This window comes from Lysinibacillus sp. FSL R7-0073 (genome assembly GCF_038009065.1).
Classification (GTDB): Bacteria; Bacillota; Bacilli; order Bacillales_A; family Planococcaceae; genus Lysinibacillus; species Lysinibacillus fusiformis.
On record NZ_JBBPAS010000001.1, the window covers coordinates 3,917,391 to 4,760,803 of the forward strand.

Consider the following 843,413-nt stretch of genomic DNA (forward strand, 5'->3'; position numbering starts at 1 on the left):
ATCAGTTTACGTTATATCGATAGTCGATATACACAAATTATACCATTATTTGTATTTTTGTCAATATTTTCACATTAAAAGCGAACTAAACAATTAGCTCGCTTGTCATTAGTATTAAAATTTCCGGCTTGCCCCTCCACCTGCTGAAGATCCGCCACCAAACCCTCCAAAACCACCACCACCTGAACGTCCGCCACCAAAGCCGCCAGGATAGCCGCCGTAGCCTCTCCCACGAGGTCCGCCTCCTCCACCTTTCGAAAAGAATGAAGAAAAAATGAGGATCATAATAACGATGACAATAATGAGCCAAATGGGCATTCCTTCATCTTCATTTGCACCTGCTGGTAATTCACCATTCCAATTATACTCTTCAGCTACAGCACGAAAGACCTCAGCATATGTAGCTAGAAAGGCTTGATCATTATCACCTTCACTTGCGAAAGGGTAAAATGCATTATCTAAAATACGTCCTAATTTACCGTCTGGTAATGGTCCCTCTAAGCCTTGACCAACAGCTATCACTACATCATTTTGGCCTTTTCCCTGTCCAAATGTAGCGAGTAGGAGAACACCATTATTTTTCTCTTTGTCCCCAATGCCCCAGGAACGAATCATCTTTGTCGCATACATTTTCGCCTCCTGCCCATGAAGGCTATCGAGGGTTACGACCATGATTTCAGCACCTGTCCCTTTGTCTAACTGCTCTGAATAATGGTTTAGCTCTTGTTTTACATCTAAAGATAAGACATTCGCAAAATCATGGATATACGTGTTTTTCATGGGTGACGGCATTGCTGCTTTCGTCATATTCGTGCTAAAAAGAAGGACTGAGCAAACGATAATCAGCTGTATAATACAACGCTTCATCACTCTGTACCTGATTGACTAAAATCAATAGACGGCGCTTGTTCGGCACCCGCAGCGGCTTTAAAGTATTCTTTTTGTTCAAACCCAAACATTCCTGCCATTAAATTTCCAGGAAAGCGTTTAACATGTTTATTGAATTGTTGTACTTCATTATTGTAATCCTCCCGCGCAACTGCCAATCGATTTTCCGTGCCAGCAAGCTCATCCATTAACTGACGAAAATTTGCATCTGCTTTTAAGTTAGGGTAGTTTTCCACGACTACTAGTAAACGACTAAGTGCACCAGTTAAAGCATCATTCGCAACAGCTTGCTGCGCGGGAGTATTAGCATTGCTCATTTGAGCACGTGCGTTGGTAATATCCGCAATGACCTTTTGCTCGTGATTCGTATACCCTTTCACAGATTCAACCAAATTGGGAATTAAATCATAGCGGCGTTGAAGCTGGTTTTCAACTTGCGCCCATTTGGAATCTACATTTTCCTCAGCTGTCACTAAACTGTTATATTTAGGAATCAATACTAAGGCTAACACGATAAGAATGATAACAATTATCCCAATAGGTCCAAACCATTTCTTCATTTTTAAAATCCTCCTTGACTTGCATTTCCTTTTGTTAGTCTACATTTTTGCCTTTGCATTTATACCGTATGAAATTCCTTTGGCTTGACATACTAAATACTGCATCAAAAATTATATGAGGAGGCGTTTTTTTTGTCACAATCGTTTTACAATGAATCATCATCCAATCAAACAAATTTCAATCAACAACATAGTCTAAATCATGGTGGACACGAAATGATGGACATGCATGAAGCAATTGGTGAAATTATCGCTGGTATGAATCAAGCGATCATTTTACGTCCACAAGTAAAGGATCAAGAATTACTCAGCATTTTGGATCGTCAATATAATTTTACATTGGGTATGTATAATACAATTGTTGAGTCCTTTAAAACAGGTCATGATCCATCTGTTCCTACAGGGCGTTACCAAATGGAAACAGGAAATGACTTTAAATATGGCTTAACTCCAGGGCAACCTAAAAAACCAATGCAAAACGCCAATGAAATTAATGATGAAGCCATTTCTGGTTTCTTACTAGGCGCTCAAAAGGGAGTAGCAAAATGTATGACGGCTGCTGCAACAGAAACGACAAACCCTGTTGTTCGTCGTGTTGTTGCGGATAGTATTCCCAACTGCATTGAAATGGCCTATGAATTATCCATTTACCAAAATAAACATGGTTATTATCAAGTGCCTCAGTACTCTCAACAAGATATGCAAACGATGCTTAATGCATACGATACAACCTCTAATCCCCTTCATTAAAAATCAAAAGGCAGTCCATAGTGATGAATTCTCATCATGGACTGCCTTTTCTAATTATAGTACTTTTCCTAAAAATGCTTTAGTACGTTCATTTTGTGGGTTTCCGAATAGTTCCTCAGGCAAACCCTCTTCCACAATATAGCCACCATCCATAAAGACTACTCGATCACCAACTTCACGAGCAAAGCCCATTTCATGTGTGACTACAATCATTGTCATCCCTTCAGCAGCTAGATTTTTCATAACATCTAACACCTCTTTTACCATTTCTGGATCAAGAGCTGAAGTAGGCTCATCAAATAAAATGGCCTTTGGCTTCATGGCTAACGCACGTGCAATGGCTACACGTTGCTGTTGTCCACCTGATAGCTGTTCAGGATAATTATAGGCTTTACTGTCGAGACCCACCTTTTTTAAAAGCTCATGCCCAAGCTCTTCAGCTTCTGGACGACTCATTTTACGAATTTGCATTGGTGCCATCGTGACATTATCGATGACGTTCATATGAGGGAATAAGTTAAATTGTTGAAACACCATTCCAACCTCTGCACGAATCTCATTGATATTCGTTTTCGGATCATTGATCTTCACATCTTCAATATAAATAGCACCATCCGTTACTTCTTCTAGCATATTAATGCAACGTAAAAAAGTACTTTTCCCTGAACCAGAAGGCCCAATAACACAAACAACTTGTTTTTCTTGGATTTCATAATCGATCCCTTTTAATACTTCTAGCTTACCAAAATATTTGTGTAGGTTCTCAATTTTTATCATCTTGCTTCCCGCCCTTCTGCCTTACGAGGGACATAACTATTGCTAAATCGCTTCTCAATAAATGCAACAATCTTCGTTACACCATAAGTTAATATTAAATATAATAGTGCAGCAACAATGTACGGTTCCCAGAAACGGAAGCTTGCACCTGCAACAACTTTACTAGCATATAGAATATCTGGTGCAGCAATGACTGTTACTAGTGAGGAATCCTTTAATAATGCTATGAATTCATTCCCTAATGGCGGGATCATGCGTCTAAAGGCCTGCGGTAAAATAACCTTACGCATCGCTTGATTATGTGTAAGACCAAGAGAACGAGCGGCCTCCATTTGCCCCTTTGCAATACTTTGGATACCTGCACGGAAAATTTCTGCGTTGTAAGCAGCACAGTTTAAAATAAGCGCTGTAATCCCCGAAACCATATATCCTAAAGAATGACCAAAAATGGTTGGAATAACGGCTAAGTGTATTAATAAAATTTGAACTAGCATTGGTGTTCCGCGGAATAAATCAACATATAATTTTGATGGCCAATAGATCCATTTTTTACTTGATAATTTCCCTAGTCCTAAAAACAGTCCTAGAAGAATACCGCCAAAATAACCACTAAGTGTCAAAATAAGTGTTACGCCAATACCTCGTATAAACATATCTCGGTAGTTCCAGACAATGTCCCAGCGTAGGTCAAAGATGTCCATCCGAAAACCCCATTTCCCCTTTAAAGTCATATCAATTAAATGAGTCGCAAGCATATTGCTTCGCGAGTGGCATTACCATTTTATTATTCGAAATCAGTACCTGTAATTTCTTTTAATTTACCGTTTTCTTTAATCTTTTTCAGACCTTCATTTAATTTATCTAATAGCTCTTTATTCCCCTTTTGAACCATAAAGCCATAGTATTCTTTTTCGAATGCGTCATCTTGAATGACTTTAATTTTTTGATCTGGATGCGCTTTAATATATTCGTATACTACCGCATTGTCTCCAATAGCTGCGTCAACATTACCATTTAACATCTCTTGAATTGCGATTGGCTGACTTTCGAAAGCCATGATATTTGTACTTGCTTCACCTTGTAGCTTTTTAGCTGCCATATGACCAGTAGCATTAATTTGTACGGACACCTTTTTATCTTTTAATTCATCTAATGATTTAATCTTTGAATCTTCTTTCACAACAATTAATAATTGAGATTCATAGTATGGCTCAGTAAAATCAAATGATTCTTTGCGCTCATCTGTAATTGTAATCCCTGAGGCACCAATATGTGTTTCACCATTTTTAATTGTTTGGAAAACTGGTTCCCAACCAATATTATTCCACTCTACTTCGAAATCCATTTCATCAGCAATTGCTTTTAAAATATCGACATCAATCCCCACAATTTTTCCTTTATCGTCAACAGATTCAAACGGTGCAAAAGTTGCTTCTGTCCCTACTTTATATACTTTCTTTCCATCTCCACCTTCTGAAGGTGTACTACCCGAAGAGGCATTGTCCTTTGTGCCACATCCTGCAAGTGCTAAAGTTAGCGCTGCTATAATCATAAGTAACATCCAAGCTGTTTTTTTCATTACATTTCCCCCTATTTCGATAATTTTCCATTCTGCGTATTATTTTTCGCAATTCGGAAATGTTAGACTATTAGGTCAATTATATTAATATTATAGTATTTGTACAACAACTTTTCGCATAAAACTAAATATTTTTTCATATTAATTAATGGTAAATTCATTTAAGTAGAAAAAATAAGCATTAATAACAATAAAACGAACCAAAAACTAATATATATACAATAGAAGAAATGCCAAATTTCGATAAATTTAAACAAAAAAAAGAATCCCCTCAGAAAGGATTCTTTTTTTCGGCTATTACTAGCCTTCACGGACAGTATGTTCACTAAAAAATAATTTGGAGTTGTTGCTTTTTTGAAGGTTTGAAAGGAATAAATAGGGGAATAATGCCAACTAGGACAGTATTCCCATTACTTTTCCTCTCTATCTCCACTAAGCAGGCTGCTAAACTACTTATTAGGAGATTGAGCTATTACAGTATATCAATATTCAGTAAAATGGCGCCCTCGGAGGGAATCGAACCCCCAGTGCAAGAACCGGAATCTTACGTGTTATCCATTACACCACGAGGGCAAAAAACACAAAAAAAAAGTACTCACCCTAGGCTTACGAAAAGCATGATGTAGATAATCCTCATTTTGAAGCATACCTGCAAAATAGTGTCCTGTACTTTCAAACTTACAACCTTACCTATTATACAAACGTATCACATATAATTCAACCATAGAATGCAAAAAGAATTTATTTTTTTTATTTTAATTAATTTCACTTTAACAGGGTTAATATTTGACCTTCCCTGACTATAATGTGTATGATAAGGTTACAGCTGAAATAACAATGTAGATTTCAGCAAAGGTAATCGAATTTAGTTTTTTGAAGGAGGATTTAACATGAATTTAATTCCTACAGTTATTGAACAAACAAGCCGTGGTGAACGTGCATATGACATTTATTCACGTCTACTTAAAGACCGCATTATCCTTTTAGGAAGTGCTATTGATGACAATGTGGCAAACTCAATTGTCGCACAGCTACTTTTCCTACAAGCAGAAGATCCAGACAAAGACATTTCTCTTTACATTAATTCGCCAGGTGGATCAATTACGGCTGGTATGGCTATTTATGACACAATGCAAATTATTAAGCCAAAAGTTCAAACGATTTGTATTGGTATGGCTGCATCAATGGGAGCATTCTTACTTGCTGCGGGTGAACCTGGTAAACGTTTTGCATTACCAAATGCAGAAGTAATGATTCACCAACCACTAGGTGGCGCACAAGGTCAAGCGACAGAAATTGAAATTGCTGCTAAACGCATTTTATTCTTACGTGAAAAATTAAACGGCATTTTATCTGAACGCACTGGTCAACCACTTGAAGTCATTGCAAGAGACACAGATCGTGATAACTTCATGACTGCTGAACGTGCAAAAGAATATGGTTTAATCGATCACATTATGCACCGTAGTACGGATAATAAATAATACTAAAAAGCCTCACAGAAATTACTCTGTGAGGCTTCTTTATTTGTTTGTTAATCTTCATTTTCAATAATTGTAGCTAATGCTGTAACCGCTTGCTCAGCATCATTGCCTTCACTACTTAACGTTACTTCGGTACCTTTCGCAACCGCTAAGCTCATGACACCCATTATCGATTTGGCATTCACTTTTTTTTCATCTTTTTCTAGAAAGATATCCGCACTGAAACGATTGGCCTCCTGCACAAATAGTGCCGCTTGTCTAGCTTGTAGTCCTAATTTTAATTTAACCTGGACTCTTCTCTCGATCATTCTCAAAACTCCCCTTCACTACCGTTCATCTATTAGTTTTATCTTACCTTACTTACTAGCAAAAGAACAATAAGCGATTACGCATGACATTCATACCTGAAAAGTATGATAACTTAACCACCTATTTTTTCACCGCGTCTTAATGCATCTGCTATTTCGTCTATTTTTCTTAAACGATGGTTGACACCTGATTTGCTGACGGTACCACTGGATACCATTTCACCAAGTTCTTTTAATGTAACATCTTGATACTCTACTCGTAATCGTGCAATTTCACGAAGCTTTTCTGGTAATTGGTCAAGACCAATTGAATTTTCAATAAATCGAATATTCTCTACCTGTCGTAATGCTGCTCCAATTGTTTTGTTTAGATTGGCCGTTTCACAGTTCACAATACGATTGACACTATTGCGCATGTCTCGCAATATCCGAACATCCTCAAATTTCATCATTGCCTGATGGGCGCCTACAATATTAAGGAAATCAGAAATTTTTTCCGCTTCTTTTAAATAAGTAACAAAGCCTTTTTTGCGTTCAATTGTTTTGGCATTGAGTTCAAATTCATTCATTAAATCCATCAATGCCTCGCCATGTTCTTTATATAAAGAATAAATTTCTAAATGGTAGGCGGACGTTTCTGGGTTATTAACAGAGCCTCCTGCTAAAAATGCACCTCTTAAATAGGCTCTTTTTTGACCATTTCTTTTAATGAGCTTTCTTGAGATCGTATGATTAAATTGAAAGTCGTCTGAGATGATTTCTAAATCAATTAACAGCTCGCGTGCTCCTTCTCTTACACGGCAAATATATACATTATTTTTTTTCAATCGCATTTTCTTACGAACTAGCAATTCCACATTGTACGGATACAATTTTTTCATAATCGTATATAGTCTTCTTGCAATTGCAGCGTTTTCAGTTTGCACGTCCAAGCTTAGTTGTTTATTCGCAAAGGATAATGAACCATTCATACGAATTAGGGCAGAAACTTCTGCTTTCATACAATGATTGTCCGCTTCTATTTGGGTTAATTCCTTTTTTGTTTCAGAAGCAAAAGACATATCACGCCCCCCTTTCAATCATAATTTCTATGTATATGTTCATCTTACCATATACAATAAACACTTTATGTTTCTATTATCGGTTCTCTTACCGATCATAAATACCGGCATAATCTACCAGCCATTCTGCAACATTCGTAGCATTATGTCGAACCGTACCATCTGATCGAATTGTAGCAATATCGCGCCTTATAACCTCTAATCCCATACTTTCAAGCTTTGCCACATCAAACGTCACTGGCTCTGCTCTTTCTTCTTTATACAATTCTTTTACAGGATTCGGCAGTTCTTCATCATTAACTAAAATCGAATCAATAAAGGAAGCGCCAACATGCTTATGTATGGCTGATACATGATCACCTGCTGTATAAGAAATGGTTTCACCTTTTTGTGTCATTAAATTACAAACATATATTTTTCTTCCTTTTGCTTTTACAACAGCTTCCCCAATCTCTTTGACAAGGAGATTCGGAATAATACTTGTGTATAAGCTTCCTGGGCCAATTAATATATAGTCTGCACGCTGAATTGCTCGAATAGCTTCTGGTAACGGTTGCACGTTTTCGGGTACTAAAAAAACGCGATCAATGCGTTTTGTCGCTGTTGGGATTTTTGATTCACCTTCAATGATTGAACCACCCTCTAACACAGCATGTAAATTAATTTTTTTATTGGCTGCTGGTATTACACGGCCATGTACTTTTAACACCTTCCCCATCTCACTTATAGCATGGTTAAAATCACCAGTAATATCTGTAAGTGCTGTTAGCATTAAGTTGCCTAAGGAATGGCCACGTAAATCCTCTGACGCTGAAAAACGGTATTGAAACATTTGTTCCACTAGCGGTTCAATATCTGATAATGCCGCAATGACATTACGAACATCACCCGGTGGTGGGATATCATAATCATCTCGTAAACGTCCTGAAGAGCCGCCATCGTCTGCTACCGTCACAATAGCAGTAATATCAAATGGATGGTGCTTGAGCCCACGAAGTAATGTTGATAGTCCTGTTCCACCACCAATTACCACAAGCTTTGTTTGCTTTTTCCCCATTCACTCAATCCTTTCTACGATTAATATCACGATGCGTAATAACCGTATTCTCTTTGCTGGCTAGATAAGCCCCAAAAAACTCTGCTAAAGTTACTGAACGATGCTGACCACCAGTGCAACCAAAGGCGATAACAAGTTGTGATTTACCTTCTTGTCGATAAAGAGGAATCATAAAGTCGAACAAATCCGTTAGTTTTTGTATCAGTATTTGCGTATCCTCCAAGGCTAAAACATAAGAGGATACTTCTGTTTGAAGACCCGTCTTCGGACGTAGCTCCTCTACGTAATATGGATTTTTAAGGAAACGAACATCGAACACCAAGTCTGCATCAATTGGCATACCATGCTTGAAGCCAAAAGACATAATGTTTACGGTAAAAATAGTATCTGCTTCACTGGAAAATTCTTTAACTATCTTTTCACGTAATTGCTTTGGTTTCATGTTAGATGTGTTATAAACAAAATTAGCACGGCCCTTTACTTCCGATAAAAGTGCTCGCTCTTGCTTTATACCATCTAAAGGTAAGCCGCTTACTGCCAATGGATGGGCTCTTCTTGTTTCTTTATAGCGCCTTACTAATGTGGCATCGTCTGCATCTAAAAATAAAATACGAGCTACAATGTCGCCCTCTTTTAGTATATGGTCTAACGCCCCAATAAGCGCATCAAAAAAGTTGCCTCCACGCATATCCATCACTGCTGCAATACGTGTACTATTTTTTCCAGAATCTCTTAGCAGCGTTAAAAAAGTTGTAAGTAACGCAGGTGGTAAATTATCAATACAGTAATACCCTAAATCTTCAAAGCTTTGAATAGCTACGGTCTTCCCAGCTCCAGACATTCCTGTAATAATAACCAATTCATGTGTACTTTGTTGGCCTTCAACCACCACTGTCATGCAACTCCTTTATTGATCTTTTGATATTTGTATTTTCTGGTGAAGTAATTCAAAATTCGTTGTATAGTCAAACGTGCCATACTGAATACCTGATTGCGAAATAGCAAATTGCAAATTAGTGCGATCTCCTTCAGCCATTGGCAAATGTGCTAAATCCTCTACTGGGTGCCATGCAAGTTTACCTTCTCTAGTTTCTACAAACGGTACACCGTCTACATCCTTAGCAACAAATGTATAAAGCATCCATTCATCTACGACTTCATCATTTTCTTTAATGACCATCGTATATACACCCTTTAGGTGTACATGTAAAGGTTTAACATTTGTCTCTTCCTGAAATTCACGAATAGCAGCCTCAAAGATGGACTCACCGCTTTCCATTTTTCCACCCGGAGCAACGTACCAACCACGTCTTGGTTTCTGAAGTAATAATACTTTACCGTCTTTTACGGCAATTAAATTTGCAATTCTTTGCATAGGCACACCTCTAATCACTTTTGCATTCTACTCTCCATTATAGCAAGACACTGCAAGATTTGTCCTCATTTACAACTCTCATACGTAGACATTTAACAATTTAGTTTTATCCAAGAATTTATTGAAAAAAAGCTCATGCTCTTTTCATGATCTATATAAATAAAAAAGTAGGTTGTTCCCACCTAATTGAGGCGGAAACAACCTACTAAACAAAATAAAAGGGGGATTGCTAATTACACTTTTAATCATACACCTTTTATATGTCATTCAAGTTACAACAATATTAAAACCACATTAAAATTGTATTTTTTTCCTTAAAATAGCCAAGTTATGCATTAATTTTCTCTAATAGTTCTTCTACATAATGCTGAACAGCTTGTGCTGCAATACTGCCATCGCCTGTCGCTGTAACAATTTGACGAAGTGATTTTTCACGTACATCTCCAGCTGCAAAGATACCTGGAATTGTTGTTTCCATATTATCATTTGTCAAAATATAACCAGCATCATTTAAAATACCTAAAGATTCAAACGGCTTTGTTAAAGGTAGCATACCGATATAAACAAACACACCATCTGTTGTAAACTCTGACTCAGTTCCATCCACAGTTGATTGTAGTGTAACACTGCCCACTTTACCATTAGCTTCATTAATTTCTTTTACTGTAGCATTCCAAATGAAATCGATTTTGTCATTTGCAAAGGCACGATCTTGGAGGATTTTTTGTGCACGTAATTTATCACGACGGTGGACAATTGTTACTTTATCAGCAAAGCGTGTTAAATATACGCCCTCTTCTACAGCTGAATCTCCCCCGCCAACAACTACAAGATTTTTTTGTTTAAAGAACGCGCCATCACAAACTGCACAGTAGCTGACACCACGGCCACCAAGTTCTTTTTCACCAGGCACACCCATTTTTTTATACTCTGCACCAGTTGTAATAATAATGGCACGTGTTTTATATTCTTTTGTACCTGATTTAATTGTTTTAAATTCTTCCCCGTCGATGATTTCTGTTACATCGCCATAGGCATACTCAGCACCGAATTTTTTAGCATGGTCAAACATTTTTGTAGAAAGCTCAGGTCCTAAAATTGTATCGAAACCAGGATAGTTTTCTACTTCTTCAGTGTTGGCCATTTGTCCACCAGGGATTCCTCGTTCAATCATAAGCGTTGCCAAATTAGCACGTGATGTATAAACAGCAGCTGTCATCCCAGCAGGACCTGCACCAATAATGACTACATCATAAATTTTTTCTTCCGACATAAATACTTCCCCCTAAACAGAATACTTTTTATCTTCATTCAACAAATAGTAGTGAAAGTGTAACGTCACCTACATATGATCCCAACTTACAATAGAGGGGATGAAGATAAACCATTGGCAACTAGCAAGGAGTAACACTCAAACGCAATGTTGCCAGGGCAAATTCTTGATAACGTTAGTATGTTCATCGTATGTGAAAGTATAAAGTTATTCAACTATGTTGCTCACACACTAATTATGACTGTCTGGTAAAAAAGCTAAAATTTCTTCAATATACTTCGATAAAGTGGCAACAGATACTCCATATTGTTGAGCTATTTCTTTTTTTGTCACCTTAAGCATTTGAGAAGACCTAAATAAATAATCATTTGCTCCTGCAATCGCTACAGGATTTGTAAAACGATAATTTTGAATTAAAGCTTGTTCACACAGGACAAACCACATTTGAAACATAGGTACAATCAATGATGATAATTTGCCATATTGCTCTAATAAAATTTCTGGCACATTTACAGCACGTAAAAAGCTGGCCTCTACTTTGTTTTTCTTATCAAATTCATGACCAAGTGCATAGGCTAAAAATAATTTCTCAAATGCACCGAATTGCTCGATATTGACCCATTTAGGATGGGCGATTATCTCTTGCTTATGAGCAGTATCCTTCAATAAAAACAATCCAAAGATACGCTCACTTGAATAGCTACTTTCTAATTTTTCAACGATAAAATTTCGATCATGTTCCAACGCGTCCAGCGCAAATTCGTTGTCATGTTGGCGCCAAGGTTCAAACCCCTCTTTATCTGGGTCTACCTCTAGCAGTTGACCCCAAGCACTTTTGGAAACCTCCTCATGCCCTGAAAAATAGGCAGCATGGGATAACCAGAAATAAAAACCTGCGTCTCCTACATAGCCTCTTTTTTGCATACTGCGCAACCATTTATAGGCTAATTCATATTGCCCTATTAAAGCTAATGTAGCACCTAGTTTATAACGATGCTCCCATGTATATGGCTGAATTTTAACAAGGATATTTAAAAGCTCTTGCAGATCTTCTTCATTCTTTTCGTAATACGCAATCACCGTTAAGTTACAAAGTGCATGTAAGTTTCCCTTATTTTCACGTAGTACTGTATGTAAGAGAGCCTTCGCCTGTTCCTCTTCTCCAACATAAAAATAAGCAAGTGCAAGATTATTATAGGCCGACCAAAAGGCTGGTCGATCTTCAATTAAATCTTCTAAAATAGTAATAGCTTCAGGAAAGTCGCCCTTCTCCATATGACGGCGAGCCTGCTCCTGACGATATAAATCCTCACCAGATCCTTCAAGCTCCTCAAATTCATCCTGCTCGAAAGCGACAAATTCCAATATTTCTGCTGCTTCATCTGCATAAGCACCTTCAGGCTCTAGCTGCAAATACTCTTCAGCAAAGCGTTTTGCATCCTGCATGATTCCTATACAACCTGACACTTCCGCCATGTAAAAAATAATTTCCGGATTATCGGGGTCAATTTGATAGGCACGACGAAGCAGATCATACGCTTCTTCAAAACGTTGACCTTCTAACTCTACAATAGCAAGCTGCAAGATTATCATAGGATCATCTGGGCTAAGATCAACTGCACGCTGCAAATATTTATAGGCTTTATTCATTTGTCCGCTGTTCATAGCTTGAATTGATTTTTTATAATAATAGTCGCCTGTTGGAATGAACGACACTATATTCGATTGGTTCTTATTTTGACGTTTCTTTTCCAATACATTTCCTCCGAAACAAGAAATAAGGAACGTATTAAACGTTCCTTTACACAGTAAACCCTATTATACCATACAATTAATAATATGCTGTTATTTCTCCTCGTGACGTTTTTTCAACACATGAAGGACATCATATATACTTACCTTTTGTTCTTGCAATAATACAAGTAGGTGATAAATTAAATCAGCTGCCTCCCACTTTACTTCTTCTGTATCGCGATTTTTGGCCCCAATAACAACCTCTGTCGCTTCCTCGCCAACCTTTTTACAGATTTTATCGATGCCCTTGTCAAATAAATATGTAGTATAAGCTCCTACAGGCATTTCCTGTTCTCGTTTTTCAATAACACGGACAAGTTTTGCAATCATTTCTACAGAGCCGACCTCAGCATTTTGCTGTACCACCTCCGTAAAGCAAGAAGTTGTACCATTATGACAGGCTGGACCATCAGGTAAAACTTCCACAACTAATGCATCTTGATCGCAGTCTGTTTTAATTGCTACAACCTTTTGTGTATGACCACTTGTAGCGCCCTTATGCCAAAGCTCTTGACGTGAACGAGAATAAAACCAAGTTTCACCTGATTCCATCGTTTTAACTAATGACTCTTTATTCATATAAGCCACTGTTAGCACCTCTTTCGTATTGGCATCCTGTACTACTGCCGGTACAAGACCTTTCTCATCAAATCGAATCCGCTCTATCATCTCACTGCCACTCCTTTTTCACGTAAGTATTCTTTCACTTGGGCTACACTTGTTTCTTTATAATGGAAGATGGAAGCTGCAAGTGCTGCATCTGCATCAACTTCTTCTGCCAATACTTCGTAAAAATGTTCGGCATACCCTGCTCCACCACTTGCAATAACAGGGACTGTCACAGCCTCTCGTACCGCTTTTGTTAATCCCAAATCAAAGCCAGATTTTTCTCCATCTTGATTCATACTAGTTAATAAAATCTCACCTGCTCCTAAGCGCACCGCTTCCTTTGCCCAGTCAATAGCTGACCAAGTAGTTTTCTTACGCCCACCATGGGTATAAACCATCCATGTACTGTCCTCTTCACTATAGCGAGCATCAATTGCCACGACGATGCATTGAGCACCAAAGAAATCGGAGCCTTCTTGAATAAGGGCAGGACGCTCTAAAGCGGAAGTATTGACAGAAACTTTATCCGCACCAGCGCGTAAAATACGCTTCATATCATCCAACGTCCGAATACCTCCACCAACTGTAAAAGGAATCGCAAGTGTGGCAGCGCTTTGTCGAACTACATCTATCATTGTTTCCCGACCTTCATGTGAAGCAGATATATCTAAAAACACAAGCTCATCTGCACCTTGTTCATCATAGAATTTTGCTAGTTCCACTGGGTCACCAGCATCACGAATAGATACAAATTGTATCCCTTTTACAACGCGTCCCTCCTTGACATCTAGACAGGGAATAATTCGTTTCGTTAGCATGCTTTCACACCTTTCAGCCATTGCTCTAATAAATATACGCCCAGCTCACCTGATTTTTCAGGGTGAAATTGCATACCTGTCACGGAACCTTTCGCCACAATACCGGGAACTCGTATGCCACAATAGTCTGCATATGCAACAAGTTCAGACTCCTCAATATCAGTAGCATAAAATGAATGAACGAAATAGACATGCTTTGCAGGGGCACTATTTTCTAACCAAGCAGGACGATTCGCCATCATCAATTCGTTCCACCCCATATGTGGCACTCGATATGCTCGTCCCTCATTTGTTCCACTAAATCGCTTAATATGTCCTTTAAAAAAACCTAAGCCATTTGTTGATGTAACCTCATCACTTTGTTCAAACAATAATTGCATCCCTAAACAAATGCCTAGAAGAGGACGATTTTGGCTTTGGGCTTTTTGTAGATAACGATCTAAATTAGTCTCTGCTAAACGCTTTCTAGCATCAGGGAATGCCCCAACTCCCGGTAATAGTAGTGCATCTGTAGCATCTAGCGTGTGTTCATCAGCTGTCACAACCACCTCACAGCCAAGTCGATTTAATGCTTGTACCACGCTAAATAAATTTCCCATACCATAATCAATCACACCTATTTTCACGTTAACAGCCCCTTAGTCGATGGTACTCCTTTAACACGTGGATCAATTTCTATAGCAACATCAATCGCCCTAGCTAATGCTTTAAAAATTGCCTCAATAATATGGTGCGTATTATGTCCATAGGGTACAATCACATGTACATTCATTCGTGCCTCTAAGGCAAATTTCCACAAAAATTCATGCACTAATTCTGTATCAAAAGTACCCACCTTTTCTTTTAAAGCGGGTACACGGTATTCTAAGTGTGGACGATTCGAGCAATCTACTACCACCTGTGCAAGTGCATCGTCCATTGGCACAAATGCCGTTCCATAGCGTTTAATGCCCTTCTTATCGCCAAGTGCTTCCCGAATAGCTTGCCCTAACACAATGCCAAGATCCTCCGTTGTATGGTGATCATCTATATAGGTATCCCCATTCGCATGGATGGTCCCGTCAAAAAGACCATGCTTGATAAATAAATCCAGCATATGGTCCATAAAACCTACGCCCGTTTTAATATTTGCCTTCCCTTCACCATCTAAATCTATGGCTACTGAAATTTGCGTTTCATTAGTTGTTCGCTCTATTTGTGCAAATCGTTTCTTCTCCGTCATTGTATTATTCCTTCTTCCATCCTCGAGATTCCACCGCACGTGCATGCCCCTCTAAACCTTCCATACGTGCAAGACGTGCAATTTTTGGTGCATTGTCTTGCCAAGTTTTTTCACTGTAATAAACAACACTTGATTTTTTTACAAAATCATCTACGTTTAAGCCACTAGCAAAACGTGCAGTGCTATTGGTTGGTAACACATGATTGGTCCCCGCAAAATAATCACCAACTGGCTCTGAACTATAACGACCAATAAAAATACCACCTGCATGCCTTATTTGTTCAGCTATAGCCTCAGCATTATTTGTCATAATTTCTAAATGCTCCGGTGCTAATGAATTAATCGCTTCTACTGCATCTGATACCGTTTCAGCTACATAAATGACCCCGAAATTTTCGATTGAAGCACGCGCTACTTCTTGACGTGGTAAAGTCCTCAATTGCTTTTCAACTTCTTCTGCTACTTTTTTGGCCAATTGCTCTGAGGTCGTAACGAGAATAGCACAAGCCAAAGGGTCATGTTCTGCTTGTGATAATAGGTCTGCAGCAATTTCGTCTGGAAATGCAGTGTCATCAGCTAGTACCGCAATTTCGCTTGGTCCTGCAATCATATCAATTGCAACCTCTCCAAATACCTCTCGTTTGGCAAGAGCTACAAAAATATTTCCTGGGCCTGTAATTTTATCGACTGGGGCGATGGTCTCTGTGCCATATGCAAGAGCAGCAATCGCTTGTGCCCCACCAATTTTATAGATTTCTTCAATTCCTAAAAGCTGAGCCGCCACTAGGACACCTGCCGGTATTTTTCCATTGCGGCCTGCCGGTGAAGCAATCACGATACGTTTTACACCAGCTACCTGTGCTGGAATCACATTCATTAGCACGGATGATGGGTATGCAGCTGTACCGCCAGGAACATATAACCCTACTGCATCTAGAGCTGTTACACGTTGTCCTAGCCAAGAACCGTCTCCTAGATCAAAGTGATAACCCTGTCGTGACTGTTGTTCATGATAAAGTCGAATATTCTTGGCCGCTTCCGCCAAATCCTGATAGAGTTGTTGGTCAAGAGCATATACGGCTTCTTGTATCTCTTCCTTCGTGACCCGCAAGCTTGCAGGCATATACCCGTCCCACCGTTCTGTATAGGCACGTAACGCTACGTCTCCCTGTGTCCTCACATCTGCTAGCACCTGTCTTACAACTTTTAACTGTTCCTCATTTCCTCCTTCAAGTGGTCTTTTTAAGGAAATACCCTTTGCTAATTTTGTTATTTTCATACAATTAAACCCCTTCAGTTACTCATATGTAGCTAGATATGATTACTTTATTGTTCATTCACACATTTCTTTAGTCGTCTTACAAGGTCAATAATGCGCTCACCCTTCATGCGATAACTAACCGGATTGGCAATTAACCGAGATGAGACAGCCGAAATAAATTCATATTCAACTAACCCGTTCTCTTTTAATGTGCGTCCTGTAGAAACAATATCGACAATTCGATCTGCTAAGCCAATCATAGGGGCTAATTCAATAGATCCATTAAGCTCAATGATTTCGACTTGCTCCCCAATGCCTTTATAATATTTCATCGCAATATTCGGATATTTCGTTGCAATTCTTGGAGCAATCTCATTCATCTCTGTATTCGGTAAACCAGCTGATGCAATATAGCAATTACTAATTTTCAAATCCAGTAATTCATGTACCTCTCTCTGTTGCTCTAACAAAACATCCTTCCCAGCAATACCAATATCCGCTACTCCATGTTCAACGTAGACAGGCACATCTATTGGCTTAGATAAAATAAATCGAATTTTCTCTTCTGGTATTTCAATCATTAATTTACGTGACATTTCGACCTCTTCTGGTAAATTAAATCCTGCCTCTAATAGCATTTGATAGGCCTCTTCAAAGATTCGCCCCTTTGGCATTGCAATTGTTAATTCATTCACTGCCAACTTCCTCCTGTCCAACTACAACTACTTCAGTAAAGAGTGCTAAAAAGGCTTCTTCATCGACTAGGCTACTACGCAACTGTAAGGTAGCAAATTTCCCCGTTCCCCTTAATGTGTTTACCTTTAATAAAGCTGCCTCATACTGTTCTTCCTCAAACAGCACAACAGTTGCTTCTTGTTGCTCCACTGATTGACCATTTAATGTTTCCAATAAACGATCGACACGAATGCAAAAGCCTGTAGCACCAGCTTTTGATCCAAACACCTCTAACAATCCATCGTAACGGCCACCATTTCCTAATGGAAAACCACTGCCTAAGGCAAATACTTCAAAAAGCATACCTGTGTAGTAACTCATATGACTCGAGAGTGTAAAATCAAACGTAACATGATCAGCTAAGTCAGCCATCTCCAATAGCTGAGCAAGCTGTTGCATGTATACTAATGCATCATTTTTACGAACATATTTTTCAATATCGCGAATGTCCTTCACATCCATTGCTTCTTCAATAAATTGGAGAAGGGCATCCGCCTTAGCTTTAGGCAAATTAAATGACTCTACCGCTTCTTCAAATCCAACATAATTTCGCTGGACAAGTAATGTTCTAAGTGTAGCTTGCTGCTCAATACTCTCTGTGTAATCTTGTAAAATGCAGTTTAGTATTCCTGCATGCCCAATCGTCACTTTAAACGCTTCTAATTTTAAGTGTTTCAAAAGCTCCATTGCTGTCACTATGACTTCTGCATCAGCAAATACGGATTGGTCGCCTATTAATTCAATGCCCATTTGATCGAATTCTGCTGGTCTCCCACCTTCTGCTTCTTGTGCACGAAAAACGCTTGCGAAGTACGCTAAACGTTGAGGAATCATTTCTTTCAATAATTTTGAAGTGGCCACCCGAGCAATGGGTGTCGTCATATCCGGCCGTAGCACTAATGTATTTCCCTGACTATCCACAAGTTTAAATAAATGAGTATCAGCGATCGCGGAAGCTTTTCCGACTGTATCAAAATATTCAACAGCTGGTGTTTTGATAAACTCATATCCTCTTTTACATAAAAAATCTTTGCCACTCTGTCTTACTGCTTCAACTTTTTCAAAGATCTGCGGAAATGTATCACGCATTCCAAGTGGTTTTTCAAACATTTTTATTGACGACATATGAACACTTCCTCACATTCACTTTAATTCACTAGAGTGTTAGAGAATTAGATTATGAAAGAATTCTAACTTATTTCTTTTCAACAGTCAACGCAATTCCCCTTAATTATCTAAATCTTTAATTTACTTTTCATTTGAATAATATATAAAGGCAAGTTGCAATTTGAAGATAATCTACATAAATCGGCTTCATGATACCAAAAACAAAAGCTACTCCCAAAGATTGTTGGGAGTAGCTTTTTAAACTTATGGACTTTGTTTATTTTTTAGGTGTACACCATTGCACAACTTCATGACGCTTACGCTCTGCCATTTGCTCTGCTGTATAAATAATTTGCATCGGATTTCCCCCTGCTAGGCAGCCAGCCGGCACATCCTTATGTACAAGAGTAGCGGCCGAAACAATGGCGCCATCTCCAATTGTCACACCAGGTAAAATTGTAGAATTCGCACCAACCATTACTTCATGACCAATATGGACATCCCCTAAACGATATTCCTCTATTAAATATTCATGAGCTAAAATGGTCGTATTAAAGCCAATCACTGTATTATCTCCAATAAATATACGTTCAGGATACATAGTGTCTGGCATAACCATTAAGGCTAATGTCGTTTTTTCACCAATGGTCATTCTTAAAAATGTTCGATAAAGCCAATTTTTCACACGTAAAAATGGTGTGAAGCGTCCAATTTGAATGACAATGAAACACTTCATCACCTTCCAAAAGGACACCGTGTCGTAGATTTTCCAAAGAGAATTTGCTCCTTCGACACGATAACGTTCTGTTTTACGCGCCATATAACTTACCCCTCTTTCACAATATCCAATAAATCCGTCATATGATGTAATATATATTCTGGTTGATACTGCTGTAAGTACGCTTCACCTTTAATCGCCCATGCGACACCAGCTGCTCTAACTCCTGCACGATGTCCCGCTTCAATATCATGCGAGTTATCACCGATCATAATTGCATCATCTTTGTCGATGCCTAAGCGTTCCAATGCAAGTAATACTGGTTCAGGATCAGGCTTCACATTTTTCACATCATCTGTTCCAATACGCACATCAAATAGATGTGCTGCTCCAAGGATAGATAACCCACGATCAATCGTATCATTCCGTTTTGTCGAAACAATCGCCAATAGTATGCCTTGCGCTTTTAATTGCTCTAATGTCGAAACAACATCAGGGTATTGGCTAACAAGTTCATCATGATGCTCTATATTCCAAGCTCGATATTTGGCTATTAAAGCTTCCTCTTCACCTGGTGCAATGTCATTAAATGTCTGCTTGAGGGATGGACCAATGAATTTCAAGCAATCTTTTGGCGAAAATTGCCCGGGAAATCTTTCATTTAAAACATGCATAAATGTTTGAATGATTAATTCATTTGTATTCAGTAAAGTTCCATCAAAATCAAATAGTAGTGCCTTTACAGCCATATGTTACATCCCCTTATTTATTATCTAAGTATTTCATGGCTGGTTTAACCTTTATTCTCCGATAAATAATGGCTCCAAGACCTACTACAATACCTATAATAGATACAATCTGTGCTGAGCGTAAATCGCCAACTAGGTAAAGACTATCTGTACGCATTCCTTCAATGAAGAAACGACCAATGGAATACCAAATTAAATAACTGAAGAAAATTTCCCCACGATTTAAATTTACTTTACGTAATATTAGTAAGATAATGAGCCCAATTAGATTCCAGACTGATTCATACAAAAACGTAGGATGTACATAAGTACCTAATTCTTCAATATACATTTGATTGATAATCCAATCTGGTAACATTAAATTTTCTAGAAATTCCTTTGATACAGGACCACCATAAGCCTCTTGATTCATAAAGTTGCCCCAGCGACCGATAATTTGTCCAATTAAAATACTAGGCGCTGCAATATCCGCTACTCGTAAAAAGCTTACATTTTTAATACGAGTAAATATGTAAGCCGTCACAAATGCACCAATTAACGCACCGTGTATAGCAATACCGCCATTCCATATCTCAATGATTTTACCTGGATTTTCACTATAGTAATCCCAGCGCATTGACACATAATAAATGCGCGCACAAATGATGGATATCGGAACCGCCCACAATAATAGGTCTGCAAGAAAATCCTCAGGCAATCCTCGCTTTACGGCCTCTCGTTGACCCACCACATACGCTAAAATAATACCCGATACGATAAGCAGCCCATACCATCGAACTGGAATTGGCCCTAAATGAAAGGCAATCGGGTTAATTTGTAAAAGTAATAAATCCATCTTTTGCTCCTCTCCAACTAGCTGTTACCAAAGAACGGTTAACTATTAATCATCTAACACATCGTTCGACGATATAACTTCATCTAAACGTCTTGAAAATTCTTCAGCCGCATTTACGCCCATTTTCTTTAATCGGTAATTCATAGCTGCCACTTCGATAATTACAGATACATTTCGTCCTGGTCTTACCGGAATTGTTAATTTCGTTAATTCCGTATCAATAATTTTCATCTTTTCTTCTTCTAAGCCTAATCGATCATACACTTTTTGTGGGTCCCAAATTTCCAACTCAATAATAAGGGTAATACGTTTATACGGGCGGACTGCACTTGCACCAAATAGTGTCATAATATCAATAATGCCGATTCCTCGTATTTCCAATAGATGCTCTAATAGAGGTGGTGGACTACCAATTAGTAAATTCTCTGATTCTTGTCGAATCTCAACACAATCGTCGGCAACTAAACGGTGACCTTTTTTGACAAGCTCAAGAGCTGTTTCACTTTTACCTACACCACTTTTACCAATAATCAGGATACCGATGCCATACACATCAACAAGTACACCATGTGCAGCTGTCATTGGCGCTAAACGGCCCTCTAAATAGTTGGTTAATCTACTTGAAAATTTGGTTGTTGTCATATGTGTTTTAAATACAGGAACATGCTTTTCGTTGGAAGCTTGAATCAGCTCCTCAGGTACTTCTAAATCCCGAGAAATTATAATTGCAGGTGTATCCTGGGAACAAAGTAAACGCATCCGCTCAAGCTTGATATCAGTTGGTAACATTTCAAAAAAGGACAGCTCCGTTTTGCCAAGCAATTGTACCCGATTAGCTGGATAATGTGTAAAATACCCTGCCATTTCAAGTCCTGGTCTTGAAATATCACTTGTCACGATCGTTCTGCCGATTCCTTCCTCTCCTGCTAATAACTCTAACTTAAATTTCTCCATAACATCTCTCGTTAATACTACGACCAATTAAAAAGCCTCCAATCAATGGATAAGGTTCTCCTTATTTTAGCATGTCTATGTATAAAAGAAATGTATTTACTCTTCACAAAAAAAACTAGCAGCTCTCCAGCCCGCTAGTTTTTGAAGTATTATTTTTGAGTAGCTAACCATTTAGCAACTGCTTCAGCATCTGCGCCTTTTACAAGTCCTCCAGGCATGCCATTTTTACCATTATTAATAATATCTAAAATTTCCGATTCCGATAAACGAGAACCTACATCGTTTAATGCTGGTCCATTGGCACCTTGTAGCTCGCCACCGTGACATGTCACACATGATTTCATTGCGATAGCTTCTCCATCTGGAGCAGTGGCACCTTCATTGTTAGTTGCCTCTTTATCTCCGCCTCCACAAGCTGCTAAGAAAATTGCTGAACCGAACACTAATGTTAACATTGCTTTTTTCATTAGTACCCCTCCTCATAATCGATAAATACCTTACGCCGCCATTATACCAAAATTATGCACGTTTGAAACCTTCTCCTAATACCTCATAGGCATCCGAAACGATGACAAACGCTGATGGGTCAACGCTTTTAATGAGTTGTTTCAGCTTTGTGAATTCTGTCTGATAAACAACAACCATAAGAACTGGTCGCGCCTCTCCTGTATAGCCCCCAAATGCTTGTAACTTAGTTACACCCCGATTGATTTCAGCATAAATGGCTTCACGTACTTCATCTTGTTTCAACGTAATAATATAGACCATTTTTGATTGGCTAAAACCTAGCTGAATAATATCAATCGTTTTGGTTGTTACATAAAGTCCAATGAGGGCATACAAACCTTTCTCTAAATCAAAAACAACTGCTGCACTAATCGCTATGATTCCATCTATTAACAGTACACTTGTACCAAGCGTTAATCCAGTATACTTCGTAATGATTTGCGCTAGTAAATCAGTGCCACCAGTAGAAGCATTCCCTTTAAAGACCAGTCCTATTCCTAATCCCACTACTATTCCGCCAAAAAGAGCTCCAAGCAAAGGATTGTCCGTCCATGGCTCCCAGCTATTTGTTAGCAAGACAATAAACGGTAATGTAATCGTACCAATAAATGATTTTATGCCAAATTTTTTGCCGAGTAATAAAACACCAGCAATAAATAGTGGAATATTAAAGGCATATTGCACAATACCCGGATTCCAGCCAAATAATCCATGCAAAATCGTACTAATTCCACTTACCCCTCCGGAGGCAACCTGATTTGGTAATAGAAAGACATTAAAACCAATAGCAATCACTGCCGCTCCTACAATAACATACACATAGTCCACAATGTTTTCCCTAACATCATGTCTCATTTCCCCACGCCCACTTCAACTATCAGAATTTTTTTAAGACGAGATGATTATAGCAAATACTTTACACATTGAGAACTTCATCTTGATGAAGAGATTAGCTATTGTGGAGGATAAAAATAAGCTATCTTATACTGAATGTAAGATAGCTTTTTGTACGAAATATTGGCACTTACTTAAAATGAATTTTCTGCCCATTCCATTGCCTCATAATATAAAAGATCCATATCGTTGAGCGGGATATTTAATTGAGCACCTAGCTCCTCTAAACGTGCCCAATCCAATTTGCCAAGAGCGATACTAAATTCTAGAAATGGTGTCATCTCTGTTTCATGTCCTAGGATTGTATTTGTAATATCTTCTGAAAATGGTAGCTGATGCAATATGCTGCTCATAGGTCTTTGCAGTAATGTGTCAATGAGCGAAAACATACCTACAAGGAAATATTCCGAAAAATTCTTTTTGTAGGACAGCTTGGCTAGCTTCTCACAAACTTTTGCTCGAAACAAGGACATACACATTACTTCTTTGAAAAGATCTGAATCCCCATCAATATCAATTTCTCGCATCGCTAATAGATAAATCCATTTTCGTAAATTGGATATCCCTAATAACACAATTGCTTGTTTAATGGAGCGTACTTTAGATTTTGAACGCTTAGAAGAATTATTAATCATTTGCAATAATTTATACGTCAAAGAAATATCTCGTTCGATGTTTTCTGCTAATAATTGAATATTTGGTTCTTCTTCTTTTAGCAACGAGATGATATGAATATACTGAATCGTATTAGCAGGTATATCTGTTGCTTTTATTATTTGAGGTTGTTCAAAGAAATAGCCTTGAAATAAGACGTATCCAGAAGATTTAGCCACTTCAAATTGATGACGAGTCTCTACTTTTTCAGCGAGCAATTGAATATGTGGATAATTTCCCTTTACTTTATTTTCAATCTCCATTCTTTTAACCATCGATGTTGCTAGAAAATCTACTTTTATATAATCAACTTGTTCAAATAATTCATCATAGATTTCAACATGTTCATCCATAATAAAATCATCTAATGCAATTTGAAATCCATATTTTTTTAGCTCCACCACGCGTTTTACTAATTGTGATGTCAGTGGAACATCCTCTAAAATTTCAATGACAACTTGTGAAGGATTTAAAAATTCATGGATGGAGCTCATTAATAAGTTATCAGTAAAATTAACAAAACCCGGCTTACCTTTCGTTACTTCTTCAAAACCAATTGAAAGAAATGAGTTCACCAGTACATCAATAGTTGCTGCATCTGAATCAACCATAGGAAAGGCATTAACGTTTTTGCTACGATATAATAATTCATACGCAACGACCTGTTCGTGAAGATTAAAAATAGGCTGCCTGCCAATAAATACTTCCATTTCGTTGCCCCCATTTCTCCACATTCTAGTAATTAATAGTATAGCATTTTTTACGACCTGATGCTTATACTTCAATATAATTTATCAACACCATTATAGATTTACTAGATCTTTTTTCTACCTAAAAAAGACAGTCCCAGTGATGTGGCATCACGTTAGGACTGTCCAAATTATTTGCCAACTTTGGCTTTTATCGCACCAATTACGGCAGGTACAACAGAGATAAAAATAATCAATATAAGCACAACTGAAAAGTTATCTTTTATAATAGGAATATTACCAAAGAAATAACCAAGTAATGTACAGCTGAATACCCATAAAATAGCACCTAAAATATTATAAAGTAAGAAGTAGCTATAATTCATTTTACTTGCTCCCGCTACGAATGGGATAAATGTACGAATAAATGGCATAAAACGAGCTATCACAATTGTTTTTCCGCCATGTGTATTGAAGAATTTTTCAGCTGCTTCCATACGTTCTTTTTTAACAACTCTTCCGAGAAGACTCTTTGGAGGAATCGATGTTCCAACTTTATGACCAATATGGTAATTCATTGTATCACCTAAAATGGCAGCTGCTAAAAACACTGGTATTAATATCCACATATCAAAGGCTCCCATTGCAGCAGCCAATGTACCACTTGCGAATAGTAATGAATCACCTGGTAAGAATGGGAAAATAACGACGCCTGTTTCTACAAAAACAATCGCAAATAAAATAAGATAACTCCAATTGCCAAAATCACGAATGATTTCTTCTAAATGCACATCGATATGCACAATAAAGCTTATTAACTCCTGAATGAGTTCTATCATGTTTTTGTATGCTCTCTTTCAATAGTATTTTTACCTAAAAGCTTTGACGTAGCCTTACATCAAAGGGTTCCAGTTTTGTACGTCTTTTTACATTACTCCCTCACTATATGACAAGCTATTGAAAAGTATGTAGAAGATTTCACAAGTTTGATTTTATCACTTACAGATAACTTACCTCAACTCATTTTACTATTATACGAATAATGTACACAAAAAAAGAGCTACCATTTTTCAATAGTAGCTTTTTTCGTTTTATACTTTTTCTTTTAAGGAACGGCGAAGTATTTTTCCAGTCGTATTTTTAGGTAATTCGTCCAAAATTTCAATGACCTTTGGAACCTTATATTTCACCATATGCTTACCACAATACGATAGAAGATCTTCCGTCGTAGTGGCCGCCACCTCTTTTAATACAACATATGCATGAACTGCCTCTCCTAAGTTAGGATCAGGGAATCCAACTACCGCTGCCTCTACAATGTTATTATGGGCAAACAATACTTCCTCGACCTCTCTAGGATAGACATTAAAGCCTCCTACAATGATCATATCTTTTTTACGATCGACAATGTAAAAATAGCCTTCGTCATCCACTCTCGCTAAATCCCCTGTATAGAGCCAGCCATCGCGGATTGCCATAGCTGTTTCCTCTGGCATTTTATAATACCCCTTCATTACGTTAGGGCCACGTACAATTAACTCCCCAACCTCGCCAACAGGTACTTCCTGACCGTTTACATCAACAACTCTATTTTCCACATTGCTAATCGATGTACCAATAGATCCAGCTTTACGGTCACGATCCAAAGGATTAAAGCATGTCACAGGTGATGCCTCTGACAAGCCATATCCTTCTGACACACGCACATTAAATTTCTGCTCGAAATTATGTAATAGTGCAACAGGTAAAGAAGCTCCACCTGAAATAGCTAAACGAATTGTCGAGAAATCTTCCGGATTGCCTTCAGGTAACTGGTATAAGAAATTATACATAGTTGGTACCCCAGCAAAGACGGTTGCTTTTTGCTCTCGTGCTAAAGCAAAAATTTCTGTAGGGCTAAATCTAGGTGCTAGTAAAACTGTTGCTCCACTTAATAATGGCGCATTTACAACAACTGTTAAAGCAAAGACATGGAATACAGGTAAAGTGGCAATGACACGGTCCTTTTCTTGGATACCTAAATAATGGGCAACATCACGAGCATTTGAATAGACATTTTCATGCGTAAGCATCGCTCCTTTTGGAGTGCCAGTAGTGCCCGAAGTATATAAAATAATAGCATTGTCATCATCTGCCACTTCAACAGGTTGTAAAGATTGAGAAGTATTCGCGACGATTTGTGTAAATAAATGGGTTTTTTCTTGCGCACTTGGTGATAAAGTCGCTACTTTTTCCGCTACATCTGCCGTTGTTTCACAGACTACAAATGCTTTTACCTGTGGAAATGCTTGTACACCTTTTTCCACCAATGGCAGCAAAAGATCCAGCGCAATGACCGCTTTTACATCGCCATTATGCAAAATATAAGAAATTTCATCTGGTGTATAAATTGGGTTAACAGGGATTGCCGTTGCCCCTAAACGCATTGTTGCATACAAAGCAATTAAATAATGTGGTGTATTGCCGAGTAAAAACGCCACATGATCCCCTTTTTCAACTCCTAAATCTTGTAACCCCTTTGCAAAACGACCAACTGTTTGCTCGAATTCTCCGTATGTCGTATCTTTCCCCATAAAATGATACGCAACTTTATCCGGCTGTTCTGTTGCCTGTTGACGAACACGTGAAACTAAATTCAATTACACCATCCCCTTATCGTATAAAATGAATCGTTATTCAGTAATATTATATAAGAAATATATGTAAAAAACAATGAGTCTTTTTATTTCATGTCATATATTACGTTAAATATTTCATTTTTTTCTCTTTTAAACAAATACATTACGAACGAATATGAGAAATGTATCGCCAACGAATTAAATAAAAATACACTACTTGTATTAATACAAAAAAGCCAAAAGCAAAGAATACTTCTTTGACAATAGAAATATTCGCGATATCTTTCAAAATGCCCTGTACCATTAGAAACGCAAAGGCACTGTGCATCATGGCAACGCCCCATGGTAAGAAAAATTGAGGAAATAAATGGCGGTTAACAAGCTTCTTTAACTCTATTTCCGTTAAACCCATACGCTTTAACACATCGAATTTACGCTTTTCTCTCTCTAGTGACGTATGCAATTTAAAATAGATAAAACTTCCTGCAGCTAGTAAGAATACGGTAGCTACTAAAACCCCCACTAATGTAAATAATGAGTAGGTAGCTAATATATAAGAATAATTTAAACCGGCATTTTCAAAGTAGAATGGACTAAATTTATCCTTTTTAAGAAAATATAAATTGGATTCTAAATAATCTATGTCCTTACCGACTTCTTTTGTTTCCATCCACTGTGGAATGACAAATGTAAATAAATGATAGCTTGGTTGAATAATGTTTTTCTCAGAAATAGGATGAATAAGCTTTGCAAAATCCTCATCACTAATAACGATCGAATTCACGCTTACAATTGAACCAGGAAACACAATCTTTGGATAAACACTATCAATCGTAATTGGTATCGAATTTTCTTCAAGCACTGTATGCACAACTCTATTTTTTAATTTTTTTAGAGAATCCTCTGAATAAGGAATAAATACCGCTTCACCGGAGCCAAGATTTAGAAGTGGATAACTATAGGAAGATAGCAAGACATTCATATCAGACTCACGAAAAACCTCTACTTCATTTTGTGTGAAAGAAGATGTTTGCTTAACAACAACAAAGCGGGACAGCTGATAGGATAACCCCTTGTCTTCTAATTGCAGACGCAAAGAATTTATATGCTCTCGCTCATAAGGATTATCGATATCTCCCTTATAAACTAAACCCAATGGATTTAAACGATCATATTGAGTTGTGTAAGAAGACATTGTTGCTAATACACCTACAGATAAAAATGCGAGTGTGGACACCATAGTAACAACAAAAAACATTTTCACATTATCCATCATAATATGAGTTTGCTCAGCAAGTGAGAGCAGACGATAACGTTGCCAATGAAATTTACGTTTACCCCGTGCTAAGTCTAAAAGACATGGAACAGAGTCGCTGAAAAAATAATAAGTACCAAATGTTGCTGAAAATGGTATTAATAGCGTTAGTCCTATTAAAGATGTATGCCCCACAACAAACGCTAGAATATAAGTCCCTAAAATTAAAGTAATACCGTATATAGCCCGAATTTTGGAATAGGTTGTTAAACTATTTAAATAATCGCTACCTTTAATTAGATCTCGTAATTTCCTCTCTCGTGTAAAATATACACTAATAAAAGAAATCACGACAAAGGCACTTGTGAATACACCTATTGTCAGTAGGAATGGCTGCCAGGAAACATACAATGGTAATTCATCCAAATGTAAAATTTCCCGCACAATCATGAAAAAGAATTTTGAAAAAGAAAAGCCAAAAACAATTCCCACAATGATGGAGCCTGCCCCAATAATCATTGTCTCAAGAAAGACAAGTTTATTCATCTGACGCTTTTCCATTCCTAGATGCAATAAAATCGCAAATTCATGTGATCTAGCCTCTAAAAACGCACTCATAGAATAGTATAGAAAGAATAACGTAAAAAGGACGAGTACAATTTCAGCACCCACCATGCCAATAAGTGATACTTCTCCTAATATTCCGCGTTCAATATCAGGATGAAACATCAGCATTGAATAGATAAAAAATACAGCCACAGAAAAAAAGCTCGCCATGAAAAAGGCACCATATATCCGGCTGTTCCGTACGACATTACGGTAAGCGAATTGTCGAAAGGTCACCTACTTGCCCTCCTCCTAGTAAGCTCAAAACATTTAGTATGCGTTGGAAAAACATTTGACGACGGTCATCTCGGTAAATTTCGTTGAAAAATTCGCCATCTTTTATGAATAGCACTCGATCACAGTAACTTGCTGCAATTGGATCATGCGTTACCATCACAATCGTCGTGCGTTTATCTTTATTTACTTTCGTTAAAAGTTCAAGTACATCACGTGAAGAATTTGAATCTAAATTACCTGTTGGCTCATCTGCTAAAATGAGGCTCGGATTATGAATAAGTGCTCGACCAATGGCTGTTCTCTGTGCTTGTCCACCAGAAATTTCGTTTGGACGCTTGTGCAAGAAGGGTGTCAAATCTAACTTATCGACAATGTTAGCCAGCCGTTCCTCCATTACCTCTAATGGTTGCTGGTCCAATGTTAACGGCAACACAATATTCTCCTCAACTGTTAGCATATGCAGAAGATTGAAGTCCTGAAAGACAAAGCCTAGCTGCCTTCTTCTAAAATAGGCTAGCTCCGTTGCATTAAGCTTATGAGGATTCATGCCATCTAAAATTATCTCACCACTCGTTGGTTCATCAATAGTAGAAATAATATTCAATAATGTTGTTTTACCACTTCCGGAAGGGCCCATAACTGCTAAAAATTCGCCTTCTTCCACCTCAAAGCTCAATTGATTTAAGGCGCGATGTGTGACCTTGCCTTCATAAACTTTTGTCACATCATTAATTTGTAATATAGGCATGCTAAATTCACCTTATTTCTTCATTAATTCTAATGATTGCGGTAAAAGCCACTGTAATACAACTTCAAAGCCGATTTGAAAATACGGCTCTGTTAATCCTAAAACGGACTCTTCCGCTACCAAACTAAAACAATGCTCTCCAATAATGACATCCCAGGCATCCATTTCTCCCTCTAGAATTTCACCATATACAGTGTAATGTCCACTATACATAATCTGTTGACCATCTACAGGAAACGCATTTAATAATGTTGGTTGTTGTAAGTTTAACCCAAGGATATTTGAAAAATGCAGTAGTTCTTCATTTAGCACTTCATTTGCCATGACGAAATTTTGATAAGATACTTGATCACCCTCTTGCAAATGTGTCATATAAAGAGACTTTGTTTTCTCCTTATCAATATTTAATAGCCAGCCTTCAAAGCTTACTTCTGTCATCCTAGCTCCCCCTAATTTGTAAATGTCACTGTAACAATCGTCCCTTTTCCGACTTCTGATGAAATAGCCAATTCATGTCCAAGCTTCTCGCAAATTTCCTTGGCTAAATAAAGGCCCATCCCAGTAGACTCCCCTGTTTTTCGCCCATTTTCACCAGTAAAAAAGGCCTTTGTAACACGTGAAAGGTCGGAAGCCGGAATACCGATTCCCTCATCGCAAATGGCTAGCTGTACATAATCATCCTTTTTAATAGCAGAAATGACTATTTTTTTATTGGCTTCAAATGTGTATTTCACTGCATTGGTTACAAACTGACCGAGAATGAAGCGCAGCCATTTCGAATCACTCGCCACAATAAGATCATCTTCAATATGAATTTCAGGGAATACTCTTTTCGTAATAAATAAACGTTTATTCTCATTAACAGTTGCAGTCACTATGGCCTTTAATGCAACCTGCTCTACTTGCATATCATCTTCGAAGTTTTCTAATCGTGCATTTACAAGCACCATGTCTAAGCCTCTACGTAAACGATCAATTTCCTCCTGCACATTTTTCTTATCTAGAGGGCGATCATCCTGCAACAGTAACTCAATGACAGCGATGGGTGTTTTCATCTGATGCACCCACTGATTCATAAATTGATCATGACGTTTTTGACTGGCGTATAATGAATGCAGTTCATGTTGATAGAGTCGATATAACTCATGCATATATTTCTCTGTTTGCATTGCTTCTGGCGTTTTGGCGTTTTTTTGTAACACATCCTCCATTGCTGTTGGAAGCTGGGATATTTTCAACAAATAACGTTGTTGCATTAAATAGCGAACAAGTAAAAATGAACATAGCAGCACCAGACTGATACAGAAAGAATATATAGCTGTATCGATATTTCTGAATCCATCTAGTCCATATAAGACCATGATGAAGCCAACTAATAAGAGCTGAAATACAATAAATGATGCATAATCACGTAAAAATAATTTCAAACCCACTATAATTCACCCGCACTCAATATGAATCGATAGCCTGCGCCACGCACAGTTTCAATAGTTGATGCAATTTGATAATCCGCTAATTTTTTACGGACGCGAGTCATATTAACATTCAACGTATTTTCATCGACAAATGCTTGATCATCCCAAAGTTCCTCTAATAGTTGCTCCCGTGTTACTACTTTCGGGGCATTCCCCATAAGCAATTCTAAAATAATGCACTCTTTTTTCTGGAGTGGGATTTCTAATTCATTTTTATGCAGCTCCATCCTCTCTAAATGAAGAATAAGCTGCCCTTGCTTTATTGTCCGCTCCTCTTGCCTTGTAGCATACTCACCATATGTACGACGCAAATGACTACGAATTTTAGCCAAGACAATTTCATAATTAAAGGGCTTTGTAATAAAATCATCGCCCCCATTTTCAAGTGCAAAAATTTGGTCCATTTCCCCTGAACGAGCAGAAATAAAAATAATTGGACACGTTGTATGTTGACGTAGCTGACGGCACCAATAGTAGCCATCATATGAAGGTAAATTTATATCAAGCAGCACCATATGTGGATTAAATGCTGTAAATTCTTCTATAAGATGATCAAATTCTTGAATGGTTTCAACTTCGTATTGATATTTTCTAAGCGTTTCCGCTAGTAATGATGCAATCTTCACATCATCTTCAACTATGAATATTCGATGCTTTTCCATACCAACACTCCTTTCTAACTATATTGTATCAAAAAAAGGTTCGACGACATAATTGTCAGCGAACCTTTAGGCTAAATCATTTCATGACATCGAATTTTTCTTAATAAATTAATTGTAAAAAGTCTTCTGTTGAGATTCCACCAAAATATGTAGGAATATCAATATCTGCTAATGCTTCTGCTATAGCCGTTCTATCATGGTTTGTCCCAACTAGGCGTTGTTCTATATCAGTCATATCCCCTACACCAAAGAAATCACCAAAAATATGTGCCTCTTCGATGACACCATGATTAACTTCAAGGCGAATATCAATACCTCCTGTTGGGAAACGGTGCGTCTTTTGAATATTAAAGCGCGGTGATTTACCATAATTCCATTCCCATGTTTGATAACGTTCTGCTGAAAGCTTATGAATATTTTCCCAATCTTTATCCGTCAGTTCATAATAACGAATGTTTGCTTCCCCACCGAAAATGGATTTTAAAATTTCAAGACGGAATTCTTCAATCGTCATCTTCTCTTTTAAAAACTCCGAAATGTTTGCTACTCGGGAACGAATGGATTTAATTCCTTTAGATTCAATCTTATCCTTTTTGACTTTCAAGGCTGACACAACGGCATCTATTTCAGTATCAAACATCAACGTACCATGACTGAACATACGGCCTCGTGTAGAAAACTGAGCATTTCCGGAAACTTTACGCCCCTCTGCCAGAATATCATTACGTCCTGATAGCTCTGCATTCACACCCATTTTTGCCAAAGCATCTACTACTGGCTGCGTGAATTTTTTATAATTCATAAAGCTATCGCCATCATCGTTTGTAATAAAACTGAAATTAAGATTTCCTAAATCATGGTACACTGCTCCACCACCAGACAAACGGCGAACAACAATAATGCCATTATCCTCTACATAATCCGTATTAATTTCTTCAATGGTATTTTGATTTTTACCGATAATGATGGATGGCTGGTTAATATAAAAAAGTAGCACTGGCTCCTTTTCAACATCCATTGTTTTAAGTAAATACTCCTCAATAGCAAGGTTAACACGCGGATCATGGATCCCTTTATTATCAACGAAAATCATAGTTTACGTTTCCTCCTTCACAAAATATCCATATTTATTTTAACGCAAATTAGGCGTTTTGTGTTGACGAAAAGCATCTGTTATAATACACTAGAAAATATCATAACAGTAATAGTACAGATGAACTTAAAGGAGGAGTCCACAATGTTAGAAAACGTAGTTGAATTTTTCAAGAATTTGCCTGCTAAGCAATGTACAGAGTGCGGTGAAAAAATTGAAGAACAAAGTGAATGCTACTGCAACACTTGTGAAAAATGTAACCACCTATAAGCATTTGCCTATTCTGTAATTGTCATTTACGTGCCCCACACGTAGTAATAATGACACTCTTCATCATATTTTGATGAACCTTTAATTAAATCTCTTACACTTACAAAACAACAGCTGATACGCTCATATCAGCTGTTGTTTTTTGCCGTTTAAAGACAAAATAAAGCACCCACCTCAGTTGGTGAGTGCTTCAACTATTTTAGTTTTCCTCAGCTATTTTAGAGTAACGTTTGTTATGCAATAGCATGAAATAACCGAATGTGATGGCTAAGAATGCTACTAAGAAGCCAGCTAAAACTCCATAGTTTTGCATTAAGAATGACGTATCGCCAGTAGAAATGCTAGACTTAAATGCTTGAACCGTATAAGTCATCGGTAATAATTTGTTAAATACTTGTAATGGTGATGGAATTAATTCAAGTGGGAAAGTACCTGCACTTGTTGTTAATTGTAAAATCAATACAACAATTGCCATGAAACGTCCTGGATCACCAAAGATTGAAACAAGCATTTGGATTAAAGCTAAAAATACATAGCTTGTTAATAATGCTGTTAAGATAAAGTAGCCCATGTTATTTACTTCAAGTCCTAGACCCCATTTAACAATAACTACTGTTAGTACCGTTTGCACTAAACCTACGACTGCTAAAACAGTCACTTTACTTGTGAACCAAGATGCGCCATTTTTTGGACGGATAGCTGGTTCAACAAGTGGGAACACAATTGAAATTAATAATGCACCAACGAATAATCCTAGAGAAATAAAGTATGGTGCAAAACCTGTACCATAGTTAGGAACATGGTTGACTGATTCTTTTTCAACTTCAACTGGACTACCTACCATGTCGTAAGTGTCTTGATTAGCTTTTACTTCATTTGCTTTTTCACTTGCCTCACCTAACTTACCTGATAATGTAGACGTACCGTCAGCAAGTTCGGTAGAACCATCTGCAAGTGTTGCTGAGCCTTGTGCTAGCTCACCAGATTTTGAAGCAAGGGTAGATGTACCTTGATTTAATGTCGTTGTACCATTAGCTAATTCATTTAATCCAGATGCCAATGTTTTAGAGCCAGTTACAGCTGTATTCACACCAGCATTTAGTTCCCCTAATTTTGCAGCTAATGTTGCATTACCTGCTTGTAGACCTTTGGCACCTTCTACTAAAGCATTACTTTTTGCTGTTAGAGCATTAGCACCTGCTAGCACCTCAGCTTGCCCTGCTGCAATTTGACCTGCACCTGAGCTTACTTGATTAGCACCAGCTTGTAATTTTTCTGTACCTGCAGATAATGATGTTAAACCGTTATGCACACTAGCACTACCTGCTTGTAGCTCTGCTAATGTTTGCTTTAATGCCGCTGCTTGTTCCTCTGGCATTGAAGCCATCATCGTTTGTAACTGGTTGGATAACGCTGTAATGCCTGCTTCCACCTTAGCAGAACCAGCAGTTAATTGGTTCGCTGCACCATTTAATGCACCTGCATTTTCAGCAATAGAAGCTGCACCTGCACTAATTTGTTGCTGTTTATCGTTTAAAGTGTTTAAACCTGCCCCCACTTTTGCAACACCTTGTGTATATTGTGATAATCCTTGTTCAAGGCTAGTTGCACCATTGGCAGCTTGCTGAGCACCTTGTTGTAATTGTACTGTACCATCTTGAAGTTTAACTAAACCACTAGATAAATCATTTGCACCTTTTGCAGCATCTCCAGCACCTTTTGTTAATTTATCTGTACCATTTGACAGTTCAACTGTACTTGATGCTAGCTGTTCAAGATAACCTTTTAAATCTTTTGCACCGTTCGCAACTTTTTGGGCACCTTCATCAAGCTTATTAGAGCCATCAGCGGCTTCTGTAAAGCCATCACCAAGTGTTGCGATAGAATCAAATAATTTTTCAGCGTAAGTTGCTGAAACTTGTGAATTTACTTCTGCACGGACACGATCCATTGCAGTCTCACCAATTTGAGCACCAAGGAAGTTAAGTCCTTCGTTTGGAATGTAGTTCATAACCAATTTTGATGGTTTGTCATCTAATAATGTTGTAGCATGCTCAGAGAAATTTGTTGGAATTTCTAGAATCATATAATAATCACGGCTATTTAAACCTTTTTCGGCTTCTTCTTTTGAGACCTCTATAAAGTTAAACTGCTCGCTATCTATCAACTTATCAACTAAGGTGTCCCCTAAGTCTAATTTTACGTCATCCATCTCAGCACCAGTATCCTCATTAACAACAGCTACTGGAAGATTAGGAAGCCCTGCATAAGGATCCCAAAACGCCCATAAAAACATACCCGCATACATTACTGGAATAAATAATACAGCAATGATTGAGACAAGCATTTTTCTTGTTTTAAAGATCTTCAGCCACTCAGCTTTAATCATATAATATCCTCACTCCTAAACTATTTGACCGAAAACGTCACTCGGTCATTTTTGTTCAAAAAAAATATAAACCCTTCAACCTTTGCAAAAAGAACACTTGATTCGACACTTTTGTGTATATCGAAATCGAATCAAGTTAGAATTAAACCTCGAAAGATTGTCTCCTTGAAAAGATTAAGAATCTTCTCTTCAGGGATCACATCACCGTGTAACTCATGCCAATCGACAACAAACGCAAGATAGGCCTTTAACAGTAAGTAACTAACCAGCTCTGCATCACAATCTCTAATTTCACCTTTATTAATACGTCGCTGAATTAACTCTGCAACATACGATAAAATTTCTGTCTCGATGCGTAGGAGCACCTGTTTAACAGCTGGTGTACGTAGTTCTTTTTCTTCCTCTATTAACTTTGCAAATAAAAGATGTTTTTCACGGAACTGTAGCATTTTCATTAAAGCATTATGTGCATTATCCATAAAGCTTGCTGATGCATCCAACACTGCATCCGCTTCACCCTTCATCTCTCGAACTAGTGACATAGCGATTTCCTGAAATAAAATCTCTTTATTTGCAAAGAATGTATAAATCGTACCTTTACCGACATTAGCTATCTTTGCCACTTGCTCCATTGTTGTTGCTTTGTAGCCAAACAATGTAAAAGATTTTGCAGCTGCTTCAAGAATTTCCTGCCTACGATCCATTAGTAACACCCTTTCTTGTTAGGTTATGTACATCAAAAGTACACTTTCATAAAAATGACCAGAAAACCATTTCGGTCATCTGGTCATTATCATATTCCTATTTTAAAAAAATTGCAAGTGTTTAATGATGATTTTCTTCATCTTTTTTTTCTTCAGCTCGATCAGTATCGTCAGATGTGCCATTATCATGGTTCATCATGTTATTATCCATACTATTATTGCTCTTTTCATCTTCTGGCAAAACTTGTGTCATATCAGGATTTCCTGCAATAATTTCTTGCTTAGGCATGTTATGAACACCATTTGCTGTTGTATGGGCATACATATAATAAACCCCATCATGATCAAATGTAGTTGTCGCTTTATATACGCCATCTTTGTCTAATTTTCCATCAACCATTTGGCCTTCATCACGTTTCCCTGATTCCCACACTTCAAACTCTACTACAGCGTCATCAACATTTTTACCACCCTGCTCAACATGGGCTGCTAGCTCAATTGTTTCATTAAGTGCTACTTCTTTTGGTGTTAAAATTTCAACTTCTGGTATTTGTGGAACTTCAGGCTCTGGTAAAGCCTCTTCTTTTTTTTCTCCACAGCCTACCAATAAGGCAGGAACCGCAATTAGTGCAAATAACCATTTTTTCATTTTTTAATCCTCCATTAATGGCAATGTAATCTTAACGATTGTGCCTTTTTCAATAATACTTTTTATTTCCAATCTTCCCTGTAGCTGTTTTAATAATTGCTCTACAATCGATAAACCTAGTCCACTACCGCCATCTGCTCGACTCCGCGCCTTGTTAACACGGTAGAATCGCTCTGTTACGTGTGATATATCCTCTTGTGGGATGCCGATTCCATAATCTTTGATGGTGATTTGCGCACTTCCGTTCTTTTCAAGAGCAACCATTTCCACCTTCGAATTTTCATACGAATAATTAATAGCATTTTCAATAATATTGATGAAAATTTGTTTAAGCTTTACCTCATCTGCTTGAATAATTAAGGCATCGTCCACATCTAAATGTAATGTTATGTTCTTTTTATCAGCTTGATGTGTTAAGATTTTTTGAACTTCTCGTAAAGTCTCTCCCAGAGGAATTGGATACACTACAATGTCTGTTTGTTCATTTTCAGTTCTGGCAAGTTGCAGTAATTCATTCGTCAATCTCTCCATACGATTAGCCTCACGAACAATAAGCTGAATCGTTTCCTCTTTTTGATTTTCTGTGATGATGCCATTTTGCATTGCTTCACTATAGCCCTTTACATAGCTAATTGGTGTTCGTAACTCATGAGAAACAGTAGCTAAAAATGTTTTTTGTGCTTCATCCTCTTGCTGGATTGCCTCAGCCATTTTATTAAAGGTACTTGATAATTTACCGATTTCATCTCGCGAATTTACAGGTACACGTGTCTCATAATTCCCGTAAGACATCTGTTCCACAGCAAGTTGCAAATCGTTTAATGGTCGCATAATATGCCGAATACCTTTATAAATTAAATAACTTACAACCACCAAAAATATGAAAGCACTAATAAATAACAGAATCACTCCACTATTAGCTAATTCACTGATCTTGGCTAGAGGGAAATAAATGTAAATGATTCCTTCTAATCTATTTTGATCGACAAGGGGCAAGACTACAGAAATTAGCTGTCGATCGAAACGAGGTTCATAGCCAATTTTTTGCACATAACTACCAGAAAGTAATTTCTGTCTTTCTTCAGGTCCAATTAATGTTTCATAATCTATATCAAATGGAACACAAGCACTTAATTCACGTGGATTTCTTACTGCAAATATATTTAAATTTGAATAATCGTTAAAACGTTCAATATCTGCAATAAATTCATCCGTTACCTTTCCATTGTTATACATTGTCTGTAACTTTAGGCCAACCTCAACCATTGTATCTTCCGTATCTTGTACATATAAACGTTGGTATAAAAAATTCGTGAGGACATACATAAAAACAACAGTAATAATTAAAAATGCGAAAATTAACAACCAAATACGTGTGGCTATCTTTTTCATTCGCCAGGATCAAAGCGGTAGCCGACTCCCCAGACCGTTTGAATATGTGCAGCCGCTTCCTTTCCAAGCTTGATGCGTAAGGTTTTTATATGAGTGTCGACTGTTCGAGTCCCACCTACATAATCAATATCCCAAATGCGTTCTAATAACTGCTCTCGTGAATAGGCATTCCCTGGATTTTTCATAAATAAATGGAGTAGTTCAAATTCTTTTAATGTAAGGGGGATGCTTTTTCCATCGACCGATACTTTACGTGCTATTTCATCTATTTTAATGGGGCCAAATACAACATATTTTTGCTGAAGCTCCTCAATATTTGCACCACTTCTTCTTAATACTGCGTAAATTCTAGCGACAAGTTCATCATGTGTAAATGGTTTAACAATATAATCATCACCACCAAGAGTAAGACCCTTCACTTTGTCCTCATTGGCGTCACGTGCTGTCAGGAATATAATCGGAACATTGGACATAGCGCGTATACTTTGACACACAACAAAGCCATCCTCGTGCGGCATCATTACATCAAGCAGCACTAAATCAATTTTCTCACGTACAATTATATCGTATGCCTCAGTACCACTCGCAGCAGTAAATGTTTCAATATCAGAGTTATTGAGCATCATTTCTATTAGGTTCCGCATATCTTGCTCATCATCAACTATTAATACAGTTGTCATTGTTTTTCCTCCCTTACTAACAGCTGAAAAGCACCTTTCCCGACATCAACTGTTTTTTCTTTCTGGCCATCTTTTATAAAGTGCAATTTGTGATCGTCATAACCAGCGACAACAATATACTCTTTAAATTGATTGACCACAAAAGGGTTTGCCCCTACTTCCTGCTGCCATTTTATATGACCATCAAAGTCAGCAACATATAACTCATTATGACCATGACTTACAACAAGTACAGCATCCTTTGTCTTTTTTAACCCTACTGGCATCAATGGCATGTTTATTTCACCATGCAATTGACCACTGCTCAAATCATATTTTTTAACCGAACTATTTGGCTTACTTCCTTCTCCATGTCCACCTATCCAGAGTTCATGTGTCTCATCTACAATGGCTATTCCATGTGAAGACTTTTGGATCGGCCACTCCTGTTCAATTTGTAAATCCTTCATATTTAAAACAGATAATTTTGTATCTTTGAAATTTATCACATACAGCTTATCCTTATACGATGCCATTGACATAGGATAATTACCTAGCCGCTGGGAGGCCAGCACGTTTCCTTCATGATCAAAGCTTGTCACTGTATTAGTTTTACTATTCGTTATAAAAAATTGCTTGATATTGTCATCATAATACACATTTGTCGTACCAACCTCTACTTTTTGAGAATAGAGCTTTTCTCCTGTTGATAATGTATAGACGTCAATAGTATTTAATTGGTGTCCGTATAAGAGAACTTGATCATCCCCTAGTAATGTTGCCCCTGAGTAAGCTCTATCAAATAACCACTTTGCTAATACATGGCCATTTTCATCAATAAAGTCCAATGATGGCTCTTGAATATTTAATGAAGCTATAAAATTTCGATCACGCTCAATCGATTCATACGATTTTTCAGTACAACCCGCTAACCAAACTATTTGTAGTAAAGAAAAAATGAAGAATGCCCATTTTTTCAACGTTATCACCTCTGCCCCTTTACTATACTTCACAATTGTGAAATTCGGGTGAAACTTGAAAGGTAAATTTATGACAAACCATAAAAATACATTTCACAATTCAATTGTATTCATCCAGCCAATACTTCCTTCTATACATATATTACAAGGATAATGGTAAGGAGGAATAAAATGTGGTTTCCATCAGCTTATGTATGATTGTGAAAAATGAAGAAGATGTCATCGGAAGATGTCTTGAATCGGTTAAAGGTTTAGTAGATGAAATCAATATTGTAGATACTGGCTCAACAGATCGTACAAAACAAATTGTTGCTCAATTTACAGATAGAATTTTTGATTTTGAATGGATCCATCATTTTGCCGCTGCCAGAAACTATGCCTTTCAGCAAGCAACGATGGATTACATTCTTTGGTTAGATGCAGACGATGTTTTTTTAGAAGAAGATCAAGAAAAATTTAAAGCGTTAAAGAGTTCTCTTTCCCCTACTATTGATGCCGTTTCAATGAATTACAATCTTAGCTTCGATAGTGAAGGTAATGTAGATGCTTTAATAAGAAGAAACCGACTAGTAAAGAAAGAAAAAAGCTTCCAATGGATTGGTGCTGTCCACGAATATTTGGAAGTAGGTGGCGAATTAATCGATAGCGATATAGCGGTTAGTCACCTACCATTAACTCATGACCATTCACGTAATATTACGATTTATAAGACATTAGTTGAATCTGGTGAAACATTATCACCACGAGATACATTTTATTTTGCCAATGAGTTATTAGATCACGGTCAATTTGAAGAAGCCATTTACTATTACGAATTATTTTTAACGTCAAGGCTTGGCTGGGTGGAAGATAATATCCGTGCTTGCTTTAAATTAGCGGATTGCTATACAAATTTAAATGATCCGGAAAACAATTTTAGTGCTATACTAAGAAGCTTTGAATACGATGTACCCCGCCCTGAGGCCTGTTGTCGACTAGGTTATCATTTCATGGAGCAATATAAGAATTATGAAGCTATCTTCTGGTACGAACAAGCACTTATGATTAAACAAAATCCTAACGCTCCTTTTCAAAATAAAAGCTTCTCAACATGGCTTCCTCACCTACAGCTGTGTGTTCTATTTGACCGTCTACAACAATATGAACTCGCAAACGCACACAATGAATTAGCCGGCTCCTTTATCCCTAACGACGCAAAAGTTTTACACAATAAAAAGTATTTCGAGCAAACCTTAAAAAAACAGGCTGATTCCTAAAAATTCTAATTGCTAGAATAAACAGGACAAAAGAATACTTATTAGTATTTAGCAGGACTTTAAAAATCTTCAAGCTTTGTTAACAAATCTTCTATTTACTATTATTAAATAGTTATGTGTCTACCCCTTCTATCATTTCTCAGAATACGATATTTGAGAGGGGAGGTGAGACTTTGCATTTTGGAAATTATCTAAAACAAGTATGTAGTAAATGTAATTCTTTTCCTTGTTGTTGTAGAACTGGGCCTATTCCAAGTTGTCCAATTTGGCCTGTAAAACCTACCGGACCTACTGGCGGTATTACTGGGGCTACTGGGGCTACTGGGGCTACTGGGGCTACTGGTGTAACAGGCGCTACTGGGGTTACTGGCTCTACTGGTATTACTGGAGCTACAGGTACAACTGGCGCTACTGGTATTACTGGAGCTACAGGTACAACTGGCGCTACTGGTACAACTGGCGCTACTGGTATTACTGGAGCTACTGGTACAACTGGCGCTACAGGTACAACTGGCTCTACTGGTACAACTGGCTCTACTGGTATTACTGGAGCTACAGGTACAACTGGCGCTACTGGTACAACTGGCTCTACTGGTATTACTGGGGCTATTGGACTTACTGGTTCCACTGGGGTTACTGGAGCTACCGGCTCTACTGGCGTTACTGGAGCTACCGGCTCTACTGGGGTTGCTGGTTCCACTGGACCTACTGGGGCTACCGGCTTTACTGGCGCCACTGGGGCTACTGGGGCTACGGGACTTGCTGGTTCCACGGGGGTTACTGGTTCTACCGGCTCTACTGGCGTTACTGGTTCTACTGGGGTTACTGGTTCTACCGGCTCTACTGGCGTTACTGGTTCTACTGGGGTTACTGGTTCTACCGGCTCTACTGGCGTTACTGGTTCTACTGGGGTAACAGGTGCTACTGGCGTTACTGGTTCTACTGGCGCTACTGGTTCTACTGGCGCTACTGGTTCTACTGGCGCTACTGGGGTAACAGGAGCTACCGGCTCTACTGGAGTTGCTGGCGTTACTGGTTCTACTGGGGCTACGGGTGATATTGGACCTACTGGTTCCACTGGTATAACTGGAGCTACCGGCTCTATTGGCGTTACTGGTTCTACTGGGGTAACAGGTGCTACTGGGGTAACAGGTGCTACTGGGGTAACAGGTGCTACTGGTGTTGCTGGGGCTACTGGGATTACTGGAGCTACGGGTGATATTGGACCTACTGGTTCCACTGGTATAACTGGGGCTACTGGGGCTACGGGACTTGCTGGTTCCACTGGGATTACTGGTTCTACTGGGGTAACAGGTGCTACTGGCGTTACTGGTTCTACTGGCGCTACTGGTTCTACTGGCGCTACTGGTTCTACTGGCGCTACTGGGGTAACAGGAGCTACCGGCTCTACTGGAGTTGCTGGCGTTACTGGTTCTACTGGGGCTACGGGTGATATTGGACCTACTGGTTCCACTGGTATAACTGGAGCTACCGGCTCTATTGGCGTTACTGGTTCTACTGGGGTAACAGGTGCTACTGGGGTAACAGGTGCTACTGGTGTTGCTGGGGCTACTGGGATTACTGGAGCTACGGGTGATATTGGACCTACTGGTTCCACTGGTATAACTGGGGCTACTGGTATAACTGGGGCTACTGGGGCTACGGGACTTGCTGGTTCCACTGGGGTTACTGGAGCTACGGGTGTTGCTGGGGCTACTGGGGCTACTGGGGCTACTGGGGCTACCGGACTTACTGGTTCTACTGGGGTTACTGGTTCCACCGGCTCTACTGGCGTTACTGGTTCTACTGGCGCTACTGGGGTTACTGGGGTTACTGGGGTTACTGGGGTTACTGGAGCTACCGGCTCTACTGGGGTTGCTGGCGTTACTGGTTCTACTGGGGTTACTGGAGCTACTGGTGATACTGGACCTACTGGTTCCACTGGTATAACTGGAGCTACCGGCTCTACTGGACCTACTGGGGTAACAGGAGCTACCGGCTCTACTGGACCTACTGGGGTAACAGGAGCTACCGGCTCTACTGGAGCTACGGGTGATATTGGACCTACTGGTTCCACTGGTATAACTGGGGCTACTGGGGCTACGGGACTTGCTGGTTCTACTGGGGTTACTGGTTCTACTGGCGTTACTGGTTCTACTGGGGTTACTGGAGCTACCGGCTCTACTGGACCTACTGGGGTAACAGGAGCTACCGGCTCTACTGGGGTTGCTGGCGTTACTGGTTCTACTGGAGCTACGGGTGATATTGGACCTACTGGTTCCACTGGTATAACTGGAGTTACTGGTTCTACTGGGGCTACGGGTGATATTGGACCTACTGGTTCCACTGGTATAACTGGAGCTACCGGCTCTACTGGCGTTACTGGCGCTACTGGGGTAACAGGAGCTACCGGCTCTACTGGCGTTACTGGAGCTATAGGAATTACTGGTGCTACTGGACCTGCGTTTACTGAAGGATTCTCCGCCTTTAAAAACACGTTGGCTGTTAGTGGATCTACTTCAATCACTAACTGGAGTGTCGCGTCACCATACTTTACAACACCTGCATTCAATCCAACAACTGGCATATTCACTGTACCAACTACAGGTAGATATTCCTTTGAGGCAACCATTAACTACTCCACTACTGCGGCAATTACTGTTACTTTAGGAGCAGGAATAAACCCTTCATTTGCAATAAGGCAAAATGCTACTACAAATTTAATTAGCGGCTTGTTCCCTGTACTAAACGTCAATGTGGCACTTGTATTAACTTTACGAGCAGTTCTTGGAAATGGCACAATCACTTTAGCAGGAGAAGTGAATTTAAATGCTGGCGATACGATTGATTTATTCTATGAAGCTAATGGATTGACTATCCCTCTTACACTAGGTGGAGCAAACTCTGGTGGTATCGTTTGGTCATGTCATCGAATTTCTTAGAACTAGGTTACCTAGCAAATTTTGATGTATAGTTGTGGAAATAGCAAACTATGAAATAGCTAGTTTGCTATTTCTTTTTGTATTTTGAACTTACTTCCATACAAAAAATAGTACAAACATAATGTTTGTACTATCGTGCTTCTACTAATAAAAAATTTCTGCCAACACTTCATCGGCAACATGTTTACCTTGTTGCACACATTCTGGGATGGATATTCCTTCGAATGAGCTACCTGCCAATTTTACAGTTGGAAAATGTTCTCGTAATTCCTGCTTTATGCGTTGGACCTTCGCCTCATGTCCAACGGTGTATTGTGGCATCGCATTTTTCCAACGTGTAACTACTGTCGTTATTGGTTCTCCATCTATACCGATAGTTTTATTTAAATCCTGTAGCACTGTTTTTTCAATCTCAGTATCTGATAATGCTACAATCGCCTCGTCACCCACTCGACCAATATAACTACGTAATAACACATAATCATCAGGTGAGGTACCCGGCCATTTTCGATTCATCCACGTACATGAAGTGATTGAAAAATCGCTATTTCGAGAGACATAAAATGAGAGCGCGTCTAAATCACCAAGCTGCTCCTTTTTAAATGCCATTGTAACAGTTGCGATAGTTGCAGCTTTCATTGTCCCTAGTTCATTTAATAAATTATACTTACTGAACATCTTATCCGCCATATTAAAGGGTGTAGCAATAATGACCGCATCCGCTTTAATATGTGAGAAATTGTTTAGCATTACATGTACAGACCCATCTTTTCCATGCTCAATTTCTTCGACCTTGACACCTTTCATCACTGTCCCCGGAAGTAGAGATTCCTCAATACTCTCGATTAATGTTTCAAGCCCATTACTAAAGGTTTGAAAAATCCCTTTATTTTCATCAATAAAATCATTACTCAAGAAATTTGTTCCAGCCTTTTTCATCCCTACTAATAAGCTACGATATTTTTGCTCTAGATGATAAAGCTGTGGGAAAGTAGAGCTCATACTTAATTGCTCAATATCCCCTGCAAATGTCCCTGCTAGTAATGGTTCCACTAAATTTTCAACAACCTCTGCCCCAAACCTTCTTCTAAAAAATGCCCCCAATGGTTGATCATCGTCTTGTACTGAACGTGGGATAAAAAAATCACCTGCCGCACGAACTTTACCGCTTAGTGAAAACAAGCCTGATGTAATAAATGACGAGATATGTGGTGTTTCTCCTGATAATAGATGGCTTGGGATTGGGTATAACTGACTTCCAACAGCAACATAGTGAGGTCCTGCATTACTTGTCATGATTTTATGTTCGATACCGAGATCCTTTGCTAAAGCATTTACATAATTTTCACGGTCAAAAAAGGATTCTGGCCCACGTTCAATAATAAAACCATCTTTTCTTAGTGTTTGAATTTTTCCGCCAAGACGTAATGACGACTCGACAAGTACGATATCTAATGGCAATTCTTTTGTGCTTGCTTGTTTTTGCATATAGAACGCAGCTGTAAGGCCCGTAATACCACCGCCTACAACAACTACCTTTCGTCTTTTCTGAGTCACCAACATCATCACTTTCTTTTCGCTTAGCTTAATTTTTTATAAATCGCATCGACCATTGCATCAATAAATAAAGGATGTGTATTTGGCATCGATGGACGATAATATTTTGCGCCTAGTTCATCACAAACAACTTTACATTCAAAATCATTATCATATAACACTTCTAAATGCTCTGTTACAAAACCTACTGGTGTATAAACAAATGAACGGAAGCCTTTTTCTTCATAAAGCTCACGTGTTAAGTCTTGAACATCTGGTCCAATCCAAGGCTCTGGTGTCTGTCCTGCTGATTGCCAGCCGACCTCAACGTTTTTCAAACCAGTTGCCTCTTGAATAAGTCGGGCTGTTTCAATTAATTGATCCTCATAAGGGTCACCTAAATCTTTAATCTTTTCAGGAAGTGAATGAGCTGAAACAATTAAGCATGCTGTTTCACGTTCTTCTTCAGACATTGACTTAAATGTATCATTAACTTGTTGTTTCCAATACTCAATAAATTTAGGTTCATCATACCAAGATTCTACTGATGTAATCGTTAAGCGATCTCCTGCTGCTTCCACAGCACGGCCATTATAAGATTTAATAGAGAATGTTGAGAAATGAGGAGCTAAAACAATTGATACCGCTTCTTTGATGCCCTCTGCCACCATTTGCTCTATTGCGTCCTCAATAAATGGATGAATATGCTTTAAACCAATAAACAATTTATATTCTACAGCATCCTGAACTTCATTTAAACGTGCACATAATGCTTCAGCTTGTGCCTGTGTTGCTGCTGCTAAAGGAGATAAACCTCCAATTGCTTCATAGCGACTACGTAAATCTTCTAAATGCTCTTCCGAAGGTTTGCGACCATGACGAATATGTGTATAGTAAGGTTCAATATCCTCTTCTTTATAAGGTGTTCCGTATGCCATTACCAATAAGCCTTTAACTTCTTTCATTACCCTTTTCACCTCTAAAATTGTTTTATGTTTTCATACATTATGTGATAAAAAGAAGCTGTCCAATCTATTATGTTGGACAGCTCCCTTTCTATGATAAAAATTACGAACATAGAAAAGGACATATTTCACATTTGATTCGCTTTTTTTAAGAACGAGCTTGAATTTGTTGAGCACTATATTCATGAATAAGTGTCGTTAAACGTTTTAAGACCTCTGGATCAACCTCAGGGAAAACACCATGACCTAGGTTAAAGATATGACCTGGCATTTCTAAACCTTGATCGATAATATCTTTTGTACGTTTTTCAATGACTGACCAATCTGCCAATAATAGCGATGGGTCTAGGTTACCTTGGACTGGTTTAGTAATACCATTCGCACGTGCTTCTTTTATTGGTAAACGCCAATCTAAGCCGACAACATCAATCGGTAAATCATTCCATTCTTTCGCTAAATGACTTGCACCGACACCAAATTGAATCAATGGTACGTTTTCTTTTTGTAATTCCGCAAAAATCCGCGTCATAATTGGTTTTATAAATACACGGTAATCTTCCACATTTAAAGCACCCACCCAAGAATCAAATACTTGGATTGCTTTTGCACCAGCTTTAATTTGGGCAGTTACATCTGCAATAATCATGTCAGCAAGTTTATCCATTAACGCAAACCAAGCTTGCGGTTCTGACACCATAAATGATTTTGTTTTGTTATAATTTTTAGAAGGACCACCTTCAATCATGTAGCTGGCAAGTGTAAATGGTGCTCCAGCAAAACCAATCAACGGGACATTTAATTGCTCTTCTGTCAAGATTTTAATAGTTTCTAATACAAATGGTGTATGCTCTTTAGCATTGAATTCACCTAAATTATCAACATCTGCAACTGAACGAATTGGATTAGAAATAACAGGACCAACACCTGCTTTAATTTTTACATCTATGCCAATTCCAGGAAGAGGTGTGACAATATCTTTGTATAATATAGCTGCATCAACATTGTAATTTTCTACAGGTAGACGAGTGACATATGCACATAGCTCTGGTTGATGTGTAATTTCCTCTAATGAATATTTTTCTTTGATGGCACGATATTCTGCCTGAGAACGTCCTGCCTGACGCATATACCATACTGGCGTGTGTGTAGTTTTTTCTCCACGAGCAGCACGCAGAAGTGTATCGTTAAAAGTTGTCATGAATAATTCCTTCCCCTCGATAAATTCATTACTATCCATACGCCCTGGCGTAATTGTGTCCAGATTTCTTACTGTTTACTCTTCTCTTCAAAATCTGCAAAATCGACCAGAGGCTTTATCTTGAATCAGTGGGTTCACCACTCTCTATAGCGGAAAGAGTCTTCTGTATCTTATACTTCGATTTCAGTACAAAAAACATTTGCTGAATCAAGAAAAAAATGTATTATTTATTCCTTTATTATTGATATCCGTCTCCAATAGTAAACGCTTCCTCTGTTATTGTATAGTTTTCCTAGTGAAATGTCATAAAATTGTTCATTCTAGACAGATTCTTTTTAGACAAAGCGTTAGACTTATGCTGAAAAGGGTATAATCACGCTATAATTAGTAAGATTCATAAGGAGGATAAATTGATGAATATTTATTTAACTTCTGGTACTGGTGATTTTTTAGAACAATTGAAAAATAAGTATCCAAATGAGCATATGATCTTAATTCATGGAGAGGGAAATTCCGTATTAATTCATGAAACTGAAGGAAAATCCGTTTTTGCCACACCTCGCAAATTTGAAGTGTTAGATTCAGTAAACGAGTTAGAAGAACGTGGATTCTTTGTTCTTAATAATATTCCCGTAACAGATGAAGGACGCCCTGTTTTCGAGCATCGTTTTTTACAACGCTCACATGCCATTGAGGATGAGCCGGGCTTTGAGTCCTACCGATTACTTCGTCCCATCAAGGATGACACTTATATTGTCATGACTCAGTGGCATGGACCACATTCATTCGAAGCATGGAAAAGCTCTAAAGCCTTTGAAAATGCGCATGCCAAAAGAGATGATTCTGGTGTAAATCAGCAGAACATCTTCTCGGCAGCTTCCTATGTAACAACTTATAGTGCCATGCCAAAAGAGGATACAGAATAGATCTACAACCAATAAAAGCTCATCTTCTCAGCACGGTACTGGGAAAATGAGCTTTTCTTTATTTAGATACTTTCGCAGTCAATTCACTCATTACTAAAACAATGACAACTACAATATAAAACATCGGTTGTGTAATCGCACATAATCCTACGATTATCGCTTGTGTAATCATAGCTATGCGTACAATTTGCTTCACAGCAAGTCGACGAGCATTATCCGGCAACGGAAACAGCATGTCCATGCGGAATTCCCCACTTGAAAGTAATGCTTGTTTTAATTGGATAGTCGTTGCAAAGCTTAGTGCCGCGGCAACAATCCATGTAACTATTGGAATGTCTACAAAGGCTGCTATTACTGCTGAAATGGCCGTAAGACGGAGCCATAAATAAAAATGATCATCTGTACGGACAAAAGTGCGAAATACTAAATACTTTTGAGCGTTATTTTTACCATATGGAACGAATTTATAGAGCCAGTCCATCCAGCCTCGACGTCGGATGCTTCCGTGTAAATGGGGTACATCTGTAAAATAATTGGCGAAACGGTAAAAACTCATCATTCGATTTTGCTCAAGCTTTACAAAATGTTCGTAAGGTACTGGTTCCCCTACAGATTTTTTTCTAAAGACAATAATATAAATGACACTTATGACTGTAGCCACAATTGTTAGGAGTAACAGAGCTTGCAAACCCATATATACAGCTGAAGCAAATATAATTGCTCGAATCAGCCTGTCCACCCAAACCATTTGACCTCGTTCACTATATCGATAGCTGAATTCCCCTCGAACACTTATATATTTCAGCACAATCACAAGTAGCAATATCGACCAGATATCAATCGTTGTTAAATCCGTCACTGCTTTTAATAAAGGGATACTAACAATGTAGACGATCGCTACAATCCAAACCTGAGACCAGAATGTCCAAGCTAATGCCTTGCTAAAATACAGCGACATTTTTGATTCTAGGGGCAATAGGTACACTTGGTCTGGCTCTCTCAATAGCGTAGTAGGGTGACTAAAAGCTAATAAAACGCCTATAAAAACAGCAATAAGTATTTCAGCTGGGAAATCTGTCTGTACAACTTTCAACCATTCACTATATTGGTAGCCTCCCGCTCCAATTAGAAATACAAGTACAATGGCAATATGCCCTGTAAAAATAAATTGCATATATTTTTGTACTTCTCCTATATAATGCATGAAGCGAGAGGACCATACATCACGCAAGTTCTTCATGGTCCCGCTCCTTTGTCATTGCAATATATAGATCGTCCAATGTTGCATTGGGCATCGCAAATGTTTGTCGCAAATCTGCCATCGTTCCTTGCGCTCGAACTCTTCCTTCGTGCAATAATATAATTCGATCACAATGCTTTTCAGCTGTCGATAAAATATGCGTAGACATTAATATGGAAGCACCTTCTTTTTTCTTCTCATCCATTTGATCTAATAATGATTGAATTCCGAGTGGATCTAACCCCACAAAAGGCTCATCAATAATATAAAGACTAGGATTCACTAGAAAGGCACACATAATCATAACCTTTTGACGCATTCCCTTTGAAAAATGTGATGGGAACCAGTTTAATCTTTTCTCCATTCGAAATTCCTTTAAAAGTACTTCAGAACGAGCATCTAGAGTTGCCTTATCTATACCGTAAGCCATCGCTGTTAATTCTAAATGTTCCCTCAATGTTAGCTCATCGTAAAGCACAGGGGTTTCAGGGATATAAGAAAAGGCTGTACGATACTTGTCCGTATCTTCCTTTAACGTTACCCCATTAAGGTAAATATCCCCTTCTTTTGGCAACATTGTTCCTATTATATGTTTAATCGTTGTACTTTTACCGGCCCCATTCAAGCCAATTAAGCCAACAAGCTCTCCTTTTTCAATAGTAAAAGATAAATCTTTAATAACAGGTTTTCTTGTATATCCACCTGTTACATGCTGTACCTCTAATACTGACATAACCTCACTCCTCTTCTTGTTTTATATTTTATCAAAAATTAGCAAATGATACAGGTTTGAGTATGATAGAATGAATTTACATATACGATAAGGGGGAAATTCTCATGAGCGATTGCCTATTTTGCAAAATTATCGATGGATCCATTCCAAGTACAAAAGTTTATGAAGACGATCATGTCTATGCATTTACAGACATTTCACCAGTTGCAAAAGGTCATACTTTACTAATACCAAAGCATCACTGCCAAGATCTATACGAAATGCCAGAGGATGTTGCACGCAACTTATATGCTGCGGCACCGAAAATTGCGAATGCCATTAAGGCTGCGTTTGAGCCAATCGGTTTGAATACGATTAATAATAATGGGGCAGCGGCTGGACAAACTGTGTTCCACTATCATCTACATTTTATTCCGCGTTATGACGAAAAAGAAGGCTTAGGTTTAGTTTGGCAAACACAAAAATATTCACCAGAACAATTGGCTGAAGTGGCAGAAAGTATTAAAGCCAACCTCTAACGATTTTTGTCATATATTAACATTTTAATAACCCACATACTGTATTGCAAATATAAAAATTTTAGCGTACAATCACAAATAAGTTTCGCTAACGGTCAAGAGGACACGTTGGGAAACTAATAGATTAGCTCAGTCGAGGAGAGATAAAAAATGAATACAAAGAATTTAGTATTAATGGCCCTTTTAGTTGGGATCGGTGCGGCACTATATGTCGTTACACCAGGAATGATTAACGGCATGAAACCCGATTTCATGTTAACAATGATGTTTATTGGCATATTATTGTTTCCTACAGTGAAAGAAACGTTTTTACTTTCGCTAGCAACAGGTGTACTTTCAGGTTTGTTCACAACATTTCCTGCCGGTCTAGTTCCAAACATTATTGATAAAGCTGTAACAGGCTTTGTGTTTTTAGCTGCTGTAATTGTTCTAAAAAAGATAGCAAATAGCTTCGCTGTCTCTGCAGTTTTAGTTGGTTTAGGTACTATACTATCAGGTACAGTCTTTTTAGCAGTGGCACTTTTTGTTTTCAATGCAAATGTAGGTGCAACGTTTGCGATGCTCTTTATTGGGGTTGTCCTTCCAGCGGTAGCATTTAATGTCGTTGCTTTTGCTATTATTTACCCTATTGTTGCAAAATTAGTGAAGCGCTCTAAATTTGTGACTGCCATTTCTCAGATTTCATAAATACTAACTTTAAAATAATCGAAAGAAACTGAACGGTGATGCTCTATCACTTGCTCAGTTTCTTTTTCTTTTTGTATTCATGCAATTCATGGTTTAATAGTAGTTAATCATGACAAGAAATGAGGTATATAATATGAAAGCAAAACCTTTCTTAATTGGACTAGCGACAGGTATTATTGGAGGAACAGTTGCTGTGCTGTTCTCAACCCCACAATCAGGCCAGCAGTTACGCACAACGTTAAAACAAAATGCTGACCAAACAAAAGGTATGCTCCTTGATGTTAAACAACAAGTAGGGACTGTGAAACATTCTGTCAATACATTAACAAACGAAGTTAAAAATAATATCCCACAAATAATAAATGATTTAAAACAAACAATTACGACTTTTACAGAAGAAATAGAGCCAAATAAAAATAATTTGCAACAAGAATTAGATGCTTTACAGAATTCGATAAGCGAAATCAAGAAAAACATTGCACAATTCACAGAAAATAAGAAAAAACCGCAGGAAAAAATTAGCGACTAAAGTCCTCTTTAGACGCAAGTTAATCTATTTTTCCACCAAAAACTATTGCTATAATATTATTTTTTAACCACTTTTCAATTTTTTAATTTTTCTAACTTTAAACTTTTTTTCTTTACTGCTATAATATTTTTAAAAATGTGAAAGAAAGCAGTAGGTGATGGTTTTGTCAGAGGAATTATACACACAAAAAGAAGCAATGCTTTATAGTCAAAGAATCGCACAATTATCGAAAGCATTATGGAAAGCGGTTGAAAAAGATTGGCAACAATGGATTAAACCATATGATTTAAATATTAATGAACATCATATTTTGTGGATTTCCTATCATTTAAAAGGGGCATCCATTTCCGATGTAGCAAAGTTTGGAGTTATGCATGTATCTACAGCATTTAATTTCTCCAAAAAATTAGAAGAACGTGGCTTCCTTAAGTTTTCGAAGCGAGATGACGATAAACGTAATACGTATGTTGAGCTAACTGAAGCTGGTACAGAGCTCATTGTAGAGATGAATAAAAACTACCATAATACTTATCATTCTGTATTAGAAGGATCATTGGCCTTAAAAGACTTATATGGCCGTTTCCCAGACTTTTTAGACGTAATGGCTGTCATTCGTAATATTTATGGTGAGGATTTCATCGATATTTTTGAACGCTCCTTCCAGCATTTCCGTGATTCCTTTGACACGCTTGAAGAACGTCCAACTGTAAAAGGATAAAATAAGGCTATCGTACAGATATTTCCTGTGGATTCTAGCTGTTTATTCAGGAATAAATCATGTGAAAGGAGGTATTTCAGAAATATTTCTGAAGTACCTCCTTTCTCTTGCATTCTAAGACAATTCAATTTACATTAAATAGGACACTTCCTATTTTCGGAGTTGATAATAAACCATGCACTGTTGGAAAATTTTAAATCTTGAACATCATTATGGCACTACGCGTATTATTATAATGGGTGTCATTACTTTCTTATCCGTTTTTTCAGTATCGTATGTGACGTTTAATTTATTCAATGAAGAGCACTATACAGATCGTTTATTCTGGCTCTTTGTAATAGCTGTATTAACACTTTATCCGGTTCACAAGTTTTTACACTTTCTGGCTCTTTACGATTTACGCCAGCATCTTAAATTGCGTGTCCGTACGCAATTTTATCTAATTCCGGTTTTACACATGCGTATTCATGAGCCTTTATCCAAAAACCGATATATATTAGCACTTCTTACACCTTTTATCGTTCTCAATACTAGTATTATAATAGGCACTTGGCTACTACCAGCATACACACATTATGGTACATTGCTGTTAGCGTATCACTGTAGTCTATGTTTGATTGATATACTTTACGTGAAATATTTATTGCATTCTCCAAAAAACTCACAAATTGAAGAAACACCAAAGGGCTATGAAATTTTAGTTCCACCAACTGTTCACTAAATTGCTTGTACTTGTTTTTTAATGGCGTTCTTTGTTATGCTATTACTATTGAAAGAGGGGAGGAATAGACTTGCTATTAATGATTGTAGTTCTATTCTCGGTATTCTATTTATTTCAAATTAACCGTATGACATATGCTCTATGTATGCGACGTGAAATTCCCGAAGAAAACCAGCCAAAAATATTCCGAACTATAAATATACTTATTACCATTTTACTTGTCTCATTTTATATTGAAATTTTATACGCAGTATAACAACTGAAAAGTAAAATACATTCACATCCGCACGCTACAAGATAAGTTGAGTCCCCATAAAACAACTTACTCAAACCATTACTAATGGCTTGGATCTCTGGCATGCGGCGTGAATGCTAACATTGTTAAGAAAAGCTAAGAGTTAATGGAGCTCTTAGCTTTTCACTGTTTTATTAATTAATATAGGAACGCTGCACCAACGATAATTAATAAAATAAATAACACAACTAATAAAGCAAAGCCTGAGCCGTAGCCACCGCCACCGTATCCTCCGTTGCCCATAACTTCACCCCCTTTCTTTTCTATATCCTATGCGCTTCAAAAATTGAAATATAGGCAATACTCAAGGGGGAACCATTTTGTTTTTAAAACGTTTATGTTATAGTAAAAAATGGACGAAACCATGTTAGGAGAGAATATCCACTATGAAAAAGACAGTTTTATCTTTAACTTTAGCTGCTTCTGTTTTAGCGCTTGGTGCGTGTAGCGGCGGAGATAGCAAAGCAATCGTTACTTCTAAAGCTGGCGATATTTCAGTTGCTGACTTTAATGAAAAAGCCAAATCTTTAACAGGCTCATATGTATTACAACAAATGGTGACTGAAAAAGTATTGTCTGACAAATATGAAGTAACAGATAAAGAACTTAAAGAAGCTTATGATACTACAGCTTCACAATTTGGTGATGGTTTTGCACAAGCACTTGCTGAAAGTGGCTTAACAGAACAAGGCTTTAAAGATTCTTTACGCGTTCAACTTCTTCAAGAAAAAGCTTTAAAAGATCAAGCTATTAAAGAAGAAGATGTGAAAAAATACTACGAGCAAATGAAAACAGAATTAAATGGTCGTCATATTTTAGTAGCAGATGAAAAAACAGCAAAAGAAGCCATTGAAAAAATTAAAGGTGGCGCTAAATTTGCTGATGTAGCAAAAGAGTACTCAACAGATACAGCTTCTGCACAAAATGGTGGAGAGCTTGGTTGGTTCTCTGTTGGTTCAATGGTTGATGAGTTTAACGATGCTGCTTATGCGCTTGAATTAAACACTTTAAGTGAGCCAGTAAAGTCTAGCTTCGGCTATCACGTAATCGAAATTACGGACAAGCGTGACGTGAAAGATGTTGGTTCATTTAAAGATGAAGAAGAAAAAATTCGTACATCGATGTTAAGTAAATTGAACCAAACAGGTGAAGCGCAAACTATTCTAAAAGACATCGTTGCGAAAATGGCAAAAGATGCAAATGTTAAAACTTCTGATAAAGATTTAAAAGATTCCCTAGAATTCTTTACTACAACAAGTGAAGAACAAGCTAAAGCAGCTGAAGAAGCAGCTAAAAAAGCAGAAGAAAATGCTTCTAAGGAAGAATCTAGCGACAAAGCAGAAGATACAGATAAAGAATCTAAATAATTAGGATGATTGACCTTTTTCATTAAAGGAGCGACATCCTCAAAAAAAAGGGAGCATCTCAAAATACGGATGCTCCCTTTCTCTTTTGCTATTTTACTTTAAATTGGCTTATTTCGGCTTGTAAGTCATTCGACATTGTCTGGAGAACATTTGCTGCACTTGCAATTTCCTCGTTAGAAGCCGTTTGCTGCTCTATAGAGAGCGCGATATGCTGTATACCTGAAGATGTGCTATTTGCAATACCAACAATTTCTTTCGTTGCATAATCTGTTTGGCTGGCCTTCTCATTTACACGCAATACTATATCCGTAACTTCCTTTGTACGATGGCTAATTTGTTGTAAATATTCTACAATATTTTTAAAGGCACCGCCTGTTTGTTCAACAGCCTCTCGCCCTTCCTCCACAAATTGTGTACCACTATTAATAGCATAAACTGCGCTTGATGTTTGGCTTAAAATATCATCTACTAATGTTCTAATATTGTCAGCAGCTTTCCCAGATTCCTCAGCTAGTTTTCTTACTTCATCGGCGACAACCGCAAATCCTTTTCCTGCTTCTCCTGCACGTGCTGCCTCAATGGAAGCATTCAATGCAAGCAAATTTGTTTGATCCGTAATGCTTGTAATGAGTGCTACAATTGTACTAATTTCCTTCGATTTTTCCCCTAATGCATTGACAACTTCTGTTGATTGGTGAACAGATTCATTAATAGTATTCATTTTTCCAATCGTTTGTTCAATTAACTGTAATCCTAAATCAGCCTTTTGATTCGTTTCATTCGCTATATCTGCAACTGCCTGTACTGCGGATGAAGCATGTTCCATATCTTTGGAAATTAAGTTAGCAGAGTCGGATAATAAATCCATTTGCTCCAATTGACCTTCCGCACTAGCAGCAATTTCTCGAATCGCAACAGAAATGGTTTCAACTGTGTTACTACTTTGCTCTGTAATTGTCGTAAATTCATTTGTATAAGCAGAGACATCCGTAGATGCTTTATTCGCCTTTTCAATAACTGAGCCAATTTGCTCTAACATATGATTAAATTCAGTCGATAACTGACCAATTTCATCTTTCAATTTATCATCAATACGTACTGTCAAATCGCCATCCGCAGCTTGCGTCATTGCTTTTAACACGCGCTTTACACGCTTTAAGACGATATATCTTGTACATAAAGAAATAATTACCGTCCCAATAAATAGCGAAATAAAAGTATTGATGGCAACACCCGCGCTACCATTTAACTCCACTACTTTTTCGATTTGTTGGCTGACGAACTCAGAAATATGTGAGCTAATAAATAAACTGATACCAATAGCTAGTATCATCTTGAAAATCAAACTTTTCCAAAATTTTATTTTACGTGAAACAAGTTCCTCTTTATCCATTGTTTTTCCCCATTCCTATAAATTCTTCCTATATTCTAAAATAAATACAGTATTGGTACAATGGATAGGTACTGAAATTCCACAGATATATAATTAGACTTATATAAAAGCTCGCTCACACAGTGATTTAGAAACAAAAATTTCACAAACAATATGTTGAGTGATTAAAATGTTGGCTTATAAAACGATCGGTTATCCAGAGGGAATAGTCGCTCTGTAAATTCACCAGGTGCCGTTTTACCTAATGCTCTAGTCAGCATATTCATCTTAGCATCGATGTTATCAATATAATGTAAAATTTCTGCTTCTTGAACCATCGGCTTTTTCGGGCTACCCCACTCTTCCTTGCCGTGGTGAGATAATACCATATGCTGTAAAAGCATCACTTCTTCACCTTCGATTTCTAGTTCACTAGCAATCTTAGCAATTTCATTCACCATAATCGTAATATGTCCTAATAGGTTGCCCTCCACTGTATACGTCGTAGCAACTGGTCCAGACAGCTCCACAACTTTTCCAATATCGTGCAAAATAATACCTGCATATAACAGGTCTCGATTAAGAGTCGGATATAAATCAGCAATGGCCTTACCTAGTTTTAACATAGACACCATATGATCTAATAAGCCAGAAGCATAATCATGATGATTTTTAGTAGCCGCTGGAAAAACTAATATGGCGTCTTGATGTTTTTTAATAGCTGCTCTCGTAATACGTGAAATATTTGGATTTTTAATATCAAAGAAAAATTGATTCAACTCTTCAAATAGTTGTTCCTTTGGTGTTGCAGAGGAGGGTACTAAATCATGAATGGCAATTCCTTCTTCTGGCTTTGCCACACGAATGGCTTTGATGCGCAATTGATTTTTCCCTCTGTAGTCGTGAATTTCTCCACCGACACGTACAATGGCTTCAGCATGATACATCTTTTCATGATCTTCATTTGTATCCCAAAGCTTAGCCTCAATATCTCCACTTTTATCTTGTAATATTAGCGACATAAATGGCTTCCCAACAGTAGTAACTCCTTTTGTCGCTTGTTTAATTAATAAATATTGATCAACCGATTCTCCAACCTGGAGCGTTGTAATTCCTTTCATGTTGACGCCACTCCCCTTTCATTTGCTAGTGCCCCTACATCAATAATTTGCTCTTTCGGCCAATGTTTGAGCATTTCGTCATGGCAAGTAAAATATAAAATTTGACGTTCATATCCTACTTCTTTCATTAATTGTACCATTTTGTCTGTACGGTTTCGATCAAAATGGACAAACGGATCATCCATAATAATCGGGAATGGCGCTGAGGTCATCAACGTTTGCGCAAGTGCCATACGTAATGCAATGTAGGCTTGCTCCTTAGTCGCCTGCGATAATTCGACCATTTGATAACGGAGTCCCGCCACATCTTTCGCAATAAAGTAACCCTCTTCATGAATCGTAAGTTGATCGTAGCGCCCTCCTGTAAGTAATTGGAATATCCCATTCACCTTCGATAAAACATGTGGCAATTTTTCTTCCCGAAGACGAAATAATGTTTCATGAATAGCAGTCGCCACCGCTTTTTTCGTTGCCCAATGCTCAATCAGCTGCTGTAACTCCGACTTTTCCTGTTCAAACTGCTGAAGCATTTGGCCATATTTTTCGTCATTTAATAACTGTTCTTTTTCAATTTGCAAGGCAGCACGATGCTCAAGACATCGGTCTATTTCCACTTGCAAAGAAGTTTGCTCCTGCTCTAAAATACGCATATTCTCTATAACAGAGTCCTCTATTAACTCATCGTGTTTAGATAAATTCAACGAGGCTAATTGAGCCTGAACCGTTTGAAGCTCTGTCGTAATTTTCCTCTGCTGCTCAAATTGCTCATATCTCTCATAATAAGCTCTCTCGTTTTGCACCTGCGCTTCGTTCAATAGCTTTGTCATATCAGCGGTATAACGATCTATTCGTGTTTGTCCATTTTGTAGTTTAATCTTGATGTCAGCTAGCTGAGCTTGTGCTTGCTGTACTTGCTGTTGCTGTTGCTGCGCTTCCAGGTAGGCTGTGCGCAAATACATATATATTTCATGTTCATTATAAATTTCATTTAGTACTTGTTGAAGCTGTTCATAAAGACTGTTCTTTTCATCCTGAATTTCTTGTAAAAGGATAATTGAGCCGTCCCTTTTTACCGCCAATTCTTGCACATTTCGTATGCGCATAAATAATTCTGGCATTAACGTTCTAGCTATCGTACCTTGTAATCGATAGCGTTCTAAAAATTGCTGCAATGACTGCGTAGTTTCTTCACTCTCTATTTCTGCTTGCTGAATTTTATATTCCAATTGGGCATACTGCTGCTCCTTATCACTTTGCTGCTCATTGACATGTAACCAGCGATTTTCCAAGCTTTGTTTTTTTAGGAGTATAGTTTGTACAGTCATTTCATCTTGCTCTAATTGTCGTAAGAGGTGACTATTTTCTTTATTGGGCGTCTCAGTCGCTTGTCTAACAAACTTTATCAACAAAATTGTTATGATTGTCAAAACTACACCAATAATGGCTACTGCCACATTTTTTTGCATAACCCCATAAACAAATGACAATAAACCAATCAATAAAATCATCCAAGAAAAATAATTAGGCTGCCTTTGTTTAGTCCGTTGCGATTTTGCAGCACGCAATTGCTCTAGCCTCCGCTTTTGTTGAGGCCACTGTGCTAAAATATGTTCTTCTTCCTTTGTTAATGACTCCTGCTTTAGCCTTTGCTTTTGTTGCGTTATGGCGTCTAATTCTTGATGGACTTGCTCTAGCGAACGTAAATGAAACTTTAGCTCATCCTCCGCTGCTTCCAGCTTTTTTAATTGCTGTTGAAATTGCTGTTCCTGCTGTAAGGATACTGTTTCTCCAAGAAGAATGTTCTGTGCCTCTTTTTCTTGCACACCCAATAAACGAAACTGCGTATCAATTTCTTGCTCGAGCATAAAGAGATCATCTCGTAAGTTTTTCTCCTTCACGATCAACTGATGCCATGTTGCCTCTTTTTGCATGAGAAGGCCCATTTCATTTATGGTTTGCTCATTCACAGTAGCTAGCACTTTGTCCTGTAGCAATTGATATTGTTCTTTTAATTGCAGCAACTGCTGACTTTCGTGTAAAAGACGGTCCTTTACTTGTTCATATCGTCTTACACCTTCTGCTGGAAATTGAACATGCTGATCATTCCCTAATGCTTGCTGCAACATCTGTTGTTGCTTGATAAGAGGCAAGGCCTGCTTTTGAACCGTTAAATATTGCCATTGTTGTTGTTGCTTTTTTTGAGTGGCATAAAGTTTCTCTAGGTTTTGCTCAAGGAGTTGCAATTGTTGTAATTTATCCTCAAATGTTTGAATCTTACCTTGCTCGAGTCTAATCGTTCGCTCCAGTTGCTTTAACTGCTCAATTTTTTGATTAATTACTGGAACTTTACCTGTCTTCTTAAATAACTCGTTCGCCTCTTTGTCCATTTTTTTCTCAAGAGCAGACAGGTGCTGAATACCTGTTGTGCCAGAGGAGAGGAGAAGATGTGTTAGTTCCTCCTCTGACATTTTTTCAATACCTTGAAGCTCATGCAATGAAAAGGAAAAAATGGATTCAAAGGATGCTCTAGAATAGCCATATAAAAGCTTAGCTAACAACTCCTCCTGTCCCGTTGTACCATCTTCAAGATAAACAGTAACATCACCTGCAGCCTTGCCCTTCACACGCTCAATAATGCATGAGCCATAAATAGGGTGTAATAGTGTCAGTTGACCACCAAACTTCGTCGATGCTTTTGGTTCATATTTGCGCTGTGTCTGCTGCCTTGTTGGAAAGCCAAAGAGCATCTGTAAAACAAATTGCTGAATCGTTGTTTTTCCTGCCTCATTTAATCCATAAAAAATTGTAACGCCTTCATTTAAGGGAATCGTCAGGTTTTCGTGCTTACCAAAGCCATAAATTTGTAGTTTTTTGATTGTTAGCATGTGCATCACGCCCTTTGAATTTCTTCCGCCAATAGTGACTGTGCGTTGTGCGTTAGATTCTTTATATCCTTTTCAGATAAAGGCTCGATCAGCCTAGCGCCACCAGCATACTGGTATAAGTCTTTTAGTATATCCTTCCAGTCATTACTATCCCATTGCTCCATTAAACTTACGACTGATTGCGTGGCAGCAGAATATTCACCATGAATCGAAGGTTTTTGTAACACCATTTTTTGTACCCAACACATTGGCTCAATCCCCTCTTCTGCCTCTCGAATGGTCTCCAGCCACGCGTCCACCGTCGCATGCTCAAACAAGGCCTCTGTCTGCTCATCAATATTTTTTAAATAAAGTTCCACTACCGCCGCTCCCAATGAAGTACGATTGACAGCAATTGCTTCTTCGCATCTTTTAAGTAATTCATTAGCATGTACGATATTCGTACAATCCACCTCTATCGTGTTATAAACAATGGCGGAGGTAGGCATAAAATCAAGTTCACATGTTGTTTGAGATAAAGTTACATCATAGAAACCTTTTATTCCTTGTTCTTTACGATGACGACTTTGAATATTGCCTGGATAAACTATAGGGGGGTTTTCATGTAAGAGCTGTCGTTTATGAATATGTCCCAACGCCCAATAATGGTAGTTCTTTTCAAGCAGCTGCTGTTTTGTAAATGGAGCATATAAAGCATGTGAAGTATCGCTAGCCTCACTGCCATGCAACATGCCAATATGAATTGCATGAGAATCTTGAGCGATTGGATAAGTATCAACAACCGACTCCTTTAAGTGGCGTTCACTATAGCTGAAGCCATATATACAGACTTGCTGACCACGGATTTTCAAATGGACAACACTTGTCTCAGCCGGTAATTCATAAACATTGCTTGGTAAAGAAAAACGTGTCCAAGTTCCTTTTAAATGATCATGGTTCCCATAGCTAATAATTACAGGAATATTGTGCTGAAAAAGTTTCTCCATTGCCTCTTGAAATTTTCTTTGAGCTTGTAAACTGCGATTTTCACCATCGTAAATATCTCCGACAATTAATAAAAAGTCGGGCTGCTCCTGAATCGCCTTTTGAATAATTTTATCAAAAGCATCAAACGTACTTGATCGAATTTCTTTCAAAATGTGTTCAGGTAAGCCAAATAAGCCCTTAAATGGACTATCTAAATGTAAATCTGCCATATGGAAAAAACGAATTGCTGACATCCAATCACCCCAACTATAGATAATTCCCACCTCAGTTAGTTACTACAAACTATCAACCAAGGCAGTCATATGATTACAAAACCGAATATTTGTTCTATTTTATCATACTTCCCTATTTATGAAAAATGGTAATGCTAAAAAAAAAGTGCCGACTTACTTTTTCCACAATTTTCGTAATTTATCAAATAGTTTACTAGTTTTACCGTGAAGTTTATAAGTCTTCTATGTATAATAGATATATATTTCAATAAAAGGGTGGGGTTTGTATGGAGAATTATCGTTTCACAGCTTTCGAAAAAACAGGGGAAACATTGTTTGATGAAACATGGACTTTTGAAAATGATGAGGCTGCTAAATTAAATGGCCAACAACAAATAGAAGAAAAAGGTGTTGCCAACAAAACTCATCGTCTTGTAAACGCTTCAGGTAAATTAATTTTATTCCATGTTTAATAATTGAGAAAAGGCACGTAGGATATCTACATGCCTTTTCTTATTTTTATTTCCCTACAAAGACAGGTGTTCTTTTCTCTACAAAGGCATGAATTCCTTCTAAATGATCTGTCGTTTTACGCATAGTTGATTGACCTTCCGCTTCCATTGCAAGGATATTTTCGAGCTGTGGTAAATTTTGAGCGTGTAAAATATTTTTTGTCGTAATCATAGAAGAAATAGGTGAGGCAAGCATTTTACCAACTAGCTGATCTGCCATTGCAAATACAGTGCCGGCTGGTGCTATATAGTCAATTAATCCTGCATCTAATGCTTCTTGTGCTGTAAGGACCTTACCTTCCCAAATCATTTGTTTCGCTTTCACAGTCCCGACACGTTCCTTCATAAAGAAGTGACCACCTCCATCCGGAATCAGCCCTATCCCTATGAAATTCATAGCTAGCTTACTATTTTCACATGCCACAACAATATCTGCCCCTAGTGTTAAACTAAAGCCAAGACCTGCCGATGCACCATGAACTGCCGCAATGACAATCATTGGTAGCTGATAATAGGCCTTAACGATGCGTGTAAGATATACCATCGCTTCATCAATATTTAGAGGCTTATTTGAATCAAGCATCGCCTTAATATCGCCTCCAGCAGAAAAGACCTTCCCTTCTCCACGAATAACAAGTACTTGTATATCTTTTTCCTGTTGCAAAGCCTCAAAGCATTCAGCGAGTTCTCGCATCATAACGTCATCCATCGCATTCATCGCCTGAGGACGGTTCAAAGTTACCGTTGCACGGCGATCTAACATTTCTAAAGTAATCGTTGAAAATTCCATCTCCATTACCCCCAAATATGAATAGTCATTCACTATGTACTATTCGTGTTTTTTTAGAAAACTCCTTCTCCGCTAAACAAATTCGCTTTTGTTATGCTATATTAAAGGACGAATATTGTTATAAAGGTGGTTACACATTTTGACACAAAAAGACTATCGTATATTACTTTATTATAAATATGTTACGATTGAAGACCCTATAGCATTTGCTGAAGAACATTTAGCATTATGTCAAGAACTCGGACTTCTTGGCCGCATTTTAGTTGGTTATGAAGGAATTAACGGAACTGTTTCGGGGACTATTGAACAAACAGACGCTTACATGAATCATATGAAGGTAGATCCTCGATTTAGCGATATCATGTGGAAAATTGACGAAGCTGATGGGCATGCTTTCAAAAAAATGCACGTTCGCCCTCGCCGCGAGATCGTTCACTTGGGTTTAGAAAATGATATTAATCCATTAGAAATAACAGGAGAATATTTATCTCCAAAGGAATTTATGGAACAAATGCAAGAAGAGAATACAATCATTATTGATGCACGGAATGACTATGAATTCGACCTTGGTCATTTTAGAGGCGCTATTCGACCAGATATTGAAAATTTCCGTGACTTACCAGAATGGATGGAAACACATAAAGAAGAATTTGCTGATAAAAAGATTTTAACTTACTGTACAGGTGGAATTCGTTGTGAAAAATTTTCTGGTTGGTTAAAACGTGAGGGCTATGGAAAAAGTGTTGGTCAATTACATGGTGGAATTGCCACATACGCAAAAGATCCTGAAGTAAAAGGTCAACTCTGGGATGGTCAAATGTTTGTTTTTGATCGTCGTCGCAGTGTACCAATCAATCAAGTGGAGCATGTCGTTATCGGAAAAGATTATTTCACAGGTGAGCCTTCCGAACGTTATACGAACTGTGCAAATCCCGAATGCCATAAATTAATGCTATGTGAAGAAAAGCATGAATACTTTTATATGCGTAGCTGTTCTGATGAGTGCCGTCGTGCCAAACGTAACTTCTTCGTTGAGGAGCATGGCTGGACGGTAAATCAAATCGAAGAGCAAATCGCTAAAATTGCAAATGTCCAAAACGCAAATTCATAATAGACGTCACTCCATTACTTGGCGGCAAAAAGAGCATCGTTTATGACGATGCTCTTTTTACACTAAACTTCTGCTAAAAAACGTCCTACCTGAATACCACTAAATAAACAGCCACCAACAAACGTGCCTTCTAAAGCGCGGTAGCCATGAACACCACCGCCTCCGAAGCCACTTACTTCCCCAGCAGCAAATAATCCTTGAATAGGCTGACCATCTATCCCTAACACTGCCCCATTTAAGTTTGTTTGTAAGCCACCTAAGGTTTTTCTTGTTAAAATATTTAATCGTACCGCAATTAATGGCCAATTTTTAGTATCTAAAATTTTATGTGGCTTAGCAACACGTACAAGCTTATCCCCAATATAATTTCTGGCACCGTGAATGGCGTTCACCTGTAAATCTTTTGTAAACTTATTATCCATTTCTCGATCCCTTGCTAAAATTTGCTCTTTAATTTTCATGAAATCGAGTAAATTATTGCCTGCTAGTTTATTCATTCCATCTACTAGTTCTCTTAAATCATTTGCAATCACAAAATCCTCACCATGGTTTTTAAAGGCTTGGATTGGAGCAGGTGGTCCGGGCATGATCCTTTTTAAAACATCGCCAATGCTTTTGTTTGTTAAATCCGGATTTTGTTCCGAGCCAGATAGAGCAAATTCTTTTTCAATAATTTTTTCTGTTAAAATAAACCAGGAATAGTCATAGCCTGTTTTTTGAATGGTTTCTAGTGTACTGAGTGTATCGAATCCAGGGAAATTAGGTGCATGAAATCGGTTACCTTCTGCATCAAACCATAAGGAAGAGGGACCTGGCAAAATTCGTATTCCATGATTAGGCCAAATCGGATCCCAATTTTTTAATCCTTCTGTGTAATGCCACATACGATCACGATTCACAATACGTCCCCCTGCATGCTCTGTAATTTCTAGCATTCTCCCATCTACATATGCAGGGACACCACATACCATATTTTTAGGAGGGGTCCCTAATCGTTCAGGCCAATTTTTTCTCACTAAATCGAAATTCGCCCCGATACCCCCACTTGCCACAATAACGGCTGCAGCCTCATAAGAAAATTCTCCGACTCCTAATCTTGAGCTTTTTTCCCCTCGACTGATAAAGGTTTCTGCTAGTACTGTTCCACTTATCCCCATAATCTTTCCGTCTTGCTGAATAAATTCATCCACACGATGTCGTGGTTTAAAATCAATATAGCCATCTTTTATTGCCTGTTTGACTTTATCCACAAATGGCTTAACAATGCCTGGACCTGTTCCCCATACAATATGAAACCTCGGCACTGAATTTCCATGTCCACCAGCAAGAGAACCACCCCGTTCTGCCCAGCCAACAACAGGAAAAAATTTAATCCCCTTCGACTTCAACCAATCATATTTTTCACCCGCAGCAAAATCGACATAGGCCCTCGCCCATTTATATGCCCAGGAATCCTCATCTTCTAAACGATCAAAGCCTGCTGTCCCTAACCAGTCCTGCCATGCCAGCTCCTTACTATCCTTAATGCCGAGTCTTCTTTGTTCAGGAGAATTTACTAAAAATATGCCACCAAAGGACCAAAATGCCTGTCCCCCTAATGAATTTTCAGGCTCTTGATCTACTAAAAGTATTTTTTTCTTTGCATCGACTAACTCGCAGGCTGCCACTAAGCCTGCCAGTCCGGCACCAACTATTGCAACATCGTATTTCATTACTACACCCCCAAATCAATCATCCTTAATTTAAATTCTTCTCTCATAGTCTATTTACCTTCTAAAACTCAAAGTTTTGTCTAAAATGTGACAAGGCAAAATGTTCGTTTTCTTTCATGAAACAAACTAGTTCTAACTTAGAACAATTAATTAATCCCATTTAATTGCCATATAATATTTTTGCTATAAGCTTCATGGAACCTTGATACAATCAGTCTTGTTAAATATCGTTAACGCTTTCATTGTACACCCCTAAAAGACGAACATTACAAAACTTAAATACATAAAATATTCGTGTATTGGTATTTTTCAGACTTTTGAAGTCAATGTATTTTTAGTTTTTTAGAAATATCGTTGACAAAGGTGAACAATAGGGATTATGATGTTAACAAATTTAATCATAAAAAATATAACGACGGAGACACACTAGTCGAAAGAAAATCCAAAGAGAGCTGATGGTTGGTGTAAATCAGTGATTTCTACGATAATAGTTCCACTCCTGAATAGTTAAGCTGAACCATCTAAGTAAGCTTATCCGTCTCATGCACGTTACGCATATTGCTAAGACTGCAAGAATAATTTTTTCTAGCAGTGATTAAGGGTGGTACCGCGAACCAATGTTTATACAGCCTTTCGCCCCTTACAACACAATAACTGTGTTTGTAAGGCGTGAAAGGCTTTTTATATTGCTTTCGATTCGGAAAGGAGATTGTTTGCATGCTGTAAGATGTTAGAATTTTACAAATTTCAGACCGTCGTCACTAAGACCACAATTAACATTTATTAAAAAGGAGCTAATTATAATGATTACTGCCACAAAAACAATTAACGTATTTATTGCTGACCCACTAAGTGAGGATGGGATTTTCCCATTACGCCAGGAACAAGATTTAGATTTAAACATTATCGTAGACACTGGCCTAGCACCAGAAGAATTAATCGCTAAAATTGCAGATGTAGACGTGTTACTTGTTCGTTCACAAACTACTGTGACACGTGAAGTAATTGAAGCGGCAAAAAGCTTAAAATTAATTGGTCGTGCTGGTGTAGGTGTCGATAATATTGACCTTGCTGCTGCCACTGAGCATGGTATTATCGTTGTCAATGCTCCAGATGGTAACACAAACTCAGCTGCTGAGCATACAATCGCCATGATGACATCACTTGCACGTCACATTCCACAAGCTTTTAATACATTAAAAAATGGGAAATGGGACCGTAAATCTTATGTTGGAGTAGAGCTAAAAAACAAAACATTAGGTGTTGTAGGTTTTGGCCGAATCGGTGTTGAAGTAGCTTACCGTGCAAAAGGTCAACGTATGAATGTTATGGCATATGATCCTTTCCTAACTGATGAGCGTGCAAAAGAATTAGGTGTCACAAAGGCGACAGTGGAAGAAATTTGTGAAGCAGCAGATTTCATTACTGTACACACACCACTTCTTCCTGAAACACGTAATCTCATTAATAAAGAAAAGTTTGCAATGATGAAAGATGGCGTACGTATCATTAACTGTGCACGTGGCGGTATTATTAATGAGGACGATTTGTATGATGCTATCGTAGCTGATAAAGTAGCAGGTGCTGCACTGGATGTATTCGTATCTGAACCAGCGACAGACCATAAGCTTCTTACTTTACCTCAAGTAATCGCAACACCTCACTTAGGTGCATCTACGATTGAAGCACAAGAATCTGTAGCTGTTGATGTATCAAATGACATCATTAAATTTTATAAGACAGGTACTGTAACAAATCCAGTGAATATGCCATCTATTCCGAAAGAACTTCTTGCACAAGTCGAGCCTTTCTTTGAATTAGCGGAAAAACTTGGTTCATTCTTATCACAAGTAACAACAGAGCCTGTAAAAGAAATCAACTTATCTTATGCTGGGGATGTAGCAAACTATGATGTCCGTCCATTAACTTCTAATGCATTAAAAGGTTTATTAGCTAAAAACCACGGCAATCATGTGAATGATGTCAATGCTCGCTACCTATCTGAGCGTATTGGTATGAAAATTATTGAGCATAAAACGACAACAGCTAAAGGCTTTACAAGCTTAATTACGATTGAAATTATTACTGCAAATGAAACACATACCGTAGCTGGTACATTATTAAATGGCTTAGGTGCACGTATCGTCAAAGTAGAAGACTATGTTGTAGATGTTATTCCACAAGGACATCTACTATATATTAAAAACACTGACAAACCAGGTGCAATAGGTCGTGTAGCCACTAAACTTGCAGAAAAAGATATCAATATCGCAACTATGCAAGTTGGTCGTGCCCAAGTTGGTGGAACAGCAGTTATGATGTTAACGATAGATAATGTTGTAACAGATGAGGATTTAGCATTTGTTGCACAGCTTGAAAATATCGATGAAGTAAAAGCTATTAATTTATAATAAGGAAAATGAAAAGCAGGGAGTTTTTACTCTCTGCTTTTTTGATTACTCTTTAAAGGGGAAGCTAGTGATCGTGATATTGGTGATAGCGTTTCTATTCATACGCTTGGCATAAAATATAAAACTTTTCCAATCAAAAAAATGTACTGCATCCATGAAGGAGCAGTACATTTCTCTAAAGTTTTTCCACTAGTTGTAATAAGTCTGTCAAGGAGACTATCTCATAGGTAGGTGTCACAGCTCCATTGGCTATATTATTTTCGCGATTAATCCATACGTTTCGCATCCCAACGCGAGAAGAGCCTAGAATATCAGTATTAAGATTATCGCCAACCATAATCGCCTCATCTGCTGTAATGCCTACTCTCTCCATTACATGCTCAAAAATAGAAGCGTCAGGCTTACCTTTTCCAAAGTCTCCTGAGATAATAATATGATCAAAGTACGGAGCAATTTCTGGCGTAATTTCCAACTTTAAATTTTGCAAACTAGGTGCGCCATTGGTAAGTAAAACAAGCTGGTACCTCCCTTTTAATTCGTCTAACACAGTAAATGTATCTTCGTATAAAAATGGTGAGGCTTTGCGCTCAGCTACAAAACGTTCTCCTAGTTCTGTTCCGAAGTTTGCATCCTCTATACCAAGAGCAGCTAAACCTTTTGTCCATGCTGAAGCACGATAGCCCGGAACAAGCCCCTTCATTGTTTGAAAAGATTCAGTCGGGTCATCAAAAGTTCCCCATAGTCCTTCGAAAGGATTAATACCAATTAATACTGTATAGTCGTATGTTACATAACCTTCGTATAACGCACGAGCCTCTCGACGAACCGCTTCCTCTAGCTCAGCAGAATTCACATTATGTATCGTAGCAGCATAGTCGCACGTTTTTTCAAAAGCAGTTTTTACTGATTTTTTATCCCATAGTAATGTATCATCTAAATCAAAAATAATAGTGTTTATCGACATTTTGTCCGTCCGCTCCTAGGTTCTGATTAATACTATTATTTTAGCATATTTTCAAAATATTTAGGATAACAAATTATGTCCAATTCCTCTCAAATTCCACCCATCTACAAGACATTACTGATTCAAAAATAAAAACAAGCTGTGGATAACTTACTCACAGCTTGTCACCTTTTATTGATGTTTATGACGTAAACGGTCCATTAAATTCTGGATATCGGCTCTTTTTCGTTCCGTTTCTTCCCTTAAAATTTCAATATGGTACATGCCGTCGATTTCTTCTATCTGTACACGATCCCCAACAAGCACGGGCTTATTCATAGCTGACTGTAAAATAATGATTTGTTCTTCTTCCTCAGGATACTTTAAAAAAACAGCATAACCGTCTTCAATACGATCTAAAGTATATTTAGTCGAGCTCACTAACAAGTTCCCCTTTCTCATTCCGTAATTGCGCAGCATCTCCACCGTTTAGCCATATCTGTTTAGTGGTCCATTTTAAATAATTATCCCCTTCACGAGCATTAGCCCCGCTAGTAATATAAATGATCTTACCAGGCTGTAGTGATAAATTAGGAAAATTAAAAACTTGATTTCCTTCCAGAGAAATAAGCTGCCAATCGTTTAACGAAACAGCTTGTTGACCATTATTTTTAATGCCTACAATTTCTGTCACTAAATCTTTGCTGACGATCTCAACAGCTGAGGAAGGTAAAACAATGGATGGAGTTTTTGGAGTTACAGCTCTGGAAGCCTCCTTTCCATTCACCGTGTAGTTTACCCCATCTGTTGCCACCATAATCGTTCCTAAGTCAGCAGTAGCATAGATGTTACTCCCAATTGCTTGCAATCGATCCACTACTTCAGCATGAGGATGTCCATATTTATTATCTTCACCATAGCTTAATATAGTGACTTCTGGCTTCACTGCATGAATGAATTCTTCTGAGCTACTTGTATTAGAACCATGGTGTCCTGCCTTCAGAATAGTGGCTGTCACATCATTTTGCATCATTTCTTTTTCTAATGATATGCCAGCATCCCCCGTTAATAAAAAGGATACGTTGCCATAAACAACTTTTAAAACAATCGAAGCATCATTATTATCTGTTGCATGTTCATTTGCATTTAAAACCTTCACCTGTACATCCTTATCAAATTCAATAAGGTCCCCTGTTTTCGGTACATAATAAGGTATGTTTTTTTCATCAATCGCCATCAGCATTTCTTCAAAGGTTTGAGAGGTATGTACTTTGCCCGAATCATAAAATTGCTCAATAGGGATTGCCTGTAACACTGGAATGAGCCCACCTATATGGTCAGCATCGGGATGTGTTGCCACTACCTGATCAAGTTTATTCACACCAAGTTCCTTTAAATAAGAAACTACCCGCTGTCCTGCACCTTTCACGCCACCGTCTATAAGCATTGTTTTCCCATTAGGCGATTCAATTAATATGGAATCTCCTTGTCCCACATCAATAAAATGAACTCGCATCTCATGGCCAGCCGATACAGGCACTTGCTCTGTCTTAACTGCTTCTGTACAGCCTGCTAATAAAAAAATACAAAGGAGTACTACTATTAATTTTTTCATGTTACTAACTTCCTTTCTATCTTTCTATTATACAAAAAAGAGAGCTTACCATGGGCAGCTCTCCCCGTACTTTAAACAAATATCCACCATAAAACCATTGTAATCATGATTGTAACAATACCTTGCAATAATGTTGCAACGGTTTGTGCCTTATAGGCTTGTGTAACTTCCATTCCACTATACTGTGTAATTACCCAGAAGAAACTGTCGTTCACATGACTAACTGTCATTGCACCAGCTCCAATGGCCATTACTACTAATGCTAACGGGACAGCTCCCTCAATGCCAAGTGTCACGAGCATTGGTGCAACTAAAGTAGACGTAATAACAAGCGCTGTCGTTGAAGATCCTTGGGCGGTTTTTAAGGCAGCAGCTACTATAAATGGCACTAGCAGGAATAAAGTACCTGACGCAAACATCCCCAAATCCATTTCCTGCAGCATTTCTCCAACACCAGCATTTTTAATAACGGTTCCAAATGAACCGCCCGCTCCTGTAATAAGTAAAATGGGAGCAGCTTCTTTTAAACTCTCTCCAATCCAACCCGTTAAAGTCGTTTCACTAATTTCAGGTAATAATAAAAAGGCAGCAGCTACCCCTAAAAATAAAGCTACTGTTGGTGAACCTAAAAACTTAAAGATCGTATTGAATGTTGATTCCGGATCACCTACTAATGATGCTATCGAACCAAGACCAATTAAAACAATTGGGAGGACGATTGGTAAAAAGGCTTTAAATGTTGAAGGCATTTTTCCAAAGGATTTAATGACTTCCTCATAATCTAATGCCTCCACCTCGTCTTCGGGTACTCGAATTTTGGTTGCAACTTTCACTGACCACATATAGCCTACGAATGTAGCTGGTATAGCTACTAATAAACCAATGACAATAACTGTCCCTAAATAATCTGCCGCCCCAATATTTCCTGCTGCTGCTATGGGACCTGGTGTGGGGGGTACTAATACATGTGTCGCAAATAAGCCCGTTGCTAAAGCTACTGCCATTGATGCAATCGTTACGTTAGCCCGTTTTGCTAATGATTTTTGCAAACTCGATAAAATAATAAAACCCGAATCACAAAATACTGGGATGGATACGATGTAACCAATTAAAGACATCGCAAGTTGTGGCCGTTTTGGACCGACGATTCGTAAAACCACTTCTGCCATTCGATAGGCAGCACCTGATTTCTCTAATATTAAACCTATAATAGTTCCAGCGATAATCACTAAGCCAATGCTCGTCATTAAACCACCGAAACCAGTGTTAATACTTTCTACCACTGTTAATAGTGGCATACCTGAAGCAATTCCAACGAAGAAGGCACTAATTAATAACGCCAGAAATGGATGTAGCTTTAATTTGGCTGTGCCCAATACAACAAACAATACCCCTATTAAAATAATAATGAACAACATCTAGTCAGCCCCCTTTTGTATGTAAAGCTCTAAGATTTTCTTAGTTTTTAAACGAATAAAATGAGCAGGTTCTTGCATTGCCTGCTGAGTAGTAATCTCCTCATCTACTAATGTTTCTACAACGCTAAAATACTTTTGAAGTGCAGGTTTAGCCGTACTATCAATGTCTCCCGACAATAAAACTGCATCTACATGTGCTAACGCAGCGGCTTTCGCAACCCCCAATGGAGCCTTACCATGTAATGTTTGGAGATCCGATTTTCCTTCACCCGTTATTACTAACTGTGCGGCTGCTAAATGATCCTGTAACTGGACAGCATCTATGACAATATCAATTCCTGCATGAAATGTCCCATTTAAAAATGCGATTAACGCGCCTCCCAATCCTCCTGCTGCTCCCGCTCCTTGATAATCATGCAATCGAATAGAAAACTGTTGTTCGACGATATCTGCAAAATGCTTTAAACAGTTATCAAAATGTGTGACTTGATCATCCTGCACACCTTTTTGAGGACCAAATATAGCTGTTGCTCCTCGTTCACCAATAAATGGATTATCCACATCACAGGCAATGGTAAATATCGCTTCTGTTAATCTAGCATCCAGTCCACTTACATCGATTGCAGTTAACTCCAATAGACTAGAAATTCCATCCTCTAAATCGGAGCCATCTTCCTTTATGAATCGCACACCTAATGCCTTGAGCATACCAATCCCTGCATCATTTGTGGCACTTCCACCTATACCGATAATAAATTTACTAAAGCCACGGTCGAGAGCTGCTTTAATAATTTGGCCAGTACCATACGTTGTGGCAAATTCAGGATTTTTTTCGTTGTCTTGTAGCAACATGATGCCTGATGCCTGAGCCATTTCAATCACACATGTTTCTTTATCACCCAAAACACCATATTGTGCTTGTATATCTCTTCCTATTGGATCTAATACATCCACTGAAAAATATTGACCATTCGTAGAGGCAATAAGCGAATCAAGTGTCCCTTCCCCACCATCTGCAATTGGTAGAATAATAGTTTCTATTGATGGATCTGCATCCAGAATTCCCTTCTGCATGGACTTCGCTACTTCAACTGCTGACAGAGTACCCTTGAAGGAATCTGGACTAATAATGATTTTCATATAATACCTCCACTTATGTCGTCCATTGACATTTACGTAAATTTTAAATTCCTAAGTTAAGCGCTTACAAATTATTATAATGACAATAAATTCAGAAAACATTATAATAAATGTACAAATTATCTGTGCTATAACAGACCGTTTTTTATCCGAGGTGTATAAACATGTTGACCAAAAAATTAGCAGAAGATATCGTCCATCAAACAATGTTGCGCTTACGTCACAATATTAATGTCATTAGCCCTACTGGTGTTATTTTAGCCTCTGGAGACAAGATGAGGGTGGAGGATATTCACGAAGGTGCAGTTTATGTAGCACAAACAAAAAATACGTTGATTATTAATGAAGACAATATAGAGTTATATCCAAATACAAAGCCTGGCATTAATATGCCTATTATGTATCAGGATGAAGTAGTAGGTGTAATTGGTATAACTGGAGATTCAGAAGATATGCTTGAAATCGCTAATCTCGTTCAATTAACGACAGAGATCATGACACATCAAGCACTCGTTGAATCTAAAAGCGAATGGCAACGGAAGAATAATGACTACATATTCGAGGCACTCGTTCATGGAAGTAAGCTGGATACTACGTTAAATAAACGAATTCAGAAATTACCCTTCTCACTAATAGCACCCTTCCAAGTTATTTTAGTGAGTTTACATGAAACATCTTATTTAGAAAATACGATACCCTTCTTTTTTGAGGATTTATTTTATAGACAGCCCATTCTAGCTGGACATAGCCAATTACAGGAGTATTATATACTGCTAACCCATTGTCAGGAACAAAGCCGTCAATCTATCATAAAAGCTCTCAGAAAGAAAAAACAAAAACTACCTTCCTTACAAATTGGTATTGGTCCAGTTGTCCAGCAACTTTCACTACTTCCTTATAGCTATCAGGGAGCTAGGACAGCACTTGAATTTGCTAACGTCCATAACGAGATTACTTTTTTTGAGGATGTAGAGTTATTTTCTCTTTTTAAACATCGTGAATCAGAGGAGGTACAAGCCTTTCATCACCGAATCCTTAAAAATATCAATGCAAAACAGCTGGAAACATTACAGTCGTTTTTTGATTGTAATTTACAGTTAAAGCTTTGTGCACAGCAACTAAATATTCATCGCCATACACTTACTTATCGATTAAATAAAATAAGAGAGTTAACTGGCTATGATCCACAATATTTTGAAGATGCAGTGATTTTGCAAATGGCGTGTACATTACGAACTCTATAAATAGTAAAGGCAATCTGAATCACTCAGATCGCCTTTATTTTATAGTTTGTATAGCTCATCTAAAAACTCGATTTTTTTCCCAATAGCCTCTTCAAAGGTCATAATATATGCTGCAGGATCTTTTGGGTTGTGGAATTGCGTAATTTTTCCTGTTTCAGGATGAACAAATTTAGAAGATGCGCCACAACCAATCCCTAAGATTGTCTGTACCTCTTCCATGATCACAATATTATAAATACTCTCTTCACCAGCTTTACTATAGCCGACATTTTCGAGATTACCTAAAATATTTTTTTGGCGATATAAATAATATGGAACATAGTCATTTTCCTTTGTCCAATCTTGTGCCATTTGCATCATTTCAGCGACCGTATCACGATCCGCTACTTTATATTTATCTTTATTGCGAGTCATTTCAGATGCTCGTTTAAATGATAATGTATGAACAGTTAATGATTCTGGCTGCATCTTAGCCGATTCCACTAACGAATGCTGGAATTCCTCAATACCTTCATTTGGTAAACCAATAATGAGGTCCATATTAATATTGTTCATACCGGATTCACGGGCTAGCCAAAATTTATCAATTGTTTCTTGAACTGTATGATGACGACCAATGGCCTTTAACGTTTCATCTGTATAAGATTGGGGATTTACACTAATACGATCAATTCCCCATTTTTTAAGCACTTCTAATTTTTCAGGTGTAATCGTATCTGGTCTTCCTGCTTCAACGGTAACCTCTCGAATTGTTTCAGGGTTCGGGAAGGATTCATACATCGTTTGATATAAGGCGTCCATTTCATCTGCTTCAATGGAAGTTGGTGTACCGCCCCCCCAATAAATAGAGGTGATTTTCATATTATTGTCCTTGAGCCAATTTCCCATTTCACGTAATTCAATATGCAAGCCATCTAAAAATGTATTTACACGACCTTGCTTACGATTACTTCCGATCGCATAGGCTGGGAACGTACAATAGGCACATTTCGTTGGGCAAAATGGAATGCCGATATATACACTAATCTCTTGCCCAATTTGATCAATATCTGGAATGGTTACTAATTGTCGTTCCACGATATCCTTTAGAAGTGCTACCTTCTCCTTAGACAAGCGAAAATCTCGAATTAATAGCTCAGCAATTTCTTGATCCCCTTTTCCTTCTTTTCTAAACTTGTGATAGAGCTTAGTCGGACGGACTCCTGTTAGAATCCCCCATTGCTGATGTACCCCTGTATGCTGCTCAAGAACATCTAAAAATACATGGGATAATGCTCGTTTCATTCGAATATTGAGCTCACGACCTGTTGCAGTTGATTCGTATTGGATGCTGTAATCATTTGTATATTGTTGTCCATCTACAGTCAATATCGCTTTTGTAGCTATTGAAAAATTCTCTCCAACGTCGTACGTAAATGAAACCGACATATCAGCTTCCTCCGGCTCCACTCGCAGCTTGGAATCCTCAAAAAATAAATTCGCTATATGATTTAATACGCGAATCCAATCCTCAGGATATTTTTGATCTATGTGAATCATTTTCATATTGTTTCGCTCTCTTCTTTTCTTATTCCATATATATTGCAGATTTAAGTTTAACAAATTTCTATGACTATAAGCAAAGTAACAATAAGAAACGATTGAAAACAGAATATTCAGTCTACATATAGACAAACTATTTTTTTGTCATTATAATTTTTTACAAAAGGTGGTGTTGATAGTGTTTCTTTTAAAAAATAGTAATCGTCCATCCATTTCGAGCTTTATTCATCAAGTAGAGGTAGCATTCCACCATTTTGACTTAGCGCGATGTGATGAAAAAACATTATATGTCACCGTATTATTTAAATATGGAACATATAATGTGATCTGTGACTTTATCTACATCATTGACCAACAAGAAATGTACGGAGCTATATCTATCAACAAGCACTACGAGAAAGCTAGGGCATTTGTTAAACAGCACTTCCAGCAATTTTTATTGTATTCAGATGAAATGATATTAGCTAAAAATTTTATGAGTACTGTTTCTTTCAAGCAATGCCTGCAGCAATTTGCAAAAAGATATCCTTCCAGAATAGTCTCTTGAAAAATAAAACTAGTATGCCATAAAAGTTGGCATACTAGTTTCAAATTTATTTCAAAAATTCTTCAATGAATTCAACAGGGATATATGTTTTCGTGTCTTTCAACGTTGGTGCCACTGACAAAGTGCGTAATGATTTGTTATAACCAAACGTTTTATCTCCACGTGTGATTGTATAAGATCCATTGCCCTTTGTTAGGATAACCGTTTTACCTTTTGATTCAACTTTAAAGCCAAGCTTTTCTGCAATCTTACGTAATGGCACCATTGTTGTTTCTTGTACCATATAAAAATCTGCGGCGATGATTTTATTAATTTCCTCATCTACTGGATTCAAAGAACTTTCCGAATTGTCATCTAAAACAATCACTTTCGAAGGTGTTGTTTGTGCTGGAATACTCTTAGTGGATGCTGTATAGAAAACAGCTAAATGCTTCTCTGCTAAATCTTTTGACGTTACTTTTTCACCATTTGCATTAAGTAGCTCTGTTTCTTTACCAATATTTAATTTTAAAATATCATATGTGTTTGTTAAATCCTCAAAGAAATAATCCACTTCTACAAACCCAACTTCTTTTGAATCTACAATGACAATTTCTGGATTGAATTGCGGTGGATAGATATATTTTTGTGGTTTATTGGCAAATGTATAGGCTTCTACTTTATCCCCTTCTTTAAGCTCTACTTTTTTACCCGTATTATCATATACAGGAGTATCTTTAGTAACTTCTAGTACATTTGTTTGCTCTCCGTCTTTAACAGTGTAATATGTAATATCTTTAGCAACACGAACATCTTCAACTGTTCCATGTGTTTGATTGAAAATGTGTACTGGATCAATTTGGATTTGCGGAATTTCAACTTCATCCTTCTGCTCATTTGCCGAAGCAACAGGTATGACAACACTTCCCATTAATAATGCAGACAAAGCTGCTGGTGCTAATTTTTTCATATACATAAAATATCTCTCCTTATTGTTTGGGTTCATAGGAGTAGTAGTTTCAAAATGGAAAAAGTTTCATTACCTATAGAGAATTTAAAAAAAGAGGTGACAGTAACTACCGACACCTCTTTCGATTTATTCTTTTACGAGTTCACTCAAACCTGTAATATCTATACCATTTAATGCTTGTGTAGCAAGACGGTCTGCTTCTGAATTGTCCTTGCGAGCGATTAGCTGGTAGTCCGGTTGAATAGTAAGCTGTGCTAATTTGGCATCGATCTTATCTGCCCAACCTACTAAATCCTTTTCTAATGCTGCCCATTCCCCACTTAATTGATTGATAACTACTTGGGAGTCTCCTTTAATTTGGACAGGTAGATGATGGACGTTTAGTAATTCTAGCTCCACTAAACCTAAATAAAGCGCAGCATATTCTGCTTCATTATTAGATTTAAGCTCGGATGAAAAAGCATTTCTTCTTAAACGATAAGGCTTGCCATTTTGTTCATAGTAAATAGCACATCCAAGCCCTGCCTGTCTTGTCCCCCGATCAAAACCTCCATCGAAATAGACAATGATATTATGCGGCTCTGTATCTATTTCTTTTAAATAGGCTTTTAGCTCTTTTAATGTCCAACTTGTATCTTGACGATCCAAACAATGAATGGACTTGACTCTTCCGGTCTTCTCCATATCCTCTGCTAGTAATAGCGCTTGCGCTGCAGGCATTTCTTCAGAACGTAAAACAGTTGTTGCTCCCTTCGGTGTTTTATAGGTCCATTCAATGAATACATGCATAGTTATAACCTCCAATACAATCGACTGGTGTATATAAAGGAAAAACGTGATCCGATTAGCGGATACACGTTTTCCTCTTACTTGTATATGTGCAATTCCTGAGACAATTATTCCTTACAATATGGATGATTTATTGAATATCTTCATATAGGCCTTGAATTGGCTTTATTAAAATACGATTCACTTCTTCAATGACTTTACTTAACTTCATTTCTGCCTCAAGCATAGCTGAAATCTTTTCATTTTGCTGCACAAGCTGAGATGCCTTTTGAGCATAAACAAGTTCATCCTCCAATAAATCCTCTCCAGCTAATTGTTTCTTTTGTAATTCAATTTGAATTTTACGGAAGTTTTTAAAGACATTTAACGCCTCTTCATCACTCTTTACAACTTCCACCGCCGCTTGTAAAGCCTCAAACTCTGGGGTCTTACGGAAAGTTGCCTCTAGCGCATTAATGTCGTTATAAATATTAACCATTTATACAGTCTCCTTTTTAAATAAAGTAAACAATTAAACCTTGCACAATACCAATCAATCCACCAAGAACTGCACCTAATACGGTAATCATTTTAAATTCACGTTTTGAAATACCTAATACAAGTTCCTCTAATTTCTCTACAGGGAAAGAGTCCACTTGCTCACGAACAACTTCTTGTAAATTTAAACGTGTAAGTACATCCTCTAGTTTTTCCTCTGCCTTGACAAAAGCTTTTTCAATCGCCTGTGGGATGACCGAATTTTTCATCCATTCATTACCTTCAGGCCAATAATAAGAAATTGGTTGATTTAAACGTTCAGCGACAGCTAATTGCTCTTTTACATACATTTGTAATTTCGATAAAATTGGATCAAACTGCATGTCTTGTAAAAAGTCCATCGCTGGTCGATCTTTTAATTTTTCCCATTCTTGTGTAAATATTTTTGTTAATAATGTTGACGTACCCGGAGCTTGTAAAAACTTGACGAGCTCACGTTGAACTTTTCCTACAAGGGACGATGAATCACCTAAAAACATATTGATCATACCACCAAATGATCCTTTTGATGATAAGAAGTCATCAATCATTGCTTTAATTGTCATTTCACCTTCTGGTGATAAAAAGTAATCCTCGCCTTTTTCTAGTATATGACTGACTGCTACAGGAATCTTGGCATCAAGAGTATCCTGCATATCTGAAGATAGCAGTGTACGAATTGATTTTGTTGATAGTGTATTCTTCACTGATGCAAATTGTCCCTCAACAATAGCTTCAACTTTCTGCTCAATAGTAGCTGGCATATGAGCAAACCCTGCAATATTTAACCAATCTTGAATCGTTTTATCGTTTGTAAAGATGGTTTCCTCTACTTTTGTTTGCACAAACTGTTCAACCTTTTCCTGAATATCCTTAGAGAAAAATTTCTTTCTAAATGTTTCAGGAGTTAATAAATAATTTACAACGGTAAGACCAAGCTGTTTTGCTAATTCATCGCGTCGTTTTGGAATAAGACCAGGTGTAAATGGAACGCGCCAGTTTTTAATATATAGTGCGTTATGTGGACGAAAAAGCATTTTAATGGCTAGGTGATTGGTAACGCCTCCGATTGCTGCGCCAATAATTGCCATAAAAAGTAATGTCACTATAAAATTGTCCATTAGTATCCTCTCATTTCAGTTGAATTCACGATTGGCGTTATTTGTCGCCTTCTGCACTTATTATAGCAGAGCAATGATTTCCAACGAAAGAAATACCCTCTTTAGATTTCAGTATAAAAGTGAATAGTTGCAAAATTACCATTATCCTTGAATAATATGAACTACATACTATAGAAATGAGGTTTGATGATGATTCAGCATTTCAGTTTTAAGCCATTATTTGAAAATACTCAACTTCCAGGATGGACTGTTTCATTTTTTTATCAGCGTGAACGCTACTCTGCTGAATATTTAAAAGATGGCACTATTCAATGGACAGGGCCAACACCACCAAATGAAGAAGATGTTAAAAAAATGATTCATGAGCTAATGCTATTCCATGTGTATGATTAAAAAATATAGTAATTTTTTCGCTTAATTCCCACATAAAAATACCTATATTTACTGTATATAGCACGTCCTTTATGCTAATTATGTTGATACATGTTGAAATTCCTATATATTTCTTATACATTAGGGTTAGCAATTTAATAGTATATGTTTTTTATGCAGGGGGCCATTTCAATGAGTAAAGTCACGCTTTCCGATGACTTAAACAGTTATCATTCAAAAGCATTAATACGTGTAAAAGTAAAAGAATTTTTTTCAGAATTTTCCGCGAAAATATTCGAACTAGCTGACGAAGCTGGTAAATTAGATAACAAAAAATTTGAAGCCATTTCTGGCATTAATGGCGATTTCTATAATGAATATTGTAGTCAACTCAAAGGTTTCTTTGACTCTTCTGCTAGCACTTTTGGTAAAAAATCAATTAAAACAATGTACTTTACTTATAACGGTAAAAATTACATTTTGACTCAGCAAGGTATTACAGAAAAAGCACCAATATCTATAGCACCATTTACGGGGAATTTACCTTTGAAAGAATCCTTTCATGATGTAGAGAAGGCATGTTTAAAATTACGTTTCCAACAGGAATAAATTTAGAAGGAGCAGTCTACAGATGTGACTGCTCCTTCTAAATTTTTTTATCACACAAAAAAGGAAAGTCTCAATTGATGATCGAGTCTCTCCATTAGCTATAAAAATAATTCATTTAAAAAAATCCGCAAGTAAAAGCATTCTTGAGATTTTTGACGTGTCGTAATATATAAGATGCAAAATGCTTCTTTCCCTAAACAAACTATCTTTGCTCAATTTAAGTTAGCATATTGCAATCGCGTTTACAATCACTTTGCTTTTGAATCTAGCTACTTTTTTAAACAGGGATAGAAAATCAAATGAAAAAGTTGTTGTCAATATTTGTGTTTTTCTTTTAAATAACTTATTATTGAAACATCCAACAATTTTTTAAATCATAGGAGGTGTACACTTTGTTTACTTCCCTCATTTGGGCGGGAACAAAGGAATTATTTGGACGGAGACATATTGGAGATAACCATTAGGTTGGCGGCATTCGCCCTACTAATTATAATGACAGGATTTTTCGTTGCAACAGAATTTGCAATCGTTAAAGTGAGAACTACCCGCATTGATCAATTGCTCGCAGAAGGGCATAAGAAGGCGAAAAATGCAAAACGTGTTGTTTCAGATTTAGACGAGTACTTATCTGCATGTCAGTTAGGTATTACTATCACTGCACTCGGTTTAGGTTGGTTAGGTGAGCCTACATTCGAAATTATTTTGCACCCAGTGTTTGAATTTCTAAATTTGAATGGTAGTATAACATCTATCCTTTCATTTATACTTGCATTCTCAATCGTAACGTTTATGCATGTTGTTATTGGGGAATTGGCGCCAAAAACATTAGCCATCCAAAAAGCAGAATTTGTCACATTAAACTTATCTGGCCCATTAATTTTATTCCACAACATTACGTATCCAGTCATAAAGTTATTAAACGGATCTGCCCGTGGCCTAACTGGCCTTTTCGGCTTAAAAATGATGTCTGAATCAGAAGTAGCTCATACAGAGGAAGAACTACGTATGATTTTATCGGATAGTTTAAAGGGTGGAGAAATTAATAACGCAGAATATGAATATGTAAATAGTATTTTTGAGTTCTCAGATCGTCTTGCAAAGGAAATCATGGTACCTCGAACAGAGATTGTCGGCATTGAAAAAGAACTGACAATTAAAGAGGTATTTGATTTAATGGGTGTTGAACAATATACTCGTTATCCGATTATTGATGGCGATAAAGACCATATAATTGGTTTAGTTAATATGAAGCACTTATTAACCGCTTACATTAAAGACCCGAAAAATGGGGATAAACCAGTTATTGACTATATGCAGCCGATCATTCGAGTGATGGAAACAACGCAAATTAACGAATTATTACTCAAAATTCAACGTGAACGTATTCATATGGCCATTTTAATGGATGAATATGGCGGAACATCTGGTTTAGTGACGATCGAAGATATTATTGAGGAGATTGTCGGCGATATTCAAGATGAATTCGACGAAGATGAAATCCCGGAAGTACAAGAAATTGCAGATAATCATTTTATTTTAGATGCCAAAATGCTCCTTGAAAATGTGAATGATATGCTAGGTACTGACATAGAAGATGATGATATTGATACTATCGGTGGTTGGTTTATGACAAAGCGCTTCGATGCAGTCGAAGGGGACAGCATTCAGGAGCAAGGTTATGAATTTATTGCAAAAGAATTAGATGGTCACCATATTTTATACTTAGAAGTTCTGAAGTTACCTGAAAGTGATTTATCAAATGAATTTGACGCTGTTACTGAGTAAGATTCATAAATATGGACTTTTCCTCACACCTTATATAGGTGGGAGTTAATACCGTGATAATAGATATAAACGACTCCCTTTTAAAAAGGGAGTCGTTTTCTAATGTCCGAAAATTTTGCGAGGGGGAAACAAAATGGAGCTCTATACAAATTTACGTGAAGGGGAAAAAGGCGCTTGGTTATCCATTGGGACTTATTTAATTCTAAGCTCCATCAAACTAACGATTGGTTATATCGGCACCTCTGAGGCGTTAAAGGCAGATGGTTTAAATAACACCACGGATATTATCGCCTCTATCGCCGTCTTGATTGGCTTACGCATTGCTCAAAGACCGCCCGACTCTAATCATCAATATGGGCATTTGCGTGCTGAGACCATTGCCTCTTTAGTAGCATCATTCATCATGCTTGTTGTTGGTCTCCAGGTTTTAATTAATTCTTTAAAAAGCTTATGGGCACCACCTGGCACAACTCCTTCCCTCTTAACAGCATTTGTAGCGATAGGTAGTGGTGCTGTCATGTATATCGTTTATCGCTATAATTTGGCACTATCTAAAAAAATAAAAAGCTCCGCTGTCAAAGCAGCCGCCTTTGATAATCGCTCAGATGCATTTGTCAGCATTGGCACTGCAATAGGTATTTTTGGTGCGATTTTTGGTTTTCCCATTATCGATTCTCTAACAGCTCTTATCGTTGCCTTTTTAATTATTAAAACAGCAGTAGAAATTTTTTGGGAAGCTGTTCAAAGTCTTACAGATGCATTTGACATCAATGAAGTGGAAACATTATCAGTCCTAATTCGTAATGTGGACGGTGTGATCGAGCTCTTAGACTTTAAAGGCCGAGCTCACGGTAATATGTATTTTATCGACATAACCGTAACTGTTGACCCCTATTTAAATGTTTTTGACAGTCACCGCATTACTGAAGAAATCGAACGTACCATCTTGCGAGAAAATCGCTTTTGTCAGGTTCTTGTGCATATCGAACCACATATTGAAATAATTCCCCCTCAAAACGATGAAAAGTCTCCTACCAATTGATTGGTAAGAGACTTATTTTTATTTAATAGCGATATAAACTTCCACCTGTGCCTCTTGTGGGTTTGCACAACGTTCATCATACAATTCAAAATCACCAGTATATGTTCGTTCCACCTCAGAATTTACAAACCATGCCCAAATTTCTTGCCATGTTTGGATAACAATCTCCGGCATTTTTCCTTTTTGTGATGTGAATACTAAATATTTGGCTGCTGGAATAGTCTTGATGACTAATTCAGAAGGTGGTTCGTTCAATGGGCCTTCTACACCAAGTGTTATGGAATAATTGCCGTTTACATCAGTTTCATAGTCCGAATACAAACCGTACACGCTTTGATTATCCAACGTAGAAAGTTGGCAAACAATATTTTGCTCATAAAAATCATGCCATAATTGCGGGATTTTGGCTTGTGCTGTCATTTCATTGGCATTGCTTGTTTCCGCCGAAATTCCTATGATTTGAAATGCCTCTCTGTTTATAATTTTTGGTTCTGACCATTCCTGTTTTCTCCATCTTTTTAAGCTTGGCAAAAAAGATGTGAGCATATTACGGGCCTCGTTTTCAGGCATGCCATCTCCCTTTAGATGTGGCACGCAAATATCAATCATTGCTTCTACGGTTAAATCAGGTTGTTTAAAACTCCCCTTCTCATAACAATATGTACAATAGTCATGATTTTTGTGACCTTCTTTTTCCGTTCCTAATAAAGCCTCATCTGTTAGAGGCACTCCACAGCTTTGACAATAGCTTTGCATCATGGTTGATTCCACCCTTCGCTTTATTTGTCCTTACTATAGCAAAGGAAACCTGACAACTGTCTGTCAACTATTATCCGGATTCTTATATATTTGAAAAATTTCCTGCGCACGTTTTTGAAGAATACCTCTAATGTGAGGTGGTTCTATAACTTTTATGCGATTGCCAAAACTAAGTAAAAAGCCGTACAGCCACTCATCCTCTGGTATAGATATATTAATTTTGGCCTGCTCCTGATCAACATATTCTACTCCAAAGGATTCTTCCACTAATGTCGTCACAGCCATATCAAAACTAATGACTAAATCGACTACGTTTTGTGGCTGATACCATTCTTTCCCCCATGGAAGTTCACTTAAATTAATTTCCTTCCGCTCAAAGTGTAGATCTACTTGCATTAAGTTTTTAATCCTTGCCAGTTTAAAGAGACGAAAGTCCATTCTTAACGTACAATAGCCATATAAATACCATGTCTTCCCTTTTTGAACCAATGTATGCGGTTCAACTACTCGCCTTGTTAACTCTCCATGTGTCGTCGAATACGTAAAGCTTACACAAAGCCTATTTTCTATAGCACTTTTTAAAATCGTAATATGTTCCTTAAAAAGAATATTTGGCCCCCATGGACTCAAATCTACAAATAAGTGATCCATGGATTGTTTGACATGATCATCTGCAATACTTGTTAACTTCTCAAGAACAGCTTCTGCATGTGAATCTTCATAGGTAGTCAAAGCACTTTTAATGGCAATTGTCAGAGACGCAAGCTCATCCTTTGTTAAAACCTGTTTATCTACACGATAACCATCTATTAAGCTAATTCCTCCGTGCACCCCTTGTTGGCTAATAACAGGTACCCCTGCACAGCTTAGTGTTTCAATATCTCGATAAATAGTACGAACCGATACATTAAATACTTCTGCTAATTCTTGTGCGGTAACCTTTTTTCGATTGATTAATATCATTATCATTGTTAGCAGACGCTCTAATTTCATAGAGAAGCCCCTTTCTTAATAGATCTTATTTTTTTCTCAGTAAAATGCATTTTAATTACTATCATCCTATATTTTTAAGTATTTTTTAAGTACTTTTTGAGTTTTATTTAAGACAAATGTACTATAATAACGCCTGATTAATTATTACAATCATTATACTATTTTTACAATATAAGAAAAAATATTACTTTTTAAAGTCGATCTCTTACAGCATTTAATTCCTACTAAATATAGACTGTTTCAATTTTTTATAAGAATAGTTTGATACATAAACGCCTAAACAATTATTTCAATTCTCTTAACACAAATAAATAACTTCTTTCTTCTATATAATGAACGGCGAATACTTTCTAAGAAGGGATTTGGCGTGATGTGACACCCCCACAGGATTACTAACTCTCGCCTGTGGAAGACCTACAACAAATTGCTTTATTTTAGTATCAAATTTTTAATAGAGAAATTAAGTGATTTTAACTTTTCATGCCCTTTCAGTATATATAGAAAGCCTTTTCAACCAAAATGAACTAAAGTTTAATGGTTTTCAATTTAATTGTAAAAAGGAGAGTTTGATGTGATTCGAGCCGTTTTAATAGACAATGAACCTTTAGCTTTACACTATTTTCAAAATAAACTACAAGTATTTCAACAAATACAAATTATTCAAACCTTTACGAGTGTAGAAGTATTTCTTAATGAGCTGCCCTCGATAGAATTTGAGGTTCTATTTTTAGAGGTAAAACTCAAAGAACTTTCTGGTCTTGAAGTAGCAGACATTATTAAAACAGAGCGTCCACATGTCAGTGTTGTTTTTATTACTTCCTATCATGAATTTGCTTTACAGGCTTACGAAATTGGTGGTCTTGACTATTTATTAAAGCCCATCAGCCATGCTCGTTTAGAAAAAACGGTGACTCGTATTGAGCATGAATTTTCTATACAGCAAATGCTTCAACAGGCAACTCAAACGTTATTAAATGTACAATGCTTTGATCAATTTGCTGTTTATAGCAATAAAAGCTTAGTGGCATTTAAAACTGAGAAGACGAAGGAATTGTTTGCTTATTTTATTTTGCATCCAAATATTCCTATTCACCGAGATTATTTAATTGAAATTTTTTGGCCAGATTTAGATTATGTAAGAGCCAAATCAAATCTTCATACAGCTTTGTCGTACTTAAGAAAAACATTAAATACGATTGGCTATGAAAACTGTATTGTTTTTTCAAATAAGTACTATATCTTTGAAAAACCAAGCCTCGTGTGTGACTTATATGATTTTCAAAAACTTCATGAGGATTTTTCACGATTAGAATTTCCTTCTATTTCTTTAATTCATCAATGTCTAGCAATTTATAAAAATGGTTTATTTGTATTTGATGATTATGAATGGGCAAAAGCCTATAAGGATAGATTAACGAAATCATACATAGAATTATTAGAAAAAGGGTTCCAAACTACAGTCTTTTCAGATACTGATAAAGCAATCGAATTTTTACATGCTTTATTAGAAAATGATCCCTATAATGAACAAAAACTTGAGCACTATTTATACACATTAATTCAGGCAGGTCTTCATGAGCAGGCACATAAAATTTTCCTAACGTATAAACAAAAACTAAAAGAGGATTTAGCATTAACTCCAAGTTCTACTTTATTAGAGATATCAAAAAAATTATTTGTGGAAAGTAAATAATCATACTAAAAACGACGGGCTCCTACAATATTGTAGAAACTCGTCGTTTTTGCTTTAGCTACCACTACCCTCTGTCAAACCATGCTTAACCGCATATAGAGCAGCCTGGGTACGATCTTGTACTTGTAATTTTGTAAATATATTAGAAATATGAGTTTTAACTGTTTTTTCTGTCACAAATAATGAGGAAGCAATTTCTCGATTACTTTTCCCTTTTGTTAGCTCTGCCAGCACATCCTGCTCACGAGGCGTCAATGGATTTAACGAATGCGGGGCATTCTGGGCCTCCTGGCGATCCATTTCAAGTGTCGTTGTAGCCTCTGGGTGTAATGTATTTTCGCCACGCATAATGCGACGAATAGATAAGACCAATTCATCTGGCTCAATATCTTTCAATTGATAGCCTGCTGCCCCAGCCTCCATTGCAGGGACAACATGGTCCCGATCTGAAAAGCTTGTCAGCATTAAAATCTCTATTTTTGGAAATTTTGCTTTAATGCGCTTTGTTGCCTGTATGCCGTCCAACTCAGGCATCACTAAATCCATTAAAATAATGTCTGGTTGGATACTTTCTGCTAATGATACGGCTTCATGTCCATTTTTTGCCTCTCCAACAACCTCAATATCTTTTTGTGTCTTTAAGAAAAACAGTAATCCTCGACGCACTACGTGATGATCGTCTGCAATTAATACACGTATCATGTCCTCTCCCCCTTAATATGGCAAGCGGATTAGCAGCTCCGTACCTTTGCCCATTTCACTTACCCAGTCAGCAGTGCCACCCACTGATTTTGCACGGTCCTTAATGGATTGTAAGCCCATTGACAATAGCTTCGTATTATTGTCAATGACAAATCCTCGTCCCTCATCGCGTATAACTAATAAAATATCTGTAGATGTGACGGTAATATAAAGTGCCGCCTCTAAAACACCTGCATGGCGTCGAACATTATTTAAAGCCTCTTGAGCTACTCGAAATAATGTCTCTTCAATACGCGATGGAAATTGTAGAACTCCTGAAACCGTAACATGTAATTTTAAGCCAAGCATCTCAGCATATACTTTTATCGCTTCCAGTAAGCCATTTTCCAATCCCTTTGGTCGCAGCTGCCAAATCAATGCCCGCATCTCTGTTAGCGCATCCTGAGTTAAATGCTGTATCTCTTTAAATGTTTCTTTCACATCGCTATCCTGTGTCATTTCAATACCAGCCCTCGCCGTTAGCGTAACCGAGAATAATAGTTGATTGACAGAATCATGTAAATCTCTTGCTAGACGGTTGCGTTCCTTTACAAGGGCCATTTCTTGCTCTTGTTTCGTCAGTAAAATTCGCTTTATAGCAGAACCCATCTGAAATGCTACCGACTCCAATAGGGCTAGCTCCTCCTCAGAAAAGCGTAAAGTATCCTTTGAGGCAACATTTAATACACCAAAACGTTCTTGTCCAGATTGAAGGGGCACCGTGGCATGATGGGTGATTCCTTCATGATCCCCAACATTTGCTGCAATCGCACTTTCAATGCGTTGACATTCAATAATATTAGATGCCTTTTTTAACTCCTCATTACGATAACGCGATACACACCAACAGCCACCTTTTTTTAAATAATGACAGTTGTTAAATTCCAATGCCTCAGGTAAATTTTCATGAACAACAAGCTCCGAGCGTCCCTTTGCATCAATAAAAAAGATCCAACCTGTTTCAAAATTCGTGCCATTTAAAAATTTGATAAGGGCCCCTTTTAGCATCGTAACGATTTCAGTTTCTTCATTTAATAGTTCTGCAATTTCCTTCAATATACTTATATTGGAGTGCTCATTTTCCTTCACGAAAACACCTCTTCTTTAGCATTACTATTGTTAATGATACCATTAAGGCATTAGGCTCGTCTGCATTAGCCATTCATACTTTAGACTGAAATTATCGTCCTTATTTTGCGTAAGTTAATTTACATATAAAACTAGAACAACTATAATCGTACAAGTAGTGTTTTTATAAAGGGGAGAATCGATATGTCTAAAAAAGAGGAAAATGGCTTATTATTTATATGGATAGTTTCTGCTGTAGCTACACTAGGTTCATTATATTTTTCTGAAATTCGTCATTATGAACCGTGTAAATTATGTTGGATACAGCGTATTTTTATGTACCCGATCGTCATTATGGCCACTGTAGCCTTTATACAAAAAAATGCTCGTATTGCTGTCACAACAGCGGTTTTCTCAGTTATCGGAGGCTGTATCTCACTCTATCATTACGGCATTCAAAAGCTTAGCTTTTTAGCGGATAATGCCCCTTCTTGTGGCGCCGTATCATGTACAGGACAATATATTAACTGGTTAGGCTTTATCACTATTCCATTTTTAGCATTAACTGCATTTATTTTAATTGCAGGGGCAAGCTTCTATTTAATAAAAGCTACAAAAGCTGCAAAATAATCAAGGGACCGTGTTCTACCATTGGAATACGGTCTTTTCTACGGAGGAAGATCAATGTTTCTTTATACATTTAATGAAGATCACTTAACGATTGAGGAACTGTTACGTAATCATTGGCGACTAGGCAAAAAGCTCGTCCATGAACTACGGATGGCAAAAGCTATTACATTAGAAAATGATGAGCTTGTTCAATGGAATACTCCTTTACAAGTAGGCACTATTGTTAAATTTACATTCCCAATCCCAGCGTCTAGCTATAAACCAACACCTGTTTGTGCGATTGATATAGTTTATGAGGATGATCATTGCTTAATCGTATCCAAGCCAAAGGGTATGGCAACGCACCCTAATGATGACCGAGATACCCATACATGTATGAACCACGTTATGGCGCATATCCAACAACAAGGCGGTATGTATGCAGAGCATGTCCATCGACTAGATAAAGGGACACAAGGTTTATTACTCGTAGCCAAGCATCCTTTAGCGAAATCAATTTTTGACCGAATGATTGAAGAAAAATCGATTATTCGGACGTATGCGGCAGAAGTACAAGGAAATATACGCTCCTCATCAGGTACCATTTCCGAATCTATTGGTAAAGATCGACATCATGCTTCTAGACGTGTCGTGTCCAAAACTGGTCAGCATGCAGTGACACATTATGAAGTCGTATCACGCTACAAAAATTCTTGTGTGGTCCATTTGATTCTTGAAACGGGTCGAACACATCAAATTCGTGTCCATTTAGCCTATATCGGCCATCCCATTATTGGTGATACTATGTACGGTGCAAGAGAAACGGCTAGTGATGACTATGAACTCCATGCTATCCAATTAGAATTTGACCATCCATTTTTAAATAAACGCATTACAGTCAAGGACGATCAATAATTAAAAAATCCCGCTTCTCTGTTACGAGAGCGGGATTTATATATAGAACTAAAAATCAAATTTGAAATGATCAGGATCTTGCCCAAATCGTTGATTACGATTTAATGACGCTATCTTATCCATTTGAGTCTGTGTTAATTCAAAGTCAAAAATCTGTGCATTTTCTTCAATTCGACTTGATGTAACCGATTTAGGAATTATCAATGTGTCATTTTGTAAATGCCAGCGTAACACTACCTGAGCAGCCGTCTTGCCGATCTCCTTACCAATTTCTACGATAGTTGAATCATCAAGTACCCCACCTCGTCCTAACGGTGACCATGCAGTAACTGCAATCTCATGTTCATGGCAAAATGCGCTTAATGCTTGTTGTTGTAAATATGGATGCATCTCCACCTGATTAACCATTGGAGCAATATTGGCCTTTGCCAGTATTTTTTCTAAATGATGCTCATGATGGTTCGACACACCTGTTGCACGAATTAGTTTTTCATCATATAGGCGCTCAATGGCACGATATGTTTCCTCAAATGTTTCTGGAACAGCCCAATGTGTTAAATATAAATCTACGTAATCCATATTAAGTTTCTTCAGCGATACTTCAAAGGCGCGTAAGGTTTCATCATATCCTTGGTCATTATTCCATACTTTTGTTGTAACAAAAATATGTTCACGTGGTACACCTGAATGACGAATTGCTTCTCCTACCTCAGCTTCATTCCCATACAATGATGCCGTATCGATAGCTCGATAACCAACCTTCAGAGCTGTATCGATGGATTGTAATGTTTCTTCATGATCTGTCATTTTATAAACACCTAAGCCTAAGCGAGGCATTTCTACTCCATTTAATAATGTTTTCGATGATTGTAAATACATGAATCACAACCCCTTTCTTTTTCCTAGTCCATTATACAAAAAATTGGATTTAAGAAAAATAAAGAAGCTACCGTTCTTCACCACTATTCATCCTTTTCTTCGATACTTTCCAATTGAATAGGGTCAGCAATACGCTCATCCTCCGCAAGCTCTAGACCATCACGTAAATGTTCCATTTGTTTGCCCAAATCTTTTAATTCCTTCATATCTCTCGCCATCGTACCATTTTCAATGTTTGGCACTTTTTTTTTCATACTAATCACCTCCTTAATAGTTTTCCCGATAACTATACGTTTGAACCATTTCTGACATATTTTATTCAGGTATGTCGTTTCATTTTCACAGTAGATAGGCTATACTAAACAGAGATGTCTTTATTACATGAGGAGGGTTACTTCCATGAAACTATTATTAATCATTGGTGTAACAGTTGCTTTCTTAACAGCTATTTTTACTGCTGGGTACGAAGGCGATTACAAAGCGGATAAATAATACCTCGAGAAAATCACTGAGCATTAGACGTGCTTAGTGATTTTCTTTTTTTGTCAAACAATAAAATTACTTACTTGACTTTCAGTTATTATTAAAATAAACTAACTTACATAAAGTAACTAAATAAATAAAAATAACTTACTGGAGGTATTCTATATGCATTTCCATGAAAAACCCAACACATATGTAACAAATGTTGAAATAAAAGTAAGCAATCTACAACGTTCTTTAGCATTTTATCAAGACGTCATTGGCTTCAACGTTTTACACGAAGGATCACATAAAGCTACTTTAACAGCGGATGGGCATACTGCACTATTAACAATAGTCCAACCAGACACAGTGGAAGAAAAACTGAGCAGGACGACTGGACTTTATCATTTTGCACTACTCTTGCCAACTCGTCGTGATTTGGCAAATATTATCAAGCATTTTCATGAAAAAGGAGTATATCTTGGGGCTTCTGATCATGCTGTCAGTGAAGCACTCTATTTAAATGATCCTGATGATAATGGTATTGAGGTATATGCAGATCGCCCTGAAAATGAATGGGGATGGCATATGGATCAAGTGCATATGGTGACAGAGCCACTAAATATTCGTTCGATTTTAGAAGAAGGTGATGAAAATTGGAATGGCCTTCCTGCAGGTACGGTCATGGGACATATTCACTTATCTGTTTCTAACTTGGCAGAGGCTGAACAATTTTATACAAAGGGCTTAGGATATGATATTGTGGCGCGCTATGGTTCACAGGCATTATTTATTTCTACAGGGCGCTATCACCATCACATTGGCCTAAACACTTGGCACTCAGAAAATGCTCCAAAGCTTGGCGAAAACCAAGTAGGCTTAAAAACGTACTCACTGCGTTTAGATAATGAAGAACAAGCATCAATGATGAAAGCGAACCTTCGTGCAATGGGTGCACCTGTTATCGATATAGACGGTGGATTCCAAACTGAGGACCCGGCTGGAAATGTCGTATTATTAAAACTTTAGTAAAAAGCAGTTCTCACAAGTTGAGAACTGCTTTTATTAATGTAAACCTGGATATCCTTGTTGTCGTAATGCCTCATATATAACAATCGCAGCCGTATTAGATAAGTTGAGTGAACGGACATGATCACTTTGCGGAATACGTAAGCACATATTACGACGTTCATACGCAAATTCTTTCGGCAGTCCTGTTGTTTCTTTCCCAAACATAAAGTAAATATCACGCTCTTTATCACTAAAATCATGCGTAGTGAACGGCTCATCACTATAAGTTTCGATTAAATATACGTCTCCATCTTTAGAATACTCTATAAAATCATCCAGTGAATCATGATAAACAATGTTCACACTATGCCAATAATCTAAGCCTGCCCGTTTTAGCATTTTATCGTCGGTTGAAAAGCCTAGTGGACGAATTAAATGTAATGATGTATTTGTACCAGCACAAGTACGAGCAATATTTCCTGTATTCGCTGGAATTTCTGGTTGATATAAAACGATATGCAATGGCATAACAATACACTTCCTTATTGTCATAATTTCTTTTAGTAGAACTCATTTAGTTGAGTTGTTGTTCTCTTCATTCATCCAGAAAAAACTTCAAACCTTTGTGAATTTCATGCAATACTTCTTCGTCCTGCTCATTAGCTTCCGCGTCATATAAGGCAGACTTAGCCTGTTCTCCGCCGATCTTACCTAAAGCCCATGCAGATGTGCCTCGAATGACTGGGCGATTATCGTTTTTCAAAAGGTTGATGAGATCTGGTATAGCCGCTTCCTCTTTAAAATGAGCAAGGGCGAGGATCGCATTTCGTTGAATGGGCTTTTTACCTCGCCATGAACCAGAAACGTGGCCAAATTTTTCCTTAAAATCTCTATTGGAAATCGTTAATAGTGGTGTTAGTAATGGCTTGGCAAGCTCTGGATCAGGCATAAATTCTTCATGAATCCAATTAATTTTCCCTTTATTTTTGGGACACACAGTCTGACAAGTATCACAACCATAGAGACGATTACCAATGTGGTTTCGAAACTCTTCAGGAAGTGTTCCCTTCGTTTGAGTGAGGAAGGCAATACAGCGTTGTGCATCCAATTGCCCTCCTTGGATTAATGCACCTGTTGGACAAACATCCAAGCATAGGCGACACTCACCACATTCATCCTCCATTGGCTTATCTGGCGAGAATGGAATATTGGTAATAAGCTCTCCTAAATACACATAAGACCCAAATTCAGGTGTTATAATCGAACAGTTTTTACCGCTCCAGCCTATGCCTGCACGTTCTGCTACTGCACGGTCTACAAGTGCACCTGTATCAACCATTGACTCAATACGTACACCTTCGACACGCTCCTCAAGCCAAGCAGATAATAACTTCAAACGTTCACGTATTGCTGTATGATAATCGACTCCCCATGAAGCACGGCAAAATATCCCACGTCTTGCTCCCTTTTTGCCAATGGGTGCATTTTGCATACGTGAGGGATAAGCAACCGCGATCGAGACAATACTCTCTGCCTCATTTAATAATTGCAGGGGTTCGGTACGTTTCTCAATATCACTTTCTTCAAAGCCAGACTGATAGCCAAGCTCCTGCTGACGACGCAGTCGGTTTTTTAATTCTGTAAAGGGAGCTGCTGTTGTAAAACCTATTTTATCAACGCCAATGGATATTGCATATGCCACAAAGTCGCGTTGTAGGTCATGTATGTTCATTTTATTTCCAACTCCTTACATGGTACAATAATAGAAATAGATAAAGTAGGTGATGTTCTTTGGAAATTTCCATTAACGAATCTCTATTAACACAACATCCCGAGCTAAAAATCGGCATTATTCATTATACCAAAATTGTTGTAGCAGAATCCCCTCAAATGATTAAAGGTCGGATGCAATTGTATCAAGAAAACCTTTTTCTAGACATGCAGGACCTTCCAGTGAACCAGCGTGAGGGCATTGCAGAATGGCGAGCACTATGGAAAAAGCTAGGTGCCGATCCAAATCGTTATCGTCACTCAGCAGAAAGTCTTATGCGTCGAATTAGTAAACAAAACTATTTAACACCATTTCATTCTGGTGTAGATTTAAATAACTTCTTCTCTCTTCAATATGAAATTCCGATTGGCCTATATGATGTAGCCCTTATAAAAGGGTGCGTAGAAATAGCTCTTGGCCATGAAGACATTGGTTATGAAGGTTTAAATGGGCGTTTTAATACATTCAACAAAATCCTCTTTAGTCGTGATGAAAAGGGAGCATTTGGTTCTCCATTTGTCGATTCTAAACGTACAGCCGTTACAGAAGATACGACTGAGGCGCTACATATTTTTTATCTTAGACCATCATTAACACATGAAGCAGCGAATGACCTTTTGGCGTCAGCAGGCAAAATGTTTAATCAAATTCACGGTGGTGACTATCAAATTGCCCTCCTGTCAAATAATTCACCATCTACAACACTTTAAAAAGGACGTGGTTTCGTGATCAATCTTGCAGAAGCTGTTAAACTAAAAAGTATTTTAGGAAAGAAAACGCAAGAGCTTATTAGTGAATTACATCGTAGTGCTTTTGTGACAGTAGAAAAGGGACAGGCTCCTAAAACAAGTAACCGTGCACTCTCTCTTATTGAAACGGAATTGGCACAAGTTCGTGAAGATATGCGTACGTTAGATCGTTTAGTGTATGAAGCAAACATTCAAAACACAGTAAATTTTAAAGATCAGAAACTAGCACTAGTAGAAGCTATCGAATTAGCTACACAGCTTCGTGCTGAGGCTGAACTATGTAAAGAATTTAGTATGCGGGAAAAAGAAAGTGTTCGTTTTGGCTATGGTGATGGTGCTATGTTATACGAGATTGCATTATATGAGCCTGATGACTATCGAGAACGAGCAATGAAGCTCGAAAAAGAGGCACATAAACTATCCAATCTTATTAATTCAAAAAATTACAGCATACAAATTAACTTTGATGATTCCCGATACTTCTAATCTCGGGGCGGTGAGACTCCAAACCGAGTTGGATGTGCTGTTTTCAAATTTAGCTATTCGGCTAATTAGATAAAAACCAATAACAAGTTACCTGTTACTGTATGACCGATGACTAATGACCAACTATAGGTAAAGGCCATACTCAAAAAACTTGATTCCATTTGAAAACGCCATCCAAGGCTCTCCTACATGTATGTATGGAGAGCCTTTTTATCAGCAAATATGTAAAAATTCCCTATGTCTAGATTGCCCCTTTCAAGGACAAAATGGAAGTAACTATTGGAAAGGGGTCATACTATGACGCAGCAAAATGATTCAACACATGAGCAAGATACAACATTGACAAATCGACAGGGGCATCCCGTTACTAACAATCAAAATTTACGAACAGTCAGTAATCGCGGTCCTGCAACACTTGAGAATTATGATTTTCTAGAGAAGATAAGTCACTTTGACAGAGAGCGAATCCCAGAACGAGTTGTTCATGCTCGCGGTGCTGGTGCACATGGTTATTTTGAAACATACGGTGTAGTAGGCGGTGAACCAATTTCTAAATATACTCGTGCAAAAGTCTTTCAGGATAAAGGGAAAAAAACGCCAGTATTTGTGCGTTTTTCAACGGTTATCCATGGTGGACACTCGCCTGAAACATTACGAGATCCACGAGGCTTTGCGGTAAAATTTTATACAGAGGATGGCAACTGGGATTTAGTCGGTAATAATTTAAAAATCTTCTTTATCCGTGATGCCATGAAATTCCCTGACATGATTCATGCATTTAAGCCTGATCCTATTACTAATATTCAAAACGTTGAACGTTTCTTTGATTTTTGTGCTAGCTCACCAGAATCCTTTCATATGGTAACATTTGTATACTCACCTTGGGGTATACCCGCTAACTATCGTATGATGCAGGGTTCTGGCGTCAATACGTATAAGTGGGTTAATCAGGAAGGTAAAGGGGTCCTCGTCAAATATCATTGGGAGCCACTTCAGGGCATTAAAAATTTAACACAAAAAGAAGCAGAAGAAATTCAGCAGAAAAATTTTAATCATGCCACACAGGATTTATATGATGCAATTGAACGTGAAGAATTTCCTGAATGGGAATTACATGTTCAAATTATGGAGGATGGTCCACATCCTGAGCTTGATTTTGATCCATTGGATGACACAAAGCTTTGGCCAAACGATCAATTCCCATGGTATCCAGTCGGTAAAATGGTATTAAACAAAAATCCTGAGGACTATTTTGCAGAGGTAGAACAAGCTACTTTCGGTACGGGCGTACTGGTCGATGGTTTAGATTTCTCCGATGATAAAATGCTGCAAGGTCGTACATTCTCCTATTCGGATACACAACGTCACCGTGTGGGAGCCAACTATCTTCAATTGCCAATTAATGCGCCTAAAAAGCGTGTAGCAACCAATCAAAGTGGTGGCCAAATGATGTATAAACGAGATTTAGCACCTGGTCAAAATCCACATATTAATTATGAGCCATCCATGTTAAATGGCTTAAAGGAAGCTACACAGGATGGCAAGGAATATACTCCGTATGTTGAAGGAAACCTTGTTCGAGAATCCATTGATCGTCAAAGTAATACCAAGCAGGCTGGTGAAACTTACCGTAACTTTGAGCAATGGGAGCGCGATGAGCTGCTTGCCAATTTAATTCGTGATTTATCCGTCTGTCATATGGATATACAAAATGCAATGATTGCACTAGCAGAAGAAGCAGATGAAGAATATGGTCGTTTGCTAAAAGAAGGGTTGCATAAGGCAAGAAAGGAATCCTCTCCTTCAAAGCCACTTGGCAATATTGATGGAAATCATGCCCCTCAAGATGCGATAGATAAAGGACATAATGCCGACCCTTATTAATTCACACCCAAAAAGACATTACATATTTTTGTAATGTCTTTTTTGCATTATTGTTCATAGGCCTTATACCAATGATATGGTTGTATCTCTTTTAACGTTTTAAATATTAGTGTACCGTCTGAATTCGTAACTGCTGCCTTCACATTCTCTCCCCAATAAAAGAGTCTTTCTTGGCAGACCCCACAAGGTGTGAGCACTACGAATTTGGATGTTTCATTTTCTCTAGCAACACAAATCGAATGGGTCACCTTTGTATTCAATTTATGCGCCTCTAAAATAGCACCCGTTTCCATACATAATTCAGTTGCTGCATTGATGACCTCTGGTGCTACACTAGTTAAAATATGCCCGTCCTCAGAATACAAAGCGGCCGCTCCGCCCCATCCTGAGGGATATCTTTTCTCCACTAATTGGACGGCTGCTTCATAGAGCTTTTTCTCAATATCCATACCATTTAACATCTCCCTACAGTTAATATACTCCTGGTAATATTTTTAATACTTTTTCCTCTGCATCTAAATACGCATCTACCCCCAGAGGAATGCCTACATTCGTTGATTCATGTCCTATTTTAAAACCTGCCACAACAGGAATGCCTAAGTCTGCAAAATACTCTTTCATTAAATTGTGTAGTGCTGCTTCATCCGCTTCTGTTTGTGTAAAGGAGCCAATGACAACACCTGCTAGCTGCTCTAATTTTCTAGCTTGCTTTAATTGCTGTAGCATCGAATCAATGTTAGGAATCGATTCAGCTAACTCCTCTATCAATAAAATCTTACCTTCCGTCTGTATCTCAAATTTAGTGCCTAATGTGCTGACAAGACGATAAAGATTTCCTCCTATTAATTCACCACGTGCCATCCCACCAGCAATTGTTGTTAAAGGAGAAATTGACTCCGTATATTGTATTTCGATAGGGGAAAATAATTGTACAAACATTTTCTTCGATAGTTCATCCATTGTATTAGCAGCCATTAACATAGGTCCATGGAATGTTACTAAATTGGCGTACTCATTGATGGCACAATGCAAATATGTAATATCTGAAAAGCCCCAGAAAATTTTTGGATTTTCCTCTAATAACGTATAATCAATTTTTTCAGCTATTCGAGCAGCGCCATAGCCACCCTTTACACAAAAAATCGCTTTCACTTCAGGATTCTTTACCATTTCATGAAAATCTGCTAACCTGATTTCATCACTACCCGCTAAATAATCATGCTTTGCATGGATTGTATCCCCTACGATATAGTTAAGACCCAACTCATCTAAAAAAGATAATGCGTCCCCTAGCTTCTCAGGATCTACTAGACTCGATAGAGCAACTACACCTACTAAATCTCCCTTTTGTAAACGTGGTACGGTATTTTTCATGTTCATTCCTCCTCTTATTTTTCTTATGCTGCCTCTAGTTGGTGCGAGGCATTTATCTATTATTGCATCTTCTTCCCATTATTTTATACGGTTTTTTTCTACCTAAGGAGAAACTATCGACATTCTACAATTGCAACCTTCAGACATTTAGACAGTAGACTTTACCTTCAACAAGGGGGATTTAATTGTTATTGTAGCAGTAATTTTCTGGAGCGTATATTCATTGCTCATACGTTTATCAGGAAAAACAAGAAAGCAAAGACTTCAGACATAAGAAGGCTTTGCTTTTCATTGTTAATTTGTGCCGCCATAAATAATCGTGACGTTAGGATGTTTCAATAATTGACTTGCCGGGAAATCTTCTGTTATATGGCCACTTTTCAATTTTTGGATGGCCGCCAGCTTCTTCTCACCAAAGGCAATCAGGACAATTTCCTTCGCCTTCATAATAGATTGAATACCCATCGTAATGGCATGTGTTGGGACTTCGGCTTCATCATCAAAGTAAATCGCATTTTCTGTTCTTGTCGACTCCGTTAATTCAACAATATTTGTCATAGAATCGAACGGAGTACCCGGCTCATTAAAGCCTATATGACCATTTATGCCAATTCCAAGAAGCTGTAAATCAATACCTTCTGCCATATCAATTCTTGCATCATATGCCATGCATTCAGCAGCTAAATCCTCTGCCTCACCATTTGGCAAATGTATATTTTCTTGTTTAATATTTACATCATTAAATAAATTATTGTGCATAAAAGTCCAGTAACTTGCAGGACTTGTTCGCTTAAGACCTACATATTCGTCTAAATTAAAAGTTTTTACATCCTTAAATGATAATTGACCAGCTTGATGTCGCGCTACTAATTCTTTATACATTCCTACAGGTGAACCACCAGTTGCTAATCCGAGCACACTATTTGGCTTCTTCTGTATTTGCTTTAAAAAAATATTTGCGGCCACTTCGCTCATTTCGTCATATGTATTGACTTCTATCCATTTCATTTTCCTTATCATACCTACCTTAAATTCTTATTCATTAACTATATTGGAAAATATTTCACTTTATAGTAGCTAATATATTAATTCTACAAGTTATTTAGCTATTTTTCTATCATTTCCCTCGTAATATTATGCGTGTATTCTGATGCTGTTTCGGTTATGTTATAAATAAGGAAGTGAGGCGATTTTATGAATGCACAGATTCAGCAATATTTACAACATATTCAATTTCAAGGAACTTTAGAGCCTACCGTCCAACTTCTTGGACAGTTACAGACAAAGCATCTATTGACCATTCCCTATGAAAATTTAGATGTTGCCTTGAACCTCGGTATCTCATTCTCTATTCCTGATTTATTTCAAAAGATTATTATTGAGCGACGTGGTGGCAATTGTTTTGAACTAAATATTTTATTTAGCTGGCTTTTACGGGAGCTCGGCTTTTCAGTTACCAATCGCTATGCTCAGTTTTGGCGCAACGTTGAAGAACATACTCCTCCTGAAGATATACCCATGCATCAGCTATTACTAGTAAAGGATGCGAAACAATCCTATATTTCAGATGTAGGCGTTGGTGCTTTAGCACCTTGTAAACCAGTACCATTAATTGCAGGATATCAACACCGAGAAAATCGAGAATTATATAAAGTAGAGTATGATGAAGAAAATGGTTGGATGCTTTTTGAGCAAACCAAGCAACAATGGCGTTTGCTCTATTGCTTTCATAATGACGCTAATGATGCAAAATTTGCCCCACGACTCTCTAAACAAAAAAATAAAATTGCCATGATTCGAACGGCTCGTGGTCGTCACACGATGATGAACAATGAATTTAGAATTTACGAAGGACAATCCCTAACTACCTATACGACAAACACTGAGAAGGAATGGTTGCAGGCTCTGCAGCGTTTTTTTCATATCTCTTTACAACAATAAAGGAAAGCGAGTCCATCAATGGCTTGCTTTCCTTTTCTGATTATTTCATTGTCCGATTGAGCAATTCAAACACAACCAGATCATTGTGCATCTCCTTGACTAAACCAATATCATCTACGAAATAATAAGTTTTTACCACATTACTAAATTCTGACCTTTTCTCTACTATTATTACACCCGTATATTGCACTTCACCAGCTTGTACTGTGCCGTTAGTTGATTTTACAGTTACTCGTTCTCCTGCAGTAACCCCTGGATCATCTTCATGTAAAATAACACCTACTCTAAGTGGTAGTTCCATATATAAATCATAATGTGTGTTTGCGTCACCTGCAATGGCTTGACCATATGCCCGATCATGACCATATAAAAGCTCATTAGAAAAAGTTTGTCCTGTACTTACATTTTTGACGGTCCATACATCATTTTTACCGTCATGTTGCTCATATTGATAGCTTAAAGTATAACGCTTATTGTCACTTAAAGAATAATAGGCATACGTATATACAAATGCTGGGTCCTTTAGCAAGTGTGGCTTAGAAAGAGTCATTGCTCGCGCCAAAAATGCTGAGAATTGTGCACGTGTAACAGGGTTATTAGGTTTAAACGCACCATCCCCATAGCCCCTTACTAAATGATTATGAGCCAGTGTTAAAATTTCTTTATAACCACGTGTCTGCTCCGTCACATCTGTAAAATAATACGGATCTGAGCCTTTTAATTGAAATGCCCTATTTAGCACAATAGCCATTTCTCCTCTAGTAATCGGCGCATCTGGATTAAATTTATGGGCTGCATCGAATATCCCTTTGTTTTGTACAGCAGCTATTTCTTTGTAGTATTGATTAGCCGATGTTACATCTTGATAGTGGGGGTTTTCTATGTTGATTGTATTTAGTCCTAAAGCACGTGTGAGCATGACAGCTACTTGTGCTTTCGTAACAAAGTCATTTGGCTTGAATAACTGATTTGAATAGCCCCTCACAATATCCTGCTCCACTAAATAATGTATTTCTGTCAGCAAAGTATCATCCGTTAAATCTCTAAAGCTGGCTGCCTGCACTTCCTTCGGTATTATGCCAATCGTTATCAGGAAAAAACATACTAATTTCAATATGTTCCTCACATTATCCCTCCTTCACCGATTCTTTACCCATAAAGACGTGTAGTTATGCTTAAAATGAAAAAAGACTCTACTGAAAGAGACTTTATGCGTTATTTTTATGTTGAATTAATCCGATTCCTAGACCAGTCGGATCCACCAAATAAGCAAGATAAAAGCCATCAACCTCCATTTTCTCACGCAAAATAGTAGCCCCGTTGCTTGTTGCCTGTTCGACAACTTCGTCAATTGCATCCACTTCAATTTGAATTCGTGTACATAGTCACTCGGACCTTTACTAATGCCACCATTAACCCCAATTTTGCTTTTTTGCCCAGTTTTCACTGGCCAATAATCCCAATTCGGGGCCGCTACCTCCCAGCCAAACACTTTGCTATAAAAAGCTGCCGCTTTCTCCGGTTCCTGACTATTTAATTCAAAACCAATTACTCTTCCCATACATATCCCCCTTTTTATTTTTGCATAACAAATAATTCAACAATTAATTGGATTTCCCTTCCAACTTTAGAAATTTGACAGTATTTAGAATAAAAAATTTAACTATTTAATTAGCTAGAAAATTATGTATAATTAAATTAGAACGATTGTTCAAATCATTAAAGGAGTACAACATTGAATAAAAGACGCTATGACAGTGACAAGGCAAAGATTGAAATTATCAAACATGCCATCCAATTATTTTCTCAACATGGCTATAATCAGACATCTGTTGGTGATATTTCGAAAGCCTCTGGTTATAGCAAAGGACATATTTATTATCATTTCGAAAATAAAGAAAAGTTATTTGTGATTTTAGCGCAGCAATCGATGAAAAATTGGCATGACAAATGGTTGCAACAAGAATCTTCATACACCACATCAACAGATAAATTATATGGTATGGCCATGCATGTCCTCTATGAGTATCAAACACCTTTACTAAAATCAGGACAAGAACTGGCATCTAACCCTAAATCAAGCCCCGATTCTATACAGCAGTTATTCAATTTAGCTATTACACCAATGAATGCTTATCGCGCAATTCTTCAAGAGGGCATCGACCAAAATGAATTTGTTCATGGCAATGTAGATACATGGACCGTCTTACTTGGCACATGGCTAGGTGGATTATGTCAGCTGACCAATACTCAAAACTTGAAATCATTGGAACCACTCTTTCAACAGGCAATAACGATTTTCTTAAAAGAAATTAAAAAAGGTGGGATTTAAATGAAAGTTTGTTTAATAGGTGATAGCTTAACAGAAGGTCGTCCAGGCGTTTCATTTTATAATCTATTGAAACTTCAATATCCTCATATTTCATTCGATAATCTTGGAAATCCAGGCGAGACGATTAAAAGTTTATTTACTCGCTTGGAAAAAGCACCACTCCGATCTTCCTATGATCTCCTTATTCTTTGGATAGGCGTCAATGACGTCTATTCAAAATTATTAAAGGTGCAAGCACAACCAGTGGCGAAGGATCATATTGAATTCGAAGAGTACTGCCTAAAAGTATTAGAGAAAGCACATGTCGCTTCTAAAAATGTAGTGTTAGTATCTCCAGCATTAGTAGGAGAAGATCTTCAAAATCACTCCAACAAAGAAATAAAAGAGCTAACGTCCGTTATGGAGTCCATTGCATTGAAGTCCGGCAACATTTATTTTGTGAATATGCAAAATCTCTTTAAAGAGCATTTAGAACATTTGGAGTGCTCAGGCTTTGTTAATACGAATGTAATGAGAGTTCTACTAGATGTTTTATTTTACAAAAATCCTTTTCGTATCGATAAATTATCTCAAAAAAGAGGGCTACATGTAACTTTGGATGGCGTTCATTTAAATAGTAAAGGTGCTCATATAGTGGCACAGCAATATAGCTCTATCATTGAACTTTATGGAGAAGAAGGAGACACAATCGGGAGGTCCTAAGATGAGAAAGATTGCTGTTGTTACAGGTGGTGTATCAGGGATAGGAAAGGCTATTTGCCAAGAATTAATTGCTCGCCATATTTTTGTCATTATTGCTGATATTCAAGAACATGAGGGTCGTATGTTAGAAGCAGAGTTAAATAAAGATGCTGTCCATACAAAATTTGTACCTCTAAATGTAACCAATTACAAAAGTGTAGCATCTGTCATTCATGATGTATTTGAAGAATTTCACCGTATAGATTATCTGTTTAATAATGCTGGTATTGCTATGTATGGGGAGATGGGTGAAACGACTATTGAGGATTGGAAGGAAATTATGGATATTAATTTATGGGGTGTCATTTATGGTACTCAAATAGGCTATCCGCTTATGAAAAAACAAGGTTTTGGACATATCGTCAATACCTCCTCTGCTGCAGGGTTAGGACCCTCTCCTTTTTCTACTGCCTACGCTACTACCAAACATGCTGTTATAGGACTAACAACCTCCCTACACTATGAGGCTGAGGAATTTGGGATTAAGGTGAGTACCTTATGTCCAACGTTTGTGGATACACCCATTTTCGATAACGCCAAGGCGATTCATATGGATAAATCAATTATCACCAAACAATTAAAGCAGCAAAAAATGATCTCACCTCAGCGAATTGCAAAAATGGCTATAGAAGGTGTTCATCAAAATAAGCCTATCATTTGTCCAATGCCCATGCGCAAAACAATGGATGTTATTTTTACTATTTTTCCTTTTCTACACAAAGCGTTAATGAGAATGGTTTGTAAAGTGAGTCGTAATGCACGTTTAACCTAACGTTACACAAGGCTCCCTACTAGTGGGAGCCTTGCCTATTTTATAATACGACACCATCGCTCATTTTAATAATACGATCTGTATAACCCAACATTTCTTCGTCATGCGTCACTAATAATGTTGTTATATTTAAAGTTTTTGTTAATGTTCTTAACAACAACATAATTTCTTTAGAGCGCTGTGAATCTAAACTTGCTGTTGGCTCATCTGCAAACAATACTTTCGGTTGATGAATAATGGCACGAGCAATCGCTACACGTTGCTTTTCTCCACCCGACAAGGAAGAAGGATAAGCATGTTGACGATGAGCTAACCCAACTAACTGTAATAAACGATTTACTTCATGCTTTTTTTCATGTTTCTTCAGTGGCGACCCAGCAACATCCAACATTAATAGCAGCTGCTCCGCTACGGTAAGAAAAGGTACAAGATGTGCAAACTGAAAAACAAAGCCAAATTTACTTGCACGCAGCCCTCGTACCTGTTCTTCGTTCATAGCCGTTAAATTATGTCCCTCAAAAAGGATTTGTCCATCTGTTGCTGGTTGTAGTCCAGCAGCTATAGTTAATAGCGTGCTTTTCCCTGAACCAGATGCACCTACCAATGCTGTAATTTCTCCTTCTTTTAGGGATAAATTAATGCCTTTTAAAATTTCCTCTTCGACATCACCATTTTTAAACGTTTTTCTTACTTCATCAATCGTAAATAACGTCATGACTAAGCCTCCCCTTGGTGTATTGCTTGTAACGGTTCGATTTTTTTAATTTGTAGACCTGACAGTGTAGCTCCCACAAAACCAATGACAAGGAACACTAACGATAGTTGTATTGTTGTACCTAGGTTTAACGTAAATGGCATCTCCTTTGGCGCAACTATATTGAATAATTGACTAAGGCTGACTGATAATACTAATGAAATGGCAGTAATAATCACCATCTGTGTCCAGATCATGTTAAATAACCTACTTGTTTTTAATCCAATCGCCTTAAGAATTCCATATAATCCAATCTTTTGTACATTCATCATATAGAAGAAAATAGCAAATAGCATACCACTAATGACAACTAAAAACCAAATTATCATATTTAAAGACATCTGTTCCGCACTGTAACTCGGGATAGCATTCAGAAATTCTTTATTGCTATAAGACTGTAGCCCCTCAAATTCCTTAGCCGTATTTTGGGGAACGAAAATTAATTGCATATCCTTTACCCGATACATTTCCTGATAAGCCTCTTTACTTATATAAGCAACAGGGGCATGGCTATATTTTTTTTGCTCCACAAAGCCTTTCACTATAAACTCTCCACTATATTGATTGTTCGTTAATATATCTCCAACCTTAATTCCTTTATCCTGTAGCGAGCTGTCTAACAGCACCTCACCATGTCGTACATTTCTAAATAGTGTTGATTCCGTCGACGTGACAAAGGCCACACTTTGCTGTTTATCATCCTGATCACTTAAAAAGCCCATTTGAATAGAAAAGGCAACTGCCTCCTTCTCCTCAGTCATGACTTCCTGTTGTAGATCGCTAGAGATTCTCGAAAGATTAAACGTCCCATCTGCATCCTCCGTCATGTAAAATTGCCCATGAGGTAAGTCTTTTATTAAAGCTGCATTATCCTGCGACAAGCCATTTGCCAAACCTGAAATAATAAACGTTAAAAAACTAACTAGGAAGATGATGGAGCCCAAGATTAAAAACCGTATTTTATTTTTCTTCATTTCTTTCCAGGCAAGATTCATCCTTAACCCCTCCATTTCTTTGATTATCCTTAGCTTAAAATTGTTACATGAACAGAGTATGAACTAATCGTTAAAAATGTAGGGGAAAACAAATAAACCGCTCTGAAGGAAAGTAATTTATCCTACAGAACGGTTTAGATCTTCATCTAAAAAAACTCATATAATCCATTTTTAAAGTAATTGAACTCGTTTTGATTAATTAACTTTCTCCCATACCCTTCATAAAAAAACTGCCTGTCTCTTTCAGTTTCAAAGGCATGTGGCTTAGGTCGTACAGCTAGCGCAAAATCGTATCGTGGATCACCGAATGCTCCACCACTCCAATCAATAATACCCGATATTTTCTGATTATGAACGAGAACATTATCGATTGTGAAATCACCGTGTATAAATGTTTGCTGAATAGGTTCTGGTTTATTTCTTTTTAAGTCATCTAACAACTCTGAAGTACCATCCACCTCAAAATTTTTAAGATTAAACTCTGCCTGACCTAACATATCATCGATCCAAACTGCAATTGTACCCTCCTTTATTTCATGTGGGCATGGCGTCGAATGAATTGCTGCAAGCACCTTTCCATAATGAAAGATGATTGCATGCCTGTTTTCCTCTTTAGTTTCATTCTCTAACGCCTGTCTAATCGTGCTACCTTCTATATATTCCATCAATGCCCATGCCTGATCGTCTGATGGTTGTTCAACAAAACAATATAAACGGGGGACAGGTAAAGTAGAATTAGATAGATATTTTAGGACAGTCACTTCTTTCTTTAACCATGAGCCATATTGCTTTCCTTTGGTTCTCTTTAAAGCGAAAGTGCCTCTTTCAGAAAAAAGGATTCCAACATCCGATGTATGCCCCTGTCTTGGAAAAGAAATGTGGGTAACTCCACCAACATAATCGAGTATTTCTTTAGGTAATTCTATAAGCTGTATCGGCTTCAACATGATCACCACCTAGTTTAAAAGTTAGAACAAATATTGTCATAAAAAATAAGAATGCTAATAGAAAGATTCTTGTTTTATTTCAAAATTTTTTAGTTAACTTTGTATGTCCAATCGCTAGCCTAATTAACTTTAGCATTTCAATAGTTTTCTTTTAATCTTGTCCGTTTTATACGTTTATAGTGTTTTTATATACTTTATGATGTTGCTGATATTTTCAGAATTATATTCCGTCTCTGATAAAAGATAGTATCCACTTTTCGAAAAATCAATGTGACCGAGTAAACTTTTTAAGTATGGAGAAATTAAAACCAAAACGCCATCTTTTTCTAATAATTCCTCTGGAGATTCAAATCCATGAGTAACTTCTACGTTAAAAGAACTCAAATGATTCTCTTTCAATGAAATTTCTATACTTTTTTTTAATCTCGCTGACCTTTTCTTGAAGAAGAATCCTTCTCTATCTAAACCTGTGGCAAATCCCCTAAACCCTATTGCTAATTTTGGATAAATATATATTGTTTTCATTATGATCACTCCTTCTGAAAAGATTTATACCCCTTTAATACTAGTGCTATTAGTTATTGCGCTTTAGATTAATTTAATTTAATATACAAATGGTAACTAAACAACCAGTAACTTACAAGTGAAATTCTAAAAATTATTATTTGGATTCTTTATCCTAAAATCGTGTGGAGAAGTTTTTTAGATAGCAAGTTTACGTATAAAATACAAGGAGGGGGAATTTTATGGATTTTATCAGGAAATAAACCGCTTGGACATAATTTATTCCTTTCTGCTATTCCGGATTGTCTCTGATTCTATCTGTCCCTTATAGTAAGGGAAGAGCGGTACGGAAGAAAACAGTAGAAGTCCTTGAAAAAAGTAGTTCAGAAATTTTCTAGTAGGAGCGTGTAAAATGAATTTAAAAGAAAAGTTGATATTAATAAAAGAAAATGGATACCAAGCACCCCCCGATACATTCCAGTTGACACTAGAAATGATAAATAACATCGGTTCGTTGGATGCCCAACTACGTGATGAACTAATTTATACAACCTTATCACATTGGATTCCTAATAATTCTCTAACAGCAAACGAACTAGAACAACTTCTACCGATTGTTTTGGATAAAAACCATTTGCTTTTTAAGCTTGGTGAAACAAATTCAGACTCTGTCTTCACTCGATCTTTCTCCATGCTAGTCATACCGCTCCTCTTCACGAGGCATAGAGAATCACCATTTCTCTCAAGAGAGCAAATTCATCAGATAAAAGAAAAAGTATTTTACAATGTACAAGAAGAACGAGATTACCGTGGGTATGACGAAGAAAAAGGCTGGGCTCATGCTATAGCCCATGCAGCAGATGCTTTAGAAGATTTGGCTCAATGTTCCGAACTGGATAAAAATGACCTCTTAACTATCCTTGATTTGGTTTATGAAAAGATGACCATAACAGATCGAATTTACTCCGATGGGGAAGATGAGAGAATGGTAAAATCCATAATTAGTGTTTTAAATAGAAAAATACTTAGTCAGACTTATGTAGAGCATTGGATTCAAAGTTTTGGTGATGTGGAGAAAAATTCAGAATTTCTCCCTGCCTTTAAACAAAAAAATAATATAAAGAACTTTTTGAAAAGTTTATACTTTCGAGTTAAATTTTACAAAGTGGATGCCGTTCTCTGCTCTACTATCGAGCATACATTATATAAAGTAGAAAAAGTATACTATTCCTAATTTTTAAAAATGAGGCTAAAAATGTGGTAACAGGCAAACAAGAGCTCTCAGTAGTCATTTTTACTTCACTCTTTTCACAGAAAATTTGATGTGCGGGGATTCAGATGGATCACCGTTCTACATGGCGTCAAAGGAACGTTGAGGGTTAAAATTATCTTTGAAACAAACGTATGCAAACCTACAATAATTACGAGGTGCGGATAACTCACTCTCGTCCCCCAAAAAATAAGCACCTCCAATAGATGTTAGGATACATTACCCTAAATTCAATTGAAGATGCTTTTTTGTTTTGTCTAATCCGAAGGGGTCAGTTCAAAAATAAACATGGTCTTTTCTGTTTTGGTTCCCTTAATCACTGATCGCAGCTTGTGTAAAAACTTCTGTAAAATGAACCTGTCTGTATGTAAAATTTCTATAAAATGGTTTCGATTCTTACCGTTTTCTATCGTAACCCCAAAAACAAAAAGCTCACAAATCCTCTATTATCAAGGTTTGTGAGCTTTCTAAATTTATTAATCGTGACGTATATGTACGTGATGATACCGGTGGTCGGGGTCGAACCGACACTCCAAAGGAACACGATTTTGAGTCGTGCGCGTCTGCCAATTCCGCCACACCGGCATAATGGAGATAAAAAAAATCGGATAAACCGATTAGCAGTTAAAATATGGAGGCGGCAACCGGATTTGAACCGGTGATAAAGGTGTTGCAGACCTGTGCCTTACCACTTGGCTATGCCGCCATCATACTTGGAGCGGAAGACGAGGTTCGAACTCGCGACCCCCACCTTGGCAAGGTGGTGTTCTACCACTGAACTACTTCCGCAAAAAAATGGCTGGGGTACTAGGATTCGAACCTAGGCATGACGGAATCAAAATCCGTTGCCTTACCGCTTGGCTATACCCCAACTATGGGGCGACTGATGGGAATCGAACCCACGAATGCCGGAACCACAATCCGGTGCGTTAACCACTTCGCCACAATCGCCATGATATTATAGTTATTATTATAAAATTTACTTTATACTTGAATGGGGCGACTGATGGGAATCGAACCCACGAATGCCGGAACCACAATCCGGTGCGTTAACCACTTCGCCACAATCGCCATAAAATAAATTGGCAGGGGCAGTAGGAATCGAACCCACACCAAAGGTTTTGGAGACCTCTATTCTACCGTTGAACTATGCCCCTATTTTCAAAATAAAAAAAAGAAAACTGGTGGAGGGGGACGGATTCGAACCGCCGAACCCTAAGGAGCGGATTTACAGTCCGCCGCGTTTAGCCACTTCGCTACCCCTCCGGGAATACATGGTGCCGGCGATAGGAGTCGAACCCACGACCTACTGATTACAAGTCAGTTGCTCTACCAACTGAGCTACACCGGCAAAAAAATGATGGGTCAGGACGGAATCGAACCGCCGACACTTAGAGCTTCAATCTAATGCTCTACCAACTGAGCTACTGACCCATATACTATAAAAATGGCGGTCCCGACCGGGATCGAACCGGCGATCTCCTGCGTGACAGGCAGGCATGTTAACCGCTACACCACGGGACCATTTGGTTGCGGGGGCTGGATTTGAACCAACGACCTTCGGGTTATGAGCCCGACGAGCTACCACTGCTCCACCCCGCGATAATGATATATGTTGTTTTTAAAAATGGTGGAGGATGACGGGCTCGAACCGCCGACCCTCTGCTTGTAAGGCAGATGCTCTCCCAGCTGAGCTAATCCTCCATCTGGGTATAAAAATGAATGGTGACCCCTACGGGATTCGAACCCGTGTTACCGCCGTGAAAGGGCGGTGTCTTAACCACTTGACCAAGGGGCCTTCGTTTGGAATAATTAAAGTGCTGGCGGAGAGTAAGGGATTTGAACCCTTGAGACAGTGTTAACCGCCTACACGATTTCCAATCGTGCTCCTTCGGCCACTCGGACAACTCTCCAAGAATGGCTCCGAAGGCAGGACTCGAACCTGCGACAACCTGATTAACAGTCAGGTGCTACTACCAACTGAGCTACTTCGGAATAATTTTAATATACAGCCTAGCGACGTCCTACTCTCACAGGGGGAAGCCCCCAACTACCATCGGCGCTAAAGAGCTTAACTTCCGTGTTCGGTATGGGAACGGGTGTGACCTCTTTGCCATCATCACTAGACTTATTTAAAAGACAAGATTTATTATAACATATGTAGTTATAAAACGCAAGTTTTTTTAAAAAACTTTCTTGTTCTTTCAAAACTGGATAAACGCTTCATTGAATGCTTCAAACTTTTTTGGTTAAGTCCTCGATCGATTAGTATTCGTCAGCTCCATGTGTCACCACACTTCCACCTCGAACCTATCTACCTCATCGTCTTTGAGGGATCTTACTTACTTGCGTAATGGGAAATCTCATCTTGAGGGGGGCTTCATGCTTAGATGCTTTCAGCACTTATCCCGTCCACACATAGCTACCCAGCGATGCCTTTGGCAAGACAACTGGTACACCAGCGGTGTGTCCATCCCGGTCCTCTCGTACTAAGGACAGCTCCTCTCAAATTTCCTACGCCCACGACGGATAGGGACCGAACTGTCTCACGACGTTCTGAACCCAGCTCGCGTACCGCTTTAATGGGCGAACAGCCCAACCCTTGGGACCGACTACAGCCCCAGGATGCGATGAGCCGACATCGAGGTGCCAAACCTCCCCGTCGATGTGGACTCTTGGGGGAGATAAGCCTGTTATCCCCGGGGTAGCTTTTATCCGTTGAGCGATGGCCCTTCCATGCGGAACCACCGGATCACTAAGCCCGTCTTTCGACCCTGCTCGACTTGTAGGTCTCGCAGTCAAGCTCCCTTGTGCCTTTACACTCTACGAATGATTTCCAACCATTCTGAGGGAACCTTTGGGCGCCTCCGTTACCTTTTAGGAGGCGACCGCCCCAGTCAAACTGTCCGCCTGACACTGTCTCCTGCCCCGCTAAGGGGCATGGGTTAGAATTTCAATACAACCAGGGTAGTATCCCACCGACGCCTCCTTCGAAGCTGGCGCTCCGAGATCTCTGGCTCCTACCTATCCTGTACAAGTTGTACCAAAATTCAATATCAGGCTACAGTAAAGCTCCACGGGGTCTTTCCGTCCTGTCGCGGGTAACCTGCATCTTCACAGGTACTATAATTTCACCGAGTCTCTCGTTGAGACAGTGCCCAGATCGTTACGCCTTTCGTGCGGGTCGGAACTTACCCGACAAGGAATTTCGCTACCTTAGGACCGTTATAGTTACGGCCGCCGTTTACTGGGGCTTCAATTCGCAGCTTCGCTTGCGCTAACCACTCCTCTTAACCTTCCAGCACCGGGCAGGCGTCAGCCCCTATACGTCACCTTACGGTTTTGCAGAGACCTGTGTTTTTGCTAAACAGTCGCCTGGGCCTATTCACTGCGGCTCTCATGCGCTTGCACGCTCAAGAGCACCCCTTCTCCCGAAGTTACGGGGTCATTTTGCCGAGTTCCTTAACGAGAGTTCTCTCGCACACCTTAGGATTCTCTCCTCGACTACCTGTGTCGGTTTGCGGTACGGGCACCTCTCACCTCGATAGAGGCTTTTCTTGGCAGTGTGAAATCAGGAACTTCGTCCATACGGACTCGCCATCACAGCTCAACGTTACAGTGTGCGGATTTGCCTACACACACGCCTTACTGCTTGGACGCGCATAACCAACAGCGCGCTTACCCTATCCTACTGCGTCCCCCCATTTCTCAAACGGTGAGGAGGTGGTACAGGAATATCAACCTGTTGTCCATCGCCTACGCCTATCGGCCTCGGCTTAGGTCCCGACTAACCCTGAGCGGACGAGCCTTCCTCAGGAAACCTTAGTCATACGGTGGACGGGATTCTCACCCGTCTTTCGCTACTCATACCGGCATTCTCACTTCTAAGCGCTCCACCAGTCCTTCCGGTCTGACTTCAACGCACTTAGAACGCTCTCCTACCACTGACATCGTAGATGTCAATCCACAGCTTCGGTGAATCGTTTAGCCCCGATACATTTTCGGCGCAGCGTCACTCGACCAGTGAGCTATTACGCACTCTTTAAATGATGGCTGCTTCTAAGCCAACATCCTGGTTGTCTGTGCAACGCCACATCCTTTTCCACTTAACGATTACTTTGGGACCTTAGCTGGTGGTCTGGGCTGTTTCCCTTTTGACTACGGATCTTATCACTCGCAGTCTGACTCCCGTGTATAAATATCTGGCATTCGGAGTTTGTCTGAATTCGGTAAACCGGGATGGCCCCCTAGTCCAAACAGTGCTCTACCTCCAGTATTCTCATCACGAGGCTAGCCCTAAAGCTATTTCGGAGAGAACCAGCTATCTCCAAGTTCGATTGGAATTTCTCCGCTACCCACACCTCATCCCCGCACTTTTCAACGTGCGTGGGTTCGGGCCTCCAGTAAGTGTTACCTTACCTTCACCCTGGACATGGGTAGATCACCTGGTTTCGGGTCTACGACCACGTACTATTTCGCCCTATTCAGACTCGCTTTCGCTGCGGCTCCGCCTTCTAAAGCTTAACCTCGCACGTAATCGTAACTCGCCGGTTCATTCTACAAAAGGCACGCTATCACCCATTAACGGGCTCTAACTACTTGTAGGCACACGGTTTCAGGATCTCTTTCACTCCCCTTCCGGGGTGCTTTTCACCTTTCCCTCACGGTACTGGTTCACTATCGGTCACTAGGTAGTATTTAGCCTTGGGAGATGGTCCTCCCGGATTCCGACGGAATTTCACGTGTTCCGCCGTACTCAGGATCCACTCAGGAGAGAACGAACTTTCGACTACAGGGCTTTTACCTGCTCTGGCGGACCTTTCCAAGTCGCTTCATCTAACTCGCTCTTTTGTAACTCCGTATTGAGTGTCCTACAACCCCAAGAGGCAAGCCTCTTGGTTTGGGCTCTTCCCGTTTCGCTCGCCGCTACTCAGGGAATCGATTTTTCTTTCTCTTCCTCCAGGTACTTAGATGTTTCAGTTCCCTGGGTCTGCCTTCAAGACGCTATGTATTCACGTCAAGATACTACGCGATTAAACGTAGTGGGTTCCCCCATTCGGAAATCTCCGGATCAAAGCTCACTTACAGCTCCCCGAAGCATATCGGTGTTAGTGCCGTCCTTCTTCGGCTCCTAGTGCCAAGGCATTCGCCGTGCGCCCTTAATAACTTAACCTATCAGCTTTCAATACACATCACATTTCGTTGTCAGCTTCACTCGTTCATTCAGTCACGTACTGAAGTACGCTCCTTCATTTACTCGATTGCTTCCTAGAACTGCTCGTGTCTTGAAACCTTTTAATGTTATTAAGCCTATAAAAAAACTTAAAAAAATAAATGTGTTTGTTACTATTTCAATGTCGTTTTATCCAGTTTTCAAAGAACAAGTTTTGAAGTATTTCATTCAGAAAGAATGAACCTTCAAAACTGAACGCAAAACGTAATCTTACAAACCCTAGGTTTGTATTCCGAAAAAAATCCTTAGAAAGGAGGTGATCCAGCCGCACCTTCCGATACGGCTACCTTGTTACGACTTCACCCCAATCATCTATCCCACCTTCGGCGGCTGGCTCCAAAAGGTTACCTCACCGACTTCGGGTGTTACAAACTCTCGTGGTGTGACGGGCGGTGTGTACAAGGCCCGGGAACGTATTCACCGCGGCATGCTGATCCGCGATTACTAGCGATTCCGGCTTCATGTAGGCGAGTTGCAGCCTACAATCCGAACTGAGAACGACTTTATCGGATTAGCTCCCTCTCGCGAGTTGGCAACCGTTTGTATCGTCCATTGTAGCACGTGTGTAGCCCAGGTCATAAGGGGCATGATGATTTGACGTCATCCCCACCTTCCTCCGGTTTGTCACCGGCAGTCACCTTAGAGTGCCCAACTAAATGATGGCAACTAAGATCAAGGGTTGCGCTCGTTGCGGGACTTAACCCAACATCTCACGACACGAGCTGACGACAACCATGCACCACCTGTCACCGTTGCCCCCGAAGGGGAAACCATATCTCTACAGTGGTCAACGGGATGTCAAGACCTGGTAAGGTTCTTCGCGTTGCTTCGAATTAAACCACATGCTCCACCGCTTGTGCGGGCCCCCGTCAATTCCTTTGAGTTTCAGTCTTGCGACCGTACTCCCCAGGCGGAGTGCTTAATGCGTTAGCTGCAGCACTAAGGGGCGGAAACCCCCTAACACTTAGCACTCATCGTTTACGGCGTGGACTACCAGGGTATCTAATCCTGTTTGCTCCCCACGCTTTCGCGCCTCAGTGTCAGTTACAGACCAGATAGTCGCCTTCGCCACTGGTGTTCCTCCAAATCTCTACGCATTTCACCGCTACACTTGGAATTCCACTATCCTCTTCTGCACTCAAGTCTCCCAGTTTCCAATGACCCTCCACGGTTGAGCCGTGGGCTTTCACATCAGACTTAAGAAACCACCTGCGCGCGCTTTACGCCCAATAATTCCGGACAACGCTTGCCACCTACGTATTACCGCGGCTGCTGGCACGTAGTTAGCCGTGGCTTTCTAATAAGGTACCGTCAAGGTACAGCCAGTTACTACTGTACTTGTTCTTCCCTTACAACAGAGTTTTACGAACCGAAATCCTTCTTCACTCACGCGGCGTTGCTCCATCAGGCTTTCGCCCATTGTGGAAGATTCCCTACTGCTGCCTCCCGTAGGAGTCTGGGCCGTGTCTCAGTCCCAGTGTGGCCGATCACCCTCTCAGGTCGGCTACGCATCGTCGCCTTGGTGAGCCGTTACCTCACCAACTAGCTAATGCGCCGCGGGCCCATCCTATAGCGACAGCCGAAACCGTCTTTCAGTGTTTCACCATGAGGTGAAACAGATTATTCGGTATTAGCCCCGGTTTCCCGGAGTTATCCCAAACTATAAGGTAGGTTGCCCACGTGTTACTCACCCGTCCGCCGCTAACGTCAAAGGAGCAAGCTCCTTCTCTGTTCGCTCGACTTGCATGTATTAGGCACGCCGCCAGCGTTCGTCCTGAGCCAGGATCAAACTCTCCATAAAAGAAATTTGATTAGCTCAAATTGTTTTGCTGGCATCAATTTTGATGTCCAAAATTTTGTTTCGTTCACTAGCTAGGCTAGCTATTAAAAACTTTATTGATTACGTTTTGCTTGTTCAGTTTTCAAGGTTCATTTCGAAGTCGTTTTTCAGCGACTTCTTTATATTAACATCTCGTTCAAAACATGTCAACCACTTTTTTGAAAAAGTTTTTTATGTTTTTCATCGAGTTATTCGTTATGTCTTAGCGACAATTAATATAATACAATACCAATATGTTATTCGTCAACTACTTTTCTAAAAAAATATCGAGGTATTTTTTAGATACCTCGATTACAAGCATACTACAGTCATTGACCGATTTCTAGAGCATCTTTATTGACCTTATAATGGCGGTGAAAGATCATCTCGTTTTTCGCAGTAACTGGCTCTATATGAATATACCCCTTATCCACTAAGTATTCGACAAACACTTCTAAATCAACTGAGTAATTCATGAGTTCATGATGGTCATGTAGCTCTTGAATAGACCAGGTTTCCTTTGTTTGCATCACTTCTAATATATGTTGTGCTCCATCTCGTGTACGAGAATGTATTAAAAACTCACTTGCTAAAAATAAAAGTTCTAGGCGCTTTTCTATTGGCTCATTACTTGTCACTAGCTCTTCGTATAGCTTATAAATGGCTGGTTCAATTTTTTTCACTTGTCCCCATACAGTTACTTCAGGGTATAAACCACTATCAATAATCGATAAACGACCCAAATGGTGTAAAGAATCGACTACATGATTATATGCATCCAAATAACTGCCCTTATCAAAGTATTCTTTCCCCTCCAAATAACGACGGATTAACTTTGAGAATTGAATGCCCGTTTTAATCTTACGACCACTATACGGAAATTCCTGTAATTCTATTTTTAATTTATGCAGAAATTCATTTCGATCAAATAGTACTCTGCCAAAGAAAATCCAATCGACTACTTTCTTATTAGAACCGATTAGGAGCCATTTTCGTATTAATTTTTCCGTAACCGTATGTAGAGCGACTTTATTTCCTTCATATAAGTAATGTTTTGAAAAGACTGGCTGCTCTGCTTCTTTTACAATAATTAATAAAACAGTATCAAATGTATCTGTAACGTTACTTTGCTCCTCACGCTTTTCTACTAAAATAACGCCTAATGTATTTGACTGACTCGCACGTTCTTGGTATATAGGACGCAATACTTGCTCCATGTTCAGCCCCCCTTTATTCATATAGCTTCTCTTGTTCCGTTAAAAATTCGACATACTCTAAAAGTATTCCTTCTTTGATTTACCTCAAAGCTAAAATACTTTGCCCTTATATGTTATAGTAGATTTTAGATTGGGAGGCAAGATAAATGAAACCTTATAAAAGTAAAATTAATAAAATTCGTTCATTCGCTTTAGCACTAATCTTTATTGGTTTTATTGTAATGTACGGAGGTATATTCTTTAAAAATAGCCCAATATTAGTTTTAATTTTCATGACATTAGGTGTTTTATGTATTATTGGTAGTACAGTTGTCTATGCCTGGATAGGTTTATTATCAACACGGGCAATTCAAGTTGAGTGTCCAAATTGCCATAAGCATACAAAAGTTTTAGGTAGAGTTGATATGTGTATGTATTGTAATGAGCCATTAACGCTTGATCCTACTCTTGAAGGCAAAGAGTTCGACCAATCCTATAATCATAAAACGAAAAAATCCTAGCCCGTAAAAGAGCTAGGATTTTTATTGTACTTTAGCAGTAACACCTTTACATGATGGACATGTGCCGTATATCTCTAAACGATGCGAATGCACATCAAAGTCAGTTACCTGTGATGCAAAATGCTCTATTTCATCGAGACCAGGATAATGGAAATCGACGATCTTGCCACAGCATTCACAAATCATATGGTAATGATCATTTGTCACGAAATCAAAGCGACTTGAAGCATCTCCATAAGTAAGCTCTTTCACAAGACCAACCTCACGAAATACTCGCAGGTTATTATAGACCGTCGCTACACTCATATTAGGAAATTTCCCTTCAAGTGCTTTATAAATTTCATCGGCAGTAGGATGTGCCATAGATTGAATTAGATATTCCAAAATAGCATGACGCTGAGGAGTAATACGTACACCAGTTGTTTTTAACGTGTCCAGTGCATCCTGTAAATGCGTTGTAGACATCGTCATGCACCTCTTCCATAAGTATTATTAATTTATAATTGTTATAAATAGTGTATCCAATTAGCGCTACTTCGTCAACAATCACACATACTAATCCTCTAATTTCATCGTTTTTTTCTTAATATCCTCTCGATAGCTCCATGACATTTTCTAAATCTCTGTCACCTTTTAGCCATTTTGTTAAGCTTGGCTTGAAAATTTCTAAGCTTCGTTCCACATAACGAGATGAATGGCTTGAGACATGTGGTGATACTATAACATTTGGCAATGCCCATAGTGGATTGTTTGATGACAGAGGTTCTTCTTCGAATACATCCAAAACGGCATATCCAATTTCCCCAGCCTCAATCGCCTGTATGAGTACCTTTTCATCAACCAAATTCCCTCTGCCAAAATTCATGAAAATCGCACTGCTCTTCATAGCAATAAAATGTTCTTCATTTAATAAATGCGTTGTTTCTTGTGTTTTTGGCAGGACAGAAATGACAATATCCGCACTCGGCAAAGTTTCTTTTAATTGCCCAAAGCTAATCATCTTATCCATGTTTGACGCTTCATTTCCAGAACGATTGCAGCCAATAGTCTTGACACCAAAAGCTTGTAATAAGCGACCCACTTCCGAGCCAATAGCGCCTGGACCTAAAATAAGCGCTGTACTATCTCGCAATTCAGTTTGTTTGGCTTTTTTGGACCATTCACTTTTCTTTTGTTGCTCATACATCCAAGGTAAAGCGCGTTTAATGGCTAAGATATGGGCTAGCATTGATTCTGCCATAGGTGTTTTATGAATACCTCTTACATTAGAAACTAAAATACCCCGTTCCATAATAGCTTGGGTAGGCATTTTTTCAATACCTGCTGATGCAACAAAAATCCATTTTAAATTCGTCGCCTGTTGAATGCTCTCTGTTGTTAAATCCTCCCCATATGTAACTAATACATCCGCTTTTTGAAGCTCTTCATTTGTTATTCCGCTTTCAAATATAAAATCGACTTGTGGGAACTCTGCTAATAATGGTTCACGTAAATCTGGTCTTGGTTCAAAAGTAAAATAGATTCTCATGTTGTCGCCTCCTGTTCTGCTAAATAGGCATAAACTTCTTCAATATGATTTTTCACACGTACTTTACGCCAAGCTTTCATTAACTTACCCTCCGAATCAATTAAAAATGTTGAACGCTCAATACCCATAAATTCACGTCCATACATTTTCTTTAAGACCCATACACCGTATGCCTCCGCTACAGCATGATCTTCATCTACTAATAAAGAAAAAGGCAAGCCATGCTTATCAATAAATTTTGTATGTTTGTTTGCATCATCTGGACTAACGCCCAGAACAACAGCGTTTAAATGACTAAAGTCCTCAAACTTATCTCGAAAATCACATGCTTCCGTTGTGCAACCCGGTGTCATATCTTTTGGGTAAAAGTATAAAATAACATTCTGTCCTTTAAAATCCGTTAGCTGTACCCTCTCTCCCTTTTCATTTATAAGAGAAAAATCGGGCACCTTCTGTCCTTCTTGCAAAGTCATAACTATCTCCTCCCTTGTACGTTCTATTTTACTCCAAGTAACAAATCAAGTCATATTCCTTAATTTCTTTGGATTTCTTACACTGATAGGTCTACAATAGATTACGTATAAAAAGTTAGGAGGCAATACTATGAATCACGCAAAATCTGAAGCAGTACACGCAGAGGCGTTACAACATATCGTTGGTGGTGTAAATAGCCCTTCTCGTTCATATAAAGCAGTAGGCGGTGGTTCTCCTGTGGCAATGGTTCGAGGAAAAGGGGCTTATTTTTGGGATGTAGATGGCAATCGTTATATTGATTATCTTGCAGCATATGGTCCTATCGTAACAGGCCATGGACACCCTCACATTGCTAAGGCCATTACACATGCCGCTGAAAACGGCACATTGTTTGGAACGCCGACTGAATACGAGGTTACTTTTGCAAAAATGCTAAAAGAAGCCATTCCGTCTATGGATAAAGTACGCTTTAACAACTCTGGTACAGAAGCTGTTATGACAACTATTCGTGTTGCACGTGCCTATACAGGACGTACAAAAATAATGAAATTTGCCGGATGCTACCATGGTCACTTCGATTTAGTATTAGTAGCTGCTGGTTCAGGTCCTGCTACATTAGGAACACCAGACTCAGCAGGTGTAACGACTTCTACAGCTGAAGAAGTTATTACGGTACCTTTCAATAACCCTGAAGCTTTTACAGAAGCAATGAATAAATGGGGCGATGAAATTGCAGCTATTTTAATTGAACCAATCGTAGGAAACTTCGGTATTGTTGAACCGAATCCTGGCTTCCTTGAATTAGTACACGCTACAGCCGAAGAAAAAGGAGCCTTAACAATTTACGATGAAGTTATCACGGCTTTCCGCTTCCACTACGGTGGTGCCCAAAACTTACTTGGTCTAACACCTGATCTAACAGCACTTGGTAAAGTTATTGGTGGCGGTTTACCAATTGGTGCATATGGTGGTCGTAAAGAAATTATGGATACAGTCGCACCACTAGGCCCAGCTTACCAAGCCGGAACGATGGCCGGAAATCCAGCATCTATGCAAGCAGGTATTGCATGCTTAGAAGTCCTGCAAACACCAGGCATTTACGATGAAATGGATCGGTTAGGTGGGATTTTAGAAGAAGGAATTTTAGCTGCAGCTAAAGAGCATGGAGTGACAATCACGTTAAATCGTCTTAAAGGCGCGCTGACAATTTACTTTACAGATGTGAAAGTAGAAAACTATGAGCAAGCCGAAAACTCTAACGGTGAAATTTTTGGCCGCTTCTTTAAACTAATGCTTGAGCAAGGCGTTAATCTAGCTCCTTCTAAATATGAAGCATGGTTCTTAACTACAGAACATACAGAAGCAGATATTCTTGAAACGATTAAAGCTGTGAATTACGCATTTTCACAATTATAATAATGAACATACGAAGGCGACTTTCTATCATAAGTCGCCTTTTTCTTATTCCTGCATACAAATCTATGTATTTTATGAGCACTTCCTTCTATAATGTAAAGAAGCTAAAAAATATTAGACAGAAAGGACATCTTTATGAAATTAGGTGCCCGCGTATTTAAAACTGGTGTCGCTATCGTATTTGCCCTGTTTATTGCAGAGTTATTAAAACTACCTTCACCTGTTTTTGCTGGAATTGCAGCTATTTTTGCGATTCAGCCTTCTATTTATCGCTCTTATCAAACCATTGTAGAGCAAGTTCAAGCAAATATTATAGGTGCAACCATTGCCGTCTTTTTCGGCTTGCTTTTTGGCCATCATGTGGTTGCCATTGGCATAGCCGTCATCATAGCTATTGGTTTAATGTTGAAATTTAAACTAGAAAAATCTCTTTCGTTAGCGCTGGTGTCAGTTGTGGCCATTATGGAGTTCCAAGGAGAAGACTTTTTAACATTTGGTTTAATACGCTTTGTTACTATATTAGTTGGCGTGTTAGCAGCATTTGTCGTTAATCTTGTTTTCTTACCACCGAAATATGAGATCAAACTATTCCGCAAAATTTATATTTTGCAGGATGATATTATTCGTTGGACACGACTTGCGGTACGCCAGGCTTCTGAGCATACATCCACAAAGGGTGCATTAAGTAAATTTAAAAGCCGTATGTTACGAGTGGATACGCTGTATGATTTATACAAAGAGGAGCGTAATTACTTCAAAAATAAAAAGTATGTAAAAGCACGTAAATTGGTCGTCTATCGTCAAATGATTTTAACTTCCAAAAAAAGTTTAGAATTGTTACAACGATTGCATAATCACGAAAACGAATTAGCTAAGCTACCTACGCAATTTCACTTAATGATTCAAGAACGGCTTGATTCCTTATTAACGTATCACGAACAATTGCTCTTAAAATATACAGGGAAATTAAAGCCTGAGCATTCTGAGTGGAGTAAAAGCATCGACTATGTTCAACGCAATGAACTAATGGAAATTTTCATCAAGCAAGTAAACTTTGCTCGCGAAGAAGGCGATACGGAATTTTCTAGCTATCACTTACTCTATATTTTATCGAGAATTTTAGATTACGAGGAAAATTTAGAGCATTTAGATACACTGATCGTTTCATACCAAAGCTACCACGGCCATGAAATTAATGTAGAATTTGAAGAAGAATTTATCTAGCAACCACGTAAGCGACAGATTAATGCACAATGAATCTGTCGCTTTTTACTACACGAAAAAACCTCTAAGTAAAATTCTACTTAGAGGTAAAATTAAAAACGGAACGCAAGCAATTGCTGCTCTGCTTGCTTACGTTTACCTGTCTGTTCATTCCGTAAATGCTGATAATTAGCAATACCGGTAACAATGGTATCCCACATTTCTTCTAGCGTCTGTGTTGTATCCGCTTGCTGAGCAAGAGCTGTGCTTAGGTGAACCGCTTCATTGCTAGCTTCTCCAAATTGCTTCACTCGATTTTCAAAGGCTGATGCTGATTGATTTTGTAATTGTTGACGTCTTTCATTCACAGCATTCATCAGCCCCATTTTAAAAACAGGAATGGTTTTAACAAATGCGCCATTAATCTGTTCCATCAACTCACTATTTCCATGACGTAGCATCTCAATTTGTGGAGCTGTTAAAATGGCAACCATTCGTGATTTTTCTAATTCATCTATTTTTTGTTGAAGTATTTCAGCAATTGCCTGTAAACGATTAAGCTCCATTTTGGCTACCTGATTACCTGCCTCACCCTGTTTCTCATACATAGGAATTAATGTGGTTTGCACCTCATGTAATTTCATATCAGCTGCTACGATATATTTTTCTAAGTCAAGGTAAAACATCAAATCTTCCTTGTATAATCGAGCAAGTAATCGATTATCCTTCGCTAATTCCTCTTCCATCAGTACAAATTGGTAATGAATTTTCTCAATATCTCTACCGAGCACATTGTATTTCGTATATACATCATCTTCACTTTTGGATTTACGTGTAAATAGTTTCTTGAGGAAACCCTTTTGCTCAGTAAAATCTTTTTTATCAAAGGTCAGCATTATGGCCTCGAGCTGTTTAAATAATGCATTGGATTCAAAAGTAGCAGATTGGGTCACTATATCTAAAATTTGATCTGCAAATTTTGCTAATTTGGTAGCTGGTTCTTTTCCCAACTCCATTAGCTCTAGCTGATTTTTTATATCAATCTGATGAGCAATTTGTTGTACCTCTACATGCTCTCGTAATTGTTGTTTGACGGCATCTGCTGTTTCTTGTGTCAGCTGCTCAAGCATCATTGGGATGTTTGACATGGTCGCCGCCTCCTTCCTATCATCAGAAAAAGCGATTAAAGAGCTTTTTAATAATTTTATCCGGTGCCGTTTTTTGTTGCTGTGGTTCTTCATAGGGCAAGTCAAATAACATATGCTCTAAACGATGTACATCATAAGTGTCCTCTTGCAGGTGCTTTTCTAAATCTAATTGACCTGTTGGATTATAAAAAACGATATCCATACCGAACCTATTTAAAAACGCTAGTAAGGCAATATCTTCACGCGATAAGACAGGTTGCTGTGGCGCTTGATACAAAACAATCTTCGGTATCTCTTGTGAATAGTCGAAGCTTTGCAATAATCTTAGGATCTCTTGAGGAATCATTGTTAACTGCTTAAATAAAAATAACTGTAAATCATATAAAGTCTCATTTGGCTGTTGTTTTAACATTGGTTGCTCACAAGATGTTTTGATCGTATGCGCAATGGCTTGCTGTAGCTCCAACGATAATTCACCATACTGCCACCAATCACTTTGTATAATACGTTCTACTGAAAGTTCACCATTTACTAAGCAATGTTTATAATGAAAATGAAAGTTGGCCTTGCTCGTTTTTGTAAAAGGGAATTCCTGCACGAAGATAGTTTGTGGGTTTATTAATAACTGATGCATTAAGTGCCAATATTCCTCACGCTGGCTTGAGACTCCACTGATTTTAGCAAAGATGACAGGGATCACTACTTCATTTCCATTGATATCAAATTGCGGTCGTACTAATGCTTTTTCCTTCGCGTAAATAAAAATATCATCATATGTCATACGCAAAGTTAATGAGCGTGGCATAAAGTCTTTAAATTGCCACGGTCTATAGACTCCTGATTGCTGGTCATGCATTAATTGTTCAAAGTGCTGACTAGAACGATACCCTACAGTTGCCTGACGATCACGAGGCTTGTCAGGAAATGGCTGTAATGTTGTTTGGCTCGTATAGGAATAGCTGACGGAAAACGCATCAGTAGGATCTAACTCAGCAAACTCATCGACTTTTGCTGGATGAAATATTAATACGTCACAGCCCAGTTCCATTAGCAGTAAAAGAAAATATCGCTGACTAACAGTGGCTTCTCCATACCAAACAACTTTAGGAAAATCATCAGTAGGCTTCAGAGCTTTAGCCCATTGAATCCAATGGTTTTTTAACCACTTCACCAGATCAATTAAAAAACGGCGAAATTCATTGGAAAGTAAGCCTAGCGATTGTTGATGTTGAAATAATTCTATAACCTTAATAGTCGTTAGCTGTAAATGTCGATTCATAATGCTGTCATCATGTTTGGGAATCAGTTGATACCCATACATCATCGCAACTAAACGATTAATAGTAAGCCCTTTAGGTGTTTGCTGATGCTGCGATAAAATATGTTGTATAGCTTGAAAGTCTTTCTGTTCAATATGCTTATTTAATTCTTCACTTAAAATATGAATATTTTGGTTTTGAGATAAAGTATATAATGAATTAAAATACTCATCTTCCTCAATTGGTACTCCTAAAACACGTAGAGCAATACGGCTAAAACTTATTTGTTGCGGTGTTTCCTCATAAAATGCACGATTCTTTGGTGAATCTTGAAACGCCTGTAGCCAATCATCTGGATTACGCTCGACTATTGATTTAATTGTGATTGTTTGCATACAAACGCCACCTCCTAAAAAAATCATCCTCAGTATATCCTTAAGCAAAATTCAACGGGTATATAAATGAAATTAATATTATTTTCCTTATTATTGTTGAAAAGGTATACCCAAATAAATCCAACCTAGTATCCCCAAAATGCAAAATGGTAAAATATGAATTCCACTTTCATGGAGTTAATTCCACCCTTACTAAGTAAAACTCCTGTAAAAAAACTAAAATGATTGCCGTCATAATAACTTGATTTTATGCTAACAAATGTGGATGTACTTTATGAAAAATTTCGTTTGTCATCCAATAATTCTATCCTATGATAGCGAAAAATCTTGTTGTGTTGCATGCTGTAAAACAGTCTGAAGCAAATGTTTGGTAAATGCTTCCCCCTCATACGGCGAGTATGTTGTATTAAGTAGTATTTTCGGCTGTTTATCCTTTAAATCACCGTGGTTTGGTGTAAAAGCTACATCAGCCATCATCAGCATTCCATAATCCATCATAGAATCGCCTGCTGCTATATGCACATCGTATGTACAAAACTCCATCATATATTCTATTGCAGCTTCCTTGGTCAAAACCTTTGGCATGAAATATAATTTTTTTCCTTGTAGAAAAACGCACCAACCATGGGCATCAAATTCTTGAACAATGGCATGTAAATCATCCTGCTGTAATACATCCAAATTTACATGATGGACATAAAAAAGATCGTCTATATAGAAGGAACGTTGTAGCCAAGTATCCGATTTGATGGTTTGAAATAGTTGTGACATATCCTCTTGCGGAATTGAAGAATCTTCAATACGTCTAGCTAATGTTTTCGTCCATTTGTCGTATGGCTGACCCTTCTCTAATATTGTACCCCCATTACTCGTAATTGCAAAAGCAGGGTTCAAGTCATTTATAAAATGAATTCTTTTATATTGATGTAACGCTCTGGTTGTAACAGGGACAAATTGTGTTTGCTGATGCACTTGTTGCAATAAAATAGCCGTTTCTTTTGTCATCATGCTCATCGTTTCATTAGCCTTCTGTTCAACGACCACTTTATCTGAAATAGGCGGAAACATTTCCATCATACGTTTAGAATAAATCAATGTTCTATCTAAATCTGATGTGAATAATATCATTTTGGGCTCCTCTACAATTCTTTTATTAAGCCGCAACATCCGTAGGACATATGCGAATATTCTTCTATTACTACATTTTTTTCATGAGCTAATAATAAAATATGCTCTAGCTCATCTGTATACTGTGGATTAATTAAGATTTTCCAAGGTACTCGTCGCAATAAAACCCTTGTCGTTTCTCCAACACCTGGTTTAATAAGGTTAATGTTATCTATGGCAAAATCCAATTGAATATTTTGGACCGATTTCATACCTGCCCATGTAATAAGAGAAGTGGCTTCATCCTGAAGTTGACTGATAATCTCACTCTGTACTTGTTTGAAGCATGCGACTATACGATCTATGTACAAGTTCGATACATCTATATCTTCTAATTCTTTGTAGTATTTTGCTCCATGGAAGTCGTGCTCATCCATAAACTGCAAATTTAAAACGGTTCTACTCACCAAGCCAGAGACAGTTGAATTTAAACAGGCCGATGGAATTAAAAAATCTTCCCGAGTTCCATAAATCCTCGCACAATGCCCTGGATCTGCTAATACAGCTAAATCGGCTTTTAACTGTGCTTGATATTGTCCATTAAATTTTTGGCAAGATTGGATCAATTCTTTGGTTATAGCACCCTTCCCCGTCCAACCATCAATAAATTGAAGACAGCCTTGTGGATGTTGTGACAAAATGTAACGTATCGCCACCTCATCAAATCCACGACCACGCAAAATTGAAATCGAATAATGTGGCACATCCACCTTGTAGTTCATCGATATGTAACGTTTGATTAAAATGCCGATTGGCGTACCTGCTCTAGCTAAACTAACAAGTATTAAATTGTCTAACCCTCTACTTTTGATGATTCGTTCTGCTACTATCCCAACGGCTATCGCTATTCTATCCGCGGAAGCATCCAAAGTTTTATAAAATAGATTCATATATGTTTTAGATGGTTGATATTCCCTTGGTAACATTTCAGAATAATGCGTACCTGCTTGAATAAGCTGCTCCCGTTTTTCATTACCCATCTCTAGAAAAACATTTCCAATATCACGCAATAAAAAAATAACGTCCTCTCGTGCGTAGCTACCCATTCTATCTGGCTGTAAAGTCGATTTCATCGTGCTCCCTCCAACTCATGCATACAAATAACATATACCTTTGCTTCACTAATTGACTGCAGAGCTGCCACCATCCTAGCTACTACCTCGTTACTTGCTATACGTTCCACTAGTAGAAAAAGTTCCGTATACGGTTGGCTTTGGACATTATATAAATAATTTTCAACCCCATTATTCTCGGGACTCTCAAATACTATTTTCTCTGTAATCGTATAATTTAAATCGTCTGTACAATAGATCGGACTGCGAGTTGTTGATTGAAAATAAACATCATTCCCTAAATAAGAGGCAATTTGCATAGGCACATACATAAACTCACCAGTCCCAATCACAAGAGCTGGTCCGTCCGTTCGTAGCTCCTTTAATTGCTTGGCGATAGCCTGTAACATGTGATTTTGTTCAAAATGCTGTTTAGATGTTAGCATAAATCTCCCAGTTGCTTTAAGGTACGGCTGACTGTTCATTTTGCCATTCTCTGCAATTGAATGATAGAAAAGACGATCATTGGAGTCTTTGTTGGGCAATAGGTTGATGTCGCTTGCAGCAATAGTCGTAATGTTCGGCTGTATACCTGTTAAACTAGGTACTCCTGTACAATTGAATGACCCACACATAATGGAGATGAATTCAATAGAAATTCCCCATTGCTCTTCTAATTGCTGAAAGACTATTCGCTGCTGGTCTGATCGCCAATCTAAAATCGATAGGACTGCGTACTGTTTAACATCAGGAAACTTCTTTTTTAATGTTTCAATTATGTTGATGACCGTATTCCCAGTAGTAATTTCATCATCTATTAACACGATGCGCTTAGCTTGCTGTAAAACATCAGGTTCCTCTGTATAAATTCTATGGCTTGTCGCATGGGAATGTTCTTCTTCGAATGTGACAAATGGTTCAATATGAGGAATGACTTCACGAGTGGTATGGATATACATAGCATTTGATTGAAATGCATTAAATACAGCATGTCCAAGTGCAGTGGCTGTCTCCGCGAACCCAATAAACAATGTCTCTTGTGCTAACTCTACGCTTCCTTTCACAGAATTTTGTAGTTCCTCTATATTTATTCCTTCTTTTAAAGCTTGAACAACAGACGATATTGTATTGACTTTTTGACTACTGCCTTGCTTGTCGTACATCATAGCTAATAGAGCTCCAGTTAACAAAGGAATTTGCGGACGAACAGCCAAATGCTTGCCAAGCACAGTACTTACAAATAAAAATTGTCTCTTCTTATTTATACGAGCTGCCATTTGAAATAAATCTGTTAGCGCAAAATTGTGTGGGTTATGGGTGATTTCAATGTCTATTGAATAATTTGGTAAAATAGTAAGTTTACTCATTTGTTGTTGCATACATATGACCACCTAGTTCAGAATTTAATAATAGTGAGGCGAAATCCATAGATTCATGATAAACGCCATAGACATGTGCCTGTTTTAAAATACGTTGTGCCCATCGCATATGTGGTTTGATTTCATTCATTTTATTAGCATAATGACTTTTCATCACACCTTTACTACCATCATTATTTTCAACAATACTAAGTGCGTCTAAATACTCTTCATACGAAATAGCGTATAGTGCATGCACAACACGGATATGACTTGGATGAATAACCGTTTTACCGACAATTCCATTTTGTTTATCCATTAAAACTTCCTTCATTAGTCCATCTAAGCAATCGTCTAATAATGCTTTCCTCGTTTCAAGCGCACCTTTTTCACTAAATGGTGTCATGCGTAATGCCGGTTTTAACACACGCTGATTACTAAAATACTCCCACACTGGCCCAGATATCACAAAGCCGTCTTCCTCACGTCCTAAAATATTCACTATATCAGCTATACAATCCCTTATTACGCTAATATCATATATGGTCGAGTCCATACGGCGGCGAATTCCATAAATTCCACAAAAATCAGTAGCACCAATTCGTATATTCAACACCCTTGATTTGTGCTGCAGTAAAACCGATTTAATGGCTAATAATGCCTCCATCCGAGATTCTTTATATAGAACCTCTCGACTTTCTAAAATCGGCATCCCATATAAAGTAAGATTATTTTCTTGAATTGTTTGCTCAAGAAGCTCAAAATAACGTGCTCCCTGTGTCGCTGTGAATTTCGGAAAGACATAACCAGTTAAAATTTCCTGCTTCTCTTTTAATCTAGAAGTTAAATAACTAAATTGTTCAACATGACGCACACGAATAAAAAGTAAGGGGATATCTTGGAGCTGCAATTGTTTTTGTTGATAGAGTTTGTATAATTCGCTAATGTCCTCTATCAATTTTGCCTCACAATCACCTAATTCTGAATCCCCTACTGCATCCTCTAAATCAATGACAAGTGACGTAAGTTCTTTATATTTTTGTGATTGGATCAAACCTACAATATTAGGCATGGAAGCGGGCATATACAAAGTAGCACCTAATGCATAGGATAAAATATCTGGCGTTGCCCATTTCGTAAAAGGCTGCGGCTTCTTATAAAAAATCGTCTCTGCTTCTGTTGCAAAGTGTTGCATCTAATCCACTCCCCAATAATTATGCCTTTTGTGAAAAAAGCACTGTATCAGCCTGTTCCATACAGACCAATACAGTGCCATGTTACACTGCTGTTTTCTTATTCATCTTTGTACAACAAATGTCAATAAGAACGCAGCAATTAGAATAATGAAAAATACTTCATGTGGTGGATGGAATCCAAAAATACTCCCAAACATTTTCAGTACAATAAGCGGATTTAAAATATATGCAGTCGTTTCAAACTCTGACACTCGCTCCATTAAGTACGCATCATAAATATTCCTAAAATCCCGCCTACTAATAGAACCTATACTTTAATGTGCATATGTACTTAATCATTTATTAAGTACATCACACAAGATTTTCATCATGTACCTGCATCTACTAGTTACTGTAGGCCATATGCGCTGATTAATGCTGCTAAGCCGCCTTGATAGCCTGAGCCTATTGCGGCAAACTTCCAATCGCCATTATGACGGTACAGCTCACAAAATACTACAGCTGTTTCAATACTAAAATCTTCGCCTAAATCATAACGCAATACCTCTGCTCCTGACTCTTCATTTGTCAAACGAACATAAGCATTTAGGACTTGTCCAAAGTTTTGATGACGTCCCTCTGCATCATAAATAGTGACCGTTACAACAATTTTGTCAATTTGAGGAGATACTTGCTTTAAGTTGACGAGAATTTTTTCATCATCCCCATCCCCTTCGCCTGTGCGGTTATCCCCTGCATGAACAACAGATTGATCTGGACTCGATAAATTATTGTAAAAGATAAAGTCTTGTTCGTTACGACACTTGCCCGATGCATCTAGTAAAAATACAGATGCATCAAGGTCAAAATCTTGCCCACCATCAAATTGTTTAACATCCCAGCCTAAGCCGATGCCGATGGTGTTTAAACTAGGGTCTTGCTTCGTTAAATCAATTCGCTGCCCTTTACTTAATTGAATAGCCATTCAAAAATCTCCCTTTCTTTCCAAAGATGAAATTTTAGTTTACGTTCAAGCCGTAGTCATTACATAGAGCAGCTAAGCCACCCTGATAGCCAGCACCAACTGCGTTAAATTTCCATTCTCCGTTATGACGATATAATTCACCAACTACAATCGCTGTTTCAATACTGAAGTCCTCACCTAAATCATAGCGAATTAGTTCTTGGTTGGATGCAGCATTTACAATGCGAATATATGCATTCGATACCATGCCGAAGTTTTGATTGCGTGACTCTGCATCATGAATAGTTACAGTGAATGCTAGTCGTTGAACATGTGCAGGAACTTGAGTTAATGCGACTTTTACCACCTCATCGTCACCTTCTCCAACACCTGTTAAATTGTCACCAGAATGTTCAACTGATCCGTTACCACCTGTTGTATTGTTGTAGAAAATGAAGTCATTTTGATCTGCTACTTTTCCTGTATCAGCAAGTAAAAATACAGATGAATCTAAATCGAAATCATTTCCACCATCATATTTATTTGTATCCCAACCTAAACCAACAATTACATTTGTTAATCCCGGATTTGTTTTCGTTAAATCTACTTTTTGACCTTTTTGTAGTGAAATGCCCATACTTTTTATTCCTCCTAAATAGTCGTTTATTTTATTGATATCTTCGAACAACGTCGCCAAGTTTGAGATCGTTTGTTCCTGAACCAACTGCTGCGAATTTCCATTCAGTTTGATGACGGTAAATTTCACCACAGATTAACGTCGTTAAATTCGAATAATCATCACTTAAATTATAGCGAATTAGTTCGCTTCCTGTCCTGTCATCATACACACGAATATATGCATTTCGAATCATACCGAAGTGTTGGTTTCTACCTGCCGCATCATAGATGTTTACGACAAACACTAGCTTATTAAATTGTGTCGGAACAGACGAAAGCTCAATTGTGATGACTTCATCATCCCCATCGCCATCTCCCGTTAAATTATCGCCAGAATGTCGAACAGAACCACAGCTACTTGTTAATTTCCCAAAATAAATGACATCGTCCCCAGCTAAAACTTTATCATCTTGTAGCATTAATACGGAGGCGTCACAGTCAACGCTTCTACCACTGCCACTATTTCTACTAGAAAATAAACCACCAAGGAATCCACCACTTTTTTCTTGGCCGACAGGGTCCCACCCTAACCCTACTTTAATCTTATTTAATCCTGCATTCCCTTTTGTTAAATCAACACGTTGCCCTTTTTGTAAATTAATCGCCAATTTGAACACCCTCCTAAAAATATGTATTTCAATTGAAAGACTATATGTAAAGTCATAATCTACCCATTTAGATTGCCTTTTTCAACAATACTTTAAGTCTAAAATAACGTGACAAAAAATTCAATAAATGGCTCCGAAAGGTTCATCTTTTTTATTTTGTTTTGTAGGAATATTTCTATAAAGGACGCTTCAACTGTAAAAGAGTTCCTTTTCAAAACGTCCGAAAAAAAACCTTCTAGCTTGTAGAAGGCTAATGAACTCTAATCACTAATTTTTCATTTTCGGATCTAGTGCATCACGTAAACCATCCCCCATTAAGTTAAAGCCAAGAACCGTTAACATAATCGCTATACCTGGGAAAATCATTGTCCATGGTGCATTTAATAAAAACTTCCTTGCATCCGCAAGCATTTTTCCCCATTCTGGTGCTGGGGCTTGCGCGCCTAGACCAAGGAAACCTAATGCCGCCGCTTCAATAATGGCTGTTGCAATAGCAAGCGTCCCCTGTACAATAATCGGAGTGATTGAATTCGGCAAAATATGAGAAAACAGAATTCGTGAATCACGCATGCCAATTGCCTTTGCTGCTACAATATATTCCTCTTCTTTGACACTTAATACTTTAGAGCGGATTAAGCGTCCAAAGTTCGGTACATTAATAATGGCAATAGCAATTAATGCATTTTGTAAAGAAGGACCTAGCACTGATACTACTGCAATCGCTAGTAGCATACTCGGGAAAGCTAGCATAATATCAAAAATACGTGAAATAATCGTATCAATCCATTTCCCATAATAACCTGCAATGATACCAAGTAAACTACCAATTATAACGGATAGAATAACGGAGAAAAAGCCTACCCAAAGCGAAATTCTTGCGCCATGAATGATTCTCGAAAAGATATCCCGTCCAAAATCATCCGTTCCAAACCAATGATTACTGGATGGTGCCAGTAAACGCTTTGTTAAATCTTGTTCATTGATGCCCTGTGGTGCAATGAACGGACCAATGACAGCCAGTAAAACGAAAAATATAACAATCCCTGCGCCTACTAGTGACACTTTGCTCTTTTTAAAGCTACGCCAGCCTTCGAGCCATGGACCTACTGCCCTTTCTGGAATGGGTGCTGCTTCTTTCTTTATATCGATTGCTCCAGTCATCATTGCAACTCCCTTCTATTTGTATTTAATACGCGGATCGACGACTGTATACAGTAAATCCACGATTAAGTTAATCATGATGAAAATAAATGCAACGATTAAAATTCCTGATTGAATAACAGGATAATCCCTGAAGCCAATCGCATCATAAATATAACGACCAATTCCTGGCCAACTAAAAATCGTCTCTGTTAAAATAGCCCCACCTAGCAGTAATCCTGTTTGTAGACCAATTACTGTTAACACAGGAATAACCGCATTCTTCAAGGCATGCTTATAAACAACAATAAACATTTTTTGGCCTTTTGCTCTTGCAGTGCGGACATAATCTGAACGCATAACTTCCAGCATAGAAGACCTTGTAATTCTGGCAATGATAGCCATCGGAATCGTTGCAAGTGCGACACCTGGTAATATGAGTCGCTTTAGGACTTCGACGAATTGATCAAAGCGACCTTGAATGAGCGTATCCAATAAATAAAAATGGGTTATGGCGGTTATAGGATTTCGCACATCTTCTCGACCAGAGGTAGGCAACCATCCAAGCTTGCTACTAAATGTCCATTGCTCCATCAAACCAAGCCAGAACACCGGAACAGAAACACCGATTAATGCGACAATCATCGCTGTATAATCAAACCACGAATTTTGGAACCACGCAGAAATAATACCAGCATTTACACCGATAACAATTGCAATAATCATCGCAAAAAAGGCTAGCTCAGCTGTTGCTGCTAAGTATGGAAAAATTTCATCTGATACAGGTAATTTTGTACGTAAGGAAACCCCTAAATCTCCCTGAAAAATGCCTGCCAAATAACTAAAATATTGTGTATACCAAGGTTTATCTAATCCTAAACTTGCGTTTAATGCCTCGACCGCCTCTTTTGTCGCCTGTTGTCCCAGTATAACTTGAGCGGGATTACCAGGTATTGCTCGTATTAACATAAAGACAATAAAAGTCATTCCAAGCAAAACTGGGATTAGTTGAAGTAACCGTCTCCCCATATATTGAAGCATGTTCATCACCTCTCTATGATTTTCATAATCTACTTTGAAGTCTTATATTCTGTTGAAAGGTTGAGCCTTCACCAAACGGTTTTGAATGTTTAGATGAGTGATCTTTCATACAGGAGAAAATAATTTGGTTTTCTTTTACTAGAAAAGAATCTGCTAGAATTCCACGGCTTACCCGCAGAAAAGCAAGCAGATTCTCTTATTCTCTTATTCAATTAAACATAAAATTACTATTGAATATCTACCGCATCTAAACGGTCAGAGCCAGTAGGATGCGCAATATAATTTGTAACCTTCTTGTTGGCAGCTAAAATTGGTGTAGAGTGAGCAAGTGGAACCCATGGAGCATCCTCAGAAATAATCACCTGAGCTTGCTTATAAAGTTCATTACGCTTGTCCTCATCGATTTCAGTTTGAGCAGCTGTTAATAACTTGTGTAATTCTGGATTGTCATAGAATGTATAGTTATTAGAATGGATATTATCGCCGTCTAGTAATGAATATAAGAAGTTATCCGCATCCCCATTATCACCGGTCCAGCCAAGTAAGAATGCATCGGCTTCACCCTTTTCAGCTTTATCTAAATAAGTAGCCCATTCGTAGGAAACAATTTTAGATTTAATACCCACATCCTCTAAGTTCTTTTGAATCGCTTCTGCCACTTTTTGACCGTCTGGCATGTATGGACGTGGTACCGGCATTGCCCATAATTCAATTTCCTTACCATCATAACCTGCTTCAGCAAGTAATGATTTTGCTTTTTCAGGATCATACGTATAGCCCGCAACTTCATCGTTATAGCCAGAAATTACTGGTGGCATTGGATTTTTCGCAGGTTCAGCTAGTCCTTCATAAAATGCATCCACTAATGCTTGCTTATCAATAGCATAGTTAACTGCCTGACGCACTTTTACATTATCAAATGGAGGGCGTGTTACTGTTAAACCTAAATAACCAACATTCATAGATGGACGTTCAATTAGTTGTAAATTGGCATCCCCCTCAATTGTCCCTTTATCGGATGGACTTAAGCCATCAGCTACATCGATATTACCTGCTAATAAATCATTTAAACGAGCGGAGTTATCTGGAATAGAGCGATAAATCACTTTATCCAATTTAGGATAGCCATCAATATAGTAATCAGGGTTTTTCTCAATTGTTATTGAATCATTACGTACCCAGCTGACAAATTTGAATGGACCAGTTCCTACAGGATTTGCTGACAATCCCTCTTCATCTTCCTCAAATGCTGTTGGCGAAGCGATCGCAAATGGAGACATTGCTAAATTTTTTAAGAATGGTGCTTGTGGTTGGCTTAATTTAAGGACAAGCGTGTAGTCACCCTCAGCAGTAGCTGAATCTATAATTTGCTTGTCACCAACGACAAATTGCGTTTTAAAATATGGATATTTATCATTGCTTGATTTCCAACGTTCAATATTCTTAACAACAGCCTCAGCATTGAAATCTGTGCCGTCATGGAATTTCACATCTTCTTGTAGCTGGAATGTATATGTTAATCCATCCTCTGTTGCCTCCCATGATTTTGCTAGACCTGGTTGAATCGTTACATCTTGTTCACCAAAGTTTACTAATGTTTCATAAATATTAGCTGTCACCGTAAAGGATTCACCATCTGTGACAACAGCAGGGTCAAGTGCTACAGAATCTCCTCCACGACCATACACTAAAATTTTTGGATCACCACTGCTAGCTGTATCGCCACCAGTTGAAGTATCTTTACTACCCGTATCCTTTGTATCAGAGCCGCCACAAGCTGCTAAGATCGTCGAGAGAATAAGGAGCAGCATTACACCTAAAGTCCAGAGCTTCTTTTTCTTCATTCAATTTCCCCCTATGTGGTTTTTATATCATTTAATGTTAGAGTGCCTCATATAGATGGCAAGCAACATAATGACCTGGTTTCACTTCTTGCATGCTAGGTACTACCTGTGAGCATTGTTCCATTTTAAAAGGACATCGCGTATGGAATGTACAGCCACTCGGCGGATTGGATGCACTCGGAATATCTCCAGTTATAATGATTTGTTCACGTTCAAACGTTGGATCTGGCACTGGGACCGAAGATAAGAGTGCTTGTGTATATGGATGAAGCGGTTCAGCATATAAGTCCTCACTCGCTGTCAACTCTACTAATTTACCTAAATACATGACGCCTACACGATTGCTAATATGGCGCACAACCCCTAAATCATGAGAAATAAAAATATAGGTTAGCTTTAAATCCTTTTGCAGCTTTTGCAATAAGTTTAATACTTGTGCCTGTATGGACACATCCAATGCCGATACAGGCTCGTCCGCAATGAGCAAACGGGGATTGGTCATTAACGCACGCGCGATGCCAATTCGTTGCCTCTGCCCACCACTAAACTGGTGTGGATAGCGTTTGATATGATATTCATTCAATCCAACAATCTCAAGTAGCTCCAACACTTTCTGTTTTCGCTCCTTGGCATTACCTATTCCGTGAACGATAAGAGGCTCTTCTAAAATTTTACCAATGTTATGTCTGGGATTTAGAGAGGCATAGGGATCCTGAAAAATCATTTGAATATCTCTACGTGCCTTCCTCATTTCATTGTTGGATAATTCTGAAATCATTTTACCTGCGAATTCAATGTTTCCTTCAGTAGGCTCTAGTAACCGCATTAGTAAACGACCTGTTGTCGATTTACCACAGCCTGACTCACCAACAATCCCTAATGTTTCTCCTTCAAAGACTTCAAAGGAAACATCATCTACTGCCTTTACATCCCCTGTTTGTGTATTTAGAACTCCTTTGCGGATCGGGAAATATTTCTTTAAGCCATCAACCTTTAATAACACTTTCGACACGTTGCTTCACCTCCTGCTTCTCTAGTAAAAAACATCTCGATTTATGCTGCTCTGCTGCCTCAAATAAAGGTGGTGTTTCCTGTAAACAACGTTCCATTGCGTATTCACAGCGTGCTGCAAAACGACACCCTACTTGAATACTTCCTGGTTTTGGTACACTTCCGGGGATCGAATATAAATTATCCTTTTTAAAACGCATATCAGGCACTGATTGAATAAGACCTTGTGTATAGGGATGCTTCGGATTAGAGAATATTTCTTGAATTGGTGCTTCTTCTACAATTTGTCCAGCATACATGACAATCACACGCTCACATGTTTCTGCTACAACGCCTAGATCATGTGTAATTAACAGGACTGCTGTATTCAATCGTTTATTTAAGTCCTTCATTAGCTGTAAAATTTGAGCTTGAATCGTAACGTCCAAAGCAGTTGTCGGTTCGTCCGCAATTAAAACCTGTGGATCACAGACAAGTGCCATAGCAATCATAACCCGTTGTCGCATTCCACCCGACAGCTGATGCGGATAATCCTTTAGCAATTCTTCAGGACGTGGTAAACCTACAAGTTTCATAATTTCAACAGCTCTGGCAAACGCTTTCTTTTTCGACCATTTTGGATTATGGATTAAAATGGCCTCCTTTAATTGATCACCAATTGTAAACAACGGATTTAGTGAAGTCATAGGCTCCTGAAAAATCATAGCTATATCTTTTCCACGTATTTTCTGCATTTGTTTTTCTGTACAATTCACCAGATTTTTACCCTCTAGCAATATTTCACCACCTGTTATTTTGCCTGGGGGTGATGGAATTAATCCCATGATGGACAATGACGTAACACTTTTACCACTTCCCGATTCGCCGACAATCCCTAATATTTCTCCTTCTTGGACAGAAAAATCGATATCATCTACAGCAGGAATTTGTCCATTATCTGTGAAAAAGGTTGTTTTTAAACCTTTTATTTCTAGTAGCTTTTTCCTCATGCGCAACGCCCCACCCTACCTAATATTTTACTTAATTGTATAAATTTTATTAAAAGAATACTATAAATTTTGTTAAATTCCCTATTTTCAGATAATTCTAACTAAAAATCATCACTCTTTCAATCATTAATATTCTGCAATTTACGCAGTTTTTCTGCATCATTCGCCTTCAGTATTAATTACATCTTATAAAGTAATATTTTTATATAGATTTTCAAAAAAAAATAGCCTTCCATTTAAAAATAAATGAAAGACTTTTTTTGAAAAAAATTTCACAATTGATGATTTCTGTATAATTTCACTACTATTACTCCAAATGTTGCACTTGGAATAAATCATAATATGTCCCTTGCTTTGTCATTAATTGCTCATGAGTACCGCTTTCGATTAATAGACCATGGTCTATTACCAAAATCTTGTCAGCATGAGTGATGGTTGAAAGACGATGCGCAATAATTATGGTTGTTCGCTCATGAGCTAGATCCTCTAATGATTCCTGAATCAATGCTTCACTCTCTAAATCGAGCGCTGAAGTTGCTTCGTCAAGAATTAAAATCGGAGGATTTTTTAAAAATACGCGAGCGATGGCAACTCGTTGTTTTTGCCCACCTGATAGTTTTACTCCTCGTTCACCTACTTTAGTGTCATAACCATTTGGCAGAGTCATAATAAAATCATGGGCATTCGCCGCTTTGGCAGCCTCTATCACTTGCTCATCTGTAGCATCTGGTTTTCCCATTAAAATATTTTCTTTAACGGAGTCACTGAAAAGTATATTATCTTGGAGGACAATCCCTATTTGAGAACGTAGTGAATGCAATGTAACATCTCGTACATCCTGTCCATCAATCGTTACGACACCATCGGTTGCATCATAGAAACGAGGAATTAAGCTAATAATCGTGGATTTACCGCCTCCACTCATTCCAACGAAGGCGACAGTCTCACCAGGATTTATAGTGAAATTAATGTTATTTAAAATAGATATGCCTTCTTTTTCATATTGGAAAGATACATTGTCAAAACGAATTTCTCCCGTAGCGGATCGTAAATCACGCGCATCAACTTTATTTTTCACTTCATATGGTTCATCCATTAAATCAAACATTCGATCCATGGATGCAATGGATTGTGTCAGCGTTGTTGAAGAACTAACAAGGCGGCGAAGTGGGCCATACAATCGTTCGATATACGCGATAAAGGCAACCATTGTTCCAACAGATAAAGTACCATTTATGACTTCATAACCTGCATAAGCAATAACTAGTAAAGGCGCTACATCTGTAATAGTATTCACCACAGCAAAGGATTTAGCATTCCACTTTGTTTGGTCAAGGGCCTTCTCTAAAAACTCCCCATTTGCTTCATCAAATAATTTTTGTTCATGCTTTTCTAGCGTAAAGCTTTTTATAATACTCATACCAGCTACTCGTTCATGTAAATAGCTTTGTACACCTGCAAGTGCTTGAGAACGTTTACGTGTTAAGTCCCGCAGTTTTCCAAAAAAGTACTTCACACTCAATGCATAAAACGGGAACGCTAATAAGGCCACTAATGTGAGCTTAATATCCATTGTGAGCATAATAATTACTGCAATCACAATGGTTGCAAGGTCTAGCCACACATTCATTAAACCCGTCATCACAAAGTTCTTCGTTTGCTCAACATCATTGATGACCCTAGAAATAACATCACCAGCACGTGTATTGGCATAATATTTTAAACTTAATCGTTGTAAATGTGCGTAGATTTCTTTCCGAATATCAAACAGCACCTTATTACTAACATGTTGTGCAAAATATTGACGATAGTACTCGATTGGTGGACGAATAATAAAGAACACAATAATCGTTCCGCCCAGCCAATATAACAGCTCTTTTGTTTTTTCTCCATCTGTTAAGTCGTCCGCAGCAATAATATCATCCAACACAATTTTAATGAGTAATGGAATAAATAATGGAATAGCAAATTTAACTATACCAATAACAATCGTTAGAACGATTTCCCAAGAATAAGGTTTTACAAAGCGCATATATCGCTTTATGCTTCCCAAATTTTCATCACATCCTTACAAAAAGAAACAGGCATCCATTGATGAATGCCCTATGTATTATAGCAATATTTTGATTAAAATACAGTTATGATGACTTTACCGCTAACTATTTTGTATGTGCCTTCCCTAACAGTGTAGAAGATGCTCATTAAGAGTGGCTAAAAAAGGCAATATAAAACACCTATTAGTTAACTAATAGGTGTCACTAACAATCATCTGACTGCATATCAAGCTGGAACTTGTAACGATTTGTCCAAACATTGATGAAATCGGGTGCAAATGGTCCTTTTTTTTGTTGAATCCAGCTTATTAGCTTATCGACATTGCGCTTTAAAATTTTATCAATCACATCAGGATAAGACATTTCCTTACGATGAAGCTCATATTCATCCTCGTCTAAAAGCGTATAAGACATGTCAGGAAAAACTTTAATATCTAAATCATAGTCGATATATTTAATGGCATTATTATCGAACACAAATGGTGAGCTTAGATTGCAATAATAATACACGCCGTCTTCACGTAGCATACAGATGATGTTAAACCAGTGTTCCGCATGGAAATAGCAAATAGAAGGCTCCCTCGTTAGCCATGTACGACCATCGGATTCTGTCACAAGTGTCCGTTCATTCGCACCGATCACAATATTTTTTGTTCCTTTTAAAACCATCGTTTCTTGCCAAACACGGTGGATGCGGCCATTGTGTTTATAACTATGTATTTGTATCGTTTCTCCTTCTACTGGTAATGCCATTTTGAAGCCCACCTTTTCGTCTATGCTACCTAAATCTAGCAGTCTCTAGTATATTATAGCAATGTGTACGCGAAAGGTGTAGTTAGAAAACCACAAATTTCACTACGCTATTTTGAATTTGTATAAAATTTCGTTAACTTTAAGCGAAATTTAATAGTAGTTCTACCATTTTGGTATTTATTGGTTTTTTAAATAAATATAGAAAGGAGCTGTCTTTTTCATCTTTTCGGATTTTTAGACAGCCCCTTAGAGGTAAATGCAATTATGCAATTACAAAGTGTTACTCACCTAGATCTTGGTTAGTTTTAGAGAAACGACCTGAAGCTGGAGCTTTCTTTTGCTCTGCTTTAGCATTTTGCTTTTGCACTTCATTTACGTCCGTTTCATAACCAAATTCTTCACTTTGACGTTGCATGTTTTTATTCGGTTGGAAATTTTGGTTGTTTTGCTTTTTCATTATTCATTCACCTCCACGCTAATTATTGTGTACCGAGGTGATGAATTTTATGCTCACTAATTTATTGTTTAAAGTAGGATTTATTTTCCTGTTTATTGTTTTACCTCTTCCCAAATTTTTAACATAGGAACAGGCATCGGCAATTGTTCTATTTGTTCTTGAGTGAACCAATCGCCTATCGATGTGGATTCACACTTCATAAAATAGCTATTTATATGCCATGTTAAATGTGAAAACACGTGCTTAAACGTAAGCAGTTCATGCTTAGCTTGTACACTGATGGAACATTCCTTTAAGAAGCTTTCCACTGATACCTGACTAGTATCAATCATTGGGAATTGCCAAAGGTTAGCTAATAACCCTTCTTCAGGACGTTGCTCCATTAAAAAACGTCCTTGTTCATCTTGACAGACAAGAATATCATAACTCAAATTCTTCATCTTTATTTTTTTCGATTTAACAGGCAGTTTTTCCGGTTCACCTTCATTAAACGCTGTACAATACTCTCGCACAGGGCATAGTAAACATTTCGGTGACGTAGGTGTACAAATAAGTGCCCCTAGCTCCATTAAGCCCTGGTTAAAGGAAGATGCATTAGTAGGATCTATAAGCTCCTCAACTGCAGCTTCAAAAATTTTTTTGGTTTTTGGTATGGCTATGTCTTCACTTATATTCAGCACTCTGCTTAATACTCGCATAACATTGCCATCTACTGCATGTTCGGGCTTGTTATAGGCAATACTTAAAATAGCACCAGCGGTATAAGGACCAACACCTTTTAATTTTGATATTTCGTGGCGATTATCGGGGACCACGCCTCCGTAATTTTCTAAAACCTCACGTGCACCTGCCTGTAAATTACGCGCTCGTGAATAATAGCCAAGTCCTTCCCAATGCTTTAATAAATAATCTTGCGGAGCTTCTGCAAGTAAATCTAATGTTGGAAAACTTTCCATAAAACGATTGTAATAAGGAATAACTGTGTCGACACGTGTCTGCTGTAGCATCACTTCAGAAACCCAAATTTTATAGGGGTCCGTAGTATGTCTCCACGGTAAGTCGCGTTTCTCAGCGTTAAACCATTCGACTAAAGAATGTCGAAATTCTGTTACATATGGGTAATTCACAGTGACCTCCAAAGTTTTTACGATTTAATTTATGTTAAAAAGGGTATACAATTAAAGAAGAATGAACATTCGTCCATAACTGACAATATTCGTCATTATCGAATGTCACCAGACTAAAAATTGAATAAAGTTATTTATAAATGAAATAAAGATGTATGCACATTGTACTCGATTTTACTGCATACTAGGAGTGGATATTTTTGGATTCAGGTACACATTTCGTTATGGGTATTGCCCTTGGCGGTCTTGCATTAGCTGACCCTATAGTAGCAAATCACTCAATGACCTTTACTGCCGTCATGGCAGGTACGATAATTGGCTCACAAGCTCCGGATGTTGATACTGTGTTAAAACTACGCAATAATGCCATCTATATTCGACATCATCGTGGAATTACACATTCACTACCGGCAGTAGCTATATGGCCGATCTTAATTACAGCTGTTATATCCCTTATTTTGCAAGACGTAAATGTGTTTCATTTATGGCTTTGGACTTTTTTAGCTGTCGCTCTTCACGTCTTTGTAGATATTTTTAATGCATACGGCACACAAGCAATACGGCCTTTTTCCAGAAAATGGGTTGCTCTAGGTGTCATCAATACATTTGATCCAATTATTTTTTCCTTACATTGTTTGGGTATTGTATTATGGGCTTTTGGAGCCAATCCTGTTTGGACATTTGGCATCATGTATATCATTATCGTGATTTATTATATGTTGCGATTCGCTGTTCAAAAAGCAGTAAAAAATGCTGTCCACAGTACAATACAAGATGAAGAATATGTTATCGTAGCACCAACTATGCGCTTCTTCCATTGGCGAATTGCCGCCAAGTCTAAAACACATTATTATGTTGGCCGGGCTTATGGCAGGACTGTTAATATTTATGATAAATTCGAAATTAAACCTTTACCTAAAACTGCCCTTATTCATGCAGCCATGAAAGACCCCAATTTAGCTGCCTTCGTGTCGTTCTCCCCAATGTACAGATGGGAGATTTCTGAGCTTGAAAACGGCTTATTGGAGGTACGTTTAATCGACCTGCGTTATCGTAGTGACAATCGCTACCCATTTGTGGCAGTAGCACATTTAAATGACGATAATGAAATCGTTACATCTTACACAGGTTGGATTTTTACAGAAGATAAGCTTCAGAAAAAATTACAAATTGGTGCAAGTAATTAAGCAGTAAACCCTGACCAATAATGGTCAGGGTTTTATTATTGTATCATATCATCGCTAGCATCTAGGAGGTGGGCATATTTTGGATTGCGCCCTGCAAAGGCATGTAGTTTATCACCATAGCTTGTAATTAATTGGCGGACAAGATTCTCTGTATAATCTGCCCCTCGATAATCATATCCTGCTTTGGCTGAAGTTGATTCAAAGTCGCTCCATAATAATTCAATCCAGACACGGGCACGTCCAACTGACATTTGTGGATTTTTTGCAAGCAATTCTGCTGTCAATTTTTCAATTTTTTCTTCCACTTACTTGCCCACCTTTACAGGAGACAGCATAGATACAGGTAGTGCCTCTTGGTATTTGTCACCGCCTAAACGATGTCCCCATGCAAAGCGTCCCTTTAAATAATCGACTTGGAAAAATTCATTATCTGAACGATCAATACGATACATTTCTCCAGGAACAATTGTGTCTAAATCTACTAAATAAGCCGCTGCCATTAATGCTTTACGCTCATATACAGCAAATTCATTAATGATTCCAAGCTGTTCTGCCTTTCTTGCCTTTTCTTTTAAAAACGCAATTTCCTCACGCAGTTCATGCTCAGACATCGCAGCATAATTCTTTTCGTTCATTCCTCATTCTCCTTCTCTTCTATAAAACGGTCTATTACTTCTATAGGAAAACCCTTTTGATAGAGCGTCTGCTTTACCTTCATTTTTAGCTCATAACCAGTATACTTCGATACGTACTTTTTCCAAACTTTTTCGCCTTGTGCATCGAGTAATGGTTGCCAGTTATCTTCATCTTGCTCCAGCTCTATTTGATTAAGCACCTCTTCTACAATCGGAAATGCATAGCCTTTTCTTAACAGATAATCCTGAATTTTAGCCTTTACTTGTGCTGGCGTCTTTCTTTTTTCTGAACGTACAATTTTTTCCGCCAACTGCAAGGCCAATTTGATTTGTTCTTCAAAACTATATGTGGCAAGTACCTCATCTTGAAGGTTTTTATCAATTCCTTTTTTAATGAGATCTTGTCTAATAGCTCTCGGCCCCTTTTTCATTGTCGCCTTTTTTGTATCAAGTAAAGCTTTGGAATAGTTTTCATCATTTATAAAGCCATACGATTTTAATTTCTGAATCGCTTCTAAAACTACCGCTTCACCAAATTCTAAGGTAAGAAGTTTTTTCTTAACCTCGTGCTCACTTCGCATTTGATAAGAAAGAAAGTTTAATCCTTTATTAAATGCCTTCCGTATTTCATCCTCGTAGGCAATTTCCTGAATTTCAAATTCATCGAGAACCTTCCCCTTTGTTAAACCAAATTGAAGAAGAATAGCCTCGTCAACAGGAAATGCATATTCTTCATTTAAATAGATATTATAACGTTCAGGATTGTTTTTTTGACGTGCAATTTTCGTAATCATACGCATAGCCAACACCTCACCCGTCCATTATAACATTTCTTTTTATGGTATCTGTTATTCGATGCTATTCATCCCTCTTCTTCTAGGGTCACTTTAGATGTTCGCATACGTGTTAAATGATACACTTAGTAGTAAGTGTAATTTTGAAAAAAGGGGTGCTTTTTATGAAAATTGTGATTGCGGGTGGAACTGGTTTTGTGGGAAAAGCTTTTATCAAGCTAGCACTGGAAAACGGTCACAATATTTTTGTCTTAACTCGGAGTCCATCTTCCGAAAAAAATGGCATTCATTATGTACAATGGTTGCAGGATGAGTCACTACCAATAGAGGCATTAGAAGGAGCAGATGCCTTTGTGAATTTAGCGGGAGTTTCTTTAAACACTGGTCGATGGACAAAAAAACAAAAGAAGGATATTTATTGGAGCCGGATGCATGCGACACTTGAAATAGTGCGCATAATGGCAGAGCTCACGAAAAAACCTAAAGTACTGGTTAATGCAAGTGCCATAGGTTTTTACCCCCATTCTTCAGAGGCTATTTATGATGAAACATTTACTGATGCGGCGAACAATTTTTTAGGCACGACCGTTCATGATTGGGAACGACATGCGAAACGAGCAGAACAATTAGGAATTCGTGTTGCCCTTGCACGCTTTGGGGTCATTTTAGGTAGAAAGAGCGGTGCATTACCACCAATGCTGTTACCATATCAAATGCATGTTGGCGGAACAATCGGCTCTGGTAAGCAATGGCTTTCATGGGTACATATTGAAGATGTAGCACGTGCTTTATATTTCGCCATCCTTCATGAAAATATTCATGGACCTTTCAATGTAACAGCACCTCATGCTACGTGCATGAAAGAATTTGGGCAAACAATCGCAATGGTCATGAGCAAACGACATTGGTTGCCTGTTCCTAGTTTTGCTATACGTTTGGCGCTTGGAGAACAGAGCACTCTTGTTTTAGAGGGTCAACATGTACGACCAGCAGTGTTAGAAAAGCATCATTTTACATTTAAATATCCGCATTTAACAGAAGCACTTGAAGACTTATTAATTGATCAGAATTAGTGGATAATTTATAGCTATTTTACGCATCCTAATGAAAAAGAAAGGATGCGTTTTTTATGTGGAAACAACATATTGTAGGTGCGGTAATCGCTACGTTTATTATTGCCGCAGGTATTAGCATTAATCCATATTTTGCTGCAGGTTCTGATGAACATCATTGGGGTTTTAAGCGTGCAAAAAATGGTGAACAGGCAGAGGCTGGTGCACAGCTAGATCAATTACTTGATAAATACGGGGCTATTTATAAAGGGAAGGCAGATAAAAAAATTGCCTACCTAACATTTGATAATGGCTATGAAAACGGCTTTACCGAAAGTATTTTGGATACATTGAAAAAAGAAGATGTACCTGCCACTTTCTTTTTAACGGGGCATTATTTAGACAGCGCCAGTGACCTAGTAAAACGTATGGTAAAGGATGGGCATACTATTGGGAACCACTCGTATGGCCACCCTAATATGGCTCGACTTTCACCAGAAGGTATGCGTGCAGAATGGCGAAAATTTGATGGAAAATTACGTGAATTGACTGGCATAGACCGCACAACCTATGCTCGCCCACCAGAAGGAACCTTTAATGCAAAACTGCTAGAAGTAGGAAATGCGGAAGGATATCGTCATATATTTTGGTCTGTTGCCTTTAAAGATTGGATGAAAGATGAACGACGTGGTGCAGATTATGCCTATAATGCGCTCATGGAGCAATTGCATCCAGGTGCCGTTATTTTAATGCATACTGTTGCACAAGATAATGCCGAAGCTTTGCCAATGTTCATAGCAGAAGCCAAAAAACAAGGCTATACCTTCTTATCACTTGATGATTTAGTATTAGAATATGAAGATTTCCCTGTTGCTTTGCAATCGTCTGCTCCTTCGTTATAATGGGGAGATGACATTATAAAGCAGGGACGTGGAACGTTTGACGCAGCAAACAACAATGACCGTGGGACAACAATTCCCACTAATAATAAAAAGACTAGGGATCAACGGAGAAGGTGTAGGTTTTTATAAAAGAAATGTAGTATTTGTCAAAGGAGCTATTCCTGGCGAAGAAATTACAGCTCAAGTTACGAAAACACAACGTAATTTTGCTGAAGCTGAGATTTTATCCATTCGTAAAGCCTCTAAGCACCGCCAGGAAGCACCTTGTCCAGTCTACAATGAATGTGGTGGCTGTCAACTTCAACATATGACATATGAAAAACAGCTAGTGGAAAAACGTGATATTGTCATCCAAGCTTTAGAGCGTTATGCGAAACCTCTAGCTGAAACAGTGGAAGTACGAAAAACACTTGGAATGGATAATCCATGGCATTATCGTAATAAAAGTCAATTCCAAGTACGTAAGGAAGGCAAGCGAGTATATGCAGGCTTATTTGTTGAAGGCAGTAATAAGCTACTAAATATTAACGATTGCCTTGTACAGCACCCTGTCACTTCTAAAATTACTGTTGCAACACGTAAGATTTTACAAAAATTAAATATCACTATTTATGATGGACGAACACTTGATGGCTTAGTGCGTACGATCGTAGTACGTACAGGGATACGTACAGGCGAAACACAAGTTGTACTTGTAACTACTCGTAAAGAAATTCCTCATTTAGCTGAACTGATTACACGGATTAAAAAAATCGATCCTAGCATTGTCTCCATTGCACAAAATATTAATCGTGAGAAAACTTCTTTAATTTTTGGCGATGAGACAATAGTTCTTGACGGTAAAGAAACGATACATGAAGAGCTTGGCGAATTGGCCTTTGACTTATCGGCTCGTGCTTTCTTCCAGCTTAACCCCACACAAACAGTTCATCTATATGATGAAATTAAAAAAGCAGCTGCATTAACAGGTAAAGAATCAGTAGTGGATGCATATTGTGGAGTTGGGACTGTGGGACTTTGGCTAGCCGATCAAGCGCAAGAAGTTCGCGGGATGGATATCATTCCCGAAAGCATTCAAGATGCCCGAAAAAATGCTCGCAACCATGGTTTCAAGCATACCAAATATGCTGTTGGTACTGCTGAAAGTGTTTTAGCAAAATGGCGCAAAGAAGGCTTTACACCAGATGTTATTACAGTAGATCCACCACGTACTGGTCTAGCACCCGAGTTTATCCAAACCGTGCTTAAGCTTAAACCAAAGCGTTTTGTTTATACATCTTGTAATCCATCTACATTAGCAAAGGATTTACAGCAACTATCGAAGCATTATCATGTTGAGTATATTCAACCTGTTGATATGTTCTCACAGACAGCGCAGGTAGAATGTGTTGCAAAGCTGGTATTGAAAAATAAATAATCATAAAAAGGACGTCTCAAAAGAAATGGAGACGTCCTTTCTTTATGTTGCACAGCACGAGCAGCCTGGTGGATGACGGACGGTCCAGAAAAGTCGATACCTCAACCATTACCCCAGGATTTAAAAGATTTTTAAAGCTTCAATTTTCAGCTTTTATAGAAAGATGTTTGACACGTAAACTTTATACTTTTACCTTTAACCTTTAAGCCTTTAGGTTGTTTTTATTGTAAGATTCATTTGTGTAAGGCATGTTTTATGTTTAAACTCACACACATGCCTTGAAGCGCGAGCGACTCTTCGTTTTCCGTTTTCGCAAGGCCATGCATATCCCTTTAAGCGTGGACTTCAATAAATGTTGTGGCATTCGATTCAGATAAGACTGCATCGACCTCTGATTCGAACTCTTCAATCCGACTACTTAATGTCTCTATTTGCTGTTTGACATTTAGTGGATCAATGATTTCAAACTCATTTCTTTTCATAAATGTGTCCGTATGTAATTTTACTTCTTCCGGAGATTGTTTATCTTTATTGCCTAATATATTAATTAAATACGTTTCCAGTTTAGCCGGTAATGCATCATTTTCTTTGGCGACTGTATGAATAGCGGAACGATATTGATGTTGCATGACTTCTAGCAAGTTCTTTTCATATTGAATAGATTGTTTCCGCTCAATGGCCTCCGCGACAGTCATTTCGTCCTTGCCAACGATTACCTTTGTGCTGGCATTCGATTGTACAACTAAAGCTTTTATTTTATTTCTATAGCTAATTAAGCCCATTACTTTATCGTAGGATGCTTGCATTTGTTTTTCATACTCAACTATTTCTATTCCATTTATTTTCTGATTACTTTTACGATTGGCTACTACAGAGCTAACCTCATTTGTTGCCCCTTCAATGCGTTGCTGTAGCATTTTTAATTCTGTTAAAGCGCGATGAATAGATAGTTTTTTCTTTTCGGTCATGATAAAACCTCCTTCTTAAGCAAGTGTTCTTTCATTATATTTAAAAATAGTAGTAATGTCCAAAATATCCCTTTTTATTTTTATTGATTTCATAAGAATTTATCTGTATAATTCTTTTCTAGGTGCCAAACCTATGTAACTTGGACGGAACATCCTTGTTACGCAAAAAACGCCATAACAGCACGGATTTGCTGGGCGTTTTTTTGTTTTTGAGCGGGAGATGAGCCCCGCTCTTTTTATTTTGCCATTGATGTCTGTTTGTTCATTTGACGTCCAAATATGAGTAATATGAAAGCCACAACTAGCAACAGCATTGCTACAAGTAAAAGGAAGCTATAGTTTTTTACATATTCTAAATAAACTCCACCTAAAAACGGTCCAGTTAAACTACCTATACTTAGGGCAATTCCACAGAGTAAATTCCCAGTAGGTAGTAGCTCCTTTGGCGTTAAATCTGCCATAAATGTAATCCCCAAAGAGAACATCGAGCCAACTAGTGTACCCGTTAAGAAAAACGCTATAGCGACAGCCAATTGTGAATGTTCTAAAAAGCTGGCAATTGCGAAAATAATAGCGCCACCAAATGACCCTACCATCAAAATATTCCGTCTCCCAACTTTATCTCCCAGTGCACCTAATGGTACTTGAGTTAAAATACCACCAAATGTAAAGACTGATAAAATAATTGGAATCATGCCAACCTCAAAACCTTTACGCAGTGCATATACGGGGAATAATGCATTTAATGAAGATTCGAGGAACCCGTATACAAAAGGTCCTAAAAAGGCAATCCAGCCAAATAAAATAGCCATTTTGTAACGCTTCCACCCTCTTGCATGTAAATCACCTGTTAAGCGCTCAGGTTTTTCATTTTGTAAGAAGAATACAAAAGACCACGCAATTAAACACATGACTGACGAAACAATAAATGGTAAAGCTTCACCTATTTCAATCAACTTTACCATCAGTGGCCCAACAGCAAAGCCTATACTAAAGGACAAGCCATAGATAGCCATCCCTTTTCCCAAGCTTTTATGATCAGCAGTACTAGTAATCCATGTTTGGGTGGCATAATGCAAGGCATGGTCCCCAACACCAATCAGTAAACGAAGCACAAACCAAAATGTGACGCTTTTCCATAAAGGAAATGCCAATAAGGAGATAAAAACAAGTGCGCCACCAATTAAAATAATCGGTTTATAGCCCCATTTTCGTAATGGCTGCTCGATAAATGGTGAAATTAATAATGTCCCTATGTATAAGCCCGTTGCATTTAAGCCATTTAATGCTGAGGAAACGCCATCACGTTCAAAAATTATAGAAATGAGCGGTAATAGCATCCCTTGCGAAAAGCCCGATATGGATACAATTATTACTAATATGGTGAATCTTTTTTTGCTGTAGTCTGAGAAGTATGTCATCTTTTCCTCCAATCAATCTCCCAAAGAACAGCATACCAAAAAGCCTTAGCGCTCACCACATGTGATTTTACGCTAAGGCTTAACGAATACTTATTGTCATTTAATTGTATAAACACGAAATTCGGCTTTTGATTATTACCGAGTACTTGTTTAAACTCCCTCCTTTTCGAGTTAGAGTATTAAAGATGTTTTCGATCAACTCCTTTACTTTATCTTAAAACAACTTTAACATACATACTCAATATTGTAAATATTCCGTCTACTTATTTTTAAAATTAATCGCTTAGTCCTAGGTGTCTACCTAAACATTGAAATTTCAGCCTAAATCAGCTACGATGAAAGGGATGAAATGAGGTGTATGTATGTCCAAGCCAATCACTGATAAAAAACAGCAAGTAACCTATTTAAGAGAGCGTCTTGAAATGTTTTTAGAAGTATTAGATGCCCTAGATCCTGAAACAGCAGAATTAGATGATATTGATCGTTTAATTCAAATGATGGATGACTTAGAAGATAAAATGGAGCAATTTAATGCTCGTGAACAATAAAATTTAAAAAACAAGCGAGCACAACGTATGCTCGCTTGTTTTTTAATGACAGTCCCAATTGTAAAGAACATTGCTAAAATCCTTATTTTTTAATTCTTCCTCAGTAATAAAGAAATTGCCAACCCCACAATCGCCCCATAATATATCATCCCCCACACTATCTATTTGCAATAGCAAAATTGTAGAGTCTGTATAATCACCGTATGCACGTGGATCTTCTTGTGTAAAGAAAGGATAACCACCTATTTTATGTCCATCCCCAGTTAAAGCATCATAAAAGGCATCTTCTAATGTTTCGTTATCTTCAACCGTCGTTATGATATTACTGTAAATTTCATTGGCTTTGTAATCATCAATCGATAAGGGTTCAAAATCTGTTTTAAAGGATAATGTCATTTCACGCTCTACTGGAAAATACATTTCCTCATCTTCCTTTTCTACAAAAGAAAAATCTTGTATAAGCTGCGCTTCATCATGTATAACGGTATCATGAAAAATGACACGGAAACCTTCTTGATTTTTTCCATTATCAAAGCCCATTCCTAATACATCGTCATAGCCATCAATATAAAACTGCAATATCCCTTCTTCTGGGAAATTCGGCAAATGCTTCGGCAATTCGGCAAAATTAACCTGGGCTAAAAGCTTTAGTGGTTGTCCACTTGCATTTTTAGGATATTCCATTGCAATTGGGAAATAAGGATCCCCCGCAAACTTACTTTGAAACAAGGTTGTTTTCCCAGCATCCGCATCAATAAGGACAACAGGCTTCATTGTTTCCTCTATTAGCGGTCTGTATAGTTCAAATTCTTCCGGTAATTCAAGTAAAGTTTTAGCAGACATACAAATTCCTCCTAATTGTGGGTTATCATTATTATGGAACAAACGTTCTGAAAAATCAACTCTCTATTAAAATACTATTAAACTATGCGTAAATTTAGCCCTCATAAGTAAGGCCTCTTTTTTTCATTAGTTGAAAAGAGTATAATGTTACGTGGAAATAATCAAATTTTCTATGGGGGGCAATACACGAATGAATCTACAAACTTTGGAAAAAAGTCTTTATGATTTAATTACTGAAACATCCACGAATTTACCTAAGGATGTACGTCGTGCGATTAAAAAAGCAAAAGAAGCTGAGAATGCTGGAACACGTGCGGCAATGAGCTTAGACACAATCTCAAATAATATTATTATGGCAGAAGATAATGTATCACCTATTTGTCAGGATACTGGTCTTCCAACTTTCAAAATTTATACACCAGTGGGCGTAAACCAATTAGAAATTAAAGCTGCGATTAAAAAAGCAATCAGTGATACGACAGCGGATGCAAAACTACGTCCAAATGCAGTGGATTCATTAACTGGTGCCAATAGTGGTAATAACCTTGGCGATGGTTTACCAGTTATTAAGTTTGAACAATGGGAAAATGATTACATTACGATTAAATTAATTCTAAAAGGTGGCGGCTGTGAGAACAAAAACATTCAATACAGTCTTCCATGTGAAATAGATGGTCTTGGTCGTGCAGGTCGTGACTTAGATGGTATCCGTAAGTGTATTTTACACTCTGTATACCAAGCACAAGGTCAAGGTTGTTCTGCTGGTTTCATCGGTGTTGGTATTGGTGGAGATCGTTCTTCTGGCTACGATTTAGCAAAGGAACAATTATTCCGTCATGTTGAAGATACGAATCCAAATCCTGATCTTGCCAAATTAGAAGAGTATGTGGTGAAAACTTCTAATACATTTGGTATCGGTACAATGGGCTTCGGTGGTGAAGCAACATTACTAGGATGTAAAATTGGGGTTATGCACCGTATCCCAGCTTCCTTCTATGTATCTGTAGCATATAACTGCTGGGCTTACCGTCGTATGGCTGTAGACATCGATCCTCAAACAGGCGAAATTATAAAATGGCACTACCAAGAAGGTGAAAAAATTACTTTCAAGGATGAAGTGGCTGCTACAACAGAAGACAACACAACAAATGTAGTAGAACTTACTGCACCAATTACAGAAGAACAAATTCGTTCACTAAAAGTTGGAGATGTAGTTTCTATTACAGGACGTATGTATACTGGTCGTGACGCTATCCACCATCATTTAATGAGCCATGATGCACCAGTGGATCTAAATGGACAAGTTATCTATCACTGTGGTCCAGTTATGGCAAAAGACGAGGCAGGCAATTGGACAGTAAAAGCAGCTGGTCCAACTACTTCTATTCGTGAAGAGCCATATCAAGGCGATATCATGAAGAAGTTCGGTATTCGTGCTGTCATCGGTAAAGGTGGTATGGGACCAAAAACATTAAAAGCTCTTAATGAACATGGTGGCGTTTACCTAAATGCTATCGGTGGAGCAGCCCAATATTACGCAGACTGCATTAAAGGTGTAGATGGTGTTGATTTAATGGAATTCGGTATTCCAGAAGCTATGTGGCACTTAAATGTTGAAAAATTCACAGCAGTTGTAACAATGGATTCACACGGCAACTCGTTACACGCAGATGTCGATAAATCATCTTTAGAAAAACTTGCATTGCACGCAGAAAGAGTTTTCTAATTAAATATAAGTAAGCAGTAGCCCTTCTGACTGCACACTTTTATAAGGCACAGAATATTCCTAGTGAATAGACTGTGCCTTTTTCTGTTAATAAAAATCCCCTTTTTTTTAGCTACCCTCTTTATTTCTATAAATTCCTTTGTTATAATAATTCTAAATAATATATATGGTAATTGAAATCCATTTTCAACTACACACCATATTAAATTGTTTATAATTAAAGGTTTTGATATTGATTTTCATTATCAGGAGGGATATGAATGGAATACTCTAATCGAGAAAATATAAATTTAATTGAGAAAACAAAAGAACATGCAGAATTAATCGCTGCGTTAATCGCTGGTGTATTCATCTTACTTGCATGGCGTTTAGATACTAGCGGACAAACAACCGCTTCTGTTCTTCTTTATGTCATTGCATTTTGTGTAGGTGGATTTGCCAAGGCAAAAGAAGGTATTGAAGAAACAATAGAAGATAAGAAATTAAATGTTGAGCTACTAATGGTATTAGCAGCTATCGGTTCCGCAGCCATTGGTTATTGGACAGAAGGTGCTATTCTTATTTTCATCTTTGCAGTAAGTGGTGCACTTGAAACTTATGCTATGAATAAAAGTCATCGTGAAATATCTACATTAATGAATCTTCAGCCAGAAGAAGCCTGGTTAGTTCGAGGCAACTTTGAGCCAATGAAAGTATCCGTTTCTACATTACAAATTGGTGACCATTTATTAATCAAACCTGGGGAGCGTATTCCAGCCGACGGTATTATTTTTAGAGGACAGTCTTCCATTGATGAGTCAGCTATTAGCGGAGAACCATTACCCGTTTTAAAAAGTGAAGGTGATGAAATCTTTGCAGGTACCGTAAACTTAAATGGTGCGATTACGATGGAAATGACGAAGGCCAATTCAGAAACACTTTTTCAAAAAATTATCCAGCTTGTTCAAAGTGCTCAAAGTGAAAAATCTCCGTCTCAACAATTCATCGAAAAATTTGAGGGAACTTATGTGAAGTTTGTTTTACTTGGTGTAGCCATCATGATGTTCCTTCCCCATTTCGTACTTGGTTGGGATTGGACAACAACTTTTTATCGTGCCATGGTTTTATTGGTTGTTGCATCTCCATGTGCACTTGTCGCAGCCATCATGCCTGCGACACTTGCAGCCATTTCAAATGGCGCCAAAAATGGTGTGCTATTTAAGGGTGGCTTACATTTAGAGCATCTCAGTGTTTTAGGTGCATTAGCAGTCGATAAAACAGGAACATTAACACAAGGTAAACCGGTCGTGACAGATTTTATTGTCCGCGATGGATTCGAATCTCAGATGGCTTTAGCTATTCTTGCAGGAATTGAAACACAGTCCAACCACCCTCTTGCTCAAGCCATTACTTCCTATGCAAAAGCGGAAGGAATTACGGTCTTACCACAAGCAACAATTGAGGATATTCCAGGTTGGGGTATTAAAGGGACCGTTCACAACAAGGAATATCAAGTTGGTAAACCTGAATTTGTGAATGCTCAACATGCCAATGATTTTGCAAATGGCGCTGCGGCAAAACTTGCTGCACAAGGTAAAACGGTTATTTTCATCCGTGACCAAAAAGGAATCGTCGCGTTGACAGCCTTAAAGGATACTGTCCGTACCGAAGCCAAGAAAGCTGTGTCATTATTAAAAGAGCTTGGTATTCAAGTAGTCATGCTTACTGGCGACAATGAAAAAACAGCAAAAGTAATTGCAAAAGAAGCTGGTGTCACAGAGTATGTAGCGGAGTGTCTACCTGAAACGAAGGTAACAGAAATGAAACGTTTGCTGTCGCAACATCAATTTGTAGGAATGGTTGGTGATGGCATCAACGACGCGCCTGCATTGGCTACCGCAACTACTGGTATTGCGATGGGTGAAGGTACAGACGTTGCGTTAGAAACAGCTGATGTTGTATTAATGAAAAACGATCTATCTAAAATCGCTTATGCCGTTCGCCTGTCTCGTAAAATGCAGCGAATTGTCAAACAAAATATTATCTTCTCAATTGGGGTAATTATTTTGTTAATTGCCTCTAACTTTTTACAAGTAGTCGATTTACCTCTAGGTGTAATTGGACATGAGGGTAGTACCATTCTCGTTATTTTAAATGGCTTACGCATGCTGAATAAAAATGTTTAATCACAAAAATGCCTCGCTTCTCTCCTACGAGAAGCGAGGCCATTTTTTTAATCCGGTCAATTCCTTATCTATTAATTTCCTTTTGTAACGCCCTTTTCTGCATTGTAGCATTCAATACTCCACCAAAGATTAAAATAATTCCCGTAAAATATAACCAGAGCATTAAAATAATAACGCCACCAATACTACCATATGTAGCAGAATAATTCGCAAAGTTATTAATATAGAAAGAGAAAGCATATGTGACCACTAACCAGGCAAGTGTAGCAAACACCGCCCCTGGCCAAACACCCAATATTTTCAACCTTGGGCTTGTATTAGGCACGAACCAGTAAATACCCATTAAAACAATAAAAATAAGTATCGGTGGTATTGACCATCTTATATTATGCCAGACCGATTCAAATTGTTCCTCTATGCCAACGATTGAAAATAGGAAATGACCTATTTGCTGGCCAAATACTGGCAATAGAAGAGCGACTGCAATGACAATAACAAGAGCCACAGTAAAAACAAGAGATAGCCCTCTATCTAATATACCCGCTCTTCCTTCTGTGTCGTATGCTTTATTCAAAGCTCGAATTAGTGCGTTAATACCTTTAGATGCCGACCATATCGTACCTAGTACCCCGATGGACAATAAACTACTGTTACGGTTTGTTAAAATTTCATTCAACGTATTTTCAATGAGCTTATAAACTTCATCTGGCAATACATTTACTAAAAATGAATAAACCTGCGTTGTCTCCAAATTAAGATATGGTAGTAATGTCACGAGGAAAATAAGTAATGGGAAGAATGATAGTAAAAAGAAATAAGCGAGCTGTGCGGAAAGCGCTGAAATTTCTACCCGCTTTAACCGACCTATCAAATCTTGGACAAAGCCCTTGGATGTCATGACATCAATCGCTTCCCCCTCAGGAGACACGAATGATTTGACGAATCCAAAGGCATTTTGCATTGTTGCCTTTTTCTTTTCCATACAACTCCTCCTAAAACTACAATTATTCTTTATGAGGTAAAGTAAAAGCTGACTTTGTGTCATCAATCATACTTTGAATCGTAGTTGGCAATTCTTTAAATTCCTCTACCTTCTCTGCAATGGTGTTGACATTATCTGACACACTTTCACAAAGCACCTTCGCAGCCAGTACTTTCTCCTCCACTAGAACCTGTAATTCTTCACGATTTGTTGCATAATACGTGACAGCTTCTTTCATTTTCTTAGTTGTGTCGATTGTTTTTTCACGAGTAGTGCGATCGAGCATGCTTAATGCTGCACCAATTGCTGCTCCTGCTACGATTGATACTAATAATTTACTTTGACCCATAATAAAACCCCCTGCTTGTGTAATTGCATATTCCCTAATATTTCATAAATAAACTAGTCTTCTGCCCTTATTCTACCCAATAACAGTCTATTTTTAAAGCAATGCCCAAATACGGAGTTGACATTTTTTTTATTCAATGAAATGATATGTGCGAGGAGTATGAAAGGTAGGCTAAAAAATGGATTTGTCAGTCCCGTCAAAGGAAAACGTTATTTATATGATTGATCAAATGAAGGATAAACTTCGCATGGTAAATGTCGATGCAATGAAATCGGAACATTTCGATGAAGCAAATTACGAAGACTTATCGTATTTATACGAAATGGTTATGAAAAGAGAAACATTTAGTCCAAGTGAAATGCAAGCAATTGTTGCAGAATTGGGCGCATTACGTAAATAAGCAAATAAAAAAGCTATTAGCATGAGACAAACAGTCAGTGCTAATAGCTTTTTTAATTTATTGTGTATTCTTTGCTTCTGAGCCATCCTCAGTCACTAGCGGTTGAATAAGTACTTCAACACGGCGGTTCTTTGCACGACCTTCTGCTGTATCATTAGGTGCAATCGCTCGGTTTTCACCGTAGCCTTTTGCACTAAAGTTCTCAGATTTTAATTGTGAATTACTGTCTAATAAAACCATATAAAAATTAGATGCACGCATTAATGATAGCTCTAAATTTGATGAGAAGTTAGGACCCGCTGGAACATTATCCGTATGACCAGTAATAACAATATTACGTGGCGGATTGGATACTAATACATCCGCAAGCTCCTTCGCAATAGGAATATACTCCGGTTTAATCGTCGCTTGTCCAGGATCAAATAAAATACTATCACGAATTGTGACTAGTAAGCCTTCATCCGTCATTTCTGTAGCGAATTGACCTTCCATTTCATTGACAGCGATAAAATTATCGACACTATCTTTAATTTCAGCCAACTCCTGTTGATCCTTTAAGTAGGCTGAATTTTGTTGTGGTGTTTGGTCGCTATCTGCATTTGGACTAGGTACTGGTGCAGGCTGCTCTAAAAAGCTTGTTCCGCCATCAAAAACTTGACTAAAAACGGCTGACATTCTATCTAGCTTTTCTTGGTCTACTGAACTTGAAGCAAATAGTATAATAAACACAGCTAAGAGCAATGTTAAGATATCGGCATATGGTACTAGCCAAGACTCATCTATATGCTCATCATGCTTTTTTTTCTTAGCTTTCTTTGCCAAGGCCACCCGCCCCGCTTTCACCAGAAATTTGACGACGTTCTTCCATCGTTAAGTATGATGACAGTTTTTGTTCAATAACACGTGGAGCCTCCCCTTCTAATACTGAAAGGATACCCTCAATCATCATTCTCTTTTGTTTCACTTCTAAAGCAGATTTACGTTTTAATTTGTTCGCAAATGGGTGCCATAAAACATAACCAGTAAAGATACCGAGTAATGTAGCCATGAAAGCTGCTGAAATAGCGTGTCCAAGCTTTTCGATATCATTCATATCAGCCAATGCGGCGATTAAACCTACTACTGCACCAAGAACCCCAAGAGTAGGTGCATATGTACCTGCTTGTGTAAAAATGGCAGAACCACTAGCATGACGCTCTTCCATAGCTTCTACTTCCTCTGTTAATACATCACGGATGTAGTCTGCATTTTGTCCATCAATCGCTAATGTAAGACCATTTTTCAAAAATGGATCTTCAATTTCTGATGCTTTACTTTCAAGTGCTAATAGCCCTTCACGACGAGCTAAGTCAGCCCATTGCGAAAACATCTTAATAATTTCAATATCATTTGCTAATTTAGTTTCTTTAAAAAGAATCTTAAATAGCTTTGGTACACGCTTTAACTCTTGCATTGGAAAGGCAATTGTTACTGCGGAAATAGTACCAAAGATGATAATTAGGATAGCTGCTGGGTTATAAAAAGCTGTTAAACTTACACCCTTCATTACCATCCCTGTTAATAGCGCTATAAACGCAATTATTAACCCTATGACCGACGACTTATCCATTCTAGAACCTCCAAATCTACTATTACTCTTAATTTCGTCTATTTTTCCATATTTTAAATATATAATGCTAGTATAAATGTATTTTAAATATTTTTCGATGTAATTAATGCTTTTTATTCACATTTCGACCATTTTTGATTATATTGAATTAAGAATATTACACTAAACCGTCTTATTTCGAAAGGGGATATGAGTTTGTTATTATCATTTAACACAAAATTACTAAAATATGCCGAATTAGCGGTAAAAGTAGGAGTAAATATCCAAAAAGATCAATATCTTTATATAAGCTGTTCGACCGATAACTTAAAATTAGCTCAAATTATTACTAAAATCGCCTATAAAAATGGTGCAAAACAGGTATTTGTCGATTTATCTGATGACGAACTTGTTCGTGCTCGCTATGAAGGAGCACCGAAAGACTCATTTGATTTCTTTCCACCTTGGAAAGTTCAAGAACGCGAATGGCTGGCTGAAAATGGTGCAGCTTTCCTAAGCATTAGTTCACAAAACCCAGATTTACTAAAAGACATTGAGCGTGACAGAATAATGGCGTTCCAAAAAGCGTCTGGCCAAGCATTAGCGAACTATTATCATATGTTACAATCTGATAAATTTAGTTGGTCAGTTATCGCTGCTCCATCCAAAGCGTGGGCAGCAAAGGTGTTTCCTGATTTACCAGAGGATCAACAAATGGATGCCCTATGGGAAGCTATTTTTGCGGCGACGCGTATCGATCTTGAACATTCAGTGGAGGCTTGGTTAGCTCATGATAAGGAATTACATGACAAAGCCGATTATTTAAACAGCAAACAGTATAAGTCCCTTCACTACACGGCTCCAGGCACAGATTTAACAATCGAATTACCTGCACATCACATTTGGACAGGCGGTAGTAGTGCCAACGTACAGGGTCAAACATTTATGGCGAATATGCCTACTGAAGAAATTTTTACTGCACCGTTAAAAACAGGCGTGAATGGGTTTGTATCCAGCACTAAACCGTTAAGCTATGGCGGCAATATTATTGACAATTTCACATTAACATTTAAGGATGGCCGTATTATTGAAGTAAAAGCTGAGGAAGGTCAAGAAATTTTAGCTTCTCTCATTGAAACAGATGAGGGGGCGCATTATCTTGGTGAAATAGCATTAGTGCCTCATCAATCCCCTATTTCACAATCGAATTTATTATTCTACAATACATTATTTGATGAAAATGCCTCTAATCATTTAGCCATTGGTAGTGCTTACGCATTTTGTATTGAAGGTGGTAAAGAAATGACTTCAGATGAGTTAGCAGCGCATGGAATTAACCAAAGTTTGACACATGTAGACTTTATGATTGGTTCCAATAAAATGAATATTGATGGCATTACCCATGATAATCAAAAAGACCCAATATTCCGTGATGGAAATTGGGCATTCTAAATAATCCATTCTTACTAATAGTATTCTAGGCTAGTATGTTATGGATGTCATAAATTATCCTTAGATTTTCCTAGTATCCTATTGTATAATTAGTTTAGGGTAATTAGTAGATCATTTAAGTAGAGAGGAGCTCTAAAAATGTTCATTACAACTGTTATTGGATTTTCAGCAGTTTTATTAATTTCAACTGGATTCTTCATCCACTACCTACAAGTTGGTTTAGATAGCAAGTCTTCAGTAACTGTAGATCCAAAGCCAAGCGAAAAATTTTAATGTAAAAAAACAGCTACTGTAAAGGTAGCTGTTTTTTTATAGTTTCAAAGTTTTTAATCTGCTAAAGTGTATGAAGTTTGCTTCTTTATTGTAAAAATTGTCTGAATAAAGTCTTTATTGTTTGCATAATTAAAGTTTTGCTCTAAAATATTTTTTGTAAGGAAGGGAGCAATTTTCATGACAATGTTACAAGATATTTTAGAGTTTAACAAAGAGTTTGTACAAGAGAAAAAATATGAACCATTCATCACTACAAAATATCCTGATAAACGTATTGTTGTTTTATCTTGTATGGATACTCGTCTTGTAGAGCTTTTACCAAAAGCGATGAATCTCCGTAATGGCGATGTAAAAATTGTGAAAAGTGCCGGTGCATTAGTAAGCCACCCTTTCGGTGCTGTAATGCGTAGTTTATTAGTTGCTGTCTATGGCCTACAAGCAGATGAAGTTTACGTGGTTGGACATTATGACTGTGGTATGAGCGCAGTTGATCCTGATGCGATGTTAAGTGAAATGGTTAAAAGAGGTATTAACCCAGAAACCATCAAAATGCTGGAGTATTCTGGTTTTGATTTAAAAGAATTTTTACGCGGTTTTGGTGATGTAGCGACAAGTGTTAAGAAAAGTGTCGACACGATTCGAAATCACCCATTAATGGTCAAAGACGTTCCTGTACATGGTTTGATTATTGACCCAAATACAGGTCATCTAGATTTAATTGAAAACGGTAACCATCAATAGTTTATCTAACTTGATTTATAGCAAATCAATAAACAAGTGCCTTTCCTTTGAAAAGAAAGGCACTTGTTTATTTATTCATCCTCTAAACGGGCATACATATAATGATCGACCCAATGACCATTTATATACAAAAGCTTTCTTAAAAGACCTTCCTGTTGAAAGCCCGCCTTCTCTAAGACACGCATAGAGGGATTATTTTGGGTTGATACATATGCCTCCACTCGATGTAGCCCAATTTGATCGAATGCAAACCGGACTACCATATTCACTGCCTCAGTGACAATTCCCTTACCAACGTAAATTTCATCCATAGCATATCCCACAAATGCACTTGAGTAGGGTAATCGTTTTACAGCATATAGTGCAATATGTCCTATTAGATTATTAGTACCATGCTCAAAAATACCAAAAGTAAATTCTCGCTTTGAATCCATTAAATATAAACTTTCTTGAATTTTTTTATATTGCGCGTCGATTGTATAGTATTCAGGTCTTTGTAAAGGCTCATAGGTTGACCAAAAGTATTTATTGCGGCTTACGAGACCTGTTAAACTTCGTGCATCATTTTCTTGGAATGTGCGGATGTAGCATTTATCCCCCTTTATTGTTACCACATTCCCATCCTTTTTTCTTAATAAATTCCAAATTTTAAACACCATTTCTCCACACTAGCCTTCCAATCAATATCGATAACAACTTTTACTACTTTCTCAACCACCGGAAATTAAGGGGGTTAACCCTAGTTTTACCTTATTGTATGTAAAAAAAGATGCTGCTACAACTAAAACAGCTTATGTCTTAAGTCATAGCACCATCATTTCACATTTTATTTTTCACTTCTTTTTCTCATTTAATATGTCCAGGCTAGATGACTCAGCATCCTCTAAATGTGCCTTGTCCAATACATTTGTTAAATGAAGCCCACGTTTCAGTGCCTCGCGTTCAATATGTGCAAGCGTTTCTTGTAGCACCTGCACACGCGCATATTTTTTATCGTTTCCAGCTACTAAAACCCACGGAGCATTTTTCTTATCGGTCTTTTCAAACATTTCATTGGCAGCCTCAATATATTGCGGTGACTTTTCTCGATTACGCCAATCTTCGTCTGTTAACTTCCAAGATTTATATGGATTTTGTTCTCGTTCCTTAAAACGCTTTAATTGCTCTTCATCTGAAACATGTAGCCAAAACTTAATAATTATGTAGTCTCCCGCGGTTAAAATCTTTTCAAAATTATTAATCTCCTCATAAGCACGAGACCATTCGTCCTTCGTCGCGAATCCTTCAATTCGTTCTACTAATACACGACCATACCATGAACGATCGAAAACAGCGATCTGCCCGTGCTGAGGTAGCTTTCTCCAGAACCGCTGTAAATAGTTATAGCGTAATTCATGTGGCTGTGGAGCTGAAATTGGATGGACGACATAGCCACGTGGATCGACACGTTCAATTAAACGTTTTATCGCTCCTCCTTTACCAGCCGCATCCATACCTTCAAACACTAAAATTAAACCTATTTTATTTTTTAATAAAAATTGTTGGGCATTTAACATTTCATATTGGAGTACTTTTAATTTCTTTTTATACATCTTTTTATCTAGTTCAATAGATAGGTCTAAATTTTTTATGTTTTGCGTCATAAAGCTTCACTCCTTTAATCTGGATATATTCTTATTGTACTAAAGAAATAAATGGATGCCTATTGAGATGGTAAATTGTAGATAGAATTAGCAAAACAACACGATACATTGATGGAAATTTCCGTTATAATAAATTGAGTGACGGTACTATACTTATTTGTCTTTTCCCTATACAATCTAACTCGAAGGGAGAGGAAAGCATGCCTCGATTTTTATTGATGACAATTTCTTATATTGTCTCACTCATCCTAACCTTTTCATCCTTTTTCACGAAACTTAACGGTCAATCTTTTTTAGAAATTTCTAATCGTTTTTCGGTGGTATTTGCACCTGTTGATGGAAGTCATGTAATTTGGATTGTCATTTATTTATTCACCGGTTATTGGTTAGTGATGAACATCAAAAAGACATCTATGAAACAGTCTGCGCTCTTTAGTTGCATAAATATTTTACAAGCATTAACGATATACGTATGGCATCATGAATTATTTATTGTTTCTCTCGGCATTACCTTACTCTTAGTCTTGTATTTATTTATGTTGTACAATACGTATCCACTTCATGACAAATCACTGTCGGGGCGTATTCCTTTCGCCATTTATTTTGCATGGATGACATTTATTTTTATCACAAATATTAGCTTTACGTTAACAGCTTATGGTTGGAACGGTTTTGGTCTAAGTACTCCTCTTTGGGCAGTTATTTTACTGACATTAGGTGGAGCCATTGCGCTACATATCCGCTTTCATCACTTTGATATCATGTATCCAAGTGTTTTTATATGGGCTTATATAGGAATCGCTTTACATAATGGTTTTGATGAGCTACTCGTAACAACAGCTGCGTTATTTTTATGTGGTGTACTCTTAGTTGGTATTTTATTCATTAAAAAAAATCCTGCCTACCAAAAGTAATTTGGTGTGCAGGATTTTTTTGTAATCCTATTCTTCGTCTAATGAAGTAAGGATAATTGGTTTTTCTTTTGTAACAATTACTGAATGTTCAATTTGAGCAACAAGAGACTTATCAGGTGTAATGAATGTCCAACCATCACCAGCTTCTACAATATGCTCTGCTTTTGCTGAGATAAATGGCTCAACTGCAAGAACCATGCCCTCTTTCATAATCGTAGAGTCCCATGCATCATAATAATTTAAAATGTGATTTGGCTCATCATGTAAAGAACGACCTAAACCATGGCCTGTTAAATTCATGATAACTGTTAAGCCATTAGCATTCGCTTCTCGCTCTACAGCTTTACCGATTTGATTTAATTTAGAGCCAGCCTTTACCTTTGTCATAGCACGATCAAAAGCATCTTTGGCAACACGGCATAGTTTTTCTTTGTCTTCATAGCCATCACCAACTACAAATGAAATACCCGTGTCGGCAAAGTAACCATCTAAAGAGCCTGAAACATCGATATTGACGATATCTCCCTCCTGAATAACACGTTTACCTGGGATACCATGCGCTACTTCCTCGTTGACACTAATACAAGTATATCCTGGGAAGTCATATTCTCCTTTTGGTCCTGAAATGGCACCTGCCTCAGCAAACATTCGGCCAGCAATTTCATCTAGTTCAAGTGTTGTGACACCTGGTTTTGTAGCAGCCTTCATCGCTTCACGAATCTCTGCACAAATACGTCCAATTTTTTTAAAAGCTTCAATTTCTTCTTGCGTTTTTACAATCATGTATAACGTCCCTTTCATCTAATATCTACTCTTTAATATAACATAACTTTTTACGCGTATAACGCTAAACGCTTTAAATATTGTATGCCTGCCTCCTTGGCAAAGTGCTATTCTATTGTGACTACATAAAAAAACCCCTTCACCAATATGAAGGGGATGGCATTATGCTTTACGTTGCATTAGTTGTGGAGCCGCTGTGAATAATAACGCTCCCACAATGGCTGTTAATATTGTTGCTGGCAGCATATAGGTACCATTATAAATAATCGAGTAGATCCACGCATTTTGATCGCCGGCATACTCTGCAAAAAATACCGCTCCAGCAGTAGTATGCGCTGCATATCGCAAGAAGCCTGCAAACACCGTACCTACAATAATATAAAGCGCCATTTTTGTTTTGTTTAGTTGACTTGCTGCTTCAAGTAAAGGTCTGCGTACAATGGCTGCTAACCCTACAACTGTGAAAGCAACGCCGTAATCTAATAAACCTTGAAGCCAGTGTACAATATAAGCTCCAAACATGGTTTGCATAACACCTACAAGTAAGCCTGTTGTTAGGCCAGCTACTAAGCCCCAACGAAATGCAATTAACATAATTGGTACCATGACAAGACTAACAGAGCCACCTTGTGCCCATACTTTAAAGGAGACCTGATCGAGCACAAGGCCAATCGCAGAAAATATTGCAATCTCCACTAGCATTAATAGTCTTTTTTTGTCCATACATATTCTCTCCTTTGTTCCGATGTAGGATACAAGAGCAGGAATAGAAATGCGCTGATTTGATTCTCTCTGACATCTTTTTATTCTTAAGAATGAAAAAACGATGTCAGGACAGAGCCTCACATCGTACAAGTGTCGGTTTCTATCCACATCCCTACGCAAGTGTTAGCTTACAGGTTCAAAGAGTCAAGGCATTACGTGCCCAGTCTCAGCTGACATCATCAGCTCCCCTTGTGGTCGTTACATCTGAATTTAATTTGAACACTTTCATTGTACGCAAAGCACGGAATGATTACAACCTCTTCCATACTTAATTTTTGAAACTTTACTGTTTTCCATGCGTAAATATTAAAAAAGGAGGTACAACTATGGAGAACCAAAAAATTTTATCTGCCTTTAGTTATCTCAGTATTTTCTTTGCTCCTTTCATCGTACCATTAATTGTTTACTTCGTTACGAAAGATGCTGACATCAAAAGACATTCTATTCGAGCACTAGTGTCTCATCTAATTCCTTTTGTATTTGGTATCTTATTTTTCATTGTCTTTGTCTTTTCTACATTTAGTTTAGACCCCACTTCAAGTAATAGTACAGTAATGATCATTTGGTTCATTTCGTTCGCCATTTACGGAATTGTCTCGCTCGGAATCGTAATATGGAATATTATTCAAGCTGTTCGAGTTATCCGCTAATGTTTCATTTTTAAAATAAACAGGTAGAAGTAATTAAAAAGGAGCTGTGTTTTTGATGAAAGTATCAAAAGTAGTGAAAACCGCTGTTAAATTAGCGCCTATTGTTATACCGATCGTAAAAAAAGTGATGGCAGCAAAAAAAGGGACAACTTCTACAGTCAATTCTCGAAAAAAATAAAAGGAAGGCGTATTTCCTTAAGCCGGAAATACACCTTCCTTTATTTTATTTCAAAATATGTTTGACTATATCCATTCAATGTTTTTTCGACATGTAAAACGGCTGGCATCGCTGATTTTAATTCAGGCACATGAGAGATGACACCAATCATTCGTCCAGAATCTTGTAAATCTATTAATGTGTCTATTGCTTTATTTAATGATTCTTCATCGAGCGAGCCAAAACCCTCATCAATAAACATTGTTTCAATATAAATATTACCTTGGAAGCTTTGAATAACATCAGCCATTCCCAGGGCAAGGCTTAATGATGCATTGAACTTTTCACCACCGGATAATGTTTTGACATCTCGTAATTGATCTGTGTAAGCGTCATATACATCAAGCCCAAGTCCACTTTGCTTGGCATGCTTTTCAAGCCTGTCCGAACGTCTAAGCTCAAATTGGCCATTAGATAAATGATAAAGACGAATATTGGCTGCCTCTGTAATTTGATCTAAATAATTAATTTGAATATATCGTTCAAAGGAAAGCTTTTTCGAATTTTGCCCATTTAATAAGCCATACAGCTCCTTCACGCGCCCTGCCTCACTCTCAAGTAAACGAAGCTCTCTCTCTGTTTCTTCTACTTTGTTGATAAAGCTTTGACATGATTTCGCAAATCCATCTATTTGTTGAAGTTGTTTAAAAGCATCCTCATAGGCGATTCGGAGACTTTCTAAGGTTGCCTCCATCAGGGCTAAATCTTGCTCCTCTTTCCCTTGAAGATGTTTTTCTCCTTCTGAAATTTGAATTTGTAACGTATGAACATGTAACGTGTAGTCACTGCATGCCTTCCTAAGTTCTTCTAATTGAGCGGCACTTCTTTTCGCAGTTGCATAGTCTTCATAGTTCACAAAGCCTGCTTCCTGCATGCTTATTGAAAACTGCTCACGCTTGTCATTCATTTTGAGCTTTAATTCTTCAAAATTCTGTTTGGCGATTTCCACAGCTAGTTTAGCATTACTGGCAGCTTCCTTTGCGGCATGTAAATCATGCTGGCTTTCCTGCCATAATTTTTGTAAATCCATTTTCTGTTTACTAACATCGGTAAGTGTTTGTTTTAATTGCTGTAAGGTTGGAATAGTTGTTGGCATTTGCTTATGCTGTTCTTCTACAATTGCCTGCAGTCTTGTCCAGCTCTTCATCTGCTCAGTTAAATATTCCTCAAGTTTGACTTGTTTATGTTGCAAATGCTCTATTGCTAAACGCTGTTCCTTCTGGTTAATCCTTGTTTGAGCTAACTGTTGATTGATAATCTTTAAGCTAGTAATCTCTTGTTCCATTTTTTCTAAGGAAGCTATTATTTGTGCTTGATCCTGTTGCTTCATCGCGTATGCTTCTAATTGTGTCAGTGCCTCTTGCTGAAGCTGTTGTGCGGATGTTAAAAATGCCTCTTTTTCCAAATACAAACGCTCGTCTGAAGAAGCTTTTCTCCTTAACGTTTCCACCTGAGCAAGCTCAACAATTTCCAATTGCTCACTATGTGTTTGTTGATGAGTCGTACTCCCACAAACCGGACAAGGTTGCCCTTCTTTAAGCTGTTGAGCTAAAATGCTTGCTTGGCTTGTCAGCCAGCGTAGCTCTAATTGTTGAAGCTCCTGTCTACTGTCCTGAAAATGAGCTTTAGTAGCGATAACATCCTGTTTCGCTATCTCTACCGTTTTTGTATATTTCTCCACCTGCATGAGCAAAGCTACTTGCTCCCGCAGTTTTGGTAGTTGCTCTAAATAACCTTCATATGGTTCCAATTGTTTTTCAAAGTGCTCAATTGATTGTAAAAGCTCCTCTAATTGCGCGCTTTCTTTATCGATTAGCGCTAGGTTATCCGCTGCCCCTTGTTTAGCCGTTTCAACATATTGCTCAGCAATTTGCAGTTGCTGTACATTGCTGTCATAAGCCTCGAACTTAGGAAGCAATGCTTGGAGCTGCATTTCCTGCTGCAAAAGCTGTTGACGTTCTGACTCTTTTGCCTCTTCCGCTTCATATTTTTCTTGGGCTCTTTGTAAAAGCTCCTTGGTTTGTAGTTGACTACTGTTGGCTTGTTGATAGGCTTGTTCTTTTAAATTTTGTTCGGCTCGTAAATCCAAACATTGTTGTTCAAGTAGTAGTAAACGCTCCGCTTGTTCTGCTAAAGCTATCTCCCGTTCCTTTGCACGGTAATTGTCTTGCTCCTTTAACAGCAGTTCTAGTCGTTCTTGACGTTTGGACTGCTCCTCAAATTGTTCATTAAGCGTTTTAGCTAAACGGTAAAACTCCTGTTCTTTTTGATGATGGTTATAGGCTTCCTCATACTGGCGCTGTTCATCTTCAAAACATTTTCTATAATAGGTAAGCTCCTCTTCCAGTGCTTGCTTTAGCTGAAACATATTTTCCGTATTATTAGCAATTTGTTTGAACAAAGGAGAGGAACGATATGGAAGAGCACCAACAATTTGACCAAGTAGATGTTCTTTTAATTGCTTGGCACGTTCAAGATCACTTTCTGCCTCTTTTCGTTTCGCATCAAGCAGTTTTGTCATAACACCAAAGCGATCTGTTTTGAAGATTTTTCGTAATATGACCTCTTTGTTTGTAGAATCCGACGTTAATAATTTGCGGAATTCTCCTTGAGGTAGCATCACAATTTGGCTAAATTGATCCTTTGTCAGACCTATAATATCCTGAATCTTTTTATCGACTTCAAGTGTTTGCTGCTTTTCGACAATGTTATAATCGAGCTTTCCCTCTTTTACTTCCGCTAACTCCACTTTTTTACCAGTAGCTGTTTTATTTTTTTCCTTTATATGTCCAGGCTGACGTAAAATCTGATAGACCCTTCCATGCATTTCAAAAATAAGTTCTACTGCTGTATACACATCATCATCAGCAAAACCACTTCGTAGTAAAGCCGTATCCTGGCGATCCTCACCACTGCCTGCCCCATAAAGTGCATAACAAATCGCATCAAAAATCGTCGTTTTTCCTGCACCAGTTTTGCCAGAGATGGCGAACAAACGATGTTCCCCTAACTGTTCAAAATCAATTATTTCTGTATTTTTATAAGGACCGAATGCCGTAATCGTTAACTTTAATGGCTTCATTTTACTGTTTCTCGCTCCTTATCTAATAATTCCTGTAACATCTCCGTAAACAGACGCTCGGTATCTTCATCTGGTTGAACCCCAATTATATCTGTAAAGAAAGAGCGGAATAGATCGATATCTTCTAGCTTTTCAGCTTCTACTACTTGAAGTTCACTTGGTTTCTCTTGTCGTATAATCTTACGTTCAACATGCATGGCATGAGGAAAAACGGTACGAATACGTTCCATTGGTGAAGATACGGACGTAGCATCCGTCAATCTAACAAATACATAATCATCACTTGGTGGAAGCATTAATAGCTCCTCCAACTGTCCTTCCACTACACGCAAATCTCGTCTTGGCACGAACTTTCTTTTAGTTACAGTACTATTTCCGTGCTCATCAAGATCGACGATTAAAAAGCCCTTTTCATGTAGATGCTCAGACAATGAGTATTTTAATGGTGAACCAGCATAGCGAATTGTTTCATTTAAGACAAAATGTGCCTTATGTAAATGTCCGAGTGCTGTATAATGAAATCGTTTAAATAAAGCAGCATTCACACAATCTGAACCCCCAATAGAAAGCGGACGCTCTGAGTCACTAGTATTGGCTTCTTCCTCACCGTATTTGGTCACAAAGGCATGTCCAACAAATATATTGCGTTTACTTGTATCCATACCTGCTGTGATATGTTCAATAATTTTCTGCATCGCATCATGGTGAGAACGAATGGCCTCCTCTTCAAAAATACTGCGAATAGTAGCAGGCTCTGCAAATGGTACAAGATGAAAATGCACCTCTCCATATTGATCATTTATAATAATGGGTGCATGATCTTTCGTAAACTGCCCCTTAATATATAAACCACTATCACGCATCAAACGACTACCAAAGTTTAATCTGCCTGCACTATCATGATTCCCTGCAACGGCTAAAACAGGAATCTTCTTCTCTAAAACTATTTTTGCTAATATATCATTTAGTAAATTCACTGCCTCTATAGGGGGCATGGAACGATCGTATAGATCACCTGCTATAATAATTACATCTGGCTTTTCTTCATCGATAGCTTGTATAAATTGTTGTAGGATATATTGTTGATCTTCTGTCATATAGACACCTTGAACGAGCTTTCCTAAATGCCAATCTGCTGTATGAAATATTTTCATTCCTGTACCTCCTGTCCTTTTACTATTTTATCATGGCTAGTAACGGATTGTTTTTTCCTTTGTTTGGGGAATTTCGTTTGCAAAAAAAAAAGCATCCTCTAAGATGCCATTAACCATCATTATTTATCTCTTTTCTAACTTTTCCATAAAAGCTGTATAGCCGTGAAAACCCTGAATAGAACGTACGTTCCTAACAGACTGGGAGGATGTTACCTTTTGTTGTTTAGGCTGTGTGGAAGCTCGTTCTTTTAAAATTTCCTCAAATGATAGAGGATTCGGTTTCGGTAATTGTGATGAAGCAATATTTAAGACATCACTACCACTATATGCCTTAAAAAATGCGTTGGCCATTTGCCGATAGCCTTCCATATTCGGATGGACATCTGCATAGTTTGGTAAGTAGTTAGTGGCATTCAACCCAAAGCTGTCATACACATTTACATAAACAGCTCCGGCTAGCTTTGCCTGTTGCTGTAAAATCGTATTTAACTTCACAAGCTGTGCATTTGTTCCTTCTTTTTGAGTTAGATGAACAGCTGGATAAGCAAAATAATAGCCTACAACATATACCTGAGCCTTTGGCGCAACTTCTCCCAATTCATTTAATATAGCTTCCATATTTTTTCTCACCATATTTAAGGCGTAATCTGATTGAAGTTGAGAAAAAGTTAATGTTCCAGCCGTTGGATTTAGCCGGACAAGGCTTAATAAATCATTGGCACCTGCCGAAACAGTAACTAAAGTGGCATTGGCTAATAAATTTATTGCTTCCTCAGTTTTGATTCTTTCTAATACATTAGCTGTTGTAAAACCTGGGAAAGCTAGTTCCTTTGTATAGAATTTTAATTGATCCATTGCCTGTAATCTCATAGCAATTAAATCACTATACCCAGCATCAATTTGTTGAAAAGGGGTTTGACCAGCAGCTAGGGAATCCCCTATTGCTACATAGCTTTCAGTTTGAGCAAAAGCAGATGAACCCCAGCATGACAGCAATAAAATAAACATCCCGATCAAACTACCTATGCGCTTCATCTGCTCTCCCCCATTCTCGATTCGAACTACGTTTAGAAAGCCCAGCTACCTTTGCGGAATATCGGCTCTACAGTTCCATCTGGTAAAATACCATCAATGTCCATTTCACCATTACCAATCATAAAGTCTTCATGTGTGACAGAAATATTTGCACCTAATGCTTCTAGTTGACCGTTTTCTAAATCTCTACCGCCCTCTAAGCAAGTCGGGTATGCTTCTCCAATTGCTAAATGGTTTGAAGCATTTTCATCGAATAATGTATTAAAGTATAAAATCTCTGATGCTGAAATTGGTGATTCATGCGGAACAAGTGCTACTTCACCTAAATAACTAGAACCCTCATCTACTTGAATAAGCTCTTGTAATAAATCTTGACCTACTTCAGCTTCCGCCTTAATAATTTTTCCTTCTTTAAATGTTAATTTAAAGCGATCAATGATATTACCTTGATATACTAAAGGCTTTGAATTACTAACGTAACCGTCTACCCCTTGCTTCATTGGAAGTGTATAAACTTCTTCTGTTGGCATATTGGCAATAAAAACATTGCCTTCAGGCGTTTTACTACCACCAGTTAGCCATTTATGCTGTGGAGCTAAAGCAATTGTTAAATCTGTTCCTGGTGCAATATAGTGTAACTTCGCATACTTTTTATTATTTAAAAGTTCAGCACGAGATTCTAAATTCGTTACATGCTGATGCCAATTATCAACTGCATCTCCTTCTCCGATATGAACTGTTTTAAAGATAGCATCCCATAAAGCAGGTACTTGCTCCTCGGCTGTCAATTGAGGGAATACCTTTGCCGCCCACTTTTGCGAAGGAACGGCAATAATTGACCACGCAATCAAATCCTTCATAACCGCATTTCGGTAGTTTTTCAATGCCGCTCCTGATACCTTTTGATGAGTAGCTAATCGATCAGCCGAAATTCCTGTTAATTTATCAGGATCTGCGGCATCAATCCATAATAATGCCCCTTTACGTTCAATGAGTTCATCACGCATTCGTACGACCCATTCAGGGAAACGGTTAAATTCTTCATCAGAGGCATGTTCAAAATAGGCACGATCCATTTCATCATCTGAAAAATTAACATGGACACGTCCAGCACCAGCCTTATACGCCTCTTTAACGACCAAACGAGCAAAATCTAAAGCATCAACTGATGTGTTGACTAACAAATATTGACCTGGTTGAATGTTTACTCCAACTTTTACTGCAAGTTCTGCGTATGCCTGTAATTTTTCTTCAAATGTCATATTATTTTCCTCGCTTTTGTCCAATTGTTTTAGAATTACCTTCCATTAGCTTACCATCGCGCCATATTTTCTGCACTGGCTTACCAGGAACTTCTCTTGTCCATTTTTTATAGGTTTTTTCGTCTTGATAAGATAGTAATGTTAATACTTCTCCATCTGCACCTGCACGACCTGTACGACCCGAACGGTGTAAATACTGCTCAATTGTTCGTGGAACGTCAACATGAATAACATGTGTTAAACCAGCAATATCTAAACCACGTGCAGCAATATCTGTCGCAATTAAAATACGTGCGTCCCCTTTGCGGAAAGCATCTAAAGCCTTTTTACGTTCTTCCTTTTTCATGTCAGAATGAAGTGTAACGATTGGTGCAGAGCGATACTGTAGCTTGGTTTCTTTCATTAATAATTGATCAATATTATTGACGAAAGCTAATGCTCTCAGACCTTCTGTATGCGATAAACGGCGAAGAAACTCTGTTTTATCACGTTCTTCCACCTTCACAAACGAGTGGATAACTTTGCCAACCTTTAGCATATCCTCGGGCTTAATTTTAAAACGAACTGGCTCAAACATCATGCGACTTGCCACTAATTCAATTTCCTCTGTAATAGTAGCTGAAACAACTACAACTTGTCGTCCGAAGGCAGAACCTTCAATAAAGGATTTAATGACCACACGGTATTCACGACTTAGTAATTGATCACATTCATCTAAAACAACTGTTTCAATTTCCTTAAGCTTTAATTTACCTGCACGTGCTAATTCATTTAAACGACCAGGTGTTCCAACAACAATCGTTGGCTTTTTCTTTAATTTTTCAATTTGACGAGCGGAATTGGCACCACCAATAAGCTGCTGAACCGTAATATCCGTACCTGTCGTCCACTCACGGATAACTTCTACAATTTGCATGGCTAGCTCTTGTGATGGAGCTACGATGAGACCTTGTGTTTGCTTTTTCGCCCCGTTTACTTTATTCAGCAATGGTAAAACATACGCTAACGTTTTACCAGAACCAGTAGGTGATTCCGCTACGACATCCTTTCCTTCAAGCATCGCTGGTATCATTTCCTCTTGAATTTTCATAGTTGCTTCAAAGTTCCATTTTGCTTGTAATTCTTCTTTTAATAAACTGATTACTGACATGTTATTTCCCACCTTCTATCTGCTTGACACTAGTTTAACACACTCGGCAGCTTCCTACTTTATATGTACGCAAACCTTTGTCTAAACGTTTCACCAAATGAAACTTTCATCCATAAAAAATCTGCCTAACTCCACACATGGAAATGTAAGCCCGTCCACAATTTTTTGAAGACTTACAGCCTACCATGTAAAGCAAGCAGATTCTTTTCTATACATTCCTAATCGATTAACTCATAACCACATGCTAAAATTGCACACTCCGCTAAAACGATTAATGAATCGATATATATATTACTTAATTTTAAATCTCTATTGACAATAGATAGCTCCGTACAACCCAATACGAGACGGTCACAGTTTAGAGCTAACATGGCATCTTCAATTGGTTGCCAATCATCCTGTGTGACATCCTTACCAGCTTTAACATAATCGTAAATGATGGTCATCACATGGGCTCTCATCTCATTATCTGGTACAACTGGTGTAATACCATATTCCTCCAATGCATCTTGGTACATGCGTGAAGTCAATGTACCTGTTGTCGCTAAAATACCAACACGCTCTGCTCCCAATTCGGATGCACGCTTCGCCGTTTCACGAATCATATGCAAAACAGGAATCGGGGAGCCTTCCTGAATCTCGTCATAAAAAGTATGAGCCGTATTACATGGAATGGCAATCATATCAGCTCCTACAGAAGCTAACTTTTTTGCATCCTCAATTATAACAGGCACTGGGTTTTCTTTCGTATTATCTAAAATAAAAGCCGTACGGTCAGGAATATTTGTATCATTATCAATAATGGTATGTAAATGCTCCTGATCTTTTTGCGCCTTTGTACGTCTTACAATCATTTCACCAATAAACATGGTTGCTAGTGGACCAACTCCACCTATTATACCTAAAGTTTGTTTTTTCATGAGTTAGACAGACCTTTGTTATTAAAATATTTCTTATATTTGCGATAAAAATTTAAATTATCAACGGTTACATTCAACCAACGTTTGGCATTCATATCCTTATAATTAAAAATAGAATCTGTCGCCATTCCTTGTCGAATTAGACTTTTCGCTTCAATAATAAGTTGTTCATTTTGTACATATTTGAAAAGGACACCATTTGGTACGATTGTCCAAAGATGTTTATTTTGCACGTATGTTAGTGGCTGTTTACTTCCTCGAACATAATCGTCTGCCACATATTGCATAAGGTTATAGCCACTAGCTGTCACATAATAATTGGAAAGCTCATTATGTAATTCGATACTTAACAATTTATAGTGTCCATCACGCTCATCATATTTCATATCAAATGTAGCAAATCCATGGAATTGAATAGCTTCAAGAAATGACTTCACATTTTCCATCAAAGTAGGATTATAGGCTGTCATAATAGCCACATAACGACCAATACCTTCTGGTGAATGCTCTTCTAAAATCGGATTTCCTACAGCAAGAAGCTTCGCCTTCCCATCTTGTCCTACATAAGCATTGACAACACACATATTCGCATCTTCTCCAGGAATATACTGCTGAATCATAAGATCATCTCGATAGGCTGATTCCTTATAAATAGCATGCAGTATGCTATCCTTTTCTTCCTTATCATGTGCAATATATACTTTTTTCTTTCCAGGAAAAATACATGTGGCATACTTTGTCATATTCATCGGTTTAATGACAATTGGGTAGTCAAATGACATTTCGTACTCTTCATAATCATTTACTGTGCATACATGCATAGCTGGGTATTGAAAACCAAATTGTGCACACAGCTCATACATACTTTCACGAGTTAGCAGCTGATGTGCAAGAGTAGTATCCACATAAGGAACTAAAAAATCCTCTGTTAATTCATCTTTATGTTCTACGATTTTTTTGACATAAAATTCATCACAGGCTAATAGCAGTAATTTTTTTTCTGGGAATTCCTGCGCTATTGCCTTTAGTGCCGTCACAAATCGTTCTTCTATATGAAGTCTCGGCACTTCACGGAAGGTCAGTAAATCACTTTGTTGAATTTTTTCCATATTCGTATGATTTAATGCAAGTGGCTTCACACCATAGGCTTCGTAAAATGCTCTGGCCATGCCATAAGCATTCATTTCATCGCCTAGTAAAACCGGTAAAAAAGCGTGCTCAATGGCCATTCTACTCAACTCACTTTTTACGTTTTTATTAGTGTAACATACTTCCTAATAGCTAGTTTATTTATGTACAGCTACTGCCTGTTCACCTAATTCATGATAGCTTTTAAAGAACTGGTCCACATTATAAGTGACATAGCCCTTTAACGGGTCCATTACTACTACCTTATCGCCTAAATGTCCAGTTAACACAACAGCGTGTAAATTCATAAAAGCGTCCTGCGAAGTAGTCGCTCCTTTATAAATCCAACCTCTATCTGCCCTTTTTTTAGGCTTCGATAAATCCAGCGTCACCCATGTCACGACAGGAATTCCCTCACGAACAAGCTGTAAAATATCTTCCTGTGAGGCATTTCTCATATCTGTCACACGTAAATCAGCTTGTTTATCTGCAATAGCTGCCTCCGCTGCCTTGACAATTGGAGCAGCAAATACATACATACCATGAGCTTTATCACGAGGATTACCCGCAAAAGCCTCATTTGGATTTGGTCCAAAACGTTGATTACCTACAATACGTATTTCTTGCTTTGGTAAATAGTTATCAGCCATTTCAAGCTTTGACACATTCATTCCATAGTAATTTAATACAGCAGTGAGTGAAGTTATTTCACAGCCATGTGGAAGCTCAGGATTTTGCATCACCACTGGAACATCTAGCTCTTGTTCGTCTCTTGTAAAATGGGTCTGCAATCTGAAGTATGGTTTTGTCGTATCATACGTAAAATTTTCGATGGTTGTATAGCCATCATTTGCCGCACTATTTTCAAGAGTCGTTGCCGCAATAGCATATTCTCGTCCCTCTTTTAGCTTCGAAAACATAGCTTCTCCCTCTTCAGAACCAATAGCTTCCTCTACAACATTACCTGTCTGTACATCTGTGACCGTGATATAAAGATTAGCAATTGGTGCACCACTATTAAATTCTACTGTTAATACTGTTAATTGATTTTTGTTTTCCGCATCTTGCTGTGAAAATGGCTGACAGCTAGAAAGTAACATTATGATCAACATGCCGATAAGTAAAAGGCGTTTATACCCCGTCCACAAGACAAATTCCGCTCCTATTCTAAATCGAAGGGTCACCCCTTCTCCATTCTTTTAATTTAATTTGTCGTAGACTTTATTATACGATACTTTGAAAGAGGTTCCTATTTTATCTTGTTGCAGAAAACTTTGTTGCATCGAAAACGAAGCTTCGAAGAAAGTTAACTGTAAATACTTTTTCTCAAATCGTACTTACTTTAGGTCGTAATGTATGCTTTAGAACCTTACCAGAAGCATTGCGCGGCAGTTCAGTTAAACATTCTATTTCATACGGTACTTTATATTTGGCAAGCTGTGATTGACAATAGGATAAAATGATTTCCTCATCGAGAGACCTACCTTCCTTAAATACGACAAAGGCTTTAGGCACCTCTCCATACACTTCATGCGGTAATCCAACCACTGCTGCCTCTAAAATTTCAGGCAATTGATACAACACTTCTTCCACTTCGATTGGGTAAATATTTTCACCGCCTCGGATGATCATATCTTTTTTCCGATCAACAATATATAAATAACCTTCCTCATCAAAACGCCCTAAATCTCCTGAATAAAGCCAACCATCTATAATCGTTCTAGCTGTTTCTTCAGGATTCCTTAAATAGCCCTTCATCACCTGTGGTCCTCTTACACATATCTCGCCTACTTCACCTGCAGGAACCGGCTTTCCTTCACTATCAACTACTCGAACCTCTGTCTGCCCTAATGGCTTCCCAACAGAGCCTATTTTCGTTAAGGCATCCGTATCTAATAAAGATGTGGCTGCAGGTGTATTTTCTGTTTGACCATATAAATTTTGAACGTTCACATTTGAAAATGCCTCTTTCACTTGTTTAACAAGCTCATAGGGCATTGGGGCAGCCCCGTAACATAATAAACGCAAATGGTTAAAGCTATGTTCCTTAAATCCTGGCGTATTTAAAATGATCGTATACATGGATGGAACACCAAAGAAGATGGTTGCCTCTGTTATTGCAATCTGCGCTAATGTTTTGGTTGGTGAAAAGGCTTCTTCTATCACGACTGTCCCGCCTTGATAAAACATTGGCAGGGCAAAAACATGGAGTCCCGCACAGTGAAATAATGGTGTACAAATAAACATCTTGTCCTTGTTAGACATTTTCATGGAAGATGACCAAATATCGGCTGTAGCCACAATATTTTCATGAGTGAGCATCACGCCTTTCGGTTTACCGGTTGTACCTGAAGTGTACATAACAACCGCGGTATCATGGGCCTCCAACTGTACTACAGCTCTTACTAAATTAGTATTTTTAAAGATGTGATTCATATCTTTAAATCCAATAACATGTTGGAATGAATAGGATACATCCTCTAGCGCTTCGGTTAATCTTTCATCATAAATGAGTCCCTTTGCTTGTGAATGTTTAAAAATAAACTCAACCTCTGGAGCTGCTAATTTAGTGTTAATTGGCATAGCAATGTAGCCGGCTAATTGCACACCTAAATAAGCGATTAAAAATAAATCTGAATTGAGTGTATATAGTGCAATGACATCGTCTTTTTTATAATTTTGCTCCTGTAAATAAGCTGCAAATCTTTCGATACATTTGTAAAACTCACTATAACTTAGCTTTTTACCATCATATAATGTCGCAATTTCACTAGGCTGTTGCACAGCATATTTCTCAAGAATATCCGTCATGTACATCGTCATTATAAGCCCTCCAAAAATTCATTTTTTACTGCTGGATAGAGTCAACATCAATGGCAAACTACTAGACTACTTAAATTTCAGAAAATTATGATTTTATTTTATCAAGCATTGAATTCCTTGGCAATTTTTCCATACATTCAAAGTATGTAAGTAAACTAACGAAATATTCTTAGACGTTTTACTTTTCTAGCAATTTCTATTAGGTGTATGATATTTATACGATTATTTATAGGAAAGGCCGGGTTTGCATGCTTTATGCACTTTTAGGAGATTTACATTCTAATATAGAAGATACGAAAGCTGTTCTCACTCATATTCAGCAGACAGCAAAGGAAGCAAAAATCATTGGATTAGGTGATTTATACGAATGCACGATTAGTAAGAAAAAAGCCCAAACGATGTCTGGGTTATCTTTACAAAGAGCAGCGATCGTTGAAAGTAAATTTGAAGAACTGTTAACCTTCCCCTCTATACGGGGCAATCAAGAAGAGCGTATTACACAGGTGACTGGCATTGAGCGCTTCAGGGCGTTACCTGAAACAATGGAGATTGATGGCGCCACACTTATACATGGGCACCAATTTAAATGGAGTGTAAGTTGGCAGCCAACATTCCTATCCTTTCAAAAACCATTGTTCTTCTTTGGTCATAGTCATGAATCAGGTCTTTATCATCAGCAGAAGAAATTACCGATTCGCATTCGCTATGGACAACCAATTGTATTACAAGATAAACAATACGGCGTAAACGTTGGCTCCGTTGTAGATCACTGTGAATGGTGTCTGTATGATAGTGAAAAGCGGACCGTAACCTTTATGTGTGTTCCTTCTATTGATAAAGGAACCGTGTCCTAAACCTAAAAAGAGCAAGCTAATAATTCTCTTAGCTTGCTCCACGTTTTTAATGAATATATTGTTTTTTCCCGTCCAATAGAATTTCCTTTAACGCTTTGAGTTTGTCAATGACTACAAAGGATTCTTCCGAAATTTCCTTCAAGTATTTTTCCGCCTCATTTTTACGTCCTGCATTATATTCACGCACGGCTTTTTTAGCAATTTCATGTACAAGAATAAATGGCTGTTCTAATTCTACATACGCACGTTCATTACCTAATAGCTTTTTGCCAGTGCCATAATACCACTCACCAAGACGTGATTCTTTTGGCGAACCTACATCTTGCTCTGTCATCGTTTCAAAGCCTAGTAGTAAATTATAAATTTTCCAGCGCCATAATAAATGGTCGGTAATGGCTAGTTCAATGATATCCTCTTGGCTAATAATAAAGTTTTTAGAAATCGTTGAAGAACGGTATCCATCGATCATTTTACTTAATTTATAAATAGCAGAGCCCATATCAAAAACGATGACTTTACTTTTTTGCATACTTTCTGTAATTGTATGGTTCCGTTCAGAAATCGTTGTAGCGGATTGAGCTTGTACCTTTGTTGTTGTAGCTATTTCCTCAAAGCGAGCCCCTTGCTGCTGTAAACTCTTATTTAACTCTGCAAGTGTTTGAGTGATATGTAGTGTATCTGTAACACCTTGATGTAAGTCTTGTGAAAATTGAATCGTTAATGAGCTAATATTGTTAGTAATATGAAGTAGCTCCTGTATATCTGTATGTATGGATTTGACAGATGTGCTTGTATCATCGGCAAGCTTCCGAACCTCTTCTGCAACGACAGCAAAGCCCTTTCCTGCTTCCCCCGCGCGGGCGGCTTCAATCGATGCATTTAAAGCTAATAAGTTCGTTTGATCTGCAATTCTTTGAATCAATTCCATCAGCTTCGCAACACTATTTACACGTTCAACGAGACGTTTAATATCCTCCTGCATGGATTTATGTCCTTCATCCGTTGTTTGTAGGATCGTTGATACTTGGTGTAACGAATCTAAATCCTGGTTTAATTTTTTTAAAGCAAGCTTTGTTTGCTCTGAAATATCGCCTACAGATGTAGCAATATCTTCAATGCTTTCATCTAGTTCATGCATTGATTGATCTGCTGCAATGATTTCCTGTTGCTGTATTTCTTGAAATTCGATGAGTTCCTTCACCGTATCCAACTGTGTGTTATACGTAATGATTTCACCTAATCCATTCACTACGGAACCGGCTTGAATTTCTATATAGGTTTCTAAAATAATTTGCTGATCGATTGTTACTAGGCTATCATACGACAATAGGACATCCAGCATCTTCTCTTGATCACGTGATAATTCTTTTACAATTAGCGGAATAATTAACTGATTAATTAATGTATAGGCCGAAATCATCCAATTCGGTAATACGCCTATCCGTGCATGTATATACGCTATTTTACGTCGCTTAAATACATAATCTAAATCTAATTCATCGTCAAACAGACTAATAAAGTGTGAATCGAATAACCCTTTTAAACGTTCGACTGTTGAATGTGTATGTATTACTTGATTAAATTCTGGTATTTCCAGCAAACGATCATAAAAATTATCAAGTATATGCTGTCGATTGTTTTCATAAATTTTACGTAAGAACCCAACAGATTCTCTTCTAATTCTTGATAGCGCTAAAAAGTCCAATTTTTCTTTAAAGCGCTCATTCGCCTCAATGTCAGAATTTTTGGCGGCTGAGAAATAATCATAATTTTGATTAATCTTCTTCCTTTTGAACATAATAACCACTCCCGTTTGTCTAAAGTAAATGCATGTAGAAACTACTATTTGAAAACGAATAATTGAACTTCCTTCATTACCTTCATCTAATAAAACATATATATTTTACCAACATTAGAAAGACAAAAATAGATTCTCAAAAAATTCTTTACACTATCTTATTTACCTTGTCCACTTTATTGACATTTTTCTTTGATAAACACTATTTTCATGCAGAAAAAGCGCTAAAACCATGATTGATCTTAGCGCCTTCTTCCTATATAAACCTTTAATTAATACTAGCACTCGCAATCGCAATTTTGTAAACTATCCAGTAACTTTTCCATAGCCTCTAGTTGTTCACAAAGCGTTTGAATCATGCATTTTAGAATGGGGATTAATTCTTGGCAAATACAAAATCTCAGCACATTTTGCGCTAATCGTATTCCTCCCTGATGATGGACAATCATTTCCCTTAAGTAGTTGATGTTAATGCTATTGGAAACTGGTGGTGCACACATTGCATTAAACATAGCTTCCGTAATTTCTTTATACGCACACATATACTCGTATAATTCATACTCTGAATTTTGTACAACACAGCATCTATTTTGTAGCGCTTCAAGACTTTCAAGCATTTCTGTATGTGTTCGGATGATTTCTAATGCAAGATTTTGTACAGGAATATTTGTTGTGAAGCGTAAAACATTTTCTGACATTTGAATTGCTGCTATTTGATAAGGGATGATTTGCTTTATAAAATTTTCTGAAATACTACAAGTAATGGTTACATAGGTCATGCCCTGCATCATCTTTTTGAGGATGCGTTGATATTCCTCTAAATATATCTGTGTAACATTACTAAGTTCAATAGGTCTAGCCATTAGACACACTCCTTTCAGAGTAATGTATGCCCGCTAGGTTGTTGTGCGATAGACAATTGTACCAATTGCGCAATTTTTACAGGAACGTCATGATAGTTATAAGTTATACTGACTCTTCTTTATATGTATCCAAGCATGCTTGGCAAATACATGTATTCGCTTTTGTATTATTTAACAATTGCTCTGGAAACTTCCGTGTCATACACCAACATTCTTTTTCCTCTTTGGCGACACCACAATGATTTTCTTTCCCACATCGTGGGCATCTCTTTTCCGACATAGTCTAGGGCCTCCCTTTCTTTTCCCATCATTGTAAAGGAAAAAAGGAAGAGCCCTCAAGACCTTACTCCTCCCCAGTCACTATTGATGCTTGTGAATTTCTTGTTTCACTTCATCAATATTTGTGTCACTATATATAGCCGTCCCATGTCCGCCCTGTTTAGCCAATAATGCTTTGACTTCATTGTAGGATAATCCTGCCTCGGTATTTTTCTGCTTCACTTCATGAATATCTGTGCCCGAAACTGTGAATTGACCTTCTCCATTTTCTCTATTCATTGTTCACTACCCCCTACAATTCATCCGGCTGTAATTCAATCAATTCATCGCCTTCTCTTTCCACCCTCTTATTAAGCTCCTTAACAGGGATAGCATCAACAGTTTGCATATCTTCATGCAAATCGAAAAGACTTATTGTATCTGATTCAACCATGTCAGGTTTGTCTTTACTATTTAAATTCATAAATATTTTCTTTTCATGTGGTATTTGTTCTTTATCCATCATGCCACACTCCTTTCTTCTTTAATGTGTGTAAAGATGAACAGATTATGTGTCTTTCCTATTAGCACTTTTATCGATGCGATGATATTCAGAAATTTGAATGACACGTACATGCCTGGTATGCAATTCATGATAAATGCCTCTGCTATCTGTAAAGGAGATATATTGATCGCGTTCACTCTTTACCAATTTCTCTGCTTCTTGCTGCGACTCGATAAAGATAAACCTTCTGATATAATGTATTTCATCAAAAAAATACGTAATTTTAAATTCCCTCATGAGATATGCTCCTTAACAATACGATGTTATTACTTATTCTATCCAAAGTCCTTAACAATCCATAACATCATTCATAAGTAGCATATAGTATAATCATAACCTGTATAAAGGAGGGATGGACGTTATTCATACCGTTAAACCCGGGGAAACATTAACTCAAATTTCTCGTGATTATCGTACACCAATGTCTTCCATTATTGCAGCCAATCCAGGCATTCAACCAGACATTCTTTACGTCGGTCAACAAATTATAATACCTGGCTTTCCTGATCCCGAGACGATCCCATACCATATTGAAATTTCTACAGAAAATCGTTGGCTACGCCTCTATAGAAATAATACCCTTCAAAAGCAATACCCAATAGCAGTTGGACGTATGCTACACGAAACACCCGTCGGCAGTTTCATTATTATTAACAAGGATCCAGATCCAGGCGGCCCATTTGGTACTATGTGGATGAGTTTATCAAAGGAACACTACGGGATTCATGGCACGAATGATCCTAGCTCCATTGGGCATGCTGTTTCTCATGGTTGTATCAGAATGCAAAATCCAGATGTTGAAGAATTGGCTAGTATTGTTCCTATCGGGACTGAAGTAGTGATTCATCCATAATAAATAAGGCTATCTATTGTGTGATAGCCTCCTCGCTTTCATTTATCCTTCTCCTCTTGACTGTGCAAGCTTCATTAAGTAGTATTGCTCTTCACGCCACATATGATCCGCCATAGGTGCGGTAAATGTACCTAAAACCTCTGCACTCAATTCCATCTCTTCTAACTCTTTTAAAAATGTTTTGAATAATGTCATTTCTAACTCAACATCCTTATTAAACCTGCTTAAAGCGGGGAAGGAATGCATATTCGTTCGTAAATAACCTGTTAATTCTACTGCTTTTAAATAAAATTGTTCAAAGTGTTTGGCAAACTCATTACTCTTTTGCCTCAATCTTTTTTCGACCCCATCTAAATCATCATGAATAATACCTGCGTGTCCTGAGGCATCCAATAGCCAAATTAAATGATGGTGAAGCTCATGAAATATTGGTGGTACTTCGCCTTTTTTTAAATAACTGAGCACATTTTGAAATTCTTCAAGTTCATTAACCATATGATTGACAAATGTTGGTGTTAAATGAATCCCAATATCTCCTGACAATTGATGCCTCAGTAGATGGAGTTTAAATTGTTTAAACTGCTCGACATTGTCATCAACGGTTGTCGAGAAAGAGATTGCATTGGCACCATCAATAGATGGCACATAGGTAAGCAGTCGAGTGAATTGTTGGATAAAATTTGTTGCCCTTTGAATATCATCTTTTTCAGAGGGATATAAAGCATCATGAATAAATTGCGCATGATTTTGCATGATTTCTAGCCAAAACCTATGCTCGAAAATTGCATGTTGCACAAAATTAGACAGGGTTAAACCTCCTTTGTTTTCTTAACTTTAAAAGAAGCATGATGCTATCGTGCCAATTTTAAGTCCCCTCCATTCTATTCTTCATGAAATACAAATAGTAGTCTTCAGATCATCATGATCCATTTCGTATAGGATGAAACACTAAAAGCTATACTACCAATGGCTAAAGAAATTATTAGATGGAGTTACAACTTTAGGAGGGAGTATTTTGTCCACAAAGAAACAGTTATTATCCATTTTTGCCTTAGGTGGCATTAATGAAATTGGCAAGAATATGTATGTAGTTCAATATGCAGATGATATGATCCTTATTGATTGCGGAGCAAAATTTCCAGATGAAACGTTGCTCGGTATTGATTTGATAATCCCTGATATTACCTATTTGCTTGAAAATAAAGAAAAAGTTAAGGCTTTAATTGTGACGCATGGACATGAAGATCACATTGGGGGTATTCCATATCTCTTAAAAAAATTAAACGTTCCTGTTTATGCTACTCGCTTCACTTTAGGGCTGATCGAATTGAAGCTAAAAGAACATAAGCTGCTCAGAGAAACTGATTTAATTGAAATACATGCTGATTCAGCACTCCATTTGGGAGAAATTGGTGCAAGCTTCTTTAGAACTAACCATAGCATACCCGATTGCTTAGGAATCGTCCTTGCCACACCTGAAGGAAATGTTGTGCATACGGGCGATTTCAAATTCGACTTAACCCCTGTAAATAACCAATTTGCAGACATTCATAAAATGGCAGAAATCGGGTCAAAAGGAGTGCTGGTTCTAATATCAGAAAGTACGAATGCAGAACGGCCAGGCTTAACACCCTCAGAGCAACTTGTTGGACATCATATTGATGAGGCCTTTTTCCATGCTGAGCGCAAAATCATCATCTCAACCTTTGCCTCAAATGTGAATCGTATTCAACAAATTGTGCATGCAACCATTGCTGCTAATCGAAAGCTAGCCTTATTAGGTCGTAGTATGGTAAATGTTGTAGATGTCGCTATTGAACGAGGTTATTTATTTGTTCCTGATGATCTGTTAATTGATGCGCGTGAAGTCAAGTACCTTCCCCCTGAGGAGGTAGTAGTACTATGCACAGGTAGTCAAGGAGAACCGTTAGCAGCACTCGCTCGTTTAGCAAATGGTAACCATCGGGAAGTTAAGGTTTTACCTGATGATTTGGTTATTCTCGCCGCGTCTCCTATTCCAGGCAATGAAAAAGGAGTTTCTCGCATTGTTGATCATTTATTTCAACTTGGCGCAAAAGTCATATATGGTTCTTCCAATCATACGGGAATGCATGTTTCAGGACATGGCTATCAAGAAGATTTAAAACTTATGCTGACATTTATGAAACCACAATTTTTTATTCCAATTCATGGTGAATTTCGTATGTTGCATCAGCACCGATTATTAGCTGAGTCTGTTGGTGTTCAAAAGGGTAATACGTTTATTATGAAAAATGGTGATGTTGTGGATATTGAAAATGCCACAGCAAGACAAACACGCAAAGTTCCATCTGGGGATACGTATGTGGATGGAATCGGCATAGGTGAAGTAGAAGGTATTGTTCTGCGTGATCGCAAGCAGCTTTCTGAGGACGGAATGTTGGTCATTGTCTTGACCCTTAGCAAAGCAGATGGTGCTATTATTTCAGAGCCTGATACTATTTCTCGTGGCTTTGTGTATGCAAAGGATTTCGAGGAGCTATTAAATAAAGTGAATGTCCTGACTAAAGAAATAATCATCGAGTTGCAGCAAGAAAGTAGACAAATACATGTCTTAAGGCGAGAAATAAAAAAAGCAGTAGGTCAGTATTTATTTACACAAACAAAACGGAAACCTATGATTTTACCTATCATTATTGAAATTTAAGCAGTCGGTGCGAGGATTTTTAAATCCACTACGCACCGACTGCTTTATGTTATTTGCTACATAAGCTCTGAAAAATATGATACTGTTGCAAATCATTCAAAAAATCACCATTAAAAATATAATCTAGCATAGCTGTATAGAGATAATTCAATTGCTCAAATCCTTGGTGTAAGCTGTCGGAATGCTGCTTTGCTTGTCTGGAAATATTATCAAAATGCTTTGGTAGTTCCTTAACTGCAGTGATTAATGAACCCTTATTCTTTAATAATTGTTCAACAGCATTTAATAATTGAACTACTTTATGCTGAATGGCTATAGAAGGTAAATCAATCATTAAACTATAGACATTACATCTCTCATTATTGTTCTGATACCATTTAATAAAATGAAATAAATAGTCACCGATTAGAATTGATTCATTCGGTATGATTGCAATGATATCATGGCTAATACATACATCTGTTTTACATTGATATATATACGTTTCCTTTAAATTCATTTTATTTAGAACGATACTTTGAGCGGGCACAAGTGAAAAAGAAAATTGTTCTTTCAACGTACTATCAACCTTTGGCAAATGACTAGTATCATCCTCCATCGATAATTTCTTTAGCGCTTCTTCAGTTATATAAGGAATACCATCCCTAGCAAAACGTTTTTTACTCGTGACCACCTTCCCAATTTTAATTTTTGCTACCTCTTCTAACAAATATTTCACCTTGCTTTCATCCTCCAATCTTACGTCCTACTTTGTAAACTGCCCTATAAACATTCACTTTCGATTTAATCCTAATAGCTTCGATTAGGCCATTTGACTAAGGAAAGTGACTACTCTAAAATTGTACCATTTTAATGTAACATTTTCTCTATTATACCACTATAATAGTATAGTCATTTCCGCTATTTTTCACTAGCTTTTAACATAGAGGTGAATCATATGTCAGACTTTTTAAAGCTAGTAGGTGAACAACTCCGTATTATTAGATTATCTAAGGGGCTAAGCCAGGAAGAAGTGGCCGAAAGAACTGGGAAATTGGGTTTCAGTAAAGGGAGAGTTTCCAATATTGAGCACGGACAATCTAATATAACCCTAAGTACATTAGAAACACTTATGAAGGCACTAGATATCCCTCCTGAGGAGCTTTTTAATTTTCAAAAATTATCTGGCGTTACTGATATTGAGGAAAAGAACCTCATGCTAGACATTCATCGATCATTATTAAGAGAACGCAATTTAGACGAAGTTAAATATGTAGTTCGTATTACAAAGGATTTTTTAGATACGATTGATTCACAGTCAAAGAAAAACAGCCCCAATGGTCAATGACATTGGAGCTGTTTCTTCACCTATATAAAAATTACATACCAAACTTTTGACGATAGCCACATTTTCTACAAAGCTCTTCAACAGCCTCTCTTCTTGAAAAGCCATCGATTATATTATTAGCACGTTCCCCGTCCACTATTTCTGAGAACGATTTTTCATGAACATTTCCTAAATTAATGACCCCTTCGCCATCTAAGCAGCAAGGTACTACGGTACCATCTACAAGAATCGCAGCCTGACTACGAAGTGCGTGACAAAAGCCTTTGCCTTCATCTTCTGGCTCCAGTAAGCTAGGCCATCTAAATTCATGATCCTGATTCAAATAAATATTCGGGCCGATTTTCACCCCCTTACCAGGCTCTACTTTTTCCTCGATGCGATAATCAAGATTATACTCATTTTCTAGTATTTCTAATGTTTCGCGGTTGCGACGTGCTGCAACATCCGAAACATGGTCTTGTTGTAAATTCCATAAGCGGTAGGAAATAATCGTTTTGTATTCTCTAGACTCCCGTACAAAGTCTAAAATATCCCCTAAATATTTTTCTCTGTTTTCCGAACCTTCATGCCCATCAAAGCTATGTAGAGAAAAGTTTATTTGACGTAATGCTGGTTTTCCTAATATTTTTTCACGGTTTTTCTTAATTAACGTACCATTCGTTGTAATATTAACCTTAAACCCTTTCGCATGAGCCGCATCCAATAATTGATCAATCCGTGGATGTAAAAGGGGTTCTCCCTTTACATGCAAATAAATATATTTTGTGTGTGGTCGGATTTCGTCCAATATTTTATTAAATTGCTCTACTTTTATGAGTCCCTTTGCTCGCGCTGTAGGTGGACAAAAACTACATGCTAAATTACAAACACTCGTTATTTCTATATAAACCTTTTTAAATGTTTTCAACTTTCCTTCACCGTTCCAGTTCACTAGATATTCAAATCCCATTCATTTTAACAAATTTATAGGATAGATAGCAAAATTCGAGTGTTTCTCTCTAGTGATTATGGCTACACGTACAAATGAACTTTAAAAACTGTAATATCTTATTAGTATTAGTATCAATAGTCGAAAGGAGGACAAACGATGCAAAGTTTCAATTCTAGAAAATTTAATGAACCTGAGGAACCCGAAAACGATTCTACTGAAAAACATGCTAGAAACCATATTACATTCAATTTTACATTCAATATAGGAAATACAGACTTCCATTTTGAGCAACGCGCAGAAGGCGGAGGACAAATCAATGAGGATGTGGGGACAAATGCCAATCAAGGTGGTCAAAATGCTAGTCATGGCAGTCACACACGCAATGTAAATTCTCAGTTCACAGATGGTAATCGCCGTAGCGGTATAGCTGGGAATGATAACAACGAAGCTGGTGAACAACAAGATATAAAGGTACGGGACAGCTTAGTAACTGATAGCGATATTCATTCCTCATCTAATCATAGTAAAAGCCATGAAAAGGACAATGATTTATTAACGGAAGAATAGAATTAAAAACTTCTATCTGTTCATTCACACGCTCAACAGATAGAAGTTTTTTGTTAAACATTTCGTTTATAGTTTTTAGTCCCATCATAGGAATACAACATCGGTTTACCATCCACATATGTCTCTAAATGCACCGGACGGCCCCACAACTGATATATATAAGGTAACACATTTTCTAAATAGTGAGGATCTAGCTCCATGCCTTCATAGCCATGCATTAAATAGAGCTCTCCATTTCGTAAATAATCTCCATTTTTCACTAAAATATAGGGGAATCCACCGTTAACCCGCATTGAAACAAGCTGATCTCGAACCGTCTCATGATCTTTGTCGGTAATCCGATATTCATTCCCTTTCTTTTGAAATAAATATAAATCCTCACGCTTCGCTAAGTCTTTTGATAAATAATTACGAATAAAGGAAATATCTGACTCAATCTCTCTTACTTCAAATATTTTTTCCCGTCCCGTGTTCGGCTGTACACCTAACCGCTTCATCTCATCAGTCGGGTTGTTATAGCGATTTTCTATATCCTCAAAAATTTTAATGCCAAGGTAATATGGATTAATGGATGTTTTAGAGGGCTGCACAACTCCTGCATTTAACTTGGCATATTCGATAGTTTCTGGAGTTGTTAGGTTCAACTCCCGCATAATTCGTTGATGCCAAAAAGATGCCCAGCCCTCATTCATTATTTTCGTTTCTAATTGCGGCCAAAAATAGAGCATCTCTTCACGCATCATTGTTAATATATCTCGTTGCCAATCTTCCAGCTCGCGGCTATGTTCCTCTAAAAATAATAAAAGATCTTTTTCTGGTTTTGGCGGGAACTGCTTTAATCTCCGTCTAATTGGTTTATACACTTTATCTTTTTCTTCTAAGCTCCATAAATCATCATATGGTGATTTTATTGGAGCCTTTTCTTCCTCTAGCTCATCTTCCTCACTCCAAGATAGCTTCGGTCTCATAATAGATGGATCAATATGTTCCTGAATAGCTAAAACGGCATCCAAAAACTGCTCAACCTCATCCTTACCGTATTCTCTTTCATAGCCGGCAATTCGTTCAGCCGTCGCTGTCATACTCTCTACCATATCTCTTCTTGTGTTGGAAAAACGTACATTATTCTTAAAGAAGTCACAGTGTGCTAAAACATGGGCGATAATCAATTTATTTTGCGTTAATGTATTCGTATCAAGTAAAAATGCATAGCATGGGTTAGAATTTATAACGAGCTCATAAATTTGACTAAGCCCTAAATCATATTGAAGCTTCATTTTATGGAATTGTTTTCCAAAACTCCAATGGGAAAAACGAGTAGGCATTCCATAGGCGCCGAATGTATAAATAATATCGGCTGGACAAATTTCATAGCGCATTGGATAAAAATCTAAGCCAAAACCTGAGGCAATTTCGGTAATTTCATCTATTGCTCTCTGAAGCTCTTTTGTGTCCATTTTACGCCCCCTCCCTTGAACGTTGATACTAATACAACTTCCATATCATTCCTCATTTTTCTTAAAAAAGCTCTTTAAAGCATCATAAACATCGCCTTTTTTTCTCAAAATATGATATCTAAATTTCGGATCATCAATTTTTTTATAGGTATACATAAGTGTCGAGAAGCGATTATGTTGATTGACTTCTCCATACCCAAACATGCTGGATACATCCATCAATTCAGCCACTAGTTTCAAGCACTTTTCATTATCCATTGAAATATTTTCACCATCTGAAAAATGAACAGGATAAATATTGTAGCGTGATGGAGAGTATTTTTCCTTAATTAATTCCAGTGCTTTTTTGTAAGCCGAAGAACAAATAGTTCCTCCACTTTCTCCCTTTGTGAAAAACTCATCTTCTGTAACTACCTTTGCTTCTGTATGATGGGCAATGAACTCAATTTCAACCGTTTCATATTTGGATCGTAAGAATTTTGTCATCCAAAAGAAGAAACTGCGAGCACAATACTTTTCAAATGCTCCCATCGAGCCACTCGTATCCATCATGGCAAGCACTACCGCTTTCGACTCTGGCTTTACCACTTCATCCCATGTTTTAAAACGTAAATCATCATTATGAATAGGTGTAATTTCAGCTTTACCGTGCATCGCATTGCGTTTTAATGCATTTAAAATGGTGCGCTTTTTATCCACATTACCCATTAACCCTTTTTTTCGAATATCATTGAACTCTATTTTTTCAGTGACGATTTCTGCCTTTTCCTTCTGCTGCAAATTAGGTAGTTCCAACTCGTGGAATAAGACATTTTGAATTTCCTCAATACTGACTTCCGCTTCATAATAATCTTGGCCAGGCTTGTCACCTGCCTCTTTTCCTTTACCTTGTGCTTGGTTTGCTTTACTGCCATCCCGTGCCACTACATCACCAATATTGCTATCTCCTTGTCCTTGCCCTACATGCTTAGAGTTATCATAGTTATATCGAATTTTAAATTCATCAAGTGACCGTATAGGTATTTTTATAACCTCGCGTCCATTAGACATCACAATACTTTCTTCACTAACTAAATCAGGTAAATTGTTTTTAATCGCATCTTTCACTTTTTCCATATGTCGTTGTTGGTCCTGGTGTCCTTTACGATGGAGGGACCAATTTTCCTGAGAGATAACAAAGCGTTTATTTTCGTGTTCAGTCATTTTTATCCTCACCCATCTATCAAATTCGCTTTTTCTATACTATGCTTGAGAAGCACTTTCTTGAACGTTTTTTATAAATTCAATAATTCATTCCCTAAAAACCCTTCATTTTGATAGTAAAAGGAGTGCCCTAATTGGGACACTCCTATCTGACTTGGAACAATAATAATTGTTTATCGATTCAACAGGCTTCCTACATATTGCAGCAACTCGTTAGCAGATGTTGTATTATAGCCATGCTCATCAACAAGTCTTGCGACTACCTCATTAATCTTCTTGAGTTGCGATTCATCCGGCATTTTTGATGAAGTTGTAATTTTCACTACATCTTTCAAATCGGCAAATAATTTCTTCTGAATGGCTTCTCGCAATCTTTCGTGAGAGTTATAGTCAAAACGTTTTCCTTTTCGTGCATAGGCAGAAATACGAATGAGTATCTCCTCACGAAATGCCTTCTTAGCATTTTCTGAAATGCCAATTTGCTCTTCAATCGAACGCATTAATTTTTCGTCTGGGTTCATTTCCTCCCCAGTAAGCGGATCAAATAATTTATTTTTATTACAAAACGCCTCTACATTATCAAGGTAATTGTTCATCAATGTTTTCGCTGATTCTTCATAGGAGTACACAAAAGCCTTCTGTACTTCATTCTTCGCAATTTCATCATACTCTCTGCGGGCAACCGCAATATAGTTCATGTATTTCTCACGATCCTCTTGAGAAATGGAAGCATGCTGATCCAATCCATCCTTCAAAGCTCGTAAAACATCTAATGCATTAATAGATGGCACCTCTTTGCGGATAATTGCCGATGAAATACGATTAATAATATAGCGCGGATCAATACCGTTCATGCCTTCATTAGGAAACTCCTTTTTCAGTTCCTCTAAGTCAACGGAATTAAATCCCTCCACATTTTCTCCGTCGTACAAGCGCATTTTCTTAATCAGATCCACACCTTGTTTTTTCGGAACCTCCAATCTTGTAAGAACCGAAAAGATTGCTGCGGCCTTTAAAGCATGCGGCGCAATATGAACATGGGACATATCACTCTCTTTAATCATCTTTTCATAAATATGCTCTTCCTGACTCATCTTTAGGTTATAAGGGATAGGCATAACAATAATACGGGAATGTAATGCCTCATTCTTTTTATTAGAAATAAAGGATCGATATTCGGTTTCGTTTGTATGAGCTACAATTAACTCATCCGCACTAATTAATGCAAATCTTCCTGCTTTGAAATTGCCCTCTTGCGTTAAAGATAATAAATTCCACAAGAATTTTTCATCCAGCTTCAGCATCTCTTGGAACTCCATCATTCCACGATTAGCTTTATTGAGCTCCCCATCAAAGCGATATGCACGGGGATCTGATTCAGAACCAAATTCGCCGATTGTGGAGAAATCAATACTTCCTGTTAAATCGGCAATATCCTGGGATTTCGGATCAGAAGGTGTAAATGTTCCTATCCCTACGCGTTTATCTTCAGAAAAAGAAATTCGTTCAATCATCACGTTTTCAATACGTCCTTCGTATTCCTTTTCAAGACGCATCGTATTTAAAGGCGATAAACTTCCTTCAATTCTTATGCCATACTCCTCAAAGAAATCATTACACAAATGATGTGGAATTAAGTGCAATGGGTCCTCATGCATTGGACATCCCTTAATTGCGTAGACCGCACCCTCGTCTGTACGAGAATATTGCTCTAACCCGCGTTTCAATAAAGTAACAATTGTTGATTTACCACCACTAACTGGTCCCATTAATAATAAAATACGCTTTCTAACATCTAGCCTGCGTGCTGCTGGATGGAAATATTCCTCCACCAGTCTTTCTATTGCTGTTTCAAGCCCAAAAATTTCATGTCCGAAAAATTTGTACATTTTTTGCCCATCGCGTTCCTCTACACCAGCACTTTTTATCATATTGTAGACGCGTGAATGGGCTGTTTGAGCAACTTCAGGTCTTTCCCTAATAATGTTTAAATACTCTGCAAATGTACCTTCCCACTTCAGCCTATTTTCTTCTTCGCGATAGCTTTTCACTTTATCTAAAATGTTAATAGCCTTCCCTCCATTCAGGGCTTGATTTATAACATAGTATGAAGTAAATGACATGATGATACCGATTACTTTTTCTTTAGTGAAGTTTCTTCTTATTATGGTTTTTTTTATTGCCAAAAAAACCGGGAAAACATTGTCTAAATCGTAAGGAAAAAGCTTTCTGGAATGAAGATAAAAATTTCGGTTATTCTAAACTTTAGAAAGGAGGTCTATCATTGCATCATCATTTTAAGTTGTTTTTAACATTCATACTTTTAGGAATTACACTCTACCCGACTGCCTCGTTTGCAAAGGAGGAAGCAACGGAAGAAGAAATTATGCAGCAGCGTATGTCTTATTATGTACAATTTGATGAATTGCTCATCCCTTGGCATTTTTTAGCTGCTATTGATCAATATGAGAGAAATTTACAATCCGTTCGAAAAGATATCCCTAAGCGAGATGGCTATTTGTCCATTCAATTTTCTGATGAATATTGGTCTGGCGCATTAAATCCTGTAAAGGAAGACAGCAAACCCGAAACAATTAGCTATTTTGGAGGAATGGGCCTAGACGGAAATAATGATGGAATTGCTAGCCCTAAGGACGATGAGGATGTCATCTTCTCAATGGCAAGTTTCTTAGCTAAGTATGGAACAACTGATGAGGATTTTAAATTAGCCTTATGGGAGTACTATGGCAGCGAAGAAGCAGTTAATCAAATTTTTACCATTTCTACTTTATACAGACATTATAAAACCATCGAGCTTGATGCACATACCTTCCCACTTAATATCCGCTCTACTTACAGCTATCGAGGAACATGGGGCGCCAATAGAGGTTGGGGTGGACGTCGTATACATGAGGGAACTGATATTTTTGCCAATTATGGAACACCTGTATTATCTACCTCCTATGGGGTTGTCGAAGTAAAAGGTTGGAACCAATTTGGCGGCTGGCGTATCGGCATTCGTGATAATCATAACTCCTATCACTATTATGCCCACCTTGGAAGTTATCATAAGGACATTGAAGTAGGCACAATTGTGGAGCCCGGCACTGTGCTCGGCTATGTTGGAAGCTCTGGTTATGGCAAAGAAGGTACATCTGGAAAATTCCCACCTCATCTTCATTATGGCATCTACAAATTTAATGGAAGAACTGAATGGGCATTTGATCCTTATCCTTCTTTACTACAGTGGGAGCGGCAGGCAAAAAGTAAAAAACAATAAATATATGATTCAAGACACTTGAGGCATTTCGCTTCAGGTGTTTTTTCTTTGCAATTAGGAAATTTCACATAATTATGTTAATCAACCGTCTATCAGCTGTACATATTTTACTATTCGTAAAAGAAAAATAATTATACTGTTGAACTAAAAAACTATTTTTAATTATTTTTACCAAATGGCTTATTAATCTATCTAAATAGTTATAAAATAAAAGTTGTTATTCAAAATACTCTATATGGAGTTAGGTAAAGGGATGGGGAAATGAAAGGCATTTATCAGTTTAAAACACTTAAAGCAAAAATTTTAAGTGCATTTATACTTTTGTTAGTTTTAGTCGTTAGCTTTACAGCTTACACTTACACTTCCAATACAGCTATGGAGAAACAAGCAAAGGCTTTAGTAAAGGAAGATTTAGTAGTACTCAATGCAAGTAACAATTTAGCACTCTCTATGAGTGTCCGATTGTCAGCAGCCTTAAACTATGTGTTAACCGGCGATGAAAAATATAAGGAAACGTTTAATGAGTATCGTCAAATAGCTGAGGATAATAATGCGCTTCTAGACAAATATGATACATCTGAGGAACGCACTAAAACTGTAGAACTTGCACGTGATTGGAGCCAAATTGTGAAGACAGAAGTATTCGATGTCTATCAACAGGGCAATAAGGAACTAGCTTTAGAAAATTTAATGGATACACAAAATCTCGTGTCGAGCGTACGTAATGGCTATGAACAGCTCGCTAATGACCGTGAAAAAGCTATTACAGCTGTTGGTAATGATGTTATAACAACGAGCTCTACCAATCGTACGATCGGTATTATTTTCAGCTCTATCTTAACGATTATTGGTATTCTAATCGCCATTGTTACAGCTAGTACGATTTCTAAGCCCATTAAGGTAGTAGCAAATCGTATGAAGGAACTAGCAGATGGTAATTTACAGCTAGATCCATTAACTGTAAAAACACGAGATGAAATTGGAACGTTAATGTCTTCAGCAAACGAGATGAATGTTCAATTAAAGCAAACCATTCAATCCATCTATACGGTTTCTGAAACGGTAGCAGCAAGTAGCGAGGAGCTAGCGCAATCTTCCAATGAAGTACAGGCAGGTACTGAACAAATTACAGTGACTATGCAGGAGCTAGCTTCTGGCACAGAAACGCAAGCCTCTACAACAGGTGATTTAGCAGAAACGATGACAGCGTTCAAACGTAGTATTCAAGAAACAACACAAGAAGGTACCGAGCTAAAAGAGCATTCTAGCCAGGTTCAAGATTTAACGATTAGTGGCAAAAACTTAATGATTCAATCTACACAACAAATGGCCGCTATTAATGAAATAATGTTAGATTCCGTGAAAAAGGTGGAAAATTTGAATGATCAGTCTGCTGAAATCTCCAAACTGGTTTCTGTGATAGATGATATTTCCAGCCAAACCAATTTACTCGCTTTAAATGCAGCTATTGAAGCAGCACGAGCAGGTGAACATGGGAAGGGCTTCGCCGTTGTAGCAGATGAGGTCCGCAAGCTTGCCGAACAAGTACAATTCTCAGTAACTGATATTTCAACAATCGTCAACCGTATTCAAGGTGAGACAGGTACTGTCACTACTGCCTTACAAACAGGCTATGAGGAAGTCAAAAGAGGAACAGCACAGCTTGATCAAACAAGTGAAACATTTGAACAAATATCTAGTGCTGTAGAGGATATGATTGATAATATTACAACTATCTCGGATAATTTAAATCAACTAGCTGATGGTTCAGAATCGATCAATGCTTCTATTGATGAGATGGCCTCCATTTCACAGGAATCCGCTGCTGGAGTTGAGCAAACGACAGCGACTGTGGAGGAAACGGCCGCTACTATGGATGAAATAGCTCGAAGCGCTAATCAGCTCGCTGGATTAGCCGAGGAATTAAATGGCCAATTAAAACAGTTTAAAATTTAAAAGAACGATGTTAAAAGCTATCTCAATTTTTTCTAGATTTGAGATAGCTTTTTTTGTTTTCATTATTGCCAATGTCTAATTGGAACTCTTTCCAGCTCATGGCGCTTAATAATGACACTTATCTTTTGAAACCATTTCTCACATAATTCCATTGCTTCTTCATATTCTTCCTCATCTCTCGCTATAGGATGTTCACCCTGATCCATAAATATATACTCTAAAATAGGCTCTGATAAATGATCGACTACAAACTTTAATGATAGTTGTGAAACAGTATCATCCTCATCATCTTCCTCTTCTTCTGCTAAATCTTCCTCTTCCCCTAACAACGAGCTGCTCATTAAGTAATTTTTAGTTCGGAGGACGAACATTTCATCCTCCATCATAGCTACTTCATAGATTTTACTAAACGGAATTTCTATTATTTTAAGTTCATCCTCTAATTCTTCCCTTTGAGCGAAGATGAGCATATTTGTATGTTCGTTTAACAATAACCCCTTTAAAGCGTCCTCTGATAATAGGCATTGAGTGTGAGGGATCGCCTTCATCTCCTCCTCACTAGCTTCCTTCATTTGTGCATACTTTTGTGATTCCACATAACGCTCTTTTATATACCGAATAATTCCTATACTCACTAAAGCTAAACCGATTAAAAAAAAGAGCTGCTTAATAACAGCTAGTTCAATCGCATTTGCTAGAAAAAGATAGATGATCCCTAATAAAATGAAGAAAATAATTATCAAGTATATCCCGCCTTTATGAAGATAATCGCTAGAGAAATAGTTTAATGTACTAGCAATCTATTCATGAATCTATCTTTTCATACTTATTTCTTCATCATAAAAAAACATGAGATCGATGAATGTACAAGGATCTCATGTTCTCTATTAGCGACCGACTAATTCTTCTTTACTGCTTACGTCGTCTAGTGTTTTATCTTTTTCTATTTTGTGCATCTCAAGGACATGCTGTGATGGTGGCACTAGTAGGCTTACGACTACAATAGTAATCCCCGTTATAACAACGCCCGAAAATACAGGTGCCTGCCATAATTCATTTAATAGACCAATGAATCCTTCTGATTGAATGGTCAAACTAGGCACAAATGTCAATGAAGTAACAATGTAATAGATTAGGCCAACGGAAATACTTGCCCATACGGCAGGTGTACTCACACGTTTCCAAAATGGTCCTAAAACGATTGGCCAGAATATCGTTACAAAAATAACATCCCATGCTAAATACGCTAAATCAATAACCTTTTGAAAGCTTACCGCTAACACTAGCCCTAGTAAAGCACTTGATAGAATGACAGAGCGTGAAAATCTTAGCAGCTTTTTAGGATCAGGGTTACGATTAATAAAATCTAAATAAATGTTCTTTGTGACAATTCCCGAAGTCGCTACATAGCATGCGGCTACCGTAGACATCCCCATAGCTGCCATGGCTGTTAAAAAAATTGCTGCCAAAAGCGGTGGGAAATAACCTTGTGCAAAGGTAAGCATCAATGTTTCTGGGTTAGTACTATTAGGATAAATAGATTTGAAAGCTTCACCTAACATTCCTGGAATCCAGCTGATAGCAATAACTATAGTTCCCGCAATGATCATACTGCGCTGAGCTACTCTTGGACTTTTCGCCGCTGCTACCCTTTGACCAAGGTCAACAGCCGGAATGTCCCCAAGTGCTAAGACAAGATATAGCGTCCAAAACTCGGCTCCTGCCTTCTCAAACAATGTATGAATATTCCACCACTCAGGGTTAAAGGTCACGTCTGGATAGTAAAATAAAATAAAGATAGTAATTCCTAGAATCCCTGCTACGGCAAGTGCACCCTGTACAATTTCTGTATAAGCGACTGCCCATAAACCACCTATAACCGAATAGATGGCTGTTAACGATACAAATAGAAGTGCTGCAGGAATGAAGTCAATTTGTAATAGCTGCTGAATAATATATGTACCACCGACTGTTAATGCTGCCGCATTAAACACACCAAAGGCAATGGCCATTACGATACCTGTATAGGCGCCTAGTTTTTTACTACCATAGCGTAAGCCATAGTAATCTGCTAATGTCCAGCCCTTTAAACGACGTAGTGGTTTTGTCCAAATGATTGCACCAAGAATCATACAAGTTCCTAAGCCACCCATTGTTGCTGAACCTTCAAAGCCTCCACTCGTATAGCCTGAGCCAACTGCTGCAAAAAAGAATGGAGCAGCTAATAAAGCCGCGACTAAACTTCCTGTGACAACAGAGAGAGGCATACTCCATCCAGCAACAATTAAATCCTCTGCGGTGTTGACACGCTTGTACCCTTTATAGCCAATATAATAAATAAATAGTAAGTATAAGCTAAAGATGATTATATTTAACATGCTCGTACTCCTTAGTTTCCATTATCCGTTCATTACAACGCCACCATTAGGTGTTAATATTTGACCTGTATAGAAATTAGCATGCTGAGAGGCTAAAAATAACACACTTTTGGCTATTTCTTCTGGCTGTGCTAAACGTTTTAATGGGTATTTTGCCGATTCTTCCTCCACATAGTTGTCTCCAAACTCTTTTAAAATGTCCGTAAAGGTACCACTTGGAGCTACTGCATTGACAAGTATCGACGGTGCTAATTCTCTAGCTAAAGCTTTTGTAAAGGCATTAATAGCACCTTTAGCGGCAGAATAATGCGTAAACTCTTCACAGCCTAAGCTCCCTATATCAGAAGAAATATTAATGATTTTCCCTGTATCGCGTTCTTTCATTCTTTTAGCAGCTTCACGGCAATTATAGAAGCATCCATATAAATGAACCTTAATCATTTTGTCCCATTGCTCATCCGTCAAATCAGTAATGCTTGATGCCTGTGCAAACCCAGCATTATTCACAAGAATATCAATTTCTCCAAAATGCTTGTCCATATATTGATACATGTCTTGCACTTCCTGAGATTTAGAAACATCTGCATGGAAGGTCAACGCTTTAACACCAAACTTTTCAGCTTCCATACGAACTGCCTCTGCCTCATGCTCATCCCCAATATAATTGATTAAAATATTAGCCCCATGTTGGGCAAAGCCTAATGCAATGGCTTTGCCGATCCCTTTACTAGAGCCAGTAATTAAAACATTTTTCCCTGTAAAATTAATATTCATCTTAATCATTCTCCAATTTGAATTTTGTCACAAGTGCTTGAAGCTCTTCTGCTGTTTGTCCAAGAGCTGAGGAAGCATCTTTCACTTCCTGCATTGTCGTTAACTGCTCTTGTGTAGATTTGGAAACATTAGAAGAAAAATCAGCCGATAATTCTGCAGATTGTTTAATGTTATTAACAGATGCAGCCACTTCCTCCGAGGAGGCAGAGATTTGCTGAGAGGCTGCCGAAATTTCACGTATTTGATTTGCCACTTCTTCAGAGGAAGTAAGAATTTCCTTAAAGATCTCTCCCACCTCATTAGTAAATGTCATACCTACTTTTACATCTTCTTTTCCTTTTTCCATAACAGTAAGAGAGGCATTAGAATCTGACTGAATCGAACTAATTAAATTATAAATTTCAGTTGCTGACTGTGAGGATTGCTCAGCTAGTCGTCTTACCTCATCAGCTACAACAGCGAAGCCCTTCCCATGTTCTCCTGCTCGTGCCGCTTCAATGGCTGCGTTCAATGCTAAAAGATTTGTTTGGTCTGCAATAGCCGTAATTAAGCTGACAATGTCACTAATTTTTTTAGTATTAACATGTAAGCCGTTAATCGTTGTGCCAATTTGCTCAACTGATTCATTGATTAATTCCATTTGTGCAATGACTTGATGCACAACTTGATTGCCTCGTTCAGATGCTTGTGATGCTGAAATAGAAGATTCTGCCGCTGTATTAGCCGAGTCAGCAATTTGTTGGATACCAGTTGCAGTCTCCTCCATAGCAGCTGCTGTTTCCTCTGTCATTGTCATAGAAGCTTCTGCATTTTGGGTAATTTGCTTCACATCATTGGCAATATTAGTAGAGCTGTTATATGTCTCACCAGCGTTGACCGTTAATTGAGTCGCTGCTGAAGAAACGTGATTCGAAGTATTTCTGATGTTTAAAATAATATGTTGTAAATTAGCAACCATTGTTTGAATAGATGCTGATAAATTGCCGATTTCATCTTTAGTAATATCTAAATCAACATTTATTAGCTCCCCATTTGCTACTTGGTTTGCTACATTTACAACTTTTTGAAGTGGCTTTAATAAACGATCTATAATTATGTAAACTAAGACTAATAAAATTAAAATTCCGATAATTGCAATGACAATTTGCTTAATAACACTTGCTTTAATAATGGTATTGATATAGTCCGCAGAATAATCAATTCCTAATAGCGCTATCAATTGACCATTATCATCGTGAATGGGGCTGAAAACTGTTCTCCAGGAACCAAAAGGATCCTCGAATATATCTGTTACTTCAGTACTATTATTTTGAATAGCTAATTTTGCTGTTTCAACATGCTCATTCGCTAAATCGGTAAAAATTTCTCCTGCTTCATAGACCTCATTCAAATTAGATGTATAGCCAATCGGATTGACCCCACCTTCATCCTGTACATCCCAAATATAACTCCAACTCATAATACCTTGTTGTTCTTGAATCATATCGAGTTGTTTTTGTATCTTCGTAAATTTGGCGTTCGTTTCTCCTTTTTCAGACAATAAATCCTTCACTTCATTACTATCTAAATTCATTGCTGTTAACAAACCAACGCTTTTTAATTCTTGTTCCAAATCAACAGTCATTCGATTGTTTAATTCTTTAATACTTTGAGTAGTGATGACGGCTATAAGCAATAACACAACAATGGAAACCGTCAGTAAAAGTTTGTTTTTTAATGAGATGTTTTTCCATAACTTCATGACTTTTTTCCTCCTTATACGTTTTTTTGCAAATAAAAAGCCTATTCCGAAAGAAATAGGCATAAAAAGAACTAAAACTAGAATTTAATGGATAAAACTAGCACTCTTTTGCAACCTAGCCATCTAAGTAATTATTCCCTTAGACCTGTAGCTTTGCATCTTTACTTTTTAGTAAATTTGCCTATCTTTTCCCTCCCAAAATTAACACAATGGGAAAAAGTAGTCAATGCTACCAATATAAAATATACATATTTTATACTACTTCATTACTTGTTATTCAAATTTATTGGGCAAAATAAAAACAGCTACAACATGTATTCATGTCACAGCTGCATATTTTCCACTTACCCCTAAGTGTTTGAATAATTCATACGTTTTGTGTAATCAGTAATACGGATGGTATAAAGGAAAGAGTAAACATAGCCATATACCATAATGAAGTACGTCTTAATGAAAAGCGAACTTTTTTTCGTTCTGCATAAAAAATATCTAACATAACCGCAACAATAAAAGGCATTGTAACACATGCAATAGCTACTAATAAGATGTCAAAATAAATCATACAAGCACCCCTTTGTTTGTGAACATTTTTCATCTTTTTTGTGAACATTTTGTGATAATTTGATTGTACACAATTCCGTCACAAAATGTCAACTAATTTAAAAGAAAAAAATGGTACTTTATGATTGATTCTCGCTATATTAGCGCATTATTCTCTATATTTATATGTTAGGCCTCTTAAGAAATTACGAACAAATGAATCGCCACATTCTTTATAATTACGATGACTTGGGTTTCTTAAAATCGCACCTAATTCACCTTTTGTTACTTTAATCCCTCCATCATATAATATTTCAAGCATGTCCTCCGTTGTTAAAGCTAAGGCAATTTTCACTTTCTTTAAAAGCATATTATTTGGGCTTTCTTTCCCCGAGACAGGTAATGGACCTTCTGGCTGTCCTTCCTTTGGCTTTTGAGGACCTCGTTTAAAAGTAATGAATCCATTCAAAAAGGCTTCTACCATTTTATTATTACATTTGATGTATTCTTCTGGTGCTTCTTCCTCATCATTAACCTTAAGAAGCATGTTTAATATTTCTTCCTTCGTATAAGCCATGCCACCTAGCTTAAATATTTCCACCATATCTGCATTTTTTATATCTAACGCGTAGCGTAAACGAATGAGAATATCATTATTCGTCATTGATAAATTCCTCCTTTTAATCAACCTTCTTTAGCAAAGAGCCAGGCTTTATTATAACAGACAGTTTGCTCATTTTAGCTTGATTTCCACAAGTTGTTGCTGTTAGCAATTAGCGTGTGCGTTTCCTTCTTTTAAAATGTATGAAAAGTTTGTAGGCAACCATTCTATATGCAAGGAGGTGAGAATAATGGCTAATAATAATCGTAGCTCAAATAAACTTCTAGTACCTGGTGTACAAGAAGCCGTGAATCAAATGAAATATGAAATTGCACAAGAGTTTGGCGTTCAGCTTGGGCCAGAAGCATCTTCTCGCGCTAATGGTTCCGTTGGAGGAGAAATTACAAAACGCCTCGTGGAAATCGCTGAGAAACGTTCAAAAGGTTTATTATAATAAAAAAACTAACAAGAAAAGAACGAATCCCTCTCCTTTTGAAGAAGTGGAATTCGTTCTTTTGTAATGGTTAGGATTAAGCTGTTTGCAAGTCCTCAGTCGAGCCTTTTAGCGTTAGCATGACCATAAAGGAAATGCCATATAGCGCTGCTAAGTAAATCATAACGACTGTCATATCATAGCTTTGTAAAATATAGCCGACAAATATTGGTGAGAATCCTCCTATTGCTCGACCAAAGTTAAAAATTGTATTTGTTGCTGTACTACGAATTTGCACTGGATAGAAGCTACTAATTAATGCACCGTAGCCAGCAAACATCCCATTAGAGAAGAATCCTACAATTGCACCACCTATTAATATAGCTACAGCTCCTGTCGCAAAGGAGTATAGAAATACGGCACATGCAGAGGCCAATAAAAAGATACCAAATGCACGTTTCGCACCAAAACGATCCATAAATCTTCCGAAAGCGAGCATGCCGATAATCATGCCGACTGCAGTACTAATTGTCCACAATGCTGAGCTTGAAACAGATAAACCTTGCGATTTTTGGAGCATGGATGGGAGCCAGATCATCAGGCCATTATAGCCTGCAATTTGAACAGTTGCCATTAATATTAAGGTTAGGGTCGTCATAGTGACACGAGGTGTTGCAAATAGCTGTGCCAATTTCCCTTTTTTCTCCTTATTACTTTGATTGTTTTGTGACGCCAGCCATTCTGGTGATTCATGAAGATTTTTTCGTACGATAAAGGCAAAGATCACTGGTAATACGCCAACAAAGAACAGTGCTCTCCATCCTAATGTCGGTAAAATAACGGCGCTTAATAAAGCTGCTAATATGACCCCGTATTGTGCCCCTACACTCACATATGAAGATGCTCTTCCTTGTTTATTTTTTGGCCAAGCCTCAGCGACAAGCGCCATTCCGATACCGTACTCCCCACCAGCACCTAGTCCAGCGATAAATCTATATACATAAACTTGTTCAATACTTGTTGCTACTCCTGTTAGGGCAGTACCGATTGCAAACAATATGATAGTATATGTGAATACTTTTACCCGACCATACTTATCTGCAAGCACACCAAAAATAATCCCACCTAAGAGCATACCGATATTCGTGATGGATGAAATTAATCCACCCGTTGCCAGATCAATGTTAAATTCTGCAATAATCATTGTCATTGCAAAAGAAATAAACATAATGTCCATTCCTTCTAGCGTTAACCCGGCCACTGAAGCGACCACGGTTTTTTTTCGATAATCCATTCTTTCTAACCTCCAGATTTTTGTTATCTCTCTCTTTTAGCGTTCGAGTGAATGGATTAAAGCTGTCCTGTCCATTCTCTTTTGAAGCCTCACGGGACTTCCTTTAAAAGAGGTGTATTTGAACAAAAATAAAAGCCCTTTAGTCAGAGAAGACAAAAGGGCATGCCAAAGCAAAGATATTATAAGCCTAAGAATATCATGTAGCCCTTTTCAGCCTCTCTGGACCGTATTAAAGGTAATTTATTTCGTTCATTTATACCGTTCTACATTCTATAAGATTATGCATAAAAAAGCAATGGTTGAATAGTGGAAACTAACTAGGTAACTCAATAAAGTTTTGAGCAAATTGATAGATGACATGAGCTGGTACAGCCAAATTAAGATTCTGACCATCATCAAAACCAGCTGTAATTAAACCGACCAACCTCCCTTGCATATCCAATAAAGCACCACCGGAACTTCCATTTGAAATAGCAGCTGTAAATTGAACCATAGACATTTTTCGTATATCCCTAAATCCCGCAACAATTCCATCAGAGACCGAATTAAATAAACCGAGAGGACTACCAATCGCTACAATCTTTTGTCCTCTGACTAAATGACCATCCATTTTAACAGGTAAAGGTTGGCCTGTTCTGTCCACTTTCAAAATAGCCAAATCATGTATATCATGATACTTCACAAATTGATGAGTAATATATTCGTTTGGATCATTTTCATATAGCACAGAATAATATTTCCCACCACCTACAACATGCAAGTTCGTCAAAATATAGCCATCGCGATGGAGAACAACTCCAGAGCCAAAACATAACAACTTACCATCTTCGTCAAATGTCTTTATCATGACAACAGACGTCGCTAAAGAAGCCAACTGTTCATAACTACACTCTTCTGAAGTAACCATGCTAGAACTAGGGATTGGGATAATCGTCGGTTGTTGTGGTGGTATGCTTTTCATCGAAAGCATTTTAGGGATTATGAATTCTTTTTCATAGCAATCAGGACAACTCTGCAAATTAGATGATGCTGCTATGATAGGATACAAATTAGTGATATCTCCTTTAGGATTCATATAGCATATATCGCAGCCAAGTGTCGATAAGAAATATAAGAATAATGATTCATGCTGCGTAATGTCACCTATAAAAACAATTTTAGAGGATGCTTGATTTTCCTTAGAAAAAATTTGTGGTAAATAATAATCCATCCAATATAAAAATTTAACTGCAAAGTTTTTTAGTAAAGTGTCATTAGCATGCGGCTGTTGTTCTTTAAAAAGATGGAGAATGTTTTTAAAGCTAAGCTTTTTTGTCCATTCAAGTTGATCATTCGCTAATTTACCGCATAAAGATGTCTCATACAGTAATTGCATACTATCAGCAGCAGCCTGCCAATCTTCCCAAAGCTCCGACAGTCTATCTGCATCTTTCTTATTATTGATGACCTCAAGCCTATGTAGTCGTAAATAAAATACGCTTTGCTTTGTGAAATACTCATCCATTTTTAAAATATCTTCTTTATAAAGATCTACAGAATCAGGTATACCAATATAACGTAGAAAGACTACTTCCTTCGTAAGGGCATTGTTGTTAGGACTGATCTGCATAAACTCCTGAAAAGGATTAGCTAACTTTTTATACTTAATTTTTAACGGTCTCGTTGTCACAACCATTTTCATACAACTCCTATAAGCACGTCATTACATATAATGGTACTTATATACAATTCTCTGACATCTCTCTAAATCCTCTATTCTTAACCACAAAAATGCACAACTCTATAAAGAATTGGACGTTTTCTTCACCTTTCTCAAATAAAAATATAAAGAAATACTTATCACAAGTATGACTAGTGGTAGGGCTTATATAAATAAAAAGCCGTGCATACAAACAAGAACCCCACCACAGCATCTGTAGCTAGAGCACCAATAGCTAATGCAAATGGCAAAACAAACTGTTTGAAAAGAAATTATGCCAGAAGAAAATGAAAAGGAATTAGCATTGGAAGACCTCGCTCAAATAATCGAAAAATTGAGGACTCATTGGACATTAGCTAAGAGCTATCTGGAGACAGCATAAAAAATAGAGAAATCCAAATTTGAATGCATTCGAATTCGGATTTCTCATTAATTGAAGCTAGTTATGTCTCAGCCTCTCAAATGATTTGCTTACTTAAATACTTGCGCTGCTTCAACAGCCTTTTTCCAGCCTCCATAAATTTTATCACGATGGTCATTACTCATATTTGGTGTAAATTGACGATCTAAATTCCAATACTTGCTGATTTCCTCTGTCGAATGCCAATAGCCAACTGCTAAGCCAGCTAAATACGCTGCACCTAAAGCGGTTGTTTCATTAATAATTGGGCGATCAACAGGAACATCCAATAAATCAGCCTGGAATTGCATTAAGAAATCATTGGACACAGCTCCGCCATCTACACGTAATTTGGCTAACGGAATATTCGAATCTACCTCCATCGCCGCTAATACATCCTTTGTTTGATACGCTAATGATTCTAGCGTCGCACGTACAAAATGCTCCTTCGCAGTTCCTCGTGTTAAGCCAAAGATAGCTCCGCGCACATCAGAATCCCAGTACGGTGTTCCTAAGCCAACAAATGCCGGAACAACATAAACACCATCTGTTGACTCTACACGTGTTGCATATTGCTCTGATTCACTTGCATGACGGAACATACGTAAACCGTCACGTAACCATTGAATCGCAGAACCTGCTACAAAAATACTGCCCTCTAAAGCATATGTTACTTTGCCATCTAAGCCCCAAGCTAATGTAGTCAATAGGCCATTATCTGACTTCACTGCCTTTTCACCAGTATTCATTAACATAAAGCAACCTGTGCCATATGTGTTTTTAACCATACCTTCCTCAAAGCATGCCTGACCAAATAGGGCTGCTTGTTGGTCGCCTGCAGCTCCAGCAATTGGAACAGCAGAGCCAAAGAATAATGCCTCCTCTGTATAGCCATAAACTTCAGAAGAAGGACGTACCTCTGGTAGCATAGAGGCTGGAACTGTTAAAATGTCTAATAGTTCTTCATCCCACTTTAAATCATGGATATTATACATCAATGTACGAGAGGCATTTGAATAGTCTGTTACATGTACTTTTCCGCCGGATAGCTTCCAAATTAGCCAAGTATCAATTGTGCCGAATAGCAACTCTCCTGCCTCGGCTTTTTCACGAGCTCCCTCAACATGATCTAAGATCCACTTCACTTTTGTACCTGAGAAGTAAGCATCTATTAATAAACCTGTTTTATCACGGAATAAATCATTGTAACCGCTTTCCTTTAATTGCTCACAAATTTCATTCGTTTGACGTGATTGCCAAACAATTGCGTTATATACAGGCTTGCCAGTATGTTTATCCCATACTACGGTTGTTTCACGTTGATTGGTAATCCCAATCCCTGCAATTTGATTTGAACTCACACCTTTTTCTGATAACACTGTTGCAATACAAGATAGAATAGATGACCAAATTTCCTCTGCATGATGCTCTACCCAGCCTGCTTGTGGAAAATGTTGTTGGAATTCTTGTTGTGCTGTGTGTACGATTTTACCCGTTTCATCAAAAAGAATAGCTCTTGAGCTTGTAGTTCCTTGGTCTAACGCTAAAATATATTTTTTTTCTGACATAGAAATCCCTCCAAATAAATTAGTCTTCTACTTGAACATTCTTAACCGTTAATTGTGCTCCTATGAAAATAGCAATCACAATTACTGCAACAATCCAAAATGCTATACTATTTTTTCCTTCAAATATTTGTTGGAAAAACAATGCACCAAATGTACCTCCAATAATTGGACCTACAACTGGTACCCATGCATAGCTCCAGCCAGAATCACCTTTGCCTGCAATCGGTAAAATAAAATGCGCAATACGTGGACCTAAATCACGAGCTGGATTTATGGCATAACCTGTTGGGCCCCCTAAAGCCATCCCAATTACAATAATTAACATACCAACTAAAAATGGATTTAAACCATCTGTAATAGTATTTGTACCTAACGCTAAAATTCCTAAAACTAAAATAAATGTTCCTATCATTTCTGATAAGAGATTTGATAAAGGATGCTTAATAGCTGGCATTGTGGAAAATGGCGCTAATTTTACATCGGCATCTGCTGTTGCCTGCCAATGTGGTAAATACATAAAGTAAACTAGTGTAGCCCCTAAAAATGCACCAATCATTTGTGCAGCAATATAGGCTGGCACATCTGCCCAAGGAAAGTTTCCAATCGTGGCAAGGGCAATTGTTAATGCAGGATTTAGGTGAGCACCACTGATTCCACCTACTGCATAAGCTGCCATTGCAACCCCAAGCCCCCATGCAAAGGTAATGACGATCCATCCACCACCAAAGCCTTTTGATTTGTTTAACACGGCACCTGCTACTACGCCGCCACCAAATAAAATAAGAATCATTGTGCCGACCAGCTCAGCTGTAAACGTAGACATAGTTTAATCCCCCTTTGTGATAATAGCCCATAGAAAACAAAAAGGAACCCACATCCAATCAAACTACATTAATACATGTAGATGAACAAATGTGGGTTCCTTTTCCTAACCACGTGCGTATGAACTTATGTCCATTTTAGAGAAAAAAACATACAGAGTCAACTATTTTTTGAAATTTTCCCATAATTGTCTATTAGATGTTGTAACGGCGATAGCACCACCAGCTAGTGCTTCTTCAATATTGTCCACTGTACGCACTAAGCCCCCTGTAATAACAGGGATTTGAGTACGCTCATGGATTTCCTGAATCATCGAAGGAATAATGCCAGGTAATAGCTCAATATAATCAGGCTGCGCTGTTTCAATCATCGAATAACTTTTTTCAAGAGCAATCGTATCAATCAAAAACACACGTTGAATAGCCATAATTCCACGCGCTTTGGCTTTCATTAGCATATTGGAACGCGTTGAAATAATGCCAGCTGGACGAATATCATTACATAAAAAGTCCGCTGCAAAATTATCTGTTTTTAAACCATGAATTAAATCCGCATGAATAATTAATTTTTTTCCATGTCGATGTGCCTCACGCTTTAAAGACATTAATAAGCTAATGTGCACCTCCAATAGCACAATATAATCGAATGGACTTGCTATTATCTCGTCAAATTGCTTGACGGTACGCGCAGCAGGAATCACCTGTTGATTATCAAAATGCATTCCATTCTCTCCTTCCCTTATAATACAGTGTGAACACTCACCCTTATATTATGTTGAGAGTAACTACATCATTATAGCGCAGTTGTCGCTCGTTTTATTTCTTTCTTTACATCTTCTTCATATTGTGTCCGTTGCTGTGCTGTCCAGTTGAGTTGCTTAGCCATTTCATCTAGAATTGCCTCTTCATATTGTTGAACAATTGCCATTTGAAAGAACATATATCCTGTCCGGCGAACCATAAAGTCATTTGGATGAACGACCATTTCATGATGAATACCATACATTAATTGCGCATACAGCCATGAAGGTAAGATTGGGTGTCCTTCCTTTACATAATTAAAAACAATTTCTACATTGCTACCATAATGCTGTGTTAAAAATTTGGCCTCTTCCTCAGATAAGCCTATTTTCTTGCCTACTCTTGTATAGTCATATAAGAATGCATAAAATTTACTTGAGCCGCCAATATGGCCACCAGAAATCGGAATATTTTTTGTTGTACATGGAGAGGATTTAATACCAAATTGTTGCTCTAGCTCTTGTGTAATCGTATTTAATACGGTTTCAGCCATTTTACGATAGCCGGTTAATTTCCCACCTGCAATTGTTACAAGCCCCGATGGCGAAATCCACACTTCATCCTTACGAGAAATTTCAGATGGATTTTTTCCGTCCTCATGAATCAATGGACGAACGCCTGCCCAACTTGATTCAATATCCGCATCGGTCACCTTCACACTTGGGAACATATAACGAATAGCGTTCATTATATAATCGCGATCCTCTTGATAAATATCCATATTGCGAGCATCGCCTTCATAAAATGTATCTGTTGTCCCTACATATGTTTTTCCTTGTCGAGGGATCGCAAATACCATGCGGCCATCAGGTGTATCAAAATAAACAGCTTGTTTTAATGGAAATTTGGATTCATCAAAAACAATATGCACACCTTTCGATAAAATTAAATGCCTCCCTGCTTGCTTCCCTTCAATTGTGCGCACATCGTCCACCCATGGACCAGCAGCATTAACAACAGCCTTTGCACGAATTTCGATTGTATGATTTGTTAATAAATCCATTGCAACAATACCATTTATTTTTTGCTGTTCATTATATAGGAAATTTTCGGCTTTTATATAATTAAGTAATGTTGCCCCTCTTTCAATAGCTGCCTTCGCTACTTCAATGGTTAAACGAGCATCATCAGTACGATATTCTACATACATCCCACCGCCAAGTAATCCCTCAGTTTTCACTAATGGCTCCTTCTCAATGGTTTGACCTGTACTTAACATATAACGGCGTTCTGCACGTTTGACTCCTGCTAAAAAATCATAGACACGCAAGCCGAGATTTGTAGAGTATTTTCCAAATGTCCCTCCCTTATGAAAAGGTAATAACATCCAAACAGGTGTTGTCACATGTGGACCATTTTCATAAACAATGGCACGTTCCTTCCCTAACTCTGCTACCTCTTTTATTTCAAATTGCTTTAAATAACGTAAACCGCCATGCACCAACTTTGTCGAACGGCTAGAAGTCCCTGCTGCAAAATCCTGCATTTCCACTAATGCTACAGAAAGACCGCGAGCAATAGCATCCAGTGCAATACCACACCCTGTAATTCCGCCACCAATTACTAATAAATCGTACTCCCTATCTTGAAGTTCCTCTATTGTTTGTTGTCGTTGTAACGCAGAAGCTGTACTCATCATTTATTTCCTCCCTCTTCATTTTAACGATAAAAAAAGACCATCAAAAGCATATGTACGCTAGGCACATATGTTTTCAATGGTCTCTCAGTTACTCAAACCTGCTATTAACTTACTTTTTATTGTAATATGCGCATTCCAAAAAGGCAAGTTTCTGTTTAGTGACAGAATACTGCTTACCTCATCCTAATAAAGTAGGATTCTTTGTTACTCAACATGATTTGCTTCAAAGCGATCAAGCAATGCACGCACTTCATCTGTTGATTTCGTGTTCATCAATTGGCTTCTTAACTCACCGGCACCTCGGAATCCTTTGACATATATTTTGAAAAAGCGATGAAGTCCTGTGATAGAGCGTGGAAGTACTTCCTCATATTGATCTTGAAGATCGAGCTGCAGTCTTAAAAGGTCAAGATACTCTTTACTGCTATGCTCCTTTGGTTCTTTTTCAAAAGCAAAGGGATTTTTAAAAATACCTCGTCCAATCATTACGCCATCAATCCCATATTTTTCGGCAAGCTCTAGCCCGGTTTGTCGGTCAGGGATGTCTCCATTGATCGTTAATAGCGTATTAGGTGCGATACAATCGCGTAATTTTTTGATTGCCGGAATGAGCTCCCAATGTGCATCAACTTGGCTCATTTCCTTTCTTGTGCGTAAATGAATCGACAGGTTCGCAATATCTTGTTTGAAAATATGCGTTAACCATTCCTCCCATTCCTCTACATCCTTATAGCCAAGTCGTGTTTTCACACTGACAGGCAGTCCACCCGCTTTGGCAGCTTGAATCAATTCTGCCGCCACATCAGGACGTAAAATAAGACCACTCCCTTTTCCCCTCGATGCCACATTTGGCACAGGACAGCCCATATTAATATCGATACCTTTAAACCCTAGCTCTGCCATGCCAATACTCATTTGACGGAAATATTCAGGATTATCCCCCCAAATATGTGCCACCATCGGCTGTTCATCTTCTGTAAAAATCAAACGACCCCGCACACTTTTCTGTCCCTCTGGATGACAATAGCTATCCGAATTCGTAAACTCTGTGAAAAATACGTCTGGTCTTCCGGCTTCACTGACTACTTGACGGAAAACAACATCTGTGACATCTTCCATCGGTGCCAGTACAAAAAATGGACGCGGCAAATCACGCCAAAAATTATCTATCATGTTAATCCCAAATCCTCTCGCTATCTGTATAACTTTAACTTAGACTCAAAAACAACTGTATGAAAAATTATAAAAAGCAGATGGTATAGAATTTTTCTATATCAACTGCTTTTCTATTATACCAACTCTAACCACGCAACCGCTTCACAATGTGTGGAATGCGGGAACATATCTACTGGTTGAATTTCTTGTGTTTGATAGCCGCCATCCTCCAAAATACGAAGGTCGCGTGCTAGTGTGGCTGGGTTACAGGAGACATAGACTACTCGTTTTGGACGTTGCTCTAAAATAGTAGCTAAAAGTGCCTCATCACAGCCTTTACGTGGTGGATCAACTACCAGTACGTCTGCTTCCTTTCCTTCCTTATACCATCTTGGTATAACTTCCTCAGCTGGGCCAGCCTCAAAATAAGTATTTGTAAAACCATTGAGTACTGCATTGCGTTTAGCATCTTCAATCGCTTGTGGGACAATTTCAACGCCCATGACTGCCTTTGCCTTTTGCGCAAGGAATAAAGAAATCGTACCAATTCCACAATACGCATCAATCACTCGTTCATCCCCTTGCAAGTTGGCATAATCAAGTGCTTGTTTATAGAGGACCTCCGTTTGCTCTGGGTTGACCTGATAGAAGGAGCGAGCGGAAATTTCAAAGCGGACATCGCCAATTGTGTCAATAATGACGTCCTTGCCCCAAAGGTTCAGTGTGTCATCACCAAAAATTACATTCGTTTTCTCATGATTCACATTTTGCATAATTGAAGTGACGTTCGGAACAAGCTTTTGAATTACTGCAATGGCCGCTTCTTTTTGTGGGAATTTTTTCTTTTTCGTCACGAGGACAACCATGACCTCACCTGTTGCCCGTGCTTTACGAATGACAACATGGCGCAACATGCCTTCGTGGGAAAGTTCATTGTATGGTCGCATGCCTATCGCTACTAATTCCTTTTTCAAGCCTGCTAAAATTGCATCTGCTTCTCCTGTTTGAATCAAGCAACGCTCCATATCCACTATGCTATGCGTCTTTGTTTTATAGAAACCAGCAATAGCTTGTCCTGCTTCATTTTCAGAGAAAGGAATTTGTGCTTTATTACGATAATGCCAAGGCTCTTTCATTCCTTTTACAGGCAGAACAGGTGCATCAATTTTGCCAATGCGTTGCATCACATTGCGCACCATATTTTCTTTCCATTTGAGCTGGCCCTCATAGGATAAATGCTGTAATTGACAGCCTCCGCATTGCTTAAAGTAATCGCATGGAGCTTCCACTCGATCGGGTGATGGCTTAATAATATCTACAACTTTTGCAAAGCCATAATTTTTTAAGGTTTTCATCACATGGATTTCGGCTGTTTCGTTCGGAAGTGCGCCTTGTATAAATAATGGATAGCCATCTACCTTAGCGACACCATTGCCATCATGTGTTAAGTCTTCTATATAAACTGAAAGTCGTTCATTCTTTTTCACGGGTGCTGACATTCGTACATCCTCCATTTCAATCTCCTTATTGTAGCATGTGTTGGCGAATGAAAAAAGAACAAGACTTACCTGTTATGTCGTTCTCCTAACTACTTGAAAAAAGAGCCGCTATTCGCGACTCTTTCCTTGCTCTTTTGTTATATGATAATCCCTTGGTGCCCACCAAAATGCACACAAGATTCCAAGAATGACGACAATAAAAGGCGCATAAAAAATTAAAAAACTTTGCATATACTAATTTCCTCCTATGCGTGATTGTCTTCTTTTCCGGTCACATAGTTTTTATTGAACAAGAATAATTTCATCAATAAATAAAGTGATGGAAGTAGGAGACACAGTCCTAAAATAAAGGCAATGATTAAAGCAATTGCCATTTGTGTACTTGTGAAGCCATCATAAATCGTTAAATATGGATACAGTAAATATGGGTATTGCGCAATACCATAAGCGAAAAATGCTACCGCAAATTGAGCAATCAGAAGTGCAACTGCAAGCCCATATTTTTTACGCATTGCAATGAGGAACACTGTAATCATAAATAATATGGCTGATATTGCAAACATCCACCATAAATTCACCATGTGACTATAACTTTCAGGGTTAATGGACTTCATCTCATACATAATGCCTAATGCGCTGATCATTAAAGGAGCTGCCCACAAAAGTGCATATTTTCTCATTAGCTTCGTTGCTTCTTTGTCATTCGCTTTATGAGCATACCAAGTTAAGAATACTGCGGAAATGTAAAGTACAGCGGCAATACTCAGTACGACAATGCTCCAAGCAAATGGACTCGTATATAAAGTCCAATAGTTTAAAACAGGCTGCCCGTTAACGAGATCCACATACCCTCCACCAGCAATGGCAAAGACAACAGACAACGATGCAGGAATTAATAAACCTGCTACACCATAGGTCAGCGTGTAACCAATATGTCCTCTCGTACCATACGATTCAAAGGCATAATAGGAACCTCGAATGGCTAATAGTACAAGGGAAATACTGACGGGTATAAGTAAAATGGTTCCGTAGTAAAAAGCAGTTTGCGGGAAAAATCCTACGATCCCTACAAAGAAGAATACCAAAAAGACATTGGTTACTTCCCAAACAGGCGATAAATATCGTTTAATAATATTCGTTAAAATATGATTCTTCCCAATCAATAGGCTATAGGCGTTAAAGAAACCGGCACCGAAATCAATCGATGCGACAATGACATAGCCAAATAGGAAAATCCACAATACTGAAATACCTAGAATCTCTAATGTCATAGAATGTCACCGCCTTTTTCAGAGTGGCGATCTTCAATCTCACGCTCAATAGGATTCTTTTTAAACATTCGCACCAAGACGACAACACTTCCTACCGCTAATACTGCATATACACCTGCAAACAACAACAGCATTAAATCCACATGATCACTCGTTGTGGCCCCTTCTGGAGTTCGCATCAAGCCATAAAGAATCCATGGTTGACGTCCAACCTCAGCAAGCCACCAGCCCGCTTCAATAGCAATGATAGAAAGTGGCCCCCCCGCCACAATGATCCATCGATACCAGCGTGAATGAATAAACTGCCAGCCCCGTGCTTTCCCTACAACATACAGTAATGAAACTAGCACCATAAACATACCTATGGACACCATAATATCAAAGAGATAATGAATATAGAGTGGTGGTAGATCCTCTTCCTCGAATTGATCTAATCCAATTACCTCTGCATTAGGATTAAAATGTGCAAGAATGCTTAAAGCATACGGAATTTTGATGGCATATTTCACTTCTTCTCCATCTAGCACGCCAAATAAAACAAGAGAAGCCTTTCCTTCCGTTTCAAAATGCCATTCCGCTGCAGCTAATTTTTCTGGTTGATATTCCGCTAAGTATTTTCCTGAGAAATCTCCAATCACAGCTGCTGCAATGGAGAAAATTAAACCAATTTTCATCAGTAACAGTAATGCTTTTTTATGGTATACATGTTTCGATCCTTTAAGCATTCGGTATCCTGCTATAGCAGCTAAAACAAATGCAGATGTCATATACGCTGTTACAAGTACATGCGCCACCTTTGTTGGCATAGCAGGGTTAAACATCGCTAAGAAGGGTTGAATATTAACAAGGTTCCCGTCGACAATATCGAAGCCTCTCGGGGCATTCATAAAGGCATTCACGATTGTAATAAATACAGCCGACATCGATGCACCTACTGCAACTGGAATTAACAATAGCATATGCTTTTTCTGACTATCGAAGCGGTCCCAAGTATATAAATAAATGCCCAAAAATATAGCTTCAAAGAAAAATGCAAACGTTTCCAAAAAAAGTGGTAATGCAATGGTTTGACCAGCTAGTTGCATAAAGTTGGGCCATAATAATGATAGTTGCAAGCCAATTGCCGTTCCAGTCACAACACCCACTGCAACCGTAATGACGAAGCCACGTGCCCAACGTCTTGCCATTAAAATATAATGCTCATCATTCTTTTTATACCCAGTCCATTGAGCAATCATGATCATTAACGGGACACCGACTCCTATCGTTGCATAAATGATGTGGAACGATAAAGTTAACTCAGTTAATGCACGACTCCAATAGACTGCTGATTCGTTTATCATCTCATTGCCCCCTAGCTCCCAAATATTCTTCCAAGAATGGAAAGTAGCATAATGATTGCAACACCAAAGCTTAGCCAAATAAGCTTCTTCTCCTGTGACTTATACAAAAGCAACACTTCCTTTCCCTTATCCATACCCCATTTTCCACTATTACAACGAAAAAAACCTTTATAATGGACCGAAATTTCAGCCTATTAATAAGGTTTCAAATTTTGTTCAAGTAATATACGCACATTTGCCAAACATTTTTCTTAATTCGTTCACAATCCCTAATTCTAAAGGTTGGACTTACTACATATTGAATTGTTCGCTGCTGGTTATTTGATTTAGTCTATTATCTTTTTAATCGTTTGATCCGAAAGTTTAGGTAGAGTTTTCTAACCGTACTCTGATTCATTTATACAAAAAAGCTCATCCTCGCTAAAACGAAGATGAGCTTTTCCTGTATTATATACGGTCCTCTTCGCGAATATCTGCAAGAGGGACAAAAATTTCTATATGACGCTTTAAATTTTCAAAGGTAGCTGGAGCGTCTCCACCATATTCACCATCTAGATTAAGATGTACTTCGTTTTCAGTAGTGACTTTGACAACACTTGCTTTTTTGTAGATGACACGGTCATCATTTAAATGTTCGCCTCTTAATGCCATAGCCGCTAGTTGAATAAACTCAGGTAGGCTAACTTTCTTTAACACTAATAATGTAAAGTAACCATCATTAATACTTGCATCTGGTGCAAGTTTTTCAAAACCTCCTACAGAGTTGGTTAAACCACATAAGAACATCATGGCATCACCGTCAAACACTTCCCCATCATATTCTATACGCATATGGGAGGCTTTGATGGATGGAATCATTTCTACTGCTTTTAAATAGTAGGCTAACTGCCCAAGCATTGTTTTCATTTTACTTGGTACTTCATATGTTAGTTCCGTAATCCGTCCGCCAGCAGCAATATTGATGAAGTAGCGTTCGCCATTTAATAGACCGACATCCACTGGCAATGTATCGCCTTGTATAATAATGTCTACCGCCTCATCAATATTTCGCGGGATATGCACGGCACGGGCAAAATCATTTGTAGTGCCCATTGGAATTAGACCAACTTTTGGACGGTTTTCAAATGGACTTACACCTGAAACAACTTCATTTAAAGTGCCATCTCCACCAACTGCGATGATTATATCAAAGCCACGGTCTACTGCATCTTTTGCTGCAAGTGTTGCATCGCCTTCACCGGTTGTTGCGTGACAGGATGTTTCATAGCCTGCTACTTCTAATTTTTCCAACACCTCTGGTAGATGTTTCTTAAACGCTTCGCGTCCAGATGTAGGATTATAAATGATTCTTGCTCGTTTCATAACATACCTTCCTGCTTCATAAGATTCTATTTCATTCAACGATTTACTCGCTAAAATGTTGCATTACGTTTGTTACTTTTGTAACGCGTTTGTCACTTGTTTTTTAAAGTCTTCATAGACATACGTCCAATATGTTTGGTTCGTTATATTTTCCTCACGAATCTCCGCATAAAGGGCCTTTTGAGCCTCTTCAAATGTCGGATCTTCTTTATCTGGTAAGCTTGCACGCTTCGTTACAACCAGCTCTTGTAATTCAGGTGCACGTGGACCCCATTTTCCAATAACCTCACCAGTGCTATCTAATAGCAAGTAAATAGGAATAGCACGACCACCATTTGTTAAATAACGATCAATTAGATCTGTATCTGCATCACGGAACACTGTACGCATGTCCAATCCAGCTGCTTCAGCAACACGACGAACAATTGGATTGTTTAACATAGCATCTCCGCACCAATCTTCCGTAATCGTTAAAATTTTAGGTTGCTTGTCTTTTAATAATTCAATAAAACCATCGTTTGTTGGCACTGCAAAGTCGTCATAAATGCGGAAGCTCTCTTCTTTAAGAGTCGTCATATTGTCCATATATTGTTGAATCGAAATAGCTTCATTAAAATATTGTTGTTCTGTTTTCATCGGTTCTCGTCCCCCTTATAATTATCTATTCTATATTTTGCTATGAATGCTCCTTTTAAACAACTATTAAGTGTTACAAATTCCAATTTTGTTACATTTATGAAAAATAATAGCCAAGAAAGCAATTAAGCTCTCTCGGCTACTATGTTACAACGTTTAATTATCGTTTGGCAATTTCTTGTTGCAATAATTTATTGACCATTGGTGGGTTCGCTTGACCTTTAGTAGCTTTCATAATTTGACCAACTAAGAAGCCAATAGCACGATCCTTACCATTTTTGAAATCTTCGATAGACTGTGCGTTGTTATCTAAAACTTCTGTAACAATTGCTAGTAAAGCACCTTCATCAGAAATTTGAACTAAGCCTTTTGCTTTTACAATTTCCTGTGCAGAACCGCCATTTTCAACTAATTCAGCAAACACTTTTTTACCGATCTTAGAAGAAATAGTACCATCCGTGATTAATTTCACCATTTCAGCAAGGTTTTCAGGTGTTAATGCAGTATCCTTTAAGTCTTTTTGTTCTGCGTTTAAATAAGCAGAAACATCACCCATCAACCAGTTAGCAGAAAGTTTTGCATCTGCACCGTTGACGATCATGGACTCGAAGAAGTCTGAAATTTCTTTAGAAAGAACAAGAACTCCTGCATCATATGGTGTTAATCCTAGCTCTTCAACATAACGTTTTTTACGAGCATCTGGAAGCTCAGGAATTTCTGATTTTACTCGCTCTAGCCATGCGTTATCAATAGAAAGACGAACTAAGTCTGGCTCTGGGAAGTAACGGTAATCATCTGTTCCTTCCTTCACACGCATTAAAATTGTTTTACCCGTTTTTTCATCGAAACGACGAGTTTCTTGGTCAATAACGCCACCTGATAATAATACATCTGCTTGACGTAATTCCTCATGCTCTAAACCACGACGAACATAGTTGAAGGAGTTCAGATTTTTAAGCTCTGTTTTTGTACCAAACTCTTCTTGACCATAAGGACGAATAGAAATGTTGGCATCACAACGAAGTGAACCTTCCTCCATTTTACAGTCAGACACATCTGTATATTGGATAATTGATTTTAATTTTTCTAAGTAAGCATAAGCTTCATTTGGCGTACGAATATCTGGCTCAGATACGATTTCAACAAGCGGCGTACCTTGACGGTTAAAGTCCACTAGTGAGTGATCTCCAGCATGTGAAAGTTTACCCGCATCTTCTTCCATATGAAGGCGAGTAATACCGATACGTTTTGTATAACCATCTACTTCAATATCAATCCAGCCGTTTTTCCCGATTGGTTTATCAAATTGTGAAATTTGATAGGCTTTCGGATTATCAGGGTAGAAATAGTTTTTACGGTCAAATTTTGTTTCTTGTTCGATTTCCATATTTAATGCAAGAGCTGCACGCATAGCGAAATCTACCACATTTTTATTAAGAACTGGTAGGACACCAGGATAACCTAAATCGATTACTGTTGTGTTTGTATTTGGTTCAGCACCAAAGTGAGCAGGTGCTGGTGAGAAGATTTTTGAGTTGGTTTTTAACTCAACGTGTACTTCTAAACCAATGACTGTTTCAAAGTTCATGTTATTTTCCCTCCCACATTTGAGGAACTTGTTTATGGAACTCAGTTGCTTGTTCAAAAGCATGAGCTACACGGTAAATAGTTGCTTCATCGAAGTATTTACCAATTATTTGTAAACCTAGTGGTAGTCCGTTGTCCAAACCACATGGAATAGAAATAGCAGGTACGCCCGCTAAGTTCATCGGAATTGTTAAAATATCGTTTGCATACATTGTCATCGGATCATTCACATTTTCACCAATTTTGAAAGCTGGTGTTGGTGATGTAGGTCCAATGATGACATCGAAGTCTTCAAATACTTTGTCATAGTCTGCTTTGATCAGTGTACGTGCTTGTTGTGCTTTTTTGTAATACGCATCATACGTACCTGCGCTTAATGAATAAGTTCCAAGCATGATACGGCGTTTTACTTCATCACCAAAGCCTTGTGCACGTGTTTCTTTATAAAGGTCCATTAAATTAGTCACGTTGTCTGCACGGAAACCATAACGGATACCATCGAAACGAGATAAGTTAGAAGACGCTTCAGATGAAGAAAGGATGTAGTACGCAGCAAGTGCATATTTCGAATGAGGAAGTGACACTTCTTCTACAGTCGCACCTAAGCCTTTTAATACCTCTAATGCCTCCAGCACTGATTGACGTGCTGCTTCGCCAACACCTTCACCAAGGAATTCCTTTGGTACAGCGATACGTAAGCCTTTAATATCACCAGTAAGAGCTGCAGCATAGTTTGGCACCTCTACGTCAGCAGAAGTAGAATCATTTGGATCTAAGCCTGCAATAGCCTCAAGTAATAACGCATTATCTTCAACATTGCGTGTAATTGGTCCAATTTGATCTAAAGAAGAGGCGAATGCCACTAGACCAAAACGAGACACACGACCATATGTAGGTTTCATTCCTACAACACCACAGTAAGCTGCTGGTTGACGGATTGAACCACCTGTATCTGAACCAAGAGAGAATGGAACTTCTCCTGCTGCTACTGAAGCTGCAGATGCACCTGAAGATCCTCCTGGCACGTGATTTAAATTCCATGGATTTTTTGTAGTTTTATAGTATGAGTTTTCATTAGAAGAACCCATTGCAAACTCGTCCATGTTTAGTTTACCAACTGTAATCATACCGGCTTCACGTAGCTTGTTGACAACAGTTGCATCATAAATTGGCATAAAGCCTTCCAAAATTTTTGAGGCACAAGTTGTTTCTAAGCCTTCTGTTACAATATTGTCTTTCACACCAATCGGAAGACCAAATAGCGGTCCACGCTCTTCAAATGGTACTTTATCCATTTCAGCAGCTTGTGCAGTTGCTTTTTCTTCGTTTGAAGCAAGGAATGCTTGTACATCGCCATCAAGCTTTGCAATGCGCTCGTATGCTTCTTTCGTTAAGTCAGCGATTGATAAGTTACCTGCTTTAATTTCCGCTTGTAACTCCTTAGCTGAACGTTCAAATAACGTCATGAGGAATCCTCCTATGTTTTAGTATTACATGATAGCTGGTACTTTTACTTGACCATCTTCTTGTTCTTTTACATTTAACATCATTACTTCACGGTCTAGACCTTTTACCGCAACATCTTCACGCATTACATTGACTAATGGTAAAACATGCGTTGTAGGTTCAACATTCGCTGTATCTAGTTCGTTTAATTGCTCTGCAAAGTCTGTAATTTTACCAAGCTGTTCAGCAAACTTCTCAGCTTCCTCTTCAGTAATTGCAAGACGTGCTAAATTTGCCACGTGCTTTACTTCTTCTTTTGTTAATTTAGCCATTTTTTACACCTCCGAATACTTGCTCCATTTATTGTTTTTATTGATAACAATAGGGTTGGATAAAGTTTTAACCATGCCAATAATCATAACATTTTTCCTATTAAAAATCACAACTTTCACCAAAAATATAGAAACTTTCACTACTATAACGAAGTGTTGTTAATCTATACCAGTTGTTTTCCTTTAAGTATCTCTATCTACATAAAAAAATAGTCAGCACAAAGGCTGACTATATTATTCATAGACATGTACATAAGGATCCGTATCATTGGCCTTTTTATTGATTAATGCCTCCGGACCATTGACAGAAGTAATACTCACCTCAACATGAATATTATTAAATCGATTGATTAAAATACCTGTCAAATATTGTGTAAATCCAATGATTTCTGCTTTACCGAAAAATTGAATAGGAATTTCGATCGTCAGTTTTTGGATTTCTTTATTGCGATAGAAACCTGTACCAATAACACTTGTATAATTTGAGAAATATTTATCAACATCTTGCTTAAAGATTTTGAAGTTTTTACTCACGTCTCGATAAACATCCTGCGAATCATCTGTTGGGAATAATACATAATTTTCATCTATCCCTTCCCAATCAGCAATGTTGTTCTGTCCAGCTTTTGCTACACCATAGCTGAAATAGGCGCCAGGAATAATCTGATTGCGGGCTTGTTGCTTAAACAAGCCAACAACAATTGGTATATCCTTTAGCTCATCACGTGTACGTAAACGTGAAACGATCTCAGCAGCCATTTTTTTGCCTTGTTCAACAAGCTCAGACTCTGATATTGGTTCCTCGTAATATTCGCCATACTGCTCTTTCTGATAATAATAAATGGAGTTAAGCGCAAGTCCTATTGAAATTCCACCTAATTTCACTTTATTATCTTTAGTTTTTGTTAAGTAATTTTGCTCAACAATATGAGATAAGTAAATAGGCGCCTTTTTTGCTCGCTCTTCAGGTGTCATTGTATCTGTTGTCGGTGGATTTAATCCATCTTCTGTCTGAGAGCTTCGAGCCAGCCAAGAGCTCACCGTACTTTCAGCTAAATATTGACCCTCTTGGAAGTAATAGTTTTCAGTGTCAAACTCATGGTGAGAAAGACGCATTAAACCTGCTTCCACTTCCTTCATATCATATTTCGTATAAATATTAGATACAACTAGACCTCTACTGGCACTCTCTTTATAAGGAATAAGTGTCTTATAATAAGATTCATCAATTTGTATACTGGGGATAATAGTTGTTTCAGTTTTTTCATTTTGTTGTGTTTCCTGCGTAAGCTCTGTTCCCCCTTCATTAGAAGGTACACAGCCGACTAACATTGCAGCTGCTACAAGTGCTGGAATGAGTCGAAATGACTTCATTTTATTTAGTGCTCCTTTACTCATAATCAATTTGGTTCGACGAATCACTGATAATCATAAGCGTAACTCATATTTTTCTTGAGGGTATGTTGTCAGTGTATTTATTAGATAAGGTTAAGTTGTTCAATTAAGTTTTCTTCATTCCAAACTTCAATACCTAATTGCTCAGCCTTTGCTAGCTTAGAGCCTGCATCCTCGCCTGCGATAACAAGGTCCGTTTTTTTGCTGACACTGCCTGTGACAGTCCCACCTAACTCTTCTATTTTCGCCTTTGCTTCGTTACGTGTCAATTGCTCAAGTTTACCAGTTAAAACAATTGTTTTTCCTGCAAAAGGATTATCGCCTACCACTACTTCTACTTTTTTTCCTTTAAAGGTCATATTCACGCCTACCTCAGCAAGACGTTCAATGACTGCACGTGCGTCATCATTGGAGAAATATTCAACTAATGAAGATGCCATTTTATCACCAATCTCATAAATAGCCACAAGTTGTTCCTCTGTTGCTGCCATGACAGCTTCCATCGAACCAAATTGCTCTGATACGATTTTTGCAGCCTTTTCACCAACATGACGAATTCCTAGACCAATCAATAAACGCTCCATCGAATTTTCCTTCGATGCTTGAATCGCATTGACTAAATTGGTTGCAGATTTTTCGCCCATCCGTTCTAGCTCAACCAATTGCTCTATTGTTAAATGATATAAATCAGAAACATCATGTATTAAATCTGCACGCAATAACTGCTCAACTACTTTATCACCAAGGCCATCAATATTCATAGCATTACGAGACACAAAATATTTAATGCTTTCTGCAATTTGAGCAAAGCATGCAGGATTTACACAGCGTAAAGCAACTTCACCCTCAATACGAATCAATTCACTATCACATACCGGACAATTTTTGGGCATCTCAAACGGCACAGAATTTTCAGGACGCTGCTCGATTAGCACACCAACAACTTGCGGAATAATATCACCAGCTTTTCGAATAATGACCGTATCCCCAAGGCGTATATCTTTCTCTCGAATAAGGTCTTCATTGTGTAACGAAGCTCGTTGCACTGTTGTCCCCGCTACTTGAACTGGCGTTAAAATAGCTGTTGGTGTGACAACCCCTGTACGCCCTACTGTTAAATCAATATCTAGTAATGCCGTGACAACTTCCTCTGCTGGGAATTTATAAGCAATGGCCCAGCGCGGACTTTTTGCCGTATAGCCTAACTCATCTTGTTGAGCATAGCGGTCTACTTTTATAACGATTCCATCAATTTCATAGGCTAAATGTGGACGGTTTTCTGTCCAATGCTCGATAAAAGCCATTACTTCTTCGATTGTAGAGCAACGCTGACGCTCTTTATTGGAAGGAAAACCTAGATCTTCTAAATAATCAAGCATTTCTGCATGTCCGTCGATACCATAGACCTCACCATCACCGCCAATGGCATAGATGAAAGTTGATAGTTGGCGGCTAGCTGCAATTTTAGGGTCTAACTGGCGTATAGAGCCTGCAGCAGCATTACGTGGGTTAGCAAATAGTTCTTCACCATTGTCAGCACGTTGCGCATTTAATTTTTCAAATGATTTTTTTGGCATGTACGCTTCACCGCGTACTTCTATTGTAATCGGTTCTTTTAAACGAAGAGGTATAGCATGAATGGTCTTTAAATTGGCTGTAATTTCTTCCCCTACAACACCATCTCCTCTTGTTGCTCCTTGGACAAACACGCCATTTTCATATTTTAACGAAATGGCTAGACCATCTATTTTTAGCTCACATACATAGGAGAAATGATCCCCAATAGCCTGTCGAACCTTACGATCAAATTCTTGTAAATCTGCTTCGTTAAAAGCGTTTGATAGACTTAGCATCGGGTAATCATGTGTCACCTTTTTAAAGCCTTCTACAACTGTTCCTCCAACACGCTGAGTAGGTGAATCGGGAAAAATAAGTGATGGATTGGCCTCTTCTAAGGCAATCAATTCATGCAATAATTGATCATAAACACTGTCAGCAACGACCGGTTTATCTAGCACATAATAGGCATAACCATATTCATGTAATAATTTATTTAACTCCGCTATTCGCTGTTCTATTTCGTTCATTTACGTTCCTCCGCTTACGCTTTTTCAATTGGTGCAAATTGTGCCAGTAATCGCTTAATACCAATTGGTTGTGGAAAAGCAATATCAAGCTCTGTACTATCACCTTCGCCTTTTACACTTACAACCATACCTGTGCCCCACTTTTTATGGACAGCCTTATCTCCAGCCTTCCAGCCATACTGATCTCCGCCTGTTGATTGTAAGCGAGCTGTGGCAGGCTGAGTTTGTTGAACGGACCCAAGTGTACGTTTTTGAAAACCACCTGTTGAACGATTGCTAGTGGCAAACGGTACATTCGTTTTAGCACCAGCTTTTGAAATAGACTCGGTAATATCTTCGGAAATCTCACCTAAAAATCGGGAAGCATTATTAAAGCTTGAACGGCCAAAAATCGTTCGGCTTTGTGCACATGTTAAATATAGACGTTCCTCTGCACGCGTCACACCAACATACATAAGGCGACGTTCCTCTTCCATTTCTTCTTGATCATCAAGGGAACGTGAATGCGGGAAAATGTTTTCCTCCATACCGATAATAAAAACAATCGGAAACTCCAAGCCCTTGGCAGCATGCATCGTCATTAAAATAATATTTCCCTTGGATGCATCCTCTTTATCAAGAGCATCGATATCAGCTATTAATGCCAAATCCGTTAAAAACGCTATAAGACTTTTATCATCACTGCGCTCCTCAAATGCTTTTGTGACAGATAAGAATTCTTCAATATTCTCTAAACGACTTTCAGCTTCAATCGTTTTTTCATTTTGTAGCATTGTGCGGTATCCAGATTTATCAATGACTTGCTCAACTAGTTCAGTGACCGATAAATATTCTTGCATTTCTGTAAAACCTTTAATCATTGCATAAAATTGTTCTGCTGAGTTTGCCGCTTTCCCAGATAGACCCATGAAAATGAGATCATTCATAGCATCAAAAATGGAGCGATCCTGCTCAATAGCATAGCGAGCCATTTTCTCAAAAGATGTGGCGCCAATACTACGTTTTGGTTCATTAATAATACGTGCAAGTGATAAATCATCGTCATTATTAGCAATAAGGCGCAAATAAGCAAGTAAGTCTTTAATTTCTTTTCGGTCATAGAACTTTGTCCCGCCAACAATTTGATAAACCATATTGGATTTAACAAGTACTTCCTCCATCACACGAGACTGAGCATTCGTACGATATAATATGGCAAAATCATCAAATGTACGATTTTCCTTTTCCATCAACTGTTGGATGGTTTGTACAACAAATTGTGCTTCTTCCTGCTCATTATAAGCTTTGTATAACGCAATTTTTTCACCCTCTGCATTTTCTGTGCGCAGTTCTTTTGGATAACGTGTTGTATTATTTTGAATGACGTCATTTGCTGCTTGTAGGATGCGTTTAGTTGAACGATAATTTTGTTCAAGCATAATCACCTTAGCATTCGGATAATCCTTTTCAAAGGAAAGGATATTACCGATATCTGCACCACGCCAGCGATATATGGATTGATCAGAATCCCCTACAACACAAATATTTTTAAATTTTTTAGCTAATAATTGCACAAGTAAATATTGGGATTTATTAGTATCCTGATATTCATCTACATGTATATATTGAAATTTATTCTGATAGTATTCCAGCACTTCTGGTACTCGCTTGAACAACGTAATGGTTGTCATAATTAAATCATCAAAATCGAGGGATTGGTTGCGACGTAATCTTTTTTCATAGCCTTTATAAACATGTGCCACGGTTTGTTCATAAGGGTTTTTATCATTCATTTGACCCGTATAATCATCTGCTGTAATACACTCGTTTTTGGCTGCACTAATAGCATTTAAAATAGCTCGTGGCTCAAACCGCTTCGGATCGATATTCTCATCCTTCATTACATTTTTGATCACCGATAGTTGATCCGTAGAATCTAGAATGGAAAAATTACGAGATATGCCTAGTTGATCGATATTGCGGCGTAAAATTCTTACACACATGGAGTGGAAAGTTGATACCCACATACTATCGCCAGTCCCATTGCCGAGAATACCGTCAATACGCTCTCGCATTTCACGAGCAGCTTTATTAGTAAACGTAATAGCTAAAACTTTGGATGGATATACTTCCTTTTCTATGATTAAGTAAGCAATACGATGTGTTAGTACTCGTGTTTTTCCTGATCCAGCACCAGCCATAATCAGTAGTGGTCCCTCAGTGGTTTTGACCGCTCTTTCTTGTTCAGGATTCATCCCTGCTAGTAAATTTTTTGTTAACTGTTCCATTTCGCACCGCCTCACAAACATTTGTTCTAAAATTATAACGTATTTTTCACAGCCTTAACAGTCGCAAGTGCAGCTTTTAAATCTTCATAAATAATATTTCCAACTACAACCGTATCTGCGAATTGGGCCATTTCCTCTGCCTGCTCGGCTGATGTAATTCCCCCACCATAAAAGAGCTTAGTTTGCTTCAATTCATTTTTCACAGCACTTACTACCTCTGGATCCCCGTAAATTCCACTGTACTCTAAATAAAATACAGGAAGTTTAAAGAAATTTTCTGCCATACGTGCATAGGCTACGATATCGTCAATTGATAAATCTGTTGTAGCACCTGTTACTTGTGCCACTTTACAATCAGGATTTAAAATACAATAACCTTCTGCTACTAATTCATCCCACACCATGATATCTCCAAATTCTTTAATGGCAGCATGATGCAAATTTTTAATCCATTTTGGATCATCGCTATTTAAGACCGTCGGAATGAAGTAATAGTCATAACCCGGTGTAATTGCATCAATCGTTGAAATTTCTAAAGCTATCGGGACTTCGAACCTTCTAACACGAACAAGTAAATCTAATACCCCATCCAATGTCACATTATCTGTGCCACCGACTAAAATAACATCAGTTCCAGATTCACAAATTTTTTCTAAGTCTTCATCTGAAATGTCCTTTGCAGGATCTAACTTGAACACATGTCTCCATTCTAAATAATCCATTTATTTTACCACCTATCGTTTTCTATCTATTCGTTTACAAGTATAGCTTATGATGGACGACAAAAAAATGAAAAAGACTGAGTAGAACTTCTACCCAGTCTCATTTTCAACTATTCTTTTGGTGCTTGAAACGGTTTCTCATCAGGATACAAACGACCTAGCATTTCATCATATGTATCGTTTCCATAATCAAAGCAACGACGAACACGTGAAATCGTTGCAGTACTTGCACCCGTTTCCTTTTTAATGGATTCATAGGTTTTCTTTAAACGCAATAAATGTGCAACCTCAAAGCGTTGTGCCAACGATTGAATTTCACTAATCGTACATAAATCATCAAAAAACTTATAGCATTCTTCGATGTCTTTCAGCTCTAACACTGCTTTAAATAATTGATCTGTTTGATGCCCTCGAATTTTTTCGATTTGCATGCAATTTTCCTCCCTTTAAGGCTGCGTTTTCACCATTGCTTGTAACCCTGGTGAAGATGGTACAAAATGGACCCAAGACTTTCCTGGTACTAGCTTTACAGGCTCCCCTGATTGCTCAACAGCCGTTGGTATTCCATTCACATTAGCCCATTTGACTTCCCTCAAATAGCCATTTTGAAATACATACGCATTTCCACCAGAAGTTAAATCAATTGTTTGGCGGCCAATATCATCAACTATTTGGTGATCCATTTCAAAAAATAGAACATTTGCCAATGTTAATGCTTCGCCGGTTAACATATCTTTTGTGTCCACGCCAGCCGATTGTCGTTCATAGTGATTACTTTGATGATCATACACATACGAATTGTGGAAATCTTCATTATTTCCGTAGTAAATGTCAACTTGACTTGTTTCAACGCCTATTTTACCACGTTCATCGGCTTCATAAAAAGCCTGAAGTACTTTTTCACTGTAATTCATTGAAGCGCCTACCATTTCAGCACCTTTTATTATCTTTTCTGATGTAATATATGAATTGTGCGGAGCAACTCGTTCACTTGAACGTTTAAAAAGTATACCATCATAAGCCATTCCATTGATATTGTCGACTACTCGATTATCGAGCATAGTTTTCGCCTCTGGACTATAACCATGAGCTACATAAAAGGCATCGAATCCTTTTGCCATATCGATAAAATAGGAGCGTGCACTACGAACAGGTCCTATATTTTCAGGTAGCTCACTTTGATAAACTGCTAAAAAGCGAGTCACATTACCTTCTGCCAGCATCTCATAAATGATATCAGCTGCAGCTAACCCTGATTGCGGGCGGGCGGCTGGATGATTATTAATCGTCACGATAATAGGCCGCTGGGTTATTTCTTCTTGTATTGCCTCTCCTGTAAGCGGGGCTACGAATGCTGGTTGCTGCACTTGATCATCCACCACGGTTTCTTCCTGTGCTACAGTCTCATCTTCTTCTTTGACCTTTGGTGTATCCTTCGAGCATCCTCCGATCACTAAAGCGCTAAATGCCATAGCCATTAATAACTTCCTTGATTTGAACACAAGCATTACTCTCCTTTGAACATTATATATGAAAGTAACTGTTTACACTTTCATACATTAGCGCATAACAGCAGGTAATAATAACTTATTCTTCATCACATCGAAAATCCCTTTTGGTGTTATACGAATATATGGTAAATGAGTGGACTGTAAAAATAATAGTGTGTAAATAGCATCACCTAATTGATACCCACGATCAGCTAAAGCTTGCTTTAAAGCTTTTTCTTTCTCTGTTAGCGTCAATACATCCCCATCATATAAAAGTCCACCAATGGATAATGGTATATCTGCTATGACTTCCCCTTTTTCTACAAGGACGATACCACCATTCATGGCCTTCATTTCTTCGAAGGCTGTGATCATATCTTCTTTATTTTTTCCGATTAATAAAATATCGCCTGTGTTTGAGTAGGACGATGCAAAGCCTTGAACACCTGTTGCAAATCCTTTAATCATTGTATTAACATGCCAGTGACCTTGTCGGTTTATTAACATTAAATAGCACTCATCGTGATCAGCCAGTTGCCCTTCTCTAGTAATTAATGAATTATACGGTTTTGTAATGACATCATTCACAAGCTCAATTCCAAAAGGCATTGAAAACTGGAAATCTTGTGAGTCTAATGAAAAATCTAAATTGAACGCAGGGATAGCAGAATAATCAATTGTTGCCAGTCTATGAACACGTTCTCCATCACGTTTTAGCCAAACACCTTTTGATAGGACACTTTCTGGTACAGGATGATATTCATCTTGTAAAATATTTAGTGAGGCAAAGCGGCCTGTCGCGATAAAACCATGTAAATTGGACATATTATAATAGCGTGCGACATTATACGAAGCCATTTGGTAGGCATCAATTGGAGAAACTCCTGCATCTAAGGCTACTTGAATGCATTTATCCATCACTCCATCCTCATGGAACGAAGGTGGTGAACCATCTGTTGTCATCATTAGATGATCAAAAATCGGAAGCTCTTTTTCTACGATTCCTTTTAATAGATGCGGTAAATCTGGTCGAATGGATGAATGACGTAATGTAACAGCATAGCCTTGCATTATACGACGTTCCACTTCTTCCACTGTCATCGCTTCATGATCGCCATCTGCACCAAGAAGTTTCATACGAGCTAAAGTTCTCTCTGAGGCTCCTGGGAAATGACCTTCGATTTTTTTACCTAGTCCCTTTGCCATTTGCATGCGATACAGCATTTGATCGTCCCCATGTAACAGCTTAGGCCAGCCTGTCAACTCCCCACCAAGCAAAACATCGCTTCGCTCTAACCATTCTAATATAGATGTGTTAGAGAATACCTCTTCCTCCTGCTCCAATTCGGTTTGCGAATCAAAGCGAGTCCACCAATAAAAAGAAAACGGTAACTTTTTCAAATGATCTAAAATTGAAAACGCTTTCTTATTTTCTAAATTTAAAACAAAACTTAAATTATCGGAAATAAAAGTCGTTGTCCCTAGCTGACCACAAAAATCTGCAAAGGATTGTGGATGATACAACTGGAAAGGATGCACATGTGGCTCAATATAGCCTGGTACAATTGTTTTTCCTGTACAATCCACTACTTCTGTTCCTTCTATTAAAGGAGGCATTCTGTCACCAGCATAGACAATGCGGTCCCCTAAAATCCAAATGTTCCCTACTATCCACTGTTTCAGCATACTATGCAAATACCTTGCATTTTTCAACACAATATCAGGTGCCTTTTTTCCATCAATTACTGCTAATTGCTGACGTATTTTTGTAATTTTCCATACTGGATCCATGCTATTCGCTCCTTCCTAAAATTACGTAATTTTTCATTGTGTAAAACCAATTTGGAATCACATACTACTATTGCATATCGCATACTTTCATAAAATTTATGCTTTATGCAATCATCTTGTTTCAATCGTAACACAGCACTTTCATAAAGCAAAGTGCACCTCGCTTATTTTTTCCACAATGACTAAAGGAGGAAGTATTATGATGCAGCAAGCAAATTTAAGCGAAAAAAATGCATTTTGTCGTTTTGCCATGGGTACAAGTTTGACAGCATTTGGTATCGCTAAAGTTTCAAGAAATCCTAATTGTACAAAAGGTCGATTGATGATTGCATTAGGAGCCATGAAAATGGCAGAAGGACTCTTTAAATATTGTCCTACCAAGGCTCTCATGAGCACTAATATGCAAAATGCCATGAATACCTCTATGCAAAGTATGTTCAGTGGGCAAAATTCTATGTCTTCTGAGCAAATCGATAAGCTCATGAAGGATTTCTCTTCTGCAATAGCTGGCAATACTTCAGGTTCACAAGCTACCGCTTCAAAGCAATCTGATACCAGCGCTTCAACCCAAAATTCCTCAACAAGGAGCAATTCTACATCGAATAATGCTCAAAACCCTTCTTAGTCAAAGGAGCCGTCCCAATCTAATTTGGAGACGGCTCTTACCTCTTACGTTTGAAACTTTAAGAGGTTTCATAAGAGGAGTAAAAATATTTTAAATTTTAGTGAAAATAATGATTATTTGAATGTACGCCAGCCAATATCTTGACGGAAGAAAAAGTGATCCCATGTTTCTTTAGCAATGCCATCGTATACTTTTTCCTGTGCTTCCTGTAAAGTAGGCGCTTTAGCTCCAACTAACAGGACACGACCACCATTCCCAACAAATTGTCCATCCACTAATTTTGTACCTGCATGGAATACAGCATATGACTTTGATAGTTCCTCTAAATTCGGTAATGCTTTGCCTTTTTCAACATCGCCTGGATATCCTTCAGCTGCAATGACGACGCCTAGCATAGTATCTTCTGACCATTGCAAATCAAATGGCTGCTCGTTCATCAATGCCATCATAAATGCACCAAAATCGGAAACCATTCGAGGTAAAACTACTTGTGTTTCTGGATCACCAAAACGTGCATTAAACTCAATAACCAGAGGGCCCTTCTCCGTTAAAATTAAGCCTGCATATAAAATACCTGTAAAGGAAGCGCCATCCGCCTCCATCCCTTTAACAGTTGGCTCAACAATCGTTTGGTAAGCAATATCTACAACTTCTTGTGATATTTGTGGTACTGGTGAGTAGGCACCCATCCCACCTGTATTAGGTCCTTTATCACCGTCATACGCACGTTTATGGTCCTGTGCAATCACCATAGGATAAATTTGTCCTTTATGCACAAAGGACATAAAGGAGAATTCTTCCCCGTCTAAAAATTCTTCGATGACAACGCGAGAAGATGATTCACCAAAGCGTTGATTGCCAATCATATCTTGTACAGCTTCAATGGCTTCTTTCTCTGTCATGGCCACAACAACACCCTTACCAGCTGCTAAGCCATCCGCTTTAATAACAATGGGTATGCCCTGTTCTTTAATATAGGCAATAGCTTGTTCTGCTTCAGTAAATGTTTTATGGGCTGCTGTTGGTATATTGTATTTATTCATCACTTCTTTTGCATATGACTTACTACTCTCTATTTGAGCAGCCGTCTTTGTCGGACCAAAAATACGTAATCCACGAGCTGTAAAGAAATCGACAATGCCTTCAGCAAGTGGTTGCTCTGGGCCGACAAATGTTAAAGCAATATCATTTTCCTTGGCAAATTGGGCAAGTCCAGCAAAATCCATTGTGTCAATACTAACAACCTCTACCTCGCCTCGCATTCCGTCATTTCCAGGTGCTACAAATACTTGGTTAACGGTTGGAGAAATGCTAAATTGTCTAGCGATAGCATGCTCACGACCACCACTTCCGATTACTAATACATTCATTTTAGAGAATCCTCCTATTTGTGAGTAAGACCGAGATGAACCCACATCTCGGTCTGTTTTGTGTCAATATTAATTAGTGTTTAAAATGGCGAACGCCAGTAAATACCATAGTAATACCATATTCATTCGCTTTATCGATTGAATCCTGATCTTTAATTGATCCACCTGGCTGAATAATAGCTGTAATACCAGCTGCGGCTGCAGCCTCAACAGTATCACTCATTGGGAAAAATGCATCTGATGCCAATGCAGCTCCTTTTGCTTTTTCACCAGCTTGCTCAAAGGCAATTTTAGCAGCACCAACGCGGTTCATTTGACCAGCGCCTACACCTAGTGTCATTTGAGAATCCGTTACAACAATCGCATTTGATTTAACATGCTTAACAACAGACCAACCAAGTTGCAATGCTTCCCATTCCTGTTTTGTTGGTTCACGATCTGTTACTACCTTTATCTGTGCATTTGCAAAACCATAGCGATCTGGTTCCTGTACAAGAAGACCGCCCTCTACAGATACTACATTAAACTGATCTTGCTTAGCTTGCTCGAACGGAATTGTTAATAGGCGAATATTCTTCTTTTTCGTTAAAATATCGAGTGCCTCTTGTGAGAAAGCAGGAGCAATAATAATTTCTAGGAAAATATGACTTAGCTTCTCAGCAGTTGCTGCATCCACTTCCATATTAAGAGCGATAATTCCACCAAAAATAGACGTTGGATCTGCTTCATACGCTTTATCAAATGCTCCCTCTAGTGTGACACCGGTTCCAACTCCACAAGGATTCATATGCTTTACAGCTACTGCAGCTGGTATTTCAAACTCTTTCACGATTTGCAAAGCTGCATTCCCATCTTGAATATTGTTATAGGATAACTCTTTACCATGTAATTGCGTTGCATAAGCTAATGAGAAATCAGAGCCAAGACGTTTTTGATAAAATGCCGCTTTTTGGTGTGGATTTTCACCATAGCGTAGGTTCTGCTTTAATTCATACGTCATTGTTAAGCTCTCTGGGAACTCTTCTTCTGTCAAATAGTTCGAGATATACGAATCATAGGCGGCTGTGTGACGGAAAACCTTTGCAGCCAATTTACGACGTGTCTCAATTGTTGTGGCACCATCAGCTTTTAGTTCCTCTAATACTATTGCATAGTCATTGCTGTCTACGATGACTGTTACATATTGATGGTTTTTTGCAGCGGATCGTAACATTGTAGGGCCACCGATATCAATGTTTTCAATTGCATCATCCCATGTTACATTAGGCTTTGAAATTGTTTCAACGAATGGATAAAGATTAACACAAACAATTTCTATTGGCTCAATTCCATGCTCATTCATTTGTGCCTGATGAGAGTCATCATCAAATTTCCCTAATAAACCACCGTGAATCATTGGATTTAATGTTTTAACACGGCCATCTAAAATTTCAGGAAACTTCGTTACTTCATCTACTGCTGTTACAGCTACTGCATTGTCCTGTAGCATTTTTTTAGTACCGCCAGTTGATAAAATTTCATAACCTAATGCTACTAATTCCTTTGCAAATTCTAAAATACCATCTTTATTGGAAACACTGATTAATGCACGTTTTGTCACAACAATATCCTCCTAATTTTTATCGTGCTCTTGCACGAACTAACTTGCTGTCAAAGATTTATAGAGTTAGGTGTTGAGTAAGGTTCTCGACCTAACTCCTCCTTCAGTTATTGTAATAATTGCTGTAAAGCCTTTGTATATAATAAATGTTCTTGCTTATGAATCGCAGCTTCTGTTGCCTCTCGATTTCCTTCAATGACAGATACAGCAGCCTGTGCAATAATTGGGCCAGTATCCATTCCTTCATCAACAAAATGCACCGTTACGCCCGTTATTTTCACCCCATGATTCAATGCTTGTCCGATAGCATTTTTCCCAGGAAAGGCTGGTAATAAGGAAGGATGAATATTAACAATTCTCTGTGGAAACGCCGCTAATAATACATCACTGATTAAACGCATATATCCTGCAAGCACAATCCATTTCACATCGTACTCATGTAGAGCATTGACAATTGCTGTCTCGTAAGCTGCTTTCGAGGCAAAATCTTTCGGGTTCAAGGCTAACACTGGAATTTCAAAGTGTTCAGCACGTGTCACTACATATGCACCGGGCTTATCAGTCACAACTAGCTCAACCTTTGCATGCAGTTCCCCACGTTCAATAGCCTCTTGAATGGCTTGAAAATTACTACCGCTTCCTGATGCGAACACGGCAATTTTTGTTGGTGCAGTCATTACACTAAGCTCCCATCATGTGTTCCATTAAACACTACTCCGTCGCCTTTAATAACACGCCCGATTGTATAAGCCTTTTCACCATTTGCTTCTACTGCTTCCTTAACTTTATCAGCTTCTGCTGCTGGAACAGCTATGACAAAACCGATCCCCATATTAAACACATTATATAAATCTTTATCCTCTAACTGACCTTTATCTTTTAGGAATTCAAAGATACGTAATACTGGCCATGAACCTAAGTCAATTTCTGTAGCTAATCCTTCAGGCATCATACGTGGCAAATTTTCATAGAAACCTCCACCAGTAACGTGGGCACAGCCGTGTACATCTGCTGCTTTTAAAGCTGCTAATACAGGCTTAGCATAAAGCTTTGTTGGCACTAATAGCGCCTCGCCGATTGGTCCTAAATCTTCATAGTTTTCTACAATGGCATCCACCGCAAATTGATGATCTGCAAAGACAATTTTACGCACTAAAGAATAACCGTTTGAATGCACACCACTTGAAGCAATACCAATAAGTATATCGCCCTCGACAATTCTTTCTCCTGTCACAATGGCAGACTTTTCACAAGCCCCCACTGCAAAGCCAGCTAAATCATATTCATCTTCTTCATATAAACCTGGCATTTCTGCTGTTTCGCCACCAATTAGAGCTGCACCAGATTGCACACAACCATCCGCAACCCCTTTAACAATTTGCTCAATTTTTGCAGGCTCTGCTTTCCCAAGTGCTACGTAATCTAAAAAGTATAGCGGCTCCGCTCCTTGTGCAACGATATCATTCACGCACATTGCTACACAGTCCACACCAATAGTATCGTGCTTGTCTACCATGAATGCTAGCTTTAGCTTTGTCCCTACACCATCAGTCCCTGAAATAAGAACAGGTTCTTTTAGGTTTAGTTCTGACAAGTCAAACATACCACCAAAGCCACCAAACGTTCCCATGACACCTAGACGGTTCGTACGTTCAACATGAGATTTCATTCGTTTTACAGCTTCATAGCCCGCTTCAATATTTACACCTGCTTGTTCATATGCCTTTGACACGCAGAGTTCCTCCTTATCATCTAAATCGCCTACGAGTATCCTAGAATTCATTTTTCAATCTTCTAGTAGACACAATCCACTGCGATGTTTTTCTTAACGTAAAAGTTCTTTTTCATGTGGTAAGATGGTATCCGGGAAAATCTCTGTTGGATATTTACCTGTAAAGCATGCAAGGCATAGTCCACGGTTTTCATCTTCATATGGACGTGCAATGGTCTCAACCATACCTTCAACAGAAAGGAATGTCAGAGAATCTGCACCAATTACTTCACGAATTTCATCCACTTTATGACTAGAAGCAATAAGCTCTTCATGTGTAGACGTATCAATGCCATAATAACAAGGATTTGTCATAGGTGGGGACGAAATGACCACGTGAACCTCTGCTGCCCCAGCGTCTTTTAACATTTTGACAATTCGACGTGAAGTTGTTCCGCGTACAATAGAATCGTCCACCATAACTACACGTTTACCTTTGACAACTTGAACAACTGGTGAAAGCTTCATTTTCACACCACGTTCGCGTAATTCCTGTGTCGGTTGAATAAAAGTACGTCCTACATAACGATTTTTAATCAGACCAAGTTCGTAAGGAATACCACTTTCTTCTGCAAAACCGATGGCAGCTGAAATACTAGAATCTGGTACCCCTGTTACAACATCAGCCTCAATATGTGCACATTCACGAGCAAGCTGTTTCCCCATACGTTTACGTGCCATATGAACATTAATACCATCAATATCCGAATCAGGACGTGCTAGATATACATATTCCATCGCACACATAGAACGCTTTTCCATATCAGCAAAGCGGTCTGACTTAACGCCCTCATCGTTAATAATTAATAACTCACCTGGTTCTACAGAACGAACGAATTCCGCTCCTATTAAATCAAATGCACAAGTTTCAGAAGCTACTACCCAGCCTTCTCCTAACTTTCCAAGAGAGAGCGGGCGTAAACCATGTGGATCACGTGCAACAAGCATTTCATCCTTTGTCATAATTAAGCAAGAATACGCACCCTTTAATAATGAAAGAGCATTTTTCACCTTAGCCCGAAATGGTGAATGCGAACTTTTCTTAATAAGATGCGCCAGCACTTCTGTATCAGAGCTAGAGTGGAAAATACTACCTTGTCGCTCTAAATACTGTTTCAGATGCGTCGCATTGACTAAGTTACCGTTATGGGCAATGGAAAGGCTACCAGTTGAGGAATGGAATAATAATGGCTGTACATTTTCAATACCGCCACCACCAGCAGTTGTATAACGAACATGGGCAATTGCTGCTTTGCCGTTCACTGCCTTTAATTTATCTTCGTTGAAAACATCATTAACTAGTCCTTCACCTTTTACCGCGCGAAGGTGCTGACCATCGGAAACGACGATACCTGCGCCTTCTTGACCACGATGTTGGAGAGCATGAAGCCCGTAATAACTAAGGTGTGCTGGATTTGGGTTACCCCAAATACCAAACACTCCACATTCTTCATTTAAGCCTCTGAGTTCAGCAAGCATGGGATTGCTCCTTTCCAATTAGAACGGAATTCCTCCACTGTACCTTCTACAAGCACACCTTTGTCCCCGTTGATTTTAACAATTGCATCGTTTGTTACGACACCAATTTTATGAGCATCTTTGATGATTTCGACAAATGTAGCTGCATGTTCTTCTTTAACTGTGACAACAAAACGTGATTGACTTTCACTGAATAACGCAGTTGTAGCAGAACCCGTTAATGTAACCTCAACACCAAGACCATTTGCACTGAAAGTTTTTTCTGCAATAGCCACTGCAAGACCACCTTCAGCCACATCATGTGCAGACTGCACAAGACCAGCTTTTATAGCTTTTAATAAAGCCTGCTGACGTGCTGCTTCCATCTCTAGATCGATAGCCGGAGCTTTCCCAGAAATAACGCCATTATTTAATAATTTTTGAAGCTCTGAACCACCGAACTCAGTAGTTGTTTCACCAATAACAAATACCATATCTCCTGCAGCTTTTACTCCCTGTGTTGTAACATGCGCTAAGTCTTCAATTAGACCTACCATACCAATTGTCGGTGTTGGATAAACGGCTTCACCTGAGCGCTCATTATAAAGCGATACGTTACCGCCAATTACTGGTGCATTCAATGCTGTACATGCAGCCGAAATACCATCAGCAGATTTTTCAATTTGCCAGAAGATTTCTGGCTTCTCTGGATTACCGAAGTTTAAGCAGTCTGTAATTGCAAGTGGTGTACCACCAGTAGCAACAATATTACGAGCTGCTTCAGCCACTGCAATAGCGCCGCCCACTTCTGGATCTAAATAAATATAGCGAGAGTTGCAGTCTGTTGTCATGGCTAAACCTTTATTTGTACCACGTACACGAATAACTGCAGCATCTGAACCTGGTTTAACAACAGTTGACGTACGAACCTGATAATCGTACTGATCGTAAACCCATTCTTTCGAAGCAATTGTCGGTGCTTTTAATAAAGCATTTAATGTTTCTTTATAATCTGTAACAGCTGGCTCTGTATTTTCAATTGCTTGGAACTGAGCATAGTAAGCAGGTTCAGCAGATGGTTTATGGTAAACTGGTGCATCCTCGGCTAACGCATCAGCAGGTACTTCTGCCACTACTTGTCCATTGTGTAAAAGACGAAGCATTTTATCATCTGTTACACGGCCAATTGCTACCGCATCTAAATCATATTTATCAAAAATCGCCTTAATTTCATCTTCGCGACCCTTTTTCACGACTAACAGCATACGTTCTTGAGATTCAGATAGCATCATTTCGTATGCTGTCATACCTGTCTCTCGTTGAGGCACTAAATCTAAATTCATTTCTACACCAGAACCAGCTTTTGAAGCCATTTCTGCTGAAGAAGAAGTAAGACCAGCTGCACCCATATCTTGAATACCAACTAGAGCATCAGATTTTACAACTTCTAAACATGCTTCAAGTAAAAGTTTCTCCATAAATGGGTCCCCTACTTGTACCGCTGGACGTTGGTTTTCTGATTCCTCTGTTAATTCTTCAGAAGCAAATGTCGCACCATGAATTCCGTCTCGCCCTGTTTTCGCACCCACGTACATAACTGTATTTCCAACACCTGCTGCAATACCTCGTTGAATATCTTTATGATCAATTAAGCCTACACACATCGCATTAACAAGTGGATTGCCTTCATAGCAAGGATCAAATTGAATCTCGCCACCTACTGTAGGAATACCGATACAGTTACCATATCCAGCGATCCCAGCTACGACTTCTTCAAATAGATATTTACCGCGCGCTGATTTTAATTCACCAAAGCGTAATGAGTTCAGCATTGCAATTGGACGTGCCCCCATAGAGAAAACGTCACGGATAATACCGCCAACACCAGTAGCAGCCCCTTGGTATGGCTCAATTGCAGATGGATGGTTATGAGACTCCATTTTAAACACTACAGCTTGTTCATCACCGATATCAACAATACCTGCACCTTCCCCAGGTCCTTGTAAAACTTGTGGCCCCTTTGTAGGGAATTTACGTAATACCGGTTTTGAATTTTTGTATGAGCAGTGCTCAGACCACATTACTGAGAAAAGACCTGTCTCTGTCCAATTAGGTAGACGTTCTAAAATACCTTCTACCAATGCAAATTCTTCGTCTGACATCCCCATACCAGCGTATAGCTTTTCATCTTTAATTTGCTGTGCTGTTGGCTCAAACTTAGTTGTTGACATGATTTTCCCTCCACTGCTTCACAATTGATTTAAATACTGCTAAACCGTCTGCGCCACCCACCAGTGCATCAACAGCTCGCTCTGGGTGTGGCATCATCCCTAATACATTGCCGCGCTCGTTTATAATCCCTGCGATATCTTCTAAAGAACCGTTTGGATTGTCACCTGAGTATGTGAATACGATTTGATTATTATCTTTTAGTGATTGTAATGTTTCCTCGTCACAGTAGTAATTCCCTTCACCATGTGCGATTGGGATATGAATAATTTGACCTTGCTCGTATTGGTTTGTGAATAATGTATTGCTGTTTTCCACTTTTAGCTGCACTGTACGGCACATAAATTTCAAGTTTGTGTTGCGTAATAAAGCACCTGGCAATAGCCCTGCTTCTGTTAGAATTTGGAACCCATTACATACACCTAGTACAGGTTTACCAGCGTCTGCTGCTTTCTTAACTTCTGCCATAATGTTAGATTGATTAGCCATTGCACCACAACGAAGATAATCTCCATATGAAAATCCTCCAGGTACTAATACGCCATCAAAGCCACTTAGATCTGTTGCTGTATGCCATACATATTCTACTTCTTCACCTAGCTCGTCTTTAATCGCATGATACATATCGATATCACAGTTTGACCCAGGGAATACGAGTACTGCGAATTTCATGATTAGTTAGCCTCCTCGACTTCATAACGGTAGTCCTCAATTACAACGTTCGTTAAAACCTTTTCACACATTTCTTTTACTAGAGTATCAATGTCACGCTCTGTATCTTTAATTGATAGTTCAAGATATTTACCGATACGTAAATCCTCTACTTCACCGTAGCCCATTTTAACTAAAGAACCCTGTACTGCAGAGCCTTGTGGATCAAGAATGCTCTCACGTAATGTTACATAGATTTTTACTTTTTTCATTGTTATTTGCCTCCGAGTCTAGAAAGTATAATAGTATAAACTTCAGTTAAATTACCAAGGTCTCTACGAAAAACATCTTTGTCTAACTTTTGCTTCGTTGTTGCATCCCAAAGTCGACATGTATCTGGTGAAATTTCATCAGCCAATAATACATGGCCATCTACATCACGGCCAAACTCTAATTTAAAATCAATTAGTGTCACATTGACATCAGCAAAGATTGGCTGTAGAACTTTGTTAATAGCTAGTGCCTTATCGTAAATAGCCGATACTTCAGCAGACGTTGCAAGCTCCAGAACATCTATATGCTCTGTTGTGATGAATGGATCACCTAACTCATCGTCTTTATAGTAAAACTCAACGATTGGTCGTTTTAAAGGTGTGCCCTCTTCAAGACCAATTCGTTTTGCTAAACTTCCTGCAACTATATTACGAACGACTACTTCAATCGGAATAATATCTACTTTTCTTACAAGTTGTTGCGTATCAGATAATTGTTTTACGAAATGTGACGCAATTCCGTTTCCTTGTAATTTTTCGAAAATTAATGAAGTAATGCGATTATTTAAAATGCCCTTACCTTCTATTTCCTCTTTCTTTTCACCATTGAATGCAGTCGCACTATCCTTGTACTCAACAAGCAGCACATTCGGCTCCTCCGTTGTATACAATTTTTTTGCTTTACCTTCATACAAAAGTTGACCTTTAGTCATTCGTTTTTCCCCCTGATATTATGAGATACGCTTTTATGAATGATCAGAATCGAACCGTGTTCCCCACGGTTCAATTCTGAAGCATTTACTGGTGGCTCTAACATTTATTTTGTATTGGCGAAATAAATATTAGTTAAGTCCTAGACGTTCAAAAATCATATCCACATGCTGTAAGTGGTAGTTGTAATCAAAACACTCGTCCAGCTCTTCTTTTGTTAAATAAGATGTGATTTTTTCACTTGCATCGACTAATGTGCGGAACTGTACCTGCTCGTCCCATGCTTGCATAGCTAAAGGCTGTACAGTATCATAAGCTTCCTCACGTACTAATCCTTTATCAATTAATGCTAACAAAATGCGCTGAGAGTAAATAAGACCATATGTGCGAGTCATATTACGTTTCATGTTTTCAGGGAATACTGTCAAGTTTTTTACAATATTACCGAAGCGATTTAACATATAGTTAAGAGTAATCGTTGCATCCGGTAAAATAACGCGCTCTGCAGAAGAATGAGAAATATCACGCTCATGCCATAAAGCGACATTTTCATAAGCTGTCACCATATATCCACGCATTAAACGAGACATTCCAACCATGTTTTCAGAACCGATAGGATTACGTTTATGTGGCATTGCTGATGATCCTTTTTGACCTTTTGCAAAAGCTTCTTCCACTTCACGCGTTTCAGATTTCTGTAAACCACGAATTTCTGTTGCAAATTTTTCAATGGAAGTAGCAATTAAAGCTAATGCTCCTAAATATTGCGCATGACGATCACGCTGTAAAGTTTGTGTTGAAATTGGTGATGCAGCCAGACCTAGTTGATCACAAACATATTGCTCAACGCGAGGATCGATATTGGCATATGTTCCAACAGCGCCAGACATTTTCCCTGTTTCAATTACTTTAGCGGCTGCTTCAAAACGTTCCAGGTTACGCTTCATTTCCTCATACCATAAACCAAGCTTTAAACCGAAAGTTGTTGGCTCTGCATGGACGCCATGTGTGCGGCCCATCATCACTGTATGTTTATGTTCTTTTGCCTTAGCAGCAATAATATCAATGAAATTCACGATATCTTTACGTAAAATATCATTTGCTTGTTTGATTAAATAAGAAAGTGCTGTGTCAACTACGTCTGTAGAAGTTAAACCATAATGTACCCATTTACGTTCTTCACCAAGTGTTTCCGAAACGGCACGTGTAAAGGCTACTACGTCATGACGAGTTTCTTGTTCAATTTCTAGAATACGGTTCACATCAAATGAAGCATTTTCACGAATTTTAGCAACATCCTCTTTCGGAATATCACCTATTTCTGCCCACGCTTCACAAGCTAGGATTTCTACTTCTAGCCAAGCTTGATATTTATTTTGTTCTGTCCATATTGCGCCCATTTCGGGTCTTGTGTAACGTTCAATCATTGCGTATCTCCTTCTATTCTGACCAAATGCCAGAACTCTCGATTTGTTGTAATGTTTCTTCTAAGTTTTTTGTCATAATCGTTACATGGCCCATCTTACGGTTGACCTTAGCTTCAGCTTTCCCATAAAGATGGATAGACCATTCAGGATATTTAGCAATGGAGTTACTCAATGGCACGACATGCTGCCCTAATACATTGATCATAATGGATGGTGCCCAAAGTTCTGGCTTACGTAATGGCCAACCACAAACAGCTCGTATATGCTGATGGAATTGTGAAACATTACACGCCTCTATTGAATAGTGACCTGAATTATGAGGTCTTGGTGCTAATTCATTAATAACAATGCCACCATCTTCTAACACGAACATTTCTACCGCTAACGTTCCTACTAAATGTAAGTAATCAGCAATTTTTAAAGCTTCTCGTTCCGCAGCCTGAGCTGTGCTTTTTGTTATGCGAGCAGGCACAATTGTTTCATGCAGAATATGATGAACATGAATGTTCTCTCCAACTGGCTGACAATACGATTCACCGCTACCATTTCTTTGAACAATGACCGATACCTCTTTTACGAAGTGCACGAATCCTTCTGCTATACATGAAGAATGCGTGAAGAGTTCTTTCGCTAATGGAAGATCTTCAGTTGATTTTAACAGTTGCTGTCCCTTGCCATCATAACCACCTCTTGCTGTTTTGACTATACAAGGATAACCAATCGAATCAATATTGGCTACTAATTCTTCATAAGTTTTTGCAACAATATATGGTGCTACTGGGCAACCAGCTTTCACAATAGCTTCTTTCTCGGTTATACGGTTTTGTGTAATGCGTACCAACTCGGCCCCCTGAGGAACATAAGCCATTTGTGATAAACGTTTTAAGCCTTCATAATCAATATTTTCAAATTCATATGTGATAACATCACTAACTTCTGCAAGCTCTTCTAAAGCAGCTTCATCGTCATATGGAGCTACAATACGAACATCTGCTACTTGCCCACAAGGTGAGTCCATTGCTGGTTCAAGTACAGCAATTTTAAAACCAGACTCCTTTGCAGCAAGAGCCATCATTCGACCAAGCTGTCCCCCACCTATAATACCTATCGTTTGTCCAGGATAAATAATTTTTGTCACACTAAGTCACCTGTGCTTTCTAATACTTGCTGTTTTGTAGCTTCACGTCGAGCATCTAATGTTTCAGCAAGTTCTGCATCTGTCGTTGACAAAATTTGAGCCGCTAGTAAACCTGCGTTTGTTGCTCCCGCTTTCCCAATAGCTACAGTTGCTACAGGCACACCACCAGGCATTTGAACGATGGATAACAGTGAATCAAGCCCATTCAGTGCACGTGATTGAACTGGTACACCGATTACAGGTAAAGTTGTTTTAGCTGCTACCATTCCAGGTAAATGTGCAGCTCCACCTGCCCCAGCTATAATTACTTGTATTCCCCGCTTACGTGCTGTTTCGGCATATTCAAACATTAGATCTGGTGTTCGATGTGCAGATACAACCTTCTTTTCGTACGGTACTTGTAATTCGTCTAAAATATCACATGCATGTTTCATTGTTTCCCAGTCACTTGAACTACCCATAATGACACCGATTTTCGGATTCATAAATTGTCGCTCCTTTTAAACGATAGAAAAATGATCAATTATTGTGCAAGCCTCTATATGAATAGCTCTGCAATTTTTAACTTTTTACAAAGAAAATCCCCAAATAAACTACTCTCTACCTTTACGCGTGAAAGCAGCTTACTTGAGGACTTATTAGGCAAGAATTTGTCAATGTACAAAACCGTACATTGATCTTCTCATAAAAGCCAAAAGTGCTTTCCCGCATAGTCCAGCATTTACGGTGCCGGGTAGAGACACTAGAGCCAATCCTCTAGCATATATGTGGGATTTATTTGTTTTTCCTTATCACATTTTAACAAGGGATCGTATTATCGTCAATGCAAAAATGCGAACATTTTTTAAAAGCTTAAAAAAAACGTTCGGATTTTAGTCAAAATCATTCCGTATCTTGAGTAGGTATAGCTTTAAATTGAATTTTTTGACGTAATAATGTGGGTTCACCATCGACTAAGTGAAAAAGTGGCTCTTCTTTTCGGCCAATAGCCATGTACCCATCATGTCGCATTCTTTCTAAACATTCTTCAATGGACTCGTTTTCTTGTACTTCATACCAAATTTGTTTCTTTCCCAACTGTTTCTCCCTCTCAATAACTTAATTTATTTCCTAGTACTTGTTACTTCATTATACCTTGAGTTGCCTTAGGAAGTGTGCAAGAACTAATTAATTGTTTGTTAAATATAAAAAACTGCAGATGTATATCCGCAGTTATGATTGCCGTTCAGCTAAATCCATACAAAGCTTTTATATAGATGACTAGAAATAGCAGCAATAAACATGAATGTAGGACAACAAGAATGAAACGATACTCTCCTTTAATACCTAAAAGGGCACTAACAATACCTATTCCGCCTAATATAAATGGCATTAACATGCTTATGTCATAGAGGAATTTAAAAAAACTCCCATACCATTTCGTAGAATCATAACCAAACATTAAGAATGTTAGTAGTAGACAAAAAATCGAAAGAGTCGAAAAGATAATCTGCCTCATTTTCATTCCTCCGTCATTCTGATCATGTATTAGTAGGAAGTGCTGTCTATTTTAGTTATCTATTCATCTGTATAAATTTAACTTTTAGTGCATTATACCACTATTTTTTTAGTTGATAAACTAAAAAAAGCCATGGAATATATCCAAGACTTCATAAGTGCCTAGCGACGTCCTACTCTCACAGGGGGAAGCCCCCAACTACCATCGGCGCTAAAGAGCTTAACTTCCGTGTTCGGTATGGGAACGGGTGTGACCTCTTTGCCATCATCACTAGACTATAGTCGGCTTTCAATATACATCGCATTTCTTCGTCAGCTTCTGTCGTTCAGTCAGTCACGTACTTGAGTACGCTCCTTCCCTCTCTCCATTGCTTCCTCGAACTACTCGTATCTTGAAACCCTTCATAAAAGAAATTGTTCTTTCAAAACTGGATAAACGGTTCATTGAAGGTTTCAAACTTTTTTTGGTTAAGTCCTCGATCGATTAGTATTCGTCAGCTCCATGTGTCACCACACTTCCACCTCGAACCTATCTACCTCATCGTCTTTGAGGGATCTTACTTACTTGCGTAATGGGAAATCTCATCTTGAGGGGGGCTTCATGCTTAGATGCTTTCAGCACTTATCCCGTCCACACATAGCTACCCAGCGATGCCTTTGGCAAGACAACTGGTACACCAGCGGTGTGTCCATCCCGGTCCTCTCGTACTAAGGACAGCTCCTCTCAAATTTCCTACGCCCACGACGGATAGGGACCGAACTGTCTCACGACGTTCTGAACCCAGCTCGCGTACCGCTTTAATGGGCGAACAGCCCAACCCTTGGGACCGACTACAGCCCCAGGATGCGATGAGCCGACATCGAGGTGCCAAACCTCCCCGTCGATGTGGACTCTTGGGGGAGATAAGCCTGTTATCCCCGGGGTAGCTTTTATCCGTTGAGCGATGGCCCTTCCATGCGGAACCACCGGATCACTAAGCCCGTCTTTCGACCCTGCTCGACTTGTAGGTCTCGCAGTCAAGCTCCCTTGTGCCTTTACACTCTACGAATGATTTCCAACCATTCTGAGGGAACCTTTGGGCGCCTCCGTTACCTTTTAGGAGGCGACCGCCCCAGTCAAACTGTCCGCCTGACACTGTCTCCTGCCCCGCTAAGGGGCATGGGTTAGAATTTCAATACAACCAGGGTAGTATCCCACCGACGCCTCCTTCGAAGCTGGCGCTCCGAGATCTCTGGCTCCTACCTATCCTGTACAAGTTGTACCAAAATTCAATATCAGGCTACAGTAAAGCTCCACGGGGTCTTTCCGTCCTGTCGCGGGTAACCTGCATCTTCACAGGTACTATAATTTCACCGAGTCTCTCGTTGAGACAGTGCCCAGATCGTTACGCCTTTCGTGCGGGTCGGAACTTACCCGACAAGGAATTTCGCTACCTTAGGACCGTTATAGTTACGGCCGCCGTTTACTGGGGCTTCAATTCGCAGCTTCGCTTGCGCTAACCACTCCTCTTAACCTTCCAGCACCGGGCAGGCGTCAGCCCCTATACGTCACCTTACGGTTTTGCAGAGACCTGTGTTTTTGCTAAACAGTCGCCTGGGCCTATTCACTGCGGCTCTCATGCGCTTGCACGCTCAAGAGCACCCCTTCTCCCGAAGTTACGGGGTCATTTTGCCGAGTTCCTTAACGAGAGTTCTCTCGCACACCTTAGGATTCTCTCCTCGACTACCTGTGTCGGTTTGCGGTACGGGCACCTCTCACCTCGATAGAGGCTTTTCTTGGCAGTGTGAAATCAGGAACTTCGTCCATACGGACTCGCCATCACAGCTCAACGTTACAGTGTGCGGATTTGCCTACACACACGCCTTACTGCTTGGACGCGCATAACCAACAGCGCGCTTACCCTATCCTACTGCGTCCCCCCATTTCTCAAACGGTGAGGAGGTGGTACAGGAATATCAACCTGTTGTCCATCGCCTACGCCTATCGGCCTCGGCTTAGGTCCCGACTAACCCTGAGCGGACGAGCCTTCCTCAGGAAACCTTAGTCATACGGTGGACGGGATTCTCACCCGTCTTTCGCTACTCATACCGGCATTCTCACTTCTAAGCGCTCCACCAGTCCTTCCGGTCTGACTTCAACGCACTTAGAACGCTCTCCTACCACTGACATCGTAGATGTCAATCCACAGCTTCGGTGAATCGTTTAGCCCCGATACATTTTCGGCGCAGCGTCACTCGACCAGTGAGCTATTACGCACTCTTTAAATGATGGCTGCTTCTAAGCCAACATCCTGGTTGTCTGTGCAACGCCACATCCTTTTCCACTTAACGATTACTTTGGGACCTTAGCTGGTGGTCTGGGCTGTTTCCCTTTTGACTACGGATCTTATCACTCGCAGTCTGACTCCCGTGTATAAATATCTGGCATTCGGAGTTTGTCTGAATTCGGTAAACCGGGATGGCCCCCTAGTCCAAACAGTGCTCTACCTCCAGTATTCTCATCACGAGGCTAGCCCTAAAGCTATTTCGGAGAGAACCAGCTATCTCCAAGTTCGATTGGAATTTCTCCGCTACCCACACCTCATCCCCGCACTTTTCAACGTGCGTGGGTTCGGGCCTCCAGTAAGTGTTACCTTACCTTCACCCTGGACATGGGTAGATCACCTGGTTTCGGGTCTACGACCACGTACTATTTCGCCCTATTCAGACTCGCTTTCGCTGCGGCTCCGCCTTCTAAAGCTTAACCTCGCACGTAATCGTAACTCGCCGGTTCATTCTACAAAAGGCACGCTATCACCCATTAACGGGCTCTAACTACTTGTAGGCACACGGTTTCAGGATCTCTTTCACTCCCCTTCCGGGGTGCTTTTCACCTTTCCCTCACGGTACTGGTTCACTATCGGTCACTAGGTAGTATTTAGCCTTGGGAGATGGTCCTCCCGGATTCCGACGGAATTTCACGTGTTCCGCCGTACTCAGGATCCACTCAGGAGAGAACGAACTTTCGACTACAGGGCTTTTACCTGCTCTGGCGGACCTTTCCAAGTCGCTTCATCTAACTCGCTCTTTTGTAACTCCGTATTGAGTGTCCTACAACCCCAAGAGGCAAGCCTCTTGGTTTGGGCTCTTCCCGTTTCGCTCGCCGCTACTCAGGGAATCGATTTTTCTTTCTCTTCCTCCAGGTACTTAGATGTTTCAGTTCCCTGGGTCTGCCTTCAAGACGCTATGTATTCACGTCAAGATACTACGCGATTAAACGTAGTGGGTTCCCCCATTCGGAAATCTCCGGATCAAAGCTCACTTACAGCTCCCCGAAGCATATCGGTGTTAGTGCCGTCCTTCTTCGGCTCCTAGTGCCAAGGCATTCGCCGTGCGCCCTTAATAACTTAACCTATCAGCTTTCAATACACATCACATTTCGTTGTCAGCTTCACTCGTTCATTCAGTCACGTACTGAAGTACGCTCCTTCATTTACTCGATTGCTTCCTAGAACTGCTCGTGTCTTGAAACCTTTTAATGTTATTAAGCCTATAAAAAAACTTAAAAAAATAAATGTGTTTGTTACTATTTCAATGTCGTTTTATCCAGTTTTCAAAGAACAAGTTTTGAAGTATTTCATTCAGAAAGAATGAACCTTCAAAACTGAACGCAAAACGTAATCTTACAAACCCAAGGTTTGTATTCCGAAAATATCCTTAGAAAGGAGGTGATCCAGCCGCACCTTCCGATACGGCTACCTTGTTACGACTTCACCCCAATCATCTATCCCACCTTCGGCGGCTGGCTCCAAAAGGTTACCTCACCGACTTCGGGTGTTACAAACTCTCGTGGTGTGACGGGCGGTGTGTACAAGGCCCGGGAACGTATTCACCGCGGCATGCTGATCCGCGATTACTAGCGATTCCGGCTTCATGTAGGCGAGTTGCAGCCTACAATCCGAACTGAGAACGACTTTATCGGATTAGCTCCCTCTCGCGAGTTGGCAACCGTTTGTATCGTCCATTGTAGCACGTGTGTAGCCCAGGTCATAAGGGGCATGATGATTTGACGTCATCCCCACCTTCCTCCGGTTTGTCACCGGCAGTCACCTTAGAGTGCCCAACTAAATGATGGCAACTAAGATCAAGGGTTGCGCTCGTTGCGGGACTTAACCCAACATCTCACGACACGAGCTGACGACAACCATGCACCACCTGTCACCGTTGCCCCCGAAGGGGAAACCATATCTCTACAGTGGTCAACGGGATGTCAAGACCTGGTAAGGTTCTTCGCGTTGCTTCGAATTAAACCACATGCTCCACCGCTTGTGCGGGCCCCCGTCAATTCCTTTGAGTTTCAGTCTTGCGACCGTACTCCCCAGGCGGAGTGCTTAATGCGTTAGCTGCAGCACTAAGGGGCGGAAACCCCCTAACACTTAGCACTCATCGTTTACGGCGTGGACTACCAGGGTATCTAATCCTGTTTGCTCCCCACGCTTTCGCGCCTCAGTGTCAGTTACAGACCAGATAGTCGCCTTCGCCACTGGTGTTCCTCCAAATCTCTACGCATTTCACCGCTACACTTGGAATTCCACTATCCTCTTCTGCACTCAAGTCTCCCAGTTTCCAATGACCCTCCACGGTTGAGCCGTGGGCTTTCACATCAGACTTAAGAAACCACCTGCGCGCGCTTTACGCCCAATAATTCCGGACAACGCTTGCCACCTACGTATTACCGCGGCTGCTGGCACGTAGTTAGCCGTGGCTTTCTAATAAGGTACCGTCAAGGTACAGCCAGTTACTACTGTACTTGTTCTTCCCTTACAACAGAGTTTTACGAACCGAAATCCTTCTTCACTCACGCGGCGTTGCTCCATCAGGCTTTCGCCCATTGTGGAAGATTCCCTACTGCTGCCTCCCGTAGGAGTCTGGGCCGTGTCTCAGTCCCAGTGTGGCCGATCACCCTCTCAGGTCGGCTACGCATCGTCGCCTTGGTGAGCCGTTACCTCACCAACTAGCTAATGCGCCGCGGGCCCATCCTATAGCGACAGCCGAAACCGTCTTTCAGTGTTTCACCATGAGGTGAAACAGATTATTCGGTATTAGCCCCGGTTTCCCGGAGTTATCCCAAACTATAAGGTAGGTTGCCCACGTGTTACTCACCCGTCCGCCGCTAACGTCAAAGGAGCAAGCTCCTTCTCTGTTCGCTCGACTTGCATGTATTAGGCACGCCGCCAGCGTTCGTCCTGAGCCAGGATCAAACTCTCCATAAAAGAAATTTGATTAGCTCAAATTGTTTTGCTGGCATCAATTTTGATGTCCAAAATTTTGTTTTGTTCACTAGCAAGCTAGCTACTAAAAACTTTATTGATTACGTTTTGCTTGTTCAGTTTTCAAGGTTCATTTGCTAGTTACTTTCAAGTAACTTTTTATAATTTAACATATTGTTAACTTGTTGTCAACGTCTACGTTAATATTTTTTAAGTTGTTCGTTTGTTTCGTAACAACGTGTTTAAATATATCATCATAAAATAAAGTTTGCAAGTGTTTCATTAAAGTAAAACTATTCTTATTATTAAAAAGTGAGTTTCTTCTATATAATGGTGAAAACAACTTTATATAATTTGTTAAAGTTATGCTTATTTTAAATAGCAAAAGCGACGAATAGAATAACAATAAAAGTATTTAATTATTTACTGCTCCTAAGCCAATAATAAAAAATCACCCCCATTGTTAAAACTACTCCTTAACAATGGGGGTGATTTTCAAAGTGTTTTTATTTATCGTACCCAGATGAAATAAGCCAGGAAGACAAAGAATAAACCATACATCATAGGGTGAATTTCTTTTTTGCGCCCCGCTAACAACATTGTGATCGGATAGAACACGAAGCCAATTGCAATACCAGTAGCAATGGAATAACCAAGAGGCATCATTAATACGGTAAAGAATGCTGGTACTGCAATCTCAAATTTATCCCAATCAATTAAACGTAATGATGATACCATCAGTACTCCTACAATTACTAGAGCAGGTGCTGTTACTGCTGGCGTTACTACTGCTAATAATGGAGAGAAAAATAAAGCTACTAAGAAAAGTACTGCTGTTACTACTGCTGAGAACCCAGAGCGAGCTCCAGCTGCTACCCCTGAAGTTGATTCTACATAGGCAGTAGTCGTAGATGTACCAAATAAAGAACCAATTGTTGTTGCAAGTGCATCTGCCATTAATGCGCGACCTGCACGTGGTAATTTATTATCTTTTACTAACCCAGCCTGTGTTGCCACAGCCATTAATGTACCTGCTGTATCAAAGAAGTCTACAAACAAGAACGTTAATACAACTACTAAAAATTTCACGTTAAATAATGATTCAATATCTCCAAGTGGTTGTAGTGCCACCATGAATGTAGAATCCACACTTGGAATAGCAGAAACAATTGCCGTTGGAGGTTCAATAATACCTGTCACCATACCAATAATCGCAGTAATAACCATCCCTAAGAAAATACCGACACTGCGTAATTTAATAATCAGAATAACAGATAAAACAATTCCGAATACCGCTAACAATGTAGCACCAGTGAAAGTTCCTAGAGTTACTAAAGTAGCTGGACTATCTACAATAATTCCTGCACCTTGTAAACCTACGAAAGTAATAAACAATCCAATACCTGCCGAAACAGCATATTTAAGTTGTACTGGAATTGCGTTAATAACTGTTTCGCGAATACCTGTTAGAGATAAAATAATAAAGATAATCCCAGAGAAGAATACGCCAGTTAGACCAGTTTGCCATGGAATACCGTAAGCCCCCACTACAGTAAAGGCGAAGAATGCGTTTAATCCCATACCAGGAGCAAGTGAAATTGGGAATTTAGCGAAAATACCCATTATTAAAGAACCGACTGCTGCAGCTAATGCTGTTGCTACGAAAACAGCACCTTTATCCATCCCTGCATTTTCTAGAATACCTGGGTTAACAGCTAGAATATATGCCATCGCAAGGAAGGTTGTAATACCACCTATTATTTCACGGCGGTAATTAGTTCCTAATTCATCAAACATGAAATATTTTTTCATTATAAAAAAATCCTCCGTATGGTCGTCTTCAATATCGAAAACAAAAAAAACACGCTGACTAATCTACTAGTCGCATGTCTACGATATATTTCATCCACATTAATGTGTGAAATAAATTAGGGTTTATACATTCATATATAAACCTCAATCGTAGTCAAGTTATTTACGGTAACTTGGTAGAAACTCACGGGCCTTATTCCCGACATTATACGACGACTTATTTAATTTACATTCGTAATATATCATTTCACTTTTTAGATTTCAACCCTATTTCCGAACAATTTTATAAAATAAAATACGAAAGTTCGTGTAAAATTCTTATTTAATGTTCATATTTTAATAAACAGCTACTAAAAAGTCCAAGTACTGAACATTTCACTGAAAGCAATAATATAAAAAAACCCTTAGAACTCACTCAAGTTCTAAAGGATTTTAAAACAGATTTCCTTGCCGATAATTTTTAATTCATCACTTTACTTTGCAAGACCTGAATTCTTTTTTCTAACTTCTGTTTCCAATCTTCCGCCAATGCATCAACTGCTCGGATATGTTCCATCGCGCCCGCATCTTTATTTTTAAAATATACTTCGTTGCAATACAACACAGAAACTTTGGCAGGATGCTTTTCTACTAATTCAATATTCGAGTTCGCACAGATTGTCCCCTCTTCTAGTACGCGCGCAAGGAAGCCAGTATAACCAGTTTCAATCATACGTTTGAGCAATGTGTTTGATTCAGTATATTTGTCGATCGTACTACATGGGACACGCCCTTGTGTAATCTGAATGACAGCATCTCCTATTTTATAAATATCACCAATACAAATATCCTCTTCTAGCATATTTGAAACCGTTAGATTTTCACCGAAAGCAGCAGTTGGTAATGGTTTACCAAGTTCTTGTTCCCATTGTATGTAATGCTCCGCAGGATATAAACAAACTGCACGATCAGGTCCACCATGATGTTTTTTATCAGCAACATCATCACCGTCGAAGCCATGAGCTGACAAATAAACTTCTTGCATTTTTTGCTTTTCAATACCTGTAATCATCGAACGCCCTTTACTATCAATCAATTCTTTTGGCATCCCAACTGCTAATGTATGAATTATTGGTTTATTTTTCTCCATTTAAATCCCCCCAAATCTGAATAGTATAAGTTCTTTTGCATTCATTTAGTTTACTACACACAATACTTTACCAGCAATTTTTCCATGTTGAGATACTTTATTTAGCCATAAATTCAGAAATAATTAAATCAAAAAAGCCCTAAAAACCTCTCAGAGTTTTTAGGGCTTTTGCTACTATTCCCACTCAATCGTTGCTGGTGGCTTAGATGTAATATCATACACTACGCGGTTAACGTGTTTTACTTCGTTTACTAGGCGGACAGAGATTTTTTCTAGTACATCCCATGGGATGCGTGCCCAGTCAGAAGTCATACCGTCGATAGATGTTACCGCACGGATACCGATTGCGTAATCATACGTACGTGCATCGCCCATAACACCAACTGAACGGATATCAGGTAATACCGTGAAGTATTGCCAAATGTCACGATCAAGGCCAGCATTGGCGATCTCCTCACGTAAGATGAAATCAGATTCGCGAACGATTTCTAATTTTTCTTCTGTTACTTCACCAAGTACTCGGATACCTAATCCAGGACCTGGGAACGGTTGACGCCAAACAATTTTTTCATCCAGACCAAGTTCTAAGCCTAATGCTCGTACTTCATCTTTGAATAAAGTTTTTAATGGTTCGATTAATTTGAATTGCATGTCTTCTGGAAGTCCACCAACATTATGGTGTGATTTGATTGTTTGTGCAGTTGAAGTACCTGATTCAATAATATCTGTATAAAGAGTACCTTGTGCTAAGAAATCCATACCTTCAAGCTTTGATGCTTCTTCATCAAATACGTAAATAAATTCATTACCGATAATTTTACGTTTTTTCTCTGGATCTGATACACCTGCAAGTTTGTCCATGAAACGTTTGCGAGCATCAATTTTAATAAGATTCATATCAAAATCTTCAGTAAATGTTTTCATCACTTGCTCAACTTCACCTTTACGGTTTAAGTTGTGGTCTACGAACATACAAGTTAATTGGTCACCGATTGCTTTGTGAATAAGAACCGCTACAACTGATGAGTCAACACCACCTGAAAGCGCACATAATACTTTTTTATCGCCTACAATTTCACGAATTTTTGCGATTTCAAGTTCGATGAAGTTGGCCATTGACCAATCACCTTTTGCTTCACAAACATCGAAAACGAATTGACGTAATAAATCATTACCATAAACAGAGTGACGTACCTCTGGGTGGAATTGAACAGCGTATAGTTTACGTTCTACATTTGCCATTGCTGCAATCGGACATGATGCACTCGTTGCGATAACTTCAAATCCAGCAGGAACTTCTGTTACATGGTCACCATGGCTCATCCATACGATTTGCTCAGTTGGTAACTCACCAAATAATTTATTGGAAGCAGTTACTTTGATTTCAGCTTTACCATATTCACGAGTTTCAGCGCCTTCTACTTTACCACCATTTGTATGAGCCATTAATTGCATACCATAGCAAATGCCTAGTATTGGTAGGCCTAATTCAAAAATGGCTGGATCCACATGGAAAGCATTTTCATCATAAACAGAGTTTGGACCACCTGAAAAAATAATACCAGCTGCGTTCATTTCTTTAATTTCTTCTGCAGTTACTGTATGTGGATGTAATTCACTGAATACACCAAACTCACGGATACGACGAGTAATTAATTGGTTAAATTGGCTACCGAAGTCAAGTACAACGATTTTTTCTTGCTCTTTTAATAAAGGGCTAGCTGTCAAAATTTCCACCTCTTCTACTATTTTTAAAGGATATTTCATTTGTTCAAAGAAAAACGCGAAGAAAGTAAAATCTTTCTACGCGTTCAAAAAGCTCATGATGATTTATAAAGGCGAATGCGTAGCAAAGTAAAGTGATTTACTATACTTCTCACCTAGCGAATACATCCGCCTTCATAGAGAAATCATTTATGGTGATTTCGTAGAAACATCCGAACCTTATTATCGAACTTATATGAAAGCAATCCTTGCATTTAATTTTTTTCATTTTACTCTTTGTCTAAGTTAAAATCAACCGATAGTGCGATTGATTAAATATTCCCAACTTTCTTTCAGCTTCATGAAATCCACTTCTTGTTTATCCTTCCCATAAACATGTTGCTCATAAACAGCCGTTAGCTTTTGCATTTTATCTGTCTCTAATGATGCATCCACACGTTCTGCAAACATGTGCAACGTTTCCCCATCTCTCATACGCAATCCAATACGTGATAATTGCTTAAGAAGAATCTGATAGGAGGAATCAAAGGTAGACCAATTGGCAGTCTTTTTACGATATACTCGAACATGCATTTTAGGAAGCCAAGTTTTGCGCTGCAAGTATAAAGCAATCCCACTGATAATCAATAAAACGAAAACGATTATCCAAATATAAGCAAACTTCTTCAACCAAGTCCATAACATATCCAGGCTAAACATTGATTTACTTTGTTCTTTATTAGATACTTGTTCCTGCTTTTGCGGTTGCTCAGGTTTTTGCTCTGGCTGTACTATTTCCTCCTGTTCGGATGTATCTAATGGTATATCATAATCAATGTTAACGTTGCCGCTAAAGCCTATTGTAGGTTCAAACTCCATCCACCCTGTTCCAGGTATATATGCCTCTACCCATGAGTGTGCGTTGTCATTGGTAATTCGATACTCTCTCAGACCATCTGACATGGGTCCTGCAGTTCCAGGCGCAAATCCTTTGACCCAGCGAGCTGGAATGCCTATTGAACGTAAAAGTACTACCATTGAAGTTGAGAAATTATCACAATAACCTACTTTTGTATCAAATAAAAACTGATCAACATAATCTTGATTTTCTGCAGGAATAGCCGCTTGTTTTTTATCATACCTAAAACCGTTTGTCCTAAAATAACCTTCCACTGCCTTAATTTGATCGTAAACCGTAGTTTTATCCTGTGTTATCGATAACGCCAAATCTCTTACTCGCTGTGGCAATTGCGCTGGCAGCTGCATAAAGCGATCAAATGATGAATCTAACGTTTCAAGTGTGGCGGGGAATGATAATTGCAGCTGTTCCATACTATAGACAGGCTCACTATACGATAAAGTATAGCCTGATAAAGATGTAGATGTATCATTCTGCTGCTCTATAGTCATCTTTTCTGTCTGCTCGTCCTGAATAAATAATGTGGAATCTTGAGCCGAAACAGATAACAAGCCATATGTTTGAATTAAAAACGGCATCGAGGTCGCAATGTCCAATTGAATTTGACGTTCGTTTTCAGGTGGGCCTACTTGTAAAGAGGTCATAATCTGCGCATTTGCCTCATATACATTTTTTCCGAAGTTCCCCTCTGACAAAATCCATCCCTTTGATGTATAAGTATCTTTCGTTTCAATACGCCAATAATGACGATCACGTGAAGACGCAGTAAAAATTAATGTATTATCCCCTTGGAAAGGTCCACCTAATTGACTATCATCTTGACTATAGCCGACTGATTTCATGCCTGTTCCATTTCCATCTTGTCCAGTAACACCTTGAATAAACGGCACAGGATCTGCCCATGTCGGCCCTGTCTTTGGTAAAAAGAAGGCGATAGTCCCGACAAGTAATATGGATACAAGCATTGGAATAACAATTTTCCATCTCCCAAACGTATTGCTCGTTGTACCCACTTGAAGCCATAAACGTTTGACAAATAGGACACCTGTCATCATTAATCCTAAAATAACCACTTTAACAATAGCTATTTTCCCATTGTATTCACTAAACGTGTCTAACGTAGCAATAAAGAATACTGTCATGGCAAAAAAGTAAAATATATTTTTCCTTACGGAGACCCAATGGTGGATTAAGTAAACAAGCATCCATATTAATACTAGAAATAGCACTGTTCTAAAGGCATCGGATACTAGACCAAAATCACCTGATAGAATAGCGGCCATATTCCCTTTCCATTCTGCTAATAAGAAGGATATGGACTTTCCAGAAAGCACTGGGCTTTCGCTATAAATAAAGACAATGCACCAAGTAATATAACCAAACTTTACAATCCCTGATAATAAAGGATGTACTCGGAATAAACTTAAGGCTAGGGACAAGCCAATAAAAACTAGGAAGAGATGAAACCCTCCTGTATTAGTTAATTGCATAATTGGTATTAGCCATTCACGCAAAATAAAGAAGACAATAATATAGGCGACCGCTAACTCTAAAAATTCCCCTACTGTTTGTTTCACGGCTTCTTCACCTCCGTGAATACATGATAAAAATCTGTTGGATCTACATAGACAATTTGAATATGTTTATAACGCAATGTAACCTTAGACTGCACAGGTGGCTGTTTTGCCACGACAAAACAAATACAACTTTTCACTATATTCGCAAGAGTATGTAGGAATTCTTCTGATATTTCATTAGTCACATAAAGCAATGTCGCTACTTGCTTAAAGGCTTGCTGGTCATAAAATCGAAATTTTACATTCTCAGTAGATTTTATAGCTGCCAAATGATACATAACCTGATCTAACTGCTTTTCACCTTGTATAACAGGGAATACCTTTGTCACTTCTCCAGCAGAAATAAAGGAAATATCACCAAGTTCCTGCACGATCATCTTGAGCATAGATGCTACTAGCTCAATCTTATCCTCAAATAACGTTGATTTCTTGGCATCAAGCACTAACATTAGCTCAGAAGATTGTCTATCCTCAAATTCCTTAGATTGTAAGGTTTGGGTTTTCGCGAATGACTTCCAATGAATCCATGAAAAACGATCCCCAGGAACATATTCTCGTAACCCAACGGCCATAGTAGTATCCTTTACTATGGAATAAGGAGACATCATTGGCCCAACATCATATTTTGTTTGAAGTGCCGAATATTTCATTTCTCTTAGCCTTGGGTACACTAAAATAGTTTGTTCTTTCTCGGCCACCACCATTTTTTTTGCCCAACCAAAAAAATCATAGAAAGCGACGGTAACACCCAAATAACGGTGTTCGCCACGAGGCATATTTACTAATTCATAATGCCAGTTAAATTTTTTTCTAAAGCCAACAAATTTTATAGCCGTTGAACTTTGTAGCTTCGCCTGAACTAACCCCTCACTATCTACAAGTTCCTCCATCAACATATAAGCAAAAGGAAAACGTGTTTTTCTTTCGATCGAAATCATGACCTTTGCTGATTGACCACGTTCTACATGTGCTGGCTCGATTTTGCGCTCTACTACTAAGATACTTTCTCTAACAACAAAGAAAAATAAGGCATACACTAAAAATGGACTTACCGTAAAAAACACAAACCAACTAACAAATCCACCTTGGAACATCGCATAACAAAACGTTACAATCATTAAGAAAACTACTAATAGGAAATGTTTACTTTTCTCTAAAAAAGCTTTCCATTGCTTCATTGTTCTGCAAACCTTTTTGTTGGTACTGGTGTTTTGGCAATGATACGTTCAATAATTTCACTTGCTGTTACATTATCATAGCGAGCATCTGGTTTTAAAACTAGGCGATGGCTAAAGACAAATGGGACAAGGTATTGGACATCATCAGGTGTTACATAGCTACGCCCTTTCATAAATGCGTAGGCTTGAGAAGCCTTCATTAAGGCTAGTGTCGCCCTGGGACTTACGCCTAAATAAACATAGCTGTTTTCTCTAGTTTGAGTAGCAAGCTCCACCATGTAATTTTTTACTGAATCTTCAACGTACACTCCTTGAACGAGCTCTTGTAACTCAATTAATTGAGCTACCGACAATACTGCATCGATCTTTTCAATCGCTTTGCCATTTTCCGCGCGACGTAAAATTTCCACTTCTTGTCCTCTACTAGGGTAGCCCATTTTTATTTTCAGCAAAAAACGATCAAGCTGTGCTTCAGGCAATGGATAAGTTCCTTCATGTTCTATCGGATTTTGCGTGGCCATTACAAAGAACGGCTGATTAATTGCAAGTGTTTTACCATCAATAGTAACAGAAGCTTCTTCCATTCCCTCCAGTAAAGCTGACTGTGTTTTTGGCGATGTACGATTTATTTCATCGGCTAAAATAACATCCCCCATGATGGGTCCTGGACGAAATTCAAACTCCAATGTCTTCGGATTATAAATAGAGATTCCCACTACATCGGAAGGTAATAAATCCGGCGTAAATTGGATTCGCTTAAACTGAGCATCAAAGGATTTTGCTAATGAACGAACCATCATTGTCTTCCCAACGCCAGGCACATCCTCTAACAATACGTGCCCCCTCGCTAATAAAGCAACCAGGCTTAGCTCAGCCACCTCTCTCTTTCCAATCATCACTTTCTCTATATTTTCTAGCACATTTTGTATTTGAGAATTCATAAATTAAAAAACCTCCATTTCATCCAACAATTGTGTGAATTGCACGATAACTTATCATAAGCATATCGAAATATGTCTAGTAAAACAATTATCAGAAACTTCTTCCCTTCGATAACACATACTAAACAAGGCTTGCCTGAACGTAGTCAAACAAGCCTTGTTTAGTATATAACGTCACTATTCATTAGAATGTTACAATTTTAATCTTTTTAACCATATTTCTTCCAAAGATGTAGAATTTTCTTGTGTGAAAATTTCAGTGATTTCACCAGAAATAATAATTTCACCATCATGTAAAACTAATACATCATCTGCTATTTCTTCAGCAAAAGACAGCAAGTGAGTAGAGAATATGACCGTATTTCCTTTGTTCTTTTCCTCTAACATTACATTTTTTAATTGCGCTATCCAAAATGGATCAAGACCATTTGTCGGTTCATCCAAGATCAGCAAAGATCCACTTCCAAGTAAACATTGCGCAAGATTTAATCGCTGAAGCATCCCTTTAGAGAATTGTTTAGCTGGTTGATTACGAACATCCCACAAGGAAACACGCTTTAATATGCACTCTTGTTCATCTTGATCTACTTGCTTTAAAGAAGCTAGTAGATTAAAAATTTCAGCTGCCGTTAGCATGGTTGGAAAATTTACGTCGTCAGGCATATAACGAATGACATCTGGTTTGTGCCATATCATTTCTCCGGACTTTCCCTTCTCTTGACCCGTTAGTAAACGGATCAACGTACTCTTTCCAGCACCATTGCCCCCAACCAACGCTAAAATTTTACCAGAATGTAATGTAAAGGTAGCTTCTTTTAAACCTCTACCATTTTCATAGACATTGGCTATATTTTTGGCTTCTAAAAGAATCATCGCTGTGTGACCTCCTTTGAAAACTTAGTAGCTAGCAAAAGTGGTAGAAGGATCCAAAGAAGCGTCACCACCACATACAACACATGACCTACAGTTGACGAATAAAACCTAGTGATACCATAAAATGCTGGACCAAGCACACTAGCCTGATTGGTGAATATAAAATAACCAAAGCGTAGCCATTCTACGGGATTAATATGTATCGACATAATGGTAAGTTTTTGTAAAACATGACCCGCTACAACTGCACCTAGAGCCATTAACGCATAAGAAATGAGCAGTAAAAAAACGGACCATACAACAAGTGATAAGGCTAGTGCAAATAATCTTGTTTTAGCCATTGCCCCCAGTACAATACCTAATGAGACAAATATAAAGATACATAATAACGTAAGGATCACTAAAATAATCGGTAACTGGACGCCGCCTAATAGACCACCTATTGCTAAGACAACGCCAAATGCCACAAGCACTACTAATAAAAAGGCAAGTGATATAGCCACATATTTCCCTATAATATATTGCCATATTTTCATTGGATATGTTTTTAATAACGAAAACCAGCCAGATTCAATATCGCCGGCTATACTCATACTTCCAATGGTGATAATAAATAAAGGTAATAGAAACAATAACACATTTAAAAATGATGCCGTTTGACGTGTAAAGCCCTCCACATCAGGTAATGCCATTCGCTGAATGACAATAATGGCTACAAATACAAAAGTAAAAAGAAAAGCTACTAGTTGCATCCAATGGCTTCTTAAAATTTGCTTCAACTCTATTTTCACAAACATCATTCATGAATCCCCCATTTAAACGTCAGCAAATCTTGATAGGCTAATAATTGCCCCTCTCCTTCATTGATCATCCATTCCTGCGCCTCATCCTTCGTCGCAAATGCAAGTACTCCATAGTTCATAGGAGTCCAATAACCTTTATTGTATACATAGGTGGCTTTATAAACGTCAATCCATTCATTATTTGCATTATTTTTAATATAGGCTGCGCCTATTTCACCCTCACCATTTAGCGCCAGATAATCCATCAAACAGCCAATATCATCAAAAATCTTATAATCTCCATTTGTGAGCACAATTTGTCCAGCATATTCATGATGAACGATACTCATATTACAAATTTCACAAATATCTGTTTCACTGATAATATCACGTGGGTTATACGTCTTTTCGCCGCAACCGCCCAATATTGTACTGCATATAACTAAAATGGCTATCCACCTCGTCATACTTACACCCCTCTTTTCCACAGCCAAAATCCACTCATAGATACAACTAAACCAATAATAAATTGTAAGATGTTGATTGAAAACGACTTCTCTTTCGTATGGCTAATTAATCTTGGTTCGTTATCTACAAGCAAATTTTGTTCTGTTTTATTCACTTCCTGATCAAGTGACGTCAGAATCATAACACTCGGTGATGCCACAAAAAATTGATAAACTGGTTGTCTCACCATCCATTGACCAAAGCTCGACACAGCCACGTATGGAACATCTCCGAAACCATCTCCCGCAACATCTATCCCTCGGTAATCATCATAAAAATTGCGAACTAATCGCAAGCCTTGTTGGTCTGATCTTGCCGTTAATATATTTCCAGTAAACTGATTATCATTGATGATAGAGTGATTATCTACCTTTGTTCCTTCTAAGGCAGTCTGATTCATCTGAAACCCATTTTCTTGTATTTGTATGACTGAACATTTTTGCATTGCTACACCTACCCGATTATTTCGAATACTATTTTTTCTCACCTTCGCCTGTTGTGTGTCATACATTAAAAGGCCATAGCTATTGAAATCATTATGGTTACTAATTGTATTGCTCGCTATTTCTAAGTCCGTAGTCATCATTACCATAAGACCTGTCACATTATGTAAATATGAATTAAAAAGCACCTTCACATCACTTGAATACATAAAATGCGTTCCATAACGACTGTTTGTCACTTCGTTTTGTCGCACATTGATATGTCTCACTTCTTCTACATATATCCCATCTTGCACTAAATCAATTGCATTGTGTTCAATAGCAATGTCCTCACTTTTAAACACAGCAATCCCATTGCCTTTTTCAGCATAATGTAACTGATTACCAACAACCTTATTTTCTAATAGTTGAATATGCTTAGAACGTTGAATATGGATACCCACTTGTACATCCTTTATTTCAATAGCTTTCAGTTTTAAATTCTCCACTTCATTAACAACAATCCCTTTGTTTTTGGCAGAAATCATTATATCTTCAACAGAGACATTAGCCGTATCGTCTATTTTTAATGCAGGTTCAGTATTTTGGGAATAAAGTTCAACGCCTTTTTCTCCTTGGAGTTTAATCGATTTCTTTACGGTAAAATTTCCTTGGTAACGACCGGCAGGAATATGAACAATCTCTCCAGGTTTCGCTTGATCAATAGCAAATTGAAGATCAAACTCCGCATTTGCTGTTTGACATGTCCATAGAAAAAACAATACGAACCATCCTATTCGTTTCATTACTGTCCCCCCTTATTCAGCATGAAAAGACTAGAGTAAAGTTCCCCTAGTCTAAGCTTTTAATGACCATGCCCCTCTTGCCCATGATTCATATCACTTGAATGCATAGAACTAGAATCTCCATTCTCTCCCTCAGCCTTTTTTTTCATCATTTTCTTACGTCGTTCCAATGCGTCATCTTTAATTTTTTGTAGTTTCTCAATATAAGCATTCGAATTTTCTTGGATGTATGTATCTGCTTCCGCTTTGTTCACGAAGTAAATATATCCCCAGTTCATCGGAGATTTCAGCTCTGTTTTCACAATTGTTACATCTTCGACCTTCGCCCACTCCTTCGTCACAAAATCACGGACAAATTTTGCATTGTTCTCTTCATTAGCAACCTCTGCATTCAATAAACAGCCAATATCGTCATAAAAAGCAATAGTCCCATCTTCTTTTATCGCTTGCGCTGAAAATATGCCCATTTCATGATCCTTCATGTAAACCTTCATATTACACATTTCACAAACTGTATCCTCCTCCGGCTCTTGTAACCGCGGATCTACAAGTGAAGCAACATGTACAGAATCATCCATTACCTTCGTTTCTATTTCAGTAGCGCCTTGCTCTGATTCCTTCTCCTTTACCTGAGGTTTTTCGCTAGTACATGCTGCTAGTACAAATAATAATATTAATGCTGGTAACCATAATTTTTTCACAACTATTCCCTCCAAATTTAGTTTTCTGTTGCCATATTCAACAATACAGATTAGTTGTGAAATTAGTAAAAAATCGCGGTGAAGAATTGGAAAAATTATCTTGAACAATCAATGAACATCTTCATTTCAAATAATTTGAATTCAGCACTTCTTTTTCACTCAAATACAAAAAAACTCCCCACATGTTTGGCTGTGGAGAGTCTGGTCTTTATATGGAAGAACGGTAACTATTAAGTCGCTTCTTTTGTCTGCTTAAACGACTAAGCTTTACCGCAGTTTCATTTAATTCACGACGTATTTGCAAATCATTCGTACTATCCATATGGATAGGCACTGTATGTTGATGCTGTTGCTGCTGATTTGGCGCATTTATTGAACTGCGCTTCTTCTCTTTATTTCTTTGCAAACTATTTTTAAATAAATTTTGTGGATTTTGCCCAAAATTATGGCTAATATCACCTGCATGTAAATATTGATTTTCCTGACGAAAAACACTACTTGTCGTTGCATTTACTCTAGAAGTCCTCATATTTAGTTACCCTCCCTTACATTTTATAATCCTTATAGGTAATTATATCGACATTATATGATGATATTTAACAACATAGAACCAAATTGCATAAAAAAAGAGAGAAAAGAGCTATTTTCAAAAGTGAGATTCACTTTTATAACTCTTTTCCCTTATTTTACTTCCAAAAAACATCAAATATTGTAATAGGCATATGGCGTTTATGTTGCGAACGTAAATAATATCCTTCCAGTAGTTGGCGAGGTTCTTCTCGGATTTCCTTCCCCTCTAAATAATCATCAATTTGATCATAGGACACCCCAAGAGCCACTTCATCTGGCAAAGATGGGCGATTTTCCTCCAAATCTGCTGTTGGCACCTTCATATAAAGATGTTCAGGACATTTGAGCTCTGCCAATAACTGCTTCCCTTGTCGTTTATTCAAACGAAAGATTGGCATTAAGTCCGCTCCTCCATCACCAAATTTAGTATAAAAACCTGTGATGGCCTCGGCTGCATGATCCGTTCCTAATACGACTGCTCCATTCATTGCAGCAATCGAATATTGCACTTTCATACGCTCCCGTGCTTTTTCGTTCCCTTTGACAAAATCATTAAGCTGAACACCTGCATTTGCTAGGGCCCTCACACTCGCATCGACAGCATCTTTTATATTCACTGTATAAGATCCCGTCGGCTTAATATAGTCGATAGCGTCCTGACAATCTTGCTCATCTGCTTGCACTCCATATGGTAAGCGAATCGCCCAAAATGAATACTTCATTTCCCCAGCTTCTTTATTTAGCTCGTCAACAGCTAGTTGCGCTAGCTTTCCTGTTAATGTTGAATCCTGACCACCAGAGATACCAAGAACAAATCCTTTTACAAAACTATAATGTTTCGCATATTCCTTTAAGAAATCAATGGATTTACGTATTTCCTCGTGCACATCGATAGTTGGTTGTACACGTAATTCTTTAATGATTTGTTGTTGTAAAGTCATTGTTTCCATCACTCCCTTTTTACATTTGCTTAACCATGTTATGAACTTCCTCAATATTGCGCATTTTATTATCCCAGCATTTTTGACTTAAATCGACTGGATACTCTTCAGGATTCATCGCACGTTTGTATTCATCCCATAGCAGCTCTAAATTTCCGGCTGCATAATCACGCATTTCCTCAAGCGTTGGGTTATGATAGTTAATTTCTCCATTATGAATTACATGCTGATGTAAATTTTTCGCTTCGAAATTCGTGACAAACTTAGAGACAAACGTGTGAATTGGGTGGAACATTTTAATACGTTCCTCCTCCTGAGGGTTTTCATCTTGCATCGCAATGTAATCTCCCTCTGCCTTGCCATTCTTTTTATCGATAATACGATATACATTTTTGAGACCTGGCGTTGATACTTTTTCAGCATTCGCTGATATTTTAATGGTATCCTCCATTTGACCATCGCTGTTTTCAATGGCAACCATTTTGTAAACAGCACCTAATGCAGGCTGATCATAAGCTGTAATAAGCTTCGTACCGATTCCCCACACATCTACTTTTGCCCCTTGAGCTTTTAAATTTAAGATCGTGTATTCATCCAAATCATTTGAAACAATGATTTTTGTATCATGGAAACCTGCAGCATCTAGCATGCGACGAGCCTCTTTTGATAAAAACGCAATGTCTCCACTATCTAATCGAATACCAATAAAATTAATTTTGTCTCCTAATTCTTTAGCTACTTTTATAGCTGTTGGAACTCCTGATTTCAAAGTATTATACGTATCTACAAGAAAAACACAATCGCTATGACGTTTTGCATAAGAATGGAAAGCATCATAATCATTTTTATAAGCCTGTACCAACGCATGTGCATGTGTACCAGACACTGGGATGTTAAACAGTTTACCTGCTCTTACATTACTAGTGGAAGCAAAACCACCTATAAATGCTGCACGTGTACCCCAAATAGCTGCATCCATTTCTTGTGCGCGTCGTGTACCAAATTCCATAGCCACTTCATTTTTAATGATTTGTTTAATACGACTAGCCTTCGTCGCTATTAATGTTTGATAATTAACAATGTTCAATAATGCTGTTTCTATAAGCTGAGCCTCCACTAATGGAGCTTCTATTCGAACAATCGGTTCATTGGCAAAAACAAGCTCTCCCTCTACCATCGAATACATATCCCCTGTGAATCGAATATCTTTTAAATACTCAATAAAATCCTCTTTATAACCAACTTCATCACGTAAATACGCAATATCAGAATCAGTAAAATGGAAATTCCGTAAATAATCCAGCATCCGCTCTAGGCCAGCAAATATTGCGTAACCATTGCCAAATGGTAATTTTCTAAAATACAACTCAAAAACTGCTTTTTTATTATGTATCCCATCAGCCCAATAGGATTCGGCCATATTGATTTGATATAAGTCTGTGTGTAGCGCTAAGCTATCATCTGCATAGTTTGATCTCACAAGAAACCCCTTCTTCCGCTTTGATAATTAGTCCTAGTATACACTATATACCCAAATTCTTGCGTGTGACATTCACACTCTCTAATGTAAGGTTTTCTAACATTAATAATCAGAAAATTTAGAACTGTTCATATTTTAGACACAAATTTTAGTACCGCTTTCATTCCCATTCTAAAACCTTTTTTCAGCAACTATTTCGAGAATAAAAATAATCTGTGTAACAAAACATAACATGGATTTCAAAAAAGTAATTGCACTACTGTTTCAGGCGATTTAACATGTAAATTAAAATTACGCAAGGAGCTGGTACAGATGAAAAAAATCGAAGTCATCATTCGTCCTGAGGTTTTTGGAGCAGTTCGGGACGGTCTGGCACAACAAGGGATTGCAGGACTAAGCGTATCTGAAATCGCAGGTTGTGGCCGTCAATTAGGGAGGACTGGTTTATTTCGTGGTAATACGTATGAAATTGAGTTTTTACCTAAATTGAAATTAGAAATGATTGTAGATGATAGTAAAGTGGATGGCATTGTAGAAATACTATTGCGCGAAGCAGCAACTGGCAAGGTTGGTGATGGGAAAATTTTCATTTATCCAGTAGAACAAGCGATTCGTATCCGAACAAAAGAAGTCGGATCGATTGCAGTAGAATAAGGGGGCGATATAGATGGATGAACTATTGTTATCTGTTAATTTAATTTGGGTGATGTTAGGCACAATTTTAGTATTTTTTATGCATGCTGGATTCGCTATGGTAGAGGCAGGATTTACGCGTTCAAAAAATGCTGTTAACATCATTATGAAAAATTTTCTAACTATTTCCCTAGGGGGAATTGTCTATTTTTTATGTGGCTACGCAATTATGTTTGGTGACACTGTAGGTGGTATTTTCGGCATAAGTGGCTTCGCTTTAAACGGAGTCGATGATCTCTCATTCTTTATCTTCCAAACAATGTTTGCTGCAACAGGAGCAACTATTTTATCTGGTGCTGTGGCAGAGCGTACTAATATTTTTGCTTATATCGGAGTCATTATACTTATGTCATTAGTCGTTTATCCTGTTGTAGGCCATTGGGTTTGGAGTGGTCAAGGTTGGTTGACTGATTTAGGCTTTGTGGATTTTGCTGGCTCAACAGTCGTTCATTTAACGGGAGCTGTAGCCGCCTTTATCGCCGCAGTTATGGTTGGACCACGACTAGGTAAATATGAAAATGGTCGAGTAAATGTTATTACAGGTCATAGTATTCCATTAGGAGCATTAGGCGTATTTTTACTCTGGTTTGGTTGGTTTGGCTTTAATGGCGCATCCACTTTAGCTGCAGATCCTGAACTTGTTCCAAATGTCATCGCAAATACATTTTTTGCAGCGGCCGCTGGTGTCGTAGCAACCTCCTTCTATACGAAGTTCCGTTATGGACATATTGACGGCTCCCTCACATTAAATGGCGCACTAGCAGGGCTAGTAGGAATTACAGCGGGTGCAGCGAATGTCAGCATTATTGGCTCTATTATAATCGGCCTTATCGCAGCTCCATTACTTGTTGAAGGTGTACGATTCATTGAATGGAAGCTAAAAGTAGATGATCCAGTTGGTGCAATTGCTGTACACGGTATTTGCGGTGTATGGGGCACACTAGCCGTTGGATTATTTGATAGTAACGGGCAAGGCTTATTTTATGGTGGAGGCTTGAGTTTGCTAGGCATTCAAGCGATCGGTGTTATTGCTACAATAGCCTGGGTTAGTGTATCTGTAGCAGCTGGTATATTTATCATTAAAGCTTTTGTACCTTTACGTGTAACGGCGGAAGAAGAAATTGCTGGTTTAGATGTCATGGAACATGGAGCTCCCGCCTACGAATTCCAAGATATTTTTAAGAGTTCTGCGGTTCGAGGAGAAACCTTTGCCCATCGTTTAACACACTTCGGTAAAACCCAAAACAATGTCCAACAAGAAGAACAACACATATAGACAAAAGAAAAATCTGCCCTGCTATTAATAAAATAGCAGGCAGATTTCTTTTTGTTGAACTAATGGTTAATGAAAGTATTAAGCTTTCTCTAGTTCTAATAAAAATTGTTTTACATCTAGTCCACTACGAAAACCTGTTAATTGACCATTTTTGCCAATGACACGATGGCATGGAATAATGGCTAATATTGGATTTGCACCAATAGCACTACCTACAGCCCTGACTGCTTTGGGGTTCCCAATACGTTCTGCGATGCTTCCATACGATGTTGTTGAACCATAGGGTAATTCTTTTAGGGCGTCCCACACAGCTAATTGAAAAGGTGTCCCCTTTACATGGATAGGTACATCAAATTCTGTCAGTTCCTTGTTAAAATAGGCTGTTAATTGTTCCTTATATGGTTGCAATTTTTCTTTATTTTCTTCAAAGCTATAACCTTTAAAAGGCTTTTTTGCCCACTCCTTAACCTCATCAAATGATGCATTAGGTGTTCCAATATAGGCAAGTCCATCATTTGTGGCTACAATGTACATAGCACCTTGTGCAAACGTTAACGTATCGAAATACAATATCTCCATTCCCTATTCTCCCTTCATTTCTAAAAGCTTATATTTAAACTGCATCTTTCCTTCATTTCATGCTACAGTTATTTTACTGACTATAGCAAAGGAGTTTCACGACATGAATACGCTATACGAGCCTGCCATTCACTTTCAACAAGTTCAATTCTCAGTAAATGACAAAATGATATTAAAGTCAATTACTGGGTCGTTTCCGAAAGGTCAAATTACCACTCTCGTCGGCCCTTCTGGTGCAGGTAAAACAACCCTGCTTAAATTATGTAATGGCCTTCTTTCACCGACAAATGGACATATACTTATTGATAATGAGCCCATCTCAAATTATGAGCCCTCAGCATTACGAAGACATGTTGGTATCGCCCTACAAGCTGCTCCTATGATTGCTGGCACTGTAAAGGAAAACCTCGCACTTCCACTGACATTGCAGGGGAAAAAACTTTCTCAACAGGAGGCCATTCAATATTTAGAGGATGTTGGCTTAGATGAAAGCTTCTTACACCAATCCACAAATGAATTATCAGGAGGACAGCGTCAAAAGGTTTCGATAGCAAGAACTCTTATTAATCAATCCTCTATCTTATTATTAGATGAAATAACTTCTGCACTGGATCGCCAATCTGTTAAGGAAATTGAAAAGCTCATCTCCACTATTAATAAAAAATATAATGTGACGATGATTTGGATTACTCATAATTTGCAACAAGCATTAACGATCGGACACTATACATGGGTCATGATGAATGGGGAGCTAATTGAAACTGGCAAGAGTGCTTTACTTAAAGCACCGACTAACCCACGCGTAGCAGAATTTGTACAGGGGGCTAACATATGACTTATACGTCTTTATCACTAACATTAATTTTCGTGTGCATCCCTCTACTGCTATCCAAAACATTAAAATTAGGACTTGAAAAAGATACGCTTATTGCAACCCTTCGGTCTATCGTTCAATTGCTCGCTGTTGGCTATATATTAAAATTTGTCTTTGATGCAAATAGTTATGTATATATTTTTCTTATGGTTGCGTTAATGATACTAATCGCTACGTTTAATGCTCGAAAAAAAGGAGAAGGCATTAAAGGGATCACCTGGAAAATAGCACTGACACTTGTGATGATAGAAATCATTACACAAGGTGTCTTGCTTGGCTTTAACATTGTGCCAGCGACCGCTCAGTATATTATTCCCATTAGTGGTATGCTAATTGGCAATTCAATGGTGTTATCCATTTTATTTTTAAACCGATTTACGGCTGAAATTACTAGCCATAAAGATCAAATGGAATTAATTTTGTCTCTTGGAGGCACACCCAAACAAGCTGTTCATCGACAACTTATCAATGCCGTAAAGGCGAGTATGATCCCCACTATTGAAAGCCAAAAAACAATTGGCTTAGTACAGCTACCAGGTATGATGAGCGGCCAAATTATTGGTGGTGCCGACCCCATTCAGGCTGTACAATTTCAACTTTTGATCATCTTCGCTCTCCTAACAACGGCGACATTATCAAGTATCATGATTGGTTTTTTAAGTTATCCTGCACTTTTTAATGAGCGTATGCAAATACTTGAAATGAAATAATTGTTAAGCAGATTTAATATAGATTTAATAATTTATGATATACTAAAAAGAAAATGCAGTTAGGAGAATGACCATGTTATTACGCGATTTTTTCATCCAGCTTTCCGAAAACCAACTATTGAATAGTGCTGCAAAGAAATATGGCCTAAAATTAGGAGCACAAAGTGTAGTAGCTGGTACAAATATTGAAGAAACAATTGCAAGCATCAAAGAACTGAATGCACATAATATCTCATGTACAGTAGATAACCTTGGTGAATTTGTTTCAAGTAAAGAAGAAGCAACTGCTGCAAAAGATAAAATTCTCTCTGTGGTAGAAGCTATTCATGAAAATGATGTAAAAGCACATATCTCATTAAAGCCTTCTCAATTAGGCTTAGATATTGATGTAGATTTCTGCTATGACAATCTGTATGAAATTGTTGAAAAAGCGGCTGCTTATGATATATTTGTTAACTTCGATATGGAGGATTTTGCGCGTCTTCAAACATCTTTTGATATGGTAGAAGAATTGTCTAAAACATTTAATAATGTTGGAACTGTGATTCAATCTTACTTTTACCGTGCAAAAGACGATATCGAAAAATTCAAGGACTATCGTTTACGTATCGTAAAAGGAGCTTATAAAGAGCCTGTTGAAGTTGCTTATCAAGATAAATTGGATATCGATTTAAACTTTATTGAGTTAATTGAATATCATTTACTACATGGTAAATTTACGTCCATTGCTACACATGACCATAATATTATTGCTCACGTTAAACGCTTTGTAGCTGATCATAATATTCCACTTGATAAATTCGAATTCCAAATGCTTTATGGATTCCGTACAGATATGCAAAAAGAGCTAGCTAAAGAAGGCTATAACTTCTGTGTATACGTTCCATTCGGCGAAGATTGGTACGGTTACTTTATGCGTCGCCTAGCTGAACGCCCTCAAAACCTTAACCTTGTCACAAAACAAGTGTTTACGAAAAAGACGAATACAGTTCTTGCGGTAGCTGCAGGTGCATTCGTTCTTGGACGTTTAACAAAACGCAATAAATAAAACAGAAAAGAACCTTGCCGCAACCATGCGATAAGGTTCTTCTCTTATTTATTCCATCCTTTTTCTTTAAAGCGTGCAATGGCTTCGATACGATTGCCTACGTTTAATTTTTCTAAAATCGTTGAAATATAATTACGAACGGTTCCAGCTGATAGAAATAGCTCTGCGGCAATTTCCTTCGTTGTTTTGCCCTCTGCCACAAGAGTCAGCACCTGGCTTTCTCGCTCAGTTAATGGATTTTCACTATCATCCTCATACACAAAATCAACGAGCTCTGGGGCATAAATTCGTTTACCATCCATGATCGTACGGATTGCAGAAACCAATTCCTCAATAGGGCTATCCTTTAATAAATATCCCCTTACACTAGCTTTTCTAGCACGCTCGAAATAACCTGGTCTGGCAAATGTAGTTAAAATAATGACTTTACAATCCGAGCCAGAGCCATGAATTTCTTCTGCTGCATCAAGGCCAGTTTTAACCGGCATTTCAATATCCATAATACAAATATCAGGCTGGTGCTCTTCAACAAGCATCAATGCTTCCTCACCATTTTTTGCTAAGCCAACGACCTCCATATCCTCCTCCATACTAAGTAAAGAGCGAAGAGCGCCTAATAGCATCCCCTGATCTTCAGCAATCACAATTTGTATCATGTCACAAGCCTCTTTTCTATATGTTCTTCAGATTTTCTTTCACACTTTGATGCGTAATAGCCACTGGAACAGTTACTGATAATGTCGTGCCGTCCACACTTTCAATTTTGAAGGAACCATTGATGAACTCTAATCGCTCTCGCATTCCTTTTAACCCGTTCCCAGTTTTCCACGCTTGTTTTTTCGTAATTCCTTGTCCATTATCACGAACTACTAAGTAAACTTCTTTAAAATTTTGATGGAAAGCTATTTCGCATTTTGTCGCACCACTATGTCTCACAACATTATTAACAGCCTCTTTTAAGCACATAGACAAAACATTTTCTACAAGCGGTGGCACTTGCAAGGCATTTTTATCGCCCTCAAAGACAAATTCCATTTCTGCTGCCTTTAATATTTGAGAAATACGCATAAGCTCATCTTCAAATTTTGCTGTACGCATGTCTGAAACCAATTCACGAACCTCTTTTAAGGCAATACTGGCAGTTTGACGTATATCCTTAATCTCAACTAAAGCTTGCTGTGGATCACGCTCAATCAACCTTGATGCTAAATCACTTTTCAAACCGATCATAGACAATTTTTGCCCCAATGTATCATGTAAATCACGTGCAATACGTTGTCGTTCTTCAAAAACAATTAACTCTGCAATACGCTCATTGGCCGTTTCTAACTGTCCTTCTAAGTTCTCACGTTTATTCTTGGAATAAATCGTAAGCGGTAAAAGAACAACAGCTAAAATAGTTAACACGACAAAAGGTAATTGTGATAAAAATAAGTGAAGCTCAACAAAAAAGCCAGCACCTGTGGATATGACTGTAAAGCCAATATGTAGACCGTACATAATATAGAAACCAACTGGTCTTCGTATGTTTCCAATAAAAAATGCTGTGAAAATGGAAAGATAAACATAACCGTATAAAATCGTCATGACAATATTAATCACCATTTCAAAGCTGATCCACATATATACTAGTCCGCTTTTCGAATTCATGGAAAATCGATAGAAAATAAAATATAGCATTAAAAACGTAATGCCTATAGAGATTTCTATATAAGATGATTTTCTAAAAATGAAGAAAAACGGTAGAAAGCAAAAAATAATCCATAAATATATACTGAGCATTGGACTATTCGGAATAATACTATGCCATTTCCTCAACATAATCTCACGCTCTTTCCTACTTTTCCCTTATTATAACAAGAAAATTATTTTTTTGCCCATAATGCTTATTTTCTCGACTATATTTAAAACAGCCATCTCTCTAATTGAGATGGCTGTTTTTAACTAAGCAGCAATGCTACCTTTTGCTTTACGTTTTATAATTAATTCGACTTCTTTAAACGTTACAAATTTACCTTGTTCTTCATCATAAAGCTTATAACGCAATGATTCTAAACTTGTACGTAAAGTAATCGTTGTCGCCGTGTGTAATGGCGGCGTTTCATTGTGAGCCTTTTCCAGATTATAGTTAGGTACACGAGGAGACAAGTGATGGACATGATGGAAACCGATATTTCCAGTAACCCATTGTAAGATTTTCGGCAATTTGTAATACGAGCTACCTTCTACTGCAGCTTTCACATAATCCCACTCAGAATCATGTTCAAAGTAAGAATCTTCATATGTGTGCTGAATATAAAACAACCAAATTCCTAAAGCACCCGCAATAAATAGTGTTACACCTTGGACTAATAAAAACGCTTGCCAGCCCATAAAGAAGATTAAAGCGGCACAAACTCCGGCAATGACAATATTCGTTAACATTGTGTTGGTACGTTCCTTTTGCTTTGCATCCTTACGATTAAAACGATTTAAAACAAGTACCATATATAAAGGTCCTAAACCAAACATTACAAACGGATTACGATAGAAGCGATACCATAATCGTTGACCCTTTGAAGCTTGCATATATTCTTCCACAGTCATCATATCAATATCACCGATACCACGCTTGTCTAAGTTTGAGCTCGTTGCATGGTGAATTGTATGCTCACGTTTCCATTTTTCATATGGGAATGAAGTTAACACCCCAGTAAAAAATCCAACCCAGTCGTTTGCCTTTTTACTTTTGAAAAATGACCCGTGTGTACAATCATGAAAGATAATAAAAGTTCTTACGACAAAACCAGCTGAAATAACACTTAAACCAACTGTTAGCCAAGGTGAAACATCAACTAACAAGTAACCTGCCACCCACAAAGCAATTAACGGTACAATGGTATTGATCATTTGAAAAACACTTTTACGCGTATCTGATTTAGCAAAAGGCGCTACATCCTGGCGTAATTTTTTTGTTTTTTCTTTAATTGTTGCCATCTTTTACTCCCTCGTTTCCTTTTCCTTTTCCTTATGACCTCATCATAAAACAAGAGTATAAGTCAGCAACAGACGCAAACATCACAAAAAGGATATGACATTTGTCATATCCTTTTATGAATTGGGTCCAGTCAGATGCAGTTGGTAGAACACAAGATCTAGCCATTGTTCAAATTTATAGCCTGCATTTTTAATGGTTCCTGCATATTCAAAGCCTAGTTTCTCATGTGCTTTAATACTACCAATATTTTCTCCATCTATACCAGCAACCAATGTCTTGACCCCTTGTTCTTTTGCTTTCTCTATTAGCTTAAGCATAAGATTCGTTGCAATACCTTTTTGATAGTGGTCCTTATGTACATAAACGGAGTGCTCCATTGTATATTTATAACCCGGATAAGGACGGAATTGACTATATGTTGCAAAGCCAGATATCATCCCATTATCGTCATAAACAAGCAACGGATTTCCTAATACTTGCTGTTCCCTAAACCATTTCTTTTTTTCAGCTAATGATTGAACTTCATATCGATAGACTGCTTTGCTCGTTAAAATAACATCATTATAAATTTCTAAAACCTCAGGTATATCTTTTTCTTCCATCAATCGAATCATTTTCCTCACGTCCTTCCGAAATTATCTTATCTTCATTAGCAAGAAAAGAAGATATAGATAGGCAATTAATCCACTATCTATATCCACATATTTTATGCCTTATACATTGAAGTATCGAGCATCAGGATGTGCAAAAACAATCGCCGATACAGATGCTTCTGGCTCCATCATAAAGCCTTCCGTTAAATGAACACCAATATCTTCAGGCTTTAGTAAGCCAAATAATTTTTCTTGATCCTCTAAGTTTGGGCATGCTGGATAACCAAATGAAAAACGTTGTCCCTGGTACTTAGCCGCAAAACGATCGCGCATCGTGAAGTCTGTTACGTCTGGGAAGCCCCATTGATCACGAATTTCTTGATGCATACGTTCAGCAAAACCCTCTGCTAATTCTAGTGCCGTCGACTGTAAGGCATGACTTTCAAGGAATTTACCTTCTTCTTTTAGTTGACGAGCTTTTGCCATAACTCCTTGCCCTGCTGTCACAACCATAAGTGCAACATAATCCATTTCTCCACTTTCTACCGTTCTTAAGAAATCAGCCAGGCATAAAAAAGGTTCGACCTGCTGACGCGGGAAAGTAAAACGTTCAATTTCTGTCTTGCTATCCGCTGAATCATAAATAATTACATCATCTCCATCTGCTTGGGCAGGGAAGAATTGATATAAACCTGAAGGCTTTAATAGATCACTTTTTAAATAATCATCCACTAAATCTTTGAGCTCTGTTGCTCTTGGATCGCCAGCATCTAATAATGGTTGAACTTGCCCTTTTAACCCCAAATGATGCCCCAGTAATGTCCGCATATTCACATATGGATATAAATGTGAGACAGCGTATTCTTTCTTTACATGACGGCGCAAATCAGCTGGTAAAAATACTGATGCTTCCTTTACTGTACGAGCAGGCTTTATTGTAACTTCTTTGACAGGACGTGCCGCTCGTTTTTCATCTGCCTCTAAACGTTTTTGGCGAGATTCCGCTATTTCTGCTAAGAAGTTTGCACGTGTCCCCTCACCCATTAATAAATTTGCCTGCTCTAATCCCTGCATCGCATCCTTTGCGTAAATAACAGGACCACCATATTCATCTGCAATTTTTGTTTCTGTAAAACGTCGAGAAAGTGCAGCTCCACCTACTAAAATTGGTACATCAATTCCTGCCTCTTTGAAATCTTGGGCGGTAGTGACCATTTGCTGTGCTGATTTAACTAATAGACCCGATAACCCAATGAAATCTGGCTTTTCCTTGCGAATAGCTTCTATCAATTGAGCAGGAGTCACCTTAATACCTAAATCTACAACCTTATAGCCGTTGTTACTTAAAATAATATCAACAAGGTTTTTTCCAATATCGTGCACATCACCTTTTACAGTAGCAAGCACCATTTTCCCTTTACCCGCACTCTCCTCGTTCTTCTCCATGTATTGCTCTAAATGGGCAACTGCAGCCTTCATTACCCCAGCAGATTGTAAAACCTCTGCTACGATCAATTGGTTATCATTAAATAAACGACCAACCTCAGCCATCCCATTCATTAAAGGTCCATTTATAATATCAAGAGGTGACTCAAATATTTCCCGAGCAGCCTCTAAATCAGCAATAAGTCCTTCTTTGGTCCCTTCCAATATATAGTAGGCTAAGCGCCCTTCTACAGTTTTCGGAATATCTGCTTCGGTCTTTTCCTTCTTTTTATCACGATAAAAATCCGTAAATACAGCTAATGTTTCATCATTTGTATTAAATAACAAGTCATTGGCTAGTTTAATTTCCGCTTCTGGAATCGATGCATACCGTTCTAGCTTTTCAGTATTTACAATGGCATAATCTAAACCAGCCTGTGTACAATGATAAAGATATACAGCATTGAGAACTTCGCGTCCAACCGGTGGTAAGCCAAACGAAATATTACTAACTCCAAGCACCGTTAATGCACGGGGCATTTTTTCTTTAATGAGACGAATTCCTTCAATTGTTTCAAGTGCTGAACCAATATATTGCTCATCCCCCGTTCCTACTGGGAACATTAATGGGTCAAAAATGATATCTTCAGGTTGCATTCCCCATTTTTCTGTTAGTAATTGATAGGAACGTTCGGCAATTTCAAGCTTCCGATGACGATCGACTGCCATCCCTGTTTCATCGATTGTTCCCACAACTAACGAGGCACCGTACTTTTTCACTAATGGCATTACTGCATCAAACCGTTCTTCGCCATCTTCTAGATTAATAGAGTTAATGATGGCCTTCCCTTGCGAAAACTTGAGTGCCTCTTCAATAACCTTTTCGTCTGTGGAATCAATAACAAGTGGAACCTTAACTTTTTTCACGACCTCCTGCATAAAGCCACGGATATCTGCTAACTCATCACGATCTGGGTTCGCCAAGCAAATATCTATAACATGTGCACCATTTTTTACTTGTGCCCTTGCGATCTCAGCCGCTTCCTCAAATTTCCCATCAATAATTAAGTTTTTGAATTTACGAGAACCAATAACATTTGTTCTTTCCCCAATAAATAAAGGACGCATAGAATCATCGTATAAAAGTGGCTCGATACCTGATACTGCGTGACCATGCGTTTTTTTTGGTAGCTGACGAGGCTTTTCATCTTTTAAAACTTCACGAATAGCCGTAATATGAGCTGGAGTTGTACCACAGCATCCACCCACAATATTGAGCCAACCCTTTTCCGCAAATCCCTTTAATTTTTGTGATAAAGATTCTGGAGACTCATGATAACATCCTTCTTCATCAGGTAGGCCTGCATTCGGATAACAGCTAATATACCCCGTTGACAGCTCTGCTAATGAACGGATATGATCCGTCATAAATTCAGGTCCCGTCGCACAGTTTAAGCCCACTGATAATGGTTGAATATGCTCGATGGAAATATAAAAAGCATCAATAGTTTGTCCTGCAAGAGTAGTACCCATAGGCTCAATTGTTCCAGAAATCATAACAGGTAGCTCTTTACCAGTGACCTCGAAAGCACGAGTTACCCCAAGGGTACCTGCTTTTACATTTAACATATCCTGACTTGTCTCTAGCAATAGCACATCAGCCCCTGCTTCAATCAATGCCTTTGCCTGCACAAAGAAATTCTCTTCTAATTCATCAAATGTAATACCGCCTGTTACTGACAACGTCTTAGTTGTTGGGCCCATTGCGCCTGCAACAAAGCGGGGCCAATCTGAAGTCGTATAATTATCAACCGCTTGGCGAGCAATTTCAACTGCACGTTTATTAATTTCTTCCGCTTTTGCACCTAGATTATATTCATTTAATACAAGAGGTGTTCCACCAAATGTATTTGTACAAATAATATCTGCCCCTGCCTCTAAATACTGATGATGAATTTTCTCAATGACATCAGGTCTAGTAAGCACTAGATTTTCATTACAACCATCTAGGTCCTCCCCTCCAAAATCATCTGCTGATAAATTTTCATTTTGTAGCATTGTTCCCATTGCGCCATCAAGAATTAGTATTCGTTTATCAAGTTGTTCTTCAATTAAGTGCTTAGCCATTTATACTTACCCCTTTTTTCTGTTCATCCAATTTCTCTATATATTTCATTAATTCTAATGTCACATCGTAGCGTAAAAATGGTGTAATAAGGTAAATGCCGTTGAAATATTGCGCAGCCACTTCTACTAATTCCTTGGCAATTGCAATGCCCTCAAGTGTGGCGCGTTCCTTATCTTCACCACATGCTTTCATCCTTGATAAAGCGTCTTCAGATAATTTTATGCCTGGCACCTCATGATGTAAAAACTCTGCACTTTTATAACTCGTAACGGGCATAATACCAAGATAAATCGGTGCTTGTAAATGCTTCGTTGCTTCATATATTTCTATAATTTTTTCCTTTGTATAAACAGGCTGTGAAATGAAATAGTCTGCCCCATGCTCAATCTTTTTTTCTAAGCGTGCCACAGCACGATCTAAAACACGAACATTTGGGTTAAATGCAGCAGCCACAGAGAAGTTTGCCTTTTTCCGTAGTGGTTTCCCTGAGAAAGAGACCCCTTCATTTAATTGCTTAATTAGTTGGATAAGCTCCATAGATGAGACATCGTATACGCTAGTGGCACCAGGAAAATCTCCAACTTTCGTTGGGTCACCCGTAACAGCTAGCACATCATGAATTCCTAAGGCATTTAACCCCATTAAATGCGATTGCAGACCAATTAAATTACGATCTCGACAGGTAATATGTGTCAAGGGGCGTACGCCATTAGTACTCTTCAATAAGGCCCCCATTGCAATATTGCTAATACGTGGAGATGCCAATGAATTGTCTGCCATCATAACTACATCGGCACCTGCCTCATATAGTTGTTTGGCCCCTTCAAGAAATCCGTCTATTTCTAAGTGTCTAGGTGTATCCAACTCTACGATGACCGAGCGTTCACGCTTTACTTTTTCATGAAGTGGTTCAAATTTAGCTGGCTCGGCATCACGAACAATCTCAATCTTTGCAGGCTTCGCATGCTTTTCACTAACTGGTGATAGCTCTTCTAAATACTTTTTTGCGGCTGCAATATGCTTTGGTGTCGTACCACAACAACCCCCAATTAGGCGAACACCCTGATCACGCAGTTCAACAGCAGCGCGACCAAAATAATCAGCCTCCGACTCATAAACAACACGCCCGTCCTCTAAATCTAATAGCGAAGCATTTGGATAGGCTGACATAAATGCCTTTTCCGGAAGTTCTACACCCTCAAACGCTTGAATCGTATGATATGGACCTAGACGGCAATTGACACCAACAATATCTGCACCAAGAATCTCTAACTCATGTAGCGCATGATTTAAAGACATACCATTTTGTAAAACACCAGGCTCATGCATAGATACTTGAGCAATTATCGGTATATTAGTTTTGGTGCGTAGCATTTTTAATGTCGCTGTTAATTCTTCAAAATCATAATAAGTTTCGAGTAAAAGGCCATCAGGATTTCCTGCAAGTAACACACTCGCCTGTTCTTCAACGGTCGCTAATATGTCATCTAAAGTTGCATCGCTTTTACGAATGCCACGAATTCCACCAATTGTTCCTAAAACAAATTGACCGCCATCTGCTGCAGCTCGCTTGGCAATAGTAATAGCTGCTTCATTAAATTGTTGGACACTTGATTCTAATCCATAGCGAGCTAATTTAATGGCATTGGCACCGTACGTATTCGTTTGAATAATATCAGCACCAGCTGCGATATATTCTCTATGAATCTTTTCAATTAATTCAGGTCTCTGAACATTCATTTCCTCATGACAATACTCCAATCCATAGCCATACAACACTGTGCCTATTGCACCATCTGCCGTCAATACATGTGTTTTTAATCTTTCAAGCAATCCCATAAAACTAGCCTCTCTTCCTCTATTTCTGTATAATAAAAAGCCTTCTTTTATATAAAAAGAAGGCTTTAACGACTCATCATTATTGTTCCTTCTCATCTTCGACTCAACGGTCTTCTGGATTTAGCACCTGACAAAAAGTTGGTTGCTGAAGCTTCAATGGGCCAGTCCCTCTGCTTCTCTTGATAAGAATTATTAAGTATGAATTTTTTAAATAATTAAAAGAATCATATCGTTTACAGACGAATGAGTCAAGACTATTTCACATAACAAAGAAATTTTTCGTTTAAAAACTTAGAAGTTGGATAGTTCTTCCGCAAGCTCTTCACCAATTTTTTTCCCATTTTGAATGCAAGCGCCGATACCTACTCCAAAATAAGAGCAACCCGCTATCGATAAATTCGGATAGTTTTCATTCAGCTCTAGTAGTAAACCTTGCAGCGCTTCCCGGTGAGCTAGGTCATATTTAGGCATTTGATCAATCCACTTTGTGACATTCACAACGGTAGGCTTTTCATCGATTCCTAGGCTTTTTCGAACATCTTCTAAAGCGATGGCTGCCAATTCTTCGTCAGTCATATTACGTAACTGCTCATACGCCGGATTAATACTCTTATAGAATAGGCGGACAAGTAGTTGATTGTTTTTCGATGTATGTTTCCACTTACGGCTCGTCCAAGTTGCTGCATTACAAGTGACATCAGAATTATGCGATACAATATAGCCTGTTCCATCCGCAGGTAAGTTTGCATCAGGCACATCAAAGCCTAGATAAATAGTAATGGCTGATGCTGTAGTAAACTGATCAAAATAATGTGTTAAAGAGTCATCCTGCAATATACTTTGAACCGCTTCATTCGGTAGCGCTAGAACAACATAATCTGCCTCAATTTTTTGTCCATTTGCTAGGGAAAGCAAATATTGGTTCCCCATTTTTTGGACATGATTTGTGGCTACCCCTTTAATGATGTCTACATCTGTTAATGTCTGTTCTAATCGCTCAATTAAAGAGGATAATCCATTTTGAAATGAAATAAATTTTTTATTAGCAGCTTTAACAAATTGCTCACGATTCGCATCAAAACCTTTTATGATACTTCCATAGTCATTTTTATAGTCAATTAAATACGGTAAAGTGGAAGCAATAGAAAGTTGATGTAAATCACCAGAATAGACACCTGCTAGAACAGGTGCAATTTGATTTTCTACTAGCTCTTCGCCAAGATAATAAGTTAAAAATTCCCCTATCGAGCTTTCTTTTGTAAAACCTGCATTGGGTAACGTTAAATCTTTTAAAGCTTCTTGTTTGGCCTGATCAGAGATAAGTGTGCTTTCCTCAAGAGATGCCAAACTCATAGGTATACCGAAAGTAGAATCCGCTGGAATGGCGTGCAGCTCGTTATTTGTATAAATATAGGATATACCTGTTTCGTTGTAAACGAGATGATCTTCAAAGTCTAGCTCTTGCACTAGCTCCATTACACCTTTATGGCGAGCTACAATAGAGTCAGCACCAGTTTCCATAATAAAACCTTGTTCATAGGCTGAATATAATTTGCCACCTAAATATGTATTTTTTTCTACGAGCACTAGCTGAACATCTAAATTTTTTTCCTTCATTTGACGCTGTAGATAATGCATTGTGCATAACCCAGTAATACCGCCACCTAATACAACAACTGTTTTCATAGTAAACCGCCCCTATTTTTAGTTCTGTCTACAGTATAAACTTATTTTCATTGAAAATTACGTTAAACCCTTTACAAATTTAGCAAAAATAGAGCTATCTCAACCGTGAGATAACTCTAAATCTAAAAATTATGCTTACTAAACACACATTATAATGAGTACTATAGTGTTTAATATAGCTACTAGTGATCTAGTTTTTTAAATTTTGGGCAAAGCTAGCTAATTTTTCTGCTGAGTTCGTTACTTCAGTAAAAGAAGTACCCAGCCCACTTAATATACCTGCGATTGCTTGTATTTTCGTCGCCATGCAATCATTTTGATCTTTTGCTTCTGTCATTGCCCCTACTATATTTGTAAATTGTCCTTCCGTGTGTAACATATTATCCTCACCAGATGCCACCTCATCTTGGATATGAATGAGAGATTGCTCTAATTTCCCTGTGCGTTCACTCGTTTTTTGCAACAATAATGCAACAGCGGTGACAGATTCCTTTGTTTGAATGGCTAATTTACGTACTTCATCAGCTACTACACTAAATCCCTTCCCTGCTTCTCCGGCACGGGCTGCTTCAATAGTGGCATTTAAGGCCAACAAATTGGTCTGATTGGCAATATTGGTAACGACACTCATAATCGTTTCCATTTCCTTCGACATATCAGATAATTGTTCGATATTTTCTTCTATATCATGAAGAGATTGAATAATATTATGCATATTTTGTGATTGTTTCTTTAAACATTCCCGTCCATCCAATGCTTGGTTTTCAGCCAGAGTAGACACTTCTAGTGATCTCTTTGCCAATTGTTCAATTTCCCCAGACTGCTCGCTTAGTCTGCAAAATGAACTATTGGTTTCCTGTGAAATGGTTGCAAGCAATTCCGAGGACTGTACAATTTGTCGTTCAATTGCTTCTTTTTCTTGTTCCATGTTTTCTTTATGCTGTTCAACTGTATTTTCATATGCCTCTAAAACAAGTTGCTGCTCGAAATTGCAAATTTTAGAAATAGCTCTTATTGTATTAAACTGATCTCGTGGATGATCGATATGCTGTTCAACCAAGTCTATAAATGAGAGAGATAAATCTTGAAACGCGCAAATATACCATTGTGTTCTAAGCCCAATATGAACGTGCACCTTTGCAATTTTCACACGCCTTTGGTAAAACACCTCATCAATCGTTCCGTTAAACATTTCAATAATATGCTGCCGTAACGTTACTTTAAGCTTTTCTACAGAACTATGATGACTAATAATATTTACCAAATGTTGCTCGGTACCGATCATATTGTAAAAACGGTTTACGATGTGATCAACATTGTCCATAACATACGGTTGGAATGCTTTTAAATATTGCAAATCCTCCTTCGTTACATTCAGCATTTCAATTTGTTTCACCATTAATTGGCGATTAGACAGGTCCATTTTCACCGTATATTGCTGTAAATCCAACGCCTTCGTCTTACTCTGTTTTTGAAAAATCACTTATCTTCCCTCTTTCGTTCCGTTTACTTTATCAGGCTGAGAAACAACAAATACCTTTTAGCATATTGATTGATACAACAAAAAATACCGATTAATAGGCTTACCACATTACTATGATCCCATTTGCTTCAGCTATTTCATTTGTCACACTTCTTCCTCCAAAAGCAGTCACACAATGTTCTATCATGAATAAAAGGTGAATTGCACTCAACGAACAGATCTTCTCTATACATTGACTACAGTCGATTTATTTATGTATGATTCATTTCAAAATTACTCATTTACCTTAAACATTTTAAAAATTACTGTCAATTTTATTAATACCATAATTTAACATAATATGTATATAAAGTCCTTGCTGTTACATTGTCTGAATATCATTAACAAAAAGCTACCACAATATTATTGGTAGCCTTTTGTTTCATTTGTTTGTTTAATTATGCTTATTTTTTTATCTTTTTTCTATTTTTCCATCGATCATCATTAAATTTCACTATATTAATATTTTATACCCTTATTCCGAATAATCATAAATACTCATAAATAAACCCTAACACAATACAAAAGGATCATTAAGCGAGATCATATAAATAATCTTAATGATCTACAAAATTTTAATATAAAATTTACAATCCCTTAAGTTCCTCTACTATTTTTGCGGCTTCTTCTATGCCAGCATCTGCTGCAAGTCCATACCACTTAATAGCCTCCTTCAGATTTCTGGCGACTCCCTCACCTTTATTATATATATGACCAAGTTGTAGCTTCGCATCTGCATCCCCTTGCAGAGCAGCCTGTTTAAACCAATGAATACCCTTTTCAATATTTCGAATGCCTGTTAAGCCTTTACTCCAAATAAAACCTAAATCATAAAAGGCATCGATATGAAATTGCTCTGCTGCTCTTTCATACCAAAATAAACCTCGATTTATATCTTTTGCTTGATCAAGACGCCCCTCTAGATAAATACCCCCTAGACGATATTGCGCTTCCACATATCCTGCTTCGGCAGACTTTTTATACCTATTAAAAGCTGCATTTGTATCTTTTTCGACTCCTAATCCTTGCTCATAAATAATTCCTAGCGTAAACATAGCCTCTGCCACATTCTTACTAGCTGCAAAATCAAACCATTTTCTTGCTAGAGTAAAATCCAGTGGCACACCCTCTCCATTAAAATACATATCCGCTAAATTATTAGCAGCATCGGCATGCCCTTGTAAAGCAGCCTTTTCATATAAAGAAAAAGCCTGAGTGTAATTCTCCTCAACACCGACTCCCTCAAAATAAAAATTACCTAGCACATATTGAGCATCTGCATTTCCTTGGGCTGCGGCTAATTCGAACCATTTTAATGATTTTTCAGGTTGAAAACAATTTCCTTCCTTAGCATTGTAATACTCCCCTAGCTGATATTGTGCATCCGTGTCCTGATCCTCAACCGCCTCTTTATATAAATCAATCATTACCTCATGATCTAAGTCTTCTTCATCTAAAATCTTGACTTGATTATCCTGATGGCAGAAATACCATTCAACTACATCAAGTACATCATCTACCACTTCTACTCTGCAGGTTAACCTTTCGAGGGATGAAATTTGCCAAATGAGTATATAGATTGGTTGTGGAATAGCATCACGCAACACATCATCATACTCTGCTAACAGCGTTAATACATTGTCCTGCACAGATTGAGTTTGATCTGAATGGACAATTTGCAAATGTCGCTGTTGCTGATCTTTTAATAACCCTCGCACTACTTGATACAGTATTTTTTGCAAGGCTGTTAAGTTAACTTCCGTGAATGTTAGCAATTTTATATTTTGAGCAAACCATGTATTTTTTGTTTGTATAATTTCTTGTAGGGAATGAATGCGTTCCTTATTGCGCTTAGCTAAAATTTGCTCGTACATTGTTTTCCTCCCTTGCACATTATGTAAAAAACTGCCTTGCCATTATTATATGGAAGACAGTTGGATTTTGGTTACACATATGCTCGCAACAGTAAGCCTATGAATAGTGTAATAATTAGAAAAACTGTAATATGGGCCCATTTATTCATTTCTAATAAGCCAATAAATTCTCTTGTAAATGCATTAGGAACATAGTAAAAGGCTGTTTTTGAGCCAACCCCTTCTGCATCTAGTTTTGCTTTTTTTGCATAGAGACTTGCGCGAAATACGTGAAAATTATTTGTCACAAATATGGAACGATATTTTTCTCCTTGAGCATGTTGATCCATTATGCTTTTCGTAAAAATCATATTTTCTTCTGTGTTGGTCGACTGATCTTCCATTAGAATTTTATTAGCGGGAATATCATGGACATCTAATAAATATGTTTTCATAGCCTTGGCCTCTGATACCTTTTCATCAGTCCCTTGACCACCTGAGACAAGGATAAACGGTCTTTCCCCGTACTTTTTGTATTGCTTTACCGCTTCATTTAAGCGACTTGCTAAAAGTGGTGGAACTCTATCGCCAATTAATCCTGATCCTAAGGCTATTATATAATTTGGTTCATAGCGTATAGGTGTGAAATGATACAATACAGCGTATGCTAGGACACTTGTGTATAAAAACATTGTATAGCCAAAAATTAAAAACGCATAGAAGTAAAGAATATGCCAAAGCACATTTTCAATCTGAATAAAAATGACGAATACATACCATATCATCATAATAACAAAACTAAGCCCCATAATAGCTAACATTAAATTCCGTACTTTACGTCCTTCCTTCTCTAACAAAACCTTACTATTGAAAAACATGGCTATAGATAAAATAAACATGATACTAGGAAAGCTTCCTAGCATAATAAAAATCCCCATTTCTGAAATGATTCCCTGATCATTTGGCAGTAATAATGGATAATGGATAATGAACGCTCTGATTATATATACCCCTATCAAACCAAGAGCTACCGCGTTGAGGAAACGCCTTTTTTCTGTCAGATACAGCAATAAAAATATGGAGATGAAGATTATTAATGTGACTAGCATCGTTTCACCCCTTTCTATTGTATAATTTTCTCAAATACTTCATCTGTCACTATTTGTTCAAATTTTTTGATATTGCTCATTTATAGAAGGTATTGGTTTTATTTTTTAATAAAGTTCATGTAATATTACTATATAAGAACTAGTTTATGACCAAACCAAAAATTATATTGGAGGAATGTAAGTAATGAAAAAAATTCTTGCCGCTCTATTTGCAGCGACACTGATATTTTCCACAGTTGGTGCAACATTATTCATCTCTGATACACCAACAGCAGAGGCTAAGTCCTATAAATCAGGTAAAAAGGGCTTCTCAAATAATAACAATAGCTCAAATATCCAGAAGTCTCAGGACACTTCGAAAGATCAAAAAAATGCTACAACAAATAAAAACAACACAAACTCAACAAATAAAGCTGATACAACTAAAAAAGGTGGTTTTTTCTCGGGTGGCCTTATGAAAGGATTAATGCTTGGGGGACTTGCAGGTTTATTATTCGGTAGCTTATTTAGCGGTATGGGTTTACTTGGAAATATTTTAGGATTGCTCATTAACGTAGCTGCAATTGCCGTTATTGTGATGCTAGTCGTAAAAATTATGAATATCTTTAAAGATAAAAAACGCAAAGAGGAAGCCCAATGGCACAAATAATTAACGAACAAGATATTATTAACGCTATTTGTTTATCTCAAGCGTATTATAAGAGCATTCGCCCAGAGGATGTTATCGTAGAATTGACATATGATGATGACACAGGCTTCGGTGCGGAGGTTGAAGTAAATGGTCAAATCGAAATACTAAATACAGGAGCCATGATTGGTGCCTTGCGTGTTTGGATAAAAGATGTTCTACATGGTGATCCTTTTTCAACAGGTATTGAACTTGTTTTAGACGATGAAGAAGGCATTATAGCAAAACTTTCATAAAATATAGCCGTACAATGAATCTTTCATCAGATTCATTGTACGGCTATTTTACTTTTTCAAACGTTTCTTAACCGCAACCTCTTCCTCCTCACTTAAGGAAAAGTCTACGATAGAGCGACCAAGCGTGAGCAACATAATAAACATGACGCCCGTACCTACAATAAGATAGATCATTGTAAAAATCTTGGAGAATGAAGTTGCTGGATATAGCCCTGTTTCTACGCCTGTTGGAATCAAGCTGACTACAGCAAAATACATAGCATCTAGCCAATACCAACCCTCTGTCCCCTTGTAAAACAAAGTACCGGATAGAATGATGAGGAATAGTGTTGTAAATAATGATAGAAACTGTGGTCGCTTAAATGACCGCCACAATCCTTTAACTAATCTTTTGGCAGATAAAATAAATGATAACATCCTCATTTTCCTCTCTTTTTTACTATATTCAGCCTAGTAAGACTATACTTTGTTTATAGACATAACGTCAAAAGGTAGAGATGTTGTTTCACCTCTACCTTTTTATTTTATTTACTGAATAATTGATTCAGATTCACCATCATTTTAGCTGCTTGCCCTCTTGTGGTTGAAGCTGCCGGTGAGTACTTCTGTCCATCTCCCGACACAATTCCTAGCTCAAATAACATCGTAATGGCATGTTTTGTCTCTGCATTATAAGATGCAATATCTGTAAATGGTGAGCTTCCTTGGACAATATAAGGCTGTTTAAATTGTTGCTCATACGCACGCTCAATCATCACTGCTAATTCAGCGCGTGTTACAGGTCTTGCAGGGTTGAACTTCCCATCCACTCCCTTAATAATGCCATGTGCAAACGCTGCCGCAATTTCCGACTGTGTTTTCGCATCAAAATTAGCGATATCTGTAAAAGGCGCCTTTTCCTGCGTTGTTATCCCCAAACTTCTCACTAGTAGAGAGGCTACTTGTGCGCGTGTCACATTTTGATTAGGTTTAAATGTGCCGTCTGGATAGCCATTCATCATCCCTGCTTCTGCTGCTTGTTGAATATAATCTTTTGCCCAATGATTTGCTGTATCTGTAAAACGAATCGTTTCTCCTGTAGTGAAAGTCGCTGTTGGATTTTGAACACTTTCATTACCAGCGGCATCAATTGCTTTTACTATAATAGTGTAGGCTGCATGGTCAGTCAGATCTGTAAGTGTCGTCACGGTTGTATCAGCAGGTAATGTTGAAGTTAATTTGCCATTTACATATACTTTGTATTTTTCCACGCCAACATTATCCGTCGCTTCTTGCCAGCTTACATCCACAGTTTTACGATCTTTTACATGGACTTGAATAGCTTTCGTTACATCCCATAAGGTACTAGTTTTTATGATTGGTAAAAATGCCTCATTTGCTACTGCAAAATAACCTGCTTCACTTAAATGAATATTTTCTGGATTTGGAAGATAGCTTGGAACATCCTTTGCCACAACATCAGATGTAGGTACAAAAAATGCTCCAGCCTTTTCAACTGTCGTTTTAATAGTTGTATTCATTGTTGCCAAAAGTATTTTAAATTGATTTTGTAAACTCTCACTATAATATGGGAACGAATTGTAATAGCCCATCACATAAACTTCTGCTTGTGGATTTAATTTTTTAATTTCAGTTAAAATTGCTGCAATATTGGTTACAGCCTCTTTTGTAGCCTTTACGATGGCTAGTGTATCAATTCCAGCTGTCTGTGATTCTTTTAATATTGGCAGTAAATCATTAGCGCCAACAGTTAACGTAATAATCTCTGCCTCTTTAATAGATGCTTTTAATTTAACTTGTTCAATGGGATAGCCAAACCCAGCCACTGTTTTTGCAACATCATTTTGTATATCTGCCAACACATTTTTTGTTGTATAGCCTGACATTGCAAAGCCTTTATTATAAGAAGTAATGAAACCCTCTTTTTGTAAAGTTTGTGCAACAAAATCTGTGTAGCCTAATCCGATTGCACCGACCTCATTCATCCCATGTGCAATTGAATCACCTAGAGCTACATAATCTGCCTGAGTAGTCCAACTTGGTGCTATGTAATCTCCTGTTTCTTCAGCATTCGCAACGACAGGTATTGTTAACTGTAATGCAAGCATGCTTGTGGCTAAAAAACGGAATTTCTTTGAAAATTTCATACATTCTCTCCCCTACCTAAAAATAGTAATTGTTTTAACTATTTTACTAGAAGAGAGTTAAAAATAGGTTAAAAACCCAATAATCTTTTTAAATCATTTTTCTATTCAATGTGTACCTTCCCATAAATTCCACCACCACCAACTTCAATATTTAAATGACCGGTTCTCGCAGCATCCATTAATTTGGCCATTTTTTGTGGCACAATTTGTTCGAGCTGTTCAATGGTAACTCGATGTAAAATATTCATCTCTGTTCCAAAAGCATGTAGTAATCGTTCCATCATTTTGGGGCCAAGACCAGGAATAAAATCGAGCGGTACTTGATGGATATACGGTGGTCTATTTTTTTTATGTGAAAAATCCTCTGATAATTCCTGAATACGTGAAGCAACACCCTTTATGATTTGCGTACTTCCACAGTTCGAACAAATTATAGCTTCGTTACTAAGTTGTTCTCCGCACTTACCACAAACTGTTTGATGATATTTACCAAGTAATGGATTTAATCCATAGTTGGCGATGATTGCTCGTCCCTGTTGTTCACGGAGAGCCATTTGTAATTCTACAAAATTTGCGTCTGCTAATCGTAATTTTTGATACTCACGTGCGAGTTTCCCAAGAGAATGTGCGTCAGAATTACTCACGAATGGATATGCTTGAAGCTCTTTAATATGGCGTACCATGTTTGTATCTGAGCTTAACCCTAATTCAATTGCATCTATTAACTGGGGATCAAAAACTTCTGTTAAACTGTGCTGTACACCTTTGCCATATAAACTTTTAAAGGGGGTAAATACATGCGCAGGGATAAATAGTCCTCCTAGCTCGTGGACTTTTTGTTGCAATGTTCTTCCATCACAGTAAATTCGTTGTGAGCTTAAATGAATATTTTTCATATGCTGAGACATCCAATCCGAAAATTGCTCCATGAGCAATAATGTTGGAAAGTAAGCAAGCACATGAATGGGGCCATAGCAATGTTGATCATAGATTTCTATTTCTGAACCTGGAATCAGTGTCGTTTCTTGAAAACGTAGTCCACCCTCTGCCAGTTCTACAAGTTCACCTTGGTCAATCATCTCTTTCATTTCTTCTATAACCTCAGGTGAATGACAATCAATAATACCAATGATGTCCAGTCCTTTTCTTGCACTAGCAGTCTCTAATATGCGCGCTAATGTCAACGTTTTACTACCAGTAATTTTCACAGCACGCCCTTTAGCTGTGCGGCCAATATGAATATGTAAATCAGCATAGAACTCTTTCATGTACATTCACTCCTTAAACACTACTTAAAATGAAAATACCTTACATGACTGCAAGGCATTTCATATTTAGTATGATGGATGATTATTGGTTGTGCCATTATTTTCTTCATAAGCTCCAGAGTTATTTGATGGCATAGATGATAAATCGTAGGCAATTAATGTGACACCCATTTTTTTCTCTAGTTCATTAATTTTCGCAAGTTGCTGTGAATCTAATTGTGCAAATTTAAAATCTTCCATTGTCATCAATCCTTTCAAACATAAAGTTCCCTGAAGTTAAAACAACTATACTTACCAAAAATGACTGACTATCAGTCATTTTTCATTGACATTCATTTTTCTCTCCTGTAACATACTAATAAGTAAGGCAAAAGTGAGGGATATCATGTCAAAGGAAGAAAAAATTATTCAAGCAGCCATTGAAGTATTTCGAGAAAAAGGTATTGAAAAAACAAAGGTTTCAGATATCGTAAAGGCAGCTGGTATTGCACAAGGAACTTTTTATCTTTATTTCCCATCGCGCCTTTCGGTTATGCCTGCTATTGCAAAAAATATGGTAGAGCGCATTATGGCTACTGTCGAAGAAGGTGTTTCAGATCATAAACCCTTTGAACAGCAGCTTGAAGAAGTGGTTGAGATGATTTTCTTAATTACGAAAGAATATGGAGATATCGTTGCACTCATTTATGCGGGTATTGCACAAACTGAGCATTTGAAAGAATGGGAAAATATCTATTCACCCTACTATGCTTGGATGAGTAATTTTTTATTAACGGCTCAACAACAAGGGGTCATTCGAGATTCCATCAACCCATCGCGATCAGCCAAGCTTATCATTGGTCTAATCGAATCTGCTGCCGAACAAATTTATTTGTTTGACGATAGCAAGGATGAAACCATGCAACAGCTTAAGCTTGAGCTTCTAGACTTTTTATATCATGCACTTGGCCTACGTCACGCATAAGTGGCGTTCTCTTTCACTCCAAAAATGACTGAATGTCAGTCATAATATTCTACTACGGAAGGAATTTATTTATGCAAAAAGAATGGATGTATGTTGGACTAACAAGTTTATTTGAATTGTTTTGGATATTCGGCTTTAATGTAGCAAATTCATGGTGGCATTGGATCATTATTGTATCTATAATCGCTGTTGATTTTCACTTCTTATCGAAGGCTTGTGAAAAACTTCCTACGGGTACTGTCTACGCAATTTTCGCTGGAGCAGGTGCAATCGGAACGACATTAATGGATATCTTTATTTTCAATGGTGACTTTAATGCGATTAAGGGGATATTTATGGTTATTTTAGTGTTGGGCGTTATTGGCCTAAAATTGGCGGATAATCCATCGAAGAATCCTAGTACAACAAAAGGAGTGGATGCATAATGGGCTGGTTATTCGTTCTATTAGCAGCATTGGCGGAAATAGTCGGTGTCATTGGTTTACGCTTTTATAGTCAACATAAAACCGTACGAAATTTATTATTATACGTCGGAGGCTTTGGTTTATCTTTTGCACTTTTATATGCTTCCTTCGACTATTTACAGCTAAGCATCGCCTATGTTGTTTGGGTTGGTATTGGGACTGTAGGTGCCGTGCTTGTCAATATTATATTCTTCGGGGAATCTAAAAACCTCGCACGAATCATCAGTATTATTGCGATTATCATTGGAGTTGCAGGTTTAAAAGCAGTATCTTAATAGTAGATGACAAAGGGCGCCCTCTTAAATGAAGTGGCGCCCTTTTTTATTAGATGAAGTTGAATGATCGAGGCAAACTAAATAGGGTGGACCCCTCTTGCGAATTGTTCAGGGACATATGTAAGATACGGTTTACCTGTCAGTGAATGTGTTTGAATATCTGCAAATACTCCAAATACTTCTCGCAGCAATGATGGTGTAAGTACTTCTTCTGGTGTACCATGGCAAACAATGCGTCCGCGCTGTAAAACATAAATTTGGTCACAGTACATGGCGGCGATATTCAAGTCGTGTAGAGCGGCTACTACTGTTAGATGTAAAGTTTGAATTAAGTCCATCAGCTGAAGTTGATGTTGAATATCTAAATGATTTGTTGGTTCATCTAATATAAGTACCTGTGCTTGCTGAGCGAGTGCTCTTGCCACCATGACACGCTTCTTTTCCCCACCAGAAAGTGAGCTAAAGCTTCGTTTCGCTAGATGCAGTAAACCTGTTTGCTTCAATGCATCTTTAACAATTTGAAAATCTTGTTCCTGATCAAGCTCTAATAGCTTTTTATGTGGAGTCCTTCCCATACTGACTAAATCGTTAACAGTAAAATCAAATAATACAGGTGTTTCTTGACTAACAACGGCTAAATTTTTAGCAATAGCTTTACTAGACTGCTTTAAAATATCTTGTTCATTTAACAAAACTGTCCCACTTTCAGGTTTTAGAAGTCGATACATATTTTTAAGCAAAGTCGACTTCCCACTACCATTAGGGCCGATTAACCCGACAAATTGCTTTTCCCTTATTTTTACACTCACCTCGTGAAGTATGCGTTGATCGTAAATGGAGAATGATACTTGTTTTGCTTCTAATGTCATGGAAGTTAATCTCCTTCACCGAAAGAATAATTGTTACGACGGAGTAACCAAATGAAAAACGGTCCCCCACAGAAAGCTGTAATAATACCGATCGGCATTTCCTGTGGAGCAATAATAATTCGAGCTAATGCATCTGCCCAAACTAAGAAGATCCCTCCTAATAAAGCACTGATCGGTATTACATATTTATAGTTAGAGCCGACAATTAACCGTACTATATGCGGAATGATTAATCCCACAAATCCGATAGAACCGCTAACTGCTACAAGTACCCCCGTTAAAAGTGAGACAAGTAAAATGAGCTGTATGCGAAATTGTTGAAGATTGACTCCTAATGTTACAGCAGCCTCTTCCCCCAGTAATAGCAAATTTAAATTTCGATAGAATAGCCATAAAAGCCCGAACACAATGAAAAAGATGGCGGCCGGAATAATAATATTATTCCATTTTGCTCCCGCTAAGCTACCTAGCATCCAAAACATAACCGCCTTTAAAGCCCCCTCTTGCTTTGACATCATTAATATAAAATTAGAAATGGCTGTTAATATAAAGGAAACTGCCATCCCTGCCAATAACAAGCGGAAAATCGAGACCCTGCCACCTACGCGCGATAAGAAAAACACTAACCCAATCGCGAGCAAAGACCCTATAAAGGCTGACACAGAGAGTGCGTAAATACCTAAAAATGAAAAAGCACCTAAAATAATTACAGAAGTTGCTCCAACGGCTGCTCCCGAAGAAATTCCTAAAATATATGGGTCTGCAATGGAATTTCTTACAAGTGCCTGAATCGCTGCCCCTGCAATGGCTAAACCCGCTCCTACAATAGCCGCAAGGATGACACGGGGTACTCTTATTTGCCAAATAATAATTTCCTGTGAGCGACTCCAATCTTGCTCTATCGTGTGTTGTATAAAGGGTAATTTCGACAGAATTACTTTCCATACATATAATGGCGTCACAGAAACAGATCCAACCATTACAGCAAATGTCATAGATACAATTAATACTAAAAGAAGCACTAAAGAAAATAACATAAATTTTTTATTCATTCATTAAACTCCTACTAAGATGATGAATGAAGCAATTAATTATACTTTTGCATAATTTAGGTCAGATGATCTTACTTCAGTTGGCACTCAATAAAAAAAGGGCATTTCATGCAAAAAAACGCACAAAAATACCCTCGAATAAACAAAGTCAGAAAATCCAGCTATTGTCCGTAATTGCTTGCATCCTCGTGGGCATTACAGGTATTACTTATTGGCAGGTCTCCTGGCTTCGTTTCATCATCCTATAAATAGCCTTCCCATTTTTAACAGTGGCAAATAAACATAATAGGACTCCTCGTTACAGTTGCGGGACAGCGTCGGACTTCCACCGACTTCCCTTTTAAGCGACATTGTTTAAAATGTCACACCAATAGTATGTAAAGTTATAAAATTATGACGATTCTATCATACATTTTTATAGATAGTTAGTCTACAAGGAATTTCCAGCACACTTTAGTTAACCTAAAACTAAAATAAAGTTGACACAAATAATTTAGTTTTTTACACTAACGATAAGTACTTTGAAATTAGAGGTGAAATCATGTCAACAGTAACAGAACAAAGTCATCAAAAATTAAAGACTGTAGATATTGCATATATTGGATTATTTTCTACCCTCATGATGATCGGTGCCAATATAACTTCCTTTGTGCCCTTTATGATAGTAGGAGGAGTGCCGATTACTCTACAAACCTTTTTTGCCATTTTAGCAGGACTTATTTTAGGTAGTAGGAAGGGGGCGCTTGCCTGCACAGTCTATATGTGTATTGGATTAGCAGGAGCACCTGTCTTTGCTCGCTTTGGTGGAGGGTTCAGTCAACTATTAAGTCCCACATTTGGATTCATTATCACCTTTATTTTAGCAGCATTTGTTGCTGGATTAATGGTAGAGCGAAGTGGTACGAAGAAAAGCTATATTCTAGCCGCATTCATTGCAACTGCTATCAATTATTTAGTAGGTACAAACTGGATGTTTATTGCGTACAAACTATGGGCCAGTGCGCCAGAGGATTTTTCCTATAGATTAGCTTGGCTTTGGATGATCCCCCCACTTCCAAAAGATATTATTTTAGCTATTTTCGCTGGTATTTTAGCGTACCGATTACAAAAAACATTGAATATCATGCCCATTCAATAACGCTTCCATCAACTTCTTTAGTCAATAGACTAAAGAAGTTTTTTGTAAAAGTTAATGTCCATCATTTCTGCATATTTGTTTGTTACAGTAAGGGCAAATAGAAAGGAGGATCTCATATGACATTCAAACGAAGATGGTCAGGTGGACTATTATCAGCAGTTGCTTTACTTACTTTATCAGCTTGTTCTGAAGATAAAACAGAGCCTTCATCAACTTCAGAAAATACTCCTGAGACTGAGCAGCAAACAGAAATGGATCACTCCACAATGAACCATTCTAGCTCAGCGGAAGTACCAGCTACATTAAGAAAAGCTGAAGATCCAGCATTTCCGGTCGGGAGTACCGCTTTGATTACAGACGAGCATATGGAAGGGATGAAGGGTGCCGAAGCGACGATTGTTGGTGCATATAAAACTACAGCCTATATAATTTCTTATGATCCAACATCAGGTAGCGAACGTGTAGAGAATCATAAATGGATTATCCATGAAGAATTAATTGATGTAGGAGAAGCGCCACTGTCCCCTGGTACAGAGGTAAAAACGACTGCTACTCATATGGAAGGCATGAAAAACGCAACCGTCCGTATTGAAGAAGCTGTACCAACCACTGTTTATATGGTTGATTACATCTCTACCACAAATGGTGAAGCAGTGAAAAATCATAAATGGGTAATAGAAGATGAGTTAACAGCGCAATAATCCGAACAACCTCTCCCAGTATATTTGGCAGAGGTTGTTTTCTAGTTTTTATGTTCTAAAGGCTTTCGATCCGCAAACTTATGCCATTTATAGCCTATTCCCCAAACGGTTTGCAAGTAATCATCAGCAGGAAAACCGCTTTTTCTTAATTTTTCACGTAAATTACGGACATGGGAATCGATAGTACGATCCTCAATGGTTACATGATATCCCCAAACTGTGTTAATAAGATGTTCTCTTGAAAACACTTTATTTTGATAATCTAGAAATAAGGACATCATGGAAAATTCTTTTGGTGTTAATGGGATTGCCTCTTGTTGAAAGTATAATTCAAAGGATTCTTTATCTAAGCGTAATCCCTCAAAGACAACCACCTTGTCTTCTACCTTGGTTCTCCTTAATACAGCATGTATACGTGCTAATAGCTCTTCCTCATCAAAAGGTTTTAATATATAATCATCTGCCCCAATATTTAAACCTTTTACAATATCCGAATGCTCTCCTTTAGCCGTAAGCATGATGATAGGTACATTCCAAAACTTCCTGATTTCTTCACACACTTGGAATCCATCCATCTCTGGCATCATAATATCCAAAAGAACTAAATCCACATGCTCTTCTTCTAGATAAATGAACGCATCTTGAATGGACGATATTGCGCTACATCGAAAACCGGGCTCTAAGTAAAGAGTCAATAAATCTAACATTCTTGGTTCATCGTCTATGCATAAAATGGTTTTCATCCGCTCCTACTCCTTTAAACGATAATTCAAAAACAGTCCCTTTATTTAGTTCACTTTTAACCGTCACTTCTCCTCCATGGGCCTGAACGAGTTCCTTGACAATTGCAAGTCCTAGTCCAGAACCACCTAACGCACGACTTCTAGATTTTTCTACACGGTAAAAGCGCTCAAAAATAAACGGTAAATCCTTGTTGGGAATCCCTCTTCCTGTATCTCGAATAATGATCGTTAAAACACCATTGACCTTCTTCACATTTACCGTGGTAGTATCTCCCTGTCCGCAATAGGTCAATGCGTTATTTAATAGATTGATTATTATTTGCTCTAATCTTGCCTCATCTGCCAATAACGTTAATCCCTTTTCACAGCACACATCAAAGTGGATATCTTTTTCTTGAAAAGCAGGACTTAATTTCCCCTTAATACCAGTAAAAAAAGCCTGTAAATCTAGATTTTGTTTCTCAATAACAAATGAGTTTTCATCCATTTTAGCTAAATCAAATAAATCCTTTATTAACCGTGAAAGTCTATTCGTCTCTTCCAATATAATAGCTAAGTATTTTTGACGATCTTGCACTGATAAATCACGTTTATAAAGAATATCGGTATAACCTTTAATAAAGGTTATTGGTGTACGAAGCTCATGGGCAATGCTAGATAAAAACTCTTTGCGCTCCTGCCTTAAATGATTTAACTCATTTGATAATAGCTGGATGGCATTCGATAAATCTCCAAGCTCATCTTTGCCATTTGTAGAAAGAGCGACCGTAAAATCCCCTTTACTCATTTTCAAAGTGGCCTCTTTCATCTGAATTAATGGTTCAGCAAGCTTTCTAGATAACACAATGATGACAGCAATGGTTACTAAGCCAGAGACAATGCCCACGATGAGGAAATGTTTATTTAAGCGTTTCATTAAAGCATGGATCGAATCTGTATTTTGAAACATAAATACATAGCCAATCGTTGTCTGCTCTTTTTGCATTGGACTAATAGTAGCTATAGCTTTTGCCTGTTGCCAGTTATTTTGTAGAATCTTTCCCTCGTATGGTATAGTTCCATCTAATTTCTTTATCAGATTCTTAATTTCAGGATGCAGTTGCGAGGAGGCTAAAATGGTTCCCTCAGCATCTGTCACTACTACATCTGTAGATTCTTCCGATTCCATCAAGACGACATGTGCCAATGTTTCCTTATTAAAGTTCTGTTCTAATATTGTGCGATGTGAGTTTCCCCTCGCTTGCAAACTTGCTAATTCTTCTTCAACTCTAGAATTAGTCAATGAGGCGTGTAAAAAAAACATCATAAATGTTTCAATACAAAATAATGTAATGAAAAAGATGATGCCTAGCTTTAGTGATAATTTTCTCATCTGTAACCACCATTTTAGAGTTTCTTATTAGTATATCGGCAAAATATGAAGATTTCATGCAGAAAAAATCTCTATCCAAACAGAAAAAGACCCATAAGTATAGTATATACTCATGGGTTAACTTTTAATTTAAATGTATTTTTTTGCCCAGTTTAAGAAGTTATCGATGACTACATCCAAGAATTTCACTGTACCTTCATCCGTCAAATTACCTTCTGCATCAAATTTAGTATGCACAGCACCAATATAAACATCATTGCCGCTTAGTAATGGTGAGTTAATGCCAGGAGAGAATAAAATATCACGTAGATGCAATTGTGCTTTTACAGTACCTAGGTTACCCATTGATGCACCCATTATAATAGATGGCTTGCCAATCATTACTTTATCTACACGAGATAACCAATCAATTGCATTGACCATTACACCTGGAACAGTTCCATTATATTCTGGTGTTACCCATAACACTGCGTCTGCAGCCTTTACTTTTGCTTTAAAATCAAGAACTGCTTGTGGTGCTTCATTTTCGATATCTTGATTGTACATTGGTAAATCCTTCAAACTTAACACTTCTAGATCCAATTTCTCAGTATAACGTTTTTCAATAAATTGAGCTAATTGCATATTATAAGATTCTTTACGGATACTCCCTACGATGGCTACTACTTTCACGATGTTTCCTCCTAAATGTACATAATTCTTAGTATTTAAATAACTATTGTATTTTATACAACTTTAATAATAAGTGGCAAATTCTTCTACTGGCTTACGATAACCGCGTAAACGACGACTGCTTTCTTTTTCTTTCCCAATAGTAATCATGAGTGCTATTTCTTGCTCTTCTGATACATTGAAAAGGTCGCGCATTTTTTGATTATCGAAGCCAATCATTGGACAAGTGTCCCAGCCACGATTTTTCGCAGCTAGCATAAATAACATGGCAGACAAAGATGCATTTCGAATCGCTTCATCTTTCATAAATGCCTCGCCACGGTCTTCATAAAAGTGAGTATTCTCAGCAACTATTTCTTCTAGCTCATACGTTGTGATAATCCCTAAATCCACCATACCTTGACTTAGTTCTGCCGTATTTTTATAAGCTTTTTTATCACCTAATACAAGAATGACCCCAGAAGCTGAATGCACTTTATATTGACCATATGCAGCCTCTCTTACTTTTTCCTTCATAGCTTCATCCAACACAACGATGTAATTGGCATGCTGTAAGTTAAAGGCCGATGGAGCGAGCTTGACATCCTCTAAAATTGGACGTATATCTTCCTCAGTCATTTTAACGTCCGTTAAAAAGTTATTCGCCGAGCGACGCTTATCAATCAATTTGGAAAATTCCATTCATTAAACCTCCAATTCAATATGTAACCATTCAGTAGAGAAAAAATTTCTCTACTGAATTAAAAATATTACTCATATTCTTTATCGAACGTAATGGAACTTCTTACAGTTTCTATAGGACGAACAAGTCCTTCAATTTGTGTACGTTTTGGTTCTAGGAATGGTGGTAATGAAAGTTTTTCTCCTAAAGTTTCGTACGGTTCATCTCCCATAAATCCTGGCCCATCTGTTGCTAACTCAAATAAAATTTGTGGCGCTACACGTGCATATAAGGATTCAAAGAAATGACGATTTACATAGCCAGATGTGTGGAAACCAAAGCTTTCAAAACGTGCAGTCCATTCATCTAATACTGCACGATCCTCTACACGAAAGGCCGCATGGTGAACCGTACCAAAACCTTGGCGAGCTACTGGTAACACAGTATTGTGTTCTACAATCACTTGCGCTCCATTGCCGCCCTCACCTACTTCAAATAGATGGAAATCTCCGTCCTCCCGAATCTTTGTAAACAGCATTACTTTTTCTAACACATCTTTAAAGTAATTAAAATCAGCTACTCGAACAAATACTGGCCCTAAACCTGTAATAGCATATTCAAGTGGGATAGGTCCATCCTGCCATGGCGTACCTGATGCGATACCTGTATCATGCTCATCAGAAATAAGCTGGTACTGCTGATCATCAAAATCCACGAATGATAATGTTTTTTTACCAAACTGTTCTTTAATACCAGTATGTTTTACATGCAATCGATCGAAGCGCTTTTCCCAATATTCTAAAGAAGCATCCGTTGGCACACGGAAGGAAGTCTTTGAAATTTCGTTTGTACCGTGTACACCTTTTGGAATGTTAGGGAAATCAAAAAACGTCATATCTGTACCAGCACTACCTTTATCATCTGCAAAGAATAAATGATATGTTTGAATATCATCCTGATTTACTGTTTTCTTCACTAAGCGCATTCCTAATACATAGGTAAAGAATTTATAATTTTCCTCAGCACTGCTTGTAATAGCCGTTACATGGTGTACACCTTTTAAATGATTCATACAATGCTCCTCCCACTTATCTCGAAATCGAGATATTTATTTAAATTTTTTTAATGTCCATTAGCATTTTTGCCAACCTTTTTAAGGGACAAAATCATTGTATCCAGCTCATGAGGCCCCAATACTTCAAATATCTCATTTATTTTTTGTTCATGCTTAGGGAAAATCTCTTCCATTAGAGTCTGTCCCTCATTCGTAAGCAATACATAAGTGACACGTCGATCTCTAGGGCATGATTTGCGATATACATAGCCTTTTTGTTCAAGCTTATCAATTACATACGTAATACTACTGCTTGCAATTAATATTCTTTTACCGATCACTTGAATGGGCTGCTCGCCACGATGATACAGAAATTCAAGGACCGAAAATTCGGTTTGATTTAAGTCAAATTGAAGTAAATCCCTTTTTGTTGCTTCCTGAATCGTTTGATATGCTCGGAACAAGACCGTAAATGCTTTTAAGTTACGATTGTCTTCCTTCATACGACTCCCTCACTTATTTCGAATTTAATTATCTTTAATTCGAGATAATAATAACATATCCATTTTTAATCAGCAATCATTTTGTTTCGTATTTTACGCGTTAGCTGAAAATGTTTGTGAACATCCTCTGCGGGTAGAAGGTAGTTGTAACTTATAAAGGAGGATTCTATATATGAAAAAAGAAATCAATCAAAAACAACAACAATTAGAAGCATTCCGAGTAAGTGATAAAAATCAACCACTCACAACCAATCAAGGACTAAAAATATCAGAGGATGAACATTCTTTAAAAGCTGGCGATCGAGGTCCTACTTTACTAGAGGATTTTCATTTTCGTGAAAAAATGACGCACTTCGATCATGAACGTATTCCAGAAAGAGTAGTACATGCACGTGGATCGGCAGCACATGGGATTTTTGAAACCTATGAATGTGCAAGTGATATTACAAAAGCACAATTCTTAAATGGTAAAGGAACAAAAACACCAGTCTTTGTTCGTTTCTCTACCGTTGCAGGCTCAAGGGGCTCAGCCGATACCGTCCGTGACGCACGTGGCTTCGCTACAAAATTTTATACACAGGAAGGTAATTATGATTTGGTCGGAAATAATATTCCGGTATTTTTTATACAAGACGCTATTAAATTCCCCGATTTCGTACACGCAGTAAAGCCCGAACCAAATAACGAAATTCCTCAAGCGCAAAGTGCCCATGATACATTTTGGGATTTTATTGCGAACAATCAGGAATCTGCCCATATGGTTATGTGGCATATGTCGGATAGATCGATTCCACGAAGCTACCGAATGATGGAAGGTTTCGGTGTGAATACTTATCGTTTCATCAATGCCGAAGGAAAATCCCACTTTGTTAAGTTTCATTGGAAGCCAGTTCTTGGTGTTAAATCGTTAGTATGGGATGAGGCACAGATCATAGCTGGTAAAGATCCTGATTTTCACCGCAGAGATTTATGGGATTCCATCGAACGTGGTGATTATCCAGAATGGGAGCTTGGCGTGCAACTTATTCCGCTTGAAGATGAATTTAAATTTAGTTTTGACATTCTCGATGCTACCAAAATATGGCCAGAAGAAGAAGTTCCTGTCCGTATCCTTGGCAAAATGACGCTTAATAAAAATGTGGACAACTTCTTTGCTGAAACAGAACAAGCTGCATTTCATGTAGGACATGTTGTACCTGGCATTGACTTCTCAAATGACCCTTTATTACAAGGTCGCTTATTTTCTTATACAGATACACAGTTAATAAGACTCGGAGGCCCAAACTTTCATGAGATCCCTATTAATAAGCCTATCTGTCCTTTCCATAATAATCAGCGAGACGGCTATGGTCGACAAACGATTAATGTTGGGCAAGTTAGCTACCATAAAAATTCCTTAGCTGACAACACACCATCCCCCGTCCCTGAGGCAGAAGGTGGTTATACACATTATGAGGAAAAAGTAGAGGGTCATAAAGTACGCGCACGCAGTGAAAGTTTCAAAGACCATTTTACACAAGCTAGGTTATTTTGGTTGAGTATGACCGATATTGAAAAGGAACATATTATCAATGCCTTTAGCTTCGAACTTGGTAAAGTAAAAAACAAAGGCATACGAAAACAAGTTGTCGATATGTTTGCCCATGTCAGCCACACACTTGCAACAGCAATTGCTGATAATATCGGTATCGTGCCACCCGTACAAGTGGAGGTACCGAACATTATGCAAACTTCCCCTGCTGTTAGCCAAATCTTGAATGCTGTAGAAAGTGTCAAAACTTTTAAAGTAGCCGTGATCGTAGCAGAAAATACGGAGGAAAACCTAAATGACCTGATTGCTACACTCTTGAGCAAAAATATAGTTGTAGAATTAGTTAGTACAAAACAGGGCTTACTAAATGGCTTTGAGATTCATGAAACATTCGCCACTGCTTCTTCCGTACTTTACGATGGAGTTTATGTAACTGGTTCCTACCATGATTCACATCAACAAATTAAAGCAGAACAATTTATTGAAGAAGCCTACCAGCACTTTAAAACAATTGGCCTTGCTAAAAATATATCGTTTTCACAGCATATCGCCAATAAAAATGGGGTTGCTAATACCTTACCTTCTTTTATTCAGCTCCTTTCAAAGCATCGACATTGGGAACGTTAACGTTCATACATGTGAAAGCCAGCTAACGTTTTTCGTTTAGCTGGCTTGTCTCATTTTTAAGGTAGTCGTTTAAATTCCTTTTCATTTCCGTCCATAAACTCTACTTCGACTTCAATGGACTGATAGTTATCTTCAATATTAAAAACTTTAATTACTTGATCAATCACTTCATCATTTGGAGTGGTAGAATCAAAATTTAACTGCTTAAATAACGGCTCTAGTTTTGTATAGGCTTCATCACCTTGTAACTTTACATTTTGTCGATCATCCTGTAATTTCGCTGAGATTCCTGATTTTTTATTTTCATACTCTACCTCGTATGACTCCGTTGCAGAATAATCAACATCCAATGAAAACTCTAAAAAATTGAATGTCACTTGGTCTGTAGGCGTATCACCCGTCTGTTGTGAAGCATTCTGATCTGCTGGTGCATTAGTAGGCACATCCTTTACCTCATCTTTATTACAGCCATAAAGGATAACCATTACGAAAGAAATCGTTAATAATAGTTTTAATTTCATCCAATTGTACACTCCCTTCTTTTCATATTATTTCCCCATTCTGCTATAAACTAACCAAAAAAGGACATCTCCTCAAATGAGGAAATGCCCTTTCGTGACATACAACTTAATAATAGAAATTGCGATCAACTTTATTTTCTTGAATAACCTTTGCTAAACGGACTGTTGAGACAGCCAAATCAGCGTATGACACACTCTTCGTAGCATTAAAGTTATTTTGCTGTGCGTCAATTAGACCCAGACCATTTGCTAATGCAATATAGCCTGTATACGCTGGATCAATTGAAGCTGCATCAGCAAAGTTTAATTTATAAATATCTTTATATTTAGCAACATTGTCTAATTGTAATAGTTTGATCGACCACTCTGCGAACTCTTGGCGAGTCAGAGTAGCATCTAATGCAAATTGATTAGCAGGCTGAATGATGCCCATTTTAACAGCTTGCTCTACTACCACATAGAGAGGATGTTTTTTATCAATATTTGTGAAGGATTGCTTTTCCCCATCTCTGTTACCGTAGTAACCGTATGTTAACGAGTGTAATAAAATTTTCAATGCTTCTCCTTTTGTTATAGCAGCGTCCGCATTAAAGTTGGCTATATCTTTTACATCTAACGCATTTTGATTGAATAAATAATTTAGCTCTTTGGCAGCTGTTGGATGAGAAATAACTGGTTTCTCCTTGGATTCATCTGCGTTATATAACCATTCACCAGAAATAGCATCGATCTGGTTATATAAACTACCACTGTAAGTAGGTGCGTATACTAAATCGTAATGTAGTTTACTCTCCGTATCTTGTTTTGAATATTGGAGTTGCAATGTAAGTGCTTTGCTATAAGCTTCTTTTGCTTTGTCAGCTGATATGACATTATTAATTGGCTGCCAGTTATCTATCTTTTGCTTATATACACTTAGTGAGCGTAAAGATCCATCAGAGCCAATCCCTACATATAATCCATCTCCTACAACTGCAATTCCATTCATAATGCGTGGGAAGGTGAAGTAATATTCCTTACTATATTGATCATATACAGCTTCCTCAATTGGCATTGAATATTCATGTAAATACGAAGGGGCCCATTCCTTCAAGTAATTAGTTGCCCTCTTCAATGCAGCATCCTTAGAAATAGCGTTTACTTGGTTATCTGTTAAAAAATCTCTCGATAGGTCATGATACTGAACTAGTTCACCTGTCGCCTTATTAATTTCTAAAGAGCTACCAGATCCATTATTGCCAAACATATACGTATAGTTTACAAAGTATATCGTCTCACCATTGTCATTTTCTCTTTCATCTACTAAATCGATAGTAAGCTTTGCTTTACTCTCATCAACTTTTAAGAAATCTTTCGCGAATTCTTCAGCTTCAGTTACCGTCATACCGTTCTTTCTTGGTGGTAACGGTTGTGCTGAAATTTTTTCAACACTCTTTGTCTTCGGTAATTGTTCAGTGAAACCATTTGCTGTCTGCCATTGCCCATTTAGAGCATGTACACCGTTGAACCCTATGGCAGGCGCATAAACCAGTTTCACATTACGTTGACCAGATCTGTAATCGTAATCAATATAATAACGAAGTTCAACAGCTAGATTATCACGAACTTGAGCCAGCATATCATCTTCTTTCTTTTTTTGATCTAAACGATCAAAAGAAGCTTTACTAATAGACTCTGCATTGTTAGACATTCCCGTAATTTCACCATTTGCCAGAACATTAATAGTAATACTTTGATCTCCTATAAGAACCCCATTATAAATTGGTGAATAGACAAAGTAGTAAGTAATTGGTTCTGATAACGGCCTAGTAATATTAAAACCATATTCGTTATGATCATCACGAAGTTTGTAATTATCTGAATTCGCAAATTTATCCATGAACTTTCGTGCAATTTCTTGGGCTTCACTCTCTGTATATTTTGCTGGATAAATTGCTTCTTCCATATTTGCAGGTTGATAATAAAAGTTTTCTAATTCTAAATCGTCGCCCTTAAATACAAAACTACCATGTACATCTTTATCTTTAATTGTTTTATAGAAATTTAGTTCATATCGAACCGTTTTATCATCTCTATAGAAATGTCTAGGTCCAGAATTAAAGTCTTGATCCGCTACAAATTTGAACTCTTCCGGGAATAGGGAACGTAGCTTTTTTATCAGCATATCTTTTGTAATTTTTGTCTCAGTTGAAGCAACCTGAATTTCAATACGCTCCGTTGCTTCTTTTACATTTGCTGATGCCTGCGATATGGGTGCTAAAATACCAACAGAAAATGCCGTTGATGTTAATATGATTCCTAACTTTTTAAATTTATACAAAATATACCTCCTATAATATATTTCACTATTATCATAATGTATTTTCCAATACTTAGAAGCCACTTGACAGATAATTACCAAATCAGAAGAAAATACGTTGGGTAAACTCTATTCTTCTGCCTCGTGTCATTTCTTCACCACATCAAAATTAGCACCAATTAATACCCAATTTTGAGGGAAAGGTAGTCCTAATTTCCAATAGCCAATGCCACGAAGTTTATATTGTTTGACAAGATTAAATTTAGCTTGAATGGATCTTGCATCTTCAAACCATACAATATGCGCTCTACCCTGTTCATCATAGTATTCAAAAAACGGAGCTTGTGCTCTCCAATCATACTGAATTGCCGCATTATAACGTTTGGCAATCTCAATAGCTCGCTGAGGACTCAATGCTTCAGCAAATGGCCCCCCTTGAACAAATGGTAATGTCCAATCATAACCATATAAATTTTGCCCCAGCAGAATTTTGCTTGCAGGTATTTCACTCACCGCATACTTGACAACGGCCTCCACTTCAGGAAGTGGTGAAACGGCCATTGGTGGTCCCGCAGAATAACCCCATTCATAGGTCATTAATAAAACAAAGTCCACTATCTCACCATGTGCTCTATAATCATGCCCCGCAGTCCATGGACCACGATCACTTGCACTTGTTTTTGGAGCCAAAGCAGTAGATACCGTATATCCTTGAGCATGGAATTTCTCCACAGCTCTTCTTAAAAAATTGTTATAGGCTTCTCGTTGATCACCTGGTAAATTTTCGAAATCAAAATGGATATCCTTAACGTCCCCTAGCTTTCTAGCCTCCGTAAGAATATTATCAAAGAGTAAATCCTGAACAGCTGTACTTTGAAAAATATCTCTCGCTAGATCTCCACTAAAACTGAAATTCTCCAGATTCGTAACGACCATTGCCAAGGAGGCACCAGTGTCATCCGCAATTTGAGTTACACCTTGATTAGGCGGTATCCGTAAGGTGCCATCTCGTCTGGCTTCGTAGCTAAATAAAGCTAAATATGTTAAATAGGGACCCGCTTCCCTAGCTTGATTCAAAAGTACCTCACTAACCGAAGTACCTCTTGGCTCTAAATATGCTAATGTTTCTGCCCTTGTTTTTGGTGGTTGCGGAATATATAATCTCATCCCAACAGCTAATGGTTGATTTGGGTTAATACCGTTGACTTGCGCAAGTGTTACATAGTTAATACCGAAGCGTTGTCCAATTGACCATAAACTATCTCCTGGCTGTACATAATAAAAACTACCAACAATAGGTATCACAAGAGCTTGCCCCACGACTAAACGATTTGGCTCTGGAATTTGATTGGCATCTACAATACTTTGAACTGTAGTCCCATATGCCTGCGCAATACCCCATAAAGACTCGCCAGCCCTTACAACATGTATTTGAATGATCTTGCCTCCTTCTAGCTTGATAAATCATACCTATAAAGTTTATGAGATAAGGAAAGAAATAATGTCTTTCTAGAAACCACAGAAAAAATCCATTCAACATAGTAGCAAAGGATTTTACCGGGGTTTATTTTGTCATCTTCTAGCTTTATAGATTAGGCAAATAAATGTTCAATTATAATATTTTTAGCAACATCATTTCGTTACATTTTCCACACGTTTGATAAATCCAAGCGTTAACTTTCTATTACTCTCTAATGGTAGAAGTAGCCTGAAAAATTTTCTTGGGTAATAACCTCTGCTTTCCATAGTATTTGTGTTATAGAGCGCAAATTGATACATACCTCAATGAAAATAATCGTACAAACGTTCTACTTTTAACAGATTCTTTAGCAAGGCTTTCCCCTCTTTCTACCTTACTAATAATCCGTAGCATGCTATTTTTTGTTACACATTTCCCAAAAATATTTATGCAACTAGCGTCGTATGCCTTATTCTTTTCACAGTTATCACTCTTGTATAATGAAATTATTGTAAGGAGGTGTTAGATTGCGTTTATTTTACCAACAAAAAGTAATCGGTAAGAAATCACGTAAGCTTCAACAGATTCCATTTTTTATCGAAGATCCTGTCATAAATTTACAAGATTTACTTATAAAACTTGTCACACAACAGGTACAACAATATAACGAGAAAATGGTTGATACGCCACTCCATCTTTATTTAACCGATCAGCAATTAGATGATGCGGCTCAGCATGGTAAAGTCCATTTTGGAGAGAAAAAATGTGATTCATTCCAACCAGTAGACCAAGCTGTTTCTACAATGCTTCAAGCTTTTCAAGATGAGCTTTTCTTAGTACTTCACAACGAAGAATCTATAAATTCGCTTTCCTCACCACTAACTGTACAGGAAGACGATGTTTTTACATTTATTAAATTAACAATGCTTGCAGGACGAATTTGGTAAGGAGGAATGTCTCATGACACTATCACATGAACAAAAAACACATTTTCAAAGTATAGTTGACATAGCACCGTCAACCATACAGCCATTAGCAGCCGCATTATTAAAGTATATGGACAATCGTGATTACGATATTGAAAAGCTTATTACAGAACAGCACGTTCAATCACTAGAGGAGCTATTTAGCGGACCATTATTAGAAGTGCTTACACTATTATCTTCACAGGAACGCGCGCTCCACATTAAAAAACTAGCTTTACGTTTTGATGCTACGATGTTCCAAACTGATATGTTACGTCGATCATTTCGTTCAGCACAGCCCGTACAAGACCATCTTTTTCAATGTCTACAATTAATAGAAGAAATGCTGACATTTGAGGAAATAAGTCTGGAGGATTTACTAGCTCACCATAGCCAATATGAGCATGGTACCTACCCGAACTATAGCTCCTATGTATTGAAAAATGAAAATGAAAAAGTAATGGGCTTTCATGTATTTGAGCAATTGCTTGCTGAAGAGTTATCCTTAGAAAATCCTTTAATTGAAGATAAAGTAGAAAGTATTTTATTTGATGAGCACCGCAGTAGCTTTTTCGGTCATCCACTCATTCGTGGGATTTTTAAATCAAGCAATAGTCGAATGCATGAAGCGCTTGGTAAATTATTAGTAGCAGCTGCACGTCAAGAAGGACTTCGACAAGCGATTGTAGAAAATATTGACCATGGGAATCTAGATGCACAGCTCAAAATGATGAAGCTTATTCAGGAGCATCAACTAACAAGGTTCTCCTCTGTTATTCGAGCGGTCGATACATGGATGGGGCTTGGCTATAGTAGCTTCGAAAACCAAAAAATAACGGAGGAAGTTTTGTCCTTAGCCATCCAAGCGATGGAAGATGACCATTTCACCGAACAACTGCTAAAAAGTGAACGTACCATTGATATTTATGTCGCATTATGGGCGACTTCGACAAAAGATTATACGAAGCTAGATGTACTGTTGGCTGATCTCTTAAAGCGAGACAAGCATATTCAGCTTACAACACTAGCTTTTTTGAAAAACCTATCGAAAATACCTTTTACAGCGCCTTTTGTAAAAGAATTAATTTTAACAACGAAGGATATCGAAATATTTGCATTTGCATGGGATAATTTCCTTCATGCCAACCACTATATCAATAGTGAATATGCAAGAGATAACGAATGGGATAAAACACTTCAAAGCTTCATGAAAGAAAATTCACAGCTGCAGGACATAGAATATCCTTTATTTGAACAGCTTGAATGGGCAAAAAATGAAATGACCAAAGATGGGCTATCCATTACAGGCAAGCCTCTATCCTTTGTCTTTGTACACTTGTCATTCGAAGACTTAATTTCAACACAAATTATTCTTGCGCATCATCTACAGGATGAAGAGTTATTCCAACGAATCATCGCGCATGCAGATGCTTATCCACCATCAAGTAGGATCGGCCTATTGAATATTTATTGTCTTGATCCAATCACTCAAGGACAGCGTGAGTTTCTATTCAATTCATTACGCGATCGAAGCTCTATCAATCGTTCCCTTGCATTAAAGAAAATACATGCATTGACACCAACCAAAGAAGAAATAGCAAAAATCGAGGATCTTTTAGCCAATAAATCTGGGGCTCTCCGGAAAGAAGCTATTTCACTCTTGAAAATTCAACCACAAGATCATGTATTGCAAAGTGCTGAACGATTAATAAAAGACAGTAAGCAGCTAAAGAGGCTTGGTGGTCTTGAATTATTGTTAGAAGCCTCTAAGGACTACAATTTAGCGAGCGAGCAAATTACGACATTGTGCTCCCTATTACCAAAGATAACAAAAAATGAACAAGTACTATTAGAACAATTAGTAGCAAGAGATGTACCCGAATATAACGAAAACAATGGCTTTGGTTTATATAAACCACATGCTCCTATTCCATACGATCGCATTGCCAATAGCGCGATTAAAATGAATGGTGAAGAACCTTGGCAACAGCTTGTACCTTTATATGTACAAACGCCTACACCTATTGAAAAATTCTTTCAATATGATTTAGATAAGCTTCTCTCCAAGCTAGAACAACTTATTCAAATACTTGATGAATATGCTAATTTTGAATATGAAACTTATCAATGGAATGACACTAAAATGACTACTACTTTAGGGCAAAAATACAGTATCTTGGCCTCTAAAACAGACAGTCAGCGAAATGCCAGTCTAGATGTTTATCCTATTCCAGAAGCCATTGTTCAGTGGATTAAATCATCATCCTTTAGCGGTGAAGACTTAGCTTATTTCAACTTTTATAATCAACTATCAGAATACCCTGGTGCTAATGACCTTTCTGAAGCAGCCCATATTCTTATAAAACCATTCTTTCAGTATGAAGGAATGAAAAAATATGTTGCTCAATTTAACTCCTTGAAATATCACTATACGCTTCAGCAAATCTTTTCAGTTTTGTCGCAAGATATCAAAAATATTTCAGGAGAGACACTATTGCATAAAGAAGCAGTTTCATTACTAGAACGACATGCACCAGCATTTAATAGCTTTGAACAGGCAACCGGTATTGTGCTTCAGCTATTACATCAAATCCCTGCTGATCAGTGGCGAGTGGAAGTAAGAGATAAAGGCTATTACTACTATCAATCTACCTCTACAATTGTCGACTTAGATATTATTGATGCATTTGTCGATCGACTATCTAATTATGCAACTTATGAAGGCTATGTTAAAATGCTTGCCATCAATGAAGAGCTAACAAAGCGTATGCAAAAAGAAAATTATAGCCCAAGTCTCTACGATCTATCATTATTCCAATATTTAGATGCATTTAAAGTGGGCTTATTGACGCAAGACCATTTATATGAAGCTATTTTTACGAACACTCTTGCCTCAGAAATATTTACTGAACCAAGTAAACTGTTGGATCGCTATCAATCATTTGAAGACTTAGCTGATTTCCTTGCCATTCGTAATCAAGCGATCGATCGCATCTTAGCTATCGAGCTAAAGCGTGGCGATACTCCTACAGCTGTTACCAAGCTTGCTAGTAGCATTTCTTACTTTGAAGGAATCGATTATTTCCTTCAAATTTTACAGGCACTTGATGGTGAAAAGCTTTCACGAGGCTATATATGGCAGGCAGAAACGAAGAAAGATGTCTTCTCTCGCCTTTTAACTAGCTGCTATCCTCAAAAAGAAGAAACCGCACAGCAGTTAAAAGAAGCATGGCAAAAAACAGAGATTTCTAAAGAGCGTTTAATTGAAGCTATGATGTATAACCAGCATTGGATTGATCTTGTCAGCGAGGTGATTGGCTGGGAAGGACTAAAGGAATCTGCTTGGTATTTTATCGCCCACACTACAGATTCTTTATCAGACTTTGCCAAAGATCAAATTGCCCTCTTCTCCAGCATAACGGCAGAAGATTTTCGGGATGGCGCCTTTGATCTAGCATGGTTCCAAAGTGCTTATCAAACACTAGGCTCGAAGAAGTTTAAACTTGTATATGATGCAGCCAAATACGCTTCAGAAGGAGCCAACCACCGCCGTGCTCAGCTTTATGCAGATACAGCCATTGGCACACTTAGTCCAAAGCCATTAATGAAAGAAATTCAGGAAAAGCGCAATAAAGATAAACTGCGAGCACTTGGACTTATTCCATTAAAAACAACAGATGACAAAGATGCTCTACATCGTTACCAATTTATTCAACAGTTTTTAAAGGAAAGTAAACAATTTGGAGCTCAACGTAGGGCAAGTGAGTCACGAGCAGCTAGTATTGCACTAGAAAATTTAGCCCGCAACGCTGGGGACGGAGAAGCTACTCGCTTCATATGGAGAATGGAACTATCAGCCTTTAACGATATTCAGCATTTATTTAAAGCACAGTCTATCGAACAAATAACAGCGCATTTACAAATTGAAGAAGATGCCGCTATTACAATAATCGTTGAAAAAGATGGTAAACGTTTAAAAAACATACCTGCTGCTTTAAAAAAGCATGCTGATGTTGTTACTCTTCAAGAAGCTCGTAAAGATTTACAAGAACAATATAAACGTGCACGTCCAGCACTAGAGCAGGCAATGGCATTAGAAGCCATATTTTCAGCGGAAGAGCTAATTAACTTGTTAGCTCACCCGATTCTTGCTCCTCTTTTACAAAAGCTTGTCTTTATTAGCGGCGAGCATGTTGGGATGATGACACCAGAGGGCTTACAGGTACTATCAGGTAATGTCGTGAAGCTTGCTCCGACAACCCCCTTAATGATTGCACACCCTTACCATCTTCTTGAAAGTGGTCAATGGAGACAATGGCAAGCCTATATGTTCGAACACAAAATACAACAGCCATTTAAACAAGTGTTCCGTGAGCTATATCTTATAAATGCAGACGAAAAGGGTTTAAAACAATCATTGCGTTATGCGGGGCATCAAGTTAATCCATCTCAAACAGTAGCCTTGCTAAAAACACGAGGCTGGCAAATTAGTTATGAAACTGGACCTCGTAAGGTGTATTACAAAGAAAATATAGTGGCATCCTTGTATGCGCAGGCAGACTGGTTTACTCCAGCAGAAATTGAAGCACCTGCAGTCGAAGGTGTTTATTTCTACGATCGTTTAACAGGAAAAGATATCGTCTTAGATGATATTCCAGTTGCAATCTTCTCTGAGGTTATGCGGGATATGGACCTCGTTGTCAGCGTTGCCCATGTTGGTGGTGTCGACCCTGAGGCCAGTCATTCTACCGTTGAAATGCGGACTATTATCGTTGAAGAATTGGCAAAATTACTAAAACTTCTCAACGTAGAAGTGAAGAAACACCATGTCCTTATTGAAGGTAAATTAGCAAACTATTCCTTGCATTTAGGCAGTGGTGTGGTCCATCAAGTCGGTGGTTCAATGATACCGATTGTCGCTGTCCCATCTCAGCATCGTGGACGCATATTCTTACCTATGGTGGATGATGATCCACGAACAGCTGAAATTATGTCAAAGCTATTAATGCTAAGTGAAGATACTAAAATTAAGGACCCAGCCATTTTAGCTCATATTCGTAGTTATGAACAAACGCATTAAGAGGTACAAAAACAGGTGACGAAACTACATACGTCACCTGTTTTATTGTACATCTGTTTTTATCATTTCAAATAAAAGAGGTACATTCGTTCCTCGCTGTAATGAATGGCCTCCTTCCATTAAAAACGACCAGCTTTTTTTCATTTTTTCCCTATAGGGTAGTTCAGCATCGACTGGCAAATAAGCTTTTAAATATTCTTCGATCGTACCAGACAAGTTTTCTATAAACTTATCCGCCTTGTGGATTTTCTCCGTTGGGATTTCATTGCGCTCATCCCATAGTACATGTTCTAAGTTTGTAGAGAAATAAAATAATTGATAAGGCACTTTCAAGCGATTAATACTAAAATAGTCATTCGCAATTAAAATTCGGGCGTTCCTAGCCTTCATCTCATTGCGCTGTTCAATTTGCTCTTTACGCTTATCGGACTTCACTAAAATGGCATCCTCTGTATAAAATAATTTTTGCTCGATATTCTCATCGACCCTGACGCATTCTGGTGCGATAAAACAACCGTCTGCATCTGTTATATGAACAACAGCAGTTAAATCCTTCGCTAAAAATTTATATTTATCTAAATAACTCTGGATTACTCGTATAACACTGTTTTTAATATTCGGGATGCGTTTATGGGCATCCCATTTTGTCAATACATCCTCACGCTGGACATCAAAACGTATAGTTGTATCCGCGAAGTGAGCATCCAAATAATCCTCTAAAATAATTTGCTCCGTCTGTCCCTCAACAATGATTAAAAGTACCTTTTTAGTCATGTTGCACACCTGCTTTACGAAAAGCACGCTTAATTTTAAATGTTTTGGTCTCCTTATAAACCTCTTCATCCTGTCCACCAAGCTGAATAGCTCGCAAGTAGACATCTCTAGCATTATTTATTTCTTTAATGCCCTTTAACTGCATATAACGTTTATTTTCATTTGTTGTCGTGAACCATAAATTTTTAATAGCTAGCACCTCTAACACTCGTAGATTATGGGATGTGAAAACAAGCTGTCCTTTTCCATCCTCATCTATCACTGTTAACAACTCACCTAGCAAATATTCAAAAACGCCTGAATCTAATTCATCAATAACGACACAAGCATTTGGATTGTTATATACGGCAATCAATACACTAAGAATCGAAATAATCTTTAATATCCCTTCTGACTCTGTTCGCAAGGGTAATTCCTGCTCTCCACGCTGCGATAAAAATTCAAAACGGATGCCTTGTCCCCCATCATCCATTGTCTGCTTTGTAATGATATTAATCTTAATAGTCAGACCTGGAATAATAGCAGCTAGCACTCGGTTACTCTGTTCAATCACTTCACATAAAGCATAGAATTCATCCTCTGGCAATAAGGCAGGACCCTTTAAATCATATGGAATTTGCCCTCTTGTTTTCTCTAAATGAATACTAAACGGCATGATCCGTTCTTCAAATAACGGGGCAATATTTTGGTTATTCACTACATGTAAATCTCGATTAAAATCAACAGCTATATTTTGGATTAGCTGAATCTCTTGTTCGGTCAGCCGTTCCTGTAATAATGGCTTCAAATCTTTATGGAAAAGAAAGGATCTATATTCCTTTCTTGCTAATTGTTGAATAACAAGCAATTGAATACGTGCTTGTTCACTCATATCAGGCAACTTTGAGTGACGAATTTGGATACCTTTCTCCGTCATAGCTATTAACACCTTTGACCGTTTTCCTTTGTCATTTTCTCTATACGTGAGACGTTCCAGTGTTGTATAGAGCCGATGCTGATCCTCCTGCAGCTCCACATAATAATGGACAAAGAATGTGCCAAATTGGTTCTCAACTAAAAATTCAAAATCAAGACTGGCTGTATCCTCGCCCGCTAAAATTAGACGCTTTTCTTGCGGGGGTAGCTTCACTTCAGCAAGCCAACCTGAAATAAGGGTCTTCAATAAACCAAATGCATCTACAATAGTTGTCTTCCCAGAACCATTTTGTCCATATAGTCCAACAACATTTGCTTGTAAAAAGGTCTCGAAGCTAACTGCCAAAGTAACCTCACCATGTCGTACATTCCGTAAATTTTTTAGTTTGATTTTTTTTACTTTTATGATTGCCATCTGCTAAACACCCTTTAGCTCTTTTCCCCTATTATAATGAAAATTGTTATATTTTATAACAAAATCTCATTAAATATCAATTAGCCTATTGCCTACAACACTCACAGTAGGTAGGCATATGTTAAAGAAAAGTGAAGAAAGGTGTGTTTCATTGGTTTATCCTAGATTGGCTCCTGAAGATTTTAACAGTCAATTCCGTCCAGGTATGAAAATATGGGTAACACTTCCTACAGGGACTTATTCAGGTACATTGATTCGAACATTTGGCACAGGAGGCAGAACAGCCGAAATCCAATTAGATAACGGTCAGTTGGTGACTGTTGATGTTAGCCAAATAACAGCTGCTGGTACAGGAATACCTCCTGGTAACTCCTATCCACCGCCCTATCCACCACCTTATCCGCCACCTTATCCGCCGCAACCGTACCCACCGCAGCCTTACCCACCACAACCACCAAGACCATATCCACCGCAGCCTTATCCACCACAACCACCAAGGCCATATCCGCCGTTTCCAGGAGGACAATTCCCCGGCTTCCCACCTCCATTATTGCCGGGACTCCCAAACATATTGCCAGGTATCATCGGCAATCCCAGACAGCCATAAAAATAAAAGGCTTTCTCTTTGTTCTTTTACGAATAAAGAAAAGCCTTTTTTTACATATTTATATTTTATTTCCATAATAAAAACTAAGTAAGACAATAATATTTTCTAGAAGAAATGACATTCCTTAATAGGCAAAAAGACTTAAAGAGAAATAAAAAAATAAGATTTTAGCCAAATTTTAATTAAACTAAAATTGACTCAGTTTTGAGCATACTTGTTTTTTATATTATTTCCCCTTTGAATTTTCATAAAAATATCGTCTAAACTTCAAAATACATAGACTATAACACTAAATATCTTCGTTTACCTATTAAAATCTACACTGCAAATAGTAGGTTTTTTGGGTTGTGAATCATTTTTTTTGGCAGTATAGTAGTTTATTGTTAGGGATAATTAGATTATTTTTAACTGGTACATATTTATTGAGAATGCATCTGGAATTCTATGAATGGCATCTAGACTTTACATTGAATTAGCTTTTATTTCATCGATAACAATACCTATTTCTCATCCTTAACATGAAATAATCGGTATATTATAATTAGGAGGAAAAGCATGAAAAAACGTAAGAAGCAGCATATGTCCATTAGTAAAAAAATAACCGCTATAATGGTAAGTATTTTATTACTGTTTGGGTTAGTTACTTTAGGTCTTTCTTATTATATAGTAAGAAATAGTAATTTAACAGATATGAATCAATCGCTTGATGACAAAGGTATGATCTTAGCCAAAACAATTGATGTGAACACATTGAAATCGATCTTAGATAATCCTTCAGATAGTAACTCTGATGCAATTCGACTGACGAAGGAAATGGATGCTATTAATGATTATTCAGATAGCATTACCAATCTTTTTTTAATTACAGTTGATGGTGAAAATATTAATGCACCTGTCCTATCTTCTAGTATACTTGAACTAGGAGCTGAGTATAATCAGGACATGATTGCTATGGGTTTATCACCTGATTTTCTAGCTAGAATTAAAGAAGTCTTTGAGACAAAAGAAGCTACAGCTACAGATATCTATAGCGATGAATTTGGTAGCTATAAAACTGGCCTTACACCAATTTTAGATGATGATGGAACTATGTTAGCTGCATATGCTATTGATTATGACGTTTCGATGGTGACTGGCAAGGCTATGTCTGAGGCACTTTGGACATTGGTAGTAACGGTTATTTTCTTAATTGGTTCATCCATTGCTGTGTACACACTTTTAAGAAAAAAATTAACACCTATTCAACAGCTTTCCCTACAGTCTAAAAAAGTAGCAGAAGGTAATTTAGAGCTTGATCCTCTACCAGTTACTTCAACGGATGAAGTAGGAACGCTTACTCAAAACTTTAATTCGATGATTGAAAACTTAAAAACTGTTATTAAGAGCACAACAAATGTATCTGCACGTGTTTCAAACACAGCCAATATTTTGTCTACGAACATGCAGGAAACTTCTGATTCCTATAATAATGTAGCATCTTCCATGCAAGAAATTGCGAGTGCAGCTGATCTTCAAGTTCAAAGAGCCAATGAAAGTACCATTACAATAGAAGAAATGAGTATTGGAATTCAACGTATTGCAATGACATCCAATCAAATTTCGGAATCTTCTATCTTAGCATCAGAGGAAGCAGAAAGAGGGAATGAATCGACTAATAAGTCTGTCGCTCAAATGAATGCGATTAGTCAGGCAGTCAATCAATCAGCAGCATCTGTTAAATTGCTTGGCGATCATTCTAATAAAATTGAAGAAATAGTCGGCATTATTACCGGAATTGCCTCTCAAACAAATCTCCTAGCCTTAAATGCAGCCATTGAAGCTGCTCGTGCAGGAGAAGCTGGTAGTGGCTTTGCCGTTGTAGCTGATGAAGTACGTAAGCTAGCTGAACAGTCTGAGGCCTCAGCCCGAGAAATTTCCACGCTTATTTCTCATATTCAGCACGATACGAATGAATCTGTGAATATCATGGTTCGCGCGGTAGAGGAAGTCGATCATGGTATCGTCATGATAAACGATTCAGAACAATCATTTAGTCAAATATTAACATCGATTCATCATGTAACAGGGCAAATACAAGAGCTGTCCGCAACTATTGAAGAAATGGCGGCTGGCATGGAACAAGTTACTTCCGCGGTTAAAGATATGGAGGACTTCTCCATCAACTCTAAAGATAGTACAAGGGCAGTAGCTGCAACTTCTGCCTCTCAGCTAAATACAGTACAGCGAGTGTCTGAAGAAGCTCAAGTACTATCCGAGTTATCTGAAGAATTATTGAATGTTGTCAATACCTTTGTAGTGAAATAAAAAGAGAAAGGGCTGCCCTTATACGGTGTTTTTGGTCCCTTAGCTTCTACAGAATACTTTCTGCCGGGGCTAAAGGACTTAAAATTCCCTACATAAGTGACTGCCCTTTTCTAAAATAGGAGTTGTAATGATTGAATAATAAACGAAAATTTAATTGTCCTACATCACAGTTTAAAAAGCATTTTTCTAAACAAGATACGCTACTATCCAATCATACACATCTATTAAATGAAGAGGATACTTTAGCCTATCAAACATTAAATTGTACAATGGCTGACTATGATAAAAATATCACGATACCGCAAGTATTTTATCAAGTAGCACAGCAGTTTGCAGACCGTATCGCTCTATCCTATGAAGATGGCAAGATGACCTATCGTCAGTTAAATCAAAAATCTAATCAAGTTGCACATATGCTAATGGCCAATGGTCTACAAAAAGGTGACTATGTGGCAATTATCATGGACCGTAGTAAGGAAACTATCATCAGTTTGTTAGGTGTGCTAAAAGCTGGTGGTGTTTATGTTCCTATTGATCCTAGTTATCCAAAAGAACGTTGCCAATATCTCTTACATGATACTGGCGCACCATTTATCATAACGAAAAACGAGTATAATGACTTACTGAATGACCTAATACATAATGAGTTCCAATCACGCACAGTGCTTACAATCAATCAAATGGAAAGTGGCCTTTCACAAGACGATTTACCATGTAACCTACTTCCATCCGATTTAGCCTATATTATTTATACATCTGGTTCTACTGGTAAACCTAAAGGTGTTTTGCTTAAACATACAGCCGTTATTAATCTAATAACCGATAATCAAAGAATTTACCATTCGACTGAAAAAGATGTATTTTCTCAGTTTATTTCTTACAGTTTTGATCCCTCTGTAACAGAGACTTTTACCGCTTTCTTTTCTGGTGCAAGACTCCATATGCTCACAAGTATTGAGCGTCTTTCAATAGAAGCATTTGCCGAAATGATTGCACGAGAGCAAGTAACAACTGCAACTGTACCGAACGCTTTCTTTACACAACTAGCCACACATTTACCTATAGATTATCGGGACAAGTTGATGACGCTACAATATCTATCAGTTGGCGGCGAAGCCTTGTTGCCTGCCATTGTCCAAAAATGGCAAGAAAAGTTCGGATATTCTACAGAAATTATTAATGTCTATGGACCAACTGAATGTACAGTTTTAACCTCCTACTTCAAGATAAAAAGTCAGTTAACAGACATGCAATCAAGTATTCCAATTGGCAGACCGATTGCCAATTATGAGATGTATGTTGTGAATAAGGATGAACAGCTTTGCCCGGTTCAGGTAACAGGCGAATTGTGTATTGCTGGAGCCGGCCTAGCAGCAGGATATTTACATCAACCTGAGAAAACATCAGAGGTCTTTGTCCCTCATCTATTTAAACCAGATCAAAAAATGTATCGCACAGGTGATTTAGTCCGCCTATTACCTAGTGGTGTCATTGAATTTGTAGGACGGAAAGATTCACAAATTAAAGTAAGAGGCTTCCGTATTGAACTTGGAGAAATTGAGACCGTTTTAAGCAATCATCCTATCATTCAGGAATCTGTGGTCGTAGCTAAGAAAATGTCGGACGGCCAAAACCATTTATTTGCTTACTACACAGCGGCAAATGGTGTACAGCTAGAGGAACAAGTTTTAAGAGACTACTTAAACAATCTTTTACCAGATTATATGGTACCTGAGCGATTCATCGAATTGCTAGAAATGCCGTTATCCCCTACTGGCAAAATCGATCGCAAGCAGTTGGTCACAATGGATGTATCATTATCACGGAGTCATCTATACGTTGCCCCTGAAAATGATACGCAGCTTTTACTAGCGAATGCATGGGAGTATGTACTTGGCAACAGTCCAATAGGCATTCACGATAACTTCTTTCACATTGGCGGACATTCATTAAAAGTACTTGAAATTCTTGTACAAGTGAAGAAGCATATACCATTCCTAAAGATTCAGGATTTTTTCCAATATCAAACGATTGCTGAATTAGACCAATATATTCGCAACTATCAGCCTGAAGATTTGGGCGTGCAAATGCAGCCTAAAAACCTTGTCTATAAGGATTTGATGGAACCTAGTAAGCTACCAGTTTCACAAATGGTGAAGCCATTACAGATGACTACGGTTTTATTAACAGGTGCGACAGGTTATTTGGGAAGTCATGTGTTATACGAGCTGCTAGTCACAACAAAAGCGCAAATCTATTGTCTTATTCGACCAAGTGAAAAGGCTACTTTAGAGGATAAGCTAAAGGAAAGTATGCAATTTTACTTTGGCCATAACATTACTAGACATATGGAGGATCGAATAACCGTCATTCAAGGCGATTTAGGAAAGAAGGACCTTCATTTAACTAGCGAAGATGAACAGGTTCTTATAGAAAAAATCGATGCCATCATCCACTGTGGAGCCGATGTACGTCACTTCGGAGCGACGGATCATTTTAATAATGTTAATGTAAATGGGACACGTTATTTACTTGAATTGGCAAAGCGTAAACCTGGTATTCATTTTCATTATGTATCAACAATCGGCATTCCAGAGGAGCTCGCTGCCATTCAATGGGGCCCTGATGAGGCTAAAGGTGATTTCAACTACGATATGCAGCTTCATAGTGTCTATACACAAAGTAAGCTGGAAGCAGAAAATCTCGTAAGAAATGCTGTGCATGACGCGATTCCTACTTCTATCTATCGTGTAGGTAATTTAAGTTGTCATTCTGAAACAGGAAAATTCCAACGAAATATCGATGATAACGCCTTTTACCGTATGATTAAAGCTATGCTTTATTTAGGTAAAACACCTTCCGTACAATGGCATGTAGACTTCACACCGATTAATTATGCTAGCCAAGCATTAGTATGTCTAGCTAATCAGCCAGCATCAAATGGACATATATTCCATATATGTAATCCTGTATCACTTACTTATTTAGAATTAGTCGATATGATAAAGGAATTTGGCTATGATTTACAAGTCATGACCAAGCAAGAGTATACAAATTGGCTATTACATGATGACCATTCTATAGACGTACAGGAATATTTAGCTTTAGCTATTGCACAGCTAGAAGGTGATGGAGCTAGTGACTCACCATTTATCTTTAACTGCAAAAAAACGATTGAATTTCTAGCAAACGCAAGAATTGAATGTGCTGTACCAAATACAGCATTTATTCATCAAATGATTGAATATGGGATAGAAACAGGCTACTTTCCTGAGCCCAGACAAGTCAATATACGATGAACACAAATGATATACAGATTTTTGCACTCCCATTAGGGGGACAGTTAACTTCGGAAGAATGGAATGCGTTTAACAAAATGCTCCCTTCTCATGTCCAAAGTAATATCAGGCAGTACAAACAGTGGCAGGACCGTCAAAGAGCCTTGCTAGGTAACATGCTTATCAGGTGGGCGCTCCTCCCATTCATGGATAAGGCAGTATTCCATATTACTCAAGACATATATGGTCGTCCGAATGTAGCGAGTCATCAACATTGGGAAGGCGATTTTAATCTCTCTCACTCTGGTGATTGGATTGTCCTTGCCCTAACAACTAACGGACGAGTAGGAATTGATGTTGAAGAAATAAAGCCAGTGAATAAAGATATTATGCACTATGCATTATCTAATCAAGAGTTCCAGATGGCCCTTCATCAGCCTTTACATGTTTTTTATGAACTTTGGACATTAAAAGAGGCTCTTTTTAAAACAGGTTTATTTCCTAACTTATCGCCTCACTTACTTGATACTACTGTTATTAAAAGGACAAGAGCTGATCTTTCAACACAATTACTTTATCTCGATCAACGTCATCCAGTCACCATATGCTGGAATAATAGCTCTACCAATGTAAAACTAACAACATTAAATAGACACCAGCTTCTAGAAGAATAAAACAAGGAGGAGAAAACTATCATTTCTCCTCCCTTTTTTATGAACAGAAAAGCTGCCCAATGTGTCTGTTTTATAGACCACTGGGCAGCTCCCATACAGTTTATTTAAATAAATCTGGATACATTTCTTTCGCTAAGGCTTCCATACCATCTATTGTATTATAGCCATAACCAAACATATAATTGTAATCTACAATATAAATTTGTTTGTCTTTAATAGCCTTCATGCTTGAAAGCTTAGGGTTAGCATAGATTTCTTCACGAACTTTTGTCAGATCAGAGCCATCCCAGTTTGGAAGAATTAATACATCTGGATCAGATGCAATCAATGTTTCCACACTAACATCTCCTGTTTCATCTTTGAAAATATTATCTAGCTTAACCATTTTGAATGCGTCGTTAAAGAATGTTTCATCATGCGCTGGGTAGACAAAAAGTTCCTTTGGATCATTTGTATGCAAATAAGCAAATGTTTTTTCTTCTTTAATACTTTCTAATTTTGAAGTAATGTCTTGTTGTCGATCTTTTAATTCTTTAATAAAGCTAGTTGCCTTGTCTTGAACATTAAAAATTTCACCGATATTTTCGATGTCTTTATAAATAGAATCATACGTGCCACCTGTGATTGATGATTCTAATACAAATGTTTTAATACCCATTGTATTTAGTGAGTCTACTGTGCCTACTCCCCATTCAGCATTATCAAATAAGCCACCACGACCAAATACTAAATCTGGATTAGTTCCTAATGTAACCTCTTTCCCTACATATTCATCACTTAATATATTTAATTTTGAGTATTCCTCTTCCACAGATTTATCGACAGCACCAAAGTTTGCACCAACACCGACGATTTTATCGCCTAGTCCTAAATGCAATAATAATTCCGCTGCTGGGCGTGTGTTTGCCATAATTTTTTCAGGTGCCTTATCGAATACTTGATCTTTCTTTTCCCAAGTCGAACCACCTTCAGCCTTTGTAAAGTTTTCGATAGTTAATGGATAATGCTCTTTTGTTTGTGCTTCTTCTGAAGTATTTTTGGTAGTATTACCGCAAGCTGTTAACGTTAATAAAGCGGCCAAAGCAATTCCTAGTAATAATTTCTTCTTCATGTTGTTGCTCCTCCTATAGTCCATATGCAAAGCCTAATCCATTCGTCACTGGATTAGTAAACGTTTGACACTTGATATGATATAAAGCTTCTATTATTTCGGGTGTTAAAACTTCCTCGGGCGTACCATGCGCATAAACCTCACCATCTTTTACTGCGTAAAGATAATCACAGTAATGTGCAGCCATTTCTAAATCGTGAAGTGCTGCTAACACACCAATATTTAAGCTTCTCACACAGGATAGTATTTCAATTTGATAACGAATATCTAAATGGTTCGTTGGTTCATCTAAGATCATAAATTTAGGCTGCTGGGCGATTGTTCTCGCTAAAATAACCCGTTGCTTTTCGCCACCAGATAATGATAGGAAACTACGTCCCTTGTAAGCTTGTAAATTCGTGCGTGCTAATGCCTCTTCGACAATATCAAAATCCTTTTGATTATCAGACTCTAACATTTTTTTATGAGGTGTTCTGCCTAACATCACCATTTGCTGTACGGTTAAATCAAAGTGCATTTCATTGAATTGCCCTACCACCCCTAAATGCTGCGAGATTTTCTTTTCTGGGCTTTTCAAGACGTCTAAATTATCTAAAAAAACCATCCCTTTTTGTGGCACTAAGCTTTTATAAATACTTTTCAATAAAGTTGATTTTCCGCATCCATTTGGTCCGATTAAGCCCACAAATTGCTGCTTGTTTACTTGAATAGATATGTTTTTTACAATTTCCTTCTTTCCAATCTTTACTTCTATTTCCTTTGCTACTAATTCCATTGTTCTACCCTCCGAAGTTGTAACCTTTTTTTACAATCATATAGATAAATAATGGTGATCCAATGACAGAAGTAATGATGCCAATCGGTAGTTCAACATTCTCGATTAATGTTCGAGACAAAATATCTGCCCATATCATGAAAAGTCCTCCTAAGAGTAACGTTCCTAGCATTAATCGTTTATGATCCGCTCCAAAAATCCCTCTCGTAATATGCGGGATAATTAAGCCGACAAAACCAATCATACCTGCATAAGCAACCATCGTTCCTGTTATTAGCGATGTTAGAATCATATACAATTTACGGTAAACACTTAAATTGATACCTAATGTGATAGCAGATTCATCTCCGAGTAACATCGTATTCAGCACACGATGTTGAAAAAGAAATAACGCAGCTCCTAATACAATGACGATTGCTAAAATCGGTGTTTTATCCCAGCTCGCAGAGGCTAAACTTCCCATAGACCAAAAAGTAACAGTTTTTATGCCCTCAGCATTATTGGCAAAAAAGATAATAAGACTTGAAAATGAGCTACATAATGCACCTATAACTACACCAGATAAAACGAGCTTTACCGATGTTGCTTTACCGCCAATACTAGATAAAATTAGCACGGCCATAGAAGTAAGCATGGCTCCTGTAAATGCGCCAAAGGCAACCCCAAATTGTGCCAGCAATGCACTGCTGCCAAAGCCAACTAAAATGGCAAAGGTTGCACCCAATGATGCCCCTGAAGAAATACCAAGTATGTATGGATCAGCAAGGGGGTTTTGTACAACTGCTTGCATTACAGCCCCACATAATGCAAGTCCAATACCGATGAGCAATGCAAAAATAACACGTGGCATTCTGACCTGTAAAATAATATTCAAATAGGACTCACTATCCACACTATCGAGTGTGCCAAACTTTCCATTAGATACAGCATGCAACAAGATATCCATTGATTGCTTGAAGGGTATACTGACCTGACCAATTGATACAGAAAAAACGGCAGATATTATAATGGAGCCGATTAATAGCAAGATTATGACATAATATATATTGCCCATCCCTATTCTGTTAGCTTCCTGATTATCCAAAATGTCACCTCTATCTATCAAAATTAACTATTAATGATAACGATTATCATTATCATTTTGTATTGTAAGTGATATCTTATAGAAAAACAACAGGAAAAAATTTTTTATTTAATTTTCTCATCAATAAAAAAACCAGCTCTCAATTTTTTAACTGAGAACTGGTTTTATTTTTATACGTATGTTACTCAAATAGCATTTTGCGTTCGATTACATCATTCCTGGCATGCCGCCCATTCCGCTCATATCTGGCATACCTGCGCCAGCTGGTTCTGGAATGTCTGCAACTACTGCTTCTGTTGTTAAGAACAGTGCAGCTACAGAGGCAGCGTTTTGTAGAGCTGAACGAGTTACTTTCGCTGGGTCTACTACGCCTGCTTCCATCATGTTTACCCATTCGCCTGTTGCTGCATTGAAACCAATGCCAATTTCTTCACGTTTAAGGCGATCCACGATGATAGAGCCTTCAAGACCAGCGTTGTTAGCAATTTGGCGAACTGGCTCTTCTAAAGCACGAAGAACAATCTTCACTCCTGTTGCTACATCGCCTGCTTCAGATTCAGCCACTTTTTCAACTGCTGCATATACGTTAAGAAGTGCAGTACCACCACCTGATACGATACCTTCTTCAACAGCTGCACGTGTTGAGTTTAAAGCATCTTCAATACGAAGTTTACGCTCTTTAAGCTCTGTTTCTGTTGCAGCCCCTACTTTAATAACTGCTACACCACCTGCTAATTTCGCAAGACGTTCTTGAAGTTTTTCTTTATCGAATTCTGAAGTTGTTTCAGCAAGTTGTGCTCGGATTTGGCCAATACGTGCTTCGATTGCATCTGCACCGCCTACACCTTCAACAATTGTAGTATTGTCTTTTGTCACAACTACTTTTGCAGCACGACCAAGTGAAGAAATATCAGCTGATTTTAAGTCTAAGCCTAATTCCTCTGTAATCACTTGTCCACCAGTTAAGATAGCGATATCTTCTAGCATTGCTTTACGACGATCACCAAAACCTGGTGCTTTTACTGCTACAGCATTGAATGTACCACGAAGCTTATTCACAACAAGTGTTGCAAGTGCTTCTCCTTCAACGTCTTCAGCAATCATTAAAAGTGGACGACCTTGTTGTACCACTTGTTCTAATAACGGTAATACTTCTTGGATATTTGTAATTTTTTTATCTGTAATTAAGATATATGGGTTATCTAGAACTGCTTCCATTTTATCTGTATCTGTTACCATGTAGTGTGACGCATAGCCACGGTCAAATTGCATACCTTCTACTACATCAAGCTCTGTTGTGAAGCCTTTAGATTCTTCAATTGTAATAACACCATCATTACCTACACGCTCCATCGCTTCAGCAATAAGTTGTCCAACTTCATCATCAGCAGCCGAAATAGCAGCAACTTGTGCGATTTCATCTTTATTGCTTACAGGTCGAGAAATTGAGTGTAATTCCGTTAATGCCGCAGCAACAGCTTTATCAATACCTTTACGGATACCTACTGGGTTTGCGCCAGCTGTCACGTTTTTCAAGCCTTCACGAATAATTGCTTGTGCTAGAACTGTTGCAGTAGTTGTACCATCACCAGCGATTTCGTTTGTCTTAGAAGCAACCTCAGCTACTAATTTTGCTCCCATGTTTTCGTATGGATTTTCTAGCTCGATTTCTTTTGCGATTGTCACACCATCATTTGTAATCAGTGGTGAGCCGAATTTTTTTTCTAATACTACATTACGTCCTTTAGGACCTAATGTTATTTTTACTGCATTTGCTAATTTATCTACACCTTGTAACATTAATGAACGAGCGTCTTCTGAGAATTTAATATCTTTTGCCATGAGAATTTACCCTCCTGAAATGGAATATTCGTTAAGCTTCTTCAATATATTTATATCAATTTCATCTTATTGTCACTTTTTGTTCAAGAAACAATAAGCATTCACCTTAATTTAAGGTGCATCAAATATTATCCAATAATTGCAAGGATATCACTTTCGCGTAAAATTAGGTATTCATTACCTTCAAATTTAACCTCTGTACCAGCGTATTTAGAGAAAATAATGTGGTCGTCAACTTTAACGTCAAGCTCTACACGTTGTCCGTTCTCTAAAACACGACCTGTCCCAACTGCTACAACTTTACCTTCTTGTGGTTTTTCTTTTGCAGAGTCAGGTAGTACAATACCGAATGCAGATTTTTCTTCTACCTCGATTAGTTCAATTACAATACGATCTCCTAGTGGTCTTAACAAGTGAAACAACCTCCTAATAATAATAATTGTTGAATTTATTAGCACTCTATATCATCGAGTGCTAATACAATTATTATGATAATCAATCACACTTTTTTTTGCAAGTCAGAACTTCGAAAAATTTTGTTTTCTTTCCATATTCATCTACAATAGAAAGGAAGCCTATGAATGGAAAGGATTTTGACTGTGACTAATTCTCCAAAAGTAACAAAACATAAAAAAACAGCTCTATATGTTTTACTGATTTATATCCTCATGCAAATCTCGAGCAGATGGTTGCTCTTACCGTTTCACAAGCTCGTTATGAAGATGACTGGCCTAGCTTCTGAGCAAGCAGCACCGATTACTCAAGGATGGTATATTGCACTTAGCTTTGCCGTGGCGCTCATTTTAAGTTTAATCTTAACATCCCGTGATAAAGCCTTTTGGAACGTTTATCAAGGGAAAAAAGAAACGATACCACTCACAATTGTTTGGGGAATTCTTGGTTTCTTCCTTGTATTTTTTGGTCAAATGATTGGAGCAGCTATTGAAACGGCAGTTTTTGGTATAGAAGGAGGTTCCCAAAATACCGCTGATATTGTCGCTATAGCTAAAGGAGCTCCTATTGCCATATTAGCGATCGTTGTATTTGGTCCCATTTTAGAAGAGTTCGTCTTCCGTAGAGTTATATTTGGATCACTTGTCCAAACAACAAACTTCTGGGTGGCGGCAATAGTAAGTGCTATATTCTTTGCGATTATCCACTTCGACTTCTCTCATATTTTACTTTATACAATTTGTGGTTTAATCTTCGCCTTTTTATATCACAAAACAAAACGTATTTGGACTTCAATTATTGCACACGTCATGCTGAATGGATTTGTGACACTTGTACAATTCTATGCAGAACCATTGCAAAAGTTTCTTCAAGAACTAGAAAAAATGCAATAATTTTTTGTAAAGCTCTATAAAGTTGTCAAAAATACAAAAGCTCGGTGCCTTTATGTAGGCAACGAGCTTTATCTATTACGGTTTATTTAATTCTTCTATTTGTCGTCGTTGCTGCTCAAGTGCCTCTTCAATCTGGCGCTTTTGCTCAGCTTCCTGCTCTTCTTTTAATCGAATCTCCTCTGATTTCAAATATTTCCTGTAACCAACTCGAGATATCATAATACTAATTTCATACAGGATAAATAGTGGCACTGATACCATTAAATGAGACGCCAATTCAGGCGGTGCAATGAGAGCCGCACATACAAATAGACCAAAGTATGAATATTTACGAATACGGATTAGTAGATCTGGACTCAATATTCCTATCCGTGAAAAGAACAATACTACAATTGGTAATTGGAATAGAAAACCGAATGGTATTGTAAGTTTAAATAAAAATGTAAAATACTCATGTATTCCAATTGTTTGCTTAATATCTAAATCATTTGATAAATTCATCATGAATTTGATGACATACGGGAATAATAAAAAGTATGAAAAAGATAACCCTGCGATAAACAATAAAAATGAATACGGTATATAGCTTAAGGTTGCTCTTCGCTCTACTTCCCTTAATCCTGGACTAATAAACGACCATAATTGATACATTAATACTGGCGATGAAAGAATAAATGCAATTAAAAAAACAACTTGAATATAAATTGCTAGTGGTGTTACTACGTCAAATGCATGGAGCTCAATATTATATTTTGCTCCTGTGGTTTGAAGGTATTTAACAAGTGGCTTTGCGACAAAAAAGGCGCCGGCCATAGCGAGAACAAAGAAAACGGCAACAATGAACAGCCGTTTTCTTAATTCTTCTATATGCTCAATGACAGTTAGATCTTTTGGATTCATTCCTCAACATCCTAACTTACTTATCTAGTTCTTTCTTTTTCTTGTCATCATCATCTTCGTCGGCTAAACCTTTAGTAGCATTTTTGAATTCACGTAGTGTTGAACCAAATGCTTTACCAAGCTCTGGTAACTTTTTAGGACCAAAAATTAGTAACGCGACAACTCCGATAATAATGAGGCTCATAGGACCAATACCGCCCATTACAGCCACCTCCTCTTATATCCATCATTTTAACGCATATTTCGCCATTTTGCTAACTAATTATATGTGAAAGTTTTTCGTCACTCTTACTGATTTTACTTTGTTTTAATGAAAATTACTATTTGACAGAAACAGTGAACTCCACTATAAAATATGTAAAATTTTCACACTTCCTGATTCCGAATTAAATAAATAAGCGCTTGCAATTCTACCGATAAATCAATGGTTAATAGCTGCATGCTATCTGGGACCGTTAAGCGCTCGGGCGTAAAGTTTAAAATCCCCTTTGCATTCATAGCCGCTAAACGATCTGCCATTTTTTGCGCAGAGCGTGGTGATACTGTCAATATAGCTAGCTCTGCCCCGTATTCTGCATACTTTTCTTCCAGCAAATCAGGATGAAAAACAGGAATGTTACTAATCATTTTGCCATCCTTCGGAGCTTTCGAATCAAATGCTACAACAATATGAGTGTTGTGGTTTTTTTGAAAATTATATTTTAATAATGCACTGCCTAAATTCCCCACGCCAATTAACGCTACTTTTGTTGTTTCATGTTGATCAAGCGTCTGGCTAAAAAATTGTAATAGATGCTGTACATCGTAGCCATAGCCTTTCTTTCCAAGAGCACCAAAATAAGAAAAGTCACGGCGAATGGTTGCAGAATCTATTTTCATCGCTTCACTCAGTTCCTTCGACGAAATACGTTCCATACCTTCTTGTGCAAAGTTTTGAATAAATCGATAGTAAAGAGGAAGTCTTTTTGTAGTGGCTTGTGGAATTTTTAATTCTTGTTTCAAACTTTCTCCTCCTTATGATGAAACTCAATCAATTTTACTGTACTAATTTTAATACATTTATCCTTAACTATATACAACATTTTGCAATCCACTAGCGTATTTCTCTTTAGTTAATGGCGCTTTGTACGCAGCTAACTAAAAAGAAATCGTTTCAATCTTACATGACTGCTTGGAATAAGTAAAGCACCGACATTGCATGCAAATCGTTCATCCATTACACTAAGGTAGAATTGAGGTGTCAAGAATGATTGTTTTACAGGTCAATCAACTAACTAAATCCTTTCTTGCAGATGAAATTTTAAGTGGTGTGAAATTAGAAGTTCAACACCGTGATCGCGTTGCCTTAGTAGGGCGTAACGGTGCAGGTAAATCTACTTTATTAAAAATAATCGCTGGTCAAATGTCCTATGACTCAGGGGATATCATTATTCCAAAGGGCATCCAGGTTGGCTATTTAGAGCAACATGCCGGATTAAATTCTACGTTAACTATTTGGGATGAAATGATGACCATTTTCGAACCCCTTTTAGCTCAAGAACAAACGCTCCGCTCGCTCGAACAGCAAATGGCAGATCCTACCGTTTATGAAAATCCTACTCTGTATGCGAAAGTTATGTCGGAATACGATCAACTACAGCATACTTTTAAGGATGCTGGCGGCTATCAATATGAATCGGACATACGCTCAGTGCTTCATGGAATGCAATTCTATCCGGAAGACTATGGTAAACCTATTAGCTCACTATCTGGTGGACAACGAACACGTTTAGCACTAGCTAAGCTTTTACTGAGTAAACCAGACCTATTAATTCTCGATGAGCCTACGAACCATTTAGATATTGAAACATTATCTTGGTTAGAATCTTATTTAAAGAGCTATGAGGGCGCTATTTTAATTGTTTCCCATGACCGCTACTTCTTAGACCAAGTTGTTTCCATTGTCTATGAAGTTTCACGCCATCGTGTCACAAAATATACAGGTAACTACAGTGCTTATTTAGATGAGAAAGCTAAAAACTATGAACGTGATGTCAAACTTTTTGAGCGTCAACAAGACGAAAAGACCAAGCTAGAGGATTTTATCCAAAAGAATATTGCACGTGCCTCTACAACAAAAATGGCACAAAGTCGACGGAAGATGCTTGAACGAACAGAGTGGATGGAATCGCCGGATGGTGATGAGAAATCCGCTAGTTTTGGTTTTACGATTGAACGTCAAAGTGGAAATGATGTCTTATCCGTTGATGATTTAACAATAGGCTATAACGATCAGCGCATATCAAGTGGTATTAAGCTACGTACTTTTCGCGAGGATCGAATCGCTCTTGTTGGACCAAACGGGGTTGGTAAATCGACATTATTAAAAACAATTGTAAAAGATTTAACACCTTTAGCAGGTGATATCCGTTATGGTACGAATGTACAAATTGGCTATTATGATCAAGAGCAAGCTAAACTTTCGAGCAATAAAAGTGTCTTAAAAGAGCTATGGGATGAATGGCCGCTTATGAATGAAAAAGATATTCGCACCGTTTTGGGACGTTTCCTATTTAGTGGAGAAGATGTGGATAAAACCGTCTCTTCTTTATCAGGCGGCGAGAAAGCACGACTGGCACTTTCCAAATTAATGATGCAAAAGGCCAATTTTTTAATTCTCGATGAGCCTACAAACCATCTAGATTTAGATAGTAAAGAGGTGCTGGAAAATGCTTTGATCGATTATCCGGGAACGCTTCTATTCGTCTCCCATGACCGATACTTCATTAATCGTATCGCTACAAAAGTAGTGGAGTTGTCTGGAACTGGGTCGTTTGAATATTTAGGGGACTATGATTATTATGTAGAAAAAAAACAGGAGCTGTTGGAGCTAGCACAAATGAAAAGTTCCTCCCAACCGCAACTACAGCAGGACCTACCTGATAAGATCTCTACCTCCAAAATTGATAAAGAGGCAAAAAAACGCGAACGGCAAATAAGACGTACTATCGAAGAATTAGAAGGCAGGATGCAAGAAACGACTGCCTCCATTGATAGATTAGAGGAAGCTCTCTGTGACCCTGCAATTTTTACAGATCATGAAAAAATTGCCCTACTGCAAGACGAATTGGCTACCGAAAAGGAACAGCATGAGCTTTTAGAATTAGAATGGCTAGAGTTAAATGATGAATTAGAAAATATAAATATGTAATTTTATATAAGCCGTGTGCATTGTCACATGGCTTTTTCTTTACTCCCCTTCATTTTTCATATATATTGGTCAAGTGCTATTTTTCGACAAAAAATGCCCACAGTTTTATTCACACCATAAATATAGTAATACCAACATATCAACAGAGTTTTCCACACTGTCCACAATTAAAAATTATTTTATCCACATCATCCCGTGTAAAACGTGCTACTATATATTGAATAATCACAAGTTATGCACAAGTTATCAACATATTGTGCATAAGTACGCGTGTTCGGTATTTAGTTCGCTCTATTACCTGTGGATAATTTTCTGAAAAATTTGTCAATTAAAGTATTTCACTTTATAATTCTCTTCGCTACTTTTATTTTTTATCAACAAATTTTCGACAATAAAAAAGAGATATCTTTAATAAGATACCTCCTTCGTTTACCACTACACCCAGGATTTTAACTCCATGCCTGGACGACCGTTCATCATTAATTTTCCTCGGACACCCGCTTCATACATTGGCATCGCTACTGCTCCAATCATTGCTGCATTATCTGTACACAATTTGAGTGGTGGTACAAAAAACGGAATCCCTTCCTCAGTGAACACTGCCTCTAATGAAGCACGTAAGCCTTTATTGGCTGCTACACCACCAGCTGCAATGACCTGCTTCACCTGATATTCGCGAGCGGCACGCAATGTTTTAGTTGTTAGTACTTCGACAACACTTTCCTGAAAGCCCTTTGCTACGGCTGCTGGTGAAATAGCTTCGCCACGTTGATCCATATTATGTTTATAATTGATGACCGCTGATTTTAGGCCACTAAAGCTAAAATCATAGGATCCTTCCTCTAACCAAACTCTTGGAAAAGGAACAGCCTCTTCCCCCTCATGAGCAAGCTGATCAATGCGTGGGCCACCTGGATAAGGTAAATTTAAAACTCGTGCCACTTTATCATATGCCTCACCGGCTGCATCATCTCTTGTTTCACCGATAACCTCAAAGGAGCCATGTTCCTTCATATAAACAAGCTCCGTATGCCCACCTGATACAACAAGTGCCAACAACGGAAACTCCATTGGCTGGACTAGAGCATTGGCATAAATATGACCTGCAATATGATGAACACCGATAATCGGTAAATTGTTGGCAAATGCAAACGCCTTAGCCGCGTTTATGCCAATTAGCAGCGCACCGACTAAACCTGGCCCCTCCGTAACTGCAACAGCATCCAAATCGGCTGGCTTTATATTCGCTTGTGCTAATGCTTCCTCAATAACCACTGTAATTTGTTCAACATGATGACGTGAAGCGATTTCAGGAACTACTCCACCAAATCGCTTGTGGCTTTCTATTTGTGAAGCAACAACATTCGAAACAATTTCATGACCATTTCGAATAATTGCTGCAGCTGTTTCATCACAGCTCGATTCTATTGCTAATATCAATCCATTATTCATTATAAATTCACCCACATGACAAGGGCATCCTCCCCGTTATCAGTATAATAGCCTTTCCTTATACCACCATCTTGGAAATGAAGCTTGCGATAGAGATTTTGTGCAACCGCATTTGTTACACGTACCTCAAGCGTCATGACCTCCATTCCATTAATACGCGCTATATGCATCGCCTCACGCATTAATCCTTCACCTATCCCTCTGCCACGCGCCTGCTCAATCACAGCTACATTTGTTATTTGAGCTGCATCTATGACCATCCACATGCCACAAAAACCAATAATACTACCATCTTCATCTATAGCCAGCACATAATGCGCATACTGATTTTCATGCACTTCGTAGTAAAAGGAATCTAACGTCCATGGTACTGGAAATGAAGCCAATTCAATTTCATAAACTGCTGGCACATCGTCAGAAACCATTTTTCGATAAGTTACATTCCTACTCATATTCCTTCTCCTTCTGTTCTTTCAGCCAGTTCGCCTCAGCCTCGGCTATCCGTTTATATTGTGGAACGAAGTGATGGGTAGCTTCGACACTCGGTAACTCCATTTTCGTCGCTATATGAATGACTTCCGTTGCGCGTGGCAAATCAATACTAAATGGTGTACGTACTGCATGATCACCAAGCATTTGCACAATAGTCTCCCAAAATATATCAACATCTGTTCCTACAAATAGAATAGGTTGCTCTAATGCCTTTAAACGCACTAATAAATCATCAATATGTGCATGATGATCCTCCATAAGTGCCTCTAATGTCACTCCTTGATAAACTGCCGTATAGACATTGCCTCTTCTAGCATCAAAAATTGGACAAATCAACCCGTTATAAAGGGCAGCGTTGGCAGCCAATGTTTTTAAACTAGATACGCCCACTAAAGGTTTCTGCAATGTCCATGCTAATGTTTTTGCTAATGTCACACCTATACGGACACCAGTATAAGAACCTGGTCCTTCGGATACTGCAATCGCATCCAAGTCATTTGGTTTTACATCTATTCGTGCCAGGATTTCTTCAATCGCTGGCATCGCACCTGCAGAATGCGTTAATTTTATATTTTGTACCATCTCGGCGACTACTTTGCCGTCCTTTACAACTGCAATGGAAAGTGGTGTATTTGCTGTTTCTATTCCTAACCAAATCATTTCATTAGCTCCTCACATAGTGCCTCATAGCGTTCTCCACGAGGTATTAACACAAAGCGTCGTTCATTTTCTCCGATTCGGTAAATCTCTATCGCTAGGCGATCCTGTGGCAAATCCTGTTCAATTAATTGCGCCCATTCAACCACTGATACCGCATCTCCATAAAACAGCTCGTCCCAACCAAGGTCTTCATCACTTTCTGCTAACCTATATACATCTAAATGATTAAACGGTAATCTTCCTTCATACTGCTTAATAATCGTAAATGTTGGACTGTTGACTGTTCGTTTGACCCCAAGCCCCTTTGCCAAGGCTTTCGTAAATGTCGTCTTGCCCGCGCCTAGATCACCTTCTAATGTAATCGTATCTTGAGCTTCTAGCTTTTTCGCAAGTTTGCTGGCAAAACGTTCTGTATCATCAACTGAATTCATGATTATTTCATACATATTCTTTTTTCCTCTCATCACTACATTACCTCTAGTTTACCTAAACTAGTGGAAATGTTCAAAGCATCCAATACCATTATAATTTCTTTGATTGTGCTCGTTAAAAAGCTCTTTTAATAACAGCAGTTAGGTGACACGATATAAACAAAAACACGATTTCTTATGAAGACGTGTCAGACTGTACAATGAAATAAAGTAAAGCCGCTGATTTCCACTACGGGCGGACGCTTTCCAGTGAAGGTGATAAGAAGGACAAAAACCATCGAGAATGAATTTCCCGATGGCTTTTGTCTACATGTTGAGATACCTTCTTTTACAAAAACATTTCATAATTATCGATTGGAATGGCCTTTTACAGCTATAATCTCTTTAGCAATTAATTTGTCATCCTTAAATTTCACTATATAAGCCTGAGTCAACAAAGTTTCATCATTCCAACGGTATTCATTATTTTTCACCTTTTTACCTGCGCCGCCTGCTGTCTCTACTACCTCAATATATGACATATCATTTTTTAATTTCTCAAATTCTACTTCGTTCATATTTTTTTGCCAGTGATACGTATTTGCTTCTTCAATCTCTATAATAGGATCTCCACAGCCTACCATCATGATCATGGAACCAATAAGCAAAGGTAAATAAAAATGTTTTAAGAAATGGTCTTTGCTCATGTAAACACCTCCGTAGCCAATCCAATTACTTCTAATTTTTACCCGTAGATTTAATTTTAGAAACATATCTCATTTTACCTTATAAGATCGCCATCATTTATCGGCAATTTTTACTATCTTTAGATAATGTTAAATATATACAATTCATTAGCTTCATTTCAATAATACAATTGAATTCATTGGGATTTGGCATTTTTCTAGTGACAGTAGCGGGGCCATTTAGGGCAATGGATGTTATTTTGTTAAAATCAATAGGAGGTAGGTCATAAAGCCTTCACCAAATGTAAAGCTTTTCACCTCTATGTTTCTACCCTGTGAACTGGGTCTTCATAAAGTGACATTTTCACAATTGAAATAAATTTTATGGTTGACGGATAAGCAGCAAGAAAAATATTATTAAATGCAAAAAAGCTCTTATGACTGTAACAGTACATAAGAGCGAACATATCAAATTTAAATGGCGGTCCCGACCGGGATCGAACCGGCGATCTCCTGCGTGACAGGCAGGCATGTTAACCGCTACACCACGGGACCTCTTTAAGACATTTATAAATATATCATATAAGAAAAAGGTATGCAATATATATTTTCATATTTTTTCTTCTCCTATTTTTCTAACAATTGGCATCAATCTTGCAAATAAATTAATAGTTTCAACACACTATTTAGTAGGAGGTTGGTGCCATGGTTCGGTACATATTTACACGAATTGGATATATGATCCTTACGCTTTTTATTATTATCCTGCTGTCATTTTTATTAATGAAGGCTTTGCCAGGTTCACCATTTAATGATGAACGCCTTCCAGAGACGCAAAAAGAGCTACTTTACAAAAAATATGGATTAGACAAGCCGGTTCCTGTGCAATTTGGTATTTATTTAACGAATCTTGTACAAGGAGATTTAGGTGTTTCTTTTGTCTTTGATAATCGACCAGTGACTAAGATTATTCAAGAACGTATTGGTGCATCGGCTATTTTAGGTTTTCAAGCCATTCTAGTAGGTACAATTATTGGACTTTTTTTAGGCATTATAGCTGCTCTAAGACACAACACTATTATTGACTATGGCGCTACAATACTAGCCGTACTAGGCATATCAATTCCATCCTTTGTTTTTGCAGGTTTTTTACAGTATTGGGTTGGCGTTAAATTGGGCTGGTTACCCATTGCCTTTTGGAATGGCTTTGAGTACTCCATTTTACCAACAATTGCTTTAGCAGTTGGAGTAATTGCTACAATTGCTCGTTTCACCCGCATTGAAATGCTAGAAGTCCTTAGTCAGGAATACATTTTAACCTCAAAAGCAAAAGGATTATCAAAGCCTATTATCATTACAAAGCATGGTATTCGAAATGCCATGATCCCAATCGTCACTATTATTGGTCCGTTAACCGTTAACACTATTACTGGTTCACTTGTTATTGAAAAGATATTCAGTATACCAGGTTTAGGTGAGCAATTTGTTAATTCAATTATTACGAATGATTATCAGCTCATTATGGGTACGACTATTTTTTATGCGGTGTTATTTGTAACCGTCATTTTAATCATCGATATTTTATATGGATTGATTGACCCCCGAATTCGTGTGGCAGGAGGCGATGAGGCATGACCCTAAAACTGACAGATGGTACAACTAAGAGTCCTCCAAAGGAGCTATTTGAATATGCACCGCAATCTAATATTACGGATGATTTCACCTATCGTCCTGAGCAATCATTTTGGCAGGATGCATGGCGTGGCTTGCGAAAAAATAAAGCAGCTATTGTTGGGTTATGTACTATTATCGTTGTTCTATTACTTGCCGTCTTCGGGCCTTTTATGAATAGCCACGGCTATGACGAACAAAATATTGCGCGTACCAATTTGCCTCCAAAAATTCCTGTCCTTGAGAATATTCCTTTCTTAGGTTTGAATGGTGTCGATAGCCGAGGCATAGACCAATATAAAGCGAAAGGTATTGAAGAATATTTTTGGTTCGGTACAGATGAATTAGGGCGAGATCTTTGGACACGTGTATGGGAAGGAACAAGAATTTCTCTTTATATTGCTTTTTTAGCAGCAACCATCGATCTAATTATAGGAGTTGCTTATGGGGCTGTTTCAGCATTTTATGGTGGTCGAACAGATACTATCATGCAACGTATTATTGAAGTGTTAGTTGGTATCCCTGGACTAATTGTGAACATACTCCTGATTCTTATTTTAAAGCCAGGGATTATTTCAATTACGATTGCAATGGTGATCGTAGGATGGATTAGTATGGCTCGAATTGTTCGTGCACAAATACTGAAGTTGAAAACATATGAATATGTTCTTGCTTCACGAACACTTGGTGCTAGTAACCAGCGTCTCATATGGAAACATTTAATTCCCAATACGCTTGGGCCAATTATTGTTGCGACTACATTTACAATTCCAGGTGCTATTTTCACGGAGGCTTTATTAAGCTTTATTGGATTAGGGCTACAACCTCCAACAGCTTCTTTGGGGACAATTGTTAATGATTCATATAAATTACTAAGAATTTATCCACATGGCATGATTGTTTCATCTATTGTCATTAGTTTAATTATGATTAGTTTTAATTTACTCGGTGATGGACTACGTGATGCATTCGATCCAAAAACTCGTAAATAGGAAGGTGCTCTAAATGAAAAAAATAGTAGAGGTGAAAAATTTAAGTGTTTCCTTCAACACGTACAATGGTGAGGTACAAGCCGTACGCAATATATCATTTGATTTATTTGAAGGTGAAACCTTAGCCATTGTAGGCGAGTCTGGCTCTGGAAAATCAGTTACTTCGAAAAGCCTTCTTCGCCTCAATCCAACCGAATCAACAATGATAAAAAGCGGACATATTTTTTATAACGGACATGATATTTTATCTTCCAGTGAGCAAGAAATTCGAGCAATACGCGGAGCAGAAATAGCTATGATTTTTCAAGATCCAATGACTGCCTTAAACCCTACGATGACGATTGGTCACCAAATTGCAGAAAGTATAAAAAAACATACGACTTTACGTGGCCGACAAATAACTAACCGTGTTATAGAGTTATTGCAGCTTGTCGGTATTAAAGAAGCTGATAAACGATATAAACAGTACCCACACCAATTTTCTGGAGGTATGCGCCAGCGAATAGTCATTGCCATGGCTCTTGCTTGTGAGCCACGTATCATCATTGCTGATGAGCCTACCACAGCACTAGATGTTTCGATCCAAGCACAGATTTTAGAATTATTAAAAAATCTACAACAAAAAATGAATTTATCTATTATCTTTATTACCCACGATTTAGGCGTTGTCGCTAAAATGGCCGATCGTGTTGCCGTGATGTATGCTGGAAAAATCATTGAAATTGGCTTAGTTGATGAAATATTTTATCATTGTCAGCACCCTTATACACAAGGGCTACTCGCAGCCATGCCTAATCCAGATATTCATACAAACTCATTGTATGCCATTCCTGGAACGCCACCAAACCTGCTTCATCCCCCTACTGGTGACGCCTTTGCAGCTCGTAATAAACATGCCTTGAAAATTGACTTTATAGAGGAACCACCTATGTTTCAGGTCAGCGACACTCATTTCGCTGCCACTTGGTTATTGCATGAACACGCACCGAAAATAGTACCGATTCACCAACAGCTTGCTCAAGTACAGCAAGAGAAGCGTCAGGCACCAGCTATCTTTGATAAAGAACATCCCTATTTATCATTAAAAGAGGTTAAGCAGCACTTTTCTTTAAGTAAAAACACGGTTAATAAAGCGGTAGATGGCATTACTTTCGATATTTATAAAGGAGAAATTTTTGGTCTTGTAGGAGAATCCGGATGTGGTAAATCGACAACGGGACGTTCCATTATTGGACTCCATGCGATTACTAGTGGTGACATTCACGTTGATGGCCGTAATATCAATGACCATCAAACAAAAAAAGACAAGCTTGCCTTCAATAGCAAGGTGCAAATGATTTTTCAAGATCCCTATTCTTCTCTCAATCCACGTATGAAGATAATGGATATTATTGCAGAAGGATTGGCCATCCATGAAGTACCTAAAAGTGAATGGAAGTCAAAAATATATGAGCTATTAAACATAGTCGGATTAACAAAGGAGTATGCAAACCGTTATCCACACGAACTTAGTGGTGGCCAGCGTCAACGTATTGGTATTGCACGAGCTCTAGCTGTAGAGCCTGAACTCATCATTGCAGACGAGCCTATCTCTGCATTGGACGTTTCCATTCAGGCACAAATAGTGAATCTGCTAAAAAAGTTACAGCAAGAACGTGGGTTGACCTATCTTTTTATTGCACATGACTTGTCGATGGTGAAGTATATTAGTGATCGTATTGGTGTGATGTATCGAGGGAAAATCGTTGAGCTAGCGGACAGTCAAGAGCTCTATGATCACCCCTTACACCCTTATACAAAATCATTATTGTCGGCCATCCCATTACCAGATCCTAAGCTAGAGCGAGAACGCAAACGCATTATTTTTAATGAAGCTACCTATCAAGCTAACCGAAATATTGAAAGTGAAAGCTTTGTTGAGATACGGCCTGGTCACTTTGTTATGCTGACAGAGGAGGAGCTTGTCCAATACCGTTCAGCACAAGAAGGAGGTATATTACTTTGAAATTAAAGACCTTCCTCTTACTTGCTAGCTGTATAATCATAGTTTCCCTCAGCTATACCTGGCTCCTCCACCAACCAATCACTTTTTTAACGCTAATTAACAATATTTTCCTTGTTTCACTTACTTCTACAATTGTAGGTGCTTCATTGGTTGTTGTACAAGGTGGGCTTTTTAATGGTATCGCCTATAGTTTCAAACGTTTTTTTGCACGTGTTACTAAAAATGGTGTCTATGCCTTTGAATTAGATGGAGATTTAGAATATGTTTATGCTCCGACCTACACCTTCACTTATCCGCTCCTGTTGGTAGGTATACTTGGCTGCTCCGTGACAGCCATTTTATCTATAGTTTTCTATCTATAAATGAAAAATGCTGTCCTCTCGAGAAAAGAGGACAGCACTTTTTATTTTACAATTTCTACCCATTTATAGCTTATGTCAGCTGAGAATGGATGCTCATATAAGTTTTTCACATATGGTTTTGTCAAACGACTTAACCCTTTTTGGAATGTTGGAGCAAATGCTACATCTTCCATCATTAATTTTTCGGCTTGCTGCATATGTTCCCAACGCTCGGTAACATTAGAGGTAGTTTTTGCTTGTTTAATAAGTGCATCAACTTTTTCATTTTTATAGTTAGACTGATTATAATAAGCCGTTGACTCAAATAATTCAATATAAGTCATAGGGTCTTGATAGTCAGGGCCCCAGCCACCATAGTCTAAATCAAAATCAACAGCCCCTTCTAATGCAAGCTTTTGCTTATTTGGCTGCATATTAATTGTTAGCTCTAAGCCTTCTAAATTCGTCTCCAATTGGTTTTTAATAAATTCAGCGGCTTTTTTAGATTCTGCACGGTCATATGTTAAAAACTCCAGCTTTACTTGGTCTACACCAAGTTCCTTTAAGCCAGTAGCCCACGCTTCCTTCGCTAGCTCGATATTTGTTTTATTCATATCGCCATTGCCATCACGGAAATCATTCCCCTTGTCATCTGTTGATAATCCCTGAGGTACTAAATAGTAAGCAGGAATGGAACCATCCTGTAATATCACTTCAGCGAATCCTTGTTTGTCCCATGCCATATCAATGGCTTTACGAATGTTTAGATTAGATAAATATTTATTGTCATGATTCATACGAATAAAATACGTATTTGGCTTTAAAAACGTTGAATACTCTTGACTGTCTTTATATTGAGCAACATATTCACTAGATAACTCGGCAGTGTCTATTTCACCAGCTTCATAGAGATTGACAGCCGTTGCCGTATCTTTCACTATTTTCTGCGTGATTTTAGTAAGCTTTACAGTGTCCTTATCCCAATAACTTTCATTTTTGACGAACGTCCATCCTTGCCCATGTTGCCAAGACACCATCATGAAAGGACCATTATAGATCATATTATCCGCTTCTAGCGCATATTGATCACCTTGGGACTCTGTAAATTCTTTATTTAATGGGAAGAACGGTGCATACGTTGTTAAGCTAATAAAGTATGGGATCGGCGCATTTAGCTGCACTTCTAATGTTTCATCATTTAATGCTTTAATACCGATTTCCTCCACCTTCCCATAAAGGGGGTCTTCTTCTGTTTGCACATTGGCAGCATTTTTTATATCTAACATTAAGTATGAATAAATTGCTTGAGTTTCGGGATTTATAGCTCTTTTCCATGCATACTCAAAATCATGTGCTGTCACTGGAGTCCCATTACTCCACACAGCATCTTTACGTATTTTAAATGTATACACTGTACCATCCTCAGAAACTTCATGTGACTCTGCCATACCTGGAATTGGTGTATTTTCCGGACCTATACGATATAATCCCTCAAATACTGAGTTCATTGCCGTCACAGCAAGTGCATCTACACTCCCCAAAGAGCTCATCGTCGTTAAATCTCCTGTTGCCACTAAATGAAGTTCCTGTGCAGTAATATTGTCATCCCCATCAGAAGATGCATTATCTGTTTCATTACTATTTGTAGTATTTCCAGAAGTGGTTTTATCTTTGCCGTAACAACCGACCAATACAACGAGCACTAATGCTAACAATACGAAAAGCCATTTTGTTTTTTTAGCCATCCTCAAAACCCCTTTAATTTTATTGCACGAAAAGAAATCGCACTATAAAAATCTATGCAATTTCCATGCCGATTCTAATTTTTCAAAAATTGGCACAGATTTTGCATTATAATTTCATTAAAGGGGGAATGACAACATGTCAAAACTAGAACAATTACGAAATGCTCTACAAGCACAAGGTACAAGCGCAATGATTATTACAAATGCTCAAAACCGTCGTTATTTAACAGGATTTACAGGAAGTGCAGGAACGGTTGTAGTAACTAACACACGGGCACTTTTATTGGTGGACTTCCGCTATATACAGCAAGCAACAGAGCAAAGTAAAACATTTGAGGTTCATGAGATTGATCGCAGCCGTTTATATGAAACGATTCAAGAAATTTTAGAACAGGAATCCATTCAAACTGTTGGCTTTGAACAACATCACGTCACTTACTACACTTATCAATTAATAGCTAATAAATTAACAGCAACATTAAAGCCTTTATCTACTATTGTGGAAGATTTACGTATGATTAAGACACCAGAGGAAATTGAAATCATTAAGAAAGCAGCTTGGATTTCAGATGAAGCATTTAAGCATATTTTGACATTCATTAAACCTGGTGTTACAGAAATTGAAATTGCCAATGAGCTGGAATCCCATATGCGTAAAAATGGTGCTACTGGCGCTGCATTTGATATGATTGTTGCTTCTGGTCATCGTTCTGCTCTACCACATGGCGTGGCATCTTCGAAAATTATTGAACAAGGTGATATGCTTACACTTGATTTTGGCGCTTATTATGAAGGCTATCGTTCTGACATGACAAGAACTATTGCTGTCGGTGAGCCTCCTGAACAATTAAAAGAAATATATCAAATTGTTTATGACTCCTTGCAACATGCTCTTTCTAATATGAAGGCTGGTATAACAGGACAAAATGCAGATAGCTATACACGTGACTATATTACAGCTAAAGGCTATGGGGAAAATTACGGACATGGAGCAGGTCATGGCATCGGTCTAGATATTCACGAAAATATTTTCATGTCGACAGTTTGTGAAGACGTTTTAGAGGAGAATATGGTACTTACAGTTGAGCCAGGCATTTACGTCCCACAAGTTGGCGGTGTTCGTATAGAGGATGATGTCATCATTACAAAAGATGGTGTTGAAGTAATCACACACTCGCCAAAAGAACTCATTATTTTATAATTTCTTTACACTCACCCTATAAATGTTTACTTTTTTTTACACCTTTTAAAACCATTAAGTTCAACATTTTGAGCTTATTATTGAAAGCTAATGATTCATTTCGTTGCACATGTCAAAGTTTCTTGTCACTATATTTTTCTAAGTTAGTTAGATAGATTGATAGAGAATCGAGGTTTAAGTATGCAACTTTCTATTAAACACACACAAGAATTACAAATCGTTATGTCTACCCAACTTCGTCAGGCGATCGAGCTACTCCAATATTCAACTCAGGAGTTAGAACAATATATACGTGAACAAGAGCTCGTTAATCCGTTAATCGAACTAAGTGAACCTACACTTAAAGAGCATTTACAGATTCCAAAAACGAGTAGCAAACACTATAACCATTTGCATCTTTCTACAAAATGCGAAAAAAATATTCGAGATGAGCTGTTTCAGCAGGTCAGGTTAACATTTGATAATGAAAAGGACATTCAGCTCTTAAAACATATTATTTATCATTTAGATGACAATGGTTATTATGAGCAACCTATACGAACTTCTTATAATGACTCAGAAATAGAAAAGGGCATTCATTTGTTACAAACGATTGGTCCTTTAGGAATGGGTGCACGCAATTTAAAGGAATGTTTACTATTACAAACTATTTATTATCCTAACAGCCCTATTCATGCCGATACCATTATTTCTAATTATCTAGAAGAGCTCGCTCATAATAATTGGAAGAAAATATCAAAAGAGCTGGATATATCATTAAATGACTTACAAATGATTTATCTTTTTATACAATCATTACAACCAAAGCTAAGCTCATTATTTTATCAGGAATTGGTACATACGACGATACCAGATATTATTGTTGATATTGTTGACGGTGGAATTACCTTTTCGTTGAACGATTATTATTTACCAAAGATTAGTATTCACGCTGACTACTTTCCTTATATAAAAACTCATTCCTCAGAAAAGAGTTATTTTAAAAAACACTTAGCTGACTACCACTGGCTAGTGAACAGCATTGAACAACGTCGAAATACAATGATCAACATTATGAAGGCCCTTATTGAAAAGCAAAAAAGATTCTTTCTAGATGGCTTCGACGCCATGCAACCACTTACGTTGCGTGAAATTGCTGACCAAATAGATGTTCATGAATCAACGGTAAGTCGTATTACAACAAATAAGTATGTACAAACTGCTTTTGGCACATTTGAATTAAAGGAATTATTCAGCTCTAAATTGTCGACAGCCAATGGTCAGAGCGTGTCACAAATAAAGGTGAAGTCTTTACTGTCCGACTATATCAAATCAGAAAACAAGGCTAAGCCCTTCTCTGATCAAAAAATAGCTGAATATTTTAACTCTGCTTTAGGCATTGAAATATCTCGGCGTACCATAGCCAAATACCGCGAGGACATGAGTATCCCGTCCTCTGCACGGCGTAAAATAATACCCTTTCAATAACGAGAAAAGGAGCTACCTATTGAAGATAGCTCCTTTTATTTCTTTAATGCAAATTCACTTATTATTGCTTCATATTAACAAATACACTTTTCACCTCAGTGTAATTGGACAATCCATATTCACCGCCCATTTCACGACCAATACCTGACTGTTTGTAACCTCCAAATGGCATCGTTTCCCATTCTAACCCAAAATCATTAATCCATACTGTCCCTGCTTGTAGTTTACTAGCAATATAATGTGCCTTCTTTACATTTTCAGTCCAAATACTTGCAGCAAGTCCATATTTACTATTATTAGCTCGTGCAATTACTTCATCTACTGTTTCAAACGATAGAATGGACATAACAGGTCCGAAAATCTCTTCTTGGGCAATTGTCATCGTGTCCTGTACATCAGCAAAGATAGTTGGTTGGACAAAATATCCCTTTGGCAGTGCTCGATCACCACCAGCTACTAAGCGAGCGCCTTCCTCTTTTCCTTTTTCGATGAAATGAAGAACAGTGTTTAATTGCTTTTGTGACACTAATGGACCCATATCTGTTTCTGGGTCTAAACCGGGCCCTACCTTCAATGCTTTAGCCTTTTCAGCGAGTCGTTCAATAAATTGATTGTATAAACTACTATGCACAAATACCCGTGTACATGCGCTACAGTTTTGGCCATGATTGTACATCGTCCCAGCAAATGTTCCTTCTATCGCTTCCTCGACATCTGCATCTGGTAACACAATAGCAGGAGATTTTCCCCCAAGCTCTAATGTTATACTTTTCACATCATCAGCAGCTTTTTTCATCACGTGTATTCCTGTCTTTGTTGATCCAGTGAAGGCTACTTTTGCTACACCTTTATGAGTAACAACCGCTTCGCCCGCCTCTCCCGTACCTGGTACAATATTTACTACACCGTCTGGAAAACCAGCTTGTTTCATTAATTGCCCCACATATAATAATGACAATGGCGTTTCAGCCGCTGGTTTGATAACAACCGTACATCCGACTGCTAACGCTGAACCTAGCTTCCATGCCGCCATGGCAAGAGGAAAATTCCAAGGAATAATTTGACCTACAACTCCGACGGGCTCATGTACAATGTAATTTAAGTAATCCTTTGACACTTGTACAGTCTGGCCTGTAATTTTTGTTGCCCAGCCCGCATAATAACGGAAATGTTGAACTGTACCATCCACATCATCTGCAAGAGCAGTTTTATATGGTTTTCCATTGTCTAGTGATTCAAGCTGTGCTAGCTCTTCACGATGTTCTTCTAGTAAATCTGCCAATTTATAAATAATTCGTGAGCGTTCAGCTGCCTCCATCGTTGACCATTCACCATCAAATGCTTTTCGAGCAGCTTCTACTGCAAGATCAATATCTTCTGCCTGTGCTTCGCTTACTACCGCAATGACTTCTTCATTAGCAGGATTTAAAACATTCAATGTTTTACCTGATTGAGCTTGCACATATTCACCGTCGATATACAAGCCGATCGTGGACTGTAGAAATTCCTTTACTTGTGGTTTTAATGTCAACACTGCCTCCATCGTTCATCCCCCTTTACATTAATAATGTTCTATAGCCAGTACGTCTAAATTAGTCATAATTGCTTTAAGTTGGGCATCTTCTTCCTCTGTTAGTGGGAGTCGTGGTAGACGACAAGGCCCTCCTGCCCATCCTTTTAGTTCCATTGCACGTTTAGTAATTTGTACATATTTACCCGATCCCTCTAAAAATGCACATAAAGGTAATAAGCGATCGTAAATTGCCCAAGCTACCTCTAAGTTCCCCTCTTTTACTTGACTATATAATTTTGTCACAAGCTCTGGCACAATATTTCCAGATACAGAAATCCACCCAACAGCCCCAATTAAAAATGATTCGATAGCTAAATCCTCTGAGCCACAAAATACTTTTATATCATCTTGGCCTTGACGTACGATATCACGCGCTTTTCCAATACTGCCGCTTGATTCTTTAATATGTGTAATATTTGGAACATCTCTACCTACTTTTAAAATCGTTTCTAAGCCAATATCTACCCCCGAAGTAAACGGATTATTATAGATCATGATGGGAAAGTTTACAGATTCGGCTACTGATTTAAAATGAACATATATTTCATCATCTTTTGGGTGTGCGTAATAGGAATTAATTAATAATGCTGCATCTGCACCAGCCTGTTCTGCCTGCTGTGTATAGATGATTGCCTCTGAAGTTGTTTCAGCTGCTGTACCAACAATCAATGTAATTCGCCCTTTAATTTGATCTACAGCTACTTCTACTGCATTAAACCGTTCTTCTTTCGTTAAACTCACAAATTCACCTGTACTACCATTAATAGCAATACCTGTGACCCCAGCTTCAATAAAATGTTCAATATTTTGACGGAAACCATCCCAATCAATGTCTGTTTGATTTTTCATCGGCGTTACTAATACGGGAAATACGCCTTCTAGTTTTTTCATCTTTATTCCTCCTCTATCCTCTTTTATTACACAATGATAAATCCATGCTGCAAAGGATCTTCACGGTCCACTACAAATTGATGGATTCCTGTGATATAACCTGTTAATGCAATTTCGTAGCCAGCTTCATGCTTTTGTATAATTTCAATGCTGCTACCAAAAATACTGTCATTTTTTTTAACAGCTTCTTCCCCTAAAACCGCTATTAACGCCAGTGTACTATCTACACCAGGTGAACGTAATATATAGCCATCTCGTTCAAAGGTAACTGACCTGACAGAGCCATCTAATTGTTCATACATAATGATCCCATCTGCCGTACTATATTTCTCACTTTCTAGTAATCCCCACGTGCTGATTTCTGCTAATTCTTCTAAAATAATGGCTTTAATTTGCCGTGGTTTTTCAACCACCATGTAGCGTCGCTCATTATCAATAATGACTTGCTCACCTTCTAAATATGCTGGCTTCAATATTAAATGAACGGATAATACTACATCTCTCTTTTCAGAAAGTTTGGCATTAGCTTCATAGACACCTTTGACTGTTTCAATAGAGTAAGTATTATTTTTTGAAAGTTCTACTGTTCCTTGCTCAATCAATGCTGTCAATGTGGCTACAAGTGCCTCATACTTAAAACTTGTAGAAGCTGCATGCTGGAAAAATAATAATCGATAGGAAGCAATAGCGGATGGGAAAACAAGGCAGCCATTCATTCCACGATGTCCTCTAGGCTCATTCAAAAGCTGTTGCTTTGTATCTTCAAATTGTGTATTTAACTGATGATCCGCTTCCAAAATATCTTCATGCATAAGCATGATTGGGGATTGCACAATGATGCGAAAGGCTTCTCCCACTACTTGTGTATCTATCGTTTGAAAAGACTTATGAAAATTCATGTTTATCCTCCCTTAGTGATCCATTGGCGGAATCATCAAATAGCCCTCTTTTAGTGGGTCCTGATCATTGTAAAAGAATCGATGCATTCCCATAACCCATGCTGATCCTGTTACTTCTGGAATAACAGCTGTTAAACCACTTATAGTTACTTCTTCTAGTACACGTGCTTTAAACATCGTTCCCACAATACTTTCATAAACGAAGGACTCATTGATAGCGAGCTTATTTTTTGAGTAGAGTGTAGCGATTTTGGCAGACGTACCAGTGCCACAAGGAGAACGATCAATTCCTCCTGGCGGAACAACAACAGTGTTTTTTAAATCAGCAGATGGATTGACTGGATCTGTATAAAACTCAATATGTGTAAGCCCATGGATAAAGGAGAATTCAGGATGGACAATATCCTCCTCAGCATTCACAGCATTGCGGAGTCGAATAGCCGTGTTAATAATCTTCGTCGAATTGTCTACAGCTAAGTCTAGATTGATTTTTCTAGCATCAATAATGCCGTAAAAATTCCCTCCATAAGCTATTTCACATTCCACTACACCTAGTTCAGTATCATCGATTTCAATCGTTTTTAATAAAAAAGATGGTACGTTTTTAAAGGTCACTTCCTTCGCTACTCCATCCTCTACTTTAATTTGCACATCAATTAAACCTGCAGGTGTGTCCAATTTTATGTTTGTATATGGTATAGTGACCTCTATTAAATTTGCTTCAATAAGTGCTGTACAAACACCTATTGTGTCATGTCCACACATTGGTAAGTAACCACCTGTTTCTATATAAATCACCCCAATATCGGCTTCGGGATGGCAAGGATCTGTAATGATAACGCCTGACATTACGCTATGTCCTCGTGGTTCATTCATAAGAAATCTTCGAATCCAATCATAGTTCTCTTGCATAAATAACATTTTTTCTGACATAGTTTTGCCTTCAAGCTTGGGCATACCACTTATTAATGAACGTGTTGGATTTCCTCCCGTGTGGGTATCAATCGTCGTAAATAGTTTTTGAAAATTCATTTATGAAGGACTCCTTTCTGAAAACGACTAAGATGAACCGGTTCAGTAGGAATGCATGCATCTTTGTGCTGGAGTAATTCTTGGATAAGCTTCCCAGTAACTGCAGCTAAGCTAATGCCATCTCCTTCATGACCCGCTGCAATATAGAAGCCAGGTACTTCTTCTACTTCACAAATAATAGGTAAATGATCTTCTGTCCATGGTCTTAATCCTGCATATGTACGAATAATCGACATATCAGCAATTTTTGGATAGAAACGTACCGCCCGTCTAGCGATCATTTTTGCCACATCATGATTCACCTTCGTGTCAAATCCTACAAATTCACGACTACTTCCTATTAAAAAATTCTGTGCCTCTGTCGGTTCAAACACTAAGGCTACTCCATACTTTTCAATATCCGCATCCACCTTACGCTCTCCACCAAACTTTGAAATTAAATAACCAAATTCCATAACTTTTCTTAGCCCAACTGGTTGCTGACGTGATGCGACCAGTATATGACCTTTGCGAGGTTTAATGGGAATATCAACACCAAGCATTTGTCCAATATACGGCGCCCATATTCCGCAAGCATTAATGACTCTATTGGCGGTTATCCATCCGTCATTCGTTTCAAGCAAAAATGTATGATCTGGCTGTTTCTTAATATGTTTGACCTCTGTCTGTTTTTTTATCTTTGCCCCTAACTTCTCAGCTGAATGAAACATAGAAAATGTCAGCATGTATGGGTTCACTGTTGAATCAGTTTTACATTCCAATCCACCGTATAAGTCATCTGCGAAGTATTTTGATTCATTCCGCAAATCCTCACGATCTAACATCGTAAAATCTAACCCCGCCTTTTGTTGGCGATTAACCCATTGCTGAGCAGCCTCCATCTCTAGTTCACTTTCACAAACAAGGATGCTACCCGGATTTCGGTATTCAAAGCTCATATCTAACTCTCTATTTAGCTCATGAACCAATCTTTGACTGACTAAAGACATTTGACTGTCAAAGCCAGGATCTTTATCAATAGCTAAAATATTGCCATCACAGCGAGAAGAAGTCCCACTCGCAAGTTCATTTTTTTCAAGTATTGTGATATCTAGGCCGGCCTTTGTGCAATAATAAGCTATTGCTCCACCAATAATGCCACCACCAATAATTACGATATCGTGATGGGATTTCTTCATATCTCCCTCCTCCTCTCTATTCATGACTGTATGATGCAAAAAACATGCCAATCTATCAAACTGGAATTTGTTTGATAAACTAGGCACTATGTGTCAAAATTATTTATATTATTCAAAATAATTGGACAAATGAACAATAAGGGGGGACTTATCTTGCATCCATATCATTTAATAATGAATAAAATAGTAAAATGTAACTTTGCTATTACAACTACTGAAGACATTGTGTCCAAAATAAACGATGCTAGCAAACAGTTTTTTGTGATTGAAAATAATAAACCCTATGGAGCAGTTCGCGGTAAAAGAAAAAATGATGTTCACTATGTTGCCTGTCTTACCATCCAGTCAAATTGCCCGCTCAAAATTGCCATTGAATATATGAAGGACTACGAATTTTTACTAGTTTGTAATGAAGAGAAACAATATTTAGGATATTTATGGAGAGAGTCCTTAGCATACGATCTTGCCTATGAATTAGAATGTGGAAATGCTTATTTACAAACCATTTTAAATACAATTAATGAATCATGTACGGTCATTGATGCTGAACAAAATGTTGTTTATTGGACGAAAGGAGCCGAAAGTATTTTTTCAGTATCCGGAGAAAATATTATCGGTAAGCCAATCACCCATTTTTTCAAAGAAGATCAACTAGAAATTTTACATACATTACAGCATAGAAAATCTGTCTATCAACAACAGCATTTCCCACGGGAAGATCTCGTCGTTATGATTAACTCTAATCCTGTTATGCTGCACGATAAGACAATTGGGGCAGTCGTTGCTGAAACAAACATTACCCATGTCAAAAAATTAAACGAAGAGCTTCATATTACATCTGAGAAATTATTAAATTTAGAGAAACAGATGAATACTAATGGTTTAGCCTTTGACCCATTCACCCTAATTCGTGGTAATAGTCCAAAGCTTAAAGAAGTATTAGAAAAAGTAAAAAAGGTCGCAGAAACCGAGGCTAATATTTTAATTTACGGAGAGAGTGGCGTTGGTAAAGAACTGTTTGCACGTGCAGTTCATGCTATTCGAGAAAAGTCTGAGGCACCCTTTGTTGCTATCAATTGTGGTGCCATTCCAAGCGGTCTGTTTGAAAGTGAGATTTTTGGCTATGAAAAAGGAGCTTTTTCTGGTGCCCATCAAAAGGGAAAAAAAGGTAAAGTAGAGCTTGCACGTGGAGGTACTTTATTTTTAGATGAAATCGGTGAGATGCCGCTAGAAATGCAAGTCAAGATTTTAAGATTGCTACAGGAAAAAACTTTTTACACAGTTGGCGGTACAAAGGAAATGGACGTCGAATTTAATCTAGTAGCAGCAACTAATAGAGATTTGAAGCAATTAGTGGCAGAAGGCAAATTTAGAGAAGATTTATATTATCGACTGAATGTGGTGAATTTCACAGTCCCTCCTCTTAGAGAACGGGCATCAGATATATTAGAAATTAGCAATTACTTCTTATATGAAAAGTCGATTAAATATAATCGACCTATTCAAGGAATCCCAACTGAAATAGCAAATGTACTTTTAAAATACCACTGGCCAGGCAATGTGCGTGAATTATCTAATGTTATTGAGCGACTCGTTGTTTTTTCTGATGAGGGGGCCATTCATATGGAAGACCTCCCTACTGATATTTTAGCGATAATGCCAAAAGATGAAGCATTGGACGTTAAGAGGGAGTTTCCTCAAGGGACAGAGCTTCACAATCAGCTTGAACATTATGAACGAGAAATAATATTAGATCAGCTTGCTAAAGTAAATGGTAATAAAAAAACATGCGCTAAAATTTTAGGTATTACTCGTGCCACTTTATACAACCGATTAAAAAAATTAAACATAGATGTCTAATTTTTTTAAATACATGTCAATATTTATATACACATATTTCACATCAACCTAGATTTTCATTTCGTAGCTATTTCTTTTCTTTGGCATAGTTTTTGCATTATGTACTATGTTAAGTATTTTTTATAGTAGAGGTGGAACTATGCTAAATAAATCTATGATTGTATGCCGTTGTGAAGAAATTAGTTACGATGAATTAGTTGAAAGTGCATCAAAATATAAGTGTTCTGCACGAGAACTGAAATTAAGAACGCGTGCAGGTATGGGCTATTGTGGCGGTCGTACATGCCGTACTATGGTAGATACTATTGCCAATCTTCATTGTCCTCGTAAAAATAATGAGGTTTCATTAAAACATCAAGCCCCTATTCGACCAGTACGATTCTCCGATTTAGGGGAGGTTAAATGATGACAGAACGTATATTAAACCATCCCATTTTAGGGGACTTAATACAAAGAGAAAAAGTGACCTTTACTTTTAACGAGCATGAGTTTGAGGGTTACAAAGGTGAGTCCCTAGCTGCTGCCTTGCTAGCACAAGGAATACGCACTTTACGTTTGCACGAAGAAACTGGGCAGCCTCGAGGCATTTATTGTAATATTGGACATTGTTATGAATGCCGGGTCAATGTAAATGGCTTAGAGGGGGAACGAGCATGCTTAACCCCACTCTCAGATGGGATGGTTGTAAAAAGTGGACAGATACTTCCTACGACAGTAAGAGACTGGAGGAAGAATTATGAACAATAAAGTAGTTATTATTGGAGCTGGTCCTGCTGGACTTGCGGCGGCTATTACATTAGCGGAAAAAAATATTGAAGTCCTTGTTATCGATGAATATTTATATGCGGGAGGGCGATTACTGGGACAACTATATGAAGAGAAGCCAGGAACATGGTGGAATGGTATTGTAGAATCTGAACGTTTATTAGAACGAGCTAAAGCAGTCCATGTTGAATTTTTATTACAAACAAGTGTATCAGACTTAGAAAAAATAGATCGAACGTGGATCATCCATACAACCAAAGGTGTATTTCGTACCCAACATCTGCTATTAGCTACTGGAGCTGCCGAATCGCCTTTTCCAATTCCAGGTTGGACACTACCAGGGGTAATGTCTGTTGGAGCAGCACAAGTTATGACAAATGTGCATCGTGTGAAGCCAGGTAAACGTGGCGTCATTGTCGGAGTTAATGTACTTTCTTCAGCGATTGCGATGGAATTACAATTAGCAGGTGTTCAAGTAGCCGCTATTACATTACCCCCTGCTACCTTGTTAACAGAAGGTAATAGCCATCCTTTAGAAGTTATGAACTCATTATTGCATGTAGCTCATATGGCTCCCTCGCCCTTTGTAAAAATGGGTAGCAAATTCATGAAAAATGACTTTATGAAAAAGCTCGGTATTACCTTTTATCCCAAAAATGGTGTGAAAATGTGGGATATCCCTATTATGTTGAGGAAAGCGGTTATTGAAATCGTAGGTAAAAATCAGGTCGAAGGGGTCGTTTTAGCAACAGTGAATACAGACGGCTCTATTGTGAAAGGTAGCGAACAACGTATTAAAGCAGATTTTATTTGTATCGCTGGTGGCCTTTACCCTCTAGCAGAGCTTGCTTCTTTAGCAGGTTGTCCATTTCATTATATCGAACAATTAGGAGGGTTCATTCCTTTACATAATGAACAAATGGAAACTAATTTAGAGGGATTGTATGTAGCTGGAAATATTACGGGTATTGAAGGAGCCAAGGTAGCATTAGCGCAGGGAGAGGTTGCTGCCCTTACGATTGCTCAACGCCTCAATGGAGGAGCATCCAATCATGATATTAAGCTTGCCATCCAAGCTGTTGAAAAAACAAGAGCCATTGCACATATTCAATTTCATCCAGAAATTTTAGCTGGCCGTCAGCAGATGAAACAAATTTGGAATGAATCTGTTGGGTCTTTTACTATTCATTAAAAAAAAACATCTGAAAGTGTAAAAGTCTTTTTCTCGTCTTCATGAGTAAAAGGCTTTTTTTGCTTTATGGCATAAAACATGCAATACATATGATGAGCTTAACATGCATGAAGGGAGGTTTTAGCTATTTAAACATTCATCTAAACTAAAGCTGTATCCACACTGCGATTATATTGCAGTGACAGGATGAGTGCTGATGATGTATAGTACACAATTTTTAAAGTGGGAATTATGGGGTTTTGATTTAAGAAAACAAGGGGGAAACATCTATGGAGACAATCGTTAATACAATGGTCGATTATATTTGGGGAAATACACTTGTATACTTAGCATTAGGGGTAGGTCTTTATTTTACCGTCCTAACAAAAGCTGTTCAATTTCGTTATATTCCTGAGATGATTCGATTATTACGTGAACGTAAAGAGTCAAAAGAAGGAATTTCATCGTTCCAAGCTTTTTGTATGGCATTGTCTGGACGGGTTGGTGTTGGTAATATCGCAGGAGTGGCTACGGCAATTGCTGCTGGTGGACCAGGTGCAGTATTTTGGATGGGTTTTATGGCATTTCTAGGGGGTGCAAGTGCATTTATTGAATCAACACTTGCCCAATTATATAAAGAAAAGGCTGATGATCAGTATCGCGGTGGTTCGCCATACTATATCGAAAAGGGTTTGAGACTAAAGGGTTTTGCTATATTTGTTGCGTTTGTTATCTGTCTTTCATATGGTGTTCTAGTGCCAGGAATACAGGCGAACACAATTGCCACCTCATTTAATACAGCTTTTCATATTCCGCCCTTTATAACAGGTGCCCTAATTGTTATTCTTTTGGGATTAATCATATTCGGTGGTGTAAAACGTATAGCACGTGTTGCAGATAAAGTTGTTCCTATTATGGCACTTGCCTACGTAATTTTAACACTCATCATATTAGGAGCGAATGTAAGTGAAATTCCAGGTATGGTTAAACTTATACTGACAAGTGCCTTTGGTACGAATGCAATTTTTGGAGGTATAGTGGGGACAGCAATCGCCTGGGGTGTAAGACGCTCGGTATTTTCAAACGTAGCTGGGGCAGGAGAAGCAACATTTAGTTCTGCTGCTGCTGAAGTATCTCATCCGGCTAAACAAGGTTTAGTTCAAGGGTTTTCCATCTATATTGATACAATCATTGTCTGTACGGCTACAGCTTTAATGATTCTCATAACAGGTATGTATAATGTAACCCCTCCTGGAACAACGACACCGTTAGTTGAAAATATCCCGGGCGTTGTAGCAGGTACTGCATATACTCAAGCAGCAGTATCTACAGTATTCAAAGATTTTGGAAGTGGATTCGTAGCTATAGCGATATTCCTCTTCGCATTCACTACTTTAATGGCATATTACTATATTGCAGAGACAACTATTGTTTATTTAGATAAAAAGCTTCGCTTCCCGTTTTTAAAATTAGTATTAAAAGTGATCTTCTTACTAGTTGTTTATGTTGGAAGTGTTCAATCTGTCAGTCTTATGTGGGGACTTGGAGATATTGGATTTGGGAGTATGAGTTATTTGAACTTTATTGCTATTGTTTTATTAACCAAACCAGCCATTCGAGTTTTACAAGATTATGATCGTCAAAAAAAGGCTGGCCTCGATCCTATTTTTGATCCAAGAGAAGCCGGAATTAAAAATGCCGAGTTCTGGATAGATTATAGCAATATGCATAAAAGGAATGAATAGAAATAAAAAAACAGTCAGCTGTGTGCTGACTGTTTTTATGTGCCTAGCGACGTCCTACTCTCACAGGGGGAAGCCCCCAACTACCATCGGCGCTAAAGAGCTTAACTTCCGTGTTCGGTATGGGAACGGGTGTGACCTCTTTGCCATCATCACTAGACTATAGTCGGCTTTCAATATACATCGCATTTCTTCGTCAGCTTCTGTCGTTCAGTCAGTCACGTACTTGAGTACGCTCCTTCCCTCTCTCCATTGCTTCCTCGAACTACTCGTATCTTGAAACCCTTCATAAAAGAAATTGTTCTTTCAAAACTGGATAAACGGTTCATTGAAGGTTTCAAACTTTTTTTGGTTAAGTCCTCGATCGATTAGTATTCGTCAGCTCCATGTGTCACCACACTTCCACCTCGAACCTATCTACCTCATCGTCTTTGAGGGATCTTACTTACTTGCGTAATGGGAAATCTCATCTTGAGGGGGGCTTCATGCTTAGATGCTTTCAGCACTTATCCCGTCCACACATAGCTACCCAGCGATGCCTTTGGCAAGACAACTGGTACACCAGCGGTGTGTCCATCCCGGTCCTCTCGTACTAAGGACAGCTCCTCTCAAATTTCCTACGCCCACGACGGATAGGGACCGAACTGTCTCACGACGTTCTGAACCCAGCTCGCGTACCGCTTTAATGGGCGAACAGCCCAACCCTTGGGACCGACTACAGCCCCAGGATGCGATGAGCCGACATCGAGGTGCCAAACCTCCCCGTCGATGTGGACTCTTGGGGGAGATAAGCCTGTTATCCCCGGGGTAGCTTTTATCCGTTGAGCGATGGCCCTTCCATGCGGAACCACCGGATCACTAAGCCCGTCTTTCGACCCTGCTCGACTTGTAGGTCTCGCAGTCAAGCTCCCTTGTGCCTTTACACTCTACGAATGATTTCCAACCATTCTGAGGGAACCTTTGGGCGCCTCCGTTACCTTTTAGGAGGCGACCGCCCCAGTCAAACTGTCCGCCTGACACTGTCTCCTGCCCCGCTAAGGGGCATGGGTTAGAATTTCAATACAACCAGGGTAGTATCCCACCGACGCCTCCTTCGAAGCTGGCGCTCCGAGATCTCTGGCTCCTACCTATCCTGTACAAGTTGTACCAAAATTCAATATCAGGCTACAGTAAAGCTCCACGGGGTCTTTCCGTCCTGTCGCGGGTAACCTGCATCTTCACAGGTACTATAATTTCACCGAGTCTCTCGTTGAGACAGTGCCCAGATCGTTACGCCTTTCGTGCGGGTCGGAACTTACCCGACAAGGAATTTCGCTACCTTAGGACCGTTATAGTTACGGCCGCCGTTTACTGGGGCTTCAATTCGCAGCTTCGCTTGCGCTAACCACTCCTCTTAACCTTCCAGCACCGGGCAGGCGTCAGCCCCTATACGTCACCTTACGGTTTTGCAGAGACCTGTGTTTTTGCTAAACAGTCGCCTGGGCCTATTCACTGCGGCTCTCATGCGCTTGCACGCTCAAGAGCACCCCTTCTCCCGAAGTTACGGGGTCATTTTGCCGAGTTCCTTAACGAGAGTTCTCTCGCACACCTTAGGATTCTCTCCTCGACTACCTGTGTCGGTTTGCGGTACGGGCACCTCTCACCTCGATAGAGGCTTTTCTTGGCAGTGTGAAATCAGGAACTTCGTCCATACGGACTCGCCATCACAGCTCAACGTTACAGTGTGCGGATTTGCCTACACACACGCCTTACTGCTTGGACGCGCATAACCAACAGCGCGCTTACCCTATCCTACTGCGTCCCCCCATTTCTCAAACGGTGAGGAGGTGGTACAGGAATATCAACCTGTTGTCCATCGCCTACGCCTATCGGCCTCGGCTTAGGTCCCGACTAACCCTGAGCGGACGAGCCTTCCTCAGGAAACCTTAGTCATACGGTGGACGGGATTCTCACCCGTCTTTCGCTACTCATACCGGCATTCTCACTTCTAAGCGCTCCACCAGTCCTTCCGGTCTGACTTCAACGCACTTAGAACGCTCTCCTACCACTGACATCGTAGATGTCAATCCACAGCTTCGGTGAATCGTTTAGCCCCGATACATTTTCGGCGCAGCGTCACTCGACCAGTGAGCTATTACGCACTCTTTAAATGATGGCTGCTTCTAAGCCAACATCCTGGTTGTCTGTGCAACGCCACATCCTTTTCCACTTAACGATTACTTTGGGACCTTAGCTGGTGGTCTGGGCTGTTTCCCTTTTGACTACGGATCTTATCACTCGCAGTCTGACTCCCGTGTATAAATATCTGGCATTCGGAGTTTGTCTGAATTCGGTAAACCGGGATGGCCCCCTAGTCCAAACAGTGCTCTACCTCCAGTATTCTCATCACGAGGCTAGCCCTAAAGCTATTTCGGAGAGAACCAGCTATCTCCAAGTTCGATTGGAATTTCTCCGCTACCCACACCTCATCCCCGCACTTTTCAACGTGCGTGGGTTCGGGCCTCCAGTAAGTGTTACCTTACCTTCACCCTGGACATGGGTAGATCACCTGGTTTCGGGTCTACGACCACGTACTATTTCGCCCTATTCAGACTCGCTTTCGCTGCGGCTCCGCCTTCTAAAGCTTAACCTCGCACGTAATCGTAACTCGCCGGTTCATTCTACAAAAGGCACGCTATCACCCATTAACGGGCTCTAACTACTTGTAGGCACACGGTTTCAGGATCTCTTTCACTCCCCTTCCGGGGTGCTTTTCACCTTTCCCTCACGGTACTGGTTCACTATCGGTCACTAGGTAGTATTTAGCCTTGGGAGATGGTCCTCCCGGATTCCGACGGAATTTCACGTGTTCCGCCGTACTCAGGATCCACTCAGGAGAGAACGAACTTTCGACTACAGGGCTTTTACCTGCTCTGGCGGACCTTTCCAAGTCGCTTCATCTAACTCGCTCTTTTGTAACTCCGTATTGAGTGTCCTACAACCCCAAGAGGCAAGCCTCTTGGTTTGGGCTCTTCCCGTTTCGCTCGCCGCTACTCAGGGAATCGATTTTTCTTTCTCTTCCTCCAGGTACTTAGATGTTTCAGTTCCCTGGGTCTGCCTTCAAGACGCTATGTATTCACGTCAAGATACTACGCGATTAAACGTAGTGGGTTCCCCCATTCGGAAATCTCCGGATCAAAGCTCACTTACAGCTCCCCGAAGCATATCGGTGTTAGTGCCGTCCTTCTTCGGCTCCTAGTGCCAAGGCATTCGCCGTGCGCCCTTAATAACTTAACCTATCAGCTTTCAATACACATCACATTTCGTTGTCAGCTTCACTCGTTCATTCAGTCACGTACTGAAGTACGCTCCTTCATTTACTCGATTGCTTCCTAGAACTGCTCGTGTCTTGAAACCTTTTAATGTTATTAAGCCTATAAAAAAACTTAAAAAAATAAATGTGTTTGTTACTATTTCAATGTCGTTTTATCCAGTTTTCAAAGAACAAGTTTTGAAGTATTTCATTCAGAAAGAATGAACCTTCAAAACTGAACGCAAAACGTAATCTTACAAACCCTAGGTTTGTATTCCGAAAAAAATCCTTAGAAAGGAGGTGATCCAGCCGCACCTTCCGATACGGCTACCTTGTTACGACTTCACCCCAATCATCTATCCCACCTTCGGCGGCTGGCTCCAAAAGGTTACCTCACCGACTTCGGGTGTTACAAACTCTCGTGGTGTGACGGGCGGTGTGTACAAGGCCCGGGAACGTATTCACCGCGGCATGCTGATCCGCGATTACTAGCGATTCCGGCTTCATGTAGGCGAGTTGCAGCCTACAATCCGAACTGAGAACGACTTTATCGGATTAGCTCCCTCTCGCGAGTTGGCAACCGTTTGTATCGTCCATTGTAGCACGTGTGTAGCCCAGGTCATAAGGGGCATGATGATTTGACGTCATCCCCACCTTCCTCCGGTTTGTCACCGGCAGTCACCTTAGAGTGCCCAACTAAATGATGGCAACTAAGATCAAGGGTTGCGCTCGTTGCGGGACTTAACCCAACATCTCACGACACGAGCTGACGACAACCATGCACCACCTGTCACCGTTGCCCCCGAAGGGGAAACCATATCTCTACAGTGGTCAACGGGATGTCAAGACCTGGTAAGGTTCTTCGCGTTGCTTCGAATTAAACCACATGCTCCACCGCTTGTGCGGGCCCCCGTCAATTCCTTTGAGTTTCAGTCTTGCGACCGTACTCCCCAGGCGGAGTGCTTAATGCGTTAGCTGCAGCACTAAGGGGCGGAAACCCCCTAACACTTAGCACTCATCGTTTACGGCGTGGACTACCAGGGTATCTAATCCTGTTTGCTCCCCACGCTTTCGCGCCTCAGTGTCAGTTACAGACCAGATAGTCGCCTTCGCCACTGGTGTTCCTCCAAATCTCTACGCATTTCACCGCTACACTTGGAATTCCACTATCCTCTTCTGCACTCAAGTCTCCCAGTTTCCAATGACCCTCCACGGTTGAGCCGTGGGCTTTCACATCAGACTTAAGAAACCACCTGCGCGCGCTTTACGCCCAATAATTCCGGACAACGCTTGCCACCTACGTATTACCGCGGCTGCTGGCACGTAGTTAGCCGTGGCTTTCTAATAAGGTACCGTCAAGGTACAGCCAGTTACTACTGTACTTGTTCTTCCCTTACAACAGAGTTTTACGAACCGAAATCCTTCTTCACTCACGCGGCGTTGCTCCATCAGGCTTTCGCCCATTGTGGAAGATTCCCTACTGCTGCCTCCCGTAGGAGTCTGGGCCGTGTCTCAGTCCCAGTGTGGCCGATCACCCTCTCAGGTCGGCTACGCATCGTCGCCTTGGTGAGCCGTTACCTCACCAACTAGCTAATGCGCCGCGGGCCCATCCTATAGCGACAGCCGAAACCGTCTTTCAGTGTTTCACCATGAGGTGAAACAGATTATTCGGTATTAGCCCCGGTTTCCCGGAGTTATCCCAAACTATAAGGTAGGTTGCCCACGTGTTACTCACCCGTCCGCCGCTAACGTCAAAGGAGCAAGCTCCTTCTCTGTTCGCTCGACTTGCATGTATTAGGCACGCCGCCAGCGTTCGTCCTGAGCCAGGATCAAACTCTCCATAAAAGAAATTTGATTAGCTCAAATTGTTTTGCTGGCATCAATTTTGATGTCCAAAATTTTGTTTTGTTCACTAGCAAGCTAGCTACTAAAAACTTTATTGATTACGTTTTGCTTGTTCAGTTTTCAAGGTTCATAACGTTGTCGAATCAGACAACTATTAAATCTTATCAAACAACCAATAGGTTGTCAACACTTTTTTTGGAGCGGGTGATGAGAATCGAACTCACGACATCAGCTTGGAAGGCTGAGGTTTTACCATTAAACTACACCCGCATTATTTTAATGAAAATATGGCGCGCCCGGCAGGAGTCGAACCCACAACCTTCTGATCCGTAGTCAGACGCTCTATCCAATTGAGCTACGGGCGCATATAAATTAATTGACTTTGGTGCGGCCGAGAGGACTTGAACCTCCACGGGGTTGCCCCCACTAGGCCCTCAACCTAGCGCGTCTGCCGTTCCGCCACGACCGCATTCGATTAGTAACTTTCTTATTATACTATACGTCAATAGAAAGTCAACCTTTTTCTTAAAAGAGATGAGCCATGAAGGACTCGAACCTTCGACCCTCTGATTAAAAGTCAGATGCTCTACCAACTGAGCTAATGGCTCAAATTAAGAAATGAATGGCTGGGGTACTAGGATTCGAACCTAGGCATGACGGAATCAAAATCCGTTGCCTTACCGCTTGGCTATACCCCAATAAGTGGCGGTCCCGACCGGGATCGAACCGGCGATCTCCTGCGTGACAGGCAGGCATGTTAACCGCTACACCACGGGACCAATATTATTTGCAAAGTAAATTATGAAAATGACCCCTACGGGATTCGAACCCGTGTTACCGCCGTGAAAGGGCGGTGTCTTAACCACTTGACCAAGGGGCCATGGCTCCGAAGGCAGGACTCGAACCTGCGACAACCTGATTAACAGTCAGGTGCTACTACCAACTGAGCTACTTCGGAATAATGAGTGTTATATTGTCGTCGTTATCTTGTCGACTTTTACTATTATAGGGATAACTCAACAATACGTCAATCTTTTTTTAATATTTTTTTACTCTAATAATTTAAGCCTGCCCAAACACTTGCTACAACAGTACTTTTCAACATTCATTTTAATTTTTCTTATATATAATTGCTGGCAATTAATACATGTATATGTGTAGCGTCGTTGTTTTTTAATAGATGATCTAGAAGTATGTAACGCTGAACAGAAACGAGGTGCCTTTACTTTTTTTAATAGTTCCCTGAATTCTTTATCCCGATGCTGATATCCCTTACCTTCAATATGTAAATGGTAATGACACAGTTCATGAAGTACAATGCCTTGAATTTCTTTAATACCATATAACTCAAAGGCTTTTGGATTGATCTCAATATTGTGCGTTTGTAAAAGATATCGACCGCCCGTTGAACGTAATCTTCCATTAAAGTAAGCCTGGTGTATAAATGGCTTTTGAAACTTTTCCAAAGAAATTCGACATACAAGCTGTTGTAGTTCCTCATTGTCCAACTTAATCACCTCCAACAACAAGAATACCACACTGTGTAGTATGCACAGCGTGGTAAAAATTTATTACTCAATCTATTAATTGATTTTTAGGAGGGAGCATTGTTAAAGAAATCCGCCCTTTACTAACATCAATCTGTTCTACCCAAACTGTTACAATATCTCCTAACGCCACAACTTCTAATGGATGTTTAATACGTTTATTTTGAAGTTTTGAAATGTGCACAAGTCCATCTTGCTTCACACCAATATCAACAAAAGCTCCAAAGTCTACTACATTTCGCACAGTTCCCTGTAGCTCCATACCAACTTTTAAATCTTCCATTTTCAATACATCTGTTTTCAGCGATGGCTGTGGGAACGCATCACGTGGATCACGGCTTGGCTTCATCAAAGTATCTACAATATCTTGAATTGTTACAACACCAATCTCTAGTATTCCACTTAATTGTTGAATATCCAAAGCAGCAATAGCTTCTTCTGCTTTCTTCGTTCCAAGTTCTTTTTTATCGATCTTTGCCTCTGCTAAAATCCGTTCTGCAAGATGATAGCTTTCAGGGTGGATACCAGTAGCATCAAATGGATTTTTCGCCTCAGAGATACGTAAGAAACCAATGGCTTGTTCATAAGTTTTCGCACCTAATCTTGGAATTTTCTTTAATTGCACACGGGTAGTGAATTGACCATTTTCTTCTCGAACCTTCACGATATTCTCTGCAACTGTTTTAGACAAACCAGAAACGTATTGTAAAAGTGATGAAGAGGCCGTGTTTACATCAACTCCCACTTGGTTAACAGCTGTTTCTACTATAAATGTTAATGATTCATTTAATTTTTTTTGAGATACATCATGCTGATACTGCCCCACTCCAACTGCTTTTGGTTCAATCTTCACTAGCTCTGATAAAGGATCTTGTAAACGTCGGGCAATTGACACGGCACTTCGTTGCTCAACCTGTAAATCAGGGAATTCAGTCCGAGCAATATCCGATGCTGAGTACACAGATGCTCCCGCTTCATTAACAATAACGTAGGCTATGTCAGTAGTTAGCTCGTTTAATACATCTACAATGAATTGTTCTGTTTCACGGGAGGCTGTCCCATTACCAATAGCAATTATACTTATTGGGTATTTTGCTAAGATTGCTTTTACAACAGCTTTCGATTTTGCCACATCTGGTTTAGGTGGATGTGGATAAATAGCGGTAACCTCTAGCATTTTCCCAGTTTCATCAACAACTGCTAATTTACAACCTGTACGATAAGCTGGGTCAACACCCAAGACATATTTGCCTTTCATAGGCGGCTGTAATAGTAGATTACGTAAGTTTGCAGAGAAAATATGAATAGCCTGAGTTTCTGCTTTTTCAGTAAGCTCATTACGTATTTCTCTTTCTATAGAAGGTTGAATTAAACGCTTGTACGAATCCTCGATAGCTAGCTTCACTTCAGCAATAGCAGGAGATGTTCCCGTTGCTGGTATCCATTCTTTCCACATGATCATCAATACGCGATCCATCGGAACATGAATCGAAACTTTTAAAACATCTTCTTTTTCCCCACGATTTATCGCTAAAATACGATGCGGAACAATTCGATTAACAGGTTCCTCATACTCGTAGTACATTTCAAATACATTTTTCTCGTCTATTTCTGCATTTTTCACACTCGTTACAAGTACGCCATCTTTCAATGAATACGTACGAATTTTCTCACGAATAGCAGCATCATCAGCAAAGCGTTCTGCTAAAATATCTCTCGCTCCTGCTAACGCGTCTTCAGCATTGGCTACTTGATCATTATCGACAAATTTAATAGCTAGTTGCTCTAATGTATCGTGACTAAAAGCTACTAAAAGATCTGCCAGCGGTTCTAAGCCCTTTTCTTTTGCAATGGTAGCCTTAGTACGTCGCTTTTGCTTGTAAGGTCTATATAAATCCTCTACACGCTGTAGAACTGTTGCTGAAAGAATAGATTTTTCTAATTCTGGTGTAAGCTTTTCTTGCTCTTGGATTAATCGAATAACCTCTTCTTTACGCTGTTCGAGCTGCTGTATGTAGTGATAACGATCCTCTACAGCTTTAATTTGCACCTCATCCAGAGATCCCGTTACTTCTTTTCGATAACGCGCAATAAACGGAACTGTATTTCCCTCTTCTAATAATTTAATAACAGCATCAACTTGCCCTGGTTTAACCGCTACATCTTTTGCAATGAGCTGTAACATTTGCTTTTGTTCCACATCATCACTACCTTTTTCTTTTCATTTTACCATTACACTTTACTAAAAATGCAAAAAAATAGTCTACTCAAACGAATATGAGTAGACTATTTTCAAACATTTAAAAGGTGTTTAGTATGATTCACAGCACACCCATTGATGGATTAGAGCGACACACTGCCACTTGCTAGAATAGCCTCTTGTAATTTCTTGATTGCTTTTCTTTGTATTCTAGATACATGCATTTGAGAAATTCCTAATTGTTCTCCAGCTTCTTTTTGACTTAGTTGCTCTAAATATGTAAGCTGAATGATTTGTTTTTCTCTTTCATTCAAAACAACCATTGCCTCTGAAACAATCATTCGTTTATCAGTCATTTCATAGCCATCGTCTTCCCTACCCAAAATATCGAATAGTGTAACGGTGCTACCATCTGAGTCTGACTCTATTGAATGATCCATAGAAAGCGCTTGATAACTACGGCTCATTTCCATAGCCTCTAATACTTCTTCCTCCGCTACCTCTAAACGCTCTGCAATTTCTTGAATGGATGGAGAACGCTGCAATTCAATAGTCAGCGCCTCCACTGTTGATTTGATTCTCGGCCCTATTTCTTTTATGCGTCTAGGCACATGAACATCCCATGTTTTATCACGTAAAAAGCGCTTGATTTCTCCAACAATTGTTGGTACAGCAAATGCTTCAAAACTACGGCCAACATTTGGATCAAAACGTCTGATTGCACCTAATAAACCCAGCATCCCTACTTGAACAATATCATCATAATAAGATTTACCATTCGAATATTTGCGTGCTATTGATTCAACTAGATACCGATAATGAATCACTAAATTCGTTTGCGCTTCATCATCCTCCGTTGATTGGTACAATTCAATCCACTTTAATACATCTTCCTTGGATGAAGATTTATGTAGTGATTCTTTCGACATTTTTTTCCACCTGCTCCCTAGTGACATACTTTGTCATAAAGACAGTTACGCCACCATCGTTATTGATCATCACCTCATCCATCAAAGTTTCCATTAAATAAAGTCCTAACCCACCTTCTCTTAGCCCTGCAATATTTTCCTCAGGATGGTACGGTCCAATCTTAGTCTTAATCTCCTCAAAATTAAAACTATTACCGTAGTCAGCAATCATCAATTCCATTTTATTGTCGTATAACGCACATCCGATGACGATTTCACCTTCTTCATCTTCTTTATAAGCGTGATGCACGACATTAGTGACAGCCTCACTTGCAGCAATTTTTAAGTCTTCGATATCATCATAATTAAAACCAATCCTGCTTGCTAAGCCAGAGACAGTTAACCGAATAACACTGACAAATTGCGGTTTAGCAGGAACTCTAATTTCAATATAGTCAAATTCCTTCATTATCTTAATTCCACCTTTTTATCAGTTTCGATATCCATCAAATCACTCAGTCCTGTAATTTCAAACAATCTTTGTAATCTAGTCGATAAACCAACGAGCTTCACTTTGCCATTTTCACGTAATGTTCTTTTATAAAAGGCAACAAAAATCCCGAGCCCTGTACTATCCATGTAATTTACCTTTGATAAATCAAGTTCAATTTCCAATCCTTCTGTAATCTTTACAGCTTCCAATTCTTCACGTAATCCTGATGCCGTAAACGTATCAATTTCACCTTCAACAAAGCCAAATAATTTATGATCAATTTCTTTAAAATGTATTGTAACGTCCATATAGCACACCTCCACCATATTTGTTAGACTATTTTCTGTTCCCTGTTTCATTAAAACGTAAACCTATTTTTTTAAAATAACTACAGTAAAATCATCGGTCAATTTAAAATTCTGTACTTTCTCTATCTCTCTATATAGAAGCAGACACAATTGTTGAGCTGATAAATACTTATTTTCTTTTATGAGTGCTGAAATAATTTCTCTTGAATTTAAGTCATCCTGCCCTCTAAATTCTGTTACTCCATCGGTCATCATGATGATCAAATCATCTTCTTCTAAAACAAGTTCATGAAAAGTATATTTGGTTTCGGACAACACTCCTAGTAATAAGCCTTTAGCTTCTAAAGAAACAAATTCATCTTGCTTGGCTCTATAATGCAAAGCCGGCTCATGTCCTGCAGAAGCATAGGAAAATATGTTTTGGCGAATATCTAAGCAGCCGTAGAACATAGAAACAAACATACTATCATCAACACCTTTTTCTATTACCCTATTAATGACTTCTAAAACATACGAAGGATCTTTATAGGCATAACCCAATGTCTCAAGTCCATATTTAACCATAGACATACATAAGGCAGCAGGTACTCCCTTTCCTACAACATCTGTAACTGCCATACTTAAATACTCTTCTCCATCATGAAAAAAATGAACATAATCACCATTCATTTTACGAATAGGAATAGAAATCATTCCTATATCAATACTTTGTAGCTTGGGCACATATGACTTTAATAAGGTCTTTTGAATATTAGTCGCAATTCTCATTTCCAATTCATACTCAGCCTGTTTTTGAAGTAAACTTTGATGCTCCCGATGTGCCATACCATAATGCACCATAACTTCAATAAGAAAATCATACGCTGGCTGCGATTCACCCATTCGATTAGGAAATATTGCTTCTACAGCATTTTTATGAATACTAACAACATCCTCCGGGGCTATACTTTTTTGAATTAATTGACGTGTGAAATTTTGAGCAATATATAAATTTTTTTCTGTTTGATTCAACATATAATCTGACAATATTTTTTTATACTGAGCTTCTAATTGTTTCAATTTCTTCACGTCCTAACGCAGCCATTTTTCGGTCCTTATTGTTGTACCCTCTCCAATGACAGATTGGATGTGTAAGCTGTCCATTAATCGCTTAACCCCTGGAAGGCCAGCACCTAGCCCTCCCGAAGTAGAATAACCATCCTCTGTTACTTTACGAATATCCTTAATTCCAGGTCCTTGATCAGTTGCAATAACTACTATTTTCTTTTCAGTATTTGTCTCAATTCTTTCAATTTCAATCATACCTATACTCGCATATAAATAAATATTTCTTGCTAATTCACTAATAGCTGTGGTTATACGAGCTTGATCAACAGTGCCAAATCCAAGTGCCTTTGCCTCATTACGCCCCAGTTGTCTTGCTGCAATAATATCCCCCTCTGTAATAATTTCAACCGAAGACTTACTTGTCACTGCTGTCCCCCCATTCCCTTACCCTTTTACTTTTAATCGACATACTACACACAAACTATATAGAATTTATAAATGGAATATTCTATGTATATCTTCATATACCTTTAAGAATTTTTTCAATAATCTATTTTTATTAAAAATCTTGTGTATATCTTAAATCTTTTTTTATTATTTATCAAATACGTCTTAGCATAATGATGATGAGATTTTTGCTAACTTAAACATTTCAACATATTTCCTATGTTGGAATGACATAAGAATTTCAAATTATACAAAATAACTGAAGGAATAGAAAAGACAAAAAAGCATCGAGATATCAGTTATCTCGATGCTTTCTATACATATATGTATATCAAAATTTAACCAGACCTAAACTAATCATCAACGCACCATCAACTTTTTCCATCACAGCATGGTCAAGTTGTGTAATACGATCTGTTAATCTTGACTTATCAATTGTCCGCACTTGTTCTAGCAAAATAACCGAATCACGTTCAAAACCATACTTTTCAGCATTGATTTCAACGTGTGTCGGTAACTTTGCCTTTTGAATCTGTGCAGTGATAGCCGCGATGATGACAGTCGGACTAAATCGATTGCCAATATCATTTTGAATAATCAGCACCGGCCTAGTACCCCCTTGTTCAGAGCCTACTACCGGTGATAAATCTGCAAAAAAAACGTCACCACGTTTTACATTCAAAGTGTCATCCCCCGCTTACGAGACGCTCCACCATATGTTGTGCTTCATATTCTGCATGCAAGCATTCACTCGCGATCATTAAATTAATATGAGACATTTCAACATATCCTTTAATCATAGCTTCCCGTATTTGATTTGGTTGCTCCTGCATTAAATTTTTGCGCGCTAAAGAACGCACAAAAGATTCACCTTCAATTACTTCCTTTGTTTGTAGAAATAGTCTGTCTTGAACAGCAATTGTAGCTTCTCTTAACTTTTTTTCGTACACAGCAAGCACCTCCAACGGAACCATACACTTTTCATTACTTCCCATTCTATCATTGAAAGATATTGTTGAAAAGACATGAAATGACAAAATATCTGACAATTTGAAGTACAAATTGTAAAAATATGTTGGCTGTCGAAGGTATATGACGAATAATTATTATTGCAACTTATTACCAATTATGTTTCATCTACCATTTGGAAAAGAAATAAGTTCTCCAGTGCTTATTAATTAACCAAATTCTTCATACTGGCATAAATTGAAAGCTAAAATATATCGGCATAAGTGTGTTCATTAAAAGTATATTCTAGGAACTCTTGCTGTGATCATGCATGGTATTTCATAATTAATGGTTTCAAGCTTAGTTGCCCATTCATCGATGGAAATCCTATTCTGTCCTTGTTGGCCAATAAGTGTTACCTTCTCACCTATAGCATATGCTTTTGGTAGGGCAACCATACATTGGTCCATACAAATTCGTCCAACAATCGGTATTCTCTGTCCATCAATTAAAGCCTCTTGTCCACCCAACTTACGAATAACACCATCTGCGTAGCCTATGGGAATCGTTCCAATCCACATATCAGTTGGCGCAACATATGTAGCTCCATAGCCTACAGATTCACCTTTTTTTATTTCCTTCACATGAACAAGTTCACTTTCGAGTGAAAATGCAGGATGTAAGGCAAAAGGTAAGATACTCTCCACATAGGAGGACGGTGATAAACCATACATCGAAATCCCATATCTAACAGCATCATACTGCAAGTTAGAATTCTTTACTAACGAAGCTGCTGTATTAGATGCATGAACAAGTGGCGGCTTTATCGGCAATGCTGCTAAACAGCTTTCAAAAAATTGTACTTGCTGATCAAAATAAGTTGTATCTTTCTCATCTGCTGTTGCAAAGTGCGTAAATATTCCGTTCAACTCTACATTATCAGTAGACTCAATTGTTTGATACAATGCTAACAAATCCTGCTCAGAGCGAATGCCAATTCTACCCATACCACTATCTATTTTTATATGTAGTTGTAAAGGAAGGTCTTCATTAGCTATAAGTGGTGCTACTTGCCGTACCCACTCAATTCCATACACAGTAAGCATAATACGCTGTTGAGCTGCGAAAGGAGCAAAGGAAACTGGAGATGCACCTAATATTAGTATGTCTGGGTCTTCAAAATGTGCTCGAATATGTAATGCTTCATCAGGCGTTGCCACTGCAAGTATTGTGGCACCAGCCTCAAGAGCTGCCTGTGCTACGGCTACATCTCCATGACCATATGCATTCGCCTTTACTACAGCAATTATTTGAACATTAGGTCGTATAAATTTTTTTAAATTTTTGACGTTTTGTTGGATTGCTTGTAAATTTATCATTGCTTTCGTTGGTCGAAAATATTGCTGTGTCTTCATAAGAATACCCTCTTTATTTTTAATTAAAACATTATGTATTACATACATATTTTTTATTTAGCTTGTACAATTATACGTTTATTAGTCCTGAAACGTTTACTTTATAGACAATCACTTAACATTTTCTAACCCAGGAATTTTTATATTGTCAATAAGCTACAGCTTTCCTGAACTAGAAAGCTGTAGCAGAAAAGTTACTTCATACTACCTATCGTCATGGATGTAGCAACTTCAATCATTTCTTCACGCGTTAGTTTACTGGAAGCTACAAAGAATTCAACACCATCTTTTTCCCAACTAATCGAAGTATCTGTAATCGCACCTATTGTAAATCCTAAATCAACTGGATCACCAGGCGAAGATACTGGTAACATAGAGTTTTCCTTTGTCACTGGCTGTTGCATAACTGTAAAGGCTTTTTCTCCTTCAAATGTTAGGATAACGCGTTCCATACCACTTTCTTGAACGACTTTTTCATTCGCCAATTGTGCCCAATTCAATACTGGGTAGCTAGTTTGGAACTCTTGATACTCTACCTCTGCACCAACTGCTTCTTTGTCATCTTTGTCTTCGTTACCATCTTTCTCTGCTGGTGTAGCTTGTTCACCTTTAGTGTTATCTTTATCTGTAAATTGCTCAACTGCATACTCTTTGGCAGCATGCTGCACACCTAATTTAATTTTCTTAAATGTAATTCGAATTTGTTCTTCTTTCACATCATTCATAATGACAACAGAAGTAGGTAGTAAAGTTTTCTTATCTACTGTAATTACTTGATGAGGCATACTGTTTTTATAGCTATTTCTAGTAGCCGCTTCAAATATATATGCTTTTTCTTCCTCTTTCATGACAAGATTTTTATCTTCTGCTAAATCTTCTGCTAGAGCTCCTATTAGATAAGCTTGACTATTCTTCTTTGGCCAATCACTTTGGAATTTATACATTTTGTTTAATGTTGGTGTCACAACAAATACGCCATCCGCATTACGCACAATCATTTGAGAAACATCTTTTCCACTTTCCATAACTTCTACCCGATAGAAATCAGGTTTAGTATGCCATACTGTTACATTATAATTTCTAGGCTCCCCACCAGATTTAATCTCCATCGTAGCATTTAATTCATAGCCATTTGTCTCTCCCCATTTACCATTCACTTTCTTCAACACTTTTTCCTGTGAGGCTGCACCACATGCCGACAGAAGTAATATCGTACAAAATAAGACGAGCCATTTAACTATTCGGTTGCCCACGCTTTCACCCTTTCTTCTTTCAAATCCACTACGACAATATATGAACCGTATTTGTCAGTTATGTCATTTGTAGAAAAGGCAATATATTTAAATTTACTGGCCAACCTTTTTAGACAACTTCATCCCTATTCTAATAAGATTACTTGAGCAGCTGCATATTGCTTGGAATGCGTAATACTAACAAAACCATTGGCAAGTTGCTCCTTAAAATATAAAACAGGATTTCCAGCCTCTCCCCGTAATATCTCCATATCATGTAGTTTACATTGTTCCCCAATGCCAGTACCCATCGCTTTCGAAAATGCTTCTTTCGCAGCAAATCGTCCTGCTAAGAATTCTATTTTACGAGTTTCTGAGTAACCATCAAATAATTTTTTTTCCCTTGTTGTTAATATGCGGTCTTTAAATTTATCTGTACGCTTCATCGCTTTTTCAATACGGTCCATTTCTACAATATCAAGACCAATTCCCTTAATCATGTTACCTTCTCCTTTACCTATTTCCAACAAGGCATGTATAATAATTGTAAATTGAGGTGGAGCCATGTTTAGTAGAACAGAAAATTTTAAGCAATATACAAAGTATTACCCTGTTGTGTCAACGTTAATAGCAATCAATTTAATTCTTTATGTATTGTCTCTTTTACCCGGTGTAGGAAATCTTTTGTGGAATTACGGAATTCAAGCGAATTTCCTGGTTCAAAAAGGTGAGTGGTGGCGTGTATTCTCTGCTATGTTTTTACATGCAGGATTTATGCATATGTTTTTTAATATGTTTTCCTTATATCTCTTTGGACCAGAGCTTGAAAAAATTGCAGGTAAAGCCCGTTTTATTACAATTTATTTAGTATCGGGTATTGTAGGCAACATGGCAACCTACATATTCTATGATAGTAGTTATGCGAGTCTTGGTGCAAGTGGGGCTATTTTTGGAATTTTTGGTGCTTTTGGGGCATTAGTGTATTATACCCGTAGAACAATGCCAATGCTTCGTAAGCTTATTTTACCAATCATCATTATCAGTGTCATTATGACTTTTCTTCAACCGAATGTAAACGTTTTTGCACATTTAGGTGGGCTAGTAACTGGATTCATTCTAGGGCTCATTTATTTACATCCAAAAAGAATTTTAAGTTGGCGCAAACAAAAAATGTCGGGTAGACCATAATTTAAGAGAGGAGCAGCACCATGGGTTATAATTAGATCCCATGGCACTGCTCCTCTTTATACGAACCCCTTTTTATAAGGCGACCGTAGCTTCATTGGTCATCTTGATTTTTTTCCATTCTGCTGCCGTTATACCATAAACCACTTGGTCTACATGATGATCATACAGCCACTCTGCATCCCTTAATCGCCCTTCTTCATGAAAGCCCAACACTTTTGGAATCGTACGGCTACGAATATTTCCGACCGCTACCCGTACTTCAATACGATGTAACTTCAAGTAATGAAAGGCATAGTCAATTAATGCTTTCATTGAATTTGTTACAAGCCCTTTACCAACAAACTCATTCCCTAACCAATAGCCAATGCTTGTCCATTTATGTTGCCAGTTGATTTGATGATACCCAATGACACCCGCGAGCTGTCCGTCATAGTAAATCCCTGCCTGTATCCCATTGTTATCCGCATATTGTTGCATAGCTTTTTTTACAAATACCTCGGTATCTTTAACTGTTTGAACACCATCTACAAAAGGTAACCATTCGCGTAATGTATCCCTTGAACGATCAGTCAATGCAAATAAATCATGAACATCACTTAAATCCAATAATTTCAAATAAGCGTCTTCATTAATATTATATTTAAACATAGTCCCCACCCCTTTTGTTCTATTTATTTTATTATAAACCTCATTACCAAATATTTGTATGTAAAAAAGCTAATTCTTCCATAAAATTGAAAGAATTAGCTGTACATTAATGTTCATACCAAGATAATATCGTTTCAGCATCTTGTTGTTCCAAACTTGAAACACTACCCGTTGTACCGGATGCTCCGGACATGACAGTCGCTTTTATAGACATAACGTTTTTTCTTTTTTGAAAATACGATTGTGTACTTCCCATCGATTGTATACGTTTTTTCTCCACTATCAATGTTATTCGACTGAATACTCTATATTGTAAAGCCAGTTGTTTTCCATCAATCTGATAGCCTGCTGTTTTATGCTGCCAAACCCCTAGTAGTATCGTTAATGGAATTAATAGCAATGACAATAAACCATACGGATAAAAGAAATAACTACATGCACCAATAATAGGGACAAGCCAAATAAAATCTATGCGATAAAAGAAAGGCCTTGCTTTTTTAGGTGATCGAGTAAAGGAAGGATTCCAATTCATATCTGGGAAAAGATCCTCTAATGTCTGCATACAATCTTGTTTCTTAATGAGTGGAAATAAGGTGATTTTTTTATCCTTCCCCTCTTCACCATTACCTCCAGCACTCTCAACAACAACCGTTGCAAATCCTGTTAATTGACGCACTGGATTTTCAACAATACGAATAGCTTGGATTCGGTTTAATGGTAAGGTTATACGCTTTTTCTCTAAAAGTCCTTTAGTTATGATCAGCTTATCTTCTTCGATACGGACTGTATAATCATAGTAATTAATCAGGGTAATAAGGACAGAAACAACCCAGGCTACTATTAAAATTAACATAACCGATATCGCTATTATAAAGGCCCCGACTTTCACAAAATCAGCCAACTCATGGAAAACAGTTTCATAAGGAATAATATCTGAAAACTGAGAGGCGATAGCAGCAAGACCAGATAACACAACACCAATCCCACCAGAAGTTGTGGCTAACACTAATAAGTCACGTATGGACATCTGGTAAATAGTTGGCGCAGAAATTGAAATTGAATCGTCTACGACCTCCGTCTGTTCAGCATGTTGTTGGTTTACTACTTCATTTTTGGCACGACGCATTTCTAATTCAATAACATCTGCCGCTTCTTTACGAATTGCAGTAAGTTCTACTTCCGGCTTGCCACCTTTACTCCCTGCTGTTTCTACCTGAACTTTGACTAATCCAAAAATACGGTGAAAAATTCCTTCATTATAGTTCAAACTTTGAATACGTTCAAACGGAATATAACGCTTTTTTTTAACAAACAATCCATATTTGATACGGAGTTCTCCATCCTCAAACCAATAAACAAATGTCCGCCATTTTATAATGCCCCCAATCAATGCAAGGAGTGCAGCTACTCCCCATACACCAAAGAGTAAAATGGTATCAAAAAAATGATCACTACGGAAATTTAATGAAAAATTAAAGCCATTCGTTATGATAATGATCGCAATAGGTAATATCATACTTTTTAATGCCTTGACGCTCGTAATTACTGCTGATATAGGATGTAAACGATTAATCTCCTTAGACATCATCTTCCGCCACCCTTGCTAATTCAGAGATACGAGCACGAAGTGAATCTGCTTCGTCCATGATAAGTGCAGGAATTGTATGTACGGTTGCTGCCGTTGATATGGAGATGTTACCTAAATCATATTTCTTTAAAATCGGTCCCTGTGTCGTATCAACATGTTGAACACGAACCATTGGTATGAGCGTACGTTTTACTACAAATAAGCCATGTTGAACTTCAATTTCATGTTCCCGTACCTCATATCGCCATCGTTCCCATCTAATTTTAGGAAAAATAAAAACTGATAGTACAGCACTTAATACTACAATTGCTCCAGCTATGTAGTAAATAAACGTTGGCCATTCAAAATAATAAGTACCACAGCTTACGATCACTGCTGCAATTAATAGCACCACTGTTTGTATGACACCATATAAACGCCATACAGTTAACCCTTTACGGGAAATTTGATGCACTGGTTGAGCTCTCATTGTCGTTCCCCCTCTTTTCTATATTAGGTTATACGGAATTAATGACCGTTTTGTTTCAACTATATACGAAAAAAAACCTTACAGCCAGTATGACTGCAAGGTTTAAACACTTACGAAAATTAATCTTCGTGGCGTCGAGGAGAACGAGAACGGCCTTGACCTTGTCCACCTTCACGACGGCCTCCCTCACGGCGACCACCTTCACGACGACTGCTACTATTACGGCGATCTCCACCACGAGAGTCACGACGTCCCCCGTAGTTACGATTATTACCACCGCGACCACGATCACCACCGCCACGATTACTGCTAGAGCGTTCACGACGCATTGGTAATGGACGTTCTTCTGAAATTGTTACCGGTGTATCATCTGGCTCTTTCGTTAATGAGCGAAGAGCAGCTGCTACAACATCAATTGCCTCATGATTATCAAGTACTTCTGACGCAAGTGTACGGTAATCACCTAAGTTGTTATTAGCAATTAGACCTTCAAGAGTATCAAGAGCTAATCGTTGTTGACCTACTAATGCTTCATCTGTTGTTGGCGGACGAAGTGGAGTCATACGTTTTTTCGTAGTTTCTTCTACGATACGTAAGTAACCCATTTCACGTGGCGTTACAAACGTAACAGCAAGACCTGACTTACCTGCACGACCAGTACGACCAATACGGTGAACATAAGATTCAGGGTCTTGCGGGATATCAAAGTTGTATACGTGTGTGACACCAGAAATATCAAGACCACGTGCCGCTACATCCGTCGCAACAAGGATATCAATTTTATTTTCTTTAAATTGACGCAATACAGAAATTCGCTTAGCTTGGCTTAAATCACCATGAATACCTTCAGCAAGGTAGCCACGAATTGATAGAGCTTGTGCTAGCTCATCTACACGACGTTTTGTACGGCCAAAGATAATAGCAAGTTCTGGTTGGTGAACATTTAATAAACGAGATAAAACATCGAATTTTTCACGTTCAGCAGATTTCACGAAATATTGATCAATATTATCAACAGTTAATTCTTTTGCTTTAATTTTTACGATTTCTGGATCACGCATAAATGTCTCCGCAATTTTACGAATTGCTGGCGGCATTGTTGCTGAGAACAGAAGTGTTTGACGTTCAGTTGGAACGTTTTCTAGGATGGAATTAATATCATCGATAAAGCCCATATTTAACATTTCATCTGCTTCATCCAGTACTAATGTTTGCACATCTTCTAATTTTAACGTACGACGATTAATATGGTCAATAATACGTCCTGGCGTACCAACAATGATTTGAGGTCTATTTTTCAGTGCACGGATTTGACGGCCAATTTCTTGTCCACCGTAAACTGATAATAATTTCACACGTTTATCATAGCCAATCTTGTAAAGCTCTTCAGATACTTGAATAGCTAATTCACGAGTTGGAGCAATAACCAATGCTTGGATATTAGGGTTTTTTGGGTCAATTTTTTCAATTAGTGGAATCCCGAATGCGGCAGTTTTACCAGTACCCGTTTGCGCTTGACCTAATACATCGCGGCCTTCAATAGCAAAACGAATAGTACCTTCTTGGATTGGTGTTGCTTCTTCAAATCCCATACGCTTTACAGAGCGTAATGTAGATTCGCTAATATTTAATTCTGAAAAATTTGTCAAACTTCTCAATCTCCTTTTTTTCCTTTTAAGTTGACAAATGGTTACATTTTCAGATGAAGTTGTCGGCAAATTCGAGCCTGTGTAGTGGAACGTTTCCGTTACTTAAAAATTCTCTCTACATGATCGTTCATATAGAGCTCTCTTATATGAAAAGGAAAGCCCGGTCTTTACCGAGCGGTTCGATTCTGTCGTAATTATTCACTTTAGAATAAAACCGTTGTGTTCAAAAAAAAGTACTCTTCAACCAAATATGAAGAGTCTTCGCACAAAATGTATCCATTGCTTACACTAGTCTAACATGGCTTTCATACGTATGCAACGATAACGCATGAGTCGTAATAATCTGACTACTTCAAGTATTCTTTAAAAACAGCAAAACCCGCGGAAACCAATCGGAGCAATCTTCCTCAAGACATATATGATGCCTTCCGTTATCAGAAAAATACAAAATTTTATTAGTAGAAGCCAACTCATCATAAAGAAATTGTGCTGTGTTAAATGGCACAATTCCATCCTGTTTCCCTTGCACAATAAAGACAGGAATTTGGATATGCTGATAATACGGTTCCACAATTCGAACCAATTTCATAAATTCAATTGTTGAAGCTAATGGCACATTATTAAACTTATGTCGATAACGTAAAAACAGCTCATTATTCGTTAAATTATGATGATATGCATCTGTAGCAAGCAGTTTGAAATCAATGACTAGTTGCTTGGGACTAATATATTTTGCAGCAGCACTCAATAATACTAGCTTTTTTACCTTATAACGTTTTGCCAAATATAAAGCTATAATGCCCCCCATTGAAAATCCAACAACGATGATCTCATCTACTTTTTTAGCTAATGACCGTATGGCTAGCTCTGCATCCATTAACCAGTGCTTTGCAGTAAATCCATCCATATGCAAGGCTTCACCGTGCCCCGATAATGTTGGTTCTACAATGAGCCAATCTGTATGCATCCGTAAGTATGTTGTAAACGGCTCCATCTCATAGGGACCACCTGAAAACCCATGTATACATAGTACACCTATTGACAAATCCCTCACCTCGTTTAACAAAGAAACCTCTTAAATAAGTGAATCGGTGAGCATTTTATCCCACCGATTCAATGAAAACTATGACGTAAAAGCTTGTAAAATTGTCTCTAATTTCATACCACGGGAACCCTTCAGTAAAACAATAGATGACTCATTAGCAAGTTTTAGTTTTTCAATAATAGCCGTATAATCATCTTCGGCATATAACAATCGTTCTGCTTCAAAGTGCTCTTTTAATACTTTATGAAGATGAGTCATTCGAGGTCCAAATAGACAAACGTAATCAATTTCTTGCTCATCTATATCCTCCGCTAGCCCTTCGTGGAAACGTTGTTCATCTAGCCCAAGTTCTAGCATATCCCCTAATACAAGCCATTTTTCAGGTCGAATAGTTGAAGTAGCGATAAATTGGATTGCCGCTTTTACAGAGGTTGGTGCAGCATTATAAGCATCGTTAATAAATAACGCACCATTTGTACCTTGTACTTGTTGCATCCGCATATCTGTTAATACTACATGCTCTAAGGATGTACGAATTTGCTCATTATTTAAACCTAGTTGATGAGAAATTAACATGGCGACCAAAGTATTTTTTACTTGATGCTTTCCAAGTACGGAAATAAAGAAGTCACCCTCTATCGTACCGTGTGTAGTAAAGCTACTACCATTAGCATTAGCATGAATGTGATCAGCATATAAAAGGTTATATGGCTCTAATCCAAACGCTACAGCATTTAAATGCTGTTCCTTAGCCACTAATTCCTGAAGCAATGGTTCATCTCCATCATAGAATAATAGGCCATCCGGCTGCATTCCTTGAATAATCTCAAACTTTGCCTGTGCGATACCTGCACGGGACCCTAAGTCCTGCATATGGGCCTCACCGATATTTGTAATAACTGTCATATGTGGCTGAGCAAGCTTTGTTAAAAATTCAATTTCCCCGAATCCACTCATTCCCATTTCAAGGACAGCTACCTCTGTATCTTCATCAAGCTGTAAAATGGTAATCGGTAAACCAAGTTGATTATTAAAATTCCCAATTGTTTTTTGAACTTTAAAAAACGGTGCGAGTGTACCCGCTAAAATATCTTTTGTTGATGTTTTACCGTTAGAGCCTGTAATACCAATAAATTTAGCTTTATGTTCCTTCCGATAAGCTCGTGCCATTTCCTGCAAAGCTATTTCTGGATCATCCACAAACAATAAAGGTACACCTTTTGGCGGATTAGGTTCATCCTTTTGCCAGAGAGAAGCACCTGCACCTTTTTCAATTGCCTGAGCAACGAACCGGTGTCCATTTGTTTGCTCACCACGAAATGGTACAAATAAATCCCCCTGTTGAATCGTTCTTGTATCAATGGAAATTCCTGATACAACCGTATCATCGTAAGCCGACATATCCTCATTTAACCATGCAGCTAATTGTTTTAATGTTTTTTTCACAATAATCCCACTCAGTCTTTTTTATAGTGAAGCTGTTGTTTTTCTTCGAAACGTTCAATGGCTAACGTAATCAAACGATTAATTAGCTCTGGATAGCTTACATTTGTATGTTGCCAAAGTAGTGGATACATACTTACTGGCGTGAAGCCAGGCAGTGTATTTACTTCATTAATGTAAACGCTATGATCAGCTGTTACAAAAAAGTCGGCACGAACTAAGCCGCTACCATCAATCGCCTTAAAAGCCCGTTTTGCCAGATCTTTTAAGCTTGATTCTGTTTCCTCTGGTAGCTCAGCTGGAATAATCAGTGCTGTGGAGCCATCCTTGTACTTAGAATCATAGTCATAAAACTCTGTAACAGGTTTAATTTCACCTGGTACCGAAACTTCCGGATAATCATTTCCTAAGACGGCAAGTTCAATTTCTCGAGCGATAATACCTTGCTCGACAACAATTTTACGATCGTATTGTAAGGCAACCTCAATTGCTTTTTTTAATTCATCACGGTTTGTTGCTTTGCTAATCCCAACACTAGATCCTAAATTTGCAGGTTTCACAAACATTGGCCAAGTCAATCTTTCTTCACAGCGTTCAATGATAGCTTGTTGTTCATTCTTCCACTCACTGCGAACAAAGTACGTATAGGGCACTTGTGGTAAACCAGCAATCTCGAATAATTGCTTCATAACCACTTTATCCATACCAGCAGAAGATGCTAAAACCCCATTTCCTACATAGGGCAGATTTAGAACTTCTAGTAAACCTTGCACGGTTCCATCCTCACCATTTGTTCCATGTAGCAATGGGAAAATAACATCGAACTGCACTGAATTGCCATGTTCATCGATTAAAAAATCAGTAATATTATTTTCTAAAATTGTAGTATTATCACCAAATTGTAGTTCTTGGATAGTACTTACAGGCTTTTCTAAACGATCTCCGCGTCGCCATTCTCCTTCAGATGTTATGAAAATCGGATATACTTCATACTCCTCGAAATTCAAAGCACCAGTGACTGCACGAGCTGTCGATAATGATACCTCATGCTCCGCTGACTTTCCGCCGTATAATAAACCGATTCTTTTTTTCATTTTTGTGCCCTCCACATACTTCTTGAGTACTATTAGTTTATCACGAAACGTCTTGACAAATGACATAAAAATCCCACCGTAATTTTCGACGGTGAGATTTGAGTGTATATTTCGTTAAATAATATAAATCAATTCATCGTGCTCAGTTTTCAAAATGGTATTTAAATCGTCCCAAACTTCATCAGGAAAAGAATATTCTGACAGATTGCGAACTTCTATCCCATAAGCCACTTTTGGTTTTTCAATACGATACAACGATAATAATGCACCGTCTTTAGCAAAGGATCGATAAGAACGTAAGAAATCAGGTGAAATGGTAGGGATACTCGATTTTACTTTTCGACGCCAAAATCCAGAGCTACGTTCCTTTTCTCGAATTAAACTATTAAAAACATTTGCCACCAATAAATCCGAATCACTTAAATGTCGGAAATAAATTTTTGTCATTTTTTCTAAATCTGAAGAGTAATAGACGAATCTATTTTGCAATTTGTTAAAAAATGCAGATGTAATCGGTTCTTTTTTATGACTTATGTAAAGCAATTCCCCTTGTTCCATCGGTGTTAGATGGTCCAGCCTCTTCTCATCCATAAAATCGACCCAACATAATTCCTTGGACTCAGCCGATTTTTTTACAAAATGGGGTACTTCTTCATCCAATACATATTCAAATTGTGTATGCATATTAAAAGAACCGTCTTCATAGGAATGTTTTAATAAAAGTAAGTGATGCAGTGGTTCAAGCGAAGCCGCAAATTGAGAGAATTTCAACCCGCTAAAAATGACAAATTTTTCGACATCATTCATATGAACATAAATATGATACATAAAATCATCAGCTGACTTTAATTTTTTAGCCACAACCATCACCCCATTCTCCACTACATTATAAGACTAAACTCGATTTTTTTGAAACATTTTATGTTAATTGTCGTCACAACTATATACGCAGGCATAAAAGTGTTTTTTGCGTTATAATAGGAATGTTAAACATGCATTTGCATATAGGTTTTCAATTACTCAATGAGTTAAAATATTTGCTTAAAAGTTCCATTGACAACGTTCAAAGCAAATTGCAATCTTATCAGTAGACATTCATTCTTTCTGATTTTGCATTTGCTTATTCTTTCAACATTATAAACGAAAATGGGAGAAACGCATTATATTTACTCATATTGAGATACTATTTTAATTTAGGTGGATTTTATGGAAAATAAACGAAATTTCGCAAATCGTTTTGACTGGACTCTTGCTTTTATTCTTTTCACTTTTCTAGTCATTAGTTTGTTAGCTATTGCATCTGCCCAAACATCCGGTCAATATGGCATTAACTACGTTCCAAAACAAATGCAATGGTATGTAATTGGTGCAGTAATTATTGGCATAGTGATGTTTTTTGAGCCAGATCAATATAAAAAAATGTCATGGTATATGTATGGAGCAGGGATTGCCTTATTGGTACTGCTTATTTTTATGCCTGAAGGAGAAGGCCAAATCGGTGCACCAGTCAATGGGGCAAAAAGCTGGTACCATACACCGCTTGGAAACATTCAGCCTTCAGAGTTTATGAAAACATTCTACATCTTAGCACTGGCACGATTAATTAGTAAGCACCATGAAGTCTACTCATTAAGATCATTAAAAACAGACTTCTTATTATTAGGAAAAATCGGTTTAACCCTTATCGTTCCATTAGCTATTATTATGAAACAACCAGACCTTGGTTCAGCACTTGTATTCTTTGCCATTACCGCTGCCCTTATTATTGTAGCAGGTATTTCATGGAAAATAATATTACCTACATTTTTAGGTGGCGTGGTAGCAGGTGGTTCATTACTATGGATGGCTCTCTATATGCAAGATTTCTTAGAGAAAACATTCGGTTTTAAAACGTATCAATTCGCTCGAATCTATTCTTGGCTCGATCCCTACTCCTATTCTTCCAGTGATGGTTACCATTTAATCACATCGCTTAATGCTATTGGATCAGGTGAAATTTTCGGTAAGGGCTTTCGAAACCGAGAAGTATATGTTGCAGAGAACCATACCGATTTCATTTTCACTGTAATCGGTGAGGAATGGGGCTTTATTGGGGCAAGTATTGTTATTTGTATTTTCTTCCTACTAATTTATCATTTAACAAAAACTACTCTTTTATTGAAAGATCCATTTTCAACATATGTTTGTGCTGGTATTATCGCTATGATTACATTCCATGTGTTCGAGAATATAGGAATGACGATTCAATTATTACCGATTACCGGTATTCCACTTCCATTCATTAGCTATGGTGGTAGTTCATTAATGGGGAATGCTCTAGCTATCGGACTTGTCTTTAGTATGAGATTCCACTATCGGACGTACATGTTTACTACACATGATGAAGATGAATAAAAATAGAAAAAGGGAAGCCTCTATTACAGAGACTTCCCTTTTTCTATTTTAAACGAGTTAAGCTTGAACTTGCGGTGTCTGCGTTGGTGGTGTTAGCACTTTTAAAAGTTCTAGTCGAGACTTTGTTACAGTGGCTGTTACACCCAACTTAGATAAATTCGAAACAATCTTTTTCAAATCTACTTCTTTCCTCATACATTCCACCTCAATCTTTCCTCGATTTTATATAACGTTTAATTGGCAAAAAAGTTTCATTTTTCTATGAGTATGATGTCTGACAAGTTTATCATACCATTTAACTTCGCTTTGAAATTTTTCTTTTTTGTGACATTGTAATTTTTTATACCCTGCCATGTTCACCACCAAACATTTATAAACTAACCTAAACACCCATATTTTATTCATTTACTTTATTTCACAACAAAAGAAAAGTCGCCTATCTATGTTTCTCCCTCCGTTTTCTTGTAATAGCAAGAACAACGGGGTTAGAATATACATATTGAAATATTGTATGAAAGCAGGGAACTGTATGAAAAAGGCAATTTTATTATTAATGTCAGTTCAATTCCTCGTTTACCTAGGATTCGGTATTATTATCCCAGTCTTACCAGAGGTTATTGTGCAGCAAAATTGGGATAATCTCCATGTTGGTGGCTTACTGACCGTCTATTCATTAGCTAGCTTTTTCACTGCGCCATTTTGGGGCATGCTATCAGATAAGGTAGGTCGTAAACAGCTAATCTTAACGGGACTAATTGGTTTTAGCCTAAGCTTTGTTATTTTTTCATTATTTATTGATAACTTAGCTATTTTATATGTTTCCCGCGTCGTAGGAGGATTATTTTCTGGAGCTTTATATACAGCTGTAACAGGATTTATTGCAGATATGTCTAGCGAGGAGACACGTAATAAATATATGGGCTTTATGGGTATGTCCATCGGTCTAGGATTTATTTTTGGCCCAGCAATTGGTGGAATGCTAGGGCATTATAGCTTGCAATTACCGTTTATCGCATCAGCTATATTAATTGGACTATTATTTATTTATGCAAGTTTCGTCTTAAAAGAACCTGAAAAACGAAAAGATTCAAATAAACGTGCTATTGTGCCAAAAGGTGCTGGGAAAATGCTACGATACCGTGTACGTTACTTATTTATGTTTTCGTTTTTAGTAACATTTATGTTGGCAGGTGTAGAAGCTACTTTCCAACTGTTCCAAATTGAAAAAATTCAAATTACACCATTACAAATTGGTTATTTATTTATGTTTAGTGGTTTTGTTGATGCTGCGATACAAGGTGGTGTCGTTCGCCGAATTAAAAACGGCAGTGAGACAACTTGGCTAATCGGTGCACAAATTGTAACAGCCGTAGGGATGCTTTTATTCACGTTAACCGCCAACCTATTTATCGCAGGGCTAGCATTATGTGTCTTTACAGCTGGAAACGCACTTGCGAGAACATGTGTTGTTTCGCTATCCTCTAAAGAATCTGGCGGACAATATGGTACAGCGGCAGGACTATCTTATTCCATGGATAATCTAGGACGGATACTTGGCCCACTATTTTTCACCTGGTTATTTACAATGCATGCAAGTCTCGGTTACTATACATCAGCAGTAATCGCCATTCTTTCCATTAGCTTAATTTTTATTTTTAAAGCCTCTAATAAATCGTTGCGTTTTGATTAACATTCATCATGGCTACGATAGAATGATTAACAGGCAATTCGGATTATCTCTAATAAGTCATAGAGATAATCCTTTTCTATGCTAACTAGCTACTTAAAATCTTCTTTCCTCATTTGAAGTAGGCTATACTAAGTTATGTTATTATCAATAGTAAAGGCAGGTGTAGGAATGAGCATTTTTACAGATATAGAATATTTAGTTCCTTTAACTTTATTTTTTAATATTTTATTAGCCATGACTATCATTTTTTTAGAACGTAAAGATGCTACATCTACATGGGCATGGATTCTCGTACTATTTTTCATACCATTAGCTGGGTTTATTTTGTATCTATTACTTGGAAGACAGTTACGAAAAAAACATTTATTCCGTTGGGAAGGGCGTAAAGATATCGGTATTGATACGCTCATCAACTATCAAATGGATGCCATTCGTGATGAAACATTTGAGTTTCGTATTTCAAATGCAGAGAATTATCAAGAGATGATTTACATGCACCTTAGAACAAACAATGCCGTTTTAACGCAGGACAACCATCTAGATATTTTTGATGATGGGGCCAATAAATTTGAACAGCTCCTTAAAGATATTGAAGCGGCTAAGGACCATATCCATATTCAATACTATATCTTCCGCCTAGATGATTTAGGAACACGAATCGTTCAAGCACTAATTAAAAAGTCACAGCAAGGTGTCAAGGTACGCCTCCTCTATGATGAGATGGGCTCACGTAATGTGAAGAAACGTCATTTTAAAGAATTACTTAATGCCGGAGGTGAGGTAGAAGTGTTCTTCCCTTCCATCTTCCCACTACTTAATCCCCGTTTAAATTTTAGGAATCACCGAAAAATCGTTGTCATTGATGGCCGTATTGGCTATATCGGAGGTTTTAATGTTGGGGATGAATATTTAGGCTTACAAAAAAAGTTTGGGTATTGGAGAGATACACATTTACGCATTGAAGGTAGTGCCGTACATCCACTCCAAACACGCTTTTTATTAGATTGGAATCAAGCAAGTTCCCAGCAAAAGATGGGCTATTCGGACCGCTACTTCCCTGCTATTCCGAAAAAAGGTGATGTTGGTTTACAAATTGTATCAAGCGGACCTGACTCCGATTGGGAACAAATTAAGATTGGTTACTTAAAGCTGATAAATATGGCCCAAAAGTATATCTATATTCAAACGCCTTATTTTATTCCGGATGTAAGCTTCTTAGATGCCATTAAAATTGCGACATTGTCCGGTATCGATGTTCGAATTATGATCCCTAACAAGCCAGATCACATGTTTGTTTATTGGGCTACATATTCCTATGTTGGACAGCTACTTCGAGCAGGAGCAAAAGTATATATTTATGAAAAGGGCTTTATTCATGCCAAAGCCATTATTATCGATGATGAAGCTTCCTCTGTTGGTACAGCTAATATCGATGTTCGAAGCTTTAGCTTAAATTTCGAGGTTAATGCCTTTATCTATGATGCCAACATTTCGCATCAGCTGGCGGAGCTGTTTGAAAAGGATATTTTTGATTGTACAGAGCTGACGTGGGAGATGTACCAAAACCGTTCATCATTGATCAAATTTAAAGAATCAATATCTCGGTTATTAACTCCTATCTTATAAAATGAAAAAGGAAGAGAGCTTGTTCGTGTAGAACGGCATCTCTTCCTTTTTCTTATTTCACGCCTAAATATTCTTCTAGCGTAATACTTTGCTTAGCAATTTCTTTAGCTATATCCTTACCAACATAACGATAATGCCAAGACTCATACATATAGCCTGTAATTTCCTCTTTGTTTTGAGGGAATCGTAGAATAAACCCATACTCTTGAGCGTGTGCAAATAACCATTGCCCTGCTGGTGTTTCTCCAAATTCCTCTGTCAGCCATAAATCTTCTTTTCCTCGCTCTCCTATATCAAACGCTAAGCCTGTTTGGTGTTCAGAATAGCCTGGACGAGCACTGTATCGATCTGCCGCTGCTTGTCCATCACGATTAACATAGTTGTTATAAAGTGTTGTTTGATATTCAAAAGAACGATAACCACTAAAAGCAACTAAATCAAACCCTTGTTGCTTGGCAGCCTCTAGCATTTGATTTAGCGCTTGTCTTGCTTCTGGATTTTCCTCAGGTGCAAAGGTAGAAGGAAGCGGATAAATTTTATTTGCTAGCAGAATGCCTTTTATATAAGTTGGTTCGGTAGGTAATGTTTGATTAGGCAGATAGCCATTTTCGTCTGGTTGCTGCTCTGGCTTTTCAGGTGTTTCAGGTGTAGTGTCTGTCTTCTCTGTTGTAGAAGAATCTTGCCCTGTTGATTTATTTGTTTCTGTAGATTTTGGTTGCTCATCAGATGCACTATTTACTTGATTATTTTTATAGTTGTAAACTACAAAAATAGATACGATTAACGCAACAGAAATCAAAGCACCCATGATGAGCAAAAGACGATTGTTTTTCACTATTTATGCCCCTTTTAAAAATAGCACATACGAAAAGAGTAGGTCCTCCCTCTGTAAATACTTATCTTATTTTATTACTTGATTAATATAATCTCATTTTAGCACTGTTCACATTTTCAGGTGTGAAATTCACCTGTTATTTTGTAAATATTAGTCTGTAAGAATAATGATGAATACGCTGATTGAAGCTATCGCAAAAAATATCGCCATATACTTCATCCATTTCGCTTCTTTTCCATACCCTTGTTCTTCAAAACTTTTTGCTCTAAAGCCATTTGACATGGCAAACATAATCGTCATTGCAAGTACTGCAAAATTGAATTTCCCTATAATAATAAATACAAGTGCCGCAATACTAAAAATAGCGACTAAAATGGATGATAGCCATTTTCTGTTCATCATGTTGTCCCCCTAAAAAAATCGAGGCAACAGAGGCGCCTCGACATGAATAAATTATTTTGCTTTTTCTGGATGTTGCGAATAATACTTTCGCCCAATATATGTTTGTAGAATTAACAACGCACCGCTGACAGACCAATATAAAGGTAATGCTGCCATAGATGACATTGAAATAAAGACAATCATAATTGGTGAAATATAAATAAACATTTTCATTTGAGCTTTTTGCTGCTCAGGTACAGTCCATAATGATACTCGTGCCTGAACGAGGTACACAATCCCCGCTACAATCGTCATGACGATATCAGGTGACCCTAAGCTAAACCATAAAAATTCATGTGACTTCACATCTGTTGAATATAAAATCGAGAAATAAAGACCCATAATAATCGGCATTTGGATTAGCATTGGTAAGCATCCCATATTTAATGGATTAATGCCATGCTTTTGATAGAGAGCCATCATTTCTTGTTGATATTGCGTTTGCTCTTCTTTTGTCTTAGCTTCTTTCATTTTTTTCTGAACTGCTTCCATTTCAGGCTTGAACGCATCCATTTTTGTTTTCATCAATTGTTGTTGACGATAATTTTTCAACATAATTGGCATTAAGACTAAACGGATTAGAACAGTAATCGCAATGATTGCTAAACCATAACTACCTGCAAAGATATCGTTCCCGAAAAATTCCAGTAAAAATTCCATAGGTTTTACAAAGATACTATAGAAAAAACCTTCTTTGTTTTGCACTGCTTGACAGCCACTAAGTACAAAAACAGCTAGCCCAAGCATTGAAAATAGTTTCAAATTTTTCATTTTTCCACCTACTATAATTTATCAACTACTGTGAAGTATACCTTATAGGGTCTATCTTTATCAAATAGCAAGTGCTACTATTTATGTTTGTTATTTTCATAAAAAAAGGTGCGAGCTATAGCAGTATAGCTAACACCTCCGCACCTATTATTTTTCTATGCTCAAAAGCTATGCATTTTGCAATTCTGTCTCAGTCATTTCAAATCGGTAAAATTCATGATGAAGCTCATCTCTAAAATGCTTCGGCGTAACACCAGTATACTTTTTGAAAATACGTGTAAAATAACTTTGGTTACAGAAATGGAATTGATCAGATATAGATGTAATACTTTTGTTTGTATGTCGTAAGTAGTATTGAGACTCTTCTACACGTCTAACATTTAAGTATTCAACTAATGTAATACCTACATGTTCTCTAAAAATACGTGATAAGTGACTAGTACTTATATGGAAGTTGTTAGCAATACTTTCCACAGTTAAATCATTTTCTAATTCATCATTTATATACATGATCACTTTGTTGACAGTCTGATGACGGAAAGTCGGTTGTTTGCGATCTGCAATAAAATAAACAAAGAAATCAATTAAATCATCGGCAAATTGCAAAAATTCTGCGTCTTTCATTTGGTTTTCGATCATATCATTACAAGCGATATTGAAAGCAAATGCCTTTTTCGAAGGTACTTGATTGTCTAGCAATTTTCGAGCAACGATCGAAGACAAAACGGAAAAATAACCTCGAACAATTTTAATGACCTGTTTCCCAAAACGAATTGAAAGAATATCAATTAATTCATGTAAAGATTTCTTCGCTTTGGTGGATTCTAAATGGTAAATTTCAAAAATTAATTTCGACTCAATATTAAAAAATTCTTCGACGCCGATATATTGATTTATATTATCGATTTCTTGGAAGTATCTTTTGGAAATCGTTTCTGACATAGAATGTTGATGTAGTTGCATAATCTTCCCCATCTTTCCTCAGAGTGCACGAACTGCATTACAATATTTGACATCAATCCCAATGAATAAAAAATAAGAAAATAGTATTTATTAATTTATCTTGAGAACTGAGTCCTATTTCACATTTTTTTTAAAAAACAACCTTATAAATAACCTAACTTAAACACCAGAACACAAGAAAATAGACTATACAGTGAATTTTACCATATTCTGCGATTTCCTTTCAACCAAATTTTAATTGCTACTCTAGTTCTAATTTATCACATAGGCATAGTAGAAACCTTGTAAACTTATTCCTAACAATTAAATTTTACCATATACGTATCAAAATAAATTAGTAATTATATAAATGTATTTACAAATTATACAAGACAAATTTCACCATTCTAATGAGTCAATCGACATTTTTCTATTTTATTCCTAAATCTTCTCTATATAATTTATATGATTATGTAGTAAAATAGATGATAATACTATTTTTAAAAGTTTAGACGAGGTGTATAAAGTGGAACCAAAACAAATAGAAGAAATTATGGAGATTATTAAGGAATTCTTCCCTGAAAATACTTCCATTGCTATCTCTGATACCAATGAGTATTTGTATTACCAGCCAAGTAAAAAAGTTGATTTAAAAATTAAACCTGGCGATCCTATTAAAGAAGGTTCAGCGGCTCATAAAGCCCTAAGCTATGGCCAAAAAATTAGCTCATACATCGAACCTGATGTTTTCGGTGTAGCATATTACGGTATGAGTATTCCTTTAATGGAGGAAGGCGAAACTAAAGGAGCTATTACTGCTATCTTCCCGCAAAAACCATCAGCATTCTTAACAAACTACATTACCATTAAAATCGATGATTGCTGGTACCCAATTAAGCATGATCAAGTGATTTATTTAGAAACACAACTCCGTAAAACATTTGTTAAAACAATGTCTCGTGAAGGTTATCACCGTTTAAACCTAAGTGATTTAGAGCTATTTTTAGCACCCGATTCATTTATTCGTTGTCACCGCTCTTACATCGTTAACATTGACTACATCGATGAAATTCAACCAGATTCTCACTCAACGTTTTTATTAATTATGAAAGATGGTACTCGTATCCCTGTTAGCCAACGCTATGCAAGCTATTTCCGTCGATCTTTAGGTTTCTAATTTTAAGTACAGCGAGCAATGTATGTGGATTGTTCGCTGTATTTTTTTATTCCTAAAGAGCCCCCTCTTGTCCTCTATTAACAATTTTTGCATAGTTTTTATGTAGAAATTTCCTATATTTATACAGCTCTACAATAAAACGTTTTCTCTGTCGAAAAATCATCTTAATGCTCGATTTTCCTTTTTTTACTCAATTTAATGCTATTCATAAAGTAATTGTGACAATTTGGTGATAGTATTATTCAAATGGTTGGAGTCATACTACAACTGAATAAACAGAAAATTCTCAAATGTTTTTTCTAGTTTTGTAATCGGTTTCCATCAAAATTATTTAGGGGAGGATTTTTTTATGGATGCAAATGTTCAAAAACGCCTAGGTTTAAAAGAACTTGAGAGTAAAATTGTCACTGCTGAAGAAGCAGCAGCGCTTATTTCTAATGGTGATGTAGTTGGGATGAGTGGTTTTACTCGTGCTGGGGACGCAAAAGTTGTGCCAATGGCATTAGTTGAGCGAGCAAAAAATGAAGAATTCAAAATTGATGTATACACAGGTGCATCTTTAGGACCAGAAGTGGATAAGTACTTAGCAGAAGCTGGTGCCATTCGAAAACGTGGACCATTCCAAGGAGACGCTGGTATCCGTAATTTAATTAACTCTGGTGATGTTTTATATGTAGATGCTCACCTTTCTCATAATGCTGAGCTAGTGCGCCAAGGAATTATCGGACCAATCAAGTATTTAATTCTTGAAGCGGTTGCTATTACTGAAGATGGGTTAATCATTCCAACAAACTCTGTAGGTAACTCACCTATCTTTGCAGAATATGCCGAAAATATTATTATCGAGTTAAACATTTCTCATCCTGAAGCTTTAATCGGCATCCATGATATTTATGTACCTGGCGAACAAGGTAAGCGTGAAGCTATTCCAATGACAGACGCTATGCAACGCCTTGGTGATATCGGTATTAAAGTGGATCCAGCTAAAATTAAAGCAATTGTTATTTCTGAAGAGCCAGATGCTCCTTCATTAATCGTACCTCCAGATGAAGAAACACAAAATATGGCAAACATTTTATTAGACTTCTTCCGCGATGAAATTAAAGCAGGTCGTTTAACAAAACAATTAATGCCATTACAATCTGGTGTTGGTTCTGTTGCAAACGCTGTACTTGATGGCTTTGCAGATTCAGAATTTGAAGATTTAATTGTGGCATCAGAAGTACTTCAAGATGCAGTATTTAACTTAATCGATGCAGGTAAGGTTAAATTTGCCGCTGCAACTTCAATTACACTTACTGAAGAATTACAGCAAAAAGTATATGGCAATTTAGAAAAATATGCTGATAAAATTTGCTTACGTCCACAAGAAATTTCTAACCACCCTGAACTTATCCGTCGTTTGGGTCTTATCTCAATCAACACAGCTCTTGAGTTAGATATCTATGGTAACGTAAACTCAACACATGTCTCTGGTACTCGTATGATGAACGGTATCGGTGGTTCAGGAGACTTCGCTCGTAATGCACGCCTTGGTATTTTTGTTACAAAATCATACGCAAAAGGTGGAGCAATTTCTTCTATCGTGCCAATGGTATCTCACGTTGATCATACTGAGCATGATGTAGATGTTATCGTAACAGAACAAGGTATCGCTGACTTACGTGGTCTTGCGCCACAAGAACGTGTACCTTTAATTATTGAAAACTGTGCACACCCAGATTATAAAGAGCAATTATGGGATTACTATAACCGTGCTGTCGAAGCAACTGGTAGCCATCAAACGCCTCACCTTTTAGAGGAAGCACTTTCTTGGCATGTAAACCTTGCTAAAAACAAAACAATGAAAAAAGAAGTTTCAAAAGCTTAATCATCAATTTTCTGGACGCCTACTAAGTGAAAACTTATTGGGCGTTCTTTTTTATTGGAAATGTTATAATAGAATATATGCAACTAACTTACTAATTTGTTCTAATTCATGGGAGGAGCTATGAAAAAATTTATTTATGTAATTATTTTCTTTTCTTTTTTCGACCTTTTTACCCAGCTACCTGTTATGAGTACATATGCAGAGTCTTTAGGCGCATCGGCATTCCTTACAGGTCTTGCAGTAGGTATGTATTCGTTATCCAATACATTTGGTAATATCATTTCAGGCTTTTTAACGGATCGCAAAGGACCTTTTATCATACTCATCGTTGGTCTCATAACAACTGGTTTATCGTTAACACTTTATAATTTAGTAGAGGAGCCTATTGCGCTTTTAGTAGTCCGTTTTATTCATGGACTTGTTGCAGGCTTCATTGTCCCTGCCGCCTTTACATTTTTAGCAAATGCTACTGAGCAAGAAAAAAGAGGTAAGGGTAGTGCTATTTCTGGCGCATTTGTTGGTATTGCTGCTATTATTGGCCCTGCTTTTAGTGGTATTCTAGCAAGCCGGACAAGTGTCCCATTTGTTTTTAATATCTCTGCAAGCTTCATGCTTTTATTAGGTATCCTTTCTTTCTTTTTACTAAGAGCAAATCAAGTAAAAAAAGAGAAAGCGGCACCAAGTACATATATTCCGATAAGTGTATTCTTTAATAATACAGGAACATTAAAGGCATTTTCAGGAGCCTTCTTTTTAATGTTTTCACAAGGTGTAATTGCATATCTTCTACCGCTCAAAGTTCAATCTCTAGGCTTTGACTCCCGTTTAAGTGGCACATTGATGAGCACATTTGGTATTATCGCTGTACTTGTTTTTTTATTACCAACTAATCGTATTTTTGATAAGGTTAATCCTCTAAAAACATTGTCACTCGGTATTGGATTAATGGGATTAAGCCAATTATTAATTAGCCAAGCGGATTCTAGCTCTTTGCTTTACCTAGCAATGGCATGTTATGGGGTAGGGTTTGGATTCCTTTTCCCTTCCGTCAATTCACTTTTAATAGATTCCACAACTGCTGAAATACGAGGAAAAGCATATGGTTATTTCTATGCATTTTTCTCTCTCGGTGTAGTATTAGGTTCTTCCTTGTTAGGATGGCTATCACTTGGAGTGATCAGCGGCTTTATCTTTACGGGAATTGTATTATTAATATTTGCAGGAGTAATCCTATTCCCACACAAAAGACCTTCTCATGCATAGATGAGAAGGTTTTGTCATTATTTTTCCTTATCTTGAATTTCCTCATTATAGAAGTGGACACCAGTATGTCCTCCACCTTCAGCGACCATTTCATTTGAGGCGATCTTCGTTGGAGAAGTACCAGCCTCTGTTGCTACCTCTGTTGATACGCGTTCTGCAATATTGTCGTGCATATCAGGACCTGTTGTCAGATAGGATTCTAATCTTGATTTCATATTATTAAACATCGATAGTGCTTTATCACGGTTCTCTTTTTTACTTAAATAAGATGCTGCTAATCCCGCTAATCCTGCAATGACAACACCTGTTCCTTTTCGTTTAGCCATAATTTATTACCTCCTAAAAATATAGAAACTAGCTCTGTACTATAGTTTTTCCCTATTCTTAGAAGAATAAACATTTATTTTTTTATCTCTATCTGCATATATATAAGAATAAGAAATATACTTGCCTAAATATCCGCCGTACTAACCATTCTTCTATTAACATTTAGCTTAATTTTCGACATTTATTATAATTATGTAATTTTTTATGATTATAAAAGGCAAGTAAAGGGAATTAATAAATTAATACTAATAATAGGAGCGTGATTATGATGAAGGAATTCGATTTAGCGTATGATTGGATAGACATGGCTTCATTAGTAGGTGGGGCAGGCCTTTTAACCGTACTAATTTATGGTGTTATTCTTCTGTAAGGAGCTACTTGAATGAGTTACTTTAGCAATTAAAAGGCAATCCGCTTACCCTATAAGCAGATTGCCTTTATTTTATCGTTTTACATCATTATAAGCATCTGATTTGGCAAAGGCCGCAACTACATAGGAACAAACCGCTTCCATCTTATAATCATGTTCTCGCGCATACTGTGCTGCCTGATCAAGCAATTGTTTGGCCACCCCTTGACCTCGGAGTTTATCTGATACATATGTGTGATCCATTACCATTACTTGCCCGTTTTGCTGCCAAGTAATTTCTGCAAGTCTTTCCCCTGCTTGCTCATTCAAAAATGCAAATTTATTCCCTGCTAATTGCTGTAATTGAAATTCCATTTTTCACCACTCCTTTTATTCATAGTACCATAGCTTTTTGGATTTTCCCAAAACTTGCGACTCTTCTAAACAAAAAGAATCTGTCCACTCATTCAAGTATATGAGTATGACAGATTCTTTTATTATTCATTATTAGTTAAACCAAGAAGATATAGTATCTTTTAAATTAGCAAAGAAGCTTTTCACACTCTCCCAGAAGCCTTTATCTTCCATAAGAGAGCCAAACTTTTCCTGAATCGTATTACTAATATCGTTTAATTGTTCAGACCATTTACTGAAATCAATATCCAGCTTACTGATTTTATCCATTAAATCTACAAGCAATTGACGGTCCTTTTCACTTAAATTGATTTCAAGCTTGTTTAATTGCTCTTGAACGATTTTTTCAACGTCTTCACGTGTAGCTGGCTTTAATTCAGCAATTTGTTTTTTAATTTCTGTTAGTAATTCAGCTACCTTTGCATCATCCACACCTGCAGATTCAGCAATAGATGTCGCAACTGATAACTCCTCATTTGCTACATCTGTTCGTTCAATATCAAGCGTTTCACCTGTAGTGACCTCGTATGCCTTGTAAATACCTACTAACGCCGAATGCCCTGTTACCGCCTTAGGTGCAGCCACCTGTACTGTAGCATCTTCAATCCCCGCCGTTAACATTGCATTCGCGTACATTTCAGATGTCACCTGTGTAATATTTGTTGGTGTGACAATTTCTATTACTAGACCTTCCCCTGCATCTCTTCGTGTAATTTTAGCAGAAGAATACATGCGGGAACTTGAATTACTATCTTTAATGTATTTAACTAAATCCTGACCTGATACCGTTATTTCTTCGATTTCAGGTTCTTCATTTACTTTCAATGATTTCTTTACTGACTCTTTTTCAGCTTCAGATAAATTTGCCCCATATACAATGATTGGTACGCCTAACTTCTCATCAATTGCTTTCGGAGGCGTATTATCAGATGCAAACCCTGTCGCTGGTGCCATCACACCAAATACCAACATAGTAGCTGTTAGTATTTTAATCCAAGTTTTTTTCAAATCGTGTGACCCCCTTTCGATAAAACCTCATAATTAGCCTGTATAATGTATACCACTATACAGTTATTAGTACGTAAAAAAGAAGAGAAGGTTTCAAGGATGTCTCTTGTCGCTATTTTTTGGTTTATTTTTAAACGTTCACTAGACTTCCTCAGTCCAGCCGTCCTGTTGCTTCACTTTACCAGCTTTCATCAATGTTCCTAAGGCACGTTTAAAGGCACCCTTACTCATATGAAACATTTCTTGAATTTCTTCAGGAGAGGATTTATCGCCAAATGGCATTTTGCCCCCAACATCCTGTAGATAGCTCAAAATTTGCTGCGCATCATCGGAAAGGCGCTCGTGTTTTCGAGGCAAAAGAGAACCGTTCATTGAACCATCTTCTTTTACATCAATAATTCGAACTACTACATCTTGTCCCAAGCGTGGCTCCGCATTGAGCTCTGATTCATGCACAAAAATACGATATGGATGTTCTACACCTAGCAAAAACGAGCCAACTGGTAACAAACGATATGGACGTGCCTGAATGTTTTTATTATGCAAATCTTCAAATGCACCTTCATATAGCTCAGAAATCTTTTCTTCTGTTGCTAATCGTCCAAATAAATCACCGTTACGATCTGTGCGTAGTGTCATAAATAAATGATCGCCTGGAACCGGCCACACCTCTTTTAATGGTGGTAAATCCTCTGCTTTTACTAATACTTCACGGGAGGAACCAATATCTACATAAGCCCCTTCACGTTCTACTACTTTTAGCACTCTTGCCCAACCATATTCTCCTTGTGTAAAAGCTGGGATAGCTGTTGTAGCAGCCAGATCCCCTCGTCGATCTACAAATAAAAATACTTCAAGGCGATCACCTACTGTTAGCGGCTCTGTTACCTCTGAAGCATTTAAAGGAAGTTCTTCAACTCCATTTGTTAAAATCCATTTTGATGTTTGTTGCTCTAATACCGTTAATGTAACGACTTCACCTGATTTTAATGCGTCCATATTGTCTCCCTTTCCTTCACACCATCATTTTATAGATTGTGCTGTGTCTTTGATGCCTCTAATTTTTTCACGATGTCTGGATTCTCTTCCATTACTTGCACAAGGTCTGCTATACGATCGATTGAATTCCAACTTAAATGATGCTCTATTCCTTCAACATCATTATATATTCGCTCTTCATCCACACCAATCATTCGTAAAAACTGCTCGAGCAATTCATGGCGCTGCACAAGACGCTTTCCAAGCTTTTCGCCTTTCGGCGTCAATGTCAGTCCACGGTATTTTTCATAAACTAAATAACCATCTTTATCTAATTTTTGAACCATTTTTGTAACAGAAGAAGGAAGAACAGATAATGCTTCAGCAATGTCAGACACTCGCGCATATCCTTTGTTAGCGATTAGTAAATAAATTTGTTCGATATGGTCCTCCATACTAGGTGTTGGCATATCTTTTTCCCTCTCTTTCCTTTTCTTACTCTCTAGTTTACTACAAGCTTGGCTTAAAAGTTAACTGAAAATACATATGCCAGAAAATCACTACCTGTACAACTTAAAAAGAGCCTCTTCATTTAAGAAGTAGGCTCCACTTTGTGTCGAGGATACTTATTTACCACATGTAACGCGTGAATAATCTCTTTGTTAATGCGCTCAATACTTTCAGGAGTATTCATTTCCTTAAATGCCGCGTCTCTAGCTTCCATAGATGTAACATACTTACTCGGCAATGCATTTAGTGTAAGTGCCACCGTGTCTAGTTCACAGATTTCGCATTTACAAAATGTTTGATATTCCGGTCCTCGTAGTAAAAAGCTTACTAAACCACGCACAATCTCTTCTGTAACGTTTACTAAAATAGGATCTGACTTATTCAAACTTTCGCCTCATTTATATTGAATGGTTACATTACTCCTGAAACTATAATAGCTTTTAAAAAGTTCTTTTTCAAGAATCACTAGTAGCATCTATTCGCACAAAATTAGTAGTGTCAAAGTAAGATTAATCTCCTACTTTTTACAGTAAAATCACATCTTACCTACTACTTTTTTGCTTTTATTAGTCTTAATGAATTAAAAACAACTAATAAGGTTGCACCCATATCTGCAAAAATTGCTATCCATAATGTCAGCCATCCTGGGATAACTAGCAATAACGCAATTAATTTTAAGGCTAGGGCAAAAATAATATTTTCTTTAATAATGCGTAGTGTTTTTCTGCTTAACCCAATTGTGTATGGGAGCTTTGTTAAATCGTCACCCATTAAGGCAATATCAGCTGTCTCAAGGGCTGCATCTGTGCCTGCTCCTCCCATTGCAATTCCCACATTTGCAGTGGCCAATGCTGGCGCATCATTAACGCCATCCCCAACCATTGCTACGGCTCCAAACTGTGCACGTAAATCTTTAATCGCCATTAATTTTTCCTCTGGTAATAAACCAGCACGCACATCTGTTACCTGTAATGATGTAGCAATTGCCTTAGCAGTAGGCTCTGCATCTCCTGTTAACATCACCATATGCTTTACTTTTAGGGCATTAAGTTTTTTCAATACATCCTTACTTTCATGACGCAATTGATCAGCAATCCCAATTAATCCAATGAGTTGGCTTTTCGAAACTGCTGCTACTACTGTCTTACCCTGTTCCTGTAGTTTTTTAACCTGATTTTCTATATTTTTATCGATAGAAGCTAATGTGGATACCCACTTCATGCTACCTACGTAAATAATCTGCTGATCAACCGTTGCAAAGGCTCCTTTGCCTGTGACTGATTGGAATTCTGTAGGCACTAGCTCAGATAAATTTTTATCGTGTAATCTATTTAATATAGCTTTTGCCAAAGGGTGCTGGGACTGTTTTTCTACTGCTGCTACTAGTTGTAATACATAGTCCTCTGACCAACCATCCATTGTCACTATATCCGTAACGGCTGGCTGTCCTTCGGTTAATGTACCTGTTTTATCAAAGGCTACCGCTTCAATATGTCCTAATTGTTCTAAATGAATCCCGCCTTTAATAAGTACACCTTGTCTTGCAGCATTCCCAATCGCAGTGACTATAGCCACCGGTGTAGAAACAACGAGTGCACAAGGACATCCTACCACTAACACCGCTAAGCCTTGGTAAATCCAGTGCTGCCAATCGCCTATAAATAAAGGTGGAATAACAGCTACTAAAAAAGCAACAATTATAATAGCTGGTGTGTAATACTTGGCAAAGCGATCTACAAATTGCTGAGAAGGTGCTTTTTCTGCCTGTGCCTCTTCTACAAGATGAATGATCTTAGCAATTGTTGTATCTTCTACTCGCTTTGTCACGCGAACTTCAAGCGCACCCTCTTCATTTAATGTACCTGCGAATACTTCATCATTCACTGTTTTATTCACCGGAATGGACTCACCTGTTATAGCAGCTTGATTCACTGCAGATAGCCCGCTAATGACAATGCCATCCATCGCAATCTTTTGCCCAGGCTTTACAAGTAAAATATCCCCTATCTCGATATCTTCCGTCGGCAGTTCAAGCTCATGAAAATGCTCGCCATGTGCTCTTTTAATAATAGCTGTTGGTGGAGCGATATCCATTAACCCTCGAATAGATTGTCTTGCCTTATCCATAGAGTAAGCTTCAAGTGCTTCACTCACCGCAAATAGAAAGACTACAACTGCCGCTTCTTCCCATTCCCCAATAATAGCAGCTCCAATAATAGCGATTGTCATAAGGGTCTTCATATCGAATTCAAAGCGAGCTAAATTACGGAAGCCCGTTTTAAAAATACCAATTCCCCCTACAAGAATAGCTATGATGAACATGGCTATTGGGATCGGGTTTGTTTCTCCCTGCATAGAAACAAATAAATATCCTAGAATGACAAAGAACAAAGATATCCCTGCCAAAATATTTTCTTTTTTACGGTAAAAAGGTGTAGATTTTTCAACTGTTCTCACTGCTGATTGCGACACCTTGATCCCATCAAAGGCACCTGCTTCTTCAATTTGATTCACACTAATGTTGCCGACTACCGTTATTTTAGAAGCACCAAAGTTGACTTGTGCATCCTCCACCTCAGGAATAGACTTTACATTTTTCTCAAACTTCGCTGCACAGCTAGCACAGGAAAGATTTTGCAATCTGTATTCTTGTTTAGTTGGCGTCGCTACCATTCGCAATCCCCTCTTTCGCATGTTCATAGGCAATTGTTACAATTTGAAATACATGCTCATCCGCTAAAGAGTAATACATCTGCTTCCCTTTGCGGTGTGACTTTGCTAAATTATTATCTTTTAAATAACGTAAATGATGTGATGCTGTTGCGACTGACGAGCCAATAATCGATGCTACATCACAAACACATAATTCATCCTCTACCGTTAAAGCAAAGGCGATTTTAAGCCTTGTTTCATCAGATAATGCTTTTAAAAACTTTGCTACCCCTGATAGATCAGGCATTTGTTGTTGTACCTTAGTGACTGCTTCTTCATGTACTTGTGTCACCTCACAAATTTCTTTTGGCATTGTACCTCACCTCATTCAAATATTCGTTTGATTGTATTCAATGTAACATATTATTCCATCTTATTCAAATGAATATTTGAATGTTGTGATTTATATCCTAGTAAAAAAATTAACGTACTTTAAAAAAGTACGCTAATCTTTTTTGTTACTTCGCTTTTAATTTTAATGTTTTACCTTTAATATCTTCCTGTTTTACAAAAGTTTGATGATAATCACCATTTGCCCAATCAAGTACTTGGTCTTGGTACCAATCAGACTTAACATGACCACTTTGACCAGGTCCAACAATATGATAGCCTGAAGTTAAATCACCCACATCCACAACAAAACGCCAAGAAGCACCATGATCCACATTACCAGAAAGATCATTATCAGCGGCCTGTACCGTCACTTTGGAGCCTCCAATTGGAACCTTTTTAGCATTAAAATAGGCAGCTAAAATTGGAGAAGCACTACCTAAAGTATGATTAAAAGTGAGTTGGTGGAAATCACCCCATTGCCACTTGGATGCATTTTTACCAAATTGATCTTCTAATTGTGCAATGGTAAGTTCAAGTGCCTTGTAAACTGTTGCATCAACTCCACCTTGCTCTTCTATCCAAATACTCTTCCCCCCTGCATAGGCAGTGCGTAAAAGCTGGTCCGTAATATTAAATTTACCATGCATAATGTCGTACATATCTGCAGGCATTTGATCTTTAAACAACACTTCCTGTAATTTGGTCATTAGCGTATGGAATACGAGTGGTGCTCCTGATTCCTTAGCATCCACCATATCCCAATTCTCCAGCATGGTAATAATCTCTGCGTACTTACCATCCTGATCTTGCGCTTTCATAGATGTTAATAAACTAGGAAGGAATTCCCTTGCATAGAGATTATGTTGATCCATTTGCAAGTTCATCATATCCTCCACCGTTATCGAATCATTCGCCACAAGTACTTCTTTAATTCGTTCAAAACGGTAAGGCTGAGCCCAGAAATCTGTAATGTGATAAGGATAATCTTCTCCTACTACTTGATTATTGGCGGTCGCAATAAAGCCTTCCTCTGGATTCACTATTGTTGGTAGCTCATCCCATGAAATAAAACCATCCCAACCATAGTCACTAGAATCACCTGGAACTGGCAATTGACCATCACCTTGCTTACGAATAGGAATTTGACCATTTGCTTTATAAGCAATTGTGCCATCCTTCGAGGCAAAAACGAAGTTCTGCGCAGGTGCTTTAAAGTCTTCTAAAGCTTTTTCAAAGTCATCCCAAGATTTCGCCTTATTAAAACCAATTACTGCACGTAATTCTGCAGTTGATTGAAGCGCTGTCCACTGCATTGAAAATTGTGCAGTTGGCTCAGTATCTTTGAATGCTAGATCCGTCATAATTGGACCATGGCGTGTCACCACCACTTCAAAGTCTACGGTTTCTCCGTCCTTCACCTTAATAGATTCATCACGAACCTCGGCCTGCTCCCACTTTCCATCGTAGCGGTATTGCGTTGGATTATCGGGATTAGGTATTTCAATATATAAATCTTGCACATCTGGGCCAACATTCGTCACACCCCATGCTATATCATCATTATGACCTAAAATAATACCTGGGATTCCTGCAAAAATGACACCACTAACATTTTGTTGTGGGGATTGCAGATGCATCTGATACCAAATAGATGGAGTACTTAATCCTAGGTGAGGATCATCCGCCAAAATAGGTGTACCTGATTTAGTTTTATCACCAGAAACAACCCAGTTATTACTGCCGTTAAATTCATTAGGCAATAGATCTGCATTAAATTGTCCTGCTACCACTACAGGATTTTTAATATTTGCCTCGATAATAGAAGAGGCATTTTCAGGGTATTTAATAAATAATTCTTTCGCCTTTTCTTCATCAAAATTTTGTAAAGCCCAGTGACGGAAGGCAAGTGTATTCCAATTCCCTCCCAAATCATATGCCATATACTTCCCAATCGTTAAAGAATCCACGACTGTCCATTCCTCTGGCTCGTAGCCCAATAATGAAAATTCGTAGCTTAAAGTTTTATTTTCCTTAGCTTGCACAATAAATGCATTTACCCCTTCTGCATACCACTCCAGTACTTGCTTGCTTTCCTCATCATAGGCTGCGAGTGATTTCTCAGCGGCATCACGTAAGCTAAATGTACGAAAGTGTTTGTCCGTATTTATCGTTGCTTCCCCAATAATTTCTGATAATCGACCACTCGCCTGTCTTCGCGCTAAATCCATTTGGAATAATCGATCTTGTGCCTGAACATAACCTTGTGCACGATATAAATCAGCATCTGTCTTTGCAAAAATATGAGGAACCCCTTTGTCATCCCTTGTAACCGACACATCCTGCTCTAAAATATTGACAGCTAATTCACCATCAATCATCGGCTTAGATTTATTCATAAACCATGTAAATCCGATAAAAGCTACGATAGCTAAAGTCGCTACGATTCCAGTAAGGACGATGAGCCACTTTCTCCATTTGAACTTTCTCTTTTCCACCTCATTACCCCCTCTGTGCACTATATTCTTTACTACCTCTTAAAATCCTTAAAACAAGGACTAAAAGATTACTCCGAGCGAATATCCGTGTTTTATGTAAGTAAATCCATCTTTAAATACAAAATTTTGTCATCATTCGCTATTAGATTAGTATAAACAATTGGCTATTCGAAGGCTACAAAGCATTGTTAAAAACGAATTTCATAGATAAATGGCTTTCCTTTAATTAGTTGCCTTTTTTTGAATGAATTACCTAATTCTATTATTATTGCAAAAATAAAAAAAACGTATTTTCCAAATAGAAAATACGTTTTTTAATGCTAGCCATGTAGTTGTAATTCAATGGGACAATGGTCGCTGCCCATGATGTGTGGGTGAATAGTCGCTTGATCAATTTGATTTTTTAATTGCTCCGAAACTATAAAGTAGTCGATGCGCCAACCAATATTTCGTTCCCGTACTTTATTCATATAGGACCACCATGTAAAATGGTCAGTTTCATTAGGATGCTTGTATCTGAAAGAATCTACAAAACCACTGGCTAAAAGCTCCGAAAATTTCGCACGCTCCTCATATGTAAATCCGGAATTTCCCATATTCGATTTAGCATTTTTCAAATCTATTTCAGTGTGTGCAACATTTAGATCACCACAATAGACAACAGGCTTCTTGGTATTCAGGTCTTGTAAATAGCTGGCTAAATGATCTTCCCAAGTTAGACGAAGTGGTAATCTTGCTAGATCTCGCTGTGCATTGGGGGTATAAACATTTACTAAATAGAAATCTTGATATTCTAAAGTAATAATTCTACCCTCATCCTGAGAATCTTCATTGCCAACTCCATACTTAACAGACAATGGTCTATGCTTTGTAAATATAGCCGTTCCCGAGTAGCCTTTCTTTTGAGCATAGTTCCAATATTGTTCATAACCATCTAGTGCAAGCTCTACTTGTCCCGCCTGACATTTCGTTTCCTGGATACAAAAAAAATCTGCCTCTATTTGATGAAAGAAATCTAGAAAGCCTTTCCCCAGGCAAGCTCTAATTCCATTAACATTCCATGATATAAATTTCATCTCATTCTCACTCCTTAAAAAAACGCCCTTCGACTCAAGCGAAGAGCGTCACATTATAGATCATCACCAACAATTTTAACTTCCGTTTCTAATTCAATACCAAATTTTTCTTTCACAATCCGCTGTACCATTTGAATAGTTGCAATATAATCAGAAGCAGTAGCATTTCCTTTATTGACAATAAAACCAGCATGCTTCGTAGAGACCTCTGCCCCGCCTACCCCTTTGCCTTGTAAGCCACTATCTTGAATAAGCTTACCTGCAAAATGACCTGGTGGGCGTTTAAAAACACTTCCCGCAGATGGATATTCTAATGGTTGCTTAGATTCTCGCTGAAATGTTAAGTCAGCAATCTTCGCATCAATTAGCTCCTGTACGCCAGGAGCTAATTGAAACTCAGAGGATAACACGTAATAGCCTTTCTTCGCAATAATGCTTTTACGATAACCAAGCTCAAGCTCTTCCTTTGACAAGGTTAAAATTTCTCCCTCTTTTGTTAACACTTTAGATGAAACTATTATATCTTTAATCTCACCGCCATAAGCACCTGCGTTCATAGCCATTGCACCACCAATTGATCCAGGGATACCACAGGCAAACTCGAAGCCTGTTAAAGATGCTTTTGCAGATAGTTTCGACACATCTTTAATCAACGCTCCACTTTGGGCATAAACATGTTCACCATTAATACGAATCTCATCTAAATTTGAAAATGTTACAACGATTCCTCTATGACCACCATCACGAACAACCATATTAGATCCGTTACCTAACATTAATAAAGGAATATTATTTATATATGCATAGCGAATTACAAATGCTGCTGCTTCTTCTGTATCAGGAAGAACAAAAACATCTGCTTTGCCACCTAATTTTGTCATTGTATATTGTTGTAATGATTCATCTAACTTAATATTGGCAGGATTAATGCTCTTCGCTAAATCCTTTGCCCATTGTTGTTTTGTCATGAGAGCTAATTCCTTTCTAACGTCCTTCTTACTCTACACCAGTATGGATTTAGAACCCCAATTTGACAAGTAAAATGAAGGGTATTTTTATCACACATAAAAAGACAGGTAAGTCCTGTGCAGAGATGATGAATATTATAAAGAAAATTGACAGTCATTCCAAGTGTCGTTTTTGGCACAATACTACCTAAAGAACAAGCCATGCACTTTAAAGCCAGCTACTTGCCCATGTTTCAATATTACGGATAGCGCCCTCTAGTGCTTGCCCTTTATCTGTTAATGAATATTCAACTCGTACTGGGACCTCAGAATACACTTTACGTTCAACAAGTCCTTCTTTTTCCAATTCCTTCAAACGTTCTGATAATAAACGCCCACTAACAGGTAATGCAGACTCTATTTCATTAAAACGCTGTGGTCCATCTAATAATTGATATAATATTAAACCCGTCCATCGTTTTCCGATTAAATCCATTGCTTTAGCTAAACGAGGACATAAAGTTGTCTCATTCATATTTCTTCACCTCTATGTAACTATTGTAACGATTATTGCAGGGAATGTAAATTTAGAGTAACTTATTTACATAACATAATTAATATACTTTTATATACTTAATTACAAATAGTAACTTTGATTTTCAGTCTTTTTCAATTACGGTGGAAACTTCCATCGTTAACCATCCGTCCTCCTAATAATAAAATGCCCTATACATCAGTAATATGACTAACTATTTATTTTAAGTCTTGTAAATGTTCACAGTTTACACTTTAATTAGTGATTATCCTTTCCTATTTATGAAAAACCCATTGAATATGGTATTTGTTTACTTTATTATTCGTTGTAGAATGCTGTTTTAGGGGGTTTTCAAATGAAAAAATACACTATTGATATCAGTCATTCCACACTAAGTTTTTCTGTACGACATATGATGATATCTAGAATTCACGGTACTTTCGAATCGTACAACGCTGAAATTGCTGCAGCCAATATTGAGCAAATGCAGGATGCAAGTATCTCTATTACCATTGCAGTGGCTAGTGTCTCCACAAAAAATCATGACCGTGATGTACACCTTGTTTCTCCAGATTTTTTTGATGCAGACGTCTATCCAAAAATAGTTTTTACCTCTACATATATTGATACACAAGATGATAAAACTTTTTTGATACATGGGGATTTAACGATTAAAAACATAACAAAACCTATCGTATTTACAACATTATATACAGGAAACGGTATTAATCCTTGGGCACAAGAAGTATATGGTTTTCAGGCAAAGGCACAAATTGATCGTCGCGATTTTAATTTAGTCTATAATACAATTTTAGAAACAGGCGGCGTATTAATCAGTGATGAGATTGACATTGTGGTAGATGTCGAGTTAAGCCCCCTTTAGCTATTGATTTACCCTTAAGGAAAGAGGAAACTTTAAATGCTATGGTTTGATAACGGAATTACATTTGAATCGAGCTTTATTACAATGGTCTTTTTTATTGTTTTTGGTAGCATCGCCTTCAGCCTTATTAAAGCTATTGTCATTTGGTCTAAAAACAACCACTCACAAACCTTAACTGTACCCGCTAAGGTTGTGACAAAACGCACGAATATTCGAGGAGGCTCTAATAATTCTGCGGCATATACTTCCTATTTCATCACATTTGAAGAACGAAATGGGGAGCGTCAGGAATTAAAAGTGAATGGTCGTGATTTTGGACAGCTAGTAGAAGGTGACATTGGTCTTCTAACGTATCAGGGCACACGTTTCCATACATTCGAAAGACAATAAAGGGAGAGTAGCGATTTAATCGTACTCTCCCTTTTAGTTTTATTTAATTAAATATTTTGCAAATCCTGCCTCTGTATCTTCTAAATATTCAATGTTGCTATCTGCTGAGATAAATTTTTGTGCATCTTTCGCAGATAGATAAACAACTTTCGTCTTGGCTGGGAATGGTACAAATGACCAGTTGTTATCCGCAGCAGGGTTAATTGTTTTATTTGCCATAATATAATCAACTACAGCTTGACGATTTTCATATGCATAGTTAGTTATATTCGAGCCGTCCGTATTTTTAAATGTCGCTCCATACGAACCACCAACACGGTAATTATTTGTAATGATAATGAATTCTTGTTTTAAATCAATTGGTTTACCATTATACTGTACATTTTTAATACGGTTCGCCTTTTCATCAACAAGATTACCACGACGGTCATATTTAGATGGAGATGTCACATCAATTTGATAGGTTAAGCCATCTAACACGTCAAAATTATAGGAGCGTGCTTCTGAATCAATGATATTTTGCTCTTCCGTCTTATTCGGGTCAATCGTTGCAAAAATACCTGCAGCCATCTCTAACCACTCAACGGCTTGTGCACCTGTTACTTTAATTGTTGCTACAGTATTATCGTAATGATAAATGTCCGCCATATTTTTAATGGCAAGTGGACCAACTGGAATGTTTGTATAATCTAATGGATTATTTCGTGAACCTGCTTTAAAAGGCGCCCCAGCAGAGAGAATCGGAGTTTTTTCATCAGCCGTCCCCTTTAATTCCTGTTCAATAAACCATTTTTGTGCTTGTGTTACGATTTGAATAGAAGGATCATCTTGCACCATTGAGAAATAACTATGGATTGGCGCAGTTGTTTCACCAACAGGCTGGCGAATATAAGTTAAAGTGCCTTCATGTGCTTGTTTAACAGCTTCTAATACCATAGTGGATGGTTGTAAACCTTCTTGCTTGATTGATTGCAATGACCCACTACCATCTACTACAACCCACTCTGATCCTTGTTGTTCTAGTTTTAGATCAATGACACCAAGATGGCTACCATAGCTACCTGCCATAACTGTTGGAACACCGTGAATCGTTCCCTTCTCTTGATCTACATCTTTCAAATCTTTGTAGTCACCTGGGAATGTTAAGTGGGAGTGCCCTGTAATCAAAGCATCAATTCCATCAATTCCAGCTAGTTGATAGCCAACATTTTCAGCGCCTTCCACGTAAGTGTCCTCACCAATACCTGAATGGGAAAGAACAACAATTACGTCTGCTCCAGCCTTCTGCATTTCAGGTACTACTTCTTTTACTGCTTCAACAGGTTCTTGCATGTCAACTTTACCAGCTAAATGAATGGCATCCCATTCAACAATTTTTGTTGGTACAATCCCTGTCACACCAACTTTCAGTGTATGCTTCTTACCTGCATTGTCCACTACTTCTTTATCAAGAATGACATAAGGTGTAAACATACGCTTTTTTGTTTTAGCATCGTAAGTATTAGCATTTACGACTGGATATTTGGCATCATTTAAGACTTCAGTTAAGAAATCTAGACCATAGTTGAATTCATGGTTTCCTAAAGTTCCACCATCATATTTTAAAGCGTTAAGAGCTGCAATAGCCGGATGTACTTCCCCTGGCTTTAATACACTTTCTAACGCTTTATAAGAGCCGAGTGGCGTACCTTGAATTAAATCTCCATTATCGAATAGTAATGTGTTAGGGTTTTTAGTACGAGCTTGTTCAATTAATGTAGCTGTATTAGCTAAACCAACCTCAGATGATGGAGCATCTAAATAGTAATTATAATTAGCTAAATTTGTATGAATATCTGTAGTTCCTAAAATTTGAAGATCTACTGACACTCCATTAGATGGTGCCTTGTATTCTGCTACAAAGCGCTCTACAATACTTTCCATTTGCTCATGTGTTACATAGTCACGAGGACGGATCGTATTATCCTCAAACGCTTGAAGAATATTTGCTGCGACAGCATTAGCTAAATCTTGTTTATAAGCTTCAGCAATTTGATCAGCATCCTTAAATTGGTCTAAGACCACAAGGGAAGCGTTTTCACTGACAAGTCCACGAGCCGATATAACAAATGCTTGTTGACGTGTCAATTTATCGTTTGGACCAAATGTAGTTGCCGTTTTTCCTTTTATAAGTTTTAACTGTACAGCCTTTTCTACATATGGTGCTAAATCCTTAGAGACATCCGTAAAAGTAAGGGAAGAACCATCACCTATCTCGACATCTAAGCTTTCTACTAATTCTTTTACATAATCAGCACGTGTAACTTCATTGGAAGCAGCATTAGCAGTGAATCCAAATGGTATCAACGCGAATAAAACTAGTAGCATGGCTAAGAATTTAGTTATTAATTTCTTGTTCATACAACAACCTCCTTATTCATCTAGTATTTTCCTACAGATACTATTATATTAAACTAACTCTATTTTTTACTGAATAATTAGTCCTAATTATATGTATTTATAAAAGAATGGGTTATTACTTTCCTATAAAATCACATTTTTCTATCATTTTTATTTTTACATCTCCAATAGAATGTTAGGAAATGTAAATTCCGAATATATAGTTAATACCAATATATCCGACTTCTATACGACACCATACCTCTGTTCGCAAAATAAAAAAAGGCCTCTCAAATTTGAGAGGTCTTTTATTAAAAAATATTTTTTACGCGTTTACTGCTTGAAGTGACTGAGCTACTTTTTTCACTTCTTCTAGGCCATTTGCAATAATTTCTTGTGCTTTATCAGGTGATGCATTGTGACCTTCAATAATTACTTCTTCGATAATTTCCATACCAAACACGCCGCCTACTACATTTTTAATGTAGTTTACTGACATTTCCATTGGCTGTGCTTCTGGTATTGAGTAATAGCCACCACGAGCATTTAAGATAATCGCTTTTTTATCAGTCATTAAGCTAACCATTTGGCCATCTTCACCGTATTTGAATGTGAAACCTGCTTGGTACACATAGTCAATAAATGTTTGTAAAGGTGCTGGAATAGTTAAGTTCCAAAGTGGGAAAGCAAATACTACTAAATCAGCTGCTGTTAATGCATCCATCGCTTTTTGTTTTGCAGCTAAAAGACGTGATTCGATGTCTGTTAACTCTCCACCATTTTGTACTTTACCAAATGCATTGAAAAGATCTTGCCCAAAGTATGGCATATCTTCTGCAAATACGTCAAAAGTTGTAACGTTTACACCTTGTACATTTTCCATAAATGTATCGTACATTTTTGTTGAAATACCGTCTGGACGGTTGTTTGCTTTTACTACTAAAACGTTCATTATATAAAATCTCCCTTATATCTCATAGTCTATTATCTCGAATTCAAGATATAAACTTATCTTAAAAAAATTCTTCTAAAAAGTCAACGATACTTTCCTCAGACTTTTGACTGAAATATTTGATAAAACTTTTATTTAAAACGAATAAAGAGGCTTGTTATGTCAAGCCCCTCAGTAATTAGAGTAATTTTAGCGCTATAATTTACAGTTATCATCTGTACAAACACCAGCGTCACCCGTGCCAGCCATTTTTAGACCAGGTTGTAAGCCCTCTTCCTCAGCCACTTTACGTATTGTATCTTCGAATACTTCTTGTGGCTGGGCACCGGAAATACCATATTTGCGGTTTAAGACAAAGAATGGTACCCCACGAACTCCAAGCTGCAATCCTTCTTGAATATCCGCTTCCACCTCATTTTTAAATTCATCCACAGCAAGAATTTTTGCCACTTCCGCGCGTTGCAATCCTACTTGTTCGGCTATATCTAATAATACATCTTCTTGTCCAATACGTTTTCCCTCTATAAAATGACTGTGCAGTAGAGCTTCAACTAATGCTGTAACATCTCCCCGCTGCTCAGCCCATTTAACAAGTCGATGTGCCTTTAACGTATTCTCTTCCATTAGATTACTAAAGTCATAGTTTAAGCCTACTTCTTTCGCACGGGCAGTAACGCCTAATGTCATTTCTTTGGCCTTTTCTAAAGTCATACCATATTTCTTCGCTAATGATTCATACACAGTAATATTCGAATCTACTGGGGTATTAGGATCAAGTTGATAACTTCTATAAACGAGCTCCACTTGCCCTCCAAAGCCAGTATCTTCAATCGCTTGTTCTAATTGTTTTTTACCAATATAACAAAATGGACATACATAGTCAGACCATATTTCAATTTTCATTACTCACACTCTCCTTTTGATACATTGTAGCGATAGATTAAATCGCAAGGCAATTTTTATGCTTCATCGCATAAATTCTCCAATACATCTACATACTGAACATAAAAACATTGTGAGGTTTATCTATGACTCAATCTCTTTGGCTCGCTACTTCCGAATCTGTCTCACTATCTTCACTTACTTCATCAACAACATGTGATGTATGTATAGTCGGAGGAGGTTTAACCGGTCTTTATACAGCCTATGTCTTGGCAAAAGCAGGTGTTGATGTACTCTTACTTGAAGCGAACACCCATTTTGGTCATGGTACTACTGGCCACTCCACAGGCAAATTAACTGCCCAGCATAGTATCGTTTATGCTAACCTTTTAGAAAAACTATCCGTTGATGAGGCACAGCTCTATTACCAACTCAATCAACAAGCCATTGACAAGGCAACACAATTATTTCCCAAAGGTAGTGTAAAGCAAGTAGATTCACTATTGTATGCTCAAACAAAAGAAGGGTATGCGCAATTATTAAAAGAATGGAACGCTTATAAGGTGTTAAATATACAATCAAAAATCACCACAGAAACAGAGCTTCCCTTCCCCATTACAAAAGCTTTGTGTATGTCCAAGCAAGCTCAAATAAATCCTGTAGAGGTAAGTAATTTTCTTGCCAAAGAAGCACAGGCGATGGGAGCCAAGCTTTATACAAATACGAGAGTTCAGCAATTAAACATAGCTCAAAATAACTTACATACCGAAAAGAATATGTCGGTTCAATATAAGAAGCTTATTTTGTGTTCACATTATCCCATTGAGGCTTTTAAAGGACTAAAGCTGTTCAAACTGTCAAATAGTCGTTCTTATATGGTAGCTAGTAAAATTTCAGAAACGATGCAGGGGCAATATCTATCCGTTGATTTCCCTTCTCGTTCCATTCGCACAGCTACCATTAACAACGAGCATTTTTTAGTACTTGGTGGAGCGAATCACATCGCTGGGGAAACAGTCAATACTGAACCGTACTATGATGCCATTTCAAATGAAATGAAAGAACATTTTGAGCAAGAGCCCCTTTATCGATGGTCTGCCCAGGATATCGAAACTCCTGACATCGTTCCTTATGTAGGAAGAATTACAAACTCATTGCCAAACGTATTCATTGCTACTGGCTATAGAAAGTGGGGCATTTCTAATTCCTTTGTTGCCGGTGACATTTTATCCAGCCTGATTACTGGATCAAGAAGTGAGGATGGTGCCATTGCACTCTATTCGCCATCACGTACAAAATTCGGTGCTCAGTTTATGCAAATGCTTAAAGTTGGCGGCTTTGTCGCAAAAGAATTTATTACTGGGTATATGAGACATGCCAGTGCTCCAACATGTACTCACTTGGGCTGTAAGACGAAATGGAATGAAGCGGATGAAACATGGGATTGTCCTTGCCATGGCTCCCGCTTCAATGCTCAAGGAGAAGTACTGGAAGGACCAGCAGTACAACCTTTGAAATTAGATTAAAAAAGAGGCTGTAGAAAAACTCTCAATAAATTTTGAGTTTGCCTACAGTCTTTTTTTACAATGAAATAAAGTAAAGCCGTTGATGTCCACTACGAGGGAAAGCTTTCCGCTAGCGTGGTCGTGCTTCTTTCCAATCAACTTTCTACATAAAGAACTCCCTTTTCATATGTTGATAAAAAGTAAAAAATCTATGCAATGCGCAAAGAAAAAGCATGGTCTGTGATGGACAACCTGTAGAGATCCTAAAAAATTGCCCATAAGGCGATGCTTTCTTTTGCTGTCATGGATTTAAAAAACTGTCTACTGGACGTGGAGTATCTTAAGAGATCAACTATGCTCGAAGAGTATGTTGGATTCAGCAGATATTTACCTAATATTATAAATTAAAGAAAAATAACAAAAGCCATCGAGAGTGTGAACTTTTCGATGGCTATTATCTACAGCCTAAGTGGCTGTCTTCATGTGTAAATTACTTTAGAGCTTCTGTTAATACTGGTACAATTTGCTTTTTACGAGAAACAACGCCTGGTAACACAACACGGTTGTTGATAAGCTCAGCACCGAATCCTTTTGCTGCAGCTTGTGCTACTTGTCCAATTGCTACAGCTGTAGAATCGTTATTTAGAATATCTGTCACAACGAAGAAGAATAAATCTAAACCATTTTCAGCAACATTTTTATTTAATAAAATCTCTAATTCCTCTTGTCGATTAAGTACATCATTAATATCAACAGCATTAACCTGTGCAACTACAGATTTGTACTCACCGAATTGGAACTCCTTAGCATCTAAGGATAACAGATCTTCTAAAGATTTATCAGATAGGTCTGCACCTGCTTTTAGCATAGCTAAACCATATTCTGCAACGTCAACATTAGCAATTTTCGCTAGTTCTTCGCCGGCTTTTACATCTTGCTCTGTGCAAGTTGGTGATTTGAATAATAGTGTATCTGAAACGATAGCTGATAACATTAAACCAGCAATATTCGCTGGTATGTCTAAACCGTTTTCGTTAAAAATTTTCTTTAGAATTGTAGCTGTACAGCCTACTGGTTCTGCACGATAATATAGCGGATCAGCTGTTTGGAAGTTAGCGATGCGGTGGTGATCAATTACCTCAGCAATTTGCACTTCCTCAATACCATCAGCCGATTGCTGGAATTCATTGTGATCTACTAGAATAACTTTGTCCGCTTCTCCAACTACAGATGAGATTAAACGTGGCGCTTCAAAGCCAAATTTATCTAAAGCAAACTGTGTTTCATTATTAACATCTCCAAGACGTACAGCCTCGGCTTCTTCTCCAATTTGTTGTTTTAAATAAGCATATACAATTGCAGATGTGATTGTGTCTGTATCTGGGTTTTTATGTCCAAAAACTAATACTTTACTCATTGAATTTATTCCTCCTAAAATGACCTTACATTTATCTTTTATTTTATCATATCTTATGGACTAACAAATGATAAATTGAAACATTAAGTAAACTATGCTCATTCATTTAATATACAATAATAATTACCCACTTCCAATAACCAACTATACAAATATGAATTAAGAATAATAGACCTTTAAACTGTCACATACATATATTTTGTGCACACATCCTCTTTGTTTACATTATCTTTTTTTACCATCCTATTTTTAACATTCAATAGTAAAAGCGCATCTTTTTCTAATATTAATTATTTTACATAGATATTTAGTTGGATTTTCATATTTATGTAAGCATAATTTTATGCTATTATCAGATAGTCTATATTTTTGGATATTCAGGAAATGGGGATTACGATGACAAAGAAGATGGAAAAAAAGTACATTCCTTTAGCAAATTATTTTGAAGTAGCTTTACAACAAGAAATCACTTTATCCTTTAGTGAAATAGAAAACATTATGGGACAAGCCTTACCGAATGCCGCCTACTTAAATAAGAGCTGGTGGAAAAAAACCAAGCCCCCTCTATCACACTATTTGTCATGGACAAATGCAGGTTATCATGTCATTGATGTTAGACTAGGTACTAGTATAACTTTCTCATGCACGCAAACTAAGACAACAGTAAACAATCTTTCAAAAAATGAAGAGAACCCATCTGCATACATAATTCGAGGGATTGAAGCATCGGATGCTAGATCATTTATTCTTTTACAGGAGGAAATTTTTCAACAAACCGACTTCATGTATAATGTTCAAAACGAATTAGATCTAACTGTCCAACAACTTCGTAAAAATTTAACCTATTGGAAACAACTAAAAAATCGTACTATATTACTTTGCGTATTAAATGGTATTTTTGCAGGCTATGCAGTTGTACATGGGTATAAACAAACGAAAGCTAAACATGTTGCCTCTGTTCGCTTAGCTGTGAAGGAAGAGTACCAACAAAAAGGCATTGGCTCTGCGCTAATGAAGGCTGTGGAAGGTTGGTCAAAACAGCGTGACATATCCAGATTAGAATTATCAGTTATGGAACATAACAATGTTGCTTTACACCTCTTTACGAAAATAGGGTTCAAACAAGAAGGCATTCGACAAAATGCTATTAAATTAAATGATACTTACATTAACGAGTATAACTTGAGTAAAATTTTATAAATCACTTTGCCTAGATGTCTAAAGCGTATTTGGACATCTTTTTATTTATTTTGACTATAAAAAATGCATAGAAAAGTAAAATAACACTTTTCTATGCATAACATTAAAATACCTGTTTCTCTCTAGCAGCATCCAGGAATAATATATTACTATCTACATGCTCATAGGATTTCTGATATTTTTCATACTGCCCCTTGTCTAGGCTAATCATTTCCTCCAATAAAGCATGTAAGAAAGAAAACAAAACGGGCACTATATCTAGCGAGGAATGCTTGTTTGTTCCAAGCGCAAACAAAATATTAGCATATTCACGAACGGGTGAAAACGCAGTTCCAGTAATAGCAATAATTTTTACTTTCTTCATCCTTGCAATTTCAACAATCGTTTGAATATCCTTTAACTGTTTATCAAACGATATAACAATTAATGTCGTACGCTCTCCCATGTTATTAATTTGATTCATCATTTCATCCGAATCTATAAGAAGCTGCTTAATATTAGAGCGTAGTGTTTTTAATGTGTTGGATAACCAATTTGCTACAGATGCAGCTTGACGAGTACCTAGAATATAGATATTATCTGCTTCATGCATCCATTTTGAACTTTTTTGAATTTGTTGATCGCTAATTAATTGAATTGTTTCCTGAATGTTTCGGCTATCCCGCTGCATTATCTTACTAAAATTTGAATTAGTTAGCACTTTACCTGTATAGGTAGATTGTAGATTTGTTCCTACATCTTGGGACATGACATAGCCCCTTATTTCTTCTTGTAGTTCCACATATCCTGATAAATCCATGGCATAGCAAAAGCGAATAACCGTTGATTCACTTACATTAGCCAGTCTGCCTACTTCTGCTGCTCCATTAGCAATTACTGTATTGGGATTATCCATTACAAATTGTGCTACTTTACGCTGCCCCTTTGACAGTCTTACAAACCTTTTCTTTATATCCTCATGAATGCACATTCCTAACAACCTTTCTTTCAATGACCTTAGCACGAATGGGAGATTGTTTCCTACTTACTCAAAATTCGATTAAAAATACAGTATCACGATTGCAATTTGAATACAATGACTTTTCTGAAAAATCTTCATCGCATTAACCTGCTAATATAACGGCTTTTTATATTTTTTATATTGGTTTGTCATTTTACCAAATTTATTAGTAAAGTCGAATAAAAATTAATAATTTCTAATTTTTATGTAATACACTAGCGAATAAAGACAAAAATGTCCTGGATTGATTACTCTTATCCAGGACATTTTTTAGTTATTATTCTAATTCTAGCTGCTTGGTTTCCTTCCCAAGGAAAATGACACCAACAACACCTATAATAATGGCTCCACAGAAAATGGCAAAAATGAAGCCTATATCATAACCAGCTGTTAATAAAGAACCAACTAGTAGCGGTCCGAAAATACCACCAATTCGTCCAGCAGCTGCTGCCATCCCTGCACCAGTACCACGAATAATGGAAGGGTATTGCTCGGGTGTATAAGCATATAGCGCCCCCCATGCTCCTAAGTTAAAGAAAGATAAAAACATGCCTGACAATAATAGCACTACAAGTGTTTCAGCATTCCCGAAAATGAACGCACTCGCTGCAGTACCAATTAGATATGAAACAAGCACAAATTTCCGTCCAAATTTTTCAATAAACCAGGCTGCAGTAAAATAACCAGGCAATTGAGCTAAGGTCATAATGAGAACATACTTAAAGCTCGTAATCATATCAAAGCCCTTACCAACCATGACACTTGGAAGCCATAAGAACATACCGTAATACGAAAATACAACTGTAAACCAAAGCACCCAAAGCATCAATGTGGAACGTGCATATTTTTTTGACCAAACTTCTTTTATATTTTGAAGGATGCTACGTGTTTTGGCCTCTTGCTTCACCGTAAACTGTGGTGAATCCGGGAGATGCCATCGAAGATAAATAGCATAAAATGCTGGGAGTGCTGTTAAGATAAGCGCTACTCGCCAACCCCACGTTGGAATAACAAAATAGGATATTAATGCGGCAATGAGCCACCCAGCTGCCCAAAAGCTTTCTAATAAAACAACTACGCGTCCTCTTTCTTTTGCTGCCACGCTTTCAGATACTAAAGTTGATGCAACAGGTAGCTCTCCGCCTAGACCCATCCCTACTAAAAAACGTAGCATTAAAAATGCCGTTAATGTTGTCGTAAAAGCGGATAGACCACTTGCAATGGAAAATAGGACTAGTGTCCACATAAAAATTTGCTTTCTCCCTACTTTGTCAGCAAAAACCCCGAATACAAGGGCTCCTACAGCCATTCCAATTGAGTTAATACTACCAATCCAGCCAGATTGACTTGGTGTCAGTCCCCAATCAGCTGCCAATGCTGCGATGACAAACGATAATATTCCAACATCCATTGCATCGAAAAGCCACCCAATCCCTGCAACGCCCAATAGTCTATTTCTAGAAATAGCATGCTGGGATTTATTTGATTCTACAGTATTTGTCGCCATTCAAACCACCTGTCTTTACACTTGACTTTACATTACAAGATTACTATACAGTTGTTTCAAGAAAGTGACAAGCAAAATTCAAATTACCGAATAGTTTCGACAATTTATGAAATGCTATTGAAATATTAGTGTGATTTGCGTTAAAATGTCTTTTATACAAAAACAACTGTTCTTTCTAAGAGAACAAAAGGAGATCGTATCTTTATGTGGAAAGGCCTTATTGAAGAATATAAACAATTTTTACCTGTAACAGAGAATACACCTGCATTAACTTTAAACGAAGGCAATACGCCTCTTATACATTTAGTGAATTTATCCAAGAAATTAGGCATTGAGCTTTACGGTAAAATTGAGGGTGCAAATCCAACTGGCTCTTTTAAAGACCGTGGTATGGTATTTGCAGTGGCAAAAGCTATTGAAGATGGTAGTAAGTGTGTTATTTGTGCCTCAACAGGAAATACCTCTGCTGCTGCAGCGGCTTATGCTACAAGAGCTGGTATTCAATCCATCGTTGTAATTCCTAAAGGAAAAGTTGCCCTTGGTAAGCTTGCACAAGCAACTATGTATGGTGCAAAAATCATTGAGATTGACGGTAATTTTGATGATGCTTTAAGCATTGTTCGCCAAGTAAGTGAAACAACTCCTGTCGCGCTTGTGAACTCCGTCAATCCATACCGCATTGAAGGTCAAAAAACTGCATCATTTGAGATTGTAGATGCCTTAGGCTCAGCTCCTGATTATCTATGCATCCCGGTTGGTAATGCAGGAAATATTACTGCTTACTGGAAAGGATTTAAAGAATATCATGCTGCTAAAGATTCTGGTCTACCAAAGATGTATGGCTTTGAAGCAGAAGGCGCAGCAGCAATCGTCAAAGGAGAGCCTATTGCAAATCCGGAGACAGTTGCCACTGCTATTCGAATTGGTAACCCAGCTAGCTGGAAATTGGCAGAAGCAGCCCGAGATGAATCTGGAGGTATGATTGACTCGGTAACAGATCAAGAAATTATTGCTGCTTATAAATTAATCGCAAATACAGAAGGTATTTTCGTCGAACCAGGCTCTGCCGCATCATTAGCAGGTGTTATTAAATCAGTGGAGATCGGAAAAATTCCAAAGGGTTCAAAAGTAGTGACAATCTTCACAGGTAATGGACTAAAAGATCCCGATACAGCCATGGATGTATCCACAGTCGAAGTAGTATCCCTTAAAAATGACGAAAACGAAATTCGAGAATATATTGAGGGAGTACTATGAGTAAAGCATGGCAAATCTCAGTTCCAGGAAGCACAGCCAATCTAGGGCCTGGCTTTGATTCCATAGGACTCGGCTTGTCTCTATACTTACAATTAACAGTTACTTTACAAGATACATGGGATATTATCCATCTTGATGATAACGGTCCTAAAGAGTTTGAGCTTGAAGAACATTTACTATACGTCATTGCAAAAAAAGTGGCTGATCAATATGGTCAACAATTACCTGCATGTCGTGTGGAGATGGCTAGCGAACTACCATTAGCACGTGGGCTTGGAAGCAGTGCTGCTGTGATAGTTGCAGGTATTGAACTAGCCAATCAAGTATGTGGGCTTAACTTAACAATACAAGATAAACTTAACTTATCATCCCAAATTGAGGGACACCCAGATAACGCAACCGCATCTGTTTTAGGAGGCTTAACCATTTCTTCTATGGATGAAAAAGGTAATGTTGATACTTTTCATATCAATGAAATTGATGCTTCCTTTGTGGTATATGTACCAAATGTCGAATTAAAAACGAGCGAGTCTCGATCTGTATTGCCAGAGCAATTTGATAGAGCCTATGCTGTTCATGCTTCAGCAAATGCTAATATGCTAGCAGCTTCACTAATGGCCCGTGATTTCCAGCGTGCTGGTCGTTATATGGAAGAAGATCTATTCCATGAACCGTTTCGTGCAAAGCTAATACCCGAGTATACAGAAATTCGTACAGCTGCAAAGGCGAATGGTGCGTATGGTACAGCTTTAAGTGGAGCTGGCCCTACATTGATTTCTATCATTCCTTCTACCATTGCATATGATTTCGTTCAAACTATGAAAAATCAATTTCCTGAACATCAAGTGATTTTAACAAAAGCTGATGAACAAGGTATACAAGTACGTGAATATATGAAACGTCTACTATAATAGTAGGCGTTTTTTCTTGAAAGCAAGTGTGGATAAAACTAATATTATAGAAGTATATGATTTGCCTTGAAACACCTATTATTAACAACTAGGATGTGTGCTTTTCTAAGGAGGAACTATCTTGAAGCCAATTATATTCTGTGATTTCGATGGCACAATAACAGAAACTGATAATATCTTTTCTCTGATGACAGAATTTGTTCCACAAGAGTCTGAGAAAATTGCAAAAGCTATGATGGAGCAAACCATTTCTTTTAAAGATGGGCTCTCTGCCATGTTTCATTTACTTTCTACACAACAAAAAGATGAAGTCATTCAATATCTTATGGATACAGCTATCATTCGTGAAGGTTTTGGAGATTTTGTTCGATATGCTCAAGATCATGGCATACCATTTTACATCGTAAGTGGAGGGGTCGATTTTTTTATTGAGCCTTTAGTAGATAAATACGGTCCTTTCTCAGGCATTTACTGCAACAAAGCTGATTTTTCTGGTGAACAAATTAAACTAATTTATTCCAATAGCTGTGATGAGGAATGCACAAAATATAGCACTCAAGGGTGTGGTTGCTGCAAACCTAGCGTTATGCGGAAAGTGGCGAATGAAGATCATTTTAAAATCGTTATCGGTGATTCTCTTTCAGATTTTGAAGCTGCCAAACAAGCTGATATTGTTCTGGCTAGAGACCATCTCATTCAACACTGTGAAGAGCTTCATGTTCCATATAAACCATTTATCACATTCCACGACTGTTTAAAAATGGTACAAGAACTTATGGAAACCAAACATACTGTACAAGCAACTTAATGCGCGACTATAAAAAAAGGGAACCACATGAATGGCTCCCTTTTTTATAGACTTATACTAATAGCACGAGGCTGATGGCCATGACAGCCATTCCTGCTACCAAACCATACATAGATAAATGAGTTTCATCATACCTCTGTGCTGCTGGTAATAATTCATCCAATGAAATAAAGACCATTATGCCTGCCACTCCAGCAAAAATGATGCCAAACATAACGTCTGTTAAAAATGGCATAAGGAGCAAAAATGCTACTAATGCACCGACGGGCTCTGCTAACCCCGATAAAAATGATAATTTAAAAGCCTTTCGACGATTACCCGTGGCAAAGAAAATCGGGACAGACACTGCTATCCCCTCCGGAATATTATGAATCGCTACTGCTATAGCAATGGCAATTCCTACATTTGGGTCATTAATAGCTGACATAAATGTAGCTATCCCCTCCGGAAAGTTATGAATTCCAATTGCTAGAGCTGTAAAAATACCCATCTTCATCAAATGATCTTCATTGACCTGTGGCTTTATTGCATTCACATCTTCCACTAGCTTTACTTCATGAGGATTTGTTGATTTTGGAATGAATTTATCGATTAAAGCAATGAATAACATGCCACCGAAGAATCCGGCAATTGTCATCCAATAGCCATTCGTAGTCCCTAATGCATTCGTTAAAGCATCTTTAGCCTTAACGAAAATCTCAACAAGTGAGACATAAATCATAACGCCTGCAGAAAAACCTAATGCTAGCGATAAAAATTTTGTATTTGTTCGTGATGTAAAAAACGCTATTAAACTACCTACCCCAGTTGCAAGCCCTGCAAATAGAGTCAGTCCAAATGCTAGTAAAACGTTTCCGTCCATACCCTTCTTCCTTTTCCCTTTTTTTTATTGTACTCATCTTAACGCAGAAGTTTCCTAAGAGCAATTCTTTTTTACAAGGTAAATATCAACCTTGCTCTTCCTTTATCCTTTTGCACACAAAAAAGCAGTATCAATTCCGATGAATTTTGATACTGCTCTCACTATCTATTTATGATTCGATTGGAATGTTCTTTTTCGACGTTCATACCAGATGACACAAATGATAAACCAAGTATATCCTATACTCCAGCCTGCGAGTACATCCGTAGCAAAATGTCTAGCACCAGCTATACGAGATAATCCTATAAGCACCATCAGGATCGTAGCCCCAACCCACAATAAGATTTTACGACTTTTACTGTTATTTTCAGCTAATATATATGCAGTTGCAAACAAATACAGAATCCCCGTCATAGCATGTCCAGATGGAAAGCTATAAGATGTTAATTGATCTTCAATTTCAGGTCGTACTCGTTGGATCCACTTTTTTAATACTTGATTTAACACATTCCCAGCAGCAAATGTTAAAACAACAAATAGCATGCCTCGATAATTTTTTGTCTTCCATGCTAAATATACAATCAAAATTACTGCTACAATGACAACAAATACAGGTTCTCCTATATAATGGAAGACTTCAATAAATTGATTTCCAAAAAAGACATCTGCCATTTTCGCATCAAATTTATTCATCCAGTCACTTTGAAAAGTAAATTTTAAAAAAATAAAAATAATTAGTGTGATGATTGCCAAAGGATAGGCCCATTTTTTCATACGTTCACCTCAAAAACATACTGCTATGATCTTCACATCATAACATAATTATGTCCGAACTAGAGGGAGAGAAGCATTAATTTTTATAAATACATCCTTACATTCTTCAGTGACAATCATGGACTGTTCATTAGGCTTGTTAAAATAATTAGAGACGACCAATGCAACAATGAATAAAATGGCCACGATAGGTAGAATTTTTCTAAATATCATCAACACACCTCTGTTCCACATCTATATTATTTGATGAGTACTGGATCAAATAGCCAATCCTTTGGACCAAAGTTTCGATCTTTTTCTCCTCTTACTTCACGGGAGACTCCATGCTTTATAATCACTTCTCTAAATCTTTTACTAAATAAAGTTTTTTTATAAAGATATCTTCCATCATGACTCCATTCAGCTGAGTAAAAGACATCGCCTTTTAACGCTGCTAAATTTTCCTGATGATAAATATCCGGCCCTTTGATAACTCCATTTAAACCACAGCTACATGGAGGTTGTTCAGTTGCAAAGTATAATTTCACACTATCTTGGCTACATGCAGGTAGAATTTGTGTAGGAATAATTTGATAAGCTTGCTGTTTTCCTTGCTCAGGTCCCTGATGGATTACCTCTAAAAATTCAAAGCCTTCTAGTTTTTCATTTTTCAATAATGCTACCAGTTCCTCTGAAGCTACCCAATATCCACTTACATGAACTAAATGGCGTCCATTCATGTGTGAAGTATCAATAACTATAGGAGATAATTGCTCTTTATCCATAAGTCCGCAATTCTTACAATGAGTACTTAAAGAAAATAATGTCCCTTTATCCTCTAGAAACATTTCGGGTGAATTTCCTGTTGAATTTAAAGTAAACAATGGTGCCCGTTCATATTCCAAATCAGAAAATTCAAAGTAGAAACGTTCTCCTATTGAGACAATGCCAAATTCACGTTCTAATGACTCGTATACGGCAGCTACTTTCTCATATGTTACGTCTTCATTTAATGTAAAAATAGGATTAAATTTTGTTTTTAAATTTCTCTTTCTAATTTCAGGCGCACCAATAGCAATACCATGACGATTATAAACGTTAATCACTTGATCTTGACTAGATTCATCTATAGAAAACAAATTTTCGAGTTCTACTTTCACAATACACGCCTACCTTTATAAAGTTTTATGGTGAAGTATATTGACTGCTAGTTACCATTCTATAATCTACCTTTTACTTAGATAGTCAGGTTACTTTATTTTGAAGAAAATCATTCGTATTATTACTCACTATAGCAAATCTACTTAACCACGGTAATTTAAGCGTACCAGTACTTATACCGATATTTCAACTTCGGGTTTACGCCAATTTTTTGGCGTGATTCTTACGAAAATATGGCGTGATTTGGCGGACATAAAAAACACCGCCACTTTTTTGGCGGTGTTTGAAAAATTTATAGTAAATACAGCTTAAGAATAAGGTGCATTTTTACATAAAATTATATGAGAAGAACTTTTGTAATAAAGTACCTATTAATAGAAAAATACACCAACAGTATAGCATGAAATTTTCTTAGAGTAAATTCATTCTTTCAGCAAGATTGACAGCCTCTGTTCTTGAATCTACATTTAGTAAAGAAAAGAGCTGTGTTAAATATCTCTCTGTAGTTCGCTGAGGAATATTCAGTTCAATAGCAATGGCTTTATTTGTATGACCTTCTGCAATCAGTCTTAAAATTTTCTTTTCTTTTTCATTTAAATGAATATCTTTAGCACTTTGCAATTTAAATTTATCATCCAGAAAATCTAAGAAATTTTTCGGTAAAACAAATTCACCATTTGCAATCGCTCTAACTGTCCGTATGATCTGCTCCTTAGAGGCTGTTTTCGCTAAAATGCCTTCTATTTTTCTCTCTAAAATGAGTGGATAATAATCTGTTATATCGTCTCCTGTATAAAGGATAACGGAAGCATCAGACTGAATAGATTTAATATTACGGGCTAAATTAATACCGTTTTCCAATGGCATGTTAATATCAATCAGGTAAATAGCGTATGGTTTATTTTTTATTCTTTGAATGACACATGTGGCATCACTTTCAGTATCAATTATAATATCTTCATTCTCGTGAAATAAATTTTTAGTTCCCTCTAAAACTATAGGGTGGTCATCCACTATGAGCATGGTAATCATGTGTTTCACTCCCTTCTTTAACTGCTATTCTTATAGACATCCCTTGGTTTAGTTGAGAGTCAATATAAAAATGACCATTAAAGGCTTTTACACGCTCCTGCATACCTCGGATGCCCATTGACTCTGCTACGATAATTTCCTCTACATGACACCCTACACCATCGTCACTATAAATGATTTCAAAACCATCAATCATTTCCTTTAGATGGATTTCAACAGCTGTTGCATATGAATGTTTTAAGGCGTTATTCAGTACCTCTTGAAATAATCGATAAATCATTAAATTCATACGCTCATCTTCTAAATACAGACGATCTATTGAATAAATTAGCACAAAATTAGCTCTTTCTTGAACCTTCCGAATTAACTTTTCTAATGCAGCATTTAAACCTAATGTATCCAGTAATGGAGGCTTTAAATTCTCACAGTATGTTCGTAATTCATGTAGAGAGTCAACCATTTGCTTATGAATTTTCGCAAGTTTCTCCTGAATGTCTGTTGTATCCTTTGCATTAACAAGAACATCCACCTCTCTTGCAATATGAAGTTGTTCCTGCAAATTGGTGTCGTGTAACTCTTGGGCTAACTGATATTTTTCTTCTTCGAATCTCAACCATAATAGCTTATTAAGCCACGGCAATTGACCGTCATCAGCTTGCTTCATATGCTTCAATTCCTCTAATAGTTCTTCTACCAACTTTGTATTTTCAATAAAATTATTTACATACAATAGGAGCAATTCGAGCCATAGAAGTTCCTCATCTTTTAAATGAATTTTATTGTTATGCCCCAACACTAATGCTCGTTTATAATGTGCATCCTGATGGAGAAATGCTAAATATATTTTATCAATCTTACGTATTTCTCCTAATCTTATATCATCCATTGTATCTGGATGTATCAAAATTCTTTCCCCACTATTTGTAAGAAATTCATTCGTATCATAGTTATAAGTTAAAACAAAAACATCCTCTAGCTCCAAATGAACAGAAACCTCATATGCGAATTTTTCTAAAAGCTCATCAATTTTAATAGTTTTCCCAATTTTATCTACAGCCGTGTACAGCTGATGAATATAATCACCTTTTGTTGAAAATAATATTTTCCGTTTACGATAGTCAACTTTTTCTTTTACATAAAAGAGTATTACTAACGAAGAAAATGTAAAGAAGGATACGCCTGACATGACAGTGATTCTTAAATATTGACCCGCAATGAAGTACAAGCCAACAGTGAACCATAAGGTAAATAGTAAAGAAAAAATAACATAGTAGCGCAATCTAGTAATATGATACTCGATATCAAATAGTCGTTCTGCTAATTGTGTAAAAATGAAGCTAAAAGGTATCAGTAATAAAAATAAGGAGCTAATCTCAGATGAAAGGATATACGTATGAAAAAGGATTTTTGGAAGTACATATAAAAATAGAAATGGTAAAAATGGAATCATTATACTACCTAGTAAAATTTTCAACTGAGGTGAGCTATATTTGAAATAGCTTATTAATAAAATACTTAAGATAATGATAAGCAGAATAAGGAATAATAATAAAACAACATTCGAAAGTATATCATTAGAAGCAGGGAAAACAGTTCCAATACAAGCCAAAATAAAACCAATTGAAGGCATTAAATAAAAGAACCGGATATTATTGGTAAACATCCATTTTGTTTTCATAAATGAAAAATAATTTCTTAAAAAATGTAATAAAATCACTAAACATAATAACATAGTAGTACGATTTACAATAATCCCTATCCCATCTAACCTACCCGAAACTCCACTACTTACATAAGCTAGCGAGACAGTTAATATAAAAAGAATTAGTAAATCTGTTAACCTAGTATTTCTTTGCTTGAAATATAAATAAAAAGCAACAAATAACGTTAATAAATAATAGCAAGCTGGGACTATTAATACATAAAAAAACTGCTGAGGAATATCTAAATGTTTAATATGTATATTTATTATTTTCCCATCTGGCTTCATAATTGTAAGGTCATTGGCAGATAATATTTTTGATTTATATTTCAATTGATTTAGCTCAGCAATCGGGCCATCATCTACGTTTAAAATAGTATCACCAATGGATATATTCTGCCCCTTAGCCCAATCTTTATAATATAGTTGAGATACTAGCCATTTACCATCTTTTTCTTCTACCCCAATTTCAATATATGGCGCGCTATAATTCACAAAATTTAAATATAAACCTAACACTATATAAAGAACTATAGCGGGCCAAAAAAACTTGTTAGGCAAAGTTTTTAGTTCCAAATTTCACTTTCTATATTCATTTCATCAATAAATGCTTCTAAAATTGCCATTTGTTCTATAGATGAAATTCCAATTAATGAGGCTCTTTGTTCTTTTAATAATGCAACTAGGCTTGGGTTTTGTTCTAAGTATTGAATTACATTAATCATCCAATCACTCCTCATCACTTTATTAATTTTTGTAGGTAGTCTTTAGCTAAATCATTTAATTCTATATTTTCAAGATCATTTATTGCCTTAAATTTATAGACATTTTTCACAGTAACTGCATAGCGTATTGCTCCGCCATTTGTCAACTCATTTTCTGCTTCTTTATGATCCAAAATTGTAACTATATCATCATTATAATAGTCAGCTACAGTTTTTGAAACATCATTTTTCTGTGATAAAAGATAAATAATTGGCAAGGAGAATCTTTTATTTAGTAGGTCATTTTTAGGTCCCCATGCTTTCAAACTTTGGATATCATTTTTAATTTGTTGAATAATGCCTATGTAAGTTCCATAAGCCCCTACTTCTTTGGATACTTCTCCTTTGGCAAGAACCTCTCCTATTAAGCAACTCATCGCTGTTAAGGAACCAGATTTAAGCGTAATCATTTGTACATAAGAATCTTCATCCCGGCAATTATTTAATAAGTCCAATTGCTGACCACTAATACTTTTTAATGCGCTTTCTTCAAGTATTGTTATAGCAGCTCTTTTGTGTACAAAGGAAGTTTCGTCAATTGTTTTTGAAGCCATAATCAGCATAGCTAGAGCAACATTTAAAGAAAGTTCTGGCGTCCTACTCCAACTATTATCTGAATCCTTATCTTGAAGATCATCAATAATATCAAAAGACAGTATTAAGAGTTCAACCGCTGCAGCGATTTTGTAAATGTCGTCATTTACACTATCTGAAAATGCCTCATAATGCCAATAGCATAATTTACCAAACGAAAAACCTATTTCTGTTTTTTCTTCTTTAAAGCTTTTAAACAGCGATTTTAGCTCATGACTAAGAAATGTTTCATTTTCAATAAGAATGTCTAATGATTTATTAATACACTCATCCAACCCGTTCAATAGTCCTCGCTCCCTCCAGATATATTAATAAATATTATATATATTAGTGGGAATTAATACTAGCAGAGCCAATGTTTTATACATATAATTCCATAGTTTCTTATATAAAGAATAATCCCGCCAAAAATTGGCGTTAATTATCCAAACCACGCCATTTTTTTGTTAAATAATAGTTATAATATGGCGGTAGAGAACTATGTACCGCCATAAAATTGGCGTAAACCCACCATTGAAATGGCGTTATGACAAATGTTACGCTTATATTAATATAAATTGATTTTCTCATTGTCCTGATAGATTGATGAACATGAATTTTTTTGTACTGGGAGTGTTTTAAAAATGAAAAATGGATTTAACGAAACTGTTTTCATACTTACGGCTACTTTTTCATGTAATATCTCTGTCTCAGCTGAAGAAATTACAATTAAAAAGCCTACCGAGGAGCAACTACGAATTGAACAGATTATTATTCAATCTGAGTTAAAAGCTTATCAAGAAACCCTAAAGGTCTATAAAAAGCTTTCAACCCTTTCAAACTTAATTAGTGATGTTCCTGGATTTGAAGATACATTTCAGCAAAAAAGAGATTACTATATTCAGCAATATGGCATTATTAAAATATCGAATGACAACTTATCTTGTATGCCATCCGTCAATCCATTAACCTTTGGGTTAAATATAGCGTCATCTACCGTTTACATGACAGCAAATTACACGATTATTAATGCTAGAGGGCTGGCAGCAGTGACAGAATCATCTATTACTCATAAACTAGATGAAAATACAAGCATCTCCGGGCTTTCCATTAATGAAAGCACCATTTCCTTTAATATGGATGCTACATTTTGTAGTTCAATAAAAACACCGATTACCCATTAGTTTGAATAAGCAGATAGCAATGGCATCCCTTTTTCGATCATTGTTATCTGCTTTTATGAACAACAAAAAGGTGCCTCAATCGCTTGAGACACCAGTAGGATATTAACCTTTTACATAATAAACTTCTTGTCCGCTTTCAATGACATGATCAGGCTTTGGCTTACCTGCGCTTGCCTTATGACCAGCAATATGCTCCGGGCTCTTCTCCCAATTCTTCCATGCTTCTTCTGATTCCCAACGAACCATTACTAGCACTTCCTCATCACCACGGCGAACTTTCTTAACAAGTACCTGTTTATCAATGAAACCAGGTTGTTGTTCAAGTAATGATGGTCCGTTTGGATTAGCACCAAAACGTTCCACCACTTTATCCGAATTCCCTTCCGTCACAACGATACGTTTAATTTGTACAAACATATTAGTTAAACGCCTTTAATACATCTTCAACTTTTAGCGTTTCAGATTGTAAACCGCCACCTGAAAGGTACCAAACTTCTGGATCTAAGTAGAACACTTTATCGTTCTTCACAGCATTAGTTGCACTTACGATTTCGTTTTCAATCGCAGCTTTAGTACCTGACTCGCCGTTTTCATTTACTACTGCATCACGGTCAACTACAAATAGAATATCAGGGTTCGTATCACGAACATATTCAAAACTTACATTATCACCATGTGTTCCAACTTTAACTTTCTCATCAGCAGCTTTCACACCAAATACATCATGGATAACACCGAAACGTGAACCAGAACCATATGCTGATAACGCGCCTTCGCTACCTAATACGATTAAAGCTTTCTCTTCTGATGCAGTTGCTTTGCCTTTTACTTCTTCAACTTTTGCTTCATATGCAGCGATCGCATCTGCTGCTTCTTTTTCTTTACCGAAAATTTTACCAGCTAATTCTGTATTAGCATTGAATGATTCTAGGAAGTTTTTGTTATCTACACCAATGTAAACTGTTGGTGCAATTTTAGATAACTCAGCATATGCTGCTGACGCACGACCAGAGATGAAAATAATATCTGGGTTGATTTCAGATAATTTTTCATAATCAGGCTCGAATAAAGTACCAGCGTTTACATAAGTGCTATCTTTATATTTACTTAAGTAAGATGGTAATGAATCTTGTACTACTGCAGTAGGATTAACACCTAATGCATCTAGAGTATCTAGGAAACCATTATCAAAAACAACAACTTTTTCTGGGATCTTATCAAGCTTTACTTCTTCAAACGTAGTATTACCATCGCGTCCTTCAATTGTGCTACCTGGAATAGTTAGTGGATATGCTGAAGACGCCTCGTTTTGTTCTTCTGCCGGTTTGTCAGTTGACGTACCTTTATCTTCTTCTTTTGCTTCATCTTTTGAGCCGCAAGCAGCTAAAACTAATAGCATCATCGCCATTAATACCGTTAGTAATTTCCATTTTTTCATTTTAAAATTTCTCCTTTAAAATTTATTTTATAGTTAATGGTCGGTTAAACCATCTGTTACTATTTCTAAGAATTAAAATAAACACAAATTCGGCAGCCATCCTGCTCTTGAACAGGGATATCCATATCATAGATTTCCTTCAGCGCGTCCGAGTTAATAATGTCGTTGGTAGAACCATTTTTCACAACACGGCCATCTTTTAATGCAACAATATTATCTGAGTATACTGATGCAAAATTAATATCATGTAGTACTATTACAACTGTTTTTCCTAACTCATCCACTAGCTTTCGTAAAATCTTCATAATCTGAACAGAATGTTTCATATCTAAATTATTCAATGGCTCGTCCAGTAAGATGTATTCTGTATCCTGAGCAATAACCATTGCGATAAAAGCACGCTGACGTTGACCGCCTGATAATTCATCTAAGTAATTATGTTGAATATCTTCTAAATTCATATATTGAATAGCTTCATCCACTTTTTCTTCATCTTCGGGTTTTAAATTTCCTTTTGAATAAGGGAAACGACCAAAGGATACAAGCTCACGAATCGATAAGCGGACATTCATAAAGTTAGATTGCTTTAATATAGAGACACGCTTGGCAAAATCATCTGATTTCCAGCGTCTTACATCTGCTTTGTCGAGTAGCACTTCACCAGTATCTGCATTCAGCAAACGGCTCACCATTGAAAGTAGCGTGGACTTTCCTGCACCATTTGGTCCAATAAAAGATGTTATTTTCCCTGAAACAATGTCAACACTTACATCTTGAACGACAGGTTTTTTCCCGAAAAACTTCGTAATTTCTTTGACTTGTATCATCCTGCTGACCTACTTTCTCTTAATAATAAGTAGATGAAGTATACCCCACCCACGAAATTAATAATGACGCTTAGTGTAGTACTGAAAGTGAATACTCGCTCAACCATCCACTGCCCACCGATTAAAGCAATAATACTCATTACACAAGAACCAGCAATTAAGACGGAATGCTTGTATGTTTTAAAATACTGATACGATAAATTCGCAACAATTAATCCAAAGAATGTAATTGGCCCAACTAGCGCTGTCGAAACAGAAATCAAGATAGAAGCTAAAATTAACATGCGTTGTACCAGTTTATCGTATGGTACACCTAAATTAATTGCTGTATCTCGTCCTAAAGACATGACGTCTAATTGATTCATATGGCGCCAACCATATATAAACGTTAGTAAAATGATCACACCAGCAAGCCAAACTAAATCTGAATTAACATTGTTAAAACTAGCAAACATTTTACTTTGTAAGCCTAAAAACTCATTAGGGTCAATCAAGACTTGGAAGAATGTTGTGATACTTCCTAAAAAAGTACCGACAATCATACCAACAAGTAGTAAGAAATATATTGGTCGCTTTCCTTCTTTAAACAAAACTCGATAAAAAATTAAAGCGAAAACAATCATTGATACAATAGCAAGAGTAAAATTATAGTAAATATTGATAACTAAAATAGATGTAGAGCCAAAGAAAAAGTAGATGAATGTTTGAATCAACATATACAAAGCATCTAATCCCATAACACTTGGCGTTAAAATCCGATTATGGGTAATGGTTTGGAAAACCACTGTTGAATAGGCAATAGCTATACCCGTTAGTGCCATCGCTATAACTTTTATAACACGTCTCGGAAAAGCATAGTGATAATTCCCATTTAACTCCCAAAACAGATACAATAAGATAGCTATCACGGCAAGACCTAGTAAAATGAACATTCTTGTACGATTACGCATATGCTCTCCCCCTAAACAACATGACTAGGAAGATGGCACTTCCAATTACACCAACAGTCATACTAATTGGAATCTCATAAGGGAAAATCAGTACGCGTCCTAAAATATCGCAGAATAATAAGAATGACATACCAAGTAATGCTGTATGCGGCAATGTTTTTGCCAAATTATCACCTTTAAACAGTGAAATAATATTCGGTACGATCAAGCCAAGGAATGGAATGACACCCACTGTTAGCACCACTGTTGTGGAGATAAGAGCCACCAATACTAAGCCTAAATTCACCACAAACTTATAGGATAGACCAAGATTTTTAGCAAAATCCTCACCCATACCGGCTACTGTAAAACGATTGGCATAAATATAAGCTAAAATAAGTACTGGTACACTTATGTATAACAGTTCATAACGGCCTTTCATGATTAATGAGAAATCCCCTTGTAACCATGCAGAAATGTTTTGGATAATATTTGCCTTATAAGCAAAGAACGTTGTTACAGAAGACAGGATATTACCATACATTAAGCCAATAAGCGGTATAAAAATCGCATCTTTAAACTTAATTCGATTTAATATTTGCATAAATAATAATGTGCCGGCTAAAGCAAATATGAAAGCGAAGGAAATTTTTTGGAAATACGTGACATTTGTGAAAAACATCATGGAAATCAATACACCCAGTCGAGTGGCATCTAATGTACCTGCTGTCGTTGGTGATACGAACTTATTCCTACTTAAGCTTTGCATAATTAAACCAGCAATACTCATACCTGCACCTGCTAGCAAAATAGCAACAAGTCTAGGTACACGACTAATTAAAAATAGTCTAGTTTCTTCTGATTGGAAGTCTAATAGATCACTTGGTTTAATATCTACTACTCCGATAAATAGCGAGACTATAGACAACACAACAGTTGCTGTTAAAAGATATCTTATTTTCATAGTAATCCCCGGTAGATTTCAATTTTGTGTGTAATGAATGTGTAGTGAAAATGATTATCATTACTCACGATTTCCATTATAGTCATGTTTTCATTCTCAGTCAACCTGCAAATGAGAATTATTCTCGGTTTATTTTAAAGGAACTAGAAAACGTGTCTAATTAATGAAATATTAGTGTTTTCGGCAAATTTTATACCTTAAATAATTCACTATTTCTACAATTTTTTTATCCAAACAAAATGGTAATTGAGAACATCCCTGCGTCTCAATTACCATTTTTATTTGTTATATTATTCGTCTCACTTTTCTTAACCATGCTGAAATAATGAATATGATTAATACCAAGCCTACATATCCCATTACTGCATAGAGCTTAGCTACAAGCGTCGTAAATCCAGCGAGACTGGCTAAAAAGCCTAAAATTCCTATAAAAACAACCGCTACTTTAAAGCTAGGTCTATCAGGCTTAAAGAATCTTACCATAAAAGAATAGAGCATCCCTACTGCAGTATTGTAAATCATTCCTAATAGAGAGAATGTCATTAATAGCCCAACCAATGGATGAATTTCATTTGCTAAAGCTAGCATAGGAATATCTAATCCTATAACAACGTTCATTTTTGCAAGAAGAGAAAAATTAATAAGCAGAATTAAAGCGCCTAATAGAATTCCGCCAATTATGCCCCCCATTCCAGCTATCTTATCATTGCGCACCGAGCCGCACATCACCGTTAATAATGAGAAACTTACCCCAATATTAAATGACATATATAACAAAGAGGTCACCCACCAACTTTTCGAACTTATTTGTGCCTGCTGGGCAATTACCGCTTGTTCGACAAAGGTAAGATCCATCGTAGCAATGGCATAGATAGCAATAATAGAAACAATAGCTAATAAGTACGGAGTTGCTAGTGCAATAATATTAATAATACTTTTAACATCCATCATCACTGTGGCTATGGTTAGCAGTATCATACATATACTCCCTAGCCAAATAGGTAGTCCAAACATTTGCTGTAATGTTGCACCCGCACCAGCAAACATAATAACAGCCACGCCAAATAAAAACAGTGATAATAAATAATCCAATACAAGACCAACAGCATTACCAGAAATCTGATAAATCAAATCCTTGTGGGATGCAGTGCGTAATCTTGAGCTAACCTGGGCTACACACATACCAACAATAGAGAAACCAACCATCGCTAAAAGGGCACCATAAACCCCTTTAAAGCCATAGCTTGTAAAATAGAGGACAATTTCCTGTCCAGATGCAAATCCTGCACCAACGATAATTCCTACATAGGCACCGCCGATTTGCAAGCTTTTTTTCAATCAGTTCTCTCCTCGTTTTTTCCTTTATTGCAAATGATTTTTATTGATAGACCTCTTTGCTAATCGTTAGCTTATCAATAACAGCCCTATTAGGTGTATAACCAATGCCGATTTCTTGAGGTACATCAATATATCCATTTTTGACAACGACTTCTGGCATAATAATATCCTCATACCAATAATGACTAGAGCCTGCAGTATCTCCAGGCAAAATAAAGTGACTAAGCGAAGTTAAGGCAATATTATGTGCTCGTCCGATTCCTGCCTCTAACATTCCTCCACACCAAACGGGAATTTGATTCTCCTTACAGAGGTCATGAATCCGTTTCGCCTCTGTTAAACCGCCAACTCGTCCAATTTTAATATTGATTACACCACAGCTCCCTAGCTCAATTGCTTTACGAGCATCTTCAAACGATGTGATACTTTCATCTAAACATACTGGTGTTTTTATGTTTTTCTGTAGGGTTGCATGATCCACTATATCATCAGTAGCTAATGGTTGTTCGATCATTAATAAGTTGCAATCATCAAGCTGCTGGAATACGGCGATATCATCCAACGTATAAGCTGAGTTCGCATCGACCATTAAAGGTAAATCTGGTAATTCTGCACGGATTGCACGCACCACTTCTACATCATAGCCAGGCTTAATTTTCACTTTCACCCTTTTGTAGCCCTTTTCCACATGGCTTTTTATTACTTCTATTAATTGAGCTGTTGAAGCTTGAATACCTACGCTGACCCCAACTTCAATACGTTGTTTTTGCCCACCTACAGCACTTGCAAGTGATTGCTTTGTTTGTTGGGAATAAATATCCCAAATAGCACCTTCTATCGAAGCTTTCGCCATGCAATTTCTACGAATAGGAGCAAACAATGTAGTCACCTCATCAGGATGCCCAATCTCTTTATGTAGCAAGATGGGTATTAGAAAATCTTTCAGCATATGCCATGTCGTCTTTAAAGTCTCCTCTGTATACCAAGGCGCTACAAAAGCTACCGTTTCTCCCCATCCAGTAATCCCAGATTCATCTTGTGCTTCTATTAATAACAGTTCTTTTTCATTGATTGTGCCAAAGCTTGTTGTAAATGGTGCTTTCATCGGCATTTTAATATGTCTTAACGTTATCTTTTCTACTCTCACAAACTTCACTCCTTATAATTATTATAAGGCTAATAAGGAGCGTCTGACTAACAGATAGCTATGGACATATTCTGGTTGCTTCTTGACGCGTACAATTGCATAGTCTTGATTGAATAAAGTTGTTAAGATTGTTCTAATTTTATAGCGCCAATCCTCAGCTAGTTTAGGACTTTCAACTTTCACTTTCTGCAAATATTGAGGAATCGGTAATAGATAGGCATCCTGATGAAAGGATTGTTCCATTTGAAATGTATTATCTACGTCTAGGACTGGCAAGCCATCGACAGTTAGTGTCCACGGTACGATTTCATCTGCGATCTCTTCTAATTCGTCAATGCTATCCGCCATTTGCTCTCGCTCTATCCACCACTCTACAACTAGCCTATCTGATGGTAATCCTTCATTAAAGTCATCTTGAAGAGCGCCGTAATAATCATTTTCGTATTGATAACTGAAAGCATTTAGCTTTAAAAATGCTAAATTTGCTAAACTCACCTCCAAAGGCTCAAATAACCATCGAACCAGCTGAAATCCATTTTCTTTTGCATATTCTTGCTGAGCGTGCTTTAATAACTCACCTACACCTTGTTCACGATATGCTTTCTTTACACCAATCATGTGTGAATGTAAGTATATTTCTCTATCATGATAGCCCACAAAACAATAGTTGAAGCCAATTAGCTTTTCTTCTAAATAAGCACCTAAAACTAAACCGCCATTTTGTACAGCTGCTAGTAATTGATGAGAGGGTATTGCTTGGCTTCCCCATATTTCAGCATTCAACTTTTGGACCTCTGCAATTTCTATAGGTGTCTTTACTTTGCGAATATGCACTTGCTCTAACATTATGCTGACGCCTCCTTTGTATCCGTTGATTCCAATGCTAACAAGACTGCTCTCGTAAGAATCTCCACGCCCGTAACAAGTCTTGCTTGTTTAAACTTCATTTTCGGATGGTGTAACCCTGGTGATAACCCACATCCTAAGCCCAACATTGTTGTTTTTAAGTGTGGTCGTTTTACCGCATAATGATGAAAATCCTCTCCACCAGGTGTGTGTACCGGCTTTCTTAAATTTGATAATCCGGCAGCTTGTATAATTGCTTGTTCCATAATATATTGTGCACTCGTATCAACTTCTGCGGCTACAATATTAGCAACAGTACGTAATTCAATCTGCACCTTATGCAATAACTTAGAGGAATCAATAACACGTTTGACCCCTTGCGCTAAATCGTCCATAACATTATTTTGTTGGGCTCGAATATCAATCGTAAATGAGGCATTACCAGGTATAATATTGCCTGATTCTCCCCCTGCATGAAACTTTGTCATCTTCACCGATACAGGTACCATTGGATCGGTATGAATGGTTCGTAAATCTTCAATGATGGTAGCCCCTACTTCGATTGCATTAATGCCAAGGTGTGGCCTTGCAGCATGTGCATCTTCTCCAATGATCTCCCCTTCAAGTAAACGAGAGGCACCATGATACAAGGCAGCACAGTATGTACCATCCTCTAGCTCATGGACTGGTCTTACATGAACTCCAAATAAATAGTCGAGCTCATCAATTACCCCTTCTTCTAAGACCGCTAATGCTCCAGTCCCTTTTTCTTCAGCCGGTTGGAAAATGACACGGATTGTACCATTAAATGATGGCTGTTGTTCTTTTAATAATAAGAGTGCACCAATAGCCATTGTCATATGTCCATCATGCCCACAGGAATGGTTGGCACGGAAATGGCCATCAACCTCCTGCCATAATGCGTCTATATCTGTTCGTAAACCTACTTTAGGACTACCATGACCCACATCCACATAAAGACCTGTAGAATTTTTAAAACGAATTGGCGAAAATCCTTCTTCAGTTAATAAATCTACTATATAATTAGTTGTTTCTACCTCATGCCAGCTAATTTCCGGATTGGCGTGTAAATACGTAAAAATCTCCATTAATCTTGACCTCAAACGGTCCAATTCTTCTTTCATAACATCCAACCCCTTAAAATTTTCTTATAATTATGATTATTATAGCGAAAATAATGATCTTCTACATAGAAACTTATACCCATACTCAATAAAATTACTACTTAAGATAATATATTTCGCGCTAGACTTCATAAATAGACATTTATTTAGATAACAAAAAAAGATGTAAATACAGCCCATTAGTCGGACTATATTTACATCTTTAATTTAGTTAATACCTTTCATTGCCTTTGAAATAATCGGCGATAAAACTAACAATAATATACCAATGACAATTGAAAGCGATCCTAAGAAGCCAAAGTATGTGAATTCGCTTACAACTTCATAAACCTTTACTAACTGCGCATTAATTGCTTGTGCTGCCGCACTTGTTAAAAACCATAAAGACATTGTTTGTGCAGCAAATGCTTGTGGTGCCAATTTCGTCGTAGCAGATAAACCAACTGGTGATAATAATAATTCACCTACAACTACTAAGAAGAATGACAATACTAACCACCAAGGACTAACTAATGTTTCTCCGCCAGATAAATGTGCTGGAATCATCATGACAAGGAATGATAAACCTGCAAAGAATAAGGCGTAAGAAAACTTACGTGGTGTAGTTGGCTGCTTGTCTCCCCATTTAAGCCATAACATCGCAAATAATGGTGCCATTGTTATAACAAATAGCGGGTTTAATGACTGGAACCACGAAGATTGAAGCTGAATGCTACCAATACTTAGTTGTGTACGTTCGTCTGCATACGTAGCCAGAATTGTTGCCCCTTGTTCTTGAATCGCCCAGAACATAACGGCTGACAAGAATAATGGAATATAGGCAAGAAGTCGAGATTTTTCATCTTTTGTTGTCTTTTTACTACGATACATATAAATAAAGAAGACTGTTGGAATTAATACACCTAGAGCTGTAATGATTAAACTGAATACATTCATTGTTAAAGTACCCGTTTTAATACCAATAGCACCAAGAATAATAATCAGTAAAGCAACAATACCAAATTGCGCAAAGACTTTTTTACGTTCTTCAGGCTTTAATGGGTTATTAACTTGTAAACCCGCTAAGCCTAAGTATTTTTTCTCTGTCAACTTATAAACAATTAACCCAATGAACATCCCTAAACCAGCTAAACCAAAGCCTAAGTGGAAGCTATACTTTTGTCCAATTGTTCCGACAATAAATGGTGCAATGAATGCCCCCATATTAATACCCATATAGAAAATAGAGAAGCCTGCATCACGACGGCTATCTGTTTCAGCGTAAATATCCCCAACAATACTTGAAACGTTTGGTTTTAATAACCCAGTCCCCATTACGATAAATGCCATTGAAGCAAATAGCATCGTTACACCGCCAGGCAGTGCTAGCAATAAGTGACCAATCATAATTAACACGCCACCATAAAAAATAGTTCTACGTGTTCCTAATACTCGGTCAGCAATCCATCCACCTATAATACCTGACATATAAACGAGGGAACCATAAATGGCCATAATAGAGTTCGCTGTTCCGCGGTCTAGACCTAATCCACCCTGATTCAATTCGTAATACATAAAGAAGATGAGAATTGCTCGCATACCATAATACGAGAAACGTTCCCAAAATTCTGTGAAAAACAAAGTAAAGAGCCCTTTAGGGTGTCCAACAAAGCCATTTTGAGGGACAGATTTTACAACTTCATCTTTACTAGACATACAATACCCTCTCCCAAATAAAAATATTCTCTTGAAAAAACATTATTACCCTAAAATAAGGATTAAAAAACTGTGTTTCATCATACTAAAGTGTTTTTTTAACTTTAGCAAGAGTTTTAAAAAATGTTGAAAATTTATCATTTTTCTTTAAATTCTGACTGTTCATTTTGATAATTATTAAATCCTTTGATATATCTAAGTTTTCTCACACTTCCATAGCGCAAACTTGTTTTCTGAACATTAAATTATTCTAAAATATTTAAAATTCAGATTTACAACTTTTTATCCAAATTTAAACTATCTTTTCTAAAAATTATTAAAATACGTACATGCTGTTGTTCTAGATTCTATATTCCCCTTAATCACAAAAAGCATGCCAAAATCTTTTTGGCATGCTTCAGGGTATTTTTTCATTTTATTAATTTACAACGTATTGCTGATATTTTGCATAATCCGCTTCTTTAACTTCAAGCGATAATAAAGTACCGCCCTCTTCGTATGCTGTATTAGAAACAGAGGCATGTTCATTTAAATAAGAAACAATATTCCCTTGGTCATAAGGTATGAGCATTTCACACGTCACATAATCGGAGAAAATGTGTTGACGAACTAATTGAATTAATTCTTCTAACCCTACCCCTTGTTTTGCTGAAACCCAAATATTATCCCCACTTACAACAGGGTAAGGCACTTGGGCAAGATCAGCTTTATTGTAAACATAGATGGTTGGGATACCTTCAACTCCTACCGCTTTTAACGTTTCATTTGTAACGTCCATCATAAAACCATGCTCTGAATTAGAAACATCTACGACATGTAATAAAAGATCTGCATCTCGTGCCTCTTCTAATGTGGAGCGGAACGCTTTTACTAGATGGTGAGGCAATTTGCTTACAAATCCAACTGTATCCGTTAATAAAAATGTCTTTTTATCAGGTAGCTCTATCTGACGAACTGAGGTTTCAAGCGTAGCAAAAAGCATATCCTTCTCAAAGACTTGTTTATGCTCTTCTTGTCCTATCTCTGCCAGCAACTGATTCATAATCGTTGACTTGCCAGCATTCGTATAGCCGACAATAGACACTACCGGAAGGGCATTTTTTCGTCGCTGTTTACGCTGCGTTTCTCGTTGATCTTTGACCTGCTCTAGATCCTTTTTGATTTTCGCTATTTGATCTTCAATTTTCCGACGATCCAATTCTAGCTTTGTTTCCCCAGCACCTCGGTTTTTAAAGCCACCACCTGTACCTCCGCCTTGACGGCTTAAAGAGGCATGTAAGCCCACTAAGCGTGGGAGCATATATTGAAGCTGTGCTAGTTCTACCTGCATTTGTGCCTCTCGTGTTTTCGCACGTCGGCCAAAAATATCTAAAATGAGCATTGTTCGATCTATAACTTTCGTTGCTAGATCACGCTCTAAATTACGAATTTGTGACGGTGATAGCTCATCATTAAAAATAACGAGATTTGCTTGTGCTTCTTCATAGAAATTTTTAATTTCTTCTATTTTACCTGTACCAACATAATGGGAAGGTGTCACGCGCTCTAAATTTTGCGTAACTACCCCTACAACCTCCACATTGAGAGCCTCTGCTAAATTTTGAAGCTCTTCCATTGAATAATCAAAGTGCGCATCATTCCGTAAATTTACGCCAACGAGAATAGCCTTTTCAATTAATACATCAACTTCCTTAATTCTATCCATTAGAAACCTCCCACCAAAGCCTCGGTGACCCTACGACAAATTTTCTTCATCTTACCATAAATTACACCTGTCCGTATGTTCGGAACGTTATGAAAAACGTTTCAAAAAATGCGCCTCTTAGAAAAGGCGCATTTCCTTTATTTTCTTTCTTCTTTTAATAATACTTCCGAACGGTTAAACTCTTCTTCAATTTCTTCATTATGTCTATACGTCAATAGACTAACAATAACCGCAACGATTAAACATACAAAGAAGCCTGGCACAATTTCATATAGGGCACTTGATAATGATTCAACTTTCCCCCAAATAAATGCTGTTGCAGCACCCGTTACCATTCCACTTAAAGCTCCGTAATTCGTTAACTTTCTCCAATATAAAGAAAGTAAAATGACTGGCCCAAATGCTGCACCGAATCCTGCCCATGCAAAACCAACTAAACTTAAGATCGAGCTATCTGGATTCCAGGCTAAAATTGCTGCAATAATCGCAACAACTAAAACAGCCATACGCCCTACAAAAACATAATGTTTATCAGTTGCTGTTTTGTTAAACAGTGCTTTATAAATATCCTCTACAAGTGCCGAAGAGGTAACGATTAATTGCGATGAAATGGTACTCATAACAGCAGCTAAAATGGCCGCTAGCATAATTCCAGCTATAAATGGATGGAACAAAATTTGTCCAAGTACAATAAATACTGTTTCAGCGTCTTTTAGCTCACCTGCATTTTGTTCATAATAAGCTACCCCTACTAACGCTGTCCCAATGGCGCCAAATAAACTTAACATCATCCAGCCAATACCAATACGACGAGCCTGCTTTGTTTCCTTTACAGAGCTGATGGCCATAAAGCGCACTATAATATGTGGCTGCCCAAAATAACCTAATCCCCAAGCAAGTGAGGAAATAATACCGGCAGCTGTTGCAGTGGCAGGTAACATGTTTAGAAGATCTGGGCTAACTGCTTTAATAGAAGTAATTGTATCCCCTATCCCACCTGTTACAAAAAGACCGAATAGTGGTACAGTAATAAGTGCTATAAACATGATAAGTCCTTGTAAAAAATCAGTATAACTTACTGCTAAAAATCCACCGAACAATGTATAGGCTACTACTACTGCCGAAACAATTAACAAACCTGTATGATAATCATAACCAAATGAGCTATCGAAAAATTTGCCCCCTGCTACCATCCCTGAAGATACATAAAATGTAAAAAATATTAAAATAATGATACCTGAAGCAATTCTGATTAACTTCGTATGATCTCGTAATCGATTATCCAAATAACTCGGTATTGTAATGGAATCATTGGTAACCTGTGTATAAACGCGTAACCGTGGCGCTACTAATAACCAGTTTAAATAAGCGCCTACTGTTAACCCAATGGCAATCCAAGCCTCAACAAGACCTGATAAAAAAATGGCACCAGGTAAGCCCATTAAAAGCCAGCCAGACATATCTGCTGCACCCGCACTTAGAGCCGTTACAGCCGGACCTAAGGAACGACCCCCAAGCATATAGTCTGTTAAATTGGATGTTTTAACGAATGCATACCAGCCTATCGCTAGCATGGCGACCATATAAATAATAATTGCTAATAATTGATACATATTATCTGACATACTTTTTCCTCCTATTCAGTCTTTAGTATCACCAATTCATAAAGAAATACTATACATAAAGATACCATGAACATACAATTCTACCTATAATTACTCAGAATTTTTGTGAAAATTTTTTCAAAAACATTGTTCGTTATAAAATGTGTTAAACTAGTGCCATCTATTACACAATAAAGTAGGCGAAAATGTATGACATTTGAAGAAATGAAAGTTCATCTCATAGAAAGAATTTTACAGCAACAGCTAGTTACTGCCACAATCAGTCAACCTCGCATGAAATCTAATGAAGTTAAACGCATTAAGTTAAAGCCCTTAATGTTAAAGAATAGTTATCATATACAAATTGAATACCAATATGAACGAATTTTAAAACATGAAAATATTCAATTGACCGAATTTCCCGTTAAGATGGAGGCTATTTTCGAAGATTATCGCCAAGCCCATGTTGATTTTATTGATGAAAAAGTACAAGTACAATTATCAAAAAAGAATAAAGTACTTTGGAAATCCGATCAATCGGCTACGCCTAAGCAAGTTAATTTGGCACATAATCGTAAAAAAAATTACTTACTTTCGGATGATCAACCTTACCCGTTTTTAATTCGGCTTGGCGTGCAAACAGAGGATGGAAAAGTTAAAAAACAAAAATACGATAAATTTAAGCAAATTAACCGCTTTATTGAATTTATTGACGATGCTTTATCCTACTTACCCAAAAATCGGCAAGTTCGTATTTTAGATTTTGGATCAGGCAAATCGTATTTAACGTTTGCGTTGTATCATTATTTAAAAATCGAAAAAGGTCTAGATATACGTGTAACAGGCTTAGATTTGAAAAAGGAAGTTATTGAAGAGTGTTCAAGAATAGCACAGGATCTAGGCTATGACCAGCTTGAATTTCTTGTAGGAGATATTAATGATTATAATGAGGAATCCGCTGTAGACATGGTCGTAACACTGCATGCGTGCGATGTTGCCACAGATATGGCTTTAGCCCGTGCCGTGAAATGGGGCGCAAGCGTCATATTAAGTGTACCTTGCTGCCAACATGAATTGAATCGACAACTAAATACCCCTTCATTGGACATTATGTTACAACACGGTCTTGTCAGAGAGCGTTTCGCCGCCCTTGCTACTGATTCCATTCGAGCTGAAATCTTGTCCCTTGTGGGCTATGAAGCACAGCTTCTTGAATTTATTGATATGGAAAATACGCCTAAAAATATTTTAATCCGAGCATACCGAACAGGAAAAAAAGCAAGTGTAGAGCAACGTGCTAACTATGATGCTTTCTTAAATTTATTACATGCAACACCATTTTTACAAAATGAGTTAAAAGATTATTTATAACATACAAAAATGGCAATCGGACCACCTCGGACTATAGACAAAATTTAAGTGTGGCTATAGTCTTTTTTCTTTTACAGTGTAATGAAGGAAAGCTGTTGTTTTCCATGGAAAACGTCCAGCGAAAATATTCACTCCGTCCATGGTTACCTTTGAACAGGCTACAAGCGTAGAGCAAATTCGTTGTCACCAATAATAAAAAAAACCATCGAGAGTGAAAACTTCTCGATGGTTTTGTCTACAATCTAAGGCAAGCAAGCCAACCTTATTATAGCTCTTGTCGTAAAGCATGGATGACATCAATTTTCGTCGCCTTACGAGCAGGACGATAACCTGAGATCATCGCTACTCCAATACTAATAGCTGCTGCAATAACGACTAACTGCCATGGAATAAGAGAGAATGTAATATCATTTGTAGCAAAAGCATCTTCTCCCGTCGCTGCTTTTAGAATCAAAGGTAGCACTGCATTTGCCGCAAAACTAATGGCATATGAAATGATAACCGCAATTAAGGTACCTAAAAGCCCAATAAACGTACTTTCCATTAAAAATAAACGTTGGATTAGTTTCGGACTTGCACCGATCGCTTTTAATACACCTATTTCACGAGTTCGCTCTGTCACCGCCATTGTCATCGTATTGAAAATACCGATGGAAGCAATAAGCACCGCAATCGTACCAACAAATATCAAACCGATTTTTAATACTAAGAAAAATACATTCATTTGATCTAATTGCTCCGTCACTGAATAGACACTGTAGCCATTATCTTTGAGTTTTTCTAAAATTGGCTTTACGTTTTCCATTGTATCAGCAAAAATATTGAATTCTGAGTAAAACAACTCCTCCTCGGTTGTATCACCAAGAGCGGAAAAATTCTCAAGTAATGCTGGCTTTTGTGCTATGTCCATATGAATAGTATTATCAATCATCCAATCATACGAAGGTTTCTCCATTACACCAACAATTGTATAGGTCAATTTTTCTGTTTCCTCATTGTTACCAGTGTTAGGCAATAGTGATATGTTAATGTTCTGTCCAATTAACGAATTTTTATAGCCCTCATCACTTCCATTATAATAGGTACCGTCTGCTTCAGCCTTTTTGCTTTTTTCTTTAATCACATTGCGATCGGCCTCATTCAATAATGTTTGTGCAAAATGATAGCCTACCACTATTTCATTTGGTTTTGATGGATAAGCACCTTCCGCAAGCTTGCCATTCACCTGCTCAAAATCCTTCATATCGTTCAAAACTAAACTAGAAGTTGTATCACGATCACCTAAAAAAGAATGTGTAGAGGCATTCATGCCCACCGTTTCAAGTACTGTTTCCACATGATCTATCTTTTTAATTTCTTGGACCTGATCCTCTGTAAATTGTTTATCCCCATACACTTGAATTTTCGTAACTGTTTCATTTGAAAGAATTTCATTACGTAAAGATTCCTGTATTCCAAAACCTACGGATGCTAATACAATGAGGAAAGCGCAGCCCATCGTTGCAGCTAGAACCGTCATAAAAACTCTCAATTTATTTTTCTTTATATGCTGCGTGACAAAGTCTAATTGATCCTTAAATAACATATTAAGCTTCCTCCTTTACCAGTTCGCCATCATACATACGGAAGCGTCTATGTGCGATCGTCGCCACTTCTTCATCATGAGTAATAATGACAAAGGTTAACCCAAACTCACGGTTTAAACTTTGAATAAGCATTAAAATATCTTGCTCTGTTTCTGAATCCAAACTTCCTGTTGGCTCATCTGCCAGCAATATAGGAGGATTCGTGATGAGCGCTCTTGCAATACTTACACGCTGTTGCTGCCCACCTGATAATTCATTTGGGTAATGATCGGCAACTTCTGTTAGTCCAACCTTGTCCATTATTTTTTTCACTTTTTCTTTTCTCATTGCTTTGCGCGATCCTTGTAGCTTCAAGGGTAACTCAATATTTTCGAATGCCGTCAAGCCAGGCATTAGTTGAAAGTTTTGAAAGATAAAACCGAATTGTCTCAAGCGAAATGCTGCACTTTCTGTTTCATTTAGTTGTGCTGTTTCTTTACCATTCACTTTAATAGAACCCTGCTCAACCTTCATAAATCCAGCTAAAACTTGTAATAAAGTTGACTTTCCAGAGCCACTTTTTCCGACAATTGCTACAATCTCTCCTTTATTAACCTCAAAGTTCACGCCTTTTAAAACGGGAACCTGCTTTTCCTTTCCTTTTTTTCCGATTAAAAATGTATGTTGTAAGTTTTCAACTTGAATCATTTGTTAATAAACACTCCTTTCTCACTCATTTCTCATTGTAGAAAACAATTCTTAATAAAGAGGAAGGATAAAAATGAAGATATTCTTAAGAATAAGGAGAGACTCCTACTAAAACAAATTGAATTTACACTCCCTTTACAATTCAAGTAGTATTTTCACTGATTTTCATAGTAAATCACACAAAAATCTGTACTAAACACTGTTAGTAGTTGCAAAAAACCAAGTAACAAAGGGATTTATCTGTACTATTAAGAACAAACACAGTTTAATCTCCCTTTATTTTGTGAACGAATTGTATATTACAGCAATGTAAATTTTTATGTCGAATATAAAATTTTTATGTAGATAAATTAAAGATTTTGTTATGATAGTAAAGTTTAGAGGTCGATTAATTTATTTATATCCAGGAGGATTCGATTTACATGCTTAACTCAAAAAAACAAGACCCTTTCTTTATTGCATTGCATAAAATTGCTGAAAATATGAGAGAGGCTGTGCATTACGCAAATGATTTTCGTATTAACAGTGTAGCTGACCTAAAAGAGATTAGCATTACAATGAAAAATTACGAAACTGCTGGCGATAAGCTCATTCATGAACTGATCGTAATGCTAAACAAATCATTTATGACACCTATTGAGCGTGAAGATATTTTAGAGTTTGCCATTCGTATGGATGATATTTTAGATGGTACAGAACATTGTATTGCCCATTTTGAAATGTTTTCACTCACAGAAATTGATGAATCCATGCGCACTTTCCTAGGCTATATTTCTAAAAGTGTGGATGAAATTGTCAAAGCAACTGAAGAGTTAAAGAAAAAGAATCTAATTGGTATGCGCCCTCACGCTATTCTAATTAAAGACTATGAACGTGAATGTGATGAAGTACAACGTTCTTCCATTAAACAACTGTTTTTAAACGAAAAAGATCCGATTCGCCTCATTAAATTTAAAGATATATATGAACAACTTGAAGATATCGCTGATCATTGTCAAAACGTAGCTAATACTATGGAAACAATTATCATGCGTAACGCATAATTAGGAGATGGGCACTTTACAATGAATACAATCATTATACTAACCGTACTGGTCGTCATCTTTGCCCTAACATTTGACTTTATCAACGGCTTCCATGATACTGCAAATGCTATTGCAACGTCGGTTTCCACTCGAGCATTGCCACCTCGTGTAGCGATCATCATGGCCGCAACCATGAACTTTATCGGCGCTATCACTTTTGTAGGGGTTGCTAAAGCTTTAACAAAAGACATTGTAGATCCGTTTTCTTTAAATGCCTTTGAAGGAGACACAACCGGTTCAGTCGTTATTTTGGCCGCACTAATTTCAGCTATCATTTGGAATTTACTTACATGGTATTTCGGTATTCCATCGAGTTCTTCCCACACATTGATTGGCTCTATAGCAGGTGCTGCTGTCGCATCTGCTGGCTTCGATGTATTAAACTATGGCGGCTTTACTAAAATCCTTATGGCGTTAGTGTTTTCTCCAATACTGGCTATTTGTGCTGGTTTTATTATGATGACACTATTTAAATTATGGTTTAAAAACCTTAACTTATATCGCACTAATAAAGGTTTCCGTACGATGCAAATTTTCACCGCAGCCATTCAATCGTTCACACATGGTACGAACGATGCGCAAAAAGCAATGGGGATTATGACAATGGCTTTAATCGCTGGAGGGTTGCATAGCGGTGATGAAATACCTTTCTGGGTACGTGCTGCTGCTGCCACAGCTATGGGTCTAGGTACATCTATTGGTGGTTATAAAATTATTAAAACCGTTGGCGGTAAGATTATGAAAATTCGTCCTGTTAATGGGGTAGCGGCAGACTTAGCGTCAGCAACAGTTATTTTTGGTGCGACGTTAATCCATCTACCTGTATCTACAACACATGTTATTTCTTCATCGATTATGGGTGTTGGTTCTGCACAGCGTGTACGTGGCGTTAACTGGGGAATGGCCCGCAAGATTGTTACTACTTGGGTTATTACAATGCCTATTTCAGCCGTAATGGCATCCGTTATTTATTTCGTCCTATCATTATTCTTTTAATAACAAGGCTCCTGTCTAATAAATGGACAGGAGTCTTTAGTTTGTCACACGACAAAATGTGACACATCCTTTAAACTAATTGAAAAGGGGGATACATAAACAACTATGAAAACTTTTTCAACTTTTATTACCACACATGCAAAAGCAATCGTAGCTCTGTGGATTATTATTTTTCTAGCCATGGCTTATTTTGCTTTACAGCTTCCTGGTAAGCTTCAAGGGGATGGCTTTTTTGTTGAAGCGGATCATAACTATGTCACAAAAGAGCTAGCAAAAACATTCGATATACCAACCAATACAATCTTGGTTGTGTTCGATCCAGCTCAGGATAAGAAAATTGAAGATACTTTAAATAAACTCGATCACATAAAGGAAATACATTCCATCCAGTCACCTTTAGAGGACTCTTCTTTACGTAAAGATGGGATTGCCTATGCTATGGTCCATTTAAAAAACGATGCTGAAAACCTTTCTGAAATCGTTGAGGATGTCCGTTCATTAATTGAAGAAGACGGAGTTCATATTACGGGTGGACCAGTTATTTCTGCTGACATTAATACAGCCAGCCAAAAGGATTTAGCATCTGCTGAGGCCATTGGGTTACCTATTGCCATTATCGTCCTATTATTGGCTTTTGGTACGGTTATTGCTTCTATTTTGCCCATTATCATTGGGGTTGTTACAGTTGTAACCGCCTTTGGTATTATGACATTACTTAGCGGTAGCGTGAATCTATCCATTTTCGTTTTAAATATTGTTCCAATGCTTGGTCTTGCTTTAAGTATTGATTTCGCACTATTGTTTATTAATCGTTACCGTGAAGAGCGTGCTCACACATCTATTACACAAGCTATTCAAATTGCCATCCAGACAGCAGGACGCTCCATCATCTTTTCTGCAGTATGTGTCATGATTGGTTTAGGTGCAATGATCGTCATTGATGTAGAAATATTCCATAATATCGCTCTAGGAGGCACCATAGTAGTTCTATTAGCTGTTCTTTCCGGCTTAACCTTACTCCCTGCGACGATGATGCTTTTAGGCGACCGACTCAATAAATGGCGTCTATTACGTGTTAAACCAGGAGGCGCAAATCGTTGGCGGAGCTTTGCAGGTTTTGTCATGAAACATCCAGTAACAATCGTAATTGCTGCATTATTAATACTTGGTATCGGAATGCTCCCATTAAAGGACATCCAATTAACGATTCCTCAGGTAGATTCCCTACCGACAAAATATGATGCACGTGTAGCGTACGATAAATTAGATGAAACGTTTGGACTCGGTGAAACATCTACTTTATATTTGTTAGCTGAACGTAAAGAAGGCTGGGAGGATGCTGAAGCTAGGGAGCTGATTTACACTATTCAAGAAAAGTTATTAAAAGATCCACTTGTTACTAATGTTTCAACTATCTATACAGCCGCAAACATTCCAACACCTAAGGAACTTTCTGCTTCTTTAGCAATCCCACAGGTGGCGGAGCAATTAAAACCGGTTATTCAAACCTTTTCAAAAGATACAAAGCTATTCATCCCAATTACCATTGATGCAGCTGGTTCTTCCACTACTGCCCAAAAATTTGCACGAACTTGGATGGATAAAGATTTAGGTGTACACTTTGCACTTGGAGGACCCGCAAAATTTAACCAAGAGATATTTGATGAGATCGCTAATAAAATTGTTTTAGCGATAGCCATAATCATCGTGTCCACTTTCTTTATTTTAATGCTGGCATTCCGTTCAGTATTAATTCCGTTAAAGGCCATTATTATGAACATTATTGGGCTTTCCTCTGCCTTCGGAATACTCGTCTATATTTTCCAATACGGACATTTTGGCATTGAGGCAGGATCGATTGTATTGATTATCCCAGTTATTGTTTTCTGTCTTGTTTTTGGCTTAAGTATGGACTACGAAGTCTTTTTAATTTCTCGTATCCAAGAGGAATATTTAAAAGGCGCCAACAATACACACGCTACAATAGAGGGACTGACATCCACAAGTCGGATTATTACTTCAGCAGCGCTCATTATGATTGTTATTACAGGAGCGTTTGCCTTCACAGATGTCATGCCTGTGAAACAAATTGGTGTTGGTATAGCCATTGCTGTTGCTATTGATGCCACAATCATTCGTCTTATGCTTGTACCAAGTCTCATGAAACTATTTGGTGATTGGAACTGGTGGCTTCCTTTCGCAAAGAAAAATAAATAATAAAAAATCCGCCTCCTTGTTCAAGGAAGCGGATTTTTTCTCTATGCATAAATACTGTTATACCACTCTTTTGCTGCGTGAACTTCAGGAATCGTTAGCTGATGTCCGAAATCAAACCAGTTCGTCGTCACAGTCGCACCCGCCGAACTTAAAAGAGCCTCTAAATCCTCTGATTCTTGTGCTGTACACATCGGATCATTTGTACCTGCACCTATAAAAACAGGGATAGCAGATAGCTTAGGTAGCTCTATCCCTCGTCTCGGCACCATTGGATGATGTAATATAGCCCCTGCTAAAACGTCCTCGTAGTGGAATAATAAGCTAGCCGCAATATTAGCACCGTTTGAATAACCGATAGCTACAATTCGTTGACGATCAAAGCCATATTGCTGTGACGCCTCGTTCAAAAATTCATTCAGTTCCTTTGTACGAATGATTAAATCCTCTATATCAAAGACACCTTCCGCTAGTCGACGGAAAAACCTTGGCATTCCATGTTCTAGTACATTACCTCGTACACTTAATATATTGGCTGTATCATCAATTTCCTTGGCAAGTCCAATTAAGCTTTCTTCATTACCACCCGTGCCATGCAACATCAATAGAGTTGGTTTTGTTTCGTCTGTACCTTTATAAAAAATGTGTTTCATTGACAGTCCACCTCTCAATTATCTTGAATTCGAGATAATTGTAGCCTGTGGCAAAATTAAATTCAAGCTCTTTGACTTATTAATTTCGCGATTTTCACGATTTGGTTGTTCCTCATGGTTTTTATAAAAATTAGTTATAGTAAAAACTGATAGTAAACACGCCACAATCACAACAACAATAACAATTCCCACTAGTTTTTTCCCGTTCATTTTATGATAATCCCCCGTATTTATTATTTCTTTTTACGAAAGCCTTCTTCTAGCAAATATTCTTTTGCTGCATCATACGTACCAAACGCCTCTTCAAGATTTTCCCCATGGTAGACATTCCAAGAACGTTGTTCAAATACTAGCTGTAATTGATCACCCTCTCGACTATGCCAAATCTCGATAATCGGTTCTTCCGTCTCTACCTCTTCAGATAGATATTGAATAGCATCCGCAATAATCTCACGAAGTTGTTGCTCATCATAATCACGGATATTTACTAATCCTTTATTAGCCTCTTGCTCATAGCGCAATAAATCTCCAACAAAGATAAAGCCATTGCCATTCGGATGTAGCTTTTCAACTACAATTGTCTTTTCATAAAGACTGTCCATAAAGTGATAATTTAAGCGTTTTAATGATATTTCCTTTTTCGTTAGTTCAGAAAATGATTCAATAATTGCTTGTTTTTGTTCAAATGTTAGCATATAAAAAATGCTCCTTTTCTTTACAATCTATCTAACAGTATAACTTATTTTTTCCTGTTATATTGTGTACATTCTCATCATTTTTACAAAGAAAATAGGATAAGCTATTTTCTAGCTTATCCTACCCAAATTAGGGTGTTTGATTAAATATTTTCTCACGCGCAAATTTGATCACATGTGCAACATACAATTCTCGATAAGGAACAAATTGTGCCGTTCCAACTGGTCTGACAATTTTCACACGTTGACCATCAGGGAAGTATTCGTATCCTTCAATATTAAGTGTCGTCGTTTCTCCCAAGAAGAAAGCTTCGGCCTCATTCAGTCTTGCTCTTACTACACCTGATACTTCCTCATATTGTAAAGCAAAGGAATTCCAATCATGCTCGAAAGGATATATGTAGACATGGCAAAATTCATTATCAATCATATTTTCAGAAACGATACTACAAGAGGTCATGCCCATTTTGACAACATCTTGGACATCTATTTGGAGCCCTAATTCTTCTTTTACTTCTCGTATACCTGATTCCACTGTTTCAACAGCTAAAAGATGGCCTGCTGCTGTAATATCGAGTAAACCTGGATAATCCTTTTTCTGCGAGCTTCGTACTTGAAAATAAATATAGTCCTCATTGACAAGCCAGCAATGAAATGTCTCATGCCAAAGCCCTTTTTCATGTACTTCCGACCGCGTAGCTGTCCCAATTTCCTCATGCCGTTCATTAAATACCTTTACAATTTCTTGTTCCATTGTTTCGACTCCTATACTGATTTCGTCGCTTTTTTCTTAATTGCATTACGTTGATCATAAATATTGGATACGATAACTTTCAATACTGCATAAAATGGTACAGCAATAATAATTCCTATAAAGCCTGCAATATTCCCTGCTGCTAGAATAATTGTAATAACAGTTAGTGGATGGATATCGAGCGATTTTCCCATCACGTTAGGTGTAATAAAGTTGCTATCAATTTGTTGAGCAACAAGTGTCACAACGGATACCCAAACAACTAAAATAGGGTCCTGAATAACCGCTACAATTAGGGCTGGCGTAAATGCGATCCACGGCCCAATAAATGGAATCATATTCATAAAGAATGCAAAGATTACTAATAATAACGAATATTCTAATCCAATAATTAAGTAACCCACATACATAATTAGCGCTAATAAAAAACTAATTTGCAGTTGGCCCTGAATATAACTACGTAAAACATCATCAATTTCACTCAATGTTTTCTTTACCCATTGCTGACGTTCGCCACTGAAATATTTATAAATAGATGGTGCAAATTTCTCATGATCCTTCAACATAAAAATAAAGAAGAATGGAATTAAAACAGCTAATAATGATACAGACACAATGGATTGTAAAAAGGAAATAAACCCTTTACTCGCCACCATTGCAACATCTTGCACAGAGTTCGCCATTTTTTCAATTACATCATTTACCTGCTGTGGGAAGTTATCTTTATTGAGTAGTACATAGTCTGTTAATTGCTGAATACTCGTACTAATACTTGAACTAATCATAGGGGCATTCTTCACTAATTTATTGACCTGCTCGGCAATCGGGTTCCCAATAATCCAGCCAAAAACCCCTGCAATCCCTATGAGGCCGAACACAATCGTCAATATGCTTGCCCATCTAGGGAATTTACGCTTTTCTAAAAATCTCTGAATCGGTTCAGTCACATAATAAAAGACACCCCCGAGTAGTAAAGGGATAAAAATGGCTTTTAAAATGATAACTAGAGGTGAAAAAATCCAATGAATCTCTATAAAATATTTAATAATTAATAGTGTAAGTAGTATCCCTACACCTACTTGAAACCAAACCTTCCTCGTCACTTTCATTCACTTCCTTTAATCGCCGTTACTCAAGATACTACTGATATATTAACCATTTCGCAAGTATCCTAGTATGTTTTGACTCAATCAATTTTTTCTGTGCGAATTTAATACCAGATTTTCACGTTTACTTATAAAGTTCCCTTCAAACAAACTAAAAAATTCGCTCACTTCCACTATACTAGTCGTGGAAGTGTAGCGAATTTCAGTATTTATTATAGCGAGGAATCGTCTACAGAATTTAGGTATGCCTCAATCTCACCAATAACTGATTCGACACAGCCATCTTCAAATGGTGAAATTAAGCCTGCCTCTTTTACAAGCTTTGTAAATGACATGGATCCACCTAAACCACATAGATGAATATAGTCTTTCCAAGCCGCCTCAAATTCTTCACGTGAACGCTTCCAGAATTGGAAGGCACAAATTTGTGCTAGCGTGTAATCAATATAGTAGAACGGACTAGCATAAATGTGACCCTGACGTTGCCAAATCCCACCTGCTTCGAGGTAGCTATTGTGATCATAGTCACGATGTGGCAAATATGTTTCCTCAATTTTCTTCCATGCTGCCTTACGCTCAGCTGGTGTCATTGTAGGATTTTCATAAATAATATGTTGGAATTCATCAACTGCAACACCATATGGTAAGAATAAAAGACCACTACTTAAATGTGTAAATTTATATTTTTCTGTATCTTCTTTAAAGAATAGCTCCATCCATGGCCATGTGAAAAATTCCATACTCATGGAATGGATTTCACAAGATTCGTAAGTTGGCCATAAGTATTCAGGAATGCCGATGTTACGGCTTGAATAAACTTGGAAGGCATGTCCGGCTTCATGTGTTAACACATCGATGTCACCTGAAGTGCCGTTAAAATTCGAGAAAATGTACGGAGAATGATAGTTTTCGATAAATGTACAATACCCGCCACTCTCTTTTCCTTTCTTCGCCACTAGGTCCATAAGGTCATGATCGATCATAAAATTGAAAAACTCTCCTGTTTCAGGTGATAGCTCTTCATACATCTTTTTACCATTTGCCACAATCCATTCTGGATCACCCTTTGGCGTCGCATTGCCTGATAAAAAGTTCAGTGCTTCATCATAGAATTTTAAATCGTCAATCCCAATACGCTTCGCCTGACGCTCATACAGCTTTGTCGCTACAGGAACAATTAAGTCGCGAACTTGATCACGGAATTTCTTCACCATCTCAGCGTTATAATCAATACGATTCATTCGAATATAACCAAGCTCAACATAGTTGTTATAGCCTAGTTTAACTGCAATTTCATGGCGTACTTTTACAAGTTCATCGTATAAGCGATCAAATTCCTCTTCATGCTCCGCAAAGAAACCAAAGCGTGCATTTGTTGCTTCTTTACGTGTAGCTCTATCTGTAGACTCCGCAAACGGTCCAAGCTGAGCAAGTGTTAAAGTCTCACCATTAAATTCGATTTGTGCCGATGCTACAAGCTTATTATACTCAGAAGCTAGCTTATTTTCTTTTTGCATCAAATCAATGACTTCTGGTGAGAACCCTTTAATTTGATAGTTAGCGAGATCGAATAATTGTTGACCCCATTTTTCTTCTAGTTGCTCACGGAAAGGTGAGGCAATCAATGCTTTATAATATTCTGTTGTTACTTCTTCTAGCTCAGGACTAACTTCATCGAAATAGTCGCGCTCTGCTTGATAAAATTCATCGTTTGTATCGATCGAAGCACGAATATACACTAAGTTAGCCATTGTAGCAAAGTCATTACTGATAGCATTTAATTTTTCAATGATGCTACTTTGTTCGTCCATCGATTGCGCTTTTTTAAATTGGTCGACGAGCGCTAATTGTTGCTCTTTCATCCCCGCAACATGTGGACGGTTGTACTCATAGTCTTTAAACGTTTTCATTGAAGTCCCCTCTTTCTGTCATATACCCCGTGATATTTCTATTATATGTCAAATCTTAGCTATTAAGAAACAATTTTTTAATAACCTACAATATATGTTTTTAGTAATGCCGCTCGCTCTCTTATTTTTAGTTTAGCTTCTACCGACTTTGGCGTTTTAGCTGACACTACATCTACTTCAAAATCTAAAGACTCGGCTAAATATTTTGCACGTTTTAGGTGGAAGTCATTTGAAACAATCGTAATTTTCTTTGTTTCCTTTGGTAAAAGTTCTTTAGAAAACACTAAATTTTCATACGTGGAGGTGGACTGATCCTCCTCGATAATTCTTGTAGCATCAATACCATTTTGCTCGAGATACTCTCTCATTACAGATGCCTCCGTTCGATCTTCATCTCGTCCTTGTCCCCCTGACACAATGACCTTCACTTGGGGATACTTTACTAAATATGGAACGGCCACCTCTAATCTACTTTTTAAAGAAAGTGATGGTACACCTCCTGGTTTTACTTTCGCTCCCAGTATGATCATATAATTAGCCGAGCCATCTGCCTTTGCTTCCACCCCACGTTCAATTTCCTTTCCCAACCAAATATAGAAGACAATTGCTATAACTATTAAAACAACACCTACTCTAATCAACCATTTTTTCACAAATCAACCCTCCCTTACCTTTTATTAACGTGACTACAGAAAAAAAGGATGCTTGATTACCAAGCACCCCTAATAATTTTATCTTAAAATAAATCGTTTAATGGATTCCTGTAACGCTGTAATCTCATCTGTTAAATCATTGGAAGATTCACTAATAAGCTGAATCGCTCGTTGTTGCTCATCTACCGATGCTGTCACCTCTTCAGAAGCAGCGGCATTTTTTTCACTGATCATTGCAATACTTTCAATGGATTTCATCATATCATTCTTAGCGCTATTTACATATTCTACGCCATCGGTCATATCTCCAATAATTGAAATGATTTTTTCCACAGCCATTTTGATTTCTTTGAAGGAAGACTCTGTTACCATGACAGAATCATTTTGTTGACTTACAATGATGTGAGTTTTCTGCATTTCATCATTGACTAAATTTGTTTCACTCTCAATCCCCTTTAAGGTAGTGCGAACTAGCTCCGTTGCTACGGATGTTTGATCAGCTAGCTTTCGTACTTCCTCTGCGACCACAGCAAATCCTTTGCCATGTTCACCTGCTCGTGCAGCCTCAATAGATGCATTTAGAGCAAGGAGATTGGTTTGATCAGAAATCTCTGTAATTGTCCCTACAATGCCTTCAATTTCGCGTACCTTCACAATTAAACTTCCAAAAACGGACTGAATATTCTGAATAAGTATTGAAGATTCCTGCGACTTATCCTTTAAACTAGCGATATTAACGATACCCTCTTCATTTGATTTTTGCATATGTTGTGATGCATCTAGCATTAATTCATTTTTATCGTGCAATCCTTCAATTTGTTGAGCAAACTCAGTAGCTGTTCGATTTGTATCTTCCGCCTCTGATGCTTGTTTTACGGCGCCATTCGATACTTCATTAATAGCTTTAACGATTTCATCGCCATAAGCATTGGTTTCTTCAGCAACCGCGGTTAAATTTGACGATGTCGATTGAATTTCTACAATTGCTTCTTCTACATCTGAAATTAGTGTTTTTAATTGATCAACCATTTCATTGAAGCCCTCATTTAACTGGCCAATTTCATCTGTACGCTGTAAATGCTCAATATCTACAGTTAAATTGCCCTTTGCTACTTCACGTACGCGTTGCGATAATTTTTTGACTGGTAATGCCAAATGCCTAGAGACTATAATAACAACCATAACACCTATGATAATAGCACCCGCTAACGTCAAACCAATGACTACTAGTAACGAGTTTGCCTCTGCATTAAAATCCTGCATATATGTACCTGATGCAATAATCCATCCCCAATGTGGATCTTTTGCTGAATAAATAATTTTATCCGCCAATACATTCTGGCCTGGTAGCTCAAATTCGTATTTAGTAAAACCTCCACCATCCAATGCTCGGTCAGTTACTTCCCGAATAAAGTAATTTCCACTACTATCTTGATCGTTCCAAAGATTATCACCTTCTCGAGTAGGGTGTGTTGTTAATGTTCCCTTATCATCTAATACATAGATATAGCCGTATTCCCCCAAGTCACCTGGATAATTAATTGGCCGCTTCCCTTCACTATCCTTAGGTCCCAAGAAAGCCTCGCGTACCCGTTCCTGTGCTACATCTAAAGGTATATCTCCCTTTTCGACACTTTCATTGGCGAGTTCAATTATTTGCAAAGCAGATTGAACACTATTATAAATTACTTGCTCTCCTATATCCTCCATACCATTCTTCGCCTTACTATAACTAACCACGCCAATTATTAAACTTGGAATAATTAGTAGTGCCAATGAAATAACGACTAGTTTCCCCTGTATCGAACGTAAAAACCTCATACTTTAGCCCCCCTTATTCTTCTCGTTCAAAGAGTATATTAACTTATATTATGTTATGATTTGGAAGTTTCCGCAATGGATAAAACGCAAATTAATTCCCCTATTTGGTTTATTTCGACAAATATACGCTCATTATATTTTTATTTTTCTCCAACTAGCGTAAAAAACTATTTTTCTACAAGACTTCTTCTCATAGAAAAATAGTTTACAATGATCATAATTTGAACGTATTGATTGTTTCAGTTACCTCTTTAGATGTTTGATCTAACATCGCTACAACTTCATTTAATTCTGAAACCATTGTTACTTGTAAGTCAGAAGCCATTGCTACTTCTTTTGTTCCTTGCACACTATGCTGAGCAATATCATTCATCTGTTCTGTAGTAGCTAATATTTCTTCAGAGCCCGCTGACATTTCTTCAATCACAGCTGAATCATCCTGAATCTTATTATTTACCTCAACAACTGATTCTAATATTTGTTCTAGGCTTTCACCAATACGTTGTACAGCCCTATTACCTGCTTGTACATCTACCGCGCTACCAGACATTTCATGTAATGCTCGTTCTGTAATGGTCTTAAAGCTTTTCAGATGTGTATGTATTTCATCCGCTGATGCTTTCGACAGTTCAGCAAGCTTCCGTACTTCATCTGCAACGACTGCAAACCCCTTACCAGCTTCCCCTGCCCTCGCCGCTTCTATCGCCGCATTTAATGCCAGTAAGTTGGTTTGGTCAGCAATGCTCGTAATAATTGTTACCATCTCTTCAATAGAGCCGAATCGATCTCCCATTTCCTCAACATGTTTAGCCGTTCGTAAAACGGAGGATTCCACGTTTTGAATTTGAGATATGACCTCTTGAGAATGATTCACGCTAGTTTCCACTAGACCTGTCATAGTTGAGGATGATTCAGCAATCTCAGAAGTTGTATCAGCCAGTCGTTGAATACCTATCGACATTTCATTCATCGTTAAGACAACTTCTTGATTGTTTTGCTGTTGCTGCTCACTGCCAGCAGCGATTTCAACTATACGATCAGCAATTTGAGCATTTGATGTTTCAACATGTTGTGTAGTTTCATCAATCTTTTTCACAACACTTTGTAAGGCGAATGTTTGTTGCTGAATGGTTTGGAATGTTTCTTTTAATTTTTGTAAGGACTCCTGAAAGGCTCGTGCAAACATAGAAATTTCATTTTTCCCTCTTAGCTGGATTTTTTCAACCTCCATTGTTGCCTTCGCGATATCCCCTTGTGCAAAACTTGACACCGCTTCCCCTAAATTTGCCAATGGCTTTAGTGCTTGATTTATGTAACGGTACATTATAAGCATAACAATTCCTGTTAAAACTAACATTACTATAATTAATGCTGGCAAAATGGCTGTCAATACAGCATTCGTTACAGCACTTACCTCGTTAGCCTCTATATCTACCCCTATAAACGCCACAATATTTCCTGATGCATCCTTTAATGGTACTGTACCAGACAAATAATCCCCAAAACCGCTATGTAAAATATCAGAGTAATAACTTCCTGTATTCATTACTTTTTCAATATCTTTATATAATGTAGAAGAAGACTCCTCTCCTATAACACCTGCATTTTCTTGGTCATCTGCTGGCATACCATCCACTAAAAATCGAACTATTTGATCTTCCTGTGGAACGGCAAACGTATAGGCATACAGGACCCCATTTATTTCACGCAATTCATTCAGTTCTTCTCTTAGCTGCCAATATAAATTTGATTCCCTTGGGTCCTTTGATAGTTGTTCATAGTCCTCTGGGTTTAATTGCTTCGCAATGTTTTCTGCTACCGCGACAGCCTGTGCACCCATTGTTTTATTGACGGATGATTTCGCTGTGTAGATCGTTGTGATAATAAAAAATGCTAACAAAGCTACTAACATAACAAATGACATCAACACGATTCTATTACTTAATTTACCTGTTGCTCGCATGCTTACCTCCTTTAACATACTACTAAGTTAATCTATTAACTATTGTACTATTATTTTAACTATTTCGACAATAAAACTATGCTAATAACGTTATCCAAATAACTAAAGCAATTAAAGTAGCGAATAATGTCGGAATGGTAAGAATTATGCCGAACTTAAAATATTGCCCCCAGCTAATTTTAATCCCTTTTTGAGCTAAAATATGAAGCCATATTAATGTCGCAAGTGAACCGATTGGAGTCATCTTTGGGCCAAGATTAGTACCAATTATATTGGCATAAATGAGTCCCTCTTTCATCATACCTGTTGCGCTTGTTTCAGAGATTGCTAATGCATCAATCATGACTGTTGGTAGATTGTTCATGACTGCTGATAAAACCGCAGCTACAAATCCCATAGTCATGGTCGCTACAACGAATCCTTGCTGCACAGCATGTTCTAGTAAACTAGCTAGTATACCTGTCATCCCTACATTTTTCAGGCCGTAAACAACCACATACATACCAATGGAAAAGAACACTATATTCCACGGTGCCCCTTTGACAACTCTCTTTGTATCTACAAAAGAACTACGATTTGCCAGCCATAAGAAAATAGCGGCTACACTACATAAAATAAATGACACTGGAACGTGGAACATTTCGCCGATTACAAATCCCACTAGTAAAATTACTATTACATACCAAGATATCGCAAATAACTTCGGGTCTCTAATCGCCTGCTTAGGTTGTTCAACTGCATCGAGAGAATAGCACTGTGGTATGGAACGACGAAAAACCACATACAGAACAGCTATACTTGCAATTAAAGAAAAGAAGTTTGGTACAACCATATGAATCGCATAATCCATAAAGCCTATCTCAAAAAAATCTGCTGATACAATATTTGTTAAATTACTAATAACAAAGGGTAAGGATGTTGTATCTGCTATAAAACCACTAGCAATAATAAATGGAAAAATCATTTTTTCTGTCATATTCAATTTTCTAACCATCGCTAAAACAATTGGTGTTAATATTAACGCCGCCCCATCGTTAGCGAATAGCGCTGATACTATTGCTCCTAAGCAAGTAATATAAACAAATAAACGTATACCACTTCCTTTAGCAAGTCGTGCCATATGCAGGGCAGCCCATTCAAAAAAGCCGATTTCATCTAAAATTAGGGAAATTAAAATAATACCAATAAACGATAAAGTAGCATTCCAAACAATTCCTGTTACTTCCAGCACATCCTGCCATGTAACTACTCCAATTATGAGTGCGATGGCAGCTCCTATACAGGCTGACCAACCAATCGATAATTTACGTGGCTGTACAATAACAAAAAATAAAGTCACTAAAAACAAAATAATCGCTAATGCAGTCTGCATGATTTTCCTCCCTAATTAAAAACCAGTAGCTTTTTGTGCTACTGGTTTACTCAATCAATAAAATATTGGATTATTCACCTAAATCAGCATTGTGGAAGACATTTTGTACATCTTCTAGATCTTCTAATGCATCGATTAATTTTTCGAATTTTGCAACATCGTCGCCAGTTAATGTTACCTCAGTCTGCGGTAGCATAGAAAGCTCAGCTACTGTGAATTCTTGTATGCCAGCAGCCTTTAATGCCTCTTGTGTAGCAAAGAATTGATCTGGTTCTGCATAAATAATAACCGCTTCCTCTTCTTCCAGAATATCACGAGCATCTACATCTGCTTCCATTAAAATTTCTAGTACTTCATCAGCTGTTTTACCTTCTAAACCGATAACTGCAGTAGAATCGAACATATACGCAACAGATCCACTAACACCCATATTTCCGTTATTCTTACCAAATGCTGCGCGCACATCAGATGCGGTACGATTTACATTGTTTGTTAAAGCATCTACGATAATCATTGTGCCGGCTGGACCAAAGCCTTCATAACGTAATTCATCAAAGTTTTCGTCACCGCCACCTTTTGCTTTATCGATGGCTTTTTCTATAATATGTTTAGGAACACTATATGTTTTTGCACGTTCAAGCACCACTTTAAGTGCACGGTTTGACTCTGGATCTGGTTCGCCTGATTTAGCTGCCACATAAATTTCTCGCCCAAATTTAGCATTGATACGGCTAGTGCTTTGATCTTTAGACGCTTTCTTTTCTTTAATGTTATTCCACTTACGACCCATTGTTTCCACTCTCTTTCAAAGGATAGATTTATAAAAAAATAATAGATATGCAGTTGCACATCTTAAAATGGTAATTAAATACTTATCGTATCTTTACTCTGCAAATAATAACATAATGATGCTTACAAAGCTAGATATACCAATGTTTATGCTTATTTTTTCTGTAGCAATAGCTGTAAAAATTTACGCTATTTAGCATCCTTCTATAACCATTCCTCTTTAATTTTATCTAGTAATGCCGTACAGCCTTCTAGCACTAAATCATAGGTTTCTTGAAAATCCCCTGTGTAATAAGGATCAGGAACGTCTTTACAATGTTCTGTTAAATCTAAAAAACGAAAAATCTTTGGTGAAGTAGGATTTCCTAAGATCGTTCTGATATTGCGAATATTGCTCTCATCCATACCAATAATGTATGTGAATTTTTCTAAATCAGCCTTTTGTAGCTGTCGACCTACCATTCCTATTGTAGAAATACCATATTCTCTAAGCTTATCCTGTGTGCCTCGGTGAGGAGGTTCATCGATATGCCATGAGCTTGTTGCGGCAGAATCCACAGCAATTTTATCGTCTAAACCCTCTTTTCTCACCAGCTCACGCATAACCGCCTCCGCCATTGGCGAGCGACAAATATTGCCTAAGCAAACAAAAAGTACTTGAATCATTACGATTATCCTCCTACAACAAAGCACCCAAAATCAATTTGATTCTGAGTGCCACTTCATTTTATTTTACTGAAATACGATTTTCCAATTCTTCTGTTAAAGCGACTAGTTCACGTTCAAGATGCTGAGTAAATTGCTCCCGACCTTCTTTTCCTTTACCCGTTACATAAAACGGCTCGCCATAAATTAAATAGCCTTTACCGCGCTTCATGACATCTCCTGCATTACGTGCACCAACGTAGGCAGCCGGAACAATTTGCGCCTTTGCCAATTGAGCAATTGTAATGGCTCCTTGCTTTAAGTCCGTTCCTTCTGAATTACGTGTTCCAGATGGGAATATCCCCACTACTTTTCCCTCTTTCAATAACTGTGAGGGAATTTTAATAACGCTCGGACCTGGATTATCACGGTCCACTGGGAAGGCATTTAAATGTTCAATAAGCCAGCCAAGACCCTTCATTTCAAATAATTGCTTCTTCGCCATAAAGTGAATTTCCTGAGGGTACATGGCAACGCCGAGGTTTAAAATATCTACATAGCCTGTATGTGTACAAGCTATAATATATCCACCTTCTTTTGGCAAGTTTTCCTCTCCATACACACGGGCCTTTGAACCCATAAGTTTTAATATTACTTTAACAATATTTGCTACTAATTTATACACTGTCACATTCCTACCTTATTCAATAGTTATTCCCATTGTAATCGAAAAGACTAGTATACTGCAATTGTAGGTGACCATCTTACATCTTTCCAACCAACAGATCTACATCAATCGTAATTTCACTTAATACAATGTCTGTCTCATCTTTTTTATGCCAGCCCATCGGTGTCATCTCCAATAAAGCAGGGACAAGCTCCTGAGCAAGTGGCAATGTATAAGTTACTCGTTCTATATTCACTTCGCCAAAACTATCTTGGAAACGAGCAACAATTTGTTCATTAGAATATGTTTCCTTACTCGAATCGGCATATAATTGAGCACGCAGCTCCTGTAAATAGCCGCTTTGTGGCACAACCTTCACAATACAGCCATTAGGCGCAAGAAGCCTTTTAAATTCTTCATAATTTGCCGGTGATAAAATATTTAAAATAGCGTCAAAGCTACCTTGTGCAAAAGGACTCTTAGCTAAATCGCCAACACACCAAATTTGCTGTGGATAATGTCGAGCCGCAGCCAAAATACCCTCTTTAGCTATATCAATACCGATGCCTACCCCATTCTTTTTCTCATTCATAATACGGGCTAAATGCGATCCCTCTCCACAACCCGTATCGAGCACTGTATTCGCAGAGTTAATAAGCTCCACAATCTTTGCTTCTACAACATCATAAATCCCGCTATCAATAACAGCTTTGCGAGATTCAAAAAGATCTTTACTATATTTAGAAGTAGAGCCATGTGTCAGCATATTGACATAGCCCTGCTTGGCAATATCAAAAGAGTGATTGGCAGAACAAACGAGTCTCCCCTGCTCATAGACATGCATAGATTGCTGACATAACGGACATGCAAAATGCGCAATATGTTGATCTATCAATGCTGCCCCTATTGCACGTTTTGAAAGTGCTCCCATTGCTATTCCTCCTTCCGTTCATTCGGTGAAACGAGGGCAAAACGCTCCCATTTTCGGCTTTTCCATCTAAAGTATACGATAATTGCCCTTACCCATTCATCTGCAGAGATAGCTAACCAAATACCTACTAAACCCCAATCGAGGACGAATACTAAAAAGTAACCTAATGGGAGGCTCATACAAACCATCGACAGAAAACCGATTTTAACAGGGAACCTTGCGTCTCCTGAGGCACGTAAAGAGTTAATGACGACTATATTCATCGTCCGACCAGTTTCTAGCACTATACTTAATGCCAAGACAGATGCTCCGATAGCCATCACCTCGGGGTTATCTGTAAAAACATGCATAAGCTGCTTGCGGAAAATGGTCACTACACCAACCATAATAATGGTAAAAATAAATGCTGCTCGGACACTTGTCCACAGCTGATGATAAGCCTCAATCTTTTCACCAGCACCTACATGCCTACCGATAATGATGGCCGTTCCTGTCCCAATCGCAATAGCGAATAAATAGGTAAACATAGATATGTTCATAGCATATTGTCTCGCCGCCAAAGTTTCTGCCCCTAAATATGTGGCATAATATAAAAATATGATCTGGCAAAACTGGTAAAGAACCTGCTCAAAGGCAGACGGTAAACCAATGTTTAAAATTTTTCTTACATATTCCTTGGAATACTCAAAGTAGTAGTGTAGCTTTACACGTACTTCCATTACTTGATAAAGCAACCAGAAAAACACGATCATCGCTAATCCTCTACTAATCACTGAAGATATGGCTGCACCTTTTACACCAAGCTCTGGTAAACCAAAATTCCCAAAGATCAGGCCGTAATTAAGTACAACATGCAGTACATTCATGCCAAGTGATACATACATCGTCTGTTTCGTCCAACCATGAACACGAATAATTGCTGCAAGGGCATTAATGATTGCTTGAAGGAAAATAAAACTTCCAATAATAACTAAATAACTTTGAGCATAATGAAGTACCTCACCTCGCAAGTTCATCATCGACATTAAATGACTAGCAAAGAAGAAAAATAGAACACTCATTATAAGTCCAACTGCCAAATTCATTGTGACTGCTAGAGCCGATATTTTAGCCGCTTCAAAAAAACGTTTCGAACCTAAATATTGTGATACAACGATGGACGCACCGTTGCCGACTACCTCAAGAATTAAAATAGCGATATGAATATATTGATTGGCTGCACCTACTCCTGACACAGCATTATCTGATAGAGCACTAAGCATAAAAGTATCGGCTAGTCCCATCAACATAAATAAAAATACTTCTAAAAAGATAGGCCATGTTAAATGGAATAGACTTAACTTATTTGTTTCTTTTATTGTGTCTGCCAATACCTTCACTTCTCCTATACTTTTCTTAAAAATCTATTGTATCTTATCATAAATTTTCAGACTGTAAAGAGATTTATAGGAAGACAGCGCTTCCACATAAAAAATCCCTCTCACTAATTTGTGAAAGGGATTTTATTTAGATTAAGCAATGTGACTGTAATTGCTCACGCTTATCAGTCGTTAGACCAAACTCCTGCTCCAAAAAAGCTGTCTTTGAGCCATAACGATGATCCATAGCATCTAGTGCTGCCTGTAAATAGTCTTCACGAGCGGACATTAAAGCATAAAATTGCTGTAATTCTTGTTCATTATATTGGTGCTGGATCGTTTGAGCCATTCTTTCTACCATGGGACGCAAATGAATATTCGTATCTAAATAATCTTCCATAATGGTCTCTTCAGGTACGTCTAAAGCCAATAAAATAAGAGCTCCGCCAATTCCTGTTCGGTCTTTTCCAACTGCGCAATGATGGACTAGCCCTAAATTATTAGGGTTTTGTATAGTCATCATTAATTCCTTAAAAGAGGGATTATGAAAAGGCATTTGTGCATAAAAGTCCTTGAACATATCAGCGTTAACTACTTTATAAAACTCTCTACCACCTGTATTGGTTGGCATTTCAAAAGCATGCTTTCCCTTCGCAGGGATTTGAATATATCGAGTTTGTGGAAACACAGGATTAGGATTATGTTGTACTTCATTTGTGTCACGATAATCAAAAATTGTTTTAATACCTAATGTTTCAAATAATTCTTTATCTGTCGCTGTCATTTTACCAAGTGCGGCAGAGCGATAAAATAAGCCATTTCTTATAACGCGCCCATCCCTCGTTTGATATCCCCCCATATCTCGGAAATTATAAACAGCCTCAAACTGAATATTTTTTTGTACTTGCTTCATTGAACTACACCTCCCTATATTAATAAGCGTTCTTACCTTTATTCTATCGAACAAACTACATGAATACCAATTTTCACACTAGGTAATAAAATAGAAAATGCTAGCTGTAATTAACAACTAGCATTTTCTACGATTTTATTTATATAACTCTGGATACACAGCTTTAGCAACGAGCTCAACTGCTTCACCAATACGCGGACCTGGGCGATTTGAGATATCTGTGTCAAGGGACTGAACTGCCTTGTTTTGAATAGCTGTTACCGTATTCCACCCATCACGAGCAAGGATTTCTCCAATTGGATTTTCTGTATAGTTGACTGTTGTTAAAATGACGTCTGGATTTCTCGCAATAACATCTTCCTCAGATACTTGCTTCCAGCCATCTAAATCTTCAAACACATTCTTTACATTTGCAGCATTTAATATTTCTTGTTGGAAAGTACCAGAGCCTGCTGTATAAATTTCAGGCTTTGGACTAATTTCTAAATAAATATTTTTTGGTGTTTTTACTTCTTTAACCTTTGTTTGCACATCAGCGATTTTTGCTTTAATTTCCTCGTTTAATGCCTTTCCTTTATCCTTAACATCCATAACAGCTGCAATTTGTTCGATATCTCCATATACATCATCGAATGTACCCGCTGATTGAATAACAAACACTTTAATTCCTGCATCTTCGAGTGGCTTAAGTGCATCCTTCTCACCAATCGTATACGCAATAACAACATCTGGCTTTAACGCTAAAATTCGCTCACTGTTATAATTCACAGTATCAGAAACACGTTCGATTTTTTGGGCAGCTTCTGGATATGTATCATATTCAGTGGCACCTACAATTTTATCGCCAACCCCTAGTGCAAATAGAATTTCTGTGTTACTAGGCTGTAAAGACACAACTGTTTTTGGCACTTCCTTAAACTCTATTTCGACACCACGATCATCGGTTACTTTATAACTTGTTTGCTCAATCTTTTGTTCATCTTCGGATACATCTTTATTTTTTGTATCTTCCGCGGTACCACAACCTGCTAAAACGAGCACTAGCAATAATACCGATAGCCATTGTAAATTAAATAGTTTCTTCATTATTATTCACCTTTTTCTTTTTCATTGGATATGATTTACTCATAAACGGAATTTCAGCTATTCCAGCTTGTTGATTCGTATAGACAGCCATTACAAAACATACATTGGCTAATAAGCCTAAATAATCGAAGAGAATATTAGGTACCTCTCGTTCTTCCGAAACCGTGTGTAAAGTTCGATATGATTTTTTCGCCTCACTACGACAAAGATGTAAAGCAGCAGCCGCCTCTGTTCCTTGAGGTAAAACAAAATTTTGAATCTTTTCCTTCACATGACTTACATAAAAATCATAGCGCTCACTTAACCAAGATAGATCCTCATCTGTAACTGCTAGCTTTCCACGAACCGAGCCATTCACATGATAAGCCATAGGTAAAACCTGGATTAAATCATCTACAACAACCTGGACATTCTCTTTCTTTACTATAGCTAGCGCAACCCCTAAATGCGTTGTTAAACTATCTGTGCGAATCTCAAAATCGACAGTTGAAGCCTTCTCTCGCATAAAAGGATAACAAGAATAACGTGCATCTTTTTTCAACCTGCTGTCCCCCTTTTTCATAATGAAAATCCTCACTTTTTTAGAACATAAAAAAACATCGCTCCTCACACAAAGGAACGACGAAAATAACATAATGATTGTCATAGAAACACGACACTGCCTATGTATTTGCCGTATATCCTCCTAGCTTCCGAAGAGTTGTTATACGTTCAAATAAAGGTCGGTCTCCTGGCTTGTACAACGCTCCTATATAAATAGATAAGAGCTATAAAGAACCTTCCCATTTCCTATGAAACAGTGGCACATCTTTATAATAGCTGTACTTACAGTTGCGGAAACAGCTTCGGCTTATACCGAATTCCCGATTATGCTAGCTAGCACCTTTATTCTGCAAGAATAATTCACTTGTAAAGCAGTTTATCATAGATTGATAGGAAAAAATAGTTGCGTACAAAAATGATAGCCGTTTTAGAAGTATTTTCATTTCCATAAAATCACTCTACTACAATACTTTTTCAATCGCTTGCTCAATATCAAGCTGTGAGTCTGTAGGCTCAAAGCGAGCTATGGTTTTTCCACTTGCATCTACTAGGAATTTAGTAAAATTCCAGCGAATATTACGACCATCTAAAAAGCTTGGAGCAAGTTGAATGATTGCCTCAGCAAGCATTTTCTCCTGCATGCTTGCTTTTCCGAATTCACGAAAATTAACTTCATGTTTTAAATAATTAAATAAAGGGTGTGTCGTCTCACCATTTACTTGGACTAGCTCAAAAATGGGAAACGTAACTCCATAGTTTACCTTACAAAGATGCGCAGTTTCCTCTCCATCTTCAGGATTTTGATGGCCAAACTGATCACAAGGAAATCCTAAAACGACAAAATTATTTTTTCCATATTTATCGTACATTTTTTGTAAGTCTTCAAACTGATATGTAAATCGGCATTGATTGGCCGTGTTAACAATTAGCATCGTTTTTCCTCGAAAAGTTTCCATTGATAAAATTTCACCATTCGGCTTCCGTACTAAATAATTATAAATACTCATTCCCTAACCCCTTTTGTTTTTTCATATATTATAGTTGACTAATCTCCTAATAACCAAAGAGTTTGCACAAAAAACACCATCTCGTTACTAGGAACGGATGGCTGACTTATATTTCTTTTTATATTTAACATTTTGCTCTTCATTAATTAAGCGATGGGCTATGTCTAATAATTTAGGATCACTCGTTTGATCATATAATTTTTTTAAAGATACAATAATATCATAGCGAATGAGAGTAGGATGCTTTTCATCTAAACAAGTTTGAAATCTCTTGGCTAAATAAGATACGACTAAATCGCTTTGTACTTGGCCTGCTAAACCAATTTTCCAAATAGCCTGTAATGTATGCCTTGCCGTGACGGTCTTTTCATCATAAGTCACAGCCCAAATCTTTAAAAAATCTTCTAATACTCTTTCTTCGGGATCACTTTTTGCAGCTAAAGCACATAAAATTTGTGCGGCAAGTGCACGTGCATGCCCATTTTTATATGTAAGTGCTTGTACAAGCTGTTCCCACACTGCATATGTCCAATCTACGGGCTCCTGCATAATTTTCATCAGTTCCTCGTAAGATTCATATTGAATATCTCGATCACGCTCTGTTAGATTACTAAAAAGTTGCAAAATCTCTTTTTCCATAATTTATCCCTACCTTTATTGTTTCAGAACGTCATAAAACTTGATTTATGTTACACTTAACTTAATTTTTTCGCAAAGAAGGTGAGTTTATGAATAAATTTAATGCTAGGAAATTGATTTTTCGATTGCTAGTGATTCTGTCCCTAATTATAGCCGCTTATTTTATTATTCCGGTATCTATGCCATTAATATTAGCAGCTATCAGCGCATTTTTCCTTGAACCAATCGTCATGTTCTTTAAAAGGCGCTGGAAAATGTCTCGAAAAATTGCAGTTGCCTTTATATACATAGTGAGTGTCATTATAATTTCTATTATTTGCTATATTTCAATTACGCAGATCATGACGCAAATAATTTTATTGTCTAAGCAAGCTCCCTATTATATTTCCAAGCTATCAGATATGTGGCTTCATATGCAAGAAAATATTTCTAAATACACGGAAGACTTTCCACCCGAAGTAAGTACTTCGCTTCAAAAAACCACAATGGATTTCATAAAGAAAATTGAAGAAACGTTTTTAAGCTTCTTTAATTATAGCAAAGTTTCAGCCTTCTTTTCAGAGATTCCAAGTCTATTTATCAGTCTTCTCGTCTATATGATTGCCCTATTCCTATTTATGCTAGATCTGCCTAAATTGAAGCGCATTACTTATAAGTATTTAAAGCCTAACACGGCAAAGAAAATAAAAATTATTTTAAACCGTTTAAAGGATGCAACATTCGGCTATATGAAAGCACATTTATTTGTAAGCTTCATTATTGGAGGCGTTACACTTATTGGACTTTTATTAATCCAGCCGAAATATGCCATAACCATGACCATTATTATTTGGCTAATAGATATTGTGCCTTTTTTAGGCTCCATCATTATATTAGCACCATGGGGGCTTTATCACCTTTTAATGGGAAACACATCTATTGCTGTAAAATTATTCATCTTAGCTGCTATTTTACTCATTATTCGTCGTGTAGTCGAGCCAAAACTAATGGGAGACCATATTGGGTTATCAACTTTACCAACATTAATTGCCATGTTTATTGGTCTACAATTATTTGGAATTATCGGTTTACTTGTCGGGCCATTTGTCATTATTTTTTTTATCGCCTTAAAGGAAACAGGCATCATAAAAGTAAACTTCAAAATTTGATATCAATAAAAAAGGTCATCTTTGTATTTTTTCCTCACAAAGATGACCTTTTTATCATGTTAATCGTCTATATAATATAGAGGCTTATTGAATTCGACCAAAGCCTACTAAATATTGATTCCACCAATCAAGTGATTCAATGACAACACCATTATTTTGAGCATCAATCATTGTGTTATTACCTAAGTAGATACCTACGTGCGCTACACCTGAGCCATAGCTAAAGAATACTAAGTCACCAACGCGTGCTTCCCCAGCAGAAATACGTTGTGTTGCTAAATATTGTTGTGATGCAGTACGTGGTAAAGAAACGCCTGCTTGTTTGTAAGACCATTGTACAAGACCTGAGCAGTCAAACCCTGAACTTGGGTTACTACCACCCCAAACATATGGACGACCAAGGAATTGTTTTGCTGTAGAAATAGCATCACCTGAAGAGGCAGTACCAGCGCCTGAACCAACGATAATTTTTTGTGGTTGTTGACCATCACCGTTATTTTGAGTAGCTTGTACTACTGGCGTTGCTGCTTGAAGAGCACGTAAACGAGCCGCTTCTTCTTCAGCTGCCTTACGTTCTGCTTCTAAACGTTCTTCTTCCTGTTTTGTAGCAATTTGAGCTTTTAGGGCTAATGATTTTGCTTCATTTTCAGCCTTTTTCACTTCCATTTCGCTTTCCTTTTGTTGAAGCTCTTGGAATTGTTTTTGAAGCTCTTTTTGTTTTTCATCTAGTATGGCTTTTTGTTGCTCTAAGCTTGCTTTGTCAGCTTCTTGTTGATCCACTAATTCTTGGTCAGCATCCATTAATGTTTTAACCGCTACGACACGGTCCATTAAATCAGCAAAGCTTTTTGCTTCAAGAACTACATTTAAATAAACACCCACTGTGTTGTCTTGTGCTTGATATGCAGCCATACGTTCACTTAAGATTTTAGAACGTTGCTCAATACGTTTTTTTGTTTCAACAATACTAGCATCCACTTCTTTAATTTCCGCTTGTACTTGTTTAAAAACTTTTACTTTTTCGTCGATCTCTTTTTGTAAATTCGTTAGTTCTTCTTGTAATTTTTTAACCTGTGCATCTATTTCAGCCTTTTTCTCAATCATTTGTTGAGAAGTTTCTTCAGCATGTACTTCTGTTGGTTGAATTGTATTAAATAATAAGCCGCCTGCTAGTGCTAAAGCGAGCACCATCGACTTACGCCATTTATTGCGCTTACCCACGTACCTTCAATTCCCTTCATTTATCAATTTCGCTCTGAATACTCTATGTAATCTGTTGAACGATTCTATATTTAATCAATTGTTCTTATATATTTGTTTTAGCCTTTTAAAGTTTAGCATTTTCAGCATAACTTTTATACTATTTCCTTTCTATTTAATACATTAGTAAAACTCGAAACATTTCTGTAACATTCGCGTAAAATACCGATTATTCTACAATACACCTTTATATTCTACATATATCTGTCATTAGCTAATTCGACAATAGTCACACTACCTACTTTGTAATGTTTTTGTAATATTACTTGGAAATGTTTCAAAAAAAAGAGGTAGGGGAATAATCCCTACCTACTGCTTCATGGAACGCAACGCCTGTATCGATAACCTTACTAACAAAATGGCACATAAAAATAAACCTAAATAAGCAGCTGTGTTTAAATACACTGCATAAGAATCATGGATAAATTGTGAGATTGCTAAAAGGGCAACAGATATAACTCCAAATGTAATCCCAACTAAAAGCAGTACAAATCGAGAAAACAAGTTGGTAATGAATCGGGCATTATGCTCATCAGAGAATATATCGTGATGTAAAATAATTTTCCCGCTCTCTACACGTTGAATTAGTTGGTCCACTCTTCTTGGCATTTTACGCAAAGTTGGTATCAGCATAGATAATTCCTCTTGCAGCCGTTCTTTTGTGGCCATTGGTTCTTTAAATGGTTTGAGGAAAGAAGCACGCATATATGTAGCAGAGAAATCTTTAGCTTCCGTAAAAATATCAAAACGTGAATCAATTACCCTTAATGTTCCATCTAATGTCACCAACGAGCGGAGTGCTAAACCTACCGCTGGGAAAAAGGCTAGCCCAAAATCCCGCACCACTGTAAATAAAGCATGTATTAATTCTTCTGTTGGTATGCGGTCAACATACGAGATTTTTAGTAAAATTTGATCGATTGCTTGTTCCATTCTTGCACGTTCCGCATGATGGGCATTTTCCACTAATAGTGTTAAGCCATCATACAAGACACTGGAGTCATTGAGCTGAATTCCCATCAAAAATAGCTTTAAACCCTCTTGTTGTGTGGCCCCCAATCGTCCAACTGCTCCAAAATCGAGCAATACGGGCGTACCATCCTTCTCATCAATGTGAATATTTCCCGGATGAGGATCAGCATGAAAAATACCTGAAAAAAGCATCTGTTCAAAAAAAGAATATAATACTGTTCTTGCAAATTGTCTTCGATCAATGGACAGACGATCGAATTCTGATCCCCCATCCGCCACACTATGTCCACGAATATATTCCATCACTATAATATTTTCATTACTGTAAGCTGTATAAATTTTCGGAATGCGGACCTTATAATCACTTTTCGATAATGCGTTCTTTACCTGTAACGTATTTCGTACCTCAATATCTAGATGAATCTCTTCACGTAGCCCATCTGCGAATCCACCAGCTAGCTCACGAAAGCCTAGTGACTCTGCCCAAGTAGATTTGGATGAAAGCCAATTTGCAAATTCCTCTAAAATTTCAAGATCATCGCGCATAATCCCTTTTACCTCTGGACGGAGAAGCTTGACGACAACATTTTCATAATTTTTAAGCCGCGCCTTGTGCACCTGACCGATAGAGGCTGCTGCAATAGGCTCCATCTGAAATTGGCTAAATACTTCATCCATTGATTGAGGAAGTGAACGCTCTAAAATACTTGTCACTTGCTCTGCTGGTAAAGGCTTCACACGATGTTGTAGCCTCTCTAGCTCATCTATAAAGATGGGTGAAAATAATTCTTTACGTGTAGACAGTACTTGTCCAAATTTAATGAAAATCCCACCACATTGCTCTAATGTTACACGCAATGCAATCGCCAGCTCTTTTTCGTTTTCACGTTGCCTCGCATATTTAATCGTTTGTACGACACCATTTGTAACTGCAATTTTTAAAACTTGTCGCAATCGTTTCTGCTGTCGCCAATAGCTCCGCAGTCGTAAAAGCAAAGATTTTTGACCATTTCGGCGATCTCCAGTGGTAATGCCACTTGGGTCAAAGAGCTCAAAAATCAAATACAGCAACATAGAAATGAGTAGCATACTCCCAATCCAAATTAATGTGCTGACCTCTGTCACAGTTTGCATCATGGTTTCTGACAAAAAATCTGTATGACGTAAATAAGAGTACCAGTAAACAAAAGAGGTTAATGTCACACTAATTACGACTGAAAGCACTCTTCGTACAAAATTAATATTAGAGCCAATTAATCGTCCACTCACAATATAAATCAAACCCGATACTATAATGATTTGGATCAAAAATTTCAAAAAAATCAACCGTGTCACCTCCAACGTCATTTCCATTTCCTACTACTGTTAGTATAGCAAATTTATACATTAACTTTCTTTCACAAGGACACCTTAGAAAATTAATTAAGTCTTTCACCTTGATAATATACCCTTAAGGGTATATTATTTTATATGTAGTACTTATACTACATAATTTATCGATTTTAGTAATAAAATCCTCTATTTAAAAGCTTTTATATACCCTTATATGTATTAATTAAAAAGGAGTGTTGACAATTGAGTAAAAAATTTTTAGTTGTAGGTGGCGTTGCAGGTGGAGCATCCACTGCTGCCCGCATTCGTCGTCTCGATGAAAAGGCAGAAATTATTATGTTTGAAAAAGGACCAAATGTTTCATTCTCCAATTGTTCTCTCCCCTTTCATTTAAGCGGGATTGTTGAAAATAGTGACAAATTGATCTTAATGACACCTCAAGCCTTTCAAACAAAATACAATATCGAGGCTCGTGTACAGCAAGAAGTTGTACACATTAACCGAGAGCAAAAGACCATTACCATTAAGAATTTAATAACGGGTAGAGATTATGAGGAAAGTTTCGATACATTAGTTCTATCACCAGGAGCAAGCCCCATCGTTCCTGACTTAGAGGGTATCCGTTCAAACCATGTCTTTACCATTAGAAACGTCGTAGATATTAACCGTTTAAATCATTATCTACAAACGGATCATGTACAGGATATTGCTGTGATCGGTGGAGGCTTCATTGGTGTAGAGGTAGCGGAAAATTTGAAGCTAGCGGGCTATAATGTCTCTTTAGTTGAATTCGGCCAACAAATTATGGCTCCTTTTGATTATGATATGGCTCAAATATTGCACAAGGAAATGACCGATAAGGGGGTTCAAGTTATTGTCAATGACGGTCTTGCAAAGGTTACTCCAAATTATGTGACGTTAAATTCTGGCAAGCAATTGAAAGCACAAGCAGTGGTATTAGCGATTGGCGTTCGTCCTGAAATCCAATTAGCCAAAGAAGCCGGGCTAACTATCGGTAAGCTCGGAGGCATTCAGGTTGATGCTAATTACGTGACATCCGATCCTTCCATATACGCCGTGGGAGATGCGATTGAAGTATTCCATCAACTTACCCATAAACAGACACGACTTGCTTTAGCTGGACCCGCTCAGCGACAAGCTCGTGCTGCAGCTAATCATATGTATAATATCCCTCATCACAATAAAGGGGTTATTGGATCTTCAAGTGTACAAATTTTCGACCTCGTGTGTGCTTCAACGGGTTTGAACGAAAAAACAGCTCTAGCAAATGGCGTTCAGGCGAAAAGTGTTTATCTGATAGCTCCTGATAAAGTAGGCTTAATGCCAAATAGTAATCCGCTTCACTTTAAGCTCGTTTATCAAACACCAACGGGTAAAATCCTTGGAGCCCAAGCTATAGGTAAAGGCAATGCAGATAAACGAATTGATGTAATAGCTACCCTCATCACAATGGGTGGTACTTTAGAAGATTTGAAGGAGCTGGAGCTATCCTATTCTCCAATGTTTAGCACTGCCCGTGATATTGTCAATTTAGCAGCTCTTGTAGCTCAAAATCAATTACATGGACACTTCAAACAAGTAAAAGTTGATGAAGTGAGAACACTTATTGAAAATCAAGCCTACTTCTTAGACGTACGCGAAAAGAATGAATTTGAATCTGGTCATCTCCTTCATGCACATAATATTCCTCTAAGTGAACTTCGAGAAAGAATGCATGAGGTACCTAAGGATCAACCAGTGTATGTACATTGTCGATCTGGTCAGCGTAGCTATAATGCAGTTATGGCCCTTCAAAATAGCGGTTTTTCTAACGTCTTTAACGTAAGTGGGTCATTCCTCGGTATTAGTCTATATGAATATTTTACGGATCTCACAACAAACAGAGATAAAATTGTAACTGCTTATAATTTTAAATAACTTAAAAGGGATGCCCATAAACAGCATCCCTTTTCGTTAGTTTGTAGATAGTACCTTTTCCCAATCAATCGTACCATTTTTAACTTGTTCACGTTTTTCTTTAGTCATAATATCATTTGGTTTTCCGCCTTTTGGCCAATCTTTATCATGATTTGGCCATTCAGGACGATCTTGGGATAAAATAAACGCTGCTAAATCAGCCGCTTCTTGATCTGTTAAAGTCCCTGCTGCACCTACTGGCATATTATTTTGAATATAGCCAGCCATTTTTGACATACGCGCCATACCTGCACCATCATTAAAGGAATTATCACCCCATAATGCTGGACCAGTATTGGCACCAGTCCCAGAACCATCAGCTGCATGACATGCTATACAGGACTGACCATAAAGCTCCTCGCCATTATCCACATTCGGAATCGGTACATTCTTCATATCACTAGTACCTGCCCATTCACGTTTTGCTCCAATTGGAACACCTTCAGAAATATATGCAAAATAAGCGACCATAGCCTCTAGCTCATCACTATTCATTTCGAATTTTTTACCATTCATACTACGAACCATACAGCCGTTAATACGCTCTTCTATTGTAACTACACCACCTGAGCGTCCAATATATTGTGGATAATTGGCCATTACTCCTACTAATGATGATGCTTGCTCGTCATAGCCAGCCCCAGCATGGCAGCTTGTGCATGATAATTGGTTCCCTACATATTCGTCCGCGGCAACATGCGTGTTATTAACAAGCTCATAGCCGTTTAATATTGCTTCTTTCATTGGTCCATCTGACACTTCATCAATACTTGGTGGAGCATAGACAACTGACTGAGCAGCTGCTGTCGTTGGTAATTGCGTCTGCACTGTCGTTTCATTCTCCTCCACAATCGAATCAACTGTAATTTTGTCACTAATAATGGTTGCTACAAAAATTGTGCCTACTAACAGTACTGTCCCTGCTACTCCTGCTACTATAGGTTTCATCTATAATACCCCCCTTTGTATACTCACTTATATTTTAGCAACATAACATTTAATTGGATGTGATTTTTCTCACACTACCGTAAAATAGAACCATTCAGATGATAAAAATGGATAAATTATCCACAAATCATTGTACTACAACACTTAAATCATGACTTAATACCTCTTATAGTATGTGGGTGAATCAAAAAAGTGCCGAGTACTTTAAGTACTCGACACTTATCCATCGGTTTACAGGTTACATGCTCCATCCGTACACGTATCCTCACCATCTCCCATTAATTGAATGGTTGGCTGAATCCCCACTATTTTTGCTGTCTGATGTAACGTTCGCACAAAGACTTCAATTGGCTCAGCCCCTTTAATGCCATAACGATTTTCAAATACAAAGAATGGCACACTTTGTATACCAAGTTGCTGTGCATCATATCGATCCTGATCTAATGCCTCAAGAAAGACATTAGTAGCTAGAATGTCCTGCGCCTCCTCTATATCTAAACCTAATTGTTCAATTACCCTTAATAAAAAGGAATCATCATTCACATCTTCGCCAGCCATAAAATAACCTGCCATCAGTGCTTCAGTATATGCCGATGCTTGACCAAATTGCTGCGTCCATTTTGCTAATCGATGAGCCTTTTCTGTGTGAGCTGTTGTCATCTTTTCAAAATTATAAGACAACCCAACTTCTGCAGCTCTTGATGCCATATTCTCTGTCATGCTACGTACTTCTTCACGTGTTGCGTTATACTTCTTAGCCAATGCATCTAAAAAAGTCGGTGCATTTACTTTAGGCGTTTCCGGACCTATTTGATAAGCCTTGTATTCAATATCTACTTGTCCTTTATAGCCGCTTGTATCAATCGCACGTTCCAATTCTCGCTTGGCAATATAACAAAACGGACAAGTAAAATCCGTGAAAATTTCGATTTTCATGGTTATACCCCTCCAATAATATCTATCCAAATTTTAATGGCAGTCGCCAATATAAGCATTGCCAAAATGCCTTGCAAGCTTTTCGTATTTAATTTTTTTCCAGCTCTCGCACCAAGTGGGGCCGCTATAAGACTAGTAATAATCATAATAAGTGCTGGGAAATATTCAACTTGTCCTGTCATTAATTTCCCAACCATTCCACCTATTGAGGAGATAAATGTAATCGCTAAGCTAGTAGCAATGGTCATACGCGTAGGAATCCTTAAAACCACTAACATAATAGGGACTAATAAGAACCCACCACCCGCTCCCACAATGCCTGATCCAATACCAACAACTATGGCCAATAAAATTGCCAATGTTTTATTAAATGTGACATCCTGCATGGGTTGATCATCAATTTGCTTTTTTGGAATAAACATCATGACTGCCGCTATTAAGGCTAGCACACCATAAACTATATTGATGCCTGATTCGGATAAAAATTTGGAGCCAAAACTACCAACAAAACTTCCCGTTAAAATAGCACCCCCCATATAGATAATGAGTGATTTATTTAAATATCCACCCCTGCGATATACCCATACACCAGCAATGGATGCAAAAAATACTTGTATGGCAATAATTCCGGAAACTTCATGAGCCGAAAAGGCCATAAATCCTAATAACGGTGGAATATACAGTAACATCGGGTAATTAATAATTGCACCACCGATACCTAACATCCCTGATACAAACGAGCCGAGAAAACCAATTAAAAAGATCGTTAATATCCATGTAATATCCATGTATTCTTCCTTCTTTCCGAAAAGTGAAAGAAGGGTTGTTCTATTTAATAGACAACCCTCCATTATCCTTAAGCTTTCTGAATTAAAAACGTTATGACACCAGCTTCTTCGGATTGATCCAATATATTATGACCTCCAGCTTTTACCCAAGCAGGAAATATCCGCTAAAGCCCCTTTATCTGTCACCTGTACTTCTAAAATTTCTCCTGTATTTAATGTGTCTATCGCCTTTTTTGTTTTCACAATAGGCATCGGACACGAAAGACCTGTTGCATCTAATTGTAAATTTGACTTCATATTGATCCCCTTCAACATGGCAAAGGTTGTAAGCATTTGCCTGTTTTTTTATTATTTTAGATTCAGGAAGGATGAGCACCTTCAATTTCTGGACGATCCACATTTATAGTACACAGACCTATCCATTGTACTTTTAACAAATTTTATCGAACAGCACAGCGATTTGGCCCTATTTCCATTTCCGTTTGTTCATCTAATGTAGGGGTTATTTTCCCCATATTTACCTGACGAATTTCTTGATAGGCATTAGGTTGTGGTGGCAATTGATCTGTCACGACACGTTTAAATTCTACTTCGTCATGAATATTCAAACCATGATTTTGTAAAAATAAATCGCCTAGTCGTTTCGCTACTGTCCCATCTTCATTAAGTTCATCGATGATCATAAAGTGAGCTGGTAACACGATAAGCTCATCGGACAATTCTCGATAACGTTTGTAAAGTGTATTTCGTAAATCTCCAACCCAATCCTCAGCAAGGCCCGCTAAATCAGGGCGCCCAATAGAATCCACAAATAAAATATCCCCTGTTAACAAATATTGGCTATCGACAACAAATGATGTAGAGCCAATTGTATGACCTGGTGAGTAGATAGCTCCTACATCTATTTTTGATGTTCCAATTTGAACAGTCACTCCATCAACTAACGGTCTATATGAAAAGACAACCTCTTCTGCATCTTTCGGTGGCAAGTAATAGACTGCACCTGTTGCCTCAGCTATATGACGTCCACCTGAAATATGATCGGCATGTAAATGTGTATCAAAAACATGTGTAATTTTCACATTCTTCTGTTCGGCGAAACTTAAAAATACATCTGTAAAGCGAACAGCATCAATGATCGCTGCCTCCCCTTCAGATATCACCATATAAGAAAGACAGCCCTTCCCTAAACGGACAAATTGATAAAGCTCTCCTCCTCCCGTTAAATCACCAATTTTAATAGGCTCTAAATATTCACTCCAAGATTTCATACCGCCTGCTAAATAGGCAACATCTCTACCAGCTTCTGACAACATTTCAGCGACCATCAATGATGATCCTTCTTTAGCACAAACGACTAGAATTTCTTTATTGGAGGGGACTTGCGGCAAGATCTCCTCAACACCATCTAACAGTTCAAAATATGGTACATTTAAATACTCAAATCGATGACCGTCAATTTTCCAGTCTTCAAACGCATCTGCATTCCGAACATCTAAAATAAACAACTCTTCATTATTAATGACCTTTTTAGCAATTTGTGAAGCATTCCATTTCTGCATTGGCATAAATATAACCCCCATAGGTATAATTTTGAAGTTTTTAAAGCGGAGAGCCTTTACCTCTCCGCCTTTCTTGAACAAAAACTCTTTAGAAAGTTAGTGATGGTGCTGCATCTTTTGCAAATTCAAGGAAAGTAACAGCTCCACCCACTTCAATTCCATCAATAAAATCATCTGTCGATAAACCCATTACATCCATAGTCATTTGACAAGCAATAAATTTAACGCCTAATTCTTGGGCTATGTCCACTAATTGAGGAATGGCAGGAACATTCGCTTTCGCAAACCCTTCCGCATAATGCTCTGCTCCAGCAGGCATTGGTAATGCATGCACCCCTTGCTTATGAATGAGATTCAATCCTTCAAACGTGAAGAAGATTGCTACTTCCTTTTCAGAAGCTGCAGCTGCCGTTGCGATATTAAAAACCTTATACGCATCAAATAAACCACCGTTACTTGCAATAATTGCTACCTTGTTAGACATAATAAAATTCCTCCTATTAAATGTTTTTTGTTAATTTACCTTTCCAAGATGTCATTCCTGGTAAAACATTAAAGACCTTTATAAAACCATGTGAAGCTAGCTTCTGCGCAGCCATATCACTACGCTTTCCAGTACGACAAATAACATAAATCTCTTGCTCTTTGTCGAGCTCGGAGAGTCGTGCTTCCAATTTACCCATCGGGATAGATTTAGCGCCCTCAATATGCCCAAAGGCAAACTCCGCTTCCTCACGTACATCAAGAATTAATCCATCACGATTGTTAATTTGCTCTAGATCAATCGTTGGGTCAAAAGAAATTTCTTCTATTTGATCGTTTGTACATTTGCGAATATAATGCTTGAGCACGTCTTCATTTTCTAAAGTGCCAATATATTGGTGTCCTACAGTTTCTGCCCATGCTGCAATATCAGCTTTTGATCCTTTGTCTGTCGCAGACACTTCTAAAATTTGGCCATCTTCCAGATCGGCCATTGCTTTTTTCGTTTTCACAATGGGCAATGGGCAAGAAAGGCCCTTGGCATCTAGCTGAAAATCTGCCTTCATCTTCATTACAACCTCCATATACCTATAAGGGTATTATTTTTAACAAAAAAATATAGCTATATGCTAATAGTGTACTTCGCCCTCCCAGGACAACATTCCACCAACCATATTCGAGACATTAAAGCCTTTACCTTCTAATATTTCGGTGGCACGGCTACTACGAGCACCTGATCGGCAAACCATAATATATGGTTCATCCTTATTCAGATCCTGTACGCGGAACTCTAATAAACCAAGTGGAATATGGATAATACCCGGAATATGACCAGCCGCTACTTCATCTACCTCTCTTACATCAATCAGACTCAGCTCTTTGCCCTGCACGATGGCTTGCTCTACTTCTTTTGCTGTAATTTCCTTCATTTTCTTTCCTCCTAATATGCACTCATTCCACCACGAACATTTATAACACGCTCAAAGCCTTGCTTTTTCAATTGCTTACATGCTTGACTACTACGCATACCACTTTGGCAAATCACTACCACTTCTTTATCCTTCGGTAGTTTGTCAAAGCTTGACCCGAGAGGCATATTTTTAAATTGCGAGATATGGCGCCCTTTAAACTCCGCTGGCGTGCGTACATCGATAAATATCTTATCCTTATCATTCAGCATATTTTTTAATTGGGTTGTAGAAATCGATTGAACGCCCTTTGTTGGTTTCATTCGCCAAATGAAAAATGCTGCGATAATCGCAATAATAATCCATGTTTCCAAGTTATCACCTCTCCTTTTTTCATACGATAAAGGGTATATAAAAACTATCTGCTTTTCACCACTAAATCCATTGCTTCTCGGATGGCTGAATTCATTTTTTCAGCATTGCCTTCAGCAGTAGTGACACAATCTAATAAATTTTCACTAACAATAACTCCTATCGTCCGATCAACTGCTGAACGCACGGCAGATAGCTGTGTAATCACATCCTTACAGTTTTGCCCCTCCTCCATCATGCGTAAAATCCCGCGTAATTGACCTTCCATCCGCTTCACTCGATTAGCTGTTTTAGAGTCATAAGCCATTCTGTTCCAGCCTCCCTTCAAAACGATAGATTGAACTCGCTTACGTGATTCATATTATACCCCAATAGGTATATTGTCAACATGAAAGCTTCAACTCTTTTTCTTGAAAGTCTTTCGACTTAAAAAAAAACCCCTGCTATGAGCTGTAACTCATAACAGGGACTTCTATGATTTTATTTAGCTAATTGCATGGCTGGTCCGAAGAATTCATAGTGAATTTTCTCGTCTTTCACGCCAATTTCTTGTAAGTTTTTAATAACTGTTTCCATAAAGCCTACAGGTCCACATACATAAACATCAGCGTTATCAGCTACTCTTTCTGCTAATAATTCTTTTGTAATTTGCTTGTCTTCATCAGAATATAGAGCCGTATACAATGCATTAGGTAACACATTTACTTTTCCTTGAATATCATCGCTAAACGCTACAACTTTTTCATTGCGTGCACACTGGATAAAGTTAACTTTATTCGTTGCATCATCTTTTAGAGATTGTAGCATACTGTTTAATGGTGTTACACCTATACCACCACTAACAAATGTAATAGGAGCAGTCGTTTCTTCTAAAACGAATAATCCTGCTGGCACACTTACATCTACTAAATCTCCAACTTGTAAGTCATCATGAATAAAGTTTGACACTTTGCCGTTTGGCGTATGATCACTTTCACGTTTCACTGAAATGCGGTAACCATCTTCTGCGCTTGCTTGTGAAAGTGTGTATTGACGATTCATTAAATACTCTTCACCAGGAACTTTCACGCGAATACTAATGTATTGTCCTGGCTCGTAAGCTGGTAATGATGAGCCATCTTCATTAACAAAATAAACAGATGTAACTAAGTCGCTTTCTACCACTTTTTTCGCCACTTTTAATGGTCTAAATAGACGCCACCCACCATTATTTTCAGCTTTTTGGTATAACTCTTCTTCTACTTGAATGAAAACATCTGCAATAACGCCATATGCCTCAGCCCATGCATTAATAATATTGTCTGTCGCCGCGTCGCCAAGTACTTCCTTAATCGCTTTTAATAAGTTTTCACCAACAATTGGATAATGCTCAGGTAAAATACCTAAACTACGGTGTTTATGCGCAATAAGCATGACTGCTGGTAAAATAGCTTCTAAATTTTCAATATGAACTGCTGCAGCATAAACTGTGTTTGCTAATGCTGTTTGCTGACGACCCTTTTCTTGGTTAGTGTGGTTAAAAATATTCAATAATTCTGGATGAGCTTGAAACATATTTTTGTAAAACTTCTTTGTAATCTCTACACCATGAACTTCTAATACAGGGACTGTTGCCTTAATGATTTGAATAGTTTCTTGTTTTAACATATCGCTTACCATCCTTTCGTGATTACAATATAACGCTTTCATTTTTTTAAAGCAATATGTAAAATACATCTTTAACAAAATAGACATAATTAATGTATTTTAAATACATCTTTAAAAGTGGTTTCAAAATATTATACTTCATTGTAAAAATGCTATAATTATTTTGAATTATAGAAAGTAGGGTGTTCTTATGCGCTTAACTTTATACACAGACTATTCTCTTCGTACGCTTATTTACTTAGGTGCAAAAGAAGATGGCCAATTATCAACTATTCAAGAGATTTCAGAGGCTTATAATATATCGAAAAACCATTTAATGAAAGTGACGCACCAACTTGGCTTGTTAGGCTATATAGAAACAATTCGCGGAAGAGGTGGCGGTATTCGTTTAGCCATCGATCCAAAAACCATCACCATTGGTGAAATTGTTCGTCATACAGAAGAGGATTTTCATTTAGTAGAATGTTTCGATAAAGAGAATAATCTATGTAAAATAGCTCCGGAATGTCAGCTAAAAGGTGTCCTATATGAAGCTTTACAGGCCTACCTGGCTGTACTAGATCGCTACACATTAGATGACTTCTTACATTCAAAGGAAAAATTAATGGCCCTTTTGCTAGGTAAATAAAAATACCCGCTCAACATCTGTTGGACGGGTATTTTTTTATGAAAAACATCTACAATTGCTTAGTAAAGAAAATCATATCTAATGCACGAATGCCGTTTTCATATATTGGCTCCGGATAGTCGCGAAAGAAATCCTTTTCAATGGACTCCATGCGAAAACCTGCCTTTTGATAAAAAGCTATATTATCAATACTTGAGTTTGCTGTTCCAACTAAAAGCGTTTGATAGCCTTCCTTCTGGCAAAATACCGTAAGCTGTCGCAATACCTCTTTGCCGAGCCCCTTCGCTTGGAATTTTGGCACAATCGCAATATTTTTCAATTCGATGGTTGTTTTAGATTGAGGGATTAATAATGCCACTCCCGCAAGTTGTTCTCCACACTTCACTTCAAATAAAGTACCCTCATCTAGGTATTTTAGGATAGCCTCTTCACTCTCATCTGCAAGTAAAAGCTGTGGTAAAAAGGACTCTCGGCTCTCATTTACTTTTTTTAGAGATGTTCGATATTGTACAAAATCCTCACGTTCAAAAACATTTAAAACACATGGTTGTTTCTCTTTAGCTTCTAACCATGAATGCTCTTCTGGATAATCTTCTTCCACCCCTAATCGAATAAAGGACAGCTTTTCTTGTGCCTTTTGTGAACGGATATTCACCTTCCTAGCTCCCGCAAAAACTCGCTTTAACCCAAGCTCAAAAAAGGCGATATCTAAAATAGCTGTTTTAGCCTCAAGATTATAACCTTTCCCCCAAAATGGATGGCCGAGCCAAGAACCGATATGACAACTGTTTTTATGTTGGTCTATAAACATCAATGCGGTCACACCGATAAACTGTCCCTCCTCATTTAAAACAACTCGAGGAACGGTCTTCCCTTCTTCTTCATCGATGCATTCACGTTTGATAAAATGAATAGTATCTTCTACTTTACCAACAGGTAACCCAAGTGCATCTCGAACCTGCGGCATAGAAGACAACTCATGCATGGCCTCAGCATATTTGATATCATGTCTCACTAAAGTTACCGTCATCTTCTATTCCCCTTTTATTAACATTCTATTGTCGTATTCTATTCTCAACTATACGATAGTTGCCAGGAGACGCCAAAGCGATCCTGAATCCACGCAAATTGCTTTGAAAACCCATAATGATCAAGTGGCATTAACGCTTGTCCACTTTCCACTATTTGATTTGCTAAATTCTTTATTTCTTCTTCAGATTCACACTCTATAAAGATAGACGTTGATGGCGTAAACGAAAAGTTATGTTGAATAACACTATCATTCACCATTAGTTTTAACCCCTTTAATTGTAGGATGGCCATCGCTACCTGCTGAGAATTTTCCATATATTCTACCTGTATAACTTCTAAATCTGTAAACCATTGCTGATATTGTTCAATCGCTTCATGTGCTTGTCCTTGAAACATTAAAAAAGTTGTCGCGCTTTTCATCTATTTTTCGCTCCCTCATAATGTGAAATCCACTCTGCTGGTGTCATTTTTGCAACAAGCTCACTAATTAAATCAAAGGGAATATGCTTCGTATTTGTAAAACGAATACAACTTTTCCCCATATTTAATTTTGTTGGTACTCGCCTCGCATATTCCTCTTGAAACCAAGAAAGTAATGCTTGGTCTGCGTATATGCCCATGTGATAGAGTGCAATATGACGCTTTTGGGCTGCAAGACTAATAAAAGGTAAGGGTGTATTTGGCGTCACATGATAGCCACATGGATAAGTTTCTAATGGCACAACATAGCTGACCATGTTATATTGCATAGTTTGTTCAAAACCCTCTGGCAAATTGGCTTCTAAAACATCAACAAGCTTACTAAAGGCATCACGCCATTTTTCCTCTACTTGCTCCATATATATGCTCTTCATATCTTAGCCTCACTTCGTCATTATTTTCCCTACTTCACTCATTTATTTGTGCCTTGCGATACAATTCCTTTGTTTTATAGCCTAGTCGAATAATTTGACGCATCTCTTGTAAGCGCACTTCCTGTGTTTCCTGCTTTTTCGCACTATAGATATATCGTGCCCAATCCCTTTGATACCCCGGAGTGAGTCCATCATAAAATGCTAAGTCATCCTGATTTTCGGAAAGTAAGTCCCGTAATGGATGGATCATACTTTCATAGTCCCTCACACATTGACTATTGGCTGTTTTTATCTTGCCTCTTCCTTTACCATCTCTTTTAATACTTAAGATTGAAAATGTTTCATCTAAAGACATTAGGCTAGAAAACTTCAAATCACTACCGTCAATATACTTTTCCTCGTCCACATGAATCGCTGGAAAAATCTCATCTCGGTGAATAAATTGTTCATATTTTTTATTACCCTTTTTAGGATAAACAAAAAATAAATAGCCTTGCTCCACTAGACTATTATCTTTTAACACTTTTTGTAAATAAGTTACCATGGCATCTAAGGAAAACGCAAAAGAAATTATACGGTCATACGGTGCCTCTCCAGAATGAAACACTCCATCTAATATCGAATCAAGTGGCTGGTTATGGATGGCAATGGATAAATCATCCTTTAGTTTAAATTTCTTTTGCATCAATTAAACACCTCTTCTTTCACTCATTTTTAGCGATTAAAAAACGGCTCATACATTTGTATCTTAGTTTTGATAGTATACTGAATAAATGAGAGCTTGGGAACAAAAAATAAACGCTTGAAAATATCTCAAACGTTTACGGTTCAGCTCTATTTTATTTTGTGAGTAACTACTATGCCTTTAATAATCGGTATAATGATCCCAATTATGACAATTGGCAAGAACCACCATCCTATGGAAGTAGTCTCTCCTAGAGCAATGCGGACCATCTGGAGTGATATACATGCGAATAAAATAAGGCAGAAATTTTTTACTTCGTTCAACATTTTTCTGCTATTTAAATAAAATGCTTCTACATTCTGTTCATTCAAACGAGCCGGAAAGTTATGCATATGTGGAGCTTTCTCTAAAAGACTCATTGTTATCCATAGAAACACACCTATAAACGGAAGAATAATGAGCTCTATTTTTGAACCCCATCGATCAACCTCACCCTTACCATTAAAATGAACAGGAATTTCTTCAGGCAATTTCCCCCACATCACTGCAATATAAAAGATAGATAATAGGAATATTATAACTCCAATATAATCCCAAACCTTTTCAGATTTTGTTTTAGGGATCTTTAAAATGGGTCTATACACTTCGTACCACCTCAGTTCATCTTCATAAATAGTTTACGTTTTGACTACTCTATAAGTTTCAAAATTTATGAATATTGACTTAATATTCAATATACACCATTAACTATCGCTTTATTTCTAGCATATTTTAGCAGAAAATATCTTTTTTTTATTACTTCAATCACAAATTTCTGCCACCTTTAAACTATTTATTACAGTAAAAATACTCATAATACTTTGTAAAATTCATATTTTCTGATATAAATGATATATATACATATTTCATTAATTTGTAACATTTCTACTAAATACTGAGAAAGGAAATTTCATCTATGCGATTTACTATCTACAAGAAATTATTACTCGGTTTTTTTATAGTTATTTTAGTTCTAGTTGCTACTATCGGCTTAAATATAAAGCAGCTTGATTCGGTGAACAAAACTTATCGTACATTATTGGAGGAGCAAACAACTAAATCTATTGCTATTCAGGAATTACGCGTTATTGCCAAACAAGAGATAGTTAGTTTGCGTGGCTATTTACTGCTTGGAGATAAACAAAATCTTCAAAGCAATCAAGACTCTCGAACAGAATTTAAACAAAAATCTGAAGAGCTAATGTCATCTTTGACAACGGAAAAATCTATTAAATTTCTAGAAGCTATTAATAAAAGTGAGCAAAATGTTCAACAGTTTGCGGACCGTATGTTTGAGTTAAAGGCTGCAGGTGAAACGGAAAAGTACGAAAAGCTTGATAGTACACAAGGGCGTCTGATTATTAAACAATTTGACGAACGCGTTGAAAACCTTTCCGATTATCAAAATGAGTATATTGAAGGAAAAATTGCCGCTACATCTAAACAAATTCAAGATATTAAGTTCCAAATGCTACTTCTCGGAGTGCTTGCTGTCGTCATAAGTCTGATAATTGCAATGGTTGTTGGTAGTCTAATGTCTCGTCCAATTAACGGTATGGCTAAGGCAGCTAAAAAAATAGCAGAAGGTGACTTAACGGCTGAACAGATTCGTATTAAAAATCGTGATGAAGTGGGTGATTTAGCCCAAGCATTTAATCAAATGGCCGTTAATTTGAAAGATTTAATTACAAATGTACGTCACAACACTGTCCAAGTTAGTGGCTCTGCTGCTGAATTAACAGCAAGTGCTGACCAAACCATCCAAGCAACAGAGCAGATCACTTCTTCGATTCAAGAAGTGGCTAGTGGCTCTGAGGCTCAAGGTAAAAATGCTACAGAAAGCTCCGAAGCGATGAAGAATATGACAAAGGGCATACAGCAATTAGCATCTACTACGGCGGCGGTTTCGGAACTAGCGATGGAAACGAATTCTGAGGCTCAAAAGGGCAATGAATCATTACATCGAGTGATTTCACAAATGACTACTATTAATACTGCTGTATTAGAATCTGCAAGTGTTGTAAAGAACTTAGACGGGCATTCTATAGAAATTGGTAACATTATTGGCATTATTACAGATATTGCGGAGCAAACAAATTTATTAGCGCTCAATGCCGCTATCGAGGCAGCTCGTGCAGGTGATCATGGGCGGGGCTTTGCCGTCGTGGCAGACGAGGTGAAAAAGTTAGCAGAGCAATCTAAAAAATCTGCTGAGCAAATTGCTACGTTGATTGCAGAAATTCAACAAGATACAAACCGTGCTGTAACGGTGATGGATACTGGTACACAAGAAGTACAAATTGGTATGCAAGTGGTACAAGTAGCTGAAGAAGGCTTCTCTAAAATTGTAGAGCTTATTGAACAAGTGTCCCTGCAAATCCAAGAAGCTACAACAGTTTCGGAAGAAATGTCATCTAGTGCAGAACAAATTTATGCATCCTTCGATGAAATAGCAACAATTGCTCAAATGTCTTCTAGTAACTTGCAAAATGTTGCTTCAGCCTCCGAGGAGCAATTAGCAACTATCGAGGAAGTCGCTGCTTCCGCAGCAACACTTTCAAATATGGCTGAGGAACTTCAAACAGAAGTCTCACGCTTTAAATTAGAATAAATGAAAACTGCTCGGATTCCCTCTAGGAAACGAGCAGTTTTTTTCTATATATGTATAGGCTTTACTCACTTATATTTATCGCTTAAATGACTGAGCATTTCTATAATGGCTGCTTCCTCACTAGGAACTTGCAAAGTAGCCCTCTCACCAACCTGATGTTTCCCTACACAAACACTTTCCTTTGCCTTCAAAAACATCGAGGCATCGTTCGCATCATTTCCAAATGCAATATATTCCCCTTCGATGACACCTAATTTAGTTAAGCCATTCCACTTATCAATACCTTTAGGGCTTATATCAATAATATTTTCTGATGCATGTTCATAAAGAGTAACAGCAAGCTGTTGTAGCTCAAATAACACTGCGTCTCTATTCTCCCCCGGAAATAAAACTACTTTTACAATATCATGAAGATCTTGCAACGCTACTTTTTTAGCTATTTTTAGAGGATCTAGATTTTGATAAATGGGATGAGTCTCACTGCCTGTATACGCATAATCCCACTGGCTATCTACTAGATATGGTATTTGAAATGCTGTAATGATCTGCCGAAGCTCCCCAACTATCTCCGTCTCAAATGCTGTAACCTCCTTCGTTACTCCATTACAAGCGACGAATGCTCCGTTTCCGCCTACCATTGAATATTCTCGCATCGTCTCCGGCAATACAGGTAATAGATCACGTATTGGTCTTGCGGAGGCAAAAATAACTTCATGCCCACTTTGTCTACATGCCTCTAACGCATTGATAATACCCACACTCAAAGGCTTTCCTTTAAAGCAAATTGTACCGTCTAAATCAAAGACAAATTTCATGTTTCCTCCTACGTCTCCAACGTTCATTGACAACCTTTATTATCTCACAGAAATGACTTTTTTTAGTGGACGATTATTTATTTCACAACTATCAAATATTTAACAAAATAAACATTACTTTAGACAGAATTAAAAAAATTTTTAGAAAATTATTGACAGGCAATTAATATCCAAGTAATATTGCTTTCAACAACACATTGCAGGCCAAGATTGGAAATAGTAAAAATGGTGATGTACTTGTAGAGAGCCGATGGTTGGTGAAAATCGGTAGGCACACATTTTGAACTCGTCCATGAGCTACTCCCTGAATAGTCTAGTAAGGGATGTCGGTTTCCCCCGTTAACAGGATAGACAGTGATAGCTGTCGATAAGGGGACTTTTTCTGTATAGAGAAGGTCAATTAGAGTGGTACCGCGAGCATAAACTCGTCTCTATTTTTAAATAGAGATGGGTTTTTTTATTTTTTAATGAATCATTGGCCTACGTGTAGATTTTAAATACTGATAACTACAGAGGAGTGTTAAAAAATGGGAAGAAAAATTTGGGTATTTGATACAACATTACGTGATGGTGAACAGGTGCCAGGCGCCAAGCTAAATTTATATGAAAAAGTAGAAATAGCACAGCAACTGAAAAAATTAGGTGTCGATATTATCGAAGCTGGATTCCCCGCTTCATCACAAGGTGATTTTAATGCCGTCAAAGCTGTAGCTGAGAAGGTCGGTACTACTAGCGATATTATGATTACAGCATTAGCACGGGCTATAAAGGCAGATATTGATGCCGTCTATAATGCTGTGAAATACGCTGAAAACCCTATGATTCACATGGTTCTTGGGACATCCGATATACATGTGGAGAAAAAATTTAGTAAATCAAAAGATCAAATTTTGCAAATTGGTGTAGATGCTGTAAAGTATGCAAAAACTCTATTGCCGCAAGTTCAATATTCTACAGAGGATGCATCCCGTTCAGACTTTGAGTATCTTTGGAAAACGATTGAAGCTGTTATGAGGGCTGGTGCTACTATGATTAACGTTCCTGATACAGTCGGCTTTGCAGAACCAGAAGAGTTCGGTGAAATGATCTTTAAATTAAACAACCGTATGAAAAACTTAGACGACAGCGTTCTTCTTAGTGTTCATTGCCACAATGATCTTGGAATGGCCACAGCTAATACGCTTGCTGCGATAAAAAATGGTGCCGATAAAGTCGAATGTACAATTAATGGTATCGGTGAACGCGCAGGTAATGCGGCCTTAGAAGAAGTCGTTATGGCACTAAAAACGCGTAGCTCTGTCTACAATGCTGATACACGTATTAACACAAAAGAAATTATTAATACGTCACGTCTTGTTTCTAGTTTTATGGGCTTAGATGTTCAAGTTAATAAAGCTATTACGGGAGATAATGCATTCGCCCATTCATCGGGTATCCATCAGGACGGATTACTAAAATCTCGTGATGCCTATGAAATTGTGCATCCTGAAGACGTTGGTCTTGATGATATGGAGCTAGTACTGACAGCGCGTTCTGGTCGACATGCCGTGAAAAATGCACTTGAGAAATTAGGATTTTCGAATCTTTCTACAGACGAATTCGAGGGAATCTTTGAAGGCTTCTTAAAGCTAGCGGATGCCAAAAAGGAAGTATACGATCATGATTTATACGTGATCGTTGAAAGCTATTATGAAAAACATGATGCTTCTCACAAGAATGCAACACATTATAGTGACCAATTCTTTGATATCGAAGATCTACAAGTCGTCAGCAATACAAGCTTCCCTTCTGCGAGCGTTAAAGTACGCAAAGGTAATGAAGTATTAAAGGCTAGCGCAGTCGGCTCAGGTCCAATTGATGCTCTCTATTCTGCCATTGCAGAAATTACAAACATGGATGTAAAACTAGTGGAATATAATATTAATAGTGTTTCGCGTGGCAAAGAGGCATTAGGAAAAGTAAAAATCACGATTGAGCATGAAGGTGAAAAGTATATGGCTAAAGCTGCAGATACTGACATTCTAAAAGCCAGTGCCCTAGCCTATATTAATGCCATCAATAGCATTGTGGTGGCAAAATTAACACCTGTCATGAATTAAAACAAGAGAAGCAGTATGGCCCGTAAGCCTTACTGCTTTTTAGATGCTATCGACTATCTCTTACTAACTTTTGATATTCTTCTTCTATTAGTTCGATGTCCAGTCGTTCAAACAAAGGTGTTACGTCTTGAATGGTTTTAGGTAACTCCACTTGCTCATGCCACATCATTTCATCTATACCTAGCATATTTCTTACTTTCTCTGCTGAAAACGGTAGGAATGGATGTAGTAATTGTCCGAGATTGGCAATGATATAGACGCAGGTTGCTAGTGTATGATTGCCTGCACCTACATTATCTTTTACTTGTAACCATGGCTGTTGTTCATCGAAGTAACGATTAGCGCCACGAATATACTCAAAAATGGACTCTAATGCTTGCTTGAAATGACCACTCTCAATAAGAATACCCACTTCATTAAATAGCTGAATAGTTTGTTTGCGAATAGTACTATCCACCTCAGCCTGAGGTACTTGATTAGCAAAGGATTTCTCTATAAATTTCAATGTTCGATTCACAAAATTACCATAGGCACCAAGTAATTCACCATTATGGCTGTAAATAAATTCTCGCCATGAAAAATCAGTATCGCGATTTTCCGGTGCATTAGTCGTTAAGAAATAGCGAATAGAGTCAGCATCATAACGACTTAAAATATAAGGAACCCATACAGCCCAGTTTTGACTCGTCGATAATTTGCGCTTTTCTAATGTTAAATATTCATTAGATACAATATGTGTCGGTAAAGCTTTCGAACCTAGTCCCATCAAAATGGCTGGCCAAATAACTGTGTGGAAAGGGATATTATCCTTCCCATGGACATAGTACGAAATGGTTTCTTCATTCCATAAGTCTTCAATCGCCATATGATGTTGCTTTGCCCATTCTAGGCTAGCCGTTAAATACCCTGCAACTGCTTCAATCCACACATATATTTTCTTACCCTCAAAGCCAGGAACTGGAACATCTATTCCATTTGGCAAATCTCTCGTTACCGCTCGGTCAGGAACGCCCTCTGCTAAGTAACGCTCTGTCAATCCTAATGCATTGTCTCTCCACCGTTTTTCTGCCTTTGCCTCGGATAAAAAGGTCTCTAATTTCCCTTGAAATTGACTAAAGGTAAAATAAAAATGTTCTGTCTCTCGAATTACTGGCTCATTCCCACATATTTTACAGCACTTATCGATTAAATCCAGTGGGTCTAAAATTTCCGAGCAGTTATCACATTGATCCCCTCTCGCCTTTGCACCACAATTTGGGCATATGCCCTCTACAAATCGATCCGGCAAAAATTGTTGATCTGCCTCACAGTAAGCCTGTTCAATTTTCTTTTTATATAAAAAATTGTTGGCAAGTAGCTGTAAAAATAAGCCCTTAACGGATTCATGATGGTGCTCTGCGTCTGTTCTTGTGTATAAATCATAAGTAAATCCTAGCTCATTAAAACATTTTGTAAATTCTTCATGATAATGATTAGCAATTGCCTCGGTTGTTGTGTTTTCCTGTGCTGCACGAATAGAAATTGGTGTACCATTACAGTCACTACCCGATACGTATAATACTTGCTCACCTTTTTGACGGTAATATCTAGCCAAAATATCACCTGGTAATAGTGCGGCTACATGTCCTAAATGCAAAGAGCCATTTGCATACGGCCAAGCGCCTCCAATAACAATAGTCATTCTAAATTGCTCCCCTCACATAAAAAATGGTAAAAAAAAATCGCCCTAATCAAATCTGATTAGGACGAGTCTACCCGTGTTACCACCTATATTTACAAATAGCTCACACTATTTGCCTCATTCAGTACGTCTTTTTTTTAAATAAGAGATACTGCCGCTGTTGTAACGAGTGCCCATCTCGTCGTAATCTACTTGCTCAATAGCTTTCGGTACGAAGCTCAAAGGTCATTTTCAAAAGGATTCATTTACCTCATTTCCACCAACAGAGGCTCTCTACAAAATGCTGTTCCTATTTACTTTTCCTTTTCAATGCTTTATCTATAGGGTTGGCACTATTTTACGCTTTATTGCGATGAAATGCAATAATTGTCGTTAAGTCGATTCCATTTTTTCAAAACGTACAAATGTTAATGGATTTATCATGATTAGCCTATCTCTATGTTTAATAACTCCGTTAAATCATCTATTACAATATGTGCCTGTTGCAATTCGTGGTCCTGAGCAAAGTCAAAACGAACACCTATAGAGAGTAGTTCATTATCGCGGGCAGCTTGAATATCGGATGAACGATCTCCAACTACTGCCCCGTCCTGAATTCCATTCTCTTGCATCACTTTTTTAACTAAGTCTGATTTATGCCCGCTTGCAATGGATTGAATGCTGTAAGTCCCCTTTATAAATTGCTTTAATTGATAGGTTTCAACAATGGCCTGTAAATAGTCAACCTGTCCATTACTCGCTATGTATAACGGATAGCTTTTTGACAATGTGGCAAGAGTTTGCTCAGCATGTGGATAAAGCGCACCTTTACGACTACGGATTTGCTCCGTCAACTTTACATGAAATAGCGCATTGCTCTCTTCACGTATGTCTACTGAATGCATTGGACATAAAGTCTCCCATACAACCGGTAGAGGAACGCCCATAATTTCACGGTATTTTTCAATGGGTGTTTCTCCCTGCCATAAGCCTTTTGTACGCAATACATCAAATGTGGCATCCAGCGCAGGTTCTAAAATAAGATTTGTTTGAAATAAAGTGCCATCCATATCAAAAATAAAAGCTTTCGTCATAAAATCACTCCTTGATTAATGATTAAAAAACTCCATATGTAACTTTTCCTTCTTATAGTAATCTAAACGATCTTGTAAAGTCCCCGTATGAAATTCAAACTTATGTCCATCTGGATCAGTAAAATAAATTGATTTTTTATCTCTTTCATCTCTTTGTCGGCCATCTAAAATATGAACCTTCAATTGTACCAACTTATCATACATTTTATCGAATTCATCCTCAGGGATCGTGAAAGCGATATGTGTATAGGAATAATGAATGTCATTGCGCGGTATATCTTTTTCAACATTGAGGGCAAGCCACAGCCCATTTACATCAAAATAGGCTGTGCCGTTTCCCTTTACAAGTAACTTAGCATCGAAAACATTTTCATAAAATGCAATGGATTGCTCTAGATCAGACACTGAAAATAGTAGATGATTTATGCTTTGTACGGTCATATGTGTATGTGTGCTCCTCTTTATTTTTTACCCTTTTTAGCGCCTTTAGAAATTTGCTTCCACTTACGTTGCTCCTCGAGCTTTGCTTGCACATTTGTTTTACGTTCCATATAAGCCAATTCCCTTTGTAGCTTAAAATAGCTTTGTAAACGATTTTGATTAAGTTCACCATCAGTAATAGCTTGCTGTACTGCACAATACGGCTCTTTTTGATGGGTACAATCACGATAACGGCAAGCTTTCGCTAATTCCTCAACATCTTGAAAGCTAGATGATAAACTATCACCTTGATTCCATAATTGTAGCTCACGCATTCCTGGCGTATCAATTAAACAGCCACCAGAAGGTAACATCACTAACTCTCTGTGAGTCGTTGTATGACGTCCTTTAGCATCGTCTTCACGAATGTCTGATACCTTCATCAGCATCTCGCCACACAGAGCATTTGTTAATGTAGATTTCCCTGCACCGGAGGAGCCCAGTAATGCTCCAGTGACCCCTTCTGTAAATAAGGCCTGAATTTCCGTTAACCCTTCTCCAGAAATGGCACTCGTTACGAAAATATCTACTCCAAATGCTACTGACTCAACTTCTTTCGCTAAGCTTGATGCATCATCACATAAATCTGCCTTTGTTAGAACAATAATGGGCTTTGCACCTGAATCCCAGGCAGCTACTAAATATCGTTCCAAACGGCGAATATTAAAATCAGCATTCAAGCTCATGACTAATAACACAATATCCACATTCGATGCAACAATCTGTTCCTGGATTTCCAGACCAGCAACTTTTCGAGAAAAAACAGATTTTCGTTGGAATAATTGATGAATAATTGCTCGTTCCTCACCAGGCATTTTCTCTACCAGCACCCAATCGCCAACTGCCGGATAGTCTTCACGATTTAAAGATGTATAGGCATAATGACCAGCGATTGTTGCAAGCCATTCCCCTTCCTGAGCTAACACTCGATAGGAATGCTTATGCTCTAAAGTAACCCTTGCAGGCACACAATTTTTAAACTTAGACTGTTTCTTCATTTCTAACATTTGCTCTTCAAAATATTTTGTAAAACCTAATGTTGTTAAATTCAAATTAATTTCCTCCTAAAGGTGCGTTTCCATTACGCTTCTGTGCAGACTTCCGCCAGAAGCAATTATCTTAATTCAGCAAATTTGAACCATGATAAAAAAACCTTGTATCTGCGCAATTCGGCAGTTACAAGGTTTCACACGCACGTTTAAAGGATATACAAATACCTCGAGCTATGCACGACGTCGCTTTGTATATTTTAGGCGTGTGAAATGTAACAAACTGAATTGCAGTTCGCTAAAAATAGATTTATTCATCATGTCACATCACCTACTTTCCATTTAGTTGTTACCAATATATATAAAATTTAGGAAATTGTCAAATAAAATATTATTAGCATGTATCTCCTTCCCCAACGCATAGAATGTACAAGACCAATAAATGCGAGGAGATGTTGAATTGCCTAAAATCATTTCTATTAGCACACATCAACCACCTTACACATTACAGCAATCAAATGCGGAGGAGCTAACAAAGGAGCTTTTCTATGAAAAAATCCCAAAACTAGAGCGCTATTTAAAGGTTTTCGATAATGGTGGAATTGAAACACGTCATTTTTGTGTTCCACCTGAGTGGCATCGTACAAACCATTCCTTTGAGGAACGTAATGATTTATATATCGAACTAGCTACACAATACAGCGTAAGCGTCATTCAGGCATGCTTACAAAATGAAGCCTTCTTACATTCACCCATTTCTCCTGAAGAAATCGACGCCATCATATTTGTAAGCAGTACGGGAATCTCTACACCTAGTATTGATGCACGTGTGATGAACAAGCTTTCTTTTTCCGATCAAATGAAACGAATTCCTCTATGGGGTTTAGGCTGTGCAGGAGGAGCAGCCGGTGTTAGCAGAGCCTATGATTTTTGTAAAGCACATCCTAATGCAAAGGTGCTTGTTGTTTGTGTAGAATTATGTAGCCTCACTTTTCAGCCAAATGATTATTCTAAAAGTAATTTAATCGGTGCTTCACTTTTTGCTGACGGTGCCGCCTGTATTCTCGTATGTGGGGATGAAATCATTATTGATACAAAAAAACCATCACCAGCTATTCTGGCGACAGGCTCTAAATGGATGCCAGATTCAGAAAATGTTATGGGATGGGAAGTTAAAAATAATGGTCTTCACGTCATTTTCCAAAAAAGCATTCCGGCTATTATTACTAGTTGGCTTGGACCATATATTGAACAATTTTTACTGGAACAAGGAATTTACAGTGAACAGCTTACTCATTTCATTGCACATCCTGGAGGAAAAAAAGTATTAAAAGCCTATGAGGACACGCTTTATCTTTCTTCTCAAAAAACCGACATTTCTCGGGAAATATTACGTCAGCATGGTAATATGTCATCGCCAACCGTGTTATATGCGTTAGAACAATTTATGTTACATGAAGGACAATTGGAGGATACAGGTTTACTCGTCGCTCTTGGCCCTGGTTTTTGTGCAGAAGCTGTATTACTAAACTGGAGGGGGTAGCATGATCTTCTATCTAATTGTAACGCTTGTCATTCTACAAAGATTGACAGAGGTTGTCATTGCTAAACGAAATGAGAAATGGATGATTGCTCAGGGAGCTTTTGAGGTTGGTAACTCTCACTACCCTTATATGGTCACTATGCATATTAGCTTCTTCTTGTTTCTAATTGTTGAAGTAGTAACAAATAACAATGGTATATCGCCCTTATTCCCATTATTTTTTATTTTGTTTGTAGCCGTTCAGGCATTGCGTATATGGTGTATCCGTTCTTTAGGCACATTTTGGAATACAAAGATTCTCATTTTACCTCATGCACAAGTTGTGCGTAAAGGTCCCTATGAAATTATGCGCCATCCTAATTATGCCGTCGTTTGTTTGGAAATTCTCCTTCTACCTCTTATGTTTCAGGCATATTTCACGGCGTTTTGTTTTACACTATTAAATATTACAATGCTTTCTGTACGAATCCCGATAGAAGAAAAGGCATTACGAGATGCAACTAATTATAATCGTGTGTTTGAAAAGAAGATTTCGGAATCGTAGCCGAAATCTTCTTTTTTTATTAATGCCATTCCCAGTTAAACGGATCTTGTAGTCGTTCCCACGGGTTATGAAACTCTTCATCTGTTAATAAACAACTGTCCAACTGTTTGATAATATGTTCTTTATCTAAGTCTATACCAATAATAACAAGCTGGGTCATGCGATCTCCAAACTCACTATCCCAATCTTCCAACACCTCCGGACTTTGTTGGAAGACATCTTCCTGCTGAGCTTTTGTTAGTGCCGCTACCCAATAAGAAACAGGTTCAATTTTTGCAGATGAACCAGCCTGTGATAGCAATAATGCGACATCTTGTTGCTTTGCACTCCAAACAATTCCCTTTGCTCGCACAATTGATGGTGGCATTTGGTCACACCACTCGACAAAGCGCATTGGATGGAATGGTTTTCTACTTGTATAGGTAAATGAAGATATCCCGTACTCCTCCGTCTCCGGCATATGGTTTTCATGACCAAGCTCTAATTCTTTTAACCAGCCAGCTGATTCTGAGACACGTTCGAAGTCAAAACGACCTGTATTTAAAATTTCAGCAGGATCAATTTCACCATTAACCGTTCGGATTATTTTTGCCTCGGGCTGTAGTGCGCGTAGTATAAGCTCTAACCGTTCTACCTCTTCTATTGAAACTAAGTCACACTTATTTAATACAAGGACATCACAAAATTCTATTTGATCAATAAGAAGGTCTGCAACATCCCGTCCATCTAGCTCACCAATTGCTTCCTTACGCTCTAATAAACTCTCTCCTGATTGAAAATCATGCCAAAAGCGATGCGCATCTACGACCGTTACCATCGTATCCAATTGACAAAATCTCGTTAAATCTATGCCCAGCTCCTCATCTAAATAGCTAAATGTTTGTGCAACTGGAATCGGCTCACTAATTCCTGTCGATTCAATCAATATATAATCAATATTGCCAAGCTTCGCAAGACGTTCCACCTCCTGTAATAAATCTTCTCGCAATGTACAACAAATACAGCCGTTCGATAACTCCACAAATTTCTCTTCTGTTCGTGAAATCCCGCTGCCATTTGCAATAAGCTCAGCATCAATATTAATTTCACTCATATCATTCACAATAACAGCAACACGTAAATCCTTTTCGTTTTGCAATACATGGTTCATCATTGTGGTCTTACCAGAACCTAAATATCCACTTAATACAGTTACAGGTATTTTCATTGTTCTCTCTCCAACTCCTTAAATCGTAATCATTACTATTTACAATTTGTAATTAAAACATATACATTTATAAAATGCAAAGCTTTTTATTACATGCGAAAATAAACTTGACAATTTACAACCTAAAATATATTGTTTAAATCGTAATAATTACTATTTATAAGGAGGCATATTTATGCGTGTACAAATAACACTAGCCTGCACGGAAACTGGTGATAAAAACTATATCACGACGAAAAATAAACGTAATAATCCAGAGAGATTGGAGCTTAAAAAGTATTCCCCTCGCTTAAAACGAGTTACTTTACATCGTGAAACAAAGTAATTTAGGCAGTAGTTAATGAATTTGAGTGTTTCTTGGACCAAGCAAACATGCCCTAAAAAAATAACTGTTTCAAAAGGGGTAGACTTCCCCTCTTTTGAAACAGCGTTTGTATACCATCTATTCTCTATTTATTTCGTATGCGAGCTCGTTCAATTTTTGATCGAGTTCATCAAGCATTCGTAATCGATAATCAATCTGCTCGTCTATATTTATAGATTCATTCATTTTTACTTTACTATCATCAGATTGATTTTTATAGCCTTTTATCTCATTAGTGAGTTTTTCAATTTCTAGATTTTTCGTTTCTAATTCTTTTACTAATTGTTCATAAAGGCTGTCCGCCTCTACTTTGTTTCTATATGATTGTTCTATCCTCTCTACGATATGTTCCATTTTTTCACCAGTAACAATGGTAAAGTCATTTAATCTTTTATCTAACCTATCAATCATTGACTTATAGTTTGTTTCTTCAATAGATACGTCAATGTTTTCCTTTAATAACTTATTTTCTGCTCGCAACTCATTTAGTTCCTTTAATAAAGACTCTATCGAAGCAATTTGTTTTTTTCTTTGGAGCTCTCGCTTTTGTATCTCTTGATCATATGCTTCCAATTCCTTATCAAAATCTCTCTTCAACTTTAATAGTTCCATCGAAAGATCTTTTCTGAGCCTTGTTAATTGTATATTCTCTCGTTCAAGACGTAGCACTAATGCATAATAATCACTATCCCTAAGCCTTTTCACTTCATTTTTATATTTGGCTAATTCGGCCCTTAAAAAAATAATCATTTGTTGGAGCTGTAGAGGATCATTGTTTTTGACAATATCGTTGTCCATCCTTGCACCTCCTAGCCTGAAAAACTTTTTAGAATTTCAATGACTTCTTCAAATTGAGCTTTACTGTCTTCTAACACCTCATCAAGTTGTTTTAACCACTTTGTTTGTAGTTCTGGATGATCATGTTGTTCAAAGTTTTTATTTTTTTCTCCAGAGACAAGATAAGCAATTAATTGTTGTAATGTATTTTTTTCAAGAAAGGCAAAACTATTATCTTGTACATTACGGCGGTTAAGCTGGTCCTTCAGCAATTGTTGAATTACGCTACTAAGCTCTTGTTTTTCATGATCCACCATTATTTTCCTCCTGCGTTGAACTAATGCCATTGAGATTAATTGGGTTTAACACCACCACACCATCAGTTAGCTGATCACAATATGTAAAACCCATAATAGTGCCAGAATACGATAAATTATGGGACCATTTAATTTGAAAATTGGTAAATGAAATCGTTTCATTTGGTTCGATGGTGGACTTCCCTACTGGTCTCAGCCAGTATTCCTCTTTGCTCGATTTATCGTTAAAACGCTCCCAATTACTTTGCCCCTGCGTCTTTAAAGTAGGTGTGAAATTTTCATGGACATACCTTCCTGAGAAATAAAACGGAGAATCTTTCGGTAATTTAATACATAAATATGGATTTGTCACGGTTGTATGCCCAATATTGCGAATATGATAGGATCCTAAACATAGACTTTCTTGCTCAGAGTCATAGGATATATTGAACGAGGATGTAAAGTAACTGATAAGACTAATCTTATTTTGAACCGCTAGCTCTTCTACCAGCTTTTTAATTTCCTGAACATACGTGTTTGTCTGTTCTTTCACCGCTTGTATCTTGTCTTCTATCCGTGTTGTCACTTAATGCCCCCTTACTATGGTTCATAAAAAAAAGAGAGGATAACCCTCTCTTAATGATATGACTTTCCTCTATTTATTAGCACTACTAACCAACAGTTGGGAAAATAACTGGGCATTGTTGTGGACGAACCGCAGTTGGACATGTGAATGGTAGATCTGCTCTTGGTTCGCAGAAAGTTGCTAAGAATTCCACAGTAACTGGGAATGTTGATTGAATGCTTTGGCAAACAGCGACAGTAATTGTTAACGCAGAAAACGTAATTGCACCTGCTGCAGCTGTAAGTGTACCAGTTGTACAAACGAAGCAATCTAAATCTGTATATAGAATTTCTACATCTGTACCCTTAGGTGCACATAATGTCACTTGCTCACAGCGGGAAACAGGAATTTCAGTGCTTGTGAACATTGTTCCATTTGGTAATGTAACAACGATCGTAAGAATGAAATTCTTTTGAATATTCAAATGTTGTAGACAAACAGTTGATCCATCGATAGAGAATTGGCGATTCTCACGGTTTAGGATCACAATTGGATTTGTAGCTGCTGGAATTACTCGACAAGTAACAATAGCACCAGTTAAGTCAGTAGTTGCTGTTACGCCTGGGAATGTAATTGCTCCAGTTGGTGAAATATCAAATGACATTTCCTTTACAATCCAGTCATATACCTTATCAACATTTATACAAATCAGTTCCTGCGCCTGGGATGGCATATGTTCTTGCATCCTTTTGACACCTCCATAAGTTTTTTATCTTTCGTTTGTAGCATATGTTTTTCAGCTATAAGTGCATGGGCTAATAAATAGTTACATTGGATATTTATAAAAATCAACGGCAATCATTTTTTCTTACAGTTCTTTCTTTATAATAAGAACTAAAATGTTGAAGGAACCGGTATATTTGTAACAGAAAGTCAATATTTTTAATAAACTAATAATGGACTGAAAGGGGTGAACTACAATGGAAGAGTCAAAATTGTATACCACTCAAGAAATTGAAAATTTAAAGCAAAAAATTGAAGCCTATAGGGAATCGTTATCTTCATTAAAAACGGGATCGTCGATTGAAGATTTCCTTTATATGAAGCAAGGGTTTGATGGACTGAAAACACAGATAGCTCATTTAGAGGGGATTACAGAGACATTGGATACTAAGCAAAATTCCTATATAAAAGGATATGATGATCAAATAAGGCTTCTTTCCATACAGATTGAGTCTCTGAATCAAACCATGGAAGAAATGAATCAAGAAATTTTAGCAGTTTTAAAGAAATTAGTAACTGTTGAAGGAAATGATACTACAACCATTTCTCCCTCCATAAAATTGCCTTCTCAAACATCGCCTACTCATTTACCTAGACAACAACCTAGAATGACACAGACAGCAGATAAAACTACGATAACATCAGCACAACCATCTTATAGACTATTACAAAGTTTGGCAGGTAAAGCCATAAACCACCAACAAAATAATGGGGCTCCACCTCCTCACAATGATCAACAGGTAGCTAAACCTGAAGAGCGGCATTTTAATCAGCAATATTTTCAATCCATTAATACGCATCCAAGCCATATATACAATGGTTTATTCAGAAACACTTCAGTTGAATCCACCTTCCATTTTAAAAATGCCACGGATGCAAAGGAAGTTCCAGTAAGTGTTTATGATCCATCTGCTGTACAGCCCACTTTAAGTGAGGAAAACATCGAGAATGATCATTTACCATCAACTATTGTTCATGAATCGAGTACTGGAACCGAAAAATCAGATGATCCTATAGAGATTGTGCAAACGGAAAATGAACGTAACACCCATGAGATTTCCGAAGTATCTAAAGAATCGTTTGATCAGGTTAATTCGGGGATACTTAGCGAGCCAGTTAGTGAAGCAATAGATAACGAGCCTCTCAATCAAGTCATTTTAGAAGGAGTAGCACAACCTGCTAACACACATCATTCTCCTTCAATGCAAACAGAAGAGTATGTCGAAGTGTATAATTCTGAAGCAGTTTATGAGGTTCATTCGTCCCTGGAAGAAGAGAATAAGCAACCTGATCCCGTAAAAACACCGATCGAGGAAGAAAATAAAAAGGTAAAAAATTCATTTTTCGATTTCTTTAAAAGATGGAGTTAAAATTTATCACTCGATAATAAGACATCCACTATGTATGGAAGTACATAGTGGATGTCTTTATGTTTCAAATAAAGCTGGCTTTAAGAAGTCATTGAATTTATAAGCGAAGTAGATATTTGCCCTTAACCCCTAATCTGAAATGAATAGAATAATGAAGAAAGGGGGTGTAAAAATGTGTTTGAATAATTCAATGTGTGGTTGCTCTAACCGCAATGGTGAATGTACTGCGCTTGGACCATTTATCGGTATTGATGCGGCGTGTATTACTCCACCAGCAGCTACAGGTTCCATTATCCCATTTTCTTCAGGAACAATTCCTGTTGTATTAGTATCTCTTGCTACTGGTTTAGTTAGTACTGTAAGCCTTGTTGGATTTGGTACATCTGTTCCAGGTGTAGCTCTTGCTGGCGTTAATATTGATTTAACAAGTTCTCTTGCCACAGAAGCTTTTACTGTTCCACGTCCAGGAACAATTACATCTATTGCTGCAACAATTTCAGCAACTGCCGCTTTAACACTAACAGGAACAGCTACAGTCAGAGCACAAATTTACCGTGCAGTTCAAGGAAGCAATGTTTTCAGCCCTACTGCAGCATTTGTTGATTTAACTCCAGCTTTACCATTAGCAGCATTATTAGCTGGTGCAATTGCAAGCGGTAGTGCAAACGTTTCAGTACCAGTAACTACTGGTGATCGTTTATTAATGGTGTTCTCCATGACTACTTCAGGAGCTACTGTTCTGGTTACTCTTACTGGTAATGCAAGTGCGGGAATCACTATTGTATAAGTGAGTAATGCTAACTCTTAAAGTTATAAGCATCATTTCAAACCTGATAATTAAATTATAGTAGGCGATTTTAACTAAATCGCCTACTTTTTAAGTATCTAAATTAATGATAAAGCATTCTGAATATGCGTCAAATGATGTTTGCCATGCCAAGCATATAAACCAATTGCCTGTTCCAATGTTGTTAGACCTGAATCAGGATGATTAAATGCTCGTTGTAAGTGTTCATCTTTTAAGCCTGTTAATAAGTAAACCCAACGTCCATGTAAACTTTCAATTAATGTAAGAGAAGTAGCTACTGGCATTTCTGAATCTGGTAGCAGTGCCCACTCAGCTTCATTGTATGGCTTAATAGTTGGCTCGTCCTCTGTTAAGGCTAGCTTAAAGCGGATATAGCTATTCATATGACTATCAGCAATATGATGGACTAGCTGTGTTACAGTCCAGCCATTTTCACGATAGGAGTTTGCCAATTCCTGCTCACTTGCTCCACTTAATGCTTCTTCAAGCTGCTGTGGTAATAAACGAATATCTTCCAACCATTCTTTTACTTGCTGTGATGTCACTTCTTTTGGACATTGAAACTCCCCAATTGGATATCGTAAATCGAAATCGATCAAATTGCTCTCCTCCATTTCTATTCTCTTACTTTTCCAAAGTGTTTTAGGTCACTATTATTCCTGAAGATCATAAATCAACGTATCAAAGTATTTACCATTTGTATACAGTAAAATTGCCCATTCTCCAGGACTAGGAATTTTTACGCTTGAAGGGCTATGAGCATCTGCTCCGTTGGACGGCCCGCCAAGGCCTGTACTCCATCCATCCATTAAAATTGGCTGAATAGTTTTAGTATCTCTATGGTAGCCTACTACTGTTAACTCTGTATTTCCATTTCCTTCAATTCCCCAAAGATGCCACATCCATTTTTGTGTGTTTAAACTTGGCATGTTAGCACCAATAACACCCGATTTATTGGCATTCCCTATAATGGCTCGATCCCCAAACTCCACTGCTTTATCCTTCCAATTAATAGAGGTAAAATCATTTTCTTGCAAATAATCTGGGGCATTCTCTGGCATTGTAACCTTTTCTTTATTTGTACAGCCTACTACCACTAACAGCATCGCACATAAAAGGACAAATCTTCTCACAACATCCCCCATTCCCTATAAAATACATTCTACTATTCAATTATCACAGATAATTCTGTTAATTTAAATGCTACTTAGCTAAAGTTTTTCAACTACTGTACCTAATGCTTTTAATGGATGCATAATAGGGATCGCTGTTCTTTCTTCAAATTGCTGTGCCGCACTCACCATCGAGAGCTGCCCCACTGAGAGTAGCCTTTGTTCGTTCGCTTCCTGATGCAGAGTCTGTAAGATAGCTTCAATATAGGCCTTGTTTTTCCCTTGCATAATGAGATCAAATGTATGCTCGATAACTTTCACTGTAACGTCTATTGATTTGCCTTGCTTGTTTGCATATTGATGGAGTCTGGTCATCGTTCCCTCGACTGTTGCAGGATTTGTAAATAGGATGATTTGAGGCTGTCGCTCGTTACATATCAATTCAAAATAAAGTTCATCCATTTTTATGATAGGTACAGATAAGGCACGTACATCACAATCGTCTAACAAAACGATATAATTTGTGCATGTTATTAAAATCGCATCTAGATTACAGCTCTCCATCCATTGCATTTGCTCTACAATCTTATATGTTAACTCTGTAACTCCTTTTGACACTTGGTGAATAAGTCCTGGATCTACAAAATGAACCAGCTCTATCTCTTTATTTTTTTGGAAAACCTGTTCTATGTACTCTATATTGGAATGATGAGCATGCAAGCAGCCTAGCTTTTTTTTCAAATAAACTCCCCCTCATTTATAAGTCTTTTTTCCATTGTGACTATAGCCAAAGAAATGCCATGACGATTCTAGCCCATTTCCTTTTTTGTTACGACATAGCCTAAAGAGCAATAGAATTCCATATTTCACGGAACATTCAAGCGTACTTTACACTGACTAATTGTTTTTTCATTCGTTCATGCAAATTGTTCAAGCTTAGCGAGCAAAACTTTAGCTAGCCCTTCCCCCCTTGCCCCTTGTCTTTCAGGAATTACCGATAATCTAAAAAAATAAATACCCTGTGTGCTAAGCTTAAATCTTACCATAGCAACTGGCTCCCGCTCCATATAGCCGATAAAAGCCTGCTCACCAGCCTGTATACCCTGTTCAATGAATTCTACCGTTTCACTCAATCACTAGATGGTGGCGTCGCCGTTGCATACTCTTGAAATACCTGAATCATTACCTTATGTATAATGGGCACATCTTTTATTTCTGCTAATACTAGCTCCATAGTTTACCTCCACGAATGATTTTGAATACATTTTAGTGTATATATACAAAAAAAAAAACTGTATTACTCATGAAAGAATAATACAGCTTACGACTTCATTTTTTTTCTTTAGCTTTTGCTTCTTTTTCAAGATGCTTTCTTGCTATCTTCAATCGTTGAATGTCTTTTTTCTTCAGCGGAATAATCTCATCCTTCATCATTTTAATATAAGAAATCATTAACAACAGTAATATTACCGTAAATGGTAAAGCGGCAATTAACGAGGCCGTTTGTAATGCATCTAGCCCACCCGTATACAATAAAACACCTGAAATAGAGGCCATCAATATACCCCAAACTAACTTCGACAGTACTGTAGGGTTTAAGGACCCCCTTGTCGTCATACTAGCCATAATGAAAGTGGCAGAATCGGCTGACGTAATTAAGAAGATAATAATGAGCAAAATACCAATAAAAGAGGCTATCGTTGAAAGGGGCAAATGCTCTAACATTTGAAACAAGGCCACTGTTACATCATTATGAACGGTTTGTGCAATTTGTGCTTCTTTATGCAAATCGAACCATAAGGCAGTACCTCCAAAAACAGCAATCCAAAAACATGCAATAAGAGGAGGAATGATTAATACGCCAACAATAAATTCTCGAATGGTCCTTCCTTTTGATACACGAGCAATAAAAGAACCAACAAAGGGTGACCAAGCTATCGCCCACGCCCAATAAAAGATAGTCCAATCCTTCACCCACGTCCCCCCGACATACGGTTGCATCCTTAAACTATATTGAATAAAGTTTGAAATGTAATCGCCTATCGCTAGTGTAAAGGTTTCCATTATAAATACCGTTGGACCTGTTATAAAAACAAATAGCAGTAAAACAATCGCTAGCATCATATTGACATTACTTAAGATTTTCATTCCCTTTTGAAGGCCCGTAGTCGCAGATAACATATAGCCAATAAACATGATAAGAATAATGACTACCTGTAAGAAAAATGTATTAGGTAAACCAAAGACAAAGCTTAAACCTCCGTTTGTTTGGAGCACTCCCAAGCCAATAGAAGTAGCTACCCCCATCACTGTTGCAATAACCGCTAAAATATCAATTGTGCCCTTCACGACTCGATTTGTTCCCGTTACAGGCTCTAAGGCCGTAGAGATGAGCATATTTCTTTTTTTGTTAAATTGCACATACGCCATAACGAGCCCCAATATCGCATAAACAGACCATTGGCTGATTCCCCAATGAAAGAATGAATAACCCATTGCCAGTCGGGCGGAATCTGTCGTTAGAGGTTTTGTGTCACTAAAAGGTGGTGAAAAGTAATGACTCATTGGTTCAGCTACTCCCCAAAAGACTAGTCCAACCCCTAGCCCTGCAGAAAAGAGCATAGAAATCCATGTGAGAAAGCTAAATTCTGGGCGACCATCTTCTGCTCCTAATCGAATAGTGCCATACTTACTAATCGCCAAGCCAAATAGAAAAACCACGATTATAAAGACCGCCATTAAGTAAAACCAACCAAAAAAATCCGTCGTCATATGAAAGATGCTGTTCGCTACATTCTTAAACTGTTCCGGTATTATTGCCCCAATAATTACTAAAAGTAAAATGGCTCCACTAGAAATAATAAATACTGGGTTGATTAAATTTTTATTTTTTTGCATACAGCGCCTCCATTAATCCCAGACGTTTTACCAAATTTACTTTATTATGAGTTTCATTCAAGTATTTTATAAATCAAAACTTCCTGAAAATAAAAAACCGCATTACCAATAGATAATGCGGCTATTATTTATTCATTTTTAAAAGCAAAACGTATGGCTCTACTCATAACTGTAGGCACAACGGATGCATGATTTTCGTTTAAAGCTTCATAAAAATCAACCTTCATTATTTTTTCAAGCATCGTTGCCATTTGTCGTGCATCATCCACCATAAAGGTTTCCAGTTCACCAGCACTAATAAACAATGTTTCCTTCATAGCCTGGTGCTCATGTAAAAATGCTGAGGCACATGGGACTAATTCATGCTCATTCCACCAAATAGAGGGACTGATAGCCAGGTAATGTTGAAAGCTTGTTTGATGGTGAAATAATTGCCAAAGCGTAAAATAACCAGCTAATGAGTGACCAAATATCGATTGCTGTGCTTTATTTACTGGATAGTTGGCTTCAATCATTGGCTTTAGTTCTTCTTCTAGGAATCGACTAAAGTTTACCGCCCCACCAAGCTTTTCATGCCCTTTACCTTTAAATCTTGCGGGATAAATATACGTCTCTGCTGGTGCCGTAAAATCATAAAATCGTCGTTCACGCATATCTTCACCATGCCCGATACCAACAACAATGGATGGTAAAATACCCGTTTTTGGCGCATTACGACTTTGCAATCGAACTGCTTCCTTAACAAGAGAAAAATAAGAAGAACCATCCAATACATAGATGACAGGAAAGCCTTCAATTGGCGCTTCCTCATTTGGTACATAAACGTTAATCCCATACGTATAGTCTGCCAATTTTGAAGTCATTTGCTGTGTTGAGTAATCTCTTTCTGTTGGATTCATTTGTTTTCCTCCTTCAATATGTCATAGCCATAGCATACAGGTGTATTCGTTGCCGGATCTTCCATAATACGTGCGTCGATGTTAAAGACTTGGCGCATCACTTCTGCGCTCAAAATTTCCTGTGGCGTCCCGGTTTGCATGATAACACCCTTACGCATGGCGATAAGATGATCTGAATACCTAGCAGCATGATTTATATCATGAAGAACCATGACGATTGTACATTGATGCTGTTCATTTAAATTTTTCACGATATCAAGTACTTCCAACTGGTGGGCCATATCTAAATATGTAGTCGGCTCATCAAGCAACAATATATTTGTTTCCTGTGCTAATGCCATAGCGAGCCATACACGCTGACGCTGTCCCCCAGAAAGCTGTGCCAGCTCTCGATTTCGATATTCTATCGTATTTGTAACCGTTAACGCCCACTCAATCATTTCTTCATCCTTATTTGTTAAACGATTGACATTGTTGCGATGTGGATAACGGCCATAAGCAATTAACTCTTCGACTTTTAATTGCCCCGGTGCGATGGGTGTCTGTGATAATATTGCTAGCTTCTGTGCAATATCCTTGGTCGATAAATTTTGCATATTTTGCTCCTGCAAGTATACCGTGCCCTGTTGCTTTTTTAAAATTCGTCCTATCGTTTTGAGGAGCGTTGATTTACCACAGCCATTCGGTCCGATAATCGTTGTGACCTTGCCCTCTTCAATCGTTAAATTTAAACCTTCAAACACTCGAACCTGCTCATAACCCGAAGCTAAATTTTCCATTCTAAATGCAGTTTGCACACCGTTTCCTCCTATGCCTTAGATTTTACAAGTAAATACAAGAAATATGGAATTCCTATAATCGACACTACTATTCCAACAGCCAGCTCAGACGGTGCGAATACCGTTTTGCCGATAAAATCAGCTAGGATTAACAAGCCTGCACCAATCAATGCACTTACTGGCATGACATAACGGTGCTGAATACCAACAAGTTGCTTGGCGATATGTGGTGCCATTAAGCCAATAAAACCAATACTTCCTGATACAGATACGCAGGCACTAACTAGTCCCACACTGGCTAATAACAGCTTCATTTTCTCTTTTTCAACAGCAATGCCTAAGCTTGTGATGCTATCCTCTTCCAGCTGAAAATAATCAAGTAAATACGATTTTCTATGCACATAAATTCCTAAAATTAAAAGCCAAGGTAACATAGTAAGAGCAAAAATCCAATTCGCATTGTAAATGGAACCTGCCATCCAAATGGCTGCAGATTCAAAATCCTGCGCACTCATTTTTAAAGATAGAAACAATGATAAAGCGCCAAATCCACTATTAATGGCAATCCCAGTTAATATTAATCGCTGCATATCGAGATGACCATTTTTCAAAGCAAATGTAAAAATCAATATAGCCGCAATTGTTCCACCGATAAAACCGAACAATGGCATCATTAAAATGGATAGCCAGCTGTTCATATCTGCACTCACTAATTTTAGTTGAAAGAAAAACATAAAAATTACGACCGCGGCACCAGCTCCTGCATTAATCCCTAATATGCCTGGATCTGCGAGCCCATTTCGCGTAATACCCTGTAAAACAACTCCAGCCATTCCTAAACCAATACCAACTAGTCCGGCTATGACAATTCGTGGTAAGCGGAATTCAAAAATAACAAGATCAAATTTTGGATTAGATTCAATACGTAATAATGTTTTTATGACATCCATCACTGACATATTAAAAACACCATTTGTAATATGTAGATAACTTGCAACTAAAATCAAAAGTAAAAGCATCGACATAGTTAAAAAGAATACACTTGAGGTATTTTTACGCACGTTTTTCACCTCCGTGCTTACGAACTAAATATAAGAAGAATGGTACACCAACTAATGCTGTTAAGACTCCAATTGGTGTTTCGAACGGATAATTGACAAAACGGCTAAGGACATCACAAAGCACCAAGAAAAATGCACCAATAACCGCCGCACAAGGGATGATATAGCGATAATCTACCCCAACAAGGAAACGAGTAATATGCGGAATAACTAACCCTACAAAAGCTATTTTTCCAACTAGAGCCACAGCTGTCCCTGTCAAGCATACGACAGCTAGCATACTAATAATCCGTACTGCTTTTGTTTTTTGACCTAGTCCCATTGCAATATCCTCACCTAGCGAGGTAATCGTAATGGCCCTTGCAGATAATAAGGCCAAAAATAAACCAGTTAATCCAAAGGGAATTGAAAGCATCAACATATCCAAATCTACCATATGTACCTTAGTGTTATACCAAGCACTGACTGTTTGTGATACTTGGAAATACATCGCAATCGCTGTAGCTATACTGCTTAAAAATGTCCCAATAACGGTTCCAATAATGGCTAGCCTTACTGGTGATAAACCATTTCGAATTAATGAGCCAAAGCCAAAAACAATACCTGCCCCCATTGCAGAACCTAGCATTGACAATAAAATCATTTGATAATTCGGCAGTCCTGGGAAAAAGACAATAGCTAATGTTATAACAAATGCAGAGCCATCGTTGACACCCATCAATGACGGAGATGCTAAATAATTGCGTGTAATTCCCTGCATAACTGCACCCGCAACTGCTAAAAATGCTCCAACCAACAATACTGCGGCTATTCTAGGAATACGTCCTGTCCGTATAATTTGATGATCAACATTGGAAGGATCAAATGCTGCTATTGCCTGCCACACAGTGATTACACTAATATCCTTTGTTCCATACATAACAGAAACAAGTGCAACAAGGGCAATAAGGACAGGAGATACCGCTAATATTGAAAATGACACTATGTTTGTTTTTTTCAACTTTCACACCTTTTTCTATACCATTTTCTTATCCATACTTCTACTGAACAAAAGGCTGGTAATAGCCCGGTGATATCACCAAATCTACTACCAGCCTGTGTATACTATTTAAGTAATTTTTCAGCTGCGGCATCTAAGAATTTAACCTTAGACCAAGCCGTACCACCCTGTGCCAATGGGTCAATTGCATTGACATAAATTTCATTATTTTGTGATGCCTTTAAGCTAGTGAAAATTGGATTTTTTTGCAGCTCCTCTAATGCCTTTGGAGTATCCTTATTTTCTGATTCCTCAAATTGAAGGAAAATAGCATCTGGATTTACTTGAGCTAAGGTTTCCAGCGATAATTCTGCTTGCGCTTTAGCTGTCGTAATTACTTCTGGGACTGGTGCACCTAAATCTTCATACAAAACAGGATTTAAATAAACACCAGCTGGATAAATGTACATGACACCACCACGAACACGGATGATTAATACTTCCTTATCAGCTAATTGCTCTTTCGACTTCACCTGTGCATCAGCAACTTTTACCTCATAGTCAGAGATAATTTTTTTAGCATCTTCTTCTTTACCAGCTAGCTGTGCAAGCACTATCAAATTTTCCTTCCAGTTTGTAGAAATATGTGAATAAGGAATCATTGTTTGAATTTTATTCAACTTTTCAGCCGTTTCTTCAGGGAATTTTGAAGTACCCACAATGACATCTGGATCCAAATTAAGAATGGCCTCTGCATTCGGCTCCATTTTATTTCCTACAAGTGTAGCGCCTTCAAAATCAGATGCTAGATATGCCGGCACTTTACCACCCACTTCAAGTACACCTACTGGCTTAATTCCAAGCATTGCGGCGTCTTCCATAGATTCAAGACTTGCAGCGACAATATTTTTCACTTCTGCTGGAAGCTCATATTTCTCACCTAAGTACGTAATTGTCTGTGTCTTAGCTTGCTCTGTCTGTGATTCTGTTGCACTTGTTTCAGCTGTATTATTTGTCGTAGACTCCTCTGCCTTATCTGTTCCACATGCAGCTAATGATAGTGCTAAAAGTGCTGGCACACACATTTTAAAATATTTATTCATTGATATTCTCTCCTAACGAGCTCATATTGATAATGATAATCGTTTTCATATGTATGTCAATATATAATTGATACTCATTATCATTTACGGATACTATCCTAACAAAGTGAAAATAGATTGTGAATGGACGATTTCGAAAACGGCATGGACTTTTGCCGATTTAATCAATAAAAAAACTGCTTCTTTTTTATAAGAAACAGTCATTTATACGTATTTGGCTTCCTCTATTTTTAACTTTCGATAGGCTGAAGGCGATAAACCTGTACACTTTTTAAATACCCTACTAAAATAAAAACAATCTATATAGCCAACACATTCTGCAATTTCAGCTACAGAGATTCCACCATATTCTAGTAAGTCCTTTGCACGTCTTATACGGTATTCCGTTATATATGTGCTTGGATTCATACCTGTATGCTGCTCAAATAAATAGGCAAATCGACGCCGTTCAATTTCAAATTCACTAGAAATATTTGATACCGAAAGCTGCTCGGCGTAGTGCTCATGTATATATTGTAAAGCCTGCTCCATCAATTCATTAGCATTATCCAGAACCTTCACTTTTGCTGCTATAAGAATGTGTTCCAGCAAATTCATGAATAATGTCTTGGACTTAAATACCGCCATACTCCCTGGGAAGGAATAGCTTTCTACCAGTTGCTGAACTTGGGTAATAATTTGCGTATTGTGGCCTGTTTTAATGAGAAAATGTTGCTCAGCTAGTGGATAAAGTGCCGCCTCATCCATAGGTAGATTATAATGGACTACAGCATATTCCCAAACCTTCTGGCTCGTTACGTCCACTTCAATTGGCATTTGAGGACCAGCATGCACTATTACTCCTGGTTCCATCACATAAGGCGTTCCATTCAAGCTAAAAATAGCACTACCTGCAAGCGGCACAATAATTCCACACTTTCCTGGTGCAGTAGTTCTCCCTCGATCAACTTCTCCTGGCTCCATTCTTTTCGTAAAGACATCGGTAAATTTTACAGATGCTTGTGCAAAGTAATCTATTAAATACTTGATATCCATGTGCTAGCTCCTATACATGTAAAACCCTCTGAATTTGTGAAAAATGATGTAAATCATGTTCAATTAATCCGCCAAAATAATCCGCAATCGTTATGTTAGACTGCCCAATACTGAACGACTGGTGCCATTGCTCATCTGTAAACTGCTGAATGGTCTGTAGCAATTGACGCCTTGTCATAACAAACTCAGTAATCGTTTTTTCTAAATGCTGTTCACGACTTTTCTGAGCTGCCTTCGTGTTCATATGCTTGATATCTGGCCCTTTTGGTAAAGATGCATTTTTAAATAAATATGGTATTCGATGTTCTAATATAAATGTATCCCATGGGGTAAGATGCCCTATTACCTCTGCAACCGACCATTTTCCAGATTCAATTGGCATACACCATTGCTCCTCAGATAAATTCCTCAAATCCTTTACCCAAATAAGAGATTGTTCATAATGTTTAATAATCGACTTTTTATCTCGCAGCATTGGATTTCCTCTCTTTCTTCTTCAGTTTATAGCAATCTCACCTTAGCCCTCCAAAAGATAAAATAAATTTATATATACTCAAAAATAATATATTAGATTTATATATTAAAAGCCTTTACCCTAAAGCTATTTAAGTGAGGAGAGTAGCTTATGAAAAAAATTTTACTGGTATCGTTCTTTGTACTCCTTAGTTTGGCGGGGCTTTACTATGCAAAAATTTCTTTGACACTCGTATGTATTGGTATTATAGCTGCCTTTATCGGTACACTTGTGGGAGGTGGAGGACTGATCACACTTCCTGCAATGATGCTGATCGGCATACCCATTCAAACTAGTATTGCGACAAATAAATTTTCAACTGGTATATCGGCTTTATCTAGCATTTTTTATTTACTGTACCATAAGGAGCTACACTTGAAAGCTATTATAAAATACATTGCTATTGCAGGTATAGGAGGGGTTTGTGGTGCGCTTCTAGCCGTGTCACTATCTGAGCAAATTATGAATTTTATAGCCTGTATCCTACTGATTTTCGCATTAGTCGTCACTTTTCAAAATAAGGCTTGGACTGACACTGAGAATCATACAGAGCATACAACGTCCTCCCTTTGGCAGCCCTTTTTTATCGCTATGTATGATGGTGGCTTTGGCCCTGGTTCTTCAACTTTTAGTATTTTATATTATTTGCGTTGCCACCACACTTACATAAAAGCCGTACAACTCACACGTGTACTGCTTTTTGGGAGTTGTACAGGAGCTTTTATTGGTTTTTATCAAACTGGTTTTATTCAATGGCACTATGCAATTGCCATGGCATTAGGCTCTATTATAGGCTCTCAATTAGGCCTCCTAGTGCTGCCACATATTCCGATAAAAGTAGCCAAATTACTACTAACTGTCATTATTTCGTTGTTGATTATTCAGATGCTATGGAAAATCATTTAATATTACCACTCAAATGTTCATGAATTAACTTCCATTCACCATTCATCAACGTAAAAATATTTGTCGCCCTACCGCTACCTGATACAAATTCTCCATTATGATGGCCTTCATAGTGATATGTATAAAGACAGGTAGCTGTCTTTTCATCAACGGTTAGCCATGTTATATCAGTCGCTGAATAGACCTCTTCTTGAATTACATTCCATGCGTTATTGAAGTAAGCACCAATTTTTTCTGTAGTTGTACATGTTTTATCCGAAAACCAATATACAGCCTGTGGATGCAAAATATCCTTTACCTCATTAAAATCATGGGTATTTGTTGCTTGGATATAACGTTCTAATGCTTGTTCATGTGTCATATTTTTTTATCTCCTTTCCACAGTATTATCCTATAATTAACTTAAAAAATAATAATTTCCGTATGGCTTTCTGCTGGCTACATTCCACAATACCTTTCTCACTACTCCAGATCTATTTATTCAGTCTTCTACACTACTAACTCTAATGGATTCATTAATAATATCAGTTACTGCTAAATATAAGTTTTCAGGGTATTCTGCAATTCGATGGCATAGGTATAAATACCACTCATTTCCATACGTTAAATAGACTCTACAACTATATTCCTTCATTTTTAATTCATTAAGTAATGATGGACGTACACCATAAAGCATTTCAACTTCAACATTTGAGTTATGAAGATATTGTCGTCGCTCTATCTCTTGAATAAGCTTTTCATCATGCGTAGCGATTGATATCGGATGATTTGCATTTACTAACTGCTCAACATAATCAAGATAACGGCTATTTAATTCTTCTGATCTGTTCAGGGCAATATCAACAGACTCTTTGAAAGCCCCTTTTACCAGCCTTAATTTTCCTGGATATTGAATAAGCTCTTGTAAATCTTCCTTTGTACGATAAAGATGGGCTTGCAATGTTATTCCAACGTTAGTATATTTCGCTACTATTTTTTTGTAAAGAGTAATAATATCACTTGTCTTTGAGGATTCTTCCATACTTATCATCAAATATATTCCATATTGCTGAGCTTTTTGTGTAAGCTCTTCAAGGTGCTTATAAGCAATATCGGCGTTAATAGAAAGACCTATATGAGATAAATCGAAAGATACAGTTTGCTTCAAAGACAATATCCCCATTTCCTCAATCACTTGTAAAAGCTCATCCTTTGCCCTTTGACATTCCCATAAGTCGTTTGTATTTTCCCCAATAAATTCTATAGAGATATTATAATTTTCATCTAGATATTCACGTGCGGCGGTGATGGCATCCTCTCTTTTTTCGCCTGTTACATATCTTTTTGCTGCTTTCCATAATAGCGGATAGAGCTCTTTTGATTGTTGCACGGCATATTTCAAACGCTCATCTCGTGCTGCACTTTTTAAGGCTTGAATCACTAATTCTTCTGCTTTTTTCATATTTATTCCCCCTTATAAGTATTAGTAAGTACTTTATCATGATAAAATTGGTAACTGTAGAACCACTTTAAAGAGATTTTAAAGGTACCACTTTTTAAATCGGAGGTATGTAAAATGTTATGGATACCTATTGATCGAGCATCAGATATTCCTTTAAATCGTCAAATCTATTTGCAAATACGGGAAAAAATTTTATGTGGACACCTTCATGCAGGGGAAAAACTAGCATCAACACGAGAGCTCTCAGTAGATTTAAAAGTTTCAAGAAATGTCATATTAGAAGCTTATGATCAGTTACTGGCTGAAGGATTTTTAATTGCACGAAGAGGAGCAGGTACATTTGTTGCAGAGGGGGCGTTGCTAACACAACAAACCAAGCCCTTTATTACAAATAAAGCAGAAGATTCAATAGTAAGGAAAGAAGTTATAAATTTTCGCTCAGGTATTCCCGCACTCAACTTATTTCCTCGTAAAACATGGGCGAAGATTAGTCAGCAACTTTGGCAAGGTAGTGAAACTTCCGTTTTAGGATACGGGGCTCCAGAGGGGCGTTTAGAATTAAGACAGACTCTTGCACACTACTTATTAAGAACAAGAGGCGTTGAATGTTATCCAGAACAAATTATTATTACGTCTGGTGCAACACAAGCAATGATGCTTGTGTCGAGATTGCTTTTATCACCTGATGATATGGCAATTATGGAAGATCCCATTACGAATGATATTCAAACCATCTTTAAAGCTTCTGGTGCCACAATCTATCCAATACCTGTAGATGAATTGGGGATGAAAACAAGCCTATTACCAGATAATATAAACCCTAAACTTGTCTTTCTAACACCCTCTCATCAATTTCCATTAGGAAGTACATTACCCATTCAACGTAGAATTCAATTAATTGAATATGCTAGAAAGAAACATTGCTTTTTAATTGAAGATGATTATGACAGTGAATTTCGTTACGAAGGTCCACCTGTAAGCTCTTTGCAGGGCCTAAATCCCGAGCTCGTTCTCTACATCGGTTCTTTTAGTAAAATTCTCTCTCCAGCATTACGAATTGGATACATTATTCTTCCACCAAAGCTTATCGAAAAATGTCGCCAATTGAAATGGTTTACAGACTTACACACACCTTCCTTGGAACAGCTCACCCTTTCTCGTTTTATCCAGGAGGGCTACATGGAAAGACATATCACAAAAATGAAAAAGCTTTATAAAAGCCAACGTGATTTTCTTATTCATTGTTTACAATCAACTTTTTCGCATAACATAAAAATATTCGGCTACTCTACAGGAATGCACTTAGTTGTAGAATTTGAGAAGATAGATTTTACAATAAACTTATTACAGAAAATAGAACAATTTGGTATAAAGGTGTATCCAGTAGAGGATCATACTATTAAGAAGGGAAAATATAATAACAGATTGATTATTGGCTATAGTCATTTACAAAAGAATGAAATTGAACTGGGCATCACTAGACTTTTCCAAGCAATCACCAATTAGGAGGATACTATGCTAGCTACTATTGAAAAACAATCCAATTACCATGTTGCTACATTTAAACGCCCGCTCCCTCATGCAATAGAGGTTGTTTGGGCAGCACTTACTAATAATGACAAGCTGCAAAAGTGGATGAGTAATTTAGAAATCATTGATCTTCGTAACAATGGTAAGATGCATTTTAATATGAACGATGGAACAGATGCCTATGAAACAATAGGCATTACTGATTATGCAGAGAATGAAACTCTCGAATTTGATTGGGGTACGGATACTGTACGATTCGAACTTTCTTCTACTGACGAGGGCACAATACTACTATTAGTGGAGACACTTCAAGCTTTAACGGAGCATACACCAAAGGATTTAGCAGGGTGGCATATATGTCTGGACTTGCTGGCTGACTTGCTAGATGGTAAGGAACAGCTAACTTTCCCAATGGAGAGTTGGCAACAGCGATTCCACGACTACAAGGGCCTTGTAGATTCCGTAAAGTAAACGACTAAAAAAAACCTAGAGTCACTTCACAATGACTCTAGGTTTTTTATTATTGGTAAAACGCTGTAGCTATTTCTATGGCCTTTAGAGGGTCCTTTATGGAATCGAGTGTATACACAAGCTTTTCATCCTGCCATACGATTAAATTGCCTGTTTGATAAACGTCCAATTGAGCCATGCCATATTGCTTTGGAATAGGGAGCATATGATTTTCTAAATATTCTACTACCTGCTTTGCAAGCTTGACACCAGCCTCTGGATTTTCTGTTCGGGTATGTGTAGCAATTGCCCAACGACCTTCATTCCATCCAATCCATAAGGAACCGGCTCCCGCATCTTGGTAACCTTTAATATTGTAACCCAGATCCACTTTGCGTCCACCATTTTGATTAAAATTATCAAACGCTATTTGAGTGCTGGCCCCTTCTGCATTATTGTATTGCTTAACGAGCAATCGCCCTATGACGGTTGCTGATTTCTTTAATCGAATATCATTAATAGGTATCTTCTCTTTACTTTCATAAAAGACAATTTCCACCTGGTTCCCTTCAGTCCTTGTAGTAGCTGATAAAAAAGCACCCTCTGGAATAGGTAAAGTTGTTGGCGTTTTTATGGTGAAATCAGCATGTATTTGATCCTTGATTTGTTGCAGGACCTCTGTTTGTTCCATTGGTGTTCCATAATTATGATGATTAGATTGTTCTACAGATATCTGGGTCTCATTTTCATGTGCTTGGTGATTTTCTTCACGATTAGAACAGGCACCTATAAAGCAAATACTCAAAAAAAGGAGAAATAGCATTCTTTTCATTGCGTGTACCTCCATCTATTAATTTCCTTCTCTCGGTATTTTTCCCTAGTAAAAACCAACTTAAACGTTATCTATTTTAGCTCGTTAATTCGCTTCGTCAGCTCATTAAATCGTTCATCAAGCTTGGCGTAATCCTTATTCTTAGCTGTGAGAAAGCTTAGTTTACCTAATATTTCTTGCCGCTCCGTTTCTAGTTTTAAACGAAGTGTCATTACATCCTCGTCCTGCTTAACCTCTTTTCTCCATTTTTTCTCTATCTGTTGACCATGAACCTCCCATACACTATTCGTTACCTTTTCCAGAAAGTAGCGATCATGTGAGACAACAAGTAATGTTCCATTGTATTGGGCAAGCGTTTGCTCTAACTGCTCACGGGAAGGCAAGTCAAGATGATTCGTTGGCTCATCTAAAATAAAAACATTCTTGTCTGCTAATATATAAGCCATCAGTTTACATTTTACCCGCTCACCCATGCTCATCTCCCCAATCAAAGATGTCCAATGTGTAGAAGTAAAGCCTAGGTTTTTCATGAGATTGCGAACTTTCCCTCGCTCTTCAAACGTTTCTTGATAAAAATACTGCTCTGGTGTCTGATCAAGTGGTAGGTCAAAGACTTCCTGTGTTAAATAACCGATGTTAGCAGCCGGAGATACCCATACTTCGCCCTCAGCTTTTAATTGACCTAAGATGGCTTTTAAAAAACTTGTTTTTCCACTACCATTTTTTCCTGTGATGGCAATTTTATCTCCAAATTGCGCAGTGACGTTCACATCCTTCAACAACAATCTGTCATCGAAGTGTAAGGAAACAATTTTGGTCTCTAAAAAACGTTTACCGACACGTTGATTGGTGCCTAAAGAAAAGCGTATTTCTGACTCAGGCTTCACAGCTTTGACCTTTGCCTTCTCAAGCTCTGCTTCTAATCGCTTTTTCTTAGATTTTGCCTGGGAATCAAGACGCTTTGCTTTCACTCGGTGATATTCCTTAAAACCTTCTAGCTTGGTAGACTGAGCATGGCCCTTTTGAGACCATGCTGTCAGTTCCTGCATCTGTGCCTCAATACGTTCAATATTTTTTTGCTGCTTGTCGTATGCACGTTGTTGTGTTAATCTTCGATGCTCTCTTTCAGCCATATAGTTTGAATAATTGCCGTTATGTTCAATAAGTCTCTTGTCCTCAATCGACCAAATTTTTGTCGCTACGCTATCTAAAAAGTAACGATCATGTGAGACAACAATAATCGTTCCATTATAGTTTTGTACTTGTTTAATCAAAAATGAGGTACTCTGTTCGTCTAAATGATTGGTTGGTTCATCCAGCATTAGAATTTGAGCACCCTGCGAAAAACCCTCTGCCAGGCGCATTTTCAGTTTTTCCCCACCACTTAATGCTGCAAATGGCACATTGGGCACCTTCCATTTAGATAGCAAATCTGCCTCTCTAGCCGTTATTTCAAACCTATTAAAATGAGCTAGTTCCTGCTCTACAATTGCCGTTTTTACAGTTTGTAACCCTTCTATTTCTCCTGCCGTAGGCACTAACATCCCTCGTATGAATTGAAGCAATGTGGATTTTCCAGCACCATTTCTACCAATAATGCCGATTACCTCACCTTGCTTTACGGTAGCAGTCACATGTTCAAATAGGAATGTATCCTTTATTTCATAACTAATATCCTGTAATTTTAAAAGCTCCTTCATAATATCCATCCTCTCCAGTTGGAGGAATCAAAAAAATCCCTCCAAGTATTTTGGAAGGATTAGTCATCGCTACATATACACAAATTAACTGTTGAAACAGCTATATTTGTTACTCCACTACTTATTTTAGACATAGTAAAATAAGCTTGCGGAATCGCGTTATATTGGCCTAGTAAGACCAATACAAGCATTAATTATGGAAAATGGGCAGACTAATCCTATTTTTATTGTTCGTGAAATTTAAATTTCATCTGTAAAAAAATAAGATTAGTTATTCATTAGCCACCCATCGTCCCTTCATCTTTTATTACCGTCATTGTAACACCATTTTTTTGAAAATGAAACTTTCTTTGTGTGACATTATCTGAAACATTCAAATGAACGAATTTGATTTCTCGTTATCGTACGGAAATACCAGCCATACCGACTACTCCAACGAAAACCTGCAATGAATTCTCTTCCTATAACAGTTGGGAAAAACCAAAAGCTCCTACCTGTATTCAACCAAATAAAGGTGTTTCTAAATAAGCAGGAGCGAATACCACTTGATCCTTCTCGCCGTGCTGGCACTGGTGGCGAAAAGCCTGGTGGTGCACTCATTGGCATTTGTCCTGCCGGAGGCGGACCAAAATTGGGTGGACCAAATGGCGGTGTTTCAAAATTCTCATTGTCACCCCAGCCAGGTCTTCTAAAATTATCTTCTCTAAATGGATTATTGTACACACAAGCCCTCCTTTTACATAATTCAATATATGTATTAGGGCATTTAACCGTTGAGCCATTGCCCACCTAAGTGAAGATAATAACAGTGTATTTTTCCTCATGCTATAACCTTTGGCAGTAACTAAGGCACATCTTAGTAAAGTATATTTATGCTTATCCACTTTATCGCATAGGAAGAGTATTGCTCTGATTATGTACAAAACAATGGTTTAATGACCCGCAAACTATTGAGATAAATAGGATTGCATCATTCGCCAATCCTCTACTTTTTCGTCAAAGGATTTAATATTTTTCCCTGGTATCGGACTCGTTGACGGCATTTTTTTATAGGCTAGTCCAGCTAAAAGCTCTAATCCAATATGCTTTTTAAAAACATCGAATGCCTTCGCCCCATTAAAGAGTACTAACTCGATGTTCGGGTAGCTTTTAAAAAGGGTTTGAAAATCATTTGGCTTTTCATTACGAATGGCCGCATCTAAGCTCCCTTTTCTCTCACAGGCTTCAATTGTGTCCCAAAGACCGATTGCATGCTTTTTTAATAAAGCTATTCTCTCACTATAATCGTTAGGAACTTCAATCTGTAATAGCTTGCCAATGATGGGCCAAAAGTGATTGCGTGGATTACCATAGTACTGCTGTTTTTCTAATGACTGTTTTCCCGGCATGGAGCCAACAATTAGCACCCTTGTGGATGAATCTACAATTGGTAATAATACATTTTTTATTTCACTAGACACAACAATCACTCCTTTTCTCTATTGTAGCGGAAAATCCGATCCGGCAAGTATTTCTTGGCTTGGTATTAATAAAGGAAGCTGAGATGAATGATTCCTCACATACGACCGAACAATTTCATAGCCTATACAATAGCCTATCCATGGCGGAAGTTCTCCACCATATAAAAATGGTCTATGCTTTTCCAATCCCTGAAGTTGTAGGTTTGGCAAAAATCGTGATTTCCATAGTTTTATAACCTTCTCGAATGTATAGTTAGTTAACCATGGTGCTAGCCATTTTTCTCCGTAAAGTTCTTTCACTGCACACTCTGCTAAACCCTCTAATATAAGGGAATCCAACAAAGTCATTTTGTCTAAAGACTTTTTAAGATAATGTAAACGACAAACATGGTTATATTCATGGGCGAGTAATGCTTGAAGCTCCTGTTTTTCTACTTCTCCCACAAATAAAAAAAGTGAATGAGGATAAGCCACACCATTTTTATTAGTGATATTTTGTTGTCGTGTAATTGGAAATATATAAATAGGTATAGTTGGACCATCCCACTTCTGCTGTAAGTACATAAACTCTTGCTCCACACAGCCCCACACATTCATCTTTTTCAGTCTCTCTAGATCAATCTCTTCCTCTGGTAAAAAAAGACCCTGCTGCTGTAATTCGAAGTGTATTTCCTCTGTATATCCCTCTTGAAATAGTTTAACCAAACGATCACATAGAATTGAACATTGTAAGCTATATAGCTCATCACTGCTCTTAGATCTTTTGGCAAATTCATACTCCTCAAGCCACTTATCTGTAGACACAACTGCCATGTCATCACCTCTTGACAGTATATGTGATGAATAGACAATCGGCTAAAGATAAATGCATTAATTAGCATATATTAGCTTGTAATGAAGTAGAAAGGAGGGATATTTGTGAATCCAACTGATGCTTACAATCTTTGTTGTAAATATCACGGTAAACGAGTTAGAATTTCGGATACATCTGGTAGAGTACATGTTGGGGAAATCACGAGGGTAGACAGAAGACAGGTATGGATTCTACCTGATAGAAGATATGGTGGTTATGGTCTAGGCTTTTGGGGATTTGGTAGAGGAGGCTTTGGCGTTGGTATTGCACTAGGGACTGTCCTAGGTATTGCACTTGCTCCAATTATTTTCTTCTAGATTTTATTTATGTGAAAAACGAGCCATTTCAAACATTGTTGAGATGGCTCATTTTTCATTATTGAACTTGCTCTTGCTGCTGTTTACTTTCAATCAACTCGGATATTGTAACAAATGTGTAGCCCTGCTTTTTTAATGCCGGTATTATCTCCTCTAATGCTTGAATGGTTTGTGTACGATTTCCACCACCATCATGAAATAATATGACATCGCCAGGCTTTGTGCCCTTCATAACCTTCTGTACAATTTTCTTTACACCGGGCTCTTTCCAATCTTGAGTATCCTGATGCCAAGACCACATCACGACCTTGTAGCCATCCTTAACAGCGGCATTTATCATAGCATCTGTGTAATTTCCACCAACAGGACGGAATAAAACTGGGGAAAAACCAGTAATACCATAAATCGTGTCATTCGTCTGTCGAAGCTCTTCTTGCAATTTATTGATGGAAACTTTAAACGGATGGGTATACGTATGATTCGCTAATTCATGCCCTTCTGTATAAGAACGTAAAACAAGCTCTGGATATTTGTCAGCATTTTTTCCAATAATAAAAAAAGTAGCTTTGGCATCATATTTGGCTAATAAATCAAGCACCGCCGCTGTGTATTTGGGATGTGGGCCATCATCAAAGGTAAGTGCCACTATTTTATCCTCCGTGTTAATATCCCACACAACTTTTCCTGTCTCCTCATAATACGGGCGTCCTTTATTAGCCTGAGCTTTGAACCCTACAAAAAATCCCGAGATGATTAAAACGAAAACCGTTAAAACCCATACATATTTACGTGTCATAGCATCACCTCCCAAGTCCACATTCACAGAACTCCGTCAACTTACTATTTGCGAATTACAGTGAATTATACTTGTGAGGGATCGTCTGTTTTCCTGTTTCAATTATTTCAAAAAAATTATATAAATTTGAACGAAATGTGAATCATTATTAATATTCCTTTATTTTTTTCTTTATTCATGTAAAATGAAATCACAACTGATATATAACAACTTTCCGAAATAATTAAATGTTATGTAACACAACGAAGGGGATAATATAAATGTGGATAATTACTGTATTTGAAGAAAACACGTATCGGATGTTTGAATATACTTCTAAAAGTGAAGCAATCATTGCATTAAACAAATGTAAACAAACCGCTCTATTGTCTTATACAAATTAAATGCTGAAAGGAATCTAATCGCCAAGAGTAGATTCCTTTTTATTATTTTGATATTGGACTTTTTTCTTTATTACGAAGAGTTTTTTATTAGAAATGTCGAACACCTTGATAGTTATCGCCATATGTATATAGAGAAAAGGAGTGATTTCAATGGTGACAATTGAACCTATCATGATTAAGGGGCATTTCTTCACTGCAGTAGTTGTTCAATTACCTAAAACAACACTACTGACCATTTCCAATAATACTGGCTACATTATGTGCGGCGCATTAGATGTAGGTCTTTTAAATAGTCGCTTAGTTGATCGAAAAATTATTGCTGGTCGGGCAGTTGGCGTGAAAACGATTGATGAGCTATTAACGGCTCCGTTAGAATCCGTGACCTATGAAGCCGAACAACTTGGCATTACGGAAGGAATGAGTGGCGTCGAGGCACTTTTAAAAATGATTTAATGTATAAAAAAGCGTCAGTTTTAGAACGAATGACTAGACGCTTGCTTTTCCTTTTTTAAACCTCAACATCGGTTGAATAAGCAAACTCCCTCTTCCACATACTGTGGGACAAAGGGAGCGTGTTGTCATGAATAATAATAAGCATTTTAAAATACATGTAACTTTCCTTGCGATCGCTTTAATCGTTTTTATCTGGTCTGTTATTAAACCATCTTCCTACTTAGATTGGCTTGCTGAAGTTAGCCCAGGAATAATTGCGATAATTCTTGTAGTTTGTATCTATCCTAAATTCCGATTCACGACCATTTCTTACTTGATCATTGCCCTATTGTCAATTCTAACATTTATAGGTGGGCATTATACGTATTCGGAAGTGCCACTATTTAATTGGATAAAAGAAGAATTTGATTTGCATCGCAATAATTATGATCGTTTCGGTCATTTTTTAAAAGGCTTGCTGGCCATTGTAATAAGGGAAATTTTAATTCGAAAAACCCCCCTTACAAAAGGACCTTGGCTAACAGGTATCTCCATTAGTATTTTACTTGCGATCGCTGCATTTTATGAAATCATTGAATGGTTAAGCACAAGAATCTCGAAGGGCAGTAAAGGGGCAAAAGATTTTGTAGGGATGCAGGGAGATCGCTGGGACGCTCAATGGGACATGTTTTTAGCTTTGCTAGGTTCCATCATTACCTTACTTTTATTGACAAAGCTCCATGATAAATATTTAAAGAGACTAAACAAATAAAATTATTTTTTGCATAGTATGATGAATAAAAATCTTATGAAAGGTGGTATTGTATGTACTATGCACAGCTCAATCATCAGGCATCCATTCCCTCACGTGTTATAAGTGTAACGGGCAATGGGCAGGTAACGGCGAAGCCAAGCTCCATTCAACTACAAATAGAGGTTCAAACTCAAGGCCAAAATGTACAAGGGCCCCAGCAGGAGAATGCGGCAACTATGAATCAAGTCATTCAATCCATTACAGCCCTTGGAATTCCAAGCGAACAAATCCAAACAGCTGCCTATACGATTACCCCACTTTATCATTTTGAAGACGGCCAACAAATTTTTACTGGTTATGAAGTATCGAATGCTATCACGGTCCATGTATCAGATCCTGAACGTGTTGGCTTAATCATTGATACAGCCGTAGAAAACGGGGCAAATCGTATCAGCAACATTCAATTCAAAGTTGACCACGCAGATGCTTACTATCAGCAAGCATTGAGTTTAGCTCTGCACAATGCACAAGCAAAGGCGAAAACCATTGCAGAAACTATGCATTTACCTTTGCAGCTCTTCCCCACTGAAATTGTAGAAGAACAAGTTCATACGCCTATTCTATATCGCTCAATGGCAATTTCCCCCGATATGACACCTGTAGAACAAGGTCAAATCGGCATAAATGCCTCTGTCCGCGTGAACTTTCAATATTGAATGATGACACGTGAGCCTTCAGCCAAACAATGCCAGAAGGCTTCCTCCTACTGTAGATTCCATACCCTCTCAATTACGACATTATTGTGCTTTACCTGTAATAAAAAAATATCTGGATTACTTAAATGTCAACATGAGATCCCCAAATACAACTTATCAATAATAAAAGGCTATATTTCCTCATTGTTTGCTACCCCCTTCATGCCGAAATAATTTGTTCCTATTACACCCATAACTATCATCACTCCCCCTATTAAATGGTACGCGCGGAAGGATTCATGTAAAAATAAAATACCCGCTAGTATAGTAATAAGCGTAGCTAAATTACTAAAAACACTCATTTTAGAGGCTTCTAATATAGATAGAGCATAATTTGATAAATAAGACGTGCCGAGCGAGGATAATAGGCCTAAATATAAAATGGCCATAATAAAATCAACATGTAGAAATGGCTTAAAAAATTCATGGATAGTGCCCTTCATCATATGATCTCCAATAGCTATCCCATTAAAAATGACAAATCCACATAATGTCATGACATATGTTAATGTCAGTAAAGAATATTGCTTTGTAAGCCTTCTTGCAAAGACGTTATAAATCGATGCCGCAATTGCTGAAAGTAAAACAAACCCACTGCCAATAACATTTCCAGTAGTAGCATTTGCCCCGTTCATCATTAGCATATACATCACACCAAGGACAGAAAACACAATGGCTACAAACTGTCCACGTGTAGCTTTTTCCTTTAACAATAAACCTGCTAGTGCTAATGTAAAAATAGGAATCGTTGCTTGAATAATTCCCGCTTCTGACGAGGAAATTCTAGCAAGCCCAAGCACTTGAAACGTGAAAAAAACTATGGGATACAATATGGCTAAAGGTAAAATTTTTAATAAATCATGTTTTTTTATTGTTAGCTTATTTTTCGTAAATACTAGTAAAATAACAATGCCGATGAAAGCAACTGAAAAACGATGAGCTAATGTATCCATAGGGCTCGCCACTGTTAATGTAACTTTCACAAACAGGAATGAAAGTCCAATGATAAATGCATACGAAATCGCTGCTATATAGGCTTTTCTTTTTTGGGACATACGATAATGCTCCTTCTCCATCAATTCCGGCCGGTATGGTTATCGTATAAAAAGTAGCACCATTTGACGATATGAAAAAAACACATCTGTACCGATACAGATGCGTTGGAGGTTATATATGCTTAAATATGAATGGATTTATTCACAGCTTATGACTCAAATACAGGCTGGCACTCTTCCATCAGGGGCAAAGCTACCTTCAATCCGCCAGTTATCACAGCAATACTCCTGTAGTAAAAGTACTATTTTAACTTCTTTAAAAAAACTTGAGGATCAGCATCTTATCTATGCATTACCGAAAAGCGGCTACTATGTTGTTGACCATCAGGTACCCTTCCAGCCACAGGTTCAAGATCATATAGATTTCGCTACCTCCTCACCTAGTTGGCATGCTTTCCCGTACCAAGATTTTCAACATTGCATCAACAAGGCAATCGATACATACCAAGCAGACCTATTTAGATACGGGACACCGAAAGGCTTACCATCTCTCATAAAAGAAGCCAGAAAATTATTAACTAATTATCAAGTGTTCACAAAAGAGGAAAATATATTTATCACCTCTGGCGTCCAACAATCCCTATCCTTGCTAAGTATTATGCCATTCCCAAATGGTCGCTCAACCATTTTAGTGGAGCAGCCTAGTTATCATTTGTATATGGATTATTTGAAAACCTATGGAATTCCCGCTATCGGCATTAAAAGAACAACGGATGGCATTGATCTCTTTGAGTTAGAGCGCATTTTTAGTCATCACAACATTAAGTTTTTTTACACAATGCCTCGCTTGCACAATCCTCTAGGGACTTCATATAGCAAACAAGAAAAAGATATGATTCGTAAACTTGCCTATCAATATAATGTATACATTGTTGAAGATGATTATTTAGCGGATTTCGAGCAAAATTCCAAAATAGATCCCATTCATACAGATGATATACAGCAACATGTCATCTATTTAAAAAGTTTTTCTAAAATCATGTTTCCTGGCTTACGTATAGGACTAGCCGTTTTACCAGACATCTTCATTCAAACATTTCAGCAGTATAAAAATACAACTGATATTGATAGCTCGATGATTTCCCAGGCAGCCTTAGAGCTATATCTAAAAAGTGGTATGTTTGAACGTTATCAAAAGAAGGTCAGCGAGTCTTATGCCATACGAGCTAACACACTTCAACAATCGGTAACAACCCATTTGGCAAAGTATAAGGCTTCTAAGGAAATCTGTATGCATAGCCACATTATTTTACCAAGACAGGTTAATACCGATAAACTGATCCAGCAATTGAAACAAAGCAATATACTTTTAGATTCGATTAACCGCAATTATTTAGAGGAATTTTATCATGAACGAATATTGAAATTAAATGTATCCAATGTGGAAGAGTCAAAAATTGATATTGGTATAAAGGAAATTTCCCTATCCCTTAACGATCCTAACAATTACTTTTATTAAAAGTCATTCATGAAACCTTCTTGTTCTTCATATATTTAGACATCATAAATTGGTTCAATAAGGAGGATTCAATGCACTCTGAGAAATTGCGACTAAGGAAAATTCAGCATCTTGCATATGAAATTATGGATGAGATGCACAAAGAAAAGGACCGCACGGAAATGCATAAATTAATCCCGATCATTGATAACTTATCGCGGGCAATTGGAGATTTAACAGATTCGGTGGGTAAGTACTCATTGGATTATGTAGAGGAAAAAGTAAAAACTGCCCATGAACTTTTGTTTAGCAAAGAAAAGGTCGATGCTTATTAATAAAGACTGGGAAAAAGGGTAACCATATAAGTGGCTACCCCTTTTTTCATTAATGCGTTTCAGGTTCGAATGTTTTACAGTCAGTTTCCTCGCTGTTGGAAGCATGTTGTCCCTTCTGGCTGACAACATAAATTTTTTCTGCTGTGCATTTGTTTCCAGAATCCCAAAATGTGCAGTTATTGACTTCACAAAGAATTTCTTGTGCCATCTTCTCACACCTCCTCTTTGTTAGCTTTAACAAATTAGAGGTAAACAATACGTTGTTCAACGAAGTCAATTCTCGGTTCACACGTGAGTGCAGCATATCCAATTCACTCCATGCTAAAGTCTAAATTCGCTGGTTGTTTCGGTAAACGATCCTTCGAAAGCATATTGGTTGTGGGTACCTTATCGTTGACTACTTCAAAACGGAAGCCATCTGCCCACACTTTTCCTGAGCCTATTAACAACACACCAAAATAAATGGAATACCCTTCCTCGGGTACATCTAGAACAATAGAATAATGATTCCATTCAGTAGTTCCTGTCACAGAGCGCTGATCCATATTATCAAATTGTATGGTATCACCCGTAGCATTGTCTATACGCATCCACGCTCCACATTTTGTAGCTTCAGCCGTTTTTAAGTAACATGACATTCTGAGCCGCTTACCTTTATAGTCAGCTGCCTGAAAGCCCTGCATCATCGTAGCGAATTGCCCATTATTGGCTGATGCATGGGTGGAAAATAATACACCAGAGCGCTTTCCTGAATGAAATACCTTATCATCCGTATAAAATTGATATAATTCTGGATTTGCGCCACTTAGCATCCAACCCGTTACCTGTTCATTTAATTCCATCAACTTTTCCTCCTCCAACATAGCCAGTGATTGCATCAATCTTCGATACTTTCCTGGTGGCAAAGCATACACTTCTTTAAAAGCTCTTGTAAAAGCCTCTTGAGATTGAAACTGAAATTTAAAGGCAATCGTTATTATCGATGCATTGGAGTATATTAAACAACTGGCAGCCATAGCTAATCGGCGCATCCGAATATATTCACCCATTGTAAGCCCTGTTTCTTGTTTAAAGATTCGACTTAGATGGAACTTCGAATAGCCCGTAATATTCGGCATAAACTCAAACGCTATTTCTTCCATCAATTGGCCCTCGATATAAGTAATAATCCTTTGTGTTGCCTGACTATACTCCATATTACTCTCACCTCACTTTTATAATAATGGAGAAGAAAAGAGATTTTTTGATGGAGATTGCTATATTTAACTAATCCGTTACTTTTGTTGGTGTTGCTTCCTGCACAATTATCAAACCGTCATATGCATCTGCAGGTGTCATTTTAATGGTATAGAGCATTTTTGTAAGCTTATACCAAGGACGAAAATCATCGCCTATATTGCCCATTCTTTGCTCCTTTGAAAGAATATTTGATAGCTCTTCTGAATGACTAGCATTTACAAAATCCACATAGAAGATGTTGTCTGGAATATCACTAAAGGCATCCACTAGAGCGTTATGATGTTCTATCGTATACTCCTTACGTTCACCAGATCCATTTTGTGCTTGGAATGTATTTCTCACAAAGTCCGTACCAATGGCAAAGTACTGATCTTTATAGTGCTCATTTAAATATTGTCCCATCGACTTATAACCGGCCATTGTAGCAGACGTTTTATCTATATGACCATTATGACCAGACATCAGTACTTTATCATGGCCCTTAATCGCTTCGAAATCAACAATCCATTGTAAATTTTTAGCTAAGTATTCATCGCGTAAATTCATGTAATTACCATCATTTAAAAATAATTGTGTACGTTGCTTGAAAATTTGTGCGTATTGCGCCGCAAAAGAGAAGGCATCCTTTGATGACTTTTTCTCATAGACTTCCTTGTTTGATTGTAGATCTTTGATGATGGCATCGATTGTTTTATCAAGCTCTACTAACTGGCTATTTGATAAATCTCTCATTGTTTTGTTGGACACATGTTCTAGCTGAGCTGTATACTGCTTTGCCGTTTCAGCATCGATATCCGCATAATAATCAAGCAGGCCCTTTTTGCTATCATCATAGCGTTGCATATCATTACCATAAAAATAAATTTTATCTTCTTCCTTGGCTGTTAAGTTATAGTCATGCATCCATTGTACAAAGTCTACCATTTGTTCAGTTTGATAAATGCCGTAATCCAGTGCTTTAATAGCATCTTGCGCCGTGCCAACACTATTGACAATAAATTGATTAATTTGCTGGGCACCCCCAAAATCCCCTTCTAAAACAAAGACATGAACATTCTCATTTTTAATCATTGCTTCAAATAGATCCTTTTTTAACGCTTGGAATTCAACATTTCCGTGTGTTGCCTCTCCAAAGCCAATAATTTTTACATCATCAGGTATAGTAATATCTTTTATTTCACTACTATATTGTGAGGCATCTTTCACAGCCTCCTCCTGTCCACAGCCAGCTAAAACAGCTAGTAGCATACATGTAGTTAATAATCTCAAACTTCTTTTCATCTTTTTCATGTTAATTCTCCCTTAAGGTTAAATGGCTTTTCGTTGGAAGTATAAATACCCACCAAGGAAAAATAGGATGAAGCCACCACCGACAACTGTTAACAATTGCTCCCATGGCACAAAAAATACATCGTCCCTGCTGCCACCAATATACATCATTGAAAAGGGCTGTGCCCAAGGATAGTAAGGTCCAATACGTTCAGAATTAATAGCAAAAATAGAGGGTAATGTAAATACCACATTGACTGCAAAAGGAGCAGCAAAACTTTTAAACATGATCGACATCCATAATTGAAGGGCTATTAAAGGCAATGTCGCTACCCATCCCCCAACAATGCTTTTCCATACAATCTCCATTGGAAAAGGATCCGTATAGCCCTTGATCATCCCAACAGCAAAAACTGAACATAAATACAATAACTGCATCGCCATAACAAGCAGTACAATCAACACATATTTAGCGACAAATACTTTCCCCCTAGTTACAGGCAGTGCTAATAGCTGCTTCCAGCCACCAGATTGATGTTCATACCTACAGATGAGACTAGCAAAAACCCCCGTAATAAGTGGTAAAAATAATAAAGCATATGTTAAATTCATGGAGAACAATGCAATATACCATTCATTGATTGGTACTCCTGCCATATTATCCTCTAAATTGGCGGATAATCCGATAAATAGCCCAATAATTGGTGCTGCTAAAATAATCGGTACCATTTTTGATTTACGTAACTTAAACCATTCAGCTCCCAGTATAGCCGTCATTTACTTCACGTCCCTTCTTGCAAAATCAATCATGCCAACAATATAGAGGAAGATACCAATTCCTACTCCTAACATGACATTGATGATCGGCTCATCCCATTGATTCATCAACGAAGGCCACTTCCATATCATCCAATCCGGTAAAACATAGGAGGAATAAGCAAAAATGACTCCGAAAATACCTACAGTAATAGGAATACCTTGGTTATGACAAACACTTGCAATCCACAGTTGAAGAGCAAGAATTGGCAATGCTGCTAGAGCTGGGAAGTAACTATACTTGGCGAGCTCTAAGTAAGGTACCGGTTCACCTAAGCCTAAAAATAGTCCGTAACTCAGTGTGAAAAGCATCAACAGTGTTGAAGACAAAAATAACAGAATCGCCAATACTGTAAATTTAGATAAATACACGGATAATTTAGAAACAGGTAAGGCGATGAGCTGTTTCCACGCATTTGTCTCGTTTTCAATACTCGCCATGAATGACGTTAGGATAGCAATACCTAGTACAACAGCCAGCGGTGTAAAGGAATGAATGTTTTGTAAAAAATAACCCCAATCATCCTCGCTCTGCTGTAAAAGATAGTCTTTCCTCACACCGTAATTGACCATTTGCAGAGCAACTACGCCAAGGGGACCTAAAAGCGTTAAAAACCATAAACCTTTGCGTTTAATCTTTAAAAAATCAGCAGTTAATAATTTACCCATCATAGCACTAGCTCTCCCGCCGTCATTTGCAGGAAAATATCCTCCAATGAGCGTTTCTCTTCCTCTACTCGAAATACCGAAACGCCCTCCTGAACAAGTACCTGAACAATATGGGCTACTTTTTCGTCAGAGCATTCCTCTAAGAAAATGACACCATCCTGATAGTCTGCCTTAATACCATTTGCTAGAAGAGAACGCCATCCTTTTTCGCTATTGCTAACTTTAAAAATAACTTTTGGTTGTGCAAATTTACGCATTTCTTCAATGGAATCTTGAAAAATCAATGTTCCCCTAGAAACAATGCCTACCTGTGTAGCCATTTGATCGATTTCTGATAATAAATGGCTGGAAATAATAATGGTCATGCCGTATTCCTTCGGTAGCCTTTTAATCAAATTGCGAATTTCAATAATACCTGAAGGATCGAGACCATTCGTCGGCTCATCTAAAATGAGTAACTCTGGGTTGTGCAATAAAGCAGCCGCAATACCAAGACGTTGTTTCATTCCTAGTGAAAAACCCTTTACTTTCTTGTTGGCAACTTCCTTCAAACGAACAATTTGTAGAACTTCATCGATTCTAGTTTTTGGCACACCTAGTATTTTTCGTAGTGCCTCCAAGTTCTCATAGGCTGTCAAATGTGGATAGTACGATGGATTTTCAACTAATGAGCCTACGTTCGCTAAAATTTGAATACGGTCCTTCGCAATGTCCTTTTGAAAAATTTTTATTGTCCCTGAGGATGGTTTCATTAGACCAAGAAGCATGCGAATCGTTGTTGTTTTCCCCGCTCCATTAGGTCCTAAAAATCCGTAAATTTCACCTTTGCGTATTTGCAAATTTATATTTGATACAGCTTGTTCTTTTCCAAAGTATTTTGATAAATTTTGTGTTTGTACGATATATTCCAATATCCTCACCTCATTAACTATCATAAGAATAGAAGTTTAAAAACAGGTAAGGGCTAAGTTTAAATTTTGTTTAAAAAAGCATTTTTTCCATAAAAAAATCTGCGAGCTTTTTACTGATCAAGCTTCGCAGATGGATTTGCATGTTTTATTATAATTTTTGTACCCGATGAATCTGAACAAATATCCCAATCTAAATGCATGCCCTTTACCATAACATCTACAATGGATAAGCCAATCCCTGCACCCTTTGCATTCGATTCATTTTTCATACCATTTCCATGATCCTCGATAATAAATGCCGTATAACTTGCTGTCGACTCTGTTTTCACACCTATATATTTCCCGCTATTGGCGTGTCGCAGTACATTTTGGAAGAGATTATCTAATATACGTCCTAACCAAATGGGGTCTACACACCATTCATGATGTTCAAATGCCTGTATCTCAATATCAATGGTAAATCCCTCTCGCTCAAAAACTGGGTACCAGGTCGTCAGGTGCTCTCGAACAAAACGAATAGCATTGATTTCTTTAGGTTCAAATTTATATTTACTTGCCATTAGCAATGTGTAGGACATTAAATTTTCAATTAAAGCATCAATATTCACGATAGATGTTTCCATCGCCCGTAACGCCTGCTTACCTTCCTCTGACAATGTTTCTTTGCTAATGGAGTAAGATTGAGCTCTTACCTTTGTTAAAGGTGTTCGCAAATCATGTGAAAGATTCGCAATTAGCTCTCTTCTTAGTTGCTCTTCTTTTTGCTGACGCTGTTTGCTTTCTCTCAGCTCACAAACCATTCTGTTAAAACTATGCTCCAGTTGCCCAATTTCGTCCTTTTTTTTCACATGGATTTCAATAGGTAAACCATCTACATCCCGTATTTCCATGGCATCTTGAAGATGTAAAAGTCTCTTTCGGATTCCTTTGAAAAATAACAATGATACAACAATGAAAAATAGAATAATCGCAATAACACCAAAAAATAAGAGGTTACCATAGTTTTCATAAATATTGATAAGTGGCGGATTAAATACGTTTCTTGGAACTTCTAACACAATAAAGCCATTGGATACATCATCACCTAAGAAAGCAATAACGGTAAATGGGTCTCCTCCATACCGCTGTTTTATAAATTTAGTAGTAAATGCAGGAGTCCACTTTGCTGGAAGCTCCTCCTGCACATTTACCGTAGTCAATAATGTCCCGTCTTCACTTATCCAGAACATAGAAGCCGTAGGTAAGTGCTCTTGCCACTTTTGAAAAAGTTGGGTAATGGTATCATTTGATACATTGTTTATATTTTTAGACTGAGCGTGCCATTGCTCCTCAATTTCACTTTCCAAAAGGACCTCACTAGAAAACTCGCCTACCCCTGTCTTCGTAATTCCTAATACAAACATAGCTGTTCCCATATAAGAAATTTGAACAATCGATAAGGCTAATATAATGATCAACATATATTTAGCTAATAGTGATCGAAAGAATTTCATAGTTTCACCCTATACCCAATCCCGCGAATCGTTTCGATAATCATAGGCTTTGCGGGATTTATTTCTATCTTTTCTCTTAAATACCGAATATGTACCATCAATGTTTTATCACCTTCGATATAGCTTTCACCCCAAACGCCCTCATAAAGTTGCTCTTTCGTTAAAATTTGATTGAGATGGCGAATAAAATACTGTAAAAGATAAAACTGTTTACCCGTCAAGAGAATCTCTTCATCAATCAATGTATTAATAATTCTCATATCTTTTGTATACATTTTAAGATGCTGTAGTTCTAGCACATCATCATTTTTTTGGTATCTTCTCAGTAATACTTCAAGCCTTGCTACTAATTCATCTGGATGGAAAGGCTTTGTTAAATAATCGTCTGCGAAATTTAAACCTTCTATTTTATCTTCAACTGCCGTTCTCGCCGATAGCATTAAAATCGGCAGTTCTTTATTTTCCCGTTTAATTCTTTTACCGATGGAAAAGCCGTCTAACCCAGGTAACATCACATCCAGTATAGCAATATCCTTTGAGGCAATATGTTGCTCAATACCGTCCCCAGACTCTAGCCATGTTACTTCATAGCCCCTTTCAGTTAACTCTTTACTAACCCAATGTCCTATTTCCTTTTCATCCTCTATGTATAATATACGAATCAATGTTTCACCCTCCTTTGTCTATTTGAAAGATATACTAAAATACCATATTTTGCATTATACATTTATCTTAAAATGAAGTACAAGATAAATTCCATACATGGTTATTATATGGTAATCCTCAACTTATTTTCTTCCTATTTTTTCATGAGAGCATGAAAAAAACGCAACTTTTTATCGCTTGAAAAAGTTGCGCTTTCTGTTTACAAAATGTTGTAGCCCGAATCGAACATTCCAATCTGTAGACATATCTATTATTTTGCCCCAGCTTGAATGGAATCCTCGAGTTTGTGCATGCTACATCTGCCAAATGAACATCCGCTTGAATAGTTTCCTGTTATTTTGAACCACCATCCCCATAGATTGCTTCTAACAATGCCGTCCAGCCTGGTTAATTCATATGGTTTACATCGAGATTTGTATGCTCCAGAATTTCTCGAACATTCTCTACATAACCATGCTCTGATGCGTGAATTAAAGCTGTTCCCCATAGCGATTGGTTAGCGTCGGATCAGCTCCTGCATGATTTGCGAGTTTTGAAATATCCATATTGCCTTCTGCACCCGCATATAAAAATGGATTGTTATTCTTGGAGGAGTAACACGATTCCTAAACATACTATGATCTATTTTTTTATCATGTAGATGTTCAGCTCCTACTTCGATGCAGAATTTGCTATTGCATCGTACTTTTGTGTTGTAATGGCTCTCTCGGCTTCTTTCCTATTCGTTTCATAGAGATAGCGCTACTTACGATTAGGACCAATGCTCCAAATAAATACGGGAGATTCAAATGAAGATCAAATAATATTCCGGCAAGTACTGGCCCAAAAATTTGCCCGAGACTCATATAAGCATTGTTTAAACCTGCCACAAAGCCCTGTTCATTCCCTGCCTCTTTCGATAAAAGAGTATTAATGGTTGGCCGTAAAATATTATTAAATGAGAAGTATAGCATCGTTATTACCATGATGTAGTAAAAATTAGCGGACAGCAGTAAGAGAACAAGCGCCGTAGCCGAAAATAGAAGCATACTACTAATAATATGCTTTTCCTCAAACTTTTTAGTAAGCCAGCTTGTTAATAATAATTGATTCACTGTTCCAACGAAGGAACAAACCATAAATAAAATAGAAATTTGTCTAGTTGTAAAACCATACTTCTGCGTGACTACTAACGGATAAGCTGTTTCAAAGTGAGCAAGTCCAAACGTCAGTGAAAATACCATAAATAGCAAAATAAAATAGGGAGATTTAATAGATTGTGCAAGCTGTTGAAATATATTTTCCTTTTTTAAATTTGATTCAACATATCGTGTAGTCCTTTGTGATTCAGGTAATAAAAATAAACAGCTAATGGCTGCTAAAACACCCACAATAGCTGAAGTAAAGAATGGTGCTCTTGTACCTAATTCAGCTAACAGCCCTCCTAAGCCTGGTCCAACGATAAATCCTGAAGACATGGATGCCCCTAAAAACGACATCGCCCTCGATCGTTTTTCTTCGGTGGTAATATCTACGATGTAAGCCATTATAGAAGGAACCAATGCTGCTGATCCCATTCCCCCAATAAAACGTGAAATAAGAAAAATGGTGAAATCGCTTGCTAAAGCTCCAACTAAATTGGATAACGCAAACAAAATAAGACCACCAATGATCATTGGCTTCCGACCATACTTATCAGAAAACCTCCCAGCTATAGGCGAAAATAAAAATTGTGTTATTCCGAAAGCAGATACTAAATATCCTGCTGCTTTACCACTTGCGCCGAACTCGATCAATAACTGTGGGAGAATCGGTATGACAAGTCCTGCACCAAGCATAGCGAGAAACATATAAACTAATAGAAGTGGAAATATGGTTTTAGTTGTCATAGTGGTTGTCCCTTTCACACATAGGTAGGTGCGAGAAAAAGGATATGTATCTCCTTTTTTCTTTTATACAAATATGCTAACATGGCACTAACTATATGAAAAATATTTAAAAAATATGTTTTACTTAGGTTTTTCGAATAATAGGGAGGTGTACTTTTAATTGGATATTCGACAACTACGATATTTCATAGCGATTGTAGAGGAAAAAAAGATTTCTGCTGCGGCCGAAAGGCTACATATTTCTCAGCCTCCATTAAGCCAGCATTTAAAAGCGATGGAGGAAGAACTAGGTTCAAAACTAGTGGAGAGAAGCGGAAAATATTTCGAAGTCACAGAGGCCGGAAAAACCTTATATAAATACGCACTACAGGTTGCCCAATTAATGGAAGAAGCTGAGGCGGAAGTTAAAGATGTAGGATTAGGCATTCATGGACGATTAACATTAGGCATTAATACGTTTTCGGTAGTTGAGCTCCCTCCATTATTACATCAATTTCAACAACACTATCCCAAGGTAACTTATAAGATCCAGCAAAATGAATCCTCTTATCTCTGTAAGCTTGTAAGAGACCGTATAGTAGAATTGGCTATCATTCGATTACCTTTAGAATTGGATGATTTCTCTGTTCTTCATATGTATACAGAGCCATTTTACTTTATTCAATCCGATAAAAATGATCGGCTTGAACATGAGGTGACACTGGCAGAAATTCAAAACTGGCCACTCCTTTTACCAAGTACTGAAGGGTTAGGGGTTCACTATTCAATATTAGAAGCCTTTTCCCGCTTCCAATTACAATCCCACATTGTGGGTGAATGTTCAGATACCACACTTTTAATGAATTTAATTGCTACGGGATTTAGCTCCTCTATCGTACCCGAAACTATTCTAAAGCAATATGGAGATTTACCACTTCATGCATACAAAATACCGTCAGAAGAATTATCCACCTCTGTAGGACTCGTATGGCTGAAAAATCATTACTTATCAAAAGCCGCGCAAAACTTTGTGGATTTAATGAGAAGAAATTACTGTTAAATGTATCACTAGATCGCTCAACACAAAAAGTAGTACACTTGCTATTTTCAAGCTGTAGACAAACTCTTAAAAATATTGAGCTTGTCTACAGTCTGCTCTTTACAATGAAGTATCGTAATATCGTCGTTTTTCGGGGGATGTTACTCTACAGGAATCCCCCACCTATTCCAAATAGCTGCTCTTATTATGTGAGATACCTATTACTTTTATTGAATAATTAGCATATCGTTCTCATCGAACTGCCACATATCGCCGTAAGCAACTTCCCAATAGAAGCCATTCGGATCTTGGAAGTAGCCACTATAACCACCCCAAAATACAGTTTCGGGCTCTTTAACAATTTTTGCGCCAGCCTTTTTGGCTAATGCAAAAATACTGTCCACCTCTTCTTTTGATTTACCATTATAAGCAAGAGTGATTCCGCCAAAGCCATGGCCAATTTCAGGTGGGTTTGCTTCATTAATATCTTTAGCCAATCTTTTAATTGGAAATAGTGATATTTTCGTCCCTCCATTATTAAAGAACATAACATCAGGATTTGTTTCCTCTCCGTAAACTACAACCTCAAAACCTAGCCCTTCTCGGTAAAAGGCGAGAGACTCCACCATATCTTTAACACCTAATGTAATTAAATTTAAACGATTCATCTGCCAAACCCCTTTTTATAGTATTACTACATATATTCTCCATCGAACAAACATTTCCTTTTATTACTGAAATAAAGCCATGCATGGCAATTATCTTGGCACAGCGACTAGTAGATGTGGTCAATTAAAGGGGCTTACTAATTTAATGAACAATATTTTTATCCCTCTAGCCATTGTTAGCTCACAAAAGTTACCTCTACGTTTCTATGACACAAAAAAGTGCGTACTTTTTTTAAAGGCATGTTAGCAGCATAATGAAAAAGCAATCAAGCAATCACAAAACATGGAGGACTTAAAATGATTACTCATTTACAAGATAAAATCACATTAAACAATGGGCTACAAATGCCTGGAATGGGGTTAGGTGTTTTTCAAGTAGAGAATGATGCTACAGCTGAGATGGTTAAAAATGCTATTGAAGTTGGTTATCGTAGCATTGATACTGCCGCAATTTATGGTAATGAAGCTGGTGTCGGGGAAGGTATTAAACAGGCGCTAACATCAACTAACCTGCAACGTGAAGATTTATTTATAACATCAAAAGTTTGGAACGACGGATTAAGCTACGATGAAACGATTGCTGCCTATGAAGAGAGTCTACAAAAATTAGGCTTAGATTATTTAGATCTTTACCTGATTCATTGGCCAGGTAAAGATAAGTTTGCTGAATCTTGGAAAGCTCTTGAAGACCTATATGAACAAGGGAAGATCAAAGCAATTGGCGTATGTAACTTCACTGTGGCACACTTGGAAAACTTATTATCATTTGCCCGTATTAAACCTGTTGTAAATCAAGTGGAATTTCACCCACGCTTACAGCAAGTGGAGCTTCGTTCATTCTGTAAAGAGCACCAAATTCAACTTGAAGCATGGGCACCTTTAATGCAAGGTGGGCTTCTTGAAGATGAAACGATTTCAAAAATAGCAACAAAATACGGAAAGTCAAACTCTCAAGTTATTCTTCGATGGGATGTACAAAATGGCGTGATTACTATTCCTAAATCTGTGCGTAGAGAACGCATGATGCAAAATGCCGATATTTTTGACTTTACTTTAACAGACGCAGAAATGGCTATCATCAATGCGATGAATCTTGAACAACGTGTTGGACCTAATCCTGATGAATATGACTTTGCTTTATAAGCATTAAAAAGGAAAAGAGACTGTCTTTTGTATGACAGTCTCTTTCCCCCTCATTACGATGTTTGCTGCATAGCTATATCATCATCACGTTGTTTTAACAGTACATCTTCACCTTTATCCTGTAATACTTCAACATGCTTCTCGCCCCAAGTGCAAAGCATGTTTAAAATAGGTTCCATTCCTTGCCCATAAGGCGTTAAAGAATATTCAACTTTCGGTGGCACTTGATTGAAGACCTTTCGAAGGATTAATCCAGCTTGCTCTAACTCTCTTAATTGACTAGTGAGCATTTTTTGCGAGATTCCTGGAATCAATCGTCGAAACTCATTTGTACGAATTTTACCATGGTGGTTTAAATGACAAAGAATGACTGGTTTCCATTTACCACCAATAACTTCAAGCGTAGCTTCAACACCAATATTATAAACTTTTTGCATCGTAAACCCCCTGTAATATTCAAAAGTAACTAAAAGTACTCTACGTGCCTTTTTGGTATGTATGAATAGTACTACATACGATGAAAAAAATCAAAGGAGATCGTTTTAGTATGTCACAATCAAAAAAGCCAAATGCTAAATTAACTTTACTAGCACTTGCAATCAGTGCTTTTGGAATAGGGTCCACTGAATTTATCAGTGTTGGTCTTTTACCGTTAATTACAGATAATTTCGGTATATCTTTAAGCACAGCTGGCTTAACTGTTTCAATATACGCATTAGGCGTTACTGTTGGAGCTCCATTATTAACAGCCTTAACATCTCGCCTTAGTCGAAAAACTGTTTTATTGCTTGTCATGACAATCTTTATAATTGGAAATTTAACCGCAGCTATGGCACCAAATTTCTCAATTTTATTAATAGGACGTATTATTTCAGCATTAGCACACGGTGTGTTTATGTCCATCGCTTCTGTCATAGCGGCCGATGTAGTTGAACCAAATAAACGTGCAAGTGCCATTGCCTTTATGTTTACTGGACTAACATTGGCTACTGTGACTGGTGTCCCGCTAGGTACATTCATTGGACAAGTAACAGACTGGCGTATGTCGTTCATCTTCATTGTTATTATAGGGATAATTGGTTTAATTAGTAATGCTTTGTTAGTACCAAGCCAATTATCAAAAGGTAACCCAATATCAATTCGTGATATCGGTAAAGTATTAGGTAATATTCGAATGTTATTAATCCTTTTCATTACAGCAATTGGATACGGTGGTGCATTTGTTGTTTACACATATGTTTCACCTATACTAGAGCAATATATGGGTTATTCGCCACACGCGGTAGTTATTATATTAGTTGTCTATGGTATTTGCGTGGCTATTGGTAATACACTAGGAGGCCACTTTGCAAATCAAAATCCACTTCGTTCCATCTTTATTATTTTTGTAGGACTTGCATTAGCTTTACTTGGCATTGGCTTTACTCTTGAATCGCCAATTATCGGGTTAATCATGGTACTAATAATGGGCCTATTTATGTTCATGAATGTCCCAGGCCTGCAACTATATGCAGTTATACTGTCTGAAAAATATATACCATCAGCTATATCAATGGCCTCTGCATTGAATATTTCTGCTTTCAATATTGGTATATTTTTAGGTTCCTATATTGGAGGCTTTATTATTCGTCATCAATCATTAGCACACACTCCTCTTTATGGATTCTTTATGGTTATGCTTGCAGCGGTCGTTACACTCTTATGGCTACTTTTTGATAAAAAGAAACAATAGTGCTCTAAACTTCATTTTGTATAAAAAAGATGTAGAAAATATGTATTGTTTGTTTTTATGTTGTATCCTATAATTTATTTGAATCAAACGAGAATGATTATCATTCTAAATTAAGATAACATTCAATCTGTTTTAGTAAATTTATAGGAGTGAATTAACATGCGTATCAGTCGATATTTTACATTTGTACTTTTCCTTGTACTGATGTTCGTTTTAAGTGCCTGTGGTTCAAATGAAGCACAAACAAATTCCGAGAGTGAGAATCCAACAAAAGAAGATACACGAGTTGTAGAGGATGGGTTTGGTGAAGTAACAATTCCAACAAATCCACAGCGAGTAGCAGCCATCTATATGGAAGATTATTTAACTGCCTTAGATGTCAAACCCGTTGTGCAATGGTATCACCCATCCTGGGGTAAACAAGATTATTTAGGCTTAGACGTACCTGAATTTGACGTTACAGGTAGTATGGAAACGTTACTTCAAGCTAAGCCGGATTTAATCATTGTAGATGGTGCGGCAGATAAGGCAAAGTATGAAGAATATTCTAAGATTGCGCCTACTTATCGCTTAAAAGAAGAAATACTACAAGATCCACGTGAGATTGTGAAAACGATAGCTGATGTTTTAAATATCCCTGAGAAAGCAAATGAAATCGTTGATAAATATGAGGAACGTGTTACTAATTTAAAAGCTAAGTTAGATGAATCAGTTGGTGACGAAACTGTTGCCGTTGTTCGTTTAAATGTTGCCGATAAAACATTGGCATTATTCGGAATGAAGAATCGTTACACGGGCTACATTTATACGGAAGCTGGTTTAACTCCACATCCATTAGCTCGTGATATGACAGAGTTCCAAGAGGTCTTGTCTGAAGAAGCTATTCCAGAATTAGATGCTGATCATATTATACTCTTCCCTTCAAATGGCACTTGGGAAACTGAAGAAAATCAAGAGGCGATTAAATGGTTAGATAGTACACTTTGGAAAGCAGTTCCTGCTGTAAAAAATGGACAAGTTTATATTGCTGATCGAACTTATTGGCAGTCTGGTGCCATTACTGCAAACCTACTAAAATATGATGATCTTGAGAAATGGTTTGTGAAATAATTTACAAAAGAAAGCTCTTCATGGGGCTTTCTTTGTGTTGTTTTCCAAATTTAAACTTTACTTAGGAGTGCGTGGACAATGGGTAATTTAACACAAATCTATCATTTACAATCTATTTCATATACTATTCTTTCAGTGGATATGCAGCCATATAGCAATACATACTATTCGCTTTTCATCCTTATTAGTGGTAACGGAACACTTAAGACAAATCATGAAACTATCCACCTTATGAAAGAAAAATGTGTGGTTATTCCACCTAATAGCCATGTCGAAATTCACACTGCTGATGAGCCTCTCTGTTTATACCAATTGACATTTAACACGATCTATCTTAGTGAATCCCATGCTCCTCTTAGTCTCTTTACAAGTGTTAGAGAACTACGACTTCTTCCCTTTTCTCAATGCAATAGACTATTAGAGGCTATTTATCGGTGTCGTCAAGCAAAGGATGAACACACTATTTTTGAGCAGCATGTTCGTTTCCAAGAAATGATGCTATTTATTTTTGAACAAAACCAATCGAAGCCTATTCTACAAAATGATCGTCAATCTGTAGAGCAATCTATCCAATATTTGCACAAACACTTTGGAAGAGATTGGACTGTTGAACAGTTATCAGAGCTGGCAGATGTTCCAAGATGGAGTTACTCTCGTATTTTTAAAGATATTACGGGGCAGATTCCTCTTCATTATTTAAATAGTATACGTATTGAAAAAGCCAAACAGTTATTAATGACAACTAATGATCGTGTATTTGAAATTAGTCAGTCCATTGGCTTTAATAACGAATATTATTTCAATCGTCGTTTTAAAGAGCATGTAGGAATTTCCCCAGGACAATACCGACGAAGTCAGAGCAATAATGTACGTGTATTCGCACCGTTCTTAGAGGACTTCTTTGTAGCTTTAGGTATTACACCCATTGCTCAATTCAGTCATTCCAAGTGGGGAAAACAAGACTATTTAGGTTTGCAGGATGTGCCCGATATTGATGTACAGTACGGAGAAGTGGATCGCCTCTTTCACTATAAACCAACTTTAATTATGTTAGATGCTGGTATAGAGCGTTGGGAAACTTGTCTGCATTTAAATAAGCTGGCCCCAATCTGTCACCTAAACCACCCTGGGGAGGATTGGCAATCGACCCTATTTAAAATTGCTGATTTAACAGGGAAAACCGCTATGATGCAAGATATTATCACGGAATATGAGGATAAGGTACAGAAGGCCCGACGAATTCTCGGTAAATCCGTTTACGGGCAAAGAGTGGCATTTCTTCGCATTTCAGCCATTGGCATTACGCTGTATGCCGGCCCTGAATGCGGTTATACAGGGCCAATCCTATACCGTGACTTAGGCTTAACGCCTCATCCATTAGTATGGAAAATACCGCTTAATCAGCGTAAAGCTCACCTGACATTAGATCAGCTGCTACAACTAGACGCTGATCATTTATTTATCACCTTCGACAAGCAGCACTCCTTTTATGAACATGAAGAGCGTACTATTTTAAAATCTTCTATGTGGAAAAACCTAAGTGCAGTTAAGACTAGCTGTGTTTATGAGGTCGACTTTTTAACGTGGATGAATTATGGAATCCTATCACATAGCAAAAAAATAGATGATGTATTAAATGTTCTTGGTTAAAGTACAAAAAGGAAGCACGCCATGGTTTCCTTTTTTGTTTGTTTAGCATGTCATTTAACATATTATATTTTACACTCCTGTACAGGAATATTTTTATCCAAACACCTAAAAAGATCATGCTACATAAGATAAGATATCAGCTTTTGGATAGGAGGAACTGAATTGTATTATAATCCTTATCCGTATTTTGTTCACCCCTACCATTACCCAATACCGTCGACAGCCCATCACCTTGCAGCTAGACCTTTTTCTCAACATTTAGCAATGCCGACCAGTAATAGTCCCTTTCCCCCTGTAGATACACAAAAACTAATATCTTCAGCTACGCGGATAAAGGCGATTATGCAGCAAGCGCAATTACTTACGGATAAAATTGATAGTTCTCAACAATTTGCGCATGATTTAAAAAATGCTGCACAACTTTCAAATAAAACAGAGGTCGAAAAATTGATTACATCCACAGGCATCACTACAAAATTCGAAACCAACTATACACCAGACAATTTTAGAATACAGCTCATGGATAGTGGTTGCTGTAGAGTAACGTTAATTTTGAATTGGTAAATAAAATTTTTAACCCTGTAATCCTATCAAAGTTGTAAACTATAAAAATATATGCTAAAGTATTCGTAATATTATTTCTGAAAATTCTTATATTCTATTTCTTATCAAGAGAGACGGAGGGATCGGCCCGATGAAGTCTCAGCAACCAGCTCAATCAGTATGGTGCTAATTCCTTCTGGCAAAATCTAAGCCTGAAAGATGAGAAGACGAACTACCCATGTTTGATTCCGGGAGTCCTCTTCTATAGAGGACTCTTTTTTATTTACCATTACTTTTAGAAAGCAGGAAATTAAATGTCTAACGAACTTTTACAAGCATTGCACTTACTAAAATCAAAACAATGGGTCGATTTGACACATACCTTCGGCCCACATTCACCTCATTTTTTCATGTTTGAAGATGCTAAATTTGAAACATTATTCTCTCATGATGATGGGTTTTTCGCACAGCAGTTTACTTTCCCCGGACAATATGGAACACACATTGACCCACCTATTCACTTTGTAAGAGATACTCGTTTTCTAGATGAACTAGAGCTTAAGGAGCTCGTTCTCCCGCTTATCGTTATTAATAAATCACAAGAGGCTACTAGTAATCATGACTTTACACTCAGTGTACAAGATATTCTAGAATTCGAGGCACAATATGGACAAATAGAAGAAGGTACTTTTGTGGCACTGCGAACAGATTGGAGTAAGCGTTGGCCCGATAAAGAAGCCTTCAGTAATAAAGATGTGGATGGCCATAATCATATTCCGGGTTGGGGCTTGGAGGCATTACAATTTTTATTTAAGGAACGTAAAGTAAGTGCAATCGGTCACGAAACTTTTGATACCGATTCTGCTACTGATTTCCGTCAAAGCGGCAAATTGGATGGAGAATATTTTGTCCTTGATCAAGACACTTATCAAATTGAGCTTATGACTAATTTGGACAAGCTTCCTCCAAAAGGGGCTATTATTTTTAATATTGTACCTAAGCCTGAAAAAGCATCTGGATTCCCCGTACGATCATTTGCCATTTTGCCATAACAAAAAGTCGGTATGAATCATACCGACTTTACTTTTGTACGTTTCTTTTTTTTAATAGATAATAAACCATTAACATGACAAGGACAAACAATAAGATGACATAAATACTGTAATGGGACAAATAGTAGCCAACGAAACGCCACTTCTCCCCCAATACTTTTCCTAATGTTATAAATGTGAAAGTCCATATAAATGCTCCTGTATAAGCAAAGAAAGCGAATTTCTTATATGGATAATTATTAATAGCCGCAATGTAGGCTGTCAGATGGCGTACACCTGGAATAAAATAGCCAACGATTAATAAAAAAGGGCCCACTTTCTTAAACATTTTTTTAGTAAAATCAATTTTTTGCTCAGTTATATGAATCTTTGGCCCATATTTCTGCAAGAGCGGTAAACCAAATCGGCGGCCGATATAGTAGCTTAAAGTAATACCTCCCATTGCGCCAATCAGAGCGCTTACTAACGCTGGGATATGTTCAAGACTTTCTCGATAAACACTATAGCCTACATATGTTAAAAATACTTCATCAGGAAGTGGCAACCCAACAATGCCTCCAATTAGGATCACAATGATGCCAAAATACCCGTAATGTTCAATTAGAGATTGCACATGCTGTGCCATTATCCAACCACCTAACACATTGTTCTATACATTCATAACTATCATCCAAAGAGTTTCTCAAGCATCCAATTTACTACCTTATATATCGTTAAATAATGTGTAGCTGACGTAAAGCAAAATCTATGCCACCTTCAATGGATTTCTTTGTAACAAAATCTGCAACATTTTTTAGAGCTTGGCTACCATTTCCCATGGCAACCCCGAGGCCAACCTGCTCTAGCATATCTATATCATTCTCTCCATCTCCAAAAGCAATTGCATCCTTAGAATTAATCTCAAAATAATCTAGTACAGCCTTTACAGCTATCGATTTGGACACATCATGCTGTAAGACATTCACAATATAAGGATGCCATCGTTGCTGTAATATATTCGAAAATTGACAAGCTAATCTTTTTCCAGCCTGTTCATCCGCATAGAGACACATAAGAAAAACCTCTTCATCGATAATGCTGTCATTTTTAACGGGAAAATCATGTAAAGACAATGTCTCTTGCATCGCGCTTAAGGCTAATGGATTTTGTATAGCATTCATCGTAAGTTGTTCGGTAAAAAATGTTAAGGAATGCTGTTGTTGCTGTGCAAAAGCTTGAACATTTTGAACAATGCCCTTATCAATCGGAATTTTATGTATGACAACATCCTTGTGCTTTACATATGCTCCATTTGCTGTAATAAAGGTTTCAATCCCCAAACTTTTCAGCTCATCACACATGGATAACGGCCTTCCTGTCGCAGCCACTAGATGAATCCCTTTATCCTGTAGTTGGTGAATGGCCTGCCTTGTACTTTCTTCCACAGCGCCATTCTCATAATTGATCAGAGTACCGTCCACATCAAAAAATACTATTTTATATGTCATTTCCTCCACCCTTTCACACCAAACTTTTGAACTATACAATTCGAATTGTCTATAAAATAAATTGTATATAATTCGACAAAATCCACTCGAACTATATAACTTACTTTAAGTACACCGATAAATACTATTACATGCTTATTTCTAATGATATTTAACTAAAAATGTAAGAATTATTTTTATTTTAATAATTCTAAAGGAGTATACCAAAGAACACAGAATTGTTAAAATGATAGATAATGAATTAAATACATTGAACGATTATCGATTGCGTATAAATAGAACAAAAGAAATAATAATTCTAGAGCATGCAAAGGAGTTGATTCTTATGGCATTTAACATCTACTACTATGAAAGTAGCGTAGATTGTAAATTTTGCAAAAAGCATTTTACAACGTATAAAGTACGCCCAAATCGATATAAAATTATCGAGGAACAAACAGATTTCATGCCCGTCTATGATGGCCTAAACCCTTTGCTGTATGAAGTTGCTGTGTGCCCACATTGTGGGTTTGCTTTCCATAAATCCATGACGCGGACATACGGACCTTTCATGCAGCTCATAGATGAACTATACATTAAAGAGCTACAGAAACCTATGAATATCTGTCAGGAACGTACAATCGATGATGCCATTATAAGCTTTAAGCTGGCCTACCTAGTATCTCGCGCATCAATGGAAGAATCGCTTTTGATGGCTAATTTTGCTTTAAAAATTGCCTGGTTATATCGTTTAAAAAAGGACGAAGAATCTGAAAAACGCTACCTTTTTGCCGCTAGAGATTTTTACAGTAAATCATTTGCATCTAACCAGGAAGGTGGAGAGCGAATTCAATTTTTACATGCCGAGCTAAGCCTCCGACTTGGTGATATGACAGAAGCTAAAAAAGGATTTTCAAGATTAATTGCCGATAAGAATGTCTCGCCAAAATATCGAAAGCAAGCACGTAATCGTTGGGAAAATTATAAATATGATGAACAACCTATAACCGTTAATGAAAGCATGAATTGATGTGACGAAGAGAGGATTAGTTATGTTGCTATTTCAAAAAAAGATAGATGTGAGAGAAGAGGATATTTTTTCAGAGCTACATCATTTTTTATTAAGAAAAAATAATCGTTATTTAACAAACGAAGAGGTTGTGACTTTGACAGGTGTATCATCTGAGCTACTGTATAAATGGGTCAAAGCTGGAAAGTTAAAAAATTCAATTTTCCCTAATTTGGGTGCACCTTGTGAAAGATGTGGACAAATAACACAAGCAAAACTTTGTGTGAGCTGCTCCTCCTCCATTATTGGTACCCTAAAACAAGAGGAAAAGGATCGTGCGTGGTTCAACCAGATTCAACGTAACCATGTTAGAGCTAGTACGTATCATTATAAATAGCTACTGAGCATCTCCGTTTGTACTTCTTCCCTTACCCTTACAAATGGAGATGCTTTCTTTTTTTACAACCATTCCAAATTTAAACAAAATTTAAACAAACTCCCCCTATGCTTTAAACTTTGCCCCCTATACTAAATATCAACATAAAGAAAAGGGCTGATTTTTAATGAAGATATATAGGAAACGTAAAGTTATTATAAGTATGGCACTAACAAGTTTAATAGCATTCAGTGGCATAACTAGTGCCTTAGCGGCTGTCCCTGCAATAAAAGAACAGGAAAACTATGGCATGGTGCAACAGGCTAGGACTTCTAATGAGACATTACAGGATTGGAAGAAATGGGCGAACGATCATGCGTATAGCCTGTCTTCCATCCAACCTGAAGCAATTAGTGCGCAGAAAATCCCATCTAGTAAATTTGAGGATTTAGAAATGCTAAAACCCTTATTACACGATAAACGCATTGTCTTTTTAGGAGAAAGCTCTCATGGTGTCGCACAATTTAATCTAGCTAAAACACGTTTAATACAATTTTTGCATCAGGAAATGGGCTACAATGTTCTAGCCTTTGAAAGTGGTCTGGGCGATGTCATGAATGCCCAAGGAAAAATCGATAAACAAGCTGCTCTACAAACAATGAAGGATGCTATTTTTGGAGTATGGTGGACAAAAGAAACGTTACCTCTATTTGAATACGCAAAAACAAGTCAAGCTACAGAAAAACCTCTTGTTCTTGCAGGCTTTGATATTCAACAGCAAGGAGCATTTACGAATGGGGATTGGTTGCAAAATCCTCAATTGGCTCAGCAATTCAGTGATTCCGAGAAGCAACTCACAGAGTGGAGCTCTAGCAAAGATCTAAAAGGCTACCAGAAAGAAAAAACAGCTATTATCAACGTGTATAAACAAGTAAAATCTCAAGTTCAGATGAAAGAAAAAGAGCTTCAAAAGGCTTATCCGAATGAACTTCAAATAGTAAAACTGATGGAGCGCACTTTAGCAGACCGTATCCGTTTGGCAGACGAATATGTAGAGCTAACAATTCAGTCCAATATCGAAATGGAGCAAAATATATATGAATCATTTTTAAAAACAATGGAGTGGCGCGATCAGGCGATGATGGAGAACTTACTTTGGTTAGCTGAAGAAGTTTATCCAACAGAAAAGTTTATCGTTTGGGCGCATAATGACCATGTTCGTAAGGCACAATCGGACGTAATGGGCTCCCCATATCCAGTTAAATTAATGGGTGAACGTTTACCAGATATCTACAAAAAATATAGCTATGTATTAGGTCTATATATGACAAGCGGAGAAACTGCCAATAATATGGGTGAGACGATGGCCGTTTTACCACCTATAAAAGGATCTATCGAAGATATTGTATCTTCAGCCAACAAACCTTACACATTCATTGATTTACGTAGTCGTCAAAATGAACGTGGTAATTCATGGATGTTTGAACCTCGCTTATCCTATAGCTGGGGAGTTATACAAGAAAGCCTTGTTCCACGTGATCAATATGATGGTATTCTTTTAATTGATAAGGTGAATAAACCAACATATGTAAAATAACTTTTATAATATAGCAAACTAGTATCCTAGTTTGCTATTACTTTCTAAGTATCCATTGATATCGTTTCCCACTCTTCGTTTTGATGACCGATCAACCAGAATAAGGCTCTACGTCTTTCCATAACAATACTTTCATTCATTCCAACAGGAGCCGGTCGTTCTTGTATACGACTATCTACGCACGCCCAGTGTAATCTGAATATCTTGTCGGCTTCATCCATTATTTCTTTCTGACTACGCATCATAATTTGAAGATAAAATTGCTCAAACGTTTCGCAGTTAGAAATAACTTGAATAGCGTACTCACAATCACATACTTCATCAGGAAAATCAAGCTCTTTAACAAATCCCAGTACCCAAATCAGTATCCAATAAGCTTCATATTGCCATGAAATATTAATGGCTTCTTGTGCATTTGGTTGTTGATCATATAAAAAGGCCCTTTCATTGTCCGTTAGATTTGCCTCCACTTCATATTTATGCAACATATTGATGAAGAAATCTCTTGATTCTTCAACATTTTCTCCTTGTGCCACATCACAAGCAAATTGAATAACAATTAGTAAAGCTACAGCTCTCCTAGCAATATCCTCTTTGGCTTTAAGCTGACAAGCTCCAATTGGCGGAAGTTGCGGGAGTGAATCTGTGTATGGAATACCGTTTTCTTTTAAATACGCTATCGTTTTATTCTTTCTTTGATGACCTTCTTCCGATGTCGCCTCTTGTCCCCTCACCTTCTGTGTACAAGCATAAGGCCTAAAGTTGGATGGCCCTGATTGCCCATCAGGATAAACAATGACTGCACCTTCTTTGTCTAACAAGGTACCATTTGGTAAAAATCCAATTCCTCCAATGGTTAATAGCAGGCTCAAACATAACTGCATTTGTTCATCCTTTATTTCTTTTTCACATTCGATCGCAATTACTGTATTTAACACAGAAATTTGCGTTAAAACTAATTCTTTTAAATGGTTATCTTCAAATGGAATACTGTTGTAATAGCTCATCATTCCAGGGATATTATTCACAAAGTATTCTGAGTTTGTATCTTCAGACATCACCCTAACCATCAATTTATATTTGTTAAATAATGCTTTGGATTTTATAAGATAGTTATCTTCATTTTTTTCAATAGCAAAACCTTTACTAAAAACATCGAAAATCTTACATTCGATTTCTTTTGTATTATTCATAGAAGCGAATATAGTGAAATTGTTCAATTATTTCTCCCCCTTACAATTATTAGATTTCACCAAAGTTCAATGCCCTCTAGAGCTTGGCTAAAAAATTGTTTATGTTTTCGTAGTACTTCATTGTCCTTCCAAAACGTAAGCAATGACAGCCATTTCTCCATATCCACTGAAGTTGTCGGTTTAATTCCTTGCTGCAACATTTGGCATACGGCTCGTATTGCTATTTGACGCTCTACTTCCCTACCATTCAACCACTCAAATAAAGTTTCTGCACTCGGCTGTGATTCTACTAAAAGCGTATCCCACCCCTCTATCGGAAAAGAAACATAACGTTTCATCCATGCTATTGTTCTTGGGTTATGAAAATCACGTAGTCGATGTAAAGCTGTATAAGATTCAATTCTCCTTTTTTCAATATCTTGAAGAACAAGTGATAACCCCACTTCTTCTGGTAGACAGTAGGCGGTTAAATAATCTCTAATACTATTAGGCAAATCATTTTGGTCTTCCCAAAGTGTCATCACCCAATGACGTGCCTCTGTTGCACAAACCTCTACTAGCACTTTGCACCATACTTCTTTATCTGCTAAACGCCGTGATTGTTCAATTTGATTTTGAAGTGCGGCAAACACTTCCCCAGTATTTAACCGTGTAAATGCTTCTCGAACCCTAGTATCCCCCATACCATGCATCGATACATATATGAGTAAAGTATCCAGTTGATACATAACGTTCTCCCACGTTGAAGTTAAATATTGTTCAAACCACTTTAGCCAGATTTGAGAAGTGGTCAAACTTAAATCTAGTCCACCTTCACTACAAAACTGTAGATACAGTCCACAATCTGCCCCTATGCATCCTAAAGTTGTAGCTCTCTCTACATAATCTTTAAAATTCAAGGCAAGAAGGTCATACTCCCCCCCCTCATGACTCCAATACCAAACGGAACCATCCTCAATCTTAATAAGAAGCGCATCACCATTGCCAGCCGTATGAAATTGTAGGTATGGTTGTTCTTTTGCATTATCACTGTCTCCGCCAAAATCAGGGAATTCGAGTTCTTCCAAGCTCCAGCCAAAATCACCTAAAGGTGTGTCTTCCAGCTCAATAGGAAGTAGTGCCTCGTCAGGTAAAGACCAATATACTCCCACTTGTCGAGAACAATGAAGTAATACATCACGGAACTCAGAAGGAATCGGAACGCCGAGCCGCATCTCTACCATTGATAGTTCATGCACAGTAGCCATAGGCTTTATCTCCAGTGGATGAGTCCAAGCACCTTGCTGTTCAAGCTGTTTTAATAATTGCGTCCATCGATCAACCCATATTTGCATATCTATTCCTCCATGCTTAGAAAAATATATCGGATAATGCTCTACTTTTTTCTCTACTAATGTATCGTCAGGAAGTCATTTATGTATTAGAGTTTGGTTTTACTTTGCCTAAAAACACTCGGATTTTACTTCTATTTAAATTCAAAATATATGATAAATTACTTACTTTACTAGTTCTTTTCTAGTTTTCTTCAGCAATTCTCATAAATCGTATCATGTTGACAATTTGGAAGAGTGCGCCTATTATTATAAATACATTCGAATGTATCTATAAGGAGATATTTTATGGCCAGAAATAAATATCCAGAAGTTACGAGAAAAAGAATCATTGAATCAGCTGTTAAATTATTTACTTTAAATGGTTGGGATAATGTAACGATTCAAGAAATTGTCGATGATGTAGGGGATATTACTAGAGGAGCATTTTATCATCATTTTAAAACGCGTGCTGATGTTATTGATGCCATCACAAAGGAAATGCTAACAGCAAATAATTATTTTAATGACATCTCAGATTTGGAAAACTTAAATGCTTTAGAGCGTTTAAGACAAGGCATTTCTTTCTCAATTTCTCAAAGCGGAAAGGAAGAAAACTTATCCTCGATTCATTTAAAAATGAATTCTGCCGAGTTTGTTTATAGCCGCATCACAGAAGGAATTCAGGTTGTTGCACCAGGAATTCAAAAAATTATTGATGAGGGTAATCAAGACGGCTCACTGCAAGTTGCTTTCCCGAAGCAAGCAGCTGAAACTTTTACAATGCTTTTTGACATTTGGATGAATCCTGAAATATTTCGTGTAAGCCGAGCCGAATTTATTCATAAAATTGAACATATAAGTTTGATGTTCAAAGGAATTGGCATACCACTTATGAATGATGAATTGAAAGATGTTTTTTTAGCATTATTTGATAAAGTGCAGGAATAATAAACTACTATATGTAGTTTATTATTTTAATCTTATACATACATTCGTATGTATATATACTTAAAAATATTATTAATTAATTTCATACATTCGTATGTATGAAAAAGGAGATAAATGATGAAAACCTTAGAAGTACTATTTACACTTATTTTAATACTATCGAGTATCTCACTAACTTTTAGACAACGTGGGGTAACTACAATAAATCTTATTATGATAGCTACCAATTATGTTTTGTTAATAGGAACAATTATGACAATTGGTGCTAACTGGCGCATGATCCCTGCTTATTTTGTTTTGATGTTATTAACATTACAAGTTTTTGTGAAGCCAAAAAGTACAATTGTTTCAAAAAAATTAAGGATGAAAATAATTAAAACTTCAGGTATTGTTGTGGCCACTATTACAATGTTCACATTACCAACGTTATTTCCAATCATGTCTTTTCCTGAACCAACAGGAAAATACACAGTAGGAACACAGACATTTCACCTGACCGATAAGAATCGCAAAGAATTTGTTGTACCTAATCATCAGGTGAATCGCGAACTGATGATTCAAGTTTATTATCCTGCTGAAAAAGAGACAGGACAACCTTCACCCTACTTTAAAGATATAGATGCGTTAACACAACAGTTAGCAGCGACACAGGGTTTTCCCAATATCGCAACAACGCATTTAGGACTGACGAAAACCCATTCTTATCAAGATGCGACAGCTATAAAGTCTAAAGAAAAATTTCCACTTTTATTATTTGCACATGGTATGAGTTTATATAGTCGACAAAATACCTTCCAACTAGAAGAATTAGTGAGTCATGGCTATATTGTCGTTGCTCTTAACTTTACAGGTGATGCGGCAACAACAATATTCCCCGATGGTGATCGGGTTGATTTTACACCAATTGAAAACACCATTACATTCTTGAATAATCGAATCCATCTTTGGGAGCAGGATGCATCATTTGTTTTAGATGAAGTCATTAAAGGCGATTTTGATAAGAACTTTCGTGCAATAGCCTCACTAATTGACTATGATAGCATTGGTATGCTAGGTCATTCTTTTGGCGGTGCTACTTCAGCTCAAATGCTAGTAAAGGATAATCGTATTAAAGCAGCCATTGATATGGATGGTGGCTTATATGGCGATTCAATGCCAAAAAATGGTCCTGAAAAGCCTTTTATGCTGATGAATGCTGAGGCATCCATTAACTTTATGAAAGAAGCATATAACCAGCAGCCTGGTAATCGTGATGAATTGTTTGCAGAAGCTTATCTACGAAATAAAACAATTGAAAAGCCTGGTGTCTACACAGCTATTATTCCAAAAACAAATCACGGAAGTTTTACAGATTTAGCAGCCGTTTCGCCGATTATTAATGAATCTGGGGCAGATGTAAATGCAATTTATAAATTGATTAATGAATTATCACTTGGCTTTTTCGATAAAAATTTAAAAGGAATCCAAGACAATAAATTAAATAAAATACAAAAGGCACATCCGGAAATAAACTTAACTTTGCATTAAGTATATTTGGGGTTGTTGATAGGCAGAGATGCATCAACAACCTTCTTTTATTTCTACCATAATTTTTGTTACATATTCCTCTTCACGATTTTTAATAACCGCATCATAAATATATTCCTCATAAACATATTGCCCCAGTTCATAACCTTTTTCTCTCATGACCTGGAATAATCGCTTGTAGGTTTCGCCCAATGTCGTAGACGTTCCTATATGGTATCCAACAATAAACTTTCCTTCAATCGCTTTAAAATAAGGATGACCTTCCTGCGGGTGTGGTTGCTCAATATATAAGTAACTATAATTATCATAATTACCTGCTAATACCTGCTCCCTTTTGGTAATGCCACCAATGGGATAACCCGTGTCTAAGTGAGAGCGATCCAATTCATCAATAAAATCAGAGACAGCCTTAACAAATTGTTCTTCCGTTGAGTCCTCAATATTTCGACTTAAATACAAGGTTGCCTCTGGAAAATGCTCAATTGTAATGCTATCAAAATCTAGTTGTAGAGACTCCTCCGTTAAATTAATTTTGACATCAATAATGCCTTCAATCATCTCCAGTTCTCGCCGCTTTTTCGCGACAATTTCCTTTTGTTGATGCATCAATTCTAAAAAATTTTCAGGTGACTTCTCTGCCATATACTGCTGTATATCTTTCAAAGACATACCAACAGCCTTTAATAACTCAATGACGTCAAAAAAATCATATTGTGCGAGTGAATAATACCGATAATCTTTACTATCCTTCATAGCGGGAGATAGCAAGCCAATTTGATCGTAATAAATTAAAGTTTGTTTATTAACCTTACATATTTTAGCAAATTCGCCAGTTGTAAAATATTTTACATTTTTATTAAGCATTTTTTGAGTATCCTCTCTTGACTATATAGTAACTATATACTTTAGATTGTACCTATTCACAATAAAAATAGAAAGGTTTTGACATTATGTTCACGGAGATTCGTGACATTACAGCTTTTAACAAACAAGAAATATTAGCATTACGTATTGCTGACAATCAGCAAAATTTTATCGAAAGTACAGACCAATGCTTAGCAGAGGCGGAGATGGATCGACGCTTTACACCTTTAGGCTTGTATAAGGATAGCACCGTAATAGGCTTCGCTATGTATGGCGTATTTCCTCATGATGATCAGAGTCAACGAGTTTGGCTTGATCGTTATTTAATTGATGAACGCTATCAGCGACAAGGTTTAGGTAAACATTTTTTACAGCAGCTTATACATTACTTAACAGAAAAATTCAACTGTCACAAAATATATTTAAGTGTTTATGACGATAATGCAGTAGCTATTCAGTTATATAAACAGTTTGGCTTTATATTTAATGGGGAACTAGATGATAAAGGGGAAAAAGTAATGGTCTTGGAGGTGCTTGGACATGACAACCATTAATCCAATTGAAACAAGGCCGCTCAAACCATTGTTTTTATCCTATTTATTCCCAGCAATGATTGGCATGCTCCTAATGTCAGTGAATATTTTAGTGGATGGGATTTTTGTCAGTCACGGCGTGGGCCCTACAGCGTTAGCAGGCGTTAATCTTGCTGTTCCGATTTTCTCTATTCTACTGTCTATTTCTCTTTGGATTGGGATGGGTGGAGCTACACTCTATTCCATTTCTCTTGGGGAAGGCAATAAGCAACGAGCCCATCAGCTCTTTACGTTGGCGTTTACTACAATGCTTGTGGTCGTGTTAACAATTATCGGGTTCCTTGCGTTTAATTTAAAAGATATTTCTTATATATTTGGTGCTAGTGATGATACGTATCCTTATGTGCAAGAGTATTTACACGTTATTTTGTTATTTGGAGTGTTCTATACAATTGAAAATCTTTTAAGTATCTTTATTCGCAACGATGGTAATCCAAAGCTAGCTATGCTGGGTTTAATTACAACTTCCGTATTGAATATTATCTTAAATTATATTTTTATCTTCGTTCTAGATTATGGTGTAACAGGCTGTGCATTAGCAACAGCAATAGCTACTATTATAGGTACAGCTGTACTTTGTCTTCATTTTTTCCGTCCACAATCTGAATTAAAGTTTGTCTCTTCATTCTTCAATAAGACAGATTTAAGAAAAATTTTCGCTATAGGATTACCTAGTTTTATTGTCGAGGCTTCTGTAGCGGTTATTATCATTTTATATAATGTGACCTTTTTACACTATTTAGGGGCAAATGGCGTGACCGCCTATGCAATGGTCAACTACATCCATACAGTCCTGTTAACAATTTTCCTGGGTATTGGCATGGCTCTACAGCCATTAGTTAGCTATCATCATGGGGCAAGATTACTTGAGAGGTTAACAGCATTACTAAAAATCGGATTAGCTACGGCTTTTATTTTGGGATTAACAACAGCACTTATAGCTATGCTTTTTCCTTCACAGCTCATGGCGTTATTCGGAGATAGCTCATTCGAAATCCGGCATATGGCAACTCAAGGCTTTGTTCATTTTGCTATAGGCTATGTATTTTTAGGTATCAATATGGTATTCGCCGAATTCTTTCAATCTATCGAAAAAATTCGTATTGCCACAACTATTATGTTATTTCGGAGTATTATTTTATTTATCCCTACACTTATTCTCCTGCCTAAAGTGTTTGGCTCTCAGGCAATTTGGTGGACCTTCCCAGTGGCAGAGGGTATTACAGCCTTGCTTATTTACGGATATATTAAAAAAAACCCACGAATAATTGCCTCTTCTGGCGATGCTTAAATGGAAAGGGACCTTGTACTTATACAGGTCCCTTTCCTCAACTTATTCAGTTAAATATTGAATAACAGCCATTTCTTTACCGAAACGATCACCATAATCGACAAAGCCTAAACTTGCATAAAGATGATGTGCCGCTTTATTTTCTGGATGATAGCCTACTACAACCTTTGTAGCATCCGGTAACTTAGCTATTTCATTTATTATTTGCTTTGTGGCTTCTTTGCCAATACCTTTGCCTTGAAAGTGCCGATCAATCATTATGCGATAGATCCAGTACCCGCCAAGCTCTTCCTTTACAGCATTGAACATTAAAAACCCAACAATTTTGTCTTCATTGTAAATGGCATACGGCTTTAAAGTCGGTTCGAACTTTGATTGCGCAATAGAAATAGCATTGGAATCAACATAATTCCTTTGCTCTTCTGATATTTCTAACAGGCAGCAATCATACCAATTATTATTATTTACCTCTTCAATTCTTACAGTATTGCTAGACATATATGGTCCCCTTCCGAATTTAGGGAAACGCTAAACACTTTGTTAATAGGGCGTTTTCCCCCAGTATTGAACGATAAAAATAAATGTATTTGTCATCATGACCGCCTCCTGTAACAAAGATTCATAACTATAATAACATACCTTTTTATACATTATTAACATTTTTTTCTTTTTAGCAAAATTAAAACCAGCTCAAATATTCTTGAGCTGGCTCAGTTTCTATTTTGATATTTCTATATACTCTTCCAGAAGAATACTCATAATGATTTCGTCTGAAAAAGTATTATTCATAAATAATGCCTGCCTCAATACACCTTCTTTTTTGAAGCCGACCTTTTCATAGGATTTAATCCCTCTTATATTATGAGAGTATACTTGTAATTCCAAACGATTCAGACATAGCTCCTCAAATGTAAATTTTTGAGCAAGTTGAACTGCTTCTGATCCAAGTCCTCTGCCACATTCCTCTAACTCATGTAAGGCTATACGAAACATTGCCTTTTTATTTTCCAAATCCACTTCCATAATAGCTAAATCGCCAATTACTTGATCATTATCTACTAAACAAATAGCAAAATCATAGCGAGTAGAATCTTCTTTAAAGCGGTAGATAGCCTCTTTAATTTGTTCTTTTGTTAGCAAGTTACGAGTCCCTGTCATATACATGATTTCCTCATTTTGAAAGCATCTTTCAATGCTTTCACTATCATTAACAGAAATTCCCCTTAAATATACCTTCTGTCCCTTTACCATCATTGTAAAACACCCCCCTACTTATCTTAAATGAGCTAAGCCTGAAAGTAAAAAAGGATCATCTCTACGTACAAGATGATCCCTTTTGTAAAGCTATTTTTACTCCATTAATTTTTTATCCTCATCTACGTCCATTTTCTGTTTAGATTCTTCTGAGGAAGTGACACCTAGAATATCAAGTAAGAACATGAACAGTGGGATACCGATGATTAATCCCCATACACCAAGGAAATGCTCTGAGAAAAGGATGACCATGAATGTGTAGAAAATCGGTAAATCTGTCTTGGCTGACATAAGCTTTGGATTTAAGAAATAGGCTTCAATCGCATGTAAGACCATAACAATTACTAAAATGTAGACAATGTACATTAAGCCACCAATACTATAGGCGATAATACTGAGGGGGATTAATGAAATAATAACACCAGCAACTGGCACTAAGCCAAGGATAAAGAGCATAATCCCAAGAGCAATTAGATGTGGGAAGCCCATAATCGAAAGGGCAATCACTGATAATACACAGTTAACAGCAGCGATGATGAACTGTGCCTCAATTACTTTACCAAATGAACGGATGAAAATTCTTGAAAAATAATGCAGTTCATCGTAAAGAGGTCCAATTTTACTATCCTTAAACTTTGCCGTAAATTCAATGATTCGTTTCTTTTCCAACAAGATGAACAAACTCAATATTAGGGAAATCAAAATTTGCATAATGATTTTACCAATATTCGTAATATTTTTAAGAGTTATATCCACACCCTGTTCTAAATACTTGCCAAGCTCAATCTTCTCAAAAGTTGGAGCCAAATATCTCGCAATCTCATTGTCATCTGGATCGAGGTTAAAGCTGGCAATAAGATCAAAAAGCTGTGTGATTTGCTGCGTGACAATTGGCAAGTATTTATAAATCACAGCGACAATACCAGCGACAAGTAACAAATACAGTGTTACAGTAACAGCTTTTTCATTCATCGGTGTGTATTTTCTTATGCTTTTCGTTGTCTTCGTAGTAAGCTGATTCATCAAATAGGTAATAATAAACGTAAGCAAAATTAAGTTGATCATACTTCGCATTAAATATAATGCAACAGCAATTCCAACTAGAATAATAAAACGTTTAAATCCATTACTCCGAAAGAAATTATTCATTTATTCACTCCTTCTACAAAACGGCCTCGCTGCCTCTGCTACCTAAGGTTGCACTAGTAACTAAACATCAGTAGTAAACATTAATTTACATCAATACGCATCATTCTTATGTAAAAATTTCCCTCTTATTTAATGAGTATAGCCATCCACCTTCAAATTAAGACGAAATTCATGTTTCTTTAGAAGTATCTGTATAAAACCTAAGGGTGTGAAGTGAATTGTATGTCTAGTCAAATTAAAAAGTTAATACTTTTATCTATTTTGAATGCTTTATCAGCGTATAAGCCTATATTTTATGAATCTATTATAACTCTTTGAATCGACATATCCAATTTGAAAGTTCATTTATAATGGTATTTGTATTACTTTTATCTATGATTACTCTATGCTATTTTAATGGAGAGATGAAAATGAATAATAGAAAAGGAGACTGATTCAATGAAAATTAGTAGAAATCCTGAAAACATTCATCTACCTGTTGCCCCTTATGTACATCAGATCGAAGTTACAGGAACAAACAGATGGTTAACATTATCCGGACAAATTGGCATGGAGATTGATGGGTCAATACCTGAAGATCCGGTCGCCCAATTGAAGATAGCACTAGATAATATTCGGAAAAATCTTGATCATGCCAATATGGATATTCAAGATATTACAAAGCTCGTGTTTTATTTGGTAGGCGATATGGAGGCTAAACAACGAAAAGAAATAATCAATGATTTTTTACAAGGACATCTTCCATGTACAACCTTACTGTATGTAGTGGCACTGGCTGCTCCGGCCATAAAGGTTGAAATTGATGCTTGGGCTTGTAAAGAAGTATAGATTTATTTTATGTAGAGCTTTATAAATATGTGATTTGAATTTAACCATAGAAAATCCCCCTCTAGATGCACTAAAGGGGGATGGAATCTTTCATTATTGCTTTTCATGGGTAGAGCCAATTTTTGCATGTTTGTATCCATACAATATATAAATAACCAACCCAATTAGCAACCAAATGAAAAAGCGTAGAATCGTAAATAATGGCAGACTAAAGATTAATGCAAGTGAACCTCCTACACCAACGATTCCTACCATCCATATAGCTGGTACTTTAAACGCTCGTGGTTGATCTGGTCGTGTGTAACGAAGAACAATAACACTGATTGTCGTTAAGGCAAATGCCGTTAAGCCTCCGATATTCGCAAACTCAGCTAATTCTCCAATGGATAAGAATCCTGATAACAGAATACCTGTTAGTACAATAATAATAGTTGATAGGACAGGAACCCCTGTCTTTTTATTAGTTTGAGCAATACGCTCAGGAAGAAGTCCATCACGGCTCATGGCAAAGAGTACACGAGTAGCACTTGTTGTATTTGCAATCATTGTAGCAAGCAATCCAAAGATAACTGCAACCGCGACAATAGCACCTCCCCATTGAATACCTACAGATTGCAGTGCGAACACCGTAGGATTTGGAACATCTAAATCAGGAAATGGTACAATTCCTGTCAAAATTGCTGCCACAAGAGCATAAATAAGTGTTAAAACACTCAAGCCACCAATCAAAGCTTTTGGTATTGTTTTTTGTGGATTTTTTACTTCTTCAAGCACTGTTGTCACACCGTCAAAACCTGTAAAGGCAAAGAATACTAACGCTGCTCCAGCCATGACACCTGACCATCCAAATGGTGTAAATGGTGACCAGTTTACAGGATTAACATGGAAGGTACCAATAACCAGGAATAAGATTATCGCTGCAACCTTCGCAATCGTAAATAATGTATTCGAACGCCCCACATTCTTAATCCCACTAAACGCAATCCAGGCCACAATAAGCCAACCAATTACAGCTGGTAGATTAACAATCCCTCCATGAGCTATATCCTTTGTAAGAACCTCTGGTAAATGAATGCCTACAGATTGTAAAAATGAATCTACGTAACCGCTCCAGCCAACTGCAACTGTACTCGCTATAACCGTAAATTCTAATAATAAATCCCACCCAATCATCCATGCAATAATTTCACCTAATGCAATATAGGAGTAGGTATAGGCGCTCCCGGCGACGGGGGTCATTGCAGCAAATTCCACATAGGCTAGTCCAACTGCAATTGTCACAATCCCACCAATTAAGAAAGAAACAATTACCCCTGGGCCTGCATGTAAGGCAGCTGTTGTTCCAGGTAGTACAAATATTCCTGCCCCAATTGTCGCTCCTAGAACATAAAGCATTAATTGCCATGATCCCAGCTCACGTTTAAGTTTAAAGCGTTCTACCTCAGTTATTTTGTTAGCTTGTTCAATCGATTTTGTTCGTAAAAAACTCGCCATACTAGCCCCCCTTTTTCAACAGAAAGATTAATCTATCATTTTTATACATTTTTAATAATAATTAGTATATTATATATTTTTCTAAATATAGTCAACAATTAGATTATTATAATAATTCATTTTTCCTAGAATAATTTGTCCTTCACAAAAAATCAATCAAAATTATTATTCATTTTCTTTTATCATAAAAAATCCCACCAAAAAACCCTTTAAATTATTATTTTTAAAGGGTTACATGGACATTCATATTTTATTCTTTACTAGTTTAAAATTTTATTTAAGTAATGTCAGAGTCGTGGCTATTGCATTATCAACGAATGAACGCTGTGGCTGTGATTTCATCATAACGGTTAATCCAATTAACGATACAATGAATGCCTGCGCAAGTGATTTTGCATCCGTGTCAGCCTCAAGCTCACCCGTTTGGACTCCTCTCTCAATGGTCTCCTGAAAAATAACTGCTAAATAAAGTTGATGCTCCCTCGTTAAAATCTCAAATCTCTCGTCATGAGGAGCGAGTTCAACCATTGTATTAATACAAAAACAGCCGTTACTAAGATCTTTCATATACTCAGCTTGAATCACTTCTTCAAAAAAAGTTGCAAATGCCTGCTTTACAGAAACATGACTTTGAAGTCTAGCTCGTATATTAGCTGCTCTAGATGTCGTATATCTACGCAGTGCCGCTTCAAATAGCTCCTTTTTATCACCAAAGGTTGAATAAATACTAGGACGTTGAATGCCCATTCTCGCAGTAAGATCACTTAAAGAAGTAGCTTCATATCCCTTCTCCCAAAATAACTGCATGGCAGCCTCTAAAACTTTTTCCTCATCAAATTCACGGGTTCTTGCCATAAAAATCACCTCCATTGTATAAGTGTTCGTCATTTGAATATATTTAAAAATTAAAATACCAAACAGTATGTAATCATTGTATATCCAGCTGGTCCCATTGTCAATTTTACTCTATTTCCAGTAAGAAGGTAAAAACAAATACCAAACAAATACTTGACACGGTCAATAACAGTAAGATATATTTACCAATAATTATATTGTACCGTTCGGTACGTTATAATGATATTCTAAATGGAATGGAGGAAATAAGATGGAAGAAGAGCTCAAGCAAGAATGGGATGCACCTGCGATAAATCTAACGCCTTCCATACCTCGTGCTGTCACATTATTATTCGCAACAGCTTGTGGAATGTCAGTCGCCAATATTTATTTCGCTCAGCCGCTGCTTGATCAACTGTCTATTGCGTTTACTATTGATCCGTCGATTATTGGTGTTGTCATTACAATCACGCAAATCTTTTACGGGTTAGGCCTATTACTTCTAGTGCCACTTGGGGACTTACTTAACCAGCGACGTTTGATTATCGGACAGATGCTATTATCCACAACGGCTCTAGTTATAGTCGGTACCGCTTCTTATAGCATAGTTCTTTTCACAGGTATGGCTTTAGTAGGTTTACTTGCCGTTGTGACACAAACGCTTGTAGCATTTGCAGCAACCATCGCTTCCCCAACAGAGCGTGGTCGCGTCGTTGGGATTATCACGAGCGGAATCGTCATAGGCATACTGCTCGCTCGTACCTTCGCAGGACTATTAACTGACCTTGCGGGATGGCGTACTGTCTATCTAGTCTCTGCTGCCGTAATGCTCATAATGGTTTGTTTGTTTCTAAAAGTGTTACCTACAGTAGAGCGCGAAGTAAAATCACTCCCCTACCATCAACTCATTAGATCTGTGTTCACATTATTAAAACAAGAACGAACACTACGTATCCGTGCCGTTCTAGCCATGCTAATTTTTGCTGATTTCAGTATTTTGTGGACATCACTTGTTCTTCCACTTAGTGCACCACCGTTGGCCCTTTCACATAGCGTAATTGGTGCTTTTGGTCTTGTTGGAGTGGCCGGCGCGTTGGCTGCGGCCCGGGCAGGGAAATTGGCTGATCGAGGATACGCACAAAGAACAACAGGTATAGCATTAGCGCTATTACTAATTTCTTGGTTGTTTATTAGCTATCTAGAACAATCGTTATTTGCGTTAATTGTAGGGATCGTATTGCTAGATTTAGCTGTACAGGCCGTACATGTTACGAATCAGGCGCTAATTCTTCCATTACGTACAGAGGCAAGAAGTCGACTTACTGCTGGATATATGATTTTTTATTCCATCGGCAGTGCAAGTGGCTCCATTGCTTCTACGCAAATATATGCACACTTTGGCTGGGAAGGGGTCTCTTTCCTCGGAGCTTCAATTAGTGCTATAGCAATTCTTTTTTGGGCAACGACTTTACGATTTACAAAACATTAAATTGACAAGGAGAATGACAAATGGAAATAGGAATTACCTCTTTTGTAGAAACAAAACCAGATGTTCATAATGGGGAAGTGATTAGTCATGCCCAACGCTTACGTGAAGTGGTTGAAGAAATCATTCTTGCCGATCAAGTAGGACTGGATGTATTTGGGGTTGGCGAGCATCATCGAGAAGACTATGCTGCATCTTCTCCAGCAATGGTGCTAGCCGCTGCTGCTTCACAAACGGAAAAAATTCGACTTACAAGCGCGGTGACTGTCCTTTCTTCAGCTGACCCGGTTCGCGTCTATCAAGATTTTTCTACTTTGGACGGACTTTCAAATGGGCGTGCGGAAATTATGGCAGGTCGTGGGTCATTCATCGAATCTTTCCCTTTATTTGGCTACGATTTAAATGACTATGATGAACTATTTGAAGAGCATTTAGATTTATTACTTAAAATTCGTGAGGAAGAAAAAGTAGTGTGGGAAGGGAAGCATCGACCAGCGATCAATAATTTAGGTGTGTATCCAAGACCTGTTCAAAAGTCCTTACCAATTTGGGTTGGTAGTGGAGGAAATCAACAATCAGCCATTCGGGCAGGAATTTTAGGATTACCCCTTATGCTAGCAATCATTGGTGGCAGTCCTATGCAGTTTGCTCCAATCGTACAACTTTATAAAAAAGCTGCTGCTCATGCAGGTCATGATTTATCTAAGCTTCGGGTAGGCTCCCATTCGATAGGTTTTGTTGGCCCGAATAACGAGTGGGCAGCAGATACATTTTTCCCATCTACACAGGCAGGCATGAATAAACTGGGCAAAGAACGGGGTTGGCCGTATTATGATCGTTCTAGCTATGATGCTGCACGTAGTTTTGAAGGAGCATTATATGTCGGTGATTCAGAGACAGTTGCTCAGAAAATTATTCATCTTCGTAAACATGTAGGGATCACACGATTTATGTTATACGTACCTTTAAGTACAATGCCACATGATCAAGTCATGCAAGCTATAGAACTTCTAGGAACCGAAGTGGCTCCTCGTGTGCGTGAAGAAGTTGCCCAATGGGAGGCGGAAATGGCTGTAGCAGGACATCCATTTATTTAAAAATTCATTACTTTACAGGGAGAATTTATATGACAATCAATGACCGAATCTTACCAGAATTAAGACAGGCTTACTCACAATTTCCGGGCTTTCGTCTGGAGGAAGATTTAGCGTGGAGTCGCAGCCTCTTAGTCCAGCCACCATTAGAAAAGTCAAAACTTGTGCACACGACGAATTGCATGATTCCTAGAGGAGATGGAGGTGAAATGCTAGTAAAAATATATGAACCTGTTAAACGGAACCATGACAAACTTCCTGCTATGCTTTGGATTCATGGTGGTGGTTTTGTGATGGGACATCCTGATATGGATGACCTTCTATGTGAACGTTTTGTTCAGACCGCTAACTGCGTTGTCGTATCAGTTGATTATCGACTTGCCCCCGAGCATCCCTATCCAGCTGCGATTGAAGATTGCTATGCAGGGTTAGTATGGATGACAACTGAAGCTCCTAAGCTAGGCATTGATAGTAAAAGGGTGGCAATTGCCGGTGCAAGTGGAGGGGGAGGGTTAACAGCAGCTCTCGCATTAATGGCTCGTGATAAAGGAGGACCCGCGATTATATTCCAGATGCCACTGTATCCAATGCTTGATAACCGAAATGAAACGCCTTCTAGCTATGAAATTACTGACAGTCACGCAACATGGAATAGAACAAATAATTTGACCGCTTGGCGTATGTACTTAGGGGAGGAACAGGACACCCATGAACTTTCTCCATATGCGGTTCCTTCAAGAGCAGATAACTTAGCAGGACTACCTCCTACCTACACGTGTATAGGCCAACTTGATTTATTCAGAGATGAAACCCTCGACTATGTAGCACGACTTGCTCAAGCAGGAGTAGCTGTTGAGATGAATCTCTATCCTGGTAGCTTTCATTGCTTTGAAGTCTTTGTGCCGGATGCTGAAATTAGTCAGCGCGCTAGTCAAAATTATTTAGATGCCATGGCCCGTGCGCTCAACGGCAGATGAGGATGTCGCCAAATCAAAAAAATGCGAAAATGTTGAGTTCTCAACATTTCGCATTCATTTAAGTAGATTCTATAAGGGACGTTCTAGCTCAAAAATATCGCCAATTTTAGCATAGTTTGACCCGGCAAGCCTACTAACCGCCTGTAATTTTCTTGGATCGATACGTCCATCATGATAGATTGTTTCATCTACATGAAATTGAACAACTTCTCCAATAAATAAATCACCAGTCTGCTCCTCCCCATTCATCAAAGGAATGGATTGTACTAAGCAACACTCCATACGAACCTTTGCCTCTTGGATGCCAGGAACCACTATTTGCTTACTATCCACTAAAGTGAAGTTTGTTCGTGTCAGTTCACTTTCTGTAACTGGCAGGGATGCTGCGGTCTCATTCACCTGCTCTACATTACTCTCATCCACAATATGAACTACAAATTGTTGCTGATGATAGATATGCTGAGCTGTATCTTTCAAACGACCATTTGGTCTCTGGATGGCTAAAGAAATCATCGGTGGGTTAGAAGACACGATATTAAAATAACTAAATGGTGCCCCATTGATTATTCCTTGCTCAGATTTTGTTGTTACAAACGCAATTGGTCTTGGAATAATACTTCCAATTAATAATTTATAGTTTTCACGCTCTGAATTTTTTGTAGGATCAATCGAAATCAAGCGACTCACCCCTCTTAATCAAGCTCACGGACTTCAATCGGAATTAGTGTTCTTTCTAATTGCTCTCGTTGTTGCTCATATTGAGATGGTAACATTAATTGGCTTCCCATCGTCTCCATTGTTTCATCATGAGCAAATCCCGGAGGATCCGTAGCAATTTCAAATAAAACTTCACCAGGTTCACGGAAATAAATCGCATTAAAATAATTACGATCTTTGACTTCCGTTACATGTTGTCCATGATTCATAACATACTCTTGCCATTCTAAATGATCCGTATTATCTTGAGCTCTCCATGCAATATGGTGAACCGTTCCTACACCCATTTGTCCACGTTGGCCTACAACCATTTTTAAATCAACTGTATTGCCAATCTCCGCATTAGATTTAAAACGAGTATAGTCACCCTCTGTCGCTACTCTTTCAAGACCCATTACCTCTGTTAAAACTTTTGCAGTTTCTTCAGGGTGGCTAGAATATAAAGTAGCTCCACCAAATCCTTTAATGGCAACCTCTGGCGTTACTTCTCCAAATGTCCAGTTATTTAATTCGCCTGCAGCACGCGCAACGAGTTCAATATGCAGACCATGCGGGTCATCGAACTGAATGACTTGCTCACCAAAGCGTTCAGCTTTTTGGAAAGGAATTGAAAATTTTGCTAAACGATTAATCCAAAATGGTAGTGCCCCCTCTGGTACAACATACGTTGTGACACCAACTTGACCGTCACCAATACGCCCTTGATATGCATTGGCCCAAGGGAAGAACGTAATGATTGTTCCAGGTTTCCCACCTGCATCACCGAAATATAAATGATATGTGCCAGGATCATCGAAGTTTACAGTTTGTTTCACTAAACGCAAGCCTAATACACCTGCATAAAAATCAATATTCTCTTGTGGGTGGCCTACAATAGCTGTGATATGGTGAATACCTGCTGTATGTTTTTTCATGTTAACATGCCCTTTCCTGTCTAATTTTTCTCTCCCACACTTTATCCAACTTCGTCCTATTTCAAACCGGCAAGCTTAACGAATTGTGTATAAAGCTTTTGACCATGGGATTACTTGATCTAACATTTGATTGACTGAATCTGTTTGTACAGCTTGTGGTTTAAAGTCTGAACCATTTTCAAAATCTGTGAATAATGATAATGCAGGGTGAACACGTACATCTGCGATTAAAAGCTCACCCATGATGCCACGTAAATGTTCTGCTGCACGAGCACCACCTACAGAACCATATGAAACGATGCCTGCTGCTTTGTTATTCCACTCAACACGTAAATAATCTAGTGCATTTTTTAGAGCGCCTGTAATAGAGTGATTGTATTCTTGTACGATGAACACAAATCCATCTTGTTTAGCGATAATTTCAGACCAAGCCTGTGCACCTGAAGCATCTTGCCCTGGCTCTCCTAATAATGGCAATTTATAATCAGCGATATCAATCACTGTATAGTTTGCATCGCCTCGTTGATCTGCAATTTCCTTTACCCATTGTGCTACCTGAGGACTTACACGTCCCTCACGTGTTGATCCAATAATAATACCGATATTTAATTCTGCCATTGTTTGTTCCTCCTCTTTTTTTGAAGAAAATAATTTATTCCAAAAACCCATTATTGTACCTCCTTACGAAAGTTAAAGGTTTGAATTCGTTTATCTTGAATTTATTTATCTTGAATTCGAGATAATAATAACACGCCACTTTCCTAATCGTCAACACCTTTGTTTTACTAATTTAAAAAAGCAAAGGAATCTATCCCTCTGCCCTTGCTAAATGTCTATTAACTTGTGATTTTAAACAGCTATATTGAGCATTATTTGTATCCTGATAAGCCTCTGCCCTATTCGAATCAATGTCTTGATAATCAATTTCAGATGAAAATTGCTCTTTCGTAAAATCCATTCTCTCTCCATTTATTACATTATAAAAGTGCCAGCCCTCATCCAAACTTGTTTTCCTAATTTCCCCGCCAAGAATATCTTGCACCACTAGAGAAGTAACACCACATTGCCCTTTTGCAGGGTTTTCAACGCTCCATTTAGAACTTGATTGAGCCGACCAAGATTGCCTTAAAGCATTTAACACATTTTTCTTCATACATGTCTCCTTAAAATGGAACGTCATCTATATTAATAGGCGTTGGATTTCCTAGAACCCAATCTTCTTTAATAGCACCATAGACAATACTATCGGTCACTGTGCCATCTTCATTTTCCCAAGCATTTCGTAAATAGCCTTCCTTCACAAAACCAGCTTTGCTAAAACATTTCCGCATTCCTATATTATCAACTCTTGTATAGCCTTCAATACGAATCTTACCCTTTACCTCAAATAGATACTCTTGTAACCATCGAAGTGCCATTACGCCATATCCTTTTCCGCTACAATTTGCATGTAAGCGGATATCAAACAGTGGGATGGTGTCACTGATATCATGTATAAAGATAATTCCTACTCTTTCTCCATTTTCCAGTAACCAATGTGTTTCACAATCATTCTCATAATATCCCTCCGCGAACGCTGCTCGAACGGTCTCTTCTTTTATATGCTGATTGGTGTGGTAAATCCATATATTTTGAGTTAGTAAATGGACTAAAGCATCTATTTCACCCGTAAATAATTTGATTTCCATAAAGATCTCCTTTTTTATAAGTCCTCACATATATCAGAAAAAATAAAATTACTTTTTGTATGTGCATATAGCTGTAATTCATCAATAAATTGCTCTACATCAGGAAAAGATTGAAAATGAGCCTTTAATAAGAAACAAGTTTCTCCCGATATTCGATAGCAAAAATCTACGTTTGTAAATGTCAGGATATGTTCTTTAAAATCTGCATAGCGATTATTTTTAATTGTTGCCTCAATTATAGCTTCAATGGGAAAGCCTAGCGCCTTTGTATTAATGTCTAACGTATATTTTCTTATGATTTGCTTTTCCTCTAAATGTCGTACCCTTTCACGAACTGCAGGGGCCGATAAATGTACTCTCCTGCCTAGCTCACTCATAGAAATTCGGCTATCTTTTTTCAATTCTTTTAGTATTTTTTCATTAATGAAATCCATTATAGAAAATTCCCTTCATTTTAAAAGAGAAAGAAAATATTTCCCTTCGAATTGGTATGTTAACATCGCCATTCATATTTTACACTAATTATAGGAGGGAAGATTAATGACACTCATTCATCTATATGACAAGGGCTTAACACCATTTCAACAACTACTAGGCTATAACGAGGGAATACAGTCGCATTGGTTACAACTAGGGGAAGCAGTCGAAAAGGACGGTCATTTATCTGCACATTTAAAAGAAGAGGTCCGAAAAACATTGGCACAAAAAAATGGTTGTCAATATTGTCAGGCGAAAGGTGTACCTGACCCTCAACATTACGATGAGAAAACAGCGGTATGTACAGGTTTTGCTGAAGCATTCTTAGTCACTAAAGGGCATACCGCACCCAATGTCACCGCTGTCTTAAAAGAATATTTAACAGAGGCTGAAATCAGTGAACTACTGGCATTTATTTGTTTCACAACCGCACAGCAATACTTTGGGGCTCTTATGCAATTGAAATAACAACAGAACTAGAGTCCCCTAGTTCTTATCCGTCCATTTCAACATTCTATCCGCCTACTTCATTTTTTTATCGATTTCATGAGCAATATCAATAATCAATTTCTTACTAAGCTCTTCTTTCATATTGTTCTCAGCATCCACCATTACTTGCTCAATGAGACAACCTTCGTTATGAAAGGAATCCTCGTGGTCAGAGGAACAGCTGAATAATGTGGTTTGTCCCTCGATTGCGTAAATCACATCTAAAAAGGAAACTTCTTGAGGGCGCTTCGAAATACGATAACCTCCATTGACACCTGGATTCGATTCGATTAAACCCGCCTTTACAAGCTTTGTTAAAATTTTGGAAAGATAGGTTGGAGATAGTTTCTGCATGTCAGCTAGTGTCTCAACATTCATTGATTTTCCTTTAGGTGTATTCGTCAAAAACACCATTGTATGTAACGCATAGTTTGTTGCCTTTGAATATTTCATCATTCATTACCTTCTTTCATTAATTAAGGACCTTTATTATCTGTAATTAAAAAACATTCTACCATATAACGAGAAAAAAGCATGTTTAATTAAACACGCTTTTTTTCTTTTAATTTTCTTGACCATAGCCCGCTTCTTCAGCCTCTGCATCTACCTTCGTCACATGAATAGTCCCAGGTGGATGATTGGGTGGCGCATAAATCGTGTAGAGCTTTAATGGTTCATTTCCTATATTCGTAATATTATGCCATGTCCCTGCGGGCACCATGATGGCCGTATCTTCAGAAACATTTCTTTGAAAGTTTAAATAATCCTTAGTCGGTCCCATTTGGGCAACTCCCTTACCCTCTTCAATACAAATGAATTGATCGACATGGGGATGCACTTCTAAGCCAATATCATCTCCTACATTGATGCTCATCACAGTTACTTGTAAGTTTGACCCTGTCCATAAAGCTTTGCGGTAATTTTTGTTTTGCTTTGTAACGTCCTCTATGTCCACAACGAATGGCTCTGGTCCATAATCTCTCCGCATATTACTTCTGGTTCCCTGTTCTAGCTGTGTTGGATAAGCCCAATAAACAGGCTGGTAGCCGTAATTATACACGGGGTAATTATGATAATAAGGGTAATGCATTGACCTCAATCCTCTCACATATTATAAATGTATAGTATGCAGACGGTTGAAGGAATGTACAAAAGCTACCTCAACTACAAGGGCGCTCTTTAGATGTCATTATGAAAAAGTGAGGTTTTTTTGATGTATGAGAATATAGTAAAAAAGCTAGCTCATACCACATCGATTAAGTGGCATCCTGGATGCAATGTAAAAGATAGCTGGATAACCGAAGCAGAATTAGAGCTAGGGTTTCAATTACCGCCCTCTTATTGCTGGTGGTTAATGAATTATGGCAATGCCCGACTAATTGGAGGAAACATCCTGACGGTCAGTCAACCTGAATACAGAGATATCGACGATAGCGACATTCTCTATATTCACCGTCTGAACTTGGCCGATGAAGATTGGTACAGAAAATATCCAAATAGATTGGACTTATTTGTCCCAGACGCAGATGAGCTTTATTTCTTCGATTTATCCGCAAAAGATGAAGATGGGGAGTTTCCCGTCATGTGTTATGACTTAATGAATAACATGATTTATGAGTATGCACCTACATTCTCCGATTTTCTTGAAAGATTACTTGATGAACATAGATAATTTTTAGGCGATTCATCACTCAGATAATTCCCTTTGAAGACGCACCCTAAATTTCTCGTCTGTAAGAAATTTTAATTGAAAACTATTCATACTAGTAGATAATTTAATTTGTTCCATTGTTTTTAAGTCGTTAGCAAAAAAGGCTATCTCCGTCTGATTCCCTTCTTTATCTTCCGCATAGGCGGCTAGTGTCAATACAAAGGCTGTTGACCCTCCTTTTTGACCTGCATGTGTAAGCCATCCTTGATTTCTAGGGTTTTGCATCAATTGTTCCATCACAGGATCTAAGTATTTATGTACATCTTCTGTAAAGTAATTTTTACTATTCAACTTTTCTAAAATAGAAATGTAGTCACTAGTAGAAGCCCTTATTAAACGATCAGACCAAACCCTTTGAACATCCAAATTGAGTATTTTTATTGCCTGAGCTTTCTCCTCTTTTGTTAAAGGTTTTTCTAGCCAATTCTCATGAATAGCCAATGCCCGTTCTCGATATTCAGCCATCCCCATATCTTTTAAAGCCGCTAGTGTTTCTTTTTTCGTTAGACTCTTTTCATCTCGCAATTGAATGGGGATATAGAGAGCACTTGCGATTGGATACAGAAGTTCATGACCTTTTACATCCAGTTGAGTGAGAACCTCATTAATATTTTGAAGCCCTAGTACATGCATTAAATAATCTGTATTTGCATTAGAACTATAAGTAATCATTCCCTTTGCAACCTCGCTCAGCGGCACACTTCCCTTGCCATTGAGGTTTAACTGCGCTAGCCACGCTTCATGTGCGCCACCATCTGTTTTTGGGATATAAAATGTCTCTAATTCCCTTAAGCGAACTTGTTGCTGAGGATTGATATGTCCATCTGCGGCTTGTTGCGCATATGCGATAGCGACGATTATTTTAACCGTACTGGCTAAAGGCAGTGGTTCCTTTGTATGTTGCTCTACCCAGCTTAGGCGATTATATTGTATCGCTACGGAAACATTTTTATTGCCCTTATTCTCTTTCATAAATTGCACAATATATTCAGGGTCGTCTTTCTTGACTTCTTTTTGGATTTTCCAAAATACAATGCCTATGACAAACCCTGTACATACTAAAAGGCCACCAGTTAGCCAAACCCACTTTTTCATACCAATTCCTCCTTTATGTTGTAGATGAATGCTTTAATCAGACCGCTATTGCCCTATTTATAGCTTCAGGTGGCATGACTTCTACAACTAGGCAGACGAAATTTCTAAATTGGTTCGAAGCAAATTTGTAGCCGTAATGTCAATTCTCCCCCATCCTTCACCCCCGAAGGTAAGAAAAGGATGTTCAGCAAAGCATTGATGAATTTAGTCATCGATTTTTCTTCAGAAATAAAACGAATGCTAATGAAGCCAAAAAGAATAAACTTAGATAAACACTCGATAAATGAGCCAAATATTGAATGTAATAATGAGTATCCATTATTGTACTTTGTTGAAGCATTAAATTAGAAACAATCGTCGGACTAAATAACGAAATAACAGTGATCAAAATGATACAAAATGAAAAAATTCGTTTATCCAAAAAATCACCTCAAAAATAGGTCATCCAATCATACTACTCTAATGAATTAATGAAGCTCTTAAAGTTTTTATGCCATTTTCTAAGTATCCTTTGAGACAGGTTAATGTATAAATCCAGCCTTCTTTTTGGCCCATCATTTTCGTCACAATTTCCAGATCATGTGCGTTCAGTCCTGATTCCACTACCTCAATGATTGTCTCACCTTGATATTCCTCAAGAGTCATAGTAACAATCGTCACTTCACCATGCTCTTCTCCCCAAGAAAATACAATTTTTTTGTTAGTCTCTATTTCAAGTACTGAGATAATTCCTTCTGCGCTATACTCCTCGTATCTCAATGTAATCCTCTTCCCCTCTGCCCATCTTTCAGAGCTACTAGAAAACCAATAATGTCCGATTTCAGTAGGAGAAATAATGGCTTCAAAAACTTTATGAGCTGGCTGCTTGATTTTTAATTTAGTCGTCACATCCGTATTCAACATCGATCATCACCTTTTCATAGTGTCTATCTATCACATTCGCCAAATTTTCCCTCTTCCCTCTCTTTTATTAAAACTTTAATAAAAAAATGCGATTCCTCCTAATGGTAGAATCGCATTTTCACAGTTAAAATATCTTATTATTTTTTATTGTGAATTGTATGTCTGCTACATTTTCAATAAAGTTTTCATCATGTGTCACGAAGATTATGGTTCCCTCATAAGCCGCTATAAATTGCTCTAACGCCTCTAATGCTTGAATATCTAAGAAGTTAGTTGGCTCATCTAATAACAGTATATTATAGTTTCCCAAAAACAGATAACACAGTTGAAGGCGTATCGCTTCACCACCACTTAAAGAGTTCACACCCTTTTGTATATCAGTTCCTACAAACTGCATGGAACTTAGAACGCTTCGTAAAAAGCCTTCATCGTAATCTGAGCGATTTTTTAAAAATTGGAGGACCGTTTCCTCACTTTTAAATTGGTAGCCCATTTGATGAAAATAGCCTATTTTGGCCTTAGGGGAAATGGTTAACCCCTCCCCATTAGTTGCAATATGTCGCAGTAAGGTACTTTTTCCACAACCGTTACTACCTGCAAGTGCAATTTTTTTACCTAATGGTATTTGAAAGCTTACGACATCCAATAGGACTTTTCCTGGAACGTGTAAAGTGAATTGATCTGCCATAATCGGAAATTTATTGTGTAGTTCCAAGGCTTTCGATTGTCGGAAAACTATTTTTCTGTCTACCTGCACCGCATCTACTTTCTTAAGCTTCTCTATTCGCTGTTCTATTGCCTTGGCTGCCCGTTGTACGTTTTTTTGGCTTGTACCTTTGGACTTTGTCATAAACATGCGATTCGGCTTTGCATGAGCTTCTCTTTTTGACATGTTACCTGCTTGGGTAATTTTTTCAGCCTTTTTCATTTTATCTTCGGCAGCTTGTTCAAGACGACTTCTTTCTTTCAAGTATAAGTCATGCGCCTGGCGTTGTTGATCTTGCTCCAGCTGCTTTTGCCAAGCATAATTACTATAATTGCCAGAATAAATGTTTACTGTGCCACCATCAATCTCCCAAATTGTTGTGACCAAATTATCCAGAACCGCACGATCATGGCTAATTAGTACCAGCGCACCATAGTAATAACGCAATTCATCCACTAGAAATGAAATACCCTCTTGATCTAAATGTGTTGTTGGCTCATCAATGAGCAGCGCCTCCTCATAGAAAGAAAATAATTGAGCTAACTTTAATCTCGTTTGCTCCCCACCACTTAGTCCTTCAGAATTTGCTGGAATAGCTAATTTCCCTAATAACTGTGCCTCTGCCTCTACAGACGTTGGTGCTTCCATTTGTTCAAAATAGCCGAAATGTACATGACTATTTACCATCCCACTTGTCGGCTGAACCTTGCTAGCAAGTAACTTCATTAATGTACTTTTTCCAGCGCCATTTTTCCCAACGATACCGATTCGATCGAATTGATGAATGGCTAATTTTTCAATGTTTAAAATCTCTTTATCTAAATAATTTACAATTACGTGTTCTAATTCAAAGCAAACTTTTTCCATATGACTACCTCCCGAAATTAACTCATTTCGTATCGATAGCTATGGTACCGATACGAGCCTCTAGTTAAAGCTCGTATCAAAAGAATAATAGCATATGCATGATCTATTCCTCCTTATGGATAAAACAAAAAATCACAGACAAATTGCCTGTGATCCAAGTAACTAGGATATATTAGAGAATAAGCAGCTTCTTTAAATAAAGGCGTGAGCTGTTCTCTTTCTTGCGCAATTGAAGATGATTAAAAAAGGACAGACTATCCCGTATACTCTGGCTTCACAAACAGAGTTTTTGACCCTATTCAGTTATTGGTTCAAAACGGTGCAACGTAGTCTCATAGAATATGTCATTTTTTAATAATCCTCCTTAAAAGTATTATGATTATTATAAATATTTATTCTAATTAGTCAAGGTCTTCTTAGTCTAAAGACATACAAAAAAAGGTCGATATATCCTAAATGAATATTACAAAAAAAGTATATCATTTGGTGAAAACCTGATATAGTATGGATTTAAGAAAAAATCTAATTTGATATGGTGGTGTTATGTGAATGAAAAAATACGTAATAGATATTTTAATGATTATGCTTGGATCACTGCTTTTTGCCCTAGCAGTTAACTTATTTGTTATTCCAAATGATTTGGGTGAAGGTGGCGTAACGGGCTTAACGATTATAGCCTATTATCTTTTCGGATGGTCTCCAAGTATTGTCAGCTTTATTATGAATGCGGCTTTACTACTAGTTGGCTATAAATTTCTAAATAGACAAACAACAATTTATACGATCATTGCGGTCTCATTCCATTCTTTATTTTTACATTTAACAGAATCTTGGTCGATTTCCTCAAATGAAATTATCGTAAATACGATTTTTGGTGGAGTATTTGCTGGGGTCGGTATTGGTTTGATTATTAGAGTCGGTGGTACAACGGCAGGTTCTACGATTTTAGCTAGAATCACCAACAAGTACCTTGGCTGGAGTATTAGCTACGGACTTTTATTCTTTGATTTAATCGTTGCTTTTTCATCTTATTTTATCATCGGAGCAGAGGCATTAATGTTAACAATAATCATGCTTTATGTTGGTACTAAGGTGATGGAGTTCGTTATCGAAGGGGTTAATCCTAAAAAAGCAGTTACGATCATCTCTAAAAAACCAGAAGACATTGCTGGACAGGTAACTGCTTATATGAACCGCGGGGTTACGGTACTTTCCGGTCATGGCTATTATACAAAGGAACAAAAAGAAATTTTGTATATCGTCATTAGTAAGCAAGAAGTTGTAAAGCTCAAAAAAATTGTCAAAGAAGTCGACAAAGATGCCTTTATTGCCATTCATGATGTAAGAGATGTTTTTGGAGAAGGCTTTATTGAATTAGCCAAATCTTAAGATAGTCAAAACACCTTTTGTAGGAAAACAAAAGGTGTTTTTTCTATTTACCTATTATCAATCTGTAAGGAGCTATCAATAATGCTATCCAATAAGGCAGAATAGCTAATTCCTGCAGCAAGGGCACTTTTTGGTAGCAGGCTATTTTGGGTCATGCCAGGTAATGTATTAACCTCCAACACATAAGGAACGCCCTCCTTAATTAACATATCTACTCTAGCATACACACTACATTTTAAAGACTTATAGCTTGTCATAGCAGCCTTTGCCACACGGTCATTAATCGCAAGTGGGAGTTCCACAGGCTCCTCTATTGTAGAAGCATCATCATATTTCGCCTGGTAGTCAAAAAATACTGCCGTATGTTTGATTGAAAGGACTGGCAATAGCTTATCATTGAGGATTGGGCATGTAATTTCGTCACCAATCATGTACTGCTCAATAATGATTTCGTTATCCCACTTCAATACCTCTGCAACAGCCGTCAATAAGGCATTTCGATCATGGACAATTTGAACACCTACACTAGAGCCACCAGCATTTGGTTTAACGACCAGCGGATAACCCATCAGCTCTATGTCCTGTAATGGCAGCTCCTCACCCTTTACGAGATGCATCCAATCTGGTGTGGCGATCCCTTCATAGCGCAGTATTTTCTTGGCCATATTTTTATCCATGCACAAACTACTTGCTAGAAGACCACTTCCTGTATAAGGAATACCCAATGTTTCTAATACACCCTGAATCGTGCCATCCTCTCCAAACTTACCGTGCAGTGCTAATAAAGCTACATCAATACCTTGGACTTTTTCTATTACCTCTTGATGGTCTTCCATTACTATTTCAACAACATCGTATTTTTGTTTATTTAAATGAGCAACCATTTCCTTCCCTGTCATAATCGAAACCTGCTTTTCAGAGGAGGTACCGCCCATAATTACGCCAACTTTCATCTTTTCAACCCCTTCTATCATTTCTTAATGTATCCCCAATAATTTGAATACCCCGGACAATATCTTCTTCTGATAAACGGGAAAACCCTAGGCGAAATGTGTTTTTACCAAGACCATTTGTATAAAATACATCTCCTGGATAGAACACCACACCTTCGTCATAACATTTTTCTAATAATCTGCGAGCATCTATGCCCTCTTCTAGTTCAATAAATAGATGCAGTCCTCCATCCCCTCTGATTTTGCAAAATGGAATGTACTCCATGCAGGCTTGACGAGCAAGCTCATACTTTTTCTTATAAACAGATCTTGCTTTCTTTAAATATTTTTCAAAATAACCATCCTGTAAATATTGATATAACACTGCCTGATCCAGTGTCGATGTATGAATTGTCCGCGCTCTTTTCATGCTTTCTAGGCTAGCAATTAGCTCCTTATCTGCTAAAATCCAGCCAACACGTAAGCCTGGGAAAAGGATTTTAGAAAAGCTGCCAATATAGACAATGTTATTACCTGAACCACTAAATGCAATTAGTGGTGCCAAATGAGAGCTGGAATACCTTAATTCCTCATTAAAGCCATCTTCTACGATAGGTATTTGATAGTTGGAAAAAAGCTGAAAAATAGCATTCCTCTTCTCAGAGGAGGTGACAATTCCAGTTGGATTATGATAGGACGGGATGAGATAGGCAAAATCAAAATCCATTTTGGCTAATGTTTTTTCTACCTGCCCCATATCAATGCCATCATCGCTCATATCAACGCCATGAATTTCTAGCCCATGTAAACGAAAAAGCTTCAATGCTGCGTGATGTGTAGGATTTTCACATAGAACACGCCCAGACTTTTTAGCTATTGAGGATAATAAAATATCGAGTCCCTCCGTAAAACCGTTAGTGATTAAAATATCTTTATTAGAAATATCTACACCCTTCATTTCCATATAGCGAAGGAGATAATCAATTAAAGGTTTATACCCTTTTGCATAGCCATAATTCAAGACAATATCGCCTTCAAGGGACATACGTGTAAGAAAAGCCCGTTTGAAATTTTCAACATCAAAAAGCTTTTCTTCCGGAGCAATACTAGTAAAGGAGATCATCCCTTTTTGCCACTGAATATCTTGTCGTACTAAATCGATTTCATCTGCTAACAAAGTTGCTGTATTCAGCCTATTTTTCCAGTCAAGTTCGATAGGGGACGTTTTCAAAGTAGTAACCTTTCCTACAAAGTTCCCTTTTCCTTTCACTGCATAAATGATGCCGTCCTGCTCTAGCTCAGCATATGCATTCAGCACTGTATTTCTGCTAACTGCTAATAGCTTACTAAGTTCACGCGTAGATGGAAGCTTTTGATGTTCTAACAGATGCCCTTTGACAATCATATCTTGAACATAATCCTTCAATTGCACATAAACAGGACGATCATCCACCATCTTAAAATCATTAAACAATCCCTGACCCCCTTGCTTCATTCTTGCATAACGAGAGTGAACTCAAAAGGTCCACTCATTATGTAATTTCCTATTGTAGTGGTTGTTCTTCTTTCTATCTTATTTCAAAATTATTATACGTATCAAACGTGATGAAGATCGTTCACAATATTAACTATGTGCCACACTACGATAAGGGTCATAATAATTTATTTAAGCTCGAACTGTTATAAGGAAATCGAGGTTCAACAAACATTTATCCATTGTCCATCGGGTCAACAAGGGGCGGATAATGAAACAGGTAAATACGCCAATTTCATTGCAAAGTAATCGACCCCACTATTGCCAAAGGGTACAATAATAATTTAGAGGTGGTTCATGACCAATTTGTCTTATGAGAAGGACAGTACCACTTCCAATTCCAGATGAAAGAGTGATTGTCATGATTAATGGAGGTAGACTCTTACAACATCTTCAAGACTTAAGCCAAATCGGCTGCAATGAAGCAACAGGTGGGATTAATCGCTTCTCCTTTACACCAGTAGAAAAACAGGCTATTGAGCTAGTGACCATTTATATGGAACAGGCTGGCATGAAAGTAACGGTTGACGCTGTTGGAAATCTCATTGGTACTTATGGTGAAGGCGATGAAACCATTATGCTAGGCTCACACATTGATACAGTACCAGAAGGCGGCAAATATGATGGAGCATTAGGGGTATTGGCAGCTATTGAAGTCGTAAATAGTATGTATGAGCAACAAATACTACCCTCTAAAAAGATACAAGTTGTCGCTTTTAAGGATGAGGAGGGAACGAGATTTGGCTTTGGGCTACTTGGTAGTAGTGCGATGGCCGGGCTTTTAACGGAGGGACAATTACAGCACACAGATGAGGCTGGCATTTCCATTGAAGAAGCTATGAAGGAATTCCAATTGTCGCCATATCCTTTAAGTTATGACACCAAAGAAACTTGGGGATAAAAAAATAATTCTGTTATTTACTTTAAGTTATGAAACCGATATGAGTGATTATGACCCCCTGAGTTTCAAACGTCTTTCCCTCAACGAGCTCTGAGAAAAAACACCTATCACCTTTTCCTTATGTTCTTTCTTTACATTTAATATAAATTTAAGACCAAGGCTGATTTAAATAACAGCCTTGGTCTTTTCCGTATATCTTATTCATATGGTGTTATTTCGATTTATGGCTTTTCACATGCAAAATTATATCCACCAATTCTTTCAGCTTCTGCTGCACTAGTTTGTCCTTTTAAACCAGATTTATCTCTTGAGTCAATTATTGGGTTTCCGCCCTGAGCGAAGCATTTATTCATATAATTCATTTTTTCTTTATGTGTAAGATATCGATCCCAGAAAAAATATCCAACAAATGAAACAAAACCAATCCCCGCAAGCCACGCTATAACGGCAAATCCTTGAACTTCACCATTTTCATCTTCTTTATAAATTATGTTGCCATCATAATTTTCCATGTCTATACCTAATGTTAAAAGTTTGTTATTAACTTCTTCAGGAGTTAGTGATTCTATGGAAGATTCATAATAATTTAATTCTTCATCTGTGAAATTATATTCTTCTTTAGCAGCCTCTTCATCAAACTCTAATTTTTTTGTATCAAAGTTATATAATACTGATTCGGCTAAAGCACTTTCTTTACTTGCTATTTCATTGGCATGTACAAAACTTGGTGAAACTGTAGATACAATCAATGCTAGTATCAAACCGCAAATAAAAACGTTAAACTTTTTCATCCTAATTCTCCTTTTGTGTTTTTTGTAAAATAATACATTTATGTATAATTAAATGCATTATTCACTTAATTATACATAATAACCAAAAGAATGTAGAATATATAATATAGAAAGTGAGGTGTATTGTTTGTATTTCTCGAATATGCAATTGTTAATGTTGATATTTGCTTTTATTATTGTGATTTTAAGCTTCATTAAGGTTTATCAAATAAAAAAAGAGTATTTGATTAAGCATAGGGAACTAGAAGTGGAATTGGAGAAAGTCGAATTAGAAAGACAAAAAATAAAAGCTGGGAATATAAATAGCAAAATCTGATGGAGTTACTTTTGGTAGGAGGATTTGTTTTTAGTTTTATGCAATATTTATACATGATGCAGCTAGCAGTTGAATTGAAAAACGCTGTCAAATCAACAATGTATAAAATTCTGTATGCAAAATAAAAAGTGATTCAATCAAAAAAATCAGTAATGACAAGGGTTTGACCTTTTTCATTACTGCCTACTTCATGTCTCTGCTAACGTCTCGGTTACAAGAAAGAACAATCCGTAACTATTAGTTAATGCTCAACGAAATGACATTAAAGCTTATTTAGAAATGCATATTGAGCAAGGCAAGGTGCTAGAAAATGAAGGTTTACCTGTAGGTGTTGTAACAGGTATAGCCGCTCCTGTATGGTTAGAAATTACTGTCACTGGCGTCAGTGAACATGCTGGTGCAACACCTATGCCCATTCGGCAGGATGCTCTAACTGCGGCAAGCGAGATGATTTTAGCGATTGAACGGCTATTAAATGACACTACAGATGCGGTTGCAACGGTCGGCAAGCTTACTGTGTCCCCGAATGGAACAAATGTGATTCCAGGCAAAGTTACTTTCTCAATTGATCTACGAGATATAGACGAACAAAAAGTGAGATCACTAGAGACTACGATTTTGCAGCAACTACAACAAATTGCAGACCGAAGAAATGTTACAATGGCTTCGAAAATATTACAGCGCATTAAACCTGCAAAAGCGGATGAGAAGCTACAGCAACAACTTGCCATAAGTATTGAAAAGCAAGGCATACGTCCCTATTCTCTTATAAGTGGTGCAGGACACGATCCCATGAATATTGCTGAAATCGCTCCAATCGGAATGTTGTTTGTCCGCTCAAAAGACGGCATTAGCCACAATCCCTTAGAATACAGCTCCGATGAGGATATCATTATAGCCACTACTATTTTTTATGATTCTGTCGTCGAGCTCTCTAAATAGTTCACTATAATAGAAGAAGCCATTCTCTAGTTTTTTTCAGAATGGCTTTTTAATATCATTTTTTTTGAATAACCCTACTATAAAACCTTCTAATCCAAAATGCGGATCTACTGTAGACATTGGTAACATTTTACGTATTTCAATTTCTTCCAAAAAATTAAAAATTTCCTGTAGTTGACTTTTGGTATAACCAAGCCCACCCTCTAAACTGCGCTTTAAATATACTTCCTCATCTGTCTGGGCAGAGCCTCCGTATGTACCATTCTCCTCAAATGAACATAAAGCAAAGTATCCATCCTGCTTTAATAACCTATTAATGATCTCTATATAAGTAACACGACGATGTGGTGCTATATGATGAAAGCATCCCGAATCATAAATAAAATCAAAGCTTTCCAGTTGAAAATCTAAATCAAAAATATTAGCACATACTAATTCTACATTCACATCTTCTTCAGATATTCTCTTTTTTGCCCATTCCAGTGCATTTTCTGATAGATCTACTCCAACCACTGAACATCCCTTTTTAGCTAAATAGATAGCATTACGCCCTGCACCACATCCTAATTCTAAAACTTTACTCGGAAAAATCATTTCCTTTTCAAAATAGTGTACTAGATTTTCATCAGGCTTATTAACAAAGAAAGGAATCTTTCGAAATGTATCATCATAAAAATTATTCCAAAAATGTTGGGGCTCCCGTAGTAACTGATCTAGTAAAATAAGCAAATCTTCATTGGATTTAATTAGCATTCCACACCTCGATTTATTCTTATTAAAGCTTCATTATATAGGAGCGGATATATACTCAGCCAGTTTCAAAATAACCAATATAAAACCATTGCTTCTCACTTATAATTTTTTATTACTTTACTGGTATTGTCACTTCTAGCTCAGGAATATATTGAATTATCGGTTCATTATTCTCATCCATTTGAAAGCTTCCTTTTGGATGCTCCTTAAAAAGATGGATATAAGGCTTGATCGTTATGGATGCTGGTACAGATTCAAAAGGAGTAAAGCGATGATCCATAATTTTTTCACTTCCATTGGTCTCATGCCAACCATTCCCATTAATTAGTGCAAGTTTACGCCCTTGCTTATCAAAAATATCTATCCCCATTGTTAACCATGGCTCAATAAAAGTGGAGTTGTCTGTCAATATGGTTCTCGTCGTTATATTGGTTGTAATAGGGGTAATCTTGATCTGTTCAACTGTAAAATGAATATTATTATAATGTCGATTTACATTTGGCTGTAAAGTCACATAGTCTGCAATTTTATTTTTCACAGGAATATCAATCTTTAAAGGAGCCTGTACGCCCGTAATAGTAGCATATACTGTTAAATCGAATTGCTCCGGGAAAGGTCGTCCTCCCTGATTGCTCTTATCCGAAAACTCAATTATTGTAGAATCCTTATCTTTTCCTGGGTGTAGAAAGATCCCAATACGATTTGACTCACTAGGAGCAAAATCATCGATAGGTGCTCCATTAATAAACAATTCAATATTGCCGAGGCGCTCCATTAATGTCTCCGTTTCACTAGCTGTTCGAGGTCGCTCTACCCCAATCGAGACACGTGTACCATCATATGCCACCTCCGATACACTTAATGTAAATCCATCGTGACTGACACTTGCATTAGGTTTCGTTGAAAGCCCCTTTTCATCAGCCGTTTTCAGACCAAGATCACCAGCTAGACTGAAAATAGAGGATAATACAGGAACTTGTTTTATAGTTGCTGCCATTGTAGGTGAAATGAAGGGCGTGATTAGTAGCAAGCATACGATTACGGTAGCCATAGCCTTCACTATCAACACTTTATGAGGCTTCTTTTTATGAGTAATCAATTTTTTAGAATCATGGTCATATTTATACATAACACGGTCAACTAAATCAATTTCTACGGGTGTTTCTCGGATGTACTTCTTTAGCTTGTTCAATTCATCATCCTTCAGTTTTGATTGAACGCTCATAATATCCCCTCCCTTGCTTTTTTTCTTTCAACAATTTTTTTCGTAATCGTTCATATTTTTTGCGTACAGTAGCTGGTTTCAAATCCATGATAGAGCCAATTTCATCAAAGCTATACTCTTCAATAGATCGAAGTAATAAAATTCTTTTTTCATCCACATTTAATTTCTCTAATAACTGATGAATTGAATCCTCGTAATGATAGGATTCATATGCCTGCTCGACCATTTGCTCCTTTTTAAACCCTGTCCAAAATCTAAAGCCCTTATTTTTCTTCTTCAGTAGGTCGATACAATGATGATGAGCAATTTTATAGAGCCACGCTGAAAATGACACTGAGTAAGAGAATTGGCGAATATTCTCTAAACCTTTTATAAAAACATCCTGTGAGGCATCCTCAGCTTCTTCTTTGTTTCCTAATAGGTAGTAACAGTAAAGATAGATTTGTTTTTGGAAGCACCGTATGATTTCTGTGTAGGCATGAGTATCCCCTGCCTGAACTTGTTTAACTACCTTTTTTATTAGTAACGTTTCCTCTGTTTTATTTGATATAGTCACAAGCTTCCCTCCTCTCTATCTGTATAACTAAATTCACTACCGTTTTGTGACAGCAAAAGAATAAAAATTGGTGTTATAATATATAATTTCTTAATTTAATAACCCCTCCCCAACCATATGGAATTGAACTGGTTTCATTTTACCAAAAGGGATATATTTTCTTTTTATATGTTATAGTGTATTAATGGATATTTTTTCTATAATTATGGAGGTGCACTGAAATGGAAGACATTTTAACGATTACAAATTTAACGAAAAGTTATGGAAACAAGGAAATATTAAAAGGAATAAACCTCCATGCAACTAGAGGAGAAATTATCGGATATATTGGTCCAAATGGTGCTGGTAAAAGCACGACTGTTAAAATTATTTTGGGGCTTGAAGGTGATTATGGTGGTGAGATTAAGCTCTTTGGTGAAAGCATTGGGCAAGATCAAATAGACTATAAGCGTAGAATTGGTTACGTTCCAGAAATCGCTGATGTTTATGACAACTTAACAGGTTATGAATATTTAACCTTTATCGGTCAGTTATATGGGCTAGAGCTAGAGGAGGCAGCTGACAAATCGAAATCGCTCATGGAGTTGTTTGGAGTGGGAGAGGCGTACCATTCTAGAATTTCCTCGTATTCGAAGGGCATGCGACAAAAACTATTAATCATTGCTAGTCTTATACATAATCCAGACCTATTATTCTTAGATGAACCGATCAATGGCTTAGATGCAAACAGTGTAATGATTTTTAAAGAGATTTTAACGCAGCTCGCAGCCAATGGAAAAACAATATTTTACTCATCTCATATTATGGATGTCGTTGAAAAGATCAGTAGTCGCATCATCCTGCTATATGACGGCAACATAGCAGCGGACGGAACCTTTGCCCAATTACAAGCTGGTAACACTGAAGGAACGCTAGAAAGGATCTTTAATCAATTAACAGGATTTCATGAGCATCAGGAAATTGGTGAGAAATTTGTATCCATCGTTCGAGGAGTACAATCATGACAGATTTTAAAACACTCCAATTGCTTGATTTATTCCGCTGGCTCTTTGTAAAAATGGGTATTGATTATGACCTAATGAGAAAAATCCTTCATATCAAATTAACAATGGATGAACGTAAAGTACCCACACTATTTAATCAGAACAAAAAGAAGGACAATCAAAAATATGGCTATATTAAATCGCTATGGATTTATGTTTTATTCGGCCTTATACTAATCCCACTCATGGGATTTGGTCAAAACTTTTTATTTCAAATGAGTATTGCGTTTGCTATGATCATTTTTTTAATTATGACTTCATTGATTTCTGACTTTTCCTCAGTACTCTTAGATGTACGAGACAAAAGCATACTATCAACTAAGCCGATTTCCGCTAGAACCATTAACGCAGCAAAATTTATGCATATTTTCATTTACTTATTCTATTTAACAATTGCCTTAACAGGCATCCCTTTACTCGTCAGCCTTTTTACGCAAGGAATTGTATTTTTCCTTTTAACCGTTCTAGAGATTATATTGATTAATTTATTTATTGTAGCGATCACTGCCATTTTATATATTGCCATTTTACGCTTCTTCGATGGTGAAAAGCTGAAGGATATGATCAACTATGTACAAATTGCCTTGTCGTTAATGCTCATGATTGGCTATCAGGTTTTGATCCGCTCCTTTGAATTCGTTAATTTGGATATGACGGTATCATTTCATTGGTGGAGTCTCTTCCTAATACCGATGTGGTTCGCTGCACCCTTTAACTTATTACTAAATGGCGATACTTCGTTATTAACAGTACTATACAGCATCTTTGCTGTAATCATACCGATACTTTCGATTGGATTATATATTAAACTCATCCCAACCTTTGAACGTAACCTTCAAAAACTATTAAGTACAAGTAAATCAAAAAAAGAGAAGAACAATCGACTGAAGGTACTTTTATTAACGCTGCTATGTAGAACACATGAAGAAAGAGCATTTTTTCGTTTCGCCTCACTTATGATGAAGCAAGAACGCGAGTTTAAGCTCAAAGTTTACCCTTCTTTAGGTTTTTCATTTATTATCCCATTTATTTTTATATTTACCTTTAGCGGATCCGAAAAAATTGATTACGCTACTAGTATGAGCTACTTAAATATTTATTTTAGTATGATGATTATTCCAGCTGCTGTACTTTTACTTGGTCATTCGGCTAAATTTAAAGCGGCGTGGATTTACAAAATACTTCCATTAAAAGATTATACAAATTTACAAAAAGGCAGTTTAAAGGCATTTTTAATCAAATTGTATGTCCCATTATTTTTAGTCCTAAGTTTGGTCTTTAGCTATATATACGGTATTCGAATTATCCCAGACCTACTAGTAGTTTTAGTGACAAGCTGGATATATACACTGTTTTGTTTCGTAACGATGAGCAATAAAATACCTTTTACCAAACCATATGATGAGGTTGGGGATGCTCAAGGCTGGAAAACTTTTTTATTGTTTATCCCTATAGCTATTTTGGCAGGTCTACACTATTTTATTGCCAGTCAAATGGCATTCGGGCCTACTATTTATTTCATAGTGCTTTTTTTCATCAACATGCTAGTATGGAAGTTAGCTTTCAAATGACAAAAACGGCTCGAGTCCCACCTTATATGGGACCGGCCGTTTTCTTTTAAAACGCCTTGCGCTTATAAATCCTTACTGAGAGCATCCATGAGCCTATATAGAGTACAACGATTAGTAATGAGATAATAAGGTATAGTTGTAGTTCCTGTACAGTCATGAAATTTTGTACAACGGTTCTTATTTGTTTATTTAAGTTAGGGACAAAATAATTGATGATTACCATATAAACTCCAAATAATCCCATGATAGCAATAGTTAAATACTTTGTTTTGAATTTATAGGACATCGGTAAAATAAACGAAATGACAATCATAACGAGGCCCATAATCAGTACTATTTCCTTCCATAATACAGCTACCTGATTCCCATTTAAAAGAAAGTCGAACAAATACGTAAGGAACATAAAGAACCCTGTAAAAATTAAAGCTCCAATATATTTTGAACTAACAATTTCTTTTCTTGTATACGGTAATGAATTAAGTAAAATATTTGCATTATCTTTTTCATCATTCGAAAAAGCACTTAAAACAAATACGATACTATATATAAATACTATATATACCGACGGAACATTGACTATTAAATAAAGAATAATAGTTGCTATGTAGAATATTAGGATGTTTTTTTGAATTAAAATATCTTTTAAAATAAGGTTCAACATATCCTTACCACCCTTTCTTTGTATAATACATAATGTCTTCAAGCGTAGGCTTTTCAACCACCACTGTATCGCCAAATATAGTAGCTGCTCGATGTTTATTGGCTGTTAATGCTTCAAAGCCTCTGTTTGTTTTACGAAGGGCGACGAATTCCTGCTCCGTTTCACGATCTAATAAATCCAAGGTTCCTTTAACAATAGCGTATTCCTCTTGAATTTTATAGAACTCCTTTGTGAAAATATGCTCGCCATTATGAATAAACGTTATATAATCTGCGATGCGATCTAAATCTGTCGTAATATGTGTGGAGAAAAATATAGTTTTGTCTCCATCTTGCATTAACTCATGTAAAATATTGAGTAATTCTCTGCGAAAAATAGGGTCGAGCCCCGACGTTGGTTCATCCATGATGATTAATTCAGCGTGATGTGCTAACGCGATGGCTAAGGATGCTTTCATCTTCATCCCTTTCGAAAAGGTCTTCATATTTTTGTTCAAGGGCAGCTCAAACTGTTCCACATAATGCTGAAATGCCTTGTCATCCCATCTTCTATAGGCAGGTTTAATAATCCTTTTCATATCCTTGAGTGTGATATTTTCATAAAAGATATTCTCATCATAAACAAAACCGATACGTTCTTTAATTTCCTTTTCATGTTTATTATAACTTTTACCGAAAATAGAAATAGTCCCACTATCCTGATGCAATAAATTCATAATCATTTTAATGGTCGTTGATTTTCCTGCACCATTTCCTCCAATAAACCCTGTAACAAACCCTTTTTTAACATGGATTGAAAAATCCTTTATTTGAAAACCATTAAAGGACTTTTGTATATGCTGTAATTCAATAACATTTTCCATTTAATCATCCTCCGTATACAATAAAGTAAGCATAGCCTTTAACTCTGCTAAATTAATATCCATTTCCTTCGCATTTTGAATCGCCACCAACAGTTTTTCCTCAATGGCCTTCATTTTTCTTTCCTTCATCATTTCTGAATTTTGTTCAGAGATAAATGATCCTTTCCCAACAATAGAATAAATAAATCCATTTTTTTCAAGCTCTTCATATGCCCTTTTCGTTGTAATGACACTAATCTCTAAATCTTTGGCAAGTTGGCGCATGGAAGGTAATGGCTGCCCCTCTTGTAATTGCCCTGTTAAAATTAGCTTTTTAATCTGTGCATATATCTGCTCATAAATAGGCTCTTTAGAACTGTTCGAAATAATAATTTGCATTGCAAATACCTCTTTTGAAATATTGTATATATACTTTATATACAATATATACACATCGATACAAATATGCAAGTAAAATTTTCTTTTTTGTGGAATAAAAATAAAAGCATATAGCCAAATGAATGACTACATGCCTTTTCAATTTAAAATTTAAATGCAATTAATTCTTCCTTACCACTTTGCATATTTTTTATTTTATATATATTTTGCGTGACCTCATCTTCTCCTAGGACTATAACCTTTGGTGTATTTTCCCGATTCGCTTTCTCCATTGCTTTTTTTACTTTTTTCCCACTAAGCTCAACTTCTACCTTATATTCATGTTGCCGCAATGTTGCTGCCAACTTCAGCGCCGACTTTTCTGTTCCAAGGGGAATAATATAAATATCCACAATCGGAGCGTTTTGCTCGATTCTCCCTATAACCTCCAAGGCTGTATAAATGACGTCTAATCCAAAAGAAATTCCCACAGTGGCATACAATTGCTCCTCAGACCCCAAAAGGCCACCAATCGCCTGATCATAACGTCCCCCACTCCCAATACTCGAACGAATGGTTCCATCTGCTAAGAAGATTTCATAAATTGTTCCTGTATAAATTTCAAGCCCTCGTGCTAAAAATGGATTGAACGTACATTTCTCATTTAATCCAAGTACATTTAAATAAGCTGTTAGCTCCACTAATTCCTGTATACCTTGCTGCAAAATGATGTTTTGATTAGCGAACTCATTAAAATAGGCCATATTTATTTGAGGTCGCGCCTCTAGAAATTGCTTTATTTTAGTCATACTGTTTTCAGAAATTCCCAATTTCCTCAATTCAGATAGCATTGTTTGTTGGTCTATTTTCTCGATTTTATCTAAAATTAAAATAACCTGATTCATTTGTTGCTGCTCTACTTCAAATAATTGTAGTAAACCAACTAAAAGCTTACGATTATTATATTGGATGTTAATCTGGAGATTAAGCTTAGCAAATGCATCTATCGCCATTATCATTAGTTCCGCTTCAGCAGCTTGTGACGTCACCCCAACAATATCTACATCACATTGTGTAAATTCACGAAAACGTCCCGCCTTAATGGGCCCATCTCGAAACACTTTACCAATTTCATAACGTTTAAATGGCATAGTAATAGAGGGATTCATCGCTACTACCTTTGCAAATGGAATTGTTAAGTCATAGCGTAACGCTAAATCACGCTCACCTCTATCCCTTAGTGTATACATTTCCTGTAAAATTACAGCACCACCAGCATATTTAGAAGCCATCAACTCCGTATAATTAAGAATTGGTGTCTCTATCGGCTTACAGCCATAAGCCATAAACGTGTCTTCTAAAGTGCGCCGAATAGCACGACGAGTAACCTCCTGCTCAGGTAAATAATCTTGTGTGCCACGTACATTTTGGTAATCCCTTTTTTTCATCACTTTTGCCTCCTCATTTTTTGACAAATAAAAAAACCGTATACGATAAAGCTCTCAATCAGCTTTATTTATACGATTACATGAGAAATAGTCTTCCTATTCAATATTAATTAATTAATAAAGATAGCAAGACTACTGACTATGATGATGTTTTGTTGTGTACGTTTGGACAAAGTTCATTGTCATATGTATTCCCCCTTTTATGTTAAGGGATACTATAAGACAAAACGAAATAAATGTCAAATTATTTCGAAAATTTTATAAAAGTACATTTTTTAATTTTTCTAGTACCTCTAGCACATTCACCAATTCCTCATCCGATAGATGTGCTTGATATTTTTTAGTGATTTCTTGATTAAACGCTTCACCTTCCTGTTTATACAGCAAACCTTTCTCACCTAATTCAATCGAATAGCCACGCTTATCATCGACATGCTGCCTTTTTATAATATAGCCATCCTTTTCAAGCTTTGCTATCTGCTGGCTCACGGCACTTTTGGTAATCGTCATTTTTTCAGCTATTTCTGATGGTGAAATGGAAGGATGGCGAATCACTAATGCCAAAAGGACCGCTTGCTGATTATTTAAATTGAACTTAGTATAGTCTCTTTCCATTTTCTCAAGAACAATCCAAATATCTTCAATTGTATGATTAATTAGCTCTGCTACATTGTTAGTCTTCATTTTTTTGAGTATCACCTTTTTCACGCCATTTTTTAGGATTAAGATAGCTTTTAAATTTGTTAGCTACTTCTTTCCCGACAAGTAAAGCGCCCAACCAAAATAAGATTTCAGCTACAATAATGCTGCCTGGAATAATACCTGCTTTTACTTTCGTAGGAATAGGTGTAAATGGTATAATGACTGGGATTAGCCATAGTGACAGAGAAAAAATAATAATGCCTACTCCAAGTTTATAAGCAAAGGGCTTATGTGCTTTTTCGTTAGGGTTCATGGAACCATTCTCCTATAAAATAATTTATTTAAGTTAACTAAACTATACTATAGACTTCTTTAGTATGTAAAGCAATGTTTTAATTGTTACGAGAAAAACAAAAACCCCATCTATTTGAAAATTGAAGAATACAATAGATGGGATGATTTATTTATCTTTTGTGTTTATTATTTTCCAGATATAAGTGGCATACGTAACTCATCATTTGGCTTGTTAATTAGATAATTATAAACGAGAATTTCAAGCTCCTTCTTGTTAAAATTCTCATAAACATCCATTCTTTTATTATTTTCAAGCATACCCATAAATTCAGGCGTTCCATAAATCTCTTCTTTGCCTTCTAAATAATATGTTTGATTGACTCCAGCAAATCCTGGATCAGAGCTTAATGATTCCACATAAAGGTTATTGTCCTTCATGTAATAAGTCCATGAGATCGGATACCCTGCAATATTAGATGTTACACTTTGAGGCTTTGCTGATATGTTCGTTAAACGGGTTGAATTGTCGTCTCCGTATAAACCTTCAACACGGTGCTTAGCAACGAAAGTTACAGATTGATTTTCCAAAGAAGCTGCATTTAGTCCATTCATTTCAAAGCGAAGCTCTGTTTCATTAGGATTTCCACCTTTACCCGACATATACCCAGTCAGTAAAGTTCCGCCCACATCCAGTTGATAATCCCTATATGGAAAAGTCTCGTATTTTTCTTGAGTAAGAATCAATCGAACTTGGGTCGGTGTAACCGTCATTTCATGGATTTTAGTTCCACCAGGCACATTGTCAATTGGGATATCTAGTACTTGCTTAAATGACGCATTTTCCAATTGTTTTTTATTTAGATTTAGTTTTATACTCCAATCACTCTCTTTTGTTTCTAGTACTCGATTATAAGAAATTTGGAATTTAGTACCTTCTTGGTGTAAGGCATCAGACTCGAATAGTTGCTGACTATAATATTCTCCTTTTGGTCCTTGATTTCCCAAGAAAGATCTTTTCTCATTTTCAATAGAATTTTTTCTATCATTAATCGCCTCAATAAATATCCCTGTATTCCGTACTTTTGAATCTGTAAGCGTAACTGCTGATTTAAGCAATACTTTACCCTCATCTTGTTCAAAAGATTGGATAGTCACGGTGCCAATCCCACCCTTTTGATATGGGAACACTTGCGTAGTCAAGTCATTTGGATTATAGCTGATAAAATGTTTCTCATTGCTGATGAACTGCATATTCTCCATTGTAAACTCCACATCTGCCATCTGGCCTTCTACAACCCAATCTGTTTCAAAATATCCCTGGAAGACACCAAGCTCTTCATTCCAATAATGTGTATAATTCCCTTCAATAAAGTTACCCTTCGCATCTTTAAGTCCGGTAAATTCAAAGCCTATTTCCTCCCCATCCCAAGATGCTTCAGGTTTCAAACTATATAACAGGAAGGTTCTATTATCATCTATAAACGCCGTGTGTACCGTTAATGTAAAACCGTCCTTCGTAATAGATTGCTCAATCGTCTGGCCTAAGCCTTGCGCTAATGCCGATTGAATACCAGCTCTATATGAAAGAATGTTTGACCAATCATAATTCAGGGCCGCATAAACTGGCGTGGCCATTAGCGCGACAGCTAGTCCAGCCACCAAAGCGAATTTCTTTCTTCTGCGGGGGCGTTGTTCAATCGTTTCACCTTCAGTAATCTTTAACTCATCTTGTTCAATAGAGCTCCACATTTGTTCAAAATTAGGATACACCATATTATGATCTGCCTTCATCCCTTTTTTCAGCTTCTGTTCAGTGCGTTCCAAATTGATTCTCTCCCTTCAACCATAGATTTTGATTTTGTTCCAATTTTTTGCGCATTATTTTTAATGCTTTATGCAACCTCGACTTCACTGTACCTACAGGAATTTTTAACGTTTCTGCGATTTCTACTAACGACAATTCCCCGATAAAACGAAGGGTGACAACGGCCATAAGCTTTTCTGGCAGCTGCTTGAGCAATTCCTCCCATTCCTCCCCAGTTACCTTCTCCATTACAATAGTGTCTACAGACTTAACCAATGCCGTATTCTGCTCATGTAGAAGTTGAACCTGACCTTGTTTTTTCATTTGAGCTTGCTTTCTTTTTAACAAGTTTAAGCATTGGTTCATCGCAATGCGCATAATCCAAGCACGTGTATGCTCAATGCTTTTCCAATCCTGACGGAACACGGTGACAAATACATCATGGCAGAGATCTTCCGCATCTTGTGCATTTCTTAGCATGTAATAACAGGTACGGTATACATCCTTATTGTATGAATCAAATAATTCACGTTCTGTCAATTTGAGTCACTCCTTTCTGACTGTTCTACTTTATAAACAAATGACTACTAGAAATGGTTCATCTTTTTTAGGACTTCGTTATTTATGAAATTTAATTAAAAATATCTCACAATAAAAACAGATGGCATTAGAGAGGTCCATTATAGGGCGTCTAAACCATCTGTTTTTTAGCTTGTAGACAGCAATAAACAGTAACATCATTGGGACTAGAAATTTTTGTTCCTTCATTTCCCCACTTATTATGGTGGTCATTTACAAAAAAAGTATATCTTAAGACAATCATAGCTATCGATGAATACAGGTGCAACTAAATAAATAAGGCAACCCTGCTAAGTTCATAGCAGTCCTGCACCCCTAAAGTTAGAGTCAAAAATCTAAACTTTAGGGGTGTTTTTATATGGCGAAATACAGCGAAGAATTCAAAATACATGTGGTTAATGAATATATGAAAGGCCCTTTAGGTTATAAATTATTAGCGAAAAAATATGACATACCAAATCATTCGCAAATAAAGCGGTGGGTACATGCCTTCAAAGAATTTGGAGAAGTTGGATTACATAGAAAAGTAACAAAACAGGCTTACTCTGTTCAATTCAAGCTCGATGTATTACACTTTATGAAACAAACAGGTGCTTCTTATCAAGATACAGCGATTGAATTTAACATGAATAATCCAGGGTTAATAGCGAACTGGAACAGTAAATTTTTGAAGGAAGGTATAGAAGGCTTGCAAGAAAAAGCGAAGGGACGGCCACCTATGTCTAATAATCCTAAAAATAAACCTGTCAAACAACCAAACACATTGTCTCGTGAAGAACAGCTAGAACGTGAAAATGAGCTTCTCCGATTAGAGATTGCATACTTAAAAAAGTTAAACGCTTTCGAGGCGAATCCGGATGCCTTCCTCGAAAAGCACAAGCAGCGTTGGCATTCGAACTCAAAGAAGAAGGGTTCCGATTGAAAGATGTATTGAAAATCGTTGAGATCCCAGAAGCAACGTATCATTACCATATTCAACAGTTAAAAAATGAAGATCCCAATCAAGAATGGAAAACGTTGATTTTAGCGCTATTTGAGAAGCATGAAGGTAGATATGGTTATCGCCGAATCCATGCAGAATTAAAAGCGCAAGGATACGTCATCAATCACAAAAAAGTACAGCGAATCATGAAGGAATTGGACTTAAAGTGTGTGAAATTCGTTCGTAAATCTCGTTATAAATCGTACAAGGGCAAGGTGGGCAAAGTCGCAAATAATCGATTAAACCGCCGTTTCAATACGCCAAACACTTTACAAAAACTGGTGACAGACGTAACAGAATTCAAGTGTACAGAAGATGAAAAACTTTATTTAAGTCCAATTATGGATCTCTATAATGGCGAAATTATTGGGTTTAGTATGTCTAAACGCCCAACATTGGATTTCGTATTAGAATCGCTATACCAAGTTCTTCCAATCATTCAGAACCAAGCTACATATCGTACAACGATTCATTCGGATCAAGGCTGGCATTATCAACATAATTCATGGGTGAAAACATTACGGCAAAATAAAATTTTCCAAAGCATGTCTCGCAAAGCGACGTGTGCAGACAATGCGGCGATGGAAAACTTCTTTGGCATACTCAAACAAGAGATGTATTACGGTGAGATATTATTCTCATATGAAGAATTGAAGAAGAAAATCAAACGATATATCGACTACTATAACAATGAACGTATTAAACAAAAACTGGCTGGCATGAGTCCAGTAAAATACCGAACTCAAGCCAGCCAATTAGCTGCATAATAAAAACTCTAACTTTAAGGGGTCACTACCAGCTTTGGGTTGCCTTTATATTTTTATTGATAAAACGGCTTTACATTGTATCCGCTTTTCTCTAAATGATAGCGAATATTTTTATCTACTAGGAAATGTCCTGATCCCACAACAACAAAGTACTTTCCTTTTTTCTCTTCAAGAACATTCATGATTTTCTTGGCCATTTGCTCATCACGGAAGCCGAAAAGCATTTCATTGAACTCAGATGATGGTCCCTCCATTGCTTGGAAGCTTTTTGCGAATTCTTCAACATTCCCTTGCTGCCAGCTTGTAAACCATTCTTGAAGAATTTCGGATTGATTTTCTTCAGATGGATTGATGATATTGTCTAACACAGCGACTAATGACTGCTCCTGTGCCTCTGGTGATAATGCTTCAAACATATCTACCTGCGCTCTTGTACCTTCTAATTCAATCACTGGCTTTTGCTGTAACTGTGCGTTCAATAAAAAGTATATATCAATCCCGTGCATTGTCATTTCTTGTGGTGTCATTCCAAAGGAATCGTCCATTGCCAGCATTGACAATGCGCTAGAAAGCATCCATGGCTTTTGCACTGTCAGTTCCTCCATTGGAAGATTGTAAAGCTTTGCGACTTGTTCAAGCTTCACATATGTTTCAGGTGCAACAGTATCTTTTAGTGTTTTTCCGTCTGTATACATTGCCTTTTCTGCATAGTATTCGAGTGCTTCCGCATCCAAGATATTCGCCTCTACTAATAGCGCATCTGAGTCATTGAATGCCTTTACTAGTTTGTTATTGAATGGATATAAATCGGGTGTTCCTAGATGAATGGAACCTAGTAAATATACAAGCGTATCCTCATCCTCGACAACCCAAGCTACCCCATTCGATCCTTGCTCTGCAAGCGCATATGTACTCTGAATGAAACGAACAGCCAATATTACAGCCTGTTGAGTCGTTGCCTTGTTCTCCAACTGCAATCCGTTTGCAGAGCCTTGTAATATATTATGCTCTTTCATAAATTGAATAGGATCTTTACCAACAGGTAAATCATAGCGCGCTACAATATTATATAAACGTTTTACAATATCCCCACGTGTGTTATCATTCTTCACACTCACTGCTTTATATTGTTTGTTTTCATCTAAACCTAGAGCTGCAATTTTCTTTTCAGTTAAAGCTAACAATTCATTTACTTTATCTACCGAAATTTCTTGAAGGAAACCTTCAAAATACCATTCCATTGGGTAGATTCCATATTTTTCACCCTCATTTAATGTTTCTATTGCCCACTCACTAATTGACGGTGTTAAAGGTAGTGACTGCTCCTCCGCATGGATTACAGGTACAACCGTTGTCAGCATCAATGAAGCCCCAAGCAAAATAGCGCTTGTACGTTTCATTATCTTTTTCATCATAAGATTTTCTCTCCCTTTTTTTACTTCCTTACCTACAACGTTTGAAATTATACCATAAATATACCAACTATTTTATACGTAAATATGAAAATATTCACAAAAATGTATCGGTTTTAATTATGTCAATATAGTTATTCAATCCCATTAAATAAGGCGATGACACTCTTTCTTGTCATCGCCTTTTAATTTTGAGCTTATTGAGTAAATTTAGGATCTAATATACCTAGACCACTGCCTTCAATTACAAACTTCACCTTTGATGCACCTTCTAAATTAACATTGACCTTTACCTTACCTTTTATCGATCCGCTATCATAAATCAATTTCTCATCTGCATAAATTTTCATATAGCCTATGCCGAAAGAACCCGCCACTAGCTTTTTAACAGGCGCTAGGTATGTTTCAAATGATTTATAATTTCCATTAGCCAAGTATTCAACTGTATGATCTTGTACAGCCCCACCACCGTGATAGCCACCTAGTTGATAGGATTGTTCAAACTTTTCTCCGGTACTAATAACGATCGAGCTTGGGTTATGGAAGAAGTGATCTTCATCACTCCCAATAGGCTTTACATCTTTTAAAGAGATGAAGGTTGGAGCATCACCAATATAAACGGATTTTGATTTCCCATCCCATGTCACCTTTTTCCCTAAAGACTCAGCAATAAAACGCATTGGCACATAAGTAGTTCCTTCATAAATAAAGCCAGATTGACCCTCTTTTGGTTTTTTCTCAACCTTATCTACATAGTAATGAATCGTATCTTGAGAAACATTGATCTTTTTCAAGCTGCTTGCTGCCTCTGTCGTTGAAAGATAGGTGAAGGTTAAACCTCCTAATATAAAAAAGCCTAAATAACTCGTTATGATAAGTAGTTTTTTCATAGAGCACACTCCTTAATATATTTATATGTAATTATACCAAAAATTACATATAAATATTTCAATATATTGTTCAAAATAGAAAAAAATCCTGCATATCAATAGCATTCCTTATATTTGGCTCTTAATTAAAGCTTATTGTCCCTTAGCTACACTTATTTAATCTCCTAGACTTTTTGTTTATGAAATTGAAGCTTTCCCCTTTTAATATGATTATTAGTAACTGAATATTTTAATAACAAGTTAAATGATATAGTTCCATAATCAAATATCCTAATATCTTTAATATTTTTAAAATCAGGTTTCAAAAGAACCCTTTTATTAATAAGCTTTCTATATTATGATTCTTAAAATCTGAAAACAATTGACTCTCTAAGGATTAGTAACTTAAATCCATTAGAGCATAATCCACTTTCACTACTGTTCTTTCAAAATGGATTATTCTTATCTATCAAAAAACGAACGAATTTTTTTGAGGTATGTTTAATCCAATTTTTCTTTTAGTTACTGATTATGCTAGAATGTGTCCTCCTTCTACATGAAGAATGGTTCCGGTCACGAAACTATTTTGTAGCAAGTATAATACGCTTTGTGCAACATCTTCAGCCCTTCCTATACGTTTTACTGGAAGTTTATTTTCAACAGAAGCATAAAAATTATCCCGTATTGCTTCTGGCATTTTATTACGAGAAGGTGTATCAATGATACCGGGTGAAACAATATTCACTCGGATTGGAGCAAGTTCTAATGCCAAAGTTTGTCCTAGATTCGAAACAGCTGCATTGACTGCACCTAGAGTTGCTGAACCAACCATAGACTTATAGGCTACAACCCCAGAAAACAAAGTAATGGACCCGTTTGGTAAAATTTTTAACGCGCCGTATTTAGCTGCATAATATTGTCCCCAAAACTTATTTTCAAACAATTGTCGAGCTTGAGCTGTACTTGTTTGGAGGAATGAGCCACCGGATGTTTCTGCTGCGCTTACTACGAGATGATCGAACGGACCGACTTTTTCAAAGAAAGACACTACTTGCTGTTCTTCTGTTGTATCTAGTGTGTAAGCTATAGCCTTCACCCCCAATTGCTCTTTTGCATTCCGTAATTTATCTTCAGATCGGCTTGCAATGATTACTTCAGCACCTTGGGCTAATAGTTGCTTCGCTGATTCCAAGCCAATCCCAGAGCTCCCACCAATAATGACAATCTTTTTATCTTTTAACATGTTTTTACCTCCTATATTTCCAAATAGTAAATTTAAAATTCAATTTCTCTTGCATGTGTATATCAAACATTAATTCATAATGGGTACTGATAATAAAAGTACTTTTTATAAGATCTACGCATGGAGATGGTTCATGTTGCGTTGAAGTCTCACTATATTTATTACCTCCTCAATCTAGTAATGAAATAATAAAACCAACGATATTATATATATAGTTACTTCATTTTTGGAAGTAGTGATATTTATTTCATAAAGTTTCTGGAAGTATACTAATGTGATAATATAAGGTGAATTAGACAAAAAAATTTTAGGAGGCTGTTTCTGATGAGTGTGATAGAGCCAGTCGTGTTGACCAAAGGAACTCCAGGTGAGACTTGTCCCATTGCTAAAACGCTGGAGGTGATTGGGACTAAATGGACATTTTTGATAATTCGTGATCTGCTTATAGAAGGAACGATGCGCTTTAGTGACCTATTGAAATCAATGGATGGTATTAGCCCGAAAACACTTTCCCTCCGCCTTAAAGTGTTGGAGGATCAAGGAATATTAGAAAGAAAGGTATTCCCTGAGGTCCCCCCTCGCGTAGAATATACGCTAACAGAAAAAGGAAAGAGATTGGAAGGAATTTTCATTGAACTAAAAAGATTTGGATTAAATTTATAAAAATACTTTAAATGTAAGTAAGACATACTTTAAATTTAAGCTATCATTGTGCAAATGGAGGAAATTCAATGAATAAAGAAGATCAAATACGTGATCTTATTATCCAAACTTCTCTAAGTTTATTTAATAAAAAAGGTTACAACCAAACTTCTATTCAAGATATTATGACTGCTACGGCATTACCTAAAGGTGCCATTTATAGACGTTTTGAAAATAAAAATGACATAGCCCTTGCTTCCTTCACCTATTCTATGAAGATTATTTGGGATCATTATTTTGAAGCAATAAAGTCTAAAATAACGGCGACAGATAAAATAATTGCTATGTTTGAAGTTTATCAAGATGCAGTTCATACCCCACCAGTCGATGGTGGATGCCCGCTACTGAATACAGCTATTGAAAGTGATGATGGATTCCCAGAACTACATGAGTTAGCAGCTAATGCACATAAAGAAACCCTACTTTTTTTACAATCAATCATTGAAGAAGGAATTCGTGCCAAAGAATTTAGCCAGCATATAAATGCTTATTCCCTAGCATCTTTCTTATTCTCTACTTTAGAGGGTGCTGTCATGTCTAGTCGTTTAGCTTTAAATAATGATCATATGAATCATAGTATTGAACAGATCACATACCTTTTACAACAGTACTCACCAAAGAACCAAGAGGTTTAAAATACAATACCTCTTGGTTTTCACTAAAATGTAATAATTATATTGTTGAAAACAGATGCATTTGCGTATAAGATTATTTTACGGACCGGACGGTTCGGTCCTATTATGTTCTTAAGGAGAGATAGTATTGGAAATCGCAATTTTACTTTACGATGGGATTACAGCTTTGGACGCAATTGGTCCATACGAGGTATTTGCAGCTACACAGCAATGTCATGTGAAATTTGTTGCAAAAGATAAAGGAACGATTAAACTAGATTCAAAAATGGGCTTTTTGCATGCAGACTATAGCTTTTCTGACATAACTTCTGCCGATATTCTTATTGTTCCTGGCTGTAGTCCACCTAACTTCAAAAATCCTATGAATGATGAAACAACGCTTAATTGGATTCGTAACATACACCAAACAACCAGATGGACAACATCCGTGTGCAATGGCTCTCTTATTTTAAGTGCAGCTGGTCTATTAAAAGGGATGAAGGCAACTAGTCACTGGGGTTCCTTTGACATCCTACAATCACTTGGCACTATTCCAACAGATGAAAGAGTTGTGCGCCAAAGCAAAATGGTCACAGCAGCTGGCGTCTCTTCTGGCATTGATATGGCTCTACAACTAGTTGCATGGGAATTTGGTGACGATCTTAGTATGGGAGTTCAGTTAATACTGGAATATGATCCACAGCCTCCATTTGATACAGGCTCTGTACAAAAAGCACCTCATCCTTTAGTTGAAGATATAAAAAAAATGCTTCAGGCATTTTCCGAGAAAGAGCCTGATATGTAATTCAATAAAAAGAAAAATGCTACACCAACTTAAAAATCGTATAACGGTAAAAGATTTACCTTTATACGATTTTAATCAAATTTACATATAATAGTTGTAGTAACTTACAATAACTTAATAATTACATAAAATATTCATTTAATGCCTGCGTATACTTTTCACTTAGCATATAGTATTGGCATTTATAATTTAATTTCTAAATCAATTCGCTGAATATCTCTATCTATTCTTTCCACTTCTGCACTAATAATTACTCCAGCATTATTGGCTGGCTCATTGCACAAAAATAAAAGATTTACCCAAATCATAATTTCAAAAATTAACGTTACATCTTGATTGTGCAGCTCTCTTATTGATTAAGGATGGTCAAACCTCCAGTTACTTTTAAAAAAGCATCGCAACTTTATTTCAAAGCTACAATTTTCAGTTTAAATTCATTTTAGGGTTGTATAGTATATTGAATATAATTTACAGGGGGAAAACAACTTTGAAAATATTACTTGCAGAAGATGACGCTCGTTTAAGAAAAAATATCGTATATATTCTTAGAAAGGAATTTCACCACGTAATCGAAGTGGATAACGGACTAGACGCGCTCGACAATACCTTTTCCGAAAGTTTTGATTTGCTAATTTTAGATTGGATGATGCCTCAGCTGAGTGGTATTGAGGTTTGCAAACAACTACGAGATACAGGTTTTAGTGGTGGTATTTTGATGCTGACTGCAAAAGATGATACCTCTGATATTATTCAAGGTTTAGATAGTGGAGCAGATGATTACTTAGTAAAACCTTTTAAGATGGAGGAACTTTTAGCAAGAATTCGAGCAGTACTGCGAAGAAAAGAAAAAGTAATCGAACAAGTCATCCAAGTAGAAAATTTACGACTTAATATAGATTCTCGCGTTTTCCTTCGCGATAATACTGAAATTGAATTAACTAAAAATGAGTTTGCACTCTTAGAATTCCTATTCATCAATAAGGGACACGTGCTTACAAGAGAACAAATATGTATTTACATATGGGGCTATGATTTTGACGTTTCAAATAACTCCTTGGATGCACTTGTGAAACTCGTCCGAAAAAAAATTGATAATAGCCATGATAAATCGCATATTCAAAATGTAAGAGGGATTGGCTATAAACTGAGGGATTACTGTGTTTAATAAAACAAAAAAAAAATTATCATTATTATATGCCACCATTTTCTTTTCGTTTTTTTCTCTCTTCATCATTATTCTTTATTTTTCACTCGTAAAATTGATGGATACTCAACAATTAGAAGAACTAGAATCCATCTATACAAAACAAAAACATGATTTTTATGAATACAAGGATCATGACAAGGATAATTTGAGCTATGATCCAAACCGTAATTTTTTCTATTACATTTATACAAACAACCATATATTTGTTCACGGTGACGAGTCCTATAAAGGTCTGAAAACACAATTAGAGGAGGTCTTTACAAAAAGCAAGACAAATGAAAAAACAGTGCTTCATTTCGAATGGCAAAATGAGCATTTCCTTCTTCTAAAGAAACCTATTTACGAACGTAATGCGGTTGTTGGATATATAATTTTAGGGAAATCCATTACTTCACAACAACACTTTTTCAAAAAAACAATTCAGTTACTTATTCTGTTAACTTGTATTTCTACAGTCTTAATTGGACTCCTTAGTTACTATATGGCAGGTAAAGCAATGGTCCCTATTCAATGGTCATATGATAAACAGAAAAAGTTTGTTTCAGATGCCTCTCATGAATTGCGCACACCACTCAGTATTTTTTATAGCTCGCTCGATATATTAGATCTAGAAGAAACTACAAATATAAGCCCTTTTGGCAAAGAATTAATTCAAGAAATGAAAGAAGAAGCTCAATTAATGAAAGAATTGTTGGAAAAATTGTTATTTTTAGCTCGCCATGATCAGCAACAATGGAATCAGCATATAGAAGTTATACCACTCTCCAAAATGCTAGAAAAAGTTAGTGCAAAATTCCATAAAATAATGCCTCCTGAAATACAATTTGAAACACAAATTGAAGAAAATATAGAGCTACTTGGAGATGCAGCAAAGATACAAGAACTACTCTATATATTATTGGAAAATGCTATTTCGTACTCTAAAAAAGGGAAAATAACACTCACCCTTTTAAAAGATAGAGATTCTATTGAAATTGCGTTAACCGATCAAGGAATTGGCATACCAGAGCATGAATTATCCTTAATCTTTGAACGATTTTATCGTAGCGATGCTGCACGCCAAAGAAATGGAACTGGTTTAGGCCTATCAATAGCAAAAGCGATTGTTGAACAGCACGGTGGGAAAATTTTTGCTACAAGTAAAGTAGGAACAGGCACAACATTTCATATTGTATTTAAAATTTGAAATAATAGAAGCATCAATCCTCCCTTTTTCTAGGAAGAGTTGATGCTTTTATCACCTAGATAGACGTATTATTTTTCGGGGAAATGTCCTTTTTCAAACTCTCTTGACTCACTCTTCGCAAAACCAATATAAATAAAGTGAAACCAGCTGTTAACGCATAAAAAATTAGTACAAATAAATTTTCAGTATCAGTACCAATGATTATGCCATGGAAAAGTGAAAGTAACCACGCAGGTAACACAAGCATATGAATATTCTTCCATATAGATCGACTCATTGTTTTAATCCATAAATCTGAAGTCATTAACACGATCAAAAAACAATAAAAAGCAATTGTGCCAAGACTAGAGGCTACTGACTTATAGTCAGCGGCAAAAGGAATCAAAACTTCCACTACATTATAAGGCTTATAGCTGTCAATCATTAATACAAGCATATGGGCTATTAATGTGAACAACCCCATCCAACCTGCATTTTGATGTATTTGATAAATTAAGTTTTTATGTGATTTTACATATGGTGATTTTCTTAAAAGCCCAAAAATAATGGAGATTGTAAAATAAAAATAGGCTAAAAATCCAAATAGTCTGATCCATTCCCATGTACTAGTTAACAACTTCTCTCCCCCTTGCCATCATCCAATAACCTTCTTGTCCTTCTTTGACAATAAACCGAGCATTTCGTTGACAATTTGTTTCAAACCACTGTTGTTGCTCACTTTCATCTATTAGGAAACAAAGCTTTGCCCATACTTCGGCATCACACAATGAAGATGTTATGACCGTCGCTTGCAACACATCTGTTTTGGCAACCTCACCTGTTCGTCCATTCAATAGATGATTCTTCGTAATATTATTTTGTGTCCAACTTCTAAAAATTCGATTAGAAGTGGCAATTGCGCCCGTGCTAATATTGATATAGCTAATTTCTTTATCAATTATTTTAGGGTCTGCCACACCAATCTTCCATATCTTCTCCCCTGTAGACCATAGTTTCATATCACCACCACCATCTATAATGCCGTAATCAGGGGCAACTTCATTTTCTAGCCAATTAGCTAGCATTTCTATGGCATACCCTTTAGCAAATCCACCTAAATCAATTTCCTGATTCGCTAGTTTCATTACCTGCTGATTGCTTAAAAACTGAAATGGCTTTCCTGAGATGGACTTTACATTTGAGGATTGATGCTTAGCCACTTTAAATGGGAACGACTGATTGTAGCCCTGCTGCTCCAGCTGCAACTTCAAATAGGGTGAGAATAATCCATTGGATTGAAGATAATATTGATTTGCTCGTTGTAAACAATCATAAAGTGGCGAGCTTAGTTGCAATGACTCGCCAATCTTTAATTCATTTAATAGTGACAACTCATTATTAGGTAGAAACCTTGACCATTCTTTTGCTACGTACTGCAACCATTTTTCAGCCCGCTCTTTCCAATTTTTATTTTTACCTTTTGGAATAGCTATAAAAAAATCGGTATTCATTAATTGTAGGGAAAGTGTGTCCATCTTCATCATCTCCACTATGTTCTTTTTGTTTTTCGATCACTCTTTTTTGAAATTTGATTGGCAACTTGAACTTCAAAATTTGTCCAATCTAGTTGGACAAGCTCTTTCTCTTTCTCCGTCATGTCTTTTTCTTGTTGCGCAGTAATTTGAAGATCATTTGAATGGTTTGTTTTTGCTTGTATTGAAGTATTTATTTGCGTTAATAGTACGGCAGATAACATCACCCCTGATGCGCCTAATATCCATTTCGCTTTTTTCGGATCTTTCATTGTTCAACACTCCTTCCTATTTGATTAAAAGTTGACATAAAAACATTTGATTGTCTTCTTGCCATTCGACCACATATCCTAAGCCATTTGTAATGACACTGATTGGCACATAGAGTTCCTCATTTAAATAAAATGCAGATGCAGGTAATGGTGTTTTACCATTGTTATCATAGACAACATTTGTACCTGAGCGGAAAACTAGTTCATTCTCTTGATATTGTATATCTAAAATTTTGCTTGTTTTGTAAAAGGTAGCTTTTGCTCCTAAAAGCTGTGCCACTGTTTTCCCTGGTACAAAAAACTCCCCGTCTTTTGGGATAACATAAAAATTTAATTCTTTATTTATATCTACTACTTTCAAATTGACTAATTTTGACATGCTGAAAGGCAAAATCTCTTTCTCCATAACTAATTCTCTTGTCCAAATATTCCAAGTACCTTTTTCGTATACTTCACCATTCGTTTTATAGGATTCATCGTCATCATCATATTCGTAACGTTCATCATCGTCGTCATCATCATGGTCATATTCGTAACGTTCATCATCGTCGTACTTCTCATGTTTCTTATACTCGTGTTCATTGTCATCATCAGCTCGAACACTTAATCCAAATGTGAATGTACAAGTTACTAACAAAGCCAATATAAAACTGATTCTCTTTTTTTTCATGGATACTACCCCCTTCATTTGACTACATTGTAGCTAAGAAAAATGATAGGAATCTGAAATTTAATTTTTTTCATAAAAAAATCAAACTATCTTATGTTAGTTTCACCTAAATCTGGATAAGTATTTTATTTTTACAATTGCTTTTTTATTTGTGGTTTATTATATAAATCAGAGAGCATGCTTCTTAAAAGCTATTGCTAAGCAAGAGTGATTCTTTGAAAAAGACCACCCTTTAATGGAATAACTTACATTTAACTTCGTGCCACCTTTAATCATTTGCTTTTAATCTACTTTTGATGACATGCAATTAAAATACCTAAGAAACCCCGTATTTTACAGCAAATAAAAAGAATCCATTTTGAAAGAAGGTATGATCAAAATAGATTCTTTTCTTGCATATTTAGGTTTCGGTTTTATTAAATAAATCTGATCATTTTCTAACTATGCTGGTCAACAATCGAGCCCGATTGCTAGGCATCGATAAATCCATTCTGTTTCTTGTAATCTGGAACTGGATTTCCCTCTGTAAATGGAGCCAATCGTTCAACATGCTCCCATAATGAAGGGAAATTAAAATCTGAACTAAAAGTTTGAAAGTATGGAACACTTCATTTCGAATTGGAGAGGTACATTTACTAATTAAAATAACAAACGAATGAAAGGAAAATTAAAAGGAATGAGCCCTGTCCAATACAGAGTTCATTCCTCAGTAACTGCTTAAAAATATGTGTCTAACTTTTGGGGATGTCTTCATTTGAAGTTCCTTATAAATTCGTTATCTTACAGGTTCTATAGATGAGATCCTCCACTTGCATCGAGTAATTGACCAGTTACCCAACGGCTGTCTGAGCAAGCAAGAAAGGCGGCAATATCTGCCACATCCTCGGGCTCTCCCCATCTATTGAAGATTGAAAGACCAGCTGCATATTTTTGTCCATCAAGGTTTTCCAAAGTCTCAGCATTCATCTCTGTATTAATAATTCCTGGCTGGATGGCGTTTACCGTAATATCACGGCTCCCTAGTTGCTTGGCTAGAAGACGCGTAAACGTGTCGATAGCACCTTTGGACATACTGTATGTGAAGACACTTGGCGAAGCTGCACGTGTCACAAAAGATGAAATATTAATAATACGTCCTCCATCTTTTAAACGTGGCAAAGCTTGCTGAGTAACAAATAGTGGTGCTTTAACATTAATCTTCATTACCTCTTCAAATGATTCTTCCGTCGTCTCTTCTAAACTCATAATTTGACCTATTCCAGCATTGTTGACAAGAATATCGAATCCGACACCGCCCATATATCCCCGAATAGTTTCATCCAAAGTAGTAAATAAATCTTGAATACCATCTAGAGTACTAAGGTCAGCACCAATCGCGAAAGCATTTCCCCCGCTTTGTTCGATCTGGTGAACAACTGCTTCTGCCTCATTACGCCTTTTTCCGTAATGAACGATGACAAAGGCTCCCTCTTGTGCCAGACGCAATGCAATACTGCGGCCAATTCCTCAACTTGATCCTGTAACTAAAGCGATTTTGCCTGTTAACTTACTCATGCTTCCATCTCCTTGTTCAAACATAGTTATATTACATAGAGAATTATATCAAGGAATATTATTCGAAATGTTGCTCTCCTATTCGGTTTCAAAGGGGTGTTTCATCACAGTTTTATTTCATTTCTATAGCGTGACCTTTCATATAAGAATGTTATTCAACCATATGGCTACTTAGATGAAAGAAAGTCGCATTCTTTACTAAAGAAATGCATTTTGTGTGCCATAATAAAACCATAACAAATACCCTGAAACAGCAATACACTGTACCAAGGTTTGTATTTTATAGTTATAATCACTCATGAATTCTGTTTAAGTGATCTGTATACATCTTTATTGTAACTCAACACTCTGTTGCTTTGAAATAAAGTTTGATTAAATAACTACTTATAATATTGATAAACGAACAAAAAGAAAAAGCATGTTTTGAAAAAATTTTGATCAAAATATGCTTTTTCTAAATTCAATTGAATCATCCTTTTATAAAAAAGTTTGATAATTTTTGTGACCCTTACTCAATTAAAACGCCCGATTGTTTGTCTGGACAACAATTACGATACGTGAAATTTCGCTTTTTTTCTTAGTAAAATTATTGAATTAATAGAAAATCAACCACGAGTTATGGTGAAGAGCCAATTACATACATTTCATACTAGCATAAAACTCCCTGACAGATTGAAATCATCTTACCATCAGGGAGTTCGCACAAAATTGTTTATTTATTTGACACTGTCTTTCTTCCATATGTCATAAAACGCCACACCTTTTCAAATGGCCCCATTTTAAAGAATTTGAACCAGATGACACTAAAGATAATTTGAATGACAAAAGTGAGGGGTGCAATTATCACTGCATCAGAAGGAGAAACAACTTCAAGTCCCATTGCAGAAATAATAGCTAAGCCAATAAAGTTTTGAGCTAAATAGTTTGTAAATGCCATTTGCCCAACTCGTCCAATTGGCTTAAGCAGCTTCGCAATTTTCTTATTTTCTAACAAAACAAATAGACAAGCTAAGTAAAAATACGTTGTCAAAATTACCCCTAAACTAATAACGGAATTTAGATTTTCGTATCCACCTTGAGCTGCAAACCAAATCCATATTGAAATGCCAACAAAAAGTGGGAACGTCACAAATTGTAGCCACTTTATTTGTTTTGAGTAGTCACTAATACGACTAATCCAATCAGCTTTTGCCGCTAAAAAACCAGTTAAAAACATGATGAAAATCGTCACTGCATCATTTCCTAATATCCCAAAAACAGTTGATAATGCTCCTTGATCTGACATAAATAGTTGCCCAAGAATGCTAAGGACATGAACGGTAATCATAGCAAATAGCCATTTACTAATTGTTGAAATCTTTGCATGATAAAAAGGTATCAGTAAGAAACCTATTACTGCATAAATAGCAAGGATTGATCCCCAGAAAACAAAATAATGAACAATGCCAATTAACAATAAAGCTAGTAAACGTCTTGCAAAACGCCATCTTGGCTTATCGCCACGAGCTTCTGCACGCGAAGCAAAAATATAAAAACCTACACCAAAGAGGAATGAAAAAATCGAAAAGAATTTCTTCTCAATAAAAATACCAATAAGCGTACTAATAATACCATTAATTCCACTATAGTCAGGCATCGGACCTCCCTCTACTATTATCTTGTAGGCTGCTACATTTATAAACAGAATGCCAAATAACGCTAGCCCTCGAATAATATCTAAGGAAACGATTCTTTCTTTTTGAGGTACGGATGAATTCATTCTTAAAAACTCCTTATCTTTCATACTGAGCTATGGCTATCATAACCTCTCATCCTTACAGGAGTTTTTTGAAAAGCTTACAGCAACCTTACATTTATAGAATAGTTTTTTCACTTACAATAGTTTTTAATCCCCTTCTATAAGTAAAAATATCACCAAACGATCTGACCTGTTTGTAGAACAAGAAAAAATCCTGCATATATCAACACAGGATTTTTAATCAAACTTTTTTATAAATGTCGCAACTTTTTTTTAAACTTCGCATATTTTTTATAAACATCGTTACTTTATTTCAAATCTACACAAATGTAGCTTTTTAATAAAGGTCGATTAAAAGTAAGTTGCAAATGCTGATTTTATACAGAAAGAAACCAACTGTTTTGAAACAAAGTTTGATCAAATCAGTTGGTTCTTTATTTAACTAGTTTAGTTTTTATAAAAAAGTTTGACTATTTCGGGATGCGAATATTCATTCAATTAAACAAGGCATAAACAAAGATGACCTATTTTATTATTTGATCGCTAAAAATTTAAATAAAACAAGGGGCTAATCTTCAATTGAGTAGATTTTGCCCTTTTTCTACGGACGGATAAGACATGGGGATTTCTCATAGTACATCACAGGCACATCATTCACGTAAATTAATGCAACATCAATAATTTAACAAATCTTGCTCTCACCCTTTATGAAAGGTTCTTATGGTCTGCTTCACCAATAAATTATTTGCCATTTATAGTTGTCACTTCCCCTGTATTTCCCCCTCACACAACTCCGACAAAAAACGGAAAAAAATGGTTAACGCTACTCTTAGAATCTTTACTGTTCCTCTTTCTCATTACAAGAAAACTCATAACTCTGAGTTAACTTATTAGTAATTACTAATTCGTACTCTCCATCTTTTTTTAAACATCCTGAAGAAAGCAAGCCTATTTCTTTGTTATTAAAATAACTTTTTACAGTAATTAATATTGCAAATACCAATAACAAAGTAAAAACAATTATTATGGCAATTTGAATATAATTATAATCCCTATTAACATTCTTCACATAAATCTCCCCCTTTAAGCTATAATTAATTAGATTTTACCCAAAATATTGTATTAAAGGAAGGGATTTCTATGAAATCGAGATTATTTCTCATGTGTTTTATTAGTTTATTTTTCTTAAATGCTTGTACTAACAATGAAAACAAGGATAGTTGGAATTTAAAGATTCAGAATGTTGAAAATTACTCTAAAGAAGACGGTGATAAAAAAATAAAAATAGCAATACTTGATAGTGGTATAAATAAGAGACATTTCGCAAAGAATCGTATCACAAAAAGCTATAACGTTATTACAAACGAAAATAAAACTAATGATGAATTCGATCATGGAACAAAAATTGCTAGTATTATTATTGATGAAAAAATAGGTATTAATACTAATGTAGAGATATTTGATATCCAGGTAATTAATAATAAAGGACAAACCACAACAAATAACGTTTGTGACGGAATATCTAAAGCAATAGAATATGAAGCTGACGTGATCAATATGAGCCTAGGTTTTAATACAAACAACAAACAGCTAAAAGAATGTATAGATAAAGCCCACAAAAAAAATATTATTCTAGTAGCCTCTAGTGGAGATACTATGAGTGATATATCCGATTATCCAGCCGAATATAAAAATGTAATATCAGTAGCTGCTATAGATAAAAATAAGGAGTTATTTGGATTTTCTTCTACAGGGAAAATAGATTTCTTTGCTCCTGGAGTCGATGTTATAGCAAAAGATAACAAAGGAAATTATATAAGAACCGAAGGTTCATCAATAGCTTCGGCAAACTTCACAGGTGTTTTATCAATCTATTTAAATAAAAATATAGACAAAAAAGAAATCTATTTACAAGATAATGTTGAATTTTCTAATTTTAATGGTAGAGTAATAAATATACTAGTATTTAACAAAAATACAAACAAATGAGAGGGATGTTATTATGATCAAAAAAATGTTTCGTAAACTAGTACCATTGCTAATATTGACACTAGTATTTAGCGCAATCGCTTCTCCTATCTCAAAAGCAAATGAAGTAGCAGCAAAAGATGATGCAATAAATAATTCTACTTACTATTCAGTGAAAACTCACGAAATAGTTTTATTTGAAGAAGAGGCTTTAAGTTTAAATCCATATTTAGAGAATCAAGAATTAAATTACGTTAAAAATTATCTGGAAAATTTAAGCGATGAAGAAATTGATGAAATCTTGATACAGAACGGGTACAATTTGGACGATATAAAAATCGATACAGAATTAGGTCACGCAAACATCGTTTGGTTTGTTCCAATAGTAGTTGGTGCAATTATTGTTGCTGGTGGTATTATCTTTTCTGCCCTTTACTTTTCTCATAAAGAAAAAATGACCCTAATTGATAAGTGTTACGCTAACGGTGGTTATCCAGAAATTGATTCAAAGGACAAAGCAGGAGCTAAAGGAACCACTGATGGTGGAGCTGCAACTAAAGCAGGTGGATATAAATTTGAATGTAAGAAAAAGAAGTGAGGCTGGGACATAACTAATTGGTTCCTTCATAAAGCCGAATAATCTCTAAATTACCAAAACATGATAAATAGAAAAACCGAACTATTCCGAGCTTTTCGGTGGATAGTTCGGTTTTTTTGTTGGCGATTATAAAAGCTTTTTGTTACTTTGAAATAAAGTTTAATTAAAAACACCTTACAAACCCGTATTTTACGGTAAATAAGAAGAATCCATTTTGTGTTGGTTTAAAATAAAGTTTAATTAAAACCGTGCTACAAATGCTGATTTTACAATAGAAGAAACCCATCCATTTTGAAAAAAGATTAATCACAATGGATGGATTTAATTTTGTGAAGGAGTCATTTTTTATAAAAAAGTTTGATTAAAACTCACTTAGAATTCTTACATCAAAAAGGGACAAAATGGTGCAACTTTTTTAAAAACAGTAGAACTTTATTTTAAATCTACAACAAACTGTTGGTTTGGAATAAAGTTTGATTAAAAATTTCTCTAAACTTTTGATTTCACTGCATACGAAGAGCCGTGGTTTTGAATAAAGATTGATTAAAACGATGGTTTTCTTCTACTTGTAGGGACTACTTTTTATAAAAAAGTTTGATCAAAATTAAATATAAATGTTGATATAACGGTATTTTATTGATTTTGATAGGCTTAAAACGATTAAACTTTCTTCAAAATGGTGCGACTTTTTCAAAACAGTTCAACTTTGTTTTAAACCGACATAAAGAGCTGCTATCAAAATAGCTCCAACAAGCAGGAAATTCAAAAATACCTCTCGAGAGTTCGAGGGGTGTTTTTGAATGGTTTTAATACTGAAGTCTTTCTGATCAATTGTTAATGCTTTATTTTTTTACCTCATTTATTATTTCTTTAGCCTATTTTTATTTTTTTGATAACACCATGGAAAAAAAATCGTGAGCATATATATTTACATATCGTAATATCGTGATATGATGATGTGTATAAAAATGATAGTGAGGTGAAGTCGTGACGAAAATTCAATTTGATCAGGTTGATTTATTTAAAGCATTATCTAATGAAGCGAGACTGAAGATATTATACTGGTTAAAAGATCCTACAACGCATTTTGATACAAAGCGACAAGCGATAGAGGAAATGGATGAAGTAGGGGTCTGTGTAAGCCTGATTAGAGATAAGCTTGAGATGAATCAGTCTACTACATCTCAATATTTATCAACTTTACAGCGTGCAGGTTTGGTCGAAGCAAGACGCATCGGAAAGTGGACATACTATAAACGCAATGAGCAACTGATACATGAGTTAGCAAACTTTATAGAAACGAAGCTATAGGATTTAGAAAAAATATCAAAATTTGAAAAGAGGTAATAAAAATGAAAATTGAAATATGGTCAGATTATGCATGTCCCTTCTGTTATATTGGAGAAGCAAAATTGGAAAAAGCAATGAATGAGCTAGGAATTAAAGATCAAGTAAATATTGAAATGAGAAGTTTCGAATTAGATCCTAACGCTAGTTACGAAGTCGTATCCAATACAGAAGATCGTTTCGCAAAAAAATATGGTCTATCTAATAGTATGGCGGCAGAAAGAATTAGACAAATAGAGCAGTATGGTAAAAACGAAGGTATTGATTTCAAATATTATACTACACGATATACAAACACAATGGATGCTCATCGCTTAACACATTATGCAGCAAAACAGGGTAACAAAACGATTGCAAAAGATTTATTCAAAGCCTATTTCACTGATAATTTAGAGTTGAGCGATAAAAATGTACTAAAAGAAATTGCTGTGAAAAATGGACTAGATGAAAATGAAGTAGAAAAAGTTTTGAATTCTAATGAATTTGAAAGTGATGTACGTAAAGATGAAACGCAGGCATATTCAATGGGAGTCCGAGGTGTACCTTACTTCTTGATTAATGGAGAAATCAATTTGAGTGGTGCTCAGAATGTCGAAACATTTAAAACGGCGTTAAAACAAGCAATGCAGGATGATAGTCAGAATAATGATTTATCAGGAATGAGCTGTGGTATTGATGGATGTAATTAATAATCGAAGCGTTGTACATCAATTAACAGTAAAAGATGTATTTTATGCAAATGCATTTTTATATATTGATCAGGATACGAAACATGGGTTTTTATTTGATCCCGGTGCAGAAGCAGAGAAAATATTACATGTGATAGAATCCAATGGTTATCATATCGAAAAAATATTATTAACACATGGACATTTTGATCACATAGGTGCAGTCGATAAAATTAGAAATAAATTAAATATCCCTGTTTATATGCACGAACTCGGGCGGGAATATGTGCAAAATGCGAGAATGAACTTATCAGCTTTATGCAATAGACATATCATAGTTGATGATGTGCGCTATGTACAATCAGGTGAAACGTTTGAACTGTCAGCTAATTCGAATTTTAAAGTAACGATGACACATACTCCCGGTCATTCAATGGATCAAGTTATGTATTATAATGCACAGGATAAAATAGCGTTTGTTGGTGATACCATCTTTAAAGGTAGTATTGGATCCACTCAATATGAAGGTGGAAATGAACAGGACCTGATACGAAGTTTAAATTTGATTCTATCATTGCCAGATGACGTTGTTTTATATAATGGTCATAGTGGTAAAACAACTGTAGGTGATGAGAAGAAAAGACTCAGCATATAAAGGGTAAGTGACATATTTTCTGTTGAGTACAGGAAATATGTCATTTTATTATTGTTTATTGCAAAAAAGTAGGAACAGAATATAATGTCCATGTTTTAGAGGTCAATTGCTGTTGTTTAGATATTTTTGCACCAAAACCTTTAAAAGTGACTCATGCTATAAATTATAAGCAAAATTAATGAAGAGAATAGAGATGAAATAAGATGATAAATAACTTAGGGCGTATTAATGAATTAGCGAAAAAACAGCGTGAAGAAGGTTTGACAAGTGCTGAACGGATTGAGCAACAAGTATTACGCAAAGACTACTTACGCGAAATTCGCGGACAAGTTCGCGAAACTTTTTCAAAAATGACTGTACTCGATTCACTAGGAAATGATGTAACACCGGATAAATTGCGTAGAGAAAAGGAAATAGATTCACGGGAAGTATAAGCTTAGAAGAAGCACTTACATTCCACGTTAATGGTGATACGCAAATGTGTAGCCGCATGCATTCAATGTAAGCTTTGCAGGATGTGTTGAATCGTTTTTAGTAAATCTTAATATGGCGGGTAATTGTGCATCAAGTGGATCGTCGTGCACAGAAGCTTCGATTGGCCCGTTACTTGTCTTGATGGCAATGTGTGGACATGGTGCTGAAAAATTACGTAATTGAATTCGTTTTAGCTTCGGTTAAGGCTTGACAGAAGAAGATATAAAACAGGCAGTGGAAAAAAAGCTATTGTGAAAAGATTGGTGAATTAAGAAAAGAAAAGGTGACCTTAATGAAAGAAACAAAAGACCCCTCGCAAATACGTGTCGTTGTTGGCATGTCGGGTGGGGTGGATTCTTCGGTTGCTGCGTACCTGTTAAAACAACAAGGCTATGAAGTAATCGGGATTTTTATGAAAAACTGGGATGATACAGACGAAAATGGTGTTTGTACAGCTACAGAAGACTATGATGATGTTATTAAAGTGTGTAACCAAATTGGTATTCCATATTATGCAGTTAATTTTGAAAAGCAATACTGGGATAAAGTTTTCACATACTTTTTAGAAGAATATAAAGCAGGCCGCACACCAAATCCAGACGTTATGTGCAATAAGGAAATTAAGTTTAAAGCTTTCCTCGAACATGCGATGAGTCTTGGTGCTGATTATCTGGCAACGGGCCACTATGCACGTATTGATCGGAGTGGTGATGGCGAAGTATTAATGTTTCGTGGTGTCGATGAAAATAAAGACCAAACGTATTTCCTAAATCAATTAACACAGGAGCAGCTTAAACATGTTATGTTCCCAATTGGTGATATTGAGAAAAAAGAAGTGCGTAAAATTGCTGAAGAGGCAGGTCTTGCAACAGCGAAAAAGAAAGATTCAACAGGCATTTGCTTCATTGGCGAACGTAACTTTAAAGAGTTCCTAAGTAAATTCCTACCAGCACAACCTGGAAAAATGGAGACAATGGACGGCGTGGTAATGGGACAACATGACGGGCTAATGTACTATACACTTGGTCAACGTCACGGGCTTGGTATTGGTGGCGACGGTGAGCCATGGTTTGTTCTTGGAAAAGACCTAGAGCGTAATGTATTGCTTGTTGGCCAAGGTTTTCACCATGATGCATTGTATTCTACTTCATTAACAGCAGTGAAAATGAGCAATACTTCGACAAAAAAATTACCTCGTAAATTTTTTTGCACAGCGAAATTCCGTTATCGTCAAACAGATACTCCGGTTGAAGTCGAGATTTTAGAAGATGGCAGTACACATATTACATTTGAAGAACCGGTTCGTGCCATTACACCGGGACAAGCAGTTGTTTTATATGACGGCGAGGTATGTCTTGGTGGCGGTACAATTGATGAAGTGTTTAAAAACAACGAAAAACTAACATATGTAGGATAAACTTGTGAGAAGACTGCTTAGGCAGTCTTTCGCTACGTAGAGGTGTGGAATTGGATATGGATTTTGGTAGGAAAATCCATATTCAAAGTAAGCTTCATTTCTTCGGTATCTTCATCTTGCTCCAGTTGAAATCAGGTGGAGTGCATAATCTGTGCGAACTATATTTTTTGACGTCGTATTCACTTACTAAAAATAATAAATACTCGCTATTGTAAAGGATACACAAGGAAGAAGTCATTGGACGTCATGTTGGGGGCATTATCAGCGGGCGTACCTTTACGGGACATGCTCATGATGTGGGTTTGAAATAGAGTTTGATTAAAAGCGTGCTGCAAATGCTGATTTTATGATAGAAGAAACCCACACATTTTGAACAAAGATTGATCAAAATATGTGGATTAATTTAAACTAGAGATTTATTTTATAAAAAAGATTGATTAAAATTAAATTCATTGTTGAATTAATTTAATAAATCTAGACGCTTCCTGGTCCTTAATTTTCCCCCATGGCATCATTTTCTGTTTTGGATAGGTTAAATAGCATACTCTTTTAGCCCGAGTTAAAGCTACAAACATATTCTTTAACTCTTCTTTATATCTCCGAGAAGTATTTGCTCTATAATCTGGAAATACTCCTTCATTTAATCCCATTAAAAATACAATGTCATATTCAAGTCCTTTTGCCATATGAACTGTTAATAATGTAACACCCGTTTTATTGTAATTTTGAGTCTTTCCTAGCGCTATTTGATTTCTAAAATGTCTTAATGATCTCTTACCGGAGGATGTCTGACTACAATACTTTTTCCAATGATTTTTCCATAAAATAATGTCTTCCGAAAGCATATATAATTCTGAGTCTTCTTTATATATTTTTTTCATCTCAACTTCTATATAATCTATAGCTTTTGAAAAACGTTCATTATCTTCAATAATTATCTTCCAGGATGTTTTTAATACTTTAAATATATCTAAATCGATTTGATTATTAATTTCTTTCTCTAGACCAAAAATTACTTCTAAATAGTTACATTGAATATCATATTGACTTTTCTTTACACCTAAAAGGCTTAAAATTCTTTTAAAACTCAATGCATCTTTTTCATTAATAATAAGCTTAAGCCCTGATTCAAATATTTTTATTTCTGGAGATTCACTTTCAAGTCCATTTCCACTTCTGTTATTAAAAGGAATACCACAATTTTTCAACTCTTTTTCAATATGGCTCAATACATACTTATTCCTAGCTATAATGGCTATATTTTCATGAGAGACGCTATTATCATAAGTGTTCCCATTCGTCAGACGTTGGTTAATTTCTGCAACAATCCATTGTGCTTCTTCTACCTCATTAAATAAATCTTTAATAATCAGTTCCCCTTCTATAGGATAAACAGATGAGTTTGAGTTTTCATAGATAGATGGTTGCCTTAAGTCTTGAGCTATTCTTCGAGAAGCTTCCACAATAATTCTTGAAGACCTGAAATTCTCATGCATTTCAAATTCTTTTGGCTGAAAATCCTTTCGAAAATATTCCATCATATATTCACTTTTTGAGCCATTAAATTCATAAATATTCTGTTTAGGATCTCCAACAAGCATAATATTTTTAAAATCTTTACATAGAGCCTTTAAAACCTCATATTGAGAAAAATTCAAGTCTTGTGCTTCGTCTACACAAATATATTTATATAATCTGGTATATGATTTTGCTATTTGAGGCTTTTCAGTTAAAAGTTTATACGCATAATATAATATATCGTCAAAATCTAGCAAATGCTGCTCCATCAACATATTATTATACGTTTCGAATATTCTAATAAACTGCTCATTAGCTTCTTCAAAATCGTCTAATAATAGGGGGTCAATAAATTGCCGCTTATTTTTACTAATTTGGTCTAAGTATTTTCTATAAATATCATTGCTAATATTAGTTGTATCAATAGTGCCATAACTTTCATTAAAAGCTTTCTTTAATATTTCAAGGAACTAATGATCAAGATGTATCAAGAAGTTTTATTGTTAAGCAAGGTAACCAAAGTTATATCTTGCCTTTAGTTGAAGTAGTTCGCAGTATTTTAGCACCGAATCTTAAATAAGGCTGCATCACATTATGAGCAGTTCATTATTCAAGATGTAGACGTAACAAGGGATTTTAAAACGAAAAATTTAATTGGTACTTTTACATGTTCATGTGGATTTATTTATGCAAGAAAAAAGGGAACGAACATCTTTAAAATTGGACGAGTAAAGGCTTTTGGTGAGTCTTGGCAACAACGGTTAAATGAACTTGCCAATGAAAATTTAAGTGTACGAGCCGTGGCAAGAGAATTAGGTGTAGATTCGAAAACAAAACTGGCTTTTACAAATGGTAATAAGATTAATAAAGAAGATATACATGTTCAACAAGGCGAAATTCTAAGCCAAGAAAAAGTAGCCTTTATAGATGTTTTTATAGAACCGACAGATATTAATGAGGATGGAATTAAAGAATTTAATGATTCTTGGTTTGAATTGATTGGTGATTTAAGAAGTGAAGATCTTGATATGAATCAATTAATGACAATTGTTTCTTCCAAAGGCAATAAAGGAAATTGTTCTCGAATATCAACAACATAATCCGAATATTCAGTTAAATAAAAGTAATTTCGTTCCAAATCTGATAGAAATTCATGCTGTCTATTTGTTTTAATACCTTTTAAACGTGTAGACCGACCTTTCGAAGACACATCTTGAATGTTTAACCATGGTTTATAATCCGCTCCAACTCCAGAGCCGCGACCTTCTTTAATCCACTTTTCTACTTTAGATGTTCTAGTTCGTTTTGACATAAAAACACCCCTTTAGATTAATATTATCTAAAGGGGTAAAACGGTATAACTTTATTTTAAACGGTACATCTTTTTTACAAACGGTACAACTTTATTTCAAATCTACACAAACACTTCTAATATAAAACTCAATTACTCAACTGTCACCGATTTAGCTAAGTTACGTGGTTTATCCACATCACAACGACGGTGGAGTGCAGCATAGTAGCTGATTAACTGTAATGGCACTACTGAAACAAGTGGCGTTAGTAATTCGTGAACGTGTGGAATGACTAAACGGTCTCCATCCTCATCGATACCAGCCATCGCAATAATACATGGATATGCACCACGCGCAGCAACTTCTTTCACATTACCACGGATGTTTAGCCCAACTGATGCTTGTGTAACAAGTGCAAATACTGGTGTACCTTCTTCAATTAAAGCAATTGTTCCATGTTTAAGCTCACCGCCAGCAAAGCCTTCTGCTTGGATGTAAGAGATTTCTTTTAGTTTTAAGGCCCCTTCAAGGCTCACGTAGAAGTCCATATTACGACCAATGAAGAATGCGTTACGCGCGATTTTTAAGTAGTCTTCTGCGATGTCTTCTAATACATCTTTTGAGTCAATAATTGTTTGGATACCGTTTGCGGCAATCGCAAGCTCTTGTTTTAAATCAAATTCTAAGCCTGTGCCATTTGCTTTTGCTGTTACATATGCTGCTAAAGAAAGGACAGCTACTTGCGCCACATACGCTTTTGTAGAAGCTACCGCAATTTCCGGACCTGCATGTAATAACAATGTGTGATCAGCTTCTCGTGATAGAGTTGAGCCAGGAACATTTGTAATCGTTAATGTTGGGTAGCCAAGCTCTTTAATTTTTACTAGTACCTGACGGCTGTCTGCTGTTTCACCTGATTGTGTAATAAAGATAAATAAAGGTCTTTCTGAAAGTAATGGCATATTATAGCCAAATTCACTAGAGATATGAACTTCTACAGGGATACCAGCCATTTTTTCGAAATACTGTTTACCGATGAGACCTGCATGATAGCTTGTGCCCGCCGCAATAATATATAAACGATCTGCAGCTCGCAATGCTTCTAAGATTTCTGTATCTATTGTTAGATCGCCATTTTCACCCTCATACGCTTGAATAATTTTGCGAATGACTGTAGGCTGCTCATCCATTTCTTTTAACATATAATGAGGATATGTCCCCTTTTCAATATCGCTCATATCAAGCTCTGCTGTATATGGTGCACGTTCAACTACAGAACCATCTAGTTTTGTAATTTCAACGCTAGCCTTGTGTACAATCACAACCTCTTTGTCGTGAAGCTCTACATATTGATCTGTCACTTGTAGCATAGCCATTGCATCCGAAGCAACAACATTGAAGCCTTCACCAATTCCAACTAAAAGTGGGGATTTATTTTTTGCTACAAAGATTGTATCTGCAGCTTCTGCATCTAATAATGCAAGCGCATATGAACCATGTAGTAAAGATAATGTTTTACGGAAAGCATCTGCTGTGCTTAAACCTTCTTTTACAAACAACTCTACTAATTGCACGATAACCTCTGTATCTGTATCAGATTTCATCGGAATACCTTTTAAATACGTTTTTTGTAATAGATGATAGTTTTCAATTACACCATTGTGCACAAGCGTAAAACGCCCTGATGTACTTTGATGTGGGTGAGCATTTAAACGATTTGGTACACCATGTGTAGCCCAACGTGTATGACCAATACCAATTTTCGCAGCAACATCTTCATCTACCGCTCCTCGTAAATCTGCGATACGTCCTTTTTCTTTAAAAACAGTTACGCCTTCCTCATTACGGACTGCAATACCTGCTGAATCATAACCACGGTATTCTAGTTTCTCTAAACCTTTTAATAAAATTTCCTTTGCATCTGATTCACCAATATATCCTACAATTCCACACATAAATTCTCGTCCTCCGATATTGTCAATTTAACGCAATGTCAAAGTAGACCTCATCTATCGAAATCATTGAATGGCCAAGCATGCTTTATTTTTATATAAAATAAAACATTCCTGTTCATGCAATCAAATCATTCAGCCATCTGAATGGGCATTCGATATGTGAAGTTTTCTTCTATTCATCTATTGCTTTACGATACCTTTTCCACTTCCTGTACATTCAATCGCTCAAATGCTTTCAAAATGAAAAATGACAATCGGGTATGTCGATCGGGAGGTATCCGCCGAATTTTCGATAAACCTCCACCTCGTCTGCTGAAGATCCATTTCGTCCAATTTCTTCAGCTCAGGCGCTATAATTGTTCTCCGATTTTACGCTCTCTTTCCTCCTTTTGCGTTCGTTAAAGAACAAGGTCGGACCTCGTCTTCAACTTCTCCATCATACTCAATCATATGCTATCCGTCAAACTTTCGTTATAAAAAATACCTAGTACCCTTGCTTTTTCGTGACAAATATGTAGACAAACAATTGCTAGTGGTAGTAAAACCTTGACAAACACATTACTTAGTACTAATTGTTTTGGTTAGCGGGGGTGAATTTGTGGAGAATTTGAGCGAAATGCTCAAAGGCTTTTTAGAGGGAATTGTTTTAGAAATCATTAGTCGTGGCGAAATTTATGGATATAAAATTGTCAAACAACTTAAGAATATGGGCTTTGAGGGTATCGCAGAAGGCACATCAACCTTGGTCAAATCACAAATGAGCTCATCGCATTATACAAAAGATAGCAAAAGGCACAAGCCAAAACTGCTTGTGCCCTTTTTATTATTTACTAGCTAATAAATTTATTATTTCTCTATTAAAGGCAGGTAGGTCATCTGGTGTTCTACTTGTTACTAGTTGCTTTTGACAGACGAATACTTCCTCATCGTGGAATTTTGCCCCTGCATATTCTAAATCTACTTGAATGGATTTATAACCCGTGGCGTCACGACCATTTAGTGTTTTTGCCGTAATTAGTAGCTGCGGTCCATGACAAATGGCAAAGGTTGGTTTCATGTCATCCATAAAGGATTTCACAAACGCCACTACACGATCATCGGCGCGTAAAATATCTGGAGAAAAACCACCAGGTATAAACAGTGCATCAAAATCAGTCGCATTTACCTCATCAATGCCTTTATCAATTTTTACTGTTTCCCCATGTTTTCCTTTTACTTCTTTTCCTGCCTCTGTATCAATTGTTACTAGCTGATGTCCAGCCGCTTCTAAAGCTTCTTTAGGACTTGTAAATTCACTATCCTCGAACATATCGGTAATAACTGTAGCAATTTTAGCCATATCCATCAAACACTCCTTGTTATTGTGACTCCTTTTTACTGTTCCCCATCTTTTCTATTTCAAACATCCTTTTCAAACAAGAAAAACTCGATTTCCTAAAAACGGAAATCGAGTTAAGTTTCTATATTTACTATTCTGTTAAGCCCATTTCTGCACGTACAACATCTGCAATACGCTCAACAAAACGTTCACAATCTGTTTCTGTAGCAGCTTCCACCATTACACGGACAAGCGGCTCAGTACCTGAAGGACGTACTAAGACACGGCCATTTCCTGCCATTTCAGCTTCTACCTCTGCAATCACAGTGGCCACTTTCGTATTTTCAGTCACCGCATGCTTGTCTGTTACACGAACATTGACAAGACGCTGAGGATAGATTTTCATTTCGGCAGCAAGCTCTGACAGCTTCTTACCTGTTGCTTTCATAATGTCGACAAGCTGAATACCTGTTAGTAGACCATCGCCTGTTGTATTAAAATCTAGAAAAACAATATGTCCTGATTGTTCGCCACCTAAATTGTAATCATTAGCGCGCATTTCCTCTACAACATAGCGATCTCCTACTGCAGTTTGTATACTTTGCATACCATTATCTTCGACAGCCTTATAGAATCCCATATTGCTCATAACGGTTGAGACAATTGTTTGCTTCTTTAAACGACCAACTGCATTTAAATGTTTTCCAATAATGAACATAATTTGGTCGCCATCAACAATTTTACCGTTTTCATCCACAGCAATTAAACGGTCTCCGTCCCCATCAAACGCTAGACCAACATCTGCATCCTTTTCTAATACAAATTTAGCTAGTCCCTCTGGATGAGTTGAACCTACACCATCGTTAATATTTAGACCAGTTGGAGAAGCACCCATTGTAGAAATGTCCGCCTCTAGGTCCGCAAAAAGATGCGTCGCTAATGATGAGGTAGCACCATGTGCACAGTCTAATGCTACATGGATACCATCAAATTCTTCATCCACTGTTTGTTTTAAGTATTGAATATACTTTTGTCCGCCTTCGAAATAGTCACTTACAGATCCTAAATCTGCTCCTATTGGACGTGGTAAAGTATCCTCTTGAGCATCAAGTAAAACTTCAATTTCCTCTTCTTGTGCATCTGTTAGCTTAAAGCCATCTGGACCGAAGAATTTAATGCCGTTGTCTGCTACTGGGTTATGCGAAGCTGAAATCATGACGCCTGCATCTGCGCTCATAATGCGAGTAAGGTATGCCACACCAGGTGTTGAAATAATTCCAAGACGCATTACTTCTACCCCAATAGATAAAAGACCAGCAACAAGTGCACCTTCTAGCATCTCGCCTGAAATACGTGTGTCACGACCAATTAAAACCTTAGGACGGTCAGTTGCATCCTTCGTTAAAACATAGCCACCTATACGGCCAAGTTTAAATGCAAATTCCGGTGTTAGTTCACTATTGGCGACGCCACGGACGCCATCTGTTCCAAAATATTTACCCATTCTACTTATTCTCTCCTTCAATGCAAGACTGTGTCATATTCATCAATAGACACTTGTCCGCTTACTTTTGGAAAAGTCTGCTTTTATTCATTCATTGGTAATTTTTAATATTCCACTCAGTTAGTTTGTTTGGTTAATATATTACGATCTATCCACCAAAACAAACTCCGGTTGGATTTTTGATTTAGAATCAAAATAAAATTATAGTCAGATATTGTTTAAGAATCAATATCTTCCGTTTCATCGGTTGGCGTATTTTTATCAGTAGTAGTACTATCATCCTTCACATCAGTTTCTTCAGTTGGAGGTGGCGTTTCCTCTGTAGAAGCTGGTGTTTTCTGCTCTTCTTCTTTCTCCACTTGTGTAATATCTGCCTTCACTTTTATTTTTTTATCAGATATTTTTGTCACACCATCTGGTAATTTTACATCAATTTCATAAGTTTTTGACTCTGTAATTTTTGACAGGTCCACTGTTATTGGAATTTCTGTTAAACCATCAATAATCGATTTTCTGCCATATACTTTAATCATTTTTGGCGTAAATGTTAAAGAATTGATCGTTATATCTTCCAAAGCTTGCCCTGTTTCTCTCATAACAACTGGGAGTTCCCGACTATATTCCCCAATATCTACTTGAACATTAACAGTATCAGGTTCAATTGTCACATCAAGCTTATTTAAGTCTCGATCTAATACTTTTACTGCCGCATCCTGTGAGAAGGATTGCTTCAAGCCTGGCTCTCCAGCAACAGTTGCTTTTACATAGCTGATGCTTTCAATAGCACTTTTTGCACCTGTCACGTAAACAGTCGGTGGATCAGCTACCATATCCTTTAAAATATACCCTTCTTCGATTAGTCGAGTATTCATTTCAGGGTCCACTCGGAACTCTTTTGTGACCTTTTCCTCAATATTTACATGAATAGTTGCAGGGTCTAATGTAACCTTTAGCTTATCAGAAATATTTTCGTATTGTAGCTTTACATCATGCTCGCCAATCAATAGATTACTTAAATCAACAAATACGGAGAAATCCTTTGTTGCTCTTGTTTTTATAACAACAGGCATTGGCCCTTTTATCTTCACATCTACTGTTTCAGGTAAACCTGTTACAATCAGATTCTCATTATCATAATAAACATCTACTGGCACATCACGAATAATATCAGTCTGTTCAGTAGTGGTTGTTGTATTGATTGGAGATAGCTCGGTACGAACTGAGAAAAAAAGCAAAAATGCTAAAAATAGCGCGATGATTCTTAATACCCAAGGGCTATCCATCATTTTATCCATTCTTTTTCCCCCTCCAAGTTAACTTAGAGGCTGCATTTGACTCTTGTGCTGATCCGAACCACATTTTTCGTAATAGTGTCTCGAACTCCTCTAGAGAAAGATTACGATGGAGATTACCATTCAACGTAATACTAATAGCGCCTGTTTCTTCTGAGACAACGATTGTAATCGCATCCGTAACTTCACTTAAGCCAAGTGCAGCACGGTGGCGTGTCCCTAACTCTTTTGAAATAAATGGACTTTCAGATAGAGGTAAATAACAAGCTGCCGCTGTAACTTTATCTCTTTGCATAATAACCGCCCCATCATGTAGTGGCGTATTCGGTATAAAGATATTAATTAGCAATTCTGAAGAAATTTCAGCATTTAGACCTATACCTGTTTCAATATATTCGTTAAGACCTGTTTCTTTTTCAATTGAAATTAACGCACCTATTCGACGTTTAGCCATATAACTTACAGATTTTTTCATAGCCTCTATAAGCCTTGTTTGCTCCTCGTCTTCTTGACTAGACGATCGTTGGAAAAGTTTCCCTCTGCCAATTTGTTCTAAGCCTCGTCTGATTTCAGGCTGGAAAATAATAATAATAGCCAAGAAACCAAATTCAATGACCTGCTGTAACATCCAGCCTAACGTTTGTAACCCTAAAAGGTCTGTTGCAATTCGTGCAATAATAATGACGAAAATTCCCTTAAGTAATTGGACAGCCTTCGTACCTTTAATGAGGGTTAAGACCTTATAAACGACGTACCAAACTAGCAGTATATCGATGAAGTTAATAACAATATTCACAGGCGTTAAATCTGTGAAATGTTCAATAATTTGCACGTGGCATCCCCCACTTTTCATTACGAATCCATACACATTCAAGTATAGCACATTCTTATCAAATGTAACTTTTTTCAAATAAAAAGTCTACTCAGAAGAGTAGACCTTTCAGCCTCTCACGTGCACTATTTTTTAGGACGTATAGAGTGTTATTTAGTTTCTTCCTTTTCATCAAATGTAATGGCTGTCTTTACAGAATTTTTAATCGTATACCATAACCATTCAAATACTTCGTCAATTTCTTCAATTCTCCCTGAAACTACCGCTGAAGATGCCATATATTGCCCGTTTATGACTGTGACGTTTCCATCAACTTCTCCTTCAACAACCAAATCGCCATTTTTCACAACAATATCGCCCTTTACAACTTCTCCTGCAGGTACGATAACCGTTTGACCATCTACAACTAAATTGGGCTGCTTGGTCACAGAGAAATGCTGGTCATCCATAAAGCTACCGAGCAAGGTAGCACTCATAAATAAACAAAATACTGCCGCTGCCACAAAAAATGGATGTCGGCGTATCCATTTTTGTATGCCTACTCGACTTTTTGGTTTTGGTAAACGAGCCATTACTGCTGCTTCAAAATCCGGAGGCGCTGTAATATGGGAAGCACTCTTCACAAAGGCGATTGTTTCACTCAATTCATGCATCAACTGTTTACAATCATTACATGTATGCAAGTGTTGCTTTAACTCTTGCTCATGCTCACGACTAATGTCACCGTCTAAATAATCATGCATATAATCAATTATATGCTCTGGACAAGTATTCATGACGCTCCCCCTCCTACAGATTGTTTAACTGCTTACGTAATGCCTCACGTCCGCGGTGAATTCTCGTTTTCACCGTTCCAAGCGGCATATCTAAAATCTCGCTAATCTCTTGCAACGATAACTCTTCTATATATTTCAATACTATAACCGAACGGTATTTATCCGGCAAACGTCCAATTTCGTATTGAATGCGATCTTGCAGCTCCATTTGCTCTAACTGCTCCTCTGGTAGCTGGTCGTCTGCTGCGATTTGTGAATACATATCAAGCCCTTCTGTACCAGCTACTTCTGCATCTAAATAATAATCCGGTTTCTTTTTCCGAATACGATCTATACAGAGGTTTGTCGCTATGCGATAAAGCCACGTCGAAAACTTTCTTTTCTGATCAAAAGTATGCAAATTCATATATGCCCGAACAAAAGCTTCCTGAGCAATATCTTCAGATTCTTGTTTGTTACCTAACATTCGATAGCATACTTGGTACAGTTTGTGCTGATAGAGACTCACAATATCGGCAAATGCGTTTTGATCGCCTTTAAGCACTTGTTTTATTCTCTTATTTACTAACGCATCCATTGTGTTGACTTCTCCACCTTTACAACTGTCTTATACTATACGACCCACCGATAAGAAAAGTTTCGTTTTATTTCAATTATAGCAAAAGATTTTTATGCAATGTGGCTACAGGCAATTTTTTGAAAATTTTTCTTTAAACTAAAGTTTCTCCAAATAATGATCCCATTAAAGCAACAGCTACATTTGCTGTTGTATTTTTCTCGTCTAATATCGGATTAACTTCTACAAACTCTGCTGAAGTTAACATTCCTGATTCTTGTAACATTTCCATCGCTAAATGACTTTCTCGATACGTAATTCCGCCTGGCACTGGTGTTCCAACCCCTGGTGTATAAAGAGGGTCAAGTCCATCTAAATCAAGCGATAGGTGTAATCCATCAACATTGCGCTCTTTTAAATAGGCAAGTGCATCTTCCATAACACGCGTCATGCCAAGTCGGTCAATTTCATGCATAGTGTACACTTTAATTCCTTGTTCACGAATCAAATCACGCTCACCTGGATCTACAGAACGAGCTCCGATAATAATAACGTTTTCTGGCTTAATTTTGGGCACATTATTACGAATTTGAACTAAACGTTCATGCCCAAGCCCAATACTAACTGCTAAAGGCATTCCATGTATGTTGCCTGAAGGTGTAGTTTCAGGTGTATTTAAATCTGCATGTGCATCATACCAAATAACACCTAGATTTTTATAATGTTCTCCTAATCCTGCAAGTGTCCCAATAGCAATACTATGGTCTCCACCAAATACAAGTGGGAATTTTTTTTGTTCGACTACATCATGTACGCTATTAGCTAAAGCCGTACTAACTTCTACTACTTCCTCTAAATTCAATAACTTTTCATCTACTGCCGCGTTTGCATGCTTTTGACTAACACGAATATCCCCTTGATCTTGTACCTCGTGTCCAATACTTGCTAAACGTTCAACAACGCCTGCATAACGAATAGCACTTGGTCCCATATCTACACCTCGGCGTGTTTGTCCGTAATCTGTTGGTACTCCAATAATAGAAATATTAAGTTTATTCATGTTTTTATACCCCCTAAAAGTTATAAGACTATTGTAAAGCCTACTTACTACTTGGCTCAACTCAACATAAATGTGCATATTTATTCAATTGCAAATAGCATAAAAAAATCTCCTACTGTTTTCAGTAAGAGATTAGTTATCTGTATTTATTATATCACTTTTGAATATATTTTATTCTATAAAAGTGAGCCATGAAGGACTCGAACCTTCGACCCTCTGATTAAAAGTCAGATGCTCTACCAACTGAGCTAATGGCTCATAAAAGAAAAATGGCTGGGGTACTAGGATTCGAACCTAGGCATGACGGAATCAAAATCCGTTGCCTTACCGCTTGGCTATACCCCAATCATTTATAAAACTGGTGGAGGGGGACGGATTCGAACCGCCGAACCCTAAGGAGCGGATTTACAGTCCGCCGCGTTTAGCCACTTCGCTACCCCTCCGAAATAACACAAGAATAATGGTGGAGGATGACGGGCTCGAACCGCCGACCCTCTGCTTGTAAGGCAGATGCTCTCCCAGCTGAGCTAATCCTCCATAGAAACAGGTGTGTTATATCACAGTTTATTTTCTTCTTAAAGCCTGTACATCATGATGATGTATTTTAAATGGTGACCCCTACGGGATTCGAACCCGTGTTACCGCCGTGAAAGGGCGGTGTCTTAACCACTTGACCAAGGGGCCAAACTTATGTCTTAAACAAGACAAGAATTATAATAACACTATTTCTACATTCTTGCAACACTTTTCTACATTTTTTTATGTATAAAACCATCTTAAAAATGAGCAAAAAAATGGCTCCGAAGGCAGGACTCGAACCTGCGACAACCTGATTAACAGTCAGGTGCTACTACCAACTGAGCTACTTCGGAACAATACTATTCAAATCGATCTTAGATGACCTCTTAAGTACATTTATTATTATAGCAAGCATTCGAAATAATGCAACACATTTGTGTAAAATATTATATTTTTTTGTCGAGGCCTTCTTAAATATTACTTAGAAACCATAATAGTTCTCTATTAAATCTAAAATTTCTATTTTGTGTATTAAATATTCTTGCTGTATATTATTGCAATTGTTAAAATAAAAATAGTTTTATGAATTTTCTATCATTTTAGGGGGAGGAATGTTCAAATGGTAATAGAGGATTTAATTGCACCGGATGTTTATAACATCACAGAGGAATTAGAAAAGTTTTCGCAAGATAGTGAACGCCAAGCCATACGTTGGTTAAATACACAAGAAGAGAGACAAACCGTTACTTACGTAGAACTTGTTCAAAAAATGAATCAATACGCTAATGCCTTTACGAAGAAAGGGCTTCAAAAAGGAGATCGTGTATTAGTTATTATTCCTCGTCTACCAGAGGCCTATTTTGTTTTCCTAGGCTGTTTAAAAGCGGGTATTGTTCCTATTTCCTGTTCAGAAATGTTACGCGCAAGTGATTTAGAGTATCGTATGGAGCATTCTTCTGCTAGTGCTGTTATCGCATATGAAGTATTCACTAATGAAGTAGACAAAATTTCGCCTTCTGTAGATGCTTTAAAAAACAAAATGGTCATCGGAACAGCTACAGGAGATTGGTCTTCTTTAAATGAATTGGCTAGCTCTCAGCCAAATACATTTACTGCTGTTGCTACTAAACGTGATGACATGGCATTCCTTTCTTATACTTCTGGAACAACAGGCAAGCCTAAAGGTGTCGTTCATTCTCATGGCTGGGGCTACGCGCATATTCGAACAGCGGCTGCACAGTGGCTTTGTGTACGTGAAGGAGACTTAGTATGGGCAACTGCAGCTCCAGGCTGGCAAAAATGGATTTGGAGTCCGTTCCTCTCTACCATTATGTTGGGAGCAACTGCCTTTGTTTATCATGGTGGGTTTGATGCAAAAACATATCTTCAGCTGTTGCAGAATGAAAAAGTTAATGTTCTTTGCTGCACACCAACTGAATATCGTATTATGGCGAAACTTGAGAATTTAAATGACTATAATCTATCATCTCTTCGTAGCGCTGTCTCTGCTGGTGAGCCATTAAATAGACCGGTCATTGAAACATTTAAGAATCAATTTGGTCTAAAAGTCCGCGATGGTTATGGTCAAACTGAAAATACATTACTCATTGGTACTTTGGAAAATACGGAGCTACGACCTGGTTCCATGGGTGTCCCAACTCCAGGTAATATTGTCCGTATTATCGACAATGAAGGCAATGAGGCACCTGTTGGCGAGGTTGGCGATATCGCCATACACAAATCATCACCAGCCTTGTTTAAAGAGTATTATCGTGAGCCTGAGCGCACACAAGCGGCATTCCGAGGTGAATGGTACATTACAGGTGATCAAGCAAAATGTGATGAAGATGGTTACTTCTGGTTTGAAGGTCGGGGCGACGATATTATTATCTCATCTGGTTACACTATTGGCCCATTTGAAGTGGAAGATGCCTTAAACAAACATGATGCTGTACAAGAGTGTGCCGTTGTCGCTGCTCCAGATGAAATTAGAGGGCATATTGTCAAAGCCTACGTAATCTTACGGGATGGCTATAAGGGACACAATGAAGAAGAACTAATCAAGGAGCTACAGGAGCATGTAAAAGCACTGACAGCGCCTTATAAATATCCTCGTAGTATTGTCTTTATCGATGAGTTACCAAAAACAACATCTGGGAAAATTCGTCGTATCGAACTACGAGCAGCAACTGTTTAAAATAGTAAGGAGGCATTTCGTTGAATGAAATGCCTCCTTTTTTATCTACTTTTTGGAATTTTAGACAGAAAAAAAGCCACTACTGAGTGTATCAGTAGCGACTTTTTGCGCCTAGCGACGTCCTACTCTCACAGGGGGAAGCCCCCAACTACCATCGGCGCTAAAGAGCTTAACTTCCGTGTTCGGTATGGGAACGGGTGTGACCTCTTTGCCATCATCACTAGACTATGGTCGACCTTCCATACACGGCGTATTGCTGTGTCTAGAAGCTCTCTTTTTTGAAAGAATTGTTCTTTCAAAACTGGATAAACGGTTCATTGAATGCTTCAAACTTTTTTTGGTTAAGTCCTCGATCGATTAGTATTCGTCAGCTCCATGTGTCACCACACTTCCACCTCGAACCTATCTACCTCATCGTCTTTGAGGGATCTTACTTACTTGCGTAATGGGAAATCTCATCTTGAGGGGGGCTTCATGCTTAGATGCTTTCAGCACTTATCCCGTCCACACATAGCTACCCAGCGATGCCTTTGGCAAGACAACTGGTACACCAGCGGTGTGTCCATCCCGGTCCTCTCGTACTAAGGACAGCTCCTCTCAAATTTCCTACGCCCACGACGGATAGGGACCGAACTGTCTCACGACGTTCTGAACCCAGCTCGCGTACCGCTTTAATGGGCGAACAGCCCAACCCTTGGGACCGACTACAGCCCCAGGATGCGATGAGCCGACATCGAGGTGCCAAACCTCCCCGTCGATGTGGACTCTTGGGGGAGATAAGCCTGTTATCCCCGGGGTAGCTTTTATCCGTTGAGCGATGGCCCTTCCATGCGGAACCACCGGATCACTAAGCCCGTCTTTCGACCCTGCTCGACTTGTAGGTCTCGCAGTCAAGCTCCCTTGTGCCTTTACACTCTACGAATGATTTCCAACCATTCTGAGGGAACCTTTGGGCGCCTCCGTTACCTTTTAGGAGGCGACCGCCCCAGTCAAACTGTCCGCCTGACACTGTCTCCTGCCCCGCTAAGGGGCATGGGTTAGAATTTCAATACAACCAGGGTAGTATCCCACCGACGCCTCCTTCGAAGCTGGCGCTCCGAGATCTCTGGCTCCTACCTATCCTGTACAAGTTGTACCAAAATTCAATATCAGGCTACAGTAAAGCTCCACGGGGTCTTTCCGTCCTGTCGCGGGTAACCTGCATCTTCACAGGTACTATAATTTCACCGAGTCTCTCGTTGAGACAGTGCCCAGATCGTTACGCCTTTCGTGCGGGTCGGAACTTACCCGACAAGGAATTTCGCTACCTTAGGACCGTTATAGTTACGGCCGCCGTTTACTGGGGCTTCAATTCGCAGCTTCGCTTGCGCTAACCACTCCTCTTAACCTTCCAGCACCGGGCAGGCGTCAGCCCCTATACGTCACCTTACGGTTTTGCAGAGACCTGTGTTTTTGCTAAACAGTCGCCTGGGCCTATTCACTGCGGCTCTCATGCGCTTGCACGCTCAAGAGCACCCCTTCTCCCGAAGTTACGGGGTCATTTTGCCGAGTTCCTTAACGAGAGTTCTCTCGCACACCTTAGGATTCTCTCCTCGACTACCTGTGTCGGTTTGCGGTACGGGCACCTCTCACCTCGATAGAGGCTTTTCTTGGCAGTGTGAAATCAGGAACTTCGTCCATACGGACTCGCCATCACAGCTCAACGTTACAGTGTGCGGATTTGCCTACACACACGCCTTACTGCTTGGACGCGCATAACCAACAGCGCGCTTACCCTATCCTACTGCGTCCCCCCATTTCTCAAACGGTGAGGAGGTGGTACAGGAATATCAACCTGTTGTCCATCGCCTACGCCTATCGGCCTCGGCTTAGGTCCCGACTAACCCTGAGCGGACGAGCCTTCCTCAGGAAACCTTAGTCATACGGTGGACGGGATTCTCACCCGTCTTTCGCTACTCATACCGGCATTCTCACTTCTAAGCGCTCCACCAGTCCTTCCGGTCTGACTTCAACGCACTTAGAACGCTCTCCTACCACTGACATCGTAGATGTCAATCCACAGCTTCGGTGAATCGTTTAGCCCCGATACATTTTCGGCGCAGCGTCACTCGACCAGTGAGCTATTACGCACTCTTTAAATGATGGCTGCTTCTAAGCCAACATCCTGGTTGTCTGTGCAACGCCACATCCTTTTCCACTTAACGATTACTTTGGGACCTTAGCTGGTGGTCTGGGCTGTTTCCCTTTTGACTACGGATCTTATCACTCGCAGTCTGACTCCCGTGTATAAATATCTGGCATTCGGAGTTTGTCTGAATTCGGTAAACCGGGATGGCCCCCTAGTCCAAACAGTGCTCTACCTCCAGTATTCTCATCACGAGGCTAGCCCTAAAGCTATTTCGGAGAGAACCAGCTATCTCCAAGTTCGATTGGAATTTCTCCGCTACCCACACCTCATCCCCGCACTTTTCAACGTGCGTGGGTTCGGGCCTCCAGTAAGTGTTACCTTACCTTCACCCTGGACATGGGTAGATCACCTGGTTTCGGGTCTACGACCACGTACTATTTCGCCCTATTCAGACTCGCTTTCGCTGCGGCTCCGCCTTCTAAAGCTTAACCTCGCACGTAATCGTAACTCGCCGGTTCATTCTACAAAAGGCACGCTATCACCCATTAACGGGCTCTAACTACTTGTAGGCACACGGTTTCAGGATCTCTTTCACTCCCCTTCCGGGGTGCTTTTCACCTTTCCCTCACGGTACTGGTTCACTATCGGTCACTAGGTAGTATTTAGCCTTGGGAGATGGTCCTCCCGGATTCCGACGGAATTTCACGTGTTCCGCCGTACTCAGGATCCACTCAGGAGAGAACGAACTTTCGACTACAGGGCTTTTACCTGCTCTGGCGGACCTTTCCAAGTCGCTTCATCTAACTCGCTCTTTTGTAACTCCGTATTGAGTGTCCTACAACCCCAAGAGGCAAGCCTCTTGGTTTGGGCTCTTCCCGTTTCGCTCGCCGCTACTCAGGGAATCGATTTTTCTTTCTCTTCCTCCAGGTACTTAGATGTTTCAGTTCCCTGGGTCTGCCTTCAAGACGCTATGTATTCACGTCAAGATACTACGCGATTAAACGTAGTGGGTTCCCCCATTCGGAAATCTCCGGATCAAAGCTCACTTACAGCTCCCCGAAGCATATCGGTGTTAGTGCCGTCCTTCTTCGGCTCCTAGTGCCAAGGCATTCGCCGTGCGCCCTTAATAACTTAACCTATCAGCTTTCAATACACATCACATTTCGTTGTCAGCTTCACTCGTTCATTCAGTCACGTACTGAAGTACGCTCCTTCATTTACTCGATTGCTTCCTAGAACTGCTCGTGTCTTGAAACCTTTTAATGTTATTAAGCCTATAAAAAAACTTAAAAAAATAAATGTGTTTGTTACTATTTCAATGTCGTTTTATCCAGTTTTCAAAGAACAAGTTTTGAAGTATTTCATTCAGAAAGAATGAACCTTCAAAACTGAACGCAAAACGTAATCTTACAAACCCTAGGTTTGTATTCCGAAAATATCCTTAGAAAGGAGGTGATCCAGCCGCACCTTCCGATACGGCTACCTTGTTACGACTTCACCCCAATCATCTATCCCACCTTCGGCGGCTGGCTCCAAAAGGTTACCTCACCGACTTCGGGTGTTACAAACTCTCGTGGTGTGACGGGCGGTGTGTACAAGGCCCGGGAACGTATTCACCGCGGCATGCTGATCCGCGATTACTAGCGATTCCGGCTTCATGTAGGCGAGTTGCAGCCTACAATCCGAACTGAGAACGACTTTATCGGATTAGCTCCCTCTCGCGAGTTGGCAACCGTTTGTATCGTCCATTGTAGCACGTGTGTAGCCCAGGTCATAAGGGGCATGATGATTTGACGTCATCCCCACCTTCCTCCGGTTTGTCACCGGCAGTCACCTTAGAGTGCCCAACTAAATGATGGCAACTAAGATCAAGGGTTGCGCTCGTTGCGGGACTTAACCCAACATCTCACGACACGAGCTGACGACAACCATGCACCACCTGTCACCGTTGCCCCCGAAGGGGAAACCATATCTCTACAGTGGTCAACGGGATGTCAAGACCTGGTAAGGTTCTTCGCGTTGCTTCGAATTAAACCACATGCTCCACCGCTTGTGCGGGCCCCCGTCAATTCCTTTGAGTTTCAGTCTTGCGACCGTACTCCCCAGGCGGAGTGCTTAATGCGTTAGCTGCAGCACTAAGGGGCGGAAACCCCCTAACACTTAGCACTCATCGTTTACGGCGTGGACTACCAGGGTATCTAATCCTGTTTGCTCCCCACGCTTTCGCGCCTCAGTGTCAGTTACAGACCAGATAGTCGCCTTCGCCACTGGTGTTCCTCCAAATCTCTACGCATTTCACCGCTACACTTGGAATTCCACTATCCTCTTCTGCACTCAAGTCTCCCAGTTTCCAATGACCCTCCACGGTTGAGCCGTGGGCTTTCACATCAGACTTAAGAAACCACCTGCGCGCGCTTTACGCCCAATAATTCCGGACAACGCTTGCCACCTACGTATTACCGCGGCTGCTGGCACGTAGTTAGCCGTGGCTTTCTAATAAGGTACCGTCAAGGTACAGCCAGTTACTACTGTACTTGTTCTTCCCTTACAACAGAGTTTTACGAACCGAAATCCTTCTTCACTCACGCGGCGTTGCTCCATCAGGCTTTCGCCCATTGTGGAAGATTCCCTACTGCTGCCTCCCGTAGGAGTCTGGGCCGTGTCTCAGTCCCAGTGTGGCCGATCACCCTCTCAGGTCGGCTACGCATCGTCGCCTTGGTGAGCCGTTACCTCACCAACTAGCTAATGCGCCGCGGGCCCATCCTATAGCGACAGCCGAAACCGTCTTTCAGTGTTTCACCATGAGGTGAAACAGATTATTCGGTATTAGCCCCGGTTTCCCGGAGTTATCCCAAACTATAAGGTAGGTTGCCCACGTGTTACTCACCCGTCCGCCGCTAACGTCAAAGGAGCAAGCTCCTTCTCTGTTCGCTCGACTTGCATGTATTAGGCACGCCGCCAGCGTTCGTCCTGAGCCAGGATCAAACTCTCCATAAAAGAAATTTGATTAGCTCAAATTGTTTTGCTGGCATCAATTTTGATGTCCAAAATTTTGTTTTGTTCACTAGTCAAGCTAGCTATTAAAAACTTTATTGATTACGTTTTGCTTGTTCAGTTTTCAAGGTTCATGTTGTTTGTTTCACTGTCACCTCTTGGCGACTTATACATAATAACATCGATTATTCATGAAAGTCAACACTAAATCATAAGTTTTTTTAAAGAGACTTATTTTTTATTTAAAATTATAGAAACGAGGTTGTTATTATGATCCGTAAAACGTTGATTTCACTGCTTCTATTCGGAATTCTCTTTGTTTTTCTAAAGCCTATAAATTCTACGATGATTTCTGTATTTAATATTGCGAACGCACCAGTTGTCGTTACAAAAGGTCATTACGGCACATCTCTTGTTGTCGAGGTTTCATTCTCTGATGAGTCTCTAATAGATTGGCTTAAAACGGTAAAAGAACCTTATCCCCTTCTTCTTCTAGATACAGATTGGATCAAGCGTTCCCCGGACCATATAAAAATTATTCAAGAACGGAAATTACCTACAGGACTACTTGGACCAGAGGATTCAATAGAAAAACCTATAAACATTGATCTTGTACAAAAGGATATTGATATTTATGAACAATATTTGAAGGAAAAGCCACTTTGGTTTGCTACTCGGAACCACCAGTATTCACAAGACTTACAAAAATCTTTGTTTCAGCAACAAATGAATTTGCTATCTCCTTCCCTTATTTGGCAGGGTGAGAAAACACCAAAACTCCAAAAAGGGGACTTTATATTTGTTCCATTACACCAAGATAGCTCATTTACTTTTAAAGAACTTAATACTTTAATACAGCAAAATAAGTTTATGTCCATTGAGGAAAATATATTTGGCTATAAAGTGCAAACTAAAAAGTCTCCATAAAAAAAATTGCCTCTATTTTGTAGGAGGCAATTTTTTTCATTTAAGCATTTTTTGCTTGTTTTTGGCGCGCTTTGCGACGTGCTTCTAATTTTTGACGATCTTCATCGGATTTTGCATTATATTTTGGCAATACTAATAATTGATATGCATTAACCGCCAATAACGGGAATAATAATAATGCGACGTATTCATTGATATTTTCATCACGACCCATTAACGCAATTGTCCATTCCAGAGTTGTAATAACAATCATGAAGAACAGAGCAGAAATGAATACATGTTTTTTCCCTGTTAACTTTACTTTTTGAACGGCTGTAGCCATGGCTCCAAAAATGAGGACGATTAATAATCCAACATAGAACAACCAGCTTTGTCCATCCTTTACACCAGGTACAAAACGGAAGAAGATAATATCGAAAATAGTAATTGCAACAAGTAAAAGCTGTACCCAATTCCACAATGTGAGTGTTCTAAAGATATTTACACCGACTTGATGGAGTGTTAAATAAGCGAAAAAACCAGCCTGTGCAATAACACTCATTGTAAATCCTAAGAAGACCATCCATAACAGTCCAGCGAAAAATTCTCCCCAATGACCGTTTGCTATGTATGGTTGGAAGAAATCCCAGCGAATAAATAAACTAAAAACTCCGTTGACTATCCCACCAACGAGCATTGCAAAGAAGAAAAACTTTGCCCAATTTCGTATCGTCACAACTAAAAGTCCCCCAATTTCTCAATATATCTGTCCTTATTTTATCAATGCATTGTTAAAAAAGCTATTTCTCATCTTTCCCAATACATAAAGTCATCAGAAATGTGAACAATAATTGAAAGAGTCTATCTATAGAAAGGACTGATTGTCGATGCGGAAATTCACCCTATTACTGATTCTAATGCTATTTCTTTCTGCCTGTTCACAAGATAAAACCTCTACTATGTCCTATGATGAAATAAAAAAAATTATGATTGACTCTTTACAAACAGAGGACGGTAAAAAGGCATTGCGACAGCTTTTAGAAGAGCCAAGTTTCCGTGAGCTGTTGATTTTAGAGCATGATGAAGTGAAAAAAGCTACTGAGGAAACATTACTTTCTAAGGAAGCCGAAGACTTTTGGAAGAAAACCTTTGAAGATCCAAAGTTTAAGGAAACAGTTGCAAAAAGTATGCAAAAACAGCAACAGGATATTATGAAGGATTTAATAAAAGATCCAACTTTCCAAAAGGATATGGAAGCCTTTTTTGGACAGCCTGATATGCAGAAACAGCTAGAGACTATTCTAAAATCATCCAACATGCGAAAGCAGATGGAGGAAGTAGTGAAGGAAACGATCGAAAGCCCTTTAATGCAATCGAAATGGCAAGAGCTAATTAAAAAGAGTGGCGAAACAACTTCATCTGGAAGTGGCAATAAGAAAGAAGCAAGTGGTGAAAGCGGTGGCAGCACTGATAAGGAGCAAAAAGGCACTGAATAACCGTGGTTTATTAAAAACGGATTTCCTCCAAAAGGATGGAAATCCGTTTTTTATTATTTATTTAATTTTTCAATGATTTTCGTCGCGATGTCTAAATAAATTTGTCCAGTAGTATGTTTTTCAGCATATACAGACGGTGCAAAATCAGCATCAGTCCAATCTGGTTGCCCAAGTGGGATTTGACCAAGTAGCTCCGTACGAAGCTCTTCTGCTAGTTTAGGACCTCCGCCTTGCCCAAAGACAAACTCTTTTTCACCTGATTTCGATTGGAACCAAGCCATGTTTTCAATGACACCTAAAATTTCATGGTCCGTTTGTAGAGCCATGGCACCTGCACGAGCTGCAACAAATGCTGCTGTTGGGTGAGGTGTTGTGACTACAATCTCTTTTGATGAAGGTAACATTTGATGAATATCTAATGCAACATCACCTGTACCAGGTGGTAAATCTAATAGTAGGTAGTCAAGCTCTCCCCATTCTACATCACGGAAGAATTGATCTAATACTTTACCTAACATCGGGCCACGCCATACAATAGGTGCATTATTTTCTACAAAGAAGCCCATTGAGATCATTTTTACGCCAAAGCGATCTACTGGGAAAATACGATTATCGACTACTTTAGGCATATCTGTTACACCCATCATATCGGGCACACTAAAACCATAAATATCTGCATCGATTAAGCCCACTTTTTTGCCTAGACGAGCTAAGGCAACCGCTAAGTTAACCGAAACTGTAGATTTACCTACTCCACCTTTACCCGAAGCAATTGAAATAACTTGAACCGTGCTAAGTGGTGATAAAATATCTTGTGCTTCAGATTCTGTTGATGTGCCACGGAAGCTTTGAAGCTTTTCTGCTGATAGTTCTTCAAAACGAATACCAACCGTATTTACACCCGCTTCTTTTAACATCTCAACAATTTTCATTTGTAGTTGTAATTGTTCAGGTGTATTCAATTTAGCAATCGCAACTTTTACACTGACATGATTTTTTTCTTCTTTTATTGCTACGTTTGTAATACCATCTGTTTCTGCAAGCGATTTATGTAAAAATGGATCTTGTAGTTGTCCTAGTATTTCTCGTACTTGTTGTTCAGTAATCACGACGAACACTCCCCTTATATTGTCTCAATGTTAGTATATCATAAATGATTTAATTTACGTTGTGATGTTGCTCTACTCAACTTTAGCTAATAAATACTCTTCTATACCTTCAACAATTGCATCTGCCATTTTTTCTTGATAGTTCTTATCTGTTAATAATGCTCGCTCTTCATCATTACTAATAAATCCAGTCTCTACTAATGCCGCAGGTACTTCTGCTTTTTTCAATAAATATATCTGCTTAATAGACAATGCTTCTCGGTCTGTATTTTTTAAATTAGTACGAATGGACTCTTGAATACTTTTTGCAAGTATCTCACCGTCAGCATGTCCCTCCTTATGATAAAACACCTGTGCGCCACGCCATTTTGTTTCCGGAATAGCATTGGCATGAATGGTAATAAATACATCCGGTTTTTCTTTCTCTACAATATCCTTTCTTAAAAAGATATCTTGTTTTTTACGTTCTCTTAACGTTCCATACTTTTCTGATGGCGCGTGTTCATCAATAACATCACCATTTTTTGTTCTTGTCATGATGACTGTTGCGCCTTTTTTCTTCAATTTCTTCTCCACATGCTGAGAAATTGCAAGTGTAATATCCTTTTCAATGACTTCGCCCTTTGAAGCTCCTCCATCCTCCCCACCATGCCCTGCATCAATGACAATTTTTATGCCACCAAGTGGGTCTGGTAAAAAGAAGTTACGGTCCGAAGCATTTGTTTCATATGCCACGACCACTATACTCATAAGCATAATTACTCCTAGTGCCAGCCAGCGCTTCACCCATATCCACCACCCTTTTACATTTAGTGTACGAAGTTAGTGGATAAACTATGCCAGAAAGAAAAAAAAACTCACAAGTATTCAACTTGAGAGTTTTTAAATGATTCTATATTAAGGGAGGAAGAACAATTTTATTGCAGTGTAAATTTTGGTTTAAATTCCCCTTTATAGGGTTCATGCTCAACAAACACGGTTATCTCATTTCCGTCTTTATCTTTACCTGTTCGTTTATACGTAAATTTCTTATCATTCATTTCAGTAATTTCAAGAGCCACACCATATTTATTATCACCAAGTGAAACGTGAGCTCTAATTTTATTGTCATGAATGACGTCAAAGTAGCCATAGTCACCGCGACTTTCGCCTGTTTCAGGGTTAAAGAATTCATATTTATTCGTTTTTGCATCGTATTTTGCAATACTAATGAAATTTGAATTAAATTCGGTTACATCTTTACCATTTTCATCTAAAGCAGCTGTGCCCTGCCATAATGTATTAGCTAAAATTTCATCGCCGTCTACATCTGTTACGATATCGCCTGTAGTTGCATTAAGAGTTTTATTTGGATCTGTAAATGTAAGCTCTTTTTCTTGATAAGGGATATGCTCCACAAAGACTTCTACATCGTTACCAGCAGCATCTTTACCCATTCGTTTATAAGTGAAAATATCTTTGTTTAATTCTGTGATCTCTACAAGCGCTTGATAATTTTTGGACTCAGAAATTAAAATTCTTTGTTTCCCATCGTTTGTAATGAAAAATGTTCCCTTATCATCACGACTTTTACCAGTAGTAGCATCAAAGAATTCATAATGACCTGTTTTCACATCATATTTAGCCAAGCCAATAAAGTTTGAATTTTCCGCAGTTAAATCGTTGTTATCTTTATCGTATACTTTTGTACCTTGCCAGTTTGTAGCACTAAGAATAGTAGCCATTTCTTGACCCTTTGTTACCTGTGCTTGATCTTTCGTTGTATTTTCTGTAGAAGCACTTTCCGTTTTTGTTTCCACACTATTTGTAGTGTTGCCTTTCGCAGGCTCCTTATCTTGACATGCTGCAAGTAGTGCCATTGCTGCAACAGATACAATCAATAATTTTTTCATACCTACTTACCTCCATTTTTTGCTATATTTTTTAGTTACACCAAGCCTCTCTTGAAAGGCTTGATGTAGCTTTCATGATTCATATTAAAATGAATTGTTAAACTCCCTCTAAATAATTTCTTAAAAAAGCATAAACTTATACGAAAATATTTTTAATAATTTTAAATTTGTGCAGAAATAACAATTATTATGCCAAGAAGATTATTTAAATGTTTTATAAATATACTAAAGGGCGCTTTCTACTATATGTAAAAGCTAAGCGCAGCATATTTTTTTAATATTATTCGGGCAAGATGTTACATGTTACCATATTTTTATAATATGGAAAGAGAAGGTGATAGAAATGAGCGATCATTTGATTATTGCCGCTGCGAATGGAGAAACTGAAAAAGTCCTAACACTTTTACAAGAAGGGGCCGATATCAATGCCACCAATCAATTAGGCAGAACGGCGGTATTAGCAGCTACTTATTATAATCAGGTGGAAACAGTAAGGGCTCTTATTCAGCGTGGTGCGGACATAAATCTACAAGATAATCAGCTAGAAAATGTGCTCCTCCATGCAGGGGCATCAGGTTTTCTAGAAATCGTGAAACTAGCCATCGCTGCTGGTGCCGATACGAAATTGACGAACCGCTTCGGAAGCGTGGCCATTATTCCCGCAGCAGAACGTGGTCATGTAGAAGTAGTTCGTGCACTCCTGAATCATTCAGATATTAATGTCAATCATATTAACCATTTACATTGGACAGCTTTAATGGAAGCCGTCATTTTAGGTAATGGCGGTGAGAGACACCAAGAAATCGTTCAACTGTTAGTGGATTATGGGGCAAATTTGAATATTACTGATAGAGAAGGAGTCACACCATTACAGCATGCAAAACAATTAGGTTTTCACAAAATAGAGCTGATTTTAAAAGAGGCTGAGTCAGAGGGTTCTAGTAAGAGTTAATATAAGGAGGCATTAGATGATCCACTTGATTGAACGTATTTAGAATGATGTATAGAGCTTGCCAAAGATGCATTAGAAGCAGGTGATGAGCCCTTTGGCTGCGAAAGGTGAGGTGTTAGCCGAAGATCGAAATCATGTGTCTGGTGGTAACCATACGCAACATCCTGAGTTTGCATTAGCACGTTGGGTAGCTAAACATATGTCCGCTAAGGAAAGAAGTATCGCAACAGTCTATACTTCCCGTGGCGGTGAAATGCGTAGAATTTGGAGGAACAACAGTGGCGAAGGCGACTATCTGGTCTGTAACTGACACTGAGGCGCGAAAGCGTGGAGAGCAAACAGGATTAGATACCCTGGTAGTCCACGCCGTAAACGATGAGCGCTAAGTGTTAGGGGGTTGCCGCCCCTTAATGCTCAACTTGCACAATGGTTGAAAGATATTGGGCATCACTACTATCTCACCCGTTCGTTATCTATCTATTCAAGAAGTTGAGCAATCTTCGGACAACAACTCCAAAGATTGCTTTTTATAAGGGCTACTCTTTTCATACAAAAAGACCCTTTCCACAAAAGTAGAAAGAGTCTTTGATAGAAAAATTTGAAATTAACGTTTTGAGAACTGAGGTGCACGACGAGCGCCGCGTAGACCTGGTTTTTTACGTTCTTTCATGCGTGAATCACGAGTAAGTAATCCAGCTGATTTTAATGCAGCACGGAAATCTGGGTCTACTTGAAGTAGAGCACGAGCGATACCGTGACGAACAGCACCAGCTTGACCAGTGTATCCACCACCGTTAACGTTTACGTGGATATCATAGCTTCCTGTAGTTTCAGTAGCTACTAATGGTTGTTTAATTACTTCACGTAATGCAGCGAATGGTACGTATTCTTCGATTTCACGTTTGTTGATAACAATTTTACCTGTACCTGGTACTAAACGTACGCGAGCTACAGAGCTTTTACGGCGACCAGTGCCGATGTATTGAACTTGTGCCAAAGTAATATCCTCCTCTTAATTTATATTATCCGCGAAGCTCGTATGCTTCTGGTTTTTGTGCAGCATGTGGATGCTCTGTTCCAGTGTAAACATTAAGTTTAGTGAACATTTTACGACCTAAAGAGTTTTTAGGAAGCATTCCTTTAACTGCTAATTCGATCATTCTTGTTGGGTACTTGTCTAGCATTTCACCAGCAGTACGAGTTTTTAAACCACCTGCGAATTGAGTGTGGTGACGGTAAAGTTTACCTTCTAATTTGTTACCAGTTAAATGGATTTTGTCAGCGTTGATGATGATTACGTGATCACCTGTGTCAACGTTTGGTGTGAATGTTGGTTTATGTTTACCACGTAAGATTGCAGCTACTTCAGAAGCTAAACGTCCAAGAGTTTGGCCTTCTGCATCAACTACTAACCATTTACGGTCTACTTCGTGACCTTTAGCCATGAATGTTGTACGCATGTATATATCCTCCTAATCGATTCGATTACCGTTATTTTTCATTAAACTACACTATAAGTTTTCGGGGCTTATTTGTGGTGGTAATGAAAATACCATCTGTTATCATATAATGAATGACTTTTAAAGTCAAGCAATTTCATTAAACACCTGGTAAAGTTGTTTCGAGCTAGAAAGTGACACTAATAGAACACATTTTCTAAGTACAAACCTTGTGGTGGCGCGGTTTTTCCAGCTTTATCCCGATCTTCTGAAGCGACTACAAGTGCTACATTTTCAATCGTTCGGCGATCAATACCAACTTCCCACAATGTACCTGCAATAATTCGCACCATATTATATAAGAAGCCACTGCCTTCAATAACCATATGAAGCTCTTCCCCATGCCACTCAAATTGTAGTGAGGTTACTGTCCTTACTTTATCCTGGACACTTGTATTGGCTGCGCAGAAACATGAAAAGTCATGTGTACCAATGATAGCTTGAGCAGCCTTTCGCATTGCAACTACATCAGGTTTGATCCCGTTTGTCTCAACTGTATAATGTCTCCGAAATGGACTTTGAATAGGCTCACAGGACCAAATATAACGGTATCGCTTCCCAGTTACACTATAGCGTGCATGAAAATCATGTGCTACTTCTTCTACAGACATTACGCGAATATCTCTAGGGAGCTGAACATTCAAAGCTTTGCGATACTTGTCAACTGGAATGGCTAGTGGTGTATCAAAATGCAATGTTTGCCCTGTTGCATGAACCCTAGCATCTGTACGTCCACTTGCGGTTACCTTCACCTTTTTCTCTTTATGCATAATGGCTAATACACGTTCTATTTCTGCCTGTACGGTGCGTTCCCCAGGCTGTACTTGATAGCCTGAGAAATGTGTACCGTCATAGCTAATAATTACTTTTAATCGTCGCATAAAGCATACTCCTTTAACTTCTATAGAAGAATAGCAATACACCTATTCCTACTAATAATACAAGCGCAAATGTATCTCCCATATCCCATTTTAGCCTACGATATCTAGTACGTCCTTCCCCTCCGCGATAGCCTCTTACTTCCATCGCTGTGGCTAAATCTTCGGCCCGTTTAAATGCACTCACAAAAAGAGGTACTAGTAATGGCACTACAGCTTTAATACGGTCTTTTATTGGGCCTGAGGATAGATCAGAGCCTCTTGCCATTTGTGCTTTCATAATCTTATCTGTTTCATCCATTAAAGTTGGAATGAAGCGTAAAGAAATCGACATCATTAAAGCTAATTCATGGACAGGTACTTTCAATGCCTTCAGAGGATTTAAAAGGACTTCAATACCGTCTGTGATGGAAATCGGTGACGTTGTTAAAGTTAAAATAGATGTTATAAATACCAATACTAGAAAACGTATTGAAATATAAACCCCACGTCTAATCCCCTCATCGTAAATGGTAATATACTTTGAGTCAAAAACGGGAACGCCTTCCTTCGTCATAAAAATATGAAGCAAGAAGGTAAAGGCCATCAAAAAGAGAACCGGTTTAAGACCATTTATCAAAAAATACAAGCGAATTCGTGATATTAATACAACAAGAAGGGTGAATGCCAAGAGCATAGCATACGTCACTGTATTATTGGCCAAAAATACTATAATAATAAAAGCAAATACAAAGATTAGCTTAGAGCGTGGATCCAGTTTATGAACGGGAGAATCTCCTGGTAAAAAGCGTCCAAAAATCATTTTTTCCATCATGATTCCGCACGCTCCTCTCCGAGCACTTGAGCAATCTCAACTGCAAGTTCTTCTTCGGTTAAGCAAACTTTTGATAAAGGTTTCCCCATCATTTGCTCCATCTTTTGTTGAAAGCGTACAATACGAGGTGGCTCTAAGCGGAAGCTTTTTAATGTATCAACATCCTTAAATATATCTCGCGGTGTTCCACTTAAAACATTTTTACCTTCATGCATAATCACAATATTATCTGCATATCGGGCAGCGTCTTCCATGCTATGCGTTACTAGAATCGTTGTCAGGTGACGTTCCTGATGAAGCTGATAAAACATATCCATAATTTCTTTCTGACCACGTGGATCTAAGCCCGCGGTAGGTTCATCCAACACGATTACTTCAGGTTCCATCGCTAAAACACCTGCTATCGCTACTCGACGCATTTGACCTCCCGATAAATCAAACGGAGATTTTTCTAGAACGTCTTCTGGTAACCCCACTAAGCTGACAAGTGCTCGTGCCCGATCTTCGGCCTCTTTTTCTGGTACGCCAAAGTTCATGGGACCAAACATAATATCCTTTAACACGGTTTCTTCAAATAACTGATGCTCCGGGAATTGAAAGACGATACCGACCTTTTGTCGTACAGCTTTTAAATCCTTTGCTTTTTTTCCGGCTACCACTACACGATTCCCGATATGTACTTCTCCTGAAGTAGGTTTTAGAAGTGCATTAAAATGCTGGAGAATAGTTGATTTACCCGAACCAGTATGACCAATAATTGCTTGATATGTGTGTGATGGGATATCGAAATCTACATCGAATAATGCACGTTTTTCAAAAGGCGTCCCTTGTGCATAAGCATAGCTTACTTGTTGAAGTTTGATGTCCATAAATCATTCACCAACTCTTCTTCTGTCATATGTTGTCCCATTAATGGAACACCTTCCTTTTGCAATAGCTTTGATAACTTTAGTGCAAATGGTAAGTCTAGTCCAAATTCCACTAGCTTGTCCCCAAGAGCAAATATTTCAGCAGGGGTACCTTCTGCAAACTTCTTCCCATCATTCATAAAAAGTACACGATCTGCTAGCATCGCCTCTTCTAAATCATGGGTTATGGATAGTACAGTAAGTCCTGTTTCAGCACGTAAAGTTTGAACAGTTTGTAATACCTCTCCACGTCCCTGAGGATCTAGCATAGAAGTAGCCTCATCTAATATAAGAAGCTTCGGCTTTAACGCAAGTGCTCCTGCAATAGCGACACGCTGCTTTTGCCCTCCCGATAAATGGTGTGGCTCATGATCTAAAAAGTGGCTCATTTTTACTTGTTCCAGTGCCGCATGAACACGCTGTACCATTTCTTCAAAAGGCACGCCGTTGTTTTCCAATGCAAACGCAACATCATCCTGTACGGTTGCACCTACGAATTGATTGTCCGGGTTTTGAAAAACCATACCCATGAGAGAACGGGATTCCCAAAGGTTTTCTTCACTTAATGGCTCTCGTAAAATGCGGACATCTCCTTTTTGAGGAAATAGCAAACCATTCATCAACTTTGCTATGGTTGACTTTCCAGAACCATTATGTCCTACTATAGCAATCCATTCTCCCTCTTCAACGGCGAAGCTAACATTTTCGACAGCATTACGACTAGTTGGTTCTTCTGGTGTATATGAAAAAGTCACATTATTTAAAGATAAAATTTCAGGCATTTCTAGAACTCCTCTCTACATACTCAGCTCTACTAACTAACTTACACTTTTTTATGTATGAATTCTACTACAATCCTTATGTCGATAAAAGTAAAATACTAAAATAATTAAACGACCTCGTAATGCTGTAATTAGGGAAAACATTAAACCCATATATTAAAAAAAGCACCACAAATTGGCGCTATCCTTAGTAATAAAAAAGCGCGCACCTCATTCAATAGAAATGCGCTAGTCGTTACATTTTCAAGAAATAAGGGTGCTCAAGCCCTTATCTCTCCTGAATGAGGTGCGGAGAGCTAAACGAGACGCCACACCTTAGTGTCCGCTCATCATAACGCTCAGCTTAATTATTTGTCGTATAAATCGTTTATAAAGAAAGAGGGTGGTGATTCCCACCCTCTTCACCACAAGTTTTCTCTAATGATTAAACTAGTTCAATCACAACTACAGGTGCACCGTCACCACGACGAGGACCTACTTTAAGAATACGAGTGTAACCACCTTGACGCTCTGCATAACGTGGTGCAACATCATCAAATAACTTTTGAAGTGCAAATGATGTTGATTCGTTACCTTCTGCATCAGTCGTTGTTACTAGTTCACGACGGATGAATGCAGCAGCTTGACGGCGTGCATGTAAATCTCCGCGCTTACCTAAAGTAATCATTTTTTCAACAGCTTTACGTACTTCTTTAGCGCGAGCCTCAGTAGTTTCGATACGCTCGTTGATGATTAAATCAGTAGCTAAGTCACGTAACATCGCTTTACGTTGAGAACTTGTACGACCAAGTTTTCTGTAACCCATGGATGTTTCCCTCCTTTATAGAAAAAATCTGACCTTGTTAGTTTTGTTTAAATCGCTTAGTCTTCTTTGCGTAATCCTAAACCAAGCTCTTCTAACTTCGCTTTTACTTCTTCTAGTGACTTACGTCCAAGGTTACGAACTTTCATCATGTCGTCTTCTGACTTATTCGCAAGTTCTAGTACTGTGTTAATACCAGCGCGTTTTAAGCAGTTATAAGAGCGAACAGAAAGATCAAGTTCTTCGATAGTCATCTCTAAAACTTTTTCTTTTTGATCTTCTTCTTTTTCGACCATGATTTCAGCAGTTTGTGCCTCATCTGTCATGCCAACGAAGATGTTAAGATGCTCGGTTAAAATTTTTGCTCCGAGCGAAATCGCCTCTTTCGGACCGATGCTGCCATCTGTCCACACATCAAGAGAAAGTTTATCGTAGTCAGAAGACTGACCTACACGAGTATTTTCCACTTGGAAATTGACGCGTGATACTGGAGTGTAAATAGAGTCGATCGGGATCACGCCGATAGGAAGATCCTCACGTTTGTTTTGATCAGCAGGAGTGTAACCACGGCCGCGTTGTGCGTACATACGCATACGTAAATGACCGTTTTTAGCGATTGTTGCAATATATAGATCAGGGTTTAAAATTTCTACATCACTGTCATGTGTAATGTCAGCAGCCGTAACTGTACCATCGCCTTTTACATCAATCTCAATAACTTTTTCTTCGTCAGAGTAGATTTTAAGAGCTAGTTTTTTCACGTTCAAAATGATTGAAGCTACATCTTCTACTACGCCTTCTACAGTTGAGAATTCGTGAAGAACGCCATCAATTTGAATTGACGTGACAGCAGCTCCTGGTAATGAAGACAGAAGGATACGACGTAAAGAATTACCCAAAGTGTTTCCATATCCGCGTTCAAGCGGTTCTACAACAAACTTTCCATACTTGGAATCTTCGCTGATCTCCACCGTTTCAATCTTTGGTTTTTCAATTTCGATCATTTCATTTACCCTCCTTCAAAACATCGAATGTATAGGTTCTTTCCATCATAGATTCGATCGTCAATGACGTATCGTTTATTATCTGCACAAGACAGTCTGTACAAAAAATGATGTTCTCATACAATATGAGACGCACCCATTACACGCGACGACGTTTTGGCGGACGGCAACCATTATGAGGAACTGGAGTAACGTCTTTAATAGCAGTTACTTCTAAACCAGCAGCTTGAAGTGCACGGATTGCAGCTTCACGACCAGCACCAGGACCTTTAACAGTTACTTCCAACGTTTTCAGACCATGTTCAAGGGATGTTTTAGCAGCAGTTTCTGCAGCCATTTGAGCAGCGAATGGTGTAGATTTACGTGAACCACGGAAACCAAGAGCACCAGCACTTGACCAAGATACAGCGTTACCTTGCATATCTGTAATCGTTACGATTGTATTGTTAAATGTAGAACGAATGTGTGCAATACCAGATTCGATATTCTTTTTCACACGACGTTTACGAGTTTGTTGTTTACGAGCCATGTTAAGAAGGAACCTCCTTTACCAATTATTTTTTCTTGTTCGCTACAGTTTTACGAGGACCTTTACGCGTACGCGCATTGTTCTTCGTATTTTGGCCACGAACAGGTAAGCCACGACGGTGACGGATACCACGGAATGAACCGATTTCCATCAGACGTTTAATATTTAATGAAGTTTCGCGACGTAAGTCACCTTCAAGTTTGTAAGAATCTAATTGTTCACGGATTTTGTTTAACTCATCTTCAGTTAAGTCGCGTACGCGTGTATCTTCTGAAATACCTGCGTCAGCTAGTACTTTCTGAGCTGTAGTTTTACCAATACCGAAAATGTATGTTAATGAAATTACCACGCGTTTGTCGCGAGGAATATCAACACCAGCAATACGTGCCATGTACGTTGTGCACCTCCTTTAGAATTAACCTTGTTTTTGTTTATGTTTAGGATTTTCACAGATTACCATTACTTTACCGCGTCGGCGAATTACTTTACATTTTTCGCAGATCGGTTTCACAGATGGTCTCACTTTCATCTAACCTAACCTCCTTAGTAGTCCGGAGCGCAAAAGATTATTTAAAACGGTATGTGATACGACCGCGAGTTAAATCGTAAGGAGATAACTCGATAGTAACCTTATCTCCAGGTAGAATACGGATAAAGTGCATACGAATCTTACCAGATACGTGTGCTAGAATCACATGTCCATTTTCTAATTCTACCTTAAACATCGCGTTTGGCAAAGTCTCAACAACTGTCCCTTCGACTTCAATTACATCATCTTTCGCCATCTACTCTGTCTCCTCTCTATATGCAAATTAAAGTTCTCATCGTTACATCAAACGGATATCTGCTGCAACTATAGAAGCAACCTCGTTTCAACATATGTTTGGATTGTATGAGAGATGTTTGAAAGACGCTCGTCTGGTTTCGCTTCACACAATCCACGGAATATCCAGAACCAATAAGGGCACTGAAACTCCCATGTTTACACGAATACCGGAATGTCTTTGATGAGATATTCATACCCGTTACACAGATGCTTCCACGAAACCCATTATACTCCTCCAAAAGCTATGTTGCACTTTTTAGAAGAAATATATACCGGGCACAATATGCTTTTGCAACTCTCAAAAAAATTATGTTTCGTTGTTGCTCCCGCATGCCTCCCGCGGAAGCAGTATTCTGCGCCCGGAGCCGGGTATCAGCTGCGGCTGCCCTGTAAAAGAGCATCAAGATCAGCAAACACTTTGTTTATATCTTGCTGTCCATCTATATTAGTTAACACACCTTTTGATTGATAGAAATCAAGTAAAGGTTGTGCTTGTTTCATATTAACTTCCAGACGGTTCGCAACCGTTTCAGGATTATCATCGGCACGTGTGTAAAGCTCGCCACCATCTTTATCACATTTTCCTTCCTCGGCTGGAGGATTGAAAATTAAATGATAGGATGTGCCACAAGTTTTACAAATGCGTCGACCTGAAAGACGAGCAATTAACTCATCCTTTTCAACTTGAATGTTTAGAGTATGTTCTATTGCCTTACCAAGATCAGCAAGAATGCTATCTAAAGCTTCAGCTTGAGGAACAGTACGTGGGAAACCATCTAATAGGAAGCCCTTTTCACAATCAGGTTTAGCCAGTCGCTCACGAACAATACCAATCGTTACTTCATCCGGTACTAGAGCACCTTGATCCATAAACGACTTAGCTTGTAAGCCAAGTTCTGTACCTTCTTTAATAGCAGCACGGAACATATCGCCTGTAGAAATATGAGGAATCGCGTACTTCTCAACAATTTTATCTGCCTGAGTACCTTTACCAGCACCTGGCAGACCCATTAAAACGATATTCATTAGGAAATATTCCTCCCACCAAAGGTTTGCTGATTTAAGGAAACGGTGGAACGTTCCCTAAAAACCAACATTATTTCATAAAGCCTTTGTAGTGACGTTTAACAAGTTGAGATTCTAGCTGTTTCATCGTTTCGAGCGCTACGCCGACTACGATAATAATACTAGTACCACCGATTTGCACTGAGGCAGGTAAATTCATAAAGTTAATGAATAAAATCGGCATTACAGCAATAACAGTTAAGAATATCGCACCAACAAATGTTAGACGATATAACACGCTTGTTAAATACGCTTGAGTGTTTTCACCAGGACGAATACCCGGAATATAAGCACCTTGTTTTTTCAAGTTGTCTGCCACATTTTCAGGATTCACTTGTACGAATGCGTAGAAATATGTGAACGCGACGATCAATGCAACGTAAATAATCATTCCAACAGGTTTCGTATAATCAAATGTGTTTTCAATGAAAGTAGTTACGTCATTTTGACCAAAGAACGTTGCTAACGTACGTGGTGTAACAATAAACGCTACTGAGAAGATTACCGGAATAACCCCTGCAGCATTTACTTTTAAAGGTAAATGTGTTTGTTGACCACCAGTTTGTTGATTACGTCCAGTAACTCGTTTTGCATATTGAATTGGAATTTTACGAAGTGCTTGTTGCACGTATATAACTCCAACTACAACTGCGAGTAAAACCAATACAAGCAATGCAAGGATTACGATATTGATAAATAATTTATCACCAGCACCCTCGATTTGCTGTGCAAAGATTTGGTTAATTCCTGTAGGCAATGCTGCAACGATACCTGCGAAGATTACAACAGATATACCATTACCAACACCGTGTGCAGTAATTTGCTCTGCAAGCCACACAAGGAAAGCTGTCCCCGCTGTCAATACAATGGCGATTGTAACATATGTTAGAATCCCTTCTTCTTTAATCAAAGATCCGCCATACATTCTATTAAAACCGAATGACATTGCGAATGATTGGATGAAAGCAAGAATAATAGTAAAGTAGCGAGTGAATTGTGCAAGTTTACGTCTTCCGACTTCACCTTGCTTTGCCCATTCAGCAAACTTCGGTACTACGTCCATTTGCAATAACTGAACAATAATTGAGGCTGTGATGTAAGGCATAATCCCCATCGCGAAGATAGAGAAGTTCTTTAAAGCACCACCGCCAAAAGTATTCAGGAAACCAACGAGGTTAAACTCATCAGTTGCCTTTAATACATTTGCGTCAACGTTAGGTACTGGAATGAATGTTCCAATACGGAAAACGATTAACATTAAAAGAGTGAAAATGATTTTATTTCTTATATCTCGAACACGCATAAAGTTAGAGATTGTCTGAAACATTAAATCACCTCAGTAGTTCCGCCGGCATTCTCGATTGCTTCTTTAGCTGAAGCTGAGAATTTATGAGCTTTAACTGTAAGCTTTTTGTTAAGAGTTCCGTTGCCAAGAACTTTAATTCCAGCTTTTTCATTACTCACAAGACCAGTTTCAAGTAATAATGCAGTTGTTACCTCTGCACCGTCTTCGAAACGGTTTAAAGCATCAAGGTTAACGATCGCGTATTCTTTACGGTTGATGTTCGTAAAGCCACGTTTTGGTAAACGACGGAATAATGGGTTTTGACCGCCTTCAAAGCCTGGGCGTACACCGCCACCAGAACGAGCGTTTTGACCTTTATGACCTTTACCTGCTGTTTTACCGTTACCAGAACCGATACCACGACCAACGCGGTTGCGTTGCTTACGAGAACCTTCTGCTGGTTTTAACTCATGCAGTTTCATAGTGGGTGGCACCTCCTTGTTCATTAATTGGAAATTAAATTTCTTTTACAGTAACTAAGTGAGCTACTTTATCAAGCATACCGCGAGTAGCTGCGTTATCAGCTTTCTCTACAGTTTGGTGTAATTTACGTAAACCTAGAGCTTCAACAGTTTTGCGTTGAGCAGGTTTAGTACCAATCACAGATTTAGTAAGGGTGATTTCTAATTTGTTAGCCATATTATCTTTCCCCCCTTATCCTAATATTTCTTCCACTGATTTACCACGTAATTTTGCTACGTCCTCTACGCGTTTTAATTCAGTTAAACCTTGAACAGTTGCACGCACCATGTTAATTGGTGTGTTAGATCCAAGAGATTTTGAAAGAATATCAGTAATACCAGCAAGTTCTAGTACTGCACGTACTGGACCACCAGCGATAACCCCTGTACCAGGAGCAGCAGGTTTAATTAGGATTTCTCCTGCACCGAAGCGACCAAGCACTAAGTGTGGAGTTGTTCCACCAACACGTGGCACTTCTACTAAGTTTTTCTTCGCATCTTCAACAGCTTTACGGATAGCATCTGGAACCTCTTGAGCTTTACCAGTACCGAAACCTACATGACCGTTTCTATCGCCAACAACAACAAGTGCTGTGAAGCGGAAGCGACGTCCACCTTTAACAACTTTAGCAACACGGTTAATAGTAACTACGCGTTCTTCAAGTTCTCCAAGTTTGTTTGCGTCAATTCGACTCATGAAATGTGTCCCTCCTTCTTATTAAAATTCTAAACCATTCTCACGTGCAGCTTCAGCTAAAGCTTTCACGCGTCCATGATATAAGTAACCACCACGGTCAAAAACTACAGCAGTAATATTTTTTTCCGCAGCGCGTTTCGCGATTGTTTCACCGATTTTTGATGCAGTTTCAACATTGCTACCAGCACCTTCAAAACCTTTTTCTTGAGAAGATGCGCTAACAATTGTTACGCCTGCTACGTCATCGATAAGTTGAGCGTAGATGTTCTTGTTAGAACGGAATACATTTAAGCGTGGACGCTCAGCAGTACCCGAAATTTTAGAACGTACTCGCGCATGACGTTTTTTACGAACTTGATTTTTATCCTGTTTCGTAATCACAAGGGTCACTCCTTTCTAATGCTTAAGCAGCATTATTTACCTGTTTTACCTTCTTTACGACGAACGTATTCGCCTTCGTAACGGATACCTTTACCTTTATATGGCTCTGGCGGACGAACGTCACGGATGTTAGATGCTAGAGCACCAACGCGCTCTTTGCTGATACCTTTAATGATGATTTTAGTGTTAGAAGGAACTTCAATTTCAAGACCATCTTCAGGTGTGAACTCTACTGGATGAGAGTAACCTACGTTAAGTACAAGTTTTTTGCCTTGTAATTGCGCACGGTAACCAACACCGATAAGTTCTAAAGCTTTTTCGAAACCTGCAGAAACTCCAGTAACCATGTTCGCTAGAAGCGCACGAGTAGTACCGTGGTTTGTGCGGTGTTCTTTTGAATCAGAAGGGCGAGATACTGAGATTACGTTACCTTCTTGATCAATTTTCATATCTTGGTTGAAAGAACGAACAAGTTCGCCTTTAGGACCTTTAACAGTAACAGTGTTGTCAGCTGCAACAGTAACAGTTACGTTAGCTGGTACCTCGATAATTTTTTTACCTACACGAGACATTTAGTTGCACCTCCATTCATTTATTGCTAATTACCAAACGTATGCTAGAACTTCGCCGCCAACTTGTTTAGCGCGAGCTTCTTTATCTGTTAATAAACCTTGTGAAGTTGACACTAAAGCGATACCAAGACCGTTCAGTACTTTAGGAACTTCATTTGTTTTTGCGTATACACGTAGACCAGGTTTAGAAATACGTTTTAAGCCAGTGATAACACGCTCGTTATCTTTACCGTATTTTAAGAAGATACGGATAATACCTTGCTTGTTGTCTTCCACGTATTCTACGTCACGTACGAAACCTTCACGCTTTAAAATTTCAGCGATTTCTTTTTTCACGTTGGAAGCTGGTACTTCTAACTTCTCGTGACGAACCATGTTCGCATTACGAATGCGAGTAAGCATATCTGCAATCGGATCAGTCATTGTCATTACATTTACCTCCTTCCCAAATTAGGGGATTACCAGCTGGCTTTTTTCACGCCAGGAATTTGTCCCTTATATGCAAGTTCTCGGAAACAAATACGGCAAAGTTTGAATTTGCGATATACAGAGTGTGGACGGCCACAGCGTTCACAACGTGTATATTCTTGCACTTTAAACTTTTGCTTACGTTGTTGTTTAACGATCATAGATTTTTTAGCCACGTTTTCGCCCTCCTTGTTTGATTACTTTTGGAACGGCATACCGAATTGTGTCAATAACTCGCGAGCTTCTTCGTCAGAGTTCGCTGTCGTTACGATCACGATGTCCATACCGCGTACTTTTGAAACTTTATCGTAATCGATTTCTGGGAAAATTAATTGCTCTTTAACACCTAGAGTGTAGTTACCGCGACCATCGAATGCTTTTTTAGAAACACCACGGAAGTCACGTACACGAGGAAGTGAAATTGAGATTAATTTGTCCAAGAATTCATACATACGCTCACCGCGTAATGTAACTTTAGCACCGATAGGCATACCTTCACGTAAACGGAAACCTGCGATCGATTTTTTCGCTTTAGTTACTACTGGTTTTTGACCAGTGATAATTGTTAATTCTTCTACAGCTGCATCTAATGCTTTAGAGTTTTGAACAGCATCACCAACACCCATGTTGATAACGATTTTGTCAACTTTCGGCAATTGCATAACTGATTTATATCCAAATTTGCTCATAAGAGCAGGAGAAACTTCGTTTAAATACTTTTCTTTTAGGCGGCTCATGTGTGTACCTCCCTTCTTTTATTTACTAATTAGTCGATTACTGCACCTGATTTTTTTGCAACACGAACTTTTTTACCGTTTTCGATTTTATAACCTACACGAGTCGGCTCGCCAGATTTAGGATCGATTAGCATTACGTTCGAAACGTGAATTGCAGCCTCTTGGCTTACAATCCCACCTTGTGGATTCAATTGGTTAGGTTTAACGTGTTTTTTCACGATATTAACACCTTCAACAAGAACGCGATCTTGTTTAGGGAAAGCAGCTAGGATTACTCCTTCTTTGCCTTTGTCCTTACCAGTGATAACCTTAACCTTGTCACCTTTTTTTACATGCATGCTGTCGCACCTCCTTGATTGGCACTATCATGAAATTAAAGAACTTCTGGAGCTAGAGAAACGATTTTCATGAAGTTGCTGTCACGTAATTCACGTGCAACAGGTCCGAAAATACGAGTTCCGCGTGGTGATTTATCATCACGAATAATTACACAAGCATTTTCATCAAATTTGATGTACGTACCGTCTTTACGACGAACGCCTGATTTAGTACGAACGATAACAGCTTTAACAACGTCACCCTTCTTGACAACGCCACCTGGTGTTGCTTTCTTAACTGTACAAACAACGATATCACCGATGTTAGCAGTTTTACGGCCAGAGCCACCAAGCACTTTAATTGTAAGAACTTCACGTGCACCTGAGTTGTCAGCAACTTTCATACGACTTTCTTGTTGGATCACTTAGGTTACCTCCCTTCGGAAATGGTTGTTCCGAAATAGTTATTAAATAATAACCGCTTTTTCTACAACTTCAACTAGACGGAAACGTTTAGTAGCTGATAGCGGGCGAGTCTCCATGATACGTACGATATCACCGATTTTCGCTTGGTTTTGCTCATCATGAGCTTTAAACTTTTTAGAGTATTTTACACGTTTACCGTAAAGCTTGTGCTTTTTGTGAGTTTCAACTAAAACAGTAACAGTTTTGTCCATTTTATCTGAAACAACGCGGCCCGTGTAAACTTTGCGTTGGTTACGCTCAGTCATACTTGAAAACCTCCTTTATCAGTTATTTGCACTGATTTCTCTTTCACGAATAACAGTTTTCATACGCGCGATTGCTTTACGCACTTCACGAATACGAGCTGTGTTTTCTAATTGACCAGTCGCCAATTGGAAGCGAAGGTTGAAAAGCTCTTCTTTCAGTGATTTCACTTTTAATTCAATTTCAGAAGTGGCAAGGTCACGGATTTCATTAGCTTTCATTAGATTCACCACCAGTTTCTTGACGTTTTACGATCTTACATTTAACAGGAAGCTTATGTGATGCTAAACGAAGTGCTTCACGTGCGATCTCTTCAGATACACCAGCAATTTCGAACATAATTTTTCCTGGTTTTACTACTGCTACCCAACCTTCAGGAGAACCTTTACCAGAACCCATGCGGACTTCTAGAGGTTTTTTAGTGTAAGGTTTATGTGGGAAGATTTTAATCCAAACTTTACCGCCACGTTTCATGTAACGAGTCATCGCGATACGTGCAGATTCGATTTGACGGTTAGTAATCCAGCTAGCTGTTTGAGCTTGTAAGCCCCATTCGCCGAAAGATACTTCTTTGCCGCCTTTCGCTTCGCCACGCATGTTTCCGCGGTGTTCACGACGGTATTTTACGCGTTTAGGCAATAACATATTATTTGCCTCCTTCCACAGATTTCTTCGTAGGAAGAACTTCACCACGGTAGATCCATACTTTAACGCCTAATTTACCGTAAGTAGTGTCAGCTTCTGCGTGTGCATAATCAATGTCAGCACGTAGAGTATGAAGTGGAACAGTTCCTTCACTATAGTGTTCAGCACGCGCGATATCAGCGCCACCTAAACGACCAGATACTTGTGTTTTAATTCCTTTTGCCCCAGCACGGATTGTGCGTTGGATCGCTTGCTTTTGCGCACGACGGAATGATACACGGTTTTCTAATTGACGAGCGATATTTTCAGCTACTAGACGAGCGTCAAGATCTGCACGTTTAATTTCAATGATGTTGATGTGTACACGTTTACCAGTTAACTCGCTAAGGTATTTACGAAGATTTTCAACTTCAGTACCACCTTTACCGATTACCATACCTGGTTTCGCAGTGTGAATTGTAATGTTTACACGGTTTGCAGCACGTTCGATTTCTACTTTAGAAACAGAAGCGTCTTTAAGAGCCGTTTCAATATATTTACGCACTTTGATGTCTTCGTGAAGTAGAGTTGCATAGTCTTTTTCAGCGTACCATTTTGACTCCCAGTCACGAATAATACCAACGCGTAGTCCTATTGGATGTACTTTTTGACCCACGGATTAACCCTCCTTCTTCTCAGATACCACTAGAGTGATGTGGCTTGTGCGTTTGTTAATTGCGCTTGCACGTCCTTGCGCACGTGGACGGAAACGTTTTAAAGTTGGACCTTCATCAACGAACACTTCAGAAACTACTAAAGAGTTGATGTCAAGATCGTAGTTGTGCTCAGCATTAGCAACTGCAGATTTTAATACTTTCTCAACGACTGGAGACGCCGCTTTTGGAGTATGACGTAAAATTGCAACTGCTTCACCAACTTGCTTGCCTCGGATTAAGTCTACAACTAGACGTACTTTGCGAGGAGCAATGCGTACTGTACGAGCGATAGCTTTAGCTTGTGTCATTAGGATTTACCTCCTCTCAAAATTAGCGTCTTGTTTTCTTGTCGTCTGCACCGTGACCTTTGTAAGTACGTGTCGGTGCGAACTCACCAAGTTTATGGCCTACCATATCTTCTGTTACGTATACAGGAACATGTTTACGTCCATCATATACAGCAATCGTTAAACCGATAAAGTTCGGGAAGATTGTAGAACGGCGTGACCAAGTTTTGATAACTTGTTTTTTCTCAGAAGCCTCTTGTACTTCCACTTTTTTCATTAAGTGGTCATCAACAAAAGGTCCTTTTTTCAAGCTGCGACCCATGTAGGAACCTCCCTCCGTGATTCCACCACGGCTCTCACATAGAACCGTAGTTTAACCACTTTATTTTTTACGACCACGGATGATAAATTTATCCGATTTGTTTTTCTTCTTGCGAGTTTTGTAACCAAGTGCTGGTTTACCCCAAGGAGTCATTGGTGATTTACGTCCGATTGGAGAACGTCCTTCACCACCACCGTGTGGGTGATCGTTAGGGTTCATTACAGAACCACGAACTTCTGGGCGTTTACCTAACCAACGGCTACGACCCGCTTTACCGATGTGTACAAGTTCGTGTTGTTCATTACCAACTTGACCGATTGTAGCGCGGCAAGTAGCTAACACTAAACGTACTTCACCAGATTGAAGACGAACGATTACGTACTTTCCTTCACGACCAAGTACTTGAGCAGAAGTACCAGCAGAACGTACTAATTGTCCACCTTTACCAGGTTTTAACTCGATGTTATGGATTGTAGTACCCATTGGAATGTTTGCTAATGGTAAAGCGTTACCTACTTTGATGTCAGCATCTGGACCAGAAACGATTGTTTGACCAACCTCTAGACCTTTAGGTGCTAAGATGTAAGCTTTTGCTCCATCAGCGTAATTGATTAATGCGATATTCGCAGAACGGTTTGGATCATATTCAATAGTAGCAACTTTTGCCGGAATGCTATCTTTAACACGTTTGAAATCGATAACACGGTATTGCTTCTTATGACCACCACCATGATGACGAACAGTGATTTTACCTTGGTTGTTACGACCAGCTTTGCGTTTAGTTGGTTCAAGCAATGATTTCTCAGGCTTGTTAGTTGTAATTTCCGCAAAGTCTAATGACGTCATGTTACGACGACCATTAGAGGTAGGTTTATACTTTTTAATCGCCATTGTGTTTTCCCTCCTTCTTGAGTGTTCAAATCATAAATCCACTAGGGATTACATTTCGAATAATTCGATTTCTTTGCTATCAGCAGTTAATTTAACAATCGCTTTACGACGTTTGTTAGTGTAACCACCGTAACGGCCAACACGCTTGAATTTACCTTTGTAGTTAAGAACGTTTACTTTCTCAACTTTTACACCAAAGATTTCTTCTACAGCGTCTTTTACTTGAGTTTTGTTAGCGCGAGTGTCTACTTCGAAAGTATACTTTTTCTCTGCCATAAGTTCTGAAGAACGCTCAGTAATGACCGGACGTTTTAAAATATCACGTGCTTCCATTATCCAAGCACCTCCTCAACTTTTTCTACTGCAGATTTAGTGAATACAACTTTTTCGTGACCTAAAAGATCAAGAACGTTGATTCCATTTGCAGTTAAAACTGTTACACCAGGGATGTTACGAGCAGATAATGCTACGTTTTCATCTAGGTCAGCAGTTACGAATAAAGATTTTTTCTCTAAAGAAAGATCTTTAAGAATTTTTGTGAATTCTTTTGTTTTTGGTGCTGCTAGAGTAAGAGCATCAAGAACTAAGAAGTTTTGTTCTACTACTTTAGCTGATAAAGCAGATTTAAGAGCTAAGCGACGAACTTTTTTAGGTAATTTATAAGAATAGCTACGTGGAGTAGGACCGAATACAACACCACCGCCGCGCCATTGTGGAGAACGGATAGAACCTTGACGAGCACGACCAGTTCCTTTTTGACGCCATGGCTTACGACCACCACCAGCAACTTCAGAACGGTTTTTAACCTTGTGATTACCTTGACGTAGAGAAGCGCGTTGAGCTACTACTGCGTCGAATAATACTGCTTCATTTGGCTCGATTCCGAAGATCGCATCGTTTAATTCGATTTCACCAACTGAAGCACCTGTTTGACTAAGTACAGATACTTTTGTCATTCCTGTTTCCTCCTTTCCTTAAGTGATTACTTAGCTTTAATTGCAGTTTTTACTGTAACTAGAGCTTTTTTAGAACCAGGAACATTACCTTTAACAAGTAGTAAGTTACGATCTGTATCAACTTTCACGATTTCTAAGTTTTGGATTGTAACTACATTGCCACCCATTTGACCAGGTAATTTCTTTTGTTTGAATACGCGGTTCGGAGCAACTGGACCCATTGAACCAGGACGACGGTGGTAACGAGAACCGTGGGCCATAGGACCACGAGATTGTCCGTGGCGTTTAATTACACCTTGGAAACCTTTACCCTTAGTAACACCTGTTACATCGATTACATCGCCTTCTGCGAAAATTTCTACTTTGACTTCTTGACCAACTTCGTACTCTTCCACATTCACGTTGCGGAATTCACGAATGAAGCGCTTAGGAGCAGTGTTCGCTTTTGCTACGTGACCTTGTTGCGGTTTGTTAGAAAGCTTAACGCGCTTATCTTCGAAACCAACTTGAATTGCTTCGTAGCCGTCTGTTTCAACAGTTTTCTTTTGAAGTACTACGTTTGGAGTAGCTTCGATAACTGTTACCGGGATTAAATCGCCGTTTTCAGCGAAAACTTGTGTCATACCAATTTTTCTACCTAAGATTCCTTTAGCCATTTGTCACACCTCCTGTAAGTTTTAAAAAGTTATATTGTTTTTACCATTAAAGTTTGATTTCGATATCAACGCCAGATGGTAAATCAAGTTTCATTAACGCATCAACAGTTTGTGGTGTTGGGTTAACGATATCGATCAGACGTTTATGCGTACGCATTTCGAATTGTTCACGAGAATCTTTGTACTTGTGAACAGCACGAAGAATTGTGTACACAGACTTCTCAGTTGGAAGTGGAATCGGACCTGATACACTTGCACCTGAACGTTTTGCAGTTTCCACAATTTTCTCAGCAGATTGATCTAAAATACGGTGATCATACGCTTTTAAACGAATACGAATCTTTTGTTTTGCCATTATTTTCCCTCCTTCTCGCCTATTTTCTAGACATTCTCCACGAAAATTTTCCCACACACCGCCATGGCAAAGCGGCCGGGTGTGTCGGCAACCTCTCGCTTCATCGCAGTCAAAGACCAACATTCAACATTATATACAATAAAAAAAGAATAAGCAAGTCTTTTCGCTAAATTCTTTTAAATGTTGCTGATATTCTTAGTACTACTATTACTTCGCTTTGTTAAGCCGTTTATTAGTATATAAAATTTCACTACATATTGCAACACCTAAGGTTACCAAGCAACAATGTCGAACATTTCAAATAACTATGAAGTCTTTTTTTAAATAGTAGTACCCTTTCTATTCTATAGAAAGAACACACATGCAATCCAACCAAATAGAATTAGTGGAATGTTAATGAATATAAAAGTCGGAACACAGGTGTCCCAAATATGATGATGTTGTCCATCTACATTTAATCCTGCTGTTGGTCCTAGTGTAGAATCTGATGCTGGAGAACCTGCATCGCCTAAAGCTCCTGCTGTACCTATTAAACAGAGGATCGCTAAAGGGCTCATTCCTAACCCTTGTGCAAGAGGAACAAAAAGCGTCGCAATAATTGGCACTGTTGCAAAGGAAGACCCAATCCCCATTGTCACAACTAATCCTATGACTAACATAATAAATACCGCTAAACTTCTATTTCCTTTTAAAATAGTTATAGAGCTTGTAATTAAGCTATCCACATGTCCAGTAGCATTAATGACCGCAGCGAAGCCATTTGCAGCGATCATAACAAACCCTATAAAGGCCATCATCTTCATTCCTTCAGATAGAATGTCATCTGCCTCTTTCCATTTCAGTGCCCCAGTAAAATACATAATCATAATACCTGCAAAGGAACCAACAATCATAGAATCTGTTAACACTTGAGCACATAATGATACGACTAATGCAAGTGCTGTGGAAAACATCACAAATTTGCTGACATGAACATGGAGAGAGTCTGCCTCTATTTCATTATTTTTATAATGCCTTGGCTTACGATATACAATGAAGGCTGTAAATAATCCAAACAGCATACCTAGCACTGGAATCGCCATTGCCACAGGGACATCACGTGAAGATACTACCATCCCAGCCTCAGACACTTGTGTAGCAACGATATCTTGAAAGATCGCTCCAAAGCCAGCCGGTACAAAGCTATAAGTACCTATTAAGCCCACTGCAATTAATGTTGCCACTAGACGCCGATCGACCTCTAGCATATTTAAAATTTTTAAAACAGGAGGAATCAATAGGGGAATAAAAGCGATATGAATAGGTATGACATTTTGAGATAAAATTGACATCAAAAAAATCAGGAAGAAAATTAAGATCTTCACTAAACCTTTTCGATTGCTTTCACTATTTAAAATGTTTAACATCCCTGTAATCATCAATTCAGGTATCCCGGTTTTGGAAATGGCGATGGCAAAGCCCCCAAGTAGGCCATAACTTAATGCAATAGTTGCACCTGCCCCTAACCCTTCTGTAAAAGATTCTACTGTTGCCTCAATGCTCATACCGCTTGTGACGCCGCCTACAAATGCTCCTAACACTAAAGAAAGAACGACATTGATGCGAAGTAAGCTTAATATTAACATGACGGCTACCGCCATTATTACTGCATTCATTGTTACACTCACTTTCATACACTAAATTACTAACATGTTAAAGATTATTATTCTGATAATTGAAAGTCAAGGTTTTTTCTTCGTTAGAAGCAATAAAAAAACAGTATGACTAATTATCATCACACTGTTTATGAGTTTTTACTTATTGAATTGTTACAATGATTCTCGAACGACTTTTTTATAATATCCCACGGAAAGAATGGCAAAAATCGTATACAACGCTATATAACAGCACATCGCTATCCACAAGGGTGCCGTTAACTCTGTACCAAATAAAAACCATCCTGATTTAACAGCAAAATAACTATGCAATAATCCAATAATTAAAGGAACTCCAAAATTAAAGGCTTGTTTCATATATATGCCTCTCATAATATCTTTTTCTGCAAAGCCAATTTTTCTTAGGATTGTATAGGAACCACGCTCTTCCTCTGCCTCAGACATTTGTTTGAAGTACAGAATACTACCAGTTGTCATTAAGAAGGCTAATCCTAAAAAGGCAGTTGTAAATATAGTGAGACCTAATGATTCAATATTATCTTTACGTTTCTCTTCAAAAGAAGATTGAGTATATTGCTGTGTTTTACCCTCATGATCTTTAGTTGTAATCACCCCTGCACTTGTCTGTACATATAATTTCTCTGCCATTACTAAGTCTTCTTTTGAATTAATAGTAATAGACGATTGTTGATGCCATGGGTAATGCTCTGATTGCGTAGTTAGACTTTTAAACATGTCGTCTGTTACAACAAAGATAGGCCCGCCACCTCCAGCTGTAACAATACCACTTATAATACTTTTATCATGTACATCTATAACATGAAAAGTTTCTTCAAGCTCCCCTGCAGATACTACTACATCACGATCTTTCTCTAATGGGAACATCTCAGCCATATACCCACCATAGTTTGTTAAAATCACTTCATTCCCTGATAGCGAGGCTTCAGGAACACTCCTCTTGTAATCAGAAAGTGGAATCGTATAGATTGTTCCTTCCATATCATATAAAGGATTATCCTGCTGTTTTTTAGACATTAATTGTCCTACAGAGGCTGTTACTCCTTGCAAACGATAATCTACCTTATCATAGGCAATGTTATTTTTCTCTAATGCATGTAAGAAAGACGTCCCCTGCTCTTCTAGCAAGATAAAATCACCTGGTACTTGGCTATATGCCGATGCTTCTGAGGAATAGTAGGAGATATAGGATAATGTCGTCACACCTAGAGATACACCCGTTAATACAGTTATAAGCGTTAATGATTTAGCATTGCTCTTCATGCGATGCATAATAGGTGTTAATGCTAATACATCTTGGATGGAAAGATGCCCTTTTTTCTTTAAGCGAATAGTATTCATAATAAATGCTACAGAGAATCGAAAGACTAGAAATGTTCCACCAATTGTAGTAGCTAGAATAATGATCATATTAATAAATAGGTTACCAGCTGATTCAATGTCAAATAGCTTTGTTGAAGCATAGTAGCCATAAACAATTAAAACTAGCCCCATAAAGCCTATTGCCATTTGTAATGCACTAAAACGTCTTACACGTTCATCTGCTTGTTTAGCTGCGGTAAATAGTGATAGTAAAGAAACACGATGAATCATCCAGGCCATTTGTATAAGGACAATCAACAAAAGTATAGTAAATACGATCATGGATTGCTGTAATGCCTGTGTACTAAATGTCATCGTTACAAGAGCTTCTTTCTCAAGCACACGCAATAAAATCATTGCAAACACGCGTGAACTAAAGAAACCGGCCAGCATACCTAAAATCACAGCTCCCACAAATAGTAGAATATTTTCGATTGCTAATAGGCGTACAATCAATCCCTTGGTCATGCCAATCAATTGGTACAAGCCTATCTCCTTACTACGACGCTTCATAAATAAATGATTGGCGTACAAGACGAAGAACAAGACGATAAAATATAAAATATAAGTTGCTGCTTTAAATCCAGCCGTAGCCGTTCCACTCATTTGAACAGCATCCCATACCGCAGAATTATTTTGTAATGTTACAAAGGAAAAATATAAAGTAACGCTAAAAATAAGCGCAAAGAAATATAAATAGTAGTGCTTCATATTTTTCTTCATGCTTCTTAACACTAGCTTACTAAGACTCATAACCATCACCGCCTAGCACACTTTGCGTATGCATGATTTCCTGGAAAAAAGCCTGTCGTGTTTTATCCCCTTTATAAAGTTCACTATAAATAAGACCATCCTTTAAAAATAAAACACGTGTACAGAAACTTGCAGCTACTGCATCATGCGTAACCATCATTATGGTCGCTTCTTTTGTCTCATTAATATTTTGTAGATTTTGAAGCAAGGCTGTAGCTGATTTTGAATCTAATGCACCAGTAGGCTCATCTGCAAATACCAATGATGGATTTGTAATGAGTGCACGCGCAGCAGAAGTACGCTGTTTTTGCCCTCCGGATATCTCATTGGGATATTTATTTAAAATATCTGTTATGCCTAGTAAGGATGTTAGCTCCTTTACACGGCTTTCAGCAACTGCTTTAGGCAATTTACTGATCGCTAAGGGGAGAAGTATATTTTCTTTTACGGTTAATGTATCTAATAAATTATAATCTTGGAATATAAAACCTAATTGCTCTCTACGGAAATTGGCCAAAGCCTTTTCCTTCATTCCCTGTAAATTATGACTGTTTATTTCAATTACTCCTTCTGTTGCAAAGTCAATTGAACATAAGACATTTAAAAGTGTTGTTTTTCCTGAGCCAGAAGGTCCCATAATACCTACAAATTCACCTTTACTTACTTCCAAATCAATGCCCTTTAACACTTCCTGAGCCGTTGATTTCTTTCCATAAACTTTTTTTATTTTACGACCAATTAAAACTGTCACTTATAAACGCCCCTTTCTATATTCAAAGTGTACCCTGTTGCATCTATTCATTCGTGCGTTTTACATGACAATATAAAAAGGTAGGTGACATTTTCGTCATCTACCTGTTAGTTTGACATATTCATTTTGTAATGGGAACCGTAGCGTAAATAATGAACCCTCGCCTACTTTCGATTGGACATTTATACGGATACCTATTTTTTTCGCTACATTATATGTTAAGTAAAGACCCATACCAGTAGAATGAGTAGACTCTCTCCCTACGTTACCTGTATATGACTTTTGAAAAATCCTAGGTAAATCCTCCGAAGGTATACCAATACCCATATCTTTAATATGTAATAATGTCGCACCTGTTGGGTCAAGTTCTGTGAAAACCATGACCTCTGAATTGGCTGAACTATATTTTATGGCGTTTGAGAGAATTTGCCGTACAATAAACGCAAGCCATTTACCATCTGTCATAACCTTTTCAGTCAGTTCATCTACTTCAAAACCAATTCCCTTTTCTATACACCAGGCTTGCATAGCTCGAATCTCTTTATAAACAATTGGTTTCAACTCAATTTCAGTTAAATAATTATCCTTCTCTATAGAAGTAAGTCTTGTTTGGTGCAGCTGTTGATCGACTAACAAATGGAGTCTTAACCATTCTTTTTCTAATTTACGACGTGTGGATAAATCCTCCACATGGTCTAACATTAGATTAATAGTTGTTAAAGGTCCTTTTACTTCATGAACCCATGCCAGCAACTCATCTGAATACTCTTGGAGCTGCACTTTGGCCTGATTCAATTCCATATTCTTTTCATGAAAGACATCCTCTATTTTTCGAAAGCCCACTTCTTGAAAAGGTGATAAGGATAAGCTACTTTTATGGGCTTCATCAAGATGACTATCCATATTTCCCAGGAAATCATTTAATTTCCCAACTTCAGCGATAAAACGCCACACAAAAAAGAGTACGAAACTAACAAGCAAACTAACATTTACATACCAAATAGACACACTATTTAAACCAACGTCTAAAGAAAATAGCACGTTTAACAGTACCATAACAAATGCAAAAAAACCTATCCATGCAAAGCGTTCTCTTATAAATAATAGTAACAAATTAATTCACGTCCCTTGAGTTACAGCTATATAGCCGAGTCCCTTTTTGGTTAGAATCACTTCATGTAAGCCAATATCCTCTAGCTTTGCACGTAAACGGTTAACATTCACCGATAACGTATTATCGTTTACAAAACGTTCATCATCCCACAGTTTTCGCATTAGTTCATCTCTTGAGACGATATGATTAGCCTGTTCCACTAAGATGCGCAATATAAAGAGTTCATTTTTTGTTAAGGAAGCTATAGCTCCATCACACATAATTTCACTCCTTGCATAATCAATAACGGCTTCGTTAAAGCGTGTAACATCCATCTTTGCTTCAACATAGTCATATGTTCTTCGTAAAATAGCCTGTGCTTTAGCGAGTAATACTTCCATATGAAAGGGTTTTTGTATAAAATCATCTGCCCCCATTTGCATGGCCATCACCATATCCATTGGATGATCTCGCGAGGATAGAAAAAGGATTGGCACATTTGAGAGATGACGAATTTCTCGACACCAATGAAAGCCATCATAGGCAGGCAACTGAATATCAATTAGCACAAGATGAGGCTTCACTTCTATAAAATCATCCATCACCTTTTGAAAATTTTCAGGTCCAACAACTTGTAATGACCATTGTGCAAAACGTTCTTCAATCATACTAAATATCGACGGATCATCTTCTATCAGTAAAATTTTCATCTCCATATTCAAATCCCTTTCTGCTTAAATATTTAACATAGATGACATGCTGGCTGTTATGTATTCATACACTAATTAAAACCTTAACTAGTTTTATTTTAACATAAAAAACCAATCTGTAAGCGTCCCTACAGATTGGTTTGTATATTAGCGAAAGCTAAAATTATTTTTGGATAGAAGCAACTACGCCAGCGCCTACAGTACGGCCACCCTCACGGATAGAGAATTTAGTACCTTCTTCAAGAGCGATTGGAGCGATAAGTTCAACTGTCATTTCGATGTTATCACCAGGCATTACCATTTCAACGCCTTCTGGTAAGTTACAGATACCTGTTACGTCAGTTGTACGGAAGTAGAACTGAGGACGGTAGTTAGAGAAGAATGGAGTATGACGGCCACCCTCTTCTTTTGATAAAACATAAACTTCAGCTTTGAAGTTAGTGTGTGGAGTAATTGAACCTGGTTTAGCTAATACTTGACCACGTTGGATTTCTTCACGAGCAACACCACGAAGTAAAGCACCGATGTTGTCACCAGCTTCAGCATAGTCTAATAATTTACGGAACATTTCTACACCAGTTACAGTAGTAGATTTAGCTTCTTCAGCGATACCGATGATTTCAACTACGTCACCAACTTTAACTTGACCACGTTCAACACGGCCAGTTGCAACTGTACCACGACCAGTGATAGAGAATACGTCCTCTACTGGCATCATGAATGGTTTGTCAGTTTGACGTTCTGGAGTTGGGATGTAAGAATCTACAGCGTCCATTAATTCAACGATTTTTTCTTCCCATTCTGCTTCACCTTCAAGAGCTTTAAGAGCAGAACCTTTGATTACAGGAATATCGTCACCTGGGAAGTCATATTCAGATAGTAGGTCACGGATTTCCATTTCTACTAATTCTAATAATTCTTCGTCATCAACCATATCACATTTGTTCATGAATACTACTAAGTATGGAACACCTACTTGGCGAGATAAAAGGATGTGTTCACGAGTTTGTGGCATTGGGCCATCAGCAGCAGATACTACTAAGATACCGCCGTCCATTTGTGCAGCACCAGTGATCATGTTTTTAACATAGTCAGCGTGTCCTGGGCAGTCAACGTGTGCATAGTGACGAGTTTCAGTTTCGTATTCTACGTGAGAAGTATTGATTGTGATACCACGCTCTTTTTCTTCAGGAGCGTTATCGATGTCAGCGTATGATTTAGCTGTACCACCCATTTTTTTAGAAAGAACTGTAGCGATTGCAGCAGTTAAAGTAGTTTTACCATGGTCAACGTGTCCGATTGTACCAATGTTAGCATGCGTTTTAGAACGGTCAAATTTTTCTTTAGCCATTAGAGATTGCCTCCTCAAAATTATATGTTTTATTTTTGAAATTTATAGAATGAATGCTGATAGAGAACGGGCCCATCCCCTATCCTGCAATCATAGCTTACAAATTAGTTATACTTTATGCAAGATGAAAATTCAATTATTCACCTTTATTTTTTTTGATGATTTCAGCAGCAATTGATTTTGGTACTTCTTCATAATGATCGAATGTCATTGAGAATACACCACGACCTTGCGTTGCAGAACGAAGAGTCGTTGCATAACCAAACATTTCTGCTAAAGGAACCATAGCACGAACAACTTGTGAGTTACCGCGAGCATCCATACCCTCAACGCGACCGCGACGAGAAGTAATGTTACCCATGATATCACCAAGGTATTCTTCTGGAATTACAACTTCTACTTTCATCATTGGTTCTAAGATAACAGCATCACATTGTTTAGATGCTTCTTTAAGAGCCATAGATGCAGCAATTTTGAACGCCATCTCATTCGAGTCAACGTCATGGTAAGAACCGAATACTAATTTCGCTTTAATATCGATTAGAGGGTAACCAGCTACTACACCGCGGTCAAGAGAGTCACGAAGACCTGCTTCAACTGCAGGAATGTATTCACGAGGAATTACACCACCAACGATAGCGTTTTCGAATTCAAAGCCTTTACCTTCTTCGTTTGGAGAGAACTCAATCGTTACGTCACCGTATTGTCCACGACCACCAGATTGGCGAGTGAATTTACCTTGAACTTTTGCAGAGCCACGGAATGTTTCACGGTAAGATACCATTGGAGCACCTACGTTAGCTTCTACTTTAAATTCACGGCGCATACGGTCAACTAAGATATCAAGGTGAAGTTCACCCATACCTGAGATGATTGTTTGTCCAGTTTCTGTGTCAGTGTGAGCACGGAAAGTTGGATCCTCTTCTTGAAGTTTTTGTAAAGCTTGACCCATTTTATCTTGGTCAGCTTTTGATTTTGGTTCTACAGAAAGAGAAATTACTGGCTCAGGGAATTCCATTGATTCAAGAATAACTAGGTTTTTCTCGTCACAAAGAGTATCACCAGTAGTAGTATCTTTAAGACCTACTGCTGCTGCGATGTCCCCAGCGAATACTTTAGAAATCTCTTCACGAGAGTTAGCGTGCATTTGTAGGATACGACCTACACGCTCACGTTTACCTTTAGAAGAGTTTTGTACGTATGAACCTGAATCTAATGTTCCAGAGTACACACGGAAGAACGTTAATTTACCTACGAATGGGTCAGTCATAACTTTGAATGCAAGAGCTGAGAATGGCTCCTCATCAGAAGATTTACGTTCTAACTCTTCGTCACCATCAACAGAAGTACCTTTGATTGCTGGTACATCTACTGGAGATGGTAAGTAATCGATAACAGCATTTAACATTGGGCGTACACCTTTGTGTTTGAACGCTGTACCACAGATTACTGGGTAGAATTCTACTGCGATTGTAGCACGACGGATTGCCCCTTTAAGTTCCGCAACAGAAATTTCTTCGCCTTCTAAATATTTTTCCATGATATCTTCATCAACACTTGCAACAGCATCGATTAATTTTTCACGGTATTCTTCAGCTTGTGCGCGGTATTCTTCAGGAATTTCTCCCTCAGTTACTGCTGTACCTTTTTCGTCACCATAGAAAGTAGCTTTCATTTCAACCAAGTCAATGATTGCAGAGAACTGATCTTCAGCTCCGATTGGTAGTTGAATAGGGTGAGCGTTTGCTTGTAAACGATCATGTAGAGTTCCTACAGAATATAAGAAGTCTGCTCCTGTTTTATCCATTTTGTTAATGAATACAATACGTGGAACACCATAAGTTGTAGCTTGACGCCATACAGTTTCTGTTTGAGGCTCAACACCAGATTGAGCATCTAGTACTGTAACAGCACCGTCAAGTACGCGTAATGAACGTTCTACTTCTACAGTGAAGTCTACGTGTCCAGGCGTATCGATGATGTTTACACGATGGCCTGCCCATTGGGCTGTTGTTGCTGCAGAAGTGATTGTAATACCACGTTCTTGCTCTTGCTCCATCCAGTCCATTTGAGAAGCGCCTTCATGAGTTTCACCGATTTTGTGAATCTTACCAGTGTAATAAAGGATACGCTCAGTTGTTGTTGTTTTACCAGCATCAATGTGAGCCATGATCCCAATATTACGAGTATTCTCAAGTGAGAATTCGCGTTTCATAGGAAATTTCTCCTTCCATATTGGGGTAAAGACTGTATAAGAGACCTTGTGCTAACCAATCCGTTAACACATAGGTTATATTACCAGCGGTAGTGAGCGAATGCTTTGTTCGCTTCTGCCATTTTGTGCATATCTTCACGTTTCTTAACTGATGCACCAGTGTTGTTAGAAGCATCAAGAATTTCGTTAGCTAAACGCTCTTCCATAGTTTTTTCACCACGAAGACGAGCATAGTTAACTAGGTAACGAAGACCTAAAGTTGTACGACGTTCTGGACGAACTTCAACCGGTACTTGGTAGTTAGAACCACCAACACGGCGAGCGCGTACTTCAAGAACTGGCATTACGTTATTTAGAGCGGCTTCGAATACTTCAATTGGATTTTCACCAGAACGTTCTTTAACAATTTCGAACGCACCGTATAAAATCTTTTGAGAAGTACCTCTTTTACCATCAACCATCATTTTATTGATTAAACGAGTTACTAGTTTTGAACTATAAATTGGATCTGGTAACACGTCACGTTTGGAAACAGGACCTTTACGAGGCATGTGTTTTCCTCCTTTCGAATAAATATCGATTATTTTATAAGTTAGCCTTTTTATAGTCGTCAATCAAATATCAAATCTGCTAGCAAGATTCGATATTTGTGACAATTAGTAGGAGGCTCAGTTTTAAATAACGTTATTGAACGTTAAATTATTTTTTTTCTTTAGGGCGTTTTGTTCCGTATTTAGAACGTGACTGTAAACGACCGTTTACACCAGCTGTATCAAGAGCTCCACGTACGATATGGTAACGAACACCCGCTAAGTCTTTTACGCGTCCGCCACGGATAAGAACAACACTGTGCTCTTGTAAGTTGTGGCCTTCACCTGGGATATAAGCTGTAACCTCAATTTGGTTAGTTAAACGTACACGAGCGTATTTACGTAACGCTGAGTTTGGTTTACGAGGTGTCATTGTACCAACACGAGTACAAACACCACGTTTTTGTGGAGATTTAACATCAGTTAAAGATTTTTTAAATGAGTTATATCCTTTGTTTAACGCTGGTGATTTTGATTTCGTGCTTTTAGATTGACGAGGCTTACGTACTAATTGGTTAATTGTAGGCATCGATTTTTCCTCCCTTCATTTATTCCTTGTTAATACCACACATCCAGGTGGTTCATTTTTTGGGTAAAAACAAAGTCTTTGTGTTTAATACACAAAAACTACTCTCCAGTAATTGCAACTACCGCAGCTCCAACGTGGATTCCACAGGCCTTGCCCAGTTCCTTTTTGGACTCAACAAGAATAACTGGTATACCGATTTCTCTCGCGAAAGATATGGCCAAATCGGTTACCCAATTGTCTGCATCAAGTGCCACAAGAAGTTCTTTCACTGAACCGGCTCGCATTGCTTTTACTGCTTGCTTTGTACCTATGATTGTTTGACTAGTCTTTACTTTATCATAAGACATTTTCATATCCTCCGAAGTACAGACAGTTAACTATCAACCTTCAATATATTATCATTACCATTTTATACTGTCAACTAATATCTTTAAAAAGTCCGAAGAGATGGCGTAATTCCATCTCTTCGGCCCTATTTGTAATGTTTATTCAGCAGAAACGACTTCTGTGTCAAGCTCATCTTTTTCGATGCGGATTTGACGGTAACGTTGCATACCAGTACCTGCAGGAACAAGTTTACCGATAATTACGTTCTCTTTTAATCCAAGAAGCTCGTCACGTTTACCCTTAATTGCTGCATCTGTTAACACACGTGTTGTTTCTTGGAACGATGCTGCAGATAAGAATGATTCTGTTTCAAGAGAAGCTTTTGTAATACCTAGGATTACAGGACGACAAGTAGCAGGGTTTTTGCCATTCATAACAGCATCTGCGTTTGCCTCTGCAAATTGGTGGATATCTAGTAATGAACCTGGTAATAAATCTGTATCTCCAGCTTCAATTACACGTACTTTTCGAAGCATTTGGCGAACCATTACTTCGATATGTTTATCTCCAATTTCTACCCCTTGCATACGGTATACTTTTTGAACTTCTTTTAATAAATATTCTTGAACAGTTGAAACGTCTTTGACTTTTAACAATTGTTTTGGATCGATAGAACCCTCTGTTAAAACTTGACCACGCTCTACATTATCACCTTCGATAACTTTTAGACGTGCATTATAAGGCGCTTGATACTTACGAGTTTCTACGTCACCTTGGACAGTGATTTCTTTTAAGCCCTCACGGATTTCTGTGATATCTGAAACAGTACCTGCGATCTCTGAAATAACAGATTGACCTTTTGGATTACGTGCTTCAAAGATCTCTTGGATACGTGGAAGACCTTGTGTAATATCGTCCCCGGCAACACCACCTGTATGGAATGTACGCATTGTTAACTGTGTACCCGGTTCACCGATTGATTGAGCAGCAATAATACCAACTGCCTCTCCTACCTCAACCTTTTCACCTGTTGCTAAGTTCATGCCGTAACATTTTTTACATACGCCATGTTTTGTATTACATGTAAATGCTGAACGGATAGTCACTTCTTCAATACCAGCTTCGATAATTGCACGAGCCACATCTTGATCGATTAAACCATCTTTGTTTAGAATTACTTCACCAGTTTCAGGGTGGAAGATTGTTTTCTTCGTATGACGACCAACAATACGTTCATCTAGAGCCTCGATTAGCTCTGTGCCTTCCATTAATGCACCAATTGTTAAACCACGGTCAGTACCACAGTCATCTTCGCGCACAATTACATCCTGTGCAACGTCAACAAGACGACGTGTTAAGTAACCTGAATCGGCAGTTTTTAGGGCTGTATCGGCAAGACCTTTACGAGCACCGTGAGTTGAGATGAAGTACTCTAATACTGTTAAACCTTCACGGAATGAAGATTTAATTGGTAGTTCGATGATACGACCAGCCGGGTTGGCCATCAGACCACGCATACCTGCTAACTGTGTAAAGTTAGATGCGTTACCACGGGCACCTGAGTCAGACATCATGAAGATTGGGTTTGTTTTCTCAAGAGACTTCATCAGTTTCGCTTGGATTTCATCTTTGGCAGCACTCCAGCTTGAGATAACACGGTCATAACGCTCATCCTCTGTGATGAAACCACGGCGGAATTGCGCTTGAACTTTATCTACTTTTTCTTGAGCTACTGCTAAAATTTCACCTTTGTCAGGTAATACGACGATATCAGATACACCAACAGTAATACCAGCACGTGTTGAATACTTGAATCCAAGGTTTTTCATGCGGTCAAGCATTTTAGACGTTTCAGTAATGTGGAAACGTTTAAATACTTCAGCAATGATATTTCCTAAGAACTTTTTACGGAATGGATTTACAACTGGTACAGATTCAAAATGCTTGCGCAATACAGCTGTACGTTGTGCGTCAATTTTCCCTTTTTCATCAAGGCTATTATAAGCACTATCTGATTCAAGCTCTTTTAGTGTGTCTTCGTCAATTGTTAAATTCACAAAGTATTTTTCTGGTGTCACTTGCTCTAAGTTAAAATCAGTCGGCTCATTGATATAAGGGAATGATTCAGGCAAGATTTCGTTAAAGATTACTTTACCGACAGTCGTTAATAGGAACATATTATTTTGTTCCTCTGTGAATGTTGGGTTATTTAACGAACTAGCTTTAATAGCAATACGTGTATGCAAATGCACATGACCTGTATCATATGCGATTAAAACCTCGTTTGGACCGTAGAAAATAGTACCTTCTCCACGTGCATTTTCACGTTCAAGCGTTAAGTAGTAGTTTCCTAATACCATATCTTGCGAAGGTGTTACGACCGGTTTACCGTCTTTTGGATTCAGGATGTTTTGCGCAGCAAGCATCAGAAGACGAGCCTCAGCTTGAGCTTCAGCAGACAATGGTACGTGAACCGCCATTTGGTCACCATCGAAGTCAGCGTTATATGCTGTACATACTAATGGGTGAAGACGAATAGCACGACCTTCTACTAGTGTTGGTTCAAATGCTTGAATACCAAGACGGTGTAGCGTTGGTGCACGGTTAAGTAATACTGGATGCTCACGGATAACATCTTCTAATACATCCCAAACGTCGTTGTTTAAACGTTCGATTTTACGCTTAGCAGATTTAATGTTATGAGCAAGACCACGTTCTACTAATTCCTTCATAACGAACGGCTTGAATAATTCAATAGCCATTTCTTTAGGTAGACCACATTGGTACATTTTTAAGTTTGGACCTACTACGATAACGGAACGACCAGAATAGTCAACACGCTTACCAAGTAGATTTTGACGGAAACGACCTTGTTTACCTTTCAACATATGTGAAAGTGATTTTAGTGGACGGTTACCCGGACCTGTTACAGGACGTCCGCGACGACCATTATCAATTAACGCGTCAACAGCTTCTTGTAACATACGTTTTTCGTTTTGTACGATGATGCTTGGAGCACCTAAATCTAATAAACGTTTTAAACGGTTATTACGGTTGATAACACGACGGTATAAATCGTTTAAATCTGAAGTTGCAAAACGTCCACCATCTAATTGCACCATTGGACGAAGCTCAGGTGGAATTACGGGTAGTACATCCAAAATCATCCATTCAGGTGAATTACCTGAGTTACGGAATGATTCAACAACCTCTAAACGTTTGATAGCACGAGTACGTCTTTGACCTTGTGCAGATTTTAACTCTTCTTTTAAAGAATGTGTCTCATCTTCTAGATCAATTTTGCCTAATAATTTTTTAATTGCTTCTGCACCCATTGCAGCTTCGAAAGTATTTCCGAATTTTTCACGGTATGCACGGTACTCTTTTTCTGAAAGTAATTGTTTGCTTTCTAAATTCGTCGCACCAGCCTCAATCACAACGTATGAAGCAAAATAAATAACTTCTTCAAGTGCACGCGGTGACATATCTAAAATTAGACCCATACGGCTAGGAATACCTTTGAAGTACCAGATATGAGAAACTGGTGCAGCTAATTCGATATGACCCATACGTTCACGACGAACTTTAGCACGCGTTACTTCAACACCACAGCGGTCACAAACTACGCCTTTATAGCGAACACGTTTATATTTACCACAATGACATTCCCAATCCTTAGTTGGCCCAAAAATACGCTCACAGAATAAACCATCTTTTTCTGGTTTTAACGTACGGTAGTTAATTGTTTCAGGTTTTTTTACCTCACCATATGACCAAGAGCGAATCTTGTCAGGGGATGCTAAACCAATTTTCATATATTCAAATTCATTAACGTCTATCAAGGAGCCTACCTCCCTCTAGTATAGGTCTTTATAAAGACTCTTTTACGCAGCTCGATAATCGCTTGCAAAGAATTGCCTCTTTGACAAAGGATTAGAAATAGAATGATTTATTAAAAGAAAAAGCCAGGCAGGGCGTTAAATCCTGCCCGGCTAATTTGAAAAATAAGTTTGACCTTATTCACCTTTGTGAATTTTGGTTTCCATTATTCAAAAGACTCTACTGGCTCTTCTTGAGTATCTGGCTGTGGTGCGATGTTAAGTGCATCAGCTGGTTGAAGATCTTCTTCTTCGTCTAAATCACGAAGCTCTACTTCTTCATCATTAACTGTTAACATCTTAACGTCCATACCAAGAGATTGAAGTTCTTTAATCAATACTTTGAATGACTCAGGAACGCCTGGCTCTGGTACACTTTCACCCTTAACGATGGCTTCATATGTTTTTACACGACCAACAACGTCATCGGATTTAACTGTTAAGATTTCTTGAAGGGTATAAGCAGCACCGTATGCTTCAAGTGCCCATACTTCCATCTCACCAAAACGTTGTCCACCAAATTGCGCTTTACCACCAAGTGGTTGCTGCGTAACAAGTGAGTAAGGACCAGTTGAACGCGCGTGAAGTTTATCGTCAACCATGTGAGCAAGTTTGATCATATACATGATCCCAACAGATACACGGTTATCAAATGGTTCACCAGAACGGCCATCATACAGGATTGTTTTACCGTCACGGTTCATCCCTGCTTCTTCCATTGTTTCCCAAACGTCTTCTTCATTCGCACCATCAAATACTGGTGTTGCCATGTGGACGCCTAGGTAGCGAGAAGCCATACCTAAGTGTAATTCTAAAACTTGTCCGATATTCATACGAGAAGGTACACCAAGTGGATTTAACATAATATCTACAGGCGTGCCATCTGGCATGAATGGCATATCTTCTTCTGGCAAGATACGAGAGATAACCCCTTTGTTACCGTGACGTCCGGCCATTTTGTCCCCAACGCGAATTTTACGTTTTTGAACAATATAAGCACGAACTAATTGGTTAACACCTGGTGGTAATTCATCGCCATCTTCACGGTTAAATACTTTAACGTCCAGAATGATACCGCCAGCACCGTGTGGTACACGTAATGATGTATCACGAACCTCACGAGCCTTTTCACCGAAAATAGCATGTAATAAACGCTCTTCAGCAGTTAATTCTGTAACCCCTTTTGGCGTTACTTTCCCTACAAGAATATCACCATCGCGTACTTCCGCACCGATACGGATAATACCACGTTCGTCTAAGTTACGAAGTGCATCTTCCCCGACATTCGGAATATCACGAGTGATTTCTTCCGGTCCAAGCTTTGTATCACGAGACTCTGATTCATATTCTTCAATATGAACAGATGTATAAACATCGTCTTTTACAAGACGCTCACTCATAATAACTGCATCCTCATAGTTAAAGCCGTTCCAAGTCATGAATGCAACAAGTACGTTACGTCCAAGAGCTAATTCACCTTTTTCCATTGATGGACCATCTGCTAAAATATCGCGAGGCTTCACACGTTCGCCAACTTTCACAAGTGGACGTTGGTTATATGAAGTACCTTGGTTTGAACGAATAAATTTTTGTAATTTATATTTTGTTAAATCGCCTTTAACCTCTTTGCCGTCTACAACTTCAATGCGGCGAACATGGATAGAGCGAGCCTCAACGTGCTCAACAATACCATCATACTTCGCTACTACAGCTGCGCCAGAATCACGTGCATCCACATGTTCCATACCCGTACCTACGAATGGGGCTTCTGGGTTAAGAAGTGGAACTGCTTGACGTTGCATGTTGGCACCCATAAGTGCACGGTTAGAGTCATCGTTTTCTAAGAATGGGATACACGCAGTCGCTGCAGAAACTACTTGTTTAGGAGATACGTCCATGTAGTCCATTTGAGCTTTATTGAATACTGTGTTATCACCACGGAAACGACCTACTACTTCATCATTTGCAAAACTACCATCTGGATTTAATGGTGAGTTTGCTTGTGCTACGTAGTAGTTATCTTCTTCATCAGCTGTTAGGTAATCAATTTGTTCCGTTACTTGACCTGTTTCGTGATCAATACGACGGTAAGGTGTTTCGATGAAACCAAATTTATTTACTTTAGCGAAAGAAGATAATGAGTTGATTAAACCAATGTTTGGACCCTCTGGTGTCTCGATTGGACACATACGGCCATAATGAGAGTAGTGAACGTCACGTACTTCGAAACCAGCACGCTCACGTGTTAAACCACCAGGCCCTAATGCAGATAATCGACGTTTATGCGTTAATTCTGCTAATGGGTTTGTTTGGTCCATGAATTGTGATAATTGAGAGCTTCCGAAGAACTCTTTAATTGACGCAATTACTGGACGGATATTAATTAATTGTTGTGGTACGATAGCCGCTGTGTCGTTAATAGACATACGTTCACGTACTACACGTTCCATACGAGATAAACCGATACGGAATTGGTTTTGCAGTAACTCACCTACAGAACGTAGACGACGGTTACCTAAATGGTCAATATCATCTGTTGCTCCTACTTGATAAAGCAGGTTGAAGAAATAGCTTACTGAAGACAATACGTCAGCAGGTGTAATATTTTTCACTTCTTCATCAATATAGGCATTACTAATGATATTAATTTCTTTTTGTGCTTCATCTTTCGGTGCATAAATTTTAATAGATTGGATTGTTACATCATCCTCTAGTACTCCACCAACTTGTGATAAAGTACGGAAACCAATACCTTTTGAAGAATCTTCTAGGTAAGGTAGGATTTTATCTAAAGTACGGCGATCAAGCACTGTACCTTTCTCTACTAAAATTTCGCCTGTTTCTGGGTCTACAAGCGTTTCAGCAATCGTTTGGTTGAATAAACGATTTTTAATATGAAGCTTTTTATTCATTTTGTAGCGCCCAACATTCGCTAAATCATAGCGTTTTGCGTCGAAGAAACGAGAGTATAATAAACTTTTCGCGCTTTCAACTGTTGGTGGCTCACCTGGACGTAAACGCTCGTAGATTTCTAAAAGTGCTTTTTCAGTACTTTCAGAGTTATCTTTTTCTAACGTATTACGTAAATACTCGTTATCACCGATAATATCGATAATTTCTTGGTCTGAGCCAAAACCTAATGCACGAAGTAATACGGTTACTGGTAACTTACGAGTACGATCGATACGTACATAAACTACATCTTTTGCATCCGTTTCATACTCTAACCATGCACCACGGTTTGGAATCACTGTAGCTCCAAAACCTTTTTTACCGTTCTTATCCGTTTTATCATGGAAATACACACTTGGTGAACGAACTAATTGTGAAACGATGACACGTTCAGCACCATTGATAATGAACGTACCTGTTTCTGTCATTAATGGGAAATCACCCATGAAGACATCTTGTTCTTTCACTTCGTCTGTTTCTTTGTTGTAAAGACGTACTTTCACGCGTAATGGAGCTGCGTAAGTTACATCTCGCTCTTTACACTCATCGACATCATATTTAGGATCACCTAATGAATAATCGATGAATTCTAATGAAAGATTACCTGTAAAGTCCTCGATCGGCGAAATGTCACGGAACATTTCACGTAAACCTTCTTCAAGGAACCACTCGTAAGACGCCGTTTGAATCTCAATCAGATTTGGAAGCTCAAGCACCTCTTTAATACGCGCAAAGCTTCTACGCTGGCGGTGTTGTCCGTACTGAACTAGTTGACCTGTCAACTCATTCACCCCTCAATAAAGCGATATTAGGTCTTTGCAAAATCATACAAATAGTGTATGATTTCGAAAGACAAAAAGAAAACGAGTCTTCAAAAAGATCTCATTTTCGGTTAACTAAACTTATCTTGGCAAGTATACCCATATCAAAACAACTCTATACAAAAAGGGCATACGACCTCAAAATAATATTTTTGCATTGTATCATATTATCATAGCCGTTTTGTCAAGTCAATAAATTATACATATTTCATTTATTTTTTTGCACGTACAATCCAGTATCCTTTTTTCTTCTCGACAACATCGACTTCGGAAAATTTACCTTCTAGGTAACTTACTGTCGATGGCGCTCCTTGTTTCTTCTGAATCACTACCCATAGCTCTCCAGATGACACTAGTCTATCATAAGCTCCATCGTAAAAGCGGAAAATCGTTTCCTTCCCTGCACGAATTGGTGGATTCGTTAAGATAGCTGCTGCTTCTATATCTTTATCAACCATCGATAGGCCGTCACTCACAAATATTCGCACATTTTGAACACCGTTCACTTGCGCATTTTTTTGCGAAAGCGCAACTGCACGTTCATTTATATCCATCATACAAACGGTACGGTCTGGATTTGCTTTGGCGATGGATAACCCTATCGGCCCATATCCACAACCTATATCAAAAATTGCACCATCAATATTAGGCATTTGAAAAGCGTCTATTAAAACACGGGATCCAAAATCTACTTCGCTTTTACTAAATACACCTGCATCCGTTTCAAATGAAAACGTATGCCCTAGTAATTTGAATGTCCAGTGACGAGGTTTACTCTCAGTTTGAGGATTACTTGTATAATAGTGATCTGACATTTTCACGCCTCCTCAGAATGAAGAAAAAAGCTCGCCAATATGACGAGCTTTCCTTTTGTTTAAAAGTAACGCGAGATTACTTAACTTCTACAGATGCGCCAACTTCTTCAAGTTTAGTTTTGATTTCTTCAGCTTCATCTTTAGAAACGCCTTCTTTAAGAGCTTTAGGAGCGTTATCTACTACTTCTTTAGCTTCTTTAAGACCTAAACCAGTGATTTCGCGAACCACTTTGATTACTTTAATTTTTTCTGCACCAGCAGATGCTAATACTACGTCGAATTCTGTTTTCTCTTCAGCTGCAGCAGCACCGCCAGCAACTACTGCTACAGGAGCAGCAGCTGTTACACCGAATTCTTCTTCGATAGCTTTTACTAAATCGTTTAATTCAAGAACTGTCATAGCTTTGATAGCTTCTAAGATTTGCTCTTTGTTCATTATAATTTCCTCCTAATTGGATAATGTTTTATTTTTTGCGGTCAGGCCGCGGAAGTTGTTGGACGTATTAAATTACGCGCCTTGTTCTTCTTTTTGTTCTGCAACAGCTTTTGTTGCAAGTGCGAAGTTACGCACTGGAGCTTGAAGTACAGATAAAAGCATAGAAAGTAGACCTTCGCGTGATGGAAGTTCTGCAAGTGCTTTAACATCTTCAACAGAAGAGATTGTACCTTCGATAATACCAGCTTTAATTTCTAAAGCTTCGTTTTTCTTAGCGAACTCGTTGATGATTTTAGCAGGCGCTACAACATCTTCATTTGAGAACGCAATTGCGTTAGGACCAACTAATACGTCGTTGATTCCTTCAAGACCAGCAGCTTCAGCAGCACGACGAGTTAAAGTGTTTTTGTATACTTTGAACTCAACGCCAGCTTCACGAAGTTGTTTACGAAGCTCTGTTACTTGTGCAACATTAAGACCACGGTAATCCACTACTACTACAGAAGAAGCGTTTTGGAATTTCTCAGTAATCTCTTGAACTTGTACTTGTTTGTTTTCGATTGCTTTGCTCATGATGACACCTCCTATTAGAATGGGTCATTTATACCGACAAAAGAAAAGCCCCTACGTCAAATAGACACAGAGGCTGAAAGTCATCATCTTTAAATAAGAATCTGAATTCCGATGTCCTCGGTAGGAACATTAAGTGACAAGTCACTCCTACTGTCTACGGTACAAATGGATAATTCACAACAGCAATAATCATATCATGTAATCATTGCTGTTGTCAATATATATATTTAAATTATTTTACTACTACGTTAGCAGCGTCAATTTTAACAGCTGGACCCATTGTAGTTGTAATATTTACAGATTTCATGTAAGTACCTTTAGCTGCAGCAGGTTTTGCTTTTTGAACTACATCAAATACAGCTAAGAAGTTTTCTACTAATTTTTCTGCAGAGAAAGAAACTTTACCGATAGGCGCGTGGATGATACCGGCTTTATCAGCACGGTATTCTACTTTACCAGCTTTGATTTCTTCGATAGCTTTTGTTACATCGAAAGTAACTGTACCAGTTTTAGGGTTTGGCATTAAACCTTTAGGTCCTAATACACGGCCAAGTTTACCAACTTCACCCATCATGTCAGGAGTTGCTACGATTACATCGAAATCAAACCAACCTTGTTGGATTTTTTGGATGTACTCTGCATCACCTACATAATCAGCACCAGCTGCTTCTGCTTCTTTAAGTTTTTCACCTTTCGCGAATACTAATACGCGTTGAGTTTTACCAGTACCGTTTGGTAGCACTACTGCACCACGGATTTGTTGGTCGTTTTTACGAGTATCAATACCTAAGCGGAAAGCAACTTCTACAGTAGCGTCGAAGTTTACTGTGCTAGTTTTTTGAGCAAGTTCGATTGCTTCTTGTGCACTATATAGTGAGTTACGATCAATTAATTTAGCTGCATCTTGCAGTTTTTTACCTTTTTTAGCCATTATATATTTCCTCCTTGATTGTGGTTATAGCGGATTTTACCTCCCACGAATAAAGGTTGCGTGTTCACAAAGAAACTTCGCAACCTTCCAAAAAACAAAACATCAAGTAACTGGGATTAGTCTTCGATAACAATACCCATGCTTCGTGCAGTACCTTCTACCATTAACATAGCAGCTTCTACTGAAGCAGCGTTAAGGTCTGGCATTTTAGTTTCAGCGATTTCGCGAACTTTATCACGTTTAACCGTTGCCACTTTTTTACGATTTGGTTCACCAGATCCAGATTGGATACCAGCTGCTACTTTAAGTAGAACTGCTGCAGGTGGAGTTTTTGTAATGAAAGTGAAAGAACGGTCTTCGAATACTGAAATTTCAACTGGAATAATAAGACCAGCTTGATCAGCAGTACGCGCATTGAATTCTTTACAGAATCCCATGATGTTCACACCCGCTTGACCTAATGCAGGACCAACCGGTGGAGCTGGGTTAGCTTTACCAGCAGGGATTTGAAGTTTTACAACTTTAATAACTTTTTTAGCCACGAGACACACCTCCTTAAGTCCGTGATGTGGTAATTGGGTTGCCCCTCCCACTCAATATCTGTCTGTCAGCTAAGTGCCGATAACATTAAAATTATCATTACAGACGTCAAACAAAAGTATGACAGTCTGACCTTTGAAATGATACCACTTTTAATTTTTTTAAGCAAGTGGTAATTAACAAAATCTGCGAAACATCTACCAATTGGCATGTCACAGTACTAGTAATTGTACTATAATTTTTGAATTTGTTCGAAGTCTAGCTCCATAATTGTTTCGCGACCAAACATATCAACAGATACTTTCACTTTTCCTTTCTCTGTGTCAATTTCTTCAACACGTCCTTGGAAATGAGCGAATGGCCCTTCTAATACTTCAACTGCTTCACCAATAGAGATATCTACTTCGACAACTTTATCAGTCATACCCATTTGCTGTAGTAGACGATCCGCTTCTTCAGGTAGTAAAGGTGTTGGTTTTGCTCCTCCACCAGATGACCCGATAAAGCCTGTTACACCTGGCGTATTACGCACTACATACCAAGAATCATCTGTCATTATAAGCTCTACTAATACATAACCTGGGAAAACTTTACGCATCATTGTACGCTTTTTCCCATCCTTCATTTCTGTTTCCTCATGCTCAGGAACAATCACTCGGAAGATTTTATCTTGCATTCCCATTGTTTCTACACGTTTCTCTAGGTTTGCTTTTACTCGGTTCTCATACCCTGAATACGTATGAACAACATACCAATTTTTCTCCATAACTACTAGGACTCCTCGTCCGTCCCTCCCTTACAAATAAAAGTGAAAATGAATCGCGATATGCTAGATGCATTCCTTACCCTTTTCACAAACATCTCATATAGACACTGCAGCCTTTACCTATTAAGAATAGCCTGATGATATGTATCGAAACTAGCATAGTCATCTATTGCTACTATCATACTTATCATAATGAGATTATCTTACTACCATTCACTTCACCCATAGCACTTGCCCATAAAGATGGAATTGTCTGCTGAATGAAGATAAAACAAACGAAAAAACCCGTTATTGCAATGGACGGGCTATTTCATAAGTATTAACATGCTATTTACTAAATTATAAATCTAAGTACCAGCGGAATAATGATGAAACACCTAAGTCAACTAACACAAAAAATAAAGCCATAATGACAACAGTTGAAATTACAACGACTGTATATTTAGTCAGCTCTTTACTTTTTGGCCAGCTTGTTTTGCGCATTTCTGACATTACATCACTGAAAAAGCCTTTGATCTTGCCCATTCTAGCTTAACCTCCGAATCAATCAAATCTGTCTATTTACATATCATTTTATAGCGTTTGTTTATGCACTGTATGTTCATTGCAATGCGAGCAAAATTTCTTTAATTCGAGGCGTACAGTAGAGCCTTCTTTAGCCGGGAACGTGTAATTTCTCGATCCACATTTCTCGCAATTTAGCACGACTTTTTTTGCCATATACTCACCTTTTTCGGCACTTTGTCTTTTTAAGACTAACACCTATATTTGTCAATGTCAATAAAGCCTATGCCCTCTAAGACATTTCCTCAAGGACTAAATGTCGCTCTAATTTACGCTTCACTCGCTGCAAAGCATTATCAATCGATTTCACATGACGATTTAATTTTGCAGAAATTTCATGATATGATCGGCCATCTAGATATAGAGCTAAAACCTGTAACTCTAGTTCACTTAAAATCTCACTCATTTTCTCTTCTAAATAACCAAACTCTTCTCTATGAATTATTAATTCTTCTGGATCATCCATGATAGCGCCTGTTAAAACATCCATTAGCGTTCGGTCTGATTCTTCATCAAAAATGGGCTTGTCCAAAGAAATATAAGAGTTAAGAGGTATATGCTTTTGCCTAGTAGCCGTTTTAATAGCGGTAATAATTTGCCTTGTAATACATAGCTCAGCAAAAGCTCGGAAAGAAGCTAGCTTGTCCCCTTTAAAATCACGAATCGCTTTATATAAACCGATCATGCCCTCTTGCACAATATCTTCCTTATCGGCACCAATTAAGAAATAGGATCTAGCCTTCGCTCTAACTAACAAACGGTATTTCGTAATTAAATAATCCAACGCATCTGTATTACCTTGATGCACCATTTCAATAAGTTCTTCATCATTGAATCGTTCAAAATCTTGTGTCACTTGTACAATGCTATTTTTAAACATGGTATCACCTCAGCCACAACAGATAATTAGGAACAGTATAACGGAATTGGAAAATATGCGTCAATCAATCATTTCAATCCACGTCTCCATTTTTCGAATGCTATCGCCACATCTGGCTTTAATTCTATACGTGAAGGTGGTCTACTTTCTTGTTTCCTTTTCACATCGTGTGATATTTTATGCTGGATAATGCTTGTATCTATTTCTAGTTCTCTAGCTGATTTTCTCAAGGCTCCATTACCAAAGATAACACTTTGCTCTGCCATATCGGAAGTTGCTACGTGTATTTGTACGTTTCTAGCCTTAAGTTCATGCGTCATTTTTTCAATACGCTCATCTGCCGTTTCATTTTTCCGAGTATAAATGACTTCAACATCACTTTCTAAATAAGATTGCTCTACACCTGGAACTAGATGTGCGTCAAAAACAATGATCACGCGCCAACCCATAGCTGCTTTATATTCAGCCATAAGTTCTATCAACCTTTTGCGAGCATCCTCAAAATTTGTATCCCGCAATGGTCGAAGCTCTTTCCAGGACCCAATCATATTATAGCCATCAACTAGCAAAATGTTTTTCATTGTTACTCAATCGCTTCTTGACGTTTACGATACACTTCGTACATTAATAGCGCTGCAGCTACTGAGGCGTTCAGTGATGTCACATGTCCTACCATCGGTAAATGATACAAGAAGTCACATTTCTCTTTTAATAAACGCCCCATTCCCTTACCTTCACTACCGATAATGATAGCCAATGGTAATGTTGCATCCATTTTTCGATAGTCTACAGAGCCCTTTGCATCTGTACCAGCAATCCATACACCTCGTTCTTTTAGTTCATCTACTGTTTGAGCTAAATTGTTTACACGGACCACAGGAACGTGTTCAATAGCGCCTGTTGATGCCTTCGCCACGACAGCTGTTAAACTCACTGAACGGCGCTTAGGAATAATAATACCATGCGCTCCTATTGCATCAGCTGTTCTCATAATAGAACCTAGATTATGTGGATCTTCAAGCTCATCTAAGATTAAGAAAAAAGGATCTTCTTGTTTTTTTGCGGCTGCAGCAAATAAATCCTCCAGTTCAGCATACTGATAAGCTGCAACAGAAGCAACAATCCCTTGATGATTTGCACTTGATAATTGGTCGACTTTCTTTTTCGGAACAAACTGAACGATCACTCCGCGTTCTCGAGCTAGATCTAGCAGTTCGTTGACACCCGATTTTTTTACACCCTCTGCAATCCATACTTTATTCATATCGCGTCCTGAACGAAGTGCTTCTAACACTGGGTTTTTACCTGCAATAATTTCTCCATTCTGTTCTGTCATTATTTCTACACTCCTTTCGATTCCTCGATGATTTGAATAGCATATGCAATGATTTCATAGACGCGTTCAAGTTCATTTAATAAATATAAACTACCAAGTACCGCTTCAAAGCCTGAGCTATTTCGATAAGTTTGAACATCTGTATTTTTTGGTACAGAGCCGGACTTGGCATTACGTCCACGGCGGAACACTGCCAACTCCTCCTCTGTTAAATAATTCTCATCCATCATACGATGCACAATCATAGATTGTGCTTTTGCCGAAACGTAACTTGTTGCCTCTCGATGAAGTGTATTCGGTTTAACTCGACCTGAACGTAGTAAGTGTTCTCGTATCTTTTGCTCCAATACAGCGTCACCCATATAGGCTAACGCCAACGCATTTAATTGCTTAACATCTTCATTGCGAAGTTTATCCAACTTAATTACCCTCGTTTCCATCTAGTTCCTTGTCGCGTATCTTCTAAAATGATACCTTGGGCTTGCAAATGGTCACGAATCTCATCAGAACGAGCAAAATCACGATTCTTTCGTGCCTCTACACGTTCTTGTAGTAATGCATCAATTTCTTCGTCTAATAATTCTTCTTCTTTTGCAAATTTAATACCTAAGACGTCACCTAGTACTTCGAAAGTTTCAATAAAAGTTTCTAACACTTTCTTGCAAGTATTCGTTTCGTTTAAATAAATATTAGCAATACGAGCTAACTCAAATAATACCGAAATCCCGTTAGCCGTATTAAAATCATCATCCATTGCCTCTTCAAATTGCGCTTTTTGTTCAGAAATTTTATTAAGCCACTCATCTGAGTGATCGCCTAAGCTTACAGTAGTCGTAAGGCGATGCTTCACATTGTTGTAGGCTGTACGAATGCGCTCTAAGCCAGCTGCAGCTGCCTCTACTAAATCCTTCGCAAAATTAATGGGATGACGATAATGTACAGACAACATAAAGAACCGTAGTACTTGTGGATCAATTTGTTTACGAATATCATTCACCAGAATAAAATTCCCAAGAGATTTAGACATTTTTTCATTATCTATATTAATATAACCATTATGCATCCAATAACGTGCAAATGTTTTATCATTATGAGCTTCTGATTGTGCAATTTCATTTTCGTGGTGTGGGAAAGTTAAATCCTGTCCACCAGCGTGAATATCAATAGTATCTCCTAAATGCTCACGAGCCATTACAGAACATTCAATATGCCAACCAGGACGGCCATTGCCCCAAGGACTTTCCCAGAAAATTTCACCTGGTTTCGCTGCCTTCCATAAAGCAAAATCTAATGCATCATCTTTTTTCTCGCCAGCTTCAATACGTGCGCCAATTTTTAAATCATCCACTGATTGATGTGATAATTTACCATAGCCATTAAACTTGCGTGTACGGTAATATACATCACCAGCTGACTCATAAGCATAGCCTTTTTCAATTAAGACTTGGATAAACTGAATGATATCAGCCATATGCTCGGTAACACGTGGATGAACATCTGCCTTTTTGCACCCTAATGCAGTAACATCTTCATAGTACGCAGCAATAAAGCGCTCTGTTAACTCATGCACTTCTTCACCCAGCTCATTGGCAGCCTTAATAATTTTATCGTCTACATCCGTAAAGTTGGATACAAACTTTACATCATAGCCTTTATATTGGAAATAGCGACGTACTGTGTCATAAACTATAACAGGACGTGAATTCCCGATATGGATATAGTTATAAACGGTAGGACCGCAGACATACATTTTCACTTTGCCTTCTTCTAGCGGTACGAAGGTTTCTTTTTGTCGTGATAATGAGTTAAAAATTTGAATACTCATTGTGTCTCTCTCTCCTTTTGTAAGCGTTCAATTTCTTGCTTTAATTCAATGATCTGCTTCTCAAAAGCTTGACAGCGATCTTCTACTGGATCAGGTATATTTTGATGATCTAGCTTTTTCTCTAGACGAACTCCGTCCTTAATCACTATTTTACCAGGTATACCGACCACGGTGGCATTTGGCGGCACCTCTTTTAAAACAACTGACCCCGCACCAATTTTACTATTCTCGCCAATTGTAATAGAGCCTAATACTTTAGCGCCCGTTGCTACAAGGACATTATCCTCTAATGTAGGGTGACGTTTCCCTTTTTCTTTCCCTGTGCCCCCTAGAGTTACACCTTGATACAATGTAACATTATCACCAATTTCACATGTCTCACCAATGACAACACCCATACCATGGTCTATAAAAAAGCGGCGGCCAATTTTCGCACCAGGATGAATTTCAATACCCGTAAAAAAGCGGCTAATTTGTGAAATGGCACGAGCCATGAAATAAAAACGTTTTTTAAAGAACCAATGAGCCACTCGATGTGCCCATGTGGCATGCAAACCGGAATATGTTAATACCACTTCAAAAACACTACGCGCTGCTGGATCATTCTCAAAAATGGTTTCCACATCTTCTTTCATCCTTTTAAACACAAAAACTCCCCCTTTTTATGTTGGTCTTGCTCAAATTCCTAGAAATCCTTCACACAGAGCTGTCACTGTAGTCAATTTTCTTTAGAATTCTCTGCCTAAGATGATGTGGCATGTTTGTTTGAAATGCATCCCTCTTCATCAATGAATGAAGATAAAATAAAAACGCCCCTATCATCCCTAAAAGGAATGACAGAGACGCTTGAATTTGCGTGGTTCCACTCTGATTGAAGGCAAAAAGCCTCCCACTCTGGACGTTCTTTAACGAGAACGAATCGATAAAGCCTACTATCGTTCAGCTTTATGCTCAAAGGTGCATTTCAGTTTTGCCTAGACTCAGACCACTTTCAGCCGGTGATGGTCCTCTCTTTAGAGCATGCGCCACTTACTTCTCCTTATCAACGCTTTACCAATGTAAATACATTTTACAACGAACGAATCAATTGTCAATGAATTTCTATTTATTGCGCAAATTTTTCTACACGATCAATTGCTTTCTCTTTACCAATTAAGCAAATAGCATTTGGGAGCTCAGGTCCATGTGTTTCACCCGTTGTGACAACGCGGATTGGCATAAATAAATTTTTACCTTTATGACCTGTTGTTTTCTGCACAGCTTTTATAGCTGCTTTTACTGCATCTGGCGTAAATTCTTCTAATTCTTCAAGTTGTGTCTTGAATGCAGCCATTACCTCAGGTACTTGTTCTCCTGCTAAAACAGCTTTGGCTTCTTCATCATATTCAATATGGTCTTTAAAGAATAGGCTAGATAATTCAACAATCTCTGAACCAAAGCTCATTTGGTCATGGTAAAGCCCAATTAAATCCGTTGCCCATGCATGTTGCTCCGCTGTAAGTTCCTCTGGTAAGAGTCCAGCTTTTTGTAAATGTGGTAAAGATAAAGCAACCACTTCTTCTAAAGATAGTTTTTTAATATATTGATTATTCATCCATGTCAACTTTTGTTTATCGAACATAGATGGTGATTTAGAAAGACGCTTTTCATCAAAGATTTTAATAAATTCTTCTTTAGAGAAAATTTCCTCTTCCCCTTCTGGAGACCAGCCAAGTAAAGCAAAGAAGTTGAACATTGCTTCTGGAAGATACCCTAAATTCTTATACTGAGTGACAAATTGAATAATGGATTCATCACGTTTTGATAGCTTTTTACGGTTTTCATTAATAATTAATGTCATATGACCGAAGCGTGGATACTCCCAACCAAATGCATCAAAAATCATCATTTGCTTTGGCGTATTAGATAAATGCTCTTCTCCACGGAAAACATGTGAAATCTCCATAAAGTGATCATCTAGAACTACAGCATAGTTATATGTTGGAATTCCGTTTGCTTTTACAATTACCCAGTCACCAATGTCTTTAGATTCAAATGTAACTTGGCCACGGACTAAATCTTCAAAATCATATGTTACATTTGCTGGTACGCGCATACGAATTGTGTATGGCTCACCTGCTGCTTCTTTAGCTGCAACTTCCTCAGTAGATAGATGACGGCATGTACCATCATAAGTAGGAGCTGCTACACCTCTTGCTTTTTGTTCCTCACGAGATGCTTCCAGTTTTTCTGAAGAACAGAAGCATTTATAGGCTGCACCTTGCTCTAATAGCTTTTCAGCGTGCTCTTTATAAATATCAAGACGCTCCATTTGACGATAAGGCGCATAAGGTCCACCAATATCAATGGACTCATCATATTCAATACCTAACCATTTTAGGTTATCTAGCTGAGATGCTTCTCCACCCTCTACATTACGTTCAATATCCGTATCTTCAATACGTACAATGAATTTACCGTTATGATGTTTTGCATATAAATAATTGAATAATGCTGTACGTGCCCCACCGATATGTAAAAAACCTGTTGGAGATGGCGCGTAACGAACGCGAACTTCTTTCGTCATATTAAAAGCCTCCTAAATTTTCGATCAAAATTGACTTTGTTCATTTTACCACTCTGTAACTGGAAATAAAAGCGGAGTTCACTCACATTTACTTCTTAATCAAAAGAATCGTTGCCATCGCTGCTATACCTTCCTCACGACCAGTAAAACCTAGACGTTCAGTTGTAGTCGCTTTGACATTTACCTGTGACGGCTCAGCATGTAATAATTCTGCAATACGATTTTGCATTTGCTCAATATATGGTGCCATTTTTGGTCGTTGAGCCATAATTGTACAATCCACATTCCCTAGAATATATCCTTTATCCTCAACAATTTTCCAAATGTATTCTAATAATTTGGCTGAATCCGCGTCCTTAAAAGCTGGATCTGTATCTGGAAAATGACGTCCAATATCTCCTTCTCCAATTGCTCCTAGCGCTGCATCTGTCACTGTGTGTAATAAAACATCTGCATCTGAATGTCCAACTAATCCTTTTTCATGTGGAATAGTAATACCACCGATAATTAATGGACGCCCTTCTTCAAATGCATGTACATCAAAACCTTGTCCAATTCGAAACATATGATAGAGAGACTACGTTAGCAATACATGTGGATTTTATTGCTCCTAGTTTGCCTATAATGCAGTCTCATTCACCTTCCTTCACTTTTATCTATTTACTCACTATTATACCCTCACATTTTAACATATTTCCTAGGAAATTGAGCTGATAGCAAATAGTGAGCATTTTCTTGTACCGTTAGATCTATTACACCTTACCACCTTGATTGCTTCTAGTTTTTTCAAGCTAACAAATCCTTATTCACATTGGTGTCGCGCGCCATTATTACAACAAGCATTTGAACGACAGCTAAAAAACAAGCATATCCTCTTCGTCATTTCTTGCTACATTAATATAAAATCTCATTAGCAACTATCACTAATGAGATGTTTAAACTAATAACTATTCGTTTAGTTGCAATGCGCGTTTTCGTAAAATAGCTTCTCCGAATAGTAAATCCTCTTGCGTCGTCATTTTTACATTTTCGTAGCTGCTTTCTACAATATGCACCGTGTGACCAAGACGCTCGACTAGCATCGCTTCATCGGTACCAAGAAAACCTACTTTTTCAGCAATATCCTCTGCCTCAACAATTAAATCAAACCGAAAGGCTTGCGGCGTTTGAATCATCCATAGGCTGTCGCGATCTACCGTTTCCTCAATGACACCATTTCTAACTTTTTTCATTGTATCTTTCGCTCGGACACCTGCAATAGCTGCACCAAAGTCGTGGGCACTTTGAACAAGATTTGCAATAATATCATGTGTAATAAAAGGCCGTGCCGCATCATGAACAAGCACAATGTCTACGTGTTGCATTTCCTTCATACATGAATGTACAGAATGCTGTCGTTCAGCACCACCATCAGGTAAACCTTTGACTTTCGTAATGCGATATTCATCGAGCAATTCTTGAATATAGATACGCTCCTCCGGTTTTACCGCGAGCCAAATACCTGTGCAAAAGGGATCTTGTTGAAAGACCTCTAACGTGTGTATCAGTATAGGCTTCTTTAAAAGTTTTAAAAATAATTTATTTTGTCCTGCCCCCATACGTTTACCGCTTCCTGCGGCAGGTAAAACTACTTCATACTGCATTTTTTTCACATCCTAATCGTCCTTCGGCTTCGCAAATATCATACGACCAGCTGACGTCTGCAATACACTCGTTACTGTTACTGTTATGGCCTGTCCTATAAAGCTACGACCGCCCTCCACAACAATCATCGTACCATCGTCTAAATAAGCGACCCCTTGATTATGCTCTTTCCCATCCTTAATGACTACCACCTGCATATCTTCACCTGGAATCATGACAGGTTTTACGGCATTCGCTAAGTCATTTATATTTAATACTTTCACATGATGTAGCTCACAGACTTTATTAAGGTTAAAATCGTTTGTGACGATCTGAGTATCGCTACCCATTTTTTTTGCCAGTCGTACAAGTTTTAAATCTACCTCTTGCACATCCTCAAAATCCTCATCTGTAATCTCTACATTTGTCTTACGTTCGTCCTGTAACTTTCTTAATATATCTAAACCTCGACGTCCTCTTGTACGCTTTAATGTATCAGAGGAATCGGCAATATGCTGAAGCTCTGTAAGGACAAACTGAGGCACCACTAGTACCCCTTCGATGAATCCTGTTTCAGAAATATCTGCGATACGACCATCAATAATGACACTTGTATCTAATAATTTGTAACTTCCTCGCACTTCTGGAATTTCAGCACCCTCAGCAGCTTTTTTCTTCGTATGATTACTACGTAAAGTAAAAAGCTGTATTAATTCATCCCTTTTTCTAAAGCCTAGACGGAAGCCTAAATATCCTAATACAAATGACAGGATAATAGGGAGCACCTCTGTAACAAAGGGGACCTTTACACTATTAATAGCAAAGCCTAAGAAATACGCTACAATTAGCCCTATTATTAGGCCAAGCGTACCGAATAATAAATCTCCGACAGGGACCTTAAACAGGACCTCTTCCATCCAGCTAATGAGTTTCACAAAATAATCGGAAAACGCAAATGACAATGTAAACAGTAAAAGCGCTCCTAATGCTACTGATACGTAAGGATTATCAAGCCAAGGATTAGATGATAAATGAAGCAATTCGTATAATGGCGGTAAGAAAACAAGGCCCAACGCTCCTCCAATCAGTAAAAAAGCAATTTGAACAAATTTTTTCACAAGCTGTCACCTCCTATTGTTAGTTAAGATTATACATAGTTTACCGTAGAAAATCCTTCATCAGCCCATCAAATTATCATTATTTAATCTCTATTTTCCATCACACCTTCACCATGCATTAACTAGGACGCCTATCCCTTTACTTGAGTTTCCTCTTTTTCCGTCAAAAATGAAGGAAATGCATGTCAGAATACTATCTAACATGCATGGTTTTTCCTATAACTCTCTAAAGCAGGCATTTAATGCATCCTTTATCGTTTCTACCCCGATAATTTCAATCCCTTGTGGAAAATCCCATCCACCTATATTGGATGTAGGAATGAATACTCTTTTAAAACCAAGCTTCGCTGCTTCAATGACACGTTGCTCAATACGGGATACTCGACGCACCTCTCCTGTCAGACCTACCTCACCAACAAAGCAATCCGTTGCTCGCACAGCCTGATCCTTAAAGCTAGAAACGATGCATGTCAGAACAGCTAAATCGATAGCGGGTTCGTCCAATTTTACACCACCAGCAACTTTAATATATGCATCCTGTGCTTGTAGCATGAGGCCCATACGCTTTTCAAGTACGGCCATCAGCAATTGCACTCTATTTTGATCAACCCCAGTTGCCATCCGTTTAGGGTAATTAAAGCTGGTAGGCGTCACAAGCGACTGAATTTCAACGAGAATTGGCCTTGTTCCCTCCATTGAGGCAACAATCGTGGAGCCCGCTGCTCCTTGTGAACGCTCCTGTAAAAATAGCTCAGATGGGTTCAAAACCTCTTTTAGTCCACCCTGTAGCATTTCAAATATAGCAATTTCATTTGTAGAGCCGAAACGGTTCTTTTGACTTCGTAAAATACGATGATTATGATGTCTTTCCCCTTCAAAATACAGGACTGTATCCACCATATGCTCTAAAATACGAGGCCCTGCAATTTGCCCCTCTTTCGTAACATGCCCAACTAAGAAGATCGCAATTCCTTTAGTCTTAGCAATTCGCATAAGCTCAGCTGTACACTCACGGACCTGCGAGACACTACCTGGCGCACTTGTTACCTCTGGATGAAAGACGGTTTGAATGGAATCGACAATGACAAATTTCGGCTGTACTTCCTCAATCGTTTGATTCAAAAACTCAAGATTTGTTTCGGAATAAATGTATAGCTCTTGTGAAATTACCCCCAAACGCTCCGCACGTAGCTTCGTTTGACGGATAGATTCCTCACCAGAAATATAAAGTACACGATGACCTTTATTGGAAAGCAAAGCTGAAACTTGTAGTAATAATGTGGATTTCCCAATCCCAGGATCACCACCTATTAATACTAGAGATCCCGGCACAATACCACCACCTAATACGCGGTTCAGCTCGCCCATTTCTGTCGCTACACGGGACTCTTCACTAGCTTCCACCTGAATAATAGGAATTGCCTTTTGAGTAACTGTAGCGGAATGCTGGAATGCCCCACGTGGTCCTTTCGCAATAACTTCTACTTCCTCCACCATCTTATTCCATTCCCCACAGCCTGGACATCTTCCCATCCATTTTGCCGATTCATAGCCACAGCCTGAACATACAAATTTCGTTTTTTTCTTAGCCAACTTTCCATCACCTCGAATATTTGTTCTTATATTAATTGTACAAAAAAAAAGACAGCTTGGCACTTAATGCCTCACTGTCTTTCATTTGAAATTATTTAGAGATAGAAACTCCCTCTTTTTTCTTCACAATAAACTCATCGTTTATATAATCAATAACAACGTGATTACCCTTCTCCACATTACCTTTTAGTAATTCTTCTGATAATCGGTCTTCCACTTGTTTTTGTAATGCTCGACGTAGTGGACGTGCACCGTATTGAGGGTCATAGCCTTCCTGTGCAATTTTTTCAAGCGCTGCATCTGTTAATTCTAGTGAGATATCTTGTTCTTTCAACCGTTTTGTTAGAGCATTCCCCATCATCGCAATGATTTCTTTTAAATGCTCTTTTTCTAATGAATGGAAGACAATCATTTCATCAATACGGTTTAAGAATTCTGGACGGAATGCTTTTTTCAATTCTTCCAGCATCGTACTCTTCATATCTTTATGTTTAGAATCTGCGCCACCTACATTAAAACCAAGACTTTTTTGATATTTAAGAGCATCCGCACCGACATTTGAAGTCATAATGACTACTGTGTTGCGGAAGTCTACTACCCGCCCCTTAGAGTCCGTTAAACGACCATCTTCAAGAACTTGCAGTAGAATATTGAAAACATCAGGGTGTGCTTTTTCAATTTCATCTAGTAGTACAACAGAATATGGTTTACGACGAACTTTTTCAGTCAATTGACCACCATCGTCAAAGCCTACATAGCCTGGAGGCGAACCTACTAAACGAGAAGTCGAATGTTTCTCCATGTACTCAGACATATCGACACGAATCATAGCATCCTCGTCACCAAACATCACTTCAGCTAGTGCTCTTGCAAGCTCTGTTTTACCAACACCTGTAGGTCCTAAGAAAATAAATGAACCGATTGGTCGTTTTGGATCTTTGAGGCCCGCTCTTGCACGACGGATCGCACGAGAAATAGCTTCTACCGCTTCGCCTTGCCCTACAACGCGTTTGTGTAGCTCTTCTTCAAGTTGTAATAATTTTGAAGATTCTTCAGAAGCGATTTTAGCTACAGGAATTCCTGTCCACATCGATACAACTGCCGCAACATCATCTACAGTCACTTTGGATTCGGCCTTGCCTTGCTCTTCTTTCCAATTTTTTCGCGTAGCTTCAATCTCATCTTTAAGCTTTTGCTCAGTATCTCTAAGTGCTGCAGCCTTTTCAAACTCTTGACCTGATACAGCAGCGTTCTTTTCCGAGCGAACATTTTCAAGCTTATCTTCAAGTGCCTTTAAGTTTGGTGGCACTGCGAATGAACGTAAGCGAACCTTTGAACCCGCTTCATCGATAAGGTCGATTGCTTTATCCGGTAAGAAGCGGTCTGAAATATATCGATCACCCATTTTTGCCGCTGCTTCAATTGCTTCATCTGTAATTTTCACTCGGTGATGTGCTTCATAGCGGTCACGTAAACCTTGAATAATGAGAATAGCTTCTTCCACAGTTGGTTCATCCACTTGGATCGGTTGGAAACGACGCTCTAATGCTGCATCTTTTTCAATATATTTACGATATTCATCAAGCGTTGTCGCACCGATACATTGAAGCTCCCCACGTGCTAAGGACGGTTTTAAAATATTTGATGCGTCAATCGCACCTTCTGCACCACCTGCACCGATTAAAGTATGCAATTCATCAATAAATAAAATGATATTGCCGGCTTGGCGGATTTCATCCATTACTTTTTTCAAACGGTCCTCAAATTCTCCACGATATTTTGTACCTGCAACGACAGTTCCCATATCAAGCGTCATCACTCGTTTGTCGCGAAGAATTTCTGGTACTTCATTATTAATAATTTGCTGTGCTAACCCTTCAGCAATAGCTGTTTTACCAACACCTGGCTCACCAATTAGGACAGGGTTATTTTTTGTACGACGTGATAATACTTCGATAACACGTGTAATTTCCTTGCTTCGACCAATAACAGGATCTAACGTACCTTCACGGGCAATTTGCGTTAAATCACGGGCTAAACTATCTAATGTTGGGGTATTCGCCGCTTGTGCCGCTTGTTGACCAGACTGCGCGTTATCATTATTTCCTAATAATAATAAAACTTGCTGACGTGCTTTATTTAAGCCTACACCTGCATTATTTAAGACGCGAGCTGCTACACCTTCACCTTCACGTATAAGTGCTAATAGTAAATGTTCTGTACCGATATACGAATGACCTAATTTACGTGATTCGTCAACCGATAGTTCAATTACTTTCTTCGCTCGTGGCGTATAGTGAACTATTGGACCAACATCTTCTTTCCCTTTACCGACTAATTCTTCAATACCAGCTTCAATCATTTGAGGACTAATATCAATAGCTTCTAACGCTTTTGCAGCAATACCGCCGCCTTCACGTATAAGCCCTAATAAAATGTGCTCTGTGCCAATGGATTCGTGCTTCCAACGAATAGCCTCTTCCTGAGCAAGCTGTAATACTTTTTGCGCGCGTTGTGTAAAACGATTAAACATCATATAAATCCTCTCCTTTTTCCCCATTATTAGGCTTATTCGTGTGTGTTTGAAATAATGCCTCACGTAGCATTTCAGCTCGTACACGATCACGTTCAGCAGGCGGTAATGCCTCACCTGCATAATGCTGTAAAAAACCGGGTTGCATACTGACGACACACTCATTTAAAGTTGTTGCGAGTATACCGTCAATCAACTGTAGGTCAACTCCTAAACGAACATTTGAAAGACAGGTAGCCGCTTCCTCACTTGTTAAAATTCTTGCATACGTAAGGGTACCTAAAGCTCGATAAACTCGATCTTCTAAAGCAAGCTCAGCTTTTTCCATCAATTTACCTCTCGCATGTCGTTCTTTTTGTATAATTTTTTCAGCAACACTTTGTATATCTGCTAAAATATCTTCTTCTGTCTTTCCAAGTGTAATTTGGTTGGACACTTGATAAACATTTCCTAAATTTTCGCTTCCTTCACCATATATACCTCTTACGGTCATACCTAAGCGTGTCATCGCATTTATAATTTGATTCATCTGTCCCGTTAACGTAAGAGCAGGTAAATGCATCATCACAGATGCTCGAAGCCCAGTACCAATATTTGTAGGACAGCTTGTTAAATAGCCAAATGTATCTCGAAAAGCATAAGGTAAGATCTTCTCTAGAATACGGTCAATCTTATTCGCTTGTTCATAGGCTTTTTGAAGCTGGAAACTCGCTGTCATACATTGAATGCGTAAATGATCCTCTTCATTCACCATAATACTCACTGATTCATCTTGTGACAGAAGAACGGAGCCCACCTGCTCTTTTTTGGCAAGCTGCGGACTAATCAAATGCTTTTCTACAAGAATTTGACGTTGTAAAGGTGTTAAATCATTGATAGCAAAATATGCATAATCATTTTGTAGGGTTGGACTATCACTGACTGCATGTGTAACTGCCTGTTCCACCTGTAAAGCCTCGTTCTCTGAAAACGATAGTGGAAAACGATATCCATCTAAATTTCGAGCAAGGCGAATTCGTGTACTAATGACAATGTCAGAATAATCGTCTTCAATACGCATCCAAGTAGGTGTCGCACGCTCTAAAAACGACTCAATCATCAAGACACATCACCACCTTCAAATTGTAGCTGCTTCTCAAGCTCTTTGACTTCGTCTCGAAGTTTTGCTGCCTCTTCGAATTGCTCTTCATCTACAGCGAACTTCATACGTTTACGGATATCCTCTATTTGCTTTTTAATGACATACACATTGCTATGGGCACCTGGCATTTTCCCAATATGTTGGGGACCAGCCTGTATGCGATTAAAGAGCTTAGGTAAATGCTCACTAAAAGTGTCATAACAGCTTGGGCAACCAAACTTACCTTCTTTTAAAAATTGCTTATACGTAAATTCACATTGTGGGCATGTCTGCTGTTGTGGCTGTGTTTGTTGTTTTTCTCCTACCTTTTGCCATGTAGGTGAACCAAACCAGTTTGATAATAACTGTTGTATGGAAACTGGCTCTTGTTTAAACTCTGCATGAAATGGATGGAACTGTGAGGCGCAGACGTCACAATAATGGTGCTCCACCTTTTGCCCATTTTGAACTTGTGTTACAGTAACTGTCGCATTACGTTGTTTACAATGTTCACATATCATTTCCATCACCTCACTATTTCTGTTGCTCATATTTTATAGTTGTCAGCATCGCACGCAATATCTTTGCACGAATTATATCTCTTAGAGGGAGATGTAAGTCAATTGTTGAGCGATCAATTGCTGCTAACATTAATTTCGCTTCTCGCTTTGAAATTACCTGCTCATCGATGAGTCGATACACTAAATCTTCTGCCATTGTTTGCGATGCTCCACCTTCAATATGCTGGAGAACATCGTCGATTAAATCAATCTGTGAATTCGCGCGGACACGTAAAATTCGAATGTATCCACCACCACCTCGCTTGCTCTCCACAAGGTAACCTCGCTCGGCGGTAAATCTTGTATTAATGACATAATTTATTTGCGACGGTACACATTGAAATTTGTCTGCAATTTCACTGCGCTTTATTTCAATATGCCCTTCCCCACCTAATTCAAGTACTTGCTTTAAGTAACCTTCTATGATGTCTGATATATTACGCATTTTAGGAATACACCTCGCTTGCTTCACTGACTTTGACTATCTTTGACTTTCTTTGAGTATATTATACAAAACGCTTGAAAATAATTGCAATGATTTCGCTTAGAGAAAAATGAAAAGGCTAAAAAAGTATATTCAGCGTTGAAAATAGCACTAAGTTAGTGGCTATAGAGCTTGTTTTTGCTTCCTACACCTAATGTACCCTTTTTATCCATAGAAAAAACGCAAGCATATGCAACTAGCATATACTTGCGTCTATAAAATTTATACCCAACGACCTACAATTGGATAACGCCAAGGTTCGTCAGTTAATGCTTTGACAATGCCAATAATTGGTACTACAAAAAGCATAATACCGAAAACGATTAAAAATGGAATGCCAATAATGAAAATGCTTAAGAATCCAGAGACAGCAAGTAGAATTGCCATGACAAGCTGGAAAAGTATGGCTTGGATAGAGATTGCCTTCACTTCCTCATCAGAACTAATTAAAAAGAAGATAATGGGAACTAACCATGGCGCAAAAAACGAACTTGCGTGTATGATTACTTTAGACCATTTACTCTCCATATATATCAACCCTTTCTTTATACGTTGTCTATCGTTTTATGTACTACTATTTACGGAACTATACCCGTAATAGTTTCAGTTTAAAGTGAGTTTTTTAAAAAATTTTTGAAAGGTCGTGCTGAGAAATGGAATTCAACCACACATTAGCAAATGAATATGAAAAGGGGATTCGCCGTACTCTACCAAGCTATGAGGCAATGCTCCGTTTAATACAAACCTTTTATCGTTCCACATTACATGAGCATGCTGAAATGTTGATTGTTGGTGCAGGTAGTGGCAATGAAATATTGCAGCTAGCTGATGGAAGACCCCATTGGTCATTTACGGGTATTGATCCGTCCGAATCCATGCTCGATATAGCAAAGGAGCGTCTCCAATCTTTACCCAATGATCTGTCATTCTATCAAGGAACATTACTGGATACACACCTACCAGCTATAAAATTTGATGCAGCTAGTTGTGTACTCGTCCTTCATTTTATTCAAAGATATGAAGAAAAGCTATCGACCTTAAAAGAAATTTGGAACCATTTAAAGCCTGGCGCACCATTTGTCCTAGTTTCGAAATACGGTCGACCCGGTACTATTGAAACGGAACTACAATTCGATTTATGGCGTTCTTACTGGCTCCAACATACAAATCTTTCCGTAGCTGATGTTGCAGAAATGGAAAAATCCATCCGTGCCCTGTCATTTATGCCCGAGGAAGCCATTTTAACATTATTACATGAAGCAGGTTTTATAAAACCTTCACGATTTTTTGCCACTACTTTGTTTGGTGGATGGGTATGCTTTAAAGAAGAACATTAAATATATTTTGTAGTAAATACTTTGAGGTGAAAGCTGTGATAAGCACCATTGGCATTACAAAAAAACAACAATTACTAAAAGATTTCCCTTTGGAATCCATACATCAACAAGAGTTCGAATGGTACTGGGTTGATTTTAATTGTCCAACTGCAGAGGAAGAATCTTTGCTAGATTCATTTTTTCATTTTCACCCACTAGCTATTGAAGATTGCTTAATGCGATTACAACGCCCAAAACTCGATTTTTATGACGATTTCCATTTTTTCGTCATTCATCGATTAAACGAGCTGACATTAGCTGCAGAAGAGGTTAATATTTTTGCCTCTAATAAGTTTATTGTGACATTCCATAAGAACCCAGTTCCCGAAATTGAAAAGGTACAAAAGATGTTAGAAAGCCAGCCAAAAAATTGGGAACGTGGCACAGTCTACTTAACGTATCAAACCATTGATAAAATCGTTGATAGTTATTTTCCACTTGTTTATAAAATTGAAGATCATTTAAATGCACTTGAAGGCGAGCTTACATACCAAAGCAATGTAAATGCCATGAAGATTGTCTTCGAATTTCGTAGTGATTTGCTCGATTTGCGGCGTGCCATTTTACCGATGCGAGACCTTTTATATCGAGTACTTAATTCTTACCGTTTTTCATTAAACAAATCTGAAAGAGCTTATTTTGGAGATATATACGACCATCTTCTAAAACTGACAGAAATGGTTGAATCAAATCGAGAGCTGACAGCAGATATGCGAGATAGTTATATGGCTATGAGCTCAAGCCGCATGAACGGTATAATGATGACTTTAACAATCGTCTCAACGATCTTCATTCCACTAACCTTTATTGCAGGTGTTTATGGGATGAACTTTGATAATATGCCAGAGCTACATGGACGATACAGCTATTTCATTGTCCTCGGTATTATGATTATTGTCGTAATCGCTATGCTTACCATCTTTAAACATAAAGGCTGGTTTAAATTATTTAAGCCTTGATTCCCACAAAAAGCTGCTCGTTTAACAATCAAACGAGCAGCTTCATTTATTACTATTAATAAGGACCTCGGTCGTCAATTTTATTGTCACCCTGCTGTGGGAATAAAAAGTATGCTAATACCCCTGACCCCAAAGCGGCGCAAATTGTAATTAAAAGCTGTTCAACATCTGGTACTTCCGCATAATAGTTTCGTAGCATGTAAACGGAACCTATTGCAACAATGACCATGACTGGAATAACAAATTTAAAGCGTTTTTTCTCCATATAGTACCTCCTCCTATAATCTTTCACGTTCAGTTTTTCTCTCCTTAAACAGTTCGTATTTTACAGGTTTCCCAATTTAAATTCAAATTTACTTTGCTTCACTAATCGGACTGCCAATAAAGTAAAAAAATAAAGAAATAACCAAATTTTTAACCAAATATTCAGCAAATAATAGTAAAATAGATTTAATACCAATTATTTATCAAATTTACAGACCTAACAAATTCAGAAGTTCATTTTACTCACAATTATTATGGATATTAAGAATGGAGCAAACAATAATGAGTTGGTTTTCAAAAAACAGCAGTTCTAGCTACTCAATTACATTAACACCTGAAAATTTTAAGGGCCATGTACAATTAGATGTTTTAAATCACCCAAATCTTCAAAAGCAATTACAGCTTTTAAATTTAACAATTGAGGATTTAGCCATTATTAAGCAACTACAACCGTTAGCTAAGGATCTAATTCCTGCAATGGTGGAGCAATTTTATGCAGCCATTAGTTTGAGCCAAGATTTACTAGATATTATTAATAGAACCTCTCATATAGATCGTTTAAAAGTTACGTTACATAAGCATTTAAGCGATATTTTTGAAAGTCATATTAATGACGCCTATATCGCTGAAAGAAAAGCCATTGCTGAAACCCATGTTCGAATTGGCTTACAATCAAAATGGTATATAGCATCCTTCCAATCCCTTACCTCTACGTTCACAAACTTCGTGAATGAAGTGGATATCTCAAAAAATGATGCCATTCGAGCAATTAACGCATTTTGCAAAATCATTAATTTTGAGCAACAGCTTGTTATCGAGGCTTACGAAAAAGAGGAAGACCGTATTCGAACAGCCGCTGACCAAACGAAAAATGCCCTTGTTACGACAATTCAAAGTACAGCAGAGGAGCTTAACGCCATTAGTGAAGAGACAGCTGCATCGTTGTTAGTCATTTCCTCGCAAACGGATGATATTGCAGAGGCAACCAAGCAGGGATTAAGCTTCGTTGCAGATACACAGGAGAAATCAAGACGTGGGCAACATCAGCTGAAAGAGCAAAATGATTTAATCCAAGTTATTTTACAAAGTGTCAACAGCCTTGAGGTAACTATGAATCAGTTACGTACCTCCTCTCAAAAAATTTCTGAGATTGTAGGACTTGTCACCGGCATTGCTGATCAAACAAATTTATTAGCTTTAAATGCGTCTATTGAGGCAGCTCGAGCAGGGGAACATGGCAAAGGCTTCGCGGTAGTAGCAGAGGAAGTACGAAAGCTTGCTGAAGAAACGAAAAATGCCGTGCAAAATGTGTCACATCTCATTAAAGAAACTGAAAGTAATATTACAACAATGGCAAATTCAGTTATTAATGTTGATCAAAAAATTCAACATAGCGTCAATACGCAAGAAAACTTATCTAAATCATTTAATGATATAGCTGATGCCGTATCTGGCATTCAACAACAGTATGTTCATACATCTAGAGATATTTCAGCCATTTCTAATTTAATTACTGAATTATCACAAGGGGCTACACTTGTTTCCTCTTCTTCTGATTCACTCATTAATGTAGTCAATGAATTGAATATGTAATATAACAAAGGGAGCCCCACCGTTTTAGGTGAAGCTCCCTTTAACCTTAATGTGGCAACGCACGCTTTTGTTTACGATGCTCACGTCTTGCAGGCCCTGTTTCAAATAAACGTTTTTCCTCATCTGTTTCAGGATAAATTGCAGGTACCGGTACCGGCTTTCCTTCTTCATTTACTGCAACCATTGTTACAAATGATTCTGTCGTTAATTTTTCCTCACCAGTCTCAATATTGCGAGAAACAACGCGAACATAAACCTCCATTGAAGAACGTCCTGTAGAGGAAACTATACTTTCAATTTCTAGAATATCTCCTACATGGGCAGCCGATAAAAAATCAACTGAGTCTATTGAAGCTGTGACTACAAGTCCCTTCGCATGTTTCATCGCTGTAATAGCAGCAATTTCATCAATATAAGCTAACACTCTTCCACCGAAAATGGAATTGTGATTGTTTGTGTCTGGAGGTAATACGAGACGTGATTGAACCGTACGTGATTGGCTCATGGGTACAGCATTGTTTGTCATATTTCTTGTAACTTCCCTTCATGTATGTTCTTTCGTCATCGTATCGTAGAAAAAGAGCTTATGCAAATTTAGAACGATTTTTTCATCGTAATAAATTTCATGTCTGTCATTTCCTCAATGGCCCATTTAATGCCCTCTCGCCCATAGCCACTCATCTTCACACCACCATATGGCATATTATCTACACGGAATGTCGGAACATCATTTATAATGACAGCACCTGCCTGTAATTCATCGGCTGCATATAAGGCATCTGGTAATACATTCGTGTAAATACCTGCATTTAAGCCAAGGTCCGACTCATTTACAAGTCGAATTGCGTCATCTAATGTTTCATATGAAACAATTGAGACGATTGGCGCGAATGTTTCCTGACAAACAATTTTCATATCTGCCGTCACATTCGTCATAACAGTCGGCGTTAACGTACGTTCTGTAAATACTCCCCCAGTTGCAATAACTGCTCCTTGTGCCTGCGCTTCTTCAATCCATTCTTTAATTCGTCCAACCTCATTCGGATTGATCATAGCACTTACATCTGTATTTTTATCTAAAGGATCTCCTACTACAAGCTTTTTAGTTTCTGCAACAAATGCCTCCGTAAATTCATCAATAATAGAAGAATGTACATAAATGCGTTGTAACGAAATACATACTTGTCCAGCAAAGTTAAAGGCACCGCTCACACAACGACTAATAATTTTATTAAAAGGCGTCGATGGTTCGACAATGACAGCTGCATTAGAACCAAGCTCTAAAGTTACTTTACGTAAGCCGACTTTTTGCTTAATGCCTAATCCAACTTTACCACTACCCGTAAACGTCACCTTTTTGACGTGAGGATGTGTAACCAAAGTATCGCTAAGCTCTCCACCACTTCCTGTCACAATTTGCAACGCTCCATCTGGCAAACCTGCTTCACGGAAAATCTCTGCCATAACAAGGGAACTTAATGGTGTTTGGGTTGCTGGCTTTAAAACAACTGTATTACCTACTGCAAATGCTGGTCCTAATTTATGGGCCACTAAATTAAACGGAAAATTAAACGGCGTAATAGCAGAAATTACTCCCAATGGCTCTCTCTTTGTCCAACCTATACGATCTCCTGCTCCAGGTGCCGCATCCATCGGTACAGTTTCGCCTTTTGGCTGTTTGGCACCCTCTGCTGCAAATTGATAAGTGGCAATTGTACGATCAATTTCCGCTAACCCTGCTGTCAAAGGCTTTCCTGCCTCTAATGCTAAAATCTCTGCAAATTCTTCTTTTCGTTGTCGCATTAAATCGACAACTTTATATAAAATTTCGGCACGCTCGTAGGCTGTCGTCTTTTTAAACGAAAGGAATGCTTGCTGTGCACCATCGATTGCTCTCTCCACATCTTGTATAGATGCCTTTGCCACTTGAGCAATCACCTCACCACTATATGGTGATTTTAGCTCATAGCTTTCCTTTACATCTTGCCATTGACCGTTAATCCACAGTTTTGTTTCCTTCATCCTTCAAATGCACCTCCAAATAATTGCTCCCCCTCATTCTATCACGAAGAGCTCGAACTCGATGCAATGGCGGCTGCACTAACTGCTGCTATCATTGCAGCATGCTGAGCTTGAATTAATAATTCAATAGATGACATAATCGTCATAGACAGTGATTTTTGTACTTTCGCCATATCATAAATAGCGATTTGTACAGCCATAAAGAGAACAAATTCACGGTGCCATTTTAATAATTTTAAATCCTTTAATTCATGATATAAATATATAACTTCTTGCAATTGATGATGAGTAAGATCTAATAAGGCTAAAAATCCAAGTAAGGGATAATGCATGGCCTTTACTTTGACATCTTGATTTTTTAGCGCATCTCGAATAGTCACGACATTTGGCACTAGTTGACGATCAAATTGTGGAGATAGGAAGGTTAATACTTGTGACAACCATTGAAGCTCATTTCCTGCATTAAAATTATATGTTCGTAATTCTTTATAATAGCGATTCATCGTTTCCGCACGTATTTCCACATCATCAGATGGACTACTTAGTAACACAGCGTATGGAATATCTTCATAGGATGTTAAAAATGGGTGATGTTTACGAATGGCATCAAATAAAGCTCTAGCTGCATATGCATGCGCGTTTTTATCCTTTTCGTCCTCTGTCAAAAACTGAGCCGCAATATAACTAAAGTTACCGCTTCTAAATTTTGCTTCCTTTAATGCATTTACATTTGTTAATAAATCCATTACTGCTTTTTCAGCATTCGCTTGCTCCATTAAATTAGCAGCTATGCTATAGCCTACCGTAGTTCTTAAGGGAGACATCCACGAGGATTGCTTCTTCATTTCCTGTAAAATATTTTTGTATTGGACCGCATCAAATGTTTTCCCTGACGCAACAAACGTACTAGCTATAGCTAAAACAATTTTACGATCCACTGTCCATCCCGCAGCCTTCGAAACATCTTCTACCGTATTTGTAAATTGATTTTCTATCATCACGTAATCCATATTTAGCACGCTCCTTTACCCATTTTACGTTACATAATGCGAGAAAGATTCATCCCATTTGTAACAATTAACATAAAAAGTAAACTTAATTTAATATATGTTACCCCATTTTTTTGATTTAATAGGAAATATTAAACAAATACGAAAGGAGGAACTACTGTTGATTGCAAAAACCACTCGGAAATTAATATTTACCGTGACCTTAAAAGAACGTTTACAGCTATTTTTATTTTTACGAAATTCGTCTAACAATATAGCTTTACATACCCTTTTTTCTAAAAATTAATGCAAAAAGACAGCGGCAAAGTTTTTTGCCGCTGTACAAATGACTCGTTAAATTAATCCTAGCTCCTGTAACTCCTCTGATGTGAAGGCTCTCGATCTTGTTAAAAAACGTTTTCCTTCAACGCCCTCTAATGAAAACATCCCACCTCTACCTTCCACTACATCCAGTATGATTTGAGTATGTTTCCAATAATCATATTGATTTTTATGCATATAAAATGGAGCTCCACCTATTTCGCCCAAACATATATCCTGATCACCTAATAGCAAGTCTCCGTCTGGATAACACATAGGGGAAGAACCATCACAGCATCCGCCTGATTGATGAAACATAACAGGCCCATGTTTCCCTTTTAATAGCTCGATGAGTGCCAGCGCTTCTGCCGTGGCTAATACACGTTCAATCACGCTCATGCACCTCCCTATGGATTAGAAGAAACCAAGTTTATTTTCGCTATAGCTAACTAATAAATTTTTCGTTTGTTGGTAATGAGATAGCATCATTTTATGATTTTCACGCCCAACACCTGACATTTTGTAGCCACCGAATGCAGCATGTGCAGGATAAGCATGGTAGCAGTTTGTCCAAACACGACCTGCCTCTATTTCACGACCGAAGCGATATGCTGTATTAATATCTCTTGTCCAAACACCTGAGCCTAAGCCATACAGTGTATCATTCGCAATTTCTAATGCCTCTTCTTTCGTTTTAAACGTAGTAACAGCTACAACAGGACCAAAAATTTCCTCCTGGAAAATACGCATTTTATTATGGCCTTTAAAGACAGTTGGTTTAACGTAGTAGCCATTTTCAAAGCCTTCGCCTACATTATTTTTCTCCCCACCGATTAGACATTCTGCACCTTCTTGCTTACCGATATCTAAATAAGAAAGGATTTTTTCCATTTGCTCGCTTGAAGCCTGCGCTCCCATCATTGTGTTTGGATCAAGCGGATTACCAACTTTAATAGCTTCTACTCGTTGTAGTACACGTTCCATAAATTTATCATAAATAGATTCTTGAATAATTGCACGTGAAGGGCATGTACATACTTCCCCTTGGTTCAGAGCAAATAATACGAAGCCTTCGACTGCTTTATCTAAAAATTCGTCGTCCTTATCCATAATATCCTCAAAGAAGATATTAGGTGATTTACCACCAAGCTCTAATGTAACTGGGATTAGGTTTTGAGACGCGTATTGCATAATCAAACGACCAGTTGTTGTCTCACCAGTGAAGGCAATCTTACCGATACGTGGATTAGATGCAAGCGGTTTCCCAGCCTCTAAACCAAAACCATTCACAATATTAATGACACCTGATGGTAATAAATCTTCTATTAATTCCACTAGCACCATAATAGATGCTGGTGTTTGTTCTGCAGGCTTTAATACGACACAGTTTCCGGCAGCTAGTGCTGGCGCAAGCTTCCAAACAGCCATTAATAATGGGAAGTTCCAAGGTATAATTTGGCCCACTACCCCTATTGGCTCATGGAAATGATAAGCTACTGTATCGTTATCGATTTGGCTTACAGAGCCTTCTTGAGCACGTAAAGCTCCAGCAAAGTAACGGAAATGATCAATGGCAAGAGGGATATCTGCATTTAAAGTTTCACGTACCGCCTTACCGTTATCCCATGTTTCGGCAACGGCTAGCTTTTCTAAATTTTGCTCAATACGGTCCGCAATTTTAAGTAAAATGTTTGCACGTTCTGTCGGTGATGTTTTTCCCCAAGCATCTTTAGCAGCATGTGCTGCATCAAGTGCCAGTTCAATATCCTCAGCTGTGGAACGCGCGACTTGTGTAAAAACTTGTCCAGTAACAGGAGTGACATTATCAAAGTATTGACCCTTCACTGGGGGTGTCCATTCGCCACCAATATAATTATCATATTTCTGCTTGAATTGAACTACCGATCCTTCAGTGTTTGGAAATGCATAAACCATTTTACTTCTCCCCTTTACACAATTTAATGAGACTATCTACAAAAAACACTATTTTATAGCGAAATAACAATATTTTCATAGAAACCCTCTCATCTAATATATTGTCAGAAACAAATAATAATTTCAACTTTTTAAAAAATTTTTCAAGCAATTTATTTTTACTAGAAAAGTATATAGAATTCACGGTTTGTATAACGTTAAGGTATACTTAAAAATAATATTAGATTTAGGAGAACAATATGCGTATTAATAAATATTTAAGTGAAACAGGCATTATATCGCGCCGTGGGGCTGATAAGTGGATAGCCGAAGGAAAAGTAACAATTAACGGAGAACCTGCGACTGTTGGAAGTCAGGTTGAGAATGGCGACATTGTTTGCGTTGATGGAAAAGAGGTAAAGAAAGAACAACAGCTTGTCTATATAGCTCTAAACAAGCCGGTCGGCATAACAAGCACAACGGAACGCCATATAAAAGGAAACGTCGTTGATTTTGTAAATCATCCTTTACGAATTTTTCATATTGGGCGTCTCGATAAGGAATCGGAGGGACTATTGTTATTAACTAATGATGGCGATATCGTCAATAAAATTCTACGCGCAGAAAACCATCATGAAAAAGAATATATTGTTCAAGTAGATAAACCTATAACAGAGCAATTTATTAACAAGATGGGTGCAGGTGTAGATATTCTAGATACAACAACCTTACCTTGTTATGTTGAAAAGATATCAGACAAAGTTTTTAAAATCATTTTGGAGCAAGGCTTAAATCGCCAAATACGCCGGATGTGTTCAGCTCTTGGCTACTCTGTAAAGCGTCTACAGCGTATTCGTATTATGAATATTAAGCTTGGAAATTTAAAAGTTGGCCAATGGCGCGACTTGACTGATAAAGAGCAGGTAGAGCTATTCAAACTACTGAATTACACACCAAGATAAGGATCAGAGGAGGGCGAGGACAATGATTTCCATTCAAAGCACAGAGCAGTTAACAGGTGTACAGATTTGCGGAGACTTCTGGGATTTCGATGAGCTGATCAACGCTATTTACAAAGTAACTGGTGATGCCAATAAATACTATGATTATCAAGGTCCTCGACTCCGTATTTTAAGCGTTTGCTATAAACTGAGACATGCCATGCTTGGGGAACACCAACTAGAGTTTGTGAGTAACGGTGTTAACAAGAACACCCTTACACATCATGAACTGATTTTCCCCAATAAAAACATCTATTTCGCTACAGATATTCTTTGGCCTGAAATTATCTTTAGCGCTATCGCTTTAAACGATTTCATTGATCTGCACTTGACATTAAACAATGCATCTATTTGGAATCATGAGATAGCGACGATTCGTAAATTTCAAGCTGCTATTGCAGATTGTTTAGAACAGGAAGTGAAAGAAGAGGATTATGTAGTCTTTTTAACAATGCTACAGGCAAAAAGCCCATTAACCTTCCTTTTCGCCACACAGTATGTGGATGTTTTGAATCTAGAATATATCCAATTAAATAAAGAGGAACGTAAAGCTCAGCTAGCTGCATTTGCATTACGCTTACTTGTAGAGGACCATGAATATGTAGCACTTAAATCACACCTAATGGAAGCCGCCATTGCCACGAAACAACCTTTACACACCATACAAATGCAGCTTAGCTATCCGGAAGAAATTTTATGGTAACAAATCAACGCCGTCTCACAATAAATGAGACGGCTTATTTCTATTTAATCGTTTGATAAGCCATTTTACGAATTACAGCCTCATGCTGAGGGTAATCTGCTAAAAGCTCGTCCTGTGTAAATAATTCGAAATCCTCAAAGTCAAAGCCTGGGGCAACCATACATCCCACTAAACTAAACGTATCTGCTTCCTCCACTGATGATCCAAATATCGTATTTTTAGGCACCGCAATTTGTGGTATCTCTCCCGCTTCTATGTTCAATCCAAGCTTCTTCGCTTCATATGTTCCATCGGGAAAAATCATATGGACTGTAAGCGGACTACCGGCATGGTAATACCATAGCTCATCTGACTGCAAACGATGTAGGTGTGAAATGTCCTGTGAGCGAAGTAAGAAATAAATACTCGTATAAATAGGTCTCTGAACATCTCTTACTGCAATATCTTCTGCAGCCCGAAATGAGGAAATATAATAGCCTCCTTCAGGATGTTCGGCTAAATTTAGTTGTTTAATAAAATATTGTGCTGAATAGTTCAAATTACATCACTCCTTTTTTCCACCTTACCAAAAATGAATAGCAAAATGCTACCTTCAATTATTCAGTAGGAAGAACAACGAAAAAGGGCCCCTCATTGTTGAGACGCCCTTCCTCATTATAAACCACCCAAATAAGCTGCTTTTACCTCTTCACTTTCTTGAAGCTCTTTGGCTGAACCAGATAAAACAATACGCCCTGTTTCGAGCACGTATGCACGGTTAGCGACAGACAGAGCCATGTTGGCATTTTGCTCAACAAGCAATACTGTTGTCCCCTCTTTATTCACCTGTTCAATAATATTGAAAATATTTTTAACCATTAGCGGCGCGAGCCCCATGGAAGGTTCATCCATTAATAGCAATTTGGGCTTTGCCATTAAGGCACGACCCATCGCAAGCATTTGCTGTTCCCCACCAGACAATGTTCCTGATAGCTGTTTGCGACGCTCCAATAGTCTAGGGAATAACTCGAAAACATGGTCCATATCTTTTTTAATTCCTGTTTTGTCATTACGCAAATAGGCACCAAGCTCTAAGTTTTCTTCTACGGACATATTGGCAAAAACACGACGTCCTTCTGGAACGTGGGAGATTCCCGATTTAACAATTGTTTGAGCTGCTTTCCCCGCAATAGAGAAGCCTTCGTATTCAATAATGCCACCTTTTGGCTTTAATAAACCTGACAATGTTTTTAACAATGTACTTTTCCCAGCACCGTTTGCACCGATTAATGTTACAATTTCACCCTCGTTTACTTCTAAAGAGAGGCCCTTTAATGCTTGAATGTTACCATAATAAACATCTATATTTTGCACTTTTAGCATTAGCCGATAACCTCCTCACCAAGGTACGCTTCAATTACCTTTGGATTGTTGCGAATTTCTTCTGGTGTTCCGTCAGCAATTAGTTGTCCATGATCGAGTACATAAATACGCTCACAAATACCCATTACTAAGCTCATATCATGCTCTATCAGTAATATCGTTAAGCCAAACTTCTTACGAATAAACGCAATTAATTCCATTAAATCATGGGTTTCCTGCGGATTCATCCCAGCAGCTGGTTCATCCAATAATAATAGCTTTGGATTTGCCGCTAATGCACGGGCAATCTCTAATCGTCTCTGCATTCCATATGGTAAATTTTTTGCTAACTCATTCATATAGACATCTAAACCAAAGATTTTTAAAAACTCTATGGATTGAAGCTCCATTTCGGCCTCACCCTTGAAATGTGTGGGTAAGCGAAAAATCGATGACCACATCGAATGCTTAGCAAGTGAATGGTTGGCTACTTTAACATTGTCTAAAACAGATAGCTCTTTAAATAGACGAATATTTTGGAATGTACGGCTTATTCCCTTTTGTGTTACTTGGTAAGGTGCAAGCCCGTTTAATTTCTGTCCGCCAAATGTGATGGTCCCCTCTGTTGGCGTATATACCCCTGTCAGCATATTAAAGCTAGTCGTTTTTCCAGCACCATTAGGACCGATTAATCCCACTAATTCACCTTGATTGAGGTACATATTAACACCCTGTACCGCCTTTAAACCACCGAATTGAATCCCCATGTTTTCTACATTAATAAGAAGGTTTCCAGTCATTATTTTGTACCTCCTTTTTTACCAAACTTAAATAAATCCGTAATTTCTTTTGTCCCCATTAATCCTGTTGGGCGATAAAGCATTACAATAATTAGTACTAAACTGTAAATAATCATACGAGTCTCAGGGAAGTTTGCTAGATACGTCGATACGATCGTTAAGAAAATCGCAGCGATCACGGAACCTGAAAGACTTCCTAAGCCACCAAGGACAACGTAAATTAAGATATCAAATGATTTTAAGAAACCGAAAGTTGTCGGTTGAATAATGTAAAAGTTATGGGCGAAAATTGCACCTGCTAGCCCAGCAAAGAAAGATCCAATCGCGAATGCAACAACCTTATAGTAAGTTGTATTAATTCCCATAGCATCTGCTGCAATCTCATCTTCACGAATAGAAATACATGCGCGACCATGACGAGAATTTGTAAAGTTTGAGATGACAAGAATAGTTAATACTACACCGAAGAATGCATACGTCCAGTTAGATAAATATTTAACCTGCATCCCTGCTGCACCGCCAACATAATCCGTATTTAAGAAAATAATACGAATGATCTCCGCAAACCCTAGAGTTGCAATTGCGAGATAATCCCCTTTTAAACGAAGTGTCGGAATACCTACAATAAGACCTGCAATAGCTGCTGCAACTGCCCCTAATAAAATCGCCAATGGGAATGGCAACATGAGCTTCGTCGTAATAATAGCTGATACATAGGCCCCAACTGCTAGGAACCCAGCATGGCCAATCGAGAATTGACCTGTAACCCCAATAACAATATGCAAACTGACAGCCAGCATAATGTTAATACACATCGTAATCAACATATTTTTATAGTACATATCAATAACTTCGGTCGTAATCAATAATTGCACAACTGCATAGATGACTAGCGCTAATACGGCATAGCCCCAGAAAACTTTAGACTTTTTCATATAACCGCTCACCTACACTTTCTCACGGGCATTTTTACCAAAGATACCCGATGGTCTGAATATTAAAATTAAAATTAAAATAACGAATGCCGCTGCATCTCTCCATAAAGAGAAGCCAAGTGCACTTACCAAGGATTCTACAACGCCTAGTAACATACCACCGACCATAGCGCCAGGAATAATACCAATCCCACCAAGAACAGCTGCGATAAACGCTTTAACTCCTGGTATAACACCCATTAACGGGTCAATTTTCGTATAATAAACACCGAAGATAACACCGGCTGCACCAGCTAAAGCCGAACCAATTGCAAATGTTGCAGAGATTGTATTATCAACGTTAATCCCCATTAAACGTGCTGCATCGGCATCATGAGAAACAGCACGCATGGCTTTCCCGATTTTTGTTTTATGTACGATGAATTGTAAAAGGATCATCAGTACAACAGCGACTGATAAAATTAAAATAGATGTGCTACTAATTTGTACGCCTAAAATATCAAAAGACTTATTTTTGAACACTTCAGGATACGCTGCCGGTTGAGCCCCTCTGAAGAAAATAGTTGTATATTCAATTAATAACGATACGCCGATCGCTGTAATTAATGCCGCAATACGTGTTGCATTTCGTAAACGTTTATAGGCGATCCGTTCAATTAAAACACCAAAAATCGCACAAATGAGCATCGCCAATAATAATGCTGGGAAAAAGCCAAGCTCCCATTTAGCAATTGCGTAAAAGCCGATAAATGAACCAATCATGAAAACGTCACCATGAGCAAAGTTAATCAGCTTGATAATACCGTATACCATCGTATACCCTAGCGCTATTAACGCGTAGATACTTCCAAGTGAAATACCATTCACAAGTTGCTGTATCCATTCCATACGCATTCACTCCTTTGAATTTTCTGAAAAATGAGAAATCTGTACATGCATCGATACTAAAAAGTTATGTTTTATACTGCGATTCTAGTTATCTAAAATAGAAAAAAGGAAGGCGTGTTTACCCGCCTCCCCCTTACTTACAAAACATTAAGGATTAACTTTAGAGTTGAACACTTGTTTACCGTCTTTAAATTCAAGAACTGTTGCTGTTTTAATTGGGTTATGGTTTTCGTCAACTGAGAAAGTACCTGTTACTAAAGAAAGATCTTTTGTTGCAGCTAATTCATTTTTAATTGCTTCCCCATCCGTAGAACCTGCACGTTTAATTGCATCAGCAATGTAGTAAATAGTGTCATATCCAAGTGCGTTGAACGCATCAGGTGCCTTATCACCATTTGCCGCTTTAAATGCCTTTACAAAGTCTTGAATTTTTTGATCTGGATCTTCTGCAGAATAGTGGTTAGTAATGTACGTATTATTTAATGCATCCTTCCCAGCTAGATCCACTAAAGTTGGTGAATCCCAACCATCAGCCCCCATTAAAGGTACATCAATACCCATTTCACGGGCTTGTTTAACAATTAAACCAACCTCTTCATAGTATCCAGGGATAAAGATAAAGTCTGGATTCGCTGCTTTAATATTTGTTAATTGTGTACGGAAGTCTGTATCTTTTGCTACATAAGCTTCTTCCTTCACAATTTTTCCACCACTCTTAGTAATCGTTTCTTTAAAGGACTTTGCTAAACCTTTTGCATAATCAGATGCATTGTCTGCAAAAATAGCTACGTTTTTCGCACTTAGCTCACCTGAAGCGAAGTTAGCTGCCACAATCCCTTGGAATGGGTCAATAAAGCATGTACGGAATGCATATTCGTTAACGCTGCCATCCTCATTTACCGTAATATTTGGGGCAGTTCCAGAACCAGTAACAATCGGGATTTTATTTTGATTTGCAATTTGAACCGTTGCTACTGTATTCCCTGAAGTTGCAGGAGCTAGCATTGCTACTACTTTATCTTGCGTTGCTAGTTTAATAGCTGCAGCTGTAGCCTCAGAGTTTTCAGATTTATTATCTACTTTAATCAGTTCAATCTTCTTACCATCAATACCACCAGCATCATTTATTTCTTTTACAGCCAATTCTGCGCCCAGACCGATTGAAGAACCGTAAGATGCTACATTTCCTGAAAGCTCTAGGTTTGCACCAATTTTAATTGTATCGCCATCAGATGAACCACCGCCTGATGATGAGCCACCACCTGAACTTGAATCGTCTCCGTTACCACAACCAGCAAGTACACCAGCAAGTAATGAAGATGCTACTAATAGTGAACCGAACTTCTTAAGCTTTTTACTCTCTTTCATAATTAGATTCCCCCTGAAGATTTCTAAAATATTAGATATTTCTGATAATTATAAACAAATAAATTCATTTCCTCAATAGCAAAAATAATTATTTATAACTACTTAAAAACGACAGAACAATATTATTCATTTATGACTTTTACATTGTAAAACATTCTTTATATTTAGTCTAGAGTGATTTTTCAGTATAATTAGTTATTTAAGAATTATCTTTCAATTTAAGTTGTAATGTAGTACAAAACTATCATATGCGATTATTTTTTTAAGATAAGGTTTTTGCTGTTCTTATTTCTTACTAAATTATTTCCCTGAAAATAAGTCTGTAAAAATAGAAAAAAGCATAGAGCTGGTTGCCCCTATGCTTTCTTTAATTCGAACACGCAAAGGCGTTCATTAATATTAGTTTCATTTTCTAAATGCACTTCATGGAGCAATTCAAATGGTGTCCCCTGATGTAAAAACTGTAAATAATCATAGGGTGGATAGTATAAAATTATATGAATATCTCGCATTTTTTGCTCGTAGGATTGCCAAATGTTCTGAATAACTGTGCGGAAAATATGAATGGAAAAGGGATTAAAAAAGAAAAATACATTATCACGCGGCTTTATTTCATATGCCTCTGCTATCGTATGAATAAATGTAATAGGTACATGTAAACGCTTTTTTTGAAGATAGCTTCGTTTATTTTCTTCTGCCTCTGCATAAAATCCAGCATCCATCTCTATTCCGATCGTTGGAATATGAAATTGATGATGAACATAAATGGGTACCCTTCCCTTTCCACAGCCCATATCAATAAACACAGGGTCGTTAGGCATCTCATATATAGCAAATAATTGTTCAAGCCCATTATAAGGCGTTGGTTCATAACGGTGATAGTGGGCAAGCTTTGGGAAACCATATTGTTCTCCCACGGTCTTAATGTGCAAATATTTATCAAACTGTTGTTCATTCATATGAAAGGACTCCTAAGAACAGAATGCTTTATTTTAGCACGAGAAAAAGCAAAAACCATACCCAAAAGTTTGGATATGGTCATTTTTTTAACGGCCTCTACGCTTAAATCTATAAACAAAGAGAAGTGAAAGGAGTAATAACACTAAGGATGCAATGATTGTAATCACTGTAGTCTTATCAATAGTGGTGGCTGGATCGGCGATTTCCTTATTGGCACCAGGCATTCCCATTGGCGCTCCGTTTTCATCTGGGCGCTGCATAGGCCCACCATTTTGACCTTCTCCCCCCCTTGGTCCATTGCCTTCTTTGTTAAACGGAGGACCTTGAGATGGATCAAAATCCTCTGGTAGCTGACTCGGATCAAAATTATCAGGCATAGCTTTCATTTCCCCATCTTCATTTGGAACTGGCATCGTATTATTTTGAGAAGTTGTCGATGCTTCCACAACAAGCTCCCCAGAGAGCTGTTTTAAAATAGATTCGGAGCGCTGCTTTGCAAACTCAGGTAAACTATTCTCACCTTCAACTGCCTCTAAAAACTGTTCCGTCGTAGAAAATTTAGTTGGATCCGCTTCGACATAGGTTGTTAAAAGCACCGCTAATTTTTTTGTCATTGATTGTACATAATCCTCTGTTAAATAATTCGTCGTTAACTCTTCTAAATAACCTTCATATTGAGCGCGATATTTCTCATTAGTAAGTAAGGCATTCAGTAGTGGCCGCTCCTCCAAAGTTGTACCAGAGACAGGAGTAGTCACACTAAAATTAATAGCACTCTCGGCCATTAGGTTTCCTGACATACCCATATCCATGTTAAACTGGCCATTCTGTTGTTGCCTATCCACACCCTTTTGATCCGTTTGTCCATTGTTCTCCATTGGTGAACCTGAATTAGAAGCATCAACTGGCTTTTGACGATCTTCTCTACCCATTCCCATTCCACCGCCACCTGCTCCAAAGCCGCCAAAGGACATATTGTAATCCCAAGGGATAATTGAAAACTTGCCATTCTGTTCGTATAAATAATAATTATGCTTCATATTCCCTTGATAACTGTCTAAATTTACAAGTGCTGTATTGACAGCAAAATAACGTAGCATTTCATCAACATCCAAATATTTTTCAATGTCTCCACCATTATTAATAGCATCCAGCATTTCCACAAATTTGGATTGCTCGATATTATCTTCATTTGTTTTTAATCCAATACCTGTATAATCCTGAATATCCTCACTAATATATTTTAAATCACTGCCTATCCCATCTGGCTTAAATAAGAAGCCATTATTGGAGCCATAGTTATTAGCTAGGAACGTTTCATCCACTGCTTCTACGCCTAAAAACAAACCACGTTCCTCACCATTTACTGTCACATACATATAGGAATGTGCTGGCGTTGGTAAGCCCATTTGCTCCATCAATTCATAGGATATATACTCTCGCATTAATGTAGAGTCACTATAATTATTATTTAAATTTAACTTTTTCAAGCCAAATAAGCTTTGTGTGTCATCATAATAATCAAAATCAATTTTTAAACTATAACGATCTGAGTCACTGTTGATGACGGAGCGTAACGTTAAATTTCCTTTCGTGCGAATAGCCACATTCTCAATTTTCTTGCCGTTTACTGTAATATCCGCCTGTTTTAACTCTTCATCTGCCGCATTTTCCAGCATGTCAGCCCAATCTTCCTCGGCTATCTCGATATCGACTGTAGTAACTTTGTTTTTATTAAAAACTATATTCTCATAAGAGAACTCGGTATTCTTTGTTTCAATGCCCACATTCGGAAGTACAGCATATATCACGACAAAAAGAAGGAGAAGAATTGCCATGCACAGGTAGACAATTCGGGTTTTAATCATCACTGACACCTCGCTTTGGAATCCTTTTTGTGCACGCAGTCATTATGCTGTAAAGTTCCCGTCATAGCTTAGCATAATGGCAGATTTTACACCCGGCACTTTTGTAAGCTGGTCCATTAGTTTAGCATCGTTTTGTTTGACGCGAATTTCATACGTAGTTTCCATCTCCTCATTGTGCATAATCGACTTCGATTTGAGGGCGAACTTTTTTGTTTGTGCAGCTATAATTCGCTCCACTTCTTGAGATGCTAGCTTTTCTTCAAACTTTACAATTAATAAATAAGGATTTTCTACCGTGATTTTATTGACAAATACTAATAGCACAAGACCAATTAACACGGCTCCAATAATGACTAAAGGAATAAAACCTGCTCCACATAAAATACCTGAAACAATTGCCCAGAAAATATAAACTAAATCCATGGGATCCTTAATAGGTGTTCGGAAACGCACAATGGATAATGCACCAACCATACCAAGAGATAGAAGAACATTCGAACTGATCCCCATAATCACGAGTGCTGTGGCCATTGTCATAATGAGCAATGAAATATTGAATGAATGGGAGTAAATCACTCCATTAAAGGTTTTCTTATAAACTGCGTAAATGAAAAGCCCAATGAAAAATGCTACGACCAAACCAATAATTGAATCGATTAATGAAAAAGATGTTGTTTTTTCTAAAAAATTAGATTTAAAAATATCACTAAATTTAATTGTATCCATTGTTCGTTCTCCTTTTATTAGCCGTACATACGACTAAGTTGATATTTTGAATATGCCTCGGCGCGTGTATCTACAGACTGAAGTAAATATTTGATGATGTCCGGTAAATAGTCATCGTATTTCACCTCTAAAATCACTAGGTTTTGCTCTAGTACATCCACCATTGGTAAGCTTGGATTAAACATATCTGTATTGCGTAAGCTTGATTGCACCTTACTATCAAAAGTCACTCGCACATTACCAAATGGGTAGATGTACGCCTCTCGCTCATAATCTACTACTGTTGTTGGTCTAAGCTGGTTGTAACTCATCTCTTGATATAAGTCCCTAATCAGTCCTCGCTCGTCCTCCTTCATCCATGAAATATCTGCAAGGCGCATTTTTTCATATTCAGTTTGGGATATTTCACACTTCGTTTTAAAGGTTAAATTATTCCGTTTACTCTTGCGCTCAAGATTGATAAAGGTACTAGATTTACCGTATATTCGTACGCGATATTTATCTCGATTAATATAGCCTTCTTTTTTCTCATTGAGCACTTTATTCGCAAAATTATCAAAGTACGTACTTCGAATTAAATATTTCCCATCCGCACCCGCATGCTTGTCCAGCTGCATAATATACTGTAGCTTGGCTTTTAATAACGCATAGTCTGGATAGGAAATCGCCTGTTTAATTTCTTGACGACCATTTGGATTAAATGAGGTTACTATAGGCATATTCATCACACTCCTTACTAGTTTTCATTATCGTATAGCGGCTGAATCCCAGCGATAGCAAAAGCATCTTTTTGCTCGTTTCTCGTCTACACTGTTTACTATAAAGAGCGTTTGTGTCAGGCAGATGTCAACTTTACATTTTCTTCATCAATTTTTTACAAATCATTTCTGGTCTGTTGTTTCTATGAAGTCCATTAAAAAAGCTACCACGCTTTTACAACGTAGTAGCTTTTTGCAATAGTAATTCAAAGGAAGTTCCAGTGGCATGACTTTCGATTAACCTTAAGTCACCACCAATAGATTGTGCCATCATTTTACTAAGAGGTAATCCAAGACCTAATCCTCGAATGGCATATTTTTTATTCTCTCCTCTATAAAAACGCTCAAATATAAATGCCTGATCCTCTACAGGAATACCTCGCCCTGTATCCGTCACAATAATTGAAACCGTATCCCCTTGCTCTTCAAGTGTTAGCGTTACAGATCCTTTATCCATCGACTGTTTCGCATTGGTTAATAAGTTCGTCATAATTTGCTGGATACGGACAATATCTACCTGTACATGGATGGCTCGATCTACTAGACACAAGCTTACATGAACACTGCCATCTTCCTGCATTACTTCCCACTGTGCTACCACCTCCCGCAGAAGCTGATTGACATCTACAGGCTCAAGCTTCACAGGAATCGCATCTACTGCAAAGTGGTTAAAAGCAAGTAGATCACCAACCATTGTTTTCATTTTTGTCGTTTCGACCACGGCCATATCAATAAATTCCATTGCATCTTGTCCGGTTACAACGCCGTCCTTTACAGCTTGTAATAGGCCACTAATAGAAGTAACTGGTGTTTTCAGTTCATGGGTGACACCTGCCAATAATTCTGTTCTTGTTTTCTCTAGTTGTTCAAGTTTTTGAGCCATATTTTCAAAGGAAGTGACAAGCTCATATACCTCTTTTTCCTTACTATCCTGAGGTAAATCAACTGAATAGTTACCCTCCTGCACTTGTTTTGCTGCTGCAGCTACTTGTTTGATGGGCCGTGCTAATCGTTTGGATAAAAAGTAAATAGCAATCCAGCCTAACAAAGCCAACGCCCCAATCAATATGGCAAGCTGACCATAGGCTTGATTCACTCTTGTTAAATTTTCTTTCTTTTCCACTACTAGCACCCAGCCAATTAGCTCCTTACTATTTTCTATTTTTCTTTTGACCACATATTGAACGGGCTCTAATCCTTCCGTTAATTCCTTTGTGCCTTCTTCACCATCTAACATACTCACTACATTTTTAGCACTGCCTGGTGGTACAGGGCGGTTACTTGTTATGATATTACCCTTTCTATCGACTACATATAGGATAGGATCGATTTCTCTCATAGTAAAACGTTCCCGATCTCCAATGAAACCAGGAATTCCGTTAAACGGACCATTATTGAGTCCCGAATTATCGGTTAAACGATAGACCGTCTCATCCGCTAAAAACTCCATCATCTCTAGTCGATTTTCAAACGTCGTATGGCGAATCCAAGCTGCCGAAATTAAGGAAATAATAGCTAAACCTATAAATAGTGTAAGTAAGTAACGGCTTGTCCAATATTGAAGTAAAGATATTCTTTTATTTCTTTTGAACACTCAGCTGATACCCCAATCCACGTAGAGTCTTTATTTCGCCCTCTGCTTCATCCCAATCCATTAATGCTTTACGAAGCCTTTTCACTGCTAAGTCTACCGCTCGATCACTTCCGTCATACTCCCAGCCCCAAACATGATCAATGAGCTGATCACGCGTAAATGTTTGGTTGGGATGGTCAGCTAAAAATAAAAGCACCGATAAATCTCTAGGCGTTAATACTATTTCCTTCCCTCCTAGCAACACTCTATGTGCCTTACTATCAATTTCGAGGGAACCGTAACGCTTCAAAGAGGATGAATCGGTGCTTCCTTCAGCGCGTCTTAAAACGGCCTTCACTCTCGCAACAACTTCATCTGCAATAAAAGGCTTTGGTATATAATCGTCTACACCTTGGTCAAATCCTTCTAAACGGTAATTAACCTCACCTAAAGCGGTTAGCATAATAATGGGACAAGCACTGAATTCTCTAATTTCTTTTAAAATAATCCAACCATTTTTCTCAGGCAGCATAATATCTAGTAGCACTAAATCTGGCTGAGTCTCAATAAATTTATCTAAAGCCTCATCACCTCTAAAACATTGTGTTACATCATAGCCGACCTTTTTTAAATAAACTTTTAACACCTGGCTAATTGCATATTCATCTTCTATTACTAATATATGCGCCATTTTTGTTCACCTCGCTACTAACATTATAGCATCGGATTATGTCAGTTAAATGTCAGCGTATAAGAAGAAGTTTACTTGCAATGAGAATATATTGAGGACTTCTATTGACAATGTCTTCCTAAGCCACTTATCATTGATTGCGAATGATAATCAGTGATAATTCATTCAAAAACCTAGTAAATGAAAATAAGGGGGGAAAAGCATGATTATTGTTACAAATCGTATTCAAGTGAAGCCAGGTTTTGCAGCAAGAATGGCTCCAAACTTTACAAAACCAGGTCCTTTACAACAATTTGAAGGCTTCCATAAGGTAGAGGTATTAATTTCAACTGATGATCCTACTTATGACGAAATGAGTGTTAATATGTATTGGGAATCCAAGGAGCATTTCCAGGCATGGCGTAATAGCGATGCATTTGCTGCAGCCCATCACCGTCCAAGTTCAGAATCTGAAGGGGAAAAAACGGATAGCCCAATTATCGGTAGCAAAATAGTAGTTGCTGAATTAGCAACTTCCATTGAAGCTTTACGTTCATAAACACACTAAATATTTATACATGATCTTCTGATTCTATCTAAAAAGCCCTGCATGTTGACATACAATGCAGGGTCTTTTTCATTAAGGTAGTTTTTAAAAGATGATTAGTCAAATTACAGGGAAATATTTTTCATCATCTTGCTAAAAAAATAACAAGAAAATAGCCTAACACGGATAGACAAACCGAGCCAATTAAACCGGCAACAAATGCCTTTACTCCAAGCTCCTTAAACGTTTTAATCTCAACATTTAATCCAAGACCAGCCATCGCCATAGCAATTAAAATGTAAGCAATATTTACAAGGGCTTGCGCCACATTAACCGGTATAATACCTAAAGAATTAATCGCACTCATTGCTAAGAACCCTACTATAAACCACGGTATGATTGACAATGAAAATGCTTTTTTCTCTTCCCCTTTAGCCGTTCTTCGATAGAAAATACCAATTATAATGGCTACTGGAACAAGCAAAGCGACACGCGTTAACTTTACAATGACCGCTATATCAATGGCTTCATTTCCACCTGCGGATGCTGCGGCAATAACATGGGCAATTTCATGTAGGGTACCCCCTGCGACAATACCATACTCTGTTGGCGTTAAGTTCATAACAGAATAAAGTACTGTATAAACAAGTGTAAATACCGTTCCTAATAATGCAACAATGGCTGCCCCCACAGCAGTTTCCTTTTCATTTGCTTTAATTTGAGGTGCAATTGCCACGACAGCTGCAGCTCCACAAATGGCGGTTCCACAAGCCGTTAGTATCCCTAGCTTTTGATCCACGTGAAAAATTTTTGTTAGACCATACACTACCATTAATGCAAATAATAAATTAATGACGGCAATCAAAAAAACATTGGCTCCAGCGTGATAAATATCAGCTAAATTTAAACGCATTCCCAATAAAATAATACCGAATCGTAATAGCTTCTTACTGGAAAATGCAATTCCAACTTGCCAGGAATCCTGCACTTTAAATGCTGCGCGCCAAGCCATCCCTAATATAATAGCAATGACCAATTGCCCCAATATTGAAAAGAAAGGAAAAGTAGCAATATATTTTGCAACTAAGGCTATAAAGAGTGTTAGTAATATTCCCTTTAGAAAGTTTGGATGAAGTGCGTATTTTCCTTTGTTCTGTCCATTAACCATGATGTTCACTTCTTTCTCCTTTGTTGATTACTACTTTATTAAAAAGCTCATGATTAGTAAAATACATATATATAATTGTTATTATTAATATTTCTAATTATAGAGGTGTAGATATGCAATATGAGGGTTTAAAAACGTTCATCACACTGGTAGAGGTCAATAATTTTACAAAGGCCTCAGAAATACTTCATATTTCACAGCCGAGTGTCAGCTTACACATTAAAAACCTTGAACAGGAATTACAGACTACTTTATTTATTCGTTCGCCAAAATCTGTACAAATTACACCAACTGGTGAAATTCTATATAAACGGGCTAAGCAGATTATGGCTATAACTGAGGCAGCTATAGAAGACATTGCAGCCTATCATCAAGAAGTACAAGGGACACTTGTAATAGGGGCTAGTTTTACTATTGGAGAATATATACTTCCTCCTATTATCGCTAGCTTGCAACAACGTTTCCCACAACTTGAGCTTCAAATTATTATTGGTAATACGAAAGAAATCATTCAATATACAAAATTATTGCAAGTTGATATTGGCCTGATAGAAGGACAGGCCCATGACAATGAACTTTTGATAAAGCCATTCATGCAGGATGAGTTATTTATTGTCAGTGCAAGCAATCATCCGCTAACAAAGGAACAGCCTATTACTGCGGACAAACTCCAACAGCAGAGCTGGGTTGCGCGTGAGGAAGGCTCCGGCACACGTTATTATTTAGATCATTTATTTAGAGCTAATGGTTTACTGGTTCAATCACTGTTAACCATTAGTAGTAATCAGGGAGTTAAAGAAAGTGTTATGCAAGGACTTGGGCTTTCCTTACTGTCTGCATGTGTCATTGAGCGTGAGTTAAAAAATGGCGATATGGCGATTCTCTCCCTTGAAGGACAGCATTTTATGCGGACATTTTCTTATCTTTGTTCGCCAACTATGAAAAATAAGCGGAATGTGGATATATTAATTGAAGCATTATCAAAAAAAGCTTAGCTGACTTTTCCCGTCGCTAAGCTTTTTTAATGGTTCTTCGAGTATTAAAACGTTTATGTTCAATGATTTCGACAAATTTGGTCGCCGCTCTAGAAAGAGGTACGGTCTTTAAAAAGCACATACCTATACTCCTTGGCGGAATATCCCTATCTAAAGATAATTCGTATAGAAGTCCTCGATGGAGATAATCCTTTGAAAACTCTTTTGTAACACATGCGATTCCTAAATTACTACGGGCAAATTCTAATACAAGATCATGTGAACCTAACTCAAACTCAGGTTCAATATGGACCCCATTGGATAATAAGAAATCCTCTACATATTTTCGTGAATTCGATTTTTTCTCAAGGAAAATAAGGGGGAATTTTAACAAATCCTCATAGCTTAAACTTTTAGAAGCCAATGTTTTATATTTCTCCCCACAGACAAAAATATCCTGAATATCCGTACATACCGTTAACTGTAATGTCGAATCCTCTATGGGAAAATTACAAAAACCGATATCCACCTCACCCGATTTAATAAAATTGCAAATTTCAGAGGTAGTACCATTTAACATTTCCAACTTAATGTTCGGATACATCGTATGAAATGCTTCTAAATAAGGCATAAGGAAAAAACGTGAAATCGTATCTCCTACGCCAATCTTTAGTTGCCCGGTTGTTAAATTTTTAAATTCTAATAACTTTTCTTCACCCGCATCTAACAGTCCTAAAGCCGAATTTGTATATTCAAATAGCAGGCTGCCCTCTGTTGTCAAAGTTACCCCCTTAGGCGTTCGATTAAAAAGACGTGTACCAAGCTCCTTTTCCAGTTGCATCATAGCTTGACTAACAGCAGGCTGAGTCATATATAAATCCTTGGCGGCTCTTGAAAAGCTATTATTTTTAGCTACAACACAAAAAACACGGTATAAATCTAATTTACCTATCATATAAGCACCTCTTATAGCTAGTATATGAACTATTAATTTTACTTATATCATGAGTGAGGCGTATAGTAAAACCATATGGATTTTACATCACTTTACAAAAGTTAAATGAGGAGAGATTAAGTTGGAACGTGTAATCGGTACAGTTGTAAGAGGTCTTCGTGGTCCTATTATTAACGAAGGTGATCATATTGAACAAATCGTTGTAGATACGGTGTTAAATGCTGCGAAAGTAGAAGGTTACACTATTGAGGATCGAGATATTGTGACCGTAACTGAGTCAGTAGTAGCACGTGCACAAGGGAACTACGCAACAATTGATGATATCGCTGTGGACGTGGCAGCGAAATTTGGCAATGATACTGTAGGAGTTATTTTCCCTATTTTAAGTCGAAATCGTTTTGCTAACTGTTTACGTGGTATTGCTAAGGGCGTTAAAAAGGTTGTCTTAATGCTAAGCTACCCATCAGATGAGGTTGGTAATCATCTTGTCGATATCGATGAGTTAGATGTAAAAGGCATTAATCCTTGGACAGATACATTAAATGAAGTGGAATTCCGCGAGCATTTCGGCTATAAAAAGCATACATTTACTGGTGTAGATTATATTGAATACTATAAAGAATTAATTGAAGCAGAAGGGGCTACATGTGAGGTCATCTTCTCCAATAGCCCAAAAACAATTTTAGATTATACAAAGAGTGTTCTAGCATGTGATATTCACTCACGTTTCCGCACAAAGCGCATTTTAACAGCAAACGGTGCTGAAAAAGTTTACAGCCTTGATAATATTTTAGCTGAATCCATCAATGGTTCTGGTTTCAATGCTGAGTACGGTCTACTTGGCTCTAACAAAGCTACGGAAGATAGTATTAAGTTGTTCCCTCATACTTGCCAACCGATTGTTGACGGTATCCAAGCTAAAATCAAGGAAGCTACAGGAAAAACTGTAGAAGTGATGATTTACGGAGATGGTGCATTCAAAGATCCTGTAGGTAAAATTTGGGAGTTAGCTGATCCTGTTGTTTCTCCAGCATTCACAGCCGGATTAAACGGAACTCCTAACGAGGTTAAATTAAAATATTTAGCAGATAATGACTTTGCTGATCTTCGAGGAGAAGAGTTAAAAGCTGCTATTTCTGAATACATTCAAAATAAGGATGAAGATTTGACAGGTCAAATGGCTGCACAAGGAACAACACCTCGCCGCTTAACTGACCTTATCGGCTCTTTATCTGATTTAACATCAGGTTCAGGAGACAAAGGAACTCCTATGATTTACATTCAAGGTTATTTCGACAATTACACTAAATAATATATAAGAACTCTCGTACTAGTGACGAGAGTTCTTTTTTGGATGGAGGATGACAGGAATCGAACCTGTAATCCCTATATTAAAGGGATATGCAGCCTAGCAACTTCCTCATATATACTATGGTTGATTTATTGTATGAAGTATTACATTTTTCTCAGTCCTTTTCATAAATTAATAAATTACGTTTATTTTAAACGGTTAGGTATTACTTTTTCTTGTAGCCAGTGTTCACTTGTTTGAACATGGTGAGGTCTCACAAATTTGCCCAAATTATATTGGAAATCATCATAATGAAAGGATCCGGCATTTCGAATGACATAACCCTCTTGCTCACCATCAAACATTGATTTTCCCGTAAACATTCGTTTTATTTTATTCTCATCGAAAATCCCTCTGTATAAAACAGGCACCGTTTCAACACCTAATTTTTCCGCAAAGGCAACTGTCTCATCCCAACTTAAACAAATATTATTTTCATTCCAAATACTAAATAAATAAAAATAACTTGTTAATGCCTGATAATATATAGAATGCTTAGCATACATATTTTCCCCACATAATCGCCAACTATCTGGAATCTGATAAGAAAAACTAGCATGAAATGTTTTGACCCAATGTCTAGAAGGATGGTTAGCTGAATGGATGCTTCTAGCATGCATATAGTCCTTGTACAGCGTTGTTCCTTCTCCATCTAACTTTTCAGTGACAACAACCTCTTTTCCAATAAAATGATTCACATTTTTAGCAACCTTGTCGTCATGTGTATAGCTTCTGCTCCATGGTAAATGAAAGCTTCTTGGATATTTCATTAATTTCATCATATTTACACTTCCTTTCTCTACTGTTTATTTAGCAAATTGGTCGGCCTCACGGAAAAAGTAAAGTCTTGTTAATAAATCCCCATCTAATAAATGATAGATTTCACTTCCCCCTCTATCGCCACCATACTGGATTAACATATGGAATTGCACTAAATAGACGACCTTTAAAACAAAATCCTCTTCAAAGCCCAATTCGAATAAAAAATGACAAACCATCTGTGCTGATACGTTTTCATGGCCAAAATAGCCAAATCGTTGTTGCAGTGGCTTATATTTTTTACAAAATGGCTTGCCAACATCATGGAATAATGCTGCTACTTGTAATGCCAGCTTATCACTTTCCGAATAGTATTCATTGATATAGGCAAAGACAAAATAAGTATGCTGACATAATAGAAATTGGTGATGTGGATTTTCTTGATTGAAATGATAAATCTCTTTAAAAGGTGGGATTGCTCGAAGTGTTTGAAAAAGCTCCTCATAATTGGGCTCACGTTGAATAAGCGAAATAAATTGTTTTCTAGAAATTGCATAGGGGCTCGATTCATGTATGATATGCACTTCATCAAATCCTTCTCCCGCCGTCGGAAATTCTAAATGCTTGCTCATTTTCTCCATCACCACTAATGGTACCTTTCTCTTCCGTTGTTGGTTTCTAGCTACACATATGGAATAGGGTGTGTCAAAATAATAGCATTCCTTCCTAATCGAGCTTGGCAATTTACGCAGTGCAAATATCCTCCGTTCCCGTTCAATATTAGTGGCATCTACAATGACCGTATAACCCTTTGCCACAAGGTCATTAAGACGCTCATATAATGTACGAAAGACCTGACGTGATTTCTGTTTTGTTGCGTCACCAAATAACTCCTGACGTATAGCGTCACTCGAAAGGACAACGGCATTTTCTCTTTTCGCTAGCTGTTTCACAAATGTGCTTTTTCCACTTCCAGGTAATCCCACTGTAAAAATTACCTTCATCTCTTTTCACCTCCCTTCAAGTTTCTATATCGTATAAGATAAACAATCCTTTAGTGCTTTTCAATATATCCTTATAAGCAATTTAAAAGGCATGAGTCATGTACTATATCGCACTCATGCCTTCTATATGAATTATTTTTAGCTTACTTCCCTCTTAGGGACATAGTGTTCGTGCAATATTTTCAAAGTAACGAACACCATAAATAAGAGCTTCTTCATCAATTTTAAAACGAGGATGGTGTAATGGGTACGCTTCTCCAAACTCTTCGTTATGTACCCCTATAAATTGCATCGATGAAGGAACAACTTCTGAAAAATCAGCGAAATCCTCTGTACCAAACATTGGTTCAGGTAATTCCTGCACACCTGTATCGCCAACAATCTCTCCAGCTATACGGCGGGATAATGCTGTTAATTCTTTATCATTTGTTACAGAGGGACATCCTAACTCCCATTTAATGTCAACTTTTGCCCCATGCATCGAAGCAATACTTGTAGCTATCTTTTCTAAATGCTTTCGCGAATCTACACGAATCGTGGGGTCTAGTGAACGAATCGTTCCACCAAGCTCTGCTGTATCTGCAATAATATTTAATGCCGTTCCACAATGAAATTTTGCCACCGTTAAAACAGGCGCATGTGTACTCGGTACTTTACGTGACACAATTGTTTGCAGAGCTACAACTATTTCAGAACCAATAAGTAAAGGATCTATAGCGACCTCTGGAGTAGACGCATGGCCACCCCTACCATAGATTTTAATTTCAAAATCATCTGCTGCTGCAGTAAATTTACCATCTTTCATAGCAAATTGTCCTACCTCATAATCAGGGCTCACATGTAGAGCAAAGGCATAATCGACATTTTCTACAATTCCTAGGGCTACTAGTTGAGCAGCTCCTCCAGGTGTTACCTCTTCAGCATGCTGAAAAACAAAACGAATTTCTCCATTAAAATCAGTCCCACGCTTAGCCAATGCTTTCGCTGCACCAAGTAGCATCGCTGGATGGGCATCATGCCCGCACGCATGCATGACTCCTGGATTGGTTGATTTAAACAGTAAATCCGTTTCTTCTTCAATTGGCAATGCATCAATATCAGCTCGCAGTAAAATGGTAAGCCCCTTATTTTCTTTATTTTCTGTTTTTGTACCCTTTAAAAATGCACATACACTCGTCTCTGTTAAACGCTTCACCTCTAAATGCGGAAACGTTACTAGTTGATTATAAATATATTGGGCTGTCTCATGTTCCTGATGTGATAATTCTGGATACATATGCAAATGCCTACGCCATTTAATTACCTGTTGTTTTAAATCAATTGTTTCTATCAATTTAATCACTCCTACTATATGATTTATTTTATTAAAAGGGTCCATAGTTTATGAGATGCGCAATAACTAATAAGACAATTGCTAAGCTTGTCTGGATAAGGAAATAAGGAAATACCCATCTTACCCATTTTGAAAACGGGATACCTGCTATTGCTAATCCTGCTAATAAAACTCCACTTGTTGGAATAACCATATTTGAAATACCATCACCAAATTGGAAAGCCAGTACTGCTGTTTGTCTAGTTACACCAATTAAATCTGCTAAGGGTGTCATAATTGGCATCGTTAACGCTGCTTGTCCACTTCCAGATGGTACTAAGAAATTTAAGCAAAGCTGAAGTGAAAACATCCCTACTGCATTTATAGAAGCTGGTAGAACACTTACGGCATTAGAAACAAAATGTAGAATAGTATCAATTAATCCTCCATTCGTCGTTATCACTAAAATGGTTTGGGCAAATCCGATGATTAGAGCACCTTCTACCATATCTCGGGCGCCAGTAATAAACCCCTCAGCCATTTTATTCGGTCCAATTTTACATATAATAGACATAATAATACTGCTTAATAGAAATATTCCGCCAATTTCACTTATATACCATTGGAATTTTATTACCCCTACAATTAATGCAACAAAATTACCTAATAGGACGAATAATGCCATTAAATGTCGTGTACTTATCTTAAAGTCCAGATCAATCTTTATACTTTCTTCTGGATTAAACTTTCCATAAATCCCTTTCGATGGGTCGCTTTTTACTTTTTTAGCATGTCTATATATAAAAAGGACTGTCAAAATATAAAAAATGGCAAACACGACTATTCGATATGACATCCCTGAATACATCGGAAGCTCAGCAATCGTTTGAGCGACACCAATGTTAAAAGGGTTTGTAATTCCCGATGTAAAGCCCGTGGCTAATGTACCGAGCATAACGATCGCAAAGCCTGTCATTGCATCCATACCTAGTGCCATCGTTAAGGGGATGATAATTGCTATATATACTAGCGTATCCTCTGCAGAGCCAATTAATGTTCCTAAACTAGCAAATATTAATACGAGAATTGGGATTAGTACGTACTCTTTTTTCCCAAACTTAGAGGCCATTACTTTAATAAACGAATCAATAGCACCCGTTTTTTGCATAATCCCTAAAGCCCCGCCGAATAAAAAGACAAATAAAATGATGGGAGCACCTTCAAGCATTCCCAAATGCACGCTATTAAATATTTCTAGAAAGCCAACAGGATTTGAGCTTATGTATTGAAAGGATTCCGGATCAACAACCATTCTCCCATTACTCTCAACTCTTTCATACTGTCCCGCTGGTAAAATATACGTTAATAGCGACATTACTAAAATAATAATAAACATTAATACAAATGCATTAATTCCCTTTATACGTGGTTCATTTTCTTTTTTTTCTTGATGCAGGTTTACCATAATCGTCTCCCCCTACTATTTATTATTCTTTAAACCAAGACATAGACAACGTAGCAATTAGGCAAATGAATACACACCATACTTTCCGTTATACGGAAAACTGTTCCGATTAACGGAAACTTTATACACAAGAATAAAAAATAGATTATAAAAAGTCAATATATTTTGATAATTCAAATAAATTTATTTCTCCTAATAGGACACGTAATTAATAATCATTTCTTTAAAAGCAGGAATAATTCTGGACTTTTCTACATATAAAAAAGACTGCTCCACCTTTTCGTAGAGCAGTCTATGCATATCAATATTTTATTAAGTTATACCATTATTGTATCACAAATTTACAAAAATTACTAGACTATACTTCTTACTGAAGTAGATGTATGATAAATTTCCTGATTCAATCACCATACCAAATCTCCTTGAGATAAATTACGTTTGAAGACTTTGGAGTTATTCAAAGGATCAGTGTTTAGCCATTGAAAAGGGAATCACAATTACCTACATCCCACCATCTATAAAGGTAAGGGTTCATGCCGAACGAATAAAAAACTATGGAGAGGAATGTGAGTAGACATTGGAAAATCAAAATGAGTGGATTGAAGAAAAGCAGCACCTTGAGAGTTGTTTAAATATCATTGATGACAAAATGAAGGAATTACTGCTTAAAGAAAAAGGGTTTAAAGAAAATGCTGTAGCCATCAAGAAAACTTTCTGGAACGATGTCAGAGTCAATTTAGATACTGCTGAGGATGTTGATGAAACCTTTTTTGCCATTAAACAACAAGTAGAGCTTCTTTCAGATTCAGAACTTGCACAGCAAAGGGCCATTCGAAATGTAAAGGTTTATGAACGTTTACAGCAGTCACCCTATTTTGCACGAATTGATTTTTTACAAAGTGAGCATTGTGAACCTCTAAGAATTTATATAGGTGTTGCCACACTTTTGGATGAGCAAGATGAAAACATCATCATTTATGACTGGCGTGCGCCCATTTCCAGTATGTATTATGATTGCACACCTGGTGAAGCTTCATACGAAACTACAACGGAGGATATTCACGGTGAGATGCTGCTTAAACGGCAATTTATTATTAAAAATGGTCAGCTACAATCCATGTTTAATACGGGCCTAACCATTGGTGATGACTTATTGCTCGATATCCTTGCACAAAATGCAAATGAACATATTCGCAGTATCGTTGCAACTATTCAAGCGGAACAAAATAAAATTATTCGCCATATCCACTCACGTTATCTCATAGTAGAAGGTGTTGCGGGTAGTGGTAAAACGGCCGTTGCACTCCAACGGGTGGCTTATTTATTATACCGATATCGTAATGAAATGACAGCAGATCAAATTTTACTAATTACGCCTAATCAACTTTTTAATCAATATGTCCATACCGTCTTACCTGATTTAGGTGAAGACAATATGCAACAACTAACGTTTATTGAATATGCTGAAAAACGTTTAGGGCGTCAGTTCCAATTAGAATATCCTTATGAGCAACTTGAAGATCTATTAACAGAAAAAGATGAGGCTCAATATGTAACAAAATTAAATAGCATTTCCTTTAAAGCAAGTCTGACTTACAAACAATTGATCGACCAATATGTAAGCTATTTGTCGAACAAAGGCTTATTATTTAAAAATATTGTTTTTCGTGGAGAACGAATTATTACTGCACAGGAAATTACGGAGTACTTTTATTCTTTCCCATCCTCCATGTCCATACCAAATCGCCTACAATTAGTGAAGGAATGGTTATTACAAAAATTAACAAAAATTGAAAGAGCCGAACGTACGAAGGATTGGGTAGAAGAAGCGACTGAGCTATTAGACAAGGAAGACTACTCCAAGTCTTACAGTGAGCTCTTATATGAGGGACGCTATACTGAAAACTCATTTGATGATTTTGATCATGAACGCAAAAAATTAGCGCGCCAAATTGTAAAAAAACATTTTAAACCATTACGAAACTCTGTCAATCAATTAAGGTTCGTTCATATATTAGGTACCTATCGTCAACTCTTTGATATATCTAATACTCTCTATCAAGAATTTCAGCAGCTTGTACCAGACAATTGGGAGGACATTTGCCAAAACACCCTTCCTAATTTAGCAAAACGATTGATTGCTTATGAAGATGCAGCTCCATTTTTATATTTACAGGATAAAATTGAAGGTCAGCAGACAAATACGACAATTCGTCATGTATTAATTGATGAAGCACAAGATTATTCACCATTCCAACTAACCGTCTTACAGCAGTTATTCCCTAAAGCTCGTATGACGATTTTAGGCGATGGCCATCAAACCATACATCCGCATACCTTTGATAATCCTTCTCTGCTCGACCCTCAATTATATGGCGAGCATGCAGAAAAGATGATTTTAACGAAAAGCTATCGTTCGACTAAGCAAATTATTAAGCTCACGGCTAAAATTTTAAATGATGGTAGTGTAGTAGAGGCGTTTAACCGAAATGGCCAAGAACCTTCAATTACAATTTTGCCAAATGAAGTGGAATTAAATAAACAAATTATCCAGAGCATCAACACACTATCTCATAAATTTGAAACGATCGCTGTTATTTGTAAAACTGCAGCAGAATGCTCAGCAGTGTTTGAACAATTAAGCAATCACGTTGATATTCAACTTATTACGCACAATACTAAGCAATTTAAAAAGGGTATATTATTACTCCCTGCCTATATGGCAAAGGGGATCGAATTTGACGCGGTTCTTATCTATAATGCATCAGCAGCCAACTATTCACGAGAAACAGAACGTAACTATTTCTATACAGCCTGTACAAGAGCTATGCATGAGTTGCACATTTATTCCATCAACAAATTAACGTACTTCCTTCAATCATAGGGAAGTGTTTCATAAAATATTAAATCAGCGAAGTGATTTCCATTCAGGGCTACAAAGCTCCAGATGACACCCCTGCATACATCGGAGCTTAGTCCGAATGGAAATGATCCTCGTTATATATAGAACGTATAGTCTTCTGGAATGACACGTTTTAAAAATTTCTTCGTCCGTTCCTCTTTCGGGCTAACAAAAATATCATGAGGGCTACCTTCCTCTACAACAACGCCCCCATCCATAAAAATAACACGATTTGCTACGTCTTTTGCAAAGCCCATTTCATGCGTCACCACAAGCATTGTTGTCCCCTCAGCTGCAATGTTTTTCATGACCTGTAGTACCTCGCCTACTAATTCGGGGTCAAGTGCAGACGTTGGCTCATCGAATAATATAATATCCGGATTCAACGCTACCGCCCGTGCAATCCCTACCCGTTGTTGTTGGCCTCCAGATAACTGACTTGGATATGCGTCATATTTTTCAGATAAGCCTACTTTATCAAGAGCCTTTTTGCCAATTTCTACTGCATCTGTTTTAGGAACTTTCCGCCCAATTATTAGTCCTTCCGTGACATTTTCTAATGCTGTTTTATTCGTGAAAAGATTATAATTTTGGAAGACAAATGCCACACGCTGGCGAATTGCATGTACGTCTTTTTTCTTTACATGTTGAAAATCCACTTCAATATCTCCAAATGTCGCATGTCCTTGATCCGCTTTCTCTAAAAAATTGATACAACGTAATAATGTTGTTTTTCCTGAGCCACTAGGACCTAGAATAACGACTACATCTCCTTGATCAATAGCTAGATCTACACCCTTTAATATTTCATTTTCACCAAAAGATTTATGAATATTTTTAATTTCTAACATGCTCATTCACCCCTCAGGCATTTGCCGCTTTGTATTTGCTTAAATATTTTTCATATCGCTTGAACAAGTATTCGACTGTGCTACATAAAATTAAATACACAATAAAGATATCAAGATAGGCTTCCACGTAATTGTAGCCGACATTTGCAGCCACCTTTGCCTTCAAGGTAATTTCAGGTAAAGACATTGCGTACCCTAAGGAAGTTGCTTTAATCAAATTGACTGTCGCAGTACAAATATTCGGTAGCGCAACAACTAATGCTTGTGGAATAATGATTCGGGTATATGCTTGGAAAGTTGTCAAACCTACTGAGTATGCTGCCTCCAATTGTCCCTTTTCAATGGTACTTAACGCAGAACGAAATACCTCTATTAATATGGCTGTTGAACTGAATGCAAACACGATAAATGCATACCATATTGGATTGATTTTATATATATCATACGTAATATGATATTTTTCAAAAATAATTTTTAACATAAGCGGAATACTACTATAAATAATAAAAATTTGTATGATAATAGGTGTTCCTCGCACAAAGGATACATAGATTTTCGCTATATGATGTATAACCGGAATTTTATTTATCCTTGTTAACGCCAGCAAAAATCCTAGTGGCAGAGCAATGAACAAAGCAACAACTGTGACAAGGAGTGCGACGGGAACACCTGATAATGCAACGAAAAATGTTTCGAGTAAAAATTGATAATTCATGGTTACGCCTCCCTCCTTACGTTGTTTCTAAGGTCTTTTTACCCCTACCAAATACCTTTTCTAATATAGAAAATATTTTTTCAATAATAATAGATAGTACCCAATAAATAATAGCCAAGGCGATATAAATCTCTAAGGCATGAGCATTAATATTACTAGCTATAATTAAATTGGCTTTCCCTACAATATCAATTAATCCGATTGTATAGGCCAAAGCACCTTCCTGTAATAAAGCAATCATGCCATTTCCAAAGTTCGGTAATGCAACGACAAGTGCCTGTGGGAAAATAATTCTTCGGTAGGCTTGTATGGGCGTTAACCCTACACTAACAGCTGCTTCAAACTGCCCTTTCGGAATGGCTAAATAAGCAGATCGCATCACCTCTGACATAATTGCTGCAAATTGTAATGTGAATGTTACTACCACGAAAATAGCCGTTTCAATGGAATGGAGATTGAGACCAAAGTTTTCAGCTAATGCTGGTACACCATAATAGACAAGAAATAATAAAACAATGGATGGTGTACATCGCATAATCGTTGTATACAGGTTCGCTAATTTTTGTAATAGCTTGACAGAAGAGAGCTTAGCGGCTGCTAGTAATAAGCCAAATACTGTGCCTAAGACAATAGAGGATCCTGCAACTAAAAACGTGATTTTTAAAAAAGGTAATAAGACGGGGATCGCGCTCCAAATATAGGTCGCGTCAAAGTATTTATCCATTTCCTCACCAACTTTTGTTTTATGAATAAAGACTGCTGAGCGTGCCAGCCTCAACAGCCTTAATAATGGTCAATATACATTAAATTAACGATTAACAGTTTCCAACACTTCAAATAAATCACGGCCATAGAATTTCGTGCTCAATTCGTTTGTTTTCTTCTGTTCTTTAATTTGAGCGATGGCTTTATCGTAGGCATCAGCAAATTCTTGTTCTTTTTTATTGAAAAGAGGCCATGTTTTAATCACAGAAAATTCATTATAGACTACTTCATCTTTTAAATTATTATATGGTCCATCTTCTGCAAGTACTTGCTGTTTAAATGGCCCTTCAATCATAACGCCACCATCGACACGCCCTTCATTAACCCACTGCACAACGTCAACCGTAAATGCGTCACCAGCTTGAAGTTTTACTTTATTGTCAGGGTTGGCAGTATTATATTCATCTATAATTGTGTATTGCGCGTTATTAGCTGCAATAGGTGCCAACGAATAGCCCTTTTTCGCAAAATCAGCTAATGTCTTTATCCCTTCATCTTCTTTACGTAATACTAGGCCTGCACTACTTAATCCTAAAAATTCCTTTGGGAAAATAAATTTCTCTGTACGTTCCTGTGTAAAGAATGCGTTTTTCACCCCAACTTGGTATTTCCCTTGCTCTACACCAATTAATAAATCATCACTTGTTGTACCTACATATTCAAATTTATAGTCAGGTAATAATTCATCTACTAACTTCATTACCTCTACGTCATAACCTGTTGGATTTCCATTATCATCTATATAACTAATAGGCTTTGAGGCCTGATCATAGGCAACTTTGACGGTACGAACTTCGCCAGCATCATCTGAATTCTTATCAGCTGATTCCCCAGAATTACAGCCCGCTAAAAGTGCGATAGAAGCCAATCCAACCGCGGCAAATTGAAATATCTTACTCTTTTTCATGTAACATTTCTCCTTATTATCCACATTATTATTGATGGTTATTTAATTTCTGCTGCCCAATAGCAGCCGTTGCTAATTTAATTATGGTCATATCATCCATTGGTGGGTTATGGAGCCCCGCACGTACGTTTCGATAATAGCGCTGTAGCGGGTTTGACAATTGTAAGCTTTTCGCCCCCACTACACGCATCGCCTTATCAACAATGTCAATTGCGATATTCGTTACAGTATGCTTAGCAACAGCCATTTCATTTGTTAAAATGGAGCGTCTTGCTGGATCATCGTATGCATCAGCTACGCCATATAAGACAAAGCGTGCTTGATGAAGCTTTAACTCTATGTCTCCTAAAAGCTGTTGAACATTTGGTAATGTACTAATCGGAGCATTCAAGCTATTAGGTTGATGGTGATTAGCAAAATGTACTGCATAGTCACGAGCAGCTTGTGCAATGCCTAAGTATGTGGCCGGGATATGTAGAATCCAGCCATTTATTTTACCGCCACTAGGATGGTTTGGTAATTCGACTAAGTGGTCTTTAGCCACAACGACATCTTTTAATACGAGATCATGGCTGCTAGTACCTCGCATGGCAGACATTTCCCAATTTTCCTCAATTGATAATCCAATTGAATCTTTATGGATGAGGAAGAACCCAATTTGTTGCTTCTCTTCAATCCAAGCAGAAGTGAGGAAATAATCTAACACTGGCGAAGCTGTAGTAAAGATTTTGCGTCCATTTATGCGCCATCCGTCTTTTATAGAAACAGCATTTGTTCCTGGTTTCCCCCCACGTGTTGGGCTCCCAGTTGCTGCTTCACTTACAGCCCTATTAATCATGGCACCTTTCTTTATTTCCTCCGCGAATGCCGTTAATAAATCCTCAGTCCATAATTTTGTGTCATATATTTCGCCCACAACACCTAATGTCCATCCGAGGGAGAGCGAGGCATTCTCGTCATAGCTTGCTAACGTTTCTTGTATAAGCACCATGTCATAGACTGATAGGCCCTCTCCTCCATATTGTTTCGGTAAAGTAAGTTGCGGATAACCAATTTGCTGGAGTAGTCGATGTGCTTCAAACGGGAAACGAGATTGTTCATCTACCCCAGCTGCTTCGGCCTTTATAGGATTTGAGATGGCTTCTAACTTATCTAACCAAAATCGTTGTTGCTCCGTTTTAACAAATAAATTCTTCAAAAAATCTCCTTCTTCCCAATATATATAAATCTTATATATTTACTAAGGATTAGTAATAAAAAAAATCCCGCGCTACAAATCTGTAGTGAGATAACCTGTGGTACTGAATTTTCTGATTCATTGACATTTATATTACTTTTCACCTTTAAAAATGTCAATGGGTGAAATTCAAGTTTTTTTGTTTGTTTAATATGATTTAGAACTATCCTAATTTTTATGCACCAAGCTTTGTTTACAACATATGCTAAGACTATGAGAGAGGTGTATATATGACTAATAACATAAATTCTCCGCAAGGTGCGGGCATCGCACCCCATTTAGCACCACAGGTTATTCAAACAAAATTTGGAGATATTAATGGGGATGGCTTCTTTGAAACTATTTTTTTAATGGGGACTCAAAAGCCTGATAGCCCTTTATGGGAAAACATAACCTTAACTATTTTTTATGGGCAAACAGGGCGAATTGAACAAATCCCACTAAAAGAAAATGTGGGCTATAACCCAACCATTTTTCTAGGAGATTTTACTGGAAATCATATTGAGGATATCTTGGTCATTTCTGATACAGGAGGTAGTGGAGGAATTATTAACGGGGAAATATTCTCCTCTACCAATAATCAAATACATTCCATTTTTGACACAGAATCATTTAATACTAAGCTCCAATATACTGTCAATTATTCCAATAACTACAAGGCAGTTATTCAAAGTAAGGCTCCTGCAAAAAAATATATAATTGATCTACACTATAAAGGGCCAGAATATTTAGCAGAAATCTATCATCCAGATGGGACATTAAAGCAACCGATTGAAGGTTGGGTTGACCCAATTAGTGGATTATACCCTGTTGATTATGATCGGGATGGGACATATGAAATTTTAGCTTATCAAGAGATTGCAGGTAGGTACCATGCAGATGGCTTAGGCTATGTGGAAAATATATTAAAATGGGATGGCCATGAATTTGTAGTAGATCGACAAACGGTTAGTATTTTCGGAGAAGATTTATCATAGAGGGCTAACTCACATTTATATAAGAAGATATTAAACAGGAATCTGCTTATTTTTGCCTACTTCACGACAAAAATAAGCAGATTCATTCATTTATTATTATTTTTCAACTAATGCAAAGTAATTGTTTTCTGGATCAGCAAAATTAAAAACTCTACCCATTGGCATCATGACTAAATCGCCCACTTTAATGCCCTTTGCCTGAAAATCCTGATACATTTCTTCAATTTGGTCAGCGTAAAACATAATAGAGGGTGTTCCTAAATTTAATTCTGGCTGCATTTTAGCAATGATTTCTTTATTGTGTAGTACAAAGGATGTTTGAGCTTCCTTCGACGGTGCAATTTCAATCCAACGCATTCCCGCCTCTTCCTGCTCGTTTTTAATAATAAACCCTACTTTTTCTGTCCAAAATTTCAATGAAGTATCTTGGTCGTTAACATATAACATGACTTGTCCAATTTGATGAATCATGACTCTATTCCCTCCTCTTTTATGAATTTAGTATACAACAAATCAAAGCATTATATAGCTTCTAACAAATCTGTTTAGAGAAATTTCTAAAAATTGATAATAATATCTATTAGGGCTTACCTTTTACTTTATTTCTGTTAGAATGAGTATTATTTACCTTATAGGGAAAAGTATAGAATAAATAATATTATGTGAGGATAATACAAGTGAAACATCTGAGTGTAAGAAAAAAGCTTATTTTTTCGTTTTTAGCAATGCTTCTCATTCCAACACTGTTAATTGGAATAGTGTCGTACCAAAGCGCTGAAAAGCAAATTTCAGAAGAACAGCAGGCTAGTGCAACTGAAAGCGTGCGCATACTTAATACAAATATTTCGAACACGATTGAACCAAAATTGAAAGATGTGCAATATTTCTCAAAAAAGTTTAATCAATCTTATTTGCAGGAAAATAAAATTCCTGAGCTTAAATCACTTCTACAGGAATATGTTAATATGCACCCTGAAGTTGACCTTATTTATATTGGTACTGCTGATGGAAGACTACTGGATGAACCTGTTCAAGTATATGCTGATGACTTTGACCCTCGTACAAGACCTTGGTATAAGCAGGCTTTAGAAAATAATGGCCAAGTCTCAATTACTGCACCTTATGTGTCAAAATCTACAGATGATATTGTCATTACCATCACCCAAGCTTTACTAGATGGTTCAGGGGTAATAGGAATAGATTTAAATATTTCTACACTAAGTGACATTACGAATGAAATACGCATCGGCGAAACGGGCTATGCCTCTCTTTTAGATAACAATAAAATCTATATTGCTCAGCCTGATACGGAAAGTGGTACTGAGGCAACGGAAAACTATATTGAAAAAGTTTATAAACAAGAAAGCGGAACAATTATTGAAAGAGATCGTCATTTACAGTTTGTTACTAATGAGCTTACAGGTTGGAAGGTTATTGGTACAATGTTTACCACAGAAGCAGCAAAAGCAGCTGCATCCACGTTAAATATCAACTTAATAATCATTGTTGTCTCAATTGTAGTTGGTGTGGTTTTCATGCTCTTTATGATTAAATCTGTTGTTAATCCCATCAATAAGCTGAAACATAGCGCCTTAAAAATTAGTGAAGGCGATTTAACTGAGTTTATAGACATTCATTCCAAGGATGAAATTGGACAACTTGGTGAAGCCTTTATCTCTATGAAGGTGAGCTTGAAAAAACTGATTCGCAACGTGGACCAAAGCTCACAGCATGTACAAACATCCGCTCAAGATTTATCTGCAAATGCTGAGCAAAATATTGCTGCCTCTGAGCAGGTTGCTGACGCCGTACAACAGATGGCTATCAGTACGGAGAAACAAACTACTGCTATTGACCAAAATGCTATTTCCGTGGAGGAAATTGCTAAAGGAGTCGTGGAAGTTGCAGATAGCTCAATGCAGATATCTGATCTTTCTAGCCACGCTATCCAATTGGCAGAGGAAGGCGGTCAAGCTGTCGAACAAACCGTTAGGCAGATGAATTCGATTCATGAGTCTGTTACACAATCAGATACAATGATTAAGACACTTTATGATCGCACAAAAGAAATTGGCTCCATTTTGGAAATGATTAGTGCGATTTCTGATCAAACAAATTTACTTGCCCTGAATGCTGCTATAGAGGCAGCTAGAGCAGGAGAGCATGGAAAAGGTTTTGCCGTAGTGGCCGATGAAGTTCGAAAATTAGCAGAGCAATCACATCACTCAGCAGAACAAATTTCTGCACTCATTACAACTATTCAACAAGATACCGCTAAATCTGTACAAACAATGGTAAAAGCTTCTTCAGATGTCCAAGATGGCTTACAACTAACGGAGGAAACGAATAAAAAATTTGCGAGTATTATTGCAAGCCTTCGAAACATCGCTCCAAAAATGGAGGATATTTCGGCCTCCGCTCAAGAAATGTCTGCTGTCGTGGAAGAAGTCTCTGCTACAGCCATTGAACTATCCGACCATGCTAAATTAAATGCAGCAGCTACAGAGGAAGTTGCCGCTTCAACTGAACAAACTTTATCCTCCATGCAGGACATAGCTTCTGCTGCTAAAACGTTACTTGATATGGCTGATGAATTACAGGGTCATGTAAATCGTTTTCACTATTAAGGTACCTCATTTTAAAATCTGGGTTCAGTACTTCATTGAACTCAGATTTTTCTTTTGTAAAGAACTACAAAATAGGACATTTTTCTTTAAATATCACCAAAACATAACTTTATTTTCCAGATTTTTCAGAAAATTATGTTGATTATTCTCCTTTTTCCTCTTAGAATCAGATTACAACATGAAAGACTAATTCAATGAACAACCATTATTAGCCTTCGTTGTCCCATGATCTACAAACTAATCATGACATGTTAAGAATGAACAACCATTATTAGCCTTCGTTGTCCCATGATCTACAAACTAATCATGACATGTTAAGGAGGAATACCCTATGAAAAAACTTAGTTTAAGAAAGAAACTCATCTTTGCATTTTTAGTCATCCTTCTCGTTCCTGCACTTATGATCGGCTATACCTCCTTTAAAAGTACTAAAAGTCAAATTTTAAAGGAGCAACAAGCAAGTGCTATGGAAAGTGTCAGAATGCTAAATACCAATATTACAAATATGATTGCGCCTAAAGTACATGATATTGAATATTTTGCAAAAAAGTTAAATCTATCTCATTTACAGCCAGAGAATCGTCAGGAATTGAATAATCTTTTCCAAGAATACGTTCATACACATCCAGAGGTAGAATTGCTTTATATTGGTACTGCAGATGGTGGCATGATTGATGCACCTATCCATGAGTATGCAAGCGATTATGATCCGCGTGTTCGACCTTGGTATACAGAAGCGGTTGAAAACAAGGGACAAGCATCGATTACTTCTCCTTATCTATCAAAATCTACAAATAATATCGTAGTGACCGTTATGCAAGCTCTCCCTGATGATTCAGGTGTTATTGCCTTAGATTTAAATATCTCTGTTCTAAGTGCACTAACAGATGATACTCGTATTGGGAAAACCGGCTTTGCTGCCATACTGGATAATAATCAGCTATATGTAGCACAAAGGGATAAGGAAAGCGGCACCGAAGCTACAGAAAAATATATATCAAAGGTTTATGAACAACAGGAAGGCATCATTATTGAAAAAAACCGTCATTTACGCTTTGAGACAAATGAACTGACAGGATGGAAGGTTATCGGAACAATGTTTACCGTAGAGGCTACAGATGCTGCCTCTGCTACATTTAATATCACTTTACTAATCATTGCAGTTTCCATTATTGTTGGCATTATTTTTATGCTTGCTATGATTAAATCCATTGTTAGCCCTATTAAGAGATTACAACAGAGCGCACTAAAAATAAGTGATGGGGATTTAACGGAATATATTGATATTCATACGAAGGATGAAATTGGACAGCTTGGTGAGGCATTTGTCTCCATGAAAGTAAACTTAAAAAAGCTTATTCGCAATGTTGATCAAAGCTCTCAGCATGTTCAAACTGCTGCACAAGGTCTTTCAGCAAATGCTGAGCAGAATATCGCTGCTTCTGAACAAGTGACAGAGGCAATGCAGCAAGTAGCTATAAGTACAGAAAAACAAACAACAGGAATCGATCAAAATGCTATTTCCATAGAGGAAATTGCAAAAGGAGTTGTAGAGGTAGCAGATAGTGCACTACAAGTCTCTGATTTATCAAGTCAGGCTATCCATTTAGCAGTGGAGGGTGGACAATCTGTCGAGCAATCGGTGAATCAAATGGTATCCATCCATGAATCTGTAGCACAGTCTGATAGCATGATTAAATCACTATTCGATCGTACAAAAGAAATAGGCTCCATCATCGAAATTATTAGTAACATTTCAGATCAAACAAACCTTCTTGCATTGAATGCAGCTATTGAAGCAGCACGAGCTGGCGAAAATGGCAAAGGCTTTGCAGTTGTGGCAGATGAAGTACGTAAATTGGCAGAACAATCTCATCAGTCAGCGGAGCAAATTGCTACGCTAATTACAGGGATTCAACAAGATACGGCTAAATCTGTTCAAACAATGATGAAGGCTTCTGCAGATGTCCAAGAAGGCTTACAGCTGTCTGAGGACACAAAAAAGAAATTTATAAGTATTATTGAGAGCTTACGAAACATTGCTCCTAAAATGGAGGATATATCGGCTTCAGCTCAGGAAATGTCTGCTGTTGTGGAAGAGGTTTCGGCAACAGCCATTGAACTGTCGGATCATGCTAAACTCAATGCAGCAGCATCTGAAGAAGTAGCCGCTTCAACTGAACAAACATTGTCCTCGATGCAGGAAATCGCATCATCTTCTAAAGCATTACTCGATATGGCGGATGAATTACAGGGCTATGTCAATCGTTTTCATTACTAAAAATAAAGCACGGTGAATGATCACCGTGCTTTGAATTGTATTAATTATTCATTTACCTCATGGCTAAACTGCCACTCTACACCAAATTTATCTGTAAGGGAGCCGTAACATTTGCTCCAAAAAGTTTCTTGAAGCTCCATAACAACTTTCCCACCATCTTTAAGCTTATCAAATGCTTTTCGCATCTGCTCTTCATCATCAGAAACAACTGCTAATGTAACATTGTTTCCAACCGCATATGGTGAGCCTGGAAATGTATCTGAGAACATAATTCTACTACCGAATACGGAAAGTCGCGTATGCATAACAAGATCTTTTGCTTCCTCTGGTAATGGATAATCAGGGTTTTGTGGTGAATCCCCAAATGTCATAATTTCAGCCTTGTCCGTACTAAAAGCATCTTCGTAAAACGCTACAGCTTCTCGACAATTTCCGTTAAAAATTAAATATACCTCTACCGCCATTTCCAACACTCCCTTGACATTTTTTGAAACAATTATATTGTACATGGATTATAAATCATAACACAAACTAAAAGATAAATAATTCTTCTATAACTTAAGAAATATAGCCTTATCTTCAAATTTTTTATTAATTTTAGCAAAAGCTTTGACATTTCCTCAAAAATCATGTAAATTACCAAATGGCGAACAATTTAAAATAAATCTTTAAAAATATTCGTATTTTAGGAGTGTATATAATGGATAACGTATTTGACTATGAAGATATTCAACTAATTCCCGCAAAATGTATCGTAGAAAGCCGTTCAGAATGTGATACTTCCGTTACTTTAGGAGGACATACTTTTAAACTTCCTGTAGTACCTGCTAATATGCAAACAATTATAGATGAAACTCTTGCTAAGAAGCTTGCTGAAAACGGTTACTTTTATATCATGCACCGCTTCCAACCAGAAGCACGTATCAACTTTATTCAAGACATGCATGGCAGTGGTTTAATTGCTTCTATTAGTGTTGGTGTAAAAGAAGAAGAATATGCGTTTATTGAAGAATTAGCAACTACAAATTTAGTACCTGAATTCATTACCATAGATATTGCACATGGACATTCTAATGCTGTTATTCGTATGATCCAGCATATTAAAAAACACTTACCAAATAGCTTTGTTATTGCTGGTAATGTGGGGACACCAGAAGCTGTTCGTGAGCTTGAAAACGCTGGGGCTGATGCGACAAAAGTTGGAATTGGGCCAGGTAAAGTATGTATTACTAAAATTAAAACAGGCTTTGGTACAGGTGGCTGGCAGTTAGCTGCTCTTCGCTGGTGTGCAAAAGCTGCTACAAAGCCAATTATTGCAGATGGTGGTATTCGTACACACGGTGATATTGCTAAGTCTGTACGTTTTGGCGCTTCAATGGTGATGATCGGTTCTTTATTCGCAGGTCACGAAGAGTCACCTGGTCAAACAATCGAAGTCGAGGGTAAAAAGGTAAAAGAATACTTCGGCTCTGCTTCAGAATTCCAAAAAGGCGAACGTAAAAACGTTGAAGGAAAGAAAATGTATGTTGAGCATAAGGGAAGCATTAAAGATACATTAATTGAAATGCAACAAGACTTACAGTCATCTATTTCTTATGCAGGTGGCACAAAGCTAGATGCTATTCGAAATGTTGATTATGTTATCGTGAAAAACTCTATCTTCAATGGAGATAAAGTGTACTAATAAGTTACAACCTCACTTCAGGACTGAACAATCTGAAGTGGGGTTTTTTATATCATTTCATCACCCCCCTTTCTCTATAAACACCGTGACTACAAAAAAAATAAAATATTACTTTTATTATCAGAATTTTCTATTTAATTAGATAATTTTATATTATACTATAACTATACTGTATTACTTTAGAGGAACGGAGGTCTTTTCTATGATTAAATCAGTGCGTAATAAGTTGGTCGCTTTAGCTATTATTGTTATTCTCATATCTACAGTGCTGGTTGGAACAGTGAATTATTTTGTAGCAAAAGGCGAGATGGATCAGGTAGGTAGACAAAGTCTTAAAAATGGCACACTAGGCATACTTGAATTAATTTCACAATTAGATGGACAGGTTCAAGATGGAAAATTAACGTTAGAAGAAGCACAGGAAAGTGCCAGAACACAGATTGTTGGTAAAAAAATTGAGGATCAAAAGCGATCTATCGATAACCCTGTAAAATACGGTGATAATTTTTATTTCTATGCCTTTAAGGATAACGGTATGGTTGAAACTCATCCCTCTCTTGAAGGTCAAAATATCTCCGATTTACAAACGAGTGATGGACGTTATTTTGTAAAGGAAATGATTGAAACAGCACAAGCAGGTGGCGGATATGTGCGGTATGACTGGGCACTACCCTCCAATCCAGATATTGTTGCTCCGAAAATTACTTATGTTGAAATGGACAAGCATTGGGGATGGATTATCGCGGCTGGTACATATGAAATTGATTTTAATGCAGGTACTAAAAATGTTTTATATTACACACTTGGTACAACTATCCTAGCTACTATAATCGGTATCATGCTTTTTTGGTTCTTCTCTGGACAGATGACTGCCTACATACGAAAAATTATGGTGATCACATCGGATATAGCGGAAGGTAAACTAACAGGAGAGGACATTCCTGTTACGACAAAGGATGAACTTGGCACATTAGCGAAGAATGTCAATAATATGAAACAAAGCTTGCATGAGATGGTCAACAATACAAAGGATAGTGCATCCCAGATGAGAGTTTCTTCAGAAATGCTAAGTGCGATTACAGAGGAAACTACCGCCTCAGCTGATGAAATTCATCAAGCTATCAACGACATTTCTAAAGGAGCTGTTGTACAAGCAGAGGAGGCTGAAATGGCTAGTAGTAAAGTTGAAACACTATCCTCATTGATTTCCAATGCAACAAGTAAATATAACGACATTACCGCAAATATGAATACTATTAATCAGTCACAAGAAAATGGTAGACAAAAAGTAGATCTATTACTGCAAAATTCGCACGAATTCACGCAAGTAATCGAAGAGTTAAGAACTAATTTTTCAAGTTTAACAAACCAGATGAAAGAAATTCATCAAGTAGTACAAACGATAACTTCCATTTCAGAGCAAACAAATTTATTAGCGCTAAATGCAAGTATTGAAGCAGCTCGTGCAGGCGATCACGGTAAAGGATTTGCTGTAGTTGCAGAAGAAGTACGAAATTTATCAGAGGATACAAATGAAGCTACTAATCGTGTCAAAAATCTATTGCAGCGCATTGAGATTGATACGGTCAATTCAGATACAAAAATGATACACACTCTTCAGCTTTCACAAAGTCAGGCAATGTCGATTACAGAAGTAAAAGGAGCTTTTACTTTCCTAGCCGATTCCATTCAGGACATAACCGAGCACCTTGTTTCTCTTAATGAGGGTATGAATGAAATGGCAGAAAACCGTGTAGTTGTCATTCATGCTATTAACGAAATAGCAAGCGTGGCCACAGAATCTGCTGCTGCAACAGAGCAAATCAATGCATCCATTGATGAACAAAAGTCAGCCGTTACGTCTATCATGCACTCCTCACAGGAGCTCCATACAGAGGCAGAGCGCATGTATGAATTAGTAGAACGCTTTACATGACATGTGACATTCTATAAAAAAGAATGCTACGAATTGGTCGTAGCATTCTTCTTTTCATTATAGTTTGTTAATAACTGCGTGGATTGTTTCCTTTAGTTCTGCATCATAGCTAGAAAGATCTACAAGGTTTCCTACACGCTCACGTAATACTGGGCGTTCAATTACTAGCTTCTCATCAAGTACTTGTACAAGTAGTTCGATAATAAGACGATCACGAACTACTAACGCTTCTTCTAAACGCTCTGGTGTAATTTTCGCATCTGTTTTTGCAGATTTTGCCATTTTAAAAACCCCTTTTAAATTTTATATTCATGCACATCTATTTTAGCATACCACTAAATTATTTTAAAAACTTTCTTTCACAAAAAATACCAAAACTTTACAAATCCTAAAAGAAAGATTTACGACAATTTGTTATATTTATATCATAATACACTCGTATTTTGCCATATGATAAATATGTTTAGACCCACTATACAAATCCGATTGGAGGAGTTATATGAATCAAAAAAATTCAACCTACATACAGCTCATTAAAGCTGTACCAAAGTCTTTGCAACTTTTTCTGAATGTTTGCTTAGTCCTCTTAGCACTCATACTAGCGTTTTTACTCTTTAAGGAGCTAATAGAATTTCTTAAAATATTACTCTTCTCTAAGGAAGGTGGCGATTACAAGCTATTCCTCGCTAACATTCTTATATTCTTTTTGTACTTTGAGTTCATTACGATGATTATTAAATATTTTAAAGAGGATTATCATTTTCCGCTTCGATACTTTATATATATAGGTATCACAGCTATGATTCGATTAATTATCGTTGAGCACGATCATCCTCTTAATACATTAATTTATTCAGTTATTATTCTCATACTCATCATTAGTTACTTTATTATTAATATCACGCCACTTGAAAGACCGACAAGATCATCTCTATTTATGAAAAAAGAACATTAACCTAGCCCGCCATTCTAAAACGGCGTTGTACATTTTGGTTTTTCAAACACAAAGAAAAATTGCTGTAATGCCTGTAGATATTGCTCATGACTGATTTTTATTTGCTGAAGCATATACAGTTCTTGGACCGTTATGACTCCCATTACCAGTGAGGAAAGCTCGGCCACATCTATAATTATTTCCACATCATAGTGACTACTTTCAATAAAGTTAATCGCGCCTTCAACCACCTCAATAATGAGTTGCTGATTATTTTCAGCAAGTAATGAGTCCATAACTGTTAATTTAAATGTCAATGTTACACCATTAAAATGGTGTGTCGTTAACTCTTCAAAAAAACCTTTTACATTAATAATACGGTACATCAGACCAACCCCTGACACAGCATTTTCATGGTAAACACTAGGAATTAAATGATTTGTACCATTTCTGACATCGCCTAAAAAGAAATGAACATTGTCTTCTTGTGTATTCCACTCAATGCGGTTTACTTGATCTGCCTGACTGTTTAAAAATGTACTCAGCTCTAACAATGCCTGTGGTGTTTCATATACCCATTCTTTAATAACTAAATTATTCAACATAAAATTACTTTCACTTTGCTTTTCAAATGAAAAAACGATATAGCCTTGTACGGTATCATCCTTTTCCATCGCAATCACATAGTTTTTGTCGTTTTTAAAAATAAAGGATAGCTCTGACTTTGTTTTAAGAAACATTCCATGCTTTTGAGACGCTACCCTGTTATAACAATCTGTTAGCTGCAGTTGATCTCGCACTGTTAAATATTTAAGGTGCTTCTTCGTTGGGCCTTTAGGAAAGCTTAAGGGCTCTACTAAATATTGATACATTCTCGGTCCATATCCAAACCCCATTCTCTTATAAAAATCAGGCCTAAACGGATACAACGCGACAAAGTGAATATCCTTTGCTAAAAAAAAGTTAAAGAATTGATGGATTAACTCCTTCGCAACTTTTTCCTTTTTATGTAGTAAATCAACTGCAACAAGCCCTACTCCGCCAATCGGTATCATTTTAGAAAAAAGGTTCATTTCAAAATCATGTAGTCGCATGCCGCCAATTAGTTTGTCATCTTCCCAAAGTCCAAAATAATTTAGGGATTCATCATGATTTTGATTTTCCATAAAAAGATTTTTCAACTGCTCTTTTGTTGTCTGAGCTCCGTTCATTCTTCCAGGGTAGGCTCCTACAACGATACTCGCAAAAGTTAAAAAGTCTTGCTCTTTTACTAATCTCTCTACCACTCTCATTGTTTCCCCTCCATTTTCAAAGTATGACATGTCGTTCATATTCATTTTCCACCCATAATAACATATATTACCACGTCATATGAATGACAATGAACATGATTAAAGGAGGAATAAAGAAATGACCTTAATTGATGCGTATATCAATGAAGTATCTAAAAGACTACATAAAAATAAACGTGACAACATAAAGCTTGAGCTAAAAGCTACTATTGAAGATATGTTGCCAGAGCCATATTCAGAAGCAGATATGATGGAAGTGCTAAAAAAGCTTGGAAGCCCTGCAAAAGTTGCAGCCAGCTATCAAGATACGCCACGTTTTTTAATTGGTCCAAATGTGTTTGATCCATACACTAGAACCATTAAACTCGTTTTTCCTTGGGCAATTTTTATAACAGTCATTGTTCAGGTAATTCAGAGAATTTTTCTCTATTCAGGAGAAGAGGCCTTGCTCTCCACTATCATTTCAGCATTTGCCATGACGATTGTCGCCATTATTTCTGTATCATTTCATGTTTTGTTTTGGATCACCATTTTCTTCATCGTCATCGAACGCACCGATACGAATAAAATTCAATTATTACCTTTCCTGAATGACCGCAAGGAGTGGACACCTGAAAGTTTAAAAATTAAAACCATTCCTAAAGACAAACTCATCACTTTAAGTGATATAATTTTTAGCTTTTTAGGGATTATTATTTTTACCTTTGTTTATTGGAACGCCAATCGGCTTTTAGGTATTTATACAACAAATGGGAATGGTAGCTTAAAATTTGTTATGCCCATCTTTAATCAAAATATTTTACAATCCTATGCTCTCTTCGTTGTGCTCTGTATCATTCTTAGTCTTACTTTAACATTTTTAAAATGGCGTATGGGGCAATGGACCATGATAATCGCAATCATCAATGCATTGCTTCAAAGTGCGGGGACTATTGTATTTATTCTCATCGCTGTTCATCAAGATTTTATCCATAGTGCCTCCATTCCGTACCTTGCGGCAATCGTAGAAAGCAATACAGCAAAGGTCTCCTCTGTCATAGATAAGATCCTACTTGCCAGTATGATCATTGCTGTTTTGGCCAATGCATTTGATATATATCAAGGATTTAGAAAAGCTAAAATACCAAGCGTTAAAAGTGATGAATTGAAAATCTATGATTGAAAACTCTTCTTTCAAATCGCTAAAATACCTTTCTCCTCTAATGTTTTGTATAATAATAAAGTTGGAAGTAATTTATATACACGAATAATAATCTGCACAATTCAATTAGAGTAAGGGGAAATAACTATGACCATTCTTCTAGTAGATGACAATCAAGTCAATTTATTTGTCATTGAAAAAATACTGAAAAATGCAGGTTATGAGCACTGTGTTTCTCTTTCATCTGCTAATGAGCTATTTGATTATTTACAATTAAATGAACCAAATCCAACCGGAAGCTCAGTTGATTTAATTTTATTGGACATTATGATGCCTGAAGTAGATGGTATAGAGGCCTGCAAACGTATTAAACAAATTGAAAGATTGAGAGATATTCAAATCATCTTTGTTACAGCGCTCGAAGATAAAAACAAACTCGCAGAAGCATTAGATATCGGGGGCGTAGATTATATTACAAAACCGATTAATAAAACTGAATTGCTTGCTAGAATACGAGTTGCCCTACGGTTAAAAGCTGAATTAGATTGGCACACGCAACATGAAAAGAAAATACAATACGAATTGGATTTAGCTACTCATGTGCAAAGAAGCCTGCTTAGTCCACCTTTAAATGAAAAAGATATTCGTCTAGAAGTCTCTTACCTACCATCCTCTAACTTGGCAGGTGATATGTACTATTGGCATAAAATAGATGATCATCGTTACGCCATTATTTTATTGGACATGATGGGCCATGGTATATCTGCAGCGCTAGTTTGTATGTTTATCTCCTCGGTTTTAAGAGAGGCTGTTAAACAATTAAACGATCCTGAACTTGTTATTAAAGAACTGAATCGTTATATGACCCTCCTGCAAGATGGCAAGGATGAAAATCTTTATTATTTCACAGCGATTTATTTAGTGATTGATACGAAACAAAAAACAATCGAATACATAAACGCTGGTCATCCTGCTGGGTACGCATTAATTGATGAAGAAACTTGTGTTCCATTAAACCAAGGTAGCTGTGCAGTCGGCTTTTTTGATGAAATTAATGTCAAAAAACAATATATTCAGTACGACAAAGATGTACAAATTGTTATGTTTACAGATGGTGTATTAGAGGCAATGGGACCTTGTGAAATAGAATCCGAAAAGCATTTGCAAACGCTAACATCCTCTAAATGGGACTATACTCAACCCTTGATCGACAACCTATTGCCTAAGGACAAACAAGACAATCAACCTGATGATATGTGTGTATTAATGATTCAAGCCAGTGCCACTACTGTATAAATAAAAAGAAAGAGGCTACCTCTATCACTAGGTAGCCTCTTTCTCTTTAATCTATTTTTTGATAAATTCTTTCGTTCCCAACAACTTCCCTATAATTCGAAATAACCTCTTCAAAGCGCAATGTTTCCTTATCACCTAAACATAAAAACCCCTTGTCGCTTAGGCTTTCATAAAACAAATGATGGACCTGACTTTGCAGCTGCGGCGAAAAATAAATCAGGACATTTCTACATAAGACAACATGAAATTCATTAAATGATTGATCTGTCACTAGGTTATGCTGGGCAAAAATAATATTCTTCAATAATGTTGGATGGAAATAAGCATATTGATAATCCGTCTTATAGTATTCCGAAAAAGCATGGGCTCCCCCTGCAAGCATATAGTTTTTCGTATATGCCTGCATTTTATGAATAGGAAAGACACCCTTCTTAGCCTTTTCTAACACTTGCTCATTCATATCTGTTGCATAAATTACAGCCTTGTCTATGAGCCCTTCCTCTTGAAGCAAGATGGCCATAGAGTATACTTCCTCACCAGTTGCACAGCCTGCATGCCAAATACGAATTTCTTCGTATTCACGTAAGGTTGGGATCACTTTTTCACGAAATGCCTTAAAAAAGCTTGGGTTGCGAAACATTTCCGTGACATTGATTGAAAAATCGTTTAACAGCTGCTCTAAAAATTCCTGATCATGAATGACCTTTTCCTGAACACGAGAAATAGTAGGAATGCTATTTATTCTCATTCTATTAAAAATTCGACGTGAAATGGAAGAACGGTTATATTGCCGAAAATCATAGCCTGATAAACGATAAATAGCCTCTAATAACAAATCAATTTCTAAATTTGTTTGCTTATTCAACTGTATATTTTGCTCCAAAGGCCCGAAATGTTCCATCTTTATAAACTCCCTTTAGAAACTAACCATACTCTTAAAACGGATATTAATTGATCTAAATTTAATGGTTTACTAATATAATCAGATGCACCAGCTTGCAATGATTTATCACGGTCATTCTTCATAGCCTTCGCCGTCAGAGCGATAATCGGTAAATCTGTTCGCTTCATTTGTTGGCGAATAATAGTCATTGCTTCATAACCATCCATATTCGGCATCATAATATCCATAAGCACTAAATCAATCTCATGATGAGCTTGCAAAACCTCTAAGCATTCAAGTCCATCTTTAGCCACTAAAATGTTCATACCTCTTGTTTCAAGTGCCGTTTTTAAGGCATAAATATTACGGTTATCATCGTCAACGATTAAAATATTTTTCCCTTGAAATACCTCTACCTCATGTTTTAAAACTTCCCTATGATCCTGCGAGGGCTCTTCTCTATGTGCCTCTTCCTCCATTGTCACAGCTACCTCATTCAAAGCAGCAAGCTTATCGCAATGATCCTCATTGACTCCATTTGGTAAGCTTGGAATCGTTAACGTAAAGCTACTACCTTGTCCCTCTTCACTTTGCAGTGTAATCCAACCACCAAGTAGTTTCGCAAACTCCTTACAAATTGAAAGACCCAGTCCTGTTCCACCATATTTTCGAACAGTAGCCCCATCTGCTTGCTGGAATGACTCAAAGATTAATTGGTGTTTATCTTTTGGAATTCCTATACCAGTATCTGAAACAGTAATTTCTAGCCAATCAGCGCTAATATCTTGCATATTGCTTGAAAGCTGGTGCTGTGCAAGCTGGTTAATCGCTAAAGTTACAGTTCCATGTTCCGTAAACTTAAAGGCATTTGATAATAAATTCTTTATTATTTGCTGGAATCTCTTTTCATCTGTATAGAATATGTCGACAACATTATCTGCCTTTGAAATATGGAAATTTATATTTTTCTTCATCGCGACAGGTGCAAAAGTATGCTCAATTTGAACAGGTACTTCGCTCACATTCACTTCATTAAAAATGATATCTAGCTTCCCTGCCTCCACTTTTGACAAATCTAAAATATCATTAATCAATGCAAGCAAATCTTCACCTGAAGAATGGATAACCTTCGCAAATTCTGCCTCCTCATCTGTTAAGTGGTCCTGACTATTTTCTGCGAGCATCTCTGACAAAATTAATATGCTATTTAAAGGCGTTCTTAGTTCATGTGACATATTCGCTAAAAACTCAGATTTGTAATTAGAATTAAGTATAAGCTGTTCTGCACTTTTCTCTAATTCCTGCTTCGCCTTCTCTAGCTCACGTGATTTGGACTCTGCCTCTTTCGTTCGCTCTTCAAGCTGCTCATTAATCATCGTCAGCTCTTCTGTCTGCATTTGTAATTCCTCAGATTGTGTTTGAAGTTCTTCTGATTGAACTTGCAACTCCTCCGTCATTGCTCTTGATTCATTCAATAATCGAACAATTTCCATACGCCCTAATACACCATTGACGGTTAATCCAAAGGTTTCTGTAACCTGTTTTACTAGCTCCTGCTGTAATGCATTAAATTTAGTCATTGTAGCTAACTCAACAACGGCTATGACTTCATTTTCAAAAATTACAGGAATTAATAAAATATGCTGTGGTCTTATTTCACCTAGTCCTGTTCTAATTAAACGATACTCTTGCGGAATATTATCATAAAATAACACTCTTTTTTCTAATGCACATTGACCGATTAAACCTTGTCCTACTTTAAAGCTCTCCATACCGACACGATCATCTCCATCAGCAAAAGCAGCCTTTTTCATAAATAGTACTTGTTCCTCTGCCTCTTCCCGAACATAGAATGCTCCAAGAGATGCCTGTGTTTTCTGTGCCATTTCTGATAGGAAAGTTTCAGCCAATTTCGTAATAGCTGAAATACCTTGATATTTTGTTACAATATCAGCAATATTCGTTTGCAACCATTCTCTCTTCTCGACCGATTCCAATAATATATTAGTCGCATCGGCAAGCTCATTAATTTCATCATTTGTATTGACATGTATTCTTCTTTTGAAATCGCCCTTCGTAGCAGCCATTTCCTGAATCGTTTGTGTTACCTCTGTTATAGTTTTTACAATGGAACGGGAAATTCCACTTGCTATGACAATAGCAATTACAGAAACAAAAATTAAAATCCCAAATAGACCGCTAGTTAATTGACTATTTTGTTTGTCTAACTGAGTAGCCTTTGCTTGTGTGTAAGAATTTTCAGTTGCGCGGAATGCATCGAATAATTTGCGCATCTTCTCCATGTCTTTGCGCCCATTATCAACTTTAAAAAACTCCGTTAATGCTTTTGTATTACCGTCCTTCTTATATTGAATAGTTGGCCCACCCGTTGTTTCAATCCAATGCTCAATCGTTTCCTCTATCTCTTTTAATTTTTCCAGCTGTGTTGGTTTATCTTTCATTTGCTGATAAAGATCATTAAAATCTATTTTCCAATTTTCCGCTCCATTATCATAGGGCTCCAGATAACTAGGTTCACCCGTAATAATAAACGCTCGCTGACTTGATTCCATATCCAATATATATTTTTCAATATCATTGGTTAATGTTTTCACATTAGAGTCGTACCTAATAATAAAATTTCTCTCCTTTTGCAAAGAAGTAATTTGATTATTTAGGATGATCACTGATGCAAGTAAGCAAAGAATAATGACGATATAACCTAATGTAATCTTGGAGCGTATACCCAGTTTTAATTTATTTAACATTTGGTTTTCCTACCTTTACCTTTCTTGAACTCTATTTTTGTTATAAATGTGACTAGAATATCAACTTAAACATTCATATAAAGAAATTTTGCAGCCTGCGCATTAATAAGTCTTAGTTTCTCACATATACATTTTATATTGAACCATTTCTAACTAAGGAGAGAATGCATGTGGACATATTCGTAAGGCCAGGAGATTCCCTTTGGCATTTCAGTGAAGTGTTTAAAATACCTCTTCCACTCATTTTAGATTCCAATACCAATATAAATCCTCAATTTTTAAGAGTCGGGCAACGCATTCATATTCCTGGATTTGTGACCATTGACTATCAAGTAAAACAAGGGGATTCCCTTTGGCAAATTGCACAGAGATATAATCTCCCACTTGTTGCCATATTACTTGTAAATCCAGGTCTTAATCCAAGTCAATTACAAATTGGCCAGATAATTCACATACCACAACGCATTACATGGCGCTTAATTGATGGTAAGCAAAATTATACGTACAACATCATGATGAATGATATTCAAAGGCTAGTTAACGCCTATCCATTTCTTCGCAGTTCTATCATTGGTAGCTCTGTTTTAGGTAAGGAATTACCAGAGCTATTAATTGGGAATGGAGCTAAACGTGTTCACTATAATGGCTCCTTCCATGCCAATGAATGGATTACTACACCTATTATTCTAACATTTTTAAATGACTATTTGCTCGCTCTCACGAACCAAAATAATATGAATGGACTTTCTTTATTCCCTCTTTATCAGCAAACGACCCTATCCGTAGTACCAATGGTGAATCCTGATGGCGTCAATTTAGTCATACAAGGACCCCCAAATGATGAATCATTAAAAAATCAACTCATCTCATGGAATAATGATAGCTCTGATTTTTCTGGCTGGAAAGCAAACATCCATGGTGTCGATTTAAATGACCAGTTTCCTGCCAAATGGGAATTAGAAAGGGCCCGTAACCCGAAAACTCCTGGGCCTAGAGATTATGGTGGAGAAAGGCCTTTGTCTGAGCCTGAGGCCATCGCTATGGCCGATTTGACCAAGCAGCGTGATTTTGCAAGAGTGCTAGCCTTTCATACACAGGGCCGCGTTATCTATTGGGGCTTTGAAAATCTTGAACCACCTGAATCAGAGGTGCTCGTTAATGAATTTAGTAGAGTGAGTGGCTATGAACCCATTCAATCTGCTGGGAGCTATGCAGGCTATAAAGATTGGTTTATCCAAGATTGGCGTAGACCAGGCTTTACCGTTGAATTAGGGAGTGGCACAAACCCTCTACCAATAAGTCAATTTGATGATATTTACGAGGAAGCTAAGGGGATCTTTCTTGCAGGATTGTATATGTAGAACAGTATGAACGTTAACTCTATTCGCTTTGAAATGGTCCCTTTGGGCATTTTTAGCGAATGGAGTTCTTTTTTCGTGCTCTAAAAAAGAAAATAAATTACTTTGACAGGCAGAGTAATATTTGCTAATATTACTCTGACAGATAGAGCAATAAAATGAAGTAGGTGACTTATGGTTCGCAGTGACATTATCCGAGGACACTTGGATTCGATTATTTTACGGCTCATTTCAGAAAAGGACCGCTATGGCTATGAAATTTCTCAGGAAATAAGTCTCCGTACAAATAATCGATTTCAGATTAAAGAAGCAACTTTGTATGCTGTTTTTCAACGTCTTGAGAAAAAAGAAATTATTGAAGCCTATTATGGAGATGTTTCACATGGTGGCAAAAGAAAGTACTACCGTATTACCTCATTGGGTAAGGCCTATTTAAATGAGTTAGTGAAAGAATGGTCGGAAGTAAAAGAAATTATTGATTTATTTATGGAGGGCGTCGAATGAAGAGAATAAAAAACCATATTGATGAGCTGTTTAAGGATATTCCTCGCAACAACGAAACGGAAATGGTTAAACAAGAAATTATTGAAAACCTTGAAGAGAAAGTATTTTATTTGATGGACCAGGGAAAAGAGCAAGAGGATGCCATCAATAAAGCAATTGTAGAGTTTGGAGACATAGAAGATTTAAAAAAGGAACTGGGCGTTAAGGTGCCTGCTAAGAAAAACATGGCTAAATTAAATTTAGAGTTCTCTCTTTGGGGTAGTGGCTTAATTATTGCATTCTTTATTTTTATTAATCTTTATTACACACCACAAACAATTTGGGCAATCTATCCAATCTTCGCCATTCTTTGGTGGCCATTGTCCATGTACTTTGTATGGTCTCGTAAGAGATGGGGTGAATAAACATGAAGAATTTTATAAGCTTTTCGCTAGCTGGGAGCATTATGACAATGATTTTTTTAGGTATCGTCAATTTCACGACATCGCCCCAAACGATGTGGTTTATCTATCCTTGCTTACTGCTGTTACTTTGGCCGATTACAATCATCTGTATGTATAAAAAAATGTATAAACAATACTCAATTATTTGTAGTACGATGATTATCGTGTTTCTTATTATAGAAAACTATATTTACACACCGGATCATCTATGGTTCATTTACGCCATTTACCCTATTCTCTGGTGGCCAATTCTGATGTACTTAGATGAAAAAGCAAAAACGCTAAAAATCGCACTGATAGGCTGTGCTTCTACTATTATTTATTATGCTTTACTAAATTTCATTTTATCACCTCAATATCCTTGGGCAATCTATCCAGCATTTTTAGTTATATGGTGGCCCCTAGCTTTATACCATGCTCAACGAAAAACATTTGTGGCTTTCTCCGTCACCGCTACATTATTAATAAGTATCTTTTTTATCATCGTAAATATTGTTTCTTCACCAGGAGTTATATGGGCAATCTACCCTATTTTTGTTACGCTTTGGTGGCCTCTGAGTATGTATTTTTATGTGTATAAAAGAAGAATGTATCAAGCGACATTCGCAAAACGCATGTAAAGAAGGAATTCGATGAAGACATATATTCATTTTATTAAAAATTTTGTAATAGTCATTGTACTTTTACTATTATTGATGCTTCTCTTTCCAACATGGACCCCCTCCATAAAAGGCTCGAACAGCATTAGCGTTTTAGAGCAAGTCGAAATCAATGACACTGGTCATGAAATAATGATCCGAGGTCAGGACAAAGATAACCCTGTTATTATTTTTGTTCATGGCGGACCTGGTTGCTCTGAAATACCCTATGCAGGAAAATATCAAAATTTACTAGAAGCTGAGTTTACTGTGGTCCACTATGATCAACGAGCTAGTGGGAAGTCCTTTCATTTTTTCGAGGACTATTCTAATCTTTCTTCAGATTTGCTTGTGGAGGATTTATTAGCACTGACTGATTATATAGCTAAACGACTAGACAAAGAAAAAGTCATCTTAATTGGTCATTCCTATGGCACATATATTGCTACACAAGCAGCCGCAAACGCCCCTGAAAAATATGAAGCTTATATTGGAATAGGACAAATGAGCAATACAATCGAAAGTGAGAACGATAGTTTAAATTTCACTATCCATCAGGCTCAACTGCAAGGTAACAAAGATGATGTTTTACATTTACAACAGTTAGCTGATGAAATTAAGGCTGGTACAATGTTTACACCTCGAAATTACGTCAATAAGTATGGTGGTGCTACCAGATTAATTGATAATCCTGATGGAAATACGCTAGGGATGCTGTTCAGTAAAGAGTATAATTTATTAGATATTATCCGTTATAACTATGGTTTATCCCTGTCTCAAGAGGCTTTATTAAAAAAGATCATACAGCACCCCCTACCAACAAAAGTCCAAAAGCTTGATTTACCCTTCTATTTTTTAATGGGCAACTATGATTATCAAACATCCTCACAAGCAGCAAAAAATTACTTCGACCAAATCAGCGCAGAGAAAAAAGAGTTTATAGCTTACGAGCAATCTGCACACTATCCACAATTCGAAGAAAAGGAAAGATTCTTTGAATGGATGCAAGCAACTTTTAAACAATAAATGCTTATTTCTTTAGAGATATTGTATTCTTGGAAAGATATCTTCACTTGCTATATAATTCAATTATTAAATATTTTAACGGACGTGATTATATGGCTGACAGTCTACATAATGTAGAAATCATTATGAAAGAAATGCTAGAAATACAGCAAAAATCAAAAATGTTTGTAGACCTTTTATCTGAAGGAGAAGCCTTATCGCAAAACCAGCTAATCCTACTTCTACAACTTAAAATAAATAATGGCATGAAAGCGACAGAAATTGCAGATTTCTTTAGTGTAACACCTGGAGCTGTAACCTCTATGTGCGATAAACTGGAAAAACTAGCGCTCATACAACGAATTAGAGAAAATAATGATCGTCGCGTGGTCAAAATGGTTTTAACAAGTACTGGTGATGAAAAGGTCCAAGAGATCTTTTTAAAATTTTCCCAAGATAAACTTATGGACATGGCCAATATTTTAAGCGAAGTAAACAAGCTAATGAATAAAATCTTTTAGGATTTCAATAAACTTGAAATCCTTTTTTTATTGGTTCTTGACAAAAGGAAGTTGCATATAATTTAATTAATATATATTTTAACAATTAAAATATATATTAATTAAATTATAATGAGGTGACTTTTATGTTTCAAAACCTTCGTACCCTTACACTAACAAACGGCCGTATTAAAAATCTGGATGCTGATTACGAGCAATTAAATATTCGAGGAGCTGTAGCAATCCAACAAGAAGTACGTCTAAAAAAGGTATCTACTCATGGCCATAGTTCCTTTTATTTTCCTGTTATCGTCCAATCCTTTACTAGTACAGGTTCTTGTACTTTAAAGGATTATTGCGAAATGGAAGAGCTAATGAATGCGGGTAACATAAAAATACGGAATGGTCATATTCAAAAGATTAATAGCTCTGGAAAGTTAGTAGCTGAAGAGAAATTACATTGCGAGAAGCTCGATGCTATTGGAATTGTTAAAGCTGCAGAAATAACGGCTGAGCATTTTCACTTAAAATTGTCAGGAGAGAGTGAAATTGACCTGTTATCAGCTGAAAATATTTTGGTAGAAAAGGATAGGGTCACACTACTTTCATTTTTAAAGAAAAAATTAAGTTGCCATACTATTAATGGCAAACACTTGAAACTAGCCTATACCAAGGCAAAAATAGTGGATGGTGAAGTTGTTGTAGTTGGAGAAAATTGTCATATAGAAACACTTTACTATTCAGATAACTATACTATTGCTTCTAACGCAAAGGTGCAGCACATTATACGGAGGGAAAAAGAGTGCTAAAATGGCTACAAGCTTTTTTTTGCTCATTAGCATTAGCTGTATTATCCGTATTGTACGCTGGCTTATTGTTAAGTGGTGTTCTTTCAATATTAGCTGGCTTTTTAAGAACATTTGGATTTCATCAAATTAAGATGAGCGTTTGGTATGGTGTAGAATTACCTGTTATATTAAGCATCCCTCTAGCATTGCTAGTAGCTATACTGCTGTTCTTTTGTGCAAGGTATGTCAAACATTCTATAGCTTTTTGCTTCTCGAAGATCAGAAATTAATATGAAAGAGCGTTAAAGGAACAGCACTTTAACGCTCTTCTACTTGCTTATTTTGAATGACTTGACCGCTTATCATGAAACAGGGAGCACGAAGGAAATTCTACTGTATTATGAGAGTTCCCCTTCAAGAAATTGAATGAGATACATTTCTGGCCTAGCAAGGAAATCTATAAAACTACTTAAATCTGCATATACCTCATGCTCCAAATCGTAACAACCTACCTGTCCCTTTGGGTTCCATACTAATTGCAAATCAGAGTACTGATCGATAGTGGCTGAAATACGGAGCAGTTTTTGACCGCCAACCCTCATCTCAATTGTTTCCGTCAGTTTGAAAAAATCGATGTACTGAATATCATAATTATTGACTGCAAGCTTAAGATGTAATTGATTTCCTGTCAGAAAGTTAAGCAGCTCACTCGGTAATTTATACTTTTTTAATTCATATTTTTTATTTTCTATATAATGAAGCTCAGCAGGTTCTAACGCCTTCAAATATTGAGCTATCTCTATATTTTTTATACTTACTGCAATGTTATACGCTCTTTCTCCATCCTTTTCTGTTAATAAAATATCTGCCCCCCGCTCAACTAAATACCTCACCATAGCTATATGACCCATACGTGTGGCAATTGTTAATGGTGTAGGCTCATACGGATAAACCGTATCGGGCTTTTGATAATTAATATCTACCCCTTGATCAAGTAAATAGGTAACCATATTTTTGTCATAATTTGATACAGCCTGACGTAATACTGCCCCACCATGCTGTTTTATATCAAGCCCTAGTTCATGAATAAGCGGGATATTTTTCTTATTACCATAGTAGGCCTGCGAGTAGGCACCAGATCCAACGCAATTATGTCCATCTAATTTTGCCCCATGTGAAACGATATAGCGGATTATATTCTCCTTACAATATCGAACAGCTCTTAAAAAAGAAGGATTTTGATTAACATTCAAATTAACATGATAGTCGATTAATAGCTTTACAACATCCAACTTTTGAGCAATCAATGCTATATCTAAAGGACTTAATGATATGTGCTTACTTAAAATAATATCTTCTTCAATATCCCAGCCATTCACTTTTGCAACTTGTAATGCAGCTATATCACCAGTATAAATATGCATGGCAATTTCGGGCACTTCCTGAAATGTTCCAATATCTTTTAATTTAATCATCTAATGCTAGGCCCCCTTCCTATGTTTATAAAAAGTATAGAAAATAACATCCTATTAAACAACGGGGCATAATACTTACAATTTAAAACCAAACAATAAAATCTATATTAAAAAGGGAGTTTTTATTCAAAATTTCCCAGGAAAAGATGACCATAAAAAAGCTCCCAATCGCAAATGGATTAAGAGCTTTTTAAACGTCTATATAATTGATTTTTATTTCAAACGAAGTGCTTCATCTGTTGTTGCATTAATTTCTTTCAGAAGCTCTGGGTGTTCTGCTAATGATAAACCGTAAGAAGGAATCATTTCTTTAATTTTTGCTTCCCACTCTTTAATATGTTGCGGGAAACATTTATTAATAACTTCTAGCATTACATGTACAGCTGTAGAAGCACCTGGTGAAGCTCCAAGTAAAGCTGCAATTGATCCATCGGCTGCACTTACAACCTCTGTACCAAATTGAAGCGTTCCTTTACCGCCTGCTTCTGTATCTTTAATGACTTGTACACGTTGACCAGCTACGATAATATCCCAATCATCACTCTTCGCATTTGGAATGAATTCACGTAATTCTTCCATACGTTGCTCTTTAGAAAGCATAAGTTGTTGGATTAGATATTTTGTTAATCCCATCTCTTTAACGCCTGCCGCTAATAAAGTTGTGATATTATGCGGTTTTACAGAGGCAAATAAATCCATGTTTGAACCTGTTTTTAAGAATTTCGGTGAGAAACCTGCAAATGGTCCAAATAGTAACGACTTCTTATTATCAATATAACGTGTATCTAGATGCGGAACTGACATTGGTGGTGCACCCACTTTTGCTTTTCCGTATACTTTTGCATGATGCTGTTCAGATATTTCTTGGTTATTACATGCTAGGAATAAACCGCTAATTGGGAATCCACCAATATGTTTACCTTCAGGAATACCTGATTTTTGTAGTAATTCTAGGCTTCCTCCACCAGCTCCAAGGAAGACAAATTTTGCTGAATGATATTCCATTTTACAGCCGTCTAAATCATGCACACGTACTTCCCATGAACCATCACTAGCTTGTTTTAAACTTTCAACACTATGATTGTAGTTAACATCCACGTCATTTGCTTTTAAGTGGTCAATTAACATACGTGTTAAAGCACCAAAGTTAACATCTGTACCCGTGTCAATTTTTGTTGCAGCAATGTCTTCACCAGCTGGACGATTTTCCATAATAAGTGGAATCCATTTTTTTAGTGTTTCAGGGTCATTTGAAAATTCCATTCCTTCAAATAAAGGATTTTGAATCATTGTCTCATGACGTTTTTTAAGAAACTCAACATTTTCTTTCCCCTGCACTAAACTCATATGTGGTAAAGGCATAATGAAGTCTTGTGGATTATTGATCAGCTTATTGTTTACAAGATAAGACCAAAATTGTCTTGAAACCTGGAACTGTTCATTAACATTAATCGCTTTTTTGATATCGATTGATCCGTCTTTTTTCTCTGAAGTGTAGTTCAGCTCACATAGTGCAGCATGTCCAGTCCCCGCATTGTTCAATTCGTGAGAACTTTCTTCGCCTGCTTTTTCAAGCTTCTCAAACACTGTAATTTTCCAATCTGGTGCTAATTCTTTGAGTATTGTTCCCAAAGTTGCACTCATGATTCCGGCACCAATTAAGATAACATCTGATTTTATTTGTCTGTTACTCATTTTTACCTTCCTTATATGTTAAGATTTGCAGAAAGGATGTAAGCACTCCTGCTTTAGAAGTACTGTAAGCCATGGAGCAACCTCGGAGCACACCATTTCTGTATCAATTATTACCTTATTGCAGTTTATCACAATTAGTTCAAGAATAAAATATCAACTATTTATATGAGAGTTATCAGCTTTTTTCGAGCCTTTATCATCATAATTCAAGCAAAAAACTCATTTTTCATTAGACACAAAACTAGGATATTTTAAGTTTTATGGAATAACGGGCCTAAAAATGGTTGACATTTTCATAAAAAATATATTCTCTTTTATTATTATATTTGTATAATAACATAAAAACTGACACGCGTCTCATATCAGAATGAGGCAGATTAACCTTCTATTGGGCTTTTTACATGCCAGCCATCTATACAAAAACCACCCATTTGTTGTAACACATAACTAACTAATGTCTCCAATGATTCCAACATCTGTTCAGCCTTGTTCTCTTTCAGTGCATGCAGAAACATTTGTTTTAAGCGCTCATCAGGAAAGGCTGACTTCATATACTTTTGCAGGTAGAGAGGATCTACGAGATAGGCATGGATTTGATAAGGAGGAATCGTATACACATTTAAAAACTGTCCATACTCCATGAGCAAAGACGCCAATGCATTATGATAAACACAGATAAAGTCTCCCCTCTTTTGCTCATAACAGTCTTTTACATTATCTAACATATCCCATAATCCGTATTTTTTTATTTCTAGCACCGTTTTATTAATTGTTTCATAATTTTTCTCTAGCCATGCATATGCCTCTATCTTTAATTCATTTATTATTCCAGTATAATCAAATAAAATATGCCCTGTTTGAAATTGTACCATCGCCATTGTCCTATGTTTATTAAAATCATCTTGGAAATAGCGCCAAATTTGACCTGATGGATTAGCAAAGTATTCAATCAGAAAGCCATCAATTATTTGATTACCTCTTTCTTGCCATGTCACATCATTTGATAAAATAATATGTACATCTATATCAGAACGTTCGGAAGGATGTCCTGTAACGTAACTCCCACAAATTAACGCGCCTACTACTTCGTCTCTGTCCTGCCATCTTTCAAAATGTTTCAAGTGCTTTTCTTCAATTTGCCAACGTCATTCCTCTTTATTATGTATTTTTTAGTATGTCAACAAAACCTAGCAATCCCCTGACAATTGCTTTTTAATGATTGCTGCGACTTCCTATAAATAACGAATGTACTAAATAAAATCCTTCGAGAGTATACTTCTTGAAGGATTTTGATATGGAGCCACTATTAAAATAGATCAGATAAAAAACTTTGCATAGATGTTGGCAATAATTGATAAAATACTCCCTCATATTTGATATCGAGTATACCCGCAATAATAATTACAACTACTACTAATAAAAAGACTTTCTTATTTTTAGAAATCCACTTCAATAGATTCCACTCCTCTAACTTTATAGTAAACATATTTAAGTATAGTTGAGGATCATACAAAATAGTAATACCTATTTATGTCTGTCACCTCAGTCTGCAATGCTACATAAATTAAATAAAAGAACAAGAATGATTTTAGAAGGGAATGGCTATGGTAAATTTTAAATCATTTCGTGGTGTCATTACACAAATTAGTGATTTTCCAGTGGGGCAAAATGGTGACAGGGATGGTTGTTATAAAATGATGAGTGTGGAAGATGGTGTAGGCGGAGTCGTCAACTTTGTCATTTCTCCTTCTACTTATTTTGTGAATCATGAAGTTGTTAGAGCTGGTGAATGGGTCACTGGTTATTATGATGGAGATGCGCCTGTACCTATGATTTATCCACCACAATATCGTGCATTAATTGTAGTAAAAGAAAGTAACTTTCAAAACGTGAAGGTAGATTTTTTTAATCAACAATTGGTGAGTAGCGATGGGCAATTACAATTAAACCTTTCTCCTTCAACCGTTATGTCACTTAAAAATGGGCAACCTTTTACAAAAAGCCCTGCTAATCGAAACCTGATTGTTATGTATGGTCCTACTACTAGAAGTATACCTGCCCAAACTACTCCATATGAGATAGTCGTTTGGTGTTAAGGCAAAGTTAGACGGCTTAAGTCCATCCACTTGGACTTAAGCCGTTTTTGTTTGTTACTGTCCAGACATATTTTCTTTCATTTCATGTAGCTGCTGCTTGATCTGCTCTAGATACTCTTTATTTTGCTGCACTGTATCCAAATGTTCACCGTATTGCTCTGCATTGAGACGTGCATTTTCTGCATGTTTGATTTGATCAAAGGCATGCTCGATAGCCATTTCCTCAGGGTGTGATTTCGCATGCTTTAACATACGATCCGCCTTTTGCACCGAGTTACTAAATAATGTACTTGGATGATCCTGCTTCCAACTTGTATCTGAGTGTTTTGCCAATTTACTCTCTTCCCTTCCCAAAAAAGTTTTCATTGTTCAAATGTAGTATTATGAAATGCTCAGAAAATATGTATGGAAAGTATATTAAATAACACAATATTTCCCAGGCTATAAGTGAAGAACTAAGGCATCTAACTTAGTTCTTCTCGTTGTGTTGAATAGTTGTCAAATATAAACTAGTGCCACGCCGTCCGTTCACTGACTGGTTGTTTGATACCTGTTTTTCCTTTAGTTTCAGCTAAATTATTTACCTGTGCTGAAGATGTATCAAGTTCAAATTCAGAACCAAACTCTTCCTGGAGCTTTTGTCGAGGTTGGTTTGTTATGCTTGCACTTCTCGTTTCATTTGCTTTTGCATTTTTACGATTTGTATTCATATTTGACATAACCATCCTCCACTAATTATTTGAGAAGCTTTTAAACATTTATGCGTTCTAAAATCTTCTCACTGTAAAGTTTGTCCATGTTAAAAGAAAGCATGTACAGTAAATTTTTATTTTACAAAGCATTATTGTGGAGGCTCTTTCCACGACGTCTCATTGTTATTCCTTTTATGTCGCTTGCAATCTTATTTTCTTTCTGACTATAATACTTGTATACAAGTATACTGAAAATAAAAAAGGTGATATTATGAGCGAATCTAATGATTATTTATATCCTCAAAAATGGCTTTCTAAGGCTTCAACTGGCGATCGTGTAGCTTATGAGCTTAGAATGCGTATTATTTCAGGATTAATTGAAAGCGGTACCATTCTTTCTGAAAACAAATTAGCAGCCGATTTTGAAGTAAGTCGTTCACCCATTCGTGAAGCATTAAGGACATTGGCATCTGAGAACATCATCAGACTTGAGAAAATGGGCGCTGTTGTCATTGGTTTGTCAGAGAAGGAAATTGAAGAAATATATGATGTTCGTTTACTGATTGAGACATTTGTGTTTGAACGCCTGATTAAAATGGATACAACTAACCTAGCGCTGGAACTTAGCAAAACATTAGAAATGATGAAGGTTGCCATAAAATATAATGATGCAGATGAATTTTCTTATCAGGATGTTATGTTCCATGAAGCTATTATTCGCTCCATTGAACATTCCTATATCGAGATGATCTGGAATAATTTAAAACCAGTAATGGAAGGATTAATACTACTATCCATGCGTATGCGCTTTATTGAAAAATACGATGATTTCACTCGTATTGTGAAAAATCACGAGCTATATATAGATGCTATCCGAGCTAAAGATCGAGAGCTCATGATTAAATCTTTACATGACAATTTTGACGATGTTCAAGGGACTGTGGAAGACCTATGGAGGTCACAGCAAATGCTATCTAAAGGGGTTGAGTCACAGGATGACTAACTATATGTTAGGTGTGGATATAGGGACTACTAGCACAAAAGCTGTATTATTCAGCGAGCAAGGCGAAGTTATTCAACAAGAAAATATCGGGTATCCACTATATACACCTGATATTTCTACGGCGGAGCAAAATCCAGAAGAGATTTTTCAGGCAGTACTGCAAGCAATTTCAAATATTATGAAAGTCCATTCGGGCAAACCATTATTATTTGTATCCTTTAGTAGCGCCATGCATAGTGTGATTGCGATAGATGAAAATGACCGACCGTTAACTCCTGTCATTACTTGGGCGGATAATCGTAGTGAGGCGTGGGCACATAAAATTAAGGATGAATGGAACGGGCATGAGATTTATAAAAGAACGGGGACCCCTATTCATCCAATGTCCCCACTAAGTAAAATTACATGGCTTGTAAAGGAACACCCTGAACTAGCTAGTAAAACAAAAAAATTTATCGGTATTAAAGAATATATTTTTAAAAAGTTCTTCAATGAATATGTCGTGGATTATTCATTAGCCTCCTCTATGGGGATGATGAATCTTCACACTTTAGATTGGGATGAAGAAGCATTAACGGTTGCTGGAATTACAAGTGCACAATTATCAACACTCGTACCAACAACTAAATATTTCACCAACTGTCATCCAATTTTAGCTGAGCAAATCGGCATTGATCCACAAACACCTTTTGTGATCGGTGCAAGTGATGGTGTGCTTTCAAATTTAGGAGTTAACGCCATTAAAGAGGGCGAAATTGCCGTTACAATTGGGACAAGTGGTGCCATTCGTACGATTATTAATAAGCCCAAAACGGATGTAAAAGGAAGAATTTTTTGTTATGCGTTAACAGAAAACCATTGGGTTATTGGTGGCCCCGTAAATAATGGTGGCATGGTCCTTCGTTGGATTCGTGATGAGTTTGCCTCTTCTGAAATTGAAACGGCTAAAAGATTAGGCATTGATCCGTACGACGTGTTAACGAAAATTGCTGAGCGTGTAAGACCTGGCGCTGATGGATTACTCTTTCATCCATATTTATCAGGTGAGCGCGCTCCTTTATGGAATCCAGATGTACGTGGTTCATTTTTTGGTTTAACCATGTCACATAAAAAGGAGCATATGATACGAGCTGCTCTTGAAGGGGTTATCTACAATTTGTATACCGTATACCTAGCATTACTTGAATGTATGGAAAGTCCCGTTACACGTATTCAAGCAACAGGTGGTTTTTCACGATCAGAGATTTGGCGACAAATGATGGCTGATATTTTTGAATCAGAGGTAGTAGTACCTGAAAGCTATGAAAGTTCCTGCCTTGGTGCTTGTATTTTAGGCTTATATGCAATAGGCAAAATTGATTCCTTTGAAGTGGTTGCTGATATGATTGGTGACACTTATAAACATACACCTTTAGAAGAGGCAGCTAAAGAATATAGACAGCTACTTCCTATTTTCATTCGTTTATCAAGGGTATTAGCAGACGATTATGCGTCTATTGCTCAATACCAGAGGAGCTTAATAAAGCCTAACTAAAAAGGAGGAAAATATATGCCTTTAGTTATTGTAGGTATTGGTATTATTGCACTGTTAATTTTAATAATGGTCTTTAAATTAAATACGTTTATCTCTTTAATCATTGTTTCATTTGGTGTGGCTTTAGTTCTTGGAATACCTGTAGATAGTATTGTGAAAACGATTGAGGCAGGATTAGGCGGTACACTAGGTCACTTGGCGTTAATATTTGGACTTGGCGCAATGCTAGGGAAATTAATAGCCGATTCAGGGGGCGCACAGCGCATTGCTATGACCCTGGTGAACAAATTTGGAGAAAAAAATATTCAGTGGGCCGTGGTGGTGGCATCCTTTATTATCGGAATCGCCCTTTTCTTTGAGGTAGGACTAGTACTGTTAATACCTATTGTTTTCGCTATTTCGAGACAATTGAAGGTTTCTATTTTGTATCTAGGTATTCCGATGACAGCCGCTTTATCGGTCACACATGGATTTTTACCCCCACATCCAGGCCCTACGGTGATTGCAGGTGAATATGGGGCAAACATCGGCGAAGTATTGCTTTATGGTTTTATTATCGCCGTTCCAACTGTGATTCTAGCTGGGCCATTATTTACAAAGATAGCTAAAAGATTAGTGCCTGAATCATTCAATAAAACTGGGAATATTGCCTCTTTAGGAGAGCAAAAAACTTTTGAGTTGGAGGATACCCCTAGCTTTGGCATCAGCGTTTTCACTGCATTGTTACCAGTTATTTTAATGTCCATCGCTACTATAATTACACTGCTACAAAAAACAATAGGTTTCGAAGATAACAGCTTATTAGCCGGAATCCGCTTCATTGGAGAGGCTGGTACTGCCATGTTAATTTCCTTATTAGTAGCCGTTTATACGATGGGTATAGCAAGAAAAATTCCAATTAAGCAAGTAATGGAATCATGTACAACAGCAATCTCGCATATTGGCATGATGCTGCTGATTATTGGTGGTGGCGGTGCCTTCAAACAAGTATTAATCGATGGGGGCGTTGGTGATTATGTAGCTGAGCTATTCCATGGAACTACCTTATCACCCATTCTATTAGCATGGATTATTGCTGCTATTTTACGTATTTCATTGGGATCAGCTACTGTTGCCGCTTTAACAACAGCTGGGCTAGTAATCCCTATGTTAGGCCAAAATGATGTGAACCTTGCATTGGTGGTTCTTGCGACAGGTGCGGGAAGCTTAATTGCATCACATGTTAATGATGCTGGATTTTGGATGTTTAAAGAATATTTCGGATTAAGTATGAAAGAAACGTTTGCTACATGGACATTGCTAGAAACAATTGTATCTGTAGCTGGTCTAGGATTTATTTTATTACTTAGTTTATTTGTTTAAAAATGGACATGAAGGAGCGAGCATAAATGTTAAATACAATAGGCGTTATTGGTTTAGGTGTTATGGGCAGTAATATCGCCTTAAACATGGCTAATAAGGGCGAGCAAGTAGCAGTTTATAACTATACACGCGATCTAACGGACAAACTTCTACAAAAGGTCGAAGGACAAGCGCTTACTCCTTACTATGAAATAGAAGATTTTGTGCAATCTTTAGAAAAACCAAGAAAGATCTTTTTAATGGTGACTGCTGGTAAAGCCATTGATTCAGTCATTGACTCCTTAGTGCATTTCCTTGAAACAGGTGATGTCATTATGGACGGTGGTAACTCTCACTATCAAGATACAGAGCGTAGATACGATGGACTGATGGCTCGAGGTATCGGCTATTTAGGCATTGGAATTTCAGGTGGTGAGGTTGGAGCTTTGACAGGTCCTTCTATCATGCCTGGCGGCGATCGTGAGGTCTACGAAAAAGCGGCTCCCATTCTTACGAAAATAGCAGCGCAATTTAAGGGCACTTCATGCTGCACGTATATGGGGCCTAAAGGTGCAGGCCATTTTGTCAAAATGGTCCACAATGGCATCGAGTACGCTGATATGCAGCTCATTGCCGAGGCCTATACATTTTTAAGAAAAAATGTTGGATTGTCTGTTGAGGAGATCGCTGAAATCTTTGAAACATGGAATCAAGGAGAATTAAAAAGCTATTTAATTGAAATTACAGCTGAAATTTTACGCAAAAAAGATGATGTCACAGGCTTACCTCTGATCGATATGATTCTTGATAAAGCTGGTCAAAAAGGAACTGGCAAATGGACGAGTATGCAATCCATCGATAATGGCATCCCAACTTCGATTATTACAGAGGCTTTATTCGCTCGCTATATTTCATCATTAAAAGAAGAACGAGTTCGTGCAGAAGTAGTATTAGCAGGTCCAAGCAGTACTCAGCCAAATCTCGATAAAGAAATGTGGGTAGAATATGTCAGACAAGCCCTCTATATGGGGAAAATCTGTGCCTATGCACAAGGCTTTACGCAATATAAAATGACTTCAGAGCTCTATAATTGGAACTTACCATTAAAGGATATTGCGCTCATTTTCCGTAGTGGCTGCATTATACGTGCAGAGTTTTTAAATGTTATAAGCGATGCTTATGAAAAACAACCTACACTCGCTAACCTATTAATCGATCCTTACTTTGCAGAAAAAATAAAGGACTATCAAAGTGGATTGAGAAAAATTGTGTGCGAAGGTATACAGGCAGGTAATGCATTCCCATGCTTAAGTGCATCGCTCACATATTATGATAGTTATCGAACTGGTTCATCTAATGCTAATTTGCTACAGGCACAGCGCGATTATTTTGGTGCTCATACGTATGAGCGAACTGATTTAGCAGGTGTTTTTCACACAGATTGGTAAGGAAAAAGCTAAAATATACATCATTGTTCAATGATTGTATATTTTAGCTTTTTCATAATCTCTATACACATGTACTCGATTACGTCCTGCTTGTTTTGGTGAGTACAGTGCTTTATCTGCTTTGTTCAAGAGTTGATATAAGGTATCTTCCCCATTTGTCCCTTCAGCTACCCCACAGCTAATCGTAGTTGTAATGATTCCCTCTGTAGTCTTAAGCGGTTCTAGCTCTACACTCTGACAAAGCTTATTTGCTAAAGCCTCTCCCTCTACTGATGTGCATCCTCGTAACGCAAGAACAAATTCCTCACCGCCATATCTTGCAAAAAGCTCACCATGTTTTAATTCATCCTGACAAGCCTTAACGACATGAACAAGTACTTGATCACCCACTGCATGACCATACGTATCGTTGACATGTTTAAAATGATCAATATCCATTAGCACCACTGTAAATGAGGATGAAGTCCCTTTCGCCTCAACGTAAGCTTGATTACATTGTTGAAAAAATGCACGGCGATTATAAATTTGTGTAAGCTCATCATAATAAGCCTGTTTTTCTAACATTTTCTGGATATTTTTCACCTCCGTAATATCGGTGAAAATTAGTAATAGTCCACTACCGTGATTCACATGCTGTAGTGCTGTAATACGCACTTGATACTTACAATTAGTAAGTTCCAACTCAAATTCCTGCGCCTTCACCACGCTCTCCCATGTAAAGGGAATCGACTGCCCCGTTACCTCAAGCCATACCTTCGCAAAGTCCATGCCGAACATCGATCTCGTTAATGATGGCATCATCTTATTACAGGCTTGATTAAATTCTATTAATCGAAAACTTTCATCTAATACGATAACGCCATCATTGATACTATGAAAGATAGCATCTTTAGCGACCGGCATTACTCTAAACAAGCGCGAGGAATGTATAGACCATAAATACAACAGTGAGGAAGCCCATAAAACCATTGGAACTGGATCCATTCCTTTTGGTGTTAAGCCCAGCAAGTAGACAAATGCTGTTATAATGGGAATCAACTGCCCACACATTAACGCAATTAATTGTGGTCGATAGGACTTAGTTGCTTCCTTCCAATGGGTCAGCACTAATAAAAATGCTACCAACATGCTGGAAAATGTGAATATGCCGTGAATGATATACCATAAACCAATTTCCTGATGAATATAGGGAGCCCCTAAAACAGGGTCAATTTCAAATATTCGATGATGCAAATGATGGATATCATTTGTAGCAACCAACACTATACTAATAGCAGGAATAACAAGAATTCCAATGAGGTTTTTTTTTGATAATTTAAAGCCCAAATACTGCATGATAAACAATAAGCCTAATGGTGCAGAAGTTGCCATACCGACATATAGAATAGTTGTCCAAATCTTTATAGCCTCAAGTGATGTAGCTATTATGCAAAATGCAGAAGCAAAACAGTACACCGTTATGAAAGCTGTCTAACTAATAAACAATTGAGCAATTTTTGTATAATTAAAACGTTGTAGAAAGACATATAAACATAAATACAAATTTAGTACACCCGATGTACAGCAAAGAGTAATAAAAGCGGCCAATTGCGAATTCATGTCTATGTACCTCTTTAAATTTTTATTTTAATGTAGCATACATGCAAAACTTTGTGGATGTATTTATCAATACTAGCAGGCAAAAATCGAAGGAGTTTCAGGAGGGCAATATGACTACTAAAGACAGCCTAGACATCATTTTTTCAGATCCAACCAAAAGCCTTCCCCACCCCTTTTATCATAAGCAAATTGTGTTTACAGGCGCTCTTTCCACGATGACTCGTTCAGAAGCAGCCAAACAAGTAAAGGCTTGCGGTGGATTTTTACAAGGCACCGTCACACAACAAACGGATTTTGTCATCCTTGGAGACAAACGTCGTGGCATCAGTACTAAACAACGCAAAGCCGAGCAACTAATGAACTTTGGTCAGGATATTCAAATACTTATAGAGGACGATTTTTTATGGCTTATTTCGATACCAAAGGAAGTTGAAGGATAAGGGAATGTACGAGGTTATCGGCAAATATAAAAGGCTAAATCCTAATTGATTTAGCCTTTTTAACGTCTATTAATTTTTAGGAATTATTTATTTACTTTAGGTGCCGGGTAATCAAAGCCCTTCGTGTCCACTTCTACTTTTTTCATTTGCTGATCTTTTAATGGTTTATCTGTAGCATCTCGCTCAGCAGCAACAATTGCATCTACAGTTTCCATACCTTCAATGACTTTCCCAAAAGCAGCGTACTCTCCATCAAGATGTGTCGCTTCTTTTACCATAATGAAAAATTGTGATCCTGCCGAATTTGGATCTTGCGAGCGTGCCATTGAAATAACGCCACGTTCATGTTTCAGGCTATTGTCCCAACCGTTTGAGGAAAACTCGCCATCAATTGAATAGTCAGGTCCACCTGTACCATTACCTGAAGGGTCTCCACCTTGAATCATAAAATCAGGAATGACGCGATGGAATATAAGACCATCATAAAATCCTTCTTTCACTAATGAAACAAAGTTAGCTACAGTATTTGGTGCTACAGTAGGCTCTAATTCTATGACAATTTTTTCATCATTGCTCATCGTAATTGTTACAATCGGATTTTCTTTCACCTTGGATGCGTAATTTTCTTCTGATTCCTTTGTTGTACTTCCCTCTGTTTTCTTACTGTCATTCGCTGTACCACAGCCCGTCAATACGAAAATAAGTGCTAGCAATGATAACATTGCATAAAAACCTTTGTTACGTGTGAACATCTTTTCAACTCCTCTTATTTACCATCTATTCATTATAAAGCTATTCCATGGTTGACCACAATCTATCACACATCGTGTCAGGGTGATTTCTTGTTTCATAAATTAAAATACGTTTTGGATATATAACATTAAATAATCAGAATATTTAACCAACAAAGAGGTGAATGCTCATTTAGAGAGAGGAATTTTTAATGCACTGTAGAATAAAATTAGGAAGCTCTCTTATATTGAATACATTTCCATGTTTGTAAATTTAATTTTAAACCTTTGGAAAAAGGCATGGGTATTTATTCAGATAGATGGAGGTCAAATAAATATTAATAATATTTTAATATTTTTCCATTAAAGAAGAGCAAACCCATTTTTGAACTGCCCTTTATTTTCCCGTGAAAATGTTACAAAGTTCACGTACAAGTTGTTTGCATTTTTTTGATGAACATTTACTTTTCATTCCTAGTAAAAACCTAATAGATCATTATCGCCACTGTAGAATGTATTTAATTTTATTCAAAGGATTCTAGTCCTACATAAAAAGGGTATTGACTAAAACCGAATAATACTCTTAAGAAATTTTAACTAATTTCTACTTTTTTTTACCTACCTGATTATTACTACTGTAAAATAAAATAATAAGACATTCGATACGAATAAAGTAAAAATTTAACAATTTTTCTACAGGACAATGACAAAAAATTGGGGGTTCATTTACATGTCTATAGAACAAACGAGATATTCTCGACTGGCCAATATAACGAAAATGATAAACATGAAGCTTGATTTACGTGAAGTATTGGAACAGGTAACAATCGCAATATCTGAAGAAATCGTCAACTGTGATTCAGTGGGAATTTATTTGCCACAAGAAGATGGAACATTCAGAGGATATGTAGGAAAACCAGAAGTAATTAACGGTTGGACATTGAATATGCATGTCATTGAGACTGAAATAGATTTACTGGCAAAGGAAGTAATTGAAACAAAGAAAACGATTTATATTCCTGATACTTCAAGAGACAATCGCCCTGACCCTAGAGCCGTTGAAGGATTTCATATTAAATCTTTATTAGTACTCCCTATTTCCTTTGAACAAGAGTTATTTGGACTTGTTTTTTTATTTGATTATGGAATTCCAATGAACTTAACAGAGGAAGAAATCCAAACGGTTGAGGCCTATGTAAATATGGCTGCGGTTGCGATTCAAAACGCAAACAACTTAACTTATAAAGAGCATCTTATAAATGAAAAGCAGTTACTGCTCGATGTTACACGCGACTTATCCATGTGCTCTTCACTACAGGAAAGCCTTGATAAATGCTTTTTCTACTTAGAAAAGGTTTTAGATAATAAAAATATAGGTGTTCACTTATTAGATCCTTTAGCAGAAAAAAGTATTAAACCAGCTAAGTTGAGTAAGGATAGCGATTGGACCGAAGAGAATTGGCTTAAAACACATAACAAAATAAAAATTGATGAGAGCAATGATCCTGTCATGCAGGAAGTTTTTGAAACGAAAAAAGCGATTCTTATTCCAAATGTATTTGAGGATGACAGGCCAAATCATGAAGTTTGTCGTAATTTCGGGATAAATGGTTTAGTTATGTTTCCTTTGATTTCAATGGGTGAAATTTTAGGACAAATTTCTATTGTTAATCTTGAAAATAAACCTTTTTTCTATTCCGAGACTCAATTACAGTTAGCTCAATCCATTGTTGATACTACTGCATCTGCCTTATCCAACCAGTTATATATGGAAAAACAAGAGATTATTATTGAGGAGAGAACATCGGAAGTAAGAGACAAAAATAAAGAGCTTGAACGTGTTGTCGCGGAGTTGCAGCAACTTAGCCGTGAAAAAGAGTTAATTCTCAACTCGGCAGGTGAAGGAATTTTTGGATTAGATCTTGACCGTAACATTACATTTTGCAATCCAGCAGGTGCGCTCATGTTGGGGTATGAAACAGATAGAGAATTGATTGGACAATCAGTTGAAATTATTATGAGTGGTTGTGAAGCAGAGAACAACACTACTGTTTCACCCTTCTTAAATACAAATTTTAACAGCTACGAAGTTTTTTTTAGAAAAGATCATTCCAACTTCCCCGTTGAATACGTCACTTCTTTAATAAAAGAAGGAGATAAAGTCGTAGGCGAAGTTATTACATTTAAAGATATAACGCAAAGAAAGCAATTAGAAGAAAAAATTAAATACCACGCCTATTTCGATAGTTTAACGGATTTGCCCAATAGAGTTCTTTTATTAGACAGACTAACGCAAGGACTGAAGTATGCGAAAGTAAATGGTGAAAAATTAGCTGTGCTCTACTTGGATTTAGATCGTTTCAAGTTGGTGAATGATTCGCTAGGTCATAGTTATGGAGATTTATTACTTCAAAGTGTTGCCAAACGTTTAAGTGCCTGCGTCCCAGAAGATGCAACTGTATCAAGGCAAGGTGGAGATGAGTTTACAATCTACTTACCTAATATTAAGTGTGAGAATGACATTTTAAAAGTTATTAATTGTATCAATGCTTCTTTCTCTCAACCTTTTAATTTAATAGACAATGAAATATATATTAAAACAAGTATTGGTATCAGTTTATTTCCTGAAAACGGCGATACTACAGAAACGTTAATCAAAAATGCCGACACAGCCATGTACAAATCAAAGGAAACGCCAGGTACTAGCTACCATTTCTTTAGTGAAGGAATGGATACAAGAACTTTTGAGAGTATCAAACTTGAAAATGATTTATATAAGGCTTTAGAGCGAGATGAATTGATTATCTTCTATCAGCCACAAATAAATTATAAAACAAATAAAATTAAAGGTGTGGAAGCTTTATTAAGATGGAATCATCGAGAACATGGCATGATAACGCCTGATAAGTTTATTCCACTTGCTGAAGAAACAGGGTTAATCGTCCCGATAGGTGAGTGGGTTCTTAAGGAAGCATGCAAGCAATTAAAAGAATGGCATAATCAAGGATGCCCTCTAATTAGTATGTCTGTGAATTTATCTGTTCATCAGTTCGAACAGAATAATTTATTTTCTATTATTGAAAGTGTCTTACATGAAACAGATTTGTCTCCTGAATATTTACAGCTAGAGCTCACAGAAAATCTAATTGTAAAAAATACAGAGGTAACATTAAAGACGATGACACAATTGAAGGGACTTGGGGTCAATTTAGCTATTGATGATTTCGGTACCGGTTATTCATCTTTAGGTTATTTAAAAAATTTGCCGATTTCCACATTAAAAATTGATAAATCCTTTGTACAAGAAATGTTAACGGATGATGCAGCAGCTATTACTAATACAATCATTACCCTAGCTCAAAATTTGAAATTGGAGGTTATTGCTGAAGGAGTCGAAACAAAAGAACAAGCAGACTATTTATTGGCACAAAATTGTCATTTCATGCAAGGATATTTCTTCAGTAAACCTATGAAAGCTGGAGAAATTATGAAAAAATATTTCTGTTAGTCTACTAAATGAATATGCAAAGGAGAAATGATGATGAAAGCAGCTCGCGCAGTCTTAGAGTATTTAAAAAATAGTGGTGTGCAATATATTTTTGGTATTCCAGCAGGCTCAGTCAATGCATTTTTTGATGAATTCAATGATATGAGTGAATTAACACCTATCGTCACAAAACATGAAGGAGCAGCATCTTATATGGCTGCGGCTTACGCAAAATACGCCAATCATCTAAGTGTTTGTATTGGTTGTAGTGGACCTGGTGGAACAAACCTAGTAACAGGTGCCGCAAATGCTATGCGGGAGCATTTACCGGTTTTATTTTTAACCGGTGCTGTTCCTGTTAACACGATCGGTTTAAATGCCTCTCAAGAGTTAGATGCTGAACCAATCTTCCGACCAGTTACCAAATATAGCGTAACGGTTAAAGAATCGAAGGATTTACTAAAAGAAATTGTAAAAGCCTCAGAAATCGCTCTATCTGGCGTGCCAGGTCCTGTACATATCGCTATACCAATAGATGTTCAACATGAAACCGTTCCAAACCTAGAAATACCAGCCCCACCAAAAGGAACAGCCATTATTCCTGAACTAGATACCATTAAAAGTGTAGCTGAAGAGCTATTAGCAAGAAGAAGTGGCTATATTTTGGTAGGACAAGGTGTAAGAAACTCTGTTGATCAATTATTAGAGTTAGCAGAAATTTTAAATTGGCCAATTATTACAACACCACAAGCTAAAGGTTATATTCCAGAGGATCATCCTCTCCTAGTTGGTGTGTTCGGCTTTGCTGGCCATGAGGCTGCCTCCCAATTAATAGCTGATGGCGACGGGCAAGTTTTATTCATTGTTGGTTCAAGTTTAGGAGAAACAGCCACAAATAACTACAACTTAAACCTTACTAAAAATCGTTTTTCAATACAGATGGACTTTGATCAATCCGTGTTCAACCGAAAATATGACATTGATTTACCGGTGCTAGGTGACATCCATATTAGTTTATTATTGCTTATTGAAGAACTAAGAGCTAAAGGTCTAGCAAGAACTTCGTTTGAGGTTACAGAAAATAAAGAGATTTATGAAGCAGACACAGGGGAATATAACACGAAAAATGTATTGTTAACTATTCAAAAATATTTACCTACCTCTACAAGATACGCTATTGATATTGGTGAATTTATGTCCTATGTCATTCATCATATGAAAGTAGTAGATTATGATACATTTAATATAAATGTTCATTTTGGAGCTATGGGAAGTGGAATTGGATCTGCTATTGGTTCAAAGTTAGCTGAACCTGAACGTCCTGTTGCATGTATTACAGGAGATGGTTGCTTTTTCATGCATGGGATGGAGATTTTAACAGCAAAAGAATATCATCTACCCATTTTATTTATTGTCATGAATAATGCTCGTTTAGGGATGGTATACCATGGACATGCTTTACAGTTTAAGCGTACGCATCCATCCTTTGAGCAACATCCGATTAATATTAGTGCTATGGCCTCAGCAATGGATATACCAAGCTTCCAAGTAACAGAGCTGCAAGACCTTAACCAAGATATGCTTCATAACTTGATGAATTTAAATGGTCCAGCTGTATTGGAAGTAGTTTTAACAGACAATAATACACCTCCCATGGGAGATCGAGTTAAATTTTTATCCTCTTTTGGAAAGTAAAATTTATTGCTAATGATGAAAAGGTCATATAGATGGGGTGAATAACCCCTCTATATGACCTTTTTAATTTATAAATGCGAAAATGATTGTTGAATGACCCCTAGTATAGCACCTATTGTTTTTCCTTTAAAAGTATCTGAAACAGCTTCACTCGTGGGATTTGAGTAATAGTAACTATCCATTGTATCATCGAAGTAATATCCGATACTTGCTAGTTTATGCTGTAAATTAGTTGGTAATTCTTTAAGCCCAGTTTGTTCAAAGAAATAATTTGTAGGATAAACCTTCACATCTATATCCCCTGCTCCTGTATGTACGACAAATAAATCCTTTTCATGTTGAACAATCCATTGACCCTTTGAATATAAAGATAGCCTTGCTCCCTCTAGTGAGGAAATGGCATCCAAATTAACACCAAACATTTCATTTAGAATACTCCGTGCCTTTGTCCCTGTTATATTTCCCTCATACTGTTGTAGAAAGGAATCTATTGCCTCTCTTCCTGATAATGAAGAAATTCCTTCTATCTCTTTATTTACAATAGGAGCTTCATCTAAATTAATTTTATAAATTAAATTTACAACATGCCAAATCTCCGTACTACTAATCTTTTCTTCATACGTCTCTAAATGCTGATCCATCATTTCTGCCTTCTTCATCTTCGGCCCTCCCATAAAACTATTCTAAGAAAACCCACACTTCAAATGTTTTAAATTGCACATGACGTTAATAAACCATAATTCCCTTGTCTAGAGCAGATTGATTTTGTACCGGATTTCCTAAAATATATAGCTTTTTCAAATTCGGTAGATTTACTAAAGGCTCTATATTTGAAATAGCGTTGTTTTCCAAGTGAAGCACCTCAATTTGTTGCCAACTCTCCAAAAAACTTAACGATTGTAATGAACTATCTTGTAATGTGAATGAACGTAGAGCTGAAAAACGAGCAAAGAAAGGCATCACCCTATCAACCTCATGCACCCAATCACCATTACCTACTCGCATCGATACATCATTTAAAGTTAAATGCAACAGCACATTGTTCGTTAATGGATGCTCACTAGTAAATTGAAAATTACATTTAGAACAATTTAATGTTTTTACATGTTTTAAATTGAATAGCTCACTCGTTTCTTCATCAAAAAATGTCTCGTCTAAATATAGTGTTTGCAAATTGGGTAGGTCATTTAAAGAACTAATCTCTGTAAAAATCCCATACTCCTTCGCTGTAAGTTGTTCGAGCTTTGGGTATTTCCGTAATTGAGCACCATTTAATGTCGAATCCGAACCACTTATATCCACAGTCAAATCTTTTAAACTAGGTGCCTCTAACTTCGGTATAAAAGAGCCTGTTATTTCTGCCTTTTTCAAATGGGGCGCTACTATCGGTGAAGTGTCGCCATAGTAACCCGTTAGCGTTAACTCCGTGAGTGATGTTAGACTGTTCACAATATCAAGTAATTCCAATTGACCTGGAGAAGATAAACGTAGCTTTGTTAAAGACGACTTATTTCTTAATTTTTCTAAATTAGCAATGTTCATATATTCAAGATCAAGTGATTGAAGATTAGGCATGTTTTGTATAAAATCAAGTGTTTTTAAATTTCTTACCGATGAAAGCTTCAATTCCTGTAATTGATTCAATGAATAAAAAGAGCTAAAATCTGTCGCATCACTATTATCGATCGTTAATGATTCTAAATTTGTTAAAGTAGACAGCCATTTAAAATCATTGGTAAACTTTAAAGACAATGATTTTAGCGGCAATTTATTTAGAAGCTGGAAATCTGTGACCTCTTCCGCCAAATAAGATATTTCTAGTGATTGGAGATTGGGAAACTCTAATAATAAAGCAAGCTCATTATTGCTTCGAATTTGGATAGAGAGTTCTGAAACCGTAGATTTATCGCTAAAGTATTCCGCAATTTTACTAAAAGATTCATTAAAGCTTCCTGTATAGCTTTTTAAGTTTTTCAAATGTCGAAAGCTTACATTTTCACTTTGCGATATTTCATAATCATTCATCAGCTTCAATACGGTCAATCCTGTAAATGCCTCGAAGTCCTTTTGTTCAATTTTTTGTGTATTTAATAGCTTATCCTTCATAATATAGGTCACAATTTCTGCTTCCTTATTTGTAAACGGATCATCCAGACTGTAATCAAAATGCCATTGATCCTCAGAAAAATACGCAGCCAAATAACGGATGCTTGCAAGTTCTTCTTTACTTGGCATTACATTCCCCTTTTCAAAAATATCTTTTAAAAAGAGTAGTAAAACCTCGCTTTCTGGTATTGTTCGTACAGATGTCTCTTCATAATTCCCTTCTTCTTTTTGATTGTTGCTTAAAAGCAAATATCCAAAAAATACACATAGAAAGACAAACGGTATAAATAGAAGTACTTTTAAATTCGATTTTGGAAGTGTCGCTTTATGAGGAGCAGTTGTACCATAATAATTATTAATCGTTTGATCTACAAAGTAGACTTTATTTTCTTTTAACATTATTTCAGTATCACAAAATGGACATTTGAATGAATGCTCCTCTTTAAATTCAATGTTTCCATTACAATTAGGACATTTTAATGTAACAAATTCCACTGGCAATCCCCCTCCCTGTCTATTTCCAATTAAGCTTAGTGGTCTGAAAAATAAATGTCAATATTTCTAATAAATACTAATCGTATCCCTCCTCTAGATCGACAATAAAAATGCTGTGGAGACCTATATTCAATCCCCATTAATTTTAAGAGGAATATCTTTGAACTTTCTTATAGGTGGCTAAGCCTATTAGTTGTGAAGTAATAAAGGAAATATGTTATCTTTTTGCAAGGTAGTATTTTGGAAAGAGAGGATATTCATCAATGAATCAAAATAATTTCTGGCTTGATTTACCACGGCCATTTTTCATTTTAGCACCTATGGAGGATGTGACAGATGTTGTATTTCGTCATGTCATTAGCGAGGCAGGTCGTCCCGACGTATTTTTCACGGAATTCACCAATACGACAAGCTATTGTCATCCAGACGGCATGGATAGCGTGCGTAACCGCTTAGCCTTCACAGAAGATGAACAGCCGATTGTTGCACATATTTGGGGAGACAACCCTGAACATTTCCGTCAAATGAGTATCGGCATGAAAGAGCTGGGCTTTAAAGGGATCGATATTAATATGGGTTGCCCAGTCGATAATGTAGCTGAGCGTGGTAAAGGAGCCGGCTTAATTCTTCATCCTGAACTAGCATCAGAGATTATCCAAGCCGCTAAAGCAGGTGGTTTACCTGTTAGCGTAAAAACAAGACTTGGCTTTACAAATGTAGCAGAGTGGCGTGAGTGGCTCACTCATATTTTAAAACAAAACATCGCTAATCTTTCTATTCATCTACGTACACGAGAAGAAATGAGTAAGGTCCCCGCACATTGGGAATTGATTGCAGATATTAAAAAACTACGGGATGAAGTTGCTCCTGAAACATTGCTAACGATCAACGGAGATATCCCTGACCGAGTAACAGGTTTAAAATTAGCTGAGCAATACGGTATTGATGGAGTAATGATTGGGAGAGGCGTGTTTTCAAACCCATATGCCTTTGAGCAAGAGCCAAAGGAGCATAGTGCAGAGGAATACCTGAACTTGCTATACCTTCACCTCCATCTTCATGATCATTATTCTAAGGAATTTGAAACTCGTTCATTTAAAGCATTACAACGTTTCTTTAAAATATATGTGCGCGGCTTCAAGGGAGCTAGTCAATTACGAATTCAATTAATAAATGCAAGTTCAACCGATGAAGTACGTGAACTACTTGCAGTGTTTACTGGAAACGAATTAACAAAGTAAGCTTTCATAATAAAGGAGACTGGCTATTGCAAGCCAATCTCCTTTTTGGTTGCTTTGTCATACATTTCGATGCATTTTGAAGACTACAAATTCTCTTCTGAACTTTCTTTATAGATCATCTCTTTATTGTCAGAATGAATGCTTTTCATTCCATCAAAAAATGAATATTCACTCCTTAAATAATTCTCTAACTCTCCTTTATCGTGTGGAAGCTGAGTTAAGTAATACTTTGAGCTATCGATTCTTTTTTGAATTTCTTGTTGATTTTGGGTCGTCATTCCGTGACCGGGTATATGGGTTGTTATGGCATGATTAAGTAAAATTTTTTCAGCCTTATTCATCGTATTCACATAATCCTTATAGCTGCTAAAGATGAAAGGAAATTCAACATCAGACAAGTAATCGCCCGAAAGAAATAACCCGTATGGCTCTATCACTGTAAATAAACCATCATCTGTATGGCCAGGGGCTTGATAAAAGGTCATCGTAATCGAATCTAACTCTAATGTATATCCATCCTCTGAAACGACAATATCAACTGTAGGATATACAGGGGAATAACTCCTATGTAAATAATATTTCTGATCAAATTGATGAATTTTTTGAATGCTTTCTGCTTTATTCAAATTGTCATCAAATCGTTTAGAGGCAATTACCTTGGCCTCCGGAAACGCTCCTGAACCAATTATATGGTCAAAATCACTATGGGTATAAATAATATATAGTTGTTTGTCACCTTGAATGTTATTTATAAAATCTTGAATTTCTTGAATTTCGCTAGGTAACCAATTAGGATCTGTCATAATGATTGATTCATTCGTTTGAATGATTGCCGAGGTAGTCATATATAATGCACTTTGAAAAACTGTAATAGTATTGTTTTGGAATTGAATCATCAGGAATCTTCCCTTTCCTTTTTTAAAGGTAGTTAGTACGGCAGATTTTGAACAAGATTTCTTAATGTAAAATTTCGACCAAACTTAGTAAATTCCTCCTTCAAGAAAAAATGTAAGGAAGTAGGAATGACGTATAGCCATATTTGATGTAGCTATTAAAACTAGTAGCCTTATCGATAGTGGAAATCCAATAACCCCGTGCAACCTAGAAATATTTCTCTTGTAAAAATATTTTATGATATGATGTTTAGGTTGTTTATCTGCTCTGTGACACATTTATATTCATCTAAGAAAGAGGTATTTATGCACCACACACAATTATCCAAGAGACATTGGTTACTTATTTTAACACTTACTTCATTAACATTCGTGCTGGGGACAAGTGAATTTGTCATAGTCGGAATCTTAACTGATATTTCTTCAAGTCTACAAATGACAAACGCAAAAGCAGGCACACTCGTTTCTGCATTTGCCATTACATTTGCCATTGCTACACCACTTGTGATGTCCGCAACAAGTCACTTTCCTAAGCGAAAATGGATGTTGTTTTTGATAGCAGCTTTCATAATCTTTAATGCTTTGTGTATCATTTCTACGAACTACATTATGCTGCTGCTACTTCGTATTATGACAGCGGTTGTAACAGGCGTTTTAATTTCTCTAGCCATGATTGTTGCAAGCGAAACCATGCCTAGTAACAAACGTGGACTTGCCATTTCATTCGTTTTCGGCGGTTTCACACTGGCAAATGTCGTGGGGGTACCAATTGGTATTGTAATTTCTAACTCGTATGGATGGAATGCCACTTTCATGTTAACCACTTTACTAGGAGGGGTTGCGTTTTGGGCATCCTTCTTCGTCTTGCCAAAGGGGCTCAGTCAAGTACGTAGCTCCATACGGGATCAGTTTTCTCTCATAATCAAGCCACGTATTTTAATGGCCTTTTTCATTCCTGCTCTAGGATTTGGTGCAACTTACGCGGTCTTTACGTACCTTGTTCCTATTTTGAAGGGAATGGGGGCTCCAAATAATTCTATTAGTCTTATCCTTTTTGGATATGGGTTTATTTCGATATTCAGCAATATTCTCGCTGGTAAAATTGCCAATCACAATGCTATCGGTCGCCTCCGTTTTGTTTTTCTCGTGCAGGCAATTGTTCTAATTTGTTTATTTTGGACTACCAATCATTTTATTTTAGGACTAGTAAACATCGGATTAATGTCTTTAATGGCAATCCTGTTAACAACATCCACTCAGCTATATTTAATTGATCTTGCTGAAATTTACCAACCAAGTGCTAAAGGATTGGCCGCTTCACTTATGCCAGTTGCGAGTAACGTTGGTATTGCTTTTGGATCTGCATTAGGCGGAATTGTTTATCATCAAGGGAACTTAATGAATGTAACATGGGTCGGTGGACTCGTTGCGATCTGTGCAAGCCTACTAACATTTTTTAGTCATCACTTAGATCAAAAACAATCTGCATAAAAAACGAAAGGCATTTACTGTTGAGATAGTTTACAAACACTAATAGCTGGCGATTTGTTAAAAAATCGCCAGTTATTTTTATTTCCAAAACCACACTCTAAAAAGTTTCCCCTCCAATAATGGCCTCTTTCCTCTTCTATAAGCTACTACTCGACTGGCTATATCTATATCGGGTGTTTTGATAGGATTAAAGGGAAAAATTTGGATATTTATTTCCAATTCAAAAGTTCTGCTTTTATATTCAATTACTAGGAAAATAGATTTAATCTATACTTCATAAAATGATACTAATTATCAATATTTCAGAATATTTAAATATTCCGATACTCGAACTAATTCAATTGTGATAAATTGGAAATATCACACTAAACTGAAAAGTGTGACAATTAGAGGCAGAGGAGGAAATGAGATTTGAAAAATTTTAAGTTTATGAAGTTTTTTAGTAGTATTCTAGTTTTCGTAATGGTGCTTTCTCTATTAGTTCCATTGTCGAGTGCTAGTGCTGAAGAATCGAAACCCTTCAAGCAGGATAGTCAAAGTGAAAGTATTATTCAACTAAAGGCAGCTATTGCTGAACAGCTAAGCTTGTCTAAAGATGGTCCAACTCTCCACGAAAGCTTACAAAATGTATCAGGCAATCAAGAGGTTGCAGTCATTGTTCATTTATCTGAAAAGCCTGTTGCACTAGAGCAAGGGATAAGCCAAATCAACGGCAAGAGATTCTCTAATGCGCAAGAAAGTGAAGCTCGTTCAAATGTAAAAGAACAACAAGCACAAGTAAAAAAAGAGTTAGTCACTAAAAATGTTCAGATGACTCAAGGATACACATTCGATACTGTTTTAAATGGCTTTGCAGCCACTGTGAAAGCAAACGATCTCCCAAAACTGCTTACAGTAGAAGGAATAACATTAATTGAACCTGATGTCATTGTTCATGCATCAGAAGATGATACGACGAAATCATCAAAACTTATAAAAGAAGATCAATTAGAAGCTCAAATGAATACAAGTAATTCTTTCCTTGGCATCGAAGAGCTTTGGAAGGAAGGACTTGAAGGACAAGGAATAAAAGTAGCTGTATTAGATACTGGTATTGATGTAGATCACCCTGAATTCGCTGGAATTTATAAAGGTGGAAAAAACTTTATTCCAAATTCTTCAACTTACACGAAGCCTCGGGCAGATAATGATGCATCGGAAACATTGCCTTCTGAGCGTCCAGCTGGGACACCTGAATTTAATGAAAAAGGAAGCTCATTCTATACTTCTCACGGTACACATGTTGCTGGAACAATTGCAGCAATTGGTGCTAACGAATACGGCATTAAAGGGATTGCTCCAAAAGTAGACCTTTATGCTTACCGTGTGCTTGGAGCATATGGAAGTGGCGCTACATCGGGTATTGTTAAGGCAATTGAAACTGCGGTCATTGAAAAAATGGACATTATCAACCTTTCACTTGGTGGGGGAGCTAATACTGAAACGGATGCTGGTTCATTTGCTATAAATAATGCAATGATAGCTGGAACAATCGGAGTAGTTGCAACAGGGAACTCTGGTCCAAATCGCGGAACAATGGGGACGCCTGCAACCGCTCGTTTAGGAATTGCTGTTGGTAACACAACAAATCCTGAAACCATGTACAACGGAGAAGTAAATGTTACGGTTGGCGACTATAACTTAACTAAACAGCTCCCATTAATGGGAACTACTTTCGGGAAAAATGTTGCAACACAGCTTCAAGGAGAATTTGATCTAGTTGCTGTTCCTGGAAATGGCGAAGTAAAAGACTTTGAAGGAATTGATGTAGACGGTAAAGTGGCATTGATTTCGCGTGGCGGCATCGCCTTTGTTGATAAAATTGCGAATGCAAAGGCAAATGGAGCTGTCGCAACCATTATTCATAACTTTGCAGGCGGATCAAACGCACCAGATATTTCAGGTACATTCCTTGGTGATGCATTCGAATATCTACCAACATTCGATATGTCCCAAACGGATGGTAATGCCATTCGTGCTGCATTAGCAGGCGGAACTGGCAAAGTAAGTTTTAGTAAATTTGCTTCCACTAAGACACTGGGGGATGATGTAAACTCTTCTAGTTCACGTGGACCATCTACTCCAAACTTTGATATTAAACCAGATGTAAGTGCACCTGGAACAAATATTATGTCAACGATCCCAATGTATAAAAAGGATTTTCCTGATGCAGATTATGCGGAAGCTTATGGTCGAAAAACAGGAACATCAATGGCAACACCGCATATTGCAGGTATTGTGGCATTAGTTAAGCAAGCCAATCCTAATTGGAACGCGTTTGATGTAAAAGTGGCTCTTTCCAATACGGCACAGGTTTTAGATAAAACAAAATACGATGTGTTTTCTCAGGGCGCTGGACGTGTAAATGCATATGCTGCAGCTCATCCAGAAATTCTTGCTTATGCACTTGATAGCGCAATTTTAGATGGAACGGGTGCAGTTACTGAAAACTTGAAAGGTACAGTTACTTTCGGTCCACAATCACTTAAGGACCAGAATATTTCTGTAACGAAACAAGTTCTAATAAAAGACATGAAAGGAAACGGTGGCAATTATAGCGTTTCAGTTGATGTGACAAAATCATTTGGTGATGCAACTGTTACAGTAGATCAACCGACATTTAATTTAAACGGTGAGCAAGTGTTAAACATTACATTAACTGCTTCACAAGCTACGGCACCAAATGGCTCTGAATTACTAGGGTATATTTACATCAATGGAGGATCTACAGAAATTTCATTACCATTCGCAGCTGACCTTGGTGGCGAAGCAGTAACAGAAATTAAAGATTATAAGATTACAGAAACAGACCTATCCTTTAACGGAGATGGCGTAAAAGACTCAGCTGTCCTTTCATTCACATTAACAGGAGATGTAACAACTAACTATATCGAGCTTTGGGATATTATGAATCCTGAAGGCGGAGAATATGGAGATGGCTACATTGGTTATCTACATGCTGGTACAGCGCTAGGAAAAGGCTCTTATACACTGAATGTTGGTGGGCAGTACAAACCTTGGGGATCAGAACCTGCCACAAAGATTCCAGATGGTCTGTATACAATTGACTTTACAGGGCTTGCATCATCAGGAGTAGTTTCCGATTATGTTGGACCAATTATTGTGAAAACAACTAAGCCAGAAATTACTGGTTCAGTAACTGAAGGTGTCGCTACAGGACAAGTAACAGATAAATATATCGACTACAATGAAGAGTTAGCTTTATACGATTTAAATTACAATTTAAATGATAAATTAAAAGCTTCCTATATCTCCACGGTAAATGGACAAGAACAAGCGCCTGTTGCTTTTGAATTAAATCAAGATGGTAGCTTCACATTCCCAGTAACAGCGGAAACTAATGCTGTATCAGTAAAAATTACTGACGCTGCGGGGAATGTTGGTGAAGCAAAAATATATGAAAAAGAAATAGGTGAACCAGTAGTAACACTTTCTGTAAATCCAACTGAGCTAGACCTAACAGCTGGGGAGACTGCACAGCTTAAAGTAACAGAAACGTCAACACCTGCAGAAGGTGAGGCAACAGAGGAAGACGTTACATCAAAAGCGACGTATGCGGTTGGAGATGAAAATATCGCAACAGTAGTAAATGGATTAGTCACTGCAGTAGGTGAGGGTACGACTACCATTACTAGCTCACACGGGGCTAATACTGTTACGGTAAATGTTACAGTTAAAGTACCTGTTGTTGAAGAACCAAAAGTAACACTAGAAATTGACCAAGCTCAGGTTGAAACTAGAATCGGTAAAGAAGTTACAGTTAAGATTACCGAAGTAACTTCTTTGAATGGTGAAACAACAGAAACAGATGTTACAAAGCTTGCAACCTATGAAGTAGCAAATGATAAAATAGCTACTGTTAATGCAGGGGTTGTAAAAGGTAAAGGTCAAGGTACTACGACGATTACGGTAACATATGGTGACCACACACTAACATTTGATGTGTCGGTTGAAAAGCCAGGTAATGGTAATGGCAACGGCAATGGTAATGGCAACGGTAATGGCAACGGCAACGGCAATGGCAATGGCAATGGCAATGGCAACGGCAATGGCAACGGCAACGGCAACGGCAACGGCAACGGCAACGGCAACGGCAACGGCAACGGCAACGGCAATGGTAATGGTAATGGTAATGGTAATGGTAATGGTAATGGTAATGAAATTATCAAGATTGAGGCATAATTTATCTCTGTTCAAGCAAAAAGAGAAATTGCACTGTGCAATTTCTCTTTTTGCCTTTTCTTATACGGTCATTCTTAGTTAATATTCCTATCGATGTTCTCACGATATTTGATAAAAATCTGTACCTCTTTATCTTTCATGAACCGCATCATTTACTTATGATAAGGTTCATCGTAACAAGTGTAAGAGTGGTTTTATTTAGTTGCCCTCAAACGCTTCCTCCCACACAAAATGAACCAAATTACTCAAATTAAATGGACTATATTGGAATTTTACAGTATTATTTTACTAACATAGCTATTTAAAGGAGTTTGGAAATGCGGATTCAATATAATCAAGGTTTGTTCACACAAAATCGATATAACTACACGAAAACTGAATTAAATAGTACTTTAAATAAACTTTCTTCAGGCTATAAAATCAATCAAGCTGCTGACGATGCTGCCGGTTTAAGTATAAGTGAAAAAATGCGTGCACAAATTCGAGGATTGAATCAAGCTGGAGAGAACATTCAAGACGGACTGTCTTTAATTAACACAGCTGATGGTGGATTAGCCAATATCTTAGATCCAAATCTACAGCGTCTAAGAGAACTTGCAGTACAGGCTTCAAATGATACTTTAACAGATGAAGATAGACAAAAAGTTCAACAAGAGGTAGACCAAATAATAAAAGGAATACGTGATATTGCTTCAAACACGGAATTTAACGGTATGTATTTGCTTGCTGGAATGGCTGATAAAGACGGAAGTAGTATACCATCTGGTTCTTTAGCGCAATATGTTCAACAAGTTACAACGAGCGGAGGCGTAACGGATAAATATACATACAATTCAATAGATTATGCTAGTGCAATTATTGACTTTAACAATATTAACTCAGCTAGTGATATAGCTAATCTAGAAGGTAAAGGCGTTTACTATACTTGTTGTTCTTGTAATCAAGCCTATAGTATTAAATTTGTAAATGGTAATCCAGATACATCACGTTTAAATGATCCTAATCCCGTGATGGAAGTTGATGTGAGTACAATTACAAACAGAACTGATTTAGTCAATAAAATAATTGAAACAGCTTATGGTCAGCCAGGATTCGTGTATGATCCAACTCCAACTAATACGAATACATTACCAAGCGGTGCAACAAATTTTGTGAAGCACTATTCACAGTTAGCAGCTGATGGTGGGAAATTATATATATACGATTATAGACCCGAGTATGCTGGTATTAATTGGCCAATTAATGATAGTGGCGTGTTTGAACTTAATGTTTTTGGTGAAACAGAGCGAGACAAAAATTTGTTCTTACATTTAAATATACAAGTAGGGAGTAATTCTGGACAAAATGTTAGAGTATCCATACCGAATGTAACGGTGGAGCAACTTAATATCGATCCTCTACTCGTTAATTCTCAAGAGCATGCAAGTTCAGCTATTACTAAAGTTGACCATGCCATTATGAAAGCATCAAAAGCAAGATCAACAATAGGCGCCTATCAAAATATGTTTGAACACGCCTACAATAACATTAAAAACACTGAAGAAAACTTAACGAAAGCTGAGTCATCTTTACGCGATGCAGATATAGCAAAAGAAATGTCTAAATTAAAAAAAGATCAAGTTCTTTTACAATCATCTCAATCGATGATGGCACAAATTAATCAAATGAGCCAAGGCATTCTAGAAATACTAGGTTAATTATGAATAAATACAGCACTATTCCAATAAGGGATTAGTGCTGTTGTTTTTTAAACTGTTCTTATGATACGATTCCCGTAACATGGCCAAGCGTGGTTTTTATTTTATGATCGCATTTATTCAATACTTCCTAATAACATCGCTGATGCTAAAATTTATATTAATGGCCTGGCACATATAGAAATATTTTTACTTTTATTAAGCTTCTAATGTTTTATAAATCTTTTTGACTCTTTTTAATTGTGGTGCTGTTAGGTATTTTTCTCTTTTTCGTAACACTTTCAATAATTCCTCTTTATTTTCATCTGTTACGGCTAATAGCGTACTTTCCGAGTGCTGAGGAATTTCTTTTGGTCTGCAATTCTCAAGGTGATGAAGTAATATTGGAAAAATCACATCATTATTTTCCTTACTGACAGCCGCTAGTTTCGCAAGAGTTAGGACGCCTTTATCAATTGTAATAACTGAACCCTCTTTCATAGCACTTTTTAATATATTTAGATGAGCCATAATGGTTACTGATGTTACCTCGGCAATCGTTGCTAATGCCATCATTCCGCCCCAGACCAAACGATTATTAGGGCTCCTTAACAATTCTATAAAAGTCAGGACATACTTACTGATCAGTTCTGGTTTAACTTGCCCAATTTCGTACGCTACTTTAATACAATCGTATTGAATCTTTTTATCTTTGCAAGTTAGGCTTTCAATTATTTTTTCTATGCCCGTATAATTTTCTTCATGAACTAATTTATGTGCCAGCTCAATATTTGGCTCTTCATCATTTCGACTTAGTTGAGAAGCTAACAGGTCCACAACTGACATGATTATCCCCCATTTTAGAAATTTATTTAATGTATAAACATTATCACATTTTGCCCTTAACAAATCAGGTATCTTTATCACGGAATTAGTATCATTTAATATTAGACATATTATTGCAATATAAATGCCATGGACGAAATCAAATTAACACCTCCTTGTTCTTTTTCTCAAAAAAATCTATGTTACGATGATTTTACATTAACAACTAAGAACGCACATGGAGGATTAATAAATGCTTAAAAAAATAATTTCAATTGTACCAGTTGCATTGCTTTCGGCAACTTTAGGTGCTAATGCTCAAGCTGCAACAATTAACGTACAAAAAGGTGATACTCTTTGGGATTTATCTCGTGTACATCATACATCTGTAGAAAATATTAAAACATTGAATGATATTACTACTAACCTTATTCATCCTGGTGATGTCCTTACCATTGCACAACAATATACAGTTAAGCAAGGTGATACATTATGGGACATTGCCCTAGATCATCAAGTCTCTGTTTCGCAAATTAAAGAATGGAACCAATTACATACGGACCTGATTCATCCGGGTTTACATCTAACTATTATTGATGGTACCAAAACGAGTACGGCTGTAACTGACAAATCAATAAAACCTGCAGCTCATGCAGCAAAGGATACTACAACTTCAGTAACAAATAATACAACTGCAATGGAGAGTAAATCTGAAGAAACTGTTTCATCAACAAGTAATACTGCTTCAAAGGAGAGTGCACCTGAAGCAATTGCTCCATCAACAAATAATACTGCTTCAAAGGAGAATGCACCTGAAGCAATTGCTCCATCAACAAATAATACTGCTTCAAAGGAACTTATAGTAGAAGCTTCAGCCTATACGGCTTCATGTGAGGGGTGTTCCGGTATTACCGCTACTGGAATTAACCTTAAAACAAACCCAAATGCGAAGGTCATCTCAGTTGACCCAACTGTAATTCCACTGGGTAGTAAAGTTTATGTGGAAGGCTATGGTGAAGCAATTGCAGGGGATACTGGCGGTGCCATTAAAGGAAAACGAATCGATGTCTTTTTCCCTTCTCAACAAGATGCCATTAATTTTGGAGTAAAACAACTAAAGGTCACAATATTAGACTAACTTAACCAGCCTAATAAACAAAAAAAGAACCAGATTAGGTTCTTTTTTTCTTATTGATTCAGTTCTACACCATCTTTTTCTTTTAAATCTGGAACATATATAAAATGCATATTTCTTGGTGATAGTTCTTTAAAAAACCTCATTTACTTATGATACGGTTCACCCTTCATAATTCTAAAGCTTCGATAAACCTGCTCTACGAGTACGAGCTTCATGAGCTGGTGGGGTAAGGTCATTTTGCCGAAGGATTGTTGCTCATCGGCTCTTTTTAGGACGTCTTCGTGTAGGCCCAGGGAGCCGCCGATGACGAAGGCAATTTTGCTTTTGCCGTAGGTCATGAGAGATTCAAGATCAGCAGCCATTTGTTCAGAGGTTTTCATTTTACCATTGATAGCGAGAGCAATTACATACGTGTCTGCACTAATTTTAGCTAGTATCCGTTCTCCCTCTTTTTTCTTCACGATATCCATTTCAGCATCACTAAGTTGTTCGGGTGCTTTTTCGTCAGGAACCTCAATCAAATCCATTTTTGCATAGCCGCCTAGTCGTTTTACGTACTCATCGATCCCCATTTTTAAGTACTTTTCTTTTAACTTGCCGACTGATACAATCGTTATATTCACACGTTATCCACCTTTACAATTCATTTACAAACAAATTATCCACAAAAGTTATCAACATATCCACATACCATTGCTATATATTGTGTAAAGTTATTTACTTGATACAATATATTCTGCTGGCTGTTCACAGTAGCTACACTTTGTGGATAACTTTTTTTCCTCTTCGATTTTATCCATAATTGGGAACACTTTTTGCTCTGCTACAAACATGTCTAAAGCGTGTTCTATATGGCTTTCACAGCTGTATTTTTCCATTTTTTGATGTCTCCTTATTTTCCGAAATTTCCACAAACTTATTCACATTTCGGTCTATGTTATCCACAATCTATTGTATCAAAGGAATAGCATGTATGGAAGAAGTGCCTTTTTCCCACTGTTTATTGTATTAAATCAGTATTCACAATTTTCTAGTTATCCACAATATTTTATTAAAGAACTTCTCCATCTCCACAAAAAAGCAGCGGAGATTTTTTCAATCCCCACTGCTATTCATCCTCTTTACAATGAATTTCCGTTTGTTAATGTAAGTGTAAGTTCTACCAATTTACCTTGACGGTAAACTTTTAATGTTAATTGATCACCGATTTTTTTCTCATTATAAAGATGTTTACGTAAATCAATGGCTGTTTCAATTTTTTGACCATCCATTTCCACAATCACATCATATTGTTGGACTCCTGCTTTTGATGCTGGTGAGTTATTCATTACATCTGTAATCACAACACCAGTTGTCACTTCAGCTGGTAATTTTAATGTTTGTTGTTGGTAGAAGGCTGGAACATCTGTTAAGTCAGCTAATGAAATTCCCATTGTTGGACGTTTCATTTCACCATTTTTCTCTAGCTCCTCAATAATCGGAATGGCTGAATTAATTGGAATAGAGAAACCTAAACCTTCCACAGAGGATTCTGCAATTTTCATGGAGTTAATCCCTATTAACTCTCCAGCTAAATTGACAAGTGCTCCTCCACTATTCCCTGGATTAATGGCTGCATCTGTTTGTAATACTTCTTGCTGCCAGTCTTCTGTGCCATCACCGTTTAAGTCTACTGGTACAGAACGATCCTTACCTGAAACAACGCCTGTTGTCACAGAGCCATAGAAGTCTAAGCCAAGTGGATTACCTATTGCTATAACTGTTTCACCTTGTTTTAACACATCGGAGTTACCGAATGTCGCTACTGTTTTTACATTCTTTGAGCTAATTGAAATGACAGCAAGGTCTGTCCAAACATCATGGCCCACTAATTCCGCTTGCTCTTTTGTTCCATCAGGCATTGTGACCTCTAATTGTTTAGCTCCTTCAATAACGTGATTATTTGTTATGATAAAGGCTTTGTCACCTTCAATTTTATACACTACACCTGAACCGCTTCCCGCTTCTTTTGTTGTTGTTGATTGCGGGCTCCAAAATCCTCCACTTGTTACTTCTTGAATATTAGTAATACCCACAACGGCTGGAGAAGCTTTATCAACGGCTTTTGTAACATCCGTCGTTACCTCGGTGGCAACTTGATTAATCGTTGTATCGTTCTTCCCTGTATTACTTGATGTTGTACCTGGCATTTGATTGACCAGACCAGGCAACATCAGCCAAACAAGTAAGGCACCAATAATGACGCCGACCAAGCCACTAAAGAAATAGCCACCTTTTCCTCCGCCTCCACCTTTCTTTTTATGACGCTTGGCTTGCATTTCTTGCTCCTCGCGCTCTAATCTTTCTTGAAGAGGTGATTTCGGTATTTCATCATTTTTTAGGAAATCACTGTTTTTATCATCATCTTGAAAGTAACTCATGTTCCTCATCCTTTCCTATACTGCTTTTGTTAATTGTTACCCTAATCTTACGATTCAAACATTAAAATCAGATGAAAAACAAATAAAATGGACATAAAAATAGCTGCCCAATGCATTTATTAAAATGCGTCGAACAGCTTTAAGTTTTACCTAAATAACGAGTCGTTAAACCGTTACTAATTTGGTTGGCTCCTCTGCATCGGTATCAAAAAGATGAACATGCTCGCCAACCATAATGCCACAGGACTGTAAGGTTTGTGACACGCTCATGCGCGCCAGCTCTTTCATATTATTATCCTTACTTAAATGCGAAAGATAGATATTGGTCGTCTTATCAAATACAACCTCACTCATTGCAATCGCCGCATCCTCATTGGACACATGTCCTACATCGCTTAAAATACGGCGTTTAATGGACCAAGGATAACGTCCCATTTGAAGCATATTAACATCATGATTACTCTCAAAAACAAAGGAATCTGCTCCGCGTATAATACCCTTCATACGATCACTGACATACCCTGTATCTGTAATAATGACAAGCTTGCGACTACCTTCATGGAACGTGTAGAACATTGGATCTGCTGCATCATGCGAAACAGCAAAAGATTCAACGGCTAAAGAGCCAAAATGCTTCACTGTATCCATGTCAAATTCAAAACGTTGCTCTACAGGAATATCACCAACCAGGCCGTCCATTGCCTGCCATGTTTTGGCGTTTGCATAAATCGGTACATTATATTTTCGTGCCAGTACACCTATCCCTTTAATATGATCACTATGCTCGTGTGTAACGAAAATACCACTAAGCTGCTTCATATTACGATCAATTTTTATAAATAGCTGCTCCATCTTTTTCCCACTAAGACCAGCATCAACGATAAAGGCATAATCGTCATTCTCTACATAAATTGAATTCCCCGTACTGCCACTTGCTAAAACACTAAATCGCATTATTCAACTCCCCAGTCTTCTTCTTCGCCCTCTTGCTTGTCCTCCTGGATTTCAATGACTTTGCCTTCTACTGCATTGACAAAATACTCTTCTGTTTCTCCATCCGATAATTTCACTCTTACTTCCCATGTTGGCACTAATACCTGTGTACGAGTCAATTTAACAAGTGTTGAGTAACCTAACTTCATTTGCGTAATACGTGAGTCTGGCTTGAGCGGTCCTTTTGCATATAAAGTTTGAATAATTTGAAGTGGAGGAATGACAGTTTCCTGTTGTTCCATTTCTTCAATATTATCAATCATTGTTTGCTCATACATTGTTACTTCATTGTTGGTATTCCATTTAATTTTTAATGAACCATTGTAATAGAACATCCGGTTATTAGTTTTCTGGAAAAAAATTGCGATGCGCTCTTCGCGATCTACTTTCCATAAAGCATACGATGCTCCTTCATTTACGTTTGCAACAGCAAAGTCCGTAAAGCTTGCATCATCACTCACATTCCGTAATTTAACAGGCTTTAAGAAAATTGCACGAACTTTAGTATTCGTATTATCCCTAAATGTAATTTGTTGGTTGTTATTACTAAATTCATCTGTTGTGAATTTATGCACTTGAGCTGTCATATACGAAGCAAATTCAATATTATTTGGTAATGAGCCATACGTAATATTATCATCTTTTAAACGAGCTTCTATTGTTTTTTCACCTGGAACTTCAATATCTTTCGCCTCATTATAGCGATTTACATAAAGTGAATATAAGAAGATGTTTAGAATTAAAAAAACGAATATAAAAATAGATTTAGTTCTATTCCAATCCATTTTTAACACCTCCTAAAACTTCAGGGGTTAGTTTAATCCAAGATCCATTACGAATGACAAACCAACAAGGTTCAAATGTAAATATATTTAGTTCTTGATTTTGTGTTAAATAATAACCTAAAACAATTTCATCGATATCTGCTAAGGCAATATTATTCCCAACTTTTAATCTCTCAGCAATATCTGCTCCCGAAGATAATTCTTTGATTTCCTTTTCTGCTTCAATATCCATATCTAATGAGAAGTATGGACGCTTATAATGGAAAATCCGGCTATCTCCCCAAATTGTCGTCATTCGGGTAATGACATGATTGCTATAGACGGGTAAACCTTGCAAATATAATTGATAATCCATTTGATTTTTATTCGTGTTCGTTGAAGCATAACGAAAATCTGCAGTATATCCACCATGCTCGTTAATAAATTCAAAGCTATCTTTTAGAAGTTTTGAAGGCTCAATTCTAATACTGCTTTCTGCAGCTGGATAAACATAGTTTAATGACTTTAGATTTGTATCTAATGTCATTAATGACATACCATCTGTATATTTTTCAGAGGATGCACTTTCAACATTGCGCCGCACTATATTTGGATCTGTAAACAACACATTTTTAAATAATTCTGGTGTGATTTCTTCAATATAGTACGTAAATTTTACGGACTCCATTTTATTGTTATCTACATAAAGAGATGTTTGATTTTCTCGCTCAATTTCTTTAAAAGTGCCATATTTTTTTGCAGGCTCTATGACTTCCTGTATAAATTGGTTCATGTTTGGCACGCTGACATGTGAGCGGAATAATGATTGGTTATTACTACTAATGTAATAAACCATTAACTCTTTGCTGTTTGAATTACTCCAGTCAATAATCATACGATTGAAGGTTGTTTCTGGTAACTCTTTTTCAGCAAATTGAAAAATGGTGTTAAAGGCTGAAAATGGAACCTCACCAGTGAAAAAAATAGTCATTCGATGATCTGTGCCAATAATTTGATTCACATAATTGGGCGAAAGATTGTTGTTAACAGGCTCTAAATCTAGAACGTTCCAACCTTTAAATGTTTTCATCAAATTCTTCATGGCATTGTTAGATACTGTGCCTGTAAAATCCTCATCAAAACGGAAAATAGCCTTGTATGGACGAATAATATCCTCCATTTCCTTTTGCGGCTTAATTAAAATTTCCTTCCGTTCCGTATTTTCAATATATTTATAATCCGGTGTGTAAGTCCAAATCAAAAAAGTTAGAATCACACTTAGCATGACAAGTAGAAACAAAACGACAGATTTAACTGGCTCTATATATTTCATTCCCACTCACCTGCCTCACCAAATTCATCTGCATCGTATGGTAATGTGAAGAAAATTGTCGTGCCTTGCCCTTCCTCACTCTCAGCCCAAATCTTTCCGCCATGCGCTTCAATCATTTCCCGCGCAATAGCAAGCCCTAAGCCTGTTCCTCCCATGGAACGAGCACGGGCCCGATCGACACGATAGAAGCGATCAAAAATGCGGCTAACGTTTTCTTTAGGAATCCCCATTCCATCATCTGAAATCATGACTTTTAGCATGTCACCTTGTCCTGTGAAGCCAAAGCGAATATTCCCTCCGTCCGGTGAATATTTAATGGCATTCGAAATGATATTATCAATGACCTGTGTCACCTTATCCGTATCAATTTCTACGTAAAAGGAGGTTTCAGGGAATAGTCGTGCAAACTGTACTTTATCTGACTTAGACATTTCAAATCGATCGATAATTCGGTTAAAGAATGAATTAAATAAGACAATATCTTTGTTTAACTCATAGTCTGAACTATCCATACGTGATAATTGCAATAAATCATTGACTAGTCGAATCATACGTTCTGTTTCAGTTTGCGTTACATTTAAAAATGTAGGAGCAATATTTTCATCCTTCCATGCCCCGTCTGCTAGTGCCTCTAAATAACTACGCATAGTCGTTAATGGTGTTCTTAATTCATGTGATACATTCGATACAAACTCGCGACGATCCATTTCTATCTTTTCCTGCTCTGTTATATCGTGTAATACAGTAATAAGACCATTAATAAAGCCTGTCTCTTTTTGAATAACAGAGAAATTGGCACGTAATATATAAGGTGCATCTGATGTACTAAAATTTAAATTGATAGCATCGCTCATATGAATTAAATCTTCAAAGCTATATTCCTGATCAATCCCCAATACCGAGGCAATGGGACGACCTAATGTAATATCTCGTGAAATATGCAGTAACTCTAGCGCTGGGTCATTAATTAAAATGATACGCCCCTTACGATCGGTCGCTATAACGCCATCTGTCATATTACTAAGAACTGAGTCTAACTTTCGCCGCTCCGCATCAGTAGTGGATTGTGCCTCTTGCAAACGATTGGTTAAATGATTAAAGGTAACGGCAAGCTGACCTATTTCATCTGTACCGTATACCCTTACCTTGCGAGAATAGTTGCCCTTTGCCATCGCTTGAGCCTGCTTTCGCATATCAGCAATTGGTTGTGTTATTGTTCGAGCAACGAGAATACCTAAAAAGATAGTAAAGACTAACGACATAGCTGTGCCGCCAAGGAAAATACGGTTAATTTCGTTCATTTGTTCAAAAACGGATTCTATATTCGCTTCAATATATAGAACACCGATAATTTCATCATCTGGCCCTGCGCCAGCTCGAATGGGGTTCGCCAATACCCATACTCGATTCCTCGTTTTGTTATCGAGTTTTATAATATCAAAGAGCGTTTCAGCAGATATCGCACGACGCACAAGGTCCGTGTTAGAGCGTTGTCCTATTAAATTTTGATTCTCGAGCTCAGATGTAGCAAGTATTCTTTGTCTATCATCAATGACACGAATTTCTAAAATATCACCATTAGAAACATCTCTTAAACCAGTTGAAAACTCCATAACGATTGACTTCAAGCTTTCCTCTAGTTTAGGCATGCTTTCGTCTCGTTCCTTTAAAATTTCCTCACGAAGACTATATTGCATCAGGTCAACTCGCTGAAAAATAGAATCTTGGAAGTTGCTCTTCAAATTTTGTTCTAACTGACGGGCAAAATAAATACCGATAATTTGTAAAGCAAGCAATATTAATAAAATATAAATCAGCACTAGTTTGACATGTATGGATTTAAAGAAGCTCACTTTCTGCATTCCTATTACTCCTGTTCAGGATTTCGTAAATAATAACCTACACCACGTCTTGTGACAATCCAAGCAGGGTGACTAGGATTATCCTCGATTTTTTCACGTAAACGACGAATTGTTACGTCAACAGTACGAACGTCACCAAAGTAGTCATAGCCCCATACCGTTTGTAATAAATGTTCACGTGTCATTACTTGTCCAATATGTTTACCTAAATAATGTAGCAGCTCAAATTCTCGATGGGTAAGCTCAATAGCCTCATCACGCTTCATTACTAAATAAGCATCTGGTTGAATAACAAGGGATCCTACAACAATTTCGTTTGATTCCTCTTCTGCCTCTTCTGCTGCTGGTGCAGCAACCTGTAAACGTCGCATATTAGCCTTTACACGAGCAATAAGCTCTCGTGTACTAAATGGCTTAGTGACATAATCATCTGCGCCCATTTCTAAGCCTAATACTTTATCAATCTCAGAGCCTTTAGCCGTCAGCATTATAATAGGGAAGTCATATTTTTTCCGTATCTCTCTACACACTTCCATACCATCGCGCTTTGGCAGCATGATATCTAGTAGCATTAAATCTGGTTGCTCCTCCTCAACCTTCTTTAGTGCCTCATCACCATCATACGCACATATCACTTTATATCCTTCTTTTATTAAATTAAATTGCAGAATATCTGCGATTGGTTTTTCATCATCAACAACTAAAATTGTTTTGTTCATTCATTCTCTCCCTTTCGTTTTTTATCTATTCTTAAACATGTTGTATTTGTAAGTTCACTACTCTTAACTCTATCATGCTTTCAGTTTCCTTGCATTAATCGTTCATCAATCACTTTAAATACTTTGACATAATGGGCTATATTTCAACAAATATTTCTCGGGAAATAATAGAAAAGACAGCCCACTATTTGGACTGTCTACTATTCAAAATGTTTATCGACCTACATATGATAACGGATTAACTAATGAACCGTTCTTTTCAACTTCAAAGTGTAAATGTGTACCTGTCGAATTTCCAGTAGAACCCATAATACCGATAACGGAACCCTTTTCCACTACTTGTCCCACTTCAACATTAATAGAAGATAGATGTCCATAAAGCGTTGTATAACCATTATTGTGATTAATAACAATGCGATTACCATAAGTACCCGACGTACCAGCTGCACTAACTACACCATTATCAGCTGCCAAAATATTGTAATTACTTGGACGAGCAATATCGATTCCACGGTGGAAGGCACCCCAACGTTCGCCCATACCACTTGAGATATAGCCTCCTACTGCTGGCCATGAAAATTCACCTGTGCCACGTGAAGAGATTACCTTTGTCCCAACTACTTCAATTTGGTCCACTGGCTCTTGGATAACTTTTTCTTCTAATGCAACTTTTGCTGTTTGCTTACCATTTTCAGACGTTAGGGCGTATGTTGTTTCTTTTTTACCATTAGCGCCTTCTTGCTTGATGACCTTTTCACCTTTATACATAGTAGGATCTTCTTCCACTACTTTTTTGAATGGAATCACATCTGCTACTTTCTTTTTCTTTTTAACCTCAAGATTTACAAATGGCTTTGCCACCGTTACATTCAATTCCTGTCCAACTTGTAAAACAGTATCAACTGTTACTTCAGGGTTTAGAGCTAGCAGCTCACTTGTAGTTAAATTATGCTTTTTAGCGACAGAACCTAATACATCACCTGATTCAATTTTATAGCTATCTTGTTCAAGGTAGCCTGTCATTAAATAGTTTACGGCTTGCTCAGGTGTTAAGATTTGAGTTGGTGTAACTTTTTGTGATATTCCTGAAACATCCTGTTTAAACGAAATATCTAAAAGTCGTGATTCTCCAGCTTGTAATTCTGGTAAATTATTTGTAGATTGGTTTTTCGCTAATTTATCTAACTCTGGCTGAGAAATATATTGTAGCTTCAACAGTTGAACCGTTTTTTCATAGGCTTCTGTATTTTTTAATGATACGACTGGCTTATGATTTACTAGTATTGTAAACGCATCCGATTTCGCTACTAAAGATTGCTTAAGTTTTGATAATGTATCTGCATCTTTTGTTTCATTTGTAAAAACTTGTTCTGGGATTATTTTAACAGATGAGCTAGCATCCATAGATAACTCTTTGAATTGCTGACTCGCTTCTTTTTCTTTTGAAGTAATAACTTCTTGAATAGCATTCTCGTCAGACACTGCACCAATATAGTCATTTCCCACATAGACATGGTATATTTTATTTAAATTTTCTTTCGTATGTTCTTTAGCAAAACCCATATTTATCGTTAGGCTCGTCATTAAAACTGCAATGATCGAAACCTTTTTAAAAGAAGAAAAATTGTAGGTGAATCTATTGTTTTCTTCTTTTTTATTCCAAAACGAATTCATCAATAAAGCCCCTTCCAACTTTCCCTTGTGATAGGATGATTTACCCACAAGGAATTTTTGCACCCTTATAATGTATCATAAAGAAAATAGCGTTTGAATGATTTCACTCTTTTGTAATGTAAATGTATTATTTATCTACTAATTGTTACATAGAATATATTTTATTTAGTTGATAAATACTGTATTTTTATTCATAAAATGGGCATTCAACAACGCTATTTACCTTATTAAAAATCATATACTTAGCCATTGCTATAGTATTCTATTATTTTTTTCAAGTGAATTTAGGCATAACACTTTTTACTTTTTTAATATTCCGATAAAATATAAAAGAAGGCACATTATGGATTGGAGCGATTAAATTGAGTGATTCACAGACCTCTGATATGGCAACAAAATTGTTGCGGCATCAGAAAAGTAACATGCGTAAAACATTTCTAAGGATTATTATGGTATCGTTAGGTGCAATCATTATGGCTTTGGGCTTAGAGTTATTTTTAGTACCCAACCACATTATGGATGGAGGCATCGTAGGTGTTTCCATTATTACATCTCATTTATTAAATTTACCCCTTGGTATTTTCATCTTCATTTTAAACTTACCTTTTATTTTTTTAGGCTACAAACAAATTGGTAAAACCTTTGCGCTGTCTACAGGGCTAGGTATTACTGTACTCTCTACTGCAACACTTGCCTTACATAACCTACATCCATTTACGGAAGATACATTATTGGCCACCGTTTTTGGTGGGATGATTTTAGGAGTTGGTGTCGGTATTGTCATTCGTTATGGCGGTTCTTTGGACGGAACTGAAATATTGGCTATTTTATTTAATAGTAAGACTCCTTTTTCAGTTGGTGAAATAATTATGTTCTTCAACATTATTATTTTTGCAGTGGCAGGATTTGTTTTTAACTGGGAACAAGCTATGTACTCCATCATTGCATACTATATTGCTTATAAAATGATTGATATTGTAATTCAAGGGTTGGAAGAATCAAAATCAGTTTATATCATAAGTGATGCTATTGATGAAATTGGACAAACCATTATGGATCGACTTGGCCGTGGTGTCACTTTCCTTCATGGTGAAGGGGCTTATACAGGAAATGATAAAAAGGTCATCTTTACTGTTATTACTCGCTTAGAAGAGTCGAAGCTGAAAACCATTGTTGCGGATATCGATGACAATGCATTTTTAGCCATTGGTAATATAGCAGAGGTAAAAGGTGGTCGTTTCAAGAAGAAAGATATTCACTAAGAAAAGGGCGTACCATCCATGGCACGCCCTTTTTATTGTATTTATTTTATTATGCTTCCCACACATCTACTAAAACGTTTGTTTGCTCACGAGCAGGACCAACTGAGAAAGTAGCAATTTGAATACCTGTTAATTCACTAACACGCTCTACATAGCGTCGTGCATTTTCAGGTAGCTCTTCTAAAGTACGGCATGCTGTTACGTCCTCAGACCAGCCTGGAAGTTCTTCATAGATCGGTTCACATTGTTCAATAATATGAAGGTTTGCTGGATACTCTGTAATTGTTTCACCTTTATAGTTATAGGCTGTACAGATTTTTACTGTCTCTAAACCAGATAAAACATCAATTGAGTTAAGTGCCAGATGTGTAATACCACTTACACGACGTGAGTGACGAACAACTACCGTATCGAACCAACCTACACGACGTGGACGGCCTGTTGTTGTACCATATTCACGACCAACTTCACGAATTTGCTGACCTACTTCATCAAATAATTCTGTAGGGAATGGACCATCACCTACACGAGATGTATAAGCTTTAGATACCCCAATAACGCTTGTTACAAGTGAAGGACCAACACCAGCACCAATCGCTACACCACCTGCAACAGGATTTGAAGATGTAACATATGGATACGTACCTTGATCGACATCAAGCAAAATACCTTGAGCGCCTTCAAATAATACTTTACCACCTTCATCAAGTACATCATTCAAAATTTTAGAAGTATCTGTCACATATTTTGCGATTTCTTGGCCATAACCATAGTATTCCTCAAAAATCTCTTCGAAAGTAACACCTTCTACTTCATAGAATTTCTCGAATAATTTATTTTTAATGGCTAAATTATGACGTAGTTTTTCTTCAAAAATATCCTTATCAAGTAAATCAGCCATACGGATACCAATACGAGCTACTTTATCTTGATAGCATGGTCCGATCCCTTTACAAGTTGTCCCGATTTTATTATCACCGCGGCTTTCTTCATCCGCAATATCTTGTTTTATATGATAAGGCAGAATAACATGTGCACGATTAGAAATACGTAAATTATCTGTATTAATGCCACGCTCTTGTAAGCCTTTTAGTTCTGTTACTATTGATTTTGGATTGACAACTAATCCATTACCAATAACTGAAGTTTTTTCTTTATAGAAGATACCTGATGGAATTAAATGTAGTTTATATGTTTCACCATCTATTTTAATGGTATGTCCTGCATTATCTCCACCTGCAAAACGAGCGATTGCATCGGCTTTTTGCGAAAGGAAATCTGTAATTTTACCTTTTCCTTCGTCTCCCCACTGTGTTCCTACAACTACTACTGATGTCATAATCAGCACCTCCGTTAGATACCTGTGTATCTCAATTTTTTAGCCTCAATCATTGTAACAATGATAGAAACACCTCGTCAATAAAAAATAGTGAAAAAACACGAACATAAAATCAAAAAATCTGATTCAACGTTCGTGTTTAATAACAGAATGGTATGAATATTATCGAACATTCAGATTAATTCAGTCTAAGGTTAATTTGTAGAGGCAATTTATCTGAATGACGCACATGATTAATCACGTGATGGTGGCGGTGGCATTTGTGACCAATCCACATTAATGAATTTATTGAACTCTTTTTTAAAGGCAAGTGTAACTGTCCCGGTTGGACCATTACGTTGCTTTGCAATAATAATTTCGATCATATTTTTACTTTCAGACTCTTTATCGTAATAGTCATCACGGTATAAAAAGGCTACAATATCAGCATCCTGCTCAATACTCCCCGATTCACGTAAGTCACTCATCATCGGACGTTTATCTTGTCGTTGCTCTACTCCACGAGATAGCTGCGATAAGGCAATAACAGGGACCTTTAATTCACGTGCTAGTCCTTTTAGCGATCGTGAAATCTCTGATACCTCTTGCTGACGGTTCTCGCCTGGTTTCCCACTACCTTGAATAAGCTGTAAATAATCAATAAGAATCATTCCAAGCCCATTTTCTTGTGCTAAACGTCGACATTTTGCACGAATCTCATTAATACGTACACCCGGTGTATCATCAATAAAAATCCCTGAATTCGATAAACTTCCCATTGCCATAGTTAGTTTACCCCAATCTTCCGTAGTTAAAGCACCTGTACGTAAAACTTGTGCATCAATATTTCCTTCTGCACATAGCATACGCATGACAAGTTGCTCTGCCCCCATCTCTAAAGAGAAGATTGCAACATTCTCTCGTGCCTGTACGGCAACACTTTGCGCAACATTTAATGCAAAGGCAGTTTTCCCTACGGATGGACGGGCAGCTACAATAATTAAATCATTGCGTTGGAAGCCAGCAGTAATGTTATCCAAATCACGGAAGCCTGTCGGTATCCCCGTTACATCTCCCTTTTGTGATTGAAGTTGCTCAATGTTATCGAAGGTTTCCACTAGCACGTCTTTCACATGCTTAAAGTCCCCTGCATTCTTCCGATTGGCAACCTCCATCATTTTTTTCTCTGCTTCGCCTAGTAATGCCTCTACTTCGTCTTCGCGTGTGTAACCATCCTCAACAATTTTAGTAGCGACACGAATCAATCGACGTAATAGTGCCTTTTCCTCAACGATTTTGGCATAATGAGCGACGTTGGCAGCTGTAGGGACAGCATTGGCGAGCTCTAGTAAATAGGATAGCCCGCCAACGTCTTCAATCTCTTTTTTAGCTGATAATTCTTCTGTAACTGTAACAACATCTATCGCTTTTCCTTGATCGCTTAACCGTAACATTGTTTCAAAAATCTTCTTATGGGCGTTTAAATAAAAATCATCTGCCAATAAAATTTCGGATGCTGTGATTAATGATTGTGGCTCAAGGAAAATTGCACCGATAACCGATTGCTCCGCCTCCCGGTTATGCGGTGGAACGCGGTCCATCATCGGTTCGTTCATGGATCGTCGCTCCTTATTCTTCCGTTACATGTACTTTTAATGTAGCTGTTACTTCATGATGTAGTTTTACAGGAACATTTGTAAAGCCTAGTGCACGAATTCCATCATTTAAAGTCATTTTACGTTTATCAATTTTAATGCCATGCACTTTTTGTAAGGCATCAGCAATTTGCTTGGTAGACACTGAACCAAATAGACGACCGCCTTCACCAGACTTTGCTTTTAGCTCAACTGTTAATGTTTCTACTTTTTCTTTTAACGCTTGTGCTTCTGCTAATTCAGCTGCAGCATTTTTTGCTTCTAATTTTTTCTGACCATCTAATTGACTTAGTGCTTGAGCGTTTGCTTCTGCTGCATAACCATTTTTAATTAAGAAATTTTGTGCGTAACCATCTGCTACGTTTTTAATTTCACCTTTTTTTCCTTTTCCTTTAACGTCTTTTAAAAATACTACTTTCATTAGTCAGAACTCCCTTCAAAGACCTCTTCTATGGCCTCTTCTAATTGTTTTTTCACGTTATCAATGGTTTTGGCTTCTATTTGACAGGCGGCGTTCGTTAAATGACCACCACCTCCAAGTCTTTCCATAATAAGCTGGACATTGACTTCGCCTAGTGATCGGGCACTAATTCCTATTTTTCCATCTGCCCGATGTGCAATAACAAAGGATGCACCAACATCCTTCATAGTTAGTAAAATATCGGCTGTTTGTGCAATTAAGACAGAGTCATACACTTTCGATTCCTCACCTACAGCCACAGCAATTCCTGGCTTTACGAATTTAACCGTTTGCACTATTTTTGATCGTTCAATATAGGTGTCTACATCTTCTTTTAAAAGACGTTGCACTAATACTGTATCCGCACCATTCGTCCGTAGATACGAGGCAGCTTCAAACGTACGTGCTCCCGTTCGAAGTGTAAAGCTCTTCGTATCGACAATAATACCCGCTAGTAGTGCAGTAGCCTCTAGCATATTAATCTTTGCACGCTTCGGCTGATATTCTAATAACTCAGTTACAAGCTCAGCAGTTGATGAGGCATACGGTTCCATATAAACAAGTGTTGGATTTTCAATAAAATCCTCACTTCTTCGATGATGGTCGATGACAACAACCTTTTCAGCTAATTTTAATAGGTGTGCATCAATAACTAAATTAGGTTTATGTGTATCCACAATAACAAGCAAAGATTTTTCAGTCATTTTCCCTGCAGCTTCCTCTGGTGTTAGGAAGTTTTCATAGAAATCTGATTTACTCTCTATTTCATTCATTAAACGTGTAACACTACCATTTAATTCATCAAAATTTATGATGACATAGCCCTTCACATCATTCATTTGTGCCATTTTCCGAACACCTACAGACGCACCAATCGAGTCCATATCAGGACTTTTATGTCCCATAACAAACACTTGATCACTATCTTGGATTAAATCTCGTAATGCATGTGAGATAACGCGCGCTCTAACACGTGTGCGCTTTTCAACTGGATTAGTTTTCCCGCCATAGAATTTTAGCTTTCCTGTAGGTTGCTTGATTGCAACTTGGTCACCACCACGTCCTAATACAAGATCAAGACTTGATTGTGCCAATTCACCAAGCTCCACTAGGGAGGACGAACCCGCTCCTACACCAATACTTAAAGTTAAAGATAAATTCTTTTGCGCTGTTTTTTCTCGGATAACATCTAAAATAGCAAATTTTTTCTTTTCAAGCTCTGTTAAAATCGATTCATTTAATACTGCTAAAAAACGATCTGATGATATTCGTTTTACAAAAACACCGTGCTCAGCAGCCCATTCATTGACGATTGAAGTAACCATCGTATTCGTTAAACTACGTGGTTGGTCATCCATGGCCTGCGTAATTTCATCGTAATTATCAACAAATAAAATAGCGATAACTGTACGATCTGCAAAGTATTGCTTCTCAATAGCAATCTGCTCAGTAATATCAAAGAAGTATAGTAATCGTTCCTCTTTTTTATAATATACTCGATATTTCCGATCACGTAATGTAATTGTAGCCTCATTTGTTTCTTCAGTCTTCATTAGTACGTAGATATCATCAGAAATATTAACAATTCCTTCTCCGACTAATGATTCCATATTTAAAATACCTTGCATATATGGATTCGACCATTCTATTTCATATTGCTCGTTCACCAACAGTATCCCAATTGGCATTTCAAGCAATGCTTCTTCCCCTACTTTTTTCATGCGGAATGATATGGATTCTATATGCTTTTCAGTTTCTTCAAAAGCAATCTTTTCCACCTTCCATGTGTAGACCATCAGTAAAGCAAATCCTATTCCATAACCGATACCTATCCCGATATTCCAAATACATAGAAGTACGAACGTCACAATTCCAAAAATGGAAAGAACAAAAAGCGGATAGCGAATTGGTCGTTTTCTAAAAGTCCCCATTACAATCAGCCCCTTATTCTTTAGTCTTCCCCTTTACAAGTGAACGTACGTCAAAACCTAAATCAACGATACCTAGTAAGATCATGAAGGATGATAATGGAATCGCTAATAAAGTAGCAACCCATTTAACCCCGTTTGGCATCCCTTTTCTAGAAATGAAATAATGGATAAATGATATCCCTTGTAGAATGAGTAACACCCATAAAATATAAGAAACATTCAATACGATTATATCTAGTGTAGAACCAGCCTCTGGACGCATAAATAAATTAATGCATAAAACGATCATGTAGTACCATAAAATAGAGCGTGGTAAGCGCATATTTTGGAATGGCGCAAACTTTGGAACATCCACACCAAGTCGTTTTAAAGCTGGCAAATTTAGCGCTATGATAATAAATGCACCAAAAAATGCTGATATTGTTATTGTTGCAGGCATTGTCAGCTCAATCGTGTTAAACATAGCCTCTAGCTGTTCGGGCTTTATCGCCACTTGCCCTGTAACGTTTTTCGCAAATTCATTTGATTGCTCATAATTTTTGCGAGCCATCTCTAGACTCATGCTAATGAAGTCAATTCCTGCAAGTTTTACATAGGCAACATAAACAAGTGCCATCGAGATTAGATTAGCAATCCCCGTTGACATAAATAAATAAAGCTTACTCTTCTTCTGATAAATGGCGTTCCCCATTACGACGCCCAGCAACCCCATTACAAAGGCAAATGGTAACATCGATAGTCCACTCGTTATAGTGGTTAAAATACAGCCTACTATTGCTACGAGTATTGATGAGGAACGTTTGTAATTTGCACTATACCAAGCAATCGGTAGAGGAGCGAATATTAAAGCTACTATAAAAACGAATGGTACATATGCGGAAATCAGCATTAATATTGTAAAAAGTGCAACCATCATCGAGCCTTGGACAAGCGCTTTTGTTTGATTATTCGGCATTGAAAACCTTCCTTTTTTTCAGTCAAACTTACTACCCTTTATTGTACCATTTTTTCATAGTATTGAACAAAAATCGCTTAGATCACTATATGCTTTATTATGAATTTTATCTAAAAAACGTCTACTTCAATTTTCGATAAAAAAAACCAGCATACCCGATACGAATATCGTAATATGCTGGTATTCAAAATTGATGTAAGGTTAATCCCTTAACGTCATCAATCTTATTTGTCTTCTGCTACGAATGGAAGTAATCCCATGATACGAGATACTTTGATAGCTGAAGTTAATTTACGTTGGTACTTTGCACTTGTGCCAGTTACGCGACGTGGTAAAATTTTACCGCGCTCAGAGATGAATTTTTTTAATAAATCTACATCTTTGTAGTCGATGTGCGTAATATTGTTTGAAGTGAAGTAGCAAACTTTACGGCGTTTGCGGCCTCCGCGACGTGGTGCCATAGTGTGTCTCCTCCTTATCTTTTTTTATTGTAGAAGCATTAGAATGGAAGATCATCCTCAGATACTTCTATCGGACCTTTGCTATTAGCAAATGGATCCTCATCTACACGTGTATAGTTTGGCTGATTCATAGGTGGTTGATTTTGCTGATAAGCATCGCCGCCATAGGAACCCTGTCCTGGCATAGCGCCACCAAACTGCTGTTGTGGTTGACTACCGCCATATGACTGTTGGTTATTACCGTAAGTTTGTCCACCACCGTATTGAGGAGCAGGAGCACCGCTACCATTACGTGGTTCTAAAAACTGTACGCTATCCGCCACAACATCTGTTGTATACACTCGCTTACCGTCTTGTCCTTCATAACTGCCTGTCTGGATACGACCTTCTACCCCAATTAAACTTCCTTTTCGCATGAAGTTCGCTAGGTTTTCAGCCTGTTTTCGCCATGCAACACAGTTAATGAAATCAGCTTCACGTTCACCTTGTTGATTTGAGAATGCACGATTCACAGCAACTGTAAATCTTGTAGACGCAATACCATTTGGTGTATAACGTAGCTCAGGATCTTTTGTTAGTCTTCCAACTAATACGACACGGTTTATCATCAGAATGCAACCTCCTTTTCAGCGTTTTGTTAAAAAATTATTCAATATTAAGCTTCTTGGCGAACTGCAATGTGACGAATGATGTCTTCGCTGATGTTAGCTAGACGTGTATACTCGTTGATTGCATCTGAAGTAGCGTTTACTTTTACGATTTGGTAGTAACCTTCGCGGAAGTCTTGAATTTCATAAGCTAAGCGGCGTTTGCCCCACTCTTTTGATTCGATGACTTCTGCACCGTTAGAAGTTAAAGCTTCGTTGAAACGTTCAACTAGAGCTTTCTTCGCTTCGTCTTCAATGTTCGGACGTACGATGTACATTAATTCGTATTTTCTCATCTGTTTACACCTCCTTATGGACTAGGCTCTCCTATATTAAGGGAGCAAGGAGCAAGTAATAAATTATTACTCACATCAATGAATTGTAACATATAGGTACTTTTCTTTCAAGTCGCAAACTTACAATTCATTTTATATAATGAACGTAACGTGTTTAATTCGTGAAAGGAGAACTTTCGTGCTACCGAATAAAGAACCTATTGTTATTGAAATAAATATAAAAAAATTAATGATCGACAATATTGTGATCACATGTGGTCTTGTCATATTATTTATAGCCATTCAATATATTTGCTTTAAAGATTTTCACTTTTCTTTTTGGCCTATCCTTGGTGGTACAATACTGTTTGTTATTCTGTATGTAGTTTTCATTATTTTGCATGAAGCTTTTCATTTAATTGGCTTTATGCTCTTTGGGAAAGTACCTTTGAAGTCTTTACAATATGGCATAAACTTAGAGCTAGGTGTTGCCTATGCAACTACTACAAAGCCTCTATATAACCATGCCATGAAACGGGCATTATTGCTGCCATTTTGGACGACTGGCGTTCTTCCTACTATTGCAGGGTTTTATTTTAATAATACCATTTTAATACTGGTAGGAGCCTTTTTAATGGCAGGTGCAGTAGGTGACTTTGCCATGTATAAGGAGTTACGAAAATATCCTAATAACGCCTTAGTGCAAGATGATCCTAAATTACCGAAGCTTTATGTTTATATAGAAGATGACCGTTTACCAAGGCAAGATACATATGAAAATTAGACTCTGTCATCAGTAATAATGACAGAGTCTAGTCATAACTCTTAAGGAGTTAAAAAGCCATGCTGTGCAGCTGTATACAAATTCCTCCAAATGCGATTTATTGGGGCAGTCTCTGTAATAGCATCCATGCCAAGATTACGTATTAATTTATTGGCAATCTCTATACAAGCAGCGGCAATTTCTTTACTCATTTTTGTAAATTGTGTTAGTTCTTCCTCTGTCAATGATTCATCTCTTTGATGCTTTTGCCAATATTCCGACAAGGTTGTATAGAACTGCTTCTCAAATTGTTTAAAATACTTTTGCTGCTGCATGAATAAAAATTGTAAAGCTCCCATACGCTCAGCTCGATGAGCATCATGATTTCGTTGCTTTATTAAAATAAATGCTTCTTCTAAAAAATTTTCAGTTATCCCTAGACAAACGCTTAAAAATGAAGCCTCTGCAAAGGTTGTAAATGGAAAGGTATGTACAGCATTCCCATAGTTATTTCTAATCGTACCTATTTGGAAAGTAGCTTCCTCAGGTATCCTTACATTGTTCACACGAATAGTATGACTTGCTGTTGCCTTCAAGCCCATTGCGTGCCAATCATTTAAAACTTCAACATCTTGACGGTCTAAGGAGCAACTAATGATTTTTTCTGTTATCACGCCATCTTGCTCTAGTAAACAATTCATTGTAAAGGTTGTAGCATAGTCCGCACCACTACAATATTTCCATTGCCCTGTTACCACATAACCATCTTCTGCTTTTACAGCTACACCCGTTGGATAGCCACTACCTGCGATAACTGCATTTTTAGGGGTAAAGATTTTTTCGCATCTTTCTTGGCTAAATGCTGGAATAAACGCATTACCTCCAGTCCCGATTGTCACAAGCCAACCTACATTACCATCGAGGGCAGCTATTTGTTGAAACACTTTTATTCCCTCTACTAAATCTAGATTCTTACCTCCTAGTTCATTTGCAGTGAACAATTTGAACAATTTCTGTTCATACATAAACTCTAAGACATCCTGGGATAATCTTCCTAACTGCTCAAACTCTTGGCCACGTTCTTTTATTTCCATTACGTTCATTTGATGTCACTCCCACACACTAAAAATTCAGATAATTTAATGATTGAAAAAAGGCAATCATTAAGATTGCCCTCTGTTCGTCTTATACATTAAAGCGGAATAACATAATATCGCCATCTTGAACTTCATACTCTTTACCCTCAAGACGTACCTTACCAGCTTCCTTAGCCGCTGCTTGAGAACCTGCCTCTAATAGGTCATTATAAGCAACTGTTTCAGCACGAATGAAGCCTCGTTCAAAGTCTGTATGGATGATCCCTGCACATTGTGGTGCCTTCATCCCTTTGCGGAACGTCCATGCACGAACTTCTTGTACACCGGCAGTGAAATACGTAGCTAAGCCTAATAAGTCATAAGAAGTACGGATTAGCTGATCTAAACCAGACTCTTTAATTCCTAGTTCTTCTAAGAACATAGCCTTTTCCTCATCGTCTAGCTCTGAGATTTCTTCCTCGATTTTTGCACAAATTGTAATGACTTGAGCACCTTCAGCTGATGCATATTCACGTACCTTTTTGACATATTCATTATTGTCAGCATCGGCTACTTCATCTTCTGAAACGTTAGCAACATATAGCATTGGTTTAATTGTTAACAAATGAAGACCTTTAATTACCTTTAGTTCATCATCTGAAAGCTCAGCAGCACGCGCTGGCTTACCATTCTCTAACTGCTCTTTAATTTTTAGAAGTACTGGCTCTTCAATCATGGCTTCTTTGTCTTTTTGTTTTGCCATTTTGCTAACACGTTGGATCCGTTTATCTACTGATTCTAAATCGGCTAGTGCTAGCTCTAAGTTAATAACCTCGATATCATCAATTGGATCCACCGCACCTGATACGTGTGTAATATTTTCATCTACAAAACAACGTACAACTTGGCAAATTGCATCTACTTCACGGATATGCGCTAAAAATTTATTCCCTAGACCTTCACCTTTGGAAGCACCTTTTACAATCCCTGCAATATCTGTGAATTCAAATGCTGTTGGTACTGTTTTTTTAGGTACAACTAATTCTGTTAATTTATCTAAACGTGCGTCTGGTACTTCAACGATACCGACGTTCGGATCAATCGTTGCGAATGGATAGTTTGCAGCCAATGCGCCCGCTTTTGTAATTGCGTTAAATAATGTTGATTTTCCAACGTTAGGTAAACCAACGATTCCAGCTGTTAATGCCATGGATGGACACAACCTTTCTATAATCAGTTCAAATTTTCTCTCATATAACCTTTTCTATTATATTGATTCACTTACAAAAAGTCTAATACGCCTGAAGTTAGGCCTCACTAGCAGAAAGTAAAACCTTCTTCATTTTTTTCTCAAATTCTCGACGTGGAATCATTACGCTATGTTGGCAACCTTCACACTTAATTCGAACATCGGCACCCATACGAATAATCTTCCATTTGTTCGTACCACAAGGATGTTGCTTTTTCATTTCAACAATATCATTTAAACCATATTTCTTTTCTTCCACCTTACTCACTTCTCCCCTCACCTTTCTCATAGAACATCATTTTTGGATGAGCCATTGGTATACGATGCTCTTCAAACAGTTTTGTCACATCTCGGCGTATACTACGAGCAACTCCATATTGTTGCTGTGGTAATGTTTCAGCAGCAATACGGATTGTAACCTCTGTACCTTTGACATTTTGTACACCTAAAAACACCGGTGCCGCTATTAATTCTTTATGTTTTTCTGGTAAAGATTCTAAATACTGATTAATAACCGTCTCAGCTTTTTCAAAGTCAGCATCCGCGGTCATTTGTAAATCTATAAAAATTTTGGAGTTGTTAACAGAGTAATTGACGACCTCACCAATTGCACCATTAGGAATGATAAATTGCTCTCCAGTCCCCCCATTAATTTTCGTAGTACGTAGACCAATTTCTACAACGGTACCTTCTGCTCCATTAATTTTTATATAATCCCCTACACCAAACTGATCTTCAAAAATAATAAAGAAGCCAGTGATAACATCCTTCACTAAACTTTGGGCACCAAAACCAATGGCTAAACCTACAATCCCTGCCCCTGCTAAAAGACCTGCTACCTTTATATTTAAAGAAGATAAAATGGCAATGATTGCAGAGAAATAAACAACATAGGAAATTACACTTTGTAATAATCTCGAAATCGTACGTTGACGTCGTTCTGAATGATTTAATGGGGAACGCATTCGAATTAAAAATAATTTTTTAATCAATTTTTTACCCATTCTTACAGCTATCCATGATGCTAGTAAAATTAGCACAATCTCAATGGATGTATCAATCACATTTTCCCAAAGTTTGTCGGATGTGAGCTTTTCCCAGTATCTCTCCATTAATTTCTTATTCCATTCCATCGTTTCCACCTCTTGAATAACTTGCTAAAAATTTGCGTATACTGCATAAAAATTGAGCACTTCTAAAAATAAAAAGAAAGTGAGTTTTTTTATGAATACTATACCAAATTTGTTACTACCTTATTCCCTTCATCACGAAAGTAAAAATGCTGTTTGGCAATTAAGTACATTATTTTTAGAATATATACCGTTTCATCATGAACGACTAATTTTTTGCTGCATTGGCAGCGATCGATGTACAGGTGATACGCTTGGACCGTTAACGGGTAGCTTTTTAAATAAGTCAGTTAGCTTCCCCTATGAAATTGTCGGTTCTTTAGAAGATCCGCTACATGCTCTAAATCTAGACTCTACTATCCAACAGCTACACAATCATACTACAAAACCATTCATTATTGCGATTGATGCCTGTCTTGGTAGTGAGCAAAATGTCGGTCATATTTCCGTTCAAAGCGGTCCTATTTTTCCTGGGAAGGCTGTAAAAAAAGAATTACCCCCAATCGGTGACATTTCCATTAAAGGAATCGTCAATATTGGAGGTTTTATGGAAATGCTTGTTTTACAAAATACAAGGCTTCATATTTCTTATGCTATGGCTGAAAAGCTTTCAAGAGCCTTATTACTGGCTGCCCATCGTTATTCATTGAAAAATGTAGAAGAAAGCAACCATAATACCAACAATGATGATACCTGGCAGCAAGTTAGCAGCCTTGATCTTAGTTAAACCAGCTATATTTAACCCTATTGCCATAATCATAACGCCGCCAACGGCTGTCATTTCAGTAATATACATTTGTAACGCAGCATCTGGTATAAAAGAACTAATGACCCCTGCAAAAACTGCAATTAATCCTTGATAAATAAAAACAGGTATCGCCGAAAGCAATACACCTATACCTAATGTGGATGCTAGAATAATGGATGTAAAACCATCTATTAATCCTTTTGTAATCAATACATTATGATCATTACGAAGACCGCTATCAAGTGCACCAATAACAGCCATGGAGCCAACAACAAAAATTAAAGAAGCTGTGACAAACCCTTCTGCAATGCTAATTTGATTTTGATCATTTCGTTTTGTACGAAATAATGACTCTACCCATTTGCCAAGGCGATTCATTTGCTTATCTAAATCTAACCACTCACCTACTACAGTACCCACCACTAAACTTACGATTAAGATAATAAAATTATCACTTTCAAATCCCATTTTTATCCCTAATAATGCGACTGCTAAACCAATTATGGATAGGACAGTAGACTTCATAGATTCAGGAATATTTTTGAAAATTCGCCCCACTAATGCACCTGCTATAATTAGCACAGCATTAATCAATGCCCCTAGTATTACCACCCTTTTGCCTTCCTTCTCTCTAAAAAATAGAGAGCGCCTGTTTGCTTGGCGCTCTGATTAAATTATATAAATATCATTTATTCTTCTTGTACATTTAGGATTTCTAAAATGCGCTCTAAATCATCTTCAGAGTAAAATTCTATTTCGATTTTCCCTTTATTATTGTTCTTTCTAATTTGAACATTTGTTCCAAAATAATCTCTTAATTGGGATTCTTTCGCCGCCACAAATATATCTTTTTTCTTGGGTGGAATTGTTTCACGTGAAACTTCCTCATTTAAGGATTGTACTAACATTTCAACTTGGCGGACATTTAAACCTTGATTCATTACCTTCAGTGCTACTTCAGAGATTCGTCTTTTATTTTTTAAGCCGAGTAATGCCCTGCCTTGTCCCATTGATAGTGTGCCATCATTCATAAACTTTCGGACATCTTCTGGCAAAGCAAGGAGGCGAACATGGTTAGCTATATGTGGTCTACTTTTCCCTAAACGCTTTGATAGCTCTTCCTGTGTTAAATGCAAGTTTTCCATTAAGCTTTGATAGGCCTCTGCTTCTTCAATGACTGTTAAATCTTCGCGCTGAAGGTTCTCAAGAATAGCTAACTCCATCATTTGTGCATCTGATAATTCTTTAATGATTACAGGAATAACATCTAAACCTGCTAGTAAACATGCTCGATAACGACGTTCCCCTGCAACGATTTCAAATTTACGACCCTTTTTCCGTACAGCAATTGGTTGCAAAATGCCATGCTCATTAATCGAATCTGCCAATTCTTGCAAAGCATCTTCATCAAAAATTTTACGAGGCTGAAATGGGTTCGCAACAATTAAATCTAATTGAATTTCTTCCACTTGCCCACTCTGTTCTAAAGACTCTCCTGGAAATAGTGCACCAATGCCCTTTCCTAAACCTTTAGCCATTTTTAATCACTTCCCTCGCCATCTCCAAATAAACTTCTGCACCTCTAGATCTTGCGTCATAAGTGATGATTGGTTGCCCATGACTAGGTGCTTCACTTAAACGCACATTACGAGGAATTATCGTTTTATATACTTTATCTTGGAAATATTTTTTCACTTCATCTATAACTTGTAATCCAAGGTTCGTTCGTGCATCTAGCATTGTTAGTAAAACACCATCAATATATAACTGTTGGTTCAAATGCTTTTGCACAAGACGAACAGTAGATAACAATTGGCTTAGACCTTCCAATGCGTAATATTCGCATTGTACAGGAATAATCAATGCATCTGAAGCTGTTAAAGCATTAATCGTTAAAAGTCCTAAAGATGGTGGACAGTCAATAATTATATAATCGAAATCTTCTTTTACATTTTGTAATGCATGTTTCAAACGCACTTCCCTTGAAATAGTCGACACCAATTCAATTTCAGCGCCTGCAAGCGAAATTGTGGCTGGCACAATTGATAAATTATCTACATTTGTTTTTTGAATGACATTTTCAACATCTTCATCATCAATGAGGACATCATAAATACAACTTTGTATGTCTCCTTTATTAATACCGAGGCCACTTGTTGTATTCCCTTGCGGATCAGTATCAATAAGTAGCACTTTCTTACCTAAATAGGCTAGGCAAGCGCTCAAATTGACTGAAGTTGTTGTTTTTCCTACGCCACCCTTTTGATTGGCGATTGCTATAATTCTACCCATTTAAAAGCACCTGCTTTCATTTATCAACGTTTACTTTGACAAATCATTTGTAAAATCAATTATTTAACCCGCTATCTAACTTTCATTCTATCAAAAAAACAGTTAGAAGTTGTATAAAATATTAAGAATATATACAAAAAAGGAGACACCTCATTCAACTTTCTGAGATATCTCCTCTTTACGGTGAAGGAAAAGTTAATAAATTATTATTCCGAGATAATTTATTATACCTTTTTCTTTTTAGGAATCTTCACCGTAATTTGATAGTATTCTTCTGTATCTTCTTCTTCCGTTTTTACCGTAATACCACTTTTCGTTACCATCGTTAATGATTGCTTAATAGTATTTAAGGCTATACGTACATCCTTACTAATGGCTTTGCGCTTCGGTCTTGCTTTCTTCGGTACCGACTCCTCTTGCTCGTCTGTTACCGGATGCAAGATGGCTTGAATCCGTTCCTCTAACTGGCGAACATTCCAATCATTATCAACCGTTTGTTGTAAAATTTCTAGTTGTAACGGTTGATCTTTAATAGCAATTAATGCACGTGCATGTCGTTCAGAGATCTTGCGCTGTAAAATGGCTTGTTGTACTTCATCTGGAAGCCTTAATAAACGTAATTTATTGGCTACAGTGGATTGTCCTTTTCCAAGTCTTTGGGCAAGAGCTTCTTGTGTGAGCTCATGTAACTCCAACAATTTTTGATAGGCTACCGCTTCTTCAATTGCAGTTAATTCCTCACGCTGTAAGTTCTCTATTAACGCAATAGAAGCTGTCTCCTTATCGGTTAAATTACGTACAATAGCAGGAACCTCTGTCCATTGTAGCTTTTTCATAGCACGATAACGACGCTCACCGGCAATGATTTCATATTGATTTTCTGATGTTTTACGTACAACAATTGGCTGAATTACACCATGCGTATGAATGGTTCTTGATAATTCTTCAATTTTTTCATCATCAAAAATAGTACGTGGCTGAAAACGGTTAGGTACAATTTGATCAATAGGCAATTTTATGACTTCTTCTGCTGTTTGAACCGCCTCTGCTTGTTCTACTTCATTTTTCACAATAGGCTCTGTTTTACTTCCGCCTCCAAAAAAACGTGAAAAAGGACTTTTCATCCAAGTGGCACCACCTTTAAGTAACTATCTTGCTCTGTCTCATTCTATTATTATTTATTATATTTCCTCAAATGTATATAGTTCATAGATGACTTTTGCGTGAACCATCCATAACTAGTATGTATGCTCAAAATAGAAAAAATATATTCTACTTTGAGAAAGTTTCACATGAAACACTAATTATTGAATTGGTGTTTTATTCGGTACACCTGGCTTACGCGGGTATTTTTTCGGTGTTCCTTTTATTTTATCAAATATATATAAAATGCGGTCACTTTCTTCAACAGGTAGTTTGAAAGAATATTCTTCTTTCAGTTTAACACCTAATGTTGTTAATGCTTTTTTAGCATCTTTTAATTCTTCTGCTCCTGCAGCTGCTTTTAAGGCAACAAAATAGCCATCTTGTTTTGCTAATGGCACACATAGCTCCGATAAAACAGATAAACGAGCTACTGCACGTGCTGTCACCACATCATATTGTTCACGATATTTTAAATTTTGACCAAACTCTTCTGCGCGGGCATGCACAAAATTCATATTTTCTAATTGTAACTCATCACTTAAATGGTTTAAAAATGTAATTCTTTTATTTAAGGAGTCAACAATTGTGACATGTAAATGTGGGAAACAGATTTTTATTGGGATACTAGGGAAACCAGCACCTGCTCCTACATCACAAACAGTTATTACTTTTGAAAAATCAAAATAAAATGAGGCACTGATTGAGTCAAAGAAATGTTTTAAATAAACGCCTTCTAAATCTGTAATAGCAGTCAGGTTCATCTTTTCATTCCACTCGACTAGTAATTCAAAGTATTTTTTAAATTGAGTAATTTGCTTTTCGGAAAGCTCGATGCCCTTTTTTTTAAGTGCCTCAATAAATTGTTGTTCGTTCATGTAAAGTCTCCTTTATTAATCTAGCCATACTAGTACATCTTAACAATAGTATTGCTTTAAAAATAGGAAGCGGGCACAATGGTATGCCCGCCCCTTATTCACTTTACTGTTCTTATTAACCGCTTATTTTCGCGATTTTACCTTGTTCAATGTAAACAAGCAGAATAGAAATATCTGCTGGGTTAACACCAGAAATACGAGAGGCTTGTGCAATGGAAAGCGGTGTAACTTGTTTTAATTTTTGACGCGCTTCTGTCGCTAAACCAGAAATAGCATCATAATCAATGTTTTCTGGGATTTTTTTATTTTCCATTTTATGCAGCTTCTCTACTTGTAGCAATGCTTTTTCGATATAGCCTTCATATTTAAGCTGAATTTCAATTTGCTCTTTTACTTCTTCTGTAAATTCGATATCAGCCGGAATTAATGAGGAGATCATCTCATAATGCATTTCTGGGCGTTTTAGTAAATCAGCACCACGTATGCCATCTTTTAATTCACTACCACCAGCAGAACGAATAACAGCTTGTGTAGCTTCATTCGGTTTAATAATTATTTCACGAAGACGTGCAATTTCATTTTCAATCAATGCTTTTTTCTCATTAAACTTGGCATATCGTTCTTGTGGAACCATGCCGATTTTATAGGCTAACTCTAATAATCGTAAATCAGCGTTATCATGACGTAGCAATAAGCGATACTCTGCACGAGATGTTAGTAAACGATAAGGCTCGTTTGTTCCTTTTGTCACAAGATCATCGATTAGTACCCCAATATAGGCATCCGAACGACTAAGGATTAATTCCTCTTTGCCAAGTACATTAGCTGCAGCATTCATTCCTGCCATCAATCCTTGGGCAGCCGCTTCCTCATAGCCCGATGTACCATTAATTTGGCCTGCTGTATATAAACCTTTAATGCGCTTTGTTTCTAGTGTTGGCCACAATTGTGTTGGTACAATTGAATCATATTCAATGGCATAGCCAGCACGCATCATTTCTGCATTCTCTAAGCCTGGGATTGATTTTAGTAAACGTGTTTGAACATGCTCTGGTAGGCTTGTTGATAGACCTTGAACATAAACCTCACGTGTATTACGTCCTTCTGGCTCTAAGAAGATTTGATGTCTCGGCTTATCGTTGAAGCGCACTACTTTATCTTCAATCGAAGGGCAGTAGCGTGGACCTGTTCCTTTAATCATCCCAGAATACATCGGTGAAAGATGTAAATTGGCCTCAATTATTTCATGTGTTTCAGGGCTTGTATACGTTAACCAGCAAGGCAGTTGGTCCATAATGAATTCCGTTGTTTCAAAACTAAATGCACGTGGAACTTCATCTCCTGGCTGAATTTCAGTTTTATCATAATCAATTGTACGATTATTAACACGTGGTGGTGTACCTGTTTTAAATCGAACAAGGTCAAAACCAAGCTCTTTTAAATTATCGGCTAAGCGAATTGACGGTTGCTGGTTATTAGGACCACTTGAATATTTTATATCTCCAATAATAATTTCACCGCGTAAGAAGGTACCTGTTGTGACAACTACTGTTTTGGCACGATAAATAGCACCAATTTGTGTAATAACCCCTGTTACTTCTCCATCCTCAATGATAAGCTCTTCTACCATCCCTTGATGGATTGTTAAGTTTTCGGTTTCCTCTAATACGCGTTTCATCTCTTGTTGATACAAAACTTTGTCAGCTTGTGCACGCAATGCACGTACAGCTGGGCCTTTCCCTGTATTCAACATTCGCATTTGAATATGCGTTTTATCAATTACTTTCCCCATGACGCCACCTAAAGCGTCTATTTCACGTACGACGATTCCTTTGGCAGGACCACCAATGGATGGATTGCATGGCATAAATGCAATCATATCTAAGTTGATCGTTAACATTAGTGTGTTAGCACCCATTTTAGCCGCTGCATGTGCAGCTTCTGAACCTGCATGACCTGCGCCAATGACGATCACATCAAACGTGCCTGCCTCATATTTTGTTGGCATGCTCGTATCTTCCTTTCTTTCTTAAAGTTATTTTCCTAAGCAAAACTGTGAAAATAGTTGGTTGATAAGGCTTTCTTGCACAGTGTCACCTATAATCTCACCAAGTAATTCCCAAGTTCTTGTGACATCAATTTGTACCATATCAACTGGAACTCCAGCTTGAGCAGCCGCTATTGCATCCTCAACTGTCGCCTGTGCTTGATGCAATAGTGCAATATGTCTTGCATTTGAAACATATGTTAAATCGCCCGCTTCAATTTGCCCTTCAAAAAACAATGCAGCTATCGCTTCTTCTAACTCTGTAACACCCTCCTCCTGTAAGAGAGAAGTTGTTACAATGCGATGTTTACCTGCTAGCTCTTTGACACGCGCTAAATTAATTTTTTGCGGTAGATCTGTTTTATTGATAATAACGATGTAGTCCATCGCCTCAATAGTTTCGAATAAACGCTCGTCCTCAGCAGTTAACTCATCTGCATAGTTTAATACAAATAATATTAAATCTGCTCCACGAAGCGCTTCTCTCGAACGTTCTACGCCAATTCGTTCAACAATGTCTTCTGTCTCACGAATCCCCGCTGTATCCACTAAACGAAGCGGAACACCGCGTACATTGACGTACTCTTCTATAATATCACGAGTAGTACCAGCTATATCTGTCACTATGGCCTTATTTTCCTGTACTAAGCTATTTAAAAGAGAAGATTTTCCTACATTTGGACGGCCTAAAATAACAGTCGATAAACCCTCTCGTAATATTTTCCCTTGGGAAGATGTTTGGAGAAGTTTAATAATTTCATCTCGTACCCATGTACATTTTTCTACTAAAACAGGTACAGTCATCTCTTCTACATCATCATACTCTGGATAATCTATATTAACCTCTACTTGCGCTAATGTCTCTAGTAAAGCTTGGCGCAAGTCACCAATAAGTCTTGATAATTTTCCATCCATCTGACCCAAGGCAACATTCATTGCTCGGTCTGTTTTGGCTCTTATCAAATCCATTACTGCTTCAGCCTGAGATAAATCAATACGCCCATTTAAAAACGCACGTTTAGTAAACTCACCTGGTTCTGCTATTCTTGCCCCATTCGTTAATGCTAGTTGTAAAACACGATTAACTGAAACCAACCCACCGTGACAATTTATTTCAACTACATCCTCGCGTGTGAAAGTTTTTGGACCACGCATCAATGATAGCATTACTTCCTCTACTACCTCGTTTGTTTTAGGATCCACTAAATGTCCATAATGAATAGTGTGCGAATCCTTTGTCGTTAAACTTTTTCCACCTGGTGATTTAAATATTTTATCTGCAATTGCCACTGCTTCGTCCCCACTTAAACGAACGATGGCTATGGCACCTTCACCCATAGGTGTGGATATCGCAGCAATTGTATCAAACTCCATTTAATGACCCCCTTAACGTTATCCACATGTGGATAATCGAAACCGACCAATACTTACTAACACCTTAGACTAACATATTTTCACAAAAATCTAAAGTAAGGATCATTTCCAAATGTGGATAACAACCATTTCTTATAGGACTGAATACAATTCTTTGCCTCATAAAAAAAGATCACTTTATCCCGATGGATAAAATGACCTTTAAAACTATAGTGTCTGCATGTTTTTGAAAATAATCTAATTGTTTTTGACAGGCTCAATGACTAAATAACGATTTGGTTCTGAGCCTTCTGAATACGTCTCAAGATCAAGACGATTAGCTAATTGATTATGAATTATTTTTCTTTCGTATGACGGCATTGGTTCAAATGCCACACGTTGATTTGAACGTAATGCTTTATCCGCCATTCGATCAGCAAGTAACTCTAAAGCTACTTGTCGACGTTCGCGATAGTTTTCCACATCTAATTTCACCATTAAGAACTGCTTAGCGCTTTTATTGAGCACTAGCTGCGTTAATTGCTGTAAGGAATTTAATGTTTGACCACGTTTTCCGATAAGTAGAGCAGCTTTCTCACTTTTCAGCTGAAAATAAACGTATTTCCCTTCACGTGTCGTAGTTATTTCAAGATCATGTATATCCAATTGCTCAGCAATCGTTACTAAATAAGCTTTTGCATCCTCAATTGGGTTTGCTGAATCTTCTTCCTCATTTAGTTCGTTTACAACTTTTTGTACAGCTTCGATTTCATTTGGTTGATCAGAAACTTGTGAACTTATTGTTTCAACATCATTTACAGCTAATTGTTTGTCTAATTGAGTCGTTATTTGCGATTCGGCTTCTTCACTTTCAATTACCAGAATCTGTACTTCCTTTACAGTAACACGAACTTCTGCAGAACGTGCACCAAAACCTAAAAATCCTTTTTTACCTTCTTGTAAAACTTCAACATCTACTTGTTCACGGGTTTTGCCAAGTTTCTGTAACGCCAATGAGATCGCTTCTTGTGTTGTTGCGCCTATTTGCGTAAGTTGTTTCACTTTTTAGCCCCTCCATTTTGAGCAGGTTGTGTTTTATCTTTATTCCAAGGTTTATAAATATACAGGTTTTGGAAAATCGAAATAATATTCCCGATTACCCAATAGAGTGATAATGCAGCTGGTAAGGCCATACCAAAAGCAATGATCATGAATGGCATAATATACATCATGATTTTCATTTGAGGATTATCCATTGCTGGTCCTGTACGTAATACGATAAATTGCATTAAACCTGCTGTAATTGCTAATGCAGGTGCAGGATCTGCTAGAGGGAAGATAAAGAAATTCCCTAAATCAAATGTAGATGTAGCATTCATACGGCTAATTGCATGATAGAAACCAATTAAAATTGGCATTTGAATGATTACTGGTAAACACCCTGCAAGTGGGTTTACACCTGATTCACTCATCAGCTTCATCATTTCTTGCTGATATTGTTGTTGTGTTTGAGCATCCTTAGAAGCATACTTCTTTTGCAGTTCCTTCAATTTTGGCTGAATTTCTTGCATCTTTTTAGAACTCTTTGTTTGTTTAATCATTAGTGGTAAAATTGCTAAACGAATAATAATCGTTACTGCAATGATCCCCCATGCGTACGTGCCAAGTAGATCAGCAAAATATTTTATCGCTGATACCAATGGCCAAACAATGAATTCATTCCAGAAGCCAGTGCTGTCTTTGGAAATTGGTTCATTGAATTCTGTACAACCAGATAGTAGTAGAGCTACTGATACTAGTGACAAAATTACCCAATGTTGTTTTTTCAACCTTCTTCCCCCTACAATTACTATTCACTTTTTCTAATTCTATATGCATCTTCTTTATTCACTGACTGACAGTTTCCTGCCCTAAAATCTGTGACGTCTGACAGCAGCTTTATCTAAGCTTAAACAAAGATAAAGTTATCAGCTATTTTATCATGCCTATAACGTTTCACTCTACTAAATATTCTCACAATATACACTTATTCCTGAGTTTTGTGGCGAATTTAACATATTTTTAAGTGAAATCTAACGCTAAAAATACCCCTATACGTATACTTTCCTAGGTTATGGTATGCAATTTCACTCTCATTCTTAAAGCTAATAATACAGGCGCATTTTACCACTCGGTTGCATACATTACACTTTCTTCAATACCTTTGCGATTTTTAGTACATGTTGCAAACTTTGTTTCACTTCATGAAAATCCATAGTGGCCGCCGGTTGTCTGGCGATAATAACATAATCCATATTCGTCTTTAGATCATCCTTTAAATCAATAATACTATGTCGAATATAGCGTTTGATTTGGTTGCGTTTTACCGCATTCCCAAGCTTTTTACTAACCGATAAACCTACACGAAATTCTGTTTGTCCCTCTTTTGCTAAAAAGTAAACAACAAACTGACGATTAGCGAAAGATTTACCTTTTTTAAACACCTTTTGAAAATCATCATTCTTCTTCACTCTTTGGCGTTTTTTCATTTCTTTCACCTGCTAATAGATAATATCTTTTGATCCTCATTTCTTGGTTTACCAAAAATAAAGAAAAAAAAGACCACTGATGTGGCTCAGTGGACTTATTTTATGCTGATAAAACTTTTCTTCCTTTACGACGACGAGCAGCAAGAACTTTGCGACCGTTTTTCGTGCTCATACGTGCGCGGAAACCGTGAACTTTGCTGTGTTTACGTTTCTTTGGTTGGTAAGTACGTTTCATTTATATAGACACCTCCTGATATATGAGTTGAATTTTTCAACATACAGACTCGAATATTATATAAAGTAACTAGTTATTTTGTCAATGTATTTCACAAATTTCTTTTAGGGAGCCATTCTATGTATCTAAATGATTCTACTTTCATCTTCCTCAGCGATCATTTAAATCGTTATTTATAACTTTATCTTAAAAATATTTATCCACAGAGTACTTGTTTTTTTTGCACAGAGTTGTGTATAGTATTTTTTGCATATTTTTTTATCCACAACATTTATCTACAGCTTTTTCACATAAGCAGGGCTTGTGGACAACTGTAAAGTGCATAACTACAAGCTATGTGGATAAGTTTCACAAACTATTGAAATAGCTTTGTTTTTCTGATACGATTACTGTGCTTCACTTTGTTGAAAACTGAAATGAACATTTTAATTATCCACAACTGTTAATATGCTGTGGATAATTTTTATCACAGCCTTTGGTTAACTTTTATCCACAACTTGTGATTATGTGGACGAGTTATAAAATGAACGTATTTGCCATTTCTATAAATGCAATTTTATTTATGTATTGAACACTGTAAAGGAGATTAGTAGC

At 37.7% G+C, this 843,413-nt stretch carries 807 protein-coding genes, 33 tRNA genes, 12 rRNA genes, 9 pseudogenes, 9 riboswitches and 6 other annotated features; of the genes and pseudogenes, 219 read left to right on the forward strand and 642 right to left on the reverse strand.

Annotated elements, in window-relative coordinates:
* Positions 1-114: 114 nt before the first annotated feature.
* Together MKY88_RS19685 and MKY88_RS19690 are read right to left on the reverse strand one after the other, a co-directional pair.
* Complete coding sequence (locus MKY88_RS19685; protein ID WP_291754926.1) at positions 115-867, reverse strand: TPM domain-containing protein; 753 nt, start codon at positions 865-867, stop codon at positions 115-117.
* Positions 867-1,448: a LemA family protein gene (locus MKY88_RS19690; protein ID WP_193833024.1), complete on the reverse strand. Its 582-nt coding sequence runs from the start codon at positions 1,446-1,448 to the stop codon at positions 867-869. Before MKY88_RS19690 ends, MKY88_RS19685 begins: the two co-directional genes overlap by 1 nt.
* 132 nt (positions 1,449-1,580) lie before the next feature.
* On the opposite strand from MKY88_RS19690, the gene MKY88_RS19695 reads away from it, so the two are divergent.
* On the forward strand, positions 1,581-2,198 hold the full coding sequence (locus MKY88_RS19695; RefSeq protein WP_069482568.1) for a spore coat protein: 618 nt from the start codon (positions 1,581-1,583) through the stop codon (positions 2,196-2,198).
* A gap of 54 nt (positions 2,199-2,252) precedes the next feature.
* Here the strand turns inward: MKY88_RS19695 and MKY88_RS19700 are convergent, their stop codons facing one another.
* The 4 genes from MKY88_RS19700 to MKY88_RS19715 all read right to left on the reverse strand — a co-directional run bounded on the left by MKY88_RS19700 (position 2,253) and on the right by MKY88_RS19715 (position 5,127).
* Positions 2,253-2,975 carry an amino acid ABC transporter ATP-binding protein gene (locus tag MKY88_RS19700; protein WP_193833025.1) on the reverse strand — a complete coding sequence of 241 codons (723 nt, stop codon included), beginning with the start codon at positions 2,973-2,975 and terminating at the stop codon, positions 2,253-2,255.
* Positions 2,972-3,676, reverse strand: coding sequence for an amino acid ABC transporter permease (locus MKY88_RS19705; RefSeq protein ID WP_036120219.1), 705 nt, complete (start codon positions 3,674-3,676; stop codon positions 2,972-2,974). Before MKY88_RS19705 ends, MKY88_RS19700 begins: the two co-directional genes overlap by 4 nt.
* Before the next feature lie 83 nt (positions 3,677-3,759).
* Positions 3,760-4,554, reverse strand: a complete 795-nt coding sequence (locus MKY88_RS19710) for a basic amino acid ABC transporter substrate-binding protein (protein WP_025116559.1) — start codon at positions 4,552-4,554, stop codon at positions 3,760-3,762.
* Positions 4,555-5,052: 498 nt separating this feature from the next.
* A tRNA-Arg gene (locus MKY88_RS19715) sits at positions 5,053-5,127 on the reverse strand.
* Between the two features lie 317 nt (positions 5,128-5,444).
* Between MKY88_RS19715 and clpP the strand changes: the two genes are divergently transcribed.
* A complete protein-coding gene (gene clpP, locus MKY88_RS19720) occupies positions 5,445-6,038 on the forward strand; it encodes an ATP-dependent Clp endopeptidase proteolytic subunit ClpP (protein ID WP_008173241.1) in 594 nt (197 codons plus the stop codon).
* Positions 6,039-6,088: 50 nt separating this feature from the next.
* Here the strand turns inward: clpP and MKY88_RS19725 are convergent, their stop codons facing one another.
* The 29 genes from MKY88_RS19725 to MKY88_RS19865 all read right to left on the reverse strand — a co-directional run bounded on the left by MKY88_RS19725 (position 6,089) and on the right by MKY88_RS19865 (position 33,352).
* Complete coding sequence (locus MKY88_RS19725) at positions 6,089-6,346, reverse strand: HPr family phosphocarrier protein (protein WP_004228023.1); 258 nt, start codon at positions 6,344-6,346, stop codon at positions 6,089-6,091.
* Between the two features lie 113 nt (positions 6,347-6,459).
* Positions 6,460-7,407 carry a DNA-binding protein WhiA gene (whiA, locus tag MKY88_RS19730; RefSeq protein WP_069482570.1) on the reverse strand — a complete coding sequence of 316 codons (948 nt, stop codon included), beginning with the start codon at positions 7,405-7,407 and terminating at the stop codon, positions 6,460-6,462.
* Positions 7,408-7,495: 88 nt separating this feature from the next.
* On the reverse strand, positions 7,496-8,464 hold the full coding sequence (locus MKY88_RS19735) for a gluconeogenesis factor YvcK family protein (RefSeq protein WP_069482571.1): 969 nt from the start codon (positions 8,462-8,464) through the stop codon (positions 7,496-7,498).
* Positions 8,465-8,468: 4 nt separating this feature from the next.
* Positions 8,469-9,362, reverse strand: a complete 894-nt coding sequence (rapZ, locus tag MKY88_RS19740; RefSeq protein ID WP_340814521.1) for an RNase adapter RapZ — start codon at positions 9,360-9,362, stop codon at positions 8,469-8,471.
* A 9-nt stretch (positions 9,363-9,371) separates the two neighbouring features.
* Positions 9,372-9,839: an NUDIX hydrolase gene (locus tag MKY88_RS19745; RefSeq protein ID WP_258270315.1), complete on the reverse strand. Its 468-nt coding sequence runs from the start codon at positions 9,837-9,839 to the stop codon at positions 9,372-9,374.
* Between the two features lie 328 nt (positions 9,840-10,167).
* The gene (gene trxB, locus MKY88_RS19750; RefSeq protein WP_008173253.1) at positions 10,168-11,112 is read right to left on the reverse strand and encodes a thioredoxin-disulfide reductase; all 945 of its coding nucleotides are present in this window, start codon (positions 11,110-11,112) and stop codon (positions 10,168-10,170) included.
* A gap of 231 nt (positions 11,113-11,343) precedes the next feature.
* Positions 11,344-12,867 (reverse strand): tetratricopeptide repeat protein, encoded by a 1,524-nt coding sequence (locus tag MKY88_RS19755; RefSeq protein WP_069482574.1) that lies wholly within the window; start codon positions 12,865-12,867, stop codon positions 11,344-11,346.
* A 90-nt stretch (positions 12,868-12,957) separates the two neighbouring features.
* Positions 12,958-13,575, reverse strand: coding sequence for a bifunctional phosphoribosyl-AMP cyclohydrolase/phosphoribosyl-ATP diphosphatase HisIE (gene hisIE / locus MKY88_RS19760; RefSeq protein WP_069482575.1), 618 nt, complete (start codon positions 13,573-13,575; stop codon positions 12,958-12,960).
* Positions 13,572-14,333: an imidazole glycerol phosphate synthase subunit HisF gene (gene hisF / locus MKY88_RS19765; RefSeq protein WP_193833028.1), complete on the reverse strand. Its 762-nt coding sequence runs from the start codon at positions 14,331-14,333 to the stop codon at positions 13,572-13,574. The genes hisIE and hisF overlap by 4 nt, the downstream gene beginning before the upstream one ends.
* Positions 14,327-14,959 (reverse strand): imidazole glycerol phosphate synthase subunit HisH, encoded by a 633-nt coding sequence (hisH, locus tag MKY88_RS19770; RefSeq protein ID WP_340814523.1) that lies wholly within the window; start codon positions 14,957-14,959, stop codon positions 14,327-14,329. The genes hisF and hisH overlap by 7 nt, the downstream gene beginning before the upstream one ends.
* Positions 14,956-15,555: an imidazoleglycerol-phosphate dehydratase HisB gene (gene hisB / locus MKY88_RS19775; RefSeq protein WP_193833030.1), complete on the reverse strand. Its 600-nt coding sequence runs from the start codon at positions 15,553-15,555 to the stop codon at positions 14,956-14,958. The genes hisH and hisB overlap by 4 nt, the downstream gene beginning before the upstream one ends.
* Positions 15,556-15,559: 4 nt before the next feature.
* A complete protein-coding gene (gene hisD, locus MKY88_RS19780) occupies positions 15,560-16,834 on the reverse strand; it encodes a histidinol dehydrogenase (RefSeq protein ID WP_291754964.1) in 1,275 nt (424 codons plus the stop codon).
* Positions 16,835-16,881: 47 nt separating this feature from the next.
* Positions 16,882-17,511 (reverse strand): ATP phosphoribosyltransferase, encoded by a 630-nt coding sequence (gene hisG, locus MKY88_RS19785; protein WP_069482580.1) that lies wholly within the window; start codon positions 17,509-17,511, stop codon positions 16,882-16,884.
* Entirely contained in the window at positions 17,504-18,676 is a 1,173-nt protein-coding gene (locus MKY88_RS19790; protein WP_328201297.1) for an ATP phosphoribosyltransferase regulatory subunit, read from the reverse strand. Before MKY88_RS19790 ends, hisG begins: the two co-directional genes overlap by 8 nt.
* Before the next feature lie 259 nt (positions 18,677-18,935).
* Entirely contained in the window at positions 18,936-19,478 is a 543-nt protein-coding gene (locus MKY88_RS19795; RefSeq protein WP_193833035.1) for an acyltransferase, read from the reverse strand.
* A gap of 5 nt (positions 19,479-19,483) precedes the next feature.
* Complete coding sequence (gene ppaX / locus MKY88_RS19800; RefSeq protein WP_069482584.1) at positions 19,484-20,125, reverse strand: pyrophosphatase PpaX; 642 nt, start codon at positions 20,123-20,125, stop codon at positions 19,484-19,486.
* A gap of 13 nt (positions 20,126-20,138) precedes the next feature.
* Positions 20,139-20,960, reverse strand: a complete 822-nt coding sequence (gene lgt, locus MKY88_RS19805) for a prolipoprotein diacylglyceryl transferase (protein ID WP_328201300.1) — start codon at positions 20,958-20,960, stop codon at positions 20,139-20,141.
* Between the two features lie 45 nt (positions 20,961-21,005).
* Positions 21,006-21,941, reverse strand: coding sequence for an HPr(Ser) kinase/phosphatase (gene hprK / locus MKY88_RS19810; RefSeq protein ID WP_025116542.1), 936 nt, complete (start codon positions 21,939-21,941; stop codon positions 21,006-21,008).
* Positions 21,942-22,063: 122 nt separating this feature from the next.
* Positions 22,064-22,381 carry a cytochrome c551 gene (gene cccB, locus MKY88_RS19815; protein WP_069482586.1) on the reverse strand — a complete coding sequence of 106 codons (318 nt, stop codon included), beginning with the start codon at positions 22,379-22,381 and terminating at the stop codon, positions 22,064-22,066.
* A gap of 52 nt (positions 22,382-22,433) precedes the next feature.
* The gene (locus MKY88_RS19820; protein WP_069482587.1) at positions 22,434-23,276 is read right to left on the reverse strand and encodes a YitT family protein; all 843 of its coding nucleotides are present in this window, start codon (positions 23,274-23,276) and stop codon (positions 22,434-22,436) included.
* Positions 23,277-23,449: 173 nt separating this feature from the next.
* Entirely contained in the window at positions 23,450-24,679 is a 1,230-nt protein-coding gene (locus MKY88_RS19825) for an EAL and HDOD domain-containing protein (RefSeq protein WP_340814525.1), read from the reverse strand.
* 170 nt (positions 24,680-24,849) lie between these two features.
* A complete protein-coding gene (locus MKY88_RS19830; protein ID WP_025116538.1) occupies positions 24,850-25,494 on the reverse strand; it encodes a VTT domain-containing protein in 645 nt (214 codons plus the stop codon).
* 255 nt (positions 25,495-25,749) lie between these two features.
* On the reverse strand, positions 25,750-27,297 hold the full coding sequence (locus MKY88_RS19835) for a fatty acid--CoA ligase family protein (RefSeq protein WP_328201305.1): 1,548 nt from the start codon (positions 27,295-27,297) through the stop codon (positions 25,750-25,752).
* 142 nt (positions 27,298-27,439) lie between these two features.
* Positions 27,440-29,374, reverse strand: a complete 1,935-nt coding sequence (locus MKY88_RS19840) for an FtsX-like permease family protein (RefSeq protein ID WP_328201308.1) — start codon at positions 29,372-29,374, stop codon at positions 27,440-27,442.
* On the reverse strand, positions 29,346-30,122 hold the full coding sequence (locus tag MKY88_RS19845) for an ABC transporter ATP-binding protein (RefSeq protein ID WP_069482591.1): 777 nt from the start codon (positions 30,120-30,122) through the stop codon (positions 29,346-29,348). Before MKY88_RS19845 ends, MKY88_RS19840 begins: the two co-directional genes overlap by 29 nt.
* A gap of 12 nt (positions 30,123-30,134) precedes the next feature.
* Entirely contained in the window at positions 30,135-30,560 is a 426-nt protein-coding gene (locus MKY88_RS19850; protein ID WP_069482592.1) for a hypothetical protein, read from the reverse strand.
* Positions 30,561-30,571: 11 nt separating this feature from the next.
* Positions 30,572-31,555 carry a sensor histidine kinase gene (locus MKY88_RS19855; RefSeq protein WP_193833040.1) on the reverse strand — a complete coding sequence of 328 codons (984 nt, stop codon included), beginning with the start codon at positions 31,553-31,555 and terminating at the stop codon, positions 30,572-30,574.
* Entirely contained in the window at positions 31,555-32,259 is a 705-nt protein-coding gene (locus MKY88_RS19860; protein WP_008173292.1) for a response regulator transcription factor, read from the reverse strand. The genes MKY88_RS19855 and MKY88_RS19860 overlap by 1 nt, the downstream gene beginning before the upstream one ends.
* 100 nt (positions 32,260-32,359) lie before the next feature.
* Positions 32,360-33,352, reverse strand: a complete 993-nt coding sequence (locus tag MKY88_RS19865; protein ID WP_069482594.1) for a lipoate--protein ligase — start codon at positions 33,350-33,352, stop codon at positions 32,360-32,362.
* A 144-nt stretch (positions 33,353-33,496) separates the two neighbouring features.
* Between MKY88_RS19865 and yhfH the strand changes: the two genes are divergently transcribed.
* On the forward strand, positions 33,497-33,622 hold the full coding sequence (gene yhfH / locus MKY88_RS19870; protein ID WP_008173294.1) for a protein YhfH: 126 nt from the start codon (positions 33,497-33,499) through the stop codon (positions 33,620-33,622).
* 199 nt (positions 33,623-33,821) lie between these two features.
* Here yhfH and MKY88_RS19875 read toward each other — a convergent pair whose 3' ends face one another.
* The 6 genes from MKY88_RS19875 to MKY88_RS19900 form a co-directional block, all read right to left on the reverse strand.
* Positions 33,822-36,011, reverse strand: a complete 2,190-nt coding sequence (locus MKY88_RS19875; protein ID WP_193833042.1) for a YhgE/Pip domain-containing protein — start codon at positions 36,009-36,011, stop codon at positions 33,822-33,824.
* Positions 36,012-36,142: 131 nt separating this feature from the next.
* Complete coding sequence (locus tag MKY88_RS19880; protein ID WP_008173298.1) at positions 36,143-36,715, reverse strand: TetR/AcrR family transcriptional regulator; 573 nt, start codon at positions 36,713-36,715, stop codon at positions 36,143-36,145.
* Between the two features lie 121 nt (positions 36,716-36,836).
* Positions 36,837-37,364 (reverse strand): FixH family protein, encoded by a 528-nt coding sequence (locus MKY88_RS19885; RefSeq protein ID WP_340814529.1) that lies wholly within the window; start codon positions 37,362-37,364, stop codon positions 36,837-36,839.
* A gap of 3 nt (positions 37,365-37,367) precedes the next feature.
* Positions 37,368-38,756 carry a sensor histidine kinase gene (locus MKY88_RS19890; RefSeq protein WP_008173302.1) on the reverse strand — a complete coding sequence of 463 codons (1,389 nt, stop codon included), beginning with the start codon at positions 38,754-38,756 and terminating at the stop codon, positions 37,368-37,370.
* Positions 38,753-39,436 carry a response regulator transcription factor gene (locus tag MKY88_RS19895; RefSeq protein WP_193833045.1) on the reverse strand — a complete coding sequence of 228 codons (684 nt, stop codon included), beginning with the start codon at positions 39,434-39,436 and terminating at the stop codon, positions 38,753-38,755. The genes MKY88_RS19890 and MKY88_RS19895 overlap by 4 nt, the downstream gene beginning before the upstream one ends.
* Complete coding sequence (locus tag MKY88_RS19900) at positions 39,433-40,404, reverse strand: YncE family protein (RefSeq protein WP_232540689.1); 972 nt, start codon at positions 40,402-40,404, stop codon at positions 39,433-39,435. Before MKY88_RS19900 ends, MKY88_RS19895 begins: the two co-directional genes overlap by 4 nt.
* 164 nt (positions 40,405-40,568) lie before the next feature.
* Between MKY88_RS19900 and MKY88_RS19905 the strand changes: the two genes are divergently transcribed.
* Together MKY88_RS19905 and MKY88_RS24670 are read left to right on the forward strand one after the other, a co-directional pair.
* The gene (locus tag MKY88_RS19905) at positions 40,569-41,651 is read left to right on the forward strand and encodes a glycosyltransferase family 2 protein (RefSeq protein WP_193833047.1); all 1,083 of its coding nucleotides are present in this window, start codon (positions 40,569-40,571) and stop codon (positions 41,649-41,651) included.
* Positions 41,652-41,824: 173 nt separating this feature from the next.
* Positions 41,825-44,593 carry a beta strand repeat-containing protein gene (locus tag MKY88_RS24670; RefSeq protein ID WP_445669177.1) on the forward strand — a complete coding sequence of 923 codons (2,769 nt, stop codon included), beginning with the start codon at positions 41,825-41,827 and terminating at the stop codon, positions 44,591-44,593.
* A 144-nt stretch (positions 44,594-44,737) separates the two neighbouring features.
* Here the strand turns inward: MKY88_RS24670 and hemY are convergent, their stop codons facing one another.
* The 3 genes from hemY to hemE all read right to left on the reverse strand — a co-directional run bounded on the left by hemY (position 44,738) and on the right by hemE (position 48,292).
* Positions 44,738-46,159, reverse strand: coding sequence for a protoporphyrinogen oxidase (gene hemY, locus MKY88_RS19915; RefSeq protein ID WP_328201433.1), 1,422 nt, complete (start codon positions 46,157-46,159; stop codon positions 44,738-44,740).
* A gap of 14 nt (positions 46,160-46,173) precedes the next feature.
* Positions 46,174-47,094 (reverse strand): ferrochelatase, encoded by a 921-nt coding sequence (hemH, locus tag MKY88_RS19920; RefSeq protein ID WP_036147018.1) that lies wholly within the window; start codon positions 47,092-47,094, stop codon positions 46,174-46,176.
* Between the two features lie 148 nt (positions 47,095-47,242).
* On the reverse strand, positions 47,243-48,292 hold the full coding sequence (hemE, locus tag MKY88_RS19925) for a uroporphyrinogen decarboxylase (RefSeq protein ID WP_291761168.1): 1,050 nt from the start codon (positions 48,290-48,292) through the stop codon (positions 47,243-47,245).
* 413 nt (positions 48,293-48,705) lie between these two features.
* Between hemE and MKY88_RS19930 the strand changes: the two genes are divergently transcribed.
* A complete protein-coding gene (locus MKY88_RS19930) occupies positions 48,706-49,218 on the forward strand; it encodes an antibiotic biosynthesis monooxygenase family protein (protein WP_328201334.1) in 513 nt (170 codons plus the stop codon).
* A gap of 58 nt (positions 49,219-49,276) precedes the next feature.
* On the opposite strand, the gene MKY88_RS19935 is transcribed toward MKY88_RS19930, so the two are convergent.
* Both MKY88_RS19935 and MKY88_RS19940 read right to left on the reverse strand, forming a co-directional pair.
* Positions 49,277-50,458: an ABC transporter permease gene (locus MKY88_RS19935; protein WP_340814532.1), complete on the reverse strand. Its 1,182-nt coding sequence runs from the start codon at positions 50,456-50,458 to the stop codon at positions 49,277-49,279.
* The gene (locus tag MKY88_RS19940) at positions 50,442-51,191 is read right to left on the reverse strand and encodes an ABC transporter ATP-binding protein (RefSeq protein WP_008173321.1); all 750 of its coding nucleotides are present in this window, start codon (positions 51,189-51,191) and stop codon (positions 50,442-50,444) included. Before MKY88_RS19940 ends, MKY88_RS19935 begins: the two co-directional genes overlap by 17 nt.
* A gap of 104 nt (positions 51,192-51,295) precedes the next feature.
* Between MKY88_RS19940 and MKY88_RS19945 the strand changes: the two genes are divergently transcribed.
* The 6 genes from MKY88_RS19945 (at position 51,296) to MKY88_RS19970 (ending at position 54,620) form a co-directional block, all read left to right on the forward strand.
* Positions 51,296-51,709, forward strand: coding sequence for an HIT family protein (locus MKY88_RS19945; RefSeq protein ID WP_036120324.1), 414 nt, complete (start codon positions 51,296-51,298; stop codon positions 51,707-51,709).
* Positions 51,710-51,859: 150 nt separating this feature from the next.
* Complete coding sequence (locus MKY88_RS19950) at positions 51,860-52,396, forward strand: tryptophan transporter (RefSeq protein ID WP_036120328.1); 537 nt, start codon at positions 51,860-51,862, stop codon at positions 52,394-52,396.
* A 133-nt stretch (positions 52,397-52,529) separates the two neighbouring features.
* A complete protein-coding gene (locus MKY88_RS19955; protein ID WP_340814533.1) occupies positions 52,530-52,925 on the forward strand; it encodes a YtxH domain-containing protein in 396 nt (131 codons plus the stop codon).
* 157 nt (positions 52,926-53,082) lie between these two features.
* A complete protein-coding gene (locus tag MKY88_RS19960) occupies positions 53,083-53,643 on the forward strand; it encodes an HTH-type transcriptional regulator Hpr (protein WP_008173331.1) in 561 nt (186 codons plus the stop codon).
* Between the two features lie 175 nt (positions 53,644-53,818).
* Positions 53,819-54,364, forward strand: coding sequence for a DUF3267 domain-containing protein (locus MKY88_RS19965; protein ID WP_069482604.1), 546 nt, complete (start codon positions 53,819-53,821; stop codon positions 54,362-54,364).
* Positions 54,365-54,434: 70 nt separating this feature from the next.
* The gene (locus MKY88_RS19970) at positions 54,435-54,620 is read left to right on the forward strand and encodes a hypothetical protein (RefSeq protein WP_008173337.1); all 186 of its coding nucleotides are present in this window, start codon (positions 54,435-54,437) and stop codon (positions 54,618-54,620) included.
* A gap of 177 nt (positions 54,621-54,797) precedes the next feature.
* Here MKY88_RS19970 and MKY88_RS19975 read toward each other — a convergent pair whose 3' ends face one another.
* Positions 54,798-54,902 (reverse strand): YjcZ family sporulation protein, encoded by a 105-nt coding sequence (locus MKY88_RS19975; protein ID WP_004230765.1) that lies wholly within the window; start codon positions 54,900-54,902, stop codon positions 54,798-54,800.
* A 143-nt stretch (positions 54,903-55,045) separates the two neighbouring features.
* Between MKY88_RS19975 and MKY88_RS19980 the strand changes: the two genes are divergently transcribed.
* Complete coding sequence (locus tag MKY88_RS19980; protein WP_069482605.1) at positions 55,046-56,026, forward strand: peptidylprolyl isomerase; 981 nt, start codon at positions 55,046-55,048, stop codon at positions 56,024-56,026.
* Between the two features lie 88 nt (positions 56,027-56,114).
* Here the strand turns inward: MKY88_RS19980 and MKY88_RS19985 are convergent, their stop codons facing one another.
* The 4 genes from MKY88_RS19985 to MKY88_RS20000 all read right to left on the reverse strand — a co-directional run bounded on the left by MKY88_RS19985 (position 56,115) and on the right by MKY88_RS20000 (position 62,624).
* A complete protein-coding gene (locus MKY88_RS19985; RefSeq protein ID WP_193833052.1) occupies positions 56,115-57,419 on the reverse strand; it encodes a methyl-accepting chemotaxis protein in 1,305 nt (434 codons plus the stop codon).
* Positions 57,420-57,583: 164 nt separating this feature from the next.
* Positions 57,584-58,519 (reverse strand): 3'-5' exoribonuclease YhaM, encoded by a 936-nt coding sequence (gene yhaM, locus MKY88_RS19990; RefSeq protein WP_025117259.1) that lies wholly within the window; start codon positions 58,517-58,519, stop codon positions 57,584-57,586.
* Complete coding sequence (locus tag MKY88_RS19995; protein WP_340814534.1) at positions 58,516-61,404, reverse strand: ATP-binding protein; 2,889 nt, start codon at positions 61,402-61,404, stop codon at positions 58,516-58,518. The genes yhaM and MKY88_RS19995 overlap by 4 nt, the downstream gene beginning before the upstream one ends.
* Before the next feature lie 5 nt (positions 61,405-61,409).
* Positions 61,410-62,624 (reverse strand): metallophosphoesterase family protein, encoded by a 1,215-nt coding sequence (locus MKY88_RS20000; protein ID WP_069482608.1) that lies wholly within the window; start codon positions 62,622-62,624, stop codon positions 61,410-61,412.
* Between the two features lie 266 nt (positions 62,625-62,890).
* Here MKY88_RS20000 and MKY88_RS20005 point away from each other — a divergent pair, with 266 nt between their 5' ends.
* Positions 62,891-63,076, forward strand: coding sequence for a YhzD family protein (locus MKY88_RS20005; protein ID WP_008173354.1), 186 nt, complete (start codon positions 62,891-62,893; stop codon positions 63,074-63,076).
* A 46-nt stretch (positions 63,077-63,122) separates the two neighbouring features.
* Here the strand turns inward: MKY88_RS20005 and MKY88_RS20010 are convergent, their stop codons facing one another.
* Positions 63,123-63,905 (reverse strand): enoyl-CoA hydratase, encoded by a 783-nt coding sequence (locus MKY88_RS20010; protein WP_328201349.1) that lies wholly within the window; start codon positions 63,903-63,905, stop codon positions 63,123-63,125.
* Between the two features lie 139 nt (positions 63,906-64,044).
* Here MKY88_RS20010 and trhO point away from each other — a divergent pair, with 139 nt between their 5' ends.
* The gene (trhO, locus tag MKY88_RS20015) at positions 64,045-65,016 is read left to right on the forward strand and encodes an oxygen-dependent tRNA uridine(34) hydroxylase TrhO (protein WP_328201352.1); all 972 of its coding nucleotides are present in this window, start codon (positions 64,045-64,047) and stop codon (positions 65,014-65,016) included.
* A gap of 62 nt (positions 65,017-65,078) precedes the next feature.
* On the opposite strand, the gene MKY88_RS20020 is transcribed toward trhO, so the two are convergent.
* On the reverse strand, positions 65,079-66,728 hold the full coding sequence (locus tag MKY88_RS20020) for an FAD-binding dehydrogenase (RefSeq protein WP_193833056.1): 1,650 nt from the start codon (positions 66,726-66,728) through the stop codon (positions 65,079-65,081).
* Positions 66,729-67,131: 403 nt separating this feature from the next.
* Positions 67,132-67,372, forward strand: a binding site (T-box leader).
* A 159-nt stretch (positions 67,373-67,531) separates the two neighbouring features.
* Between MKY88_RS20020 and serA the strand changes: the two genes are divergently transcribed.
* Positions 67,532-69,139 (forward strand): phosphoglycerate dehydrogenase, encoded by a 1,608-nt coding sequence (gene serA / locus MKY88_RS20025; protein ID WP_069482612.1) that lies wholly within the window; start codon positions 67,532-67,534, stop codon positions 69,137-69,139.
* A 175-nt stretch (positions 69,140-69,314) separates the two neighbouring features.
* Here serA and MKY88_RS20030 read toward each other — a convergent pair whose 3' ends face one another.
* The 5 genes from MKY88_RS20030 to MKY88_RS20050 form a co-directional block, all read right to left on the reverse strand.
* The gene (locus MKY88_RS20030; RefSeq protein WP_328201359.1) at positions 69,315-70,103 is read right to left on the reverse strand and encodes an HAD family hydrolase; all 789 of its coding nucleotides are present in this window, start codon (positions 70,101-70,103) and stop codon (positions 69,315-69,317) included.
* 171 nt (positions 70,104-70,274) lie between these two features.
* Positions 70,275-70,523, reverse strand: coding sequence for a DUF3006 domain-containing protein (locus tag MKY88_RS20035; protein ID WP_193833059.1), 249 nt, complete (start codon positions 70,521-70,523; stop codon positions 70,275-70,277).
* Entirely contained in the window at positions 70,510-71,697 is a 1,188-nt protein-coding gene (locus MKY88_RS20040; protein ID WP_328201363.1) for an MBL fold metallo-hydrolase, read from the reverse strand. The genes MKY88_RS20035 and MKY88_RS20040 overlap by 14 nt, the downstream gene beginning before the upstream one ends.
* A 71-nt stretch (positions 71,698-71,768) precedes the next feature.
* The gene (locus MKY88_RS20045) at positions 71,769-73,115 is read right to left on the reverse strand and encodes a GntP family permease (RefSeq protein ID WP_258270414.1); all 1,347 of its coding nucleotides are present in this window, start codon (positions 73,113-73,115) and stop codon (positions 71,769-71,771) included.
* A complete protein-coding gene (locus MKY88_RS20050) occupies positions 73,116-74,255 on the reverse strand; it encodes a glycerate kinase (RefSeq protein WP_328201367.1) in 1,140 nt (379 codons plus the stop codon).
* Positions 74,256-74,419: 164 nt separating this feature from the next.
* On the opposite strand from MKY88_RS20050, the gene MKY88_RS20055 reads away from it, so the two are divergent.
* Positions 74,420-75,499 carry a CdaR family transcriptional regulator gene (locus tag MKY88_RS20055; RefSeq protein WP_258270416.1) on the forward strand — a complete coding sequence of 360 codons (1,080 nt, stop codon included), beginning with the start codon at positions 74,420-74,422 and terminating at the stop codon, positions 75,497-75,499.
* A gap of 39 nt (positions 75,500-75,538) precedes the next feature.
* On the opposite strand, the gene MKY88_RS20060 is transcribed toward MKY88_RS20055, so the two are convergent.
* Complete coding sequence (locus tag MKY88_RS20060; RefSeq protein ID WP_328201369.1) at positions 75,539-77,044, reverse strand: coproporphyrinogen III oxidase; 1,506 nt, start codon at positions 77,042-77,044, stop codon at positions 75,539-75,541.
* Positions 77,045-77,219: 175 nt separating this feature from the next.
* Between MKY88_RS20060 and MKY88_RS20065 the strand changes: the two genes are divergently transcribed.
* Positions 77,220-77,588 carry a hypothetical protein gene (locus tag MKY88_RS20065; protein ID WP_328201371.1) on the forward strand — a complete coding sequence of 123 codons (369 nt, stop codon included), beginning with the start codon at positions 77,220-77,222 and terminating at the stop codon, positions 77,586-77,588.
* A 46-nt stretch (positions 77,589-77,634) separates the two neighbouring features.
* Here the strand turns inward: MKY88_RS20065 and MKY88_RS20070 are convergent, their stop codons facing one another.
* The 4 genes from MKY88_RS20070 to MKY88_RS20085 all read right to left on the reverse strand — a co-directional run bounded on the left by MKY88_RS20070 (position 77,635) and on the right by MKY88_RS20085 (position 80,963).
* Positions 77,635-78,543, reverse strand: coding sequence for a copper amine oxidase N-terminal domain-containing protein (locus MKY88_RS20070; RefSeq protein ID WP_328201373.1), 909 nt, complete (start codon positions 78,541-78,543; stop codon positions 77,635-77,637).
* Positions 78,544-78,663: 120 nt separating this feature from the next.
* Positions 78,664-79,326 (reverse strand): ribonuclease H family protein, encoded by a 663-nt coding sequence (locus MKY88_RS20075; RefSeq protein WP_144789596.1) that lies wholly within the window; start codon positions 79,324-79,326, stop codon positions 78,664-78,666.
* Positions 79,327-79,456: 130 nt separating this feature from the next.
* A complete protein-coding gene (locus MKY88_RS20080; RefSeq protein ID WP_008173388.1) occupies positions 79,457-79,804 on the reverse strand; it encodes a YlbF family regulator in 348 nt (115 codons plus the stop codon).
* A gap of 16 nt (positions 79,805-79,820) precedes the next feature.
* Positions 79,821-80,963 (reverse strand): DUF445 domain-containing protein, encoded by a 1,143-nt coding sequence (locus MKY88_RS20085; RefSeq protein WP_069482623.1) that lies wholly within the window; start codon positions 80,961-80,963, stop codon positions 79,821-79,823.
* A gap of 189 nt (positions 80,964-81,152) precedes the next feature.
* On the opposite strand from MKY88_RS20085, the gene MKY88_RS20090 reads away from it, so the two are divergent.
* From MKY88_RS20090 to MKY88_RS20105, 4 genes are all read left to right on the forward strand, one after another.
* Entirely contained in the window at positions 81,153-81,356 is a 204-nt protein-coding gene (locus MKY88_RS20090) for a YheE family protein (protein WP_025117277.1), read from the forward strand.
* A gap of 171 nt (positions 81,357-81,527) precedes the next feature.
* Positions 81,528-81,944, forward strand: coding sequence for a hypothetical protein (locus tag MKY88_RS20095; protein ID WP_340814540.1), 417 nt, complete (start codon positions 81,528-81,530; stop codon positions 81,942-81,944).
* 465 nt (positions 81,945-82,409) lie between these two features.
* Complete coding sequence (locus MKY88_RS20100) at positions 82,410-83,729, forward strand: hemolysin family protein (RefSeq protein WP_175423136.1); 1,320 nt, start codon at positions 82,410-82,412, stop codon at positions 83,727-83,729.
* 133 nt (positions 83,730-83,862) lie between these two features.
* Positions 83,863-84,771, forward strand: a complete 909-nt coding sequence (locus tag MKY88_RS20105; RefSeq protein ID WP_193833070.1) for a cation diffusion facilitator family transporter — start codon at positions 83,863-83,865, stop codon at positions 84,769-84,771.
* Positions 84,772-84,789: 18 nt separating this feature from the next.
* Here the strand turns inward: MKY88_RS20105 and MKY88_RS20110 are convergent, their stop codons facing one another.
* Positions 84,790-85,530, reverse strand: a complete 741-nt coding sequence (locus tag MKY88_RS20110; protein WP_340814543.1) for an effector binding domain-containing protein — start codon at positions 85,528-85,530, stop codon at positions 84,790-84,792.
* Between the two features lie 63 nt (positions 85,531-85,593).
* Positions 85,594-86,523 (reverse strand): helix-turn-helix transcriptional regulator, encoded by a 930-nt coding sequence (locus tag MKY88_RS20115; protein ID WP_340814544.1) that lies wholly within the window; start codon positions 86,521-86,523, stop codon positions 85,594-85,596.
* 571 nt (positions 86,524-87,094) lie between these two features.
* On the opposite strand from MKY88_RS20115, the gene MKY88_RS20120 reads away from it, so the two are divergent.
* Entirely contained in the window at positions 87,095-88,216 is a 1,122-nt protein-coding gene (locus MKY88_RS20120) for a response regulator (protein ID WP_328201382.1), read from the forward strand.
* Between the two features lie 54 nt (positions 88,217-88,270).
* On the opposite strand, the gene MKY88_RS20125 is transcribed toward MKY88_RS20120, so the two are convergent.
* Positions 88,271-88,918: a response regulator gene (locus MKY88_RS20125; protein ID WP_008173403.1), complete on the reverse strand. Its 648-nt coding sequence runs from the start codon at positions 88,916-88,918 to the stop codon at positions 88,271-88,273.
* Between the two features lie 12 nt (positions 88,919-88,930).
* The gene (locus MKY88_RS20130) at positions 88,931-90,046 is read right to left on the reverse strand and encodes a GAF domain-containing sensor histidine kinase (protein ID WP_340814547.1); all 1,116 of its coding nucleotides are present in this window, start codon (positions 90,044-90,046) and stop codon (positions 88,931-88,933) included.
* A 183-nt stretch (positions 90,047-90,229) separates the two neighbouring features.
* Between MKY88_RS20130 and MKY88_RS20135 the strand changes: the two genes are divergently transcribed.
* Positions 90,230-90,655, forward strand: a complete 426-nt coding sequence (locus MKY88_RS20135; RefSeq protein WP_008173406.1) for a disulfide formation protein C — start codon at positions 90,230-90,232, stop codon at positions 90,653-90,655.
* 54 nt (positions 90,656-90,709) lie between these two features.
* A complete protein-coding gene (locus MKY88_RS20140; RefSeq protein ID WP_193833074.1) occupies positions 90,710-91,549 on the forward strand; it encodes an RluA family pseudouridine synthase in 840 nt (279 codons plus the stop codon).
* Between the two features lie 48 nt (positions 91,550-91,597).
* On the opposite strand, the gene MKY88_RS20145 is transcribed toward MKY88_RS20140, so the two are convergent.
* Both MKY88_RS20145 and MKY88_RS20150 read right to left on the reverse strand, forming a co-directional pair.
* The gene (locus MKY88_RS20145) at positions 91,598-92,428 is read right to left on the reverse strand and encodes an aldo/keto reductase (RefSeq protein WP_340814550.1); all 831 of its coding nucleotides are present in this window, start codon (positions 92,426-92,428) and stop codon (positions 91,598-91,600) included.
* An 83-nt stretch (positions 92,429-92,511) separates the two neighbouring features.
* Positions 92,512-92,682, reverse strand: coding sequence for a hypothetical protein (locus tag MKY88_RS20150; protein WP_008173412.1), 171 nt, complete (start codon positions 92,680-92,682; stop codon positions 92,512-92,514).
* A gap of 394 nt (positions 92,683-93,076) precedes the next feature.
* Between MKY88_RS20150 and MKY88_RS20155 the strand changes: the two genes are divergently transcribed.
* Positions 93,077-93,922 carry a VOC family protein gene (locus MKY88_RS20155; protein ID WP_328201387.1) on the forward strand — a complete coding sequence of 282 codons (846 nt, stop codon included), beginning with the start codon at positions 93,077-93,079 and terminating at the stop codon, positions 93,920-93,922.
* Positions 93,923-93,958: 36 nt separating this feature from the next.
* On the opposite strand, the gene trmL is transcribed toward MKY88_RS20155, so the two are convergent.
* On the reverse strand, positions 93,959-94,432 hold the full coding sequence (gene trmL, locus MKY88_RS20160; RefSeq protein WP_069482635.1) for a tRNA (uridine(34)/cytosine(34)/5-carboxymethylaminomethyluridine(34)-2'-O)-methyltransferase TrmL: 474 nt from the start codon (positions 94,430-94,432) through the stop codon (positions 93,959-93,961).
* Between the two features lie 67 nt (positions 94,433-94,499).
* The gene (queG, locus tag MKY88_RS20165; RefSeq protein WP_328201391.1) at positions 94,500-95,636 is read right to left on the reverse strand and encodes a tRNA epoxyqueuosine(34) reductase QueG; all 1,137 of its coding nucleotides are present in this window, start codon (positions 95,634-95,636) and stop codon (positions 94,500-94,502) included.
* 59 nt (positions 95,637-95,695) lie between these two features.
* On the opposite strand from queG, the gene MKY88_RS20170 reads away from it, so the two are divergent.
* The 3 genes from MKY88_RS20170 to MKY88_RS20180 all read left to right on the forward strand — a co-directional run bounded on the left by MKY88_RS20170 (position 95,696) and on the right by MKY88_RS20180 (position 98,794).
* Positions 95,696-96,385 carry a B3/B4 domain-containing protein gene (locus MKY88_RS20170; RefSeq protein ID WP_328201392.1) on the forward strand — a complete coding sequence of 230 codons (690 nt, stop codon included), beginning with the start codon at positions 95,696-95,698 and terminating at the stop codon, positions 96,383-96,385.
* A 15-nt stretch (positions 96,386-96,400) separates the two neighbouring features.
* On the forward strand, positions 96,401-96,910 hold the full coding sequence (locus MKY88_RS20175) for a hypothetical protein (RefSeq protein ID WP_069482638.1): 510 nt from the start codon (positions 96,401-96,403) through the stop codon (positions 96,908-96,910).
* Between the two features lie 297 nt (positions 96,911-97,207).
* Complete coding sequence (locus tag MKY88_RS20180) at positions 97,208-98,794, forward strand: catalase (RefSeq protein WP_328201393.1); 1,587 nt, start codon at positions 97,208-97,210, stop codon at positions 98,792-98,794.
* 47 nt (positions 98,795-98,841) lie between these two features.
* Here the strand turns inward: MKY88_RS20180 and MKY88_RS20185 are convergent, their stop codons facing one another.
* The 3 genes from MKY88_RS20185 to nagB form a co-directional block, all read right to left on the reverse strand.
* Positions 98,842-99,243 carry a cytidine deaminase gene (locus MKY88_RS20185; RefSeq protein WP_069483418.1) on the reverse strand — a complete coding sequence of 134 codons (402 nt, stop codon included), beginning with the start codon at positions 99,241-99,243 and terminating at the stop codon, positions 98,842-98,844.
* Between the two features lie 22 nt (positions 99,244-99,265).
* Entirely contained in the window at positions 99,266-100,168 is a 903-nt protein-coding gene (locus MKY88_RS20190) for a S66 peptidase family protein (RefSeq protein ID WP_328201397.1), read from the reverse strand.
* Between the two features lie 294 nt (positions 100,169-100,462).
* The gene (gene nagB / locus MKY88_RS20195) at positions 100,463-101,176 is read right to left on the reverse strand and encodes a glucosamine-6-phosphate deaminase (protein WP_340814554.1); all 714 of its coding nucleotides are present in this window, start codon (positions 101,174-101,176) and stop codon (positions 100,463-100,465) included.
* A 186-nt stretch (positions 101,177-101,362) separates the two neighbouring features.
* On the opposite strand from nagB, the gene MKY88_RS20200 reads away from it, so the two are divergent.
* Positions 101,363-102,109, forward strand: coding sequence for an arylamine N-acetyltransferase family protein (locus MKY88_RS20200; RefSeq protein ID WP_193833084.1), 747 nt, complete (start codon positions 101,363-101,365; stop codon positions 102,107-102,109).
* Between the two features lie 40 nt (positions 102,110-102,149).
* Here the strand turns inward: MKY88_RS20200 and MKY88_RS20205 are convergent, their stop codons facing one another.
* Both MKY88_RS20205 and MKY88_RS20210 read right to left on the reverse strand, forming a co-directional pair.
* The gene (locus tag MKY88_RS20205; protein WP_069482643.1) at positions 102,150-103,235 is read right to left on the reverse strand and encodes an S-layer homology domain-containing protein; all 1,086 of its coding nucleotides are present in this window, start codon (positions 103,233-103,235) and stop codon (positions 102,150-102,152) included.
* 117 nt (positions 103,236-103,352) lie between these two features.
* Positions 103,353-103,670 carry a VOC family protein gene (locus MKY88_RS20210; protein ID WP_340814557.1) on the reverse strand — a complete coding sequence of 106 codons (318 nt, stop codon included), beginning with the start codon at positions 103,668-103,670 and terminating at the stop codon, positions 103,353-103,355.
* A 174-nt stretch (positions 103,671-103,844) separates the two neighbouring features.
* Between MKY88_RS20210 and MKY88_RS20215 the strand changes: the two genes are divergently transcribed.
* The 3 genes from MKY88_RS20215 to MKY88_RS20225 are packed head-to-tail and all read left to right on the forward strand — an operon-like array spanning position 103,845 to position 105,954.
* Entirely contained in the window at positions 103,845-104,441 is a 597-nt protein-coding gene (locus MKY88_RS20215; protein WP_328201405.1) for a TetR family transcriptional regulator C-terminal domain-containing protein, read from the forward strand.
* Positions 104,442-105,143 carry an SGNH/GDSL hydrolase family protein gene (locus MKY88_RS20220; protein ID WP_328201406.1) on the forward strand — a complete coding sequence of 234 codons (702 nt, stop codon included), beginning with the start codon at positions 104,442-104,444 and terminating at the stop codon, positions 105,141-105,143.
* A gap of 1 nt (position 105,144) precedes the next feature.
* Positions 105,145-105,954, forward strand: coding sequence for an SDR family NAD(P)-dependent oxidoreductase (locus tag MKY88_RS20225; RefSeq protein WP_258270436.1), 810 nt, complete (start codon positions 105,145-105,147; stop codon positions 105,952-105,954).
* A 40-nt stretch (positions 105,955-105,994) separates the two neighbouring features.
* Here MKY88_RS20225 and MKY88_RS20230 read toward each other — a convergent pair whose 3' ends face one another.
* From MKY88_RS20230 to MKY88_RS20245, 4 genes are all read right to left on the reverse strand, one after another.
* Positions 105,995-106,669 carry an ABC transporter ATP-binding protein gene (locus MKY88_RS20230; protein ID WP_258270437.1) on the reverse strand — a complete coding sequence of 225 codons (675 nt, stop codon included), beginning with the start codon at positions 106,667-106,669 and terminating at the stop codon, positions 105,995-105,997.
* Between the two features lie 2 nt (positions 106,670-106,671).
* On the reverse strand, positions 106,672-107,703 hold the full coding sequence (locus MKY88_RS20235; protein WP_258270438.1) for an ABC transporter permease: 1,032 nt from the start codon (positions 107,701-107,703) through the stop codon (positions 106,672-106,674).
* Positions 107,704-107,849: 146 nt separating this feature from the next.
* Complete coding sequence (locus MKY88_RS20240; RefSeq protein ID WP_328201410.1) at positions 107,850-108,650, reverse strand: phosphotransferase family protein; 801 nt, start codon at positions 108,648-108,650, stop codon at positions 107,850-107,852.
* 174 nt (positions 108,651-108,824) lie between these two features.
* The gene (locus MKY88_RS20245) at positions 108,825-109,175 is read right to left on the reverse strand and encodes a hypothetical protein (RefSeq protein ID WP_340814561.1); all 351 of its coding nucleotides are present in this window, start codon (positions 109,173-109,175) and stop codon (positions 108,825-108,827) included.
* 391 nt (positions 109,176-109,566) lie between these two features.
* Here MKY88_RS20245 and MKY88_RS20250 point away from each other — a divergent pair, with 391 nt between their 5' ends.
* Complete coding sequence (locus MKY88_RS20250) at positions 109,567-110,388, forward strand: DUF2785 domain-containing protein (protein WP_328201415.1); 822 nt, start codon at positions 109,567-109,569, stop codon at positions 110,386-110,388.
* 540 nt (positions 110,389-110,928) lie between these two features.
* Here MKY88_RS20250 and MKY88_RS20255 read toward each other — a convergent pair.
* The 20 genes from MKY88_RS20255 to MKY88_RS20350 all read right to left on the reverse strand — a co-directional run bounded on the left by MKY88_RS20255 (position 110,929) and on the right by MKY88_RS20350 (position 118,693).
* Positions 110,929-111,009, reverse strand: a tRNA-Leu gene (locus MKY88_RS20255).
* A 47-nt stretch (positions 111,010-111,056) separates the two neighbouring features.
* Positions 111,057-111,130, reverse strand: a tRNA-Cys gene (locus MKY88_RS20260).
* An 8-nt stretch (positions 111,131-111,138) separates the two neighbouring features.
* Positions 111,139-111,213 (reverse strand) — tRNA-Gly (locus MKY88_RS20265).
* A gap of 7 nt (positions 111,214-111,220) precedes the next feature.
* Positions 111,221-111,295, reverse strand: a tRNA-Gln gene (locus tag MKY88_RS20270).
* 4 nt (positions 111,296-111,299) lie between these two features.
* Positions 111,300-111,375 (reverse strand) — tRNA-His (locus tag MKY88_RS20275).
* A gap of 44 nt (positions 111,376-111,419) precedes the next feature.
* Positions 111,420-111,495, reverse strand: a tRNA-His gene (locus MKY88_RS20280).
* 12 nt (positions 111,496-111,507) lie between these two features.
* Positions 111,508-111,581, reverse strand: a tRNA-Trp gene (locus tag MKY88_RS20285).
* Positions 111,582-111,606: 25 nt separating this feature from the next.
* Positions 111,607-111,690 (reverse strand) — tRNA-Tyr (locus MKY88_RS20290).
* Positions 111,691-111,699: 9 nt separating this feature from the next.
* Positions 111,700-111,775, reverse strand: a tRNA-Thr gene (locus MKY88_RS20295).
* A gap of 10 nt (positions 111,776-111,785) precedes the next feature.
* Positions 111,786-111,858 (reverse strand) — tRNA-Phe (locus MKY88_RS20300).
* A 14-nt stretch (positions 111,859-111,872) separates the two neighbouring features.
* Positions 111,873-111,948: transfer RNA gene (locus tag MKY88_RS20305), tRNA-Asp, on the reverse strand.
* 3 nt (positions 111,949-111,951) lie between these two features.
* A tRNA-Met gene (locus MKY88_RS20310) sits at positions 111,952-112,026 on the reverse strand.
* 26 nt (positions 112,027-112,052) lie between these two features.
* A tRNA-Val gene (locus MKY88_RS20315) sits at positions 112,053-112,128 on the reverse strand.
* 19 nt (positions 112,129-112,147) lie between these two features.
* Positions 112,148-112,222 (reverse strand) — tRNA-Glu (locus MKY88_RS20320).
* A gap of 23 nt (positions 112,223-112,245) precedes the next feature.
* Positions 112,246-112,337 (reverse strand) — tRNA-Ser (locus tag MKY88_RS20325).
* Positions 112,338-112,342: 5 nt separating this feature from the next.
* Positions 112,343-112,419: transfer RNA gene (locus tag MKY88_RS20330), tRNA-Asn, on the reverse strand.
* Between the two features lie 16 nt (positions 112,420-112,435).
* Positions 112,436-112,551, reverse strand: a 5S ribosomal RNA gene (rrf, locus tag MKY88_RS20335).
* A 118-nt stretch (positions 112,552-112,669) separates the two neighbouring features.
* Positions 112,670-115,597, reverse strand: a 23S ribosomal RNA gene (locus MKY88_RS20340).
* Positions 115,598-115,906: 309 nt separating this feature from the next.
* Positions 115,907-117,458 (reverse strand): 16S ribosomal RNA (locus MKY88_RS20345).
* The 16S, 23S and 5S rRNA genes sit together here with 16 tRNA genes alongside, the layout of an rRNA operon.
* A 347-nt stretch (positions 117,459-117,805) precedes the next feature.
* Entirely contained in the window at positions 117,806-118,693 is an 888-nt protein-coding gene (locus MKY88_RS20350; protein WP_025115858.1) for a nucleotidyltransferase-like protein, read from the reverse strand.
* A 146-nt stretch (positions 118,694-118,839) separates the two neighbouring features.
* On the opposite strand from MKY88_RS20350, the gene MKY88_RS20355 reads away from it, so the two are divergent.
* Complete coding sequence (locus MKY88_RS20355) at positions 118,840-119,193, forward strand: YgzB family protein (protein ID WP_008173457.1); 354 nt, start codon at positions 118,840-118,842, stop codon at positions 119,191-119,193.
* A 21-nt stretch (positions 119,194-119,214) separates the two neighbouring features.
* On the opposite strand, the gene perR is transcribed toward MKY88_RS20355, so the two are convergent.
* From perR to bcp, 3 genes are all read right to left on the reverse strand, one after another.
* Complete coding sequence (perR, locus tag MKY88_RS20360; RefSeq protein WP_031416903.1) at positions 119,215-119,658, reverse strand: peroxide-responsive transcriptional repressor PerR; 444 nt, start codon at positions 119,656-119,658, stop codon at positions 119,215-119,217.
* Between the two features lie 118 nt (positions 119,659-119,776).
* Positions 119,777-120,721, reverse strand: a complete 945-nt coding sequence (locus MKY88_RS20365; RefSeq protein ID WP_340814562.1) for a D-2-hydroxyacid dehydrogenase — start codon at positions 120,719-120,721, stop codon at positions 119,777-119,779.
* A complete protein-coding gene (gene bcp / locus MKY88_RS20370; protein ID WP_036149673.1) occupies positions 120,718-121,194 on the reverse strand; it encodes a thioredoxin-dependent thiol peroxidase in 477 nt (158 codons plus the stop codon). The genes MKY88_RS20365 and bcp overlap by 4 nt, the downstream gene beginning before the upstream one ends.
* 130 nt (positions 121,195-121,324) lie before the next feature.
* Here bcp and MKY88_RS20375 point away from each other — a divergent pair, with 130 nt between their 5' ends.
* Positions 121,325-122,611 carry a glutamate-1-semialdehyde 2,1-aminomutase gene (locus MKY88_RS20375; protein ID WP_069482654.1) on the forward strand — a complete coding sequence of 429 codons (1,287 nt, stop codon included), beginning with the start codon at positions 121,325-121,327 and terminating at the stop codon, positions 122,609-122,611.
* Positions 122,612-122,746: 135 nt separating this feature from the next.
* The gene (locus tag MKY88_RS20380; protein ID WP_008173466.1) at positions 122,747-123,835 is read left to right on the forward strand and encodes an FUSC family protein; all 1,089 of its coding nucleotides are present in this window, start codon (positions 122,747-122,749) and stop codon (positions 123,833-123,835) included.
* 92 nt (positions 123,836-123,927) lie between these two features.
* Here MKY88_RS20380 and MKY88_RS20385 read toward each other — a convergent pair whose 3' ends face one another.
* The 19 genes from MKY88_RS20385 to mutY all read right to left on the reverse strand — a co-directional run bounded on the left by MKY88_RS20385 (position 123,928) and on the right by mutY (position 144,034).
* Positions 123,928-124,962: a toxic anion resistance protein gene (locus MKY88_RS20385; RefSeq protein ID WP_340814566.1), complete on the reverse strand. Its 1,035-nt coding sequence runs from the start codon at positions 124,960-124,962 to the stop codon at positions 123,928-123,930.
* A 22-nt stretch (positions 124,963-124,984) separates the two neighbouring features.
* On the reverse strand, positions 124,985-126,616 hold the full coding sequence (locus tag MKY88_RS20390; RefSeq protein ID WP_340814568.1) for a YceG family protein: 1,632 nt from the start codon (positions 126,614-126,616) through the stop codon (positions 124,985-124,987).
* A 309-nt stretch (positions 126,617-126,925) separates the two neighbouring features.
* Positions 126,926-127,744: an HAD family hydrolase gene (locus tag MKY88_RS20395; protein WP_340814570.1), complete on the reverse strand. Its 819-nt coding sequence runs from the start codon at positions 127,742-127,744 to the stop codon at positions 126,926-126,928.
* Between the two features lie 11 nt (positions 127,745-127,755).
* Positions 127,756-128,856: a cysteine protease StiP family protein gene (locus MKY88_RS20400; protein ID WP_340814572.1), complete on the reverse strand. Its 1,101-nt coding sequence runs from the start codon at positions 128,854-128,856 to the stop codon at positions 127,756-127,758.
* Positions 128,853-130,214, reverse strand: coding sequence for a phosphoribosyltransferase family protein (locus MKY88_RS20405; RefSeq protein WP_340814574.1), 1,362 nt, complete (start codon positions 130,212-130,214; stop codon positions 128,853-128,855). Before MKY88_RS20405 ends, MKY88_RS20400 begins: the two co-directional genes overlap by 4 nt.
* Entirely contained in the window at positions 130,195-131,388 is a 1,194-nt protein-coding gene (locus tag MKY88_RS20410) for an HpcH/HpaI aldolase/citrate lyase family protein (protein WP_340814576.1), read from the reverse strand. The genes MKY88_RS20405 and MKY88_RS20410 overlap by 20 nt, the downstream gene beginning before the upstream one ends.
* Before the next feature lie 102 nt (positions 131,389-131,490).
* A complete protein-coding gene (locus tag MKY88_RS20415; protein ID WP_340814578.1) occupies positions 131,491-131,649 on the reverse strand; it encodes a hypothetical protein in 159 nt (52 codons plus the stop codon).
* A 128-nt stretch (positions 131,650-131,777) separates the two neighbouring features.
* Positions 131,778-132,353 (reverse strand): TerD family protein, encoded by a 576-nt coding sequence (locus MKY88_RS20420; RefSeq protein ID WP_340814579.1) that lies wholly within the window; start codon positions 132,351-132,353, stop codon positions 131,778-131,780.
* 34 nt (positions 132,354-132,387) lie between these two features.
* A complete protein-coding gene (locus MKY88_RS20425) occupies positions 132,388-132,969 on the reverse strand; it encodes a TerD family protein (RefSeq protein ID WP_069482662.1) in 582 nt (193 codons plus the stop codon).
* Positions 132,970-133,000: 31 nt separating this feature from the next.
* Entirely contained in the window at positions 133,001-133,618 is a 618-nt protein-coding gene (locus MKY88_RS20430) for a TerD family protein (RefSeq protein ID WP_008173487.1), read from the reverse strand.
* A 267-nt stretch (positions 133,619-133,885) separates the two neighbouring features.
* Positions 133,886-134,782: a nickel transporter permease gene (nikC, locus tag MKY88_RS20435; RefSeq protein ID WP_069482663.1), complete on the reverse strand. Its 897-nt coding sequence runs from the start codon at positions 134,780-134,782 to the stop codon at positions 133,886-133,888.
* Between the two features lie 12 nt (positions 134,783-134,794).
* On the reverse strand, positions 134,795-135,799 hold the full coding sequence (locus MKY88_RS20440; protein WP_328200076.1) for an ABC transporter permease: 1,005 nt from the start codon (positions 135,797-135,799) through the stop codon (positions 134,795-134,797).
* 227 nt (positions 135,800-136,026) lie between these two features.
* On the reverse strand, positions 136,027-137,643 hold the full coding sequence (locus MKY88_RS20445) for an ABC transporter substrate-binding protein (RefSeq protein WP_328200074.1): 1,617 nt from the start codon (positions 137,641-137,643) through the stop codon (positions 136,027-136,029).
* 37 nt (positions 137,644-137,680) lie between these two features.
* The gene (locus MKY88_RS20450) at positions 137,681-138,655 is read right to left on the reverse strand and encodes an ABC transporter ATP-binding protein (protein ID WP_258269955.1); all 975 of its coding nucleotides are present in this window, start codon (positions 138,653-138,655) and stop codon (positions 137,681-137,683) included.
* Positions 138,630-139,643, reverse strand: a complete 1,014-nt coding sequence (locus MKY88_RS20455; RefSeq protein WP_328200072.1) for an ABC transporter ATP-binding protein — start codon at positions 139,641-139,643, stop codon at positions 138,630-138,632. Before MKY88_RS20455 ends, MKY88_RS20450 begins: the two co-directional genes overlap by 26 nt.
* A gap of 307 nt (positions 139,644-139,950) precedes the next feature.
* The gene (locus MKY88_RS20460) at positions 139,951-141,675 is read right to left on the reverse strand and encodes an ABC transporter ATP-binding protein (protein ID WP_419182550.1); all 1,725 of its coding nucleotides are present in this window, start codon (positions 141,673-141,675) and stop codon (positions 139,951-139,953) included.
* A gap of 226 nt (positions 141,676-141,901) precedes the next feature.
* On the reverse strand, positions 141,902-142,450 hold the full coding sequence (gene ntdP / locus MKY88_RS20465) for a nucleoside tri-diphosphate phosphatase (RefSeq protein ID WP_036120520.1): 549 nt from the start codon (positions 142,448-142,450) through the stop codon (positions 141,902-141,904).
* Between the two features lie 280 nt (positions 142,451-142,730).
* Complete coding sequence (locus MKY88_RS20470) at positions 142,731-142,907, reverse strand: gamma-type small acid-soluble spore protein (RefSeq protein WP_008173504.1); 177 nt, start codon at positions 142,905-142,907, stop codon at positions 142,731-142,733.
* A gap of 92 nt (positions 142,908-142,999) precedes the next feature.
* Complete coding sequence (gene mutY / locus MKY88_RS20475) at positions 143,000-144,034, reverse strand: A/G-specific adenine glycosylase (protein ID WP_258269958.1); 1,035 nt, start codon at positions 144,032-144,034, stop codon at positions 143,000-143,002.
* Positions 144,035-144,234: 200 nt separating this feature from the next.
* Here mutY and MKY88_RS20480 point away from each other — a divergent pair, with 200 nt between their 5' ends.
* Complete coding sequence (locus MKY88_RS20480) at positions 144,235-145,221, forward strand: metal-dependent hydrolase (RefSeq protein WP_193833109.1); 987 nt, start codon at positions 144,235-144,237, stop codon at positions 145,219-145,221.
* A gap of 35 nt (positions 145,222-145,256) precedes the next feature.
* On the opposite strand, the gene MKY88_RS20485 is transcribed toward MKY88_RS20480, so the two are convergent.
* The 3 genes from MKY88_RS20485 to recX are packed head-to-tail and all read right to left on the reverse strand — an operon-like array spanning position 145,257 to position 146,656.
* Positions 145,257-145,526 (reverse strand): YfhJ family protein, encoded by a 270-nt coding sequence (locus tag MKY88_RS20485; protein ID WP_069482671.1) that lies wholly within the window; start codon positions 145,524-145,526, stop codon positions 145,257-145,259.
* Positions 145,527-145,856, reverse strand: a complete 330-nt coding sequence (locus tag MKY88_RS20490) for a YfhH family protein (protein ID WP_008173513.1) — start codon at positions 145,854-145,856, stop codon at positions 145,527-145,529.
* Positions 145,853-146,656, reverse strand: a complete 804-nt coding sequence (recX, locus tag MKY88_RS20495) for a recombination regulator RecX (RefSeq protein WP_083244744.1) — start codon at positions 146,654-146,656, stop codon at positions 145,853-145,855. The genes MKY88_RS20490 and recX overlap by 4 nt, the downstream gene beginning before the upstream one ends.
* Positions 146,657-146,814: 158 nt before the next feature.
* Here recX and MKY88_RS20500 point away from each other — a divergent pair, with 158 nt between their 5' ends.
* The 3 genes from MKY88_RS20500 to rlmD (MKY88_RS20510) are packed head-to-tail and all read left to right on the forward strand — an operon-like array spanning position 146,815 to position 150,021.
* Complete coding sequence (locus MKY88_RS20500; protein WP_328200066.1) at positions 146,815-147,723, forward strand: TIGR01777 family oxidoreductase; 909 nt, start codon at positions 146,815-146,817, stop codon at positions 147,721-147,723.
* Positions 147,724-147,779: 56 nt separating this feature from the next.
* Entirely contained in the window at positions 147,780-148,604 is an 825-nt protein-coding gene (locus MKY88_RS20505; RefSeq protein ID WP_069482674.1) for a polysaccharide deacetylase family protein, read from the forward strand.
* 37 nt (positions 148,605-148,641) lie between these two features.
* Entirely contained in the window at positions 148,642-150,021 is a 1,380-nt protein-coding gene (gene rlmD, locus MKY88_RS20510) for a 23S rRNA (uracil(1939)-C(5))-methyltransferase RlmD (RefSeq protein ID WP_258269960.1), read from the forward strand.
* Positions 150,022-150,353: 332 nt separating this feature from the next.
* On the opposite strand, the gene MKY88_RS20515 is transcribed toward rlmD (MKY88_RS20510), so the two are convergent.
* The gene (locus tag MKY88_RS20515; RefSeq protein WP_328200065.1) at positions 150,354-150,989 is read right to left on the reverse strand and encodes a hypothetical protein; all 636 of its coding nucleotides are present in this window, start codon (positions 150,987-150,989) and stop codon (positions 150,354-150,356) included.
* 236 nt (positions 150,990-151,225) lie between these two features.
* Positions 151,226-152,410, reverse strand: coding sequence for an MFS transporter (locus MKY88_RS20520; protein ID WP_069482676.1), 1,185 nt, complete (start codon positions 152,408-152,410; stop codon positions 151,226-151,228).
* A gap of 362 nt (positions 152,411-152,772) precedes the next feature.
* On the opposite strand from MKY88_RS20520, the gene MKY88_RS20525 reads away from it, so the two are divergent.
* Positions 152,773-152,958 carry an SE1561 family protein gene (locus MKY88_RS20525; RefSeq protein ID WP_008173529.1) on the forward strand — a complete coding sequence of 62 codons (186 nt, stop codon included), beginning with the start codon at positions 152,773-152,775 and terminating at the stop codon, positions 152,956-152,958.
* A 42-nt stretch (positions 152,959-153,000) separates the two neighbouring features.
* Here MKY88_RS20525 and MKY88_RS20530 read toward each other — a convergent pair whose 3' ends face one another.
* Positions 153,001-153,801, reverse strand: coding sequence for a YwqG family protein (locus MKY88_RS20530; protein WP_328200064.1), 801 nt, complete (start codon positions 153,799-153,801; stop codon positions 153,001-153,003).
* A 190-nt stretch (positions 153,802-153,991) separates the two neighbouring features.
* Here MKY88_RS20530 and MKY88_RS20535 point away from each other — a divergent pair, with 190 nt between their 5' ends.
* Complete coding sequence (locus MKY88_RS20535) at positions 153,992-155,527, forward strand: fumarate hydratase (RefSeq protein ID WP_328200063.1); 1,536 nt, start codon at positions 153,992-153,994, stop codon at positions 155,525-155,527.
* 260 nt (positions 155,528-155,787) lie between these two features.
* Entirely contained in the window at positions 155,788-157,692 is a 1,905-nt protein-coding gene (locus MKY88_RS20540; RefSeq protein WP_328200061.1) for a heavy metal translocating P-type ATPase, read from the forward strand.
* 64 nt (positions 157,693-157,756) lie between these two features.
* On the opposite strand, the gene MKY88_RS20545 is transcribed toward MKY88_RS20540, so the two are convergent.
* Both MKY88_RS20545 and MKY88_RS20550 read right to left on the reverse strand, forming a co-directional pair.
* On the reverse strand, positions 157,757-158,674 hold the full coding sequence (locus MKY88_RS20545; protein ID WP_328200059.1) for a YihY/virulence factor BrkB family protein: 918 nt from the start codon (positions 158,672-158,674) through the stop codon (positions 157,757-157,759).
* 22 nt (positions 158,675-158,696) lie between these two features.
* Complete coding sequence (locus MKY88_RS20550) at positions 158,697-159,023, reverse strand: hypothetical protein (RefSeq protein WP_025115821.1); 327 nt, start codon at positions 159,021-159,023, stop codon at positions 158,697-158,699.
* A gap of 178 nt (positions 159,024-159,201) precedes the next feature.
* Here MKY88_RS20550 and MKY88_RS20555 point away from each other — a divergent pair, with 178 nt between their 5' ends.
* Positions 159,202-159,423: a DUF1128 domain-containing protein gene (locus tag MKY88_RS20555; RefSeq protein WP_069482681.1), complete on the forward strand. Its 222-nt coding sequence runs from the start codon at positions 159,202-159,204 to the stop codon at positions 159,421-159,423.
* Between the two features lie 57 nt (positions 159,424-159,480).
* On the opposite strand, the gene motB is transcribed toward MKY88_RS20555, so the two are convergent.
* On the reverse strand, positions 159,481-160,245 hold the full coding sequence (gene motB / locus MKY88_RS20560) for a flagellar motor protein MotB (protein ID WP_258269967.1): 765 nt from the start codon (positions 160,243-160,245) through the stop codon (positions 159,481-159,483).
* Positions 160,229-161,032, reverse strand: a complete 804-nt coding sequence (gene motA / locus MKY88_RS20565; protein WP_036120556.1) for a flagellar motor stator protein MotA — start codon at positions 161,030-161,032, stop codon at positions 160,229-160,231. The genes motB and motA overlap by 17 nt, the downstream gene beginning before the upstream one ends.
* Before the next feature lie 189 nt (positions 161,033-161,221).
* On the opposite strand from motA, the gene MKY88_RS20570 reads away from it, so the two are divergent.
* The 3 genes from MKY88_RS20570 to MKY88_RS20580 all read left to right on the forward strand — a co-directional run bounded on the left by MKY88_RS20570 (position 161,222) and on the right by MKY88_RS20580 (position 163,477).
* Positions 161,222-162,463 (forward strand): aminopeptidase, encoded by a 1,242-nt coding sequence (locus MKY88_RS20570; protein WP_328200053.1) that lies wholly within the window; start codon positions 161,222-161,224, stop codon positions 162,461-162,463.
* Positions 162,464-162,601: 138 nt separating this feature from the next.
* Positions 162,602-162,736 (forward strand): hypothetical protein, encoded by a 135-nt coding sequence (locus MKY88_RS20575; protein WP_255350107.1) that lies wholly within the window; start codon positions 162,602-162,604, stop codon positions 162,734-162,736.
* Between the two features lie 177 nt (positions 162,737-162,913).
* A complete protein-coding gene (locus tag MKY88_RS20580; protein WP_025115818.1) occupies positions 162,914-163,477 on the forward strand; it encodes a beta-class carbonic anhydrase in 564 nt (187 codons plus the stop codon).
* A gap of 71 nt (positions 163,478-163,548) precedes the next feature.
* Here MKY88_RS20580 and MKY88_RS20585 read toward each other — a convergent pair whose 3' ends face one another.
* Positions 163,549-164,136 carry a GNAT family N-acetyltransferase gene (locus MKY88_RS20585; RefSeq protein WP_193833124.1) on the reverse strand — a complete coding sequence of 196 codons (588 nt, stop codon included), beginning with the start codon at positions 164,134-164,136 and terminating at the stop codon, positions 163,549-163,551.
* Positions 164,137-164,310: 174 nt separating this feature from the next.
* Positions 164,311-165,120: a polyphosphate kinase 2 family protein gene (locus MKY88_RS20590; RefSeq protein WP_069482683.1), complete on the reverse strand. Its 810-nt coding sequence runs from the start codon at positions 165,118-165,120 to the stop codon at positions 164,311-164,313.
* Positions 165,121-165,320: 200 nt separating this feature from the next.
* On the opposite strand from MKY88_RS20590, the gene MKY88_RS20595 reads away from it, so the two are divergent.
* Positions 165,321-166,034, forward strand: coding sequence for a hypothetical protein (locus MKY88_RS20595; RefSeq protein WP_069482684.1), 714 nt, complete (start codon positions 165,321-165,323; stop codon positions 166,032-166,034).
* A gap of 27 nt (positions 166,035-166,061) precedes the next feature.
* On the opposite strand, the gene map is transcribed toward MKY88_RS20595, so the two are convergent.
* Together map and thiT are read right to left on the reverse strand one after the other, a co-directional pair.
* Positions 166,062-166,817 carry a type I methionyl aminopeptidase gene (map, locus tag MKY88_RS20600; RefSeq protein ID WP_193833125.1) on the reverse strand — a complete coding sequence of 252 codons (756 nt, stop codon included), beginning with the start codon at positions 166,815-166,817 and terminating at the stop codon, positions 166,062-166,064.
* Between the two features lie 162 nt (positions 166,818-166,979).
* Positions 166,980-167,540 (reverse strand): energy-coupled thiamine transporter ThiT, encoded by a 561-nt coding sequence (thiT, locus tag MKY88_RS20605; protein WP_328200050.1) that lies wholly within the window; start codon positions 167,538-167,540, stop codon positions 166,980-166,982.
* Positions 167,541-167,674: 134 nt separating this feature from the next.
* Positions 167,675-167,782, reverse strand: a riboswitch (TPP riboswitch).
* A gap of 126 nt (positions 167,783-167,908) precedes the next feature.
* Between thiT and MKY88_RS20610 the strand changes: the two genes are divergently transcribed.
* The gene (locus MKY88_RS20610) at positions 167,909-168,232 is read left to right on the forward strand and encodes a DUF4870 domain-containing protein (RefSeq protein ID WP_008173564.1); all 324 of its coding nucleotides are present in this window, start codon (positions 167,909-167,911) and stop codon (positions 168,230-168,232) included.
* Between the two features lie 52 nt (positions 168,233-168,284).
* Positions 168,285-168,410 (forward strand): hypothetical protein, encoded by a 126-nt coding sequence (locus tag MKY88_RS20615; RefSeq protein WP_328200118.1) that lies wholly within the window; start codon positions 168,285-168,287, stop codon positions 168,408-168,410.
* Between the two features lie 40 nt (positions 168,411-168,450).
* On the opposite strand, the gene MKY88_RS20620 is transcribed toward MKY88_RS20615, so the two are convergent.
* The 9 genes from MKY88_RS20620 to MKY88_RS20660 all read right to left on the reverse strand — a co-directional run bounded on the left by MKY88_RS20620 (position 168,451) and on the right by MKY88_RS20660 (position 181,003).
* Positions 168,451-171,531, reverse strand: coding sequence for an SMC family ATPase (locus MKY88_RS20620; protein ID WP_328200048.1), 3,081 nt, complete (start codon positions 171,529-171,531; stop codon positions 168,451-168,453).
* Positions 171,528-172,685 carry an exonuclease SbcCD subunit D gene (locus tag MKY88_RS20625; RefSeq protein ID WP_328200046.1) on the reverse strand — a complete coding sequence of 386 codons (1,158 nt, stop codon included), beginning with the start codon at positions 172,683-172,685 and terminating at the stop codon, positions 171,528-171,530. Before MKY88_RS20625 ends, MKY88_RS20620 begins: the two co-directional genes overlap by 4 nt.
* A 123-nt stretch (positions 172,686-172,808) precedes the next feature.
* Positions 172,809-173,720 (reverse strand): SGNH/GDSL hydrolase family protein, encoded by a 912-nt coding sequence (locus MKY88_RS20630; RefSeq protein WP_193833129.1) that lies wholly within the window; start codon positions 173,718-173,720, stop codon positions 172,809-172,811.
* A gap of 32 nt (positions 173,721-173,752) precedes the next feature.
* A complete protein-coding gene (locus tag MKY88_RS20635; RefSeq protein WP_328200042.1) occupies positions 173,753-174,982 on the reverse strand; it encodes an aminopeptidase in 1,230 nt (409 codons plus the stop codon).
* A gap of 1 nt (position 174,983) precedes the next feature.
* Entirely contained in the window at positions 174,984-176,132 is a 1,149-nt protein-coding gene (locus tag MKY88_RS20640) for a DEAD/DEAH box helicase (protein WP_193833131.1), read from the reverse strand.
* A 218-nt stretch (positions 176,133-176,350) separates the two neighbouring features.
* The gene (locus tag MKY88_RS20645; RefSeq protein ID WP_025115807.1) at positions 176,351-177,052 is read right to left on the reverse strand and encodes an aspartate/glutamate racemase family protein; all 702 of its coding nucleotides are present in this window, start codon (positions 177,050-177,052) and stop codon (positions 176,351-176,353) included.
* Positions 177,049-178,281 (reverse strand): carboxylate--amine ligase, encoded by a 1,233-nt coding sequence (locus MKY88_RS20650; protein WP_069482691.1) that lies wholly within the window; start codon positions 178,279-178,281, stop codon positions 177,049-177,051. Before MKY88_RS20650 ends, MKY88_RS20645 begins: the two co-directional genes overlap by 4 nt.
* A 57-nt stretch (positions 178,282-178,338) precedes the next feature.
* Entirely contained in the window at positions 178,339-179,328 is a 990-nt protein-coding gene (locus tag MKY88_RS20655; RefSeq protein ID WP_328200037.1) for a C39 family peptidase, read from the reverse strand.
* A gap of 178 nt (positions 179,329-179,506) precedes the next feature.
* A complete protein-coding gene (locus tag MKY88_RS20660) occupies positions 179,507-181,003 on the reverse strand; it encodes a class I adenylate-forming enzyme family protein (protein ID WP_328200035.1) in 1,497 nt (498 codons plus the stop codon).
* A gap of 248 nt (positions 181,004-181,251) precedes the next feature.
* On the opposite strand from MKY88_RS20660, the gene MKY88_RS20665 reads away from it, so the two are divergent.
* The gene (locus MKY88_RS20665) at positions 181,252-181,857 is read left to right on the forward strand and encodes a metallophosphoesterase family protein (protein WP_069482693.1); all 606 of its coding nucleotides are present in this window, start codon (positions 181,252-181,254) and stop codon (positions 181,855-181,857) included.
* A 46-nt stretch (positions 181,858-181,903) separates the two neighbouring features.
* On the opposite strand, the gene MKY88_RS20670 is transcribed toward MKY88_RS20665, so the two are convergent.
* From MKY88_RS20670 to MKY88_RS20695, 6 genes are all read right to left on the reverse strand, one after another.
* Positions 181,904-183,655 (reverse strand): protoglobin domain-containing protein, encoded by a 1,752-nt coding sequence (locus tag MKY88_RS20670; protein ID WP_328200032.1) that lies wholly within the window; start codon positions 183,653-183,655, stop codon positions 181,904-181,906.
* A 278-nt stretch (positions 183,656-183,933) separates the two neighbouring features.
* On the reverse strand, positions 183,934-184,518 hold the full coding sequence (locus tag MKY88_RS20675; protein ID WP_008173590.1) for a DUF305 domain-containing protein: 585 nt from the start codon (positions 184,516-184,518) through the stop codon (positions 183,934-183,936).
* Between the two features lie 103 nt (positions 184,519-184,621).
* Positions 184,622-184,798, reverse strand: a complete 177-nt coding sequence (locus MKY88_RS20680; RefSeq protein WP_328200029.1) for a cysteine-rich CWC family protein — start codon at positions 184,796-184,798, stop codon at positions 184,622-184,624.
* Positions 184,799-184,878: 80 nt separating this feature from the next.
* Positions 184,879-185,076 (reverse strand): gamma-type small acid-soluble spore protein, encoded by a 198-nt coding sequence (locus tag MKY88_RS20685; RefSeq protein ID WP_193833138.1) that lies wholly within the window; start codon positions 185,074-185,076, stop codon positions 184,879-184,881.
* 13 nt (positions 185,077-185,089) lie between these two features.
* On the reverse strand, positions 185,090-185,302 hold the full coding sequence (locus tag MKY88_RS20690) for a hypothetical protein (protein ID WP_414673987.1): 213 nt from the start codon (positions 185,300-185,302) through the stop codon (positions 185,090-185,092).
* 42 nt (positions 185,303-185,344) lie between these two features.
* The gene (locus tag MKY88_RS20695) at positions 185,345-185,578 is read right to left on the reverse strand and encodes a hypothetical protein (RefSeq protein WP_258269981.1); all 234 of its coding nucleotides are present in this window, start codon (positions 185,576-185,578) and stop codon (positions 185,345-185,347) included.
* A 115-nt stretch (positions 185,579-185,693) separates the two neighbouring features.
* Here MKY88_RS20695 and MKY88_RS20700 point away from each other — a divergent pair, with 115 nt between their 5' ends.
* On the forward strand, positions 185,694-186,194 hold the full coding sequence (locus MKY88_RS20700; RefSeq protein WP_328200026.1) for a L,D-transpeptidase family protein: 501 nt from the start codon (positions 185,694-185,696) through the stop codon (positions 186,192-186,194).
* A gap of 42 nt (positions 186,195-186,236) precedes the next feature.
* Here the strand turns inward: MKY88_RS20700 and MKY88_RS20705 are convergent, their stop codons facing one another.
* Positions 186,237-187,001 carry a DUF2935 domain-containing protein gene (locus MKY88_RS20705; RefSeq protein ID WP_069482698.1) on the reverse strand — a complete coding sequence of 255 codons (765 nt, stop codon included), beginning with the start codon at positions 186,999-187,001 and terminating at the stop codon, positions 186,237-186,239.
* A gap of 208 nt (positions 187,002-187,209) precedes the next feature.
* Between MKY88_RS20705 and MKY88_RS20710 the strand changes: the two genes are divergently transcribed.
* The gene (locus MKY88_RS20710) at positions 187,210-188,880 is read left to right on the forward strand and encodes a ribonuclease J (RefSeq protein WP_328200024.1); all 1,671 of its coding nucleotides are present in this window, start codon (positions 187,210-187,212) and stop codon (positions 188,878-188,880) included.
* A 49-nt stretch (positions 188,881-188,929) separates the two neighbouring features.
* Here the strand turns inward: MKY88_RS20710 and MKY88_RS20715 are convergent, their stop codons facing one another.
* Positions 188,930-189,598 carry a hypothetical protein gene (locus MKY88_RS20715; RefSeq protein WP_328200021.1) on the reverse strand — a complete coding sequence of 223 codons (669 nt, stop codon included), beginning with the start codon at positions 189,596-189,598 and terminating at the stop codon, positions 188,930-188,932.
* Positions 189,599-189,817: 219 nt separating this feature from the next.
* On the opposite strand from MKY88_RS20715, the gene MKY88_RS20720 reads away from it, so the two are divergent.
* The gene (locus tag MKY88_RS20720; protein WP_031416838.1) at positions 189,818-190,207 is read left to right on the forward strand and encodes a helix-turn-helix domain-containing protein; all 390 of its coding nucleotides are present in this window, start codon (positions 189,818-189,820) and stop codon (positions 190,205-190,207) included.
* A 31-nt stretch (positions 190,208-190,238) separates the two neighbouring features.
* Here MKY88_RS20720 and MKY88_RS20725 read toward each other — a convergent pair whose 3' ends face one another.
* On the reverse strand, positions 190,239-191,114 hold the full coding sequence (locus MKY88_RS20725; protein ID WP_069482701.1) for a radical SAM/SPASM domain-containing protein: 876 nt from the start codon (positions 191,112-191,114) through the stop codon (positions 190,239-190,241).
* Positions 191,115-191,294: 180 nt separating this feature from the next.
* Here MKY88_RS20725 and MKY88_RS20730 point away from each other — a divergent pair, with 180 nt between their 5' ends.
* Positions 191,295-191,705 carry a hypothetical protein gene (locus MKY88_RS20730; protein WP_328200020.1) on the forward strand — a complete coding sequence of 137 codons (411 nt, stop codon included), beginning with the start codon at positions 191,295-191,297 and terminating at the stop codon, positions 191,703-191,705.
* A gap of 53 nt (positions 191,706-191,758) precedes the next feature.
* On the opposite strand, the gene MKY88_RS20735 is transcribed toward MKY88_RS20730, so the two are convergent.
* From MKY88_RS20735 to MKY88_RS20745, 3 genes are all read right to left on the reverse strand, one after another.
* Positions 191,759-193,162 carry a SpoVR family protein gene (locus MKY88_RS20735; protein ID WP_328200019.1) on the reverse strand — a complete coding sequence of 468 codons (1,404 nt, stop codon included), beginning with the start codon at positions 193,160-193,162 and terminating at the stop codon, positions 191,759-191,761.
* Between the two features lie 45 nt (positions 193,163-193,207).
* Positions 193,208-194,365, reverse strand: coding sequence for a sporulation protein YhbH (gene yhbH, locus MKY88_RS20740; protein ID WP_069482704.1), 1,158 nt, complete (start codon positions 194,363-194,365; stop codon positions 193,208-193,210).
* 173 nt (positions 194,366-194,538) lie between these two features.
* Positions 194,539-196,434 (reverse strand): PrkA family serine protein kinase, encoded by a 1,896-nt coding sequence (locus MKY88_RS20745; protein WP_445669185.1) that lies wholly within the window; start codon positions 196,432-196,434, stop codon positions 194,539-194,541.
* 215 nt (positions 196,435-196,649) lie between these two features.
* Between MKY88_RS20745 and MKY88_RS20750 the strand changes: the two genes are divergently transcribed.
* Positions 196,650-197,645: a M23 family metallopeptidase gene (locus MKY88_RS20750; RefSeq protein WP_069482705.1), complete on the forward strand. Its 996-nt coding sequence runs from the start codon at positions 196,650-196,652 to the stop codon at positions 197,643-197,645.
* A 261-nt stretch (positions 197,646-197,906) separates the two neighbouring features.
* Entirely contained in the window at positions 197,907-199,601 is a 1,695-nt protein-coding gene (locus MKY88_RS20755) for a methyl-accepting chemotaxis protein (RefSeq protein ID WP_328200017.1), read from the forward strand.
* Positions 199,602-199,663: 62 nt separating this feature from the next.
* Here the strand turns inward: MKY88_RS20755 and MKY88_RS20760 are convergent, their stop codons facing one another.
* The 6 genes from MKY88_RS20760 to MKY88_RS20785 form a co-directional block, all read right to left on the reverse strand.
* The gene (locus tag MKY88_RS20760) at positions 199,664-200,344 is read right to left on the reverse strand and encodes a hypothetical protein (RefSeq protein ID WP_328200015.1); all 681 of its coding nucleotides are present in this window, start codon (positions 200,342-200,344) and stop codon (positions 199,664-199,666) included.
* A gap of 144 nt (positions 200,345-200,488) precedes the next feature.
* Positions 200,489-201,979 (reverse strand): sodium:solute symporter family protein, encoded by a 1,491-nt coding sequence (locus MKY88_RS20765; RefSeq protein WP_340814595.1) that lies wholly within the window; start codon positions 201,977-201,979, stop codon positions 200,489-200,491.
* A gap of 21 nt (positions 201,980-202,000) precedes the next feature.
* The gene (locus MKY88_RS20770) at positions 202,001-202,753 is read right to left on the reverse strand and encodes an SDR family NAD(P)-dependent oxidoreductase (protein ID WP_069482709.1); all 753 of its coding nucleotides are present in this window, start codon (positions 202,751-202,753) and stop codon (positions 202,001-202,003) included.
* A 1-nt stretch (position 202,754) separates the two neighbouring features.
* Positions 202,755-204,494, reverse strand: coding sequence for a methyl-accepting chemotaxis protein (locus tag MKY88_RS20775; protein WP_340814597.1), 1,740 nt, complete (start codon positions 204,492-204,494; stop codon positions 202,755-202,757).
* 106 nt (positions 204,495-204,600) lie between these two features.
* A riboswitch (cyclic di-GMP riboswitch) is annotated at positions 204,601-204,686 on the reverse strand.
* A gap of 175 nt (positions 204,687-204,861) precedes the next feature.
* Positions 204,862-205,056 carry a hypothetical protein gene (locus tag MKY88_RS20780; protein ID WP_069482711.1) on the reverse strand — a complete coding sequence of 65 codons (195 nt, stop codon included), beginning with the start codon at positions 205,054-205,056 and terminating at the stop codon, positions 204,862-204,864.
* Between the two features lie 147 nt (positions 205,057-205,203).
* Positions 205,204-205,698, reverse strand: a complete 495-nt coding sequence (locus MKY88_RS20785) for a YehS family protein (protein ID WP_340814598.1) — start codon at positions 205,696-205,698, stop codon at positions 205,204-205,206.
* 187 nt (positions 205,699-205,885) lie between these two features.
* On the opposite strand from MKY88_RS20785, the gene MKY88_RS20790 reads away from it, so the two are divergent.
* A complete protein-coding gene (locus tag MKY88_RS20790; RefSeq protein ID WP_008173624.1) occupies positions 205,886-206,089 on the forward strand; it encodes an alpha/beta-type small acid-soluble spore protein in 204 nt (67 codons plus the stop codon).
* A 76-nt stretch (positions 206,090-206,165) separates the two neighbouring features.
* On the opposite strand, the gene MKY88_RS20795 is transcribed toward MKY88_RS20790, so the two are convergent.
* The 23 genes from MKY88_RS20795 to MKY88_RS20905 form a co-directional block, all read right to left on the reverse strand.
* Entirely contained in the window at positions 206,166-207,362 is a 1,197-nt protein-coding gene (locus MKY88_RS20795) for an MFS transporter (protein WP_328200007.1), read from the reverse strand.
* Between the two features lie 313 nt (positions 207,363-207,675).
* The gene (locus tag MKY88_RS20800) at positions 207,676-209,037 is read right to left on the reverse strand and encodes a trypsin-like peptidase domain-containing protein (protein WP_340814599.1); all 1,362 of its coding nucleotides are present in this window, start codon (positions 209,035-209,037) and stop codon (positions 207,676-207,678) included.
* Between the two features lie 495 nt (positions 209,038-209,532).
* Positions 209,533-211,029 (reverse strand): glycerol kinase GlpK, encoded by a 1,497-nt coding sequence (glpK, locus tag MKY88_RS20805; RefSeq protein WP_340814600.1) that lies wholly within the window; start codon positions 211,027-211,029, stop codon positions 209,533-209,535.
* Between the two features lie 19 nt (positions 211,030-211,048).
* Positions 211,049-211,852, reverse strand: coding sequence for an MIP/aquaporin family protein (locus MKY88_RS20810; protein WP_008173629.1), 804 nt, complete (start codon positions 211,850-211,852; stop codon positions 211,049-211,051).
* Positions 211,853-212,014: 162 nt separating this feature from the next.
* Positions 212,015-212,572: a glycerol-3-phosphate responsive antiterminator gene (locus MKY88_RS20815; protein ID WP_016992235.1), complete on the reverse strand. Its 558-nt coding sequence runs from the start codon at positions 212,570-212,572 to the stop codon at positions 212,015-212,017.
* A gap of 71 nt (positions 212,573-212,643) precedes the next feature.
* Positions 212,644-214,287: a glycerol-3-phosphate dehydrogenase/oxidase gene (locus MKY88_RS20820; protein ID WP_340814851.1), complete on the reverse strand. Its 1,644-nt coding sequence runs from the start codon at positions 214,285-214,287 to the stop codon at positions 212,644-212,646.
* A gap of 207 nt (positions 214,288-214,494) precedes the next feature.
* Complete coding sequence (locus MKY88_RS20825) at positions 214,495-215,463, reverse strand: tRNA dihydrouridine synthase (protein WP_291757355.1); 969 nt, start codon at positions 215,461-215,463, stop codon at positions 214,495-214,497.
* A 116-nt stretch (positions 215,464-215,579) separates the two neighbouring features.
* Positions 215,580-216,944, reverse strand: a complete 1,365-nt coding sequence (gene rlmD, locus MKY88_RS20830) for a 23S rRNA (uracil(1939)-C(5))-methyltransferase RlmD (protein WP_069483425.1) — start codon at positions 216,942-216,944, stop codon at positions 215,580-215,582.
* A 108-nt stretch (positions 216,945-217,052) separates the two neighbouring features.
* On the reverse strand, positions 217,053-217,175 hold the full coding sequence (gene cydS / locus MKY88_RS20835) for a cytochrome bd oxidase small subunit CydS (RefSeq protein WP_012292033.1): 123 nt from the start codon (positions 217,173-217,175) through the stop codon (positions 217,053-217,055).
* Between the two features lie 14 nt (positions 217,176-217,189).
* Positions 217,190-218,215: a cytochrome d ubiquinol oxidase subunit II gene (locus tag MKY88_RS20840; RefSeq protein ID WP_036225581.1), complete on the reverse strand. Its 1,026-nt coding sequence runs from the start codon at positions 218,213-218,215 to the stop codon at positions 217,190-217,192.
* The gene (locus tag MKY88_RS20845; RefSeq protein ID WP_036120665.1) at positions 218,212-219,558 is read right to left on the reverse strand and encodes a cytochrome ubiquinol oxidase subunit I; all 1,347 of its coding nucleotides are present in this window, start codon (positions 219,556-219,558) and stop codon (positions 218,212-218,214) included. Before MKY88_RS20845 ends, MKY88_RS20840 begins: the two co-directional genes overlap by 4 nt.
* 447 nt (positions 219,559-220,005) lie before the next feature.
* Complete coding sequence (locus MKY88_RS20850; protein ID WP_025115774.1) at positions 220,006-220,920, reverse strand: diacylglycerol kinase; 915 nt, start codon at positions 220,918-220,920, stop codon at positions 220,006-220,008.
* A gap of 72 nt (positions 220,921-220,992) precedes the next feature.
* Positions 220,993-221,556 (reverse strand): thioredoxin family protein, encoded by a 564-nt coding sequence (locus MKY88_RS20855; RefSeq protein WP_008173645.1) that lies wholly within the window; start codon positions 221,554-221,556, stop codon positions 220,993-220,995.
* A gap of 160 nt (positions 221,557-221,716) precedes the next feature.
* Positions 221,717-223,144, reverse strand: a complete 1,428-nt coding sequence (gene gatB, locus MKY88_RS20860; RefSeq protein ID WP_340814604.1) for an Asp-tRNA(Asn)/Glu-tRNA(Gln) amidotransferase subunit GatB — start codon at positions 223,142-223,144, stop codon at positions 221,717-221,719.
* Position 223,145: 1 nt separating this feature from the next.
* Positions 223,146-224,609 carry an Asp-tRNA(Asn)/Glu-tRNA(Gln) amidotransferase subunit GatA gene (gene gatA, locus MKY88_RS20865; RefSeq protein WP_291757356.1) on the reverse strand — a complete coding sequence of 488 codons (1,464 nt, stop codon included), beginning with the start codon at positions 224,607-224,609 and terminating at the stop codon, positions 223,146-223,148.
* Between the two features lie 24 nt (positions 224,610-224,633).
* Entirely contained in the window at positions 224,634-224,921 is a 288-nt protein-coding gene (gatC, locus tag MKY88_RS20870; protein WP_008173651.1) for an Asp-tRNA(Asn)/Glu-tRNA(Gln) amidotransferase subunit GatC, read from the reverse strand.
* Positions 224,922-225,155: 234 nt separating this feature from the next.
* The gene (locus MKY88_RS20875) at positions 225,156-226,295 is read right to left on the reverse strand and encodes a CamS family sex pheromone protein (protein ID WP_069482717.1); all 1,140 of its coding nucleotides are present in this window, start codon (positions 226,293-226,295) and stop codon (positions 225,156-225,158) included.
* Between the two features lie 104 nt (positions 226,296-226,399).
* Positions 226,400-228,403: an NAD-dependent DNA ligase LigA gene (gene ligA, locus MKY88_RS20880; protein WP_340814606.1), complete on the reverse strand. Its 2,004-nt coding sequence runs from the start codon at positions 228,401-228,403 to the stop codon at positions 226,400-226,402.
* A 14-nt stretch (positions 228,404-228,417) separates the two neighbouring features.
* Positions 228,418-230,670 carry a DNA helicase PcrA gene (pcrA, locus tag MKY88_RS20885; protein WP_340814608.1) on the reverse strand — a complete coding sequence of 751 codons (2,253 nt, stop codon included), beginning with the start codon at positions 230,668-230,670 and terminating at the stop codon, positions 228,418-228,420.
* 32 nt (positions 230,671-230,702) lie between these two features.
* Entirely contained in the window at positions 230,703-231,392 is a 690-nt protein-coding gene (locus tag MKY88_RS20890; RefSeq protein WP_069482720.1) for a heptaprenylglyceryl phosphate synthase, read from the reverse strand.
* 110 nt (positions 231,393-231,502) lie between these two features.
* Entirely contained in the window at positions 231,503-231,823 is a 321-nt protein-coding gene (locus tag MKY88_RS20895) for a YerC/YecD family TrpR-related protein (protein WP_004225717.1), read from the reverse strand.
* A gap of 15 nt (positions 231,824-231,838) precedes the next feature.
* Entirely contained in the window at positions 231,839-232,894 is a 1,056-nt protein-coding gene (locus tag MKY88_RS20900; protein WP_340814609.1) for a DUF3048 domain-containing protein, read from the reverse strand.
* 57 nt (positions 232,895-232,951) lie between these two features.
* On the reverse strand, positions 232,952-234,673 hold the full coding sequence (locus tag MKY88_RS20905; RefSeq protein ID WP_340814610.1) for an adenine deaminase C-terminal domain-containing protein: 1,722 nt from the start codon (positions 234,671-234,673) through the stop codon (positions 232,952-232,954).
* 199 nt (positions 234,674-234,872) lie between these two features.
* Here MKY88_RS20905 and MKY88_RS20910 point away from each other — a divergent pair, with 199 nt between their 5' ends.
* On the forward strand, positions 234,873-235,298 hold the full coding sequence (locus MKY88_RS20910) for a hypothetical protein (RefSeq protein WP_328199979.1): 426 nt from the start codon (positions 234,873-234,875) through the stop codon (positions 235,296-235,298).
* 113 nt (positions 235,299-235,411) lie between these two features.
* Here MKY88_RS20910 and purD read toward each other — a convergent pair whose 3' ends face one another.
* The 30 genes from purD to MKY88_RS21060 all read right to left on the reverse strand — a co-directional run bounded on the left by purD (position 235,412) and on the right by MKY88_RS21060 (position 271,013).
* A complete protein-coding gene (gene purD, locus MKY88_RS20915) occupies positions 235,412-236,668 on the reverse strand; it encodes a phosphoribosylamine--glycine ligase (RefSeq protein ID WP_258270001.1) in 1,257 nt (418 codons plus the stop codon).
* Between the two features lie 73 nt (positions 236,669-236,741).
* Positions 236,742-238,268, reverse strand: coding sequence for a bifunctional phosphoribosylaminoimidazolecarboxamide formyltransferase/IMP cyclohydrolase (gene purH, locus MKY88_RS20920; RefSeq protein ID WP_328199975.1), 1,527 nt, complete (start codon positions 238,266-238,268; stop codon positions 236,742-236,744).
* A 107-nt stretch (positions 238,269-238,375) separates the two neighbouring features.
* Positions 238,376-238,945 carry a phosphoribosylglycinamide formyltransferase gene (gene purN / locus MKY88_RS20925; RefSeq protein ID WP_328199973.1) on the reverse strand — a complete coding sequence of 190 codons (570 nt, stop codon included), beginning with the start codon at positions 238,943-238,945 and terminating at the stop codon, positions 238,376-238,378.
* Positions 238,945-240,000, reverse strand: coding sequence for a phosphoribosylformylglycinamidine cyclo-ligase (purM, locus tag MKY88_RS20930; protein WP_069482727.1), 1,056 nt, complete (start codon positions 239,998-240,000; stop codon positions 238,945-238,947). The genes purN and purM overlap by 1 nt, the downstream gene beginning before the upstream one ends.
* A gap of 93 nt (positions 240,001-240,093) precedes the next feature.
* Positions 240,094-241,518, reverse strand: a complete 1,425-nt coding sequence (gene purF / locus MKY88_RS20935) for an amidophosphoribosyltransferase (protein ID WP_008173665.1) — start codon at positions 241,516-241,518, stop codon at positions 240,094-240,096.
* Positions 241,494-243,728, reverse strand: a complete 2,235-nt coding sequence (purL, locus tag MKY88_RS20940) for a phosphoribosylformylglycinamidine synthase subunit PurL (protein ID WP_340814612.1) — start codon at positions 243,726-243,728, stop codon at positions 241,494-241,496. The genes purF and purL overlap by 25 nt, the downstream gene beginning before the upstream one ends.
* Entirely contained in the window at positions 243,715-244,398 is a 684-nt protein-coding gene (gene purQ / locus MKY88_RS20945; protein WP_069482729.1) for a phosphoribosylformylglycinamidine synthase subunit PurQ, read from the reverse strand. The genes purL and purQ overlap by 14 nt, the downstream gene beginning before the upstream one ends.
* 2 nt (positions 244,399-244,400) lie before the next feature.
* Positions 244,401-244,649 (reverse strand): phosphoribosylformylglycinamidine synthase subunit PurS, encoded by a 249-nt coding sequence (gene purS, locus MKY88_RS20950; RefSeq protein ID WP_069482730.1) that lies wholly within the window; start codon positions 244,647-244,649, stop codon positions 244,401-244,403.
* Between the two features lie 2 nt (positions 244,650-244,651).
* Positions 244,652-245,362, reverse strand: a complete 711-nt coding sequence (gene purC / locus MKY88_RS20955; RefSeq protein WP_069482731.1) for a phosphoribosylaminoimidazolesuccinocarboxamide synthase — start codon at positions 245,360-245,362, stop codon at positions 244,652-244,654.
* 129 nt (positions 245,363-245,491) lie between these two features.
* Positions 245,492-246,787, reverse strand: a complete 1,296-nt coding sequence (purB, locus tag MKY88_RS20960) for an adenylosuccinate lyase (RefSeq protein WP_069482732.1) — start codon at positions 246,785-246,787, stop codon at positions 245,492-245,494.
* Positions 246,788-246,800: 13 nt separating this feature from the next.
* Positions 246,801-247,925, reverse strand: a complete 1,125-nt coding sequence (purK, locus tag MKY88_RS20965) for a 5-(carboxyamino)imidazole ribonucleotide synthase (protein WP_328199961.1) — start codon at positions 247,923-247,925, stop codon at positions 246,801-246,803.
* Positions 247,922-248,410, reverse strand: a complete 489-nt coding sequence (gene purE, locus MKY88_RS20970; RefSeq protein ID WP_025115754.1) for a 5-(carboxyamino)imidazole ribonucleotide mutase — start codon at positions 248,408-248,410, stop codon at positions 247,922-247,924. Before purE ends, purK begins: the two co-directional genes overlap by 4 nt.
* A 205-nt stretch (positions 248,411-248,615) precedes the next feature.
* Positions 248,616-248,714: riboswitch (purine riboswitch) on the reverse strand.
* 93 nt (positions 248,715-248,807) lie between these two features.
* Positions 248,808-249,002 (reverse strand): NETI motif-containing protein, encoded by a 195-nt coding sequence (locus MKY88_RS20975; RefSeq protein WP_069482734.1) that lies wholly within the window; start codon positions 249,000-249,002, stop codon positions 248,808-248,810.
* Between the two features lie 580 nt (positions 249,003-249,582).
* A 5S ribosomal RNA gene (gene rrf, locus MKY88_RS20980) occupies positions 249,583-249,698 on the reverse strand.
* A 188-nt stretch (positions 249,699-249,886) separates the two neighbouring features.
* A 23S ribosomal RNA gene (locus tag MKY88_RS20985) occupies positions 249,887-252,814 on the reverse strand.
* Positions 252,815-253,122: 308 nt separating this feature from the next.
* Positions 253,123-254,674 (reverse strand): 16S ribosomal RNA (locus tag MKY88_RS20990).
* A gap of 507 nt (positions 254,675-255,181) precedes the next feature.
* Complete coding sequence (locus tag MKY88_RS20995; protein ID WP_008173678.1) at positions 255,182-256,483, reverse strand: NCS2 family permease; 1,302 nt, start codon at positions 256,481-256,483, stop codon at positions 255,182-255,184.
* A 131-nt stretch (positions 256,484-256,614) separates the two neighbouring features.
* Positions 256,615-256,716: riboswitch (purine riboswitch) on the reverse strand.
* A 227-nt stretch (positions 256,717-256,943) separates the two neighbouring features.
* Positions 256,944-257,612, reverse strand: a complete 669-nt coding sequence (locus MKY88_RS21000; RefSeq protein WP_340814618.1) for an MOSC domain-containing protein — start codon at positions 257,610-257,612, stop codon at positions 256,944-256,946.
* Between the two features lie 174 nt (positions 257,613-257,786).
* On the reverse strand, positions 257,787-259,340 hold the full coding sequence (gene guaA, locus MKY88_RS21005; protein WP_036120786.1) for a glutamine-hydrolyzing GMP synthase: 1,554 nt from the start codon (positions 259,338-259,340) through the stop codon (positions 257,787-257,789).
* 154 nt (positions 259,341-259,494) lie between these two features.
* A riboswitch (purine riboswitch) is annotated at positions 259,495-259,596 on the reverse strand.
* Positions 259,597-259,628: 32 nt separating this feature from the next.
* On the reverse strand, positions 259,629-261,812 hold the full coding sequence (locus tag MKY88_RS21010) for a transglutaminase TgpA family protein (protein WP_340814620.1): 2,184 nt from the start codon (positions 261,810-261,812) through the stop codon (positions 259,629-259,631).
* Positions 261,809-262,990, reverse strand: a complete 1,182-nt coding sequence (locus MKY88_RS21015; protein ID WP_340814621.1) for a DUF58 domain-containing protein — start codon at positions 262,988-262,990, stop codon at positions 261,809-261,811. Before MKY88_RS21015 ends, MKY88_RS21010 begins: the two co-directional genes overlap by 4 nt.
* Positions 262,987-263,931 carry an AAA family ATPase gene (locus MKY88_RS21020; protein WP_193833167.1) on the reverse strand — a complete coding sequence of 315 codons (945 nt, stop codon included), beginning with the start codon at positions 263,929-263,931 and terminating at the stop codon, positions 262,987-262,989. Before MKY88_RS21020 ends, MKY88_RS21015 begins: the two co-directional genes overlap by 4 nt.
* A gap of 192 nt (positions 263,932-264,123) precedes the next feature.
* Complete coding sequence (locus MKY88_RS21025) at positions 264,124-264,804, reverse strand: ABC transporter ATP-binding protein (RefSeq protein WP_036120799.1); 681 nt, start codon at positions 264,802-264,804, stop codon at positions 264,124-264,126.
* Complete coding sequence (locus MKY88_RS21030; RefSeq protein ID WP_232540700.1) at positions 264,801-265,604, reverse strand: ABC transporter permease; 804 nt, start codon at positions 265,602-265,604, stop codon at positions 264,801-264,803. Before MKY88_RS21030 ends, MKY88_RS21025 begins: the two co-directional genes overlap by 4 nt.
* A complete protein-coding gene (locus tag MKY88_RS21035; RefSeq protein WP_069482745.1) occupies positions 265,601-266,053 on the reverse strand; it encodes a nitrous oxide reductase accessory protein NosL in 453 nt (150 codons plus the stop codon). Before MKY88_RS21035 ends, MKY88_RS21030 begins: the two co-directional genes overlap by 4 nt.
* A gap of 2 nt (positions 266,054-266,055) precedes the next feature.
* Complete coding sequence (locus tag MKY88_RS21040; RefSeq protein ID WP_291757381.1) at positions 266,056-267,321, reverse strand: right-handed parallel beta-helix repeat-containing protein; 1,266 nt, start codon at positions 267,319-267,321, stop codon at positions 266,056-266,058.
* A 59-nt stretch (positions 267,322-267,380) separates the two neighbouring features.
* Positions 267,381-268,022, reverse strand: coding sequence for a hypothetical protein (locus MKY88_RS21045; protein WP_340814625.1), 642 nt, complete (start codon positions 268,020-268,022; stop codon positions 267,381-267,383).
* A 208-nt stretch (positions 268,023-268,230) separates the two neighbouring features.
* Positions 268,231-268,551, reverse strand: a complete 321-nt coding sequence (locus MKY88_RS21050) for an NAD synthetase (RefSeq protein ID WP_069482747.1) — start codon at positions 268,549-268,551, stop codon at positions 268,231-268,233.
* Between the two features lie 157 nt (positions 268,552-268,708).
* Positions 268,709-269,533, reverse strand: a complete 825-nt coding sequence (nadE, locus tag MKY88_RS21055) for an ammonia-dependent NAD(+) synthetase (protein WP_069482748.1) — start codon at positions 269,531-269,533, stop codon at positions 268,709-268,711.
* 19 nt (positions 269,534-269,552) lie between these two features.
* The gene (locus MKY88_RS21060) at positions 269,553-271,013 is read right to left on the reverse strand and encodes a nicotinate phosphoribosyltransferase (protein WP_340814628.1); all 1,461 of its coding nucleotides are present in this window, start codon (positions 271,011-271,013) and stop codon (positions 269,553-269,555) included.
* A gap of 312 nt (positions 271,014-271,325) precedes the next feature.
* On the opposite strand from MKY88_RS21060, the gene MKY88_RS21065 reads away from it, so the two are divergent.
* Both MKY88_RS21065 and MKY88_RS21070 read left to right on the forward strand, forming a co-directional pair.
* Positions 271,326-271,667, forward strand: coding sequence for a P-II family nitrogen regulator (locus MKY88_RS21065; RefSeq protein ID WP_012291989.1), 342 nt, complete (start codon positions 271,326-271,328; stop codon positions 271,665-271,667).
* A 13-nt stretch (positions 271,668-271,680) separates the two neighbouring features.
* The gene (locus MKY88_RS21070; protein ID WP_193833171.1) at positions 271,681-272,982 is read left to right on the forward strand and encodes an ammonium transporter; all 1,302 of its coding nucleotides are present in this window, start codon (positions 271,681-271,683) and stop codon (positions 272,980-272,982) included.
* A 78-nt stretch (positions 272,983-273,060) separates the two neighbouring features.
* On the opposite strand, the gene MKY88_RS21075 is transcribed toward MKY88_RS21070, so the two are convergent.
* Entirely contained in the window at positions 273,061-273,561 is a 501-nt protein-coding gene (locus MKY88_RS21075) for a methylated-DNA--[protein]-cysteine S-methyltransferase (RefSeq protein WP_069482750.1), read from the reverse strand.
* 103 nt (positions 273,562-273,664) lie between these two features.
* On the opposite strand from MKY88_RS21075, the gene MKY88_RS21080 reads away from it, so the two are divergent.
* The 3 genes from MKY88_RS21080 (at position 273,665) to MKY88_RS21090 (ending at position 276,193) form a co-directional block, all read left to right on the forward strand.
* Positions 273,665-274,396 carry an ABC transporter ATP-binding protein gene (locus MKY88_RS21080; protein WP_328204486.1) on the forward strand — a complete coding sequence of 244 codons (732 nt, stop codon included), beginning with the start codon at positions 273,665-273,667 and terminating at the stop codon, positions 274,394-274,396.
* On the forward strand, positions 274,393-275,145 hold the full coding sequence (locus MKY88_RS21085) for an ABC transporter permease (RefSeq protein WP_340814634.1): 753 nt from the start codon (positions 274,393-274,395) through the stop codon (positions 275,143-275,145). The genes MKY88_RS21080 and MKY88_RS21085 overlap by 4 nt, the downstream gene beginning before the upstream one ends.
* A gap of 73 nt (positions 275,146-275,218) precedes the next feature.
* Entirely contained in the window at positions 275,219-276,193 is a 975-nt protein-coding gene (locus MKY88_RS21090) for a proline dehydrogenase family protein (RefSeq protein ID WP_328204489.1), read from the forward strand.
* A 44-nt stretch (positions 276,194-276,237) separates the two neighbouring features.
* Here the strand turns inward: MKY88_RS21090 and MKY88_RS21095 are convergent, their stop codons facing one another.
* The 11 genes and pseudogenes from MKY88_RS21095 to MKY88_RS21140 form a co-directional block, all read right to left on the reverse strand.
* Positions 276,238-276,849 carry a response regulator transcription factor gene (locus MKY88_RS21095; protein WP_340814636.1) on the reverse strand — a complete coding sequence of 204 codons (612 nt, stop codon included), beginning with the start codon at positions 276,847-276,849 and terminating at the stop codon, positions 276,238-276,240.
* Between the two features lie 16 nt (positions 276,850-276,865).
* Complete coding sequence (locus tag MKY88_RS21100) at positions 276,866-278,014, reverse strand: sensor histidine kinase (RefSeq protein WP_419182593.1); 1,149 nt, start codon at positions 278,012-278,014, stop codon at positions 276,866-276,868.
* A gap of 123 nt (positions 278,015-278,137) precedes the next feature.
* Entirely contained in the window at positions 278,138-279,169 is a 1,032-nt protein-coding gene (locus MKY88_RS21105; protein ID WP_069482756.1) for a fatty acid desaturase, read from the reverse strand.
* Positions 279,170-279,283: 114 nt separating this feature from the next.
* Entirely contained in the window at positions 279,284-279,784 is a 501-nt protein-coding gene (locus tag MKY88_RS21110; protein WP_340814639.1) for a GNAT family N-acetyltransferase, read from the reverse strand.
* 99 nt (positions 279,785-279,883) lie between these two features.
* Positions 279,884-283,315 carry a methionine synthase gene (gene metH, locus MKY88_RS21115; protein WP_340814641.1) on the reverse strand — a complete coding sequence of 1,144 codons (3,432 nt, stop codon included), beginning with the start codon at positions 283,313-283,315 and terminating at the stop codon, positions 279,884-279,886.
* Positions 283,308-285,155 (reverse strand): bifunctional homocysteine S-methyltransferase/methylenetetrahydrofolate reductase, encoded by a 1,848-nt coding sequence (locus MKY88_RS21120; protein WP_328204496.1) that lies wholly within the window; start codon positions 285,153-285,155, stop codon positions 283,308-283,310. The genes metH and MKY88_RS21120 overlap by 8 nt, the downstream gene beginning before the upstream one ends.
* Before the next feature lie 89 nt (positions 285,156-285,244).
* Positions 285,245-285,344, reverse strand: a riboswitch (SAM riboswitch).
* Between the two features lie 102 nt (positions 285,345-285,446).
* Positions 285,447-286,841: a protoporphyrinogen oxidase gene (locus MKY88_RS21125; protein WP_193833178.1), complete on the reverse strand. Its 1,395-nt coding sequence runs from the start codon at positions 286,839-286,841 to the stop codon at positions 285,447-285,449.
* A gap of 190 nt (positions 286,842-287,031) precedes the next feature.
* Positions 287,032-287,769 carry a methyl-accepting chemotaxis protein gene (locus MKY88_RS24675; RefSeq protein WP_445669186.1) on the reverse strand — a complete coding sequence of 246 codons (738 nt, stop codon included), beginning with the start codon at positions 287,767-287,769 and terminating at the stop codon, positions 287,032-287,034.
* Between the two features lie 33 nt (positions 287,770-287,802).
* A pseudogene (locus MKY88_RS24680) lies at positions 287,803-288,264 on the reverse strand (protoglobin domain-containing protein); the annotation flags it as partial.
* 686 nt (positions 288,265-288,950) lie between these two features.
* Positions 288,951-290,237, reverse strand: a complete 1,287-nt coding sequence (locus MKY88_RS21135; protein ID WP_328204501.1) for an SEL1-like repeat protein — start codon at positions 290,235-290,237, stop codon at positions 288,951-288,953.
* Positions 290,238-290,308: 71 nt separating this feature from the next.
* Positions 290,309-291,325: a YdcF family protein gene (locus MKY88_RS21140; RefSeq protein ID WP_328204502.1), complete on the reverse strand. Its 1,017-nt coding sequence runs from the start codon at positions 291,323-291,325 to the stop codon at positions 290,309-290,311.
* A 184-nt stretch (positions 291,326-291,509) separates the two neighbouring features.
* On the opposite strand from MKY88_RS21140, the gene MKY88_RS21145 reads away from it, so the two are divergent.
* Both MKY88_RS21145 and MKY88_RS21150 read left to right on the forward strand, forming a co-directional pair.
* On the forward strand, positions 291,510-291,974 hold the full coding sequence (locus tag MKY88_RS21145) for a hypothetical protein (protein ID WP_193833182.1): 465 nt from the start codon (positions 291,510-291,512) through the stop codon (positions 291,972-291,974).
* The gene (locus MKY88_RS21150) at positions 291,962-292,249 is read left to right on the forward strand and encodes a DUF2653 family protein (RefSeq protein ID WP_008176904.1); all 288 of its coding nucleotides are present in this window, start codon (positions 291,962-291,964) and stop codon (positions 292,247-292,249) included. The genes MKY88_RS21145 and MKY88_RS21150 overlap by 13 nt, the downstream gene beginning before the upstream one ends.
* Positions 292,250-292,297: 48 nt before the next feature.
* Here the strand turns inward: MKY88_RS21150 and MKY88_RS21155 are convergent, their stop codons facing one another.
* From MKY88_RS21155 to MKY88_RS21170, 4 genes are all read right to left on the reverse strand, one after another.
* The gene (locus tag MKY88_RS21155; RefSeq protein WP_069482765.1) at positions 292,298-292,666 is read right to left on the reverse strand and encodes an ion channel; all 369 of its coding nucleotides are present in this window, start codon (positions 292,664-292,666) and stop codon (positions 292,298-292,300) included.
* A 107-nt stretch (positions 292,667-292,773) separates the two neighbouring features.
* On the reverse strand, positions 292,774-294,396 hold the full coding sequence (locus tag MKY88_RS21160) for an S-layer homology domain-containing protein (protein WP_328204505.1): 1,623 nt from the start codon (positions 294,394-294,396) through the stop codon (positions 292,774-292,776).
* A 101-nt stretch (positions 294,397-294,497) separates the two neighbouring features.
* Positions 294,498-295,664, reverse strand: a complete 1,167-nt coding sequence (locus tag MKY88_RS21165; protein ID WP_328204506.1) for an endonuclease Q family protein — start codon at positions 295,662-295,664, stop codon at positions 294,498-294,500.
* Between the two features lie 66 nt (positions 295,665-295,730).
* Positions 295,731-295,904: a hypothetical protein gene (locus tag MKY88_RS21170; protein WP_419182594.1), complete on the reverse strand. Its 174-nt coding sequence runs from the start codon at positions 295,902-295,904 to the stop codon at positions 295,731-295,733.
* Positions 295,905-296,046: 142 nt separating this feature from the next.
* Between MKY88_RS21170 and MKY88_RS21175 the strand changes: the two genes are divergently transcribed.
* The 3 genes from MKY88_RS21175 to MKY88_RS21185 all read left to right on the forward strand — a co-directional run bounded on the left by MKY88_RS21175 (position 296,047) and on the right by MKY88_RS21185 (position 297,367).
* On the forward strand, positions 296,047-296,628 hold the full coding sequence (locus MKY88_RS21175; RefSeq protein ID WP_069483429.1) for a TetR family transcriptional regulator: 582 nt from the start codon (positions 296,047-296,049) through the stop codon (positions 296,626-296,628).
* A 71-nt stretch (positions 296,629-296,699) separates the two neighbouring features.
* Positions 296,700-297,053 (forward strand): DMT family transporter, encoded by a 354-nt coding sequence (locus MKY88_RS21180; protein ID WP_069482769.1) that lies wholly within the window; start codon positions 296,700-296,702, stop codon positions 297,051-297,053.
* Positions 297,053-297,367, forward strand: a complete 315-nt coding sequence (locus MKY88_RS21185; RefSeq protein ID WP_069482770.1) for a DMT family transporter — start codon at positions 297,053-297,055, stop codon at positions 297,365-297,367. The genes MKY88_RS21180 and MKY88_RS21185 overlap by 1 nt, the downstream gene beginning before the upstream one ends.
* 77 nt (positions 297,368-297,444) lie before the next feature.
* Here MKY88_RS21185 and MKY88_RS21190 read toward each other — a convergent pair whose 3' ends face one another.
* Positions 297,445-298,236, reverse strand: coding sequence for an ABC transporter ATP-binding protein (locus tag MKY88_RS21190; protein ID WP_193833188.1), 792 nt, complete (start codon positions 298,234-298,236; stop codon positions 297,445-297,447).
* Between the two features lie 5 nt (positions 298,237-298,241).
* The gene (locus MKY88_RS21195) at positions 298,242-299,288 is read right to left on the reverse strand and encodes a FecCD family ABC transporter permease (protein ID WP_328204507.1); all 1,047 of its coding nucleotides are present in this window, start codon (positions 299,286-299,288) and stop codon (positions 298,242-298,244) included.
* Between the two features lie 196 nt (positions 299,289-299,484).
* A riboswitch (cobalamin riboswitch) is annotated at positions 299,485-299,675 on the reverse strand.
* Between the two features lie 154 nt (positions 299,676-299,829).
* Here MKY88_RS21195 and MKY88_RS21200 point away from each other — a divergent pair.
* Both MKY88_RS21200 and MKY88_RS21205 read left to right on the forward strand, forming a co-directional pair.
* Positions 299,830-300,426 (forward strand): biotin transporter BioY, encoded by a 597-nt coding sequence (locus MKY88_RS21200; protein WP_328204509.1) that lies wholly within the window; start codon positions 299,830-299,832, stop codon positions 300,424-300,426.
* 116 nt (positions 300,427-300,542) lie between these two features.
* Complete coding sequence (locus MKY88_RS21205; protein ID WP_328204510.1) at positions 300,543-301,127, forward strand: YdhK family protein; 585 nt, start codon at positions 300,543-300,545, stop codon at positions 301,125-301,127.
* Positions 301,128-301,168: 41 nt separating this feature from the next.
* Here MKY88_RS21205 and MKY88_RS21210 read toward each other — a convergent pair whose 3' ends face one another.
* The 6 genes from MKY88_RS21210 to MKY88_RS21235 form a co-directional block, all read right to left on the reverse strand.
* Positions 301,169-301,870, reverse strand: a complete 702-nt coding sequence (locus MKY88_RS21210) for a response regulator transcription factor (RefSeq protein ID WP_258270352.1) — start codon at positions 301,868-301,870, stop codon at positions 301,169-301,171.
* A complete protein-coding gene (locus MKY88_RS21215; RefSeq protein WP_328204514.1) occupies positions 301,842-303,242 on the reverse strand; it encodes a sensor histidine kinase in 1,401 nt (466 codons plus the stop codon). Before MKY88_RS21215 ends, MKY88_RS21210 begins: the two co-directional genes overlap by 29 nt.
* Before the next feature lie 129 nt (positions 303,243-303,371).
* Positions 303,372-303,914, reverse strand: coding sequence for an NADPH-dependent FMN reductase (locus MKY88_RS21220; protein WP_025117582.1), 543 nt, complete (start codon positions 303,912-303,914; stop codon positions 303,372-303,374).
* Between the two features lie 63 nt (positions 303,915-303,977).
* Positions 303,978-304,595 carry a nitroreductase family protein gene (locus MKY88_RS21225; RefSeq protein ID WP_069482778.1) on the reverse strand — a complete coding sequence of 206 codons (618 nt, stop codon included), beginning with the start codon at positions 304,593-304,595 and terminating at the stop codon, positions 303,978-303,980.
* 68 nt (positions 304,596-304,663) lie between these two features.
* Entirely contained in the window at positions 304,664-305,647 is a 984-nt protein-coding gene (locus MKY88_RS21230) for a ring-cleaving dioxygenase (RefSeq protein ID WP_193833193.1), read from the reverse strand.
* 50 nt (positions 305,648-305,697) lie between these two features.
* Positions 305,698-306,132: a MarR family winged helix-turn-helix transcriptional regulator gene (locus MKY88_RS21235; protein ID WP_193833194.1), complete on the reverse strand. Its 435-nt coding sequence runs from the start codon at positions 306,130-306,132 to the stop codon at positions 305,698-305,700.
* Between the two features lie 172 nt (positions 306,133-306,304).
* Here MKY88_RS21235 and MKY88_RS21240 point away from each other — a divergent pair, with 172 nt between their 5' ends.
* Positions 306,305-308,290, forward strand: coding sequence for a catalase (locus MKY88_RS21240; protein ID WP_340814647.1), 1,986 nt, complete (start codon positions 306,305-306,307; stop codon positions 308,288-308,290).
* 56 nt (positions 308,291-308,346) lie between these two features.
* Here the strand turns inward: MKY88_RS21240 and MKY88_RS21245 are convergent, their stop codons facing one another.
* The 3 genes from MKY88_RS21245 to MKY88_RS21255 all read right to left on the reverse strand — a co-directional run bounded on the left by MKY88_RS21245 (position 308,347) and on the right by MKY88_RS21255 (position 312,430).
* Positions 308,347-308,811 carry a YusW family protein gene (locus tag MKY88_RS21245; RefSeq protein ID WP_069482782.1) on the reverse strand — a complete coding sequence of 155 codons (465 nt, stop codon included), beginning with the start codon at positions 308,809-308,811 and terminating at the stop codon, positions 308,347-308,349.
* A gap of 106 nt (positions 308,812-308,917) precedes the next feature.
* Positions 308,918-311,131 (reverse strand): YcdB/YcdC domain-containing protein, encoded by a 2,214-nt coding sequence (locus tag MKY88_RS21250; protein WP_340814648.1) that lies wholly within the window; start codon positions 311,129-311,131, stop codon positions 308,918-308,920.
* A gap of 126 nt (positions 311,132-311,257) precedes the next feature.
* On the reverse strand, positions 311,258-312,430 hold the full coding sequence (locus MKY88_RS21255; RefSeq protein ID WP_419182595.1) for a glycosyl hydrolase family 18 protein: 1,173 nt from the start codon (positions 312,428-312,430) through the stop codon (positions 311,258-311,260).
* A 666-nt stretch (positions 312,431-313,096) separates the two neighbouring features.
* Between MKY88_RS21255 and MKY88_RS21260 the strand changes: the two genes are divergently transcribed.
* Both MKY88_RS21260 and MKY88_RS21265 read left to right on the forward strand, forming a co-directional pair.
* The gene (locus MKY88_RS21260; RefSeq protein ID WP_258270358.1) at positions 313,097-313,516 is read left to right on the forward strand and encodes a hypothetical protein; all 420 of its coding nucleotides are present in this window, start codon (positions 313,097-313,099) and stop codon (positions 313,514-313,516) included.
* Positions 313,517-313,529: 13 nt separating this feature from the next.
* The gene (locus MKY88_RS21265) at positions 313,530-318,614 is read left to right on the forward strand and encodes a DUF4132 domain-containing protein (protein ID WP_340814650.1); all 5,085 of its coding nucleotides are present in this window, start codon (positions 313,530-313,532) and stop codon (positions 318,612-318,614) included.
* 42 nt (positions 318,615-318,656) lie between these two features.
* On the opposite strand, the gene MKY88_RS21270 is transcribed toward MKY88_RS21265, so the two are convergent.
* Positions 318,657-319,388, reverse strand: a complete 732-nt coding sequence (locus MKY88_RS21270) for a hypothetical protein (RefSeq protein ID WP_193833199.1) — start codon at positions 319,386-319,388, stop codon at positions 318,657-318,659.
* Positions 319,381-320,718 (reverse strand): AAA family ATPase, encoded by a 1,338-nt coding sequence (locus MKY88_RS21275; protein WP_193833200.1) that lies wholly within the window; start codon positions 320,716-320,718, stop codon positions 319,381-319,383. Before MKY88_RS21275 ends, MKY88_RS21270 begins: the two co-directional genes overlap by 8 nt.
* Positions 320,719-320,836: 118 nt before the next feature.
* On the opposite strand from MKY88_RS21275, the gene MKY88_RS21280 reads away from it, so the two are divergent.
* The 4 genes from MKY88_RS21280 (at position 320,837) to MKY88_RS21295 (ending at position 327,581) form a co-directional block, all read left to right on the forward strand.
* Complete coding sequence (locus MKY88_RS21280) at positions 320,837-321,325, forward strand: hypothetical protein (protein WP_340814652.1); 489 nt, start codon at positions 320,837-320,839, stop codon at positions 321,323-321,325.
* Between the two features lie 555 nt (positions 321,326-321,880).
* A complete protein-coding gene (locus MKY88_RS21285; protein WP_193833201.1) occupies positions 321,881-323,629 on the forward strand; it encodes a methyl-accepting chemotaxis protein in 1,749 nt (582 codons plus the stop codon).
* Between the two features lie 131 nt (positions 323,630-323,760).
* Positions 323,761-326,928 carry a non-ribosomal peptide synthetase family protein gene (locus MKY88_RS21290; RefSeq protein WP_340814654.1) on the forward strand — a complete coding sequence of 1,056 codons (3,168 nt, stop codon included), beginning with the start codon at positions 323,761-323,763 and terminating at the stop codon, positions 326,926-326,928.
* Positions 326,925-327,581, forward strand: a complete 657-nt coding sequence (locus tag MKY88_RS21295) for a 4'-phosphopantetheinyl transferase family protein (RefSeq protein ID WP_445669178.1) — start codon at positions 326,925-326,927, stop codon at positions 327,579-327,581. The genes MKY88_RS21290 and MKY88_RS21295 overlap by 4 nt, the downstream gene beginning before the upstream one ends.
* Positions 327,582-327,681: 100 nt before the next feature.
* Here the strand turns inward: MKY88_RS21295 and MKY88_RS21300 are convergent, their stop codons facing one another.
* From MKY88_RS21300 to groES, 5 genes are all read right to left on the reverse strand, one after another.
* The gene (locus tag MKY88_RS21300) at positions 327,682-328,692 is read right to left on the reverse strand and encodes an ABC transporter substrate-binding protein (RefSeq protein ID WP_193833204.1); all 1,011 of its coding nucleotides are present in this window, start codon (positions 328,690-328,692) and stop codon (positions 327,682-327,684) included.
* A gap of 13 nt (positions 328,693-328,705) precedes the next feature.
* A complete protein-coding gene (locus tag MKY88_RS21305) occupies positions 328,706-329,467 on the reverse strand; it encodes an ABC transporter ATP-binding protein (protein ID WP_069482794.1) in 762 nt (253 codons plus the stop codon).
* Positions 329,468-329,471: 4 nt separating this feature from the next.
* Positions 329,472-330,551, reverse strand: coding sequence for a FecCD family ABC transporter permease (locus MKY88_RS21310; protein WP_414673990.1), 1,080 nt, complete (start codon positions 330,549-330,551; stop codon positions 329,472-329,474).
* Positions 330,552-330,758: 207 nt separating this feature from the next.
* Entirely contained in the window at positions 330,759-332,393 is a 1,635-nt protein-coding gene (groL, locus tag MKY88_RS21315; protein WP_008176984.1) for a chaperonin GroEL, read from the reverse strand.
* A gap of 128 nt (positions 332,394-332,521) precedes the next feature.
* A complete protein-coding gene (gene groES / locus MKY88_RS21320) occupies positions 332,522-332,806 on the reverse strand; it encodes a co-chaperone GroES (protein WP_069482796.1) in 285 nt (94 codons plus the stop codon).
* Between the two features lie 168 nt (positions 332,807-332,974).
* Between groES and MKY88_RS21325 the strand changes: the two genes are divergently transcribed.
* Positions 332,975-333,739, forward strand: a complete 765-nt coding sequence (locus MKY88_RS21325) for a CPBP family intramembrane glutamic endopeptidase (RefSeq protein WP_069482797.1) — start codon at positions 332,975-332,977, stop codon at positions 333,737-333,739.
* A 75-nt stretch (positions 333,740-333,814) separates the two neighbouring features.
* Here the strand turns inward: MKY88_RS21325 and tatC are convergent, their stop codons facing one another.
* The 3 genes from tatC to MKY88_RS21340 all read right to left on the reverse strand — a co-directional run bounded on the left by tatC (position 333,815) and on the right by MKY88_RS21340 (position 335,641).
* Positions 333,815-334,639 (reverse strand): twin-arginine translocase subunit TatC, encoded by an 825-nt coding sequence (gene tatC / locus MKY88_RS21330; RefSeq protein ID WP_069482798.1) that lies wholly within the window; start codon positions 334,637-334,639, stop codon positions 333,815-333,817.
* Between the two features lie 16 nt (positions 334,640-334,655).
* On the reverse strand, positions 334,656-334,841 hold the full coding sequence (locus tag MKY88_RS21335; RefSeq protein ID WP_008176991.1) for a twin-arginine translocase TatA/TatE family subunit: 186 nt from the start codon (positions 334,839-334,841) through the stop codon (positions 334,656-334,658).
* A gap of 164 nt (positions 334,842-335,005) precedes the next feature.
* Complete coding sequence (locus tag MKY88_RS21340; protein WP_012291935.1) at positions 335,006-335,641, reverse strand: redox-sensing transcriptional repressor Rex; 636 nt, start codon at positions 335,639-335,641, stop codon at positions 335,006-335,008.
* A 244-nt stretch (positions 335,642-335,885) separates the two neighbouring features.
* On the opposite strand from MKY88_RS21340, the gene MKY88_RS21345 reads away from it, so the two are divergent.
* On the forward strand, positions 335,886-337,829 hold the full coding sequence (locus tag MKY88_RS21345) for an ABC-F family ATP-binding cassette domain-containing protein (RefSeq protein ID WP_328204538.1): 1,944 nt from the start codon (positions 335,886-335,888) through the stop codon (positions 337,827-337,829).
* A gap of 435 nt (positions 337,830-338,264) precedes the next feature.
* Here the strand turns inward: MKY88_RS21345 and tsaD are convergent, their stop codons facing one another.
* The 6 genes from tsaD to MKY88_RS21375 all read right to left on the reverse strand — a co-directional run bounded on the left by tsaD (position 338,265) and on the right by MKY88_RS21375 (position 342,084).
* On the reverse strand, positions 338,265-339,281 hold the full coding sequence (tsaD, locus tag MKY88_RS21350; RefSeq protein ID WP_328204540.1) for a tRNA (adenosine(37)-N6)-threonylcarbamoyltransferase complex transferase subunit TsaD: 1,017 nt from the start codon (positions 339,279-339,281) through the stop codon (positions 338,265-338,267).
* The gene (gene rimI / locus MKY88_RS21355; protein ID WP_069482800.1) at positions 339,281-339,733 is read right to left on the reverse strand and encodes a ribosomal protein S18-alanine N-acetyltransferase; all 453 of its coding nucleotides are present in this window, start codon (positions 339,731-339,733) and stop codon (positions 339,281-339,283) included. Before rimI ends, tsaD begins: the two co-directional genes overlap by 1 nt.
* Positions 339,726-340,433 (reverse strand): tRNA (adenosine(37)-N6)-threonylcarbamoyltransferase complex dimerization subunit type 1 TsaB, encoded by a 708-nt coding sequence (tsaB, locus tag MKY88_RS21360; protein ID WP_340814660.1) that lies wholly within the window; start codon positions 340,431-340,433, stop codon positions 339,726-339,728. Before tsaB ends, rimI begins: the two co-directional genes overlap by 8 nt.
* On the reverse strand, positions 340,430-340,879 hold the full coding sequence (gene tsaE / locus MKY88_RS21365; protein WP_193833208.1) for a tRNA (adenosine(37)-N6)-threonylcarbamoyltransferase complex ATPase subunit type 1 TsaE: 450 nt from the start codon (positions 340,877-340,879) through the stop codon (positions 340,430-340,432). The genes tsaB and tsaE overlap by 4 nt, the downstream gene beginning before the upstream one ends.
* 332 nt (positions 340,880-341,211) lie before the next feature.
* Positions 341,212-341,550 carry a hypothetical protein gene (locus tag MKY88_RS21370; protein ID WP_025117515.1) on the reverse strand — a complete coding sequence of 113 codons (339 nt, stop codon included), beginning with the start codon at positions 341,548-341,550 and terminating at the stop codon, positions 341,212-341,214.
* A 458-nt stretch (positions 341,551-342,008) separates the two neighbouring features.
* Positions 342,009-342,084: transfer RNA gene (locus MKY88_RS21375), tRNA-Asp, on the reverse strand.
* A 150-nt stretch (positions 342,085-342,234) separates the two neighbouring features.
* Between MKY88_RS21375 and opp3b the strand changes: the two genes are divergently transcribed.
* The 4 genes from opp3b to MKY88_RS21395 are packed head-to-tail and all read left to right on the forward strand — an operon-like array spanning position 342,235 to position 346,559.
* A complete protein-coding gene (gene opp3b, locus MKY88_RS21380) occupies positions 342,235-343,164 on the forward strand; it encodes an oligopeptide ABC transporter permease (protein WP_193833209.1) in 930 nt (309 codons plus the stop codon).
* Complete coding sequence (gene opp3C / locus MKY88_RS21385; protein ID WP_328205374.1) at positions 343,161-344,192, forward strand: oligopeptide ABC transporter permease; 1,032 nt, start codon at positions 343,161-343,163, stop codon at positions 344,190-344,192. The genes opp3b and opp3C overlap by 4 nt, the downstream gene beginning before the upstream one ends.
* A gap of 13 nt (positions 344,193-344,205) precedes the next feature.
* Positions 344,206-346,197, forward strand: a complete 1,992-nt coding sequence (locus MKY88_RS21390) for an ABC transporter ATP-binding protein (protein WP_340814661.1) — start codon at positions 344,206-344,208, stop codon at positions 346,195-346,197.
* Positions 346,194-346,559 carry a DUF3899 domain-containing protein gene (locus MKY88_RS21395; protein ID WP_254664333.1) on the forward strand — a complete coding sequence of 122 codons (366 nt, stop codon included), beginning with the start codon at positions 346,194-346,196 and terminating at the stop codon, positions 346,557-346,559. Before MKY88_RS21390 ends, MKY88_RS21395 begins: the two co-directional genes overlap by 4 nt.
* A 41-nt stretch (positions 346,560-346,600) precedes the next feature.
* On the opposite strand, the gene MKY88_RS21400 is transcribed toward MKY88_RS21395, so the two are convergent.
* Positions 346,601-348,283 (reverse strand): peptide ABC transporter substrate-binding protein, encoded by a 1,683-nt coding sequence (locus MKY88_RS21400; protein WP_340814662.1) that lies wholly within the window; start codon positions 348,281-348,283, stop codon positions 346,601-346,603.
* A gap of 136 nt (positions 348,284-348,419) precedes the next feature.
* Here MKY88_RS21400 and MKY88_RS21405 point away from each other — a divergent pair, with 136 nt between their 5' ends.
* Together MKY88_RS21405 and rpoN are read left to right on the forward strand one after the other, a co-directional pair.
* Complete coding sequence (locus tag MKY88_RS21405) at positions 348,420-349,484, forward strand: M24 family metallopeptidase (RefSeq protein ID WP_340814664.1); 1,065 nt, start codon at positions 348,420-348,422, stop codon at positions 349,482-349,484.
* Between the two features lie 180 nt (positions 349,485-349,664).
* Positions 349,665-350,951 carry an RNA polymerase factor sigma-54 gene (gene rpoN / locus MKY88_RS21410; protein WP_340814665.1) on the forward strand — a complete coding sequence of 429 codons (1,287 nt, stop codon included), beginning with the start codon at positions 349,665-349,667 and terminating at the stop codon, positions 350,949-350,951.
* A 61-nt stretch (positions 350,952-351,012) separates the two neighbouring features.
* Here the strand turns inward: rpoN and MKY88_RS21415 are convergent, their stop codons facing one another.
* The 5 genes from MKY88_RS21415 to MKY88_RS21435 are packed head-to-tail and all read right to left on the reverse strand — an operon-like array spanning position 351,013 to position 356,524.
* Positions 351,013-352,494 carry an aldehyde dehydrogenase family protein gene (locus tag MKY88_RS21415; protein WP_328205369.1) on the reverse strand — a complete coding sequence of 494 codons (1,482 nt, stop codon included), beginning with the start codon at positions 352,492-352,494 and terminating at the stop codon, positions 351,013-351,015.
* Between the two features lie 18 nt (positions 352,495-352,512).
* A complete protein-coding gene (gene dapA / locus MKY88_RS21420; protein ID WP_340814668.1) occupies positions 352,513-353,415 on the reverse strand; it encodes a 4-hydroxy-tetrahydrodipicolinate synthase in 903 nt (300 codons plus the stop codon).
* Positions 353,416-353,441: 26 nt separating this feature from the next.
* Positions 353,442-354,314 (reverse strand): proline racemase family protein, encoded by an 873-nt coding sequence (locus MKY88_RS21425; protein WP_340814669.1) that lies wholly within the window; start codon positions 354,312-354,314, stop codon positions 353,442-353,444.
* Between the two features lie 12 nt (positions 354,315-354,326).
* Positions 354,327-355,346: a proline racemase family protein gene (locus tag MKY88_RS21430; RefSeq protein WP_328205364.1), complete on the reverse strand. Its 1,020-nt coding sequence runs from the start codon at positions 355,344-355,346 to the stop codon at positions 354,327-354,329.
* Positions 355,343-356,524, reverse strand: coding sequence for an NAD(P)/FAD-dependent oxidoreductase (locus MKY88_RS21435; RefSeq protein ID WP_328205362.1), 1,182 nt, complete (start codon positions 356,522-356,524; stop codon positions 355,343-355,345). Before MKY88_RS21435 ends, MKY88_RS21430 begins: the two co-directional genes overlap by 4 nt.
* Before the next feature lie 174 nt (positions 356,525-356,698).
* On the opposite strand from MKY88_RS21435, the gene MKY88_RS21440 reads away from it, so the two are divergent.
* The 5 genes from MKY88_RS21440 (at position 356,699) to MKY88_RS21460 (ending at position 362,065) form a co-directional block, all read left to right on the forward strand.
* Positions 356,699-358,384, forward strand: a complete 1,686-nt coding sequence (locus MKY88_RS21440) for a sigma-54 interaction domain-containing protein (RefSeq protein ID WP_445669187.1) — start codon at positions 356,699-356,701, stop codon at positions 358,382-358,384.
* Positions 358,385-358,523: 139 nt separating this feature from the next.
* Positions 358,524-358,790, forward strand: a complete 267-nt coding sequence (locus MKY88_RS21445; protein WP_340814673.1) for a (2Fe-2S)-binding protein — start codon at positions 358,524-358,526, stop codon at positions 358,788-358,790.
* Positions 358,790-359,131: a (2Fe-2S)-binding protein gene (locus tag MKY88_RS21450; protein ID WP_340814852.1), complete on the forward strand. Its 342-nt coding sequence runs from the start codon at positions 358,790-358,792 to the stop codon at positions 359,129-359,131. The genes MKY88_RS21445 and MKY88_RS21450 overlap by 1 nt, the downstream gene beginning before the upstream one ends.
* The gene (locus MKY88_RS21455; protein ID WP_193833222.1) at positions 359,121-360,341 is read left to right on the forward strand and encodes an NAD(P)/FAD-dependent oxidoreductase; all 1,221 of its coding nucleotides are present in this window, start codon (positions 359,121-359,123) and stop codon (positions 360,339-360,341) included. Before MKY88_RS21450 ends, MKY88_RS21455 begins: the two co-directional genes overlap by 11 nt.
* A gap of 269 nt (positions 360,342-360,610) precedes the next feature.
* Positions 360,611-362,065, forward strand: coding sequence for an alanine/glycine:cation symporter family protein (locus MKY88_RS21460; RefSeq protein ID WP_340814675.1), 1,455 nt, complete (start codon positions 360,611-360,613; stop codon positions 362,063-362,065).
* Between the two features lie 41 nt (positions 362,066-362,106).
* Here the strand turns inward: MKY88_RS21460 and rrf (MKY88_RS21465) are convergent.
* The 23 genes from rrf (MKY88_RS21465) to acpS all read right to left on the reverse strand — a co-directional run bounded on the left by rrf (MKY88_RS21465) (position 362,107) and on the right by acpS (position 378,244).
* Positions 362,107-362,222 (reverse strand): 5S ribosomal RNA (rrf, locus tag MKY88_RS21465).
* A gap of 188 nt (positions 362,223-362,410) precedes the next feature.
* Positions 362,411-365,338: ribosomal RNA gene (locus MKY88_RS21470) — 23S ribosomal RNA — on the reverse strand.
* Positions 365,339-365,647: 309 nt separating this feature from the next.
* Positions 365,648-367,199: ribosomal RNA gene (locus tag MKY88_RS21475) — 16S ribosomal RNA — on the reverse strand.
* Positions 367,200-367,395: 196 nt separating this feature from the next.
* Positions 367,396-367,469, reverse strand: a tRNA-Gly gene (locus tag MKY88_RS21480).
* An 18-nt stretch (positions 367,470-367,487) separates the two neighbouring features.
* Positions 367,488-367,564 (reverse strand) — tRNA-Arg (locus tag MKY88_RS21485).
* A gap of 18 nt (positions 367,565-367,582) precedes the next feature.
* A tRNA-Leu gene (locus tag MKY88_RS21490) sits at positions 367,583-367,668 on the reverse strand.
* A 66-nt stretch (positions 367,669-367,734) separates the two neighbouring features.
* Positions 367,735-367,807, reverse strand: a tRNA-Lys gene (locus tag MKY88_RS21495).
* Positions 367,808-367,822: 15 nt separating this feature from the next.
* Positions 367,823-367,897 (reverse strand) — tRNA-Gln (locus tag MKY88_RS21500).
* 5 nt (positions 367,898-367,902) lie between these two features.
* Positions 367,903-367,978: transfer RNA gene (locus tag MKY88_RS21505), tRNA-Asp, on the reverse strand.
* A gap of 29 nt (positions 367,979-368,007) precedes the next feature.
* Positions 368,008-368,079 (reverse strand) — tRNA-Glu (locus tag MKY88_RS21510).
* 1 nt (position 368,080) lies between these two features.
* Positions 368,081-368,157 (reverse strand) — tRNA-Asn (locus tag MKY88_RS21515).
* Between the two features lie 91 nt (positions 368,158-368,248).
* On the reverse strand, positions 368,249-368,707 hold the full coding sequence (locus tag MKY88_RS21520; protein ID WP_340814677.1) for a SprT family protein: 459 nt from the start codon (positions 368,705-368,707) through the stop codon (positions 368,249-368,251).
* Between the two features lie 67 nt (positions 368,708-368,774).
* Positions 368,775-370,946, reverse strand: coding sequence for a Tex family protein (locus MKY88_RS21525; RefSeq protein WP_340814679.1), 2,172 nt, complete (start codon positions 370,944-370,946; stop codon positions 368,775-368,777).
* Positions 370,947-371,089: 143 nt separating this feature from the next.
* Complete coding sequence (sigB, locus tag MKY88_RS21530; RefSeq protein ID WP_025114282.1) at positions 371,090-371,875, reverse strand: RNA polymerase sigma factor SigB; 786 nt, start codon at positions 371,873-371,875, stop codon at positions 371,090-371,092.
* Complete coding sequence (gene rsbW / locus MKY88_RS21535; protein ID WP_008177047.1) at positions 371,853-372,323, reverse strand: anti-sigma B factor RsbW; 471 nt, start codon at positions 372,321-372,323, stop codon at positions 371,853-371,855. Before rsbW ends, sigB begins: the two co-directional genes overlap by 23 nt.
* Positions 372,323-372,655 (reverse strand): STAS domain-containing protein, encoded by a 333-nt coding sequence (locus MKY88_RS21540; RefSeq protein ID WP_025114281.1) that lies wholly within the window; start codon positions 372,653-372,655, stop codon positions 372,323-372,325. Before MKY88_RS21540 ends, rsbW begins: the two co-directional genes overlap by 1 nt.
* Positions 372,656-372,718: 63 nt before the next feature.
* Positions 372,719-373,669 (reverse strand): SpoIIE family protein phosphatase, encoded by a 951-nt coding sequence (locus MKY88_RS21545; RefSeq protein WP_232540779.1) that lies wholly within the window; start codon positions 373,667-373,669, stop codon positions 372,719-372,721.
* 57 nt (positions 373,670-373,726) lie between these two features.
* On the reverse strand, positions 373,727-374,128 hold the full coding sequence (locus MKY88_RS21550) for an anti-sigma regulatory factor (protein WP_193833228.1): 402 nt from the start codon (positions 374,126-374,128) through the stop codon (positions 373,727-373,729).
* Between the two features lie 352 nt (positions 374,129-374,480).
* Complete coding sequence (locus MKY88_RS21555) at positions 374,481-374,831, reverse strand: type II toxin-antitoxin system PemK/MazF family toxin (RefSeq protein ID WP_008177055.1); 351 nt, start codon at positions 374,829-374,831, stop codon at positions 374,481-374,483.
* A gap of 4 nt (positions 374,832-374,835) precedes the next feature.
* Entirely contained in the window at positions 374,836-375,099 is a 264-nt protein-coding gene (locus MKY88_RS21560; RefSeq protein WP_036121020.1) for a hypothetical protein, read from the reverse strand.
* Positions 375,100-375,390: 291 nt separating this feature from the next.
* Positions 375,391-376,512 (reverse strand): alanine racemase, encoded by a 1,122-nt coding sequence (gene alr, locus MKY88_RS21565; protein ID WP_340814685.1) that lies wholly within the window; start codon positions 376,510-376,512, stop codon positions 375,391-375,393.
* A gap of 194 nt (positions 376,513-376,706) precedes the next feature.
* Positions 376,707-377,765 (reverse strand): LolA family protein, encoded by a 1,059-nt coding sequence (locus MKY88_RS21570; protein WP_069482822.1) that lies wholly within the window; start codon positions 377,763-377,765, stop codon positions 376,707-376,709.
* Between the two features lie 125 nt (positions 377,766-377,890).
* Positions 377,891-378,244, reverse strand: coding sequence for a holo-ACP synthase (acpS, locus tag MKY88_RS21575; protein ID WP_328204811.1), 354 nt, complete (start codon positions 378,242-378,244; stop codon positions 377,891-377,893).
* A gap of 64 nt (positions 378,245-378,308) precedes the next feature.
* Between acpS and MKY88_RS21580 the strand changes: the two genes are divergently transcribed.
* The gene (locus MKY88_RS21580; RefSeq protein ID WP_328204813.1) at positions 378,309-378,932 is read left to right on the forward strand and encodes a rhomboid family intramembrane serine protease; all 624 of its coding nucleotides are present in this window, start codon (positions 378,309-378,311) and stop codon (positions 378,930-378,932) included.
* 72 nt (positions 378,933-379,004) lie between these two features.
* Here MKY88_RS21580 and MKY88_RS21585 read toward each other — a convergent pair whose 3' ends face one another.
* The 8 genes from MKY88_RS21585 to MKY88_RS21620 form a co-directional block, all read right to left on the reverse strand.
* On the reverse strand, positions 379,005-379,580 hold the full coding sequence (locus tag MKY88_RS21585) for a GNAT family N-acetyltransferase (protein WP_193833231.1): 576 nt from the start codon (positions 379,578-379,580) through the stop codon (positions 379,005-379,007).
* A gap of 106 nt (positions 379,581-379,686) precedes the next feature.
* Positions 379,687-381,165 (reverse strand): PH domain-containing protein, encoded by a 1,479-nt coding sequence (locus tag MKY88_RS21590; RefSeq protein ID WP_328205072.1) that lies wholly within the window; start codon positions 381,163-381,165, stop codon positions 379,687-379,689.
* On the reverse strand, positions 381,158-381,637 hold the full coding sequence (locus MKY88_RS21595) for a PH domain-containing protein (protein ID WP_193833233.1): 480 nt from the start codon (positions 381,635-381,637) through the stop codon (positions 381,158-381,160). The genes MKY88_RS21590 and MKY88_RS21595 overlap by 8 nt, the downstream gene beginning before the upstream one ends.
* A 119-nt stretch (positions 381,638-381,756) precedes the next feature.
* Positions 381,757-383,286: a DEAD/DEAH box helicase gene (locus tag MKY88_RS21600; RefSeq protein ID WP_328204816.1), complete on the reverse strand. Its 1,530-nt coding sequence runs from the start codon at positions 383,284-383,286 to the stop codon at positions 381,757-381,759.
* 352 nt (positions 383,287-383,638) lie between these two features.
* Positions 383,639-384,331, reverse strand: a complete 693-nt coding sequence (locus MKY88_RS21605; protein ID WP_328204818.1) for an alpha/beta hydrolase — start codon at positions 384,329-384,331, stop codon at positions 383,639-383,641.
* 78 nt (positions 384,332-384,409) lie between these two features.
* A complete protein-coding gene (locus MKY88_RS21610; RefSeq protein ID WP_340814687.1) occupies positions 384,410-385,777 on the reverse strand; it encodes a UDP-N-acetylmuramoyl-tripeptide--D-alanyl-D-alanine ligase in 1,368 nt (455 codons plus the stop codon).
* A gap of 11 nt (positions 385,778-385,788) precedes the next feature.
* On the reverse strand, positions 385,789-386,868 hold the full coding sequence (locus MKY88_RS21615) for a D-alanine--D-alanine ligase (RefSeq protein WP_069482831.1): 1,080 nt from the start codon (positions 386,866-386,868) through the stop codon (positions 385,789-385,791).
* A 114-nt stretch (positions 386,869-386,982) separates the two neighbouring features.
* Positions 386,983-387,735 carry a hypothetical protein gene (locus MKY88_RS21620; protein ID WP_069482832.1) on the reverse strand — a complete coding sequence of 251 codons (753 nt, stop codon included), beginning with the start codon at positions 387,733-387,735 and terminating at the stop codon, positions 386,983-386,985.
* 339 nt (positions 387,736-388,074) lie between these two features.
* Between MKY88_RS21620 and MKY88_RS21625 the strand changes: the two genes are divergently transcribed.
* Positions 388,075-389,262 (forward strand): FtsW/RodA/SpoVE family cell cycle protein, encoded by a 1,188-nt coding sequence (locus MKY88_RS21625; protein ID WP_328204823.1) that lies wholly within the window; start codon positions 388,075-388,077, stop codon positions 389,260-389,262.
* A gap of 57 nt (positions 389,263-389,319) precedes the next feature.
* Here MKY88_RS21625 and MKY88_RS21630 read toward each other — a convergent pair whose 3' ends face one another.
* Entirely contained in the window at positions 389,320-389,457 is a 138-nt protein-coding gene (locus MKY88_RS21630; protein WP_164908744.1) for an Lmo0850 family protein, read from the reverse strand.
* A gap of 334 nt (positions 389,458-389,791) precedes the next feature.
* Here MKY88_RS21630 and MKY88_RS21635 point away from each other — a divergent pair, with 334 nt between their 5' ends.
* Entirely contained in the window at positions 389,792-390,952 is a 1,161-nt protein-coding gene (locus MKY88_RS21635; RefSeq protein WP_340814688.1) for an MFS transporter, read from the forward strand.
* A gap of 168 nt (positions 390,953-391,120) precedes the next feature.
* On the forward strand, positions 391,121-392,578 hold the full coding sequence (cls, locus tag MKY88_RS21640) for a cardiolipin synthase (protein WP_069483435.1): 1,458 nt from the start codon (positions 391,121-391,123) through the stop codon (positions 392,576-392,578).
* Positions 392,579-392,630: 52 nt separating this feature from the next.
* Here cls and MKY88_RS21645 read toward each other — a convergent pair whose 3' ends face one another.
* From MKY88_RS21645 to MKY88_RS21660, 4 genes are all read right to left on the reverse strand, one after another.
* Positions 392,631-393,413: a D-alanyl-D-alanine carboxypeptidase family protein gene (locus MKY88_RS21645; RefSeq protein ID WP_069482835.1), complete on the reverse strand. Its 783-nt coding sequence runs from the start codon at positions 393,411-393,413 to the stop codon at positions 392,631-392,633.
* Between the two features lie 150 nt (positions 393,414-393,563).
* Positions 393,564-393,815 (reverse strand): hypothetical protein, encoded by a 252-nt coding sequence (locus MKY88_RS21650; protein WP_340814689.1) that lies wholly within the window; start codon positions 393,813-393,815, stop codon positions 393,564-393,566.
* Positions 393,816-393,866: 51 nt separating this feature from the next.
* Positions 393,867-394,625 (reverse strand): membrane protein insertase YidC, encoded by a 759-nt coding sequence (gene yidC / locus MKY88_RS21655; protein ID WP_069482837.1) that lies wholly within the window; start codon positions 394,623-394,625, stop codon positions 393,867-393,869.
* A 168-nt stretch (positions 394,626-394,793) separates the two neighbouring features.
* On the reverse strand, positions 394,794-395,588 hold the full coding sequence (locus tag MKY88_RS21660; RefSeq protein ID WP_069482838.1) for a helix-turn-helix transcriptional regulator: 795 nt from the start codon (positions 395,586-395,588) through the stop codon (positions 394,794-394,796).
* A 505-nt stretch (positions 395,589-396,093) separates the two neighbouring features.
* On the opposite strand from MKY88_RS21660, the gene MKY88_RS21665 reads away from it, so the two are divergent.
* The 3 genes from MKY88_RS21665 to MKY88_RS21675 all read left to right on the forward strand — a co-directional run bounded on the left by MKY88_RS21665 (position 396,094) and on the right by MKY88_RS21675 (position 399,877).
* A complete protein-coding gene (locus tag MKY88_RS21665; RefSeq protein WP_008177095.1) occupies positions 396,094-396,744 on the forward strand; it encodes a LytTR family DNA-binding domain-containing protein in 651 nt (216 codons plus the stop codon).
* 349 nt (positions 396,745-397,093) lie between these two features.
* Positions 397,094-398,614, forward strand: coding sequence for a succinate CoA transferase (locus MKY88_RS21670; RefSeq protein ID WP_328204826.1), 1,521 nt, complete (start codon positions 397,094-397,096; stop codon positions 398,612-398,614).
* A gap of 120 nt (positions 398,615-398,734) precedes the next feature.
* Positions 398,735-399,877, forward strand: a complete 1,143-nt coding sequence (locus tag MKY88_RS21675) for an MFS transporter (protein WP_328204828.1) — start codon at positions 398,735-398,737, stop codon at positions 399,875-399,877.
* Between the two features lie 17 nt (positions 399,878-399,894).
* Here the strand turns inward: MKY88_RS21675 and MKY88_RS21680 are convergent, their stop codons facing one another.
* The 12 genes from MKY88_RS21680 to MKY88_RS21735 form a co-directional block, all read right to left on the reverse strand.
* Positions 399,895-400,203: a hypothetical protein gene (locus MKY88_RS21680; protein WP_008177106.1), complete on the reverse strand. Its 309-nt coding sequence runs from the start codon at positions 400,201-400,203 to the stop codon at positions 399,895-399,897.
* A gap of 443 nt (positions 400,204-400,646) precedes the next feature.
* Positions 400,647-400,928, reverse strand: coding sequence for a GNAT family N-acetyltransferase (locus tag MKY88_RS21685; RefSeq protein WP_069482841.1), 282 nt, complete (start codon positions 400,926-400,928; stop codon positions 400,647-400,649).
* A 132-nt stretch (positions 400,929-401,060) separates the two neighbouring features.
* Complete coding sequence (locus MKY88_RS21690) at positions 401,061-401,975, reverse strand: DUF1002 domain-containing protein (RefSeq protein WP_258269486.1); 915 nt, start codon at positions 401,973-401,975, stop codon at positions 401,061-401,063.
* Positions 401,976-402,116: 141 nt separating this feature from the next.
* A complete protein-coding gene (locus tag MKY88_RS21695) occupies positions 402,117-402,974 on the reverse strand; it encodes a CvfB family protein (protein ID WP_193833241.1) in 858 nt (285 codons plus the stop codon).
* A gap of 29 nt (positions 402,975-403,003) precedes the next feature.
* The gene (gene mntR / locus MKY88_RS21700; RefSeq protein ID WP_008177112.1) at positions 403,004-403,423 is read right to left on the reverse strand and encodes a transcriptional regulator MntR; all 420 of its coding nucleotides are present in this window, start codon (positions 403,421-403,423) and stop codon (positions 403,004-403,006) included.
* Positions 403,424-403,545: 122 nt separating this feature from the next.
* A complete protein-coding gene (locus MKY88_RS21705) occupies positions 403,546-403,848 on the reverse strand; it encodes a late competence development ComFB family protein (RefSeq protein ID WP_069482844.1) in 303 nt (100 codons plus the stop codon).
* A gap of 164 nt (positions 403,849-404,012) precedes the next feature.
* A complete protein-coding gene (locus tag MKY88_RS21710; RefSeq protein WP_340814691.1) occupies positions 404,013-406,136 on the reverse strand; it encodes a heavy metal translocating P-type ATPase in 2,124 nt (707 codons plus the stop codon).
* Positions 406,117-406,488 (reverse strand): ArsR/SmtB family transcription factor, encoded by a 372-nt coding sequence (locus tag MKY88_RS21715; RefSeq protein WP_008177117.1) that lies wholly within the window; start codon positions 406,486-406,488, stop codon positions 406,117-406,119. The genes MKY88_RS21710 and MKY88_RS21715 overlap by 20 nt, the downstream gene beginning before the upstream one ends.
* A gap of 145 nt (positions 406,489-406,633) precedes the next feature.
* The gene (locus MKY88_RS21720) at positions 406,634-409,003 is read right to left on the reverse strand and encodes a penicillin acylase family protein (RefSeq protein ID WP_340814692.1); all 2,370 of its coding nucleotides are present in this window, start codon (positions 409,001-409,003) and stop codon (positions 406,634-406,636) included.
* A gap of 320 nt (positions 409,004-409,323) precedes the next feature.
* Positions 409,324-410,079 (reverse strand): exodeoxyribonuclease III, encoded by a 756-nt coding sequence (locus MKY88_RS21725; protein ID WP_340814693.1) that lies wholly within the window; start codon positions 410,077-410,079, stop codon positions 409,324-409,326.
* Between the two features lie 53 nt (positions 410,080-410,132).
* Entirely contained in the window at positions 410,133-411,047 is a 915-nt protein-coding gene (murB, locus tag MKY88_RS21730) for a UDP-N-acetylmuramate dehydrogenase (RefSeq protein ID WP_340814694.1), read from the reverse strand.
* A gap of 208 nt (positions 411,048-411,255) precedes the next feature.
* On the reverse strand, positions 411,256-411,561 hold the full coding sequence (locus MKY88_RS21735; protein WP_004231981.1) for a winged helix-turn-helix transcriptional regulator: 306 nt from the start codon (positions 411,559-411,561) through the stop codon (positions 411,256-411,258).
* A gap of 355 nt (positions 411,562-411,916) precedes the next feature.
* Here MKY88_RS21735 and MKY88_RS21740 point away from each other — a divergent pair, with 355 nt between their 5' ends.
* Both MKY88_RS21740 and MKY88_RS21745 read left to right on the forward strand, forming a co-directional pair.
* On the forward strand, positions 411,917-412,444 hold the full coding sequence (locus MKY88_RS21740; RefSeq protein ID WP_340814695.1) for a YceI family protein: 528 nt from the start codon (positions 411,917-411,919) through the stop codon (positions 412,442-412,444).
* A 36-nt stretch (positions 412,445-412,480) separates the two neighbouring features.
* Positions 412,481-412,834 carry a DUF2500 domain-containing protein gene (locus MKY88_RS21745; RefSeq protein WP_258269482.1) on the forward strand — a complete coding sequence of 118 codons (354 nt, stop codon included), beginning with the start codon at positions 412,481-412,483 and terminating at the stop codon, positions 412,832-412,834.
* Positions 412,835-412,873: 39 nt separating this feature from the next.
* Here the strand turns inward: MKY88_RS21745 and MKY88_RS21750 are convergent, their stop codons facing one another.
* The 3 genes from MKY88_RS21750 to MKY88_RS21760 all read right to left on the reverse strand — a co-directional run bounded on the left by MKY88_RS21750 (position 412,874) and on the right by MKY88_RS21760 (position 417,068).
* Positions 412,874-415,234 (reverse strand): bifunctional 2',3'-cyclic-nucleotide 2'-phosphodiesterase/3'-nucleotidase, encoded by a 2,361-nt coding sequence (locus tag MKY88_RS21750; RefSeq protein WP_193833248.1) that lies wholly within the window; start codon positions 415,232-415,234, stop codon positions 412,874-412,876.
* A gap of 304 nt (positions 415,235-415,538) precedes the next feature.
* Complete coding sequence (locus tag MKY88_RS21755; RefSeq protein ID WP_193833249.1) at positions 415,539-416,165, reverse strand: FMN-dependent NADH-azoreductase; 627 nt, start codon at positions 416,163-416,165, stop codon at positions 415,539-415,541.
* Positions 416,166-416,360: 195 nt separating this feature from the next.
* Positions 416,361-417,068: a DsbA family oxidoreductase gene (locus tag MKY88_RS21760; protein WP_328204837.1), complete on the reverse strand. Its 708-nt coding sequence runs from the start codon at positions 417,066-417,068 to the stop codon at positions 416,361-416,363.
* A 125-nt stretch (positions 417,069-417,193) separates the two neighbouring features.
* Here MKY88_RS21760 and MKY88_RS21765 point away from each other — a divergent pair, with 125 nt between their 5' ends.
* Positions 417,194-418,573: an FAD-dependent oxidoreductase gene (locus tag MKY88_RS21765; RefSeq protein WP_328204839.1), complete on the forward strand. Its 1,380-nt coding sequence runs from the start codon at positions 417,194-417,196 to the stop codon at positions 418,571-418,573.
* A gap of 469 nt (positions 418,574-419,042) precedes the next feature.
* On the opposite strand, the gene MKY88_RS21770 is transcribed toward MKY88_RS21765, so the two are convergent.
* Complete coding sequence (locus MKY88_RS21770; protein ID WP_069482854.1) at positions 419,043-419,969, reverse strand: manganese-dependent inorganic pyrophosphatase; 927 nt, start codon at positions 419,967-419,969, stop codon at positions 419,043-419,045.
* A gap of 396 nt (positions 419,970-420,365) precedes the next feature.
* Between MKY88_RS21770 and MKY88_RS21775 the strand changes: the two genes are divergently transcribed.
* Entirely contained in the window at positions 420,366-421,169 is an 804-nt protein-coding gene (locus MKY88_RS21775) for a GNAT family N-acetyltransferase (RefSeq protein WP_232540706.1), read from the forward strand.
* A 103-nt stretch (positions 421,170-421,272) separates the two neighbouring features.
* Here MKY88_RS21775 and MKY88_RS21780 read toward each other — a convergent pair whose 3' ends face one another.
* Positions 421,273-422,139: a MurR/RpiR family transcriptional regulator gene (locus MKY88_RS21780; protein ID WP_328204842.1), complete on the reverse strand. Its 867-nt coding sequence runs from the start codon at positions 422,137-422,139 to the stop codon at positions 421,273-421,275.
* Between the two features lie 307 nt (positions 422,140-422,446).
* Positions 422,447-423,676 carry an MFS transporter gene (locus tag MKY88_RS21785; RefSeq protein ID WP_193833254.1) on the reverse strand — a complete coding sequence of 410 codons (1,230 nt, stop codon included), beginning with the start codon at positions 423,674-423,676 and terminating at the stop codon, positions 422,447-422,449.
* 204 nt (positions 423,677-423,880) lie between these two features.
* Between MKY88_RS21785 and thrC the strand changes: the two genes are divergently transcribed.
* The 3 genes from thrC (at position 423,881) to MKY88_RS21800 (ending at position 426,652) form a co-directional block, all read left to right on the forward strand.
* Positions 423,881-424,933, forward strand: a complete 1,053-nt coding sequence (gene thrC / locus MKY88_RS21790; RefSeq protein ID WP_328204843.1) for a threonine synthase — start codon at positions 423,881-423,883, stop codon at positions 424,931-424,933.
* Entirely contained in the window at positions 424,930-425,844 is a 915-nt protein-coding gene (gene thrB / locus MKY88_RS21795; RefSeq protein ID WP_258269476.1) for a homoserine kinase, read from the forward strand. Before thrC ends, thrB begins: the two co-directional genes overlap by 4 nt.
* Positions 425,845-425,965: 121 nt before the next feature.
* A complete protein-coding gene (locus MKY88_RS21800) occupies positions 425,966-426,652 on the forward strand; it encodes an MtnX-like HAD-IB family phosphatase (protein WP_340814698.1) in 687 nt (228 codons plus the stop codon).
* A 52-nt stretch (positions 426,653-426,704) separates the two neighbouring features.
* Here the strand turns inward: MKY88_RS21800 and zupT are convergent, their stop codons facing one another.
* The 8 genes from zupT to MKY88_RS21840 form a co-directional block, all read right to left on the reverse strand.
* A complete protein-coding gene (zupT, locus tag MKY88_RS21805; RefSeq protein ID WP_008175159.1) occupies positions 426,705-427,514 on the reverse strand; it encodes a zinc transporter ZupT in 810 nt (269 codons plus the stop codon).
* A 165-nt stretch (positions 427,515-427,679) separates the two neighbouring features.
* Positions 427,680-428,288, reverse strand: coding sequence for a phosphatase PAP2 family protein (locus MKY88_RS21810; protein WP_069482861.1), 609 nt, complete (start codon positions 428,286-428,288; stop codon positions 427,680-427,682).
* Positions 428,289-428,336: 48 nt separating this feature from the next.
* A complete protein-coding gene (locus tag MKY88_RS21815; protein WP_291754297.1) occupies positions 428,337-428,501 on the reverse strand; it encodes a hypothetical protein in 165 nt (54 codons plus the stop codon).
* Positions 428,502-428,527: 26 nt separating this feature from the next.
* The gene (locus MKY88_RS21820) at positions 428,528-429,427 is read right to left on the reverse strand and encodes a hypothetical protein (protein WP_193833258.1); all 900 of its coding nucleotides are present in this window, start codon (positions 429,425-429,427) and stop codon (positions 428,528-428,530) included.
* A gap of 412 nt (positions 429,428-429,839) precedes the next feature.
* Positions 429,840-430,460: a response regulator transcription factor gene (locus MKY88_RS21825; protein WP_193833259.1), complete on the reverse strand. Its 621-nt coding sequence runs from the start codon at positions 430,458-430,460 to the stop codon at positions 429,840-429,842.
* Entirely contained in the window at positions 430,435-432,723 is a 2,289-nt protein-coding gene (locus tag MKY88_RS21830; RefSeq protein ID WP_328204854.1) for a sensor histidine kinase, read from the reverse strand. Before MKY88_RS21830 ends, MKY88_RS21825 begins: the two co-directional genes overlap by 26 nt.
* A 5-nt stretch (positions 432,724-432,728) precedes the next feature.
* Complete coding sequence (gene comX / locus MKY88_RS21835) at positions 432,729-432,887, reverse strand: competence pheromone ComX (RefSeq protein WP_069482864.1); 159 nt, start codon at positions 432,885-432,887, stop codon at positions 432,729-432,731.
* 14 nt (positions 432,888-432,901) lie between these two features.
* Positions 432,902-433,804 carry a polyprenyl synthetase family protein gene (locus MKY88_RS21840; protein WP_328204855.1) on the reverse strand — a complete coding sequence of 301 codons (903 nt, stop codon included), beginning with the start codon at positions 433,802-433,804 and terminating at the stop codon, positions 432,902-432,904.
* 339 nt (positions 433,805-434,143) lie between these two features.
* Here MKY88_RS21840 and MKY88_RS21845 point away from each other — a divergent pair, with 339 nt between their 5' ends.
* Entirely contained in the window at positions 434,144-434,683 is a 540-nt protein-coding gene (locus tag MKY88_RS21845) for a hypothetical protein (RefSeq protein ID WP_193833260.1), read from the forward strand.
* A gap of 102 nt (positions 434,684-434,785) precedes the next feature.
* On the opposite strand, the gene MKY88_RS21850 is transcribed toward MKY88_RS21845, so the two are convergent.
* The 12 genes from MKY88_RS21850 to putP form a co-directional block, all read right to left on the reverse strand.
* A complete protein-coding gene (locus MKY88_RS21850; protein WP_069482866.1) occupies positions 434,786-435,100 on the reverse strand; it encodes an antibiotic biosynthesis monooxygenase family protein in 315 nt (104 codons plus the stop codon).
* Position 435,101: 1 nt separating this feature from the next.
* Entirely contained in the window at positions 435,102-436,121 is a 1,020-nt protein-coding gene (locus MKY88_RS21855; protein WP_193833261.1) for a siderophore ABC transporter substrate-binding protein, read from the reverse strand.
* 65 nt (positions 436,122-436,186) lie between these two features.
* On the reverse strand, positions 436,187-436,948 hold the full coding sequence (locus MKY88_RS21860; protein ID WP_193833262.1) for an iron ABC transporter ATP-binding protein: 762 nt from the start codon (positions 436,946-436,948) through the stop codon (positions 436,187-436,189).
* A complete protein-coding gene (locus tag MKY88_RS21865) occupies positions 436,945-437,898 on the reverse strand; it encodes an iron chelate uptake ABC transporter family permease subunit (protein WP_069482869.1) in 954 nt (317 codons plus the stop codon). Before MKY88_RS21865 ends, MKY88_RS21860 begins: the two co-directional genes overlap by 4 nt.
* Positions 437,891-438,841, reverse strand: a complete 951-nt coding sequence (locus tag MKY88_RS21870) for an ABC transporter permease (RefSeq protein WP_069482870.1) — start codon at positions 438,839-438,841, stop codon at positions 437,891-437,893. The genes MKY88_RS21865 and MKY88_RS21870 overlap by 8 nt, the downstream gene beginning before the upstream one ends.
* Positions 438,842-439,126: 285 nt before the next feature.
* Positions 439,127-440,179: a YkvI family membrane protein gene (locus MKY88_RS21875; RefSeq protein ID WP_193833264.1), complete on the reverse strand. Its 1,053-nt coding sequence runs from the start codon at positions 440,177-440,179 to the stop codon at positions 439,127-439,129.
* Positions 440,180-440,219: 40 nt separating this feature from the next.
* On the reverse strand, positions 440,220-441,326 hold the full coding sequence (menC, locus tag MKY88_RS21880; protein WP_328204859.1) for an o-succinylbenzoate synthase: 1,107 nt from the start codon (positions 441,324-441,326) through the stop codon (positions 440,220-440,222).
* Between the two features lie 21 nt (positions 441,327-441,347).
* Positions 441,348-442,172, reverse strand: coding sequence for a GNAT family N-acetyltransferase (locus MKY88_RS21885; RefSeq protein WP_193833266.1), 825 nt, complete (start codon positions 442,170-442,172; stop codon positions 441,348-441,350).
* On the reverse strand, positions 442,172-443,317 hold the full coding sequence (locus MKY88_RS21890; protein WP_036121158.1) for a M20 peptidase aminoacylase family protein: 1,146 nt from the start codon (positions 443,315-443,317) through the stop codon (positions 442,172-442,174). The genes MKY88_RS21885 and MKY88_RS21890 overlap by 1 nt, the downstream gene beginning before the upstream one ends.
* 207 nt (positions 443,318-443,524) lie before the next feature.
* Complete coding sequence (locus MKY88_RS21895) at positions 443,525-445,012, reverse strand: peptide MFS transporter (RefSeq protein ID WP_193833268.1); 1,488 nt, start codon at positions 445,010-445,012, stop codon at positions 443,525-443,527.
* 418 nt (positions 445,013-445,430) lie between these two features.
* Entirely contained in the window at positions 445,431-446,717 is a 1,287-nt protein-coding gene (gene hflX / locus MKY88_RS21900) for a GTPase HflX (protein ID WP_340814700.1), read from the reverse strand.
* A gap of 137 nt (positions 446,718-446,854) precedes the next feature.
* Positions 446,855-448,342 (reverse strand): sodium/proline symporter PutP, encoded by a 1,488-nt coding sequence (gene putP / locus MKY88_RS21905; RefSeq protein WP_193833270.1) that lies wholly within the window; start codon positions 448,340-448,342, stop codon positions 446,855-446,857.
* 189 nt (positions 448,343-448,531) lie between these two features.
* Here putP and MKY88_RS21910 point away from each other — a divergent pair, with 189 nt between their 5' ends.
* Positions 448,532-449,692: a class I SAM-dependent methyltransferase gene (locus MKY88_RS21910; protein ID WP_193833271.1), complete on the forward strand. Its 1,161-nt coding sequence runs from the start codon at positions 448,532-448,534 to the stop codon at positions 449,690-449,692.
* A 265-nt stretch (positions 449,693-449,957) separates the two neighbouring features.
* Here the strand turns inward: MKY88_RS21910 and MKY88_RS21915 are convergent, their stop codons facing one another.
* Together MKY88_RS21915 and MKY88_RS21920 are read right to left on the reverse strand one after the other, a co-directional pair.
* Positions 449,958-451,277, reverse strand: a complete 1,320-nt coding sequence (locus tag MKY88_RS21915; protein WP_340814701.1) for an ABC transporter permease — start codon at positions 451,275-451,277, stop codon at positions 449,958-449,960.
* Position 451,278: 1 nt separating this feature from the next.
* Positions 451,279-451,965: an ABC transporter ATP-binding protein gene (locus MKY88_RS21920; RefSeq protein WP_069482879.1), complete on the reverse strand. Its 687-nt coding sequence runs from the start codon at positions 451,963-451,965 to the stop codon at positions 451,279-451,281.
* Positions 451,966-452,387: 422 nt separating this feature from the next.
* Here MKY88_RS21920 and MKY88_RS21925 point away from each other — a divergent pair, with 422 nt between their 5' ends.
* From MKY88_RS21925 to MKY88_RS21935, 3 genes are all read left to right on the forward strand, one after another.
* On the forward strand, positions 452,388-453,008 hold the full coding sequence (locus tag MKY88_RS21925; protein WP_008175190.1) for a DUF47 domain-containing protein: 621 nt from the start codon (positions 452,388-452,390) through the stop codon (positions 453,006-453,008).
* Positions 453,009-453,029: 21 nt separating this feature from the next.
* Positions 453,030-454,046, forward strand: a complete 1,017-nt coding sequence (locus MKY88_RS21930; protein WP_036121178.1) for an inorganic phosphate transporter — start codon at positions 453,030-453,032, stop codon at positions 454,044-454,046.
* Positions 454,047-454,151: 105 nt separating this feature from the next.
* Positions 454,152-456,263 (forward strand): MMPL family transporter, encoded by a 2,112-nt coding sequence (locus tag MKY88_RS21935; protein ID WP_340814702.1) that lies wholly within the window; start codon positions 454,152-454,154, stop codon positions 456,261-456,263.
* A 41-nt stretch (positions 456,264-456,304) separates the two neighbouring features.
* Here MKY88_RS21935 and MKY88_RS21940 read toward each other — a convergent pair whose 3' ends face one another.
* The 19 genes from MKY88_RS21940 to MKY88_RS22030 form a co-directional block, all read right to left on the reverse strand.
* The gene (locus MKY88_RS21940; protein WP_340814703.1) at positions 456,305-456,913 is read right to left on the reverse strand and encodes an alpha/beta hydrolase; all 609 of its coding nucleotides are present in this window, start codon (positions 456,911-456,913) and stop codon (positions 456,305-456,307) included.
* Between the two features lie 233 nt (positions 456,914-457,146).
* Positions 457,147-457,608, reverse strand: coding sequence for a hypothetical protein (locus tag MKY88_RS21945; protein WP_069482882.1), 462 nt, complete (start codon positions 457,606-457,608; stop codon positions 457,147-457,149).
* 130 nt (positions 457,609-457,738) lie between these two features.
* Positions 457,739-458,362: an NUDIX hydrolase gene (locus tag MKY88_RS21950; RefSeq protein ID WP_328204868.1), complete on the reverse strand. Its 624-nt coding sequence runs from the start codon at positions 458,360-458,362 to the stop codon at positions 457,739-457,741.
* An 11-nt stretch (positions 458,363-458,373) separates the two neighbouring features.
* Positions 458,374-459,471 carry an AI-2E family transporter gene (locus MKY88_RS21955; RefSeq protein ID WP_008175205.1) on the reverse strand — a complete coding sequence of 366 codons (1,098 nt, stop codon included), beginning with the start codon at positions 459,469-459,471 and terminating at the stop codon, positions 458,374-458,376.
* A gap of 209 nt (positions 459,472-459,680) precedes the next feature.
* Positions 459,681-461,378 (reverse strand): M3 family oligoendopeptidase, encoded by a 1,698-nt coding sequence (locus MKY88_RS21960; protein WP_291754268.1) that lies wholly within the window; start codon positions 461,376-461,378, stop codon positions 459,681-459,683.
* A gap of 77 nt (positions 461,379-461,455) precedes the next feature.
* The gene (locus MKY88_RS21965) at positions 461,456-462,031 is read right to left on the reverse strand and encodes a YdcF family protein (protein ID WP_340814704.1); all 576 of its coding nucleotides are present in this window, start codon (positions 462,029-462,031) and stop codon (positions 461,456-461,458) included.
* Positions 462,032-462,109: 78 nt separating this feature from the next.
* On the reverse strand, positions 462,110-463,852 hold the full coding sequence (locus MKY88_RS21970) for a methyl-accepting chemotaxis protein (protein WP_340814705.1): 1,743 nt from the start codon (positions 463,850-463,852) through the stop codon (positions 462,110-462,112).
* Positions 463,853-464,066: 214 nt separating this feature from the next.
* Positions 464,067-465,815, reverse strand: a complete 1,749-nt coding sequence (locus tag MKY88_RS21975; protein WP_340814706.1) for a methyl-accepting chemotaxis protein — start codon at positions 465,813-465,815, stop codon at positions 464,067-464,069.
* A gap of 76 nt (positions 465,816-465,891) precedes the next feature.
* Positions 465,892-467,187, reverse strand: a complete 1,296-nt coding sequence (locus tag MKY88_RS21980; protein ID WP_069482888.1) for an arsenic transporter — start codon at positions 467,185-467,187, stop codon at positions 465,892-465,894.
* A gap of 70 nt (positions 467,188-467,257) precedes the next feature.
* Entirely contained in the window at positions 467,258-467,977 is a 720-nt protein-coding gene (locus tag MKY88_RS21985) for a YebC/PmpR family DNA-binding transcriptional regulator (protein WP_008175214.1), read from the reverse strand.
* A gap of 203 nt (positions 467,978-468,180) precedes the next feature.
* Positions 468,181-468,642: a low molecular weight protein-tyrosine-phosphatase gene (locus MKY88_RS21990; protein ID WP_340814707.1), complete on the reverse strand. Its 462-nt coding sequence runs from the start codon at positions 468,640-468,642 to the stop codon at positions 468,181-468,183.
* 61 nt (positions 468,643-468,703) lie between these two features.
* Entirely contained in the window at positions 468,704-469,306 is a 603-nt protein-coding gene (locus MKY88_RS21995; protein ID WP_069482890.1) for a lysophospholipid acyltransferase family protein, read from the reverse strand.
* 79 nt (positions 469,307-469,385) lie between these two features.
* Positions 469,386-470,219 carry a putative RNA methyltransferase gene (locus MKY88_RS22000; RefSeq protein WP_309370260.1) on the reverse strand — a complete coding sequence of 278 codons (834 nt, stop codon included), beginning with the start codon at positions 470,217-470,219 and terminating at the stop codon, positions 469,386-469,388.
* 2 nt (positions 470,220-470,221) lie between these two features.
* Positions 470,222-471,589: an MATE family efflux transporter gene (locus MKY88_RS22005; RefSeq protein ID WP_340814708.1), complete on the reverse strand. Its 1,368-nt coding sequence runs from the start codon at positions 471,587-471,589 to the stop codon at positions 470,222-470,224.
* A 136-nt stretch (positions 471,590-471,725) separates the two neighbouring features.
* Positions 471,726-472,490, reverse strand: coding sequence for a tyrosine-protein phosphatase (locus MKY88_RS22010; protein WP_258269454.1), 765 nt, complete (start codon positions 472,488-472,490; stop codon positions 471,726-471,728).
* Positions 472,491-472,625: 135 nt separating this feature from the next.
* Complete coding sequence (locus MKY88_RS22015) at positions 472,626-473,576, reverse strand: ABC transporter substrate-binding protein (protein WP_069482894.1); 951 nt, start codon at positions 473,574-473,576, stop codon at positions 472,626-472,628.
* Positions 473,560-474,117 carry a hypothetical protein gene (locus MKY88_RS22020; protein ID WP_193833286.1) on the reverse strand — a complete coding sequence of 186 codons (558 nt, stop codon included), beginning with the start codon at positions 474,115-474,117 and terminating at the stop codon, positions 473,560-473,562. The genes MKY88_RS22015 and MKY88_RS22020 overlap by 17 nt, the downstream gene beginning before the upstream one ends.
* 162 nt (positions 474,118-474,279) lie before the next feature.
* A riboswitch (cobalamin riboswitch) is annotated at positions 474,280-474,478 on the reverse strand.
* A gap of 102 nt (positions 474,479-474,580) precedes the next feature.
* On the reverse strand, positions 474,581-475,126 hold the full coding sequence (locus tag MKY88_RS22025; RefSeq protein ID WP_193833287.1) for a glutathione peroxidase: 546 nt from the start codon (positions 475,124-475,126) through the stop codon (positions 474,581-474,583).
* An 87-nt stretch (positions 475,127-475,213) separates the two neighbouring features.
* Complete coding sequence (locus MKY88_RS22030; RefSeq protein ID WP_258269450.1) at positions 475,214-475,765, reverse strand: hypothetical protein; 552 nt, start codon at positions 475,763-475,765, stop codon at positions 475,214-475,216.
* Positions 475,766-475,854: 89 nt separating this feature from the next.
* On the opposite strand from MKY88_RS22030, the gene ytvI reads away from it, so the two are divergent.
* The gene (ytvI, locus tag MKY88_RS22035) at positions 475,855-476,913 is read left to right on the forward strand and encodes a sporulation integral membrane protein YtvI (protein WP_036121229.1); all 1,059 of its coding nucleotides are present in this window, start codon (positions 475,855-475,857) and stop codon (positions 476,911-476,913) included.
* Positions 476,914-476,997: 84 nt separating this feature from the next.
* Here the strand turns inward: ytvI and MKY88_RS22040 are convergent, their stop codons facing one another.
* Both MKY88_RS22040 and MKY88_RS22045 read right to left on the reverse strand, forming a co-directional pair.
* Complete coding sequence (locus MKY88_RS22040) at positions 476,998-478,134, reverse strand: C40 family peptidase (RefSeq protein WP_291754241.1); 1,137 nt, start codon at positions 478,132-478,134, stop codon at positions 476,998-477,000.
* A 348-nt stretch (positions 478,135-478,482) separates the two neighbouring features.
* The gene (locus MKY88_RS22045; protein ID WP_340814710.1) at positions 478,483-480,471 is read right to left on the reverse strand and encodes an ABC1 kinase family protein; all 1,989 of its coding nucleotides are present in this window, start codon (positions 480,469-480,471) and stop codon (positions 478,483-478,485) included.
* 249 nt (positions 480,472-480,720) lie between these two features.
* Here MKY88_RS22045 and MKY88_RS22050 point away from each other — a divergent pair, with 249 nt between their 5' ends.
* Positions 480,721-482,415 carry an FAD-dependent oxidoreductase gene (locus MKY88_RS22050; protein WP_340814711.1) on the forward strand — a complete coding sequence of 565 codons (1,695 nt, stop codon included), beginning with the start codon at positions 480,721-480,723 and terminating at the stop codon, positions 482,413-482,415.
* 36 nt (positions 482,416-482,451) lie between these two features.
* On the opposite strand, the gene MKY88_RS22055 is transcribed toward MKY88_RS22050, so the two are convergent.
* From MKY88_RS22055 to hmpA, 11 genes and pseudogenes are all read right to left on the reverse strand, one after another.
* Positions 482,452-483,402: a c-type cytochrome gene (locus MKY88_RS22055; RefSeq protein ID WP_340814712.1), complete on the reverse strand. Its 951-nt coding sequence runs from the start codon at positions 483,400-483,402 to the stop codon at positions 482,452-482,454.
* Positions 483,403-483,633: 231 nt separating this feature from the next.
* Positions 483,634-484,338, reverse strand: a complete 705-nt coding sequence (locus MKY88_RS22060; protein ID WP_340814714.1) for a DsbA family oxidoreductase — start codon at positions 484,336-484,338, stop codon at positions 483,634-483,636.
* A 2-nt stretch (positions 484,339-484,340) separates the two neighbouring features.
* Positions 484,341-485,126 carry a sulfite exporter TauE/SafE family protein gene (locus tag MKY88_RS22065; RefSeq protein WP_069482903.1) on the reverse strand — a complete coding sequence of 262 codons (786 nt, stop codon included), beginning with the start codon at positions 485,124-485,126 and terminating at the stop codon, positions 484,341-484,343.
* 68 nt (positions 485,127-485,194) lie between these two features.
* Positions 485,195-485,423: pseudogene (locus MKY88_RS22070) on the reverse strand (sulfurtransferase TusA family protein).
* A 143-nt stretch (positions 485,424-485,566) separates the two neighbouring features.
* Entirely contained in the window at positions 485,567-486,694 is a 1,128-nt protein-coding gene (locus tag MKY88_RS22075; RefSeq protein ID WP_340814717.1) for an MBL fold metallo-hydrolase, read from the reverse strand.
* Positions 486,695-486,776: 82 nt separating this feature from the next.
* A complete protein-coding gene (locus tag MKY88_RS22080; RefSeq protein WP_340814719.1) occupies positions 486,777-487,172 on the reverse strand; it encodes a DsrE/DsrF/DrsH-like family protein in 396 nt (131 codons plus the stop codon).
* Positions 487,173-487,188: 16 nt separating this feature from the next.
* Positions 487,189-487,737, reverse strand: coding sequence for a sulfurtransferase TusA family protein (locus MKY88_RS22085; RefSeq protein WP_445669188.1), 549 nt, complete (start codon positions 487,735-487,737; stop codon positions 487,189-487,191).
* A 63-nt stretch (positions 487,738-487,800) separates the two neighbouring features.
* On the reverse strand, positions 487,801-488,100 hold the full coding sequence (locus tag MKY88_RS22090; protein ID WP_069482907.1) for a rhodanese-like domain-containing protein: 300 nt from the start codon (positions 488,098-488,100) through the stop codon (positions 487,801-487,803).
* Between the two features lie 11 nt (positions 488,101-488,111).
* On the reverse strand, positions 488,112-488,453 hold the full coding sequence (locus MKY88_RS22095) for a rhodanese-like domain-containing protein (RefSeq protein ID WP_258269442.1): 342 nt from the start codon (positions 488,451-488,453) through the stop codon (positions 488,112-488,114).
* A 44-nt stretch (positions 488,454-488,497) separates the two neighbouring features.
* A complete protein-coding gene (locus MKY88_RS22100) occupies positions 488,498-488,758 on the reverse strand; it encodes a metal-sensitive transcriptional regulator (protein ID WP_008175248.1) in 261 nt (86 codons plus the stop codon).
* Positions 488,759-488,931: 173 nt separating this feature from the next.
* A complete protein-coding gene (gene hmpA, locus MKY88_RS22105; RefSeq protein ID WP_340814721.1) occupies positions 488,932-490,098 on the reverse strand; it encodes an NO-inducible flavohemoprotein in 1,167 nt (388 codons plus the stop codon).
* Positions 490,099-490,288: 190 nt separating this feature from the next.
* Between hmpA and MKY88_RS22110 the strand changes: the two genes are divergently transcribed.
* Positions 490,289-490,726: an Rrf2 family transcriptional regulator gene (locus MKY88_RS22110; RefSeq protein ID WP_193833296.1), complete on the forward strand. Its 438-nt coding sequence runs from the start codon at positions 490,289-490,291 to the stop codon at positions 490,724-490,726.
* A 49-nt stretch (positions 490,727-490,775) separates the two neighbouring features.
* On the opposite strand, the gene MKY88_RS22115 is transcribed toward MKY88_RS22110, so the two are convergent.
* The 5 genes from MKY88_RS22115 to MKY88_RS22135 form a co-directional block, all read right to left on the reverse strand.
* Positions 490,776-491,756, reverse strand: a complete 981-nt coding sequence (locus tag MKY88_RS22115) for a GNAT family N-acetyltransferase (RefSeq protein ID WP_328204902.1) — start codon at positions 491,754-491,756, stop codon at positions 490,776-490,778.
* Positions 491,757-491,800: 44 nt separating this feature from the next.
* Positions 491,801-492,178 carry a VOC family protein gene (locus MKY88_RS22120; RefSeq protein ID WP_328204904.1) on the reverse strand — a complete coding sequence of 126 codons (378 nt, stop codon included), beginning with the start codon at positions 492,176-492,178 and terminating at the stop codon, positions 491,801-491,803.
* Positions 492,175-492,612, reverse strand: a complete 438-nt coding sequence (locus tag MKY88_RS22125; protein ID WP_328204906.1) for a DUF1801 domain-containing protein — start codon at positions 492,610-492,612, stop codon at positions 492,175-492,177. Before MKY88_RS22125 ends, MKY88_RS22120 begins: the two co-directional genes overlap by 4 nt.
* Before the next feature lie 34 nt (positions 492,613-492,646).
* A complete protein-coding gene (locus MKY88_RS22130) occupies positions 492,647-493,297 on the reverse strand; it encodes a YdeI/OmpD-associated family protein (RefSeq protein ID WP_328204907.1) in 651 nt (216 codons plus the stop codon).
* A gap of 149 nt (positions 493,298-493,446) precedes the next feature.
* A complete protein-coding gene (locus MKY88_RS22135) occupies positions 493,447-493,941 on the reverse strand; it encodes a DUF1648 domain-containing protein (protein WP_328204909.1) in 495 nt (164 codons plus the stop codon).
* A 311-nt stretch (positions 493,942-494,252) separates the two neighbouring features.
* Between MKY88_RS22135 and MKY88_RS22140 the strand changes: the two genes are divergently transcribed.
* On the forward strand, positions 494,253-495,947 hold the full coding sequence (locus tag MKY88_RS22140) for a methyl-accepting chemotaxis protein (protein WP_340814722.1): 1,695 nt from the start codon (positions 494,253-494,255) through the stop codon (positions 495,945-495,947).
* A gap of 65 nt (positions 495,948-496,012) precedes the next feature.
* On the opposite strand, the gene MKY88_RS22145 is transcribed toward MKY88_RS22140, so the two are convergent.
* Positions 496,013-496,762 carry an HAD-IIB family hydrolase gene (locus MKY88_RS22145; protein ID WP_340814723.1) on the reverse strand — a complete coding sequence of 250 codons (750 nt, stop codon included), beginning with the start codon at positions 496,760-496,762 and terminating at the stop codon, positions 496,013-496,015.
* Between the two features lie 197 nt (positions 496,763-496,959).
* Positions 496,960-497,198, forward strand: a binding site (T-box leader).
* A 91-nt stretch (positions 497,199-497,289) separates the two neighbouring features.
* Here MKY88_RS22145 and MKY88_RS22150 point away from each other — a divergent pair.
* Entirely contained in the window at positions 497,290-498,861 is a 1,572-nt protein-coding gene (locus MKY88_RS22150) for a 2-isopropylmalate synthase (protein ID WP_328204915.1), read from the forward strand.
* A 46-nt stretch (positions 498,862-498,907) separates the two neighbouring features.
* Here the strand turns inward: MKY88_RS22150 and metG are convergent, their stop codons facing one another.
* The 4 genes from metG to rsgA form a co-directional block, all read right to left on the reverse strand.
* Positions 498,908-500,542, reverse strand: a complete 1,635-nt coding sequence (gene metG, locus MKY88_RS22155) for a methionine--tRNA ligase (RefSeq protein ID WP_340814725.1) — start codon at positions 500,540-500,542, stop codon at positions 498,908-498,910.
* Positions 500,543-500,599: 57 nt separating this feature from the next.
* Positions 500,600-500,861 (reverse strand) — a binding site (T-box leader).
* 106 nt (positions 500,862-500,967) lie between these two features.
* Positions 500,968-501,615, reverse strand: coding sequence for an HAD-IA family hydrolase (locus tag MKY88_RS22160; RefSeq protein WP_069482920.1), 648 nt, complete (start codon positions 501,613-501,615; stop codon positions 500,968-500,970).
* Between the two features lie 15 nt (positions 501,616-501,630).
* Positions 501,631-502,056 carry a FosM family fosfomycin resistance protein gene (gene fosM / locus MKY88_RS22165; protein ID WP_328204920.1) on the reverse strand — a complete coding sequence of 142 codons (426 nt, stop codon included), beginning with the start codon at positions 502,054-502,056 and terminating at the stop codon, positions 501,631-501,633.
* 20 nt (positions 502,057-502,076) lie between these two features.
* Positions 502,077-503,147: a ribosome small subunit-dependent GTPase A gene (rsgA, locus tag MKY88_RS22170; protein ID WP_445669179.1), complete on the reverse strand. Its 1,071-nt coding sequence runs from the start codon at positions 503,145-503,147 to the stop codon at positions 502,077-502,079.
* Positions 503,148-503,544: 397 nt separating this feature from the next.
* Between rsgA and MKY88_RS22175 the strand changes: the two genes are divergently transcribed.
* Both MKY88_RS22175 and MKY88_RS22180 read left to right on the forward strand, forming a co-directional pair.
* Entirely contained in the window at positions 503,545-504,627 is a 1,083-nt protein-coding gene (locus MKY88_RS22175; RefSeq protein ID WP_328204923.1) for a type III polyketide synthase, read from the forward strand.
* A 1-nt stretch (position 504,628) separates the two neighbouring features.
* A complete protein-coding gene (locus tag MKY88_RS22180) occupies positions 504,629-505,171 on the forward strand; it encodes an isoprenylcysteine carboxyl methyltransferase family protein (RefSeq protein WP_193833304.1) in 543 nt (180 codons plus the stop codon).
* 19 nt (positions 505,172-505,190) lie between these two features.
* Here the strand turns inward: MKY88_RS22180 and MKY88_RS22185 are convergent, their stop codons facing one another.
* Complete coding sequence (locus MKY88_RS22185; RefSeq protein WP_340814726.1) at positions 505,191-506,378, reverse strand: GTP-binding protein; 1,188 nt, start codon at positions 506,376-506,378, stop codon at positions 505,191-505,193.
* Positions 506,379-506,553: 175 nt separating this feature from the next.
* Here MKY88_RS22185 and rpmG (MKY88_RS22190) point away from each other — a divergent pair, with 175 nt between their 5' ends.
* Positions 506,554-506,703 (forward strand): 50S ribosomal protein L33, encoded by a 150-nt coding sequence (rpmG, locus tag MKY88_RS22190; RefSeq protein WP_025113659.1) that lies wholly within the window; start codon positions 506,554-506,556, stop codon positions 506,701-506,703.
* Between the two features lie 117 nt (positions 506,704-506,820).
* Here rpmG (MKY88_RS22190) and MKY88_RS22195 read toward each other — a convergent pair whose 3' ends face one another.
* The 4 genes from MKY88_RS22195 to MKY88_RS22210 all read right to left on the reverse strand — a co-directional run bounded on the left by MKY88_RS22195 (position 506,821) and on the right by MKY88_RS22210 (position 509,125).
* The gene (locus MKY88_RS22195; RefSeq protein ID WP_328204926.1) at positions 506,821-507,540 is read right to left on the reverse strand and encodes a hypothetical protein; all 720 of its coding nucleotides are present in this window, start codon (positions 507,538-507,540) and stop codon (positions 506,821-506,823) included.
* A gap of 11 nt (positions 507,541-507,551) precedes the next feature.
* Positions 507,552-507,836: a hypothetical protein gene (locus tag MKY88_RS22200; RefSeq protein WP_258269428.1), complete on the reverse strand. Its 285-nt coding sequence runs from the start codon at positions 507,834-507,836 to the stop codon at positions 507,552-507,554.
* A complete protein-coding gene (locus MKY88_RS22205; RefSeq protein WP_340814727.1) occupies positions 507,823-508,401 on the reverse strand; it encodes a hypothetical protein in 579 nt (192 codons plus the stop codon). Before MKY88_RS22205 ends, MKY88_RS22200 begins: the two co-directional genes overlap by 14 nt.
* 85 nt (positions 508,402-508,486) lie before the next feature.
* A complete protein-coding gene (locus MKY88_RS22210) occupies positions 508,487-509,125 on the reverse strand; it encodes a hypothetical protein (protein WP_193833309.1) in 639 nt (212 codons plus the stop codon).
* Positions 509,126-509,360: 235 nt separating this feature from the next.
* Here MKY88_RS22210 and MKY88_RS22215 point away from each other — a divergent pair, with 235 nt between their 5' ends.
* Entirely contained in the window at positions 509,361-510,533 is a 1,173-nt protein-coding gene (locus MKY88_RS22215) for a hypothetical protein (RefSeq protein ID WP_328204928.1), read from the forward strand.
* Positions 510,534-510,705: 172 nt separating this feature from the next.
* Positions 510,706-511,320, forward strand: coding sequence for an exosporium glycoprotein BclB-related protein (locus MKY88_RS22220; protein WP_069482931.1), 615 nt, complete (start codon positions 510,706-510,708; stop codon positions 511,318-511,320).
* Positions 511,321-511,418: 98 nt separating this feature from the next.
* Here the strand turns inward: MKY88_RS22220 and MKY88_RS22225 are convergent, their stop codons facing one another.
* From MKY88_RS22225 to MKY88_RS22280, 12 genes are all read right to left on the reverse strand, one after another.
* Positions 511,419-511,955 (reverse strand): YfiT family bacillithiol transferase, encoded by a 537-nt coding sequence (locus MKY88_RS22225; protein WP_328204930.1) that lies wholly within the window; start codon positions 511,953-511,955, stop codon positions 511,419-511,421.
* Positions 511,956-511,994: 39 nt separating this feature from the next.
* Entirely contained in the window at positions 511,995-512,474 is a 480-nt protein-coding gene (locus MKY88_RS22230) for a hypothetical protein (RefSeq protein WP_328204932.1), read from the reverse strand.
* A gap of 78 nt (positions 512,475-512,552) precedes the next feature.
* Positions 512,553-513,194, reverse strand: coding sequence for a hypothetical protein (locus MKY88_RS22235; protein WP_328204933.1), 642 nt, complete (start codon positions 513,192-513,194; stop codon positions 512,553-512,555).
* Between the two features lie 176 nt (positions 513,195-513,370).
* Positions 513,371-513,586 carry a hypothetical protein gene (locus tag MKY88_RS22240; protein ID WP_340814728.1) on the reverse strand — a complete coding sequence of 72 codons (216 nt, stop codon included), beginning with the start codon at positions 513,584-513,586 and terminating at the stop codon, positions 513,371-513,373.
* Positions 513,587-513,782: 196 nt separating this feature from the next.
* On the reverse strand, positions 513,783-515,351 hold the full coding sequence (locus MKY88_RS22245) for a BCCT family transporter (protein WP_069482935.1): 1,569 nt from the start codon (positions 515,349-515,351) through the stop codon (positions 513,783-513,785).
* A 128-nt stretch (positions 515,352-515,479) separates the two neighbouring features.
* Positions 515,480-516,250: an alpha/beta hydrolase gene (locus MKY88_RS22250; protein WP_328204935.1), complete on the reverse strand. Its 771-nt coding sequence runs from the start codon at positions 516,248-516,250 to the stop codon at positions 515,480-515,482.
* The gene (locus MKY88_RS22255) at positions 516,247-517,029 is read right to left on the reverse strand and encodes an ABC transporter ATP-binding protein (RefSeq protein ID WP_258269495.1); all 783 of its coding nucleotides are present in this window, start codon (positions 517,027-517,029) and stop codon (positions 516,247-516,249) included. Before MKY88_RS22255 ends, MKY88_RS22250 begins: the two co-directional genes overlap by 4 nt.
* Positions 517,030-517,058: 29 nt before the next feature.
* Positions 517,059-518,054 (reverse strand): FecCD family ABC transporter permease, encoded by a 996-nt coding sequence (locus MKY88_RS22260; RefSeq protein ID WP_069483440.1) that lies wholly within the window; start codon positions 518,052-518,054, stop codon positions 517,059-517,061.
* A 28-nt stretch (positions 518,055-518,082) separates the two neighbouring features.
* Positions 518,083-519,090, reverse strand: coding sequence for a FecCD family ABC transporter permease (locus MKY88_RS22265; RefSeq protein WP_193833316.1), 1,008 nt, complete (start codon positions 519,088-519,090; stop codon positions 518,083-518,085).
* A gap of 104 nt (positions 519,091-519,194) precedes the next feature.
* Complete coding sequence (locus MKY88_RS22270; protein WP_340814729.1) at positions 519,195-520,172, reverse strand: ABC transporter substrate-binding protein; 978 nt, start codon at positions 520,170-520,172, stop codon at positions 519,195-519,197.
* A 204-nt stretch (positions 520,173-520,376) separates the two neighbouring features.
* Entirely contained in the window at positions 520,377-521,207 is an 831-nt protein-coding gene (locus MKY88_RS22275) for an AraC family transcriptional regulator (protein WP_328204939.1), read from the reverse strand.
* Positions 521,208-521,217: 10 nt separating this feature from the next.
* Complete coding sequence (locus MKY88_RS22280; protein ID WP_340814730.1) at positions 521,218-521,682, reverse strand: DinB family protein; 465 nt, start codon at positions 521,680-521,682, stop codon at positions 521,218-521,220.
* A 150-nt stretch (positions 521,683-521,832) separates the two neighbouring features.
* Here MKY88_RS22280 and MKY88_RS22285 point away from each other — a divergent pair, with 150 nt between their 5' ends.
* Complete coding sequence (locus MKY88_RS22285) at positions 521,833-522,627, forward strand: sulfite exporter TauE/SafE family protein (RefSeq protein ID WP_328204942.1); 795 nt, start codon at positions 521,833-521,835, stop codon at positions 522,625-522,627.
* Here the strand turns inward: MKY88_RS22285 and MKY88_RS22290 are convergent.
* Both MKY88_RS22290 and MKY88_RS22295 read right to left on the reverse strand, forming a co-directional pair.
* Entirely contained in the window at positions 522,620-522,988 is a 369-nt protein-coding gene (locus MKY88_RS22290; protein ID WP_328204944.1) for a YybH family protein, read from the reverse strand. The genes MKY88_RS22285 and MKY88_RS22290 overlap by 8 nt on opposite strands.
* Before the next feature lie 120 nt (positions 522,989-523,108).
* Positions 523,109-524,068, reverse strand: a complete 960-nt coding sequence (locus MKY88_RS22295; protein WP_340814731.1) for a proline dehydrogenase family protein — start codon at positions 524,066-524,068, stop codon at positions 523,109-523,111.
* Between the two features lie 114 nt (positions 524,069-524,182).
* Between MKY88_RS22295 and pdxR (MKY88_RS22300) the strand changes: the two genes are divergently transcribed.
* The gene (pdxR, locus tag MKY88_RS22300) at positions 524,183-525,574 is read left to right on the forward strand and encodes a MocR-like pyridoxine biosynthesis transcription factor PdxR (RefSeq protein ID WP_328204948.1); all 1,392 of its coding nucleotides are present in this window, start codon (positions 524,183-524,185) and stop codon (positions 525,572-525,574) included.
* Between the two features lie 9 nt (positions 525,575-525,583).
* The gene (locus MKY88_RS22305; RefSeq protein WP_328204950.1) at positions 525,584-526,069 is read left to right on the forward strand and encodes an SRPBCC family protein; all 486 of its coding nucleotides are present in this window, start codon (positions 525,584-525,586) and stop codon (positions 526,067-526,069) included.
* Positions 526,070-526,118: 49 nt separating this feature from the next.
* Here the strand turns inward: MKY88_RS22305 and MKY88_RS22310 are convergent, their stop codons facing one another.
* The 5 genes from MKY88_RS22310 to MKY88_RS22330 all read right to left on the reverse strand — a co-directional run bounded on the left by MKY88_RS22310 (position 526,119) and on the right by MKY88_RS22330 (position 530,853).
* A complete protein-coding gene (locus tag MKY88_RS22310) occupies positions 526,119-526,880 on the reverse strand; it encodes a hypothetical protein (protein ID WP_328204952.1) in 762 nt (253 codons plus the stop codon).
* A gap of 71 nt (positions 526,881-526,951) precedes the next feature.
* The gene (abc-f, locus tag MKY88_RS22315; RefSeq protein ID WP_340814732.1) at positions 526,952-528,580 is read right to left on the reverse strand and encodes a ribosomal protection-like ABC-F family protein; all 1,629 of its coding nucleotides are present in this window, start codon (positions 528,578-528,580) and stop codon (positions 526,952-526,954) included.
* A 360-nt stretch (positions 528,581-528,940) separates the two neighbouring features.
* Complete coding sequence (locus MKY88_RS22320; protein ID WP_069482944.1) at positions 528,941-529,303, reverse strand: hypothetical protein; 363 nt, start codon at positions 529,301-529,303, stop codon at positions 528,941-528,943.
* A gap of 224 nt (positions 529,304-529,527) precedes the next feature.
* On the reverse strand, positions 529,528-530,040 hold the full coding sequence (locus MKY88_RS22325) for a DNA-deoxyinosine glycosylase (protein WP_328204955.1): 513 nt from the start codon (positions 530,038-530,040) through the stop codon (positions 529,528-529,530).
* 18 nt (positions 530,041-530,058) lie between these two features.
* Positions 530,059-530,853, reverse strand: a complete 795-nt coding sequence (locus MKY88_RS22330) for a DUF2268 domain-containing protein (protein ID WP_340814733.1) — start codon at positions 530,851-530,853, stop codon at positions 530,059-530,061.
* 105 nt (positions 530,854-530,958) lie between these two features.
* On the opposite strand from MKY88_RS22330, the gene MKY88_RS22335 reads away from it, so the two are divergent.
* On the forward strand, positions 530,959-531,210 hold the full coding sequence (locus MKY88_RS22335) for a hypothetical protein (RefSeq protein WP_328204958.1): 252 nt from the start codon (positions 530,959-530,961) through the stop codon (positions 531,208-531,210).
* 58 nt (positions 531,211-531,268) lie between these two features.
* Here the strand turns inward: MKY88_RS22335 and MKY88_RS22340 are convergent, their stop codons facing one another.
* The gene (locus MKY88_RS22340) at positions 531,269-532,006 is read right to left on the reverse strand and encodes a polysaccharide deacetylase family protein (protein ID WP_328204959.1); all 738 of its coding nucleotides are present in this window, start codon (positions 532,004-532,006) and stop codon (positions 531,269-531,271) included.
* Positions 532,007-532,266: 260 nt separating this feature from the next.
* On the opposite strand from MKY88_RS22340, the gene MKY88_RS22345 reads away from it, so the two are divergent.
* From MKY88_RS22345 to MKY88_RS22360, 4 genes are all read left to right on the forward strand, one after another.
* A complete protein-coding gene (locus tag MKY88_RS22345; protein ID WP_260982757.1) occupies positions 532,267-532,389 on the forward strand; it encodes a hypothetical protein in 123 nt (40 codons plus the stop codon).
* A gap of 150 nt (positions 532,390-532,539) precedes the next feature.
* A complete protein-coding gene (locus tag MKY88_RS22350; RefSeq protein WP_008175342.1) occupies positions 532,540-532,842 on the forward strand; it encodes a YunC family protein in 303 nt (100 codons plus the stop codon).
* Between the two features lie 127 nt (positions 532,843-532,969).
* Positions 532,970-533,593: a DUF2238 domain-containing protein gene (locus MKY88_RS22355; protein ID WP_328204960.1), complete on the forward strand. Its 624-nt coding sequence runs from the start codon at positions 532,970-532,972 to the stop codon at positions 533,591-533,593.
* Between the two features lie 53 nt (positions 533,594-533,646).
* Entirely contained in the window at positions 533,647-534,291 is a 645-nt protein-coding gene (locus MKY88_RS22360) for an SIMPL domain-containing protein (RefSeq protein ID WP_328204962.1), read from the forward strand.
* Between the two features lie 170 nt (positions 534,292-534,461).
* Here the strand turns inward: MKY88_RS22360 and MKY88_RS22365 are convergent, their stop codons facing one another.
* Positions 534,462-535,385, reverse strand: a complete 924-nt coding sequence (locus MKY88_RS22365) for a DMT family transporter (RefSeq protein ID WP_328204964.1) — start codon at positions 535,383-535,385, stop codon at positions 534,462-534,464.
* A gap of 118 nt (positions 535,386-535,503) precedes the next feature.
* On the opposite strand from MKY88_RS22365, the gene MKY88_RS22370 reads away from it, so the two are divergent.
* Together MKY88_RS22370 and MKY88_RS22375 are read left to right on the forward strand one after the other, a co-directional pair.
* Positions 535,504-536,844, forward strand: coding sequence for an aminotransferase-like domain-containing protein (locus MKY88_RS22370; RefSeq protein ID WP_340814734.1), 1,341 nt, complete (start codon positions 535,504-535,506; stop codon positions 536,842-536,844).
* 71 nt (positions 536,845-536,915) lie between these two features.
* Positions 536,916-537,158, forward strand: coding sequence for a group-specific protein (locus MKY88_RS22375; protein WP_193833329.1), 243 nt, complete (start codon positions 536,916-536,918; stop codon positions 537,156-537,158).
* Positions 537,159-537,207: 49 nt separating this feature from the next.
* Here MKY88_RS22375 and MKY88_RS22380 read toward each other — a convergent pair whose 3' ends face one another.
* From MKY88_RS22380 to MKY88_RS22425, 10 genes and pseudogenes are all read right to left on the reverse strand, one after another.
* Positions 537,208-537,366, reverse strand: a complete 159-nt coding sequence (locus MKY88_RS22380) for a DUF1540 domain-containing protein (protein WP_004231699.1) — start codon at positions 537,364-537,366, stop codon at positions 537,208-537,210.
* A gap of 103 nt (positions 537,367-537,469) precedes the next feature.
* Positions 537,470-538,354 (reverse strand): helix-turn-helix transcriptional regulator, encoded by an 885-nt coding sequence (locus MKY88_RS22385; protein ID WP_328204968.1) that lies wholly within the window; start codon positions 538,352-538,354, stop codon positions 537,470-537,472.
* A 70-nt stretch (positions 538,355-538,424) separates the two neighbouring features.
* The gene (locus MKY88_RS22390; RefSeq protein WP_328204969.1) at positions 538,425-539,687 is read right to left on the reverse strand and encodes an erythromycin esterase family protein; all 1,263 of its coding nucleotides are present in this window, start codon (positions 539,685-539,687) and stop codon (positions 538,425-538,427) included.
* 18 nt (positions 539,688-539,705) lie between these two features.
* Positions 539,706-540,443: an ABC transporter permease gene (locus MKY88_RS22395; RefSeq protein WP_328204971.1), complete on the reverse strand. Its 738-nt coding sequence runs from the start codon at positions 540,441-540,443 to the stop codon at positions 539,706-539,708.
* Positions 540,444-541,154 (reverse strand): ABC transporter permease, encoded by a 711-nt coding sequence (locus tag MKY88_RS22400; protein WP_258269402.1) that lies wholly within the window; start codon positions 541,152-541,154, stop codon positions 540,444-540,446. It lies immediately after the preceding gene.
* On the reverse strand, positions 541,151-542,062 hold the full coding sequence (locus MKY88_RS22405; RefSeq protein ID WP_069482958.1) for an ABC transporter ATP-binding protein: 912 nt from the start codon (positions 542,060-542,062) through the stop codon (positions 541,151-541,153). Before MKY88_RS22405 ends, MKY88_RS22400 begins: the two co-directional genes overlap by 4 nt.
* 110 nt (positions 542,063-542,172) lie before the next feature.
* Positions 542,173-543,555 carry a sensor histidine kinase gene (locus tag MKY88_RS22410; RefSeq protein ID WP_328204973.1) on the reverse strand — a complete coding sequence of 461 codons (1,383 nt, stop codon included), beginning with the start codon at positions 543,553-543,555 and terminating at the stop codon, positions 542,173-542,175.
* Positions 543,552-544,220 carry a response regulator transcription factor gene (locus MKY88_RS22415; protein WP_069482960.1) on the reverse strand — a complete coding sequence of 223 codons (669 nt, stop codon included), beginning with the start codon at positions 544,218-544,220 and terminating at the stop codon, positions 543,552-543,554. Before MKY88_RS22415 ends, MKY88_RS22410 begins: the two co-directional genes overlap by 4 nt.
* Positions 544,221-544,611: 391 nt before the next feature.
* Positions 544,612-544,802, reverse strand: a pseudogene (locus tag MKY88_RS22420) (ankyrin repeat domain-containing protein); the annotation flags it as partial.
* 90 nt (positions 544,803-544,892) lie between these two features.
* Positions 544,893-546,089 (reverse strand): MFS transporter, encoded by a 1,197-nt coding sequence (locus MKY88_RS22425; protein WP_328204975.1) that lies wholly within the window; start codon positions 546,087-546,089, stop codon positions 544,893-544,895.
* Positions 546,090-546,249: 160 nt separating this feature from the next.
* Here MKY88_RS22425 and MKY88_RS22430 point away from each other — a divergent pair, with 160 nt between their 5' ends.
* Positions 546,250-547,128: a LysR family transcriptional regulator gene (locus MKY88_RS22430; RefSeq protein ID WP_328204976.1), complete on the forward strand. Its 879-nt coding sequence runs from the start codon at positions 546,250-546,252 to the stop codon at positions 547,126-547,128.
* Positions 547,129-547,334: 206 nt separating this feature from the next.
* Here the strand turns inward: MKY88_RS22430 and MKY88_RS22435 are convergent, their stop codons facing one another.
* The gene (locus MKY88_RS22435; protein WP_328204977.1) at positions 547,335-547,775 is read right to left on the reverse strand and encodes a VOC family protein; all 441 of its coding nucleotides are present in this window, start codon (positions 547,773-547,775) and stop codon (positions 547,335-547,337) included.
* 297 nt (positions 547,776-548,072) lie between these two features.
* Here MKY88_RS22435 and MKY88_RS22440 point away from each other — a divergent pair, with 297 nt between their 5' ends.
* A complete protein-coding gene (locus MKY88_RS22440; RefSeq protein WP_328204978.1) occupies positions 548,073-548,918 on the forward strand; it encodes an aldo/keto reductase in 846 nt (281 codons plus the stop codon).
* Positions 548,919-548,971: 53 nt separating this feature from the next.
* Here MKY88_RS22440 and MKY88_RS22445 read toward each other — a convergent pair whose 3' ends face one another.
* Positions 548,972-549,355, reverse strand: coding sequence for a winged helix-turn-helix transcriptional regulator (locus MKY88_RS22445; protein WP_328204980.1), 384 nt, complete (start codon positions 549,353-549,355; stop codon positions 548,972-548,974).
* Positions 549,356-549,465: 110 nt separating this feature from the next.
* On the opposite strand from MKY88_RS22445, the gene MKY88_RS22450 reads away from it, so the two are divergent.
* From MKY88_RS22450 to MKY88_RS22470, 5 genes are all read left to right on the forward strand, one after another.
* The gene (locus tag MKY88_RS22450) at positions 549,466-550,650 is read left to right on the forward strand and encodes an MFS transporter (protein WP_340814735.1); all 1,185 of its coding nucleotides are present in this window, start codon (positions 549,466-549,468) and stop codon (positions 550,648-550,650) included.
* A gap of 159 nt (positions 550,651-550,809) precedes the next feature.
* Positions 550,810-551,760: an ABC transporter substrate-binding protein gene (locus MKY88_RS22455; RefSeq protein ID WP_328204983.1), complete on the forward strand. Its 951-nt coding sequence runs from the start codon at positions 550,810-550,812 to the stop codon at positions 551,758-551,760.
* 78 nt (positions 551,761-551,838) lie between these two features.
* Complete coding sequence (locus MKY88_RS22460) at positions 551,839-553,410, forward strand: AraC family transcriptional regulator (RefSeq protein ID WP_340814736.1); 1,572 nt, start codon at positions 551,839-551,841, stop codon at positions 553,408-553,410.
* A gap of 162 nt (positions 553,411-553,572) precedes the next feature.
* Positions 553,573-553,974, forward strand: coding sequence for a hypothetical protein (locus MKY88_RS22465; RefSeq protein WP_193833344.1), 402 nt, complete (start codon positions 553,573-553,575; stop codon positions 553,972-553,974).
* 98 nt (positions 553,975-554,072) lie between these two features.
* A riboswitch (SAM riboswitch) is annotated at positions 554,073-554,179 on the forward strand.
* 88 nt (positions 554,180-554,267) lie between these two features.
* Positions 554,268-555,005 (forward strand): cyclase family protein, encoded by a 738-nt coding sequence (locus tag MKY88_RS22470; protein WP_328204988.1) that lies wholly within the window; start codon positions 554,268-554,270, stop codon positions 555,003-555,005.
* 28 nt (positions 555,006-555,033) lie between these two features.
* Here the strand turns inward: MKY88_RS22470 and MKY88_RS22475 are convergent, their stop codons facing one another.
* On the reverse strand, positions 555,034-555,630 hold the full coding sequence (locus MKY88_RS22475) for a DedA family protein (RefSeq protein ID WP_328204990.1): 597 nt from the start codon (positions 555,628-555,630) through the stop codon (positions 555,034-555,036).
* An 88-nt stretch (positions 555,631-555,718) separates the two neighbouring features.
* Positions 555,719-556,492, reverse strand: coding sequence for a Cof-type HAD-IIB family hydrolase (locus tag MKY88_RS22480; protein WP_328204992.1), 774 nt, complete (start codon positions 556,490-556,492; stop codon positions 555,719-555,721).
* A 325-nt stretch (positions 556,493-556,817) separates the two neighbouring features.
* Between MKY88_RS22480 and MKY88_RS22485 the strand changes: the two genes are divergently transcribed.
* The 3 genes from MKY88_RS22485 (at position 556,818) to MKY88_RS22495 (ending at position 559,453) form a co-directional block, all read left to right on the forward strand.
* Positions 556,818-557,501, forward strand: coding sequence for a DUF2225 domain-containing protein (locus MKY88_RS22485; protein WP_328204994.1), 684 nt, complete (start codon positions 556,818-556,820; stop codon positions 557,499-557,501).
* Between the two features lie 22 nt (positions 557,502-557,523).
* Positions 557,524-557,877 (forward strand): hypothetical protein, encoded by a 354-nt coding sequence (locus tag MKY88_RS22490; RefSeq protein WP_328204996.1) that lies wholly within the window; start codon positions 557,524-557,526, stop codon positions 557,875-557,877.
* A 166-nt stretch (positions 557,878-558,043) separates the two neighbouring features.
* Positions 558,044-559,453 (forward strand): erythromycin esterase family protein, encoded by a 1,410-nt coding sequence (locus MKY88_RS22495; RefSeq protein WP_328204999.1) that lies wholly within the window; start codon positions 558,044-558,046, stop codon positions 559,451-559,453.
* 44 nt (positions 559,454-559,497) lie between these two features.
* Here MKY88_RS22495 and MKY88_RS22500 read toward each other — a convergent pair whose 3' ends face one another.
* Positions 559,498-560,673 carry a DUF4272 domain-containing protein gene (locus tag MKY88_RS22500; protein WP_328205001.1) on the reverse strand — a complete coding sequence of 392 codons (1,176 nt, stop codon included), beginning with the start codon at positions 560,671-560,673 and terminating at the stop codon, positions 559,498-559,500.
* Between the two features lie 29 nt (positions 560,674-560,702).
* A complete protein-coding gene (locus tag MKY88_RS22505; protein WP_328205002.1) occupies positions 560,703-561,980 on the reverse strand; it encodes an SMI1/KNR4 family protein in 1,278 nt (425 codons plus the stop codon).
* A 285-nt stretch (positions 561,981-562,265) separates the two neighbouring features.
* On the opposite strand from MKY88_RS22505, the gene MKY88_RS22510 reads away from it, so the two are divergent.
* A complete protein-coding gene (locus tag MKY88_RS22510) occupies positions 562,266-562,907 on the forward strand; it encodes a TetR/AcrR family transcriptional regulator (RefSeq protein WP_012295970.1) in 642 nt (213 codons plus the stop codon).
* Between the two features lie 117 nt (positions 562,908-563,024).
* A complete protein-coding gene (locus tag MKY88_RS22515; protein WP_258269384.1) occupies positions 563,025-564,434 on the forward strand; it encodes an alpha/beta hydrolase family protein in 1,410 nt (469 codons plus the stop codon).
* Between the two features lie 33 nt (positions 564,435-564,467).
* On the opposite strand, the gene MKY88_RS22520 is transcribed toward MKY88_RS22515, so the two are convergent.
* A complete protein-coding gene (locus MKY88_RS22520; protein ID WP_069482978.1) occupies positions 564,468-565,298 on the reverse strand; it encodes a MerR family transcriptional regulator in 831 nt (276 codons plus the stop codon).
* Between the two features lie 86 nt (positions 565,299-565,384).
* On the opposite strand from MKY88_RS22520, the gene MKY88_RS22525 reads away from it, so the two are divergent.
* Both MKY88_RS22525 and MKY88_RS22530 read left to right on the forward strand, forming a co-directional pair.
* Positions 565,385-565,852 carry a GNAT family N-acetyltransferase gene (locus MKY88_RS22525; protein WP_328205005.1) on the forward strand — a complete coding sequence of 156 codons (468 nt, stop codon included), beginning with the start codon at positions 565,385-565,387 and terminating at the stop codon, positions 565,850-565,852.
* Positions 565,839-567,182, forward strand: coding sequence for an MATE family efflux transporter (locus MKY88_RS22530; RefSeq protein ID WP_340814737.1), 1,344 nt, complete (start codon positions 565,839-565,841; stop codon positions 567,180-567,182). The genes MKY88_RS22525 and MKY88_RS22530 overlap by 14 nt, the downstream gene beginning before the upstream one ends.
* Before the next feature lie 42 nt (positions 567,183-567,224).
* On the opposite strand, the gene MKY88_RS22535 is transcribed toward MKY88_RS22530, so the two are convergent.
* The 3 genes from MKY88_RS22535 to MKY88_RS22545 all read right to left on the reverse strand — a co-directional run bounded on the left by MKY88_RS22535 (position 567,225) and on the right by MKY88_RS22545 (position 569,585).
* Positions 567,225-567,680 (reverse strand): GNAT family N-acetyltransferase, encoded by a 456-nt coding sequence (locus MKY88_RS22535; protein WP_328205009.1) that lies wholly within the window; start codon positions 567,678-567,680, stop codon positions 567,225-567,227.
* A gap of 219 nt (positions 567,681-567,899) precedes the next feature.
* Positions 567,900-568,436, reverse strand: a complete 537-nt coding sequence (locus MKY88_RS22540; RefSeq protein WP_328205011.1) for a GNAT family N-acetyltransferase — start codon at positions 568,434-568,436, stop codon at positions 567,900-567,902.
* A gap of 96 nt (positions 568,437-568,532) precedes the next feature.
* The gene (locus tag MKY88_RS22545) at positions 568,533-569,585 is read right to left on the reverse strand and encodes an AI-2E family transporter (protein WP_069482982.1); all 1,053 of its coding nucleotides are present in this window, start codon (positions 569,583-569,585) and stop codon (positions 568,533-568,535) included.
* A gap of 438 nt (positions 569,586-570,023) precedes the next feature.
* On the opposite strand from MKY88_RS22545, the gene MKY88_RS22550 reads away from it, so the two are divergent.
* Entirely contained in the window at positions 570,024-570,413 is a 390-nt protein-coding gene (locus MKY88_RS22550) for a RidA family protein (protein WP_328205013.1), read from the forward strand.
* 93 nt (positions 570,414-570,506) lie between these two features.
* Here the strand turns inward: MKY88_RS22550 and MKY88_RS22555 are convergent, their stop codons facing one another.
* Together MKY88_RS22555 and MKY88_RS22560 are read right to left on the reverse strand one after the other, a co-directional pair.
* Complete coding sequence (locus tag MKY88_RS22555; protein ID WP_340814738.1) at positions 570,507-571,907, reverse strand: amino acid permease; 1,401 nt, start codon at positions 571,905-571,907, stop codon at positions 570,507-570,509.
* A gap of 273 nt (positions 571,908-572,180) precedes the next feature.
* Complete coding sequence (locus tag MKY88_RS22560; RefSeq protein ID WP_258269376.1) at positions 572,181-572,762, reverse strand: TetR/AcrR family transcriptional regulator; 582 nt, start codon at positions 572,760-572,762, stop codon at positions 572,181-572,183.
* Positions 572,763-573,012: 250 nt separating this feature from the next.
* Here MKY88_RS22560 and MKY88_RS22565 point away from each other — a divergent pair, with 250 nt between their 5' ends.
* The 3 genes from MKY88_RS22565 to MKY88_RS22575 are packed head-to-tail and all read left to right on the forward strand — an operon-like array spanning position 573,013 to position 576,298.
* Entirely contained in the window at positions 573,013-574,230 is a 1,218-nt protein-coding gene (locus tag MKY88_RS22565; protein WP_328205021.1) for an MFS transporter, read from the forward strand.
* A 20-nt stretch (positions 574,231-574,250) separates the two neighbouring features.
* On the forward strand, positions 574,251-575,324 hold the full coding sequence (locus tag MKY88_RS22570; protein ID WP_258269374.1) for an LLM class flavin-dependent oxidoreductase: 1,074 nt from the start codon (positions 574,251-574,253) through the stop codon (positions 575,322-575,324).
* A 29-nt stretch (positions 575,325-575,353) separates the two neighbouring features.
* Positions 575,354-576,298 (forward strand): alpha/beta hydrolase, encoded by a 945-nt coding sequence (locus tag MKY88_RS22575; RefSeq protein WP_258269372.1) that lies wholly within the window; start codon positions 575,354-575,356, stop codon positions 576,296-576,298.
* 69 nt (positions 576,299-576,367) lie between these two features.
* Here MKY88_RS22575 and MKY88_RS22580 read toward each other — a convergent pair whose 3' ends face one another.
* The 6 genes from MKY88_RS22580 to MKY88_RS22605 form a co-directional block, all read right to left on the reverse strand.
* Complete coding sequence (locus MKY88_RS22580) at positions 576,368-576,976, reverse strand: flavin reductase family protein (RefSeq protein WP_328205025.1); 609 nt, start codon at positions 576,974-576,976, stop codon at positions 576,368-576,370.
* 14 nt (positions 576,977-576,990) lie between these two features.
* Positions 576,991-577,929: a ring-cleaving dioxygenase gene (locus tag MKY88_RS22585; protein WP_340814739.1), complete on the reverse strand. Its 939-nt coding sequence runs from the start codon at positions 577,927-577,929 to the stop codon at positions 576,991-576,993.
* A gap of 75 nt (positions 577,930-578,004) precedes the next feature.
* Positions 578,005-578,598, reverse strand: coding sequence for an NADPH-dependent FMN reductase (locus tag MKY88_RS22590; RefSeq protein ID WP_340814740.1), 594 nt, complete (start codon positions 578,596-578,598; stop codon positions 578,005-578,007).
* A 139-nt stretch (positions 578,599-578,737) separates the two neighbouring features.
* Positions 578,738-579,082, reverse strand: a complete 345-nt coding sequence (locus MKY88_RS22595) for a YunG family protein (protein ID WP_083244755.1) — start codon at positions 579,080-579,082, stop codon at positions 578,738-578,740.
* Positions 579,083-579,092: 10 nt separating this feature from the next.
* The gene (locus tag MKY88_RS22600; RefSeq protein WP_328205029.1) at positions 579,093-579,617 is read right to left on the reverse strand and encodes a GNAT family N-acetyltransferase; all 525 of its coding nucleotides are present in this window, start codon (positions 579,615-579,617) and stop codon (positions 579,093-579,095) included.
* Positions 579,618-579,631: 14 nt separating this feature from the next.
* On the reverse strand, positions 579,632-580,051 hold the full coding sequence (locus MKY88_RS22605) for an Lrp/AsnC family transcriptional regulator (RefSeq protein WP_340814741.1): 420 nt from the start codon (positions 580,049-580,051) through the stop codon (positions 579,632-579,634).
* Between the two features lie 106 nt (positions 580,052-580,157).
* Here MKY88_RS22605 and MKY88_RS22610 point away from each other — a divergent pair, with 106 nt between their 5' ends.
* A complete protein-coding gene (locus MKY88_RS22610; protein ID WP_291753991.1) occupies positions 580,158-580,562 on the forward strand; it encodes a carboxymuconolactone decarboxylase family protein in 405 nt (134 codons plus the stop codon).
* A gap of 54 nt (positions 580,563-580,616) precedes the next feature.
* On the opposite strand, the gene MKY88_RS22615 is transcribed toward MKY88_RS22610, so the two are convergent.
* Both MKY88_RS22615 and MKY88_RS22620 read right to left on the reverse strand, forming a co-directional pair.
* Positions 580,617-581,039 (reverse strand): Rrf2 family transcriptional regulator, encoded by a 423-nt coding sequence (locus MKY88_RS22615; protein ID WP_193833377.1) that lies wholly within the window; start codon positions 581,037-581,039, stop codon positions 580,617-580,619.
* Between the two features lie 106 nt (positions 581,040-581,145).
* Positions 581,146-581,673 carry a cupin domain-containing protein gene (locus tag MKY88_RS22620; RefSeq protein WP_328205035.1) on the reverse strand — a complete coding sequence of 176 codons (528 nt, stop codon included), beginning with the start codon at positions 581,671-581,673 and terminating at the stop codon, positions 581,146-581,148.
* A gap of 123 nt (positions 581,674-581,796) precedes the next feature.
* Here MKY88_RS22620 and MKY88_RS22625 point away from each other — a divergent pair, with 123 nt between their 5' ends.
* A complete protein-coding gene (locus MKY88_RS22625) occupies positions 581,797-582,255 on the forward strand; it encodes an SMI1/KNR4 family protein (RefSeq protein ID WP_340814742.1) in 459 nt (152 codons plus the stop codon).
* Between the two features lie 15 nt (positions 582,256-582,270).
* Here MKY88_RS22625 and MKY88_RS22630 read toward each other — a convergent pair whose 3' ends face one another.
* The 3 genes from MKY88_RS22630 to MKY88_RS22640 form a co-directional block, all read right to left on the reverse strand.
* Positions 582,271-583,389 (reverse strand): serine hydrolase, encoded by a 1,119-nt coding sequence (locus MKY88_RS22630; protein ID WP_340814743.1) that lies wholly within the window; start codon positions 583,387-583,389, stop codon positions 582,271-582,273.
* Between the two features lie 459 nt (positions 583,390-583,848).
* On the reverse strand, positions 583,849-584,292 hold the full coding sequence (locus MKY88_RS22635; RefSeq protein ID WP_340814744.1) for an SRPBCC family protein: 444 nt from the start codon (positions 584,290-584,292) through the stop codon (positions 583,849-583,851).
* A gap of 124 nt (positions 584,293-584,416) precedes the next feature.
* Positions 584,417-585,865: an Msr family ABC-F type ribosomal protection protein gene (locus MKY88_RS22640; RefSeq protein ID WP_340814745.1), complete on the reverse strand. Its 1,449-nt coding sequence runs from the start codon at positions 585,863-585,865 to the stop codon at positions 584,417-584,419.
* Positions 585,866-586,414: 549 nt separating this feature from the next.
* Between MKY88_RS22640 and MKY88_RS22645 the strand changes: the two genes are divergently transcribed.
* Positions 586,415-587,254: a YitT family protein gene (locus MKY88_RS22645; RefSeq protein ID WP_025113579.1), complete on the forward strand. Its 840-nt coding sequence runs from the start codon at positions 586,415-586,417 to the stop codon at positions 587,252-587,254.
* A gap of 47 nt (positions 587,255-587,301) precedes the next feature.
* Here MKY88_RS22645 and MKY88_RS22650 read toward each other — a convergent pair whose 3' ends face one another.
* The gene (locus tag MKY88_RS22650) at positions 587,302-588,207 is read right to left on the reverse strand and encodes a D-alanine--D-alanine ligase (RefSeq protein WP_340814746.1); all 906 of its coding nucleotides are present in this window, start codon (positions 588,205-588,207) and stop codon (positions 587,302-587,304) included.
* Positions 588,208-588,211: 4 nt separating this feature from the next.
* Entirely contained in the window at positions 588,212-589,681 is a 1,470-nt protein-coding gene (pdxR, locus tag MKY88_RS22655) for a MocR-like pyridoxine biosynthesis transcription factor PdxR (protein ID WP_258269357.1), read from the reverse strand.
* Positions 589,682-590,081: 400 nt separating this feature from the next.
* Here pdxR (MKY88_RS22655) and MKY88_RS22660 point away from each other — a divergent pair, with 400 nt between their 5' ends.
* Complete coding sequence (locus MKY88_RS22660) at positions 590,082-590,621, forward strand: M20/M25/M40 family metallo-hydrolase (protein ID WP_328205048.1); 540 nt, start codon at positions 590,082-590,084, stop codon at positions 590,619-590,621.
* A gap of 221 nt (positions 590,622-590,842) precedes the next feature.
* Here MKY88_RS22660 and MKY88_RS22665 read toward each other — a convergent pair whose 3' ends face one another.
* The gene (locus tag MKY88_RS22665; protein WP_069483006.1) at positions 590,843-591,412 is read right to left on the reverse strand and encodes a hypothetical protein; all 570 of its coding nucleotides are present in this window, start codon (positions 591,410-591,412) and stop codon (positions 590,843-590,845) included.
* A 577-nt stretch (positions 591,413-591,989) separates the two neighbouring features.
* Here MKY88_RS22665 and MKY88_RS22670 point away from each other — a divergent pair.
* Entirely contained in the window at positions 591,990-592,670 is a 681-nt protein-coding gene (locus MKY88_RS22670; protein WP_328205073.1) for a hydantoinase/carbamoylase family amidase, read from the forward strand.
* Between the two features lie 36 nt (positions 592,671-592,706).
* Here the strand turns inward: MKY88_RS22670 and MKY88_RS22675 are convergent, their stop codons facing one another.
* The 3 genes from MKY88_RS22675 to MKY88_RS22685 form a co-directional block, all read right to left on the reverse strand.
* Positions 592,707-593,423: a class I SAM-dependent methyltransferase gene (locus MKY88_RS22675; RefSeq protein WP_328205049.1), complete on the reverse strand. Its 717-nt coding sequence runs from the start codon at positions 593,421-593,423 to the stop codon at positions 592,707-592,709.
* A 112-nt stretch (positions 593,424-593,535) separates the two neighbouring features.
* Positions 593,536-594,648: a DUF4179 domain-containing protein gene (locus MKY88_RS22680; protein WP_340814747.1), complete on the reverse strand. Its 1,113-nt coding sequence runs from the start codon at positions 594,646-594,648 to the stop codon at positions 593,536-593,538.
* Entirely contained in the window at positions 594,620-595,204 is a 585-nt protein-coding gene (locus tag MKY88_RS22685; protein WP_069483009.1) for an RNA polymerase sigma factor, read from the reverse strand. The genes MKY88_RS22680 and MKY88_RS22685 overlap by 29 nt, the downstream gene beginning before the upstream one ends.
* Positions 595,205-595,425: 221 nt before the next feature.
* Here MKY88_RS22685 and MKY88_RS22690 point away from each other — a divergent pair, with 221 nt between their 5' ends.
* Both MKY88_RS22690 and MKY88_RS22695 read left to right on the forward strand, forming a co-directional pair.
* Positions 595,426-596,208 carry an ABC transporter ATP-binding protein gene (locus MKY88_RS22690; RefSeq protein WP_008175483.1) on the forward strand — a complete coding sequence of 261 codons (783 nt, stop codon included), beginning with the start codon at positions 595,426-595,428 and terminating at the stop codon, positions 596,206-596,208.
* Complete coding sequence (locus MKY88_RS22695) at positions 596,205-597,818, forward strand: hypothetical protein (RefSeq protein ID WP_328205051.1); 1,614 nt, start codon at positions 596,205-596,207, stop codon at positions 597,816-597,818. The genes MKY88_RS22690 and MKY88_RS22695 overlap by 4 nt, the downstream gene beginning before the upstream one ends.
* Before the next feature lie 46 nt (positions 597,819-597,864).
* On the opposite strand, the gene MKY88_RS22700 is transcribed toward MKY88_RS22695, so the two are convergent.
* From MKY88_RS22700 to MKY88_RS22735, 8 genes are all read right to left on the reverse strand, one after another.
* Entirely contained in the window at positions 597,865-598,479 is a 615-nt protein-coding gene (locus MKY88_RS22700) for an ABC-2 transporter permease (RefSeq protein ID WP_328205053.1), read from the reverse strand.
* A 4-nt stretch (positions 598,480-598,483) separates the two neighbouring features.
* Complete coding sequence (locus tag MKY88_RS22705) at positions 598,484-599,341, reverse strand: ABC transporter ATP-binding protein (RefSeq protein WP_328205055.1); 858 nt, start codon at positions 599,339-599,341, stop codon at positions 598,484-598,486.
* Positions 599,342-599,719: a GntR family transcriptional regulator gene (locus MKY88_RS22710; protein ID WP_340814748.1), complete on the reverse strand. Its 378-nt coding sequence runs from the start codon at positions 599,717-599,719 to the stop codon at positions 599,342-599,344.
* A 143-nt stretch (positions 599,720-599,862) separates the two neighbouring features.
* Positions 599,863-601,146, reverse strand: a complete 1,284-nt coding sequence (locus MKY88_RS22715; protein WP_340814749.1) for a histidine--tRNA ligase — start codon at positions 601,144-601,146, stop codon at positions 599,863-599,865.
* Positions 601,147-601,404: 258 nt separating this feature from the next.
* Positions 601,405-601,830 (reverse strand): MarR family winged helix-turn-helix transcriptional regulator, encoded by a 426-nt coding sequence (locus tag MKY88_RS22720; RefSeq protein WP_069483015.1) that lies wholly within the window; start codon positions 601,828-601,830, stop codon positions 601,405-601,407.
* Entirely contained in the window at positions 601,820-602,101 is a 282-nt protein-coding gene (locus MKY88_RS22725) for a transporter suffix domain-containing protein (RefSeq protein WP_340814750.1), read from the reverse strand. Before MKY88_RS22725 ends, MKY88_RS22720 begins: the two co-directional genes overlap by 11 nt.
* Positions 602,102-602,268: 167 nt before the next feature.
* Positions 602,269-603,906 (reverse strand): DUF4179 domain-containing protein, encoded by a 1,638-nt coding sequence (locus tag MKY88_RS22730; protein ID WP_328205067.1) that lies wholly within the window; start codon positions 603,904-603,906, stop codon positions 602,269-602,271.
* Positions 603,893-604,426, reverse strand: a complete 534-nt coding sequence (locus tag MKY88_RS22735; protein WP_340814751.1) for an RNA polymerase sigma factor — start codon at positions 604,424-604,426, stop codon at positions 603,893-603,895. Before MKY88_RS22735 ends, MKY88_RS22730 begins: the two co-directional genes overlap by 14 nt.
* A 397-nt stretch (positions 604,427-604,823) precedes the next feature.
* Between MKY88_RS22735 and MKY88_RS22740 the strand changes: the two genes are divergently transcribed.
* Together MKY88_RS22740 and MKY88_RS22745 are read left to right on the forward strand one after the other, a co-directional pair.
* Entirely contained in the window at positions 604,824-605,387 is a 564-nt protein-coding gene (locus MKY88_RS22740; RefSeq protein ID WP_328205645.1) for a helix-turn-helix domain-containing protein, read from the forward strand.
* A complete protein-coding gene (locus tag MKY88_RS22745) occupies positions 605,285-606,214 on the forward strand; it encodes an IS3 family transposase (protein WP_340814854.1) in 930 nt (309 codons plus the stop codon). Before MKY88_RS22740 ends, MKY88_RS22745 begins: the two co-directional genes overlap by 103 nt.
* Positions 606,215-606,267: 53 nt before the next feature.
* Here MKY88_RS22745 and MKY88_RS22750 read toward each other — a convergent pair whose 3' ends face one another.
* From MKY88_RS22750 to MKY88_RS22760, 3 genes are all read right to left on the reverse strand, one after another.
* Positions 606,268-607,629, reverse strand: a complete 1,362-nt coding sequence (locus MKY88_RS22750) for a TraB/GumN family protein (protein WP_328203596.1) — start codon at positions 607,627-607,629, stop codon at positions 606,268-606,270.
* 194 nt (positions 607,630-607,823) lie between these two features.
* Entirely contained in the window at positions 607,824-608,516 is a 693-nt protein-coding gene (locus MKY88_RS22755) for a stalk domain-containing protein (protein ID WP_258269345.1), read from the reverse strand.
* A 508-nt stretch (positions 608,517-609,024) separates the two neighbouring features.
* The gene (locus MKY88_RS22760; RefSeq protein ID WP_328203599.1) at positions 609,025-609,738 is read right to left on the reverse strand and encodes an SDR family oxidoreductase; all 714 of its coding nucleotides are present in this window, start codon (positions 609,736-609,738) and stop codon (positions 609,025-609,027) included.
* Between the two features lie 324 nt (positions 609,739-610,062).
* On the opposite strand from MKY88_RS22760, the gene MKY88_RS22765 reads away from it, so the two are divergent.
* The 5 genes from MKY88_RS22765 (at position 610,063) to MKY88_RS22785 (ending at position 614,252) form a co-directional block, all read left to right on the forward strand.
* Positions 610,063-610,401, forward strand: a complete 339-nt coding sequence (locus MKY88_RS22765) for a winged helix-turn-helix transcriptional regulator (protein ID WP_258269344.1) — start codon at positions 610,063-610,065, stop codon at positions 610,399-610,401.
* 68 nt (positions 610,402-610,469) lie between these two features.
* Positions 610,470-611,075, forward strand: coding sequence for a TetR/AcrR family transcriptional regulator (locus MKY88_RS22770; protein ID WP_069483021.1), 606 nt, complete (start codon positions 610,470-610,472; stop codon positions 611,073-611,075).
* 127 nt (positions 611,076-611,202) lie between these two features.
* Positions 611,203-611,859 carry a DJ-1/PfpI family protein gene (locus MKY88_RS22775; protein ID WP_328203602.1) on the forward strand — a complete coding sequence of 219 codons (657 nt, stop codon included), beginning with the start codon at positions 611,203-611,205 and terminating at the stop codon, positions 611,857-611,859.
* A gap of 487 nt (positions 611,860-612,346) precedes the next feature.
* Positions 612,347-613,024, forward strand: a complete 678-nt coding sequence (locus MKY88_RS22780; protein WP_258269342.1) for a response regulator transcription factor — start codon at positions 612,347-612,349, stop codon at positions 613,022-613,024.
* A complete protein-coding gene (locus MKY88_RS22785) occupies positions 613,017-614,252 on the forward strand; it encodes a sensor histidine kinase (RefSeq protein ID WP_193833407.1) in 1,236 nt (411 codons plus the stop codon). Before MKY88_RS22780 ends, MKY88_RS22785 begins: the two co-directional genes overlap by 8 nt.
* Before the next feature lie 55 nt (positions 614,253-614,307).
* On the opposite strand, the gene MKY88_RS22790 is transcribed toward MKY88_RS22785, so the two are convergent.
* The 5 genes and pseudogenes from MKY88_RS22790 to MKY88_RS22810 all read right to left on the reverse strand — a co-directional run.
* Positions 614,308-614,868, reverse strand: a complete 561-nt coding sequence (locus tag MKY88_RS22790) for a ferric reductase-like transmembrane domain-containing protein (protein WP_258269341.1) — start codon at positions 614,866-614,868, stop codon at positions 614,308-614,310.
* Complete coding sequence (locus tag MKY88_RS22795; RefSeq protein ID WP_328203607.1) at positions 614,858-615,766, reverse strand: FAD:protein FMN transferase; 909 nt, start codon at positions 615,764-615,766, stop codon at positions 614,858-614,860. Before MKY88_RS22795 ends, MKY88_RS22790 begins: the two co-directional genes overlap by 11 nt.
* A gap of 14 nt (positions 615,767-615,780) precedes the next feature.
* A complete protein-coding gene (locus tag MKY88_RS22800; RefSeq protein ID WP_328203608.1) occupies positions 615,781-616,035 on the reverse strand; it encodes a hypothetical protein in 255 nt (84 codons plus the stop codon).
* A 16-nt stretch (positions 616,036-616,051) separates the two neighbouring features.
* Positions 616,052-616,705, reverse strand: coding sequence for a copper amine oxidase N-terminal domain-containing protein (locus MKY88_RS22805; RefSeq protein WP_340814752.1), 654 nt, complete (start codon positions 616,703-616,705; stop codon positions 616,052-616,054).
* 482 nt (positions 616,706-617,187) lie between these two features.
* Positions 617,188-617,271: pseudogene (locus MKY88_RS22810) on the reverse strand (flavin reductase family protein); the annotation flags it as partial.
* 80 nt (positions 617,272-617,351) lie between these two features.
* On the opposite strand from MKY88_RS22810, the pseudogene MKY88_RS24685 reads away from it, so the two are divergent.
* Positions 617,352-617,426, forward strand: a pseudogene (locus tag MKY88_RS24685) (IS3 family transposase); the annotation flags it as partial.
* A gap of 68 nt (positions 617,427-617,494) precedes the next feature.
* Here the strand turns inward: MKY88_RS24685 and MKY88_RS22815 are convergent.
* The 3 genes from MKY88_RS22815 to MKY88_RS22825 all read right to left on the reverse strand — a co-directional run bounded on the left by MKY88_RS22815 (position 617,495) and on the right by MKY88_RS22825 (position 621,066).
* On the reverse strand, positions 617,495-618,208 hold the full coding sequence (locus tag MKY88_RS22815) for an SDR family oxidoreductase (protein WP_340814855.1): 714 nt from the start codon (positions 618,206-618,208) through the stop codon (positions 617,495-617,497).
* Positions 618,209-618,971: 763 nt separating this feature from the next.
* The gene (locus MKY88_RS22820; protein WP_340814753.1) at positions 618,972-620,018 is read right to left on the reverse strand and encodes a DUF418 domain-containing protein; all 1,047 of its coding nucleotides are present in this window, start codon (positions 620,016-620,018) and stop codon (positions 618,972-618,974) included.
* An 817-nt stretch (positions 620,019-620,835) separates the two neighbouring features.
* Complete coding sequence (locus tag MKY88_RS22825) at positions 620,836-621,066, reverse strand: hypothetical protein (RefSeq protein WP_340814754.1); 231 nt, start codon at positions 621,064-621,066, stop codon at positions 620,836-620,838.
* Positions 621,067-621,137: 71 nt separating this feature from the next.
* Here MKY88_RS22825 and MKY88_RS22830 point away from each other — a divergent pair, with 71 nt between their 5' ends.
* The 7 genes from MKY88_RS22830 (at position 621,138) to mnmA (ending at position 627,124) form a co-directional block, all read left to right on the forward strand.
* Positions 621,138-621,986 (forward strand): S8 family peptidase, encoded by an 849-nt coding sequence (locus MKY88_RS22830; protein ID WP_328203618.1) that lies wholly within the window; start codon positions 621,138-621,140, stop codon positions 621,984-621,986.
* Between the two features lie 13 nt (positions 621,987-621,999).
* Complete coding sequence (locus MKY88_RS22835; protein ID WP_328203621.1) at positions 622,000-622,563, forward strand: hypothetical protein; 564 nt, start codon at positions 622,000-622,002, stop codon at positions 622,561-622,563.
* A 996-nt stretch (positions 622,564-623,559) separates the two neighbouring features.
* Positions 623,560-623,874, forward strand: a complete 315-nt coding sequence (locus MKY88_RS22840) for an ArsR/SmtB family transcription factor (RefSeq protein ID WP_340814856.1) — start codon at positions 623,560-623,562, stop codon at positions 623,872-623,874.
* A gap of 41 nt (positions 623,875-623,915) precedes the next feature.
* Positions 623,916-624,599 (forward strand): DsbA family oxidoreductase, encoded by a 684-nt coding sequence (locus MKY88_RS22845; RefSeq protein WP_144787845.1) that lies wholly within the window; start codon positions 623,916-623,918, stop codon positions 624,597-624,599.
* Positions 624,586-625,233: an MBL fold metallo-hydrolase gene (locus tag MKY88_RS22850; RefSeq protein WP_038190425.1), complete on the forward strand. Its 648-nt coding sequence runs from the start codon at positions 624,586-624,588 to the stop codon at positions 625,231-625,233. The genes MKY88_RS22845 and MKY88_RS22850 overlap by 14 nt, the downstream gene beginning before the upstream one ends.
* A 203-nt stretch (positions 625,234-625,436) precedes the next feature.
* Positions 625,437-625,667: a DUF896 domain-containing protein gene (locus MKY88_RS22855; RefSeq protein WP_038190423.1), complete on the forward strand. Its 231-nt coding sequence runs from the start codon at positions 625,437-625,439 to the stop codon at positions 625,665-625,667.
* A gap of 332 nt (positions 625,668-625,999) precedes the next feature.
* Positions 626,000-627,124: a tRNA 2-thiouridine(34) synthase MnmA gene (gene mnmA, locus MKY88_RS22860; protein ID WP_340814755.1), complete on the forward strand. Its 1,125-nt coding sequence runs from the start codon at positions 626,000-626,002 to the stop codon at positions 627,122-627,124.
* Between the two features lie 449 nt (positions 627,125-627,573).
* Here mnmA and MKY88_RS22865 read toward each other — a convergent pair whose 3' ends face one another.
* Positions 627,574-629,103, reverse strand: coding sequence for an ATP-dependent helicase (locus MKY88_RS22865; RefSeq protein WP_340814857.1), 1,530 nt, complete (start codon positions 629,101-629,103; stop codon positions 627,574-627,576).
* A 147-nt stretch (positions 629,104-629,250) separates the two neighbouring features.
* On the opposite strand from MKY88_RS22865, the gene MKY88_RS22870 reads away from it, so the two are divergent.
* Positions 629,251-629,742 carry a TnsD family Tn7-like transposition protein gene (locus MKY88_RS22870; RefSeq protein WP_340814858.1) on the forward strand — a complete coding sequence of 164 codons (492 nt, stop codon included), beginning with the start codon at positions 629,251-629,253 and terminating at the stop codon, positions 629,740-629,742.
* Here the strand turns inward: MKY88_RS22870 and MKY88_RS22875 are convergent.
* Both MKY88_RS22875 and glmS read right to left on the reverse strand, forming a co-directional pair.
* Positions 629,682-629,954 (reverse strand): annotated as a pseudogene (locus tag MKY88_RS22875) (heteromeric transposase endonuclease subunit TnsA); the annotation flags it as partial. The gene MKY88_RS22870 and the pseudogene MKY88_RS22875 sit on opposite strands and share 61 nt — an antisense overlap.
* 132 nt (positions 629,955-630,086) lie before the next feature.
* Positions 630,087-631,889, reverse strand: coding sequence for a glutamine--fructose-6-phosphate transaminase (isomerizing) (gene glmS, locus MKY88_RS22880; protein WP_258270573.1), 1,803 nt, complete (start codon positions 631,887-631,889; stop codon positions 630,087-630,089).
* 598 nt (positions 631,890-632,487) lie between these two features.
* Here glmS and MKY88_RS24690 point away from each other — a divergent pair.
* Positions 632,488-632,727, forward strand: a complete 240-nt coding sequence (locus tag MKY88_RS24690; protein WP_419182587.1) for a hypothetical protein — start codon at positions 632,488-632,490, stop codon at positions 632,725-632,727.
* Here the strand turns inward: MKY88_RS24690 and MKY88_RS22890 are convergent.
* From MKY88_RS22890 to MKY88_RS22950, 13 genes are all read right to left on the reverse strand, one after another.
* Positions 632,713-633,228 carry a type 1 glutamine amidotransferase domain-containing protein gene (locus tag MKY88_RS22890; RefSeq protein ID WP_340814859.1) on the reverse strand — a complete coding sequence of 172 codons (516 nt, stop codon included), beginning with the start codon at positions 633,226-633,228 and terminating at the stop codon, positions 632,713-632,715. The genes MKY88_RS24690 and MKY88_RS22890 overlap by 15 nt on opposite strands.
* Positions 633,229-633,358: 130 nt before the next feature.
* On the reverse strand, positions 633,359-634,711 hold the full coding sequence (glmM, locus tag MKY88_RS22895; RefSeq protein ID WP_340814756.1) for a phosphoglucosamine mutase: 1,353 nt from the start codon (positions 634,709-634,711) through the stop codon (positions 633,359-633,361).
* A gap of 218 nt (positions 634,712-634,929) precedes the next feature.
* A complete protein-coding gene (locus MKY88_RS22900) occupies positions 634,930-636,006 on the reverse strand; it encodes a CdaR family protein (RefSeq protein ID WP_258270574.1) in 1,077 nt (358 codons plus the stop codon).
* Positions 635,999-636,835: a diadenylate cyclase CdaA gene (gene cdaA, locus MKY88_RS22905; RefSeq protein WP_328203634.1), complete on the reverse strand. Its 837-nt coding sequence runs from the start codon at positions 636,833-636,835 to the stop codon at positions 635,999-636,001. Before cdaA ends, MKY88_RS22900 begins: the two co-directional genes overlap by 8 nt.
* A 149-nt stretch (positions 636,836-636,984) precedes the next feature.
* Entirely contained in the window at positions 636,985-637,611 is a 627-nt protein-coding gene (locus MKY88_RS22910; RefSeq protein ID WP_328203636.1) for an anti-sigma factor family protein, read from the reverse strand.
* A gap of 13 nt (positions 637,612-637,624) precedes the next feature.
* Positions 637,625-638,188, reverse strand: coding sequence for an RNA polymerase sigma factor SigW (gene sigW / locus MKY88_RS22915; RefSeq protein WP_004225410.1), 564 nt, complete (start codon positions 638,186-638,188; stop codon positions 637,625-637,627).
* Between the two features lie 133 nt (positions 638,189-638,321).
* Positions 638,322-639,227, reverse strand: coding sequence for an arginase (gene rocF, locus MKY88_RS22920; RefSeq protein WP_069483030.1), 906 nt, complete (start codon positions 639,225-639,227; stop codon positions 638,322-638,324).
* Positions 639,228-639,412: 185 nt separating this feature from the next.
* A tRNA-Lys gene (locus tag MKY88_RS22925) sits at positions 639,413-639,485 on the reverse strand.
* Positions 639,486-639,497: 12 nt separating this feature from the next.
* Positions 639,498-639,572 (reverse strand) — tRNA-Gln (locus tag MKY88_RS22930).
* A gap of 14 nt (positions 639,573-639,586) precedes the next feature.
* Positions 639,587-639,670 (reverse strand) — tRNA-Tyr (locus tag MKY88_RS22935).
* Between the two features lie 18 nt (positions 639,671-639,688).
* Positions 639,689-639,764: transfer RNA gene (locus MKY88_RS22940), tRNA-Val, on the reverse strand.
* Positions 639,765-639,836: 72 nt separating this feature from the next.
* Positions 639,837-639,911: transfer RNA gene (locus MKY88_RS22945), tRNA-Glu, on the reverse strand.
* Positions 639,912-640,022: 111 nt separating this feature from the next.
* Positions 640,023-640,099: transfer RNA gene (locus tag MKY88_RS22950), tRNA-Asn, on the reverse strand.
* A 266-nt stretch (positions 640,100-640,365) separates the two neighbouring features.
* On the opposite strand from MKY88_RS22950, the gene mbcS reads away from it, so the two are divergent.
* Positions 640,366-641,943: an acyl-CoA synthetase MbcS gene (gene mbcS / locus MKY88_RS22955; protein ID WP_328203639.1), complete on the forward strand. Its 1,578-nt coding sequence runs from the start codon at positions 640,366-640,368 to the stop codon at positions 641,941-641,943.
* Positions 641,944-642,052: 109 nt separating this feature from the next.
* Here mbcS and rrf (MKY88_RS22960) read toward each other — a convergent pair.
* The 3 genes from rrf (MKY88_RS22960) to MKY88_RS22970 form a co-directional block, all read right to left on the reverse strand.
* A 5S ribosomal RNA gene (rrf, locus tag MKY88_RS22960) occupies positions 642,053-642,168 on the reverse strand.
* 112 nt (positions 642,169-642,280) lie between these two features.
* A 23S ribosomal RNA gene (locus tag MKY88_RS22965) occupies positions 642,281-645,208 on the reverse strand.
* 308 nt (positions 645,209-645,516) lie between these two features.
* Positions 645,517-647,068 (reverse strand): 16S ribosomal RNA (locus tag MKY88_RS22970).
* A 267-nt stretch (positions 647,069-647,335) separates the two neighbouring features.
* Here MKY88_RS22970 and MKY88_RS22975 point away from each other — a divergent pair.
* Positions 647,336-647,992 (forward strand): hypothetical protein, encoded by a 657-nt coding sequence (locus tag MKY88_RS22975; RefSeq protein WP_340814757.1) that lies wholly within the window; start codon positions 647,336-647,338, stop codon positions 647,990-647,992.
* 40 nt (positions 647,993-648,032) lie between these two features.
* Here MKY88_RS22975 and MKY88_RS22980 read toward each other — a convergent pair whose 3' ends face one another.
* Positions 648,033-648,707 carry a KinB-signaling pathway activation protein gene (locus tag MKY88_RS22980; protein ID WP_258269683.1) on the reverse strand — a complete coding sequence of 225 codons (675 nt, stop codon included), beginning with the start codon at positions 648,705-648,707 and terminating at the stop codon, positions 648,033-648,035.
* A gap of 151 nt (positions 648,708-648,858) precedes the next feature.
* Here MKY88_RS22980 and gerD point away from each other — a divergent pair, with 151 nt between their 5' ends.
* The gene (gene gerD, locus MKY88_RS22985; protein ID WP_069483032.1) at positions 648,859-649,467 is read left to right on the forward strand and encodes a spore germination lipoprotein GerD; all 609 of its coding nucleotides are present in this window, start codon (positions 648,859-648,861) and stop codon (positions 649,465-649,467) included.
* A gap of 53 nt (positions 649,468-649,520) precedes the next feature.
* On the opposite strand, the gene MKY88_RS22990 is transcribed toward gerD, so the two are convergent.
* The 3 genes and pseudogenes from MKY88_RS22990 to MKY88_RS23000 all read right to left on the reverse strand — a co-directional run.
* A complete protein-coding gene (locus MKY88_RS22990) occupies positions 649,521-650,576 on the reverse strand; it encodes a P-loop NTPase (protein WP_340814758.1) in 1,056 nt (351 codons plus the stop codon).
* 72 nt (positions 650,577-650,648) lie between these two features.
* Positions 650,649-651,362 carry an N-acetylmuramoyl-L-alanine amidase gene (locus tag MKY88_RS22995; RefSeq protein WP_012296043.1) on the reverse strand — a complete coding sequence of 238 codons (714 nt, stop codon included), beginning with the start codon at positions 651,360-651,362 and terminating at the stop codon, positions 650,649-650,651.
* Positions 651,363-651,493: 131 nt separating this feature from the next.
* A pseudogene (locus MKY88_RS23000) lies at positions 651,494-652,318 on the reverse strand (DUF4822 domain-containing protein); the annotation flags it as partial.
* Between the two features lie 493 nt (positions 652,319-652,811).
* Here MKY88_RS23000 and MKY88_RS23005 point away from each other — a divergent pair.
* On the forward strand, positions 652,812-653,420 hold the full coding sequence (locus MKY88_RS23005; protein ID WP_340814759.1) for an ankyrin repeat domain-containing protein: 609 nt from the start codon (positions 652,812-652,814) through the stop codon (positions 653,418-653,420).
* Between the two features lie 177 nt (positions 653,421-653,597).
* Positions 653,598-653,852, forward strand: a sequence feature (16S ribosomal RNA rRNA prediction is too short).
* Positions 653,853-654,024: 172 nt separating this feature from the next.
* Here the strand turns inward: MKY88_RS23005 and rpsI are convergent.
* The 72 genes and pseudogenes from rpsI to MKY88_RS23365 form a co-directional block, all read right to left on the reverse strand.
* Entirely contained in the window at positions 654,025-654,417 is a 393-nt protein-coding gene (rpsI, locus tag MKY88_RS23010; RefSeq protein WP_004233744.1) for a 30S ribosomal protein S9, read from the reverse strand.
* Between the two features lie 25 nt (positions 654,418-654,442).
* A complete protein-coding gene (rplM, locus tag MKY88_RS23015; RefSeq protein ID WP_004233742.1) occupies positions 654,443-654,880 on the reverse strand; it encodes a 50S ribosomal protein L13 in 438 nt (145 codons plus the stop codon).
* A 179-nt stretch (positions 654,881-655,059) separates the two neighbouring features.
* Entirely contained in the window at positions 655,060-655,800 is a 741-nt protein-coding gene (truA, locus tag MKY88_RS23020) for a tRNA pseudouridine(38-40) synthase TruA (RefSeq protein ID WP_193833424.1), read from the reverse strand.
* 13 nt (positions 655,801-655,813) lie between these two features.
* Positions 655,814-656,611: an energy-coupling factor transporter transmembrane component T family protein gene (locus tag MKY88_RS23025; protein ID WP_193833425.1), complete on the reverse strand. Its 798-nt coding sequence runs from the start codon at positions 656,609-656,611 to the stop codon at positions 655,814-655,816.
* Positions 656,608-657,480 (reverse strand): energy-coupling factor ABC transporter ATP-binding protein, encoded by an 873-nt coding sequence (locus tag MKY88_RS23030; RefSeq protein ID WP_193833426.1) that lies wholly within the window; start codon positions 657,478-657,480, stop codon positions 656,608-656,610. The genes MKY88_RS23025 and MKY88_RS23030 overlap by 4 nt, the downstream gene beginning before the upstream one ends.
* On the reverse strand, positions 657,456-658,301 hold the full coding sequence (locus tag MKY88_RS23035) for an energy-coupling factor ABC transporter ATP-binding protein (protein WP_025116432.1): 846 nt from the start codon (positions 658,299-658,301) through the stop codon (positions 657,456-657,458). The genes MKY88_RS23030 and MKY88_RS23035 overlap by 25 nt, the downstream gene beginning before the upstream one ends.
* 424 nt (positions 658,302-658,725) lie before the next feature.
* Positions 658,726-659,106 carry a 50S ribosomal protein L17 gene (rplQ, locus tag MKY88_RS23040; protein ID WP_008181938.1) on the reverse strand — a complete coding sequence of 127 codons (381 nt, stop codon included), beginning with the start codon at positions 659,104-659,106 and terminating at the stop codon, positions 658,726-658,728.
* A 56-nt stretch (positions 659,107-659,162) separates the two neighbouring features.
* On the reverse strand, positions 659,163-660,107 hold the full coding sequence (locus MKY88_RS23045) for a DNA-directed RNA polymerase subunit alpha (protein WP_004233733.1): 945 nt from the start codon (positions 660,105-660,107) through the stop codon (positions 659,163-659,165).
* 139 nt (positions 660,108-660,246) lie between these two features.
* Positions 660,247-660,636: a 30S ribosomal protein S11 gene (gene rpsK, locus MKY88_RS23050; protein WP_004233731.1), complete on the reverse strand. Its 390-nt coding sequence runs from the start codon at positions 660,634-660,636 to the stop codon at positions 660,247-660,249.
* Positions 660,637-660,661: 25 nt separating this feature from the next.
* Positions 660,662-661,027, reverse strand: a complete 366-nt coding sequence (gene rpsM / locus MKY88_RS23055; RefSeq protein WP_004233729.1) for a 30S ribosomal protein S13 — start codon at positions 661,025-661,027, stop codon at positions 660,662-660,664.
* Between the two features lie 24 nt (positions 661,028-661,051).
* The gene (rpmJ, locus tag MKY88_RS23060; RefSeq protein WP_000868344.1) at positions 661,052-661,165 is read right to left on the reverse strand and encodes a 50S ribosomal protein L36; all 114 of its coding nucleotides are present in this window, start codon (positions 661,163-661,165) and stop codon (positions 661,052-661,054) included.
* A gap of 37 nt (positions 661,166-661,202) precedes the next feature.
* Positions 661,203-661,421, reverse strand: coding sequence for a translation initiation factor IF-1 (gene infA / locus MKY88_RS23065; protein ID WP_004233690.1), 219 nt, complete (start codon positions 661,419-661,421; stop codon positions 661,203-661,205).
* Positions 661,422-661,507: 86 nt separating this feature from the next.
* Positions 661,508-661,585, reverse strand: a pseudogene (locus MKY88_RS23070) (type I methionyl aminopeptidase); the annotation flags it as partial.
* 249 nt (positions 661,586-661,834) lie between these two features.
* The gene (locus MKY88_RS23075) at positions 661,835-662,488 is read right to left on the reverse strand and encodes an adenylate kinase (RefSeq protein WP_193833428.1); all 654 of its coding nucleotides are present in this window, start codon (positions 662,486-662,488) and stop codon (positions 661,835-661,837) included.
* A gap of 70 nt (positions 662,489-662,558) precedes the next feature.
* Positions 662,559-663,854: a preprotein translocase subunit SecY gene (secY, locus tag MKY88_RS23080; protein WP_025116435.1), complete on the reverse strand. Its 1,296-nt coding sequence runs from the start codon at positions 663,852-663,854 to the stop codon at positions 662,559-662,561.
* Complete coding sequence (rplO, locus tag MKY88_RS23085) at positions 663,854-664,294, reverse strand: 50S ribosomal protein L15 (RefSeq protein WP_008181708.1); 441 nt, start codon at positions 664,292-664,294, stop codon at positions 663,854-663,856. Before rplO ends, secY begins: the two co-directional genes overlap by 1 nt.
* Positions 664,295-664,328: 34 nt before the next feature.
* On the reverse strand, positions 664,329-664,511 hold the full coding sequence (gene rpmD, locus MKY88_RS23090) for a 50S ribosomal protein L30 (protein ID WP_004233668.1): 183 nt from the start codon (positions 664,509-664,511) through the stop codon (positions 664,329-664,331).
* A gap of 15 nt (positions 664,512-664,526) precedes the next feature.
* Positions 664,527-665,030: a 30S ribosomal protein S5 gene (gene rpsE / locus MKY88_RS23095; RefSeq protein WP_008181711.1), complete on the reverse strand. Its 504-nt coding sequence runs from the start codon at positions 665,028-665,030 to the stop codon at positions 664,527-664,529.
* Between the two features lie 21 nt (positions 665,031-665,051).
* Positions 665,052-665,411 carry a 50S ribosomal protein L18 gene (rplR, locus tag MKY88_RS23100; protein ID WP_008181713.1) on the reverse strand — a complete coding sequence of 120 codons (360 nt, stop codon included), beginning with the start codon at positions 665,409-665,411 and terminating at the stop codon, positions 665,052-665,054.
* 32 nt (positions 665,412-665,443) lie between these two features.
* Positions 665,444-665,983 carry a 50S ribosomal protein L6 gene (rplF, locus tag MKY88_RS23105; protein WP_069483215.1) on the reverse strand — a complete coding sequence of 180 codons (540 nt, stop codon included), beginning with the start codon at positions 665,981-665,983 and terminating at the stop codon, positions 665,444-665,446.
* A 30-nt stretch (positions 665,984-666,013) separates the two neighbouring features.
* Positions 666,014-666,412 carry a 30S ribosomal protein S8 gene (rpsH, locus tag MKY88_RS23110; RefSeq protein ID WP_008181717.1) on the reverse strand — a complete coding sequence of 133 codons (399 nt, stop codon included), beginning with the start codon at positions 666,410-666,412 and terminating at the stop codon, positions 666,014-666,016.
* Positions 666,413-666,441: 29 nt separating this feature from the next.
* Positions 666,442-666,627, reverse strand: a complete 186-nt coding sequence (locus tag MKY88_RS23115; RefSeq protein WP_004233656.1) for a type Z 30S ribosomal protein S14 — start codon at positions 666,625-666,627, stop codon at positions 666,442-666,444.
* A gap of 21 nt (positions 666,628-666,648) precedes the next feature.
* Positions 666,649-667,188, reverse strand: coding sequence for a 50S ribosomal protein L5 (gene rplE, locus MKY88_RS23120; RefSeq protein ID WP_008181719.1), 540 nt, complete (start codon positions 667,186-667,188; stop codon positions 666,649-666,651).
* A 29-nt stretch (positions 667,189-667,217) separates the two neighbouring features.
* Positions 667,218-667,526, reverse strand: coding sequence for a 50S ribosomal protein L24 (rplX, locus tag MKY88_RS23125; protein ID WP_004233652.1), 309 nt, complete (start codon positions 667,524-667,526; stop codon positions 667,218-667,220).
* A gap of 35 nt (positions 667,527-667,561) precedes the next feature.
* Positions 667,562-667,930: a 50S ribosomal protein L14 gene (gene rplN / locus MKY88_RS23130; RefSeq protein ID WP_004233650.1), complete on the reverse strand. Its 369-nt coding sequence runs from the start codon at positions 667,928-667,930 to the stop codon at positions 667,562-667,564.
* Between the two features lie 42 nt (positions 667,931-667,972).
* Entirely contained in the window at positions 667,973-668,236 is a 264-nt protein-coding gene (rpsQ, locus tag MKY88_RS23135; RefSeq protein WP_008181723.1) for a 30S ribosomal protein S17, read from the reverse strand.
* 18 nt (positions 668,237-668,254) lie between these two features.
* Positions 668,255-668,455 (reverse strand): 50S ribosomal protein L29, encoded by a 201-nt coding sequence (rpmC, locus tag MKY88_RS23140; RefSeq protein ID WP_004233646.1) that lies wholly within the window; start codon positions 668,453-668,455, stop codon positions 668,255-668,257.
* Entirely contained in the window at positions 668,445-668,879 is a 435-nt protein-coding gene (rplP, locus tag MKY88_RS23145) for a 50S ribosomal protein L16 (protein ID WP_025116437.1), read from the reverse strand. Before rplP ends, rpmC begins: the two co-directional genes overlap by 11 nt.
* Before the next feature lies 1 nt (position 668,880).
* Complete coding sequence (rpsC, locus tag MKY88_RS23150; RefSeq protein WP_025116438.1) at positions 668,881-669,534, reverse strand: 30S ribosomal protein S3; 654 nt, start codon at positions 669,532-669,534, stop codon at positions 668,881-668,883.
* Positions 669,535-669,537: 3 nt separating this feature from the next.
* Positions 669,538-669,882: a 50S ribosomal protein L22 gene (gene rplV, locus MKY88_RS23155; protein WP_004233639.1), complete on the reverse strand. Its 345-nt coding sequence runs from the start codon at positions 669,880-669,882 to the stop codon at positions 669,538-669,540.
* A gap of 22 nt (positions 669,883-669,904) precedes the next feature.
* On the reverse strand, positions 669,905-670,183 hold the full coding sequence (gene rpsS / locus MKY88_RS23160) for a 30S ribosomal protein S19 (protein ID WP_008181911.1): 279 nt from the start codon (positions 670,181-670,183) through the stop codon (positions 669,905-669,907).
* Positions 670,184-670,243: 60 nt separating this feature from the next.
* On the reverse strand, positions 670,244-671,074 hold the full coding sequence (gene rplB / locus MKY88_RS23165; RefSeq protein ID WP_008181913.1) for a 50S ribosomal protein L2: 831 nt from the start codon (positions 671,072-671,074) through the stop codon (positions 670,244-670,246).
* 48 nt (positions 671,075-671,122) lie between these two features.
* Positions 671,123-671,407: a 50S ribosomal protein L23 gene (gene rplW / locus MKY88_RS23170; protein ID WP_004233628.1), complete on the reverse strand. Its 285-nt coding sequence runs from the start codon at positions 671,405-671,407 to the stop codon at positions 671,123-671,125.
* On the reverse strand, positions 671,407-672,030 hold the full coding sequence (gene rplD, locus MKY88_RS23175; protein WP_025116440.1) for a 50S ribosomal protein L4: 624 nt from the start codon (positions 672,028-672,030) through the stop codon (positions 671,407-671,409). The genes rplW and rplD overlap by 1 nt, the downstream gene beginning before the upstream one ends.
* A gap of 26 nt (positions 672,031-672,056) precedes the next feature.
* On the reverse strand, positions 672,057-672,686 hold the full coding sequence (gene rplC, locus MKY88_RS23180) for a 50S ribosomal protein L3 (RefSeq protein WP_031416717.1): 630 nt from the start codon (positions 672,684-672,686) through the stop codon (positions 672,057-672,059).
* Between the two features lie 46 nt (positions 672,687-672,732).
* Complete coding sequence (rpsJ, locus tag MKY88_RS23185; protein ID WP_004233624.1) at positions 672,733-673,041, reverse strand: 30S ribosomal protein S10; 309 nt, start codon at positions 673,039-673,041, stop codon at positions 672,733-672,735.
* 344 nt (positions 673,042-673,385) lie between these two features.
* Positions 673,386-674,696, reverse strand: coding sequence for a Na+/H+ antiporter family protein (locus tag MKY88_RS23190; protein WP_340814760.1), 1,311 nt, complete (start codon positions 674,694-674,696; stop codon positions 673,386-673,388).
* A gap of 153 nt (positions 674,697-674,849) precedes the next feature.
* Positions 674,850-676,829 carry an FtsX-like permease family protein gene (locus tag MKY88_RS23195; protein ID WP_193833429.1) on the reverse strand — a complete coding sequence of 660 codons (1,980 nt, stop codon included), beginning with the start codon at positions 676,827-676,829 and terminating at the stop codon, positions 674,850-674,852.
* Positions 676,819-677,580: an ABC transporter ATP-binding protein gene (locus tag MKY88_RS23200; RefSeq protein ID WP_069483212.1), complete on the reverse strand. Its 762-nt coding sequence runs from the start codon at positions 677,578-677,580 to the stop codon at positions 676,819-676,821. Before MKY88_RS23200 ends, MKY88_RS23195 begins: the two co-directional genes overlap by 11 nt.
* A gap of 96 nt (positions 677,581-677,676) precedes the next feature.
* Complete coding sequence (locus tag MKY88_RS23205) at positions 677,677-678,693, reverse strand: sensor histidine kinase (RefSeq protein WP_340814761.1); 1,017 nt, start codon at positions 678,691-678,693, stop codon at positions 677,677-677,679.
* Between the two features lie 6 nt (positions 678,694-678,699).
* Positions 678,700-679,389, reverse strand: a complete 690-nt coding sequence (locus MKY88_RS23210) for a response regulator transcription factor (RefSeq protein WP_144788671.1) — start codon at positions 679,387-679,389, stop codon at positions 678,700-678,702.
* A 157-nt stretch (positions 679,390-679,546) separates the two neighbouring features.
* Entirely contained in the window at positions 679,547-680,734 is a 1,188-nt protein-coding gene (tuf, locus tag MKY88_RS23215; RefSeq protein ID WP_069483210.1) for an elongation factor Tu, read from the reverse strand.
* Between the two features lie 136 nt (positions 680,735-680,870).
* On the reverse strand, positions 680,871-682,949 hold the full coding sequence (gene fusA / locus MKY88_RS23220) for an elongation factor G (protein ID WP_340814762.1): 2,079 nt from the start codon (positions 682,947-682,949) through the stop codon (positions 680,871-680,873).
* Positions 682,950-683,029: 80 nt separating this feature from the next.
* The gene (gene rpsG / locus MKY88_RS23225; RefSeq protein ID WP_025116448.1) at positions 683,030-683,500 is read right to left on the reverse strand and encodes a 30S ribosomal protein S7; all 471 of its coding nucleotides are present in this window, start codon (positions 683,498-683,500) and stop codon (positions 683,030-683,032) included.
* Between the two features lie 148 nt (positions 683,501-683,648).
* Entirely contained in the window at positions 683,649-684,068 is a 420-nt protein-coding gene (rpsL, locus tag MKY88_RS23230) for a 30S ribosomal protein S12 (protein WP_008181595.1), read from the reverse strand.
* Between the two features lie 98 nt (positions 684,069-684,166).
* Positions 684,167-684,415 (reverse strand): ribosomal L7Ae/L30e/S12e/Gadd45 family protein, encoded by a 249-nt coding sequence (locus tag MKY88_RS23235; RefSeq protein WP_328201473.1) that lies wholly within the window; start codon positions 684,413-684,415, stop codon positions 684,167-684,169.
* Positions 684,416-684,553: 138 nt separating this feature from the next.
* Positions 684,554-688,237: a DNA-directed RNA polymerase subunit beta' gene (rpoC, locus tag MKY88_RS23240; RefSeq protein WP_069483209.1), complete on the reverse strand. Its 3,684-nt coding sequence runs from the start codon at positions 688,235-688,237 to the stop codon at positions 684,554-684,556.
* A gap of 203 nt (positions 688,238-688,440) precedes the next feature.
* Positions 688,441-692,016 (reverse strand): DNA-directed RNA polymerase subunit beta, encoded by a 3,576-nt coding sequence (gene rpoB / locus MKY88_RS23245; RefSeq protein WP_175423096.1) that lies wholly within the window; start codon positions 692,014-692,016, stop codon positions 688,441-688,443.
* Between the two features lie 242 nt (positions 692,017-692,258).
* Positions 692,259-692,861: a class I SAM-dependent methyltransferase gene (locus tag MKY88_RS23250; protein ID WP_025116452.1), complete on the reverse strand. Its 603-nt coding sequence runs from the start codon at positions 692,859-692,861 to the stop codon at positions 692,259-692,261.
* Positions 692,862-692,937: 76 nt separating this feature from the next.
* Positions 692,938-693,297 (reverse strand): 50S ribosomal protein L7/L12, encoded by a 360-nt coding sequence (gene rplL / locus MKY88_RS23255; protein ID WP_012296079.1) that lies wholly within the window; start codon positions 693,295-693,297, stop codon positions 692,938-692,940.
* A gap of 72 nt (positions 693,298-693,369) precedes the next feature.
* Positions 693,370-693,870 carry a 50S ribosomal protein L10 gene (rplJ, locus tag MKY88_RS23260; protein ID WP_025116453.1) on the reverse strand — a complete coding sequence of 167 codons (501 nt, stop codon included), beginning with the start codon at positions 693,868-693,870 and terminating at the stop codon, positions 693,370-693,372.
* Between the two features lie 32 nt (positions 693,871-693,902).
* Positions 693,903-694,048 (reverse strand) — a sequence feature (ribosomal protein L10 leader region).
* Between the two features lie 54 nt (positions 694,049-694,102).
* On the reverse strand, positions 694,103-694,801 hold the full coding sequence (gene rplA, locus MKY88_RS23265) for a 50S ribosomal protein L1 (protein ID WP_031416727.1): 699 nt from the start codon (positions 694,799-694,801) through the stop codon (positions 694,103-694,105).
* A 116-nt stretch (positions 694,802-694,917) separates the two neighbouring features.
* On the reverse strand, positions 694,918-695,343 hold the full coding sequence (gene rplK / locus MKY88_RS23270) for a 50S ribosomal protein L11 (RefSeq protein WP_004233593.1): 426 nt from the start codon (positions 695,341-695,343) through the stop codon (positions 694,918-694,920).
* A gap of 230 nt (positions 695,344-695,573) precedes the next feature.
* Positions 695,574-696,107, reverse strand: a complete 534-nt coding sequence (nusG, locus tag MKY88_RS23275; RefSeq protein ID WP_036121629.1) for a transcription termination/antitermination protein NusG — start codon at positions 696,105-696,107, stop codon at positions 695,574-695,576.
* A gap of 339 nt (positions 696,108-696,446) precedes the next feature.
* A complete protein-coding gene (gene secE, locus MKY88_RS23280) occupies positions 696,447-696,632 on the reverse strand; it encodes a preprotein translocase subunit SecE (RefSeq protein WP_069483207.1) in 186 nt (61 codons plus the stop codon).
* A gap of 48 nt (positions 696,633-696,680) precedes the next feature.
* Positions 696,681-696,827, reverse strand: coding sequence for a 50S ribosomal protein L33 (gene rpmG / locus MKY88_RS23285; protein WP_075807303.1), 147 nt, complete (start codon positions 696,825-696,827; stop codon positions 696,681-696,683).
* 76 nt (positions 696,828-696,903) lie between these two features.
* Positions 696,904-697,551 carry an RNA polymerase sporulation sigma factor SigH gene (sigH, locus tag MKY88_RS23290; protein ID WP_025116456.1) on the reverse strand — a complete coding sequence of 216 codons (648 nt, stop codon included), beginning with the start codon at positions 697,549-697,551 and terminating at the stop codon, positions 696,904-696,906.
* A 68-nt stretch (positions 697,552-697,619) separates the two neighbouring features.
* Complete coding sequence (locus MKY88_RS23295) at positions 697,620-698,132, reverse strand: NYN domain-containing protein (RefSeq protein WP_008181857.1); 513 nt, start codon at positions 698,130-698,132, stop codon at positions 697,620-697,622.
* Positions 698,133-698,134: 2 nt separating this feature from the next.
* On the reverse strand, positions 698,135-698,887 hold the full coding sequence (gene rlmB / locus MKY88_RS23300; RefSeq protein WP_008181856.1) for a 23S rRNA (guanosine(2251)-2'-O)-methyltransferase RlmB: 753 nt from the start codon (positions 698,885-698,887) through the stop codon (positions 698,135-698,137).
* Positions 698,888-698,892: 5 nt separating this feature from the next.
* Complete coding sequence (locus MKY88_RS23305; protein ID WP_175423095.1) at positions 698,893-699,327, reverse strand: Mini-ribonuclease 3; 435 nt, start codon at positions 699,325-699,327, stop codon at positions 698,893-698,895.
* On the reverse strand, positions 699,312-700,712 hold the full coding sequence (gene cysS, locus MKY88_RS23310; protein ID WP_069483205.1) for a cysteine--tRNA ligase: 1,401 nt from the start codon (positions 700,710-700,712) through the stop codon (positions 699,312-699,314). The genes MKY88_RS23305 and cysS overlap by 16 nt, the downstream gene beginning before the upstream one ends.
* The gene (gene epsC, locus MKY88_RS23315; protein ID WP_258269695.1) at positions 700,709-701,359 is read right to left on the reverse strand and encodes a serine O-acetyltransferase EpsC; all 651 of its coding nucleotides are present in this window, start codon (positions 701,357-701,359) and stop codon (positions 700,709-700,711) included. Before epsC ends, cysS begins: the two co-directional genes overlap by 4 nt.
* Before the next feature lie 188 nt (positions 701,360-701,547).
* Positions 701,548-701,767 (reverse strand) — a binding site (T-box leader).
* A 50-nt stretch (positions 701,768-701,817) separates the two neighbouring features.
* On the reverse strand, positions 701,818-703,278 hold the full coding sequence (gene gltX, locus MKY88_RS23320) for a glutamate--tRNA ligase (RefSeq protein ID WP_340814763.1): 1,461 nt from the start codon (positions 703,276-703,278) through the stop codon (positions 701,818-701,820).
* Between the two features lie 88 nt (positions 703,279-703,366).
* A complete protein-coding gene (gene ispF, locus MKY88_RS23325) occupies positions 703,367-703,843 on the reverse strand; it encodes a 2-C-methyl-D-erythritol 2,4-cyclodiphosphate synthase (protein ID WP_025116461.1) in 477 nt (158 codons plus the stop codon).
* Between the two features lie 382 nt (positions 703,844-704,225).
* On the reverse strand, positions 704,226-704,921 hold the full coding sequence (gene ispD / locus MKY88_RS23330; protein WP_328201489.1) for a 2-C-methyl-D-erythritol 4-phosphate cytidylyltransferase: 696 nt from the start codon (positions 704,919-704,921) through the stop codon (positions 704,226-704,228).
* A 12-nt stretch (positions 704,922-704,933) separates the two neighbouring features.
* On the reverse strand, positions 704,934-706,019 hold the full coding sequence (locus tag MKY88_RS23335) for a PIN/TRAM domain-containing protein (protein ID WP_340814764.1): 1,086 nt from the start codon (positions 706,017-706,019) through the stop codon (positions 704,934-704,936).
* A gap of 216 nt (positions 706,020-706,235) precedes the next feature.
* Positions 706,236-707,612 (reverse strand): DNA repair protein RadA, encoded by a 1,377-nt coding sequence (gene radA / locus MKY88_RS23340; protein WP_340814765.1) that lies wholly within the window; start codon positions 707,610-707,612, stop codon positions 706,236-706,238.
* A gap of 91 nt (positions 707,613-707,703) precedes the next feature.
* The gene (locus MKY88_RS23345; protein WP_069483199.1) at positions 707,704-710,148 is read right to left on the reverse strand and encodes an ATP-dependent Clp protease ATP-binding subunit; all 2,445 of its coding nucleotides are present in this window, start codon (positions 710,146-710,148) and stop codon (positions 707,704-707,706) included.
* The gene (locus MKY88_RS23350; RefSeq protein ID WP_328201497.1) at positions 710,138-711,247 is read right to left on the reverse strand and encodes a protein arginine kinase; all 1,110 of its coding nucleotides are present in this window, start codon (positions 711,245-711,247) and stop codon (positions 710,138-710,140) included. Before MKY88_RS23350 ends, MKY88_RS23345 begins: the two co-directional genes overlap by 11 nt.
* Complete coding sequence (locus MKY88_RS23355) at positions 711,244-711,786, reverse strand: UvrB/UvrC motif-containing protein (RefSeq protein WP_025116467.1); 543 nt, start codon at positions 711,784-711,786, stop codon at positions 711,244-711,246. Before MKY88_RS23355 ends, MKY88_RS23350 begins: the two co-directional genes overlap by 4 nt.
* Before the next feature lie 13 nt (positions 711,787-711,799).
* A complete protein-coding gene (locus MKY88_RS23360) occupies positions 711,800-712,270 on the reverse strand; it encodes a CtsR family transcriptional regulator (protein ID WP_025116468.1) in 471 nt (156 codons plus the stop codon).
* A gap of 261 nt (positions 712,271-712,531) precedes the next feature.
* The gene (locus MKY88_RS23365) at positions 712,532-712,837 is read right to left on the reverse strand and encodes a DUF4870 domain-containing protein (protein ID WP_036121655.1); all 306 of its coding nucleotides are present in this window, start codon (positions 712,835-712,837) and stop codon (positions 712,532-712,534) included.
* Positions 712,838-712,962: 125 nt separating this feature from the next.
* On the opposite strand from MKY88_RS23365, the gene MKY88_RS23370 reads away from it, so the two are divergent.
* Positions 712,963-713,646, forward strand: coding sequence for a class I SAM-dependent methyltransferase (locus MKY88_RS23370; protein WP_328201499.1), 684 nt, complete (start codon positions 712,963-712,965; stop codon positions 713,644-713,646).
* 35 nt (positions 713,647-713,681) lie between these two features.
* A complete protein-coding gene (gene corA / locus MKY88_RS23375; RefSeq protein WP_193833435.1) occupies positions 713,682-714,644 on the forward strand; it encodes a magnesium/cobalt transporter CorA in 963 nt (320 codons plus the stop codon).
* Positions 714,645-714,699: 55 nt separating this feature from the next.
* On the opposite strand, the gene MKY88_RS23380 is transcribed toward corA, so the two are convergent.
* Positions 714,700-714,909 (reverse strand): hypothetical protein, encoded by a 210-nt coding sequence (locus tag MKY88_RS23380; protein ID WP_036077781.1) that lies wholly within the window; start codon positions 714,907-714,909, stop codon positions 714,700-714,702.
* Between the two features lie 281 nt (positions 714,910-715,190).
* Between MKY88_RS23380 and MKY88_RS24695 the strand changes: the two are divergent.
* A pseudogene (locus MKY88_RS24695) lies at positions 715,191-715,736 on the forward strand (protoglobin domain-containing protein); the annotation flags it as partial.
* A 114-nt stretch (positions 715,737-715,850) separates the two neighbouring features.
* Positions 715,851-716,501, forward strand: coding sequence for a methyl-accepting chemotaxis protein (locus MKY88_RS24700; protein ID WP_372429575.1), 651 nt, complete (start codon positions 715,851-715,853; stop codon positions 716,499-716,501).
* A 46-nt stretch (positions 716,502-716,547) separates the two neighbouring features.
* Here MKY88_RS24700 and MKY88_RS23390 read toward each other — a convergent pair whose 3' ends face one another.
* The 5 genes from MKY88_RS23390 to adh form a co-directional block, all read right to left on the reverse strand.
* Entirely contained in the window at positions 716,548-717,027 is a 480-nt protein-coding gene (locus MKY88_RS23390; protein WP_025116473.1) for an acyl-CoA thioesterase, read from the reverse strand.
* 68 nt (positions 717,028-717,095) lie between these two features.
* Positions 717,096-718,523: an aldehyde dehydrogenase family protein gene (locus MKY88_RS23395; protein WP_258269701.1), complete on the reverse strand. Its 1,428-nt coding sequence runs from the start codon at positions 718,521-718,523 to the stop codon at positions 717,096-717,098.
* 41 nt (positions 718,524-718,564) lie between these two features.
* On the reverse strand, positions 718,565-719,533 hold the full coding sequence (locus MKY88_RS23400; RefSeq protein WP_328201510.1) for a DUF4003 family protein: 969 nt from the start codon (positions 719,531-719,533) through the stop codon (positions 718,565-718,567).
* Positions 719,534-719,866: 333 nt separating this feature from the next.
* Entirely contained in the window at positions 719,867-720,226 is a 360-nt protein-coding gene (locus MKY88_RS23405) for a DUF779 domain-containing protein (protein WP_328201512.1), read from the reverse strand.
* A gap of 21 nt (positions 720,227-720,247) precedes the next feature.
* Entirely contained in the window at positions 720,248-721,768 is a 1,521-nt protein-coding gene (adh, locus tag MKY88_RS23410; protein WP_036121678.1) for an aldehyde dehydrogenase, read from the reverse strand.
* A gap of 239 nt (positions 721,769-722,007) precedes the next feature.
* On the opposite strand from adh, the gene rluF reads away from it, so the two are divergent.
* Both rluF and MKY88_RS23420 read left to right on the forward strand, forming a co-directional pair.
* Entirely contained in the window at positions 722,008-722,709 is a 702-nt protein-coding gene (rluF, locus tag MKY88_RS23415) for a 23S rRNA pseudouridine(2604) synthase RluF (protein WP_328201514.1), read from the forward strand.
* Positions 722,710-722,731: 22 nt separating this feature from the next.
* The gene (locus MKY88_RS23420) at positions 722,732-723,451 is read left to right on the forward strand and encodes a DUF6904 family protein (protein ID WP_328201515.1); all 720 of its coding nucleotides are present in this window, start codon (positions 722,732-722,734) and stop codon (positions 723,449-723,451) included.
* 40 nt (positions 723,452-723,491) lie between these two features.
* On the opposite strand, the gene MKY88_RS23425 is transcribed toward MKY88_RS23420, so the two are convergent.
* The 12 genes from MKY88_RS23425 to MKY88_RS23480 form a co-directional block, all read right to left on the reverse strand.
* Positions 723,492-723,989 (reverse strand): cupin domain-containing protein, encoded by a 498-nt coding sequence (locus tag MKY88_RS23425; RefSeq protein WP_258269705.1) that lies wholly within the window; start codon positions 723,987-723,989, stop codon positions 723,492-723,494.
* Positions 723,990-724,105: 116 nt separating this feature from the next.
* Positions 724,106-724,813, reverse strand: a complete 708-nt coding sequence (locus MKY88_RS23430) for an ABC transporter ATP-binding protein (RefSeq protein WP_193833443.1) — start codon at positions 724,811-724,813, stop codon at positions 724,106-724,108.
* The gene (locus MKY88_RS23435; protein WP_258269706.1) at positions 724,813-725,592 is read right to left on the reverse strand and encodes an ABC transporter ATP-binding protein; all 780 of its coding nucleotides are present in this window, start codon (positions 725,590-725,592) and stop codon (positions 724,813-724,815) included. The genes MKY88_RS23430 and MKY88_RS23435 overlap by 1 nt, the downstream gene beginning before the upstream one ends.
* A complete protein-coding gene (locus MKY88_RS23440) occupies positions 725,592-726,527 on the reverse strand; it encodes a branched-chain amino acid ABC transporter permease (RefSeq protein WP_258269707.1) in 936 nt (311 codons plus the stop codon). Before MKY88_RS23440 ends, MKY88_RS23435 begins: the two co-directional genes overlap by 1 nt.
* A gap of 12 nt (positions 726,528-726,539) precedes the next feature.
* Positions 726,540-727,415, reverse strand: coding sequence for a branched-chain amino acid ABC transporter permease (locus MKY88_RS23445; RefSeq protein ID WP_012296114.1), 876 nt, complete (start codon positions 727,413-727,415; stop codon positions 726,540-726,542).
* 147 nt (positions 727,416-727,562) lie between these two features.
* Positions 727,563-728,783 (reverse strand): ABC transporter substrate-binding protein, encoded by a 1,221-nt coding sequence (locus MKY88_RS23450; RefSeq protein WP_340814767.1) that lies wholly within the window; start codon positions 728,781-728,783, stop codon positions 727,563-727,565.
* 356 nt (positions 728,784-729,139) lie between these two features.
* Positions 729,140-729,742, reverse strand: a complete 603-nt coding sequence (locus tag MKY88_RS23455) for a class I SAM-dependent methyltransferase (RefSeq protein ID WP_258269708.1) — start codon at positions 729,740-729,742, stop codon at positions 729,140-729,142.
* A gap of 87 nt (positions 729,743-729,829) precedes the next feature.
* On the reverse strand, positions 729,830-731,611 hold the full coding sequence (locus MKY88_RS23460; RefSeq protein ID WP_328201522.1) for a CotH kinase family protein: 1,782 nt from the start codon (positions 731,609-731,611) through the stop codon (positions 729,830-729,832).
* A gap of 42 nt (positions 731,612-731,653) precedes the next feature.
* Positions 731,654-732,337, reverse strand: a complete 684-nt coding sequence (locus tag MKY88_RS23465; protein ID WP_328201524.1) for a DUF4956 domain-containing protein — start codon at positions 732,335-732,337, stop codon at positions 731,654-731,656.
* 17 nt (positions 732,338-732,354) lie between these two features.
* Positions 732,355-733,056, reverse strand: coding sequence for a polyphosphate polymerase domain-containing protein (locus MKY88_RS23470; RefSeq protein ID WP_328201526.1), 702 nt, complete (start codon positions 733,054-733,056; stop codon positions 732,355-732,357).
* Positions 733,057-733,270: 214 nt separating this feature from the next.
* A complete protein-coding gene (locus tag MKY88_RS23475; RefSeq protein WP_340814768.1) occupies positions 733,271-734,689 on the reverse strand; it encodes a HAMP domain-containing sensor histidine kinase in 1,419 nt (472 codons plus the stop codon).
* Positions 734,673-735,359 (reverse strand): response regulator transcription factor, encoded by a 687-nt coding sequence (locus MKY88_RS23480; RefSeq protein WP_258269713.1) that lies wholly within the window; start codon positions 735,357-735,359, stop codon positions 734,673-734,675. The genes MKY88_RS23475 and MKY88_RS23480 overlap by 17 nt, the downstream gene beginning before the upstream one ends.
* 202 nt (positions 735,360-735,561) lie before the next feature.
* Between MKY88_RS23480 and MKY88_RS23485 the strand changes: the two genes are divergently transcribed.
* Positions 735,562-735,897 carry a heme oxygenase gene (locus MKY88_RS23485; protein ID WP_328201533.1) on the forward strand — a complete coding sequence of 112 codons (336 nt, stop codon included), beginning with the start codon at positions 735,562-735,564 and terminating at the stop codon, positions 735,895-735,897.
* Positions 735,898-736,030: 133 nt separating this feature from the next.
* Here MKY88_RS23485 and MKY88_RS23490 read toward each other — a convergent pair whose 3' ends face one another.
* Positions 736,031-737,053 (reverse strand): YeiH family protein, encoded by a 1,023-nt coding sequence (locus tag MKY88_RS23490; RefSeq protein WP_328201712.1) that lies wholly within the window; start codon positions 737,051-737,053, stop codon positions 736,031-736,033.
* Positions 737,054-737,166: 113 nt separating this feature from the next.
* On the opposite strand from MKY88_RS23490, the gene MKY88_RS23495 reads away from it, so the two are divergent.
* Positions 737,167-738,048: a LysR substrate-binding domain-containing protein gene (locus tag MKY88_RS23495; RefSeq protein ID WP_069483183.1), complete on the forward strand. Its 882-nt coding sequence runs from the start codon at positions 737,167-737,169 to the stop codon at positions 738,046-738,048.
* Between the two features lie 16 nt (positions 738,049-738,064).
* On the opposite strand, the gene MKY88_RS23500 is transcribed toward MKY88_RS23495, so the two are convergent.
* The gene (locus MKY88_RS23500) at positions 738,065-738,982 is read right to left on the reverse strand and encodes a LysR family transcriptional regulator (protein WP_340814769.1); all 918 of its coding nucleotides are present in this window, start codon (positions 738,980-738,982) and stop codon (positions 738,065-738,067) included.
* Between the two features lie 121 nt (positions 738,983-739,103).
* On the opposite strand from MKY88_RS23500, the gene MKY88_RS23505 reads away from it, so the two are divergent.
* Entirely contained in the window at positions 739,104-740,294 is a 1,191-nt protein-coding gene (locus tag MKY88_RS23505; RefSeq protein WP_328201539.1) for a coenzyme F420-0:L-glutamate ligase, read from the forward strand.
* A 39-nt stretch (positions 740,295-740,333) separates the two neighbouring features.
* Here the strand turns inward: MKY88_RS23505 and MKY88_RS23510 are convergent.
* The 5 genes from MKY88_RS23510 to MKY88_RS23530 all read right to left on the reverse strand — a co-directional run bounded on the left by MKY88_RS23510 (position 740,334) and on the right by MKY88_RS23530 (position 744,873).
* Positions 740,334-740,405, reverse strand: a tRNA-Ser gene (locus MKY88_RS23510).
* 74 nt (positions 740,406-740,479) lie between these two features.
* Positions 740,480-741,115 carry an RNA ligase family protein gene (locus tag MKY88_RS23515; protein WP_069483180.1) on the reverse strand — a complete coding sequence of 212 codons (636 nt, stop codon included), beginning with the start codon at positions 741,113-741,115 and terminating at the stop codon, positions 740,480-740,482.
* A gap of 24 nt (positions 741,116-741,139) precedes the next feature.
* Positions 741,140-742,096, reverse strand: coding sequence for an AAA family ATPase (locus tag MKY88_RS23520; RefSeq protein ID WP_340814770.1), 957 nt, complete (start codon positions 742,094-742,096; stop codon positions 741,140-741,142).
* Positions 742,097-742,250: 154 nt separating this feature from the next.
* A complete protein-coding gene (locus tag MKY88_RS23525) occupies positions 742,251-743,429 on the reverse strand; it encodes a M20 metallopeptidase family protein (RefSeq protein WP_340814771.1) in 1,179 nt (392 codons plus the stop codon).
* Positions 743,430-743,460: 31 nt separating this feature from the next.
* Positions 743,461-744,873: a YfcC family protein gene (locus MKY88_RS23530; RefSeq protein WP_340814772.1), complete on the reverse strand. Its 1,413-nt coding sequence runs from the start codon at positions 744,871-744,873 to the stop codon at positions 743,461-743,463.
* Positions 744,874-745,450: 577 nt separating this feature from the next.
* On the opposite strand from MKY88_RS23530, the gene helD reads away from it, so the two are divergent.
* Positions 745,451-747,757 (forward strand): RNA polymerase recycling motor HelD, encoded by a 2,307-nt coding sequence (helD, locus tag MKY88_RS23535; RefSeq protein ID WP_340814773.1) that lies wholly within the window; start codon positions 745,451-745,453, stop codon positions 747,755-747,757.
* A 113-nt stretch (positions 747,758-747,870) separates the two neighbouring features.
* Here helD and MKY88_RS23540 read toward each other — a convergent pair whose 3' ends face one another.
* The 5 genes from MKY88_RS23540 to MKY88_RS23560 all read right to left on the reverse strand — a co-directional run bounded on the left by MKY88_RS23540 (position 747,871) and on the right by MKY88_RS23560 (position 752,211).
* Positions 747,871-748,626 carry an amino acid ABC transporter ATP-binding protein gene (locus MKY88_RS23540; protein ID WP_193833457.1) on the reverse strand — a complete coding sequence of 252 codons (756 nt, stop codon included), beginning with the start codon at positions 748,624-748,626 and terminating at the stop codon, positions 747,871-747,873.
* Positions 748,627-748,639: 13 nt separating this feature from the next.
* A complete protein-coding gene (locus MKY88_RS23545; RefSeq protein ID WP_258269721.1) occupies positions 748,640-749,341 on the reverse strand; it encodes an amino acid ABC transporter permease in 702 nt (233 codons plus the stop codon).
* A gap of 16 nt (positions 749,342-749,357) precedes the next feature.
* Complete coding sequence (locus MKY88_RS23550; RefSeq protein WP_193833459.1) at positions 749,358-750,065, reverse strand: amino acid ABC transporter permease; 708 nt, start codon at positions 750,063-750,065, stop codon at positions 749,358-749,360.
* Between the two features lie 84 nt (positions 750,066-750,149).
* Positions 750,150-751,013, reverse strand: coding sequence for a transporter substrate-binding domain-containing protein (locus MKY88_RS23555; protein WP_193833460.1), 864 nt, complete (start codon positions 751,011-751,013; stop codon positions 750,150-750,152).
* A gap of 28 nt (positions 751,014-751,041) precedes the next feature.
* Complete coding sequence (locus MKY88_RS23560) at positions 751,042-752,211, reverse strand: acyl-CoA dehydrogenase family protein (RefSeq protein WP_340814774.1); 1,170 nt, start codon at positions 752,209-752,211, stop codon at positions 751,042-751,044.
* A gap of 269 nt (positions 752,212-752,480) precedes the next feature.
* Between MKY88_RS23560 and MKY88_RS23565 the strand changes: the two genes are divergently transcribed.
* Positions 752,481-753,227 carry a hypothetical protein gene (locus MKY88_RS23565; RefSeq protein ID WP_328201561.1) on the forward strand — a complete coding sequence of 249 codons (747 nt, stop codon included), beginning with the start codon at positions 752,481-752,483 and terminating at the stop codon, positions 753,225-753,227.
* Positions 753,228-753,323: 96 nt separating this feature from the next.
* On the opposite strand, the gene MKY88_RS23570 is transcribed toward MKY88_RS23565, so the two are convergent.
* On the reverse strand, positions 753,324-753,698 hold the full coding sequence (locus tag MKY88_RS23570) for a VOC family protein (protein WP_328201564.1): 375 nt from the start codon (positions 753,696-753,698) through the stop codon (positions 753,324-753,326).
* Between the two features lie 206 nt (positions 753,699-753,904).
* On the opposite strand from MKY88_RS23570, the gene MKY88_RS23575 reads away from it, so the two are divergent.
* Together MKY88_RS23575 and MKY88_RS23580 are read left to right on the forward strand one after the other, a co-directional pair.
* Positions 753,905-755,854: a methyl-accepting chemotaxis protein gene (locus tag MKY88_RS23575; protein WP_340814775.1), complete on the forward strand. Its 1,950-nt coding sequence runs from the start codon at positions 753,905-753,907 to the stop codon at positions 755,852-755,854.
* A 331-nt stretch (positions 755,855-756,185) separates the two neighbouring features.
* Complete coding sequence (locus MKY88_RS23580) at positions 756,186-758,135, forward strand: methyl-accepting chemotaxis protein (protein ID WP_340814776.1); 1,950 nt, start codon at positions 756,186-756,188, stop codon at positions 758,133-758,135.
* A 44-nt stretch (positions 758,136-758,179) separates the two neighbouring features.
* Here MKY88_RS23580 and MKY88_RS23585 read toward each other — a convergent pair whose 3' ends face one another.
* A complete protein-coding gene (locus tag MKY88_RS23585) occupies positions 758,180-758,599 on the reverse strand; it encodes a VOC family protein (RefSeq protein WP_025116510.1) in 420 nt (139 codons plus the stop codon).
* A gap of 236 nt (positions 758,600-758,835) precedes the next feature.
* Here MKY88_RS23585 and guaC point away from each other — a divergent pair, with 236 nt between their 5' ends.
* The gene (guaC, locus tag MKY88_RS23590) at positions 758,836-759,819 is read left to right on the forward strand and encodes a GMP reductase (protein WP_328201570.1); all 984 of its coding nucleotides are present in this window, start codon (positions 758,836-758,838) and stop codon (positions 759,817-759,819) included.
* 202 nt (positions 759,820-760,021) lie between these two features.
* Complete coding sequence (locus tag MKY88_RS23595) at positions 760,022-761,755, forward strand: methyl-accepting chemotaxis protein (protein ID WP_340814777.1); 1,734 nt, start codon at positions 760,022-760,024, stop codon at positions 761,753-761,755.
* Positions 761,756-761,812: 57 nt separating this feature from the next.
* On the opposite strand, the gene MKY88_RS23600 is transcribed toward MKY88_RS23595, so the two are convergent.
* Positions 761,813-762,037: a hypothetical protein gene (locus MKY88_RS23600; protein ID WP_008177853.1), complete on the reverse strand. Its 225-nt coding sequence runs from the start codon at positions 762,035-762,037 to the stop codon at positions 761,813-761,815.
* A gap of 217 nt (positions 762,038-762,254) precedes the next feature.
* Here MKY88_RS23600 and psiE point away from each other — a divergent pair, with 217 nt between their 5' ends.
* Entirely contained in the window at positions 762,255-762,710 is a 456-nt protein-coding gene (gene psiE, locus MKY88_RS23605) for a phosphate-starvation-inducible protein PsiE (RefSeq protein ID WP_008177855.1), read from the forward strand.
* A gap of 14 nt (positions 762,711-762,724) precedes the next feature.
* On the opposite strand, the gene MKY88_RS23610 is transcribed toward psiE, so the two are convergent.
* Complete coding sequence (locus tag MKY88_RS23610; protein ID WP_340814778.1) at positions 762,725-764,020, reverse strand: GNAT family N-acetyltransferase; 1,296 nt, start codon at positions 764,018-764,020, stop codon at positions 762,725-762,727.
* Between the two features lie 79 nt (positions 764,021-764,099).
* Here MKY88_RS23610 and MKY88_RS23615 point away from each other — a divergent pair, with 79 nt between their 5' ends.
* Together MKY88_RS23615 and MKY88_RS23620 are read left to right on the forward strand one after the other, a co-directional pair.
* Entirely contained in the window at positions 764,100-765,143 is a 1,044-nt protein-coding gene (locus tag MKY88_RS23615) for an HAAS signaling domain-containing protein (protein WP_340814779.1), read from the forward strand.
* A 126-nt stretch (positions 765,144-765,269) separates the two neighbouring features.
* On the forward strand, positions 765,270-766,418 hold the full coding sequence (locus MKY88_RS23620; RefSeq protein ID WP_069483164.1) for a SpoIIE family protein phosphatase: 1,149 nt from the start codon (positions 765,270-765,272) through the stop codon (positions 766,416-766,418).
* 46 nt (positions 766,419-766,464) lie between these two features.
* On the opposite strand, the gene MKY88_RS23625 is transcribed toward MKY88_RS23620, so the two are convergent.
* A complete protein-coding gene (locus MKY88_RS23625; RefSeq protein WP_069483163.1) occupies positions 766,465-767,319 on the reverse strand; it encodes a CheR family methyltransferase in 855 nt (284 codons plus the stop codon).
* Positions 767,320-767,321: 2 nt separating this feature from the next.
* Entirely contained in the window at positions 767,322-770,069 is a 2,748-nt protein-coding gene (locus tag MKY88_RS23630) for an ATP-binding protein (protein WP_340814780.1), read from the reverse strand.
* Positions 770,070-770,239: 170 nt separating this feature from the next.
* Between MKY88_RS23630 and MKY88_RS23635 the strand changes: the two genes are divergently transcribed.
* From MKY88_RS23635 to MKY88_RS23670, 8 genes are all read left to right on the forward strand, one after another.
* Positions 770,240-771,430: a M14 family metallopeptidase gene (locus tag MKY88_RS23635; protein WP_328201588.1), complete on the forward strand. Its 1,191-nt coding sequence runs from the start codon at positions 770,240-770,242 to the stop codon at positions 771,428-771,430.
* 171 nt (positions 771,431-771,601) lie between these two features.
* On the forward strand, positions 771,602-771,931 hold the full coding sequence (locus MKY88_RS23640) for a PadR family transcriptional regulator (protein WP_008177869.1): 330 nt from the start codon (positions 771,602-771,604) through the stop codon (positions 771,929-771,931).
* Positions 771,928-772,335 (forward strand): permease prefix domain 1-containing protein, encoded by a 408-nt coding sequence (locus MKY88_RS23645; protein WP_036165121.1) that lies wholly within the window; start codon positions 771,928-771,930, stop codon positions 772,333-772,335. The genes MKY88_RS23640 and MKY88_RS23645 overlap by 4 nt, the downstream gene beginning before the upstream one ends.
* A gap of 2 nt (positions 772,336-772,337) precedes the next feature.
* Complete coding sequence (locus MKY88_RS23650) at positions 772,338-772,994, forward strand: hypothetical protein (RefSeq protein ID WP_069483160.1); 657 nt, start codon at positions 772,338-772,340, stop codon at positions 772,992-772,994.
* A 12-nt stretch (positions 772,995-773,006) separates the two neighbouring features.
* Positions 773,007-774,038: an alpha/beta hydrolase family protein gene (locus MKY88_RS23655; protein ID WP_340814781.1), complete on the forward strand. Its 1,032-nt coding sequence runs from the start codon at positions 773,007-773,009 to the stop codon at positions 774,036-774,038.
* A gap of 92 nt (positions 774,039-774,130) precedes the next feature.
* Positions 774,131-774,538, forward strand: a complete 408-nt coding sequence (locus MKY88_RS23660; protein WP_069483158.1) for a MarR family transcriptional regulator — start codon at positions 774,131-774,133, stop codon at positions 774,536-774,538.
* Between the two features lie 125 nt (positions 774,539-774,663).
* Positions 774,664-775,326 (forward strand): hypothetical protein, encoded by a 663-nt coding sequence (locus tag MKY88_RS23665; protein ID WP_340814782.1) that lies wholly within the window; start codon positions 774,664-774,666, stop codon positions 775,324-775,326.
* Positions 775,320-775,595 (forward strand): hypothetical protein, encoded by a 276-nt coding sequence (locus MKY88_RS23670; protein ID WP_069483156.1) that lies wholly within the window; start codon positions 775,320-775,322, stop codon positions 775,593-775,595. The genes MKY88_RS23665 and MKY88_RS23670 overlap by 7 nt, the downstream gene beginning before the upstream one ends.
* 108 nt (positions 775,596-775,703) lie before the next feature.
* Here MKY88_RS23670 and MKY88_RS23675 read toward each other — a convergent pair whose 3' ends face one another.
* From MKY88_RS23675 to MKY88_RS23690, 4 genes are all read right to left on the reverse strand, one after another.
* A complete protein-coding gene (locus MKY88_RS23675; protein WP_340814783.1) occupies positions 775,704-776,780 on the reverse strand; it encodes an ankyrin repeat domain-containing protein in 1,077 nt (358 codons plus the stop codon).
* 213 nt (positions 776,781-776,993) lie between these two features.
* Positions 776,994-778,475, reverse strand: a complete 1,482-nt coding sequence (gene mqo, locus MKY88_RS23680; protein WP_069483154.1) for a malate dehydrogenase (quinone) — start codon at positions 778,473-778,475, stop codon at positions 776,994-776,996.
* Positions 778,476-778,852: 377 nt separating this feature from the next.
* A complete protein-coding gene (locus MKY88_RS23685; RefSeq protein ID WP_328201600.1) occupies positions 778,853-779,596 on the reverse strand; it encodes a nucleotidyltransferase domain-containing protein in 744 nt (247 codons plus the stop codon).
* A gap of 185 nt (positions 779,597-779,781) precedes the next feature.
* Positions 779,782-779,928, reverse strand: coding sequence for a hypothetical protein (locus tag MKY88_RS23690; RefSeq protein WP_232540724.1), 147 nt, complete (start codon positions 779,926-779,928; stop codon positions 779,782-779,784).
* Positions 779,929-780,079: 151 nt separating this feature from the next.
* Between MKY88_RS23690 and MKY88_RS23695 the strand changes: the two genes are divergently transcribed.
* Positions 780,080-780,571 carry a hypothetical protein gene (locus MKY88_RS23695; RefSeq protein ID WP_069483153.1) on the forward strand — a complete coding sequence of 164 codons (492 nt, stop codon included), beginning with the start codon at positions 780,080-780,082 and terminating at the stop codon, positions 780,569-780,571.
* A gap of 54 nt (positions 780,572-780,625) precedes the next feature.
* Here MKY88_RS23695 and MKY88_RS23700 read toward each other — a convergent pair whose 3' ends face one another.
* Together MKY88_RS23700 and MKY88_RS23705 are read right to left on the reverse strand one after the other, a co-directional pair.
* On the reverse strand, positions 780,626-780,904 hold the full coding sequence (locus MKY88_RS23700; RefSeq protein ID WP_089986434.1) for a hypothetical protein: 279 nt from the start codon (positions 780,902-780,904) through the stop codon (positions 780,626-780,628).
* Between the two features lie 176 nt (positions 780,905-781,080).
* Entirely contained in the window at positions 781,081-781,290 is a 210-nt protein-coding gene (locus MKY88_RS23705) for a hypothetical protein (protein WP_328201605.1), read from the reverse strand.
* A 244-nt stretch (positions 781,291-781,534) separates the two neighbouring features.
* Here MKY88_RS23705 and MKY88_RS23710 point away from each other — a divergent pair, with 244 nt between their 5' ends.
* From MKY88_RS23710 to gnd, 4 genes are read left to right on the forward strand one after another with little or no spacing between them, the layout of a single operon-like run.
* Positions 781,535-782,266, forward strand: coding sequence for a GntR family transcriptional regulator (locus tag MKY88_RS23710; RefSeq protein ID WP_328201608.1), 732 nt, complete (start codon positions 781,535-781,537; stop codon positions 782,264-782,266).
* Entirely contained in the window at positions 782,259-783,800 is a 1,542-nt protein-coding gene (gene gntK / locus MKY88_RS23715; RefSeq protein WP_193833478.1) for a gluconokinase, read from the forward strand. The genes MKY88_RS23710 and gntK overlap by 8 nt, the downstream gene beginning before the upstream one ends.
* Positions 783,801-783,815: 15 nt before the next feature.
* A complete protein-coding gene (locus tag MKY88_RS23720) occupies positions 783,816-785,162 on the forward strand; it encodes a GntP family permease (RefSeq protein ID WP_328201612.1) in 1,347 nt (448 codons plus the stop codon).
* A gap of 26 nt (positions 785,163-785,188) precedes the next feature.
* On the forward strand, positions 785,189-786,589 hold the full coding sequence (gene gnd, locus MKY88_RS23725; RefSeq protein ID WP_340814784.1) for a decarboxylating NADP(+)-dependent phosphogluconate dehydrogenase: 1,401 nt from the start codon (positions 785,189-785,191) through the stop codon (positions 786,587-786,589).
* Between the two features lie 27 nt (positions 786,590-786,616).
* Here the strand turns inward: gnd and MKY88_RS23730 are convergent, their stop codons facing one another.
* Entirely contained in the window at positions 786,617-788,044 is a 1,428-nt protein-coding gene (locus MKY88_RS23730) for a histidine kinase N-terminal 7TM domain-containing diguanylate cyclase (RefSeq protein ID WP_340814785.1), read from the reverse strand.
* A 254-nt stretch (positions 788,045-788,298) separates the two neighbouring features.
* On the opposite strand from MKY88_RS23730, the gene MKY88_RS23735 reads away from it, so the two are divergent.
* Complete coding sequence (locus MKY88_RS23735; protein ID WP_069483145.1) at positions 788,299-788,628, forward strand: BRCT domain-containing protein; 330 nt, start codon at positions 788,299-788,301, stop codon at positions 788,626-788,628.
* A gap of 83 nt (positions 788,629-788,711) precedes the next feature.
* On the opposite strand, the gene MKY88_RS23740 is transcribed toward MKY88_RS23735, so the two are convergent.
* A complete protein-coding gene (locus tag MKY88_RS23740; protein ID WP_291755792.1) occupies positions 788,712-789,380 on the reverse strand; it encodes a peptidylprolyl isomerase in 669 nt (222 codons plus the stop codon).
* 709 nt (positions 789,381-790,089) lie between these two features.
* Between MKY88_RS23740 and MKY88_RS23745 the strand changes: the two genes are divergently transcribed.
* Both MKY88_RS23745 and MKY88_RS23750 read left to right on the forward strand, forming a co-directional pair.
* The gene (locus tag MKY88_RS23745) at positions 790,090-792,867 is read left to right on the forward strand and encodes a bifunctional diguanylate cyclase/phosphodiesterase (RefSeq protein WP_328201627.1); all 2,778 of its coding nucleotides are present in this window, start codon (positions 790,090-790,092) and stop codon (positions 792,865-792,867) included.
* Positions 792,868-792,900: 33 nt separating this feature from the next.
* A complete protein-coding gene (locus tag MKY88_RS23750) occupies positions 792,901-794,541 on the forward strand; it encodes a thiamine pyrophosphate-binding protein (protein WP_328201715.1) in 1,641 nt (546 codons plus the stop codon).
* A 68-nt stretch (positions 794,542-794,609) separates the two neighbouring features.
* On the opposite strand, the gene MKY88_RS23755 is transcribed toward MKY88_RS23750, so the two are convergent.
* Together MKY88_RS23755 and MKY88_RS23760 are read right to left on the reverse strand one after the other, a co-directional pair.
* Positions 794,610-795,200 (reverse strand): hypothetical protein, encoded by a 591-nt coding sequence (locus MKY88_RS23755; RefSeq protein WP_258269746.1) that lies wholly within the window; start codon positions 795,198-795,200, stop codon positions 794,610-794,612.
* A 67-nt stretch (positions 795,201-795,267) separates the two neighbouring features.
* Positions 795,268-797,142, reverse strand: coding sequence for a leucine-rich repeat domain-containing protein (locus MKY88_RS23760; protein ID WP_340814786.1), 1,875 nt, complete (start codon positions 797,140-797,142; stop codon positions 795,268-795,270).
* A gap of 263 nt (positions 797,143-797,405) precedes the next feature.
* On the opposite strand from MKY88_RS23760, the gene MKY88_RS23765 reads away from it, so the two are divergent.
* Entirely contained in the window at positions 797,406-798,383 is a 978-nt protein-coding gene (locus MKY88_RS23765; protein WP_328201634.1) for a tRNA dihydrouridine synthase, read from the forward strand.
* A gap of 83 nt (positions 798,384-798,466) precedes the next feature.
* Here the strand turns inward: MKY88_RS23765 and MKY88_RS23770 are convergent, their stop codons facing one another.
* Positions 798,467-799,279 (reverse strand): MBL fold metallo-hydrolase, encoded by an 813-nt coding sequence (locus MKY88_RS23770; protein ID WP_328201637.1) that lies wholly within the window; start codon positions 799,277-799,279, stop codon positions 798,467-798,469.
* Positions 799,280-799,582: 303 nt separating this feature from the next.
* Between MKY88_RS23770 and MKY88_RS23775 the strand changes: the two genes are divergently transcribed.
* From MKY88_RS23775 to MKY88_RS23785, 3 genes are all read left to right on the forward strand, one after another.
* Positions 799,583-800,767 carry an MFS transporter gene (locus tag MKY88_RS23775; protein ID WP_193833488.1) on the forward strand — a complete coding sequence of 395 codons (1,185 nt, stop codon included), beginning with the start codon at positions 799,583-799,585 and terminating at the stop codon, positions 800,765-800,767.
* Positions 800,768-801,178: 411 nt separating this feature from the next.
* A complete protein-coding gene (locus MKY88_RS23780; protein WP_340814787.1) occupies positions 801,179-805,009 on the forward strand; it encodes a S8 family serine peptidase in 3,831 nt (1,276 codons plus the stop codon).
* Between the two features lie 317 nt (positions 805,010-805,326).
* Positions 805,327-806,706 carry a flagellin gene (locus tag MKY88_RS23785; protein WP_340814788.1) on the forward strand — a complete coding sequence of 460 codons (1,380 nt, stop codon included), beginning with the start codon at positions 805,327-805,329 and terminating at the stop codon, positions 806,704-806,706.
* Between the two features lie 198 nt (positions 806,707-806,904).
* Here MKY88_RS23785 and MKY88_RS23790 read toward each other — a convergent pair whose 3' ends face one another.
* Entirely contained in the window at positions 806,905-807,531 is a 627-nt protein-coding gene (locus MKY88_RS23790) for a hypothetical protein (RefSeq protein WP_340814789.1), read from the reverse strand.
* Between the two features lie 232 nt (positions 807,532-807,763).
* Between MKY88_RS23790 and MKY88_RS23795 the strand changes: the two genes are divergently transcribed.
* On the forward strand, positions 807,764-808,648 hold the full coding sequence (locus MKY88_RS23795) for a LysM peptidoglycan-binding domain-containing protein (protein ID WP_328201651.1): 885 nt from the start codon (positions 807,764-807,766) through the stop codon (positions 808,646-808,648).
* A gap of 143 nt (positions 808,649-808,791) precedes the next feature.
* On the opposite strand, the gene rlmH is transcribed toward MKY88_RS23795, so the two are convergent.
* The 9 genes from rlmH to MKY88_RS23840 all read right to left on the reverse strand — a co-directional run bounded on the left by rlmH (position 808,792) and on the right by MKY88_RS23840 (position 818,413).
* Positions 808,792-809,271: a 23S rRNA (pseudouridine(1915)-N(3))-methyltransferase RlmH gene (gene rlmH / locus MKY88_RS23800; RefSeq protein WP_008177921.1), complete on the reverse strand. Its 480-nt coding sequence runs from the start codon at positions 809,269-809,271 to the stop codon at positions 808,792-808,794.
* 90 nt (positions 809,272-809,361) lie between these two features.
* Positions 809,362-809,526: a CxxH/CxxC protein gene (locus MKY88_RS23805; RefSeq protein WP_008177923.1), complete on the reverse strand. Its 165-nt coding sequence runs from the start codon at positions 809,524-809,526 to the stop codon at positions 809,362-809,364.
* Between the two features lie 243 nt (positions 809,527-809,769).
* On the reverse strand, positions 809,770-811,068 hold the full coding sequence (locus tag MKY88_RS23810) for a S1C family serine protease (protein WP_025115726.1): 1,299 nt from the start codon (positions 811,066-811,068) through the stop codon (positions 809,770-809,772).
* A gap of 165 nt (positions 811,069-811,233) precedes the next feature.
* The gene (locus MKY88_RS23815; RefSeq protein ID WP_258269756.1) at positions 811,234-812,022 is read right to left on the reverse strand and encodes an MBL fold metallo-hydrolase; all 789 of its coding nucleotides are present in this window, start codon (positions 812,020-812,022) and stop codon (positions 811,234-811,236) included.
* Positions 812,022-812,846 carry a two-component system regulatory protein YycI gene (locus tag MKY88_RS23820; protein ID WP_258269757.1) on the reverse strand — a complete coding sequence of 275 codons (825 nt, stop codon included), beginning with the start codon at positions 812,844-812,846 and terminating at the stop codon, positions 812,022-812,024. Before MKY88_RS23820 ends, MKY88_RS23815 begins: the two co-directional genes overlap by 1 nt.
* The gene (locus tag MKY88_RS23825; RefSeq protein WP_328201660.1) at positions 812,833-814,158 is read right to left on the reverse strand and encodes a YycH family regulatory protein; all 1,326 of its coding nucleotides are present in this window, start codon (positions 814,156-814,158) and stop codon (positions 812,833-812,835) included. The genes MKY88_RS23820 and MKY88_RS23825 overlap by 14 nt, the downstream gene beginning before the upstream one ends.
* The gene (gene walK / locus MKY88_RS23830) at positions 814,155-816,020 is read right to left on the reverse strand and encodes a cell wall metabolism sensor histidine kinase WalK (RefSeq protein ID WP_328201664.1); all 1,866 of its coding nucleotides are present in this window, start codon (positions 816,018-816,020) and stop codon (positions 814,155-814,157) included. The genes MKY88_RS23825 and walK overlap by 4 nt, the downstream gene beginning before the upstream one ends.
* 5 nt (positions 816,021-816,025) lie before the next feature.
* Positions 816,026-816,739, reverse strand: a complete 714-nt coding sequence (yycF, locus tag MKY88_RS23835; RefSeq protein WP_008177934.1) for a response regulator YycF — start codon at positions 816,737-816,739, stop codon at positions 816,026-816,028.
* Positions 816,740-816,952: 213 nt separating this feature from the next.
* Complete coding sequence (locus MKY88_RS23840) at positions 816,953-818,413, reverse strand: M23 family metallopeptidase (RefSeq protein ID WP_340814790.1); 1,461 nt, start codon at positions 818,411-818,413, stop codon at positions 816,953-816,955.
* Positions 818,414-818,799: 386 nt separating this feature from the next.
* Here MKY88_RS23840 and MKY88_RS23845 point away from each other — a divergent pair, with 386 nt between their 5' ends.
* Complete coding sequence (locus MKY88_RS23845) at positions 818,800-819,675, forward strand: YitT family protein (protein WP_193833789.1); 876 nt, start codon at positions 818,800-818,802, stop codon at positions 819,673-819,675.
* A 49-nt stretch (positions 819,676-819,724) separates the two neighbouring features.
* Here MKY88_RS23845 and MKY88_RS23850 read toward each other — a convergent pair whose 3' ends face one another.
* The 8 genes from MKY88_RS23850 to rpsF all read right to left on the reverse strand — a co-directional run bounded on the left by MKY88_RS23850 (position 819,725) and on the right by rpsF (position 827,398).
* Positions 819,725-821,014 (reverse strand): adenylosuccinate synthase, encoded by a 1,290-nt coding sequence (locus MKY88_RS23850; RefSeq protein ID WP_008177939.1) that lies wholly within the window; start codon positions 821,012-821,014, stop codon positions 819,725-819,727.
* A 233-nt stretch (positions 821,015-821,247) separates the two neighbouring features.
* Positions 821,248-822,609 (reverse strand): replicative DNA helicase, encoded by a 1,362-nt coding sequence (gene dnaB, locus MKY88_RS23855; protein WP_008177941.1) that lies wholly within the window; start codon positions 822,607-822,609, stop codon positions 821,248-821,250.
* Positions 822,610-822,622: 13 nt separating this feature from the next.
* Entirely contained in the window at positions 822,623-823,069 is a 447-nt protein-coding gene (rplI, locus tag MKY88_RS23860) for a 50S ribosomal protein L9 (protein WP_008177943.1), read from the reverse strand.
* A complete protein-coding gene (locus MKY88_RS23865) occupies positions 823,069-825,039 on the reverse strand; it encodes a DHH family phosphoesterase (protein WP_258269761.1) in 1,971 nt (656 codons plus the stop codon). The genes rplI and MKY88_RS23865 overlap by 1 nt, the downstream gene beginning before the upstream one ends.
* Before the next feature lie 13 nt (positions 825,040-825,052).
* Complete coding sequence (locus tag MKY88_RS23870) at positions 825,053-825,994, reverse strand: YybS family protein (RefSeq protein ID WP_328201676.1); 942 nt, start codon at positions 825,992-825,994, stop codon at positions 825,053-825,055.
* 224 nt (positions 825,995-826,218) lie between these two features.
* Positions 826,219-826,455, reverse strand: coding sequence for a 30S ribosomal protein S18 (gene rpsR, locus MKY88_RS23875; RefSeq protein ID WP_004233359.1), 237 nt, complete (start codon positions 826,453-826,455; stop codon positions 826,219-826,221).
* Positions 826,456-826,493: 38 nt separating this feature from the next.
* Entirely contained in the window at positions 826,494-827,063 is a 570-nt protein-coding gene (gene ssb / locus MKY88_RS23880; protein ID WP_069483109.1) for a single-stranded DNA-binding protein, read from the reverse strand.
* A gap of 47 nt (positions 827,064-827,110) precedes the next feature.
* Positions 827,111-827,398, reverse strand: a complete 288-nt coding sequence (gene rpsF, locus MKY88_RS23885; protein ID WP_008177955.1) for a 30S ribosomal protein S6 — start codon at positions 827,396-827,398, stop codon at positions 827,111-827,113.
* A 178-nt stretch (positions 827,399-827,576) separates the two neighbouring features.
* Between rpsF and MKY88_RS23890 the strand changes: the two genes are divergently transcribed.
* Positions 827,577-828,161: a DUF3267 domain-containing protein gene (locus tag MKY88_RS23890; RefSeq protein ID WP_175423091.1), complete on the forward strand. Its 585-nt coding sequence runs from the start codon at positions 827,577-827,579 to the stop codon at positions 828,159-828,161.
* A 41-nt stretch (positions 828,162-828,202) separates the two neighbouring features.
* Here the strand turns inward: MKY88_RS23890 and MKY88_RS23895 are convergent, their stop codons facing one another.
* The 4 genes from MKY88_RS23895 to MKY88_RS23910 all read right to left on the reverse strand — a co-directional run bounded on the left by MKY88_RS23895 (position 828,203) and on the right by MKY88_RS23910 (position 831,598).
* Positions 828,203-829,243: an acyl-CoA dehydrogenase gene (locus MKY88_RS23895; RefSeq protein WP_328201682.1), complete on the reverse strand. Its 1,041-nt coding sequence runs from the start codon at positions 829,241-829,243 to the stop codon at positions 828,203-828,205.
* An 82-nt stretch (positions 829,244-829,325) separates the two neighbouring features.
* The gene (ychF, locus tag MKY88_RS23900; RefSeq protein WP_069483106.1) at positions 829,326-830,426 is read right to left on the reverse strand and encodes a redox-regulated ATPase YchF; all 1,101 of its coding nucleotides are present in this window, start codon (positions 830,424-830,426) and stop codon (positions 829,326-829,328) included.
* A gap of 97 nt (positions 830,427-830,523) precedes the next feature.
* Entirely contained in the window at positions 830,524-830,724 is a 201-nt protein-coding gene (locus MKY88_RS23905) for a DUF951 domain-containing protein (RefSeq protein ID WP_008177961.1), read from the reverse strand.
* A gap of 1 nt (position 830,725) precedes the next feature.
* Positions 830,726-831,598: a mechanosensitive ion channel family protein gene (locus tag MKY88_RS23910; RefSeq protein WP_328201686.1), complete on the reverse strand. Its 873-nt coding sequence runs from the start codon at positions 831,596-831,598 to the stop codon at positions 830,726-830,728.
* A gap of 91 nt (positions 831,599-831,689) precedes the next feature.
* Here MKY88_RS23910 and yyaC point away from each other — a divergent pair, with 91 nt between their 5' ends.
* The gene (gene yyaC / locus MKY88_RS23915) at positions 831,690-832,322 is read left to right on the forward strand and encodes a spore protease YyaC (RefSeq protein ID WP_036121907.1); all 633 of its coding nucleotides are present in this window, start codon (positions 831,690-831,692) and stop codon (positions 832,320-832,322) included.
* Here yyaC and MKY88_RS23920 read toward each other — a convergent pair.
* The 11 genes from MKY88_RS23920 to rpmH all read right to left on the reverse strand — a co-directional run bounded on the left by MKY88_RS23920 (position 832,239) and on the right by rpmH (position 842,819).
* Complete coding sequence (locus MKY88_RS23920; protein ID WP_193833502.1) at positions 832,239-832,955, reverse strand: DUF554 domain-containing protein; 717 nt, start codon at positions 832,953-832,955, stop codon at positions 832,239-832,241. The two genes, yyaC and MKY88_RS23920, sit on opposite strands and share 84 nt — an antisense overlap.
* Positions 832,956-833,032: 77 nt before the next feature.
* On the reverse strand, positions 833,033-833,881 hold the full coding sequence (locus MKY88_RS23925; protein WP_328201689.1) for a ParB/RepB/Spo0J family partition protein: 849 nt from the start codon (positions 833,879-833,881) through the stop codon (positions 833,033-833,035).
* The gene (locus tag MKY88_RS23930; protein ID WP_008177971.1) at positions 833,874-834,635 is read right to left on the reverse strand and encodes a ParA family protein; all 762 of its coding nucleotides are present in this window, start codon (positions 834,633-834,635) and stop codon (positions 833,874-833,876) included. Before MKY88_RS23930 ends, MKY88_RS23925 begins: the two co-directional genes overlap by 8 nt.
* Positions 834,636-834,859: 224 nt before the next feature.
* A complete protein-coding gene (noc, locus tag MKY88_RS23935; protein WP_069483101.1) occupies positions 834,860-835,759 on the reverse strand; it encodes a nucleoid occlusion protein in 900 nt (299 codons plus the stop codon).
* Positions 835,760-835,939: 180 nt separating this feature from the next.
* On the reverse strand, positions 835,940-836,656 hold the full coding sequence (rsmG, locus tag MKY88_RS23940) for a 16S rRNA (guanine(527)-N(7))-methyltransferase RsmG (protein ID WP_069483100.1): 717 nt from the start codon (positions 836,654-836,656) through the stop codon (positions 835,940-835,942).
* 115 nt (positions 836,657-836,771) lie between these two features.
* Positions 836,772-838,664 carry a tRNA uridine-5-carboxymethylaminomethyl(34) synthesis enzyme MnmG gene (gene mnmG, locus MKY88_RS23945; protein WP_291755876.1) on the reverse strand — a complete coding sequence of 631 codons (1,893 nt, stop codon included), beginning with the start codon at positions 838,662-838,664 and terminating at the stop codon, positions 836,772-836,774.
* A gap of 27 nt (positions 838,665-838,691) precedes the next feature.
* Positions 838,692-840,077: a tRNA uridine-5-carboxymethylaminomethyl(34) synthesis GTPase MnmE gene (gene mnmE, locus MKY88_RS23950; protein ID WP_340814791.1), complete on the reverse strand. Its 1,386-nt coding sequence runs from the start codon at positions 840,075-840,077 to the stop codon at positions 838,692-838,694.
* A 237-nt stretch (positions 840,078-840,314) separates the two neighbouring features.
* A complete protein-coding gene (gene jag / locus MKY88_RS23955) occupies positions 840,315-841,118 on the reverse strand; it encodes an RNA-binding cell elongation regulator Jag/EloR (RefSeq protein WP_069483098.1) in 804 nt (267 codons plus the stop codon).
* Complete coding sequence (gene yidC, locus MKY88_RS23960) at positions 841,115-841,885, reverse strand: membrane protein insertase YidC (protein WP_036121922.1); 771 nt, start codon at positions 841,883-841,885, stop codon at positions 841,115-841,117. The genes jag and yidC (MKY88_RS23960) overlap by 4 nt, the downstream gene beginning before the upstream one ends.
* 354 nt (positions 841,886-842,239) lie before the next feature.
* Complete coding sequence (rnpA, locus tag MKY88_RS23965; protein ID WP_328201701.1) at positions 842,240-842,584, reverse strand: ribonuclease P protein component; 345 nt, start codon at positions 842,582-842,584, stop codon at positions 842,240-842,242.
* Between the two features lie 100 nt (positions 842,585-842,684).
* Positions 842,685-842,819, reverse strand: a complete 135-nt coding sequence (gene rpmH / locus MKY88_RS23970) for a 50S ribosomal protein L34 (protein WP_004233310.1) — start codon at positions 842,817-842,819, stop codon at positions 842,685-842,687.
* Positions 842,820-843,413: the final 594 nt, after the last annotated feature.

Bases quoted from the DNA above. Each gene is read 5' to 3' on its own strand.
- MKY88_RS23540 (WP_193833457.1), bottom strand. From the start codon at position 748,626: ATGTTAGAAATTAAAAATATTCATAAATCTTTTGGTGAAAATGAAATA.
- rpsK (WP_004233731.1), bottom strand. From the start codon at position 660,636: ATGGCTCGTAAACAACAAACTCGTAAACGTCGTGTGAAAAAGAATATC.
- MKY88_RS20005 (WP_008173354.1), top strand. From the start codon at position 62,891: ATGGAGAATTATCGTTTCACAGCTTTCGAAAAAACAGGGGAAACATTG.
- MKY88_RS23770 (WP_328201637.1), bottom strand. From the start codon at position 799,279: ATGATTCAATTCCAAAACAATACTATTACAGTTTTTCAAAGTGCATTA.
- MKY88_RS22720 (WP_069483015.1), bottom strand. From the start codon at position 601,830: ATGAAGACTAACAATGTAGCAGAGCTAATTAATCATACAATTGAAGAT.
- MKY88_RS21400 (WP_340814662.1), bottom strand. From the start codon at position 348,283: ATGGCTAAAAAAACAAAATGGCTTTTCGTATTGTTAGCATTAGTGCTC.
- MKY88_RS23025 (WP_193833425.1), bottom strand. From the start codon at position 656,611: ATGATGGAAAAAATGATTTTTGGACGCTTTTTACCAGGAGATTCTCCC.
- MKY88_RS22145 (WP_340814723.1), bottom strand. From the start codon at position 496,762: ATGAAATTTGTCTTTGATTTAGACGGTACAATTTGCTTTAAAGGAAAG.
- MKY88_RS23740 (WP_291755792.1), bottom strand. From the start codon at position 789,380: ATGTTCACACGTAACAAAGGTTTTTATGCAATGTTATCATTGCTAGCA.
- yycF (WP_008177934.1), bottom strand. From the start codon at position 816,739: ATGAACAAAACAATTTTAGTTGTTGATGATGAAAAACCAATCGCAGAT.
- hemY (WP_328201433.1), bottom strand. From the start codon at position 46,159: ATGATGTTGGTGACTCAGAAAAGACGAAAGGTAGTTGTTGTAGGCGGT.
- MKY88_RS22505 (WP_328205002.1), bottom strand. From the start codon at position 561,980: ATGCAAATATGGGTTGATCGATGGACGCAATTATTAAAACAGCTTGAA.
- MKY88_RS22410 (WP_328204973.1), bottom strand. From the start codon at position 543,555: ATGAAATTCTTTCGATCACTATTAGCTAAATATATGTTGATCATTATA.
- trmL (WP_069482635.1), bottom strand. From the start codon at position 94,432: ATGCCATTGCATATCGTTTTATATCAACCAGAAATTCCAGCGAATACA.
- MKY88_RS20090 (WP_025117277.1), top strand. From the start codon at position 81,153: ATGATTCAGCATTTCAGTTTTAAGCCATTATTTGAAAATACTCAACTT.
- MKY88_RS22360 (WP_328204962.1), top strand. From the start codon at position 533,647: ATGTACTATGCACAGCTCAATCATCAGGCATCCATTCCCTCACGTGTT.
- MKY88_RS20150 (WP_008173412.1), bottom strand. From the start codon at position 92,682: ATGAAAAAAAAAGTGCCAAACATTGAAAATGGTACGATGGCGAGAGAT.
- MKY88_RS22260 (WP_069483440.1), bottom strand. From the start codon at position 518,054: ATGTCGATGCTTTTACTTTTGATTTTAGTTGCAAGTTATCTACATATT.
- MKY88_RS21105 (WP_069482756.1), bottom strand. From the start codon at position 279,169: ATGGCAACAATTAAAGAAAAAACAAAAAAATTACGCCAGGATGTAGCG.
- MKY88_RS22310 (WP_328204952.1), bottom strand. From the start codon at position 526,880: ATGAAAAGAATGCTATTTCTCCTTTTTTTGAGTATTTGCTTTATAGGT.
- MKY88_RS23570 (WP_328201564.1), bottom strand. From the start codon at position 753,698: ATGATTCATCAAATTGGACAAGTCATGTTATATGTTAACGACCAAGAT.
- MKY88_RS20825 (WP_291757355.1), bottom strand. From the start codon at position 215,463: ATGATAGATAATTTTTGGCGTGATTTGCCGCGTCCATTTTTTGTACTG.
- MKY88_RS22220 (WP_069482931.1), top strand. From the start codon at position 510,706: ATGTGTTTGAATAATTCAATGTGTGGTTGCTCTAACCGCAATGGTGAA.
- MKY88_RS21180 (WP_069482769.1), top strand. From the start codon at position 296,700: ATGCAAAAAGAATGGATGTATGTTGGACTAACAAGTTTATTTGAATTG.
- MKY88_RS22445 (WP_328204980.1), bottom strand. From the start codon at position 549,355: ATGCAAAAAGTTTATAATATTGGTGTTGAAGCTACGCTTGAAGTTATT.
- MKY88_RS23705 (WP_328201605.1), bottom strand. From the start codon at position 781,290: ATGTCAAATATGAATACAAATCGTAAAAATGCAAAAGCAAATGAAACG.
- MKY88_RS23470 (WP_328201526.1), bottom strand. From the start codon at position 733,056: ATGCCTATAGTAACCTCATTTAATCCAAATGGTCGTCAAGAAATTAAA.
- MKY88_RS20785 (WP_340814598.1), bottom strand. From the start codon at position 205,698: ATGACGAATAATGATATTCTCATTCGTTTACGCTACGCGTTAGATATA.
- MKY88_RS20000 (WP_069482608.1), bottom strand. From the start codon at position 62,624: ATGTCAGCAATTCGTTTTTTCCATATGGCAGATTTACATTTAGATAGT.
- MKY88_RS20580 (WP_025115818.1), top strand. From the start codon at position 162,914: ATGACAATGTTACAAGATATTTTAGAGTTTAACAAAGAGTTTGTACAA.
- MKY88_RS22760 (WP_328203599.1), bottom strand. From the start codon at position 609,738: ATGTTAAAAGATAAAAAGATTGTCATTATTGGTGGGAGCTCTGGGATT.
- MKY88_RS21775 (WP_232540706.1), top strand. From the start codon at position 420,366: ATGACAAAGAAGATGGAAAAAAAGTACATTCCTTTAGCAAATTATTTT.
- MKY88_RS21950 (WP_328204868.1), bottom strand. From the start codon at position 458,362: ATGGAACAAGAAATTGTAAAGGTATTTAATGAACGGCATGAGGAAATT.
- MKY88_RS21195 (WP_328204507.1), bottom strand. From the start codon at position 299,288: ATGAATAAAAAATTTATGTTATTTTCTTTAGTGCTTCTTTTAGTATTA.
- MKY88_RS20155 (WP_328201387.1), top strand. From the start codon at position 93,077: ATGCATTTCCATGAAAAACCCAACACATATGTAACAAATGTTGAAATA.
- MKY88_RS20250 (WP_328201415.1), top strand. From the start codon at position 109,567: ATGAATTTAAAAGAAAAGTTGATATTAATAAAAGAAAATGGATACCAA.
- gerD (WP_069483032.1), top strand. From the start codon at position 648,859: ATGCGGAAATTCACCCTATTACTGATTCTAATGCTATTTCTTTCTGCC.
- MKY88_RS20180 (WP_328201393.1), top strand. From the start codon at position 97,208: ATGACGCAGCAAAATGATTCAACACATGAGCAAGATACAACATTGACA.
- MKY88_RS22285 (WP_328204942.1), top strand. From the start codon at position 521,833: ATGAAAAAAATTTTACTGGTATCGTTCTTTGTACTCCTTAGTTTGGCG.
- MKY88_RS22525 (WP_328205005.1), top strand. From the start codon at position 565,385: ATGTTCACGGAGATTCGTGACATTACAGCTTTTAACAAACAAGAAATA.
- sigH (WP_025116456.1), bottom strand. From the start codon at position 697,551: ATGTTTAAAAATAGCATTGTACAAGTGACACAAGATTTTGAACGATTC.
- MKY88_RS23515 (WP_069483180.1), bottom strand. From the start codon at position 741,115: ATGATGAAATTAATGAAATATCCAAGAAGCTTTCATTTACCATGGAGC.
- MKY88_RS21940 (WP_340814703.1), bottom strand. From the start codon at position 456,913: ATGAAACACATTTTTTATAAAGGTACAGACGAAACAAAACCAACTCTA.
- MKY88_RS21295 (WP_445669178.1), top strand. From the start codon at position 326,925: ATGAACACAAATGATATACAGATTTTTGCACTCCCATTAGGGGGACAG.
- rplL (WP_012296079.1), bottom strand. From the start codon at position 693,297: ATGAACAAAGAGCAAATCTTAGAAGCTATCAAAGCTATGACAGTTCTT.
- MKY88_RS22455 (WP_328204983.1), top strand. From the start codon at position 550,810: ATGCGTATCAGTCGATATTTTACATTTGTACTTTTCCTTGTACTGATG.
- MKY88_RS20355 (WP_008173457.1), top strand. From the start codon at position 118,840: ATGAAACCTTATAAAAGTAAAATTAATAAAATTCGTTCATTCGCTTTA.
- MKY88_RS22480 (WP_328204992.1), bottom strand. From the start codon at position 556,492: ATGACATATAAAATAGTATTTTTTGATGTGGACGGTACTCTGATCAAT.
- MKY88_RS23630 (WP_340814780.1), bottom strand. From the start codon at position 770,069: ATGTTAAATAAATTAAAACTGGGTATACGCTCCAAGATTACATTAGGT.
- MKY88_RS21895 (WP_193833268.1), bottom strand. From the start codon at position 445,012: ATGTCTAGTAAAGATGAAGTTGTAAAATCTGTCCCTCAAAATGGCTTT.
- MKY88_RS21170 (WP_419182594.1), bottom strand. From the start codon at position 295,904: ATGGAAGATTTTAAATTTGCACAATTAGATTCACAGCAACTTGCGAAA.
- MKY88_RS22540 (WP_328205011.1), bottom strand. From the start codon at position 568,436: ATGATGGTAAAGGGACAGAAGGTATATTTAAGGGGAATTTCTGTTAAT.
- adh (WP_036121678.1), bottom strand. From the start codon at position 721,768: ATGGTTTATGCATTTCCAAACACTGAAGGATCGGTAGTTCAATTCAAG.
- MKY88_RS20375 (WP_069482654.1), top strand. From the start codon at position 121,325: ATGAATCACGCAAAATCTGAAGCAGTACACGCAGAGGCGTTACAACAT.
- MKY88_RS23480 (WP_258269713.1), bottom strand. From the start codon at position 735,359: ATGGCGCATATATTAGTAATAGAAGATGAATATGCAATTAGCCAGGTG.
- MKY88_RS24675 (WP_445669186.1), bottom strand. From the start codon at position 287,769: ATGGAACAAGAAAAAGAAGCAATTGAACGACAAATTGTACAGTCCTCG.
- MKY88_RS23450 (WP_340814767.1), bottom strand. From the start codon at position 728,783: ATGAAAGAGAGTAAAAAGCTTAAGAAGTTCGGTTCACTATTAGTAGCA.
- MKY88_RS23360 (WP_025116468.1), bottom strand. From the start codon at position 712,270: ATGCGTAATATATCAGACATCATAGAAGGTTACTTAAAGCAAGTACTT.
- MKY88_RS21030 (WP_232540700.1), bottom strand. From the start codon at position 265,604: ATGATGTTTGTGAAAATAGAGTTGAAGCAAATTTTAAGAAGCCATTGG.
- MKY88_RS22255 (WP_258269495.1), bottom strand. From the start codon at position 517,029: ATGGAAAATTTAGCTTCGGGTTATGAGCAGGTTCGAGTGTTTGAAGGT.
- rplM (WP_004233742.1), bottom strand. From the start codon at position 654,880: ATGCGTACAACATTCATGGCTAAAGGTCACGAAGTAGACCGTAAATGG.
- MKY88_RS19865 (WP_069482594.1), bottom strand. From the start codon at position 33,352: ATGATTTTCGTTGATAATAAAGGGATCCATGATCCGCGTGTTAACCTT.
- recX (WP_083244744.1), bottom strand. From the start codon at position 146,656: ATGCGTATGATTACGAAAATTGCACGTCAAAAAAACAATCCTGAACGT.
- MKY88_RS21345 (WP_328204538.1), top strand. From the start codon at position 335,886: ATGATTGTTTTACAGGTCAATCAACTAACTAAATCCTTTCTTGCAGAT.
- MKY88_RS19945 (WP_036120324.1), top strand. From the start codon at position 51,296: ATGAGCGATTGCCTATTTTGCAAAATTATCGATGGATCCATTCCAAGT.
- MKY88_RS20695 (WP_258269981.1), bottom strand. From the start codon at position 185,578: ATGAGGGAATTTAAAATTACGTATTTTTTTGATGAAATACATTATATC.
- MKY88_RS22305 (WP_328204950.1), top strand. From the start codon at position 525,584: ATGCTAGCTACTATTGAAAAACAATCCAATTACCATGTTGCTACATTT.
- MKY88_RS20050 (WP_328201367.1), bottom strand. From the start codon at position 74,255: ATGAAAATCATTATTAGTCCAGATTCCTTCAAGGGTACTCTGTCAGCA.
- MKY88_RS21980 (WP_069482888.1), bottom strand. From the start codon at position 467,187: ATGCAGACTGCATTAGCGATTATTTTGTTTTTAGTGACTTTATTTTTT.
- MKY88_RS21635 (WP_340814688.1), top strand. From the start codon at position 389,792: ATGAAAAAGGCAATTTTATTATTAATGTCAGTTCAATTCCTCGTTTAC.
- MKY88_RS20850 (WP_025115774.1), bottom strand. From the start codon at position 220,920: ATGAAACGAGCAAGAATCATTTATAATCCTACATCTGGACGCGAAGCG.
- MKY88_RS22375 (WP_193833329.1), top strand. From the start codon at position 536,916: ATGCACTCTGAGAAATTGCGACTAAGGAAAATTCAGCATCTTGCATAT.
- nusG (WP_036121629.1), bottom strand. From the start codon at position 696,107: ATGGAGAAAAATTGGTATGTTGTTCATACGTATTCAGGGTATGAGAAC.
- MKY88_RS21265 (WP_340814650.1), top strand. From the start codon at position 313,530: ATGACACTATCACATGAACAAAAAACACATTTTCAAAGTATAGTTGAC.
- MKY88_RS23735 (WP_069483145.1), top strand. From the start codon at position 788,299: ATGACTACTAAAGACAGCCTAGACATCATTTTTTCAGATCCAACCAAA.
- MKY88_RS20625 (WP_328200046.1), bottom strand. From the start codon at position 172,685: ATGAAAATATTTCATACAGCAGATTGGCATTTAGGAAAGCTCGTTCAA.
- MKY88_RS22645 (WP_025113579.1), top strand. From the start codon at position 586,415: ATGAAAAAATACGTAATAGATATTTTAATGATTATGCTTGGATCACTG.
- MKY88_RS23695 (WP_069483153.1), top strand. From the start codon at position 780,080: ATGGTAAATTTTAAATCATTTCGTGGTGTCATTACACAAATTAGTGAT.
- MKY88_RS21100 (WP_419182593.1), bottom strand. From the start codon at position 278,014: ATGTTGAGGAAATGGCATAGTATTATTCCGAATAGTCCAATGCTCAGT.
- putP (WP_193833270.1), bottom strand. From the start codon at position 448,342: ATGTCAGATAATATGTATCAATTATTAGCAATTATTATTTATATGGTC.
- MKY88_RS22640 (WP_340814745.1), bottom strand. From the start codon at position 585,865: ATGGAAAAAGTTTGCTTTGAATTAGAACACGTAATTGTAAATTATTTA.
- MKY88_RS21390 (WP_340814661.1), top strand. From the start codon at position 344,206: ATGAAAAAAATAGTAGAGGTGAAAAATTTAAGTGTTTCCTTCAACACG.
- MKY88_RS21145 (WP_193833182.1), top strand. From the start codon at position 291,510: ATGAAAAAAATTCTTGCCGCTCTATTTGCAGCGACACTGATATTTTCC.
- MKY88_RS22630 (WP_340814743.1), bottom strand. From the start codon at position 583,389: ATGAAAAAGTGGGTTTGGCTAACTGGTGGCCTTTTAGTATGTACAGGG.
- MKY88_RS21125 (WP_193833178.1), bottom strand. From the start codon at position 286,841: ATGAAAACAGTTGTTGTATTAGGTGGCGGTATTACTGGGTTATGCACA.
- MKY88_RS21160 (WP_328204505.1), bottom strand. From the start codon at position 294,396: ATGAAATTTTCAAAGAAATTCCGTTTTTTAGCCACAAGCATGCTTGCA.
- MKY88_RS20085 (WP_069482623.1), bottom strand. From the start codon at position 80,963: ATGGACAATTTTATAGTGACATTACTTTTTATGGCAATTATTGGCGCA.
- ispF (WP_025116461.1), bottom strand. From the start codon at position 703,843: ATGTTTCGAATTGGACAAGGTTTTGATGTACATGCATTTGAAGAAGGG.
- MKY88_RS20135 (WP_008173406.1), top strand. From the start codon at position 90,230: ATGTCTAAAAAAGAGGAAAATGGCTTATTATTTATATGGATAGTTTCT.
- MKY88_RS21370 (WP_025117515.1), bottom strand. From the start codon at position 341,550: ATGAGCAAAGACCATTTCTTAAAACATTTTTATTTACCTTTGCTTATT.
- MKY88_RS20500 (WP_328200066.1), top strand. From the start codon at position 146,815: ATGAAAATTGTGATTGCGGGTGGAACTGGTTTTGTGGGAAAAGCTTTT.
- MKY88_RS23930 (WP_008177971.1), bottom strand. From the start codon at position 834,635: ATGGGTAGAATTATAGCAATCGCCAATCAAAAGGGTGGCGTAGGAAAA.
- dapA (WP_340814668.1), bottom strand. From the start codon at position 353,415: ATGAAAAAACTAGAAGGCGTATTTCCCGTATTAGTAACGCCGATGAAA.
- MKY88_RS21885 (WP_193833266.1), bottom strand. From the start codon at position 442,172: ATGTTAGAGCAAGTGCATATTCGCAAAGTAAAGACACCTATAGAAATT.
- MKY88_RS21695 (WP_193833241.1), bottom strand. From the start codon at position 402,974: ATGGACGCATTAAAATCAGGTGAAGTCGTTACATTAACGGTATTAGAG.
- MKY88_RS22015 (WP_069482894.1), bottom strand. From the start codon at position 473,576: ATGAAGAAACTATTTAATTTACAATGGCTATCGGTATTATTGCTAGTG.
- MKY88_RS21810 (WP_069482861.1), bottom strand. From the start codon at position 428,288: ATGAAAAAATGGGCCTATCCTTTGGCAATCATCACACTAATTATTTTT.
- MKY88_RS23895 (WP_328201682.1), bottom strand. From the start codon at position 829,243: ATGAACGTAATGGAAATAAAAGAACGTGGCCAAGAGTTTGAGCAGTTA.
- MKY88_RS19685 (WP_291754926.1), bottom strand. From the start codon at position 867: ATGAAGCGTTGTATTATACAGCTGATTATCGTTTGCTCAGTCCTTCTT.
- MKY88_RS19980 (WP_069482605.1), top strand. From the start codon at position 55,046: ATGAAAAAGACAGTTTTATCTTTAACTTTAGCTGCTTCTGTTTTAGCG.
- MKY88_RS21070 (WP_193833171.1), top strand. From the start codon at position 271,681: ATGGATGAACTATTGTTATCTGTTAATTTAATTTGGGTGATGTTAGGC.
- MKY88_RS21425 (WP_340814669.1), bottom strand. From the start codon at position 354,314: ATGAATTTTCATAAGTCTTTTCAAACGATAGATACACAAGTAGTGGGA.
- MKY88_RS19985 (WP_193833052.1), bottom strand. From the start codon at position 57,419: ATGGATAAAGAGGAACTTGTTTCACGTAAAATAAAATTTTGGAAAAGT.
- MKY88_RS22575 (WP_258269372.1), top strand. From the start codon at position 575,354: ATGACAATCAATGACCGAATCTTACCAGAATTAAGACAGGCTTACTCA.
- purC (WP_069482731.1), bottom strand. From the start codon at position 245,362: ATGACTAAAGGTCAACTTTTGTATGAAGGTAAAGCAAAAAAATTGTAT.
- MKY88_RS21430 (WP_328205364.1), bottom strand. From the start codon at position 355,346: ATGAATTTTCAAAAACTATTTACGACGATTGATACCCACACGGGAGGA.
- MKY88_RS20440 (WP_328200076.1), bottom strand. From the start codon at position 135,799: ATGCTTCAATATATGGGGAGACGGTTACTTCAACTAATCCCAGTTTTG.
- MKY88_RS20140 (WP_193833074.1), top strand. From the start codon at position 90,710: ATGTTTCTTTATACATTTAATGAAGATCACTTAACGATTGAGGAACTG.
- MKY88_RS22365 (WP_328204964.1), bottom strand. From the start codon at position 535,385: ATGTCCCAAAAAAGAAAAGCCTATATAGCAGCGATTTCGTATGCATTT.
- MKY88_RS21750 (WP_193833248.1), bottom strand. From the start codon at position 415,234: ATGAACAAGAAATTAATAACTAAATTCTTAGCCATGCTACTAGTTTTA.
- MKY88_RS23295 (WP_008181857.1), bottom strand. From the start codon at position 698,132: ATGAAAAACATTTTGCTAGTTGATGGCTATAATATGATTGGGTCCTGG.
- MKY88_RS22550 (WP_328205013.1), top strand. From the start codon at position 570,024: ATGAAAATTAGTAGAAATCCTGAAAACATTCATCTACCTGTTGCCCCT.
- MKY88_RS21280 (WP_340814652.1), top strand. From the start codon at position 320,837: ATGTTAAAGAAAAGTGAAGAAAGGTGTGTTTCATTGGTTTATCCTAGA.
- MKY88_RS20105 (WP_193833070.1), top strand. From the start codon at position 83,863: ATGGAGCTCTATACAAATTTACGTGAAGGGGAAAAAGGCGCTTGGTTA.
- MKY88_RS22075 (WP_340814717.1), bottom strand. From the start codon at position 486,694: ATGCCAATGCAGAAATGGAATGCTTCACAAATTGCTAAAAAGGTCATT.
- rplX (WP_004233652.1), bottom strand. From the start codon at position 667,526: ATGCATGTAAAAAAAGGTGACAAGGTTAAGGTTATCACTGGTAAGGAC.
- MKY88_RS20525 (WP_008173529.1), top strand. From the start codon at position 152,773: ATGTCCAAGCCAATCACTGATAAAAAACAGCAAGTAACCTATTTAAGA.
- thrB (WP_258269476.1), top strand. From the start codon at position 424,930: ATGAGTAAAGCATGGCAAATCTCAGTTCCAGGAAGCACAGCCAATCTA.
- ychF (WP_069483106.1), bottom strand. From the start codon at position 830,426: ATGGCATTAACAGCTGGAATCGTTGGTTTACCTAACGTTGGAAAATCA.
- pdxR (WP_328204948.1), top strand. From the start codon at position 524,183: ATGTTATGGATACCTATTGATCGAGCATCAGATATTCCTTTAAATCGT.
- MKY88_RS21860 (WP_193833262.1), bottom strand. From the start codon at position 436,948: ATGATACAAGTCAAAGAAATTACGAAGTTTTTCGGGAAAAAACCTGTC.
- MKY88_RS22475 (WP_328204990.1), bottom strand. From the start codon at position 555,630: ATGGCACAGCATGTGCAATCTCTAATTGAACATTACGGGTATTTTGGC.
- MKY88_RS21945 (WP_069482882.1), bottom strand. From the start codon at position 457,608: ATGCTAACATTTGAACAAAAACAAGCAATTATTGAATCATTTTCTGAA.
- MKY88_RS22700 (WP_328205053.1), bottom strand. From the start codon at position 598,479: ATGTTGAACCTTATTTTAAAAGATATTTTAATTCAAAAAAACATCCTA.
- MKY88_RS19950 (WP_036120328.1), top strand. From the start codon at position 51,860: ATGAATACAAAGAATTTAGTATTAATGGCCCTTTTAGTTGGGATCGGT.
- motA (WP_036120556.1), bottom strand. From the start codon at position 161,032: ATGGATAAGTCGTCGGTCATAGGGTTAATAATTGCGTTTATAGCGCTA.
- MKY88_RS22695 (WP_328205051.1), top strand. From the start codon at position 596,205: ATGACAGATTTTAAAACACTCCAATTGCTTGATTTATTCCGCTGGCTC.
- MKY88_RS19875 (WP_193833042.1), bottom strand. From the start codon at position 36,011: ATGATTAAAGCTGAGTGGCTGAAGATCTTTAAAACAAGAAAAATGCTT.
- MKY88_RS21305 (WP_069482794.1), bottom strand. From the start codon at position 329,467: ATGGAATTAGTAGCAAAGGAAATAGAAGTAAAGATTGGAAAGAAGGAA.
- gltX (WP_340814763.1), bottom strand. From the start codon at position 703,278: ATGACGAAAGAAGTTCGCGTTCGTTACGCGCCATCTCCAACAGGTTTT.
- MKY88_RS22060 (WP_340814714.1), bottom strand. From the start codon at position 484,338: ATGAAAATCGAAATTTTCACGGATTTTACTTGTCCGTTTTGTTATATT.
- MKY88_RS23355 (WP_025116467.1), bottom strand. From the start codon at position 711,786: ATGATATGTGAACATTGTAAACAACGTAATGCGACAGTTACTGTAACA.
- MKY88_RS19890 (WP_008173302.1), bottom strand. From the start codon at position 38,756: ATGAAAAAGATAGCCACACGTATTTGGTTGTTAATTTTCGCATTTTTA.
- MKY88_RS20200 (WP_193833084.1), top strand. From the start codon at position 101,363: ATGAATGCACAGATTCAGCAATATTTACAACATATTCAATTTCAAGGA.
- MKY88_RS21650 (WP_340814689.1), bottom strand. From the start codon at position 393,815: ATGATGAACAGAAAATGGCTATCATCCATTTTAGTCGCTATTTTTAGT.
- MKY88_RS20690 (WP_414673987.1), bottom strand. From the start codon at position 185,302: ATGATGGATAAAGAACAAATACCACATGAAAAGAAAATATTTATGAAT.
- rsbW (WP_008177047.1), bottom strand. From the start codon at position 372,323: ATGAAGGAATTTGACTATATTGAAATTAGAGTTCCTGCTAAACCGCAA.
- MKY88_RS22635 (WP_340814744.1), bottom strand. From the start codon at position 584,292: ATGTTGAATACGGATGTGACGACTAAATTAAAAATCAAGCAGCCAGCT.
- MKY88_RS23750 (WP_328201715.1), top strand. From the start codon at position 792,901: ATGAAAGCAGCTCGCGCAGTCTTAGAGTATTTAAAAAATAGTGGTGTG.
- MKY88_RS20505 (WP_069482674.1), top strand. From the start codon at position 147,780: ATGTGGAAACAACATATTGTAGGTGCGGTAATCGCTACGTTTATTATT.
- MKY88_RS20365 (WP_340814562.1), bottom strand. From the start codon at position 120,721: ATGAGAATCTATTTTACTTTTGAACCAAGACCAGATTTACGTGAACCA.
- MKY88_RS22620 (WP_328205035.1), bottom strand. From the start codon at position 581,673: ATGCATTACCCTTATTATCATAATTACCCCGTGTATAATTACGGCTAC.
- MKY88_RS23465 (WP_328201524.1), bottom strand. From the start codon at position 732,337: ATGGATACAATTAAATTTAGTGATATTTTTAAATCTAATTTTTTAGAA.
- rpsM (WP_004233729.1), bottom strand. From the start codon at position 661,027: ATGGCACGTATTGCTGGTGTTGATATTCCTCGCGACAAACGCGTGGTA.
- MKY88_RS22530 (WP_340814737.1), top strand. From the start codon at position 565,839: ATGACAACCATTAATCCAATTGAAACAAGGCCGCTCAAACCATTGTTT.
- trxB (WP_008173253.1), bottom strand. From the start codon at position 11,112: ATGTCGGAAGAAAAAATTTATGATGTAGTCATTATTGGTGCAGGTCCT.
- MKY88_RS22065 (WP_069482903.1), bottom strand. From the start codon at position 485,126: ATGGATATTACATGGATATTAACGATCTTTTTAATTGGTTTTCTCGGC.
- MKY88_RS21985 (WP_008175214.1), bottom strand. From the start codon at position 467,977: ATGGGTCGTAAGTGGAATAACATTAAAGAAAAGAAAGCGTCTAAAGAT.
- MKY88_RS20680 (WP_328200029.1), bottom strand. From the start codon at position 184,798: ATGTCGGAAAAGAGATGCCCACGATGTGGGAAAGAAAATCATTGTGGT.
- gatA (WP_291757356.1), bottom strand. From the start codon at position 224,609: ATGACGTTATTTGAACGTTCAGCTAAGGAGTTACAAGCGGAAATTAAA.
- rplO (WP_008181708.1), bottom strand. From the start codon at position 664,294: ATGAAACTGCATGAGTTAAAACCAGCAGAAGGTTCTCGTAAGCAACGC.
- rocF (WP_069483030.1), bottom strand. From the start codon at position 639,227: ATGAATAAACTTAATATTTCTATTATTGGAGTACCAACAGATTACGGA.
- tsaB (WP_340814660.1), bottom strand. From the start codon at position 340,433: ATGATTTGGTTAGGAATAGAAACAGCAAATACACCACTTTCCATTGCA.
- MKY88_RS23565 (WP_328201561.1), top strand. From the start codon at position 752,481: ATGACTAATAACATAAATTCTCCGCAAGGTGCGGGCATCGCACCCCAT.
- MKY88_RS20455 (WP_328200072.1), bottom strand. From the start codon at position 139,643: ATGAGGAAAAAGCTACTAGAAATAAAAGGTTTAAAAACAACCTTTTTC.
- MKY88_RS20755 (WP_328200017.1), top strand. From the start codon at position 197,907: ATGAAAGGCATTTATCAGTTTAAAACACTTAAAGCAAAAATTTTAAGT.
- MKY88_RS21970 (WP_340814705.1), bottom strand. From the start codon at position 463,852: ATGAGGTTTTTACGTTCGATACAGGGGAAACTAGTCGTTATTTCATTG.
- MKY88_RS22830 (WP_328203618.1), top strand. From the start codon at position 621,138: ATGAAATCGAGATTATTTCTCATGTGTTTTATTAGTTTATTTTTCTTA.
- MKY88_RS22795 (WP_328203607.1), bottom strand. From the start codon at position 615,766: ATGGACACACTTTCCCTACAATTAATGAATACCGATTTTTTTATAGCT.
- MKY88_RS20570 (WP_328200053.1), top strand. From the start codon at position 161,222: ATGAGTTTGTTATTATCATTTAACACAAAATTACTAAAATATGCCGAA.
- MKY88_RS21540 (WP_025114281.1), bottom strand. From the start codon at position 372,655: ATGGACGTTACAATACATTTTAAAGAAATTGATCATAAATTATTTGGC.
- MKY88_RS22370 (WP_340814734.1), top strand. From the start codon at position 535,504: ATGCTTAAATATGAATGGATTTATTCACAGCTTATGACTCAAATACAG.
- tsaE (WP_193833208.1), bottom strand. From the start codon at position 340,879: ATGTATGAAATAATCATGAATTCAGTTGATGATACAGAACGTTTTGCC.
- MKY88_RS21760 (WP_328204837.1), bottom strand. From the start codon at position 417,068: ATGAAAATTGAAATATGGTCTGACTATGTATGTCCATTTTGTTATATT.
- cccB (WP_069482586.1), bottom strand. From the start codon at position 22,381: ATGAAAAAAGCAATGTTAACATTAGTGTTCGGTTCAGCAATTTTCTTA.
- hflX (WP_340814700.1), bottom strand. From the start codon at position 446,717: ATGGATAGAATTAAGGAAGTTGATGTATTAATTGAAAAGGCTATTCTC.
- MKY88_RS22740 (WP_328205645.1), top strand. From the start codon at position 604,824: ATGGCGAAATACAGCGAAGAATTCAAAATACATGTGGTTAATGAATAT.
- gatB (WP_340814604.1), bottom strand. From the start codon at position 223,144: ATGAACTTTGAAACAGTCATTGGTTTAGAAGTACACGTTGAGTTAAAA.
- perR (WP_031416903.1), bottom strand. From the start codon at position 119,658: ATGTCTACAACGCATTTACAGGATGCACTGGACACGTTAAAAACAACT.
- MKY88_RS22715 (WP_340814749.1), bottom strand. From the start codon at position 601,146: ATGAAAAAAAGGGATTACCAAAATGTACGTGGCACACAAGATTATTTA.
- MKY88_RS22665 (WP_069483006.1), bottom strand. From the start codon at position 591,412: ATGAAAAAGTTTAACGTTTTTATTTGCGGTTTGATACTAGCATTGATT.
- MKY88_RS22110 (WP_193833296.1), top strand. From the start codon at position 490,289: ATGCGCTTAACTTTATACACAGACTATTCTCTTCGTACGCTTATTTAC.
- MKY88_RS20800 (WP_340814599.1), bottom strand. From the start codon at position 209,037: ATGGTTGTGACAACGAGACCGTTAAAAATTAAGTATAAAAAGTTAGCT.
- MKY88_RS20020 (WP_193833056.1), bottom strand. From the start codon at position 66,728: ATGAAATACGATGTTGCAATAGTTGGTGCCGGACTGGCAGGCTTAGTG.
- MKY88_RS23530 (WP_340814772.1), bottom strand. From the start codon at position 744,873: ATGGTAAACCTGCATCAAGAAAAAAAAGAAAATGAACCACGTATAAAG.
- metH (WP_340814641.1), bottom strand. From the start codon at position 283,315: ATGGCTAAGCACTTAATTGAAGAACAACTTGATAAACGAATACTAATT.
- MKY88_RS23035 (WP_025116432.1), bottom strand. From the start codon at position 658,301: ATGCCTGAAATTTTATCTTTAAATAATGTGACTTTTTCATATACACCA.
- MKY88_RS20425 (WP_069482662.1), bottom strand. From the start codon at position 132,969: ATGGGCATTTCACTACAAAAAGGTCAAAAAGTAGATTTAACGAAAACA.
- MKY88_RS20535 (WP_328200063.1), top strand. From the start codon at position 153,992: ATGAATCTACAAACTTTGGAAAAAAGTCTTTATGATTTAATTACTGAA.
- MKY88_RS22390 (WP_328204969.1), bottom strand. From the start codon at position 539,687: ATGAAAAAGATGAAAAGAAGTTTGAGATTATTAACTACATGTATGCTA.
- MKY88_RS21150 (WP_008176904.1), top strand. From the start codon at position 291,962: ATGGCACAAATAATTAACGAACAAGATATTATTAACGCTATTTGTTTA.
- MKY88_RS22270 (WP_340814729.1), bottom strand. From the start codon at position 520,172: ATGAATAAATATTTTAAAATGTGTGTGCCAGCACTTTTAGCACTATCA.
- secY (WP_025116435.1), bottom strand. From the start codon at position 663,854: ATGTTTCAGACAATCTCTAACTTTATGCGTGTTCGAGATATAAGAAAT.
- MKY88_RS21140 (WP_328204502.1), bottom strand. From the start codon at position 291,325: ATGCTAGTCACATTAATAATCTTCATCTCCATATTTTTATTGCTGTAT.
- clpP (WP_008173241.1), top strand. From the start codon at position 5,445: ATGAATTTAATTCCTACAGTTATTGAACAAACAAGCCGTGGTGAACGT.
- MKY88_RS23815 (WP_258269756.1), bottom strand. From the start codon at position 812,022: ATGCGATTTAGTGTTTTAGCAAGTGGCAGTACGGGGAATTCAATTTAT.
- MKY88_RS22395 (WP_328204971.1), bottom strand. From the start codon at position 540,443: ATGACGGCTATACTGGGAGCTGAATGGTTTAAGTTACGTAAATCAAAA.
- mnmA (WP_340814755.1), top strand. From the start codon at position 626,000: ATGAAAGAAACAAAAGACCCCTCGCAAATACGTGTCGTTGTTGGCATG.
- MKY88_RS23595 (WP_340814777.1), top strand. From the start codon at position 760,022: ATGATTAAATCAGTGCGTAATAAGTTGGTCGCTTTAGCTATTATTGTT.
- MKY88_RS19820 (WP_069482587.1), bottom strand. From the start codon at position 23,276: ATGAGACATGATGTTAGGGAAAACATTGTGGACTATGTGTATGTTATT.
- MKY88_RS20735 (WP_328200019.1), bottom strand. From the start codon at position 193,162: ATGGACACAAAAGAGCTTCAGAGAGCAATAGATGAAATTACCGAAATT.
- MKY88_RS22030 (WP_258269450.1), bottom strand. From the start codon at position 475,765: ATGGAAAAAGAGATTTTGCAACTTTTTAGTAATCTAACAGAGCGTGAT.
- rplC (WP_031416717.1), bottom strand. From the start codon at position 672,686: ATGGCTAAAGGAATCTTAGGTAGAAAAATTGGTATGACACAAGTTTTC.
- rplE (WP_008181719.1), bottom strand. From the start codon at position 667,188: ATGAGCCGCCTAAAAGAAAAGTATTTAAACGAAGTTTCTCCTGCTCTT.
- MKY88_RS19745 (WP_258270315.1), bottom strand. From the start codon at position 9,839: ATGCAAAGAATTGCAAATTTAATTGCCGTAAAAGACGGTAAAGTATTA.
- rpsQ (WP_008181723.1), bottom strand. From the start codon at position 668,236: ATGACTGAGCGTAACCAACGCAAAGTTTACACGGGCCGCGTTGTTTCA.
- MKY88_RS22490 (WP_328204996.1), top strand. From the start codon at position 557,524: ATGTTGCTATTTCAAAAAAAGATAGATGTGAGAGAAGAGGATATTTTT.
- MKY88_RS23650 (WP_069483160.1), top strand. From the start codon at position 772,338: ATGAAGAATTTTATAAGCTTTTCGCTAGCTGGGAGCATTATGACAATG.
- MKY88_RS21440 (WP_445669187.1), top strand. From the start codon at position 356,699: ATGAATAAAATAGTAAAATGTAACTTTGCTATTACAACTACTGAAGAC.
- rlmD (WP_069483425.1), bottom strand. From the start codon at position 216,944: ATGTCAGCACCCGTGAAAAAGAATGAACGACTTTCAGTTTATATAGAA.
- MKY88_RS22595 (WP_083244755.1), bottom strand. From the start codon at position 579,082: ATGAAGAAAAATGTGTTAAATGCTTTAAGGCAATCTTGGTCGGCTCAA.
- MKY88_RS23640 (WP_008177869.1), top strand. From the start codon at position 771,602: ATGGTTCGCAGTGACATTATCCGAGGACACTTGGATTCGATTATTTTA.
- MKY88_RS20810 (WP_008173629.1), bottom strand. From the start codon at position 211,852: ATGTCTACGTTTACAGCTGAGCTGGTCGGCACAATGATTCTTATTTTA.
- walK (WP_328201664.1), bottom strand. From the start codon at position 816,020: ATGCAGAAAGTGAGCTTCTTTAAATCCATACATGTCAAACTAGTGCTG.
- MKY88_RS23755 (WP_258269746.1), bottom strand. From the start codon at position 795,200: ATGAAGAAGGCAGAAATGATGGATCAGCATTTAGAGACGTATGAAGAA.
- MKY88_RS23190 (WP_340814760.1), bottom strand. From the start codon at position 674,696: ATGAATGCAGTAATAATGGCGGTAGCCGTCATGTTAATATTAAGCTTA.
- MKY88_RS22245 (WP_069482935.1), bottom strand. From the start codon at position 515,351: ATGCAAAAAAATAAAAATTTAATCAACCCAGTATTTATTATTTCTAGT.
- MKY88_RS23370 (WP_328201499.1), top strand. From the start codon at position 712,963: ATGGAATTCAACCACACATTAGCAAATGAATATGAAAAGGGGATTCGC.
- abc-f (WP_340814732.1), bottom strand. From the start codon at position 528,580: ATGAAGGAGCTTTTAAAATTACAGGATATTAGTTATGAAATAAAGGAT.
- MKY88_RS22440 (WP_328204978.1), top strand. From the start codon at position 548,073: ATGATTACTCATTTACAAGATAAAATCACATTAAACAATGGGCTACAA.
- MKY88_RS20660 (WP_328200035.1), bottom strand. From the start codon at position 181,003: ATGACGATGTACATGACGGATATTCTTGAGAAATATGCTGTGCAACAG.
- MKY88_RS20905 (WP_340814610.1), bottom strand. From the start codon at position 234,673: ATGGATCCAGTATGGAAAATTACAAAAATACGTCAGCAATTAGCAGTA.
- MKY88_RS20220 (WP_328201406.1), top strand. From the start codon at position 104,442: ATGAAAGTTTGTTTAATAGGTGATAGCTTAACAGAAGGTCGTCCAGGC.
- rpsJ (WP_004233624.1), bottom strand. From the start codon at position 673,041: ATGGCAAAACAAAAGATTCGTATTCGTTTAAAAGCGTATGATCACCGT.
- yyaC (WP_036121907.1), top strand. From the start codon at position 831,690: ATGAATACTATACCAAATTTGTTACTACCTTATTCCCTTCATCACGAA.
- rnpA (WP_328201701.1), bottom strand. From the start codon at position 842,584: ATGAAAAAACGCCAAAGAGTGAAGAAGAATGATGATTTTCAAAAGGTG.
- ssb (WP_069483109.1), bottom strand. From the start codon at position 827,063: ATGATAAACCGTGTCGTATTAGTTGGAAGACTAACAAAAGATCCTGAG.
- MKY88_RS19845 (WP_069482591.1), bottom strand. From the start codon at position 30,122: ATGCCTATATTACAAATTAATGATGTGACAAAAGTTTATGAAGGCAAG.
- ligA (WP_340814606.1), bottom strand. From the start codon at position 228,403: ATGAACGAAATAGAACAGCGAATAGCGGAGTTAAATAAATTATTACAT.
- MKY88_RS23520 (WP_340814770.1), bottom strand. From the start codon at position 742,096: ATGAAGGTAATTTTTACAGTGGGATTACCTGGAAGTGGAAAAAGCACA.
- MKY88_RS22355 (WP_328204960.1), top strand. From the start codon at position 532,970: ATGAATAATAATAAGCATTTTAAAATACATGTAACTTTCCTTGCGATC.
- MKY88_RS20125 (WP_008173403.1), bottom strand. From the start codon at position 88,918: ATGATACGTGTATTAATTGCAGACGATCATCACGTAGTGCGTCGAGGA.
- MKY88_RS19790 (WP_328201297.1), bottom strand. From the start codon at position 18,676: ATGTCGTCAATAAAAATGTTTGAAAAACCACTTGGAATGCGTGATACA.
- MKY88_RS19975 (WP_004230765.1), bottom strand. From the start codon at position 54,902: ATGGGCAACGGAGGATACGGTGGCGGTGGCTACGGCTCAGGCTTTGCT.
- purF (WP_008173665.1), bottom strand. From the start codon at position 241,518: ATGCTTGCTGAACTCAGAGGCTTAAATGAAGAATGTGGAGTGTTTGGT.
- yidC (WP_069482837.1), bottom strand. From the start codon at position 394,625: ATGAAAAATTTGAAACTATTTTCAATGCTTGGGCTAGCTGTTTTTGTA.
- thrC (WP_328204843.1), top strand. From the start codon at position 423,881: ATGTGGAAAGGCCTTATTGAAGAATATAAACAATTTTTACCTGTAACA.
- MKY88_RS21630 (WP_164908744.1), bottom strand. From the start codon at position 389,457: ATGAGGAAAGAAGTAGATTTGAAAAAGATTGTTTCGAATTTATCTAAG.
- MKY88_RS21065 (WP_012291989.1), top strand. From the start codon at position 271,326: ATGAAAAAAATCGAAGTCATCATTCGTCCTGAGGTTTTTGGAGCAGTT.
- purD (WP_258270001.1), bottom strand. From the start codon at position 236,668: ATGAATGTATTAGTAATCGGAAGTGGTGGTCGTGAGCATGCTATCGCT.
- MKY88_RS20460 (WP_419182550.1), bottom strand. From the start codon at position 141,675: ATGCGCTTTGTAAAACCTTATTCTTGGGAAATCGTTCTAACGATTGTT.
- MKY88_RS23495 (WP_069483183.1), top strand. From the start codon at position 737,167: ATGCAATATGAGGGTTTAAAAACGTTCATCACACTGGTAGAGGTCAAT.
- MKY88_RS22160 (WP_069482920.1), bottom strand. From the start codon at position 501,615: ATGACGAAAGCTTTTATTTTTGATATGGATGGCACTTTATTTCAAACA.
- MKY88_RS23825 (WP_328201660.1), bottom strand. From the start codon at position 814,158: ATGAAATATATAGAGCCAGTTAAATCTGTCGTTTTGTTTCTACTTGTC.
- MKY88_RS21740 (WP_340814695.1), top strand. From the start codon at position 411,917: ATGAAAAAATACACTATTGATATCAGTCATTCCACACTAAGTTTTTCT.
- MKY88_RS21710 (WP_340814691.1), bottom strand. From the start codon at position 406,136: ATGGTAGCGACGCCAACTAAACAAGAATACAGATTGCAAAATCTTTCC.
- MKY88_RS19860 (WP_008173292.1), bottom strand. From the start codon at position 32,259: ATGGAAAAGCATCGAATATTCATAGTTGAAGATGATGTGAAGATTGCA.
- MKY88_RS20185 (WP_069483418.1), bottom strand. From the start codon at position 99,243: ATGGATATTGAGAAAAAGCTCTATGAAGCAGCCGTCCAATTAGTGGAG.
- cydS (WP_012292033.1), bottom strand. From the start codon at position 217,175: ATGCAAAGTTTTTTAATTTTTTATGCGCCTTTTATTGTCGTCATTCTT.
- MKY88_RS23810 (WP_025115726.1), bottom strand. From the start codon at position 811,068: ATGAGTTACTTTCAAGATGATGATAAAAACAGTGATTTCCTAAAAAAT.
- MKY88_RS19895 (WP_193833045.1), bottom strand. From the start codon at position 39,436: ATGACAACTGTATTAATAGTTGATGATGAGCAAGATATGCGGAACCTA.
- MKY88_RS21685 (WP_069482841.1), bottom strand. From the start codon at position 400,928: ATGGAATTTCAATTACAGCAATTAGCAGGGAATAAATTTGCATTTTTG.
- MKY88_RS22280 (WP_340814730.1), bottom strand. From the start codon at position 521,682: ATGCTGCGAGATAAAAAGTCGATTATTAAACATTATGAACAATCTCTT.
- MKY88_RS21955 (WP_008175205.1), bottom strand. From the start codon at position 459,471: ATGAAAGTGACGAGGAAGGTTTGGTTTCAAGTAGGTGTAGGGATACTA.
- MKY88_RS20765 (WP_340814595.1), bottom strand. From the start codon at position 201,979: ATGTTAAATATAATCATCTTTAGCTTATACTTACTATTTATTTATTAT.
- MKY88_RS20650 (WP_069482691.1), bottom strand. From the start codon at position 178,281: ATGGCCATTGAGCACGCTTTTTTACCGGTTTTACTAGGCGATGAAATG.
- MKY88_RS23665 (WP_340814782.1), top strand. From the start codon at position 774,664: ATGTTTCAAAACCTTCGTACCCTTACACTAACAAACGGCCGTATTAAA.
- MKY88_RS23805 (WP_008177923.1), bottom strand. From the start codon at position 809,526: ATGGAAAAATACAGCTGTGAAAGCCATATAGAACACGCTTTAGACATG.
- MKY88_RS20875 (WP_069482717.1), bottom strand. From the start codon at position 226,295: ATGAAGTCATTTCGACTCATTCCAGCACTTGTAGCAGCTGCAATGTTA.
- MKY88_RS19960 (WP_008173331.1), top strand. From the start codon at position 53,083: ATGGTTTTGTCAGAGGAATTATACACACAAAAAGAAGCAATGCTTTAT.
- hisB (WP_193833030.1), bottom strand. From the start codon at position 15,555: ATGACGGAGAAGAAACGATTTGCACAAATAGAGCGAACAACTAATGAA.
- rpsE (WP_008181711.1), bottom strand. From the start codon at position 665,030: ATGAGTCGAATTGACGCAAACAAACTTGGAGAACTTGAAGAACGCGTA.
- mntR (WP_008177112.1), bottom strand. From the start codon at position 403,423: ATGCCAACACCTAGTATGGAGGACCATATCGAACAAATTTATTTACTA.
- MKY88_RS21725 (WP_340814693.1), bottom strand. From the start codon at position 410,079: ATGAAATTTATATCATGGAATGTTAATGGAATTAGAGCTTGCCTGGGG.
- MKY88_RS21015 (WP_340814621.1), bottom strand. From the start codon at position 262,990: ATGAAGCAATGGAAAGCTTTTTTAGAGAAAAGTAAACATTTCCTATTA.
- MKY88_RS23250 (WP_025116452.1), bottom strand. From the start codon at position 692,861: ATGTCAGATCACTATTATACAAGTAATCCTCAAACTGAGAGTAAACCT.
- MKY88_RS21165 (WP_328204506.1), bottom strand. From the start codon at position 295,664: ATGAAAGAGTTCTATGCTGATTTACATATTCATATTGGCCGCACAGCT.
- MKY88_RS20190 (WP_328201397.1), bottom strand. From the start codon at position 100,168: ATGAAAAATACCGTACCACGTTTACAAAAGGGAGATTTAGTAGGTGTA.
- MKY88_RS20845 (WP_036120665.1), bottom strand. From the start codon at position 219,558: ATGATAAACGAATCAGCAGTCTATTGGAGTCGTGCATTAACTGAGTTA.
- MKY88_RS23845 (WP_193833789.1), top strand. From the start codon at position 818,800: ATGGCAACAAAATTGTTGCGGCATCAGAAAAGTAACATGCGTAAAACA.
- MKY88_RS23420 (WP_328201515.1), top strand. From the start codon at position 722,732: ATGATTTCCATTCAAAGCACAGAGCAGTTAACAGGTGTACAGATTTGC.
- MKY88_RS22590 (WP_340814740.1), bottom strand. From the start codon at position 578,598: ATGGGTTTTTGGAATAAATTATTTTCTTCAAAAAAAGAGGAGGAACAA.
- MKY88_RS23460 (WP_328201522.1), bottom strand. From the start codon at position 731,611: ATGATTAAAACCCGAATTGTCTACCTGTGCATGGCAATTCTTCTCCTT.
- MKY88_RS20685 (WP_193833138.1), bottom strand. From the start codon at position 185,076: ATGAATAGAGAAAATGGAGAAGGTCAATTCACAGTTTCGGGCACAGAT.
- MKY88_RS19690 (WP_193833024.1), bottom strand. From the start codon at position 1,448: ATGAAGAAATGGTTTGGACCTATTGGGATAATTGTTATCATTCTTATC.
- MKY88_RS20210 (WP_340814557.1), bottom strand. From the start codon at position 103,670: ATGGGAAGAGTAATTGGTTTTGAATTAAATAGTCAGGAACCGGAGAAA.
- MKY88_RS22425 (WP_328204975.1), bottom strand. From the start codon at position 546,089: ATGACAACTAAAACCATATTTCCACTTCTATTAGTTTATATGTTTCTC.
- MKY88_RS20895 (WP_004225717.1), bottom strand. From the start codon at position 231,823: ATGCAAATCGAAAAAATTCGAGGGCATCAAACAGATCAATTATTTAAA.
- MKY88_RS20520 (WP_069482676.1), bottom strand. From the start codon at position 152,410: ATGACATACTTCTCAGACTACAGCAAAAAAAGATTCACCATATTAGTA.
- MKY88_RS20415 (WP_340814578.1), bottom strand. From the start codon at position 131,649: ATGGAGCGAGTGTCAGAGTTTGAAACGACTGCATATATTTTAAATCCG.
- MKY88_RS23850 (WP_008177939.1), bottom strand. From the start codon at position 821,014: ATGACATCAGTAGTAGTTGTAGGAACACAGTGGGGAGACGAAGGAAAA.
- MKY88_RS23600 (WP_008177853.1), bottom strand. From the start codon at position 762,037: ATGGCAAAATCTGCAAAAACAGATGCGAAAATTACACCAGAGCGTTTA.
- MKY88_RS21110 (WP_340814639.1), bottom strand. From the start codon at position 279,784: ATGATTCGATTGATGGAAGAAAAAGATATACCTGAGGTTTTAGAAATT.
- MKY88_RS19995 (WP_340814534.1), bottom strand. From the start codon at position 61,404: ATGCTAACAATCAAAAAACTACAAATTTATGGCTTTGGTAAGCACGAA.
- MKY88_RS19795 (WP_193833035.1), bottom strand. From the start codon at position 19,478: ATGGCGCGTAAAACAGAACGTTATCGTGTCGAAGGAGCAAATTCTCTT.
- MKY88_RS22080 (WP_340814719.1), bottom strand. From the start codon at position 487,172: ATGTCTAACAAGGTAGCAATTATTGCAAGTAACGGTGGTTTATTTGAT.
- MKY88_RS20145 (WP_340814550.1), bottom strand. From the start codon at position 92,428: ATGTATTTACAATCATCGAAAACATTATTAAATGGAGTAGAAATGCCT.
- MKY88_RS22295 (WP_340814731.1), bottom strand. From the start codon at position 524,068: ATGAAAAAAGCAGAAGAATTAGTGATTCAAGCCTTAAAAAGTGCAGCA.
- alr (WP_340814685.1), bottom strand. From the start codon at position 376,512: ATGAAGACACAGCAATATTTTCGACCAACGAAAGCAATGATAAATTTA.
- MKY88_RS22515 (WP_258269384.1), top strand. From the start codon at position 563,025: ATGAAAACCTTAGAAGTACTATTTACACTTATTTTAATACTATCGAGT.
- MKY88_RS23655 (WP_340814781.1), top strand. From the start codon at position 773,007: ATGAAGACATATATTCATTTTATTAAAAATTTTGTAATAGTCATTGTA.
- MKY88_RS20055 (WP_258270416.1), top strand. From the start codon at position 74,420: ATGTTGACCAAAAAATTAGCAGAAGATATCGTCCATCAAACAATGTTG.
- MKY88_RS23625 (WP_069483163.1), bottom strand. From the start codon at position 767,319: ATGGAACATTTCGGGCCTTTGGAGCAAAATATACAGTTGAATAAGCAA.
- MKY88_RS21545 (WP_232540779.1), bottom strand. From the start codon at position 373,669: ATGTTGAATCAAACAGAAAAAAATTTATATATTGCTCAAAATTTCACA.
- MKY88_RS22710 (WP_340814748.1), bottom strand. From the start codon at position 599,719: ATGCAAATTATTATTTCGAACAGTTCTAAAGAGCCTATTTATGAGCAG.
- MKY88_RS23545 (WP_258269721.1), bottom strand. From the start codon at position 749,341: ATGAATTATCAATTTTTACTCGAAACATTTTTCGTTGCATTATCAGGT.
- MKY88_RS21930 (WP_036121178.1), top strand. From the start codon at position 453,030: ATGAATACAATCATTATACTAACCGTACTGGTCGTCATCTTTGCCCTA.
- rimI (WP_069482800.1), bottom strand. From the start codon at position 339,733: ATGAGTAGGAATGTAACTTATCGAAAAATGGTTTCTGACGATGTGCCA.
- hisIE (WP_069482575.1), bottom strand. From the start codon at position 13,575: ATGATAGAGCGGATTCGATTTGATGAGAAAGGTCTTGTACCGGCAGTA.
- MKY88_RS23440 (WP_258269707.1), bottom strand. From the start codon at position 726,527: ATGAAAAAGTCTAAAGTTTTCTGGGGCTATGCCGTATTAGCGCTAGTC.
- bcp (WP_036149673.1), bottom strand. From the start codon at position 121,194: ATGACTTTGCAAGAAGGACAGAAGGTGCCCGATTTTTCTCTTATAAAT.
- MKY88_RS23455 (WP_258269708.1), bottom strand. From the start codon at position 729,742: ATGAATGAACAACAGTTTGATAAATATTTGCACATTAAGACCGTGGGA.
- MKY88_RS20225 (WP_258270436.1), top strand. From the start codon at position 105,145: ATGAGAAAGATTGCTGTTGTTACAGGTGGTGTATCAGGGATAGGAAAG.
- MKY88_RS22115 (WP_328204902.1), bottom strand. From the start codon at position 491,756: ATGACGGTAACTTTAGTGAGACATGATATCAAATATGCTGAGGCCATG.
- MKY88_RS20080 (WP_008173388.1), bottom strand. From the start codon at position 79,804: ATGGTTAATATTTATAACGACATTAATGCGCTAGAGGCAACTTTCCGT.
- MKY88_RS20515 (WP_328200065.1), bottom strand. From the start codon at position 150,989: ATGACCGAAAAGAAAAAACTATCTATTCATCGCGCTTTAACAGAATTA.
- MKY88_RS22845 (WP_144787845.1), top strand. From the start codon at position 623,916: ATGAAAATTGAAATATGGTCAGATTATGCATGTCCCTTCTGTTATATT.
- MKY88_RS23795 (WP_328201651.1), top strand. From the start codon at position 807,764: ATGCTTAAAAAAATAATTTCAATTGTACCAGTTGCATTGCTTTCGGCA.
- MKY88_RS21205 (WP_328204510.1), top strand. From the start codon at position 300,543: ATGACATTCAAACGAAGATGGTCAGGTGGACTATTATCAGCAGTTGCT.
- rplA (WP_031416727.1), bottom strand. From the start codon at position 694,801: ATGGCTAAAAAAGGTAAAAAACTGCAAGATGCAGCTAAATTAATTGAT.
- rapZ (WP_340814521.1), bottom strand. From the start codon at position 9,362: ATGACAGTGGTGGTTGAAGGCCAACAAAGTACACATGAATTGGTTATT.
- mnmE (WP_340814791.1), bottom strand. From the start codon at position 840,077: ATGGAGTTTGATACAATTGCTGCGATATCCACACCTATGGGTGAAGGT.
- MKY88_RS21770 (WP_069482854.1), bottom strand. From the start codon at position 419,969: ATGAGTAAAGTATTAGTTTTTGGACATAAAAACCCAGATACAGACACA.
- MKY88_RS22660 (WP_328205048.1), top strand. From the start codon at position 590,082: ATGATTAATGGAGGTAGACTCTTACAACATCTTCAAGACTTAAGCCAA.
- MKY88_RS23005 (WP_340814759.1), top strand. From the start codon at position 652,812: ATGAGCGATCATTTGATTATTGCCGCTGCGAATGGAGAAACTGAAAAA.
- ytvI (WP_036121229.1), top strand. From the start codon at position 475,855: ATGAATAAATTTAATGCTAGGAAATTGATTTTTCGATTGCTAGTGATT.
- glmM (WP_340814756.1), bottom strand. From the start codon at position 634,711: ATGGGTAAATATTTTGGAACAGATGGCGTCCGTGGCGTCGCCAATAGT.
- MKY88_RS23745 (WP_328201627.1), top strand. From the start codon at position 790,090: ATGTCTATAGAACAAACGAGATATTCTCGACTGGCCAATATAACGAAA.
- MKY88_RS22900 (WP_258270574.1), bottom strand. From the start codon at position 636,006: ATGGATAAAATGATGGATAGCCCTTGGGTATTAAGAATCATCGCGCTA.
- sigB (WP_025114282.1), bottom strand. From the start codon at position 371,875: ATGTCGAAAGAATCACTACATAAATCTTCATCCAAGGAAGATGTATTA.
- MKY88_RS20770 (WP_069482709.1), bottom strand. From the start codon at position 202,753: ATGAATATTAATTTTACAGGGAAAAATGTTTTAATTACTGGCTCTAGT.
- MKY88_RS21870 (WP_069482870.1), bottom strand. From the start codon at position 438,841: ATGAAAATAAGATATCTTTTAACAGCAACTGTTGTGTTGTCTATAGTC.
- MKY88_RS20445 (WP_328200074.1), bottom strand. From the start codon at position 137,643: ATGAAGAAAAAGAAGCTCTGGACTTTAGGTGTAATGCTGCTCCTTATT.
- MKY88_RS20040 (WP_328201363.1), bottom strand. From the start codon at position 71,697: ATGAAAAAATTAATAGTAGTACTCCTTTGTATTTTTTTATTAGCAGGC.
- MKY88_RS22705 (WP_328205055.1), bottom strand. From the start codon at position 599,341: ATGGAAAATGTTATTGAATTACAGCATATACAAAAGTCCTTTAATGGT.
- MKY88_RS22090 (WP_069482907.1), bottom strand. From the start codon at position 488,100: ATGAAGGAAATTACAGCAAAAGAAGTAGAGCAAGCCATCGTGCAGGGC.
- MKY88_RS19735 (WP_069482571.1), bottom strand. From the start codon at position 8,464: ATGGGGAAAAAGCAAACAAAGCTTGTGGTAATTGGTGGTGGAACAGGA.
- groL (WP_008176984.1), bottom strand. From the start codon at position 332,393: ATGGCAAAAGATATTAAATTCTCAGAAGACGCTCGTTCATTAATGTTA.
- MKY88_RS22150 (WP_328204915.1), top strand. From the start codon at position 497,290: ATGGGAAGAAAAATTTGGGTATTTGATACAACATTACGTGATGGTGAA.
- MKY88_RS20815 (WP_016992235.1), bottom strand. From the start codon at position 212,572: ATGCATTTTGATAATCAACAGGTGATTCCTGCTGCGCGTACCGTCAAG.
- gntK (WP_193833478.1), top strand. From the start codon at position 782,259: ATGACTAACTATATGTTAGGTGTGGATATAGGGACTACTAGCACAAAA.
- tuf (WP_069483210.1), bottom strand. From the start codon at position 680,734: ATGGCTAAAGAAAAATTTGACCGTTCTAAAACGCATGCTAACATTGGT.
- MKY88_RS23710 (WP_328201608.1), top strand. From the start codon at position 781,535: ATGAGCGAATCTAATGATTATTTATATCCTCAAAAATGGCTTTCTAAG.
- MKY88_RS20550 (WP_025115821.1), bottom strand. From the start codon at position 159,023: ATGGGTCAAAGTAAATTATTAGTATCAATCGTAGCAGGAGCAGCAATT.
- rpmG (WP_025113659.1), top strand. From the start codon at position 506,554: ATGCGTGTACAAATAACACTAGCCTGCACGGAAACTGGTGATAAAAAC.
- MKY88_RS21275 (WP_193833200.1), bottom strand. From the start codon at position 320,718: ATGGCAATCATAAAAGTAAAAAAAATCAAACTAAAAAATTTACGGAAT.
- MKY88_RS22510 (WP_012295970.1), top strand. From the start codon at position 562,266: ATGGCCAGAAATAAATATCCAGAAGTTACGAGAAAAAGAATCATTGAA.
- comX (WP_069482864.1), bottom strand. From the start codon at position 432,887: ATGATTAATGTAATTCAATACTTAGAACAAAACCCAAGCCTAGTTGCA.
- MKY88_RS21990 (WP_340814707.1), bottom strand. From the start codon at position 468,642: ATGATTCAAGTACTTTTTGTTTGCTTAGGCAATATTTGTCGCTCGCCA.
- MKY88_RS20390 (WP_340814568.1), bottom strand. From the start codon at position 126,616: ATGCAAACAATCACAATTAAATCAATAGTCGAGCGTAATCCAGATGAT.
- rpmG (WP_075807303.1), bottom strand. From the start codon at position 696,827: ATGGCAAAAAAAGTCGTGCTAAATTGCGAGAAATGTGGATCGAGAAAT.
- tsaD (WP_328204540.1), bottom strand. From the start codon at position 339,281: ATGAATAATGGATTGATATTAGCAATAGAATCGAGCTGTGATGAAACA.
- MKY88_RS22185 (WP_340814726.1), bottom strand. From the start codon at position 506,378: ATGAAAATACCTGTAACTGTATTAAGTGGATATTTAGGTTCTGGTAAG.
- MKY88_RS21230 (WP_193833193.1), bottom strand. From the start codon at position 305,647: ATGAATCATTTAAAAGGTGTACACCATGTAACGGCTATTACAAGCAGT.
- MKY88_RS23675 (WP_340814783.1), bottom strand. From the start codon at position 776,780: ATGATTAAATTAAAAGATATTGGAACATTTCAGGAAGTGCCCGAAATT.
- MKY88_RS23445 (WP_012296114.1), bottom strand. From the start codon at position 727,415: ATGGAATGGATACAGCAACTTGTGAATGGTATTTCACTTGGAAGTATC.
- MKY88_RS23910 (WP_328201686.1), bottom strand. From the start codon at position 831,598: ATGGAATGGAATAAGAAATTAATGGAGAGATACTGGGAAAAGCTCACA.
- MKY88_RS20545 (WP_328200059.1), bottom strand. From the start codon at position 158,674: ATGGAAAAGAAAAAGGCAACAATGCAAAATGCCTTTGGATTCGTCAAA.
- rsmG (WP_069483100.1), bottom strand. From the start codon at position 836,656: ATGAACGAACAACAATTTATTGAGGCACTTAAAAAAAAGGGCATCGAG.
- MKY88_RS22765 (WP_258269344.1), top strand. From the start codon at position 610,063: ATGAGTGTGATAGAGCCAGTCGTGTTGACCAAAGGAACTCCAGGTGAG.
- cls (WP_069483435.1), top strand. From the start codon at position 391,121: ATGAGCATTTTTACAGATATAGAATATTTAGTTCCTTTAACTTTATTT.
- rplW (WP_004233628.1), bottom strand. From the start codon at position 671,407: ATGGAAGCACGTGATATTTTAAAACGTCCGGTCATTACTGAGCGTTCT.
- rplD (WP_025116440.1), bottom strand. From the start codon at position 672,030: ATGACAAAAGTATCTGTACTTAGTCAAACAGGTGCTTCAGTTGGTGAA.
- MKY88_RS20010 (WP_328201349.1), bottom strand. From the start codon at position 63,905: ATGGAATTTTCAACGATTACTTTAGAAATGTTAGATCGCCGTGCAACG.
- MKY88_RS23490 (WP_328201712.1), bottom strand. From the start codon at position 737,053: ATGGTTAATGGACAGAACAAAGGAAAATACGCACTTCATCCAAACTTT.
- gatC (WP_008173651.1), bottom strand. From the start codon at position 224,921: ATGGCTAAATTAACAAAAGAAGAAGTAAAGCACGTGGCAAATTTAGCA.
- MKY88_RS20405 (WP_340814574.1), bottom strand. From the start codon at position 130,214: ATGCAACAACAAATGAGTAAACTTACTATTTTACCAAATTATTCAATA.
- ispD (WP_328201489.1), bottom strand. From the start codon at position 704,921: ATGCAGTATGAAGTAGTTTTACCTGCCGCAGGAAGCGGTAAACGTATG.
- MKY88_RS20595 (WP_069482684.1), top strand. From the start codon at position 165,321: ATGCCTCGATTTTTATTGATGACAATTTCTTATATTGTCTCACTCATC.
- MKY88_RS20470 (WP_008173504.1), bottom strand. From the start codon at position 142,907: ATGAAAAAGCAAAACAACCAAAATTTCCAACCGAATAAAAACATGCAA.
- MKY88_RS21080 (WP_328204486.1), top strand. From the start codon at position 273,665: ATGAATACGCTATACGAGCCTGCCATTCACTTTCAACAAGTTCAATTC.
- ppaX (WP_069482584.1), bottom strand. From the start codon at position 20,125: ATGGCTGTAAAGGCACTACTATTTGATTTTGATGGAACTTTACTGAAT.
- MKY88_RS21735 (WP_004231981.1), bottom strand. From the start codon at position 411,561: ATGAATGAGACAACTTTATGTCCTCGTTTAGCTAAAGCAATGGATTTA.
- MKY88_RS21405 (WP_340814664.1), top strand. From the start codon at position 348,420: ATGTCAAAACTAGAACAATTACGAAATGCTCTACAAGCACAAGGTACA.
- MKY88_RS22330 (WP_340814733.1), bottom strand. From the start codon at position 530,853: ATGGCAGTTGTGTCTACAGATAAGTGGCTTGAGGAGTATGAATTTGCC.
- MKY88_RS21025 (WP_036120799.1), bottom strand. From the start codon at position 264,804: ATGATTCTTTTAGAAGCCAAAAATATAGCCAATGTCTATGAAAATGGT.
- mqo (WP_069483154.1), bottom strand. From the start codon at position 778,475: ATGAGTAACAGACAAATAAAATCAGATGTTATCTTAATTGGTGCCGGA.
- rplJ (WP_025116453.1), bottom strand. From the start codon at position 693,870: ATGAGCAAAGCAATCGAAAACAAACAAGTACAAGTTCAAGAGATTACT.
- glmS (WP_258270573.1), bottom strand. From the start codon at position 631,889: ATGTGTGGAATTGTAGGATATATTGGTGAATCAGATGCAAAGGAAATT.
- MKY88_RS21960 (WP_291754268.1), bottom strand. From the start codon at position 461,378: ATGAAAACGTTTAAAGACTATGAGTACAACCGTCCACATGTTGCGGGG.
- murB (WP_340814694.1), bottom strand. From the start codon at position 411,047: ATGACAAAACAACAATGGGCAAAGGATTTAGCGAAGAGCATTAATCCT.
- MKY88_RS23210 (WP_144788671.1), bottom strand. From the start codon at position 679,389: ATGGAGATGAAAATTTTACTGATAGAAGATGATCCGTCGATATTTAGT.
- MKY88_RS21580 (WP_328204813.1), top strand. From the start codon at position 378,309: ATGTTTAGTAGAACAGAAAATTTTAAGCAATATACAAAGTATTACCCT.
- MKY88_RS23435 (WP_258269706.1), bottom strand. From the start codon at position 725,592: ATGACTGGAAACCTTCTTATTAATGTAGAAAACATGGGGATTCAATTC.
- MKY88_RS22855 (WP_038190423.1), top strand. From the start codon at position 625,437: ATGATAAATAACTTAGGGCGTATTAATGAATTAGCGAAAAAACAGCGT.
- MKY88_RS20045 (WP_258270414.1), bottom strand. From the start codon at position 73,115: ATGTTGTTCATTATTATTTTAATAGGGGTATTGTTTGTTGTATTGGGC.
- MKY88_RS21445 (WP_340814673.1), top strand. From the start codon at position 358,524: ATGCTAAATAAATCTATGATTGTATGCCGTTGTGAAGAAATTAGTTAC.
- MKY88_RS22615 (WP_193833377.1), bottom strand. From the start codon at position 581,039: ATGATGAAATATTCAAAGGCAACAAACTATGCGTTACATACAATGGTG.
- MKY88_RS23820 (WP_258269757.1), bottom strand. From the start codon at position 812,846: ATGGATTGGAATAGAACTAAATCTATTTTTATATTCGTTTTTTTAATT.
- MKY88_RS23645 (WP_036165121.1), top strand. From the start codon at position 771,928: ATGAAGAGAATAAAAAACCATATTGATGAGCTGTTTAAGGATATTCCT.
- metG (WP_340814725.1), bottom strand. From the start codon at position 500,542: ATGACTATTGTTATTGGAGGCGCTTGGCCGTATGCAAATGGCTCTTTG.
- MKY88_RS20490 (WP_008173513.1), bottom strand. From the start codon at position 145,856: ATGAACGAAAAGAATTATGCTGCGATGTCTGAGCATGAACTGCGTGAG.
- infA (WP_004233690.1), bottom strand. From the start codon at position 661,421: ATGGCGAAAGATGATGTAATTGAAGTCGAAGGGACAGTTGTTGAGACT.
- MKY88_RS21050 (WP_069482747.1), bottom strand. From the start codon at position 268,551: ATGAGGACTTCTAGAGTAAATGCAACGACAAGTAGTGTTTTTCGTCAG.
- MKY88_RS21035 (WP_069482745.1), bottom strand. From the start codon at position 266,053: ATGACGAGGTGGATAGCCATTTTAGTTATATGCAGTACAATATTGGGC.
- MKY88_RS23030 (WP_193833426.1), bottom strand. From the start codon at position 657,480: ATGGACATCAAACTTCAACAAGTAAGCTATGCTTATGCACAAGGGACG.
- MKY88_RS22680 (WP_340814747.1), bottom strand. From the start codon at position 594,648: ATGAGCGTTCAATCAAAACTGAAGGATGATGAATTGAACAAGCTAAAG.
- MKY88_RS23380 (WP_036077781.1), bottom strand. From the start codon at position 714,909: ATGGAGAAAAAACGCTTTAAATTTGTTATTCCAGTCATGGTCATTGTT.
- MKY88_RS22820 (WP_340814753.1), bottom strand. From the start codon at position 620,018: ATGAATTCATCCGTACCTCAAAAAGAAAGAATCGTTTCCTTAGATATT.
- MKY88_RS20240 (WP_328201410.1), bottom strand. From the start codon at position 108,650: ATGTTGAAGCCGATACAGCTTATAGAATTACCTAAAGAAATACTCGAT.
- rplF (WP_069483215.1), bottom strand. From the start codon at position 665,983: ATGTCTCGTGTAGGTAAAAAAATTATCGAGGTACCAGCTAACGTAACT.
- MKY88_RS22225 (WP_328204930.1), bottom strand. From the start codon at position 511,955: ATGGAGGAGAGCAATTTGATCGATTTCGATTTACGATATCCAATTGGG.
- MKY88_RS20840 (WP_036225581.1), bottom strand. From the start codon at position 218,215: ATGACATTAGAGATTCTAGGTATTTCAGTATTGTGGATTTTCCTATTT.
- MKY88_RS22600 (WP_328205029.1), bottom strand. From the start codon at position 579,617: ATGGAAATCAAATTATTTACGGGTGAAATAGATGCTTTAGTCCATTTA.
- MKY88_RS19885 (WP_340814529.1), bottom strand. From the start codon at position 37,364: ATGAAAAAATGGTTATTTGCACTAATTGCGGTTCCTGCCTTATTGGTA.
- lgt (WP_328201300.1), bottom strand. From the start codon at position 20,960: ATGGATTTATTACTTTTACAAATTAACCCGATTGCCTTTCATTTAGGG.
- fosM (WP_328204920.1), bottom strand. From the start codon at position 502,056: ATGACCGTACAAAGCATAAATCATCTACTATTTTCAGTGTCTGATCTA.
- MKY88_RS21765 (WP_328204839.1), top strand. From the start codon at position 417,194: ATGACTCAATCTCTTTGGCTCGCTACTTCCGAATCTGTCTCACTATCT.
- MKY88_RS23620 (WP_069483164.1), top strand. From the start codon at position 765,270: ATGACCATTCTTCTAGTAGATGACAATCAAGTCAATTTATTTGTCATT.
- MKY88_RS21225 (WP_069482778.1), bottom strand. From the start codon at position 304,595: ATGGAATTTTCCAAATTGATTGATAAGCGTCGCTCGGCGAATAACTTT.
- truA (WP_193833424.1), bottom strand. From the start codon at position 655,800: ATGCGACGATTAAAAGTAATTATTAGCTATGACGGTACACATTTCTCA.
- psiE (WP_008177855.1), top strand. From the start codon at position 762,255: ATGAATCAAAAAAATTCAACCTACATACAGCTCATTAAAGCTGTACCA.
- MKY88_RS22725 (WP_340814750.1), bottom strand. From the start codon at position 602,101: ATGAACCCTAACGAAAAAGCACATAAGCCCTTTGCTTATAAACTTGGA.
- MKY88_RS22195 (WP_328204926.1), bottom strand. From the start codon at position 507,540: ATGGACAACGATATTGTCAAAAACAATGATCCTCTACAGCTCCAACAA.
- MKY88_RS23390 (WP_025116473.1), bottom strand. From the start codon at position 717,027: ATGACAAACAATGCTGTACCCATGAGCCAATCACGTACGGTTCAATCA.
- MKY88_RS22450 (WP_340814735.1), top strand. From the start codon at position 549,466: ATGTCACAATCAAAAAAGCCAAATGCTAAATTAACTTTACTAGCACTT.
- MKY88_RS21135 (WP_328204501.1), bottom strand. From the start codon at position 290,237: ATGTACGAGCAAATTTTAGCTAAGCGCAATAAGGAACGCATTCATTCC.
- MKY88_RS20235 (WP_258270438.1), bottom strand. From the start codon at position 107,703: ATGAATCTTGCCTGGAAAGAAATGAAGAAAAATAAAATACGGTTTTTA.
- MKY88_RS22800 (WP_328203608.1), bottom strand. From the start codon at position 616,035: ATGAAAGATCCGAAAAAAGCGAAATGGATATTAGGCGCATCAGGGGTG.
- MKY88_RS21780 (WP_328204842.1), bottom strand. From the start codon at position 422,139: ATGTGCATTCATGAGGATATAAAGAAAAGGTTTGTAAGACTGTCAAAG.
- MKY88_RS22750 (WP_328203596.1), bottom strand. From the start codon at position 607,629: ATGATGAAAAAGATAATGAAACGTACAAGCGCTATTTTGCTTGGGGCT.
- rpsS (WP_008181911.1), bottom strand. From the start codon at position 670,183: ATGGGTCGCAGCTTGAAAAAAGGACCTTTTGTTGATGACCACTTAATG.
- MKY88_RS21675 (WP_328204828.1), top strand. From the start codon at position 398,735: ATGAAAAAATTTATTTATGTAATTATTTTCTTTTCTTTTTTCGACCTT.
- rpsR (WP_004233359.1), bottom strand. From the start codon at position 826,455: ATGGCACCACGTCGCGGAGGCCGCAAACGCCGTAAAGTTTGCTACTTC.
- MKY88_RS23195 (WP_193833429.1), bottom strand. From the start codon at position 676,829: ATGAGTCTTAGTAAGCTAGTGTTAAGAAGCATGAAGAAAAATATGAAG.
- MKY88_RS21095 (WP_340814636.1), bottom strand. From the start codon at position 276,849: ATGATACAAATTGTGATTGCTGAAGATCAGGGGATGCTATTAGGCGCT.
- hmpA (WP_340814721.1), bottom strand. From the start codon at position 490,098: ATGTTAAAACAAGAAACTATTCAAATCATTAAGGCAACAGTCCCTGTA.
- MKY88_RS20245 (WP_340814561.1), bottom strand. From the start codon at position 109,175: ATGAAAACAATATATATTTATCCAAAATTAGCAATAGGGTTTAGGGGA.
- MKY88_RS22675 (WP_328205049.1), bottom strand. From the start codon at position 593,423: ATGCTAATTAAATCCAATGAAGATTTGCTTATTTTACTAGATCAGTTA.
- MKY88_RS21850 (WP_069482866.1), bottom strand. From the start codon at position 435,100: ATGTTTGTACAAATTAAACGTATCGTTGTGACGGAAGGGAATTCGGAT.
- MKY88_RS23790 (WP_340814789.1), bottom strand. From the start codon at position 807,531: ATGTCAGTTGTGGACCTGTTAGCTTCTCAACTAAGTCGAAATGATGAA.
- MKY88_RS22085 (WP_445669188.1), bottom strand. From the start codon at position 487,737: ATGAAGGCAGATTTTCAGCTAGATGCCAAGGGCCTTTCTTGCCCATTG.
- pdxR (WP_258269357.1), bottom strand. From the start codon at position 589,681: ATGAAGCAAGGGGGTCAGGGATTGTTTAATGATTTTAAGATGGTGGAT.
- rpsH (WP_008181717.1), bottom strand. From the start codon at position 666,412: ATGACAATGACTGATCCGATTGCAGATATGCTTACTCGCATTCGTAAT.
- MKY88_RS21845 (WP_193833260.1), top strand. From the start codon at position 434,144: ATGAAAAATGGATTTAACGAAACTGTTTTCATACTTACGGCTACTTTT.
- MKY88_RS22275 (WP_328204939.1), bottom strand. From the start codon at position 521,207: ATGGATATCAAGTATTTAATAGATTACTTTGCACAAGCATCTGTAAAA.
- MKY88_RS21915 (WP_340814701.1), bottom strand. From the start codon at position 451,277: ATGTTATTTAAGGATCAATTAGACTTTGTCACGCAGCATATAAAGAAA.
- MKY88_RS22340 (WP_328204959.1), bottom strand. From the start codon at position 532,006: ATGACACGTAAATATGTATGGGTTTTAACGGTTTTCGTTTTAATCATC.
- MKY88_RS22025 (WP_193833287.1), bottom strand. From the start codon at position 475,126: ATGAGTATTTATAATTATTTAGTACGGAAGCCGAATGGTGAAATTTTA.
- MKY88_RS21245 (WP_069482782.1), bottom strand. From the start codon at position 308,811: ATGAAATTAAAACTATTATTAACGATTTCTTTCGTAATGGTTATCCTT.
- purL (WP_340814612.1), bottom strand. From the start codon at position 243,728: ATGTCAACAACTAAGTTTGAGCCAACAGCACAGCAAATTAAAGATGAA.
- MKY88_RS21085 (WP_340814634.1), top strand. From the start codon at position 274,393: ATGACTTATACGTCTTTATCACTAACATTAATTTTCGTGTGCATCCCT.
- MKY88_RS20730 (WP_328200020.1), top strand. From the start codon at position 191,295: ATGCAAAGTTTCAATTCTAGAAAATTTAATGAACCTGAGGAACCCGAA.
- MKY88_RS20775 (WP_340814597.1), bottom strand. From the start codon at position 204,494: ATGAAGTTATGGAAAAACATCTCATTAAAAAACAAACTTTTACTGACG.
- MKY88_RS23430 (WP_193833443.1), bottom strand. From the start codon at position 724,813: ATGCTAAAAGTGCAAAATATAGATGTTTATTATGGTAACATTCAAGCA.
- MKY88_RS20675 (WP_008173590.1), bottom strand. From the start codon at position 184,518: ATGGCTAGACCTATTGAACTTAGTAATGTTACACAGATATATTTAGAG.
- MKY88_RS22140 (WP_340814722.1), top strand. From the start codon at position 494,253: ATGCGATTTACTATCTACAAGAAATTATTACTCGGTTTTTTTATAGTT.
- yhbH (WP_069482704.1), bottom strand. From the start codon at position 194,365: ATGACTGAACACGAAAATAAACGCTTTGTTATCTCTCAGGAAAATTGG.
- MKY88_RS23785 (WP_340814788.1), top strand. From the start codon at position 805,327: ATGCGGATTCAATATAATCAAGGTTTGTTCACACAAAATCGATATAAC.
- MKY88_RS22560 (WP_258269376.1), bottom strand. From the start codon at position 572,762: ATGGCAAGAACCCGTGAATTTGATGAGGAAAAAGTTTTAGAGGCTGCC.
- MKY88_RS22210 (WP_193833309.1), bottom strand. From the start codon at position 509,125: ATGCAAGAACATATGCCATCCCAGGCGCAGGAACTGATTTGTATAAAT.
- MKY88_RS20820 (WP_340814851.1), bottom strand. From the start codon at position 214,287: ATGAGTACAGCTTCTGCGTTACAACGACAACAAACAATAGAGGAACTT.
- MKY88_RS22975 (WP_340814757.1), top strand. From the start codon at position 647,336: ATGATCCGTAAAACGTTGATTTCACTGCTTCTATTCGGAATTCTCTTT.
- serA (WP_069482612.1), top strand. From the start codon at position 67,532: ATGATTACTGCCACAAAAACAATTAACGTATTTATTGCTGACCCACTA.
- MKY88_RS19705 (WP_036120219.1), bottom strand. From the start codon at position 3,676: ATGGACATCTTTGACCTACGCTGGGACATTGTCTGGAACTACCGAGAT.
- MKY88_RS23610 (WP_340814778.1), bottom strand. From the start codon at position 764,020: ATGAACGACATGTCATACTTTGAAAATGGAGGGGAAACAATGAGAGTG.
- MKY88_RS21325 (WP_069482797.1), top strand. From the start codon at position 332,975: ATGGAAAGGATTTTGACTGTGACTAATTCTCCAAAAGTAACAAAACAT.
- MKY88_RS20670 (WP_328200032.1), bottom strand. From the start codon at position 183,655: ATGTTCAAAAGGAAGAAGATTAATCAAAATTATGATTATTTCTCAGCC.
- zupT (WP_008175159.1), bottom strand. From the start codon at position 427,514: ATGGACGGAAACGTTTTACTAGCATTTGGACTGACTCTATTTGCAGGG.
- MKY88_RS20395 (WP_340814570.1), bottom strand. From the start codon at position 127,744: ATGATATTATTCACATCAGATTTAGATAGAACATTGATTTATTCTAAA.
- MKY88_RS20575 (WP_255350107.1), top strand. From the start codon at position 162,602: ATGTTCATTACAACTGTTATTGGATTTTCAGCAGTTTTATTAATTTCA.
- MKY88_RS19700 (WP_193833025.1), bottom strand. From the start codon at position 2,975: ATGATAAAAATTGAGAACCTACACAAATATTTTGGTAAGCTAGAAGTA.
- MKY88_RS22570 (WP_258269374.1), top strand. From the start codon at position 574,251: ATGGAAATAGGAATTACCTCTTTTGTAGAAACAAAACCAGATGTTCAT.
- rpmD (WP_004233668.1), bottom strand. From the start codon at position 664,511: ATGGCTAACAAATTAGAAATCACCCTTACTAAATCTGTGATTGGTACT.
- glpK (WP_340814600.1), bottom strand. From the start codon at position 211,029: ATGTCAGAAAAAAAATATATTTTAGCGTTAGACCAAGGAACTACAAGC.
- MKY88_RS20795 (WP_328200007.1), bottom strand. From the start codon at position 207,362: ATGGATTATCGAAAAAAAACCGTGGTCGCTTCAGTGGCCGGGTTAACG.
- MKY88_RS20350 (WP_025115858.1), bottom strand. From the start codon at position 118,693: ATGGAGCAAGTATTGCGTCCTATATACCAAGAACGTGCGAGTCAGTCA.
- MKY88_RS21910 (WP_193833271.1), top strand. From the start codon at position 448,532: ATGACATTTGAAGAAATGAAAGTTCATCTCATAGAAAGAATTTTACAG.
- MKY88_RS22380 (WP_004231699.1), bottom strand. From the start codon at position 537,366: ATGGCACAAGAAATTCTTTGTGAAGTCAATAACTGCACATTTTGGGAT.
- MKY88_RS23775 (WP_193833488.1), top strand. From the start codon at position 799,583: ATGCACCACACACAATTATCCAAGAGACATTGGTTACTTATTTTAACA.
- MKY88_RS21785 (WP_193833254.1), bottom strand. From the start codon at position 423,676: ATGGCGACAAATACTGTAGAATCAAATAAATCCCAGCATGCTATTTCT.
- rpmC (WP_004233646.1), bottom strand. From the start codon at position 668,455: ATGAAAGCTAATGAAATCCGTGACCTTGCCACTTCTGAAATTGAATTA.
- MKY88_RS23485 (WP_328201533.1), top strand. From the start codon at position 735,562: ATGATTATTGTTACAAATCGTATTCAAGTGAAGCCAGGTTTTGCAGCA.
- yhaM (WP_025117259.1), bottom strand. From the start codon at position 58,519: ATGAAAGGAATTACAACGCTCCAGGTTGGAGAATCGGTTGATCAATAT.
- MKY88_RS22180 (WP_193833304.1), top strand. From the start codon at position 504,629: ATGATCTTCTATCTAATTGTAACGCTTGTCATTCTACAAAGATTGACA.
- MKY88_RS22055 (WP_340814712.1), bottom strand. From the start codon at position 483,402: ATGAAACCTATAGTAGCAGGAGTAGCAGGGACAGTACTGTTAGTAGGC.
- MKY88_RS20115 (WP_340814544.1), bottom strand. From the start codon at position 86,523: ATGAAATTAGAGCGTCTGCTAACAATGATAATGATATTAATCAATCGA.
- MKY88_RS22770 (WP_069483021.1), top strand. From the start codon at position 610,470: ATGAATAAAGAAGATCAAATACGTGATCTTATTATCCAAACTTCTCTA.
- MKY88_RS23395 (WP_258269701.1), bottom strand. From the start codon at position 718,523: ATGAAGGAAACAAAACTGTGGATTAACGGTCAATGGCAAGATGTAAAG.
- MKY88_RS19710 (WP_025116559.1), bottom strand. From the start codon at position 4,554: ATGAAAAAAACAGCTTGGATGTTACTTATGATTATAGCAGCGCTAACT.
- ntdP (WP_036120520.1), bottom strand. From the start codon at position 142,450: ATGGCATTACCAGTAGAAGGAGAAACGATACAAATACATAGTTATAAA.
- purQ (WP_069482729.1), bottom strand. From the start codon at position 244,398: ATGAAATTCGCAGTACTCGTATTCCCTGGGTCAAACTGTGATATCGAT.
- MKY88_RS21975 (WP_340814706.1), bottom strand. From the start codon at position 465,815: ATGCGAGCAACAGGTAAATTAAGTAATAGAATCGTGTTGATGTCATTT.
- MKY88_RS21825 (WP_193833259.1), bottom strand. From the start codon at position 430,460: ATGATTACCATGCTCATAGTGGATGACCACCCTATAGTTTTAGAGGGA.
- MKY88_RS21890 (WP_036121158.1), bottom strand. From the start codon at position 443,317: ATGAAAGAAGAATTGGACCGTTTGAGGTCAAGATTAATGGAGATTTTT.
- MKY88_RS20075 (WP_144789596.1), bottom strand. From the start codon at position 79,326: ATGCATGTATTCATTGAATGGACCTATAAAACACCGAAGGGAGCAACA.
- mnmG (WP_291755876.1), bottom strand. From the start codon at position 838,664: ATGCCAACAAAATATGAGGCAGGCACGTTTGATGTGATCGTCATTGGC.
- MKY88_RS23580 (WP_340814776.1), top strand. From the start codon at position 756,186: ATGAAAAAACTTAGTTTAAGAAAGAAACTCATCTTTGCATTTTTAGTC.
- hisD (WP_291754964.1), bottom strand. From the start codon at position 16,834: ATGAAAATAACAAAATTAGCAAAGGGTATTTCCTTAAAAAGACCACTT.
- MKY88_RS21075 (WP_069482750.1), bottom strand. From the start codon at position 273,561: ATGGAGATATTGTATTTCGATACGTTAACGTTTGCACAAGGTGCTATG.
- MKY88_RS22485 (WP_328204994.1), top strand. From the start codon at position 556,818: ATGGCATTTAACATCTACTACTATGAAAGTAGCGTAGATTGTAAATTT.
- MKY88_RS23045 (WP_004233733.1), bottom strand. From the start codon at position 660,107: ATGATCGAAATTGAAAAACCAAAGATTGAAACGGTGGAGATCAGCGAA.
- rplB (WP_008181913.1), bottom strand. From the start codon at position 671,074: ATGGCGATTAAAAAGTATAAACCTACCTCTAATGGTCGTCGTAACATG.
- MKY88_RS22250 (WP_328204935.1), bottom strand. From the start codon at position 516,250: ATGAATCCAACAGAAAGAGATTACTCAACACAGCAAATGACTTCAAAA.
- MKY88_RS21865 (WP_069482869.1), bottom strand. From the start codon at position 437,898: ATGCGTAATCGTACAAGAATGTTCATTTTACTAGGTCTTGCCGTGATA.
- MKY88_RS22690 (WP_008175483.1), top strand. From the start codon at position 595,426: ATGGAAGACATTTTAACGATTACAAATTTAACGAAAAGTTATGGAAAC.
- MKY88_RS20790 (WP_008173624.1), top strand. From the start codon at position 205,886: ATGGCTAATAATAATCGTAGCTCAAATAAACTTCTAGTACCTGGTGTA.
- MKY88_RS21625 (WP_328204823.1), top strand. From the start codon at position 388,075: ATGGAAAATAAACGAAATTTCGCAAATCGTTTTGACTGGACTCTTGCT.
- tatC (WP_069482798.1), bottom strand. From the start codon at position 334,639: ATGAATCCAAAAGATCTAACTGTCATTGAGCATATAGAAGAATTAAGA.
- MKY88_RS22805 (WP_340814752.1), bottom strand. From the start codon at position 616,705: ATGAAAAAAAAGAGAATCAGTTTTATATTGGCTTTGTTAGTAACTTGT.
- MKY88_RS21585 (WP_193833231.1), bottom strand. From the start codon at position 379,580: ATGTTTAAATATAATATTAATGAAGACGCTTATTTGAAATTATTGGAT.
- purN (WP_328199973.1), bottom strand. From the start codon at position 238,945: ATGACTGCACCAACAAAAATTGCCGTGTTCGCATCAGGAAGCGGTAGT.
- rpsG (WP_025116448.1), bottom strand. From the start codon at position 683,500: ATGCCTCGTAAAGGTCCTGTTTCCAAACGTGACGTGTTACCAGATCCA.
- MKY88_RS22435 (WP_328204977.1), bottom strand. From the start codon at position 547,775: ATGAATCGTTTAAATTTAATTACATTAGGTGTTAAAGATATGGTGGAG.
- MKY88_RS19880 (WP_008173298.1), bottom strand. From the start codon at position 36,715: ATGGATCGTAGGCAGGAAATTCTTGAAGCAGCTGCAAAATCTTTTACA.
- MKY88_RS23365 (WP_036121655.1), bottom strand. From the start codon at position 712,837: ATGGAGAGTAAATGGTCTAAAGTAATCATACACGCAAGTTCGTTTTTT.
- MKY88_RS20645 (WP_025115807.1), bottom strand. From the start codon at position 177,052: ATGAAAAAACAAACTTTAGGTATAATAGGTGGAGTTGGTCCACTAGCA.
- MKY88_RS21120 (WP_328204496.1), bottom strand. From the start codon at position 285,155: ATGGGATTGCTTGAAAGATTAAAAACACATGTATTGACGGCAGATGGT.
- MKY88_RS20095 (WP_340814540.1), top strand. From the start codon at position 81,528: ATGAGTAAAGTCACGCTTTCCGATGACTTAAACAGTTATCATTCAAAA.
- MKY88_RS20380 (WP_008173466.1), top strand. From the start codon at position 122,747: ATGAAATTAGGTGCCCGCGTATTTAAAACTGGTGTCGCTATCGTATTT.
- map (WP_193833125.1), bottom strand. From the start codon at position 166,817: ATGATTGTAAAAACGCAAGAAGAAATTGAAGCTTTTAAAAAAATTGGA.
- MKY88_RS20995 (WP_008173678.1), bottom strand. From the start codon at position 256,483: ATGAAAAAATATTTCATGTTTGATGAATTAGGAACTAATTACCGCCGT.
- opp3C (WP_328205374.1), top strand. From the start codon at position 343,161: ATGACCCTAAAACTGACAGATGGTACAACTAAGAGTCCTCCAAAGGAG.
- MKY88_RS20780 (WP_069482711.1), bottom strand. From the start codon at position 205,056: ATGATTTATTTTGACATCTTATTAGTAGCTATTGCATGTGTTACAATG.
- MKY88_RS21715 (WP_008177117.1), bottom strand. From the start codon at position 406,488: ATGCCAAAAGAAATTTGTGAGGTGACACAAGTACATGAAGAAGCAGTC.
- MKY88_RS22100 (WP_008175248.1), bottom strand. From the start codon at position 488,758: ATGGCTTATGACTCTAAAACAGCTAATCGAGTGAAGCGGATGGAAGGT.
- MKY88_RS23305 (WP_175423095.1), bottom strand. From the start codon at position 699,327: ATGGAAACGAGGGTAATTAAGTTGGATAAACTTCGCAATGAAGATGTT.
- MKY88_RS21815 (WP_291754297.1), bottom strand. From the start codon at position 428,501: ATGATATTTAGAAAAATTCTACCTATCGTGGCCATTTTATTCATTGTT.
- cysS (WP_069483205.1), bottom strand. From the start codon at position 700,712: ATGAGTATTCAAATTTTTAACTCATTATCACGACAAAAAGAAACCTTC.
- MKY88_RS23615 (WP_340814779.1), top strand. From the start codon at position 764,100: ATGACCTTAATTGATGCGTATATCAATGAAGTATCTAAAAGACTACAT.
- MKY88_RS21745 (WP_258269482.1), top strand. From the start codon at position 412,481: ATGCTATGGTTTGATAACGGAATTACATTTGAATCGAGCTTTATTACA.
- MKY88_RS23840 (WP_340814790.1), bottom strand. From the start codon at position 818,413: ATGAATTCGTTTTGGAATAAAAAAGAAGAAAACAATAGATTCACCTAC.
- MKY88_RS21190 (WP_193833188.1), bottom strand. From the start codon at position 298,236: ATGACATTAGAAGCAAAACAAGTATCATTCTCCATTTACGATCAACGC.
- MKY88_RS22460 (WP_340814736.1), top strand. From the start codon at position 551,839: ATGGGTAATTTAACACAAATCTATCATTTACAATCTATTTCATATACT.
- MKY88_RS20610 (WP_008173564.1), top strand. From the start codon at position 167,909: ATGGAGAACCAAAAAATTTTATCTGCCTTTAGTTATCTCAGTATTTTC.
- MKY88_RS20060 (WP_328201369.1), bottom strand. From the start codon at position 77,044: ATGAAAATGATTCACATAGATCAAAAATATCCTGAGGATTGGATTCGC.
- MKY88_RS22850 (WP_038190425.1), top strand. From the start codon at position 624,586: ATGGATGTAATTAATAATCGAAGCGTTGTACATCAATTAACAGTAAAA.
- gnd (WP_340814784.1), top strand. From the start codon at position 785,189: ATGTTAAATACAATAGGCGTTATTGGTTTAGGTGTTATGGGCAGTAAT.
- MKY88_RS22585 (WP_340814739.1), bottom strand. From the start codon at position 577,929: ATGAAAAAACATACAGCAGGTATTCACCATATCACAGCTATTGTAGGC.
- MKY88_RS23870 (WP_328201676.1), bottom strand. From the start codon at position 825,994: ATGCCGAATAATCAAACAAAAGCGCTTGTCCAAGGCTCGATGATGGTT.
- MKY88_RS21090 (WP_328204489.1), top strand. From the start codon at position 275,219: ATGTTATTACGCGATTTTTTCATCCAGCTTTCCGAAAACCAACTATTG.
- MKY88_RS21155 (WP_069482765.1), bottom strand. From the start codon at position 292,666: ATGTTATCATTTATTTTATCTGCCAAAAGATTAGTTAAAGGATTGTGG.
- MKY88_RS20640 (WP_193833131.1), bottom strand. From the start codon at position 176,132: ATGTCAGTAATCAGTTTATTAAAAGAAGAATTACAAGCAAAATGGAAC.
- MKY88_RS21185 (WP_069482770.1), top strand. From the start codon at position 297,053: ATGGGCTGGTTATTCGTTCTATTAGCAGCATTGGCGGAAATAGTCGGT.
- MKY88_RS23235 (WP_328201473.1), bottom strand. From the start codon at position 684,415: ATGTCTTATGATAAAGTAAAGACTAGTCAAACAATCATAGGTACAAAG.
- MKY88_RS22520 (WP_069482978.1), bottom strand. From the start codon at position 565,298: ATGCTTAATAAAAATGTAAAATATTTTACAACTGGCGAATTTGCTAAA.
- MKY88_RS19825 (WP_340814525.1), bottom strand. From the start codon at position 24,679: ATGGAAGTATTTATTGGCAGGCAGCCTATTTTTAATCTTCACGAACAG.
- rpmJ (WP_000868344.1), bottom strand. From the start codon at position 661,165: ATGAAAGTGAGACCATCTGTGAAACCGATCTGCGAAAAATGTAAAGTA.
- MKY88_RS20890 (WP_069482720.1), bottom strand. From the start codon at position 231,392: ATGGATTATTTAGAATGGAGACATGTGTTCAAGTTAGATCCTGCAAAG.
- MKY88_RS21455 (WP_193833222.1), top strand. From the start codon at position 359,121: ATGAACAATAAAGTAGTTATTATTGGAGCTGGTCCTGCTGGACTTGCG.
- MKY88_RS21040 (WP_291757381.1), bottom strand. From the start codon at position 267,321: ATGAAACGAATAGGATGGTTCGTATTGTTTTTTCTATGGACATGTCAA.
- MKY88_RS19930 (WP_328201334.1), top strand. From the start codon at position 48,706: ATGAATATTTATTTAACTTCTGGTACTGGTGATTTTTTAGAACAATTG.
- rpsF (WP_008177955.1), bottom strand. From the start codon at position 827,398: ATGAGAAAATACGAATTAATGTACATCGTACGTCCGAACATTGAAGAC.
- MKY88_RS20700 (WP_328200026.1), top strand. From the start codon at position 185,694: ATGGACGTTATTCATACCGTTAAACCCGGGGAAACATTAACTCAAATT.
- MKY88_RS21855 (WP_193833261.1), bottom strand. From the start codon at position 436,121: ATGAAAAAATGGAAATTACTAACGGTATTAATGGCGATGATGCTATTA.
- MKY88_RS21335 (WP_008176991.1), bottom strand. From the start codon at position 334,841: ATGGGCGGTATTGGTCCTATGAGCCTCATTATTATCGGAGTTGTCGCG.
- MKY88_RS23865 (WP_258269761.1), bottom strand. From the start codon at position 825,039: ATGGGGACTTTTAGAAAACGACCAATTCGCTATCCGCTTTTTGTTCTT.
- dnaB (WP_008177941.1), bottom strand. From the start codon at position 822,609: ATGAACGAACCGATGATGGACCGCGTTCCACCGCATAACCGGGAGGCG.
- MKY88_RS19725 (WP_004228023.1), bottom strand. From the start codon at position 6,346: ATGATCGAGAGAAGAGTCCAGGTTAAATTAAAATTAGGACTACAAGCT.
- MKY88_RS20530 (WP_328200064.1), bottom strand. From the start codon at position 153,801: ATGTCTGCTAAAACTTTACTTGAATTACCGGAAGAATTTGAACTATAC.
- MKY88_RS21590 (WP_328205072.1), bottom strand. From the start codon at position 381,165: ATGTCTAAGGAGATTAATCGTTTACATCCTATATCAGCAGTAATTACG.
- MKY88_RS21270 (WP_193833199.1), bottom strand. From the start codon at position 319,388: ATGACTAAAAAGGTACTTTTAATCATTGTTGAGGGACAGACGGAGCAA.
- MKY88_RS23400 (WP_328201510.1), bottom strand. From the start codon at position 719,533: ATGGATTACGTGATGATAGAAAATCAATTTACAAATACGGTAGAAGAT.
- fusA (WP_340814762.1), bottom strand. From the start codon at position 682,949: ATGAAACGCGAATTCTCACTTGAGAATACTCGTAATATTGGGATCATG.
- MKY88_RS22495 (WP_328204999.1), top strand. From the start codon at position 558,044: ATGAAGATATATAGGAAACGTAAAGTTATTATAAGTATGGCACTAACA.
- MKY88_RS22910 (WP_328203636.1), bottom strand. From the start codon at position 637,611: ATGAATACTTGTCCAGAGCATATAATTGATTATATGCATGATTATTTA.
- rplQ (WP_008181938.1), bottom strand. From the start codon at position 659,106: ATGGGTTACAGAAAACTTGGTCGTACAAGTTCTCAACGTAAAGCGATG.
- pcrA (WP_340814608.1), bottom strand. From the start codon at position 230,670: ATGGAACAGTTAACAAAAAATTTACTAGCAGGGATGAATCCTGAACAA.
- MKY88_RS19935 (WP_340814532.1), bottom strand. From the start codon at position 50,458: ATGAAGAACTTGCGTGATGTATGGTCCTCTCGCTTCATGCATTATATA.
- MKY88_RS20630 (WP_193833129.1), bottom strand. From the start codon at position 173,720: ATGAAGCGCATAGGTAGTTTGATCGGGATGTTTATTTTATTGCTGTCA.
- MKY88_RS20590 (WP_069482683.1), bottom strand. From the start codon at position 165,120: ATGACGCAAAACATAAAAAATTTAGACCTATCTATTGAACTAGATAAA.
- rplV (WP_004233639.1), bottom strand. From the start codon at position 669,882: ATGACACAAGCTAAAGCTATCGCTCGTACAGTACGCATTGCTCCTCGC.
- MKY88_RS22610 (WP_291753991.1), top strand. From the start codon at position 580,158: ATGACACTCATTCATCTATATGACAAGGGCTTAACACCATTTCAACAA.
- MKY88_RS21415 (WP_328205369.1), bottom strand. From the start codon at position 352,494: ATGGAGGCAGTGTTGACATTAAAACCACAAGTAAAGGAATTTCTACAG.
- MKY88_RS21755 (WP_193833249.1), bottom strand. From the start codon at position 416,165: ATGAACGTTTTAGTAGTAAAAGCAAACAACCGTCCAGACGGTATTTCA.
- rluF (WP_328201514.1), top strand. From the start codon at position 722,008: ATGCGTATTAATAAATATTTAAGTGAAACAGGCATTATATCGCGCCGT.
- MKY88_RS21595 (WP_193833233.1), bottom strand. From the start codon at position 381,637: ATGAGAGCTCAACCAGTGCATCAAATTTCCCGTAAAGGGTTAACTGTA.
- sigW (WP_004225410.1), bottom strand. From the start codon at position 638,188: ATGGATGCGTTAGTAAATAAGAGAATAAAACAAGTGCTTAAAGGCGAT.
- MKY88_RS22120 (WP_328204904.1), bottom strand. From the start codon at position 492,178: ATGAAAAGCGCGACAACTTTTTTAATGTTTCAAGGACAAGCACATGAA.
- MKY88_RS23550 (WP_193833459.1), bottom strand. From the start codon at position 750,065: ATGGATAAATACTTTGACGCGACCTATATTTGGAGCGCGATCCCCGTC.
- MKY88_RS22125 (WP_328204906.1), bottom strand. From the start codon at position 492,612: ATGAAGAGCATATATATGGAGCAAGTAGAGGAAAAATGGCGTGATGCC.
- queG (WP_328201391.1), bottom strand. From the start codon at position 95,636: ATGAACATACATGACCTACAACGCGACTTTGTGGCATATGCAATATCC.
- MKY88_RS21925 (WP_008175190.1), top strand. From the start codon at position 452,388: ATGCTTAACTCAAAAAAACAAGACCCTTTCTTTATTGCATTGCATAAA.
- MKY88_RS22555 (WP_340814738.1), bottom strand. From the start codon at position 571,907: ATGGCGAGTTTTTTACGAACAAAATCGATTGAACAAGCTAACAAAATA.
- MKY88_RS23555 (WP_193833460.1), bottom strand. From the start codon at position 751,013: ATGAAAAAGAGTAAGATATTTCAATTTGCCGCGGTTGGATTGGCTTCT.
- rpoN (WP_340814665.1), top strand. From the start codon at position 349,665: ATGCAACTTTCTATTAAACACACACAAGAATTACAAATCGTTATGTCT.
- MKY88_RS22385 (WP_328204968.1), bottom strand. From the start codon at position 538,354: ATGGAGTATAGTCAGGCAACACAAAGGATTATTACTTATATCGAGGGC.
- MKY88_RS22535 (WP_328205009.1), bottom strand. From the start codon at position 567,680: ATGTCTAGCAATACTGTAAGAATTGAAGAGGTAAATAATAATAATTGG.
- purB (WP_069482732.1), bottom strand. From the start codon at position 246,787: ATGATTGAACGTTACACAAGACCCGAAATGGGCGCAATATGGACAGAA.
- MKY88_RS21285 (WP_193833201.1), top strand. From the start codon at position 321,881: ATGAAAAAACGTAAGAAGCAGCATATGTCCATTAGTAAAAAAATAACC.
- MKY88_RS21020 (WP_193833167.1), bottom strand. From the start codon at position 263,931: ATGAATTCTCAAATACAAAATGTGCTAGAAAATATAGAGAAAGTGATG.
- whiA (WP_069482570.1), bottom strand. From the start codon at position 7,407: ATGTCTTTTGCTTCTGAAACAAAAAAGGAATTAACCCAAATAGAAGCG.
- MKY88_RS21620 (WP_069482832.1), bottom strand. From the start codon at position 387,735: ATGGTTGTGGCTAAAAAATTAAAGTCAGCTGATGATTTTATGTATCAT.
- MKY88_RS22650 (WP_340814746.1), bottom strand. From the start codon at position 588,207: ATGAAAGTTGGCGTAATTATGGGCGGTACCTCCTCTGAAAAGCAGGTT.
- hemH (WP_036147018.1), bottom strand. From the start codon at position 47,094: ATGAAAGAAGTTAAAGGCTTATTGGTAATGGCATACGGAACACCTTAT.
- nagB (WP_340814554.1), bottom strand. From the start codon at position 101,176: ATGAAATGGATAGAAGTCAATACATATGACGAAATGAGCGAAGTGGCC.
- MKY88_RS22215 (WP_328204928.1), top strand. From the start codon at position 509,361: ATGGAAGAGTCAAAATTGTATACCACTCAAGAAATTGAAAATTTAAAG.
- MKY88_RS22345 (WP_260982757.1), top strand. From the start codon at position 532,267: ATGTGGATAATTACTGTATTTGAAGAAAACACGTATCGGATGTTTGAA.
- MKY88_RS21435 (WP_328205362.1), bottom strand. From the start codon at position 356,524: ATGAAGAAATCCCATCACGATATCGTAATTATTGGTGGTGGCATTATT.
- guaC (WP_328201570.1), top strand. From the start codon at position 758,836: ATGGATAACGTATTTGACTATGAAGATATTCAACTAATTCCCGCAAAA.
- thiT (WP_328200050.1), bottom strand. From the start codon at position 167,540: ATGGACAAAAAAAGACTATTAATGCTAGTGGAGATTGCAATATTTTCT.
- MKY88_RS22890 (WP_340814859.1), bottom strand. From the start codon at position 633,228: ATGGCTAAAATTGCTACAGTTATTACCGATATGTTCGAGGATAGTGAA.
- noc (WP_069483101.1), bottom strand. From the start codon at position 835,759: ATGAAAAGTCCTTTTTCACGTTTTTTTGGAGGCGGAAGTAAAACAGAG.
- MKY88_RS23500 (WP_340814769.1), bottom strand. From the start codon at position 738,982: ATGATAGGTAAATTAGATTTATACCGTGTTTTTTGTGTTGTAGCTAAA.
- MKY88_RS20665 (WP_069482693.1), top strand. From the start codon at position 181,252: ATGCTTTATGCACTTTTAGGAGATTTACATTCTAATATAGAAGATACG.
- MKY88_RS20070 (WP_328201373.1), bottom strand. From the start codon at position 78,543: ATGTATATGAAAAAATTAGCACCAGCAGCTTTGTCTGCATTATTAATG.
- MKY88_RS21210 (WP_258270352.1), bottom strand. From the start codon at position 301,870: ATGAAAACCATTTTATGCATAGACGATGAACCAAGAATGTTAGATTTA.
- nikC (WP_069482663.1), bottom strand. From the start codon at position 134,782: ATGATGACTGGAGCAATCGATATAAAGAAAGAAGCAGCACCCATTCCA.
- MKY88_RS20855 (WP_008173645.1), bottom strand. From the start codon at position 221,556: ATGAAAACAGAACAACAATATTTTAATGAAGCTATTTCGATTCAACAA.
- MKY88_RS21300 (WP_193833204.1), bottom strand. From the start codon at position 328,692: ATGAAGAAGAAATTATTACTAGGAATTGCTTTGGCCGCTTTATTAACG.
- purE (WP_025115754.1), bottom strand. From the start codon at position 248,410: ATGAATCCGAAAATCGGTGTCATTATGGGTAGTTCAAGTGACTGGGAA.
- MKY88_RS22350 (WP_008175342.1), top strand. From the start codon at position 532,540: ATGGTGACAATTGAACCTATCATGATTAAGGGGCATTTCTTCACTGCA.
- MKY88_RS22755 (WP_258269345.1), bottom strand. From the start codon at position 608,516: ATGAAAAAACTACTTATCATAACGAGTTATTTAGGCTTTTTTATATTA.
- hemE (WP_291761168.1), bottom strand. From the start codon at position 48,292: ATGACAACTTTTAACGATACACTTCTGCGTGCTGCTCGTGGAGAAAAA.
- rplI (WP_008177943.1), bottom strand. From the start codon at position 823,069: ATGAAAGTAGTATTTTTAAAAGACGTTAAAGGAAAAGGAAAAAAAGGT.
- MKY88_RS22625 (WP_340814742.1), top strand. From the start codon at position 581,797: ATGTATGAGAATATAGTAAAAAAGCTAGCTCATACCACATCGATTAAG.
- MKY88_RS23075 (WP_193833428.1), bottom strand. From the start codon at position 662,488: ATGAATATCGTTTTAATGGGTCTGCCAGGTGCTGGTAAAGGTACTCAG.
- MKY88_RS19955 (WP_340814533.1), top strand. From the start codon at position 52,530: ATGAAAGCAAAACCTTTCTTAATTGGACTAGCGACAGGTATTATTGGA.
- MKY88_RS20910 (WP_328199979.1), top strand. From the start codon at position 234,873: ATGATGCAGCAAGCAAATTTAAGCGAAAAAAATGCATTTTGTCGTTTT.
- MKY88_RS21460 (WP_340814675.1), top strand. From the start codon at position 360,611: ATGGAGACAATCGTTAATACAATGGTCGATTATATTTGGGGAAATACA.
- MKY88_RS22130 (WP_328204907.1), bottom strand. From the start codon at position 493,297: ATGCAAAAGAAATTTAAACTAAAGGATGATTTATCCATTGCCATCCAT.
- rplP (WP_025116437.1), bottom strand. From the start codon at position 668,879: ATGTTATTGCCTAAACGCGTAAAATACCGTCGTGAACACCGCGGAAAC.
- MKY88_RS21660 (WP_069482838.1), bottom strand. From the start codon at position 395,588: ATGCAACTACATCAACATTCTATGTCAGAAACGATTTCCAAAAGATAC.
- opp3b (WP_193833209.1), top strand. From the start codon at position 342,235: ATGGTTCGGTACATATTTACACGAATTGGATATATGATCCTTACGCTT.
- MKY88_RS23585 (WP_025116510.1), bottom strand. From the start codon at position 758,599: ATGGCGGTAGAGGTATATTTAATTTTTAACGGAAATTGTCGAGAAGCT.
- MKY88_RS21235 (WP_193833194.1), bottom strand. From the start codon at position 306,132: ATGAAGGAAGACAATCGTAACTTAAAAGCATTTACGGTCTTGTTCCGA.
- MKY88_RS20635 (WP_328200042.1), bottom strand. From the start codon at position 174,982: ATGACATTTGAAGAAAAATTACAGGCATACGCAGAACTTGCAGTAAAA.
- MKY88_RS23720 (WP_328201612.1), top strand. From the start codon at position 783,816: ATGCCTTTAGTTATTGTAGGTATTGGTATTATTGCACTGTTAATTTTA.
- MKY88_RS20230 (WP_258270437.1), bottom strand. From the start codon at position 106,669: ATGACGTTATTTACGATTGATGAAGTAAGAAAAACGTTTAAAAATGGT.
- MKY88_RS20555 (WP_069482681.1), top strand. From the start codon at position 159,202: ATGGATTTGTCAGTCCCGTCAAAGGAAAACGTTATTTATATGATTGAT.
- MKY88_RS20585 (WP_193833124.1), bottom strand. From the start codon at position 164,136: ATGGTGTTTAAAATTTGGAATTTATTAAGAAAAAAGGATGGGAATGTG.
- MKY88_RS21000 (WP_340814618.1), bottom strand. From the start codon at position 257,612: ATGGAGAAAAATAAACCAATAATTCATACATTAGCAGTTGGGATGCCA.
- mbcS (WP_328203639.1), top strand. From the start codon at position 640,366: ATGGTAATAGAGGATTTAATTGCACCGGATGTTTATAACATCACAGAG.
- hisF (WP_193833028.1), bottom strand. From the start codon at position 14,333: ATGCTAACGAAACGAATTATTCCCTGTCTAGATGTCAAGGAGGGACGC.
- MKY88_RS22290 (WP_328204944.1), bottom strand. From the start codon at position 522,988: ATGACACATGAACAAGCATTAGAACGTTATATCCAAGCAACAAATACC.
- purS (WP_069482730.1), bottom strand. From the start codon at position 244,649: ATGAAAAAAGTAAAAATCTATGTAACATTACGTGAGAGCATTCTTGAT.
- MKY88_RS22470 (WP_328204988.1), top strand. From the start codon at position 554,268: ATGTCTAACGAACTTTTACAAGCATTGCACTTACTAAAATCAAAACAA.
- rlmB (WP_008181856.1), bottom strand. From the start codon at position 698,887: ATGACAGAACAGAATGGAGAAATTATTGCAGGTAAAAACCCAGTGTTA.
- MKY88_RS23765 (WP_328201634.1), top strand. From the start codon at position 797,406: ATGAATCAAAATAATTTCTGGCTTGATTTACCACGGCCATTTTTCATT.
- MKY88_RS22605 (WP_340814741.1), bottom strand. From the start codon at position 580,051: ATGGATTTCATTAATGAAAAAATACTAAAAGAATTGAAAAAAGATAGC.
- MKY88_RS22010 (WP_258269454.1), bottom strand. From the start codon at position 472,490: ATGAAGCAAGTACAAAAAAATATTCAGTTTGAGGCTGTTTATAATTTC.
- MKY88_RS20420 (WP_340814579.1), bottom strand. From the start codon at position 132,353: ATGGCTATTCAATTAAGTAAAGGGCAGCGAATTGATTTAACGAAGCAA.
- MKY88_RS21670 (WP_328204826.1), top strand. From the start codon at position 397,094: ATGGATGCAAATGTTCAAAAACGCCTAGGTTTAAAAGAACTTGAGAGT.
- MKY88_RS20410 (WP_340814576.1), bottom strand. From the start codon at position 131,388: ATGCAACACTTTGCAACAGAAGCAGAGACGATTTTTTATAAGAAGCCG.
- secE (WP_069483207.1), bottom strand. From the start codon at position 696,632: ATGGGCAAGATCAAAGGCTTTTTCAGTGATGTAATGTCAGAAATGCGC.
- MKY88_RS21240 (WP_340814647.1), top strand. From the start codon at position 306,305: ATGAAAAAAGAAATCAATCAAAAACAACAACAATTAGAAGCATTCCGA.
- MKY88_RS21615 (WP_069482831.1), bottom strand. From the start codon at position 386,868: ATGAAAAAAAGAATCGGTTTATTATACGGCGGAAAGTCAGCGGAGCAT.
- MKY88_RS23345 (WP_069483199.1), bottom strand. From the start codon at position 710,148: ATGATGTTTAATCGTTTTACACAACGCGCGCAAAAAGTATTACAGCTT.
- MKY88_RS21680 (WP_008177106.1), bottom strand. From the start codon at position 400,203: ATGGCTAAACGAAAAGGAACAGGTGTTGTCATTGCAGGATTAGCGGGA.
- MKY88_RS22400 (WP_258269402.1), bottom strand. From the start codon at position 541,154: ATGATGGGTAAATTATTAACTGCTGATTTTTTAAAGATTAAACGCAAA.
- MKY88_RS21200 (WP_328204509.1), top strand. From the start codon at position 299,830: ATGTCAACAGTAACAGAACAAAGTCATCAAAAATTAAAGACTGTAGAT.
- MKY88_RS19850 (WP_069482592.1), bottom strand. From the start codon at position 30,560: ATGACAGAAGTAAGCTTTGAAGGCTGGCTATTAAATATTGATAAGGAG.
- yhfH (WP_008173294.1), top strand. From the start codon at position 33,497: ATGTTAGAAAACGTAGTTGAATTTTTCAAGAATTTGCCTGCTAAGCAA.
- MKY88_RS21935 (WP_340814702.1), top strand. From the start codon at position 454,152: ATGAAAACTTTTTCAACTTTTATTACCACACATGCAAAAGCAATCGTA.
- MKY88_RS20720 (WP_031416838.1), top strand. From the start codon at position 189,818: ATGTCAGACTTTTTAAAGCTAGTAGGTGAACAACTCCGTATTATTAGA.
- MKY88_RS21215 (WP_328204514.1), bottom strand. From the start codon at position 303,242: ATGAGAAAATTATCACTAAAGCTAGGCATCATCTTTTTCATTACATTA.
- rpsL (WP_008181595.1), bottom strand. From the start codon at position 684,068: ATGCCTACAATTAACCAATTAGTACGTAAGCCTCGTCAATCTAAAAGC.
- MKY88_RS22835 (WP_328203621.1), top strand. From the start codon at position 622,000: ATGATCAAAAAAATGTTTCGTAAACTAGTACCATTGCTAATATTGACA.
- MKY88_RS23660 (WP_069483158.1), top strand. From the start codon at position 774,131: ATGGCTGACAGTCTACATAATGTAGAAATCATTATGAAAGAAATGCTA.
- MKY88_RS22565 (WP_328205021.1), top strand. From the start codon at position 573,013: ATGGAAGAAGAGCTCAAGCAAGAATGGGATGCACCTGCGATAAATCTA.
- MKY88_RS21450 (WP_340814852.1), top strand. From the start codon at position 358,790: ATGACAGAACGTATATTAAACCATCCCATTTTAGGGGACTTAATACAA.
- MKY88_RS20110 (WP_340814543.1), bottom strand. From the start codon at position 85,530: ATGATGCAAAGCTATTGTCAAAGCTGTGGAGTGCCTCTAACAGATGAG.
- MKY88_RS22200 (WP_258269428.1), bottom strand. From the start codon at position 507,836: ATGGTGGATCATGAAAAACAAGAGCTTAGTAGCGTAATTCAACAATTG.
- rpmH (WP_004233310.1), bottom strand. From the start codon at position 842,819: ATGAAACGTACTTACCAACCAAAGAAACGTAAACACAGCAAAGTTCAC.
- MKY88_RS21920 (WP_069482879.1), bottom strand. From the start codon at position 451,965: ATGATTCAAGTTGAAAACTTACAACATACATTTTTAATCGGAAAAAAA.
- MKY88_RS20540 (WP_328200061.1), top strand. From the start codon at position 155,788: ATGGAATACTCTAATCGAGAAAATATAAATTTAATTGAGAAAACAAAA.
- MKY88_RS20385 (WP_340814566.1), bottom strand. From the start codon at position 124,962: ATGTCAAACATCCCAATGATGCTTGAGCAGCTGACACAAGAAACAGCA.
- MKY88_RS22000 (WP_309370260.1), bottom strand. From the start codon at position 470,219: ATGGGAGCACTTTCAAAACGTGCAATAGGGGCAGCATTGATAGATCAA.
- nadE (WP_069482748.1), bottom strand. From the start codon at position 269,533: ATGACTTTACAACAACAAATCATTAAAGAATTACGTGTACAACCAACT.
- MKY88_RS20030 (WP_328201359.1), bottom strand. From the start codon at position 70,103: ATGTCGATAAACACTATTATTTTTGATTTAGATGATACATTACTATGG.
- MKY88_RS23925 (WP_328201689.1), bottom strand. From the start codon at position 833,881: ATGGCTAAAGGTTTAGGAAAGGGCATTGGTGCACTATTTCCAGGAGAG.
- MKY88_RS20620 (WP_328200048.1), bottom strand. From the start codon at position 171,531: ATGAAGCCATTAAAGTTAACGATTACGGCATTCGGTCCTTATAAAAAT.
- MKY88_RS19965 (WP_069482604.1), top strand. From the start codon at position 53,819: ATGCACTGTTGGAAAATTTTAAATCTTGAACATCATTATGGCACTACG.
- MKY88_RS22545 (WP_069482982.1), bottom strand. From the start codon at position 569,585: ATGAATAATTTCTTTCGGAGTAATGGATTTAAACGTTTTATTATTCTA.
- MKY88_RS20400 (WP_340814572.1), bottom strand. From the start codon at position 128,856: ATGAAATCGACTTTACAGCCAGATAGAATGGGTAGCTACGCACGAGAG.
- acpS (WP_328204811.1), bottom strand. From the start codon at position 378,244: ATGATTAAGGGAATTGGTCTTGATATTGTAGAAATGGACCGTATTGAA.
- MKY88_RS19940 (WP_008173321.1), bottom strand. From the start codon at position 51,191: ATGTCAGTATTAGAGGTACAGCATGTAACAGGTGGATATACAAGAAAA.